This window comes from Exiguobacterium sp. QJM3NY_9 (assembly GCF_056173545.1).
Genome location: NZ_CM149679.1, coordinates 1,411,324 through 2,334,069, shown reverse-complemented (window position 1 = coordinate 2,334,069; position 922,746 = coordinate 1,411,324). Strand labels below are relative to the sequence as shown.

Genomic DNA, 922,746 nt, shown 5'->3' with positions numbered 1-922,746 from the left:
CATGTCCGGACGCTTGCAGGACAAGCGAAAGACGTGTATGTTTTCTTTAATAACAATTCAGCAGGCGATGCCGCGCCGAATGCGAAACGTCTGATTGAGATCCTTAATCTCGATTATGAACTCGCTCCCCGGCAAATCTCGTTGTTTTAATTTTAGAGGAGGCTTTGAGCGTGAAGTTACACGTCATCCATTATAATGATCTTCATTCACACTTTGATATGTGGCCTCGCTATATGTCGTTCATCAAGGAACACCGGACGTACGACTCCCTTGTCTTTGATTTAGGGGATCATGCAGACCGTGTCGCACCGGCGACGGAAGCGACGCAAGGAAAAATCAATACCCATCTCTTAAATGAGTTAGCACCGACTGCCGTGACGATCGGAAACAATGAAGGAATCACGTTTCCCCATGACTGGCTTGCGGCACTCTATACAGAAGCGACGTTCCCTGTACTCGTCTCGAATATGACAGCACCGTTCGCGAAGTCTGGCATGATTCAGGAACTTCCGACCGGTAACGTCGGAGTCTTTGGTCTGACGGCCCCTTACTATGAACTGTATGAGTTGCTTGGGTGGACAATCGAAGACCCGTTCGAAGCAGCAGCGCGTGAAATCGAGTCGCTTCGCGGACAGGTCGACGTCCTGATTTGTTTGAGTCACCTTGGATTTTATCAGGATGAGGAACTGGCAGAACGGTTCCCGGAGCTTGATTTAATCATCGGAGCCCATACGCATCATGTCTTAGACGATGGTGTCGTCAAGAATGGTGTCTTGATTGCTCAAGCCGGTAAGCACGGTCAATACGCAGGTGAGATTTATCTCAACACGGATACCGGTGAAAAAGAAGCCGTCTTGCACCCGCTCCACGACTATGCGGCGGATGAAGCGAGTTCCGGATTACTCGACCGGGAACAATATGCGGCTGAAAAAGTGATGAAACAACCGATTGGCAGGACATCAGGTCTAGCGAATGACTGGTTTAGTCCGTCACCGTTCTCCCAACTGTTAGCAGAGACGATGCAGGACTGGTGTAAAGCAGATATTGCTTGTGTCCCGGCTGGTATGTTGCTCGGTTCGCTATCTCCGGGTCCTGTCTCTTCCTTCGACCTGCACCGGTTATGTCCGCATCCCATCAATCCGTGTAATGTCACGATGACAGGACGGCAACTGATGACGTTCATGGAAGAAGTCGAAACGAATCAGTTTGAACAGTTAAAAGTCCGTGGACTCGGGTTTCGCGGGAAATTGATGGGGAAAATGCATTACGCAGGACGTGACTCCGTTTTAGCCACACTGGACGAGTCGGCGCACTACACGGTCGCGATGCCAGACATGTTTACGTTTGGACCTCTCTTCCCAGCAATCAAAGACATGCCGAAACAGTATTTCATGCCGGAGCTTTTACGAGATTTGCTATTTAACCGGCTATCGGAGAAGTCAGAATTCACTGAATTGCATGCCCCTAAACGATAATTGTTTGGTATACTGAAACAGAAAATAAATGACTTTTTTGGGGGATGAAGGGGGAAGTGTATTTATGGCTAGAGGAGAGATTCAACGGAAACCAGAATGGCTAAAAATCAAGTTGAACACGAACGAGACCTACACAGAGCTTAAGAGTATGATGCGAGAAAAAAAGCTACATACTGTCTGTGAGGAAGCGAAGTGTCCGAACATCCATGAGTGCTGGGCCGTTCGCCGGACGGCGACGTTTATGATTCTTGGAAGTATCTGTACACGGGCATGCCGTTTTTGTGCTGTGACGACAGGACGTCCGAATGAACTCGATTTAGAAGAGCCGACACGTGTCGCAGAATCGGTTCGTCTGATGAACTTGAAACATGCAGTCATCACGGCAGTAGCACGTGACGACCTGAATGACTTCGGGGCAGGAGTTTACGCCGAAACGGTCCGTGAAGTACGACGGATGAACCCGGAGACATCGATTGAAGTCTTGCCATCTGATATGGGTGGAAACTTTGATGCGCTCCAAACCTTGATTGAAGCGAAACCGGACATCATGAACCATAACATCGAGACGGTTCGACGCTTGACACCGACGGTCCGTGCAAAAGCAACGTATGACCGGACACTCGAATTCCTTCGCCGTTCAAAAGAGCTTGCTCCCGAAATCCCGACGAAATCAAGTTTGATGTTAGGACTTGGTGAAACGTGGGAAGAGATTTTACAGACGATGGATGATCTTCGTGCGAACGACGTCGATATCATGACAATCGGTCAGTATCTTCAACCGACGAAAAAACACCTGGATGTCATCAAATACTATACACCACAAGAATTTGCTGAACTAAAACAAATTGCGCTTGGCAAAGGCTTCTCACACTGTGAAGCCGGTCCACTCGTCCGCTCTTCTTATCATGCGGATGAACAAGTCAACGCAGCGAAAAAGAATAAAGCTGCTTTACCAATCGATTGAGTAAATGAAACCGTCTCAGTAGCCGACTGGGACGGTTTTTCGTCTGCGCGGAGATTCGTTTTCAGAAATGAATATGCTATGATAATAGGAGCAGGGGGTGGAAAAATGATACAAGTCAATCGCGAACGATATGAAATCGTCGAAGAAAAGCGTGAAGGTTTCAATGAGGAAGCTTTCATCGGACGATTCAGTGATGTCCTCGAAAAATATGATTACATCGTCGGAGATTGGGGGCACGGTCAACTTCGACTACGTGGCTTCTATAATGACGATCACATCAAGGCGACGTTTGATACGAAGATTTCGCATGTTGCGGATTATTTATATGAATACTGTAATTTCGGCTGTGCTTATTTCATCGTCAAGCGGATGGAGCCGGTAGAAGGAGAAGAAGCACCACCTCGCTTCGACGGATCTTCGGCCAATACGTTGAAGCTTAAACGTAAATTTTCTCCGACTGAAGAAGCACAGTAATCAAAAAGACATATTTAAAAGCGTTTCTGATGGGCTGATTTCGGCTATTACTATAAGTATCACGTACCTATAGGGGGAACCATCCATGAGAATCGTCGGGATTTATAAAACTGTGCCAGAAATCGTTAGTGCTGTTCATGATTTGCGTGTCGCCGGAGTCATTTCAACGGACTTAAAAGTCGTTGCCCATGACCGCTATGACTTAGATCAAATCGAAGACATGGCAGATTTGCATAATCACCAGACGTCAACGAAGCTGTCGCAAGAAGAGCATATGAACCTATGGCATGAGATCAAAGGGATCTTCAAAAAGAAAGAAGCTGCTTCGACGACGCATACAGATGTGTTGCAAGCGAGTGGCTTAAGTAAAGAAGATGTCGACCGTGCAAACAAAGCAGTCGAAGACCATCAATTCGTCTTGCTCGTCGGGGACGAGGCAGATCAGCATTCAGAGCGTAAAGCTCATGATGATTCAGACAATACGAATGTGTTCAGTGGACCGAATACACTGAATGAACGCAATGATCGTCTCATCTAAAATGCTTAAAAAGCAGCTCCATCCTTCACGGATGGAGCTGCTTTTTTTCATGTGAGACCAATGTATTCACTTAAATACCGTTCGAGTTCATCAGCTGCGTCTTCCTCGAGGTCGAAGGCATGAGCGATATAACCCGGTTCGTCAAAATCATCGGCACCGATGATTGCGAAGCGGTTCGAGAGTAAATTCAGCACTAAAATCTTTCCGAAAAAATGTTCCGAGTGCGTGATTGCTAAATCGAACCGGCTCGTTTCACCAATCCAGCAAATAAACCGTGTTTTCGTCTGTTCGACATCATCATATAAAAAATCGCGTTCTTCCATCATGACGTGTAAAGTCCCTCATTTCCTAGTCTCTTTTCAGATTAAAGGGTTTGGGGAACATTTTGCAAGTACGGTTTGCGCGACAGACTGTGTTCCGCGATGACTTTACGGATGGTCCGTGTTTTTGAGCGCATGACGAGCGACGTCGTCTCTACGATATCGTCCGTGATGAACTTGACCCCGTCGAGCATTTCACCGGTCGTGACACCTGTCGCCGCGAAGATACAATCGTCGCTCTTGATTAAGTCGTCGAGCGTCAACAATTGTAACGGATCAGCAAGTCCCATCCGAATGACACGGGCTGTCTCTTCGTCATCCATCGGGTGTAAGCGTGCCTGCATGTCGCCACCCATTGCTTTGACAGCAGCAGCGGTAATGACGCCTTCCGGTGCACCGCCCGTTCCGATGAAGATGTCGATGCCTGTTGCCGGTGAAAGGGGGGCGATTCCGGCAGAAACATCGCCGTCCTCGAATAACCGGACGCGGGCGCCCATCCGCATAGCGGCTTCACGGAAGTGGTCGTGACGGGGGCGGTCTTGCATGATGACCGTTACGTCTTCAATCCGTTTGTTGTTCAGTTCAGCTGCCTTTTCAATGATGACTTCGAGTGGATCGTCGAGCGAGACATGTCCTTTTAAGTTCGGACCGACCGTTAATTTATCCATGTACATATCAGGAGCATGCAAGAGTGCGCCTTGGTCTGCGACAGCGATGACGACCATGGCGTTACCGAGTCCTTTTGCGACGATGTTCGTGCCTTCGAGCGGATCGACTGCGATGTCGACGATCGGACCATTTGTCGTGCCGAGTTGTTCGCCGATGAACAGCATTGGTGCTTCATCGAGTTCACCTTCTCCGATGACGACTGTTCCTGTCATATTGACCGTATTCAAGACTTCACGCATCGCTGTCGTTGCGGCATCATCTGCCTCGTTCTTTTTCCCGCGACCAATCCATTTTGCAGATGCGAGGGCAGCAGCCTCTGTTGCGCGGACGATTTCTAATGCAAGTTCCCGTTCCATGTATAAATAACCTCCAAGTCACTTAATGTGACATACTATTTTGGGTAAAAATCTAAATTGAGGATAACACATTGAGGAATGTGATGCAAATGGCGTTTCTGCTTTTCATGGACCGCCGATAGGTCTAAAATGGAAGATGTGAGGGGGAATGCTAGATGTATTTCGTGAATCGGGAAAAGATTGAACAAACGGTGATTTGTTTCGAGACAGCGCTTCGTCAAAGCAAAGAGTTAACGGGGGATGCGGTGACGACAGCTTTAGCGTTGGAACGGATCGGGTTTTTAGTCATCGAAAGTATCATTGATATCGGAAATAGTATGATTGATGGTTTCATCATGCGTGATCCGGGAAGTTATGAAGATATCGTATTGATTTTAGAAGACGAGCGGGTGATTGACGCAGAACTCGCGACGAGCTTAAAACGAATCGTCGCACTGCGGACACCGATCGTCCGTGAGTTTACGAAGTCGAGTACAGCAGAAGTCCGGACGGTCTTGAGCGAAGAAGAAATAGAGCTTCGTCGATTTCCGTCCGCGGTCCGTCAATACTTAGAGACAGAACTCGGACCCGTCTCGGCATTTTTACCAAACGAGGAGTGAGTCAGGATGAAAGCGAAAGGTTATTTATTCGATTTAGATGGCACGATGTATAACGGAACAGAACCTGTTCAAGAAGCCGTTGATTTTGTCAATCGCTTGCAAGCAGAAGGCGTGCCGTACCTGTTCGTCACGAACAATGCATCGATGACAGCAGAGGCAGTCGCTGAAAAACTACGCGGCATGGGCGTTCATTCCGATGCAGGACATGTCTTAACGAGTGCGATGGCGACAGGTCGCTACATCGCAGAACTCGACCCAGGTGCAAACGTCTATGCGATCGGTGAACACGGGTTGCTCGATGCCTTAGAACAACAAGGACTTCAAGTCGTTGCCGATGAGCATGCGGATTACGTCGTCATCGGACTCGATCGTCAAATCACGTATGAGAAGTTAGCGATCGGTGCACTGGCGATTCGGGCAGGAGCACGATTCATCTCGACGAACGGCGATATCGCAATTCCGACAGAACGCGGCTTCTTACCAGGAAACGGTGCCTTGACGTCGGTTTTACGCGTGACGACAGAAAAAGAGCCGTTCTACATCGGAAAACCGGAACCGGTCATGGTCAACATCGCTGCTGAAATGATTGGTCTTGCGAAGGAAGATGTCATCATGGTTGGTGACAACTACCATACGGATATCTTATTCGGAATCAATGGTGGGATTCGGACGATGCATGTCAACTCGGGTGTCCATACGCCTGTCTTTATTCAAGGGCAGGATGTTCAGCCGACGTACATGGTCGATTCGCTTGCCGAGTGGATTTTATAACCATAAAAAACCCCCGACGACGGATGTCATCGGGGGTTTTTTTCGAATTAGAAGACTTGTTCTACTTCAACGACGCCAGCTACTTCTTCAAGCAGGGCACGTTCGATACCAGCCTTCAATGTGATTGTCGAACTTGGGCAACTGCCGCAAGCTCCCATCAAACGAAGTTTAACGATACCATCTTCAACATCTACGAGCTCAACGTCTCCTCCATCACGAAGAAGGAACGGACGCAATTTTTCGAGGACTTCATTCACTTGATCAAACATTTCCATGCGTAAACACATCCTTTCTTATAAATTCATTGTAACAGGGTTGAAAAATGTTCTCAATCTGGAAAACTTGTATACTGAGAAAGAGTAAACGGAAGAAGGGGGATATCTGATGGAAATCAAGGTATATGGGGCAGCTGTGACGTGTCCGAGCTGTGTCGGGGCACCGAGTTCGGAAGAGACGTTCAGCTGGTTACAGGCTGTACTTGGACGAAAATATGAAACGGAGTTAACATTTGTTTATGTCGATTTTGAACAGACGACGACACGTGACAGTTGGGTGGATGCTTTAAAAGACGACGAATATTTTTACCCACTCGTCTTACTCGATGGCGAAATGATTGACGAAGGGTATGTTCAACTGAAAAAAGTCACGCGTGCGATTGATTTGAAATTGAATCAGGCTGCGCAGTAAACTTCATTGACGTTTAAAAATCCCCAAAGTACCTAAGCGGACTTTGGGGGTTTCAGCGTGTAGACAAAGTAGTATGGGGTGATCAAAGCTTGTTTCTTCTTCGTTGCTTTCCTCGGGCGAGGCGCAAGCCGTTGCTCCTTGATCCTGACGGACAACGAGCAGGGTCTTGCCTGCCTCTCGGCAGCGCGCAACAACGCGCTTTTACCCGCAGGAGTCAACGAAATGAAAAGCTTTTTAGGCCGGTGTAAGAAAAGGTGAGGAGAAAGCAGAGGCATGTAAGCCTCTTTACTCTACATAAGAGGTGTATACAGCCTAAAATCCCCAAAGCGCCTAAACGGACTTTGGGGATTTTGCGTTTATTTAATCTTTTTATGTTTCCATAAGACACCTGATTTTAGGAGGCGTGGCACTTTTCCCGTCAGGGCCTGTTTGCCCATGACGATTCCGAATCCGTCTGATTTCCCAAGTGACCCGAGCATGCCGCGTAATTTGATTTCCGGTAATTTCGGAAGTTTTTTTCCGGCCCATTTCGCTTCAAGGACATCAACGACTTGATCCGCTTGATGCTCTGCGAGCTGTCCGCTTGGTGCATACGGAAGGCTCGCGCAATCACCGATGACGAACAAGTTATCGTATTCCGGAACGTGATGATGCTCCGCTAGTTTAATCCGTCCACCGCTATCTGCTTCAAATCCGAGGTCACGGACAACTTTGACGGGTTGCGTTCCGGCTGTCCAAATCGTTAAGTTCGTCGGATAGACGTCCTCACCGTTGCGGACATCATCTGCTGTGACGAGGGTGACGTTCGAATTGTTGATGACATCGACGTCATGCTCCTCGAACCATTCCTGAACGTAAGAGGATACTTTATCAGATAAGAACGATAGGACAGATGGACCACGATCGAATAAACGAATCTTCAAGTCCTTGCGACTTTCGTGGAGTTCACTTGCTAGTTCAACACCCGAGAGACCGGCACCGACAATCGAGACCGTCGCGCCTGGCGACAGTCCACAAATCGCTTGATGCGTTTTGCGTGACTCTTCGAGTGTCTGAATGCTATAAGTAAACTCTTGAGCACCCGGTATGTTATGGTATTTATCTTCGCAACCTAATGCGATGATGAGATCGTCATAAAAAAGTTCTGTCCCGTCTTGCAAGAACACAGAATTCGTCTCTGGCGAGATGTTAACGACATGTCCATATTTATATGTGAGATGTTTCCCCTCCGGAAATTCAATCCGGACATCACGATCGGATAATGTACCTGCTGCAAGAGCGTAATACTCGGTCTTTAGTGCGTGATACGGCAATCGATCGACAAGCGTCACGGCGACCTCTTCATCCTTGAAGCGTTCACAAATTCGCATTCCGCCATATCCGCCACCTAAAACGACTAGTTGCTTCATAACTTAAAATCCCCCTTAGTTCCCCTAAATCAGTCTGACCTTGTATAATACGACAAGAGGAAGGTAAATTCCTGCTTAAAGGAGGAAAAAAAGTGAATCCCATTATTGAATTTTGTATCAGTAACTTAGCGGCAGGGGCACAAGTCGTCATGTCACAACTCGAACGCGACCCGAATGTCGATGTCGTCGAGTATGGTTGTCTTGGCTACTGCGGCATCTGCTCGCTTGATCATTTTTGTCTTGTTGACGGCCAGACCGTCATCGGAGAGACACCGGAAGAACTGTTAGAAAACATCTACGCTAAAATCGAAGAAAATGAACTCTAAAAAAATCCCCCACCTCAAATGAAGTGGGGGATTTTGTCGGTCGGTCGGCGGGCGCGCCTAGGACTTATGCAGCTTGTTGACGACGGTTGATCCAAGGTTTTAATTTTAAGAACAGCGGAATGAAGAGTGCTGAGATGAAGAGGGCCTTGATGATGTTGAACGGCAAGATACCAGCGATGATCGTTGTCCATTTGACAGCCGGATCAAGCATGTAGTCCATCCCGAAGAACCAAGCATATGCCGGGAGGATCAAAACATAGTTGAGAATCGCAAGTCCAAGTGCCATGGTAATTGTTCCTGCGACTAAGCCGGTTGCAAGACCTTGCGTTGATTTCTTTTTATGGTAGAACCAGCTGACAGGAAGAATGAAAGCAACACCCGCTGCAAAGTTTGCAAGTTCGCCGACCGGAACACCGCTTCCGCGGAAAATATAATAGAGAACGTTCTTCAATGCTTCGACGATTACACCCGCTACCGGTGAGAACATGATAGCAGCAATCAACGCCGGGACATCACTGAAGTCGATTTTTAAATAGTTCGGTAAAAAGGGTAGTGGGAAGTTGAGTAACATAAGAACAAATGAAATTGAACCTAACATTGAGAGTGTGACCATTTTTTGAGTGCGTTTCATACGAGTAAAATCTCCTTTTTTTCGTTCCTCTCGATGAAGTATTGGCATGACTGCGTCCAAAATAAACCCCCGTTGAATAAGATTCAACAGGGGAGAAGTCCGCAATAAAATAAGCCTATCCGAAATGTGCAAAATCGGAATAAGTCTATATACATGCCGCCATCTTCTCCCATCCAGACTATACTGTCGGCTCCTGAGTCACACAGAATCAGCAAATAGCGCCCTATTCGCTCGCGGGCTTCAGACAAAAGTCTGTTTACCGCCGGTCGGGAATTTCACCCTGCCCTGAAGATGGAACGATTTAATTTTTTTGATACAATTCATTTATACAACGAATTCAAGATAGTTTCAAGCAACTAGGTTTCGAATCTACGTAAAGTTGCGTATACTATAGAAAAAGGGAAGGTGATTACATGATCCAATTAACAGAAGCAGCTGCTCTTCAAGTCAAAGAGATGATGCAACAAGCGCCGGACGATGAAAGAAATCTCCGCATGCTCGTTCAAGGTGGCGGATGCAGTGGTCTCTCCTACGGAATGGGTTTCGATAGCCAAAAGGAGACGGACCTGACATTTGAGCAACATGGTGTCAATGTCATCGTCAATGAAAAAGACTATCCGGTCGTCAAAGGATTAGAAATTGACTATAAACAATCGATGCTCGGTGGCGGATTCACAATCACGAATCCGAATGCAATCGCGACATGCGGCTGCGGGACATCATTCAGAACAGCGACGAACGCCGGGACACCCGGTGGTTGCTAACTCACAACGTGGACCTCAGAGTCCGCGTTTTTTTGTTTTTTCGTGCGATACAGGATTTTAAGAATCGGGTAGAGAAGACAGTAAGGCAACGGAATGAGTACGTCATCATTAAGGAGGACTATCGATGCGAAAAGTGTTGATTTTTGGTGGGACACGTTATTTTGGAAGACGCCTGGCATTACGACTCGCTGACGCCGGCGATGATGTGACGCTCGTCACACGGGGGGAACATACGCCACCTGTCGCGAAGGGCTTGACATTCTTTAAAGGGGACCGGACGTCAAGTAGTACGATGAAAGATTTAGGGAGTCAAAACTGGGATATCATCTACGACAATATTTGTTTTAATCCATATCAAGCAAAACTTGCCGTCGATGCATTCGAAGGAAAGGTCGGACGCTACATCTTAACGTCGACGATGTCCGTCTATGACGGGGGAGGAGCAAATCTTTCAGAGCGGGATTTCAATCCGTTTCCCGGGAAATATGACTTGGAACAGGAACATGATTACGGGGAAGGAAAGCGCCAAGCAGAAAGTTATTTCTTTCAACGGGCGACATTTCCTGTTATCGCCGTTCGCTTCCCGGTCGTCTTAGGACCGGATGATTACACGGAACGTCTCGTCTTCCATGTGAAACGTGCGCTCGCAGGGACTCCTGTGGTTGCTGAAAATCTTTATGCGAAGATGGGATATATCTCAAGCTATGAAGCGGCCTCGTTCCTTGAATGGTGTGGTCGTTCGACGATGACAGGACCGATCAATGCAGCGAGTGACGGGGTGTTATCGATTCAAGATTTGATGGATAAGATTGACCGTGTCGCAGGAACGGAATCAACGTTCGCGACGACGGGCGACGATGAATCACCACTGGCGCCGGAACGTGATTTCTATATGGATACGTCAGCAGCGAAAAAAGCCGGCTATTTATTCCAACACGTCGACGAGTGGCTCGATCGACTCATTGAAGAGGAGGTACGAAATCACAAATGATTACGTTAGTAAAACCGTCCGTCCATCTCGAAACGGAGTATTTAGACTTTCTGGCAGAATGGGAACAATCCGGGGAACCGATTGTCCCGAGTGTCGTCAGCAAAACGTTTTTACCCCTCGCTGACTTTTTAGAGGAGCAGGAACAAGAGGCATTGACGGCTCCAGAGAACTGGGTGACGCACTCGACGTATTGGTTTTACGACGGGAAACAAATCGTCGGTGCTGTGAACTTCCGTCATGACTTAAACGATGGTTTAAAACAAATCGGGGGTCATATCGGATACGGGATTCGGCCGAGCGCCCGGAAGCGCGGTTACGCGACAGAAGGTCTGCGTCAAGCACTTGAAGTCGCAAAAGAACGTGGACTAGAATCGGTCTTGATTACGTGCAGTGCAGACAACATCGCGTCCGGTCGCGTGATTGAGGCGAACGGCGGTCAAGAACTGGAGTCATTTATGAAAGAAGACGGTTCACGTGTACGACGATTCAATGTCCAGCTGTCTTAACATCATTCTAATCATCCTACTCTGATTAGGATGATTTTTAATTTGAGGGAGGATAGTTATGCAGATACGCCAAGCGACAGTAGACGACGCTGAAGCAATCGCGAACGTCCATGTTTCAGCGTGGCAAGAGACGTACCGCGGCATCATTCCTGACGACTACCTCGATCAGTTGTCGACAGAAAAGCGTGCCGCTGCATGGCGGGAATTGTTAGTTGGTGGACTTGTTTTTGTTGCTGTCGACGCAAAAGGTTTGATTGGTTTTGCCCACGGCAAGCAAAATCAAACAGAATCGACGGAAGGCGAACTGTCAGCGATCTATTTGTTGCGTTCGTATCAAGGGCGCGGAATCGGTCGCGCCTTAGTCAACCGTGTCGTCCGTCAGTTGGAGGAACATGGTGTTACGTCACTCATCATTGCCGTGCTCGCGGATAATCCGGCCTGCCACTTTTATGAACGACTCGGAGGTATCCGTGTTTCCGAATGTGTGATTGAACGCGGTGGGAAAGAGCTAGAGGAATATGTATACCAAGTTGCTTTACCGATTGTTGCTTCATAAAGAAGAACACAGATTTTTTTAGGAACCGCAAAAAAGAAGCGTTCCTTCGATTTACACCGAGGAAACGCTTCTTCATGTCCATTAATGATTTTTTACTTTTTCGAACAGGCTGGTCGAGTGTTGTGGATGACGGGCGGACGGATCGACGAGTAGTTTCGCTTGATTGACAGCAATCGGTGCTTCACCGAAGCCGGTCGCAATCAATTTGACACGACCTTCGTACGTCGCGATGTCACCACAGGCAAAGATGCCGGGGATCGCCGTCTCCATTTTCGAATTGACGCGAATCGAATTGCGTTCAAACTCGACTTCCCATTCTTTTAACGGGCCGAGCGACGAAACGAAACCGAAGTTGCAGACGACGTCATCTGCCCCGACGACGATGACTTCTTCCGTTTCCGCATGTTTGAACGTCAGAGTTTCGATACTCTCTTCACCGGTAACGGATTCGAGCGTATACGGTGTCATGACATTGACGGATGAGTTGTGGAGCAGTTCGACTGAATGTTCATGTGCACGGAACTTATCGCGACGGTGAACGAGCGTGACGGATTTCGCGATCGGCTCAAGCATCAATGACCAGTCGACAGCGGAATCGCCACCACCGAGTAAGACGACTTGACGATCTTTGAAGCGATCCATTTCATTGACGAAATAGTGCAAGTTACTCGTTTCGAAACGTTCGGCATCGGCAACACCAAGTGGACGGGCGGCGAACGAGCCGTTACCTGCCGTCAAGATGACGGTCTTCGTGAAGTGTTCTCCCTTGTTCGTCACGAGGCGGATGATTCCGTCTTCGAGGCGCTCGTAGGCGACGACCGTTTCGCCGAGGACATACGTCGGGTCAAACTCATTTGCTTGTTCAAGCAAACGATCGACTAAATCCTGAGCTTTGACTTTCGGGAAGCCGGCAATATCATATATATATTTCTCGGGATAAAGCGTCGCCAGTTGCCCACCGAGTTGGGGGAGACTTTCGATGACTTTCGTCTTCATCTGACGCATCCCTGAATAAAACGCGGTGAACAATCCGACTGGACCGCCCCCGATAATCGTGACATCATATGGTTGGTACATCTGATTCCCTCCTATAGTTGGATACTCCTATTATATAGGTAGGAGGGGCGGGTGTTGCAAGTACGGGAAATCTTACATTTTTTTCAGCATTTCTAGAATTTTCTTTTGCAATCCGTCAGAAAAAGTGTTTCAATAGGCTTATAGACATGTGAACATTATTTGAACAAAGTTTTTGAGCATTTATTTGTAATTGAATGTGAAGAAAATCACAACAAAACTACCATTCGTAAGGAGTATCAGAACATGAACACACCTAACATTGTTATTCTTGGAGCCGGCTACGGTGGATTGATCACAGCAGTCAACCTTCAAAAGAAACTTGGCGTCGATCAAGCCAACATCACATTGATCAACAAACACGACTATCATTACCAAACTACTTGGTTACATGAACCTGCGGCAGGTACGATGTCAGCAGAACAAGCGCGCATCTATATCAATGATGTCATCAATCCTTCACGCGTCAAACTCGTTAAAGGGATTGTTGAAAAAGTCGATACGGCAAGCAACACAGTGAAACTTCAAGACGGTGGAGCTGTTCCTTACGATTACGTCGTCGTTGCACTCGGTGGCGTTCCAGAGACTTTCGGAATCAAAGGATTGAAAGAGAACGCTCTAACGATCAGCTCATTGAACAGTGTCCGGAAAATCAAAGAACACATCGACTATTCATTTGCAGAATACAAAACGACTGGTTCAACGGATCGTTCACTTCTGACGATCGTCGTCGGTGGAGCTGGATTTACAGGAATCGAGTTCATGGGTGAGCTCGTCAACCGGATTCCAGAGCTTTGTAAACAATACGATATCCCACGCGAACTCGTGCGTGTCGTCAACATCGAGGCAGCTCCGACTGTCCTTCCTGGATTTGATGCGGATCTCGTCAACTACGCACACAAATGGCTTGAGCGCCAAGGGATCGAGTTCAAACTCGGTAACGGCATCAAGGAATGTGGTCCTGGAACGGTTACGTTTGGTCCACTCCAAGGTGATACAACAGAAACGATTGAAGCGAACACAATCATTTGGACAGGTGGCGTCAGTGGGAACCCGGTCGTTGCGGCATCAGGTTTCGAAGCAATGCGTAACCGTGTTGTCGTTGAGGAAGATCTTCGTGTCCCTGGACATGACAATGTCTTCATGATTGGTGACTGTTCAGCAGTCATGGACCCAAGTTCAAACCGTCCATACCCGCCAACAGCACAAATCGCGACACAACAAGCGCATAAAGTCGCTGAAAACATTTCAGCACTCATCGGTGGACGTGAAACATCTACGTTCACATATGAAAATAAAGGAACAGTCGCATCACTTGGTCATAAAGATGGGATCGGTATGGTCTTCGGTAAGAAGATTTATGGTCGTAACGCATCATTCATGAAAAAAGTCATCGACAACAAACATTTCCTTGAACTGAAGAAAATTGGTCTTGCGATCAAAAAAGGTAAATTCTAAGTTCACCTTTTAGGCAAATGTACACTCGTGCATTTGCCTTTTTTGTCGGTTATACTAGACGAAGAGATTTAAAGGGGGAACATTATGCATATTATCCAAGCCGTGATCGGGAGTGTACTTTATCTCGTCATGTTCTTTAGTATTGGTTTTATCTTAAACATGTTGTTACGTAGCACATGGATTATGCTCGTCTTATATCCGGTCATCATCATCATGATGATTGATAATCAGTCGACGCTTGAATATTTTACGAATGCGAAAAAAGCAATTCCAGCGTTAGGTGATCGAATCATGGGTTTGCAGACAGCGGACGTTACGATGTTTGCGGCAGGACTTGCCGGTATCATCATTGCCGGAATGTCGATTCGTTTCCTGCGTAAAAGTGGTTACCAAATGTTTTAAAGCCTACTTGAGTAAGTAGGCTTTTTTAGTGCGTGGAAACACGTTATAATAAAAACAGTGTCTTTAAAAAATGTGTAAGAGCAGATAGGGTTGAGAGCGAATGGATAAACAAATGTACCACGTTATCAAAGTCTTGAATAATAATGTCGTCATTTGTTCGACTGGTGCAAATCAGGAAGTCATTATCCTCGCAAAAGGGATTGGCTTCGGACGGAAGCCAGGCGATCAACTGACGGATCTTGAAAAATTAGAAAAAGTCTATACCTTGAAGGATAAAGAAGAGCAAGACCAATATAAAGCACTCGTCGGGCATTTAGATGAAAATTTCGTCGCCTTGATGAATGATATCGTCTCGATGATTGAAACGCGGTTCGGTAAGCGCGTTGATGAACATATCCATATCGGACTGACGGATCATTTGACGTTTACGTTCAAGCGGCTCGAACAAGGGATGGAGGTCACGAATCCCTTTTTAGCGGAAACGGAAGCTTTGTATCCGGAAGAATATGCGCTTGCTGAGGAAATCGTTGAATTTATCAGTGCCGAGATGAATTTTTATCTTCCGCCGGCAGAAACAGGATTCATCGCACTCCATATTCATTCGGCGACGAACTTTAAAGATGTGCTCGAAGTCAATCGTCATCATCAACTCGTCGGATTAATTGCGAGTCATATCGAGCAACGGCTAGAAATTAAAATCGATCGAAAATCGTTGGATTATAAGCGTTTAATTCGCCATCTCCGCTCGGCGATTGAAAGGGTTTCCAATGGGGAGTACCTAGAGGCGCCAGAAAAAGTAGAAAAGCTATTGCGTGAAGAATATCCCCTGTGCTATGATACTGCTTGGGAGCTGATGTCCATCATGGAACGTCAGTTGAAGAAAGCGGTACCGCGCGGTGAGGCGACGTATCTTACGATGCATCTGCAACGCTTAGTGCAGTACGATTTAGGTAAATGACCGCACGGACTACGTGTTACTGATACGATCAGGCATGAGTGGGAAGTCGGACAAAATGGTTTATTTCCGTTAGATTCATTTCGCGGGATAAGTGTATTTTGTTCTACAATCCGCTCGTGCCTGATTTTTTTCTGTAAAAATCGGTCGGATGTCTGACTTTTTTCAACCTGTCATTGGTATTATTCATTATTCCTAGATTTTAGATTAAGAGGAGGAAACACACATGTTCAAACAGATTTTCGCTGTTCTTCAACGTGTCGGTAAAGCGTTAATGCTTCCTGTTGCGATTTTGCCAGCTGCCGGGATCTTACTTGGATTCGGTAACGCGATGCAAAATCCGAACTTGACGTCAAAACTCGAGTTCTTAAAAAATGATGCGATCATCAAGGTTGCAAAATTGATGGAAGCAGCCGGGGATATCATCTTCGGTAACTTAGCACTCTTATTCGCGGTCGGTGTCGCGATTGGTTTAGCAGGGGACGGCGCAGCCGGACTTGCAGCAATCGTCGGATTCTTGATCATGAACAAAACAATGAGTGTTTGGCTCGGCGTTACACCAGAAATGGTCGCAAACGGTCAAGGGTACGCAAACGTACTTGGTATTCCAACACTTCAAACAGGTGTCTTCGGTGGTATCATCATCGGTTTACTCGCAGCCTGGGCTTACGGTAAGTATCACAATCTTGAATTGCCGCAGTTCCTCGGATTCTTCGCAGGTAAACGTTTCGTTCCAATCGTTACAGCAGTCGTTTCATTGTTCGCAGGTCTTGTACTTGTCTTCGTATGGCCATTCGCTCAAGACGGGTTGAACACATTCTCTCACTTCATGATGGAGAAAAACCCGACGCTTGCAGCATTCGTCTTCGGTCTCATTGAGCGTTCATTGATTCCGTTTGGTCTTCACCATATCTTCTACGCACCGTTCTGGTTCGAATTCGGTTCGTACACGAACGCAGCAGGAGATGTTGTCCGTGGTGACCAAGCAATCTTCTTCGCACAGTTAAAAGATAACGTTGAATTAACAGCTGGTACGTTCATGACTGGTAAATTCCCGTTCATGATGTTCGGTCTTCCAGCAGCAGCACTTGCGATGTACCATGAAGCACGCCCAGAGCGTCGCGCAGTCGTTGGTGGTCTTCTTGGATCAGCAGCACTTACAGCTTTCTTAACAGGTATCACAGAGCCAATCGAATTCGCATTCTTATTCGTTGCTCCAATCTTGTTCGCAGTACACGCAGTTTTCGCAGGTCTTTCATTCATGACAATGCAACTCTTGAACGTTAAAATCGGGATGACATTCTCTGGTGGATTGATTGACTTCCTTCTCTTCGGTGTCCTTCCAGGACGTACGCAGTGGTGGCTCGTCATCGTCGTCGGTCTTGTTCTTGCAGTCGTTTACTACGTTGGATTCCGTTTCGCAATCCGCAAGTTCAACTTGAAAACACCAGGTCGTGAAGATGAAGTACAAGAAACTTCATTGGCTCAAGGTTCTGAGCTCGCAGCGGGTATCCTTGACGCACTCGGTTCTGAATCAAACATCAAACACCTTGACGCATGTATCACACGTCTTCGTGTTGAAGTTCTCGACAAGTCGAAAGTCGACAAAAACGAATTGAAAAAACTTGGAGCCGCTGGTGTCCTTGAAGTGGGTAACAACGTTCAAGCGATCTACGGACCAAAATCAGATAACATCAAATCTGAGATCCAAGCCGTCATCAATTCACGTAAACAAGAAAAATCAGTTTAAGTCTTTAAGTAAAGTGAGTCTTCCGAAATCGGGAGGCTCATTTTTTTGTGTTTCAAATAATTGTTGTGATTAGTTTTGCGGGAGAAAGATTCAGGGTATGAACTAAATAGTCTGGTCAAAAAAAGGAGGGAAATCACTGATGTGGAAAAATGTATTCGGAGTGTTGCAACGGATTGGTAAAGCATTGATGTTACCAGTTGCCATCTTGCCGGCAGCGGGGCTTCTACTGGCGTTTGGTACGGCGTTTCAAAACCCGAACCTGACGCAGTATCTGCCTTTTCTCGAAAATGATTCGCTCGTCGTCATCTGGCGTGTCATGCAAGACGCAGGGGATATCATCTTTGCGAACTTAGGATTACTGTTTGCCGTCGGGGTTGCGATTGGTCTTGCGAATGGGGAAGGGGTCGCAGGGCTTGCTGCAATCGTCGGATTCTTGATTATGAACAAGGTTATCAGTTCATTCCTACAAATCACACCGGAAAAAGTTTCGGAAGCGCAACAATCAAGTGACTTATCGTACGCAACTGTATTAGGGATACCGACCTTACAAATGGGGGTATTCGGAGGGATCATAGCGGGGTTAATTGCCGCATATAGCTATAATAAATTCTTTAAAATCAAACTACCGGACTTTCTTGGATTCTTCGCCGGTAAACGGTTCGTACCGATTGCAACAGCGCTATTCAGTTTAGTCGCTGGTTTTGCACTGTCCTTCATCTGGCCGCCGATCGGGAGTGGGATTAACACGTTTTCGAAAACAATCATCGAGTCAAATGAAACGTTATCAGCCTTCATCTTTGGATTAGTCGAACGGTCACTCATTCCATTCGGTCTTCACCATATTTGGTATTCAAGTTTTTGGTTCCAATTTGGTGAGTATACGGATAAAGCAGGCACGGTTATCAACGGGGACCAGCGAATTTTCTTCGCTCAGTTAAAAGATGGTGTTCCGTTCACGGCCGGGACGTATATGACCGGGAAATATCCGTTCATGATGTTCGGACTTCCGGCAGCTTGTCTCGCGATGTATCATACGGTTGCGAAAGATCGTCGTAAAGCAGTTGAAGGACTCTACTTCTCTGCTGCTTTAACATCGTTCCTGACAGGGATCACGGAACCAGTCGAGTTTTCATTCGTGTTCGTGGCACCGTTATTGTTTGCAGTCCACGCTGTTTTTGCAGGATTGTCATTTATGATCATGGACATCTTGAACGTTAAAATCGGGATGACCTTCTCAGGTGGATTGATTGACTACACCTTATTCGGAATCTTACCGAACAGGACCGCCTGGTGGCTCGTTATACCGGTTGGTTTAGTCTTCGCCGTCATTTATTACTTCGGATTCCGTTTTGTTATCACGAAGTTTGATTTAAAAATTCCAGGACGTGAAGCAATTAAGGAAGGGGCGGCAACAGCTGGTGCGACGGCTGGTGAGCTCCCATATGAGATTCTGCAAGCGTTTGGTGGACCATCGAATATCAAACACCTCGATGCGTGTATCACACGTCTGCGGATTACCGTTAATGATAAATCGGGTGTCAACAAGGATCGTCTGAAAGAACTTGGCGCAGCCGGTGTATTAGAAGTTGGCGATAATGTCCAAGCCATCTTCGGTCCGAAATCAGATGGCATCAAGACGGAAATGGCAGAAATCATGAATGATCCGAATTACCAACCACCTGAAAAACCTGAAGCGGACCCGATTCCACAAGTTCCAACGGGAGCTGAATCACGTGGTGAAGATCGGGAAGACTTAGCAGGATCAGGTGGAGAGTATGTACCAAGTGACGGATACGTCTCGCCGCTGAGCGGAACGATTCGTTCGCTTGATGATGTACCAGATCAAGTCTTCTCTGGCCGGATGATGGGGGACGGGTATGCAATCGAACCAACTGAAGGTTATGTTGTTTCTCCAGTGTCCGGTGAAATCACGACCTTCTTCCCAACGAAACACGCGATTGGAATCCTGGCCGATAATGGTGATGAGATTTTAATTCACATCGGGATCGATACGGTGTCGCTCGAAGGAAAAGGTTTTGAAGCACTCGCGAAAGCGGGAGATCGAGTTGAGCCAGGAACACCACTGCTGAACGTCGATCTCGAACAAATTCGCCCGCTTGTGCCGTCACTCTTAACGCCGATCATTGTCACGAACAGTGGTGACCGGAAAGTAACGGTTGATATTGGCCGGACGGTTGAAGCAGGAGAGAAAGTCACGTATGAGATTAAATGACGTCATTTAAAAAATAATGGGACTTCGAAATCGTATTCGACGAGATTGTCGGATACGATTTTTTTGTAGTCCAAAACATTCAGTAATGAGAATTTGCACATATGATGATACAATGAGTAAGCTATTATGAAGATTAGCTATATTTTAAGAAAGAGGTGAGTCGATGGCTTCGACTACAACAGAAACAAAGACAAAGACAAATTATGTCGTTCTTGGATTATTGATCGGGATTTTAGTAGCGGCGATGGATAATACAATCGTTGCAACGGCAATGCCGACGATTGTCAGTGAACTGAATGGTTTTGATCAATATGCCTGGGTCACGTCCGCTTACATGATCGCGACGGTCGCGGGGATGCCAATTTTCGGTAAGTTAAGTGACATGTATGGGCGGAAACGATTTTTCTTATTCGGTATGTTGCTCTTCATCGCAGGGAGTATCCTGTGTGGAGTCGCAGATTCGATTACAGAGTTATCGATTTATCGTGCTGTTCAAGGTCTAGGTGGCGGTGCCTTGATGCCGATTGCTTTTACGATCATTTTTGATATTTTCCCACCAGAAAAACGAGGGAAAGTCAGTGGCTTGTTCGGAGCAGTCTTCGGGATTTCAAGTATTTTCGGACCATTGCTTGGAGCCGTTTTGACGGACGCAATTAACTGGCGCTGGGTGTTTTATATCAACATTCCACTTGGTTTAATTGCATTGGCGCTCGTTTCTTTATTCTATAAAGAATCACCGATCCACCGGACTCAAAAAATTGATTATGCGGGTGCCGCGACATTGGTCGCTGGATTAGTCACGTTCCTGCTCGGGCTTGAACTCGGTGGGAAAGAGTACGCGTGGAGTTCACCACAAATTCTTGGATTATTTGGCGCATCACTCGCATTGTTCATTCTCTTTGGTCTGATTGAACGCCGGGCGGCTGATCCGGTCATTACGTTCAGTCTGTTCAGTCGCCGCCTGTTCGCAGCGACGCAAGGGGTCGCATTCTTTTATGGATTCGTCTTCATCTCCGCAAGTGTCTTCATTCCGATTTTCGTCCAAGGTGTCTTTGGCGGCAGTGCGACAAACTCGGGTCTGATCTTGATGCCGATGTTGATTGCTTCCGTGGTTTCGGCGCAACTCGGAGGACGTCTCCCGAATAAATACGGGTTCCGAAATGTCATGATGCTCTCGGCCGTGTTCTTTGTTCTTGGTGTTTATTTATTAAGTACGATGTCACTTGAGACGACACGGACTGCCGTTACGATTTATATGATCATCTTAGGTTTTGGTGTCGGCTTCAGTTTCTCTTTATTGAATCTTGCAAGCATCAATGGCATCGAGATGAAACGTCGTGGTGCGGCGACATCGATGGGCTCGACGTTCCGGACGATTGGGATGACACTTGGTGTAACGATTCTCGGAATCGTTCAATCACGGACGTTTACGTCATCTGTTAGTGAACAATTACCTGGCGGCAGCGCACCGGACGGTGGACAGTTCCCGACAGCAGCAGCATTTGCGAAGATGCCACCGGAAGTGGCGACAGCGATTAAAACAGCACTTGCGGATTCGATTTCCTCGGTTTACATGTGGGCGTTGATTCCGGCGATACTGGGTGTCATCTTCGTGTTCTTCATGGGCAAGGAACGCCCAATCTTAAAAGAAGAACAAGGCGATCGACCACAAACGAAACAAGCATAATTCAAGTCATTTTTGATAGGAAAGAGACTGACGTAAAAGGAATCACTCTTTCACACGCGTGTTTTCTCAAACAGGAAACAGGATACGCTCTCCTGTGGGAGTCGAATAAAACGAGTGCATACTTTTTCCTTTTCGATGTGCGGCTTAGATACACATCAGTCAGGACCGAGAAGAATAGATATCGAAAACGCCAATGACTCCGTATGTGAAAGACGGAATCATCGGCGTTTTTTTGCGTACAGGGCGGAACGTTCATCCTCGACTCCTATGGGAAAAGGAAGCGCGATCAGCGCTTCCGTCAGGAATAGGGAAGACCCGGCATGACCGCATGAAACGCGGGTTGCCGCGGCTTACATTCCGCCCGTGGAAAGCGAGGATGTCGGAACCGTCCGTCACTAAGACTGATGTTAGAGTAACTTTGGAGTCAGCCCTTTTTTGTATTCAAGAAATCGAGGCTCCTACAGGAAGCGCACAGATGAATATTAGCTTTTGAACTAGGGTGTAGGAAAAGCGACATTGGGCAACATGTGTTATGTAGACGAGTCGAGATGGGGAAGCGCGGTCAGGACAGGCCATACCTATAAAAACTTTTTAATCTTCATAAGAGTTAGTCTACAGTCTGTATAAATAACGGCTCCTTTTGACGCGACAAAAAAACACGCCCCGAGATGGGACGTGTCCGAAAAATCTTATTTTTTAATATCGAATGTCGTGCTGAGGAAGTTGACGACGTCTTCGGCTGTATCCATGTCGAGGACTTGCTCAACGATTGCTTCACACTCTGTTTTGTTCAGGCGCGTCATCAAGCTGCGTGCGCGAAGGACAGAAGAAGCAGACATTGAGAATTCGTCGAGTCCGAGTCCGAGGAGGATTGGGAGTGCGAGTTCTTCTCCAGCCATCTCACCACACATGCCGACCCATTTACCGGCTTTGTGTGCTTCTGTGATGACGTTGTTCAAGAGGTTCAAGATGGCAGGGTTGAACGGTTGGTAGAGATACGAAACTTTTTCGTTCATCCGGTCTGCCGCCATTGTGTATTGAATCAAGTCGTTTGTTCCGACAGAGAAGAAGTCGACTTCTTTCGCGAATTGTTTCGCCATGACTGCTGTCGCCGGAATTTCGACCATCATTCCGACTTCGATGTCGTCAGAAACCGTTACACCTTCACCTTGAAGGTTCGCTTTTTCTTCAAGAAGTAACGCTTTTGCTGCACGGAATTCTTCGAGTGTTGCAATCATCGGGAACATGACAGCAAGTTTGCCGTATGCACTTGCACGAAGCAACGCACGAAGTTGTGTCCGGAACAAGTCAGTTTGGTCCAGGCAAAGACGAATTGCACGGTAACCAAGGAACGGGTTCATTTCGTGTGGAAGGTCAAGGTATGAAAGTTCTTTATCCCCACCGATATCAAGTGTCCGGATGACAACTTTTTTATCGCCCATCGACTCGAGAACTGTTTTATATGCTGTGAATTGCTCATCTTCCGTCGGGAACGTTTCCGCATCCATGTAGAGGAACTCAGTCCGGTAGAGACCGACTGCTTCCGCACCGTTTTCAAGCACACCTTTGACATCGTTTGGTGTTCCGATGTTCGCTGCAAGCTCGACGTGATGACCGTCTGCTGTAACTGTTTTTTCGTTTTTGAGTTTTTTCCATTCTTCTTTTTGAGCGATATATGCTGAGCGTTTTTCTTCGTACTCTGCGATTTGTTCGCTTGAAGGGTTGACGATGACATCGCCTTCCGCTCCGTCAAGAATCAAGAAATCACCGTGTTTGACTTCAGTCAAGACGACTTTTGTCCCGACGACTGCTGGAATTTCAAGAGAACGTGACATGATCGCCGAGTGCGAAGTCCGTCCACCGATGTTCGTCGCAAAACCTTTTGCGTACTTCCGGTTGAGTTGGGCAGTGTCTGATGGTGTTAAGTCTTCTGCAATGATGATGACTTCTTCGTTGATTTGTGCAGGTGTGACGAATGTAATACCGAGAAGATGTGCCATTGTCCGTTTTGTTACATCACGGACGTCAGCTGCACGTTCGCGCATGTACTCGTTGTCCATCGATTCAAAGATTGTCACCATCATTTGTGAGACTTCGTCGAGTGCTTGCGCTGCGTTCGTTTTGTCCTCGTCGATTTTTGCGTTGACTTGGCTGACGATTTCAGGATCTTCGAGGATCAACAAGTGAGCTGAGAAGATTTCTGCTTTGTCCGCACCGAGTTCTTTTAATGTGTTCTCACGGATGATTTCGAGTTCACCTTTTGATTGAGCGATCGCTGCCTGGAACCGTTCTTTTTCAGCCGCTGAATCCTCGATTTTATTGTTTGGAATGTCAAAGACAGGTGTTTCCATCACGAATGCCTTTGCAATCGCGATCCCTGCAGAAGCGCCAATTCCCTTGATATGTTGTGCCATGTGCATTACCCTCTTTTCAGTAAGTTTTTTTCGCCGCAACGACGTCGTTTCTCTGCTATCTATAGATACCCATAAACGCATCTCTCTTAACGGGTCGACTGCGAACTCTCCCTTTGAATGAAAACGTAGACATTTCTGTCGTTACCAAAATGAACGTTTCTATGAAGTGCCTGTACTTTTCACCTGTTAATCCTATCACATTGTGAAACGGGCAACAATTGTTTGGAGCCGTGCATTTCGACAAATTACCGAACGTCAAAAATGAGAGCGTTTTCAAGCTGCGTGATGGCTATCAGTTGGAAAATGGCGCAAAACACTTCATACTTATTAGTAACACTAAAGGGGGATTTTTAAGATGCGATTAAAACAAGTAGATCAGCAAGCAGACATCGAAGTACTCGTCGTCGGTATCTCAGGAAATGCACAAATGGAAGAACGGATTCAGGCACTTTATCCGGAGCGGTTTGATGAGTGGGTCCGCGGTGGAGATATTTCGACGAAACAAGGCGAACTCCGGTTATTGCCGACGTTGACGGGGACGATTGCCCGTGTGTTATTTGTCGGTCTTGGTAAAGTGGACCGTCTATCTCAAGATGAGTTACGTCGACTGTTAGGAAAAGCCGCCCAATTTTTAAAAGTCCGGAAGCTATCGAACGTCACGGTTGATGCTGCGACATTCCCGGGGAAACCTGCCGAGTTGATCGCTGAGACGTTTGCACTTGCTACATATGACGTCAAACACTACAAAACAGGTCCAAGCGTTTCGTACGAACTCGATTTGACGATTTGGTCCGATGAAGGGGAACAAGAAGCAGTACGCGGGCATGCCCTCGCTGAAGCAACGAACTTAGCCCGTCGTCTCGTCACGATGCCTGGGAACATCCTGACGGCGCCGGCACTCGCTGACGAAGCTCGTTTCATTGCGGAACGTCATGGACATGCGTTAAAAGTCATTGAAAAAGAAGAAATGGAAGCACTCGGCATGGGGGCGATGCTTGCCGTCAATCAAGGCTCGACAATCCCGCCGAAAATGATTGTCCTCGAATATAAAGGGGCGGGTGATGCAGCACCAATCGCTGTCGTCGGAAAAGGTGTCACGTTCGATACAGGTGGTTACTCGATTAAACCGAAAGACGGTATCGTCGGCATGAAGGGGGACATGGGTGGTGCAGCAGCCGTCCTCGGCTTATTCGAAGCCCTCGGTCGACTCAAGCCGAACGTCAACATCCTTGGAGTGATTCCGGCAACGGACAATATGATTTCAGGTGATGCCTTCAAGCCGGATGATGTCATTACATCGATGGCTGGAAAAACGATTGAAGTCTTGAATACGGATGCGGAAGGGCGTCTCGTCTTAGCGGACGCTGTCACCTATGCAAAAGAATACAATCCGAAAATGATTATTGATCTCGCGACATTGACGGGTGGAGTGCTCGTTGCGCTCGGGACAGAAATCACGGGAGCCTTAACGAACGACCAAGCTCTGTACAGTCGCTTCGAAGCCGTTACAAAAGAGACGAACGAGATGATTTGGCAGATGCCGTACGTCGATCAATTCATTAAACAAGTGCGCCGGTCGGAAGTCGCTGATTTAAATAACTCACCGGGACGGATGGGACACATGATCTTTGGCGGAGCGTTCGTTGGTGAATTCGTCGGGAAAACGCCATGGCTCCATCTTGATATCGCCGGAACATCAGAGCAAAAATCAGCATCGGAGCTTGGTCCGAAAGGTGCCACAGGTGTCATGGTTCGAAGTCTTTACCGGTTCGCTGAACAAGAAGGATGAGATGGCTGAACGTCCTCTTACTCATCATGACGGTGCTCAGCATCGTCTGGTATGTAGAGTCGGGTTCACGTGTTTCGCTAGCGTGGGCTACGTTTTTAGGAGTCTTTACGGTCTTGTTATTACTGAAGGTGCTACGGGAGAAAACGAATGCGCGTCACCGGGATTGACGCGGCAAAAGCCGGCTGGGTCGCTGTCTCGATTGAAGAGGGGCAGTTTTCCTATCAAATCGTCGAACACCTCGATCAACTCGAAAATAGCGACGTACTCTACATCGACATGCCGATCGGGCTTGAAACAGACACAAGACGAACCGTCGATCAGCTGTTACGAAATGAGCTGAAGCCGGGACGGACGAGCAGTGTCTTCAATGCACCATTAGTGTCGGCGCTTGATGCATGTGACTATGCCACCGTGAACGCGCAGTCAAAACAAGCGGCAGGACTTGGCTTATCAAAACAAGCCTGGTACTTGTTACCGAAGATTCAGGAAGCGCGTAGTTATTACCGGGACGGGATGTACGAGTCGCATCCGGAAGTTTGTTTTGCTCGCTTGACCGGTCACCCGGCCCGCCATAACAAAAAGACGGTCCAGGGGATAAAGGAGCGGACAGAATTGTTACGGCAGTTCGCATGTCCTGCTTTTTGGGAACAATCCGTCAAAGGGGTTGCGACTGACGACTGGATTGATGCCTGTCTGCTTGCCGTCGCGGCGACTTGCCCGGTGGAATATCTCCCGAACCATCGACCGGTTGATGCGACGGGTCATCCCTTATATGCGGCAGCACCTAAAAAATCACCCTCACCGGAATGGTGTGGGTGATCCTTTAATAAAGTCCCATAAATAATGAAAGATTTGTGCATTATATAACGCTTTGATGATGACGGCGACGAGCGGTCCGAGGATCAGACCGAAGACCCCGAAAAATTTAATCCCGACGAACAAGGCAATCAGTGCCGTAATCGGCTGGATGCCGATATTGTCACCGACGATTTTCGGTTCCATGATATTACGCTGCAAAATGACGACTGCATACAGAATACCAAGTCCGATCGCAAGTCCCGTATCTCCTGTGATGATCGAGTAAGCAATCCACGGTAAAAAGACAGACCCTGTACCTAGATACGGCAAGATGTCAAAGAAAGCGGCAATGAAAGCAATCGCAAACGGATGATCGACACCGAGAACCAAAAGACCGATTAAGACGATGAAAAATGTAATCGTAATCAATGTCAATTGGGCTTTGATGTAGCCGAACAGGGCGGACCGAAGACTCGAAACGACCGTTTCTGCACGTGCGAACCAGGGGAACATCTCATACTGTTTCATCCTGATTTCATATTTGTGCCAGTCTTTCGCGAGGAAAAACCAGGCGAGCAGGACGATGACGAGAATCAAGGCGATTGAAGGTAAGGTCGCTAACACACTTTGCAACATCGTGGCGATACTTTTAGATCCCTCGCCGATGAAGCTTGCAAGTGAGCTTCCGAGTGATTCGATACTGTTTTGAACCGTATTCTGTTGTGACGGACCGAGTGACCGGAGCGCTTCCGAAGCGTCGTTCCACATCGGGGCCAATTTGTCATTGTAGAGCTTTTGGAAGTAGAGACTGAGTTCCTGGATTTGGTCCGGGAGTTGATTGGCGACGAAGACGAGTCCTCGAATCAGTTGCATGACAATCAAGACGAGTGAACCAATCAAAAGACCGCTCATTAAGATGATGGACAATAACGCACCCCAACCACGGTTGAGTCGAAGACGTTTTTGGAAAAAGTCGACAAGCGGACGACTGAGTAGGGCTAATAAAAATGCGAAGACGAACGGATACATCAACGAAGACAGGCGGATGATGATAAAACCTGTGAGAAACAAGGCGAGTATGACACCGATGAAACGAGCCAATTGCCAAAGACGTTCAGTCGACACGAGCAACACCTCTTATATATATGTAATACCATCATCATAGCATGTTAAGGAACGAGAACGTAGTTCAAACAGAGGAGGAATTTCGATGAAACGAAAAGAAGTGGGACTAATGGTTTCCTTGGCGATCGCAAGTGGTGTAGCCGTCCGTGAATGGCGTAAAAACCGAAAATTTACTGAGCAGTATCAACGACAAACGCAGCAGCAGTTGATTAAAGAAATGACGGAGGTCGAGACGGATGCAGGAGATGATTCTACTTCAACAAAAAGTCGATGAGACGATTCGAGCGTTAGGTGGTTATTTTCGTCCGCTCTCTGGCCTCGCGCGCTTGATTGAAGAAGTCGGGGAAGTGGGAGAAGCGTTAGAAAAAGAGGACACGACGTTCCTGTGTGCCGAGCTCGTCGACGTGTTAATGATTTCAACATGTCTGTCAAACCAATACGTGACCGATTTAGCCTCGGAGCATCAGCAGTTGAAAACAGAACAGGACGAAGCGGACGCCTCGTTTTACCGACTCGTTCATGAAGCGGGTCAGGTCGCCCGGGTCATGAACGGCTACGAAGGAGACAAGCCACCGAAAAAGACAGATGCAACGCTTACGGTCGGTACGTCACTCGCCCGTCTGCAGCGCGAGTTGTTCCGATTTGCCCGTCCATTAGGTCTTGATTTGTTAAAAGAAATCGATCGGACGAATGAAAAAAACCTCGTGCGTGACAGTAAGCGTTTCGCGCTGACACGAGACCCCATTACGGAGGCGACGATTGATCATTACCGGAGTGCGACCGGCAGTGAGGAGCGACTCTGGGGTGCGCCCGTGTATGAAGCGGAACGTTCCTTAGAAGAGAACGTCCAACAGGCACTACCGTCGTTGCGACGCTTTTTACGGTGTGCTCGTAATGAGGGAATCGAGGCATTTGTTCTGGAAGCACCGATTGAGCGAAGTGATCAATTGGTCGCCGTCAAAGAACAGGCAGAAGAAATCGGACGGATCATCAAGGAACAAACCCCTTTGTCCTTTAAAGAAGCCCCGTACCGAATCGATGTATATGCTTCACAGTTGGGGCCGGTGTCACCGTTTCACTCAGAGGACGAACACCGGATGTTTTTGTTGCTTTATATTGATGCGTAATTAGAAAATGACGCTAAAAAGCGAACCGCCTCGCGAGGTGGTTCGCTTTTTGTGTGTTGAAAGAAAACGGTCGGGAAAATCATGTCAGACGATCAGCAACTGCCGTTCGTTGTTCAAGTTGTTGCATGAAGCGAGAAATACGATGGATGGCTTCTTGCAGTTGTTCGATTGAACTGGCATAGCTTGCGCGAACATAACCTTCACCACTCGCCCCGAAGACGGAACCAGGAACGACGGCAACACGTTCTGCTAGTAACAGTTGTTCTGCAAAGGCTTCACTCGTCAAACCCGTATCTCCGATGTATGGAAAGGCATAGAAGGCGCCCCCGGGTGAATGAGTCGGGAGACCGGCTTCATTCAAAGCTTTGACGAAGTAGTTACGGCGTTGGCGATAACTACGGACCATGTCAGGAACCGTCTTGTGGCGTGAACGGAGTGCTTCAATCCCAGCGAATTGGACGAGCGTCGGTGCACACATCATGCCGTACTGATGGACTTTCAGCATACACTCCGTGATTTCTTTTGGCGCACAGGTAAAACCGAGACGCCAACCTGTCATCGCAAAGGCTTTTGAGAAACCATTGATGACAATCGTGCGCTCCCGCATTCCAGGTAACGTCGCGAAGCACGTCGCCTCTTCCTCATACGACAACTCTGCATAGATTTCGTCACTGATGACATATAAATCATGTTTGTTTGCGAGGAGGGCGAGATCTGCGAGTTGATCGCGCGTCATGACAGAACCGGTCGGATTGGACGGAAAACAAAAAATGATGGCCTTCGTCCGTGCCGTGATCTTGGCTTCAATCGTCTCAGGAAGAATGGCGAAGCCGTCTTCCGGGCGACAGGCAGCAGCAACAGGAATTCCGCCTGCGAGCTCAATTAAAGGCGCGTACGAGACAAATGCCGGTTCGACGACGATGACCTCGTCACCAGGATTAATCAGCGTCCGAAAAGCTAAGTCAAGTCCTTCGGATGCACCGGTCGTGACGATGATTTCGTCTTCGACTTGATACTCGATTGCAAATTTTTCGTGCATATAGTTTCGGATTTCTTGCCGTAACTCGACTAAACCGGCATTGGCGCTATATGCCGTATACCCTTGCTCGAGTGCTGCGAAGCTTGCTTCCCGGACGTTCCACGGGGTGACGAAGTCGGGTTCGCCGACGCCGAGCGAGATGACATCTTCCATTGAACCGGCTAAGTCGAAGAAGCGACGGATGCCGGACGGTGCTAATTGTTCGACGCGTTCAGAAAGTGACTTCATGGAGACACCTTCAATCGTTTATCGCCGTCATCCTGACTGAAGAGGACACCATCGTGTTTGTATGTCTTCAAACGGAAATGGGTCGTCGTCGAAATGACGGAATCGAGTGTCGATAGTTTTTCCGAGACGAATTGCGAGACTTCCTGAAGCGACTTTCCGTCAAGGACGACTTGTAAGTCGTAAGCACCTGACATCAAGTAGAGCGACGTGACTTCCGGGAAACGATGAATCCGTTCTGCGACTTCATCAAAGCCGCGGCCCCGTTTCGGTGTAACTTTGACATCGATGAATGCCGTGACGCCATGGTGAGAATTGATTTTTTGCCAATCGATGACTGCCGTATAACCTAACAAGACACCATCTTGTTTAAAGCGGGCAATCGAGTCGATGACTTCGTCGACTGGCAGATCGAGCATTTGAGCAGCGAGTGTCGAATCGACAGGACCACTTTGTGATAGTAACTCTAAGAGTTCTAATTGTTTTTCTGTATACACGGGATTCACTCGCTTTCTGTCAATTGTCCGTCAAACGTCCGGCGTGTCTCACGTAACCGGGCACGGCGTTCAGACTGAACAATATGAAAATTTTTCATTTCGGTCGTTGGCAACTCGTGTTTAGCGACGAGACGGTCGAAGTAGACTTTTCGTGCCGCATCTTGCTGAGCGGATTGATGATTACCGGACGGATTAAAGGCATAGAGGACCGTCGCGCGTGCTGGGTGAAGCACGAGGTGGTCCTTCCCGACACGGAGAATCCAGTCCCAGTCCCAGTAGTTGAAGACGTCTTCATCAAACGCACCAAGTGTTTGGTGAAGCGATTTGCGATACATTGATCCGGATGGGATGAACGTCGAGTCTTGCTTCATCGCGTCACGGTCATATGGATAGGCAAATGGCTCCGTAGCGATGACGGTCCGGCGTCCATTTTCCCAGCGATACGTAAAGAGTTCGGCATCTGCATACGTCAAGTCTGCCCCGGCTTCTAAATCGCCGAGCGATTCCTCGATATGAGAAGGCAACAATAAATCATCATCATCATGGAGCAAGATGAATTGACCGTTCGCGATTGTCACGCCGTGGTTGCGAGCCCGGACGTGATGATTTTCAGGTAAATCGACATGGATAAGTGTTAAGCGGTCTTCAAAAGCACGTACGACGGGAATAATCGAGTCGCCGTTGTTGTTCAAAAGAATCACTTCGAAATCTTGATAGTATTGACGGGTCAATGCTTCGAGCGCCTCAGATAACTCACGTGGGCGATTGTACGTCGGGATGATGACAGATACCATTGGCATGAGAATCGGCTCCTTCAACAAAGACACCTGCAACATCCAGGTGTCTTCATGTATTCCTTACATCTGTTCTTCGATAACTGGAAGTAATTCATTCCATTCAGCGGCTGGTTCTTTCGTTACTGTGACAAAATCACCGTAAGCGAAGAGATTATCGATGCCATCGATCGTAATCAATGCTGCGAGTAATGCGTCCTCTGGTGTATCGTCTTTTTTGACACTCGTACTTTTTGAGCCGAAACGGTCTCCGTCGAGCGTGATTTTTACTGAGTTCGGGTTTGGTGTGTAGTCTACTTGCATAATAAGTCTCCTTTCAAAGTTCACACGAATCTTCGCACAAAAGTAAATTCGTTGCGAGTGTTGTTAGTTCCTGCTGATCAGGTTGTTCCCCAAACGATTCTTCAAATATTTCACCAATTGCTTGTGCAAGTGGGCTTACTTGATCGTGAATCGTTAATAGCACTAGTATAGCAGACATTTCCGTTGGATAATTTCCTGACCCTAGGAGAAAAGGATCATATTTATTTAAAAGTTCTTCTGAACTCAAAACGCGTTCAACTCCTTATCTCAATATATCTCAAAAGGCGGTGGTCTGCGTTTTTAAATTTGTTTGACCTGATTTTTAATGCAAGGGGTTATTTTTTTCTGATTCAGTGATAACCTATATCTTGTACATAAATAGGTTTAAAAACGCTTAAAACGTCTATATATAGAGTGACACTTTAATAGTTCTTTCTATATGTAGGACGTCTTTTTTTAGTTTAGCGCATTTTTTACTGCAATGCGAACCTGTTTAACGATAGAGAATGGGAGTGGTTCATAGTGGCATCTCCACTGAATACAGCACGCATCTATAAGGGTGCAATGACAATAGAAGATGTATATCTCGTGATTCGACAAGTGACAGCGTCTTATCCAGAACTCGACATCGAACGTTATACAGAACGCGCGATTCGGGCGCTCGAAGGGAAAACCCTCCAGGCCGATCAAGTGTATGAATTGTTGACGATGCATGCGCTCGACATGTTAAAAGCAGAGGAACCGAACTGGACGTTCGTCGCGACGGCAACGTACTTAAATCGTCTTTATCTTGAGGCAAGTGAAAATCGTGGATATGTAGCAGATGAACGTTATGGATCGCTTTACACGTTGATTGAAAAGCTCACTGAAATCGGTATTTTCACACCACATTTACTTTCAGCCTACACGAAGGATGAAATCGAAGAACTCGCTGCGACAATCGATCCTTCACGCGACCAACTCTTCACATACATTGGTCTCCGAACGTTAGCGGATCGTTATCTTGCCCGTGATCACGTGAAAAAATTATATGAACTACCGCAAGAACGCTTCATGATCATCGCGATGACGTTGATGCAGACAGAACCGAAAGAACGCCGGGTCGAGCTCGTCAAAGAATCGTACTGGGCTTTGTCGAACCTCTACATGACGGTTGCGACGCCAACGCTTTCGAATGCCGGGAAATCATACGGACAGTTATCGTCTTGTTTCATCGATACGGTAGATGATTCACTCCGGGGGATTTACGACTCGAATACGGACGTTGCGACACTTTCAAAAGGCGGCGGCGGAATCGGCGTCTACATGGGTAAAATTCGTTCGCGCGGATCAGACATTAAAGGATTCAAAGGTGTTTCGAGTGGTGTCATTCCTTGGATGAAACAGTTGAACAACACGGCAGTCAGTGTCGATCAGCTCGGTATGCGTCAAGGTTCAATTGCAGTTTATCTCGACATTTGGCATAAAGATATCCTCGAGTTCCTCGATGCGAAACTCAACAACGGGGACGAGCGATTGCGGACACATGATCTCTTTACGGGCGTGAGTTTACCGGACCACTTCATGCGTACGGTTGAAGCGCGTGGCGATTGGTATTTATTCGATCCACACGAAATCCGGACCGTGATGGGCTTTAGTCTTGAAGATCATTTCGATGAGACGGAACAAGGGGGCAGCTTCACTGAAAAGTATGAAGCCTGTGTCAACGAACCGCGTCTCAGCCGGACGAAAGTTTCGGCGATCGATCTCGTCAAACGCTACATGCGTTCGCAACTCGAGACCGGAACACCGTACATGTTCTTCCGTGACGCGGTAAACCGTGCCAATCCGAACAAGCATGCCGGCATGATCTATTCGTCAAACCTCTGCTCGGAAATCATGCAAAACATGAGTCCGACGACCGTGACGGAAGAATACACGGAAGATGGAAAAATCATCATTACGAAAACACCGGGCGATTTCGTCGTCTGTAATTTATCTTCGATCGCCCTCGCGCGCGCCGTTCGTTCGGATGTCCTCGAACGGTTGATTCCGATTCAGATGCGGATGCTCGACAACGTCATCGATTTGAATACGATTGACGTCCCGCAAGCACAAATCACGAACCAAAAATACCGTGCCGTCGGTCTCGGGACGTTCGGTTGGCATCATCTGCTTGCACTCGAAGGGATTCGCTGGGAATCGGTCGAAGCCGTCCAGTATGCGGATCGTCTTTACGAAAAAATCGCTTATTTGACGATTGATGCATCGATGCAACTTGCGAAAGAAAAAGGGGCATACCGTTTATTCGAAGGATCAGAATGGCAAACAGGTGAATACATCAAACGTCGTCACTATAAATCAACTGCCGAGCTGAACTGGGATCGTCTCCAAGCAGATATCACAGAGCATGGTATGCGAAATGCCTACCTGATGGCAGTCGCACCGAACTCGTCGACAGCGATCATCGCCGGTAGTACGGCATCGATTGATCCAATCTATAAAAAAGTCTACGCAGAAGAAAAGAAAAACTACAAGATTCCTGTGACGGTTCCGGATTTGACGCCGGATACGAACTGGTTCTATAAATCAGCGTTTGAGATTGATCAACTGTGGAGCATTCGTCAAAATGCATCACGCCAACGTCATATCGACCAAGCGATCAGTTTTAATCTCTATGTCAAAAACAATGTCAAAGCAACTGAATTACTTGAGATGCACATGGAAGCATGGCAACTCGGGATGAAGACGATTTATTACACACGTTCGACAACCGTCGAAATCGATGAATGTGAGTCGTGTTCGTCATAAGAAAGGAGACGATATCATGAAGGCAGCAATCGTATATGCGTCAATGAGCGGTAACACAGAGGAGGTTGCGGAACTGATTGCGAAAGCCTGTTCCGACATGCACGTCGAACCCACGATGATGTTCGCTGATGATGTGACGACATATCAATTAGCACCTTATGATATCGTCTATTTTGGTTCTTACACATGGGGCGACGGTCAATTACCGGATGAAATGCGTGACTGCCTGAAGCTTGTCTTAAAGGAAAGTCCGCACAAAATTCCGCAAGCTGCCGTCTTCGGTACGGGCGATAAGATGTTCGTCAAGTACTGCCGCGCCGTTGATGAAATGGCCTACCATCTCGCGAAATTTGGTGTGCCGCTCGCCGGTGAACTGTTAAAAATCGAACAGTCACCACGGAATCGTCCGCATACCGTCAAAGAATGGACGAAACGAACGATCCTGCAATTACAGCAAGAAGGAGTCGAACAACATGGAACAGTTACAAAAGATCAAACTGCTTGATGCCCGCCATCCGAATCGTGCGACAGCGATTATCGGTGGGGAGACGAGTTCAATCGTCAACTGGAACGATATCGCCTATCCGCAGTTTTATTCAATCTATAAACAGCTTTTGTCGAACTTTTGGATTCCGGATGAGATTTCGATGTCAAAAGACATGCAACAGTGGAACCAGTTGAGTGAGCGAGAACAAGATGCGTTTGAACGGATCATCGGTCTGCTATCAATCTTAGACTCGGTCCAAACGCGTTACATCCTAGAGTCGGCGATGTTCACGTCAGATGCGTCGATTCATGCAATTCTTGCGATCATCGCGCAACAGGAAGTCGTCCATAACCAGTCGTACAGCTATGTCTTATCGAGTCTGGTTCCACTTTCGGAACAAAACCGGATTTTCGATATCGCAAAAGATGACGATATGGTCATGAAGCGGAATGCCTTTATTCTTGATTTATATGAAGATTTCCAAAACGACCGGACACCGGAAAACTTTGCGAAATCACTCGTCGCATCAATCGTTCTTGAAGGAATCAACTTCTATTCTGGTTTTGCCTTCTTCTATAACTTAGCGCGTCATCAAAAAATGGTCGGAACGTCGACGATGATCAGTTACATCCAGCGGGACGAACTGCAACACTCGTACTTCATCAGTCAATTGTTGCGTGCCGTCTTGACGGAACACCCGGAAATCGATGCCGATGGTTCATTCACGAAGTTCGTGTATGCGACATTCGAGCGTGCCGTCGATCTCGAAATCGAGTGGAGTGAGTATGTCCTGCGTGACTTAGATGGACTCGATGTCAGTGAAATGCGTGATTACGTCAAATATCTCGCGAACAAGCGCCTTCGTGTCATTGGTCTCTCCGATCTCTATGAAGGACATGACGAGGACGTCATGCCGTGGATTCGTGCGTATTCGGATGACTCGATGAATGCGACGAAATCCGATTTCTTCGAACAAAAATCACGTTCGTATGCAAAAGTGACGGATGCGAACGGATTTGACGATTTGTAAGCAGTGAATGAATCTTTAAATTTTGATTGCTTCACGATTCGTTTTCCTTTACGCTAGGACAGGTGAGGTCATGTTCGACTCCTGCGGGAAAACAAGACAATCATGACCCTGGAAGATGCAACGCATCTGAAGCGGCATGATGTCTTGTCCGCGGAAAGCGAGCAGACCGGACCGGTCCTTTTTGCGTTGAGGAGTAAGAAGAAACAAAAAAAGGGCCGGACTCGAAAAGTCCGGCAGAATCAGGGGGAATACTTGAAGTCTTGCTACTAAAATGTTCCCTTGGAAAATAAAAAATAAACAATTTAAAAAATATTTTTTACCATCCGTAAAAAGTATGTTATTATAAGTTGATGAATTTAGTTAGGGAGTGTATAAACTATGGCAAACTTTGAAAAAGACCAAGTCGTTACTGGTAAAGTAACTGGTATTCAAAACTTTGGTGCTTTCGTAGCACTTGACGAGCAAACACAAGGTCTCGTCCACATCTCAGAAATCTCACACGATTACGTAAAAGACATCAACGATTACGTAAAAGTTGGCGATGAAGTAACTGTTAAAGTTCTCGACATCGACGAAGCTAACAAAAAAATGAAGCTTTCGATCAAAGCAACTCAGGAAGCTCCAAAACGCGAAGCACGCGCTAAAGGCCCACGCAAAAACGCTGGACGCCGCGATGCAGGTCCTGCTTTCAAACAAGAAGAAGCTCCTGGCTTCAACGTGTTAAAAGGCAAATTGGAAGAATGGATTGAAAAATCAAACTTCCAAAAATAAGAATGTTTAAGAGAATCGACATCGGTCGGTTCTCTTTTTTTTACGTTTTTTTGCGTTATAAGCATTAAAATAGATGCGAAAGGGGAATGTGTGGATAATGTAAGATGTTCATTACTTATCAAGGGGGCAACACACAATGGAAAACTTTCAATATCGCAATCCAACGAAATTAATTTTTGGTGACGGTCAAGTCAGCCAAATCAAAGAAGAACTTAAAACACTAAATGCTAAGAAAGTCATGCTCGTCTTTGGTGGCGGAAGTATTAAACGCAACGGCGTCTATGACGACGTTACACGCGAACTGAACGAAGCAGGAATCGAATACGTCGAATGTGATGGCGTTGAACCAAACCCACGCATCGAAACAGCAGAGCGCGGCATTAAGATCGCACGTGAAGCAGGTGTTGATGCATTGCTCGCACTAGGTGGCGGTTCTGTCATCGACTGCACAAAACTAATCGCAGCAGGTATTCCGTATGAAGGTTCAGCATGGGATCTCGTCATCGGGAAAGCGACTCCGGAAACAGTCATTCCATTCGGTACCGTCTTGACACTTGCAGCAACAGGTTCAGAAATGAACTCTGGTTCTGTCATCACGAACTGGAAAACGCAAGAGAAATACGGTTGGGGTAGCCCGCTTACATTCCCAACGTTCTCAATCCTTGATCCGAAGTACACGGTCAGTGTTCCAAAAGACCAAACGATTTACGGGATTGTCGACATGATGAGTCACTGTCTTGAGCAGTACTTCCACACAGCACACGCACCTGTCCAAGAACGGATGACAGAAGGCGTCATGAAAGCTGTCGTCGAAGCAGGACCGAAACTCGTCAACGATCTTGAAAACGTTGAACTTCGTGGAACAATCCTCTTCGCAGGTACGATGGCACTTAACGGCGTACTTCAAATGGGAGCACGCGGTGACTGGGCTTCACATAACATCGAGCATGCCGTCTCAGCGGTTCATGATATTCCACACGCAGGTGGTCTTGCAATCCTCTTCCCGAACTGGATGCGCCACGTGTTGGACGAATCAAATGCACATCGTTTCGTGACACTCGGTGAAAACGTCTTTAACGTCGATACGACGGGTAAATCAGAAATCGAAGCAGCGCATGCCACAATCGATGCGATCAGTGCATTCTGGACATCACTCGGTGCGCCAAACCGCCTCGCGGATTACGACATCAAAGAAGATACAATCGATTCAATCGTTAAGTCAGCAATGACGCGCGGTGATTTCGGTAACTTCAAATCACTTGGTAATGAAGATGTTCGTGAAATCGTAACGGCAGCGTTATAAGTTTCTCTAACATTTGCTAATCTTTTCACAAAAGACTTGAACGACCTTCCTTCTTGCGTTTTAATGAGAAGGAAGGTCGCATTTGTTTGCGAATGAATAAGGAGGACGATGGAATGACAACGGTACGTTTTGATTATTCGAAAGCATTACAATTCGTAGGGCAACATGAAGTAGATTACATGGCAGACACGGTTAAGACATTACATGGAGCGATTCACAACGGCACAGGTGCCGGCAGCGACTTCCTGGGATGGGTCGACTTACCGACGAACTATGACAAAGCGGAGTTCGCTCGCATTCAAGAATCAGCTGAAAAAATCAAATCAGATTCAGACGTCTTGCTCGTCGTCGGAATCGGTGGATCTTACCTCGGAGCGCGTGCCGCAATCGAGATGTTAGGTCATTCCTTCCACAACCTGTTATCAAAAGACGAGCGGAAGGCGCCACAAATCATTTATGCGGGTCATAACATTTCATCGACGTATCTGCACGATTTATTTGAAGTGCTTGAAGGAAAAGACGTCTCGGTCAACATTATCTCTAAATCAGGGACGACGACGGAGCCGGCAATTTCATTCCGATTGTTGAAATCGTTCATGGAAGAGAAATACGGTCAGGCTGAAGCGAAAAACCGAATTTATGCAACGACGGACAAAGCACGTGGCGCGTTAAAAACGCTTGCTGACTCAGAAGGATACCAGACGTTCGTCATTCCGGATGATGTCGGTGGACGTTTCTCTGTCTTGACACCGGTCGGTCTTTTGCCAATCGCTGCTGCTGGCATTTCAATCGAAGAATTGATGGCAGGTGCGCGTGACGCACAAGAGAAATTCGCGAATGAAAATCTTGCTGAAAACGAAGCATATCAATATGCGGTCGTCCGAAATGCATTGTATGCAAAAGGAAAAACGATTGAGCTTCTCGTCAACTATGAACCGGCATTACATTACGTATCGGAATGGTGGAAACAGTTGTACGGAGAATCTGAAGGAAAAGACTTTAAAGGGATCTTCCCGGCAGCGGTCGACTTCTCGACAGATTTACACTCGATGGGTCAATACGTGCAAGAGGGACGTCGTGATTTGTTTGAGACGGTCATCAAAGTCGGGCAAGCGCGTCATGAATTGACGATTGAAAAAGATGCACAAGATCTTGACGGCTTGAACTTCCTCGAAGGGAAATCAATCCAATTCGTCAACGATAAAGCGGCAGAAGGGACGTTACTTGCTCATACAGATGGTCAAGTTCCGAACTTAACAGTCGAATTACCAGAGATGACGCCGTACCATCTCGGATTCTTGTTCTATTTCTTCGAAAAAGCTTGCGCGATGAGCGGTTATCTTCTTGGAGTTAACCCATTCGACCAACCCGGTGTTGAGGCATATAAGAAAAATATGTTCGCACTTCTCGGAAAACCTGGTTTTGAAGCAGAAAAAGCAGAGCTCGAAGCACGCTTGAAATAAGTTAAAAAGGCATCTCCTGGATGACAGGGGATGCCTTTTTTTGTCATTCTCCTCGATTCCTACGCACTTTCACTTTTAGAATGCTTTCGAAACAGGTAAAGTGAAGGTAGAAGAAGAAATGAGGTGCACGTACGTGATTAGATTTTTAGATTACTATCAAAATCAAGTTGAGTTGAGTTTCGATGATCATCCATTCTCAACAAAACCTCTCCATGTCTGGGTCATTGCCGTGTACGAGGGGAAATGGCTATTGACGCATCATAAGCAACGCGGGTACGAGTTTCCTGGGGGAAAAGTCGAACCGGGTGAAACAGCGGAAGAAGCGGCACGCCGGGAAGTGATGGAGGAGACAGGCGGAAGCATCGCAAGCCTCGCCTACATTGGTCAATATCGTGTCGAAGGACGAGGCGATACAATCATTAAGAATATCTACTTCGCCGAAATCGAATCACTCGTTCCGCATCTCGCTGTCGATGAGACAGACGGAGCCTTTTTGTTGGACGACCTCCCGCAGCGTCTTGACGCGAATCGAAAATACAGCTTTATGATGAAGGACCGTGTCCTTCCGGAGACACTTCGTGTACTCGCCGAACGCCGATTGGTTTGAATTGCCGAAGCAAGGTCCCTTCCGGACGTTTCGTATTTACTATGAAACATCTGATCACGAACGGGTCGGTGCCTATGTCGTTTTACCGACACGTCCGAATGGGCAAGGGATGCTGTATTTACGTGGCGGGACACGTAATATCGGAATGGTTCGACCGACGCGACTGATGCAGTTTGCTCAAGCCGGATTTTTAGTCATGGCCCCTTTTTACCGAGGGAACTTAGGGGGCACTGGGAAGGAAGATTTTGGTCATCATGATATTCGTGATGCAACAGGGGCATATGATTGGTTAACCCGTCACGTGGAACGCGTCTCGGTGTTCGGCTTCTCTCGTGGTGGACAGATGGCCTTGTTGTTGGCACATCATCGCCCGGTCGCGCGCACGGTCTCATGGGCAGGGGTGACGAATCTCGTCTGGACATATGAAGAACAGAGAACGATGCAAAAAATGTTACGCCGTTTCACGGGTGGATTGCCAGAGACGCAACAACATGCGTATCAAATCCGTTCGCCGCTCTACGCCGCCCCACAAGGGCAAGTCTTGCTGATTCACGGACGGTACGATCAAAAGGTTCGCTTACGTCATGCAACGAATTACGCTGCACGCTATCCGAGTCAGACGCGGCTTCGGATTTACGAGCAGGCCCATCAGTTTCCGTTGCATGAAAAATTTGCTGTGACGAAGGAAATCATCGATTGGATGATGCACTGATAACATAGGATGTAGTCACCTCGAACAGCCGGGGTGACTTTTTTTAGAAAATCAGTAACATTGATATGTTTTAAAAAAGCATTTTTTAAACAGAAAACAATATTTGGTATACTAAAAAATATGAAGTGAACTATAGGGTGGAAGACAAAAGGGGAGAACGGGATGGAAATCTTGTTGGCACGACAACCAATCGTGAATCGATCCGGTGCCATCGATGCGTTTGAATTATTATATCGTTCAGTTGAAGCTCCTGCTATTTTTGATGGTGAGTTAGCGACGATGGACGTGTTGACGAATACGCTTGTCCATTTAGGTGTCGATCGAGTGGCAGAAGGAAAACGTTTATTCATCAATTTCACCGGTGATTTATTGCAAGGTGAGCTGATTGACCACTTAGATCCGAAACGATTTGTCATCGAAGTGCTTGAGACCGTCGTCATCGATTCGCATATGCTGTCGGTTTTGAAAAAATGGAAAGAGGCTGGATTTCAATTGGCCTTGGATGATTTCGTGACGGATTTATTACGAAATCATGGTCCAGAGTTGTTTGATTTAATTGATTTAATAAAAATTGATATCGAAGCAATCAACCCACGTGAACAAAGTGCGATTTTACATATCGTTAAACGAAACTATCCGCATATCCGTTTGTTGGCAGAGCGTGTCGAAACGCATGAAGATCATCTGCGTAGCTTGAGCATGGGGTACGACTGGTTCCAAGGCTACTTTTATGCAAAACCGATGCTGATGAAAGGGAAGGCTGTTCCGCCACAATTGCCTGTATTGTTAAAGATGTTGAAGTGGCTCGAATCAGATGAGTATTATGATCAAGTCGTTGATGAAATCGAAGGAAATCCATACATTAGTGTGCAAGTCCTTCAGCTTATCAATTCTCCCGGGATTGGTCTTCGAAATACCGTCGAATCCGTTCGTCAAGCGATTTCACTGCTCGGGTTTTCACAACTTAAAAGTTGGATTTCGTTAATCGTTTTACGAGAGATGCGACTTGCGAGTCCGTACAAGTGGTCAGACGAGTTGTTGCGTTCTTCACTGCATTGTGCCAAGTTATGCGAGTTATTTGCACTTGAAACAAAGACGTTACGTCCGGAAAGTGCCTACATGATTGGCTTACTCTCGCATATCGATGCATTACTGTCAGTCGATATTGATGAAATCATCGATCAATTACCAATCGAGTCGACGTTGAAAATCGTGTTACAAGGAAAAGATCACCCGTTTCGTGATTGTTTATTGCTCGCGATTAGTGCCGACCGTGGTGAATTTGAACAGTTTGAAAAACTAACCCATCGTTTTGGTATTTCAAAACAGCGTGCCTATGCACTATTAAAAGAGAGTCAAGATTGGTTGACTAAAAAAGAACTTCATCTGCAACCGGATGAAGAAGATTCAATCGTCTAATGGACGTTAAAAGGCACCAGCTCACTGAACATACAGTGTCTGGTGCCTTTTAATTATCTTAATTTAATTAAACACGTGGCCCTGCTGATTTGATTTCAGTAGTTGCACTGTCGAACCGTGTGAAATTTTGTTTGAATTTAGTTGCCAAAGCCCGTGCTTGTTGTTCATACGCATCAGCATCCGACCAAACTTTGACAGGATTGAGCAAGTCGCTTGGGACACCAGGGACTTCGAGCGGCATGTGTAGCCCGAAAATCGGATGCTCTTCCGTCGGGATATCAGCGAGCGTGCCGTTGACAGCTGCATTGACCATCGTCCGTGTATAGGAAAGCTTCATCCGACTTCCCGTCCCATATGCGCCACCCGTCCAGCCTGTATTGACGAGGTAGACCGTGACACCATGCCGGTCGATGAGCTCACCGAGCATCGTTGCATATTTTTCAGGAATGAGCGGTAAGAAAGGCGAACCGAAGCATGTCGAGAATGTCGCTTCCGGTTCTGTTACGCCACGCTCTGTCCCGGCTAACTTCGATGTATACCCGGATAAGAAGTGATACATCGCTTGCTCCTTCGTCAACTTACTGATTGGCGGCAGGACGCCGTAAGCATCAGCTGTTAAAAAGACAATCGTTTTCGGATGTCCGGCGCGTGATGGTACTGCAATATTATCAATCGCTGTAATCGGATAAGCGGCCCGTGTGTTTTCCGTTTTCGACGTATCATCATAGTCAGGAATTCGTGCATCATCGAGGACGACGTTTTCGAGGACAGTGCCAAAACGAATCGCATCAAAGATTTGTGGTTCTTTTTCGCGCGATAGGTTGACCGTTTTTGCGTAACAGCCACCTTCGATATTGAAGACGCCGTCGTTGGACCACCCGTGCTCATCGTCACCAATCAATTGACGACTGTCGTCAGCAGACAGTGTGGTCTTACCAGTACCGGATAATCCGAAGAATAAAGCGACGTCACCCTCATGACCGACGTTAGCCGAGCAATGCATCGATAAGACGTCTCGTTGAGGTAAAAGGTAGTTCATGACAGAGAAAATCGATTTTTTGATTTCGCCCGCATATTCCGTTCCACCGATTAAGACAATCCGATGTTCGAATGACATGGCGATGAACGTTTCGGAATTCGTTCCATCGACTTTCGGATCTGCTTTGAAGTGAGGCGCATAAATAACCGTGAAAGGCTCAAAAGCAGCTTCTGTCGGATATTCACGCAAAAATAGTTGTTTTGCAAACAAATTATGCCAAGCATATTGTGTCACAATCCGAACCGGAAGGGTAAAATGAGTGTCTGCACCAGCAGCAGCTTCTGTGTAGTAGAGCTGATCTGCTTCATTCATGTAGCGAAGAACTTTTTGTAAAAGTTGCTCGAAGTTGTCTGCTTCCATCGGTTGATTGACATGGCCCCAATCGATATGTGACTCGCATGACTGATCGCGAACAATGAACTTGTCTTTAGGTGAACGACCTGTAAATTTCCCCGTTTCTACAGACAGAGCGCCATTTTCAGCAAGAACCCCTTCTTCGTTACGAATTGCATGTTCGACTAGCTCAGCAACAGATAGTTGTTTGAACACATGCTCCTTCTTGAGTAGCTCTTCGATATTCAGGACCGTCATCGGCATCCTGACCCCACCTTTCCCCTACGTTGGTTTAGCTCTGGCATTTAGTATGACACATTTATTATATATGACATACTAAAGGATGAGCAATCCTTTTTTAGCGCTGATTTCTATTTTTCTGGAAACGCTTTCAGCATTAACAGTTTAACATCTCTTCGGGAAAGTTTCGACTAGAAATTAAAACGTAGCTTGACAGAGTGGTCACAACTTTATATCATGTAATTCGTAACGGATACTCTTATTCTGAGCAGGTGGAGGGAACAAGGCCCGAAGAAACCCGGCAACCGTCCTACATTAAGAATTCTATTAATGAAGGAAAAGGTGCTCTCCTGAAGCGAAGTAAACACTTCGAACGATAAGAGGGTAAAGGAAGAACGCACAACCTTTCCCTGACCATTTTTTGGACATGGAGAGGTTTTTTTCATTTTACCGTCCCACTCAACTAGGGGAAATGAGTACACCGTCAAATTCTTTTTTGGGAGGGTCAAACATGACAAACCTTAATCGCCGACTATTTACGTCGGAGTCAGTTACTGAAGGTCACCCGGATAAAATCTGTGACCAAATCTCGGATTCTATCTTAGATGCAATCCTCGCAGCCGATCCGAATGCTCGTGTCGCTGCTGAAACATCTGTCACGACAGGACTTGTCCTCGTCGCAGGTGAAATCACGACATCGACTTATGTCGATATCCCGAAAGTCGTTCGCGAAACAATTCGTGAGATTGGCTATACACGCGCTAAATATGGTTTCGATGCAGACACTTGTGCTGTATTGACTTCAATCGATGAGCAATCAGCAGATATCGCTCTCGGTGTTGACCAAGCGCTTGAAGCACGCGAAGGTAGCATGTCAGATGAAGAAATCGATGCAATCGGTGCAGGGGACCAAGGTCTCATGTTCGGTTATGCAACGAAAGAAACACCTGAATTGATGCCACTTCCGATTTCACTTTCACACAAACTTGCTCGTCGTCTCGCAGAAGTCCGTAAAACTGGACAACTTGACTACCTCCGTCCGGATGGTAAGACGCAAGTAACTGTAGAATACAATGAGAACAACGAACCGGTTCGTGTCGATACAATCGTCATCTCAACACAACATGCAGAAGAAGTGACGCTTGAGCAAATCCAAGCAGACCTGAAAGAGCATGTCATCGCACCTGTGATTCCATCAGAATACATCGATGCGGAAACAAAGTTCTTCATTAACCCGACAGGCCGCTTCGTCATCGGTGGACCACAAGGTGATGCAGGATTAACTGGACGTAAAATCATCGTTGATACGTATGGTGGATATGCACGTCATGGCGGCGGCGCATTCTCTGGTAAAGATCCAACAAAAGTTGACCGTTCTGCAGCATATGCAGCACGTTACGTCGCGAAAAACCTCGTAGCTGCTGGTCTTGCAGATAAAGCAGAAGTTCAACTTGCGTACGCGATTGGTGTCGCGCACCCAGTATCGATTGCAGTTGATACGTTTGGAACAGGTAAACTTCCAGAAGCACAACTCGTCGAACTCGTTGCTGAAAACTTCGATCTTCGCCCAGCAGGGATCATCAACATGCTTGATCTCCGCCGTCCGATTTATCGTCAGACAGCAGCTTATGGTCATTTCGGTCGTACAGATATCGAATTACCATGGGAGCAAACAGATAAAGCAGCAATTCTTGAAGAACAAGCGAAACGATTCGCTTAATTTTCAGTTCAGAAGCAGACTCGCATGAGTTTGTTTCTGAACTTTTTTTGTTTGTCTCGAACTTTGCAGGGAAACGAATGATTTTTCTAGAAAAGGGTAAAAGAACATGTACCGGTAAACGGAAAAAAGGGGGAGTCCGATATGGAGATACGCGAAGCAATTCCTACTGATGCGGCACGCATTCATGATATTGCCATTACCTCTTGGATGGATACGTACGAAGAGATTTATTCGGAAAGCTCGAAAGCCCATTTCGTACAAGAGGCGTATCCGCAAGAAGAAGTCGTTCGAGCAATTCGGACGGCGGAGGAAGCGCGGGGAGAATATTTCAATGTCGCCATTATCGAGGAAGAAATCGTCGGTTTCATCCATGCGATCGATGTTGACGGCACGTGGGAAATCGTTCGCTTGTATGTACTACCGAAATATCAACAAAATGGGATTGGACGAAAGTTGATTCGTGAACTTGAACACCAAGGTGCTTCCCCGATTGAAGTCTACGTTGAATCACGAAACTATAAAGCGCGCCAGTTTCTAGTCTCTTTCGGTTTTAGAGAAGAAAGTGAAACGACTGAAGAAATTTTCGGTCAAGTGGAACCTGTGACACGCTTAAAACGTATATATGAATGAAAATCCGACTTAAGATGGTTTTTGACATCAAGATGTAAACGTTATAATACAGAGATACTTGTATGAAGAGGTGAGTTTGTGGAAGATCAAGCAACAGGGATTATCGTACTCGTCTATCCCCTTCAACTGCGAGCGACGCCGAGCGATGCATTAATTCGAGTCCTTGAAAAGGATTATGAAGTGTTACGTGTAGACGCACCGCGCCGGATATCGCTTGAGGAACATCAACAACTACTGAAGGATGCTTTACGAGAAGCCGGAAAACGAAAGTTACCGATTCATATCATCGCCTGCAGCATGGGCGCACTCGTCGTCAACCGGCTACTGCAGGAATATGAATTGCCGATTGCGAGTTTGTCGTATATTTCGCCGTTATTTGATTGGCATAATTCAAAACAACTCGGTGGCGTCAAACAAGTATTTGCAAGTGCATTCGATCGTTTTCGGCCGGATGCGCCACTCGGGATGTTGCCGTTTGGTCAAAATAGTGAAGATACGGCACGTCTTGGTGAGTTGACATATGCACAGTACCGGGAGATTGAAGAAGAAATCGTCTTACATGATGAAGAGCGGAAGAAACTACCGCGAGTCAACCTCGCTTGTTTTTATGCACCGGACGATCAATTCGCGGACGTAAAATATACGTTAGAGATTTGCCGGAAAATGGGTGGCGATCAAATCTATCTTCAACGGCTCCATGGATTTCCGCATTTCAGCTTTGAACGTCTCAATACACGGTTCGCTGAAAAATTATTGCTTTTTTTGAAGATGGTTGAGGAATGACAAAAAAGACGCTGTCGTGCTGACAGCGTCTTTTACTATTAATCGAGTGTTTGCTTTTTTAATTTTTTTTCGATGGCGATGATGAAAGGAGGATTGTTTTGTTGATTGAGAAAACGATACTGTAAGACGGCGTAGTCTTGCTGCGAAAGACTTTCGACATAATCGAGAACAGCATCCCGTTCCCGTCTTCCTTCTACATGTCCATGATAGATGACGAGGACGATTAAACCGCCGGGTACGAGGACGGGTAACAAAGCACCTAGCGCTTCTAACGTATCTTCACCGGTCGTCGTGACGGACTTGTCACTTCCTGGTAAATAACCAAGATTGAAAACGCCCGCTCGAATCGGACGGGCTTCATTAACGAGGCGTGCGCCAACATGAATATGACTTTCGTGGTAGAGATCGACCCACTCTTTGACGTGAGCGGTTTCTAGACGACGTTTCGTTTCTTCAATCGCTTGTTCTTGTACATCGAAGGCGATGACACGACCGTCTGGTCCGACTTGCTCCGCAAGAAACAAGGTATCGTGACCATTTCCGGCAGTCATATCGACGACACAATCTCCTTCGTGGATGACAGATTCTAAGAGTTCTTTGGCATAAGGTAAGACGCGGGCTAGTGACATGGGTTTAGGCTCCTGTTCAAGTAAGATTGTTCTTTGTTCGTTCATCACGTATTCTTTTGTTCCTGATTATACCATTATTCCGATAATTCATTCAAAATGAAGTTTCTTGACAGAGCACAGAACAATTTCGTAAAGTGGCAAAGGTGAGAACTATATTGGAGGACACCTATTATGCCGAAATTACCTCGTGCGGTCTGGATCCTCGTGTTGGCGATGGCGATCAATACGACAGGAGCCTCTTTTTTATGGCCGTTTAATACATTATATATTCATGAATACTTAGGCGAATCCATGACCAAGGCAGGAATGGCCTTGTTCGTCAACTCGGCGCTCGCAATCGTCGGAAATTACATGGGTGGAAAAGCGTTTGATCGTTTAGGTGGGAAGCGGACGCTCATCATCAGTGTCATCGGACTCGTGATTGCTTCGATTGGTCTGCTGTTGTTCCATCAGACATTCATTGGTTATGTGACGATGCTTGGATTGATCGGTTTCGTCGGGGGGATGGTGTTCCCGACGATTTACGCATTAACCGGTCTGATTTGGCCAAAAGGCGGACGACGTGCCTTCAATGCAATCTATGTAGCACAAAACGTTGGAGTTGCGCTTGGTACGGCAGTCAGTGGTCAAATTGCTGCGATTGATATTCAATTTATTTTCATCGCGAACTTATTGCTCTATGTAGTGTTTGCGATTGTTCTGTTCATAGGATTGAACTGGATTCAGGCGCCGCAGGTTAAACGACAAAAAGAGTTCACGACGGAAGAAGTCCGTGAGCCGTTATCGAAGGAATCGGTTCGGACGATGCTCTACGTTTCAGTCGGATATGCGTTGCTTTGGTTCGTTTATGTACAATGGCAAGGAACGTTTGCCGTCCACACGAAATCACTTGGTGTGACGATTTCCGAGTACTCGATTTTATGGACAATCAATGGAGCATTAATCGTCTTCGCACAACCGCTCTTGACGCCGATTTTAAGATGGTTCGGAGATGATCTAAAACGTCAATTATTGACGGGAACGGGCATCTTCTTATTATCCTATCTCATCGTACCGTTTGCTGAAGGGTTTGAAATGTTTCTTGTTGCGATGGTCATTTTAACGATTGGAGAGATGTTCATTTGGCCAGCTGTCCCTGCGATGGCGGCACGACTTGCACCGATCGGTAAAGAAGGTGAATTCCAAGGTTACGTCAACATTGCGGCTTCCGCCGGACGGATGATTAGTCCGACGGTCGGTGGATTGATTTACGATTTATCTGGGATGAATGCGGTCTTCTTGACGCTAATCGGATTGATTTTACTTGCAGGTATCGTATTTGTTCGAGCAATTCCTAAAACTAATTAAGGGAGCTTAGACCAACTGTTTCGAAAAAGAAATAGGTGGTCTAAGCGTCGTGTAGACAAACTATTAAGAAGCGTAAACAGGTGGTATCGAGATGCAATCCGTTCTGGCTTCCTTGTCTCGCCTCGTCTTCAAAGCGATTCAAGACGTATTGCGCGCTAAACCGTTTGCATGCCCGACTTTCCGTCACAGTGTTACTTGAAAAAGCGTCACGTTTCGTTGACTCTGAACTGAGCCCTAGAGTTTGGACAGTTTAATAAAAGCACCCTTAACGTATTAAGCTGCTATGAGATGGCTTCGGTATTGTACCGGAGTCATCTTTTGTAGTTTCCATTGTCTTCGTTCGCTATTGTAATAATCAATGTAAGCATCGACCATGGCACAGACCTCATCGAGGTCAGATGCTAATTTATAATCGACATAATCTTTCAAGTGCCCAAAGAACGATTCCATCGGGGCATTATCTAGGCAGTTTCCTCTACGAGACATGGATTGAAGCATTCCCATCTCACGGATGCGTGTTTGATAAGCAGGATGCGTATAATGGAATCCTTGATCGGAATGTATCATGGCTTCCGGGTGTATATTCCCTTGAAGTCGTTCTGCGAGTTTATTCGTTGTATGAAGGACTAGTTCCATATGGAGGCTTGTAGATAGATGATGTGCCATAATTTCACGTGTAGCGACATCCTTCACACAAGAGAGATAAACAGTTTGGCCAGATCCAATACGGAGATAAGTGATGTCTGTGACGAATACCTTACCAGGCTCATCTTGATCGAAACGACGGTTCAAGTGGTTCGGTACAGTCTTATGTTCATATGTCGCTTTAGCGATTTTACGATAAGCGTTCTGCCTACGGATTTTCGTCACGATTCCAAACTTCCTCATGATACGCAAAATACGTTTATGATTCATCGGTCCACCAATAAGATCAAGCATCTCCATGTAAAGACCACGATAGCCGATTTTTCCCTTGTGACGATCATGAACACGTTTTAGAAGTAGGTAGTCCGCATAGTCGCGTTCTTCCCGAAGGGAAACACTATCCGTACGTGCGAGCCAGGCGTAATAACCACTGCGGCTCACTTCAGCGAGCGTACATAGATCCGTCACGAATCGGCCCGATGATTGTTTCCGTAAGACAATATTGATTGCCTGATAGCGCTCAGATGCGGTTAGTTTCGATACTTCGCCTCTCTTTCGAGAGCGTCGAGCTTTTTTAGTAATTCGTTCTCCGTTGTGAGGTACTTGATTCGTGCTTCAGCTTTCGCAAGGCGTCGTTCGACGGAATCATCTTTTTTCGGTCGACCTCCAAGATTTGATTTTCCACGTCTCTCATTCAAGAGTCCTTCTTCTCCATAAATACGATAGGTCTTCCGCCATCGTTTCAACGCTTCGTTCGTTGTTCGCTTACCGATCATGTCCAGGTCAAAGCCGCTTTCCTCAAAGATTTGTATCGGTCGCTTACCAGCTAAATTCTCACGTACAGCGTGAATCTTAAATTCTCCTTTATATTGAATCGTACGATCTGATACCGAGGCTACGTGAAGATTCGCTTCAAGTTGTCTGATTTGATCTGGATTGAAGGTACGTCTGTTCATGAATAATTCTCCCGTCTAAATTGAATAGGTACAGTATATCGATATCTTTAAACACAAAAAACCCCGAATGGGGTCTTTTATCAAGTGTCCATCATTCAGGGTTCAGTTCACTCCTGCGGGGAAAAGTGCGTTTTTTAACGCACTTTCAGAGGCAGGCAAGACCCTGCTCGTTGTCCGGGAGGACCAAGGAGCAACGGCTTGCGCCTCGCCCGAGGAAAGCAACGAAAAAAGACGCTTGATCTCCCAATAGCACTTTGTGTACAGTCTGAGACCAACTGTTTCGAAAAGAAATAGTTGGTCTTTTTTTTGCTAAACGGAATAAAAAGAAATCAAACAGGGTACTGATTTAAAGAGGTAAAATTTAATTAATTAACCAAATTAAAGGAATTTAATTTTATTTTTATGGTCTGTTTTTTAACAGGAGGTGTACCAGAATGGCAAAGTGCGTTTTTATCGACGATCAGGCAACTTGGACAGCACTTATTCGCAATCAGCCGCTAGACATCTTTTACAGTTATGAATACGTTATGTTAAATGCACGAGAAGGGGAACATCCCGGGTTGATTTATTTTCAAGGAGAGGCCGGGAAACTGTTTTATCCTTTCTTAAAACGAGCTATTTTTGATACGGAGTATTGGGATTTGATTACTCCATACGGATATGGCGGTCCTGAAGTGGTGGGTGATTTGACTGAAAAGGAGTGGGCAGAGGCTCGAACTTCCTTTTATGACTGGGCATTGCAGAAAAAGATTGTCACAGAGTTGATCCGATACAATCCGTTGACTGAAAATCAGCGGTATGCACACCACTGGACACAAAAAGAATTTATTCGACATACTACGAGTATCGACCTACGACCATCCGTAGAAGAAATTACACAGACATTTCATAAGAAGACGCGGAGTATGATTCGGAAATCACTGGCTTCTGATTTAGTTGTCCGGCGAGGGACACACGAAGATTTACAATCGTTCATTCAATTGTATTATCAGACGATGGACCGAAAGGACGCTTCGAGCCATTACTACTTTTCTCGAGATTACTTCGAACAGTTATTTGAGCCGACGAACCTCTGTACGCCGCTCCTCTTGATTGCAGAACTTAACGAGGAAATCATCGGAGGTTACTTCGTTTTACTTGGTCGAGAATTTGCACATGGTCATTTGATTGGCTGTAAGCGGGATGAACATAAGGTCTATCCAAATCAACGGTTAGAATTCGAGGCTATTTTATGTGCGAAAGATGCCGGGTTGGTCGAACAGCATTTAGGTGGCGGGTATAAAGAGCGTGATAGCCTGTTCGAGAGTAAGTGTCGCTATACGGGCTATCGTTTGTTTGAATATCATTTAGGAAAAAATGTTCTACTGCCTGCTCAATATGAACAACTGTGCCAGCTCTATGGAGACGGAGAGTTGGAACATTATTTTCCGGGATATCGTTCGCAACCAACACTGATTTCGAAATGATAAAAACGACAGTCCATCACTGTCGTTTCGGCGTGTAGACAAACTCTTATGAAGCGTGAACATGCGATATCGAGAAGCAATCCGTTCGCGCATCCCTGCCTCGCCTCGTCTTCAAAGCGGCAATTGGTCACGCCGCTACAGCAGAGCTGCAGGGTCGTCCCCGATTGCTTTTCGCTTTAAAAGCGATTCGAGACGGATTGCGCTCTAAAGTGTCTGCATGCCCGGCTTTCCGTCACGGTAGTACCTAAAAAGCGTCATATTTCGTTGACTCCTATGGGAAAAGTGCGTGTTTAACGCGACTTGCCAGAAGCAGGCAAGACCCTGCTCGTTGTCCGCTAGGATCCAAGGAACAACGGCTTGCGCCTCTCCAGAGGAAAGAAACGAAAAAAGACGCTTGATCTCCCGGTAGCACGTTGTCTACAGTTTGAAACGACAGTCCATCACTGTCGTTTTTTTGTTAAAATCAAAAAAAGGAGTGGATGGGATGCAAACGAGGGGTTTAATCTTCGATATGGATGGCGTCATTTTAGATAGTGAAATTCGCTACTTTGGGGTACATAAAAAAATGTTTCATCAACTCGGGATTCCACTTGATTTAGTTCAATATGCGACCTTCATGGGTAAGACGGGCGACGAGATGTGGCAGGAATTAATTGAACAACATCGCTTACCGCATCAAACGGATGCGTTACTTGCACAGGAACATGACTTATTTCAACAACACGCCAAGCCAGAAGACTGTGGATTAAAGGAAGGGGTTCATGAGTTGATGAGTATCGCTCGAAACGAAGGCTACGGGATTGCAATTGCATCATCGAGTTCGCTTGAAAAAATTGAACGCGTCATCGCATTTTATGGGTTGACAGTCGACGCCTACACGAGCGGTTTTGAAGTCCCGCGCTCTAAACCGGACCCTGCTATCTTCGAGCTGACAGCAAAACGGATGGGTCTCGCCCCAGAGTCATGTATCGTCATTGAGGATGCGGCGAACGGCATGATGGGGGCGAAAAAAGCTGGGATGGAAGTCATCGCGTTACTCGACGACCGGATGCCGGGGCAGATGTTACATCACGCGGATCATCAGGCTTCGACACATGCTGCGATTGGAGAAATTTTACGGAAACGTTGACGGTTGATTAAGATTCAGATTAAACTAACTAATAGATAGTCAGATGCAACGAACTGAAGTAGTAGTGGAGACATTCCGTTTAGAGAACTGGTGGGTGGTGCAAACCAGTCGGAACTGTCCATGAACTCGTCAGGGAGCATGATTCGTGAACAACGAGTAGCGAATCCGGTCCTTCACACCGTTATCTGTGAGTCAAGCGGTCTGTCATTGACAGACAACGTGGGTGGTACCGCGGAAGCCAAACCGGTCTTTCGTCCCTATTCTTAGGGGCGGAGGACCGGTTTTTTTTAATCAGAGGAGGAAGAATAGATGTCGTATAATCATCGTGAGATTGAACCAAAATGGCAAGCGCGCTGGGAACAGGATAACGCGTTCGTAACGACGGAAGACCCAAGTAAGGAAGGCTTTTATGCCCTCGACATGTTTCCTTATCCATCGGGAGCAGGACTGCATGTCGGACACCCGGAAGGATACACGGCAACGGATATCCTCGCCCGCATGAAACGGATGCAAGGGTATAACGTCCTCCACCCAATGGGATGGGATGCGTTCGGACTCCCGGCAGAACAGTATGCACTCGATACGGGGAATGACCCGCGTGAGTTCACGGCACAAAATATTGAAACGTTCAAACGTCAGTTGAAAGACCTCGGTTTTTCGTATGATTGGGACCGTGAAATCAATACGACGGATCCGAAATACTACAAATGGACACAGTGGATCTTTACACAACTTTACGAAAAAGGACTTGCGTTCGTCGACGAAGTGGCAGTCAACTGGTGCCCGGCACTTGGAACGGTCCTTGCGAATGAAGAAGTCATCGATGGATTGTCTGAACGTGGAAATCATCCCGTCGTCCGTGTCCCGATGCGCCAGTGGGTCCTTAAGATTACGGAATACGCGGACCGTCTCCTCGACGATTTAGATGAACTCGATTGGCCGGAGTCGGTGAAAGAAATGCAACGGAACTGGATTGGTAAATCGGAAGGTGCGGAAATCGACTTTACGATTGACGGCCACAAAAAACAAGTCACGGTCTTCACGACACGTCCGGATACAGTCTTTGGCGCGACATACCTTGTCTTAGCACCGGAGCATCCATTCGTCGCAGATATCATGACAGCAGAACATCAGGCAGCGGTCGAACGTTATATCGCGTCTGTTCAAACGAAATCGGATCTCGAACGAACAGATCTTGCAAAAGAGAAGACGGGTGTCTTCACGGGTGCGTTCGCCGTCAACCCGATTTCTGGCGAACGTCTTCCGATCTGGATTGCCGACTATGTTCTTGCGACGTATGGAACAGGTGCCATCATGGCCGTTCCGGCACATGACGAACGCGATCATGAGTTTGCAAAACAATTTGATCTTCCAATCATCGAAGTCGTAACGGGTGGAGATGTTCAAGAAGCGGCGTATACGGGAGAAGGGGAACACGTCAATTCTCAGATGCTCGACGGTCTCTCGAAGGCGGATGCAATCGAAACCATCATCGCGGAACTCGAAACGAACCAAGTCGGACGGAAGAAAATTACGTATCGTCTGCGTGACTGGCTCTTTAGCCGTCAACGCTATTGGGGCGAGCCGATTCCAGTCGTCCATATGGAAGACGGAACGATGAAGACGCTGGATAAAGAAGAGTTGCCACTTGAACTTCCGATGATTCCTGAAATCAAACCGTCGGGAACAGGAGAGTCGCCGCTTGCTCTTGCAGAAGAGTGGCTCGACTATACGGATCCTGTGACAGGGATGAAAGGACGCCGCGAAACGAACACGATGCCACAATGGGGCGGTAGCTGCTGGTACTACCTTCGTTTCATCGATCCGCATAATGAAGAGGCGCTCGCGGATCCGGAGAAATTAAAATACTGGCTTCCGGTCGATATTTATATCGGTGGGGCAGAACATGCGGTCCTTCACTTACTGTACGCACGTTTCTGGCACAAAGTGTTATACGACATCGGGGTTGTTCCGACAAAAGAGCCATTCCAAAAGCTATACAACCAAGGGATGATTCTTGGCGAAAACAACGAAAAGATGTCGAAATCACGTGGGAACGTCATCAATCCGGATGAAATCGTCAAATCACACGGAGCAGATACGCTTCGTCTGTACGAAATGTTCATGGGACCACTCGATGCTTCTGTGTCCTGGTCGGAAAATGGGCTCGACGGTGCACGTCGCTTCCTTGACCGCGTCTGGCGTTTGTTCGAACGGACTGCAGACATTCAAGATATCGAGACGGTTGACGCCGACTTTGAACGTGTCTATCACCAGACCGTCAAGAAAGTGACGGAAGACTTCTCGAACATTCAATTCAACACAGGGATTTCGCAGTTGATGGTCTTCGTCAACGAAGCGAACAAACAGCAAGTGTTGCCACGTCACTTCCTTCGTGGATTCGTTCAGTTGTTGACACCAGTCGCACCTCACCTCGGGGAAGAGTTATGGGAACAACTCGGGTTTGAAGAGACATTAACGTATGCGGCGTGGCCGACATATGATGAAACGAAACTCGTCAGTGATACGATGGAGTTCGTCATTCAAGTCAACGGAAAAGTCCGTTCAAAATTGACAATCAGTATCGACGCAACAAAAGAAGAAATCGAAGCACTCGCGTTTGCAGATGAAAAAACAAAAGAGTGGATTGGCGACAAGACGGTTCGTAAAGTCATCGTCGTACCGAAAAAGCTCATCAATATCGTAGCAAACTAATACGAATCCCCTTGCCCATGTAGTCATGGAGGAAGGGGATTGTTTTTGAATTCAGTCTCGCGTCCGCTTTTTTTTTAGTGCGCCTTCTGCTACACTGAATCAGAAACCGAGAGAGAAAGGCGATTTGTGTAAATGAAACGATCCTATATAGTCTATACAACGATTTTTGCCGTCGTCTCCGGTCTGATCCTTTGTATTCTACTCGTCTTCTCAAAACCAGAGACGTTAGCGCAAATTCAAGAGACCTTCACAAAAATCGAGACGCAATCAAAACACCAAGCGGCTGTCAAACAAGTGCCGCCAAGCCTTCCTTCTTCGATTCCGAATCCGGAAGAACCATTAATCAAGGATGTTCAACAGATGTTATATGATGATTCGATTGGTTCCTATCTTGTTGTGACGGAAGATTATCATTTCTTTGAAGTCAGTGGGACGGGCGAGCGAATCAATGCTTCCTTCCAATTGAAGAATGATGGCAAACTGTTACTCGCAGGGCTTGACGGAATGGCACTCGTTGATGGTGAAACGGTCGCATTACTGACATCAAATCAAATTCTTGTGACGATTACGCGAAAAGACGGTGCATGGTCGGAAGAAACGCGTGAAAAAATCAAAGGCACGACCATTCGAGATAATTTTCATGGGCTTGGGTACGATGCTGAAGAAAAAGAATTTTACACGATCAATAACATCCGGTCGTTAGGGCGCATCGAACTGACGTATTTTAAAACGAAGCAAGATGAAATTAAAATTGATCCTGATGCGACAGCAAAAGAGAAAAAGAAACTCAAGAAAAAGCAGAAATCTCCGTATTTGACGGTTGTTACGCGAGATCGAATCGATGCTGCAGATGGTATGCGGGCAGATGCAAAAAAAGCATTTGAAGAAAATTTCCGTCCGATTGGACTCGCAGAACGACAAGGGCGCATCTATACGTTGGACTCCGATTCCTTGTATCTTTATTCGATTGATGCGAAGGATAAGACGATCACGGGAGAATCTGCAAGTCCGAAAGTATACGGGGCAGAAGGAATCTTTGTTCAAGACAATGAACTGTTTGCTTTGGTCGAAACAGATAAATTTTCGAGCCGTTCGTTTACCCCGATCGATTGATCAAAAAAATTAAAAAGGTGTTCGTTCGTGAAAAAAATCACGAACGAACACCTTTTTTTAATTACGTCGTTTGATTGAGTAGAGCAGCATTCGTTCCGGCACAGTGTCCTGTTACAAAAGCAGCTGTAATGTTGTAGCCGCCGGTATAACCATGAATGTCTAAAATTTCTCCGGCAAAGAATAGACCGTCTGCTTTTTTCGACATCATCGTTTTTGGATGGATTTCTTTGATTGAGACCCCTCCGCCCGTGACGAAGGCTTTATCAAAATCAAGTGTCCCGGTCGCATGAAGTGGGAAACGTTTTAATGTTGTCAGCAGTTGCGTGAAATCTTGTTTCTTCACTTGCGTACAAACTTCGTCACCAAAACCGATTTGTGTGAAGAGTAATTCAAGCAAACGTTCCGGTACGAATCCCTTTAAGGCGTTTCGGACGGTTTTTTTCGGATTGGCTGCAAGCGCAGCCTGAAAACGTTCCGTCAATGCTCCGATTGATTCTTCTGGGAATAAGTCGATCGATAAATGAACGATTCGTTCGCCGGAGCGTTTGCGTTCCTTGATCGTATATTGGCTGCAACGTAGTGCGATCGGACCACTCAGCCCGAAATGCGTAAAGAGCAAATCACCCGTGTGTGTTTTAATGGCTTTATCTTTTTTTCCGTGAACCGTCAAAGCGACGTCGCGGAGCGAGAGCCCTTGAAGCGATTTCGCTTGAATAAAGGCATCGTTCAGTAAGATCGGGACTTCGGTCGGGAAAAGTTCGGTAATCGTATGACCGGCTTTTTCAGCCCATGGGTACCCGTCACCGGTCGAACCCGTATGGGGCACGGATTGTCCACCGACTGCAACGACACAACTGTTCGCTTCAAGGCGTGTGCCGTCTTGCATGAGAACGGCTGCAAATGAACCGTCTGTGTGAAACTCGAGCGACGCGACTTCTGCATTCGTTTGAATCTCGGCACCGTGCGCTCGGATTTGATCAATCAAGACACGGACGACGTCAGCTGCTTTATCCGAGACAGGGAACATCCGCCCGTTATCTTCTTCTTTTAACGCCACACCAAACCCTTCGAACAGGTCGATGATCGACTCGTTACTGAATTGTGAAAAGGCGCTGTATAAAAAACGCCCGTTTCCTGGGATTGACTGGACGAGTTCGTCGAGCGGTTTACGATTCGTGACGTTACAACGCCCACCACCGGAAATCGCAAGCTTTCTTCCCAATTTATTTCCTTTATCGAGCAGGAGTGTTTTCGCGCCTGCTTGTAAAGAGGCGAGCGTTGCCATCAAGCCGCTCGGTCCGCCTCCGATTACGATTACATCGTACATGCTGTCACCTCATTGAATAGTTTTCTGCTTGTTCCACTTTAGCAGAAGTTCGGTCTGTAAACAAACCGTCTCTTTCTTTTATGAGAGGGGAGCGGTATAATGATTTGCAATTGTGCATCATAGAACTTGTTAATTGAGACAATATATTATAGGTTGTCAAGCGTTGAACTACCTCCACCTACGCTTCGCTTAGAGGTAGAGGATTCCTGATCTTGGTTGTTTTCAAACTAAGAGTGTCGGACAATTGACGTGTCGGAAGACACGTCTTGCCCGAAGACGATTCATCTCCCACTCACACTAGGACTACGCGCTGAACGTTTAAAAGTGGGAGTATTCTCGTCTAATTTTAATAAAAAAAGAAAGCGTGAGGGAAGTTATCATGGCCACTGTTAACAAAAAGCAATCGACTTCATCCAGCAACTCGGGATTCGTTCGTGGAACGATGCTCTTGTCTGGAGCATCACTTATTTCACGAGCCCTTGGTCTGATTTACCTGTTTCCTTTTCAGTTTATGGTCGGTGCGACCGGCATCATGTTTTATACGTATGCGTATAACTACTATGCAATCATGATTGGGCTGGCGACAGCGGGTATTCCAGTCGCCGTCTCTAAATTCGTCGCTAAATATAATGCACTTGGCGAATACGATACGAGTGAACGTCTGTATCGTTCTGGATTAAAGATCATGTCTTTGACCGGGATCGTTTCGTTCATCGCCTTATTCTTACTTGCCCCCTATCTTGCACATCGGGCAATTCCTGGCGGTGACGTCAATTCGGATTCTTACATCGATGCCGTGACGATGACGATTCGCGGGGTCAGCTTCGCGTTATTACTCATCCCACCGATGAGCATGACGCGCGGATATTTTCAAGGTCACCAATCGATGGGACCCACAGCAATTTCGCAAATTCTTGAACAAATCGTTCGAATTGTTTTTTTACTGGCAGGTGTTAGCATTGCGATTTATATCTTCGATGCGGATGCAGCATGGGCCGCAACGATTGCGACCTTCAGTGCATTCATTGGAGCGATCGGCAGTGTGGCAATCCTCGTTTACTATTTCCGGAAGCGTGCTCCCGGATTACAAGAGTTACGTGACAGTCAAACGGTTCAATCACCGGAACGGCCGTTAACAGATCTCTACAAAGAACTTTTGACATATGCGATTCCGATCGTCATGGTCGGGTTATCGACGCCACTTTATCAAGTCATCGATCAAAATACGATGAACGCAGCCTTACAAAGTATCGGGTATACACTTGAGGCAGCGGGTAACGCGACAGCGTATTTAATTGCCGACAGTCATAAAATCGTCTTGATTCCTGTTTCGGTCGCAACCGGATTGTCGTTGTCGGCAACGCCGTTGTTGACAGCATCATTCACGCAAGGCAACATGAAAAAAGTTAAAAAACAAATTTCACAAATTTATCAATTGGCATTTTTCGTCACGATTCCAGCCGTCGTCGGGATGATTTTATTGAGTCAAGAGACATTCCATGTCCTCTTCCCGAAAGACCAGGAGGCATGGGTGTATCTTTTAAGTTATGCTCCAAGTGCGCTGTTCCTAGCGCTTTACTCTGTAACAGCGGCCGTCTTACAAGGAATCAATCGCCAATACTTTACAATCATTGCGACACTTGCCGGACTAGTGACGAAGTATTTATTAAACGCACCGTTGATTCATTTGACAGGTGACGGAACGGGTGCCGGGTATGCAACGATTCTCGGGTACCTCGTCGCGACAGGGTTAATGTTCTTCCGCATCACTCAAACGGTCGATTTTCCGTTCAGTAGTGTCTTGCGCCGGACATCGTTAATCATGATCATCAGTGCCATCATGGGCATCGGTGTTGCACTCGTGAAATGGGGAATGGTTGCATTCTTGCCAGAAACGACACTTGCGTCGCTCGCGATTTTAATCTTCGGTGCGGGACTTGGCATCGTAATTTTTGCCGGATTAGCCATTTGGACGGGACTGGCAGAAGCAGTATTAGGAAGAAAATTTTCAATGAAACGAGGACGTGGCAATGCGGCTAGATAAATTGTTATCCAATATGGGGGCAGGCTCCCGTAAAGAAGTCAAACAACTCTTAAAATCCGGTGCGATTCAAGTAGATGGTGAGATTGTACTCGACCCGAAACAGCATGTCGATGTCGAGACACAAGATATTCTCATGTATGGTGAACCTGTCGTTTACCAAAAGTATATCTACTTGATGATGAACAAACCGCCTGGTGTAATCAGTGCGACGGAAGACAAGCGGGACCAAACAGTAATTGAGTTATTGTTCGAGGACGTGACGTACTTTAAACCGTTCCCGGTCGGGCGACTGGATAAAGACACGGAAGGTTTATTACTGTTGACGAATGACGGTTCATTTAATCATGCGTTGATGTCACCGAAAAAACATGTTGCGAAAACGTACTATGCAGAAGTCATCGGTACGTTGACGGAAGAAGACGTGATTGAAGTACAAGAAGGTGTCACGTTGGAGGATGGATATAAAACGAAACCGGGGAAACTCGTGATCTTAGAGGCAACGGATGAGACATCGACTCTGGAACTGACGATTACAGAAGGCAAGTTCCATCAAGTCAAACGGATGATGCTGGCGTTAGGAAAAGAAGTGACGTATTTAAAACGTCTATCGATTGGTGAATTGCCGCTTGATTCGACACTCGAACCAGGTGAGTACCGTGAACTGACGCGTGGCGAGTTAGCGCTGTTCGACTGGACACCGGAATAAGTGACGTGTCAAAAAAACGCTCCTGCACTTGGCAGAAGCGTTTTTTTATTTGGATTCCATCAATTGAAGAGCAGATTAAACGTTCCGGAGTGCTTCCGCGATTGGGAAAGGACCGCTTAATACTTCGAATTGACGTGATTGTGTTTTGTGGTCGACTAATGTCACGAGCAGTGTCGCGACATCGGCACGTGGGACTTTACGATCTTCGTACGATTCAAAGTGTTCTTTGATTTCGACTGTACCACTTGCATCCTCATCACTTAATGGACCAGGGCGGACGATTGTGTAATCAAGTCCACTCTCTCTTAAGTGTTCGTCGGCAGCGGCTTTTGATTCGAGGTAAACTTTTAGTTCGCCACGCGGATTATCCGTACCGACAGAGCTGAGCATGATGAAGCGCTCAATTCCATTTGCTTTTGATGCATCGATGACTTTGATGGCTCCATCTTTATCGACAGCGCGAGTCAATTCGTCCGATGCTCCACCGGCACCTGCTGCGAAAATCGTAACGTCAGCATCTTTAACGACATTCGACATGTCTTCTGTTAAATCACCGATTCGTACTTCAGATGCACCAAGAGCGATTAAATCGTTTATTTGATTTTCTTCTCGGACCACAGCAATCGCTTGATGTTGTCCTTGTTTTGCAATCAATTCAACCATTTTTCGACCTGTTGTTCCGTTTGCTCCAATAATAATGATATTCATTCAAATCATCTCCTTCTCTAGACTAGGTATACCCGTCTGCTAAAAATAAAAACAAAAAAAGACGCGAAGGATTCGCGTCGTAAAAGAAAAATAGTGTTGAAACTGCTTGATTAACCGGCTTGGCGTTGCTTTTTACTTGATGTCCAAGTACCGCGTCTTGGGCTCACAATGAGATTGTTGTATTCGAGCACATTCAAATCCCGTTGAACGGTCCTTGATGTGATGCCAAACTCTTCAACCAACTCTGCTGTCGTAGTAGCTCCGTTCTCGTTGATAAAGAGATAGATCGACTTAATTCGGGTCAACATACGGTCTGTAGAATCTTTCATTGGTATAACCACTCCCCCAATGGATAGAATAGTGTTCTAAAACTTCGGGTGACAATAGACGGTGATATATCAAGTTGTTTCGTCTTTAGTATAACTCTTTCAGTATAGAATGCAAGTAATTTAACCGAACGTTATTGAAAAAAACATACAAATTGAACATTGAATAACGAATGTAATCGTTTTATTATTTTTTAATGTTCGTCTTAATAAGAGAAATGGAAGAATTAAGATTTTGGATGTTCGTAATTGCCGAACATTCGCTATACTAAAAAGGTGAACGTATTAACGGATAAGGGAGAGGTGTCATATGGTAAATTGGAAAGAAGAAGTTTTAACGCGACGCGAAGCACTTTTGACAGACTTAAAAGAGTTGTTACGCATACCGAGTATACTTGATGAAACAACGATTCAAGAAGGGGCGCCGTTTGGTCTAGAAGTCAAACGTGCACTTGATTGGATGTTAGCGACTGGGGAGCGCGATGGGTTCAAAACAAAAAATGTCGACGGTTATGCAGGGCACCTTGAATATGGTGAAGGTGAAGAGCTGCTCGGGATTCTTTGCCACCTCGACGTTGTTCCTGCTGGAGGGGACAGCTGGACGTATGGACCGTTCAATCCGACGCTAGCGGACGGAAAACTATATGCACGTGGTGCGATTGATGATAAAGGACCGACGATTGCGGCATACTATGCGTTAAAAATCGTCAAAGAGTTAGGGTTACCGTTATCGAAACGGATTCGTTTAATTGCTGGTGGAGATGAAGAGAGCGAATGGCGTTGTGTCAATCACTACTTCAAGCATGAAGAGATGCCGACGATTGGATTTGCACCAGACGCTGATTTTCCAATCATCAATGCTGAAAAAGGATTATATGATGGCCTTTTGATCCAAGGGAAACCAGCACAAACTGCAGACACAGGTTATCATCTCGTAACGTTCGTAGGTGGAGAACGTCCGAACATGGTACCGGGTCATGCGACAGCGACGGTCCATGTAGCTGAACACGGATCGATTGAATCTTCATTCCATGCCTACCTGGAAGAGCAAGGGTTGACAGGGACAGTGAAGCAAACGGCAGAAGGTCTTGTCTTTGACGTCTTCGGAGTAGCAGCGCATGCGATGGAGCCGGATAATGGTAAAAACGCGGCATTACACCTTGCTCGTTTCTTAAGTACGCTTCACCTCGACTACAATGGACGGCGTTACATCGAACTCGTCATGCATATGTTCCGTGATTCACGCGGTGTTGCATTGGGTGTCGCGGCATCAGATGAAACGGGGGATTTAACGATCAATGGTGGTGTCTTCCGCTATGAAGAGGGACAAGGAACGGCGTCACTCAATATTCGTTATCCGCACAGCGCTGATTTCACGGAGCGTCTACAGTTGATCAAGGAAGCGGCTTCGGCCTATGGTTTCGACCTTCAGACGCGGACGCACATGCCACCGCACCATGTTGATCCAGAACATGAATTGATTCAGACGCTCAGTGCTGTCTATGAACGTCACACGAATCAAAAAGCGGACTTGATTGCAATTGGTGGAGGCACGTACGCGCGTTCGTTAACAGCAGGTGTTGCATTCGGTCCAGTTTTCCCGGGTGGTCCGGAAGTTGCGCACCAAGTCGATGAATACGTTGATTTTGAAGAGTTATTGTTAGCTGTCGCGATTTATGCAGAAGCGATTTATGAACTAGCCAAATAATATGGACATGAATCCCCCGGCACATCGATGACGGGGGATTGATTCTTGAAAGGAAGTACACCGCGTGATCAATCGTCAAAAATATCACTTTCAGGCACTCTACTTTTTTATCTTCTTTGGGCAAGGTGCACTCATTCCGTACTTAACGCTTTATTTTTCGAATGATGCGTTTCAATTATCTGGTTCAGAAATCGGGACGATTGTTGCGATTGGTCCGATTTTATCGATTTTGTTGCAACCACTATGGGGACTTGCGGCTGATCGTTTTGGTCGACCGAAACGTCTGTTGCTCGTTGCGCTCCTCGCAGCAGCAGGATTTACTGTCAGTTATTTACTGACATCGGTCTACATCCTGCTCTTATTGATTGCATGTTTATGGGCCTTATTCCAATGTGCACATATTCCGTTAGTCGATACACTCGCCATTGAATTTTCGAAGCGGAAATCAGTCGATTATGGCGCACTTCGTTTATTCGGTTCAGCTGGTTTTGCGCTTGCTGTCTTCGTACTTGGGCAGGTGACAGAAGGGGGGACGCTCGGAGCGATTTTTTATGCAAGTGGAGCAGCGCTGATTTTAGCGTTCTTAGTATTGATTGGTATCGAAGCAGCTCCAGTCCAGTTGACGGTCAGTGAACGGATGCCCGTTTCACGACTATTTTCAAATAAACGCTTCCTGTTATTTTTAGCAGGTGGAAGTCTCGTCTTTGGTCCGATTTTTGCGAACAACTATTATTTCGGAAGTTATGTTACGATTCGAGGCGAATCGACGGCACTCGTCGGGACCTTATTTTTTGTAGCTGTCCTCTGCGAAATTCCGTTCATGCGAATTGCGACACGTGTCTTAATACGATTTGGCGCGATTCCTGTCCTCACGTGTGTCTCAATTTTATCTGCTGTTCGGACGGGATTGCTTGCTTTAGAACCACCGGTCTTCTCGTTATGGATCCTTGCGGCACTACAAGGGATGATTGTTGGATTACTGATTCCCGTTGCGCTGGACTATGTGCGTTCGCTTGTCCCATCATCAATGGTAGCTACGGCTGTCAGTACATATATGGCTACTACGACGGGACTTGCGACCGCGATTTTCAATTTAATGAGTGGCGTTGTCCTCGAACAATGGACAATTTATAGTGTCTTTTGGGTATATACAAGTAGTAGCTTGCTTGGGGCAGTGCTCTATCTGATAAGTGGAAGAATCAAGGAGTGATTAAATTGGACCGACATTATTTTATCGCGATTCCTGTACCGCTCCTCGAGTTGAAGCAGTTATCTGAAACGGTTAATCTTGGTCATTACTATCAACAGGTCTACGGCCAGGAAGACTTTCATCTGACATTACATTTCTTAGGTGGATTGACGGAGTGCGAATTGAATGAGTGGCAATGTCGTCTTAAAGAAATTGCAGCTACTGTTCAGCCGTTCACTTTGACTATCAATCATCTCGTTACGTTCGGTAATGAGGACCGTCCACGTGTTTTCGCTGCGGGGGTGGAAGAGACGACTTCTTTAATACAACTCGCGAATCAACTGGCTCCGGAACGACATAAACCGTTCGTTCCTCATATCACACTTGCGAAACGCTGGAATGCAGACTGTGAAGAATCACTGCCAGACATGGCGCTACAAGCGCAAATTAATGTCACGGAACTTATTTTATATGAAATCCATCCAGCTGATCGTCCGAGATATCAAATCAATACCTTAGCTAGATGCGGGAAAGAACAGTGAGGTGATCTCATGGCGTTATTGATGAAGTTATATGATTTAGAGAGTAAGTATGAGAAGAACCCGCTCGAAGTCTCAAAACGCTACAAAGAGCAACGGCAGTTAGACTACGAGAATCTATTCCATAAGTGGGAAGCTGGAGACTTGTTTCCGGGCGAGACGATCGTCCGTCCTAAGAAATGGTGGCAATTTTTCAAATCTCCTGTCGTCGTCCAGTTACCAGGGAAACAGATCTCAAAGCCAGCGTTTGATAAATGGTATAAAAAACGAGTCGAGATTCAAAAGTTGCTCTATGTAGCGGGCGGGGCAACTGAAGATGAGATATGGAAATTGCCGCTTCGGCGACACCTCGACTTTTATCAGATGGTCCATCTGTTAAATGATCAATACGGTTTGTTTTATCGTGCTGTCATTCATTATCAACAAGGAGAAGTCGAGTTAAGTTCCTTTGTCGTCGGCCCATCCGCGATTTATTTACTCGATTGGTTGGATGGAGAAGAGAGCATCTATCATATTAAACGAGAGAAATTATGGCGTGAGCAGCCATTTAAGGCACCGACGAAAAACATTCTGAATCCGTTGATCAGTTTGAAACGGACAGAAGATATTTTACGGCTTGTTTTAGGAAGTGAACTTGAACTACCAATCGAACGAGTCGTCATTGCGTCGAAAGGTTATTTTGATCAACTGCCGAAAGAGTCGAAAACTACTTATGTAAGTAAAGTCGATTTTGCACACTGGTTACACAAAATGAATACATCCGCCCCCTATACAAAAGCTTTTCAAATGCGAGTTTGTGAAAAGATACTAAAAGAAACGTCATCGATTACATTTCAAATGGCGGTCAATGATCAAGAGAATGAACGGATTCAGACGTGAGGAGGGAGCGGCAAAAATTTTGATGTTGTCGCGCACATATGACGAAAATAAAAAGTAGCGAACTAGCGCTGATGCACCCACAATTAATTTCAGCGGAATTTTTGACGTTTCAAACGATTTTGGTCGAATCGAAACAGTCATTCACTAAAGAAGACGTGCAGTTAGTTTCAAATCAGGCAATCATCGATTATGCTGTCATTTCGCAACAACAAGACGGAGGAGTCGCACGCCTCATTTTGGAAGTAGAGGGAGCGATTGAGTTAGGGAGTGTGTATGAATTAGTGAGTGTGACACAGGGACGGATTCGAATCTTTCCGGGGCGTGTTGTTCAAACATCGTTGTTTGATCGTAAATATAGTTACGAAGGACCGCTTGGCGTCATGATGGATGATGGGATGTTATCACTTTTTGTCTGGTCACCGATTGCGGAACGTATCGAGTGTGTCATCTACGATACAACAGAAACAGTTCTGAAAACGAGCGAGATGAAACGGGGTGATCGTGGTGTTTACCAAATTACGTTAGCTCGCGAATATGAACACGCCCGATACCGTTATCGCGTGACGACGCACTTAGGGACGACCGAAGTCGTCGATCCATATGCAAAAGCAGTGACGGCGAACGGACGGTTCGGCGTCCTGTCAGATGTCGATCAAGAAATCAGGCAGCGATTTCCGAAGCGGAAAAAACGTCCGATTCTTGTCAAACCGACGGATGCAGTAATTTATGAAGCGCATATCCGGGACTTCACGATTGATGCGACATCAGGATCGACGCACCCGGGACAATACCTGGGTGTGTCCGAGCGGGGGACGCGTTCTCCGGCTGGGAAGACGACGGGACTCGATTATTTGCTTGACTTGGGCGTAACACACGTTCAACTTCTACCGGTACATTTGTTCGGTTCGACGGATGAAATTACACGCTCACCATACAATTGGGGATACGACCCCGTAAACTGGTTCGCACTGGCGGGTAGCTATGCGAGTGATGCGACAAATCCGCGGACGCGGATTTTCGAGTACGTCGAGATGATTGATCAGCTGCATGCTGCCGGTATCCGGGTCACGTTTGATGTCGTCATGAATCATGTCTATATTCGTGAGCAGGCTGCACTCGAACATCTTGTCCCTGGTTACTACTTCCGTTATGAACTCGACGGGACGCTGGCGAATGGAACGGGCGTCGGAAATGATACAGCATCAGAACGTTTTATGATGAAACGATTGATTGTTGACTGCGTGACCTATTTCGCGGAGGTACTCCAAATTGATGCCTTCCGATTTGATTTGATGGGAATTCACGACGTGGAGACGATGAACAGCCTTCGGACGGCGCTTGATGCGATTGATCCGACAATCCTCATCTACGGGGAAGGATGGGATCTTGCGACACCGTTACCCGCACGGCGAAAAGCGATTAGCTCCTCTGCTGCACGGATGCCTGGGATTGGTCATTTTAATGATGTCTTTCGGGATGCACTGAAGGGATCAACGTTTAATGAACATGACCGTGGATTTGTGTCGGGCGATTTTTGGAAAGAAGGAGAGGTTCGAAACGGAATAGCCGGAAGTGTGACGCTTGAGAATCAAACGTACGGTCGTTTCCCAGAGCCGACCTACTCGATTAACTACGTCGAAGCACATGACAATCATACGCTGTTTGATAAATTGAGCCTTGCTAGACCGGATCTCGATGAAAACCAACTTCTACGAATGAGTCGTCTTGCACAAACGATTGTGATTTTAGCAGAGGGAATTCCATTTCTTCATGCCGGGCAAGAATTTGGTCGGACGAAACAAGGTGTCGAAAACAGTTATAATGCACCCGATGCCATTAATCGATTGGATTGGACATTGCGGGATCGTCATTTTGAGATGGTCGACTATATTAAAAATATCTTACAGATTAGACGGATGCACGGTGGTTTCCGCTTGCACCGGGCGAATCAGATTCAAGAATCGCTTCATTTTTTACCGATGCGACCGGGTGTCATCGCTTACGAAGTGGATGCGATTCACTCTTATGATGCCTGGCAGCGAACACTCGTCGTGCATAATGTGACGGATGAAACAATCGAGATTGCGCTCGATCACCCGATGTGGAATCTTCATGTTCAAGGTGATGAAGCATCCGTCACCCCAATCGAAAAAGGCGTCGGCAAGATTAAAGTGCTTCCGTTGTCAACGACGATTGCGACATGTTAAGATATTCATTGTGCCTTATGGCAAATCTATTAAAAAGTTGAGCGGATTATGATGGAATTAGATATTTTAGATGCGCTTGGCGAAGGCTGGACGCTTACGCCAGCAGGCGGCATTACAGGTGAAGCGTACGTCGCTTCGACTGGACAGTCAAAATTATTTTTGAAACGGAACTCTTCTCCGTTCTTAGCCATTTTATCGGCGGATGGAATCGTTCCGAAGTTGCTTTGGACTAAACGAATTTACAGTGGGGATGTCATCAGTGCGCAACAATTCATTGAAGGAAACGAACTCGAACCGGAAATGATGGAGCGTCCAGAGGTGGCCCGATTACTAGGGAAAATACATGATTCAAAAGAGTTGTTGTTCATGTTACAACAACTTGATCAACGACCAATTGAACCAGATGAGCTATTGCGTCAATGCCGGCTCTATTTTCAACCGGCAGAACTACGTGAACCAAACTTGATTGAACAGGCGATTGGTTATTTAGAGACGCATTTAGCGCTTGTCCGAACGGATGAGCAAGTCGTTTGTCATTCAGATTTAAATCACAACAATTGGTTGACGGGGGCGGATGGTCATCTCTATTTAAATGATTGGGATGATGCGATCATCGCCGATCGTGCCTATGATTTAGGGATGATGCTCTATAGTTATGTTGACGAGGAATACTGGCCGGAATGGTTTGCGAGTTACGGTCATCCGTTGACCCTTGAATTAAAACAGCGCATGCATTGGTACGTGGTGGCGCAAGCGATTTTGTCGATTTACTGGTATGAAGATGCACAACATCCGGATGCGCCAGAAAGTTATGTTTTTCTCGCGCAGTTGCTCGAAAATGAAAATAACTAAAAAACCGCCAAAGTGCAATAAGCGCTTTGGCGGTTTTAGTTGAAGCGAAAAAATTAACCACAGATTGTAGACAAACTCTTATAAAGAGTGGACATGCTATATCGAGATGCAAACAATTCGCATTGCCCTGTCTCGCCTCGCCCGAGGAAAGCAACGAAACGTGACACTTTATCTCCTGATAGAACTTTGTCTACAGCCTGAACATTAACCTTCTGCTATTTTTATTTCTTGTTCGATGTCATGACTTTCAAGATCTGCTTCTCGGTAAGCAGCTGTCGTCGGTAGACGTAAATCAAGGCGTGGTTTTTCTTCGAATGAGACGGTGACGTTCTTGACCGTGTAATCGAAGACGTGCCCGCCACCTTCGCGGGCTTGATCGATGAAGTGTAGATGGTATCCGGCGACGGCAATCCCGTGACCGAAGCGTGGTGTATAGTAGCCGGCAAGTGTCCCTTCCGTCTGTTCGAACGTCCGTGCACTTTGTGTCGCAACGGCTTGCGTGATTGGGACGAATGGTTGTTCTTGGCGCGCGACCGTCCGTGTCTTGACTTCCGTGAACTCTCCATCGATTCGCACGGCATAAAAGCTGTTGATTGTCGCGAGTTGCGTGCTTAGCCAATGCTCGAAGTCTTGTTTCGTCATTTCTTGATCGATTTGAATCGACTGTGTCGGAGTAAATCGAGTCAACGTACAAAACGGTGTCGTCGTTTCGGGGTCGAGCGGGCGGGCGCTCCCGTCAGAACGCAATTGATAAAAGGTATTATCAAAACCAATCATTTCTCCGTCGAGATGGTCGAAGGTTCCGATGCCGAAGTCGCGCCCGTCAAGAACGGACGCATAACTGACCTCGCTTTCGAAGACGCCGTCGAGTAACGCCATCATCGTCGAGATTTGAAGTAACGTATCATCGTTCGTCATCTGCTCATCTCCTTATCAGTTTAATTGATCCAAGTGTACTTCTTTTCCGAGCGCAGCATTATCGCTGTAATCGATCGGAACATCAATGATGACAGGTCCTTCTGTTTTCCAAGCTTCTTCCATGACAGCGACGAGTTCAGACGGATGATTGACGCGTAAGCCTTTTGCACCAAAACTTTCCGCATACTTCACAAGATCGACATCGCCGAATGATGTGCCTGATTTCCGTTTATATTTCATTTCTTGTTGGAACGCGACCATATCAAAGCCGCTGTCACGCCAAACGAAATGGACGATTGGAGCATTCAAGCGGACGGCTGTCTCAAGTTCCATTGCAGAGAAAAGGAACCCGCCGTCACCTGAAATCGAGACGGCTTTTTTACCAGGACGGACGAGTGTCGCTGCGATGGCCCAAGGTAATGCAACACCAAGTGTCTGCATCCCGTTACTGAACAAGAGGTGACGCGGTTCGTATGAACGGAAGTGACGCGCCATCCAGATATAATGTGAACCGACATCAACCGTTACGGTAACGTCATCTGCAATCTGTTCGCGTAATGTCTTCATGAAATAAAGTGGATGCGTCAATAGCGAGTCTTCGACGACCGGCGGGACGTCCCGCTCGACGAGCCGTTGTTGAAGACCATTCAAGAATGTATCCGTGCTTGTTGACAAGGCGAGTGGCTTCAGACGATCGGATAACGCATCAATCGTTTTCGCGACGTCACCGACAAGCTCGCGATCAGGACGATAGAAGTGATCAATTTCAGCCCGCATTTGGTCGATGTGAATTAATGTCCGTTCATTCGTTGGTTTGTTCCAAAACTTCGGATCGTAGCCGATCGGGTCATAACCAATGGATAAGACGAGGTCCGCTTCAGCGAGCAACGCGTCACCTGGTTGGTTGCGGAATAGACCGACACGACCATAAAAATTAGATTCTAAGTCACGTGACAAAGTCCCCGCAGCTTGGAACGTTTGGACGACGGGAATCGAAACACGGTTCAATAAAGTGCGAATCGCTTTGACGACGTCCGGTTGACTGGAACGCATACCGAGCAGGAGAACAGGGAGTTTCGCTTGTTCGATCAGTGTGGCCGTCTCTTCGACCCATTCTTCTGGAGCAATCCCGAGTTTTGGTGTCGGTACGGCTTTAAAGGACGTGACGTTTGATTCGTTCAAACCGACATCTTGCGGAATACTGACGAAAGCAGCACCGGACGTCGTTTCGGCAGTCCGGAAAGCATTCGAGAGGACTTCTGGGATATTATCCGCATCTTGAACTTCTGCGCTGAAGTTCGTGATTGGCGTAAAGAGTGCTTGGTTGTCCATCGATTGGTGCGTCCGTTTGAGTCGATCGGCACGTGAGACGGCACCGGCAATCGCGACGACCGGATCGCCTTCCGAGTTAGCTGTCACGAGACCTGTTGCGAGATTTGATGCGCCCGGACCAGACGTAACGAGGACGACCCCTGGTTTATCCGTCAAACGTCCGATTGCTTGGGCCATGAAAGCGGCATTTTGTTCGTGACGTGCGACGATTAATTCAGGACCACGATCTTGTAAGACGTTGAAAACAGAATCGATTTTTGCTCCGGGAATTCCGAAGATGTATTCGACCCCTTGCTCGATTAACGTATCAACGACCAAATCAGCTCCTGTTTTTTTCTGTACTAAATTTTCATTTTCGCTGTTTTCGTTTTTGTTCATTACAATTCTCCTTCGTTATCAACGTATTTTGTCGATTGATAGCTGTAATATAAAAACTGTTTCATCGAAATTATACATCTGTTTTAGTCAGAAACCAACCATAATCCTTTAGAAAGTAAAAAAGGCATCTTGTGACAGAACACAAGATGCCTACTGAATCGCGATTATTTAGCGTCAACTTTACCGAATGTCGCCCAAACGAAAAGAGCAGTCACGCCCATGACGAGAACGATCGGTGATGCCCACATAATTAAGAAATTTTCCAATGTCAAAACCTCCTTTAGGGATAGTCCGTATAGTAAGTGTAGTAGATTGCTCAGTAATTCTCAAGTGACGATCTGCTGAACATTCGACTCTGCTAAACGAATAACATCTTATATAATTACCCGAATCATGATAAACTTATCTGCGGATAATTTAAGAATTGAAAGGATGAACAATATGCGTTTACGCCATAAGCCTTGGGCGCTGGATTATATGAAAGAACAGGCATCGATCTATATCGCGGACCCGGCGACCTTAAAAGGAAACTGGTCAGAAGAATTTAAAAATGAACATCCACTATACATTGAGGTAGGTTCCGGAAAAGGAGCATTCATCACGGGTATGGCAAAGCAACACCCGGATATCAACTTCATCGCGATTGAATTATTTGAAAGTGTTGCGGTTGCAATCGTTCAAAAATTGGTCGAAGAGCCACTACCTAACGTCCGTGTCTTGACGGTCGATGCAAAAGACTTACGTGACTTCTTTGAAAAGGGAGAAGTCACTCGTGTCTACTTGAACTTCTCTGATCCGTGGCCGAAGTCGCGTCATGCGAAACGACGTCTCACATATAAGACGTTCCTCGCGACGTACGAAGACATTTTGCCGGAGCAAGGTCAGATTCACTTTAAGACGGATAACCGTAAACTATTTGAATCGAGCCTGATGACGATGTCAGCTTACGGTATGACATTCGACTGGATGTCGCTTGATTTACACGTCAATGAGCCGGAAGATAACGTCAGAACGGAGTACGAAGAACGTTTTTCAGCACTTGGTCAACCGATTTATCGGATGGAAGCAACGTACGGAAAATGATTTAGACAAAAAGTTTTCTTATTTTCCTGGTATTTCTTTCACACTTTTTTCTTATTAATTGGTACAATGTTGTTGACTGAAGAACTTGTACTTACAGGTAAAGGGGGAATTTGGGGATGTGGCAAAAAAGCTTAGCCTTCGTAACAGCACTCTTTCTCGCGCTGAGTATCGGTCAATCGGTATTCGCTGCGATTGATACGTCAGCAATGGAAAAGGCTCTCGACGAGGAATTAAAGAGTTCGCATTACGATTATAAAAAAGGTTCTGTAGAAATCGAGGACCCGAAAACATTCACTGGTGAAAAAGGTGAAGAAATCATCGGCGGAATCGCTGTCATCGAGACAGTCCGTGATGGCATCTTTATCACAATCAAACGTGAAATCCACTTCTATAACACGGAGAGTAAAGAGATGTTGACGAACGCAGATGCTGCGAAAGTAGATGGCGTCAAAGAATACATCGACAAAAACTCGAACAACTTACAGCAGAAAGTAGTCTACTGGTTACCGATGTTATTGATGATCTTGTTGATTGCCGTACCAGCAATTGTACTTTATGTCGTCGTACCACGTCTTTATTCGACAAGTGAATACATGAACCCGATCTACGAACGTAACGATAACCCACGTTAATCGTTGTCGGACAAAACGAAACACCCGCCTAAGAGGAAGTAAGATTCCGAAGAGGTGGGTGTTTTTTTGAACGACGAATTGTAATATTAAGTGCAACACCTAGGAGAAAACACAAAAAAACCCATAACGACCTCGTGTAGAATAAAGCTACCACACCACATTCAACGGAGGATTCGTTATGAGCTATGTTCATCTTACCACATCAGAAAGAGTCAAAATAGAGACGTATCTCGAGTTAGGTTTCTCTGTCCGAAAGATTGCTGGACGCCTGGGGCGTCAACCTTCTACGATTTCACGAGAATTGAGACGGAACCCACACTACAGCGCTATCCATGCCAACCAGCGTTATGTGGATCGCAAAAAGAAGTGCGGTGCACGGACAAAGTTCACGTTAGAAAAAGGAGTCCGCATCCTCGAAAAGTTACGAGAGACGTGGTCCCCTGAGCAGATTGCTGGGCGATTATTCCAAGAAGAAGGACTCTCCTTCAAGACGATTTATCGCTGGATCTGTATGGGCCTCGTCGAGGCCCATTCTGGACTCCTTCGTCAAAAGGGAAAACGTCAGAAACCACGTGAGACGCGTGGACGCTTCAACATCGGATTGTCGATCAGTAAACGTCCAGCCGACGTCAAAGGGCGCCAAACGTTCGGGCACTGGGAGCTGGATACTGTCGTCTCAGCCAGAGGGAAATCCAAGGCATGTGTCGCGACGTTCGTCGAGCGGAAGAGCCGTTTCTATCTCGCTGTGCCGATGGAGGATCGGTCCGCTGCATCGATGGAGTCTGCGATTCGAGCATTGCATCTCTATTTCCCACTGGGAACGTTCAAGACCGCGACGACAGATCGTGGAAAAGAGTTTAGCTGTCATGAACGAATTCGTGAAGCGTTAGGCTTACCGATGTACTTCGCTGATCCATATTCTTCTTGGCAACGTGGGAGTAACGAGAACGCCAATGGTCTTCTCCGTGAATTTTTCCCGAAGGGGACGGACTTTGGAAAAGTAAGTCGCTCTGAACTCGCTCAAGCGCTCGCCTGGATAAATGGTAGACCAAGAAAATGTCTTAACTGGAAAACTGCATACGAGGTCTTCTCGGAAGAAGTGTTGCACTTAACTTGACAATCTATCGAACTAAAAAAATAATACGACGAGAAATGCCAAAATGGCAGGCAGTCCTTGTTTGTAGAGAATCGAGACATTTGCTGTCGCTGCACCGTACAGGGCGGCGATGATGACACAACTTAAGAAAAACAGTTGAATGACAGACGAATCAAGGACAAGACCGAAAATCAATCCGGCAGCAAGAAAACCATTGTATAATCCTTGATTGGCAAACAATGTTTTGATGCGTGGATCTGCTGCGATTTCCTTCGTCAGTCCAAACGTACGAAGGGCTGGTTTTGAAGATAAGAAAAACATTTCAAGAGCTAAAATATAGAAATGTTCAAGGGCAACAAGTAAAACAAGAATCGTTCCGAGTAGGTTCATGAAAGTTCGCTCCTTAAAAAAAGACCATACTTCGACTGACGAAGTATGGTCCCGATATTATGCGTATTCGAGTAAAGCGCCTGTTTCTGCATCAACTGTGAATTGATACGTTTTTTCATCGTCACCTTCAAGGACCGAGATGCCACCTTTGTAGCTTTGGTAGTCACGTGACTCATATGCGTACGCCTCTGGTGTTGCAGAGATCCATGCACCTTGGACACGTCCTTTTGCTGAAAATGTGCGTTTCGTGATTTCGAGAGCTTCCTCGGCAGATAGTTGTTTGTTGTCGACAGCCTTCTTAACTGCGAAAGTTGCAACGACAGCTGCTGCCAAACCGATAATCCAATAGCGTTTTTTCATTAAAATTTCCCCTCCTTACAGGTTTCTATACCTACTGTACCAAATAATTCGTCAAGATAGAAACAAAAGCTTAAGTGATTGAAGCATTTTTTTGTATAATAGAAAAATAGGAGGCGATACATAGTGAATGAAAAGACAAAAGATCTATTTAAAACATTGACGGAATTGAACGGGGCTCCGGGGTTTGAGCATGAAGTCAGACAGTTCGTCCGAGAGCGGATTACACCGGTGACGGATGAAATCGTTACAGATGGTATCGGATCGATTTTCGGTAAACGGACGGGTCAGGCCGATGGTCCGAAAGTGATGGTCGCAGGTCACATGGACGAAGTTGCCTTCATGGTCACACAAATCACGAAGAACGGGATGCTTCGGATTCAGCCGCTCGGTGGTTGGTGGAGTCAAGTTCTACTTGCACAACGCTTTTCGATTTGCGGCGATCATGGAATCATTCCGGGAATCATCGCATCGACACCGCCACATCTCTTAACAGAGGAAGTGCGGAATAAACCAATGGCGATCAAAGACATGTTTATCGATATCGGGGCGGATTCAAAAGAAGAAGCGGAATCGTTTGGCGTCCGACCAGGAATTCCGGCTGTTCCATTCTTCCCGTTCACACCGATGGCGAATCCGAAAAAAATCATGGCGAAAGCCTGGGACAATCGGTATGGGGTCGGGATGGCGATTGAGTTGCTTGAAGAGACGAAGGCAGCCGATCATCCGAATGTCTTATTCTCTGGTGCAACTGTCCAAGAAGAAGTAGGATTACGCGGAGCACAGACGGCGACGAACATGATTGATCCGGATGTCGCATTTGTTGTCGACGCTTCACCAGCGAACGATGCTTCAGGTGATAAAACGGAGTTTGGTCAACTTGGTCAAGGTCCTTTGTTACGCATCAAGGATAGCGTCATGATTCTATCGAAGGAAATGACGGATTATGTACTTGATACGGCAGAATCGAATCAGATTCCGTATCAGTATTATGTTGGAGCGGGCGGGACGGATGGCGGTGTCATTCATCGTTCGAACAATGGGATTCCGACGACGGTCGTTGGCTTACCGGCTCGCTATATCCATACGCATGCTTCAATCATGCATACGGATGACTACGATGCGGCGAAAGAGTTGTTGAAAAAACTCGTCACGCAATTGGATGCGACGACACTGGCGACACTACAAGTGAAGTAAGCAATCCGGAAGGTGGATTTGTCTCTATGGACAAATTCACCTTCTTTTTCGCGAAACACATGTCTTGTCAGATGAAATAACATTTGTGTTTTCTTTTATGGGGAATTTGTTATAATAACGTTGATTTGACGAAAAGGACGTGGCGACTTGTTAAAAGATAAAGGAATATCATTAAGCCCTCGGATTTATTTCATTACAGTGCTCAGTTATATGGCGCTCGGTTTATTTAGCTCGTTGATTATGGGATTGATTCTGAAAACGATTGGCGACGGGTTGGTGACACGTGGAGTCGATGCATCGATTCTCGTCACGATTGGGGATCAAGCGATTGCGTTGACCGGACCAGCGATTGGTGTTGCTGTCGCGTTCGCTTTAGAGGCACCGCCGTTGATTTTATTTTCAGCAGTCGTTGTCGGAGCGTTCGGTTATGAAGCAGGCGGACCTGCCGGGAGCTATATCGCGGCGTTGATTGCGACGGAGTCCGGAAAACTGTTTTCAAAAACGACGCGTCTCGATATTATCGTGACACCTTTACTTACGTTAGTGATCGGCTTTTTCAGTGGGAAGTATATCGGTTCTTGGATTGGAACGTTGATGACAGATCTCGGAGAAGTCATTCGCTGGGGAACGGAACGCGAACCGCTGCTGATGGGGATTTTTGTTGCGACGGTCATGGGACTCGCATTGACAGCGCCCATTTCAAGTGCTGCTTTAGGCATCATGTTAGGACTGGATGGATTAGCCGCAGGGGCAGCGACGATCGGTTGTGCAGCCCAAATGATTGGATTTGGTGTCATCAGTTATCGTGATAACGGGATTGGTGGATTGATTGCACAAGGGGTCGGGACATCGATGCTTCAAGTCGGAAACATCATCCGTAATCCGTGGACGATCATTCCCCCGACGCTTGCCGGTGCGTTGTTGGCACCATTCGCGACAGTCTTGTTCAGTCTCGAAAGTAATCCGGCGGGTTCTGGAATGGGGACGAGCGGATTAGTTGGTCCATTGATGGTACTGAAGATAATGGGCTTCACGACAGAATATTATCTTGCTGTCGGCATCCTATGTTTCGTCGCTCCGGCAATCATCAGTTATCTAATTTACCGGGTACTGTACCGGTATGGACGTATTAAGGACGGCGATTTAAAAATCGACTATTGAATCTAAAAAAAGGGCTGACTCATAAGTCAAAAAAATAATCCTTGTGGCGGACGTTTCCGTCCTCCATCAATCAAATGGCCGATGATCCCACTTTTCACGGGATCGTCGGCCATTTCTAATTAATTGAGAGTCGTTCACGCTTTTAAGTCAGTCCCTTTTGTCATTATAAAGAAAAACCGAACGAACTCGAGTAGAAACTCGTCAGAAATACGTAGAGATAAATTAAATAGAGGGGGGTCAAGTAACGCATCCGGACGACTGGTAACTTTCGGGCGACACGTTTCCCGAGTGCTTCAAGGACAAGGATAATCGCAAACCCGATAACTAAGAATGCTAAAATCTCAGGTAATCCTCGTTCAGAATCGATAAAAGAGTAACCGTAGCGAAGGCAACTCGTCATTCCGACGAAGCCGACGAAACGTTCGAATGGATGTTTAATAGGTTGGTCCGTCATAGTGATTTCCTTTCAAGGCGTTTTCTAGTTGAAGTATAGCAAACAGAGCATGAAAACGCACAGAAACATTCGAATATGCTATGATGTACCCAATGAAATTAAGAAGTAATCGAAGGAGGAACTACGATGAAAAAACTTGACTCTCAACAACTATTTGAAACAGCGAAGCAAGGAAATGCTGTTTTTCTCTTTTCAGCAAATTGGTGCCCGGACTGCCGCTTTCTTGATCCGTTCATGCCAGAGATTGAAAGTAAATTCAGTGAGTTTGAATTTTATTACGTCGACCGTGATGAACATATGGAAATTGCCCAGGAAATGGACATCTTCGGCATTCCGAGTTTCGTTGCCTATCGTGGAAACGAAGAAACAGGACGTTACGTCGGAAAAGAACGTAAAACACCTGAACAAGTGACCGAATTTTTAGAAACAGTCTGACACGAAAGCGAGCGCTGTCTCGCTTTTTTTCATTAAGAAAGGATGGAAATGACCCATGGAACTGCAACAAATTCGCCGCATGGTGACGGAAGCATTTGAAGAAGAACGTTATACGACGTACTTTGATCGTGAAAAATCGGTCCTTCGGATTGAACGAAAACAAGACCGGACGGGCGTTGACCTTGGATTAAACCCGCTCGTCGCAAAGGCAAAGCGGCGAGGTGTCATTGCTGTTGAAGAGACGATTGAGTACATCAAAGCGGTTCTGGAACAAACGGAGCCTGTCTCATTAGTCGGAAATGAACAAAAAGTATTACCAGTCATCCGAGCGAAGTCGTTCGCTGACGAAACAAAAGATGGCAAACGAATCATCAGTACGCCACATACGGGTGAAACAAAAATCATGTATGCTCTTGACTTAGGAGCGACCTACCGCCTAATTGATGAAGATTTAGTTGAACAGGCGGGGTGGACGACTGAACACTTGTCTGAAGCAGCACGCTTCAACTTGAAGTCGCTCGAAGCACCATTCAAGGTCGATGAAGTCGCAGGAAATGTCTTTTATTTCTTGAGTACAGGAGATGGCTATGAGGCTAGCCGCGTCCTCAACAAACAATTGTTAGCAGATTATGCAGACAAAGTGACAGGCGAATTTTCGATTGGGATTCCTCATCAGGACGTCTTAATTTTTGCGGATATCCGAAATGACGCGGGCTATGATGTCTTGCAACAGTTAATGTTTGACTTCTTCACAAATGGACGTGTACCGGTTACGGCACTCCCATTCCTATATGAAGACGGAAATCTTGAACCGGTCTTCGTCCTTGCGAAAAACAAGCATCCGAAACCTTGAATAATCTGATACAATAAGCATTGTGAGAAAGTCTGAAGGGAGTCATGGATTGAATGAATGTGTTTTATAATAAAGAAGGTGTCGGTGACGTCTTGATGGTCATCTTAGCAGATGCACCACGAGCGGAAGTTACGGCTGAACGTGCAGGTGCTGTCGCGACGATTTTCCATCATGAGCGCGTGATTGGATACAATATCTTTGAAGCGTCACAGCAATTTGAATTGAATGCAGTCGGACCAGTTGAACTGACACCCGAACTCGTCAAAAAAATTCAAACCGTTTTAGCGGACAACGGCGTAACGTTTGTAATCGATGACATCGATTACTCACCAAAATTCGTTGTTGGATACGTTAGCTCTTGTGAAAAACATCCGGATGCGGATAAACTATCGATTTGCCAAGTCGAGGTGGACGGAGACACACTTCAAATTGTTTGTGGCGCGCCGAACGTCGCAGAAGGACAAAAAGTTGTCGTTGCTAAACCAGGAGCGGTCATGCCATCCGGTTTAATCATTCGACCTTCTGCACTTCGAGGTATACCGTCAAGCGGGATGCTGTGTTCTGCCCGTGAACTCGCATTACCAGACGCACCACAAGAAAAAGGAATTCTTGTATTAGAGGATTCAGCACATACTGGAGAGGCATTCTTAATCGGCCGTTGATTCGGCCGATTTTTTAACAAGATGGAGGGGTGAAGGAATGAGCAATCGTTACGAACAGTCATTGAAGGAACAAGCGGCACGGATTCGACGGGAATTAGCGGGCGAAAAAGAGACGACTCCAGTCGAACGACCGAAAAAAGAAGAGCGAGAAGATCGCTTCGTGTTGACGGATGTTCCATCGCCTATTTACGGATTCCAACGGCCTAAAAAGCAACGGTCGATCCAAGAAGATGTAACTTCGATTGAATCGGAAATGGACGTTTCAAGTGAATCAGAAGAGGGAAAAACCGATGAGGCGCTTGAGAACATGACAGATGAAACAATTGAAGCGTCAGGGATCGAGACGATGGAACAGACGGACTTAACCGAAGTAGACGCAGGTCTTGTTCCAGTGACGGATTCTGAACTACTCAACCCTGACCCATCAATCGAGTCATCAACTGAAGCATTTGCTGTAGAATCTTTTGATTCAGCTCTAACGGAACAAGAGCCAGTTGAAGAAGAACCGGTTACTGAATTAAAACAACAAGATGAATCATTAGAAGTGACATCTTTAAGTGAAGACACGGTACCACCTCCCGTCGAAAACGGAGATGAACTTTCTTCGGAAAACATCGTCGAACGTGTCCTTGAGACGGAAACCGTTCAAGAACAACATGTCTTCACGGAAAAGCGCGCTGAAGAAAAAACACAAGTACAGTCAAGTGCAGTCAAGAAACCTGTTGGACCGCCTGTCAACGTTGTGATGACAACTAAAGACTTAATGGCGATGTATCGTGCACGACGTGAACAAAATAATTTACATGGTAAAAAATAAGTCGGTTTGCTATAATGGTACAGGTTTTGTACCCAAGCCCGATGGTACGAACCGGAACGTGAATTGGAGGGCTTTTATATGACAAATTATCATTTTGTTGGGATTAAAGGGACTGGAATGAGTGCACTTGCCCAAGTATTACATGAGATGAACCATCAAGTACAAGGTTCTGATATCGAAAAACACATCTTTACTGAGGACGCTTTACGGGCGAAAGGTATTCCGTTTTTCCCGTTTAACGCTGACAACATCAAAGAAGATCAAATCATCATTCAAGGAAATGCGTTTGGTGATGAACACCCAGAAATCGCGCGGGCAAATGAACTTGGTTTAACAATTTATCATTACTACGATTTTTTAGGTCACCTAGCAGACGAATATCGTTCAGTCGCAATCACAGGGTCACACGGTAAAACATCGACGACAGGTCTGTTGTCACATGTCTTAAGCGGAATCACGCCAACTGCATTTTTGATTGGTGATGGTACAGGGGCTGGCGTCGAAGAGGCAAAAGCATTTGTGTTTGAAGCATGTGAATACAAACGTCACTTTTTATACTACAAGCCGGATTATGCAATCATGACGAACATCGATTTTGATCACTCGGATTACTTTACGGGAATTGATGACGTTGTTTCAGCATTCCAGGAGATGGCGATGCAAGTCAAGCAAGCCATCATTGCGTGTGGAGACGATGAACATCTTCAAAACATTCAAGCGAATGTGCCTGTCCTCTACTATGGTTTTGGACAGAACAATGATTTCCGCGCTGAAAATGTCGCATCAACACCAGACGGAACATCATTCGATGTTTATTTACGGGATGACTTTTACGGTACGTTCCTGATTCCAGGGTTCGGTCAACACCATGTCTTGAATGCCTTATCGGTCATCGCGATCTGTCAATATGAAGGATTGAATAAAGAGGATGTCGCAGCACGTCTGTCTTCATTCGGAGGAGTTAAGCGTCGCTTTAGTGAAACGAATTTCGGATCACAAGTTTTAGTCGATGATTATGCACACCATCCGAAAGAAATCAGTGCAACGATCGAATCGGCACGTAAAAAATATCCGGACCGGGAAGTCATCGCGATTTTCCAACCGCATACGTACACGCGCCTAAAGTCATTCATGGATGATTTTGCGACATCACTTCGGGAAGCGGACGCTACGTATCTCTGTGAGATTTTCGGATCGGCGCGAGAGCAAGAAGGGCAAGTTCGGATTGAGGATCTCCAAGAGAAGATTCCGAACGCTGACATCTTGACGCGAGATAACGTCTCGATTTTGAGTAAACATGACAATGCTGTTCTATTGTTCATGGGTGCGGGGGATATCCAAACGTACCAACAGCAGTATGAAGGAACAAAATAAAATGTTTCATCAGTAAAAGGTATGGGTGCATTCAGGCATCCATGCCTTTTTTGTCGGTTTCGTGAAGTTAAGAAAAGATGACGTACGCCGAACCATTTTTTTATTGCATCTTGAATTGAATTTTGGAATAGTGAGGGTATGTTAATTTAGGAAGGAATCAATCACATGGGACAAATTTTCTTGATTTTATTATTGCAGCTCATATACGTGCCTGTCCTGACGCTTCGGACAATCATGCTCGTCAAAGGACGGACCGTCATCGCCGGAGTCTTCGGGACGGTCGAAACGTTAATCTATATCTTTGCTTTAGGCGTCGTATTCCGTGATTTGACGACTCTTGGAATGGTCGTCTACGCACTCGGATTCGGGCTCGGTATTTTAATTGGTGGCTTCGTCGAAAGAAAACTTGCGATTGGCTACAACATGATTCAAGTCCATACACAAGAGTTTCCGGCTGAACTGATTCAAGTCATCCGCGATAACGGATTTGGTGTCACCCATTACCAAGGACAGGGACGCGACGGCGTCCGGTACCGGCTCGATGTACTTGCAGCACGGACGCGGATGAAAGTATTGCGTGGTTTAGTCGAAGAATATGAACCAAAAGCATTCCTCGTTGCTTTCGATTCGGTCGACTTTAAAGGGGGATACATGCTGAAGGGGTTAAAACGTCAAAAGTAATGAGAGTTTGTGAAGAACCTCACGGGAATCCCCACAAAAAGATGTTTACTCTATGTTATTTAAGGATAAAGATGATATAGAACAAATTACAATTCGTGAGAGGGGTAATCGAAGATGATTAGTAATCACGCAAAAACAGCACTAAACCAACAAGTTGCAAACTATGGTGTTTTATTCGTAAAACTCCATAATTATCATTGGTACATTAAAGGACCAGAATTTTTGACGTTACACGTCAAACTAGAGGAATTGTACACGTGGGTATCTGAGCAATATGATGTTGTCGCAGAACGACTGTTGATGAACAATGGAAATCCTTCAGCGACAATGAAAGAATATTTGGAGCAGACGACGCTTGAAGAAGCCAAATCTGGCTTATCTGCCGATCAGATGGTTGAATCCGTCATCAGCGACTTCCAACAAGTACGTAAGGAAATGCTGGAAGCGATTGAACATTTAGAGGCGCAAGACGTGACGGTCGAAGATGATTTACTGGCTCAAGCAAAAGAAATCGAAAAACAAATTTGGATGTTGCGTGCGACACTAAAAAAATAAGTGAACAAAAACGGATGACTGCATCCTTAGAGGATTCGGCCATCCGTTTTCTACTTATTTTAGATTTTCCGGGTTCAAGACTTCGAGTTCGGGAAGGACGAATCGTCCATCTTTACGAATCAACACATCGTCGAACCAAATTTCACCGCCGCCATAATCCGGGCGTTGAATGTTGACCAAGTCCCAATGGACCGAAGAATCGTTTCCGTTATAGGCTTCAGCGTAAGCTTGACCTGGTGTAAAGTGGAAACTGCCATCAATTTTTTCGTCAAATAAAATGTCTTTCATCGGATGTTGGATGAATGGGTTGACACCAATCGCAAACTCACCGACGAAACGGGCACCGGCATCTGTATCAAACACTTGATTGATGCGCTCCGTATCGTTCGCCGTTGCTTCAACAATTTTTCCGTTTTCGAACGTCAATTTGACGTTTTCGAACGTAAAGCCTTGATAAGGTGACGGTGTATTATAGGAAATGACGCCGTTGACGGAATCTTTGACAGGGGCCGTAAAGACTTCACCGTCCGGAATATTCGCATTACCGGCACACTTGATAGCGGCGATGTCTTTAATCGAGAACGTTAAATCTGTCCCGTCCCCGACGAGGCGGACACGATCGGTCTTGTTCATCAGCTCGACGAGTGGTTCCATCGCAGTGCCCATTTTCTCATAATCCAGCGTACAGACATCAAAGTAGAAGTCTTCAAACGCTTCTGTCGATTGGTTGGCAAGTTGAGCCATTGAAGCGGTCGGGAAGCGGAGAACGACCCATTTGGTTCCTTTGACACGATCTTGGGTATGCATTTTCCCTAATGTTTGTCCGTATAACTTCATCTTGTCCGATGGCACGTCAGATAATTCATTGATGTTATCGCCGGCACGCAAGCCAATATAAGCGTCCATCGCTTGCATCTGCTTTTGCTCGATGTCAGCCATCAATTGAAGTTGCTCTTCTGATGCATTTCGGTATAATTTTCGTAGAATACGATTATCTTTCAACAGGACGAATGGAAGTCCACCTGCTTCATAGGCAGCATCAACGAGTGCTTCGACCAATTCGCGCTCAATTCCGAAATTTTCAATTAAAACTTTTTCACCAGGAGCCAGTGCAACAGAATAATTAATTAAGTTCGTTGCAAGTTGTGTAAGACGTGGATCGCGCATGAATAGTTCCCCCTCTAATTTGCGTATGTAGGTTTCATCTATCATTGTAACGGAAATAAACCAATTGGAGTAGCAGGAACGACTCGAGATACGTCGAACTACCAACAAGACACTAGCAAAAGAAATTGGAGGCATGAATCATGGAAATCACATTAGGCGGTATCGCCGGACTAGTCGCTGCGATCGCATTCGTAGTGCTCGTTATCTTCCTTGCGCGCGTACTTGGTGCAGCAAGCAAGACACTAAATAATGTCGCAGACACGACAGCAGGGCTTGAACGCCAGCTGGACGGAATTATGATGGAGACGACGGCGTTGCTACATAAAACGAATCGTCTTGTCGATACAATCGAAGAAAAAACAGAGCTCCTTGCACCGGTTGCGAATTCGATTGAAGAGTTAGGCACATCGCTAAACAAAGTGACGGATTCTGTTCGAACTGTTTCTGATACAGTAGCAGGGGCAGCAGATACGAATAAAGAACAGATTGCTCAAGCGGTTCGTTGGGGTTCAGTCGCTGTTGAACTCTTTAAAAAGAATAAACCGGAATCAGGTCAACCTGTTTCATCTTCTAGTACGGCTACGACAACGGTGGAGAAAAAACAACGCCGCCGTTTCCGTAAACAGGCAGATACACCGGCGACACCGGAAGTCGTGTCAGTGCCGGATGTTGAAAGTATTCCAGATGAATTGAAGGGAGATCGTAAATCATGACAAAACAACACCCATACCAAGCCCAGGACCAAAATTCTTCAAAAGGTGGCGGCTTCTTAGCAGGCATCATCGTTGGAGGATTGATTGGTGCAGCCGCTGCGTTACTTTCAAGTCCGAAGTCAGGAAGCGAGATGCGTGGCATGCTCGATGAGCGTACAGCTCCTGCACGTCAACGCTTGAATGAACAGACGCAAGTGGTCCGTGAAAAAGCGGAGCCGCTCGTCGGCGAATGGATTCAACTGGCAAAAGATAAAGCAGCACCGGTCATCGAAAAAGCGAAAAAAAATTCAACTGTTCAAGAAGCGGCGCAATACGCTGGTTTTGAAAAAGACCAGGCAAGCATTGACGCAGCACTTGCAGAAGCAGAACAACTCGTGCGAGACATCGAACGAGAAATCGGTGAAGAAGTCGACGGAGCTGCTGTTGCGGAACAACTCGATACAGAAACCGTCGCTGATCTTTCTGAGCTGCGTGAAGATCTAGAAGAAGATCAAGAAGATGAGGCTGAGGAAAACGACCCGCAAGCAGATATGACGCACGAGAAGAAACCGAAGAAATAATTTATTGGACGTATTAGCTGCTTTTAATAGCTAATACGTTTTATTTTTTTGTATAATTTGATTTGAAAAGAGCACATCAAAAAAAAGAATGGGTTCGAGTAGTTCTATCATGTACAATCTGCATGAAGTCAGCTATAATTAGTTGCTATTACGAGCTATATGCTGATTAGGGAGTGGTAGACAGATGGATCAACAAGCAGAATTAAAACGTTTACGCGATGAACTCGATTTAGTGAACGCTGATTTACTAGAATTAATCAACAAGCGGGGCGAAATCGCCGTCGAAATCGGTAAAGTAAAACGTGCGCAAGGGCTCGACCGTTACGACCCGGTTCGTGAACGTCAGATGCTTGAGTCGATTGCCGAAAATAACCATGGTCCTTTTGAAAATGGGCGCCTTCAGCATATGTTCAAAGAGATTTTTAAAGCGTCACTTGAACTACAGGGGGAAGACCGGACACGTAAATTGCTCGTGTCACGTAAACAAAAACCAACGAATACGATTATCCGTGTTGGAGATGATGTCATCGGTGACGGATCCCAACAACTGATTGCTGGGCCTTGTGCCGTTGAAAGTGAGGAACAAGTCTTTGAAGTAGCCGCACAGCTTGCAAAGCATGGTGTTCGTTTCATGCGTGGTGGGGCATACAAACCACGGACATCGCCTTACGATTTCCAAGGGCTCGGTTTAGAAGGATTGAAGATGTTAAAAAAAGCAGCAGATGCGCATAACTTACATGTCATTACCGAAATTATGACGCCGAGTGCCGTTGAATCTGCTTTACCATATGTTGATATCATTCAAGTCGGTGCACGTAACATGCAAAACTTCGATTTGTTAAAAGAAGTCGGGCGTACGAACAAACCCGTTCTTTTAAAACGTGGTCTTTCAGCAACACTCGAAGAGTTCATGTACGCAGCTGAATACATCATGGCGAGCGGGAACGATCAAGTCATCCTATGCGAGCGCGGTATTCGTACTTACGAACGCGCGACACGGAATACACTTGATATTTCTGCTGTTCCCATCTTGAAGCAAGAAACGCATCTTCCTGTCATGGTCGATGTCACACACTCGACAGGACGAAAAGATATTCTTTTACCGACGGCGAAAGCTGCATATGCTGTTGGGGCGGATGCCGTCATGGTCGAAGTGCATCCATTCCCCGCATTGGCACTGTCTGATGCGAATCAACAACTTGATTTTAAAGAATTCGATGCGTTCGTCGAAAACTTAACGTCAACTTTTCCGGCACTAAACGTTCAATGATTTTGTAAAAAGGGTAACCTATAGCGAATGAAAACGTTTTACAATGAAGGAAGAATGGGAAAAGAAAGATATCTTTTCCTGTCTTCCTTTCGTGTTGTCTAAAAATGAAAATGAGAATGAAAACGAAATGATTGTTTAAATAAGGAGGAATTTGCTTTGAACAGTAATATTACAATTTATGATGTAGCACGCGAAGCCGCTGTTTCGATGGCGACTGTCTCCCGGGTAGTTAACGGAAATCCGAACGTCAAGCCATCAACGCGCAAGAAAGTCCAGGATGCAATCGATCAACTCGGGTATCGCCCAAATGCCGTCGCACGTGGACTCGCAAGTAAAAAAACGACGACGGTCGGAGTTATCGTACCGGATATCTCAAATATTTTCTTTGCCGATTTAGCGCGTGGGATTGAAGATGTCGCGACGATGTACAAATACAACATCATTTTATGTAACTCCGATCAAAATCGTGAAAAAGAAATCCATCTCTTGAATACGTTGCTCGGAAAACAAGTCGATGGCATCATTTTCATGGGTGGACGCCTTCATGAAGATTTAGTCCGCGAATTCAAAACATCCCCTGTTCCGATTGTATTAGCAGCGACGCTCAATCAAGACTATGATCTTCCTGCTGTCAACATCGATTACGAGAGTGCGGCATATGACGCCGTCAAATCATTGATCGATCATGGACATAAACGGATCGGGTTCATCACGGGTCCACTCGAGCAACAGATTAACGGTGAGAAGAAATTTGCCGGGTACCGTAATGCCCTGGAAGAAGCCAATCTTCCGTTTAACGAACAAAATGTCGTTTTAGGAAACTACACGTATGATTCAGGAATGAAGGCAATGAACCAACTGCTTGAACTCGGTGAAGAGTGCCCACGTGCAATTTTCGCTGGGACGGATGAAATGGCTCTCGGTGTCATTCATGCCTTACAGGACGCAGGTCACCGTGTTCCTGAAGACTTCGAAGTCATCGGACACGATAATACACGTCTCGCTACGATGATTCGTCCGAAGCTGACGACTGTCGTGCAACCGATGTATGATATCGGAGCAGTTTCGATGCGTCTGTTGACTAAAATCTTGAATCAAGAAGAAATTGAAACAAATGATGTAACGTTACCGCACCGGATTGAGCACCGGGACTCTACACGTTCATGATGTTCAAACAAAAATCGTCCTCTTTCCTAGTCGAGTCTAGGAAAAAAGACGATTTTTGTTTTGTTCTAAATTATTTAGGGTGTCACGGTAATAAGTTGATCTTGATGATGATGCAACTGATCATTCTCGACGTGGAGCTGGACCGTCGTTTGACCGGCATGTGCTAACTTGACTTGGCCGACGTACATGTCGTCTTTCAGCGTCAACGGGATGTAGGTATGTTTTTCGACGCCTTCTTCGATGACTTCGACTTGAACGTCTGCTTTTAAGACTTTTCCATCTTCAAAGATATGAAACGATACAGGGAGCGTCGCACCAGCCGTGACTTTCGTTGCCCCCATATAGTGGACTGCAAGGTTTTCGCTCGAAGCATGATCATGCTCAGCATCAGTATGTGAAGCTTCTTCATGCGAATGATCCATCACAGTGAAAGAAATTTTATCCATATGATGTAGACCTTTTTTATCATTAATATGATAGAGACCTTCATATTCGCCCTCAGCGAGTGTTGCTTCTGCTTGGTACGAGCCGGTTTTTTCCAAAGTAGCTTTAATTTTTTTATGAGCAGTATCTTTTTCGTCTGCTTTCCAAATCTCGAACGTCACATCTTCTACATTGACTGCTTTTTTATCTTCGACAGCAGTTGCTTTAAATATGACCTTTTCATCAGCCATCGTTTTTGCTGGAACCACTACTTTGACGTCGACTGCCGGTTTCCCACTACCTTGCATCGCGTCGTGGTCCATCGCCTTTTCGTCGCTATTGTTGCATCCTGCAAGAAATAGACCAGTTGCAAGTACGGCAACACTTATCCCCATCATTTTCTTCATGTTCAGTCCCCCAATTATTCATTTACTATGTAAAGTATTGAAACCTTATTTAGTATACCAATAACTTGTGAAATCCGAACGAAGTATATGTGAAAAGTACAGTACAATTTTTAATCACTCGAGTAGGGTGAAGCTTCTGATAAACGGTCTTTTTTCGCGTCATCGATAAATGGCCATAGGAGTCGTTTAACGGTTTCCCAGTTTTTTTCCTCGATTTCAGGTCGACGGGGAATCGAAGGGTACACTGGCAATTGATCTGCCCACGTGGTCGGAACCGTCGTGCTCTGTTTTGTCCATCGCTCAATCCAGTCTTTCGGGAGGTCCCCACTAAATGGTGCACGATTTGTCAAAGCTGCGAAGACTTGACTCCAGGCGCGGGGAACGACACGGTACCAATCGTATCCACCTCCGCCTAAAGCGACAATCCGGCCTTTCGTATAACGGTTTGCTGCTTCGACAGCGATTTGTGGAATTTGTTCATAACTTTTCATCGTGAGCGACAAGTGAGTCAATGGATCAAGCGCGTGGGCATCGGCACCATTTTGCGTAATGATCAAGTCAGGTTGGAACAACTCACAGGCTTCGAACAAGGCAGTCCGATAGGCGAGTAAAAACGAAGCGTCTTCCGTAAAAGCATCAAATGGAATGTTCCAACTGAAGCCATAACCCTCTTCAGATCCGCGCTCTGTCACCATACCTGTCCCCGGGAAGAGATAACGTCCTGTTTCATGCAGTGACAGCGTCATGGCATCGGAACGATTATAAAAAGCCCACTGGACACCATCGCCATGGTGCGCATCGGTATCGACATAAAGAATACGACACGCATATTTTTCAATCATCGCCGCCATGGCGACTGCTGTATCGTTGTAGATACAAAAGCCTGAAGCACGACCACGAAAACCATGGTGCAAACCACCCGCGATATGAAATGTCCGTTTATATCGTCCGGACAAGACGAGTTCGCAAGCCTCAATTGTTCCACCGACGAGTAGTGCGGCACCTTCATGCATGTCAGGGAAGACGGGTGTATCTTCTGTTGCTAGCCCATACATCTGTGCCTTCATTGGCGTCAGTTCACCTTGACCCGCCAGCTTGACGGCTTGAATATAATCGGCATCATGTACGAGTCGTAACTCCTCATCCGTTGCGCGACGTGGTGCGATACAGTCGACGTCCTTGAGTGCCCCCATCGTCTCTAAGAGAGAGACGGTCAAGTCCAGTCGAATTGGGTTGAAAGGATGTGTATCGGAAAAACGATAATTCGTTTCTTCCTCACTGTAAATATAAGCAAACTCTTTCATCGGCTGACGTCGGGACCGAGTACATCGAATCCTTCCTTCCGTAACTTTTCGATGATTCGAATCGGATTCATCGTCTGGACACGAAAAGCGACGATGCGGACATACGGATCAGGCGTAGGATACACGAGGACATTTAAGATATTGATATTCGTTTTGGCGAGTAAATTCGCAATCTTTGCTAATGTACCCGCTGTATTTTCAACACGCACTTCGATTTGTGAGCTCGGCTCGAGCGCTCCTGTTAATTGAACGAATGTCCGAAGCAAATCGGTTTCTGTCATTAAGCCGACGAGACGCCGTCCCCGAACAATCGGTAAGCAAGATAAGCGATGTTCATAAAATAAAATCGCGGCGTCTTCAATGAAATCAAGCGGGTGTGCCGTGATAGGAGTTTGTTGCATGATACTTGAAACGGAATTTTGTTGATCAACGTGAAGGGTATCTGGATGAAAGACACTGCTTGCACTTTGGAGCTCTTTTAAACCGATGAGACCGACAAGTTCATGACGGGCGTTTGTCACGGGAATATGGCGAATCTCATGACGTTGCATCAATTCTGCGGCATGCGCAATAGAATTTGTTGGTTGAATCGTAATACACTTCGTCTTCATGATTTGTTCGATTAACATGCTATTCCTCCTTTAATCGTACATGAAGCGACGGCGGAGCCGTAAAGCATCGAAATGAGCGACGACTTCTGGTGCGACATGTTTCCCGATACGTGCCATTAAACAATTAGCCGGATGCGATGCAATCTCTGGATCATCGGTCGGGAAAAAGACGAGACCCCCGTGGTTCATCATCTTTTCCATGATTTTTCGATAATCCCAAACAGATAGTCCACTGCCTTTTAAATCCCAATGCCAGTAATACTCGGTCGTCAAGATTAAGTAGTTTTCCATGGCCGGATCGAGCATCGATACCTCGAGAAGCTTTTTACCAATCTGTTGACCGCGAAAACGAGCAGACACTTCAATCGCACCTAGCTCTAAAATATATGGATTATTTCCTTCGCTCCATGTCTCATAGGGATCAGGGTAAAGGAATGTGACATAGCCGATGATTTCTTTATTTTGCCTAGCGATAATGATCCGTCCTTCATCTAAATCCGCGATTTCAAGGAGCGCTTGATGCTGCTCTTTCGGTTGCCTGAAGGCAGTTAAACCGTCATCGAGGAGGTAAGTGGCGAGTTGTTTACTCGCGACAGGTCCTTCGATTTCAACTGGACCGAGCGATGTTTCATGAGTACGATGATTGAATTGTTTTTCAAACATGTAAGCGTCACCACCTTTCTCTTTATTATAGCCGAAGCGAGTTGCGGAAAGAGAGGGATTTTTTAACAAATTAACGGCAATCGATTGAACTACACCATAACTAGCTTATAATGGAGAGGAGTATAGAGAAGGGGAGGAACGAGAGATGAAAGTTTTGAAAGCGCTTCCGGGTAAGCATTGGTTATCCGACTATAATGAATCGGCGTCATACGATTGGCAAGAAGCGGAACAATATTTTTCATGGGCAACGACGGGGAAAGTCAATATGGCCCATGAAGCAATTGACCGTCATGCTGAAGGTGAACGAGCGAATAAAAAAGCTCTGATTTACTTTGATGGAACGACGGAGCAAACTTTTACGTATGCTGACATGAAACGTTTGACGAACAAAGCGGCAAACGTTTTGACGGATGCTGGAATCAAAGCAGGAGACCGAATTTTTATCTTCATGCCACGTTCGCCAGAACTTTATTTTGCGTTGCTCGGTGCCTTGAAAGTCGGAGCAATCGTCGGTCCGTTGTTTGAAGCCTTCATGGAACAAGCTGTACGCGACCGCTTGCTTGATTCTGAAGCAAAGATGTTGATTACGACGAAAGCATTATTACCACGTGTTCCGCTTGAAGAGTTATCGACACTCGAATCCGTCTTTTTAGTCGATGAAGACATCGAGACGACAGATCGGCTACTGGACTTCCGGGCAGCGTTCGAGTCCGCGTCAGATGTGTTCGAACCGGTTTGGCTCGACCGGGAAGACGGTCTCATCTTACATTATACGTCTGGGTCGACGGGAAAACCAAAAGGGGTCTTACACGCTCAAAATGCTATGATTCAACACATGATGACCGGACGTTGGGTTCTTGACCTTCAGGAAGATGATATCTATTGGTGTACAGCAGATCCAGGCTGGGTGACGGGGACGAGTTATGGGATTTTTGCCCCGTTCTTAAATGGTGCGACGAATGTCATCGTCGGTGGTCGGTTCAATCCAGAGTTTTGGTACAGTGTCATTGAAAAATACAAGGTAACGGTTTGGTATAGTGCACCGACCGCATTCCGGATGCTGATGGGGGCCGGCGCAGACGTCGCACAAACACATGACTTGTCGAGCTTACGGCACGTGTTATCCGTCGGAGAACCGCTCAATCCAGAAGTCGTTCGTTGGGGAAAAGAAGCATTCGACCAACGCATCCATGATACGTGGTGGATGACGGAAACAGGGGCAATGATGATTTGCAACTACAAATCGATGGACATCAAACCAGGGTCGATGGGGAAACCGATTCCTGGGACAAAAGCTGCAATCATCGATGATCAAGGGAATGAGTTACCTCCGTTTAGAATGGGCAATTTAGCTTTGAAAACACCGTGGCCATCCATGATGCGGCAAATCTGGAATAATCCACAAAAGTATGAATCATACTTCTTCAAAGGATGGTACGTTTCAGGAGATTCTGCATATATGGATGATGAAGGATACTTCTGGTTCCAAGGACGCGTCGATGATGTCATCATGACGGCAGGAGAACGGGTGGGACCGTTCGAAGTTGAAAGTCGTCTTGTCGAGCACCCGGCAGTTGCAGAAGCCGGTGTCATCGGGAAACCGGATCCAGTACGTGGTGAAATCATCAAAGCCTTCATTTCGTTACGAGACGGCTATGAACCGACTGAAGAATTGAAACAAGAAATTCAGGCGTTCGTCAAAGAAGGGCTGGCAGCACATGCGGCGCCACGTGAGATTGACTTCCGAGACAAGCTACCGAAAACCCGGAGTGGTAAAATCATGCGCCGTGTCTTGAAGGCGTGGGAACTAAATCTTGAAGCGGGTGACCTCTCGACGATGGAAGAATGATGTCAGAGTAAGTGACGTATAGGATTGACTGTTCTTGAACTACCAACGATGCTTCGTTGGTAGTTTTTTAATATGAACAAAAAAACGAAGTTCACTGTTACGTGAACTCCGTTTTTTTTGAATGGCTTCATTCAGTTTTTTTGTCGTCTTCTTTTGCTTTCTTTTCAGCATCAGCCTTCGCCTCTGCTTCTTTCTTCTTAGCCTCCGCATCGGCTTTCGCCTTGTCGTCAGCCGCTTTTTTCTTAGCCTCTGCATCAGCTTTCGCTTTGGCATCGGCCGCTTTTTTCGTGTCCGCATCGGCTGCTTTATCTTCAGCAGCTTTCTTTTCAGCGTCAGCTTTTGCTTGCGCTTCAGCGTCGTCTTTCTTCTTCGCGTCTGCTTCTTTTTCTTTTGCCTCGGCCTCTTTTTTCTTTTCTTCAGCGGCTTTTTTCTTCGCTTCCGCTTCTTTTTTCTTTTTATCTTCTTCTTTGAATGAACCTGAGTTCTTGAAGTCATCTGCGTCTACTGAAGCCGGTTGATTGAAGCGTGCACCTGACTTGAAGTAACTGTTGTTCGCAGCATACGTTGCATTTGCCATCTGTGCCCACAGGTTCTGGGTGCGTTGGTAATATGTCGTTGCACCCATCAATGAGTTGTTTTGATCATGCCCCGTCCAAACCGCGAGTGTAACCCCTGGTGTTGAAGCAACGAGGTAAGAGTCCTTAATTTCGTTCGTCGTTCCGGTCTTACCGGCCCAATCGCCAGGTACTTTTAATAACGAGTTCGCATAACGAGCTGTCCCGTTATCAAAGACACCACGCATCATATCAAGCGTTAAATAAGCCGTACGCTCTTCGTAGATTTTTTCTTTTTTCGATTTAGCTTTATAGATGCTTTTCCCGTCTTTCGTAATCTTCGAGATGATATACGGTTCGACGTATTCACCGTAGTTCGCGAGCATCGCATAAGCACCAGCAAGCTCAACCGGTGTGATTTCCATCGTTCCAAGAGCAGCAGATGGTGCGTACCGGATGCTGTCAGGAACTTTAATACCCATGTCGACTAGTTTTTGAATCGAGTTCGACATATTCATTTTTTCGTAAATCTTCACGGCTGGAACGTTGAGTGAAAGTTCCAATGCCTCACGGACCGTCACATTACCTCGGTAACGCCCGCCTTCATTGTTGATTGGGTTGTCACCTGGTTGACGTGGAACCGTTTGATAATAATACTTTTCATCATTAACGGTCGAAGCCGGTGTAATCAAGCCGTTTTCGATACCGTTCGAATAAACAAGAATTGGTTTGGCTGTCGAACCGATTTGACGTTTTGCCTGGAACGCGCGGTTGAAATCATCCGCCGTTCCATCTGTGTAACGTCCACCGACGAAGCCTAAGATACGACCTGTTTCATTTTGAATCATGACAGCAGCCGTTTCTTCTGGATCTTTTTTCGAGACCGTCTTTTTCGTTTTTGGATCAACGACTTGCGTGTATTGTGGAGAAGCAGGGAAGTTGGCAGCATTTTTAGCTGGTGCCTGCATCGCCTCGTGAATTTTCTTATCAAGTGTCAAGTGAATCTTGTATCCGCCTTGACGCATGGCAACTAAAGCCTGTTCCTGATAGTTCGCTTTGACTTCTGCGAGTTCGGATGGTTTTACTTCATCTTCTTTGACGCCATCCTTTTTCATGAAATAGCTCGTCATGATTTTCAAGGCTTCTTTTTCAGCAAGATCGTAAACGTACGGGTACGTATCACGCGAACGTGTTGACGTTTTGGCGAAGTCTTTTGTGATATCGTATTTGACGGCTTTTTCATATTGCTTTTTCGTAATGTTTTTTGCGACATACATCCGTTTTAGAACAGTTTTCATCCGGTTCGTACTTGCTGTCAAATCTTCTTTGACGACACCACCTTGAAGGTAGGGTGTGTAATAATACGGGTTTTTCGGAATGCCTGCTAAGAAGGCTGCTTGTGGTAATGTCAGTTTTTTCGCGGATTTATTGAAGACACCACGAGAGGCGGCTTCGATTCCGGCAATATTTCGTCCGAGAGAGTTTCGACCGAATGAGACAACGTTTAAATAGGCTTGTAGAATTTCATCCTTCGTCATCGCATTTTCGAGACGAAGTGCTAAGATGATTTCTTTTGCTTTCCGTTCGAATGAAACTTCATTCGTTAAAATTTGATTTTTAATCAATTGTTGTGTCAACGTACTGCCACCCGTCCGAGAAGACGAGTTCGTTAACTCCTGTAAGACTGCCCGGAGTGTTGCTTTCGGTACGACGCCATCATGTTCATAAAAATCGACATCTTCCGTCGAAAGAACAGCGTCTAGCAGGTAAGGTGAGATTTCTTTGATGTTGACCGGTTGACGTTCTTCATCTGTTGAAATGTTCGTCAACTTTTCGCCACTGCCCCAGTAAATTTCACTCGTAATGGCATAACTATTAACTTGTTGCTTCATTTCCGTTAATTCTGGTGCTTTTGTATCTTTGACGAGCGAAGCGAAATAGCCGCCTGCTGCACCGACAGAAAAACTCCCAATCAGTAGGACAGCAATGATGAGGAATAAAATGATATTCCAAGATACGTCATATGTGATATTCGACCAGTGCCGAACGGCTTTCGTTCGGGGATGATTCCAAAACTTGGACCAGTTCTCGCGCATAAATGATCTCCTTTACATCTTAAACTTGGGTGTAAATTAACATTAAATCACAGATAGACGTATTATACCACAACTGAAACGTGACAATGTCTCTTGACAGTCGATTCTACTTCGACGTATCATGAAAACATCTTATGAAAAATATACGAAAAAATCAGCTGTGATTGGAATTAGTAATGGAACGCTCCCTGTATCAGAGACCTAGTGGTGCTGCGAACTAGGACATAGCGTGTTCATGAATTACGTCTCCAGGAGCTTCTTGAGAAATCAGGCGGACCGTCCCGTTATCGACGATCTAAGTGGCATGTGTTGCATGCAATTAGGGTGGTACCACGGAATATTCCGTCCCTTCGTTCAGTCGGAGGGGCGGTTTTTTTATACAATTTTTTTAGGGGGAAAACAGATGACTTTACTTGAGGATTTAGAGTTTCGCGGCCTAATCAGCCAAATGACAGATGAAGAAGGTATTAAAGAAATCCTGGCAAGTCCGACAACACTGTACACGGGATTCGACCCGACAGCAGATTCATTGCATATCGGACACCTGTTACCAATTCTCGTTCTACGCCGTTTCCAAGAAGCGGGGCACCACGTGGTCGGTCTCGTCGGTGGCGCAACCGGGATGATTGGAGATCCAAGTGGGCGGTCGACAGAACGATCACTGAACACGTCGGATATCGTCGAAGAATTTGCGAACCGCATCAAAGGGCAATTATCACGCTTTTTACCGCTGGATGGCGAAAACCCTGTGACGATTGCGAACAACCTGGATTGGACAAAAGATTTAACGATCATCGATTTCTTACGCGATATCGGAAAACACTTCCCGATCAGCTACATGCTAGCGAAAGACTCTGTTGATTCACGCCTTCAGAACGGGATTTCTTTCACAGAGTTTTCGTACATGCTATTACAATCATTTGATTTCTTAAAGCTATATGAAAACGAAGGGTGCCGACTCCAGGTCGGCGGAAGTGATCAGTGGGGAAACATTACAGCAGGGATGGAACTGATCCGACGCGTTGGTCATGAAGAGAAAGCATTCGGCATCACTGTACCACTCGTCACGAAATCAGACGGGCAAAAATTCGGGAAAACAGCAGGCGGGGCAGTGTGGCTCGATGCCGAAAAAACGACACCATACGAGTTTTACCAGTTTTGGTTCAACGTCGATGACCTTGATGTCGTCAAATTCCTGAAATACTTTACGTTCTTGACACACGAAGAACTGGAAGGATTGCAAACGGAAGTGGAAATGGCACCTGAAAAACGGATTGCCCAGCGCCGTCTGGCAGAAGAGATGACGAAACTTGTCCATGGCAGCGAAGCGCTTGAACAAGCGGAGCGAATTACGAAAGCACTCTTCAGTGGTGACATCAAAACATTGCAGGCGGCTGATATCGCAGATGCCTTTAAAGGGATGCCACGCTTTACGCTTGGTGAAGCAACGAATCTTGTCGACGTACTCGTCGAAGCGAAAATCAGTCCTTCGAAGCGTCAAGCGCGAGAAGACGTGACGAATGGCGCAATCTACATCAATGGAGACCGTGAACAAGAGTTGACGAAAGAAATCACGAAGCAAGATGCGATTGGTGACTTCACGATCATCCGTCGTGGGAAAAAGAAATACTTCGTACTTGAACATGCGTAAGTGATATAACAAAAAAGAACGCTGACGAATGCTCGTCAGCGTTCTTTTTGTTTAGGCTGTTTTAAAAATACGGAGTGGTAATAAACGAACGGCAATCGTCGTGGCAAGTAACGCTTTTAGCGTATCACCGATGATGAACGGGACATTAATGACGAGGGCATCCATGAATGATAAATGTAGGACGAGCATTAAACCGAATGTTCCGAGTAAGTAAACGAGACCGAGTCCGAAAACGACCATTCCAAAAAACAATGGGATGAAGCGAGTCGTTCGTTCGGCGACATAGCCGATGAAGAAGCCGGCAATCGGGAAGGCGACTAAATACCCTACAGTCGGTCCGACGAACGGCGCAAGACCACCTTTGCCTCCGAGAAGTGGTAATCCGGCAGCAGCGAGCAGCAAAAAAATCAAGACGGCAAGCCCGCCGCGCTTCGCACCGAGAATGGCACTGACCGTCATGATGGCGAGCATCTGGAGTGTGATCGGTACAGGTCCGACGAGTTGAAGTTGTGGTAGTAAACTAATGGCTGAGATGATTGCAGCACCGAGTGCAGTAAATGTAAGATCTTTTGTTTTCATGATGGATGAGGGCCTCTTTTCTTTTTGTGTTAACCAATATAAATAAAAGGTTAACACAAAAAGAAAATGATGCAACTACTATTTTTAAAAAATGTTAAAAGGACACAAAAAAAGCACCCACCGAAGTGAGTGCTAAAAACAACAGATTAACGTGAGTAGTACTCAACGACGAGTTGTTCTTGGATTTGATCGTTCAATTCAGAACGCTCTGGAAGACGGACGAACGTTCCTTCGAGCTTTTCAGCATCAAAAGTAACGAAGTCTTTAGTTGCTGGTGCAACTTCGAGTGCTTCTTTGATAACGACAAAGTTCTTCGATTTTTCGCGAACTGAGATCGTTTGACCTGGTTTCACGCGGAATGAAGGGATGTCGACGCGAGCGCCTTCAACTTGGATGTGACCGTGGTTGACGAGCTGACGAGCAGCACGACGTGTACGAGCCATACCCATACGGTAAACGACGTTGTCAAGACGTGCTTCAAGTAAGAACATGAAGTTCTCACCGTGGATACCAGGCATTTTGCCAGCATCGTTGAAGATACGGTTGAATTGGCGTTCGTTTACTCCGTACATGTGACGAAGCGTTTGCTTCGCTTGAAGTTGAAGACCGTACTCAGACATTTTGCGACGGCTGTTACCGTGTTGTCCTGGAGCGTACGGACGTTTTGCGATTTCTTTTCCTGTTTCAGTAAGAGAGATACCGAGACGACGTGAAAGTTTCCAAGCTGGACCTGTATAGCGAGCCATAATAAGACTCCTCCTTAGTGTTCGTTATTATTTGCATAAAAATAATAACGCCATCAAACCCACGTTACGCCCATTTCATGGTGTGGCACCCTCGCTTGATAGCAAAGTTACACGATGCCCCTCCGGCAAAGCCGAGTCATGAAATGTGATACGCAAGCGATTTGACCGCTATCGTTATCATTTCTGCACTTTTACAAGTATACGTCTGCTTATTCCTGCTGTCAATCAAATATGACGAAGAAGAATTTCGCTAAAGGCTTCAAGGCCGGCTTGATCGGTTTCGTCAAAACGATTCAGTTCAGGACTGTCGATATCGAGGACACCAATCGTTTTTCCATCTTTAATTAATGGAATGACGATTTCTGAATTCGTTGCCGCATCACACGCGATATGGCCTGGGAAAGCATGGACATCCATGACGAGATGCGTCGTTTGATCTTCTGCCGCTGTACCGCAGACACCACGACCGAATGGAATCCGGACACAAGCAGGTAAGCCTTGGAATGGTCCGAGAACGAGTTGATTTTGTTCTGCGTCCGTTAAATAGAAGCCGACCCAGTTCGTTCGATCGAGAAATTGACCAAGTAACGCACTCGCATTTGAAAGATTGGCAATTTGATTCGTTTCTCCGGTCAGTAAAGCATCAAGTTGCTTATTCAGCATGTCATATTGTTTTGTTCGGTCACCATCATACGTCGTTGTCTCAAACATCATTAAGATTCCTCCTGAAAAATCATATTTAATCTATCTTACCCGAGTTTTAAAGATGCTGACAAACAATTGATTTCTCGGCGAGACGCTGTAATCTGTGGAAGAAATCAGGAAAAGCCTTAGTATTTCTCGGCGAGACGCTGTAATCTGTGGAAGAAATCAGGAAAAGCCTTAGTAAATCTATGCAAATCGGTTGCGCTATACTATTATAAGGATAAGATTAAAAGCGAAATTGTTGAAAAATGGAATCGCTTGATAGGGTGGAGGTCGTGACAAATGTGGGCATGGGTGATTGGTGTCATCGTCATCGTATTACTCGTCATGTTATTTAGCATGATTAGTCGAAAAAAATATTATACAAAAATTGACGAGCTAGATATGCGCAAACAGGGGATTATTAGCGCATCAATTCCGAAGGAGCTACAAGAATTAAAGCAGCTTCCGATGGCGGGCGAGACGGAGACGAAATTCACTTCCTGGCATCAGGCTTGGGAGGAACTGTTGACAGTCCACGTCGCGCAAATCGATGAAACATTGTATCGAGCGGAAGAAGGGCTCGATAAATATCATTTCCTTGCCGTCAAGAATGATTTAGAAGTAACGGAACAATTAATCGGTGAGCTTGAAGGGTTAATCGATGAGATGCTGCGTGAGATGGAGACGTTTAAAAATAATCAATCTGCATTGACTTCATTGAAAGCGCAAGGTGAGACAGATTCAGGTCAAGTCCGTAAATCGTTGCTCCTACAAGCGACGTCGTTTGGTCCGGCATTAGCGAAACTTGAAGAACGCAGTGAAGAAATCGATCAGTTGCGTACAGAAATGTCTGCTTTTGAGGAAGCAGGTGAAGTGACGAAAGCGTATGAAACAAGCCTTCAGCTTGAAGAACGAGTCGCACAGACGCGTCAATTAGTCGAAGTGATTCCGAATCATTGGAAAGTCCTGGCACATGAGTTACGTCAACGAATCGACCAATTGAGCGCCGGATATAATGAAATGACGCTGGATGGCTATCCGCTTGAGCCGCTTGGAATGCAGTCGGATATTAAACGATTTGAGGAAACACGCCTCAACCTAGTTAAAAAACTTGAATTTCTAGAAATGGACGATTTAGAAGAACACGTCCAGCAACTTTCGGCTGATGTCGACCAAATGTACGATACGTTCCGTCGTGAAGTCGACGCGCGTCATCATGTGAAAAAAGAAAATCAAGTCTTGAAACAAAAAGCACTGCGGATGCGTGAAAAAGTCCATCAATTGGCACAAGAATTTAGTTCGCTCCGTGAACAGTATGAGATTTCAGCTGACTTAGGAGAGCATTACGAGTCGATTCAGCGCGATGAAGAGATGTTGTTTGGGGCAGCAAAGGATTTAGACGAATCCATCGCTAGCCGAATCATTCCGTTCAGCATGTTAGAAGATCAGATGCGTGATGCCATTCGGCTGGAAGAACAATTAACGATTCAATACGAACGGTTCAGTATCGAACTCCAAGCACTACGCAAAGAAGAGCTGGAAGTACGCGAACGCATCAATGAATGGCGTCATGCATTCTCTAGTGCCCGGTTACGATTGAAACGGCTCGGGTTACCGAAGATGCCGCAAGATGTCGAAGAAGCGCTTCAAACAGCGAGTCGTTCGTTACAGACGCTCGAGGCACGTTTTGAGGAGATTCCGTTTAATGTCGGTTACATCGTTTCGCAAAGCGAAGATGTCAAGTTGACGTTTAAACAATTGCAAGAACGGATAGATACATTAGTGTTCGAAGTCACTTATGCAGAACGACTTGTCCAGTACGCGAATCGTTTCCGTCGCAATGATAATGAGATACATATGTCGTTGACGATTGCTGAGACGAAGTTCCTCGCTGGCGATTACGAACGTGCGATTTTACTAGGGGAACGTGTCCTCGAACAATTTGATCCACAATCAATTGAACGAATCAAACAAGCATGTGCCAAGCAAGAAACGATTCATATGTAATCATCACTGACAACTCAGGGTGGCCGCCGCGGTCACCCTGTTTTCGTAAAAAAAGGAGCGATTAAGATGGGAATACTTTATGTAAACGGAATCATTCGAACGATGGCGCATGAACATGATGTTCATCCGGCGATGTTTATCGAAGCAGGTCGGATTGTAGCCATGGGGGATGAGGGGAAGTTACGGCGACGTTTCGGTAAACGAGTCGAGTCGATTGAGAATCTGAATGGCAAAGCCGTCTATCCTGCCTTTACCGATGCGCACATCCACCTCATTGGATATGGCGAAGCGATAGGTCGTGTCGATGCTTCGCGTTACATGACGCTAGAAGAACTCGGACAGGCCTTTTTAAAAGCGGAAGCGATCAATGGAATTCATGTGGCAGAAGGCTACGACGAGACCAAGCTAGATCAAGCGCCAACAAAAGCTTGGTTGAATCAACTGTTCCCGACAGAACCAGCTTTACTAAAGCGGACGGATCGGCATACAGTACTCGTCAATGACGTATTGTTTGAACAATTGGGATATAAAGCATCAACGGTCATCGAGGGTGGGAAAATCGGTTTGCTCGATTCAGGGGAAGCAGATGGTTTTCTTTATGATGCAGCAATGGAACCGCTCTATGCGTTGCAAGCAGGATCGACGGAACGAAACAAATCATCGTTGCGCGCGGCAATCAAAGACTTATATCGTCATGGGATCGTGGCGGCACATACAGAGGATTTATCTTATCACGGTGCATTAAACGAAGTCTTATCAGCTTATAAAGAAGTGACGGAAGAAACGGGTTTTCATGCCCATCTTCTCGTGCATCATCTCGTCCTTGATGAATTCATTCAAGCAAACCCTGTTCTCCCTGACACGCTCTCAATTGGATCGATGAAATTATTTGTCGATGGTGCCCTCGGTGGAAGAACGGCATTATTGCATCGTGGCTATTCGGACGACCCGACGACGCGTGGCATTGAAGTTCACTCGCAGGACCAACTTGAACAACTCGTGAAACGAGCACGAAGTTACGGTTTCACTGTCGCGGCGCACGTCATCGGAGATCTTGCAATCGAACGTTTCGTGGATGTGCTTGAAAAGTATCCGGCTCCGAAAGGGACGCGCGATCGTATTATTCACGCAACGGTCGTACGACCTGAATTATTGGCACGGATTCGGAAGTTGCCTGTCTTAATTGATGTGCAACCGGTCTTCTTGTTAGATGATGCTGATTTTGCTGAAGCACGTCTCGGTTTGAAGCGTCTCGACTCGGCCTATCGCTTGAAGTCGCTAGCGGGCACAGGAGCCTTAATGTGTGGAGGCTCTGACGCGCCGATTTCAAGTCCCGATGTTCGCCGAGCGCTCTATGCAGCGACCGTGGGGAAAGCAGGGCGGATTAATAAATCGAACGAAGTTCTTTCAATGTACGAAGCATTGTTATTATTCACAAAAAATCCACATGTCGCAACAGAGACACATGGACGAAAAGGAATGTTATTGCCTGGATATGATGCAGACTTCGTCATCTTCGAAGAAGATTTTTATCGTCTTGCAGATGAACAGATTCTTACGAATCGACTAGTCGAAACGGTACAACAAGGAAAAACGGTCTATCGCCAGGAAGCATCTTTGACAACGACTTAAGAGGTTGCGTTCGTTCCGTAAATCCTCAAAAGGGGATGACTCATAGTCAGATTAACACCACCCCTTGTGACGGACGCGCTTCCTTTCCCCTCGGAGTCGAGGATGAACGTTTCCGTCCTCTATCAATCAAATGACCGATGATCCGCTTTTCGCGGTTTAAAGCGATTCAAGACGTTCTTTTCTGTACGTTCCTTAGGTGATAAAAAAACTTCCTTGTCCTTGGTGGACAGGGAAGTTTTTGTTTGTTTTATAAGAATGACCGTTGGATTTTATGCCAAAATGTATTGTTCGTTAATTTGACGGTTTTTAATTCTTTATCGGACAATTGGATGTCGACGGAGTCCGTTCGTTTTAAGCTTAACGCTTCATTGTCCATCCCGATGATCGGATAGTCGTTTCCGTCTTCGATGATGCGAAGCGATAATTTACGACCACGGTTCAAGAGGAAAGCCGATCCGAGCGTCCGGTAGCGGTTATTGTTGACGGATGCGATTTCGCTGACTTGGAGGCAGTGAATCAATGGATCGACGATTGCACCAGACAAGGACTTGTTATAAGCGGTCGATCCGGTCGGCGTCGAAATGACCATACCATCGCCACGGAACGTTTCAAATAAGAATCCATCAATGTAGACTTCAATTGCGAGTGATTTAATGATGCTCGATTTAACGGAACATTCATTGAGGCAAAGCATACCTGGCCCGCCATTGATCGATGCTTCAAGCAATGGATAACGTCGGACTTCAATTTCGCCATTCGAGACGCGATCGCCTGTTTCTTTGAAAATGGCTTCGACGGAGGACAGGTCATTAATGTCGAAGTCGCAGTAAAAGGAATTCGGACCTTCTGCGAAACCGACATAGATGGCATCGTCACGGAAGCCTGTAAAGCGAGCTGCTTGAAGAAACGCGCCGTCACCACCGATTGAAACGATGATATTTGCTTGTTTATGATCCTGGACGACATTCAATCCGTATCGCTTGCCGACTTCAACTAATTTACGTACCTGCGTCTCGTGTCTTTGTTTATTTCGGTAATACAGGTAGACATTGTTTCGAGCCATGGTCAATTCCCCCTTGAAAGCGTTTCATGTACTCTTTCATTATAACTGTTTTTTCAGAAATCGGGAACCGATAGCTAGGAAGTTCGTCAGAAAGCTTGCGTTATAAGGCGAACATTCCTATAGTAAGATTGGAAATGCATTTGAAAGACAACATGGGGAAATGGGGAATACACATGGCAACGTTTAAAGGAAATGATATTACATTACTTGGTACACAAGTTGAAGTCGGACAACAGGCACCAGACTTCGAGGTACTCGCTAACGATCTTTCGCCGGTTTCGCGCGATACATACAAAGGAATTCGTATGATTAGCGTCGTTCCATCGATCGATACGGGCGTCTGTGACGCTCAAACACGTAAGTTCAATGAAGAAGCAGCACAAATCGATGGCCTGACAGTGTTGACAATCTCAAACGACCTTCCGTTCGCACAACGTCGCTGGTGTGCCGCAAGCGGGCTTGATAATGTCGTAACATTATCGGATCACCGTGATTTATCGTTTGGGCATAGCTATGGCGTCGCGATTGAAGAACTTCGTTTGTTAGCTCGTTCGGTATTCGTTATTGATTCAGCAAATCAAGTCGTCTATGTCGAATATATGCCAGAATCGACAGACGAAGTGAATTTTGATGCGGCGATTGCTGCAGCAAAAGCTGCGAAGTAAGAATAGTTTACAAACGACGTAAAACAGATACAATGGATGTAATGAGAAGAACGGCTCCCAGGAAATATGGGGGGCCGTTTCGTTTTGAAAGGATGAACTGACGATGGAAGCATTAGAAAAATTATATAAGGAACTAACGCAACAAACGAGAAAATTAGAACGCGACCTTGATATGCCCTATTTAGAGGCGCTGACGGAGGTCATTGATCGCTTAAATGACCGCCATACTGAAAAAGTCGATCCGGAAGTCATTCGGAAAGCTGTTTCGCTTGCTGTTCTCGAAGGAATGAAACAGGCACAACCGAATCATTTGCCGACACCGGACAGCGTTGCATTGTTTGCAGGTTATTTAATCGGGAAACTAATCAAGAAGGACGACGCTCGGTTACTTGATCTTGGTAGTGGAACAGGTGGGATGCTTCATGCCGTCATGAGTCAACTTCCGACGGGGACGGCAGCAGAAGCAGTCGAAGTCGATGAAACGTTAGTCCGGTTATCGGCTTCAATCACGGAATTACTCAATTACCCCGTCACTTACACGCATCAAGATGCACTCCGTCCTCTATTGTTAGATCCGGTCGATCTCGCGATGGCAGACTTGCCGATTGGTTACTATCCGGACGAAGAAGTATCAAAAGAATATGTGTTAAAACGAGAAGAAGGAATGAGTTACAGCCACTTTCTTTTGATTGAACAGGCGATGAATTATGTTAAACCAGGCGGATTCGGTGTCTTTGTCATCCCGAATGGATTATTTGAGCACGATACGGAAGGGAAATTGAAGCAGTATTTTGAGACGAAGGCACATGTCGTCGGCATCTTGCAACTGCCATTAACCATGTTCAAGCAAGAACAGGCAGCAAAAAGTTATTTAATCGTCCGAAATCACCTAGCGGGAATGACGATGCCAAAACAAGCATTACTTGCTGAACTCCCGTCATTCACCGATGCACGTGCATTTGGTGGAATGGTGAAACAGATTGATGAATGGATTAATACAGAATTAAAATGAAAAGTGAAAAGTAATTGAATTCTATTGTTAATTTGACTATCCTAATGTAAGACAGAAAAAATAGAACACCCACACAGATGTGAATGTCTACTGATTTTGAATGGAAAAGGGGAAAATAGATCATGGCAAAAATTATGGCGGTAAATGCTGGTAGTTCGTCGCTTAAGTTCCAACTACTTGAGATGCCGAGTGAAACGTTAGTAGCAATCGGTTTAGTAGAGCGTGTCGGGAAAGACGATGCAATCTTTACGATTAAATATGGTGAAGGACAAAAGTTTACAGATGTTCTTCCACTTGAAACACACAAAGAAGCAGTTGAATTTTCACTCGAAAAATTGATGGAGTTTGGCATCATCTCGTCTTACGATGAAATCAAAGGCGTTGGTCACCGCGTCCTTCATGGTAAAGAAAAATATTCGGATGCTGTCGTGATTACAGAAAACGTCATCAAAGATATCGATTCCTATACAGAGCTCGGTCCACTTCATATTCAGCCGAACTTAATCGGAATTCGTGCGTTCCAAGCAATCTTACCGGAAGTAGCGCAAGTAGCTGTTTTTGATACGGCCTTCCACCAAACGATGCCAGAAGAAAACTTCCTTTACAGCCTCCCGTACGAATACTATACGGAATACGGCATTCGGAAATATGGCTTCCACGGTACGAGCCACAAATATGTTACGGAACGTGCATCTGAGTTGCTCGGACGTCCGCTTAAAGATCTTCGTTTGATTTCTTGTCACCTCGGTAGTGGGGCATCGATTGCTGCAGTCGCTGGCGGTGAGTCACTCGATACGACGATGGGCTTCACGCCACTTGAAGGAATTACGATGGGAACACGTTCTGGTTCGCTTGACCCGGCCTTGATTCCGTTCCTGATGGAGAAAACAGGGAAGTCGGCAGAAGACGTCTTGAACGTCATGAACAAAGAATCAGGAATCTACGGATTATCTGGTCTTTCAAGTGACTTACGTGATGTTGAATCAGCAGCAACGGAAGGAAACCACCGTTCTGAAATGGCACTTCGTATTTTCGCGAACCGGATTCATGGATACATCGGACAATATGCTGCAGAGATGAACGGCGTCGATGCCATCATCTTCACGGCAGGTGTCGGTGAAAACTCTGACTCGATTCGTGAGCGTGTTCTCCGTGGACTCGAGTTCATGGGCGTCTACTGGGATCCATCGCTTAACAACGGAGCGCGTGGAGAAGAACTCTTCATCAACTACCCGCACTCACCAGTCAAAGTCATCATCATTCCAACGAATGAAGAATTGATGATTGCACGTGATACAGTTCGTGTCGGTGGATTGATTGAACAAAATGCGTAAGTACTAACATGCAGAAGGCCGGACGTCATGTCCGGTCTTCTGACTGTAGACAACGTGCTATCGGGAGATCAAGCGTCTTTTTTCGTTGCTTTCCTCGGGCGAGGCGCAAGCCGTTGCTCCTTGGATCCTAGCGGACAACGAGCAGGGTCTTGCCTGTCTCTGAAAGTGCGTTAAACACGCACTTTTTCCCGTAGGAGTCAACGAAACGTGACGCTTTTTAGGGAATACCATGACGGAAATCCAGTCATGCAGACACTTTAGAGCGCAATCCGTCTCGATATCGCATGTTCACGTTTCATAAGAGTTTATCTACACGAAGGCCGGACATCATGTCCGGTCTTTTTTTGTATTGATAAAGCTAAAACAATGATTTTTTTAACGAGAACTTTTGTTCTTGTTTTTTAGTTATGTTACAGTCTTTGTCATATAACGTTCTGAAACCTGTCTTCATTTCAAAAATAAGTCGTAAATAAGGTTTGAAAACATAAATATGAGCCTTTTGTAACATAATAGTAATAGTAACGACATTTTTTTGTGGTCTATATGTAACGGCACTGCCCCTTTTTGTCATGTATATTAATCTCAGTTAACAAATCGGGAACAATTATGGAGGAGAGATTACATGATGAAACGAATACTCGCTAGTGTTTTAGCAATGTTGTTAGCACTCAGTTCGTTTGCAGGTCTTCAAGCAGAAGCTGCTACTAAAAAGAATGTTAAATCGTCGGTCAATAGCCTAGTTGTTCGTCAAAAAGCAACCACGTCATCGAAAAAATTAGGTCTTCTTTATAAAAATCAAACTTTACCGTACAAAGCAAAAACAGGTAACTGGTACAAAGTAAGCTACAAAGGAAAAACAGCATACTTAAGCGCACGTTATTCAAAGGTCGTCAAGAGCTCGTCTTCTAAAAAACAATCTTCAAGCGGTTGGAAAACACTAACAAACGTCAGTGCGACAGCTTACACGCCGTACGATCCAGGCAGCGGCAACTTGACAGCGATTGGTTGGAACATCAAGAGTTCGAAGAAAAAAGTCGTAGCGGTCGACCCGCGTGTCATCCCGCTTCGTTCGACGGTCAAAGTGTATTATAAAGGGAAATTAAAAGGTACGTACACTGCAGCGGATACAGGTGGAGCCATCAAGGGGAAAAAACTTGATATCTTGTACTACTCGCGCTCAGAAGCATTCAGCTGGGGACGTCGTAACGTCACCGTTAAATTTAAATAAGCACATCTATCCATCGGGCATCGGCTCGATGGATTTTTTTACGAAAAAAAGCACCCTCGTGAGAAGGTGCGGAGAAAATAATGAATTCAATTACAGACGGACGATCAAAACATCACATTTGGCGTAACGTGTGATGCTTTCAGAGACACTACCGATGAAGAAACGTTCGACGGCATTCAGACCGGTCGCACCACAAATGATTAAATCGACATCATGATTTGGAGCGAGTTTCTTCGCGATCGTGACTTTCGGTGAACCGTACTCGATTGCGACTTCGACATCTTTGACTCCACGTTCTTGCGCCGTTTTGACATATTCGTCTAATAATTCTTTTGCATAAGACTCGGCACGCTCTGTGATTGTGCGGTCATATGCTTCGACAGTCGCGAACGTCCGTGTATCGATGACATGGGCGATGACTAACTTGGCGTCATTTCGAAGTGAGACGTCGATTGCGGTCTCAAATGCACGTTCTGCTTCTTTTGATCCGTCAACTGCTACTAGTACGTTATGATATACGATTGCCATGATGAATCCATCCCTTCGTATTCGGCTGATACTACGTCCTTATTATACCATTCCCACAAATGGAAAGTGTTGAACATTGTTAGAGTTCTAAAAATTGTTCTTCAAACGTGAACATCGTAAGATAGAACAAGGTGAAAGGGGGCGATGCCAAGATGAGGCACGCGTTGATTACAGCAGGAACGAAAGGGCTTGGAGAAATGGTGACACGCCGTCTGTTAGACGAAGGATGGTATGTGACAGCATTGCACCGATCGAAGCCGGAGTTTGAACATGAACGTCTTTATCCAATTCAAGCAGATGTGACGAAACAAACCGAATTGCTTAAAGCAGTAGATGAAGCGATGGAAAAGCATGGGCGGATTGATGCATTGATACTTAATGCGGGACCGTATATTTTTGAACGGAAATCACTCGTCGATTATTCAGACGAAGAGTGGGACGAAGTCGTCGCAGGGAATTTGACGGCGAGCTTTTGGTTACTACGGAAAGTGATTCCAATCATGCGGGAGCAACGCTATGGACGTGTCATCACATATGGTTTTCCGGAAAGTGCGACAGCACCAGGATGGATTTATCGAGCTGCTTTCGCTGCTGCGAAGAGTGGGATGGTCAGCTTAACGAAAAGTGTTGCGTTAGAAGAGGCGGAGTACGGGATTACGGCGAATATGGTCAATCCCGGAAACATCGTCGGAGACAACAAGACGAAGTGGATTGATGAAGCAGTCGCAGACGATCAAACGCCTGTCGGCCGGACCGGTGTCGGGGGCGATATCGCCCGCGCCATTTCATTTTTACTTGCAGAAGACGCGAGTCTGATTACGGGTGCGATTCTCGATGTGACAGGTGGCGTCAACGTCGTTCATCAGTCGCGAAAATAAAAAAGGTTATCTCATCCGAAGAATTCAGTCGGTTGAGATAACCTTTTTTAGTAGATGTTTAGTTGGCTTCGATTGATTGTAAGTGTTTCGGATAGCGCGTCAATGCTTCTGGACCGTCTGCTGTTAAATGAATGTCGTCTTCGATTCGAACGCCACCAACGTCAGGGACGTAGATGCCAGGCTCAAGTGTATAGACGATACCAGGCTCAGCTGTCAGAAGATTATTCGATGCAAGTGACGGGAATTCATGGACGTCGATTCCAAGACCGTGACCAACGCGGTGCGTGAAGTATTCGCCATAACCAGCCTGGTCGATGACGTTCCGTGCCGCTTCGTCAAGTGTACCGAGTGTGATGCCGACACGACTCGCATCTGTCGCTGCTTCAAGCGCGGTTAAAACAGTTTGATACATTTTTTCCTGTTCCGCACTCGGAGTTCCAAAAACGAACGTCCGTGTAATATCAGAGCAGTACCCTTTCCAAACGACACCGAGGTCGAACAAAACGAAATCGCCCTCTTTAATGACGCGGTCGCCAGGGACACCGTGCGGATCAGCGCTGTTTGCACCGAATAAGACGAGTGTATCAAAAGACATTTCGCGGACGCCTTTTTTCTTCATCTCGAATTCGATTTGTGCGATGACTTCGATTTCAGTCACGCCGGGGCGAATTGCATTTTTCCCGATTTCGATTGCTTCGTCTGCGAGTTGAGCGGCTTCGCGCAAAATCGTGATTTCTTCTGAATCTTTTAGGAGGCGCAATGCTTGGAGCTTATCTCCGATATCGAGAATTGCCGCATTTTCCAAACGAGACTCAAGCTCTTTGAAACGGCTGAACGTCATGTGTTCCCCTTCAATCCCGAGTCGGTTGTTTGAGACGGCGAACGAGCCGAGCAATTGCGCGATTTTGTCGAATGGATTTTCATGATCGGCATAAGTGACGACTTCACCATCCCATGGACTTGCTGCTACGATACTTGCTTCGAGTGCTGGGCAGAAGAGTGCTCGTTTTCCATTCGCGTCAACGATGACGGCCATGACACGCTCGTGTGGTTCAGCGTAGACACCAGAAAAATAGAATACACCGGCTTTTGAAGTAATCAAGGCGACATCGATGCCTGATTCTTTTAATACTTGGCTGATTTGATTCGTACGTTCTAACATCTTATTCCCACCTCTCTAATAGTCACTTTTCAGTATAACATCCTTGCTTTTGGAAAACATTTCTCGCAAATCGGACTAGTACACTTTTCATTCTTTCGAGTAGTACAGTATAATGACAGAAGAGTAGAATATAGGAAAAAGAAGGGATACAGCATGCCTACGAAACACGAACAGATCATCCGGCACATTGAAGATCTCGATGTTGGCGCAAAAATATCCGTCCGGCAGATTGCGAAAGATTTAACGGTATCAGAAGGTACGGCATACCGTGCGATTAAAGAAGCCGAAAATCTAGGCTTTGTTTCGACGATTGAACGGGTCGGGACGATTCGCATTAAGAAAAAACAGAAAGAAAATATTGAAAAACTGACGTTTGCAGAAGTTGTCAACATCGTTGACGGACAAGTTCTCGGCGGACGGAACGGTCTACACAAGACGTTAACGAAATTCGTTATCGGTGCGATGAAGTTAGAGGCGATGATGCGATACATCGACGTCGATAGTCTCGTTATCATCGGTAACCGAGAGAAGGCGCATGAACTGGTTCTCGAGGCGGGAGCGGCTGTCTTAATCACAGGCGGTTTCGATACGACGGAAGATGCGAAGCGCTTGGCAGATGAAATGGAACTTCCGATCATTTCGACGTCGTACGATACGTTTACGGTTGCGACGATGATTAACCGGGCGATTTACGATCGCCTGATCAAAAAGGAGATTTTGCTCGTTTCCGATATTTTGATTCCGTTGCATGATACCTTTTATTTACAGACAAACGACCCGATTTCAAGATGGCATGAATTGAACGAACAGACGAAACACAATCGGTATCCTGTCATCGATGAGCAGATGAAGGTCGTCGGCGTTGTCACGGCGAAAGACATCATTGACCGACCGCATGATTGGCCGGTTGAAAAAGTCATGACCCGCCATCCGATCACGGTCGGTATTCGGACGAGCGTGACGAACTCGGCGCACCAGATGGTTTGGGAAGGGATCGAAATGTTGCCGGTCATCGACCAGTATGGCAGGTTGCTAGGCATCATCAGTCGGCAAGATGTCTTGAAGGCGCTCCAACTCGCAAATCGTCAGCCGCAAGTCGGCGAAACGTTTGATGATTTGATTACAGGGCAAATCAAGACGGCCGAAGATGACCGGGGACAGTATTTGTCGCTTGAAGTCTCACCGCAGATGACGAATTTCATGGGGACGGCGTCGAGTGGCGTCTTGACGACGCTGCTCGTCGAGGGTGCGACACGGATGTTGCGGCATATGAAGAAGGGTGATCTCGTCATCGAAAATGTCAGCATCTATTTCATCAAGCCAGTTCAGATTGAGAGTACGATTACGATTCGGGCGAATGTATTTGATGTTGGCCGGAAGTTCGGTAAAGTCGACGTCGAGATGTACCAAGGAACCCAAATTGTTGCGAAGGCACTTGTGACTTCACAACTGATCGATCGTTGAACTACCTCCACCTAGGCTTCGCTTAGAGGTGGAGGATTCCTGAGTGATCCGACCTAACGGTCGAAAATTGATCAGGCTAACCCCGTCGTCCCGACGGTTGAAGAAGCTAAGAGGCGTTCAGCTTCTTGTTTGAGGTTCAGTCCTGCGTTCACATCGCGGTCGTGGTGGATGCCGCAACTCGGGCATGTCCATTCACGCAAGCCAAGATGTTTCACGTCTTTGTGTTGATGTCCGCAACCGGAGCACAGTTGAGTAGAGGCGAAGGTCTTGCCGACTTTCACGACGGTCTTCCCGTACCATTCCGCCTTGTATCCGAGCATGCGGAAGAACTCCGACCAACTGACCTCGGAGATGGACTTGCTCAACTTGCGATTCTTCTGCATGTTCTTCACCTGCAAGGTCTCGATGCCGATGACGTCGTGGTTTTTGACGATCTCGGTCGATACCTTGTGCAGGAAGTCGGTTCGCTTGTTGGCGATCTTCTCGTGGATGCGGGCGACCTTCCGCTTCTGCTTCTGATAGTTCTTCGCCTCGGAAAGTTTTCCGTTCTTGTCCAAGGCCAACCGTTGACGACGAGAAAGCTTGCGTTGCTCGCGAGCGAGCTTCTTCTCAAGCGAACGGAAGTAACGGTCGTTCTTGTACACCGTGCCGTCCGACAGGATGGCGAAGTGCTTCAATCCGACATCGACGCCGACGGATGAGCCCGTCTTCGGCATTTCGTTGCTCTCCTGCTCGACGAGCAGGGAGACGAAGTATTTTCCTGAAGCGTTACGTCGGATCGTGGCGCTCAAGATGCGTCCGACAACCTGCCTCGAGTTGGCGAAACGCACCCACTTCAGCTTTGGAATTTTGATCTTGGCGCCGACGATCGAGACTTCGGGAAGTTGAGACTTGCCTTGAATGTTCGTCTTGTACGATTGAACGGGATTGCGCTTTGACTTGAAGCGGGGTCGTTCTGCTTCTTGAAGAAGCGGTCAAAGGCATCGGCAAGATGCTTGACGCTCGTCTGCACAGACGTGCTATCGACTTCTTTCAACCAGTCGAACGCCTGCTTCAACGACGGGAGTTCTTTCGAACAAGACCCGTAGGACAGTCCTTTACCTGTCGCTTTATACGTCTCATCCCACTTCGCCAAAAAGTGGTTGAAGACGAAGCGCGAACAACCGATCGTCTTCGCAATCAGGATTTCCTGTTCTTTTGTCGGGTAGATTCTGAATTTGTAGGCCTTGTGTGTCAACATGATGTTCACCTCCTTACAACGGATATAGCCGAAAGAGAGGGTGGCGATTCATCTCCCACTTTCACTCGGGCTTCACCAGGATCGTTTAGAAGTGGGCGTATTCTCGCCTGAATTTGATAAATGACCAAATAAAAAAGACGGAGGATCCGTCTTTTTTTACGATTGTTCCATTTCGCGAACAACATAAGGATAGATTTTTCGATAACGAATGAAACCTGCGATGAATGAGGCGAGACCAACTGCGATTAAAATCGAGCAGACGATTTTACCCGTCAACGTCGTCAATCCGTCGCCAGACAGAAATTGATTGGCTGCGAACAAGATGACGAATAGGCTGAGCCAAATGCTTGCTTGGGTGTTAAATAAAAATTTCCGATTCGTACTCTTCGTATGGAATGCACGACGCTTAGCGAGTAAATAGCCTCCTAGCGACAAGACGATTAACAAGATTAGAACGAATTGCATGGGGATGACCTTCCTTTCTTTTTCGTATCTGTTTGTATCATATCAATATTTAGAGGAGCTGTGCACTGTGAAAGAACAAATCAGACAATTGATTGAAGACGCATCGACGATTATTATTCATCGGCATGAACGACCGGATCCGGATGCGCTTGGAAGCCAGTTCGGGTTACGTGAAGTCTTGCAGCAACAATTTCCGGAGAAAAAAATCTACGCCGTCGGTGAGATGGCAGACTCCCTATCGTTCATGGGGAAGCTCGACGCAGTGGAACCGAAAATGTATGAAGAAGCACTCGTCGTCATTTTAGATACGGCGAATGAAGCACGAATCGACGGTCATGTTGCGATGACAGGGCGTCACGTCGTTAAGATTGATCATCACCCGGACGAAGATGCTTATGCAAAAGTCCAACTCGTCGATCCGACCATCAGTTCGACATCGGAATTACTTGTCCATCTGTTGAATGACTGGGGATATCCTATCCCGGCGGCAGCGGCGATTCAATTTTATGCAGGAATCGTCGGGGATACAGGACGCTTCCAATTTAGAGGGACGACGAGCAAAACGTTTGCCGTCGCAGCACAACTGCTTGATCTCGAAATCGATACAGACTGGCTCTATCGAAACATGTATCAAACGGAACTCGTTGCACTTCATTTGCAAGGATATGTCTTGCAACATATCCAGTTGACGGATGCAGGCGTCGGTTATGTCGTCTTGACGCAAGAGACGTTAAAACGTTTCGATGCGACGGTCGAACAAGCTTCATTGCTCGTCAATAGTTTTGCCGGCCTTAAAGGAATGAAGAGTTGGGCGTTATTCCTCGAGACGGAAAAAGAGGTCCGCGTGCGTATTCGTTCAAAAGGACCCGTCATCAATGAAGTAGCGAAGGAGTTCCGGGGCGGTGGACATCCGATGGCGTCCGGCGCGACAATCGATCACTTGTCAGAAGTGGATCAAGTCGTCGCCCGTCTCGACGCAGTCGCACGAGACTTCCGCTTCGAATGAAAAGAGGCTGCTCGCTATCATCCAGATTCGGATACATAGCGGACAGCCTTTTGTGGTCTCAGTGCGTCGTTGTCTCTTCTTGCGGAATAAACCAAATTCCGCGTTCTGTATGGTCTTCGATGACATTGAGTTCTAACTCTTTAACAGACTTCCGAATGCGTTCGGCGATTTCTTCTGTTTCAGTAAAGGCAGTGACACCGAGTTTGAGTTGCTCGACTTTTTCACGGGCAATCTGGCTACGATTTAAAATCATCAGAAACACTCCTTCCTTCCGCGTCATGATATTTCTATACTTATTGTATCGAATATTGAGTAAGAAGGCGATAGTCAGGAGTCGCTAGATATGAATGTTCTGAAAACTTTTACCATGCAAAAACTTATAATGGATGAAAGAAGTAGAAAAGGAGGGAGGAAATATGATGCAATTGAACGTACGAACGGCCTACAGCCCATTGCAGAGTATGATTCGTCTATCACCGTATCTCGACGAGTTGAAGCGAAGGGGAGCCTCAACTGCGGCGATTTGCGAGACGACGCTAACGGGGGTTCCGGCGTTCGTTTCTGAATGTCAAAAACGGGATTTGCTTCCGGTCGTCGGTTATGAACAAGACATGAAGGAAATCGATGAATTCAATATTTTATGGTATGCCAAAACAGGTCGGGGATTACAGATGTTATACCGATTAGCCAGTGGACAGGAAACAGAGGAGTGCAGCGAATTAATCGCAATCCTTGAGCCGAAACGTCAAGCGACAGAAGATGAAACGCGACTTCGGCGTCAAGTCGTGAATTGGATGGGGTATGCCAAAAATGCGACGGTCTATTTAGGTGTGAAAATGGCGCGCTCGACTGTCGAACGGGACAGCAGGGAGCGTTACCGGGTAGTTGCCCAAGAGTTAGGACTGGAAACCATCCCGATCGATCCTGTCCGCTACTTGCGTCGTGACGACGCAGATGCCTACCAAGCACTCCGGGCGATTGACGAAGGGACACCGTTTCAAGAACAAAAAGTGAATCGACAAGCACATCTCAAGTCGGATGAAGAATTACGCGAACATTTTACCGAGCACGAACAACGTCTCTTGAAACAGTGGGCGCAGACGCAAGAAACACTTACATTACCGAAACAGTCGAGACCGTTGCCACGTGTCGCGGATGACTCAATGGGGAAACTACGTCAGCTTGCACGCGACGGATTACTGGCACACGGTCTAGTTGATGAGACTGCGGAGGCGAGACTCCGTTACGAGCTCGACGTCATCGAAACAACTGGATTTGCTGACTACTTTTTAATCGTCGAGGATTTAGTACGGCATGCGAAAGCGGTCGGCATTCGTGTCGGTCCCGGGCGTGGGTCGGCTGCCGGGTCGCTCGTCAGTTATACATTAGGCATTACGACGGTTGATCCGTTGAAATATGGGTTGCTGTTCGAACGTTTCTTAAACCCAGAACGCATCACGATGCCGGATATCGATATCGATATTGAGGACGAACGCCGCGAGGAGCTACTGGATTATCTCGTTGACCGATATGGTCGAAGTCACGTCGGTCAAATCGGGACGTTGTCGACCCTTGGTGCAAAAGCATCGCTTCGAGATGTCGCCCGTGTCCTCGAGTTTTCAAAAGATGAGACGGATGCTGCGGCGAAGCAAATCGCTAAAGAAACGACCTTACAAGGAATCGAACAAAAGCAAACCATCTACCGCTGGTTCTCCGGAAGTGAGAAGCGGCGCCAATTGTTACACCTCGCCCAAGCAATCGAAGGATTGCCAAGACAGCGGTCGATTCATGCAGCCGGTGTCGTCATCGGCTCGGAAGACTTGATTGAGACGACGCCGCTCGATACAGGATCGAGCGAGCGGTTCGTCACCCAATATTTGATGAAAGCACTCGAACAACAAGGTCTCTTGAAAATCGATTTACTAGGACTCAGGAATTTGACGCGTCTTCGACAAATGGAACAGTTGATTCGGCGGGAACGCCCCGATTTTTCGATGGAAGAGCTTCCGGAAGAAGATTCGGCAACCCTACGTTTATTTGCACGAGGGGATACGGATTATATCTTCCAGTTCGAATCGAACGGGATGAAGCAGACGTTACGTGAAGTCAAACCGACCCGTTTTGAAGATTTAGTCGCGACGATGTCACTCTTTCGGCCGGGGCCGATGAAATTCATCGATCTATATGCGAAACGCAAGGCGGGACAACCTTATCAAACGGTTCATCCGATTTTAGCGGAAGTACTGGAGACGACATACGGTGTCATCGTCTATCAAGAGCAAATCATGGAAATCACGCGTCGGGTCGCCGGATTTACACTGGCGCAAGCAGATTTATTACGTCGGGCGATATCGAAAAAAAATAGTGCGTCGGTCGAATCAGAGAAAGTGCGTTTTTTAGAAGGTGCCGTTCAGAATGGTCTTGCGCAAACGACTGCTGAGACACTGTATGATCAAATCGAACGTTTCGCGGGCTATGGTTTTAACCGGAGTCACGCAGTCGCCTATACGAAGATTAGTTATGCGTTAGGTTATATGAAAGCTCACTATCCACAAGTTTTTTCCCTTGTGTCGATCGATCAACCGGAACGACTCGTCCGGGCGATGCGGGACAAGCGTTTGCCTGCCTTACCACCTGATATTTGGATTTCAGACTATCGTTCGACTTTGGAAGGAAAAGGCATCCGACTCGGGATTCAAGTGTTACGTGGAATATCGGAACGCGATTTTAAAGCTTTGAAAGAAGCAGCGAAATCATCGCAGACAATCACGACGTTACTGACGACCGTCGGCTGGGGAAAAAAAGAACGCGCTAAAATCGAATTGTTACTCTATGGTGGAGCATTCGACCGCGCGACACATGGCGACCGCGGCCTGGCAGAACAAGAAGTCCTTGATTACTTTACGATGGCTTCGAATACGTTGTTACCGGACGAATTAGCAAGCCTCGGTAAGCGGGCAACGACAAAGGCCGTCACACGTACTGCGACGGACTGGGCGCGGCTCGAACGTGAAGCACTTGGATTCTGGTTAACCTACTCACCTTTGATGACAGCGATGACACCCCAAGTCGAGACGACGCATTTTCATGATGTTTCAAGCGAGATGGAAGAATCCGTCTATCTTGTGTGTTATATCGAGCAGCTGCGGGAATTTAAGACGAAACGTGCACAATCAATGGGCGTCATGCAAGCCGTTGATGGGTATTCGAACGAAGAGGTCGTCATTTTCCCGAAACAGTACGACATGTATAAACGATCGTTGTATGTCGGAAACGTGTTGTTGATCGAAGTGAAGGTGCAAGACCGGGCAGGTGAACGGCAGTTCGTGTTAGAGCGGTTGCGTCCGCTTGGTCAAGATGTCTTGTTCATCAAGTTACCTTCTAAAAATGAGCTGGCTCCTCTTGAACGTGTACTTGAAATCGCACCGGGTGACATTCCGGTCGTCGTCCGCTATGCTGACACGAACGAAACAAAGACGTTGCCGGGATTATATGCGATTCGTCATGAAGAAGAGCTGTTCGCGCAATTACGGATTCAATTTGGTGAAGCGAACATCATCTTAAAAAATGTCCCCCGATCAAACTAGTAGTAGGTAATAAGATTTGTTATAATAAGGGGTAATTGGTCTGACCAATGCCACCTGATTTTATGTAATGACGGGTACGTCAGAAAGGTGGTGCCGTAAAAATGGAGAAAAAGCGAAACGCTTTTGAAATGAACATCGCGGCAATTAAATTGATGATTGAGCAGGATGGATTAGTTCCGGGAGATCGGATCCCATCTGAACGTGAGTTGGCTGAGCGACTAGCAATCAGCCGACCGTCCGTCAGGGAAGCATTGCGAACGCTTGCTTATCTCGGAATCATTGAGACGAGACATGGTGGAGGAAGCTTTCTTTTAAATCGTGACGACCATACCTATATTCAAATCATTGCCCAATTTTTAGTGACCGGCGACTCGAAATTTGAAGATTTAGCAGGAACACTTCGCTTACTTGAACAATCTGCTATTGCCCAGTTGGACGATTATACGTTTCTGGAAGAACATCTCGATTCAGATACTGCGTTTCGAGAAACGTTGATCAATACGGTGAAAAATGATTTGTTCGAGCGGATTTGGAGACAAGTGAATGCATTTTATCAAAGTTTTGGTCAAGGGGAACTCTATACGCGAGCGGAACGGGAAGCACTCCTGAAACGCTCTTAGGAACTACAAGGGGGAACTAACGTGCAAGCATTTTTTCGAAAACCTAAAAAGTTCGTGACGTTGACGACGAAAGAGCAACGGGTCGACGTCCCAGTCGGACTGATGACGAAATGTCCAAAATGTAAATTAATCCAATATACGAAACAACTTGAAGCCAACTTGCGTGTCTGTACATGTGGATATCACCATCCTTTGACGGCGCAGGAACGTTTTTCGCAACTATTTGATGACGGTAGCATCACATATTTTGATCTTCCGAACGTAAAAGCAGACCCGCTTCAATTTCAAGATTATCCAGAAAAATTGAAGGGGGATCAAGTGCGGACAGGTCTTGAAGAAGCCATCGTCTGTGGTGTCGGTACGGTGGATGGTTATCCACTCGTTGCGTGTGTGATGGATGCTCGCTTTCGGATGGGTTCGATGGGGGCGGCAGTTGGAGCAGCGATTGCAGAAGCAGTCCGGTATGCAACGAAACATCGATTGCCTGTAACGATTTTCTCTGCTTCAGGTGGGGCACGGATGCAAGAAGGCATGGTCAGTTTAATGCAGATGGCGAAGTCAAGTTTATTCCTGAAGCAACATTCGGATGCCGGACTCCTCTACATCTCATGCATGACTCATCCGACGACAGGTGGTGTCTCAGCTAGTTTTGCGATGCTTGGAGATTACAACATTGCAGAGCCGGGCGCATTGATTGGTTTTGCAGGACGACGGATCATCGAACAAACGATTCGAGAAAAATTGCCGGAAGATTTTCAGACGTCGGAATTTCTACTACAAGCGGGTCAACTCGATGATGTCGTATCACGACACGATTTGAAGACCTACTATAAACGAATTCTGATGATGCACGCGGAGGGAACCAATCATGCAACCATTTGATCAACCAGTCATCGCGTTACGCGAGAAAATATTAGAACTTCACGACATGGCGGAAACGCAAGGTCTCGATTTTAAAGAAGAGCTGAATTTGCTCGAAGAACGATTACGTCGATTAGAACTCGATATTTATGGGAATATGAAAGCGTGGAACCGTGTGCAGTTGGCACGTCATCCTGAACGACCGACGACGCTTGATTACGTCGAGCGGATTTGTGACGACTTCATCGAACTTCATGGCGACCGGCATGGATATGATGATGCTGCAATCGTTGGTGGAATCGCGATGCTGAACGGTCGACCTGTAACAATCATCGGCCATCAGCGTGGTAAGGATACGAAGGAAAACATCCGCCGAAACTTTGGAATGCCTCATCCGGAAGGATATCGAAAAGCACTCCGACTCATGCAACAAGCCGTGAAGTTCAACCGTCCAATCATTACGTTCATCGATACGAAAGGGGCTTACCCGGGTCGTGCAGCGGAAGAGCGCGGCCAAAGCGAGGCGATCGCGAAAAATCTCTTTGAAATGGCTGGCATGGAAGTGCCGATCATCTCGATCGTCATTGGCGAAGGCGGTTCTGGTGGAGCGCTTGGTATCGGTGTATGTGATGAACTGTTGATGCTCGAGAACTCAACGTACTCTGTCATATCACCTGAAGGTGCAGCTGCTTTGCTTTGGAAAGATGCAAGTCTTTCAGAACAAGCAGCGGAATCAATGCGAATTACTGCACCCGATTTATTGCGTCTAGGGATTGCGGATGCAATCATTCCTGAAGTCATTGGTGGGGCACATTTAGATGTTTCATTACAGGCGGACAAATTAAAAGTTGTACTAGAACAGAAGCTTGCGTATCTTACACAGTTAACATCAGAACAGCTGATTGAGAAGCGCACAGAAAAATATCACCGGATTGGCACATAAGGGGCATGTAATCGCTATCATGGTTGGGATTCCTTACTTCGTGATAGGCTGAACAAACTGTCGGTTCAAGTTTATGCAATCTGCCCTGTTGTAAAACAAGAAAACAACGTGCTATTTTAGATTCAGATTAATAGAGAGGTGATTAACGTGAGTTTAAAACGGATTGCTGTCTTAACAAGTGGTGGAGATGCACCCGGGATGAATGCTGCGGTGCGTGCTGTTACACGTAAAGCAATTTTTCATGGCCTAGAAGTATTTGGTGTCTACAATGGATATCAAGGTTTAATCAATGGAGATCTCGTCCAATTGAACCTTGGGTCAGTTGGGGACATTATTCAGCGTGGAGGAACGTTCCTTCGTTCAGCTCGCTGTCCTGAGTTCCGCACAGAAGAAGGACGTGCAAAAGCAGTCGTCAACTTGAAGAAATTCGAAATTGACGCACTTGTCGTCGTAGGTGGCGACGGGTCGTACCGTGGTGCTCAAAAACTGACGGGACTTGGTTTCCCGACAATCGGTCTTCCGGGAACGATTGATAATGATATTCCAGGAACGGATTATACGATTGGATTTGATACAGCGCTCAATACAGCGCTCGAAGCAATCGATAAAATCCGGGATACGGCATCTTCGCATGAACGGACATATGTCATCGAAGTCATGGGTCGTGATGCTGGAGATATCGCACTCTATGCTGGATTAGCAGGTGGGGCGGAGTCGATTCTTGTTCCAGAGCGTCCAGAAGATTTAAAAGAAGTCCTCGATCGTATTCAAAGTGGTGTCAATCGTGGTAAAAAACACTCGATCGTCATCGTCGCTGAAGGTGCAGGTCGGGCGCAAGATGTTGGGGATCAAATCGCGAAAGAAACAGGGCTTGATACACGCGTTACCGTGTTAGGTCATGTTCAACGTGGAGGAGCGCCAACAGCTGCTGACCGCGTACTTGCGAGCCGGATGGGCGCTTACGCAATCGACATTTTACTTGAAGGTAAACAGGGACGTGTTGTTGGCGTTCGGGGTGGTAAAATGATGGATCTTGATATTGACGAAGCATTAGATGAAAACAAACATGTACTCGATCTTGATATCTTAGAATTGTCGAAACAACTCTCAATCTAATATATCTTTAATACTCGAGGTTATTTTGGTTAGGTTTATTGGCACTGTTGACAAACGGCCAAACATTGTAGGAGGTTTATGGAATATGCGCAGAACTAAAATTGTATGTACGATTGGACCGGCGTCAGAAAAACGTCTTCCAGAAATGATTGAAGCAGGAATGAACGTCGCTCGTTTGAACTTCTCACACGGTGACTATGAAGAACACGGCGCACGAATCACGGATATCCGTCGCGCAGCTGAAGAAGCAAACAAATTAGTAACAATCCTTTTAGATACAAAAGGTCCTGAAATCCGGACGCATACGTTTGAAGAAGGAAAAGCGCTTCTCGTCCGTGGCAAACAAGTCATCGTCGTCAGCGGTGATGCAAATGAAATCGTCGGTACAGCAGATAAATTCTCTGTGACATACGACGGTTTGTATGATGATGTCGAAGTCGGTTCGATGATCATGTTAGACGATGGATTAATCGGACTTCGTGTTGCGGAGAAACTTGCGAACCGTGAACTTCTTTGTGACATCGAAAACGAAGGTATCATCAAAACGAAAAAAGGTGTTAACTTACCGAACGTAAAAGTTAACTTACCTGCTTTGACAGATAAAGATATCGCAGACATCGAGTTCGGAATCAAAAGTGACATCGATTTAATCGCTGCTTCATTCGTCCGTCGTGCGTCTGACGTTGTGGCGATTCGTCAATTACTTGAAAAACACAACGCGAGCCACATCAAAATCTTCCCGAAAATCGAAAACCAAGAAGGTTTCGACAACATCGAAGAAATCATCGCGATTTCAGACGGTTTGATGGTTGCACGTGGTGATCTTGGAATCGAGATTCCGACTGAAGAAGTAACACCAGCTCAAAAAGACCTCATCAAAATTTGTAATCACTATGGTAAACCAGTCATCACAGCAACACAGATGCTTGATTCGATGCAACGTTTCCCACGTCCGACACGTGCTGAAGCATCAGACGTCGCGAATGCGATTCTTGATGGAACGGATGCAATCATGCTTTCAGGCGAAACAGCAGCAGGGGATTACCCGATCGAGTCTGTTCAAATGATGCATACGATTGCGAAGCGGACAGAAAAAATGCTCGACTACAAAAAATTATTGAAAGATCGTCAAACGCGTAGTGAGCACACGGTGACGGATGCAATCGCTCAAGCGGTTACGCATACATCAATCAACTTGGACGCAAAAGCAATCTTGACGCCGACACAATCAGGCTACACGGCATCACGGATTTCAAAATACCGTCCAGAGGCGAACATCGTTGCGGTCACACCAAGCGCGCGTGTTGCGCGTCAGTTGAATATCGTCTGGGGTGTGTACCCAATCGTCGTTGATCATCTCTCGGACAACACGGATGATATGTTGACACTTGCTGCCGATACAGCAAAAGATGCTGGATTCGTCACAGACGGTGACCTCGTCGTCATCTCTGCGGGGATCCCTGCTCTGACTGCCGGTACAACGAACATGTTGAAAATTCATATCGTTGGTAAAGAAATCGCGAACGGTCGCGGAATCGGCGAACGTGGTGTCGTTGGCGAAGTCGTCATCGCGCACACAGCTGAAGAAGCAAACGCGAAAGCAAAAAAAGGTATGATTCTTGTTACGAACTCAACAGATCGTGACATGATGCCTGCAATCGAGTTATCAGCTGCAATGATCACAGTAGATGGCGGATTGACAAGCCATGCTGGTATCGTAGGTCCTTCACTCGGCAAACCAGTCATCGTCGGTGTTGAAAATGCTTTGACAATCTTTACAGATGGTCAAATGATTTCAATCGATCCATTGACAGGGAAATTGTACAACGCATAATCAATGAAACGGATATGGCGAAAGCCATGTCCGTTTTTTCGAAACATGGGGGTCGTCATGGAAGCCTATCTCTTTTTAATTGGTCTCGTTTTAATCGGAGTCATTGCGCAAAATAAGTCACTCATCATCGCAGCTGCCTTCTTGTTAATCGTCAAAGCGATTGGATTAGATAGTCGCCTCTTCCCATCGTTGCAGGCGAAGGGGATCACCTGGGGAGTGACATTGATCACGGCTGCAATTCTCGTGCCGATTGCGGCAGGGGACATTGGGTTTAAGGAATTGTTAAACAGCATCCGGGGTCATATCGGAATCATTTCATTTTTAGCGGGAATATTCGTCGCAATCGTTGCTGCACACGGGGTCGGTTTGATGAAGGAAGATCCACTCGTCACAACGGCACTGCTTGCCGGAACAATTCTTGCGGTCGGTTTATTCAGAGGTGTTCCCGTAGGTCCATTGATAGGAGCAGGAATCGCTGCACTCGTCATTGGAATGTGGGATGTTATATCAAAAGCATTTAGTGGCTAAGTGACTTAAATGAACGCAAACGAATTAATTTTTTGATAATAGTATGCAAGTTCGTTCACTTTTTGGTTAATTTTGTTTATACTAAGGACAGAAACAAGATGGTCTATTCAAGAACAAGCGATTCAGCAAGGGGATTTCTTGAGTAGACGTCTTTTTTTCAATACGGAAATGAAAGCGTTTTAAATTTCTGGGGGAAAAAAAGGGGGATTTTTACATGACTCAAACAAAAGGGTTAGAAGGAATCGTCGCGACAGCATCGAAGATTAGTTCGATTATCGATGGTCAGTTGACGTATGGTGGTTATACAATTGATGATTTGGCGGAGCACGCCTCATTTGAAGAAGTCGTCTTCTTACTTTGGAATGATCGTTTGCCAAAAGAAGATGAGTTAAAGCAACTTTCAGAAGCTTTAATTACTGAAGCAGAAGTTGCACCGGCTGTACTTGAGACGTTAAAAGTAGCTCCGAAAACAGCGAATGCGATGGCAGCCATCCGAACTGCTTTATCACAGCTTGCATTGTATGATGAGTCTGCTGAAGATATGTCGACAGAGGCGAACTACGCTAAAGCCATCAAACTCCAAGCACAAATCGCGACGCTCGTAACGGCGTACGCGCGTATCAAGAAGGGGCACGATCCGATTGCACCAAAATCCGGTCTTTCGTACGCTGCGAACTTCCTGTATATGTTGACAGGTGAAGAGCCGACGGAAGTTGCTGAAAAAGCATTCAACCAAGCGCTTGTGCTTCACGCCGATCATGAGTTGAACGCCTCGACGTTCACAGCACGTGTTTGTGTCGCGACACTTTCTGATGTCTATTCAGGTGTGACGGCAGCAATGGGTGCACTCAAAGGTCCACTTCATGGTGGAGCGAACGAAGCGGTCATGAAAATGTTGACTGAAATTGATTCGGTTGAAAAGGTTGGCGAGTATGTTCATAATAAACTTAAGAACAAGGAAAAAATCATGGGCTTCGGTCACCGTGTTTATAAAGATGGTGATCCACGCGCGAAGCACCTTCAAGAGATGAGCCGTCAATTGACTGCTCAAATCGGGGAGCCGAAATGGTATGAGATGTCAGTTAAGGTTGACGAAATCGTCCAGTCGGAAAAAGGATTGAAACCAAATGTTGATTTCTATTCTGCTTCTACGTACCATGCACTTGGTCTTGAAACAGAATTGTTTACACCAATCTTTGCTGTTAGTCGGATGTCAGGTTGGTTAGCGCACATTTTAGAGCAATATAGTGACAATCGCCTCATTCGCCCACGCGCAGATTATATTGGTGAAACGCACCGGACATACGTGTCTATGAACGAACGTTAAGCGACGGAGAGGAGCAATCCTCTCCTGCTTTTTGACGTTAACTATTATTCAAGGGGGATTTTACACATGGCTACAATTCAAGGCGAAAACATCACGGTAACAAACGGGACATTGCACGTACCTAACGCTCCAATCATTCCTTTCATCATCGGTGATGGCACTGGACCTGATATCTGGAATGCCGCAGTTCGCGTATTTGACGCTGCAGTCGAAAAAGCATACAACGGCGAAAAGAAAATTGAATGGAAAGAAGTCTATGCAGGCGAAAAAGCATTCAATAAAACAGGTAGCTGGCTTCCTGAAGAAACGCTTGACCTAATCCGCGAGCACATCATCGCAATCAAAGGACCACTCACGACACCAGTCGGTGGTGGAATTCGTTCACTGAACGTTGCCCTTCGTCAAGAACTCGACTTGTACACATGTCTCCGTCCGGTACGTTATTTCACTGGTGTTCCGTCACCTGTTAAACGTCCTGAAGATACTGATATGGTCATCTTCCGTGAAAACACAGAAGACATCTACGCAGGAATCGAATATGCAGAAGGTAGCGAAGGTGCACAAAAATTACTTAACTTCCTCCAAACAGAAATGGGTGTCAACAAAATTCGCTTCCCAGAAACATCGGGTCTCGGAATTAAACCGATTTCAAAAGAAGGTACAGAACGCCTCGTCCGTGCTGCAATCGAATATGCACTCGAAAACAAACGTGCTTCATTGACGCTCGTTCATAAAGGAAACATCATGAAGTTCACAGAAGGTGCTTTCAAAAACTGGGGATACGAGCTTGCTGAGCGTGAATACGCAGAGCATGTCTTCACATGGAACCAGTATGACCGCATCAAAGAAGAAGAAGGTGCTGACGCAGCAAACAAAGCGCAATCTGAAGCTGAAGCTGCTGGCAAATTGATCGTCAAAGATTCAATTGCAGATATCTTCTTACAACAAATTCTCACGCGTCCAAAAGAGTTTGATGTCGTTGCGACAATGAACTTAAACGGAGACTACATTTCAGATGCACTTGCAGCACAAGTCGGTGGAATCGGAATTGCTCCTGGAGCAAACATCAACTACTTGACTGGACATGCAATCTTTGAAGCAACGCACGGTACTGCACCGAAGTATGCTGGTCTTGATAAAGTAAACCCATCTTCTGTCATTCTTTCAGGAGAAATGATGTTCCGTCACCTTGGCTGGAACGAAGCGGCTGATTTAATCATCAAGTCGATGGAAACATCAATCGAAGAAAAAGTGGTCACATATGACTTCGCACGTCTCATGGATGGCGCGACAGAAGTGAAATGTTCTGAATTCGCGGATGAACTCATCAAAAACATGTAATCTCGGATTAGAGGGGGTATGGGAAGATGAACAAGCGGAAGAAAATTTCAGTCATCGGTAGTGGATTTACGGGAGCGACGACAGCACTTTATCTTGCTCAAAAAGAGCTTGGAGATATCGTACTCGTCGATATGCCGCAACTGGAAGATCCGACAAAAGGCAAAGCACTTGATTTACAGGAAACGGCTCCGATTCAAGGATTTGATTCATGGATTCAAGGAACGTCTGACTACAAGGACATCAGTGACTCAGATATCGTCATCATCACGGCGGGTATCGCCCGGAAACCGGGAATGAGTCGGGAAGACTTAGTCAGCACGAATGCAACTGTCATGAAATCGGTGACAAAAGAAATCGTTCAGCATGCACCGGAATCGATCATCATCGTCTTGACGAATCCGGTTGATGCGATGACGTATACGGTCTTTCAGGAGTCAGGATTTCCGAAAGAGCGGGTCATCGGTCAATCGGGTGTGCTCGATACGGCACGGTTCCGGACGTTCATCGCCATGGAGTTGAATGTTTCCGTCAAGGACGTCTCAGGATTTGTTCTCGGCGGACACGGAGACGACATGGTACCGTTACTTCGCTATTCACAAGCAGGCGGTATTCCGGTCGAGAAACTCATTTCTGCCGACCGCCTCGCGGCAATCGTTGAACGGACACGTAAAGGTGGCGGAGAAATCGTTCAGTTACTTGGTAACGGCTCTGCCTACTATGCGCCAGCAGCTGCCATCGTTGAGATGGTAGAGGCAATCCTAAAAGATCAGCGACGGATTTTACCAGCCATCGCGTATCTTGAAGGAGAGTATGGCTATCACGATCTATACTTTGGGGTTCCGACGATCATCGGTGGGAATGGTCTCGAACAGATTATCGAGCTTGAATTGACAGAAGACGAACAACAATCGCTTGACCGTTCGGCGGAGACCGTTCGATCTGTCCTGACGATTTTATGAATGTGAAATTACAACACCACGCCTTTCTAGACAGTCTTGACTGTTTCAGGAAGGCGTGGTGTTTGCGTTAAAAAAAGTTTGTTCTTTCGTTTGTGAAAGCCTTGTGTACCAGGTGAAGGTGATCACGAGGAGGAAGGTAAGGAATTCATTTAAATATCCGATGCTCAGTAAGTATCCTTGGTGTTTGATTAAAAAATACTGGCGATTCTCAAAAGAAGAACAGTCTTTTCCATCTTTCGAAAAGATGAGGTTCCGGACTTCTTTTGCTGTCCAAGTATGTCGACAATACGTACAACGTGCCATATAGCTCACCTCTTTTTGTTCTACACGTCAATCGTTAGCAAAAGGTCTCAAAAAAAACCCCTGACCGACATCTAAGTGCACAAAGATGGTCGTTAGGGGTTTTCTGGTTAAGCGAACAAAACGGGCCATAGGAAACCGACTGCTAAACCAAGCAACATGCCGACGAATACTTGGAATTCCGTGTGTCCGACTAATTCGTTTAATAGTGGTGTGTCATGACGGATTCCCTTGAAGTAGTCATTCAGTAATTTTGCCTGTAACCCAACAGCCTGCCTGACGCCTGTCGCGTCATACATGATGATGACTGCAAAGATGGTCGCGAGAGCGAACAGCGACGAACCGAAGCCTTCTTGGAAGCCGATGACGACGGCGAGAGCGACGACGGTCGAACTATGTGAACTTGGCATGCCGCCTGACGCGAACATGATTTCAAGATCAAAAGTTTTATTCTTGATGACACCTGTGACGAGTTTTGCGGCTTGTGCGATAAACCATGCGGTAAATGCAGCGAGTAAAGGGCTGTTCCATTCCATGTCTATTCCTCCAGATTCATTGACGGTATAGTATTGTTTCCCGAATTGATGGGCTTTTACACGGAAATCTGACTTTCGACGTAGCTTGACCTTAAAGATTGTGTAAAGAAAGGCAAGAAAGATTTGTGATTCAGTAGGAAAAGTCGTTAAGATGAAGACAGAAGAAGTGGATTCCAATGAATTCCGCATTCAAAGATGAGATTTGCCGAGGAGGCCGACTGTTTTGAAAGATAAAATAATTGTTGTTGATGACGAACTCTCGATCGCTACACTTTTGAAATTCAATTTAGAACAAGCTGGCTTTATTGTAGAGACTGCCCACGATGGCATGTCCGGTTTAAAATTAGCGGAAAAGCAAGATGCCGCATTGATTGTACTCGATTTAATGCTACCGGAACTGGATGGGCTTGAAGTCTGTAAACGACTTCGCCAACAAAAAATCAACACACCAATCTTGATGTTGACGGCAAAAGATGACGAATTTGATAAAGTGCTGGGACTTGAGCTCGGAGCAGACGATTATTTGACGAAACCGTTTAGTCCGCGTGAAGTCGTAGCCCGTGTCAAGGCGATTCTTCGCCGAATGAATCAGCAAGTCGCGACGGAAGAAACGACGGATGGGACGATTTTAATCGGGGACGTCAAAATCGTTCCGGATAACTATGAAGCGTTCAAAGCAGAGGAACGGCTAGAGCTCACACCAAAAGAGTTCGAGTTGCTCGTTTACCTCGCTAAAAATAAAGGTCGGGTTTTGACACGTGATCAACTCCTATCTGCGATTTGGAACTATGATTTCGTCGGAGATACGCGAATTGTCGATGTGCATATCAGTCACGTACGTGAAAAGATTGAACCGAATACGAAAAAACCAATCTATATTAAAACAATCCGTGGGCTCGGATATAAGATGGAGGAGCCGAAAGTGGAATGAGCAAATACCGAAAACGATTCATACTAAAAATGTTGTCCTTCATCAGTCTTGTGCTGATTGCGCTTGGTTTTTTGTTAGGACAATCGTTTAAAGAGTTTTATGTGAATAACGAAAAAGAAAAGTTGATGGATGAAACATCACTCGTTGAAACGATTTTACAAGGTCGATCGTTAGAAGAGATGGCTGCGTATGTCGACCAATTGTACGCAGAATCGCATTTCGATATGATTTTATTTAACTCACGGGGAGAAATCATTGCCGGGACACCCGTTGATGTTACGAAATTAAATGTGCGGGCAATCAATTTCTCAGCGATTCCGATGGATGGGACGTTCGAATCGAAGACCGATGATACGAGTCTCCAGTTCACGAAACCTGTCCAGACAGCTAGTGGAAATGAAGTGTACCTCAGCTTGATTCGTTATACGAAAGACTTAGATGTCATCTACTCACGCATTTGGACGGTGATCGTTCTTTCGCTTATCGTGTCTTTGTTTATGATTTTCTTTACCGTCTACAGCTCGACGAAACGGTTCTTACGTCCTGTAGCGGAAGCGACGGAAGTTTTGCGTGAACTATCGCACGGAAACTATAAATCCCGTGTCTATGAGTTAAATTCACCAGATGAATCAAGGGACTTAGGGAAGTCGATCAATTTACTCGCACGTAATTTAGAAAATGCTTCGTCCGGTGAAGCGATGCAACGCGCGCGACTTGAGTCGTTGATTGAATACATGGGTGCCGGTCTGATGTTGATTGATGAAAAAGGCTACGTTCTCCTCGTCAATCGGACGTATCGGGAAATGTTCAACATTCATGGTAAATCAAATGGTCAACTGTATTATCGTGTGTTGCCAAATGAGAAAATGAGTCAAGTCATTGAAGATGTTTACTTGACGGAAAAACCGAACCGGAAACAATCGAGTGTCCGCTTTGGAATCAATAGTCGGACGTTCATGGTCAGTGCGGCACCAATCTTCGGTAAGAATGGCCGTGTCCAAGGTACGACCGTCGTTTTCAATGACATCACGGAAATCAAGAAGCTGGAGCAGATGCGGAAAGACTTCGTCGCAAATGTTAGTCACGAGTTAAAGACACCATTAACGTCGATTAAAGGATTTGCGGAAACCTTGCTTGACGGTGCGCAAGACGTACCGGAAATCCGCGAACAATTTTTGAATATCATTCACGATGAGTCTGAGCGGATGCAGACATTAGTAGAGGACTTGTTGGAGTTATCGCGTCTTGAACAAGATAACTATCAACTTGAGACGACGATTGTAGATGTGACGAGTCTGATTAACGAGACAGAGGCGTTGCTGCATCATAAGGCGCAAGAAAAAGAGATGACGATCCATATCGAGACGGAAGAGGAAGTCTTCATCCGGGCAGACTTGAATCGGTTGAAACAAGTCGTCGTCAACCTAGTTGCCAATGCTTTGAATTATACGCCGAATGGTGGGAATGTCTGGGTCAGCCTAGAAGACGGGGAAGAGATGGTCACGCTCCAAATCAAGGATGACGGGATCGGAATACATCCGAAAGAAACGCAACGGATTTTCGAACGTTTCTATCGGATTGACAAAGCGAGAAGTCGTAATTCAGGTGGGACAGGGTTAGGTCTTGCCATCGTTAAACACATCATCGATTTGCATCATGGAACGATTGATGTCGAGTCGGAGGAGCAACAAGGAACGACCTTTACGATACGTTTACCGAAAAAAGGCTGAACTTCACCGTGAGTTCATATTCTCTTTACAGAGCGATTGTATGCTAAAGATACCTTCTTCATCATCTGTGGAACGACTGGTTCAGCTCCCGTGTCGTACACCACAAGGCGATTGGCTTCACAGCCAATCGTCTTTTTTTATGGCGTTTTTAGCGAACAAATGTGTGTAGAGTGATACAATAAGAACAGAAATTCTTCCAAAGGAGCGGAGACGATGGAAAACAAACTTTTATTGATTGACGGAAACTCACTAACGTATCGTGCCTTTTTTGCCTTGCCGCCGATGACGGACGCACAAGGACGTAACACGAACGCCGCTTACGGCTTTACGATGATGTTACTTAAATTACTTGAAGAGGAGCAACCGACGCATATGTTAGTCGCGTTTGATGCTTCGAGCGAAACGTTCCGCCACGATGTGTACCAAGAATACAAGGGAAGTCGAGAAAAGACGCCGTCTGAACTACGGGAGCAGTTCCCGATTGTACGTGATATCTGTGAAGCGCTCGGTATTCAAATGATGGAGCTTCATCGTTATGAAGCAGATGATTTGATTGGAACCCTAGCGCGGACGATGCCGGCAGACCGGACACGGATCGTCACGGGTGATAAAGATTTACTTCAACTCGTCACCGATCAAGTCGAGGTATTGATCACGAAGCGCGGTATCACGGACGTTCAGTGTATGACGGAAGACTTGTTTGCCGAGACATACGGTGGACTGAAGCCGATTCAAATGATTGATTTAAAAGGGCTGATGGGTGATAAATCGGATAACATTCCCGGGATTCCTGGTATCGGCGAAAAAACAGCGATTAAATTAATTTCTGCGTATGGTTCAGTCGAAGGACTGTATGAGCATGTCGAAGACTTAAAAGGAAAACAAAAAGAGAAGGTCATCGCGAACGAGGACCTTGCCCGGTTGTCGAAAGAACTTGCGACAATCAAACTCGATGTCCCGCTCGACGTCACGTTGCCTGATTTACAAATCAGTGATGTCGACACACAAGTACCGTATTCGTTATTCCAATCGCTCGGGTTTAAATCGTTAACGAATCGTTTTGCTCCTGTCATCAAGGAAGAGGACAAGGAACAATTGAACGTCGAGACGATTACGACACTTCCTTCAGACGTGCAGGATGCTGTCCTCGTCGTCGAGCAGTTGCGCGAAGACTATATGGAAGAAGACATCATCGGTTTTAGTATCGCGACACCGAATCAAATTTATGTCGCTTCTCGTGAATTGGTCGAGGATCCTGCTTTTCGTGAATGGATCGAGTCGGACCATCAAAAAATCTGTCTCGATGCAAAACAAGCTGCTTTTGCGTTACGGAAACATGGTTTAAAACTGCAAGCCTTCGATGACTTGTTACTCGCTGGCTACTTATTGAACTTGAGCGGTGGGACGACACTTGCGTCGATTGCCGGTCATTATGCGATGATGGCGCCGAGTGAAGAAGCAGTCCTTGGAAAAGGTGCAAAGCGTAGCGTGCCGACAGACGAACTGTTGCATCCTTATTTGGCAGAAAAAGCACGGATGATTGAGCGGTTGTTCCCGAAAGTACAAGAAGAGCTCAAAGCGAACCAACAATTCGAATTGTATGAAACGCTCGAACGTCCTTTGTCAGGTGTGCTTGCTGAAATGGAGTGGACCGGCATCCGTGTTGATGTCGCGACATTACAAGAGATGCAACATGATCTTGCAGGACGCTTAACGGATCTTGAGGAATTGATTTATGGTCAAGCGGGTGAAGCGTTCAATATCAACTCACCGAAACAACTTGGCGTCATCCTGTTCGAAAAACTCGAACTTCCTGCCTTTAAGAAAACGAAGACGGGTTATTCGACGGCAGCAGACGTCTTAGAGAAGTTAAGACCACTCCATCCGGTCATCGACCACATCATGCTATACCGTGAACTGCAAAAACTCCAATCGACGTACGTCGAAGGTTTACAAAAAGTCATTAAAGAAGATGGGAAAATCCATACACGGTTCGCGCAGACGATCGCCCAAACGGGACGACTCAGCTCCGTTAACCCGAACCTGCAAAATATTCCTGTCCGGATTGAAGAGGGACGTAAGATTCGTAAAGCGTTTGTTCCGAGTCAAGCCGGATGGTCACTGTACGCTGCCGACTACTCACAAATTGAGTTGCGTGTCATGGCGCATATGTCGGAAGATAAAACGCTGGTCGATGCATTCCTGCACGACGCTGACATTCATACGCAAACAGCGAGTAGTGTTTTTTCGGTCGATCCGGGTGATGTGACAGGAAACATGCGTCGCCAAGCGAAGGCTGTCAACTTCGGAATCATCTACGGTATCAGTGATTATGGTTTGTCGCAAAACTTGAATATCAGTCGAAAAGAAGCACAAGACTTCATCGATCGTTATTTTGAGTTGTTCCCGCAAATCAAGTTATTCATGGATGCTGCAATCGAAAAAGCACGCGCGAATGGATTCGTCGAGACATTGATGAACCGGCGTCGTAATATCCCGGACATCAATTCGAAGAACTTTAACTTACGTGGTTTTGCAGAACGGACGGCAATCAATACACCGATTCAAGGATCGGCGGCAGATATCATCAAAAAAGCGATGCTCGATGTCCATGCTGCGCTTGAAGCGTCACCACTCAAGGCGCGTTTATTGCTTCAAGTACATGATGAATTGATATTTGAAGCACCAGACGAAGAACTGGACGCTTTAAAAGCACTCGTCAAACAAGCGATGGAGCAGACGGTCGAATTGTCAGTGCCGTTACGCGTTGACGGGGATGCGGGGCATTCATGGTACGAAACGAAATAATCTGTTAGAGGAGGAGCTAGTTTGCCTGAATTACCTGAAGTCGAGACCGTCAGACGTAGTCTGGAGCGGACGGTCTCTGGAAAAACGATTTCTTCTGTGAAGGTCTTCCATCCGAAGATGATTCGGGGAATGGAAGTCGCACCGTTTGTCGACGCTTTGAAGCAAGAGCGGATCGAACGGGTCGAACGGCGCGGGAAATTTCTTTTATTTGCATTTGAACAATTTTATCTCGTCAGTCATTTACGAATGGAAGGGAAATATTTTCCGTATCCACAAGCGATTGAAAAAGATAAGCATACTCATGTCATCTTCCGATTCACAGACGGCTCAGAGTTGCATTATAACGACGTCCGAAAGTTCGGGACGATGGAGTTGCGGGAAAAAGCGACCGTGATGCAGGTCCCACCACTTGCCCAACTCGAGCGGGAACCGTTTGATCCGACGTTCACGGCGGAAGTCTTAGCCGAAAATCTAATTCGCAAAAAACGCAGCCCGATCAAGACAGCATTGCTCGATCAATCGATCTTTTTAGGACTTGGGAACATCTATGTCGATGAGACGTTGTTCGCGGCACGGGTTCATCCGTTAACGAAAGCAGGGGCCTTGACGCTTGACGATATTTCGCGGATTCACGTCGCAGGTGTCGATGTCTTACAAAAAGCCGTCGAAAGTGGCGGCAGTACGATTCGGAGTTATGTCTCGCCATCCGGAAAAGGGGAGTTTCAACTGCAACTTGCTGTGTATGGTCAAACAGGTGTCCCGTGTCCGCGTTGCGGGACAGCGATTGAAAAAATCAAGGTTGGTGGACGTGGGACACACTTCTGTCCGAACTGTCAGCAGGTCGCGTTATGAGAATCGGTTTGACGGGAGGAATCGCGACGGGAAAGAGTACCGTCGCGACGTATCTACAAACGAATGGGATTCCGGTCATCGATGCTGATTTGATCGCGCGGGAAGTCATGGAACCGGATGGACTGGCTTATCAAGATGTGAAAGCTGCCTTTCCGGAAGCATTTGAAGATGGGATATTAATCCGAGCCAAGCTTGGTGAAATTATTTTTCACGATAGTGAAAAACGGAATTTACTGAATGAGTTGATGCATCCGAAGATTCGACAACAGATGCTCGCCCGGGCAGACGAATTGGAACAGCAAGAAGAATCTTTAGTTGTTTTTGATATCCCGCTTTTATTAGAAGGAGATTGGAAACAGCTTGTCGATCAAGTCGTGGTCGTCTATTGTAATGCTTCTCTACAATTGGATCGCTTGATGGAACGCAATCAAATGTCACGGGAGGAAGCACAATCACGTGTGCAATCTCAACTCGATATTGAACAGAAACGTCTCCTCGCCGACTATGTGTTGGTCAACGAAGGAACGGTCGAAGCGTTATACCGACAAATCGATCAGTGGTTAAAAACGTTACCTGTCACGCGTTGAGGTTTGGAGCGAAAACAAAATTAAAGAAGTAGAAGTATCGTTTTGGGAGAAGTTCATGACTTCTCTCAACTTTTTTTTGTTTACATAATGAAATCGCTTACATTTCATGATATAGTTCTATCTGTAAACGGAGCATTATCCGTCACATTGAAGGGGGATCCGCACATGGGAGTCAAGGTGGCAGTTAACGGGTTTGGGCGTATTGGTCGAATGGTGTTCCGTCGATTAATCGCTGAGGGGAAAAGTCAGGTCGTCGCAATTAATGCAAGTTATCCACCGGAAACACTCGCACACTTAATTAAGTACGATACGGTCCATGGGAAGTTTGAATACCCGGTCGAGATTGTCGAGGGTGGTTTGATGATTAATGAACAACTCGTGAAAATCGTCAGCGAACGCAATCCTGAGTTATTACCGTGGGGGGAACTTGAGATTGATGTCGTCGTCGAAGCAACAGGAAAGTTCAATTCGAAAGACGGCGCAAGTAAACATGTGTTGGCGGGAGCAAAAAAAGTCGTGATCACGGCACCGGCGAAAGGGGACATTCGGACAATCGTAATGGGGGTCAACGATGCGATGTACGATCATGAGAACGATCATGTCGTCTCGAATGCATCCTGTACGACGAATTGTCTTGCGCCTGTCGTTCAAGTCATCGATCGAGCATTCGGAATCGAGACGGGACTCGTCACGACGATTCATGCTTTTACGAATGATCAAAATAATATTGATAATCCACATAAGGATTTACGTCGGGCACGAGCTTGTGGATCATCGATTATTCCGACATCCACTGGTGCGGCACGTGCCATTTCGCTCGTTTTACCGCATCTCGAAGGGAAGTTGAACGGGCTTGCGCTCCGTGTTCCGACACCGAACGTGTCGCTCGTTGACCTCGTCGTCGAAGTGAGTCGTGATACGACGGTCGCAGAAGTAAACGAAGCGTTCGTGAAAGCAGCGGACGGTGCGTTAGACGGGATTCTAGGGTTGACGATGGAACCGCTCGTTTCGATTGATTTTAACGGGGAGGTCCGTTCGACGGTCGTCGATGGTCTATCGACGATGGTCATGGGTGGACGCCAAGTGAAGGTGCTTGCTTGGTACGACAATGAATGGGGATATTCATGTCGTGTCGTCGATCTCGTTCAGATGATTGGAGCACATATTGAGGCGACAACGGTTGAAAAGGAATTAGAATTAAAATAATTTATACTTTTGAAACCGCTCTATACCAACAGATAGAGCGGTTTTTTAATAAATAGACGCTGGAATTTAAAATTTATCCTTGTGTATCTTTTTGATACTCGCTATAATTCAAATCGTGAACTTCAATCGGTCTGGCAATCGCAGCTTAAAGGGTTAGGACCTCTCTGGACTAACTTTCCCCCGTGGGTGCGAACGACTCAGGCGCAAAGTAAGTGATCATGACTATACTTTGAAGACCATTGAATGTAGGGGGGATCCACTAATGGATACTATGGGAAGACACATTATTGCAGAACTTTGGGATTGTAATCCTGAAAAATTAAACGACATGGAGTTTGTCGAACGACTCTTCGTTGACGCAGCACTTCAAGCAGGTGCAGAGGTACGCGAAGTCGCATTCCATAAGTTTGCTCCACACGGAGTAAGCGGCGTCGTCATCATTTCTGAATCGCATTTGACGATTCATAGCTTCCCAGAACACGGATATGCATCAGTTGATGTCTTTACGTGTGGGGATCGCATCGATCCAGCAATCGCAGCGAATTATATCGCTGACGCATTAGATGCAAAAATCCGTGAAAATGTCGAAATTCCGCGTGGCATGGGACCAGTTAAAGTTCCGGCAGCTACGATTCAGCACGTTAACTGACAAAAACACGAACTACCAGCCCTCGTCTTTATGGCGAGGGCTTTTTAATATGTCTGACGTCTGTTATTCTTAATAGTAGAAGAAAACAGAAAAGGTGATGGCGGATGGGATTTAAAGAACGTTTGCAAAAACAACTTGAAACGTCTGATACGCATAAAAACGAAAAATTACGAACGCACTATTATGCTGCGACTCCCGAGATGTTGTTTACAGGTCTTGAGACTGTCGTGGCGAAGCAACACGGAACCGTTAAACGAATTGATGTTGAACGAGGAGAATTATCTTTTCAAGGAACTGGGTTAGATGGACTAGCGACAGTCATCATGGTCGGTTCTGGTAGAACAGCTGTTGATCTATTTTTGCATCGCGAAGGATTACTTGGTCCGGACCTCGAGCAATGGATTGAAACAATCTATCGAGAATTAGATGCGACATACCGATTGAAAATGATTGGAACAAAAGAATTTACGTGAACGGAGGTGCGGCATGCGTTGTCCAGCCTGTAATTATAACGGGACGAAGGTTCTCGATTCGAGACCTGTGCAAGATTTTGGCTCGATTCGGCGCCGTCGTGAATGTGAATCATGTGGTTATCGTTTTACAACATTCGAGATGATTGAACAAACACCACTCATCATTGTGAAAAAGGATGGGACCCGTGACGAATTCAATCGTGATAAAATTTTACGTGGACTCGTCCGTGCATGTGAAAAACGTCCGATTTCAATTGAGCAACTCGAAACGGTCGTCAGTCGTGTCGAAAAAGCCTTACGGGCAACGGCACAACATGAAATTCCGAGTGAACAAGTCGGCCGGCTCGTCTTGAATGAACTCGCTTCTGTTGATGAAGTGGCTTACGTCCGTTTTGCGAGTGTCTATAAACAATTCAAAGACATCAATGTCTTTTTCCAAGAGTTATCTGAACTAATGGAACGCCATCAAGAAAATGAACGTGAAAATTTAACGTAATCGAGGAGAGGTCGTCTGTAGGTCAGAACGCACCTCTCTTTTTCTCACGAAAGAAGGGACGAAACAGATGTTGGAACGTGATGTATCGGGAACGGACTTATGTTTAATCATGAGTAATGGTGTCGTCGATCGTGAAGCTTATCAATCCCTCTATTATTTATATCAGCCGATCATCGGTGTAAAAGCACTTGGTCTGTACCAAACGTTTTGGAGTGAGATGATTCCTGGTAAAACGAAATCACAATATATCTCACATGCAGAACTAGGAACATTGTTAGGCTTTTCTGTTGATGAATTTAAAGAGGAGCTTTTTAAGCTCGAAGGAATTGGATTGATTCGAACATTTGAGGCGAAACAAGCTGCCTATCGTTATGTTTATCAAATTCGCGTCCCGTTAGCACCGAATACGTTCTTGAATGATGGTGTCTTATCAAGCCTACTGTTTTATCGTGTCGGAGAAATCCGCTTTCGAGCACTTCAAAATCGTTTTCGGACGGAGCAGCTACCGAAAAATGTCGTTGACCGGACGGTTCGTTTTGATCAAGTGTTTGATGTCAAAGCAGGACTTGCTTCTGCCCATCAACCAAAATCGTATGCGAAACAAGAACGTGCCGCCTATGAATTTGATTATTCATTCGACTTAGAAGAAATGAAGCGACAGACCGATCGTTTTCTCCCGAGAAGCTTTTATACGAAATCGATTGACCAATTGTTGCTGAAGCTAGCTTACGTCACACAGTCGAATGAAACCTTGATGGCGGAACTGTTGAATGCCCGCTTCCGGCATGAAGCGTACCTACCAATGACGGACAGTGAGAAGCAAGAGCGCTGTAAACAGATGATGTTATCGGCGAAACAAAAGCTCAGTCGTGATAAAAAAGCGAAGGTCGCTGTCCTCGAAGAAGTCGAAGTCGGTGATTTAAGTGAAAGTGAGACGATGGAAGGGACTCATCCGAAGCACTATGTCGCGAAGTTACGTAAAGTGAAGTCACTTTCTGAACGGGATGAAGAATTGATTCAGCAATTGATCATCGATTATGAAATGTCGTCGGGTATCGTCAATGCTGCCTATTATTACGCACTTGTCATGAAAAAGGACAATCGCTTCAGTAAAAACTTTTTGCTGTCGATTGTCGACGATTGGAAACAGAAAGGTTACGCGACAGCAGCAGAAGCATTAGCGAAAACAAAAGATCAAGACGAATTAATCGCAAAGAAACAGGATCAAAAGCAAGAACGGTCACGCCAAACGGTTGGCGGCAGAAGAGGGCGTCCGAGTTCGACTGGACCGAATCCGAAATGGCTACAAGAAGAAAAAGAGAAACAACAAAAATATGAAGCGACTAAAAAAGCGAGTTTTGAATCCGAAGTACCGGATGATGCAGAGATGGAACGGATTCTGCGTGAACTAAAGGGGAAGTAAAGGAGTAGTGAGATGGAACATATCCAATCATCGATTGAAAAAATCTTGAATCGTCCAGGTGTCGCGGCATCCGTGCGCGCCATTCATGAGCGAGTTTTATCGCATCCAGGTGTCATCGTCTTTTTAAGGACACATCCTGAAATTGATCAACGGACGATTGAGCGAGGGATGTTAAAGCTCAATGAATATGCCGAGCAGATGGACGGTCATCAAGTGATTGAAAAAAAAGCCGTTATCGAAGGCTATCAGCCCGTGCTGCATTTAGAAAAAGGACAAATCATGGTCGCTTATGAAAAAACGCAAGCACTCAAAGATCGTGAAAATGAACGGGCGCTCGAGAAAAAATTCAAAAGTTTGTTTTTACCGGATGAAGTACGGGACGCGAACTTCAGTGACTTTGATTTGACGACGACGGATCGAAAACTTGCCTTGCGGGCAGCGTCACAATTTTTGAATACGATTCGTTCGAAAGAGCAGGTCAAAGGACTGTATCTGCACGGGAGTTTCGGTGTCGGGAAAACGTACCTGCTCGCAGCAATCGGGAATGCGCTCAAAAAAGAGCGTGTTGCGACAATTCTTGTCCATGCGCCAGGATTTGTCTCGGAAGCGAAACGCCGAATCCGGTCCGATAGTTTTGATACGTTCCTCGAGAGTTTTCAGACGGTTCCCGTTTTATTGATTGACGACATCGGGGCGGAGTCGATCAGCCCGTGGGTCCGGGACGAACTGTTCGGGATCATCTTGCAGTACCGGATGATGCATCGCTTGCCGACATTGTTCAGTTCGAATTTATCCTATGATGAACTCGAGCTTCATTTCGGGATTACGAATGATCAAGGAGATAAATTAAAAGCGATGCGATTGATGGAACGCATCCGGACGACGACGAATCCAGTCGAATTTTTAGGTGAAAATCGCCGGCGTTATTAATTTTCCTTGTCAAAGAACTTCATCTTTCGCTATACTTAGTGCACAATCAGTATAGTGAATTGCAAAGATTGAGGATACGAAGGACGAACTGGACCAAACAAGCGAGAGAAGGATGGTGAAAGCTTCTCATGGACTCTACTCGTTTTCTTTACTCCCTCATAGCACAGACGGGGCTAATCCGTTTGCGTCTCACGCCCGTTATCGCGTGTTCGAGCCGGTACATGGAAACATGTTCGGGAACGAGGGTGGTACCACGAGATGAAGACTCGTCCCTTTTTAGAGGGATGGGTCTTTTTTTTATTTAATTTAAGGGGGAAACAGTCATGTCAACTATTGCTCTTACATTTCCAGACGGCGCGGTCAAAGAATTCGCAGCCGGTACAACTGCTGAAGAAGTCGCGGCTTCCATCAGTCCAGGACTCCGTAAAAAGGCATTTGCCGCAAAACTAGACGGTGAAGTCATCGACTACCGACGTCCGATTGAAAAAGACGGTGTCATCGAACTCGTCATGCCCGATTCAGAAGAAGGACTCGATTTGATTCGTCACTCGTCTGCGCACTTGATGGCGCAAGCGATCAAACGTCTTTTCCCGGATGAAACGATTCACCTTGGAATCGGACCGACAATTGAAAACGGCTTTTATTATGACATCGATATGGAACGTCGTTTGACAGAAGAAGATCTTCCGGTCATCGAAAAGATGATGAATAAAATTGCGGGTGAAAACTTATCGATCGAACGGGAAGTCGTTTCGCGTGATGAAGCTTTAAACATCTATAAGGAACTGAATGACCCGCTTAAAATCGAATTGATTGAGTCGATTCCAGCCGATCAAGATTTGACACTGTATCGCCAAGGCGAGTTCTTCGACTTATGCCGTGGTCCACACGTCCCGGCGACAGCGAAGCTACAAGTCTTCAAATTGATGAGCATCGCAGGTGCTTACTGGCGTGGTGATTCAAAAAATAAAATGCTGCAACGGATTTACGGGACAGCCTGGGCAACAAAAGACCAACTGAAACAACACTTACACTTCTTAGCAGAAGCAAAAGAACGCGATCACCGGAAACTCGGAAAAGAACTTGATTTGTTCTTCACATCGCAAGACGTCGGTCAAGGGTTACCAATGTGGTTACCAAAAGGGGCGGCCATCCGTCGCACTGTCGAACGGTACATCGTCGACAAAGAGCTTGAGCTTGGTTATGAACATGTCTACACACCAGTGCTCGGTTCAGTTGAGTTGTATAAGACGTCAGGACACTGGGATCACTACCAAGATGACATGTTCCCGAAAATGGAAATGGATAATGAGGAACTTGTTCTTCGGCCGATGAACTGTCCGCACCACATGATGATTTATAAAAATGAGCCACGGTCATACCGTGACTTACCACTCCGTGTCGCAGAACTTGGTGGTATGCACCGCTATGAAATGTCAGGTGCACTAACGGGGCTGCAACGCGTGCGTTACATGGTCCTAAACGACGGGCATACATTCGTCCGTCCGGATCAAATGAAAGACGAGTTTAAAGCCATCGTTCACTTGATTCAAGAAGTCTACGCGGACTTCGGGATTACTGATTATAAATTCCGTCTATCTTACCGTGACCCGGCAGATAAGGAAAAGTATTTCGACAACGATGCGATTTGGGAAATGGCGCAACGTGAGTTGAAAGAAACGATGGATGAACTCGAACTGGAATATTTCGAAGCAGAAGGTGAAGCCGCGTTTTATGGTCCGAAACTCGATGTTCAAGTCCGGACAGCACTCGGTAAGGATGAGACACTGTCGACAGTTCAGCTCGACTTCTTGTTACCGGAGCGGTTCGAATTGACGTATAAAGGAAATGACGGACAAGATCATCGTCCGGTCGTCTTGCACCGTGGTGTCGTTTCGACAATGGAACGTTTCGTTGCGTACTTGATCGAAGAATATAAAGGGGCATTCCCGACATGGCTCGCACCGGTCCAAGTCAAATTGATTCCGGTCTCACGGGCACAAGAAGATTATGCACGTGAAATTAAAGCGATGCTCTTGAAAAAAGGGATCCGGATTGAAACGGACTTCCGCGATGAGAAGCTCGGTTACCGCATCCGTGAAGCACAGATGAACAAAATCCCGGTCATGCTCGTACTCGGGGATAAAGAAGTGGAGTCACGGGAAGTCAACATCCGTCGTTATGGCTCGAAAGATTCAAGCAATGCCTCGCTTGAGCAATTCGTTGCTGATTTAGAAGCAGAGATCGCCAACCGTTCAAAATAAAAAATAGTATCCCGTTAAAACGGACATCTTGTAGAGATCGTTTTAATGGGATTTTTTTGTGGTGAATGCTAGTGGGAAAGATGCCGATAGTAAGGATAAGGAAAAAATAAATACAGCGATGTATAAAATCTTCCAAAATTTAGTTTTTTTATGATAGGATGAATTTGGGTAAATAATTAGGAGAGTTTGAAGGGGTTATAGAGAGATGAAAAATAAAAGTACTATAGTCATGGGGATTACAGCATGTATACTTGGAGGTATGTTAGGGAATCCGGCAGAAGCAGCAATAAAAAAAACGTATAGAATCAAGCCGACAACAGAAGCAATCGATCCGCTGATCCGGAAATATACGACATATAATGCGAAAACGCGTAACTATTATACGATGCGGTCTTATTTAGAGAAACTTGAAGCAGAGGGTGGCGGGACACTTATTCTAGAAAAAGGAACTTATCTTTCACCACTCCGCGTGGGTATTCCCTCAAACACGACCGTCATTCTTGAGGATGGTGTTATCATAAAAAAAACATCTGAAACAGGAACAAAAAAAATCAGTGCAACGACAAGTGTTTTTGATCTCGTGTCGCCATCTGCATTACGCTTAAACAAAAAAATATCAGGTTATAAAGGAACAAAAAATGCCAAGATTCTCGGAAAAGGAAATGCACAAATTGACTTAAATCATTTTTCTCGTGGATCTGCCTTTGCGATTGCCCATAATGAGAATCTTTATATCGGTGGGATTACTGTACGTAATCAAAAAGGATCCCATGCGATGGAATTAGATGCGACCAATAAAGCCGTTATTGAAAATATGAAGTTCGTGGATTCGGCAGTAATTCCAAATACGGGTCCGAATGAATCCATTAACTTAGACACACCGGATCCAGTCACGAAGGGATTCCCTTGGAAGTGGTCGAAACAAGACAGTACACCGAATCAGAATATCACGATTCGAAAAAATAAATTTTTGAACGTTAATGTAGCGATTGGGACGCATCAATATTCTGAAAACCGTCTCCATTCCAACATTCGAATTGAAGATAATTTGATTGATGGAACAAAAGATTATGCAATTTCGATGATGAATTGGAAGAATCCGACCGTCATCAATAACATCATCCGAGATGTACACCGTGCGGATGGAAAAGCCATGACGATTCTTGGGCGAGGCGTAATTGGTGGAACAATTCGATATAACCATTTTGAAAATGCAGATCGTGCCATTCAGATGCAGCCGTTCCAAAGTGATGGCTATGCTCCGATTTACAACGTCTTCACACAACAAGAAAAACAAATGATGCAGCAAAATCGTGTAAATGACGTTAGATTAAATCAAATCGTTCTGTTTACCCGATTAAATGAATATACGTACAAGACTGCCGAACGGTATTCGTTCACGTCTTACTAAATTCGTCTAAAGCACAGTAAAAAAGGTGCATCGATTTTTTGATATGCTCCCACAACAGTAAACCGTTGAAATAATAAATCTGTTTACGTTTGAAGGGAGCTTTTTCTGTGTCTAAAAAATAAATACTCTGCTAGTGAAAAGTTAAAGGACATTAGGAAGTACGAAGAAGGAATTTACACGGTATGAGAAGTCGCTGCGCTCTTCGAGTCTCGATATCGACGTTTCAAAAATGGATACGAGTCTATCTTTATGCTGGCGTTGAGACATTGGAAACTCTAGAAGGATAGACGAAATACCCGAGGGAACTTAAAATCTAAGAGGTACGTGACGTTATGGAAGGACATGAGTCCTAAATAGTAATATCCTGAAATTCAATATCTCCAGCAAGAGCGTGCTTAAAAGATGGATAGCAAATTATAATGGTCATAGAGAACAGAAGACATTTCTAAAGGAGAGTTCCTCTATGACCATTGGAAGAAGTACCACTTTTGAAGAACGTGTCGCCGCAGTGCTCGACTGTATTCAATCGGGGGAAGATTATCAAGCTGTAGCACAGACCCATCGGGTCTCCTACCACCAACTCTATAGTTGAGTTAGAAAGTATGAAAACAGATGGTGAAGACGCACTGTGATATGCTCCCCAAAAAGTAGACAGTTGAAGTAATAAATACTGTCTACTTTTTGAAGGGAGCATTTTCTATGGCTACATCTAGATTTTCGGTGTATCAAAAACTACGCATCATCGATATGTATGAGGACAGAACAAACTCGATTAAATCGATTGCCTCGCCCTTCGAGCTTTCAGTCACGATCTTAAACAGTTGGAGGAGAAAATATCGTAAGAAATGCTTCTCTGCACTCGATAATCGAACAAAGTGGACGGCTATTCAGAAGAACTAAAAATGAAGGCTGTACGCGTAGTTATGACTCAAGAGGAATCGCTTTCTAGCGCTACAGTACGGTTTAATATTTCGAGTACAGGCGTGCTTCCAAGATGGATTCGGAAGTATACTAGTCATAGTACTCAAGGGAAACCATTGAAGGAGCCATCCATTATGACTAAAGGTAGAACCACTACATTCGAAGAGCGTGCCCAGGCGTTATGGACTGTATACAAAAAGGAAAAGACAATCAACGTATCGTGAAGACCCATCGGGTCTCCTATCAACAAATCTATAGCTGGGTAAGAAAATTCGAGAAGGACGGAATTGACGCACTGATGGATCGTCGCGGACGTCAGAAGATTGTAGCAGAATTGACGGGTACAGAGCGTTTTGCGTTGGAGCTGAAACGACTCGAGAAAGAAAATGAACATCTACGCATGGAGAACGATTTCTTAAAAAAGCTAGAGGAGATCGAGAGGAGGTTACGTTAAGTCAAATTCGTCTTCAGCACAAATATGAAGCCGTTCAATCATCGGCAGAGCAATTCGGTTACCCGATCATCGCCCTATGTCATCTGGCAGGTATTTCGCGCTGCCTACTACAAGTGGTTGTGTCGGATGGCTAGACGGAAGGTACGTGAGACTGAGAACATGAAAATCATTGAAGAGATGAACGAAATCCATCTTGCGGTGGAAGGGATTTGTAGATATTGAAGAATGACATTGAACCTGAAACGCCGTTTTGGAAGAAACGTTAACGCTAAGCGAGTCTGTCGTCTGATGCATAGCGCCGGTTTTCATTATGTCATACGTCGAAAACGCCCTAAGTACATGCGCAAGCGTTCTTAACAGACAGCGGAGAATATTTTGAATCGTGATACCCGATCAAAAGTGGGTAACGCATGTCACAGAATTGAAGTATGGTGTTTCTCAGAAGGCTTGTTTGAGTGCCATTTTGGATTTATATGATGGATCCATCGGTGCATTCGTTTTAGGATACTCTAACAATAACCAGCTCATGTGCGGTACGCTCGAACGAGCCCTTCAGGGCGCACCTGAAAGTCGACTCTTGCTTCATAGTGATCGAGGATTTCAATGTACTTCGCATGCGTTTCGTCACATGATACGCGTGGCAGGCATTACACAAAGCATATCTCGTGTTGGCAAATGCATTGATAACGGTCCGATTGAGTCCTTTTGGGGAGCGTTGAAATGCGAAAGTTATTATCTACATAAGTTTGCGGAGTTCGACGAACTCCGGCTTGCGATTCAGAAGTATATTCACTTCTACAATGAAGAACGGTATCGACAACGATTAAACGGCTTGGCTCCATTAGAATACAGAGCTCAAGCCGTTTGAGGAATTTTTATTATTTGTCCTGTCTACTTGATGGGGAGCAGTTCACAATTCATTTTCGGCGTACCTTTTAATCATTCCATTTTATTTTTGCATTTGTTGCAAGAACGGTTTGATGTCGACGTTTAATGCTTCCGATAACTTTTCACCGAGTGACGCATCGGCACGGTAGAAGTTACAGATTGCAAGTAAGACCGTGTTTTCGTGACGTACTTGTTGAAGGTCATTCACAAGGTTATTGAGAAGGGCCATCTGTTCTTCTTCCGTCATACGACGGTAGACTTCACCAGCTTGGCCGAAGTTATTCGTTTTCTCGATTTCGAGACGGCCATGAATGTCATCATGGAGTGGCTGTGTGTCTTCCGTATACTCAGGTGTTTGTTTCGGTTCATCTTGGTAACGGTTTGGTTCGTAGTTGACTGAACTTGTTTGCTGCTTAAACGGCATTGCACCATCACGCTGGTAGTTGTTGACTTGAGCGAACGGGCAGTTGATTGGAAGCTGTTGATAGTTCGGTCCGATCCGGTGACGCTGTGTATCAGAGTAAGAGAATAAACGACCTTGAAGTAATTTATCTTCAGACGGTAACATACCCGGTACAAGGACACCTGGGTTGAAACCGACTGATTCCGTTTCAGCAAAGTAGTTGTCGACGTTTTTGTTTAATGTCATTGTTCCGACGTGTTGGAATGGGATGACATCTTCGAACCAGTCTTTTGTAGCGTCAAGTGGGTCGAAGTCGAAGTTTTCGACATCAGCAGGGTCGAGTACTTGAACGAAGAGGTCCCATTCTGGGAAATCGCCATTTTCGATAGCCTGGAATGTATCGTTAGACGCATGGTTAAAATCTTTTCCTTGAACTTCGGTTGCTTCGTCAGCAGATAAATTATGAACGCCTTCTTTTGGTACCCAACGTAATTTGATGTAGACCGTGTTACCGTGTGCGTTTACCCATTTGAATGAGTGAACAGAAGAACCACGCATTTTACGGTAGCTTGCTGGAATTCCTTCATCTGTGAAGAGGTGCATCAACATATTCGTTGATTCAGGGCGGAGTGTCATGAAATCCCAGTAGCGATCAGGATCTTGGATGTTTGTCCGTGGATCTGGTTTTAATGAATGAACCATATCCGGGAACTTCATTGCATCTCGAATGAAGAAGACCGGTAAGTTGTTACCGACGAAATCCCAGTTTCCTTCTTCCGTATAGAATTTAACAGAGAAGCCGCGTGGGTCACGGAGTGTTTCAGGAGAGTGTGTACCATGAATGACGGTAGAGAAGCGGGCAAAGACAGGGACTTCCGTTCCTTCTTCTTGTAGGAAAGCCGCTTTTGTATATTTTTTCATCGAATTTTTTACTTTAAAGACACCGTGTGCGCCGAAGCCACGTGCGTGTACAACGCGTTCCGGTACGCGCTCACGGTCAAAGTGAGCAATTTTTTCGATTAATTGATAGTCTTCTAATAAAGTAGGTCCGCGACGTCCAGCTGTACGTGAGTTTTGGTTGTCCCCAATCGGCACACCCTGATTCGTCGTTAATTTCTTTTCGTTTTCATTCATTATTTTAACTCCCCCTTATGTAAGATTAAAACAATTATAAAACAATAATCATTCTAAATAAAGAAATAAGCACTATTCAAATAAATAATTTTTAGCACAAGATAAATTTACCCATTCATTTCTAATCAGAAACTTCTTGCTAAACGAACTTAGGATTGCTATTATAATCAAGTATGTGAGCAACGTTCTAATTGAACTGATAAAGCGGCTTGACATCACGGGAAAGTAAGTGCTATGATAGCAAAGTGAAATGACAACAAAGCAGAAGCATCCCGCTTCTCACCATGTACAGGTTGCTGTGCTGGTCCATCATGATGATATGTGATAGTAGAGTGTTCTCTGACTATTGTATTCTTTATGAGTGTGGGCGGGAAAAACTGCCGACGCTTTTTTTATAGCGTTTTATATCATTCATTTTTCGTGCTCTGCACGATGGAGGTGCTAACCATTAGCAAAGATCTGTTAATCAATGAAGGCATCCGCGCTCGAGAAGTTCGTCTTATCGGAGCGGATGGTGCACAACTTGGAGTCCAATCACGCACTGAGGCATTGCGTCTCGCTGAGGAAGCTGACCTTGACCTCGTCATGGTCGCACCACAAGCAACGCCGCCTGTATGTAAAATCATGGACTACGGTAAATACCGTTTCGAGTTGCAAAAGAAGGACAAAGAAACTCGGAAGAATCAGAAAGTGATTCAGATGAAAGAAGTCCGTCTCAGCCCAACAATCGAGGAGAATGACTTCCAAACGAAATTCCGTAATGCGAAGAAATTCTTGGAGAATGGTAACAAAGTGAAAGCGAGTATTCGCTTCCGCGGACGTGCCATCACTCACTCGGAAATCGGTAGACGTGTCCTTGAACGTCTCGCTACGGATTTAAGCGAGTTCGGTGTAGTTGAACAGAGACCGAAGATGGAAGGACGCAGCATGTTCTTAGTGCTTGCTCCAAAGAAAGAAGACTAATCGAATCGAAGTAGGAGGGAATCTCTCATGCCTAAAATGAAATCGCACCGCGGTGCTTCTAAGCGTTTCAAACGTACTGCTTCTGGCAAATTGAAACGTGGTCGTGCTTACACAAGCCACTTATTCGGTAACAAATCAACTAAAGCGAAACGTAAATTACGTAAAGCTAGCATGGTATCATCGGGTGACTTCAAACGCATCCGTCACATGATCGCGAAGTAATTTATTCAATCGTACACAGATTTAGGAGGGAATTTATATGCCACGCGTAAAAGGCGGATATACGACTCGTCAACGTCGTAAAAAACAACTCAAATTAGCTAAGGGCTATTACGGCTCGAAACATACACTCTTCAAGGTAGCGAAACAGCAAGTCATGAAATCTCTCATGTATGCTTACCGTGACCGTCGTCAAAAGAAACGTGACTTCCGTCGCCTCTGGATCACTCGGATCAATGCGGCTGCACGTATCAACGGTCTTTCTTATAGCCGCATGATGCATGGTCTCAAACTTGCGGGTATCGACATCAACCGTAAGATGCTTGCTGACCTCGCAGTTACAGATTCAGCTGCATTTGCTTCACTTGCTGACTCAGCAAAAGCAAAATTGAACGCTTAAGTTCTACAATTCGTCGGGGAATTTAATTCTCCGGCGTTTTTTTTTGAGGAATGCTAAAATAGGTGATAGGCAGAAGTTTATGTCTACGTTTTATTTTTTTGGATAGAAGGAGAATTAAGATGGACTGGTTGACACTTTTTGAGATGCAGGAACAGTTAGATAAACGAATCCAGTCAGAACATAATTTGACCGGGAATCAGTTTGATGAGCGGTTGCTTGCCCTATTAGTAGAGTTAGGCGAACTGGCGAATGAAACACGTTGCTTTAAATTCTGGTCGACAAAGGGACCATCAGCACAAGTTACGATTCTTGAGGAATATGTCGATGGCGTCCATTTCCTCCTATCGCTCGGTCTAGCTCTTGATTATAAGAAAGATCGATTCGTTGAAGGGGATTATTACTTGACTGCGACAGACGCGTTTTTAGATGTTTACAATAAAACAAATGTCTTCGCGATTTCAAGAACAGAACAAAGTTACGATGTTTTAATTGGTGCATACCTAGCATTAGGTGCTACACTTGGTTTTACACAAGAAATGATTTTCAAGGCTTATGTTTCAAAAAACGAGGCGAATCATGTTCGCCAAGACAACGGTTACTGAGGAGGAAATCAGATGAATGAACAATTACATATGTTGAAGCGTCTAACGGATGCAACGGGAGTACCCGGGAACGAGAAAGAAGTACGCCAGCTCATGCGGGAGTATCTAGAACCTCACGCTGAAGCATTCCATCAAGATGGGTTAGGTAGCTTATTCGCGGAACACAAAGGGGCAGAAGATGATGCGCCTCGTATTTTAATTGCCGGTCACATGGATGAAGTTGGATTTATGGTGACAAAGGTGGATGAAAAAGGGTTTCTCCGCTTCCAACCACTCGGTGGTTGGTGGGGACAAGTGCTTCTGGCACAGCGTATGAACATTGTGACATCATCTGGAGAAGTCATTCCAGGCGTAATCGGTGCGAAACCACCTCATGTTTTACCACCGGAAGCGCGCAATAAACCAGTCGATATCAAAGAAATGTTTATTGATATCGGTGCTACTTCAAAAGAAGAAGTCGAAGGTTGGGGAATCCGACCAGGAGATACGGTCGTTCCACATTGCGAATTTACTGTGATGAAAAATGAGAATTTCTTGATGGCAAAAGCTTGGGACAATCGGATTGGCTGCGCGATTGCGATTGAAGCCATCAAACGTTTAAAAGAAGAAGGACATCCGAACACGATTTTTGCAGGAGCAACGGTGCAAGAAGAAGTTGGGCTTCGTGGCGCGCAAACGGCTGCGAACTTGATTCATCCATCGATTGCATTTGCTGTTGACACAGGAATTCCAGGTGATACACCAGGAATGACGGATCGCGAAGCATTGTCAAAACTTGGAGAAGGTGTTCAAGTCATCATGTTTGATGCGACGATGATCGCACACCGTGGATTAATCGATTTCGTCACAGGTGTCGCAAAAGAAGAAAACATTAAATATCAATTGGACCTAACACCGGGTGGTGGGACGGATGCTGCGAAATTCCATTTATCGAACACAGGAGTTCCTTCGCTCGCATTGACAGTACCAATCCGTTACTTGCATACGAACGTTTCCATTATGCATAAAGCAGATTTCGAAGCAGCAGTCGATTTAATCGTTGCCGTTACGAAACGTTTAGATACGCAAGCGGTCCAAGCGATTTACGAGGGGTAAACCATGAAACATATTTCTTCTACGAAGAATGAGATCGTCAAACAATGGAAAAAGCTTTTAACAAAAAAAGGACGTCTGCAAACGAAACGTTTCCTTATTGAAGGGGAACACTTAGTTGAAGAGGCTGTTCGTGCTGGAATCATCAAAGAATTGATTGTCCGTGAGGATGTTCAAGTTCCGGGTTCTTGGAAGAAAAATGCGGCTGACTTAATCACAATTGACGAATCAGTTGCCAAAGTCTTGTCAGAAACAGAAACGACACAAGGGATTTTCGCAGTTTGTGAGATGAAAGAGCAAACAGAGCGCTTAGAGCGTGGCCGTTACCTGTTACTCGATCGTCTGCAAGACCCGGGTAATGTCGGAACGATGATTCGGACAGCCGATGCGGCTGGATTCGATGGTGTCATCATTGGTCACGGGACAGTTGATGTCTATAACAGCAAAGTCCTCCGCGCAACACAAGGTTCGATTTTCCACTTGCCGGTCATCATGATGTCGCTTGATGAAGCGATTCAAGACTTGCATGAATTAGGGGTGTTCGTTCTCGGAACGGCACTACGCAATGCCAATCCGTATACAGAAGTCGAAAATCTTGGTGCAATCGGACTCATCATCGGGAATGAAGCACAAGGTGTTGCACCAGAATTGCTCGACCAATGTGATGGACGTGCTTACATTCCAATTCGCGGAAAAGCCGAATCACTCAATGCAGCCGTTGCAGCAGGAATTTTACTGTATCATTTTGCTCCGGTCGATTGAATCACTGAAGCGTTCATGCTAAAGTGAGTTACAGTAGAACATTTAATTAGACGTTGATGGAACAGAGTAGGTTAGAGAACGATTCGATTAGGGAGAAGAAGCCTTAGACTGCAAGCTTCTTTACGAATCCGCTAGCTGAATTCACTCCGGAGTCGCACGAGAGATCGTGACGGGAAGCGCCCGTTATCGCGCTACTTGAGGACTTGATGGATTCAAGTCGAACAAGGGTGGTACCACGATTGAATTAAATCGTCCCTTCGGCATTTGCTGAAGGGGCGTTTTTTATTTGAAAAAAAGGAGTGACGAGCATGCGGGAACAATTAGAGGCACTTCGCGACGAAGCGCTACAACTCGTGAATCAAGCCAGTACACAAAAAGAATTAAATGATGTCCGTGTCAAATATCTCGGAAAAAAAGGTCCGATCACAGAAGTATTACGTGGAATGGGAAAATTATCAGCAGAAGAACGTCCGGTCGTCGGTGAAATCGCAAATGCGGTTCGTGGTGTCATCCAAACAGAACTCGAGCAACGTTTAGTAGACGTCAAGCAACAAGAGATGGACGCAAAACTAGCGCTTGAAGCGATTGACGTGACACTTCCGGGTCGTCCCAAAAAAGTCGGACAAGCGCATTTGCTTCAACAAGTCACGGACGAAATCGAGGACATCTTTGTTGGACTCGGTTATACGATTGCAGAAGGACCTGAAGTCGAACAAGATTTGTTTAACTTCGAAATGTTGAATCTGCCGAAAGATCATCCGGCACGCGATATGCAAGATTCATTTTATATCACGGATGAAATTTTGATGCGGACCCATACGTCACCTGTCCAAGCGCGGACGATGCTCGCTTCGAAAGGTGAACCGATTCGGATTCTTTGCCCAGGGAAAGTTTATCGTCGCGATGAAGACGATGCGACGCACTCACACCAATTCATGCAAGTGGAAGGACTCGTTGTCGGGGAGTCGATTTCAATGGCAGACTTAAAAGGCACGCTCGAAGCATTCGTGAAGCAAATGTTTGGGGAGGCACGTGAAATCCGGTTACGCCCTAGCTTCTTCCCGTTCACAGAACCATCCGTCGAAGTCGACGTCTCGTGTTTTAAATGTGGTGGAAAAGGGTGCAATATCTGTAAACAAACAGGCTGGATTGAAATTTTAGGTGCCGGTATGGTTCATCCGCACGTCCTTGAGATGGCAGAATATGATAGTACGAAAATGTCTGGATTTGCCTTCGGGATGGGGATTGAGCGAATCGCCATGTTGAAATATGGGGTCGATGATATTCGCCACTTCTATACGAATGACGTTCGCTTCAGCGAACAGTTTTAAGGGGGAAAACAGATGTTAGTCTCAAAACAATGGTTACAGCAGTTCGTTGACGTCAGCCAGAAAACCGGTGAGGAACTGGCGGACTTAATTACGAAGAGTGGGATCGAAGTCGAGGGCGTCGAAGTCCGTGACGCCGATTTGAACAATATCGTCGTCGGTCATGTATTAACAAAAGAAAAGCATCCTGAAGCGGATAAGCTAAACGTCACGACGGTTGATATCGGACAAGAAGAACCGGTACAAATCGTGTGTGGTGCACCAAACATTGAAGCAGGACAAGATGTCATCGTTGCCCGTGTCGGAGCACGCCTTCCGGGCATTAAAATTAAGCGAGCTAAACTGCGTGGAGTCGTTTCTGAAGGCATGATTTGTTCACTTGAAGAACTTGGCTTTGAGAAAAAGTATATTCGTGAAGATGAGCAAGCTGGAATTCATACATTCCGTGAGCCGGTCACACCGGGGCAAGACGTCTTAGAACTACTTGGTCTGCATGACGAAGTATTAGAACTCGGTTTGACACCGAACCGTTCTGATTGCCTAAGCATGTACGGTGTGGCGCATGAAGTAGCAGGTATCTTAAATACGACGGCTGTTTTCCCGGCAATCGACGTGACGGAAGATGAAGAAAAAACGAAACTTGCTGTCACACTTGAGTCGGAGGAGTGCCCGTTTTACGCGGCGCGTGAAATCCAACATGTCGTCATCGGTGAGTCACCATTGTGGCTCAAAAACCGCTTGATTGCGAACGGGATTCGTCCAATCAACAATGTCGTCGACGTGACGAACTTCGTCTTACTTGAAACAGGACAACCGCTTCATTCATTCGATGCTGAAAAACTTGGGCAGCAAATCGTCGTTCGTCAAGCGAAAACGGGAGAGTCCTTCCAAACACTTGACGAAGTCGAACGGACACTCGATCCGTCGATGCTCGTCATCACAGATGGCGAAAAGCCCGTCGCACTTGCAGGTGTCATGGGTGGTGCAAATACAGAAGTCGACGCAACAACGACGTCAATCATCCTCGAATCGGCTTATTTCGCACCGACATCTGTCCGGAAGACGAGTCGTGTCCTTGGACTACGCTCGGACTCCAGTTCACGTTTTGAAAAAGGAGTCGACCCACGTCGTGTCTTGTTAGCACTCGACCGGGCAGCGGCATTAATTGCTGAACTTGCTGGTGGAACAGTCCTTGCTGGAACGGTCCAAGCAGGTACACTTCAACTCGATGATCACTTAATCGAAGCGAGTGTCTCGTATATCAATCATCGTCTCGGAATGGAAATCGAAGGTACGGTCATGAAAGAGTTATTAGAACGCCTTGGACTCGAAGTCGAGTTATCAGGAGATGCACTAACAGTCAGTGTACCGACACGTCGCCAAGACTTGATGATTCCGGCTGATATCGCGGAAGAAGTCGCACGACTCTATGGGTATGATGCATTGACATCGAGCTTACCGCAAGAAGCGAGCCGCGGTTTCTTGCCGAAACGGAATCAACATCGCCGTCAAATCCGTCGTCTCTTACAGGGTGCCGGTTTATCGCAAGCCATCACGTACTCACTGACGAGTGAACAACGTGCGATGCAATTCAATGAACAAACAGATCTCCATCCCGTTAAGTTGGCGATGCCGATCAGCGAAGCACGTTCGACACTTCGGACATCATTGATTCCAGGGTTACTCGAAGTCGCGCAACACAATGTCGCACGTCAACATGCAGATCTCGCTTACTACGAACTGGGGAGCGTTTACCTCCAGCGTGATGCGTCACTTGAGACGTTGCCGATCGAACAAGAACTGGTCGCCGGAGTCGCTGTCGGACTAGCGGAACAACACCGTGCGCATAGCACAATGGTCAAAACGGATTTCTTCGTTGTCAAAGGAATCGTCGAAACGTTAGCAGAGGCACTCAATGTCACGTTGACATACGAAGCGGCGGTCATCGATTCGATGCATCCAGGTCGGACGGCACGTGTGTTGATGGACGGTGAAGCGATTGGGTTCGTCGGACAAGTGCATCCAGCACTCTCGAAAGAGCAGTATGGCTTAAAAGAAGTCTACGTCTTTGAACTCGATGCCATGAAACTTCACTCGAAAGAGCCGGTCGTCTATCAAGAGATGTCCCGTTTCCCATCGATGACGCGTGACATCGCGATTGTCCTCAATCAATCGGTCACAGCAAGCGAAGTGGAGCAAGTGATCATGCAAGCAGCAGGTCCGCTTTTACAACATGTTACATTATTTGATGTCTACACGGGCGATAACGTCGGTGAAAACAAAAAATCATTCGCCTTCTCGCTCCGTTATCAAAATAAGGAACGGACTTTGGTCGATGAAGAAGTCACAGCAGCACACGAACATGTCGTATCGGCTTTAACAAAAGCGTTCGACGCAGAACTTCGTGCGTAACCGGTCAATCGAATCACATGAGTTAAAACGAGGATGACGTCACTGTCATTCTCGTTTTTTTGCGTTTCGGCAGTTTCTTCGTTCAAGATACAGTCGAACTACAGCTAGACTACAGATACGTTGCATAAGATGAGCTTAGAAGATTAAAGGAGGAACACGAAAAATGAATTTTTTGAAGCGGGCAGGAAAAAGTATTGTAGCGCGAAAGGGAAAGACGATGATCATGTTGATTATTTTGACGGTAATCGGATCACTCGTACTGTCAGGATTCGCGATTCAGAATGCTGCTAAATCGGCGGGAGAAGAGGCGAGAAAAGAGTTAGGGGCGACAGTGACACTACAAATCGATCGACAAAAGCAAATGCAGGAACGACAAGCGTCAGGTGAACGTGGACGACCAGAAGAAGTAGCGATTGATACGACGGATGTTGAAGCAATCGAACAACTAGATGAAGTCAAGTCCGTCAACTACCTGGCACAAACGACGGCGACATCGAGTGATCTCACACCGATTGAGAGTGAATCAACGAACTCAGGTGGTGGGCGAGGGGGAGAGATGCCTGAAGGGATGACGGTGCCAGATTTCTCTTTAAATGGTGTGACGAACATGGAACTACTTGATACATACACGAACGGTACGTTGAAAATCGTGGATGGAGAAGCATTGACTACCGATGCTAAAGAAAAAAGTGTCGTCATCGATGAAAACTTAGCGACTGAAAATGATCTCAAAGTCGGGGATACGTTTAAGCTGACATCGACAACGACCGAAAATTCCGTAACAGTGACGATCATTGGGTTATCGGCATCGACGGAAGCGACATCCGATGCGAATTTCCGAGCGGCAGGCTTCATGGACCCGATGAACCAGATGTACATTGCAAATGATACACTCGCGAGCTTCTCGACTGAAGAAGGAACGGTCAGTGTATCGAGTGTCGTCTACGCGCTAGAAGATCCATCTGAAATCAATACGTTCAAAAAAGAAGCGATGGCTGTCTCACCACTCGACTGGGATACGTTCACACTGGATGCGAATGATGCTGCTTATCAAAAAATGGTTGGACCGATTGAACAAGTCGCGTCCTTCTCAAAATCTGTCGTCTATCTTGTTAGTATCGCAGGTGGTTTGATTTTAGCGCTGTTGATTTTATTATCCGTCCGGGAACGTCGAAAAGAAATGGGTATTTTACTGGCGATGGGTGAAAAACGCTCGAAATTAATGGGGCAATTACTAATTGAAACGTTTGCGATTGCGGCAATTGCTTTCCTTGTCACGTATGCGACAGGTGGCATGACATCACAATTCATGACAGATCAACTTTTGAACCGCGAGGTGACGGAAGCGGCTAGTTCGGTCGCAACGCAGACTGGTTTTGGTGGTCAGGGTGGACGCGGCGGACAACAAGTGTTAGATAGCATTCCACAAATTACAGAGATGACAACGAAGATTGATTGGACGACGTTACTTCAAGTCATCGAAATTGGAAGTCTAATCGTCTTTTTATCTGTCTTGTTACCTTCACTTGCCTTACTACGGATGAATCCAAAAGAAATTCTATTACGGGAGGATTAATACTATGACGACTTTAGAAATGACGAACGTCACCTATGCCTATACATCAGGAAGCAAGCAACAACGGATCTTGAACGATGTCTCGATGCAGTTCGAGGCCGGACGGTTTTATGCAATTCTCGGTGAATCAGGTTCCGGGAAAACGACGGCTCTCAGTCTGTTGAGTGGACTTGATTCACCGACAGAAGGACAGATTACGTATCAAGGTCGCGATATTCGAAAAATCGGATTGACGACGTATCGTTCACGACATGCTGCGACCGTTTTTCAATCGTTTAATTTATTGACGTATATGAACGCATTGGATAACGTGATTGTCGCACTCGAATTGAGTGGACAACGCATAAAAGGAAAAAAGAAACATGCCCAAAATCTCCTTGAACAGGTCGGAATCGACGAAGCCCATGCGACAAAAAATGTACTGCAGTTGAGTGGTGGTCAACAGCAACGTGTCGCCATCGCACGTGCCCTTGCGACGGAAGCCCCAATCATTCTTGCAGATGAGCCGACGGGAGCGCTCGATGAAAAAACTGCGACGGACATCATTCGGCTATTTCAAGAACTTGCTCACCGTTCTAACCGTTGCATCATCGCGGTGACGCACTCTGCGGAAGTCGCCCGCGCTGCCGATCACATCATTGAGTTGAAGAAACAGCGTTTTATAGAGAAGAAACGTGTTACAGAAGACGAGGTCGTTCCTGCACGTTGATCCGGAAAAGCTCTCGCGTCTTTAGACGGGAGAGCTTTTCCTTGAGCGCTTTAAGAAGCAATATTTTGTTTAGTTGAAAGCAACGTTGATCGACGGAAATAACCGTATAAGAGTCCACTACTGACGACGATGAGGCTACACATCAAAAACATGTTCGAGTAACCCACTTTCGCGGCAATACCTGACAAAAGAAAAGCACCGATTCCGAACCCGCTATCGTAAGCGAGAAAGAATGTCGAAATCGCCTTGCCTTTTTGTGCGGGAGCCGCATAGGTCAACATGACGGTTTGTAACCCTGGGAAAATCGAAGCGGAACCAATTCCGATGATGAGGGCGGCGAACAATAATCCGGGAAGTGTCGGGAACAGTCCGAGTACTAAAAAACCGACGGCGTATAGAACATACGATGGCACCAATACAGAGGCTGGTCCACGTCGATCAAACCGCTTACCGGCAAAAGGACGAATGGCAACCATGCCGAGTGCAGCAAGACCATAAAAGTAAGAGGCATAAGTGACATGGTCCATCGCATCTGCATACAGCGAAATGAACGCGGATGTACTTGAAATCGCAATACCAGCAAGAACAGTTGCAAGAAGCAAGACAGGACTTGATAAGAATAACGACTGCCGTAAACGAAATGGTGCGGAACTCGTAACGTGACTACTCGTTAATGGTAAACGCCAGATGAAACTAAACGAACAAATCGCAAGCAGGGCAATCGTTACGAAGTACCAGACGAGCGCATCGTGTGCAATCAACGTCAATCCGATGACCGGTCCGAGAACGGAAGCAAGGTTCATCGAGAGGACGAAATAGCCCATCCCTTCCCCTTGACGAGGTGTTGGAATCAGCGTGGTTACGCTTAGGCTTAGTGAAGAAGAAATCATTCCGAAACTAAACCCGTGTAAGACACGAATGATCAATAATAGGCTGAATGATTCGAGCGGTAAGACGATGAGATATAAGCAACTGACAATCATGAAAAATGTAGCGGACAACAGTAACATTCGTTTGAGCTCATAACGATCGAGCCAATTTCCGATTAAAGGACGTGAACAAACCGTTGCTAAAATGAATGCCGTTACGACCCAACCGAGCGAACTTTGAGAAACATTGAACTGTTGTGCGGCCAGTAAAGGTAAGGAAGCATTCAGTAAATAAAAGGTGATGAACAACAGTAGATTGACGACGAGTGTCGTTACATAGTGACGGTGGAATAAACGATTCAAGAAGATTCCTCCTGTTCGACAGGACGGTGGGTCGCCAGCAGACGGGTCATCAAAATCTCTAAAGAATGTTGTTCTTCTTTTGATAGTTCACCTAGGAACAAGCGATGTGCTGCCTGGACTGCTTCATCGATTGCATTGAAAGCAGCTCTTGCCTGTGGTGTCAATTCAACAAGGCGTTGTCGTCCGACGGATTTCCGAGAGATGAAGCCTAGTTCTTCTAAGCGAACGACCGTTTTCGTGACAGCTGGTTTTTCGATGATTAAGTATTTCGAGAGGGTGATTTGCGACACCGGTTCAAGTAAGGAGACTGCTTTTAACAAGGCCCATTGACCAGTGTGCAAAGAATGTTGGGCAAGGACGGCGTCGATATCTCGTTTGACGAGCCGTGCCACTTTTGAAAGTTGACCAAGAATATCTTCTTGTTGGGATGACATTAAAAAACCTCCTTTAAGTTAACTAGTTAACTTAAAGGAGTATAACGAACGAAGTTAGTGTTTGGCAAGGAGGAAATCTTAAACGATTGATTTGAATCGTGCTGCGAATTGAACCTGATTGGGACTTCCTTGAAGAGTAGCATCGATGTCTAGTCGTTCCATGATTTGATGAACGAGATAAAGTCCGAGCCCGCTGCCACCATGCATACGATTTCGGGATTGCTCAGAGCGTTCGAGAGGATTAAACCAGGCAGCGGTCTCACTCGAATCTTGGGTCGTCGGGAAATTTGTAATGCGCAACGTCAACTCGTCTCCTTTTTCGAACTCGATTTGAATCGTTCCATTAACAGCGGTATAGGAAATCGCATTCATCAAGAGATTATGGAGTGCCCGTTCAAGTAACTGGGCATCGGTTTGAACAGTCAACTCGTTTTCTATGAGGACGATGTCGAGGTTGCGATCGACAATTAACTGATCGAACTGTTGCAATTGATGCTTGATTAATGTGAGCGGATTAATTGGTGTGAGTTGAAGATTCATTTGCTCAACACGAGCGACTTCTAACAATTCGGCAATGAGTCGCTCCATATCTTCGATGACGTGCCCCGCCCGAGCTAGATAATGATCCCGGTCACGATAGGCACCGAGGTTTAACAGCATTCCTTCAATTTGACCTTTCACAATGGTGACGGGTGTTTTGAGTTCATGTGAGATGGCGAGGAATAATTGACGACGTTCCGCATCGCGCTTACGGTCTTTTTCGGACTCGAACCGCAATTGTTCGTTGGATGTTTGAAGCGACTCCATCGTGACTTCAAGTTTAGTCGCCAATTGGTTAATGTTTCGTGACAAATCACCCAGTTCATCGGCAGAAGTATGATGGGTTCGGACGGAAAAATTCAAGTTCGCCAGTTCTTTTGTTGCTTGATTAATTGTTAAGAGTGGGCGTGAGATGATGCGCGAATACAGATAGGCGGCAAGACCTGCTAGCAGAAGCAAGGGTAAGACGATATAGGGCGCTAATTTTAAAATAACGCTTTTCACTTCATCGATTGGCTGAATCATCTGATCGACATCTAAAATGACAGTTTGGTCTACTAATTGAAGCGGAATTGAATCTTGAATCATTCCAGCAGGAGAAGTATTGGCAGTTCGTCGAACCGGTCCACGTCCAAAACCAGGTGCGTATAACAATTGATCTTCTTCCGTCCATAAGGAAAAACGAATCCCTTTTGCCGTTAACTGATCGAGCAACGGAAGGAGATTTTCGCTCGAGAGATGAGTGCTCTCTTCTTGAAGAGAAGCCATCGTCGCGTGAAATTGCTCTTCCCGATAACTTTGATAATAAGAAGGTAATGTCGCATATAAAAAACCAATCGTCGAAAGAACTGCCACAATCAACAAACTCATCGTCAGGAAAAAAAGTTTTCCCGTGATGCGTGGACGTTTAATTAGTCGCTTCAAGTTTATAGCCGACCCCTTTCACGGTTTGAATGTAAGGTAAATCAATTTTTTTACGTAAATTTTTAATATGTGTATCTAAAAAACGTGTATCTCCTAATGCATCGAATCCCCAAAGTTGTTGAATCAACTGTTCGCGCTCTAAGACTCGTCCAGGATTTTCAAGTAATAAATGAAGGATTTGAAATTCCTTGAGGGTCAACGTCGTTTGAATTCCTGAAATTAAAACGTTATAGCTTGACGGAAATAGGGTAATCTCTCGAAAAGAGAGTTGTTCTTCAGAGTTCGTTTGGATTCGTCTGATGATTGCTTCAATTCTTCGTAGTAAAATCCGAAGTGAGAAGGGTTTGGCGATGTAATCATCGATTCCAAGGTCAAATCCCTTCACTTGATTTTCCTCATCCTGCAAGGCCGTCAAAAAAATAATTGGTGTTTGTGATTGCTTTCGAATGTTGCGTGCGACTTCAAAACCATCAAAATAGGGCATCATGATATCTAAAATGATTAAATCGAATGAATCGGACTGATATAACTTTAATGCCTCCATCCCATTTGTGGCACAGGAAACATTATATCCACTTGATTCAAGTAATTCCGTAAGCAGTTCACGAATGTCGAATTCATCTTCTGCTATTAATATATGTGTCATAGTTCTCACCTCAACTTTAGTTGTAGCATACTTACCTGAAGTTTAACTGAAGATTACTGGAAGACTGTTTAGAAAATGCTAGAATGGATCAAAATCAAATTCGGATTTTGAACATAGAAGGGAAGCGAACACCATGAATCATCAACACAAATTACTGTCAGACTTGCTTTCGCCTTTCCAGTTAACGACTGAAGAAAACCCAGTGATTACAAGCATTGAAACGGACTCACGTAAAGTGAAGCCGGGGAGCCTGTTCATCTGCATTCGTGGTTATACGGTAGATGGGCATCAATATGTACAAGAAGCAAAAGATAACGGAGCGGTTGCGATTCTTGCTGAAAAACAAGTCGGGGTAGTAGGGATTCCAACGATTCTCTTACCGGATACGAAACAAGCAGCAGGAAAGATTGCTGATTTTTTTTATGACCATCCGAGTCAAAAGATGAGAGTCTACGGTATTACTGGAACAAATGGGAAAACGACGACGACGCAACTTTCCTACGACTTGTTTCGAGCTGCCGGAAGACGAACGGGAATGATCAGTACGGTAGGTGCTCTGATTGATGGGCAACGTTTTGAGACACCAAATACGACACCGGAAGCTGTCATCTTACATCGTTTATTACACGAAATGGTCAACAATGGCGTAACGGACTGCATGCTCGAAGTATCGTCACATGCGTTAGTTGAGGGACGTGTAGAAGGTGTATCCTTCCACGCAGCGGCGTTCACGAACCTTTCACATGACCACCTGGATTATCATCAATCGATGGAAGAGTATGCGGAAGCGAAAGGCATGTTGTTTCAACAAGTAGCGAGGAATGACGGGAAGGGACTCGTCTTAAATGAGGAAGATGCGGCGAGTCACGTCATGGAGCGGGCCGGGGCAAATGTTCCTGTCACGTGGTATTCGACAAAGATAGAATCGGAAGCATCAATTGTAGTCGAGTGGCGAGAGGAATCTGTAAATGTTCGAATTGACGGAACGACTACTGAAGTCCCGATCGCGCTACTCGGAAACTTTAATGCGGCCAATTTAGCAGCCGCGATCGGATTGATGAAAACAGGCGAGGTCAACATGTATGAATTAATTCGACATATCCCGTCGCTTCGTTTACCCAAAGGGCGACTCGAGCGGCTATCGTTTGAAGGAACGGAAATTTATATCGATTATGCGCACACTCCAGACGGGTTAAGAAAATGTTTAGAAGCGCTATCCGTTTCGAATGAGGCATTATACGTCGTATTAAGTGCAGCAGGTGAACGTGACCGGACGAAACGTCAGGAAATGGGACGAATTGCGGCACAATATTGTGCAGGAATTATCGTCACGGTTCACGATACGAGACGAGAAGATCCAAGACAAATTATTGATGAACTGAGCGTGGATATTTCGTCTGATAAAATCATTTCTTGTCACGTAGATCGAAAAAATGCCTTGCTCGCGGCAGCTGAAATTGCGCTCGAAGGAAAACGCGTTGTGATTGTCGGAAAAGGACACGAAGAAATCGAGCGAATCGGGACTGAAGGTGTCCCGTTCAATGAAACGAAAATTCTTCTCGCGGAGTTAGGGCGTTTGAAAGGAAAAGAGTCAGCCATTTAAAAACCGACCACTCCTTAGGATGATGGTCGGTTTCGTTTTTCAGCTAATTGTGTCGCTTTTTTTGTATTAGCAAAATGAAATTTTGTCCAGTTCTTTAATTGGTCTGGACCGTGTTTCAATAAAAGTGACGCAGCGACTTGATCGACCTTTGCACCTGCACCTTTTGGAATTTCTGTACCCGCTTGTTGACTGAGTACATCCATCTCTTTCAAAAAGATCGCGCGGGCGAGGATGGACGCTGCTGCGACAGCGACATGAAGTCCTTCTGCTTTCGTCGAAAAATAGACGTTCTCTTTAACTTGGTTTACTTCACCAGACAAGTGTTTATAATAGGTCGCTTTTTCTGCGAACTGATCGATTAGAATCGCTTTTGGAGTGGCTTCGAGCTTTTCGAGCAGACCACCAAGCGCTGAATTGTGTAGAAGTGCCGTCATCTTTCCTTGTGTCATCGTACGCTGCATCCGATTGTAGTCTGGATTATGAAGGATTCGGAATTCGTACGGAATGACGGCATGAAGGTCGCGGGCAATCTTTCGGATTTCGATGTCCGAGACATTTTTGGAATCACGGACACCAAGTTCTTGGACGAGCTCGATTTGTTGTGCATCTACATAGGCGGCAACGACGACGAGCGGACCAAAGAAGTCTCCTTTCCCGACTTCATCACTACCGATGACTGACCAAGTCGAGAAGTCTCTCGGAAGCAGTCCACTCGCAGTAGAAGGGGCTTTCTTTAAGAGCGGGGCTCCGTAACGGGCAGAAATCGCCTCAGCTTCTGTGCCTTGGAACATTACTTTTCCTGAATTATAGATGGTGACGACACAGGTTTTCGTGCGTGCAGCAAAGCGGGCATATGGTGGCGATGTGATACGAGAAGCTTGAAAATCAGAAATAACGACTTCTTGTTTATCCTTTGGTAATTTTAAAACGACGGTTCCCATAAATAGATCATCCTTTCAGACAACAAGCATACCATCCTCTAGACCGATGGTGGACTTCTTTTCCTATTTCAAAAATGATGGTACTATATGAAAGAAGCAAAGTATGAGGAGGACAGAATAATGGCTGATTCAGAAGGGCTGAACCGGACGACGATTCATATCGCAGGTAATGATTATACGATTGTCGGGACGGAGTCGCCAGAACACGTACGTGAAGTGGGTCTCCTCGTCGATACAAAGATTCGGGAAATTCGAGACCAAGCACCACAACTCGACGTTCGTCAAATTGCCGTTTTAGCGGCTCTCAATATTGGTAGTGATTACGTAAAAATCAAAAAGAATTTGGGTGAACTTTAAACTATGATTACCTTTGTTATTTTATTATTTCTCGCATTAGGAACGATGACAGGTGTCCGTCGAGGCGTTGTCTTGCAAGCAGGACATTTACTGAGTCTGTTGATCTCGTTCATCGTGGCACTCTCGTTTTATGATGAGCTAGCTGCAAAATTTAAATTATGGGTTCCATATCCATCAACACTCGACGATGCTGGAATTGATTTAACGATGTTTTCAATTCCGAGCTCAATTGGGTTAGATGAAGTATTTTATAAAGCATTTTGGTTCATCGTTCTGTTTTTCGGGACAAAAATCATTTTATCAATGATTTTATCGATGTTTGATTCCTTGACGAACATTCCAGTGTTAAAACAAGTGAAAGGTTTACTCGGCGGTATATTTGGATTCATCGAGATGTATATTTTCGTGTTCTTGATTCTATTTTTGGCAGCCTTTGCGCCAGTCCAATCGATTCAAGATGCCATTGCGAATTCGAGCTTGGCGACATTCATGATTCAACATACACCGTTATTAGCGGAATGGCTCATGACGAAAGTCGGTTTGATAAAATAACGCGCTCCCGTTAACTGGGGGCTTTTTTTGAGGGGAGAATTGACGATGCGAACGACTCAAGATGCGATTCGACATTTAGAACGGATTTCCGTTTATCTCGAAGTAAAAGGTGAAAACCCATTTAAAATCAATGCCTTTCGTAAGGCGGCAAGTATATTAGAAGCGGCAGAACACGATTTCATGGACATTGAAGATTTCACAGCGATGAAAGGGATTGGCAAAGGAACAGCGGCGGTCCTTGAAGAATTCCGGACGACAGGCACGAGTACAGCACTCTCGGAACTGGAACAAGAAGTGCCAGAAGGTCTGATTGCGCTACTGAAGATTCCAGGTCTCGGAGGTAAGAAACTCGCAAAATTACATGATGTCGGTGTCATCGATGCAGATTCCTTTGCCGAAAAACTGGAGGATGGTACAGTCGAAGCGATGCCGGGATTCGGGAAAAAGACAGTCGAAAAATACGTGAAGGCACTCGAAACCTTTGAAACACGACCGGAACGTTTACCGTACGGTGTCATGCGAAAAATCGTAAGTGAACTCGAACAGACGCTAACGGCATTTGAAGGAATCATCCGATTCGCAGTTGGCGGAAGTTTCCGGCGGTCTGAAGAGACGTGCAAGGATCTTGATTTTATTTTGTCGACAGATCAAGCAGAAGTCGTCAAAGGACAATTACTCGAGCTTGAGCAAATCGATGAAATCATCGCGGCAGGTGAGACGAAAGTATCGGTCGTCTTAAAACGCGATACGAACTATATCGCAGTCGACTTCCGCTTAGTCGACGACGCAGCATTCGCCTCGACGTTACATCACTTCACAGGGTCGAAAGATCATAATGTTCGGATGCGGCAACTCGCAAAAGAACGTGGTGAGAGTATTTCGGAATACGGTGTCGAGACGAAAGACGGTTTGTTCCAGCCACAAACAGAGGATGAATTATTCGCACGGTATGACTTGCCGTTCATCCCACCAGAGTTACGTAGCGGGCGCCACGAGTTTGAACAAGATTTGACGCGACTGATTACGGAAAATGATATCCAGGCGGATGTCCATATGCATACGACGTGGTCGGACGGAACCTTATCAGTCGAAGAACTCGTCGATGCTTGTGTTGCGCGCGGTTACTCGTGGATGGCCATTACGGATCACAGCCAATACATGAAGTTCGTCAATGGATTGACGATAGATCGCTTACGCAAACAACGTGTTGAGATTGAAGCCGCGCGTAAGAAACATCCCGACATGACAATCTTATGTGGTGTCGAGATGGATATCTTGCCGGATGGATCACTTGATTATGAGGATGAGTTCTTGCAGGAAATGGACTACGTCATCGCCTCGATTCATTCGAAGTTTGATCAGACGGAAACTGAAATCATGCAACGGTTAGAAAATGCTTGTCGTAATCCTTATGTCTCACTCATTGCCCATCCGACAGGACGAATCATCGGTCGGCGCGAAGGTTATGCCGTCAATGTTGATCGCCTGATTGAACTGGCGGCAGAGACAGGGACAGCGCTTGAACTGAATGCGAACCCGGCACGTTTTGATTTAACGGCGGCTTCGCTCGCGAAAGCAAAGGCAGCGGGTGTTAAAATCATGATTAATACGGACACACACCGTCCAGAAATGTTAGAAGACATGAAACTTGGAGTCCTCCATGCACGTAAAGCATACTTGGAACCAACAGATGTCATCAATACGTGGACGGCGCAGGAGGCGCGTGCCTTCTTTGATCGAAAACGTTTAGGAGTGGATTAAATGAATGCTAACGCATTACGCGTCTTAGAATATGATAAATTGAAAGACTTACTCATCAAACAAACGGCTAGCTCGCTTGGAGCACAGTTCGTCAAAAATATGCAACCGTCAGAAGATTATGAACAAGTCAAAGCACTCTTAGCCGTGACGACGGAAGCGACGACGGTCTATCGTCTACGCGACCGTTATCCGTTCGGCGGTCTAACGGATGTGCGTAGTGAAGTCAAACGGTCTGAGATCGGTTCAATCCTCTCGACGAGTGAATTGTTGGCTGTAGCAGACGTCGTTTACTCCGGACGCCAAGTGAAAGCTTTTCAAGAACGGCTGCACGAGGACAATCCCGACTTACGATTGCCGGCACTCGACAGCCGAATCGAGCAAATTACGAAGCTCGTCGAAATCGAACAAGGGATTCGTCATGCGATTGATGACCAAGGCGTCGTCCAAGACTCTGCGAGTGACAAACTACGGTCGTTAAGAAGTCAGCTGCGCTCACTCGAAGGACAAGTCCGTTCGAAAATCGACGGTGTCTTACGCAGTAAATCGAAGATGTTGTCGGATGCCATCGTCACGATGCGAAACGACCGTTATTGTGTCCCGGTCAAACAAGAATACCGTCAAGCATTTGGCGGTATTGTTCACGATCAATCAGCGTCTGGTGCAACACTGTTCATCGAACCACAAGCCGTCGTTGCCGCAAATAACGAAATCCAAGAAGCGCGTCTCAAAGAACGTGCCGAAATCGAACGCATTTTAGCCCAGTTATCGGCACTTGTCGGTGCAGTCGGAGATTCGTTACGGATTAATCTCGATGTGTTGGCAGAACTCGATTTCATCATGGCGAAAGCGTTGTATGGTCATCAAATTCGTGCCGTCGAACCACGCTTGAATGAAGAGCGGCGAATCGTCTTAAAAGAAGCGCGCCATCCGTTCATTGCGGATGAAGATGTCGTCCCGATCACCGTTTCCTTAGGTGGCGAATTTACATCACTCGTCATCACTGGACCAAACACCGGTGGGAAAACCGTCACGTTGAAGACGATTGGTCTTCTACAACTGATGGTCCAGTCCGGATTATACGTGCCGGCAGCCGACGAAACGGAACTGAGTGTCTTTGACGCGATTTATGCAGATATCGGTGACGAACAATCGATTGAACAAAATCTCTCGACGTTTAGTTCACACATGACGAACATCGTCTCGATGATGGAGAAGATTGACTTCATGAGCCTCGTCCTATTTGATGAGCTCGGAGCAGGAACTGATCCGACGGAAGGGGCGGCACTCGCGATTGCGATTCTCGATGAAGTCAAGCGTCGCGGAGCACGTGTCGCCGCGACGACTCACTATTCGGAACTGAAAGCTTATGGTTATAATCGTGAAGGTGTCGTCAATGCCTCGATGGAATTTGATGTCGAATCACTCAGCCCGACCTATCGTTTACTGATTGGTGTCCCAGGTCGCTCGAATGCCTTTGAAATTTCGAAACGACTTGGCTTATCGGACATGGTGATTGAGGCAGCGCGTGGTCAAGTCGGAAGCGATGCTCAGTCTGTCGAAACGATGATTGGTCGACTCGAGGAAGCGAAACAACGTGCCGAATCGCTCGAGCAAGAACTACAACAAGAAAAAGAGCGACTGACATTAGAGCGCGAACAGTTCGAACAGGAACAAGCTGAAATTTTTGAGGAGAAAAATGAAATTTTAGCGAAAGCAGAAGAAAAAGCGACACGAGCCGTCGAACGCGCTCAAAAAGAGGCGGAGGCTGTTATCAAACGCCTGAAAGAACTCCGTGATGCAGGTGCCGTCAAGGAACATGAATTGATTGAAGCCCGCAAGCAGCTCGAACAAGCAAAACCAACCTTACAAGATCAGCGGATTGTGAAAGTAAAAGCGAAACATGATAAAACGCCGACGTTTGCTAAAGGTGAAGAAGTCAAAGTGACGACCTTCAATCAAAAAGGCTACATCATCAATCAAAACTCGAACGGCGACTACACGGTTCAAGTCGGTATCATGAAAGTCAACGTCAAGCCCGGTGATCTCGCTAAAATCGGAGCAGCCAAACCAACCCAGAAGACAACGAAACGGTCAGGAAGTTCAAGTATCACAAAACAATCGTCTCCGTCAGCCGAACTCGATTTACGCGGTGTACGGGTAGAAGAAGGTCTATCGAAACTGGAACGTTTCATGGATCAGGCGTTATTGTCGAACTATGATCATATCCGTGTCATTCATGGACTCGGGACGGGTGCGATGCGTCAAGGCGTGCAGGAATACTTGCGTGGCAACCGTCACGTGAAGACGTCTCGACTCGGTGGTCAAGGTGAAGGTGGACATGGCGTGACAATCATCGAATTGAAATGAGGAAACGCGAATGAACATCTTTGAAAACGTCTACGTCTATACGACGGCGCTCTATTCAGTTGCGGGTCTCTTAATTATCATGGGTCTTGCACTGTTTGAGTTGACAACACGGTATCGGAACTGGGAACATATCAAGAGTGGAAACATCGCTGTTGCTCTAGCGACAGGCGGAAAAATCATCGGACTCGCAAACATCGTTCATTTCGCTGTCCAAAGTGAAGAACGTGTCGGGGCAATTTTTTTAGAGAGTGCCTTTGGATTTTTATTGTTAATCTCGACCTATTGGATTTTTGAGTTCTTGACACCTAATCTCCCAGTAGACCGAGAAATCGAAAAAGGAAACATCGCAGTCGGTATCATTGCGTGTGCTCTCTCGATTGGGATGTCATTCGTCATCGGTTCTGCGTTAGTGGGGTGAGCTTGTGTTAGAACGGTTAGCAAAAATTATGTTTGGTGTCTCGATTGCTTTTTTAGTCGTCGGATTGTTATGGATCTTTATGAATTAAAAGAACTGGCTTTGCTAAGTGATCATTCCGTACTGAACTTCATTCAGTGCGGAATTTTTATGGAGTGAGGACTACTTTTCATATGAAGGAGGAACATTGAATGAATGTCAGAAAAACAACAACAAATGAAACGAGACGACGTGCATTCGAAGCCATGCAAGCCATCTCGTGGAAGGATATTTTTTGGATTATCGTTGGTTCCGCCATTTTATCATTTGGCGTCAATTACTTTACGATACCGAATGATTTATCTGAAGGTGGATTAATTGGGATTACGGTCATCTTCTATTACCTGTATGGCTGGGATCCGGGACTTGTTTCGCTCCTTGCGAACGCTATTCTCTTCATCATCGGCTACCGTTTCTTAAGTCGGAAAACGATGATTTACTCGGTCATCTCGGTTGCGGTGACATCCTTCGTCCTCTCGACGACGGCATCATTCACGACTTCGTCAGATAATCGTCTGATCGGGACGGTTTACGCAGGAATTTTGATCGGGGTCGGAATCGGTCTTGTTATCCGCGCAGGGGGGACGACAGGTGGTGGTGTCATCATCGCCCGTCTGATGAATAAATATTTGAACCTCGGGATTGCAGTCTCGATGTTTATCATCGATGTCATCGTTGTCGGAGCGTCCGGGTTCTTATTCGGTGAAGAAACGATGCTGTATACATTGATTGCAATCATCATCGGCTCTTATTTGATTGATCTCGTCAGCGAAGGCCTGAATGTTCGAGAAGCGGTCACAATCATTAGTCACCGTCAAGAAGAGATTGCGACTGTGCTGACGGAAACACTCGGAAGAAGTGCGACTGTCATCCATAGTCATGGTCATTTTACGAAACAAAAAAATGACATGCTCTATATGATTGTCGATAAACGCCAACTCGCGCCACTAAAACAAATTGTCGAAGCAGCAGACCCACGAGCTTTCGTCGTCATTCATAAAGTACGTGAAGTCATCGGAGAAGGATTTACGTATCCTTCACGATAAGATGAAGCGAGGTCAGACTAAAATTAAATGTTATGTTCCAAGCCTATTGTTCATATGTTGTGAACGGTAGGCTTTTTTTGATGAAGTCCTTAATCATAAGAAAACCCGTTTTCATGAAAAGAGGAATTTTTTAACTTTTTTTAGCCAATAGTAGCCGTAAAGGGGAAATAACACGTATAATAAAAATGAATAGTAATTCAGTCACAGGGAGGGATTTGAATGGATTCAGTATGGTTAAAGGATTATCCAGAGCAAGTACCCGCATCAATCGACTATCGTGAGATTCCGTTGTACCAAGCTTTAGATGAAGCGGCAGATGATTTTCCGGAGCGACGGGCACTGAGTTTTCTTGGGAAACGAATGACTTTCAAGGAAGTACGACAAGAAGCAAGAAGTCTAGCACACGTTTTACAAGAAGCTGGGCTCGAAAAAGGGGACCGTGTCGGTTTAATGTTGCCGAACTGCCCGCAGTATATGCTGAGTTATTATGCCGTATTATACGCCGGTGGAACGGTCGTCCAAGTAAACCCGCTCTATACGGACCGTGAGCTCGAGCAAATTCTAGTCGATTCTTCTGCGAAAATGCTCATCACCCTCGATCTTCTCTACCCGAAGGCGACACGAGTCAAGTCATCGACGCCCTTGACGACGGTCGTGACGACGAGCATCGCAGACTATCTGTCATTTCCAAAAAACAAACTATATCCAATCAAATCACGCAAGGACAACAACATCATCGTCGATACGACGGGATCCATTCCTTTTTTGGCACACCGAGAGCACCCTCCGATTGAACCGGTCGAGATTGATCCAAAAGAAGATATTGCTGTTTTACAATATACCGGTGGCACGACAGGAGCACCGAAAGGCGTCATGTTGACGCATTTCAATTTAAGCGCGAACGTCGAACAAATTGGGCACTGGTTCTATAAATATTCACGCGGTGATGGGCGTAAATTATTAGCGGTCGTTCCTTATTTCCACGTGTATGGCATGACCTGCAACTTAAACTTTGGGATTTTTAATGCGTATGAGCAAATCATCTTACCAAAGTTTGATATTGAACAAGTGCTGAAAACGATTGATAAAGAAAAACCGAACTTGTTCCCGGGTGCACCGACGATGTACGTCGGTTTATTAAATCATCCGAAACTGAAAAAATATGATCTTTCGTCCATCGAGGCTTGTATTTCCGGTTCGGCACCACTTCCGGTCGAAGTCCAGGAGAAATTTGAAAGTGTGACGGGTGGACGGATCGTCGAAGGATATGGTTTGTCAGAGACGAGCCCTGTCACACATACGAACTGCATTTGGGATAAACGCGTTCCAGGATCAGTTGGCATTCCGGTTCCAGACACGATCGCAAAAATCGTTCAAGCCGATGGTGAGACGCTAGCAGCACCAGGTGAGATTGGTGAGATTCTTGTCCGAGGTCCGCAAGTCATGAAGGGATATTGGAAACGTCCAGAAGATACGCAGGCAGTCTTGCGTGATGGGTGGTTGCACACGGGGGACTTAGGATATGTGGGGGAAGACCATTATTTCCGGATTGTCGACCGTAAAAAAGATTTAATCATCGCTTCAGGATTTAATATCTATCCACGTGAAGTCGAAGAAATTTTATATGAACATCCTGCAGTCAAAGAGGCTGTCGTGATTGGTGTACCTGATGCTTATAGAGGTGAGACAGTGAAGGCCTTTATCGTCCTCAAAGATGAAATGAGCGTGACGGAGGAAGAACTTGATCAGTTCTGTCGAAAAAACTTAGCATCGTTCAAAGTACCAAAACGCTACGAATTTAGACAAGAGTTGCCGAAAACATTTGTAGGGAAGATTCTCCGCCGTGTCCTAGTCGAAGAAGAACGGGCAAAACAGCTGGAAGAAAGCAGTTGACAGTAAAGAAAGACATGGTAGAATAAATATGAATGAACCATCATTCATTTTATTTGTTAGGAGATATCTTTATGAAAAGAACAATGTCTAAGAGTGATCGCATCATTGATGCAGCAGTCAAAGTGATTGCAAAAAACGGTTATCATGGCGCGAAAGTAACAGCCATCGCGAAAGAAGCAGGCGTCGCAGACGGGACGATTTATCTTTACTTTAAAAACAAAGAACACCTGTTGATCTCTTTGTTCGAAGCGAAGATGGGGAGTTTCATCGAGTATTCAGAAGCTCAAATCGCGAATCATCAATCAGCGACGAAACAACTCGCTGCATTGATTGAGGCACACTTGGAGCAACTGTCCGTCGATTATGATTTGGCCGTCGTCACACAAATCGAGTTACGGCAGTCAAATCAAGAGATGCGGCAAAAGATTGCGACCGTCCTCAAACCATATCTCCATTTAATTGACCGTGTCATTCACAATGGGATCGCATCAGGCGAGTTCTCAGCCGAACTGGATTATCGGTTGGCGAGACAAATGGTCTTCGGGACGATTGATGAAGTCGTCACGAGTTGGATGGCGAGTGGCTTTAAATATGATTTATTGGAAACGCAACATGGTATTCATCGAATGCTGATCAAAGGGCTGAGTTAAGCCCTTTTCAAGACAAGCTTTTTGTAAGCGGATACAACGGATGATGGTGAATAGAAGTTGACAAGGGGGAGCTAGTGATGGAAATCTATGTGTTGTTAAAACGGACGTTTGATACGGAAGAAGCAATCCAGCTCGAAAACGGTAAGATTGAGGAAGACGGAGCAGAGTTCATCATCAATCCATATGATGAGTATGCGGTCGAGGAAGCGATTCGGGTGCGGGATGCACAAGGGGGAGTCGTAACCGTCTTAACAGTAGGACCGGAAGATGCGGATAAAGAATTACGAACAGCACTTGCAATGGGGGCTGACAAAGCGGTTCGTATTTCGATTGAGGACGATGTAGAAGAAGCGGATCATTTCTCGGTTTCTGAAGTCCTCGCTGGTTATCTGAAGGAACAAGACGTTGACTTAGTCATCGCCGGGAACGTAGCGGTTGACGGTGGAAGCGGACAAGTCGCACCACGTGTCGCACAGTTGCTTGACATACCATATGTCACGACGATCACGAAGTTAGAGATCGACGGAACGGATGCTGTCGTCACACGTGACTCGGAAGGGGACACGGAAGTCATCAAAACGTCGTTACCGTTACTCGTCACGGCACAACAAGGGTTAAACGAACCGCGTTACCCTAGTCTTCCTGGAATCATGAAAGCGAAAAAGAAACCACTTGAAGAATTAGATCTCTCAGATCTTGAACTGGACGAAGATGAACTAGCACCACGTCTCGAGACAGTCGAACGCTTTTTACCACCGAACAAAGCCGCTGGTAAAGTGCTCGAAGGGGAGATCTCGACACAAGTCGAAGAACTCGCTGCGCTATTACGAAACGAAGCAAAAGTAGTCTAAGGGGGAATGAACGATATGTCAAAAGCACTTGTACTTGCAGAATCACGTGATGGTAATTTACGAAATGTTTCGTTTGAAGCGATTGCGGCAGCGAAACTTGTAGCAGATGAAGTCGTCGTCGCCTTGATTGGGGAAAACGTAGCAAAAGATGCGGCACAACTCGCGACGCGTGGGGCGAACCAGGTTCTCGTCGTAGAGGACGCACGTCTTCTTCACTATACACCGGACGGTTATGGACAAGTCTTCATGCAACTGATTGACCGTGTGTCACCGGATGTACTCGTCTTCGGTCACACGTCGCTCGGAAAAGATTTGTCACCCAAAATTGCAGCGAAGCTCGAAGCCGGTTTAATCAGTGACGTCACATCAATCGAGGGAAGCGGAGCGGATGCGTTGTTCATCCGACCGATTTACTCAGGGAAAGCCTTTGAAAAGGTAAAAGTCACAGAAGGTAAAACACTGTTTACGGTCCGACCGAATAACATCGAGCCGTTAGCGGAAGGCAGTTCGGACGGATTGATTGAAGCAGTAACGGTCGAACTAAAAGATTTACGGACCATCGTTTCTGAAGTCATTCGTAAAGCAACGGGCGGGGTCGATTTATCAGAGGCGAAAATCATCGTTGCGGGTGGACGTGGTGTCAAGAGTGCCGATGGGTTTGCACCGTTACAGGAATTAGCGGATTTACTTGGCGGGGCAGTCGGCGCTTCTCGTGGCGCCTGTGACGCTGATTACTGTGACTATGCGTTACAGATTGGCCAGACGGGGAAAGTCGTTACACCGGATCTCTACATCGCCTGTGGCATTTCCGGAGCGATTCAACACTTGGCAGGCATGTCGAATGCGAAAGTCATCGTCGCCATCAACAAAGATCCGGAAGCGAATATCTTCTCGGTCGCAGATTATGGCATCGTCGGAGATTTGTTTGATGTTGTGCCATTATTGACAGCAGAATTCAAGAAAATGCTCGTTCATTAATTTAAAAAGTGGGGCGGAGGAATCATCCTCTGCTCCTCTTTTTCTGCACGGTGGGCGGCGTAAAAATCGTCGTGAGCAGTTTCTTTTATCGAACGACATCGCTGTGCTATACTCAAATCAGTAAACAGGTTGATTTCACTTTTGCTGTAGCAAACATGAAATGAATCTAAAATTTAGGGGGTAATATTTCATGGCAATCGTACACGCAACTAGCCAATCATTTAAAGAAGATACACAAAAAGGACTCGTCCTCGTTGACTTTTGGGCAACTTGGTGCGGACCTTGCCGTATGCTCGCTCCAGTTCTCGAAGAACTCGATGCAGATATGCAAGACGTAACAATCGTTAAAGTTGATGTCGACGCTAACCCAGAAATCGCTGGCGCGTTCCAAGTACAAAGTATCCCGACACTCGTTCTCTTCAAAGACGGTGAGCCGGTTAATAAAACAATGGGCTTCATGCCTAAAGATGCATTAAAAGAATTCGTTGAATCAAACTAATTCGTTGAATGTTTTATAAAGAAGAGAGTGCCTCCTGAAATACGGAGGCACTCTTTTTTCAGACTGTAAACAACGTGATATTGGAAGATCAAGCGTCTTTTTTCGTTGCTTTCCTCGGGCGAGGCGCAAGCCGTTGCTCCTTGGTCCTTACGGACAACGAGCAGGGTCTTGCCTGCCTCTGAACGTGCGTTGAAAACGCACTTTTTCCCGTAGGAGTCAACGAAACGTGACGCTTTTTATGTCATACCGTGAAGGAAACTCATGCTTACAGACGCTTTAGATTGCAAGCTGTCGCGACCCTGCAGCTTTGCTGTAGCTTCATAAGAGTTTGTCCATACGCCGGCAAAGAGAGTGCCTCCTGAAATACGGAGGCACTCTCTTTGTCGTTTGTTTAAACTAACAGCACGATACTACCGAAAGATGTGGCTGAGGATTGTCTCGCTGTTTCTTTTTTCTTTAAAGGGAGATGTAGTCAAGACATCGGTGAACAGAGCTCGACGAGGTGACCGTCCGGGTCAAGTACATAAGCGACGGTTTGTCCCCACGGTTTAACCGTTGGAGCGAGGATTGAAGAGAATCCTGCTACGATGATTCGTTCGTATACGTCCTTAACATCATCAGTAATGAATCCGATTTCGAGTGACTGCGGTCCGGTCTTGTCCGGGATGTCGTACGCAATCAGCGTTCGTACATCCTCTTTCGTATTAAAGGCGAGTGTCGTCGTGCCCGTGTCAAATTCGACATAACTTCCATGCCGCGCTTTGATTGGTAGACCTAATATTTCATGATAAAACATCAATGTCTGTTTGGGGTCATCAATGTAAAGGATCGTATAGCCGTAACGAATCATCGGAACCTCCTGACAAAAATTTAATCAACGAGTAACGAAGAAATATCGGAAGCGGGTGTCGGATAAGCGAAACTCGTTTGTTGCAAGGCGGAACTTGGAATCCGGTGTTGCATTGCGAATGAAAAATAGTTCGCAAGTTCAGCGGCGTGAACCCCGATGAAATGAGCGCCGAGAATTTGATCATCGTCACCAATCAGTACTTTAGCACGCGCAAAGGGATCTTTGATGCGGACATTCGTCTGCCAGGAAGAGGTATCAATCAAGTGACCGCGATAGGATATGTTAGCTTTTTTCAAAGCCGCTTCCGTTTGCCCGACTTGCGTGACGTTCGGTGCAGTAAAGACGACGCTCGGCACCGGTAATAACTCTAGTTTTCGAGAAGGTCCTTCAATCATGTTATGTGCCGCAAGACTCCCTTCGGTTCCTGCGAACGGGGTTAAGGCGGGGTTGCCACTGAGCGCGACATCACCTGCAGCAAAGATGTTTGAAGTAGACGACTGGAGGTATTCATTGACATGGATGCCTTTTTCTTCGTATTCGACACCTGCTTTTTCTAGGTCGAGCTGGTCGACGCTCGCGACACGACCGGTAGCATTTAAGACGACATCGGTTTCGACCGTCGTATCATTTGATAGTTGAAGCGTCGTGCCATGATAGGAGACAGCTTCTGCACTATGCACGATTTTAATCCCGAGTGCTTGAGTCGCTTCGAGCAACACTTCGACAAGTTCCTGTTCAAACTGTTTTAAAGGACGGGACCGTAACACGATCGTGACTTCTGCCCCGGCGATGCGGGCGAGGTGAGCGAACTCGAATGAAATATATCCGCCGCCGATGCAGACAAGGCGCCGCGGGACATCTCGTAATTCTAAAAATTCATTGCTCGTCAAGAAGCGTTCGCTTCCTGGAATCGACAATTCGCGTGGTCGCAAGCCAGTGGCAAGCAAAAAGTGTTTCGCTTCGAGTTCAGTGTCATCGACTACGATCCGTTCTTTCGAGAGGAATCGGGGTTCACCGTGAAAATAGTCGATTCCGATTTCGTCATAACGCGCACGTGTTTGTTCCGGGATGGCACGTGTATATTCATTTTTTCGTTCCATCAATTGACGCCAATCGATGGAGATGAGTCCTTTAAGACCATAACCGAGCAATCTCTCGACAGCATCTTTTGTTTCACTGCCAGTCAAAAGAATTTTTTTTGCATCACATCCACGTTGAGCGCATGTTCCACCTGGAGTGAAATTTTCGATTATCGCGACGCGAAGTCCTTTCTCGACGAATTTATAAGCTGCTTGATTCCCAGCAGAGCCTGTTCCAATTATAATGCAATCATATGTACGCATATTTTATCCTCCATGTGTCATAATCGTTGTAAGATGTTTACCCTATAAGGCAAAACTAAAAACGGTGGAAGGAGACATTTTTGTGAGCCATCAAGAACATATCAAGGCGAAACTATCCCTCTTACCTGACGAACCAGGTTGTTATTTGCATAAAAATGAATTTGGAGAAGTCATTTATGTCGGAAAAGCCAAAAATCTAAAGAATCGGGTCCGGTCCTATTTTACAGGAGCGCATGATTTGAAAACAGAACGACTTGTCGCGGATATCCGTGATTTTGAATATATCATCACAGGGAGCGAACTCGAAGCGTTACTCCTCGAGATGACGCTGATTAAAAAACATGATCCGAAATACAACATCATGTTAAAAGATGATAAGTCCTATCCGTACCTAAAAATTACGAATGAAACGTATCCGCGGCTGATTACGACCCGGAAGTTAAAAAAAGATGGAGGACATTATTTCGGACCTTATCCGAATGCGTATGCCGCTAACGAGACGAAGCGTCTGCTTGACCGCCTTTATCCGCTACGTAAGTGTCAGCCGATGCCGAAGAAGCTTTGTCTCTATTACCACATCGGACAATGTCTTGGACCGTGCGAAATTCAGGGTTTAGAGACGGAACAGAAAGAACTCGTCTCAGAAATCCGTCGTTTTTTATCGGGAGAAACAAAAGAGCTCGTCGCATCTTTACAGACGAAGATGGGCGAAGCGGCAGAAGCGATGGAATTTGAACGGGCAGGCGAACTACGTGATCAAATCCGCGCCATCGACTCCATCATGAACAAACAGAACATGATTACGGCAGATTTGACGTCCCGTGACGTTTTTGGAATTTACGTCGACAAAGGGTGGATGTGTGTCCAGGTGTTCTTCTTACGGGGAGGGAAAATGATTGAACGAGACGTGTCTCTGTTCCCGATTTACGGGACACCCGCGGAAGAATTAGAAAGTTTCATCGTTCAGTTCTACGAAAAGAATATCAAACCGAGCGAGATGTATGTTCCGCCACTCGTCAACCAACTGTTATTGAAAGAGGCGATTGGAATTCGCGTTCATGTACCGGTCCGTGGATCGAAGCGGAAGTTACTCGATCTAGCGACGAAGAATGCCGAAAACGCAATTGGAGAACGGTTTGAATTGATTGCGCGTGATGAAAAGAAAACGGTCCAGGCAGTCCAGGAACTGGCTGACGCGATTGATGTTCATCCGTTATCGCGAATTGAAATCATCGATAATGCCAATATCCAAGGGGCGGACGCCGTTTCGGCGCTCGTCGTGTTCGAAGACGGAAAACCGCTTAAAAAAGAGTATCGTAAATTTAAGATTAAGACGGTCAAGGGACCGGATGATTATGAATCGATGCGCGAAATCGTCCGTCGTCGTTATCGTCGCTTATTGCTAGAAGGGGCACGTCTTCCCGATTTAGTGTTGATTGATGGGGGTCTCGGACAATTGAATGCAGCGCTGGAAGTCATTCAAGACGAGCTCGGTTTGGATTTACCCGTCGGTTCGCTCAAAAAAGATGATAAACACCGGACGAGCCAACTATTATTCGGTGAAGGTGGGCAACTGATTGAACTCCATCCGCGCTCGAGTGCCTTTTATCTTCTCCAGCGCATGCAAGATGAAGTTCACCGTTTTGCAATCACCTTCCACCGATCATTACGTTCGAAAGGGATGACCCGCTCGGTACTCGATGACATACCGGGTGTCGGCCCAAAACGCCGTCAGCAGTTGATTCGCCATTTCGGTTCGATGCGCAGCTTAAAGAAAGCGAACATCGAACAGTTGACGGAAGCCGGTCTACCTGTAAAATTGGCTGAATCGGTCGCGGAATATTTGAGTCAAGAAAATGAAGAATAAAAGTAGGGGACTTCCGATTGACGGAGGTCCCCTAGTGGTGTGCATTAGAATCTGAAGATGCGTTGCTCTACGTTAACGAAATTAGTTGTTGATATATTTTTCGTAAAACGCTCCGAAGTCTTTTTGGTTCCAACGGTGGTAATGTCCTTCTAACCAATCAAACGATTCTTGTGATAATGCTTTAAAGGCTTGTGGAACATCCATTTCAGCTTGCCGGATGCCACCGAGAATCGTCACGGAATGATTGAGCGAGTTATTGGCGAACTCGAGCATCTTTTGTCCTTCATATTGCTTTTCAGCAATCGCAAGAAGTGCTTTATAAAGGTCTTTGACATGTTCGAGCTGTTTTTTATCGACGTCGATCGAGTAATGCTTTCCGCCGATTTCGAATTTGATCTCGACATCCAAGTCGACCGTTCCTGCTGTTTCGAACATGACATGACGAATCGGATAATGGGCGTACGGATAGCGATAGAGGACACGCTTTGAACTGACGGCGCTTTCCCCGTCGAGGTGAATCAATGCTAAATTCGTAAAGCAGTACTCATCACTTTTGGATTTGATTAAAAAATAAATTTTTTCGCCGTCCTCATGGAGCACGTAATCGTCGGCGGCGGCTTTATCAAAATCGTCCGGATGAATGACTTGACCGATATCGCTGAATCCTGTTAAGTCTGCTGCTAATTTCTTGAACATCGTAATTCCTCCTCGAATATATGATCGACTACTTTATACGATTACGTGACGAAAAAAGTTTCATGCTAACACGAATCGTATTAGAGAAACACGTATCAGTTCGAACGATCAAGAGGATCTTTCGGATCGAATTGGATGGTAATATGTACGCACTCTTTCCCCATCTCAGCATATCCTTCAGCGACAAATCCGTTCAACTTGGCAACCTGTTCGGCTAAAAAGCCTGCCTCAAGTTGAAAATAGCCGGTCGGTCGCTCGGCTTTAGTTGATTCCGGTGGTAAAAGTTCAAAAGAAAAAGTCGTCCCCTTTTTTTTCGTAAGGGAGAGGGTACCCCAACCGGCCTCTACGAAAAAAGGAATTAATTCGTCCTCGTTCAACACGGGGAATTGCCGGGCAAGTCGCTTACCTGCCCAGTAGATGACTTGACGATAATCGTTACCGAGTAGATCGCTTAACACGTAATCGCGGATCAGTTCGATGCCGAATGTTGACGCGGTGTTTGGTGTTGATTCCATGATGATTCACTCCTATCTCTGAAACTATTATAGCGAGCTAATTCTCGATGGTCATTGTTTTCCTAAAAAAATTTGCAGTTATTTGCAGTTAAATGCAACGGCTCGGGTTGTCTTATAAAAAGGACAGGAGTAGAATAAGTGATGAAAAGACGAATTTCCTTATGAAAGCGCTTTTCTACCAAAATGCGCCAACGTTTGATTGGCAAACAAAAGGGGGGATTTGGATGGCGAATCATCGTGATTTCGTGAGTCGTAAAATACACTCACTGCTCGGCGTCATTCCAATCGGGTTATTTTTACTTTCTCATCTTACGACGAACTATTTCATCGTTCGAGGGGAGGAAGACTTCAATAAGGCTGCGGAATTCGTGGGGAACGTTCCGTATCGACTGTTTCTAGAAGTGTTTGTCATCTTCATACCCATCATTTTACATGGTGTCTACGGTGTTTACATCGCATTCACAGGTTCCGCGAACACAGGACGTTATACATACTTCCGGAACTGGATGTATGTCTTACAACGCTTCACAGGTGTCTTCCTCGTCGTGTTCATTACATGGCATGTCTGGGAAACGCGGATTGCGGCAGCAATGGGGACGGAAGTTAATGCAAGCATGATGCAAAACATCGTCGATAACGGATTCATGCTCACGTTTTATATCGTCGGGATTCTAGCGACGACATTCCACCTTGCGAACGGACTTTGGACGTTCTGCATCACATGGGGAATCACACAGTCACCAGCGTCTCAACGCGCGATGTCTTATGTGGCGGCCCTCGTATTCATCGGTTTATCGTTTGTAGGCGTACGCTCGATTTTAACGTTTGCAGGCGTGTTGTAAGGAAAGGGGAACTGACAACATGGCGAACAAAAATCTTGTCATCATCGGTGGAGGGCTTGCCGGGTTGATGGCTACGATAAAAGCAGCAGAACAAGGAGTACCAGTAAAGTTATTCTCACTCGTACCCGTTAAACGATCACACTCCGTATGTGCCCAAGGCGGCATCAACGGTGCGGTCAATACAAAAGGGGAGGGTGACTCACCCTACCAGCATTTAGATGATACGGTGTATGGTGGCGACTTCCTCGCGAACCAACCGCCTGTTCAAAAAATGACAGAAGCGGCTCCGAAAATCATTCATATGTTCGACCGGATGGGCGTCATGTTTAACCGGACACCGGAAGGCTTACTCGACTTCCGGCGTTTCGGAGGAACACTCCATCACCGGACGGCTTATGCGGGAGCAACGACAGGACAACAATTACTGTACGCACTTGATGAGCAAGTACGTAAGTTTGAAGCGCAAGGTTTGGTAGAAAAATATGAAGGATGGGAATTCCTTCGCGCAGTCATTGATGAAGAAGGGATTTGTCGTGGTGCGGTGTGTCAAAATCTACGTTCGATGGAAATCGAAGCATTCGCAGCGGATTCGGTCATCTTAGCGACGGGTGGACCCGGTGTCATCTTCGGTAAATCAACGAACTCGGTCATCAATACGGGACAAGCGGCAGCGGCTGTTTACCGGCAAGGTGCGATTTATGCGAACGGTGAGTTCATCCAGATTCACCCGACAGCGATTCCTGGTGACGATAAGCTCCGTCTGATGAGCGAATCGGCACGTGGTGAAGGCGGACGTGTCTGGACGTATAAAGACGGGAAACCGTGGTACTTCCTCGAAGAAAAATATCCGGCATACGGAAACCTCGTCCCGCGTGATATCGCGACACGTGAAATCTTTGATGTCTGTGTCAATCAAAAGCTTGGTGTCAACGGGGAGAACATGGTGTATCTCGATCTCTCACACAAAGACGCAAAAGAGCTTGATGTCAAACTCGGCGGTATCTTAGAAATTTATGAGAAGTTCGTTGGTGACGATCCACGGAAAGTACCGATGAAAATCTTCCCGGCCGTCCATTACTCGATGGGTGGATTATGGGTCGATTACGATCAAATGACGAACATCCCAGGATTGTTCGCGTCTGGTGAGTGTGATTACTCGATGCACGGTGGAAACCGTCTCGGTGCGAACTCACTTCTCTCTGCCGTTTATGGCGGAATGGTTGCGGGTCCAGCAGCGATTGCCTATATGAACGAACTTGAAACTTCTGTCCATGATATGCCGGAAGAGGTCGTTGAAGCGCATAAAATCGCTGAAATCGATCGATTCAATGATATCTTGGCGATGGAAGGGACAGAAAATGCGTATCAAATCCACCGTGAGCTCGGTGAAGTCATGACGGATAACGTAACCGTTGTCCGGTATAACGATAAGCTCGAACAGACGTTGACGAAGATTAAAGAATTACGGGAACGTTTCACGCGGATCTCGGCGACGGATACGGCACGCTGGAGTAACCAGGGCGCATCCTTCATCCGTCAGCTCGATCACATGCTTGATTTAGCGGAAGCGATCACACTCGGTGCCCTTCAACGTGACGAGAGTCGTGGCGCCCACTACAAGCCAGACTTCCCAGAGCGTGATGATGAGCGGTTCTTAAAAACGACGATGGCACGTTATACAAACGGTCATCCTGAAATCTATTACGAAGAAGTCGATACATCACTGATTCCACCACGCAAACGCGACTACAGCAAGAAGTCGAAGAAAGAGGTGAAAGCATAATGGCGACACCACTCGAACAAGAAACAAAACAAAAACCGGTTCAGTTCATCGTGCAACGTCAGGATGGACCAGACGGAAAAGCCTATGATGAAGCTTTCGAAGTCCCGTATCGTCCGAACATGAACGTCATTTCAGCATTGATGGAGATTCGCCGGAATCCTGTCAATGCGGCAGGTGAAAAAACGACGCCGATCAACTGGGACATGGGTTGTCTTGAAGAAGTATGTGGTGCGTGCTCGATGGTCATCAACGGGACACCACGTCAATCATGTACAGCGCTCGTCGATAAGCTCGAACAACCGATTCGTTTGCAACCGATGCAGACGTTCCCGATTGTGCGCGACTTACAAGTTGACCGTCAACGGATGTTTGACGCACTCAAAAAAGTAAAAGCATGGGTTCCAATCGATGGGACGTATGACCTTGGTCCAGGACCACGGATGCCAGAGAACAAACGGCAATGGGCGTATGAACTTTCAAAATGTATGACGTGTGGCGTTTGTCTTGAAGCATGTCCGAACGTCAATGACCGTTCGAACTTCATTGGACCAGCGTCGATCTCACAAGTTCGTCTCTTCAACTCACACCCGACAGGTGCCTATCATAAAGAAGAGCGCCTGGAAGCATTGATGGAAGATGGCGGCATCATGCAATGCGGTAATGCACAAAACTGTGTTGAGGTCTGCCCGAAAGGGATTCCGCTTACGACATCGATTGCGGCAATGAACCGTCAGACGACATTACACTCGTTCAAAAAATTCTTCGGTAGCGACGAAGGTCGTACAGGAGAAGCGGTTAGCAATTAATTCATAAAAAAGAAGGGGCGCTGCTCCTTCTTTTTATATTCAGGAGGGAATTTACGTGCGTGTACCTAGTTATATCGAAGATTTAGATGGGTGGTTAAGTCAAATGAAACACGGGACGAGACTCGATGTTGCGGTTCGCTTCGCTGAGACGGATGCCTACGGTCATATGAACAATCGAGTCCCGTTCGTCTATTTTGAGGATGTCCGGACGTTGATGCTTGAAGAGACAGGCTACTCGTTAGCAGATGACGGAATCGTCGTCGTCGCGGATGCGCAGTGTAACTACATCCGCCAAGTTTATCCACGGACGCGGCTTGCAGTCTACGCCTATCCTGTTCAAGTCGGAAAAGCCTCGTGTGACGTCCATTACGCGGCATTCGATGACGAAGAGCAACTGATGTTTACAGGACGAACATCGATGGTACAAATCGATCGTGCTGGGAATGCTTTTCCATGGGATGAAGCCTATAAAAATTCCTTGCAGAATCGATTCGAATCCGTTATCATTTGATAATGAGTTCACATATTCGAAAACGACTCACTAGTACGTTATTAGTGGAGGGAGATTTCTTAATCATGGAAAAAACATTCAAAGTCATCGCAGATTCAGGCATTCATGCTCGTCCTGCAACACAACTTGTCAACACAGCTTCAAAATTCCAATCAGATATCAACTTGGAGTACAACGGAAAGACTGTTAACCTTAAGTCGATCATGGGTGTACTTTCACTCGGTATCGCTAAAGATTCAGACATCAAAATCGTTGCAAACGGTGACGATGCTTCTGAAGCAATCACGACTCTTTCAGACATGCTGACAAGCGAAGGTCTTGCTCAGTAATCCTTTTATCTACATTCTCGGACGCCGGTCTTGCACCGTCGTCCTTTTTTGTTACCATAGAGGATAGGAAGGTGAGATATGACGTGAACAAACCAATTGGAGTATTAGATTCTGGGGTCGGCGGCTTGACGGTCGCGCGTGAGCTGATGCGGCAGCTTCCTCATGAACAAATCATATATGTCGGGGATACATTACGCTGTCCCTATGGACCACGACCGGAAGAAGAAATCCGGCAATTTACATGGGAGATGATTGATTATCTTGTCGCGCAGGATGTCAAACTGATTGTCATCGCCTGTAATACAGCGACGGCAGTCGTCCTGAAAGAAGCACGGGAAAAATTGACGATTCCAGTCATTGGCGTCATCGACCCAGGAGCACGGGCGGCAGTCAAGGTAACGCGATCGAAACGAATCGGTGTCATCGGGACGAAGATGACGGTCGAGAGCAATTCTTATGAAAAGGCATTACGACATGTCGAAGGGCAAGTTGTTGTCGAATCACTTGCATGTCCGCCGTTCGTCCCGCTCGTCGAGTCCTCACAGACGACAGGTGCTTACGTCGAACGTGTCGTCGCCAATACATTACGTCCATTGCTTTCGTACGACATGGACACATTGATTTTAGGGTGTACCCATTATCCGCTGCTCGCAGATGTCATTGGACGAGTCATCGGACCAGACGTCCAATTGATTTCTTCAGGAGACGAGACGGCGCTCGAAGTCGCGGCTCTCCTCGACTACAATGGAATTGCAGCAGGAAATGATTTTATACCGGAACATGTGTATCATGCGACAGGTGACACGCGTTCCTTTGAACGGATCGCGACCGATTGGTTGAGTCAACCAATCCAAGCAAAACGATTAGTACTCGGAACGGAGGAAACGACATGAGAATCGATCAACGAGAATCTACGATGATGCGAGCGATTGCGTTTGAGACGAACGTGAATAAACATGCGGAAGGTTCCATCATGATCGCAGTCGGAGACACGCGGGTCTTGTGTACGGCAACGGTCGAAGAGAAAGTCCCACCCTTTTTACGGGGGAAACGTCATGGCTGGATCAATGCGGAATATGCGATGTTACCACGTGCGACGGCGCAACGGACAGCGCGCGAGTCGGTCCGTGGTAAACAGACAGGTCGGACGATGGAAATCCAGCGTTTGATCAGTCGGGCGTTACGTGCTGTCGTCGACTTAGAAAAACTAGGTGAACGAACGGTCTGGATTGATTGTGATGTCATTCAGGCGGATGGCGGAACGAGAACGGCTGCGATCACAGGCGGTTTTCTTGCCCTCGTCCTCGCAGTAGACGGTCTGATTCAAAGCGGGAAACTGACGGATACACCAATCAAAGAAGGAATCGCAGCCGTCTCGATTGGAAAGGTCGGTCAAGAGCTGCTCCTTGATCTCTGTTATGAAGAGGATGCTGCAGCCGATGTTGATTTGAACTTAGTCATGACCTCTTCAGGGAAAATCGTCGAGATGCAGGCGACAGGTGAAGAGGCGACATTTTCGAAACGTGAAATGCTCGATATGCTCGAACTTGGGGAAAAGGGTATTGAAGAACTCCTGCGTGCCGGTCAAGACGCATTAGGTGCTTCGTGGTGGTATGTTGGAGAAGAAGTGGGGGAACACCGATGAAAATCATCGTCGCGACCCGCAATGCCGGGAAAGTGAAAGAACTCGAAGCGATGCTCGGGAAACTAGGTTATGACGTATCTTCTCTACTGGATTACGAAGCTGCACCTGAGACGGATGAAACGGGTGTAACTTTTGAAGAAAATGCTGAACTGAAAGCGAAAGAAGCAGCTGCTTACTTCGGTCACGCGGTTCTTGCCGACGACTCGGGACTCGAAGTCGACGCGCTCGACGGGGCGCCTGGTGTCTACTCAGCGCGTTTTGCAGGTCTAGAAAAATCAGATGCAGCGAATAATGCATTGTTGCTCGAGAAATTGGGCAATCGATCAATCGAAGAGCGGACAGCGCGCTTCGTCTGTGCATTGTCACTTGCAAAACCTTCTGGGGAGACGTTGACTGTACGCGGTACGATGGAAGGTCTCATCGGATTCGAAGCGAAAGGTGAGCATGGTTTCGGTTATGATCCTTTGTTCATTGTCCCATCTCGAAATCAAACGGCCGCCGAGTTAACAAAAGATGAGAAAGCGGCGATTAGTCATCGCGGGAATGCGTTGAAAAAACTTGAATTAGCACTGACTACTTTTTTAGGAGAGTGATCAACGATGAAAGCGTTAATCGTTAGTGATAGCCATGGTCTCGAATCGGAACTTCTGACAATCGTCGAACGGCATCCGGAAGCAGAGGTTGCGTATCATTGTGGAGACTCACAGTTGACACGGATGGACGAATCATTATATCCCTATCGTGTCGTTAAAGGGAATTGCGATTATGGTAACGACTTTGCCGATGAGGTACTTGAGCCTTTTGGCGCAGTCAATCTATTATGTGTCCATGGTCATCGTCAAGACGTGAAATACAGCCTCGATCAATTAGTCCATCATGCGGATCAAAAAGCAGCACAGGTCGTGTTGTATGGTCATTCGCACGTGGCGAAAGCGGAACAAAAGGATGGTAAACTCTTCATCAATCCGGGTTCGATTCGTATGCCGCGACACCGTCCTGAAAAAACGTATGCGATTTTGACGCTTGAAGAAGATGCGTATTCCGTTGATTTTTACGATCTGACAGGTGAACAGATTAATGCTTTACATTTAGAAGGCACGCTTTAAGAAAAGATTTTTTGTAATGTGATTGACACGAAAGAATTGTTTTAGTATAGTTTATTCGTGTTGACACGTCCCAATAGCTCAGCTGGATAGAGCAACGCCCTTCTAAGGCGTCGGTCGGGGGTTCGAATCCCTCTTGGGACGCTATAATTAAAATAGAGACTGCCCTTACGAGGGCGGTCTCTTTTTTTTATTATGATTTTCGATTATAATCAAGGTATCATGAACTTAAAAAGGGGATGTGGACAATGAGGAAACGAATCGGTGGAATCCTCCTTCTGACAGTTGCTCTAGCTGGTTGTAGCGAAATAACGAATACGGTCGACGATGCAAAACAACAAGTCGTCGAAGTGAAAAATAATGTTGATTATGCAGCGGAACTACAAACAATTGCGAAAGATACATCACGTGTCACGTCAGAGCTCTCGGCTAAGCTCGATCAAGCAGCGGAGAAGGCACGCGAATCGGCAAATCCAGAACAAACACTGGATCAACAAATGGAAAAGCTGAAAAATGATGAGACGGTTCAAAAGTTAGAGAAAGAGCTCGATCAAATCGACGAACGTCTGTCTAGTCTCGACAGTCCGCCGGCCGAACTAAAGAGTTTGAGTGATAAGTTAAAGCAGTATGTCGATCAATCAGAGTCGATGACACGTCTTCTTGAGACGGACGTCTCGCTTGATACGTTGAATCATCTTGGAGTCGAACAAGGACAACGACTGCAAGACGCAATATCTAGTTGGACGGAACGACTCGATCCCTTCACAAAATAAGAATGATTGGTAGAGGAGGAGAGCGCATGAGTGAATCCCGTTGGATGGAACGACCGCTGGAACAGGAACGGATGCGACTCGCACGGATGACGAGGGTCGAGCGAGATGAACGGATGAAGCGACTCGATGACGTGGCGATGAGTGATGACGACATTTTGTATAGGGTATATACGATGCAAGATGCTTTTTCTGAGAGTAAAGAAGAACGAGAACGCTTCATCAAAATGGCGGAATCGTTTTTGACAGTCGAAGGAGTTGAGCAAGTGCTTGCGCTCTTCCTCTTTGAGCATGGACAGGCATACCCGCTTCGTGTCGCGCTTCGGACAGCCTCACCATACTTACCATACGGTCTAGCAGTTAAGTTGGAGGAAGCGGCATCAATGCTTGGACGGCAAACGGAACCAGACAAGGAAGCACGTTCGGACGAATCGTTTTTAACGCGGAAATCGGTCGGGAAGTCGGAAGCGGAATGGATAAACGTTTTTCAAACAGGAACGTACGAACAACAATTCGAGCAGTTACGTGGACTGACGCTTGAAAAGGCGCCTGAATTGAGACGGTATCTTTGCACCTCTTATGCAATCGGCGAGGACGTAAGACAACAAAGTTTGATCGTCCTTCATACGTTATTATTGCAATTAATGACGGACGACTCATGTTTTCCTTTAACGCTTCGAATCGAACGTTTGCAGCTTGACGTGACATTCGATTCCGCCAAGCAGCTACGTAGACGGTTGGAACAACAGCAGGCGCAACTGCTAGGAGTGCAAGAAGTTTTATTTAGCTTAAGACGGCTCGATCCTTTTCGAGCGCTATTAATGTTGTCCTGGCATCAAATGCTCCACCTCGATCAGGAAGTCGATTTATTCGATATGGACCCGGTCGAGATGATTGAAACGCTTGATGCACTCGCTGGAATGACGTTCGAACGTGATGTGCCCGAAAAAGAACTCGGGGCACTTGCGCGTGACTTATACGATAGTGCTCATCAGATGTTAGAAGAGGGAAAAGCGTACGAGAAGACGGCGATATAGGAAATGCGAGGAATCCATTCGTTCAACAGTGGTAATGCTCGGAATGGATGTGCTATAATGTGACTTGTTGTACACACATGTACGCTAATTGACAATTTTGGAGGGACTCAGCATGACTGCAAAATGGGAAAAACAATCAGGTAGCCTCGGCGTTCTCACGTATGAAGCGCCTGCTGAAGCATTTGATAAAGCGGTAGACCAAGCGTTCAAGAAAGTCGTTAAGACTTTGAACACACCTGGTTTCCGTAAAGGAAAAATGCCACGCACAATGTTTAACAAAATGTACGGTGAAGAAGCACTTTATCAAGATGCTCTTGATATCTTGTATCAAGATACAATCGAAGGTGCTGTCGTCGAATCAGGTATCGAGCCAATCGCGCTTGAAAACATCGACGTTGAAACACTCGAAAAAGGAAAACCAGTTGAGTTTAAAATCACGTTCGTCATCGAACCTGAAGCAACTCTTGGTGAGTACAAAGGTCTTGAGTACACAGCTGTCGAAACTGACGTTACTGACGAAGATGTCGATGCTGAACTCAAAACAATGCAAGAGCGTGGAGCAGAGCTCGTCGTAAAAGAAGACGGCGTCATCGAAAATGGCGACACGGTCGTATTCGACTTCGCAGGTTTTGATGGGGACAACCAATTCGACGGCGGAACTGCTGAAAACTATTCACTCGTCATCGGTTCAGGAAACTTCATTCCAGGATTCGAAGAGCAAATGGTCGGTCTGAAAACTGGTGAGCAAAAAGATATCGACGTTACTTTCCCAGAAGAGTACCATGAAGCATCACTCGCTGGTAAACCAGTCGTATTCAAAGTAACAATCCACGAAGTTAAAGCACAAGAACTCCCTGAATTGACAGATGAGTTCGCTAAAGAAATGGACGAAGAAGTTTCTTCTCTTGATGAGTTGAAAACAAAAATCCGTACACGTCTTGAAAACACACGTAAACAAGAAGCTGATGCTTCAATGCGTGATGAGTTGGTTGAAGCAGCGACTAAAAACGCGACAGTTGATCTTCCTGCAGTTATGGTCGACAACGAAGTTGAGCGTATGGTCCAAGAATTCACACAACGCATTCAATCACAAGGTATCGAACTCGACATGTACTTCCAGTTAACTGGAACGACAGAAGAAGCGATGCGTACTGAAATGAAAGAACAAGCAGAAGAACGTGTTAAAGCACGTCTCGTTCTGAAACAAATTGTTGCAGATGAAAACATCGAAGTGAACGAAGAAGAAGCGCAAGCTGAACTTCAATCGATGTCTGAACTCTACAACATCCCTGCTGATCAACTTGAAACGATGCTCGCACCACAAGGTGGTCTCGACACGCTTAAAGGTGATCTTCAGTTCCGTAAAGCAATCGACGTTCTCGTTGATAATGCTAAAACGAAATAAGTTTTTAAACTTAACTAAACGATTTCAAGACCTATTTCTGGTCTTGAAGTCGTTTTTTTTGTACGATAGGTCAAACAAGGACAAACATTATCAAAATCTTCAAATCAAACTGTAAAACGCTCGTCCAAGATTTGAAAGACTTTCCTTGTTCGTGCTACAATCATTAATAGTAAAACGTGAGATTGGATGCGAAACGTATCTATACAACTTCCACGTTAAAGGGGTGGACCTTTATGTTTAAATTTAACGAAGAGAAAGGTCAGCTAAAATGTTCTTTCTGCGGAAAGACACAAGAGCAAGTGCGCAAACTTGTTGCTGGACCTGGCGTTTACATTTGCGATGAATGTATCGAACTCTGCAATGAAATCGTTGAAGAGGAACTTGGTACAGAAGAAGAAGTCGAACTAAAGAACGTACCAAAACCGCATGAAATTCGTGAGACATTAAATGATTATGTCATCGGTCAAGAGAAAGCCAAAAAGTCTTTGTCTGTCGCAATGTACAATCATTACAAACGAATCAACGCCGGTGGTCGGGCAGATGATGTCGAGCTTTCTAAATCTAACATCGTCATGATTGGACCAACAGGTAGTGGTAAGACACTTCTTGCACAAACAATGGCACGTATCTTAAATGTTCCTTTCGCGATTGCGGATGCGACAAGTTTAACGGAAGCTGGATATGTTGGGGAAGATGTTGAAAACATCCTCTTGAAACTCATTCAAGCTGCTGATTACGATGTCGAGAAAGCAGAAAAAGGAATCATCTATATTGATGAGATTGATAAAATTGCCCGTAAATCTGAAAATCCTTCCATCACACGTGATGTATCAGGGGAAGGGGTGCAACAAGCACTTCTTAAAATTCTAGAAGGAACAGTTGCGAGCGTACCGCCACAAGGTGGACGTAAACATCCACATCAAGAATTCATTCAAATCGATACGACGAATATTCTTTTCATCGTCGGTGGAGCATTTGATGGAATCGACCAATCGATTAAACGTCGTCTTGGTAAAAAAGTCATCGGATTCGGAAATGACTCTGAAAACCGTAACTTTACGCAAAAAGAAATTCTTGCTGCCGCATTACCAGAGGATCTCCAAAAGTTCGGACTAATCCCCGAGTTCATCGGTCGTCTGCCAGTCATGGCGACACTCGAACCACTCGATGAGGATGCACTCGTCCAAATCTTGACGAAACCTAAAAATGCGTTAGTCAAACAATATAAAAAAATGCTTCAACTTGATGATGTCGAACTCGACTTCACAGATGAGGGACTAATTGAAATCGCGAAACTCGCAATCAAACGGAAAACCGGTGCACGTGGTTTACGTTCGATCATCGAAGAAACGATGCTTGAAATCATGTTCGAAATACCATCACGTGAAGATATCGCAAAAGTCATCATTACAGCTGAAACGTTGACTGGTAAGCGTGGTCCGACGCTTGAGTTGAAAGATGGTACAATTGAACAAGGTAAAGAAAAAGAAACGGCGTAACACCGTGACAAATCGGCTCGGAGGCTACTTGTACGCCTTTCCGAGCCTTTTTTGTTTAGGAGGAATTTGATGAAGACAAAACAATATCCACTTTTACCACTTCGTGGCGTCGTCGCCTATCCATTAATCGGCTTGACGATTGATGTTGGTCGACCAGTTTCACTAAAAGCGTTACTCGCTTCAAAGGAACATGAAATTGATTTGGTCGTCGTGACGCAACGCGACCCAGAAGCAGAACCATCGGTTGACGGACTGCATACGATCGGAACACTTGTCCAAATCGCGAAGATGAGTGAGCTTGGCAATGATACGGTCCGCGTCCGCGTCATCGGTAAGGAACGTGTTCGGATTGAACAAGTCAGTGAAACGGATGAAGGGTATCAAGCAGTCATCGAACCGATTGAGAAAATCGATATCAAAGGTGCAAAACAAGAGGCGCTCGTCCGCTTGATTAAAGAACAATTCGGTCAACTCGTATCCCGTATCAAAGGCATCGGGACAGATGAACGACGTCGTTTTGAAACGTATGAACGCCTAGATTCTTTGACGGATTACATCACGTCGAAATTGCCGATTGAACTTGCAAAAAAACAAGAATTCCTAGAAGAAAATGATCCGGTCGAGCGGGGCTTGATGTTGCTCGATGTCATGAAGCATGAGTATGAAGTCGTTGAGCTAGAGCGAGAAATGCGGGAACGGACGAAAAAAACGATTGAACAATCCCAACGTGACTATTACCTTCGGGAACAGTTGAAAACGATTCAACAAGAACTCGGAGGGGAAGCAGTTTCTGCTGAAAGTGATGCTGTGAAGTATAAAGAACAGCTAGCGATGCTCGATTTATCAGACACAGCCATTGCAAACGTTGAAAAAGAAATCAATCGGTTAGCCGTCGTACCGGCGACGAGTCCGGAACATGGTGTCATTCGAAATTACTTGGAATGGTTCTTCTCGCTTCCATGGAATGAGGCGACGGATGATTTCTTGAACGTCGAAGCGGCGTCGGAACAACTCGATGAAGATCACTACGGTCTCGAAAAAGTAAAAGAACGGATTCTCGAGTATTTAGCTGTCCGTCAATTGACGGATTCGTTACGTGGACCGATTCTATGTCTCGCAGGTCCTCCGGGGGTCGGGAAGACTTCACTTGCACGTTCCATCGCGACCGCTCTTGAACGGAAGTTCGTCCGTGTATCGCTTGGTGGTGTACGAGATGAAGCAGAGATCCGCGGCCATCGCCGGACCTATATCGGAGCGATGCCGGGACGAATCATTCGTGGACTGAAACAAGCAGGTACGAACAATCCGGTTTTCCTACTCGACGAAATCGATAAGATGTCGAATGACTTCCGTGGGGATCCATCGTCTGCGATGCTTGAAGTGCTCGATCCTGAGCAAAACAATAGCTTTTCTGATCACTATATCGAAGAGCCGTTCGATTTATCGAACGTGTTATTCATCGCAACGGCGAATGATGTCTCGAACATTCCGGGACCTTTACTTGACCGGATGGAATTGATTCAAATCGGTGGTTATACGGAGCAAGAGAAAGCACAAATTGCGGTCCGTCACTTGCTATCGAAACAAATCAAAGAACATGGCTTGAAAAAGAGTCAATTAACAGTCAAACCGGACGCGCTCGAGGAAGTCGTCCGACGGTATACACGAGAAGCCGGTGTCCGGAACTTGGAACGTGTGTTAGGGTCGCTTTGTCGTAAGGCGGCGAAACAAATCGCGATGGGTGAAAAGAAACGTGTCACGGTGACGAAACGGAATTTACCAGACTTCTTAGGGAAGCCGATCTACCGGTATGGTCAAGGAGAATTAGAAGATACGATTGGCGCGGTGACCGGTTTAGCGTATACTGCATTTGGGGGCGACACACTGACGATTGAAGTCAGTCTTGCGCCAGGTAAAGGAAAATTGCAATTAACGGGTAAACTTGGTGACGTCATGCAAGAGTCGGCTCAGACAGCATACAGCTTCGTACGAGCGAACGCTGAAGCAGTTGGAATTGACCCGAATTTCTATGAAACACAGGATATTCATATCCACGTACCGGAAGGCGCCGTACCGAAAGATGGCCCGTCAGCTGGGATTACGATTGCGACAGCCTTGATTTCTGCTCTGACGAAACGTCCAGTCCGGCGCGACGTCGGAATGACAGGCGAAATCACGTTACGTGGTCGTGTCTTACCAATCGGTGGTCTAAAAGAGAAATCGCTCGCGGCACATCGTGCAGGATTGACGACGATTTTAATGCCACAAGACAATACGCGCGATATCGATGAGATTCCAGAAACCGTTCGAGATGGGATTCGATTCATTCCGGTCGCTACGATGGACCAAGTACTCGAACATGCATTAAAAGGAGAGTAACATGAAAATTTATAAAGCAGATTTTATTACAAGTGGTGTCAATCCGGAGCATTATCCGGAACCACTTCTTCCCGAAGTTGCACTTGCGGGACGGTCGAACGTCGGAAAGTCGTCGTTCATCAATAAGCTCGTCCAGCGGAAGGCACTCGCACGTACTTCATCAAAACCAGGGAAAACACAAACGTTGAACTTCTTCAATATCAATGATGAGCTCATGTTTGTCGATGTACCCGGATATGGCTACGCGAAAGTTTCGAAAACGGAACGGGAAGCCTGGGGAAAAATGATGGAGAAGTATTTCACGACACGTGAAATACTAAAAGGTGTCGTCTTACTCGTTGACATTCGTCATGAACCATCGGCAGATGATGTCATCATGTACGACTTCTTAAAGTACTATGACTTATCCGTCATCGTCGTCGCGACAAAACTTGATAAAATCAAGCGTGGTCAGCGGGATAAACAAATCGCAGCCATCAAGCGGAAACTGCAATTTGATGGTCAAGATACATTCATTCCGTTTTCTTCAGAAACGGGCGAAGGTGTCGATGCGGCATGGGAAGCGATTTATGCTCATTTGTAAGAGGTACAACTGATTGAAGGTAAAAGGCAATGTTCACAAGATGAACATTGCCTTTTAATTTATTATTTCGAAAATAATATAGATAAAAAATAGCGATGTATCTATACTTAATATTGTAAAAAGATAAAGATTATTTCCAGTTCTCTTTTGGGCATAGCTTTCATCCAGCGTAAATCTTGATGAAAAAGATGAAATAATAACAAATTAATGGAATAGCAGCTTTAAAAAATATGCTATACCGGAATTGAAAACTGTAGGAGGCTTATTCGTGGACTTACTTCGAAACAAATGGTTTAAAGCATTACTTTGGATACTAACGATTTTCTTAGTCATCTGGGTCGGGACGAAAATCTCATTTTTATTCCAACCGATTAAAGTGATGCTTGCGTTAATTTTCCCACCACTTATCATTGCAGGAATTTTTTATTACTTTACACTTGGAATCGTTGATGCCTTACAAAAACGTGTCAAAAAACGTGGACTTGCCGTCCTGATTGTTTTACTCGCTTTTGTCGGGATTTTGACGCTCATCATTACGTTGATCGGTCCAATCCTCGTCAAACAGGTGACGGAGTTTGTCACGAGCATCCCGAATCTTGTCGTAGAACTACGTGATCAAACGTTGAATCTACGCGATCAATTGATGGACAATCGTTTTATTTCGAACTGGGTTCAACACAATACGGAATTGTTTGACGAGTGGACGAATGAAGCGACGTCATATATCGGAACGCTCTTCAAGTCCGTTTCGGCATCTGTCGGAACCATTTTCGGTGTCATCTCTTCGACGGTTCTAATCGTCGTGCTCGTTCCGTTCATTCTCGTCTACATGCTGCTTGACGGGTACAAGTTTCCTGACTCGGTCGTTAAACTCTTACCGAAAGGTTATGAGGCAGAAACACGTAACATCTTACATGACATGCACGTGACGGTTAAGCACTACGTCAATGGTCAAGTCATCGTCTCACTCTGCGTCGGATTGATGTCGTTAATCGGTTTCTTCATCTCAGATATTCAATACGCTTTGTTACTCGCATTATTTTGTACGGTGACGAACATCATTCCGTATCTTGGACCATATATCGGGGCTGTTCCTGCCGTCATCGTCGGATTCATCGATGATCCGATCAAGGCGCTTTATGCAATCATCACGATCGTTATCGCACAACAAATTGAATCGAATTTAATTTCTCCGTATGTTCAAGGGAAAACGTTAAAAGTTCATCCGTTGACGATCATCATCGTCTTGCTCGTCGCCGGTAAAATCGCCGGTATCATCGGCGTCATTTTGGCTGTTCCGACATATGCTGTCTCCAAAGTCGTCATCCAGAACATTGCTCGTATTTATCGTTTACGTCAGCAACAGTTCGACTTGCAGACCGAGAGCTCAACAATCATTACCGATTCTTCCAAATCCTAACGATAAGCCCTCTGCTGAAACATTCGAGCAGAGGGTTTGTGATTTATCCGAGAGAGGGATAGGATGAAAGAATACTTTTCACAACTTTGACTCATTTTAGTTTATAAATTGATTGGAATCTTTTTTATAATGGTTATAATGTAGAGTAGAGAACAAAAGATAGAGGAGAATGAAATCTTTAGACGTAAGGGGTAGAGCGCATGCATATCGTAGTTGTCGGTTTAAATAATAAGACGGCGCCTGTATCAATACGCGAACAAGTCTCATTTGGGGAACATGAGATGAAGGGAGCGGTCGTGGCGTTACGAGATGAAAAGAGTATTTTCGAGAGCGTCATCGTGTCGACTTGTAACCGGACCGAATTATATGTCGTGACGGATCAACCACACACAGGACGCTACTATACAAAACGTTTTCTTGCGAACTGGTTCGGTTTGACGATGGAAGAACTTGAACCGTATTTATTCATCCATGAAGGATTTGATGCGATGAAGCACTTGTTCCGAGTGACGAGTGGTCTTGATTCGATGATCGTCGGGGAAACGCAAATTTTAGGTCAAGTGAAGACAAGTTTCTTTACAGCGCAAAAATTAGAAACGACGGGAACGGTCTTCAACAAACTATTTAAGGAAGCGGTAACGCTTGCGAAACGTGCTCATGCTGAAACAGGAATCGGGGAGAGTGCCGTTTCTGTCAGTGCTGCTGCCGTGACACTTGCAGAACAATTACTCGGTTCTCTTGAAGATAAATCAATTGTCGTCATCGGTGCCGGGGAAACAGGTGAATTGACGACGTTGAACTTGTATGAGGCCGGTGCGCGAGATATCACGGTCTTTAACCGAACGCTTGCGAAAGCAGAAGAAGTTGCGAATCGTTTCGAAGGGTCTGCACATTCGATTAACGAAATGCAATGTGGTCTTCTTCGCGCTGATATCGTCATTTCTTCTACCGGTGCCAAACGGGCGATCATCAAGCGGGAAGATATCGCCGCTGCTCAACTGTTCCGCAGTGACCGTCCCTTCCTGTTGATCGACATCGCGGTACCACGTGATATCGAGCCGACAGCGGGTGACTTACCTGGTGTTCATTTATATGACGTCGATGATTTAACATCAATCGTCCAACAGAACATGGCGGAACGGATGAAAGAAGCGGCTAAAATCGAGTTACGGATTGAAGCTGCCATCGCTGAGTTTGAAGGATGGATGACGACGCTTGGTGTCGTTCCAATCATTACGGAACTTCGCGATCAATCGCTTAAAATTCAGCAAGAGACGATGCAAAGCCTCGAACGGAAACTGCCGGACATGTCGGCCCGTGAAAAAGCCGTCATCGGAAAACACATGAAATCAATTATCAATCAATTATTACGTGAACCGCTCTCATACATTAAAGATGCCGCGGCAAAACCAGATGCAGAACAACGCATTGCACAGTTCATGGACACCTTTGCACTCGATGAAGAACTGTTTGATTCGTCGGTCGAAGACGTCGTGTTACAAGACGAAACTTCTGAACCACGCAAAGCTGTGAATCGGTGAACAAAGCTGTAATTGTGTTACAATAGAAAAGCATGGGGCGGACTTGTGCCGCCCCTTTATTATTGTACAGGGGGATTTTAGCATGCGAAAAATCATAGTAGGTTCACGCAGTTCGAAACTAGCGATGACACAGACGAAATGGGTCATCGAGCAATTGAAACAAGCGGGTGCTCCATATGAATTCGAAATCAAAAACATCATCACTAAAGGGGACCGAATCCTTGATGTGACATTGTCTAAAGTCGGCGGGAAAGGATTATTCGTCAAGGAAATCGAACAACAGATGCTGGATGAAGAAATCGACTTCGCTGTCCATAGCATGAAAGATCTTCCGTCAGAACTTCCAGCAGGTCTTATCATCGGATCAACACCTGCACGTGTCGATGCACGGGATGCGCTCATCACAACAACAGGAGGCGGACTTGCGACCCTGCCTGAAGGTGCTACGGTCGGGACGAGCAGTTTACGCCGCGGCTCACAATTGCTTAAACTTCGTCCGGATTTGAAGATTGAATCGATTCGCGGAAACATTGATACACGTCTCGAAAAGTTGAAGACAGGACCATTCGACGGGATTTTACTTGCGGCAGCTGGTCTGCAACGGATGGGGTGGTCAGATGAAATCGTCTCGGAATACATTTCGACGGACGAGATGATTCCTGCTGTCGGTCAAGGTATCTTGGCAATCGAATGCCGTGAACAAGACCAGGAAATCCGTGATCTTTTAAATTTAATTCATGATCAAATGACTGAAAAAGTGGCCTTTGCCGAGCGGTCATTCTTATCCGCGATCGAAGGAAGCTGTCACGTCCCGGTTGGTGGTTTTGCGACGATCAACGAAGATTTATCGACGACACTCGTCGGTTTCATCGGTTCAGTCGATGGGACACAAATCTTGCTCGAACGCGAAACTTCGCTTGACCCGATGCAACTCGGTCAACTCGTCGCGGATCGGTTACTCGATGCCGGCGGTCGCGAAATTCTTGCATCGTTGCCGGATGACTTATAAACGGCTTGTCCTGACCGGGAGTCGGCCACCGAACTCGCAGCAAGTGCAGCGTTTAGCGGAACGACAGATTGAAGTCATTCACGAACCAAGTATCGAGACGGTACCGGTTGCATTCGAATTGCCACCGGCACTTGATTGGTTGGTCGTGACGAGCCCGACAGGCGTCGAACGAATCGAGGCCGATTTACCACGATTACAAAAAACGAAAATTGCAGTTGTTGGGACAAAAACAGCGCAAGCCCTCGAACGAGCGGGGCGAACCGCGGACTTCATCCCATCTGCCTTTACGGGTGATGTTCTCGTCGCCGAGTTACAGCATCAACTATTGCCGAACCAACGGATTTGTTTTGCCCGTGGGAATCGGTCGCGCCAAGAACCACTCGAACACTTAAAACAACTCGTCGCAGCTGACGTCCTCGAAGTCGTGACGTATGAAACGAACATCCGACGGATTCCACGAGAACGTTTGTCAGACGCAAATTTTATCGGATTACAAAGTCCATCGGCCGTCGAAGCACTCGCTTCGTTAGCACTTCAAACGTCTGCGACGTATGTCGCGATTGGACCGGTCACGGAACAAGCAGCGCGAGCAGCAGGACTGTATCCTCTGCGCATCGCGAAGACGTTTACGCTCGACGGATTGATTGACTGTATTTTAGAGGAGGAACTGTTATGAACACATTAGAATTCGCACGTCACCGCCGTTTGCGAAATACGGCTTCACTTCGCTCACTCGTACGAGAAAATCATTTGCATAAATCAGATTTGATTTATCCACTGTTTATCGCAGAAGGAGAAGACATTAAGCGGGAAGTTAGTTCGATGCCTGGTGTGTTCAACCTATCGCTTGATCATCTCGAAGCAGAAATCAACGAAATCGTAAAACTCGGTATCGAGTCGGTGATTTTATTTGGTGTCCCACATGATCATTTAAAAGATGAACAAGGCACAGGGGCATTCCATGATCACGGGATCGTTCAAGAAGCAACGCGTCTCGTCAAGAAACTCGCACCGCAATTGACGGTCATCGCGGATACATGTCTCTGTGAATATACATCGACAGGACATTGCGGCATCGTCGCGGACGGTACAGTCGATAATGACGCCTCACTCCCACTGCACGTTCAAACGGCCGTCTCACAAGCGCGTGCCGGTGCAGACATTATTGCACCATCATCGATGATGGACGGTTTTGTCGCTGCGATCCGTCAAGGGCTTGATGAGAATGGGTTCAGCCATATTCCGGTCATGAGTTATGGCGTCAAGTACGCTTCTGCCTATTATGGGCCATTCCGTGATGCAGCCAATTCAGCACCGGGTGAAGGTGATCGTAAAGGATATCAAATGGATCCGGCGAACCGCCGTGAAGCATTCCGGGAAGCAACGTCTGACGTAGAACAAGGGGCAGACTTCATGATTATCAAACCAGCGCTTGCCTTCATGGACATCATTCGGGACGTGCGCGAGCGGATTGATTTACCAATCGTCGCCTACAACGTCTCAGGGGAATATGCCATGGTCAAAGCAGCGGCACTCAACGGTTGGATTGATGAAGAACGAATCGTCATGGAGACGATGCTTGGCTTTAAACGTGCTGGAGCAGATTTAATCATCACGTATTTCGCGAAAGACATCTGTCGTTACTTGGAGGAATCGAAATGAGCTTAACCAATCAGAACTCAAAATCAAAAGCTGCCTTTGAGCGGGCATTACCACTCATGCCGGGTGGCGTGAACAGTCCAGTCCGTGCCTATAAATCAGTTGGTATGACACCAATCTTTGCCGAACGGGCAAGTGGTTCAAAATTATACGATATCGATGGGAAAGAATACATCGATTACGTTTTATCATGGGGACCGATGATTTTAGGTCACGCCGATCCGATCGTCACGGCGGCGATTCAAGAACAGGCAACACGCGGTTGGAGTTACGGGACACCAACTGAAATCGAGTCAGCGATGGCAGAACTCGTCATCAGTCGTGTCCCGTCCGTCGAGGTCGTCCGGATGGTCAACTCGGGGACGGAAGCAACAATGGCGGCATTACGTCTCGCGCGTGGGTTTACAGGCAAAACGAAAATCCTGAAATTTGAAGGATGTTACCACGGACACGGCGATTCGTTGTTGATTAAAGCCGGTTCAGGCGTCGCGACGCTCGGTCTTCCCGATTCACCGGGAGTTCCGGCACAAATCGCCAGCATGACGTTGACGGTTCCGTATAATGATATGGATGCTGTCCGGACAGCCTTTGAAAAACATGGTGACGATATCGCAGGTGTCATCGTTGAACCGGCAGCAGGGAACATGGGCTTCGTCCCGCCGGCAGCCGGATTCCTCGAAGGGCTTCGTGAAATCACGGAAGCACACGGTACGTTGCTGATCTTCGACGAAGTCATGACCGGTTTCCGTGTCGGCTTCAACTGTGCCCAAGGATACTTCGGTGTCACGCCAGACATCACATGTCTTGGTAAAGTCATCGGTGGTGGTATGCCCGTCGGTGCCTACGGTGGACGCCGTGGCATCATGGAGCAAATCGCGCCGCAAGGTCCAATCTATCAGGCAGGTACCCTGTCGGGGAATCCGCTTGCGATGGCAGCGGGGCTTGCGACCTTAACGCAATTAAAACCGGAGCACTACGAAGTGTTTGACCAAAAAGCAAATCGTCTAGCAGAAGGCTATTTACAGGCTGCTGCGAAATATAATATTCCGTTGACGACGAACCGGGCCGGCGCAATGTTCGGTGTCTTCTTCACCGATCAACCCGTGACGAATTTCGAACAAGCGAAAACATCGAACCTCGAGATGTTCCGTTCGTACTATCAAAAGATGGCGGCGCGCGGAATCTTCCTCCCACCGTCACAATTCGAGGGACTCTTCTTATCGACCGTCCACTCGGATGATGATATCGAACGGACGATTGAAGCCGTCGAACTGACGTTCAAAGAACTCCAGGTCGAATTTAACCGTTAAGGAGTTCTTGACGGGTGATGGACGTCTCGGATAAAATAAGGAAAGAATAATTTGGAAACAGCGTTGACGGGAAGAGTAGTCAGACAACAGACTGTAAGAGAGAGCACATCCACCGGCTGAGAGATGTGACAGTGTGTCCTGGCGAAGGTCACCCCACGAGCTGGTATCGTAAGCGTGAGCGAGCGATATCCGGATTCCGCACGTTACGCGGGCTAGAGGGCACTCCCGTTTTCGGGGTGAACTAAGGTGGTACCGCGGAAGAGCAACGGCTTCTTTCGTCCTTAGATGAGGACGAGAGTAGCCGTTTTTATTATGGATAAAAGGAGCGATTTAGATGCAGGAATTATCAATGCCGACGAAATATGATCCGCAGGCGACGGAAGAAAAATGGTACGACTTTTGGTTGGAAGGGGAATATTTCAAAGCCGATCAAGATCCGGAGAAAGCACCGTACACGATCGTCATCCCGCCACCGAACGTGACAGGGAAACTACACCTCGGTCATGCTTGGGATACGACGTTACAAGACATGCTGACACGGATGAAACGGATGCAAGGGTTCGACGTCCTGTACTTACCGGGAATGGACCACGCGGGAATCGCGACGCAAGCAAAAGTTGAACAAAAATTGCGGGCAGAAGGACAATCGCGCTTAGAAATGGGACGTGAGAAATTCCTCGAACAATCATGGGCATGGAAAGAAGAATATGCGTCGACGATTCGTGCGCAATGGGCGAAACTCGGACTTGGTCTGGATTACTCACGCGAGCGCTTTACGCTCGATGAAGGGTTATCTGAAGCGGTCCAGGAAGTATTCGTTAAGCTGTATGAAAAAGGCTTGATTTACCGTGGCGAATACATCGTCAACTGGGACCCGGCGACGAAAACAGCGATTTCCGATATCGAAGTCATTTATAAAGATATCGAAGGTGCGTTCTACCACCTCAGCTATCCGTTGACGGACGGAACAGGTCACGTTGAACTCGCGACGACGCGCCCGGAGACGATGCTAGGGGATACGGCAATCGCCGTCAATCCGAAAGATGAGCGTTACGCTCACCTCGTCGGTAAAACCATCACGCTCCCGATCGTCGAACGAGAAATTCCGATCGTCGCTGACGAATATGTCGATATGGAATTCGGAACAGGTGTCGTTAAAATCACGCCTGCCCATGACCCGAATGACTTTGAAGTCGGGAACCGTCATGATTTACCGCGTGTCCTCGTCATGAACGAAGACGGGACGATGAACGAAAATGCCGGCAAATACGAGGGTATGGATCGCTTCGACTGCCGTAAACAAATCGTCGAAGATTTGAAAGCCTCTGGCGTCTTGATTAAAATTGAACCCCACTTACACTCGGTCGGTCACTCGGAACGGTCAGATGCAGTCGTTGAACCGTACTTGTCACTGCAATGGTTCGTCAAGATGGAGCCACTCGCTGAAAAAGCACTTGCTGAACAACAGGGCGACGATAAAATCAATTTCGTCCCACAACGGTTCGAAAACACCTATGTCCGCTGGATGGAGAATATCCGTGACTGGTGTGTCAGCCGTCAACTTTGGTGGGGACACCGTATTCCAGCCTGGTACCATAAAGAAACAGGTGAAGTGTTCGTTGGGAAAGAAGCACCTGCCGACATCGAAAACTGGGAGCAGGACAACGATGTCCTCGATACGTGGTTCTCGTCAGCGCTCTGGCCGTTCTCGACGATGGGTTGGCCGAATACGGATGCTGCGGACTACCAAAAATACTTCCCGACGTCGACACTCGTTACGGGGTACGACATCATCGCCTTCTGGGTATCGCGGATGATTTTCCAATCGTATGAATTCACAGGCGAACGCCCGTTCAACGATGTTTTGATTCACGGTCTGATTCGTGACTCGGACGGACGGAAGATGTCGAAATCACTCGGGAACGGAATCGATCCAATGGACGTCATCGAAAAATATGGTGCCGATTCACTCCGTTGGTTCTTAACGACAGGTTCGACGCCAGGAAACGACCTACGTTTCTATTGGGAAAAAATCGAAGCGACATGGAACTTCTCGAATAAATTGTGGAACGCAAGCCGTTTCGCACTGATGAACATGGATGGTCTGACGTATGAAGAAATCGATTTGACGGGCGAAAAATCATTAGCCGATCAGTGGATTTTGACACGTCTGAACACGACGATTGATGATGTGACACGATTATCCGATAAGTATGAGTTCGGTGAAGCCGGTCGAATCCTCTACCACTTCATCTGGGAAGATTTCTGTAACTGGTACATCGAGATGGCGAAGTTACCGCTGAACGGTGAAGATGAGGCCGCTAAATTGACGACGCGTTCGATTCTTGCGTACACGCTCGACCAAATCATGCGTCTGATGCACCCGTTCATGCCGTTCATCACGGAAGAGATTTGGCAACACTTGCCGCATCAAGGGGAAACGATCACGCGTGCGGCTTGGCCGACACGTAATGAGACACTCGACTTCCCGCAAGCAGTGCCGGCATTCGAAGCTGTCCAAAACGTCATCCGGTCGGTCCGGAACATTCGTGCCGAAGTGAACGCACCGATGTCAAAACAAATCCAGTTGATGATTTCGACGAGTGACGACCAGGTACAGCATGACCTAGAAACGAACGTCTCGTATTTGAAAAAGTTTACGAATGCTTCCGAATTACTTGTCGAACGCAGCATGGCAGCACCGGAAAAAGCACTCAGTGCCATCGTGACCGGCGCAGAATTGTTCATTCCGTTGGCTGATTTAATCAACATCGAAGAAGAAATCGCCCGCTTGAACAAAGAACTCGTCAAGTATACGAAGGAAGTCGAACGGGTCGAGAAAAAACTCAACAACCCAGGTTTCGTCGGAAAAGCACCGGCACATGTCATCGAAGAAGAACAAGCAAAAGCACAGGATTATAACGAAAAACGTGCGGCAGTCGAAGCGCGAATCAACGAACTATCTCAATAATTTCAACAGTGGCTCAAGTTTCCTTGAGCCACTTTTTTTAAAGGAGCGGGGACAGAGTGGAGACGAGAGAAGACGTATTAGAGTGGTTGTCACGGTTACTGGCATTCGGTATCAAACCGGGATTAAGTCGGATGGAAGCGTTACTGGAAGAACTAAAGATTGATCCGGATGCTGTTCCGACGATCCATGTCGCGGGGACGAACGGGAAAGGGTCGACCGTCGCCTTCTTACGGGAGATGGGAATGGCGGAAGGGTTACACATCGGGACGTTTACATCCCCATACATCATTCAGTTCGAGGAACGGATCATGCTGAACGGAGTGCCGATTGCTGAAGTAGATCTCGTCAAGGCAGCAAATGCAGTGAAGCAAGCGATGACCGAGCTTGAGCCGACGATTGGTACAGTGACGGAATTTGAAGCGTTGACGGCACTTGCTTTCTATCATTTCAATCAAGTTCGGCCAGACTTCGTCATTTACGAGGTCGGACTCGGAGGGCTTTATGACTCGACGAACGTACTGAAGCAACCGATTGCTGCCATCATCACCTCGATTGGTCACGATCATCAAGCGATTCTCGGAGATACGCTCCAAGAGATCGCCCTTCAAAAATTCGGCATCATCAAACAGGGAACATCGGTCATTGCCGGGAAACTGCAAGAGGAATTGACGGTCCCGTTGATGGCCTATTGCGGCGACCGGGCAGCGACGTTGAAGTGGAGTCAGGAAGCCATCGTCTCGTACCGGCTGAACGCGACAGGGACATGGGCGACATATGAAGGGATTCCCGAAACACGACTTGGACTCGAAGGGCATCATCAAGTCGAAAATGCAGCGAACGCCGTCATCTGTGCAAAGAAACTCGGTTGGTCGAAGACGGCAATTCGTCGTGGTCTCCGAAACGCCAAACATCCGGGACGGTTTGAGGCGATTTCGCGCGAGCCGCGCATCATCCTCGACGGCGCCCATAATCCGGAAGGCGTCAAGGCGCTCGTCGACCGCCTAAAGCAGGAAACGATGCCAATCGTCATCCTCTGTTCCATTTTGCGGGATAAAGATCGCCTTGCGATGATTAAACAATTTCAGGAAGTGACACCGACGATTATGGAGACGACGTTTGATTTTTCGCGAACCCGGTCGCTAGAAGAACTGACTGCGGATGGGGCAAATGTCATAGAACTCGATTCGTTTCTTGCTGAATACGAAGGAACAAATCAAACACTCATCGTAACAGGATCTCTTTACTTCATCAGTGTCGTTCGTGAAAAAATACTGCGACAACGTTTTACAAAAAAGGGAAAACGCTAAAAGTCCTTGTATACTAAGGTTGGGGTAATATAGTCCTATATTTTATGATCTTACGACGAGGAGACGATGGAAGATGAAACGGTGGTTACGTCTGTTTTTAGTCAGTGTACTGATCTTTACAAGTTTTAATTATATACAGGAACCACATACGAAGGCTGCTGCGGCAGATAAGTTGAAAATTCTTGAAATCCGGGATGCATGGTCGACGACGAACCGGATTGATCCAAATACGGCGATCACCTCATTGCTCAACGGGCTCGATTCGACCCGCTATGAGATTGAAATGATGACGGTCAAAGAGTTGAACGCCTCTCGTTTTCCGTTAGATGGTGCGTTTGATGCTGTCGTCTTTGATCCATCCGTCTTCACAGGAAACGACCGTTATTCAATGACGATTTCGGATACGAAGAAAGCACATAATACGAGTAAGATTGAGAATGACATTACGAAGCTAAAGGGGAATGAAATCGTCAGTGCCTTCGTCAATAAAGGGCTGCCGGTTTTTCTACATCAAGATGTCTTGACACATACGTCAAGCAATTTTAATGCCATCTTTAAAGATCTTAAATCAAATGCATTGATTCGATATACGGATATTCAGACAGTCGTGACGAAGTTAAAGACTCAAAAGGTCATCCGTCCGCGGCTAGAAGGTGTTTCCGTCAAACAAAACGGTGTGTCATTAACAGGAATCGATAAAGGAAAGGCAGCTGTTCCGAACGTTCCGATCGACTTCATGTACACGACAACGCTCGAGAACACGAGTCAGTTAGCGCAACTGTATATCGACTTTGATAGCAATGACCAATTTGAAGAATCGGAAAAGGTTGATGAGAAGCCGGCTACTAAAACAGGGGCATTGAGCTATAATTTCGATGCTCCGAGTTATACGGGACCCCGAAACTGGATGATCCGTGTATCGAGTAGCGATGGACTGACCGACTACAAAACAGGTAGTTTCTTAATGAAGGACCAAGTCGCAGAAGCAAAAATCTTACAGGTGACGCGCAGTGGATCGACGGGTTCAATCAATGGCTTTATGAACACCGGTACGTTATTGAAAGAAACCGGTTACTATGATTTTAACGTTGAAGTCATTACGGCAGATGCATTTAACAGTACGTATGCATCACGAAACTTAAATACGACGTACGACATGTTAATCTTTGGATTTCAAGATTCTTACGGAGCAGCGTCGCTGAATGATGCGGCCTCGAATGCAATCCTTGATTTCACGAACACCGGGCAAGGACTGATGTTGTCGCACGATACGATTTTCCGTCCAAGTCAGTCAGCGAATCCGGAACTGTTCTGGGAAAAGAAATTTGCCGGACTTGCCGGGCAAAAGAACTTCACGAACATGGGGTACGGAGCACAGCGGACGTCAGGGAAGGCGGTCAAACAAAATGACGGTGTCATGACGTCGTACCCGTTTACGTTAGCGGATGAAGTCTCAATCGCAACAACCCATGACCAATACTTTGGTCTTGATTTAGAAAAACCCGATTTAATTCCGTGGTACAACATTCGGGAAAATAGTACGGCTGATTCGAATCAGTCAGCCGGACGCACGATCGGCGATGCCCGTAACCATTACTACATGTATACAAAAGGCAATGTGACGTATTCTGGTGCAGGACATACCTCGACGTTTAACCAACAACAGGAAAAAGAACTGTTCTCGAACACGATGTACCGTGCTTTCATCGGTGCGAATCATAAACCGCTCATTAAAAATATCCTGCCAGCCAATCAAGCGAGTTATTTAGACAATGAACCAATCACGGTATCGTATAAGGTTAATGACTATGACTTACGCGATCGGGAATTGAAGACACGAATCTACATCGACAATGAAAAAGTGTATGAAAATAATAAACTAAAAAACAATTCGTTTGTCAGCCAAAGCTTCGATGCTAAGTTGACAGGGAAAACAACCGCGACAATCCGAATCGAAGCAGAGGATCAACGGGGGGCGAAAACGATTGAGACACGTACCGTCCAAATCGTTCAGCCATCCGCTTCATCTCCGTTCACGTTATCACGGTCAATCGATCCGGCAACGATTCCGCAAGGGGAAACAGCAACGATTACGTATACGGTCAAAACAAGCCCGATGCTTCAAAAAGATGCAATCGGTAACAACGGCTACATCATGGGACAATTTTCAGTAACGATGGAAGATATTTTGTTTACAGAAAACTTCCCGAGTAATGTCGAAGTCGTCTCAGCAACAGGTCTTAACGGTGCGAAAATCGTCAATCAAACATTGACGGGGAATGTACCGGACATCGAATATGATGAAGCGATTGAAGGGCTCCACAAAGGATTATGGATTGCAAAGCCGTCGGAACTGACTTTTACCGTAAAAGTACGAGCGAAGGATGCGGCAGGTGTTCATGTCTTCGATGAAAAAGAGAATACAATTGTTTCAACGAAGACCATCTACCGTGATAAAAAAAATGGCGTCGATAAATCGACTTCACTTGCGAACGATGTCCAGTCGTTCCCGAGACTAGGATATGCCTTATCGACCCGCTTTGCGACGGAAGCTAAAATTCCAGCTGTCCGGATGGATATCAACACGCCGTCTTATAAGGTATTGCCAGAAATCAATCCGGCAGGTAGCCAGTACGGCACATTGAGATGGTCGATTGAAGATACGAGCATTGCGAAGATTAGCGATCAAGGCATCATCGAACCGAAGAAAATCGGAACGACGGAAATTAAATTGATTGTCCCCGTCGCGAATGGACGTGAGTTAGTCGCGACTTCGAAGTTGACGATTAACGATGTCTTTGGTGGATTGATCGTCCGTGGTGTACCAAGCGAGTTATACGTCGGACAGACGAAAGCGATGACGGGCGAAGCAGCCATGTTGTCCGGGACGGATGCACCGATTAAATGGCTTGTCACGAACAACGATTTAGTCGAGGCTACCGGTCTGACAACAGATGAGTTATCGCTAACAGGAAAAAAACCAGGCACAATGACCGTTCAAGCCGTTGTTCCGGCATCGAGCGGCAGCACAACCTATTTAGCACAGTCGCAAGTCTATACGATTGAAGTTAAATTACCGGAACTAGCCGTAACACCGAATAACCTAGAGTTATGGGTCAACACGACACAAGATGTCACAGCGACCTTTACACCGAGTATTCGATTACCGTTCGCTGTTTCGACGTCTAGTCCGGCGATCGAACTCATTCAAACGGCGGCTGGTTACACAGTCAAGGGAATAACGGGGACACCGGCTGGTCCAGTCGACGCCTTACTGAAACTTCGAGATTTTACAGCGACACAAGCCATCACGAAAATCATGGTACGTGAAAATCCAACTGATTTGACGGCGAACGATTTAACACTTTCCATGCAGGATATTCAAAAGCAGCCTGTCTTGAACTGGTTACCCGTGACGGCGACAGAGCGTTTTTATCGGTTGGAAGTGCTTCAAGGAAAAGAGTATGTGAAGATTGATTCATCGGCACAAGCCTTAAAACCGATTCGCCCAGGTGTCGCACGTGTCAAAGTGACGGCATTAAAAGCAAATCAATCGGTCCTTGAAGTCATCAAAACCGGTGCGACGGAGAAACAACCGTTGACGGCGACCTTTAAAGTGACGATTTCTTCTGAAGGTTCGAGCACTTCACCAGATACGGATGTCTATTAAGTGACGGGGGAAATGACGTGAAGAAAAAGCAAATCATTAGCGTCGTTCTCCTGTTTCTAATCGGAATTGGAGCAACGACCTACTTGTTGATCGAACAGCGAAACCAGCAAGCGTTTGAAAAGAGTATCGATACGTCAGATGTTGACGCATTTGCGTCAGCAGTCGAACACGTTTCTTTATCGACGAAAGACCGGAATCAGTACATTCAGCAGTTCCAAGAAGCACTCGACTATGACAAAGCACTAGTTTTGCTGGACGACACGAGTGTTAAAAATCAAGTTAACTGGTTTTATGTCGCCCGGTTCGGACCAGTTTCTGTAGTCAAGCAATGGCTTGCTAAGGGGGCTTCCGTCGAGCAAACGAATGAGCAACAACAGACAGTCCTGCATGTTGCGACGAGCGTGAACCAATCTGCGGATGCTTATGCTTTATTGATTAAAGAAGCTACACGAAAAAATATCAATGCGCTCGATAAAGCTGGAAATTCGCCTCTCTACTATGCGACGGTCGATCAAAATGAGACTGTGATTAAGCAATTACTGACAGCAGGAGCAAATCCGAACGTCGGAAAGCATCAGCCGATTTATGAAGCAGTCAAACAAGACCGACAGGATATTTATCAGTTGTTGGTAAAACAAGGTGCAGAAGTCAAGAAGACAAAAGTCAAAAAGTTGGCACGAGCGTATGGTGCGACAACATTTCAATGAAAAACCCCTCGACATCCATCAATGTCGAGGGGTTTTTTGCGTCAAGGAGTTGTTCGTTTCGGAGTCTCGACATACATTTTGACAGCCCGACTGAGTGGAAGCATCGACGTCGGATTTTTCAGGACACTCGCATCATATTTCAGGCGGAGACGAGATTGTACCGCGTCAGCAGATTTTTTCGTGTTCATCAAAGTGGTCAACGCGGTGACATCTGCCGGGTAGCGCGCTTCCGGTAAGTCCAGCGTCCCGCGATACGCATTAACCTCAAGCTGTCCTTTTGTGAAGATTCCACCTTGTAAGTTCATCGTCGACCCGACGGAATAAATGCGATTCAAGGTAGGCGAATCACTGTAAAGAAAGGCATTCATGTCCGGTGCGGTTGTTTTAGGTGCGGAAAACTTATTGACACGATTGATTGTTAACGTTCCTTTGCTGAGTAAAATCAGAGTGTTTTGATTCGTTGAACTCGTGATGCCTTGAATGTTGGCATCATCTAACCGGCTAGAACCGGTCGAGAAGATAGTTGTCGCAAAACTGACGTTACCCCGAATCAATAAATCACCGAGGACGACGATCGGGCGTTTAATCTCAAGCGGTTGCGTAATCGGATTGAGTGAAGAAATCGTCAAGTTCCCATCGATGATTAACGGTTCGAGCGATTCTTTAACGATATCATCGGTAATCGTCACTGTATTTTGCTCAGTCGGAGCTGGGATGATGATTTGTTTCTTCGTACTCAATTCATTCAAGAATGGTCCTGTCAGCACCGATTTTTCAATTGATTGACTCTTTAAGTAGGTCGAAACGGAGGCGAGTGGTGTGTTACTTGGAATCGTTAAGAAATCATTCAGGGCAAATTCAAAATCGAACGGAATGAGCGTGTCTTTCGTTGAAACAAGATCCGTTTTGGTAGTCGGATCAAAGACGGTCGCATCACATGGTAAAAAGTCTGTACATGTTAAAAGCGGTTGAGTTTGCGGCTGGAAAACACGAACTTGTCCATCGATGTACGGATGGGCCAGCTTATCTGTATAGTGACCTGTCTGACCGTTATAGATGAAGTTTGGCGTCGCAGTAACTTTGAGTGCTTCCCGCGAGAAGACGTTCCCTTCGATTCGTGGTGCTCCATTTAAGATGACTTGATTGTCGGACCCGAGCGTATAGTATAGAAAACTAGGAATCGCTGATAAATAGACCCGTTGAGTATAGGTCTTTTTGACCGTCGGTTGATCACCTTTCGTCTCTTCGACGTGAGCGGTCAAATCGAACGCTTTAACGCGGACGTTCGAGGCGGCTTCGTTTAACTGAACATCAACAAGAGGAGCCGACGTCTTCAAGGGGAGTATGATTTCATTCGGGATATCTGCAAATAGCTCTTTTGAGGAACTGGTTGGATTCTCTTGACTGGTTTTTGCGACGAGTTGTTGGAGTGCTGCGATCGCTTGATCGAGTTGATTTTGCGTCGCTGTATCGACTTCAATATTCGTTCCGCGAATTTCCGTCAATCGTGTCGATTGCAGGCTGACACCAATCGTCGCGATTGCTAAGACCGATAGGACGGTCAATGTCACGAGTACGAACAATAGCGTATAACCTTCTTCAGATTTTTTCATGGGTCGTCCTTTCTGAACTAAAATCCAATCGTACTATTCAAGGTCTGTGTTTCTTCATTATCCGTCGACTGAATTCGGAGCGTCATCGTCAAAATGCCATGGACGACGTATCTGCCCGGGTAGTCACCGGTCGTGATGTCGACGTACTCGGGACTTGAAATCGTAAAGGTCTTTTTGATTTCTGTTTGATCATTGATGTTTTCGAGTGCACCTTCGTAGATAAGTATGTTTTCGTCAAGTTGTTGTGTTGCGAATGTATAGGTGATTGGAGTTGATGTGACTTCATTTTGTTGTTCAACATTGGCGTTGAACGGAATGAAGCCGTCCGTCCGCTTGAGTAGACCGGAATCAAGGTCAAGGCTAGGCAATGTCTTTTTATAGAAAGACAGCTCATTCGCTGTTGTGATGCGAATGGCATCGAAGCCGGTAATTTCATTTAAAATGAGTCCGACCGAACTATCGGCTTCGCTTCTGAGCTCGCTGATGATTCCCGTCGCCTGAAAACTCTTTGTACCGGAGATGAAGACGGTCAAGATGACACCACTAAATATCGCAGCGATGACGATGGCAACGAGCAATTCGACGAGGGAAAATCCGTCATTTTGTTGCGGGAAAACTTTGGTTGAGCGTCGCATTCGTAATCGATCCTTTCAATGATGTAATCGGTTCAGCTTGACCGTCGAGATAGACATAGACGTATAAATCGAGGAGGTTCGGATTTTCGATTCCTTCGATTTTATGCGGGGTAACACTGATTTTAACATCGAATGGCATATTATTTATTTCCGCATCATTGAAGATTGAGTCACAAATAGCCGATACACCACATGACGGCGTGTTCGGCGTCGGTATTGTATAGCTACCATTCTGATATGGGGTGCCTTTCGTCTGTTCAAGAAGCGTATCGAATACGAAGGGTCCGTTCTCCGCTTCGACGGCTTCCCGTTCGATATAAGAAGCGGCATTTTTCGCCAGGTAATTCGCAAACGTCAATTCCGTGCTATCACGAGAAGCGGATAAAGACTGGGAAAAAATGCTGATGAGTGAAACTGAAATGATTGAAAGAATCGTGATGCTGACTAATACTTCGATTAATGAAAAGCCTTGTTGCTTGTTTTGCATGGATTCACCTCGTATCTGACTCAATATGAATTATCTATTCAAAAATGAAAAACGGTATGTATTCACACATGATGAAAGTTATTGTCAGGATAGGACTTATGTTTCATCATAATATTCATTATAATGGAAATACTAGACACCTGAAATGGTTATTTCATAAGGAAAGGAAACAGATGATGATAAATCCTAAACGTTTTGCAGTACATACGCTTCTTTTAGTCCTCTTGATTGCCTTAATCTATGTTCCTTCGTTTGCGCTGATTTCGTTTACGGGACAAGCAAGCGTCAGTGAGAAGTTTTCTGAAAGTGCCCGGATTGCCTCTGTTCCGGTTAGTGGTATGACACGGGAAGAAGCAAAACCAAAAGTTCAAAAAGCCATCACGACCTGGTCGAACAAAACGCCATTGACGATTGGGACGGAAGAAGAACTTGTTCCCGTTCCGACGACGCTCGTGACGTTTAAAGTGGATGAGGCCGTCGAAGCAGCTTCTTTAAAAAAGGGAGGCGACTTGGACGTCACGCTTGACGAACCGGGCGTCGAAGCATTCTTGTCGACGCAGCCGGTCGTATACACGCCGGAACAAACGACGGCATTTAAAGCATGGCTGACGAACATGGGACAACAACTCGAAGAAGGCAACTATGATCCGGCTGCCTCGACAACATCTCCATCAACGGAAGAGGTCGTTTCCTCGGTGTCCTTTACAACACGCTCAGTTGCCGAAGAACAGATGGTTGACGCGATGACACAAGTTGACTTAAAAGCTGGACAGTTGATGAATACGAAGACATACGGAATGGACGGTGTGGCGGCTTCATATATCGGCAGTAAACTATATGAACTCTTCGCAAAAACACCGTTTGAAATCGTCGAGCGGATGCCACACGATCAATTGCCGGATGGAATCACACTCGGTTACGATGTCCGAATTGATGAAAAGACAGATTTTGCAGTGCGCAACACACAAGCGAGCAGCTATCAACTCATTGCGACGAAGACGGGCAGTGACGTGACGCTTGAACTACGGGGAATGCCGTTCAAAGAAACAGTCACAGCAGTGCTTGAAGGTGAAAAATCAATTCCGTATCGGACGATCACCCGCTATTCAGCGACGCTATCTGCTGGAACGACAAGTGATACACAGTCCGGATCGGAAGGAACATCGATTGAACTGTACCGCATCATCAAGTCTAACAAAGGCGAAGAGAAAATCCTGGTCGCACTTGATTTTTATGCCGCGACACCGGCAATCGTCACGAAGAGCAGTCAAGCAGAGCAAGCACCGGTCGTCACACCACCTGCTGAAGAGAACCAGGACGAGACGACGGATCAAACCGATGCTGAATCCGAGACGACGGATCAAACGGACCCTGAGTCAGATGTGACAAGTCCAGACGAACCGGCAACACCCGATACACCGACGTCACCGAATACACCAGATGCTCCGACAGAAGGCGATCCAGCTTCCCCGGTCGAAAACGAGACGGCGGAACCAGCAGTCGGCTAAAAATCAATAGAAAATGAGGGATCCTATGAACTGGACAGATTTAGCAATTGAGCTCGGAATCATTATGGGTCTGGCGACGATTATTTGTGGCTTGATGTTTGCGGTTCAAATCCCATTCATCGCGACGGCACGTGCGAAAGTCATTCTTTCAGTGATGGCACTTGTACTAGTGTTAGCACTTTACATGCTCGTCAAATTCGATTGGATGGCGAATCCGTTCGTCATTGCGGGATATATCGTCACACTCTTAATCGTCACGGCAATCACAAGTATGATGGATGGTAAACAACAGCGACCGACAGTACTTGATGAAGAAGAAACATGGCACGCGGAAGGGTGACGAACTAAATGGCAATGAAACGGAAACGTCTCGGCGAGATGCTGCTTGAAGAAAGTCTCGTCACGGAAACTCAGATTGAAGAAGCCTTGACGGTCAAACGACCGACTGAAAAATTAGGGGATGCGCTCTTACGATTAGGGCATTTGACGGAGCAACAACTACTCGAAGCGCTCCATCATCAATTGAAGATACCGATCATTCAACTGTATAACTATCCGGTCGACGTGGCTGTCACGAAGCTGATTTCAAAAGATCTTGCTCAGCGCCATACGCTCGTCCCGGTCTACCGGGAAGGCAACCGTTTATTCATTGCGATGGCGGATCCGCTCGATTTGATTGCGATTGATGACCTGCGGCTTCAGACGGGGTTGATGATTGAAGTCGGCATCGCGACACGCGATGAAATCCGACGGACGATTTTAAAGTATTACGATATCGATTCATCACTCCGGGAGTTACTCGAATCCGATGAAATGATGGAGTCTGATGCGACGCGGGATGTCGTGACACGCGAAGATGCGCCAATCATTCGTCTCGTTAATCAAATTCTCGAGAATGGGATTTCGCAACGGGCATCCGACGTCCACATGGATCCGCAGGAAGCCTCCTTATCGATTCGGATTCGGATTGACGGGGAGTTGAGGACGGAAAACAACTACCCGAAACAAATTCAGAACATCTTGACGACCCGGATCAAGGTTATGAGTGAGCTTGACATTACGGAATCACGCTTGCCGCAAGACGGACGGATCAAGTACATCTATAATGGTCTCGCCTACGATTTCCGTGTCTCGACGCTTCCGACGGTCTATGGTGAGAAAGTCGTCATCCGGATTCTCGACAGTTCGAACTCGAATATCTCGATTACGAAAATCGGATTTAGTGAACGCAATGAATCCCAGTTCCGGGAGATGCTGAAACGACCGAACGGTATCATCTTGATTACTGGACCGACAGGGTCTGGTAAGTCCTCGACATTGTATGCGGCTCTAAACGAATTGAATGATGAGAGCCGTAACATCATTACGGTCGAAGATCCGGTCGAGTACCAAGTCGACGGCATCAATCAAGTTCAAGTGAACAGTAAGATCGGCTTGACGTTCGCGAGTGGGCTACGCTCGATTTTGCGACAAGATCCGAACGTCGTCATGGTCGGAGAAATCCGCGATATTGAAACGGCGGAAATTTCGATTCGGGCCTCATTGACGGGACACCTTGTCCTGTCGACGTTGCACACGAACTCGGCTATCAGTTCGATCACCCGTCTGATTGACATGGGAGTTGAACCATTCCTTGTCGCGGCGTCGGTTACCGGATTGATTGCGCAACGTCTCGTCCGTCGCGTCTGTCGCGATTGCGGGGAAGTCCAACCCCTTTCAAAACGCGAACAAGAGTTGTTTGCGCAAGAAGGAATCGAAGCAACGACCGTCATGCGCGGACGCGGCTGTTCGTCTTGTAACATGACGGGGTACCGGGGGCGACTCGCGATCCAGGAAGTCGTCATGATCGATGAAGTATTGCGACGGATGATTATGAACCAATCGACGGAAAGCGAAATCACGATGTACGTCAAGTCGCAAGGTCAACGGTTCCTGTTAGCGGATGGACTGACAAAAGTCGCCCAAGGAATTACGACGACGGAAGAAATCTTACGGACGGTGATATCAGAATGAGTACGATGGAACGCGCACAAATCGAAGACATTCTCAGATCGTCAAAAGAAAAAGGGGCTTCTGACGTCCATTTGACGGCAGGGTCTCCCCCCGTCTTTCGCGTCAATGGAACATTGATTGCTTACGGGACGGATAAACTCAAGCCGGTCATCATCGACGGGTTCGTTCAGTCGCTGATTACCGAGGAAATGTACCTGCAGCTTAAACAGGATCGTGACATCGACTTTTCCTTTGGTGTGACGGGTGTCGCCCGTTACCGCGTCAATTGTTTTTATCAACGTGGTGCACTCTCAATGGCTTTTCGAACGATTCCGACTGAAGTGCCGACACTCGAACAATTATCGTTGCCTCCTGTCCTCAAACGGTTTTTAACGAAACCGCATGGCTTGATTCTCGTCACGGGACCGACCGGGTCAGGGAAGTCGACGACACTCGCTGCGATGATCAACGAAATCAATCAGACGATGTATAAACGCATCATTACGCTTGAGGACCCGATTGAATACTTACATAGTCATCATAAAAGTTTAATTGACCAACGTGAAATCGGCATTGATGCCCCACGATTCGCGAGTGGCTTACGTTCTGCGCTCCGTCAGGATCCGGACGTCATCTTGCTCGGGGAGATGCGAGACTTGGAGACGATTTCGACGGCAGTCACAGCTGCAGAGACGGGACATCTCGTCTTCGCGACCGTCCATACGTCGACCGCTGCCTCGACAGTCAGTCGGATCATCGATGTTTTTCCATCGGAGCAACAGGATCAAATTCGCGCCCAACTCGCAAATGTCCTGGCGGGTGTCGTCTCGCAACGCTTGATGCCCCGGTCCGATGGTACAGGCAGGGTCGCGGCGCTTGAAATCATGGTCGAGACACCAGCCGTCTCAAACTTGATTCGCACAGGTAAGGAATATCAGATTCAATCCGTTTTGCAGACCGGAAAACAGTATGGGATGCAGACGATGCAAATGGCCTTACAAGACTTAGTTAGTCGGGGACTGATCCCAGCATCAGCCGCGACACCTTACATATCGGGGTGAGCAGATGGCAGTATTCATGTATGAAGGTCGGACGATGGCCGGTAAACGGAAAAAAGGTAAGATTACAGCATTAACGAAACGGGAGGCGGCAGAACGTCTCCGGACAGAACAAATCGCCGTCACATCACTTGAGAAACAAGAATCAAAAGGCTTAAATACCGAGATCACATTCTTAACGGCAAAACCGAAAATCGAACACTTAGTCATGTACGCACGTCAATTTGCGACGCTCGTCCGGTCCGGTGTCTCAATTGTTAAAGCGACCGAAATTTTACGGAAACAGACCGAATCGAAGCCGCTCGAGCGGGCACTCGTCGAAGTCGAAGATGATTTACGGAGTGGGATTCAATTTTCGCAAGCGATTGAGAAACATCCGCGCGTCTTTGATACATTCTTCGTCAGTATGGCGATGGCGGGTGAGGCGAGCGGGAATTTAGAAGAAGCCCTTGATAACATCGTCACCCAGCTTCAAAAACAGTACGAGATTAAACGGAAAGTCATTTCGGCATTGATTTATCCGGCCGTCGTTTCAATCGTTGCGATTGGTGTCGTCGTCTTCCTGATGTTGAACGTCGTCCCGACGTTCGCGTCGATTTTCGATCAACTCGGAAGCGAACTTCCATTAATTACGAAACTTGTTGTTGCCGTATCGGACTTTTTTGTCGCTTACTGGTGGGTCTTGTTGCTTGTCGCCTTCGGATTGCTCGGTCTACTGTATTTTAATTTAAAAAATGAGCGGCAACGGGTCATCTTCGACAGCTTACTATTAATGTTGCCGGTCTTCGGACCATTGATTCAAAAGTCACAGATTGCTTTGATGACGCGGGGACTCGCTGTGTTACTGAATGCGTCGGTCCCAATTCTTGCTTCGCTCGACATTACGGAACGGATCGTCACGAACCGGATCATCCGTAAAGGAATCGCCGGTGCGAATGAAGCGATGTCGCGCGGGATTCCGATGCACGAACCATTAGAAAAAAACAAATATTTTCCACCTCTCGTGACACAGATGATTGCCATCGGGGAGGAGTCCGGGCGCCTGGACTCCATGCTGACAGAGGTCGCAGACTTTTATGAGACGGAAGTTGAAACGACGACGGATCGCTTGAAGTCAATCATCGAGCCGCTGTTGATTGTCGTCCTCGCCGCAATCGTTGGTGTCATCGTCATCGCCGTCGTCGTCCCGATGTTCAAAATCTATTCGGATATCCAGGGCGAATAACAACTGCGAAATCATTTACCTGTTGTCTAAAAAAGACATAATTAACTAAATATATGGTGCTACTATAATAGTATTCATATGGATAGTATTACCTATACATCGAACTCAGAAAAAAGCACTAGGGAGGAATACTAAAATGTTAGAACGGTTAAAAGAAATTTGGTTAGATGCAAAACAAATGCGCGATGAGCGGGGCTTGACGTTGATCGAGTTACTCGTCGTCGTCGTTATTCTCGGAATTATTGCCGCAATCGCGGTAGTAGCGATTGGCGGATTGATTGAAAACTCACGTAAGGATGCAGTCGTATCCGATGCGAAACAATTAGTAGCGGCAGCGAAGTTGTATACATCTTCAAATCCAGTTCAACCTGGAGAAACTGTGAAAGTTGGTGTTAATGAAAATAAAAAAGCAATCGTAGCAAATGACGTCACAAAAGGTACGACAGCTACGCCGAGAGTAGATTCTTTGAAAAAATATATCGATGATATGAAGGATGCCTTAAATTCTGATAAGGCGTATGAAGATTCGTTCGTCACTGTCACTGAGGACAAAGGTACTTATACTTATAAAGTTACTTTAAAAAGTGAGTCTGAAGATTATACTTACTTCACAGGAGCAGCTCCATCAGCACTCAAACGAACTGGTATAGAAGAAAAGAAATAATTTAAATTCCACCCCCACCTCGGGGGTTTTTTTCTGAAGTTTTTTAAGAAAGGAGCCTAACATGACAATCGTTTTTACAGTCTATTTTTTCATTATTGGCATGTTGATCACGTCGTTTACAAATGTCGTCGGACTGCGGATTCCGGTGGGGGAATCGATTGTGCGACCGCGCTCGCATTGCCCGAATTGTGGTCACGTCCTCGGTGCGCTCGAACTGACACCGGTCATCGGCTATCTCGCTTTACGCGGAAAATGCCGCGACTGCCAACTGCCGATCTCCGCGAAGTATCCGGCGCTGGAGTTGCTTGGGGGCGTACTGTATGCCTATGCGTTCTATCAATTCGGATGGTCGATGCAATTCGTGTTGACGCTTATCTTGACGAGCCTGTTATTCATCCTCGTCATGTCGGATCTTGCCTACATGCTCGTTCCGAATAAAATATTACTCTTCTTTTTACCGATTAGTCTGATAGTTCGCTACCTTTCTCCATACGAGAACTGGTATAATCCAATTATTGGCGGAATCGTCGGTTTTAGTTTATTGTTTGCAATCTTTCTCGCATCACGCCAAGGGATGGGCGCAGGGGACGTCAAACTGTTTGGTTTACTCGGTATTTTCCTCGGACCACTCGACGTCGTGATTGCCTTATTCGTCTCGGCATTTGTCGGTTCCATCATTGGACTGACACTGCTCGGATTGAAGCGCGTCGAACGCAAGCAACCGATTCCCTTCGTCCCGTCGATTGCGATCGGGACATTACTCACTTATTATTTCGCGGACGATTGGGTGACGTTATACCTCGATCTGTTCCTATGAGAAAGGACGAACCTACATATGGCGCAAGCTAGGCGTAGAGGTACATATATTTATTTCAACTTCACGGATGTCGCCGTCTTCGGCGCCGTCGTCAAGAACGGTGTCATCAAACGACGCGCTGTTGCGTCCCTGCCTGCCGGGACACTCCAAGGTGGATGGTTGCAACCGGAAGCGTCACTTGATTTGATTTTTGACAGCCTGTTGACGAAATTAAAGGTTCCGCGAGGTTCGCAAGCTGTTCTTGCCCTCGATGGTTCACTCGTCCTTGCCCGAAAACTTGAAATCCCGGAGTCGGTCGAGACGAATCAAATCCGCGGGTACTTGTTCATGGAGCTTGGTCACAGTATCGTCCTGCCGTTTGAAGAACCGTACTTCGATTACACTCTGCTCGAAGAAGATGGCAAACGGGAAATCATGCTGTATGCGGCACCGAACGAAGCGATTCAACAATACATGCAATTGTTTAAGCAAAAGCACCTGCGGCTTGTCGCAGCTGAACCGCAACCGCTCGCTACGTTTTTCGGAATCGAGTCGCTCTATGAAGTCGAAGACAGTAGCAGCGTCTTGATTTGGAACGTCAATGCGACGAATCATCAACTGATCATCATCGAAGACAAAGTTCCGCGCTTAATCCGTTCCGTCGATACGTTCAGTTCGAATGCCTGGGAAGTTGAGGTGATGGAGGATCGTCTCCATTACCGGTATCGCCTGGATGACGCACAAGTCGAGATGACACTTGACGAAATGCTGCTCGAATTTTCACGTGTGCTCGATTTCTACCGGTTTTCGCTCGCGCGCGACCAACGGGAAATCAGCCGTGTCATTCTAGCGGGAGACTTCCCGTTCCAGGAGGAGCTCGTCAAACGGTTCGAAGCGAATTTTGATCTCCGACTCGAACAGCTTCCGGAGCAGCTCGAAGTCGCGCCACAAACGATTCCGCGTGCGTATTTACCGCTACTCGGACTCGCGATTCCACAAAAAACTCGAATCAATCTGTTACCAGAGAACGACGTCATGCCGAAGTTTCCGCTCGTCGCGTCGCTCGTCCTGTTGTTATTTGGCGGAATGATTGGCGGCTACTTGTTCTGGCAAACGGACCAGTTCGCGGACCGGATTGAGACAGCAAACAATCAAGTGCAAATCGTTCGTGCCCTCCAGGCGGAATCGGCACAATCAGCGAAACAAGAAATTGCCCAATTGAAGCAGACCGTCGACGGATTAGAGGAGACGCCGCGCCCGGCAGTCCCGACGCTTGAACGGATTACCCGCTACTTACCGGAACGCGGCTACATCTTACAGTTCGCCTATGGTGCCGATCATCTCGTGACGATGAATGCGCAATTCGAAACACTGGAAGAGTTGAATGGTTTTTATCGTCAACTCTTGACGGATGACGTCTTTACAGGAGTTTCATTGACAGGTATCACAACGAAGACGATGAACGAAGAGGCAGATGTCGTCACGTCGACGACGATCGACCCGGCAACAGGGGAAGAAATTCCGACGACGACGATTACACCATCGGCTGATGAAAAAACGGAAGAACCGCGTTACATCGGTCAATTCACGTTGTCAGTCTTACCGGCGGAGGTCGTCAAAGGTGAAACGAATGAAGCGAATCCGGATGTACCAAAAGAAGATGGCGAGACGGAGTCGGCAACGCCAGACGGTGAAGTGACACCGGAAGACGGAACAGGCGAAGTCGTCTCGACCGAGATTGAGGAGGTGGAGGATAATTGAAGCGCTATAGTAGTTACCTTCTCCTCGGATTGACGCTCCTGCTCGTAATTGGAGGAGTCGCCTATTTCGGTTATACGACCTATACGACGTACGAAGAATTGAATGAAACGGAAGCGACGCTTGATCGGGAACAGATGGCCCTCGAAATCGCAAAAGCGAATGAACAAAAAGTCGATGTCGCCGAATCAAGCTTCTTACAGAAAAAAGTGCCTGTCCTCCCGGCGAATGATGACGTCATCGACGCCATCAATGCCTCGAGTCAAATCGCAGGAGTCAAAGTCCAGTCGATTACGTTCAGCCAAACGGATGTTGCACCTGCTCCGGTCGTCGAGTCGACACCGGTCGTCGACGGAGCAATGGCGACAGAGTCTGACATCGATGCGGATGGAGCACAAGCACCCGTCGCGACGACGGCCGCGACACCGCTTCCGGCATCGTTATCCGTCGAAGCACCATCCTATCTCGAACTGATGGCATTCCTTAAACAAATCGAACGGACGGATCGGATTACGATCTTGCGTCAGATTCAATTGACGGGGCCGGATGAACCGGGTGCCGGAAGTGAGACGATTCTTCTTGACGATGAGATGATGGCGTTTACGATTGAAATCGAGACGTATTACCGACCTGATCTAACACAACTCGTTCCAGATAAGAAGACACCACTCAAAGAGACGCCCCCGAAATCAGATCCCTTTGTCGATGTCACAGGAAATTAGTTTGGAAACAAGTGCTTCCCTTCACGGGAGAGGCACTTGTTTTTCGTTATACTACCCGTTGAGTGAATTAAGCTAGTTCGAAATCTATCAGAAAGAGCGTGATACTAATGGTAACGCAACCACCCTTGATTCTTGCTTCGGCGTCTCCGCGCCGGACACAGCTTTTGGACCAAATCGGAATACAGCATGAGGTGCGTCCTGCTGACGTCGTCGAAGAAGCGCCCTATCCGATGGCGCCTGCCGAATACGTCGCCTACTTATCCGACAAAAAAGCACGTGCTGTTGCTAAAACGGATGAAATCATTCTGGCGGCAGATACCGTCGTGTCGATTGACGGTTTGATTTTGGAAAAACCGCTCAATCGCTTAGCCGCAAAGCAGATGTTGCGTCAATTATCTGGTCGGACCCACCATGTCTTGACGGGCGTGACGATTGTGATGAATGATCATGTCGAAACATTTACCGTGACGACAGAAGTCCGTTTTGCCAAATTGTCGCAGGACTGGATTATGCGCTACACGGAGACGGATGAGCCGTATGATAAAGCCGGTGGATACGGCATCCAGGCGGTCGGAGGATTGTTCGTCGAAGCGATTGCAGGCGATTATTATAATGTCGTCGGATTACCGATTCATCCGATTGCGAAACGACTCGAAGTATTCGGAATCAAGCCGGAATTTGCGTAACGCCTATTAAAGAGAGGTCGGATGCAGTGATTGAATTGCCGAAGGATATGATTCAACTAAAAGGGCTGACCCGTGCGACGACAGTCGAATTGCTAGCATGTCTCGTCCGAAGTGGAACGAGAAATCAATCGCCGCTTGAAATCGCGGAAGAATTACTTGATCGTCATCCCTCGTTGATTGAGCTTGAGGCAGCGGGAGTCGGAGGACTGGAGAAGTCACCCGGCGTCGGCAAGGCGAAGGCGCTCCAAATCATGGCGGGACTCGAGCTCGGCCGCCGGCTCGTCACAGAACCGAAGTGGGTCCGACCGGTCGTTCGTTCACCGGAGGATGCAGCGGAGCTGTTGTTAGAAGAGATGCGCCTGTATCAACAGGAACATTTCATCTGTCTGTATTTGAACACGAAAAACGAAGTCATTTCCAAAAAGACGCTGTTTATCGGCGGTCTCAATACGTCGATTGTTCACCCGCGCGACATATTTCGGGAAGCCATCCGCTGTTCGGCCGCTAGCTTCATCGCCGTCCATAATCATCCGTCTGGCGATCCGACGCCGAGCCGGGAAGATATCGAGGTGTCGGAACGGATGGTCGAGGCGGGCAGATTGATTGGAATCAGTTGTATCGATCACCTCGTCATCGGTCACGGACAATTTATTAGTATGAAACAACGCGGATTTATGTAAGAATAACGTCTGAGGGGGAAGTGGACTTCCTGACCTCAGGCGTTTTTATGTTTTGAAAAATAGGTGAACTGTAAACAAGCTGTAACGTTTTAGCGCTTTTCTAAGAGTGCTTTTCCGTTATAATTAGTGGAGTTGTATTTTCAGAGAGGGGTTTTTTGAATAATGTTTGGATCATTTAGCCGTGAAATCGGCATTGACTTAGGTACGGCAAACACGCTCGTTTATGTAAAGGGGCAAGGAATCGTTGTACGCGAACCTTCTGTTGTCGCTTTCCGTACCGATACAGGTAAGATTGAAGCAGTCGGGAACGCAGCGAAAAACATGATTGGACGGACACCGGGCAACGTGACGGCACGACGGCCGATGAAAGATGGCGTAATCGCTGATTATGAAACAACTGCGACGATGATCAAGTACTTCATGGATCAAGCGTCGAAGAAAAAAGGATTGTTCTCTTCGAAGACGAACGTCATGATTTGTGTGCCAAGCGGCATCACATCAGTCGAAAAACGTGCCGTTGAAGATGCAGCAAAGCTTGCCGGCGCGCGTGAAGCCTATACGATTGAAGAACCATTCGCAGCGGCAATCGGAGCTGGACTCCCGGTATCTGAACCAACAGGGTCGATGGTCGTCGATATCGGTGGCGGAACGACGGAAGTCGCAGTCATCTCGCTTGGCGGCATCGTAACGAGTCAATCAATTCGTGTCGGTGGAGATGAAATGGATGAGTCAATCATTCGTTATATCAAATCGAAATATAACTTGATGATCGGTGAACGGACAGCCGAGACACTCAAGATGACGATCGGTTATGCACGAATCGACGAAGAGTCAGAAAACGAAACGATGGAAATTCGTGGTCGCGACCTCGTCACAGGTCTTCCGAAACAAATCGAAGTAACGAGTGCAGAAATTTGCGACGCGTTATCCGATACGGTCGATGCGATTTTAGCAGGTGTCAAGCACACGCTTGAACAGACACCGCCGGAACTTTCAGCTGATGTCATGGACCGCGGAATCGTCTTGACAGGCGGCGGTGCGCTCCTTAAAAACCTTGATTCTGTCATCGAAGACGAAACACGCATCTTGACGCTTGTTGCTGAAAACGCACTCGATTGTGTCGCAATCGGTACAGGAAAATCACTTGAGATGATGAATGTCCTTCGTTCGAAATCAGGCATCTCACAAAAAAGATAAGGACGGGATGAGCGATGAAGCGATTTTTAAATAATCGAAAACTGCTCATCACACTCCTTAGTTTTCTCCTTTTGGTGATATTGATCGGTATTTCGTTGCAAGGGCGTAACCAATCCCACTGGTATCAAAGTTTTGTCCGTGATACCGTCGGGGTCGGTCAACGTCTTTTCGCGACACCGATTGGCTGGATTGATGATACGGTCACTTCGATTACAGAAGTGCGTGACGTGTATAAGGAAAATGAGTATTTAAAATCACGTTTAAATGACTATGCGGAAAATTCCGTCAAAGTTCGTGATTTAGAACGTGAGAATAAAGAGTTAAAAGATATGCTCGACCTGGGTGGCTCGATTCGCGACTATACGTTACTTCCAGCTGAAATGATTGGTCGCACACCGTCCGAGTGGCAACGTTTCGTGACCGTGAACATCGGCGAACAAAAAGGGGTCAAGTCCAATATGGCCGTCGTGACGGCAGATGGATTGATTGGACGTGTCATTCAGACGAGTGCCTACACTTCGCTCGTTCAGTTGTTATCTGACACGAGTCGTACGAACAATGTCTCAGCTGTTGCGGACGATACAAAAGGAAAAGGGGTCTTCGGAACGATTGAAGGGTTCGATGAGGAAACAAACTTGTTGAAATTCACGAAAATTCCGAATGACGCGAAGTTAAAAAAAGGGCAGATTGTCGCGACATCCGGTCTCGGAGGAAAATATCCAAGCGGTGTTGTCATCGGCAAAATCGAGGAAGTGAAGTCGGATAAATACGGTGCTTCGAAAATCGCATACGTCAAACCGGCAGCAGACTTCGAACAGTTTGGTCACGTCTTCGTGATTGAACGAGAGGCGGAGGAACCTTTCGCTGAGACCGATAAGGGAGGGGACACTAGTGAATAACGTCAAGTTGTTTTTCGCCGTGTTCCTTCTTTTTATCTTGGAAGGAACGATTTTTGCAGGTCCGCTCGGTGACGGGTCACCGTATGCGGTCCACCTGACTTTGATTGCCTTGATGTTTCTCGGACGCTACGGCAAAATCGAACAGGCACTTGGTTTCGGTTTAGTATTCGGTCTATTATATGACTTTGTCTATTCCGATATCATCGGTATTTACTTATTTGCGTTATCTGCCATTCCGCTTTTTAGTAGCTTCGTGCTAAAATATGTAAAGGAGAACGTATTGACGATTATCGTCACCTTTACGTTCAGTGCCTTATTATTCGAATTTGATATTTATTTCTTTACGGCTTCGGTCTTAGGTGTCGATGTTCCGTTTAAAGAACTGGCGACACAAATCATTCCGAAGAGTCTCATTGCACAGCTGATCGGGATTATCATTCTGTATTATCCGATGACCCGACTCGTGCAATCCACACTTGACGAGAAAAGAGGATGAGTCATGATTGAACGTAAGCGTTATGTAACGATGAAAGGTCATCGTGGTGGCCTTGCCGTTTATGTAAACGAACGGTGCAGTGTGGATGAATTTCTTGACGACTTAGAATTGACGCTTGCCGATAAATCCGTCGAGAACGGACGCGCCGTACCGATTACGTTCTTCTTTGGGCGACGTTACGTCGACGAAGGTGTCGTGACAGCGGTCGAATCGATTGTCGGACGACATGATTCCTTTTCATTTAACGGGTATGACAGTGAGTGCCTGACGAAAGATGAAGCAAAAGCATTATACGGGGAACGGACCTTCCACTATTTTGGTGGAACTGCTAGGAGCGGTCATGTCCTTGATATTGAAGGGTCCATCGTCGTCATCGGTGACATCAACCCTGGTGCTGTCGTACATGCGACTGGCAGTATCTATTGTCTCGGAGCATTAAGAGGAACGGTTCACGCCGGTAAAGGTGGTAATGATGAAGCAGTCGTCGCCGCAAGTATGCTACAACCGAAGTGGATTTCGATTTCCGACCTCGTCCATGATGAACCGGATGATGCACCGGTACCGGCCTTAGAAATGGGTTGTGCGTTTATAGGGGAAGCGGGAATTGAATTTTCTCGACTCCAAACCGTTCCGCTTGCGCGGATGGATCAGTTTGCGATCGATAGTGAAAGAGGGTGACAGACATGGAACAAGTGAAAGAACAGGTACATAGAGATGCCAAAACGAACGTCGGGCGGGCGATTGTCGTCACGTCTGGTAAAGGTGGCGTCGGGAAAACGACGACGACTGCGAACATCGGAACTGCGCTCGCATTGATGGGCCATTCTGTTTGTCTCGTCGATACGGATATTGGATTACGTAATCTCGATATCGTACTTGGTCTCGATAATCGGAGTATCTATAACATCGTCGACGTCGTGACGGGGCAATGTAAGTTGCACCAAGCACTCGTGCGTGATAAACGTTTTGAAGAGATGTATCTGTTGCCTGCTGCCCAGTCTAAGGACAAATCGTCCGTCACGCCGGAACAGGTGAAAGCGATCATTGACACGTTGAAACTTGAATATGAGTTCGTTTTAATCGATTGCCCTGCTGGAATCGAGCAAGGATTCATGAACGCGATTGCGGGAGCGGATGAAGCCGTCATCGTCACGACACCGGAAAAAGCCGCTGTTCAGGATGCAGACCGAATCATCGGCATGCTCGAACGGTCGGAGCGTGAAATCGTCCCGCGTCTCGTCATCAACCGTGTCCGTTCACACATGATGGCATCAGGGGACATGCTCGACATCGATGAAATCATGCGTATCTTGTCGATCGACCTGCTCGGCTTGATCGTCGACGACGAAGAAGTCATCGCGGCCTCACACCGTGGCGTCCCTGTGACGATGAATCCGGATAATCGGGCCGGACTCGGTTACCGGAACATCACGCGGCGGATTCTAGGAGAGTCAGTTCCATTACTCGACTTAAACGAACAACCGCAAAAAGGGTTCTTCGTGAAATTGAAAAAAATGCTTGGTATGAAATAAGTTAGGGAAAATAGACGAGAAGAGCTATGTTGCTTCTGGTCTATTTTTTTTGGAGGAATTCGTATGAAATGGATTAGTGAACAAACCCCGTCGCTTGAGCGTGTTGCGTTAGTTGAAGGCGGACGGGTCGTCGAGTACCATGAGCGGATGCGAGATGAGATTCGTGTCGGTACGCTGCTCTACGCGAAAGTCGATCGGCTACATCCGACGCTTGAGGCTGCCTTTTTGATTGCGACCGATGGAACACCGCTTTACTTACCGATTAACGAAACACTGGAAACGTTACGCCGTTACCCGGATGTCCCGACAATCGGTCAGGCTGTCCAAGTCGGTCAGACCGTTCTCGTTCAGGTCGTCAAGGAAGGCACGGCACCGAAACAGCATAAAGTGACGCAAAACATCACCTATGGCGGACGCTATCTCGTCTATTTCCCGTATGGTCGGCGTGTCCGCTTCAGCCGGAAACTCGATCTCGTCACGCAGCAACAATTAGCGGAGCTGATTCAAACAAGTGAGATGGAAGGCATCTTGTACCGGACGGAAGCATCGCAAGCAGAAGTCGGTGTACTTGAGAAAGAACTGTTCCAGTTACGTGCCCGTCACGAACAAATGCTAAAGCAGGATAACTTAGAACAGGATGAATCATTGATTGTCCAGGAAGCGAAACGGCTCCCGTTCATCGAAGAAGCCTGTGTATCGAATCGAATGGAAAAAGAACGATTGGAGCAACTCGGATTACGCGTCGATCGTCCTGTATTGAAAGGACGGCTCCCGGAGATGGAGCATGTCGACCGCGTCATCGAGAAAGCGCTCGAAAAAGTCGTTTGGCTCGATGGAGGCGCCTATTTATTGATTGAAGAAGTCGAGACGATGACAGTGATTGACGTCAATAGTGGAAAGATGATTTCCGTCAAAGAGCAAAAGCGGACGTTTGACCAAATCAATGAAGCGGCAGCCGGTGAAATCATGCGCCAATTACGCCTGCGCAACATCAGTGGCATGATTGCCGTCGATTTCCTGCGGGGCTCAAGTAAAGGGCAGACGCGTGTGACGCAATTGCTAAAGGAACGCGCCGCCCAAGAAACGAAGCAAATCGAAGTCTACGGCTTTACGAAGATGGGCCTTTGCGAATTGACGCGGCAACGGCATGGAAAATCGTTACTCGAGCGTTCCATCGTACAAGGGAAGCCGTCACGGATTGCGATTCACCGGCAACTCGAACCGAAGTTGATTGAAATTGCGACCTATGCGGAAGCAGCAGTCGTCCGCGTGCCGACTGGCGGATTAAGTCCGTTGTTGCTACAAGATGCACCGGTCGAGCTGTTGATTGTCGAAGGCGAAACCGGTATCTTATTTACGGGAACGAAGCAGGAATGTGAAGAATTTATCGGTCGTCAGCAAAAACAATAAGAACGTTATTGACAATAGTCAACTTCATTTGGTATTCTGAATAACGTTAGTTCGTTTGGAAGCACCAAATGACTACAACCGCACAGACCGGGTTTTAAAGCATCCGCTGCCCGTGATGGCGAGTCTGAGTTCCTAAGAGGAGGTGCACGTAATGTACGCAATTATTAAAACTGGTGGTAAACAAGTTAAAGTCGAAGCTGGCCAAGAGATCTACGTTGAGAAATTAAACGCAGACGTCGACAGCACAGTAGAATTCGGCGAAGTCTTGATCCTTGGTGGTGACGATGTTAAAGTCGGCGCTCCACTCGTAGAAGGTGCGAAGGTCGTAGCAACGGTCATCAAACACGCTCGCGCGAAAAAGATCACAGTCTTCAAAATGAAAGCTAAAAAGAACTACCGTCGTAAGCAAGGTCACCGTCAACCTTACACGAAGGTCCGCATCGAGAAAATCGAAGCGTAAGCCATGATACGTGTTAAGATTCGACGAGATGAAGCGGATTTGATCCGTTCCATCGAAGTGACAGGACATGCCGAGTTTGCTGAGCCTGGTCTAGATTTAGTCTGTGCCGGCACTTCAAGCGTGATTTTCGGAGCATACAATGCAATCGAGTCACTACTCGGGCAGGTCCTGCTCCTTGAAATGGCAGAACAACAAGAGGGTGGCTACTTTTATGTAGAGCCGTACGCTGACTTAGCACCGGATGTCAGTGAACGCACCCAATTGTTACTGGAAGCGACATTGGTCCAACTCGGAACCATCGCTGAAAGTTACGGTGAGTATATCCAACTTGAACAAATATAGGAGGTGGATTCCACATGTTGAAACTTAATCTTCAGTTCTTCGCATCGAAAAAAGGGGTAGGTTCGACAAAGAACGGTCGTGACTCGCAATCGAAACGCCTTGGGGCGAAACGTGCAGACGGTCAAACTGTTTCTGCTGGTTCAATCCTCTACCGCCAACGCGGTACGAAGATTCACCCAGGTATGAACGTCGGACGTGGTGGCGATGATACACTTTTCGCAACTGCAACTGGTGTCGTTCGTTTCGAACGTCTTGGACGCGACAAAAAACAAGTCAGCGTTTACCCAGCATAAGTGATCGATGAAGCAGACTCTAGCCACTTTCGGGGGTTAGGGTCTGTTTTTTTAGGAGGGAACGACCGATGAAGGATGAGCAGGTACTTGATCTTTTAAAGACACTTCGTCACGAATGGTTGAATCGATTACAACTCGTTCGTTCGTATAGCGCGATGGGTGACGAGGCGGCGGTTGAATCGATTTGTTCAGTCTATCGCGAGCAAGCGTCACGAGAAGGACGCCTGACGTTGATTGAACTACCGAAAACAGCGCTCACACTTCAACGAGCGGATTGGACAGGCTTGACTGTCGAATATGATGTGATCGAGAAACCGAAGCAGATTGATGACGTACGGCTAGCGAAAATCATCGAGGCTGCGATTGATATGATTGAAGTGGGAGATGGAGAAGTATCCGTGACCTTCCATGAGGGCGTGACCATCGAGGTCTATCGGGATCTACTAGATATGTCGCGCCTTAAGAATCTAGTGACGCCGATGGAAATCGAGTCACAGACAGCCAATGAGTGTGTGATCGAAATTGAAAGTCTTCCTGTAGGGGAAGAGAAGTAATAGGAGGGATCTGACATGTTCGTCGATCAGGTAAATATTTATGTAAAAGCAGGAGATGGTGGACGCGGGCAAGTTGCGTTCCGTCGCGAAAAATATGTTCCAGACGGTGGTCCAGCCGGAGGAGATGGTGGGCACGGTGCTCACGTCGTTCTTGAAGTGGATGAAGGACTTCGTACGTTAATGGACTTCCGTTACAAACGCCATTTTAAAGCCGTTCAAGGTGAAAATGGAATGTCGAAGGGGATGCACGGACGTAAGTCGGAGCACCTCGTCGTTAAAGTACCACCAGGCACGGTCGTCTACGATGATGATACGGATGCAGTCATTGCCGATCTCGTTCATCACGGGCAACAAGCCGTCGTTGCTAAAGGTGGACGTGGTGGACGCGGAAACTCGCGTTTCGCGACACCTGCGAACCCAGCTCCGGAACATGCGGAAAACGGGGAGCCGGGCGAAGAGAAGTACTTGAAACTTGAACTCAAGATGCTCGCTGATGTTGGACTTGTCGGATTCCCGAGTGTCGGGAAATCAACGATGTTATCAATCGTCTCAGCAGCACGTCCGAAAATTGGAGCATATCACTTCACGACAATCACACCGAACATCGGTGTCGTTGAAACGGAAGACAGCCGTAGCTTCATCATGGCCGACTTACCGGGACTCATCGAAGGAGCAAGTGAAGGTGTCGGACTCGGTCACCAATTCCTCCGTCACGTCGAGCGGACGAAAGTCATCGTCCACGTCATCGACATGAGTGGAATGGAAGGGCGCGACCCGGTTGAGGATTACAACATCATCAACAAAGAACTGGCAGACTATAACTTACGTCTGACGGATCGTCCGCAAGTCGTCGTCGCAAACAAGATGGATATGCCGGATGCAGAAGCGAACCTCGAAGCGTTCAAAGAAGCTTTCCCGGACCTCGAAGTCTTTGCAATTTCTGCAGCGACGCGTCAAGGATTGCGTGACCTCTTGTTCCGGATCGCCGATCTCGTCGATGCGACACCAGAATTTGGTCTTGAAGAGCTTGAAGAAAAAGCAGCGACACCACGTGTTGTCTATGGTTACGAAGCACCAGAAGCTGGCTTTACGATTTCGAAAGATGAAGATGATTGCTTCGTCATCCAAGGACCACGGATCGAGAAACTCTTCACGATGACGAACTTCATGCGGGAAGAGTCGATTAAACGATTCGCTCGGACATTACGTCAAATGGGCGTCGATGATGAGCTCCGTAAGTTAGGTGCGATTGATGGGGACGTCGTTCGGATCCGTGACTTCGAATTCGAATTCATCGAGTCTTCGTTCTAAAGATCACGTAAATCATTCATTTAGGAAATGGAGTGTGAAATCATCGTGGACCCACTTCCCGCGATTCCGTTTATCTGGCTGCTCGTGTTATTGGTCATCTCAGCGTTCTTCTCTTCTTCTGAAACTGCTTTATCTAGCGCAAACCGCTTACGGATTTTGCATCAATCAGAAGAAGGCGACCGTCGTGCCTCACAAGCACTGCGCTTGTTCCAACGCTATGAAGAAACGCTGACCGCAATTTTGATTGGCAATACGATTTCGAACCTCGGTGTTGCGATGATTGGGGGATGGCTTGCGATGACGATGTCACCGGAGCCGTTACCACGCGTCGGCATCATTTTCGGAACGTTCTTACTGATTTTGTTATTCGGTGAATTGATTCCGAAATCTTACGCACGGGAACATGCTGAAAAGTACGTCCTATGGATTAGTCGTCCACTGCGCATGTGCCTGAGTCTCTTCAAACCGGGAGTCTTTTTATTCTTAAAGTTGCGCCACGTTGCACTCGTCCTGATTGGTGCTGATCCGAAAGGACCGCTCGTAACGGAACAAGAACTTCGTGCACTCGTCGACATTAGCGAAGAAGAAGGCGTCATGGATGAAGCAGGGGCTGAGCTTGTCCACCGTGCCGTCGATTTTAAGAACATTACTGTCGAAGAAGCGTTGACACCACGAACAGATATTCAAGCGATTGATATCGATGACAGCTTCGAAGAAATTTTACGTGAGGTACAAAAAGGCGGTTTTTCCCGTCTGCCGGTTTATAAGGACTCGATTGACCATATCATCGGTGTTCTATCCGAACGTGATTTCTTACGCGAGTTCGTCAAAAATGGAACCGTCGACATCCGTGAGTGGATTCGACCGGTATCCTTCGTCGTTCCGCAAACCCATTTGATGGATTTGTTACCTGAACTGAAAGTGAAACAGTCACATATGGCTGTCGTACTTGACGAGTTTGGTGGAACGGCCGGATTAATTACGCTTGAAGATATTTTAGAAGAATTAGTCGGTGAAATTTGGGATGAGCATGATGAATCACTTGAATATACGAAACAGATTGGTGTAAACCGTTTCGAATGTCTCGCAGAGTATGATATTGAAGATTTTTGTGACCAATTCGAATTGACGATGCCGGAAACAGAAGCCCAGTCGCTGGGCGGCTGGATTATGGAACGTGTCGGTCAAATTCCTGAAGTTGGCACAACGATGACATATGAGCGTGTCACGTTCACGGTACTTCATGTTGAAAACCGCCGTGTCCGAAAAATATTAGCAACATTCGCGTCTGAAGTTGCTGAAACGGTCGAAGAACGATCTTGATCGATTTGGAAGAGGTCTGAATACAACACGTTGATTAAAAGCCGATGATAAAAAAGAAGGGATTGCCATCTATCATGGATGTGCAATCCCTTCTTTCAGCGTGTAGACAAAGTGATATCTGAAAATAAAAGTGTCTTTTTTCGTTGCTTTCCTCGGGCGAGGCGCAAGCCGTTGCTCCTTGGTCCTCACGGCCAACGAGCAGGGTCTTGCCTGCCTCTGCAGTGCGTTCCGCGACCCTACAGCTTTGCTGTAGCGGCGCGGAAGATTGCCGCTTTGAAGACGAGGCGAGACAGGGAAGCGCGAACTGTTGCTTCTCGATATCACATTTTTACGTTTCATAAGAGTTTGTCTACAGTCTAAAAGTCGAAGAGCCATATGCAATCATCGCTTAAAAATCAAACGTAATGAAAGACGATTCCGCCCTGTGCGTAAGAAACGCCGATGTTCCCGCTTTTATGCGGAGCCATCGGCGTTTTCTGTACATACTTTTTTCGTTCATGACGGTCAGATGCATGCATTTTGGTTAGACGTCCAACTCGGAAACTAGGATGCCGAGATGATCTAACTTTTCAATTGCTGCTTCAAGCGCCTCATCACTGTCAGCTTCTAACGTATGGATGTGGACACCATCCGTCAGACTCGATAATGGGGTCGCCTGTGTTTCTTCAAGGCGTTCTATTAAAACGCGGACATCACGCCGACTTTTCAGCATCAACTCGCCCGTGATGAAACCGTAGACCGGATGTTCGACGATGACGTCAAGAACGGTGACGCCTTCGTCGACGATGGCGTCACATTCTTCTTTAAGTTGATCGTATCCATGACGGCAGACGATTTTTCGCCGTTTTCGTGAAGAATCGTTTTCTAGTTCGTTGAGTAAATACCCGCGAGCCGTAGCTACGACTGGATGACCTTTGGCTTTTAATAACGATAAATCCTGAACGATGACTTGTCGGCTTACACCCGCCTGTTTCGCAAGTGCCGTACCGGTGATCGGATGATCACTATCCTCAATAATCTGTAGGAGTAAGTTTCGACGTTCTTCTCCAGATTGTCTTCTTCCCATTGCCACTCCTGCCCTTCTTCAAAAAAATCATGTATCAAGTGTACATAAGAAATCGATACACCGCTCGACTTCCTCTTTTGTCGTATGAAGTCCAAAACTAAGACGAATCAGGCCGTGTGCTGCCGTTTCATCATACTGGATGGCACGAAGCGTAGAATTCGGTCCATTTTCGCCTGCCCGGCAAGCGCTTCCGGCTGAAACAGCAATTCCAGCCCGGTTCAGGGCAAGTAAAACGAATTGTCCATCCATCCGTTTCGTATGAATGGCACAAATCGAAGCCAGTTGATCGGGTGACTCGACGACATGATAACCCGCATGAGGAAGTCTTTTTTGTAGCATACCACGAAATTTCTGACTTGCGGCTTGGAAGCGAGGATTTTCAGATTGATAGTGCTCACAAGCAGTCAGGAAAGCGACGATTCCCGGGATGTCGACCGTTCCGGGGCGAATTCCAAGCTCGTGGTGGGCAGCGTAGTAAGGGCTAAAGAGCGGACGGCGTAAATAGACGGCACCGAGTCCTTTTGGTCCGTAGACTTTATGACTGCTGCATGTATAGGCATCAAACGAGTCGATTGAGAGGGGGTGTTTGAGAAATCCTTGCACACCGTCACAGTGAAATAAGATCCCTCTCGCCTGGCAAAATTGAGCGATTTCTTCAACTGGAAAAATGAAGCCTGTGTCCGAGTTGACGTGTTGAATCGAGACAACACCGACTTCATCCGTGCAGACGGTCTTGAAGTACGTCCAGTCAAATGAACCATTTGGAAGCAGTGGTAAGAGAATCGTGTTTGAGGCGAGCCGCTCCAGTGGCAGGAGAACGGAATCGTGTTCGCAAGCAAGTGTCAAGACAGTTGTCTTTTGACTTTGACGAAGGAGGTGCTGTATCGCAATGTAATTCGCTTCCGAGCCACTACCGGTGAAAACGATATTTCCATCAGTTTGACCGAGTAGAGCTAAGAGCTGTGTACGTGCACGTTCGAGAATTTGTGCTGCTCGATTTCCTATGTCATGAAGTGAAGAACTGTTGCCGTAAGCTTGTTCAGCCGCCAATCGATACTGTTCAATTGCACCAGGGTACATCGGAGTCGTTGCCGCGTAATCTAAATAAATCATAAATGAATCGGATCCTTTCGTCTTGTCACTCGACTAAAAATATGCCAAACTTATTGTCAAGACAATAGTAAACTAAAAAAACAGAGGTGTAAAACAAATGTCTTTACATAAATATTTCGTGACCGATGTATTGATTGTCGGGACAGGGCTTGCAGCAATCACGGTCGCACTCCACTTACCGGACAATCTGCGCGCATTACTCGTCACGAAAGGAACTAGAAGTGAGACGAACTCGATGCGGGCACAAGGGGGGATTGCTTCTTCGGCGCTCGAGGATGATCACGAGGCACATCGCGCAGATACAGTCCGCGCTGCAAAAGGATGGGTGAACCCTGAAGCCGTGGAGTTCGTAACACGCGAAGGAAGGACAGTGATTTCTGAACTCGAAGCACTGGGTGTCATCTTCGACCGTCAAGAGAATGGTGAGTACGCGGTTGGGCGTGAGGGAGCGCACGGTCTTCCGCGGATATTCCATAGCGGGGGTGACCAGACTGGGTGCCGGATGATGGAAACACTATCTGAAAAAATCACGCATCCAGTCCTTGAGCAGACCGTCATCACACAATTGTTAACGTCTGGCGGACGTGTCGTCGGAGCAGCAGGATATCGCGGCGAAGAGCGGATTGAAATTTCAGCACGTGCCGTCGTCTTGGCGACAGGAGGAATCGGCGGCCTTTTGTCGACTTCGACGAATGATACTACGATCACCGGAGACGGATTAGCACTTGCTGCTGCCGTCGGGGCAAACTTGTCTGATTTAGGGTACGTCCAACACCATCCAACGATTTTAGTCCACCATGGAAAATCCGTTGGCTTAATCACAGAAGCGTTGAGAGGTGCGGGAGCATACTTAATGACGCGCGATGGTCACCGTGTGATGGACAATCATCCGGAAGGGGACTTAGCGGCACGGGACGAAGTGGCGGCTATGATCACGGCAGTCCGAAAACAGGAATCGGTTTACCTCAACACGACACCGGTCAGACAGTTGGCGGAACGATTCCCGACATTCGCTCGAAAATGTGAAGGATTGAACATAAATCCGGAGCTTGTCGAGGTGACGACCGGCGTCCACTTTTTAATGGGCGGAATCGAAACGGATCTTGCAGGACGAACATCAGTCGCTGGTTTGTACGCAGTCGGAGAGACAGCATCAATCGGATTACACGGCACGAATCGTCTTGCTTCGAACTCTTTGCTCGAATGTTTTGTGATGGGAAAAGCCGTGGCACGGCAGTTGCAGCTCGCACCTCGGAGGGCACTCCCTGCATTCCGACCGGTCTTTGGATGTGAGGATGATGTTTTACAGGAGAAGTTGAGTGAAGTCTTAACGGTTGAACTTAAAGAAGACCGTCTTCAAGCCACCCTTGAGCAATTAATGAGCGAGTCGGTTCAGCAAACGGGGCGGCAGGCGGAACAAAATCGATTACACATCATGACGGGACGTCTCCTCCTCGAAGGAGCATTACGTCGATTAAAAGAGGAGCGACAAACGAATGAACAGATGGCACCTGCAGCAACAACTTGAAGGATTTTTAATCGAGGATATCGGACATCAAGACATCACGAGTGAACTTTGTCTGACTGGACACGAGCAAGGGACGGGACGATTCCTTGCGAAAGAGGATGGCATCTTTTGCGGCGTCGCCGTGTTGCGTGAGCTTGCACGATTGCTAGAGGTGACATTCATTCAACAGGTTGAAGATGGACAAGCAATCAAGCGGGGACAAGTTCTTGCGGAATGGACGGGCGACTTGCGTTCAATTCTGAGCGGAGAACGGGTAGCGCTTAATTTGATTCAACGGACGTCAGGTATTGCGACATTGACACGCAGTGCTGTTGACCGGGCAGACGGACGAATTCGCATCGCGGATACACGCAAGACGACACCAGGTCTACGGATGCTTGAAAAACATGCTGTTCGCGTCGGTGGTGGCTTCAATCACCGGGGGCGTCTAGATGACGCCGTGATGATTAAAGATAACCACATCACGGCAGCAGGGTCGATCACGGAGGCAGTCAAACGGGCAAAACGTGCCGTCGGTCATACGACGCCGATCGAAGTCGAAGTCGAGACAGAAGCGGAAGTCAACGAAGCGATCAAAGCCGGTGTCAACATCATCATGCTTGACAATCGTTCGCCGGAAGAAATCAAACGGTTCCGTCAAGCGATTCCGTTGGCGATAACAGTCGAGCTGTCCGGAGGCGTGACGCTTGAGACATTGCCGAGGTATTGCGACGTCGGCGCCGATTACATTTCAATCGGGGCGTTGACACATTCAGCACCGGCACTCGATATCAGTATGAAAATTCAAGGAGGAAAAAAAGATGAGCTTTGATTTATTGGCGAATCAAGGGATTCCCGGACAGTACTTAGAAAAAACAGAGGCAGAATTAATAGCAATCATTGAAGGGGTCAAACACCGGATGGGCAGTCGGTTGTTTTTGCCGGCGCACCATTATCAAAAAGATGAAGTCGTCCAGTTTGCTGACGCAACAGGGGACTCGCTTCAACTGGCGCAAATCGCGAAACAGATGACGGAGGCCGAGTATACCGTTTTTTGTGGTGTCCATTTCATGGCGGAAACAGCCGATATGTTAACAGATGCTGAACATACGGTCGTCTTACCCGATATGCGTGCCGGCTGTTCGATGGCGGACATGGCGAACGGCTATCAAACGGAACGTGCCTATGCCTATCTCGTTAATCGGCTCGGTGACTCGATTTTACCTTTGACCTACGTCAACTCGACAGCAGAAATCAAAGCGTTCGTCGGACGCCATGGGGGAGCGACGGTGACTTCATCGAATGCTGTCAAGATGGTCGAATGGGCGCTTGCGGAACGGGATATTCTGTTTTTCCTGCCGGATCAACATTTAGGACGAAACACAGCGCATGCGCTCGGAATTCCGCTCGAACAGATGGCGGTCTGGGATCCGATCAACGATCAATTAGTATTTGATGGAGAAGACTCGGACATCCGTATCATTTTATGGAAAGGGCATTGTTCGGTCCACGAAAAGTTCACGGTCGGTCAAATTGAACAGTTCCGGCTGACGGATCCGGCACGCCAGATTCTCGTCCATCCGGAATGCTCGTTTGAGGTCGTGGAAGCAGCAGATTTAAACGGTTCGACAGCGTATATCATCAATCAAGTGAAGCAGGCGGCAGCCGGCACGAAATGGGCGGTCGGAACAGAGATGAATCTCGTCAACCGGTTGGCGAAGGATTTTCCGGAGCAAGATATTGTATCCCTCAATCCATTCATGTGTCCCTGCTTGACGATGAACCGGATTGATTTACCACATCTTGCCTGGTCACTCGAACAAGTCGAGCGTGGCACGCCTGTCAACATCATCAGCGTCGATGCCGAGACGACAGAATATGCCGTCTTGGCACTGGAGCGGATGCTCGACCGATCATAAATCAGACAGCGCCTTGCCGATTAAACTCATCGGTGAGGCGTTTTTTGTCGGAAGAACATTTTGAAGCAAATCGGACTTATATGCTACAATAGCACGAGAGTTTGTAATTGGATGGGAGCGTTCTAAATTGATAGAATTCGTACGCGGCGAGGTCGCTTATGTCTGTGCGGAATTCGTGACGATCGAAGTCGGGGGGATTGGCTACAAAATCGTAGCACCGAACCCGTTTTTTTATCGGACCGGAGACGAACAGGTTATCGTATATACGTATCATTATGTGAGAGAAGATCAAGAAGTATTGTTCGGATTCCGTTCACGACGCGAACGTGCATTGTTCACGAAATTGCTTGGTGTGACAGGAATTGGTCCAAAAGGGGCACTCGCAATCGTCGCGTCAGGAAATGTTGACGCGCTTGTCGAAGCGATTGAACAGGAAAAAGAAAGTTACCTCATCAAGTTCCCGGGCGTTGGTAAAAAGACGGCGAAACAGATGACACTTGATTTAAAAGGGAAATTAGCCGAGCTCGCTCCGGATTATGTACCGAGCGAAGGGCTGTTCGCTCAAAGTAATGCCGAGTTGAACGAAGCATGTGAAGCCTTGACGGCTCTCGGGTACAGTGACCGTGAAGTCGAAAAAGTCAAAAAGGCGCTTCAAGCCGAAGTGCTCTCGACGGATCAATATGTCAAGCGGGCCCTTCAGTTGTTATTGAATGTGAGGTGAGGACAAAATGGAAGAGCGGATTTTATCAGAATCAGCCCATGCAGAAGATCAAGAAGAGTGGAGTCTACGTCCGCAAACACTTGATCAGTACATCGGTCAAGAGAAGGCAAAAGGAAACTTAAGTGTCTTCATCGAAGCGGCGAAGATTCGTCAAGAGACGCTCGATCACGTTCTGCTTTATGGCCCTCCTGGTCTCGGAAAGACGACACTTGCGACGATCATCGCCAATGAGATGGGCGTCGGTGTCAAGACGACAGCAGGACCGGCAATCGAGCGACCGGGTGACTTAGCAGCAATCCTCTCGTCACTCGAACCGGGAGATGTCTTATTCATCGATGAAATTCATCGGCTCAGTCGTTCAATCGAAGAAATTCTGTATCCGGCGATGGAAGATTATTGCCTTGATATCGTGATCGGACAAGGCGAACTGGCCCGCAGCGTCCGGATTGACTTGCCGCCGTTTACGCTCGTCGGTGCGACGACGCGGGCCGGGATGCTGTCTGCCCCGCTCCGTGACCGCTTCGGTGTGACACTGAAACTTGAGTATTACACGATGCCCGAGCTCTCAGCGATTGTTACCCGGACGTCACGTCTATTCGGATTTGAAGCAGACCGGATGGCGGCGGAAGCCATCGCGCTCCGCTCGCGTGGAACACCACGGGTCGCCAATCGCTTATTACGTCGGGTTCGTGATTTTGCCCAGGTCGCCCATCAAACAGAAATCGATGCGACACTCGCGACGAGTGCACTCGACCGGCTCCATGTCGATGCGCTCGGACTGGATGATGTCGATCACCGGTTACTCCGTTCACTCGCTGAACGGTTTGCTGGCGGACCCGTCGGACTCGAAACGATTGCCGCAACGATCGGGGAGGACGCACAGACGATTGAAGACGTCTACGAACCGTACCTGTTACAACAAGGATTTTTACAACGAACCCCACGCGGTCGTGTCTTGACACCGTTCGCGCGGCAACATTTAGGATTGAAAGAAGGAAATTGACCCATGGATGTAAACTTATTTGATTTTCATTTGCCGGAAGAACAGATTGCCCAAGTTCCCTTACTCGACCGGACGAGCTCGAAGCTGATGGTGATTGACCGCGAGACGGGAGCGTTACGTCACGAACGGTTCCATGATATCGTCTCGCACTTCAATGCGGGCGACACGCTCGTCATCAATGATACAAAAGTCTTACCAGCCCGTTTGTTTGGTGTCAAAGAAGAAACCGGTGGAAAAATCGAGCTGTTGTTATTGAAGCAGACGAGTGATGATGTCTGGGAGACGCTCGCAAAACCAGCGAAACGTGTGAAGCCGGGAACGGTGATTACGTTTGGTGACGGCTTACTTAAAGCTGAATGCGTCGAAGCGCTCGACGATGGCGGACGAATTTTGAAGTTCTCGTATGACGGTATCTTTTATGAAGTCCTCGACGAGCTCGGGACGATGCCGCTTCCACCGTATATTCACGAGCAACTCGACGATCAAGATCGTTACCAGACGGTGTATGCGCGCGAACGCGGGAGTGCTGCGGCACCGACTGCTGGACTCCACTTCACACCGGAATTGCTGAAAGCATTGACGGATAAAGGCGTTACACTAGCACCGCTCACGTTACATGTCGGTCTCGGTACGTTCCGTCCGGTTTCCGTCGATGACGTCGACAGTCATAAGATGCATAGTGAATATTATGAACTGCCGGAAAGTTCAGCAGCAATTTTACGTGAGACACGAGCGCGCGGCGGACGGATCATCGCGGTCGGAACGACGTCGACGCGGACACTTGAGACAGTTATCCGTGATCATGGTGACTTCGTCGAAGCGACGGGGTGGACGGACATCTTTATTTACCCGGGGCAGGAAGTGAAGGCGATCGATGGTTTGATTACGAATTTCCATTTGCCGAAGTCGACGTTAATCATGCTTGTCTCCGCACTGTCGACCCGGGAACACATTTTACACGCATACGAAGAAGCCGTCGCAAACGGATACCGATTCTTTAGTTTCGGTGACGCGATGTTCTTAACAAGAGAGGAATTAAACCGATGACAAAACACGCAGTAACATACGAACACATTAAGACATGTAAACAATCAGGTGCGCGGTTAGGAATCGTCCACACGCCGCACGGTAGCTTCGAAACACCTGTCTTCATGCCAGTCGGAACGCAAGCGACGGTCAAGACGATGGCACCGGAACAAATCAAGGACATGAACGCAAACATCATTCTCTCGAACACCTATCATCTCTGGGTTCGTCCGGGGCACGACGTCATCAAAGAAGCAGGCGGTCTACACAAGTTCATGAACTGGGATGGCGCGATTTTAACGGATTCTGGTGGTTTCCAGGTCTTCTCACTCGCTGACCTCCGGAACATCACGGAAGAAGGCGTCCACTTCCGGAATCACTTGAACGGGGACAAGCTGTTCCTCTCACCGGAAAAAGCGATGGAGATTCAAAACGCACTCGGTTCAGACATCATGATGGCGTTTGACGAATGTCCGCCGTTCCCGGCGTCACACGAATACATGAAAGCATCGGTCGAACGGACAAGTCGCTGGGCAGAACGTTGCTTGACGGCACATGAACGGCCGCAAGATCAAGCCTTGTTCGGGATCATCCAAGGGGGCGAGTACGAAGACTTACGTCGTCAAAGCGCACGTGACCTTGCATCACTCGATTTCCCAGGCTATGCCGTCGGTGGTTTGTCTGTCGGAGAACCAAAAGACGTCATGTACCGGGCGCTCGAATTCACGACGCCACTCATGCCGGAAGATAAACCACGTTACTTGATGGGTGTCGGATCACCGGATGCCTTGATTGAAGGGGCGATTCGCGGTATCGATATGTTCGACTGTGTCTTACCGACGCGGATTGCGCGTAACGGAACGTTGATGACATCAAGCGGCCGGCTTGTCGTCCGTAATGCGAAATATGCACGCGATTTCCGTCCGCTCGACGAAAAGTGTGATTGCTATGCATGTAAAAATTACTCACGTGCCTACATCCACCACTTGATTCGTGCCCAGGAAACGTTCGGTTTACATCTCTGTTCGACACATAACCTTCACTTCCTCGTCAAATTGATGGAGGGCGTTCGCCAAGCGATTCGAGAGGACCGTTTACTTGATTTCAAGGATGAGTTCTTCGAAGAATACGGTTATAATTTACCAAACGCAAAGAATTTCTGAGTTATCGTCTGACAAATCAATCGTTTCAAGGTATAATGAACGTGATTTGAATGAAAAGGAGCTGAGTCAGATGCAACAACTAATCACATTCCTCCCGATGATTTTGATCTTCGTGGTGTTCTATTTCTTGTTGATTCGTCCACAGAACAAACGCCAGAAGCAAGTCCGTGAAATGCAAACGCAATTATCACGCGGCGACACGGTCGTTACAATCGGTGGACTCCACGGAGTCGTACAAAAGGTTGATGAAACGACAGTTACATTAAAATCAGGGAATTCCCAATTGACGTTCAATCGTAGTGCAGTCGCGGAAGTTACAAAAAAATCAACGACTGTCATGGACGACGAAACCGTCGAATAAGGCAAGAAAAAGACGCTTTCCGAATTTCGGAGCGTCTTTTCTGTCTTTATATGAGAAAAACGATTGCTATGATTACCAATTCTTATGTAAGCTAGGATAGGATACGAAAGTTGTCTGAAAATATACTGGGGTTTAGAGAAAGGACAATGTAGCATGGTTAAGAAAGGAAAACTAGCCACGTTCTTCATTATCGTCGCCGCATTACTCATCTTGATCGGCACGACGTCGACATGGCTCTTGAAAGACACGAAACTCGGTCTTGATTTAAAGGGCGGGTTCGAAGTGTTGTATGAAGTTCAACCCTTAAAAGAGGGGGATGTCATCGATGATACAGCGATGAGCGCGACGTTGACGGCAATCGAAAACCGTGTCAACGTTCTCGGTGTATCGGAGCCGGACATCCGAATCGAAGGGAAAGACCGGATTCGTGTACAACTCGCGGGTGTCAAAAACCAAAGCGAAGCACGTCAGATTCTATCTTCGACAGCCGAGTTATCATTCCGTGATATCGACGATAAGCTGTTGCTTGACGGATCGGATTTAAAGGCGAAGGGTGCGAAAGTCGGATATGATCCGAATACGAACGAACCACTCGTCGAATTAACATTGAAATCAAAAGAGAAGTTCTATGAAGTGACACAACAGATTTCGCAAAAACAAGCGCCGGATAATCGTCTCGTTATTTGGCTTGATTATGCGAAAGGTGACACGTACGAAAAAGAGATTCAAAAAGAAAATTCAAAAATTGTATCTGATGCGTCAGTCAATCAGCCAATCAACTCGGATAAAGCAATCATCTCGGGTGGCGATATCGACGCCGAGTACGGAAAACAATTGTCATCCATTTTAAATGCGGGGGCATTACCGGTTAAGCTTGATGAAATCTACTCGACATCAGTGTCGGCGGCATTCGGGAAAGATGCGCTTGATCAAACATTATTTGCATCAATGATCGGTGTTGCGGCAGTCTTCTTATTCATGTTGCTGTTCTACCGTGTATCTGGTTTCGTCTCAATCATCACGTTGTTGTTCTATATTTACCTCGTCATGATCTTCTTCAACGGAATCAATGCCGTCTTGACCTTACCGGGTATCGCGGCACTCGTCCTTGGAGTCGGGATGGCGGTCGATGCGAACATCATCACTGCAGAGCGGATTAAAGATGAGCTACGTAGTGGGAAATCTGTTTTGTCGGCATTCAAAGCCGGGAATCGCCGTTCATTCGGAACGATTTTAGATGCGAACTTAACGACGCTGATCTCAGCAGGTGTCCTCTATTACTTCGGAACGAGTACCGTCAAAGGGTTTGCGATCATGTTGATGGTTTCGATTGCCGTCACGTTCATCACGAACGTCTTCATCTCTCGTTACTTGATGCAACTTCTTGTCAGTAGCCGTTGGTTTGATAAGAAAAAATCATGGTTTGGCGTAAAGGAGAGTGAAATTCGTGAACTTTAATCCTACGAAATTCGATTATGTAAAACATCGCAAAGTCTACTTCACGATCACAATCGCTTTAGTTCTCCTGTCGGTTCTGTTGCTTTCATTCCGAGGCTTGAATCTCGGGATTGACTTCACGGAAGGGACACGGGTCGAAATTTCTTCGGAAAATCAAATCCAGGAAAGTGAAGTCCGGTCCGTCATTGAAGAAGCGGGGATCGACGCAAAAGAAATCGACGGGATTCAGTTCGCGCAAGGCGGTACGCTCGCGAACGTCACGTTCGTCGGTGAGTTCAGTCAAGAACAAGTCGCGGAAATGAACAAAACGATTGAAGCGAAGTATGATAAAGCACCAAGTATTTCAACGGTCTCCCCACAAGTGGGTCGTGAGATCGCCCGAAATGCGATGTACGCTGTCTTGCTCGCTTCAATCGGAATTGTCATCTATGTCTCGTTCCGTTTCCAACCGACGTATGGAATCGCGACAGTGCTTGCTTTGCTCCATGATGCCTTAATGATCATCGCGTTCTTCTCACTCTTCCAAATCGAAGTCAACCTGTACTTCATCGCCGCCGTCCTGACGATTATCGGGTACTCGGTCAATGATACGATCGTGACGTTCGACAGGGTGCGTGAAAATTTAGGGCGTGCTGAAAAAGGCGGCAGAACCGTTTCGTTTGATGAATTATGCGACGTCGTCAACGAATCGATTCAGCAAACGATCATCCGTTCAATCAATACGGTCGTGACCGTCATCATGACGGCTGCCGCCCTCTATATTTTCGGAAGTGAAGCGATTCGTGGTTTCAGTCTTGCCTTGCTTGTCGGTTTGTTCATGGGGATGTATTCATCGATCTTCATCGCTGCGCAACTTTGGCTCGTCATGAAAAAACGCACATTAAAACAACCAAAACAAGCTTCATGAAGACAATCCGCGTTGGGTATCCCTGACGCGGATTTTGTCTTATAATGGGGAAGTTGATTGGAGGGATTGGATGTATCATTCAAAAAAAACATGGCTCGACAAAGCAGTCGATCCGCTAAAAATAGACGAGCTGGTCGCGCAAGCGTCCGTCTCACCGAACGTAGCCCGTCTGCTAGTCCAGCGTGGTCTCGAGACGCCGGCGCAGGCAACGGCCTTTTTAGAAGCAGGACAAATGCCGTTCCACGATCCATTCCTGTTTCAGGATATGGAAAAAGTCGTCGCACGGATTAAAGAAGCTGCCGATCAAGGTGAAATGATCTTAATTTATGGGGATTATGATGTCGATGGTGTCAGTTCGGCTGCGATTTTGTGGCATGCGTTAACTGAAATCGGGGCAATGGCAGAATGTTATATCCCGAACCGGTTCACGGAAGGATACGGACCGAATGAAGCGGCCTTCCGCTGGGCGGTCGAAGAAGGATTCGGATTAATCATCACGGTCGACTGCGGGATTTCAGGTATCAAGGAAGCAGCCGTCTTAAAAGAGTTAGGTGTCGACCTCATCATCACCGATCACCATGAGGCGAAAGAAGTTCTCCCGGACGCCTATGCGATGATTCACCCGGGTGTCGATCGCAACTATCCGTTCTCAAAACTCGCTGGGGCAGGTGTTGCCTTTAAAGTCGCACACGCACTGCTCGAACGTGTCCCGACGGAGTTGCTTGACCTCGCAGTGCTCGGAACGATTGCCGACTTAGTACCGCTCGTCGATGAGAACCGATTGCTTGCGACAAAAGGAATTGAAGCGTTGAATGCAAGTGAGCGTCCCGGCATCTTGGCACTACGCCAAGTCTGTAGTTTGACGGAAGACGAACTGACGGAAGAATCGGTCGGGTTCGCATTCGGCCCCCGGATCAATGCGGCCGGTCGACTCGATTCCGCGATGCCGGCACTTGAGATGCTACTTGCTGAGACACTCGAGGAAGCCGTCGTACTTGCGAACCAGCTCGACCAACAAAATAAACAACGGCAAGACATCGTCAAACAAATCGCGGAAGAAGCGACAGCACTTGTCGAAGAAAAATATCTAGAAGACCGTGTGCTTGTTGTTGACGCGGACAACTGGAACCCGGGTGTCGTCGGCATCGTCGCCTCACGACTAGTCGAGAAATATCACCGTCCGGTCATCATGCTTTGTCATGATGCAGAGAAGGGGACGGCGAAAGGGTCTGGTCGCTCGATTGCAGCCTTCGATTTATTTGCCGAGTTGACGCTATGTGAAGACATCTTACCGCATTTCGGTGGACACCCGGCAGCTGCCGGCATGACACTCTCGTCGGATGACGTCGTCACGTTACGTGAACGCTTGAATGCACAGGCTGCCAAACTACCGGATGAAGCCTTCATCGCGACGATTGAGATCGACTTGCGTCTACGCGTCTCTGACGTTTCAATCGGATTGATTGAGGAAATTGGTCGCTTAGCTCCATTCGGTATGGGGAATCCGGCACCACGGATCGTCATCGAAGACGCTAAAATTCGGGACATGAAACGGATCGGCCGTGATTTGACCCATTTGAAGGCGCTCTTATCGGATGGAACGTCAGAGTTAGACGGGATTGGTTTCGGTTTCGGTGACACGGTAGACGAAATTTCACTACTCGCTGAAGTCTCATTGATGGGGAGTCTGAACATCAATGAGTGGAATGGTTTTCGGAAGCCGCAATTGATGATTCAAGATTTGGCTGTCGCCGATTATCAGTTATTTGATTACCGCGGTGGGAAAAAACCATTAACGGACATTTTTGAGTTGCCCCAAGAACAGACGACGCTCGTTGCGTTTTCGGACGAGACAAAACAAAAATATGCCGAGCGTCCGCTGAATGGAGCGATTCATGAAAATATTGTGTTCCTCGACTTACCGGAGACGGAAGAAGCATTCTTACCGTACTTGAAACAGGCGGAGCGGATTTATTGTGCGTTTAAGGATGAAGGGTACTACTTCGAGGCGATTCCGTCGCGTGAAGACTTCAAGCATTACTTTAATTACTTCGCAAAATGTCCACGCGAAGAGTTGCGAATCGGACTCGTACGTTTGTCGAAAACAAGAAAATGGTCGAAACGTTCGATTAACTTTATGCATTCAGTGTTTTCGGAACTCGATTTTCTTGTTACAATGGAGGACGGGCTACCGGGTGTGAACCCTGACGCTGAAAAACGAGATTTGACGGAGGCCGCGACGTACAAGCGTCATGAAGAACGTCAACGTCTCGAGCAACAATACATTTATTCGTCACTCGCTCAGTTGAAAGAGCGTTTTGATACTTTAGTGGAAGCGGCGAAGCAGGAGGAAATGACATGGAGTTCAAACAGCATATAAAAGAGGTCGAGAACTGGCCGAAAGAAGGAATCAGCTTTAAAGACATCACATCATTGATGGAAAATGGTCCGGCTTACAAACAATCGGTCGATGCACTCGTCGATTACGCACGCAAGCAAGGGGCAGACGTTATCGCAGGACCGGAAGCACGTGGATTCGTCGTCGGTTGCCCTGCGGCATACGCGATGGAAATCGGTTTTGTGCCCGTTCGTAAAGAAGGCAAGCTCCCTCGTGAGACAGTCCGTGTCGAGTATGGTCTTGAGTACGGCAAAGATGTCTTGACGATGCACCATGATGCAATCAAACCAGGGCAACGTGTTGTCATCCTGGATGATTTGCTTGCGACAGGCGGGACGATTGAAGCAACGATCAAAATGATTGAACAACTTGGTGGTACGGTTGCCGGAATCGGGTTCTTGATTGAATTGGATGGACTTGGTGGACGTGAAAAATTAGCAGGTTACGATATTTTGTCATTGATTCGCTATGAAGACTAATGACAGGAATACTCTCCCGACGAACTTGTCGGGGGGGTATTTCTTTTTATTTTGACATCTTATAAAGATTTCACGATAATAGAAGATATATATTAGGGATTTAGGCGGAAGCAATCCCGGGGACTGGGTGAGGAAAAGGGATGACAAATAAACAAATCGTAAACGTAGAAGACCTTCTCGCTCGATGTGCGGAATACATGACAGAGGCAGAAGTGAACGATATTGAACGTGCCTACCAATTCGCAAAAGACGAGCATGATGGACAATTTCGTCGATCGGGTGAACCTTATATCATTCACCCGGTACAAGTTGCCGGGATTCTTGTCGACATCGGACTCGATGCCACGACGATTGTCGCAGCGCTTCTTCATGACGTCGTAGAAGATACAGACATTACGCTTGAAGAGTTGACGGAACGCTTTGGACCGGACGTCGCGATGCTCGTTGATGGTGTGACGAAACTCGGGAAAATTAAATATAAATCCAAACGTGAAGAGTTAGCAGAGAATCACCGGAAGATGTTCATTGCGATGGCAGAAGACATTCGTGTCATCTTGATTAAGCTTGCTGACCGTCTGCATAACATGCGGACCTTGCAACACATGGTCAAAGAAAAGCAAGTTCAAAAAGCGGAAGAAACACTCGAAATTTTCGCGCCGCTTGCACACCGTCTCGGGATTTCGACGATTAAATGGGAGCTTGAAGACATCAGCCTCCGATACATCAATCCACAGCAATACTACCGGATCGTCTCGATGATGAAACAAAAACGAACGGAACGTGAAGCGCTCGTTAATTCCGTCATCGGAGAGGTCAATGAAGTGTTGGATGAAGTACAGATTGCTGCTGAGGTCGACGGTCGTCCGAAACACATTTACTCGATCTATAATAAAATGCAAAACTCGAAAAAAGAGTTCAGTGAAATTTATGATTTAATGGCAGTCCGGATCATCGTGGATTCGATCAAAGATTGTTACGCGGTCCTTGGTATCATTCATACGCAATACAAACCGATGCCGGGTCGATTCAAAGATTACATCGCGATGCCGAAACCGAACATGTACCAGTCGCTGCATACGACCGTCATCGGACCGAAAGGGGAGCCGCTCGAAGTTCAAATTCGGACACGGGACATGCACTTCATCGCCGAGTACGGAATCGCCGCACACTGGGCGTACAAGGAAGGAAAAGAGCAAGAGGCGAAATCGGGCTTCGAAGATAAGATTGCTCATTTCCGTGAGATTCTGGAATTACAAAAAGATACAGCGGACGCGGAAGAGTTCATGGAATCCGTCAAAGTCGATTTCTTTAGTGATATGTTGTACGTCTTTACACCAAAGGGCGACGTCATCGAGCTACCGAAGGGCTCTGTCCCGATTGATTATGCTTACCGGATTCATACGGAAATCGGACACCGGACGATTGGTGCGAAGGTCAACGGACGGATGGTTCCAATCGATTATAAATTGAAAACGGGCGATATCATTGAAATCGTTACGTCGAAGCATAGTTACGGTCCAAGTAAGGACTGGTTAAAAATCTGTGTCTCGAGTCAAGCGAAAAATAAAATCCGTCAATGGTTCAAACGGCAACAGCGCGAAGAAAATGTCCTTAAAGGGCGCGAGTTGATTGAAGCAGAAGTTAAAAAACTTGGTTTTGAACCGAAGGAAGTCATCACGGATAAAACACTCGAAGACGTCACACGGAAGTTCAACTTCGGTCAAGAAGAAGACATGTACGCCGCAGTCGGTTACCATGGCTTGACGGCTGCCCAAGTCGCTCACAAATTGACGGAAAAGTTACGCAAAGATAAAGAATCTAAAAATCTTGAGTTGAATGACGCCATCAGTGAGATGAAAACATTTGACCGTCCGAAAAAACAAAATCCAGAAGGTGTGCGTGTCAAAGGCATCGACAATATGCTCGTCCGGATGAGTCGCTGTTGTAGCCCGGTTCCCGGGGACGACATCGTCGGTTATATTACGCGTGGACGCGGTGTGTCGATTCACCGTTCCGATTGCCTGAATGTTTTGAATGAACAAAATCCGGAACGCTTGCTCGAAGTCGAGTGGGAGCATGAAGGGAAAACGGTCAAGAGTTACAACGTCGAAATCGAAATCTCGGGGTACGACCGTGCCGGTCTACTCAATGAAGTATTGCAGTCTGTTTCAGCAACAAACACGAACATCGTTGCCGTCAGCGGTAAAGGCGATGACAGCAAACAAGCGAAGATTTCGATGACGATCGCGATCAATAACGTCAATCACTTACAAAAAGTCGTCGATCGGATTAAACAAATCTCAGACGTGTATGCAGTCCATCGCGTCATGATGACGTAAGGAGCGGATAGGATGAGAGTCGTTTTACAACGCGTCAAAGAAGCGAGCGTGACGGTCGACGGATCAATCATCGGTCAAATCGATCGGGGATTTTTATTGCTCGTCGGTGTCACGCATGAGGACACGCTCGATCAAGTCAATTGGTTAGCAGATAAAATTGCCGGGCTACGCGTGTTCGAGGATGAGGAAGAACGGATGAATCGTTCACTCGATGATGTCGACGGGAAGATTTTATCCGTCTCCCAGTTCACCTTATACGGAGACGTCAAAAAAGGGCGGCGTCCGGCATTTACCGAAGCCGCGAAGCCGGATCTTGCAAATGAACTTTATGAAGCTTTCAATACACGACTTCGCTCGAACGGTGTAACGGTCGAAACGGGACAGTTCGGTGCGATGATGGATATTGCCCTCATCAATGACGGACCGGTCACGTTAATTTTAGAAAAGTGACCAAAGTCTTGACAGGACTTCGGGAACGATGCAATATAAATGGTAATAGAACGATTTTAGAACCGATGACGAAGAGGAGTAGTCCAAGACCTCGTCTGCTTAGAGAGTCGCCCCTTGGCTGAAAGGGTGATCAGATGAATTGGGTGAAAGACCCTTCCGAGGTATTTTCCTGAACACTGCAGTAGGGAAAATCGTAAGCAGGCGTTAACTGCACCGAGTGGCTGATTTTTTTCAGCAACCAGGGTGGTACCACGGGATCTTCAAGTTCTCGTCCCTTTGCGGACGAGGACTTTTTTGTATTCATTTTTAAGGAGGAATTAGGATGAAATTACCACGCGGTACGTTTGATATCCTTCCAGGGACGGTTGAACGCTGGCAGTATATCGAAAATCAATTACGTGAGATCAGTAAACGATACAACTATAAAGAAATTCGGACACCAATCTTTGAAGAAACAGAACTCTTCAAACGGGGTGTCGGAGAAACGACCGACATCGTTCAAAAAGAAATGTTCATGCTCGAAAAACGCGGAAAAGATCAATTTACGCTTCGTCCGGAAGGGACGGCAGCGGTCGTGCGTTCATTCGTGACGAACAAACTGTACGGAGCACCGAACCAGCCGACGAAATTGTTCTACATCGGACCGATGTTCCGTTATGAACGTCCGCAAGCAGGACGTTTCCGTCAGCTCCACCAGTACGGCGTCGAAGCACTCGGCAGTGAAGAACCGGCAATCGATGCAGAAGTCATCAGTCTCGCAATGAGCATCTACCGGTCATTCGGTCTGAAACAATTAAAACTCGTCATCAACTCGCTTGGTGATAGCGAAAGTCGTGCCGCACACCGCGAAGCACTCGTCAATCACTTCAAGCCGGTCGCACACGAGCTTTGTCAAGATTGTCAAAACCGTTTAGAAGCGAACCCGTTGCGTGTCCTTGACTGTAAAGTCGACCGGAACCACCCGAGTATGGCGACGGCACCATCGATTCTCGATTTCTTGAACGCGTCATCGAAAGATTACTTCGATCAAGTCTTGTCACACCTCGATGCGTTAGGGATTGAATATGTCATCGATCCAACACTCGTCCGTGGTCTTGACTATTACAATCACACGTCATTTGAAATCATGTCCGAGGCAGAAGGTTTCGGTGCGATTACGACGCTTTGCGGCGGTGGACGGTATAACGGTCTCGTCGAACAAATCGGTGGACCTGCGACACCGGGGATTGGGTTCGGAATCGGAATCGAGCGTCTCTTGATGGCACTTGAGAATGAACAAGTCCTGCCGGAAATCGACGAGGCAATCGATGTCTTCATCGTCGCCCAAGGCAACGAAGAAGTCGAAAAAACGGCGACACGTCTTCTCCAATTGATGCGTCTCGAAGGACTCACGGCAGATCGTGATTATCTTGGTCGTAAATTTAAGGGGCAATTCAAGGCAGCAGACCGGATGAAGGCGCGGTATACGGTCATACTCGGTGATGAAGAAGTTGAACGTGGTGCCGCAGCGTTAAAAAACATGGAGACAGGCGAACAGACAGATGTTCCCTTGTCGGCGGTCGCAGATACGATCGTCGCAAAATTAAAGGAGGCAACACAATGATCGGACGCACACATATGAATGGACACGTGACGGAAGATGTCATCGGACAATCCGTCCAGCTAAAAGGATGGGTTCAAAAACGACGTGACCTCGGGGGCTTGATTTTCCTCGATCTTCGCGACCGGACAGGAATCGTCCAAGTCGTCTTCCAACCGGAAAACGAACAGGCACACCGCTTAGCAGAATCGATTCGTTCCGAGTACGTGCTTGATATTAAAGGGAAAGTCGTCCAACGCGAAAATCCGAACCCGAACATGCCGACGGGGCTCGTTGAAGTCGTTGCGGATGAAGTCGTCATCTTGAATGCTTCAAAAATGACGCCATTCCCAATCAGTGAAGAAGCAGAGCAAACGTCAGAAGATCTTCGTTTGAAATACCGCTACCTTGATTTACGTCGTCCGTCGCTCCAAGAGACATTCCGCCTCCGTTCGAAAGCGTCGAACATCATGCGGAACTTCCTCGACGAACAAGACTTCCTCGAAGTCGAAACACCGATTTTGACGAAGTCGACACCGGAAGGCGCGCGTGACTATCTCGTACCAAGCCGTGTCCACCCAGGTGAATTCTATGCGTTGCCACAATCACCACAGTTGTTTAAACAGTTACTGATGGTATCTGGTTTCGAACGCTACTTCCAAATCGCACGTTGTTTCCGTGACGAAGACTTACGGGCAGACCGTCAGCCTGAGTTCACGCAAGTCGATATCGAGACGAGCTTCATGGACGTGGAGGACTTGTATGCAATGATGGAGTCAATGATGACGCGTGTCATGAAAGAAACACTCGGAAAAGATATCGTGACACCATTCCCACGGATGCCGTACGCAGAAGCGATGAGCCGGTTCGGTTCGGATAAACCGGATACACGCTTCGGTCTCGAATTGATTGATGTCGCGGAAGCCGTCAAAGGGGCAGGCTTTAAAGTCTTCGATATGGCACTTGAAGCCGGCGGCGAAGTCAAAGCATTGAACGTCAAAGGGGCGGCAGACAACTTCTCGCGGAAAGACATCGATAAATTACAAGAGTTCACGGCAATTTACGGTGCGAAAGGTCTCGCCTGGGTCAAAGTGACTCCGGACGGCTTAAACGGACCAATTGCCAAATTCTTTGACGAAGCAGCGGCTGCCCGTCTTATCGCAGCGACGGAAGCAGAAACAGGCGACTTACTCGTCTTCGTCGCAGCAAAAGCGTCAATCGTTGCCGACAGCCTCGGCGCACTGCGTCAAAAACTGGCGAAAGAACTCGGTTTGATTGACGAAACGGTCTTTAACTTCCTGTGGGTGACGGACTTCCCGCTCGTGACATTCGAAGAAGAAGACGGTCGTTTCTATGCGAACCACCATCCATTCACGATGCCACGCCGCGAAGATCTTGATAAACTCGAAACGGACCCGGGCAGCGTCCTTGCTGTCGCCTATGACCTTGTCTTGAACGGATATGAGTTAGGTGGCGGATCGCAACGGATTTATGAGCGCGATATCCAAGAGCGGATGTTCAAATTACTTGGTTTCACGGAAGAAGAGGCGAACGAACAGTTCGGATTCTTGATGGAAGCATTTGAATACGGCACACCACCGCATGCTGGAATTGCACTCGGACTTGACCGCTTGATCATGTTACTCGCGGGACGGACAAACTTACGCGATACGATCGCTTTCCCGAAAACGGCGTCGGCGAGCGACTTATTGACTGCAGCACCGAGCCCGGTCTCGGACGCACAATTAAATGAGTTGTCAATCCGGACGGCTGTCAAACAATAATCATCACAACAGACTTTCTTCCTCTTTTGGAAGGGAGTCTGTTTCTTTTAGTTGAATTGGTTTTGACTAATTCAAGATTCTGATTTCCGTAAGAGTGATTGGAAGAATAGGAGGGGGCAGCAATGGAACGGAGTTTTTTTGAACGATCACCACTTGAGGTCGGCAAAGACTTGATTGGAAGTGTCCTGACGGTTGATGATGTGACGATGCGAATCGTCGAGGTCGAAGCGTATCTCGGACCGTATGATCAAGCTGCACATTCCTACAGTGGCCGTCCGACGAAACGAACGGCACCGATGTTCGGTGAAGCAGGGCATCTCTATGTCTACTTCACTTATGGCATGCATCATTGCTTAAATTTTGTCTGTGGAGAGGTCGGGCAAGGGTATGCCGTCTTACTGCGGGGAGCGGAAATCATCTCAGGTCATGAGATCATCGCCTATCGTCGATTTCATAGATCGTATCACGAACTGACGAACACCCAACTCAAAAACTTAGTCAACGGACCAGCGAAGCTCTGTCAGGCCTTTGGCTTAACGACTGCTGAGTCGGGGGAAGATTTATATCAAGAACGTTTTCGGCTCGTTGCGGGTCAAGCTGGACAAATCATCGAGACGACACGGATTGGGATTCCGAATGCCGGTGAAGCGACACACTATCCGTGGCGGTTTTATGAAGAGGGAAGTCCTGGTGTCAGTAAAAAGTGACAACAAAAAAAGACGCGAGGGACAATGAAGTCCTTCGCGTCTTGACGTTTTATTTAGGAGTGTTCGTTGTTTTTTTAGATTGTTGTTGTTTATAAAACTTATAGACGATTGGTCCAACTGTCGTCGCGAGCGTGATTAACGTTCTTAATTTTCCTTTTTTAGCCATCTGTCTGTCACTCCTTACACCGTTTTGTATTAACTATATTCCACGAAAACAAAAAGCTGAAACCTTTTCGGCATATTGCAGAGTAGGCGAATCACGAAATCCTTGAGATGATGAAACAGGACGAGGGTGAAAGGAGACGAGATGATGAGTGGAATCGTATGGTACCGTGCTGATTTACGTGTCGACGATCACGAAGCCTTAGCGCAGGCACGTCAGGCACATTCAACGGTCAAAGCTGTCTTTGTTCAACAACCGTTAAATACGAGACGATTTGAACGTGGACGTGCTCAAATGAAATTTGAGCGTGAAACGTTACAGACGCTTCAGGAGGAATTAGGACGACTCGGAATCGAGTTAACGATTTTAACCGGGGACGTCAGCGAACAGTTGGGACGGTTTATGAAGCCGGGAGACGTCGTTTACTTTCATCGGATGACGGGGTATTACGAATCAATTGATGAGCGGGCAGTGCTTGCACAATTCACGGCACACATCTATGAAACGCAGACGTTGTATCGCCGTGAACAAATCGGTAGCGACAAAGTGGCGCATGTCTTTTCAGCCTTTCGAAAGAAAGTCGAGCGGTCGGGACATTTTGAACAACCAATTGCGATTGAAGACCCTGCGGCTGCTATTACGTTACCCGCTTATGCATCAGATGCTGCGTTTCCCTTTGAAGGAGGGGAGATGACGGGGCATGCAAGATTAAAAGCATATCTGGAAGGACCCATTTTTACGTATAAGGAAACACGGAATGGTTTCGGTCGGGATGATTCCTCCAAATTATCGGCCTGGTTAGCAAACGGTTCCTTATCCCCACGCCGGGTCATGGCAGAACTTCAAAGCGTAGAAAGACGGCATGGTGCTAATGAATCGACATACTGGTTGTATTTCGAGTTACTTTGGCGCGACTTCTTTCATTTCACGATGCGTGAGACGGGGAATCGATTATTTCTTGCGCAAGGTTTACGAGAAGGGAGTAACGTCTGGCCGACGGACGAGTCAATCATTTCGATGTGGATCGAAGGACGAACTGGGCAACCGTTCGTGGATGCCTTCATGAATGAATTTCGAGAAACGGGATGGATGTCGAATCGTGGGCGACAAATTACTGCGAGTTATTTGATTCATGAGCTTGGACAGGATTGGCGCGTCGGGGCGTCATATTTTGAAAGCCAACTGATCGATTATGACGTCGCTTCAAATTATGGTAACTGGGCTTATATCGCAGGTGTCGGAAATGCGACTCGAATTCCACGCTTCAATCCTATTTTTCAGCAACAAATGTATGATCCGACAGGCACCTTCACGAGGCGTTGGACATCACTCTGAGCCGTTAAAAAAATATCATTTTTTTAGAAGCAGATTGAGTTGCAATTCGGTTAGGGGAATGCTATATTAAATGCAACAGATGGGGTTCCTGAGATGTACGAGAGCCGCCTTTTATCTTTGAGCCACTCTTTTTTGATAGGGAGTTTGACGTTCCAACTAGTAGTACATGCCTCGTAACACAGCAGGAGGACGTACGAATAGGAATCGGATAAGACACCCACCTGCACAGCAGGTTCAAAAATAAGGTATCGACACGGCACTTCGGGTCCCATCGTCTTTTTATTAAAATTAAAAATGATTAAAAAAAGACACGTCGCATGACGTTTTTTTTTATGATATAATTCCGAGTAAAACAGTATGAGAATTGTGAGGTTAGAGACATGTTACATCAATTTTCACGTAATGAATTAGCAATCGGTAAGACGGGACTTGAAGCATTGGCATCAAAGTCTGTCGCTATCTTAGGAATTGGCGGCGTCGGATCATTTTCGGCAGAAGCACTGGCCCGGAGTGGTGTCGGACGATTGATTCTCGTCGATAAAGATGACATCGATATCACGAACGTCAATCGCCAAATCCATGCCCTGCTGCCGACCGTCGGACAACCGAAGGTCGATGCGATGGCAGATCGGTTGATGTTGATCAATCCCGATTTAGAAATCGTCCGCCTGAAGATGTTCTACAATGAAGAAACGTACGAATCCTTTTTTGACCAACAACCGGACTATGTCATCGATGCATCAGATACTGTCTCGTTCAAAATTCATTTGATTAAAGAGTGTAAACGACGCAACATTCCAATCATCTCGAGCATGGGGATGGCAAATAAAATGGATCCGACACGGATTAAGATCGTTGACATCAAAGACACGACATATGATCCGTTAGCGAAAGTCATCCGGACACGTTTACGCAAGGAAGGGATCCATAAAGGGGTTCCTGTCGTCTTCTCGGATGAACCACCTGTCAAAATCATCGAAGAAGTGCGTCAAGTCGTCGGAAATGACGAAGCGGTTATTCGAAAAGCGAAGATGCCCCCAAGTTCGAACGCATTCGTTCCGTCAGTCGGTGGTTTGATTGCAGCAAGTCACGTCATCAATGAGATCGTTCGCGAAGCAGGCGTTACGATTGAACGCGTCCGTTAAAAAAAGCGACCACTTCGGTCGCTTTTTCGCATCTTGAATGGTTACGGCTGTTTTTTCCAAAACTCGAGTCGGGCTTGGAGTTGTTTCTCAAAACCACGTGGGCTCGGCTCGTAAAAGACCGGTTTCGTCCGCGCTAAGTTTTCCGGCCAATAGCTTTGTTTCACGTAAGCATGAGGGAACTGGTGCGGGTATTGATAAGCGACACCATTTCCGAGTGCTTCTGCACCGGGATGATGGGCGTCACGAAGATGCGGTGGGACCGGTCCACCATCCGAACGTCGTACGAGAGCGAGCGCTTTATCAATCGCTGTGATGACGGTATTTGATTTAGGTGCCGTCGCCAAATACAATACGGTTTCAGCGAGCGGAATCCGTGCTTCCGGAAAACCGACGTATTCACACGCGCGAGCACAAGCGTCGACAATCAACAGGGCTTGTGGATCCGATAGCCCGATGTCTTCTGCGGCATGGACGTACAATCGTCTGACGATGAAGCGAGGACTTTCGCCCGCTTCAATCATGACGGCGAGCCAATATAATGCTGCGTCGGGATCGGATCCACGGATTGATTTAATGAAAGCCGAGATGACATCATAATGGCGGTCGCCGTCTTTATCGTATTTCAATGCTTTTTGCTGAATCGATTCTTCCGCGACGGCGAGGTCAATCGTGATTTCACCGTCGACTTCCGGAGTCGTCAAGACGGCGAGCTCGAGTGCATTTAGCAAGGCGCGATAGTCGCCGTCGGATAGTTTAACGTAATGATCAATCGCTTCATCTGTAATCGAAATCGGATATTTTCCGAGACCGCGGTCTTTATCGGCTAACGTTCGGTTAAGCACGACACGTAAATCGTCTGCCGTCGGTGGTTCGAACCGAAAGACGGTCGCCCGAGAGAGTAAAGCGGCGTTGACCTCGAAGCTTGGATTTTCCGTCGTCGCTCCGATTAAGGTGATCGTACCTGCTTCAAGAGCAGGGAGCAACGCGTCTTGCTGCATTTTATTAAAACGATGGATTTCATCTAAAAAGAGAATTGTTTTTTGATCATCAAACTGCAAACGAGACTCCGCCGCCTTTAAGACGTCGCGTAATTGGTCGAGTTTTGCGGTGACGGCATTCAACTGTTCAAAAGCCGACTTCGTGTAACTCGAGATGACGCGTGCGAGTGTCGTTTTCCCTGTTCCTGGTGGACCATAAAAAATGACCGTCCCGAGCCGATCGGCAAGGATAGCGCGACGTAAGAGGGTCGTCTCTCCAATTAAATGCCGTTGACCAACGATTTCGTCCAGTGACTGAGGACGCATCCGGTTGGCGAGCGGTCCAGCAGGATATTTTGATTCAAATAAATTAGCCATAGGTAGCGTTCCTTCTTTCCACGTGGATTCAGCTCCTACTATACTAGAAAGGATGTTATTTCGCATGATGAAAATCTCGACGAAAGGCCGGTATGGTCTGACAATCATGATCGCACTCGCTAAAGGAGGCGAACAAAAGCCGTTATCCTTAAAGAAAATTGCGCAAATGTATAATCTGTCGGAGCATTATTTGGAACAATTGATTGCCCCGCTCCGAAATGGTGGGCTGGTCAAAAGTGTCCGTGGCGCTTACGGCGGTTATAAGTTAGGGCGTAAAGCGGAAGAAATCACGGCCGGCGATATCATTCGTTTGCTTGAGGGACCACTCGTAGTTGTCGAAGGGGACAATTCTGATGAAGTGACGAAACGAAAATTATGGGATAAAATCCAAAGTGCAGTCGATCAAGTACTGGATTCGACGACATTAAAAGATTTAGCGGAAGACGATGATACTGGATATATGTTCTATATATGAAAGGTGAGACGAAATGATGTATTTTGATCATGCGGCGACAACGCCGATGCACCCTGATGTACTCCAAACAATGACTCCATATATGCTCGAGCAATTCGGGAATCCGTCGAGCGTCCACGCGTTCGGTCGTTCCGGCCGGGCGGCGATTGACGCGGCACGTCGGACAATCGCGAGTGAACTGAATGCCAAACCGAATGAAATCATCTTCACGGCGGGGGGAACGGAGTCGGATAACTATGCGATTTTGGGTGCCGCGATGAAACATCAAGACAAGGGACAACATGTCATCACGACACGCTTCGAACACCATGCCGTCCTGCGTGCGTTCGAAGAACTCGAAAAACGTGGGTTTGACGTGACGTATTTAGAAGTGCCGGAGTCGGGCGTCGTCACGGTCGACGCACTCGCGGCAGCGCTTCGCCCGGATACGATTCTTGTTTCGGTCATGTTCGGAAACAATGAAGTCGGGACACTGCAACCAATCAAGGAAATGGGCCAGTTATTAAACAAACAAAACATTCTCTTTCATACGGATGCGGTCCAAGTCTTTGGCAAGCTGAGTCTCGACGTCGAAGCATGTCATATTGACCTATTATCGGCATCAAGTCATAAAATCAATGGACCAAAAGGTGTCGGGATGCTCTACGTCCGAACAGGCGTCCAGTTAGAAGTGCAGTCGTACGGTGGCGAACAAGAACGGAAGCGTCGCGCGGGAACAGAAAACGTCGCTGGAATCGTCGGTTTCGCAAAAGCCGTTCAATTGATCGTAGCAGAACGTGACATACTGAAAGCCCAGTCGGAAGACTTGCGTCGCCTGTTACTCAATCGTCTCGAGGCTAGTTCGATTTCCTATGAACAAAATGGGCATCCAGGACTGCCGCATATCGTCAATCTCTATTTCCCGCGTGTCGAGATTGAACCGTTTTTAATCATGCTCGATATGCGCGGAATTGCCGTCTCGAGCGGGAGCGCCTGTACGGCAGGTTCCATTGAACCATCTCACGTGTTGTCCGCGATGTACGGTGAAAATGACCGGACGCGGCAATCGGTCCGAATTAGTTTCGGCCGTGGAAATGATGCCGGGCAAGTCGAACTACTCGCACAAGGATTGATAGATGTCGTAAAATCGTTTCAGAACAAATAAGAGGTGAAAGCAATGAATACAAGAGCAAAAGCGCCAAGTGAGACGACAGTCGTCGTCGGGATGTCTGGCGGCGTCGACTCGTCCGTCACAGCACACTTGCTGAAAGAACAAGGGTACAACGTCATCGGAATCTTCATGAAAAACTGGGATGATACGGATGAAGACGGTTTTTGTACAGCGACGGAAGACTATGAAGATGTGATCGCGGTCGCCAATCAAATCGGCATTCCGTACTATGCAGTCAACTTCGAAAAAGAATACTGGGACAAAGTCTTCACGTATTTCTTGAATGAATATAAACTGGGACGGACACCGAATCCGGATGTCATGTGTAACAAGGAAATCAAGTTCAAAGCGTTTCTTGATCACGCCATGCGTCTCGGGGCGGATTTTGTCGCGACAGGTCATTACGCGCGTGCGGTCTATGAAGACGGGGAACACAAGTTACTCCGTGGGGTCGATACGAATAAAGACCAAACGTACTTCTTGAACCAACTGTCACAAGACCAAATTGCGAAAGCGATGTTCCCGATTGGTCACATGGAAAAGTCAGAAGTCCGGAAAATCGCGGAAGAAGCGAACTTGGCGACGGCGAAGAAAAAAGATTCGACCGGTATCTGTTTTATCGGGGAACGGAACTTTAAACAATTTCTCAGCCAATACCTCCCGGCACAACCAGGCGAAATGCGGACACTCGACGGAAAAGTCATGGGACGTCACGATGGTTTGATGTATTACACGATGGGACAGCGTCATGGGTTAGGGATTGGCGGAGACGGAGAGCCTTGGTTCGTTGTTGGAAAAAATCTTGCGGATAACGTCTTGTTCGTTGATCAAGGCTTCCATAATGAACTGCTCTACTCGGAAGGATTATATGCGTCGGACATCAGCTGGACGGCACCACTTAAAGTCGGCGATACATTCCGCTGCACGGCGAAGTTCCGCTACCGTCAAGAAGACTCAGGCGTGACTGTCCGCTTGCTTGAAAATGGACGTCTTGATGTTGCCTTTGACGAACGCCAACGGGCAATTACACCAGGACAAGCCGTCGTCTTTTATGATGGTGATGTCTGCTTAGGTGGCGCAACGATTGACGAAGCGTACAAAGCGGGCGAACGTCTTACGTATCTTGCATAAGGGAGAGAACACGATGAATTATAACGAAGTAGGATTCAGACATTTAGAAGCGGGAAATTACGAACTGGCTGCGCAAGCCTTCAACGATGCGATTGAAGAAAACCCGAATGATCCGACGGCATATGTCAACTTGGGAACGTTGCTTCAATCGATGGATGATGCAGACCGGGCATTACGCTTTTATGAAAAGGCGCTGACAATTGACCCGACGTTCGCCAGTGCCCACTATGCAAAAGGGGCATTGTTCTTTGCGGCAGAGCAACTGGTCGAGGCAGAAGATGCCTTACGGCTCGCCTTACTCCATGGACTTGATGACGCCGATCTACACTTCATGCTTGGTCTGACGTATCAAAAGCTCGGCGATCCTGTCCGGGGAATTCCTCGCTTGAAACAAGCGACGGAATTGAACGGGGTGGACGTCGAAATTGCTTTCCAATACGGCCTTGCGCTCGCACAAAACGAACAGATTGAAGAAGCGGCAGAAATTTTCGAGCAAGTCCTGTTGTTAGAAGAAACGCACACGGACGCACGCTATAACTATGCGATTGCCCTTGCATTTCTTGGTCAGCAAGAAGCGTGTTATACGGAGCTCGAGACGGTTCTTGAATATCAACCGAATCATACGCTCGCGCAAGATGCGAAAGCGAAAATGGATTCTTTGTTGAAATAAGGTCAATGAATGGGTCTGACGCATAAGTCAGACCAGCATCAAGCCGTGTGACGGATGTTTCCGTCCTTCAACAATCAAATGGCCGATGATCCCACTTTTCAAGGGACCATCGGCCATTTTTGTGCAATTTCTTATTGTTCAAGAGGGTTTAATACTTGCCTGTGTCATGCGACCGCTTTAAAGCGCGTTCCGTCTCTGATCGTTTTGAAGATTGCGTTAGTTTCCGACTTCACGTACGACGCGTTGCGGCGGACCAGAAAAGTCTTCGTACGCCTCGTCCATATTTTTTGTATAGAGCTCAATCACATTTTGTTCAGTATCTTTAAAATAAGCGGAGTATTCTTTATCATTCGAAGTTTCTTGTTCATCCCATTCTCGAATCTTAACGGCAATATCTGCTTCCCGTAAGACGTTCAGAGCGTCCTCGAATCGGTTTTTTTCAATGTAAAAGGCGCAGTGGACGTGAGTCCCTCCTTCATCATAAAGCGAATCCCACTTCGTGACCGGTAGATTTTTCACAGTCCGTTCCTCGAGTGTGAAATCTCGTTTGAGCCAGAGTCCAAGTCGCGTGTTTCCGCCAATATAGAGCCATGTCGCCCAAACGCCGTCTTGCGTCGCTTGTTCTTTACTTGGTTCCGCGTCATCTGGAGCCCATTGCTCGACAATCGGTATTCCGAGCGTCCCATGCCAAAAGTTGACAGCGCGTTCCATATCCTCTACTTCAAGTACTAATTCACATAAACCAGCAATTGGTAATCGTCCCACATGCTTCTCCTCCAATTCAATTTTTAGTTCAAGTTCACTTTCCCTGATTTTAAATCGATTAAACGAGTGCTATGATGATGAGAGCGTAGTAAATCGTAGTCTTTTAGAAAGTAGGTGGAGTGATGGAGCACCCTCATCAAGTCGTCGGTCGTGTTAAACGTGTGCTCTTCTCCTCCGAAGAAGAAGCGCATTCCATCGTATTGGTGGCTGTTAAGGAAAAAAACTTTGAATTGAAAGAAACTGAACTCGTCGTGACGGGAACGGGAGTCGGGATTGAACTTGGCGGTACGTATCAGGCGTTTGGCCGTTTAGTGGACCATCCACGGTTTGGTAAACAATTAAAGGCAGAATTAATTCGCCGTTCTGTCCCGATGACGAAGCATGCCGCTGTCCGCTTTTTGACGAATGGATCGTTTACCGGCATTGGTCCGAAAACAGCGAAAAATATTGTCGAGGCACTTGGCGAGGATGCGATTGATGTCATCTTAAAAGATAGCCGTGCCCTCGATCGTGTGCCTGGACTTAAACAAAAACAAGCTGACGTCATCTTCAGTCGACTGGCAACGCTCTATGGCGTTGATCAATTGATGTTGTTTTTGGCACCGTTCGACGTCACGCCGAAACTTGCAGCTAAAATTTATGCGGCGTACGAAGGGGATGCGATGGCGCGGATTCGTGAAAACCCGTATTCCTTGATGTACGAAGTGAGCGGGATCGGTTTTAAGACGGCCGATCAAATTGCCTCCCATCTCGGATTGATTGGTCTTCACCCGGAACGCGTTGCAGCGTCCGTCATGCACATACTTGAGCAAGAGGCAGGGGAAGGACATGCTTTTGCGACAATTGATTCATTGTTGCAGCGGGCACCCCGCCTGCTAGGCGAAGACCCAGGAGAACGACTCGAACAGGCAATCGAGTTGTTGTTGACAGAAGATAAAGTAAAACTCGAAGAAGGCTGTCTGTATCTGCCGACGATTTATTATGCGGAAGTCAGGGCGGCAAAAGAGCTGGCACGCGTCATGGCGAATGGAGCAGAGCAAGAAGTCGATGTCGCGACGATCTTAACGGCAATCGGTCAGCTCGAAGAACGTTTCGGAATGGAATATGCGACGCAACAACGAGAAGCGATTGAACTGGCCGTCAAAGCACCATTGATGGTCTTGACCGGTGGACCGGGAACCGGTAAAACGACGGTCATCAAAGGAATCTTACATGCCTTACAAGAAATCCACGATTGGCCGCTCGAAAAAAGTCAAGTCAAATCAGGTGATGTGTATCCGTACGTTCTCGTCGCACCGACCGGGCGTGCTGCAAAACGATTGTCGGAAGCGACCGATGTTCCGGCGATGACAATTCATCGGCTGTTGAAGTATGACGGCTCAAATTTTCAATTGAATGAAGATCAACCGATCACCGGAAAAGTGTTGATCATCGATGAATCATCGATGATTGATATCTACCTGTTGTCGAGTCTCCTTCGCGCCGTACCGAACGGGATGAAAATCTTGTTCGTTGGTGACCGGGATCAACTGCCGTCGGTCGGTCCGGGACAAGTGTTGGCTGATTTAATGGATACGGACGGGATTCCGGTCGTACGACTCAATGTCGTCCACCGTCAAGCGGAGGATTCATCGATTTTACGATTGGCTCACGATTTGAAAAATCGGGTCACATCGGCTGATTTATTGGCACCGTTATCGGACCGCCGTTTTTATTCACTGGCTCCGCAAGAATCATTACGCGGGATTGCCGCGTTCGCTGAAAAAGCGTTAGCAAAAGGCTACTCGAAGTTCGACGTCCAAGTCCTCGCCCCGACGTACCGCGGACAAGTCGGGATTGATGAACTCAATCTCGCGCTGCAGAATGTCTACAATCCGGAAGCACCGAAAAAACGGGAAGTGAAGCAAGGAAATCGGCTGTACCGGAGTGGAGATAAGATTCTTCAGCTCGTCAACAATGCGGAAGAAAATGTCTACAATGGTGATATCGGCGAAATCGTCAACATCTTTTTTGCGAAAGAAAACGTCGATAAAGTCGATAAAATTATCGCGCGGTTCGACCAGACGGAAGTCGAATACAATCGCAGTGACTGGGACCAATTCACACATGCCTATGCGATCACGATCCATAAAGCCCAAGGGTCGGAGTTTCCGATCGTTCTGATGCCGGTCTTCTTTACGGGCGCCTTTAAGCATTCGAGAAACTTAATTTATACGGCCGTGACCCGTGCGAAAACAAGTTTGTTGTTGTTCGGAGATCCACGCGCCTTTCACAAGGCATCACAAGAAGAAGAACCACGTCGACGGACGCGGTTGATTGAACGTCTGGGTGGTGCGACAAAGACTTGACGGAATACGTTGGATAGGTAATAATCACGTTAGATGAATGGACGCAAAACGTTGATAGAAGATAAGTAGAGTGATGCAATCATGACGAAGAGAGAGATGGATTTGCTGCAACCATCTCCATGATGAATCATTTGAAGCTCCTTCTTGAGTCGAGTGAAAACACTTGCGGTTAATCCCCGTTATTGGATTTTTCGAGGTAACATCCGTAACAGAGGATGTTGCGAACGAGGGTGGTACCACGAGAGCGATGCTTTCGTCCCTTTCCTAGGGGATGATGCATCGTTTTTTTTGCGTTCAGGATGAACTTATTAATTAATTGGGGGTATTTTCGATGAAACCATTAAAACCGTTGACTGGCGCACAAATCCGTCAGATGTATCTCGACTTTTTCCAATCGAAAGGTCACGCTGTGGAACCGAGTGCTTCTCTCGTACCAGTGGAAGATCCAACATTGCTTTGGATTAACTCAGGTGTCGCGACATTAAAAAAATATTTTGATGGACGTGTCATCCCAGACAATCCACGAATCGTCAATGCACAAAAATCGATCCGGACGAACGATATCGAAAACGTCGGTAAAACGGCACGTCACCATACGTTTTTTGAAATGCTCGGTAACTTTTCAGTCGGTGATTACTTCCGTGAAGATGCGATCAAATGGGGCTGGGAACTCTTAACGAGTGACGAGTGGTACGGTCTAGATCCAGAGTACTTGTCTGTTACGATCCATCCGGAAGACGATGCGGCACGCCAAATCTGGCTTGAGCTCGGTGTTCCGGCTGAACGAATCATTCCGCTCGAAGATAACTTCTGGGAAATCGGTGAAGGTCCATCTGGTCCGAACACGGAAATTTTCTTTGATCGTGGTCCAGACTTCGGTGACGACCCGAACGATTCAGAACTCTACCCGGGTGGCGAAAATGAACGTTATCTTGAAATTTGGAACATCGTTTTCAGTCAGTATAACCATGATGGAAACGGGAACTACACAGAACTTCCACGCAAAAACATTGATACAGGAATGGGTCTCGAACGGATGGCTAGTGTCTTACAAAACGTGCCGACGAACTTCGATACGGACTTGTTCATGCCGATCATCCATAAGACGGAAGAAATGAGTGGTAAAAAATACCGTGATGACGCGAAGCTGGATGTAGCATTCAAAGTCATCGCTGATCATATCCGAACAGTTTCGTTTGCGATTGGCGACGGCGCATTGCCATCGAACGAAGGACGCGGGTATGTCCTCCGTCGTTTACTTCGCCGGGCAGTCCGCTATGCGAAGATGCTTGGAATCGAACGTCCGTTCATGTACGAGCTCGTGGATACGGTCGGTGGCGTCATGGTTGACTTTTACCCACAAGTTCCAGAGAAGGCGGACTTCATCAAACGTGTCATCAAGAATGAAGAAGAACGTTTCCATGAAACATTACAAGATGGTCTCGCGATTTTAAATACGGTCGCTCAGACGGCTAAAAATAATGGAGAGCATACGATTAGTGGGGAAGATGCATTCCGTCTTTACGACACGTACGGTTTCCCCCTCGAATTGACAGTCGAATATGCAGAAGATCATCAAATGGCAGTTGACGAAGAAGGCTTCAAACGGGCGATGGATGAGCAACGTAAGCGGGCCCGTGCGGCACGTGAAGATGGCGGATCGATGCAACAGCAATCTGAAGTTCTTGCGACATTGACGGTACCAAGCCGGTTCGTCGGTTATACGGATGTGAAGACGGATGCAACGATCGTCGCATTGCTTCATGATGGAGAACATGTCACGGAAGTCGCAGCAGGCGAACAGGCACAAGTCATTTTAGACATCACGCCGTTTTATGCGGAGAGCGGTGGTGAAGTCGCGGATACAGGAACGATTGAAGGAAAAGATTTCGTCTTAGACGTCAAAGACGTACAAAAAGCACCGAACGGTCAAAACTTGCATACGGTCATCGTTCGGACGGGGATTGCACTCGCGGACGCTTCAGTCATCGCAGAAGTCGAAGGCGCAGCACGTAAAGCCATTACGAAAAACCATACAGCAACACACTTGTTGCATAAAGCACTAAAAGATACACTCGGCACGCACGTCAATCAAGCAGGATCACTCGTGTCAGCAGATCGTCTCCGCTTTGACTTCTCTCACTTTGGTGCAGTCACGGTAGATGAACTGAAAACGATTGAACAGGATGTCAATCAGGCAATCTGGGCATCGCTGGCTGTCGATATCGAAGAAATGAACATCGCCGATGCAAAAGCAAAAGGGGCAATGGCACTGTTCGGTGAAAAATATGGTGAAACGGTCCGCGTCGTATCGGCAGGAACGTATTCAATCGAATTATGTGGCGGGATCCACGTCAAGAACACGGCGGAAATCGGTCTTTTCAAAATTGTTTCTGAATCAGGTATCGGTGCTGGTACACGTCGGATTGAAGCGGTCACAGGAGCTGGTGCATATCGTGTCATGAATGCGCATCTTGAGACGCTCGAACAAGCAGCACGTGTCCTGAAGACGAAAACGACGGAAGTTCCGAGTCGAATCGAAGCGTTACAAGTTCAATTACGTGAGACAGAACGCGCAAACGAATCACTCCAAGCAAAACTTTCGAATATCGAAGCAGCATCACTTAAAGATGACGTTGAACTGATCAATGGTGTCCAAGTCCTTTCGAAACGTGTCGATGTGTCTGATATGGATGCATTACGTGGGATGATGGATGAATTGAAAGGTTCACTCGAGTCAGCAATCATCGTCCTCGGCAGTGCGCAAGGCGACAAAGTGAACCTCGTCGCAAGCGTCTCAAAAGACTTGATTGACCAAGGCTATCATGCCGGGAAGCTGATTAAAGAAGTTGCGACACGTTGCGGCGGCGGTGGCGGTGGACGCCCGGATATGGCCCAAGCAGGCGGGAAAGATGCTTCGAAATTAAATGAAGCGTTGGCGTATGCTTCACATTATGCGCAATCACTGGCATAATAGAAAAGTAGTGTAAATGAAAGAGGTGATTAACGTGAGTCAGATGGATCAAACGATGAAATTTAATTTTCCGGAAGACGATAGTAAAGCAGCGACACGGGAAGTGTTGTTGACGGTCTATCACGCTTTGGAAGAGAAAGGATATCATCCAATTAATCAGATCGTCGGATATCTTCTATCTGGGGATCCTGCTTACATTCCTCGTCATAATGATGCACGTAATCTAATCCGTAAGATTGAACGAGATGAATTGCTTGAAGAACTCGTCAAATCCTATCTGTCGGAGAGTGGAGACAAAAAATGAAGCGTGCGATCGGACTCGATGTCGGTTCGAAGACGATTGGAGTCGCGGTGAGTGATTTGATGGGCTGGACGGCGCAAGGCGTCGAGACCGTCAAATGGACAGAACCCGATTATCCTGTCGCCTTCAAGCGACTAGAGGCAATCATTAAAGAGTACGGTGTCGAAATCATCGTCATCGGACATCCGAAAAACATGAACGGTTCGATTGGTCCGCGAGCAGAAGCAAGTGAAGCGTTCGCGCGTGAAATCGAATCAGCGACAGGACTTTCAACAGTTCTCGTCGATGAGCGTCTAACGACGATGCAGGCAGAGCGTATGTTGATCGACGCAGATGTCAGTCGAAAAAAACGAAAACAAGTCATCGATAAGATGGCGGCAGTCATGATCCTACAATCGTATTTGGATCGGGCGAACCGGTAAAGGAGGAAATGAGATGTCTGAAGAAAAGCGCCAGTATCTCTTTCCGGATGAAGACGGTGGCGAACATCTTTTCGAAGAATGGTACCGTTATGTCAGCGAGCGAACAGGGAAAACGTATCTGTTCCTCGAAATGATAGGGAATCCAGAAGATGGCGCAGATGATTTAATCATCTGTGAGATTGATGAGTATGGAGAAGGCGACGATGATTTTGAACTGAGCCTGATCGATGAAAATGATGAGCAGACTTGGGATGAACTCGAGACTGCATTAAAGGAGCGGATGAATGATGCAACAGAATGAACCAACACGTTACGTAATTCCAGATGGTGAAGGTAATGATTTCGAATTTATGGAGCGGTTACGTTATGAGAGCCCACGCTCAAACAAAACGTATATCTTCCTCGAGCCAGTCGGTGCTGACTACGACAACGCGGAAGAAGTCGACATCTTCGTTTACGAACTAGACGAGTATGGCGACGGAGACAATGACTTCAATCTTGTTCCGATCGAAGAAGATGACACGGAAACGTGGGATGAAATCGAAGAAGTCTTCAATACATTAGAAGACGAGCTTGAATAACCGACTCGTGTATAAGGTGATGTCGAAGGAGCAATGCTCTTTCGAGGTCACCTTGTTTTAAGAGAAAAAGGAGGAACCGATGGAGAACGAATGGAAGCACAATGCTGAAATCGAAAACAAGCGCCGCCGGACATCACGCCGGATTACGCTCATCATCCTTTCAGTGTTATTCACGATTTTCTTAGTAGCAGGTGCGGCAATCTATATCTTTCTAAAAAATTCACTCGAACCCGTCAACGCGGACGCAACAAAATCCGTTAAAGTCGAAATCCCATTAGGTGCTGGAACAAGTACGATTTCAAATATCCTAAAGGACAAAGAATTGATTGCAAATGAAACGATTTTCCGCTATTACGTTCGCTATAAGAATGAATCGTCATTCCAAGCGGGAACGTACACGCTGACGCAAGCGATGACACCGGACGAAATCATCAATAAGTTGAAAACCGGTAAAGTCATGAAAGCAGCAGATGTCAAGATGACGATTCCTGAAGGGATTACGATGGATCGGCAAATCGCTGTGATTGCAAAAGCAACGGGCTTTAAGCAAGAGGCTGTTCGTAAAGCACTGACGGATCAAACGTACATCAACAGTTTGATTGAAAAGTATCCGATGTTAACGGATGAAGTGAAACAAAAAGGAGTACTCTACTCCCTTGAAGGTTACTTGTTCCCGGCGACGTATGAATTTGATAAAGGGAAAAATATCAATCAAATAGCTGAGACGATGCTTGACGAGATGGAAAAAAATTATGATGCAAATGCAGATGCGATTAAAGAATCAGGAATGACATTCCATGAAGTCCTCAGTCTTGGATCGATGGTTGAACGTGAAGCGGCAACAGCGAAAGACCGCCGTGAAATCGCTGGCGTTTTCAAAAATCGTCTTGATGATGGTATGAAACTTCAGTCGGATCCAACAGTCTGGTATGGTACGGGGGAAAACACGGCATTAACGACATTGAAGGATCTTGAGAATAACTCGAAATACAATACGTATAAATATGAGGGAATTCCAATCGGTCCGATTTCAACAGTCAGTAAAGATTCCGTACTCGCCGTACTCAATCCGAATAAAACAAAGTATGTTTATTTCTTTGCTCGGCCACCGAGTGAAAAAAATCCAAAAGGACAGATTCTTTACGAAGAGACGTATGAAGAACATCAACGTAATGTCGTAAAGTATAAACCGGAATGGGTTGAATACGAAGCAAGTAAAGAGCAATGAGCATCGGGTTGGTTTGGGACGAGTATTTTCGTTCCAGGTCAACCTGTTTATGCGGAGAAGGAGTAGTTCGAATGAATGAGTTTACAGCGTATGTTGAAGCAATGATTAAGCCACGTGATTCGCTACTCGAAGAGATGGAAGCATATGCTAAGGAACATCACATCCCAATCATTGAATTGACGGGGTCAGAAGTGTTATTATCCTTGCTGACGCTACAACAACCAAAGCGGATACTCGAACTCGGGACGGCAATTGGATATAGCGCGATTCGAATGGCACGTGCATTGCCGAACGCACGCATCACGACAGTCGAACGAAATGCAAAACGGTATGAAGAAGCAAAAGCATTCATCGCCCGGTCAGGTGTCGCGGACCGAATTGACATCGTTTTTGCAGATGCAGTAGAATTAGCCGAAACCCTTGACCAAGAGTTCGATGCAATCTTCATCGATGCGGCGAAAGGGCAGTATAAAAAATTCTTCAACGGTTATGGGCGGCTTGTGCCAATAGGCGGGATTTTATACACGGATAATCTGTTTTTACATGGTGATGTTTTAGAAACAGATCCAAAAACGTTTGATCGAAGACGACGACGACTCGTTCGTCTCGTCAAGGAATTCACAGTCTGGATGATGGAACAAGAACAATACGATACGACGATTTTTCCACTCGGAGACGGTGTTTCCGTAAGTCGAAAAATCAAGTCGGAATGATGGAGGAACAAAATCAATGCAAAAACCGGTTGTAATTGGCGTTGCTGGAGGTACGGGATCAGGAAAGACGACAGTCGCACGCTCACTCGTCGCAGCTTTCCCGAGCGAATCGATCGTCATGATCGAGCAAGATGCTTACTATAAAGATCAAAGTACACTCTCGATGGAAGAAAGATATCAAACAAATTATGACCATCCGTTTGCATTCGATAATGATTTGCTGATTAACCACATCAAATCGTTACGTGAAAACATTGCGGTCGAAAAACCTGTTTATGATTACGTTGCGCATACGCGAGCGGAGGAGACGATCAAACTCGATCCACGTGATGTTATCATCGTCGAAGGAATCTTAGCGCTTGAAGATGAGCGTTTACGGGAATTGATGGATATTAAAGTGTTTGTCGATACGGATGCGGACGTACGGATTTTACGACGGATGCAACGTGATATCAACGAACGTGGTCGATCAATCGACTCGGTCGTCGAGCAGTATACGAATGTCGTCCGTCCGATGCATCTTCAGTTTTGTGAGCCGACAAAACGCTATGCAGATATCATCGTTCCGGAAGGCGGAGAGAATCATGTCGCGATTGATCTCCTCGTAACGAAGATTCGTGCCATACTCGATTATCGAACAGCACTTGATGAAAGAGGATATTGATTCCAAAAAAGATGTGAATATACTATACTAGTGGAATAAAAAGGAGCGTGACAAAAATGGCAGAAAAACAGTATTATATGACGCTTGACGGTAAAGCGAAAATTGAGAACGAGTTAAACGAACTGAAGTCAGTCCGCCGTAAAGAAGTAGTTGAAAATATTAAGATTGCCCGATCTTTCGGAGACTTGTCTGAGAACGCAGAATATGATTCAGCGAAAGAAGAACAAGCGATGGTCGAAGGACGAATTGCACAACTTGAGGAAATGCTACGTAACGTAGCAATTATTTCTGAAGAAGAAAAGGATATTTCGGTCGTTAGTATCGGAACGACGGTCACATTCTTGATTCTTGAAGATGATGAAGAAGAAACGTACACGATTGTCGGAAGTGCAGAAGCGGATCCGTTCACAGGTAAAATCTCGAACGAATCACCAATCGCTAAAAGCTTACTCGGACATAGTGTAGGTGAGAAAGTATCGGTACAGGCTCCAGGTGGAGATTTCGCTGTAAAAATTACATCGATTAAATAAATAAAACGATGAAGCCGGAGCAATCCGGCTTTCTGTATGATGGAGGAATGAGTATGCCAATCGCTATCATTGGAGCAATGGAAGAAGAGGTCAACTTACTTCGGAATGAACTTTCTGAACGAAAAGACACGATGATTGCTAACTATCATTTTTATGAAGGTTTATTGAACAGTGTGCCAGTCGTCATCTTGAAATCAGGCATCGGGAAAGTGAATGCTGCGATTGGGACGACATTGTTACTGGATCATTTTAAACCCAGTGCCGTCATCAATACGGGTTCTGCTGGTGGATTTAAGGCAGGGCTGACTGTCGGTGACGTCGTCGTCTCGACAGAAGTCCGTCATCATGATGTCGACGTGACAGCATTCGGATATGAATATGGACAAGTACCGGGTATGCCAGCTGCTTACGTGGCAGACGAAAAACTTGTCGCGACAGCTGAAGCCGTCATCGAACGGATGGAGTCGATTAATGTCGTTCACGGTCTAATCGTGACAGGAGATTCCTTCATTCATGATACAGAGCGCTCGACACTCATTAAAACGAACTTCCCGGACGTCGCAGCAGTTGAAATGGAAGCAGCACCGATCGCACAAGTCTGTCATCAATTCGATGTTCCTTTCGTCGTAACACGTTCAATCTCGGATAGTGCAGATGAGGAAGCTTCACTCTCATTTGATGAATTTTTAGAAATTGCGTCGATTAACTCTGCGAAGATGGTCATGGAAGTTGTACGAACGCTAGCAGATTCAGAAGCGTAAGGTGGACGGAGGAGGGCCCTGATTGAAGGGACCCTTCTTTTTTCTTTGACAAAAAAGGATTAACGCTTTATATTAGTACCAGATACTAATACTAAAGGAGCGACCACATGAATATCGGGATTGTAGGACTAGGGACGTCATTACCAGAACGTCGAATTACAAATGATGATTTAGCGAAAACGCTTGATACGAGCGATGAATGGATTCGGACACGAACGGGAATCGGTGCAAGACGGATTGCAACAGACGAAGTCGATGTAACGGATTTAGCGACAGAGGCCGCTAAACAAGCATTGATCGATGCGGACCTAACAGCAGACGATATCGGATTGATTGTCGTCGGGACAGCGACGGGACGTGCCTTTCCTTCAACAGCCTGTATCGTTCAGGAACGGTTAGGGGCGCTAGGCGCGACGGCATTTGATATTAGTGCTGCCTGCAGCGGCTTCATTTTCGCTCTTCAAACAGCATCAAGCATGATGGAGGCGACGAACTCTAAATATGCGCTTGTCATTGGGGCAGAAAAAATGTCGAGCATCGTCGACTGGTCAGACCGGTCGACAGCAATTTTATTTGGGGATGGTGCGGGTGCAGTCGTCCTCGGACCAACAGAACAGCAAGGGTTGAATGCGTTTGAACTCGGAACGGATGGGCGAGGGGCGCATCTGTTGTTTAAAGAGTTGGATGGGCCAATTGAAATGAACGGACGAGAAGTGTTTAAATTTGCCGTTCGAAAATTACCAGAGATTGTCGATAAAGTCATTCAAAAAGCGAACGGATCGTTGGAATCACTTGACTTATTGATTCCGCACCAAGCAAACTTACGGATTATCGACGCGGCACGCGAACGATTAGGCATCGATGAAAAGAAAGTCATCGTCACGATTGATGAACATGCAAATACATCAGCGGCTTCGATTCCGTTGGCTTTAGAAGAAGCGCGGCGTCAAGGGCGACTACAGCCGGGAACGACACTTGTTCTCGCAGGATTTGGTGCCGGATTGACTTGGGGAGCTTCTTACATTACTTGGACTAAAGGGGAGAACATATAAGATGACGAGAAAACGAGTAGTAGTTACTGGTATGGGTGCACTAACACCGATTGGAAATGATGTGGATACATTTTGGAATGCATTAAAAGCAGGTAAAAACGGTATTCGTCCGATGGAGCGACTTGATATCGATGAGTATCCAACAAAAGTGACGGGTGAGTTACAAGGGTTTGATATTACGGAATTCATCGAAGCAAAAGAAGCACGCAAGATGGATCGATTTGTTCACTATTCACTGGTCGCAAGCATGGAAGCTGTCAAAGATGCAGGACTTGATGTCAAGTCGAATGCTGAACGTACAGGCGTATGGATTGGTTCAGGGATTGGTGGCGTGGAGACGATTGAAAAACAAGCGAAAATCTACTTTGAGCGCGGACATCGTCGTGTCAGCCCATTCTTCATTCCAATGATGATTCCGAATATGGCTAGTGGTCAAGTTTCGATTTATACAGGAGCGAAAGGTCCAAATAACTGTTCTGTCACTGCCTGTGCTTCAGGTACGAATGCAATCGGTGAAGCGTTACGCGTAATCGAACGTGGTGATGCGGATGTCATGATTGCTGGTGGGGCGGAAGCACCAATCACGAACTTAGCGTTCGCCGGTTTTTGTGCGAACAAAGCGATGTCGACAAATCATGACCCGAATACAGCGAGCCGTCCATTCGATGAGGGACGCGATGGATTTGTCATGGGAGAAGGGGCAGGCATTCTCGTCCTTGAAGAATACGATCACGCGATTGCTCGTGGAGCAAAAATCTACGCAGAGGTCAGTGGATACGGTCTGACTGCAGATGCGTATCATATTACTGCTCCAGATCCAGATGGTGATGGAGGCGCACGTGCGATGGCGATGGCGATTCAAGATGCGAACATCGAGCCAACTGCTGTTCAATACATCAATGCGCATGGTACGAGTACGCCAATGAATGATGTTTTGGAAACGAAAGCCATTCATACGGTCTTCGGAGAACATGCAGCGAAACTCGCTGTGAACTCGACGAAATCAATGATCGGTCATTTACTCGGTGGTGCAGGTGGCGTCGAGGCGATTGCAACAATCAAGTCGTTGCAAGAACAAACGGTTCACCCGACGATTCATCTCGAACAACCAAGCGAAGGCTGTAATTTAGATTACGTTCGTGAAGGTAGCAGAGCATGGGACGTCGAGTATGCAGTAAGCAATTCGCTTGGTTTTGGTGGGCACAATGCATCACTCGTCTTTAAGCGGTACCAGCAAGCATAATTCTTGAAGGATTGCGCTCTAAACCGCCTGCATGCGCGGCTTTCCGTCACGGTATTACTAAAAAAAACGTCATATTTCGTTGACTCCTACGGGAAAAAGTGTGTTTTTAACGCACTGTCAGGGGCAGGCAAGACCCTGCTCGTTGTCCGTGAGGACCAAGGAGCAACGGCTTGCGCCTCGCCAGAGGAAAGCAACGAAAAAATGCTTTATCTCCTGATAGAACTTTGTCTACAGCCTGGAGCGACCTACTGTCAATAAGACAGTAAGGTCGCTTTTTTGGTTGAATTCTGTTTGAATAATAGAGTCACTTTAAAATAAAAGGGGAAAAATATGTCTAAGCAATTTAAACTGTTTGTTTTAATGTTTTTAGTAATCGGAGTAATCATTAGTGGATTCGTTGTGTTTCAACAAAACACGACAGAGGAAGCCTCTACAAAAAAGCAACAACAGCATATGACAATCATTGAGTCATCGATGCCACGAGTACCGGATATTGCACAGGCAACAGATAATCGTTCACAAACGTTGCTTGCACAATTATATGAAGGACTATTTGTGTTTACTGGCGGTCCATCTGTCCGAAAAGGTCTCGCCCGAACGATGACTGTTTCGGATGACGGCTTGACGTATACGATTGAACTAAAAGAAACAAAGTTCGATGACGGTACACCAGTCGAAGCGCAAGATTTTGTTGATAGTTTTCAACGTGTTGCTTCAAATGAGACAAATTCACCATATGGTTTTTTATTCGAAGTTTTTAAAAATGGACAACAAGTCAATGATGGCGAACTCCCACCAAATAAACTAGGTGTTAGAGCAGAAGGAAAATCAACGCTAATCATTGAATTAAATCAGCCGGTTTCGGATTTATCACAATTACTGGCTATGTCTGTCTTCTATCCGCAGCCTGAAGTAAGCGAATGGTCGGATTTGAATGAAAATGGTCCATTTAAAATGGGTGAGATGAAAAAGGCATCCTACATGCTTGAAAAAAATGATCATTATCATCAAGCGACTGTGGTTCAGCTCGATACCGTCAAAAGTATCACTGCTAAAAGTATGTCAGATCAGGTGACAGCATATCGAAATGATCAGGCAGACATGTTGCCATTAATTGAAGGATTTGATACGAATCTTTTGATGGGGGACGAGCCTACTTATCAAAAAAGTCGGAGTGGGGTCTTTTATCTAGCCTTTAATATGAACGATTCATTATTTAAAAGTCGAAATGCCCGCCAAGCCATCTCTTCTACACTGATGAATCAACAGACACTGAACTTGCCGCTCGGATTATCAGGGAAACCGACGAATCGTTTTGTAGTAACGGCAAGTGACTGGATTTCTCCACCTCAAGAGCAAACAACGACAAAGTGGAAACAGGCAACTAAGAAAAAAGTGAAAGTTGAATTGTTGAATTTTGATGATCAAAAAGCATTGGAGCTAGGAAAAACAATTGAAAAAATTCTCGAAAAGCAGCTGCCTGGAATCGATATTGTTACTAAAAATGTAGATATCGAAGATAAAATACGCCTTGAACAATCTGGTGATTTTTCCATGACGCTGACAGGCTGGATGCCTGACTACCCAGGTCCTCTCGCATATTTAAATCAATTCGTATCCGATAATCCTTTGAATAAAGTAAATTACAATTCAAAAGAATATGACAAATTGATTAAAGAAACAAGAAATGTAAAGACAGTAAAAGAAAAAACTGCAGGTTATCGAACTGCTGAAAAAAAATTGATTGAAAAAGACGCGGTCATTATTCCACTTTATCAGACAACGGAAAACATGTTGGTAAAAGAAGGAATAAACGGCTTGACAGTGCCGATTTATGGACCTGAATACTTGCTTCGAACAGTAAAGAAATCGAATTAATCAATTAAGGAAAGACATGGGATGAACTCATGTCCTTCTTATTTTTTTGAAAAAATATTTAGAAAAATCGGATAAAAGCTTTGCAAAATTATCAGAACATTGTAAACTATTTGTAACGGAGAGTTTTGTTCGGCCAAAAAGTACTACTTTTTTTCGGACAAAAACTTTAGATTACTAGCTTTGGAAATTTTAGGGGGGTCATCGTATCATGAAAAAGAAAAGTTTTGCACTCGCTACCTCAGTAGCGCTCGTATCAAGCGCATTCCTTGCTGCTTGTTCGACGACTGATTCAAATGATTCATCGGGCGATAACGGTTCGGACAAAAAATCAAGTGAGCAGACGCTTAACCTGATCGAAAGCGCGGATATCCCGACGCTTAACCCAACAACTTCTACGGACGCTGTTTCTTTCAACGTCTTGAACAACACGATGGAAGGTCTTTACCGTTTGGATGACAAGCAACAGCCAACACCAGGTATTGCAGAAAGCCATACGGTTTCTGACGACAAATTGACGTACACGTTCAAGCTACGTGATGCTAACTGGTCTGATGGTACACCAATCACTGCAAAAGACTTCGAGTACGCTTGGAAAGAAGTGCTTAACCCAGAAAACGCATCGCAATATGCGTACGTATTCTACAACATCGAAGGTGCCGAAGAATACAACACGAAAAAAGGCGAGCGTGACGCGGTAGGCGTTAAAGCAGTTGATGATAAAACGTTCGAAGTAAAATTAAAATCACCTGCAGATTACTTCCTCGGATTGACTGGATTCGGTCCATTCATGCCGAAATCGGAAGAACTTTCGAAAGAAATCGGTAAGGGCTTCGGTACGACAGCTGACAAATCACTTTACAATGGACCATTCAAGTTAACGGAATGGACACGTGAACAAGGCTGGAAAATGGTTAAAAACGATAACTACTGGGATAAAGATAGCGTCAAATTAGACACGATCAATGTTAAGGTCGTAAAAGAAATTTCGACTGCTGTTAACCTTTACGAAAAAGGGACAATCGACCGTACAGGTCTTTCATCTGAATTCGTAGCTCAGTATCAAGATAATAAAGAATTCCAAACTAAAGGTGAATCAACAATCTTCTACCTTTACTTGAATACGAAAGTTAAAGCACTCGAAAATGAAAAAATTCGCCGTGCGATCGATATGGGATATAACAAAAAAGGCATCACGGATGTCATCCTTGCAAACGGATCACTTCCAGCAAACTATCTTGTACCAAAAGACTTCGCGAAAGATGCTGACGGAAAAGACTTCCGTGAAAAGTATCCAACATTCAACGAGTTCAATGCGGATGAAGCGAAAAAACTTTGGGAAGAGGGCTTAAAAGAAATCGGCAAAGATTCAGTCGAACTTGAGCTTCTTAACTATGATAGTGATGATGCGAAGAAAATCGGTGAGTTCTTGAAAGGCGAGCTTGAGAAGAACCTTCCAGGTATGAAAGTCACAATCAAGCAACAACCGTTCAAAAACAAACTTGATCTTGAAAACAAAGGCGACTTCGAGTTCTCATTCGCAGGCTGGGGTCCTGACTATCAAGATCCAATGACGTTCCTCGATCTCTTCTTGACTGATGGACCATATAACCGTGGTGACTGGTCAGATCCAGAGTACGACAAACTCGTCAAAGATGCACAAACACAAACGGATGCAGCAAAACGTTGGTCTGAGCTTCAAGAAGCAGAGAAAATCCTTCTTGATTCTGCGGGAATCTCACCTGTCTATCAACGTGGACGTGCGTTCCTCGTTAAACCATACGTAAAAGGTGTTGTCGAGCATAACTTCGGCGCAGACTTCTCTTACAAATGGGCTTCAATCGAAGGTAAATAAAATGTCAAGAGAGCGTCTCTATTGTAGAGATGCTCTCTTTTTTTGACAAAAGGTCCCGTACTCTTTACACATGAACTGAGCCCTAGAGTTTGGACAGTTTAATAAAAGCACCCTTAACGTATTAAGCTGCTATGAGATGGCTTCGGTATTGTACCGGAGTCATCTTTTGTAGTTTCCATTGTCTTCTTTCGCTATTGTAATAATCAATGTAAGCATCGACCATGGCACAGACCTCATCGAGGTCAGATGCTAATTTATAATCGACATAATCTTTCAAGTGCCCAAAGAACGATTCCATCGGGGCATTATCTAGGCAGTTTCCTCTACGAGACATGGATTGAAGCATTCCCATCTCACGGATGCGTGTTTGATAAGCAGGATGCGTATAATGGAATCCTTGATCGGAATGTATCATGGCTTCCGGGTGTATATTCCCTTGAAGTCGTTCTGCGAGTTTATTCGTTGTATGAAGGACTAGTTCCATATGGAGGCTTGTAGATAGATGATGTGCCATAATTTCACGTGTAGCGACATCCTTCACACAAGAGAGATAAACAGTTTGACCAGATCCAATACGGAGATAAGTGATGTCTGTGACGAATACCTTACCAGGCTCATCTTGATCGAACCGACGGTTCAAGTGGTTCGGTACAGTCTTATGTTCATATGTCGCTTTAGCGATTTTACGATAAGCGTTCTGCCTACGGATTTTCGTCACGATTCCAAACTTCCTCATGATACGCAAAATACGTTTATGATTCATCGGTCCACCAATGACATCAAGCATCTCCATGTAAAGACCACGATAGCCGATTTTTCCCTTGTGACGATCATGAACACGTTTTAGAAGTAGGTAGTCCGCATAGTCGCGTTCTTCCCGAAGGGAAACACTATCCGTACGTGCGAGCCAGGCGTAATAACCACTGCGGCTCACTTCAGCGAGCGTACATAGGTCCGTCACGAATCGGCCCGATGATTGTTTCCGTAAGACAATATTGATTGCCTGATAGCGCTCAGATGCGGTTAGTTTCGATACTTCGCCTCTCTTTCGAGAGCGTCGAGCTTTTTTAGTAATTCGTTCTCCGCTGTGAGGTACTTGATTCGTGCTTCAGCTTTCGCAAGGCGTCGTTCGACGGAATCATCTTTTTTCGGTCGACCTCCAAGATTTGATTTTCCACGTCTCTCATTCAAGAGTCCTTCTTCTCCATAAATGCGATAGGTCTTCCGCCATCGTTTCAACGCTTCGTTCGTTGTTCGCTTACCGATCATGTCCAGGTCAAAGCCGCTTTCTTCAAAGATTTGTATCGGTCGCTTACCAGCTAAATTCTCACGTACAGCGTGAATCTTAAATTCTCCTTTATATTGAATCGTACGATCTGATACCGAGGCTACGTGAAGATTCGCTTCAAGTTGTCTGATTTGATCTGGATTGAAGGTACGTCTGTTCATGAATAATTCTCCCGTCTAAATTGAATAGATACAGTATATCGATATCTTTAAACACAAAAAACCCCGAATGGGGTCTTTTATCAAGTGTCCACCATTCAGGGTTCAGTTCAACACAAAGAGCACAGGACCTTTTTTAATGAAAGAATTGATTATTTTTTGACTTTAGCACGTTTACGTTGGAGCCCCATGGCTTTTTCTACTTTAGCAAGTTTACGAGAAGCGACGAGGTCAGCTTTTTCACGGCCTTGATCTAAAATGACATCGAGTTCTTCTGAATCGATTAACTCATAATAGCGTTTTTGAATCGGCTCGAGCTCGGCAATGATTGCTTCAGCGACATCTGCTTTGAACACGCCATAATTTGAACCTTCGTATTTCGCTTCGAGCTCGGCGATGGAGATATTAGCGAGTAGTGAATAGATTTCGAGTAAGTTTGAGACACCCGGTTTGTTTTCCCGATCGAACTTAACAATTCCTTCCGAATCCGTCACGGCCGACTTAATTTTTTTACGGATACTAGCTGGTTCATCGAGCATCGTGATGTAACCTTTTGGATTCGTATCTGTTTTAGACATTTTTTTCTCTGGTGTCGTCAAACTCATGATACGAGCACCTGTTTCTGCGATGACTGGCTCAGGCATTTTAAAGGTTTCATAGTACCGGCTATTGAATCGTTGTGCTAAGTCGCGTGTCAACTCGATGTGTTGTTTTTGATCTTCACCGACAGGGACAAGTTCCGCATCATATAAAAGGATGTCAGAGGCCATTAACGTCGGATAGACGAAGAGACCTGCGCCAATCCGCTCTTTTCCTTGTGATTTATCTTTATATTGCGTCATGCGTTCAAGTTCACCCATACCTGCTAGGCACGTTAACATCCAACCGAGCTGCGCGTGTGCTTTGACTTCTGATTGGACGAAAATCGTCGCTTTTTCTGGGTCGAGACCACTTGCAATATACAGTGCAGCGAGGGCACGTGTATTGTTCATCAACTCGACACGGTCAATCTCGACTGTGATCGAATGGAGATCGACGATACAATAATAGGCATCATGCTCATCTTGTAAGTTGACAAAATGCTTCATCGCCCCAATGTAGTTTCCTAGCGTGACTGTACCGGTTGGTTTAATACCTGAAAAAATCGTTTTCATAATCGTTTCCCTCCGAAAATAGAATAAAAAAAGATGACTCGTCCCTTGAATAATCAAGGGACGAGTCATCGCGTTGCCACCCAAGTTGCTATGATAATAGCCGCTCTAAACTGCTGTAACGGGCAATCCCGTCTGACTCTACTTCACTGTTCAAGTCAGCCACTCCGAAGTCCATTCCATCTGCATCCACTATCCATTCACACCAACCATGGACTCTCTTAAAGTGACGACTCGATGTACTACTCTTCTTCACCGTGTTATTATACATGTAACTTAACAAGATTTTACCATAGACCATTGTCTAGCGTCACGAAAAATTCGTTTAAACGAATGACAAAAGCAATGAGAAAACAATGCACAATAAGCCGCTAGACAAGTATGGCCCTGTCCGGTTTAAAGAACGTTTCCGCTTTTCTTCATACACTTCGTGCTCTTCATCCTCGTCCTCGTGATACTCACCATCGATTTCTCGTAATCTTGCCTCACGTTGTTTTTTGAACCCGGCAGTCAGCCCTCTAAAAAATCCATTTGCAGACATGTTAGAAAATAATCCGATTGCCATTAAGATGAATCCTGAGATAAATAATCCACCCGAAAAGTGATAGAAAAAAGAATGGGTTGAATCCGTGAAACTCGCCCAAATGGTGTAAATAATCGATAAAATTAAAGCGATTAAAATCGGACGAAACAAGTGAAAACGCATAGTAGTCCCCCTTAATATGGATTATGAATCCATTATACGCAATGCTCCCGAAAGTTACGAATTTATTACGGTTATATATCTTAAAACAGCAAATAGTGTGACTATTCACTTGACGTTATTGTTATTCTCACATAAAATCAACTTATCACTTCGTTTGAATTTTCGAAACCAGGTCAATGCATTTTGGGGAATGCATGTGGATTCGATCCAACGTTATTGATGTCATAACTGTTTATGGCAACTTGAAAATTGAAAAGGAGATGACTCACCGATGAAGAAAAAAACTGTCGGTCTCGCGTTATCAGTCATGCTTGCAGGGAGTGTAGTCCTTGCAGGATGTTCGACGAGCGGAGATAAAGATTCAGGTTCTTCAGACAAGAAAAACTTGCGCTTAACGAGTACGTCCGATATTACGACGGTCGACCCGGCTAAAGCAACGGATTCAGTCGCATTTGATATGATTGGAAACACGATGGAAGGACTCTACCGGTTAGACAAAGAAGGTAAGGCGATTCCTGCACTAGCCGAAAAAACAGATATCTCGAGTGATAACCTCACGTACACGTTTACACTTCGTGAATCGAAATGGTCTGATGGTTCTCCAGTCAAAGCACAAGATTTTGAATTTGCTTGGAAACGTGCAGTTGATCCAGAAACAGGTTCAGGATATGCCTATATCTTTGATACCGTCAAAAATGGTGCAGCTGTCTCACAAGGGAAAAAACCAGTTGATGAATTAGGAGTCAAAGCACTTGATGATAAAACGCTTGAAGTAACACTTGAGCGTCCATCGCCGTACTTCTTGTCACTGACGTCATTTGGAACATATACACCGATTAGTGAAGATTTTTATAAAAAGAACGAAAAAGACTTTTCACTTCAACCGGATAAATTGTTATACAACGGACCATTCGTTTGGACATCTTGGAAAACAGATTCAAAACGTGTCTTGACTAAGAATGAAAACTACTGGGATAAAGATGCCGTCAGTCTTGACGAAGTAACGATTCGTGTCGTTAAAGATTCGTCAACGGTTACTAACCTGTATGAATCGAATGACATCGATTATGCTGGCTTAACATCTGAACAAGTTGCTGTTTATGAATCGAAACCTGAATTCAATACGGCATTACGTTCTACTATCGCTTATTTGAAGTTCAATAACGAAGATGCGACGATGAAAGATGTCAATGCCCGCAAAGCGATTGCTCGCGCAATTGATCCTAAAGGCATCACAGAAACGTTACTTGCGAATGGTTCGATTCCAACAACAAGCTTCATTCCAAAAGACTTCATTAAAGATGAAGCTGGAAAAGACTATACGAGTGACATTAACTGGTTCGATCGTGATGGGAACGAAGCAGCTGATCTTTGGAAAAAAGCAAATGGCGATAAGAAAACAACGATTGAACTATTATCGTTCGACAGCGAAGACTCTAAAAAGACAAGTGAGTACATGAAAGGTCAAATTGAAAGAAACTTGCCGAACGTGACAGTTTCAATCAAACAACAGCCATTCAAGAACAAACTCGATTTAGAGTCTAAAGGTGACTACCAAATGTCGTATTCACTTTGGGGTCCTGATTACCAAGATCCAATGTCGAATTTGTCGATCTTTGAATCAACAAATAGTCAAAACGATGTTAATTACGACTCATCAGCATATGATAAGTTGTTGAATGCTGCCAATGAAGAAGCAGATGTTACGAAACGTCTCGACTTGTTCAAGCAAGCGGAAGCCCAATTGATCGAGAAAGATCAAGCAATTGCACCATTGTATCAAGCAGGTGCAGCTTACTTGAGCCGTCCGACAGTTGAAAACTTCAAACGCCAATTGTTTGGTGCGGATTTCCAATACAAATATGTTGATATGAAGTAAAAAAACTGGAGCGTCCCGAATTAGGTTCAGGGAACGCTCCTGTTTTATACTACTTTTTCTGAATGTGTAATCATTTCTAAACGAAATGTGAACTATTTGTAAAAAAGATGTTCTAATTACTTTGTTAGCAAAGTATAATGGAATCAAACGAAAAATTCTGAAATATTGGTTAACTGTGAAAAAGCAGTGATCATGGGGGGCATCATATCAGGTTGGCACAAAAAAAGAATTTAAAATTTTACAACAAAATTCTTGAATGTTCCGACAATTTTACGTCATACTGGTTTTATTGATGTTTTCGAAAAAAACAGAAAAATCTTTATAGGGGGTGCCATCTATGGGCCGTTATTTAGCTCAACGCCTTACTTACGGCGTACTGACGTTTTTACTCATCGCTTCATTCACGTTCTTCTTGATGGATCTGTTACCAGGTTCACCGTTCCAAAACCAGGAAAAGCTTTCTCCTGAGCAATTGAATATCCTTCGGGATAAGTACAACTTGAATGATCCACTTCCACAACGCTACGCAGCGTACATGGTCAACTTGTTCCAAGGGGACTTAGGAGTATCATTTAAATATGATAGCCGTCCTGTTACAGATTTAATCATGGAACGGATCGGACCGTCAGCTCAATTAGGAGCACAAGCACTTATACTCGGTGTCTTTGCAGGTCTTTTACTTGGTGTCGTTGCGGCACTACGTCATAACACAGCGATTGATTACGGTGCGATGTTTGCATCAGTACTCGGTATTTCAATACCGTCGTTCGTATTTGCTTCGCTTCTTCAATACTACGTAGGAGTGAAATGGGGCATTTTGCCGGTCGCCTTCTGGGAAAGCCCAGCACATACGATTTTGCCTACAATTTCCTTGTCCTTAGGAGTTACCGCCTCCATCGCTCGTTTTGTTCGAACGGAGATGCTCGAGGTAACAGGACAGGATTATGTCACGCTTGCTAAGGCAAAAGGACTAGATGGACAATCGATCACGTGGAAACACATGGTGCGTAATGCCTTGATTCCAGCAATTACGATTCTTGGACCGATGACTGCTGCCTTAATCACAGGAACACTCGTCATTGAAAGAATCTTTGCTGTACCAGGTCTTGGTGAGTTGTTCGTATCATCAATCACGCTAAATGACTATACAGTCATCATGGGAACAACACTGTTCTTCTCAGCGGTCTTCATCCTTATGATTTTGATCGTCGACTTACTGTACGGTGTCGTTGATCCACGGATTCGTTTGGGGGGTAATGAATAATGGCAGAGCAAAATTCAAATGCAAAAACGGAACAATTCGATTCGTCACTGTTTCAAACGGTTGAGTTCAACGAACAAGCCGGAGAGCGTATCGCCGGAAAAAGTTTAAATTTCTGGCAAGATGCCTGGACGCGTCTTATTCGAAATAAAGCAGCGATTCTTTCGCTCATCATCATTCTTATCATTGCGTTACTTTCAATCTTCGGACCGATGATTTCAGGGCGCGATGCTTACACGCAAACGATCACGCAAGCGAAGCTACCACCAAAAGTAACAGGGCTTGAGTGGGCCGGATTTGATGGTATGGCAACATTAGGTGATAAAGAAATTGATTTTTACGAGCAAAAACAAGTAACAGAAAACTACTGGTTCGGAACGGATCATCTCGGACGTGACTCTTGGTCACGTGTCTGGGAAGGTACACGCGTTTCACTCTTTATTGGTGTCATGGCTGCAATCATCGATGTCATCATCGGTGTCACATATGGTGGACTTTCTGCTTACTATGGCGGTCGTGTTGATAACATCATGCAACGTATTACGGAAATCCTGACCGGGATTCCGAACTTAATCTTAATCATTCTGTTCATCTTGATTCTTGAACCGGGGATCACGACGATCATCTTGGCGATGACCATCACCGGATGGATTGGGATGAGTCGACTCGTTCGAGGACAAATCCTGAAACTTAAGAATCAGGAATTTGTACTCGCAGCACGTACGCTTGGGGCTTCTAGCTCACGTTTAATCTTTAAGCATTTGATTCCAAATACTCTTGGAATTATTATCATCTCACTTATGTTCACGATTCCTAGTGCGATTTTCTTCGAAGCGTTCCTTAGCTTCATTGGACTTGGTCTCGCTCCACCGAAACCGTCCCTTGGTACATTGATCAACGAAGGGTACAAAGAATTGAAGACGTTCCCTTACTTGCTTGTCGTGCCATCGACGGTCATCGTACTCCTAATGATCAGCTTTAACATGTTGGCCGATGGATTACGGGATGCGTTTGATCCACGTCTACGCCGCTAACGGAAATTAGAGAGGAGTTCATCCACAATGGAAACTATTTTATCTGTACGCGACCTAACCGTCGCTTTCCATACGTATGCCGGGACGGTACAAGCCGTCCGTGGCGTATCGTTTGATTTAAAAAAAGGTGAAACACTTGCAATCGTTGGTGAATCTGGTTCAGGAAAGTCGGTTACATCAAAAGCAATCATGCGACTGATTCCGAATCCTCCTGGTGAGATCACGAATGGTGAGATTATTTTCGAAGACCGTGACTTAGTCAAGTTGTCGGACAAGGAAATGCAAAAAGTTCGTGGTCGTGACATCGCAATGATCTTCCAGGATCCGATGACATCACTCAACCCGACGATGACAATTTACAAACAGATTGCAGAAGGTTTGAAACGTCACCAAGGCTTGACAGGGGATGCCGCAAAAAAACGGACGCTCGAATTATTGACGCTCGTAGGGATTCCGAATCCGGAAGCACGTTTAAAACAATATCCACACCAATTATCAGGTGGGATGCGTCAACGGATCGTTATCGCGATTGCATTAGCATGTAACCCGAAAGTTTTGATTGCCGATGAGCCGACGACAGCACTCGACGTTACGATTCAAGCTCAGATTTTAGAGCTCTTAAAAGACATTCAACAAAAAACAGGTACAGCAATCATCTTCATCACGCACGATCTCGGTGTCGTGGCGAACATGGCCGACCGCGTAGCTGTTATGTATGCTGGGAAATTGATTGAAAAAGGTACGGTTGATGAGATTTTCTATGAACCACGCCACCCGTACACATGGGGTCTTCTCGGATCGATGCCACGCCCTTCAGATGACCGTTCGCAGGACTTACCGGCGATTCCGGGTACGCCACCGAACTTGCTTCATCCGCCTACAGGTGATGCATTCGCACCACGTAATCAATATGCGATGAAAATTGATTTTGAGAAAGAACCTCCGTTCTTCCGAATCACTGATACACACGAAGCAGCAACGTGGTTGTTACATCCACAAGCTCCTTACGTAGAACCACCAGCAGCCATCCGTGACCTCGCACTGAAATATCGTCCAGATAGTACATTTGCGAAGTCGCTTTTGAAAGGCGGTCTTAAGTAATGGAAAACCGTAATAAATTACTTGAAGTAAAAAATCTAAAGCAACATTTCAATATTGGACGAGGACGTGTCGTCAAAGCAGTAGACGGGCTTTCATTTGATATTTATGAAGGGGAAGTACTTGGTCTTGTTGGAGAGTCAGGTTGCGGCAAATCGACGACGGGTCGTTCGATTATCGGACTTTACGATGCGACAGACGGGGAAGTCTTGTTCAAAGGTGAGAATGTCCATGCGAAGAAATCACGTAAAGAAAAATTGAAGTTTAACCGTGCGATGCAAATGATTTTCCAAGATCCTTACGCATCTCTAAATCCACGGATGACAGTCGGAGATATCATCGCAGAAGGAATTGATATCCACGGACTTGCGAAATCAAAAGAAGAGCGAGATAACCGTGTCTACGACTTGTTAGAAACAGTAGGTTTGACGAAGGAACACGCGAGTCGTTACCCCCACGAATTCTCTGGTGGTCAGCGTCAACGGATTGGGATTGCACGTGCACTGGCAGTAGAACCGGACTTCATCATTGCCGATGAGCCGATCTCAGCACTTGACGTTTCCATCCAAGCACAGGTCGTCAACTTGATGAAACAATTACAACGTGACCGCAGTTTGACGTATTTATTCATCGCCCACGATCTTTCGATGGTTAAATATATTTCGGACCGGATTGGTGTTATGTATCAAGGTCACCTTGTTGAGTTATGTGATGCGGATCGTTTGTACGAGAACCCAGTTCATGCGTATACGAAGTCGCTCTTATCTGCAATCCCGCTACCGGATCCAGAGCACGAACGGACACGTAAACGGATTGTCTATGATCGCCCGACAGGCGGAGCCGTTGGTAAATCGAGTGAAGATTCGAGTATCCCTGCACTTCGTGAAATCGAGCCGGGACATTACGTCTCGATGACGGATGCTGAGCTTGAAGCGTATCAAGCACAACTCGTCTAATAAAAAAGGCATTCCTGAATCGTTCAGGAATGCCTTTTTTTAGTTTTCGGAAGCGATTCGTGGAAGGTTGCTAAAGCGATGGACAACTGAATCTAATGCATCAAGACGTTTGACGGCTTCATCAAAGGGGATTTTCTCATAATGATGCAAACCACCTGGTTGCTCTTCTAACGTATCGGCATCGTGGACGAGTTGTTGGAGTGGGGTCCGGTTGATTGTACCTGGTGGGAGATACGAATCTGTGTGTAAGAGGACGGCAAGCGAGATTTCTTTTGCACGTGCAGGTTCTTCCCCTAAACGAATTAATAATTTATGGGCACGTTCTGCTCCTTTAATCGCATGAATATCATTTTGACGGTAAAGATCATAATTCCATGTTCCATCCGTATACCATTCATAATGGCCGATATCATGAAGCAGTGCTGCTTTTGTCGCCGAATCAGCATCAAGACCACGCTGTGTCGCGAGTGTCAACGCCTGTTCCGCAACGGAAATCGCATGATTGAGTCCAGAACGTTCTAAATATTTTTGGGCAATCGGGTGTTCGATGATTGTAACTAAAGTAACTGGCATAACTGAAATGCTCCTTTCAACGAGTAAGTATTTCTATATACTCTACGTGAATTTGCAAGTAATTGCAACTCTCTGCTTAAATGAACGCGACAATCTCACACATTTAATTAACCGAAGTAGGAATAGAATTTAGGCAAACGTGGTATACTAATTAATGTAGAAGATGATAATTCAGCTTTCGTTGGTTGCTTGTTCTTTTTTCGGACCGAGTGAGGTGTCGGAGTTATGAAAGAACGTGATAAGAAGAAAAAGTTGAAAAAACGACTTTTGCGGGATATTTTCGAAAAGAAATTAAAAGAAATGAAACTCCCGAAAGCAAAAGAAACGATTTCTCAACCTTTTGATCACACGCCAGCTTGCTGAAGCCACCTCGTGGCTCCAGCGAGTTTTTTTACGAAAAAGTTCTTTCATCTTAAAAAATAGCTAGGTTTTATTTGAAATTCAATGTAAACTGTCAAGTAATAGAATCATCATTAATAATTACGAAAAGGACACGTTCCTTTTTATAGTTCAGACATGATGTAAATCAGGGGGAGGATGTTTTTCAATGGTAACACTCTATACTTCACCAAGCTGTACTTCTTGTCGTAAAGCGCGCGCGTGGCTTGAAGAACATGAAATCCCATTTGTGGAACGAAATATTTTTTCGGAACCATTGTCGCTTGATGAAATCAAACAAATTCTTCGTATGACGGAAGATGGAACAGATGAGATCATTTCGACACGTTCAAAAGTCTTTTCTAAATTAGACGTTTCAGTCGAGAACTTGTCGCTGCAACATCTTTATGATTTAATTCAAGAATATCCTGGATTGTTACGTCGTCCGATTTTGATTGACGAAAAACGACTCCAAGTTGGATATAATGAGGATGAAATTCGCCGTTTCTTACCACGTAAAGTTCGCACTTTCCAATTGATGGAAGCGCAACGCTTGGTAAACGAATAAATTTTAACCAGCGCGCTGCTTCCGTGAGCAGTGTGCTTTTTGTTACCGTCAAAAAAGGTTAAAATAAAGATAACAAAGGAATATACCCTATATGGTTAAAAAGGGGTTCTTTTTGAATCCATGTTATGTGCTCGTTCGTATACTAGATAAGAGCGAGATGAAAGGAGTGGACATATTGAAAATCGAACGCGTCAATGACAACACGGTCAAGTTCTTCATTACGTATACGGATATCGAACGCCGCGGCTTTGCCCGAGACGAGATTTGGTATAACCGTGAGCGTGGAGAACAGTTATTCTGGCAGATGATGGATGAAGCGAATGAAAAAGAGTCCATCTCCTTCGAAGGTCCACTATGGATACAAGTTCAAGCATTTGAAAAAGGTCTTGAAGTGACGGTTACAATCGCTAAGACAACAGTTGATGGCGAACAAGTGGACGAAGAAGAGTTGGATTCATTACTCCGTTCAGCAATGTCTGAGGCAGAAGATAAAGAAACAGAACTCAGCCAAGACGTATTATTTGAAACGACGGATTTTGAGCATGTTATTGCTCTTAGCCAATATGCAGAAGCACCGGTCTTCAAAGATTTGAAAACAGCGCTCTATCAAAAAGATGGTGCCTACTTGCTCCACGTCCATTTTAAAGACGAAGTGGAAGTGGAAGAACAAGAAAACGTGATGAGTTTGATTGCCGAGTACTTGCAATTTAGCGAACAAACGATTCATCCGGTCGCAGAGTATGGTAAAACCATCATTGCCGACGATGTTTTTGCTGTCGTCCGTAAGCACTTTACGAACTAAATACAAATGTCACGTTAAAAGGACTGCTCCTATACAAAAAGGGAGCAGTCCTTTTTTTGTTAGCATCACGTCAATGTATATCCACCATCGACGATTAATGATTGGCCATTGATATAACTAGCTTTATCCGACAATAAAAAACAAACGACTTCTGCAATTTCAGCCGGTTGTGCTGCGTTCCCGCGAAGGTGATGTTTCATTGCCAAGTCAAACTTGTCTTTCCCACCGTATAAGGAATGGCTTAATGCTGTATCGACGGGGCCGGGGCAGATCGCATTAAAACGATACTTTCCATGAAACCGGGCCGCGTAAGTTTTCGTAAGGGTGATAAGAGCACTTTTTGAAGACGCATAAGGTAAGAGCATCGCCGGGAATTTGACATGTCCGACGATTGCGCTATTGTTGACGATTGAAGCCCCTTTGGACAATCGTTTGACAGCGAGTTGAATGATTTGTTCAGGTGCATGATAATTGACTTGGAATACTTCTTGTTGGGCATCTGTTACGCGTTCAGGTGCGACAGGTTTTCCAAAAGTTCCGGCATTGTTAAAAATGCCATCGATGGTTGGAAAGTCAGTCGCGGTGTCATCGAAGAACTGCTGAATCTCTGGTGGTTTAGCAAGATCGACCTGGAAAAAATGAATGTTGCCTTGTCCATGTTGTTCGAGTACCGTTCCTTTTTCGGTATTTCTCCCTAAGGCAAGAACGGTATGTCCTTCTTTTGCAAGTTGGAGGGTGGTCGCTTCCCCGATTCCACCAGTCGCGCCCGTTACGATGTAAGTTTTCATTCGAATACTTCCCTTCTGATAATAGAGTCGAAAAACTTGATACATAGTAAAAAGAAAGAGGAGGGGATTTCATGTTACGACGTGTTCAACTGCTGATGACGTTACTGTTGACCTGTAGCTTACTGGCGTTTTTGTCTTACTACTGGAGTGTCTACATGGTCGGTTGGTTATCAATCGTCATCATCTTGATCGTTTTAAGTGTCTTCATCATCATCTTACTTGAAAATCGAAATCCCGAGCGGACTTTAGTCTGGGCGCTTGTCATGATGGCGCTGCCCGTCGTAGGCGTGTTCGTCTATTTCACGTTCGGTCAGAACTATCGCCGTAAAAAAATGTTTCGCTTAAAAGCGATGCTTGATGAAGAGTCATACATTAAATATCGTACCCAATTTGATCATGGTATACACAATCGAGTGTTCAAACATGGATATTATGCAAAGGTTGTCAAACTTATCGATTCCATCAGCCGGCTTCCAATATCGTATAATACACATACGAAGATATTGACTAACGGAGAGGAGAAATTTCCGCTCTTGCTCGCTGAAATCCGTCAAGCGGAGCACCATATTCATTTAGAGTACTATATTGTCCGCGATGATGCGTTAGCCCTCGAGTTACAAGCCGCTTTGATTGAACGTGCTAAGGCTGGGGTCGAGGTCCGTTTCTTATACGACGCAGTCGGTTGTTTCTCTACTGACAAAAGTTACTTTAAAAAGATGATTCAGGCTGGCATTGAAGTGCATGCCTTTTTCCCTGTCGTCCTTCCCTTCATCTCCAGCAAATCCAATTATCGAAACCACCGTAAAATCGTTGTTATTGATGGAACGGTCGCATTTACAGGCGGAATCAATGTCGGAAATGAATACATCGGGAAAGATAAAGCATTCGGATTTTGGCGAGATACGCATCTTGTCGTTCGTGGAGAGGCTGTGTCAGAGCTCCAATTGATATTTTTACAGGATTGGTACTACATGACAGGAGAGCGTCTGTTCACACCTTTCTACATGGAGCCGCTCGAAGTGGTCACGGATGCAACAGGGGGCGTTCAAATCATCGCCAGTGGACCGGACGAACCGCAAGAGACCATGAAGTCGCTTTACTTCGCATTGATTACGGAAGCACGAAGTTCGGTCTACATTGCTTCACCGTACTTGATTCCGGACGAGGACTTGATGACAGCATTAAAAACAGCAGCGATGTCCGGAATCGATGTTCGAATTCTCTTGCCGAGTTTTCCGGATCATAAAGTTGTTTTTTATGCGAGTCGCTCGTATTTCGACGATTTACTCCAAGCAGGCGTTAAAATCTACGAATACAATAAAGGATTCATGCATTCCAAAGTCATTGTCGTCGATGATGCGATTGCAACTATCGGAACGGCGAATATGGATTTAAGAAGTTTTCATCTGAACTTTGAAGTCAATGCCTTCTTGTATGGTACAAATTCCGTTCACGAACTGACCCGGGATTTTTATGATGATTTTTCGCATTCGACTCAAGTTGATCGCCATTACTTCAGTCAGCGCAGTTTTTCGCAACGCTTGATTGAGTCAGTTTCACGTCTATTCTCACCTTTACTCTAAAGGGGTGCTGTCATGTTTGAAGCCGTTGATGAAACAGGTCGCCGAATCAATATCCATCTCATACAAGTCGAACAATTAAAGCAAATGACGTTGTATTGTCCTTATTGCCTGAACCGGTTACGGGTCAGGCAGGGACGAAAACGAACGCATTTTGTTCATGTCTCAGCATGTACGGGAGAGTCGAGTGCACATCAAGGTTGGAAAACGACTTTAGCGGAATACTTTCGTAGCTTAGGTTATGACGTCGCTTTAGAACAAGTTCAAGGGCAACGTCGATTTGACTTGTGGATCCCTGCACTCCGGATAGCGGTAGAAATCCAACGATCGAAGATGACCGCGTTGGAGTGGAATCGACGACGAACGATTGATCAACAAAAAGCATATGCTGTGCGCTGGATTGGCTTTCATCCAACAGGCGGATGCATCATTAAGTTAGACGGGTGGATGAAACAAGCATTATTGACGGATGGTTATCTCGATTTAATCGAACAGGGAAAAATTAACCGCTATGGTTTTGCTGTCCCTTTTACGAAACACTTAGTGATTTGTCAACGACTAGAAACTTCTTTCACACAATTTATTAGACCTACCCCCCAAGCATTTCCCCGGAAATTTTCTGCGAAAAAATGGATTCAACTCGTGCGGAAATACCGACTACGTCCTTTCTTCTCGACGATGCCAAATCATCTACTCAAAAATCCACTCTATCAAGCAGGTCTGCATGTTTTATACCTTCCAGCCCACTGTTTTTTACCCATCGAAACACTTCTCGCCTTTCCACTTCATCCTTTTGAACTTCAAATGACACTTTATTTATCCTTACAAGGAAACTACTCGAAAATCCGACTTGAACATGCGTTAGTCTCTTGCCTCGACGCATGCCGGATTTCTCATGAGCCGAATCTGCTTCGACGTGTGGTAGAGGATTGGATGAATTTACTAGCTGTCGCACGCATATGTCAGCAATCTAGTATTGCTACAACTGTAAACCGTTTTAAAGAAGACGCCGTTTTAGCAGGAGCAATTCAGTTGTTTGTCGAAAAAGAAACAGGTATAAATGAAGTAAGGGAGTGATTGAAATGGCAGAACTATTGACACGAAAAGATGTCACGGTAGAAGAAACGTGGAACTTAGAATCAATTTATGAAACGAATGAAGCATGGGAAGAGGATTTTGAATCTGTCAAAGCGATGTTACCTTTGATGATTGATTACAAAGGGCGACTTGGAAAAGATGATACAACGCTTTTTGAAGGTTTACAGTTACGTGATGAAATTTCACGACGTCTGCATAAGCTTTATACATACGCGCATATGCGTTATGACGAAAATACGGCTGATAGCTTCTATCAAGCGATGAATGACCGTGCACGGACGCTCGCTTCGCAGATTGGAGCTGCACTAGCTTTCATGACACCAGAACTGTTGACGATTCCAGTTGAAACGATTACGGGATTTTTAGATCGCAATCCGGATCTTGCGATGTATCGTCATGCGTTTGATGAACTTAATCGAGAACGCGACCATGTATTAACTGAAGCTGAAGAAGCAATTCTTGCTAAAGCAGGGGAAGTATTAGGGCAATCTGGAACGACGTTCGGTATGTTGAATAATGCTGACTTGAAATTCCCTAAAATCAAAGGGGAAGACGGGCAAGAAGCGGAATTGACACATGGTCGATTCATTACATTCATGGAGTCGAAAGACCGTTCAGTCCGCGAGGCAGCGTTCAAGGCGATGTACGAAACATACGGCAACTATACAAACACGCTCGCGTCGACACTTGCAGGATCAGTCAAAAAAGATAATTTTTATGCGGAAGTGCGACAGTTCAAGTCGGCGCGTGAGTCTGCATTACATGGAAATGCCATTCCGGAGCAAGTGTATGATGGATTAGTAGAAGCGGTCCATGAACATCTCCCATTGTTACATCGTTACGTTGAACTTCGTAAACGTGTACTCGGATTAGAAGAGCTTCATATGTATGACATGTATACACCGCTCGTTAGCGAAGTCGAAATGAAAGTCTCTTACGATGAAGCGAAACAATTGATGGTCGATGGATTGGCACCACTTGGAGATGAGTACAAGCATATCTTAGAAGAAGGTTTGACAGATCGATGGGTCGATGTTCGCGAGACACGTGGTAAGCGCAGTGGTGCCTATTCTTCTGGCGCATATGATACACAACCGTTTATCTTGATGAATTGGCAAGATAACGTCAACAACCTCTTTACATTGGCACATGAATTCGGACATTCTGTTCATAGTTACTATACACGTCAATCACAACCATATGCTTATGGTGACTATTCGATTTTTGTAGCGGAAGTAGCTTCGACGACAAATGAGGCTTTGTTAAATGATTTCTTACTGAAACGTGTTACAGATAAAAAAGAGAAACTTTATTTGTTAAACAATCAATTAGAAACATTCCGTGGTACGTTGTTCCGCCAGACGATGTTCGCAGAATTTGAACATGAAATTCACGAGGCGGCTCGACTCGGTCAATCGTTGACACCAGAATTCCTGACGAAAACGTATTATGCGTTGAACCAAAAATATTTTAGCGACGGAATCGTATTGGATGAAGAAATCGGTCTTGAGTGGGCACGGATTCCTCACTTCTACTACAATTATTATGTCTACCAGTATGCGACAGGTATTTCAGCCGCTGCCGCATTGACGACGCAAATTTTAGAAGAAGGACAACCTGCTGTTGATCGTTACATTAATAATTTCCTTAAAGCAGGATCAAGTGATTATCCGATTGAAGTCTTAAAGGCAGCAGGTGTCGATATGACGACAAAAGCACCAGTAGAAGCAGCATTACGTCAATTTGAACGTGTGTTGGATGAATTCGAAGCATTACTCGGAGAGTGACAACTCTGTGAATTTTTGCACAAAGTAATAGAAAAAAATCCGGGACTCTTATATACTAAGAATGTGAAGAGGGTCACATTCCCCTGATGATTCTCTTTTCCCCCATCCAATGGTCATGTGAATGACAAAAAAAGGTGTTTCCGCAATTGCGGAAACACCTTTTTCTTTTAACTTAAGCATGTGCTGAGTCTTTAAGGTGACGCCATACTTTACCGTCACAATAAGAAAGTGAGACACATTTTTGTTGAAGTGCAAGTTTTTTCAACTCATGTTCAATTTGCGCTTCAGATACATCGTAAATAAAAGCGATTTCTGAAGTTGTTGCTGTTTCATACCGTTTCAAGAAATGTTCGAGCGGTGGCTTTGGTTGCTTCTCAACAGGTTGATCCAATAACTCATTTAAAATGGAGACATAAATGAGGTATTCATAAGCACCTTCAGCTTTAATGGCTTCTTCATCTCCAATGAAAGCGAGGGTAGGGAGGACGCGTACGTCCCATTCTGTCACGAGCTGCGTTTCTTTTTCGAGCATGAGCTGAATCGTATTTGATTCAACATCGCGATGAAATTCCTCCAAGTCGAGACCGAATTCAGTTAAGGCTTCGGCTAAGCGGATTAAAGAAGAACGTGTATAGGCACTTTCGCCTTCTACATTATGCAACATCCGGAGACGTCTCATGAAGCGCATTCCGAATGTCTTACCTTGTAGTTCGATTGCTTTTAAAATCAACAATGGCGACATATCACACGCAGAGCGTGATGGAGCACAAGGAATTGTCGCAATCGTTCTGAGTCGGAAAAGATGACCATACTCTAACTCTAATTTCTTGAGAACGGGTATCAACCGTAAACCATCTGTTTGCGTCACATCTAGAAAATGATAAATTTCTAGGGGTTTCGTCGGTTGTTGAATTGATGGTTCGTCCAATGAACAATAAGAACCGTTACATTGATCGTGTTCCATCCGTTCACCCCCTTCTGTTGTTATCGTTACCCTATTTTAGCAACGAAAAAAATGAAAGAGCAAAGGTTTTGCTTGTACATTTGTACACGATTAGCGTGAAACCGCTTTACGCTCCATGAAACGGACAATTTTATTTTTCGTTTCACGACGTGGAATTTGATGTTTCTCGAGCAGTTGCGTGAAAGCAAGTTGACCTTGTTCGAAGGCTTGCACTTCGAATTCTAGTTCGTAGTCGGTTACGCCTAAATAGTGACTTTGATCCAGTACGAGCAATCCGTCTTTCAATTTTGTTTCAAAACGAGTTGTTTCCAAGCGTCCTAAGTGTTCAAGCGATGCTGTTAAGTTGAAGCGACTCAATTGTTCATTCATCGCATCAGATTGAATCAGACCATATTTGAATAATTCCTCTGCCTCTGCTTCCGATAGAGAAACATGTGTTTCAAGTAAACCATCATCTTTCGGTTCTTTTAAGGTCAATACGAGACCTTCTTTTTTCTGACGGATGCGTAGAGCGGCGCCATGCTGACGCAATTCAAACGTAGGTGTATCAAAATAATCATTTGCTTGCCAAATCGTTTCGTCTTGTTTGCCGTAAACTTGCATCAGTTGCTTGTATTCATCTGCTGTTAACAAGTTTTTAAATTCAATTTCCATTTCTTGTCTCATTCCGGTTCACGCCTTTCTAGTTGAATGCTTGAAAATATGATAACATGAATGAAGTAGTGGAACGAATTGAACCAACAATTTAGATTAAAAGTGGTGACGAAAACGATGACAAAAGAAAATTGGGATTTATTTCTCGCGCCGTATCAAATCGCGGTTGATGAACTGAAGGTAAAGCTAAAGGCCATTCGAAAACAATTTCAACAACGTGGGGAACATTCACCGATTGAATTTGTCACGGGACGGGTAAAACCTGTGAAGAGTATTATCCAAAAAGCGGAGCGGAAATCGATTGCGATCAGTTCGTTAGAACAAGAGATGCAAGACATCGCCGGCTTACGCATTATGTGTCAATTTGTCGACGACATCATCCACGTACTAGAACTGTTACGATCACGTGGAGACTTTAAGGTGGTCGAAGAGCGAAATTATATCACACAAAAAAAAGAGAGCGGATATCGTTCCTATCATATTATTATTGCCTATCCTGTCCAAACGATTGAAGGTGAGATTCCGACGCTCGTTGAGATTCAGATTCGGACACTTGCGATGAACTTTTGGGCGACGATTGAGCACTCACTCAATTATAAATACCAAGGAAACATTCCGGAGGAGACACGCGAACGACTGCGACGTGCCGCGGAAGCCGCCTTTTTATTGGATGCGGAAATGAGTCAACTGAAAGTAGAGATTCAAGACGCACAGCTCGTCCTACATGAACGAGACGGAAAACAAACTAATAATCCAGTAAGCGAGTAGGAGGATGACCATGCGCTTTGCGATTACAGCACGAGATGATGAACGCTCGCGAATGCTACGCGATCAATTGGAACAAGAGTTGATTGCTCGGGGGAGTGTTCTTGATGCAGCGACTCCGGAAATCATCATTTCAATTGGTGGAGATGGAACGATGCTCCAGGCATTTCATTCTTATTTGAGTCAAGTCGAAGACATCACACTCGTTGGGATTCATACGGGACATCTTGGTTTTTATGCAGATTGGCGCCCGGAAGAAATGGACGAGTTGATTCGTCATATCGCAGATGAAAATTTGGCGACGGTCGAATACCCATTGCTTGAGCTGTCGATTGATTATGCGGACGGTTCACATAATAAGTTGTTGGCGCTAAACGAATGTACGATTAAAAGTTTTAATCAGACACTTGTATGTGACTTGTCGATACGTGGAGACTACTTTGAGACGTTTCGTGGGGATGGGTTGTGTATCTCGACCCCATCCGGTTCGACAGCCTACAACAAGGCGTTAGGTGGTGCAATTGTCCACCCGGCCCTCGAAGCGATTCAAATTACTGAGATGGCTTCCATCAACAATCGTGTATATCGAACAATCGGTTCCCCGATGTTGTTGCCGAAGCATCATGATGTCGAAATACGACCGGTCAATCCGATTGATTTTCAAATGACTTACGATCATTATGCTTCTATTGTTCATCAAAACGTAAAATCGATTCGCTGTCGTGTCTCCGATAAGAAAGTAAAATTTGCCCGTTTTCGTTCCTTCCCGTTTTGGGAGCGGGTCAGAGAATCATTTTTAGCAGAAGAAAGAAGTTAAGTAAAAGAGGTAAGTGATGATGGTATTTGAATTGAAAGAAACAGTGACACATGAACAGGTCGGCTGGAGTGTCGGACATTTTTGTACGACGCGCCTCCGAATTTCCCGAAAAATGCTCGTGTCGATAAAGCATCATGGTGACATTTTGCGAAACGGACAACATGTTAACGTTAACGAGAGTGTCGATCTCGACGACGAAATCCATGTCTCTTTCCCTGAGGAACACCCAGCAGAAGACATGATTGCGACACAAGGAGAGCTTGATATCTTGTTTGAAGACGAGTGGTTGTTGATTGTCAATAAACCACCGGGGATGGCCTCGATTCCCTCGCGTCTTCACCCGGAACGTTCTTTGGCGAATTTCGTGTTGGGTTACTATAAACAACGACAGATTCCGTATGCGATTCATATCGTCAATCGATTGGACCGGGATACAAGTGGGCTTGTGATTTTTGCCAAACATGCGCTAGCTCATCATCAATTGAGTAAAATGCAACAAAATGGACTGCTCGACCGGCGTTATATTGCATTGATCGAAGGAGAACTCGGTCCACAAACAATCGATTTACCGATTGGTCAGACGGACCATTCGTTCATGGAACGGATGGTCCGTGAAGATGGTCAACGGGCGGTTACCCATATCTTGAAGAGTACGGCAGTTGAAGCATTCATGCGAACGATTTCGCAGTTAGAAATAAAACTGGAAACGGGACGGACACACCAAATTCGTGTTCATCTCGCAGCACTCGGTCATCCGTTAGTCGGAGATACGATGTATCGCGGGACGCCATTGATTCCACGCCAAGCGCTTCATAGTGCAAGCGCACGGTTTCCTCACCCGGGGACGGGAGAAATGGTCATGTTCGAAGCACCGTTACCGAGTGATTTGTTCTTAGAACAATAAAAAAGAGTTGATTCCTGCAACAGGGAATCAACTCTTTTTTTAATCTTCATCAAACATCGAGACACGTGATTGGGAAGCGATCGCCATAATAAGGCCAAGACCTACTAAGTTGACGATCATCGTCGAACCTCCATAGCTGATGAAGGGGAGCGGGAGGCCGGTGATCGGTAAAACACCCATCGTCATCCCGATGTTTTGAAAGATTTGGAACGTAAACATTGCGACGTAACCTGTCACGATATAGGTTCCGAACGGATCGGCTGTTTCAAGTGCGATTTGAATCAGGCGGTAGATGAACAAAAACAGGATGACTAAGACGACGGCAGCCCCAATAAATCCGTAATGGGCAGAAATCGCAGTGAAAATGAAATCAGTATGCAATTCCGGGACGGAAACCTGGAGTTTTCCATAGCCGACACCAAACATTTGCCCGGAGCCGATCGCATTAATCGATTGGACCAATTGATAAGATAAATCGTCGGCATACTCAAATGGTTGTAACCACGCCATGATTCGGTTCATCGCGTGTCCTGGGAAGAAGGTCGCAAGTAAATCATTCTGGAAATAAAAGAGATAAAAGAAACCGACGATTGAAATTGTAAATAAAATCACCATGCTCAGGAGCCACTTCCAGTTGAGGCCGGATAAGAGCATCGCACAGGCAAGAATAACACATAAAATTAAGCCGATTCCTAAATCGGGTTGGATGATGATTAAAGCGAGTGGAAGTAATGTTACAACAACCATTTTGAGCAGAAGTAAAAAATCACGTTCATGTTGGACGTACCGTGCATTATGTTCCGAAATGACGGCAGCTAACGTGACAATCAAAAAGAACTTCATGAACTCTGCCGGTTGGACCGTTCCGATGACCGGAAGCTGATACCAGCCATACGCCCCTTTAATGTTCGCGACGAGTGGCGTTCCGCGTAAGACGACGAGACCGATCAAAGAAATAATTCCGGCACCATATAAGTACCAATGGAATCGTTTTAACTGTTCATAATCAATGAAGATGACGACAGATAGTGCGATAAATCCGATGATATACCACTGAATCTGTTTCGCCATGAAATTGATTTCACTAATCGCGCCTTGCAAAAAAGGTTGAGCCGTATAGATTGCGATGATACTGATGATCATCAGGCAACCGAGTAAAAAAAGTAACGTGTTATCATATCGTTGTGTAAATGATTTAAAACGGTTCATTTCATCCCTACTTTCTATCTCTTTCTATATTAACGTAATTTATCAAAATCGCAATATCAAGAGGGATGGTTGACAGAAGCGTTACGTTTTTGTAACCTAGATATAGGTGTTATTACCAGGTACTAATTTTAGGGGGAGTTCAAATGAATATTTATCCTTCACTTGAGGGAAAGACGTATGTCGTAATGGGTGTCATCAATCAACGCTCGATTGCATGGGGAATTGCCCGAGCGCTTGACGCAGCAGGTGCAAGCCTCGCGTTTACGTATGTAGGCGAACGATTTAAAGCACCACTCGAAAAGTTAGGGAAAGAATTATCGCGACCAGCTACTTACTATACATGTGACGTAACGAGTGATAAAGAAATCGAGCAAGTGTTCCAAAGCATCCATGCGGATCACGGACAGATTTCGGGGATTGCCCATTCGATCGCCTTTGCCGATAAAGAAGCATTACGCGGCGAGTTTTCAAGCGTAACGCGTGAACAGTTCGCGCAAGCGCTCGATATTTCTGCATTCAGCTTAACGGCAGTCGTCAAAGCAGCGAAGGACTTTTTCACAGAAGATGCTTCAGTCATCACGTTGACATATCTCGGTGGTGAGAAGATGGTCCCGAACTATAACGTCATGGGTGTCGCGAAAGCTGCGCTCGACGCTAGCGTTCGTTACCTTGCGGCTGAATACGGAAAACAAGGTGTTCGTGTCAATGCAATCTCAGCTGGTCCAGTGCGTACGGTCTCAGCAAAAGGTGTCGGCGACTTCAACTCGATTCTCGACAGCATCGAAGAGCGCGCACCACTTCACCGAAACGTTTCGACGGAACAAATCGGTCAAAGTGGCTTGTTCCTGTTGTCACAAATGTCGAGTGGCGTGACAGGTGAAATTCTCCACGTCGACAGTGGTTTCCACATTCTTTAAGTGCTCAACCTATTTGCTGTAGTTCTAAACCGGGGGCAACCCTGGTTTTTTTGTTTTCTAAAAAGCTATTTTGGGAATAAGAAAAGTAGATGAGGAAAATAACGGCTACAGAAATAGGAGGGAAGAGATATGTATCAAATCGATTTTACAGTCGTTCAATACGTCAATCGGCAGGTTCGTGTTGAACCGGAACGAAAAACAGAACCGATTGCCCGAATCAATCCGATTGAGCGGATTCAGTCACATGATTATGAATTAGAAGAACAAGCGAATGCGTATGGAGTTTTACCGGAATTGAAACTTCCCGGCCGTAAGTTCGACCGGGAAGTTTAATGTTAGTGTTGTTTGAAGCGGAATGTTTCATAAACGCTCCAGGCACCATTTTCTAATTCATAGAGAAGTGCCATTTTCGTGACGTCTTCTTGAAAGCGAATATCTTCCATCTTTAGTCGTTCTAGAACGTCGAACAGTTCAACATCAGAAAGATCTTGGCCAATCGTAATATGTGGCAAAAAGTCGTACTTGGGTGTATGTTCGAGTCCATTTGAATGTAACGCACGATGCAACTGCTCCATTTCGTCCGTCGGCATGACTTTTAAGAACAAGACATTGTTTGTCGGGTGGAAAGAGCGTGCCCCTTGAAGATGTAGTGCGAGTGGTTTCGTTTGTTCAGCCACTTTGTTTAATTCAGAAACAATCGATTCTAACTCACTTTCATCAACACTCACGCGTTCACGCATCGTAATATGTGGCGTGATTAAAGCATACTTTGAATCGTATCTTTTTCGATACGAATTCGCGAAATCTTGTATGCGCTTCGATGGAAACAGAACTACCCCGATGTTCATCGAAAATCCCCTACTTTCCCCTAAAATGATAACGCTTTACAAAATAATCATGACGGATTATGGGCGCTATGTCAAAGATGTTTGAGAAGAGTCAGGGAATCTGTGTATACTTGTGAAGAACTTTGTCAGAGAGGTGGATTTAGTCATGAAAGAAAAAGCACATTCAAAAGAGGTCAAACAAGCAGCGATTGAAAAGCTTCACGAACGTGGAGTAACGATTCATGCCATTTCTGAAATCGTGTATCAGATGCAGGCACCTTATACGGAGGAGTTGACACTCGAGACATGTCTCAGCTCAGTCGAACGTGTACTCGAAAAACGGGAACTCCAACATGCGATTTTAGTTGGGGCAGAACTTGATATTCTTGCGGAAAAGGGTCTGTTGTCTGAACCATTATTATCCATCATTCGAAGTGATGAAGGATTGTTTGGCGTCGATGAAACGATTGCGATTGGTGCGGTCAATACGTATGGTTCAATCGCGGTCACGACGTTCGGTTACTTAGATAAAGCCAAAATCGGTATTATCAAGGAGCTCGATACGAAAGTCGATGATGGACGTGTCAATACGTTCATGGATGACATCGTCGCGGCGATTGCAGCGAACGCATCCGGACGCCTTGCACACCGTTTACGTGATAAAGAAGACTATTCAGCGGAAGAACTTGAACAACGAAAGGGAACGTACTAATGAAAACCAATCATCGGGCGTTAATCGTCTCAGGAATCGTACTCGTATTGTTTTTAACGATTGCGTTATCGATTCGCCTGACGGGTTATTTTTTGTTTGATGCCCAATTATCGAATGAAATGGCAGAACGTGTTCCAGGTAGCTATGTCTCGTGGTTCACGCGGATTGGATCAGGTGTCGGAGCTGTGACGATTACGAGCATTCTTGCAATCGTCAGTTACCTGATTTGGCGTGATAAAGTCGGTAGCATTTGGTATTTCATTGCTTGTCTCTCCGTCGGGGCGTTAAATCAAGTCGTTAAATTGATTTTCGTCAGAGAACGTCCATCATTAAATGACTTGGTAGGGGGCGTAGGATATAGCTTTCCAAGTGGACATTCATCGATGGCATTTGCCGTTTATGGAGGATTCATCGTACTTGCTTGGCGCTTTTTAAGTCGGACGGGGCGGATTGTCGTCAGCACGATTTGTACGTTGATGTTTCTCGCAATGGGATCTTCACGGATTATTTTGAATGTTCATTATTTTTCTGATGTCCTCGGAGGATTTTTATTCGCGGCCTTCGTCCTCAGCTTATCATATGCATTCGTATCACCGAGACGAAAAAAGGAGATTTACAATTAATGTTGTTACTTGATATTGACAATAGCATTTTGTTCGATGAAGCAACGATGCGGACGATGAACAAACCGACATTGCTCGTCGAGCGATTGGATGGAAACAAACAGTTCATGACGATGCGGGCGCATCTGCGCCTGAAGCGTCTAGTTGAAATCAATCAAGTGATTCCAGTGACGAGCCGAACGGTAGATCAGTTTAAACATCTTGAATTATTTCAAATCGACGCAAAACCAAAGTGGGCAATTCTTGAGAGCGGGAAAACCCTGCTAAAAGAAGGGAAATTAGATAAGCGATATGAAAATTGGCTGCGACAACATCAGCAACCTGCCACGATGTCGTCGATTTTAATCTATCTCGAAGAAGTAGAAGTGACGAACTGGCAAGCTTATCCGGCGATGACCTTATCGGAACATCTGACTCGTCCCCATGAAGGAATCTCTTCCGTAGAGGATGAATCAGCGTTATTGGAAGAACTATTTCATCGTTATCAAACGTGAATCATTAAAGTAAAAGAAAAAGCATCCGACGTAGTGACGTCGGATGCTTTTTTTTTTACTATTACGGGTATTCAATTTGGTCGAACCAATAGACACCGATAGTAGCGGCACCTGCATGTGACAAAATAGATGGGCCGAATTGAGTGATTTCGATGGAAACGTCAGATAGTTTGGATTGAATGAGACCACGAAGTTGTTCAGCTTCTTCTAACGCCAATGTATGTCCGACGTAGAGTCTTTGCTGGTGTAGACCAGAAGCCTGGACTTTTGCCACGACCTCCGTAGCCATTTCCTGAAAAGCTTTCTTCAAGGAGCGAACCTTCTTAAAGGGAACGAGTTTCCCAAGTTCATTGAACGTAACAATCGGCTTGATATTCAGCATGTTCGCAAGTAAAAATTGACTACTTGAAACGCGACCCCCACGCCGCATCGTTTCCATATTCCCGATGATCAAATAAAAGTGAGAACCGTGTTTAAACTTTTCGAGAACAGTCATCACGTTTTCAGGACGCATTCCAGAAGTTGCGAGCTCGATCGCAATCTTAATCATTTCTTGCTGGTTGGTCGCCCCTGTATAAGAATCAATGGCATACAAGGGGAAGCCAACAGCCTCTGCAGCTGCGACTGAGCTTGCATATGTTCCGCTTAAGCCACTCGTGATATGAATGGCATACCCGTAATCATATCCCTCGCTCTTTAGGCGCTCATACAACTCGACTAACTCTCCAAAGGAAGGCTGAGAAGTCGTAGGGACGGCAGAAGAATGTTGTTTCATTTTTTCATCTAGTTGTTCAATTGAAATGTCGACATACTCACGGTACGATTCACCGTTAATGATGAGTTGGGTCGGCACCACATGGACTCCGATCTGTTCTGCTTCTCCCTCTCGGAAAAAAGCCATACTATCGGTGATCCAAGCAATCTTATCCATTAAAACGACGCCTCCAGTAGAATTCCATTTTTCTCATTATACCACAGGCATGAAAGCGGAATCATCAGCCTGCTCGTTTTTGGCTGATGGAATTATGAGAAACGTGTCCAATCCATGAACTGATGATGAATGTCGCGATTGCAGGCAATAACCACGCCATGTTTTGGTCGACCAATGGGAAAGCTTTATACATGCTGCTGGCGAATGCAGGTAAAACTTTTAACGACATGAGTGAGCTGAGTAATGAGAGAAGCGCCGTTACGAACAATGTCGCACCGTAGACGATGGCTGGCTTCTTGATAGCTGAACGAATGAACGTCAAGACGATTAAGACGATGACAATCGGATAAAGGAACATCAATACAGGTACAGCAATCGACAGTAATGTCTGCAGTCCGAAAATCGAGATTGCGAATCCTAATACGGCTGTCGTGATACTTGCGACCGGGAAAGACAATCGTTTAAACAATGAAATCAAATATTCTGAAAATGCTGTCACAAGACCGACGGAAGTTGTTAAACAAGCAAGCAAAATCGCTGTTCCTAAAATGACTAAACCAACCGTACCGAACGTACTATCAGCATATTGTTGCAACAAATCAGGACCGCTGACTGAACCGACAGCACCGAAGCTGTTTCGTCCAATGAAACCAAGTCCTGTATAGACGACAGTCAATGAGACTGCGGCAATTAAACCGGCTTTTGTCACGTTTTTTAATTGTGATGTACGATCTTTAATTCCACGTGTGTGAAGCGTGTGTAAGACGATAACTCCGAAGACGAGTGCACCGAGTGCGTCGAGGGTCAAATAGCCTTGAAGAAATCCTTGAACAAACGAGTTCGTAAAACTGTTGTATGCAGGAGCTGGTGCCTCGACGGCAGAAAGTGGATTGACGATACTACTTATACTGAGAATCATAAGTGCCGTCAGTAATAACGGTGTGATGAAGCGACCGATGATATCAAGTAACTTACCCGGTCTTAAAACGAGAAACACGGTTGCCAAGAAAAAGAGTAATGATGAAATGATTAACGTCGTTTGGCTGGGTTCTCCTAAAAAAGGAACGACACCAAGTTCATACGTGACGACCGATGTTCTCGGGATGCCGAAGAATGGACCAATCGCGACGTAAAGTGCGAATGTCAAGAAAGCACCAACAGCTTTCGGCAGTGGATTTGCCAGCGTACTAATTCCGCCGCCAACCCAAGCGACTGCGATTAAGCCCGCTAACGGGAGACCGACGCCTGTTACGATGAAGCCTAGCATGGCAGGTAAGAATTGTGTCCCGGCAAGAGCACCGAGTTCGGGTGGGAAAATTAAGTTACCGGCACCAAAAAACAAAGCGAAAATCATAAATCCTAAAGCGAATAAATCTTTACGGTTCAACATATATTATGCCTCCTGATTCCTCATAATCTTACTCACTATACCATTAGAAATTAGCTGTTATAAATAAATTTTAAAACATTCGTTATTCAAGAATCGAGGAGTCGAAGCAAACGCGTTTTAACCTCTACACTTGTAAAAGAAGATCAACCGCAATGTGGAATTAAAAAAACCTATCCGTTAGATTGGATAGGCGCCATCTGTTTCACTGGACGCCTCATTCGATCCATCGAAAGGAGGGCCCAAAAACTATTTCATCGTCACATGAAATGTTTTCAGTCCCTCGCGTACAGAATAATCAGTCGGTGATTCGAAGTTAAAACTAAAGTGCTCATAATATGGTGCTCCTCTCGTTGAATTTGTCTCAGGTTATCACGGGATACATGATTAATCAATATTTTCTGACAATTGTTCCAAAAGAAAAAATATTGAGAACGTTATCATGCATATTATTACTAAAAAAGATGCGAAAAGAACCATATTATAACAAAAAAACCGGTCCTTCATTGAAGAAGTGACCGGATGTCTAATATAGATATAACGAGCGATATAAGCTTAACTAGAAGCCATGAAGCGCCCCTTTTTTTGTCGTCTCATTTTGTGGAGGAGCCAGGCGTGAACGACTTCACAAGATTGACGGGGCAACGTTAGCTCGACGAGCGGTTCCTGTTGCTGCCCTCGGATGGTGAATACTCCGGTCTCTTCATCAATCGGTGAGATTGCCATTGAGCTCGCATCATTCAGTGATAATTTAAGTTCGCCAATTGACGCATCCTTCAGTTTCAGGATATGTCCGTTCGTCGCGAATTTAGCGAATGATCCGATTCCGTTCACTTTTAACTGGTCCATAACTAGTTCCTCCTTTGTTAGCTAACACGAACAATCATCATACGTGTAACGAAAAAAACATCTGCAACTTCTAACTTATCCAAAAGGTTAATCTCATTATAACGAAGTCTCTAAAAGAAGCTAGCATTATTTTGTGTGAAAATTCAATTAATTCAAGAGAGGTATTGTATGATATTAGATTTCTTGAAATAATACATGAAAGTATAAAAAAATAAGATACAAAAAAAGCATCCTATCATTTGATGATAGAGATGCTGAAGATCATCGTACCTCAAAATCCCAGGATTTTTTGCGGTGGACGAATTCACCACGCGCGATGATGGACTCTTTTTCAGACTCGAAGTCTTCCTTGAGCACGGCCATGTCTTCGTAACGACCCGCAATATAAAGAGGAATGCTGAGTTGTCTCGTAAAAACAGAGCGTTTTATATTCGCGAAATCAATTAACACACCTTCGCTGAGCAATTGACGAATATGAATCAGGATTTCAGCCGTCAAAGGACGGGGAGATAACCCACGAAGCTCGTGACGAATCTTTCGCTGGATTAAGACTGAGAGAATTTGCTCGATTCGGGACCAATCTTTTAAATATACTGTTGCCTGAAATCCGTCGTGTTCACTGAAATAGGCGAACTCGTTCTCGACCGATGACGCGAACGGGCTCGGCATACCACGCTTCATATGCATGAGGAATAACAGCTCCGCAACTTCAGGATCAGTTAATGTATCTAAGGAATGTGAAGAGCGGATGTCGATCGCGTTCAATGGATGACGAACGACATCATTCGACGCGGAAAATTGCTCGATTTCATGTGCTTCAACGTAATTGAGCGAAGTACGAAACGATTGTTTGACGGCTTTAAAGTCTGCACCTGAGACAAGTAATGGACGTTTTAAATCTAGCGCAATCATGAAATCAGAAAATGTCACACCAGACATCGTTAAACGATGGTTTTCTGCATCTTCATAAAAATAAAGCATTGTACTTGACATAGCCATCTGCTTCCTTTCTTGACTCATCAATACTTACTATTTCAATACTAGCAAAACTTCAATCGAGCGAAAAGAATAATTCCTTTTGAAAACGGGCATAATAAAGAATAGAAGCATAAAAAGAGGTGATCAAACGATGTGGGGGTTACGAAAACCATTTCCAGAGTTGACGACGGAACGATTTGTTCTAAGGGAACTTGAAAATAAAGATGCACGTGATCTATTTAAGATTCTTTCAGACGAGGACGTCATGTACTATTACGGATCGGATCCGTTAGCGACTGTATATGAAGCAAAAAACGTCATTAGTTATTTCAAAGAACAGTTTACGCAAGGGAAGGCGATTCGGTGGGCAATTGCTGATTTGCAAACCAACCAATTAATCGGGACAATCGGCTTTCATAATTGGTTAGCGCAGTACCACCGTGCTGAAATCGGTTTTGAGGTCAGTCAAGACTACTGGAAGCAAGGTGTCGCTTCTGAGGCGGCGCGTGCTGTTTTAACACATGGATTCGAAGACTTCGCCCTCCATCGCATCAGTGCCCTTGTTGCACCTGAAAATCTTGCTTCGAATGCACTCGTCCAAAAATTAGGTTTTCAATCGGAAGGATTGCTTGAGGATTATGCCTACAGTCATGGACGTTTTATGGATTTGACAATTTACCGGATGCTTGCATCGGAATGGAAGGGATGAGTTAGTCAATGTCGAAACAAACACTCGTATTGCTACACGGATTTGCTGGAGGAACAGATTATTTTAATCGGGTGGAAGCAAAGCTTCGCTTATCGTTTGATGTCTTGCCGCTGCGACTCCCTGGTCATGAAGGAGAGGACGTCGGACCCGACACAGTGGAAGGATTTGCAGAGTGGGTCATGAAGGACTTGGAACGCCGGGAAATCGAAAATCCGATTATCATTGGTCACTCTTTCGGGGGATATATTACGGCTGCGATCGTCGAAGCTTATGCAGATAAAATTGCCGGTTTCGGTCTCGTCTATTCAACGGCGAAACCAGACGCTACTGAAGCAAAACAAAAACGGAATCAAAACATTAGTCGTGTCGAGGAAATTGGAGTTCGGGCATTCGTTGACGGCATGATTCCCGGCTTATTTGCTGAAGGGGCAGATCCGATGCTAATTTCTGAAGCAAAAGAGATTGGTTACATGATGACAGTCGAAGGTGCAATACGCGCTCTAAGTGCGATGCGCGACCGGAGAGATGTCACGAGCGCATTGAATCAAACTTCAGTTCCTGGTGTGATTGTTCATGGTGAAAAAGATGCCCTTATCTCAAAAGAGAGTGCATTTAGCCCGAATAACTCACGGATCAGCTTTGAATCAACGGACAGTGGTCACATGGGGATGCTCGAAACACCGGATGCGTTCTGTGAGATTATCGAGCGTGTATTTGCTTAAACAACATCAAAGCTCTACGGTTCGAATCGTAGAGCTTTTGCGTTGCAATTTCTTTAAAGTTTCTGAATGATGGAGGGGGAGGGATCGATATGAAAATTGTAGCAATTGAACCAACACCAAGTCCAAACAACATGAAAGTCATCGTTGATGAAACATTTTCTGAAAAGGGACAGACCTTTGAACATGCTTTTGGTGCGCCGGAGCACGTAACGAAACTTTTAGACATTCCTGGAATTAAATCAGTCTATCAAGTGAGTGACTTTCTTGCCGTCGAACGTTTTCCAAAATACGATTGGCGAACACTCGTCATCGAAATTCGCCGAGCTTTTGGTGAGAATTTAAGTGATGTCGAAAATCATGAAACAGATGCCGCATTCGAACCTGTGCATCTCTTTGTTCAATTCATCCTCGGTGTCCCGATGCAAATCAAAGGCGTCAAAGGATTAGAAGAAAAACGACAAGGGTTACCGGAAAGGTTTCGGGATGCTGCACTATTCGTCCAACCTTTTGTCCAAAATGTCATTAGTGATCGACGCTGGGTTGAACAAGCCCCACGGTATGGGGAACTGGACGATAGTCTAGAGGAAGTGGCGCAAGAGCTCGAAATCGCCTATCCTCAAGAGCGGGTTGAACGATTGAAAGTACTCGCTTCGGGTGAAGACGTTACGTTTGATGGACAAGCCCTTAGCTCGAACGACTGGAAAGAGCGGTTTGCAGCACTGGATGAATTGCCGATTGATTTAAGCTGGGTCTCGGCTTATGCGAAGATGCTTCAGGATGAAAAAATGCAAATCAGACGACAAGCAATCGTCAAGCTCGGCATGTTTGAGGAGAATCGTCAAGAATTGCTCGAATATATCACGAATGCTTTACATGACCCTTCAGGAATCGTTCGTCGGACCGCAGGGGATACAGTATCTGATTGGGCACTTCCGGAAGCGGAGCCGATGATGATTGAAGCGTTGACCGATAAAAACAAACTTGTTCGTTGGCGTGCCGCGCGCTTTCTATTCGATGTTGGAACGGAACGGGCAGTATCTCGCTTAAAAGAAGCAGCACAAGATAAAGAATATGAAGTCGCACTCCAAGCCGAGCTCGCCTTAGCACGAATCGAGAGTGGGGAAGAAGCACTAGGGACAGTCTGGCAACAAATGAACCGTTTGATTGATGAAAGTTCATAAGAACTTGAAAAAACCATGTTTGGCACAATCATTCGACAAAATCGCGCATGTTTTGTCTAGTCATATTTTACCTATAAGACTTATGTCCTGGTAAAAAAAAGAAGAAAAAACTGTAATGATTTTGAAATGTCTTTGAAATATGATGATAATCTGCATGTTTCAAAAGAAATGATTTGTTTTTTATATCATCCATTTTATGGGTTAGAAAACTGGCATAAAGTTTTGACATGAATTGTCGAATGACAATTCACCTGCTCTTTTGGACGTTTGGTAAAGTGAAATCAACATAACGGATTCGAGATTAACCGAGTGAGTTGGTTTAACTGAAATCTAACATAACAAAGGAGATGCGGGGACATGATACTTTTTGCAGAAACAGACTTAGCAGTGGGGTATAAAGAACGAACGGCTTCTGGTGTGTACGTTACAATCGAGACAGGTGATAGTCGGACCATCACACTCGTCGCACCGATCACAGCGACAGATGCGATCTGTGATGAGTTATTCGTAACGGGGATGGAACAATTATTCTCAGGTTCAACGGATGTAACAGAAATGCCTGTTGCTTAATCAGCAACTATGAAAGGGAGATGAGGGAAACCTTGTCTCCTTTTTTGTATGATAAAATGGATGAAAAGAGGGAGGAGACGTCATGAAATGGTCTCGAACACGGTTGCTGTTACTTGGATTAGCGCTCATGTTAGTCGGATGTAGTCAAGAAACTAAAAAAGCGGACCTTGCAACAAAAGTGTCGAATCAACCGATTGAAATTGCCGTGTCAGGACAGGCTGTTGGATCGAATACAATAGAGGCAATCGTACGGTTGCACAATCCAAATGACCAAAACGTGAAAATTGCGTATCCTTCATCACAACGCTTTGAATTAATGGTGCGTGATGGACGAAATCACGTAATTTACACGTTTTCGAAAGAACATCTTTTTACACAAGCGATTGAAGAAGAACAGTTTAAACCGTATGAGGAAAAGGAATATGAAGTGACGATTGAATTATCAGATACTAGCGATGTAAAAGAAATCGACGGAATGACTGTTCAACAATTCGAGGGAGCGCGTGACTCGACATCGAAGGTGACATCCGTTATTTCTAAAGGGAAGCTATGATGCTAAACTGAAACTATTGAACTTCCTCCACCTATGCTTCGCTAAAAGGTGGAGGATTCCTGAGTTATTCGATCTAATGCTCGAAACTTTATCAGGCTAACCCCGTCGTCCCGACGGTTGAACGTTAATCTTGCCCGTTTCTTTTGAGCGGATACCTACTCTGCTTAGTTTTCGCTACTTCGGTCATCCGCAAGGTGGACGTTGAAGATTTTACGTGACAGACGAACTTCCTGTCACAACCCGATATCTTCAGTTTCCAAAGAACGTGACATTTTAATTCTTCCTGATTTTAATTGTTTTCAAACGAAGAGCGTCGGACAATTGACGTGTTGGAAGACACGTCCTGTCCGACGACGATTCATCCCCCACTTGGACTAGGGCTTCGCCCTAAACGTTTAGAAGGGGGAGTATTCTCGTCTAATTTTGGTAAAAAATAGAGAATGAGGAGTGTGATGTGACAATGCAACAAGACATCATTCAAGCGACAGGAGTCAAGCCAGTCATCGAGGCGCATGAAGAGGTGGCGAACCGGATTCGTTTCTTAAAAGAATACTTACTGCACACGGGTGCTAAAGGATTTATCCTTGGTATTTCAGGTGGTCAAGACTCGTCTCTTGCCGGACGGCTCTGTCAACTCGCTGTAGAAGAACTGAGAGCAGAAACAGGACGAGATTTTCATTTTTATGCGGTCCGCCTTCCTTATGGACAGCAGCAGGATGAATCGGACGCACAACTTGCCTTATCATTCATTCGACCAGATCACTCGTTACGCGTTGATATCAAGCCGGCAGTAGAAGCGGCAATGGCTTCATTTGAAGTCGCGACAGGAGAAGTCCTATCTGATTTCAGTAAAGGCAATACGAAGGCACGTGAACGGATGAAAGTACAATATGATCTTGGAGCGCACTTTGGTTGTCTCGTCGTCGGAACGGATCATGCAGCTGAATTCGTCACAGGTTTCTACACGAAGCATGGTGACGGGGCTTGTGATTTAACACCGTTGACTGGCTTAAACAAACGACAAGGAAAACAATTGTTACGTTATTTAGATGCACCTGTCGGATTGATTGATAAAGTACCGACAGCTGATCTAGAGGATGACCGACCTGGTTTACCTGACGAACTCGCATTAGGGATGACGTATGATGAGATTGACGACTATCTAGAAGGAAAAAGCATATCAACTGCAAGTCAAACGAAACTAGAGACACAGTATAAACGTGTAGGTCATAAACATCATATGCCGGTTTCTCCATTAGATGACTGGTGGAAATGATATGACGATGCTTGCTCTTTGAGGCAAAGTATCTTTTTAAAACGACATCCTTTAGGGGTTTCGTTTCAGACTGTAGACAAAGTGCTATCGGGAGAAAAAGCGTCTTTATTCGTTGCTTTCCTAGGGCGAGGCGCAAGCCGTTGCTCCTTGGTCCTTACGGACAACGAGCAGGGTCTTGTCTGCCTCTGAAAGTGCGTTAAAAACGCACTTTTTCCCGTAGGAGTCAACGAAACATGACGCTTTTTAGCTAATACCGTGACGGAAAGCCGGGCATGCAGATGGTTTAGAGCGCAATCCGTCTCGAATCGCTTTTAAAGCGAAAAGCAATCGGTCGCGACCCTGCAGCTTTGCTGTAGCGGCGCGGAAGATTGCCGCTTTGAAGACGAGGCGAGACAGGGAAGCGCGAACGGATTGCATCTCGATACCGCATGCTTACGCTTTTTAATAGTTTGTCTACACGCTGAAACGACATCCTTTAGGGGTGTCGTTTTTTTTGTTTGGAATCGGGAAAAGAATCAAGAAAAGGGAATTGATGCTTAAAAGGAGGTGCGTCGAGTGGAAAAGATTGCAGTCGTCGGTGGTGGGTTAGCTGGTTTATCAGTGGCAGCACTTCTCGCGGATCAAGGAAAGGAAATTCATCTGTACGATGCCGGTTTACTGGGGGGGAGGGCAACTTCGCAAGTGCTTAAAGGATTTACGTTCAATTATGGAGCGCATGCTGTTTATGGGCGTGACCAATCAGCACTCCGTTCATTAATTAAACAATTGAAGCTTAATGTGACATGGCTCGATTTTTCTTCTTCTAAGGCGAAATATGAGTTTGCTGGACATTTGACTGCGGCTCCTGCGAATGCACTCGGCCTGTTGAAGACAGAACTAGTGGAAGGAACCGATAAGGTGCGTTTCACATGGGCGGTCGTTAAAACACTATTGTCACTCGAACGTGGAGAGTCGGAAGTTTCAATTGGGGACTGGTTGGTCCAAGAAAAGGTCGAAGACGATGTCTCAAGGTTAATGCTCGATTTAGCTTCGAGTAATTTTTTCACTTCCGAACCCGAAAATATTCCGTCATCTGTCTATTTTGCGTATTACCGGAAACTATTTCGTACGCGCAAACCGGTTTCATATATTGCTGGAGGTTGGCAAACCTTAATTGATGAACTCGAACGCGTTTTGACGGACTACGGGGGAGAAATCCATCGGAAAACCAAGATTACAGCGATTGAACAAAGTGGGGGAGGTTATCGATTACGCGATCGCCAAAAAAATGAATGGTCGGCTAAGCGTGTAATTCTCGCGATACCTCCTCGCGAGATGCGTAAAGTTGCATTACCATTGTCGATCCAGCACTTTATTGAACCATACGCGCAGTTTGAACCAGCCGAAGCCCTAGTCTATGATGTCGGAATCAGTCCTTACATTGATACTCCTTTTTCTTATGTATTCGATCGAGACCATCAAGTCTTCGTCACGGATTTGTCACACTATGATGCAAGCATTTCTCCGAAAGAGGGACAAGTCTTACAAGTCGTCGCATATCTTGATCATAAACAGGTCAGTCAAGCAACATATATTGAAGAAAAAGTACAGCACGCCCATGACTTATTAGATCACCACTATCCAGGGTGGCGAGATCGCCTTGTGACAGAGCGGACGATGAAACGCGCAATCGTTCAAGAAATCAAATGGAAGATGGGACAAAGGCCGTTGCCTTGCTTTTTGGAAGCGGATACGTCGATTGCTTTCGTAGGTGATTGGTGTGAAGGAGAAGGTCAGTTATCGGAATTATCTTTTTCAAGTGCCTACGCGGTGTCGAGGGAGTGGCAGTGAAACGGTCAAGCATAGTATCGGCATCGGAATGAAATGAAAAACCCGAGCATTCCTGTTATCGAAATGGAATCGCTCGGGTTTCCTGTGCGTTAATTTTTGTAGTGAGTTCTACGTGACGCATTTGTTTGAACAGATATCTGCAACTTATGCACTTTTTTTATTCGGGTAAAAGGCAAGGATCAATAAGAGGGTGAAGGCGATTAAACTCATCATTGGGATTGTCAAAAAACCGAAGTAGTTGACCCATTGAATCAGGCAACCATTCGTACAGAGTGCCTCGCCATCCGGGAGGCGTTCGAGAACAACGTGATAGGCAGCAACTGCCCAACCGATTCCAACATATAGTCGAACGAAAAGAGCATCGACGGGGCGATTCCGAAAGAGTGTAATGATTAAATAAAATGCCGTCGTATACATGAACAAGCGTTGCCACCAACAAAGTGGACAAGGGATGAAACCGCGAACTTCACTGAAGTACAGACTTCCTAAGGTCGCAATCGTTGAGACGATTAACATAAAATGATAGCGTGACATATGTACCTTCCTTCCTAACGTGTTAAACTAATGCCATCTTATATCATGAGGAGTCGAATCTTACATTGCAAGTGTCGGAAATGGAAATGTTGATAACTTTATCGGAAGAGCTGAATATGCGAAGAGCAGCCGAACGGCTTTTCGTCTCGCAGCCGGCACTCAGTCAACGATTGGTTGCGATTGAGCGCAGGTGGGCGACGAAGTTGTTCATTCGTTCTTCCCGTGGATTAAGCATTACGCCCCAAGGAGAAAAAGTCATTGGGCTCGCAAAAGAAATGAATCGAAAAGAATTAGAACTAAAAAGTGAACTGACTGCCGAAGAAGGGGCAGTCTACGGAACCCTTCGGATTGCTGTCGCCTCAATCATGGGACAATATTGGTTGCCACGCGTGTTGAAACGTTTCGTGGAACGTTACCCGCATGTACGCGTCCAACTCGTAACAGGGTGGTCGAGTGAAATGATGCGGCATATGCTCGAAGAACATTTTCATATCGGCATCATTCGAGGTAATCCGGACTGGAAGGGCGTCAAGGAACGGTTGTTCTCAGACCCGCTCTATCTTGTTGATAGTGAGTTGACGACGCTTGAACAGTTGCGTAAGACGGACCGACCATTCATTCAGTTCAAAAGTGATTCGACGTACTATCAAGAAATACTCGAGTGGTGGCAGGATCGTTTTTCAAGTCCGCCTGCGCGGACGCTCGTCGTCGACCAAATCGAAACTTGTAAACAAATGGCGTTACACGGCATTGGATTCGCGATTTTACCAGAGTCAACGATTCAAGAATCGAGCGAAGTGATGCAGATTCCGTTGAAGACGTCTTCGGGTAAAGTACTGAAACGCGATACATGGATTTTATCGACGGAATCCATGCTTGAGTTAAAACAAGTCCAAGCCTTTTGGGACATCGTAAAAGAAGAAGGGGGAAGTCAGTCAGATGGAATACGCGATTGAAATGCGAAGAGAACTTCATAAAATACCTGAATTAGGATTCAAGGAGTTCAAGACGCAAGCCTTTATTTTAAATCAGATTCGCTCTTATCCTGAAGACCGCGTCAGCTACGATACGTTTGAAACAGGTGTTTTCGTTCGTGTTAAAGGGTTGACCGGAAATCGAACAATCGGTTACCGCGCAGATATCGATGGTTTGCCGATCGAAGAAGCGACGGGTCTTCCTTTTGGTTCGGAGCATCCGGGAATGATGCACGCCTGTGGGCATGACGTCCATGCGTCAATTGCGTTAGGTCTGCTTCGTCGTCTTGTCGAGTTACCGATCATGGATGACGTCGTCTTCTTATTCCAACCGGCAGAAGAAGGTCCGGGTGGAGCGGAACCGATGATTAAAAGTCCATTATTCGAAAAATATCGTCCGAGTGAAATGTATGGTCTCCATGTGGCACCTGAATATCCGGTCGGGACAATTGCGAGTCGTCCTGGCGTATTATTTGCCAGTGCGCGGGAAGTTCACATCACGATTTATGGTCAAAGTGGTCATGCTGCATTTCCACACTTGACGGTCGATACGGTCGTTGCTCAGGCTGCACTCATCATGCAGTTGCAAACAATCGTCAGTCGATCAATCAATCCGATGAATTGTAGTGTCATCACGATTGGCAAGGTCGATGCGGGGATTCGTGAAAATGTTATTGCCGGTCGAGCTGTGCTAGATGGAACGATGCGTGCGTTGAACGGTACTGACATGGAAAAATTAGAAGAACGGGTACGTGACATCGTTCGTGGAATTGAAGCATCATTTGGCGTGAAAATTGATTTGCAATTTGGAAACCGCTATTACGAAGTCGTTAATGATCAAAACGTCGTCGATAAATTTTCTTCATTCGTTAAGATGAATGCAAATTATGTTGAATGCGACGCTGCGATGACGGGTGAAGACTTTGGATTCATGTTAAAAGAAGTCCCAGGCATGATGTTTTGGCTTGGAATCGATAATCCAACGTCCGGTTTACATCAGCCGACGTTGAATCCGGATGAAGAGGCGATCCCATTTGTGATTAATTTACTGGATCATTACTTCCGTGAATATGTGTAAACTGAATGAATCGTAAAAAGACTGTAGAAATGCCCTTTACTTCGCCTCAAATCGAAGTAAAGGGTTTTCATTTAGCGAGATCATCTAGTTTTCGAACGTTTTGTGAAGAAAATCACGAATAGATGTGAACAATTTGTTACATCAAACATTTAGAACAGACACAAATGATTATGTTCTCTATGATACGGATATAAACATATATAGAAGTACGTTTAGGAAGAGGGGGGCACACACATGTTCAATGATCCAGTTATGCTCAGTCGATTATTGACAGGGCTCACATTAGCATTTCACATCATTTTTGCAACGATTGGTGTAGGAGTTCCGTTGATGGTACTCGCAGCCGAGTACATTGGAATTAAACGAAAAGATCCAGATTATATTCTTTTAGCACGACGTTGGACGCGCGGTTATATCGTAACGGTAGCGGTCGGAGTCGTTACGGGGACGGCAATCGGATTACAATTATCGCTCTTATGGCCTTCATTAATGCAAGTAGCCGGACAGACGATTGCTTTGCCACTCTTCATGGAAACGTTCGCCTTCTTCTTTGAAGCGATCTTCCTTGGGATTTACTTGTACACATGGGATCGCTTTAAGAATCCATGGTTACACTGGTTAATCGGGATTCCGGTCGTCATCGGGGCAACGGCGTCAGCCTTCTTTATCACGACAGTTAACTCGTTCATGAATTCTCCGGAAGGTTTTAAAATTGTCAACGGAACGTTAACACAAATCGAACCGTTAAAAGCGATGTTCAATACGGCAACGCCAACAAAAGCGACACACGTCATTGTATCTGCTTACTTGACGGTCGCGTTCATCTTAGCAGCAATTGCCGCGTTCCATTTATTGCGTAAGAAAACATTGTCCGCAGCCGAGACGGCGTATCACAAAAAGGCACTTCGTCTGACAGTCATGGCTGGATTGATTTTCGCCTTCTCGACAGCGCTCGTCGGTGATTTTTCAGGAAAGTACCTTGCGAAATATCAACCTGAAAAATTAGCAGCAGCGGAGTGGCATTTTGAAACGACAAATGAAGCAGAATTGATTTTCGGTGGGATTTTGGATGAGCAAGAAGATGGTAGTTATGACATCAAAGGTGCGGTTAAGATTCCATACGCCTTGTCAATTCTTGCAGGTGGAGCACCAGATACAGAAGTCATCGGTCTAAATGAATTTGCGAAAGAAGATCAAGCGCCTTTATTCGTCCACTATTTCTTCGATATCATGGTATCGATTGGGATGTATTTAGCAGCGATTTCCGCCTTGTTCATACTTGCATTCCGACTGAAAAAGTTGAACCCGTATAATAAATGGTTACTGCGCGGTATTTTCATTGGTGGACCACTTGCCATCGTTTCGATTGAAGCAGGTTGGATGTACGCGGAAATCGGACGTCAACCATGGACGCTATATGGTATTATGAGAACGGCTGACGCAGCGACGACATCTACTGCAGTCGGACCGATGCTGATTCTATTCAGCATGTTGTACCTCTTACTTGGTACGATTTGTACAGTCGTATTGCTCCGTATGTTTAAGAATAATCCTGTCGGTAAAGAACTCGCAGACGATCACCATACTCGCGGTGAAGCGATGTTTGCGGACGATAAAGAATAAGGAGGGAACGAGTTGGACATTCAAACACTAGGAATAACCGTACTTTGGACGTTCCTCTATGGATATCTCATCGTTGCCTCAATTGACTTCGGTGCTGGATTTTACGCATTTTACTCGAAATATACAAAACGAGATCATTTGACGAATCGATTGATTTTACGTTACCTTTCGCCCGTTTGGGAAGTGACGAACGTTTTCTTCGTCTTCTTCTTTGTTGGTCTCGTCGGGTTTTTCCCGGACACAGCTTATTACTACGGAACGGCACTTCTCGTGCCTGCATCAATCGTACTCGTTCTGATTGCGATTCGCGGCAGCTTTTATGCCTTTGCGAACTACGGTTCGAACGATAGTATGTTCTATACGTTTCTCTATGGTGCGACGGGGCTCTTGATTCCGGCTGCGATGTCGACGACGTTGACGATTAGTCAAGGTGGCTTTATTCGTAAAACGAATGAAACGGTTGAGTTTTTAGGGACGAAATTGTTTACGAACTTTTATTCCTGGTCAGTCGTAGCACTCGCGATTGTCTCTGTCCTTTATATTAGTGCGATGTTCCTTTTGTTCTACGCAGATAAGGCGCGAGATGTAGGGGCGAGTGACTTGATTCGGAAATGGGCGCTCTTTTGGAGCATTCCAACGATCATCGTCTGTGGACTTGTGTTCTTTGGTTTAAAGAATCAAGCCGCATGGCATTATGAAAACATTTTGAATGGTAACTGGTGGTGGTTCGCAGCAAGTTTTGTGTTCTTCTGTGTTGCAGTCGCACTCGTCTACCTGAAGCGGAATTATGGAATTGCCTTTATTGCTGTCATGGCTCAATACGGAGTTGCATGGTTCGGATACGGTTATACTCATTTACCGTATATCTTATATCCGTACATCGATATCAATAAAGCGGTCGTTAACGAAACAATGGCGACGTCGCTTGTCGTAGTCTTTATCTTCGGACTATTATTATTGATTCCGGCACTCTATCTGATTTTACGATTGTTCCTGTTTGATAACGATTATGTCAGAGGCGAAAAAGTAAAAAAATAGCGAGATCTTAAACGCCTTCACGCACTGTGAAGGCGTTTATAGTATTTTAAGAAGGAATCGGGTACACTACTACTGACGAAGCGAAATCTGAAGGAGAGTTGAACATGAATGGAGAGTTTGCAGTAATTGGTTTGGGGCGTTTTGGTGGTTCGATCGTCCGTGAATTATCGAAGAATGGCTATGACGTTCTAGCGATTGATTCGGATGAAGAACGTGTCAATGAATACATGGGGATTGCGACACACTCCGTCATCGCCGATACGACGGATGAGAACGTATTGAAAAGTCTTGGAATTCGAAACTTTGATCACGTCATCGTTGCGATTGGGGAAAACATTCAAGCTTCGATTTTGACAACGTTGATTTTAAAAGAACTCGGTGTTAAATCGATTACTGTCAAAGCGACGAACGATTACCACGAAAAAGTATTGCGGAAAATCGGTGCTGACTTCATTGTTCACCCGGAACGTGACATGGGGGTTAGGATTGCGAACGGCCTGATGAGTTCGAATATTTTGGATTATCTTGACCTGTCTCAAGAATTCTCAATCGTTGAAATCAAGGTCAGCGATCGCATGGCAAACAAAACGTTGATTGATCTTGATTTACGAAGTAAGTACGGCGCGAACGTCGTCGCGATCAAACGGGGAGAAAATGTCATGATTTCGTTACAAGCTGATGAAGTCATTGAAAAGGGCGACTACCTTGTCGTCATTGGAGAAAACGAAGATTTGGATCGTCTCGAACGAGCCATCCATAAAGTAAAAAGCTGAGGGATCTCCTCAGCTTTTTTTGTATCCCTTTTAAATTAATTGGAATTTTTTTAAACCGTGCGCGATGCCGTCTTCAAGAATGTGTTTCGTGACGAAGTCGGCGGCGGCTTTTGTTTCGTCTAATCCATTGCCCATCGCGATGCCTGTTCCGACGTAGCGGAGCATCTCGAGATCGTTCAGTGCGTCACCGAAAGCAAACGTATCTTCACGTTTGATATCCGTTAAACGGAGGAATTGTTTAATTCCATCGGCTTTCGACGATCCGGCATTGATGACGTCCATCGCTTGTGGGTGCCAGCGAATGAAATCGAATGCTTGGTAGTTTTGCGTATAAATCGATTCTTCTTCTGCCCGGCAATAGACGAGGGTTTGGAAGATATCGTGCGTCTCGTAAGCTTCTTCATTATAAGCAGGAAGGGGAATATCGAGCGCGCCGAGTGACGTCGCGACGGTCTCGTCTGTTTGACGCGTCGTGAAGCCTTGTTTCTCGCCGAGATAAACAAGTGTGTGCCCATTCTCTTTTGCACGTGATGTTAAATGTTTCAAATCATCGACGGGTTGCGGACGTTTATAGATGACTTCATTTTGATGAACGACGATTTGACCGTTGTAGCCAATGACGGTATCGATGCCGAGTTGCTCACGGACGCCTGACAGCATTGTAGGACCACGCCCGGTAGCGATGGCGACGTAAACGCCGTTTTCCTGTAGTTGTTTGATTGCCTGTTTTGTCGATTCCGGTATGAAATGACCATCGTGAAGCAAGGTTCCATCGATATCGAAAAAGACGACTTTTTGATTTGCCATGGTTTCACCTTCTCTATTTAATTGGCTGAATAGCCGTTTACAAATGAAAGTATAGCATAGCGCCTAGGTTCAAGCAGATATCAGTTGTTGAATAAGGATGAAAAAATGAACCGTTTTCGTGTATACTAATCTAAGGACAAAAAACAATGGACTGATAAGGAGTTGCTAAGTATGATTTTTAAAGTATTTTATCAACCGCTTCGTTCGGAAGCACCAGTAAGAGAACGGACAGAGGTTATGTATGTTGAAGGAGAGAGCATTCGTGACGTGCGAACATCGATTGATCATCTCATCAAAGACATTAATGTTGAATTCATCCGCGAAGTAAGTGGAGAATTCCTAGAGTACGAAAAACAAAGTGTTGACTACAAGGTAGCGACGTTCGCATGAAGTTCGTCAAAAACCACCAAGCAGCCGTATTCGCACTCGGCGGTTTAGGAGAAATCGGGAAGAACACATATGTGGTTCAATTCCAAGATGAAATCATCGTCATTGATGCAGGGGTCATGTTCCCAGAAGATGAATTGCTCGGAATCGATTATGTTATTCCAGATTACACGTATTTAATCAAAAATAAAGATAAAGTCAAAGGTGTGTTCATTACACACGGACACGAAGATCATATCGGCGGACTTCCTTTCTTATTAAAACAAGTGAACTTACCGATTTATGCGGGGAAAATTGCCCTTGGTTTAATCAAGGTCAAATTAGAAGAGCATGGTTTATTACGGACGGCGGAACTTCATGAAATTGATGAGGACTCGATCATCAAGTTCCGGAAGACAAGTATTTCATTCTTCCGGACGACACACTCGATTCCAAATTCGTTCGGTGTCGTCGTAAAAACGCCACAAGGCAATATCGTCCATACGGGGGACTTTAAGTTCGACTTCACACCAGTTGGGGAGCCTGCTGACTTAGCGAAGATGGCAGAACTCGGGAAAGAAGGCGTACTTTGTCTCTTATCTGACTCGACGAATGCTGAAGTTGAAGGATTTACGATGAGTGAACGGGTTGTCGGTGAAACGATTTCGGATATTTTCCGGAAAGCGGATGGACGAATCATCTTTGCGACGTTCGCCTCGAACATCTATCGTCTCCAACAAGTCGTCAATGCCTCGGTCGAAGCAGGACGGAAAATCGTCGTCTTCGGTCGAAGCATGGACAAGGTCATGATGATTGGACAAGAGCTTGATTTCATCAAGGCACCTAAAGGAACAATCATCGAGCCGAATGAAATGAAACGGTATAAATCGAATGAAATTACGATTCTTTGTACAGGTTCGCAAGGAGAGCCGATGGCAGCGTTAAGCCGAATCGCCAATGGGACACACCGTCAGATTTCAATCATTCCCGATGATTTGGTCATCTTCTCGTCTTCACCGATCCCAGGAAACGTTGTTTCGGTCGGGAAAACGATCAACCAGCTGTATAAAGCAGGGGCAGACGTGATGTATGGTAAGCTCAATGATATCCATACGTCAGGTCACGGTAGTCAGCAAGAGCAACTCTTGATGCTGCGCCTACTCAAGCCGAAGTACTTCATGCCGATTCACGGTGAATACCGCATGTTGAAAAAACACATGTCGCTTGCGATGGATGCGGGTGTTCCGGAAGAGAACTGTTTCGTCATGGATAACGGTGAAGTCTTAGCACTCGATGCCAATGCAGCAGCGATCACTGGTAAAATCCAGGCGAATGCGGTATACGTCGATGGAAAAGGGATTGGAGATATTGGAAACATCGTGTTACGCGATCGTCGTATTCTTTCGGAAGAAGGACTTGTCGTCGTCGTCGTCACACTCGACTCGAAAACAAACCGTCTTGTTTCTGGACCGGACATCATTTCTCGTGGATTCGTCTACATGCGTGAATCAGGCAACTTAATTAAAGATGCGGAGCGCTTGTTGAAACGTTCGTTAGAACAATCATTAACGAACCGAAACACGAAGTGGACAGATATCAAACAAGTCATCAACGATACATTAACACCTTATTTAACTGAAAAAACACAACGTCATCCGATGGTCATGCCGATCATTATGGAAGTTTAACGAAAAAAGCCATTTCCTGAATCAGGAAATGGCTTTTTTGTTTCAAGGCGTGGAAGAACTCATGTGGCAGGTCCATATTCCTTGAATGGTTCTTTTTTATCGATTCGATCGTAAAACATGATGCCGTCTAAATGGTCATATTCATGCTGGCAAACGATGGCTTTCATACCTTTTAATCTTAATTTTACAGGAATTCCGTTATGATCGATGCCAGTAAGGGTAATACGCATATAGCGTGGCACGTGACCTTCGACTTCACGGTCGACGGATAGGCAACCTTCACCACCAGTTAAAAACGTCTGTTCGACAGAGTGGCTGATGATTTTCGGATTATAGATTCCGAACTCTAAAAGATCGTCGCCGTCTGGAAGTCGAATCGCGAACATCCGCTTATTGACACCGATTTGAGGAGCAGCAAGACCTATCCCGCTACGCAAATCGTACTTTTCAGCTATTTCATCATCTTGACTGTTAGCAAGAAACTCGCGCATCAAGCGCATCGTTTCTTTATCTTCCTCACTGAGTGGGAAAGTAACTTCCACCGATCGTTCGTGAAGCGTCGGAACTTCTTCGCGTACGATTTCATTCATGGTGATCATGAACAACACCCCTTTCATCTATAAAAATTATAGCACAAGCGAAAGGGGAAATTCATAACTAACACAGTTACAAATAGTTGAATAGTACAGAAGGAGAAACAGAAGGTTTTTGTGAAAGGCGTCACAAATGACGGTCGTAAAAAAAAATAAAACATTTCCTTTGATTTTATAGGCGTTACAGTTTTATACTTGTAACGTAATGAACAAGACATCAAATCGTGTCGAGTCATGTTAATACAGTTTACTCAACTGAATAGGTACACAGATATATGTTCAAGAAAGGTCACACGGGACTTCGATTTTTGAACACTATTGGTATGTGGGCAAATCAGTCAGAGGAATATTTCGCTGAGCACAGTGAAAGGATGAGGTGAAAAGATGAACTTAAACATGTTTAAAAACGTGGAAGAAAACTTTGAAACGTTCCGCATTCTTGACGAGAAAGGTGAAGTCGTCAACAAAGACGCTATGCCGGATCTCTCAGATGAAGAATTAACGGAATTAATGCGTCGTCTCGTATACACACGTATCTGGGACCAACGTGCAATCTCACTCAACCGTCAAGGACGTCTTGGTTTCTATGCTCCAGTAGCAGGACAAGAAGCGTCAATGATCGGAACACAATTCGCACTCGATAAGGATGACTGGATTCTTCCTGGATACCGTGATATTCCACAGATGGTCTTCCATGGCTTCCCACTCTACAAAGCATTCTTGTTCTCACGTGGACACATCACAGGCGGTAAGATTCCTGAAGGTGTGAACGTCTTAATGCCACAAATCATCATCGGTGCACAAATCGTTCAAGCTGCCGGTGTTGCACTCGGTCTTAAGAAAAGTGGTAAAGAGCAAGTAGCAATCACATATACAGGTGATGGCGGTTCTTCACAAGGTGATTTCTACGAAGGAATGAACTTTGCTGGAGCATTTAAAGCCCCTGCAATCTTCGTTGTCCAAAACAACCGTTTCGCAATTTCGACGCCGGTTGAAAAACAATCAATGGCAAAAACAATTGCACAAAAAGCGGTCGCTGCCGGCATCAACGGTATTCAAGTTGACGGTATGGACGTTCTCGCAGTTTACGCTGCAACGAAACAAGCACGTGTCGAAGCACTCAACGGTGTACCGACATTGATCGAAACACTCACGTACCGTTACGGACCACACACACTCGCTGGTGATGATCCGACACGTTACCGTACAAAAGATATGGATGATGAGTATCAAGCTCAAGATCCACTCGTTCGTTTCCGTGCGTTCATGGAAACAAAAGGTCTTTGGAACGAAGACAAAGAAAACGAAGTCATCGAGCAAGCAAAAGCTGATGTGAAAGAAGCACTTGCACAAGCTGACAAAGAACCAAAACAAAAAGTTACTGACTTCATCAACGTGATGGCTGAAAAGTTACCACAAAACCTGCAAGAGCAGCTTGATGAGTATACAGCAAAGGAGTCGAAATAACCCATGGCACAAATGACGATGATCCAAGCGATCACTGACGCAATGCGCGTCGAGATGAAACGCGACGAGCAAGTTCTCTTGTTCGGTGAAGACGTCGGTAAAAACGGTGGGGTATTCCGTGCGACAGAAGGTCTTCAAGATGAATTAGGCGAAGACCGCGTCTTCGATACACCACTCGCCGAGTCAGGTATTGGTGGTCTTGCAGTCGGGTTCAGCTTGACTGGTTTCCGCCCAATCATGGAAATCCAATTCTTCGGTTTCGTTTTCGAAGTGTTCGATTCAGTAGCAGCTCAGCTCGCGCGTCTACGTTACCGTTCAGGTGGTACGTACAGTGCACCAGTTACAATCCGTTCACCATTCGGTGGTGGCGTTAAGACACCAGAACTTCACGCGGATAACTTAGAAGGATTGATGGCTCAGTCACCAGGACTTAAAGTCGTCATCCCGTCAACTCCGTACGATGCAAAAGGTCTTTTGATCGCGTCAATCCGCGATAACGACCCAGTCGTTTTCCTTGAGCACATGAAACTCTACCGTTCATTCCGTGGCGAGGTTCCTGAAGGGGACTACACGGTCGAACTCGGTAAAGCAGACATCAAACGTGAAGGTACAGACGTTACAATCGTCACGTACGGCGCGATGGTCCACGCTTCACTTAAAGCAGCTGAGGAACTTGAAAAAGAAAACATCAGCGTCGAAATCATCGACTTGATGACAATCAGCCCAATCGATATCGATACAATCGTTGCGTCAGTTAAGAAAACGAACCGTGTCGTTGTCGTTCAAGAAGCTCAAAAACAAGCAGGTGTGGCTGCAATGGTCGCAACTGAAATTCAAGAGCGTGCAATTCTTGATCTTGAAGCACCGATTCTTCGTGTAACGGCTCCAGATACAATCTTCCCATTCGCACAAGGTGAAGACGTCTGGATTCCAGACCACAAAGATATCGTTGAAAAAGTAAAAACAGTTTACAATTTCTAAGCGTGATTCGGAAAAAGGAGAGGGGAAATTCTCTCCTTGCTTCCGTTTTAAAGATAACAATTGACTAGAAGAGTGAAATAAAAGGAGGCATATTCAAATGGGTTTATTTGAATTCAAATTGCCGGATATCGGTGAGGGTATTCACGAAGGCGAAATCGTAAAGTGGTTCGTAAAAGCGGGCGACACAGTAAAAGAGGACGACGTTCTTCTTGAAGTTCAAAACGATAAAGCGGTCGTTGAAATCCCGTCACCAGTTGATGGTACAGTCAAAGAAGTAAAAGTAGACGAAGGTGTCGTTGCTGTTGTTGGTGACGTATTAATCTCATTCGACGTCGAAGGTGAAGGTTCAGCTCCTTCTGAAGAAGCAGCTCCTGAACAACCTAAAGCAGAAGAAAACGCAAAAGATGTCCAAGACACGGATCAAAAAGTCGAAGACAAGCCGACTGAAGTTCAAATCCACAAATCAGAACGTGTCATCGCGATGCCTTCTGTCCGTAAATATGCACGTGAAAAAGGCGTCGACATCCGTGAAGTTCAAGGTTCTGGAGACAACGGTCGCGTCGTTAAAGAAGACATCGATGCATTTGCAAACGGTGGTCAATCTTCTACTGCACCAGCTTCAGAAGAAAAAGCATCTGCACAAGCATCTGCTCCTAAAGCTGAAGTGAAACCGTATGTTGCTGCTCAACCTGAGCTTGAAACACGCGAAAAAATCAAAGGTATCCGTAAAGCGATTTCGAAAGCAATGGTCAACTCGAAACATACGGCACCACACGTAACACTTATGGACGAAGTCGATGTAACGAACCTCGTGGCACTCCGCAAAAACTTCAAAGAAGTTGCTGCAGCACAAGGTACGAAATTGACTTACCTTCCGTTCGTCGTTAAAGCATTGACTGCGGCTGCTAAAAAGTACCCGACTATCAACGCTTCAATCGATGATGCTAACGAAGAAATCGTCTACAAAAACTACTTCAACATCGGTATCGCAGCGGATACAGATAACGGACTTGTCGTACCTGTCGTCAAAGACGCAGATCGCAAATCAATCTTCTCACTCGCTGATGATATCAATGATTTAGCTGGTAAAGCACGTGATGGTAAACTTTCTGGTGAAGAGATGAAAGGCGGATCGATCACAATCACAAACATCGGTTCTGCTGGCGGACAATGGTTCACACCTGTCATCAACCACCCGGAAGTTGCAATCCTCGGTATCGGCCGTATTGCTGAAAAAGCAGTCGTTAAAAACGGTGAAATCGTTGCAGCACCAGTACTTGCACTTTCATTCAGCTTTGACCACCGTCTCATTGATGGTGCAACAGCACAAAACGCGCTTAACCTAGTTAAACGCTTGTTGAACGACCCACAACTTCTCATTATGGAGGGATAAGCAATGGTAGTAGGTGAATTCGCACAAGAAACAGATTTACTCGTAATCGGGGCCGGCCCTGGTGGTTATGTCGCTGCAATTCGTGGCGCACAACTCGGACTTAAAGTAACAGTCGTCGAACGTGAAAACGTCGGTGGTGTTTGCTTGAACGTTGGATGTATCCCGTCAAAAGCGTTAATTACAGCTGGACACAACTTCCAACATGCAAAAGGTTCGGACTCAATGGGGATCACATCTGAGAACGTTGCAGTCGATTTCTCGAAAGTTCAATCTTGGAAACAATCAGTCGTTAACAAATTAACGGGTGGTGTTGGCGGCCTTCTTAAAGGTAACAACATCGAAACAGTCGTAGGGGAAGCATACTTCCAATCTGAAGATACAGTTCGTATCATCAACGAAGATTCTTCAACACCTTACAAATTCAAAAAATGTATCATTGCAACAGGTTCGACTCCAATCGAACTTCCAGCGTTCAAATGGTCTAAACGTGTCCTTTCTTCTACAGGCGCATTGAACCTTCCTGAACTTCCGAAAAAACTCATCGTCATCGGTGGCGGATACATCGGAATGGAGCTTGGTACAGCGTATGCTAACTTCGATACTGAAGTTGTCATCTTAGAAGGAACAAAAGACATCCTTTCTGGTTTTGAGCCGGCAATGACACAAGTCGTCAAGAAAAAGCTCAAACAAAAAGGGAACATCACAATCCACAACGAAGCACTTGCACAAAGTGTGGAAGAGACAGAAGACGGCGTTAAAGTAACGTTCGAAGTGAAAGGTGAAACACAAACAGTTGAAGCGGACTACGTCCTCGTCACTGTCGGTCGTCGCCCGAACACTTCTGATCTCGGTCTTGAGATGGCTGAAGTTAAACTTAGCGAGCGCGGACTTGTCGAAATCGACGATCAGTGCCGTACGTCTAACGAAAACATCTACGCAATCGGGGACATCGTTCCTGGACCACCACTTGCGCACAAAGCATCTTTCGAAGCGAAAATCGCTGCTGAAGCTGCTGCTGGACACCCGGCATACCTCGACTATAGCGCAATTCCTGCGGTTGTCTTCACAGACCCAGAACTCGCAACAGTCGGTTATACAGAAGCACAAGCGAAAGAAGAAGGTCTTGATTACCTCGCTTCTAAATTCCCTTATGCTGCAAACGGTCGTGCCCTTGCACTCAACGAGCCAGACGGCTTCTTGAAAATGATCACACGCAAATCAGACGGTCTCTTGATCGGTGCTCAAATCGCTGGTACAGGCGCATCTGACATGATCGCAGAGATGGGACTCGCAATCGAGTCTGGAATGACTGCTGAAGATATCGCACTCACAATCCACGCGCACCCTTCACTCGGTGAAATCGCGATGGAAACTGCTGAAGTTGCAATCGGTAGCCCAATCCACATCATTAAATAAGCTTTAAGCCCTTAAGCGGGGAGCCGACCGCTTAAGGGCTTTTTTTCATTATCATATGCAAGAGGCTAAGGTGTGGTCTTGGTAAAATAAAAAGTACGGGCGGAGGATTTGATATCCTGCGCCCGTACTTTTTTGAGAAGCTGTAACGTCTGCTTTCGTTTGAATCATCGAATGGCATTCGATTGTTGAATGACTTTAATTGTTTCGAGTGAATGATCCTCAAGCCCTTGGACAGGAAGACCCGCTTCGATATTTTCTTTAATATACGCTAAGTTATCCGTCGTAATCATCTCACCAGGAATGAAGATCGGGATGCCCGGCGGATAGACCATCATGAATTCTGCAGAAATCCGTCCTACGGCTTGCGCGAGCGGAATCGTTTCCGTTTCTTCGTAGAAGGCATCGCGTGGACTTAATGCGAGCGCAGGTATGTCCGGCAACATGATAGAATGAGAAGTTGTTTTCGCACCTGTATCACGGTACCGCTCAACGAGCTCGGTCATTCCAGACAGTAAGGCGTCAATCGTTTCCTCAGAGTCGCCTGAAGTGATGATTAAGAGGATGTTATTCAAATCTGATAGTTCGACTTCAATCCGGTGTTCTTCGCGTAAGAACTCTTCGACGAGGTGACCAGAAATACCGAGTCCTTTGACCGAAATCAATACTTTAGTCGGGTCGAACGCGAATGTCGCACTCGAATGTAAGTCCGATTCACCGAAGACGGCGAGGTAAGGCAACTTAGCGAGACCCATCCGCATCCGTGTCGATAGTTCAAGTGCGCGTCGGTTCATTGCCTCACCATTAATCGCGAGATGGCGCCGTGCGCAATCGAGTGAAGCGAGTAACAGATACGATGTTGAAGTCGTCGTCAACATCGAGAGGACAGTCTGGACTTTATCGGGCGAGACCAGACCTCGGCGGACGTTCAAGACAGAACTTCCTGTGAGTGATCCACCCAGTTTGTGCACACTCGTAGCGGCTAAGTCAGCCCCTGCTTGCATTGCTGATAGCGGCATATCATCGTGGAAGCCGATATGGACGCCGTGTGCTTCGTCAACGAGGACAGGGATCCCTTTCCCATGAGCAAGCTTGACGATGCTCTCAAGGTCGCCTGCGACACCGAAGTACGTCGGGTTGATGACGAGGATCGCCTTCGTATCAGGATGAAGACTGAGGGCACGTTCGACGGCACTTGGTGTGATACCGTGAGCAATTCCAAACATTTCATCAAATTCAGGGTGAATGAAAATCGGGTGCGCTCCAGAAAGAACGATAGCCGACATGATCGATTTATGGACATTTCGCGGAACGAGGATTTTATCGTCCGGACCGACGACGCTCATGATCATTGCCATGATTGCCGTTGACGTTCCTTGGACAGAGAAAAACGTTTCATCTGCATGGAATGCTTGTGCCGCCAATTGATGGGCATCTTTGATAATCGTTTTCGGATGATGTAAATCATCGAGTGGAGCGATGTTGATTAAATCGATATCGAGTGCATTTTGACCGATGAACGATCGAAATGCAGGATCCATTCCTTGCCCATTCTTATGACCAGGAATATGAAATTGAATTGGTTGACGTTTCGCATGCGCGAGTAGCGCATCGAATAAAGGTGTATCGAGCTGTGTTAAGCTTTTTGTTTGCACCAGATTTCCCCCCTTAAAACCGAATAAAAAAACAATCAAACAAGCTAACTATAACAAGTTTTCATAACGTTGCAACTGTTTTATCTTCGATTTCATTGTAAAATAAGAATCGTGAAGAAAGGATGTGTCAGGATGGCTCTTAATTATCCCATCAACCCAGACTGGTCGACGAAGGAAATCGTCACCGTCATTGATTTTTTTAACATCGTCGAAGAAGCTTACGAAAAAGGTGTGTCACGTGAAGAATTTATGCGGACATATAAAGCCTTCAAGAAAATCGTGAATGCGAAGTCGGAAGAAAAACAACTCGATCAATTCTATTTCGAAGAAACAGGTTGCTCCAGTTACCGTGCGGTCCAACAAGCAATCAAACAAGACGAACCGATTTTACGAATGAAAAAATGAAGAATGATTAAGAGAGAAAGGCGAGGATTCCATTCGGAATTCCTTGTCTTTTTTTAGTGTGCATCCTACATATATCCTGAAAGGGAAACCGATTAGTTGTTTAGAATAAAGAAAAATGGGTTATATATTACATACAAGACGATATCGTTAAACTGTAATTTTTAAAAATAGATGCTTTACATCTAAGTTGAATCGTACTATTATAGATTCAATCCACCAATTAGTCGCAATTGTCTGATAATTAAAACGTTCATTTATCTCGCGAAGGAGTGTGGTTACTGTGAAACAAGTAATAGAAGCATACAAGAGAAAAGATGCAGAAAAACGCATTCCGGTATTGCGTCTCGAAATTGATTATGAGCTCGCAACATTGCACGATGCAATCGTAGAAAGTGATGCAGAAGCGGTTGGTGCCAGTAAAGAGCGTCTCGAAAAATACCGCCAAGAAATGGTGTTATTAGAGGCATAATTCAGTAAACGATAAACTAAAAATCAAATAAATTAAATCAATCAACCAGCGAAAATTTTCGCTGGTTTTCTTTTTTTGTTACTATGGAAAAGACAGGAATCATATAAAAGGAGTGAGGCGCATGCAAGGCATAGAGTTACATGCTATCGATTTAATGAAACGAGCGGGTAAATATATCCGTCAGATGATAGACCATGCGTATCATATCGAAGAAAAAACGAATAAAAGTGACTTAGTGACGGAGATTGACAAAAATGTCGAAGATTTATTAATTGAAGGTATCCTGAATCAGTATCCAGATCATCATATATATGGAGAAGAAGGGCGTGCGGCGCGACCTGAAACATTGGGTGGCACGATTTGGTTCGTCGATCCGATTGACGGCACGATGAATTTCATTCGCCAAAAACGCTTATTTGCGATTTCGATTGCCATCATGGTAGAGGGCGAACTTCAGTATGGATTTGTGTATGACGTCATGGCGGATGAGATGTTTCATTGCATTAAAGGACAGGGCGCATTCGAAAATGGAATTCGATTAGCGCCAATTGAAGAGAAGCCGGTTAGTGATGCGATCATCTGTATGAATGCGACGTGGGTGACTGCCAATCGAAGAATTGATGCAGCATTGCTAGCGCCACTCGTAAAAGACGCTGTTGGGGTTCGGGCAGTCGGTGCCGCCTCGCTTGAACTCGCTTGGGTCGCCGCGGGGCGTGTTGACGGCTACATTACGATGCGAAACATGCCATGGGATTACGCAGCTGGACAACTGTTGATTGAGGAGCTTGGAGGGCGCGTCGGGACAATTGAAGGCGACGCGATGACTTTCCAAGAACAAACGAGTGTTCTTGCAGGGAGTCGGACATTTGTCGCAGACGTATTGACGTATGTAAACAAATAAAACGCCCTTGAACTACCTCCACCTACGCTTCGCTTAGAGGTGGAGGATTCCTGAGTGATCCGACCTGACGGTCGAAACCTGATCAGGCTAACCCCGTCGTCCCGACGGTTGAAGAAGCTAAGAGGCGTTCAGCTTCTTGTTTGAGGTTCAGTCCTGCGTTCACATCACGGTCGTGGTGGATGCCGCAACTCGGGCATGTCCATTCACGCAAGCCAAGATGTTTCACGTCTTTGTGTTGATGTCCGCAACTGGAACACAGTTGACTAGAGGCGAAGGTCTTGCCGACTTTCACGACGGTCTTTCCGTACCATGCCGCCTTGTATCCGAGCATGCGGAAGAACTCCGACCAACTGACCTCAGAGATGGACTTGCTCAACTTGCGATTCTTCTGCATGTTCTTCACTTGCAAGGTCTCGATGCCGATGACGTCGTGGTTTTTGACGGTCTCGGTCGACACCTTGTGCAGGAAATCGGTTCGCTTGTTGGCGATCTTCTCGTGGATGCGGGCGACCTTTCGCTTCTGCTTCTGGTAGTTCTTCGCCTCGGAAAGTGTTACTTTCTTGTCCAAGGCCAACCGTTGACGACGAGAAAGCTTGCGTTGCTCGCGCGCCAGCTTTTGCTCAAGCGAACGGAAGTAACGGTCGTTCTTGTATACCGTGCCGTCCGACAGGACGGCGAAGTGCTTCAATCCGACATCGACGCCGACGGATGAGCCCGTCTTCGGCATTTCGTTGCTCTCCTGCTCGACGAGCAGGGAGACGAAGTATTTTCCTGAAGCGTTACGCCGGATGGTCGCGTTCAAGATGCGTCCGACGACCTGCCTCGAGTTAGCGAAACGCACCCATTTCAACTTCGGGAGTTTTAACTTGTTGCCGACGATCGAGACATCAGGAAGTTGAGACTTACCTTGAATGTTCGTCTTGTACGATTGAACGGGATTGCTCTTCGACTTGAAGCGAGGCCGTTCGTTCTGTTTCTTGAAGAAGCGGTCAAAGGCATCAGCAAGATGTTTGACGCTCGTCTGCATAGACGTGCTATCGACTTCCTTCAGCCAGTCGAACGCCTGCTTCAACGACGGGAGTTCTTTCGAACAAGACCCGAAGGACAGTCCTTTCCCTGTCGCTTTATACGTCTCATCCCACTTCGCTAAGAAGTGGTTGAAGACGAAGCGCGAACAACCGATCGTCTTCGCGATCAGGATTTCCTGCTCTTTTGTCGGATAGATTCTGAATTTGTAGGCCTTGTGAGTCAACATGATGTTCACCTCCTTACAACGGATATACCTGAAAGAGAGGGTGGCGATTCATCTCCCACTTTCACTAGGGCTTCACCCTGATCGTTTAGAAGTGGGCATATTCTCGCCTGATTTTGATAAAGGACGTTTTAGACTGTAGACAAAGTGCTATTGGGAGATACAGCGTCTTTTTTCGTTGCTTTCCTCGGGCGAGGCGCAAGCCGTTACTCCTTGATCTTCACGGACTACGAACAGGGTCTTGCCTGCCTCTGAAAGTGCGTTAAACACGAACTTTTCCCGTATGAGTCACCAAACGCGACGCTTTTTTAGGTAATGCCGTGAAGGAAATCCAGACCTGCAGACGGTTTAGAGCGCAATCCGTCTTGAATCGCTTTTAAAGCGAAAAGCAATCGGTCGTGACCCTGCAGCTTTGCTGTAGCGGCGCGGAAGATTGCCGCTTTGAAGACGAGACGAGACAGGGAAGCGCGAACGGATTGCTTCTCGATATCGCATGCTCATGCTTCATAAGTTTGTCTACACGCTGAAACGCCCATAAAGGACGTTTAAGACTGTCTCCGAAGGCGGGCTTTCAAAACAAAACCGACGCCCATCGAAACAAATACTAGAAGTAGCGAGATGAAGACCATCAGCATGTTTTGTTCAGCGATGAAAATCCCGATCGCTGCCATCGAACCTACTGCTAATACTGCCAACAATAAAAAGACGAACCGCATATCATTTCCCCCTCGTTTTACGTGAGTACGTATTTAGTTTAGCGTGAAACGGGGTCAATGAAAAGGCTTTCGCTATAAGCTTGAATCATAGTCATTGCCAACTGCCACTCAACCTGTGCTATACTCTTAAAGTTGACCGAAAGTAATGTTGGATTATTTAAATGAATAGAAAGAGGTACACACTTATGACAACTTTAGTAAGAACTGATTTACGCAACGTCGCGATCATCGCCCACGTTGACCATGGTAAAACGACACTCGTCGATGAGCTTTTAAAACAATCTGGGACATTCCGTGCGAATGAACTAGTTGAAGAACGCGCAATGGACTCAAATGATATCGAGCGTGAACGCGGAATCACAATCCTCGCGAAAAACACAGCAATCGATTATAAAAATACCCGCATCAACATCGTTGATACACCAGGTCACGCCGATTTCGGTGGAGAAGTTGAACGTATCATGCGTATGGTAGATGGCGTTATCCTCGTCGTCGATGCACGTGAAGGCTGTATGCCACAAACACGTTTCGTATTGAAAAAAGCACTCGAGCAAGGATTACAACCAATCGTCGTCGTCAACAAAATCGACAAGCCGATGGTTCGTCCACTCGAAGTCGTCGATGAAGTCGTCGATCTTTTAATCGATCTTGGCGCAGACGAAGATCAACTCGAATTCCCAGTCGTTTATGCATCGGCAGTCAACGGCTCAAGTTCATTTGAACCTGAACTTGATAAACAAGAAGATACAATTACGAACGTTCTTGATTTGATTCTTGAGCACACACCAGCACCTGTCGATAACAGCATGGATCCACTTCAGTTCCAAGTTACGATGCTTGATTATGACAACTACCTTGGTCGTATCGGAGTTGGTCGTGTCTTCCGTGGAGAAATCAAAGTCGGCGATAGTGTTTCGCTTTCTAAACTTGATGGATCAATCAAAAACTTCCGTGTAACGAAATTATTCGGATACTTCGGCCTTAAACGCGTTGAAATCGAAGCAGCGAAAGCTGGAGACTTGATCGCAATCGCAGGTATGGAAGATATCAACGTCGGTGAAACAGTGTGTCCAACGTCACACGTCGATCCACTTCCATTGCTTCGGATTGATGAGCCAACACTTCAAATGACGTTCATCGTCAACAACTCGCCATTCGCTGGTCGTGAAGGGGATCTCGTTACTTCACGTAAAATCGAAGAGCGTCTTGAAAAAGAACTTGAAACAGATGTTTCGCTTCGTATCGAAAACACAGATTCTCCTGACCGCTGGATTGTTTCAGGTCGTGGTGAGCTTCACCTTGGTATCTTGATCGAAAACATGCGTCGTGAAGGTTACGAAATTCAAGTTTCGAAACCACAGGTAATCATCAAAGTTGAAGATGGCGTTAAAGTCGAGCCGTTTGAGCGCGTCGTCATCGATACTCCTGAAGAGTATACTGGTGGAGTCATGGAATCGATCGGTCTCCGTAAAGGTGAATTGACGAACATGCAAACAATGGATAACGGTCAAACGAAAATGGAATTCATCGTTCCTTCACGCGGTTTGATTGGTTACCGTAACGAATTCTTATCTGCAACACGCGGATACGGCATCATGAACCACACATTCGAAGAGTACCGTCCGTTCATCAACGCAGACATCGGTGGTCGTCGTAGTGGTGTTATGGTTTCGATTGAAACAGGAAAAGCGACTGCTTACGCAATCTCTGCTCTTGAAGACCGTGGAACGATCTTCATCGAGCCAGGCCTTGAAGTATATGAAGGAATGATTATCGGGGAATGTAACCGTGACGTCGATCTCGCTGTTAACGTTGTTAAAGCGAAACAATTGACGAACATGCGTGCATCTGCGAAAGATACGACAAACGTTCTTAAACGTCCACGTGTCTTCTCACTTGAAGAATCATTAACATTCTTGAATGAAGATGAGTACTGTGAAATTACACCGGAATCAGTTCGTCTTCGTAAACAAGTGTTGAACAAGAACGAACGTGAAAAACAAGACAAACGTCGTCGTCTTGGAAAAGACTGAGTTCTTAACAATGTAAGGGGGACTGGCAATGTCTGCACAACCTGCCGTTGCTTCTGATTTCTCGAAATTCGATATTCCTGCCGTCGCCAAGTTTCTTGGCGTCGGGAGTGATCCGAATAACTTAAGTGCGGGTTTCAATGCATTGATGATTACGGTCGTCATTTTGACGCTCGTCGTGTTTAAGCTAGGTTTTGCAAAGGAATTAGCTTGGTGGAAATCGCTGATCGTCTATCTTTTATTAGCTGTCTTTTCAGCGGCTTTAACACTCGTCTTTTGGACGTGGCCGATTCCTGAAGTATTGCTTGCGATGGTCGCCATCCTCGGGATTTATCGTTTCCGGATGTGGCGTGTCAAACGCGATCGAGAACAGACTGCATCTTAAATTCATTTGATTCGTCTAAAAGTCCGTCTTCCTTGTGAAGGCGGACTTTTTGTTTTATCGTTCAATCGGTAAATAAAGGAATAGAAACGAGAAAGTCAGGGGAAAAACCTTTAAGGAGTGATGAAAATGAATAAATGGAGCTGGCTCGCCCCGCTGAGTCTTACGATGTTATTAGTCGGTTGTGCGACTGATTCAAAGACGGAGGAGTCGAGTCAAACAGATACTAAACAAGAGGCTGAAGAGGGAGCCGACATCATTTTCGAGTCCCTGCAGGCACCGTGGAATGTCGAGATGTCAGGGGATACATTTTATATTACAGAACGAGATGGAAAAATCGTCGAAGGAACGCAAGGGGATTATTCGCGAACAGCCCCACGTCTGACGGAAGAAGTCGTGGCGGAAGGGGAAGGTGGACTACTTGGAATGGCCCTTGATCCCGACTTTGAAGAGAATCAGCTCGCTTATGTATACCATACGTATGAACAAGCAGGTGAGCTACGGAATCGTGTCATTTCAATCGAACGGAAGGATGGGGACTGGATAGAAAAAAGCATTTTACTGGATGGCATTCCTGGGTCCTCGATTCATAATGGCGGTCGAATCGAGATTGGGCCGGATGGTTACCTGTACGTCACGGCAGGAGATGCTGCAGTTCCCGAGAATGCACAGAAGCTATCCTCTTTGGCCGGAAAAATTTTACGGATGGACTTAACGGGAGAGCCGGTTGAAGGGAATCTGGAGGGTTACGTCTATAGTTATGGTCATCGTAATCCACAAGGTCTTGTTTTTGTCGGAAATCAGCTTTTTGCGACCGAACATGGTCAAAGCGGACATGATGAAATCAATAAAATTGAACAGAAAAATTATGGATGGCCGTTGATTGAAGGGATGGAAAAACAACAAGGATTAGTCACACCGTGGTATGAAGTAGGAAATCGCTCCGTTGCACCAAGCGGGGTGACGGAACTTAATGGGAAGTTGTATTTCGGTACGTTGGTCGGGCAGAGCCTTCGCTCGATTGAAGAGAGCACGAAGCAAGTCGAACAAGTCGTAACGGACCGTGGACGCATTCGTGACGTCATGACAGATGAAACTGCACTATATTTCCTTACGAACAATACGGACGGCCGTGGAAATCCTGAGAAAAATGATGATGTTTTTGTCCGCTTCGACCCGTAAAGATATGAAAAGCTCCTTCGACATCATCCGGATGTCACAGGAGCTCAAAGTTACTTCAGCATAGAAAGTAAGCCGTCACCATCTTTTTTTAGTAGACGCCCACGTCGGATATAAGTTAAAGTTCCCGGTTGCTTCGCGCGCAATCGTCCGTTGCTCGATACGCTCATTGCATTCATCGCACAAATAGATGCGAACCGGTTTGTTACGTAAGCGTTTTGCTGCGAAGGACCAGTCGTCGATCGTTTCGCGTTTATCGCAGATAGTACATTTTACACGCATTTCGAGGTCCTCCTCTTTTTTTACTAGTATACCATATTAAAAGATTATTCAGATGTAAAAAAGGGAATTGAATGACATGACTCGAAACTAAGTCAGTAAGATAAATAGGGGGGTGACACCATGGCAAATAAAATGGAACATCGTCTGAATCTAAAGCAACTCGAAGCGTTATCCGATTTACCACTCGTTTTTTTAATCACGCACGATCAATCGAAAAGTTGGCCCATCACCCATGCAATCAGTTGGGTTTATGCAAAAGATGAACAAACGGTCCGATTTGCGATTGAAGCCGATTCGCATATCGTCAAGACGTTGGCAGAGTATCCTGTTTTCACATTGATTTTCTTTGCCGATCAATCTGCCTATAGCTTGACGTGTACGGAGGTGAAGCGCTGGGATCCGGCAGCCGAAGTGCCATTAAAGCTTGCATTTTACGAAGGAATGGTAGAAGAAGTACGCGATATTTTATTTTACGGAGCCGCTGTATCCAATCGTCCTCGTATCGAGAAAACGTATGACGAAACGGCAGCGTTACGTCTAGATCAACAAATGCATGCGATTCTAAAAGCGTAACATTCATCAAAACTCGACTCTAAAGGGGCGAACGATGGAATGAAAAAAATATACGTGCTCGATACTAATGTCATGCTCCACGATCCATTATCTTTATTTCAATTCCAAGAACATGATGTCGTCATACCGGCAATCGTCTTAGAAGAGCTGGACGGAAAAAAACGAAACATGGATGAAGTCGGGCGAAATGCTCGAGAGACCGCGCGGATTTTGGATCAATTAAGGGAAGCGGGTCATCTTCATGCAGGAGTACCGCTCGGAAATGGCGGCATCCTCCGTGTCGACATCGGTGACACGATCAGTGACGTCTCACCGTTCACACATGAATCGAATGACAATAAGATTCTCGAGTTGGCGTGGTCGATTCATCGGGAACAGCAGGAACTACAGAGTGGACGTGACGTCATTCTCGTCTCAAAAGATATTCTCGTTCGTGTTAAGGCAGATGCGTACGGACTTGTCGCAGAAGATTACTTGACGGATCATATTGCGGATTTGACAGGGTTATATACGGGTTTCATTGAAGCAGTCGTCGACCAGGAATACATCGATGCCTTTTACGAAGACAAACGGCTCTCAGTGGATATCTTGAATGAAAAAGTTTATCCGAATCAATTCGTCATTTTAAAAAGCAATGTATCGAAAGCGTCAGCTTTCGCTGTCGTCGATCAGGAATTGCCTATCATCCGGGCACTTTCGCTTGATATCGATCAAGTATGGGGTGTCGTCCCCCGTAACGTTCAACAGCGCATGGCGTTCGAATTGTTACTTCGGGATGATGTTCCGCTCGTTACACTCGTCGGCAAGGCAGGAACGGGGAAAACATTGCTCGCACTTGCGGCCGGATTATTGCAAGTCGAAGATGAACATCGTTATAAAAAACTAGTCGTCGCTCGTCCTGTCGTTCCGATGGGAAATGACATCGGCTATTTACCGGGTGAGATGGAAGAGAAGCTTCGACCGTGGATGCAACCGATTTATGATAATTTGGAGCATTTGTTCAATACGGGTTCGGGTGATGAACTTGGAAATATCCTAGCGGGCATGAAATCGATTCAGCTTGAGGCATTAACTTATATCCGCGGGCGGAGTATGCCGGGACAGTTCATCATCATCGATGAAGCACAAAACTTAACGAAACATGAAGTGAAAACGATTTTGACTCGTGTCGGGGAAAACTCGAAAATTGTTCTCGTCGGGGATCCGCAACAAATTGATCATCCGTATCTCGATGAATATTCAAATGGTCTATCCTATGCAGTTGAACGGTTAAAAGGTGAAAAAATGACAGGGCACGTCAAACTTGTCAAAGGGGAACGGTCGAACCTCGCGCGTCTTGCGGCCGACTTGCTTTAAAAAATAAAACTGCCCTCTTTTCCTTCAGTCGTTAACGTTAGAAGGAAAAGAGGGCAGTTTGCTATTAGATGACAGTGATCCGATTGACCGAACGGACGACTTGATCTTGATAAAGTAAATGAACGGGACCATCGGTTAAGACTTTCCCGTCTTTTGAAAATTGTAAGTAGAGTTGAGGCAGTACCTCGAGTGGGAGTTCGACGGTATCGATTCCTTCAAAACGTAATTGTGAGGCATCGTCTAGTACTTCGGCATTTGTGATGAATGGAAGGAGTGGCATCGCGAACGTCCCGCGGAGTGCGTCATCTTTTTCTTCGCGCGTCATCGGTTTATTGTGATCGGTCCGACTCCCTTCCGTAATCCCCTTGTCCCAAGCAGCCCCCATTTTCGCATAGTATGCTTCAGCGGCATTATGCTCTGTCTCTTGTCCGATTTGTTCGACCGCAATCTTACGATCGTCAAAGATCCAGACGGTTGGATCAATCGTTAATGTGTACCGTACCTTACCTGTGATTGGAAAAATCATCTCTATTCCCCCTAAATGTGTGAATGCTACAAATCCATTATACCGAAACGTTGAATTGTTAGCGAAAGTAAGGTAAAGTTTATCTATAACAGGAACGCGTCATTTGATGAGGAGGGATTGGATTGTCAACTGAAATCGGGACAGTTCATCGCCAGCGCGCTCTTGAGCTACTAGAAGCGGATGCCCATAAAATCCGCCGGTTGATCGAGGTCCAGCTTGCGAATTTAACGATGCCACAATGTCCTCTTTATGAGGAAGTATTGGATACACAAATGTTCGGATTGTCACGCCAAATTGATTTTGCCGTTCGTCTTGAACTGATTGATGCGAGTGAAGGGAAACAATTACTCGAATCACTTGAACAGCAACTATCTGACTTACATGATGCGGAGACGTGCTGATTTTCTACTCAAACGTGAAATGCGGCGTTTGGGTATTTTTTTTTAGAACTAGAAAAGGGACGTGTACATATGCAATCGAAGTTTAAAGAAAGACGAGCATTTTTTGACTTTCGCTTGTTCTTTACGATGTTGATTCTGATGGCAATCAGTACGGTGATGGTTTATAGCGCTAGTGTTTGGAACGGTGGCGATTATGCGAACACTTCGTTTTTCGAGAAACAACTGATGTTTGACGGCTTGGCGATCGTGGCATTTTTATTTGTTGCGCATCTCAATCATGAAGTGCTTCGAGGTCCGATTTTTCGTTTAGTCTTGTATCTCATCACATGGGTGATGTTGATGGCGACGTTGTTTTCTGAACCGTTGAACGGGGCACGGGCGTGGTTGAACTTTGGTATCTTTTTGATTCAACCGATCGAGCTCTGTAAATTCGTCTTAGTCGTCGGATTAGCGAATTATTTTGATCAAAAACAAAAAGGGACGTTGAATGGCGTAATCGGAATCGTTCATCACTTCATCCACCGTCAAATCTCTCCTTCATCTACCGTTAAACGGATGTTACTTAGTTTGTCTGATTGGATTTTAATTCCGATGCTCGTCTTGCTGGCACCTTATGCAATCATCATCCGGATGCAACCCGATGATGGGGGATTGTTCATCTTGTTGTTGATTACGGCAATGATTTGGTTTGCTGTCGGATTACCGAGTGGTTACATCACATTAGGGTTCATCGCAATACCGTTAGTTGGTTTCTATGCGTATAATAATTTTTCAGAGAATCAGCTGAAACGAATCCATGTCATCTTCAACCCGTTCCTCGATGCGGAGGGAAAAGGCTATCAATTGATCAATTCGGTCATTTCAATTGCCCATGGAGGCGTGTTCGGCGTCGGGTTAGGGAACAGTTTTCAGAAATATGGGTATCTACCTGAACCAGAGACCGATTACATCATGTCAATCATTTCGGAAGAACTTGGATTTGTCGGCGTACTTGTCGTCCTTGGATTACTGTTTTTCTTAATGTTTCAAGGTGCGAGAATCGCCCAAAAATGTGTTTCGCTGTATTCAAGCATGATGGCGATTGGTATTTCTTCCATCATCTTCATCCAGACAACGATCAATATCGGTGCCATGTCAGGTTTGTTCCCGGGAACCGGGGTCACGTTACCATTCATCAGTTACGGGGGGTCTTCGTTACTCGTCATGAGTACGATGCTCGGTGTGCTGGCGAATATTTCCATGCAAAATAAACATCGAATAGCGTATCATAAAGAAGTGCAAGATGCACGGACGATGAGCGCAACGAGTTCATTAACAAAAGGGGGAGCATCAGTTGACAAAAATTAAAAAGATTCTTGTAGCAAACCGTGGTGAAATCGCAATCCGAGTATTTCGGGCAGCAACCGAATTAGGCATTCGGACAGTTGCGATTTATTCGAGAGAAGACATGGGATCGCTTCACCGTTATAAAGCAGACGAAGCATATCGGATTGGTGAGGGGAAGAAACCAATCGAAGCGTACCTAGACATTGAAGGTATCATCGCAACTGCTAAAAAAGCAGAGTGTGACGCGATTCACCCAGGGTATGGTTTTCTGTCTGAAAACATTGAACTCGCAAAACGTTGTCGTGAAGAAGGCATCATCTTTATCGGTCCACAAGAAGAACATCTTTATAAATTCGGTGACAAGGTACGAGCGCGTACGACAGCAATCGAAGCCGGCTTACCTGTCATTCCGGGAACGGACGGTCCGATTTCAACGATGGAAGAAGCCTATGCTTTTGCTGAAAAAACAGGTTATCCATTGATGGTTAAAGCTTCTCTTGGTGGAGGAGGACGCGGTATGCGCGTTGTCCGGACAGAGGAAGAGCTGCCGGAAATGATTGAGCGTGCGAAATCAGAAGCATTAAAGGCTTTCGGATCAGACGAAATATACATTGAGAAATTAATTGAACGACCGAAACATATCGAAGTCCAAATCATTGGCGATGCCCATGGTAATATCATTCACTTATTCGAACGTGACTGCTCTGTTCAGCGTCGACATCAAAAGGTTGTCGAAGTGGCACCATGTGTCACGCTTTCCGATGCAGGACGTAAGAAAATTTGTGACGCGGCAGTAACGCTAATGAAACACGTCGGGTACGAGAACGCAGGAACAGTCGAGTTCCTAGTGACGCAAGATGAATCGTTCTACTTCATCGAAGTTAACCCGCGTGTCCAGGTCGAGCACACAATCACAGAGATGATTACAGGCGTCGACATCGTACAAACGCAAATTCGGGTGGCAGAAGGTGAGTCGCTCCATAGTGAGCTCGTTGGAATTCCGGTGCAAGAAGAGATTCAGATGCTTGGTTTCGCGATTCAAAGCCGGATTACATCGGAAGATCCAGAAAACGGCTTTTTACCCGATACGGGGAAAATTAAAGCTTACCGCTCACCCGGCGGTTTCGGAGTCCGTCTTGACGGAGGGAATGCATACGTCGGTGCAGAAATCTCACCATACTATGATTCACTGCTCGTTAAAATCTCAACGCACGGCCTGACGTACGATCAAGCTGTCGCGAAGATGAGCCGAAACTTAAGTGAGTTCCGGATCCGTGGAATCAAAACAAACATTCCGTTCCTAAGCAACGTCTTGAAACACCATGCATTCATCAGTGGTGACTACAATACGTCCTTCATCGATGATACGCAAGAATTATTCATCTTCCCGAAACGGCAAGACCGTGGAACAAAGTTATTAACGTATATCGGCGAAGTTTCTGTCAATGGATTCCCTGGTATCGGAAAAATCGACAAACCGTTAGCACGTGACGTTCGGATTCCGAAAGATTTACCAACGACGTATCAAGCGGGCACGAAAGCGTTACTTGATGCAGAAGGGCCGGTTGGTGTTGCGAATTGGTTGAAAGCACAAGAACAGGTCTTGTTGACAGACACGACATTCCGGGATGCACACCAGTCGTTACTTGCGACGCGGATGCGGACGAAAGATTTAGTAGCGATTGCAGAAGCAGAAGCAAAACTCTTGCCAGAATTGTTCTCGGTCGAGGCGTGGGGTGGCGCGACGTTCGATGTAGCATATCGTTTCTTGTCAGAAGATCCTTGGACTCGTTTAATGAAATTACGTGAACAAATGCCAAACGTCTTGATTCAAATGCTATTACGTGGTGCGAATGCAGTCGGTTATAAAAACTATCCGGACAACGTCATTCATGCTTTCGTCAAGGAAGCGGCCCAAGCAGGCGTTGATGTCTTCCGAATCTTTGATAGCTTGAACAATCCGGAATCAATCCAATTAGCGATTGACGCGGTCTTACCGACAGGGAAGATTGCAGAAGCAGCCGTCTGTTATACAGGCGATCTGTTCGATGCGAATCGTCCGAAGTATCACTTGCCGTATTACGTCAAGTTAGCGAAACAATTGGAAGCAAGTGGCGCGCACATCATCGCAATCAAAGATATGGCGGGTCTGTTAAAGCCGGAAGCAGCGTATGCGTTAGTCTCTGCTTTAAAAGATGCTGTCGATTTACCGATCCACCTCCATACACATGATGCGAGTGGGAACGGAATCTACACGTATGCCCGTGCAGTCGATGCCGGTGTTGACGTCGTCGATGTCGCAGCTTCGAGTATGGCCGGCTTAACGAGTCAACCAGCAGGAGGAAGTTTAATCCATGCGCTGAGTGGACACCCACGTCAGCCACTTGTTTCAGCACAGAAATTCGAACAAATTTCAGATTATTGGCAAGATGTTCGTCACTTGTATAAAGCGTTCGAACTCGATATGTTAGCACCGAATCCAACCGTTTACGACCATGAAATGCCGGGCGGTCAATATTCGAATCTTCAACAACAGGCAAAAGCAGTAGGACTCGGAGATCGTTGGTCGGAAGTCAAGAGTATGTACGCTCGCGTCAACATGTTGTTTGGTGACATCGTCAAAGTAACACCGTCGTCTAAAGTAGTGGGAGATATGGCCTTGTTCATGGTCCAACATCACTTGACAGAAGGAGACGTCTTACATCGTGCGAGTGGGCTCGATTTCCCGGATTCAGTCGTCGAACTGATGAAAGGTGAGCTTGGCACACCTCCGGATGGGTTCCCGAAACAAGTGCAAGATGCGATCCTCAAAGGTGTCGCACCATTAACAGAACGTCCAGGGAAAATGATGGAGCCGCTTAACTTTGACGCCATCAAACACGAATTGTTTGAAAAGCTCGAACGACCGATTACTGAATTCGATGCGCTTGCGTACGCGCTTTATCCGAAAGTATTCATGGATTATAGTTCATATATCGCGCGTTATGGAGATGTCTCGGTCCTTGATACGAGTACATTCTTCCACGGCATGCGACTCGGTGAAACGATCGAAGTCGAAATCGAACGTGGTAAAACGTTGTACCTCAAGTTGATTCAAGTCGGACAGCCGAATGATCACGGTGTGCGAATCGTTTACTACGAAATGAATGGTGTTCCGCGTGAAGTTGAAGTCAAGGACATTAGCGTCAAGGAAAGTTCGTCCAGTCGTCCGAAGGCGGACCGGTCGAACCCGAAACAGATTGGTGCATCGATGCCGGGAAGTGTCCTGAAAGTTCTTGTCGAACCAGGAGCACGTGTCCGTAAAGGGGAGCAATTGCTCGTCACGGAGGCGATGAAAATGGAAACGACGATTCAAGCACCGGAAGACGGAGAAATTAAAGCCGTCCATGTCAACGAAGGCGAAGCAATCGCAAGCCAAGATTTATTAATTGAATTCATCTGATTCGTAGCGTGGTGATTCGATAACTTTAAAATAGAATCGATGAAAAACAGGCAGACGCATGGCGGCTAGCCTGTTTTTCTTTTTAAGCAGTATTATCGGAGGAGGAGCTAGGAATGAATATCATCTGTTGGATTAGAAGTGACTTTCGACTTCAGGATAATCAAATGTTGGCGAAAGCGGTAGAATACCTCGAGCAGGACGATCAAGCGACCGTGGAATTTGTTTTTTGGCTTAACCCGGACTATATCGGTTCTTACGAAGCGAGACAACAGTATTTCTTTCAAGCGCTGGAGCACTTTTCGGATAACTGTAAAACAAAGGGCTTGCCGATTCGTTTTATTGAAGGGGACGAAGCGAAGTTCTTAGAGGAAACAGCTATGGCAGACCATTTAATTTTTAACGCCGAATACGTCGAACCGTTTAAAACGCGCGATGATGCGATTATTAAAAAGCGTCAGCGTCAACAGACGGATCGTGTACTCGATCGTCACTTGTTGCATCCGCATGCGGTCAAGAAAAATGATGGTGGCTATTATAAAGTGTTCACACCATATAAAAATGCGTTCTTAAAAAAAGATCTTCCAGAACCAGTCCAAGTGAATCTCGAACGTCTGCAAGCCCAGTATAAAAAACACCAAAATGACAACTCGTTCATTGAGGAGTACTTTAAACAGGCTCAATCCGAGGTTGATTTTCAGGTGGGTGAAGAAAATGCGCAGAACCGTTTACATCAGTTCATCTCGAGCGGACTCGAACAGTACGAAGAAAATCGGGATATCCCGTCAATCGACGGAACGAGTCTGATGTCACGTTACCTGCGGACGGGAGAAATCAGCATTCGGACCATTTATACGCAGGTTGAGCAAGCAGCTGCTTCAAAAGGAAAACAAACCTATTTGACGGAATTAATTTGGCGTGAATTTTACTATACAATTTTGATGCACTATCCAGAGTCAAAACGTCTACCGGTAAACGAGCAGTATAATGACATTCAATGGGAAGACGACGAGACGGGGTTTGACGCGTGGAAAAAAGGTGAGACAGGTTATCCCATCGTCGATGCGGCGATGCGTCAGCTGAACACAACGGGCTGGATGCATAACCGGCTCCGGATGATTGTTGCCTCCTTTTTAACAAAAGATTTGTTAGTCGATTGGCAAAAGGGTGAACAATATTTTCAGAAGAAGTTAGTCGACTATGAAGCGGCTTCGAACATCGGGGGATGGCAGTGGGCAGCATCTGTCGGAACAGACGCCGTACCATACTTCCGTGTCTTCAATCCGACGACCCAATCGAAAAAATTTGATGCGTCTGGTGACTTCATTCGTCGATATGTACCAGAGATTAAGGACTTGCCGAATAAATTCATTCATGAACCAACAGACCAGCAACGTGAAGACTATGATTACCGAAAACCAATCGTTGAGCATGATATGGCACGTAAACGGGCGATTTCTCGCTTTAAAAAGTAATAAACTACGAACGCGGTACCGACATAAAAAAAGATGGGGCATCACAGTGAAGTGATGCTCCATCTTTTTTGACTTGTCTAATATGCTTAACGATCTTGCCTTGTCCGGAACGCGTGATACGTCATGTAAGACAGTACACCAAAGTAACATGTAATCAAGAACGCGTGTAAAAGTGGAACGTAAGTCGCGTGTCCGCCTAAAACGATCCAGGCACCTGTCGCAACTTGGCAACTGATGAAGAACGTAGCAAACGCCATCCCTTTTTGTGTCGTCCGATGCTTTAAGCGAATCGCGACGAAGTGCACATATAACGTATAGAAGAATAATAAGCCAGCCATAATGCGATGAATCATCTGGACCCATGACTCGTATGTCATCGTTGGTTGCGAACAGACGGGCCAACCGACACAGGCATACGTTGCGCCGACGTGACGGACATATGCGCCCGTATAGACGACGATCAGCGTGTAAATCAGCAGGCCGTACAGGAGTTTACGTAAGAATGCTGGGACCGTTTCCCTGAATTCTCGTCCTGGACGTTCCATGATTAATAGCGTCAAAATGAGCAAAGAAGCGAAGGAGATAAGCGAAATCCCGAAATGGAGCGCCATGACGAGGTCAGACTGTTGCCAAACAACAGCACCTGCTCCAACGATGGATTGAATCAACATGAAGATAAAAGCAAGAAAGGCAAAAATCTTCGTATCGAGACGCTCTTTGAAAGCGACGAGTGTCCATAAACATAATGCGATGATTAATAGTCCGACGACACCGGTTACGGCGCGGTGGCTGTATTCAATCATCGTTTCTACACTAGGGTTAGTCGGAATGAGCTCTCCGTGACAGAGTGGCCAGTCTGTTCCACAGCCGTTCCCTGAATCAGTCTTTGTGACTGTGCCCCCCATCAACAATACGATCATCATCGTGAATGTGACGAATGCCGAAAAAATCGAAAGCTTTCGATTCAAGACACGGACACCACCTTTCTAAAATATACAATATACAGTCATGCGCATAGCAATAGTATCGCATAAAAAATATCGAAACGCTTGCAATCTTTTAGAAGAACGCTATTCTAATATTAGGTAAATATGGTGAACTGTGAGGTTAATCACATAGATTTCACATTTTGTTCATTATGTCGAAAGTATTTTCATGCGTCACGACCCTGAATATGTGGTATCTTTTATAGAGAAAAGGACGTTTCGTGGCGTGTCTGTGTTATTTCTGTGAAGAAAATACGTGTCTCATGCGTGCAGAGAGGATACAGGCGGTTAGAAGGAGGAAACAACATGGCGAAAGTAAATGGGGAGACGCTTGACATCATGATCGAGCAAACGGATCAACCGACGTTCAAGGACTATGTCACCCTAGCAAAGATGGGAATCGTTCGCGCGAATCTCATCACCGTCTTCGCAGGATATGTCGTGGCAGCATCGTATCTAACCGATGATGTCCTGTTATACCTGTGGCAGACGAAGTTGACATTATTGTGGACACTTCTTGGAAGTGGCCTGGTCATTGCCGGAAGTTGTTACCTCAACAATTACATTGACCGTGACATCGATTATAAGATGGAACGGACGATGGGCAGACCGAGTGTAACCGGCAAGATGGATGGACAGCGCATCTTGGCATTAGGACTTGGAATACTCGCAACGGGAACGGTGCTTTTATTGATCGTCAACCATGTCGCGGCAGTGTTCGGATTGATTGGATCGTTCGTTTACGTCGTCATCTATACGATGTGGCTCAAACGGACGCATACGATCAATACGGTCGTAGGGGGTATTTCAGGAGCAGTGCCACCGATCATTGGATTTGCGGCAGTCACTCCAGCACTTCATATCGATGCCTGGATTTTATTTCTCATCATGTTTGTCTGGCAGCCGCCTCACTTCCTTGCACTCGCAATGAGACGGACGGAAGAGTACCGTGCTGCAGGTATTCCGATGTTACCGGTCGTTAATGGTTTTGCCATCACGAAACGACAAATTGTATGGTGGATTGCAGTCTTAGTCCCATCATCACTACTCTTGGCACACTATGGCATCGTCTACACGATCGTCATGGCAGCGTTAAGCGGTTACTGGCTTTACATGGGACTGAAAGGTCTCAAAATCAAAGAAAAACAAGCTGAAATTAAATGGGCATCGAAAATGTTCTTCTTCTCGCTCTTTTACTTCACAGCTTGGATCGTGACGGTCGTACTCGTTTCACTCTAAAACGATTTGACATATTCACGTACACCATTTACGAAAGAAAAAAATTGGGGAAAAGAAAGTGGGGATGGTTGTGAAAAAATCAGGAAAAATGCTCTTCCGGCTTCTTCCGATCGGTTTGATGGCATTATTGTTATCAGGTTGTGGAATTCCGGAATTGTCCGCGCTTCAGCCTCGCGGGGAAGGCGCAGAAATGCAACTTGAGATCATCAAGCTCAGCTTATGGGTGATGTTGTTCGTCCTTGCGATCGTAGCGGTCATCTATGTTTACGTACTTATGAAATTCCGTCGTAAATCAGGAGATAACACAGTTCCGAAACAAGTCGAAGGAAATCATACGCTTGAAATCATTTGGACAGTTATTCCAATCCTTCTCTTGGTTGTTCTCGCTGTACCGACAATCAAAACGACGGTTGAATTAGCCGATGCAAAAGAAGCGAAGAAAAACGAACAAATCAACGTTACGGCAAACTTGTACTGGTGGGAGTTCGAATATCCAGACAAAGGTGTTTCGACAGGACAAGAACTTGTCATCCCGGTCGGAAAACGTGTTGCTGTCAACTTGACTTCTAAAGACGTCATTCACTCATTCTGGGTGCCGGCACTTTCTGGTAAAACAGATACAAACCCAGGGCTCGATAACGAGATGTGGTTACAAGCACAAGAAGCGGGCACATACTACGGTAAGTGTGCGGAGCTTTGCGGACCTTCTCACGCATTGATGGACTTTAAAGTCATCGCACTCGAGCAAGATGATTATGATGCATGGTTAAAAGACATGAAAACTGCAAAAGAAGCAGAAACAAAACAACTCGATGCTAAAAATGAAAAAAATTGGACGACGGGCGAACAAGTTTACGCTCAAAACTGCCTCAGCTGTCACGGTGGCGGGAAAGTCGCGCCAAGCTTAACGAACTTTGGTGACCGTCAACGTATCGCAGGATACCTCGATCACGACAAAGAAAACCTCGAAAACTGGATTCGCGATCCGCAAAAAGAAAAACAAGGGACAAAAATGCCTGGTTTCTCTGAAGACAAGATTAGCGATGAAGAATTGAGTGAACTTGCAGACTACCTATTGGACAAAAAGCTCCAATAAAATTAAGGGGGAATCATAGTGGGGACACATACTATGGGTATGCCGAAGAAAAAAAGCGGCATCATGGACTGGCTAACGACAGTCGACCATAAAAAAATTGGGATTCTCTACATCATGTCCGGATTGTTCTTCCTTCTGGTCGGTGGCGTAGAAGCCTTAATGATTCGTTTTCAATTGATTAAACCGATGAACGATTTCGTCAGCGGTGAGTTATTTAACCAGTTGATCACGATGCACGGTACGACGATGATCTTCCTGGCAGCGATGCCGATGTTGATCGGTTATATGAACGCCGCGGTACCGCTTCAAATCGGAGCACGTGACGTTGCGTTCCCGTTTTTGAACGCACTTGGTTTTTGGTTGTTCTTCTTTGGTGGCGTGCTCTTGAACTTATCATGGTTCTTCGGCGCAGCACCGAACGCAGGATGGACAGCTTACGCACCACTCTCAACAGTCCCGGAATCACTTGGTGTTGATTTTTATGCACTCGGGTTACAGATTTCTGGTTTCGGTACACTTATGGGGGGGATTAACTTCCTCGTTACGATCTTGAACATGCGCGCACCAGGTATGAAACTGATGCGGATGCCTTTGTTCACATGGACGGCGTTCGTTGCATCAGCTTTGATCGTCTTCGCATTCCCTCCGCTTACGGTCGGTTTGTTCCTCTTGACGTTTGAACGTCTTTTCGGAGCTCACTTCTTCGACCCGGCAGCCGGTGGTAACATCGTCATTTGGGAACACCTCTTCTGGATCTTCGGGCACCCGGAAGTATATATCTTGATTTTACCGGCATTCGGTATCTTCTCTGAAATCATTCCTACATTCGCACGTAAACGTCTCTTCGGTTACACGACGATGGTCTTTGCGACAATGTTGATCGGTTTCCTCGGATTCATGGTTTGGGTTCACCACATGTTTACAGTTGGTCTCGGACCAGTCGCAAACGCAATCTTCGCAGTAGCGACGATGGCGATTGCCGTTCCGACCGGTGTTAAGATCTTCAACTGGCTGTTCACACTTTGGGGCGGTAAATTGACGTTCCCGGTTGCGATGCTTTATTCGGTCGCATTCATCCCATCATTCCTTGTTGGTGGTATGACAGGGGTCATGCTTTCAGTTGCTCCTGCCGATTATCAGTATCACGACAGCTACTTCGTTGTTGCCCACTTCCACTACGTTATCGTTGGTGGGGTCGTCTTCGGTCTCTTTGCGGGTCTTTACTATTGGTTCCCATTGATGTTCGGAAAACAGCTCAACGAATTCTGGGGCAAGATTCAATTCTGGTTGTTCTTCATCGGCTTCCACTTGACGTTCTTCCCGCAACACATCCTTGGTCTTACAGGTATGCCACGTCGTGTCTTCACGTACTTACCAAACCAAGGCTGGGAAACAATGAACTTACTATCATCGATTGGTGCAGGCTTCATGGGTGTATCAACAATCGTTCTTGTTGTTTCAATTGCAGCGGCACTGATGTCGAAAGAATATGTGAAACGCGATGTTTGGGGTGACGGTCGTACCCTTGAGTGGACGCTTCCTGTTCCGACTCCAGAGTACAACTTTGCACAAACACCACTCGTCAAAGGACTCGACACGTACTGGCTCGAAAAAATGGCTGGAAATAAAACAGTTTCTGTATCGGAAGAAGTCGGCGATATCCACATGCCGAATAACACGATTTTGCCATTCGTCATGTCAGTCGGCTTGTTCCTTGCAGGTCTTGGATTCATTCTTCGTCTTGACTACGGAACTGTCGGTCTTGTCATCGCCTTGATTGGTCTTGCAACGACACTCTTCGCGATGTTCCTACGTTCTTGGATTGACGATGAAGGATACTACATCCCGAAATCGGTCATCGAAGAAGATCTACGCCTTGAAGCTGAAAAGGAGGCGAAGTAAGATGGGTCATCATTCAGTACCAAACAACCCAGTGACTGGTATTCCAGATCATGTTGAAAAAGCAACACTTGAGGGTAAGAATAAATATGTAGCTTTCTGGTTCTTCCTTGGAGGAGAGACGACATTGTTCGCCTCTCTCTTCGGAACATACATCGGATTGCACAACTCAGGCGCAAAAGAAGGATTACGGAGTTACGACATCTTTGAGATGGAACTCGTCTTCATCATGACGATGCTTCTTCTGACGAGTTCATTGACAAGTGTTCTTGGGATGATGGCGATGAAACGGAATGACGTTGCGAAAATGAAGATGTGGCTCATTATTACGCTCGCTCTCGGTCTAGCATTCCTCGCTGGTGAGATTTATGAGTTTAATCACTATTACCACATCGGTCATACGTTTACGTCAAGCGCATTCGGTTCGGCGTTCTACACACTCGTCGGGTTCCATGGAGCGCACGTCTTGTTCGGTCTTCTCTGGATTTCGACATTGCTCATCCGTAACTGGAAACGCGGCATCACAGTCGTCAATGCACCGAAGTACTATGTTTCAAGTCTTTACTGGCACTTCATTGATGTCGTCTGGGTCTTTATCTTCTCAGTCGTCTACCTCATGGGGATGGTGAAATAAGATGGAAAAACACGAACCACAAGTTACACGTAACCAGTTAGAATTAGAAATGAAAGCTGATCGTAGCCGCGAAATGCAGCTACAATTGATCAGTTTTGGACTGATGATTTTCTTGACGTTGATCGCTTTCGGCGCAGTGATGGCAGAGCTTATGCCACACTGGGCTGCAGGTGGATTCCTCGTCATCATGGCAATCGTCCAAGTCTACCTTCAGTTATATATGTTCATGCATATGAATAACAAAGGGAACACATGGATTAAAGTCATGATGGGACTCGGTATCTTCGTTGCCTTAACAATCGTCGCGACACTTCGTCTTTTAATCTGGTAAAAAATTGTGACCATTCTGCTAACGTTTAGCAGGATGGTCTTTTATTTTGGAATCGTTTTATGAGAAACCTTTACAATGAAATAGGGGAACGGTAATCTTAGTTTGTAGGAAACAGGAACGGGGTGAGAAATATGTTAGGCAATTTAAGGGGTGCTTTATCGCAATTCGATTGGACCGTCTTGTGGAGCCCGTATTACGCGTTACTCTTGATCGGTCTTTACGTATTGTATGCATTCATTACTGAAAAAATTAGACGACCAGACGAGGCAGAAACGACGTTAGCTCAAAAGTTCATGATGCTAGCGGCTTTATTCGTCTACTATATTGGCTTTGGTAGTCCGCTTGATGTGTTAGCGCATATTACGTTCTCTGCGCACATGCTCCAAATGGTTTTCGTCTATATGGTGGCGCCGCCACTGTTGATGCTAGCAATTCCGGGTTGGGCATTTAAGCGATTGTTCGGCGTCCCGTATTTAGGGAAGGCATTACGCTTCTTCACGTTGCCATTGATTGCGCTCGTCGTGTTCAATTCCTTGTTTACGTTTTACCATATGCCGTTCATCTTTGATTACGTCTTGACGAACTATACGGTCCACCGTTTGTTCCACGGGACATTAATCTTCCTCAGCATGACGATGTGGTATCCAATCATCGCACCTGTCAATGAGGAGGATAGTCTATCCGATTTGAAAAAGATGGTCTACATCGTTGCGAACGGCGTGCTGTTGACACCAGCTTGTGCGTTCATGATCTTCAGTCAGAGCTTCCAATACGATGCGTATCAAGACCCAGCGACATTCGCGAAAGTCTTGGCTTACTGTCTGCCGAATAATGATGTGAGCGGCTTGAACATGGAACGCCTATTTGGGACAACAAAAGATTTACTCGAAGATCAACGGTTCGGAGGCGTCTTGATGAAACTTGGACAAGAACTCGTCTACGGGATCTTCTTCGGTTTGACCTTCTTCACGTGGGTGAGACGATCAAAAAGTACTGCTGTCGATGAAGGCATGTCCTTCACGCCAAAAGCGGATTAAGTAAATGGAGGAAGTCTGAAAATGAGTTATTTGCCGTTGATTTGTGTTTCTTTGATTGTTCTCAGTGCAATATTTGTAGCAATCGGTTGGTTTTTGATCGCGCAGACACGCCGGAATATGGGGGCGCATAAAGTCGTGATGAACATTGCGGCCGCGCTCGCGTTACTGTTCTTCATCATGTACGCGCTTCGGACGATTTTACTCGGGAATACTGCTTTCGGGGGACCGGATACGGTTAAACCGTACTACACAGGATTTTTAATCTTTCATATTTTACTCGCCACATCGGGTGGTATCTTAGGCTTAATCGCTTTGTTCTACGCCTATAAACAAAACTTTGCCCGTCACCGTAAAATTGGTCCAAAGGCATCGGTCATTTGGTTTTTGACGGCAATCACGGGAGTCCTTGTCTATTGCCTGTTATACGTTGTGTATGAGCCGGGCGAAACAACAAATGTATTTCGTGCGATTTGGAATCATTAAGGGGGGTTCGCTTTGAAAAAAAATAGTTATTTGACGGTAGCCGCCGTCGTTTTGATTTTAGTCGCCGCTGCAGGGGGGTATTATTATTTCTTTATGAAAGAAAAGCTACCTGTGATTGCTGAACCGACACCATTTGAATTAACGAATGCCGTCAACGGGAAAACATTCGATTCAGAAGATGGTAAAGTAAAAGTATTGACGTTTTTCTACTCGAATTGTCCAGACATTTGTCCTTTGACGTTAAATGACTACCGGAAACTCGAGAAAAAATTACGGGCGGAAAATCTATACGGATCCGATGTCGAACTTGTCGCCGTGACGGTCGACCCTAAAGTTGATACGCCGAAGGTCTTGAAGAAGTATGCGTCTAATTTCGAGGCGAATCCTGAAGGCTGGAAAGTTTTAACGGGGGATGAGGTCGTCATTGATCGTCTGACACGCCAGTTGAACTTCTATTATTCAAAAGCAGAAAGTGGTCTTGTCACACACGGGACACAAATGTTCATTCTCGATCGCGACAATAAGGTGCGTGCGATATCTTCAATGGCGAAGACACCTGACGAGCCGGTCGATCTCGAGGAAGTCATGACATCCGTCAAACAACTTGCGAAGGAGTGATCATTTTGGTTGAAGAATATCAGAATAAAGGTGAAGTGACGGTATCAGTACAAGCAATTGAAGAGTTATTGTTGTGTGCCGTCATCGAATTTGGTGTCGTTTGTACACGGATTAAACGTTTGCCGACGGAAGGGATTTCGTTTAGCTTGAAGGTTACCGCAACGGTGCAACAGTTACCTGCCCTCTATATGGGTTTGCGAGAACAAGTCCGCTTACAACTCGGAGACGGGGTAGTCGACTACCTCCAACTGGTCACAAAATGAGACATATAAAGGCCCCTTCCACGTCTGACGGAAGGGGCCTTTACTTTTAGGCCTGGACAAGGAGTAGCGGGGACCAGCGCACAACACACGATTTTTTTTGTAACAAACTTTTTAGCGACTGTTCCGTGAAGAATGCCTTGAAGTCTCTCGTGACTCGTCGACTTGAAAAAGCAATCAGACACGGACTCGGCAGCGCAAAGAATCGCCTGAAGAATATTTTTAGATGAAAAAAAACCGCTCCTTTTAACAGGAACGGTCGGATATAACTTATTTTTCGAGTGTTTCGAGTAACCCTGTCAAGCGACGCTCACAATCTTTAACGATCTCAGGTGGGAACTCTTCATCATACTCAACACCATGTGGATAGTAGTGTTTTCCGAGAAGTGGTGTCATCATGCGAACAATCGCGTGGCGATCTTCGATTTCACCTTGAATTGCATAAACTGGAATCCGGAGATAGAAGACCTCTCCTGTTGATTGTTTTTCGTACTTCATGTCATACATCGCACGTTCGTAATCCCATTGTCCTTCACGGACGAAACGGTGGTGGTCCATGATTGTCTCAAGTAAACCAAACTTAATTTCTTTGCCTTCGATGCCGTATTTCTCAAACTTCATGTTTGAATCCCCCTATACCCCAGTTTGCTAGTAGATACTAGTCTTTCCAAACTATCATACCATAATGAATGATTCGATAAAGTAAAAGTTGTGAAGTCAATTTGAAGAATTCATGAACTCTTATATTTTCGTTCGACATATTCTAAAATCGTATCTGGTGCATGAATTCCTAGATGGTTCAGGCCTTCTCCACCAAAGAAAACGTTGAACTCGAGTATATAGATTTTTCCGTCGCGGAAAATCAAATCAAAACCGGCATGATCGATATCGAGCCGTTTGGCAAGTGCGAGTACGAAATCCAGTGCCTCCTGCGGGATGTTCTCGAAATCAAGGACCCCACCCTGGGCGACATTGTTTAAAAATTGCGCACCGCCGACGCGCCAGTAGGCAGCAAGAACTTGATCACCGATGACGACGACACGAAGGTCTTTTTCGTTCGGGATATATTCTTGGACGTAAAACGTCTCATGGTGATCGGTATACTTCTTCCAGTCGATTTCATCCTTAATCAGGTGAACCCCTTGGCCCATCGAACTGCGGACAGTCTTCGCGACGAATGGGAACGAAAATTCATCTAAGACACGCTTCACGGTGAATTCATTTTTTCCGTAAATACCGGTCCGAGGAATATTGTCCGGAATCACGGTTTTAAAAATACGCGTCATCTCGATTTTATCGTGCCCGAGATGGAATGTCGCGGCGGACGGGAAAATCGGTTTTTTCATTCCGTAGATGATGGAGTGGATCTGCCAATATTCGGGGAACAAGACGACGTCCGCTTTGGCGATTTTATCGAGCGAATCAAAATGGTAGTCTGACTTCGCGTGATCGGTTTTAATCCCGATCGTCCGAAACATATTAAATGATAAAAATTGCATACAATTCATTCCTTCCTTCTGAACAAAGTATACACAATTCAGCGTGCTAGGAGCGAGATAAATGTTATGATATGATGGTGAAGTCAAGGAGGAGATTCGTTGTGATTTATTCTGATAAAACGATAGACCTCATCAACGCTGCGGAAGAACTGACATCCGCTCTTTTGCATAGCGAAACAGGTCAAGCATATATAAGTGCCAAACAAGCACGCGCAAATTCAGCACAAGCACAAGACGTCATTCGGGATTTTAATCGAATCAAGGAAGAATACGAGCTTGTTCAACGTTTTGGTCGATATCATCCAGATTACCAAACGATCACGAAAAAAGTACATGAAGTAAAGCGGGCGCTCGATCTGCAAGAAGAGGTCGCGACGTTTAAAAAAGCAGAAAAACAATTAGAGACGTTACTCGGACAAATTAGTCTGAAACTTGCCGGGGAAGTGTCACCTCAAATTAAGGTTCCGACGGGTAATCCATTCTTCGATCAAGGATGTGCAGGTGGATGTTCGACCGGAGGTAGTTGTAGCTGTAGCGGCTAATGCCGAACAAGGGAGGAACGGTGTTGTGATTAAGGATCGAATTGGACTGATCGTCTATGTCAACGCGATGAAAGCATCGCGTCAATTGCGCCGATTTGGAAACGTCTATTTTACATCGAAGCGAGAAAAATATGTTTTTTTATATGTTGATTTGGAACAGTATGAACGTTCGGTCGAAACGATTGCTGCATTGCCTTTCGTCGATTCCGTTCTTCGTTCGGAGCGACCATTCATTACCGAAACATATGCAAATAAAAAAGGTAAACTGCAAGAAGAAGTATAAACGTTGGAGCGATGAGGACATCCTCGTCGCTCTTTTTTGAAGGGAAGGAAAAGTCATGCGAGTCATTTCTGGGGAACGAAAAGGTACTAAAATTAAAGCGGTACCGGGGGATAATACACGACCGACGACCGATAAGGTCAAAGAATCATTATTTAATGTCATCGGACCTTATTTTAACGGGGGACGTGCACTTGATCTCTTCGCGGGGAGCGGTGGCCTTGGAATCGAGGCATTGTCACGTGGATGTGAAGAAGCGGTATTCGTCGATCAGCACTTTAAAGCGGTTCAGACAATTAAAGAAAACTTGATGACGACTCGATTGGCTGAGAGAAGTCGTGTCCTAAAAAAAGATGTCTCCGTTGCTTTGACGGAACTCGCATCAGAAACGCCATTTAAACTAATCTTTCTCGATCCACCCTATGCCAAGGAACGACTCGTCGAACACGTCACGTACATAGAGCAACACGACATGTTGACGGACAATGGCGTCATCGTCTGTGAGCATGGGTCAGAGATTGAATTACCTGATCGGATTGGTCGCCTTGAAGTTGTGAAAAGGATGCGGTACTCAACGGTCATCTCAATCACATTATATGAAATTATCGAACTGGAGGAAGAAGTATGAAACGTATCGCCATCTGTCCGGGGAGCTTTGACCCGATCACGAACGGTCATCTTGATATCATCGAGCGTGCTGCACCCATCTTCGACGAAATCATCGTCGCGGTATTAAATAACTCGTCGAAGCAACCTTTATTTTCGGTTAAAGAGCGTATGGAATTGATTTCTGAGGTGACGGAGCACTTACCGCATATCAAAGTGGATTCTTTTAACGGTCTGCTTGTCGACTATGCAGCAGAAGTAGGGGCGACGGCAATCGTACGCGGGCTACGTGCTGTATCCGACTTTGAATATGAGATGCAGGTGGCCTCAATCAATAAGAAGATGAATGACCAGATTGAAACCTTGTTCATGATGACGAGTAACCAATATTCGTTCCTCAGTTCCTCAATCGTCAAAGAAGCTGCAAAGTATGGTGCTTCCGTTGCCGGGCTTGTGCCACCGCCCGTCGAAGAAGCGTTACGTCAAAAGTATGCGAAAGGAGAATTGAAATGAAAGCATGGAAACCTGCGCTCGCTGCCATCGTCGCGGCGATGATCGTCTTCTTTGTTCCATTGCCCTATTTCATCTCGTATCCTGGAGACGCAACATCGACAGAACAAATCATTGACGTATCGGGTGCGGAAAAAGAACCGGGCGATCTAATGATGTTGACCGTTGCGCAACGGCGGGCGACACCGTATTTTCTAGTCGAGAGTTTATTTTTACCTTTTTCTGAAACATCGGATGTAAGTGACTATTTATATGACGGTGAATCTGACGCACAATACGAGAACAGACAACAACTTTACATGGAAGAAGCGCAACATAATGCAATGATTGAAGGATATGAACTGGCTGATAAAGAAGTCGAGGTCGACTTTGAAGGCGTTTATGTCTCTGGCATTATTTCTGGCGGTCCTGCTGACGGGAAGTTACGTGCCGGGGACCAGATTGTTGCCGTTGATGGAGCACCGTTAAAATCAATGAGCAGCTTTATGCAGACAATCAGTTCGAAAAAAGCAGGGACAGATGTGAAAGTGACATTCGAACGGGACAAAAAAACGAAAACAACGACGATCAAGGTCGGGAAACTAGCGAAGAACTCAGAGCAGGTCGGACTCGGTATCTATGAACCGCTTCCGATGTCAGACGTGCAGACGGATCCGAAAGTCGAGTTTAACTTAGAAAATGTTGGTGGACCTTCGGCCGGGATGATGTTCACGCTTGAGATTTATGATCAATTGACAGATGGTGATTTAGCGAAGGGACATAAGATTGCTGGTACTGGAACGATTGAAGAGGGTGGGAAAGTAGGACCGATTGGTGGAGCTTGGCAAAAAGTCGTCGCAGCAGACGAAGCGGAAGCGGAAATCATGTTCGTCCCAGCCGGTTCGAATTATGAAGAAGCAAAACCATCCATCAAAAAACTCGGGACGAAAATGAAACTCGTCCCGATCAAAACAGTTGAGGATGCACTCGATTATTTAGAAGAGTTACCAGAAAAATGAGCAAACCGACGATGTTCCTCTAGTTGGTCATACCGAGCCAAGGGAACGGCATACGCTGCCGTAACTTGGCTCTCTTTTATGAGCCAAGGGTGCGCCTCGAATGTGCTGATGACTCGAATGTGTTGCTTGATTTGCCGGAGTGCTTGTCGTCCTTTGTCATTAAAGGCAAGTGGTCGCACGTAATCGATTTGGTCAAATGCAACCGAATCGATTTCCTCCGTCATCGTCGAGGTCAGTAAATAAATGAGTGTGCGCTGTAAACTTGTCCGCGTATAGCGGCGTGTTTTGACGAAAGTCATGAAGTCGTCGAAAGTCGAGCTGTAGCGGGCGCCTTCGACGAGACGAGGTGCCAGTGACGTATCAATGCCGTTAAATTGCATGAGAACGCCTAGAGGCGTCGATAGAAGCCGGTTCCGGATAAAGGGATAGTAGAGATCAAACGAAGCAAAAGTCGCCCCTTGGAGTACGCTAGCGCTTTCTTTTGGAAGTCCTGTCAATTGGTGCGTTTCATCGTAGTGGGCACGGATTGCTGTCGCGCTCATGATATCGCCGACTGACAGGTCGTGGTAGCCACTTCCGATACGCTTTGTCGTATGTAAGGAGATGTTTGATGCAGCACGGGCATAATAATAACCGAGTGTGTTATTCGGCGTCGTCAAGTCGAGCGTCGTCGTCAATGCGCGGAATGCCTGGCTCGCTGCCATCGCGGAAGATAACCCGTTTGATAAGCCTTCTTTGACGAGTCGCTGGTACGCAGGCGTCTCTTCATTTTTTTCAGATGCTGCTAAAAGGAAAGGGGTGATGTCTCCACATTCACTCCCGAATGACAAAGACGTAGCCCCGATCATTTCGGCGATCGTGACGCCTCCTTGCGCAAAACGGTCGGCGCGTTGGACGGAAAAATAAAACGGAAGTTCTAAGACAAGGTCGATTTCGCCGCTTGCGACGGCCGCTCGTGCACGTGTCCACTTGTCACTAAAAGCAGGTTCCCCGCGCTGCATGAACGTTCCGCTCATGATGGCGACGATCAAATCGGCATCGGTTTCCTCGCGTGCGATTTTGGCTTGATAGAGGTGTCCGTTATGAAACGGATTGTACTCTGAAATAATTGCTGTCATCTTCATGAAACTTTCTCCTTTGCAAACGGAATTAAGTGCGGTAATATGGATGAAGACGTCCGAAAGTGTTCGTTCTCTAGCGATTTCAGTGTAAAGAAAAAACATTGACAAAACAAGATGTCCTCTCTATAATTCATATTGTTGCAATTGAGGTGATTCGGATGAAATGGTCCCTGATGCAATTGAATAAATTGCGCAATCTGGGTCAACTTCAGGTTAACGAGACGATCGAGCTTCCTGAGCTCATCGCCCTCCATCCGGATATCCGGGCGGTGCAACCTGTGCACATTCGTGCAAATGCATCGTTTACATCGAATCAATTAATATTCAATCTCCGGATTACTGGCGAAATGACGCTTCCGGATGCCCGGACGCTAAATGACGTCGCGTACCCGTTCGAGATTGAATCCATCGAGTCGTTCCTGCTCGAAGTTGATGCTGCTCCGGTTGATTCGGACGATATCAATTTACCGAACGGGAATACGGTCGATCTTCGACCACTCGTGCAAGAATTGATTTTACTTCATGTGCCAGTGCAAGTGCATGGGGATGATGAAGAAAATCAGTTGGTTCAAGGGGAAGGTTGGACGGTTCTTTCAGAAGAATCTCCAGAAGAAGCTGAACCAAAAATTGATCCGCGACTTGCGGGTCTCGCTCAGTTCTTTAAAAAAGATCAGGATTCCTAATTTTTTGATAAAGACGAGTGTATTTTTTCAAGGAGGTGGACAACGATGGCAGTACCATTCCGCAGAACGTCGAAAACACGCAAACGTCTTCGCCGTACTCATTTCAAACTCCGTGTACCAGGTATGGTCGAGTGCCCAAACTGTGGTGAAATGAAACTTTCACACCGTGTTTGTAAAGCATGTGGCTCGTACAAAGGTAAAGAAATCGTCAGCAAGTAAGCTGAATGATCGGTATAAAGACGACCTGTAAAATCGAGAAAATCGGTTTTACAGGTCGTTTTTTTGATATATAAAGGAGTGATTCGACGATGAGCAGAATAGGAATCATCGGAGCCGGTGCTGTTGGGTTATTACTTGCTTCCTACTTAGCAGAGCACCATCAAATTACGTTATATACGAGACAGCTAGATGACGGGACAAAGCGAATCCTGCGAGACGATCAATGGAGCCCGACCGTAAAGGTTCGACCGATTGCGCATTTCGAGTCACAAGACTTGGTGTTCGTTACGACAAAGTCGTATGATATAAAAAGTGTGATTCCTTATCTAGAACACGAGAAAAATCCAGTCGTTTTTTTACAAAACGGAATGGGACATCTTGATGCAGCACGTGCTCTGCCGCAAGCAATTTTCGGGGTCGTTGAGCATGGCGCGATGAAGACGGGTCCTTACGAAATCCGTCATACAGGAAAAGGGCGCATTCGATATGGGAATCATGTCCTGTCGATGCTGAAGCGAGATGCGTTGCAGTTTGAGCACGTAACGAATATTGAAGCAGTCATGGTGACGAAATTATTCATGAATGCTGTCATCAATCCATTGACAGCTTATTATGGGGTTGAAAATGGACGATTACTCGATGAACCGTATGCATCGAAAGCACGTGCCGTCTTTGCCGAAGTGCGTAGTGTCTTCCCGAACCACCCGATTACGTATGATGAAATCGAACAGATTTTAAAGCGTACGCGTCTCAATCGCTCGTCGATGTTACGGGATGTGGAGCAAGGACGAATGACGGAAATCGATCCAATCGTTGGGTATGTGCTAAAGCAGGCGACGCAACCGACACCGTTGTTAGCTTATTACTTTCAGGAAATTAAGCATCGAGAACAAGAGGGGGATTCGTTGTGACGGTTTTTATCATCTTTCCACTGTTCAGTTTAATTGTCCTTTACTTATTATTCCTGTTGTTATTTCGGACGCATGCCAAGGCCGTCCGGGTCGCGCTTGATCTCGGGACGTTCATCGTATTGTATGCGATTCATGTTTCGTTAATCGCATTGACGGGGCATAACTACGTGGGTTGGTTGTTGATTGCGGTATTGTCAGTGTTTGCATTAAATGCGTTATGGCAACGGATTCGACAAGTCGACATCGATTATGTCCAAATGATTCGACATAGTTGGCGAATCATCGTCTTGATTGCCCTTCCTGTACATCTCATACTGTTTGGAATTGGAATTCGTCAACTAATGATTGGTTGATCAAGTTAGAAAGAAGGGATTTTGTTTGAAGGTACAATCATTTCACGCCTTATATGAAGACAACTCGTTGATGCATAGAGCGACGGGTGAAGACTTTTCTAAATATGTAGACCACATCGGAGAAGAAGGGATGCAAGCGCGGAGCCAACGTCTTCGAGAGCGTCAGTATCCTCATCTCAGTCCACTCGTCGATGAGTTGATTCGTCAAAATCCGCAGATGACTGGAACGATTCGACAGCGTCTCGAACGGTTGCGGACGGGTGAGGCACAAGTCGTCATTACTGGGCAGCAAACCGGTATCTTCGGGGGGCCTTTATATGCAATTTACAAACTGTTAACCTGTCTAAAGGTCGCGAAGCAAGCGGAAAATCAATTGGGGTTACCGGTTGTTCCGATCTTTTGGCTCGCGACCGAAGATCATGATTTCGATGAAATCAATCATATCTATGCACCGACGGCAGAATATCAACCGCGAAAATTGACGGTTTCACCGCAAGATACGATTCAGCGTTCCGTTAGTCGGATGACGCTCGATCAAAAAGCGGTCAAACAAGTCTTACGCCAAGCCTTGAGCGTCGACCAAGAAACACAACACACAAAGGAACTTGTTTTGCTGGTGGAGCGGTTGATTGATCAAGAAACGACATATGGCGGTTTTTTCTCAGCGCTACTCGGAGAATTAGTGAATCATGATGTCATCTTTTTTGATGCCGATGCAAAAGCAGTACGCGAACTCGAAATTCCATTCTTTGAGCAGTTGATTCAAGACAACAAAGAAATTCGTCAAGCGTTGTCGACCGGGATTCAGCAAACGACGGACTTACCGGATACCTTCTTGAATGAAGAAGCAGCGCATCTGTTCGTCGAGGACATCGGACGGGATTTATTGTACCCGGGAGAAGACTTTGTAACGAAGCAGGGGAAGACTTACACGGAACTTGAGTTACTGGCGTTGCTGTATGCAAGTCCTGAGCGTTTTTCGAATAGTGTCGTCACACGACCGTTGATGCAGGATTATCTGTTCCCGACCCTCGCCTATATCGGAGGACCTGGTGAGATTGCCTACTGGACACGTCTTCGACCATTGTTCCATCACTTTGATTGGACGATGCCGCTGCTCATTCCACGAATGGGCGCCGTCATGTTACGAGCGCGGGACGAAAAGCTGCTTCGCCGGTATGACTTGTCGCTAGAACAAGTACTATCGCATGGTGTAGCGATTGAACCGTTCGATGCGACGAAGATAAATAGTCAGTTGCATCCGTCGCATATTTTAGGTACTGCACTCATTCAAGAAATTGAACAGGTCGAGCGGGCAACTTCTAAAAATTTATCAGCGACGAAAAAGCTAAATAAACAAATTCAACTCGCAATCGATACGGTCGTTACGCAAGAGCGGCGGAATTACGATCGCCTCATGCGAACAAAACGCTCACTCCAGTATCAACTTCTTCCGAATGGAGCGCCTCAAGAGCGCATGCACTCCATCTTGCCATGGCTCAATCGCTACGGTTTAGATTTAATTCAAAACCTGCGTGTACAATATGAGCAGACAGATGCTGAACAATTGGAAATTTTGCTTTAAACCTGCTGAAATGAGCAGGTTTTTTTGTTTTTTTAGCGAAAGATACCTAAAAGTGAAATAAATCAAGAAAACTGTCTCATTTTCGTAACGTTTTAAATAAGGAATGTGATACATTGAAAAAGAGTAACGTCCATCTTGGACACTGAAAGGTGAGGCAGGGCATGTTTGAACATGAAACGGTATTAAAATGGGAGTCCATTAAAGGGCTAGATATTAAACCTGATGGAGTATATGTAGATTGTACATTAGGTGGAGCAGGACACAGTGAAGAAATCGTGAAGCAATTGACGACAGGTCATCTCTATGCATTTGATCAAGATGACGTCGCGCTTGCCCATGCGGAAGAACGTCTCGCAGCGTATGCCGGTCGCTTTACGCTGATTAAGAGTAACTTCGTTCACTTGCAAGAAAAGCTAAATGAGTTAGGTGTAACTAAAGTAGATGGTATTTTGTTTGATCTCGGTGTATCCTCGCCCCAGCTGGATGAAGGGGAACGTGGTTTTAGTTATAACTTTGATGCGCGTCTCGATATGCGAATGGATCAAACGTCATCGTTATCGGCATATGAAGTCGTTAACGACTGGCCATATAATGATCTCGTTCGGATTTTCTTTACATACGGAGAAGAAAAATTTTCGAAGCAGATTGCACGGAAAATTGAAAAGGCACGTGAAGAAGGTCCAATCACGACGACGTTCGAACTGGTCGAACTCATCAAGGACGCGATTCCAGCGCCTGCCCGTCGAAAGGGTGGGCATCCGGCAAAGCGGACGTTCCAAGCGATTCGGATTGCTGTCAATGATGAATTGAATGTCTTCGATCGAGCGGTGTATCAGGCGATTGATTTGCTGGCTGTTGGGGGTCGTCTTTGTGTCATCACGTTCCATTCACTTGAAGACCGCATGTGTAAACTAGCATTTAAAGAAAAATCATCGTTACCCGAGCTTCCACAAGGATTGCCGATGATTCCAAAAGAGTTTGAACCAGAACTTCGCCTCGTCACACGTAAGCCGATTATAGCAGGAAATGATGAGCTTGATGATAACCGTCGTTCACGTTCTGCTAAGTTACGGATTGTTGAAAAAATGAAGGAAAGTTGAGAGGAGCATTCAGATGGCAGAACCACTTCGTAAACCAGTCCAATCGCTAGAACCTGTTCGTCAGCGCCCAGTTCAAGAACCGACGAAAACGGAAGACATTAATCGTCGCGTCGCCGTCCGTCCGAAGTATCGCCTGTATCCCTTTGAAAAATTCTTATACAGTGCAATGATTGGTGGTCTCGTCTTATTCGGTAGCGCGACGATTGGGGCACACAATGATGCTTACAACGTCAGTCGAGATCTTGCGAAGGAAAATCAAGTGACGCAAGAGATGAAGAAGGAAAATGAACGTCTTCAACTTGAAGTTACGAATTTAAGCTCTCCAGAACGGATCTACAAGATTGCGAAAGAACAAGGTCTTGATATGCGAAAAGGGAACATCAAGGTGATTCCTAAATGAATCCACTTAAAAAGTCCCGTGTGAGAGTAGCCATCATCATGATGATATTTGCTGCTCTCTTTTTTGTGTTTATTGGCCGGTTTCTTTATTTGTCGACAACTAAAAAGTTTCACGGAGAAGATATGATTGCCTACGCGGAAAAGAAACGCTGGGAAGCCGAGTCGACGCTCTCGGCAGAGCGAGGGGAAATTTTTGACCGTCTCGGTTCACCGATTGCGATCAATGTACCCTCTTACCACCTTGTCGCAGTCTACCGGTTAGGTGGCGTTCAAGATCCGGATGCGACAGTCGTTGACTATAAGAAGACGGCGACAGGGCTCGCGCCGATTCTTGGTATGACGGTCAAAGAGCTTGAGACGTATTTGATTGAAAATAAAGACCGCTCGCAAATCGAGTTCGGAAAAAAAGGGAGTGATTTGACGCTTGATCAAAAAGAAAAAATTGATAAGCTCGACCTTCCCGGAATCCGACTAATTGAAGAACCAAAACGATATTATCCAAACGGTGTTTTTCTATCCGATACGCTCGGATTCGTTCAAAAGATGACAGAGGATAACGGACGCGTCGTCTTAAAAGGACAGATGGGGATCGAAAAACAATATGATGATGCGTTACGGGAGTCAATTGGGTCCCGTGTCTTTGAAAAAGATCGAAGTGGCGGTGAATTGATTCAAGGTGGATCGCGTATTTCAAATGAGCCGAAAGATGGCTCGAACTTATACTTGACGATTGATCACCGGATTCAACAAGCGCTCGAAAAACAAATGCAGAAAATGTATGACGAATACAAACCTAAAAATGCGACAGGTGTCGTCATGGATGCAAAAACGGGTGAAATACTCGCGATGACGGATCGACCATCATTCAATCCGAACTTGCGGGATATGACAGATTTCACGAACTTTGCCGTTTCCTCCCGGTTCGAACCGGGTTCGACGATGAAGATCTTTACGCTGGCGGCTGCGATTGATGCCGGTGTCTTTCGGCCGAATGAACCGTATAAGTCAGGTAACTACAACTATAAAGGCACAGTCATCAAGGATTACAATGATGTTGGTTGGGGGACGATTCCAATGATTGAAGGAGTCTATCACTCGTCGAATGTCATGTTCTCGATTTTGACAGCTGAAAAGCTAGGCATCGAGCGGTATAAAGAATACTTTAAGAAGTTTCATTTTGATCAAAAGACGGGTATAGACATCTCGGGAGAAGTAAACAGTCAGTCCGATTTATCAAAACCGTTAAATACGGTCATCACGTCGTGGGGACAATCGACCGCCGTGACCCCGATGCAATTGTTGCAGGGAGCGACGGCAATCGCTGGAAATGGTGAAATGGTCAAACCACACATCATCCAAAAGGCAGATCACGTCGATCAGGCTCCTTACAAAGCAAAAACGGAAGTGGTCGGCAAACCGATTTCGGCTGAAGCGGCGAAGGCGACGCGGGAAGCACTCGATGGCGTCGTCAACAGTAAGCTTGGAACGGGACAAATGTATAAGTTGGATGATTACCGCGTCATCGGTAAAACAGGGACGGCGCAAATTTCAGAGAACGGGAAGTATATCCAAGGAAAGTTCATCCATTCCTTCATCGGAATGGCCCCGAAGGATGATCCTGAACTCATCATGTACATTGCAGTCGATCGTCCATCGAAAAATGAATCATCGGTCTCGGGTCCAAGTATCATGAGTCCAGTTTTCAAAAGCGTCATGAATACAGCACTCCAGTATCGGAGCATCCAACCCGAAACACAAAAAGAGTCAGTCGATGTCAAAGCAAAAATAACACCGAGCTATATTACAAAAACCGCTGCCGAAGCAAAGGCTTTAGCGAAGGAACAAGGTGCCGTTCCGATTATTTTAGGTGACGGGGCACAAGTCGTCTCGCAAATCCCGTCGCGTGGTCAGGAATTCGTCAGTGGTGAACGTGTCCTTCTTAAAACGGATGATACGTTCAAGATGCCTGATTTGACTGGCTGGTCGCAACGAGATGTCAAAAAGCTCGTCAGTTTGTATGATTTGAAGTTAGATGTGATTGGTAAAGGTTTTGTAACCAAACAATCAGCCCGAACTGGTACACTAGTGAAAGAAAATGGAAAGTTGACGGTTGAACTCGCTGAACCAAACGATTAAGGTAAAAGCGGTCCCTAATTTTCTGCAGGAGAACGAGGACGAACAGGAGTCATTCGTTGACTTTTGAATTCGTCCTCTTTTTCTGTAAATGAGTGGAGGAAATGAAATGGTGACGATAACAGAAATCGCAAGTTGGCTCGGATTAGATGTGACAGACGAAAGATCGCTTCGCCACTTTGCGACGGATTCGAGAAGTGAACTGACAGAAGGATTGTACGTTCCGATACAAGGCGCGCGCGTCGACGGACATTCGTTCATCGATGGAGCAATCGACCAAGGAGCCATCGCGACGTTATGGAAAAAAGGAATCCCGCTTCCGGACGCAGACATCGTCGTACTCGAAGTCGAAGACCCGTTAGCCGCGTTGCAACATATTGCAACACGTTACTTGAAACTCGTCTCACCAAAGGTAGTGGCGATTACGGGGTCCAATGGTAAGACATCGACAAAAGATATGGTCGAAAGTGTATTGAAAACGACGTATCGGACGCATAAGACATCAGGTAATTTTAATTCAGACATCGGCATGCCGTTGACGATTTTGATGATGCCTCGTGACACGGAGGTAGCGGTGCTCGAGATGGGAATGAGCGGCTTCGGTGATATCGAGTTCTTATCACAATTAGCAGAACCGGATATCGCACTTGTAACGAATATCGGTGAGTCTCATGCGGAACATGTCGGGGGGCGTGCAGGAATTGCAAAAGCCAAATTAGAAATCACAGCAGGTCTAAAGCCGGATGGTCATCTATTCCTTGACGGAGACGAAGCGTTACTTGCTGGTGTTACAGGTGAGCGGATTGGTTACCACCACGCAAACACATTTGTCATCGAGCAAGCAGAGGCGACCTTCCTCGGAACGACGTTTCAATTTGCCGGAGCAACATTCCGTATTCCGGTTCTTGGAAAACATCAAGTTCGCAACGCGGCTTATGCGATTGCGACAGCACGTGCACTCGGGGTTGCGGACGAGGTGATTCAGGCAGGGCTGGATGAAGTGAAATTGACACCGATGCGGATGGAACGTCTCGTCTATCACAAGACAGCCATTATCAATGATGCTTATAATGCAAGCCCGACATCGATGAATGCGGCAATCGAGACGGTTGCAGAGCTTGACGGTTATCCGACCCGCGTTGTTGTCTTAGGAGACATGTACGAGCTTGGGGACCAAGAGCGTGAATTGCACGCATCGGTCGGTAAGCGGATTACACTTCCAGTCTCACATGCTATTCTTGTAGGAGAGAAGGGACGGTATATCGCGGAAGGCATTACTGATCCGTCGGTAGTGGTCGAATTCGCAGAGACGGTCGATCAGGCGGCTACGTTGCTTCGTCCGTTATTGGGTGAACAAACGATTGTGTTGCTTAAAGCTTCTCGTGGAGTAGCGCTTGAGCAGATTTTAACGGATTTAAACAAAATTTAATTCTTAAAAGTAGGTGTTTGCAATGATTACATTATTCATCAGTTTAATTGTCGCTTTACTCGTGGTTCTTCTTGTCATGCCAAGAGCGATTCCTTTTTTACACCAGTTGAAATTTGGACAAGAAATTCGAGAAGAAGGACCGCAGTGGCACCAGGTCAAGTCCGGAACGCCAACGATGGGTGGAATCGTTATTTTACTCGCAATGATTGGAAGCTTGATTGCGGCGATGATTACGGGAGACTTAGAAGCGAATCACTTGTCACTCTTGTTCTTGACGCTTGCTTATGGTGCGATCGGATTCATCGATGATTACATCAAAGTCGTCAAAAAACGTAACCTTGGATTGAACTCGAAACAAAAATTAATTGGACAAATCGTTGTTGGATTATTATTTGTATGGTTGAGTGGTGGGTTTACGAGCGAAGCGACTTACTTAGCGATCCCGTTTACGTCAATGACGTTTGATTTCGGCTTGCTTTATCCACTTGTCGCGCTGTTCTGGTTAGTCGGATTCTCGAATGCCGTCAATTTGACGGACGGATTAGATGGTCTCGTATCCTTTACAGCAATCCCGACATTCCTGTTCTTTAGTTTGTATGCGTGGTTCGTTGCAGATGAAGTAGGGGTCGCGTTATTCGCGATGTCAGCAGTCGGTGCATTGATTGGATTCTTATTGTTCAATGCCCACCCTGCGAAAATCTTCATGGGGGATACAGGCTCGCTCGCACTCGGAGCAGCACTCGCCGGGTTATCCATCCTCTTAAAACTTGAATTGCTACTTGTCTTAATTGGAATCGTGTTCGTTGTTGAGACATTATCTGTGATTTTACAGGTGATTTCATTTAAAACGACGGGAAAACGTATCTTTAAGATGAGCCCGATTCATCATCATTTCGAGATGGTCGGTTGGAGTGAATGGCGGATTGTCGGTACGTTTGCTTCGATTAGTTGTATCGTAGCGTTCATTGCCTACTTGCTTGTTTAATTGAAATTTCCGGATGAAGAAAGTGAGCGATTTTAAGATGAAGAAGTCTGATTGGGTCAACAAAAAGGTCTTAGTGCTCGGAACGGCTAAAAGTGGTATCGCAGCGGCTAAGTATTTGGTCGAAGCAGGGGCAGATGTGACGGTGAACGACGGTGGAACACCCTCGGGAACAGATCAAGATACTTTGCTGAAACTCGGTGTCAAAACGACTTTCGGCGAGCATCCGCTCACGTTACTTGAAGGAGTAGAGCTCATCGTCAAAAATCCAGGGATTCCGTATCAGATTCCGCTCTTGCAAGAAGCACTGGTGCGACAGATTCCAATTTGGACGGAAGTCGAGCTCGGCTATCATGCGACGAATGCGCAATGGGTAGCGATTACAGGGTCAAACGGGAAGACGACGACGACGACGCTTGTCCACGAATTATTGAAACAGCAGACGCGTCCGGTACACTTGGCGGGAAACATCGGCTTCCCGGCGATTGAGATTGCGAAAGAAGCGGAAGATGATGCAATCATCGTGATTGAACTTTCGAGTTTCCAACTGATGGGAATGCACGCCTTTAAACCAATGAGTGCGGCTTTCTTAAACTTATCAGCGGCTCATCTTGACTATCATGGTGATCTTGAATCCTACGCGGAAGCGAAAGCACGAATTTTCCGTAACATGGATGCGAATGACCGCCTTGTCGTCAATGCAGACGATGATGTCGTCATGCGCTTAAGTGATCAGGCAAAAGCAGAGCGGTTGCGTTTTTCACGTAAGAGTCCAGCTTATGCTCGTGTCGAGCAGGACATGATTATGGTTGGTGAAACGCCGATCTTACCGGCCGCTGAACTGGCTTTAGGTGGGGGACACAATCTAGAGAACGTCTTAGCAGCATTGACGTTAGTAGAACCATTCAATATTCCGTTACAAGCGGTGCAGGACGTCTTACGGACATTCGGTGGCGTCGCGCATCGTACAGAGTACATTGGCGAATTCAAGGGACGTAAAGTCTACAATGATTCGAAAGCGACGAACAACGTAGCGACGGAAGCAGCACTATCCGGTTTTAAAGCTCCAATCATTTGGTTATGTGGCGGACTAGAACGCGGTGCTGATTTAACACCACTCGTAGAGTCGATGACACAAGTCAAGCATGTCGTCGGTTTGGGCGAGACGGGACCACGTTTTGCGGAACTGGCACGTCAAGAAAAGATTGATGCAACGGTCGTCAGCGATATGGCGCAAGCAGTACAGGCAGCATTTGATGTCTCACAAGCCGGGGATATCATCTTATTATCGCCTGCGTCAGCGAGCTGGGATCAATATAAGACGTATGAAGAACGTGGCGAACATTTTGTTCGCGCCGTCGAATCAATTGGAGGAGATGCTAAATGAGAATCGTCGTATCAGGTGGTGGAACCGGAGGGCATATTTATCCGGCGCTCGCGATGATCCGCGAAATCGAGCGACGGATGCCGTGTGAAGTGCTATACATCGGAACGGAAAATGGGCTAGAAGCAGATATCGTCCGACGCGCAGGAATTCCCTTTGAATCGATTGAGATTTCAGGTATTCGCCGTTCGTTATCATTTGAAAACGTTAAGACGGGAATCCGTTTCTTAAAGAGCGTGACCCGTGTCCGGAAAATGTTGCGAAAGTTCAACCCCGACATCGTCGTCGGGACAGGTGGTTTCGTTTGTGGACCGGTCCTTTATACAGCAGCGAAGATGGGGTATAAAACACTCGTCCATGAGCAAAACAGTTTACCTGGTATTACGAATAAGTTTCTTGCTCGGTACGTCGATCGTGTCGCGTTATCGTTTAAAGGATCAGGTCACCATTTCGGTAAAAACGAAGCGAAAACCGTTTTAATCGGTAATCCCCGGGCTTCCGAAGTAGCTGATTTGCAAGTCGACCCGGTCATTGAACGGCAACGTTATGGTTTTGAAGAAGGGCGCCCGTTAGTCGTCGTTTACGGTGGAAGTCGTGGAGCGCCAGCAATCAACCAAGCCATCATCGAGATGATGCCGAAGTTCATTCAGATGGATTGGTCGATGTTGTTCGTGACAGGTCAAGTTCATTTTGAAGAGATTAGTCGCCAAATCGGAACGGTCCCGGAGCGGATTCAGTTACGTCCGTTCGTCTATGATTTACCGAATATCTTAAAGGCGAGTCAACTCGTCATTTCACGTTCGGGTGCGAGCACGTTAGCGGAATTGACGACGCTCGGGTTACCGAGCATTCTCATTCCGAGTCCATACGTCACAGAAAACCATCAAGAAGTAAATGCCTCGTCCCTCGTCGAAACAGGAGCAAGCTTGCTCGTCCGAGAAGCTGAACTGACAGGAGAAACGTTATTCGATGCTTGTAAAACGGCGATTGCGAATCAAGAAGCGATGTCGCAGGCCGCATTCGCTTTAGGGATGCCGAATGCATCGAGTGATTTAGTGGACGAGTTGAATCGCTTGATTCAACAAAAAAACTAAACAGTTGCAGGAATAGACCGATAAGGAACTGAAATTAATCAAGTAGAGGAGGAATGAACGTGAAGGAGCGACAACCGGTAAAAGATACGGATGCCACTGTCAGTAGTCTAGAAGATAAGATTCCTTATATCCGTGAACAACGCCGGAAGAAAGCAAACCGACGTTTAATCTATGTCCTCATCCTGATCGGTCTATTGATTGCTGTCGTATTTTATCTTCAGTCCAGTTATTCGCGGGTAGCGACACTTGAGATTGACGGTGTCGTCAATGTCAAAGAAGCAGACATCATTCAGGCGTCACGGATGAAGGTGAAGGAGACACATGCTTTCAATGTGTCAGAAGAAGCTGTGCTAGAGCGAATCGAAGATGTACCAGGTATACGGGAAGCAACGATGACACAGAGTTTTCTCCATAACTATCAAGTTAATGTCGTGGAGGAAAAAGAAATTGCTTACGCGAAAGATCAACCCGGAGACCGAATCGTCTTAGCAGATGGAACAATCATCCCCGGAAAGTCGAAGGAAGAATTGTTCGATGCACCGATTTTAACAGGCTTTACAGATCAGTCCCTTGAACGGTTGACGAAGGAACTCGTCAAAATCGAACCAAAAGTTCGGAGTCGGATTTCGGAAATCGTTGCAAACGATAAAACCGATAAAGGGGGATTGAAGTTATTCATGACGGATGGCAATACCGTCTTATTGAGTACTTCAGCTTTTTCTAACTCGTTGAATGAATATGTCAAAGTGATTTCAGCCTTACCAAAAGGAAAAACAGGGACGATCACGATTGACGGGGGAATCTATTTCAAACCATATAAAGTAAAAAAATAGAAAATTCCTAGTTATGAGTCAGTAGATTGACAAACGTTTGTTTTCATTAGTAAATAAGTAGGCGTATCGTCATCAAATCGTAATCTATTAGATGGGTAAGTTAGACAATAACTTCTTTTCGTAGGGTTTTATATAGTGTAGACTTAAACGAGAAGAAGTTTATCTTGTTTCCTGAATATATATAGGGACAATCAGTATGAGTATTATGAAAGTGGAGGTGTCACTCCCATGGAAACGAAAGGTACGATTGCCGCACTAGACATTGGAACATCGGAAGTGAAACTCATCGTCGGTGAACTACTCGGCGGGACACTGAACGTGTTAGCGGAGGGTTCTGCACCATCTGCCGGTGTCAAACGTGGCGTCATCGTCGATATCGACCAAACAGTCAATGCCATTAAACAAGCGGTCGCTGAAGTGGAACGGACACTCGGTGAACCGATTGGTGAAGTATATGTAGCAATTTCTGGAGAACACATTCAAGTCAAGGATTGTCAAGGGATGACTTCAATTAAAGGCGAAGACAATGAAATTACGGATGACGACGTCAAAGACGTCTTACACTCCGCAATGGTCATGCGCATTCCGAACGAATTAAGTGTTGTCGATGTACTACCGAAAACGTTTACGGTCGACCAACAAACAGAAATCACGGATCCACGTGGTATGATCGGCTATCGTCTAGAAGTGACAGGGAAGTTGATCATTGGAGCGAAGACGATCCTACATAGCATTAAACGTTCAATCGAACGGGCTGGTCTAGAGCTTGCAGGATACGTACTTGAAAGCTTAGCTGTTTCAAGAATCGCGGCATCAATCGATGAACTGGAGCTTGGCGTCGGCATCATCGACATTGGACACGAGACGACAACATTGTCGATTTATGAAAAAAACGATCTCGTTTACTCGACGACGTTACCTTATGGTGGCGATCATCTGACACGTGACTTAACGTATAAGATGAATTGTAAGTACCAAGATGCAAAACTTGCGAAGGAAGAATACGGAGTGGCGCTTGAATCGTTAGGGGATCCTGAAGAAAAGGTATCCTACGTAACGATTAATGGGGAGCATCGTTTTGAGCCGCAACCTGAGATCGGTTTCGTTTTAGAGGCACGCCTCGAAGAAATCTTCGAGATGATTCAAAAACGGATGACGCAGGCTGGCCATCCACAAATGAATAGTGGCATCATTCTCTGCGGTGGAAGTTCTTCGCTTCCTGGAATCGATCAGCTAGGGAAACGGATTTTCAACCAGAACGTCAACGTCTACCAACCGGCCAGCTTAGGCATTCGTAATCCGAAGTACGCTGTGGCAGCCGGCATGTTACGCTATGTACTCTCAAGAAGTACGGTTTCGAAATCAGGATTTGATCGTGCGGACGAGAAGGAAGTCGTGGCGCAAAATCGTGAACAAGAACAATTGCTTACGAACCCGACACCGTCTCCAGTACGCGAAGAACGAACGCAACAGGAACAACCTCCAAAAGAGCGTAAATCATTCAGTAGTTTCTTTGAAAAGTTTTTTGGTTAATGACTAAAATACAATGAGTATAAAAAATTAGGGGGCCCCTTTTATGTTGCATTTTGATGAAATGATGGACCAAGTAGCTAAAATTAAGGTCATCGGCGTAGGTGGCGGTGGTTCAAACGCCGTCAACCGAATGATTGAACATGGTGTACAAGGCGTAGAATTCATCGCCGTCAATACAGATGCACAAGCACTCAACATGTCGCAGGCAGATGTGAAGCTCCAACTTGGTGCAAAGCTGACACGCGGTTTAGGTGCAGGTGCGAATCCAGAAATCGGTAAAAAAGCGGCAGAAGAAAGCCGTGAACAATTGACAGAGATTTTGTCAGGTGCTGATATGGTCTTCGTTACTGCAGGTATGGGTGGCGGGACAGGAACTGGTGCTGCGCCAGTCATCGCTGAAATTTCAAAAGAAATCGGCGCATTGACTGTCGGTGTAGTAACGAAACCGTTCATGTTTGAAGGACGCAAACGGATGCAACACGCTGTATCGGGTGTGCAAAACTTTAAAGAAAAAGTCGATACGTTAATCGTCATTCCGAATGATAAATTACTTGAAATCGTTGATCGTAACACGCCGATGCTCGAAGCATTCAAAGAAGCGGATAATGTGCTTCGTCAAGGGGTTCAAGGGATCACAGACTTAATCGCTGTCCCTGGTTTAATCAACTTAGACTTTGCAGACGTTAAGACAATCATGACTGAAAAAGGATCTGCCTTGATGGGCGTTGGTGTTGCGACAGGCGAACACCGTGCAACGGAAGCTGCGAAGAAAGCCATTTCAAGTCCATTGCTTGAAACATCGATTGAAGGTGCAAAAGGTGTCTTAATGAACATCACAGGTAGTGCGAACCTCAGTCTATATGAAGTAACGGAAGCTGCTCAAATCGTTCAAAGTGCAGCAGATGAAGAAGTAAACTTGATTTTCGGTTCTGTTATCAACGATAACTTAGAAGATGAAATCATCGTTACCGTCATCGCAACAGAATTCGAAAACGAGCCACTCGATTTCGAGATTCCATCTGCTCAAGAAATGATGAAAAACTTACTCAAGAAAAAGCAGGCGACTCCAACTCCTGCTGCGACTGAGGAGCCGAAACCACAAGTCGAAGAGACACCTGTCAGCTCGAATCCAGAACCAGCAAAAGGGTCAGATGTTGAAGAAACGATGGACATTCCATCATTCCTTCGTCGGAACAATCGTTAATCGATTTTTTCCAAGACACGACTGCTAGACAAAGAGGTGTCGCGTAAGCGGCACCTCTTTTTTGAAAGGGATGTGAAATGATGTTTGGTCAATGGATAAAGTGGGATACACCGACCGGTACAGTGCGTGCAGCATTCACTACAAAATTTTCAGCGCCGCATGGTATTGGCAATCTTGGATTGCATGTCAATGACGATCGCGATGGTGTCATTCAAAACCGGCAAGTCATCGCCCGTCAACTTGATTTATCGCTCGAAAATTCAGTTTGGGCAGAACAGGTTCACGGGAACCATGTCGAACAAGTGACGACGCTGGATTCTGGACGAGGCGCACTGGATTATGGAACAACGATTGAGGGTACAGATGGATTGGTGACGACGGATGCAAATGTATTACTCGCCATGTTATTCGCGGATTGTGTACCACTCGTTTTTTGTGATCCGACGACAGGAATCATTGCGAATACGCATGCCGGATGGCGTGGAACAGTCGCGAATATCGTTGAAGCGACTGTCGCCCGAATGGAAGCGGCGGGGGCAGATCGTTCCTCGATTCAAATGGTCATCGGACCCTCGATTCGTGAATGTTGTTATGAGGTCGACCAACCTGTCCTTGAAGCGATTGACGGGCTTGGTCTTGAAGATACGCCGTACACAATGAAAGAAAACGGAAAAGCGATGCTTTCGCTTCAGCAGACGAATGCTGCATTAGCAGAGCGAAGTGGATTAGGTGACATCATTGATGCAGGAATTTGTACGCACTGCCAAGCAGATGACTATTTCTCTTACCGTCATGGGGACCACCAAGGTCGTTTCGCGAGCTTGATCGTAAAGGAGTCATTACATGTCGATTAATGAAAATGTTCAACTTGTCCAACAAAAGATGCAACAAGCGAGTGAAAAGAGTTTTCAAAAAAAGCAGGTACAACTGATTGGCGTGACGAAATCAGTTTCAAGTCAAGTTGCCTCTGAGCTGTTAGAAGCAGGTATAACGGCGCTAGGTGAAAATCGTCCGGAGGGTTTGTCAGAAAAACAAGCAGCACTTGGGCGTGAAGCCTGTGAGTGGCACTTCATCGGGACACTGCAGTCGCGAAAAGTACGTCAAATCATCGATCAAATCGATGTGCTTCACTCACTTGATCGTTTGCATTTAGCGGAAGAAATCAATAAACGTGCAAAACGTCCTATCGATTGTTTTGTTCAAGTCAATGTCTCGGGTGAAGCTTCGAAACAAGGTATCTCCGCAGAAGACATCCATTCCTTTCTACATGAAATCGGTCAATATCCAAAAGTTCGTGTGATTGGACTCATGACGATGGCACCATTGACAGAAAATCAAGAGGAAGTGCGGTCCGTTTTCCGCGCTTTACGCGTCTTACGAGACGAAGTAGCAGCACGAAACCTGTCTTACGCTCCCTGTACGGAATTATCGATGGGGATGTCGTCTGATTATGAGATTGCGATTGAAGAAGGGGCGACACACGTCAGAATCGGTACGGTCCTCGTCCAATCATAAAACGTAGAAGAAGTTGAAAGGAGAATCGAAATGGGATTCAAATCGAAAATGCAACATCTGTTTCTTGGGAACACAGACGATTTAGACGAACTTGAATATGAAAATGATGCTACAATAAATAAAGGTAGAGGTACTGCAGAGCAAGAGTATGAAGAGTACTACGAGGAATCTACCCCGAGTGTTACTCAAAAGGAGGACCCTGTGCGTCAATCGAATATCGTTCCGATTCATACGAAAAAAGCAAAATCACAAGTCATTTTAAGTGAGCCGCGTGTCTTCAATGAAGCACAAGAAATTGGGGAGCATCTCCGTCAAAATCGTGCGGTCATCGTTAACATGCAACGCATGTCAAAAGATCAATCACGGCAAATGATTAATTTTCTTTCAGGCGTCGTCTTTGCACTCGATGGTACGATTACGACAATCAGTCAAAACACGCTCCTCTGTGTGCCGAACAACGTCGAGCTCGCGGGTAGTATTTCAAATCTACTTGGAGAAGATGATATCAATCATAAGGGGTGGTAAACATGGATTCACAAGTTATGTACGCGATTGGGCGTACATTGGGCACGTTACTTCAATATTATAGCTATGTCATGATTGCTTATATTTTACTTTCATGGTTCCCGAACGCACGAGAGTCAAGATTCGGACAAGTACTCGCGATGTTAGTCGAACCGTTCCTCGCGCCTTTCCGACGGATCATCCCGCCCATCGGAGGTATGCTTGACATCTCACCAATCGTTGCCTTTTTAGTGTTGAACTTAGCACAGTCAGGCATTCGAGCAATCTTCTTCTAATGAGCGTCTATGATCACTATCGCGGACATGAGCGGGAGTTCGTCGATCTTGTCTTAAACTGGATCGATCATGTCGAAGCGACCTATACGTTTAAACTGACAGATTTTCTTGACCCACGCGAACAGCAAATCACACGTGAACTCGTCGGAACGAAATGTGCCCTCTTTTTTGAGGGCGGTTTCGAAGGGGCAGAGCGACAGCGGGCACTAATTGCGCCTGATTACTACGAACTTGATGCGAGCGACTTTGATATTGCCATCTATCGTATTCATTATCCTACAAAATTCGTTGAACTATCGCATCGACAAGTAACAGGTACGCTCTTAAACGTCGGTCTGAAACGCGGCAAGTTCGGTGACGTCGTCATTCAAGATCAAGTCGTTCAGTTCGCAGTCGCAGAAGACGTTGCTTCTTATATCGAAGTGAACGTCGAGCGGGCAGGGAAAACGAAAATTCGTTTATCTCGCGTCGAACTAGAAGACCAATTGAAGATCAAAGAACAGGAATGGCAAGAAGAACTTGGATTCGTCAGTTCGCTCCGCTTTGATACTGTCGTCAGCGAAGTGCTTGGTTTTTCGAGACAAAAAGCACAGAGTTTGATTAAACAAGGGGAAAGTAAAGTGAATTATAAAATCGTCGAAGATCCAAGCTTCATGCTTGAAGAAGGCGATTTGCTTTCGCTCCGTGGAACAGGACGCGTCAAATTGACGGCTATTTTAGGGTCGACGAAACGCGACCGGATTAAATTACAGTACGGATTATTAAAAGGTTAAAAAATGCTGAGGAGGATTTCATCATGCCATTGACGCCACTTGATATTCATAATAAGGAATTTACACGTAAGTTTCGCGGCTATGACGAGGATGAGGTCAACGAATTTCTTGATCAAGTCATCAAGGATTTTGAAATGTTGTTGCGGGAAAACCGTCAACAGCAAGAAGTGATTCAAAACATGCAATCGCGTGTCGATTACTTCAGTTCGATGGAAGAGACGTTAAACAAGTCAATCATCGTTGCCCAAGAAGCGGGAGAAGAAGTCAAGGCCAATGCGACGAAAGAAGCAAGCTTGATTTTAAAACAAGCCGAGCGTGAAGCGGAACAACTGCAAGATTCCGCACAGCGTCGAGCGCAACGGACAGACTTTGAAGTCGAACAGATGCGTAAGAAAATCGAATTGTACCGTAATCGTTTTAAAGTCTTGATCGATGCGCAGATGGAGTTATTGGCAAGCCATGATTGGGACGCGTTTGATAGTTCGACCCGTGGTGCGCTTGACGAGATTCCGGCAGTTGCGTATAATGACGACGATGTCATATAACTTAAATCAATGACAAGGACACGTCTTAATCAGACTGCTGCAAGCGAATCGGGGACTGGTGTGAGCCCGAACAGTAAGTGAGAATGGATATCCCCTTCGAGTGTGAGACTGAACCATTAAGTAAGTCGCACCGATTCGCCCCCGTTATCGGGCTCTTAAGTGGTAGTTCGTACGGTTGAACTACTAGTAGGGTGGTACCGCGAGTTCAAGCCAAGCTCGTCCCTATACCAGGGATGTGTTTGGCTTTTTTTGTATGTTAAATTAAAAGAAGTGAGGGAATGCCAGATGGAGTACAAAGATACATTACTGATGATGAAAACTGAATTTCTAATGCGAGGTAACTTGCCGAAACGTGAGCCGGACATGCAGGCACGTTGGAACGAGATGAACTTATATCAAGCAGTTCAAGAAAAAAATGCTGGGAAACCAACCTTCATCCTTCATGATGGACCACCATACGCAAACGGTGATATCCACATGGGGCACGGATTAAACAAAGTCTTAAAAGATATCGTCGTCCGTTACAAATCGATGAATGGTTTCCGTTCACCGTATGTACCGGGTTGGGATACACACGGTTTACCGATTGAAACAGCACTCCAAAAATCAGGTGTCGACCGGAAGACGATGTCGGTCGCTGAGTTCCGTGAGTTGTGTGCGAAATATGCACTCGAACAAGTCGATCATCAGCGTGAACAGTTTAAGCGTTTAGGTGTTCTCGGTGACTATGATAATCCATACATCACGCTCCAACCGGAATTCGAAGCGGCGCAAATTCGCCTCTTCGGTGACATGGCGAACAAAGGCTATATCTATAAAGGAAAAAAACCAGTCTACTGGTCACCTTCTTCTGAGTCGGCACTAGCAGAAGCGGAAATCGAATACCATGATAAACGTTCTGCTGCCATCTATGTTGCGTTCCCTGTCTTAGAAGGAAACAACATCTTAGAGCCGACGGATCACTTCGTCATCTGGACGACGACGCCGTGGACGATTCCTGCAAACCTCGGAATCTCTGTCAGTGCGGAACTCACGTATGCCCGAATCGAGTACGAAGGAAAAGGTTACATCGTCGCAGAGGCGCTTGTTCCTGAAGTCATCGAGGCACTCGGATGGGAAGACGCGACAGTCGGTCGTGTCTTCAATGGAGCAGATTTCGAATACATGAAAGCCAAACACCCACTCTACGACCGTGAATCACTCGTCATGCTCGGTGATCATGTTACGGCGGAAGCAACCGGCGTCGTGCATACGGCACCTGGACACGGGGAAGATGACTATCGCATCGGACAAGCATACGGACTCGACGTCCTCTGCCCGGTCGATGATAAAGGGGTCATGACGGCGGAAGCACCGGGATTCGAAGGCATGTTCTATGAAGATGCGAATAAAGAAGTCGGTCTTGCGTTAGAAAAAGCGGGCGCATTGTTGAAACTATCGTTCATCAAACACTCGTATCCGCACGACTGGCGGACGAAAAAACCGGTCATCTTCCGGGCAACACCACAATGGTTCGCGTCGATTAAAGACTTCCGTGCGGAAATCCTCGACGAAATCAAAGATGTTCAGTGGGTACCGGCATGGGGAGAAACACGTCTTCACAACATGTTTAAAGATCGTGGCGACTGGGTCATCTCGCGTCAACGTGCATGGGGCGTGCCACTTCCAATCTTCTATGCAGAAGACGGAACAGAAATCGTTACACCGGAAACAATCGACCATATCGCGAACTTGTTCGCAGAGCACGGTTCGAACGTCTGGTATGAACGCGAAGCAATCGACTTATTGCCGGAAGGCTTTACGCACCCGGCAAGTCCGAATGGTCAGTTCAAAAAAGAAACAGACATCATGGATGTCTGGTTCGATTCCGGCTCGTCACATGCCGGTGTGCTGGCAGCGCGTCCAGAACTAGAGCGTCCGGCTGATCTTTACCTCGAAGGTTCAGACCAATACCGTGGCTGGTTCAACTCGTCGCTTTCGACAGCTGTTGCGACAACGGGAAAAGCACCGTATAAAGCCGTCGTCAGCCATGGTTTCGTATTAGACGGTCAAGGACGGAAGATGTCGAAGTCGATCGGGAATACGATTGCCCCAATCCAAATCATGCAACAATTTGGTGCAGAGATTCTTCGTCTGTGGGTTGCGTCAGTCGATTATCAGTCAGATGTCCGGGCATCGATGGACAACTTTAAACAAGTTTCAGAATCATACCGTAAAATCCGGAACACGGTCCGTTTCCTGCTCGGGAACTTGGATCAATTCGATCACACGGCACATCGTGTTGCGTTTGAAGATTTACCGGAAGCAGACCGTTTCATGCGGACGAAGCTCGATCAATTAGTCGGTAAAGTCAAAAAAGCCTATGATGCGTATGATTTCATGGCAGTTTACCAACTGTTGCATAACTTCTGTGTCCTTGACCTGTCTTCGTTCTACCTCGACTACACGAAAGACATCTTGTATATCGAACAAGCAGATGCACCGGAGCGTCGTGCCGTTCAAACGGTCATGTATGATACCGTCGTGACATTGTTACAATTGATGGCACCTGTCTTACCGCATACGGCAGACGAAGCATGGGAATTCGTTCCTGGTGTCGAGACGGCAAGTATCTTCTTGACGGATCTACCGGAAGCAGTCGACGTATCGGAAGAAGGACTTGCACTGATCGCGAAATGGAACGCGTTCCTCGTCTTCCGCGATGATGTCTTGAAGGCGCTTGAAGAAGCACGGGCAGAGAAGCTCGTCGGGAAAACGCTCGAAGCCAAACTCGAGCTCGCACCGAACGAAGCGACGAAGAACTTGCTTGCGACAATCGACCATCTTGAACAACTGCTTCAAGTCTCACACATCGATTTTGTCGACTCGGCAGAACGTAACTATGAGACGACGGCAATCACTGTTTTGAAAGCGGACGGCGAGAAATGTGAACGTTGCTGGACATATTCGACTGAACTTGGTCAAGATCCGGCTCATCCGACACTTTGTCCTCGTTGTACTGCGGTCGTCAATTCTTTATAATGAATAAGGGGAGGGGCGGCTACTGCGACTTCGTAGCTACCCCTCATTATTTTTTGATGTGGGGGAAAACAGGATGTGGCTTTACTTAGTGATTGCTGCTTTACTCGTAGGAGTGGATCAATTGACGAAATGGATCGTCGTCCAGCAGATGACGATTGGTCAAGCGATTGAAGTCATTCCAAATTTCTTTTATCTCAATTCATACCGCAACCGTGGAGCGGCATGGGGAATGCTTGAAGGAAAATTCGGCTTCTTCTTCATCGTGACGGTTCTCGTTGTTGTTGGTCTGATTTATTTTCTGTACAAAGAAGGAACAAAAAACAAAGTATTTGCTTGGAGTGTCGCTTTACTACTGAGTGGAGCGATCGGAAATTTCATTGACCGGATGGCGCGTGGGGAAGTCGTTGATTTCTTACACTTTTATCCGTTCGGCTATAATTTTCCGATCTTTAATGTCGCAGACGTCTGCTTGACATTTGGAGTGATTTTGATGCTGATTAGCGTCATGTTCGAAGAGCGTTTGACGAAGAAGGGAACGATTGATTAATGAATGAACAACAAGTATGGACGGTCGAAGCAAAAGGCGCGACAGGGCGAATCGATAAATGGTTGGCTGAACAACAAGAGTGGTCGCGTTCGCAAGTGCAAGACTGGTTAAAGGCGGGGCACGTCGAAGTAGACGGACGCATCGTGAAACCGAACTATAAGATGACGGGAACGGAAAGCATCACCGTGCATATCCCGGAAGCCGTCGAACTCGAAATCTTACCGGAAGACATTCCGCTAGATGTCGTTTACGAAGACAGCGATGTCATCGTCATCAATAAACCAAAAGGCATGGTCGTCCACCCGGCAGCAGGACACGTGTCAGGAACACTCGTTAATGCGTTGCTTCATCACTGCCAAGACCTCTCAGGCATCAATGGGGTCAAACGACCAGGGATCGTTCACCGGATCGATAAAGATACATCAGGTCTCTTGATGGTCGCTAAAAATGATTTAGCCCATGAATCGCTTGCGCAACAATTAAAAGATAAGACGACGGAACGTCTGTATATCGCGCTTGTCCATGGTGAAATTCCCCATGAACTCGGAACGATTGAAGCACCAGTCGGTCGTGATAAAAATGACCGTCAACGGATGACGGTCACGGACAAAAACTCAAAATCCGCTGTCACGCATTTCCGTGTCCTTGACCGGTATGAAGGCTTTACGGTCGTTGAGTGTAAACTCGAAACAGGACGGACTCACCAAATTCGTGTCCACATGCGCTATATCGGATTCCCGCTCGCAGGTGACCCGAAATATGGACCGCGGAAGACGATGAAGATGAATGGTCAAGCACTCCACGCAGCGGTTCTCGGATTTGAACATCCACGGACCGGCGAATGGTTGACGTTCGAAGCACCACTCCCGGAAGAAATGACGTTTGAGATCAGTCAGTTGAAAAAACTTGAATTAGAGTCTTGACGTTTTTCTGATAAAACGGTAGAGTAACACCTAGAGAGCGATGCGAGACATCAGCCTCACCAAATCGGTCGTCCGCGTGACGATCCTACAAAATTAGAACACCTTTAATCGAGTCCGGAGAGGCTACGAAAGGGAGACACCGTAACGCGTGTAAACACATGGCTTTGCTATGTACACATCTGTCTTCAACAATCTCCTGCCGATTAAGCAGGAGGTTTTTTTATGAAAGGAGAAGCCATGAAACCAGCCATCATTTTAGATGAAGCGGCAATCAGTCGTGCCTTAACACGAATCGCCCATGAAATCATCGAGCGCAACAAAGGGATTGAAGAATTGATGATCGTCGGTATCAAGACGCGGGGCGAAACACTTGCGAGACGCCTTGCCCGGCGGATTGAAGAGATTGAAGGAAAAGCCGTGTTACTCGGTGTCGTCGACATCTCGATGTACCGCGATGATCTCTCGAAGAAAAGCCTCGAGCCGGAAATCAAAGGGTCCGAGATGCCGGAAGACGTCACAGGAAAAATCGTTGTGCTCGTCGATGATGTCCTGTACACGGGACGGACGGTCCGCGCGGCAATGGACGCACTCGTCGATCATGGTCGACCAAGCATGATTCAGTTAGCTGTACTTGTTGACCGAGGTCACCGGGAACTCCCGATTCGACCAGATTTCATCGGCAAGAACGTTCCGACGTCACGCGAAGAACAAGTCGTCGTCGCCTTATCAGAAGTCGACGATGCTGATCAAGTATTCATTAAACGTTAAATCAAAAATACCTTTAACGTGGTCCAGAGAGACCAGAAAGGGAGATGCTCTCATGTCAAAACATAAAGCAATTCTTGAAGTCCGTGAATTACCGAAACATCCTCTTCAATGGCTGATGCTCAGCCTCCAACATGTCTTCGCGATGTTTGGTGCGACCGTGCTCGTTCCGTTACTTACGGGATTAAACACATCTGTCGCACTCGTCGCGAGCGGAGTCGGCACGTTGATTTTCCTCGCCGTCACCCGTTTCAAAGTCCCCACATACCTTGGTTCTAGTTTTGCCTACATCGTCCCGATCATCGCCGTCAGCGAACGCTGGGGTGTCGAAGATGCTCTTGTCGGCGGGATGGTCGCTGGACTTGTCTATGGACTCGTCTCCTTGATCATCACGTACACAGGCGTCTCCTGGTTGATGAAACTGCTTCCGCCGGTCGTCATCGGTCCGGTCATCATGGTCATCGGTCTATCGCTTGCCCCAACGGCTGTCAGCATGGCAATGAACGGAGCGGATGGCACATATAACGGCTTGTTCTTCTTCGTCGCCTTGACGACGCTCGCAGTTACGCTCCTCGCGATGACGTACTTTAAAGGCATGTGGAGTACGGTACCGATTTTGTTCGGCATTCTCGCCGGATACCTCGTCGCAGCAATTAGTGGGATTGTTGATTTCGCACCACTGCGCGAAGCAACATTCTTCCATCTACCTGACTTTACGATTCCGTTCCTCGACTATTCACCGACCTTGAACTGGGCTGCGCTCGCCTTGATCGTCCCGGTCACACTCGTCACGCTGACGGAACATATCGGTGAGCAAAAGGTCACTTCCCGCATCATCGGGCGCGAGACGCTTCTTGATCCGGGAATGCACCGGACAGTGCTTGGAGACGGGATTGCCAAGGCAGTCGCATCGATGCTCGGTGGACCACCTGTCACGACATACGGCGAAAATAACGGTGTCATGGCGATCACGCGTGTCTACAGCGTGTTTGTCCTTGGTGGCGCAGCATTACTTGCGATCAGCTTCGGATTCCTTGGATACGTCGAAGGCTTTATTAAAACGATTCCGACACCCGTCATGGGCGGCATCAGCATCCTCTTGTTCGGGGTCATCGCCTCGAACGGTCTCCGGACGATCGTCGAAAGTAAGGTCGATTTAGCAGATAAACGAAACTTGACGATCACGGCGGTCATCTTGGTCATCGGCATCGGCGGTGCAGCTTTGAAAGTGGGGAACTTCTCGTTAGAAGGAATGGCGCTCGCCACCATCCTCGGAGTTGTCTTGAACTTGATTTTACCGAAGGCGGCACAGGAAGAAGTCGACATCGAAGAAACACCTTTACAACCGAAACGAGCAGCTAACGACTTTTAAGACGTTCCCGAGAGGACGATAAAGTGGAGGCCCTTGTAGATCGCAGATGTTCATCTGCTTTCTTCAGCGCACCTTCACATCAGAAGGTGCGCTTTTTTGCGGCCGAAAAAGGAGTGAACGAGATGAAAACCCAACCAGTGAGTCCCGATTTCGTCAGTCTCGACCAGCTCTCGATTCTAGAAATCGAGCAGTTGATTGAGCGGGCGCTTGAATTGAAACATGGACAACCGTCAAATACCTTTGCGAATAAAACGATTGCCAACCTGTTCTTTGAAAATTCGACACGGACACGTTGTTCATTCGAGATGGCGGAACATCGCTTAGGAATGCATGTCCTGCCGTTTGAGACGACGACATCGTCCGTCCAAAAAGGGGAAACGTTACTCGATACATGTAAAACACTCGAGGCACTCGGGGTCGAAGCACTTGTCATCCGCCATCACGAGACAGGTTATTACCACGCGCTGATTGAGCAGTTGACGATTCCGGTCATCAATGCGGGCGATGGGAGTGGTCAACATCCATCCCAGTCTTTACTCGATTTAATGACGATGTTTGCCGAATTCGGTCATATTCACGGCAAAACGGTTGTCATCTGTGGTGACCTGCGACACAGCCGGGTCGCCCGCTCGAACGCGGACGTGTTGCAACGACTCGGGGCGACCGTCATCGGTTCCGGTCCACCGGAATGGTTTGACGAGACGATGGGGATTGCCTATGTCCCGATTGACGAGGCAATCGGGCAAAGTGACATCATCATGTTACTCCGGGTTCAGCAGGAACGGCACAATCAAGCGATGGAGCTCGAAGAAACGTATCACGAACAATATGGTTTGACACTCGACCGGATGCGCCGGGTCCGACCGGAAGCAATCATCTTACATCCGGCACCCGTCAATCGCGGAATCGAGATTGCGGACGAACTGGTCGAACATAGCCAGTCACGGATCTTCGAGCAGATGAAAAATGGTGTGTTCGCCCGGATGGCGATTTTAGAACGTGCGTTTCATCCTAACTCAACTGAAGGAGAGATTTAATATGACACTACGTATCGATCACGCAACATGGTATCAAAACGGACAATTGCAACAATCAAGCATTCGCATCGAGGATGGCTTGATTACGGATCTCGATGCTGCGCCGCGGGCGGACGAGCAAGTCATCGATGCAAGTAACCGCTTGTTAGCACCAGGCTTCGTCGATATTCATGTCCATCTCCGCGAACCGGGTGGCGAACATAAAGAAACGATTGCAACAGGTACGGCCGCAGCCGCAGCCGGCGGATTCACGACAATCTGTCCGATGCCGAATACGCGTCCTGTTCCGGATGACCGCGAGACGTTAGACGCCTTGTTCAAGAAAATCGAAGAAACGGCGTCTGTCCGGGTTTTGCCTTATGCGGCGATTTCAAAAAATCAGCTAGGACAGGAACTCGTCGCGTTTGAAGAATTAACGGATGCCTTTGCGTTTACAGATGACGGCGTCGGCGTTCAAAGTGCCGCCGTCATGCGGGAAGCGATGCGACATGCCGCAAAACTAGGGAAGACGGTCGTCGCCCATTGTGAGGACGATACGTTGAAAGCCGGCTGTGTCCATGAAGGTGCGTATAGTGAACGGGAAGGACTGCAGGGGATTCCGTCACTAGCGGAAAGTATCCACATCGCGCGCGACGTCTTAATCGCAGAAGCGACCGGCTGCCATTATCATGTCTGTCATGTCTCGACAAAAGAATCAGTCCGGGTCATTCGTGACGCCAAACGGGCAGGAATCCGTGTCACGGCAGAAGTGACACCGCACCATCTCGTCCTGACGGAAGATGACATCGAGGGGCAGGATCCGAACTTTAAAATGAATCCGCCCCTTCGGAGTAAGGCAGACCGGGCGGCACTGCTCGAAGGGTTACGCGACGGCACGATTGATTGTATCGCAACGGATCATGCGCCGCACGCAGCCGATGAAAAAGCGCTCGGCATCGAGCGGGCACCATTTGGAATTACGGGCTTCGAGACAGCCTTTCCACTACTTTATACGAAACTTGTTCAAACGAACCAGATGACGCTAAGCGACTTAGTCGATGCCTTGACACGCAAGCCGGCCGCCTTGTTCGACTTACCGTATGGTCGCTTGGAAGTCGGGGCACCGGCAGATCTCGTGTTGCTTGATTTAGAGACCGTTCGACCGGTTGAACCAGAACGCTTTTATTCAAAAGGAAAAAATACACCGTTCGCGGGGCAGTTACTGACAGGATACCCGGTCATGACACTCGTCGATGGAAAAATCGTATTCAAGGGGGAAACGGCACATGTCTAAACGGACACTCATTTTAGAAGATGGTATGACGTTCGAAGGGACAGCATTTGGCGCAACACGCGTCACGATGGGGGAAGTCGTCTTCCAGACAGGGATGACGGGCTACCAGGAAATGTTATCTGATCCATCCTATTGTGACCAGATGATCGTCTTGACGAATCCCTTGATCGGAAACTATGGCATCAACCGAGAAGATTACGAAACGACGCGACCACTTGCGAAAGCACTCATCGTCCGTGAAGTCTGCCATACTCCGTCGAACTTCCGCTCCCAATCGTCGTTAGCAGAGTCCTTAGAAGAATTCGATATTCCGGGCTTAACCGGCGTCGATACACGTCAACTGACGCGCCACTTACGATCAAAAGGCGTCATGCGGGGATTGCTCGTCGATGGTGAATTTAATCTCGCCGATCAATTAGACCGTTTGCACAACATGCCGCTCGCAACGGATCAGGTGCAACGTGCTTCGACGGAACGGGCGTACATCATCCCGGGTGCCGGTCCGCGGATTGTCCTCGTCGACTTTGGTGCAAAGCTCGGCATCGTCCGTGAACTCGTCCGCCGCGGTTGCGAAGTTGTCGTCGTACCGTACAATGTTACGGCGAAGGAAGTCTTGCGTTATAAACCGGACGGCATGATGTTATCGAACGGTCCCGGGAATCCGAAAGACGTTCCAACAGCGATTCCATTGATTCAAGAGTTGACAGGGAAAATCGTCATCTTCGGCATTTGTCTCGGTCATCAATTAATTGCGCTTGCGCACGGCGCCGATACGTTCAAGTTACCGTTCGGTCATCGCGGTGCCAATCACCCGGTTCAAGATCTTCAAACCGGTCACGTCAGCATCACCTCACAAAATCATGGCTACGCCGTCGACGAACAGTCATTGAAGGGATTCGAGTTAATCGTCACTCACGTCGCCATCAATGATGGGACGGTCGAAGGTGTCAGACACCGGACGGAACCTGTCTTCTCTGTTCAATATCATCCGGAAGCATCACCCGGTCCAATGGATGCCAATGATTTATTCGATCAGTTTTTAACAGAAATCACGAACCAACAGGAGGTCACTCATGCCTAAACGTCAAGATATCCAGAAGATTCTCGTTATCGGATCAGGTCCAATCGTCATCGGACAAGCAGCAGAGTTTGATTATGCCGGAACCCAAGCGTGCCAAGCACTCAAGGAAGAAGGTTACGAAGTCATCCTCGTGAACTCGAACCCCGCAACGATCATGACAGACCCGACTGTCGCTGACCGGGTTTACATCGAACCGCTCCAAGCGGAGTTCGTGTCCCGGATCATCCGCAAGGAACGTCCGGATGCCTTGCTTGCGACACTCGGTGGGCAGACTGGATTGAATCTAGCGGTCGAACTCGATCGACTCGGCGTTTTGGCTGAATATGGTGTCGAACTGCTCGGAACGAAACTGTCTGCGATTGAAGAGGCAGAAGATCGTGATTTGTTCAGAAAATTGATGTTCAGACTGGGACACGGTGTCCCGGAGAGTGAAATCGTTCATACAGTAGAAGAAGCGGAACAATTTTGCGCGAAAATCGGTCTGCCGATCATCATTCGACCGGCTTACACACTCGGTGGTACAGGCGGCGGGATTGCCGAAACGATGGACGAGTTCGTCCGAATCGTCGAGGGCGGTATCAAAGCGAGTCCGGCGAACCAAGTATTGCTCGAGAAATCAATTGCCGGGATGAAAGAAGTTGAGTTCGAAGTCATGCGTGACGCGACGAACCAAGCGATCATCGTCTGTGCGATGGAAAACTTTGACCCGGTCGGCGTCCATACGGGCGACTCGATTGTCTTTGCTCCAACCCAAACACTGTCCGACCGCGATTATCAAATGATGCGAAATGTTTCACTCGACATCATCCGTGCCCTTGGCATCGAAGGCGGATGTAACATCCAGTTTGCACTTGATCCGCATAGTTTCGACTACTATGTCATCGAAGTGAACCCGCGCGTTTCACGCTCGTCGGCCTTGGCGTCGAAGGCGACAGGCTACCCGATTGCAAAACTTGCGGCAAAAATTGCTGTCGGTTATGCCTTATCGGAACTGAAGAACCCGATCACGGAAACGAGTTTTGCCTCGTTTGAACCCGCACTCGACTACGTCGTTGCAAAGATTCCGCGCTGGCCGTTTGATAAGTTCGAATCGGCAGACCGGACGCTTGGGACGCAGATGAAGGCGACAGGCGAAGTCATGGCGATGGGGCGGACGATGGAAGAAGCCTTGCTGAAGGCAGTCCGCTCGCTCGAAATCGGGATGTCGGATCTCCGGATGGACCGTTTCCTCGACATGGATGAAGTGACACTCAACCAGTACATCGTCGAAGCAACGGATGAACGGTTATTCGCCCTTTACGCGGGGATGGAGCGGGGTTATTCGGTCGAACAAATTCACGAATGGACAAGCATCGACCGGCTGTTTTTAGAGAAGTTACACCATATCTTCCGGATTGAACAGGAGTTGGCACGCGAGGAGCTGACACGCGAGCGTTTATTACACGCAAAACGTTACGGCTTCAGCGATGCGATGATTGGCCGGATCACGAAGAAAAGTGAGACCGTGATTCGTCATACGCGAAATCAAGAACAGATTCATCCCGTCTACAAGATGGTCGATACGTGTGCAGCAGAGTTCGCTTCCGATACACCGTATTACTACGGAACGTATGAAGTCGAAAATGAAGCGGCACCGACGACACGTCCATCGATTCTCGTGCTGGGTTCCGGGCCGATTCGGATTGGACAAGGGGTCGAATTCGACTATGCGACGGTCCACTCGATTCAAGCGATTCGCGAAGCGGGTTATGAAGCGATCATCGTTAACAATAACCCGGAAACGGTCTCGACGGACTTCTCGATTTCGGACCGGCTCTACTTTGAACCACTGACGACGGAAGATGTTCTCGAAGTCATCCGAAATGAACAACCAATCGGCGTCATCGTCCAGTTCGGCGGGCAAACTGCCATCAACTTAGCTGAGTCGCTCGCTGACGAAGGGGTCAAGATTCTCGGAACGGCGTTAGAAGATCTTGATATGGCAGAAGACCGGAAACAATTCGAAGCCGCTTTGACAAAACTTGAGATTCCACAACCGCCCGGAAAAACAGCGGTCACGGTCGAAGAAGCGACGGCAGCGGCAGCGGGTCTCGGCTATCCTGTCCTCGTCCGCCCCTCTTATGTCCTCGGTGGACGTGCAATGGAAATCGTCTACGGGCAACAAGAGCTCGAACATTATATGAAACATGCCGTCATCGCCTCGCCGGAACGACCGGTCCTCGTCGACCGTTACTTGACGGGAATGGAGCTTGAAGTGGATGCGATTTGCGACGGTGAAGATGTCGTCATCCCGGGTATCATGGAGCACATCGAACGCGCGGGAGTACACTCCGGGGACTCGATCGGGGTTTATCCCCCGCAACGTGTCGCGCAAGCAATCAAAGATCAAATCGTTGATTACACGACGCGCATCGCAAAAGCATTCCGCATCAAAGGATTGCTCAACATCCAGTTCGTCTTCGCTGACGGGGAACTCTATGTGCTTGAAGTCAACCCGCGGGCGAGTCGGACTGTACCGTTCATCTCAAAAGTAACGGGGTTACCGGTCGCACGTCTCGCGACGAACGTCATCTTAGGCGAGACACTCGCGTCTTACGGACTGACAAGCGGTCTCCTGCCGGAAGAGAAGCTCGTGTCCGTCAAAGTACCGGTCTTCTCATTCGCGAAACTGAAGGAAGTTGATCCGTCACTCGGACCGGAAATGAAGTCGACCGGTGAAGTCATCGGAACGGACCGGACGCTCGAGAAAGCACTGTATAAAGGATTGCTTGCTTCCGGAATGGCGATTCCTGAACATGGTCGTATCTTGATGACGGTCGCTGACCAAGATAAACAAGAAATGCTGGGTCTCGCCAAGCGGTTTGCAGCACTCGGATTCACATTGCTCGCAACAGCCGGAACAGCAAGCTTCTTGACAGAACATGAGTTAGCCGTCCAGGTCGTCGGAAAAATTGGTTCCGATCAAGGGTCAATGCTCGATTTAATCGAAAAAGCAGAAGTCGAGTATGTCATCAACACGATGAGTCGCGACTCCCAAGTGACGAAAGATGGTTTCATCATTCGCCGGGCAGCCGCAGAAAACAATGTCGTCTGTCTGACATCGCTCGATACGGCAGAAGCCCTACTCCGAGTCATTGAAAGTCTCTCGTTCGAAGCGAGTTCGATTCAAGCATTCACGCATATGAAAAAGGCGGTGACGCGATGATTGAACTACTAACGGTCGTCTCAACGAAGAAGGTCGCAGTTAATGCGACAGAGTTGATTTGTCGGATGCCGGAGGTAAAAAAGATTGAACCAGGTCGCTTCATGCACCTGCGCGTTGGTCCGTTATTACGGCGTCCGATTTCAATCGCGAATGTCGAGGGCGATCTAATCACTTTTTTATTCAAAGAGATTGGTCAAGGGACAAAAGAACTCGCTTCCTTACGGCCTGGAGATCTCGTCGATGCCCTCGGACCACTTGGAAACGGTTTTCCGGTGAACTTGATTGAGCGAACGAGTCGCGTCGTACTCGTTGGTGGGGGAATCGGTGTTCCGCCGCTGTATTATACGATGCGTAAACTCGTCGAACGTGGGGTGACGTGTGAAGCGATTCTTGGTTTTGATACAGCAGACAGTGTGTTTTACGAAGAGGCGTTTAAAAAGCTCGGGCCGACGACAATTACGACGGTCGACGGGACGGCGGGTGTTCAAGGATTTGTGACGGCGGCACTGACACCAGAGCGGTTCGATACGTTACTCGCGTGTGGGCCGGAACCGATGTTACGCTCCTTGCAAACGGTCCCGATTCAAGATCGTTTCCTGTCGATTGAAAACCGGATGGGTTGTGGGATTGGTGCTTGTTTCGCCTGTGTCTGTAAGACACCGGACGGAAACTACGTGAAGACATGCTCCGATGGTCCTGTCTTTCGGGCGGAAGAGGTGATTTTATGAATCGATTAGCGGTCACGTTACCGGGATTGAATTTGAAAAATCCAATTATGCCAGCATCCGGTTGCTTCGGCTTCGGGGAAGAGTTTGCCAAGTTCTACGATTTATCTGTCCTTGGCGGAATCATGATTAAGGCGGCGACAGGCGAGGAGCGATACGGAAATCCAACCCCACGCGTCGCGGAGAGCGGAATGGGAATGCTGAACGCAATCGGATTGCAAAACCCGGGCGTCGAAGGCATCATCGAAACGAAGTTACCATTCTTAAGCCAGTTCGATACGGAAATCATCGCGAATGTCGCCGGATCAACACCGGAAGAATACGAAACGGTCACCCGGTTAATCAGTCAAAATCCGGTCGTCAAAGCAATCGAGTTGAATATCTCTTGTCCGAACGTCAAATCCGGCGGACTGCAGTTCGGAACAGACCCACGGATGGCAGCAGAATTAACGCGACGTGTCAAAGCAGTGTCGGATAAACCCGTCTACGTCAAACTGTCACCGAACGTCACGTCAATCGTCGAGATGGCACAGGCCGTCGAACAGGCAGGAGCGGACGGGTTGACGATGATCAACACGCTAGTCGGGATGCGAATTGATGTCCGGACCGGTCAACCGATTCTCGCAAATCGGATTGGCGGTTTGTCTGGCCCCGCCATCAAACCCGTTGCAATCCGAATGATTCATGATGTCGCACAAGTCGTCGAGATTCCGATCATCGGGATGGGCGGCGTCATGGAGGTCGATGATGTGCTAGAAATGATTTATGCTGGTGCATCGGCTGTAGCGGTCGGGACGGCGAACTTCGTCAATCCGTTCATTTGCCAAGAGTTGATTGCTGCTCTTCCGAAACGAATGGACGAACTCGGGATCGAACATATTTTAGACATTAGGGGGAACGCATATGGGGCAGCTTTACATCGCGCTTGATTTTCCGTCAGGATTACACGTCACTCGATTTTTAGAAAAATTCGGTCCAGTCCGACCTGCCGTCAAAGTCGGCATGGAGCTCTATTACGCCGAAGGGCCGGCGTTCGTCCGACAATTGGTCGAACGGGGACATGCCGTCTTTTTAGACTTGAAGGTCCATGATATCCCGGAAACGGCGCGACGAACACTTCGCGTCATCGGTCAGCTCGGCGTTGAGTTGACGAACGTTCATGCTGCGGGAGGACTCGAAATGATGCGTGCGGCACGGGAAGGATTAGACGAAACAGCTGCGGGCATCCGGTTGATTGCCGTGACACAATTGACGTCGACGGATCAGGCGATGGTCGAACAATTACTGATTCATGAGGAATTGGATACCGTCGTCGTCGCATATGCACAACTAGCCGAACAAGCTGGTTTAGACGGAGTTGTCTGTTCAGCACTCGATGTTGAAAAAATCAAGCCGGGTTGCCGCGATGGATTTCAACTCGTCACACCGGGGATTCGACCGGCAGGGACAGCGGCGCATGATCAAAAACGAATCGCAACGGTTGAATTTGCCCGCGATGCGGGAGCGACGGATCTTGTAATCGGACGCGCCATCACGCAGGCGGACGACCCGGCAGCGATGTACGAAGACTTACTGGCACAATGGAAGGGGATCCGACAATGAATCAATTAGCGACTGCATTACTCGAAATCGAAGCCGTCACACTTTCACCGAGTCAACCGTACACATGGGCGAGCGGACTCCGTTCACCGATCTACTGTGATAATCGTCTGACATTGTCGAGTCCGGATGTCCGTTCGATGATTGCCGATTTATTGGCGCAGCAAGTCAAATCGTTACAAGTCGACGTCATCGCAGGGACGGCGACAGCGGGTATTCCACACGCCGCGCTCGTCGCGGACCGACTCAACTTACCGATGGTCTATGTCCGCGGTAGTGCCAAACAACATGGAAAAGGGAATCAAATCGAAGGGCGCATTAAACCGGGCCAACGCGTCGTTGTCATCGAAGATCTGTTATCGACAGGTAAATCATCGATTGATGCGGCTGAAGCTTTGCAACAGGCAGGGGCGGAAGTCGTGCAGATTCAAGCCATCTTCTCCTATGGCATGAGTCGTTTGCAAGCTAATTTAACGGCAGCGAATCTGAAGGCGACATCGCTACTGAATTTTTCGGAGTTACTCGAAACGGCAGTTGCGACAAGTGCGATCTCGAGAGACGAACAGACACAACTGCTCGCGTGGTCAATTGATCCAGTTGCTTGGAGTGACCGTTTCACAGCGACGATTTGATTGAGTGAATCAAATACCAGAGTGTAAATAGAGGCTCCTTATCCGGACGGGTAAGGAGCCTTGACGATTTTAGATGAATGTTTTTTGACTTGTCGTATGGGGTGGAAACTTTTTTTGTTACACTAGTTGTAGAACAAAGGAGGTCGCTTCAGATGGTAACGCATTATCGGGATTATGAGAGTTTTAAACGCGTGGCTGTTCCTTTCCTTGAACAGCGCAGTGAGGTCCACCAATTGCCGCTCGGTATCTTGGAACGGGGGGATACGCCACTTTTGATGGCGATCGCTGAAGAAGACGAACGAAAAATCATCATCCTACAAACGATTGAAGAACAGGCGATTTTGGCAGGTGAAGCATTTTCGGATCCAAGCATGCGAAAACTTGCCCGGATTTTTGACTGTAAGGGATATGTCGGAGAACATGCGCTCGTCAAGCCGCTTCTTGCTCCGCATACGAAATACCGTGTGAAGATGGATCAAGGAATGTATGCCTTACATCACGTGACGCGACCACCGCAACTTGAATACGCTTTTCGTATCGTTGACGAACAGGCTGTCGACCAAGCCGTCTCGTTCGGATGGGACTTCATTTGCGAGACCGGTGCATTAGCCGTGACGGAGCGGAATCGTCTTCAAAATGAACAGACGATCCGTCGTCATAGTTCAAAGCAGACGTTATTTGGTCTGTTCGACGGGAACCGTCTCATATCCATGACGTCAGCTAGTCGACCGACAGCGTCAGGCGTGACCGTCTCTTACGTCTATACGCCGCCGGAACTTAGAGGGCGAGGTCTTGCTTCTGATCTCGTGGCCCGTGTCTGTACCTATTTGCTGGAGCAAGCGTACCCGATGATCACACTCTATACGGACTGGTCGAACCCGACGTCCAATAAAATCTATCAAGCAATCGGTTTTCAACTCGTCGGTCGCTCGTTACAAATCACAAAAACCGATAAATACCGGTAGTCGAGAGTCGGTCTGTTTGTCTTTGACAACGGAACATAAGCTTTTTTCCTGTTTGGTGCGGACGAAGCGAATGATTTTTTCAACACGGGATGAAAACTGATGTTGCAGTGTGACAGCTATGCATCAAATCATGATAAATATAAAAACGCCGATGCTACCGTCTGAAAAATGGAAGCATCGGCGTTTTAATTTCGGGTGTTGCCTACTTAAAACGTCGCGATGATTTTACCGCGGACGTGTCGTTCTGCCAACCGCTTTAGCCCTTCGACCAATTGATCGGCCGGGATGATGTCGGTGACGAGTGGATCGAGTTCATTCTGTTGCACGAGTTGAAGCAATGCCGATGCCATTTGACCAAGGTTGCGGATGGCGCGGTCATTTTGACTCGCGTAAGCGGCAGCAAGCGCGACTTCATGGATTGACGGCGATAGCGTAAACGGTTTGACGATCGACAAATCGGGACCGCCGGCGATATAGGCGAGTTGACCGGAAAAGGCGAGCCGTCCTAAATCGTCCGTCGCTTCTCTTCGGCCTACCGTATTCAAGATTAAATCGACGCCACGTCCATCCGTCCAGTCACGAATCACCTCGGTGACGTTCTCCAGTTTATAATCAATCGCTAAGTCAGCCCCTAGTTGTCTGACCCAGTCATGATTTTCAGTCGACGCGGTCGTCGCGACACGTAAGCCGAGACGTTTCGCGAGCTGGATGCCGAATCCGCCAACACCACCGGCACCGGCATGGATGAGAATCGTCTCTTTATCCGTCGTGTTCATCTTTTGATGGATCGCTTCATAAGCCGTCATCCCTGCGCAGAGAATCGCTGCGGCATCGGTAAAGCTGACGTCTTCCGGAATGAGGGCAAGTGCCCGTGCATCGACTGCAGCGTATTCCGCGAACGCTCCATTTTTTTGAAGGTTCGTATGAATCGCGACACGGTCTCCGACCGACAAATCACCTGCGTCTGAACCGACCTGTTCGACGACTCCGGCTAAATCGACACCGGGAGTGTGCGGGAACGTCCAAGCGGGATTGTTCGTCGCTTTGTAATCGACAGGATTCAGGGCGACGGCTTTAACACGAATCAACGCTTCATGTGCTTGGAATTGCGGCATCTCGACGTCACGGTACTGCCAATTTTCAATAGATGTTCCCTCTTGATTGAGCCACGCCTTCATGATTAATAGGCGCCTTCGGAGTACGTCAATTCATATGAGTGTGAATAGAGTTCGACGAGGTTACCGAACGGATCTTCACAATATACCATGCGGTACGGTTTTTCACCCGGGTAGTATTCACGAATCGGCATCCGTTGTTTGCCGCCGTGAGCCACAATTTTTTCGACCATGCCTTCAATATCCGGGTCTTGAATCGCGTAATGGAAAATACCTGTTTTCCAGAATTCGAAGTTATTTTCCGGTTGTTCATTGTTCGGGAATTCAAAGAGTTCGATCCCGATTCGGTCGCCTGTCGCCATATGCGCGATGCGGAATTTGCCCCATCCTGCTCCAAATACGTCCGTACACATGACGCCGATTGGGGAATCGTCTTCAACGACATCAGATGGTTCCATGATGACGTACCATCCCATAACCTCCGAATAAAACTTAATAGCTGCCTCTAAATCTGGGACCGAAAGTCCGATGTGTGAAAAATTACGTGGGTAAGTCATGTTTGTTGTCTCCTTTGCTTTTTGATTTACGCTAACGGTAACTTACGATACACTCGATTGCATAGTACGCACTTTGAAGTAACTACTTAAAGGAGAGACGAAAAGTAATGACGACAGAACAATTTCCAGTTAATCGAGCGCTCGAAATCATTGGTGGAAAATGGCGCCCACAGTTATATTGCACGTTAGAGGACGGTCCTAAACGTTTTCTAGAATTGCATCGGTCGATTCCGGGCATCTCAAGGAAGGTGTTGACAGATCAATTAAAGGAACTTGAACGACTTGGCATGGTCGAACGGATTGAATTTGATGAAGCGGTCCTGCATGTCGAATACCGACTGACAGATGCTGCGTTTACGCTTCAACCGGCGATGAAAGGTTTATGTGCTTGGGGAGAGGGGAAAAAATAACTCGTTCCGATTATTTGTTAGGGGAGGTCTTTTAAATGAAAGTGACATATCACGGACAGTCAACGGTAACGATTGAAACGAATGGACAACACATCGTGATTGACCCGTTTTTTAGTGGGAATGACAAAGCGATGACAAAACCGGAAGACGTCAAAGCAGATTTTATTCTTTTGACCCACGCCCATGCCGATCATATGGCGGATGCGGAAACGATTGCGAAGTCGAAGGGCGCGACGATTGTCGCAACACATGAACTAGCGACGTATTTAAGTTTTAAAGGGTTGAATGTTCATCCGATGAATATCGGCGGTCAATTTGAATTTCCATTCGGAAAAGTAAAAATGACGCAAGCCTTCCATTCTTCAAGCATCATTGATGAAGAGAAGCAGACCATCATGTACATGGGAATGCCGGCTGGCTTCTTACTGACGATTGAAGATAAGGTACTGTACCATGCAGGAGATACGGCGTTGTTCGGCGATTTAGCATTGTATGGGGCACATCATGACATTGATCTTGCATTTTTACCAATCGGCGACAATTTCACGATGGGACCGGAAGATGCCTTAATCGCTGCCGATATGTTGCAGGCGAACGCGGTTGTACCGATTCATTACGATACATTCGACTTAATCAAACAAGATGCCAAATCTTTTTGTGATGAGCTTGAAGCGCAAGGGCAGACAGGTCATCCTTTAGCGATTGATGAATCGCTTGAACTGTAAAGCAGATTTTGAAAAATTAGCGCTAACTTAAAAGGAAGAAGGAGAATCATTTCAGCTGATTCTTCTTCTTCCTTTTTTTTACCGCCGTTCATTCTTCCGCCCGATGCCAAGACATTTACGATTTTCGTATGATGGAGAGAGGATGTTGACAGGACAATCATAAATTCGGAATAATGGAAGTGAACTGGATGGAGGTAAACGGATGGACGATACAACGAGTAGATCAGAACGAAAACGAAAACAGTCGACGTTTACACGTTTAAAAGCAAAACGACGAAAACAAAATGATTCTTTTGAAAGAATTGGTCAGCGCAAGCCTGTTCGCCGTCCGTGGATACTATATGCTTCGGTCGGATCAGCCCTTATTCTTCTATACGCGGTGACACTCTTACTTACGACAGATTCTTTATCTCGTGGTGAGACATTCAAGACGACGAACCGCTATAAAACATTACAAATCGAAGCACCGAACGCGAGCATCAACTTCGTTAGAAGCACGGATGGGAATGTTCAATTGAAACTGGTCGATAGTGCTTCAAGTAAAAAACGCTTAAAAGTCGGGACGTCAGGAAATACGATTACCGTGACAGGACGTGACGGCTGGCTGGCCCGATTCGGAAATCGCCCGAGCTTGAAAACGGGGGATTATGAGATTGAAGTTGGTTTACCCAGCTATATGAATCGGATTGATGTCGATGCGGCCTCGTTAACAGGGATGGGCGTTTTTGCCAAGGTGATTCAGCTTGACGCGGAGACGATTCGTCTGAACAAAATTAACGCAGATGAAGTGACATTGATTGGGAGCGGATCTGTTGACATCGAGGATTTGAATGCTGTTCATGCTGATATCACAGGAAAGAGTGTCAAACTCGACGAATATGGTGTGAAACTTGATTTAAGCGTCAAGACGATTGATGGAGCGATTCGATTAAATCCTGCAAAAACCGCTGGGACAATTACGGTTGAAACGGATGGAGACGTGAAAGCTGCAAAACGTTACACGAAATTAAAAGACGACAGTGCAGTTATTTATGAGCTGTCGAAACAAGAAAAGCCGGAAGTGACGGTTGAAAGTGAAGTCGGGCAGGTGACGCTCGAGTGAACATCCAATTTCGAATCGGTCTCCGTACCATTAAGACAGGGATCGCCGTCGCGATTGCGCTCAGCTTCTCTTGGTACGTCTTTGACATCTATTCTGGAATGGGAGCCGTCGCAGCAATCGTTGCGATGCAACCGACGATTCACCGCTCCTTTAAAATGTTCTTTAATCGAGTGTTCGGAACGATTTTAGGCCTTGTCTGTGGTCTCGTAGTCGTTGCGACGTTAGGGGCAAACCCCTTGACGATTGGGTTAGCCGTTATCGTGTCGCTCGTCTTCAACTCGATGATTGGTCGGACGGACATGTCGACGTTTGCTGCCTTTGCCATCGTTTTGATGTTTGAAAGTCCGACTGCCGATTATGTCCATTATGCCTTGACGCGGTCTCTGTTGACGGTCGTTGGTGTTTTATCGGCGGTCGCCGTCAACTATATCGTCTTCCCACCGCACTATGAAAACCGTTTGATGTTGCTCGTTAAAAAAACGACGCAACAATTAATGGAGGACTGGCGGAGTCTCGTTAAGGACGACGCAAAACTGCTGGCAGTCCGTAAGCAAGTGCTAAAACATGAAGAGATGATGTTGATGCTTCAAGAAGATCAAAAATATCCGCTCGTGACGAGTGGACAAAGTGAACCGTTTATTGAACTGAAGCAGCTCGTCGATTTAGAAGATAAATTACTGTTACTGCTTGAGAGTATCGCCAGTCACCGAGATATCCCGATGACGGATGAACAAGAAAAAATGCTCGGTCAAGAGATCGACTTTTTGTTGAGTCATCATTATGATGTGATTTTTTCGCATGAACGGAAACAATCAATGTTCTCGTTTGATGAAGAAGTGAATGAAGCGAAGGATATCATCAATGGGCATCTCCTTGATTACCGTGAACAGCTCGAAAAAATCAAGTAGATGTTCTCTCCGAGCGGGCGTCTCATAATATTTTCGTAAAAGAAGACGAACACGCCAAAAAAGATGGAACGTCACTTTGAAGTGATGTTCCATCTTTTTTAGCGTGTAAATATCATTTTAGGCGAAGCGCTTGTACGAGACTCGCATCCGGAGTGACGTACAACGTCGTTTGATCCGTATAGATGACGAAACCGGGTTTGGCACCACTTGGCTTCTTGACATGACGGAGTTCCGTGAAATCGACAGGGACTTGACTCGATTCACGTGCTTTTGAATAATAAGCAGCGACGATCGCAGCTTCTTTTAATGTCGTTTCATCAGGTTCATCACTCCGAATGATGACGTGCGAGCCGGGTATGTCTTTCGTATGCAACCAGGTTTCGGAGCGTCGTCCGAATTTGAACGTCGCATAGTCATTTTGTTTGTTATTCTTACCGACGAAGAAGGCGATGCCCGTTGAAGATTGATAAGCTTCAAGTTTTGGGACGAGCGGTTTCTTTTTCTTTTTACTGCGCTCGCGTAAGTAGCCTTCTTCGACGAGTTCTTCGCGCATTTCCCGGATATCATCGGGTGATGCAACCTCGAGTTGGGCGAGTAACGACTCGAAGTAATCGATTTCGAGTTGGTTCTTCGTCAATTGTTTTGCGACTTCAACTTTAGCTGTCTTTAGTTTGTTGTAGCGTTTATAGTAACGCTGTGCATTTTCGTTCGGTGAGAAACGGGGATCGAGTGCAATCGTGATTTCTTTCCCGTCCTCATCATAATAATCGACGACGGTCGCTTCTTTCATCCCGCGTTGTAATTGATACAAGTAGGTCGTCAAGAGCTCACCTTTATGCTTCAGTTCATCCATCTTCTCAGTCGCCGCAAGGTCACGTTCGAGTTTCGTCCGTTTTAAGAGGTTCTTCTCGTATTCACTCTTAATGAAGCGTTCTAAATCCGCGGCCTGTTGTTTGACACGGTCGCGGTTCGATTTTTGATGGAAAAAGGCATCGAGGACGTCACCACTCGTCGTGAACGTTTTTTCATCGACAATCTCGCCATGCTGTAAGGCAACGGGCGAAAACCGTTCTTTCCCACTCGCGAGCCGTTGGAAATAGTACGGTCCTTCCAGTTCGTTCAAGACGGACCGGAGTGCTTCCGCGAGCGAAGTTCGATTGGCAAGCCCTGCACGCAAGACGACTTCTTCAGCGATTTGTGGGGATAGTCCACTGAACAGCCCGAGTAATTGACGGTCAATCTTACCTGCGTTCCAATCGATACGATGTAAGGCTGTTTCAATATCCCCGGTCAATGGATCGACTTTATCCTGTTGCGGGGGGAGTTGATATTGTAGTCCCGGCATGATCGTCCGGAACGTATTTTGACTGAGTGGAAGATGCTTAATCGCATCAAGGATTTTGTCCTGACCATCCGTCAATAGAATGTTCGAGTGACGTCCCATCAATTCGATGTACAATTTTTTAGCTTCTTCGTCACCGAGTTCATTGCGGGAACGGATACGCATCAAAATGACACGGTCCCGTCCTAATTGTTCAATTGATTCGATGAAGCCACCTTCTAGATGCTTCCGGAGCATCATGCAAAACATCGGGGGTTCGCTAGGATTGCTCGTCGATTCGCTCGTCATATGCAAACGTGCATACATTGCGTTCGCAGATGCGAGTAGGGTGACGTTCTTACGATCGGCCCGGATGCTAAAAATTAAATCGAGTGCGTACGGTTGATGAATCTTGTTGATCCGCCCACCGACGAGCATCTGTAGTTCGTTGACGACACGTGTCGTCATCAATCCATCAAAAGCCATGATATTACCTTCTTTCCTGATTTCGTTTCCACTTTCTAAAGGTAACAGAAACGGCTTCGTTATGGTATGATAAAGCAGTCGAGCTAGAAAAAGATTACTTGCGAACTTCCTGTCTATACTGCTAATATGAAACAATGTGAAGTTTGTTAGATGGAGGGGTTCTGAAGTGATTTTCAAAGAGCGTGGCTTATTACTCGTATTATCTGGTCCAAGTGGTGTTGGTAAAGGGACGGTTTGTCGTGCCTTACGTGAAGACGAGGACAATAATTTGCATTATTCGGTGTCATGTACGACACGGAAACCGCGTGAAGGAGAAATTGATGGTGTTCATTATTTCTTCAAAACACGTGATGAGTTCGAGCATATGATTGAAAACAATCAATTACTTGAGCATGCAGAATTTGTTGGGAATTATTACGGTACACCAGTTGACTGGGTGAACAAAATCTTAGATGAAGGCAAAGATGTCATCTTAGAAATCGAAGTACAAGGTGCGATGCAAGTGAAGGAGCACTTCCCGGAAGCGGTCTTCTTGTTCTTGGCGCCTCCGAGTCTTCAAGAATTACGCAATCGTCTCATCGGACGAGGGACTGAATCAGAAGAAGTCATCAAACAACGTCTCCTCGTTGCAAAAGAAGAGATTGAAATGATGGATGCTTATGATTATGTCGTGACGAATGATGAAATTCACAAAGCGTGTGATCGGATTCAAGCAATCGTTACTGCGGAACATTGTAGTCGGGAACGCGTTGCGTCCCTTTATAAAAAAGCCATGGAGGTTAAATAACATGTTATATCCATCAGTAGATAAGCTACAAAAGAAAGTCCCTTCTAAATACACAATCGTGACGGTCGCTGCTAAACGAGCGCGTCAAATTCAAGACGGAAAACGTGTGAAAGTCGCGAATCCGAAATCACATAAGCCAGTCGGAAAAGCCCTTGAAGAGCTCTACTTCGGAGAGGTATTGGTCACGAACCAACCGCAAGACTAATTTTGAAGCAGCCACTCCTCATTGTGGCTGTTTTTTTCAATAAGGAGGAGTTCAATATGCTAACGAATCGTAATATCTTACTCTGCGTCGGAGGTGGAATTGCCTCCTATAAAGCAGCAGCACTCGCCTCAAAACTTGTTCAGGCAGGGGCGAACGTCCAAGTCGCAATGACGAAAAATGCGCAACAATTCGTCGGGAAGACGACGTTTGAGGCATTGACACGGAATCCGGTCTATGATGATGTCTTCATCGAACATGATGCTTCGAAAATCGCGCATATCGATTTAGCAGATGAGGCGGATTTGATTGTCGTTGCTCCAGCGACAGCGAATTTGATTGCCAAACTCGCGACAGGCATCGCCGACGATTTCATCACGACGACGATTCTCGCTGCGAAGTGTCCTGTCGTCGTCGCACCGGCGATGAACGTCAATATGCTCGAACATCCGGCGACAGTCCGAAATCTCGATCAATTGATGGCAGACGGCGTCCAGGTGATTGCACCAGGAGTCGGTAATCTTGCTTGTGGATGGGTCGGGAAAGGACGTCTTCCGGAGCCTGAGGATTTAGTCGAGACCATCAAAGGGCTCTTCGAGACGAAACCACTTGTCGGGCGTCATGTATTAGTCAGTGCCGGTCCGACAATCGAACGGATTGATCCGGTCCGTTACTTAACAAATGATTCGTCCGGAAAAATGGGTGTTGCGCTAGCAGAAGCAGCACGTGATTTTGGCGCTACGGTGACACTCGTTCATGGACCGATTAAAGGCGAACTGCCGAGCGGGATGACGACAGTGGCGATTGAATCAGGAGACGAGATGCTCCATGAGATGCTTACGCGTTATGCGACACAAGATTTAGTCATCATGGCGGCAGCAGTGGCCGATTATCGTCCAACGGTTCAATATACGAAAAAACAGAAAAAAATCGATGGGCCGTTACGGATTGAACTCGAAGAGACGACGGACATTTTACGGACGTTGGGTGAGCAGAAGACGCATCAAGTGCTTGTCGGGTTCGCGGCTGAGACGGAACAAGTCGAAGTTCACGCTCTGAAAAAGCTAGAGCGAAAGCATGCTGATTTTATTGTCGCAAATGATGTCTCCCGTCCGGATATCGGATTTTCAAGTGACGAAAACCAAGTGACGGTTTTCGGGAAAAATAGTCCAGCTAGACACTACGGTCAACAACTGAAAACGGATTTAGCGAAAGGTTTACTGGAACAATTCGCTGAGGTCTTACGATGATTGCTGAAGTCATCGTCGATGTAGCAGCAGCGACCGTCGACCGACCGTTCGATTATGAAGTACCGGAATTGTGGCAGAATCTTGTCGTTCCCGGCATGCGAGTCGAAGTACCCTTTGGACCGCGTGCGTTATTAGGAATCGTCGTCGCGACAAAGGAAGAAAGCGATTTGACACGGATTAAACCGATTGTCCGTGTTCTTGATGAAGTTCCGACCTATACGGAGGAATTGTTAGAACTTTCCTCGTATCTGTCGGAGACGACACTTTGTTATCAAGCCACGGCGTTACTCGCGATGTTACCCGCGGCGTTAAAGGTCAGTTATGATAAACTGATTTTGACGGAAACTGCTCGATTTTCGAACTGGAACCGTAAAAAAATCAGTCAGTTCCCGAGTGAAGTCCAACAAGAAATCTTACTCGCTGCACGTCAAGGTGAGATTGAGCTTCACCCCGTCGTCAAAGAAAAAAAGACGACGAAAACGGACAAACGGATTCGCCTGCTCGATCCATCCATACCATTGTCGAGTCAAGCGACAAAACAAGTATTGTTGCGGGACTATTTAATCGAACAGAAAGAGACGATGTGGAGTCACGTCATGCATGAGCTTGATTTGACATTAAGCATCGTCCATACGCTAGAACGTAAAGGTGTCCTCAGTGTCGAAACGGTGGACATCCATCGCAATCCCTACGAACATTTGACGCAGGATATCTTTACGCCTGCGATGCTGACAGACGATCAACAGGCGGCGGTCGACGCGATTACGGCGCCGGACGAAACGGCGACCTTTTTACTGCATGGTGTGACCGGCAGTGGAAAAACGGAAGTTTACCTCGAGTCGATTCACGCGATGCTTGAACGGGGACGACAGGCGATTTTGCTTGTGCCCGAAATTAGTCTGACACCGATGATGGTCAAACGATTCAAGCGTCGGTTCGGGGAACGGGTCGCCGTCTTGCATAGCGGGTTGTCGCTCGGTGAGAAGTACGATGAATGGCGCAAGATTGCGCAAGGGGAAGTCGATGTCGTCGTCGGGGCACGCTCTGCCGTGTTTGCACCACTGACGAATGTCGGCATCATCATCTTAGATGAAGAACATGAAACAACGTATAAGCAAGAAGAAAATCCAAGGTACCATACGCGCGATGTCGCCACGTGGCGGGCTGCGTTCCATCATTGTCCGGTCGTCCTCGGAAGTGCGACACCGATTCTTGAGACATACGCCCGGTCGCAAAAAGGGGTCTATCAGTATTTACCGCTCAAGGAACGATTCGGTGGCGAGTTGCCTCCGGTCGATATCATCGACATGCGTAAAGAACTCGAGCGCGGGAACCGGACACCGTTTAGCTTGCCGCTGATCGAAGGAATCAAACAACGGATTGAGCGGGGCGAACAAACAGTCCTGCTACTCAATCGACGTGGTTATACGACGTTTGTCCTGTGTCGTGATTGTGGAGAGACGTTGCAGTGTCCGCACTGTGCCGTCAACTTGACGTATCATCAACAAGCCGATCGTCTCAAATGCCATTACTGTGGTTTCGAGGCAGCGATGCCAAAAGAATGTCCATCCTGTTCGTCGAAAAAAATTCGACAGTTCGGGACGGGGACGCAAAAGATTGAAGAAGAACTGGCACATTTGATTCCGGAAGCGAAAATCATTCGAATGGATCAAGATACGACGTCGCGTAAAGGCGCACACGAAAAGTTACTCAATGCGTTTGAACGACGCGAGGGAAACATTTTACTCGGGACGCAGATGATTGCGAAAGGGCTAGATTTTCCGAATGTCACACTCGTCGGTGTCATCGCAGCAGATGCGACACTTGGAATTCCTGATTTTCGGGCGAGTGAACGGACGTTCCAGTTGATTACGCAAGTCTCCGGACGCGCCGGTCGCGGTGAACTGGCTGGGCAATCCATCATCCAAACGTACAATCCCGAGCATTACGTCATCCAAACCGCAAAGCAACATGATTATGAAACGTTTTATAAACGTGAGATGCAATTACGTAAACTAGGTGGGCATCCCCCATTTTGGTTTTTAGGACTGATAACGATTTCAGCGGCGCATCCACTAGAAGCACAAGCAGAGGCTGAAGCAATTGCGGCACAACTACGACATCTTGAGTCAGACGACCTCGTCGTCAATGGTCCGCTCGATGCACCGCTCGCCCGACTGAAAAACATGTATCGGCAGCAAGTCATTATAAAACACAAAGGTCAAGAAGAGGTGCGGGAGGCACTCCGCGCGATGCTCGCATTACGCATCAAACAAAAGATCCAAGTAACAGTGGATTTAAATCCATTCGTATTTATGTGAGGTGGCAGTATGTATAAAGTAGTAGAAGTTCCAAATGACGTATTGCGTCAGACGTGTCAACGCGTCACGAAGTTTGATAAAAAGTTAGGCAAGATGATCGATCGAATGTTCGACACGATGTATGAGTATGACGGCGTCGGACTCGCAGCACCACAAATTAATCAGCCGATCCGTGTCGCCGTTGTCCATACCGATGACGAGACAGGTCCGATTGAGTTGATCAACCCGGAAATCATCGAATCAAGTGGATCGCAAATCGATGACGAAGGGTGTTTGAGTATGCCTGGTGTCTTCGGTCCTGTCGAACGATTCGACCACATCGTCGTCAAAACACAAGACCGCCTTGGACGCAGCGTCAAAATCAAAGCGAGTGGCTTTTTCGCGCGTGCAATCCAGCATGAGATGGATCATCTCGACGGCGTGTTGTTCACGGATAAACTCGTTGAGCAGGATGCGGCACCACGTGTCGTTTTCATGGGGACGCCTGAATTTGCAGCGAGTACGCTCCGTGAAGTGATTGATGCTGGGTACAATGTCGTCGGTGTCGTCTCGCAACCGGATAAACCGGTCGGACGAAAACGCGAAATTAAACCGACACCGGTCAAAGAAGTCGCACTTGCCCACGCGATTCCTGTCTTGCAACCAACGAAGATTCGCGAGGATTACCAAGACCTGCTCGACCTGAACCCGGACATCATCATCACGGCAGCTTACGGACAAATCGTTCCGTCGGCCGTACTTGAGGCTCCGAAATATGGCGCAATCAATGTCCACGCGTCCTTGTTACCGAAGTACCGCGGTGGGGCGCCGATTCACCAAGCCATCATCGATGGTGAGACGGAGACCGGCGTGACGATCATGTATATGGTCGATCGCCTTGACGCGGGAGATATGTTGTCGAAAATCGTCGTCCCGATTGAAGAACGGGATACGGTCGGCACGATGTTCGAAAAATTGAGTGACGCTGGAGCACGGTTATTGATTGAAACACTCCCACAATTATTTGCCGGGACATTAACACCGGAAGCACAACGGGAAGAGGATGTAACATTTTCTCCGAATATCAGTCGGGAACGGGAACGGCTTGACTTCTCTCGCCCGGGGGAAGAACTTTATAACCACATCCGGGGGATGAATCCGTTTCCGAGTGCCTATACATTGCTTGGCAAAGATCGACTTAAAGTCTACTTCGCTGAGAAGTGTGAAGGGACCGGAACACCAGGAGAAATCATTGCGCTCGAAAATGATGGTCCGGTCATTGCGACGGGCTCGGATATCGCCTTGAAACTCGTCGATCTCCAACCTGCCGGAAAGAAACGGATGGATGGTGCGACCTTCATGCGTGGGATTGGTCAGACGCTCGAAATCGGACAGAAAGTAGGCGAAGACGCATGAATGTACGCGATGCTGCAGTCACGACGTTATTAAAGATTGGCCAAGGTGGTGCATTTTCGACAATCTCCGTCCACCAGATGCTTGAAAAACGAGCAATCTCGAAAGCGGATGTCGGTTTATATACGGAACTCGTTTATGGAACGCTTAGCCGCGAACTGACACTCGACTATATCCTCAATCCGTTGCTCGCGTCACAAAAAAAACTCGATCCCTTCATGCGACCGTTGCTCCGGATGAGTGTCTATCAGTTATTTTATCTAGACCGGATTCCGGATCACGCCGTCATCAACGAAGCGGTCGAAATCGCGAAAACGCGTGGAAAACCGCATATCGCAAAAGTTGTCAACGGTGTCTTACGTAACGTTTTACGTCAAGGGAAACCAGACTTCTCGACGATTCCTTCAACGAGCAAACGAATCAGCATTGAGACGAGTCACCCGGAGTGGCTTGTCGAGCGCTGGATTGAATTGTTCGGGGAAGACGAGACGTTGAAGATTTGTCAAATCAACAACGAAGCGGCACCCGTCACGGTCCGCGTCAATCGGAATAAAGCGACCGTCGAAGAAGCCGTCGAATTACTCGAAGCCCAAGGTGTCTTTGCTAAAGCAGCCGCCGTCGCCCCGGACGGACTTGAAATCATCAGTGGCAGTGTCCAACAAACGGATTTACTCGACCGTGGGTATCTCTCGCTTCAAGATGAGAGTTCGATGCTCGTTGCGCGGGCCGTCGGAGCAGAACCGTCTGACCATGTACTCGACAGTTGTGCAGCACCGGGTGGGAAAGCGATGCATATTGCTGAAGGATTGACGACAGGTTCGTTGACGGCACTTGATTTACACACACATAAAATTAAATTACTAAAAAAACAGGCAGAACGGCTTGAACTCGATACGGTAGAAGCAGAAGCCCTCGACGCACGAAAAGTCGGCGACCGGTTCGATGCAGAATCGTTTGACCGGATTCTCGTTGATGCACCGTGCTCTGGACTCGGTGTCATCCGCCGGAAACCCGACATTAAATGGACAAAGCAACCAGAAAATTTAACACAGTTACCTGTCATTCAGCGACAAATCATCGAGGCAGTTCTTCCACTCGTCAAGCGCGGAGGGACATTCGTCTATTCGACGTGTACGATTGATCCAGTCGAAAATGAACAACAAACGGAATTTATCTTAAGCCAAGGGTTTGTTTTTGATGAGTCGTTCAAAGGGCGAATGCCAGAAAACGTGCAGGCGTTGATTTCAGAACGGGCAGAGCTCAAGTTGCTTCCGACGACGCTTGGGACCGACGGATTTTACATCGCAGCCTTTAAAAAGCAAGGATGACACGCACGCTGAATTTTCTTAAATGCATCAACAGTAGGTGAGATAGAAGAGGAGGACGGTCATGGAGTTAGCTTATCTGACGACGACTGGAAAAGTTCGATTGCAAAACGAGGATACGGTGTTACTCGTTGGTGATGAAAAACAAGGGCTTGCCGTCGTCGCTGACGGAATGGGTGGTCACGCGGCAGGTGAGAAGGCAAGCGCGATTGTGCATCAAGTATTTGCTGATGCTTATGCGGACATGCCAAGCCGACCAGCTGAATTATCTTCTTGGATTGAACAGCAAGTGCAGGAAGCCAATTCTCAAATCTTACAGTACTCCAAGACAGAAAACTTGGCCGTCGTCGGAACGACGATGGCGTGTGTCTGTTGGTCGGACGAACTCCTCGTTATCGGTCATGTCGGGGATAGTCGAGTCTATGCGATTGAAGAAGGTCAACTGAAGCAACTGACAGATGATCATTCTTATGTCAATATGCTTAAGCAATTAGGTGAACTGTCGGAAGAAGAAGTCGAAAATCATCCACGTCGAAACGTCATCACGCGCTCGATTGGCTCGAACGAACTCGTCGACGTCGACGTCCAAGTCCGGGATGCACCAGATTATGAAATTGTCCTCGTCTGTAGTGACGGATTAACGGATGAAGTCCCTTATGAAGTAATACAACAGCTGCTACAAGAAGATGCGCCACTCGAGCAAATCGTTGAACGATTAGTTTTTGAGGCGAATGAGCGGGGGGGAGCAGACAACATCACCGTTGCTGCCATCCGTTTCAAAGAAAGAAAGAGGGGCTGAATATGCGATACGGAGATCGATTAAATGACCGCTACCGCATAGAACGGCTAGTTGGAAATGGCGGGATGGCGAATGTCTATCAAGCTTATGATGAAATCTTAAAACGGAATGTCGCAATCAAAATTTTACGGACTGAATTTTCGCATGATGAACAATTCATCCGACGTTTTGAGCGCGAAGCTCATGCTGCGACGAGTTTGAACCATCCGAATATCGTTGCCGTCTATGATGTCGGTGAAGAGGATTCGATTTACTATATCGTGATGGAGTTCATCGATGGGATGACGTTGAAAACCTACTGTGAAGGACGACCGCTCGCAATCAATAAAGCGGTTGAAATCATCAGTCAGATTTGTGACGCGATTGATCATGCCCATGCCCATCGCATCATCCACAGGGATATAAAACCACAAAATATGCTCGTCCGAGAGGATGGTACGGTCAAGGTGACGGACTTCGGTATTGCCGTCGCGATGTCGAACGCGACATTGACACATACGATGTCCGTTCTTGGTTCAGTGCATTACTTCTCACCTGAGCAGGCAAAAGGAAAATTTGCCGATGAAAAATCGGATATTTATTCGCTCGGTGCTGTCCTTTATGAACTCGTGACAGGACACGTCCCGTTCGAAGGAGATTCACCCGTTGCCGTGGCATTAAAACACTTGCAAGATACAGCGCGGCGGCCATCCGTCTTGAATCCTGCCGTGCCGCAAGCGCTAGAAAACTGTATCATGCAGGCACTAGCGAAGGCCCCGCACGATCGGCAACAATCCGTTGCTGAATTTCGGGAAGATATGGTGACGGCCTTATCTGTTGAACGAGCAGATGAAGGGGTTCGCGGGGAAGATCCGATGGAGCAAACGATGGTGTTGAGTCCAGTCTCAGCTCCGTCCGGGACTCCGGTCAAGGAAGAAGAAGAAGCTACGGTCGCGACAGTTATACCGAAGCAAAAGAAAAAAAAGCGATGGTGGATTGTGCTCGTATTCCTCCTCTTACTCGGAGGTGCCGCGACAACGTTCGCGATGTGGCCGGATCCGACAGTCGTTGTGCCGGATGTCGCAAAAGAAGATGCGGACGAGGCTGAAAAACAACTTGAGAAACTCGGTTTTATCGTCGAATCGACTGAGCGATCGAGTGATACGATTGATGAAGGACTTGTCATCAGTCAAGCACCGCGGGCAAAAGTGACCGTCAAAAAAGGTTCGACGGTCAATCTTGTTGTCTCGTCGGGCAGTGATCCGGTCGAAGTGCCGGATGTAACGGACGAAACAGAGAAAAAAGCGACCTCGATCTTGAAGGATGCTGGGTTCTCAAAAGTAGATGTCGAAAAAGAAGAGTCGGAAGACATCAAACAAGGCAATGTCATCCGGCAATCGATTTCAGCCGGAACAGAAGTGATTGCAAAAGAACAGACGATTACAATCACGGTATCCGAAGGTTCGTCAGCGTTTGAATTGAAGGATTTGACGAACATGTCGAGTGCTGAAGCAAAAGCGTACTTGGACGCGACAGGTCTCGACGGTACATTCGAACAAGAATTTTCGAGTGAAGTCGAACTGGACCAAGTCATTCGTCAATTTCCGCAAGCGGGTGTCAAAGTCGAGCCGAACGATTCCGTGACGGTCTTTATTTCAAAAGGGGAGGAAGAACAAACCGTGACGGCGACCTTCCCGGAAAAAGTAGCCTACGATGCTGTAGGTGAAGGGGATGAAGATCCGTTGCGGCAAGTCATTCGAATCGAGACGGATGATGCTAAAGGGAAACGTACAGTGATTGAAGAGTCGATTGACAGTGATGAAACATTTGATGTTCCGGTGACGATTGATCCGGGCGAAGAAGGAAAAATCACAATTTATAAAGATGATGTAGTGTATCGCTCGAAAACGATTACCTATAAACAAGCGAAAGCAGAACAATGAGTGTGCTACGAACCGCAAATTGAAGGAGGGCATGGGATGGCAGAAAATCGTATCGAAGAAAATCGGGACGGGACGATCATTCGTCTACAAGGTGGGTTTTATGATGTCATGACGACGCAGGGCGAGGTGCGATCGCGCGCTCGGGGAAACTTCCGAAAACGTGGTATCAGTCCTGTTGTAGGAGATGAGGTCGTATTGCATATCGAAAGCGAAACTGGATACATTTTAGAAGTGAAGGAACGGCAAAATTTCCTGGTTCGTCCACCGGTCGCAAACATCGATCAAGCGTTGCTTGTCGTCTCAGCAGCAGAACCGGACTTTTCAGCCCATTTGCTCGATCGGTTTTTAGTCTTAATCGAAGCAAAAGAGATTCAACCCATCATTATCTTGACGAAGATGGATTTGTTGCAAGGAACAGCAGAAGCAGAAGTCCGGACGGCGATTGCCGGTTACCGACAAATCGGTTATCAGGTGATTGAGACGTCGAGTGAGACGCTAGAAGGGGTAGAGGAAGTCCGTCCGCTACTCAAAGAAAAAACGAGTGTGCTCGCGGGACAGTCGGGAGTCGGAAAAAGTTCATTGTTGAATGCGCTCGATGCGACGCTCGATCTCGAGACGAGCCACATCTCGAAATCGCTCGGACGCGGACGGCATACGACGCGTCATGTGACGTTAATTCCGCTTGCAGAGGGCTTGATTGCTGATACGCCAGGGTTTTCGAACCTCGATTTTCCACACGAGATGGAAATCGAAGAATTACGTTGGTGTTTTCCGGAATTCGTCGCACGGCAAGATACGTGCAAATACCGTGGTTGCTTGCATTTAAACGAACCAGGCTGTGCTGTCAAAAAATCAGTTGAGGCAGAAGAAATCATGTCCTCACGCTATACGAATTATGGTATGTTTGTAGAGGAAATCAAGAATCGAGCGCGGAGGTATTGAAATGATTAAAATCGCACCATCTATTTTATCAGCAGATTTCGCCAACCTAGAACGAGACGTTAAAGCTGTCGAGGCGGCAGGAGCAGATTACATCCATTTCGACGTCATGGATGGCCAGTTCGTCCCGAACATTTCATTTGGTCTACCCGTCCTCAGTAGTCTTCGTCAAAAGACGGACATGGTCCTTGACGTTCATTTAATGATCGATCGACCAGAAAACTTCGTCGAAGCGTTTGTAGCGGCAGGAGCGGATATCGTCACCTTCCATGTCGAAGCGACGAATCATGTCCATCGTGTCTTGCAACAAATTAAAGGGGCTGGAGCAAAGGCCGGCGTCGTGCTGAATCCACACACGTCACTGTCGACGATTGAACATGTCCTAGAAGAAGTCGACATGGTCTTGTTGATGACGGTCAATCCAGGATTTGGCGGACAAGCTTTCTTGCCGAGCGTCATGACGAAGCTGAAGCAATTAGCGATGATCAAAGCAGAGCGCGGTTTGACGTTCGAAATTGAAATCGATGGTGGTGTCAACGCGGAAACGGCAAAACTGTGTATCGACAATGGGGCAAACGTCCTTGTCGCAGGTTCTGCAATCTACAATGCACCAGACTATGCGGAAGCCATCACTAGTATTCGAAACGCGGCTCACGTATAATAGAGCCAAGACAATTAAATTTTGACCGCAAGGGGTGTCGCGTCAAGCGGCTGAGAGAAGTGAGTAGACTTTAACCCTTCGAACCTGTTCCGTTCAGACGGACGTAGGGATGTGGCGCACGCAGGCAGTACGGCGTCCGTCGTACTGCCTTTTTGTTGTCATCATTATTTTATTTTTAGGAGGAACACAGTATGAAACGATTACAAATGTTAATGGAGATTGCGATTTTCGCGAGTCTCGGTGTTGTATTTGATTTATTGATTCCGTTCAAAATGCCACAAGGCGGATCCATCAGCTTAGCGATGTTACCGATTTTCGTCATGGCCTTTCGTCACGGCGTCGTTGGTGGTGTCATCACGGGTGCGCTCGTCGGAACGATTCAATTGATGTTCGCTCCGCAAGTCTTGACGGTCGTCCAACCGCTGCTTGACTATACGCTTGCATATGGTGTCGTCGGTTTGAGTGGAGTGTTTGCAGGCCAAGTCAAAAAAGCAGCAACAGAAGGTCAAAAAAAGCGTCTCATGACGATTGTCTTGTTTGCGACCTTGTTAGGTGCAGGTCTACGTTACATCTGTCATGTCATCAGTGGAATCGTCTTTTTTGCAGAGTATGCCAAAGGACCTGTCGTTCCATACTCGTTCATTTATAACGCGACGTATATGGCTCCGTCGTATGTTTTATGTGGGGTCGTTGCAGGTATTTTGCTTACGACAGCACCACGTCTTTTACGTTACTCCGCTCGCGGTATTTAAAGATGAGAGTTTTAATCGTTGCGGCAGGACCGGCAGAAGACGTCCCGACGCTCGCACCATTCGTGAAAGACAAGACGATGATTATCGGTGTTGACGGCGGGATTGCGACATTAGTGGAGCAAGGACTTGATTTTGATGTGGCAATTGGTGACTTTGATTCGCTCGGATACGTTCCGGATGGTGGATTGCTTCATCCGGCAGAAAAAGATGAAACGGACTTAGAACTAGCGTTACGTTACGCTACCGAACAGGCTGCAGGTGCTGAACTACTCATCTTTGGTGCGACGGGTGGTCGGCTCGACATGACGCTACAGAACGTCTATTTGTTAAAACAATTCCCGACAGCACGACTCGTGACGAAACGTGAGGATGTCCGGTACTGGAAAACCGGTCAGTACGAACTCGCGTCTGAAGGGTATCATTACCTGTCATTCATTCCCCTTGTCCCGTCGAACTTGACGTTACGCGGCGTCAAATACCCTTTGACGGAGCATCCTGTTCCGGTCGGTGGTTCGCTGACGGTCAGCAATGAGTGGGTTGGTGTTGCGCAAGTGACGGTCGTCGAAGGGGAAGTCCTCGTCCTGCGCACGCATGAAAAATAAAAACGCGATAGACGCGATTCCATCATATCTCGCTGATGCGACCGGGACATGCGTTCTTCAAGTACACGTCATGAACAAAAAGATAGGTATGGCAAACGCCGATGACTCCGTATGTGAAACGGAATCATCGGCGCTTTGATTTTTTAGCAGCTTATTTAGTTAGCCGCCTGTTTGAGATTAACCCGGTGTATCCAGGGTCCGATAACAAGTTACCGATTGTCGTGAAGTGTCGAACTGGCTGCCTGTTGTTCGCTTTTGGCAGCAATATGTTTCCCTTTGACGAAGAGATGGTAACTCGCCCATGTCAGTAGGAAGAAAGGGACGCCGAGATATAAGGCGACGCGTTGATCGGCTTGAAAACCTAAACTGATTAAGACGAGCAGATTGAGTGAGAATGAGAGGATGGGTAAGACTGGGAAGAACGGTGTTTTGAACTTCAGTTCGTCAAGCGTGTGTCCTGCCTTGATGAATTGGCGTCGGAAAGCGATTTGCGAAGCGGAAATCGAGATCCAACCGACTTGTGCTCCGAGACCGGCGATGGATAATAGCCAGATGAAGACGGTATCTTCTGCGAAGAATGCCGTTAATAAGGATAACATCGCGAACAGCATCGTGAACGTTAAGGCGCGCATCGGCACACCCCGCTGATTGACGATGGCGAGTTTCTTTGAAATCATGCCTTCTTGCGACATCGACCAGAGCATGCGTGTCGCGGCATACAGTCCAGAGTTTCCGACGGATAAGAGTGCCGTCAAAACGACGATGTTCATCAAATCTGCAGCATATGGGATGCCGATTGCGTCAAAGACCATGATGAAGGGACTGCTGATGCCGCTCGCTGACTCATACGGAATTAAAGCTCCGATAATTGTAATCGAGAGGACGAAGAAAATAAACGTCCGCCAAACCGTATTACGAATCGCTTTCGGAATCGATTTTTCTGGCTCACTCGATTCCCCGGCAGCGACACCAATCAATTCTGTTCCTTGGAAAGCGAAGTTGACGGCAATCATCGTCGTCAAGACGCCGAGAGCCCCGTTCGGAAACCAGCCGTTCGCCGTGAAGTTCGCGAACAACGTAGCTGGTCGTTCAGCCGCCATATCAATCCATCCGAACCATGCGGCTCCCCCGAGTCCGATGAAGAACAGGATGGCGAGTACTTTAAGACTTGAAAACCAAAATTCTGCTTCCCCGAATGCTTTCGCAGAGATCGCGTTCAATCCGAATAAGATGACGGTAAATAAGGCGCACCAGATGACGACGGGAACCTGTGGAAACCAGCGATCCATCAGACTACCGGCAGCTGTGATTTCAAGAGCGACGGTCACGGCCCAGCCGAGCCAATAAATCCAACCGACGGCAAAACCGATGCCTGGACCGATAAAACGTGTCGTATACGTTTGGAATGAACCGGACACAGGCATGTGGACAGCCATCTCTCCTAGACAGAGCATCGTTAAGTACATGATTGTTCCGCCGACGATGTAACTGAGGACCGCCCCGAGTGGTCCTGCTTGCGAAATCGTCAACCCTGAACCGAGAAATAACCCCGTCCCGATAATACCACCAAGCGAAATCATGAATAGATGTCGGCTTGTCATGGCTCTTTTTAACTGCATGATGAATTCCCCCTTGAGCAATAAAGTAACTGCCAACTTATTGTAAGCGTTTTCAAATGCTGCGACAATTACTTTAGGAGAAAAATAAAAAAGACGACAAAAAAACCGGAAGGGAAGATTCCCGTCCGGTTTTTGCGCCTTATACGCGTTCGACTTTACCTGATTTAAGAGCTCGAGCTGAAACCCAAACCTTTTTAGGTTTACCGTCAACGAGGATACGTACTTTTTGTACGTTGACTCCCCAAGTGCGTTTCGTTTTGTTCAATGCGTGTGAACGGTTGTTTCCCGACTTCGGCGATTTTCCAGTAACGTAGCATTTACGTGCCATGCGTTCCGCCTCCTTTTATGTTGTTTTGCGTTCGTCCTAATAGACACTTTGCTATCTTAGCATGGTGTCAGGACGGTTGCAACATAAAAAAAGTAGCTGACAAGAAAAAAACTTGACAGAGAACCTCAAAATTTAAAATAATGGATGAGGATGATGGTAAAAGTTCATTTGACCGCTACTATTTTTCACTTATTCATTGTATAGTCAGTACGGCGACTTTTCAATAGTAGGTCCTTATAGTAGAATTACGAGAAGAACACAATTAGTTAAAGGGGGCTACTCAGGTGGCAATCGAGATGAAAACGACCTATGGAAAGATTGATGTAGATAATGATGTCGTCGCGCAACTGGCGGGCGGAGCAGCAATGGAATGTTTTGGTGTCGTTGGTATGGCATCACAATCACAAATCAAAGATGGGCTAGCTGAATTATTGAAACGTGAGAATTTTGCACGTGGCGTCATCGTTCGACAATCTTCAGAACAAGTTCACATCGATATGCATATCATTGTGAGTTACGGTACGAAAATTTCTGAAGTCGCGAACAATGTTCAAAGCCGTGTTAAATATACGTTGAACCAAGCGTTAGGGTTAGAAGTGACATCTGTAAATATTTTTGTCCAAGGAGTCCGTTTGACGAATGTCTAAGACGGAAATAGAGGAGGAAACTTTAGTGAGTGTAGATCGTTTAACAGGAGCCCAATTAGTCAAGATGATTCAAAATGGCGCGGCAAATCTCTATCAAAATGCAGATTTCGTCGATTCACTGAACGTGTTCCCTGTGCCGGATGGCGATACAGGAACGAACATGAACTTGACGATGACATCTGGATCGAAAGAAGCAACAAACGCAACATCTGATTCTGTCGCAGACGTTGCATCAATATTCGCACGAGGTCTTTTAATGGGGGCACGTGGGAACTCTGGTGTTATCTTAAGTCAATTATTCCGTGGTTTCTCGAAATCGATTGAAGGAAAACAAACAATCGATACGAAGGAATTCGCAGATGCCTTGCAAAAAGGTGTTGATACAGCATACAAGGCCGTTATGAAGCCAGTCGAAGGGACGATTTTAACAGTTGCTCGTGAAACAGCAGTCGCTGCGATCGCACAATCGGAAACAACGACGGACTTACTTGAATTGATGCGCGGGATTGTCGAAGCATCAAAAGTTTCACTCGAAGGAACACCCGATCTTTTACCGGTCTTAAAAGAAGTCGGTGTCGTCGATTCTGGTGGACAGGGACTTGTTTGTATTTATGAAGGCTTTCTTGCGACACTCGAAGGAAAAGAACTTGAAAAACCGCATGCTCCTGTCATGGAAGCACTCGTCGAAGCAGAGCATCATAAATCGGCTCAAAGCTTCATGTCGACAGAGGAAATCCATTACGGTTACTGTACAGAAATCATGGTTCGTTTCCAAGATGATAAGTTAGCGAATGCACCGTTCAGTGAAGAAGCATTCCGTAACGAATTATCTGAGTTCGGAGATTCACTGCTCGTCGTCGCAGATGAAGAGTTGCTCAAAGTTCATGTCCATGTCGAGACACCAGGTGATGTCATCAACAAAGGACAAAAATTTGGTGAGCTCGTCGCGGTTAAAATCGAAAACATGCGCCAACAACACTCAACGATTTTAGAAGAAGAAGGCGTCAATCACGTAACAGCTCCAGTTGCAACGAAAGCGAAAGCGAAATCTGCACTCGTCACGGTCGCAATGGGCGAAGGGATCAGTGAGCTCTTTAAATCACTCGGTGTCAGCATCGTCATCGAAGGTGGACAGACGATGAATCCATCGACGGAAGATATCGTCAAAGCGATTGAAGACGCGCATGCGGAGCACGTCTATGTGTATCCGAACAACTCGAACATCATCATGGCGGCTGAACAAGCAGCATCTGTTGCATCATGCGGCGTGACGGTCGTGAAATCAAAAACGGTCCCACAAGGACTGGCTGCGACAATCGTCTACAACCCGGAAGCGACAGTCGATGAGAACGAGCGTCACATGATGGATGCGATTGGTGCTGTCAAGTCAGGACAAATCACATATGCTGTCCGTGATACGAGTATCGATGGTGTCGAGATTAAAAAAGATGATCACATGGCGATTGCGGAAAAACAAATCGTCGCAACGGATCACTCGAGTCTCGGTGCAGCGAAGAAACTCATCGATACGCTCGTCACGGAAGATGACGAAATCGTAACGATTTTATTCGGAGAAGGCGTAGCCCAAGATGAAGTCGACGAGTTAGTCGCTTACATCGAATCTGTCAATCCGGACGCTGAAGTCGAAGTTCACGACGGAAAGCAACCGCTCTATTCATATATTCTTAGTGTTGAATAAAGAATAAACGTGAAGTTACCTTTTCACGAATCCCACCATCTGCGATAATAGAGGTGGGATTTTGTTTTGTTTAAAAGAGAGGGGGAAATGAAATGAAGTATCGTAGTGTATTTGATATCATCGGTCCTGTCATGGTAGGACCATCGAGTTCCCATACGGCAGGAGCAGCACGAATCGGTTTGATGGCGGGTAAGTTGTTCGGGGAAACGCCAACAGACATTTATATCACGTTTTATGGATCATTTGCCGATACGTACCGGGGGCACGGAACCGACGTAGCGATCATTGGTGGAGTGCTTGGTTATGATACGTTTGATGATCGGATTCCTGAGTCGATTAAAATCGCCGAAGGGAAAGGGATTCGGATTCATTTTGAAACGAGTGAAGCACTGACGGACCATCCGAACACGGCGCGAGTCCATTTGACTGACGGAGAAAATCAATTTGAACTCGTCGGCATTTCAATTGGCGGAGGAACGATTGAAATTACAGAGTTGAATGGTGTACCGTTGCGCCTCTCAGGTGGCGGGCCGGCACTTGTCGTCCTGCACCACGACCGTTTCGGGGCGATTGCGGCAGTCACAAGTATTCTCGCAGACTATGAAATTAACATTGGTCACATGGAAGTGTCGCGCCACGAAAAAGGACGTCAAGCCTTGATGGCGATTGAAATCGATGATCGGATGCCTAAAGAAGTGCTTGAAGAAATTAACCGGTTACCACAAGTCGAACGATCCGTCATGATGGGAGAGTGAAGAAATGTTTAAATCAGTAAAAGAACTCGTAGCACTCGCTACGGAAAAGAATGTCCCGATTTCAGAAATCATGATTGAACAAGAAATGACGGTCCGCCACTTAGAGCGTGATGAAGTATACGCAATGATGGAACGGAATTTACAAGTCATGGAAGAAGCTGTCGAACGGTCATTGACAGGCGACGGTGTCGAATCGGTCACCGGTTTGACAGGCGGGGATGCAGTCTTACTGCAACGATATCGGGCGTCAGGGAACGGATTATCGGGAGATCTTTTGTTAGATGCCGTCAGCAAAGCCATCGGAACGAATGAAGTCAACGCGGCAATGGGGAAAATCTGTGCGACACCAACAGCAGGGAGCGCGGGCGTCGTCCCAGGGACGTTGTTCGCCGTCAAAGAACGGCTTCAGCCTTCACGCGAGGAGATGCTCCGATACCTTTTCACATCGGGTGCGTTCGGGTTCGTTGTTGCCAATAATGCGTCCATCTCAGGTGCGGCAGGCGGATGCCAAGCGGAAGTAGGTTCGGCGACAGCAATGGCTGCAGCTGCCATCGTCGAAATGGCAGGAGGCACACCGGATCAATCGGCGCATGCGTTTGCAATTGCTTTAAAAAATATGCTTGGTCTCGTCTGTGACCCAGTCGCTGGACTTGTCGAAGTCCCGTGCGTCAAACGAAATGCGATGGGAGGAGCAAATGCGCTCGTCGCAGCAGATATGGCACTGGCTGGCATCACGTCACGTATTCCGTGTGACGAAGTCATCTCGGCAATGTATGAAATCGGTCAAATGATGCCTTCTGCCTTACGTGAAACGGCGAAAGGCGGTCTTGCGAATACACCGACTGGACGCTGGCTCGAGTCGAAGATTTTTGGAGATTTATCGAATGAATCCATCAAGTGAGGTCACGGCACTTAAGGGAGTCGGGCGTGATTTGGCAACTAAGCTTGCAGAAATGGATATCGTAACGATCTCGGACGTGCTGGAGCACGTCCCATTTCGTTACGATGATTTCGTTACGGGGAGTTTGACGGAAGCCATCCATGAAGATAAGGTCAAGTTCACAGGTCAAGTTCAATCAGAACCGCTCGTTCGTTATTACGGAAAAGGTAAGAATCGGCTAACGTTCCGGTTACTTGTCGAAGAACGGTACAGCGTCACGGTGACGATGTTTAACCGTGCCTTCTACAAAGCCCAGTTGAAGTTAGGGGAAGAAGTGACGGTCAGCGGCAAGTGGGATTTGCACCGGATGACGATTTCAGCGACGGAACTTCAATTCGGGGCGATCGAAGGTGAACTGACACCCGTCTATTCCTTAAAAGGTGACATGCGGATGAAGACGTTCCGCCGTGTCGTCGAACTCGCTTTCGCAGCAGTAGAATCAGTCGGGGAGCGGGTGCCCGATTCGATTCGGACGGCGTATCGTCTTCTCGACCGGATGACGATGCTGAAGGCGCTACACTTCCCGACGCATCGAAAAGAATTGACGGCGGCGAGAAGAAGTTATGTGTATGAAGAGTGCCTCTATTTTCAGTTAAAGCTTCAGACATTACGACTTGGAAAGCGGCAGGGACAAGGCATTGCTTTACCGTTACATCAAGCAGCCGTCGACGAGTTCATTGCAGGACTGCCATTTCCGTTGACAGGCGCTCAAAAAAGAGTGACAGAAGAAATTTTGAGTGATATGCATCGAGCAGAGCGAATGAATCGGTTGCTGCAAGGAGATGTCGGAAGTGGGAAGACCGTCATCGCGGCGATTGCCCTGTTCGCGACGATTCGTGCGAACAAGCAAGGTGCCTTGATGGTTCCGACTGAAATACTAGCGGAGCAGCATGCTTCGTCACTTGCCCCGTTACTCGAACCATTCGGGATTAAAGTCGGTCTCTTAACGAGTTCTGTCAAAGGAAAGGCTCGTGTGTTATTGCTAGAAGCCTTACGGCAAGGAGAAATCGACATCCTCGTCGGCACCCATGCCTTGATTCAGGATACAGTCGTCTTCAAGGACTTACATTTAGTGATTACGGACGAACAACATCGGTTTGGTGTCGAACAACGGAAGCGCCTCCGAGCAAAAGCAGCGCAAGCAGATGTCCTCTATATGACGGCGACACCGATTCCGCGAACACTTGCGATTTCTGTGTTTGGCGATATGGATGTTTCGATCATCGACGAGATGCCAGCAGGGCGTAAAGAAATTGAAACGTACTGGGCAAAACCAGAACAGATTGAACGTGTCTTTGGTTTTGTTGAGAAGGAATTACTTCTCGGGCGGCAAGCCTATGTCATCACGCCATTGATCGAGGAATCTGAATCGCTTGATGTTCAAAATGCAATGGAATTGCATGCCGTTCTCGTCGAACGTTTCCGCGATCATCAAGTTGGTTTGATGCACGGACGTCTCGGCTCATCTGAAAAAGACGAGGTCATGCAAGCTTTCAAGGACAATCAGGTCCAAGTCCTCGTCTCGACGACTGTCGTCGAAGTCGGGGTGAACGTCCCGAATGCCTCAATCATCGTCATTTACGATGCAGAACGATTCGGTCTCGCGCAACTGCATCAATTGCGTGGACGTGTCGGACGAGGGGATGCGCAGTCATATTGTATTTTGATTGCTGATCCGTCGTCTGACACCGGGAAAGAGCGAATTAAGACGATGACAGAGACGAACGACGGCTTCAAATTAGCGGAAAAAGACTTAGAACTACGCGGATCGGGTAATTTCTTTGGGACAGAACAAAGTGGATTGCCACGTTTCGTCCTGACAGATCCTGCTCTCGATATTCAAATCATGGAAACAGCCCGGAACGACGCCGTCCGTTTGTTACGTTCGGATGCCTTTTGGCAAACATCGGACTACGACGTGTTACGCCATTATATCGAAGAGCAAGGACTGCTTGACGGAGAAAGAATTGAATAATACTTGAAAGTGAACAATGGGGGATATATACTACTATTAGTACCAGGTGATAATAGTGATTATCCTTCTTGTAGGAGGAACGTACATGCGGGTACCTAAAAAAGAACGGCAAGTAGAACTACAGCATACGATTGAACAAAACCCATTCATCACGGATGAAGCACTTGCGCTTCATTTTAACGTCAGCATTCAGACGATTCGGCTCGATCGAATGGAATTGAAAATCCCTGAATTACGGGAACGGATTAAACACGTCGCGACAGAACGACTCGATGACGTGCGTACTTTGACCGAAAGCGAAGTCATTGGTGATATGATTGACCTGAAACTTGATACATCTGCGATTTCGATTTTAGAAATTTTGCCGGAACACGCTTTTAGCCGGAACGCGATTGCACGCGGGCATATTCTGTTCGCTCAAGCCAATTCGCTCGCCATCGCGTTAATTGATGACGAGTTAGCATTGACGACACGAGCAAACGTGCAATTTACACGATCTGTCCATGTTGGAGAACGCGTCGTCGCGAAAGCGTTCGTCAGTTCCCATCGACAAGATGGACGATCAGACATCAACGTCGAAAGTTATGTCGGTGATGAGTGTGTCTTTATCGGTGAGTTTACGGTGTATCGTAGTAGTAAGGAGGAATCATGATGATTTTAGCAGTAGATGCAATGGGTGGTGACAACGCCCCCCGTGCGATTGTCGAAGGTGTGATCCAGTATTTAGGGGAGCGCCCGAAGGCGGACATTGAAATTCGATTGGTTGGAGATGAATTGAAGTTACGTTCTTACGACATCAAGGATTCCCGTGTGACGATCGTTCACGCGGCGACTGTCATTACTGGAGAAGACGAACCGGTCCGTGCGATTCGACGGAAAAAAGATAGCTCACTCGTTGTGGCTGCAAACCTGGTGAAAACAAAAGAGGCGGATGCCTTGATTTCAGCAGGCAACACGGGAGCACTGATGACTGCCGGATTGTTTGTGATTGGTCGAATCGAAGGGGTTGACCGTCCTGCGCTGGCCCCGACTTTCCCGACAAGAAACGGAAAAGGTGTCGTCATCTTAGATGTCGGTGCTAATCCGGATGCAAAAGCAGAACATTTGCTTGATTATGCCATCATGGGATCAGTCTACGCAGAACAAGTTCGTGGTATCAAACAACCGAAAGTTGGTCTGCTCAATATCGGCTCAGAAGCTGGTAAAGGCAATGCACTGACGAAGGAAACATATCCCTTACTTGAGACTGCCCCTATTCATTTTATTGGGAATGTCGAGGCGAGAGAAGCGATGAGTGGTGATGTGGACGTAATCGTCACAGAAGGATTTGCAGGGAATACGTTGTTGAAAAGTACGGAAGGTGCTGCAAGCATGATTATGGGTGTCATGAAGGAACAGTTCATGAGTTCATTCAGTTCGAAAATCGCGGCGTTAATTTTAAAGCCGAAACTTAAAAAAATGAAGCAATTGCTCGCGTACGAAGAATATGGTGGGGCCGGGTTGTTCGGAATTGCGGCACCTGTCATCAAAGCACACGGCTCGAGCAATGCCTATGCCTTCAGTCGTGCGCTGGCACAGGCTGAAATGATGGTCGAGCAACACGTCGTTGCGAAAATCATTGAAGCGAAGACAAAATAGAGCTAAAGGAGTGAGCGAGATGGGGAAAACGGTATGGATGTTTCCGGGGCAAGGGTCACAAATGCCCGGTATGGGACAGACACTTGTAAGTGAGGAAGAAACTAAACAAACGTTAGTCGATCTCGGAACACGAATCGGCCTAGATTTAACAACGCTGTTAACGACGGGTACAAAAGAGGAACTAAAGGCGACGGAGCTTGCTCAACCCGCAATCGTCGCACATAGTACACTTCTCGCCACTCGTTATGCGGCACTCGGTAACAAACCGGACTATGTCCTTGGGCATAGCGTCGGGGAGTACAGCGCGCTTGTCGCAGCATCGGTCCTTACGCCGAGTGAAGCCGTTTATCTTGTCCATGAACGTGGTAAGTTGATGAACCAGGTTTCAGGTGGAACGATGGCTGCCGTCATCGGATTAAACGATGTCGAAGCCGCACACCATGCCGTCGAATCGATTGCGGCGACAGGTGAAATCGTGCAAATCGCGAACTACAACTGTCCCGGCCAATTTGTCATCTCAGGGCACGTCGCAGCCGTCGAATCGGCGACAGCGAAATTAAAAGAGCTCGGTGCAAAGCGTGTCTTACCACTCGATGTCTCCGGTGCGTTCCACTCCTCTTTAATGACACCGTTCGCACCACGGTTCGAAGATTTCCTTGCTTCTTCACCATTCGAAGCGGCGCAAGCGAAGTTTATCTCAAACGTGGACGGATCGTTTCACGATCAACCGGACGACTTGAAACGTCTGCTCGTTCAACAATTGTATTCACCTGTTCGCTTTGAGGCATGTGTCGAGCAATTGATTGAAGAGGGTGTCGATACCTTCATCGAATTCGGACCGTCTTCACCACTTAGTGGGCTTGTCAAACGTATCAAAAAAGACGTTAAAATCATTAGTATCACGACACTTGAACAACTAGAAGCGGAGGGAATTCGTGGATGAGTAAGGTAGCACTCGTAACAGGCGCCTCACGAGGAATCGGTGCGGCGATCGCAACACGTCTCGCGGCAGATGGTTTTAAAGTCGTCGTCAACTATGCCGGTAGCACTGAAAAAGCAGAGGCCATCGTCGCGGATATCATCGCGACTGGTGGTGAGGCAATCGCCATCCAAGCCGATGTTGCGAACGCTGATCAAGTCAAGGCGTTGGTTAAACAGACTGTCGATGCATTCGGTCAACTGGATTGTGTCGTCAACAACGCCGGTATCACACGCGACAGTTTGTTGATGCGTATGAAAGAAGCCGATTTTGATGCTGTCGTTGATACGAACCTAAAAGGGGCGTTCCTCGTCACACAAGCGGCGTCACGCCCGTTGATGAAGACGGGTGGTCGCATCATCAATATCGCTTCGGTCGTCGGCATCACGGGTAATCCGGGGCAAGCGAACTATGTGGCCGCGAAAGCCGGTTTGATTGGGTTGACGAAATCGGTCGCCCGTGAACTCGCAAGTAAAGGGGTCACAGCGAATGCGATTTGCCCAGGATTCATCGAAACAGATATGACCGATGAATTGACGGACGATCAACGGAATCTGTCACTTGGACAAATTCCATTGAAACGGTTTGGGCAAACGCAAGACATCGCAGCACTCGTCAGCTTCATCGCTTCGGATGAAGCCCGTTACATCACAGGGCAAACGCTCGCAGTTGATGGCGGCATGACAATGTAACTGAACACCGGTAGTACTTTGCCAAATCGGCAATCATCTTATATACTCAACTCATGGAGGGATTTCAAATGACAAAAGAACAAATTTTAGTAGACGTACAAGAGGCAATCGCAGAAAAATTAGGTAAAGAGCAAAGTGAAATCACACTCGATAAATCGTTCAAAGACGATCTCGGTGCCGATTCACTTGAAGTAATGGAACTCGTTATGGATCTCGAAGATAAATTCGAAATCACAATCGAAGACGATCAAGCAGAAAACTTGAAGACTGTCGGCGATGTCGTCAGCTACATCGAAACACAAGTCTAATCATTGACGCTGACCCACCGCTCTTTTGCGGTGGGATTTAGCTGTTTAGGAGGAATTATGACGAATCAAAAAGGACGTCGTGTCCGAAAAGGACCTTACGTAAAACGTCGAAAAGATGCGCGGACGTTTGCTCAAATCGAGCAAAAATTCGAAGAGTTACAAACGCGCCTTTCGATTCATTTTTCGAATGTCGAATTGTTGAAGCAAGCGTTTACCCATTCTTCGTTCGTCAATGAACAACGTGAATCGGATGGGGATAACGAACGACTTGAATTTTTAGGGGATGCGGTCTTAGAATTGACGGTCTCAAGATATTTATTTGAACACTACCCGGAACGTTCCGAGGGGGAATTAACAAAACTGCGCGCAGCTATCGTGTGTGAACCATCGCTCGTCCAGTTTGCCAATCATTATGAATTCTCTGACATGATTTTGCTAGGTAAAGGGGAAGAACTGACAGGCGGACGAAATCGGCCAGCATTACTTGCTGACGTATTTGAAGCGTTTATCGGTGCACTTTATCTTGACCAAGGCATTGAAGCAGCAGAGCGATTCCTCGCCGAAGCGGTTTTTCCGAAAGTGGCATCTGGTTTCTTCGAAGAGCAGACAGACTTCAAGAGCCAATTACAAGAAGCGATCCAACGGGTCGGACTCGGACAAATTGAATACGAAATCATCGAAGAGCGTGGTCCCGCACATAGCCGGGAATTCATCTCGCGTGTTCAAGTCCCGGATAAGCTTGAAGGAATCGGGACCGGTCGTTCGAAAAAAGAAGCAGAACAGCAAGCAGCGAAACAAGCCTTGCTTGAGCTGAAAAAACAATTTTAAGTAAAAAAACCATATAAAAAAAGGCGCCCGATTGGGAACGCCTTTTTTTATATGGTTTCTTACACCGTCTTCAGTGATTTTAGTTCATCGACGATTGCATCGACCTCAGCGAGTGATAACGATTCACGCATCATGACGAACTCATAAATTTCTTTTAAGTCGTCATTTTTCGTGCCGTCGAACTGCTCGGCTTTGATGACGCCTTTATTAATAATATTTAATTTATCCAAGATTGCTTCAATCATTTGTTCAATTGTCATATCGTTGAATTCTCCTCTTCACGTCTTTACCGTTAACATTACCATAAAACCTACCATTTTGTAGACCTTTCGGCTATGGTAAACTAAAAGAAAATTAAAAGAAATTTAAACATACGGGTGGTAAAGATGTACTTAAAACGAATTGAAATCAACGGCTTCAAATCTTTTGCGAGCCGGACAGAACTTGACTTCCTACCGGGAGTGACGGCAGTCGTCGGACCGAACGGTAGTGGGAAGTCGAATATATCGGATGCAGTGCGCTGGGTGCTCGGTGAGCAATCGGCTAAATCATTACGCGGCGCGAAGATGGAAGATGTCATCTTCGCCGGCAGTATGTCAGAACATCGAAAGCAGTTCGCAGAAGTAACGCTTGTCCTCGATAATGAGTCGGGAACGGTTGCGTTACCTTACCAAGAGTTGAGCGTGACGCGACGCGTCAGTCGAAATGGAGACAGTGATTATTTTCTTAATAAAAAACCATGTCGCTTGAAGGACGTCCTTGATCTCTTCATGGATACGGGACTGTCCCGTGATGCCTTCGCAATCATTGGTCAAGGACGTGTCGAACAAGTCATCTCCGGGAAACCGGAAGAGCGGCGGTCCGTCATCGAAGAGGCAGCGGGTGTCTTAAAATACCGGCACCGGAAAAAACAAGCGGAGCGGAAGTTGAGTGACACGGAAACGAATCTCTCACGTGTCGATGATATTTTATTTGAACTCGGTGGACGAATCGAACCGTTACGAGAACAAGCAGCGCTTGCAAAAGAGTATCTGATTGCCCGCGACCGGTTCGACTTTTTAGAACGTGGCATCATTGCAGAAGAAATTCAAAACTATATGGAACAAATTGCCCGATTGACGACGGAAATCGAAACGTTTGAGCGTGAGTTGTCAAATGAACAGGCACGTCTTGAGAAAACGCAAACCTCGAGAGAAGAACAAGAAACGATGCTTGAAAACATTCGCCGGACAGAGACAGAGATGCAGGAACGGTTACGAACCGTCTCGACGACGCTCGTTGAAATTCAAGGTTCGCTGAACTTGGCAAAAGAACGTGAGAAACATGGGACGCAAATGAAAGAGCGTTTAGAACAAGAAGTGGCGACACTTGAAGCGCGCGTTTCCCTAATTGAGGATGAGGCGAAAAAAGCAGTTCGCTTACGAGACGAAACGAAGCAAACATACGAGGAAACTGTCAAACGTCGTGAACAAGCAGATGCCGCATTAACGTATTCGGACCGTGATTTTGAAAAAGAAGCAGAGCAACTACGGTCTGAAGCGTTTGAAGTAGCGAGTCGGCTGGCGGCGACGAATAACGCCTATAACCGAGCAAAACAAGATTTACAGAGTGCGGAAGAGTTACGCCGGACGTTCGCGGAAGGGACAGGGTCGAAACAATCGGCGCAAACAGCTTATGCGGCCGAGGTCGACCGACTAGAAGCGAGCTCTTTAAACGTGCGGCAACAGCTCGATGCCTTAGTAGCGGAAGAGACGCAAGTTGAAACGAAGCAACACGAACAGCGAACGATGATGACGCAAGTCGAACGATCAATCGTCGATCTCCATCGCCGGCGTGATAAAACAGAGGACCGGATTGAATTTTTGGAGTCCGTCAAGGCAGATTACAGTGGTTATTTCGGTGCCGTCAAAACGATTTTGAAACAGCGTGATCACATTTCAGGAATATATGGAGCGGTTGCCGAATTGATTTCCGTACCGGCCCGATATGAAGCGGCGATCGAAACGGCACTTGGTGGAGCGATGCAAAACGTCGTCGTCGATACAGACGCGACAGGACGGACGTTGATTCAGGAATTACGCCGTCTAAATGCGGGACGGGCGACGTTCATGCCGCTCAGTTCGATTCAACGGCGCGATTTGAATCAATCGGTTCGCAATCAACTATCTGCGATGCAAGGATACATCGGCGTTGCGAGTGAACTCGTGACGACGACCGATGAGCTGACGAAATTAAAACAGAACTTGCTCGGGACGACGCTTGTCGTCGAATCGCTTGAACAAGCGAACGCGATTGCCCGTGCAACGGGACATCGGTATCGGCTCGTGACGCTCGACGGAGATGTCGTCAACGTCGGTGGTTCGATGACAGGGGGGAGCCGGAAAAAAGGGACGCCACTCTTTAGTCAATCACGGGAGTTAGACGAACTCCGCGAAGGGCTGACGCAAGGACAGGCGGTCATTCGTGAACAAGAGCGCCGCCTCGCGGAGATGAAAGTAGTAGATGAACAATTGAACGTTACGCTTGAGACGCTTGCGCAAGAAATGAAAACGACGCGAACGACACTTGAATCACTTCGGGATGAATTGACGGAGGCGAAACATGGTCTCGCAATCACAGCTTCGGAACTGTCCGTCCAAGATGGCCAGTTGCAACGGTTGGCGGAGCAAGAACGGGAAGCGAAGGCGACGATTGAACAAGCTGAGCACGATATCGCGAACTTGACGAAGCGGCAACAAGAACTCAGACGTGATCTCGATCAGCTAAAAGAGGCACAGGCACGGGGTGCTGTGACAATCGAAGACTTGAAACAACAACAAGCAGATGCCTTGCTCGAAGAACGGACAATGATCTTGAAGTTAGATCAAGTCAATCGTGAAGTCGAACGAATCGAAGAATCGTTGAATCATGCGAAACTCGAACGGAGTCATAAGCGGCGTGATTTAAAACATGTGCTCGAAGGGTTTGGTGAAGGTCAAATCGAAGCATTGCATGCAGAGCAGGCGCAGATGCTTAAAGAACAAACAACGGTTGAACAAGAATTGAAAGCAATCACGGACCAAATCCAACGTGACGGCGAAAGTTTACGACTTCTACGGATCCGTGAAGCGAAGCTGAAAGAGGAGCAACAGTCGGCGAAACAACAAGTCGATCAAGCGCGCCTCAACCACGGCAGAATCAGTACACGTCTTGAAACACGTCAAGAAATGCTCGACGAGATGGGGCTGATTCTCGAATTGATTGAACCGCTGACGATTCCATTCGAAGAGGCGAAAGAGGAAGTACACCTGCTCAAGCGTCAATTAGAAGAAATCGGAGTTGTTAATATCGGTGCGATTGAAGAGTTCGCTGAAGTCGATCAACGGTTTACGTTCCTCTCGACGCAACGTGATGACTTAGTGACGGCGAAAACGGATTTATATGCCGTCATCGATGAGATGGATCGTGAAGTCGTCCGACTCTTTAAAGAGACGTTTACGGCTGTACGGGAACACTTCCGTGAGACATTCCGCGAATTGTTCGGTGGAGGAGAAGCGGACTTGATTCTTGTCGATCCGAGCGACCTCTTGACGAGCGGGATCGACATCGTCGCGAAACCACCGGGTAAAAAACTACAGAACTTGTCACTCTTATCTGGTGGGGAACGCGCGTTGACGGCGATTGCCTTGTTGTTCGCGATTTTGAAGACGCGTCCCGTCCCGTTTTGTGTCCTTGATGAGGTCGAAGCAGCTCTTGACGAAGCGAACGTTGCCCGGTTCGGTGAGTTCGTTCATCAGTTGGCGCGTGATACACAATTCATCATCATCACACACCGTAAAGGTACGATGGAGTCAGCGGATGTTTTATACGGCGTGACGATGCAACAAAACGGTATTTCGGAAGTGTTATCCGTTAAACTAGAAGAGGCACGGCGAACATTGACTGAAGAAGTAGAATCAAAGGAGCTAAAACAATGAGTTTTTTTAAGAAACTAAAAGACCGGTTGACGACGTCGACACAAGAAGTCACGTCTAAGTTTACGGAAGGGTTGTCGAAGACGCGTGACGGGCTTGCGAGTGCCGTCAATGATCTCGTCTACCGTTTCCGGGAAGTCGATGAAGAATTTTTTGAAGAGTTAGAAGAAGTGCTGATTCAAGCTGACGTCGGTGTGACGACGACGATGGATTTGGTCGAAAAATTAAAGATTGAAGTCAAACGAAAAAATGTTAAAGATACAAAAGAAGTCCGTGATGTACTCGTCGAAGTCGTCGCCAACATGTTGATTGAAGAAGAAGAAACGGAACTTGATTTAGACCACGACCTCAGTGTCATCTTATTCGTGGGTGTCAACGGCGTCGGAAAAACGACGACGATCGGGAAACTTGCGAATCGCCTGAAAAATGAAGGGAAAACGGTCATGCTCGCAGCAGGGGATACATTCCGAGCAGGCGCCATCGATCAGTTGCAAGTCTGGGGCGAGCGCTCCGGCGTACCGGTCATCCGTCAAGGAGAAGGATCAGATCCTGCTGCCGTCGTCTTCGATGCTGTTCAAGCGGCAAAAGCGCGGAAAGTCGATGTCTTGATTTGTGATACGGCAGGACGTCTGCAAAACAAAGTCAATTTGATGAATGAACTCGAGAAAGTCAAACGGGTCATCGAACGTGAAATTCCAGGCGCACCACACGAAGTCCTGCTTGCGCTCGACGCGACGACCGGACAAAATGCGATGGTGCAAGCCAAAGCGTTCAAACAAGCGACGAATGTCAGCGGCATCGTCTTGACGAAGCTCGACGGGACAGCAAAAGGTGGTATCGTTCTCGCAATCAAAAACGAACTGGACCTACCCGTGAAGTTCGTTGGATTAGGTGAAAAAATTGACGATCTCCAACCGTTTAATGCCGAGCAATTCGTCCACGGTCTCTTCGGTGACGTATTCGAAGAAAAGCAAACGACGGACGAGGCACCGGAAGAGGAATAAGCTAGGTTTGCTTGTAAAGAAAAAAACTTGACAACACACTGTGAGGGCTGTACTATACTATCTGTAAAGGAATTTCACTTAACAACCGTGGAGGTGCTCGGATGACACTTGATAAAACGAACCGGATGAATTATCTGATTGACTTTTATCAGGAGCTTTTGACGCCGAAACAACGAAATTATATGTCACTCTATTATTTAGATGATTTTTCGTTAGGTGAAATCGCCGATGAGTTTGAAGTCAGCCGACAAGCAGTCTACGACAACATAAAACGTACGGAAGCGATGCTTGAGCAATATGAAGAACGACTTTCCTTGTTTCAAAAATATGAGCAGCGAAAGATCCTTCTTGATGAACTGAAGCAGCTCGACCTTCCAAGCGAGGCACTGGTGACGATTGAATCACTGGAGCAATTAGAGTAGGAGGCATCATCAATGGCATTCGAAGGATTATCGGAACGGCTTCAAGCCAGTCTCGCCAAAATGCGAGGTAAAGGTAAGATTTCTGAAGCGGACGTAAAGGAAATGATGCGTGAGGTCCGCCTCGCGTTATTAGAAGCCGACGTCAACTTCAAAGTAGTGAAACAGTTCGTAAATGATGTGAAGGAGCGCGCCGTCGGTCAAGATGTGATGACGTCTCTAACACCCGGTCAACAAGTCGTCAAAATCGTCCATGACGAATTGACGAAATTGATGGGGGAAGAAGTATCTCCGTTGACGCTCGCTAACCGTCCGCCGACAGTCATTATGATGACTGGTCTTCAAGGGGCAGGTAAAACGACGACAACCGGAAAACTCGCCAATCATTTACGAAAAAAACACAATCGCAGTCCACTGCTCGTCGCAGCGGATATTTACCGTCCGGCTGCGATTAAACAACTTGAGACGCTAGGAAAACAACTTGAATTACCGGTCTTCTCAATGGGAGATCAGGTAAGTCCACAAGAAATCGTAACCGGCGCGCTCGACTATGCAAAAGAGCATCACCACGATATCGTGTTGATCGATACGGCGGGACGCTTACATGTCGATGAGGACCTCATGCAGGAACTTGTCGATGTGAAGGAAATCGCCAAGCCTAACGAAATCTTCCTTGTCGTCGACTCGATGACGGGTCAGGATGCGGTCAATGTCGCACAAAGCTTTAATGAAAAGCTCGGCGTGACAGGGGTCGTCCTGACGAAACTCGACGGAGATACTCGAGGCGGAGCAGCACTCTCCATCAAGGCAGTCACCGGAGCACCGATTAAGTTCGTCGGTCTTGGAGAGAAGCTAGACGCAATCGAGCCATTCTACCCAGAGCGGATGGCGTCACGGATTCTCGGTATGGGAGATATGTTAACGCTGATTGAAAAAGCAGAGTTCCAAATGGACGCAACACGCGCCAAGGAGCTCGAAGGCAAAATGCGCGATGCATCGTTCACGTTTGACGATTTCATCGAGCAGTTGCAGCAAGTGAAACAGATGGGTCCTTTGGATGAGTTGTTAGGAATGATTCCGGGTGCCGGTAAAGGAAAGATGAAGGGCTTGAAAAATGCTCAAATCGATGAGAAGCAACTTGTTTATGTCGAAGCGATTATTCAATCGATGACAAAACGGGAGCGGACTGAACCGGAAATCCTCAATGCGAGTCGTCGGAAACGGATTGCGCGCGGCAGTGGTCGTAGCATTCAAGAAGTGAACCGGTTGATCAAGCAATTTGAAGACATGCGGAAGATGATGAAACAATTCTCCGGCCAAATGGGCAAAGGGAAAAAGAAAGGCGGCTTTGGCCTCCCATTCTTCTAAAAGTCTTTTCTCTTTTGCTGTAACGTTGTATACTAGTGAAGTTGTCAATTTGACTAAACCAAAAAACTATTTAATATCTGGAGGGACTTACGAATGGCAGTTAAAATTCGTCTTAAGCGCATGGGCGCAAACAAATCACCTTTCTACCGTGTGGTAGTAGCAGACTCACGTGCACCACGTGATGGTCGTTTCATCGAGCAAATCGGATACTACAACCCGGTTGCTAAACCAGAAGCAGAAGTAAAACTTAACGAAGAGCTCGCTCTTAAATGGCTCGCTGAAGGTGCTAAACCATCAGACACAGTTCGTAACCTCTTCTCAAAAGCTGGTATCATGGAGAAATTCCACAACGCGAAACTCGCGAAGTAAGACATTTGGAGGTGAGCGAAAGCTTACCTCCTTTTTGTTGCAGAAAAATAGAAGAATGACGATTTTAAAGGAAGGAAGTGAAGAAGATGCAATGGTTAGAAGTCGCGAAAATCGCGAATACACACGGTCTAAAGGGAGAATTGAAGTTACTTGCGAGTACAGATTTTCCGGAAGAACGCTTTAAAGTCGGAAATGACGTATTTCTCGAGATGGAGGGGACGTATGTACCGCTGACGGTGAGCAGTTACCGGAAACATAAACAATTCGTCATGGTGACCTTCAAAGGAATGCATCACATCAACGACGTCGAAAAGTATAAAGGGATGAAACTTTTCGTGCAGCCGGAAGTCTTACAAGAGCTCGGAGAAAATGAATACTACTACCACGAAATCATCGGTTGCGACGTCTATGACGGAGATGAGAAAATCGGGGTCATCTCGGAAATCTTAGAGACCGGAGCAAACGATGTCTGGACGATTAAACGTCCGGGAAAAAAAGACGTCTTGATTCCGTACATCGAACAAGTCGTCGCGTCGATCGATGTGCAAGAAAAGCGGATTCAAATCACACCATTACCTGGATTGATTGAAGGATGAACATCAAAGTCTTGACGCTTTTTCCAGATATGTTCACAGCACTCGATCATTCAATCGTCGGACGGGCACAAGAAGATGCGCGGATACATCTCGAGTACATTAACTTCCGAGACTATTCGACGAATCGACATGGGCGTGTCGATGATTCTCCTTACGGGGGTGGTGCTGGGATGTTGTTGACGCCGCAACCTGTTTTTGACGCTGTTGCGGCCTTGCCGAAAGCGAACCGTCGCATCGTTGCGATGACACCGACAGGACAGCGTTTTGATCAAGCAGTAGCGGAAGAATGGGCGCAGGAATCGGAACTTGTTTTCTTATGTGGACATTATGAAGGATTTGATCAACGGATTCATGACGAACTGGTGACGGATGAAGTTTCGCTTGGAGACTTCGTTTTGACGGGAGGGGAATTAGCTGCGATGACGATGATTGATGCCGTCGTCCGTTTGTTACCTGATGTCCTCGGCAAGTCGGCCAGTCATGAAGACGATTCATTTTCGACCGGATTGCTCGAATACCCCCATTATACCCGTCCTGCCGACTATAACGGATTAAGGGTACCGGACGTCTTATTATCCGGGAATCATGCAAAAATCGAGCAGTGGCGAAGACAGCAAGCCTTGAAGCGGACGCTCGAGCGACGTCCTGATTTACTCGAGACAGCCGAGCTGTCCGCAAGTGATTTAAAGTACCTTCAGTCAATTTCAGGATTGTCAAAAGAATGAAATTGTGATAAGTTAAAACATGTGGCAAAAGCCACCTATTAACGATGTTCCGCTGTTGGATGCAATAAGCAAATGAAGATAAGAACATTGGTGAAAAAAGGAGAAATCATTCATGAACACACAACAATTGTTCCGTGAAATTACACAAGAACAAATCAAGTCAGACGTCCCTTCGTTCCGTCCTGGGGATACAGTCCGTGTACACGTTAAAGTCGTCGAGGGTACGCGTGAGCGGATCCAGCTTTTCGAAGGCGTAGTCATCAAACGTCACGGTGGCGGCATCAGTGAAACTTTCACAGTCCGTAAGATTTCTTACGGAGTTGGCGTAGAGCGTGCTTTCCCGCTCCACTCACCACGTGTTGCACAAGTCGAAGTCGTTCGTTACGGTAAAGTCCGTCGTGCGAAACTTTACTACCTCCGTAACCTTCGTGGTAAAGCGGCGCGTATTAAAGAAGTTCGTCGTTAATCATGTGAAAAAGTGGCTTGTCCTCGGACAAGCTTCTTTTTTTTATCGTTTATGCGTATACTAAGTCTAGGTTAAAGATTTAATCAAAGGAGTGGAACGCGTGAAGGAGTTATTTAGTTGGGTAAAGGCGCTTGTCGTAGCGCTCGTGATTGCGTTCATCATCCGAACGTTTCTATTCGTCCCGGTCATCGTGGACGGCGAGTCGATGATGCCGACACTGCACAATTCAGACCGGATGGTCGTCAATAAGGTTCCCTATTACTTTAATGAACCAGAGCGTGGCGATATCGTCGTCTTCCATGCGACGGAAACACGTGACTATATTAAACGTGTCATCGCTGTCCCAGGCGATACGCTGTACTACAAGGATGATATGCTGTATATCAACGATAAAAAAGTGGAAGAACCATATTTAAAAGAATTTAAAGCGCAAATGAATGGTGTTCCGTTGACGGAAGACTTTACATTAGAAGAACGGACCGGCGAAACGAAAGTACCCGCCGGTAAAGTATTCGTCATGGGGGACAACCGTCAAAACTCAAAAGATAGCCGTGACATCGGGTTCGTCGATGAAGATCAAATCGTCGGAACGACAAATTTCGTCTTTTATCCGTTCGGTGATTTACGATCAGTTGATTAAAAAATCATGGGCGCGTAGTAAGGTGAGTCTAGCAGAAACAGCTCCATCAACCGTGCGTTTGATGGAACAAGGTCAGGAATTGAGTAGTGTCCGCACGACACTACTTCTTTTCTTGGCTTTTTTTGCGTATACTAAGGGATGGATCGTTTCTTGAGAACGAAGTGACGGTAACTGAAGCAGGTCTTACCGCGTCACCCAACATGAAGTTAGCAGTCCAGTAATATGATGAGTTGAGGTGGAATATATGACGATACAATGGTTCCCTGGTCACATGGCGAAAGCACGTCGTGAAGTCCAGGAAAAATTAAAATTAATCGACGTCGTCATCGAATTGGTCGATGCACGTCTCCCGATGTCGAGTCGCAATCCGATGGTCGAGCAAATTACGGCAGGAAAACCGCGGTTAATCGTCTTGAACAAAGCCGATATGGCTGATGCGCGTTTGACGGAGCGCTGGATGAAGGCCCTTCGTAAGGACGGAGTCGATGTCATCGCTGTCGATGCGAAACACAATAAGGGTCTTGGACAAATTCATGAAGGTGCGTTACGCCTGATGAAAGAAAAACATGATCGCATGCGTGAAAAGGGACGAAATCCGAGTGCGATTCGAGCGTTGATCATCGGCATCCCGAACGTCGGGAAATCAACATTAATCAATCGCCTTGCCGGACGAAACATTGCCATCACGGGTGACCGCCCGGGTGTGACGAAACGTCAGCAATGGATCAAAATGAAGACAGGTGAGATGGAGTTGCTCGATACACCAGGTATTCTCTGGCCGAAGTTCGACGATCAGTTGGTTGGCTATCGTCTAGCAGCAACAGGTGCAATCAAAGATGATATCTTAAACATCGATGACATCGCGCTGTTTGCCATCCGTGAGCTCAAATCGCGTTATCCGGAGCAATTGATGGAACGCTATCGCTTAGACGATGTGTCCGGTGAAGCCGTTGATGTACTAGAAGCAATCGGGAACAAACGAGGGTTCAATTCAGGTGGATACGTCGATTTCGAACGGACGAGCGAGATGTTGTTACATGAGCTACGGACGGAAAAAGTCGGACGTGTGACACTTGAAACAGTCGAAGAATGGGCAACAACAGCAGAATAAGACGAGCTTGGAACCTTCTCTAGAAGGTCCAAGCTTTTTTCGAAATAGGAGTGAATGTCAGATGAAGATTCAAGACTTAAGAGAACGTCTCAAAGGGATTTCACGCGAACAATTCGCAGCCATCGAACAGGATCTGATGCATGATGAACGAAAAGGGATCAGGCTGTTATTGAAACAAACAAGCCGTCGCCTCGATCTCGAAGAACAATTGCGCCTCAGTTTTATTGAACGCTCGCAGTTCGAAGAAGCTTACCGGGCACAGGGGTGGGAGAAGATTGCTGGTGTCGATGAGGTCGGGCGAGGTCCGCTTGCTGGACCTGTCGTCGCGGCAGCAGTCATCTTACCAAAAGATTTTTATCACCCCGCGTTGACGGACTCAAAACAAATGTCAAAAAAACAACGGCAACTGGCGTATCAGCATATTCGTAAAGTCGCAGAGGTCGCCATCGGCATCATCGAACCAGCAGAAATTGACCGGATCAATATTTACCAAGCCTCGAAACAGGCGATGTTACAAGCGGTGAATGGCGTGTCTGCCGAGGCATTGCTCGTCGATGCGATGGAGCTTGATCTCAATTTACCTCAAACGTCACTGATTAAAGGGGATGCGCGTAGCATCTCAATCGCAGCGGCGAGCGTCATTGCGAAGGAAACGCGTGATGCGATGATGGAGGACTATGCGAAACAGTATCCGGGATACGGGTTTGAGCAACATGCAGGGTACGGGACAGCACAGCATTTGCAGGCACTCGATACATACGGTGTGACACCGATTCATCGCAAAACGTTTAAACCGGTTCTTGATCGACTCTAGGAGGTGAATGCGCGTGCAAATCGAACATCGGGCCTTACTTCCCTTTAAGATTATCGACCAAGCCAACATGCCGTTACGTGAAGGGGCGAATGTCGTCGGCAAAGTGCTGAAGCTCCTCCCCGATGGTTTGATGGAGTTACAAGTCGGACAACGGGTTTTAACTGCCGGAACGACGGCCGACTTGAAAGAAGGGATGTCGTACCGGTTCGTCGTGACGAGTACGGAAGGGCAACCGGTGCTGAAGATTTTATCGGAAGCTCCACAAACTGCGACTAAACAAATCCTGCCTTCGATGCTTGAAAGTCTCTTGCGCCCGACCTCAGAGGGGCTCCCTCAGACGACACGTGCGCTGTTACAACAACTCGGTCAACGCGCAACAATGGAGGGCTCAGGTGAGACGCTGAAGCAGGCAATTGTCCAGCTCATTCAGTTAGCACGAAATGCAGAGGCGGATGGGCAAGGGACGCTCGACCGAAAGACGAGTGATCAAATCTTGACGCAACAACTCGTTCAAGCGACGAATGAACCGGGACGCGGCATCTTTATGTTGCAACTACCACAGTTTGGTCCCTTTGAAGATGTCGATGTGACGATGGAAGCACCGTTCGACAAAAAAGAATTCAACCCGGACCATGCCCGAATCGCTTTTTATCTCAAACTGCCTCAGTTGGGCGAAATTGCGATTGACTTATTAATCACTGATCGAAAGATGGCTGTTTCCGTCTTTCATCCGGATCAACGGATTAGCGCATTCATGGACGCTTATCAACCGATGATAGAACGACGCTTAAAGGAGCAGGGATATGAGTTGATTCGTTTTGAATTGGTCGAACAAACGAAAGAGCGGGTGCCTATCGATTTGACACGTCGGAGTGGAAGGGTGGATTACCAAGCATGAAAAAAGCGATTGCTTTATCTTATGAAGAACAAATGGCAGCTCCAAAAGTCGTCGCCAAAGGTTCCGAAATCGTCGCCGAGCGGATTTTAGAAGAAGCGATCCGACACAACATTCCGATTCGGCAAGATCAGACATTGGTAACATTACTTGATGCAATCGAGGTGTCTGAGCAAGTTCCGCCGGAGTTATACGGGGTCATCGCCGAGCTGTTTGCCTTTTTGTATCAGCTCGATCATGAGGGAATCACGAAAAAATAAATGCTTTCGGTCGATAACGATAGACAGCGCTTCCAATTTTAACTACAATGAAAGAGCCGAAACTAAAGGGGTTAAGGGGGATTTTTTCATGAATGTACATGAATATCAGGCAAAAGAGTTACTTCGTTCATACGGTGTACCTGTACCGAACGGAATCGCAGCATTTACGGTCGAAGAGGCTGTCGATGCAGCAGAACAATTGTCAGGCCCAATTAAAGTTGTCAAAGCACAGATTCACGCAGGGGGACGCGGTAAAGCTGGTGGTGTCAAACTAGCAAAATCGCAAGAAGAAGTAAAAGAATTCGCGACGGAGTTACTCGGCAAAACGCTCGTCACGCATCAAACAGGACCAGAAGGTAAAGTCGTTCAACGTCTTCTCGTCGAAGAAGGTTGTGCGATCGATAAGGAATACTATCTCGGGATTGTCCTTGATCGTGTGACAGGTCGTGTCGTCATCATGGGTTCAAGTGAAGGCGGAATGGATATTGAAGAAGTGGCAGAAGCGACTCCTGAAAAAATCATCAAGGAAATCGTTGATCCAGCAGTCGGACTTCAAGCTTTCCAAGCACGTAAATTAGCGTTCGCAATGGGTGTACCCGTTAAACTCGTTAACAAATTCGTTGGTATGGTGACGAAACTCTACACGTTCTTCGTTGAAAAGGATTGCTCAATCGCTGAAATCAATCCACTCGTCACAACAAAAGACGGTGATGTCGTTGCACTTGACGCGAAGTTGAACTTCGATTCGAATGCGTTGTATCGTCATGCGGACATCGTCGCACTCCGTGATGAAACGGAAGAAGATCCACGTGAAGTCGAAGCTTCAAAAAGCGATTTGAACTACATCGCGCTTGATGGGAATATCGGCTGTCTCGTTAATGGCGCAGGTCTTGCGATGGCAACGATGGACATCATCAAACACTTCAGTGGCGATCCGGCCAACTTCCTCGATGTAGGTGGCGGCGCGACGAAAGAGAAAGTAACGGAAGCGTTCAAATTGATTCTCTCAGATGATAACGTCAAAGGAATTTTTGTCAACATCTTCGGCGGCATCATGAAGTGTGATGTCATCGCGGAAGGGATCGTTGCAGCAACAAAAGAAGTCGGCTTAGAGTTACCACTCGTCGTTCGTCTTGAAGGAACAAACGTTGACGCAGGGAAACAAATTCTCAAAGATTCAGGTCTAGCGATTACAGCAGCTACATCAATGGCAGACGGCGCAGAAAAAATCGCTGCGCTCGTGAAGTAAGGGGGAGCTAAGGATGAGTATTTGGGTAAACGAATCAACAAAAGTGATCATTCAAGGAATTACAGGTAATCAAGGAATGTTCCACGGTGAACAAATGATTGATTACGGAACGAACCTCGTCGGTGGTGTTACACCAGGTAAAGGCGGAACAGAAGTGCTCGGTGGCGTGCCTGTCTTTGATACGGTTGCGCAAGCAGTCGCTAAAACAGGGGCAAATGCATCGATTATCTATGTACCACCAGCATTCGCTGCGGATGCAATCATGGAAGCAGCGGATTCAGACATCGCTCTCATCATCTGTATCACAGAAGGAATTCCCGTTCTTGATATGGTAAAAGTAAAACGTTATCTTGACGGAAAACCAGTTCGTTTGATTGGTCCGAACTGTCCTGGCGTCATCACACCAGGCGTCGCGAAACTTGGCATCATGCCTGGTTACATCCACACACCAGGTCATGTCGGAATCGTTTCACGTTCTGGGACATTGACGTATGAAGCGGTGCACCAATTGACGACGGCTGGAATCGGTCAATCGACTGCTGTCGGTATCGGTGGTGATCCTGTCAACGGGACAGACTTCATCGACACGCTCAAAGCGTTCAATGAAGATCCTGAAACAAAAGCGGTCATCATGCTTGGTGAAATCGGTGGTACGGCAGAAGAAGAAGCGGCTGAGTGGGTCAAAGCCAACATGACGAAGCCGGTCATCGGATTCATCGGTGGACAAACTGCTCCTGAGGGCAAACGTATGGGTCATGCGGGTGCCATCATCTCAGGTGGTAAAGGTACGGCATCGGAAAAAATCAAGACACTTCGTGCAAATGGTATCGAAGTCGCAGACTCTCCGGCAGTCATTGGTGAAACGTTAATTCGTGTCATCAAAGATGCTGGTATCTACGATCAATGTGTCACGGGTTCAACGGTCAAATAAAAACGTCGAGAGCTGTCCTGAAGATTCAGGACGGCTTTCTTCTATATAAAAGGAGTGTATGTTAATGGAGCGAGAATGGTACGTCCGATTTGCAGCCTGTCGTGTTCCTTATCCGATTGTCGCCTTAGTAGAACAATATGGTATTTTATCGGTCGCTGATCTTCCGACAAATGCCGAGAGTAAAAAGCGATATCAAGCAGCTCTTTCACTCGAACACCTCCCGTCTCAGTTACTTGTTCCGACCGATCCCGAGTTCCCGCAACAATTACTCCACATACCACGACCGATTTACGGTCTGTATTACGTAGGCGATTCGTCGCTTCTGCGTCATCCTTTAATCAGCATCATCGGTAGCCGAACCCCGTCCCCGTCCCATAAAGAACGTCTATCGTTCTTACGCCCGTTTTTTAATTCCCCGTTCGTCACTGTCTCTGGTGGAGCTTACGGGATTGATTCCCTCGTCCATCGCCTTTCCTTGAAGTATGACCAACCAACCATCGCCGTCATGGCAACAGGACTCGATTCTCTTTATCCGAAACAACACGCGGCCCTCTTTGATCGTATCGCACAAGCTGGTTTGTTGCTCTCCGAGTACCCTCCTGAGACCCCCATTCAAAAATTCCAATTTTTAGAACGTAATCGCATCATCGCTGGATTATCATCAGCCCTCGTCATCGTCGAAGCAGCGTTGAAAAGCGGAACGATGAATACAGCAGGGCACGCTCTCGACCAAGGAAAAGACGTCTATTGCTTGCCGGGTTGTCCGACTGAAAAAATGTTTTGTGGAACGAATCAATTGATTGCGGAAGGGGCGATTCCGCTCCTGAATCCGGAAGAAGTTTCAAAAAGTATCTTGATGGACGTTGACAAATGGGAATCGAGACTACTATGATAAGTGAGATTAAAATACGAGTACGCCTCTAATAGGGAGCGATTGCAATGGCAAAATATTTAGTAATCGTCGAATCACCTGCAAAGGCAAAAACCATCAAACGTTATCTCGGTTCGAACTATACCGTGAAAGCATCGATGGGGCATGTCATCGATTTGCCAAAAAGCCAAATGGGTGTCGACGTCGAACATGACTATGAACCAAAATATATTACGATTCGTGGTAAAGGTCCGGTCTTGAAAGAATTGAAAACTGCTGCTAAAAAAGCACAAAAAATCTATCTCGCGGCCGACCCTGACCGTGAAGGGGAAGCGATCGCTTGGCATTTAGCGAAAGCCCTCGGTGTCGATGAATCGACAGAGTGTCGGGTCGTCTTCAATGAAATCACAAAAGACGCCATCAAGGATTCGTTCAAGAAACCCCGCAAGATCAACTATGATCTTGTCGACGCGCAACAAGCGCGGCGTATTTTGGACCGTCTTGTTGGGTACAGCATGAGTCCGTTACTTTGGAAGAAAATTAAAAAAGGATTGTCTGCGGGACGTGTTCAATCGGTTGCCGTGAAGATGATTATTGATCGGGAACAAGAAATCAATGCCTTTTTACCAGAAGAGTACTGGACGATTAAACTTGAGCTTGATGCGAACGGTGAAAAACTCGAAGCAAACTTTTATGGCGTCGACGGTAAAAAACGTGAACTCCATTCTGAAGAAGATGTCAACGAGGTGTTGGCAAAACTTTCAGAATCCTTTACGGTCGACTCGGTAACGAAGAAAGAGCGCAAACGTAATCCAGCGTTACCGTTTACAACGAGTTCGCTCCAGCAAGAAGCGGCACGTAAGCTTAATTTCCGGGCGAAGAAAACGATGATGATTGCCCAACAACTCTACGAGGGAATCGAGTTAGGGAAAGAAGGGACAATCGGTTTGATTACGTATATGCGTACCGATTCGACACGAACGTCTGAAACAGCGAACCTCGAAGCGCATGGTTTCATCGAAAATGCGTACGGAAAAGAATACATCGCCAGTGAAAAACGTAAAGAGAAAAAAGCGGCCAATTCACAGGATGCTCACGAAGCAGTTCGTCCGACGTCAACGATGCGTGACCCACAACTCGTTAAATCGTATTTGTCGCGAGACCAGTTCCGACTGTATAAACTCATTTGGGAACGATTCGTCGCCAGTCAAATGGCACCGGCGATTTTAGACACGGTCAAAGTTGATTTGAATTCGAACGATGTCATGTTCCGGGCGAACGGTTCGACCGTCAAGTTCCCTGGTTTCATGAAAGTCTACATTGAGGATACAGATGATGAAGCAGTGACGGACGTCAAAGAAGGACTCTTACCACCACTCGAAGACGGTGAAGTCTTGCAACAGGAATCGATTGACCCGAAACAACACTTCACGCAGCCACCGCCACGCTATACAGAGGCACGTTTAGTACGAGCGATGGAAGAACTCGGGATTGGTCGTCCTTCGACATATGCTCCAACACTCGACACGATTCAAAAACGAGGGTACGTGACGCTCGAAGAAAAGAAATTCTTACCGACTGAACTCGGAGAGCTCGTCATTGATATGATTAGTGATTATTTCCAAGAATTCATCACGGTTCAATTCACGGCAGACATGGAAGCGTTGCTTGATGCGATTGAAAAAGGCGACATGCAGTGGACGGAAGTCGTCGATCCGATTTATAAATCATTCGCGAAACGTTTGACGCGGGCGGAAGCAGAAATCGAGAAAATTGAAATCAAAGATGAACCAGCCGGAGAAGATTGCGAAGTATGCGGTCATGCGATGGTCATCAAGATGGGACGGTACGGCAAGTTCATGGCGTGCTCAAACTTCCCGGAATGCCGAAACACGAAGCCGATCCAAGTCGAGATTGGGGTCAAGTGTCCGACATGTGGTACAGGGGACATCGTCGAACGTCGCAGCAAAAAAGGCCGGTTGTTCTATGGGTGTTCAAATTATCCAGAGTGCGAATTCGTCTCATGGGATAAGCCGGTCGAAGAGCCGTGTCCCGTCTGTAGCAGTATGATGGTACAAAAGAAAATCAAGAACGGTGTAAAAGTAGAATGTACATCTTGTGGACATCATGAAACGCGCATCGATCAAGAGCAAGAGGAGGAGTGACCGTTGAAACGAGTAACGGTAATTGGCGCCGGGCTCGCAGGCTCTGAAGCAGCATGGCAGCTTGCGAAGCGAGGCGCCCAAGTAGATTTATATGAAATGCGACCGGTGAAGCAGACCCCTGCCCACCATACCGATCAATTTGCAGAGCTCGTCTGTTCGAATTCCTTACGTGCGAATCAATTGACGAATGCAGTTGGTGTATTAAAAGAAGAGATGCGTCAATTAGACTCTCTCATCATGAAAGCGGCTGATTTAGCGAGTGTCCCTGCAGGGGGCGCACTCGCTGTCGATCGGCATGACTTCGCAGGCTATGTGACAGAAACACTGAAGAATCATCCGAACGTCACGGTCCATCATGAAGAGCTTGAAGCGATTCCGGATGGTCCGACGATCGTTGCAACTGGACCACTTACGAGTGCTGCGTTATCTGAATCACTCAAACAGTTCACGGGAGAAGATTATCTGTATTTCTTCGATGCGGCAGCACCGATTCTCGATGGGGATACGATTGATCGAGACAAGGTCTACCTCAAGTCACGCTACGATAAAGGAGAAGCCGCGTACTTGAACTGTCCGATGACAAAAGAAGAGTTTACGCATTTCCATAATGAGCTGATTGCGGCAGAAGTCGTTCCGCTGAAAGAATTTGAAAAAGAAATTTACTTCGAGGGCTGTATGCCATTTGAAGTACTCGCTTCACGCGGACCAAAAACATTGTTGTTCGGACCAATGAAACCGGTCGGTCTTGAAGACCCGAAAACAGGCGAACGTCCTTACGCAGTCGTTCAGCTTCGTCAAGATAACTCGGCTGGAACACTCTTCAACCTCGTCGGTTTCCAAACGCACTTGAAGTGGGGCGAGCAAAAGCGGATCATCCGTTTGATTCCTGGTTTAGAAAATGCCGAAATCGTCCGATATGGTGTCATGCACCGGAATACGTTCGTCAATTCACCGAACTTATTGCAAGCGACGTATCAAACACGGACACGACATGATTTATTCTTTGCTGGTCAAATGACAGGGGTCGAAGGATATGTTGAGTCAGCAGCATCCGGTTTGACGGCAGGGATCAATGCGGCACGGTTAGTGAATGAAGTAGAACCAATCGCGTTCCCGAAAGAGACGATGATGGGGGCGATGGCGCACTACATCACGACGACGGAAGGAAAGAACTTCCAACCGATGAACGCGAACTTTGGACTTGTGCCAGGGCTCGTCGGTCATCCAGTCCGAATGAAGAAACCTGAGAAATATGCGCTCCTCGCAGAACGAGCGTTAGAAGCCATCAAAGACTTTACCGATATGTAAAGAGGATGGGGGAAAAGCCGCAGAAACAGCGGACTTTTCCCCCATTTCTTAATTTTTCATAAAAGCGTGATAATTTCGTCATTTTTTCGGTTTTTGGTCTATTGTCAGACTACTTGCGGTGTGCTATGCTAAGGTCGATTCGAGAACACATGGTCAGGAGGAGGCTCGGAAATGGGATTAGACTCAGAGTTTGAGCGGCTGCGGAAAGACTTTTTGCGGTACGTGCATATCGAACGTCAACTATCTCCGAATACGGGTCGCTCATATGATCAAACCCTTCGACAATACGCCGCTTTTTGCCTCGATCATCAACTACGATCGATTGAATTGGCAACTGCACGGCGTTATTTGTATGCACTCTACGAGCAACAAGCTTCAAAATCGACAATTGCCCAAAAAGTATCATGCTTGAAGCAATTTGGTCGCTTTTTGACGCGCGACACGGATGCAGTCAACCCGTTTGAAGGATTGAAAGCGCCCAAACGTGCCCAATCGTTACCGACCTTTTTAGTTCCATCTGAATACGAACGATTTTTAGAAGCCTTTCGAACGGAAGATACACTAGGCAACCGAAATGTCGCAATGATTGAACTGCTCTATGCGACCGGGATGCGTGTCAGTGAGTTGGCAGGACTAAATCTTCAAGATTTAGATCAAGACTTAGAGTATGTCCATGTATATGGAAAAGGTCGTAAGGAACGCATCACGCCGATTGGTTCTTTCGCTAGACGGACGTTGCAGGTTTACTTGCAAGAGCGTCGAGGAAAAGATGAAAAGGAACAGGCTGTGTTCGTTTCGAAATCGGGACGACGACTGACGACAGACGGTATTCGTAAAATCTTAAAAAAAGGCGATCATTTGCTTTCGAAACATGTGACGCCGCACGCACTTCGACATAGCTTCGCGACAGACCTGTTAGAGAGAGGGGCGGACCTTCGGGCGGTTCAGGAACTCTTAGGTCATGCCTCTCTATCGACGACGGGACAATATACTCATGTAACGACGGAGCGGTTGCGTCATGTTTATCAGCAAGCGCATCCGCGTGCCTAAGGGAGGAAACGGAATGTTTCATGCAACGACGATTTTTGCGATTCAACATAATGGTCAATCCGCGATGAGTGGAGATGGTCAGGTGACATTCGGTAATCAAGTCATCATGAAGAAAAGTGCAAAGAAAGTAAGACGCCTTTATGGGGGAAAAGTGATTGCAGGATTTGCAGGAAGTGTAGCAGATGCCTTTACGCTGTTTGAGAAGTTTGAAGCGAAGCTAGAGATGTATAATGGTAATCTCCAACGTGCCGCAGTCGAGCTAGCAAAAGAATGGCGCGGCGACAAAATGTTACGTCAACTCGAAGCATTGCTACTCGTCATGGACGGGACACATTTACTGCTCGTTTCCGGAAATGGTGAAGTCATCGAACCGGATGATGGAATTCTTGCAATCGGTTCAGGTGGTAATTACGCGCTTGCTGCTGGTCGAGCATTGGCACGTCACGCTGGACAGATGTCAGCAGAAGAAATCGCACGAGCCGCTCTTGAAACAGCTGGAGAGCTCTGCGTGTTCACGAATGATCAAATTGTTTTAGAGACGATTGGAGGAAGTGCAGATGCATGAATTGACACCAAAACAAATCGTAGCCAAATTAGATGAACACGTCGTTGGACAATCGGATGCGAAACGCGCCGTCGCAATCGCACTTCGTAATCGGTACCGTCGCCAATTACTCGACCCGGCATTACGCGACGAAGTAACACCTAAAAATATTTTGATGATTGGACCGACTGGAGTCGGAAAGACGGAAATCGCAAGACGTCTAGCAAAACTCGTTCGCGCACCATTCGTTAAAATCGAAGCGACGAAATTCACAGAAGTCGGATACGTCGGTCGTGACGTTGAATCAATGGTTCGTGATTTAGTCGAAGCTTCACTCCGTCTTGTCAAAGATGAGAAGAAAGAAGCGTTAAAAGATCGAGCAGAAGCCGTTGCGAACGAACGGATCGTGGATGCGTTAGTCGGGAAAAAATCGACGTCGGGTCTTGGTGGTGGAAGTAATCCATTCGAAATGTTGTTTGGTGGTAATCAAGCACAACCTGAACAAGAAACAGCGAATGATACGGCGGACCGCTCAGTCATTCGTCAACAATTAATCAGTGGTCAACTAGAAGACCGCATGATTGATGTCGACGTCGAAGAGCGCCAAATGGATTTATTTTCGGGACAACAAGGGATGGAAGGCTTATCAAACCTACAAGATATGCTAGGTCAAGTCATGCCGAAGAAAACGAAAAAAAGACAACTGACCGTCAAAGAAGCACGACCAATTTTGACTGCTGAAGAAGCGGAACGTTTACTTGACTTAAACGAAGTCCATGACGAAGCCGTTCGACGTGCGGAGCAAATGGGGATCATCTTCGTCGATGAAATCGATAAAATTGCAACGAAAGGTCAAGATAGCGCTGGCGTTTCACGCGAAGGTGTCCAGCGAGATATCTTACCAATCGTCGAAGGCTCGACCGTCGTGACGAAATACGGCTCGGTCAAAACGGACCATATGTTGTTTATCGCCGCAGGAGCGTTCCATATGGCGAAGCCGTCTGATCTCATTCCAGAGTTACAAGGACGTTTCCCGATTCGAGTCGAGTTGGATAGTTTAACGGAAGAAGACTTCGTCAGGATTTTGACAGAACCGAATCAAGCGTTACTGAAACAATACAAAGCGTTGCTTGGAGCAGAACAGGTCCACGTCACCTTTACCGAGGATGCGATTCGTCAAATCGCGCGGATTGCTGCTCAGGTCAATGATGAAACTGATAATATCGGTGCACGACGTTTATATACAATCATGGAACGGGTGTTAGAGGAGCTATCCTTTGAAGCGGCAGATATGCCAGAGTCGGATGTTACGATCACACCACAATATGTAATGGACCGAGTTGGAAAAGTAGCAGATGATCGTGACTTAAGTCAGTTCATCTTATAAGTGGAGGAAGAAAATCATGAATTTATTGGCAAAAACACGAAAGCTTAATACGATGTTACAACAGGAAGCTAGTACACATGTAGACTTTAAAATTATGGCGGAACGGTTAAGTGAAGTCATGGAGTCGAATACATTCATCGTTAGCCGCCGTGGGAAATTACTCGGTATTGCCATCAAGCAACAAATTGAGAATGCACGAATTCGTGGATTCCTCGAAGAACGTCAATTCCCAGAAGACTACACAAAACGTTTATTTAACGTCATGGAAACGACAGCGAATATTACGATTGATAGTGAACATACGGCATTCCCGATTGATAATCGTGATACGTTCGAATCATCTAAAACAACAATCGTTCCAATCATCGGAGGCGGCGAACGCTTAGGGACACTCGTCCTCGGACGAATGGTCGATGATTTCGACGAAGAAGATCTCGTCCTAGCTGAATATGGAGCGACTGTAGTCGGTATGGAGATTCTTCGAGAGAAAGCACATGAAGCTGAGGATAAAGCACGTAAAAAAGCTGTCGTCCAAATGGCAATCAACTCGTTATCATATTCAGAGCTTGAAGCAATCGAGCATATTTTTGAAGAACTCGACGGCAATGAAGGATTACTCGTCGCATCAAAAATTGCAGACCGTGTCGGGATTACACGTTCCGTCATCGTCAATGCACTGCGCAAGCTTGAAAGTGCGGGTGTCATCGAATCGCGTTCACTCGGTATGAAAGGGACGTATATCAAAATCTTAAACGATAATTTCCTTTATGAATTAGAACGGATTAAATCAAACTAAACAACGAAAACTGGAATCAATCAAGAAGACCTAGTAAATACTAAGTCTTCTTTTCTTATATAGGTATTATTTATCATTTTTATAAGAAAAGGTAATAAAAAACATGAAATTAACATCTCATTACCCTGATTTTCAAAAAACTTCTTTCCATACATTGACTTATTTGTTTCAATTATTTCAGAAGTGTTACTGAAGATTACGAAAAAACTAAATACTCGATATAAAATCAAGTGGAGGTTAAGGGATGAATTGGTTAGGCTCAGATTATTCACTCATGACACAAGCCGTCGATCGGACGGTTGCAGCTCAAAAAGTAATCTCAACGAATATTGCGAATGTGGATACACCCGGATACAAAGCAAAACGCCTCGTTTTTGGTGATGTATTGAATTCAGAGATGAAAATGAGTTTACAACGACATGCGACGATTAATACTTCAGGAACTGTCGTCGAACAAAGCACATCGATGCGAAATGATGGAAATGGAGTCGATATTGACCTTGAGATGTCTGAATTATCACGAAATCAAATTGAATATGAAGCGCTAGTCGAACAATTGAATCGTAAATTCTCTGGCATTCAATCTGTTATTCGAGGAGGGCGATAAAGATGACGATGTTCTCAGGATTTCATACATCCGCTACAGGATTAACAGCGCAGCGGCTCCGACTCGATACAGTATCAGCAAACATCGCCAATGCTCAAACGACACGAGGCGAACTCGTGAATGGAGAATGGCAACCGTATGCACGAAAATTAGCCGTATTAAAAGAAACAGGTAACGGCGTCACAGTCAGTGAAATCCGGAAGGATCAAGAACCGTTTAAATTAGAGTACAATCCAAACCACCCAGATGCAGACGAACTTGGCTATGTAAAAATGCCGAACGTGGATTTATTGAAGGAAATGGTCGATATGATGGGCGCGACCCGCTCGTATGAAGCAAACGTCACGGCGCTGAATGCGACAAAGGCGATGTTAGTAAAAGCGATGGAAATCGGTAAATAACGAGGAGATGACATCATGGCAATTCAACCTATTCAAGGGATGCAACAAATGGTCTTACCATCACAATCAGTCGCTAAGGCGTCCCCAGGAGATTTTAGCGATGTGCTAAGCCAAGCCATTAACGGCTTGAACGACGCGCAACAAGCATCCTCACAAGCACGTGTGGACCTTGCGACAGGGAAGACAACGGATCTACATAACATCATGATTAAAACAGAAGAAGCATCGCTTTCTATGCAACTCGCCATTGAAGTCCGGAATAAAGGGATTGAGGCATACCAAGAAATGATGCGTATGCAACTGTGACTGCTAAGGAAAGCGTGGGAGATGTTTGATGAACGAACGGCTAAAGGCGCGTTTTAGCGCAATCAACACGACATGGAACGAATGGTCACTCACAAAAAAAGCGACCATCATCGGTATTACCTTAATCATTTTATCAGCTCTTATTGCTGCCATCATTTGGTTGTCGACACCGACAATGACGCCATTGTATTCAAAACTATCACCGCAAGAGGCTGGACAAGTCACTGAAAAATTAAATGAAGATGGCGTTCGTTCGGAAGTTGTGACAGCTTCAGACGGAGTGACGATTCTTGTGCCGGAGGCGAATGCGGAAAATTTGAAAGTAGAGTTGGCTACTGCTGGCATACCGAAGTCCGGTCAAATCGATTATTCATTCTTCAGTGAAAATGCCGGGTTTGGTACGACTGACAAGGAAATGAATATTTTAGAGCGCGATACGATGCAGACTGAACTTGAGAACTTGATTACGCAAGTAAACGGGATTGATGCAGCGAAGGTAATGATTACACTTCCTGAAAAAAGCGTCTTTTTATCAGACGCCGAAGAGACGTCAACCGTATCGGTTGTGTTAACGTCAAGCGCTGGGAGTGATTTGAATCAACAGACTGTACAAGGTCTTTACCACCTAATCGCAAAAAGTATTCCTAATTTGAAAGAAGAAAATATTACAATCATGGATCAGTACTTTACGTACTACGAACCGGGCCAGGGAACACAGACGGCTGGAGGCGCAGATCCGATGCAATTAAAGAAAACAACGGAAAATGATTTACGAAAACAAATTCAACAAATGTTGTCCGTCGTTCTCGGACCACAAAAAGCGCTCGTGTCAGTCACGGCAGACGTCGATGTCACACAGCGCCAAGAAGAACAAAAACTAGTCGAACCCGTTGACCCTGATAAAATCGAGGGGATTGTAACTTCGGCAGAAAAGGTTGCCGAAGCCTACACGGGTGCAGCGAATGAAGGAACAGCCGGTACTGGTGAAAATGAGACCATCAACTTCCCGGCCGGTACAGGAACGACAGGTGATACGAGTGAGAAAACGCACGATATCATCAATTATGAAGTAAACCGGATTACGAAACAGATTACGGGAGCACCTTATGAAATACGTGATTTAGGTATTCAAGTCATCGTTGAACCACCAAAAGGTCAAGCTCAAATCGATCCGCAACTTCAAACGGACCTTCAAACGATGCTCTACTCGATTATTCGGACGTCCATCACGAAAACGGATGCAAAAGCGACGTTGACGGATGCGGAATTGACGAACAAGGTCGTCGTCATGTCCCGACCGTTCGCTGAAACACCAACACAAAAAGCGACGACTACAGTCACGCCGATGTGGGTTTGGTTCGCGCTTGGTGCAGCAGCACTGATCGTCATCGGCGCCATCTTCATGATGATGCGACGACGTCGTACGACGGAAGTCGAAGAATTAGAAGAATGGACACCAATCGAAACAGAGATTCCAGAACTATCGACAGAAGATACGAGTGGCGGAGCAGTCAAACGGAAACAGCTTGAAAAATTAGCATCCTCAAATCCAGATGAATTTGCGAAGTTATTACGCACATGGCTAGCGGAGGATTGATGAGATGAAGAAACTAGATATGAATAGTCGTGAGAAAGCAGCGATCTTGATGATTTCGTTAGGTCCAGAAGTGGCGGCGAACGTCTACAAACATTTGACTGAGGAAGAAATGGAATGGTTGACACTCCAAATTTCGAGCATGAAACGAATTGATCCTGAAGAGAAACTAGAAGTACTCGAAGAATTTCATGAGTTGGCAACGGCGCAAAACTACATTACGCAAGGTGGTATCGGCTTTGCGAAAAATGTGCTTGAAAAAGCATTAGGTGAAGAAAAAGCGATGGAATTGATTCATCGATTAACTTCGACCTTGCAAGTCCGGCCGTTCGAGTTTGCCCGTAAAGCAGATCCTAAGCAATTATTGAACTTCATTCAAAACGAACATCCACAGACGATTGCACTCGTCTTGGCACATCTCGACCCGGGAAAGTCCGGTCAGATTCTTTCGGAGCTTCCAGCTGAGGCGCAATCGGATGTAGCACGACGAATTGCAACGATGGACCGAATGAACCCGGAAATCATCAGCGAAGTCGAACAGATTCTTGAGCGGAACTTATCTCAAGCCGGTATGCAAGATTATGCGCAGTCTGGTGGTATCGAGGCAGTCGTTCAAGTATTGAACGGTGTCGATCGGACGACGGAACGGACAATCCTCGATACGCTCGAAATTCAGGATCCGGAACTCGCCGAAGAAATCAAAAAACGGATGTTTGTCTTCGAAGATATTGTCACACTCGATGCACGAGCAATCCAACGAATTATCCGCGAAGTTTCAAACGAAGATTTGTTGCTTGCGCTTAAAGTCTCTTCGGACGATGTCAAAGAAATGGTGTACCGAAACATGTCTCAGCGAATGGTCGAATCGTTCAAAGAAGATATGGAATTCATGGGACCCGTCAGATTGCGCGATGTCGAAGAAGCTCAAAGCCGAATCGTTGGAATCATTCGTCGCCTAGAGGATATGGGTGAAATCGTCGTCGCACGTGGTGGAGGAGATGATATCGTTGTCTAACGTCATTAAACGACAAATTGTCATCGAAGGTCATCAGCGCACAATTCTTCATCAAGAAGAGCGAGCGATCGAACGGGATGCCGAGCCGAGTATTTCTTATGAGGCGTTGATGGCAAAAGGTCAAAATGAGCTCGACGAGCAACTTCAGCTGATGCGTCAACAAGAAGAAGCGCGTCGACAGGCTTTTGAACAGGAACGTGAAATGGCTTTACAGGAAGCGAAGGAACAAGGCTATCAAGCGGGTTATGAGCGAGGGCAGCAAGACGGACTAGACGCTTATGCACGAAAACTCGAGGAAACGAATCAATTTGCAATGCGTCTTGAGCAGATGCAGACGGACCGCTTGTTAGCGATGGAAGATGAATTATGTGCATTGTCACTTCAAGTGACCCATCATTTTTTAGAAAAATTACATGATACAGATGAGGAAGCACTCTATCAATCGATTCACCAATTGATTATTCAGTTCCGTGACCGTGAAAAGATCATTGTTTACACGTCTGCAGAAGATTTTGAACGGGTTGTATTACTGGATGAACGTCTACATACGATTTTAGGTGGTGCTGCGACAATCAGCTTACGGATTGATCCGGAACTCGCGCCTCGCGATTTCCGTATCGATTCAGAAAATGGAGCGATTACGGGCGGGCTTACTTCTAGTTATGAGGCATTGATTAACCAGGTGACTGAGGTGCTACAAGATGTATAACGTGAAGCAGTTGCAAGCGGCCGTTCGAGATATTCGGACGGATGACTTAGTCCGGCATTCCGGTAAAGTCGTGCAAGTAATCGGTTTAATGATTGAATCACGAGGACCGACGGCAGTCGCAATCGGGGAACGGTGTTTGATTCAACTGCACCGAGGTCAAGAAATCGAAGCAGAGGTTGTCGGCTTCCGAGAAGGGCACGTCTTATTGATGCCTTACGGTGAAACGACAGCAATTGCACCAGGATCAATCGTCATCGCAACAGGAAAACCACTTCACGTACCCGTCGGTGAGGAACTGATCGGGAAAGTATTAGATGGATTAGGTCGAGCACTTGATGGTGAGGAGTTGACTCACCTCCGGACAACATCAATCGTGCGAAAACCACCGAGTCCACTTGAACGACCACGTATCAATGAAGTGTTGTCGACAGGTATCCGCGCCATTGATGGTCTGTTGACAGTCGGTCAAGGGCAACGCGTCGGTTTGTTTGCCGGGTCTGGTGTCGGGAAATCAACACTGCTCGGAATGATTGCAAAACGTTCGACTGCTGACATCAATGTGATCGCCTTGATTGGAGAGCGAGGGCGGGAAGTGAAAGAGTTCATCGAAGCGGAGTTGGGCGAAGAAGGGATGAAGCGTTCCATCATCGTCGTCGCGACGAGTGACCAACCACCGCTTGTCCGTTTAAAAGGAGCCTATACGGCGACAGCAATCGCAGAATACTTTCGGGATCAAGGTAAGAATGTCGTCTTAATGATGGACTCCGTTACGCGGTTCGCGATGGCGCAACGTGAAATCGGTCTGGCGACAGGAGAACCGCCTGCTTCAAAAGGATACACGCCGAGTGTATTCGCTCTACTACCTCAGTTACTCGAACGAAGCGGAAAGACGACAGCCGGGTCGATTACAGCTTTTTATACCGTACTCGTCGATGGAGACGACATGAACGAACCGATTGCGGATGCAGTCCGCGGGATTTTAGATGGTCACTTTGTCCTTGATCGAAGTTTGGCGAACAAAGGGCAGTATCCGGCGATTCATGTTTTACGTTCGATTAGCCGGGTTATGAATCAAATCACATCGACGGAACATAAAGACAGTGCGATCGTCTTTCGGCAATTGCTCTCGACATACTTAGATGCAGAAGACTTGATCAATATCGGTGCATATAAAAGTGGGACAAACCCTGAAATTGATCGTGCCGTCGAAAAATATCCGGAATTAATCGGCTTTTTGAAGCAACGTGTTGAAGAAGGAAGTCAATTTGAAGAAGCCATGAACCGTTTAATCACGACGATTCGCTAAGGAGGAAAAGGCATGAAAACAATATATGAGCGAATCATTCCTTTAGCCGAGGCGGAGAAAGATCGTGTATCGAAACAAACGGCTGAAAAAAAGAAACGCTACGAGATTGAAGTCGAAAAGTTGTATCACCTGCTCGTTCGTTACGAAACATTTTTGAAGGCACAAAATGAGACGGGTACCGTCGAATTACTCGCTTCTCAATACCGTGAACGTGCGCGTGACGTCGTCAAACAGCAAATCGAACGTCAACAATTATATGTCACTCAAGCAAAAAATCAGTATGAACGCGCACAAGTCGATTTAAAAGAAGCGATGATTGAGGAAAAGAAGTTCACGCGTCTTCAGGCGAATCAACTAGAAGAAGCACGGCAAATCAATGCACTACTCGAACAAAATCAATTAGATGAACTGGCACTGTTACAGTTTGGAAGAGGGCGGACATCATAAGTAATTCAAAATCATCGAAACAATGGATTTTACCGTTGTTGATCATTCCCTTGATCTTAATCTTAGGTACAGCCTATCTCGTGCTCAATTATGCTAACGGTCGTCCGATGCTTGCACTCCCGTTTTCGACAGAGGAAACGTCGAAACAAACGAAGGGAACGCCTGGTAAGGAAACGTCTGATTTAGAAAATCGATTAAAAATAGCGAATCAAGAAATTAAAAAATTGCGAAATGAAGCGACGGAACAAGCGGATACCCTCAAAGTGAAAGAACAAGAGATTACGCGATTAATCGCGGAGCGCGATCAATTAAAACAAACGCCTTCCCCAGATAAAACAACCGAGGAAGACAAGAAGACAACAAAAACGGCAAGTGTGACCGATGTTTATGCAGAGATGTCGCCGAAAGAAGCAGCGACAATCTTAAATGAACTCAGTCCGACAGAGGTCGTTCCTATCATCGAGACTATCGATGCGGAACAACAAGCAGCCATCATCGCAAAGATGGATGCGAAAAAGGCTGCGGCATTGACGCAACTACTCGCGACGAAATAGAGGTGAGCGAACACGATGAATTTGACAGATGTGCAACAAAATCAAACAGTCAAAGGTACGGCGAAATCAGTCGGGCAAAGTGCTCCTTCGGCTGAAGGCATGGGGAGCTTTGCTTCTTTGCTACAACTGTTCACGACGCCAGAACCGAGTCTTCTGCCTGAGAACACCGTCCCTAGCACGACGATGCCACAATCAAATGAAGGTCAGCTGGTGAAGATGCTCACAGCACAACCCGAACAAGCCTTGCTTTTACTGGATCATCCACAATTAGAAGCACTAGAGCAGGATCCAAAAGGAATGACGGAGCTCGTACAACTCGTAAAAACGATCCAAGAAGGAGATGCGGAACAAGCAACGGCGGTGTTGCAACAATTACCGGCGTCCGTCGGTCAATTGATTACGGCGACAATCGTGTCGATTCTTGGTGTTACAAAACCGGTAGCAGGTCAACTGCAACCAGTAGCGGATACGCCCGTCGGAAAAGGTGTTAAGACAGCGGAAGGTGAATTGAAGACGGGGAGGGTCGTGCAGACGGTTCTTCCGGTGACACGACAAGCCGCCATGGCTCAAACCTTACCGGCTTCGATGAAGTTAGGCGAAGGCTTGACGCGTAGTGAGCCGTTGAAAGGAACAGTTGATTCGGAAGGGACGGCGTTACCGCTCGCCTTTTCTTCGACACTGTTCGTGAAAAGCGATCGTACCGTTACGATGCCTCCCCTCGTTCCGCAAAGTAATGTCGATGAACAATTGGCAAAACGAATCGAAGCAGCACTCCAACAAGCCCCGTTCTTAAAAGGAGCAGACGGTTCGACACGAATGTCGATTCGTTTATACCCAGAACAGCTAGGTGAAGTCGTCGTTCAACTCGAGCGAAAAGAAGGTGTGTTGACAGTGAAGTTGTTTGCGGGCACCGAGCAGGCAAAACAACTGATTGAGCAACAGCTAGGTAAATTACAAGGTTCGCTGCAACATCAAGCGCCGCTCGTTAAAATCGAGACGGGATTACTTGCCTCGACCGTAAAAGAGTTTGATACATCGACACCACAAGAGCGGCAAGAGACAGCGCAAGAGGAACAACCGAAACCTCAAGATGAGGAGTTAGAGGAGGAAGAAGATGACTGATTCCATTAATGCGGCATCGTCCTACCAGTTGCCGGATAAAACGACAGCTGTCCCGAATAATTCGATGGACAAAGACATGTTCATGAAAATCTTGATTGCCCAGTTATCGAATCAAGATCCGACTGCACCGATGGAAGATAAAGAGTTCATCTCACAGATGGCACAATTTTCTTCCCTTGAACAAATGCAAGCGATTGGAAAAGGAATGGACACGATGGTCTTGAATCAACATGCGAATTCCTTGCTGACATACAGTAATTTAATCGGGAAATCAGTTAGTTACGAAGCAGATGGAACGGTTGAGGATGCGACGGGAACGGCGACGGGCGCGACGGTCAAGGAGACAGCGGACGTCATAAGCGTCAAGCGAGACGGAATTGACGTCATCGCGGAACTCTCGAACGGGAAGCAAGTCAGTGTCTATGAATTAACGGAGATTAAAACAAAGGAGGAAAAATAATGTTACGTTCAATGTATTCAGGAATCAGTGGGTTAAAGAACTTCCAGACAAAGCTTGACGTCGTCGGGAATAACATCGCAAACGTCAATACGTTCGGTTACAAAAAAGGGCGGGTTACCTTTAAAGATCTCGTTAACCAATCAGTCGGTTCAGCTTCAGGAGCAGGTGGCGGTGTCGGTGGTACAAACCCGAAACAAGTCGGACTCGGAGCATCGATGTCGACGGTCGATAACGTCTACAACCAAGGCGCACTTCAAAACACGGGACGGACACTCGATGTCGGGATTTCAGGCGAAGGGTTCTACCAAGTCATGACAGCAGAAGGTGTCCGGTACTCACGTTCAGGTAACTTCTATACGGATTTAGACGGTAACATTGTTACTGGCGACGGAAACTACGTTGTTGGTACTGGAACAGCAGCTGTACCTGTAGGTGCTGTTCCTAATAATTTACCGAATGGTTCTGTGCCACCTGCATTGCCGACAGCAGGATATCAAAAGTTGAAAATTCCTACCGATGCACGTAATTTATCTATTGGGAAAGATGGTTTGGTAACTTATGTGAATAACACTGGCGCGTTAACTACAGTAGGATATATAACATTAGCAAACTTCCCAAATCCAGGTGGTCTTGAAAAATCTGGAGTAAATTTATTTGCCTCTTCGCAAAATTCGGGTGCTGCAGCAACGGGAACACCAAGCACGAACGGACTTGGGCAACTGACGTCTGGGACGCTCGAAATGTCGAACGTCGACTTATCGGAAGAGTTTACGGAAATGATTATCGCGCAACGTGGATTCCAGGCAAATACACGGATTATTACGACATCCGACCAAATCTTAGAAGAACTCGTTAACTTGAAACGATGATTACACTGACGACGTTACGTCAAGCACCGCTCGTATTGAATGCTATATTAATCGAATCGATTCGATCGACACCAGATACGACGATTCAACTCGTTGGAGGGCAGACATACATCGTCAAAGAATCGTTAGAAGAGGTAAAAGCGGCAACAATCGATTTTTACCGACAAGTCGGACTAGCGGGCTTGAACAGCATTAGGAGGCTCGAAGATGGCAGAAGAAAAGAAGAAGAGTAAGTTAAAAATACCGTTGATCATGGTTATCGTGGCCCTCATGATGATCGGCGCAGGGTATATGCTCACAAAGTATTGGTTAGTCGGAGATGAGACGGAAGCAAAAGTTGAACAACCGACAGGTGCCGAGCTCGAAGAACGAAGTTTTCAAACAGATGACTTGACGACGAACATCGCAGACGAACGGTTTTTGAATGTTCAGTTTACGATTGTCACGGATGATGTGAAAACGAAGGAAGAGTTAGAACTACGTAAGTTTCAAATCAACAACATCATTCTTGGTGATTTAGCATCGATGAAAAAGCAAGACTTGGATTCAAAACAAGATATGGCAAAGCTTGAAGAAAAATTACGTGGTCAATTCAAAAAACTTCTTCAAGAAGGCGATGTTCAACGCGTCTATACGACGAAAAAAATCATCCAGTGAGGTGGCAGCATGAGCGAAGTATTATCACAACATGAAATTGACGCCTTGCTATCAGCCATTTCGAGCGGAGATATGGAAGTCGAGGAGATACGAAGTCAAGAAGAGGAACGGCGTGTCAAAGTGTATGATTTCAAACGGGCACTTCGTTTCTCAAAAGATCAAATGCGGAACTTGACTCGAATTCATGAGCAATTCGCACGTGTACTGACAACACACTTTTCAGCGCAGCTGAGAACGTACGTCCAGTTCACGGTCAATACGGTCGAACAGTTGCCATACGATGAATTCATCCATTCCATTCCGAACATGACCTTAATCAATCTAGTTAACCTGAAACCGCTTGATGGTAAAGTTATCTTTGAAGTCAACCCGAACATCGCCTATGCAATGCTCGATCGTCTCCTCGGTGGTCCTGGCGAAGGGATGAATAAGATTGAAAATTTGACTGAAATCGAGACACGCATTTTGACACAATTGTTTAAGCGGGCATTCGTACAATATGGCGAAGCTTGGGAGTCAATCACAGAACTAGAAGCAGAGTATGACGATTTAGAAATCAATCCGCAATTCCTTCAACTCGTTTCGCCGAATGAGACGGTAATCCTCGTCTCGATTTATGTGACGGTTGGAGAAGTCAGTGGGACGCTCAATGTCTGTCTTCCGTTCGTCACACTCGAACCGATCATTCCGAAGCTATCGAGTCATTTTTGGATGCAACAAGAAAAACGTAAAGCGGTCGATAACCAAGAATCTGAACAGATGCAAACTCAGTTGATGGGGTCAATCGTCGATTTAAAAGCTGTGCTCGGCCAAACGGAATTGTCGTTTGGAGAATTGTTACACCTCGAGGTAGGCGACTGCCTGTCCCTGAAGACACGTACATCCGACCCGGTTGAATTGTTTGTTGATGATCGGAAAATGTTCAAAGCGCGACCTGGTCTGAATGGGAAGCATCTCGCTTTACAAGTCATACAACGAATTGAGGAGGAATAACATGAGCGATATGCTTTCGCAAGATGAAATCGATGCGTTATTACGCGGGACCCCGTCGGACGATGAGCCGACTGATACAAGTTCGGACGATGGATTAGAAGAATTAGACGAGATGGAAATTGATGCCTTAGGTGAAGTAGGAAATATTTCACTCGGGAATTCAGCAACAGCGTTATCTGCATTACTCAACCAAAAGGTCGAGATCACGACGCCACATGTGCGGATGATCACGATGGAAGAATTACGCAGTCGCTATCCGATTCCGCACGTTGCTTTGCGCGTCGGGTACACAGAAGGCTTCAAAGGTGAAAACGTCTTAATCTTGACGCAACGTGACGCATCTGTCATCGCGAACTTGATGATGGGCGGCGACGGGATGGTCGAGGAAGACCATGAAATGGAGCCAATCGCCCTTTCTGCCGTTCAAGAAGCGATGAATCAAATGATGGGAGCAGCGGCGACGTCGATGTCAACGGTCTTCTCGATGCGAATCGATATTTCGCCACCAGCCGTTGAAATTTTCGACTTTTCGCAAGAGAAAAGTATTGTCGACAGCTTTTCTTTATGGGAAAGCATGGTCATCATCGAATTCGATTTAAAAATCGGGACGTTGATCGATTCGAAAATCGTTCAGCTTGCACCACTCGAATTTTCAAAGCAGTTGATTCAGAAATTATTCAGCGCAAGTACGACGACGACTGAAGAAGCAAAAGGTGCGACGCATGAACCGGTTCAACCGTCGCCACAAGTAGCACCGCAACAAACGCAACAAATGCCCCAGCAGGAACAACGTTATGAAACGCCTGTTGCACCGAAGAAGGAACCGGTAGGTGTCAGCCCGGTCCAGTTTGGTCAATTTGAAGAAGTGCAACAAGAAGGCGTACCGGGTAACATCGGGATGTTGTATGATGTACCACTGAATGTAACCGTCGAACTCGGCAGAACACGTCGCTCTGTACGCGACATATTGGAATTGACACAAGGTTCAATCATCGAACTCGATAAGTTGGCTGGAGAGCCGGTTGATGTTTTTGTCAACAATACATTGATTGCGACAGGTGAAGTCGTAGTCATTGAAGAAAACTTTGGAGTACGAATTACAGAAATCGTAAATACAAAAGAACGTCTTCGGATGTTCTAAGGAGGAAATAAGATGAGTGCAAAAGTATTGATCGTAGATGATGCAGCTTTCATGCGAATGATGATTAAGGAAATTTTATCGAAGAATGGATATGACGTCGTCGGTGAAGCAGAAAATGGCCGCGAAGCCGTAGCGAAATACAAAGAATTAACACCGGATCTCGTCACGCTCGATATCACGATGCCGGAAATGGATGGCATTTCGGCTCTTAAAGAAATCAAAGCGTTTAACCCGGCAGCTAAAGTCATCATGTGTTCAGCGATGGGGCAACAGTCGATGGTCATCGATGCGATTCAAGCCGGTGCAAAAGACTTCATCGTCAAACCGTTCCAAGCTGACCGTGTACTCGAAGCCGTTTCGAAAACTGTTTCGTCATGAAAAGACTGACCTTCTTGACCTGTCTCCTGTTGTTCCTGCTCTCAGCACAAGTTGGGGCAGAAACAGTGGAAGAGAATTTGAATCCATCTAAGAAGAGTGAACCAACAACTCAACAGGTCGATGGGTCGTCGACGATTGTGACGGTCATTAAAGTCATCGTCACGCTCGTGGTCTTAATCGGGGGATTTCTCCTGGCTGTCCGATTGATCAATGATCGGACGCGAGGTGTCCGCCAATCCAATCAACTTTCCCATCTCGGAGGTGTGCCGCTCGGAAAAGATCGATCGGTGCAACTCGTACGCGTCCACGATAAAGTTTACGTCGTCGGTGTCGGGCAAAACATTGAGCTACTCGACACGCTCGAAGCGGATACGGAATGGTCGACTGAAGAGATGCATGATATGAAACAGTCGACGAGCGAATCGCCTTTCTTGGAGTCGTTCAAGCAACAACTTGATCAATTCCAGAAGAAACGAGGTCGTTCATGACAACGATTGAAAGTCTGATTTCTTTAGACACACCATCAGGAACAGCGACATCAGTTAAGTTACTTGTCTTGTTGACTTTATTATCCTTAGCACCCTCGTTATTGATTTTGATGACATGTTTTACGCGCGTTGTCGTCGTCTTATCCTTTGTACGCTCGGCGCTTGGGACGCAACAGACACCACCGAACCAGTTGCTAGTCGGTCTTGCCTTATTCATTACATTATTCGTCATGTCACCGGTGCTGACGGAACTCAACACGACGGCACTTCAACCATACATGGGTGAAAAAATTAGTCAGGACGAAGCGTTTGATCGAGCAGGTGGGACGATGAAACGTTTTATGTCAAAACATACACGTACCAATGACTTAGAATTATTTTTGAAGTATGGAAATTACGACAAGCCGGAAAAAGTCGAAGACATTCCGCTTGTCGCGTTAGTTCCTGCTTACGCCATCAGTGAGTTGAAAACGGCTTTTCAGATTGGGTTCATGATTTTCATTCCATTTCTCGTCATCGACATGGTCGTCTCGAGTGTGTTGATGTCGATGGGGATGATGATGTTACCGCCTGTCATGATTGCTTTACCGTTTAAATTATTACTATTCATCCTCGTCGATGGTTGGCATTTAATTGTCGAGTCATTGCTTGTCAGCATGAAGTAGGGAGGAACGATATGACGCAGGAAATGATTATTCAACTAGCGAGTTCGGCCGTCTGGACCTTGTTAAAGGTATCGGCACCGCTCTTGCTCGTCTCACTCGTTGTTGGTCTGCTCGTCAGTATTTTACAAGCGACGACGCAAATTCAAGAGCAGACCCTCTCGTTCGTCCCGAAAATCGTTGCTGTATTTTTAGCACTCGTCTTTTTCGGACCGTGGATCATGGAAGAATTAAAAACGTTTACGATTGAAATCTTTAAACAGATTGCTGAGGTTTCAAGGAAATGACGTTATTGTCTTTTGTCAGCGTATTTTTACTCGTATTTGGTCGCATCGTCGGATTTTTGGTCGCGGCACCGTTGTTTTCATCAAAACAATTGCCGGCCCAACATAAATTAGCCTTAGCTGCCGGTCTTGCCTATTTTGCGAGCTATGCCGTCAAAACGACCGTTGAAGTCGATGATTTCAATTTTTTCTTTCGGATGGGTACGGAAGTCATCGTTGGATTATCGCTTGGCTTGTTAGCTAGCTTCCTTTTATTTGCCCCACAAATCGCCGGTTCCATCATCGATTTACAGATGGGACTCGCGATGGCATCAGCTTATGATCCGATGTTCGGTGGTCAGTCACCAATCATTGGCCGGTTTTATTACATGTTGACACTACTTGTGTTACTTGCCTCCGACATGCATTTGATTTTACTCGATGGCATTTACACCAGTTTTCAAATCTTTCCACCCGGCAGTTCGATTGCAGTTTCAGGGGAGGCGGGTATGAGTCTTGTCGTTCGAGTCGTCGGTCTGGCGATGTTAACGGCACTTCAAATGGCGATGCCGCTCATCGTGTCCTTGTTCCTGGTCGATCTTGCACTTGGATTTTTAGCAAAGACAGCACCGCAATTCAATATTTTTGCGATTGGTTTTTCAGTCAAATTACTAATGGGCTATGCGATTTTATTTTTACTTGCCGGTTCGACGATTACCGGGATTTCAAAGTTCATTCCGCTACTGCAAGACGTTTTAGCGGATGCCATTCGATTACTGGGAGGTTGAGATGAATACATATCGTTTAAAACTCGACCTCCAGTACTTCGCTGGTGAAAAAACAGAGAAAGCCTCACCGCGTAAGCGAGATGATTCGAGAAAAAAAGGGCAAGTCGCAAAATCTGCTGATTTAACGAGTAGTTTAATGTTATTCGCGATGTTCCTTGTCTTGTTTTTCTTTGGACCGTTTCTCGGCAAACGTTTCGTCTTGGTTTTAGAAAATGGATTGAGTGCAAGGACCGTCCTTGTTGCAGTAGAAGAAGGGCGTGTCGAGCAGATATTAATTGAGATGTTAGGGCAAATGGCGATTCTCGTCGCCCCGTTTTTTTTAACGGCTGTCACCATCGGGATTTTAGGAAACTTCGTCCAGATTGGTGCTTTACTCAGTGCGGAATCGATTCAACCAAAGTTAGATCGAATCAATCCACTCCAAGGGGTCAAACGCATCGTCAGTATGAAAGCACTGATCGAATTTTTAAAATCTGTTTTTAAGTTACTTGTCATCGGGATGACGAGCGGGACGATCTTATGGAACAACAAGGTCGAAATCTCACGCTTGACGTCTGAGCCGATTGGAGATGCGTTAGCCATCATTGGTCATTTGACCTTCTTACTGGGTCTCTCGGTCAGCATCGCGTTGATTGCACTTGCCGTTTTAGATTTTGCCTATCAAAAGTTTGATTTCGAAAAATCGATTCGGATGAGTAAACAGGACTTAAAAGACGAACATAAGAACACGGAGGGTGACCCTCAAATCAAAGGTAAAATCAAACAGCAACAACGGGAGATGGCGATGCGGCGGATGATGCAAGAAATACCGAATGCAGACGTCGTCATTACGAACCCGACCCACTATGCAGTTGCCATTCAATACGATGATGGAAAACACGCGGCACCAATCGTCGTCGCAAAAGGTGTGGATGCTGTCGCATTCCGTATTCGGGAGAAGGCGACAGCAGCTGACATCCCGATCATCGAAAACCGTCCGCTCGCGCGGGCCTTGTTCGCAAAATCAGAGATAGGTATGGCAGTGGATGAATCATTTTATCAGGCACTCGCTGAAACACTCGCCTTTGTCTACCAAATGAAACAAGCAAAATGAAAGGATGAAGCATCATGACTATTTCAACAAGAGATCTTTCCGTACTGCTAGGCGTCATCATGATCGTCTTCATGCTGGTCATTCCACTGCCAGGCTTTTTACTCGACTTTTTAATCATCATCAACATCTTGATTGCTTTGATGGTCTTACTCGTTTCGATGAATGCCAAAGAAGCATTGGAATTTTCAGTTTTCCCAACTTTATTGTTAATCGTCACCCTGTTTCGTCTCGCATTAAATGTCTCGACGACCCGCTCGATTCTCTCGAACGGGAATGGGGGCGAAGTGATTGAAGCATTTGGGAGCTTCGTCGTCGGCGGGAACGCACTCGTCGGGTTCGTCGTCTTCTTGATTCTCGTCTTGATCCAGTTTCTCGTCATTACAAAGGGGTCGGAACGGGTTTCGGAAGTATCGGCCCGATTTACACTGGATGCGATGCCAGGGAAACAGATGGCGATTGATGCCGATTTGAACTCCGGCATGATTGATGAACTCCAGGCACGGACACGCCGGCAAAAAATTCAATCCGAAGCCGACTTTTACGGGGCGATGGATGGGGCGTCAAAGTTTGTAAAAGGAGACGCAATCGCCGGCATCATCATCGTCATCATTAACTTGATTTTCGGGATGGTCATCGGAGTCGTCCAACAAGGGTTACCGATGACAGAATCAATCAACTTATATACGCTCTTGACAGTCGGAGATGGATTAGTCAGTCAGATTCCAGCGCTGTTGATTTCTGTCGCCACCGGGATTATCGTCACACGCTCGACGTCGGACGGCAATCTAGGTGAAGACATCATCGGTCAGTTAACGCGGACGCCATTGCTCGTCATGATTGGTGCAGGCGCGATTTTCCTACTCGGTCTGTTCACGGCGATTCCAGACTATGTGACAATTCCTGTCGCAGCAGCAGCCGGCTTCTTTGCTTGGCAACTGAGACGGACGCCAAAAGCGACCACGGAAGAAGTCGCCGTCGAAGAAGAATCGACGGAAAACCTACGCTCAAGTGAATCGGTCATTTCGCTTTTAAATGTCGATACGATTGAGTTTGAATTCGGTTATGGATTGATTCCACTTGCTGACGAAGCACAAGGTGGCGATTTACTCGATCGTGTCGTCATGATTCGTCGCCAGTTAGCATTGGAACTTGGTTTCGTCCTCCCGACCGTTCGGATTCGCGACCACTTACAACTCCCGCCGAATCATTATCGGATTAAGATTCGCGGCAGTGAGATGGCGACGGGAGAACTCTTGCTCGATCATTATTTAGCAATGAGTCCCGGAGTCGATGATCCTGAAATCCAAGGCATCGAAACGGTCGAACCAGCATTTGGAATGCCGGCGCTTTGGATTGATGAAAAGACGAGAAGTCGGGCAGAAATGTCTGGTTATACGGTCGTCGATCCACCATCGGTCGTCGCAACGCATTTAACGGAGTTGCTTAAAAAACATGCTGCAGACTTGTTGGGACGAGAAGAGACGAAGCAACTCGTTGATCACTTGAAAGAAACACATCCAATTTTAGTCGATGAAGTCACGCCGCAACTCTTAACGATTGGAGAACTGCAAAAAGTCTTCGTTCAATTACTAAAAGAAAAAATATCGATTCGCAATTTGCCATTGATTTTTGAAACACTAGCTGATTATGCGGCCGTGACGAAAGATAGCGAATTGCTTGCTGAATACGTCCGCCAAGCCTTATCACGGCAAATTACGGAACAGGTGCTGCAAGGGGATGTCTTACACGTCGTGACGGTATCGAGTGAAATGGAAATCGATATTCAGTCCGCGATTCAAAAAACAGAGTTCGGAAATTATCTTGCGCTTGACCCGGAAAAAGCGACACGGTTCATCGAGTCGTTTAATGAACTGTCGTCAGAGTTCGAACGTTATGGAGTACAACCGATCATCTTGGCCTCACCAAGCATTCGGATGTTTGTTCGTCAGTTGACGGAGCGCTATTTCCCAGATGTACCTGTCCTGTCATACAACGAATTAATTCCGACGATTGAAGTCAAGAGCATTGGGGTGATTTAACACATGATGGTTAAAAAAATTATTGCAAATTCAGTCAGTGAAGCAATGGAACTTGTCAAACGTGATTTAGGCGAAGAGGCGATTATTTTAAACACACGACATATCAAAGTGGGTGGACTCTTCGGATTGTTTGCACAAAAAAAGGTCGAACTCGTTGCTTCTGTTGACGAACATCCAATCATTCATGAAAAAGATGTCCAGCAACCGGCTCCTAAACGGACCCCGCAGCTTAAGAAAACGATTGAAATGCCAGTCCCGAAAATCATTTCGTTTTCCTCTCGACGTTTACCGGAAGAGTTAGGGGCATATGAAGCGATTTTGTCCGAACCGGCTTTACAGGCACGGGTGGAGCAATTGCACGACGTTTTGTTATCGACGTATTACAAAACAGACGATCTTGAACAAGTTCAACAAGCGTTCGCCAAAACGATTGAACATGAGTTACAAGTAACGACCGTGACATCACGTTACGTGATGTTGACAGGACCGACAGGGGTCGGCAAGACGACGACAATCGCTAAACTTGCTGCTTACTACCGATTGACGGAAGGTAAGACGGTTGGATTGATTACAACGGATACGTACCGGATTTCAGCAATCGAACAGTTGCAAACCTATGCTGAAATCATCGATGTTCCGCTACATATCGCCTACGATTTAGCAGAGTTTGAACGAGCGAAAGAACAATTAGCAGATTGTGACATCGTTTTGATTGATACAGCTGGACGGAACTTCTTGGACGCAGGTTATATCACACAGCTTGAATCACGTCATGATTTTTCAAATACGGATGTTTTTCTTGTTTTAAGCTTAACGGCAAAATACCGGGACTTAGAGCAGATTAGACGACGTTTTGAACAAGTTCCACTCAACGGGTTTATCTTTACGAAAGCAGATGAAACGACGGAGTTTTGGTCCATCTACGGTCTAGCCGTCGAAGCGAAGCTGCCGGTGCTCTGCATCACGACGGGTCAAGAAGTACCAGAAGATATCACGTGGGTCGATCAATCCGACATGTCTCGAATGATTGTAGAAAGAGGGGGCAGGTGATGCGAGATGATCAAGCACGTGTCTTACGTTCAAAAGTGTCAGTCAAAGAAACAAAAACGATTGCGATCGTCAGTGGTAAAGGGGGCGTTGGAAAAACGAACGTCGCCGTAAACTTGGGTGTCGCCTTATCGCTTCAAGAAAAACGTGTCCTCATCATCGATCTTGATATCGGGATGGCGAACGTCGGGGTGCTGTTAGGAAAATCATCGAAGACGTCGCTCATGGATTGTGTCAAGCGTCGTGAATCCTTGGCAGATGCAGTGGTTGAAGCTTCACCAACCTTACATTTCATCCATGGTGGAAGTGGTTTTACTGAATTAACGAATTTAACGGATCCGGATGTTGCGTTCATGATGAAAGAATTTCGTTTTTTCTATGAATACGACTTTGTCATCCTCGACCTGGGTGCTGGAGCAACACACCAGACATTCGATTTCATTAGTAGTGCCGATGAAGCCTGGCTCGTTGTTACACCAGAGCCAACATCGATCATGGATGGTTATGCGTTCGTTAAATTGTCGCACCATCATGCAACGGAGTTACCGATCGGGGTCATCGTCAATCGTGCGATGAACGGTGAAGAGGCACTCGAAACATTTGATCGTCTCGAACTGGTCAGTAAACAATTTTTGAACAAACCTTTACGATTCGCTGGGTTTTTACCAGATGACCCAACAGTCGTCAGAGCCGTCAAAGCACAAAAACCGTTCTATCTTTTTGATCGGACGAGTGATGTTAGCTGGCGACTCGATCATATTACCACCGCATTAACAGGTCTTCGCGTGCAGGAACGGAAATTTTTAGATCGATTGGTAAGTCGCTTGAAAAATCGAAACAATCGTGTGCGCTAATCATGAAGGAGGGTATCACCAATGGATTTAAATGAATATTTAGGATTGTTTCTAGACGAATCGATTGAACATTTGCAAGCTATCAATTCAAGTCTGCTCATTTTTGAACAGCGTCTCGATGATGAAGCCGTCATCGATCAGATTTTCCGCTCTGCCCATACATTAAAAGGAATGTCCGGTACGATGGGGTACGATGCCATCGCGGATTTAACACACGAAATGGAGAGTGCGCTTGACTTAGTGCGCTCAAAGACGCAACCTGCTACACCAGAGCTGATTGATGTTTTGTTCATCGCGGCGGAACAACTCGAAACGATGGTTGAGGACATCAGTCAAGGTGGAACCGGAAAGCTCGACGTGAAAGAAACGGTCGTACGATTAAAACGATTCATTCAAGCAGAAGAAACTGCTGTAGAGACGACTGAAGAAGCGACGGCTGTGGCGACGAAACGTAATTTTGAATGTGATGTCTATTCAGAGTCTGTCGTTAAACAATCGATTGCGTCCGGTTACCATGCATACGTCATCACGGTCGAACTATCGGCAGATGTCATTTTAAAAGCGGCGCGTGTCTACATGGTGTTCGACCGTCTTCAAAGTCTAGGCGATGTCATCCTTTCGAATCCGACTTCAGATGAATTAGAGCAAGAACAATTCGAAACAAGCTTCGATGTCTTGTTCGTCACGATGAAATCAGAGGAAGAAGTGACTGAAGGCATCCAGTCAGTGTCGGAAGTGGCACACGTCTCGATTCAGCCTTTTGAAACAACGATAGAAGCCGAAGTTGCGACATCCACGTTAGTTGAACCTAAATCAACAGTCGAGTCAGAAACGAAAGTCGTCAGCGAAACAACAGACGTAACAGCACCAGTCGCCTCGAAAACGATTCGTGTCAACTTGGAACGAATTGACCGTTTGATGAACTTATTCGAAGAATTCATCATTGATCGTGGTCGTTTAGAACGAATTGCTGCCGAAGTCGGTTCATCTGAATTGACGGAAACCGTCGAACGCATTAAACGCGGCACGAATGAATTACAATCGCTGGTCTTGACGTTACGCATGATGCCGATTGAACAGGTTTTCAATCGTTTCCCACGGATGGTCCGATCGGTTTCAAAAGATGTCGGTAAAAATATTAAATTGCATATCACGGGTGCAGAGACGGAGCTTGATCGAACAGTGATTGACGAGATTGGTGATCCCCTCGTTCACTTAATCCGTAATGCCGTCGATCATGGCATTGAAAGCAAGACGGATCGAATTTTGGCCGGGAAACCAGTCGAAGGCAATCTGTCGTTACGTGCTTATCATTCTGGAAACCGGGTCTTCATTGAGATTGAAGATGACGGGGCAGGAATCAACCATGAGCGGGTCACACGGATTGCGATTGAGAAAGAGTTGCTAACGGAAGAAGAAGCTGCTGTGTTAACACCGGAAGAAGCGTCGATGCTACTATTTGCACCAGGCTTCTCAACGGCAGAAACAGTAACCGACTTGTCGGGACGTGGCGTAGGTCTTGACGTCGTCAAATCGAAGATTGAGTCGCTCGGTGGCGAAGTTTTCGTCGAGACGAAACGTGGCGAAGGGACAATCTTTAGAATCAGTCTTCCATTGACGCTCTCAATCATTTCCGCGATGCTTGTTGAGCTCGGTCAAGAAACGTATGCGATTCCGCTGACGGCAATCATCGAAACGACATCGTTGCGACAAGATGCCATCTTACAAGCGCATCGTGAAAAGGTGTTTGATTTCCGCGGACAACTCGTTCCATTGATTTCATTGAATGAAGTGTATGGTCTTCCACAAGTAGAAGCAGAAGCCTACTCAGTTGTCGTCGTTCGAAGTGGTGAAAAATTAGCTGGATTGATGGTCACTGAATTAATTGGTCAACAGGAAATCGTCATGAAGCCGCTCGGAAGTTATTTGGAAGGAATTCGCGCGATTTCTGGCGCAACGATTCTTGGGGACGGTCAAGTCGCGTTAATCATCGATAGCAATGCACTGCTACGAAAGTGAGGGAATAGATAATGGAACAAAAATGGGTCGTTTTTCAACTGGAACAAAATGCTTACGGGATTGATGTTCAATCTGTCCGCTCCATCGAACGCGTGATTCCGATTACACGAATCCCGAACGCTGCACCTTACGTAAAAGGCGTCATCAATTTGCGCGGGGTCGTGACACCGGTGATTGACTTACGGACACGTCTTGGTTTTGAGGAAATCGAAGGAACGGAAGAAACACGAATCATCATCGCGACGCTCGAACATGGAGATGCCGGGTTCATCGTCGATCGGGCGAATGAAGTCGTCGAAGCAATCGATGTCCGGATTGAACCGTTGACTGATCAAAAACAAGAAGAAACCAATTATTTGACAGCAATCGCTAAAGGGGAAGATCAATTGTTCTCCTTACTTGAGCCGAACCGTTTATTCGAGGACATCGTTCATGCTTAATCGGATGGAACAGGACATTTTCAAGGAAGTCGGAAACATCGGGGCAGCGCATGCAGCTACGGCATTATCGACACTTCTTGGACAGCCTGTTGAAATTGAAGTACCGTCAGCAGAACTCGAACACTTTTCGACGATTATTGATCGTGTAGGCGGAGCGGAAGCTTACACTGCCGGAGCCTTACTTCGCTTTACAGGAGATATCAAGGCGTCTCTACTCTTTTTGATGCCGCTCCAAGATGCGGAAAAACTGATTTCTCAGTTGATGCAACAGCCGTTTCAGTTTTTTTCGGAACATCATGCAATCGGTGTTTCCGCTTGGGAAGAAATCGGCAATATCTTAATCGGCGCTTACGCTCGCGCGATTTCTGACTGGCTGGATTTATCCGTTCATGTGACGGTTCCTGCCTCCGCTTTTGATATGGTTGGAGCAATTTTGGAAGTTGCCTTACTTGAGTCGACAAAATTTGGTAACATGGCAGTATACATCGATACGCGTCTTTCAAGTTTAGGCAACGACTTAAACGGTCATTTATTATTACTGCCAGAAGCAGATGCTTTTGCAGCGGTCTTTCAACGATTGGGTGTGGAAGTTGATGGATGAAGTCATTCGGATTGGAATAGCGGAATATGCCGTTAGTCGAAAACCGGTCGTCCTTCGTACTGCAGGATTAGGTTCCTGTGTCGGCGTCATCATTTATGATCAAGAACGTGGTCTATCGAGCATGGCACATGTCATGCTTCCAGACTCGGCAATCAGTCGCGATATCACCGTTGAAGTCGGGAAATTCGCAGATACTGCAGTAACTGAGCTTGTAAAGCGCTTACGACAAGGTGGCGCGATTCGGTTACGGGCAAAGATTGCCGGGGGAGCGCAAATGTTTCAATTCAAATATGAACATGAATCGATGCGTATCGGTGAACGGAACATCGCTGCTGTTAAAGCAGCATTGCAACAAGCGAAAATCCCACTCGTCGCGGAAGATGTTGGTGGAACGAACGGTCGGACGATCGAGTTCCATTCAAGCTCTGGTCGTCTCGTCATTCGGACGGTCAACGTCGGAACGCTGGAAATTTAGAGGAGGAATGGTCATGCGTGAGGAACTGCAACAACTTTGGGATAAATGGCTATCGACGCGCGATATAGCGGTAGCTGACCTATTACTTCTGAATTATGAACCTCTAGTTCAATACCACGTTCAACGTCTTAGTGCGACACTTCCGAAAAGTGTCGATCGTGATGAGTTAAAAAGTCTTGGTATGATGGGTCTTTACGATGCACTGCAAAAGTTCGATCAAAATCATAACAATAAATTCGATACATACGCAGCCTTTCGAATTCGTGGAGCCATTTTAGATGGATTAAGAAAAATTGACTGGCTGCCACGCTCTTTGCGTGAAAAATCGAAACGTGTCGAGGCGGCCGTCGAAATTCTCGAGCAGAGCTTACAACGGACGCCGACGCTTGATGAAGTATCGTCCATCGTCGAAATGAGTCCGGACGAAGTCAAGACGGCGCTTGCAGAAAGTTACTTTGCGAATGTCCTCTCGATCGACGAGGCGGTGACGCTCCAAGATGAGGGAAAAGCAATGGCTGTATCGTATCTCGACCCGGAAGCAGCGACGCCGGAAGATACGTTACTGATGCGTGAATTGATTTCGAAGCTTGCAGAAGAAGTCGAGCAACTATCGGAAAAAGAGCAATATGTTGTGTCCCTTTTCTACTTTGAAGAACTGACGTTAACGGAAATCGGAGAAGTGCTAGGATTGTCGACTTCACGGATCTCACAAATCCACTCGAAGGCGTTACGTAAATTAAAGCAAGCGCTAGGAAGTGCCTATTTGTCTGATCGTGTCGCGATGTGAAAGGAACTACTATGACAATTTTTTATATTTTACTGGCGGCGGTCGTTAGTTATGGTCTGTTGCTTCTATTTAAACAACAAGCATTGCTAAAAGATCGTGTGACCGATCTTGAACGTCAAAAACAAGAAACGGAAGAAATCTTGCTTCGCTTCATGGAACAAGTGAACGGATTGGCAGAACGCGAGGAGCAACCGACTGCTGAGGCTGCTCCTACCCAGTCCTCATATGAAACGGTCGTCAGTCCTGATGTAACAGAACTCCCACAGTTCGAACAGGCGCAGGAAGAATCGGCTGAATCCGTTCAGCCAGTACTGACAGATGTGAAAGATCAACTTGCAGCAGGGGCCGATCTGGATCAACTCGCGCGTTCTTTAAATCGAGGAACGGGTGAAGTGGCATTGATTGCGAAACTTTCTTCAAAAACGAAGGTTGCCCGACGGTAAAGTTTATGCTATATTAGTCTACGGTGTTAATTACGCACGCATGTATCGCCGGCTGCGGTGCCTTTAATAGGTTAGCTGGGACAACGATCATCGCGGAGGACATCCAAAACCCAAAAGGAGGAATTCATCATGGCAGTAATCTCGATGAAACAATTGTTAGAAGCTGGTGTACACTTCGGTCACCAAACACGCCGTTGGAACCCAAAAATGGCAAAATACATCTTCACAGAACGTAACGGAATCTACATCATTGACCTACAAAAAACGGTTAAAAAAGTAGACGAAGCTTACAACTTCATCCGTGAAGTAGCGTCTGAAGGCGGAAACGTTCTTTTCGTTGGTACGAAAAAACAAGCTCAAGACACTGTGAAAGAAGAAGCGATCCGTGCTGGTCAATACTTCATCAACGAACGTTGGTTAGGTGGAACACTCACGAACTTCTCTACAATCAAAAAACGGATTAACCGTTTGAAACAACTCGAAAAAATGGAAGAGAACGGTACGTTCGAAGTTCTTCCTAAAAAAGAAGTCATCATTCTTAAAAAAGAAATGACTCGTCTTGAGAAATTCCTCGGCGGTATCAAAGATATGCCAGGCGTTCCAGATGCACTCTTCATCGTTGACCCACGCAAAGAGCGTATCGCGATTGCAGAAGCACACAAACTCAACATCCCAATCGTTGCGATCGTTGATACTAACTGTGATCCAGACGAAATCGACTACGTCATCCCAGCGAACGACGATGCGATCCGTGCAGTCAAATTGCTCACTGGTAAAATGGCTGACGCAATCCTCGAAGTTAAACAAGGCGAAGATAACGTAGCACCTGAAACTACTGAAGAAGTAGTAGCAGACGCTGAGTAATTCGTGATGCCAGGTGATAAAGGGAATTGACCTTTTATCACCTTTTTTTTGAAAATAAGGACGTTATAAGGAGGAATATCGAATGGCTATTACAGCAGCAATGGTAAAAGAACTTCGTGAAAAAACAGGTGCAGGTATGCTCGACTGCAAAAAAGCGCTCGTTGAAACGGATGGGGATATGAACGCGGCAGTTGATTTCTTGCGTGAAAAAGGGATCGCAAAAGCAGCAGCTAAAGGCGATCGTATCGCAGCAGAAGGTTTGACAGCAGTCGCAGTTGACGGAAACAAAGCAGCACTCGTCGAAATCAACTCAGAAACAGACTTCGTTGCAAAAAACGAACGTTTCCAATCACTCGTTCAAAACATCGCGGATGCAGTTCTCCGTAACGGTTCTGAAACGGCTGAAGCAGCTCTCGCTTCTGAATACGAAGCGGGTAAAACAATCGAAACGTATATTTCTGAAGAAGCTTCTACAATCGGAGAGAAAATTTCACTCCGCCGTGTAGCACTCTTCACGAAAGAAGACAACGCAGCGTTCGGTTCTTACCTCCACATGGGTGGACGTATCGGTTCTGTCGTCGTCATCGAAGGAACAACAGACGAAGCGGTTGCAAAAGATGTTTCGATGCACATCGCAGCGGCACGCCCACTTTACGTCGATCGTTCTTCTGTAACAGAAGAAGAAAAAGCACGTGAAGAAAAAGTCTTGACAGAGCAAGCAATCAACGAAGGCAAACCTGCTAACATCGTTGAAAAAATGATTGCTGGACGTATGAACAAGTACTTCGAGGAAATTTGCCTCGTCGACCAAACATTCGTTAAAGACCCAGACTTCAAAGTTGGTAAATACGTAGAATCTAAAGGCGGAAAAGTCGTTTCATTCGTACGCTTCGAAGTTGGAGAAGGTATGGAAAAACGTGAAGAAAACTTCGCTGAAGAAGTTATGAACCAACTTAAAAAATAAGAATCAGGATTTCCTGATGACAAGAGAAGGAACACGTATGCTTCAATCCACTTTCGTGTGGAAGTGGTTCGTGTTCCTTTTTTACGGAATTTAGCAAGGAGGACGTAGTCATGCAACCGAAATATAACCGGATTGTGTTAAAATTGAGCGGAGAAGCGCTCGCAGGTGATCAAGGGTTCGGAATCAACCCCGCAATCGTCAATTCAATTTCTCAACAGATTCGCGAATTGGTAGAATTGAATGTACAAGTTGCCGTTGTTGTAGGTGCAGGTAACATTTGGCGTGGTAAAACAGGGGCAGAACTTGGAATGGACCGGGCAAATGCCGATTATATGGGGATGCTTGCGACGGTCATGAACTCGCTCGCATTACAAGATAGCTTAGAGTCAGTAGGCGTTGAAACGCGCGTTCAGACTTCAATCGAAATGCGACAAGTTGCTGAACCGTACATTCGTCGTCGTGCGATGCGTCACTTAGAAAAAGGTCGGGTCGTCATTTTTGCGGCCGGAACGGGAAATCCGTACTTCTCGACAGATACGACAGCAGCGCTTCGTGCCGCTGAAATTGAAGCTGAAGTCATCTTGATGGCGAAAAACAATGTCGATGGTGTGTATTCGGCCGATCCGAACGTAGATCCGGATGCGAAAAAATTCGAGACATTGTCTTACCTCGATGTATTAAAAGACGGCTTGCAAGTCATGGATTCGACTGCAACGTCACTCTGCATGGATAATGATATTCCGCTCATCGTTTTCTCATTGATGGAAGAAGGAAATATTAAACGCGTCGTCGTTGGCGACGAAATTGGAACACTCGTAAGGGGGAAATAATATGTCACAGCAAATCATGAAACAAGCCGAAGATCGGATGGAAAAAGCGCATCTTTCACTTAAAAAAGAACTTGCGACACTCCGTGCGGGTCGTGCGAACGTTGCAATCCTTGACCCTGTTCATGTCGATTACTACGGTTCACCGACACCACTTAATCAAGTCGCGAACGTGAATACACCGGAAGCGCGCCTCATCTTAATCACACCTTGGGATAAATCGATGGTTACAGAAATCGAAAAAGCAATCCAACGTGCAGATTTAGGATTAGCCCCATCTTCAGATGGTACGGTCATTCGCTTAGCGATTCCGCCACTTACGGAAGATCGCCGAAAAGAACTTGTTAAGCTCGTCAAGAAGTATACGGAAGAAGGAAAAGTTGCATTACGTAACATTCGCCGTGATACGAACGAGCAACTGAAGAAAGAAGAAAAAGATGGAGCGTTAACAGAGGATGACTTACGTGGTTATACGGAAGATGTCCAAACATTGACGGATAAATTCGTCAAAGCGCTTGATCAAACAGCGACGGATAAAGAAAAAGAAATTATGGAAGTATGACGCGAATCGTCGTCATGTTGGGGACTCTTTGTCACACGAAGAGTCCCCTTCTTCTTATAAATGAATGAGGGGAGGAAGAAGTACATGTTTCAATGGTTAAACCAGACAAAAGAAGTGATCGAACAACACGTACCTGATCACATCGCGATCATCATGGATGGAAATGGACGTTGGGCAAAAAAACGAGGACTTCCCCGCATCATGGGGCATCGTGAAGGGATGAAATCAGTTCGCGAAGTCGTCCGTGTCGCTAATGAGTTAGGGGTAAAGAGTCTGACCTTATACGCTTTCTCGACTGAAAACTGGACGCGTCCTGAAGAAGAAGTCAGTTTCTTGATGAAGTTACCGGCTCAATTTTTAGAGTCGGATTTAAAAGACTTGAATGAACGCAATGTCAAAGTAGAAGTCGCTGGTGAAATATCGCGTTTACCCGTCTATACACGGGAGGCAGTTCAACAAGCGAAACAGGATACAGTTGACAATACTGGACTACGGTTAATTTTTGCATTAAATTATGGCGGGCGAGATGAAATCGTTCAAGTCATGCAAAAGATTGCTGAAAAAGTACAAGCCGGACAACTGCTTCCGACTGAGATTACAAATGAGGTCATCGAACACGAATTGATGACGGGTTCCATGACAGATGTCGATCTCGTCATACGAACGAGCGGAGAACAGCGGTTATCGAATTTCTTGTTATGGCAAGCAGCCTATGCGGAGTTTTACTTCACCGATGTCTTGTGGCCGGAATTTCGACGGGAACAATTTTTGACAGCAATCGAGGATTACAATCAACGGACACGCCGATTCGGCGGCGTCTGACTAAACGAGGACATAGCTTATGAAAACGCGTATTATTACAGGGATTTGGGCAGGTGCCATCTTTTTAGGGTTACTTTACTTGGGTGGTCTTCCATTTCTTGCCTTCATGGCAATCTTAACAGTGATCGGTTATACAGAACTCGTCAAGATGAGACAACTGAGCTTTTCGTCGATTCCCGTTCTCTTGTTCGGGATTGGGACATTGCTTCCCTTCATTCGTGTCTATGAATTAACGAGTGAACAAACAGTGGTAAGCGGATTATCTCCACTTGCTTGGGGAATGCTGATTATTTTAGTCGGTCTATTTTGGACTGTATTTTCAAAAAATGTGTTCACGTTTGACGACGTGGCTTTTTTGCTACTAACGAGTGTTTATGTCGGTGTTGGTTTTGCATCGTTCGCGTTCATCCGTTTACTGGATAATGGCCTGACGTTATCGCTGTTAATCATTCTTTTGATTTGGTTCACAGATTCAGGTGCCTATTTTGTCGGGAAACGTTTCGGCAAAACAAAACTATGGCCGGCAATCAGTCCAAATAAGACGATTGAAGGGGCGGCAGGCGGAATTTTACTCGCGGTACTTCTTGGTGTGATTTTTGAAGCGATTACACCGACAATCGGGTATGCGGAAGTCGTTTTATTAGCACTGATCGTAGCTGTCGTCGGTCAACTGGGTGATCTCGTACAATCAGCATACAAACGACATTATGGCGTGAAAGATGCCGGAAGTTTACTTCCGGGGCACGGTGGGATTCTTGATCGTTTTGATAGCATGTTAATCGTCTTTACGGTATTGATCACACTCGGCATCTTCAGTTGAGGAGGAAGTTACATGAAGAAAGTCAGTATTATTGGGGGAACAGGTTCAATCGGGACACAGACGCTGGACGTCATTGCCGCCAATCCTGAACAGTTTCAACTCGTCAGTTTTGCGTTCGGGAAAAATATTGACGTTGCAGTTCCATGGTTGAATCGTTTACGTCCGATGCTTGTCTCCGTCATGGACGAAGTGACGCGCGGACAGTTGCAAAAGCTACTCGACTATCGTCCGACAATTTTGACGGGCGATCAAGGCTTGATTGACGTCGCAACAATGGAAGAAGCAGATATTGTCATCACGGCAGTCGTCGGTGCAGTCGGTCTCCGTCCGACGCTCGCAGCGATTGAAGCAGGAAAAACGATTGGTCTCGCGAATAAAGAAACCTTGGTTACTGCTGGACATCTTGTCATGAAAAAAGCACGTGAAAAAGGTGTTGCTATCTTACCTGTCGATAGTGAGCATGCAGCGATTTTCCAATGTTTGAATGGAGAACGACGTGAAGATGTCCGTCAAATTATTTTAACGGCATCTGGCGGTAGTTTCCGTGACATGACGCGCGATCAATTGGCGGATGTTACGGTCGAGCAAGCGCTGAATCATCCGAACTGGTCGATGGGGGCGAAAATTACGATTGATTCTGCAACGATGATGAATAAAGGGTTCGAAGTCATTGAAGCCCACTGGTTGTTTGATGTTGCGTATGAAGAAATCGATGTCGTCATTCACCGAGAGTCAATCATTCACTCGATGGTCGAGTTCAATGATGGTGCCGTCATGGCACAGCTCGGTATGCCGGATATGCGTGAACCGATTCAATATGCCCTTACATATCCGTCCCGCCTTGAAATCAAAGGGGGAGAACGGTTAAACTTAAAAGAAATCGGACGCTTGAACTTTGCTGAAGCTTCATTTGAACGCTATCCCTTATTACGCCTCGCTTTTGAAGCGGGTAGTGCGGGGGGTTCGATGCCTTCAGTACTTAATGCCGCGAACGAACAAGCCGTTGACCGCTTTTTAAAAGGGGAAATCAGCTTTTTAGAAATCGAAGTGAGTGTTGAAGCTGCGTTACGGGCGCATGAACTGATCAACGATCCGTCTTTGGATCAAATTTTAGAGGCGGATCGCTGGGCACGTGCGTTTGTCGCGTCACTTTCACTCGCTAACTAAGGATGGGATAGCAATGACGACCTTTATTTCGATCGTATTGATGTTCGGTGTACTTGTTGCCGTACATGAATGGGGTCATCTCGTAATGGCGAAGCGCGCTGGAATCCTTTGCCGGGAGTTCGCGATCGGCTTTGGACCGAAAATCTTCTCGTTTTTCAAAAATGAGACATTGTATACAGTTCGCCTCTTGCCAATTGGCGGATATGTTAAGATGGCTGGCGAAGAACCAGAGTTCGTTGAAGTCAAACCTGGTCAGGCTGTTGGCTTAGGAATGAACGAGGGCCTTGTCGACGCGATTTATTTAGATGCAAGCCATCCGAAGGCAGACCAAGTCGTGACGGTCGAACGGATTGATTTATTGCACAAGTTAGAGCTCGTTGGGTTACAAGACGAAGTCTCGACACGATACGATATTTCAAAAACCGCCTTCCTCGTCGAAGGGCAGACACGAACACAAATTGCGCCGTACGACCGGACATTTGGTTCGAAATCCGTTTTTAAACGGGTACTTGCGATTGCTGCCGGACCAGCGATGAACTTTGTTCTCGCCTTCCTCATCTTATTTGGATTAGCGTTATACAACGGTTCTCCAACGGGTGAAAGTGTCATCGGGACCGTTCAAAAAGATTCGCCGGCGGACCAAGCAGGACTCGTCGAAGGCGACCGGATTGTTTCCGTCAACGGAGACGAGACGACAAAATGGGAAGACCTTCGTGCTGGCTTCCAAGATGAAGCTGGAAAAGAAACGACCGTCGTCTATGAGCGGGATGGTCAAGAAACAACAACACAAATTACGCCGAAAATTCAACAACAAGGCGATCAAAAAGTCGGAATCATCGGTGTGACGAACGAGACGGAAAAGTCGTTCGGGACGGCACTCGAAACGGGTGTAACGGAAACATGGCGGATGTCGACGTTAATTGTCGGCGCAGTCGGTGACTTAGTGACAGGGGTCGTTGGTGTCGATCAACTATCAGGTCCTGTCGGAATCGTCAAGATGACGGACCAGGTAGCGGACAGCGGATTTTCGATGCTCTTGACGTGGACAGCTCTATTGTCCGTCAACTTAGCGGTCTTTAACCTATTACCACTACCCGCGCTTGACGGTGGTCGATTACTCTTCCTCTTCCTCGAAGCGTTACGCGGCAAACCGGTCGACCCGCAAAAAGAAGGGCTCGTGCACTTCGTTGGATTTGCACTGCTCATGCTCTTGATGCTCGTCGTCACATGGAATGACATCCAGAAGTTCTTTTAATCTTTCAATCAAAGGGGTTCACGACTCATTATGAAACAATCGAAAATGTTTATGCCAACATTGCGTGAAGTACCATCAGACGCAGATGCTATTAGCCATCAACTTTTATTACGTGCGGGTTTTGTCCGTCAAAATGCAGCAGGAATTTACTCATACTTGCCACTTGCGAAACGTGTCTTAGCGAAGATTGAGACGATCATTCGTGAAGAGATGGATGCGGCAGGAGCACAAGAGCTATTGATGCCAGCTATTCAACCGGCAGAGCTATGGGAAGAAACCGGGCGTTGGGACATTTACGGACCAGAATTGATGCGCTTGACAGACCGTCATGATCGACGGTTCGCGCTCGGTGCGACACATGAAGAATTAATTACGTCAATCGTTCGGGATGAGTTGAACTCGTACAAAAAATTACCGGTCAATCTGTTTCAGATTCAAATGAAGTATCGTGACGAACGTCGTCCACGGTTCGGTCTCTTGCGCGGACGTGAGTTCATCATGAAAGATGCGTATTCGTTCCATGCGACACAAGAAAGCCTAGATGACGAATACCAAAACATGTTTGAAACATACAATAAAATCTTTACGCGTGTCGGATTAGAGTTCCGCCCTGTCGTTGCCGATTCGGGTGCGATTGGTGGAAGTGGCACACATGAATTCCATGCACTTGCAGCAATCGGTGAAGATACGATTGTTTATTCCGATCAGTCGGATTACGCAGCAAACCTTGAGATGGCAGAAGCTGTTGACGCGTACGACGTACAAGGCAAAGCACCGGAAGCACTGGAAACCGTTAATACAGGAGAAGCGAAAACGATTGAAGCGGTAGGCGAGTTCCTGCAGGTACCGGCAACCGAATCAATCAAGACGGTCGTCTTCAAGACGGAACAAGGTCTCGTCATGGCCCTCGTCCGGGGTGATCACGAAGTCAATGACATTAAATTGAAAAACTACCTTGGTGCGCTTGATATCACGATGGCTTCTGATGAGGAAATCGAACAAGCACTGCATTCGAAACCGGGCACGCTCGGTCCGATTGGAGCAGACATGCAGGTCGTGGCGGATTATGCTGTCCGCGCTTTGACGAACGCAGTTTGTGGAGCGAATAAAGCGGAAACGCATTACATCCATGTAAATCCAAGTCGTGATTTCGAAGCGGAATATACAGATTTACGCTTCGTCGAAGAAGGCGATGCTTCACCAGACGGCGAGGGGCACGTCAAGTTCGCCCGCGGTATCGAAGTCGGACAAGTCTTCAAACTCGGGACACGCTACTCGCAAGGAATGGGTGCGACGTTCCTTGATGAAGGTGGAAAAGCGCAACCCCTTATCATGGGTTGTTACGGCATCGGTGTTTCACGGACACTTTCTGCCGTCGTCGAACAGCATTATGATGAGCGTGGTATCATTTGGCCGAAAGCGATTGCTCCGTATGATGTGCATTTGATTGCCGTCAATGGGAAAAACGCTGAGCAAATGGAAGTGGCAGAAAACGTCTACCGTCAACTGACGGCTGCTGGATTCTCTGTTCTGTTTGACGATCGGAAAGAACGGGCTGGCGTGAAATTCGCAGATGCTGATTTAGTTGGCTTACCTGTTCGAATCAACGTCGGGAAAAAAGCGGCAGACGGAATCGTTGAGCTGAAAGCACGCCGCGGCGGCGAAGCAGAAGAAATTGAACAAGGAAATCTCGTTCAGGCTGTTCGTTCGCTGTATGAAGGTTTAGAATAAGTAATGGGAACGGTCACTTAAAACGTTTAAGTGACTGTTTTCTTGTCTCACACCCATTCGCCCCTTGGGCAATCTGCAAGAGGAGGAGGAGTTGCTGTCACGGTGTGATGCGATAGGACAGCACAATTGCGAGTGGATACACAACAACGCATGTCGCTTTTAATGAGTGATTTAGATTTACCGACAGGAATTACTGAAGAATATTTTACGGGGGCTACCCTTGAGAAGCTCCGTGTCAATAAAAGCAATTCAACGTGGACGTTCCAAATTCGAATTCCGAAGATTTTGCCGCAAAACGTCTATCAGATGTTTTTCAGTCGTTTGACGAGTCGTTATCAACAATTTGCGGAAGTCAAATTAAACCTCGTTTCGGACGATCGTCCGGAAAGCAAACTTTTCATCGACTACTGGCCGTACGTCGTTCAGGATTTAGCTGATGCGTCTGCAGCAATGCGGACCCAGCTCAGTCGTGTTTTGCCAGAGTTTAGGGAAAATAAACTCTTCATCCCTGTTCGGAGTGAACCGGAAGCTGGTTTTTTAAAGAATGATCTGTGTGGAGAGATGCAATTATTATACGGTGCCTATGGATTTCCGAAGTTTGTTTGTGAACCGATTGTCCAGATGGATCAATCGACGCAAGAGGCATTACGCAATCAAGTCAAACAAGAGGACATCGAGGAAGCGAAACGGATGCTCGAGCTTCAATTCAAACGTGAGCAGTCGCGCGATGATGATGAGGGACCGGTCGACATTCGGATCGGAAAACCGATTCAAGATGAAATCGTGCCGATTAAGACGATTCAAGATGAAGAACGTCGGATTGCGATTCGGGGACTTGTCTTCTCAGCAGAGAGCCGGGAATTACGAAGTGGAAAAACGATCTTTACGTTTAAATTGACCGACTATACCGATTCGCTTGTCGTCAAGATGTTTGCACGAGATGAAACGGACGTCAAAGTCCTATCAGCAATTAAAAAAGGCATGTGGATTCAAGTGGCTGGACGAGTCGAGTTCGACACCTTCCTCCGCGATCTTTGTATGATGATTGCACAATTGTCTGAAGTGAAGGTTGAACTTCCGGGTGACCCTTGGACAGGTGAGAAGCGTGTCGAATTGCACGCGCACTCGCAAATGAGTCAGATGGATGCTGTCATGAACGTGACGAAGTACGTCGAACGTGCTGCTGCTTGGGGACACCCGGCCGTCGCCATCACAGATCACGCGGGAGCGCAAAGCTTCCCGGATGCCTATTATGCCGGAAAGAAAAATGACATTAAGGTATTGTATGGAATCGAAGCGAACGTCGTCAATGATGGTGTCCAAGTTGCTTATAACCCGGTCGATCGCAGTCTTGAGGACGCGACGTTCGTCGTCTTTGACGTCGAGACAACCGGATTATCAGCGATGTATAACAAAATCATCGAATTAGCTGCCGTAAAAATTTATGACGGAGACGTGATTGATAAATTCGAAGCATTCGCTGATCCGAAACACTTATTATCTGCGACGACGATCGATTTGACGGGCATCACCGATGACATGGTCCGTGGGAAACCGGATCCGGAACAAGTCGTCAAGGAATTCATGGACTGGGCGGGGGATTCGATTCTTGTCGCCCATAATGCGGCCTTTGACATCGGGTTTTTGAATGCGACGCTACGTTCTGGTGAACATGACGAATCGACATTGCCCGTTATCGATACGCTTGAACTGGCACGTGTCTTGATGCCGACGCTGAAGAATCACCGATTGAATACGCTCGCGAAACGGTTTGATATCGAACTGACACAACATCACCGTGCGATTTATGATGCGGAAGCAACCGGTTACTTGATGTTGAAGTTATTGCAAATGGCAGATGAGATGTTCAACATGACAACGCACTTGTCGCTCAACCGGGAGATGGGAAAAGACATTTCTCGGACGCGTCCATATCATGCAACCGTCTATGCTAAAAATCGGACGGGGCTAAAAAATCTCTACCAGCTCATCTCGCTTGCGCATACGAAACACGTCCATCGTGTCGTTCGGACGCCACGTTCGCAGCTCGTTGCGCACCGGGAAGGTTTAATCATCGGCTCTGCGTGTGACAATGGGGAAGTGTTTGATGCGGCGCTCAATAAATCGGATGAAGATTTAGCGAAGGTCATGCAGTTTTATGATTTCATCGAAATTCAGCCGCCGGCGATGTACGGTCATTTAATCGAGCGGGAAATCGTTCAAAATGAACTCGAACTTCGTGAGTTGATCAAAAAAGTCATCCGGGTCGCAGAAGAAAACGACATCCTGCCGGTCGCGACAGGGAACGTACATTATCTCGATCGCCATGACGCGACGTACCGTGAAGTTTTGATTCGGACGCAAGGTGGGGCAAATATGCTCAACATGCGGAAACAGCTTCCCCCGGCTCATTTCCGGACAACGCAGGAAATGATGGAAGACTTCCGGTTCCTTGCACCGGATCTTGCAGAACGTCTTGTCGTCACGAATAGTCAGAAAGTCGCTGAGATGTTCGAAAACATCGATATCATCCCGAAAGATCTCTTTACTCCTAAAATTGACGGTGCTGATGATGAGGTTCGCAATCTGTCCTACGACATGGCACATAAAATTTATGGGGAAACGTTACCGGAAATCGTCGAAGCCCGACTCGAAAAGGAATTGAAATCAATCATCGGCCATGGCTTTGCCGTCATCTATTTGATTTCGCATAAACTCGTAAAAAAATCGCTTGATGATGGGTACCTTGTCGGATCGCGTGGTTCTGTCGGATCGAGTCTCGTCGCGACGATGACGGAGATCACGGAAGTTAATCCATTACCGCCGCATTACGTCTGTCCGAACTGTCAAGAATCCGAGTTCTTTGATGATGGGTCGGTCGGATCCGGATTCGATTTACCGGATAAGGAATGTAAGACGTGTCAAATTCCATTGACGAAAGACGGACACGACATCCCGTTCGAAACGTTCCTTGGGTTCAAGGGGGATAAAGTACCGGATATCGATTTGAATTTTAGTGGGGAGTACCAGCCGAAAGCCCATGCCTATACGAAAGTCTTGTTCGGGGATGATTATGTCTATCGTGCAGGGACGATCGGGACGATCGCCGAAAAAACGGCCTATGGGTATGTGAAGGGGTATCAGTCGGAAAATGATTTAAATTACCGTAACGCGGAAGTCGACCGGCTCGTCAGCGGGGTGACAGGTGTCAAGCGGACGACAGGACAGCACCCCGGCGGTATCATCGTTGTCCCGGACTACATGGACATCTATGATATCAGTCCGATCCAGTTCCCGGCGGACGATATGGGATCGGAATGGAAAACGACACACTTTGACTTCCACTCGATTCACGATAATCTACTGAAACTTGATATTCTCGGACACGATGACCCGACGATGATTCGGATGCTGCAAGATTTATCCGGTCGTGATCCGAAAACGATTCCCGTCGATGACGCCGAGGTCATGAAAATTTTCAGTTCGACGGAATCGATTGGTGTCACACCGGAACAGATTGATTCGAAAACCGGAACGCTCGGGATTCCAGAGTTCGGGACGAAGTTCGTTCGACAGATGCTTGAAGAAACGAAACCGACGACGTTCTCGGAACTCGTCCAGATTTCCGGTCTGTCGCACGGAACGGACGTTTGGCTCGGGAATGCCAGTGAGTTGATTTATAACGGAACATGTGAACTGAAAGACGTCATCGGCTGCCGGGATGACATCATGGTCTACTTGATTTATGCCGGTCTTGAGCCGTCGCTTGCCTTTAAAATCATGGAATCCGTCCGTAAAGGGAAAGGGCTCTCGATTGAGATGGAAGAAGCGATGATTGAAAACAGTGTACCCCTTTGGTACATCGACTCGTGTAAAAAAATCAAGTACATGTTCCCGAAAGCCCACGCTGCAGCTTACGTTTTGATGGCGGTCCGGATTGCTTATTACAAAGTCCACCATCCGATGTACTACTACGCATCGTACTTCACGGTCCGGGCGGGTGACTTTGACATCGGCGCGATGAACAAAGGAACAGCTGCCGTCCGAAAAGTTTTACAAGATATCAAAGATAAAGGATTCGAGGCGACGGCGAAGGATAAAGGACTCTATACGGTTCTTGAAATTGCGCTTGAGATGATTGAACGCGGCTTTACGTTCCAAAAAGTCGATTTGTATAAGTCGAGCGCCAGTGAATTCTTAATCGAAGGCGATTCGCTGTTACCACCGTTCGACGCCGTGACAGGGCTCGGAACAAATGCGGCAAAACAAATCGTCGAGGCCCGAAAAGGTGGCGAGTTCCTGTCGAAAGAAGATTTACAGAAACGTGCCAAATTATCGAAAACGATTATCGAAACGCTCGACAATCTTGGTTGTCTCGAAGGTCTTCCGGACGAGAACCAGCTTTCGTTATTTGACCTGTAAAGCCAGGCGGAGACTTGCTTAGAGCGGTTCATTATGCTATATTGAGTGAGGAAATGTTTTTTATACTACGACTTGGAAGGAGTAGGGGGACCTGCTCCTTTCTTGTTTGTTTTTTGAAGGAGGATGAAGATGACGAACGTAACTGAGAAGGTCGAGGCGCTCGCAAAACCAATCGTGGAACGAGAGGGGATGGAGCTTGTCGACGTCGAATTCGTCAAAGAGGGGGCGGATTGGTTCCTACGTGTCTCCATCGATAAGGAAGGTGGCGTTGACCTTGAAGATTGTGTCAACATCAACGAACAGTTATCGGAAGCATTGAATAATGATGATCCGATTGACGAACCCTATTATCTAGATGTTGCCAGTCCAGGTGCAGAACGACCACTCAAAAAAGCGGAAGATTTCGAAAAGGCGATTGGTAAACATATCTACGTCAAAACGAATGATCCGGTTAAAGATGCTACCGAATTTGAAGGAACGTTACTTGCGTATAACGACGAAATGCTTGAAATCGAAGTCCGCGTAAAAACACGAAAATTGAAAATTGAAATACCGGTGACCAAGATCGCGATGGCGCGACTTGCGGTACTGTTCTAAGGAAAGGAAGAGAACGATGGGACCACAGTTACTCGAAGCAATCGAGCAAATTGCAAAAGAAAAAGAAATCGATAAGAACATCATCATCGATGCGTTAGAACAAGCATTGATTTCAGCTTACCGCCGGAACTTCGGTAAAGAGTCGGAGGCAGTCAAGGTTGAGTTCGACCAAAAAACAGGAGAGATTCGTGTCTTTGCACTGAAGGAAGTCGTCGAACGGTTGACACAACCGGAAGAGCAACTTTCGCTAGAAGAAGCGCATGAAATCGATCCGACCTATGAACTAGGAGACTTCCATAAAGTTGAAGTCACACCGGGAGATTTCGGACGTGTCGCGGCACAGACGGCAAAACAAATCGTCACACAAAAAATGCGTGAAGCAGAGCGCGAGCGCATCTACAATCACTTTGCGGATCGTGAAGATGAAATCATGACGGGGATGGTCGAACGCCAAGACGCACGTAACCTCTATGTTAATCTCGAGGGAATCGAAGCGGTTCTATCAACACATGAACAAATGCCGAATGAACGGTTCGGTATTCGGGAATACATCAAAGTATATGTGACGAAAGTCGACCCGATGGTGAAAGGGTCTGGCGCATCGATTCTTGTATCACGGACACACCCTGGCTTACTCAAACGCTTGTTTGAGATTGAAGTGCCGGAAATCGCTGATGGCGAAGTCGAAGTGAAATCTGTTGCGCGTGAAGCCGGAGATCGCTCAAAAATCGCGGTCGCGTCAGATGATATCGACCCGGTTGGTGCGTGTGTCGGTCAAAAAGGGGCACGTGTTCAAAACATCGTCAACGAATTGAACGGTGAAAAAATTGACATCGTTCGCTATTCCGATGATCCGAAAGAATATGTGGCCAATGCCTTGAGTCCTGCTCAAGTCGTCGGCGTGTATGTCAACGAACCGGCGAAGGCGACAATCGTCGTCGTGCCTGATTTCCAATTGTCACTCGCAATCGGGAAACGCGGACAAAATGCACGTCTTGCGGCGAAACTGACGGGATGGAAAATTGATATCAAGAGTGAGTCAGAAGCAGAATCGATGGGTCTTCGTGATGTGTTCCTTAAAGATGAAGCAGTTGACGTGGAAGCGGTCCAAGTCGAAGGCGAGGAATAATTCGTGCAAAAGAAGGTACCTTTACGTAAATGCGTCATCACACAAGAAATGAAAACCAAAAAAGAGCTAATTCGCGTCGTTCGAACACCTGACAGTGAGGTTGTCATCGATCTTAATGGTAAGATGAATGGGCGAGGTGCCTATTTAACGAAAGATGTAGCTGTCATTACTAAGGCGAAAAAGAAGCGAACGCTCGATCATCATTTAAAAGTCAAGACGACAGATGAATTATATGATCAATTGCTTGAGATCGCGGGAGGTATACATGAGTAAATGGGAATCGCTACTTGGTCTCGCGAACCGAGCGCGGAAAGTGACGACTGGAGAAGAACTCGTGCTGAAAGAAGTACGGGGAGGACAAGCGAAGCTTGTCCTCTTAGCAGCAGATGCGGGGGCTGCCACGCGTAAAAAGGTTACGGATAAATGTACAAGTTATCATGTCCCATATCTTGAAGTCGGGGATCGTTCGATTCTTGGCCATGCACTAGGGAAAGATGCGCGTGTTGTCGTGTCAGTCAATGAAGCCGGATTTGCGAAAAAGCTAACTGAACTCCTCTCGAACGACTAATTGGAGGTGGATCCTTTGGGTAAACGTGTATACGAATTCGCTAAGGAACAAAACGTAACAAGTAAGCAGGTCATCGCACAGCTTGAAAAGCTTGAGAAACCCGTCAAGAATCATATGGCAGTATTAGATGAACAGACAGTACAGCAACTCGACAAAGTATTTAATCCCGAGAAACATCGGGCTCAAAAAACGGAGGCTCCAAAACAAGTGAAATCAGACAATAAACCGAACAGACCAGGAACTACTACTAATAAACCAGCAGGCAATCAATCACGTAATACAAAAGGCGGACGTCCAGAATTCGGAAACCGCAACAACCGCGGTGGAAAACGTCGTCCGAACCAGAAAAAAGCAGAACCACGCAAGTTAGAAGTCGCTGACCCGAACTCGAAATCAAGTCAACGGAAAGCAGCACGCCGTGCACAAGAAGAAGCGATGGCGAACGTCGTTCAATACGCGGATAACTTGACGGTCGGTGAACTTGCTGAAAAAATGGCGAAAAAACCAAACGAACTCATCATGAAATTGATGGGCATGGGCGTCATGGCGACAATCAACCAAGATCTCGACGATGAGACGGTTGAATTGTTAGCATCAGACTTCGGTTTCGAAGTTGAAAAATCAGTCCAAGTCGACGAAACGGATTTCGATGCGTATGAACTCGACCTTGATAACTACGAACTCTCGGAACGTCCTCCTGTCGTTACGATCATGGGTCACGTTGACCATGGTAAAACAACACTTCTTGACTCGATCCGTAATACGAAAGTAACAGCGGGCGAAGCAGGTGGGATTACGCAGCACATCGGAGCATATCAAGTTGAAATCGATAACAAAAAAATCACATTCCTCGATACACCAGGTCACGCAGCGTTTACAACGATGCGGGCACGTGGTGCAGATGTGACGGATATCGCAATCATCGTCGTTGCAGCAGATGATGGTGTCATGCCACAGACGGAAGAAGCGATTAGTCACGCTAAAGCAGCAGGCGTACCAATCATCGTTGCCGTCAACAAGATGGATAAAGAAGGAGCGAATCCGGACCGCGTCAAGCAAGAATTGACAGAGTTCGAACTCGTTGCGGAAGATTGGGGCGGCGATACGATTTTCGTACCGGTTTCTGCTCTTAAAGGCGAAGGAATCGATGAGTTACTCGAAATGATTCTTCTCGTCTCAGAAGTTCAAGAATACAAATCAACACCAGAAATGCACGGGCGTGGTACGGTCATCGAGGCGAAACTCGATAAAGGTCGTGGACCGGTTGCGACGTTACTCGTCCAGCACGGGACACTTCGCGTTGGAGATCCAGTCGTCGTAGGTCATACGTTCGGTCGTATCCGGGCAATGGTCAACGATATCGGTCGCCGTGTGAAAGAAGTCGGTCCATCAACACCAATCGAAATTACAGGCTTAAACGATGTACCAAAAGCCGGTGATCAATTCTTCGCGTTTGAAGATGAGAAAAAAGCGCGTCAAATCGGTGAAGCACGTTACCAACGTGAAATCGAAGCACAACGTCGCGATTCGGCGAAAGTCAGCCTCGAAGATCTCTTTGATCGTATCAAAGAAGGCGAAGTCAAGGACTTAAACATCATCATCAAAGGTGACGTTCAAGGTTCAGTCGAAGCCCTCGCTGGTTCACTCAAGAAAATTGATGTCGAAGGCGTTAAAATTAACATCGTTCACTCAGGTGTTGGTGCCATCACAGAAGGTGATGTCATCCTCGCTTCAGCAGCGAACGCGATCATCATCGGTTTCAACGTCCGTCCAGACGGCAACGCGAAATCAATGGCAGATCAAGAAAAAGTTGAGATTCGTCTTCACAAAATCATCTACAATGCGATTGAAGAAATCGAACAAGCGATGAAAGGGTTACTTGATCCTGAATTCGTTGAGAAAATCATTGGACAAGCTGAAGTCCGTGACGTCATCAAAGTTTCGAAAGTCGGAACGATTGCTGGTGGTTACGTGACTGAAGGTAAGCTGACACGTGCAGCAGGTGTTCGTGTGGTCCGTGACAGCATCGTTATTTATGAAGGGAAACTTGATACACTACGTCGCTTTAAAGACGACGTCAAAGAAGTCGCAACCGGCTACGAATGTGGAATCAAGATTGAGAAATATGACGACATCAAAGTAGATGACGTTATCGAAGCCTTCATCATGGAAGAAGTAAAACGGAAGTAACAGAACGGAGAATATCCGAACTGGAGGGAATTCACATGAGTGTACGTTCAAATCGTGTTGCAGAACAAGTTCGTAAAGAGATTACGCAAATGCTCATCAAAGACGTCAATGATCCCCGTGTCAAAGCGATTACCGTAACAGGTGTCGAAGTGACGGGTGATTTACAGCAAGCAACGATTTTTTATTCAGTGCTTGGTGATGAGAAAGTACGCGAAGAGGCACGGATCGGTCTTGAAAAATCAAAAGGATTCATGCGTAAAGAAATTGGGTCACGCATCCGGTTACGCAAAACTCCTGAATTGATGTTCGAGATTGATACATCGGTCGAGTATGGATCGCGGATTGATGAGTTGCTCCGGAACTTGAACAAAGATTGACACATGAACAGGGCAACCACAGGCGTGGTTGCCCTTTTTTTAGGAGATGATGAGAGATGGAACCGATTGGTGTACTACCGTTAGACAAACCAGCGGGTATGACGAGTCACGATTGTGTATTTAAATTGCGCCGTTTGTTTCAAACAAAGAAAGTCGGACATACCGGCACGCTTGATCCTGAAGTCACAGGCGTCTTACCGATTTGTTTAGGACGGGCGACAAAACTTGCGCGGTTCATCACGGATGAAGGAAAACGGTATGTAGCGGAAGTGACGCTTGGTTTTTCGACGACGACAGAAGATGCCCATGGGGAAACGGTCGAGACGACTGGCGTGATGCAAGGGGCAGTGACGGAAGCGCAAATCGATTTAGTTCTCGGGCAATTGACTGGGCAAATCGAACAGACCCCGCCGTACTACTCTGCTGTTAAAGTCAATGGAAGAAAGCTATACGAATATGCACGAAAAGGAATCGAAGTCGAACGACCAACGCGCGTCGTTGAGATTCACGAATTAAAACGAACGTCTCCTTTGACGTTCGATCACAACACGTGCCGCTTTCACATGGAGATTGCCTGCGGAAAAGGAACCTATATCCGGACGCTCGCTGTTCAAATCGGAGAGTTGCTCGGTTATGCAGCGCACATGAGTCACTTGCGACGAACGGCGTCGGGTGCGATTGAAGAGGGTGATACGGTCACACTTGCGATGCTCGAAGGCTGTGAGACGGTCGAGGAGCGGATGGCGTACGTTTTACCAATTGAACAAGTCATTCAAAAGTGGCCACGGATGACTGTTGACGCTGAAACGGCAGCTCGGGTTTTAAACGGAGCAAAGCTTGCAAGCATTCCGGATGAATTCGAACTGTTTACTGTCTATAATGAAGAGGACGTACCGTTAGCGATTTATCGCCGAGACCCTGAAATCAATATGGGGCGTGTCGAGGTCATGTTACAAATCGATTAAGATCGGAGAGATAGGGATGGAAATCATTCATTTAACATATCCGGAAAAACCGGTAGCGGAGTCGGGAGTCATTGCACTTGGATTCTTTGATGGGGTTCACCTAGGGCATCAACATGTCTTGCAAACGGCAATCGAGAAAGGCGAGGAGCTCAATCTCCCTGTCACTGTGATGACGTTTGACCCGCACCCGAAGCAGGTCCTCGGAAAAAGTGACGATCAAATCCGTTACATCACCCCGCTTGATCGAAAGCTCGAGAAGATGGCGGACCTCGGAATCGACCGGGCTTACGTGATTGAGTTCACGATTGCGTTTTCCGAGTTGTCCCCGCAAGAGTTCGTCGATACGTACTTGATTGCGGCGGGTGCGAAACATATCGTCGCCGGATTTGACTATTCTTACGGACGATTCGGAGCTGGAAAAATGGCAACACTCGATTTCCATAGTCGCGGTCAATTCACACATACGACTGTCGCTGAACAGCAAGCAGATGATGAAAAAGTCAGTTCGACGCGGATTCGAAAGCTGTTAGCGGCTGGTGAAGTCGAAGCGGCAGCCAGTTTACTCGGGGAACCGTATCAAATTAAAGGGACAGTCATTCATGGAGATGCACGAGGAAGACAAATCGGCTTTCCGACTGCTAATATCCGTCCGGAGTTTGCGTATGTCATTCCGAAACTCGGGGTATACGCGACACATGTCCATTTAGAAGATGGACGGACATTCCCCGCGATGACGAACATCGGACGGAGACCGACCTTTTATGAAACAGGAGAAGTCAGTGTGGAAACCCACTTACTTCAGTTTGACGAAGATTTATACGGTCAAGAATTAAAACTGGAGTGGATCGCCTATTTACGTGACGAACGGGCATTCGACGGGATCGAGAGCTTAAAAGCACAACTCGCTCAAGATAAAATCGAAGCGGCACGTCGTTTAAACGTTTGACAGAAGAATAGCGGTTCGTTATGATAAGTCAGTACGATCACGTACAGCCGATTGACTTGGCATCAGGTCTCACCATCCGATGCTCGGCAATACGGTCATTCAAAAGATGGAGGTGGAGTGACAATGGCACTCACTAAAGAACGTAAAAACGAAATTATCGAAGCTTATGCTACGAAACAAGGCGATACTGGTTCGCCGGAAGTACAAGTTGCTGTTTTAACTGAACAGATCACAACTTTGAACGATCACTTACGTACACACAAAAAGGATCACCACTCACGTCGTGGTCTCTTGAAAATGGTCGGTCGTCGCCGTAACTTGCTCACATACCTTCGTAACAAGGATGTTGCTCGTTACCGTTCATTGATTGAGCGTCTTGGTCTTCGTCGCTAATCCGACTAAAAGGACAAGTGGAAGCAGGAGCATTGTCTCCTGTTTCTTTTTTTTGCCGATTCGTGGACATTTGGCGCAAGAACCTACATAATTAGATTTGAATGAAAAAACGGATAGTAGTGAGAGGAGATTTGTGCATGTCACAAACAAAACAGACGTTTTCGACCGAACTCGGTGGACGTACTTTAACAATTGAAATCGGTCAACTGGCCAAACAAGCGAACGGGGCAGCGATGATTCGCTATGGCGAGACAGCCGTCCTCGCAACAGTCGTTGCGTCGAAGCAACCGAAAGACTTGGATTTCTTCCCATTAACAGTGAACTATGAAGAAAAATTATACGCAGCAGGTAAAATTCCAGGAGGTTTTTTAAAACGTGAAGGCCGTCCTGGAGAAAACGCGATTTTAACATCACGATTAATTGACCGTCCGATTCGTCCACTCTTCCCAGAAGGATTCCGTCATGACATTCAAGTCGCGACGACAGTTCTTTCTTCAGATGCGGACAACTCGTCAGAAGTCGCAGCGATGATTGGTGCTTCGATTGCCCTTTCCATCTCGGATATTCCGTTTGACGGTCCAATCGCTGGTGTGACGATTGGTCGCGTTGATGGAGAGTTCATCATCAACCCAACGGCAAGTCAGTCGGAAGCAAGCGACATCGATTTACAAGTCGCAGGGACAAAACATGCCGTCAACATGGTCGAAGCCGGTGCGAAGGAAGTACCGGAAGAAGCGATGCTCGAAGCGATTCTTCTCGGACATGACGTCATCAAAGAATTGATTGCGTTCCAAGAGGAAATCGTTGCTGCCGTCGGGAAAGAGAAATTTGCCTACACGGTGTCATCATTTGATGAAGCACTTGTTGCGCGTCTGAAGACGGAAGCATTAGCAGAAGTCACGACAGCGGTTCAAGTCGAAGAAAAACAAGCGCGTGACGTCGCGATCAACGAAGTCATCTCAAAATATATTGATCTTTACGCAGCCGACGAGTCGGTCACGGAAGCACAACTTGCTGAAGTTTCTGGTGTATTGAATAAGTTCGTCAAAGCGGAAGTTCGTCGTCTCATCACAGAAGATAAAGTACGCCCGGATGGTCGTGGACTTGCTGAAATTCGTCCGCTCGACTCAGAAATCGGTCTCTTGCCACGTGCTCATGGTTCTGGACTCTTTACACGTGGTCAAACACAAGTCTTGTCTGTCGCGACGCTTGGTGTCGCTGGAGACGCACAAATCATCGATGGACTTGGTTTGAAAGAAGAAAAACGTTTCATGCACCATTACAACTTCCCGCCGTTCTCAGTCGGGGAAGCGCGTCCAATGCGTGCACCAGGTCGTCGTGAAATTGGTCACGGAGCACTTGGAGAGCGTGCCTTACAGCCTGTCTTGCCATCAGAAACAGATTTCCCGTATACGATTCGTCTCGTCTCGGAAGTGCTTGAATCAAATGGATCTTCTTCACAAGCCTCAATCTGTGGATCAATCCTCGCGATGATGGATGCCGGTGTCCCGCTTAAAGCACCAGTTGCAGGAATCGCGATGGGATTAATTAAAGAAGGCGAAAATTATTCAATCTTAACAGACATTCAAGGTATGGAAGATCACCTCGGCGACATGGACTTTAAAGTCGCAGGAACAAAAGATGGTGTAACTGCTTTACAAATGGATATGAAGATTGGCGGCATCACGCGTCAAATTCTTGAAGAGGCGCTCGAACAAGCACGCCTTGGCCGTTTGCACATTCTTGAACACATGAATTCGATCATTGCAGAACCACGTGTCGAGTTGTCGAAATATGCACCGAAAATCGTTACCCTCAAAATCAATCCGGATAAAATCCGTGATGTGATTGGACCCGGCGGTAAAGTCATCAATGCAATCATCGATGAAACAGGCGTCAAGATTGATATCGACCAAGATGGTACGGTCTTTATCGCATCGACAGATCAAGATGGCATTAATCGTGCACGTCAACTCGTCGAGGACATCGTTCGTGAAGTCGTCATCGGTGAAGAGTTTGACGGGACAGTCCGCCGGATTGAGAAATTCGGAGCGTTCGTTGAGTTGTTCAAAGGAAAAGACGCACTCGTCCACATCTCTGAGCTTGCACTTGATCGTGTCGGTCAAACGGAAGATGTCGTCAAACTCGGCGACAAGCTGAAAGTCCGTGTCACAGAAGTTGATGATAAAGGTCGTGTCAACGCCTCACATAAAATCCTTCTCGTTGAAGGAATGAGCGCGGAAGACCGTGCAGCATACGATGAAAAGAAAAAAACAGAGCGTGACAACCGCCCGCCACGTCGGGATACAGGATCTCGCCCACCACGTGACGGACAACGTCCACCACGTCGTAACTAATGAAAACAAGGTGGCTCAACGGTGCGGATTTCGCAACGAGGGCCACCTTGTTTCCGATTCAGGAGGAAACTATTATGGTCGAACGGATACAGCTACAAAACGGAGTACGAATCATCATCGAACGGATGCCGAGCGCGCGGAGCGTAGCAACAGGAATTTTCATCAAGGCCGGCTCACGAACAGAAACGCTTGAGGAACATGGAATCAGTCATTTAATCGAACATATGGTCTTTAAAGGGACAGAACAGTTCTCGGCGAAAGAGATTGCGGTTTACTTCGACCGACTTGGTGGAAATATTAATGCATTCACAAGTAAGGATCAAACGTGTTATTACGTTAAGACATTAGATGAACATGCAGCGACGGCATTTGATGTCCTAGCGGATATGTTCCTCGACTCGACGTTCGACGAAGAAGAACTCGAAAAAGAGAAACGGGTCGTCATCGAAGAAATCAAGATGTACGAAGATACACCAGATGATCTCGTCCATGAACTGCTCGCGATCGCAGCCTATGGCGAGGACGTCATGGCGCGACCAATCCTTGGGACGGAAGAGAGTGTTCTTAAAATCAATCGGCAGATGATTACGGAATACATGAAACAGGCGTATGCACCGGACCAAATCGTCATCTCGATTGCGGGTCACGTATCGGATGCTTTAGTGGAACAAGTGAAGGAGCGGTTCAGTGTCATGACACCGAGTGAAACCTCGCGTCCGATTCAGCTTCCCGAACTAAAAAATGATGTAATCCGTAAGGAAAAGGATACAGAACAGGTCCATCTTTGTTATAATTTCCGTGCAATCGATTCTACGGACGATCGTTTACCGGGACTTGCATTATTGAATAATGCCTTTGGAGCGACGATGTCTAGCCGCTTGTTCCAATCCATTCGTGAAGAACGGGGACTGGCGTACTCTGTCTTTTCGTACTACACGACATTTGACGACCATGGGACGTTCACGATTTACGTCGGTACTTCACACGAAACACTGAAGGAAGTCGAAGATGTCTTAGAAGCAGAAATCAAACTGTTGCTCGCGAATGGTTTGACGGATAAAGAAGTTGAAGATGGCATCGAGCAACTGAAAGGTTCACTCATTCTCGGGAATGAAGGAACATCAAGTCACATGAACCGAAATGCACGAAATGAACTTCATCTGGAAAAACACCCGACGTTAGAAGAAGTCATCGAAGAGGTGGAGCGCATCACTAAAGAAGATATTCAAGGATTGATCACACATATCTTCGAAGAACCACCAGCAAAAGCGTATATCTTACCGGAAATGGAAGAAGAAACCGTGTGAGAGAAGCTCTCAACTAAAAAATCATACAGAAAACATGTTGTCGAGAAAGAAGGAATACCCTTGAATTTAGCTGAATTAATCGAAGCCATCCAAATTCAAAAAATTGAACGGATGGTAGATGCGGAAGTCGTCTCTTTGACGACAGATTCACGTGACGTGAAGCCTGGGACATTATTTGTCGCGATTAAAGGATATACAGTAGATGGACACGATTACGCTCGACAGGCTGAATCGAGCGGAGCCATTGCAATCATCGCTGAACACGCGCTCGATGTGACGATTCCTGTCATTCTTGTCAGAAGTACGACGCGGGCAATCGCTGAACTTGCAGGGAAATTCTATGATTATCCTTCCGAAAAAATGCGGATGATTGGCATTACAGGAACAAACGGAAAAACGACGACGACGACGATTGTTCGTGACGTCTTGGCGCGCCTAGGGCGTAAGACAGGAATCATCGGGACTGTCGAAGTGAAGATTGGTGACCGTGTCGTTCCAAGTCGGAATACGACGCCACAAAGCTCGGAACTGCAAGCATTTTTCCATCAGATGTACCAAGAGGGCGTTGAAGACGTCATTATGGAGGTATCGTCGCATGGATTAGAGCTAGGACGTGTCACGGGCGCAGATTTTGATGTGGCAGGATTTACGAACTTAACGCATGATCATCTCGATTTCCATAAGACGTTCGAAAACTACGCCCGCGCAAAAGGGTTATTGTTTGCACAACTCGGACAGCGCCTATCGGATGAAAAGGTAGCCGTCTTGAATGCAGACGATGCGACAAGTGAATTGTTTGAGATGATGACGGGTGCGCGCGTGTTAACATATGGCATTGATCAGCCCGCGGATTTGCAGGCACACAACATTACACAGACACTTCAAGAGACGACATTTACGATGGATTATCAAGAAGAGTCGATTGAATTGACGGTCCAATTCATTGGTCGTTTTAACGTCTATAACTTGTTGCTCGCAACAGGTATCTTATTATCACTCGGCTATCGTTTACCTGAGATTTCGAACGCGATCACTCAGATTCAGCCAGCCCAAGGGCGGATGCAACGTTTACCGATCGACGGGTATAATGTCTATGTCGATTACGCCCATACACCAGATGGAATCGAGCAATGTCTGAAGGCTCTCGTCGATGTCCCGAAAGAGAAGATTATTTTCTTGATTGGAACAGGTGGAAATCGGGATGTGACGAAACGTCCGATGATGGGACAATTGGCATCGACCTATGCCGGGACGGTCATCGTCACGACGGATGATCCGCGCTTTGAGTCTTATGAGTCGATCACATCAGGGATTGCGTCAGGGATGCTTCATGACCAATTCGTCGAAATTGGCGATCGAGTCGAAGCCGTTCGATATGCAGCAAGTCTTGCACGTCCCGATAATATCGTCATTCTCGCAGGAAAAGGGCATGAAAAATATCAAATCATTGGTGACGAAAAAACACCACTCGACGAAGAACAAATCGTCAAAGAGATGATACGCCAATTGGAGGAAAAGCAGTGAATTATCAACCACTTGAATTAACGACAGAACGATTTGAAGCGTTTGTTAAAACACATCCAAAAGGGGACTTATTACAGTTACCGGCATGGGGAGACGTCAAACAGGCGACAGGATGGACCCATCAGCGGATTGCTGTTGGAACGCCGGACGGTCAACCAATCGGTGTCGCTTTACTCTTATTTAAGCAAGTGCCGAAACTACCGTTTACGTTATGTTACGCACCGCGTGGATTTGTCGTCGATTATGCAAATAAAGAAGCCGTCACAGCACTGCGTGATCTCGCGATTAAGGTGGCAAAACAACATAAAGCCATCGCCATCAAATTGGATCCGAACATTGATCGTGATGAAGACCCGACACTGCTGACAGAAATGATGGCCCTCGGATTTAAGCATAATGGTTTTGGTGGCGGCTTCGATCATGCGCAACCGCGTTTTACGATGGAGACGAGCCTTGAAGGAACGGAGAAAGAAATCTTTGATCGGTTTCATTCAAAGTTTCGCTACAACGTCCGACTGGCTGAACGAAAAGGAATTGTTTGCTATGAAGCGAGTCGTGAAGAACTGAAAACGTTCGCGAAGTTGATGGTCGAAACGGGCGAACGGGACGGGTTCTCGATCCGTGGTCTTGACTACTTCGAAAATCTCTATGATCATTTGCGTCCGAACGGGGATGCGGCACTCTTTTTAACAAAGCTTGATGCGGCGAAGGCACTTGAAAGCACGGAAGCATTATTGTTACAAGCTGATCGCGAATTAGCAAAAATCCACCGACAGCTTGAAAAGGAGACGACGGAGAAAAAAATCAAGAGTCTGAACAATCGTCTCGAACAGACGACAGCACAAATCGACAAGGCTGAGAAATCAAAAACTGAGTTGATGGCAATTGCCGCGAAGCATCCGGACGGCGTCATTCTCTCAGGTGGATTATTGACGCTTGCCGGTCGTCGTTCTTACTATTTATATGGTGCGTCGTCAAATGAGTATCGTGAGTTCATGCCGAATCACTTGATGCAGTGGACGATGATGCAATATGCCAAAGCGCACGGCGCCGTATCGTATGATTTTGGTGGCGTCAGTGGATCGACGGACCCGGATGATCACTATGCAGGGTTATACGCGTTTAAGTCGGGCTGGGGCAGTACGATGATTGAAAAAATCGGAGAATTTGATTACGTTCTCAACAAACCTCTTTATCTTGTGCTTGAAACAGGTCTACCGATTCTGAAGCGATTACGGAAGAAGTTCCGCCGCTAATGAAGAGAGGGACAATCTTTGCCTGGATCTTGTTTTTATTCGCGATGTTCGCGGTCGGGTTGTTTCTTGCCGCTTCAACAAATCGTTTACCGTCTGTTCTACTAGACCAACCAGATTTAGGAATTGACAGCTGTCCCCGGGATGTAGCAGGGGAGAACCGTTTGATTAATGCTAGTCGCGACAACCTCAAACAGCTCCACCCGGCCGTCGAAGCAGGGGCGGAGGATTTGATTCGAATTAGCCACTCTTGCTACGATATCGATATTCGAATCACGCAAGGTTATCGCACTGAAAAACAACAGGATGCCCTCTATGCACAAGGTCGTTCAACGTCTGGTGACATCGTAACAAATGCGCGTGGCGGGGAATCAATGCATAACTACGGTCTAGCGATTGACTTCGTACAAATGATTGATGGCGGGATTTCATATGACATTGACTACGATGGCAATCAATCAGGCAAGAGTGATTGGCGAGAGGTCGCCGATGTCGGTAAAGCCCTTGGATTTGAGTGGGGTGGCGACTGGAAGCGTTTTGTTGATTATCCGCATTTCGAGATGAATTTCAATTATTCTTTAAGTGAATTGAAGTCCGGTGCACGACCGAGTAAGCAAGAAAAGGCCAATCGAACTGAGGAAATCGAGCACTTGCTTGAATCCTGATGAAGCGTCATACCGGACATGTTCTGATTCGGTATGACGTTTTTTTTTTAATTTTCCTAGTCCCGTTGTTGGCAGGAAGGCAAAGTTCGGCTAGAATAGTGATAGTGATAAGTGGACGGCTCACGAAAAGTGAATACAAATAGGAGGTCATGTTGTGTCAAAGAAAAAGACGGAAAAAGTAAGCGTCTTTGCTCTTGGTGGGGCTGGTGAAATCGGTAAGAACATGTACGTCGTCGAACTCGACGAGGACATCTTCGTAATCGATGCTGGCTTGATGTTCCCAGGAGATGAGATGCTTGGAATTGACAAAGTCATTCCAGACATAAGTTATCTGAAGGAAAACAAAGAACGGATTCAAGGGATTTTCATCACGCACGGTCACGAAGACCATATCGGCGCACTCAGTTACGTCTTACGTGACTTGAAAGTGCCTGTATACGGGACACGCCTGACACTCGGATTGATTGAAATCAAATTAAAAGAAGCCGGTTTATTGAAGAAGGCAGATCTTCGTCCAATTGATGCCAAGACGAAATTAACCGTTGCGGGACATTTCATTACGTTCTTCCGCGTCAACCACTCGATACCGGATGCGGTCGGGGTTTGTATCCAAACATCACAAGGAGCCATCGTTCATACGGGGGATTTCAAGTTTGACTACACACCAGTCGACGGGAAACAAGCAGATTTCGGTAAGATTGCAGCAATCGGGCAACGGGGCGTTTTATGTCTTCTATCTGATTCAACGAATGCAGAGCGACCAGGGATGTCCGGTTCAGAGTCGACGGTCGGGTCCGAATTGAACGACGTCATCTATGAAGCACCAGGTCGTGTTATCGTTGCATCGTTCGCATCGAACGTTCACCGCTTGCAACAAGTATTCGCAGCGGCCGAAGCGAATAACCGGAAAGTTGCAGTCGTCGGACGAAGTATGGTCAACATCGTCGAAGTCGCGCAACGTTTGAACTATTTACGGTTTAAGCAAAAAACATTGATTGAGTTATCAGAAATCAATCGCCTCGATGATAACCAAGTCGTCATCTTGACGACCGGTTCACAAGGCGAGCCGATGGCGGCATTAACACGGATGGCACGCAATGCACATAAACAAGTCAACATCCGTCTTAACGATACAGTCGTCGTCGCAGCGTCACCAATTCCAGGGAACGAGAAATCGGTTTCGAAAACAATCGATCTGTTGTTCCGTGCCGGGGCGAACGTCATTTATAACCAACGTAAAGTTCACGTGTCTGGTCACGGTCACGCAGAAGACTTGAAGTTGATGCTCAACTTAATCAAACCGAAGTTCTTTATTCCGATTCACGGAGAATTCCGGATGCAAAAAGCGCATAGTCGTCTCGCACAGACGGTAGGTGTCAATGCAAACAACATCTTCATTATTGAAAATGGTGATGTGGTCGAATTTGAAAAACGTAAAGCACGCATGTCACGTAAAGTGAATGCCGGAAATGTGTTGATTGACGGGATTGGTGTAGGAGATGTCGGGAACATCGTCTTACGTGACCGTCGTCTCTTGTCTCAAGATGGTGTCGTTCTCTGCGTCATCACGATTAGTCGGAAGAACAAAACGATCGTGTCAGGCCCAGAAATCATCTCACGTGGATTCGTCTACATGCGTGAGTCAGAAGATATGATCAATGAGGCTAACCGAATCGTCGCGAAACAACTCCAAGGAAAATTAACGGGAGAACTCGATTGGACTGAAATGAAGTCGTTGATCCGAGATAAGCTGAGTTCTTATCTATATGAACAGACAAAACGTCGTCCAATGATTTTGCCGATCATCATGGAGATTTAACAAGAAGAGCGACTCAGATCGACCAATTCCTGGTCAGCTGAGTCGTTTTTTTATCAGGAGGTAGTATAGATGGCGACGACAAAAAAGAAACCTGTTCGCAAACAAACGACGGCACGGAAACGACCGCCGGCTAAAAAACAACGCCCTCCGATTCAATATCGTACATATGTAGGTGTTTTCGCTGTTTTGTTATTACTAGCCTATCTTCTTGCGTTAGGAGAATTTGGACGAGTCGGTGAGAAGTTCGCCGAGTTCGCTTTTGATACGGTCGGTCAATTCGGCTCGTTGCTTTATGGTTTGTCAGGGAGTTTGCTCCTCTTGTTCCTATCGCAACTCGAGCGACAAAAAAAATGGGCGATCAGTTTACTCGCAGCCGGTCTTTTAATTTGGATTGATTTAATATTAGGAGAGCCGAGGGGTACATTAAATGCTTGGCTCTATCAAGGATCGGCCTATTACATTTCGAGTTTTGGTGCCTTCTTGATTGGGTTGTTTTTAATTGGCACAAGCGTGCACCTGCTTCATCCGTTATTCTTCAGTGAACTGGCGCATGGAATGCTCGAGCGGGTGGAAGCGTTTCGAAATCGTGAGCGATCTTTACCTGAACGCAAGGAGCGTCCTGTCAAAGAGGCTAAAAAACAAAAAGAACGTAAACCACTCGAACGGCAAGCAAAACCAACAACAGCTAAACAGGAGACTACTGTGCCGTCACTTCCGGAAAACGAACCAGAAGATGCAGTGGAGAGTATTCAAGACGTCCCGATCATCGGGTTCGCGGACCATGTCGAACCGCAGGCGGCTGAACTACAAGGTCCGTTGACGATGACTGAAACACCGGACGGATACCAATTGCCTTCTCTTGAATTATTGATGGAGCCGACATCAAAAGATTTATCAGGAGAGAACAAACGCCTCAAGGACAATGCAACGAAATTGATTGCGACCTTAAAGTCGTTTGGGATTGGGGCAAAGGTCTTAAAAATTCATTTAGGTCCAAGTGTCACGAAGTATGAAATTGAACCGCACCAAGGGATCAAGCTCAGTCGGATTACGGGACTCGCAGATGACCTGGCGCTCGCGCTCGCTGCGAAGGACATTCGAATCGAAGCACCGATTCCGGGAAAGGCAGCGGTCGGGATCGAGGTGCCGAATCGTGAAGTGGCGATGGTCTCACTTCGGGAAGTCCTCGGAGCAGAAAGCGTTCAAGCCGATCCTGATCGATTACTTGTCGCCCTTGGACGGAGTATCTCGGGAGAGACCGTGACGGCGAAGTTAAACAAAATGCCACACGTGTTAGTCGCAGGATCGACGGGATCCGGAAAGTCAGTCTGTATCAATGGGATGATCGTCTCGATATTGATGCGGGCACGGCCGGATGAAGTCCGCTTGATGATGATTGATCCGAAAATGGTTGAGTTGAATGTCTACAATGGCATTCCGCATCTTCTCGCACCCGTCGTCACCGACCCGAAAAAAGCGGCGCAAGCCTTAAAACAAGTCGTTTCAGAGATGGAACGGCGGTATGAAATCTTCAGTCAGAACGGCGCCCGCAACATCGAAGGCTACAATGCATTGATTGATAAGATGAATGCGGAAGAGAAAGTCCATCAACGCCTACCTTACATCGTCGTCATTGTCGATGAGCTAGCAGATTTGATGATGGTCGCTTCAAACGAAGTCGAGGACGCCATCATGCGTCTTGCTCAGATGGCACGGGCAGCAGGAATTCATATGGTGATTGCGACACAGCGGCCGAGTGTCGATATCATCACGGGTGTCATCAAAGCGAACATACCGTCTCGGATTGCTTTCAGCGTATCAAGTGGAACGGATTCTCGCACCATCCTCGATACGAGCGGGGCAGATAAGCTACTCGGACGAGGAGACATGCTACTACTTGGAAATGGGATGAATAAACCTGTTCGTGTCCAAGGGGCGTTCTTATCAGACGAAGAGGTTGAAAAAGTCGTCAACCATGTCATCAGTCAACAAAAAGCACAGTACGTGGAAGCGATGATTCCAAAAGATGTTCCTGAGGGTGAATCTGACGTCGACGATCCGTTATATGATGAGGTTGTTCAGTTCATCTTGACGCAAGATACAGCCTCGACGTCAATGATACAGCGGAAGTATCGGATTGGTTATAATCGCGCTGCACGACTGATCGATGCATTAGAAGAGAATGGCCTCGTCGGTCCGTCAGAAGGATCGAAACCACGCCGAGTCATCGGACGTTAAGTAATAACAGAGAACCAGCGTTCACATAATGAGCGTTGGTTTTCTTTACGTGTAAGAAAATATTAAAAAAAGTCTAAATGAGAACGATTTCAGGAAAATAGTTGTCAGACGTCTGTTGATTTTATACGCATGTTTTGTCATACTCAGTCATATGAGTTGACCTACCTCTCACAGAGGTAAGTGAGCGACTTTTACACAAATAGATAATGAAAGCGCTCACATAAATGGAAGAGGAGATGAATGACAATGAAGAAAAAACAAGTACTTGTGTCAGCAATGACGGTAGCAACAGTGGGACTCGCAGCATGTGGAGGATCAGATGATAGTGCAAAGGGAAACAAGGACGAGTTTTCTGTCGCAATGGTTGCCGATAAAGGCGGAATCGATGATAAATCGTTTAACCAGTCGGCGTGGGAAGGTCTGCAAGCGTATGGAAAAGAAAACGACCTTCAGAAAAATGAGGGTTACTCGTACCTTCAATCAAAATCGCAACAAGATTACCAACCGAACTTATCGCGTCTTGCACGAGCGGGAGAAGATTTGATTTTTGGGATTGGGAATACGTTTAATGAAGATATCAAAACGGTTGCCGATCAGTTTAAAGATACACAGTTTGCAATCATCGATAACGTCGTCGAAGGAGACAACGTGACATCGATTACGTTTAAAGAAAACGAAGGTGCCTACCTTGCGGGAATCGTTGCCGCGATGGAAACGAAAACAGATCACATCGGCTTTGTCGGTGGAATGAAGATGGATGTAATCGAACGCTTCCGGGCAGGCTTTGAGGCTGGGGCAAAATCCGTTAATCCGAACATCAAAGTTGACGTACAGTACGCAGAAGATTTCGCTGCACCTGAAAAAGGACAAGCAATCGCAGCAGGCATGTATGGTAAAGGGGCAGATATCATTTTCCCGGCAGCCGGTGGAACAGGAAACGGCGTCTTCACAGAAGCGAAAAACCGGAAGAAAAATGGAGAAGAAGTTGCTGTCATCGGTGTCGATCGTGACCAACAAGAAGAAGGCATGCCAGAAGATGTCACGTTGACATCTGTCATCAAACGAGTGGACTTAGCGGTCAAAGATACAGCGAATGAAGCGAAAGCTGGAAAACTCACAGGTGGAGAGACGATTCGTTACGGTTTGAAAGAGCAAGGCGTTGATATCATTGAGTCAGAAAAAATCTCGAAAAAGACACTCGACATGCTCGAACAAGCGAAAGAAAAAGTCATTTCAGGTAAAACAGAAGTACCTGAACAATAAGCGTCAAAGGAAGAGAGGGCATTCTTAGGTAGAACGCCCTATTTTCTTCCAACAATAGATACGATATGAAAAGGGTTACAAAAGCGCCAGAAGTCAGACTTCTAACCTGTTACAAAATGATTGCAGGATTGTGTTCGACGTCATATACTTATCTTGGCTGGAGTTCTCATACGTCAGAAGTCTGAGCACTGGTTACAACTAGATAGAGGATGGAGATGCGTCATGTCGATTAAATTAGATCATCGTTTGCTTTACTTACGAGTGATTGAAAAGATTAAGTCTGACATCGATGACGGCGTTTACAAGGAAGGCGAGAAACTACCTTCAGAGTTTGAACTTTCAAAGCAACTTGGCGTTAGTCGAGCGACTCTTCGGGAGGCTTTACGAATTCTTGAAGATGAGAACATCGTCATCCGTAAACACGGTGTCGGTACGTTTATCAATGCAAGACCACCATTCACGTCGGGGATTGAAGAATTGTACAGTGTGACGGAGATGATTGCGCGCGCTGGGATGATTCCAACGTCTGAAGTCTTATCTTCAGAAATGGTCCAACCGACAGAACGTGACCGAGAACGTTTCCAACTTGGTCCGGATGAACTGGTTTATCGAATCGAACGAATCCGACTTGCAGGAGATGTTCCTGTTGTCTATTGCGTCGATAAGATTCCAAGCCATTATATTAAAAATGAAGAACAGTTTACGTCCTCGACTTCACTGTTCGACGCACTAGAAAAAGAACTAGGTCGTCGGGTCACACATGCGGTGACGCATATCGAACCTCGAATCGATCCGAAAATCGCTGAACAATTACATACGGACCAACCCTTGCTCGCGTTGCGACAAACGCATTATGATGAGCTCGACCGATCCGTTCTTTATTCAGCGAACTATTTCCGTGCGGATAAGTTTGATTTCCATGTCATCCGTAAACGTGTATAATCGATTGTTTTAGGAGTTTTACTGAAAGCGCTTCCGCCAACCTACGTAACGCTCCTCATCACCAGCCTCAGGTGCTTGACGTAGTCAGGAACTTTGTATGACCATATTCGAAAGGGGATTATTTCAGATGAAAAAGAAGTCACTTCTCGCATTAGCAGCAACAGGTTTAGCAATGAGTTCGGTACTCGCAGCATGTGGTAGCAACGATGATTCTAAAGATTCAGGAAGCGGCGAAAAAGACGGCTTCAAAGTAGGTATGGTCACAGATACAGGCGGTGTTGATGATAAATCATTCAACCAATCTGCATGGGAAGGCATTCAGAAGTTCGGTAAAGATAACGATTTGGAAGAAGGAACTGGTTACAAATACCTTCAATCAGCAAAACAATCGGATTATCAACCGAACTTACAACAATTAGCACGTGCGAACTACGACTTGATTCTCGGAATCGGGTTCTTGATGGCAGAAGACATCGGTAAAGTAGCGGATCAGTTTGACGACAAGAACTTTGCACTCGTCGATATGGTCGTTGATAAGCCGAACGTCGCGTCAATCGTCTTCAAGGAAAACGAAGGTTCGTTCCTCGTCGGTGTCGTCGCGGGTCTTACTACGAAAACAGATAAAGTCGGATTCGTCGGTGGCGTAAACTCAGACTTAATCAAAAAGTTTGAAAGTGGATTTAAAGCAGGCGTCATGGCTGTCAACCCAGATGCAAAAGTTGAAGTTCAATATGCAGAAGATTTCAATGCTGCTGAAAAAGGACAAGCAATTGCTTCAGGGATGTACGGTAAGAAAGTTGACGTGATTTATCACGCAGCTGGTGGTACAGGACAAGGTGTCTTCACAGAAGCGAAGAACCGTAAGAAAAACGGTGAAGATGTTTGGGTCATCGGTGTTGACCGTGACCAAGTCGAAGAAGGTATGCCAGAAAACGTTACATTGACGTCAATGGTCAAGCGTGTTGATACAGCAGTTGAACAAGTTGCGAAAGATACGAAAGATGGCAACTTCCCAGCAGGTAAAGTCGTAGAATTCGGTCTTAAAGACGGCGGCGTTGATATCGCACCTTCACAAGACAACATTGAAAAAGACGTCTTGACGAAAGTCGAAGACTACAAAAAACAAATCATCGATGGAAAGATCACAGTTCCAGGAACTGACGATGAGTATAAAGAGTACGAAGCATCACTTTAATAAAATGGAAGCGGGGGTCGCTAGCATTGCGGCCTCCCCTTTTAAACTAAACATGGGAGTGGATTTTCTTGGAATACGTCATTGAGATGCTAAACATACGAAAAGAGTTTGGCAGTTTCGTCGCAAATGATAATATCACGCTCCAGCTTCGGAAAGGTGAGATTCACGCTTTACTTGGTGAAAACGGTGCCGGAAAATCGACGCTGATGAACGTCTTATTTGGTTTGTATCAGCCTGAGGCTGGAGAAATTCGTGTACGCGGTGAAAAAGTTAATATTACGAGTCCGAACGTCGCGAATGATCTTGGAATCGGCATGGTGCATCAACACTTCATGCTCGTTCAAAATTTCACCGTCACGGAAAACATCATTTTAGGTGCAGAACCGAAATCGGGTCTTAAAATCGACCGCGCAACTGCCCGGGAGAAAGTACGCCAAATTTCGGAGCAGTATGGTCTTGCGGTAGATCCAGATGCAAAAATTGAAGATATTTCAGTCGGGATGCAACAACGTGTCGAGATTTTAAAGACACTGTATCGTGGAGCTGACATTCTCATCTTCGATGAACCATCGGCTGTATTGACGCCTCAGGAAATCAAAGAATTGATTCAAATCATGAATCGGTTGATTGCTGAAGGTAAGTCGATCATCTTGATCACACATAAATTGAAGGAAATCATGGAAGTGGCAGATCGCTGTACGACGATTCGTCGTGGTAAGTACATTGGTACAGTTGATATCGATGAAACGATGACACAGTCGAGACTCGCTGAAATGATGGTTGGCCGTGAAGTAAACTTTGATGCGGAGTATTCCAAGGCAAATCCACAAGAACTCGTTCTCGATGTAAAAAACCTCGTCGTTAAAGACGGTCGTGGGATTAAAGCAGTCGACGGACTGAACTTAGATGTTCGAGCCGGCGAAATTGTCGGGATTGCAGGGATTGATGGGAATGGTCAAACTGAATTGATTGAAGCAATCACAGGATTAAGAAGAGCCGAAAGCGGAGAAGTATTCTTAAACAACAAATCAATCAAAAACCTGAAGCCGCGGAAAGTGACGGAAGCGGGCATCGGTCATATTCCTCAAGACCGTCATAAACATGGACTCGTTCTTGATTATTCAATCGGTCATAACATGGTCTTACAAACGTACTATCAAAAACCGTATTCAAAAGCAGGCATCATGAACTATAAGCAGGTCATGGAAAAAGCTCAAACGTTAATTGAGAAGTTCGACGTCCGAACTCCAAGTCCTGAAACATTTGCTCGCGCCTTATCGGGCGGGAACCAGCAAAAAGCCATCATCGCGCGTGAAGTCGATCGTTCACCTGACTTATTAATTGCTGCGCAACCAACACGTGGACTCGATGTCGGTGCAATTGAATTCATTCATGAGCAGTTAGTACTTGAACGGGAAAAAGGACGCGCTGTCCTCTTGATTTCGTTTGAACTCGAAGAAATTTTACAAGTCTCAGACCGCATTGCCGTTCTGTATGAAGGACGGACAGTAGCCTTTCTCGATCCTAAGGAAACGAATGAAATTGAACTCGGCTTCCTGATGGCTGGCGGTAAGAAAGAGGAGGTAGGTCGTTCATGAAACTCGAACGTTTTTATGGGATTTTGATTCCAATCTTGTCAATTATCCTCGGGATGGTAGTTGGTGCCATCGTCATGTTGATTGGTGGTTATGACCCAATCGCTGGATTTGATCAACTGTTTTACGGAATCTTTGGTGAACCGTATAGTATCGGAGAAACGTTGCGTGCAGCAGCACCATTGATTTTTGCGGGTCTCGCCGTCGCCTTTGCCTTTCGAACGGGATTATTTAACATCGGGGTTGAAGGTCAAGTTTTAGTCGGTTGGATGGTCGCGGTCTGGATCGGGATTTCTTTCGATCTCCCGACAGCAATCCACTTGCCACTCGCGTTAATCGGAGCGGGTTTAGCGGGGGCACTTTGGGCTGCGGTTCCAGGTATTTTAAAAGCGCGTTTCCATGTCCATGAAGTCATCACGTCAATCATGATGAACTACATCGCGTTGTATGTGACGAATGATATTTTACGTCACGTCATCGGAATCAAAAACGAGCGGACAGATTCAGTCAAAGAAACGGCTTCGTTGGCTTCACCATTCTTGCAAGAGTTAACGGATTTTTCGCGTTTGCACAATGGGATTTTCATTGCCATCGTCGCCGCACTCGTCTTCTGGTTCATTCTTTGGAAGACGACGCTCGGTTACGAGTTACGTGCAGTTGGATTTAATAAAAGTGCTGCAGAGTATGCCGGTATGGGTGTCAATAAGAACATCATTCTCTCATTCGTCATCTCTGGTGTATTCGCTGGATTTGCTGGTGCGATGGAAGGGTTAGGGACATTCCAAAACATGACGCTAAACGCATCCTTTACGGGTGTTGGATTTGACGGAATCGCCGTCGCCTTACTTGGTGCGAACAACCCGATCGGAGTCGTTCTGGCCGCGTTATTATTTGCCGGACTCAACATTGGCGGATTGTCGATGCAACAAATCGGGATTCCACCAGAACTGATTAAAATCATCATCGCCTTCATCATCATCTTCGTCGCTTCCGGTTACGCGATCCGTCTCGTCATCGAAAAGCTGACGGTTAAAAGAGCAGAAGGCAAAAAAGTGAAAGGAGCCGATAAATAATGGGCTTTCTAGATGTACTTTATATTATCGTACCGATCGCGCTTGCCTATTCGGCTCCATTGATCATTGCAGCGCTCGGTGGTATTTTCAGTGAACGTTCTGGTGTCGTCAACATCGCGCTTGAAGGCTTGATGGTCATGGGTGCATTCACGGGTGTTGTTTCAGCCCTGACATTATCGAAGATGGGATTCGGCGCTGCTAGTCCATGGATTGCGATGTTAATCGCTATCGTCATCGGAGCAATCTTCGCTTTATTCCTTGCAGTGCCTGCGATTTTGTTCCGTGCCGACCAAACGGTACTTGGTGTCGCGATCAATATCTTAGCAGTTGGTCTTGCGATTTTCTTAGTCCGTGCCTTCTATGGAAAAGGACAAACAGACTCGATTCCGAACCGGATTTCGAAAGAGAATGTGCCGTTCCTATCTGATATTCCTGTTATAAAAATGTTTTTTGCAAACGTCTACTATACTTCGTACATTGCGATTATCTTAGCAGTTGTGGCATGGTTCGTCGTCTTTAAGACACCATTCGGTCTTCGTCTCCGTTCTGTCGGAGAACATCCGATGGCAGCAGATACGATGGGGATTAACGTCACGAAGATGCGCTTTATCGGAGTCATGATTTCAGGCGGATTCGGTGGCCTTGCGGGTGCAGTTTATGCAACTTCGATTTCATTGAACTTCAGCGTGACGACGATTCTCGGGCAAGGTTTCCTTGCGATTGCCGCGATGATTTTCGGAAAATGGAATCCGCTCGGTGCAATGGCAGCTGCCTTGTTCTTCGGTTTCGCTCAAGCGATTTCCATTATCGGACAACAGTTACCATTACTCGATCAAATTCCTCAAGTCTATCTTTTGATTGCGCCTTACGTCTTAACGATCCTTGCACTTGCTGGTGTCGTCGGTCGCGCCGATGCACCAAAAGCTGTTGGTGTACCGTACATCAAAGGGAAACGATAACGATCATTCAGGTATTCTTGTTAAAAAAAGCTGTACGGATCGACCGATTGGGTCGAACCGTACAGCTTTTTTGATGTATGGTCATAAAAAAAACAGCATGGCGTGAAGCTACCATACTGTCAAATACTTATTCGTATTTTAATGCGTCGCCTTCGAATGATTCGTCTGCCACTTTAATTGAATCAGTTGGGCAACCTTCGAATGCGTCAATCATGTCATCGAACAATGCTTCCGGGATTTCTGCTGTCCCTTTGTTATCGTCTAGAATGACGTATGCTAAGCCCTCGTCATCATAGTCATAGATATCAGGTGCTGCGGCACCACAAGCGCCACAAGCGATACACGTGTCTTTATCGACAATCGTAAATTTAGCCATTTTGTATTTCTCCTCTCTATTCGAAAACATGATTGATCTAGTATTGTTCTCATCTATATGTCATTGTATCGGACTCATGCGTTCTTTTCAATGAGGAAGCGGTAGAAGTATTCAAACAAAGTAACAGGATGCGATGGAAATAGTCGGGTAAGGCGCAGTAGGTGCGTTAATCTAAGAAAGAGGTTTGGAAAGGTCAAGCTAATTATGCTATACATATAAACGAATGAAGACGATACTTTAAATATAATCAAACCGATCGAAGTTGAGGGGGAGTGGATGAAATTGACTGTCATCAATCAAGTTTTGTTAGAAACCATTAGTCGTCTCCGGGGTGAACGGACAGATCGTAGCCTCTTTCATATCCTTCAAGGAAAACGTTCGGCAACATCACTCCAGGATGCACATTTCTATGAATTAGAAACTGTCTTTGGGGTGCTGCCCTTTCGACGAGAAACATTCGATCGGCTACTGCTTGAGCTGGAACAGCAGGGTTTCATTGAACGAGCGGAAACGTTGCGCATCACGGAGCTTAGTGAATCCTCGATCAAAGTACCGTTTTTAATCGATGACATGGGCGGTGAATTGCGTGGATTTCCAATCATTTTATGGAAACGCTTAAGCCTTTTGATTCAAACCGTCGTTTGTCTCGAACAAAAACGATTTTTCGTACCGGTTCAGCAAGACGTCGCGATAAAGGACTGGGTCCGGCGATACGTCAAAGGGATGCCGCAGCGTACGCAGTGGATTGATCAGGTGTACCATGAATTACGAGAGGCGTTGCGTCAGCTGTCGGTAAAAGAAGCGACGCTCATCAGCTACCGCTTGTCGGGGTTGAAAACAGGTTTGTCTTACCCGCAACTTGAAGAGAAACTTGACAGTGACGTCTTGTCGCTCCGCTTGGAATTTATGATGGCTTGGCGAAAATGTCTGCGTCACTTGGATGAAGCAGGACTGATTTTACGTCTTGGTGAAGATATTGATCAATCGAAGATGACACAATCAGCACAGAAAACGTGGGATATGTTACGTAACGGATTTGCTTTGAATGAAATCTCCGAGCGGCGCCGCCTGAAGAAGAGCACGATGGAAGATCATCTCGTCGAAATTGCGATGTACAGTGACGTATTCCCGCGGAGCCAATTCTTATCGGATGCACAATTTAAAGAAGTGATTGAAGTAGCAAATCGAAACGAGACATTTTCGTTGAAACGAATTAAAGGTGAATTGAAGCTTGAGACCGATTATTTTCAAATTCGTATCGCGTTAGCGCGAAAAAGATGGGAGGAGAGATGATGGAGACTGTCTTAAAACGTTATTTTAAGCATGACCGCTTTCGAGCCGGTCAAAAAGACATCATTGCGTCCGTTTTAGCAGGTCGCGATACGGTCGCCATCTTGCCGACCGGGGGAGGGAAGTCGATCTGTTATCAACTTCCGTCCTATTTGTTGACAGAAGGGTTGACCGTCATCCTTTCGCCGCTCTTATCGTTGATTGAAGATCAAGTCATGCAAATCAAAAGTCGCGGTGAACGTTCCGTCGCTAAATTGACGTCGCACGAAACAAAAGACCAAAAAGAGCAGATTTTACGTCACCTGAGTCAACTTCGGTATTTGTATTTGTCACCGGAACAATTGGCGATGCCGAACGTCAAACAACGGCTTCAGCAAACAAACATTAATTTATTCGTCGTGGATGAAGCGCATTGTATTTCACAATGGGGTCATGAGTTTCGCCCCGAGTACGCGAAGCTTGGAATCGTAAAGAAACAACTCGGAAACCCGACTTGTTTAGCTTTGACGGCAACAGCAACGAAACAAGTGGAACAGGATATGTTAAGAGGCTTAGAGCTGTCGGACCCGACGATTATCCGGCATTCCGTCAATCGACCGGAAATTCAATTTATCGTCGAAGACGTTGAGCCTGATCAAAAAGATCATGTGCTGGTAAACTGGTTAACGAAGGTAGAACGTCCGTGTGTCATCTATACGACGACAAGAAACGAAGCAGAGCGTGTCGCACGTCTAATCACGAAGGCGACATACTACCATGCAGGACTCGAAGCAGAGGATCGTCAATTGATCCAACAACAATTCTTACATGATGAGATTGAGTGTCTCGTCTGTACAAGTGCCTTCGGCATGGGGGTCAATAAAGGGAATGTCCGGACCGTCATCCATTACTCGATGCCGGCGACGATTGAAGCCTATATGCAGGAAGTCGGTCGGGCAGGGCGAGACGGAGCGCCGTCGACAGCGCTACTGCTCTATGCAAAGGGGGATCACCGTCTACAGCAGTTTTTAGTCGAAAAGCAGTATGCCCCTGTGCTTTGGATTGACCAATTGTTAGCGGGCATGGCACGTCAGGAACCGCTTGAAACGATGGAACGGCGTTTAGGGTTAGATGTCGAAGATCCGGCGTATCGGTTATTAAAATCGCAACTCAGTGATCGCTGGTCGCGTGAGGACATCATCGCTTGGCAAGAAGAGCGAAAAAAGATACGTTTACGTGAACTTATGCAAATGATAAATTATATTCAAAGTATAACGTGTCGACGAACGTTCATCTTGAATCATTTTGATGAGCAACCGATCGTCCAGGACCGGTGCTGTGATATTTGTGGTAATACGACAACACAATCACCGCAAAAAAGGCATACGATTGAAATTTTGGATTGGGAACAACGACTAGAAGAGGTCTTTTTTTCATCAGCCGATTCAGTGTAAACTAGTATTATCCTTATTTTTAGAAAAGGTGATGAAATTGAGTAAATACGATCAACGAAAGAACCGACAAGAAGAACCAAAATCAAGCTTACCACCACGTTCTTCACGAATTGAACATGTGCGGAATGAACGGTTAAAGCAACCCTTTGTCAAAAATCCGTTAGCCATCACGCTGACGATTCTTATGATTACAATCATTATCGCCTTCGTTTCCCTCGGTTTCATGATGTAAGGGCACATTGTGAACAGAGATTATTTTCCTTTACGGGTATACTGAAAAGGAGAAGGAAGGAGGCACGGTGCATGGATCGTGGGAAATATAATATCAAAGCAGTCGCTGCATTAGTAGGGCTCAACCCAACGACCATTCGTGCTTGGGAAAGGCGATATCAAGTGCTTGATCCGGACCGGAGTGAATCTGGGCATCGCATCTATAGTGATAGCGATGTCGCGAAGCTCCGCTGGATTGTAGACAAACAAAAAGAAGGACTATCTGTTTCGAAAGCGATTCAACTGTACGAAATGCCTGTCAGTCGCACGGAGCTTCCACTTGATTATGGTGTTGAACTACGTGAACAACTGTTTGAGGCATTAACGACATTTGAGGAACGACATGCCCATGACATCATGAATAAGGCATTCTCGATGTTTAGTTTCGATAAGGTGATTCAAGATATCGTCGGACCGTTGCTGCACGAAATCGGCTCGAAGTGGGAAAATGGTGAAATTACGATTGCGCATGAACATTTTGCGACAGCCTTTTTACGGGCCCGCCTTTCGACATTATCGTTGCAAATGCCGATCAATCCTTTTTTACCGCGCATTTTATGTGTATGTGCGCCAGAAGAAGAACATGAATTGGGATTGTTATTTTTTACGCTATACTTACGCCAATCCGGCTTCGATGTGATTTTTCTTGGGGCAGGAATTCCCGTGTCAGATCTTGTGACGGTGACAAAACAATTAGTACCACGTGCTGTCGTCCTTTCGTGTACGATTTCTGACCACCTCAGTCTTTTAGATGAAGCGCTTGCCGAACTACGACAGGCTGTACCGAACGTCGAGATTGGTCTAGGTGGTTATGCCGTCGAACAGCTCCCTGAAAAATACGCGGATCATCTCCTCGGGACGGACGATTCCTCCTGGAAAAGGTGGTTAAGTCGACTCACTCCGACAACTGGTGTATAGTGTGATTCATATCGAACGGAGAAGTTGTTTTTCTCCGGCATTGACTGGAGGAGTCTTAGATGAGATTTGAGACATTTAAACAAGGGCATTTACGTGTGTTTATTACGAAGCAGGAACTATCCGTTCACGACGTTCGACCAGAAACACTGGCAGTTGGAAAAGGACAGGACCTATTACGTAACCTGTTAGAAGAAGCAGAATCAAATTTTGGATTTCATGCGGTCGGGACACTCGAATTTTTTGTGACATTCTTTCCGAATGACGGGATGTTGGTCGATGTACGACGAGAAGGTGAATTACCAGAAGAAACGTTTGATGAATTTGATCAAGTAGAAATTCGGATGACCGTCGATATCGTACATCATGTCCTGTATCAACTCGAAGAATTCGAGGACGTCATTCAAGCGAGCCACGGATTGCTTCGCCACGTTCCGATGACGGAAACGGGTGGAGCGCTGTACTACTTCGAAGGACGGTATTACTTGTATTTCGAGGAACGGATGGCAGAGGCGCTTGAACGGACGATTACGACCGTACTGTCTGAATATGGCGTACCAAGTGCGAAAAGTCCGCTCGCGATGGCGGAATACGGAAAAACACTTCAGCGTTCGGATGCAATCAAAATGATCGCCGGGACATTTTCCGTGTAAATGATGATTTTTAACGAATCGGCACATACGACGATTCTTTTTAAGACCACTGACCGGTTTCTGACGGAAAGTGGTCTTTTTCATGAGGAATCATCAGTTAACACCATTTTGTATTTTTTCGTTGAAAGAGTGATGGTATGATAAACAGTGAACGTAAGATGAAGGAGTGAAGAGTATGAGAGTGGCAGTATTATATGGTGGGATTTCTGGAGAACGTGAGGTTTCGTTAAGTAGCGGGAAGTCCGTGATTCAAGCATTGGAGGGAAAAGGGCACGAAGTCGTTGCCATCGATTTCCATCCGGAACGTGCTGAAGAAATTTTCAATCTGGATGTTGAAGTCGCCGTCATTGCTCTTCATGGAAAATATGGAGAAGATGGTCGTGTTCAAGCATTACTAGAGTTAGCGGATATTCCGTATACTGGATCAGGTGTGTTGGCTTCCGCTTTAGCGATGGACAAAGCACGGTCGAAGTTGCACTTTGAGAAGGCTGGCATTCGGATTGCGCGTGATGTCTTGATTGAACGCGGTGACGACATCGCAGATAAGGTCCGGCAGTGGGGCGGTGAATTCCCTTGTGTCGTCAAACCGGCTCAAGAAGGATCGTCAAATGGATTGACGATTGCGATGGACGACGCGATGTTACGAAGCGGAATCGAACTCGCTTTTCAGGCAGACGATGCGGTTTTGATTGAACAATTCATTAAAGGGCGAGAAGTAACCGTACCGGTGCTCGGCCAAAAAGGTGCTGAAAAAGCGTTGCCCGTCATCGAAATCATTCCTAAAAATGAATTTTATGATTATGAATCAAAATATGCAGTCGGTGGATCAGAGCATATCTGTCCTGCTGATTTTGATGAGGTGACGACACAAAAATTACAAGAGTGGGCAGTCCTCGCCCATCAAGTCCTCGGATGTTCGGGCTATTCCCGTTCTGATTTCCTGGTGCCTGAAATCGGTCATCCCGTTATTTTAGAAACCAATACGCTACCTGGTATGACAGCGACAAGTCTATTCCCGGACGGGGCACGGGCAATCGGGATTGATTATCCAGAGCTAGTCGAATCGTTTATCAATCTAGCGATTACACGTCATCAAGCGACTTCGAACAACATAAAGTAAACGAAAAAGAGTAGATGATAGAAAGCGCTTACAAATATAGTAGGAATCCCTTTCATTACACGTCGGAACAAGGTATACTTTATCCGAACAAGGAAACGGCATAGGGGATGCCACTTATGGGGAGGAACGTTGGAATGATCACTGACCAACAACATGCGAATCATCGGAAAAACGTACTTGAAGCAACACAGGAAATCGTAAAAGAAGCTCTTGAGAAGTTGGGTTACCCGGACGAAATGTATGAATTGTTAAAAGAACCGTTGCGAATGTTAACGGTTCGGATTCCAGTTCGGATGGACGATGGGTCAACAAAAATCTTTACCGGCTACCGGGCGCAACACAATGATGCTGTCGGTCCGACGAAAGGTGGAATCCGTTTCCACCCGAACGTAACGGAAGTCGAAGTCAAAGCGTTATCAGTCTGGATGAGCTTGAAGGCAGGAATCGTCGATTTACCATACGGTGGTGGTAAAGGTGGAATCATTTGCGATCCACGAGAGATGAGTTTCCGGGAAATCGAGCGTCTGAGTCGTGGCTATGTCCGTGCAATCAGTCAAATCGTTGGTCCGACAAAAGATATTCCAGCACCTGATGTCTTCACGAACTCACAAATCATGGCCTGGATGATGGATGAGTACAGCCGGATTGATGAATTCAATTCACCGGGCTTCATTACAGGAAAGCCGTTAGTACTCGGTGGTTCCCACGGGCGTGAGACTGCGACAGCTAAAGGGGTCGCCATCATGATTCGGGAAGCTGCTGCGAAAAAAGGGATTACATTAGAAGGAGCCCGCGTCGTCGTTCAAGGGTTTGGTAATGCAGGGAGCTTCTTATCGAAGTTCATGCATGATTTGGGGGCGAAAGTCATTGCGATCAGTGATGCATATGGCGCTCTCCATGATCCGAACGGACTGGATATCCCGTATTTACTTGATCGTCGCGATTCGTTCGGGACGGTGACGACGCTGTTCAAAAATACAATTTCAAATAAAGAACTGCTCGAATTAGAGTGTGACATTCTTGTTCCGGCAGCGATTGAAAATCAAATCACGGAAGATAATGCGCATGACATTAAAGCGCGAATCGTCGTCGAAGCAGCCAACGGTCCGACGACGAATGAAGCGACGAAAATTCTCGCAGATCGTGAAATCTTGATTGTTCCCGATGTCTTGGCTTCAAGTGGTGGCGTAACGGTGTCCTACTTTGAATGGGTTCAAAACAACCAAGGGTATTACTGGACGGAAGAAGAAGTGCATGAAAAGCTTGAAAAAGTACTCGTGAACTCGTTTAATCAAGTGTATCAAACATCGCATACACGAAATGTTGATATGCGCCTCGCTGCCTACATGGTAGGCGTTCGTAAAATGGCGGAAGCCTCACGCTTCCGTGGATGGGTTTAATTTGAAAAAGTTCACTTCTTACAGGAGTGAACTTTTTTCATGTAACTTAAATTCTTTCTTCGTTTGCTCATGTTTGCTAAGATAAAAAAAAAGCACGTGGAAGAGGAGAAAAGATTATGCTGGATTGTCTCATCATTGGTGCAGGACCGTGTGGGTTATCGGCAGCGATCGAGATGCAAGATCGTGGATTAGCTGTCGAAGTCATCGAAAAAGGAAATATCGTCGAAGCGATTTATCAATATCCGACGCATCAAACATTTTTTTCGAGTAGCGAAAAATTAGAAATCGGTGGTGTTCCGTTTATCAACAAGGAACTTAAGCCGAAACGCCAAGATGCACTCGTCTATTACCGTGAAGTCGTTAAACGGAAAGAAATCACGATTCGTCCGTTTGAGACGGTGGAACGAATCAGTAAACGTACGGATGGTGAAGGGTTCGAAGTCGTATCGTCGCGAATGGAGGAGACGGTGACGCGTCAGGCACGGGCACTCGTCTTAGCGACAGGCTATTACGGATTGCCAAATAAAATGGACGTACCAGGTGAGGAATTACCGCACGTTTCTCATTATTTTAAAGAAGGTCATCCTTTCTTCGGACAAGACGTTGTCGTCATTGGTGGAAAAAATTCGAGTGTCGATGCCGCGATTGAACTTGAGAAGGCAGGTGCACATGTCACGCTGTTATACCGTGGTGAAGCGTACAGTCCGTCAATCAAGCCATGGGTCCTCCCGAACTTCGAAGCGCTCGTACGGGCCGAGAAGGTCAAGATGGTGTTTAACGCAACGATCGATTCCATCACACCGACGCACGTCCATTATAAAGAACAAGGAGAAGCGACCTCAATTAAAGCAGATTTTGTTTTTGCGATGACAGGTTACACACCGGACGTTGGTTTGTTCGCGGATGCCGGTATCATGATTGATGGAGAAACGGGAGTTCCGGATTTCAATGAGGAAACGATGGAGTCAAACGTTCCCGGCATTTATATTGCGGGTGTCGTCGCTGCAGGATATGACGCCAACAAAATATTTATCGAAAACGGTCGTTTTCATGGAGAATTGATTGCAACGAGTCTTTCAGATCGACTTGTTCGTGAAACGACGCGATAAGCGCTCTTTTCGATCGCTAAAAAAATAACCGTTTCCCTCCCCGGGAAGCGGTTATTTTTAGTGACAGATCATTCGACTTGAAATGAAGTCTCAAGTTCAGGGTGTGTAGCCTCGATTTCGAGCTCAATCATCAATTTCAAGCGAGCTTTTTGTGAGTTCAGACCATTCGAGAAAATCAGACCAAGTTCTTTTAATTGTTGTCCTCCGCCTGCATATCCGTAGACATCTTGGACGATGCCGTTAAAGCAACGACTGACGATGACGATTGGCATTTGTTCAGTCAGCTGACGAATCGCATCCATCAGACTCGGTGGCACATTTCCTTGCCCGAGTACTTCGAGGACTAGACCATCATAACCAAGTTCACCGACAGCAACTAAAAGGTCGGGGTCCATCCCGGCGTAAACTTTTAGGACGGAGACACGCTTTGTTAGTTTCGTCACCATGTGCGTTGGTTTTAAGACAGGTGTATTGAATAAATAGACATGATCTTTCGTGACCATCCCTAAGTTACCGAAATGAACAGATTTAAAAGTATCGACAGAAGAAGTATGCGTTTTCGTGACGTTAAAAGCAGAGTGGATTTCTCCGTTAAAGACAACGAGAACCCCTTTTCCTCTAGCTGCATCACTGACGGCTACACGCAATGCCGTAATCAAATTGAACTCACCGTCTGAACCGACTTCATTTGATGAACGCATCGCACCTGTCAAGACGATTGGAATTGGAGCACCAATCGTCAACTGTAAGAAATAAGCCGTTTCTTCTAACGTATCCGTTCCGTGCGTGATGACGACGCCATCATACCCTGCCTGCAGTTCTTCTTTGATGAAGTGTGCGAGACGGAGCATGATGTCCGGTGTGATGTGTGGTGAAGGAAGGTTCGCGAAGTGGCGTGTCGTGATGTCCGCGATGTCGGTCGCACGTGGCAATGAAGCATCAAGTGGGTTGATGTCATTCGGCAGAACGTGACCGGAATGATTTTGTGCCATCGCGATCGTGCCTCCGGTATGGACTAATAGTAATTTTTTCATAAAGAGCCTCCTGTCTATTCGTTCGATAGTCAGACACTAAAAGCTGACTATTCATTTTCATCCATAATTGTACCTTTTTTTTTCGGATATACAATGGACTCGGTTTTCTTTTCCAGGAGAAACCTTTATCCTTAAGGAATAGGAAGGGGGCAAAAACGTGTTATCGATCGTTTTCTCAGGAATTGCCCCGGGAATTGCACTACTTACTTATTTTTATCTCCGCCATGAACATGAAGCTGAACCCGTCGGTTATATTTTACGGAGTTTCATTTTTGGCATTTTACTTGTGTTTCCATTGATGTTCATCGACTACGTCGTTCAGACTGAATTTGGGGGAGATGAATCGATTCGTCTGTTTCGAACGGCAATTACGGAAGAATTTGCGAAATGGTTTATCGTTTTTTATACCGTATATATCCATCAACGTTTCAATGATTATTATGATGGTATCATTTACGCAGTCGCCTGTTCGCTCGGCTTTGCGACGCTTGAGAATATTTTATATTTAATGGTCAATGGGACGGTTGAACACATGATATTCAGAGCGTTGCTTCCTGTATCGGGTCATGCACTCTTTGCTGTTCTAATGGGCTTCTTTATGGGGCGTGCAAAATTTTCAATTTACCCGAATCGTTGGCTAAGTCTGTCCTTAATCGTTCCGATGATTGCGCACAGTATGTTTAATTTGTTAATATTGGAAAATGGTGGTATTTCCTTGCTGCCCATTATTTTTATGGTGATTTTATGGGGAGTCGGCCTTTACCAAGTTAAGAGTGCGAATCGCTTGAATCATCGATACAAAAAAAATAGTAATTGAATAGAATGGATTGGGAGAGAGTGACATGATGCAAACAGGTGATTTGATAATGGTACGCAACAGTGAAGATCGACAAGGTCGGACGAAGGTCACGGCTGTGACGAACCGTTTAATCTGGATGGAAGCGCCGAGTGAGGCGGACACGCTAAAAACATTTATTTTATCGGAAGATGAATCGATTCACGTTTACTTTTTTAAAGAAAAGGGACGGTTGTATGGCTTTGAATCGGAAATCGTCGAACGACAAAATGATCCGCTTCGTGGACAACGATATGCAATCAGACGCCCGACCGACCAACAGATTGAGCGTGTTCAACGTCGTCAGTTCGTACGTGTGCCGTTACTTTTGGACGTCGCACTTCATCCACATAAAACTAAATTCGAACCGTTCACGACGGTCTCGCTTGATTTATCAGCAGGTGGAATATTGATCTTAGCGAATCATTTACCGATTGAACTAAAAGACGAGGTTGAATTGACGTTTTTACTACCGGCCGAACATGGAGGAACCCATACACTTGATGTTTTAGGTGAGTTAGTTCGCGTCGATCGACGCGAAGAACGTTACGAACTCGCCTTTCAATTTACACAAATTCATGATCGAAGTCGTGAGCTCGTCTTACGGCACTGTTATCAGGCGCAAATGAAAAATTCGCGGAGTGGCACGAATTCATTCACCTAAGTCTATTTTTTTGCTATGATAACGGTCGATACTATGAACCGCTTAAAAATGGTTCAAACGGAAGGAACGAAAAACATGACTAAAATTCAAATCGCACTTGACGGACCAGCTGGTGCCGGAAAAAGTACAATTGCTAAACAATTAGCAGCACATCTTGACTACGTCTACATCGACACAGGGGCGATGTATCGGGCCGTAACGCTCGCAGCACTTGAGCAAGGAATCGATCTCGAGGATGGGCAACGGTTAGGTGAGTTAATGACATCACTTGATATTCGTTTAACACCAGGTGAAAACGGGCAACGTGTCTTTATTGGCGAGCGCGAAGTAACAGAGTCGATTCGGTCGAGCGAAGTGACGAACAATGTCTCATTCGTCGCAAAACATGCTCAAGTACGTTCGGCACTCGTCGAGATGCAGCGCCGCTTAGCAGAATCGGGCGGTATTGTTATGGATGGGCGTGACATCGGTACAGTCGTCTTACCAGATGCTGAACTGAAAGTCTTCATGACAGCAACAGTCGAAGAACGTGCGAGTCGCCGGCATCGTGAAAACGTGTCTCGGGGGATGGACAGTGACTTAGAAGCACTTCAAGCAGAAATCGCGTTGCGTGATAAACGTGATAGTGAACGGGAAGTGTCTCCGCTCAGACAAGCGGACGATGCCATTTATCTCGATACAACCGTCATGTCGATCGATCAAGTCGTCCTCCGTCTGACAGAGCTTGCGGAAGGGGTATTAAAATGAGTCGAACGGACTCCGTTTATCGACTAGCGCGATTCGTCGTGCTCGTCATCGCCAAAACTGTATTTCGTCTTCGCGTGACAGGGAGAGAAAATCTTCCGAAGGATGGATCCGTTCTTTTATGTGCGAATCATAGCTCGAACTGGGATCCCGTCTTTCTAGTTAGCGCGATTCCGACGAGTCGCTCGGTTCGTTATATGGCAAAAGAGGAACTGTTTAAAGTCCCTGGATTAAAACAATTGATGACGGCAGCGGGGACGTATCCCGTCGGACGCGGACAGGGCGATCGTCAAGCTTTAAAACGAACGATTGAATTATTGAAAACGGACGAAACCGTCGGAATTTTTCCAGAAGGAACACGGTCTGCTCCAGGTGAGTTCACGGCAGCGCAACCAGGTGTCGGTTTTTTTGCACTCCGATCTCCGGCGCAAATCGTTCCTGTCGCGATCATCGGCAACTATCGCCCGTTTAAGCCGATGCGGGTCGTAATCGGAAAACCAGTCGATATTGAAGATTTACGCGATCAACGCGGTGCCGCGAAAGCGATTTCAGAACGAATTCTCGAAGAAATCAAATCGGTCTACTACAATCATGTGTAAAACCTTGACAAATAGTCAGAATTGTAAGAAGTTAAAAGAAGGATAAACGTATTTTATTACGTTTCTTGTACTCATCGTGAGGAGGTTGTGTTGGAATGGTCGAAGAAATGAAAGATATGCCTGATTTTGAAATTCATCGGGACCAGGTAGTTACTGGGATGGTCGTGAAGATTGAAGACAAGCAAGCACTCATTGATATCGGATATAAGACAGAAGCAATCCTGCCGATTAGCGAAGTCTCAAGTCTCCATTTGGATGACATACGAGGTGTGCTAAAAGTCGGTGATGAATTACAAGTAAAGGTGAAGAAGATTACAGACGAAGAAGTCGTCGTCTCAAAACGTGAGATTGATGCCTTGAAAGCATGGGAAGAAGTCGAAGCGAAATATGAATCGGCTGAAATATTTGAAGTTGTCGTCAAAGACATCGTCAAAGGGGGTCTCGTCGTCGACATCGGCGTACGTGGATTCATTCCAGCTTCACTTGTCGAACGTCACTATGTAGAAGATTTTTCTGACTACATCGGCCGGTCGATCGAAGTCAAGGTCGTTGAGCTCGACCAAGAAAAAAATCGTGTCATTCTTTCACATAAAGCGGTCGTCGAAGGCGAGCTTAATGCGAAGAAAAAAGAGACGCTTGAAAACTTGGGAGTGGGTCAAGTCCTTGAAGGAACTGTCCAACGCTTAACGGATTTTGGTGCATTTGTCGATATCGGTGGTGTTGACGGACTCGTCCACATTTCTGAAATGGCGCATCATCGTGTCGAACGACCGTCTGATATCGTAACGGAAGGGCAACGAGTCGAAGTGAAAGTACTTGGTGTCGACCGCGATACAGAAAAGGTCAAGCTATCAATTAAAGAGACGCAACCAGGTCCATGGCAACAGATGGAAGGGAAAATCGAAGCGGGTGACATCGTCAAAGGACGTGTCCGTCGTCTCGTTCAATTCGGAGCATTCGTCGAACTTGCACCGCAAGTCGAAGGTCTCCTCCATATCTCTCAAATCGCTAATCGCCATATTAGTTCGCCGTCGGAAGTGCTTGAAGAGGGACAAGAAATCGAAGCGAAAGTTCTTGAGGTTCACTTAGATGAACACAAGATCTCCCTTTCGACGCGTGTCTTAGAACAAGAAGAGACGGATGAAGATGACTACTCTCAATATACGGATCAAAATGAAGGGTTTTCGGTAGCGGACCTCGCTGATAAAGACTCGGATGCAAAAGAATAAATTTTGACAAAAAGTGGACACGATTCGTGTCTGCTTTTTTTATGTTTCGGTTAGATGTGGTATAAGCGCGCTTGATTTGATACAATAGAACGGCTATGAAGCGAGAGAAGAGAAAGAAGGTGTTGGGATGGCAATTCCAGTAGTGGCGATTGTAGGTCGCCCAAATATCGGAAAGTCGACGATTTTTAACCGGGTGATTGGAGATCGGGTTTCGATCGTAGAAGACAAGCCAGGTGTTACCCGCGACCGTATATACGGAACTGGAGAATGGCTCAATCGTCATTTTCATTTGATTGATACAGGTGGAATCGAAGTCGGGGATGAGCCCCTACTTCAAATGATGCGTCATCAGGCGGAGCTTGCAATCGATGAAGCGGACGTCATTATTTTCATGGTCAATGGACGCGAAGGGATTACGGCTGCCGATGAAGAAGTCGCCGGCATGTTGTTCCGTTCAAATAAACCAGTTGTTATCGCGGTCAATAAAGTCGATAACTTTGAAATGCGTGATTTAATGTATGAATTTTACTCATTAGGATTCGGCGATTTATATCCGATTTCCGGAACGCATGGTCTAGGACTCGGAGACATGCTTGATCGTGTCCTCGAACTAGCTCCAAACAAAGAAGACATCGAATACGACGAAAATACAATTAAGTTTGCCTTGGTTGGTCGTCCAAACGTCGGGAAGTCGAGTATGACGAACTCGATTCTCGGTGAAGAACGTGTCATCGTCTCAAGTGTCGCTGGTACAACCCGTGATGCAATCGATACACCGTTTACACGTGACGATCAAGAATACGTCATCATCGACACAGCAGGTATGCGTAAACGTGGGAAAGTCTACGAATCGACAGAACGCTTTAGTGTCATGCGTGCCCAAAAAGCCATTGAGCGAGCTGACGTCGTTTGTGTCGTCCTCGACGGTGAAGAAGGTATCATCGAACAAGATAAAAAAGTCGCCGGATATGCCCACGAAGCCGGACGTGCGATTGTCATCGTCGTCAATAAATGGGACGCTGTCGAAAAAGATGATAAAACGATGAAGAAAATGGAAGAAGAAATTCGTGAAGAATTCCGCTTCCTCGACTATGCACCAATCGTTTTCGTTTCTGCGAAGACGAAACGTCGTCTTCAAACATTGCTCCCTGTCATCAATCAAGCGGCGAAAAGTCATGCCCAACGCATTCAGACAAGCGTCTTGAACGATGTTATCGTCGACGCAGTCGCGATGAATCCAGCGCCGACGGATAAGGGTGTTCGTCTACGGATTAACTATGCGACACAAGTGGCATCGCGTCCGCCTACATTTGTCTTGTTCGTCAACGATCCAGAGCTCTTGCATTTCTCATACAAACGGTATCTCGATAACCGAATCCGGGAAGCATTTGATTTTACTGGAACACCGATTCGGATTTTGGCACGTCAAAAACAATAAGGCAGGGTGAAAATCATGATGAAAAAAATTGCAGTCATTGGAGCTGGAAGCTGGGGAACTGCGCTTTCACTCGTTTTAGCAGATAATGGTCATGACGTCATTCTTTATGGCCGTGATCAAAAAAATGTTGATGCCATTAATGAAAATCATGAGAATACAGAGTTTCTGCCTGGTGTGGCATTGCCTTCTTCTTTACGGGCAACAACAAATTTAGATGATGCTTTAGCAGGTGCTTCGCATATTTTGATTGTGACGCCTTCGTCAGCGATTCGTGGCGTCGCACGCCAGTTAAATGAACGATTAACAGAACCCGTCGTCCTCATTCATGCGTCGAAAGGGATTGAACCGAAGACGCACTTACGATTGTCTCAGTTGATTGAAGAAGAAATCGATCCCGCAAAACGTTCGGCGGTCTGTGTTTTGACAGGACCGTCACACGCAGAAGAGGTTGCATTACGTAAACCGACGACGGTGACGATTGCTTCTGAAGATTTAGAAGAGGCCGGTCGTGTCCAAGAACTCTTCATGAATGAAAACTTCCGGGTGTACTTGAACGCGGATATCATCGGAGCAGAACTTGGTGGCGCCTTGAAGAACATCATTGCCTTAGCTGCAGGAATGACGGACGGTTTAGGGTATGGAGATAATGCGAAAGCAGCATTGATTACGCGTGGAATGGTAGAAATCGCGCGTCTCGGTACATTGCTTGGTGCTAAACCGATGACGTTCACCGGTTTGACGGGGATGGGTGATTTGATCGTGACCTGTACATCAGTCCATAGTCGGAACTGGCGAGCCGGGAATGCCATCGGGCGTGGTGAAAAACTCGAAACCGTATTAGAAAACATGGGGATGGTCGTTGAGGGAGTTCGTGCGACTCAAGCTGCTTACGATTTGGCAGAAACGAAACAATGCGAGCTTCCAATCACGACGGCACTCTACCATGTCCTTTTCGATGGTCACACACCGGAAGAAGAAGTACGGAAGTTGATGCAACGCCCGCAAAAAAATGAAATTGAACATCTGTTTACGACGAAAGATTAACGGAGTGGGGTGGAAACCTTGAGTCCTGGATTATTAAAAATGTGGATTTCGTTTGGCGGGATCGGGTTATTTGCGATTAGCGTTCTATTCGTCACGATCAGTCGAACGAAATTGACAGGGGTTTGGCAGTTCCTACTCTCGACCCTTGCCTTCCTATGTTTTATTGTAGCTTCCATTATTATGGTGTTCATCGTCATGGCAGGTCCGAGCGCATGAAGAAGCTAGTCGTTCTTTTCATGTTGCTGCCTGTCATGTTGTTATCGGGATGTCTCTTCCCGGATAGTCAAAAACCTTCGAACCGGATACCCTATCCGCAACAAATCGCAACGGTTCAAGGTGCTGTCGACGCGTATCAAAAAGATACCGGTGTCTTACCAATCAAAACAAGAGACGCAGATACGCCTTTGATGGAGCGGTATCAAATTGAACTCGGACGCTTAATTCCTCGTTATATGAGTGATCCTCCACCGAATAGTTTCGAAGGTGGTGGAACGTTCATTTACTTGTTAGTCGATGTGGAAGAGAAACCGACTGTAAAGCTGATGGATTTACTCGTTGCAGAAGAACTCCAAAAGCTACAGGTGCGCATCGATACGTACCGAAAGAAAAATGAAAAATATCCATTTAAAGGTTCGATTGGTAAAAATCAATTCACAATCGACTATAAAAAGTTGTTCATTAAGGAAGAACCGAAGATTCCGAGTCCTTATTCCGATACGGAACTGGACATCTATGTCGACGGTCAAGGGCAGTTGTATGTCAACTATCTTCCTGAATTGAAGAAAGCCGTTGAAACTGCGAAGAAAAAACCAAAAGTCGGTCAAGATATTCGTCATTTACTGTATGATGATCAACCTTTTGTCCCGGCATACTCTCAAAGCTATACAATTAACGAAAAAGGCGAACCTACGTTTTCTGAGGAATCGATCGAAGAATCAGAAAATTGAGAGGGATTATGACGAAAATGTTGTAATAGCAACGTTTATAAGGTATGATTAGCCTCGAAGAAGCGATTGGGAGGGGGTGAAAGTAATGAACAAAACTGAACTCATTCAAGCGGTTGTCGAAAAATCAGGTCTTACAAAAAAAGACGTGACTAAAGTTGTTGAATCAACATTCGAATCAATCACTGAGACACTCCAATCTGGAGAAAAAGTCCAATTGATTGGTTTTGGTAACTTCGAAGTCCGTGAACGTGCCGCTCGTAAAGGTCGCAACCCACGTACGAAAGAAGATATCGAAATCCCAGCAAGCAAAGTGCCTGCCTTCAAACCGGGTAAAGCATTGAAAGATGCAGTCAAGTAATTTGGCTACATAGTCGTTCGAGGAATTCCTCGAACGGCTTTTTTTGTGGGTATTCAAAGGCGTGAAAAAGCGATGATTATGGTATATTAAAAAAGAAGAACATCCATCAACGAGATGGCACTGGAGATCGGGGGGTAAAAGCATGGACCAACGAGAGCTATTCATGACAGAAATCATTACTGCGCTCAACAACAAACAGACGACTCAACTAGCTCGACATGTGGATTTCCCTTCCATCGATCGTGAACAGATCAGTTGGTTGATTGATGTCGCTCAAAACGAGACATTGGATTGGCAGGCGCTCGTAAAGGGCGTACATTTTGCGAAGGTTGCACTTGTCTTACACGAACGAGTAGGTGAAACGAAACGAGGATCAAAAGAAAGACAATTGCTCGTATTGGCGGGAGATCTTTTTTCGACTTACTTTTTTGAAGAGTTAGCGTCGCTTCCCCAAACGGCACTCGTGACGTTAGGACGGACCGTACAGCGTGTAAATGAAGCAAAATGTTCGATCCATGAGCGAAATTATACGTCGACAGAAGATTATGTCTTACTCTGGCTGACGGCGGAATTTGGACTCGTTCAAGGTTTGGCGGCAATCAGCGGTCAAGATTGGTTAACACGAGAAGGGCAACGCATCATTCGGAAACAGGCCGAGTTGCTCGATCACGAAGCGCAACAACTACTATTATCACATTTAGAACAAATGGCAGTAGCGTAATATTCTTGAAAGGGTGAACTGCGTGCAGACACAAGAAAAAGAAAAGAAAGTTTATGAAGTGTTTCAATCAATTTCGACAAATTATGATCAGATGAATTCCATCATCAGTTTCCGCTTGCACAAATTATGGCGAAAAGAAACAATGCGCCGGATGGATGTATTTCCGGGGGCGAAATGTCTTGATTTATGTTGCGGAACGGCTGACTGGACAATTCAACTCGCGAAAGCGGCTGGTCCGACCGGTGTCATCAAAGGACTCGATTTCTCTGAAAACATGCTTAAAGTCGGAGTCGATAAAGTCGAGGCGTTAGGGATGAAAAACGTCGAATTGATTCATGGCAATGCGATGGATTTACCTTTTGGTGATCATTCCTTTGACTACGTGACAATTGGGTTTGGACTACGGAATGTTCCGGACTATCTCCAAGTCATCAAAGAGATGCATCGTGTCTTAAAACCAGGTGGAACAGTCGTATGTCTTGAGACGAGTCAACCGACGGCACCAATTTTCCGTGAGGCCTACTCGTTATACTTTGGTAAAATCATGCCACAAGTCGGTCGTTTGTTTGCAAAATCGTTTGATCAATATAACTGGCTTCAAGAATCGACGGAAGTGTTCCTCGATCGTGTTGAATTAAAGCAATTATTTGAGCAAGCTGGCTTCATGCAGGTCGAAGTAAAGGCGTTTGCAGGTGGGGCGGCTGCAATGCACCTCGGGAAGAAGTGGTGAGATGTCACTGCATTCAATTTATCGAGATGTAACGAAAGAAGTGAATTTAGTCGACCGATTCTTAACAAATCATATTGCGTCCGAAGAACCGACGATTGATGCTGCGGGACAACAACTCTTGAAAGCGGGGGGGAAACGGATTCGTCCGGCTTTTGTTTTGCTCGCTTCGAAGTTTGGTCAAGCAGACCGGGATGAACTGGTCCGTGTCGCGGCAAGTCTTGAACTGGTCCACATGGCATCACTCGTGCATGATGATGTCATCGATGATGCCGAACTGAGACGTGGAAAGCCGACCGTCATGCAACGTTTTGATGAAGAAGTTGCATTATACTCAGGTAACTATTTGTTTGGTGAGGCAGTCAAATTGATTGGAGAAATCGGGAAACCGGAACTCGTCCAAGTCATGGTCCATGCGATGCGCGAAATTTGTGAGGGTGAAATCGAACAAATTTATGATCAATACGATTGGAATCAATCGATTAAACGATATATTAAACGAATCGAGCGGAAAACGGCGATCTTGATTGAGGCAAGTTGTCATCTAGGAGCCATCGTCGCGAACTGCTCGGAAGCGGATACGAAAGCATTGCGGCAATTTGGGCGTGACATCGGTCTTGCTTTTCAAATTGCGGATGACTTACTAGATTTCACAGCGAACCGGGTCGAGCTTGGTAAACCGGTCGCAGAAGATTTACGACATGGGCATAAGACGTTGCCAGTTTTCTACGCCTCAGAAAATCCAGCTTTTTTCAAGGAACTCGTCAAAATTCAGGAGATGCCCTCCCACGAAGAAGTCGCGCCACTTCTTGACCGTCTGCAAGCGTCTGACGCACTTGAACGGACACAACAGACCGTCGATCTTTACATTAAGCGAGCGATTCGTCGTTTAGAGCATTTACCGAAGTCTTCTGCAAAGCGTTCACTTGAAGAAGTCGCACGTTACGTTGGAAAGCGAAAAGGATAAAAAACTGTTAAAAATTTCTTGCCGCTCAATCCGTTTACGAGTAAACTTACTATGTAAGCGCTTTTCTAAAAGCATTTCATAGGGGGACTCAAAAATGGAACAAACATTTTTAATGGTAAAACCTGATGGTGTCGAACGCGGATTGATTGGGGAAATCATCGGCCGGATCGAACGAAAAGGATTTGTTGTACGTGAAATGAAAATGATGCAAGCGTCTGAAGAATTGGCGAAAGCACATTATGCAGAGCACGCAGAGAAGCCATTCTTTGGAGAGTTGGTCACTTTCTTAACGTCTGGTCCTGTCGTCGCACTTCGTGTCGAAGGAACGGATGTCGTATCTGTTTCACGTTTGATGATTGGAAAAACAAAACCGACAGAAGCACTACCTGGGACGATTCGGGGAGATTTCGCGAACACGATGAGCGAGAACGTCATCCATGGTTCAGACAGCGTCGAGAGTGCGGAGCGTGAACTTGGACTTTGGTTTCAAGGGCAACCGGTAAACGCATAATGAAACGAACGGCAAACAGACGATTGAGCAATTGCTCAATCGTCTGTTTTTGTATTTTGGAAAGGAAATGGCTTTATGCTACTATAGAGAATAAGATAGGGTCATAAAACGTGTATGACCGATGATAGAGAGGACCAGTGAGGTGTACTATGGACGATTACGAGCTTTTCATCCAACGTTTCTTAAAAAAGTCAGGAATTGATTTAGGACAATATAAAGAAGCACAAATGAAACGACGTTTGACGGCTTTGCGCGATAAAAAAGGACATGATACCTTCGCCTCGTATATGCAGGCAATGGAAAAAAGCGAGACCTTATATGAAGAGTTCTTGGACCGGATGACGATCAATGTTAGTGAATTCTTCAGAAATCCGATTCGCTGGCAACAGCTCGAACAAGATATTCTTCCGGTGCTGCAAGCACGTGCGCATGGTCGGATTCGGACATGGAGCGCGGCTTGTTCAACGGGGGAAGAGCCCTATTCGCTCGCGATGATTCTTAATGAGATGATGGACCCTGCCCAATTCACGATTCAAGCGACCGATTTAGATGAGATCGTTCTTGAAAAGGCGAAGCAAGGTCGATACGGCATTTCAGCCTTAAACGAAGTCGTCGAATCAAGGAAAAAACGATATTTCATCGAACAGGATCAACAATATGAGGTCGCTCCAGAAATTAAACGGCTCGTCCGTTTCAGTAAACATAATTTGTTAGGAGATCGCTATGACAGTGGATTTGATTTAATCATCTGTCGTAACGTACTTATTTACTTTACAGAAGAAGCAAAAGCGCACGTCTATCGCTCTTTTGTGGATGCGTTAAAACCGGGCGGCATTTTATTCGTCGGCGGAACGGAACAAATCTTTCAACCGGAACGATTTGGTCTAAAAATGAAGCAAAGCTTCTTTTATGAAAAAATTTAACGACGTGAAGGGATGAAGCGTATGCGCTACATGACAGCTGGAGAATCACACGGAAAAGGACTTTCCGTCATCATCGATGGTGTTCCTTCCGGACTAACAATCGATTTCGAAAAAATTCAATCTGAAATGACACGACGTCAGGGTGGTTATGGACGTGGACGGCGGATGCAAATCGAACAGGATGCGATTGATGTTCGGGGTGGAATTCGTCACGGTTACACGACGGGGGCGCCAATCAGTCTGTTTATTGAAAACAAAGACCATACGCACTGGAAACAAGTCATGCAGGCGGAACCGCTCGAGGAAGCGCTTGAACGTCCGCGGACATTGACACGCCCGCGCCCAGGACATGCGGATCTTGTAGGTGGCTTGAAGTACGGTCATCGTGATCTCCGTGATGTCCTCGAACGTTCCTCTGCTCGAGAAACGGCGGCCCGAGTTGCAGTTGGGGCAATCGCGAAACAATTGTTGGCACAGCTCGATGTCGATTTGTTTTCCCATGTACGATCAATCGGTGGCGTTGATGCTGAAGCCGTTGATCCGACGACGCGGCGTGAGTTGATTGAAGCTTCTCCAGTCCGTTGTGCAGATGAAGCAGCGACTGAACAGATGATGCGTGCGATCGATCAAGCTAAAAAAGACGGCGACACACTTGGTGGTGAAGTCGAAGTCGTCGTCACGGGACTTGTTCCGGGGATTGGATCATTTACGCAAAATGACATGAAGTTAGACAGTCGGATCGCCCAAGCTGTCATCAGTGTCAATGCGATGAAAGCGGTTGGATTTGGTGATGGTTTTGATTTGGCGCGTCGTCCCGGTAGTACGGTCCAAGATGAAATCATTCATAGTGAAGCAGGTTACTCCCGCAGAACCAATCACCTAGGCGGAATTGAAGGTGGGATGTCGACAGGAATGCCGATTCGGGTTCAAGTTGCGATGAAGCCGATTCCGACATTGTATCAACCCCTGCAATCGGTCGATATTGAAACGAAAGAGCCGTTCACGGCCCAAATTGAACGCAGTGATGCTTGTGCTGTGCCCGCAGCAGCTGTCGTTCTCGAAGCTGTCGTCGCATTCGAAGTCGCAGCCGCGATTCTCGAAATGTTCGGGAGTTCAACGATGGATCGATTAAAACAAACGATAGCTGATTACAAGGAGGAGGTGCGTCTGTTTTGACGCATCTTTGCATCAAAGCGAGTCGCCCGTATCCGGTTCACATCGAGCCGGGTGCGTTGCGACGCCTGGCGGAAGTCGAAGAAGCACAGGTAGCAGATCGCTTTTGGATTATCACCGATCAAACGGTCAGTTCACTTCATTTAGAGACATTGATCAAACACGTCACGACTCTTTTTCCGAAAACAAACTGGATGACGAGTACTGTCGTACCAGGTGAGAGCAGTAAATCGCTCGAAACGTATGCAGACTTGCTTCAAGAAGGCATTGAACGAGGGGTGACCCGTCGTACGGTCATCCTGGCATTTGGTGGTGGAATGATTGGAGATCTCGCCGGTTTCGTTGCAGCAACGATTCTACGGGGCATTCCGTTCATCCAAATTCCGACGACGTTACTCGCGCATGACTCGAGCGTCGGCGGGAAAGTCGGGCTAAACCTATCGCTCGGTAAAAACCTCGTCGGGGCGTTCTATCAACCGAGTGCCGTTCTCTACGATGTATCTTTTCTGAAAACATTACCGGACCGCGAGTGGAGAAGCGGTTTTTTTGAATTGTTGAAACATGGTCTATTGGCAGCGGAACCGTTTGCTGATCAACTGATGGATTTAAAACTGTCCGATATGAAAGAGTTGCCACTCGAATCCTGGATTGCGAAAGGGATTTCCGTCAAACAACGAATCGTCGAACAAGATGAACAAGAACAAGGCATCCGTGCCTTTTTAAATTATGGGCATACATTTGGTCATGCCGTCGAGTATGCGAGTGAGCGTCTCGCGCATGGTGAGGCAGTCGGAATCGGTTTAGTCTTTGCCAAAATGTTAGAGGGACAAGTCGAAGAAGGAGATCAACTGGCTCAATTGTTGACGCGTTTAGGTGTCGAACTACCAAAAAGGCAATCGTTCGAGGTCTATTTCGACTATATGAAACGGGATAAAAAAAATAATCAGTCGATTCGATTCGTCTTAGCAGAAAACGGGAAATTTAACTTAGAGGAAATTCCGGTGGGACGATTGCTGTCCGCCTATGACATGACTGTGAGGTGCTTGAAATGGGATTAAAGGGAAAGGTACGAGTACCCGGCGATAAATCAATGACACACCGTGCTTTTTTATTTGGTGGGATTGCAAACGGGACGACGACGATTTCGAATGCACTCGAAGGAGCGGATTGTCTCGCTTCACTGAAGGCGGTTGAGGCACTTGGTGCGAAAATCGAGCGTTCTGAAAAAACGATTCAGATTACAGGGACGACTGCATTAAACGAAGCAAAAATCGATTGTGGGAATTCCGGAACGACGATTCGACTACTAAGCGGTATTTTAGCTGGTAGCGAGGCGGCGTATGAATTGACAGGCGATGATTCGTTAAAAAAACGGCCGATGGATCGGGTGACGATTCCACTCAGTCAGCTTGGTGCGAAAATCGAAGGGAACTACGCTCCGTTACGGATTCAGGGGCAACCGCTCGTCGGAACGACGTATACCTTACCGGTCGCAAGTGCTCAGGTGAAAAGTGCGGTCTTACTAGCGGGGTTATTTGCGACAGGTGAGACAACGGTGATTGAGCCGATCTTATCACGCGATCATACGGAACGGATGTTGCCGCAATTCGGCGTCGATGTGACGATCGATGACTTTGAAGACGGACGGCATATTCGTGTCGAAGGTCCTGTTCAACTTACGGCGACGACGGTCGATATACCGGGCGATCCGTCCTCGGCTGCATTTTGGTGGACGGCGGCGGCGATTGGCGAGGACAGTGTCATCACGACGGAACGCGTACTCATGAACCCGACCCGGATCGGATTTTTACAAGTATTACGACAAATGGGTGCGAGCGTCAAAATTTCGAACCGGCAGGAAGTGGCAGGGGAGGAAGTCGCGGATGTGACGGTAGAATCGACTACCCTGCAGGCGATGACGATTGAAGGAGAACAAATCCCTTCATTGATCGACGAGATTCCGCTCCTCGCTTTACTCGCGACGCAAGCGGAAGGAAAGACGATCATCCGGGATGCAGCGGAGTTACGCGTCAAAGAAACGGACCGGATCGAGACGGTCGTCGCGTCACTACGAAGACTCGGAGCGTCGATTGAAGCGACGGCAGACGGGATGACAATTGAAGGCCCGACGTCATTAAAAGGGGCGGAGGTCGACAGTGCCGGTGATCACCGTTTGGCGATGATGTTGACGATTGCTAAGACATTGAACGAAGAAATTCAAGTGAACGGGAATGAAGTAGTTGAAGTCAGCTACCCAACGTTCTATGATGATTTAAAGAAACTGCAAGATAACGGGAACGGATAAGTTCCGAATTGAATTTAGAAAGTGAGGCGTTTGCCTTGAACGAACAGGTATTAAAAGAAATCGTCGAAGGGCTAGAACACGGCCATACGTCGGAAGCGTTAGCTTCACTCGAACAACTTGAAAAGACAGGGACCGATGAGGATCGCTTAGCTGTCGCAGATCTTTACATCGAACTCGGACTCTCGGACCGGGCAGTCGATATCTTATCGCCTCTTTACGTCGATTATGCGGGGAATGCTGGCGTCGCTTTATTGCTTGCCGAATGTTATATCGATCTTGATAGAGAAGAAGAAGCAATCACTGTCCTTGAACAAGTCGATAAGACGGATAGCGAAAATGGACCTCGGACATTAGTTTTGTTAGCGGACCTCTATCAATCACAAGGACTCGACGAAGTCGCGCTCGCGAAATTAAAAGAGGCACGGTCACTTGCGCCGGATGAACCGTTGCTCGCTTACGGACTGGCTGAACTCTATATGACACTTGGAGCATTTGATCAAGCGGTCCCATTGTTCGCTGAAATTGCAGCTGTTCCGGCATTAAGAGAAGAATTGCCACTGGATGCCCTGTACGCCGAGTCGCTCGCAATGATCGGTGAATTCGAAGAAGCGATTCCCTTATATGAACGTGCAGTCGCGGAACGGTCTGACTTGCATACGCTGTTTGGACTTGCGATGACCGCCCACCGCGTCGGACTACACCAAAAAGCGGTCGAAACGTTCCAACAACTGATTGCCCAAGATCCAGATTATACGTCGGCTTACGTGCCTTACGCCGAGAGTCAAGCAGAACTCGGCTTGACGAAGGAAGCGTTGAATGTCATTAAGCAAGGGATGGAGCGAGACGATTATAATGATGAGCTCCGGACGATGGAAGCTTTATTCCTCTTGAAGCTAGGAGACCGCCAAGGGAGTGTCAACGCCTTACGTGAAGCTCTTGCCCTTAACCCGGAATCCTTGCTCGCTGCGGAACGTTTACTTGCGCTCCTCGCTGAAGATGAGGACCATGAGGCGACGATTGAAACGATTTCAGCAATCGAAGAACACGTCACGGCACCAATCTTGACGTGGTACCGTGCTCGATCACTCTATGCGCTGGAAGATTATACGAATGCGATGAAGCAGTATGCTCAAGTTGAATCTGCATTCGCGGATGATGCCCTCTTCTTGAAAGAATATGGTTTCGCATTGGTTGAAGAAGGACGACGCGAAGAGGGACAAGCATTGTTGCGTCGAGCAGCGATGTTCGCTCCAGAAGATGCTGATCTCGTCGATTATGTCGAACGGATGGATAGTTGATTCGATTGGAGAAGGGAGTAGGATTGAGATGACAGAGAGAAAACAGCGTTTCTTGCGCCGCATCTTGACCTATTACACGTTGAAGCGTCGGGAATCCAAATGGATCCTTGATTATTGGCTTCGTAATGATGCGAAACTGGATCAAGTTCATTTTGTTCAAAATGCGATGTTCGCGCCAAAAGCAATCATCATGACGACATACGGGTTTGACGCTGAACCGTTTCTCTTTAAAAAAGGTGAGGTTAAAACGACTGACCCGGAAAAGGCATATCACGACATCCGATTAACGGACGAACCGATTTATATCGAGTTAAATTTTCAAGGGATGATGATGGATGATGAATACTTGTCTCTACTTGAAGAGAACCCGTTTCGACCGGAGGTCACTGTTGAACCACGATTAGCGGACGAAGCGATGAATTTCATCGCGGCGACGGTCAATCGGCAAGAGGAAGAGCGATTGATTCGTTTGATTGATGAAGCACTTGATGCACGCGATCGGAGTCGTTTTCAATCACTCTCGGAAGAATTGCGGACGATTCGGAGCCAACTCCAATAACTAAAATACACTTTTCAATCTTCATACGCGTTTGTCTGCAGTCATCCTCTTCGGATAAAGAAGAGGATGATTTTATTTGAGTTTGAAAAAAACCTAAATATGAAGAAAAATAGAATGGAATTTCATAAAACGTTCACATTAAGCGAGCAGTAATAAAAGCGGATATGATACATTAAATGTGACGAAATGTAAGTGAACAGGAAAGGGGGAAATGATTTGCGTTTCAAACCATCCGATGTTCAAAGGACGAGAAACGAACAAGCGTATATCGATACGTTGGTCGTCCCATTGATACCGATCGGATTTGATGAATCGATGCATGCTTTTGCGGAATGTGCTGACATGACACTGACGGTTGCGTCAGAAGTCGAACGGCAACTGTCCGGTCGGGCGATGCTCCTTCCAGCAATGACGTATGTCGGTATACCGTCACTCGATCAATTGAACGGTTGGCGGGAAGCGGCATCTGCCGAGCAATTCCGTTTTGTCACGTTCATTACGGCAGATTTACGCTGGAAAGACACAGCGGTCGACGACATCGTCTATGTTCCACGATTATCGCTCGAGACGATGAGTCGCGACCAGCAAGGTCAGATGGTCGGGAATTTTGTAGGACAAGTTCTCGAACAGTTAGGAAACCGTTGGACCGCGCTATGAAGCGGTTGACGCGATGATTTTATTAAGATACTATTACCATGTGAGAAATTTGTGTGAAGTACAGTGGTCTTGGGGCACGGCGTACATCACAAGGGGGGATCGATATGGCTCAAAACGGGTCTAACGTAACACGTCGTCAATTCTTGACGTATACACTGACTGGAGTCGGTGGCTTTATGGCAGCGACGATGGTCATGCCGATGGTCAACTTCGCAGTTGATCCGGTCCTGAAGAAATCAGGATCAGGCGATAAAGTAAAAGTAATGAAGTTGTCGGACATCACAACAGAACCAAAACGGGTCGACTTCAAGAAGCAAACACAGGATGCTTGGTATGATTTCGAAGAAACATTATCAGCATGGGTCTTCAAAAATGATAAGGGCGAAATTCTCGCACTATCACCGATCTGTAAGCATTTAGGATGCCAAGTCAGTTTCGGAGCAGATCCGACGCACCCAGAGCAATTCTATTGCCCATGTCATTTCGGACGGTACACGAAAGATGGCGTCAACGTACCAGGAACGCCTCCGACGAAGCCGCTTGATGAATATGAAATGCAAGAGAAAGATGGTTTCCTCTACTTAGGTAAACCAGTCGAAAGAGGTGCGTAAGCGATGATGCAAAAAATCTATGATTGGATTGATGAGCGGGTTGATATCACTCCGCTTTGGCGAGATATCGCCGATCATGAAGTTCCAGAACACGTAAACCCTGCCCATAACTTTTCAGCATTCGTTTATTGTTTTGGCGGGTTGACGTTCTTTACAATCGTCATCCAGATTCTTTCAGGGATGTTCTTGACGATGTATTACGTACCAGATATCATCAATGCCCATGCGTCAGTGTACTATCTTCAAAACGAAGTCGCACACGGTCAAATCGTTCGTGGTATGCACCACTGGGGCGCATCAGTCGTCATCGTAATGTTGTTCTTACATACATTACGCGTCTTCTTCACAGGATCATACAAAAAGCCACGTGAATTGAACTGGGTCGTCGGTGTCCTCTTGTTCTTCGTTGTCTTAGCACTTGGTCTAACAGGATACTTGTTGCCTTGGGACATGAAAGCATTGTTCGCGACGAAAGTTACGATTCAAATCGCGGAAAGCATACCGGTCATCGGTGGCATCGCGAAGACGCTCCTCGCGGGTGGAGAAATCGTCGGTGCAAGTACGATTGCTCGATTCTTTGCGATTCACGTCTTCTTCCTTCCTGCGGCATTGTTCGTCTTGCTCGGGGCCCACTTCATGATGATCCGTAAACAAGGGATCTCTGGACCACTTTAAACCGACAATCAACTTAGGCAACCTAAAAGGGGGAGAACACGATGCATCGTGGTAAAGGAATGAAATTCGTCACCGATTCACGGGTGTCGATCAATAACCGGATGCCGAATAAGTCGAAAGACTATTCTGAGTATCCAGGTCGGACGGAAGCGTTCTGGCCAAACTTCTTACTTCGCGAATGGATGGTAGGAGCGGTCTTCTTGATCGGCTTCATGACGCTGACAATCGTTGAAGCAGCACCACTACAAAACATAGCTGACCCGACGAATACGTCGTACATTCCACTTCCGGACTGGTACTTCCTATTCCTCTATCAGCTCTTGAAATATCAATTTGCTGCCGGTCCGTACATTTTGATGGGAACTGTCATTCTTCCAGGTCTTGCTTTTACGGCGTTACTCGTAGCACCGTGGCTCGACCAAGGGATTGAACGTCGCCCGGCAAAACGTCCAGTCGCAGTCAGCATGATGTTACTCGGAATCGTCTCAATCATTTTCTTGACTTGGGAATCTGTTCAAACAACGCACTGGGATACGATCCATAAACAAGGTGAGTTGACGATGAACGAAGGTCCTGAAATCGATACGACGGCAAAAGGGTATGAAATTTACTCGAACCAGTCATGTGTCAACTGTCATGGTAAGAACCTCGAAGGTGGAGCAGCCGCTCCTGCCCTCGTCGGGACACAAAAGACAGAAGATGAAATTTATGAAATCGCAGATAAAGGTGTCGGTGCGATGCCTGCTGGACAGTACAAAGGTTCAGATGCAGATCGTAAAGAACTCGCTAAATTCATCGCTTCTTACGGTGAAGGCGGAGAGAACAATAAATAAGAGAAGAGCCGGGGGAATGATTCCTCCGGCTTTTGTCTATCATGAGGTGAATGAATGTGCCGTTTTTGCAGATTTTAAAACATAAAGCCCTCCTTTGGCCGCTCGGATTAATCAATCTAGCGGGAACGTTATACGGCTATTATTGGTATCAACCGCAACTCGAGACGGCGAAATGGTACTATTATCCGTTCATCCCGGACAGTCCGACGGCGTCGCTATTTTTTACGATCATCGTGTTTTTATGGATCTTCAATCGTCGTTCCCGACTGTTTGAAGCGCTCGCGTTCGTCACGTTGATTAAATACGGTGTCTGGGCCGTCGTCATGAATGCCTTGATGCTTCAAGAACTCGGGACAGGTAACAGTTATTTGACGGCAATGGCACTGATGTTGATGGTCTCGCACGGCGCGATGGCATTCCAGGCACTGCTTTACGTTCCATTCATGACGTTTCGCGTCAAGGAACTTGTCCTTGTCTCGATTTGGGTCATCCATAACGATGTCGTCGACTATGTGCTCGGTCAGTGGCCACGCTATCCGGCGCTCGCGGAGCATATCCAGTGGATTGGCTATGGTTCGTTCTGGTTGACGGGATTATGTATTTTGATGGGATATTTCTTTGTCGCACGCGATTCGATTGACAATAAGGTCGCTTGAACGTAAAATAAGGGTATAATCTTTTAGGAAAGGACAGATGTTACATGGCTAACTATCTGATTTACCTCGCCATCATCATCATTGTTCCCATCTGGGCACAAATGCGAGTCCGAAAAACGTATAAAAAATACCAAGAAGTTCCGATTCATAGTGGGGTGACAGGCGCTCAAGTCGCTGACTTCATCATGAAACAGAATGGGATTACGGATGTCCGTCTCGAAGCAATCGGCGGAACGATGTCCGATCATTACGATCCGACGAATAAAGTCGTTCGTCTTTCGGAAGATGTGTATCATGGTTCAACGGTTTCTGCCGTTTCGATTGCAGCGCACGAAATCGGGCACGTCATCCAAGATGCGACGGACTATAACATGATGCGTGTCCGTCACCGGATTGCACCGGTTGCGTCAATTACGTCGAATCTGTCATTCCCGTTATTACTCGTTGGTTTCTTCGCTGGGATGACTGGTCTTGCGATGCTTGGTGTCATCTTGATGCTCGGTGCCGTCGTCTTCCAGCTCGTGACGTTGCCGGTTGAGTTCGATGCGTCGAAACGGGCGATGGCTCAGTTAACGGAACACGGGATCATCGATGCGGAAGAAGAGCGTGGCTCACGCCGTGTCTTGAACGCCGCCGCCTGGACTTACGTCGCTGCGACACTCGTCGCTGTCGCCGAATTCCTCCGCCTCGCTTTGATGGTCTTTGCACCGTCTGACGAGTAATTCAAGAGTAACGCGTACAAATTAATAAAAAATAAACACCCGGCTGGTTCGATCTTCTTCTTCAGAATCGAATCATACGGGTGTTTATTTTTGTTTTTACGTTTCCTTGATCGGAACACGATTTTCGTCGAACGTAAATCCTTCGCCGGTTACTTCATACACATCATGGAGTGTGATGAAAGCATGTTGGTCAACTGTTTTGACGAGCGTCTTCAACCGGGTGATTTCATTGCGGGCGACGACGACATACAAGACTTCAAGGTCGCGACCGGAGAATCCACCTTTCGCGAGTAACCGCGTCGTTCCGCGGTTCATCGTCGCGTGAATCCCGTCGGCGATCTCCGTCCGGTGATCACTGATGATCATCGCGGCTTTACCAGCATACGTTCCTTCCTGCATCCAGTCGATGACACGGGCCCCGACGTAGACGGCAAGCAACGTATACATCGCCTGTTTGTAGTCGAGATATGTCAATGAAGCGACGATGACGAAAAAATCAAAAATCATGAACGTCCGACCGATCGACCATCCGAAATACCGCTTCGTCAGTCGGGCGATGATATCGACCCCGCCCGTCGTCCCGCCGTTGTTGAAGATGATGCCGAGGCCGACACCGATGAAGACACCGGCGAACAACGAAGCGAGCACCATATCATCTTTCAACATGATTTCAAGCGGTGAATATTTGGCGATTAAGCCGTACCAAAGAGAAAAGCTGAACGTGCCGATCAAGGTATAGATGAACGTCGTCCGCCCGAGCATTTTATAGCTGACGAAAAATAACGGGACGTTTAAGACGAGGTTCGTAATCGACGGGGATAAACCGAACAAGCCCTTTAAAATAAGGGTGATTCCCGTGAATCCACCCTCAGCTAACTCATTTTGAACATTAAAATGATAAATGCCGAACGCAAAGATAAATGATCCGATTAAAATCCAAAAAATATTTCGGAAGCGAATCGGAAATTGAAATGGGGGTGCCATATCAGGTTGCTCCTCTCTAACAAGACTCTTTCTCTAGGGTAACGGTAGACGTTGAAAAAGACTAGCTTTTCTACGGAAATCTCCTTGAAAAGTGGTCGATGTAGTTTTTAAGAGGCGTTTTGTTTACAATTGAATCGAGAAGACAAGCTTAACCTAATTAAAGAGAGAGTGATCTTATATGAAAAAGTCGATTGGAATCCTTTGTTACCCGTCCGTAGGCGGAAGTGGTGTCGTCGCGACGGAACTCGGGATGAAACTTGCGGATCGTGGGCATGATGTCCACTTCATTACATCAAGCATGCCGTTTCGCCTGACGGAATATCGTCCGAATATCACGGTTCACCTCGTAGAAGTCAACCAATATTCTGTATTTAAATATCCGCCTTATGATATTACATTGGCTTCGAAAGTCGCAGAAGTCATCGATGTGTTCGATCTCGATATCATCCATGCCCACTACGCCGTCCCGCATGCCGTCTGTGCAGAGCTCGGACGCAATATGGCGAAGAAGAAAGGCGTCGCTGTCGTGACGACTTTACATGGAACGGACATCACGGTCATCGGTCAAGACTTAGAGATGCAGCCAGCCATCCGTTACGGAATCGAAAGTTCGGATGCTGTGACCGCCGTCTCGGAAAGTCTTGCTCTTGAGACGAACATGACGTTGCATGCCGAGTACGATATTGACGTCATTGCGAACTCGATTGATGAGAGTGTGTATTATCCGATGCGCGACGAACGTCTAAAACGACATTATGGGATTGAGCCGGGAGAAGTCGTCGTCATACATATTTCGAACTTCCGCCCCGTCAAACGCATCGATGATACGCTCGTCGCGTTTGCAATTGCTGCAAATAATCGTGACATGCGGTTATTACTCGTCGGAGATGGTCCGGAGATGGGGCAGACGCGCCGCCGGGCAAAAGAACTCGGGGTCTATGAAAAAATCATCTTCGCCGGAAAACAAGAACATGTCGCCCAGTTGCTCGCAATCAGTGACATCCATTTATTGTTGTCGGAAAAAGAGGCGTTCGGACTCGTCGTCCTTGAAGCGATGGCGGTCGGAGTTCCGAGTGTCGTCTCGAATGCCGGTGGCTTACCAGAAGTGATCCAAGACGGACAAACCGGATTCATCGTTCCGACGTATGATGTCAAGGCAGCGGCGGAACGAATCGGCCAGTTAGCCGATACACCCGAGTTACGCGAACAGATGGCGGATGCCGGAATTCGCGATACACGGCAACGGTTCGATTCAAATGAAATCGTCCGGAAGTATGAACAGGTCTATGAACGGGTGTGTGCACGATATGAAAATGTCTGAGCTGGCGAATACGATCATTGAAACAATCGAACGTGCAGGTGGCGAAGCGTATGTCGTCGGTGGAGCTGTTCGCGACACGTTACTCGGACGCGTGCCTGGCGATTATGATTTAGCGACGTCACTCTTACCGGACGAGGTCATCCCGTTGTTTCCGGTCGTCATCCCGACCGGACTCGAGCATGGGACGGTGACGATCGTCTTAGAACACGTACCGTTCGAAGTGACGACGTTTCGTTCCGAGTCAACCTATAGCGACCGCCGTAGACCAGACCACGTGACGCTTGGCGTCTCGCTGGAAGAAGATTTGATACGACGTGATTTTACGATCAACGCGATGGCGTTAAAACCAACCGGGCTCGTCGATCTCTTTGGCGGACAAGCCGACCTTGCGAGCAAAATCATTCGAACGGTCGGCCGGCCAGAAGAGCGCTTCGAAGAAGATGCCTTACGGATGATTCGTGCCTTTCGCTTCATGAGTCAGCTCGAGTTCTCGTTAGACGGTTTGACGGAGCGGGCCATCGCGAAGCAAGCGGAGACGATTCAACACGTCGCAATCGAACGTGTCGCGATTGAGTTCGAAAAACTACTCCTTGGACCGGGGCGTGCTGCAGCGTTACAAGCGATGTTACGCACAGGACTCGCGACCTATCTTCCACACGTCACTTCAGAAGTGATGGGACGATTAGCACAATCATCATTACAGGGTGTCTCGACAGAAAATGTGTGGACGCTGCTGCTCGACGCCGGGTTTCCGCAAGAACGGTTACGTGTCTTTAAACGTTCGAAAAAACAGGAGCAACGGGCAAAACGACTCGTAGCGCTTGTTCGACTGGAGCAACTAACGGACTGGCAACGGTATACATTGACGGACGAGGAACTGCTCGTCTTAAATCAAATGACAGGTCGGAGTCACGCAGACCGGACAACTTTAGCGATCCGTTCGTTAAAAGATTTACAAGTCAGCGGACGCGACATGATTGCTGCCGGGCTGAAAAAACAAGAAATCAAAGAAGCACTCCACTATTTGGAACAGCATGTCGTAAACGGACACCTTGAAAATCAACGTTCGATTCTGTTAGAGGAAGTGAGCAAATGGAAAAATCAACACGAGACGTAATTTTGCAACGATTGATGCAGACGGATTGGATTTCAGGTCAAGATTTAGCTGACCAGTTAAATATTTCACGTACCGCTATTTGGAAACAAATTGCGTCTTTAAAAGAAGCAGGGTACGCGATTGAATCGAATAAAAAAAACGGGTACCACCTCATCGATCGTGGTGATCATTTAACGGCACTTGCAATCGAACAGTACTTACAGACGAAATTTTTCGGACGCGATATTTTTCATGTCGAGGAGACGGAGACGACGCAACGGATTGCGCATGATTTAGCACAACAGCAGGTCAAAGAAGGGAAACTCGTCGTCTGTGACTACCAGACGAGTGGGCGCGGACAGCTCGGTCGTGTTTGGCACGAGACGAAAGGAAACGGCATTGCGATGAGTTTGATAGTAAGACCAGACGTCCCGCTCGATCAAGCAGGACAATTAACACTCGTGTCTGGCATTGCCCTAGCGACATCTTTACGTGAGTTCGACGTGCCAGTGACAATCAAATGGCCGAATGATTTATTGATTGATGGTCGAAAGGTCGCAGGGATTTTGACGGAAATGCAGACGGAAGCAAACCGGATCAGTTCGGTCATCATTGGAATTGGAATCAATGTCCACCATGACGTCTTCAGTACGGCAATCGCTGATCGGGCGACGTCCCTTAAACTCGCGACCAATCGAACGTTTCGGCGGGCAGAAATCGTTGCATCCTTCTTAAATCAGTTTGAGCAGATGTACGAACGATGGTTGGTCGATGGATTCGGCTCTTTTGTCGAAGGGTGGGAACATCTTGCGGATAAGCTCAATCAACCCGTTACACTACGCTCGCGTCAACAAACCTTGTCTGGTTATTTGCGCGGAATTCGCGCCGATGGAACGCTGATGGTCGAAACGGACCAAGGAATGGAAGCATTCCATTCGGCGGAACTCGTCTACTGGACAGAAAACTAAAATCCCGACGTTTGCAGTTGCCAATTTGAATCATGTATAATAAAGCGAAGGATGATAGCCGTTAGGAGTCATACCGGTAGAAAACTTTTTTTATCGCTAGTACGACCTGCCTTGATCCTATTTCGGACAGGGACAGAAGGACGATGTTGCACTTATTCACGCCTTCTTTCCTATGGGTATTTTTAGGAAGGAAGGCGTTTCCTTTTGTCCTCTCTACACTAACGAAGGAGAGAACACACATGCACACAATGACACCTTTACTAAAAAAACAAGCAACGGGAGAAAAACTCGTTATGTTGACGGCGTATGATTATCCGTCAGCGAAATTAGCAGAAGCAGGAGCCGTCGATCTCTTACTCGTCGGTGATTCACTTGGAAACGTAATTTTAGGATATGATTCGACGATTGCCGTGACGGTTGAGGACATGATTCATCATGCACGGGCGGTCCGCCGTGGGGCACCGAAGACATTCATGGTCGTTGACATGCCATTCGCAAGTTACCACGGTTCGTTCGACCGGACGCTTGATGCTGCGGCACGTATTTTTCAAGAAAGTCAGGCCGATGCCTTAAAACTTGAAGGTGCTGGGGACATCTTGACGACGATTCGTCGCTTGACGGACGCAGGGATGCCTTGTGTCGCACATCTTGGATTGACACCCCAATCAGTTGGCGTACTCGAAGGTTTTAAAGTACAAGGAAAATCGCTTGCAGCAGCGGAACAGTTGATTGCAGACAGTTTAGCAGCGGAACAAGCCGGTGCGAAGATGCTCGTCCTGGAATGTGTCCCGCACCAACTTGCGAAACGAGTCAGCGAATTACTTCAGATTCCTGTCATCGGGATTGGTGCCGGCGTTGATGTCGATGGACAAGTCCTCGTCTACCATGACATCCTGACATATGGTGTCGGACGTCTACCGAAGTTTGTTAAAGCGTATACGGACTGGAATACGTCAGGGACAGCAGCGATTGCTAGCTACGTCGAAGAAGTAAAACAAGGTGTATTCCCATCTATTGAACATACGTTCACGATGGATGAACAATTGATCGATTCGCTTTATGGAGGCGGTAAAGAATGAAAGTCATTCAAGACATCGACGAACTACGGCAAGAATTAGCAGCCTATGACTCGATTGGTTTTGTACCGACAATGGGGTTTTTGCATGAAGGTCATGGTTCGTTACTCGAACAAGCACGACGTGAAAATGAGATTGTCGTGTTGAGTATTTTTGTCAATCCGACGCAGTTCGGACCAAACGAAGATTTAGAACGGTATCCACGTGACGAACAACGCGATCAACAACTGGCGCGTGCGGCAGGCGTCGATTATGTATTTTATCCGACGAATGAGACAATGTATCCGCTCGATATGGCGCGCGTGACGGTCAGAACGGGCGACGACGTCCTTTGTGGTGCATCACGACCAGGACATTTCGATGGCGTCTTGACGGTCGTCAGTAAATTATTGAACATCGTCCACCCGACACGTGCCTATTTCGGACTGAAAGATGCTCAGCAGTTAGCCTTGATTGAAGGGTATGTCGCAGATTATTTCGTTCCGGTCGAGATTAAACGGTGTCCGATTATCCGGGGAGCGGACGGTCTCGCAAAGTCCTCACGAAATGTCTATCTGTCTGAGCAAGAACGCAGTCAAGCACCGCGTTTGCAACAAGCTCTACAGCAAGCAAACGCGTTACTTGAAGCAGGCACAGCCGTCGAGGAAGTCGTCGAACGGACGAAAGATGCCTTGCGTCTTGAAGGAACGGCGCTTGATTATGTCGAAGCGGTCGACTATCCGACGCTCGGACCGGTTACATCAGAAACGAAAACGATTTTATTAGCCGTCGCGGTTCAGTTTGAATCAGCGCGCTTGATTGATAATTTACTTTATACGAGAGGAGCATGATTTATGTTACGGACATTCATGCACGCTAAACTACACAAAGCTCGAGTGACGGAGGCGAACCTCCATTACGTCGGTTCCATCACGATTGATGAAGATTTGCTTGATGCGGTCGGAATCTTTGAAAATGAAAAAGTTCAAGTGACGAACAATCAAAACGGTGCCCGAATCGAAACATATGCGATCAAGGGTGAACGTGGCTCCGGTGTCATTTGTTTAAATGGTGCGGCAGCTCGCCATTTCCAAGTTGGAGACGAAGTCATCATCATGGCATATGCACAATTGACGAATGAAGAAATCCTCGTCCACGAGCCGAAGGTGGCTGTTCTCGATGAAACGAATAACATCAAACAGATGCTTTCTCAAGAAATCGCGCATACGATCTTATGAAATTCAGAGACCCGGAACACATTCGGGTCTCTATTTTTGTTAAGATGAAACATGAGAAGTTCGAAACGTAACAGATGGATGGTTAAAGGTGGAGATAAGTCGTGGAGAAGAAGTATGTGGTGATCGACCTAGAGACGACAGGTCATTCGATTAAAGCTGGAGATGAGATGATTGAAATCGGCGTAGCGGTCGTCGAACAAGGGCAAGTGACGGAACGTCTGTCGGCTTTCGTTCGACCGAAAAATCCGATTCCGCCGTTCATCTCGCAATTGACAGGAATATCCGATTCAGATGTAAGGGACGCAGACACATTTGATGTCATTGCACCGCGCGTCCTCTCGATGTTAGATGGTGGAGTGTTTGTCGCGCACAATGTCCAATTCGATTTAACATTTTTAAATGAAGCGCTTGAAGAAGAAGGTTACTTACCGTACACGGGTCCCGTCATCGATACGGTCGAACTGGCACGGATTCTATTACCGACGGCAGAGAGTCACTCCTTATCGCACCTGACGGAAAGTTTACAGTTGACGCATCAAGAAGCACACCGGGCGGGCAGCGATGCAGAAGCGACGGCAGAATTATTACTCGAACTGTTAAGTCGACTTCGCGAGCTACCGCTCGATACATTAAAACAGTTGCGTCGCTTAGCCCCGAAATTATTCAGTGCGATGGAAGAAGAGATTGATTTTGCGATTCAAGCCGTCGGCATCGAGACAGACGATCGGTTCGATTCGTTCCGAAAGATTGCGCTGAAAAAACGTCTTGATCCGGAACTGATGCCGAACCGGTCGGAACTCCAGCCATTCGGACCGTTCGTTGATCACTTGAATCAAGAGATCTTTCCGAAGCTGTTCAGGGGCTATGAGCAACGAACCGGTCAACTTGAGATGATGCGCCATGTCTATCAATCACTTGATCAAGAAGTACCATTGCTCGTCGAAGCTGGGACGGGTACCGGAAAATCTCTTGGCTATCTTGTTCCGGCGACACATTATGCGATTGAACACGAGACGCCGATTATCGTCAGTACACATACGATTCAACTGCAAGAGCAACTGTTCGCCCGTGATTTACCGCTGTTGCGTCAACTGTTCGATGCCCCAGTCGACATTACATTGCTCAAAGGGCGGAACAATTATATTGATTTACGTAAATTCGAGTTTTTCCTGAATGAAACAGAAGAACCGTATAATTTTACGTTAGCGAAAGCAACATTGCTCGTTTGGTTGACTGAAACGACGACGGGAGACTTGGAAGAAGTCAGTCTTCCCGGTGGAGCAGCACAAGGGAACATCGCCATCAAACAGTTGATCCAGTCGGATAGCCAGTCGCAACTCGGGCGGTTCGATCCGTGGTTTAGCCGTGACTTTTTCCAACATGCCGTCCGTAGAGCGAAGGACGCGACGATCATCGTCACGAACCATGCCTTATTGTTTAGTGATATTCAGTATGAGGCGGGTGTCTTACCGAAAGGCTGCCCGTTGATTTTAGATGAGGCCCATCAAATCGAGGAAGTCGCGAGCCACCATTTCGGACTTGTCTTCGACGGGCATTCATTCGACCGGATTTTTAGACAACTCGGATTCTCCGCGGATAAAAAATTGTTGACGCGTCTCGTCAACCTCTCCGATCAGTTTGATTTGACGGAGATGGTCGAAGCACATAGTGAAGTGATTGATGAGACGATGACGGAGCTAATCGAAGAGGCAGATAACCTGTTGATGATCATCCAAGCCTATGGACTTGATCTCTCTTCCCGGAAAGAGCGACGGGAAGGACGTGTCACGGTCCGCTTCAAACGACTCGATCATTCGATGCGGGCCGTTCAGGAAAGTGCGAAACGGGTCGAATTGGTCTTACGTCGATTACGACAAGCGATTCGGGCGATTCATAAATTATTCCACGATCAACGCGAACACATGAGTTACCGGGAACGGTCCGTCGTCGCGGATCTCAAATCCGTGATCGGTCAAATCGAGGATGTCGAGAATGCGATTTTTGAGACGATGCTCGCGCCTCATGATGAAACAGTATCCTGGATTGAGACGACTGCAAAAAATCGGAAGTTGACACGGATTTATACGCAACCAATCGATATTTCAGAACGCTTATACCGGGATGTTTTCTCGAAACGGACGAGCATTTTGACATCCGCGACGTTGACGGTCTCGAATAAGTTTCAATTCATTGAAAAGCGGCTTGGTTTAAGCGAACTCGAGACACGGCGGTTCATTGTCCCGTCACCATTCGGGTACGCGGAAAAAGTCCGGCTGATGGTTCCGACGGACTTGCCGTTACTGCAGGACGTTCCACCTGCGAAATATGCCGAAACGATTGCGGAAGCAATCATCGAAATCGCTGAAGTGACGGAAGGGCGGATGCTCGTTTTGTTCACATCCAATGACATGTTGCGACAAACGCATGATGCGACGAAGCAGGCACTTCCGGCACGATTTACGTTGCTGTCGCAAGGAATCACACAAGGATCCCGGCAGCGCTTGATGAAACAGTTTAAGCAACTCGATGCCTGCATTCTTTTTGGGACTGCGAGTTTTTGGGAAGGGATCGATGTTCCGGGTGACGACTTAAGTTGTCTTGTCATCGTTCGTCTACCCTTCGCACCGCCTGACCAACCCATCGTTCAGGCACGATCGGAACAAATCGAACAACAAGGTAAATCTTCGTTTTTTGAATACAGCTTACCGCAAGCGATCATTCGTTTTAAACAAGGGTTCGGTCGTTTGATTCGAACGACGAATGACCGTGGTGTCGTGTTCGTGTTTGACCGTCGAATTGAGACGACACGTTACGGAAAACGTTTTGTTTCAAGTTTGCCAAATGTGCCTGTTTTATCAAAACCACTTCAAGAATTGACGGCAGAACTCGAATTGTTCTTGAATGATACGGATTGAGTCTATTAAAATAACCATTATCGCATTATAATAGGTTAAGAAAAATGAGGGAGGATATAAGATGGATTCGAAAATCGAGACACTCGCAACGGTCAAGGTCAATCGCCATGACGATACGTACAAAATCGTAGACTTATTGAATCGCACGTTAAAAACGGAGGACTTAATGTTTGGTTTAGCTCTAGATGAGAAAGACAAGGAGCAGATGGTCTTCACCATCTACCGCACATGAAGTGGAAAATCGCCATCGGTTTGATTTCGGTCGTTCTTTTGATTACGCTAATCGGTACAGGAATCTACCAGTTAACGGTTGGTGAAGCAAAGGGGCGAGAACAAGAAGTCGTCAAGCGGGCAGAAAAACGTTTAACACAAGAAATAGCCCCGGACGCCGTGACATTCGAAAATGTCTTTAACGGAAAAGACCAGTACACCGTCTTCTCGATTAAAAAAGAGGGAGAGGCGTTACGCGCTTTTGTCCCGTCAAAAGGTAAGATTGAGACACGTCCGGTTAAAGACGGCATTAAGGTGGATGAAGTCATTCGTCAAAGTGGAGATCAAGAAAAAATCGTTTCCACGAAATATGGTTTCGAAGATCGCGCCTTAATTGAGATCGTCGCGGAAACCGAGACGGGCTATGAATATTCGTACTATACGTATCAAGAGGGATCTTTCATCAAACGACTACGGATTAACTAAAAGGAGTGTGCGACATGTTATCAAAACGCGTACAACAATTGACGCCTTCTACAACGCTTGCCATCACGGCGAAAGCGAAGGAACTGCGGGCATCCGGTCAAGATATCATCGGTCTTGGGGCTGGTGAACCGGATTTCAACACGCCGGAGTTCATCATTCAAGCGGCGTTTGCGGCAGCAGAAGCAGGCGATACAAAGTATACGCCTTCAGGCGGAACGGTTGCGTTGAAAGACGCGATTATCGAGAAGACACGTCGCGATTTATGGGTATCGTATGATCGCTCGGAAGTCATGGTCGCGTCTGGTGCGAAACATGCTTTATCGACACTCTTCCAAGCCATTCTCGACCCGGAAGATGAAGTCATCGTTCCTGCTCCGTACTGGGTCAGCTACCCTGAGCAAATCAAGTTGAGTGACGGCGTACCGGTCGTTTTAGAGACGACGGAAGCGTCACGTTTTAAGGTGACACGTGAGTTGCTCGAGCAACACATCACACCGAAAACGAAAGCAATCGTCTTGAACTCTCCGTCGAACCCGACAGGTATGGTCTACACGAAAGAAGAGTTAGAGATGGTAGCAGAGATGGCGATTCAACATGACATTCTCGTCATCAGCGATGAAATTTATGAGAAATTACTGTATAACGGTGTGACGCACTTATCGATTGCGACACTTCCAGGAATGCGGGAACGGACAATCATCATCAATGGTGTCTCGAAATCGCATGCGATGACGGGCTGGCGGATTGGTTATGCGATCGGACCGAAAGCAATCATCGGCGCAATGACAAACCTTGCGAGCCATTCGACGTCGAACCCGACGTCAATCGCGCAAGCTGCTTCTGTCGCGGCCTACGAAGAAGGGGATGCCCCGGTCGAAGCGATGCGTGTCGTGTTCGAAGAACGACTCGAACAAATTTACGAACGCTTGATTCAAATTCCTGGTTTGACGTGCTTGAAGCCGGAAGGTGCCTTCTACTTGTTCCCACATGCCTTAGAGGCAGCGAAGATGTGTGGTTATGCAAACGTCGATGACTGGTGTACAGCCGTCTTGTCAGAAGCAAAAGTAGCCTTGATTCCAGGTTCAGGATTTGGTGCGCCGGAATATGTACGTCTATCGTACGCAACAGACCCGAAGCGTGTCCTAGAAGCGCTCGATCGGATTGAAGGATTTATCGCGGCTCGTACAGCCGTTTAACTTAGAGAGGATGTTGACTTTTGAAAGCAATGATTCGAGATGTAGCAAAACATGTGGGAGAGGAAATCACGATTGGCTGTTGGTTAGCGAACAAACGTTCAAGCGGTAAAATCGCCTTCCTTCAGTTACGTGACGGTTCCGGCTTTATGCAAGGTGTCGTCGTCAAAGAAACGGTCGGAGAAGACTTATTCAAAACAGCGAAAGGTCTAACGCAAGAATCATCACTTTGGGTGACGGGAGTCATCAAATCAGATGGTGAGCGGACAGCACTTGGTCATGAGATGGAGATCACTTCAATTGAAATCATCCATGAAGCAATCGACTACCCGATTACACCGAAAGCACACGGAACAGATTTCTTGATGGACAACCGTCACCTTTGGTTGCGGTCAAAACGCCAGCATGCCGTCATGGTCGTTCGAAATGAATTGATCCGTGCGACATATGAGTTCTTTAACCAAGAAGGGTTCATCAAAGTCGACCCACCAATCTTGACGGGCAGTGCACCGGAAGGAACAACTGAATTGTTCCAGACGAAATACTTCGATGAAGATGCGTACTTGTCGCAATCGGGTCAACTCTACATGGAAGCGGCAGCGATGGCACTCGGAAAAGTCTTTTCATTCGGTCCGACATTCCGTGCTGAAAAATCAAAAACACGTCGCCACTTGATTGAGTTTTGGATGATGGAGCCGGAGATGGCGTTCTACGACCACGAGATGAACCTCGAAGTCCAAGAAAACTATGTCTCGCATCTCGTGCAGTCCGCCTTGAAGAACTGTAAAGCGGAACTTGAGTTGCTCGGTCGTGACTTAACGGTTCTTGAAACGATTCAAGCACCATTCCCACGCGTCCGGTATACGGAAGCAATCGATATGTTGAAAGAACAAGGATTCGACGACATCGAATTCGGAGATGATTTTGGTGCACCACACGAAACAGCGATCGCAAACAGCTTTGCCCGCCCGGTCTTCATTACGCACTGGCCGAAAGCCATCAAACCGTTCTACATGAAAGAAGATCCGGAAAACCCGGGATTCGTTCTGTGTGACGACTTGATTGCACCGGAAGGATACGGCGAAATCGTCGGTGGTTCGCAACGTGAAGAAGATTACGACAAACTGCTTGCTGATATGAAAGAACACAACTTGGATGAGACAGGTGCCTACAAATGGTATCTTGAAACACGCAAGTATGGTTCAGTACCGCACAGTGGCTTTGGTTTAGGACTTGAACGGACCGTCGCTTGGGTCACGGGCGTCGAGCACGTTCGGGAGACGATTCCATTCCCACGTCTACTCAACCGGTTGTATCCGTAATTTAGACTGAAATCGACCCATCGTTTAGACGGGTCGATTTCTTGCTTAGACTAAAGAATCGAGGAAGTGTCATGAATCATAATTTAATCCAACTTTTCGAAGAAGGGACCGTCGTGCTTCCGAAACGATTGTTCACGGAAGCGAAGCGGCTTGGAATCAGCTTCGTCGAGTTTACGTTAATCGGTCAACTGTTCGCTTGCCGTGCGGAAGGGATGGAGATGCCTTCACCGGAAGAATTGAGCAATCGTCTCGGGCTGTCCGAGACAGAAACGATTGAGACGACGCTCGGTTTGTTACAGAAGGGGTTGCTGGCGATGGAAAACGTCGCCGGATCGGAACGCTATTCGTTAGTTCCACTCTATGAAAAATTAATGGCACCACCGGAACAAGAGGCGCCGAATTTCGATACGATCAATCCATCGGTCTTCCAACAATTTGAGCGGGAACTCGGAATGATGTCGCCGTTTCAAATGGAACAAATCATTCAGTGGCTGACGATTGAAAACATCGCGGAAGAGCTAGTGCTTGCCGCGCTTCGCGAAGCCGTCTACCATAACGTCCGGAAGATGACCTATATCAATCAAATTTTGCGGACGTGGGAACGCGAGGGTATTAAAACACTCGAAGATCTTGCGACGCGGGGAGGGTGAATCATGTTACGAGTAGCTGAAATCGACCGGATTGAACGGACCCTCGAAGAGATGTTTCCGGACGCTTTTTGTGAACTGATTCATAAAAATCCGTTTGAACTCGTCGTCGCCGTCGCCTTGAGTGCGCAAGCGACGGACGTGCTCGTCAATCAAGTCACGCCGGGATTGTTTGCCGCGTATCCAACGCCAAGCGACCTGGCCACTGCACCGGTCGCTGCCATCGAAGAGAAAATCAAACGACTCGGTCTCTATCGCAATAAAGCGAAAAACATCAAAGCACTCGCGGAACGCCTCATCACGTTGCATGAAGGTGAAGTACCAACGGACCGTGCCGGACTCGAAGCATTACCCGGCGTCGGGCGAAAAACAGCGAACGTCGTGTTATCGGTTGCATTCGATGTCCCGGCATTCGCAGTCGATACGCATGTCGAACGGGTCTCAAAACGCCTCGGTATCTGTCGCTGGAAAGATAATGTCACACAAGTCGAAGCGACGTTGATGAAACGATTCAAGCGGGAACGCTGGTCGAAGCTTCATCATCAATTCATTTTTTTCGGACGGTATCACTGCAAGGCGCAACGTCCGCACTGCCTTGAATGCCCATTACTCGACATGTGTCGGGAAGGAAAAAAACGGACGAAAGGGACAATCATCCCTGTCGATTAACGACGAACCATTTAAATGATGCTTGAAAGCAAAAAAAGGATAGCGCGTTTCCGGAAGAAACCCCGGAAGCGTGCTATCCTTTATTCGTGCGAAATAAAATGTCTCTTGTCCATCATACGCGCGTATGTTTAACCATTCCAAGGCGTATCGGACCATTCCCGACGCTTTTTCGTGATCGGAACTTTTTTGAATCCCCAGTTTCGGAAATCTTGATCGGGACTATCGCGACGAATGTAAATTTTTTCTTTGATTGCTTTAAAGATTCGGTTTTCGTCCCCGTAATGGACAAACCGTGGTTTCACCTCAATCACGCCACGACGTACGCGTGAAAGGGGAAGACAGACGAGGTCAGCAATCTCAAGACCGGATTGGTAGAGGTCGCTATCCTTTTCAGCAAAGATGAAGCCTTTGATTTTTTGACGACTTTTTTCGACGTCAAGGTGGACAGTCCCCGAGTTAAAGATATCGAAGAACGCTTTTTGAATTAATAAGTTTTGATAATCATCACGACTTTCGAGGACGACACGAGCACTCGTCGCTTCCGTTTCCTCTAAAAAAGCGTAAAAGGATTTCATCAAGTGGGCAAATGCGACGACGTAAGGATCTTTTGGTGTCGAATAAAAATCTTGCAGCTTCTGTTTATCGACTTCGACACTGACAATCGTACAGTCGATATCGACTAGGAAGTCAGGTAATGCGACCCAAAAATGACGTAACATATCAATCGTGATCCCGTCTTCTTTACCGTAAGGATGCTCCGCCTTTAAAATTTCTTTTAAATGGAGTGGAATGTGTGGATCTTCAAACACACTCGACTTAAATTCCATCAAGCGTTTCCGCAAAGGGCTCGGTTCACCCGTTTCGTCCGAATCGATGGCATATTTGTATTCCATCAAGACACCTGTCAAATTAAATTGCGTATTCCCTTTAGGTGTCCCCGTCTCATCGACGAACATGACGTATTTTTTCGCAGTGTTGTTCGACGCTCTAGGAATCATTTTTGATTCATGGCGCGAATTCGATTTAGGTGTTGCCAATCAGATTCCTCCTCGCGCGGTTCTACAGGACCAGTTGTAACTGTCTCCCACACTATACTGTGTACGACAAGTATACCAAGATTTCCTGCTAAAAAAAGTAAAACCTTAAGTGAGAGAAATCACTGCATCAGTTGATCGATATAGCGAACAGACTTAATCGTTTCATTGAAACGTTTTAAACTTGTTTTTGGTTGGAACGCCTGGACTGATAGTTGTTTCAGTTGATCGACGGCACTCTCGACCATCGCCGGGCGTAAATAAGGGCTGTTCTGCGCGTTATGTTGCCAATCGGCGATGAGCACATCTGCTTGTTCGACGAACGGAATGACATCCTCGTTGAAGTCATATTCTGTTCCGGCGCGACCTGCTTGATAAATTTTTTCGATTTCTTGAAGTAACGGTTCAATTGTCATTTGTTTTTAACTACTCCTCTCGGCCGATACGATACAATCACATATCATGGTACAATAAACGCGATAGGAGGGGAATCGTTTTGAATTATCCGAACGGTAAAAAATTTCAAAAGCCTCTCGAACCTCATGGAACGACGATAAAAAAAGCACGCTCACAAGCATCGACGTTTTCTAATCGGGGGATGAAGCTTGAAAAATTGATTAATGAAAGCAATACGTTTTACTTGACGCATAATCGGGCAATTATTCACAAGAAGCCAACCCCCCTTCAAATCGTTCAAGTCGATTACCCGAAACGTTCTGCGGCTGTCGTGAAAGAAGCCTATTTCAAACAACCGTCGACGACCGATTATAATGGTGTCTATCGGGGAAAATATATTGATTTTGAAGCGAAGGAAACGAATCATAAAACCTCTTTTCCACTCAAGAACTTCCACCCCCACCAAATCGAACACATGCGACAATGCGTAGCACATGGAGGAATTTGTTTTGTCATCATTCGGTTCAGTATGTATAATGTGCAATATGTGCTTTCAGTCGAGCACGTGTTCCCTTGGTGGGAGCAATTGGAAACGGGTCGTAAATCAATTCCGCTCGACCAAATCGAACAACATGGTATAAAAATCAAGACAGGTGCGTTCCCTGCGATCGATTATCTCGAAGCAGTAGACGAATTATATTTCACTTGAGAAACTTACGGATTGAAGGAGAAGGATAGCATATGGAAAGAAGTCGTGTCGCACGTCGTGAAGAAACGAAGACGTCAACTAAACAATCGAATCGGACGAAACGTCCGAAAAAAAAGAAGTCCGGTGGTTCAGGTGGATCTGGAAAAGGTCCACTTTTTAAAAAGCTATTAATGATTGCAACCGGCTTATTCATCATCATGATGCTTGTCGGAGGTGGGTTTGCTGCGTATGCGATTGCCACTGCTCCGGAACTCGATGAGACGAAACTACGGGATGCGCTCCCGCTGAAAATTTATGCGAGCAACAAAGAGGAAATCAAACAGGGTGGAACGAGTCGCGAGTACGTCTCGATTAAAGAAGTTCCTGAAGTCGTCAAAGATGCCTTCATCGCGATTGAAGATCGACGTTTTTACCAACACAAAGGGATTGACTTCCGTCGTCTCGGTGGAGCGATCATCGCGAACATCACCGATGGGTTCGGCTCGGAAGGGGCATCAACAATCACGCAACAGGTCATCAAACAATCGTTTTTAAGTTCTGAAAAAACAATCACACGGAAAGTACAAGAACAGTGGTTAGCGATTCGTCTAGAACAAGACTACACGAAAGATCAAATTTTAGAAATGTACTTGAATAAAAACTACTATGGTCAGAATTCGTTCGGAATTCAGACGGCTTCAAAAGCCTATTTCAATAAGACAGTCGATAAATTAGATTATGCAGAAGCAGCGATGCTTGCCGGATTGCCACAGCGTCCGACAGCATATGACCCGATTAAAGGGGATCCGAAGTTAACGAAGGGGCGTCAAACACAAGTATTAGATGCGATGTTGACGACAGGCGTCATCACGCAAAAACAACGTGATCAAGGAGTCGATCAACCGATTTCTAAATTGATTGATCCCGCTCCAAAATCGACGACAGATGCTTCGTACGATAGCGTCATCTTTGATATGGTCTCAAAAGAATTAGAAGATGTCTTTGGTCTTGAAGGAAAAGACATCTATGGCCAAGGACTCAAAATTTATACATCGATTGATAAACCGATGCATGATTATATGAATGAAGCCATTAAAGAAGACAAAGTCGTACAATTACCAGATTATGCCGAAGCTGCGGCCTCTGCCGTCAACACAAAAACGGGTGAAGTCTTAGCCGTCGTCGACGGAAAAAATCCAGGGGAAGACACGGCACGCCGTAACTACGCGAATGAACCGCACCAACCGGGTTCTTCTGCGAAACCATTCTTCGCGTATGGTCCAGCGATTGAAAATGAAAAATGGTCGACAGCAAAACAAATCACGGACCAAGAAACGAAGATTAACGGCAAGACGATTCAAAACTATTACGACGGTTACAAAGGAACAAACACGATTCGAAACTGGTTGAAGATTTCAGCCAATACGCCGGCAATCCAAACGTTCCAAGAGATTGGTGGCGATGCGGTCGAATCGTTTGCTGCTAAATCTGGTTTGGCATTAGAAAAAGATGAATCAATTTCTCCAGCGTACGCAATCGGTGGGATGAAACACGGATTCAACACGACTGAGATGGCGGGCGCTTATGCGACACTCGGAAACGGTGGCGATTATGTGGAGCCACACATCATCAAGTCAATTGAGTACAGTGATGGATCAAAAATCAAATCACCAATCAAATCGAAAAAAGCGATGGAAGACTATACAGCTTATATGTTGACGGACATGCTTCGTGACGTCCTGAAGCCGGGCGGTACGTTCCCGACGGCTGGACTTTCATTTGATGCAGCAGGAAAAACCGGAACGACGAATGCCTATAAGGATGTTTGGTTCGTTGGTTATACTTCTGATGTCTCCATTAGTGTTTGGACAGGAACGACGACATCTGGAAATAATAACGGGATCGGCCTCGAAGGGCAAACCGAGAGTAGAATGGCACAAAACCTATGGAAAGATTTTGTGACCAAAACACGTGACCGGACACCAGCGCCGTTCGAACAACCAAGCTCGGTCCTCAGTATCGGTGACGAACTGTATGTGAAAGGAACGAAGGAGCCGGTCGTCGAAAAAAAGGCCGTACCAGCTCCGACTGGATTGCAAGCTTCTTACGATGAAGAAGCGCAGTCAGGTGAGCTGACTTGGAATTACAACGATTCAGCGTTGCGGACGAACGGATACGATAGCGTAACATTTGAAGTATCGATGAAAGATCCGGATGGCAATACATCGGTTCTTGGGACGAGTTCAACGAATCGAATCGGTATCAATGGTCTAAAACCAGGACGAACAGAGTTCACACTCGTCGCGAAAGCATCAGGAGAAGAGTCAGGTCCTGTTGCGACGTCAGTCACAGTCGCTGAACCAGAGACTGAGGAACCAGTGACGGATGAACCGACGACGGATGAACCGGCGACAGATGAACCGGCAACGGACGAACCGGCAACAGACGAACCGGCAACAGATGAACCGGCAACAGACGAACCGACGACGGACGAACCGACGACGGATGAACCGACGACCGATGAACCAGTGACGGATGAACCGGCAACGGACGAACCGGCAACGGATGAGTCAGTCTCTACACAATCAACGGATGAAAAAGAAAAAGAAAATGATAAGAAAAAACAATCCGATAAAGAAAAGACGGACAAAAAAGAGGATTCCCAAAGCACGGAATAAGAAACAGAGGAATGAATTGAAGGTCAAGACTGAAGTGGCGAACCTGTCGCTACAGTCTTACCTCTTTTTTTTTGTATAATGAGTGAAGAAGGAAGGAAGTGAGTCGATGGAACCGAGACAATCACTCGTTACCTATTTAGAGGAATTAAAAGCTGATCGCGCCTTTATGGAGCGCGTCACATATATGAAGACGATGGAAGCTACAGCAGGACGGTACTCACCTTTTCCGGAACAGATGCCAAAACGATTACAACAAGCCATCAAAGCACGTGGCATCGATGCCTTATACCGGCATCAAGCATTAGCATTTGATCAAGTCATGGCAGGGAAATCGACGGTCATCGTCACGCCGACGGCTTCCGGGAAAACATATTGCTTTAATTTACCGATTCTCTCGCATCTACTGGAGCATCCGAACGACCGGGCACTGTATCTCTATCCGACGAAAGCTCTCGCACAAGATCAAAACAGTGAACTGCTCGAGTTGATTGATGAGCTCGAAGCACCGATTCGTTGTTTTACGTATGACGGAGATACGTCACCGACGATTCGGACGAAAGTCCGCAAAGCGGGGAACATCGTCATTACAAATCCAGATATGCTTCACTCGGGCATTTTGCCGCATCATACGAAGTGGATTGAACTGTTCGAAAACCTGAAGTATATCGTCATCGATGAGTTGCATACGTACCGTGGCGTCTTCGGGAGTCACGTCGCAAATGTCATCCGACGGTTACGCCGGATTTGTCACTATTACGGGAGTGACCCTGTCTTCATCATGACGAGCGCGACGATTGCCAACCCACAAGAACTGGCGGAACGGCTGATTGAGAAGCAGGTCAGTCTGATCGATGACAATGGTGCTCCGACCGGGCGAAAACATTTCATCGTCTATCAACCACCAATCGTCAATGCCCAACTCGGAATTCGACGTTCGGCGACACTCGAAACCAAACAACTGGCATCCCGATTCATCAAAAAGAAGTTTCAGACGATCGTCTTTGCCCGCTCACGTGTCCGCGTCGAGGTGTTGCTGACGTATCTACGCAGTTTGATTCGCCATGAACTCGGTCCGAAATCGATTGAAGGATACCGTGGTGGTTATTTACCGACGGAGCGACGTGATATCGAACGGCGTCTAAGAAAAGGTGAAATCACCGGCATCGTCTCGACGAATGCGTTAGAACTGGGCGTCGATATCGGTCAATTGCAAGTCTGTATCATGAATGGTTATCCCGGAACGATTGCTTCGCTTTGGCAACAGGCCGGGCGTGCCGGAAGACGGCAAGATGATGCGTTAATCATCCTCGTCGCCTCGTCCGGGATGCTCGATCAATACGTGGCAGAACGACCGGAGTTATTTTTAAATCAATCACCAGAGGCGGCACGACTCGATCCCGACAATTTAATCATCGCCGTCGACCATATAAAATGTGCCGCATTCGAACTTCCGTTTCGGCAAAGTGAAAGATTCGGCACACTCGAGACGGAGGATATTCTCGAGTATTTAGTCGAAGAACGTGTCCTGCATCAGCGGGGAGAGCGTTTCTATTGGATGAATGATGCGTTTCCGGCACATGAGATCTCGTTACGCTCAAGTGATCAAGAAAACGTCGTCATCGTCGATCAGACGGAAGTCCCGAATCGGGTCATCGGTGAGATGGATACATTTAGTGCGATGACGTTACTTCACGATGAAGCGATTTACTTGCATGGGGCGGATCAATATCAAGTCGAGACACTCGATTTTGAGGAGAAAAAAGCGTTCGTCCGTGCCGTTGATGTCGATTATTATACCGATGCTAATTTTTCAGTCGATTTGTCTGTCCTTGAAGAAGATGAAAGCTATTCGAATGATCTGTTTAGTGTGGCCCGTGGTGATGTCAGTGTTCGTGGGATGGCGACGATGTTCAAAAAAATTAAATTCGGTACCCACGAAAACATCGGGTCTGGTCCGATTCATTTACCTGAACGGGAAATCCATACGACAGGAGTCTGGTTTACGTTGCCTGCTACATCTGCTTCTAGTATGGAGCTCGAACAAGTACTGGAAGGGGTCGCGAACAGCCTACGGCGTGTGGCACCTCTTTATTTAATGTGTGACGCGAGTGATGTTTTTGTCGTGCCGCAAGTCAAGGCGACACACACGCAGAAACCGACCATCTATTTGTATGACCGGTATCCTGGAGGGGTCGGCTTAGCTTCTTCAATCTATAAACAACGGAGCATCATGTTACGGGCAGCACGCGACTCGATTGAGACATGTCCCTGCCTTGACGGTTGCCCGGCCTGTATCGGCATGGTCGGTCTCGCAGACGAAAAGGAGCGGACGATTCAGATGTTGGCTGAGATGGAAAGGGAGTTAACATGAAAAATAAATTAAGACGAATGTTAAAACCGACGAATCAGGAGAGTGAACAACGGCAAACGATAGAAAAGACTTCGACGCACGCCGTCGATCCGAAGATTGCGAACGAGCAAGCCGCCTGGGTGGAGAAGGGGGCAGAAATTTTAACGTTCGAAGATGAGTGGATCGTTCGAATCGATCAGCGCTATCCACTGACAGAAAGCCATGGACACCGGACGTTTGGTGCCGGGTACGAATCACTTCAACTACCGCATCCACCACTCGCGCTCGATGTCCCGCTCGAACAGATCATCTTTTTCGATACGGAAACGACCGGTTTACGTGGAACGGGGACAACGATTTTTTTGATGGGGTTCGCCCGTTTTGAACAAGGCGAGCTATTGATGCGGCAATACTTCCTGCCGCATCCACACTATGAAGCAGCTTTTTATCATCACTTTTTGACTGATATCGGAGAAGATGTCCGTTTCGTCACGTATAACGGAAAAAGCTTTGATTGGCCGCAAATCAAGACGCGGCATGTCTTCGTCCGTGAACGTGTACCGCGTCTGCCGAAAGTCGGTCACCTGGATTTACTCCATGTCTGTCGGCGAATTTTTAAAGGGTTATCCGATTCGTACCGTCTGACAGCGATGGAAGAGCAAATCGGATTTGAACGAGCGGGTGATTTGCCAGGATTTTTAGCCCCGATGCATTACTTTCAATACGTCGAACATCAAAATCCGACCATCATGGATGGTGTCCTTGAACATCACCTGCATGACTGTCTGACACTTGTCAGTCTGTACGATGAATGCAATCATCTCGTGACCCATCGAAAAGAGGTATCACCTCAAATTGGAGAAAACATTGCCGTCTGGTTAGCCGATTTAGGTATCAATGAGCAATCGGTCGAGCATTTTCATCAGGCAAACGATCTATCGGCAGAGGGCTGGTTACGGCAAGGACTTCTGTATAAAAAAATGAAACGGCATCAGGAAGCAGTCAACTGCTTTGAAAAGAGTGAGACATTCCGCGGATACATCGAGTTGGCGAAATGGGCGGAGCACATTGCAAAAGAGCCACAGCTTGCTTATGATTATACTGAGCAAGCAAAACAACTGTTAGAAGGACAGGTGTTACTAACAACACGGCGGGAACGTTTGACCGCTGAACTTACACATCGGAGCAATCGGTTACAAAGGAAGTGTCAAGAATGAAAGTCGTTGCCATCACGGGTTATAAGCCAACTGAACTAGGAATTTTTGATCAAAAACATCCTGGTATCCCGGTTATCAAAGCGGCGTACCGCGAACGCTTGATTCGACTCATTGAAGACATGGGGACGACATGGTTCGTAACAAGCGCGACTCCAGGCTGTGAACTGTGGGCCTGTGAAGTCATCTTAGAACTAAAAGCAGACTATCCGGACATTCGTCTCGGGATTTTATTGCCCTTTTTAGAGCAAGAGGCTAAATGGAAGGAACCTGTACAAGCTCAGTATTTAGCGGTACTGAACCAGGCGGACTTCGTCGATGCAATCAGCCAAAAGCCTTATGAGAATCCGAGTCAGCTTCGTAACAAAACGGAATTCATGATTGAAAAAAGCCAAGGTCTGTTATCCGTTTTTGATGAAGAACACGGTGGCTCAGCGAAGTATCTCGTCGAGCGTGCTAGAATAGAGATGGAACGGACCGATTATCAACTGTTCTTAATCACACAAGATGATTTATCGATGATGGAGCAGGAACTGAACTATAATGATCAGTGGGAGTGAAGACGATGTATAAACCCTTATTGACAGCAGATGATATTTACAAAAAAGAATTTAAGACGGGCCTACGCGGTTACGTGATTGAAGAAGTGGATGGATACTTGGATCAAGTCATCAAAGATTACGAAGGATTCGAGCGCGAAATCGAGCGTTTGAAGAAAGAACTAGAAGCAGCAAAAGCGACGGCGCCGAAACCCGAAGAGCGAATCGTTGAGGCGGAAGCCCCAGTGTCTAATCCATCGAATTATGACATGCTACGCCGGATTTCAAATCTTGAAAAAGCTGTTTTTGGACGTCCTCACCAAGAAAATCAATAAACGTCAAGACATCTACTTAAACAGAAGTGGATGTCTTTTTTTGTTACGAAATTCCCCTGATTTTGAAAGCGCACACCGCTTGTGCAAAAGGATGGTAAACTAACTAATAATACATAGACGTAAGGGGAGACAATATGTTACAGGTGATGGCAACAAAAATGACACCTCTAGAAGAGCGGCGTTTCTTTTCCTTTAAACGTTCAGTTCCAAGTAAGGTGAACGACTTAGAACTCGTCTGTGATCAAGTGCGACATATTTGTCGCTACGATTGGATGTTATTTGAAAACGTCGAGCTCGACCGCCGCATGAAGATTGAATTTGCCTTAATCGGGCCAAAAGGATTGTTTTTAGTCCTTGTCAATCAAGAGGCTGCTGTATTGCTAAGTGATCAAACCTATCACGTCGAAGACGAGCAACGTGTTCAACGGGTTGAACAACGGCACCCAGTAATAGAGGCACAACGCCTCACGAAACATGTCAGATCGCTTTTAAAGGCGGAAGGCGTGTCGATTCCTGTTCACACGATGATAGTATTCAAACAAGCGCCGAAGTTGCGTATGACGCGGGTTAAGTTTCCGATCGGCCAGTCTTTTGCTGCCATCAAGCCATGGATTGCAAGACGACAAGGAACTCCTGTCACGGAGAAAGATCGTAAACAGGTTGCTTTTATACTGGCAAACCATCAAAAATAAGCAACCTCTCAACTTACGGAGAGGCTGCTTATTTTTTAACGTCTTTTTTTAGGTTGAGTGAGAAAACGTTCGACACGGTCAATATCTTCTTTAAGTGCATAAATTGCAACACGATCGGCTAAATCTTTACTGAACCTTCGGAAAAAGATAGAGGTTTTAACACCTCGTTCGAGCCGGACTTCAAAACCGGCATCCGCTAGTAGCTCGTAATCTCGATGAAGCTGTTCGCCTTTTTCTCCAAATTCTTCACCGACGAGGACCCAACGCAAAGACTCTTTTGTGCGACGGGCGACGATGATGATGAACAGAACAATTAGAACGATGATCAAAAAGTATCGTATATTCATAAACTCCATGGATTTTATCACCTCATACCTATCATACGTGCTTACCGGGCATAAAGTAAACGTTCAAGGTAGCGAGAGAAAGGTTTAATCTTCAAGCCTTGCTGACGATAAGCGATGTAGCCGTCTGGACGAATCAAATACAGACCACATTGCTTAATCCCGAACTTCCGTGCGAGTTCTCCCCCCTGGTCGACGACCCCGTCTTCTTTTAGCTCTTGATGAATCGAGACGGTCTCAAACAGGTCCGGATAGGAGTAGGCGAGTTCTTTATAAGGGGTCAGTTCTGATTCATCGGACTGACGCGGTAAAAAGAGCAGCAATAAGAAATTTCGATCAGCGCGACGTAGCAGTAACTCATTTTTTTTCGTCCGCGGATTTACAACTTCGCTGTACGGCATCGGTTCACCCGGTTTCGGTGCAAGTAAGCCAAATCTCCCTTGCGTGACAAACGTATCGGATGGATGATAGTTACTATTCAATTGAGCAATCCGGTTCGTCACGTAATGATGAAGCGGTGTGATTTTTAAACTGTTCCGAATGACTTTTTCTTGCAGAGGTAGTAAAAATGGTACATTGATTTGCAACAATTCAGTCGCAAGGTTCGTCGAACGTAAAATTCCACGTGCCGCTTCCCGCCGTTCCGTACTATAAGAGTCGAGCAACGGGAAACTTGCTTTAAACTCATGCACACACCAAAGCTTCCAGGCTAGATTCATCGCGTCTGCGATTCCCGTATTCATCCCTTGTCCGCCGACAGGCGAGTTGATATGCGCTGCATCACCGATTAAGTAAATCCGGTGGTGACCAAACTTTTCGATGATTCGATTGTGGACACGGAACATGGAATACCAATGGACTTTTTTTAGTTTAAAGGGTACTTTCGCCCGATTTTTAAGAAAGTCTTCAATCGCCGCATGATCCGTCGGCACGACACCGTCCGTTAAATTGCCCGTAATTCGAAATAAGTTTGATTGTAATGGGAACGACTCGATTACTCCATGATCGGAAAAGAAAATATGGACTTCTTCTGACGAAAGCGGCCAGTCGACTTCAATATCAGCAAGCGCCCAAGATTCCTTGAACGACTTGCCACTGAAGGGAAGTCCTAGTTCACGCCGGACGAAGCTGTTCGCACCGTCTGCGCCGACTACGAACGAGGCATCGACTGTCTCGACGACATTGTTTTTTCGAATCGATGCCGTGACGAATGTTGGAAATTGAGCGAAGCCGGTCAACTCGGTATCCCGTTCGACACGATGTCCGTAATCAAGTAGGCGTTGTTCAAGAATTCGTTCCGTTTCACTTTGAGGTAAGAGTGTTACAAATGGGAATGGTGTATTCAAATCCGTAAAATCAAGTTTTGCTTGCCAAGCTCCATTCACATAGAGATTTCCTTGATTAATCTTAATCGCTTCTGCCATCAGTTCCTCGGCAACACCGAGACGGGCAAACAATTCAAGTGAGCGTGCTTGAATACCGATTGCCTTTGAGACGACAGATGGTCCGCTCGCTCGCTCGATGATCCGGAATGTTAAGCCATACCGTGAGAGCGCGAGTGCAAGTGTCAATCCGGTCGGTCCGGCCCCGATAATCAATACATCTATGTTTTTCTTCACGAATAAGCCCCCCTTATTTTACTTCTTAGCCAAAAGTAGCTACCATTAAACTATACACCTAGCGGCTAACCGCAAGAGAGGATGAGTCGGTTGAACGAACAGTTATTTACAGCAGACCGTTTAGTAGCGAATTTCAAAGAGTATATTCGACAAAATGAGGCATATATGACAAAGACACAAGCATTGAATGCGTATTATAAAGTCGTTTCGGGCTCGATTCTTGCAGACCGAATCGCGAAGAACGCCGATTTGATTGTTCGGATGCGTCACTTAGAGGAAGCGTATCAGAGAGTTTCGCAGGAAGGACGATGAATAATCCCGTATTCGATCAAATCAAAGATGTATTCAAATCGACAAGGGACAGCCTTCCGCGGCAAGCAGCAGCAGTTCTTGTCCCGTTAGTCGAACGCGACGGGGAAATCTGCCTCCTCTTTCAAGTGCGGGCAAAAACGTTACGTTCGCAACCCGGAGAGATTTCTTTTCCGGGTGGACGAATCGATGCCGGAGAACAACCGAAAGAAGCGGCAATCCGGGAAACGCGAGAAGAACTCAATGTGACAGTGGAAGAAATTGAAGTCATCGGGACGTTAGAACCGCTCGTGACACCGAACCGCTCCATCATCTATCCATACGTCGGAATCATACAAGCGAATCAAATCGATCCCTCTCCGGATGAAGTCGATCATATTTTTTATGTCCCGTTAAACGCACTGTTGAACGCGCGTCCGATTGAAGGAGAGATGGAATGGCGAATTCGCCCGGGGAAAGCGGTTCCGACAAGTCGGATGGCGAATCGGGAAGCTTATCTTGATCGGACGTACAAAGTCGTCGAACATTTTTATGAGCATGAGGACTACTTGATTTGGGGATTGACGGCAAAGATTCTTCGCCAAGTGTTGAGTATGATTTCACGATACTAGCTTTTTTGTGAGTTCTTTTATATGATTAGTACTATCTGAACGTGTCAGGAGATGATTGAGATGGAAGAAACAGAAGAGTTATTTGATTATATCGTGGGCGATATGGTCAAAACGAAAGAAGGATGGGTCGCGGAAGTTACGGCTGTATTAACAAATACGGTTGTCGGTGATCTCTCGCATACAAAAAACTTTGAATCACTTGGATTCGAATTTGAAAAACAAGTTCTCCTCAAATCAGAGATTGAATTGTTAGAACGTAAAACAAAATAACACGGAACCCGACAACATATTGTCGGGTTTTTTGTTTGATTGAACCACCTCCACCTCCACCTCCGCTTCGCTTAGAGGTGGAGGCTTCCTGAGCTGTTCAATCTATCGGTCGAAAATTGATCAGGCTAACCCCGTCGTCCCGACGGTTGAACGTTAATCTTGCCCGAAGACGATTCATCTCCCATTTACACTAGGAGTTCACCCTGAACGTTTAGAAGTGGGAGATGAATCGTTTGATTTTGAATAAATATTCAAAGCGTAGGTGAAAAGTTCATTTAAATAATAAGCAAATCAGTCATTTGATCGCTGAATCGATTGGATGACCTCAATTTTAAGAATAAATTAACAGAATTTCATGAACAATCGTAATCATTACAAAGACGTTACAAGAATAAAAAGATGACAGAACGGTAACAATCATAGAAATGGCTTGATATCAACGATAAGAGCATATTTTGAAAGCGTGTAACCATTTCGTTACTTTTTGACAGATATATTTCAAATGACCTTTTAGGGTTTTCATCCGCAAATTCATCATGGTAAGGTGTTCGAGCCGTTAAAGGCCGGAAAGGTTGTTTTGAAAGATGAAACTAAAACAGATCGTACTTACAATCATTTTTACTTTTACAGGACTTATTCTTTTACCACATATGCATACGGAAGCCGCACAAATTGGAATCGGGACGGAAAAGAAAATCGTCCAAAATCCGCTCCAGATGAAACGAGAGGCTATTCGATTGGAAAAAGAGAAGCAAGCAGCAAAACGAGCTGAAGAACAGGCGAAACAACGTGCTGCAGAACAGGCAGCGCAACAAGAACGTGAACGCCAGGCGAAAGCCGAGCAGGAAGCAAAGCAAAAAAAGGAAACATTAGAAAAGGCAGAAGCACAGAAAAAACAACAAGCACAAGACGAAGCAAAACGTAAACAACAGGAAAATCAAAAAGAAGCGGCATCGACTGTCGAACCAAAAAAAGTAGCTGCCAAAAATGAAACTGGTGGGCGCCAAGAGACATTTGAGACGACGGCTTATACGAATGATGCAGCGCTGAATGGTTCATATGATGGAAAAGTTTTAACGGCTTCAGGCTATGATGTTACACATACGATTCATTTTGAAGGCCGACGGATTGTTGCGGTTGATCCAAGCGTCATCCCCCTCGGTACGAAAGTGCATGTTGAAGGATTTGGAGATGCGATTGCTCTCGATACGGGAGGCGTCATCCATGGGAAAATCATGGATTTAATGATGGAAACGGAACAAGAAGCAATCAACTGGGGCCGACGTTCGGTCCAAGTTACGATTTACGAATAAGACTAAAAGAGCCATCTCGACCGAACGTTTCGGTCGAGATGGCTCTTTTTTAATGAAACTGCTAAAAAATCAGGTTTTGGAAACACTGATTAAGGGGAATTTTACAAAGATAATAAAACAATAGGAAACGGAGGGATCGTCTGTGATTGAATTTAAAGAAGTCGGAAAAACTTATACCGACGGAACAAAAGCGGTCCAAAATTTGAATTTTACAGTGGAAGAAGGCGAAATCTTTTGTTTGATTGGTCCATCTGGTTGTGGAAAGACGACGACGATGAAGATGGTCAATCGATTGATTGATCATACAGCAGGTCAGATATGGATTAATGGAGAGCCGATCATGTCGATTGATGAACATGAACTTCGCCGGAAAATCGGCTATGTTCTGCAACAAATTGCACTTTTTCCCCATATGACGATTGAAGAAAATGTCGCTGTCGTGCCGCAGTTGTTAAAGTGGGACAAGAAAAAAGTTGCAAAGCGCGTCGACACATTATTCGAGTTGACGGGTCTTAATGAAAATTTAAAAAAGAAATATCCAAGTGAACTATCGGGTGGACAACAACAACGCGTCGGCGTCATGCGTGCGCTCGCTGCAGAGCAAGATGTCATTCTGATGGATGAACCATTTTCAGCCCTTGATCCGATTTCTCGAGACCAACTTCAAAATGACTTGATCCGATTGAACGGTGAACTCGGTAAAACGATTTTGTTCGTCACCCATGACATGAATGAAGCGCTGAAGCTCGGCAGTCGCATCTGCTTGATGAACGAGGGCGAAATCGTATTTATCGGAACAAAAGAGGAAGTCTTAGCGAGTGACGATCCCTTCATCAAAGAGTTCATGGGACAAGTCAGGGGGACGATGTGATGAACGGTTTAGTCGAAACGTTTCAAAATCGAAAAGAAGAATTACTGCAGGCATTAATCGAACATATTCAACTTTCGGTCATTTCGTTATTAATCGCATGTTTGATTGCCATTCCTTTAGGCGTTTACTTATCACGAAATAAAAAAATTAGTGAATGGTCGATTGGTGTGACATCCGTCATCCAAACGATTCCTTCGCTCGCACTACTCGGACTGATGATTCCGCTTGTTGGAATCGGAACACTCCCGTCTGTCATTGCACTTGTCCTATATGCTCTTTTACCAATCGTCCGGAACACATTTACGGGATTAGCAGAAGTCGACCCTTCAATTAAAGAAGCGGCCCGTGCCTGCGGAATGACACCGACGCAAAGTTTGTTGAAGGTTGAGTTACCGCTCGCTTTACCGGTCATGATGGCTGGTGTTCGGACAGCGATGGTTCTTATCATCGGGACGGCGACGATTGCTGCCTTGATTGGGGCAGGGGGACTCGGATCGATCATCTTACTCGGAATCGACCGAAATGATAACAATCTCTTATTATTAGGAGCTATTCCGGCAGCCTTACTCGCGTTATTGTTCGATTTTTTATTACGTCAGACGGAAGTCGCCACAAAAAAACGGCAAACGAGCCGGATGGTCGTCGCCCTGGCCTTGATTGCGACACTGATTATCACGCCGTTCGCACTCGGACGGACGGAACAACCTGACTTGGTCGTCGCCGGGAAATTAGGGGTCGAACCAGAAATCTTAATGAACATGTATAAAATCGTCATCGAGGATGAAACGGACTTAAACGTCCAAGTCAAACCGAACTTCGGGAAGACGACGTTCGTCTATAAAGCCTTGCAATCGGGTGATATCGATCTGTACCCGGAATTCACAGGGACGGTCCTTGCTAGCTTAACGAATGAAAAACCGGTCTCAAATGATGCGCAAGCGGTTTACGAGCAAGCACGAGATGGATTGGTCAAACAGGACCTCGCGCTGTTACCGCCGATGGACTACAATAACACTTACGCCATCGCAGTTCCGAAAAAAATCGCGGATCGGTATGACTTAAAAACGATTTCCGACATCAAGCGGGTTGCGAGTCAATTAACGGCAGGCTTCACGTTAGAGTTTAAAGATCGTCAAGATGGTTACAAAGGGATTCAAGAAAAATATGGCGTCAATTTTAAAGAAGTCGTGACGATGGAACCGAAATTACGATACAAGGCAATCGAATCAGGAGATATCGAAGTCATCGATGCCTATTCGACCGATCCAGAAATCGCGAAATATGACATGGTCGTCTTGAAAGACGATCAACAACTGTTCCCTCCGTATGAAGGGGCACCTCTGTTGCGCCAAGAGACACTTGATGAGTACCCGGAAGTCGGGGAAGCATTAAAGAAATTAGATGGAAAAATCACGGATGAAGAAATGTCTAAAATGAATGAAGAAGTCGCCTATGGTGGTAAAACTGCCAACGAAGTGGCAAATAATTATTTGAAGAAAGAAGGAATCATTCAATGAAACTATTGATGATTAGTAATCCTTCCGCCGGGACGAACCGGAGTGGTCTTCTAGAAGATGTCATTAGTCCACTTGCGGAACAATTCAATGAAATCGTCATTAAGCAAACGAGTCGGGCAGGAGATGCACAGGACTTTGCAGAAGAAGCGGGAGACTTCGATGCCCTTGTCGTCCTCGGTGGAGATGGAACCGTATTTGAAGTCATTAATGGATTAGCTAAACTGGAGACGCGTCCGATTCTTGGCATCGTGCCAGGGGGAACGTGTAACGATTTTGCACGGACACTCGGTTTACCGATGGTGCCGCGTCTTGCTGCAGAGATGATTGCGACCCAACAAATCGTCGAAGTCGATCTTGGACAAGTCAACGATACGTACTTCCTTAACTTTTTGGGTCTCGGATTAATTGCTGAAGCATCAATTGGCATTGATACAGAAGAAAAAGTCCGACTTGGGAAAATGGGGTATTATCTTTCAACCATCCGCTCAAGCTTGGATGCAAAACCGTTTGCCTACGAACTTGAATTAAATGAAGGGCAAAAAATGACAGGAGAAGCCGTTTTGATTTTAGCAGCGAATGGCGAGTCGCTTGGGGGGATTGAAACGAATCTTTCGAACGGTGCATACAATGATGGGAAACTGGATTTAGTGATTGTCGATGAAGTCAACTTAGCGACAATCCGTGACGTGATCCTTCAAAAAATCGGACTGGCAAACGACCCATCTTTCACGCACATCTTAACGAGTGGTTTTACCTTAAAAACGGATTCTCCGAAAGTCATCGATACGGATGGTGAGAAGGCGCTGAACTCGCCTGTCGAGGTGAAGGTCTTACCGGAATTCTTGAAAATGTACGCTGGACAAAATCGTAAACTGAATCGAACTTAAAAAGATAGTATCAGGAGAGACAAAAAAGATTCGAAGAAGAATCAATGTCTCTCCTTTTTTAGTGCATATGATTTTTGTTTTAATACAAACATGCGAATATGCGGTTATGCTTTGACGCTTTAAAGAAAATGTTTGATAAAGGATGACTTCTTGATTTAACTTTTGTACAATAAGGAAGTATTTTTGAAAAGGAGGTGGAGTACCATGAAAAGCAATGCATGGGCTTCAAAAGTCGGGTTTATCTTAGCAGCAGCAGGATCAGCGATTGGACTCGGTGCGATATGGAAGTTTCCATATACGACAGGAACGAATGGTGGAGGCGCTTTTTTACTACTATTTTTAGTGTTCACCTTGCTCCTCGGTCTCCCGGTATTGATTGCAGAATTTTTAATCGGTCGAACGAGTGGAAAAACGGCGTTGCGCGCTTTCGAAGAGTTGGGGCATAAGAAATTCACCTTCATTGGCGTGTTAGGTGTCATCACCTGTTTCTTACTCTTATCCTTTTACAGCGTCATCGGGGGATGGGTATTGATTTATACGGTTCTTGGTTTTTCCGGAAATTTGACTTCCATGAGTGGGGATCAGTTAGGAGAACTCTTCGGAACGATATCCGCCTCTCCACTCTATGCGATTTTAGGCCAAGTCGTATTCCTCATCATTACGGGATTAATCGTCTTACGAGGTGTTCAGTCGGGAATTGAAAAAATGAGTAAAATCTTGATGCCATTATTATTCCTTTGTTTCATTATATTAGTGAGTCGGTCATTGACCCTTGAAGGTGCAAGTGAAGGGGTTCGTTTCTTCATCGAACCGGATTTCTCAGCACTGAACCGGACATCGGTCCTGAGTGCGCTCGGACAAGCCTTCTTTTCATTATCGCTCGGCGTCTCCGCAATGTTGACGTATGCCTCGTATATGAAAGAGCGTGGTCAAATCAATCGGTCAGCAGGATGGATCGTCTCTTTAAACATCGTCGTGTCACTACTAGCCGGATTCGCGATCTTCCCAGCGGTCTTCGCTTCAGGTCTTGATCCTGCTGAAGGTCCTTCACTCTTATTCATCGTGTTACCAACAGTATTCAGCCAAGTCCAATTTGGAACAGTCTTCTTAACGTTGTTTTTCTTACTCTTTGCTTTCGCGTCGATCACTTCTTCAATCGCGATGCTAGAAGTTGTGGTTTCATCGATTACTGATCGAAAAGAAGATGCGACCGTCCAAAATAAGAAACGTAATACCATTATTACGACAATCCTTGTCGCAATAGTAGGTGTTCCATCAGCACTCTCCTTTGGAGTCGCGAGCGACATCATGTGGTTCGATAAGACAATTTTTGATTGGATGGATTTCCTCGTATCGAATATTTTGATGCCAATCGGTGCACTCTTGATTTCAATATTTGCTGGATTTAAACTTGATCGGGCGATTGTCGAACGTGAGCTAGCGACAGGTCCCCTGTTAAAACGAATGATTCCATTTTGGCGCTTTAGTGTATGCTACTTGAGTCCGCTCGCCATTTTAATCATTCTGATTTGGCCACTCGTATTCTCTTGAATGTTTGATTGAATCAGAATATGATTACGAGCACTAGCTTTCGTTTGGATTAACGGAAGCTAGTTTTTTTGATGAAAGTGATTTTTGAATAATCGAAAAATCTTATGCGTATATGTTACTCGAGAAAAGTAAAAAGTAAAAAGTAGATGCAATCCATTCAGCATCGTACATCTAGAGACGGATGCGGCCGGTGAAAGATTATGGTGAAATAAAGAGTAGAGAGGACTAACATTTATCGAAAACGGGAAACTTTTTGTTAAGACATCCGTAATGGTAAGATATAAGAAACAGTAGATTCATTCATGACACAAATAGATGGAGTCAAATAGAAAGAGGGGATGACATGAAATCTTCTACATGGTGGATTTTCGGATCGATTGGTTTGATGTTCGTATTTCTTCAGATAGCAGATACGTTAAACTTTTCCGGAATCTTCGTAGCGCTCGGTTTATGGTTCATTTGGAGCGGTTACCGGGCGAAACCCGGGAAGCGGTACCGGACAGAACGAAAATCAACAGAGATAAAACGACAAAATGTCAAAAAGAAATTGTTACTCGATGATGATGATCAATTTGTCGGAAGCGTCATCTTAAAGCCTGAACAAGCGACGCGCAGATTTGATGAAACGGATGATTTGGAGTTGCAAGTCTTGCAACGGACCGTCGAAGAAGGTTTCGTAAAGTTACAGGCATTCGATGGCATTATCCCATCGATCCGAGACAGCGAAGTACGTTCAGATATGCGAATCGTCTCGCGCGAAGCACATGTTTTATTTGAAGAATTATTTAATGCACCACGTGAAGTAAAAAAAGTACGCGACTTCTTCACGTTTTATCTCGATTCCTTATTATCGATTTCAGAAAAATTCGCAGATTTAGAACGACGTGGGGCTCAAGTGCAATTTGATACACGCGAACAACTGCAAGCGAACTTGAAGATGATTGCTCAAAAATTAAAACAACACCAATCCTTGTTGTTAGAAGGAGATACGGTCGACTTAGAGCGTGAACTTTTAACGATTGAAAAAGTTTTGGCACAAGAATCGGAACAAAGAAAACAGGAGGAGAGTTATAAACATGACCCATTCTGATAACAATTCATGGCAAGAGTGGCCGGACGAATCCAAAACAGAGGAACAGGCACAACCAACGATTTCTGATCCATCAGTTGACCTGAATCTTGCGGAAACACCAAAACACCGGACGCCAGTTCGTCCGGTTGAAGAAATGATTCCAAGTGACGTTCCAGCTGAACAGCGTCAAAAAATCGAACGTTTACTTCAAGTGATTGATTTGAATAAATCCGATGCCGTCATGCAATTCGGAGCACCGGTTCAACGGGAACTCTCGCAATTTTCAGATCAAGTGTTAAGCGAAGTCAAAATGAAAGATGGTGGCGATGCCGGAAAACTGTTGTCGGATTTAATGCAACGTGTCCGTCAAATGGACCCGGATTCGTTACAAGAAAAGAAAAGCTTTTGGTCAAACGTTCCCGTCATCGGACGGGCGAAGAAAAAAGCGGAGACCTACTTCTTACAATATGAAAAGATGAGTGCTTATTTAGAAGAGGTCGTCCATAATTTAGATCGTTCGAAGTTCGGCTTAATGAAAGACATCACGTTACTTGATCAAATGTATCAAAAAAATCGACGTTACTTCGAGGAACTAAATCTTTACATCGCAGCGGGTGAGACGAAGATTGCGCACGTCAGAGAAAATGAGATCGAACCGCTTCGGACAGAAGTCGAGGTTTCACGTGACCAGACGAAACTACAAGAATTAAATGATTTGATTCAATTGACGGACCGGTTCGAGAAAAAAATTCACGACTTAAAGTTATCACGTACGATTAGTCTTCAAATGGCACCGCAAATCCGTGTCATTCAGCAGAATAACCAGATTCTTGCTGAAAAAATTGAATCTGCAGTCGTCAATACGATTCCACTTTGGAAAAACCAAGTCGTCCTCTCACTCAGTCTGTCTAGGCAAAAGAGTGCTTTGCAGATGCAAAAGGATGTTACAAATACGACGAATCAATTGCTCGAACAAAATTCACGTCTCTTAAAAGATTCATCGATTGAAATCGCAGAAGAGAATGAAAAAGGAATCGTATCGGTCGAATCGTTAAAAGTCGCGCATCAAAATTTAATCGAGACGCTTGATGAGACACTGCGGATTCAACAAGATGGGAAGCAGAAACGTCGCGATGCAGAGCATGAGTTAGAGCGGATGGAAAATGAATTAAAACAAAAAGTCATTGAAGTCGCTTCGAAAAGTCGCGAATTACCAAATCAACGATACTAAGGGACACGTTTACGTGTTCCTTCGTATTGTTTAAGGAGTGAACGTTATGGATCCGAAACAAGAGAAATGGGATACGACCTGGTTACTGTTTGCGCAGATGATGGCAGAACGTCATTCGAAATGTGCCTCGAAGTCTGTCGCATGCGTCATCGTCAAGGATGAAAAGCCAATTTCGATTGGAATCAATGGAACACCGAGTCAGCATGTGAACTGCAACGAAATTTTTTTAAAGCAACACGGGGTTTTCTATAAATCAATCAATGAAAATGTGCTGGAATCTGATACTACTATACATAATGGCGAAGTTTTTTATCGTTGTAATAACCAACAAGAACATCATGAATGGTCAAAGCAACATGAAATTCATGCGGAGATTAATGCGTTAGGAAAACTTGCTGCGGATTCGACGAGTGCGCGTCATGCGACGGCTTATGTCACGCATAGTCCGTGTCACGCGTGTAGTTTAGCTTTAATCGCTTCAAAAATTGATCGCGTCGTCTATACGACGGGTTATGAATACGGCGATGGATTAAACTTGATGCGCCAAAGCGGGATTGAAGTCGTACATTTGCCATTAACAGAACAATATTTTCTTGAGAAAATTTTAGATAAAGGCTTGTAAACGCTTCCATTGCATTGTATGATGAAATCAAGCATTGCCATGGTAATTATTCACTCTTCCATTCGGGTTGATTTCTAACGAGATCAACCCACTTTTTTTGAAAATCAATTGACAGAACCTCCAATATCTGTGATGATGATTATAGAATATGACGAAGCGGAATGCCGCATTTTCATAATATACACCTTTCAAGGAGCTGGAATGCCAGGTCGTTGAAAAAAAGTCCTGACTCACTCGAGTCAGGACTTTTTTAATGAGAGTAGGTGACGCGGGTTGACTCTTGTAGTCGACGTGCCCGAATCGAACACTTTTGTGCTGCTGCACCACACAGAACACGTTGTAGCCGTTGGCAAATGATATCGACTTGTGTCTGATGGAGAAAAAGTTTTTGGATGAGACGCGCGAAGATGGCATCGTATGAAGACAATTGTCTTTTGATTGCATTTGGTGTCATACTGTTCAGTTCTGCGGTGCTAAATCCCGCATCACTACTGAAGGCGGACAAGACGAGTAACTTGACGAGGTCGGATTGAACGTCGAGTCCGGCATGCTGTACTTGAATGCAACATAAGTGGAGCTCCTGTTCGATTAAAGCCTGTAAAGGTGATTCATCTTTAGCCGTTATGCCATAGGCGACGACGGCCTGCCTCAGTTGAGCACGTGTTGCTGGATCGACTGTATCTCGCGCTGTGCGCATCACGACATCATAACTTGAAGAGAGTGAGCGAAGCATCATGAAAGTCCTCCTTAATTGGAAGTATTGTACATATGCATTCATCATAGCTGATTAAGTAAACGCTTACAATCATTCTTTTGGTTTGTACAGGTGGTGAGCGACTTTGATATGATGGACAATAGAGATGAGAGGAGTGATTCGGAAATGATTCGCTTATTTAAAGCAATTCCAGAGCAACAGATGCCACCTTACCTTGGGGATGAATTTGTGGTTGACGTATCAAATGCGTCAGGCGGCTTTTTGATTGAACGTCACGTTCCGGGAGAACAAATCGAAGAGACACTTTTAGTCGCTTCTGCGGAAATCAGAACGAGTCAGACAGGGCGTGAATGGTTACAGTTTACATTCAATTCATCGAGTGGTTCTTGTAAAGGAAAACAATGGTTGAATCAAGGAACGGCGGAAGAGGCGATGCGTCCTTATCTAGAGACGCGGATCGTCCACGTTACTGCCAAGATCGAGGAATATCCCGTCGACTCAGGCAATAAGTCGTTGACTGTTCAACGCGTCAAGGCCGTCCATGATGTCGCTGGAACGACGTTGTTACCTCAGATGCCGATGGAAGAGTCTGCGAGCGATTACCGGGATCAATTGATTGGTCTAGTCGAGCAAATGCAACAACCTTACCGCCAGATTGCCCTGCGTTGTCTAAACACGTATTGGGATGATTTTTCGACGAGACCAGCGGCATTGTTCCATCACCATGCCTATATTGGTGGGTTGATGAAGCACACTGCTTGTATGATGACGATCGCGGCAGGAATCTGTCAATCGGAGCGACCTTATTTGACGTTACTCCAGTGTATTCAAGAAGCAGAAGCTGATCATAAAAACGATTTATTTCAAGCTCCTGAGCGAGCGACACGTCAATTTGCCTGGGACGACAGCTTCGATTCTCTTTATCAGGCGGCACGGTCGATTACGCTTCTCGATCAAGAACCGAATCAGGATGAACTCTTGTTAGGTGTCTTGTTACATGACATCGGAAAGATTTGGGAGTATAATCATCTCGGCGCAACACCAAGTCGCTTCACGGACTTACTGCAAGTCGATGCGGCAGAGGAAACGTTATCCGGTATTGCGATTGATCCGCTTGGAAGTCTAGTCGGACATATGCCATACGGCTGTTTTGTGTTCGAACGCGCGTTGCGTGACGAGGCACTCCGGATTCCGTTAGACATGCATCATCGGATGATGCATCTCATCTTATCGCATCATGGAAAAAAAGAATGGGGTTCAAGTGTCACGCCACAAACAACGGAAGCCTGGTATTTGCATGCGATTGATTTACTGGACGCACGAAAAGAGAAATGGCGAACGGCACAACTGCTGTAAGGAGTGAAAGTTATGCAAGAACGAATTAAAACGACATTGATTACGGGTTTTTTAGGAGCGGGAAAAACGACACTGTTGAATCATATTGTCTCCCATCCGACCGAAAAGGTGGCGCTGCTCGTCAATGAGGTAGGATCAGTCCATATCGATGAAGCTTTGATTGAACGAAGTGACGAAGAGATGATTGAATTGACGAATGGATGCATCTGCTGTTCGATTCGTGGCGATTTACGAGAGGCGTTATTACGGATTGCTAAAAAACGACGCGCAGGTGAGATGGTATTCAATCGTTTATTGATTGAAACGACAGGAATTGCTGATCCGGGCCCAATCCTCCAAACATTCTACTTTGAACCGGCAATTGAACAACAATATCAACTCTCGAGCGTCATCACGGTCGTCGACGCATACCATCTCGAACGAGAATTGACGTTTGAAGAGAATGTCAGACAAATTGGCTTTGCCGATGTTTTGTTACTGAATAAAGTGGATTTGGTACCGGATGCTGCACGAACCGACATCATCGCCCGGCTCGAAGTCTTGAATCCGACGGCACATATCATTCCGACAGTCGAGTCACGTGTCGAGGTAGCAAATTTATTTGAAACGTTCCATTTTCCAAAAGCGGAAGAAGAACGTTTATTACAGCAAGATGATCGCTTCGAACGAGCGGCAGATTCGTTCACGGCATTGACGATTACGGAAGTGCAGCCGTTGAATCGGAATCGTTTCGGTGCCGTTTTGCGTGAAGTACTCGAAGCCTATGCGGAAGATTTATACCGCTATAAAGGAATCATTCATTTCGCGGATACGGATCAAAAGACGATTCTTCAAGGCACCGGAATGATTTACGGAACAGCAGTACGTGGAATGTTCGAGCAAGAGAAACAAACGACGCTAGTTTTCATTGGAAAAAATTTAGATGAACAAGCAATCCGAAAAGGTGTAAAGGCGGCGATTGAACATGGTTGAAATGTATTTTGATGGGGCTGTTCGGCCATCGAATGATGACGCGACGGTAGGAATCTTCTGTAAGAATTCCGCAGGAGAAGTCATCGAACGAACGTTTCGGATTACCGCGGTCAACAATCATGAAGCGGAATTCCAGGCGTTTGCACGAGCGGTCGAATTAGCGGAAGAGTTATTGAACGCAGGAGAAAGTGTCTTTTCGTTCCGGACGGACTCGGAAGCAGTTTCGTTAGCGGTCGAACGCGAGTTTGCCAAGAACAAGCGCATTCAAGTTTATTTTGATCCGGCATTCGAACGGTATTCACAATTACCACTGGCATTCGTCAAGTGGATTCCGCGGTCTGAAAATAAAGCGGACCGTGTGGCACGTGAAGCATTAAATGAGTTTTAATTTAAAAACGACCTGTTTGTCTGAGTAGCTCGGTGCAATCAGGTCGTTTTTCTGATATTACAAATCAGGAGCGGCTTTTTCGATTAAGACTTGATCGATGCGACGTCCATCCAAATCAACGACTTCAAAACGATAATCGGCGATCATGACGTGACTGCCACGCTGTGGAAATTCGCCGAGTGTATATAAAATCAGTCCAGCTACCGTATGATACGCATTCTGGACTTCACCCGGAAGTGGTGTCGTCAAACCGAGCGTTCGTTTCAAATCATCGATATGCAACAATCCGTCTGCTAAATAGGAGCCATCACTTCGCATGATCAGCTCTGGTTCTTCCTCGATCGTTGAAATTTCTCCGACGAAGGCTTCCAATATATCAAATAATGTTATCATTCCTAAAAAACCACCGTATTCATCGAGGACAAAGGCAATCGAGACGGTTTCTTTCCGCATCCGCTCGAGTAAGTCTGTTGCTTTAAGCTGTCGAGGGACAATAAGCGGTGTCTGGATGTAGCGTTCAATCGTCAAGGCGGGAGTATCGGATGCTAAGACTTCTTTCGCATCGATATAGCCCACAAAATGATCCAAATCATCGTGTCCGACGGGCAAATTCCGGTGCTTCGCCCGACGTAAATCATTTAAGATTTGTTCATGTGAATCGTTTAAATCAATCCACTCCGTGACGGTCCGGGGTTCCATTAATTCATAGGCGTATTGATCGTGGAACGCAAAGACACGAGAGACTTGTTCGGCTTCCGAATCTGCAAAGATTCCTTCCTGGGCACCACGAATCAACAACTGTTTCACTTCATCTTCTGTCTCATCTTCGCTTTCGAGACGATCGAGGCCAATCAATCGGAAAATGCCACTCGTCGACTTACTCAAAATGTAGATGAACGGACGAAGGAGTGTTGAAAAAAAACGCATCGGTTGGGCGAGCCACATCGTGACACGTTCCGGACTGACGAGAGCAATCCGTTTCGGGACTAATTCACCGATGACAAGTGAAATATACGTGATGATTGTGACGACGAAAATATATCCGAGCGTACTGGCATAGGCTTCAAGCCAAGAAAATTGACCGAGCCAGCGGATGACAGGTTGCGATAAAGCAGCGCCGCCGAACGCGCCGTTGACGATTCCAATCAAAGTGATGCCGACTTGGACCGTCGATAGTAAATCCGTCGGACGATCTAAAAAATCAAGTGCGATTTGGGCTGATTTTTTTCCTTCATCCGCATACTGTTGCAGTTTCTGGCGTTTTGAAGACAACAGCGCAAGTTCGGTCATTGCAAAAATCCCGTTTGCGACGATTAAAAGTAAGACAATCGTCAGATTGATAAACCACATACTGCATTCACTCCTTTTCGATTAACAAACTATTCCCCAAACAACGCTCTATCATTCCCATTCAACGTTTTTTCCGTTAAACTGATAAGGTGTAAGATGAAAAAAAGGGGGAAACAACAATGGAATATCGTTTAGAGCGAGACACGATGGGGGAAATTCGTGTTCTGGATTCAAAGGAATGGGGCGCACAAACACAACGGAGTTTAGAGAACTTTAAAATCGGTACAGAAAAGATGCCAATCGAAATTATTCGTGCCTTTGCCGTCTTAAAAAAAGGCGCAGCGTTAGCCAATCGAGACCTCGGTGTACTCGACCGGGAAAAGGCAGACGTGATTGCAGAAGTTTGTGACGAGATCATCGCGGGGCAATTCGATGAGGAGTTTCCACTGGTCGTGTGGCAGACGGGGTCCGGCACACAATCGAACATGAACGTCAACGAAGTGATTGCACGCGTTGGGACACGTAAGTTACAAGAACGTGGCAGCGACTTGACGATTCATCCGAATGATGACGTCAATAAATCACAAAGTTCAAATGATACATATCCGACGGCGATGCACATCGCAGCCAAAACGGTCGTCATTGATGACTTGTTCCCGGCGATCGAAGCCATTCATGCGACGCTTGACGAAAAAGCGAAGGCATTTTCGGACATCGTCAAGATTGGACGGACACATTTACAAGACGCGACACCGATTACACTCGGTCAGGAAATCAGCGGTTGGGTCCGCATGCTCGACTTATCGAAAAAAATGATTACGTTGACGCTTGATCCATTGACGGAACTCGCGATTGGAGGAACGGCTGTCGGGACAGGGATCAATGCGCACCCAGAGTTCGGGGACCGGGCTGCTGAAAAAATGAGTCAAGAGACAGGAAAAGCATTCGTCAGCGCTGAGAACAAATTTCATGCCTTGACGAGCCATGACCAGCTTGTCTTCGCGCATGGTGCCATTAAAGCGCTCGCGATGGACGCGATGAAAATCGCCAATGATGTCCGCTGGCTCGCGTCAGGTCCACGAGCAGGAATTGGTGAAATCACGATTCCTGAAAATGAGCCGGGTAGTTCAATCATGCCAGGGAAAGTCAATCCGACACAGAGTGAAGCGTTGACGATGGTCGCGGCACAAGTGCTTGGAAATGATGCGACGATTGGATTTGCTGCGAGCCAGGGAAACTTTGAGCTGAATGTCTTCAAACCGGTCATTATGTATAATTTCATTCAGTCCGTTCGTCTGTTGACGGACGCGCTCCATTCATTCAACGACCACTGCGCAGTTGGTATCGAGCCGGAACGAGCAGTCATCGATGAAAATGTAGAGCGCTCGCTCATGCTCGTCACAGCCTTAAATCCACACATCGGGTATGAAAATGCAGCGAAGATTGCAAAAGCTGCACATAAGAATGGAACGACGTTAAAAGAAGCGGCATTGGCGACAGGATTATTGACAGAAGAACAATATGACTCCTGGATTGTTCCAGCCGATATGATTAGTCCGAATTTAAAGGCTTAATTTGAAAGTGAGGGTGCCTCCCTCGCTTTCTCTTCACTCGAAACAACACTGCTTCGGTTGTAGAGAAAGAGGGGGAGGATGTTTTGAGAAATAAACAAATGCAGTTGGAGAAACAAATCAATCAGACGATTCTGATGGTAGAACGTTTATTGCGGATGGAATCCGTCCCGACAGCGGAATTACTAGTGTTCGCCAGTTGGCTTGAGCGGCTCGGTCAACAAGAAAGCATGGAGTTCTTTGCGCGACAAGCGACGCAGCTTGAACAAGAACTTCCTTCAGAAGAAAAAACGATTGGTCATGAGGTGGTAAAACTTCAATTACGACCTGTCATCGACTATTTATCTGCATATGGTCGTAAAAAAATGGTACGAAAAGAATTAATCGTCTCAATCACGAAACGGTTTCTTGATAATGTCCAGTGGAAAAAGGCGTTAGAAAACGAACGTTACATGACCCGTTTTTTTGGATCAGTCGAAGATATGCTTGAGGTCGGTTACGATTTACCGACGGATGCATTGTTGATTGACTATGAACTTGTCCGGGCCTCAAAAAAGGTACAGCTAGATAAGTTAATCAAAAAATTAGAGGCGACGTTCACCCCTTTGATTATTATCGGAGAGGAAAATCAACAGACGCGTCAATATTGTTACCAGCTCGGAGCAGATGATTACTGGGATGAAACGGTGACGCTCATCGAACGACAAATCCGGTTGAAACGGCTACTACATAAGCTGCGAATTGTCTCATCTACGATTCTTGTTGATGAATTGACCGGGGCGTTCAATCGTAAATACTTACAGAATGCTTTTCAACGGCGTGTGTCACGCCTTGCGCGTGACGGTCAATTATTTGCACTGGCAATCTTTGATCTCGATCATTTTAAGCGGATTAACGATTTACACGGACATCCGACAGGGGATCTCGTGCTATCTGAGCTTGCATCTTTAACGAAACAAGCAATTCGCCAAGAGGATGAAATGATTCGATTTGGTGGAGAGGAATTCATGTTGCTCTTTAGTACAGAGCATGTGGAAGCTGCGTGTGTAACGATGGGGAAAGTTCGGGAACGAATCGAACGGCATACATTTCCTAACGGTCTAAAGGTCACCGTTTCAATCGGTGTAACGCTTGTCTCTCAACCATCGTTCGACCTTGAAGAGATGACGTCCGAAGCAGATGAAGCACTTTATCAAGCTAAACGAAAAGGACGGAACCGTGTCGTGGCGTACTCGGTCGCAACGGAAAAAGAAAAGATTGAAGGCTTGATAAAAATTGACGGAATGCCTTTGCAGAACTTGAGTCAGCTTGACGTACCGGAGCATCCAAAATATCATTTCCGTGTGTTACCGTACGAGGATCCGGCAGAGGCTGTAATGCAACTTAACTTTGTTCCATTATCGATGATTGCGGAAGCGGATTTCCGTCTGCTCGATCAATGGAAACACGAACGCGAACATACGATTGAAACGATTGTTACTGTCATGGAGGAAAGTACGTTGCTTGGAGAAGCATTACAACGGGGTGTCGTCGATTACTGTTTACTTCCCCTTGAATCGAATCAAATCGAAGAACAGATTCGGCAATGGGTGCTTCGTTTATCATGATGAATAGTGTAAAAAAACGTCCTCTTCCTTAGTTTAAGGAGGAGGACGTTGGAGTTTACAGACCTAAGTGAATTTATTTAAAGACTGACGATTAAAAGAATCCTGTTATCATTCCTGTTCATAACATTTTATCGAGAATGCGAATGTATTTTCTTTGTTAGCCGGATAAAATGCTTCTTCTAGTAAATTGAAATGCGAGGGGATGGAGGGATAAAAAACATCCCCGTCGATCTCGGCTTCAATTTCGGTCACGTAGAGACGTTTCGCAACTGGCAAGGTTTGACGGAACAGTTCGCCGCCCCCAATCAAAAAGACTTCTTCTTCTGAATTAATCATGGCAGGGAGTGAATCGAGATTGTACCAAATCGTGACACCGTCTGCTTGAAACTGTTCATCCCGCGTAACGACGATATTTTGTCGCCCGGGTAACGGACGTCCGATTGATTCAAAAGTCTTTCGCCCCATGATGATCGGTTTGCCAAGTGTCACGCGTTTAAAATGAGCGAGGTCAGCTGGAAGATGCCAAGGCATCTCATTGTCACGACCGATGACACGATTTTTCGTATAGGCGACGATATGTGAAATCATACGGCGACGACTCCTTTAATGTGTGGATCAGGATCATACCCTTCGATGATGATATCTTCGAAACGGAAGTCCTCAATTCGAGTCACTTCGCGGGCGAAACGGAGCCGTGGGAGTGGTTTAGGCGTCCGACTCAATTGAAGATTGACTTGATCCATGTGATTGGAGTAGATATGTGCATCTCCTAACGTATGGACAAAATCCCCGACTTCGAGGTTGCAGACATGTGCGACCATATGTGTCAATAAGGCGTATGACGCGATATTAAACGGTACTCCTAAAAAGACGTCTGCCGAACGCTGGTAGAGCTGACAAGAAAGTTTGCCGTCGGCGACGTAGAATTGAAACAAGAGGTGGCACGGCGGTAACGCCATCTCGTCTACTTGTCCCGGATTCCAGGCGCTGACGATGAGGCGGCGAGAATCTGGATTTGTTTTGATTTGCTCGATGACATTTGCGAGTTGATCAACTGTCGTTCCGTCTGGCTTAGGAAAGGAACGCCATTGTGCTCCGTAAACCGGGCCTAGATTCCCGTCTTCGTCTGCCCACTCATTCCAAATTCGAACTCCGTTTTCTTGTAGGTAAGCAATGTTCGTGTTCCCAGAAATGAACCAAATCAATTCATGGATGATTGATTTCATATGTAATTTCTTCGTCGTGACCATCGGAAACCCGTCCTTAAGCGGGAACCGCATTTGATGACCGAAGATGCTCGTCGTCCCGGTTCCCGTCCGATCTTCTTTTTTTGTCCCGTTCGTTAGAATTTCATGGCATAGGTCGTGATATTGTTTCATTTGCAAAACTCCCCCTCTAACTCTCTATTCCCTTATTGTATCTGAAATCAGGAAGATGAGCTAGAGACGTGACGGCGAAAGAGATAGCTGAACAGTCCGAATAGCGGGAGGAAATCGCGCCACATCAACTTTTTTTCATCGCGTGAGCGAATGCGGTATAACATAAAAATTTGTAAAATATAAAACATCACGAGGTCGACGGCCATCGTTCGGACGAACTGATTCGTCATGAAGTAAAGCAAGAAAATCGACCAGTCGGAACGGGCTAACGCAATCCAGATGATGCACGCTGAAAGGACAGCTAACAGAGGAACGGCAATCAATATCCAAGTGCGCCGACGAAACGGAAGAAATGTCTGTCGCGGAATGGCGAGTGCGAGGTAAGGCATCAAAACGAACGATCCGAGGACGAAGGCGCCGATACTTGCTAACATCGGTGAAGGTTTTAAAAATCGTTTTTCGTCTAAGAACATCATAAAGAATGCAAGCGGATAAATGCCTAGCAGTGTAAACAGGCTCAGGGCTGACGTATCAAATTGACTTTGATCAAACCGAAGAAAAGAAAATAAAAAACCGTCCGGAAAAACACGATTGTTTCCGAAGGATAAAATAAAGACGATAGCGACAATCCAAATTAAAAATAAAAAATAACGACGATACACGATGAAACGCCTCCCTTCTCAAATTATTTTCCTCAATCAGTATACTTTAAACATCAAAAGTCTGTGGAAACGGATGTAAAGGTACTGTTTAAAATATTGGAATTCACTTGTTTTAAGTCAAAATGACATGGTACGATGGCGATGAAGTCGTTGGAAGCGCTTAACCGAAATGTGCAAGCGTTTGCCTAAAGCAATCATGGAGGAGTGGTGACAAAGTATGGAACAAAAATGGTGGCATGATAGTGTTGTCTATCAAATTTATCCGCGCAGCTTTAACGATTCGAATGGGGATGGAATCGGGGACCTCGTCGGAATCATTGAAAAACTGGATTACTTAAAATTACTCGGGATTGACGTCATCTGGTTGAGCCCGGTCTATGATTCGCCGAATGATGACAATGGATATGATATTCGGGATTATGAAGCGATCATGAATGAGTTCGGGACGATGAATGATTTTGATCAATTGCTTGATCAAGCGCACGCACGTGGAATTAAGATTGTCATGGATTTAGTCGTCAATCATTCTTCAGATGAGCACGCTTGGTTCGCAGAATCACGAAAAAGTAAAGACAATCCGTATCGGGACTATTATATTTGGCGGGCAGCGAATGACGATGGTACATTGCCGAACAATTGGGGCTCAATCTTCTCCGGCCCAGCGTGGGAGTTAGATGAAGCGACGAATGAATATTACTTACACCTCTTCTCGAAGAAACAACCGGATCTGAACTGGGAAAATGAACAATTGCGTCATGAAATTTATGCGATGATTACGCGCTGGTTAGACCGTGGAATCGACGGGTTCCGAATGGATGTCATCAACTTGATTTCGAAAACTCCAGGCCTGCCGGATGCGGATGTTGCACCGGGGGCATTGTATGGCGACGGGGGACAACACTACGTCAATGGTCCGCGGATTCATGAATACTTAAAAGAGATGAACGATGCGTCGTTCGGGAACTATGATGTCCTGACCGTCGGGGAAATGCCAGGGGCGACGACGGAAGATGCGATTTTATATACGGATCCAGCGCGTGACGAGGTCAACATGGTCTTTACGTTTGAACACATGGATTTAGATTCAGGTCCAGGTGGAAAGTGGGACGTCTTACCGTTCGACTTACAAAAATTAAAGGACAATTTCACGAAATGGCAAGTCGCGTTACACGACAAAGGCTGGAACTCACTCTATTGGAACAATCATGATCAACCGCGTGTCGTCAGTCGCTTCGGAAATGATACGACGTACCGGGTCGAGTCGGCGAAGATGCTCGCGACGTTGTTACACTTGTTAAAAGGAACACCGTACATCTATCAAGGAGAAGAAATCGGGATGACCAATGTCGCCTTCGAGACAATTGAAGAGTATGAAGACATCGAGATTCGGAACATGTGGAAGGAACGGATGGCCCAAGGAGCAAATCCTGAAGCATTACTGCAAGCAGTCCACCAAAAAGGACGCGATAATGCACGGACACCAATCCAGTGGAATGCAGAGCAGCATGGAGGCTTTACGACAGGAACACCGTGGTTGAAAGTCAATCCAAATTATCGTGAAATTAATATCGAACGGGCGTTAGAAGATCCGAATTCGATTTTTTATTACTATAAGAAGCTGATTCAATTGCGTCATGAACACGATTTGGTCGTCTACGGGAAGTATGCGTTGCTCGAAACGGCTAATGATATCTATGCGTATTCGCGGACTTATGAAGGAGAAACGTGGTACGTGTACTGTTCGTTTGCAGAAGAGGAGACAACAGTCGAGGTCGCGCACGATACGTCGGATATCATAATTGGAAACTATGCCACTGCCCCGACGAATACAGATCAAGAAGTCGTTTTGCGTCCATATGAAGCGGTTGTCTATCGAACGGAATAAAAAAACAGCCCTTTTCTCATTGAGAAAGGGGCTGTTTCATCACACTTAACGTTCATTTTTAGCGATATGTTTGACGGCTTGAACAATCGATTCACGGTCTTGTTTTGTCGTGTGTAGATGTAGTCCGTATAACCGCTCCGTTCCAATCCACTTTTCGTGTAACAGTTGCCCTTCAATTTTTAAAGGTTCCGTATTGGCAAGCAACGAAAACTCGACGATGATTGTTGTCGTTTTCTGTAAAGGTAACTTGAGTGGGGTCGTGATGGCGATACCACTTGGAGAAATATTATGGATGTGCATCAATCCAGCTGGTGTGCGGCGTCCGTCTTTAACGAGGTAAAACTCACCTGTGATCGGTTCTTTAAAGGTATAGCGAAAAGGTTCATTCCGTTTGATTTTCAATCATACCACCTCCCACTTACCATTATCCGTTAATTCAATAAAATCTTCCATCCTCGGTTTGATGAATGAAGTCATTGGATTTTTTGATGTCAGGCTGCGAGATCCGTCGAATCAGCAGGCGGGTTCATCCGTTTCGCGATATACATAAATGGTGTCGCGAGCCATGCGATGACGAACTTCGCAACATACGTCGTCAAAAAGATTTGCCACCAAATATCGAACGGGAGACTGTGAAAAGCAATCGCGCAAAACGTCAACGTATCGAGCAATTGGCTGATGACTGTTGAACCAGTTGTTCGGAGCCATAATTTTTTTTCACCCGTCTTTTGACGAATCTTCGAATACATGAAGACATCAAATAGTTGTGAGACCAAATAAGCAGAAAGACTACCGAGTGCAATCCAAGGTAATAAACCGAATAATAAGTTCATCGATGAAGACATGTCCTTCGCGAAAGCATCATTTAGAGGTGAGTAAAGGAGACTGTATTGCATGAGGATGGTCGTAGCAATCAAAGAGAAGAATCCTAAGAAAACACCTTGACGTGCAACTTTTTTACCGTATTTTTCATTCAAAATGTCCGTGGCAAGATAACAACTTCCATACACGACATTTCCTAATGTGAAAATGTACGAGTAGATATCGACTTGTTGGGTTACTTGGATATTGGCGATGATTGTCGCGATCGCAATCCAGACCATCAATCCCGTTCTACCAAAAAAACGATAACTGAGTAATAACAATCCCATCGTTAAGATAATCGAGGGGAACCATAACCATTCATTCATAAATAGTGTGCTCCTTTCTAGGTCATACAGAGCAGAATTTTACGCGTAATTTTAAAATATGTCAAAAAAAAGACGCTCGAGAGCGTCGGTGGTCAATCGGGACGTTGAAGCGAATAACGTTTTCGACGGCCTTTGACGAAGTACCCGTCTGATTCCTGAAAGTCATTGGAAAGGAAAATTTTCCGTGCAATCTGTTCATGAGGTGATGTCGGTAAGACGCGAGCACGTACTTCGTATACTTCAAGGACGTTCGATGTATGCAAGGCGGACTGAACAGCCTTTGTTCCATAACCGTTCCCGCTGTATGAATCAAAAATCATCAAATCGAGCTGGAAGTAATGACCCATTTTTAATAACAAGACACGACCGACGACTTGGTCTTCGACGATAATGTCAAAATAGAAATCCTCCGGGTAACTGTGTTCGAGTGAATCAAAGGCACGAGTGGTCCCGAGTTCCTGATCGTAGCCTCGAATTTCTTGTTTCGTCAGTCCGTAGGCCGGCTCGCCATATTTTACGAAATGTTCGAATTCCACTTGGTCTACATGTCGTAGTGTTCGACGTTTTAAATCCATGACGTTATCCTCCTCTGATAGCAATTACCTGTGCATGTTCATTATAGCGAGTAAAAGAACGAAAAAGCAAAAGATAGCCGATGGGAAGGGAGGAAGGACATCTTTAAAAAAGTATTCGGAAGCACCTGTAAACGGAATGTCGTTGTATCATTTGACGTCGAATATGGTAAAGTAATGATGTAGACATATATGTATTGGAAGGAGATGGAAAAATGTTCACTGAACGAGATGGTATTAAATTACGCCTCGAGCAAATCGAACGATTGTATGCTGATTTGAATCGTGAGGCAAAACAATTGACAGAACGCTTACGTCAGTTGGATGAGCAAGGTGATGATGTACGACATGATGTTGCGTTAAATAAAGAAGATCGGGATCATTTGAAATCAAGTATCGATGAGACGTTGCAGGCATTATTGCAACGGACGACAGTCGACGCAAAAGTCGAGCAAGAAAAACAGGAAGATTTGATTTCTAAAAAAGCACTCATCGAAGATATCGAAGGGTTATTGAAGAAAAAAAAATAAGCTGGCCTGGGCTAGCTTATTTTTTATCTAAATTAGGCGAGAATACGCCCACTTCTAAACGATCAGGGTGAAGATCGAGTGAAGGTGGGAGATGAATCGCCACCCTCTCTTTCAGGTATATCCGTTGTAGGGAGGTGAACGTCATGTTGACACACAAGGCCTACAAATTCAGAATCTACCCGACAAAAGAGCAGGAAATCCTGATTGCGAATACGATCGGTTGTTCGCGCTTCGTCTTCAACCACTTCTTAGCGAAGTCGGATGAGACGTATAAAGCGACAGGGAAGGGACTGTCCTACGGTTCTTGTTCGAAAGAACTCCCGTCGTTGAAGCAGGCGATCGACTGGCTGAAGGAAGTCGATAGCACGTCTGTGCAGACGAGCGTCAAACATCTTGGCTTGCGTGAATGGACATGCCCGAGTTGCGGCATCCACCACGACCTTGATGTGAACGCAGGACTGAACCTCAAACAAGAAGCAGAACGCATCCTAGCTTCTTCAACCGTCGGGACGACGGGGTTAGCCTGATCAATTTTCGACCGTTAGGTCGGGTAACTCAGGAATCCTACACCTCTAAGCGAAGCGTAGGTGGAGGTAGTTCAAGGGAGTGAATCAAGTGAAGAAAGAACAGGTGTTGTTGACAACATGTTTAAGACCGACCGCTGCCGTCGAAACACGCTTACATCAGTTGATGCAAGAGGGAGCGCTAGACTTTCAGGTTGTCGAACGTAAAAAACACAGCATTCAGTCGTTACAACAAACCCACCGCTTACCCCTTTTAGTCGTCGACAAGCAACGGTTGGAATATTATCCGTTAGATGAAGAAGCCTCGTTTTTCTTTCATCCGTCTAGTGCGGTCTTTCGGATAAAACAATTTGATGCATCGGGTCATGATCCATTAATTGCAATCGCCAAGCTTAAGCCGGGAATGACCGTTCTTGATTGCACGCTAGGATTAGGAGCGGATGCAATCGTCATGAGCCATGCTGTGGGTGCGAGTGGACAGATTACTGCGCTAGAAAGTAAAAGAGAGACGGCCTTGATTGTAGCTGAAGGTATGAAGCATTGGAAGGAAGACTATCCGCCAATCAATGAAGCGATGTGTCGGATAGAGGTCCTTCAACAACAGCATAGTACCTATCTTAAAGCGTTGCCGGACAATGCGGTTGATGTCATTTATTTTGATCCGATGTTTGAAAAGACTGTGACAGAGTCAACACACTTAAACGGACTGCGGACGCTCGCTGATTATGAACAATTGTCAAGCGTAGCAGTAACGGAAGCACAACGAGTCGCCCGTCAACGAGTCGTCGTCAAGGCGCATTTCGAAAGCGAACTTTTCGAGCGGTTCGGCTTCGAGCGTGTTAAACGGAAATCATCGAAACTGCATTATGGTGTCATTGAACTGACGTGACCGTAGATGCAGAAAAAGCCTACCGTGATTTATGGTTAAAACCAAAATCACGGTAGGCTTTTTATTTTTATTGTTGTACTTCTTTTAATTCTTCTTCCATATCATCAAACTTGTCTTGTACAGAGTCAACAGGTTGTTTCGTAAGAAGGCTGACGACGACTGTAAAGAGAAGACTTGTAAAGAATCCTGGAACCATCTCATAAAGCGTATCGCTAAAGTTGAGTTGGACCCATAGAATGACTGTGACGGCACCAGAGATAATTCCGGCAAGTGCCCCTTGTTTCGTCATCCGTTTCCAGTAAAGTGAAAGCAAGATGATTGGTCCGAATGCAGAACCGAAACCAGCCCATGCGTAACCGACAAGTGAAAGAATCGTTGCTGAAGGGTTCCAGGCAAGGAATGTTCCAATCACTGCGATGGCTAAAACTGCACCACGACCGATTAAAACAAGTTGTTTGTCTGACGCTTCTTTATGCAAGAACGTCTTATAGAAGTCTTCCGTCAGCGCACTTGATGTAACGAGCAGCTGAGAAGAAATCGTCGACATGATTGCTGCCAAGATGGCTGCCATCAAGAAGCCGGTGATATACGGGTGGAACAAGACATCAGCGAAACGAATAAAGACCGTTTCTGGGTCACCGAGTCCATTACCTTGTCCTTCAAAGTAGGCAATCCCGACAAGACCTGTCAACATCGCACCTAAAATTGAGAAGAACATCCAACCAATCCCGATACGACGGGCTTTTTTCAAGTCCTTAACAGAACGAATTGCCATAAAGCGGACGATGATGTGGGGTTGACCGAAGTAACCAAGTCCCCAAGCGAGGAATCCGATGATTCCGAGGACAGTCGTTCCTTTGAACGGATCAAATAGCGTAGGATCTAAGTTGTCCGCATAGTTGAATGCGCCGTCGACACCACCAACATCCGTCAATGCGACGATTGGTACGAGGATGAGAGCGACGAACATGATACAACCCTGGACGAAGTCGGTCCAACTGACTGCGAGAAAACCGCCAAAGAGTGTATAGGCGACAACGACCGCGATCGTCAAGAGCATACCATAATGATAATCAAAGCCAAATGAACTTTCGAACAATTTACCACCCGATACAATACCGGCTGAAGTATAGAACGTAAAGAAGACGATGATGACAATCGCAGAGACCGTCCGTAAGATACGTGATGTATCTTTAAAACGATTCTCCAAGAAGTCTGGAATCGTAATCGAATCGTTTGCCATTTCCGTATAGAGACGAAAACGTGGAGCGAGGACGATATAGTTGATGTAACATCCGATCAATAAACCGAGTGCGAGCCAAAGAGCCGAGACGCCAGTTGCATACATGGCACCAGGAAGACCCATCAACATCCAACCACTCATGTCGGAAGCACCAGCAGATAATGCTGTTACGCCCGGTCCTAAGTTACGACCACCTAACATATAATCTTCCGTGTTTGTCGTTCGTTTATACGCGATGTAACCGATGGCAAGCATCATAAGCAGATACAAGCCAATTGAAATCCATTCTTGCGACATAAAAATAAATCCTCCCATGCATGTAGTTGTCATCGTCTGTTGTCTGTTCAGATATAGTCTGTTGTCTGTTCAGATATAAAAAAGTTAAAAAGTGAACGCCGATGACTTATTTGTTCCCAACCTTACAGGGGCTAAAACCACATTGCAAGTCCTTGCAAACAGGTGAAAAATGGCTTCAAGCCTAGTCTATCAAGGGATTGGGACACTTTTCGTCCCTGTTAAAGTTCTAATTTTCTGAATTTTGACATTAGATTGTAATGTTTATATTTAAGTTTTATGTTTTTAAAAATAATTAACTGGTGTATAATGCCCAAAAATAAAAACAGACTAGCATGTGCTAATCTGTTTTTTGTAAAAATCATTTACATCAAGCTGAGGTACGCCGCATGCAGCCGGTCGAGTGCTTCGTCTAGTTGGCGCCGCGGGCATCCGAAGTTTAAACGTTCAAATGTCACGCCGTTCGTTCCGAATGGTTTTCCATGGGTTAAGGCGAGGGATGCTTGTTCGACGAGCCAAGTCGCACGGTCATCTTCTGTCAATCCGAGGCGCTCAAAATCAATCCAAAGTAAAAAGGTTGCATCGGGTTTGACGACAGATAGTAGCGGCATCTCCGTTTCGATTCGTCTGAGAGCATGGTCACGATTCTGCTCTAAATATACGAGAAGTTGGTCGAGCCATTGTTCGCTCGCCTTATCCTCATAGGCAGCAATGATTGCCGTTGAGGCAAGCGCGTTCGGATGAACAAAGTTTGCTTGCTGGACACGTTCGATTTCCAAACGAATGGTTTCGTTCGGAACAACCAGATAAGAAGCATAAAGTCCTGGAATGTTGAATGTTTTTGAAGGTGCACTGACGAGAATTGCCTTCTCATATGAAAATGATGAAATCGGATGGTGTTTGTTACCGGAAAAAATCAAATCAGCATGGATTTCATCGGACAGAAGATAAACGTCATATTTCTTGGCCAAATCAACAATCGTTTCAAGTTCACTCCGATTAAACACCCGACCAGTTGGATTATGGGGACTGCATAAAATCATCATTTTCGCAGTTTTCATCTGTGCTTCAAGACTCAAGAAATCAATTTCATAACGTCCTGCAATCAAGCGGAGCGGATTTTCAATGAGCGTTCGATTGTTCGATTGAATGATTTGGTGAAACGGGGGATAAACAGGAGTTTGAATGATGACCTCATCATGCTCATCGGTCAGTGCCAGGAGACTGTGTGCTAGAGCAGGGACGACGCCACTTGAATAAAGGAGCGATGATTGTTCAATCTGTTGATTATAACGTTTCAAAAACCAGTTTTGAATGGCTTGTTTGGCTCGATCTTCGAATAGGGAATAGCCGAAATGACCGTGTGCAATCCGTTTTGTTAATGCCCCGACGATTGAATCCGCTGGTCGGACATCCATATCGGCGACCCACATCGGAATTAATTCTTCTGCTCCATATAAATCTTTTAAGCCGTCCCATTTGACCGAACCTGTCATTTTTTTATCAATGATTTCATCAAACATGTCATCTTTCATATGCCTCGACTCCTTCGTAAAATATGATTCATATCTTCACCTTAGCGAACGGATTGAAATTCAGCAAGTTGAAAAAATGTAGGTTTTAGAGTGTACGCTTTTGGGAAAAACCATAATCGTACACAAAAAATAGACGGGGTGAATAAGATGTTGCATTCAAAAGTATTGGTAGGACGTACGCCTGAGGAGTTAGAAGAACGAATGAATCATTTCTTCGAAGAAAACGGAGTCGGTTCAAATTCAATCATTACACTTAAGTTTTCTACATTCGTTGCATCAAAAGCAGACGAACATTACTCAGTTCTTATCGTGTTCGATAATTCGCTAACAAAAACCGTATTATAAGTAAATAATTCTTCTAAATTGGCAGACTTGTCAACGTCTGTCAGTTTTTTTATTGAAGAAATGTTTTATCTAAGCTATACTGATATCAGAAATATGTACGCTTCCGTAGGTTAATGGCAGACCTCAGCAATGGTAATGCTGCAGTGCGAGTTCGATTCTCGCCGGAAGCATCGAATAAATAAGTCTTCCGTAACAAGTAAAATTAACTTGGGCGGGGGACTTTTTTTTATGAATATCTGGAAGGGATCTGAGTGAAAAAGTTATGAAGATATCACATCATTCAGTTGGAAAAAGAATAAAACAAAAACGGATTGAAAAAAAATTAACGCAAAGTGAGTTAAGTGATAATATTTGTAGTCAAGCGGAGTTAAGTAAGATAGAAAACGGTCTAAATTCACCAACGGTTCAGTTGCTAGGCTTAATCGCGAAACGACTAGGTACTTCAATGACTACTTTACTTGAAGATTATGAAATGACTGATCGTTTTCAAAGTATTGATCATCAGCTTCTTAGTTTAATGAGAGAAGAACAATATTTAGAACTGTTATTATTGATAGAAAATCGCTTCTCCCTGGAGAATGATGATGAAATCAAACTATTACTTAGATATCATCAAGTAATAGCGGAATATAGATTACGACGAATTGATTTTCGAACAGCATCAGTGATTTTATTGCAATTGGCTAACTCTAAAGATTTGGTATATGATGCACCGATGATGTATATAAGAATAAAAATGGCGATTTCGATTTTTTATGCGGAAAACAAGCAATTTACACAAGCTGAAAAAATATATAAAGAATTAGAAACTACAGATTTCTTATCTGTAACAATGAAAGAACAACAACTCAAAGTTCTGTATAATCACGCCAAATTAGTATATAAAATCAAGGGATTTAAAAAAGGCGTTTTGATTTGTACCACGGGAATTGAACAAAGTGTGCAGTTGAATCACTTATCGTATATCGCCCATTTCTATTATCAACGTGCAGAATGTTATGAAGAAATGTATGGTTTCGATAATCGTACCCGAAATGATTACACGATGGCTTACGAATTGTTTAAAGCATTAGAAATGAAGCGTTATGTAAAAATTGTTGAAGATACAAAAAAACAATTTTTAAAACAGTATCATCATAAACCAAAATAAAAAGAGGAAGATGATCATATGGCTTCTTTTTCGAAATTAGTAGGAAAGCAACTTAAGTTATTGCGATTTGAGAAAAATATGACACAACGGGAACTATGCGATGGAATTTGCAGTCAGGCTGTAATCAGTAAGATTGAACATGGGAAAATTTCAACTACGATCGAATTGTTGCAAGAATTAGCAAAGCGTTTAAATGTTCCGATTTCTAGATTGTTTGATCGTGATGCTGAGTCTATTTCTTTTCAGAAATATGATCGGGAACTAACGCACCTTTTTCGTACTCATCAATTTGATGAGTTAATTTCACGCTCGAAAAAACTCATTGAATTAAATGAAAATAAGGACATTGTGTTATTAGCTAAGTACTTTGATTTAGTTGCCTTAGAGGGGAAGAAAAACATTGATTATCGCACTTGTATTTCAGAATTATCATATTTGACCGAACAAGAAGCGATTTGGTATGAGTCACCTTTCATGTATTTGAGAATTAAAATGGCGATCGCAAACTATTATTACTTAAATCAACAATTTGTTCATTCTAAGAAGGTATACGTTCAACTATTGGAAATGGATTTTAATACGACTGAATTAAAGAAATTACGAATAAAAATTCTTTACAATCACGCGCAACAACTTTTTTTTCAAGGTGATTATAAAGAAGGTAAGTTAGTGACAGAAAGAGGAATCAATGAAAGTGTGCAATTATTTGACACTTCATTTTTAGGTCATTTCTATTATCAGAAAGCAAATTTCGATGAAAAGCTAGAGAATGATGTAGCGCAAATTGAATATGATTATACAATGTCTTATACACTTTTTTCTGCAGTAGAACTATCGAACTACGTAAAAATTGTGGAAGATGGAAGAAAACATTATTTATTATTTACGTTTTAACTTAATAGAAATAGATTTTGTTAGCTAGGGGAGTAGGTAGATGGATACTACATTACCAAAATCAATCGGAAACGAAATTAAACGAATAAGAAAAGAAAAAAAAATGACACAAGCAGCTTTATGTGACGGAATTTGTAGTCAAGCAGAAATCAGTAAAATTGAAAATGGACGAAATTCTCCGACTATCGATTTATTACAACAAATTGCGAAGCGTCTTCGTGTACCGATATCATTATTGTTTCAAGATCAACATCAAAGCGAACAGTTCCGAGAAGTTGATCGTCGTCTAACTGAATTATTTCGTGATCAAAATTTTGACGGACTGTTAATCGAGATAGAAAAAATCAAACAAACAGTTTTTAATAATGAGATTGTGCTCTTAGCAAGGTACTTTGAAATAGTAAGTGCTGAACGGTCAAAAAAGGTAGACTATCGCTCGAGTATTTCGCAACTCGCACATTTAACGGATAAAGAAGACATCTGGTTTGAGTCTCCCAAAATGTTTCTTCGAATTAAAATGGCGATTGCAAATTTTTATTTTGAAAATGATCAATTCATTCACTCTGAAAATGTATACGAGGAAATTTTAGGGTTAAATTATGATACGATAGAATTGAAAAAAACTCGCCTCAAAATTATTTATAACCATGCGCAACAGTTATCTTTTCAAGGGAATTATAGGAAGGGATTTGAAACAGCGAACGTGGGAATAAAGGAAAGTCTCGCATTGGATGATGGATCATTTTTAGGTCATTTTTATTACCAACGTGGCTATTTCAATAAAAAAATGGGTGGTGATATTGACGAAATAAAGAAAGACTTTACACTTTCTTATACGATATTTAAAGCATTCAACATGCCTAACTATGAACAGCTAGTCATTGATAGCCATGTCGAATACTTGCTCTATCGCATCTAAAAATCCATCCCAGCCTTCTCACATGCAAAGAGGGCTTTTTCGATTAGTTCTGCTGCTTGACTCGGATACTGTTGGTGCCCTTCGAGAATGATGGATCCGACATCCGTGATTCCGAAAAATTGCAGAATGTCCTGCATATACCGTACGGCATGGTCGGATTCGATTTTATCAGGCGTTGAATAGTCACCTCCACGAGAATGTAAGAGTAGTACACGTTTACCAGTCACAAGTCCGACGGATCCTTCAGCAGTGTAATGAAACGTTTGCCCGGATTGCGCGAGATAATCCATATAGTTATGCAAGGGGGCAGGAACACTTAAATTCCACATTGGAAAAGAAAAAACGATTTTTTCTGATTCTAAGAAACGATTTAAATACTCTTGTAACCGTTCCGCCTGTTCGGCTTCCTCTTGATCGAGCGTTTCCCCTCGAAATAGTTTCGCGGCAGATTTAGCGAGACGTAAATCAAAAAAAGGAAGGCGTTCTTCAAATAAGTTTAGGATGGTAATCTCATCTTCTGGATGTTCCTTGCGATAGGAAGTAAGAAATGCGTTATTCATCTGTGAACTAAGACTTTTCGATTGATGTGTACTATCATTGGCTTCGATAAACAGCAGATGGCTCATCGTTAAGCTCCTTTCTTAGCATATAATTAACACTTCTTTTAATGAATACCCGTTTCTCTTTTCATTTAGACGTTTCCAACTAAATCATTATTTTAGGAAAAATTAGGTTTTATAAGTATGATCTAAAGGAAAAAGACAATTGGATAGAACAGAAAAGAGGGATTCCTATGAAAAATCAGCAGCGACCTTCTTCCGCCAGTCTTCAGTATAATCGAGAAGCAAAAGCGAACTATCAATTGTTTGGCTCCATCATTTTAGTTCTGACGAGCTCGGGTGCGATTTTGTATGTGCTTGCTAGTTTACTCAGTACATCCGGCTTGAACAGGTATGACCTTTTACGTGCAGGTCTTATTTTTCTCGTAGGCATTTGTCAATTTCTGCTTGGGAAAAGTAATTTGCCGGATCGTCTTAAACCCCACGTGATGTCGAGTGTTTTTTTACTAATTCCATTCATCTATTATCCCTTCCTCGAAAGTGGTGCTCAGACCGTTTGGGCAGCTGCGATTCTTTTTTTACTGAGTTCTCTTGTCGTCATTAATCGAACGATGCTCGTCTATGCGACGGGGACGACGATCATTTCGCTCTTATACATTTGGTTTAATGCACCGAACGTCACGTCCGTTACTAATACAGCAGATTATATCGCACGAATCGGCTTAGTCATCATTGCTGCGCTGATCAGTTTATTGATTCATCGTCAGTACGTGACACGATTAGAACGTAATATCGAGTATCTTTCACGCTTACAAGAGCAAGCCTTTCTTGATCCGGTAACAAAACTCGCTAATCGATCTTATTTCGTTCTTGAAGTCGAAAAAATTTCAAGCGAAGGAGATGCAATTTGTTTAATTGATTTAGATGACTTCAAAACGGTCAATGATGCCTTCGGTTACCGGACGGGAGATCGCACGTTGCATATGGTTGGGAGTAGACTCATGAATCGTTTTCCCGATTGTTTAATTGCCAAAGCAAGCGGAAGTGCTTTTTTACTTCATGCGAAAGGTCATGCTGGTATTGAACTGCTATGCGAGGAGATTTTAACATGTGTCGCTGAACGCGTACAAATTGATTTCAAACAAATCAATGTCACAGCGAGCATCGGTGTTTCTTTTATTTATGACGAATCCATTGATCATGTCATCAATGATGCAGAAATTGCATTGTTTACAGCTAAATCGAACCGAAAAAACACGTATGCGATTACGGATGCAGAGACTCAAAATCAGCGTAAGCGAGCGCTTCAGCTGACACGCGATTTGTACGATGCAGAACTCAATCGAGATTTTTTTGTACTGTTTCAACCGCAAGTAGAAGCAGACAGTCACAAAATTACTGGAGCGGAAGCACTTGTGCGTTGGAATCATCCCCAGTATGGAATGATTTCCCCTTTAGAGTTCATTCCGATTGCGGAGCGGACGCGTTTTATTGAAACGCTAGGAGGATGGGTGATGCGCCGTGCTTGCGCGCAAGGAAAGACGTGGTTGGATCAAGGTCATGGAGCGATTACGATCGCAGTCAATGTCTCCCCGTGGCAATTAAGGCAACCCGACTTTACCGAAAGAGTACTGACGATTCTTGAAGAGACACATTTTCCGGCATACTTGCTTGAAATTGAAATGACAGAACACATTTTTATCGAAGGAACGAATCAGATTATCGAGACCTTAAACGAACTTCACCTTCATGGGATTCGGATTGCGCTCGATGATTTCGGAACAGGTTTTTCTTCAATGCAAACACTCGTAGAATTACCGTTCGACCAGTTAAAGATTCTTAAAGAAATCGTTCAAGAAGCAATCCGTTCAGATGAAAAGCGTGCAATCGTCGAGATGATTATTCAGTTAGGAAGACGGTTAAACATGACGATTGTTGCTGAAGGGGTCGAGTTAGTCGAAGAAGCAAGGTTATTAAATCAGTTAGGGTGCCATACGTTGCAAGGTTATTTGTTCCATAAACCTCTCCAAGCTATACAAATCGAACCCTTTTTAGCTAAGAATTATAGACAAGGCTAAAGCACCGCCTGCTTGACGAGGAAAGTCGACTCGTCAAGCAGGCGGTGCTTTTTCGGTTAAAGATAACGAGCAAAATGACGCTCTAGGACTTCTTGTACAGCTGCAATCAAGGCGCAAATTCCCCAATAGATGAAGGCGATTACGAAATAGACCGTCATGTAATCGAATTCGCGTCCACCGACGATTTTTGCACGTTGAAAGATTTCTGGGACGGTAATCATCGCAGCTAAAGAAGACGCTTTGACTAAATCGAGTAAAACGTTCGATAAAGGTGGGATTGCCAAACGAATCGCTTGCGGGAGAATGATTCCGACTAGGACGCGATAAGGAGAGAGGCCGAGAGACTGGGCAGCCTCTCTTTGTCCTTTGTCGACAGACACAATGGCGGAGCGAATGATTTCTGCCATGTACGCAGCACTGTTGAGACTGAAGCCCGTTATCGCTGCTGTTAACGCATCGAGTTCGATATTGATCACAGGTAACCCGAAGTACAGCATGAAAAGAATCACGAGGATCGGTACACCGCGCATGAATGAAATATAGAGCGTCGCAGTCAGGCGTAAAAAACGAGACGTTGATAAACGAGCAAGTGCAAGCAACAAGCCGAATATCAGACCAAATCCCATGCTTGCGAATGCAATCCATAATGTATGTCCAAGTCCTCCTAAGATATAGGGAAACGCATCAACCGCTAACTCAGGATTAAACACGGAGCGCCAGTCGACATTGCTCAATTCACATCCACGATCGTCGTTTTGACGTCAGGCATTTTTGAAACATCTTTGTTGGCGTAATATTGTTTTGATAATTTTGCGAGCGTACCGTCTTTTTTCATCGCCTCGATTTGAGCGTTAATGTTTGATTGGAGCTCTTTATTATCAAGATCCATGATGAGACCGACTTGACTCGGATTATAGGCGATGTCCGGGTGGATCGTGATGTCGAAGTCTTTGAAGAAATCGACGGCAAGGCTTTGAAGATAATAGTCATTCAAGATGACATCCGTTCGACCATTCGAGACGTCGCGGAGGTATTGATCGTTCGTTGCATTATCATATGTGACTTCTTTTGCACCATATTTTTTAGCGATTTGCATGTAAGTCGTTGTTGCCTCGCCGGCTGCTTTTTTACCTTTTAAATCCTCAAGAGATTGTATGTCAGATAAATCACTTTTACGAACGATGGCCGTTCCATACGTATACTTGTAAGGTTTTGAAAATGCGAATTTTGCTTTCCGTTCTTTTGTGATCGTAATATCGTTTGCGGCGAGATCGACTTGTCCAGTATTGACGCTCGTCAACATACCATCGAATGACATCTCTTTGAAGTTTACTTTTAGATCGAGTCGTTTTGCGACTTCTTTAACGACTTCGACGTCAAAGCCAGTCAACTTGTTGCTCTCTTCATCATGAAACGACGTTGGGTAAAGTGTTCCAGCAGTAGCTACTGTCAACGTCCCCTCCTTAACGATTTTGTCATATGCTGTCGTCTTCTCTTCTTCCTGACCACAAGCGCTAAGAAACAGGGTAGTTCCTGCAATCAAGAGCCCTGTCCACTTTACTGAATTTTTCATAACGTACTTCCTCTCTAATCAAAATAATAGATTTCTCTTTATTAAAAATACCACGCTTGAAACACTCGTTGCAAAAAATAAAATTTAAACGAAAATAATTCTTCTGAAAAAATAATTAGAATGATTATTCATCTCTGTGTAAGCGTTATCATCGTCTAAGCTTTGGGAATCATAAGTAATTTGGATATAATGGTTTCGTTTATACATAGTGGCGAATAATCATAAAAGAGTGTAAAGTATATTTTAACTGAATATACAGAAAATTTAGAACGTGTTAAGGAGAGTGAAATTATGTCATTTCATCAATTGCCTGAACGGCAAGGTTTATATGATCCGAAGCAAGAACATGATGCGTGTGGAATCGGAGTCTATGCGCACCGAACCGGGAGACCGAGCCATGAAATCGTCGAAAATGCACTCGCGATGCTCTGTCAGATGGAGCATCGAGGCGGACAGGGGAGCGATGCGAAAACAGGGGATGGTGCCGGTGTCTTGACTCAAATTCCCGACCGTCTCTTTCGGGAGACATTTCGGAATGTAACCTTACCGAAAAAAGGAGATTATGGTGTCATGATGATGTTCCTGCCTCGGGAGGAACGGTCGAGACAGCGACTCGAACGCGCTGTAGAATCAATTATTTTATCAGAAGGACAACGGTTGATTGAGTGGAGAACGGTACCGGTCTCGAATACAGTGATTGGTGAAAAAGCACGTCAAACAGAACCGGTCATTCGCCAATGCTTCATTGAAGCGAAGGACATTGAAGGGTTGGCCTTCGAACGAACGTTATTCATGATTCGTCGTTCTTTTGAACGAGAAGCAAATCGTCTCGGAATCGAACAGTACGTGCTCAGTAGTTCGAGTGAGACAATCGTCTATAAAGGACTTGTCACTACAGATCAGCTCGGTCAGTATTTTGATGATTTACGTGATGAACGGTACCAATCGGGGTTTGCGATTGTTCACTCGCGTTTTAGCACGAACACCTTCCCGAGTTGGAAACGAGCTCACCCGAACCGCTATTTGATTCATAATGGAGAAATCAATACGTTACAAGGCAATATTCAAGCGATGCGTGGACGCGAAAAAAGTCTTGCGAAAACGACGTATGGTCGCCGTGCAGATGATGTGCTCCCAATCCTCGATGAATCAGGAAGTGACTCGTCGATGCTCGATAATGCGTTTGAATTTTTATACTTGTCTGGTTTGACGTTAGCGGAAACGGCTTTAATGCTGGTTCCAGAGCCATTCGAGCATGCGGAAGTGCGACCGGCGAAACGTGCTTATTACGAGTATCACAGCAGTATGATGGAACCATGGGACGGTCCGTCTGCCATCGTATTTACGAATGGGAAACAAATCGGCGCGACACTTGACCGAAATGGACTCAGACCTGCCCGTTATATCATGATGCGCGATGGTCACTTTATGTTGTCTTCAGAATCAGGTGTCCTCCCGATTCCAGAAAAAGAGATTTTGTATAAGAAACGTTTGATTCCTGGTGAGCTCCTCTTGCTTGATTTTGCTTCCGGTCAGCTGATTTCTGACGAAGAAGTGAAACGGGATCTTGCGATGCGTCATCCTTATGCCGAATGGTTATCAGAAGAACAGATTCAATTACCGACGTTAATGCACTCAGAAACGATTGAGGAATTAGGTACGACACAACGCCTGTTTGGATACACGCGAGAAGATATCGAGCAATACTTGATTCCTCTCGTCGAGGAAAAAAAAGATCCGCTTGGTGCGATGGGAACGGACATCCCGCTCGCTGTATTAAGTGAGCGACCACAATCGTTGTTCCGTTACTTCAAACAATTGTTTGCCCAAGTCACCAATCCGCCGATCGATGCGTTACGTGAACAAATCGTCACGTCAACGATGACCTGGCTCGGGCGTCAAGGTGAACTATTGACCCCGAACCGGAAAAACTGTCGTCGGGTCCGCTTGAACTCACCGGTGCTAGTTCCGGCTGAAGCGCATGCGCTCAGTCAAACAAAATTGAAACAAAAAACGTTATCAACATTGTTTACGAATCAAATGGAAGAAACACTTGAAACGCTCCTCGAAGAAGCGGTTCATGCCGTCGAATCGGGTTGTGAGTTGTTGATTCTTTCTGACCGGAACATTCGACCTGGGGCCATACCGATGCCGATCCTGCTCGTGACGAGTGCCGTGCATCACCATTTAATCCGTAAAGGGCTTCGGACGAACGTCAGTTTAATTATCGAAGGGGGAGAAGTCCGGGAGGTGCATCACTTCGCGGCGCTGCTCGGTTACGGAGCTGACGCAATCTACCCGTACCTTGTATATGCGACACTCGATGAAGCGATTGGTGAAAAACACGCGGACAATGCCGTTCGTTATCGTGACGCCGTGACGGAGGGGGTCGTCAAAGTCATGTCGAAGATGGGGATTTCGACCGTCTTCAGTTATCGGGGGGCTCAGATTTTCGAAGCCGTCGGGATTTCGACGGACGTCATCGATCGCTACTTTACGGGAACAGTCTCTCAGCTCAGTGGTCTGTCGCTCGCTTTGATTGAAAAAGAAGCAAAGCGTCAACATGAGGAAGGGACGAAACGGACGTTCTTGGAATCAGGTAGTGTCTTCCGGTACCGTAATGACGGAGAACATCATGCGTTCAATCCGGCGACGATTCATTTGTTACAACATGCTTGCCGAACTGGGGACTATCAGTTATTTAAACGGTACTCAAATCAAATTGCAGAAGAACCCGCAACCTTCCTGCGTCATTTGTTGACGTTCAAGGAAACGACACCGATTCCGCTCGAGGAAGTCGAACCCGCGAGTGAAATCGTCAAATTCTTTAAGACCGGTGCGATGTCGTACGGTTCACTATCGAAGGAGGCTCATGAAACACTAGCGATTGCGATGAACCGTCTAGGTGGTAAGAGTAACAGTGGTGAAGGTGGCGAAGAAGAGGAACGGTATCAACTCGACGAAAATGGTGACTCACGGATGAGTCGGATTAAACAGATTGCATCAGGTCGGTTCGGCGTGACGAGTCATTACTTGACCCATGCGGACGAACTCCAGATTAAAGTCGCACAAGGCGCGAAGCCAGGCGAAGGGGGACAACTCCCAGGCGAAAAAGTGTATCCGTGGATTGCGCGGGTCCGTGCTTCGACACCGGGTGTCGGTCTGATTTCACCACCACCACATCATGACATTTATTCAATCGAAGACTTGGCTCAATTGATTCACGATCTAAAGCGGGCAAATGACGAGGCGCGGATCAGTGTTAAGCTTGTCGCAAAAGGAGGCGTCGGAACGATTGCTGCCGGTGTCGCCAAAGGACTTGCCGATGTCATCGTCATCAGTGGGCATGATGGAGGAACGGGGGCTTCCCCGAAGACGAGTATCCAACATACGGGCTTACCGTGGGAACTGGGACTCGCTGAGACGCATCAAACGCTAGCCTTGAATGGTCTGCGGGAACGGGTCAGCTTAGAAACGGACGGTAAGTTACTAACTGGACGCGATGTCGTCATCGCAGCGATGCTCGGGGCGAACGAATATGGATTTGCGACAGCACCATTGATTGCCGTCGGTTGCATCATGATGCGTGCCTGTCATCTAGATACGTGCCCGGTCGGTGTCGCGACACAGGATCCGAAGTTGCGTGAAAAATTCACCGGATCTGCCGATCACGTCGTCCATTTCATGACGTTCGTTGCGGAAGAAGTTCGTGAATATTTAGCTCAACTCGGCGTCCGTAGTCTAGCGGAACTCGTTGGACGGACGGATCTTTTAGTGACATCGGATCGTTTGACGAATCACTGGAAAGCAGCCAGTCTCGACTTTTCTCGACTACTTGTTCAACCAACATATGATTCGACGTCGACACAAGCACAAGATCATGCTGTCGCGAAGTCGTTTGACCACCGTGAAATCGCTCCGTTGCTTAATCATGATGCGTTTACGGAAAAACAAACATTTGCGCTTGCGATTACGAATACAGACCGGGCAATCGGTACGAATACCGGATCACGTCTGACACGGATGTTCGGAGAAATGGGCTTACCATCCGATCGGCTAACATTGAACCTGACGGGATCAGCCGGACAAAGCTTAGGTGCATACGTACCTCGCGGAATGACGTTGAACGTCGTCGGGGATGCTAATGATTACGTTGGAAAGGGATTATCTGGAGGAATTCTTTCGGTTCGTCCTGATATGAAGACGAGTTTTGTTTCTTCAGAGCAAGTCATCATCGGTAACGTCGCGCTTTATGGTGCGACGAGTGGGGAACTGTACGTCAATGGACAGGCAGGCGAACGGTTCGCCGTCCGAAACAGTGGTGCGACGGCAGTCGTCGAAGGAATCGGGAATCATGGCTTGGAGTATATGACGGGCGGGAGTGTCGTCATTCTCGGTGACGTCGGAAAGAACTTTGCTGCCGGTATGTCAGGTGGTGTCGCCTACGTCTTACCGAAAGACATCGCGTTGTTCCGCTCGCGCGTCAATCTCGAGCTCGTCACGATGGGCGCAGTAACAGACACGGAAGAAGCGGCACGCTTAAAAACATTTATCGAACGTCATGTCGCACGGACGAACAGTGAACAAGGACATGCGATTCTTTCAAACTGGGATCATGTTTTGAGTTCGTTTATTCGTGTCATTCCGACGACCTATCAAGTCGTCACGACATTGATGGCCGATTATGCGAAAAAAGGACACAACACGGAAGAAGCGATGTTGTTAGCGTTTGAGACACACCTCGGACGCGGAACGGGAGGTCAATAATGAAAAGACGCGATAAATTCATGAGTGTTCCTCGCCAGTCCGGACGAGAGCGCGCCAGTACAGAACGGATTCAAGACTTTAATGAATATAAAGAAGCATTTTCTGAAAGTGAGGCGTCGGAACAAGCCAGCCGCTGTATGGATTGCGGAACCCCGTTTTGTCATGTCGGCGAGACCTATGGACATGTCAAAATCGGTTGTCCGGTCTACAATTTGATTCCCGAGTGGAATCTCCTCGTCGAAGAAGGAGACTTTAAAGGAGCGCTCGAGCGCCTGCATCAAACGAACAACTTCCCGGAGTTCACGGGACGTGTTTGTCCCGCACCGTGCGAAGGTTCATGTACGTTATCGATTAATGAACCGGCCGTCGCGATCAAACAGATCGAGCGTACAATCATCGATATCGGCTTTGAAAAAGGATGGGTCGTTCCGCGGATGCCATTGAACCGGACGTCCCATCATGTGGCAGTCGTCGGTTCTGGTCCGGCAGGGCTAGCCGCGGCCGATCAATTGAACCAAGCAGGGCATCAAGTCACCGTTTTTGAACGGGAAGATCGTATCGGAGGTCTGTTGACGTACGGGATTCCGGCGATGAAGTTATCAAAAGATATCGTCGAGCGTCGTGTCAATCTGCTCAAAGCAGAAGGCATTCTCTTTAAGACCGGCGTAACGATCGGTCTTGATGTGACGCTGGACGAGCTTGAACAAGCGTTTGATGCCGTCATTCTTTGTGTCGGTGCAACGGAACCAAGAACGCTTCCAAATCTTCCGACGAGCGGTGTCGGTTACGCGATGGACTATTTAACAAGCGTGACGCGCCATCTGTTGTCGAATCAATCCCTGCTTGAGCAACACGATACGCGAGGTAAAGATGTGCTCGTCATCGGTGGCGGAGACACGGGAGCGGACTGTGTCGCGACGGCACTCAGACAGGGTTGCCGTTCTGTCGTCCAGTTCGGGAAGCATGAAATGCCAGGTCAGGTCCGGGCGAACGACAACATGTGGCCGGATACACCGAACCTCTTTACACTTGACTACGGCTATGCAGAAGCATTCGATCAATTCGGACGTGATCCTCGCGAATATTTGATCGCGATCACACGTTACACGACAAGTGATTCCGGTCGCTTGACAGGGGTTTGGACGATTCATAATGAAAAAGTAAAGCAAGCAGACGGGACAGTTGAATTCCGAGCAATTGAAGGAACAGAAAAATACTATCCGGTCGACTTGATGCTGATTGCAATCGGCTTCAGCGGAGTCGAGCAGACGGTCTTGAATCAACTCATCGTTGAATCAGAGCGAGGGAAAATCAAGACGAAGGGATATGCAACAAATCGGAAAGGTGTCTTCGCTGCAGGGGACGCACGGCGCGGACAGTCCTTGATTGTCTGGGCGATTCGCGAAGGGCGAGAAGTGGCGGAAGCAGTCGAACAACATCTGTCACTGATGACTCGAACGGGATAAATGACTAAAAGTCAAACAGGGAAACATTTAAGTTTTCCTGTTTGACTTCAGGCTGTAGATAACGTGCTATCGGGAGATCAAGCGTCTTTTTTCGTTGCTTTCCTCGGTAGAGGCGCAAGCCGTTGCTCCTTGACCTCACGGACAACGAGCAGGGTCTTGCCCGCCTCTGAAAGTGCGTTAAAAACGCACTTTTTCCCGTAGGAGTCAACGAAATGTGACGCGTTTTATAGGAATACCGTGACGGTAAGCCGGGCATGCAGACGATTTAGAGTGCAATCCGTCTCGAATAGCTTAGAACCGCGAAAAGCAATCGGTCGCGACCCGACAGCTCTGCTGTAGCGGCGTGGCTGATTGCCGCTCGATATCGCATGTTCACTCTTCATAAGAGTTTGTCTACACGCTGAAGTCACACAGGGAAACATTCAAGTTTCCCTGTTTGACTTTTTTTGTTGATAATTTTTTTTCTGTCCATCACTTGGGACAATTATCAAAAAAGAACTGTCGAAAAAGTCTTGCGAAGTTAACACACACAAGAGGACATCGGCTAGGATAAAAGAAAAGGGGTGGGTAATGACGTGAAACGTTTTGAAATCGGATTTGTCTGTGATTCTGGGTTAGTAGGAAGCGTCCTAGGAGCGAACGTGCTACGAAAGCGTCTGCGACAGGAGCAGTTGCAAGTCGATGTCCGGAGTTATCGTCTGAAGGATGTACCTACTGAAATACGTCTGATTGTCGGACCTGAGAAGATCGTCCGCCAAGTGACATGGGTGACGGATTGTCGCGTATGCATCGTCAATCATCTATTGTCTGAAGCGGCTTACGATGAAGTGATCACTGTATTAAGAAAAGAGTTGATTGAGGGTGATTGAGTTTTCCACACGAGAACGTGAAGTCTTATTTTATTTGTTGACAAAAACAGAGCCTGTTCAAGTCCAAGAAATCGCAGAAACGCTTGGAACGTCCGAACGGACCATTCAGCGCGAACGAGAACCGATTGCTCAAACAATTGCTTCTTTTCAGTTAGGACTGGATTATATTCGAGGAAGAGGATTAGTGATTGTTGGAGATGAGAGTGACAAACGGAAGCTCCGAGAAGCCTTGTTATTATCACATAAGTCACTACCTTCGACGGATGACCGGCAAGTTGAGCTCACTTATCGTCTCTTACAAGAACCGGGCATGATTAAATTACAGGCACTCGCACATGCGATGTACATCGCACCGAGTACGATCAGTCAAGATTTAGAGCGGATTGATGAATGGTTTCAACAATATGATTTAGAGTTGAAACGGAAGAAGGGAATCGGAGCCGAAGTCATCGGCGAAGAAATCAATAAGCGTCGTTTATTGCTTTCGCTTATTTTCACGCAATGGGATGTATTGTCCTTTTACCGGTTGCTTCAAGGGGATCTTAATCAATTACCCGATCTTTTGCATCCGGTGCGTAATCAGTGGGTCGAAGCAATCAATCAATCCTATGCAGTAATCGCTCCCGTAATAAAGCAACAGGAACTGAGCGACCGGTCAATTATGCGAGCCACACTTAGTTTAGCGCTCCAAGCGATGCGGATGGAAATGTTTCCGATGCGCTATGAATTGAAAACGTACCCGGTCGAAGTGCTTCAACGGGTCGATGTCATCGGACGACGTCTACCCTATGTGTTGACAGTTGCGGAGCGTCAATGGATTTCAGAAGAACTACGCAATTTTCAACAAGATCAACTAGACAGTTCCGAAGAATTGGTCATTCGATTGCGCGTCAAGCGATTGATTGAGGAAGTCTCTCTTTTATATGGAGAGCAGTTTACAGAAGACAGTGCCCTTGAGCGGGGACTTGTTTCCCATATCATGTCCTATACGCGACAAAACGTCGTCAATCCGTCTTATGTCATCAAGCAGATTGAAAGGGAGTATTCACGGTTGTTCTATTCGGTTAAACAAGTGGCGCAAACCGTCTTTTCGGATCAAGCGTTTGCCGATCATGATTTAGCATTTTGGGTGATGCATTTTGGGGCGGTTTTGAGTAGACCTGTCGTAAAAGTTCCGTATCGCGTTCTGGTCGTTTGTTCAGCAGGACTTGGCTCTTCCAAATTATTAATGAACCGGTTGCGACAAGAGTTTTTAGAACTTGATCAAATCGAAAATTCTTCCTTGTTCGGGATTGATCGTTTGAATTTAACTGATTACGACTTTGTATTATCGACGGTTCCGTTGCCGGATATCAGTCAACCACATTTGCTCGTCAACCCCTTACTTCCGCAAGATGAAGTCGATCGCGTCAGAAAACTGCTTGTCTCGCTTCCGAAATCATTTAAACCACCTGTCCGGAAAGCGGTACAGGGGTGGTTAGATTTAAAACGATTAGAACAACTCGTGAAAACGGCACGTGAATTGACGGCACTTTTTTCAATTGAGTCGATTGCTTCGCAGTCAGAAGGGCTAGAAGAGCTGCTTCTTGAAGTAAGTAATGTGATGGTTACGAAAGATATCGCGCATTCAGCGGTCCAGCTGTCGACACAATTGTTGCGGCGGCATGAAATGTCAGGCCTTGGAATTCCGGGGACACGGCTCGCGTTATTCCATGGACGTGACAGTTCAATCAAACAGGGCGCCTTTTTAATGTTTGAGCTGAATCAAGCTATCGATTTGCTCGGAATGGATCAAGTCATCCATCCGGTTGAGCGGATTTTAGTACTTGTCGCGCCCGAACAAGCACCGGATGAACTTCTTCAATTGCTGAGTTCAATCAGTGGTGCAATCATTGAAAGTGAAGAACGGACGACTGAGTTTGAATATGGCGATGAACAACAACTGGATGGTGTCCTCAATGAAACGTTCCGCAAAGTCATTGAACGGGAGTTGAACGTTACGGAAGTTTGATGTGATGAATGAATCGAATAGACAATGAAAAATGGAATTCGTCATGAGACGAATTCCATTTTTCATTGTCTGCCGTACTATCTTTTTTACTTGTCCAACTACCTTGCCAAAACGCGAACTAGGTAAGATTGAGTAAGCGTTTGCAATCAATATACAATAAACATGTAGCAAAGAACGGCTAATTGAATTTATTGAAATGGAGGCTATAGAGATGGCAACTGCAACTAAAGGAATCCGTGGATTACGGGTACAAGTACAACGATTCGGGAGTTTTTTAAGTGGGATGGTCATGCCGAATATCGGTGCATTCATCGCTTGGGGAATCATTACAGCACTATTCATTCCAACCGGTTGGGCTCCAAATGCAAGTTTAGCGGAGTTAGTAGGTCCGACAATCACGTATCTCTTACCGCTCTTAATTGGTTTTACTGGTGGTAAATTGATGCATGACGTTCGAGGGGGTGTCGTCGGGGCGCTCGCGACGATGGGTGTCATCGTCGGGACGGAAATTCCGATGTTCCTTGGAGCAATGATCATGGGGCCTCTCGGTGGATTCGTCATCAAGAAATTTGATCATTTCATCGAAGGAAAAGTGAAACCAGGTTTAGAAATGCTCGTTAACAACTTCTCTGTCGGCATCATCGGTGGTTTGTTGATGATTGGAGGATTTGAAATTTTCGGTCCGATCATGACTGGGTTGGATGATGTTATGGCGGCAGCAGTTGGTGCAATCGTCAGCGCACAATTATTACCACTTGCGAGTCTCTTCATCGAACCCGCAAAAATCTTATTCTTAAATAACGCCATCAACCACGGAATTTTAAGTCCGCTTGGTCTCGATCAAGTCAGTGAAGCAGGAAAATCCGTTTTGTTCTTACTTGAAGCGAACCCGGGCCCAGGGCTTGGATTGTTACTCGCATACTCAGTCTTTGGTTCAGGAGCAGCGAAAAAAACTGCGCCAGGTGCTGCATTCATCCAGTTCATCGGTGGGATTCATGAAATTTACTTCCCGTACGTATTAATGAAGCCAGTTCTTCTTCTCGGTATGATCGCGGGTGGAATGAGTGGGATCTTGACATTCGTCATATTTGATGTCGGTCTTGTCGCTCCGGCTTCACCAGGTAGTATCATCGCTGTTCTTGCGATGGCAGCACGTGGGTCATATGTCGGCTTGATTGCGGGTGTTCTCATCTCTGCAACGGTCACGTTCGTAATTTCTGCTGTCCTACTCAAAACAAGCAAAGCGAAGGAAACGTCACTTGAAGAAGCAACGGCGAATGTCGGTGCAATGAAAGGTAAGAGTTCAATCACGTCATCACTTGTCGCAGCAGATTCTAAAAAAACACTCGCTGAAGTCGAACACATCATCTTTGCGTGTGATGCTGGTATGGGGTCAAGTGCGATGGGAGCTTCCGTTCTCCGGAATAAGATCAACAAGGCTGGCTTGCCGATTAAGGTGACGAACACGTCAATCAGTAACCTGCCAGCAGACGCAGAGTTCGTCATTACGCACCAAGATTTGACGGAACGTGCAGTCGAACAAGTTCCGGATGCAGAACATCGCTCGGTCGAAAACTTCTTGAATGCTGCCTATTACGATCAGCTCGTTCAAGAAATTGAAAAGGCACGTAATAAAATTTCTTAAAAATTAGAGGGGGATTTACAATGGCGACAGCAATGAAACTCACAGAAGATATGATTTTACTCGATCAGCGATTCGATTCAGAAGAAGCGGCAATTCGTGCGGCGGGGAAACTCCTCGTCGATCACGGTTTTGTCCGCCCGGCCTATGTGGACTCGATGTTAGCACGAAACGAAATGTCGAGTGTATATATCGGAAATCATGTGGCGATTCCACACGGTACGGAAGAAGCAAAAAGTGAAGTCGAAAAATCAGGATTATCGATTCTTCAAGTCCCGGGCGGTGTAACGTTCGGTACTGAACCAGCAAAATTAATCATTGGGATTGCTGGTGTCGGTGATGAGCATTTGGAGATTTTGTCAAATATCGCAGTAATTTGCTCAGATGAAGACAATGTCGAGCAGTTGATTCAAGCGAAAACGAAGCAAGAAATCATCGAACTGTTATCGATGGAGGTGTAAAAATGAAAGCCGTTCATTTTGGAGCAGGTAATATTGGACGTGGCTTCATCGGATTACAACTTGTGAAGTCAAACTACGAAGTTTGTTTTGTTGACGTCAACACGACCGTGGTAGACGAGTTAAAGTCTCGAGGCACATATGAAGTCGGCTATGCAGCTGAAGGAATGGCAAATGAGACCGTGACTGGTGTTACGGCACTCAATAGTATGACGGAAGCAAACGATGTCATCGCAGCAATTGCAGATGCAGAGATTGTCACGACGGCTGTCGGACCAGCACTGCTTTCGAAAATTGCACCCCTGATTGCTAAAGGGTTAAAAAAACGAACAAAAAATCACCCCATTTATGTCGTCGCTTGTGAAAACATGATTGGTGGATCGACACACTTACAAACAGAAGTGGCGCGTCATACGACGTTAACTGAAGCTACAAGTTATTTTCCGAATGCAGCGGTCGACCGTATCGTACCGCTTCAGCGTCATGAAGATCCGTTGTATGTTGAAGTCGAACCATTTTTTGAATGGGTGATTGAAACGAAACGATTGCCGGCAGATTATCCAGTTTTAGAAGGCGTAACATATGTCGAGGAAATTACACCATTCATCGAACGAAAGCTGTTCACTGTCAACACAGGTCATGCACTCACATCGTATCTAGGTGCATTATTCGAAAATGAAACGATTGCCCAAAGCCTGCAAGATCATCGTGTCCGACGTGGGGTCCAGGCGGCTCTTTACGAAACAGGATGGTTGTTACTAGAAAAATACGGGTTTGACGCGAAAGAGCATAGTGCTTATATCCAAAAGAATATTCAACGGTTCGAAAATCCGCGGATTCATGACGAAATCGTTCGTGTTGCCCGTTCGCCAATCCGTAAACTCAGTCCGAATGATCGCCTTGTCAAACCAGCGCGCGAATTGATGGAGCGTGGCATCGAAGCGAACGGACTAGCACTCGGAATCGCAGCGGCCTTAACGTATTTTGACCCGAATGATTCGGAATCTGTTGAATTGAAAACATTTATCGAAACAAAGGGGATCGAAGAGACTTTAGTGACGTATCTTGGCCTTCAGCCGAATGAGCGTCTCGGTCAATTAATCATCAGCCAATATAATCAAATCAATGATTCAATCAATTCGCTTGCTTAAGTAGTTAGGGAAGGGTAAAGAAATCTGGCGTGCATCACTGAGGATGCACGCCAGATTTCTTTTTAACGATGTCTATTCTTAACATAAATGAACTAGAATTTGTATACGAGATTTGGAATATTCGAAAACGAATATTATTTCCATCAAATAGATTGTACGCTATAGAAACGGAACCTGTCTGTTTCGATTTTTACTATAAGAAGGTGGAAACATGCTGAATTATAAAGTGAACGTCTATATGATCAATGGTTCTCGACCAAAGAATGGGAAATCGGGTAGTTTCAAAAACTTGATTTATACGAGTCAGTTTCTTTCCTACACACCTGTCGACTTATTGCATCAATTGATTTTAAATAGATTGATGATTGAACAAGATAAAAATACAGGATTGATGTATACACTTGAAGTCAATACCGTGATTGATCAATATGTCGTCGATGTCCGTGTTTATGCAGAAAAGACGGTTGATCCGCAAATCGAGCGTGATTTGATTGAAATCATTGAACGTGAAGAAGTCAGACACATCCCATCCCTTGAAATCGGAAAACCAGACTTTGCGGAATTCGCGCATCTCGTTCTTCATGTTAAAGAGTCAAGTTTACGGTTTACCCAAGACCGTGTACAAAGCATCTTCGACGAGTCTGGCGTTCGTGGAAGAATCATTCTTCAAAAGGAACGGATCGATAGCCATGAACCTTCGCATTCAATCCAATTGTTGATCGGTGGTTCGGAAAAAAGTTTATATAGTTTATCGCAGTACCAACTCGATCCGTTGTTCCGGAAATATGGTCTCGTGATTCAATCATTGAATTTATTGCCATTTGACTTATTTTCGATTCGGGAAAAAGTAGCGATGTTATCTTCAGCAGACGAATCACGACTATGGATTGATGATATCACGACTTCTAAGAATGGCAGAAGCCATCAAATTTGTTTTCATGATGGGCAGGAATGCATGACCGTCATCTGTGATTATCGTGGGTCGATTCGTTCGTACAAATGTTCTTGAACTACCTCCACCTACGCTACTCTAAGAGGTGGAAGATTCCTGAGTTATCCGACCTATCGGTCGAAACTTTATCAGGCTAACCCCGTCGTCCCGAAGGTTGAGAGTTAATCTTGTCAGTTTCTTTTACGCGGATGCCTACTTTGCTTGGTTTTCGCTACTTCGGTCATTCGCAAGGTGAACGTTGAAGATTTTACGTGACAGACGAACTCCCTGTCACAACCCTATATCTTCAGTTTTCAAAGAACATGACATTGATTTTATTCCTGATTTTGAGTGTTTTTAAACCAAGAATGTCGTGCAGTTGACGTGTCTCAAGACACGTCGCATACATAAGACAAACCCTCATATCCACTTGGAAATGAGGGTTTGTCTTATGTATGCGTAAAAAATATGACACTCCATTAGGATTCCGACTGGAATCACATGACTAATTGGCCAATTTTTTGAGGTTCAGGGCAGCAAAAGTGAGCATGGTATGCATCGTTACTTTTTTAACCCGCGGTAGCGAGTCCAACGCATGCCATGCTTTTCTTTCGCGTCCGCAAAGACACGTTCGATTGTCTCTTTTCGTCGGGCATACAGCTGCCTATTAACCGGTGTGTGGCGAAGGCGCTCGACTTCGTCGATTGCATCTTGCCAGACATGCCGATGAATCACTTTCTGCATCGTCTGACTTTTCGTACACCGTTCTAGAAATGGACAAGTTTCACAGATTTTTGGATCTGATACGTACTCCCGTCTCCCTTCCCGTGTAGTTGTTCGATAGACAAGCTGCTGATTATTTTCACAGAGATAGCAGTCGTAATACGCATCATTATAAAAGGCATTCGTTTTGAACATACCTTTCACCCCTTTGGGGCGAGTGTAGGGGAAGACTGGCAAAATACACTGTCTGAGAAGTAAATGTACGATGGGGGCGGTTTTATAGGCGGAGTCTGCGACGACTGCAAACGGGACGGTAAAACGGTGGATGATGAGCTCGAGCAAGGGATTTAAAATGATACTATCGTGAATATTACCTGGTGTGACAATTGTCCCGAGTACAAAGCCATTCCGATCACACGCTGTATGAAAGGAATAGGCGAACTGCTTTTCACGCTCCCCCTTCACGTAATATCCTGACTCAGAATCCGTGGTACTCTCCTTCGTCAAACGTCGATCATTCTCGTCCTTCTTCTTGGGGGTAAAACGCTTTTTTCCGTGCGCCTCACGATCATCATTGATTTCTTGTTCCAGTTCATCTTGATAAAAACGTGCTGCACGACGAACATGTTTCTTTTTATATTTCCGCTTATTCGCATTTGCTTTGACGTGTGTCGAATCGATAAACAGGACCACTGGGTCCACGAATCCAGCATCGACGCCTTGGGTCAGAATTTTGTAGAAGATATCTTCAAAAATCGTCGTGTCTTGGAAGCGTCGGACATAGTTTTTTCCGAAGGTTGAAAAATGAGGAACCTTTTCATCCAATCCAAGTCCTAGAAACCAACGATAGGCGACGTTCGTTTCGATTTCTTGGATCGTCTTCCGCATAGAAGGAATACCGAATAAATATTGAAGGAGAGCCATCTTGATTAAGAGAACAGGATCCACGCTAGGTCTTCCGTTATTTTCACAGTACAACTTTTCAACCAATGGATAGATGAATTGAAAGTCCATCACCTGATCGACCTTGCGGACCAAGTGGTCCGCAGGAACCAATTGTTCGAGTGTGACCGTGATGTTTTCAGAACGATGGGGTTGATTTCGTTTTCCTATCATGGGAAACCCTCCTTCGTGGTATATTTCTTTTACTTTATAATATGAAAGAAAGCTAAAAAAGCCTCGATTTCCGATCTAATCGCTTCCTAGTGGAAAGCAAACAGGAGCGACCCTGCAGCGAAGCGAAGCGGCGCGATGTTTGCCACAGGAAGACGATTAGGGAGGAAAGAGAGAGCAAAAAAAGATGGGAGATCACATTCAAGTGACCTTCCATCTAGTTTGTCTACACGCTGTGACGTGTCTCAAGACAAGTCTTGCCCGAAGGCGATTCATCTCCCACCTGCGCTGGGCTTCGCCCTGAGACGCTTAGAGGTGGGAGTATTCTCGCCTGATTTTGATAAACGGCAACTAAACGTTTAAGATACCTCTGATTCGGCTAAAACATAATTAGAGCAGAATAGAGAATTGGAGATGATGAACATGTTGTCAGCGAAACAAATCGAGGAATTCAAAGAACGTCTACTTAAGGAAAAAGATAAAACGGAATCGAACATCGAGAACCGTGAAACAGATTACGACGAAGGCGCACTTTCAAGTTATGATAATCATCCTGGAGATTCAGGTGACGAATTATTCTTACGGGAACGGGATCAAGCGATCACGGATTTAGAAACAGACATGTTATCTGACGTCGATCTTGCCCTAAAAGCAATCGAAGAAGGCACGTACGGAATCTGTAAGGTATGTGGAAAAGAAATCGAGCTAGAGCGTCTCGATATCATTCCTGAAACACTCTTATGCATTGATGATGCGAAAGAAGAAGCTGAAAAAAATAGCTTGAATGAGCAACAACGTCCGGTCGAAGAGGATGTACTCGATCCATCTGTTACAGCGACGGGAAAAGATATTGATGGAGATACGGATGGCTTTAGTAAAGTCAGTGACTTCGGAAACTCAGACTCGCCGTCAGATAATGAAGATGGCATCGACACGACGCGTTCATAAGAGGTTGATTAAGAGATGCAAGACAGGGGGCGATAATCGTTTCCTGTCTTGCATTTTTCACTCAAAAAAGTTAACGGAAAATTTTGACTTTTCATACTTATTTGTTAGTATGTACATGAGGGGTTTTTTACGGGGGACCAAAATGAAAGCGCATACAAAAAAACTTCTCGGGTTGACCATTTTATTTGAGGGAGGAAAACAGTCATGATTTACGAGATTCCAAACACACAAGGGTCAAAAGTACAGTACAGAGATCGTTATGAAAATTTCATCAACGGGAAATGGACGGCACCTGTCAATGGAGAATATTTTGATGACATCACACCGGTCACCGGGAAGGTATTATGCCAAGTCGCGCGTTCGACAAAAGAAGATATCGAATTAGCACTCGATGCCGCACACGCAGCCAAAGAGGCGTGGGGAAAAACATCGGTCACGGAACGGTCGAACATCTTAAATAAAATCGCCAATCGGATGGAAGAAAATTTAGAACTTTTAGCCTACGCCGAGACGCTAGAAAACGGGAAAGCCGTCCGCGAGACGTTAAACGCAGATTTACCACTGGCGATTGATCATTTCCGTTATTTCGCCGGTGTCATCCGGGCGCAAGAAGGATCTGTCGGGGAACTTGATAACGATACCGTCGCCTATCATTTTCATGAGCCGCTCGGCGTCGTCGGTCAAATCATTCCGTGGAACTTCCCGATTCTGATGGCAGTCTGGAAACTAGCACCGGCATTAGCTGCCGGAAACTGTGTCGTCTTAAAACCGGCAGAACAGACACCGGCAAGTATTTTAATCTTGACTGAAATGATTGAAGACTTGCTCCCGGCAGGCGTCTTGAATATCGTCAACGGGTTTGGCTTAGAGGCAGGGAAACCACTTGCGTCGAGCAAACGGATTGCGAAAATCGCCTTCACGGGTGAAACGACGACAGGTCGCTTAATCATGCAGTATGCGTCACAAAACATTATTCCCGTCACACTTGAATTAGGTGGAAAATCTCCGAACATCTTCTTTGAAGATATTATGGACGCCGATGACGCCTTTTTCGATAAAGCAATCGAAGGGTTACTAATGTTTGCCTTGAATCAAGGGGAAGTCTGTACCTGTCCATCGCGGGCGTTGATTCAGGAGTCGATTTATGAACCGTTCATGGAGCGGGTACTTGAACGCGTCAAAGCAATCAAACTCGGAAATCCACTTGACGGCGACGTCATGATGGGTGCACAAGCATCGAATGAACAAATGGAAAAAATTCTATCTTATCTAGAAATCGGTAAATCAGAAGGCGCAGAATGCCTGATTGGTGGAGAACGCAATCAGATGGACGGCGATCTTGCGGACGGTTTCTACATCCAGCCGACGATCTTTAAAGGGCACAACAAGATGCGGATTTTCCAAGAAGAAATTTTTGGACCGGTTCTGTCCGTCACGACGTTCAAAACGGATGACGAAGCGCTTGAGATTGCGAACGATACGTTATATGGTCTCGGTGCCGGTGTATGGACGCGCGACATGAACCGTGCCTATCGCTTCGGACGGGCGATTGAAGCAGGACGTGTCTGGACGAACTGTTACCATCAGTACCCTGCCCATGCGGCATTCGGCGGTTACAAGATGTCCGGGATTGGTCGAGAAAATCATAAAATGATGCTCAATCATTACCAGCGGACGAAAAACCTTCTTGTCAGCTATAGCCCGAACAAACTCGGTTTCTTCTAAGCGAAGAAAGGAAGTGTCCGTATGGTTGAACGTGTCCTTGCTACAGCGGCGACGCTCGAGTTGATTGACAAGTTACGAGCAAAGCATGGACCCCTCATCTTTCATCAATCCGGGGGGTGTTGTGATGGCAGTTCACCGATGTGCTTTGCGGAAGGGGATTTATTTCTCGCAGATCACGATTTATTGATTGGGACAATTGGCGGCTGTCCATTTTATATTCATGAAGATCAGTATACGTATTGGAAACACACGCAACTCCTCATCGATGTTGTCGATGGGCGCGGTGGCATGTTTTCGCTTGAAGGGGTCGAAGGGAAACGTTTTCTGACCCGATCCCGTGCCTTTACGGATGAAGAGTACGCTACACTTCAGACTGACACTAGATGATCCCCTTTAAAACATCTGAAATTGCTTCGCGTGAGAGATGTCACCGAAGCAGTTTTAGGTGTTTTTTCATTTGCTGTGTCACGGGAACGCTAGCACGAAATTTGGTTTCTCTATGCGAAGAGCGGTATAATAAGAGCAACATTTTTTAAAAGGAGGTCTTGTTGATGGTTGAGTTTACACGATTGACGTCCATTGATGCCGTGCAGTCCTGGTATTCGGTTCAGGGTGCTAGTTTTTTATACGTCTCAAGCCCGAATTGTTCCGTCTGTGAATCCTTGTTCCCACAAATCGAACCCATCATGTTGGAACACCCAGAAATTCGATCGGCGCGTGTCGATGTATCGGACGTTCCCGAAATTGCAGGAGCGTTATCCATTTTCACCGCCCCTGTCTTACTTTTGTTTTTAGACGGAAAAGAGATGCACCGCGAGGCACGAATCGTCCCAATCGAACGATTCCGTCGACGTGTGGAGCAGATTGGTGAATTTGTAAAATCAGAAATCATCGATTTAGAAAATTAATCGTTAATTGAAGGAGGAAGAAGATGAGGTATCCATTTTTCGGCTGGACAGGGCAAACGATTGGTATAACAGCATTATCTTCCGGCTTACCTGATGCGCTCCATCCTTTACTCGAAGAATCCAAGTTACGTTTAGAGGATCGTCAGATGGAGACGATGATTGGTGATACGGTTTGGACACAAAAGAAAGCACAGAGTACAACAGCATCGGTTCGGGCATCTGAATTGATGCAGATGTTCCAAAACCCAAATATCGATGCGATCCTGCCGCCGTTTGGTGGCGAACGTGCCCTGGATGTATTACCGCATCTAGACTTTTATGAGCTGCCGGTGAAATGGTTACTCGGATATTCAGATACGAGTACGGTCTTGTTCGCAATTACCGTAAAAACGGGGATTGCGACAGCACATGGTCCGAACGTGCTTGAGTTGAGAAGTGAAGAATGGGACGAGACGACAGCTGCTTGGCGTCGCGTGCTTGCAACACCGCGTGATGGTTCCGTGACCCAGTGGATGTCGACAAGGTTTCAAACAGCCTGGAATCACGACGTGCGCCCTGAGCGCTTTATGTTCCATTTCGATCAACCGACGGAATGGAAAACCCTGAATCCATCCATCACTCAGGTGACGGGTCGACTTCTCGGAGGATGCCTCGAAACCGTCCGTCATTTAATCGGTACGCCTTATGGCGATGTCCGTGCATTTCAAGAACAACAACTCGGGGGTGAACCGATTCTTTGGTACTTCGAAGCCTGTGAAGCCAGCGCGACTGATCTTCACCGTTCCTTGATGCAGATGCATCTTGCCGGCTGGTTTGATAACGCAACTGGTATTTTGTTTGGTCGAACAAGCGCAGGGCAGGCAATCGAAGATTATGCATTACTGGATGTCTACCAAATGATTGCAACAGAGACAGGACTGCCGATTTTTTATGATTTAGACATCGGTCATCAGCCGCCCCAATTGACACTCGTCAACGGTGCGACGGCAACAGTGACGCTTCAAGGAAAAGATTCACGGCTTGATATGACATTCAACTAAGGAGATTTCATATGGCGACACGACATTTTCAATCGCTTGGTGCATATAAGCGAATCTACATCAATCCGGAAACACGCCGGATGACGTTACCAGAACCTTTTTATGATGCACTCGGACTGACGGATGAAGTAATGATTGCGCAAGTCGGACAAGTCCTCGTCATGCGCAATCCAGACGAGATGGTCGAGATGGAGACCGAATTATTAGCGCAAATCGTTGAAGAAGGATTTGCGGGGCAAGAGCTCATTCGCGAATTCGCTTACCGGAAGGCGCAGCATGAACAACGGTTGCGCCAGCACATATTACAAGATGATCATCCAGAGTCGTCAGCTCAACTAGAAATCGAACTATAACAACAAGGAGTGAGGACCGGATGCGAACAGGTACAAAAATTGGTTTAGGCGTGATTGGTTCAGGGATGCTTGCAGCAAGCTATTACTTTTACGAAATGGCGATCGCAACGAATCCGAAACCCTTCTTGACGAACAACCGTGATTTAAGTGACGAGATGGTCCGATTGATGCAACCGGGTCAGACATGGATTAAGGAACAACCGTTAGAACTCGTCGCGACGCAAGCACATGATGGATTGACCCTTCGCGCACATTACTTACCGCCACTCGTTGCGTCCGATCGAGTCGTCATTCTCGTACATGGTTACGGTGGTGTCGGAACGGACTTAGCAGGATTCGCCTATCTGTATCATCAAGCGGGTTTTCATGTGTTGATGCCGGACAATCGTGGTCACGGAAAAAGTGACGGAAATTACATCGGTTTCGGTTGGCATGACCGGCAAGACTGTCTGCGCTGGATCGACTATTTAGTCGGACGTGTCGGAACGGATTCTTCCATCTTTTTACATGGTGTATCGATGGGGGGGGCGACGGTTTTGATGACGAGCGGAGAAACATTACCTGCTCAAGTCAAAGGCATCATCTCCGACTGTGCTTATACATCAGTCAACGCAGTCCTCGCCTATCAGATGAAACGGATGTATCGTTTGCCGCACTTTCCGTTCCTTGCGATGACGAGTTTATTGACGAAATTAAAGGCTGGTTACTTCTTCAGTGAAGCTTCCGCACTAAAACAAGTCAAAAAGGCGGCGGTACCGATCTTATTCATTCATGGGGATGCAGATACGTTCGTTCCGACATCGATGGTCTATGAACTGTATGATGCTTGCCAAACGAAGAAGGAACTCGTCGTCATTCCGAATGCGGCACATGCAATGGCTTATTTTGAAGCACCCGATCGATACGATGAAGTCGTCGAGGCATTTGTTCGGCGCGTATTGTCAGCATGACAAATGAAAGTGTATGAAGCGGAAGGAATGGATTGACAAAAATCAGTCCATTTCGTATTCTACAATCATATAAGTCATGTCGTCGTGGCGGAATCGGTAGACGCGCTAGACTCAGAATCTAGTGGTGGCAACACTGTGGAGGTTCAAGTCCTCTCGGCGGCATTTCCATAAGTTGAAGACCTGTTAGTAGGTCACAGACTATAGACAAACTAGATGGAAGGTCACTTGCATGTGATTTTCCATCTTTTTTTGTTCTCTCTTTCCTTCCTAAGCGTCTTCCTGTGGCAAACATCGCGCCGCTACAGCGAAGCTGCAGGGTCGCTACTGTTTGCTTTCCACTAGGAAGCGGTTAGATCGAAAATCGCGACTTTTTTAGTTTTCTTTCAGATAATTCAGTTTTTTTACTAAAACATGTTTCAAAGGGACCATTATTAAGGAAAATATCCTAATAGAGGGCCGTGCCTTCAAAAGAAGGGGGTAAAAAGGATGAATAAACGTTTTTCTATCTTATTTTTATTGATGGGATGTCTGTTCGTATTAAGTGCGTGTAGCATCGGTTCAAATGATGATTCATCGTCAGAGGACAAAACGTACAAAGTCGGGATCGACGTCACCTATCCACCATTCGAGTACAAGGACGGGGATACGTACAAAGGAATCGATATCGATTTGATTCAAGCGATTGCAGACGACCAAAACTTCAAGATTGAATTTGAAGCGATGGACTTTAGCGGAATCATTCCTGCTCTGCAGGCGGATCAACTCGACATCGCGATTGCCGGGATGAGTATCACACCGGAACGTGAAAAAGTCGTTACCTTCTCTGACCCATATTTTGAAGCCGGACTGATTCTTGTCGTCAAAGACAACAATGATGACATCAAGTCGGTTGATGATTTAAAAGGGGAACGCGTGGCAGTTAAAAAAGGGACGACGGGGGCAAAGTATGCAACGGATAACGCGGATAAGCTAGGCATTAAAGTTACACAATTCAATGATAGTCCAGCGATGTTCCAGGAAGTCAAAAATGGGAATGCAGCAGCCTTGATTGAAGACTATCCAGTCATCTCGTATGCCAACAAACAACAAAACCTTGGTCTGAAACTCGTGGGAGATCGTTTAAATGGAGATAATTACGGGATTGCCGTCCTTAAAGGGGAAAACGAAGACTTGATGAAAAAAATCAATACAGGTTTAGCGAATTTAAAAGACAGTGGCGAGTACGACAAAATCGTTGATCGTTATTTAAAATAATCACCCGATTGAGTGAATGATGAGGGAGTTGAGCTGCTGATGGAAGTAGCAAAAGCTGCATTTCCGTTTTTCTTAGATGGGTTACAAGTTACCTTATATATCTTTATCATCGCCGTCATCGCAGGATTCTTGATTGGTCTCATCGTTGCCTTGATGCGCTTGTCTCCATTAAAACTTTTAAATGGGATCGCGATCGTTTATATCGATGTGATCCGTGGGACACCGTTCATCGTTCAACTGTTCTTCATTTATTTTGGTTTGAACTCACTCGAATGGTTATCGATGGACCGGATGTACGCGGGGATTTTGACGGTCGCAATCAATGCGGGGGCCTATTTTGCAGAAATCATCCGGGCCGGCATCCAGTCGATTGACAAAGGTCAAACCGAAGCCGCACGATCGCTCGGGATGACGGGCCGTCAAACGATGGTCCAAATCATTTTACCGCAAGCTTTTCGGAGAATGTTGCCGACCATTACGAACCAATCGATCATTAGTTTAAAGGATACTTCGTTGCTCTCGATTATCGGCATCGCCGATTTGACGCAACAAGGACAAGTCCAGCAAGCGACGACGTTTGAACCGTTCATCGTCTGGTCCGTCGTCGGCTTAATGTATTTCGTCATCATCTATCTGCTGTCGATGTTAGCGAAATTCTTGGAACGGAGGTTTACGCTACGATGAGTATCATTCAAGTAGATAACTTAAAAAAGTCATTCGGAAAAAATGAAGTCCTAAAGGATATCTCCGTTGAAGTAGAAGAGAAAGAAGTAGTTTGCGTCATTGGTCCATCTGGTTCCGGGAAAAGTACGTTTCTTCGTTGTCTGAATCGTCTGGAAGACATTACAGGTGGGACAGTCATCATCGATAAGCACAATATTACGGACCCGAAAGTCGACATCAATAAAGTCCGAGAAGAAGTCGGGATGGTCTTTCAACACTTTAATCTCTTTCCGCATAAGACGGTTTTAGATAATGTCATGCTCGCACCGATTAAAGTCCGTAAAACGGAAAAGGGACAAGCGAAGGAACGTGCGCTTGCATTACTTGATAAGGTAGGGCTCCGTGAAAAAGCGGACAACTATCCTGGAGAACTCTCGGGAGGTCAGAAACAACGGGTCGCGATTGCCCGTTCACTCGCGATGAATCCGAAAATCATGTTGTTCGACGAACCGACATCGGCACTTGATCCGGAGATGGTCGGAGATGTCCTTGAAGTCATGAAACAATTGGCGATCGAAGGGATGACAATGATTGTCGTGACACATGAAATGGGCTTCGCCCGTGAGGTCGGAGATCGCGTACTCTTTATGGACGGCGGCTATATCGTCGAAGAGAATGTTCCGAGTGAACTGTTTGATTCTCCGCAACATGAACGGACCCAATCGTTTTTAAGTAAAGTGTTGTAAATGAGGACGCCGGTGCCTGAAAGATAGGCATGGGCGTTTCTTTTCGTGTGCAAAATTGACATTACCGTGAAAGAAATGTTTGTATCATAAATCACTGATGCTGACATCATAAGAAAAACTTATACATTTAGCACAGAGAAATTGGGAATTCGAAACGCACTGAGGCTTAAGAAGTAGTAAGATAATAACTAAGGCAAACACTTTGGTATAAACGCCTTCAATCGTGGTCATCCCTCTCAATTCATAGAGGACGTGCCACTGTTGATTTTTTATGCCACTATATTTGAAAGCGCTAACAGGTAGAGAGCTGGGAACGGGCTGTGTTGAGCAGCTCAAAGGGTGAAATGAATGAAACGGGGGGAACCGTACATGGCAAGCCGGGAACAGGAGCAACAAGCATTTTATGGACCGAACCTTGGGTACATCATCGAGATGTACGAACGATTTTTAGAAGATGCTTCTTCGATTGACGAAGAGACGCGTGCTTATTTTGAGACACACGGTGCTCCGGTCACAGAAACTGTCACACCAGTGCACGTAGAAACAGGGGATTTCGAAAAATATTTAGCCGCGCATCGTCTCGCAGAACGCATTCGGGCGAAGGGTCACCTTGCGGCAGATATTTATCCGTTGAAAGATCATCCGCGTGAGAACGAATTGCTTGAATTAGAGCAGTTCGGATTAACGGAGGCAGATTTACGGACGATGCCGGTCTCACTCGTTTGTCCAGATCCACCTGCAGGTCTTTCGGACGCATTCGAAGCAATCGAGCACTTAAAAGCGCAATATACGGGAGCGGCGGCAGTCGAACTCCAACACGTTGATGATTTAGACGAAAAGAAATGGTTACGTCAAAAAGTCGAACAAGGTGCATTGACGGCGAAACTGACGAATGACCAAAAGAAACAACTTTTCAAACGACTAGCTGAAACGGAGTTGTTCGAGAAGTTTCTTCATAAAACATATGTCGGACAAAAACGTTTTTCAATCGAAGGACTCGACGCGATGGTTCCATTGCTTGATACGATTATCGGTCACTTGATTGCGAACGGTTCAGAAACGATCAATATCGGGATGGCTCACCGTGGACGCTTGAACGTGCTCGCTCACGTGCTCGGGAAACCGTACGAAATGATTTTCGCAGAGTTCCAGCACGCGCCAAATCATGACCTTGTCCCGTCAGAAGGGTCAATCGGAATTACGTATGGTTGGACAGGCGATGTTAAGTATCACCTCGGGCTCAATCGCAAAATGGAACAACAATCGACGAACGTCCGCGTGACACTTGCGAACAACCCGTCACACCTCGAGTTCGTCGATCCTGTCGTCGAAGGGTTCACGCGGGCGGCGCAAGACGATCGCTCCGGCAAGGGGATGCCGACGCAAAGTCAAAATAAAGCAGCCGCGATTTTAATTCATGGTGATGCTGCCTTCCCTGGTCAAGGAATTGTCGCAGAGACCTTGAACATGACGAACTTGAAGGGGTACAACACGGGCGGTACGATTCATATCATCGCCAACAATACGATTGGCTTCACGACAGAGCCAACCGATTCACGGTCGACACGTTATTCGAGTGACTTAGCGAAAGGTTATGAGATTCCGATCTTCCACGTCAATGCGGATCAGCCGGAAAGCTGTTTAGCAGTCGCGCTCTTAGCAAGCGAATACCGTGCGAAGTTCAACAAGGATGTCTTGATTGATTTAATCGGATATCGCCGGTTTGGTCACAATGAGATGGATGAGCCGATGAATACGAACCCGGTCCTGTATGAGTTGATCCATAACCATGACACAGCGCGTGTCCTCTATGCAAAAGATCTTGTCGAACGCGGGGAAGTATCGCAAGAGGAAGTCAAAACGATCGAAGCTGAGATTAGTGATGTGATGAAAGCGGCGCGCGAAAAAGTACCAAACGTCGAAAAAGAATACGGGGGCATCATGCCGGATGTCGTATTCAAAGGGGTTCCGTCGATTGAGACGGGGGTCGAGAAGGATAAATTGATTCATTACAATGACCAGCTACTCGCATGGCCGAGTGGGTTCACGGTCTTCCATAAGCTTGAAAAAGTCTTAAAACGGCGAACGGATGCTTTAACGACGAACAAGGGAATTGACTGGGGACATGCCGAAACGCTTGCCTTTGCTTCAATCCTGTCAGATGGCACACCAATCCGTCTCAGCGGTCAAGATTCGGAGCGGGGAACGTTTGCACAACGTAACATTAACTTGAATGACGTGAAAACAGGGAAATCGTTCTCACCGATGCATGAGTTAGAATCAGCGCAAGCATCATTCGCCGTCTATAACAGTCCGTTATCGGAAGCTGGCGTACTCGGGTTTGAATATGGATATAACGTCTTTGCGCCAGAGACACTTGTCTTGTGGGAAGCGCAATACGGTGACTTTGCAAACTCAGGGCAAGTTATCTTTGATCAATTCATCGCCGCAAGTCGCGCGAAGTGGGGTCAAACATCAGGTCTTGTCATGCTCTTGCCACACGGGTACGAAGGGCAAGGTCCAGAACACTCAAGTGGTCGCTTGGAACGTTTCCTGACATTGTCCGGTGAAAAGAACTGGACCGTCGCAAACGTCACGAGCGCAGCGCAGTACTTCCACTTGTTGCGTCGCCAAGCCGCCATTCTCGGCAAAGACGAAGTCCGTCCGCTCGTCGTGATGACGCCGAAAAGTTTACTTCGTCATCCGCTTGCGACATCTGACTTGTCGGAATTGACGTCGGGTTCGTTCAAGCGAATCGTCGAACAAGAGGGGTTAGGTCAATCACCGGAACGCGTCGAACGTCTTGTGTTCGCAACGGGTAAAGTTGCGATTGATTTAGCGGATGCACTCGCGAAGTCGGACGAGTCATATGACTGGCTGCATATCGTCCGCGTCGAGGAAATCTATCCGTTCCCGGCGAAACAGTTGAAAGAGTTAGTCGCGCGTTATCCGAATGTGACAGAAGTCGTTTGGGTCCAAGAAGAACCGAAGAACATGGGCGCGTGGTCTTATATCGAACCACGCCTTGAGTCCGTCGCACCTAACGGAATCACACAAGTCCGTTACATCGGTCGTAGACGCCGGTCGAGTACAGCTGAAGGAGATCCGACCGGTCACAAAGTCGAACAAGCGCGTATCATTCATGATGCGTTGACTCGGACAGCAGCACGGACGGAGAACGAACAAGAAGCGTCGAATACGAACGCGTAACGAAAGCGATTTAGCAGAGATTGAACCATAGTCATAGGGGGACAAAAACGATGGAAATCAAAGTACCAGAACTTGCCGAATCAATTACAGAGGGGACGGTCGCTTCGTGGTTGAAACAACCGGGCGATCACGTAGAAAAAGGGGAAGCAATCGTTGAACTGGAAACGGACAAAGTAAACATCGAAGTACCGTCAGACGAAGCGGGAACATTATCAGAAGTGATGGCAGCAGAAGGGGATACGGTACGTGTCGGGGAAACAATCGCCATCATCACGGTTGGTGGAGAAGCGGAAGCGCCAAAAGCAGAAGCGCCAAAAGCAGAACCGAAACAAGAAGAAGCGAAGCAACCTGAAAAAGAACAACCGGTCGCAGTCGCAGCAACTGAAAAAACATCAGCGGCTGATCGTCCGATCGCTTCTCCGGCGGCTCGGAAATTGGCACGGGAAAAAGGAATCGATCTCGCACAAGTGGCGACACAAGACCCACTCGGTCGGATTCGTGTCCAAGATGTCGCGACGTTCGAAGTTTCACCTCGTGAGCAGGCACCTGTAAAGGAAAAACAAGCAGCACCGGCACAAGCAGCTCCAGGTAAACCGGAAGAGCGGATTAAAATGTCACGTCGTCGTAAGACGATTGCCAACCGTCTCGTCGAAGTGCAACAGACGGCAGCGATGTTGACGACATTCAACGAAATCGATATGTCGGCCGTGATGGCATTACGGAAACGACGCCAAGAAAAATTCGTGAAAGACAACGATGTCAAACTTGGTTTCATGTCCTTCTTTACGAAAGCAGCCGTCGCAGCACTGAAAAAAATGCCGTACTTGAATGCTGAAATCCAAGGCGACGAAATCGTCCTTAAGAAATTCTATGATATCGGCATCGCCGTGTCTGCTCCAGACGGACTCGTCGTTCCGGTCGTCCGTGACGCGGACAAAAAGAACTTTGGTGAGATTGAAAAAGATATCATCAGTTTGGCTGTTAAAGCACGCGACAATAAATTAGGTCTGTCTGACCTAACGGGTGGGACGTTTACGATCACGAATGGTGGGACATTCGGTTCATTGATGTCGACACCAATCTTGAATGGTCCTCAAGTTGCGATTCTCGGGATGCATGCAATCAACTTACGCCCCGTTGCAATCGATGCAGAACGGATGGCAAACCGCCCGATGATGTATGTCGCACTTTCATACGATCACCGGATCGTGGACGGAAAAGAAGCCGTGACGTTCTTGAAACACATCAAAGATTTACTTGAAGACCCAGAGTCGTTGATTTTTGAAGCGTAAACCTTAAAAATAACAGGCATTCTCCTAGGGAATAGGGGAATGCCTGTTTTTTAGACTAAATCATGTCATCCGAAGAAAGATTCATTCTTCCCGTACTGCCCTCAGACACGAGGAGCAGGGTCGGCACGGTTCGAACATTTCACAGCTCGCCGCTCAGTTCAACTAGGATTTTAGCTTGAGACTTGTCATTGCTTAAGGTCTCGAACCCTTTTTCGACAATCTCTTCTAATTGAATCTGATCCGTCACTATACCTTGTGGTTTAAGTTGACCTGTCCCCATCAAATCGACGGTTTGTTGGAAAGTAGTTGGGGAGTAAGCGATAGTTGAAGTGATTTTAACGCCACTTCCGGTCAGTTGCATCGGATTCCATTCGATAGGACCTGCAAAAATCGAGACGATCACCATAGTGCCTCTCGCTTTTGTCGCATCAATCGCCTGTTTGAAAGTGGGACCAACTCCTGCTACTTCAAAAGTAATAGCGACACCCTCTTTTTCTAAGCCCTTAATCGCTTCGATTGCATCTACTTCACCTGGATTAATTGTATCTGTTGCCCCCATCTCTTTCGCTTTTTCTAGACGAGTTTCTGAAAGGTCAAGAGCAATGATTCTGCTTGCTCCAGCAGCTTTTGCAGCTACGATCGTTACTAAACCAATCGGACCAGCTCCAAATACTGCAACTGTATCACCAAATTGTAAACCAGATTCTTTCACAGCTTGCACGGCAACGGCCATCGGTTCTACTAAAGCGCCATCTTGAAGGGATAACGATTTAGGCAAGATATACACGTTATCTTGTGGGACGTTCGCAAACCGAGTAAATCCGCCATTTCCATGTAATCCAATAAAACTGAACCCATCATATATATCTACATCTTCATGTTTGTTGCCGTGTGTCAAAGTCGGATTAATCGCAACACGGTCACCTGGATTGATTCCAGAGACTTTTGCGCCGACTTTTTCGACTACTCCAGCGAACTCATGTCCCATGGTTAATGGAGTCTTCTGACCCGTCAACATATCTTCTGTTTGACTAGGCATGAAAACGGGACCCTCTTCATACTCATGCAAGTCACTTCCGCAAATCCCAGCCCATGCGACCCTTACTTGAACTTCGTTGTCTTTCATTTCTGCTAATTCAACTTCTTCTACTCGTAAGTCTTTTCGCCCGTACCATACTGCTGCTTTCATACTGGAGCCCTCCTTGAGTGATGTTGAAGTTACAGGGAATAATTCCCTATTCAAAGTGTACCATACAAGAAGAGCACGATTAGAAGTGCGCTTAATAATTGACAGAGATATTCTTTTTTTAGTATTACATCGTTGTCATCGTTTCTAAAAGCTTCTTCATCCGCACTACATGTTTCCTTCACAGTCACAGCGTAAGATTCAGTCTGTAAGTTACTTTTAAGGGGGAAATACAACATGATGAAACAGATTGGCGTTACCGTACTTACAGGAGCACTCGTTGCAACAAGTTTTGGAAGCATCGATGCTTCGGCACATCAACAGAAACACGGGTTACTCGATCCGGATCGAGTCGTCAACATCGCCCACCGCGGTGCTTCTGGTTATGCACCAGAACATACGATGATGGCGTATCAATTAAGTCATAAAAAATTAAAAGCCGACTACATCGAAATCGATTTACAGATGACGAAAGATGGTAAGCTGATTGCGATGCACGATGAGACGGTCGACCGGACGACAAACGGAACAGGCGCCGTCAAAGACAAGACGCTTGCTGAAATCAAACGCCTCGATGCAGGAAGCTGGTTCAATACCGCGAACCCTGAATATGCGAAGGCTGAATATAAGGGACTGCAAGTTCCGACACTCGATGAGATTTTTGATACGTATGGCAAACATGCGAACTATTATATTGAAACAAAATCACCTGAAGTCTACCCGGGCATGGAAGAAAAACTACTGAAAACATTACAACGCCATGGTCTCTCAAGCGATCGCGTTAAACCGGGGCAAGTCATGATTCAATCGTTCAGTCAAGAAAGTTTGTTGAAAGTCAAACAGCTTGATGCACGTCTTCCACTCGTTCAATTGATGGATGCAGCGACGGTCAAAGCGATGACACCTGAAGCACTCGACGAGCTACAGACGTACGCAGTCGGACTCGGACCGTCCTTTAAAGGATTGACACGGGAAAATACAGCGATGATTCGGGAGCGTGGGTTGTTGCTCCACCCCTATACAGTCAACGAAAAAGTCGACATGGAACGGATGCTTGATTACGGGGTGACGGGTGTCTTTACGAACTATGCGGACCGGTTCAATGAAGTATTACACGAGATGAAAAAGAAATAACGGATGGTTTATCGAAGATGGGGTTGACGTAAAAGTCAGCCCCATCTTTTTTGGTTTCATTTTAAAAAAATAGCAATCCGATTTCAAATCGAATACGTATGCTCACTAATTGAACTACCTCCACCTACGCTTCGCTTAGAGGTGGAGGATTCCTGAGTCATCCGACCTAACGGTCGAAACCTGATCAGGCTAACCCCGTCGTCCCGACGGTTGAAGAAGCTAAGAGGCGTTCAGCTTCTCGTTTGAGGTTCAGTCCTGCGTTCACATCGCGGTCGTGATGGATGCCGCAACTCGGGCATGTCCATTCACGCAAACCAAGATGTTTCACGTCTTTGTGTTGATGTCCGCAACGGGAGCACAGTTGACTAGAGGCGAAGGTCTTGCCGACTTTCACGACGGTCTTCCCGTACCATTCCGCCTTGTATCCGAGCATGCGGAAGAACTCCGACCAACTGACCTCCAAGATAGACTTGCTTAACTTACGATTCTTCTGCATGTTCTTCACCTGCAAGGTCTCGATGCCGATGACGTCGTGGTTTTTGACGATCTCGGTCGATACCTTGTGCAGGAAATCGGTTCGCTTGTTCGCGATCTTCTCGTGGATGCGGGCGACCTTCCGCTTCTGCTTCTGATAGTTCTTCGCCTCGGAAAGTTTCACTTTCTTGTCCAAGGCCAACCGTTGACGACGAGAAAGCTTGCGTTGCTCGCGCGCCAGCTTCTTCTCAAGCGAACGGAAGTAACGGTCGTTCTTGTATACCGTGCCGTCCGACAGGATGGCGAAGTGCTTCAACCCGACATCGACGCCGACGGATGAGCCCGTCTTCGGCAGTTCGTTGCTCTCCTGCTCGACGAGCAGGGAGACGAAGTATTTTCCTGAAGCGTTACGCCGGATGGTCGCGTTCAAGATGCGTCCGACGACCTGCCTCGAATGAGCGAAGCGCACCCACTTCAGCTTTGGAATTTTGATTTTGGTGCCGACGATCGAGACTTCTGGAAGTTGAGACTTGCCTTGAATGTTCGTCTTATACGATTGAACAGGGTTGCACTTCGACTTGAAGCGGGGTCGTTCGTTCTGCTTCTTGAAGAAGCGGTCAAAGGCATCGGCAAGATGTTTGACGCTCGCTTGCACAGACGTGCTATCGACTTCTTTCAGCCAGTCGAACGCCTGCTTCAACGACGGGAGTTCTTTCGAACAAGACCCGTAGGACAGCCCTTTACCTGTCGCTTTATACGTTTCATCCCACTTCGCCAAGAAGTGGTTGAAGACGAAGCGTGAACAACCGATCGTCTTCGCGATCAGGATTTCCTGTTCTTTTGTCGGATAGATTCTGAATTTGTAGGCCTTGTGAGTCAACATGATGTTCACCTCCTTACAAAGGATATACCCGAAAGAGAGGGTAGCGATTCATCTCCCACTTTCACTCGGGCTTCACCCTGACCGTTTAGAAGTGGGCGTATTCTCGCCTATTTTTGATAAAGAAGCAACTGGTTTGCAATGAAATCGTCCATTTCATGTTAGAATTTCAATCAAAAAATGTTACGCTAAACAAAGTGAATCAGGATGAGCATGATAGTTGATGCATCATCAGCGGAAGGAGTGCGCGCATGCGGGTTACACAATACACAGATTATGGATTACGGGTCTTGATATACCTTGGTGTACATCGGGGCCAAATTACGCCGATGCCGGCGATTGCCAATCATTATGGCATTTCGGCAAATCACTTGATGAAAGTCACGCAGCAGCTGACGAAACTGGGATATGTCGAGTCGACGCGGGGACGAACGGGTGGGCTGAGACTCGCGAAGGATCCGGCGGAGATCAATATCGGGCAAGTTGTCCGTGAGATGGAGCCGATGGACATCGTCGAATGTTTTTCGGCAGAAGGACGATGTGTGATTGAGCCGAATTGTCACTTAAAAGGGATTCTTGGACGCGCTTTGCGTGCGTTTCTTAAAGAACTCGAACAGCATACGTTAGCAGAGCTCGTTGAAAATAAAGAGGAGTTAACCTTTTTATTTTCATCAGAAACGACATCCGTTCAATCGTAAACACGTGACGACGTTCACGAAAAAGGACATCATCTCCCGTAAAAAATCGGAGGATGATGTCCTTTTTGCGTTGAATTAACGAGAATTAGTTGTCTCGGTTGATGCGTTTTTTCGGCATGACATGTTCTTTGTTTTTCGAGAGGTCGTCTTGAACGGATCCTTTCCATAAGGGAACATCACTGTAGTAGGCAGCACGGGCGATTAAATGACTTCCGATCGGTGCTGTCGTCAGAACGAACAAGATACCTAAAAATGTTCGTGATGAAAAGAGTCCTTCTTCTGTCACGAAGAAAATGATGACGCTGATTAGAATACTCATGACGCCGAGTGTGGCGCTCTTAGAGGCTGCGTGTGCGCGTGTATAGATATCGGGTAGACGAATCAGCCCGAGAGCCGCGACGATGCTGAAAAAGGCTCCAATTAAAGCAAAGGCGACTACGAAGATTTCATTTATTGCGATCACGTTCGATGATCTCTCCTTTCTCAATGAATTTCGAGAAGGCGACAGTCCCGATGAAAGCTAAAATACCGATTAACAAGATGACTTCTAAATAGTCACTTGTCCGTAAGAGAACGGATACTAAACCGACGATGGAGATTAAACTGATGCCGATTGAATCAAGTGCGATGACGCGATCAGCAATCGAGGGTCCTTTGATGACGCGGTAAAACAGACCGAGCATGGAAATGAAGACGCCTCCGAGTGCGATATAGATCAGCATTTCGAACATTATCGACTCACCTCCAGAATCGCTTTTTCAAAACTATTCCGGATGGCAGCGACAGCTTCATCCGCTTCTGGCATATGAAGCGCGTGGATATACAGTGTTTTATTATCATCTGAGATATCGACGACGAGTGTTCCGGGTGTCAACGTAATCAACATAGAAAGTAACGTAATCTCCCAGTTTTTCTTTAACGTCGTCTCGTACGCAAAGATACCGGGCTGAATATCGAGTCGCGGTTTTAAGATGACGGCCAGAACTTCGATATTCGCGACGACCAATTCATAAAGAAACCGAATCGAGAGGCGAACTAGAGCGATGACCGGACCGAGGTAAAACCGACTACTGAAACCACGACGCATCGCGAACATCGCAATCAACCCGAGTAGATAACCGACGATGAATGACGAAGTCGTGAAGGAGTTCGAGAGAAACATCCATAAGATGGCTAAAAAAGCATTGAGCATTAATTGAAATGGCATCGATTAGCCCTCCTTCAGTACAGCTTGAATATAGAGTGATGGATCGACGAGCGGATCAACGGCTTGGGTGATGAATGGACGAACGGCTTCTGCCCCGACCCCATACGCGACGGTAATCATTACTAAAAGAATTGATGGAGCGAGCAATTGTTTGACGAGATGACGTCGTGAACCCGTATACGTCTTCGGTGTACCCCAAAATCCGCGAATGAAGATTTGCATGACGGAATAGAGGACAAGCAAACTTGACGCAAGGACGATGAACGGTCCGACGAGGTCACCCGCTTCAATCCCGCCACGGACGATCAATAGTTTACCGATGAACCCGCTGAACGGTGGAATACCAGCCAAGGACAAGGCAGCGATGAAATACGCCCAACCGAGCAACGGATAGGCCTTAATCATCCCGCCCATGCTTTTAAGACGGCTCGAGCCCGCAATTCCGACCATGATACCGACGAGCAAGAAGAGAGCTGCTTTGATTAACATATCATGTAACAGGTAGAAGACGGCTCCTTCGAGCGACTGACGAGTCATGACGGAAACGCCGTAAAGAATGACGCCGACGGCAACGATGATGTTGTAGATTAAGATTTGTTTCGCATCTTTTGTCGCGAGGGCGCCGATGACACCGATGATGATTGTCGCCAGTGCCAATCCCCCAAGAAGCGAGTGGATGATCCCGATTTCGTTCGAAAAGAACAAACTATACGTCCGCAAGATGCCGTAGACACCGACTTTCGTCAAGAGAGCGCCGAACAAGGCGAGGACTGGTGTCGGTGGCACTTGGTACGAGCCAGGTAACCAAAAATAAAGTGGGAAAATCGCTCCTTTTAAGCCGAAGACGACTAAAAATAAAATCGCGATGACACTCAAGATTCCGGGCTGATTGATTTCAGAAATCTTTTGCGAGATATCTGCCATATTGAGCGTGCCGATGATGCCGTATAAAAAAGCGACCGTCATGACGAACAAAGCAGATGAAATGACATTGACCAACAGATACTTCAACGACTCGCGTAACTGCGCCGGTTTACCACCGAGCACAATCAAGACATACGATGAAATCAAGAAGACTTCAAAGAAGACGAACATGTTGAAAATATCACCGGTCGTAAAGGCACCATTGACACCGACGAGCAAAAACTGAACGGCGATGTAGTAATAAAAACGTTGATGCTGCTCCGACAGATACGTCATCGAATACCAAATGACGAAGAAAACGAGCACGCTCGTCGTCAAAACGAGTAAGGCGGATAACATATCTGAAACGAGTGTGATGCCGAACGGTGCCGGCCAACTGCCGAGTGTGACCGTCAAAATCCCGTTTGCCTTGACTTGAGAGACGAGGTAAAGCGAGACACCAATCGTCAACAGCGTCGACAAGAAGGACACGATACGTTGCATCCACAGACGTTTCGTGAAAAACATCAACAAGACACCAGTCAGCAGTGGAATTAAAATCGGTAATAGCGGTAAATTAATCATTCGTATCGGTTCCTTTCATTTCCTCGATATTATCGGTCCCAAGCTCTTGATACGCTCGGTAGGCAAGAACGAGGAAAAATGCTGTTACCCCGAAACTAATGACGATTGCGGTCAAGACAAGCGCTTGCGGGAGTGGGTCGGTATATTTCGTCACTCCGTCTTCAAGGACAGGCGCAGCACCAGTCTTCAGTCCACCCATCGTCATGACGATTAAGTGGGCAGCGTGACTGAGCAAGCCGGTTCCGATGATGATGCGTAAAATACTTTTTGAAAGAATGAGATAGACGGCACACATCGTCAAGATGCCTGCAGCTATCGCCATGATAATCTCCATCTGTTAATCACTCTCCCCAATCGTTTGAATGATCGTCATCGTGACGCCGACGACGACGAAGTAGACACCTAGGTCAAATAACATGGCCGTATGCAAAGACGTTTTTCCGAACAATGGTAAATCAAAGTACCCATGGGCGTGGGTGAAGAACGGTACATTAAAGAGTAAGGCACCGGACGCCGTCAAAACAGCGATCAACATCCCGACGGCTGTCACCATCTTGTAGTCGAACGGCAGGATTTGCCGAAGCGTCTTGATGTCGAAGGCAAGCAAAATCAACACGAGAGCAGACGCAGTGACTAGTCCACCGATGAATCCGCCACCTGGCGTATAATGTCCAGCGAAGAACAAGTAGACGGCAAACAAGAAAATAATGAAGGTGATGAACGTCGTCGCCGACTCTAGAATGACGTCATTCGTATTCTTTTTCATTGGTTTTTTCATTTGTCGATGCCTCCTGTCTTTCTGAAGTGAATCATCGCGTAGATGCCAAGACCAGCAATGGCAAGCACGCTGATTTCGAACAATGTATCAAAACCACGGAAATCAACGAGGATGACATTGACCATGTTTCCGCCAGCTGCCAATTCATACACGTTATCAATATAGTATTTAGCAATTGAGGCAAACGAGCGTTGACTGAGCGATGACAGGGCGACGAGCGTCACGCTGAGACCGACCAATGCTGAAATCGCAGCATTTCCTAGTTTAAATTTAATCCGTTCTTCTTTGCGACTGATTTCCGGCATGTGGTAGAACACAAGCAAGAACAGTGCGACAGAAACCGTCTCGATGACGAGTTGCGTCAAAGCGAGATCCGGTGCCCGGAACAAGACGAAGAACAAAGCGACCGAATAACCAGCGACACCAAGCAAGATGATTGATGTCAAACGCGACCGAGCGAACGTGATCGAAAGCGCACTGCTGACGAGGACAAGTACTAAGATGATTTCGTAAGCGGAAATCGAGCTTAGGGGATCGACGTCGAAGGCAAAGGCATCGAAGAAAAACAGGCTCGATAATACGAGGAGGACAATGAATCCGAAAATATAAACGAGATAAGACCGCATATATCCGGTCATGACCGCATCGTGAATCGCCGTCGAAACTTTTTCCCCGCGGCGTAACAAGCCATCGTATTGATGGTTCAGCGAGAAACTTTTCGGCATCCGATTATAGAGTGACTGCCATTTCGGGAAAGTCTTGAACAAGATGAACCCGACCGTAATGATGATGACGGTGAAGAGAAGTTCAAGATTCAATCCGTGCCAAAGCTTAATGTGGACATCAATTTCACCACCAGCAGCTAGGACCTGCGGTAAGATCGCTTCGGCTGCCGGACGGATGATCGTTTCCGACAACATATTCGGGAAAAGACCGATCAAGATGACGAGTGAAGCCAAAATGATAGGTGAGATCAACATCCCGATTGGTGCTTCGTGTGGTTTTTTTGGTAACTGATCATGCTGTTTTGGTCCAAGGAACGTCCGGTAGACGATCAGTAAACTATAAACAAACGTAAAGATACTTCCGACGACGGCGAAAAGTGGGAATAAGAAGCCGAACGTTTCGAGATGGAATAAGCCGGATTCAGATACTTCGTTGACTCCAGTCAAGAACATCTCTTTACTCAGGAAACCGTTGAATGGTGGGACACCTGCCATCGACAACGTTCCAATCATCGCAATTGTAAACGTGACCGGCATCAATTGTGATAGACCACCGAGCTTACGTAAATCGCGTGTTCCGGTTTCGTGGTCAACGATTCCTGCCATCATGAACAAGCTTCCTTTAAAGGTTGCGTGATTAATCAAGTGGAAGACGGCCGCGACGGTCGCGATCGTATATAAACTGTCAGGCAGTGCCTCGACCTGCAAAGCAGCAGCTCCTAAACCGAGGAGCGACATGATGAGACCGAGCTGAGAAATCGTCGAGTACGCTAATATTGCTTTTAAATCGACTTGTTTGACAGCGTTGAGAGATCCCCAGAATAGCGTGAACATTCCGACGCCAGAGACAAGATAGAACCAAAGTGGCGTCTCGGCAAAGATCGGACTCATCCGAGCGACGAGATAGAGACCGGCTTTGACCATTGTTGCCGAGTGGAGGTAAGCACTGACCGGTGTCGGCGCTTCCATCGCATCCGGTAACCAAATATGAAACGGGAATTGAGCCGATTTCGTAAAGGCTGCCAATAAAAAGAGGACGAGTGCAACAAGAAACATCGGATCATTACTGTACGTACCGAGTGTACTGAATGACTCCCGGATACTAAAGGAGCCGGATAGTAACGAAAGAATCGAGATCCCACCGAGCATTGAAAGTCCACCAAAGACGGTGATCAACATTGATTTTTGAGCACCGTAGCGGGAACGTTCCCGTTCATACCAATACCCGATCAACAGGAATGAAGAAATCGAAGTCATCTCCCAGAACATGTACATGACAATCATGTTGTCAGAGAGGACGATTCCGAGCATCGCCGTCATGAAAAGAAGCAAGTAGACATAAAAATTATGCAATGCCTCTTTTTTTGCATCAAGATAATAGACGGAATAGAGAACGACGAGCGTCCCGATTCCTGTGATCAACAGGGCGAACAATAGTCCGAGACCATCGATGTAAGCGACGAAGTTGATTCCGAGTGACGGGATCCACTGCATCGATTGCGTGACAGTCTCCCCAGCCATCGTCTGACTGATGTATTGACTAAAGTAAAGAACGAGCGAAAGAGGGACGAGCAAGACGAACCATCCCGTATGCACGGAGCGAAACTGTTTGTACAAGAATGGGATGAAGATACTAGCAAGTAATGGCAACAAGATGGCCAAATGAAGCAATGACACAAGATTCCCTCCTTTGAAATGAACCGAATAAATGAAAGAAGGACTTCGTACGCAAGCGTTTGTTCTGCTTGGGACTTGTCCTCTCAGCCATATTCATTCGATTTTATGATTGAGCACCTGTTAAAAGTATAGCGTACATTTGCCGTCTCTGCATGACTAGAACCCTCATGAAGCAAAGGAGACCAGTGTTTTTAGATTAAATTATTAAATATGTAGAAACACGGGTGAAAAGGATTGAAAAAAATTTTTAGCCTTGGTTAGAAAGTGATTAATCTGCAATCATTGAGGGAACAATATTCAAGTAATGTCATCTACTATGGAAAGCAGGGGGAACCAAATCATGAATACTACATTAAAGCGCAGTCTGGTTGTAGGTAGCTTAGCCGCAGTGTCTGTCTTCGGAATCAAGCAATACAAACGTTCATGCGCGAAACAAAATCAAAGCATCAGTGATTCAGCTGAGCTCGATCGTCGTCCGAGTGTCGATCAAGGTCAAGATGAATCGGAAGTCGGCTTAACACAACTCGATTCCATCCAAAAAGCAGAGTGGCAAGCGAATGGTTTCCCGCAAACACATGCGGAACGTGAGCGTCTAGAAAACGAAGAAGTGTAAAAAAAACAGCGCGTCCTGTAATGGGAGGCGCTGTTGACATGTATTAGAAAACCACTTAAGCACTCGTACTTTCGAGGGCTCGAATTCGTTCGCTATGGGCAGTATAGGATGAAAGATGTTCGAACTGATGTAACGTCAGTGTCGTCATCCGGCGTTGACCGGTGCTTGATTCGAGGAGTAAATACGCCTCGTTTTGATCTTCACCACCACCGTCGAAACGGATGTGGGCAGTAATTAGGCGACCATCGTTCGTCTGCATATAAATATCGTAACCACCAAAGTCGACCCGATTAAAGCGAGTAGCCTCGTTGACGATGTGTTTAAAAGTTTCAATGACTGGATATGACATGATTGTTCCTCCTTCTTCTCTTACAAAACAAACGGGCTATTCCAAAGATTAACCGTTCCGATTAATAATTTTCCCATTAAATTGAAGAACTAAACATAAAAAAAGAATCTTTTTTTTGCTTGTCATGAAACGCGTTTCATAATGTATTTTGTAAATAAGGTAGCGCGTAATTGGAAGCATAGTTAAACCAAGCGTCAGCTAAAAAAAGGAAAAAGCAGCCAAAAGGCTGCTTTTTTATCGTTTAAAGTTCAACGTTATGATAGACCTGTTGCACATCTTCTAAATCTTCGAGTGCATCGACCATTTTTTCGAATTGCTGCACATCTTCTTCAGATAAAGCGACTTCGTTTTGAGCGAGCATAACGAGTTCGGCAACTGAAAATTCCGTCACACCGGCATTTTTTAATGTTTCCTGGACCGTGTGGAACTGATCGGGTTCAGCATAGATGATAACGGCTTCCTCTTCTTCTAGGATGTCACGGACGTCGATATCCGCTTCCATCATCAATTCAAGAACATCATCCGCCGATTTTCCTTCAAAAGCAAAAATGGCAGTCGCGTCAAACATATAGGCAACGGAACCACTGACACCCATGTTGCCTCCATTTTTCCCAAAGGCAGCCCGCACGTCTGAGGCCGTCCGGTTGACGTTGTTCGTTAATGTCTCGACGATGACCATCGAGCCGCTCGGTCCGAATCCTTCATAACGGAGAACATCGAAGTTCTCTTCCGCGCCGCCTTTTGCTTTTTCAATCGCCCGATCGACGATTGCCCGTGGCACGTTATACGTCTTCGCACGCTCGAGAACAACTTTAAGTGCTTGGTTTGATTCAGGATCCGGTTCACCTTGTTTCGCAGCAACATAAATTTCACGACCGAATTTCGCATAAATCCGGCTGGTGTTTTTGTCTTTCGATGCCTTTTTTTCTTTAATGTTATTCCATTTACGACCCATCAGAATCCACTCTCTCTTTCACATGACTTCGATTTTAGTTGGAAACCAGACGGCTTCCTCTGCGTTATCAGTATACATCAAAAACAGCCAGATATTGAATCAAAATGGTGAGGGAATGGCTGACTTTTTGCGGAAAAACGTTTATAAGTAGTACAAAGTCGGGAACAGGAACTAAATCTACAGCTATTCTGAAGGAGTGACGGATTATTAATAAGCAGGCCGTTTTTCACCGGGCGATGTCGCCATATGTCTATAAGTACGATCAAGAAACAGTCCATATCAGGTTGACGACCGCAAAAGGAGATGTCGACCGCATCCGTCTGATTCATGGCGATCCATACGAATGGGATGCAGAACGAGAAGAGGATCGGGACTGGAACTTTGATCCGGATAAAGAAAAGTTTTGGAAAACGCAACAAACACCGATGATTCGGACAGGTGCTGACGCGACGCACGACTATTGGTTCGTCGCCATAAAACCGAGTCGAAGACGCGTCCGTTATGGATTCGAGTTGTCGACTGCTGAGGAAACGGCAATCTACACGGAACGGGGATGGTACGACGAGATTCCGCTTGACCACCCCGGTTATTATTTTGCCGTTCCGTACATCAATGCAGTCGACGTATTCGATGCACCGGCATGGGTCAAAGAGACGGTCTGGTATCAAATTTTCCCTGATCGGTTTGCGAATGGAGACGTTACGAACGACCGACAAGGAACGGTCCCGTGGGCGTCGGAAGCACCGGCTTACGAGAATCACTTTGGTGGCGATTTTCAAGGTGTGATTGACAACATCGGTTATTTGAAAAACTTGGGGATCAACGGGATTTATTTCTGTCCGGTTTTCGCTGCACCCTCCAATCATAAGTACGACACGCTTGACTATTTGAAACTCGATCCTGCATTCGGGACGGAAGAGAAGTTTCGTGAGATGGTCGAATTGTTACATGCGAACGGGATTCGCGTATTACTCGACGCCGTCTTTAATCATGTCAGTGTCGACCACCCGACGTTCCAGGATGTCATCAAGCGGGGGGCTGATTCAGAATATACCGATTGGTTCATGATTGATTCGTTTCCGATCGAGATGGACCCGCCGAACTATGAAGTATTTGCTTTTGAAGCCAACATGCCGAAGTTGAACACGGCGAATGCAGATGTCAAAGCCTATCTGTTGAAAGTCGGGCGATACTGGGTCGAAGAGTTTGGAATTGACGGCTGGCGGCTCGATGTCGCGAGCGAAGTCGATCATGCCTTTTGGCGTGACTTCAGAAAAGAAGTACGTACGGCAAATCCGGAAGCCTATATCGTTGGAGAATGCTGGACGGATTCGCAAGAGTGGTTGTTTGGAGATCAATTTGATGCCGTCATGAACTACGGACTGACGGAAGCGTTCTTGACCTTCTTTGCGACGCGAGAAACGACAGCCTCTGAATTTAGTTATGCCGTCGTCCGGAACTTGAACGGAAACGCGATGAACGTCAACGAGGTGATGTTTAACTTAGTTGGCTCTCACGACACACCACGTGCATTGACACGAGCGGGTGGCGATAAGGAACGGATGCGACTGCTTTTATTATCGCTCTTAACCTTCACGGGAAGTCCTGTCATCTATTATGGTGATGAGATCGGTATGACCGGTGGGCAGGATCCGGCAAACCGGAAATGTATGGAGTGGGATCAAGAAAAACAAGACACAGAACTGCTTAGCTACGTAACGGAATTGATTGCGTTACGAAAAGCCCATCCGGCGCTCGCGAATGAAGCATCGTATGTCTTTGAGCAAATCGATGACGAAAAAAATCAGTTCGTTATCCGGCGCTCCTCACCACATGGGGACTATCTAATCCTCATCAACAATGGGGAGAAAGAAGCGCGGTTCGAATTTTCAGGACGTGCAGTCGACTTACTGGACGGAACGGAGTGGGCTGGTGAAATCAACGTAGGGCCAATCCATGGGACGATCTTACAAATAAAGAATGGATAAGAAAAAGGATTGGCGCAATTTTTGCGCCAATCCTTTTATATTGTCAGCTGAAAAAGCGATGAATCAGTAAACCGCTACGCAGTTTTGGTTCGAACCACGTCGATTTTGGCGGCATGACTTGATTTGCATCCGCGACTTGCATCAAATCCGTCAAGTCGGTCGGGTGTAAGTGAAAGGCAACTGCCATCGTCCCGTGATCAACGAGTTGTTCTAGTCCAGCATACCCACGGATGCCACCGACGAATTGAATCCGTGCATCGGTCCGAGGATCTTCAATTCCTAAAAAGGGTGTCAAAAGTTCATGTTGAAGGATAGAGACGTCAAGATTGTCTTTGACAGTCGTCTGTTGCGCCGTGTAATCGAGCGTATACCATTGTTGCTTAAGATACATCTCAAACCGGTGTTTTTGCGTCGTCTCAGCACGACCAACCGTCACGGTGAAGCGTTGACTGATCCGTTCGAGTAATTCGTCGACCGATTGTCCGTAAAGATCTTCGACAGCGCGATGATACCCCATGATCTTTAATTGATCACTTGAGAAGGAGACAGCAAGGAACAGTTGTGCCTCTTCGTTGTCCGGATGTAATTTTGCAACTTTTGATGCCGCTTCTGCCCGGTGATGTCCGTCCGCGATGTACAGTGCGTCATGACGAGCGAACTGACTCCCAATCGTCAGCATGTCAGAGCGATTTGTAATTTTAAAGATTGTATGTTCAATCCCGTCCTCGGTGGTGAACTGATAGAGCGGGACATTCGTACTCTGTTCTGCAACGATTCGATTGAGTTCATCATCCGGTTGATGGGCGAGTAGGATGGGACCGGTATGTGCCTCTAACGCATCGATTTGACGGACGCGATCTCGCTCCTTATCAGGACGCGTAAATTCGTGTTTACGGATGAAGCCGTCGTCGTAATCAGATACGGACACGCAACCGACAAAACCTGTTTGGACATGTTCGCCATCACGGAGACGATAGAGGTAATAGCATTCGTCTTCGTCAAGCTTTAGGATTTGACTATCGCGTGCATCCTTGAAGTGGAGGGCAGCTTGTTGATAAACACGCATGTCGTGCTCATCGATTAGATCAGGTAGCGTCACTTCAGCTTTGTCGATCCGAAGGAATGATAAAGGGCGACGGCGTACCTCGACCCGTCCTTCAGCCCGGTTGAAGACATCATAAGGTAGCGAAGAGAACGTTTCTGCATATTTGCTTTGTGGTCGTAGTGCCTGGAAAGGTTCGAATGTTGGCATGAGATCACTCCTTTAAAGTAGTCGCGTTTTTAAGATGCCGGGAATCGCATCGAGCTGTGTCAAGGAAATCGTTTCGTCAAGATGGTTATCGATGTCGATGATCGTATAGGCAATCGGCCCTTTGCTACCGTTAATCATGTTCGCGATGTTAATACGCTCCGTCGCGAGGACAGAAGCAATCTGACCGACCATGTTCGGAATATTTTGATGGGCAATCGTCAAGCGACGTTTACCTGAATCGGCGAGTTCAACTGACGGGAAGTTGACGGAATGACGGATGTTGCCGGTCTCAAGAAACGTTTTCAGTTGATCGACGGCCATGATGGCGCAATTTTCCTCCGCTTCAGCCGTCGATGCCCCGATATGCGGCAACGGGATGACGCGCGGTAATGATAAAATGAAGGCATTCGGGAAATCGGTCACATAGTTCGCGAGGCGACCAGATTTCAGGACGGTTGCGAGTGCAGCTTCATCAATCAACTCACCACGCGAAAAATTAAGTAGCGTCGCACCTTGCTTGACTTTCGACAATAAGCGTTCATCGAGCAGGTGATGTGTTGCATCGACGAGTGGAAGGTGAAGCGTGACATAGTCACTCGTCGCAAGAAGTTCTTCAAGATTCGTCACCCGATGAATTTGATTTGAGACCCGCCATGCGGATTCAATCGACATATGCGGATCGTAACCGGAAACGGTCATCCCTAACTCATGCAGCGTATTAGCAAGATTTGCCCCGATTGCCCCGAGGCCAACGATGCCGATTCGTTTACCTAACAGCTCTGTCCCGACAAATTGCCGCTTGTTGGCTTCGATCCGTTCCGGGATGTCTGGTCCGCGTAAATTATTCGTCCAAAGGATACTCGGTATCAATTTTCGGGCTGTTAAAAAAAGACTGGCGATGACGAGTTCCTTAACGGCATTCGCATTCGCACCGGGCGTCGAAAAGACGGGGATTCCACGATTTGCGAGTTGGTCGAGCGGGATCGTATTGACACCGACGCCAGCACGGGCGACCGCCTTCAAGGAGTCGGCGAACTGCATCCCGTGTAAGTCCTTGCTTCGAACGAGGAAAGCATCTGGTGCCTCAACTTGGCGATGGACGTGGTAATCGTCCGTAAAGCGACTCAGTCCTTTTTCAGACAAATCATTCCACAACTGGATTTGGTACATTTAACGTTCCCCCTGTTCAAATTTACGTAAGACGGATAGTAAAGCTTCGACACCAGTGGTCGGCATCGCGTTATAAAGGCTAGCCCGCATACCGCCGACAGAACGATGTCCTTGTAGGTTCACTAAGCCGTGTCGTTCGGCGTATGCGATAAAGGCATCGTCTAAGGCTTGTTGTCCTGTCGAAAACGGGATGTTCATCAAACTTCGATCTGCGTGAGCGACTTGATTCGAAAACAGGTTGGAGTGGTCGAGCGCATCATAAAGCGAGGCGGCTTGAGCACGGTTGCGTGCCGTGATTGTCTGTAATCCGCCCTCTTGTTTTATCCATTCGAGAACGAGTTTCGTTAAATAAATACTATACGTAGGTGGTGTATTGTAGAGTGAATGGTGTTTCGCATGAACGTCATAACGTAAGTATGAACCGAGAGCAGAAGGTGTCTGCTCGACTAAACTTTTTTTGATGATGACAAGTGTCATACCGGCAGCACCGAGGTTTTTTTGGGCGCCTGCATAGATGACGTCGAACGCGCTGACATCAATCGGTTCTGATAAAATTGATGAAGAAAAATCAGCGACGAGCGGGACGTTGACACGTGGAGCTTCCTGAAAAGTCGTCCCTTCAAGCGTGTTGTTCCATGTCACGTGTAGATAATCGGCATCCGAAGTAAAAGGACCGGCCGGAATCGACCGATAGTGATCGTCTCGGGAAGAGGCGATGATGCGTGTCGATGCATAAGGAGCAGCATCGGCAATCGCCTTTTGCGACCAGCCGCCCGTATCGATGAAGTCGACACGATGAGTCGTCGCAAGGTTCAGTGGCAACATAGAGAATTGGAGCGTTGCGCCACCCTGTAAGAATAAGACATCATAGTCTGACGGCACTTCAAGCAGTTCGCGGACGAGCGACGTTGCATCGTCTAAGATTGCTTCGAATAGGGCGGAGCGATGACTGAGCTCGAGGACAGACTGATGGGACCCTCGATAATTCAATAATTCCGATTGTGCTTTACGTAAGACAGGTTCAGGTAAAACGGCTGGACCTGCGGAAAAGTTAAAAACAGTCATCCAATTCCTTCTTTCTCGTTAATTTTCAGAAAATACATGCAACTTCAGTGTAACGGAATGAAAACGGATTTTCAAATTGCTTTCAGATAGATTTCAAGTACCGAATTCGAATAAACAAAGAGGCTGACTCAAAAGTCGCTCCAAAACCAATTGTAGTGACGGACGGTTCCGGTTTCACACGGCTATACAGAATAAAACGGAAGAGCTCGCACCGTCAGATACAAATAGGCCCGTTTCCCTGTCCATAGTGAGCAGGGAAACGGGCTTTTGTCTCACCCGAGAAAAGTGAGAGAGCCATTCCTTGTTAAGGCCGTTGATCGTCATCGCAGTAAATGAGAGGAGTGAATCCATGTCATTTAATTTTGATCAAGCGACGTCGCTTGCGAAAAATGCCACTTCCAGCCTGTGTCCGTCAGTTGATAAAGGGAGACGATACGAAAACGTCCTACATAAGACGTCGTCCCGTATTGAAACTGGTCTTCTGTCAATGTTTGTACCAAGGCAGTCGTCTCAAAAAGCTCGACAGTCATCGATTCATCTATAGAAGAAACCCATTTTATCAAATCAACGTCAACATAGTGGTCTAAATAAGTTTCTGCGTCGAATTGTCGTCCAAGTCCATCGATGAACGAGAAACTAGGAGTTAAAAGTTCGTTCATCGCTTCTCGGTTTCCAGCCATCAAATGGTCGTGTCTTGCTTGTAAGACATGTTGCAGTTGTTCTTGTGTTGAGAGTTGCATGGAAGTTCTCCTTTCCTTTCTATACGTATGAAGTTTATCATGAATGAAATTAAAAAAAAGACCTTGCATCAGCAAGGTCTTAAAAAAATTAAAGTTTAGTAACGTTAGTTGCTTGTGGTCCGCGTTGGCCTTCTTCAACTTCGAAAGAAACCTCTTGACCTTCGTCAAGTGATTTGAAGCCATCAGTTTGGATAGCTGAGAAGTGAACGAAAACGTCGTCGCCGCTTTCACGTTCGATGAAGCCAAAACCTTTTTCTGCGTTAAACCATTTTACTTTACCTTGTTCCATGTGTGTTGCCTCCTGCGTGTGACTGAGTCACACTGATTATTACTACCGTGATCAATTTCATCGAGTTAAAAGTGTAACCTTCTTATCTCCACCGAACAACAATAATTACTTAATAATATACCATGGATCGATTGAAAAAGAAAGGGGAGATAAAAAAGAATTAAAAAAGAGGATTTGCATCAGCAAATCCTCTAAGGAAATTAAAGTTTAGTAACGTTAGTTGCTTGCGGTCCGCGTTGACCTTCTTCAACTTCGAAAGAAACCTCTTGACCTTCGTCAAGTGATTTGAAGCCATCAGTTTGGATAGCTGAGAAGTGAACGAAAACGTCGTCGCCGCTTTCACGTTCGATAAAGCCAAAACCTTTTTCTGCGTTAAACCATTTTACTGTACCTTGTTCCATGTGTGTTGCCTCCTGCGTGCGACTGAGTCACACTGATTATTACTACCGTGATCAATTTCATCGAGTTAAAGCGTAAACTTTGTATCTCCACCGAACAACAATAATTACTTAATAATATACCATGCTCATCGGAAGAAAGAAAGGGTAATTTCAAAAAAAATAAAAAAAGAGGATTTGCATCAGCAAATCCTCTAAGGAAATTAAAGTTTAGTAACGTTAGTTGCTTGCGGTCCGCGTTGGCCTTCTTCAACTTCGAAAGAAACCTCTTGACCTTCGTCAAGTGATTTGAAGCCATCAGTTTGGATAGCTGAGAAGTGAACGAAAACGTCGTCGCCGCTTTCACGTTCGATAAAGCCAAAACCTTTTTCTGCGTTAAACCATTTTACTGTACCTTGTTCCATGTGTGTTGCCTCCTGCGTGCGACTGAGTCACACTGATTATTACTACCGTGATCAATTTCATCGAGTTAAAGCGTAAACTTTGTATCTCCACCGAACAACAATAATTACTTAATAATATAGCATGCCTTCGAAAAAAAAGGAAGGAATAAACAGAAATATCGTTAACTTTTGTTAAAAAACTTGAAATGACTTCAGATGTACTTAAATTTTAAAGGGTTCGGCGTCGACCTAACGAATAAAAGTGGCAAGGTCTGTTTGTAGTCAATGGACAGGCTGATGAGGGTGTCGGACGTGCTTAATTGCTGCCATGACATAACCGTGAATGGAAGCATGCCGGCGTGGCTCCGTCCAAACGGCTTTAAAAATATGTGTCAACGTCCGTTGAATCCGTGTTTCATCCGTTGTCACGCGTCTAAGTAGAATGTAAAGAGAAGTTTCATACCGATCGTAAAGTAACTCGAGGGCATGACTATTTCTTAATTCGATTTGTTCGAATAGTTCTTGGTCTGTCTTCATGCTCTCCTCCTTAATGTCATGTAGTTAAATGATTGTCATTGAATTGTCATCTGTTCTGCTTAGGTTGTTTTCCCCAAGACATAATAATCAAACGTTTAAACTGTTTAATTTCAAGATATTTATAGGGCGTGTTACTTTAAAAGGAGCTGTTTAAGGATGAGTCGTGTTTTTATTAGACCTTATATAGAAGAAGATGCATTAGAATTGCTGGAACTGAACGTACGAAACCGGGGGCACTTTGAATTTTGGATGCCACTTAAGCCGAAAGAAGATCAATATTCACTTGGAGCCCACCAAGAACGGATTCGTCAAACATTACAAAAGATGCAAGATGATCGTTACTATGCGTTTGGTGTTTTCCTGAAGGAGAACAATACATTAATCGGCGAAGTATCTGCTTCGTTCATTGAACGGTTTCCGGCTGAAACATGTATGATCGGCTATCAACTTGATCGAAATTACAATGGTCAAGGATTGATGGCTGAAGCGGTCAGTCAAGCAGTTGCACTGCTCTTTGACAAGTATGCATTTCATCGGTTACGAGCGGAAGTGATGCCTGAGAACATTGGATCGATCCGTGTTCTCGAAAAAGTAGGCTTTCGAAGAGAGGGACTTGCTAGGAAAAGTCTATATATAAATGGAAACTGGGAAGACTTCACGATGTTCGCACTATTAAAAGAAGAATTTTTAGAGTGAGGAGAAAATGATTGTTGTCGATGTCGACGTATTATAGTGCATGGTGCAAAAAACTAAAACGCCATTACTTTTTAGTCTTTTGTCGTCGCGATCATCCGCGGGTACAATCGAATAAGGTGAACCTTCTGTGTATGCAGTCATTCGCACATTATATGAAGAAACCGAATTATTCATTCGACTAACACGCCTGATTGGCTGTTTTAATGGTGAATCGCTTGAATGGACGTACTTTCATCTTGAAGAACGACTATCATTCGCCAGACTGTGGACAACGAGCAGGGTCTTGCCTGCCTCTGAACGTGCGTTAAAAACGCACTTTGCCCCGTAGGAGTCAACGAAACATGACGCTTTTCAGGTAATACCGTGACAGAAATCCAGTCATGCAGACAGTTTAGAGCGCAATTCGTCTCGAATCGCTTTAGACCGCGAAAAGCAATCGGTCACGACCCTGCAGCTGTGCTGTAGCGGCGCGATCGGTTGCCGCTTTGAAGACGAGGCGAGACAGGGAAGCGCGAACGGATTGCCTCTCGTTATAGCCTGTTTACGCTTCATAAGAGTTTGTCTACACGCTCATTCGCACTGCATGATCTAACATCGATTTTCATCCGAAAGTCAAAATTAAGATATTTTGACTGTTGAAAAGACTGATTAGAGCAATTGAAGCATAAAAATGAGTGGAAAAACGAACGATAAATCATTTTTAAGATAAAAATATTTGTTTTTAGGTGATAAATTACTCTAAATCCTTTGACATGACATTCTGCATTCGATATAGTGTTCAAGTACGAACGATTATAAACAATAGTTTAAAAAATATTCGTTATTTGGAGTGTTGAAAATGGATGTAGTATTTGATTATGAAGATATTCAATTGATTCCCGCAAAGTCAATCGTTGGCAGTCGATCTGAGTGTGATACGACGGTCGAGTTTGGTGGAAGACGATTCAAACTACCGGTCGTCCCGGCGAACATGCAAACCATCATCGATGAATCGATTGCGACGTACTTAGCCGAAAATGGTTATTTCTATATTATGCATCGCTTTGAACCAGAAAAACGACGGACGTTCGTTGAGACGATGCAAGCGAAAAACTTAATCGCGTCGATTAGTGTCGGCGTCAAGATCGAAGAATACGCGTTCATCGAAGAACTCGCACAGGCAGGGCTAGTACCGGAGTATATTACGATTGACATCGCGCATGGTCATTCAGACGCAGTCATTCAAATGATTCAGCACATTAAACGATTTTTACCGAACAGTTTCGTCATCGCTGGAAATGTCGGAACGCCGGAAGCTGTCCGTGAACTTGAGAATGCAGGTGCGGATGCGACGAAAGTCGGAATCGGACCCGGGAAAGTCTGCATCACGAAGATTAAAACAGGATTCGGAACAGGCGGTTGGCAACTGGCAGCACTTCGCTGGTGCGCTAAAGCTGCGAGCAAGCCGATCATCGCGGATGGAGGAATTCGGACACACGGTGATATTGCGAAATCCGTCCGTTTTGGTGCGACGATGGTCATGATCGGTTCATTGTTTGCCGGGCACGAAGAATCGCCTGGTGAGACGCATGAAGTCGATGGTGTCCGCGTCAAAGAATACTTTGGTTCGGCATCAGAGTTCCAAAAAGGTGAAAAAAAGAACGTCGAGGGGAAAAAGATGTTTGTTGAGCATAAAGGGAGCTTAGCCGATACATTGACGGAGATGGAGCAAGATTTGCAATCGTCGATCTCGTACGCCGGAGGAAATAAACTGCAAGCGATTCGGACGGTCGACTATGTCGTCGTCAAGAACTCAATCTTTAATGGGGATAAAGTATTTTAAGGCAATTAAAAGTAGAAAAAGCAGACGGTCTCGACGACGTCTGCTTTTTTTGCATACTTCCTATAAAACTAGGGTAATAGTTAAATGGTTATTTTTTCAGAAAATTCCATCAAAAGGGGTGTCATAGCATATGAACACAGAAACGACAACGTACTTAATAGAAAAGTTTACGCGAGTTCGTGATAAGACAATTGAATTGATTGATCCACTTGAACCGGAAGATTTCGTAATCCAAGCAAGTGCTGATGTAAGTCCGGCGAAATGGCATATCGCGCATACGACATGGTTTTTCGAACGGATGATTTTACAGGAATACGATGCAGCGTATCAAGTGTTTAATCCACAGTTCAATTATCTGTTCAATTCGTATTACAACTCAATCGGTCCGTATCAACCGCGCCATCAACGAGGTGTCTTGTCGCGACCGACTGTAAGTGAGATCATCGCCTACCGCTCGTACGTCGATGCGGCAATCGATACGTTCTTGAGACAAGATCGCGACGCGGCGAGTCAAAAGAAAATTGAAGGCTTGATTGAGATGGGGTTACAACATGAACAGCAGCATCAGGAACTTATTTTGATGGATATGAAATTTAACTTGTTCGTCAATCCCTTGTTACCGGCCTATCAAAATAAAGCGGTCGTGCCAACTGCTGAAACCAATGTCAGTCCTGCTTACAAAACATTCGATGGAGGATTGATTAAAATCGGTCATGATGGGACCGGCTTTGCGTTTGACAACGAAAGTCCTGTCCATAAAGTATGGTTGAATCCATTTGAACTGGCAACTGCGCCCGTGACGAACGGGGAATACTTAGCTTTCATCGAAGCTGGAGGTTATGAGACGTCTGAATATTGGCTTTCTGACGGGTACCAAGTCATCAAGCAACTCGGCTGGAAAGCACCGCTCTACTGGATGAAGGATGAGTCCGGGGACTGGTCTGTCTTCACATTAAATGGTGTCGAACCACTCGCACTCGACGAACCGGTTTGTCACGTCAGTTTTTATGAGGCGGATGCTTATAGTCGCTGGAAAGGAAAACGTCTCCCGACGGAAGCGGAGTGGGAGCATGCGGCAAAAACGGTCGCAAGACAAGGGAACATGATGGGACGCGGAACGTATCATCCGGCATCGGTTGTTCGGGCCGAGCACGAATTGACAGGAATGTTTGGTGACGTTTGGGAATGGACGGCCAGTGCCTATTCATCATATCCGGGCAGTCGACCGCTTGAAGGAGCACTAGGTGAATACAATGCAAAGTTCATGTCTAACCAGATGGTGTTACGGGGTGGCGCGTGTGTGACGCCGGACGATCACATCCGTGAGACGTACCGTAATTTCTTCCCGCCGGATAAACGGTGGCAATTCAGTGGGTTCCGTTTGGCAGGTGACCTGTAAGATGAGTCAGCAGGTGAAAAGCTTTGATTTATATACGAAGCAGCAAAATATGTTAGAAGAAGTCATAGCTGGTTTATCGAAACCGGCTAAAACGCTTCACGCCAAGTATTTTTACGATCAAACGGGGTCGGAACTGTTCGAGCAGATTACGCAACAACCGGAATATTATCCGACGCGCACTGAACTCGAGATTTTGACGACGCACCAAACGACGATTGCAGATAAGATTGGTCCTGTCCATACATTGATTGAGTATGGGAGTGGCAGTAGTCGGAAAATCAAAAGTCTGCTCAGTTCGCTGCACGGGTTGGAAGAATATGTCCCAATCGATATCTCGAAGGACTATTTACTACAGTCGGCGGCGGAGTTGTCAAAAGATTATCCGAATCTCTCGATTAAAGCGGTTTGTGGCGACTATTCGACACCGATCACACTACCGGTCGACCGCGCACTGAAAAAAGTTATCTTCTTCCCGGGATCGACGATTGGTAACTTTGATCCGGCGGAGGCGATGGAGTTCTTGCGCCATTCATCTCATTTACTCGAAGTGGGAGACGGCTTTTTAATCGGTGTCGATACGAAAAAAAATCCGGACATTCTTCATCGGGCGTATAACGACATGGCCGGCGTCACGGAAGCGTTCAACTTAAACATCCTGACCCACATCAATCGTGTATTAGATGGAACATTTGATCAAACAAGGTTTGAGCATGTAGCATTTTATAATGAGGCGCAAGGTCGAATCGAGATGCACATCCGCAGTCGGATTGACCAGATCGTACAAATCAACGGTCAGCCGTTTACGTTCCAGGAAGGTGAAACGATTCATACAGAAAATTCGTACAAATATAGCATCGAAGAATTTCAGCAGTTGGCAGGTAAAAGTGGCTTTCGGGCCGTCACTTACTGGACGGACGCAAATCATCACTTCAGCGTCCATTACCTTGAGAAGACGAACGGCTAACGCAATCATGACGATGGAAGAAGGGCTGACACACCGCTAACTGATGACAAAATAGAAGGGATTGCCATCTTAAAGTTGATGGGCAATCCCTTCTATTTGCGTGTAGATAAAGTTGCATTGGATTTTCCGCTTGAAACTGTTTAACCGAAAAGACGCGGCATGCAGAACTATCAGGCGAAGTCTCAGCTGACGCGACTTCCGTCCGGAATTGGATGTTCCGGACATACGAGGACGGGCATCAGTTGATCGAGCGGACCGAGTTCAAGGATACGACCTGTGAAACCGGCACGTACGCCCTCGACGTTCAGGATCGCGATGGCTTGTTTCCCTAAAATTTCTTCATAGTCGAACCGGGTTTCGACCCAGTCGAGTAAAAAAGAGTGATCGTGTCCATCGAAGTCGACCGTCACGTTGAGAAGGTGTGTTTCATTCTCGTCACGGATGAGAGAACGAATCGTCCCGACACGGATATCTAACGCGGTAAAGGTTTCGACGGGTACAAATGGTTTAATCGGATCCATGGGTCATCTCCTATCGTCAAACAAATTAGTTGTGATAAGTCGGAACGTAATCACTTAACGGAATCTCGAGCGGTTGATTTAACGCCAGTTCTGCGAGCTCGCGTCCGAGATAAGGGCCGATCGTCAATCCGGATGCACCGAGGCCGTTCGCGATGAAAACGTTCGGGTGAGCATCGAGTGAGGCGATGACCGGTAACGAATTACTCGTGTAGGGACGTAGACCAACCCGCATTTCATGGATGTTCGTTTCTTCGAGTCGTGGTGCGACAGGGAGGGCACGCGTTAAGAGCGCATGCATCCCTTTGACGGTCGGTTGTAAGTTGTAATCAAGTTGTTTTTCATGGGTCGAACCTAAAGAAAGGCGACCATCTTCCGTCGACACGAGATAGAGTCCACGTTGCCCCATGATGACGGGCCAATGTTTCGTTTTCATTTCCTCTAAATCAAGATGAAGGATTTGTCCTTTTTCCGTCCGGATATCGAGTTCGAGCTTGAGCGGACGTAACAATTCATTGATCCAGACCCCAGCCGTCAAAATCACGTGCTTCGCGTAATGCGGTTGTCCATCGATTGAAATACCTTTCACTTGTCCTGTTTCGATGAGTAATTCAGCATCCGCATCAATAACGGTCGCCCCGTAATGGATTGCCGCCCGCTCGAGTGCGCCACGCAAGGCACGACCATCGACGCGAGCCCCGCCGGAGACGAACAACGCGTCTTCGACAGTATCGATCAATGGAAATAGAGATTTGACCTGAGAAGCGTCGAGTCGTTCGATGCGTCCGATGCCTGGGGCTTCCGGGAATCGATTTTCAGCAATCGTATTCATCTTCTCGATTTTTGATGATTCATGTAGCGCGATCGTGCCCACTTTTCGGTACCCGGTCGCGGTTTCGCCAAGCGCTTCCAGTTCTTCGATTAACGTATCGTAATAGTGAGCGCCATTATTTGCTAAGCGGTACCAGGCTTTATTGCGACGTTGTGTCATCCAGGGGCAGATGATGCCGGCTGCTGCATCGGTTGCGCGTCCGCTTTCTTTTCGGTCAATCAAAAGCACGGTCGCCCCTTGTTTTGATAGGTGATAGGCTGTCGATGCACCGAGAATACCGGCGCCGACGATGATGTGTGTGTACATGTCAATTCAACTCTTTTCTAATGACGGTCTTTCTTTAGTCTAAAGAAAAAAGGGCAAAGCGACAAATCTAAATTCAAATGTGTCATTGAAGTGTGGGGAATGATGGGAAATCGAATCTTTTTTTCGGAATATTTCGTATACTTTACATACGGACGCGTATAATTGCAAAATAGACGATTAGAAACCGTCCAATCAGGAAAGATACCCTTATAGGCATCATGTCCCGACATCAATGGCTTAGCACTCAGTCACTTTTGAAGGAGGGGAAGGCAATGAACATTAGTCAAACCATCGTACGCAAACGCTACACGGACCACACTTTGTTTTATTCCGCCATCCTGATCTGGAAGTTGCTCTTCTTCTTACCCTTATTGATGTTCATGAATAGTGGCTCCGACAAGGTGTTCCAACTTTATTTCGTACCGTACTTGACCGTGATTGTCTTATTTCGGGTCATGACATATTACGCGACGTATAAAGCTTCCTTCATGGAGATGACGGAGATGGGGCTGTCTGTCTTCCTCATCATCGCCGATCTTTATATCATCGCGCTCTTCCAAATCCCGCTTCCATTCGGAATGATCATCATGTTATTGTCGATTCTCCACTTTAGCGCCGCATTTAGCCGTTTTCGTTGGTTTCGGCGCCGTATGTGGTTGAACCGCCATCTTGAAATTCTCAATTACTTGACGGATCATGGTGAAACGCCGATCAAGATCGCTGTCGTCTCGGAAGATGAGATGCTCGTGACAACGAAAAGTGGGAAAGAATTCACATATCGCCAAGTCTACTGGAGTGGATTTTATTTTGAACGCGGGTGAACGATCAAGGACTGTGCTGCTGATTGGCGCAAGTCCTTTTTTTTGATGATGGCTATTTTAAATGGCTTTTGACATACTGAAATGAGAAAAGAGAGTAAAGAAGGTGTTTTCATTGATTCGATCAATCGTCATCACGCAGGACAATCAAGTGTTTATCGATAGCAATCTCGAGCGACTGAACCGTTCGGACGTAAAGTGGTACTTCGTAGATTTCGACCAACCGACAGAACAGGAGAAACAGTTACTCGTCTCCGCGTTTGCCTTCCACCCGCTCGCAATAGAAGATTGTTTTCAATATTTGCAACGACCGAAACTCGAATATTATGACGGGTACAGCTTTTTTGTGTTGCATGCGGTCGAGGAACCGTCGTTAAAGGGAAAGGAAATCAATCTATTTGCGAGTGAACAATACGTCATTTCGTATCATGAGCAGGCGTCACGGGAAGTAGACTTCGTGTTTCGGGCATTTCAAAAATTGACAGGGCATGAAGAACATCTAACGGTCGAAGTCGTCCATAAAATCATGGATAAAATCGTCGATGGCTATTTTCCGATTGTTCATAATCTGGAGGATCGCATTTTTTCACTCGAAAGTCGTTATGAACAAGCAGGCAATGATAAACAAATCATGGAAGATATCTTTGACATCCGCTCAGACTTACTTGAACTCGCACGAACGGTCTTACCGATGCGGGATTTACTGTACCGGGTCATCGAATCGAAACGACTTGCGATTCATCCGAACAAACAAGCATTTTTCCGTGACATTTATGATCATTTGCTGAAACTCAACGACATGATTGAATACAATCGGGCGATGACGTCAGAATTCCGGGAAAACTTCATTTCTTTAAACTCTTACCGCATGAACAACATCATGAAGACGTTGACGATCTTTACGACGATATTCATGCCGTTGACGTTCATCGCCGGCATCTACGGGATGAACTTTCAATACATGCCCGAGCTGACGGTCCGTTATGGATACTTCGTTACGCTGGGCGTGATGGCGCTTGTCGCAATCGGGATGACGCTCTATTTCATCCGAAATCACTGGTTTGAAGAGTAGGCGTGAGAAACCGTCGTTCTTTTCTTGCCGGTCACACCAAAAAAACGCCGATGTTTCCGTTTCATCCACGGAAACATCGGCGTTTTCTATGTCTATTCTTCTCATTCACGACGCATGGAAGCAAATCCGAAAGCGGGAGTCAGCCCGTTGTTTCAGTGAACCGATTGCTCGATTAAGTCATGAAGTTTCGCTTGGGCAGCCTTGAATGAGTCCAGTGGATGCGCATCCGTCAAAGTCGAACGTTCCGTCTCAATTTGGCTCAATAATGTCTCTGTCCATTCGGCATAGAGTGTCGCGAAGACCTCGTCGAGATGTTGCTCCGTTAGATGACGAAGGCGCGACTCTTCGCCTTCGAGATAACTAACGGCATCCGGTTTCGTCAACGCGACCAGCGCGTCTTTTAAGTGCTCCTTCTCGTTCCGTTCGAAGAAAGCCTTTGCGTTCCGGAAGTAGCTTTTGACGGAACGGTATTTCGTGTCATCTTGGAACGGACCGCTGAACGTCATCGGAGGTAGCGTTGGCGGATCGAGTGGTGATAGTTGGAACGACGGGTTCAGTTTCGCAGCATACATCGCCTCTTCGTCAAGACGCTTTGCGATGGCACGTTGGATCCAGCTATCGATCCGGAAATGAGTGACACGCAATTCTTGTTCAAAATCATACCGCAAAAATCCGAGTAATTCGATGAGTGCTTGTTGTAAAGCGACTGCTTTCGTCGCGTTCGCAAACCGGACCGGATGATAGGCTTCCTTGAAAAAGTCTGGGAAGCGGTAATAGATGCGTTGATTGACGTGATGTAACAATTCATGAATCTCAGCAAATAGCTCATGGTGAACGAGTTCGACCCGACCGTTCGAGAAGTGTGCCGTGATTTCTTGTTCGAGCGCATCGAGTTCCGTCAATCGGGCATCTTTTCTGGCGATGTTCCGTTCTGTCTGATCAATCAATTGATTGAGGCGGTGGATTGTCTTGTCCGTCTCTTCCGTCAAGGATTGAAGCGCGAGCCCTTTCAAATCATGGTTCAAGAAGTGATGGAAGGCTTGTTCGAACGAATCGATGCCGGATTGTTCATCAATCCCTTGTTGTTTCTCGGCAAGGGCGTTGAGGCTCGAGACGCCGAACAGACGTGGTGCACGGATGCCGAACCGTTTTAGTTCCGTGCCGACATAGTGTAGGACATCTTGCTGTTCCGCTGTCGAAGTTGCGAGATCAATCGCATTGACGACGAAAAACATTTTGTCGAGCTCGAATGCATCCTTAACCCGGCCGAGTTGAATCAAAAATTCACGATCGGCTCGGGCGAAGGCGTGATTGTAGTAGGTGACGAACAGGATCGCATCCGCATTTTTAATGTATTCAAATGCGACGTCCGTATGCCGGGCATTGATGGAATCAGCACCCGGTGTATCGACGAGCGTGATTCCGAGACGTGTCAACGGGCTGTCGAAATACAGGTCGATTACATCGACGAAACAACTGAGGTGTTCCTGCGCGACATACTCCTCGAATGCCGATTGATCGACGGTCTGTTCTGTACCGATGAAAGGTTCGACCGTCGGATATCCTTTTAGGAACGCGCGTAAGAAAGAGGCATCTTTCAAGTCGCTTGTCGTCCGTTCGCGCAACCATGTGACGACGGCAGTGACTGACGGCATCGTTGCGTCAAACGTTTGCAGGGCTTCGTTCAAGTCGTTGAGAAGGTCAGTCTCCGATTTAAACCGGATCGTTGCGGTCCCGTGGACATGCGTCGCCGTGACCGGTTTAATCCGATTGATGGATGCCGTCGTCGGGTTCGGTGAGACCGGTAGGACACGCTGACCGAGCAAAGCATTACAAAACGAAGATTTGCCGGCGCTGAAAGCACCGAATAAGGCAATCGTAAAGTCGCTTGTCGTCACGCGCGCAAGCTTTTGTTGCAAATACTTCGTAGCGTCCTCGAACCCGCGGACACCGGAGAGAATGGTCTGGATTTGCTGCATCTCTTCTAATGTATAACGGGATGGGACAGCTTGAAGCGTTTCTTCATGCGTAGTCTCCATCTCTTGTGTCACGACTGGATTGATCCCTGTAAACGTCTCAATGTCGAGCGTCGCCTGCGTAAGCTGCGTACGCCACTGTTCTAGTTGCTCACGTGCCGCTGTCATATCGTCAGTGGTCGGTTCGTTCGCCCGTTCGAGGTAGCTTATTAACACCTGTTCCGCATTCTTGAAGGCAGTCATCACGTCACATTTTTGTTCGAGCGTCTCAAATTCAGCTTGAAGCGTCGCTTTCGCAGGGATGTTTTCATGCGTCAACTCCTGGCGGACCGCTTCTCGCCAATGGTTCGTTTCCTTGACGTACCAAGCACTGACCGATGCAACGACCCGATTCGTGAATTGCAAGACCGATTCCCCGGTAATCGTGATGCCGTCTTGAAGTGCTTCCTCAATGACGGCTAACGGTGGATCAAGTGGGAGTTGATCGATTCGTAACGAGTGCTGGTCAGACAGCAAATCAATTTCCGCTAGCGATTGTTTCATAAGTTTTCGAAGGTGAAGCGCAATTTCAGAAGCAGTGACAGACTGGAGTGCGCGCAGGACATCGTCAGCGATGACTTGTTGTGCCGCCTGTGTTTTTTTAGCGCTCCGGAACAATCCGACCTTGAATGCAGGTTGCCGGGATTCGAGGAACGTTTTCATCTTTTCGCGCAATTCAAACGGCATCAGCGTCGCATTGCGAAGTAAACTTTCCCGGTGTGCCGAAAAACGGCTGCTCCATTGTTCAGGAGCAAACAGGGTCAATTGATGTTTGACTTGTGCATGCCGGTCAAACAAACGCTCCCCTTCTGCGCGTTCGGTCGCCGAGACCGTATCCCGCATCGCGTCAGATGCTTCTTCAATCATGTCTTCTAAATAGTTGATGTGTTCCTGGTGTAAGACCTCGAGCGTCGTTTGAGCGGATTCGATCAATTTCGGCTGGGCGTCACGAATGCTTTGGTCGACCAATCGCTTGACGGCAGAAAAGTCGTTCCCCGCGAATTCCGGCTCACGCAGGCTCGTGAAGAAAATGCCTTTCGGCTGAACACCATGCTCAGCAAACGATTTTTCGACGGATCGTTTAAAGGCATCGAATGACAGCTCGGATGTTTGGTGTTTGTCGATTTGATTGACGATTAAATAGAGTTCAGGAACAGAAGCGAGTAAGTCTTTTGTGACGCTGAAGTTCAGTTCAGATTGGACATGGTTATAGTCCATGACATAAAAGATTAAGTCGGCGACATGTAACGCCGATTCAGTCGAAATCCGGTGGGCGTCATCAACGGAGTCGACGCCTGGCGTATCCATTAGGACGAGACCAGGTGGTAAAGTGGATGTCGCATGGGTGATGTCGATTTGTTGGACGGTGCCGTCACGGCCGAAATGGCGTAAGTGTTGCAAATCATCTTCCGAGGCTAGACGGACTGCTTTTCGATCATGGAAGGAAACAATCGCTTCGTCGGTCTCGCCTTGACGAAGCGTGACGATATTTGCACTCGTCGGAATGGGACTCGTCGGGAGAATGGATTCGCCCGTCAAGGCATTGATCATACTGGATTTACCGGCAGAAAAATGACCGGCGAAGGCAATCGTATAGTCGCGTCGTAATAACTTCTTTGAAAATGTATCTAATTTATCGAGTCGGAGCTGATCGCGTGAAGGTTGAATCAGTGTCGCGAGAAGCGCCGTCGCTTCCAGGTGGTTCGTCAATCGTTCTTCAAATGAGCGCATGCAAATTGTAACCCCTTTCTTACAGTCAATTGTAAGTGTATCATGTTTATTTTGCTTTCGTCATCTTACGGTTGCACACGAAAAAAGAGGCGCTCACGAATCGTGAGAAGCCTCTAAAAACAGTGCTGATTCAGTTCGGTTCCGGAACGATCATTTCTGATTCGTCCGGCTGTTCTTCTGTCGTCTGCATCAAGCGTAGCAGGTGCAGTTTAAAGAGATACATGACGATGAGGTGGACATTCGCCTGGGTCGTTTTATAGAGCAACCATGGTAATGCGGGAACATATTCATGAATCGCGATGATACACTCTTGCGAACCCGGGATTTGCCGGAACTCGATGCGTCCATTGCTATCTTCTTTAACTTGAGCAAACAAGCCGCCCGTAATTCGGTACGTTGCCTGTTGATCGTCTTCGAATGGTTCTTTCGTCAGTTCAAGCAACGGGGCGTCAAGCAACGGAACATGAATCCGAACGACCGTTTCTTCCGCTGTCTTCGATGTAAGAAAAGGTTTCGCGAACGTCGATAACCAATCGACATAATTGTCGGCAGCCCAGTTCGCGTTCCGGTCGTCTGGAAGACGGACACGTTGGACGGACCGGACATCAAGCGTTTGTGATTTCTGGTGCGATGAAGAGCTTCCTGATTTTTTTGATTTCGACTCTTCTTCTTCTTCCATCGCCATCCGTACGGATTGCTCGAATGAAATTTTTCCGTCACTGATGCCCTCGACCATCTTGTCGGGATCCGCCACCATCTCATGGACCATACTTTCGACGAGCGGATAAACGGTTTCTTTCGGTTCTCCGGAGACGAGTGTCACCCAAAGCCGCGACAATTTGACGGTCATCAACGGTAAGTCGAAGGTCGGTTGTTTTTTGTCCATTACTTCCGCCGTCTTCAAAATCATTTCCTTGTACGTCATCGCTTCCGGACCGCCGATATCGATGGCACGATCCTTGAGGTCCTCGCGGTCGACGCTAGATCCGAGCGCATGAATGACGTCCGGTAGCGCGACGGGGTGTGTTTTGTTACGCGTCCAGCGCGGGAGCAGCATGACGGGAAGTCGTTTGACGAGTTTTGACAGAATCGGGAACGAAGACCCTTTCGGACCGACGATGAGCGCAGCGCGGATCGTCGTGACCGGTGTACCGTATGCACCGAGGACGCGCTCGACCTCAAGGCGACTTTTAAGATGACGTGATAAATTTTCCGTCTCGTCCGGAATGATGCCACTTAAGTAAACAATCTGCTGGATGCCGTTTGCTTTTGCAGCGCGTGCGTAATTGTCGGCTAAAATCAAGTCCATGTCTTCAAATGAGCCTTGCGTCAACTTTGCTGACGGCATCATCGAGTGGACGAGGTAGATGGCGATGTCTGCTCCTTTTAATCCGGCTGTCGTATCCGCTAACGAAAAAAGGTCACACGAACGCCATTCGACATTCGCTTCATCTTCCTTGTCGTCACCATTTCGAGACAAGGCAATGACGTCGTACTTTTTCTTCAATTCATTTAATAGGTTATGTCCGATATATCCTGTCGCACCGGCAAGTGCCAGGCGTTTACGTGGTTGCGTCATGTCAATTCCTCCTCATTAGCTGCTTACTACAAAGATTTACCCAAACGACCTGCGATTTAATCAAACGAATGTTATAGTTAAAAACAAATGCTTCATCTTTTTAAAACAGGGAAAACAAATAAAGAAGATTTGCGCACTGTTTTGGAGGGATGGACAGTATCATTTTTTAGGGGAGGGAGACGGATATGAATGCTGTCTGTTTTTTGGACGAACGTCATCATACACGTTACCAAATGATATTGAAGCGATTGAATGCACGAAACCGTAAAAAGTATTCTTTTCAATCAATCTTATTTTTAGCGACGGGTAATCTAGCGCTTATGCAATTGTTCAGTGACTATTTTTTTCCGGAGACGGGTGAATTTTTTTACCAAGAATTATTAGCGGAACCTGTCGAAGATTTAACCGTCGATGTCGAACGTCAATTACTCGTTCAGTTGTATAACGGCAGGACGACGTTGACGATCATGGAGATCATCGATCAGTTAGATGAAACGGAGTTAGAGCTCGTCCTCGGAGCCATCCAAATCCGGTCATTCGGAAATCAAAACATGCAAGTACACTAAAGAAGGTAGCCGTTGTCAGATGGACTTCGGTTATCTTTTTTTGTCATTTCAAGGACCGTTAACTTACATTTGTGAACTGAAGTTATTAATGTAAAACAGCATCTAAATAAAAGCTAAGCTTATGCCTTAAGATTTGGTTGTCTAGCGGCAGGACTGGAAATAAGATGTAAGTAACAGAGAAGGTGTGGCGACTGCTGACAAGTCGCGCGTTGAATGATGAGGAAGGGGAGTGAACATATGCAACTTAAAGAATCGATTTATTTCCATTCACCGATTTTCATTCAGAATATCCTAACGACGCTTTACGGACGGGTCTTGTACCAGGAACGTTACGGGTCCGCCTACCGTAATCGGTTCGAAGAATTGAAGCGGAAAGAACGGCAATCGATTGATCCCGAGCAGGAGCAATTATCCCGCCTGAATCAGTTTTTACTGTTTTGTCAGGCCTATAGCCCGTACTACAAAGAGTTGTTCGATAAGAACCGGATTGAGCTTCCGCTTGCGCAGTTGTCAGAGTTAAAACAAATTCCCTTGCTCGATAAGGAGACGCTACGGACAAGGAATGCCGACGTCCATGCGCGGATTCATGCGCCGATTCTTGGAAAGACGGGCGGGACGACCGGGAAATCGATCCAAGTGCATTATACGAGAGAGGACATGCAAATTCGGATGGCGCACCTCGATTATTTCAAATGGACGCATGGAATTGAACAGGGAATGCGCCGGGCGAGTTTTACGGGACAGACATTAGCGGCAGAACAACAAAAGTCACCCGTCTATTGGCGGATGAATAAGGCGATCAATCAAATGCTTTTTTCAATTAAGAATATTAACCCGTTGACGATCCCCGCTTACATCGAACAATTGAACCGGTTTAATCCAGTGTCGATTGATGGTTTACCGTCGGGAATGATTGAGGTTGCACGATACGCCAAAAAACATGCCGTCGACTGTACATTCCGTCCGAAGGCGATTTTTCCGACGGCTGAAATGTTGACACGGGACGAACGTGCTTTAATCGAGGAAGTATTTCATGCACCGATCTTTGATCAGTACGCCTCGTCTGAAGGTGCACCGATTGTCGCCGAATGCCGCTACGGTAAAAAACATCTCCATTATGAAATGGGTATCATCGAAGTCGAAGCAGACGGTCAAATTCTCGTGACGAGTTTTGATACACATGGTACGCCCCTTGTCCGCTACCGGATTGGTGACCGGATGACGCTTAGTCACGAGACGTGTCCATGTGGGCATGGTGGTCCGATCATCGCATCGATTGACGGACGCGGACGAAGTTATATCCAGTTGAAAAATGGGCATCGGATCTTTGAAGGGGAACTCGCTGGAATCGTGCGGCGGTTCCCGAATTGTATCGAACGAGTCCAGTACATCCAAGAAGACGCGGATGAAGTTGTGATGTTGTACGTACCGGACGAACGTTGCTTTAAACAAGAGCATGAAAAGGAGTTATACTTCGTGTTAGAGCGTTTGTTCGGTGGACAAATGGATGTCCTCTTAAAAGCGGTCCCGGAAATTCCGAAAGAAATCAGTGGGAAGACGTTGTTGATTAAACAATTGATTCCAGAGAACGAACGAGCCAATTGATTGGACTAGCCGAAATCAGAGCTAGTCTTTTTTTTGTATAAAACTTCAAGAGGAAACTATTGAATGGGAGTTTTTATCATGTTCCTGTCAGAAATGCCGGGTAAAAACAACCTATCAAGAAATCGTGCAGAAGGGCTCGACGCATCGTGGTGAATCGTTATCAGAAAGGACGTGTAAGGATGGGAATCAAGGAACAGGTTTATATGCACGCACCAATCTTCTTACAAAACGTATTGACGACACTTCATGGGTATCACTTGCAACGGGAGCGGTACGGTGCGTTTTATCAAGAGCGCTTTCAGGAACTGATTGCAAAAGAGCACCAAACAATTGATGTGGCGGCAGATCAGCTAAGACGGCTGAATGCTTTTTTGGCGTTTTGTGTGATGCACAGTGACTATTACCAAGAGCTTTTTAAGCGGCACGGCGTCACCTTACCCTTGACGGATCTCAATCAATTAAAACAAATTCCTGTGTTACGAAAAGATACGTTACGGCACCAAATCGAACGAATTCGCACCGATGTCGCAGCCCCGATTCTTGGAAAAACGGGTGGGACGACGGGACAATCGATTCAAGTCCACTATACGAAAGCAGACATGCAGCGGCGGATGGCACATTTAGATTATTTTAAATATACGCACGGCGTCAAAAAAGGGATGCGGCGGATTAGTTTCACGGCGCAAGTGTTGGTTGCTGAACACCAACAAACACCGGTCTATTGGCGGATGAACCGGGCGTTGAATCAATTACTGTTTACGGTCAAAAAGATTAATCCGGCGACGATGACGGCGTATTTGGTAGCAATCAATACGTTTCAACCGGACTCGATCGATGGTCTGCCATCGGCGATGATTGAACTGGCGCGGCACGCGAAACGCAGCGGCATGGAGATGACGTGTCGTCCGCTGGCGATTTTCCCGACGGCTGAGATGATGACGGAAGCGGAGCGTCAATTACTGGAGGACGTGTTCCATGCGCCCGTCTTCGATCAGTATGCCTCGTCGGAAGGGGCACCAATCATCTCCGAGTGTCGGCTCGGTCAAAAACATTTGCATCATGAGATGGGCATCGTCGAACTCGACACCGATGGCGAGGTCCTCGTCACGAGTTTTGATACACACGGAACCCCGCTCGTCCGTTACCGGGTCGGCGACCGGATGACGATCAGCGGCAAGACGTGTTCCTGTGGTCACAAAGGACCGGTCATCGATTCGATTGACGGCCGAGGGAAAAGTTATCTTGTCCGACCGGACGGACAAAAAGTGTTCGAGGGACAGCTCGCGAGTGTCGTCAAAGTGTTGCCGAACAGTGTCGAACGGATTCAGTATGTCCAAAAAAATAACCGGGAAATCATCTTGTTATACATTGCGGATGCCGCACGTTTTTCAACAAACGATGAAAAACAACTCGGTCATTATTTGAAGCGGCTACTCGGAAGCGACATGCTGATTTCGCTGCAGGCGGTCAGTAAGATTCCGCGTGAACGTAGCGGGAAGACGTTACTGATTAAGCAGATGCTGACTGGGTGAATGCATTTGAGCTACCTCCACCTCTAAGCGAAGTATAGGTGGAGGTGTTTCAAATGTCTTGAGACAACCGAATCATGTCTGTGCACCGGATACCGTTTTCTACAATCTCCTCTTCGTAGTGCCTCAAGAAGAAATTCAAGTCGACTCCGACGATCCGAAATCCACATTTTTGATAAAGCGCCAACTGCCCGATGCTTGAATTTCCTGTTCCGATTTCGATGGTTGTATAGCCCATCGCTTGTGCAGTTTGGATGGCATGTCTTAAAAGACGTTTTCCTATGCCGTTACCTTGATGTCTCGCCTCTACTGCAAGATTTACAATTTCAATCGTTTGCGGTCTTGTCGGGAGAAGCACATACACGCCAATCCGTTGATTCCTAGATTCAGCTATGAAACATCGACCTCTCTTCAAGTATTCATCAACTATTTTCTGAGAAGGGTCTGCTGCTAACAAAAGTTCCATCGGAGGGTTCTCATGAACGGACAGTTGACGGATGTTCATATTCATAGACGGATACTCCTCGCGGACTAATTTTGACGTGCTTCCTTTTTTAATTCCTTTAAATTCACTGAGCTGACATGAATCGGTTCAGTTTTTCTGCCGGATTGAATCTTTCGGCAAGTGTATGGATTCTGCATCGCAGTTCGTCTTCTCCTTCTACTTGGACGGAAGTCAGGTCGAGTCGCCTCTTGCAATCAGCGAGAGGTCTATTTTAACGAAACGGACTAGGATTAGCCTCCTGTTTACAGTAAAATGGAAATAGTAGAAGGGGGAGGTATCGATGGCACAACGCGCGACCGTATTACTCGTCGGGACCGTTCATTTGGACTGTCCTGATAACGGAGACTTGTTTCGTCCGCGCATCTTCGATGTGTTTTCAGACGAACGGCAGCGGGAAATTCAACAGGTCGCCGAAGTCCTGCAAACATTTCGTCCGACAGAAGTCGCGCTAGAGACTTTGCCTGAGCAGGCGGGTGCACTGAATGCCGACTATGCCGCTTACCTCAAGCAAAGCTTTACGCTGACGGCGAATGAACGCCATCAACTCGGGTTTCGAGTAGCGCGCTTGGCAGGTCTGGCCGGTCTGCAGGCGGTGGACTGGAATCAGACGGTGGAAGGTGTCCCGAATCTTGCGGAACTCGAACAGCTCGATCCGGTCGCGTTTGACCGCTTGATGCGTGCCGAACAACAAAAATTTGAGTCACTCGAAGCGACATTGCTCGAGCAGGCCTACCTCTCGTTCCTTGAACAACTAAATGACAAACAGGCGGTCGAAGCAAGTCACCGGACGTACCGGCAACTCGCCCGGCTAGATCCGGCGACGCACGTCGGGGCGAGGTGGGTCATCCAGTACTGGTACTACCGCAATCTGTTGATCGCGAACCGGATTCTTGATTTGGCGGAGCCGGGGGAACGGATTCTCGTCCTCTATGGTGCCGCCCATTTACCGCTATTAAAACAATTTTTAGACGACAGTGGGGGCGTCGATGTGATGACGTTCCCTGAACTGATCGCGAAGGGGAGTAACGCCGATGTTGTTTCATTATCATCTTTGGACGCCGAACGTTGAGGCGACGGAGCAGTTTTATGAAAAATTAGGCTTTGCGGTCACACAACGGATCGGAAAGACCGACGGCGCGTTTACCGCGTTTGATCCGCCGTTGACATGGGATGACTTCCGGGGCGACGGGATCCGCTTTCGAATCATCGAGATGAAACGCGGCGCCATCAACGTCACGTTCGGTCACGGGAAAGCCGTCCGCTTCGACCATCTCGGTTTTCTTGTGACACCTGAACAACGGACGCTGCTTCTCGAACGTGCACAACAGATGGACTGGACAGTCCAAGCGAACGACCGGCGGACGTTCATCCAGACCCCGTACGCCTGTCGGATTGAACTGCAGACGCATCACGATGCGATTTTATCGGACGGTCCTCATCTGAAACGGCTTGAACTGGCGACGAAACAAGTCGGCTTCGAACAGGAGTTGAAGCGGTTATTCGGCCATGCAATCGATGAAGTGACGACGGTGCCTGGTGATCATACCGTCTTACAGCAAGTCATTTTTACGGGGGAAGACAGGGAAGCCGTCGATCCGAACGGCGTGTCTGTCAGACAAACACGGTCACCGGTCGTAGCTGACAAACACTTTTAACGGTTTTGCACCTGCCTGTAAAGCCTCGAAACATGGAATCAAGTCCGACCAATCGACTGACTGTTCAAACAGCTTGAGTAAGGCAGGTGTCTTTCGGGCGACCGGCAAAAACCAGTCCGCATGGGCGCGGTAATCGATCCCGTCACTCGATCCGACGATCCGTAACTCTTTTGCATAGAAGCTCGGACAGAGCGACAAGACGTCGTAATTGCCGTCAGAGAGAATGCAGAGCTGACCATGGGGGACGAGTGCCTCCTGAAGATGCGCAAACGCGGTTTGCCGTCCCGAACATTCGAGGGCAGCGGCATAGGTATTCAGCTCGAGGTCGTTTCCGGACGTAACCGTGCGGGTTGCCCCGAGCTGTTTTGCGAGTGCATGTCGCCTTTCGTCCGGGTCGACGGCGTCAATGCGCGAGAGACCGAAGTAGTGGCGTAGATAAAAGACGGTTAATAATCCGATCGTCCCGAGCCCGGTCACGACGACGGCATCCGACGGACGGGGATTAAGTTTATGGACGCCTTTTGCGGCGTCACACGATAAAATCGTCAACAAGGCGAGTTGCGGCGGGAGGTCGCGCGGGACGGGAATGACTTTTGCTGCGCGGACGATGGCGATGTCGTGATGACCGTAAAAAGCGACGACACGGTCGCCGACACGGATATTTGAGACATCCTCTCCGATTGCCAGCACTTCCCCGTAACTCTCGTATCCCGTTTCCTTCGGATAGGTCGGGGCGAGCTCTGACCGGTCAGTCGCCATGACTTGCGGCAATTCCGCGCCGATGCTGATCGCTCCATGTAATGTCTGGATGAGTAGTTCATCTACTTGCAAGGGCGCTAAGGGTTGCTCGACCCACTGGAGCGTCTGGGGGGCCGTCAATTGCAGTCTGTGTGGCATGCGTTCAGTTCCTCCGTTTTCTTAACATGAATATCCTGATAATGGAATTATAACATGAGGGTAAATCAGTATATGACAATTTTGTAAGGTTGAAAGAAACATCGATTGCCCGATTTTTAAAGTGTTTTCTGCTATGCTGAAAAGGTAGAGCGGAGCTCACGAGTATCTAAAAAGGAAGTGGCGAACATCGAGCAGATTGAGATGTCGATCCATCGTGGATTAGTGGAATTAAAAATGTTAGATAAACGGATTAAAAAAGGTCAGCTTGGTCACTTTATCGGATTGCATACGGGAGACAAACCGCCTGTCGGTTTTCCGAACGTCGAACAGTTCGCGACGGAAGCGGCGGCAAATCTCCAGTCGATTCGCGCATTGATTGAGCGTCGAAATCAAATCAAAGCAGCGATTACCGCATCGAATGCCGTGACGCGTGTCCGAATCGCCGGGACCGAGATGACGGTCGCGGAAGCGATTGATCGTCGCGATACGGGTCTTGACTACAATCGCCAATTGTTACAAACGCTCAAAACACAACTGCATGAAGTGGAGCAGACGATTGAACAGGAACGTATCGAGATCGAGCGGCGTGCAGAAAATCATATCGAAGCGACATACGGTGCGCGTGAAAAAGGGGACGCGGAAGAAATTGAAAAAACGCGTCGTCTGTTCATCCAACGATTAGAACCGAAATTGATTGACCCCTCCGGTCTTCGGCAAGTCATTCAACAGTTAGACGAGTCAATCGACGCATTTGATGCCGAAGTCGATTTCAGTCTATCTGAAAGTAATACACTTACGAAAATATTAATCTAAACCTACCATCCTGTTTGTCTGATGATTTCATAACCGAACACGCGTCGTCCGTGCGATAACGGACATCTTCTAATCGGTTGACCGATTAGCATCCAAGATGGTCCTTGCGACCGTCCGGTCAAAGCTGAATGTTCAACGATCAAAGGACAACGCTGACGCTTCAACACTCAGACAGATTACTGTTCAAACATCAACGGTCACCGTTCGATTAAATCCATGAGAAAACGGGAAAAGAGAGGGGATGTTCGTTGCCTCTGAAATCACCGCATGGCTGGGCAGACAGGACGTTTCATCGTTTTGCATGACGCCACTTCTTTTTTCAGAAAGAGAAGTGGCATTTTTTTTATTCAAATCGAGAAAGGATGATCCACATGGAATCCCTCACAAAACGAAGAATCGGGGCGGCTGTCATTAATTTGATGGTGAACGCTATCATTGTAAATGTCCTTGAAGAAACAGTTCTCAAACGGAGCAAACGTCCCGTCATCCGTGGCATCGTCACCCAGTCGGTCGTCGATGTCGTCATGGAAACGGTTCAATTACGCTTGACGGATGGCCGAACGGTCGGCAGTCGTGTCATGGGACTCCGTGTCGTCAGTCAAGACGACCAACCGTTGAAAACGACACAAATCCTTAAACGGATTGCTTACCGTGAAGTATTCACAGCAGGGAAATTCTTTAAGGACCGTCAGCGTTATCTGGAGGATGCCTCCGTTTTACCGGAAGATGAGTTTGCGAAAACACGTGTCATTCGTGAAAGACGGTAAGATTGCTTGTTTCATTGACCCATGCACGCTATAACCCGTATCGCGCTTAGTCTGTTGAAGCGATGCGGGATTTGTTCGTGTCTTGAGCAAACTGTAGAGATCACAAGAACGCAGAGGAGGTGAATGGCCAATGAATCCTTTCATGACGATCGAAGACATTAATGACGCGAATCTGGCCGCGGTTCTCGGATTAAAAGTCGCAGCCGCGCAGCGCGCATATATCGAAACGAACGCGCAGTCGCTTCAGGAAGCGATGAACGACCACGACCACGACTGGCGTTGTTATGCCTTATGCGAAAACAGGCAGCCGGTCGGGTTCATGATGATTGGTGCGGAAAACCGGACGGACAAGTACATCTGGCTTGACCGGTTCATGATCGGTCAGCAGTATCAAGGACAAGGGCTAGGAACGCAGTTTTTAAAACGAGCAATCGGTTTCATCGAAGACCATTTCGAAGTCGATGAAATCGTGTTGAGCTTACACACAGAAAATACGCATGCCAAGTATTTTTACGGGCAAGCGGGCTTTACTGATATCAAACGGATCGATGAAACGAACGGCGAAGAAATTTGGGTCTATCGTCTGACGTGATATCAACGATTCGTTAACTTTCGCTAAGCCTTGGGCATCTGTCGAACCTTCTCGCTGTCCGCGCGGCAACCGTCCCTGCTACACTAGAAAAAACGACCAAAAAGGTGAGGTGGAGTGGTGTGGCAGTCATTGAATTTAAGGATGTCCAGTACAAATCGATACTCAAAGGGATCTCCGGGACGTTTCGGGAAGGAAAAATCACGACGCTCGTCGGACCGAGCGGTGCCGGGAAAACGACGTGTCTGAAACAAATCAACGGATTACTTTCCCCGGACGCCGGGACGATTTATTTTAAGGGGACCGATTTAAAAGACATCGATATGATGGAGCTTCGAAAAAAGATTGGCATGGCCTTTCAAAGTGCCCCGATGATTGCGGGGACTGTGTATGACAATTTGAATCTTCCAAAAGCGATCTTCAATCAGACATTGGAACAGGAAGAGGCAAAACGACTGTTGGAGCGGGTCGACTTGAAAGAGGTCCCGTTGACACAAAACGTCAAGGAACTGTCGGGTGGCGAAAAAAGCCGCATCGCGATCGCGCGGACACTCGTCAACCGACCGGATGTCCTGTTGCTCGACGAGATCACGGCCAGTCTCGATTACCGGATGGTCAAGGAAATCGAGGCGCTCGTCCGAAAAGTTCAACGGGAATTCAACGTGACGGTGATCTGGATTACGCATGATCTCGAACAGGCGCGCCGTGTCAGTGATGACATGTGGTTCTTAAAAGACGGGCAATTGATTGAACAGGGAACGATTGAATTGATTGAGGGCTCGGATAATCCCGTCATCGAAGCGTTCGTCAAGGGGGTCGACCAATGAGTTACGTGCAACTCGCTTCCGCCTTAGTCTTCATCTTGATTCCGTTAGTGCTGACATATACGTTAAAGCTTGGACTTGGCAACGATATTTTGATAGCGACGGTCCGGTCGATCGTCCAGTTGTTGATTGTCGGTTATATCTTGACGTTCGTTTTCGAAAGTGACAGTAAAATTTACATCGGGTTGATGATTCTGTTGATGATTGTCGCGGCAACGCTCAACATCATCAAAAAAGGTGACGGAATTCCCGGGATTACGGGCATTATTTTACTGACGTTAGTCAGTGTCGAAGTCTTGACGATGGGCATCATGCTCGGTCTTCAAATCATTCCGTTCGAAGCGCAGGAAGTCATTCCGATCAGCGGGATGGTGATCGGCAACTGTATGATTTTGTCGCTCCTGTTCCTGAATAAGTTCAAGGATGAGGTCGAGCGGGGCGATGAGGTCATTGAGCTGATTTTAGCGCTCGGAGGTTCACCGAAAACAGCGATTGACCGAAGTTTGAAAAGCGCTATCCGGACGAGTATGATTCCGACGATCGAGGCGCAGAAAACGATGGGACTCGTCCAGCTTCCCGGCATGATGAGCGGTTTGATCATCGGTGGGGCCGATCCGATGGAAGCTGTCATGTACCAGTTATTAATCCTGTTCCTGATTTTGACGAATGCTGCCGTGTCTTCCGTCATGGTCGGCTACCTGTCCTACCGGAAACTGTTTAATCAAAAAGCCCAGTTCCTTGGGTTGACCAATCGAAACGACTGAGCTACCCTAGAAAAATACGTAATGACGCTAACAGATTTCGGGAGTTTCCGAAGTCTGTTTTTGTTTACTAACATAAAGAAGCATCAAACTGAAGATGAAACAGCGACGTGCTACTAAAAGGGATGTGAAGAAGAAGTGATGACGATTGAACAAGTAATGGCGATGTTACCGGTTGAGGAAGAAGAAATACGATTGACAGATGTCGATGGATTGCCACGTTATGCATGTGTTCATCCGGTTGATCTGTTTGAGGAATCACAAGCGATTTTTCGGAGTATCATTGAAGTCGAACACCATCAAGCGGATCGATTAAAATCATGGTACATCATCGGATACGAAGACATGGATGGGGACCTGTTATGTGTGGATCTCGTAACGAGTGAAGTGATGGTCGTCGGTCATGAAACACTGGAACGCGAAGAAGTCGTCGCTCCGTCCTTGACTCAATTTTTGCAAGGATGACGTCTGATTCGTATGCAACATAAGAAAACGAAAAAGGTCACCGGACATCATCGTCCAGTGACCTTTTCGTTCGCCGACTAACGGATTATGCCATTATTGACGGATGAAGCCACCTTCCGAATGCAGGATTTGCCCGGTGATCCAGGCACCTTCGTCACTGACGAGAAATGAAATCAGGCGGGCGACGTCGTTTGGTGCCCCGATGCGGCCAAAGGGAAATTTCGGTAGCAGGGCGGAGCGGATCTCATCCGTCATCCAAGTCGAGTCGGTCGGACCGGGGTTGACGGCGTTGACCGTCACGCCGAACGGGGCAACTTCCTGGGCGAACGTCTGCGTAAAAGCAGAAATCGCACCTTTCGTCGCGACATAAGCAAGTTCACCCGGCATCGGTCCGCGTTCCTGGCCGGATGTCATGTTGATGATCCGTCCTGAAAGTAACGGTGACGCTTGCAGCTGGCGGGCGAACTCGACCGATAACAGTAACGTCGAGCGGATATTGACCGCATAATGAGTGTCGAGCGCTGCGGCGTCGAGCGACAAATAGTCGGTCTGCGTCGAGTGAGCGGCGTTGTTGATTAAAATCGACGGTTGGCCGAGCGTCTCAACGACGGTTTGATGGACAGTTGCCGCCGCCGCCGGATTGGCTAAGTCAATCCGGAATCCTCTTGCCCGGACACCGAATGTTGCTAACTCCGCTTCAAATGATGGGATCCAGTCGGCTTCCGCTTGCCAGGCGGTGAAAAAAATCTCGATGCCTCGTGCGGCAAGCGTCCGACAGATCGCTGCCCCGATATCCCGTTCGTGACTGGCACCGGTCACGAGTGCGATTTGTCGTAGTTCAATCATGTTGCATCTCCTCCTCGAACTCCATTGTTTAACATATTTTAACTCATTTAGATAATCCTTACTATCGTTATCGTGCTAGTGTACACTAAAATCATCAAGAGCGTGCTATAGATAAAGGAGACAAGAATGACGATGGGTGAAATGCTGTTATTGTATGGGTTATTGACGATTGGGATGGTCATCCGCTTCCTCTTAACCGGCATGTTCAGTTGGCTGGAACTTGGTTTAATTTCGTTGTTGCTGCTTGCAGCACTTGGTGGCGCGCTTCTGGATTACTGGCAAATCAAACGCGACATGCGGTACGGGGGACGCGCGAACACGGTAGCGACACGGTGCGTCGAACGGACGACACGACGACCGAAATACGTGCTGGAAGGTGCACAGCAAATCGGGTCCTATCGACGGAGCTATCCAAAAGGATGGCAGTTTTTATTCGTTCAGCTCTCGGCAAAACTGCGGGGGTGGTTCTTGAATCTGAACTTCAGTTTTTCGGACCGTACTGTTTCTTACGTCGAACAACGGAGTTCTCTCCTAGCGCGGAATCAAGAGTGGCTCGTCTACGAAAACGGTGAAGTCGTCGGAACGGTCCGGACCGACGCGTCGCTGAAACGGATGAGTACGTTTAAAGAAGTCATGCTCCTGTCCTATCAAGACGTCGAGTACGAAGTCACGTCCTCGACGTTATCTTCGAAGATAGAAGTGCGGCGGGGGGCTGAGGTGATTGCGACGAGTAAAGCGAACTTGCGGTCCGACGTAACGTTTAAAGTCAAGGAGCAGCAAGATCGGTCCCTGATTTTGTCGGTGCTCGTATTGTTCCATTATCATTTTCAATCGTAAGTAAAGGCACAAAAAAGTGTTCATGAAGCACATGATCATTCATTGGTGTATGATTTAGAAACACTTCAGTGAAAGACGGGAGGCGCCAAGATGGATAAAACAGATGGCTGGATCATCGTCAGCGTATTGGTCGGATTGTATTTCGGTTTATTCGCTAAACCGAAACGCGTGAGCGGAAAAAAAGCAAAGTGACAAAAAACCATGGAGGTCGTCCTCCATGGTTTTTTGTCAGGTGCACATCAGGGCTCACGTTGCTACGTTCTTTTTATATAGCAGAGGTCCATTATCGTGCTTTTTTGAAACACTGCCGTCCACAGTCCAGTACGACCGAAAGTCGTCGCGGACGCCGGCATCATCAGCATCGGTCTGATTTCAATCACGTCGAAGTCAGCGAAAACCAACCGTAACTTCTCTTCCGTGAATCCTAAGCCACCGTTTAAGCTGCGTGTCCGGTACACTTCCCAGTCGGAGATGTCGGATCCGCCGAGCTCACCGCCTTCGATAAAACAAGTCAGGGCGAAATGTCCGCCATCCTTTAAGGAATCGGTGACGAGCGTAAGATAATCGCGTCGGCGGTGTGGGGCGATATGATGGAAGCAACCGGAATCGTATACGATGTCATACGCCTCTTTAGCAAGGGGGAAATCAAAGATGTTCCGTTCGATGAAGTCGACGTCGAGCTGCTCCTCCTGCGCCCGTTCGCGTGCCCAGTCAAGCGACTCGCGCGACAAATCGACGGCGGTCACGGTACATCCCTGCCTTGCAAAATACAGCGCGTTGCGTCCCGGCCCGCAACCGAGTTCCAAAACGTGACCCGGCGCGAAGAGGCCGCGCTCAAAATACCGGACGAGATTTTCGTCCGGTTTATTGACGAAAAAAGGAATCCGTTTGTCCCGGTCGGCGTAAAAGCCGTTCCAGAATGCTGTCGGTTCACGCAGTAAATCGTCAAGCATGTCAAGTAAATCCGCGTGCGTTTGAATCATTTCTTTCATCTGTCGACCTACTTTCAAACAGGGTATGAATTGCTTTTCATCTATCTTAATTATACCAAAAAATGTATAACGAAAACGGATGGATTTCCTGTTTCAGTAGTCGAGTTATGAAGTGAATCAGGAAAAACGCTACCGTATCTCATCGTTCATAAGATACGTTACCGCTTCATCTATCTGCGTCACCCGGTATTACGGTGTGACTCGAACATCCGCCGTTTATAAATGTCCGCCACCGTATTCAAAAAGGACTCGGGCAGCTTTTTCGGAAAATACGATTTGCTATAAAAGTAATCGTATGCCCGTTTTAAGTCGTCCCACTGCGAACACGGTGCTGTCTGACGGAACCGTGCGACATCGATGATCCGTGTCCCGTCGTTCGTCAGCATGATGTTGCGCAAATGGATGTCGGACGGATTCAAGCCGACCGATCGTGCTTCCGCCAAGGCGTAATCGACAACACGGATGACGTCACGTGAAATCATTGTCCCGCTGACGAGACAGTCGAACAACGTCTGTCCTTCGATGTATTCGATGACGAGATAATCCGTCCCGTAGGCGTATTGTTTGGCGTACGTCGGAAAGGGGGCCAACTGTTCATAAATCGACCCTTCGAGTGCAGCGAGATGACGATGGCTCGGGAAAAACTTTTTGATGACGCGGTCCGTTCCTTGAATCCGAAACACGAACGCACTCCGTCCTGTGCCGATCCATTCTAATTCGTTTGGTTGATTAATAATCGTATACGTTTGTCCGTCCGATCCGATGTCGATAGCAGACGCCAGTTCTTGATCTGTTTTCACGTATGCCCCATCCTTTCTTTGATAGCTTGATTATACAATTTATACGTTCAAATGACCACAAAGGTTTCAAAGGGTATTCCTGTATGAATGTTTTGAACATTTTGTGATATGCTAAAAAACGTATACCACTACATACTTCAAGGGGGATTTTAGAATGAATACATTACAACAATGGCGCGACCACTTTGACGCACTCGGTGCCTATGAGGAAGCAGTCGCTTTACTCTACTGGGACATGCGGACATACATGCCGGAACAATCGGCAGCGAACCGTTCGAAATCACTCGGTTTCTTATCGACGGAAAGTTTCCGTCGCCGGACAGGCACACAGTATCAGTCGCTGTTAGAAGCGATGGGGCAAGAATCGTTGACGGGACTCGATGCGATTTCGTACGAAAAGGCGAAACAGGCATTTGACCGGGACTCAAAAATTCCGGAAGCGGAATATCAAGCCTTTGTGACATTGATTTCGGAAGCGGAAAGTGTTTGGGAAAAAGCGAAGGATGCGAATGACTGGGCGATATTCGAACCATTCTTAGAAAAAATCGTCGCGACAGAGCGGAAATTCGTCGAGTACTGGGGATACGAAAATCACCCGTACGATGCATTGCTCCATGACTATGAGCCAGGAATGACGGTCGCTCAGCTCGATCCATTGTTCGCGGAGCTCCGTCAAGCAATCATCACGTTGCTCGCCGATCTTGATGGAAAAACATTCCCGAAACTCGATTGGTCAGCAGACCGGGAGACACAAATTAAGCTCAATCACGAGTGGCTGAATGATATCGGTTATGATTTTACAGCAGGTCGCTTGGACGAGACGGTCCACCCGTTCCAAACGACAATCAACCGCAAAGATGCCCGTGTCACGACAAAATATGATGAAGCGGATTACCGGAACTCTGTTTTCGGGACGATGCACGAAGCCGGTCACGCGACGTACGAACAGGGTATCGATCCGGAACTCGACTCGCTTGGTCTTGGTGAAGGGGCGTCGATGGGGATTCATGAATCACAATCGTTATTCTTTGAGAACTTCATCGGACGCAACCGTGGTTTCCTCGAAGCACGTTATACAGGGTTGCAAGCTGCGATTCCTTCATTGACGGACGTTCCATTCGAAACATTTTATGCTGCCGTTAACGAAGTCAAACCATCGTTGATCCGGATCGAGGCGGACGAACTGACATACGCGATGCATATCATCATCCGCTACGAACTTGAAAAACGTCTCATCACGGGTGAACTCGAAGTCAAGGCACTGCCAGAGGAATGGAACCGCCTCTACAAAGAATACCTTGGAGTCGATGTCCCATCGAACGCACAAGGTGTCTTACAAGACGTTCACTGGTCAGGTGGTTCGTTCGGTTACTTCCCGAGCTATGCGCTCGGACTCGTCTACAGTGCCCAGTTGAACGAAGCGATGCGTCGGGATGTTAAAGACATCGACGAACTGATTGCAAGCGGTTCGTTTACACCGATCAAAAATTGGTTAAAGGAAAATATCCATCAACACGGAAAAGCGAAGACGCCGGCCGAATTGATTGAAGCAGCGACCGGACAATCGATTACGGTCCAACCGTTGATTGATTACTTGACGAAGAAATATACACGCGTCGTCGAAACGCTGTGATGCAATGGTTTGCCCACCGCGGCGCAAGTGACGCGTTTCCGGAAAATACGCTCGAGGCGTTCAAAGCAGCTTTACCGGACGTCGATGGCATCGAATTCGATGTCCATTTCTCAAAAGACGGCGTCGGAATCGTCATCCATGACGAGACCGTCGACCGGACGACGGACGGAACAGGGCGCGTCGTTGATCTTACGCTTGCAGAACTCAAACAATTGAATGCGGGAGCGCGCTTTAAAGGTACGGGACCGCAGCGTGCGATGATTCCGACACTTGACGAAGTCTTAGAGCTCGTGGCGCCAACGCAAATCGTCCTCAACATCGAACTGAAGACGGATACGATCCGTTATGAAGGTCTCGAGGCCTACGTCGTCGAACGGTGCCGTGCCCATCAGCTTGCACCAGATCGATTAATCTTCAGTTCCTTCAATCATTACTCGATTGATACGATTCGTCAGCTTGATCCGTCGCTCGAGACAGCACTGCTCTATCCGTATCCCTTGTTTCACCCGGAGCAACAAGCGAAGCAGCTCGGGGCGAAGGGCATTCATCCGGATTATCGTCGCGTGACGGCAGAAGACGTCGCACTGGCTCACGCAGCAGGAATTTCCGTCCGTGTCTATACTCCGAAATCGGCAGAGGATGTCAGACGGATGGAGGCAATCGGCATTGATGCCGTCATCGTCAATGATCCAAAAGGATTCAAAGCGCGCCTGTCGATCGACTAAGGAGGAAGCGTCATGCGGAAGGGGTATGTGTTGACAATCATAGCTTCACTGATTGCGCTTGGCATCGGTCTCGAGATTGGTTTTCAAAAAATACCACAACCGCAACCGAAACAAGTTGCACAGTCAGCGACACGACCGGATGACTTCCAAGCAGGACTTCAAGACGCAAAAACCGAATTAGAGACCGTACAACGTTTTTCTTTAAAGAGTACGATTGAACATGACCTGAAAAGCGAGACGTGGATTTATGCGACACCGACACCGGAACGTATTGCCGTCGACTGGTACTACGTCGCAAGCTATCCGGAACAACGTGTCCAGATGACCCGAAATGACGTCGCGCGCATCATTGAATACGATCGGTATCTCGTCGTCATCCGTTCGATTTACGGGGTCGTCGACGATAGCGAACTCGAACAATTCGCGCTGCGTGTTTCGGGGTATTTCATGACTAGGCAACAACAAAAGGAGGATGACGATGTCAGGTAAAATCATTCTATTGATTGGTGGATCGGGCAGCGGGAAGTCGTCCTTAATCAAACGATTACGACACGAGTATGAACATGTCCGGTTCATTCCCTCCGTGACGACACGACCGAAACGCCCGACCGAACAAGACGGGGAAAGTTATCATTTCGTCGACGTGAAAACGTTCCAACAATTGATTCAAGAGACGGGGTTCATCGAGTACGCCCATGTCCACCGGGCGTGGTACGGAACACCCCGACAAGCGTATGAGGACGTCCTGACGACGAACGGAATCGTCATCAAAGACATCGATCCGAAAGGTGCGGCAGCATTCAAGGAATTGTTCGAAGACCGTGTCATCACGATTTTCGTGTCCGTTCCACCTGATCTGATGAAAGAACGTCTGTTGATGCGCGGGGATACACCGGAGTTCGAGGCACGGCTCATCGATTACTCGGAAGCTTGGAGAGACCGGGACCACTATGACTATATGATTGAAAACATTGATTTTGAACAGGCCTACGCGGAGTTACTCGGGATCATCTCGGAGTATATCCCAGGACAGCCATCATCGTAAAAAAGCAGGGAGGCACATGCTTCCCTGCTTTTTACTTTGTCTAATCTCAGGACTAGCCATGCAAGGGAGGAAACAGGATGGACCGGGAAGAGATCAAACAAAACATCGGCTGGTTAAGGAGTGCGACACGCATCGAGCCATTGACGATTGGTTATTCGTCTTACCCGAAATTCTACGTCATCAACGGGCAAAGGGAGTACGTGTTACAGCTCATGGATGGAACACGGTTCGCTTGGCAACGGGAGTTGGCGGAAAACGTCCAAACGATGAGTGCAGACGGACTGCCGGTCGTGCCTTTTGTTGAGGTGGGACGGCTCTCAGCACATTCAGCTTACAGCATCAGACCGTATTTTAGGGGAAACGATGCAAGGACGGAGCTCGCGACGGCAGACGAGGCGACAGCGTACAAGCTAGGTATCGAGGCGGGACGGGTACTGGCAGCGTTCCACGGATATGTTGCACCTGCTTCGGTCGCACCTTGGGCAGAGCGGTGCCAAGCAAAACATGAGCGGTACGTCACCGGCTACAGGAGGAGCGGAGTGGAGTTTGAACAGGCGGAACAAATCAATGCATGGGTCGAGCAACAGATACCGCGACTCGCCAATCGTCCGAACCGATTTCAACATGATGACTTTCATCCAGGCAACCTGATCGTCCGGGACGGATCACTTGTAGGTGTGATTGATTTTGATCAAGCGGATTATGGTGACCCGTGGCATGATTTTGTCAAACTCGGGCTTTTTACCGTCGAGACGAGTGTTCCGTTCGCACGGGGACAACTGGCAGGCTATTTTGACGGCCCGGTCCCGGAGGCGTTCTGGGACGTCTACAGCGTTTATATGGCGATGGCCCTGTTCTCATCCCTTGTCTGGACGATCCACAATCATCCGGCTGAAGTCGCTGAGATGACCAATCGCCTGGTGCGCATTCTCGCAACACACGAAAACTTTTCGCAAAGGATTCCGATCTGGTATCCGGGCGGAGCGGAGTGATAGTGAGGACAACAGTAGTTAAACCAAACAAAAAGCCGAGTGATGGATGTGACAAACAATCTACATCAGCGGCTTTTTGGATTGTTTAAAAAGATTGACGCTCTAGTCTTGAGTCATCTTACGACCCTCTCCGTACGGGGGAAAGGGTATCTCCGTCGAGCCGTGGGGGCAGGCAGACGTTGCAGTGATAGGAAGTTCCATCCGCATCGAAGTCGATATTGACCGTAAACGGCGCATTCAGGGGATAAAACTCAAGCGACTGTGTCGCGTAGGTAAAGGTCTGTCCCCGTGTGTGATGGACCAGTCTTCTGCCTGCTTGTCCATGGACGAGCACGTAGTCGTCTGTTTTTACGAGCATGTTGCCAGTCCACTCGTAATGGGGGCGGTCGGGATACTTATAGGCAATGATCGTCAGGACTGACGGTTGTGCCTCTGCTGGTCGTTTCATGAACAAGCTCCTTTCGCGCTAAAAGAGGAAGAGAAGGAATCATTGAACGGTTAAGCGGGCAGACGGTTACGTCTCGGACACGTCATGTAAATGGTCGCGGTAATAGTGGAGGGCTTGTCTGTACGCATGGACGTCGGAGTCCGGCGTCATCGTCGTGATGACGTCAAGTAACTGTTGCATCGCTTCCTCATGCTGCTTGAGATTAAACAATGTCAAGGCTAAAAACGTCTTCAATCCCGTGCTGTCGGGGAAACGTGCTAAGCCTTCCGTAAAGGTGTCATGCGCAGCAGCGTATTGTCCGAGCGCCCGGTATGTACTGCCGAGCCCGATGAAGGCGTCCGTCAAAAACCGTGTGTCGAGGCCGTTTGCGATCGCAAACTCATAATGTGGAACGGCAGCCTGCTCCTCGCCGAGGTTATCGAAGCACCAGGCCATCTGGAAATGGTAGTAAGGGTTCGTACGATCGGTTTCTAACAGCTGACGCATCATCTGTTTTGCTTGCTCGTATTGTTTCGACTGACGGAGCGCCGTCACCTGCTCTAAAGTAGCATGCGTCATCTCATCATCCTCCAATTCGGTTGCTGGTACAAAAACCCCTCCAGCTCGGTCAGCTAGAGGGGGAAATGTTAATCCTGTTGCTCGAGTTTCGTCAAGAGTGTCCGGAACGTATCAAGTTCTGTATCCGAAAACGCGGAGAAAACGTCCGAGAGATACTCCATCTTCATTGCTTCAAGTTTCCCGTACAGTTCAATCCCGTCCGGTGTTGCCCGGAGCTCGACGACACGACGGTCGAGTTCACTGCGTTCGCGTGAAATCAAGCCTTTTTTTGTCAATTCGTCAGCAAGTGCGGTAATCATACTTGCAGAGAACTGGAATTCATTCGACAGGGCGGATGCGATTTGTGGACTTTGCCCGCAAAGCGACTTCAAAATGAAGAATTCATTCCGTGTCAAATAGGTCGTGAACATGCTGCGAACATCTTTTTTGATGGCGCGGTAGTTCATGCGGAGTCCTTTTTCTGTATCGACGATCAATTGATCGCGTTGTGCTACTTCGATTGTTGTTGCCATGTTTAGCTTCACTCTTTCCATACGATAGTTTCGTTACCCGCCATTTAGTATAGTGAAAAATTTTAGTTTAATCAATATTTTTCTCTTGAATCATCTCATCATGCGACGGCTGAACTTTTGTAATGATTTCCGTGACGTTCCGAAGTTCCGGATAGAATCGACGGAAAAAGTAATCGATCCGGTGTGTGTCGTTCCCGGCAATCGTCACGGCCATGCAGATGTAGGCGATACCGATGCCTTGGCGCGGCAAAAAAGGATTCGGCATGACTTGAGCGCACTTTAAGGCAAGGGTGCTATGACTCGAGACGGCATCGATCAGTTCACCGTAATTGCGGATGTCGACGTAATGGAACATCCGGATCAACTCATTAATCAGTTGCTGGTCGGAATCGAGCATCATTTGTGACGTGACGAGTCGCTTGTCGAGCTCACTGATGACAGGGGAGTGGTCAATGAAATAGTTTAAGTTATCGGACGTGATCCGGACTTTATACGGGTCCGATAAAATCTGTTGGACGGTCTCATCCTCGAATTGTTTGAGTTGCTTTTTGATGTTGACGAATTCTTGATCGGCAATCTCAAGCAGTCCGGCGACGCGGCTGAAACTGCGCCGGACTTCTGCCGGGACGCTGTTCGGATTTTTATACCCTAAGTCATGTTCAATCTCTGCCCAGGCGTGTTGCAAAATCGAACGGATTTGAATTTCTGCCGTATGCGACTTGAAACGGCCGTATTCACTTAAGGCCAGGCGTTGCTCACTCAGGGCGGCGACGAAGTGGACAGACAAGTAGCCGAACTCCGTCGTATCGAGCAACGTCGATTTATCGACCGATTGATCGCGGTCGATCGAAAATTCATTTTCAATGATACGGGCAGCTTCCCGGACGTCGTCGTGGAAATAGGTAACGATCCGGATTCCCGTCAAATCATGGACGTCCTTGAGCGATCGGTATTTGTTCGGTTGCCGTAAGACTTTTTGGTAGAGGCTTTCCGAATCCTTCGTCCGTGAGACGATCGAATGGTATTTGATTCCGGCCGCGTCGAGCAGCTCGGATAATAGAATTTTTAGTTTATCTGCGAATGCGTCATAATCTTCCTTATCATTGACGTATTCGAGCATCATCGTATTCAAGTCTTGTGCGTGCAAGCGAATCACCTTCCTCATCGTGGTATTATCTAGCTGTATTGTATCATTCGTATTCCGTAGACGCACGAAATGACCTTGTTTCAAGCGGGACCAATCGTGGGAAAAGAACAGTAGAACATGCTTAGGAGGGGTGCACAAGATGGAAATACTAGACGCGCGTGCGTTACCAGCGGATCACTCGGACATACTTCATGTCACGCCATCTTCGATTTACTTCAGACGAAAAGTCAATGCCGAACAGTACCATATCAGCCGGTTCGACCTCGAGGATCAAGAACAAGTTGATTTGTCGCAAGACGTTTTGACGGATCACGGACCGACCCGTCCGTTCGTCAAACACCAGAAAGTCTATTGCTTGAACGAACACGACCGGGCGAACGGGGGAGCGACGGAGTTATTGACGATTGATCTCTTATCCGGGAAGACGGAACAGGTCGCGACGTTCAACGTCCCGGGTGATTTGTCACTGTACTGGGTCCTCAATGAACGCTACATGGTACTGCTCCACGTCGACCGTGTGACGTCTGCCTTTTTATATGACACGAAGACGAAGCAGCAACACTTGATCCATGATCAACGGCTGTACGGGATGACGGAAAATTACCGGGAACTGTACTTTTTCCTCGTCACACTCCAAGACGTCGATTATATCGTCTGCAACACGCGCCTCGACGAATTTTCCTTTTATGATGCCCTCGAAAGCGGCTTGATATCTCCGGAAGATCCAATTGATCACTCGGAAGGGTTATTAATCGCTTCACTTGAGACGATCGTTTCGGAAATTGAACTAGGGACAGAAGTCCTGTCCTTCAAGACACTCTTACGCCTTGACGGGGAAGGGGATACGGTGCAGTACCTCGGGGAACAAGCCGGGTTTTTGATTTTCAGTGCCTATACGGACCGTTTGAACGAAGAAGTGTTTTATCAAATCCGTGACGAAACGGACGTGACGGAGCTTGAACGGATCCGCTGGAGTGATTATGAAGCATTTGATTTTACGTATGATGACGTCGTATCGACGATCTTTATCGTCAACGACCGGTCGGAGCAACACCATGAAGTGATTAATTTACGGACGGGAGCCCGTTTTTTAGACCGGGATCCGTTCGAACGCGTCTTGCGTGATCGCTTTTATGTACATGAAACGATCGGAGAAGATGCCGAGCCGATGGTGACGATTTTTGACGCCGAGCGGTATGTTCGGCACCGGTTCGATGATGCCTATTACGTGATTGTCTCCGGCGAGTTGGTCATTTTATCCGTCAACCAACTGTAAACCGAACAAACGAAGAAAACACACTGTTAATAGAAGTGTGTTTTCTAAAATAACGACCTGTTTATTTCATTTACCGTAATCATTTATTAAATTTTTAATACAAAAAACAAACGATACCTCAAAATAAACCATAATGACAACAAAAAATACCCCTTTCTAGTAGATTTCACTAGAAAAGGGCAGACAATGTTATGCTTATGCTGCGTCAGTCGTACGTGTGAAAACATCGACTTGGATGTTTCCAGCTGTTGCGCGTGAGTAAGGGCAAACTGTGTGTGCGATTTTTGCAAGTTCGGCAGCTTGTTCTTCCGATACACCACGGACGAGAACATCAAGTTCAACAGATAAAGCGAATCCGTCTGCTGCTTCGTTCAACGTAACGTGTGCCGTTACTTCGCTTCCATCATGTTTGATGCCTTGTTTACGTGCAACAAGATTTAATGCAGAATCAAAGCAAGCAGAGTATCCAGCAGCAAACAGTTGCTCCGGATTTGTCGCTGATTTTTTAGATCCTGGGACTGGCATGGCGAGAGCGACGTCTAAAACGCCATCTTCTGAAACGACGCGTCCGTCGCGTCCTCCGACTGCTGTAGCTGATGATGTGAACATTGGTTTCATAATCAATAACTCCCTTTCGTTGATTCCTTATTATTAAGTAGCTTACAATTAGATTGTATACAATTTAAAAAAGAAAGCAAGTACTTTGCTCCCGAGGAGGACTATCATGTCAAACCCATTATCGTTAGATGAACAACTTTGTTTTCCCTTTTATTCGATTTCGCGGGAAATCACGAGACGTTATCGTCCGTTGCTCGAACCACTTGGACTGACGTATCCGCAATATTTAGTGATGCTCGTTTTATGGGAAGAAGATCAACAATCCTTGAAAGCCGTCGGCGAACGGTTGCATTTGGATTCGGGGACGCTAACCCCGTTATTGAAAAAGCTCGAAGCGTCAGAGTTAATTCGACGCGTCCGCAATAAGAAAGATGAACGACATATCCAAATCACGTTGACAGACAAAGGGCATATGTTGCGCGAGCAAGCGGAACAAGTTCCGCTCGCCTTAAAAGAGACACTGGGCGTGTCGGAAGAGGATTTAGAACGTGTCAAACAAACGTTAAATCAATTGGTTATAAAAATGAACGGAACTGAATGATTCAGTTCCGTTCATTTTCGTTATTTACGGCGGAAACCCTCTTCTTCAAGATAGTTTGCCGCTTCTTTGTATGAATTGAAGGCACCATCGAGCAGGTCGCCTGCATAGACGAGCCATGTATCGAGGTCTTCATTCAAAAGTGTGAGTTCGAACTGGTTATCGTTGACCCACGTTTCTTCGAGCGTTTCGACCGTCTCGACCGTCGATAACGATTTGATTGCATCTTCAAGCAAAAGAATCAAGGCAGGAGCAGAAAACTCACGGATGTTGACGAGTCCTTTGTTATCGACTTTGTAGCCCGGTAATCCGGCGGCATAGACGAATCCGTTCCCGTTCGGATGAAGGTGATAGACGACGATTTTTTTCTCAAACTGACTTTCAGGAAAGTGGAAATTGACACGGTTCAGTGAAACATCTTTTCGGACGAGTTGTGGAAACGACTCAATGATGTTTAATTTTTCTTCAAATGTTAGCATGGTACCTCCTAGAATTACATTTCTACTCTTCTATATATGCGATGATTTCGGGTCAAATGTCAATGTTCGATTTAAGTCGAGTGAAACTTATTGACGATGGACTCCGTAGTTTTAAGAGAAAGGAAGTGGGAACAGATGCAATCTTCAACCTTAGAAAGTGGCTGGCAACGGTTATCACTCGACTCCGTCAAAGTCGAACGGGAATATGTGGCGATACGGTTTAGTTTGTATGCGCTTTTGATTGCCGTCATGACAACCGTCCAAATTGTGTGGCTCGACTTATCTCCGTGGTGGATGTGGATCGTGACAGGACTCGTGGCCGCGTTATTCATCTTAAAGTTTTATTACATACCGCGTCTGCGTTACGACTATTTCCGTTATCAGGTCGATGAAGAATTTTTAGGCGTCAAGTCAGGCGTCATCTTCCGTAAAATCGAAATCATACCACTCGTCAAAGTTCAGTTCATCGATACATCGACCGGTCCCTTGTTACGTCGCGCCGGCTTGATGAACATCAAAGTCAATACGGCATCCGGATTTGCGGAAATCCAGCGTCTCGAAGAACGACGCACACTCGAATTAAGACGCCATATCGAACGCTTCGCGAAACTCGAGGAGCAAGAGGAGGAATCCTTATGACACGTCGCGTCCACCCGTTATTCATCTTGATGTCGACGCTGACGCATCTCCGGTCGACGGTCATCCCACTCGCTTTTTTATTGTTCAATGATTTAAAGAACGATGGATTCGGTTGGTATACAATCATCGGCTTTAGTGTTTTTTGTCTCGTTCTTCTCATTTCTGGAATCACTTCTTGGTATTTTTATACGTTTACGATTGATGACCAAGCGATTCGTGTCAACAAAGGCGTCTTCCGTAAAAGTGAACGGACGACACAACGGCGGCGGATTGAATCCGTCGGCATCAACCAAAACCTGCTCGAGCGTCTGCTCGGTTTAGCGACGCTGTCCGTCGAAACGTCTTCTGAAGGCGGTGAACCGGAAGTCGAATTAAAAGGTGTCCGGCTCGCGTTCGCTACTTCCTTGAAGTCGACGATTAAAGAAGAGGACGAACAGATAGAACAAACAGAGACGATGGACTCGTTTCGTGTCAGCTTGTCCGACCTGTTTTTTGCCGGCGCCTTGTCCGGTCGTCTCGGACTGGCGCTAGTCGGTTTCTTTGCAGGGTATCAACTGATTGATCAATATATCGAAAAGTATGTCGATCGTGTCTTTAATGAATTGGCGCATTTATCACTCGTCCTCCTGATTGGAATCGGGTTGCTTGTCTTGCTCCTCGCCTACATCGGATCGATTGTCGTCTACGTCGTTCGTTACGGTTCGTTCGAAGCGACACTTAAAGATGAACGGCTGACCATCCGTTACGGATTACTGAACCGGACGGAAGTCATCTTTCACCAGGATAAGGTCCAAGCCTTATTCATCGAGGAAAACTGGATCAAACGACGGTTCAAGCGTGCCCACCTGTCACTCAACGTCATATCGGCGAACGGGAAGGAAGAGCAGATGTTGTTCCACCCATTCATCCGGGAATCGGAAATCGACGCCTTCCTCGACCGGTTTCTGCCGCGCTTCAAACGTGTAAAACCGATGCATCATGCGACCGACCGCGGATTCTTCTATGTCATCCGTTGGCGGCTCGTCCGGTATATTGTCTTGTTTTCAGCAGTCAATGCCGGACTCGTCTATTTTTTGACGAGCCCGCTTAAATGGATCGGCATGCTGTTGTACCTGGTTTTACCGCTCTATTACGTTGTTGCCCGGACGGGGTACCGCAATACGTGTTACGGGTTCGAACAGGAGTTGTTCGTCTTACGTCGCCAACTCGTCAACCGGGAAACGATTTATGCACCGCGTTTAAAAATCGAGGCTTTGTCGGGGCACGTCTCCCGTTTTCTCGAACAAAAGGACTTGCTGAAGTTTGAAATCAATCTGCGTGGTAAAGGACATTTGAACGCGGGTTATTTTACACATAAGCAATTTGAGGACGTCCGGACCTGGTACCAACGCTCTTTTCTGAAAACAGACCGTGCAGAAGCAGGGGACATACGGTATGATAACGAATAACGCGTTATATAGGAAAAGAGAGGAGTTCATGTTGTGCGAAAAGGACTAGCAATCGTACTCGCGATACTACTCGTATTCATCGGATTAATCAGTTTTGATGGATACCGCATTCAAAAAACATTAGTCGGCGAGTCGGAAGCGTCACCGATTCTTGCGGGTAAACCGGCTGATGAATCAAGTGACGCCGTGACCAAGGCAACCGAATGGTCTGCTGCCCAACCGTTCGAACAGAAGACGTTCGAGACGGATGGACGCGTTCATCGCGCAGACTATCTACCTGCAACAGAATCAACAAACAAATCGGTCATTCTCGTCCCGGACGAGGAACAAGCGACGCCGGACGGGGTTGCACCACTCGTGCAGCTGTATCATGAACAATTCGGCTACAATGTCTTAGTCGTCGAACGACGGGGGCAGCCTGAAAACGGTGGGAAAAAGAATTACGGCTGGCTCGATCGGCTTGATTTGATTGAATGGACGAAACGACTTCTCGAAGAAACAGGGGACGAGAGTCACATCGCCTATCACGGGCTTGGTGTCGGCGGGTCGACGGCATTACTCGCAGCTGGAGAAGAAATGTTACCGACACAAGTCAAAGTCGTCATCTCTGAAGGTGCCTACGCCCGATTTGATGACTGGCTCAATCATTTAGCGGATCAACAGATCAGTTATCCCGCAGGACCGTCACTCGCGATGGCGAGCACGTTCAATAAATTCGAACAGGACTTCTTTTACGGTGACGTGTCGGTGACACGACAAACAAGCAAAATCATGATTCCGACACTGTTCATCCATGGGACGGACGATCAACTCATGCCATCGCGGATGGTTTATGAACTGTATCAAGCAAAACCTGGATTGAAGCAGTTGTATCCGGTCCGAGGAGCGGGTCATGGTCAAACGTATCTCGAAGATCAAGTCAACTATCAAAAACGCTTAAAATTATTCATCCAGCCATTCATGACAACGAATTAAGCCGCATCCCTCACGTCACTACAGCCGTAGTCGAAGTGAGGGACTTTTTTTTGGATTAATGAAAGGGAAAATGTTCCAAATGACAGCAGGTGTGGTATTCTCGATAGAACAGACAGAATAGGGGGAGTCAGGCATGTTTAGCTGGGTCGGAAGTGAAGAAGCGTATGTCGATCAAATCGACATAAGGCAGGTGGGTCCGGTCGTTCTCGGACGGTTCGGTGGCTGCTCGACGGCGGGTCAAACAAAAAACGAAGATGGTTGTCTCGTCATGACGGGGACGGACTGGGAGTTGACCGTCTTACTCGATGCCCATAATTCGGCAGAAAGTGCCGAACTCGTGGCGGAGCAATTTTTGACGTATCAAGAGCGGTTGCATCAGCAACTCGAACAAGCAGCCGAGTCAGTCCTTCCGACGTTCGAACACATCATCCTCGAACTGTTGACGGAAGACACATTTCGCGCACGATGCGAGACGTGTCGGGGGGAGACGGCTTGTTTAGTCGTCGTCCGGAAAGGAAACTATGTTTTTTGGTTGTCGGTTGGAGATTGCATCGCGCATCTGTTCCATCCGGAGCTTGCCGGGTTAGGTCAACACAGTCTCAATCAACGGCAATTCTTTGAATGGATCGGACAAGTCAATACGTTTGCGTTACCTGTCCCGTGTTATACCCGCGGCATCCGTGAACTGCGTCAGGGACACAACCGGCTCTTTTTGACGACGGACGGACTCGTCGAATGTCCCGGTGAACCGTTCAGCGATACGACGGACATCGGTCGCGCGTTTCGCGGTACGGAGGCGCAGGATGCCGTTTTGACCTTGTTGACGACGATCAAGCACCATGCTGTCCGGGACAGTACGACGATCTTGACGTGGTCGATTGATGTTACAGGTGACGTGACACAACCGAGTAATGCTTAGGCATGAACAATTACGTTCGAAAGGAATGAATACAAATGGGTTTTTACATCATGTTGCTGTCATTCATACTAGGAATCTACTTGACGATTCTCAGCGTTCCTACATATTGTTTCTCGTCCCGGGGATCCTTCTGGTCATCTTTGCCGTGTATCTCGCAAGACCGCATTAAAAAAAGGGAGATGGATTTCCGGGGCGAACACCGGAGAACCGTCTTCCTTGTTTTTTGTTAATCGAGAGACGTCCTTACGGTTAAGGCAGTCCCGTTTAGGGTGTTTGCTCATCAAGCGGTTCGATTTGTTCCGTTTCGACAGGTGGATCCAGTTCATCTGCTTCGTTCGTCAAAGGAAACGCGATCCCGGCACTGGTCAATAGCGTGATGAGTGCGGCATTCGTTAGTGTTTGGCGCATCGTTGCTCACTCCTTCTTTTGTTATCCTACGAAATTGAAAAAAGAAAAGTTACACTTTTTGATTATTCTGAACATTTAAGTGGGATTCGTCAAGTAATCGTCATCTTCACCTAAGTATTTTTCCCGATAAACCGTTATACTTAAACATGGAAAAGAGGGATGTCGCTTGAAATTAACGAAAGCTAACACACGCATTTTTGAATCATTGTTACCCCGTTTGAACGTTAACGCGGAAGAACCGGAGCGAACGGACATCGAACGTCAACTGCAGGCTGATTTGTATGAAGCGCAGCGGCAACAACGACCGTTCGAAGAAGTCCATGGGCAAACACCGGAAGCGCGACTCGACACGATGATCGCAGCGATTCCGGAACAGCGTCGTGCTGAGACACAAAAACGCTGGACACGAAACTATGTCTCAAGCATCTTGATGTATATTTTCATCGAGGGAATCGATGGCGTCTTTCAGTTCGCACTCGCCGACTATTTGTTGTTCTCGATCATCGCCTTGTTCTTGATTGACGCGATGTCGATCTTAATCACGTCACCGAAAATACGTGACGTCAAAGGACGTGTCTGGGGACAGTTCATCATCAGTTTCGTTTTATTTGCAACGTATAAAGCGGTCTTGATTACGTTCGTCCCGAATCCCGATGTCATCTTCCAAGTCAGCGGGACACCCTCTTACATCATCGGAGTCGGTGGTCTGATTGCGTTATACCTCTACTGGTCGAAGAACCCGCTACGAAAACGCGCCTAAACGAATCGAGAGAGGAGTGGACGGATCATGGAATTTACGCACTGGAAAAGACGCTTACAGGATCACTTCGAACGAATGGGCTTTAACTTACGGATTGAACGCCTTGCCATGCAAGACATCATTAAGCTCGAGGCGACCCACGGAGCCTTTTTGTTCTTCCCCGTGACGATCAACTTATATGAACGGATGGGCTGGAAAATGATTGCGATTGAATCGCACCATCCGGATACGGTCGAGGATGCGTTCGCCGAAGCACAAATCGAATCGTTGTTCCAACTGACGATGGTGACATTCGAAGAAGAAGAGCGTGAGTTTTTACTCGGCTTCTATAGCAATACCGGTCGTTATTTGACGGACCGTCAATCTCCGACGGGGCAGTTGCTCGCGGCAATCGAACGGGAGTGGTATGACGGAGAAACGATCCGGATTGAAACGTTCGAGGAATTTCCTGGACTGTTCGTGGCACCACCGTTCGCACATCAAGCGTACGCATTCGCTGCAGCGGAAGGCAAATGGCACATGTTCGTCGGGCGGACGGGACGCCCTGCGAACGATTACCGGTTCGATGGAGCAGTCCTGATGCCGCACCGGATTGCCGATAATGAACTGTTCACGATGACGCCGCTTGCGGTTGCGATTGATGATACGGCAGGATTGCGCGACCAATTGCATGAGGAACGGTCAGAAATCAAACGATTCCACACACAAGCGATGGAGACGATTCGTGACTACGATCCGTCGTTCGGCTTCGCTTGGCGCGGGACGGTCACATTCTTTCATGGCATTCCCGTCGACCCTTTTGCACAGCGGTTATGGCTGGAAGACGGACAAAAACGGTTCCGGATCATGCAAAAAGCATCCCAACGGATTTTAGCACTCGGCGACACGTGTACCGAAGCGATTCATGCGCTTGACGAGGCCGTAAGCGCCGGTGAACCGGACGGGACACCCGTCAGTGCTGTCGGACAACTCATCCTCGGGATTTGGCAACAGTTTGAGTCCGATGAACGGACCTACTTGACAGAGGTCGTCTGTACCGGGATTTCACGGACACAGGCGGAGAACCGGATCCGGCATGGCTTAGCGCGCCAAGAGACAGTCAATTGGATTGAACGTGCACAAAACGGACGTGACCAGTTCCAGTTCGCAGGACTATCCATTACATTACCGCACCGCCCACCCGGAACGATCGAGATTAGACGAGAAGAGGAACAACGATGAACGTCAGCTACACTCGAGAAACTGTCTGATACGACTTCACGCATCAGACAGTTGACGGACCACTTCGATGTCCGGTACATTCGTCAGCAGGAACAAACGCTGGTAGAAAACAAGTAAATTCTATTGAATGAGGATCGAACCCCCGATGTCTTCGCCCTGCGAAAAAACGTCGGGGGTTTTTCCTCATAAGTTAACGGTTCAATCGATTCTGACGCCTGTCAAGGCGAAAAAGTTCGTAAAAAATAACGGAGATAACAGGAGAAACATATGGAGTCATACCGATTTGATCAGATTTGTGTATTGTTTGATTTAGGCGAACGGACGGAAGATCCACGCCCCCTCTCCGGCGGTTTCATCCATGACATGTATGGACTGAGGACGACAAAAGGACATTATGCGGTAAAATGCTTGAATCCGCAGATTATGAGACGACCTGACGCGTTTGCGAACTTCAAAAACGCGGAAGATTTTGCATTGCTTGCAGGTCGGCACCTTTCCGCTCTTCCGGCAAAACGGATACGGGGGGAAGCGGTGCAACAGATAGCTGACGAGTACTTTCTTCTTTTTGACTGGGTCGACGGCAACCTGCTTTCCTTGAAGGAGATCCAGCCATCCCATTGTAATACCATCGGGACCTATCTGGCAGGCTTACACCAACTTGATGCTGGCATGGTCCCCGCAGTGGTTGGAACGATTAGCCACGACTGGACAACTTATCTCAAAAGAGGCCAAGCAATCGACGCCGAGTGGAGTGTTGCCCTAAGCGAAATCACCGAGGCGTTAAAAGTGTGGAACGAGCGAGCCGTGCGAGCAGAAGCGTTCCTATCCAACGCTTGGGTCATGAGTCACCGCGACTTGGATCCTAAAAATGTCTTATGGACGAAAAACGACCTGGTCGTCATTGACTGGGAATCGGCGGGTCCGATTCATCCTGTCCTTGATGTCCTTGAGACGGCGCTTTACTGGTCAGAGGATGAGACGGGGCATCTGAACAAGCAGAAGTTTCAAGCATTTTTTAGTGGCTACACAACGAAAAATAACCTAGGGGATGCGAAATGGTCGGCTGTAATCGCCTGTAGCTATTCGAGCAAACTTGATTGGCTCGCTTATAATATCAGCCGGACATTCAGTGCGGATAAAACGGAGCGACGAATCGGTACAGAACAGGTGAAACAGACGATCCTCGACTTAAAACGCCACACGGACCGGATGGAGACGCTGAAAGGCTGGCTGACTTAAACGTCGCAACAACATCCATCTGGGATAGGACTCTTACGTCTGAACAAAGTACCGGACATTCCCGTCTAACATCCATCACAGGACCGATGATCCCGCTTTTTTCACGGAATCATCGGTCCTTTTTAACTTTAAAGACCAAGCGAGGCAATCAGCTTTCGAATCCGTTCTTCCGATTGTTTCGGCGTCAGAATCAGGAGTTGATCGCCACCAATCAATCGTGTCTGACCGCGGGGGGTAATGATGGCATCGTCACGAATGACGGCGACGACGAGCAAATCCTGCGGCATCTCAATCTCTTGCAATGTTTTCCCGTCAATCCGACAGAACGACGGGACACTGACCTCGACGATTTCAGCATTCGGATTTGCGACCGTCATGAATTGAATCAACGGCTCAATCCCGATCGTTGGTTTCACTTCGAGCTTCATGACACGGACAATCCACGGTAAGGCCGTTCCCTGCAGTAAAGCCGATGTCATGACAGTGAAGAAGACGATGTTGAACAAGAGATAGGAGTTCGCAAGTCCGCTCGAAAGAGGATAGGTCGCAAGGATGATTGGTACGGCGCCGCGTAGTCCGGCAGCCGTGATGACACTTTGCTCCCGGTAATTGTAGTGAAAGGGAAGAAGTGAGATGAAAACAGCGAGTGGTCGTGCGACGAGAATCAGCGTCACGACGATGATGCCTGAAATGAGCAGCATCTGCGGATCGAGCAGTTGGCGCGGGAAGACGAGCAGTCCGAGCATGATGAACATCCCGACTTCTGCCAGATGCGACAAGCTGCCGCTGAAACGAATCAAGATGTCGCGGTAAATCATGTCGTGGTTACTGATCCAAATGCCTGTCACATAGACGGCGAGGAAGCCACTCGCATGGATACTCGTCGCGATCCCGTAAGACAGTAAGGCGCCGCTGATCAAGAGTGTCGGATACAGGGCCGATGCTTGAAGCTGAATCCGGTTCATCAATTGCGTCAAGAACCAGCCGATGCAGAGACCGACGAGTAAACCGATTCCCATTTCGTAGAATAAAGACAGGACGCCACTGATAATCGAGAAACTTTCCGGATCGAGCGCAAGTTCTGTAAAGAGAATCGTCAAAAAGACAGCCATCGGATCATTTGTTCCAGACTCCGCTTCCAGTGTATGTTTGACCTTCTCATCGACAGGACGTCCGCTCAGTAAGGAAAAGACAGCCGCTGCATCGGTCGAGCCGACGAGGGCGCCGACGAGTAACGCCATCGGCCAGCTGAAATCAAGAATGAAGTGGGCGACGAGTGCAATCAAGCCAGTCGTGATGACGACGCCGACCGTCGCAAGCGAAAGGGCAGCAGGGAGGACTTGCCTGAAATCGCCCCATTTCGTGTTGAGACCGCCATCGAACAAAATGATGACGAGGGCGATCGTTCCGAATAGACGCGCTTGTTCAAAGTCAGAAAAAGCAATCCATCCTGCGACATCCGTTCCTGCGAGAATGCCGACGAACACGAATAAAATCAAGGTCGGGACGTTGAGGCGAAAGGAGAACTTGGTCGTGATGATTGCGAGTAGTAACAAAATACCGGCAAGTAGTAAGACGGTTCCTTCATGCACATGCATACCTCCTCGAATCGGGGCAGGGTTCTCTTCTGTTACGTTTAGTATACGCTATTCACCTCTTTTGCAGGCGGAGAAGTCTTTTTTTGAAATGATGTGTATAAATCGACGGAAAAAGGAAAACACTCAATATATATGCATGTAAACGAAGAAAGCGTAACTAGAGGAGGAAAATGGAAATGAACATATGTATCGTGACAGGCGCAAACTCAGGGATGGGAATGGTGACAATCCAAGCTTTGCTTGAACGGGGGGACCGCGTCATTGCGACCGTCCGCTCAGAGAAGAAAGCAACACTGCTCGTCCAAATGTTACGTGAACATGGGGTTTCGCATACGAATCTTGAAATCGAAATCGTTCAACTTGACCAACTGGAATCCGTCCGCCGGTTTGCAGACCACTTGTTCGATAAGATTGGTCGCATCGATCGCCTGATTTTAAATGCCGGGGTCATGGTCCCGCCGTATCATTTGACGAAAGACGGCTTCGAGTCCCAGTTCCAAGTCAACTACCTGAGTCACTTCTATTTGATTGAACGCTTGCTGCCGCTCCTTCAACACGGAAACGATCCACGGGTCATCTCGATTTCATCGCTCGCCGGGGAAGGCGGACTCGTCCGAACAGATATCGAACTGGAATCGATTGCCCATGTTAAAAAAGAACAATACAACCCGATGCGGTCGTACCGCGAATCGAAATTGCTACAGATGGTCCACATGCGTGAACTCGCGGAGAAGTATGGGGACGATGTGACATTCGTCAGCGTCCATCCGGGCATCGTCAATACCGACTTGTTCTATCGTGGCAAGTACGGCAAAGCGATGAAGGTGCTTTTAAAGCCGATCGCTCAAATCGGTTACTGGACCGGGAAACTGTATACGCCGGAGTATGGGGCGAAAACCGCACTGTACCTCGCGACGACGAATGACCGGCTCGACAATGGTGGCTATTACGCCGATTCCGCACCACGTCTCAGTAACCCGGTCGTCGAGGATACGCGCTACCGTGAAGATGCGCGCCGTCTATCGAAAAATTGGGTCGGACTCGACTGAAGACAAAAAAAGGCCTACCGGCTCGTGGGAAGCCGGTAGATCCACGTTGTGAAGACTGGGGGTCTGATCACGTTTTTAGAATACGATATTTAAAAATAAAATTGTAGAATATGAAAAAAATCACAAAATGATGCGTTTTTATGATTTTTTTTAAGCGATGCGAGCAAAACGGTTTTCTTCTGGTGCAGTTTTCGTTAGGATAAAGAAGAATTTTTGCTTACAGGAGGTACAACATGATACGACTAGCTACATCACAAGACGTTCGAAACATCGCAACACTACTCGAGCACAAGGCGCTCGCACTCCAAGCGACGGGCAGTACACAGTGGTCTGCCTACCTTGAACAAGACATCGAAACACTCGTCCAAGAGGATCTTGATGCCGGAAGACTGTTTGTTTTTGAAGAAAACGACCAGTTGCTCGGTTCCGTTGCCCTGCTTCCTTCGATGGAATGGGATCGCTCGTTATGGGCAGATACAGAAGGTCTTTATATCCACCGGATTGTCGTCAGTGATTTGGCGAAAGGACGCCGCGTCGGAAAACAACTTCTTGATTATGTAATCGAGTTGACGGATTACGAAGGGGAAACACTTCGCCTCGACTGCGTGGCGTCAAATGCATTTTTAAACGACTATTATACGTCGGTCGGTTTTACGTACCAAGGAACATATGACGGATTTTCGACATATGAGTACGAACGAATCGAAGCGACGGCATAATCGGTCATTTGTTCAAGACAAGTCGTAGCCGCTTTGTTAAGGTAAAAGAAAAGTAATTGCGAGGAGTGATAGGATGCGACTTCAGATTGGCTTCATCGGCTTCGGTAAAAGCACGACCCGTTACCATCTGCCTTACGTCATGATTGATCCCCATTTCGAGGTGACGTGGATTTATAATCGGACGGCAAAACCGGAGTTAGAGGGAAAATATACGGACAAGCTTCCCGTAGTCCAGTTCACGACGGACCTCGACAAGATGTTGTCGGACGAGAAGCTTCAAGTCGTCGTCATCAACACACCCCCTGCGACGCATTTTGCCTATGCCTTGAAGGCGTTGCAACAGCAGAAGCACGTCCTCGTCGAAAAACCTTTTACCGTGACAGAACAAGAAGCGGTGCAACTGTTTGAGGAAGCACGTAAGCAAGGCGTCAAGCTACTCGCCTATCAAAATCGGCGTTTCGATAGCGACTTTCAAGCTGTCGCCCAAGTCATTGCGTCCGGAAAGCTCGGTCGCATCGTCGAAGTCGTCTCGCATTTCGACTTGTATCGTCCGGATGCGAAGCCGGCGAATACGGCGAATGAGAACGGTGCGCTCTATAGTCTCGGTGTCCATACGATTGATCAAATCATTGCCTTGTTCGGAAGACCGAACCAAGTCGCTTATGACATCCGAACCGTCCGGGGTACTGCGATTCCGGACGATACGTTTGCGCTTGATTTTTATTATAACGATTTCAAGGCGAGTGTCCGAACGAGTCATGTCGCACTGGCACCCGCTCCGCGCTGGATGATCCATGGGACGAACGGGACGTTCATCAAACAGCATGTCGATCGGCAAGAGCTTGACTTAAAAGCAGACTACTTCCCAGGAGAAGAAGGATTTGGGGAAGATTCGGAAGATGATTTCGGTCGGTTACTCTATCATGATAACCACAATCATCTTCAAAATGTCCGGATTCCGAGTCCGATTGGTGACTACGGTAAATTATATCGAGCATTTTACCGGAGTATCGTTGAAGATGCCCCTCTTCCAGTGACGGAAGAAGAGACGACGTTCGTCGCCCATGTGCTCGAGCAGGCGTTCACTCAACCGTCACCGTTTATCGTCAATATTAAAAATTGAATTTCATTTAAAAAGCTAAAGGGTCGCGACCGATTACTTTTCGTGCTTTAAAAGCGATTCAAGACGGATTGCGCTTTAAAACGTCTTCATGCCCGGCTTTTTTGGTCACGGTATTAGCTAAAAAGCGTCATGTTTCGTTGACTCCTACGGGAAAAAGTACGTTTTTAACGCACGTTCAGAGGCAGGCAAGACCCTGCTCGTTGGCCGCTAGGATCCAAGGAGCAACGGCTTGCGCCTCGCCCGAGGAACGCAACGAAAAAAGACGCTTGATCTCCCGATAGAACTTTGTCTACAGTCTGAATCTTCTTGTTGTGCATATACAACAGGAAGATTTTTTTGTTACAAAGAATGAAGATATTGCTATTTTTTTAGAATTTTCTTTTGAAATCATGATTATTATTTCAATAACTTGGGAAAAATGGTGTATATCATCGTATTGTCATTCTGTTAAGGGGGTCTATCATGAAGAAGTTTTTCTCAAGTGTCATCGTCGCTGGTGTTCTGTTTGGCGTATTCAGTCCGTCGCTCGTCGCACATGCCGCAACGAAGCTGACCATCACGACCGCAGTTTTACGTGTCCGTGAAAAGCCGACGACATCAAGCAAGATTCTCGGGAATGTCGTCAAAGGAAACGTCTATACGTCAAAAGGAACATCGGGAAGTTGGTACAAAATCACCTATAAATCACGGACGGGGTACATACACAAAGATTATATGAAGACATCGACGACGTCCTCGAAATACACATCGACCGGCACGAAGTATACGACGGTCGGGACGTTAAACGTTAGAACGGGCCCGAGCACAAAATACAAATCCGTCACCCAGCTCAGTAAAGGGGTCAAAGTCGCAACGTATGGCACGTCAGGTAGCTTTACACGTATTTTGTATAGCGGGAGCTACCGCTATGTCTCGACACAGTACTTAACGAAAACGAAGCCAACAAGCAGTACGACTAAAAAATTAAATGTCCCGTACTACAATCAATACACGTTAGGTTATCCGTCAGGTTGCGAGTTCGTCTCGTTGAAGATGGCGCTCGCCTACAAGAAAAAGTCTGTTTCGGCTGCGTCGCTCTATAAACAACTACCGAAAAGCATCAGCAATGCGACCTACAAAAATGGAAAATACTACTGGGCCGATCCGGAAAAAATGTTTACGGGTGATCCGGCCGGGACGCTCTCTTACTACAAAAACTGGGGCATCTATCCAAAAGGCATCCTCCCACTCGCTAAAAAATACCGGAGTGGCGCCGTCGACATCTCCAAACAAGGTGTCAGTAAGATTGAACGTGAAATCCGGAGCGGGAATCCCGTCATCGTCTGGGCGACCGTTGACTTCAAAAATCCATATGGCTACTTCTCTTGGATCAAGCCGGACGGCAAAACGTTCACCGGGTACCGTAACTATCACGTCATGCTCGTGACGGGTGTTTCAAGCAGTTCGTTCTACGTGTCTGATCCGTATCGTGGGAAATACGCCGTCAGTCGCGCACAGTTCACATCTGTTTATAACACGACGGGACAATATGCGTTATCCGTTCGTTAACTGGTCACCTGACCAAACGACTTTCACCTTTTTCAAAAGGGCGGAAGTCGTTTTTTTTCGTTGAATCGTCACCTGACGTTTCCTTATTTTTGAAAAAATAAGAAAAACGCAGAAGAAACAGGTACACTAGTACCATCTAAAATAAAGAAAGGGTGGAATGATGGAAGAACAACGAATCACCCAACTAGAACAGGAACTCGAGGCGTTGAAGTTACGTGTCGCGCAACTCGAACAGCCGCATCCGGTTCCGCATCCTAAGTCGACTCCGGAGCAAAGTACGGTCGTGACACCGAAAAAACGACCCGCCTTCGTCAAAAAAGACGACACGTTTTCACCAAAAATCAAACAAAGCCGGACGCGCGATGAGTGGGAACACATGATTGCGACCATCTGGTTACCGCGCATCGCCGCAATTTTTGCCGCGATTGGGGCAATTTTCTTATTTTCTTACGCCTCGATCTCCGGCTGGGTCAATCCAGCAGTCCGAGTCGGCAGCGGAGTGCTCATCGGATTGCTCTTAATCGGAGTAGGCGAGTATCAGTATGAGAAAAAGCGACGGGAACTCGGCGTCGGGCTCGTCGCGACGGGGACAATCGTTTCTTTAGCCGCCTTGTTCGCCGGCATGGCGTTGTATCAATTCTATTCGCCGGGTCTTGCCTTCTCGCTCGAACTCGTCATTTTATTCATTACGTTCGGATTAATGTTATGGATGGCGTCACGTGTCCTCCTGATTCTCGTCTCAATCACCGGATTTTTACTCCCGTTTCTGCAACTGGCGGACGAAGCGAACGTTTCGTTGTTTTTACTGTATGAAGTGATATTGTTCGCCGCCTTATTCTATGCCGCGATTCGCTTAAAAACGATTCTCGGTTTCGTCGTCAGCTGGGGATTCCTGACGATCGCTCTCGTTACAGCGATGAGCATGGTCGGCTTTTCACCACCGTCCATGTCTGACGAAATCTCACTGCTTGCTGCGTCGCTCATCAGCTACATCGGGACCGTCTTCACTGGGCAACGTCTCCGGATGAAGTGGAACTATCCGAGTTACGGGGCCGGTCTCATTGCGATTGCGAGTCTAGCCGTCATCGATTGGCAGTGGGGGACACTGATTGCCCTCGCGCTGGCAGGGCTTGCCTATAGCATCGCTAACTACTCGAAAGATGCCTGGCACAATGCAGTCGGTCACGTGACAGTGTTCTACGCGATCACGCAAATTCCCTATGACATACTCCGACTGAGCGAGCAGTTCGAAGCCCTGTTGTTCGCCTGCATCCTGATTGGCCTTTGGTTCGTCAAACGCCAGCACATGCCGTACCAACGGATGATCGCTCTCGCTTTGTATGTCTACTTCATCTTCGACCAGATTACGCAGTCGGGTATGTACGCGGCAATGAACGACTCGTTTCGTCTTTCGGTCGTCGCTTTAGTACTTGCGACGAGTGCTTTAATTTATTTACTCGTGCAACAACACCGCGCGATGGTCGAGGACGGGACGTTCCAGATCAGTCTAGTTGTCGCAGCCGTCGGCGTCCTGACGACGTATACGTTATTCGTCATGGAACTGCCGTTTTATGACGGACTCGACGAAACGAATCGCAGTACGACATTATCGGTTGCCTACATTTTACTTGCCTTGCTTCTCGTCACGATTGGTCGGATCCGTAATTTGTCCGTCTGGCGATTATCCGGTCTGTTGCTACTTAGCGTCAGTGCGATTAAGCTGTTAGTGTTTGATTTATCGTTCTTGACGCTCGTCCAAAAAGCGTTTGTCTTTATCGGGTTTGCAATCGTGGCGTTCATCATTTCACGGACGTATTTTAAAAAGCGAAAAAACAACTAAATGAGCAAAAACCCGTCCTGATGACGCTCGTCAGGACGGGTTTTTCATATTACCTCTAAATTTATATTGATAACGATTATCATTATCGTCTATACTAACAACTGAACTTACTTAACGATTTGGGGGAAATGAATCATGTCACATAAGAAAATCCTTACGGCGAGCATCTTGTCACTCGCGACCTTGTTAGCTGCTTGCGGGGAACAAGAAACAACGACAAAAGCGACACCGAAAACAGCGGACGGCCAATTCGATCAGGTCGTCGCCGATTACCGCGATTATGCAATCAATGAACTCGATGCCTTCACGAATAAAACAGAAGCCTTTACGACGGCCGTCAAGGAAGGGGACCTTGAAAAGGCGAAAGCGCTCTATGCACCGGCGCGGATGCACTATGAACGGGCGGAACCGATCGCGGAAGTTTTCGGTGACCTCGATCCGAAAATCGATGCCCGTGCAGGTGACGTCAAGGAATCCGAGTGGGGCGGTTATCACCGGATCGAACAAGGCTTGTTCGAAAAGGGAACAACAAAAGGGTATGAGCAATACGCAGAGCAATTGATGCAGGACGTCCACCTCTTGCGTGCAAAAGTCGAAACAGTCGACGTGACGCCGGAGCTTCTCGTGACGGGGGCGACGGATTTATTGAATGAAGTTTCGACTTCGAAAGTGACAGGCGAAGAAGACCGCTATTCACATACCGACCTTTATGATTTTGCAGCGAACGTCCAAGGGGCGGAAAAAATTTATCAGTTATTGAACCCGAGCCTGATGAAACAAGACGAAGCGTTGTCAAAAGAGATCGCAGCGCGCTTTGAGGATGTCAATGCCTTATTAGAAGCGAAGAAAACGGAAAAGGGGTACGTCCTCTATACGGACTTATCAAAAACCGACGTTAAACAGTTGAGTCAAGCCATTAACGAACTGGCAGAACCGCTGTCGAAGATGGGCATCGTACTGGAGGGATAATCATGACACGACCAACATTAGAGGCTGGCATGACGCGACGCGATGTTTTAAAAGTCGCCGGCCTGACCGGTCTCGGTGCAGCTTTTTATGCAAGTGGTGTCGAACGCTTCTTACCGCGCGCCTTGACGGCTAAGGCGTCCGATCAAGTCCCGTTTTACGGCACCTATCAAGCGGGCATCATGACGCCGGCCCAAAATCATGTCCAACTCGTCGCTTTTGACGTCAAGACGGATCGCCGCGACGAGCTGATTGATTTATTGAAGCGCTGGACGCGGGCTTGCGCGCGCTTATCAGCAGGACTATCGCTCGGCGAAACAGATAGTGCCTACGTCCCACCGGACGACACCGGTGAAGCAGAGGGGTTATCTGCAAGTCACTTGACGTTCACGTTCGGTTGCGGAATTAGTTTATTTGAAGGGGATCGTTTCGGCATCGGCCATAAACGCCCGGCACTCTTACGAGATTTACCGACATTTGATTTGGACCAGCTCGATGAGAAATGGTCCGGCGGTGACTTGATCGTCCAAATTTGTGCGGACGACCAGCAAGTCGTCTTCCACGCGTTACGCAACTTGACCCGAATCGGACGGGGGATCGTCAAGATTCGCTGGACGCAAGCCGGTTTCCAGCGGTCGAAAGTGGCAGATGCGACGGGCGGGACACCGCGGAACTTGTTCGGATTCAAAGATGGGACAGGCAATCCTGACGTGACGAAAGCGGCGACGCGGGAGAATACGCTGTTTTATCAATGGCGTGATGGTTCACCTTGGCTGACGAACGGGACGTTTCTCGTCGTTCGCCGGATTCAGATGCACCTTGAAGTCTGGGACCGGACGATTTTGAAGGAGCAGGAGCGGACATTCGGGCGTGAACGGGCGTCCGGGGCACCACTCGGTTCAAAAGATGAGTTCGCGTCCGTTACACCGACGAAACGGATCGCACGGGGGGAAGCAGAACTACCGGCAGACTCGCATACAGCAGTCGCGCATGGTGAAGGAAAGGTGCAACTGCTCCGACGCTCCTACTCCTACCAGGATGGCGTTGATGAGACGACAGGCGCATTAGACGCCGGTCTGTTGTTCCTCTCGTATCAGCGATCGCCGGAGCAGTTCATCACGATTCAAGAACGGCTCGCAACTTCTGACCGGATGAATGAATACATTACTCATCGTGGAAGCGCGCTGTTCGCATGTTTCGGCGGCATTCAAAAAGGAGGTTACATCGGTGATGCGCTCTTTGCTTAAAGCTGCCTTACTCGTGTTCCTTATATGTAGCACGCTCATCCCCCATGCGGGTGCAGAGGCGAAAACCGATGCCCTTTACGTGTCGATTGGTCAAGCCATCTCAGCCGTAAAGGCGGAAGATCGCGATGCACTTTCAAAACGAATCGCGATGTTAGCTAAACAATCAAAGGAACTGGCTGACTCAGATGAAAAATCCGTCATCTTAAAGCGTTTATCGACGCTAAAACAACATCAGGATGCGTCGTTCGCGACAATCAGTGCGGACTTGACGGCACTGTCGACGGCCGTCCGGACGCTCGAAGAAACAATGCGTCCCGCGCAGGATGCGACGGCCCGGACCCGTCTGCTTGATTTACATGAAGTGACCAAGCAAATGCGGCAAGCGGATGCGAGTGAGCGAAAGACACTCGAACAGACCTTGTTAAAGGAATGGACGGCCCGTGAGAGCGTCGTCCGGGGAGAAAGCATCGGTCACTACGGAAAAGTCGAGATGGCGTTATCTGCGATTCGCATCGCACAAGCACGCCAGACATTCGACCAGACGGAATGGAACGAGGCCCTCGACCAGTTTGATACAAGCATCGACTCATTCGTCGAAGGGGACATCGTCAAGACGGCATCAGTCGAATTGACTGATTTGATCCGTTTACTCGATCAGGCGTCGGATGCGCTCGTTGCAAAAGACCTCGACGGGGCGCGGTCGACTTTGACGACGTTCATCGCCCAGTGGCCGAGCGGAGAAGGGGCGGTCCGGACACGAGACAGTGCTTTATATACGCAAGTCGAGACGGACGTCCCCTTATTGCTCGCCCGCTTAAATGACGAGACGCGGAACGCGACAATCACTTCGTTACAGGAATTAAGCGCATCGCTCGGACAACTGACCGACCAGACGAGCTATACGTTCGTCGACGCGATGCTCGTCATGGTCCGGGAAGGACTTGAAGCGTTGCTGATTATCAGTGCGCTCGTCGCCTTGACACGTAAAGCGAACTTACGGGGGGAACGGCACATCTGGTTCGGAGCCGTCCTCGGGCTTTTAGCGAGTGGTCTGCTTGCGCTAATCATTCAATTTTTCTTCTCGACTGCGCTCGCAAGTGTCGGACGAGAGCAAATTGAAGGATGGACCGGCTTGTTCGCCGTTCTCGTGATGTTACTGGTCGGAAATTGGTTACATTCGAAAACGGCCATTACTTCCCGTCAAACGCAACTCGTGTCTGACCTATCGCGGACTTCACTCTTCATCGTCAGTTTCTTGACGATTTTCCGGGAAGGTGCGGAGACGTTACTCTTTTATGTCGGGATGGCACCGGCGATGACGCCACTCGCCTTAGGTGGAGGCATTTTGGCAGCCATTCTCTTCATCGGACTCGTGTCAATTGCAGTCATCTATTTCGGTGTCCGTTTGCCGATTCGCCGTCTATTCTTAGGCGCGACCATCTTAATCTATGTGATGGCCTTTAAGATACTCGGTGTAAGTCTGCACGCGCTCCAACTGACAGGTGTATTGCCTGTCCATCCACTTGCGTTGCCGCCCGTCGCCTGGATCGGATTTTATCCGACGATTGAAACCGTGGTGCCGCAAGTGCTGGTAGGCCTCATCATCATCCTGACGGTACTTCGTAAACAACGACGCGGCACGTCACTAAAGAAAGTTTCATAAGCAGTTTTTGAAATCCATGTTTTATTCATTATGTTTCGGGAATAACTTTATATTGAGACAGCCAACTGAGGCTTAGTATGAAGGAGATGAACGAACATGATTGAAACACGTATTGTCCGTGACATGACTGGCGTCGATGCAGAAATAACGAGTTTAAAGTCAGGCGGGTATTCAAATAAACAAATTTATATTTTTGCAAAAGACGAGGAACTGGCAGAACGGATTGCGAACGATACACAGACGCTTGCTTACCGCGTCACGAAAAAATCTTTTTTTGAAACATTGATGGCGACCGTCCGTAGTAATCGAAAAGATCGTATCGCCCAACTATCTGAACTTGGCATGACGAAAGATGTTGCAGAAAGTTTGGAAGATGAAGTCCGCCATGGCCATATCGTCATTGTCGGATCGAAGTCAGACTTAATCAACCCGGCCTATGCCGCATCTTACGTCGCAGATGAATCGAAAGATTATGGAGCGGGTGTACCGAAGCTTGAAGAAGAGGAAACGACGACAACCTTGCCTGCCGACCAAAATGTGAAGCTCAAAAACGACTAAACAGTCAAAAGACGCATTTGCGATTGCAAATGCGTCTTTTTTTGTCCTATACGACTTAACGAGAAGGCTCGATCGGATTTAAGGGAGTGGAGTGAGAATCAAGTCGTGGTCGCACGACCCGTATTTCTTCATCCGTTTGAAATAGCTGTTCTAGTAAAACGATATGATTGCGTGTCTTAAGTCGTTTCCACTTGCGTTCATTGCGTTTTTTCGACTGTAACATCTATCGCCACCTCCGATTAGTCTGACTACAGAATGGAACTAATCAAAAGATTCCCTTACATAACTTTCCTTAAACGTACGCTTTTGACATTTTTTCTCGGAACGCATCAATCTCTGCAAGGGCGACCGTATCGCGTTCGACGTCCCCCGGTGCATTCCCTTCCGCGAGGATCGCCGTTTCAAGACGGGCTCCTAAAAAGGTCGCGATATGGTCGAACTGTGTCACAAGGGCGCGTCCTTTTTCTTTTGGATCATCGCCGCCGACAGCAATCAGGTGGAATCGCTTGCCTTGCATCCGCTCACGGAAACGTAAGTCTTCATCACGCAACGATTCACTGAAGCGGTCGATGAAGAGCTTCATCTTCGTGGACATCGAATACCAGTAGATCGGCGTGATGAACACGATGTCGTCATGCTCGAGCATTTCTTCCACGATCCGCCGGTAATCATCGCCAATCGGTAAGAACCCACCATGATGCCGCCGGTCTTCCACAGGTTGAATCATCATATTGGCTAAATCGACCGACACATGAGGAATGCCTTCGAATGCGCGGACACCGAGCCACTCACTGTTCCCTTTTCTAGAACTGCCGTAAATCGTATACATCTTCGTTCCATCTCCTTTATTAATCGCTATTTGTCCATTGTAAGACAAAGGAAACGTTGAAATAAACTGATTTGCTTCTAAGAATGGTTTTGAAAACCGGAATTGCGGAAAAAGACTATCAGCACACCAGGAAAAGAGGAGGAAACGTCTGATGGAAAGAAGTATTTTGATTGCTTTAGAAAAACACCTTTATGCGATGCACCATGATTTAGACGGTCTCGCTCGTCTCATCACGAAAAAGTTCGTTCAGCTCAGTCAAGTCGCAGCGTCCGTCGAACATTTTCGTCGGATGAGCTTTGATATCTATAAATCACGGGAATCGTTGGCTCAAATTTCGCCGCAAGTCCTCTATGAGACGGCACTTGATTATGAGGACTGGCTTGAAGAGGAGTTTGATCAAATCCCACCGAGCTGGATGCTCAGCCGTGATGAGGAACACGCACTTGATCAACTTTGGTGGTTTGAATTTTTCCGGATTCAAGCTGAACTCGAGGAATGGCTCAGCCTGTACTTAATTCGTCGGATCCGTGAAGACATTCGGTATGTACCCCCTGTCATTGAAAAGAACGCCTATGCATTATCGGACGACGCCCGTCATGTCTTTTGGCGTTTGTTGCAACGGTCCGTTGCCAAACCTTCGTCTAAAATCAAAGCGAATCAACTGTCCTGTCGAATGGGCATCGCAGAAATCGCCCGCTGTGCCCGCTTGAACGAAGAACGGACGGAGCAGGCGATCGACGAATTGACGGCCCGGGGAATCATCTCGATTGTCGAGGAAAATGAAAAAATGAAGCTACATGTTCGTTTACAGGTGATTTAATGTGATGAAGCGTTCAATCATTCGTTCATCTCGTCGTGCTGAAGGACCAATCCAAATCAAATGACCCGGACTTTTCGATTCGATGAACTGGGCATGGGGGATCAGACGCTGCGTATAGCGGGCATGCTCGAACGGGACAGCGCGATCGGCTTGTGAATGGACGATTAGGACTGGGCAGCTGACCGTTTCGAGTGTCTGTCGCTCAAGCTGCTGAGTGATGTCGAACAAGACGCCGCGCCCGGGACCGTTCTGTAGTCCGACGGCATACAATAAGCGTTCATCCTCATGCGTCAAGAGTGACCGAATGTCACTACGTTGCAACAGGCTCGTCATTTCGACCATCCGGACGGACGCCTCTTCAGGAAATTTTTTTAACTTATCTTTGACATACGTCCATAATACCCACTGAATGAAGTGGAGTGGACGTTGCAAGAGCGGTTGAATCAATACGTTCTGGTATGGAAGTGAAATTTGATGAGACATCGCACACGCTAAAACGAGTGAGCAAGCAGCATCGTTTTGGCTCGCTAGGGCGATTGCTGTCGGACCGCCTGCTGAGATGCCGTAGATGGTATAGCGCGTAAAACCACGTGCCTGCATCCAACCTTTATAAAACGCAGCTAGCTCGACAGGGGACTCCGCTAACCGCAGCGGGGTTTTTCCGTATCCGGGACGTGACGGGACAATCACGCGGTACCCGGCGTGAATTAATTTTTCGACATGATAAATCTCCCGGTAATCGGACTGTGTACCGTGGATTAACAGAATGATGGGACCTGTTCCGCTATCTCGGTAATCAAATTGTTGTTCCTTCCATTCAGCAATCAAATGCATCCAAATTCTCCTAACGATATAAATTTTACCAATTTATTGTTAATATTATTATTTATTTACGGTATACTCGAAGTATAATCAAATACCGTAACGATAGGAAATGAGGATGTACCGTGCCTACTGAAAAATTATCAAACCGTGATCGCTTACTGGCTGTTCGGGATATTTTTGAAAAATACTCGGACGAAGAGGAGACCTTGACGTTAGAAGACTTGAGTATCGCTTTATCAAAACGAGGATTGATTGAAAAATTATCACGAAAATCGCTGAAGGACGATATCGAGGCCCTTGCGAAATCAGGGTTTGATGTCGTCAAAGAAGAGACGAAAAATGGACTGGCGACGCCATATCATCTCGTCAGCCGGCGGTTTGAGCACCACCAGTTGCGTTTACTCGTCGACGCGATCGCAAGTGCGAAATTCATTTCGGAAAGTGAGACGAAGGCGCTTGTTCGAACGATTCAATCATTGACGAGCGAGCGGTTGGCGAAGACGTTGAACCCCGTCATCCATACGGTCAAAAAACCAAAAGGAATGATTCCGTTCTCGATAGATACGATTCAAAAGGCGATTACGGAACAAGAAATCATCAGCTTCCAGTACCAAGGGAAATTTAATGAACGGACGCGGAAGTTCGAGCTCCGCCGAGATGGTGATTTTTATCTCGTCACACCAGCGCACCTAATTGTCGATAACGGGAACTATTACTTAATCGGTCGTGATGAACGTGTCCAGCAGATTCGGACATATCGTGTCGACCGGATCGTCCAGTGCAGTGTATTCGAACCGGCAGAGACTCCGGTCGAGGTGGATCCTTCCTACTTGAGTAACATGTTCAACATGTACGGAGGGGAAGATGAGCAGCTGACGTTAAAATTTCACGAAAGCGTCATGCCGACGGTCGTCGATCGATTCGGGACGGATATCCGCTGTCGACGAATCGACGAGGAATGGTTCGAGGTTAAAGTCAGTGCCCTCTTCTCGGAAGGCTTCATGATATGGTTGATTCAATTTGCTAACCAAGCTGAAATCATCGAACCGAGCATCCGTCGTGAAACCTTTAAAGAGAAGGTCCTTCAGTTGGCGCGAATCTATCAGGAAAGTTCTGTTGTAAACTAATGCTGCGAAAAGTGTCCTTGCAAGTGAAAGGACACTTTTTGTCGTTTTTTGTCGTATATTCATATTTGAATATTTTCGCGTATCTTTTCCGTCTACTATTAAGGGTATCTGATACTTATGTAGGAGGAACGTCATGCAACAGATGGAAAATCGCCGTACACGGGGCTGGATGGATGGACTATTGTATCTATTCTTCGTCTGTCTTTCCTATATTTCCTGGTACTTATTGTTTATTTTCGCTTTTAACTTACTTTTTGCGGAAGAATTATTAGAAACGATGGATATCGTCATTTTTGGTTTTAGTCCACTCTTTGCACTAGCCATTACAATTTTTTCGATTCGTCTCTTTAAACGTCGTGGTCAACTCAAACATATCCCGGTAATTCTTGTCGTCTATTCGCTTGCAACAAGTATTTTACTGTATTATTCAATCGCTTATTCGGTCTTACCGCGGCTGTAACGAGACTTGCATCATCCCGTTATTTGGAATATGCTACGCTTATAGCTCATGCCAATAAGGGGGGATACCATGAACACACAGTATATCCTCGACTGGATGCCGTTAGTGCTTCCTGTCGGTGCGATCGTCTTTATCGTCGTCATCGCACGTAAAGCATCGAAAATTGATTCAACTAAATGAAAAATCTCCATTCTCTGTTACAGAGATGGAGATTTTTTTATTGTTCAATACGTTCCCGAACCTGACGACGGAAAACTTGCAAATCATAGGCGGGTTCACTTTGACTAAACTCGATTCCGTCAATCAAGCGGGCATTGCGCTCGACTTCCGGGAAGGCGATCCGCTCAAGCCATTCGTATGTCGTCTCATCGCGTTTGCGTGGAAAGGCTTGCTCCAGTTGCGAGGCGAGTTGGAGCAACGGATGCTGACTGTGCTTTTTCGCGGCCTTCGTCCGCTTTTTGGCGGTTGGTCGGACGATCTCGTCCTGCTCCACCGTGACGACGCGTCGTTTACGAAGAAAATAGAACATCAGTCCGACGACGAGGAGAGCCAGTCCGAGGGCGGCATAATTAAACACCTGGACCGTCGCGGCGTTCATTGCCCCTTGTTTGATGGGTTCGACCGCTTCCATGTTGCCGAGGCTTGCACCAGTCTGCGTTTTTTCATCGACCTTTTCCGAAAGCGGAATCGTCCACGTAAAGAGTGAACCGAATGCCTCGAAGGCGGGGCGCATTAAATTTGCGACGGATCCGAACAATGCTTCCTTCATCAGGCGAAGAAGGAAGACGAGCAAAAAGCTAAGTCCGAAGGCGAGCGTGACGCTCGTCAAAATCCGGCGCCACTCGACGAGATGTCGTTTTAAGAACGGCGTCAGGACGAGTAGACCAAGCAAGACATAGGCGAGGAGCGGTGGTGTCAGTCCGGGGTACAAGAAACAAATCCCGACGAAGACAGCACCCGTCAAAGCAAAGCGGTACTCGAGTTCGATCGTCTCGAGGAAAGCACCGATCGCAGTCGCCAACAATAAGAAGATGCTGATCAATGGTGATACATAAAACAGGGCGAGCGCAGCGATCACTTGCAGAAGAATCCGGACTTTCCGAACGGGTAGGACGGCAAGCAGCGCGAAGGCAAGCAACGGGAGTGCCATCGTCTGTAAGAGACTGATGATGAGTAACCACCAGAGCAACATCATGCGCTCACCTCCTTTTGCCGATGACCGAGGTGGATTGCGGCAGTCGTCGACGGGACGGCCCGTTGGAGACGTTTCATGAAGTAGCGGCGCTCAAGCGGTAAGTCGTACTCTGACAGGCGCGCCAAACACTCCATCGTCCGTAAAAACTGTTCCTTTCCTTTTCCGGACGGAACATGGTACCACTGACCATCCCGATTGACCATCGAAATCCAAAGACTGTAAGAGGCACCTTGTTTTTCAAGTTCCCGGATGATTGTCGCACCACGGGACAGCAGTTTTTCAAAGTCACTCCGCAAGGACAATCCGTCACCGGACAGACCGTCGATGATGACGGCATAATCATGATTCCGGACACGGTCGTATTGATAGGAATAGAGTTCGCTCGTCTTCGCATATGCTGACCAGTAAATTGTCTTGGCGTCTCCCGCATACGGGACGACGGAATGAAAGCTCGACCGGTCCGTGAACGGGCTCGACCGATCAACCGTCTCACCGGGGATTTGCCGTTCGTTCCATTCGACGGAAGCAGGGGCGAAGTCCGGGAAGACATGCCCGAGTTGTTGAATCGGTAATGTCAAGTAGACCGTCATCGTATGGAACGGATCTGAAATCATCACATCGAACGACTGAATCCGAATCGTTCCGCGATGTGCGGCGATAACGTCAATTTCGAACGGAACGATTTGATTTTTACCGACGAACAGGTGATGCCGCCAAAATTGACTGCCTGCACCATCGATTCGGACCTGGTCCCCGAGCAAGCCGGATACAGTGACTTTACCGAGCGAAAACCTTGCCCGGTTTTCTAAAGCAAACGGGATGGCGAGTTCATCGTCACGAAAGGCACGTGTCGTTTCGACCAGTCGGACGTCGATCTGATTAGCTAAGTATTCGAGGCACTTCGGCATATACCAGCCGTAGAGGACATAGGCGACGAATAGACTGGCGAGGACGAGTGAACCATATAGGGCGCAAAAGACACCACTTACCCCGACGAGAAATAAGAAGATGGGATGGAATGCTTTAGGTGTAATCAATTGCATGGTTACACCTCAGTCGGTACAGTCAAAGATTCGAGTGTTTGTTTGACGAGTCGTTCATTCGTCATCTTCAACGTCGCTTCAAGGGTCAAGACGAGACGGTGGGCGAGCAAGGGGGTGGCCAAGCTCTTGATATCTTCCGGCGTCACGTAATTCCGCTCATGCATCCAGGCGCGTGCTTTTGCCGCTTTCAGCAAGGCGAGCGTCGCCCGCGGACTTGGACCGATTTCGATGTCACGGTGCGCTCGTAGGGCGTCACATACATCAAGGAGGTAGTCCTCGACCGTATCTTCGATGGTTACGGCTGCGACTTCCTGTTTCCAGGCGTTCAATTGCTCGAGTGGGAGATGAAGATCCATCGCCTCGAGATGTGCGCCTCGCAAAAGTGCTTTTTCAGCAGTCCGGTCGAGTGGTGTGAACGAAAGTTTGAACAGAAAACGATCGAGCTGAGCTTGAGGCAACGGGAACGTTCCTTGTCCATCGAACGGATTTTGTGTCGCGATGACAAAAAAGTGTTGCGGTAACGTATAGGACGTGTCACCGATTGTGACTTGTGCTTCCGCCATCGCTTCAAGGAGCGCTGACTGGGTGCGCGGGGTCGTCCGGTTGATTTCATCGACGAGTACGATGTTGGCGAACAGAGGACCGAATCGTTGTTCGAATGAGCCGGTCAACGGATTGAACAACTCCATTCCGAGTAAATCGGTCGGTAGCGTATCGGCTGTACACTGGACACGGGAAAACTTCGCATCGAGCGACTGCGCCAATGCCTTAGCGAGTGTCGTCTTGCCGGTACCCGGTCGATCTTCCAGTAAGACATGTCCTTCGGCGAGCATGCCGATCAACAGATGATCGATGACATGGTCCTGCCCGAGGACGGATTGTTTTAAGGATGTACGTAGTTGTTGAAACATAAAATAATTCCCCCTTGTTTTCTTCTTCTCACTAAAGTGTACGAAAATTCAGATAAAACCGCCAGTAATTCTCGATGTTTCTTCTAATTAATTCCATTAATCCGTAAAAAAAGCAGACACGCTGTGTCTGCTTCCTGCGTCAATCCTCAAACAGTTCATCCATCAACTGGTCGATTTCCTGGCGACGCGCCACCGTCTCGGTACGTAAAATCCGGATCGAGCGCCCTTGCCATTCCAGCCGATCGCCGACTTCTGCTGCGACCGGCAGTCGTTCTCGCGGGAGTTGAATCGTTTCCCGTGCTTCCGTCTCACACAAGGCGAATGCTTCCTCGAAAGCTGTGACCGTCATCTTCATCGTCATGCCTCCTTAGTTCGGACGGAAGTCTCTGCGACTTGTGACGGTAATCGCCGTCCCATCCGATGTGTATTCAATCGTCCCCATCCGGTCCGTCCGGTCGATTGTGATGCTCTCTGCTGCTAAGGCATTCATGACTGTCGGCCGGGGATGGTTGTAGGCATTTCCTTCTCCCGCTGAAATTAAGGCACGTTCAGGGTGAACGGCTTGCAGAAATGGAATCGACGACGATGTATCGGCACCGTGATGACCAATCTTTAAGACATCTGCCTTGACGTCAATTCCGGCTGTTAGTAATTGTTGCTCCGTCCGAGTCGGCGCGTCCCCCATGAAGAGGAACGTATTCTCCTCGTGCGTCATCTTCAGGACGGCACTCCAACTGTTTAAATCACGGGTCCCGTCCGTCAAAGGAGCGATGATCTCAAAATCGGCTGATTCACTCGGGATGACGACGCCGGCTTTCGCCGTTTTGATTGTCACCCCTTCATTTTTGACAGCAAGCAAAAAGTCACGATAGGTATCGGTCGTGTGATTGACACGCGGGGCGTAGACTTGGTCGACATCAAATGCTTCAAGGACGGTGTCGAGTCCGCCGATGTGATCGGCGTCAGGGTGGGTCGCGATGACGGCTGTTATGCGTGTCACCCCAAGCGCTTTTAAGTAGCGGACAACGTCATCTCCTTTCCCATTGTTGCCACCATCAATCAAAATCGCGTCCGTCTTCGTCCGGATGAAGGTGCTGTCACCTTGTCCGACATCAAATCCGTATACCGAGACCGTCGTTTCGGCGCGGTCGGTGCGTAGCGCTTCGTCCTCCCGCGTCATATAGAAAATGATGATCAGACCGAGGGCGAGCAGAATCGTCGAAGCCCATTTCATCGTCTAACCTCACTCTTTTCAAATTGATAGAGCATCCCGTTGCGCGGGTGACGGAAGCGGGGGCCGGTGTAACCACGTTTTTTCAGTGCCGTCCGCATCAATAACATCATTCCGCCGTGGCCGACGAGGAGAACGCGTTCATTATTCTCGAACGCCAATTGATTCAACAACACTTCAATGCGTTGGTTGGCATCTTTAATCTGCGCCTGAATCCGTTTGCTGAACGGAGCGACGAGCCGACCGATGATCGCCCAGGCGAGGAAGGGGAGGCGAATCCGGGAATTGATCGTCGGGAACGGCACTTCTCGTAAGAGATCGGTCACGATGATCTCATCCTCATAGACACTCTCTGCTGTCTGGATCGCCCGCGGCATACTGCTCGCATAACAGATCGTCCAGTCCGTCTGTCCGAGTTCGACCGGTTTGACATCGATCGCCGAGCTATCGTACCGTTCAATCCAAGCTTCGATATCGGAAGCGCTAATCCAACCTTTCGTCGGATATCCTTCTGTGACCCGGTGGTGTCTGACTAATCCAATCGTTTTCATTTTTGTTCGACGGTCTTTCTGGTAAAGCCAGGAAGCCGTCTCACCTCACTTTCTTTCTCGTTCTATAATACGAAGCGAATGGCGATTCCACAGAGGAGTGCGCTCAAAATACTAAGTAAACTGCCGATGATATAATATTCCGCAAAACGGCGGTCTTCAAACTGCTTGAACCGCGCCAATGCTTTGAGAGCGATGATGAAGCCGATTGCACCAACCGCATTGACGGCGACGAGAATAACGATGATGGCCCGCTCGACGAGACCGATATAGCGACCAACGCCATTAATCTCTGTCGTGTAACTGCGGGCCGAATCCTCAACCTCGTGGGTGACGGAACGGCTGATCCCGTTCAATTGTTCCTTACGAGTCACTTTCCGCTCGAAATGGGATTCAATCAATCGGGGAGCGAACGGTAGCAGCAAGGGGGCGATGCCGCGTCCGACGAGTTCCGTCGCAACCAGGCTCCACATGATGATCCAAAGCACTTGGAAGGAGAGGGTGATAGCACTTGGCCAACTGATCGGGAACATCACCGCAATCAGACCAATGATGATGCCGATATGTAACAGTTGATCAATCCAAAAAGCCGGTGCCGGTTTGATGATCCGCTTGAGTTGCGAGCGGTCAATGACGGTGTGTGATCCGATAATCGCACTGAAGAGATACAGGGCACTTATGAGCTCGATTTGTCCGGTCAGGTAAAAATAACTTAAGACAGCCGCTGTACAGAGGCTATGTATCCCGAGATGGACGAGCAGGGGGCGAAGCTTCCGGTGCTTGTGCTCCGCGATCCGTTTACCTTGCAGCGGGAAATCGGCAATGAGATGGGCAATCAGAAGGCTCAACAGTAAATTCATCCAATCGCCTCCCAGACTTGGAGTTGCTCGAGCGCTTGTATAAAAGCCGTTTCGAGTTGCTTCCGTTGTTTACGTTGCGAGCGGGCAACAAGTTTCGCGACGTTAATTCGGGCATCTTTTTCTTGAAAACCCATTTTTAGTCCGATTTCTTCATACGTTGCGTCCGGGAATCGGTCCATCAGTGTATGGAGCTCGACTTGACGATCTGTTTTCCCAAAATAAGCGGGATACAGCATATCGACATAGCCTGTTAGTAAAGCAGCCGGGAAATAAGGGGGGCCGGCGAAAACGATTTGATTGTCTGATTTTTTGGCCGCCTCTTGCGCTTCGAATGCAAAAATGATGGCGCTACCGTTCGCTTCGTCGGCTTCTGTCGTCGAAAGCGTTTCATATTGACCAAATCCGACGCCGACATAACCGTCGAGCGGACCATTAACGAGTTCGAGTAAAACAGGATAACAGACTGGGTAGCTTTGGAAAACACCGAGTAAGCTGTCTCCAGACTTAATTTGAAACGGGACGAGTGCGTCTTTAAACTGGTCATTTAATTGCTCCGCCAACGTCCGGAGTGTCTGCAATAATTCTTCTTTGTGCGGAAAAGTGCGTGAATTTTTGACGTCAAATGAAATGGCGACGGCTTGCATCAAATTCCTCCTTTGTTACTGATATTCCGGTTACAACCGAAATGTTACCGTTATAAAGGTAACAAATGATTTGTTACTGTATTTAGAGTAACAGGGGTGGAAGTAAAAAACAAAGGGGCAAACTGACTATTTTTTATGGGGGACATGCAAAAAAAATATTTTTCTTCACAAGTTAACATAACATATATTATCAATAGTTAAATAATCTTGTCTCATAAGTAAGGTAAACTCAATATAGTGAGACAAAACAAAAAAACACGACATTAGCCGTGTTTGCGACAATCATATGGTTGATTACGTTCCAACCGATGAATGAGCCGATCAAGAAAAATATGATGCCGGCGTTCGAGCTGTGTGATGCGATCAAGCGGCAACCAGGCGAAATGGAAAAAATCACCGCAATCTTGACCGTCACCCGCAACACAATGCGTCCATCTGTTTTCTTGGCATTCGATATGGGCATGATAGAAATATGTGTAATGGACCCGCATCCGCTCTGGGTAACGCATCTCTTCTTCGCCAACGTATTGAACGGTCGCAAGTGATAGACCACTTTCTTCCAACGTCTCGCGGACGGCTGCTTCCTTGGCGATTTCTGCGTCTTCAATCGTCCCGGCAGGAATCTGCCAGTCACTATCTGGAGCTGATTGTGGATGAAAAACAAGTAGTTCCCATCCCTCTGGTTGTTCCCGTGTGATATAGATTGCTACTTTTTCGCGTCGTCTGAATTTCATCTTCATCACCTCTCCAGTTAGGCAGATGGCACAAAAGCAGCTAAGGACGGATCCGTAGCTGCTTGAGAAATACATATAAGCTACGCTTCGAACCGCTTCGCGTCTGATGTGACATGCTTGACCTGACCATTTTCTTTTATTGTAGCGGTTATTGGTCACTCTTTCAATTTGTAAACTAAAGATTCACCGATAATTTGTGGAAATAATCTAAAAAAATGATTAAAAAGACGACATTTCCTACAAAAAGACAGAAAAAAAGACGTCCCCCACACTTCATCGTGAGGGACGTCTGACCGTCAAACGGTATACCAGTCAACGAGTGGACCGAATTTTTCTTCATCATACGCAAACGAACCATTCGATAACCGATCGAGATAAGACAAGGAACCGATTTGAATCGATTTTTCCTGTTCTTTTCCGATCAAAACGAGTTCTTTTTGATTCGTTACATCAAGTAGTGCCGCTACCTGGTGCGGTTTTGATTTTAAATCACGCAACAATTGCTGACCGCGTAAGGCACGATTCGTGATTTGGAACTGATCGGCGAGCCGCATCTTCTTCAAGGCGCCCCGCTGTGTCAGTAAGACGATATTCGGTGCTTGCATAAAGGCAATCGCCCCTGCGACGACATCATCATCCTTCAGGTTGATGGCTTTGACACCTGCTGCCCGAACGCCGACGACCGGTACATCGTCTTCCGTGAACCAAAGACCAAAGCCGTTTTGCGTTGCGAGGAACAATTGTTTCTCGCCAGTCGAGACCGCAGCATAGAGGACTTCGTCATCCGCTTTCAGACGGACGCCTTGCAGTGGTTTCGACTTCCGCTGGGCATTGTAATCACTCAACTTCGACCGTTTGACCATCCCTTGACGAGTGACGAACAGACAGTGTGCTGTTTCGTCGAACGTCCGGACGAGATCGATTGAGAGGACACGGTCGCCCGGCTCAAGTGGCACGAGATTCGCGACGTGTTGTCCGCCATCTTTCCACTTCGTGTCTGGAAGTTGGTGAACGGGAATCAACAAATAGTTCCCGCGTATCGTCCAAACGATGACGTGATCGGTCGTCATCGCTTGCCCTTGATAGAGCAGACGATCTTGTTCTTTCATCTCCGGAAGGTCGTTCGAGGCACCGAATGACCGGAGCGACGAACGTTTGATGTAGCCGTTTTTCGACATGAAGACCATCGTTTCTTCGACAGCGATCATGACTTCCGTCTTCAGCTTCAGTTCTTCGACTTCTGCTTCGACCGTCGAACGGCGTTCATCCGCGACTTGCTCCTTTAAGATGCTCAATTCTTTGATGATGAGGCGGTTCCGCGTCTTCTCATCGTTCAAGATTTTCTCGAGACGCGTGACTTCCTTCTCGAGTTTTTCCGCCTCTTCCTGCAATTCGACGATGTCCGTGTTCGTCAGGCGATACAGTTGGAGCATGACGACAGCTTCCGCTTGGCGGTCCGAGAAGGCGAAGCGTTCAATCAGGTTCTCTTTTGCTTCCGCTTTGTTCGTCGCAGCCCGAATCAGACGGAGTGTCTCATCGAGTACGGAAATCGCAGTCATTAAGGCAGAGACGACTTCCTGGCGGCGTTTCGCTTGATCGAGATCAAACGTTGTCCGGCGGATGACGACTTCCTTAACGTGACTTAAATAAGCATCCAGTAAGGCGAGCACACCCATTTGACGCGGTGTCCGCTCATGGATGGCGACCATATTGTAGTTATAGGCGACTTGGAGGTCGGTTTGTTTGAGGTAAAAATGTAAAATCCCCTCTGCATCAGCCTCTTTTTTCAGTTCGATGACGACACGCAGTCCATCCCGGTCCGTTTCATCGCGGACTTCAGCCACTCCTTCGACCTTACGGTCGAGGCGTAATTCTTCCATCCGTTTGACGAGATTTGCTTTGTTGACTTCGTACGGCAGTTCCGTGATGACGATTTGCTGACGTCCCCCGCGGAGTGTCTCGATTGTCGCCCGCGACCGGATGATGACTTTCCCGCGTCCTGTTTCGAACGCTTTTTTGATCCCGTCGAGCCCTTGCACGACGCCACCAGTCGGGAAATCAGGTCCTTGCATGTGTGTCAGCAGATCGTTGACGTCGTTGACGGTGCCTGAGATGCGACCGATTGCCGCGTCGAGGACTTCGCCCGCGTGGTGCGGTGGAATCTCTGTCGCGTACCCAGCAGAAATTCCGGTCGAGCCGTTCATCAACAAGTTCGGTAACAACGAAGGTAAGACGAGTGGTTCTTCCGTCGTATCATCAAAGTTGAGTGTGTAATCGACCGTCTGTTTATTGATGCCGTCTAGAATCAAGCTTGAGACTTTCGAGAGACGTGCTTCCGTATATCGCATTGCGGCAGCACTATCGCCGTCAATCGATCCATTATTCCCTTGCATGTCGACGAGCGGGTACCGTAACTTCCACTCCTGACTCAAGCGGACCATCGCCTCATAGACAGACGAGTCGCCGTGCGGGTGGTAATTGCCGATGACGACCCCGACCGTCTTGGCAGACTTCCGGTACGCACGGTCATACAGGTTCCCTTCCGTATGCATCGCATAGAGAATACGCCGCTGGACGGGTTTGAGCCCGTCGCGCGCATCCGGTAAAGCCCGGTCTTGAATGATGTATTTCGAATAACGTCCGAACCGGTCACCGACGACCTGTTCGAGCGATAAATTTAAGATGTTTTGTAGATTAGACATGCTTTGTCACACTCGCTTTCGTCACGTGTTCATTTTCAATGATTGAGATGTCTTCCGCGAGTCCGAACGCGACGTTATCTTCAATCCATGACCGGCGGTGGCCGACGTTATCGCCCATCAAGACGGAAACACGTTTTTCAGCAACGGCGGCGTCGTCGATCGTGACGCGAATCAATGTCCGGGTCTCAGGATCCATCGTCGTTTCCCAAAGTTGAGGAGCATTCATCTCACCAAGTCCTTTGTAGCGTTGGATCATATAGCCTTTACCATACTTTTTCGTTGTTTTCGCCAGTGTGTCTTCATCCCAGACATACTCGAACTTCTCCGTTTTTCCCTTGCCTTTCGAGACGCGATACAGCGGAGGTAAAGCGACGAAGACTTTCCCGGCGTCAATCAACGGACGCATGTACCGGAAGAAGAACGTCAGCAGGAGGACTTGAATGTGGGCGCCATCGGTATCGGCATCGGTCATGATGATGACCTTGTCGAAATTACAGTCGGACAAGTCAAAATCTGCCCCGACCCCGGCTCCGATCGCATGGATGATCATGTTGATTTCTTCATTCTTCATGATGTCCGCGAGTTTCGCTTTTTCCGTATTCAGGACTTTCCCGCGTAACGGTAAAATCGCTTGGAACGTCCGGTTCCGTCCTTGTTTTGCAGAACCGCCGGCAGAATCTCCCTCGACGAGGAACAATTCATTTTTGTCGGCATTTTTTGAAGCGGCCGGTGTCAATTTCCCGTTTAAGATGCTGGAACGTTTCTTTTTCTTGCCGTTGCGTGCTTCTTCCCGGGCTTTGCGGGCTGCTTCGCGAGCTTGTGCCGCACGAATGGCTTTTTTAATGAGTAAAGTTGCCGTTTGCGGGTTTTCTTCGAGGTACGTCGACAGACGACGGCTGATGACGGCGTCACAACTCGTCCGTGCTTCAGGAGAACCGAGTTTTGACTTCGTTTGTCCTTCGAACTGGAGGAACTCTTCCGGAATCCGAATCGAGACGATCATCGTCAAGCCTTCCCGAATATCATTGCCGTCGAGATTTTTATCTTTTTCTTTTAATAAACTATTTTTACGGGCATATTCGTTCATGACGCGAGTCATTGCCGTTTTCGAACCGACTTCATGGGTTCCACCGTCACGAGTCCGGACGTTATTGACGAACGACAGGACGTTTTCCGAGTAGGCGTCCGTAAATTGGAACGCGATATCGACTTCGATTTCGTTTTCGACGCCTTCAAACGCGACCGTCGGATGCAGGACATCCTTGTCGTCGTTCAAATAACCGACGAACTCGCTGACCCCTTCTTCGTATTGGAAGACATCTGCTTTGTCGGACCGTTCATCCGTCAAGGTGATTTTCAAACCTTTTAAGAGGAAAGCGGATTCACGAAGACGTTCAGCGAGCGTTTCATAGTTGTATGTCAAGGTACTGAAAATTTTCGCATCCGGCTTAAAATAGACAGCCGTTCCTTTTTGACGCGTCGCTCCCGTCTCAAGTAACGTCGTTTTAGGCATTCCGCCATTTTCAAACGTTTGCTCGAACTGTTTTCCGTCACGATAAATCGTCACCTTCAAGTCTGTTGATAAGGCATTGACGACGGAGGCGCCGACACCATGCAATCCACCAGACGTCTTATAACCGCCTTGCCCGAATTTTCCGCCGGCGTGGAGAACGGTGAAGATGACTTCTGCCGTCGGTTTCCCCGACGCGTGCATTCCCGTCGGCATCCCGCGCCCGTGGTCACGGACCGTGATGGCGTTATCTTTATGGATTGTGACATCGATCTGTTCCCCGAACCCGGCAAGGGCTTCATCGATTGCGTTATCGACAATCTCATACACCAAGTGGTGGAGACCACGGTGGTCAGTCGATCCGATATACATACCTGGGCGCTTCCGGACAGCTTCGAGTCCTTCGAGCACCTGGATGGCATCGTCATTATAATTGTTTAAATCTGTCGCCATAGTTTTCACCTCATATAGAAAAACGCCGATTTTCCAAACATTCGTTCGTTTTTCTAGTAGTCTGTATCTAATTGTAGGCATCTTCTTGCTATCTGACAAGAGGGAACGTAAAAAAGACACTCACTCGCGCTTGAGTAAGTGTCTTGATTTGATTCGAAATCATAAGTATTGGTGTTCGATTTTGATGCATCGATTTTCGATATACGGGATTCCTGCCCCGAGCGCTAAACTTTCCGCTTCGACGCTCGACAGACCGAGCTGGTTCCAAATCATCCCGACGTCGCCATGGGCAACCGCTTCTTTTGCAGCGTCCGCTAAAAACTCGGAGCGACGGAACACGTCGACGATATCGATATGACCCGGGATGCTATCGACCGTCGGATAAACTTTTAATCCGTTCCATTCGTCAAGCGTCGGATTGACGGGAACGACCTCGTACCCGTGCTGCACAAGGTAATCGGCGATCCAGTTCGCAGTTTTCCCGGAATCACTTGAAATCCCGACGACGGCAATCCGTTTCGCTTCTTTTAGTAATTGGCGTGCTTGTTGATCAGAAATCATTCATTTCTCCCCCTATACGTAATTGAGTCAATCTTCTTGTCTATACCCGAATCACTTTCGGTTAAGCCGTGTTTCTAAAAGTTCGCGACAATTTCGAGAAAAAACGAAAAACGTTCTGTACGAAAATGAGACGACCAACCACCTGTCGAAGTCATGTTCGATGCAACTGAGAGCGAAATTGGTTTTCAAGAATATTTTTCTGAATTCGTTCTGTCAAGGTGACATAATACAATTATTGTTCTGTTTGATGTAAGGAATTACACCTTTCGTTGATTTGCATCGAGTTGACCAGTCGCCCGTGAGTCGGAAAGTCGATGCAACTGAGGGCTCCCTGTCTGACAATTTAACATTGCGTGAAATAACTATTTCACGCAAACTAGTGTACCGTCTACCAACGTTTGGTATAGTAAGGTCAGAGGGGGAATAGACTGATGAGTTTATTTAAAAATCTAGGAAAAACCGTTAAAACCGTCCAAATTCCGGCCCATACCGTTGATCTACCAGGCTATCACCGGATGCCGGAATTTATTCGCGATTATATCGACCACTTAGCTTCAAAAAATTTCTCAAAAGCAACGATGCGTCGTTATGTGTATGATTTTGATTCGTTTTTTAGCTTTGTCGCCGCCGCGTCAGGGCAGGATGTCCGGGCGATTGATATCACGCAAGAGGCGTTCCTTGAGATTGACGGCGCGGGAATTGCGGCTTACGCAGAATACTTAGCCTTGACGAAAGGCAATGCGCCGAGCGTCATCAACCGGAAGTTATCGGCGTTACAATCGTTATTTCGCCATTTGATCGACATCGGCGTCCTGTCGGAAAATCCGGTCGCAAAAATCAACCGTCCGAAACAAGCGAAACGCGATCCGGTCTACTTAACGAAACGCGAATGGGATGAACTGATTCAATTGCTGCCGTCGAACATTGAAATGAATCCGCGGGAGGCGGCCCATTATGAGCGTGACCGCGTCCGTGACGTGACGTTGTTCCAGCTACTCGGCTATAGCGGGATGCGTCTCAGTGAGATGACACAATTGACGTGGAACGATCTCGATTTTCATGAAGGGACGATTCGGGTGATTGGTAAAGGCAACAAGGAGCGGGTCATCCCACTTGCGCAACCGGCACGCGTCGCCCTCAGAAAGTACGCCGCGCACTATCAGTTGTCGATGCGTGGGACGGACGCTGTGTTCGAGAAACAAGGGAAACCGCTCAGCCCGCGGGCGGTCCAACATATATTAAAGCGGCATACCGATCGGTTACGACCGGTCTTACCGTTTTTGGAACGAAAACAAATCACACCGCACAAGTTACGGCATACGTTTGCGACGCGTCTCGCGACAGGTGGCGTCGATGTCTTGACGATTCAGCAATTGCTTGGGCATGAGTCCGTCGCGACGACTCAAGTCTATGCCCATATCGGCGATCAAGAGAAAAAACGGGCGATTGAATTATTTGATGGTGAACGATAATAGTGTTATGTCACCTTATAGTAACTTTATAGTAAAGGAGACCACAGATGAATTTTGGATTAAGTGAACGAAAAATCAAACAAATGTCAGATACCTATGCCTTTCGCCGCGGAAAACGGTATGTGACGGCAAAAAAAGTGACCTTACGCAACTACACACCGGGTGATGTATTCGTCGAGGCGGAAGTTGCCGGTGAAACACGTTTTCATGTCCACGTCCACCTCCGGGAAACGGGTGTTGACGCCGGATGCAACTGTCCGTCACTTGCGATGGACGCCTCATTTTGCGGGCATATCGTCGCGGTGCTGTTAGCCTTACAACAAATTCAAGCCTACGGGACGCCCGGACCGAATCGTCCGGCCATCACACCGTTTTCAGCGCAACCGACAATTGAAGATGCCGCAGCTGCAACCTATCTTGCGGCATTGACGCGCGAAAATAGAGCGCAACTCCGGTTTGACGTCCGCGACGGCGGGGGTGCACTCGAAAGCCTGACGACACAGCGCAGTTATCTCTTGTCCCTGCCCTACTTCGACCGTTTACTGAACGACCGCGACTGGTTACGGGAACGGGCAGACATCTGGATGAGCGCCGCTGTCCGGGGCCGACTCGTCAGCGGGTCCCCTCGCGTCAAATTGGCTCTCGACCGGATCAATACCCGGCTGGAAGTCGTCGTCACGTTTGATTACGACGGCAAAACCGTCAACCCGTTGACTCCGACACGCTGGATTGGGCGTGACTTGTCGACGGAGCGGGCGGTGACGCGTTATTTGGAAGCGACAGGACTCTGCGCGGATCAAGCCCGTTATGTAGTAGAAGGAGAAAGTAATCACTACGTTGTCTTAAAAGGTTTACTTGACCCGATGGTTGCCCTCGGTCAACTCGAGTTATACGCGACGGCGAGTATCAAAACGGCATTGCTCCCCGGTCCATTCCATCCGAAAATTGAAGTCAACGTGACGAAGCGACTCGATTGGTTGACGTTCAAGTTTTCGATGGACGGGATTTCAGAACAAGAACTGTCGGCGGTCCTTGCGTCACTCGTGACGCAAAAGACGTACCACCGTTTACGTTCAGGACAATTGTTGTCGCTTGAAGACCGTGCCTTCACGCAAATCAAACGGCTGTTACGGGAAGTCGAAGCGACGGAACAGACGTTACTTGAAGCGGAATTGACCGTTCCTGCCGTGCCGAACTTGGCCCTGTTGACCCCGGCTGCTTTCTTGACGGTCCACAGTCAACTGAAGGAACGATTGCTCGAGATGAAAGCCGGAAAAACAGAACGACTGGCGTTACCGGAACCGCTCGCGACACAACTTTTGCCGTATCAGCAAGACGGCGTCCGCTTCTTCAAGAGTCTTGCGGCACACGACTGTCATGGCATCTTAGCGGACGAGATGGGACTCGGCAAAACGATTCAAGCCATCGGTTATATCGAAACGCTCCCGAGTGCACGTGTCTTGATCGTCGCCCCGGCGTCACTCCTCTACAACTGGGCAGCAGAGCTGCGCCGCTTTGCCCCGACACGCACCGTCCGTGTGCTCAGCGGGAGTCGTGCGTCGCGCTTACGACAGCTCGAAGACTTGCCGGACGACGTCATTCTCATCATCTCCTACCCGTCGCTCCGGCTCGACATCAAAAATCATCAAACGATCCATTACGATTGTATCTTTTTTGATGAAGCACAACATCTGAAGAATCCACGGTCGCAGACGACGGTCAGCTTAAAACAACTGTGGGCGACGCGGCGGTTTGCCTTGACGGGGACGCCGCTCGAAAACAAGACGCTTGATCTTTGGTCAATCTTTGACGTCGTCTTTCCGGCACTCTTGCCGGACCGGCAACGGTTTCTTGACTGGTCAGCACGGGACGTCCAACAATTCGTCGAACCGTTTTTGCTGCGCCGGACGAAAAAAGATGTTTTGCAACAGTTGCCGGCGAAACAAGTCGTCCATCAGTACACGGAACTGACGGCGGGTCAGAAAAAACTCTATGCCGCCCACTTGGCAAAGTTACAGCTCGAGACGTTACAGCATCTTGATCAGTCAAAACCGGAAGAACGGATGAAGTTACTCGCCGGATTGACCCGGCTCCGGCAAATCTGTTGCGATCCCCGTCTGTTCGTCGAAAACTACCGTGGCCGGTCGGCGAAACGGGACCGGTTGCTCGCCTTGATTCAAGAAAAACGGGCAGCAGGCAAACGGATCTTAATTTTTTCACAGTTTACAAAAATGCTCGATTTGATTCGGAACGACCTGCATGAGTTACACCTTCCCCATTTCGAACTGCGCGGGGATACACCGATTGCGGAGCGTCTCGAACGCTGCGACCGTTTTAATGCAGGCGAAGTCGATCTGTTTTTGATTTCACTGAAGGCGGGCGGCACCGGACTGAACTTGGCGACGGCGGATACCGTCATCTTATATGATAGTTGGTGGAATCCGGCTGTCGAACAGCAAGCGGCTGACCGGGCACACCGGATGGGACAAACACAGACGGTCGAAGTCATTAAATTAATCACGAAAGGCACAATCGAAGAAAAAATCATCGAGCTGCAGGAGCGGAAGGCGACACTCGTGACGGACATACTTGAACAACCGGCGTCACTTGCGTTATCGGTCGATGAGATGGTTCAATTGCTTGAATAAGAGGAAAGGCACCGATTTCTTTACATGATGTAAACCGTTGCTGCTCTAGGGAGAACAGGTTTCTGGCTATCGTTTTTTCGCCGGTTGATGTTTAGCTTTTAATGTTACGGGGGTATAACTATCATAGCACCGCATCAGCGAGTTGCTTTTACAACCACATGTTTCTCAATATCAGCGTAATGACCTGGGAGAGAAATGCTAACCACTCACTTCGATCTTCATTTTTTATGAAATCAATTTGAAATAGCATTCGATGCACTGTCTTGATCCGGAACGATTCGTTCCACTCCTTTCTTCATTACCTTTTGAGGGCTATACCAAATTCAAGGGGGAAATGAACATGTCAGTAACATTAAAAGTAGAAGAACGCGAAGTACGCCCACGCTCACTTAGAAAGCAATTACGTCATGAAGGAAAAGCTCTTGGTGTCGTGTATGGTTACAAAGTGGAAAGTACACCGATTGCCTTTGACGAAAAAGCATTGATCAAAGTCGTTCGTGAACATGGTGAGAATGCACTTGTTGCACTTCAAATCGGTGGTAAAAAAGTCAACACACTGATCAACAAACTCGATATGGATATCTTCACACCAACAATCAAGCACGTTGAATTCATCGCTGTTAAAATGGATGAAGAAACAGAAGTCGAAACAGATATCGTCCTCGTCGGCGAAGCGGCTGGTGCAAAACTTGGTGGATATCTTTCACAAACACTCTTTAAAGTAACAGTTGCAGCTACACCAGATAAATTACCGGAACGCGTCGAAGTCGATGTGACAAATCTTAACCTCGGTGATTCTCTATCGGTTTCGGATTTACCGGAAGAAAAAGAATACCGTATCGTTACGGAAGGTGACATTCAAGTCGTTGCCGTCGTCGAATCGACACTTGAAGCGGATCTCGAAGAAGCAGATGCTGAAGAACCAGCTGAAGCGACAGAAGAAGTTTCTACTGAAGAACAAACGGAAGAAAAAGAATAATTTTTCTTACCCTCCCCTCGCGGAGGGTTTTTTTATCTGTATTGACAACTGTCAGTAGAGTCGGTACAGTAAATAGCGTACACATTATATGCACATCCACTAGGGGAGCCCATTGGCTGAGACGATTCACTTCGGACCCTTTGAACCTGATCTAGTTCATACTAGCGTAGGAAAGTGGAGCGGTAATTCGTTCAATTTTTCTGCATGTTTGCAGATTCAGCGACCGCTCTCTTTCATAGAGGGCGGTCTTTTTGTTTGTCTGGTGGTTGTGCCAAAGGGAGATAGGAACATGAACAGTTGGAAAATGAAAGAAATCATCGTCATGATGATGTTGTCGGTTGCTTGCGGGGTACTCTACTTAGGGTGGTCGACATTGTGGTTACCGATTTCCGCGATCTTCGGACCGGTCGGATCGAACTGGATGTTCGGGATTTGGGTCATCGCGAGTCCGCTTGTCGCCTACATCATTCAAAAGCCCGGGGCAGCACTGATTGCAGAAGTCGTCGCCGCGGCTGTCGAATTATTCACGGGGAGTCACTTCGGATTATCGGCCTTATTGATTGGTTTCGCTCAAGGAATCGGTGCCGAAATCGCTTTTGCCCTCTTCGGATACCGGAAGTTCAACACAATGACGTTAGTTCTATCCGGAATGTTCGCCGCAATCGGCAGTATGGTCTATAGTCTTGTCGTCAATGGTTTCGCCTACTATACGACGACGACACTTCTGTTGACGTTTTCCCTTCAACTCGTCAGCGGTGCATTGCTCGGTGGATTACTTGCAAAAGTCATCGTCGATGCGCTCGTCAAGACAGGGACGTTGAACGGTTATGCGATCGGGCGTAAGCGGCAGAAACCGGATGCGGCATGATTCATTGTAACGACTTGTCTGTCCGCTATCCGGGGCAACATGACAACGTCCTGCACCACGTGACGGTGACGCTACACGAAGGGGAAACGACGTTGCTCGTCGGACCGAGCGGCAGTGGGAAAACGACGTTTTTACATGTTCTCGCCGGTTTATTACCTGACGCGATTGAAGCCGATGTCAGCGGCCACTGCAAAACGAATGGGACGGTCGGAATCCTTTTTCAAAATCCGGACGACCAGTTCTGCATGCAGACCGTCGGAGCGGAAGTTGCCTTTAGTCTTGAAAATCGCTCAGTCGACCGCAGTCAGATGGATGACCGGATTGACGCCGTACTGGCACGTGTCGGCCTGGACGTGCCGCTGACGACACCGATTATGCAACTGTCAGGAGGGATGAAACAACGACTCGCCCTCGCCTGCGTCCTAGCCCTTGAGCCGGATATTCTATTGCTTGACGAACCGACGGCGCAACTCGATCCGGCAGGACATCGGGTTTTGATGCAGCTGATTGAGGAACTCCATCACGACCGGACGTTGACGCTCGTTCTGATTGAACATCAGCTTGACCGCTGTGTGACGTTCAGTGACCGGGTGCTCGTCTTCGATCACGGCGGAACGATTTTACGCGATGGTCCGCCGCTTGATGTCTTCGGTCAGCATCGCGATGAACTTGAACGACGCGGCATTGCGACACCGCTCCTCTACCCGTATGAACTGGAAACCGTGCCCCCCGCTTCTTCCCAGGCGGGGCGGTTACGAAAAGTGACTAACATCCGTCCTCCGGTTCGGCACGACAATACGTTCGCGCTGACGCGTACCTCGTTAGGACGCCGTAAGCAAGTGATTGTCGACGACCTGTCGCTTGCAACACACGGCGGAGAGTGGATCATGGTTGTCGGATCGAATGGTGCCGGGAAAAGCACGTTGCTCGAAACACTGGCGAAATTGATTCCGGCGCAAGGCGGTACGGTCCGCTTGTTCGAAAAAGAACTGCGGGCATGGAAAAGTCGGAGCTATTACCGACACGTCGGATTCGTCTTTCAACAGCCAGAGCTCCAATTTCTCAAGCAGACGGTCGAAGACGAGCTCGTAATCAGCATGGATGCACCGACGCCGGAGCGGATTGAAACGGCGTTGCAATCCTACCGGTTAACCCATGTCGCCCGTCAGTCGCCCCTCGCCCTGAGCATGGGTCAAAAGCGACGGCTCAGCGTCGCGACGATGTTGTTAGAGCCAAAAGACGTCCTGTTGCTCGATGAACCGACGTTCGGTCAAGATGCCGAGACGACAAGTCAACTCATCGAGATGTTCGAGCAGGCGCGATTAAACGGGACGACGCTGATCATGGTGACGCATGACATGGAGCTGGTCCACCAGTATGCCGACCGGGTCCTCGTCCTTGGTGACGGGCGACTTCAGTTCGACGGCACACCGGACACTTTGTTTAAAGACGAGACGTTACTCGAGCATAACCAACTCTCTCGTCCGTTATCGTATTTGTATCAGCAACTCGAGGAGGTGAAACGTCGTGCAGGAAAACGACTCCCCGCTCGCGCGTATTAATCCGGCACTCAAGCTCGGTGCCCTCCTGTATGTGATGGTGCTTTTGATTGCGGCACCGACGTTACGCGAAACGATAGCCTTACTTTTACTCGCTGCGGTCGGATTGGGCTGCTCCGGTTGGTCACTGTTGATGCTCGCCAAACGGGTCTCCCCCTACCTCGTCTTGTTCTTGCTGACATTTTGGATGATGGCAGCCTTCGGAAAAGGCAGTACGGAAGTTTGGTCATTCGGTTGGTTTCGCGTGACGGAAGAAAGTATCGGTCACGCCTGGTTGATCGCACTGCGGATGCTCGCCTTCGTCTTCCTCAGTTTGACGTTCATCGCGACGACCGACCAAACCCGGTTCGTCATGAGCCTGATTCATCAGTGCCGCCTTCCAGACCGTCTCGCATACGGCTTTTTAGCAGGGATTCGTTTTATTCCGATCTTCCAGCAGGAAATAAGAACAATCTGTCAAGCACGGCGGGTCCGCCAACAGCACTCGATTTGGCCATGGCAGACGTTTTTCGCCATCAGTTTACCGCTTTTTACGAACAGTATCATGCGTTCGGAACAAATCGCGATTGCGATGGAAGCGCGTCGGTTTCAGGCCGAGCGGACGTATTATGTTCGTCCGGTCGTGACGCGTCACGACCAAGTGTTTTTTTGTCTGGTTTGTCTCGTGGCGAGCCTGCTTCGGATTGTCCTATGACATTCATTAGATTAACGCAGACGGATTCAGGGAATCATAGTTTCGGAAGCAGTTAATTTAAAGAAGTAGGTGAAGGTTTGAAACGAATCGTATTAGTCGGGGCAGGTCATGCCCATTTAGAATGTATCAAGGAAGGAACGCATCCGGATGTTGAATGGATCGTCATCAATCCGTCCCGTTATCAGTATTATTCAGGAATGTTCTCCGGTCTTGCGGACGGCACGTATCGACTCGAGGAGACCCGGGTCGATGTCAAAGCACTCTGTGCGCGTCACGGAAAGACATTGATGGAGGACCGTGTCACGCGCATCGATCCGCAAACGAAACAAGTCTTCTGTCAGTCAGGCGAAATCATTTCTTACGACGTCGTATCGTGTAACATCGGTTCGAATGACTGGAATGTCTCAGATGCAACGTCACGCGTCACAATCAAGCCGAATTATCAAATCGATCAGGCGCTCCGTCAGTTTAAAGAGGCATCGTCGCCCGTCATCGTCGGGAGCGGTGCTGCTGCAATCGAGATGGCCGCCTCATTCCAATCGGACGGTTGTCCGGTCACACTCGTCCATGATGAATCGCTCCTCGCAGGACACCCGGCAGAAGCGAGCATCCTTGACCGGTTGGATACGCTGGGCGTGACACGCATCGTCGACCGGTTCCTCTCTCTTGATGAGCAAACCGTCCGGCTCCAGTCGGGCCAATCATTTAAAGCAGATGCCGTCCTGTTTTTAGGTGGCGCGTCAGCGCTGGATTTGTTTAAGGCATCCGGCCTCTATTGTGATGAGCGCGGGTTTTTGCTCGTTCACGAGACGTTCCAGTCGCTCGAGGACCCTTCTCTGTTTGCCGTCGGGGACTGTGCGACGCTCGCCGCATATCCGAACACACCGAAGAACGGTGTAACCGCCGTCCGGCAAGCACCGGTCTTGCTTGAGAATCTCCTTCGTTTCGTCAATCAGGAACGTTTGCGGACGTTCCGGCCGCAAACGCGTTACTTGACGATTCTTTCGATGGGACATCAGCAAGGGACCTTGCTTTACGGACGACACTATCAGACGAATCATTTGAGCTGGCGTTTGAAACAATGGATCGATCGCCGGTTCATCAAAAGTTATACGACATAAGAACTCGAATTTCGAATGAACTGGGTGTTCGGTTCAAGGCGAAACGGGCACTAAGGTGTCTGCATGTGGAACCTCCTAAAACAGAGAGGTATTCATTCCTCAATCTAGACACAAAAATATGCGATGGCTGTTTTTGTGTTTAGACAAACTCTTGTGAAGCATGAACAGGCGATATCGAGATGCAATTCGTTCGCGCTCCCCTGTCTCGCCTCGTCTTCAAAGCGGCAAACTTCCGCGCCGCTACAGCAAAGCTGCAGGGTCGCGACCGATTGCTTTTCGCTTTAAAAGCGATTCGAGACGGATTGCGCTCTAAGCCGTCTGCATGCCTGGATTTCCCTCACGGTATTACCTAAAAAGCGTCACGTTTCGTTGACTCCTGCCTCTGAAAGTGCGTTAAAAACGCACTTTCAGAGGCAGGCAAGACCCTGCTCGTTGTCCGCTAGGACCAAGGAGCAACGGCTTTCGCCTCGCCCGAGGAAAGCAACGAAAAAAGACGCTTTCTCTCCCGATTGCACGTTGTCTACAATCTGAAACAGCCATCGCATACTTGCGATGGCTGTTTTTCGTGTCTTTGATTATTTTAAGAAAGCAAGTAATGTATCGTTGAATTTTTCGCGTTCATCGAGTACTGTCCCGTGCCCGCTCTCTTCAAATGGTTCGATCTGTGAGTTCGGGATTGCTTTTTGCATTTCTTCCGCAAATTCAAACGGACAGACTTTGTCTTTTTTACCGTGAATGATTAACGTCTCGACGTCAATCTGCGGCAATTCATCCCGTAAGTCTTCGTCGCGCAAGGCGATTGCCGATAAAATCGTGCCGTGAGAAGAGGCTGCGACACTTAAGTTGTGGAACCATTGTGTCATCGGTTCTGAATGGTCTTGTTCAAAGAAGATTTTTCCGAATCCTTCAAGCATCGCCGGACGGTCTTTTCTCGTATCGGCAATCAAGTCATCGACTTCGTCTTTTGTCATCCCGTACGGGTACCCTTCCCGTTGCGTGAAGACCGGAGCTGCAGCACCCGCAAGAATCAATTTCGAGATTTTGCTTGATCCGTGGTTGAGCAGATAGCGTAACGCAATCCCGCCACCCATGGAAAAGCCGAGTAACGCTGCGTCTTTCAGTTCGAGCTGCGTGATGACTTGATCGATGTCAGATGCCATCGTTGCATAATCATATCCGCTGGCTGGAGCATCCGATTTGCCGTAGCCGCGGTAATCAACCCCGATGTAACGGTAGCCGGCGTCGAGCAAGGCATTCTTTTGATATTCGAACATGTTGTTATTCGCTGGCCATCCGTGTAACATGACGACCGGTTGTCCTGAACCGACATCTTCGACATAAATTTTAGTTCCGTCAACTGCTTGAATGAATGTACCCATTTGAATAACCCCCGTGTAGTAGTGAAATCCGTGCATGATTGAGTATTACCCCGTTCTGATAGATTATTAACATCTTAAGGTTAAAGTGAAATGAAAAATAGATAAAATATGGAAAAAAGATATGGTAAAATAAGTAGAAAACGACGGGGGGGATTGTCATTAAATCATGGTCACTGGCATTAGGACTGGCCTGCAGTCTCGTCTTGACCGGGTGCGGTCAAGAACGTTTATTGAAGCTTGAGTCCGTACCGGCGTACTGGTCAGTCGAACGTTTTACCGATCGGCAATTCGTAGACGATGTAGCGACGAAAGAGAAAAAACAATTGTTAAAAACGTGCAAGAATAAAAAGACGACGGCACTGCCCTCATCCTACCGGATCCTTAATACATATGAGATGTACTTTTCCTTAAAAACGCTTGAAATGTATGGAGCTCAAACCGAGGTCTTTTATCTCGCTGAAAAAGAAAACCTGTACCTCGCCTGCCGGTCGCGGGATACGCATCAATTAAAAATTCATCCGGTCGAAGCGAAAGACCATCCGTGGGTGAAGGTAGACCAAGGAACGGACAAAACGCCCTTGCAGACGCCGACATTTTTCCCGGTGACGGAAAAACAACTGACACGCCATGCGAATCAAAATCGTGAAGCGAAAACAGAGGGTGATTTCAGCCGTCGTCTCGCACCCTTCCATAACTTACATATGCCGATTGCGGGACAGGTACTCGTCATCCTGACAGAGAACAACAAAGAGCACGTGCTCGTCGATGTCCCGACTTCGTTCATCAACCAGACGACAGACTTTTATTTGACGACGCGTCCGAGCGGGAACGGAGCAAATGCGATATATCATTCGATTACTTTCGAAAGTCCCGGTTGGTACCTGCAGGACCGGATCGTAATGACGACATATGATCAGGAAAAAGTCGACATGACGTATCATCCCTTACCGGAGACACTTACGGCGAATCAAACGATTCCGTATGTGACGTTACGCGCAAAAAATGAGCTGGGCGATGTAGAAGAAAAAACCTTGTCCTTACGATATCAACCGGTTTATCAGAAGGTGAAGTTATTCGAAATGGACGATGAAGAACGCAATGACGGAATCGAAGGTTTCCTCCACCCGACGATCGAGTCCCTGCAAGAAGGCAATATCCGCAAAATTGGTATCATGCCGGATGAATTATCACTTGCCCTCGCGAACGAACTGAAACAGGTCACCCTCGAGCAACCGCAAGGAAATAAACCGTCGCTTCAGTATTTAACACTCGTCGACAAGGGGAAAACACAAACGTTCACCGTGTATTTAAAAAAGCGTGCCCAGAAAACAGATGTCTACCTGCAAGACACAACCTCGAAAAAAGGTACAAAATTGTCAGGTGAGCTGGCTGCACAGCTCGCGGAACAGATTGAGGGGGAATGAGATATGCGCATACGGTTCGTGTTGGCCCTCTGCCTAGTATTCTTGAGTGGCTGTGCTGAAGATCCGGAACCGGTCCGGTTCAGCTATGTACCGGACCTTTACGATACGTTAAACGTCAGCGACTTCAAAAGTGCCGATCCGAAACTGGGGAGCCTGATTCAAGAAGTCTGTCATCAAAAAAAGGTCAAGCCACCAAAACAGTATACCGTGGGTGACCATTATTACGTCTCGCTCGTCAACATCGGACTGTTCATCGAAGGGACGCGGGCGACGTATATCGAGGCGGACGGTCAACCATACCTTTATTGTGATGACATGCGGCATCTGCCGACGTTTCATTCGTTAACGAAAAAACAAAAATCGTTTTCAACTTCAGCCTTGAAGAAACCGGTGAAAAAGATTGAAATCAAGAACATTGATCCGAAAAATCGTCAACTGTACAGCCATCTGGTCGATCATGTTCGCAAGTCGCAAATGCAGTTGACACTGCCGACGACGGGATACCTCGTCATCCGGGCGACGAATGATCAGACGAAAGAAACAACCGTCACGAATGTGATGGAATTGACGCCGTTTGCTCACGGGATACCGCACTTCGTATTTATTGATAAGACGTACATGGACGACCGACATCAGATTCGTCCGCACCTGCTGACGGATGGGATCAATCTTCTTTTTGAAGCGTCGATTATCGAGGCGGAAAAACCAGTCAAGGTACGCTTTACACCGGCAGAACCGAACAGTCAGGGTGAGTATGGATCGCTACAGGTAACAACGACATCAGGAGAACGGTCGCGCTATACGTTGACCGTCAGACAGGAGTCCGAGCTACCGCCAGGCATCAAGCTGCTACCGGATGACGACGACAGTTCGGAGTCCCCCCGCCATGCCGTTTTTCATGACCGTCCGTTTCCAAAGGTCGACTACACACAAAAAACGCCATATGACGAATTGAGCGAGCAGGAATTCCTGATGACATCCGTCGAGGAAATGAAGACGTTGACCGGATTGATCAAGCAGAGTCAGGTCGCGGAGAAAAAGGGAAAACTCGCAGAGCGGTCCTATTTGATGCTCTTTAACGGAGATCAAGCACAACAGTATCGAATCTATCTCGACCGACGTGTCAAAAAGACGGATATCTACCTTGAAGACCGGACGCGGAAAATCAGCTTTAAATTGACGCCGGAAGCACGGGACTTACTGCTCGATTCCTATCAGATCAACTGATTAGAATAAAAAATGCTGGGTGACATAAATGAGACAACATACGAGGATGAAGACAATGCCTTCTTGCGACCATTCTGCACGGGACAGCGGTTCCCGCAAAAACGAGGCACAACCGATCAGGATGGCAAAGAAATAAAGATAGACGAATCCGCCTGACAGTAAAAAACCGAGAATCAATACCATGCCGAACACTACGGTCATACCGGATACAATCAGTTTCCGTCGCGTCATGCTGTCTCACCTCTGTTGTCCGTTTTAACTCTTTTACCCATTTCTGCGAAAGAACATGTAAAATGCCTAACATCCGAAGAACGGGTGTCAGGCATTTCAGACTGTAGACAAACCCTCATATCCACTTGGAAATGAGGGTTTGTCTTATGTATGCGTAAAAAATATGACACTCCATTAGGATTCCGACTGGAATCCCATGACCAATTGGCCAATTTTTTGAGGTTCAGGGCAGCAAAAGTGAGCATGGTCTGCATCGTTACTTTTTTTAACCCGCGGTAGCGAGTCCAACGCATGCCATGCTTTTCTTTCGCGTCCGCAAAGACACGTTCGATTGTCTCTTTTCGTCGGGCATACAGCTGCCTATTAACCGGTGTGTGGCGAAGGCGCTCGACTTCGTCGATTGCATCTTGCCAGACATGCCGATGAATCACTTTCTGCATCGTCTGACTTTTCGTATACCGTTCTAGAAATGGACAAGTTTCACAGATTTTTGGATCTGATACGTACTCCCGTCTTCATTCCCGTGTAGTTGTTCGATAGACAAGCTGCTGATCATTTTCACAGAGATAGCAATCGTAATACGCATCATAGTAGAAGGCATTCGTTTTGAACATACCCTTGGGCGGGTGTAGGGGAAGACTGGCAAAATACGCTGTCTGAGAAGTAAATGAACTGAACCCTGAATGGTGGACACTTGATAAAAGACCCCATTCGGGGTTTTTTGTGTTTAAAGATATCGATATACTGTATCTATTCAATTTAGACGGGAGAATTATTCATGAACAGACGTACCTTCAATCCAGATCAAATCAGACAACTTGAAGCGAATCTTCACGTAGCCTCGGTATCAGATCGTACGATTCAATATAAAGGAGAATTTAAGATTCACGCTGTACGTGAGAATTTAGCTGGTAAGCGACCGATACAAATCTTTGAAGAAAGCGGCTTTGACCTGGACATGATCGGTAAGCGAACAACGAACGAAGCGTTGAAACGATGGCGGAAGACCTATCGCATTTATGGAGAAGAAGGACTCTTGAATGAGAGACGTGGAAAATCAAATCTTGGAGGTCGACCGAAAAAAGATGATTCCGTCGAACGACGCCTTGCGAAAGCTGAAGCACGAATCAAGTACCTCACAGCGGAGAACGAATTACTAAAAAAGCTCGACGCTCTCGAAAGAGAGGCGAAGTATCGAAACTAACCGCATCTGAGCGCTATCAGGCAATCAATATTGTCTTACGGAAACAATCATCGGGCCGATTCGTGACGGACCTATGTACGCTCGCTGAAGTGAGCCGCAGTGGTTATTACGCCTGGCTCGCACGTACGGATAGTGTTTCCCTTCGGGAAGAACGCGACTATGCGGACTACCTACTTCTAAAACGTGTTCATGATCGTCACAAGGGAAAAATCGGCTATCGTGGTCTTTACATGGAGATGCTTGATGTCATTGGTGGACCGATGAATCATAAACGTATTTTGCGTATCATGAGGAAGTTTGGAATCGTGACGAAAATCCGTAGGCAGAACGCTTATCGTAAAATCGCTAAAGCGACATATGAACATAAGACTGTACCGAACCACTTGAACCGTCGGTTCGATCAAGATGAGCCTGGTAAGGTATTCGTCACAGACATCACTTATCTCCGTATTGGATCTGGTCAAACTGTTTATCTCTCTTGTGTGAAGGATGTCGCTACACGTGAAATTATGGCACATCATCTATCTACAAGCCTCCATATGGAACTAGTCCTTCATACAACGAATAAACTCGCAGAACGACTTCAAGGGAATATACACCCGGAAGCCATGATACATTCCGATCAAGGATTCCATTATACGCATCCTGCTTATCAAACACGCATCCGTGAGATGGGAATGCTTCAATCCATGTCCCGTAGAGGAAACTGCCTGGATAATGCCCCGATCGAATCGTTCTTTGGGCACTTGAAAGATTATGTCGATTATAAATTAGCATCTGACCTCGATGAGGTCTGTGCCATGGTCGATGCTTACATTGATTATTACAATAGCGAACGAAGACAATGGAAACTACAAAAGATGACTCCGGTACAATACCGAAGCCATCTCATAGCAGCTTAATACGTTAAGGGTGCTTTTATTAAACTGTCCAAACTCTAGGGCTCAGTTCAGACTTTCTTTTTCTTGTTTCATTCTAATAAAAAAGTGATGTTCTCGATTTCGAAAACACCACTTTTTTTATGTTTTATTTAAAAACGAAAGATTGACTAAAATGAACGGTTTTTTCTTCCTATTGCCGCAAAGACCATCAAGGGATTTGAAGATAAAATCGTCTTCAGTGGCTTTACATATTTTTGTAGAAGATACAGGAACACACTCATGATACAAATGGATAGATGAATTGAAAGTCCATCACCAGATCGACCTTGCGGACCAAGTGGTCCGCAGGAACCAATTGTTCGAGTGTGACCGTGATGTTTTCAGAACGATGGGGTTGATTTCGTTTTCCCATCATGGGAAACCCTCCTTCGTGGTATATTTCTTTTACTTTATAATATGAAAGAAATCTAAAAAAGCCTCGATTTCCGATCTAATCGCTTCCTAGTGGAAAGCAAACAGGAGCGACCCTGCAGCGAAGCGAAGCGGCGTGATGTTTGCCACAGGAAGACGATTAGGAAGGAAAGAGAGAGCAAAAAAAGATGGGAAATCACATTCAAGTGACCTTCCATCTAGTTTGTCTACACGCTGAAATGCCTGACATCCGAAGAACGGGTGTCAGGCATTTTTTAGAGATGCGGATGATCGGCGACGACGGCATATTCCGTCACGGCATTGGAGAGGACGAGCGGTTTGACTTCAGAAGTCCCAGCGTCTCGTTTTTTGTGGACGCCTTTATATGCTTGGCTCGCTTGCCAAGCGTGGAAATCTGCTTGTTTTCCCCATGTCGTCATGATCGTCACGACATCGTGTTCGTCCTGACTAATATCGACGAGCACTTGCATCCGGATAAATCCTTCCATCTGTTCAATCCCTTTTGTCGTCTTAAAGCGCGCCGCAACTTGATCGGACTTCCCTTTGACGACGCGTAGTTGATTCATTACAATCCACATACCGATTCCTCCCTTGTTCACTGCAACTAGTATACCGAACGAGAAGACGAGTGCCCACTCTTGATGCTTCAGTCGATGCTGTTCGACAGGAAGCGGAACCGTTCTGCGCCTGAGGCGTCCACCGCGTGGAGATCAAAGAACAGTGATTTCGGAAAAGCTTGTGGGAGCTTTTGCACCGTATGGAACCGTTCCTTCGTTGCGACGTCAAATGTACGCGTCATCGCTTCGATGGCACGGGTCTCTTCTGCCCCGTTCGTGACTGCAACCTTGAATGGTGCTACCGTCAAATGATCAATCAGGCGACGGTGATTTTCACCGACGACAATCAGGAAACGGCCGGCGTCCGTATCGATGACATCCGCTTCCGCCCACTCTTGTCCGTCGTGTACGGTACGGCGTGTGACGTGAGTGACGACGTGCGTTGCCTCGTTGCGCCGTAACACAATCAAATAGCGCGTCGTCTGCGTCTCTGCATAAGCGATCGCTTGCGTGTCGCTTAATGTTTCTGTCCAGTAGACCTCTTTCGTCGTAAGCTGAATGGTCGCATCTTTGTTGAAACTCGCGACGACCGCTTGCGGTGTCAGTTCTGGGACCGAATCCTGGAACGCAGCGGAATGGTTGTCGTGTTGTAAAAATAAGAAACAACCGATCCCGACGAGGAAACTGCTGATGAGCCATACAAGTTGTTTCTTCATGCAATTCTCTCCTTGTGTAAGCGACGGTCCGTTCAACCGATTGATGGTTTCGTCTAGTTCTTTAGCATAACAAAGACCTGCTCGTCGCAACAAGAGCAGGTCTTATGTCCCGATGGAAAATCCATCAAAGTGTCGTCCGCCATGTTGTGTTAGCCACGTCTCGATCAACTGAATGACCGGTTGTTTCTCATCATGACGGAAATAACGTTCGAAAGCATCCGTGAATCGGTCAGCATCTGCTTGACTGAGGGCGGCGAGTTCACGCGGCAACCATTTTCCTTGACCGAGCCAGCGTCCGGATGCCGTTAAGTGAAAGGCAGCTGCTTGATCGAAAAGACGTGTTGCGATGGCAAGTCCTTCCGTCCGGTCCTCTACCCCGATGAAGTCATCGAGCAGATCCGTCAAAAAATAGCGATTCAGATTTAATTGTTCAACCGTCCATCGCGTTGGTCCGGCAAGCAATTGGCGCGACGCTTCCGTTTTCAACCGGTCGACGAATGGATGCACCCGGACCGGCACCGCTTCCGCGACCATCCGTTGCAGCGAGGGGCGTCGACGTGCGCGATCCGCTTCGAAAAAGTCGGCAATCGTCGCTTCCGTGTAAATGAACGCTTCGACGGGGTATCCTTCATACAGAAACGACTCCCGGTAGGTGCGTGCTCCTGTTGGCATGAGGACAATCAGGTCGATGTCAGACGTTGTTGTCGCCCGTCCGCGGACATGACTGCCGGCAATCATTGCAGCTAAGGATTCAGGGAATCGTTCAGCCACCAAATCATTCGTCAGTGTAAGAATTTCTGGATTCATATCACTCCATGACCCGATCTTGGAATAAGGCGTTATCACTGGCGAAAACGGCCACTTCATCTCCCGGTACAGCGACGATTGAGGCCGTCGCTTCGGCGTTCAACCGTAAATCGACTGTCCAGGAATCGTAATACGTGTCCGAGCCGTTGACGACGAGTGTCTTCCCGGAACTGAATGTCAGAAAAAGGTGCGGAATCGTTTTTCCGATGCGTACACCAGTGATTCGTTCAGTATGTAAGGTGACGATCAGATGCAACATCTCTTCTTTCGTCATATGACGGACGACCCAATCTTTTGATGATTCGACGTCTCCGTAATAGAGGCGATCGGTTTCAATCCGTAACGAAATTTCCGGGTTCATCGCATCGTAGAGATTAATGAAATCCAGGCTGACGAAACTAGCCAAGTGAATCGTCGAGAGTTGGGTTCCGGTTAAGTAGGTCGTTAAAAGTTTTCTCGCAAGTTGGTGGTCTTCTTTGTTCATCTGTACACACCTCTTCATGTAAGTTTTAAGTCAGTTCAAGATGATTTCTAGTCCATACATCACCGTCATGAGTAAGGTCATCGCGAGCAGCAGACATACTAACACGATTTGCAGGATGCCAGTATGAACGTGTCGCACTTGACTGAGTAGTACTATCGAACATGCCGACAACAAGATCCCCGTGTAAAACAACCAACTGAATGGATGGGTAACGACGGTTCGGAAATAGCCGCTCAGGACGAGACTCGAGACAATCAAATAGAGGCTCGAAGAGCTGACGACGACAGGGCTCAACTGACGCAATACGCGATTCAAGGGTGTTCCTCCTCTTAAACAAATGTTTCTTCCAACAAATTTACCACATATTAGTAAGTCATGGGAGTCCTAAAGAAAAAGGAATCCTATCGGTAACGATAGAACCCCCCCTTCAGACCGACTCAGTCTGCTTTCTTTAAGATGTTGAGTAACCATTTTTGCAGGTCTTTTCCACCTTCGTAAAATGAACTGTCACGTAGTTCGAACGTGTGTCCACCTTGCTTGATTGCTTCGTTAAACGTATCACCAAGATCGCGGTTTTCCCACTTGCGTTCATCATTCAAATATTTAAAGCCGAAATTACATTCGACATTAAAAATGATATGGAATGGTTCTTTAAATGAATTGACGGCCCGAATCATCTCGAGCAGAATCATCCGCTTCGGTGTCGATTGTTTGATGGTGTCGATCGTCGTCGTCCGACGCCCGTGAAACTCGACGACGCGGACGGCACGTCCCTGGTCTGCTTTAAAATCATAACTTGTCCGGATGGAGACGATAATTTCTCTCATGCTTTCTGTCATACGCTCTCACTGCCTTTCTCTCGCTTTCGAGTATACCACCCCACTCCACCTTCCTTGAAGAAAAAATTTTAGTATTCCGTCCTGAGACGGATTGAATACTACCATATTTTGTATTAAAATGAAGTAAATGACGAAAGGGGCCTTGTTTTGAAACCGTTATTTTCCATTATCCTGACTGTTTGTTTAGTCTTCACAGGGTGTTACTGTTCCCTTGAAGCACGAACAGACGACCCGCACTTCAAATCACGGACACGTTCGATTTCGACGTATCATACATTCGACATTGAATTTTCACATGGACTCCGCGCTGATCAAGTTTCGAACCGAACCGTTACCGTCACGGATTCGACGGGGGAACGGATGCAAAATGAACTCGTTGTCATCGATGGGAAAGAGTTGCGGATTAAACCGCCTCGCTCTGGGTATCGGAAAGGACGACAATACATTATACATATCCGTGACTCGATTGATGCCCGGAAACAATTGAAAACAACGACTGTCCGCGAACGGATTTTTACTGTTGATCGTTAACAGTGAGATTCGTTTTTCTTATGTATTTTATTAAAAAATCGGACTGAACAAGCGTTATTTGCTTTCGGACAAATTAAAAGATGACGGGGATGTCCGTCATCTTGATTACGCTACAGCCCATTGCCCTATTATAGTATATGCTCTCGTCTTATCGGCCTAATAGGCACTCCATCCGCCGTCTGCAACGACGATTGCCCCATTGATGAAACTCGCGTCGTCTGATGCAAGGAACAAAGCGAGCTGTGCGATTTCGTCAGGCTGTCCGGTTCTGGGGTTCAAGCCCATCCCGAGCATCGTCCGTCCCATCCCGAACTCACTGATGTTCGTCATCGATTGTCCGATGTTCGTCTCGACGGCACCGGGCGCGATTCCGTTACAGCGAATCCCTTCTTGTGCATACATGAACGCCGTGTTTTTCGTCAGACCGACGACAGCGTGTTTGGAGGCGGCGTACGCAGCACCGGCACGCGCTCCGTTTAGTCCACCGATTGAGATGTTGTTGATGATGTTTCCGGAACCTTGTGCACGAAATAAGGGAATCGCGAGCCGCATCGTCCGCATGACGGCAGTCGTATTGATGGCGAGAACGCGGTCCCAGCGTTCATCGGTCAGCTCGTCGACCCCTTCCATCCCGTCCATGATTCCGGCATTGTTGACAAGGATATCAAGTTGTCCGTAAGCCGCTAACGTCTCGTCAAACAGTTGTTTGATCGCTTCAGCAGACGTGACATCCGTTTTGATGGCGGTCGCCGTCCCGCCGGCTGCTTCAATCGCCGCGACTACTGCGTTTGCCCCGTCCAGCTGAATGTCAGACACGATGACACGTGCTCCTTCTGCTGCAAACCGCTCCGCGATGCTCTTGCCCATTCCGGACGCCGCCCCGGTCACGATGGCAACTTTGTTTTCGAGTCTCATGTTTTTTCATCCTCTCTGCTTAAACACGACGATCTTACTCGTCTTTACCCGTTTCGACGTGTCATTTCACTTCAATCACGAAAGCCGAGTTCCCGTCCCCTTGCTCCCAATCAGCGAGGACATGATACACATAGATTCCGCGCGCATCAGGTGCTTTGAGTTGTTCGTCTTGCAGCGGAACCGTCTGAATCGTCTCTGCATCTTGCCACTGTTCGATTTTTAAATCGTCCGGCGCAGGACCGTCATGAAAGGCAATCGTAATCGGTGACTCCGGTCGGACCACGGTCGGCTTCAATTTTTCTGTCATTTCGAGCGGCGTCGTATAGACATAGTCGACACATTGTCCCCGTATGAGACCATGCCAGCAATAGGACCCTTGCTGCGTCGGGATCGTTTGGTTTCCGACCGACACGTCAGGAAGCGGCGGTTGATTTCGGAATGGTTCGATGATGAAAATCAATCCAATCACAAGTAAGATGACGATTAAACGAATCGTCCGTCGTTTCATACGAACCAGCTCCTTTTTTCATAAGTGTCATCCGAAGGTTTGTCCTGCAGCAAAACAGGCAATAACTCAACAGTGAGCATAAATCAGTGAAGCAACTACTACAGGAGGTTATCAATCATGGCTGAAAACAAAGTCGTCATCATTACAGGTGCATCAAGCGGTATCGGTGAAGCAACAGCGAAGTTACTTGCGAAGAACGGTGCAAAACTTGTCCTCGCAGCACGTCGTGAAGATCGGTTGCAAGCATTAAAAGAAGAAATCGAGCAGCTCGGTGGTCAAGCGGTCTATCAAGTGACGGACGTGACGAAGACGGAGCAACTCGAGCAACTCGCGAAACTGGCTCAGGAGACGTACGGATCAGTCGACGTCCTCGTCAACAATGCCGGTCTGATGCCGTTGTCGCAACTCCATAAAAACAAGCAGGATGAGTGGGATACGATGGTTGACGTCAACATCAAAGGGGTTCTTTACGGAATCGGGGCTGTCCTTCCGTACATGCGAAAACAAAAATCAGGGCATATCATCAACATCTCGTCCGTCGCAGGTCACGAAGTCATGCCGTCAAGCGCTGTCTACAGCGGAACGAAGTTTGCCGTGCGTGCGATTACGGAAGGTCTCCGGAAGGAAGAATCAGTCGACAATAACATTCGCGCGACAATCATTTCACCGGGAGCCGTCGATACGGAGCTAAAAGACCACATCACGGATGAAGACATCAAACAAGGGATCGGCAACATCCAGGCGATTGATGCCGACGCGATTGCTCGGGCAATCAACTATGCGGTCAGTGAACCGGATGATGTGTCAATCAATGAAATCCTGATCCGTCCGACATCACAAAAATAAGGAGTATACAAGAACGGCCGACACATCGTCGGCCGTTTTTTAGTGCTGTATCATCTGTTCGGCGATCAACCGGTACGATTCGAGCCGTTTGTCTTGGTCGTAAGCATTGTTGATTAACAAAAATTGATTCGTCCCGTACCGGGTTGCCAACTGTTCGAGTGCTGCTTCAACTTCCGTCGCCGTTCCGACGATAGTCCGGCGCCGGTCGTGTTGGATCCGTTTTAATTGTTCCGGGTTCCAGTCCTTCGTCCCGACGGTATCAAACGACGGGACGATCGAGTTTCCGAGCCGGATCCCTTGAATCCAGGCATCTTGTGTCGTCGCCAACTGTTCTGCTTCTGTTGTCGTTTCGGCACAGATCGCAAACACACAGACGATGACCGTCGGCTCCTTGAACTGCGCACTCGGAATGAACTGCTCGCGGTATGTCCGTAATGTCTCTTCCCAGCGGTCCGGATTGATGAAATGACCGAAGACAAGCCCCATCCCCCGCTCTGCCGCGAGCCGTGCACTGTTCGGTGACAGGCCGAGCAGGTAGAGGGGTGCCGTTCGCGTGAGGCGCGGCGTCGTCTTGACGATGCGAAACGGATGTTTTGCGGACAACGAATCAGTTAAAAAACCGGACAATTCATCCATCAAGCGTGGGAACTCAGAATACTTATTCGCTTCCCCGTCCGTCAAGGCACTTCGTGTCCGCTCACTTCCGCCTGGAGAGCTTCCGATACCAAGTTCAATCCGTCCCGGATAAAAGGCTTCGAGCGTCGAAAAATTTTCCGCGACTTTTAACGGGCGGTACTGCGGTAACAGGACGCCACCCGTCCCGAGCTTAATCGTTTTTGTATCACTCCCCATCCGGGCAATGAATAATTCAGGCGCTGCGCTAAGTAAACCGTTCGTATTATGGTGTTCGGCGAACCAGTAACGCTCATAACCAAGCTGTTCTGCTGCTTCGACGAGTCGTTTCGTTCGAATCATCGTGTGTTCGATCGTATCCCCTTCGTGGAGCGGGACTTGATCGAGTATGCCAAGTCGCATCATGCGTCGCCTCCTTTACTGATAAGTGTAAAGGGTCAGCCGTCCGAAAACAAAATCGGTGCTCCGTCAGACCGTGACGAGTCGCGAATCTTCGATGACAAGTCCGTCCTTCATCTCGATTTTTCGATTGGCGCGGTCAGCAAGCTCCGGGTCATGGGTGACGAACAAAACGCCACATCCTTTTTCAGCGTTCAACCGTTTTAAAAGTTGAAAGATGATTTCCCCGGTTTCCGTATCGAGGTTCCCCGTCGGTTCATCCGCGAGGAGCCACTTCGGCTCATGGACGAGTGCCCGGGCGACGGCGACACGCTGCTGTTGTCCGCCGGAGAGCTGGGACGGCAACGAGCTGGCTTTTTCTGCAAGACCGACTTGGTCGAGTAAGGCAAGTGCCCGCTCCTTCTTATCATAGGAAACTTTGCGTCCGAACAATGGAGCCATCACATTTTCAAGTGCCGTCAACGTCGGAATCAAATGAAACTGTTGGAAGATAAATCCGACGTTCTCGAACCGGAAATCAGACAGTTCTTTGCTCTTCAACTGATTGATCGGGCGGTCGCCATACAATAGCTGCCCTGTCGTCGGTCGATCAAGTGTCCCGATCAGACTGAGTAACGTCGATTTCCCTGATCCAGACGGTCCGATGATTGAGATGAAATCACCTGCGTCGAGCGTCAGATTGACGGCGTCAAGTGCCTTCGTTTCGATACCGTCCCCTGAAAATGATTTACCGATGTCCTGACACTGAAATGTATCCTTCATCTGATTTCCTCCTTAAATTCATCTTGTCCTGAATGGAATTCGTGATATATTTGGAAAATCCTGCAAAACAAAAACGACCTTTAAAAAAAGATCGTTTTACGTCGAGACAGAGGGACGTTTAACCCGTTTTGCACAGACTTCATACGGAATCACATAAAACAGACAGGCGATGACGGCAAAGCGAACGATTCCGAGCACGTTCAGTTGGATATCGATGGATGATTGACCAAACGCTTGATAACCACCGATAAACAAGAGAATGGCGAAGGTCAACGTCGTCAGATAAATCAGGAGACGTAACGGTAAAGGGTACCGCCCGGCAATCCATAACATGGGAATCCCGAACAAAAATGAAAAAAGTGTCACGGCAAACGTTCCAAATTGATAAAGAAATTCATTTTCTAAGTTGTTTAACAGCGCATAACCCGTAAAACATAAAAACGATAAAAGGACACTCACAGCAGAGTAACTGACTAAGCGCATCGTTTATCCTCCTTTGAATCCGTTTACAAATCCAGACACGACCACCATCATCTCGGAATGAGACGATGGACGACATCAGCTAACGTTTCTGCTGCGAGTTCTGCTTCTAACGCCTGTTGAGCCCGGCTGAACGTCGTCTCGAGCGCGCCTTGAATCTCGCGGCCGATCGGACAATTCGGATTCGGGGACTCATGCATCATGAATAAGTCTTCTTTCGGCTCAACAGCACGATAGACCATCAGCAATGTGATGTCTTCCGGCTTTAGTGTCAGGATTGCACCGGTCCGTCCCGCCTGTGTCTTGAGCAGTCCTGCTTTTCGCAGGAGACCGGTCAGGCGACGGATGACGACAGGGTTCGTATTGACACTCCCGGCAATGATTTCGGAAGACATCGGTTGTTCTTCACTTGAACTGATTAAAGCGAGTATATGCACTGCGACCGCTAGTCGACTATTGATCATTGTTTTCACCACCAATATCTTCAGTTTAGTGAGGGGATGTTTTTTTGTCAATTTCCTTGACAGAATAAATTTTTGTAACTAAAATGATTACAAGTGTCATGCTACATAAACTTAAAAGGAGGAGATGTGAGATGAAAGTTGCGATCATCGGTGCAAGTGGGAAAGCAGGACGAACCATTTTAAAAGAATTAGCAGAAAGAGGTCATGCATTAACGGCAATCGTCCGTAATGTAACCCGGACGACACACGACTCCGTCCTCGAAAAAGACGCGTTTGCATTGACGAAGGACGACCTGTCGGGATTCGATGTCGTCATCAATGCCTTTGGCGCGGCGCCTGGAGATGAACTGCAGCATGTCGAACTCGGTCGCCATTTGATGGAGGCATTGTCAGGAACGGCAACGCGTTTAATCGTCGTCGGTGGCGCCGGCAGCCTGTTCGTCGACCAGGAACAAACGACACGTTTGGCAGATACACCGGATTTCCCGGAAGCATACCTTCCGACGGCGAAAAGTCAGACGCTTAACCTGATTGATTTGGAACAGGCGACCGACTTACATTGGACGTTCGTCAGTCCGGCAGCCTTCTTCGATCCGGAAGGTGAACGGACAGGAACGTACCAACTCGCTTCAGACGTCTTGACCGTTAATGCAGCAGGTGACAGTTACATCAGTTACGCCGATTATGCCGTCGCCATTGCGGATGAGGTCGAACACAATCGCCATGATAAAGAGCGCATTTCAGTCGTCTCGAAGTAACAGATAACGCCCGACGTCCTGTTCAAAAGGACGCCGGGCGCTTTTTTTGTCATGCTTGGTTTAATCCTTTACTTCAAAAGAGTGATGTAATTCCCAAATCGCGGCACCTGACTCCTGTAGTAGGGCATGTGCCCGTTTTTCGATTTTTTCCGGGAGCGCATCTTGACTGAAGTATGCCAAGTCAAAACTTTCGTCATCATTGATTTGTAATGTCCCCGTGACTTCGTGCGCGTGGAACAGGTTGATCACACTATCCGTCTGGTCTCCGTTCGGATATGTGAACTGGTAGCGCGGTCCGGAAAAGACGCCAATGAGTTTGACCTTGTCCGTCACAAGTCCCGTTTCTTCATATAATTCCCGGATCGCGACTTCTTCTAATGTTTCCCCGAGTTCCATCGAGCCCCCCGGTAATCCCCAATCGTTTGTATCGGAACGGTGTTGGAACAAAAGTTGTCCTTGTTCATTGATGACGAGGATTGTCGCACCGACGCTGATAATCGGTCGACTGCCGATGAATTTTCTTAATTCTGTTATGTATCCCATTAGTTGTCCTCCTTCGTTACAATTGCTTCCAATTTCACTGTACCCTCTTTTGTAAAATATTGTATGATATGAAAGTTAGTTCATTTTACCAAAGGAGTGGATTTTAGTGAAGTCGTTTCCTGAAGAACTAGATCTGTTGTCCTTATTTTCAGTAAAACCGGATGAACCGGTTCCGCTCTTCTATTACGACGAATCGACGTACCGCTTTCAGAATGCCGTCGAACAGTTCATCGTTTGCCTGACACCGTCAAGCGGTCAGTTTTCCCTTCAAGTCAATCAGCGTTCCGACGGTCGGTTGGTATCGCGTATCTCATTAGAGGTCCTTTCGTCATTTGAAATCATTCAAGACGACCGGGAAGCTGCACGGATTTTACTGACTCTGGAACAAGACGAAGTCATCCAAACGGTGGAAATCGACGTTCGTCCGAAGTTTCGTCTCATCTTTCAAGAACAATTAACGCGTTAAAAGGAGCAGATCATGTCGTATTTCGTATTATTGGGGACTTTTTTGCTGGCGACGCTCCTCCATGAACTCGGGCACGTCGCAGGTGCCAAGCTCGTCCGGATACAGGTCCGCACCCTGTCAGTTGGGTTCGGTCCCGTTCTCGCGCGGACAACATACCGTGGAGTCACCTACCAGCTTTGTTTGCTGTTACTCGGAGGTTATGTCTTACCGGTTGATCGCTGCTGTCAATCGCGCTAGACGGATCGTCTTCGTCGCTTCGGGACTAATCATGAGCATCGTCCTCGTCCCGCTTGCTTGTCTCTCGGTCCTGCAAATCATGAATCCGGCACAATCTCTAGTGGCCGGGTGGTATCACCTGATAACACCGTGGGTCACGTATCCGGTTCACTTCCTGTTTGATAGTCTGCCGTCTCTTTTGCCGGACGGTCCTTACACCGTGACGGTCCTGCTTCAGTTACTCGCTGCGACGAGTCTCTTTCTCGGATTGACGAACTGTCTTCCGCTGATCATGCTCGACGGCGGACAACTGCTTTTGCTGCTGTTTGAAGGTTGGTTTCCCGTGTTGCGGCAACAAGAGCGCAGATTACTCAAAATCAGTTATGTCCTGCTCGGCCTATTGATTGCCGTCCCGATTCTCATTGTATTCGTCAAACACATCGAGACGACGTATCCGATTCTGTTGGTCGGTGCCTTCATACTTTACCGCGTCGTCAATCTGTCTCCGGGCATGCGCCTTTAAAATCAAAAAACAGACCACTTTGTGTGCAACGGCAACAAAGTGGTCTGTTTTTTGTTTAGAGCATATCCCCTCGTCCGGTCATTTGACGATCATGACGGGGCTTTTAACGCGTTTCGCGACTTTATGGCTGACGCTGCCGAGGACCATTTCCTGAAGCGAGTTCAACCCGCGGCTACCGATGATCGTCATATCCGTCGGCTGCTGATTCGCATGCTCGACAATGGCCGGCCCCGGTTCCCCGCGGAGGATTGTAACGTAATAGGACACCCCTGCCGCTTCGAGCTTTTCTTCGACCGGTCCGAGCTTTCGTCGCCGTGCGACTTCTAGCGCTCCGCTCCCCTCCGAATGCAAGACTTCTTCGCGTGCTTTCGCGAAGTCCGCGACGAAGACGACCTCAATCTTGCTCGATTCGTTCAAGCGTGCGAGTTTAATCGCCTCTTCCGCTGCACGGACAGAATGGTCAGAACCGTCGACGGCTAATAGAATATGATTGTACATACAAATCACTCCTTCAGGTTAATGGGGTGAGGACTTCGAATCCGGTCGGTTATGAATCGCCAAGCGATCGACGAGACGTTTACTTTCCGGATTCAATCCAAGGATCGTGATACTATTCTGATTCGACATCAAGCGTAACATTACCTTGTCGATGGCACCGACTCCTGAATCATCCCAAATTTGTGTCGATGAGAAATCGATGATGATCACAGTATCGTGGACCTCATAATCAAAAGATGCGATGAAGTGATCGACGGAAGCGAAGAAGAGTGGTCCCTGGACGGTATAAATCGTCTGATCCTTCTCCTGTCGCTTGATGACGTTGATTTTTGAGACTTTCGCGACAAAGAACAAGGCGCTCAAGATGACTCCAGTGATGACTCCGATTGATAAATCATGTGTTGCGACGACCGTGATGACCGTCGTCAACATAACGATTGCATCGGCTTTCGGCGCCTTTCGGATATAGGTGAAGGACGACCAATCAAATGTTCCGATTGAAACCATGATCATAATCCCGACAAGAACCGGCATCGGAATTTGAATGACCCAGTTGCCAAGGACGATGATTAAGAACATTAAGAACAGTCCCGCGACGAGCGTCGAAAGTCGACCACGTCCCCCGGATTTAACATTGATGACGGATTGTCCGATCATCGCACATCCAGCCATCCCTCCGAAAAATCCGGTGACGAAGTTCGCGATCCCCTGCCCCCGTGCTTCGCGGTTCTTTTCGCTCTCCGTTCCCGTCATGTCGTCGACAATCGTTGCTGTCAGCAAGGATTCGAGCAATCCGACGATCGACAAGGCGAGTGCGTACGGGAAGATGATGCCGAGCGTCTCGAATGTGAGCGGGACGTCCGGTAAGAAGAACGATGGCAATGACCGCTCAATCGTTCCAAGATCTCCGACCGTCCGTAAGTCGAAGCCGAAGTAAATCGTCAGTCCCGTCAAGACGATGATGGCAACGAGCGGTGCCGGAACCGCGTTGAACAAGCGCGGCAACAAATAGATGATGGCGAGTGTGATGCCGACAATGACATACGTCAACGTTGAAATCCCGACGAAGTGCGGGACTTGTGCCATAAAAATCAAGATTGCCAGTGCGTTGACGAAACCAATCATGACGGCTCTCGGGATGAACCGCATGAAGCGGGCAACCTTCAAGATACCGAATACGAGTTGAATGACACCGGTTAAAATCGTTGCCGCTAATAGATAATCCAGTCCGTGTTCCTTGACGAGCGGGACCATCAGGAGTGCCATCGCACCGGTCGCTGCCGATATCATTCCCGGACGTCCGCCGACGAAAGCGATGATGACGGCGATACAGAACGAGGCATACAAGCCAACCATCGGATCGACACCGGCAATGATCGAGAAGGCGATCGCTTCCGGAATCAATGCGAGGGCGACGACGATTCCCGCTAAAATATCACCGCGGATGTTTGAGAACCACTGTTCCCGGAGTGTCAAATTCATCAATTTCGTTCCACCTTTCCTTCCACCCCTACAGGGTTTCCCGTATACTAAGGGGGACCCGAATGGATGGTTTCGTTGAATGTCCGTTAAGCGTACCACTTAAAGTATCATAATGGAACTGTTTTGGGACGATTGATTTTACGACTAGTGTACGATGTGAGGAGAATTTTATGATTATCAGTTATATGCGTCCGTTTTATGAAGATCCGGAATGTATCCTTCAAATGGAAGCCGTTCAAGCCTTCAAACCCGAACGCCAAGTCATCGAAGAACACGCTTCGTCCAAACGACGGGAAGCGCTCGAACAGTTAATCGCTTCACTGGCGACGGGGGATGTGGTTGTCGTCTCGCAACTTTATGTCTTGGCTGACTCATCACGCCATTTGATTGAATTGCTTGAACAAATCGAACAAAAGCAAGCATACCTCGTGACGATCCGGGAACAAATCGATACCCGCGAACCGCTCACGCACTCGTTTCGAGAACTCGTCGAACATCTTGTCGCCCTCCAAAGCGATGTCGTCAGTATGACGACACGCCAAGGGTTGACGAAAGCGAAGGCGGACGGGAAACAGACGGGCCGCCCGCGTAAAGCAGATGCCAATGTCAAACGGGCGATCGAAATGTATCAAAGCAAACAGTACAACCTCGCTGAAATCCGTCAGGAAACGGGGATTAGCAAAAGTACGCTCTACCGCTATTTGGAGCAATGACTAGAGAGCTGTTAATCAAATCCGTGTTTCCTTCCGAAGTGACAGGAAACACGGATTTTTCATATCTTACAGTGAAAGTGGGTATACTGACTGTAACGAGTAGATGAAGAATGGAGGTACTCCCCATGACTGCAACGGAAGAAGAACAGACATTACTGAAACAACTTGAAACCCGCTTCAAGGAACAGATGCACCGGCACCCGAATGTCGACTGGGCTAATGTCGAAAGACGCTTACAGGAACAGCCTGATGCCTTAGCGGTTCTCAAACGAATGGAACAGACCGGTGGTGAACCGGATCTCGTCACGGACCCGGACGCACCCGATGACTTAACCTTTTTTGATTGCGTCAAGGAAAGTCCGACGGGTCGCCGCAGTTGCTGTTATGACCAGGCTGCCCGCGAGAAGCGTAAAAAAAATTCACCTGCGACGAGTGCGCTCGAACTGGCAACCGAGATGGGGGCCAGCTTATTGACAGAAGCGCAATACCGAATGCTGCAAGCACTCGAACCGATTGACCTCAAAACATCAAGTTGGATTGCAACGCCATCATCGATTCGTGACCAAGGAGGTGCGCTTTATTGCGATCGCCGGTATGGTACGGTATTCATATATCACAATGGAGCGGATTCCTATTATGCGAGTCGTGGCTTTCGCGGGTGTCTAACGCTTTAATCTCTGGTGAACCGGTTCGGTATATGACCGGTAAGAACTATAAAAATTGTGCCCTGCCCTCTCCTGGAACCTTTTGATGAGGGCAGTTTTCTAATGACTCCAATTACTTCTTTCATCACGATGCCGAATACTTGATTTATCCTTCGAGAGGAGCACCGCGATCATGAACAACTGGCAAATCTGGATGGACCATTATGGGTATCTCGGTGTCTTTCTCGCCCTGTTCGCCCACTTTATCCCGACCGAACTGATCATGAGTTATGCCGGCTTTTTAGTGGCGACGAATCAGCTCTCCTACGTTTTGATGCTTGCGACGGGCGTCATCGGATTCGTCCTGTCGCAACTCGTTTTGTATGGTCTCGGCTACTTCGGCGGTGAACGGCTGCTGCATGTGCTGACGAAGTGGCTTCACGTACGTCCGGACCGTTTGCAACGCGCCGAACACAACTTACGCCAGTATGGTGGCTGGTACCTGCTCTTGTCCCCGCTCTGGAAAACGGTTTTTGCGTTTGGTGCCGGGACGGTCCGGATTCGCTTGACGACATTTTTACTTTCAACGGCACTGTCCTTTACGGTCTGGTCCTTGCTTTTCATGACGAGCGGTTACTATCTAAAGGAACGCTGGGATCTCGTTGCGACATTTGCCATGAAACACGTCTCTTGGATTGTCGTGTTCGTCGTTCTTTCTGTTCTCGTGATTCGTTACTTCATGCGGAAAAAGGAATAACGCTTCAGCCGATTGATTTTTGAAAGACCCAGTAATTTTGTCCTAAAAAGTTCAGGACCGTATAGAGTACCATCCCGACAAGAATCGCTCCCGTCCCACCGAATGTCGGGAAGAGGACCAGAATGAGGGTCAGACTGAGCCGGTAAGCGATGAAATAGCTGACGACGACGACCGTCAAAAATTTCAGCCAGTACCGGGGACCCCCTGCCTTGACGGCGAACGTGTACCGGCGATTGAGGACATAACTGACGACGACACCGGACGCGTTGCCGAGTGCCGTTGCGACCCAGTACCCGGTCTGTAATCCGTGGTACAACAAAAAGGTCACGCCGAGACCGACGAACGTGTTCACTAGACCCACCAGTAAAAACCGGAGGATTTTCCCGCTCATTCGAGTGTCTCCTCGACCGCATATTGCGGACGTCGTTTGACTTCACTATAGATTTTTCCGATATACTCTCCGATTAAGCCAATCCCGAACAGTTGTAAGCCACCGATGAACCAAATCGACATCATCAACGACGTCCAGCCACTCATCGTCTCGCCCTCGAACCGACGATAGAAGGCATAAATCACGAAGACGCCTGAGACGACGAGCATGATGAGCGATAAGAGGAACAAAAGTTTAATCGGACGGACGCTGAACGACGTGATCCCGTCCCAGGCAAGTCCTAACATCTTCCCGAGCGGATATTTCGATTCGCCGGCCAGGCGCTCGGACCGTGTATAGGAGACGCTCGACGAGTGAAACCCGAGCGTCGGAACGAGTCCCCGTAAAAAAAGGTTACGTTCCGGATAACGACTGAGTGCTTCAACGGCACGGGCACTCATCAGCCGAAAATCCGCATGGTTGTAAATCGTCTCGACACCGAGCCAGCTTTCGATCCGATAAAAGGTTTGAGCCGACGTCCGTTTGAACCAAGAGTCACTTGTCCGGTCCGTCCGGACGCCGTAGACGATGTCGTCCCCTGCTTGAAAACAGTCTAAAAAACGTTCAATCGTTTCGACGTCGTCCTGTAAATCGGCGTCGATCGAGACAAGACAGTCCGCCTGTCGGTAACTTTCGAGAAGACCTGCGAGTAAGGCATGTTGATGCCCGACGTTATGGGCGAGCTTACATCCTTTAAAGCGGCGATCGTTTTGATGGATTGATTGAATCATGGCCCAGGTGGCGTCGTTACTGCCATCATCGACGAGGACGATGAACGACTCTCCTGAAATCAATTGTCGGACTTGCCACGTATCGAAGTACGCTGTCAACGTGTCGACGGTTCCGGGTAAGGCGTCGACTTCGTTGTAACACGGGATGACGAGTGCCAGTGTCGGGAGCGACATATCTAGTTCCTCCTTTAAGGGGTGACACGATACAGATGAATGATCCAAGCCGACTGCGCGTCGCGGAATGTTTTTTCTTCGACCCATCCGAGCGCCGCCGCATTGTCGACTTTAACGGCGGAAATGACATAATCACCGCCCATCTGTTTGAGTTGGCGGCTATCGACGTGAAGGGACTGGATGGTTTTCGGGTGCGCTTTCGTATAGTCGTATTGCTTTCCGAGTTCGTGTGAGAAAAGATAGACGCGGTTGCCCCAGTGGTCATAGTATTTTCTCAGTTCGGCGTCGCGTTCCAATTCGCCGGCGATGATTTTCCGGAAGGCCTTTTTATACGTCAGTGGATAAAAATTGACGTAGCCGTCAATCGTCCGCATGCCATTGTACTGGGCAATCGCCGGATGCATGCCGAGCGAGACGACGGCATAACGATTTGTCGGACGACCGATATAGGTTTTAATCGCTGCAAATTGCCGTTCGGCGTAAAAGGCTGCATAACTCAGTTGCTGACGGTAGATGACTTCCGGATTCCAGAGAATCAGGACAATCGTTTGCATCAAGACGCCCGTCAAAACGACTTTCCGTAAACCTTGCTGCCACAGCCAGTCGAGTGCCAAGGCAAACAAGACATACCAAATCATCGGCTGAATGAAATGAAAGCGGGCGAAATTGAAGGTCTGTAAGAGATGCACCCGTTCCTTAAGCGGATTCCAACCGACATAAAACCAGAAGGCATACCAAAGTGACAAGGCAAGTAGAAAGACGGTCAACCGCTTTATCAATCGGCTAGGCTCTTTCTTTAGCAAAATCAGGACGAGAACGCTTAGGACAAAGAGTAAGATGATGGGTGTCTGTGCCGCTTCTGCATGCGTATGCCCGAATAAGAGATGTTTTCCGAACAAGCGGATTGTGCGCAAAACGCCATTGTGTCCAAGTTCGAACTGATCGCGGCTCGTCGCCTCCCCCGCCCATAACATCGAGTAGACGAGTCGGTATTCAATCACTACGTACAGGATCGTCTGACCAAGTACGGCAAGCCAGAATAAGAGATGCAAGGTCCGCTTGCGCCACTCAAGGAAAAGACTGACGCCGGCTAAAACGGCTAAGAAAAAGACGATCCCCAGGACGAAACTTGAGTAAAACGGCACGAGCAGCAGCGTCAGAAGACTGACGCCGATTCGCTTGCTGTGCCAAAGATTGAGATAGGCCCACAGTAACAGCGGCATCCCAAGCGTACTGAGCATCCCGGACGGCCAAAACGGTGTCCACGCGAACAGGACGGCAACCCCAATCAGTAGAAAGCGTGGCAGCTGAAGCGACAGATGGTCGCGGAGTAAAAGATACATGCCTAGAAAAGCGAACATTCGGACAAGGAATTGACTGATGATATATGCCGCAAAGGGAGGGAATGCTTGATAGAGCCAAATGATTCCCGTCCACTCACTAACGAAGGCATTCCGGGACACGACACCGCCAAGCAAGTTCGGGACCGTCGCGTCAAGACCGGCATAGACGGTTTGCGAGTCGACTAAGTTTTTATACCAGACGACGTTCGAGTCCAAGTTATCGTGGATCCGGACGTGCGCATCTTGTCCGAGTAGCAGGAGTGGTGCAAGGTAACAAACCGTCAGTGCCAGTCCGAGCCAAATCCACTTCCCTTCATCACGATTCATTGGAGACACTTCCTTCAATTCGAATCGAGATTTGTTTAATCAAGATTGCGACGAATAAGATGAACGGGAAGAATTGGAGTGGGAACAAAAATAATAACAACGTCGCCGTGACGAAAGGTTGTTTCAAAATGACGGTACAGCTCGCAGCAACGGCGACGGCGACGAGTAACCCGGGTGTATACGGAAACAAGACAGCAAACGCGAAGCCGATGGAGGTACTCGAGAAAATCGCCGGAAAGATTTTCCCGCCCCGCCATCCGAATGAAAAACAGATATTCGTCAGCAAAGCTTTTCCGAGCGCAAGCAAGACTAAAAAGAGAATGGATTGATCGAGCGCTTCTTTTGAGAAGTCTAATAGTTCATGTTCACCGGAAAATAAAAAATACGGTGACCAGATACCAAACAAACCGATGGCGAGTCCGGCGCTGATCGCGAGTCCGAGCGGTGATGGATATTTGATTGCAAGCTGGTCCGTCCATCGACCAAGAAGAAGAAACACTGCTCCGAAACCTGCCCCGATGAGGATTGCCGGGACTAAGAAGTAAAGGACTTCCCGCGTCCAATTGACTTCTGGGGTACTGATACCGAATACGGAAGCACTCGGGAAGAGGCGATTCAACAACGTAAACGCTAAAATCCCGCATGCTGTCGTAATCCCGTACAAGAGGGCTTTCGTCAGTTTTGATTGAAAACGACGTTCTGCGATTCCCTCTTCGATCGCTTCACTGACACCGACGAATGGTGCATAAAATATCGTCGCTAACATCGCCCCGATCCCGAGTTCAAGCAATTGTTCCTTTTTATGAATCGTCCACGTCATCCGGTCGCCGATCCACGTCATCAATCCTCCCAAAATACTGACGAGCGCCGCTTCCGGACCAAGACTTGCCCCGAACGTCAAGACAAGTAGTGCCGCGCTACTGTTTTTGATAATCGCCCCTTCATACGTAACCCGTCCTGTTTCCTGAAATTCATGTAACGTTTCGTGCATCGTCTTCGGATAATCCCCGATGTATTTCTGGAACAGTCCAATCAACACCCCACCCGTCGCTCCCATCCAAAGCGGGTACCAGGTGCTGTCAAACGTTTCCGGTAATGTCGTCCACACGAGATGAATCAATGCGTTGACGACGCCTAAAAAAAGTGACGCGACTACACCGACGAGAATCCCGAGTAAGCAACTGTAGAAGATAAAAACCAGATTGAACTTCACATCATTCCCCTCCTCCTTTAGACCTCATTTCGGCTTCCGTTTCGTTTGATGAAATTCTTTTAACGCCCGATTGAAGTTGGCAATGACGGCACTGAGGACCCCGATGCCAAGCAACACGTAGACCATCGAAAAGATTTTTCCGAGTGGCGTGATCGGATGAACGTCACCATAGCCGACCGTCGTCAATGTCATGACCGCTAAGTAGACGGAATCGAGATACGTCAATTTTTCGACGCTATGATAGAAGAACATTCCGACCGCGAGTAAGAAGACGACGGAAAACATGACCGCTTTCTGTTCTTCTTGGCGAAACAGGATTCGGACGACATGAAACATGTTTCGCATCAATATGAAAAAGGCAATCATCGAATCAGTCCTTTAATTGGAATGGAAGTTCATCAAGATTGAATGACCGGTTGCTGAACCAGCTGGATTGACGCAACCGTTCTTCGAGATAACGGTTCAGGACGGCTGCTGCTTGTTCGCCCGTCAAGGCGTTGATGTCCGGGACCTGATTGATCACCAAGTCTGTATCCGCTAATCCATAGTCCGGTAAGCTCGATTCGATTGCCGTCACCTCTTCTTGAGACAGGCGTTTCCCGGTGACCGTCACCGTCAATTGTTCTTTTTGTTCATCATAGGACTGGTCAATCACCACGTTTTCCGCGAACTGCTCATCGATTAACGACGTGATCCCGGTACTGATGACACTTTCCCGGACTAATGTCACGGCAGAAAAAATACTGGGGATCGTAATCAGGATGGACAGGACGGCAAGTGCAATGTTAATGCGAGGGTTTTGACGTTTATTAGCATTCACTGCAGAAGCAATGCCCATGAACCGAATACCGATGAACGTCGCAATCGTGATGAAGCCGCAATTGATGACGAATAAATAACTCGATCCTAAAAAATAGTCCAAATTCATCGTCGCAATCGAATAGCCGACCGTACAAAGAGGCGGCATTAAAGCGGTCGCAATCGCGACACCGGGGACGATGTTATTGCTGACTTTTTTTCGCGCACCGATGATACCGGCCGTCCCGCCGGCAAACGCAATCACGACATCCCAAATCGTCGGTGACGTTCTTGCAATGATCTCATTACTTGCATACGTGATGGGTGAAATGGAAAAGTATAACGTTGCCACAATCAGACTGACGGACACTTGGACAATCAATAATTTCGTCGCACGTTTGAGGAGTGTTAAATCGGATACGGATAATGCAAATCCGACACCTAAAATAGGGGTCATCAACGGCGAGACGAGCATCGCGCCGATGATGATTGGAATGGAGTTCATGTTCAGACCGATTGAGGCAATGAAGATTGAACACATAAGAATAACGGAGTCGCTCGGTGTTACTTTTAAATCGGCATACATCTTATCTTTAAATTCACTCGGCGAATAATGATGATCCATTATTTAATCAACTCCTTTAAAACAAAAGGACAGCTGTCGTGAACGATGCATGATGTTGTTCCATTTAATTAATGGTGATGTGAATGAGGTGCGGCACTCCCCTCGAGTTCACAAAGTAAGGCATCACTATGCTCGTGATTGGCAGTCTCGATTTGAATCGTCGCATGATGGATATGTTGATCTTCAAGCTTATGCTTGATTTCCTGAAGTAACGCCTCCCCTTCAGCAATCGACATGTCCCCGTCCGTGACGACGTGACACGACAGGGCATTCAATCCACTCGTGATCGCCCAGACATGTAAGTCATGGACGTCGTTGACACCCTCTGTCCCTTGAATCGTCGCGGTGATTTCTTCGAGATTGACGTTCTCAGGGACACCTTCCATCAAAATATTGACGGCTGATTTCGTCACGAAGTAACCACTTCGTAAGACGAGCAGCGCTACGATGATACTTGCGAGCGGATCGGCCCAGTTCCAACCGAAAAACATGATGAGCAAGGCTGCGGCAATCGCACCAATCGAGCCGAGCGTGTCACTCAAGACATGGAGATAGGCACCTTTCATGTTCAGGTTTTCTTTGACGTCCCCACCACGTAACATGATCCAAGCGACAAGCAGATTGACGAGAAGACCGATGACACTGACAATCAGCATCCCTGTCGAGGCAATCGACGTCGGCTCTGTAAAACGACGAATCGCTTCATAAAAGATATAGAGCGAAATCCCGATTAAGGCGACACCGTTGATGACGGCAGCCAGGATTTCGAAACGTCTGTAACCAAATGTCTTGCTGCCGCTCGCTGCCCGTTCCCCGAGCTTAAACGCGACGAGCGAAATCGCGAGTGACGCCGAGTCACTTAACATATGTCCGGCGTCAGCGAGAAGTGCCAAACTATTCGTCAAGTATCCGCCAATCACTTCAACGATCATAAATAGTGTGATGATGGAAAAAGCAATCAATAATACACGTTTGTTTCCAGTGTGTGCATGGTCGTGCCCGTGGTCATGTCCCATTTCATTCTCTCCTTTAAAAAGTGTTGTCTGCAATTCGGACAGTCGATTGTCCGTAGATGCACGCGGAAAGGATGAAGCAGCTTCTTGTTTAAAGCAGATTGCAACCCGTTCAATTCCTCGTATATTGCAAGTAGTTCCTATCAAGACCATACCCGAAAAAGTCTGGAAAGAGTCACGTGTTTCCATTTTGTTTGAAAACAAGTCTTCTTTTAAAAGAGAGTGATTAAAACTAATGTTTCATCTACTAATTATTTAAATCCCCATTTACACATAAAAAAGTAAAAAAATTGCAAATTACATGGTACGATATAGGGCATACAGATTAGAAGAAGGTGACCTTGTATGCTTATTTTAGGAATCGGTATCGGTATTCTTATGACCCTCGGATTGATTAAACTCCAAAAAATAAACGAAACGCCTCAGCCGTCAGTCGAACTGATTGGCCACCATACGAAAGATATCGTCTATGTCTTCGAAGTAAAACCCATTCAACGTTTTCGCTACATCAGTCCGTCGCTTGACGAACATCTCGGTGAAGGCATCGTCGCTGCGAGTTACGCCGACCCCGCTGTCTGCTTCGAACGGGTTCATCCGGAAGACTTCGATCTTCTCGTCGCAAAAGCATCGGGAACAGGAAATTACGAGACACCCTTTTTGCAACGGTGGCGGACGAACGAAGGACATTATATTTGGTTCGAAGAATACTCGACCCCGATTTATGAGAATGGACAGCTCGTCGCTATTCAGGGAATCATTCGCAATGTCGAACGGGCGATCTCTGAAAAGCAAAATCTGGAACAACGCTGTCGGACCGATGCTTTGACAGGACTCTATAACCGATATCAATTTGATACTATGGTACGGGAACTCGTGACGTGCGAACATGTTCCGCTCGGCATTCTGTTATTCGATTTAAACGACTTGAAGATTCGAAATGATCATCACGGTCATGCTGCTGGAGATGGTCTACTCAAAATGACGGCTACGATTTTGAAAAATCACAGTCAAAACGTCTACCGCATTGGTGGTGATGAATTTGCACTCATTGAATCGCACTTGTCGTGTGACGAAATGGAGGCAGTCCGCTCAGCTATTCATGCTGAGATGGATGCGTCCCAAATTGCGATTGCCTCTGGTCTCGCGATGGGTGTTGCAGACGACATTCAGCAGCTCATCGCACAAGCTGATTCCGCAATGTATGCCGATAAATCAGCACAAAAACAATTGTCATGAACACGACATCACTCCTTCGGAGGAATTGGAAAAAACAGCTACGGTAGAAAGCACCTTAGCTGTTTTTTGATGTAATTCATGATTGTTTAACTTGTAGGAGAAAAGTGCTTTAAATATACTTGTTGCTTGTTTACTTATTTTTATTAAAGTATTACGGTAATTGAAATTAATAAGTATTTTTGTCGTGCAACGTTCTGTTCGTTTTAATCACTTCCGCCAATCGTTCCAGGCACCGTGACACGGATTGTTCGATGTACTGGATGATTTCGGAATCATCATCGGCATATACCTCTAGTGGTTCTCGTGATAGCGTTACATCGTGTTGAAAGTCGGCTTCTAATTCCGCGATGAGTGTCGGCAGATGGTTTTTAGCATACCCGTCGATTTCAAATGCTGGAATCGTCAGGGGTTCGTTCGTAAGTCCATACTGTTTGATGATCCGTCCATTCAAGCGCTGAAAGTCACGGTAGGATTTTTCTAAATCTGTTTGCCATTGCCCGCGCGAGCTGTACGCGACTTTTTCCAAATAAAAATCCAACCAGACTTGATCAGACATCAAATGACAAAAGTAGCCGAGGTAAAACGGTTCCGCTAATCGTGTTTCATATGTACGCAAAAAGCGGTCCAGGTTAATCCGGTTCTTCCCTGTCTCATCCACGTCCTTGAAATGCGTTTTCCCTTTCGGTACGCCCATCAGACCGTGAATGTCCGGCGCAATCCCACCCAATAGAAAATCACTCCGGGGCTCCGGTTTCAGCTTATCGGCAAGCAATGACGCAATACAATAATGCATGATCCGTGATCCCATATGTCTTCGCTCCTTTTCGTTTAATCGTTCGCGCGCTCATCGATTCGGCGGATGGTGTCAAGGACTGGGCCCGGCCGGTCCAGATGAATCGCGTGACTCGCCTGCTCAACAAAAAGTAGTTTGCTTTGAGTCGACAGGTCGGCCTGTTCGCAAATCAATCGTTCCCATGTGTCCTCAAGCAACCGTAACTCCGCTTCCGGCAACCCCTCTTCGATTCCGCTGTTCACGGCCAGTTCCTTATCGCGTCCGAGCACGGCGAGCGGAAGATCCGCGAGACGACCGCGCCGTTCCAACGTAAGGGCGTCGTCCTGCCACTGTTCGATGGCTGTGGCCATTTCACTGTACAGCAACGGATCGGTTTCGAAGTCGAGCAGCTCTTGTTGGACGTTTATGGGTAACTGTTGTTGCTCCTGCGTCAGTTCCGGCTGGATGGCTTCGCATAAGGCGTGACGTGTCATTTCCGCATAACTTCGGCACTTGTCAAGCCAGACCTGATCGGTCGACAAGGCATCGAGGACCGGTAACGTCAAGGCATCCAGTTGTCGCAAGCGGACGGATGTCGAGTCGACGAGCACGAGTCCGCGTACATGCTCCGGGTAATCGTGTGCCATCTGTTGCGCACACAGCCCTCCGTAAGAATGTCCGACAAGCAGGATCGGTTCCGTGACGCCTATTGTTTGAAGTAACTGTTTGAGTTGCACGGCAACCCCCGCCGTGCCGCGTTCAGTCGTGTTGTCCAATTCATGGCGGTGAATCGAGATGACACGAAACGTTTGTTTTAATGCTTCGATGATCGGATACCATTCGTGATAGCTGCAGCCAAGACCGGGCAGAATGACGAGCGGTCGTCCCGGCGTTTTTGTATCGAAATGAGCCATGACTTTTCCTCTCCTACTTAGATGAATTGTCGAAATAACTTTCTCTTGTTCAATTATTCCATTAATATGGAAATGGGTATACGGTTTATTCATCTAATTGGTGGTGATTGAAATTAAAAATATAACAGCAGTTGTGTTTGATTTAGACGGGACGCTTTTAAATCGGCAGCTGTCCTTAAAAAATTTCATCATTGGACAGTATCAGCGTTTCTTTAACGACTTCCAACCCGTTTCACTGCCGGACTATTCGCGTCACTTCATCACACTGGACAACGATGGGTATGTTTCAAAAGATATCGTGTATCAACAGTTGCTGCAGAAGTTCGAGATTACGACGGTGACGTGGCGTCAATTACTCGACGATTACTTTGTTTCCTTTCCGAACCATTGCCTCGCCTATCCGGGTACGGCGGATATGTTAAAGGCGTTAAGAAAACAAGGTTATCTGATCGGACTGATTTCAAATGGTCTGTCTGATTTTCAGCGTACCACGCTCGAGGCATCCGGGCTGACGCATTATTTCGATCACACCCTCATTTCGGAAGACATCGGAATCAAAAAGCCAGACCCGTTCATTTTCAACTACTTTTTAGAAGAGTGTGCCCTTGACGCACATGCGACCGTCTACATTGGCGACCATCCCGTAAACGACGTCTTCGGTGCGCAGCAAGTCAGGATGAACGTGATTTGGAAAAGAAACGGTTCGGCGCTACTCCCTCCTTGTACGGACTGGATCGACGACTGGGACGAATTAGGCACAGTGCTTCAAAATTAACTTATAGAACAGGAGTGTTTACCATGTCAGAACGACAATACCAAATCCGTCCCTACACGGAACAGGATTTCGAGGCGATTCAACGGTTAAATGCGGCTGAAGGCTGGAGTAATCTCGTCGCCCGTGCTGACGAAACGAAACGCGCCTTCGCGGCGTCGAACGTCACGTACGTCGTCGTCATCGACGGAACCGTTTCCGGCTACATCCGCGGCATGACGGATACGGCGATCACGCTCTACATCTGTGAGCTGTTAATCGCAGACAGTGCCCGCGGACAGGGACTCGGACAAGCCTTGCTCGGACACGTCCACGCCCAGTACCCGGCGACACGGCTCGAGATTCTCGCGAGCGCCTCGTCCCACTCGTTTTACGAACAACTCGGCTATCGTCCGTTTTATGGCTTCCGAAAGACGATCGATGCCACCGTCACAATGCCTCCCACATCGCCTTGAAGACGACCGGATCGACCTTAAAGAAGACACCCAGTTGATGATAGACGACGTAGCCGCCTGCAATCAGCCGCAGGGACACCGTGATGCCGTCGGCTTGCGTCACGCGTAAGATCTTCATTCTGTCGGAATGCATGTAGTCCGCGGCTTCTTTTGGGACTTCTTCGCGGATCATCGCATCACTTTGATACAAGGCATTCAGGAAGGCCCGGTACGGACGGTCGACAGTCACCGGTCGTGCCGTTTCGGTGTCATTCCACTCGTCAAATGTCTGATAGGCGAAGTGTTTAACCGGTTGATCAAGATGTAAATCTTTAAAAAAATCGTTTCCCGTAGTCACCGTAAAACCCGTCTGGCGTTCGAGTAGCCAGACTTTTTTTCTGCCTTCTTCCTCCCCTACGGCAAACAGGCGTACGGACGGCTTGTAACCGTCGACCCGATACAAAGTGACCGGTCCGAGGTTCGAGGCATTTTCGATGACGTCGTCACCTATTTCCTCAAGTGTTGCCGTCACGCGCTCCAGCCGTTCCCCTTGCAGGATACGGACGTCATCCGTCAGAGGTGTCTCCATCGCCAGATACAGCTCCTGCTTGTAGACGAGTCCCGGGAGCATACTGCCCGCGGTCGAATCGCCTTCGACTTGTTTATCCTGCGTCCAGTTCGGAACGACGACGGCACCGTCTGTCCGAACGATTTCTGCCGCAGGTGGTGTCTCTTCCAGTAGCATGCCGCCACCGACCGCCAACAGGAGTGCTGCAACCAGTCCTGTCGCGACTTTACGACCGGAAAAACGCGGACGGCGTGCCCGCTGAACGCCGGCGAGCAATTGACTGCGGACCTGTCCGCGGGGCACATCGATTGAATCCACTGCGCGTTTGACCTGCTCTTTCATTCCGCCCCGCCCCCTTTCACCTGTTTGGTCTGAACCTTTTGAATGGCCCGGTAGAGTGTACTTTTGACCGTACTGACCGGTATTTGCAGGAGATCGGCGACGTGCTGCAGTGTGTAGTCCTCGTAATACCGTAAAAACAGGATGGTCCGTTCCGCTACGGTGAGCACTTCGAGCAGCTCCTGCAAGTAAAGATCATTGACGAGTCGCTCCTCGAAAATAACCGGTTCGGCGACATCCGTTGCCACTGCCGTGTAGTCGACTCGGATTCCTTGGGTTTTCTTTAGCATGTCGAGCGCACAATTGATCGCGATCCGCGTCAACCAGGTTTTGGCGATTGTCGCGTCCAATAACGTATGGCGGTGTTTCCAGGCGCGATAGGCGACTTCCTGCACATTTTCGAGCGCATCCTGGTCATTTTTTAAGTAGAGGTAGGACATCTTGTAAAGATAGGTATCATGACGCGTCAAAAACATCAGAAACGTTTCATCGTCAAACGCGGGTTGCCGCTTGTTTCGCCGACCGATCATCCGCCCGTTCTCCCCTTTCTGTCTGTCACTACCTGTTAGACTGCACAACCGACGGATTTCGTTTCAGCAATTTAAATTTTTTTCACTCAAGTTGATTCATTCTCCGCTTCATGGACACCCGACCAGTTCTTTCCCCACTGTTTTTCCTTCAGCCGTTGCCGGTAAATCAAATGCCGTGCCGTCGCCTGGAACAGCGGCGTCGGCCGCAGCCGTTGCTGCAACAGATCACCAACGCCGTAGGCCGTGAAAAATTCGAGCTGGTCCGCTTGTAGCGTCAGACCGATCGCCGTCACCGTCTCCGGAAACTGTGCCATCGCGTCGCGCGACGACCGGTATGGCGGTAAGTCATTTTTGGTATGCATCCGTGCCTGATTTTTAACGGACCAAGGATAATCCGGCAATTGTGCATTCAATCGTTTTTCTAACATCCGGTCAGTCGCTTCCGTCGTATCGGAGGCGTCAAAATAGATGACATCGATATCTGCGACCGCTGTCGCTTCCTTTTGCTCTAACACATCCCAAACCTTCGCCCGGACATACCCGGCACAAATCCACCAGTCCGGTAAGTCGAGTCTCGCGACCGCCTCAAGAAGTATTCTTGTCTCCCGGTCCCGTTCAAACATTTGGACGATATCTGTTTCCGTCTTCATTTGCACCACTTCCCCCATTGTTATTCGAACCACGTCACACCATGCTGCTTGATAAAGGCAAGTTCTTGCTCATAATGCGCCGCGTGCCCCTCCTCAATCATCCGCTGAAACGCCTCCTCCCCGTCGGCTGCTTTACGATGAATCGTCAACAGGAGGGCTTCAATCCGTAGCAGTAACGTATCAAACAATTGCTCCTTTAATTCCGGCATCCCGTAGGCCGCTAAAAAGATGTCGATGCGCCGTTTGATCCGGTCTGGTCCCGTAACGGGGTCATAGTCGACTTGTCGCCCGTGTTCATCATGATGAAGCCGACTGAGCGGGACGAACGTATACAACGTGTAGGCGATGTCCCAAATGCGTGGGCCGGGTGCCGCTAAATCAAAGTCGATCACGCCGATCGGTTTTTCGTCCTTAAAAATGACATTATAGACGGCAAAATCATTGTGACAGATGACTGCATACGGCAACGGCGTATTATCGAGCGGCTCCCATGACGCGGGTACTTCGAAGTCTGCCGTGGCATCATGAAACTGACGGAGTAACCGGGCCGTTTCTTCTAATACGGCCTCCGACCACATGTAGGCCTTGAGGGGATAGTTTCCCGCCTCCCCGTCAAGATACGACAGGATTTCCCGATTTTGCGGATCGATTCCGAGAAACCGTGGACTTGCCGGATACTCTTTTTTCTCGAGGTGCACGAGCAGCCGGTGAATCCGCGGACTGTCCGGCGTTTGTTCCCGCCGGACCGTGTCGCCTGCGCGACTGACAGCAGAAACGTTTCCCCCTGCTAACGGTTGTTCCTGTTCGTCTTCCTTTGACATGATGTAACCTCCCTATCGTTTCGAATCAAACTTGGGTAAGAAGACGATGATACCTGCACCAATCAAACACATGATGACATCACTGAACGTAACCGCTCCTATCTCAAAATCAAGCATCGTCCTGACAAGCTGCCAGACGAGAACGAGCGTGATTGCTAAAGGAACGGTCCGTTTCATCCAGCGGGGTATGCGAATCCATTCCCGTAATAACCGTGCTCCCCATTTCTTCAACACGTCCCCCACCTTTCACTAGCGTTTAATCCCATATTTTCCCTATCCAATTTCAGTATAGCATTATCGGAAGGCGTGATACACTGGTTAAAAAGAGTTGTCAGAGAGGGTGGATGCTCGGTGAAAGCAATGACGATTGAAAAATATGGAAACGTACCACTCGAACTTACGGAACAGCCCCTTCCCGTTGTCTCCGCACATGATGTCTTAGTCGAAATTCATGCCGCGAGCATCAATCCGGTTGACTTTAAGATTCGGGACGGCAAGGTCAAGCTGTTGATTCCCTACCAGTTCCCGTTGATTCTCGGCAACGATTTTGCCGGCATCGTCACGAGGGTTGGTTCCGCGGTAACACAGTTTCAAGTCGGCGACGCCGTCTACGGACGGGCCGAAAAACAGCGGATCGGGACGTTCGCTGAATTCATTGCGATTCATGAAGACCTCGTCGCACGAAAACCGGATGCGTTATCGTTCGAAGAGGCGGCGTCGATCCCGCTCGTCGGTTTGACGTCCTATCAGGCACTCCACGACGTTCTACAAGCGACACCGGGTCAAAAAATCTTGATCCAGGCCGGTGCCGGGGGTGTCGGGACGTTCGCCATCCAACTGGCGAAGGCGATGGGACTGTATGTCGCGACGACTGCCAGTCCTGCCGGCCATGACCTTGTCAAAGCACTCGGTGCCGACGAAATCATCGATTACCGGACCGTTGCGTTTGATGAGGTCTTACATGACTTCGACGGCGTCTACGATACGATTGGCGACGACACGCTCAGACGGGCCTTTAAAATCGTCCGGCCCGGTGGACAAATCGTCTCGATTTCCGGATTGCCGAATGGCCGGTTCGGTAAAGCGTACGGGTCCGGGGTTTTAAAAACGATGTTATTTCGTCTCTTGACGGTCCGCGAGTCCTTTCTCGAGCGGAAATACCGCGTCACATACACGTTTTTGTTCATGAAACCGAGCGGACGACAACTGCAGCACATCACGGAATGGATTGAGACGGGGCAAATCAAACCGGTCATCGATCGGGTCTATCCGTTTGAAGCGGCACAGGAGGCGCTCGCCTATTCGGAATCCGGTCATGCGAAAGGGAAAGTTATCTTGAAGGTGAAGTAAGCGAATTAAGTTTTTTTGACAACCCATGCTGAAAGGAGCAGACGGATGCAGTTTTATATCGGTTCAAGCTTTGCAAATATCACGAACGTCCGGATATTACGGGATAAACTGATTGATCGCGGATTTTCGCTGACGTATGACTGGACCCAAAACGAACGGGCAACGAGTAAAGCGGCACTGCAAACGATTGGTCATGCTGAAAAGCAGGCCATCACGCTCTCGGACTGCGTCATCATTTTGCTGCCGGCAGGTAAAGGAAGCCATATCGAACTCGGAATCGCCCTAGGACAAGACAAGCCGATTTTTCTCCATTGTGTTGATCAGACATATGACCGGTTCGAGACGACGAGTACGTTCTATCATTTGCCGGAAATCATCCCCTGCAGTGGGACGCTTGATGAATTGACCGAATTGATTGTGCAGCATCACCAGCGGATGTCTATTCGTGGATTGTAGAGGGTCCTCCTCTGCAATCTTTTTTTATCGTCAACTACTGCATCTGGATTTTTTTGTAAATTACACTAGCTATTTTTCGCTCCTTCCGCTACAATTCGTTTTAACAGTTAACTTTTATTAACCGGTTTATTTAATGATGAGAGGTGTTGGAAATGATGCAAAAGTCGATTTTGATTTTAGAACACTATGAACAGCTGAAAGTCATCAGTGACCCGATGCGGACAAAGATGTTGATGCACTTGATTGAACAACCGCATACGGGTCACCAATTAGCTCAAAAACTGGATGTCTCCCGGGCAAAAATCCTGTACCACTTACGTGAACTCGAAAAGTACCAGCTGATAACGTTAGTGAAAGAAGAGATTCAGGGTGGAAACGTCTTAAAGTATTATCAATCCGTCGCACGCGGTTTTATCCCAGCTGATCATTTGCTTAATTTAGTTGAGACACAACAAGCGACACGTCAGTCTTATCTTGAAGTGCTTGACCGCGCGAAAACACGTGTCCTCACTGCGCCGGACGACTCCTTTCAACCGCGTTCTTCCGACGTCGAAGCGTGGACCAGTTTGTCCGTCCAAAAAGAAATCGCGACGACCCCGCAAAAATTTTTAGAATTCACGAAAAAATACCGTCAGCTCCTGGCTGAGTTAGAAGATCAACTTGAAACGAAAGACGACAACAAACTTTTTTATATCATGGCGACCGGGTTTGAAATCGATGAGGCGTTATTCGAGGAAAAATAACGGAAGGAGGAACGCTGATGTATGAACGCACGGTGAATGAAAATCATGCCTTTTTTCGAAACCGCTCCTTTCTTAGTCTTTGGCTAGCGAGTACATGTTCTTTTCTTGCACTATCGACTTACCTCTTTGCTGAACAATGGTATATCTTACGTGTGCTGCAGCAAGAGGCTTACCTTGGTATCGTCCTGATGTTGACGCTTCTTCCGCGAATTTTTCTCATGTTGATCGGCGGCGTGATCGCGGACCGCTTCAAAAAGGCGATGATCATGCGCTTTTCCAGTCTATTCCGGTTAGGTTTCGTCATCGCCCTTTTGTTTGTCTATCAAAATGATGCCTTAGGAATCATTCAGTTGTCACTGTTCGCATTTCTATTCGGCTGCATCGATGCGTTTTTTTCACCCGCCAGCTCCTCACTCCTTCCGTTACTCCTGTCATCCGAAGACTTCACACGGGCAAATGCCGTTGTCCAAACGTCGAACCAACTCGCCTTATTTTCCGGACCGCTTCTCGGCGGGATTCTTTTAACGACCTACTCGTTCACTCTTTTATTTGTTGTCGTCGGCTGTTTTTTGTCCGTGACGTTCCTTTGTTCCTTATTCATTAGCGAACGCCGTGTTGAACACCGACGTTCAACGTCTGCAACGGCTGAACTTATCGAAGGCGTCCGTTATGTTTTTTCTGAACCTTATTTACGAAAGATCCTGTTCATCTTAATCATCATCAACTTTTTCTTTTTCGGTCCACTCTTAATGGGAATCCCGTTATTAGTCGATGGTGTGCTGCACGGGCAAGCCCTCGATTTAAGTTATCTGCAAGGAGCGTATCAAATCGGCATGTTGCTCGGTGCTGCCTTGATAGGACTACGCAATATCAAAAGTCAGTCGATCCGCTTACTGCTTCTACTGATTGGCGGATTAGGCATCGGGTTAGCCGCACTGGGTCAAATCTCAACGGTCTTTCAAGGTGTCGTCCTGTTGCTTACAATGGGGTTACTGTCCGCTGTCATCAACGTCTTACTCTTGACGACCATTCAAGCGACGAGCCAACAGCCGATGATGGGACGTGTCATGAGTTTAGTGAATGCGGCGTCGAACGGCTTAGTCCCGCTGTCGTATGCGTTAATTTCACTTTCGCTCTACTTTCATTTCACCATCACATGGATTCTCTTGTGTTGCGGCATCATGATCGTGACCACTTCCTGTTTTTTCTTCATCCGTTCAATGAAAAAAGATTAGAGATGAAGGTAGATGTTACCTACCTCTGCCGTTCTGTCGCGCCGTCCTGTCTCAATTTGACTGTATAACGGCAATCTTCCAAATCGGATCAAACGGAATCCTTGATGATTTTAGTTGGTAATCCTGCTTTAATTGGATAAAATTAGAAATAGCAATCGTAGTTCAAGAAATAAAACGAATAAAGGAGTCTTTCCATGATCAGTTATAGAAATAGTACGCGGGAAGTGGCCGCCAGTGAAACAACGATTGCGATAATTTCGGTTGGTGCGACGGAACAGTTTGGTCCCTACCTGCCGATGCACCTCGATACGTTGATTGCTGAAAAATACGCCGAGGCGTTCGGTGAAGCGCTACATGCCTATGTGCTTCCGACCCTGCCTTTTAATACGTCGGAAGAACATGCCGACCAAATCGGTACCGTCACCGTCAGCCCGACCGTTCTGATGGCGATGCTCGAAGAAATCATCGTCAACCTGCGGCGGCAAGGTTTTACTCAATTTGTGTTATGCAACGGTCACGGGGGAGCTTACTGGGAAGCAGCCTTCGTCAAACAGATGAATTACAAACATCAAGACATCGTGTTAATTACGGCCGATCGTCACCTGGCGTGGGAAGAGGCTCTTCAGGAGGTCGGTCTAGCAGGATTGAACGAACGGCATGCCGGGCTGTTATCCGTCTCTGCCGCCATGTGGTTGTGTCCGGAACTCGTTCAATTGAAACCGATGGGAAGTGAGGTGCCGACGTCGAACATTCCATATTCCGATACTGTCTTTTGGAGTCAGTTAACGACAGACGGGTGCTGGGGAAAGTTTGATCCGGCGGACTATACCCGGGAAGAACTGACAGCGATCGGCGAGACCTTTTGGACAAGCTTCATCTCAAAACGGAGCGAACACTTAAAAGAGACGTTAGCGGCAACACGCAAATTAAAATTAGGAATTTAAAGGAGAATCATCTATGCGACGTCTACTGATTTTAACGGTCGGTAAAACCCATACCGGAAAGTCAACATTTGCACGTACGTTAGCGGAACAGCTCCCGAACAGCCTCATTATCGATCAAGATTACCATGCCGCTTTCTTGAACACCCATTATCCCGAACTTGTTCCAACATGCGGAACGAACGACGTAAAACATGCTTTGACCCAGTTCATCTCTTCGATCGCGAACGAACGAACGGATGCACATCTCATCGTCTGTAATGCGAACTTATCGCGGGGAAATCGTCTGTGCTTGCTGAACGAACAATATCCACCGACTGTGTTTCACCGGATCATTGTCTTTTTTGATATAAGCGACGCCACCGCCTTAACTCGGATTAAACATTCTGACCGGAGTTCCGTCGTGATCCGCGGGGAGATTACATATGAAGCACTTATACAGAAGCAGGCAGTAGAACCTCCCGAAACGGACGAAGCCGATCAACTCTATGTCATACGGGAACCAAATGATGTCGCATCTGTCATTCAACAAATTAAACAACATCAATCCGTCGAATAAATTGAAGAATCGTCATCAGCCCGGCTCGTTCAGCTTGGTATTCAGAACATGAGAGGATACAACAGATGCTAACATTACAAAACATTTCGAAGACGTTTGGTGATCGGCTTGTCTTATCAGATATGTCGTTCACGATTCCACGGGGAAAAGTAGTCGGCTTGATCGGTCCGAACGGTGCCGGGAAAACAACGCTGATTCGAATCATGAACGGTGTGATCTCCCCGACGCATGGTACGGTCCGTTATGATGATCAGCCGATTGAAGTCCTTCGCACGAAAGCTGGCATCGTCACCGAAAGTGCGGGGTTGTACCCTGACATGACGGCACTTGAAAATTTAACTTTTTACGCGTCTTTATACGCTGTCAGAAATAAAGATCATTTGCTTGAACTGTTGAACCAGTTCGACTTGGCACATGTCCGCGATGTCTATGTCCATACGTTTAGTACCGGTATGAAAAAGCGACTCGCGCTCGCTAAAGCAATGCTGCATGACCCGGAAATTTTATTTCTGGATGAACCGACGAATGGACTGGACCCTGATGGCATTCGCCAGGTGCTGGATATGATTCGGTCCGTAAATCAAACGAAGGGAACGACCGTCATCATCACGTCGCATCTCCTCTACCAATTGGAGAGTGTCTGTGACGCCTACATCTTCATCGAACAGGGGCGTTTCATCGATCAAGGGACACTCGCGGATTTACTGAAGCGTCACCAAACTGCGATTCGCGTCAGAATCCGGACAAACCTTCCGCCAGGTTCCGTCCGCACGATGTTCGAAACGGCTGTTGCACCTGTTGCTCCTGACGTGATTGAAGTATCGTTTAAAGACGAAACGTGCATCAGCCCTTTTTTGAAACAAATCATTGATCAGGGCTACGCGGTGTATGAGTGTCAAGTAATCGACCGTGATTTAGAAGGTGTCTATTTTAAGTTAAGGGGTGAAACGAAATGAATTTACCACTCGTGCTTGCCGTGATTAAAAAAGACAGCATCCAACTCTTCCGAAAAAAGATCTTGCTGTTCACGTTGATTATCATCCCGGTCTTGATGGGGCTCGTCCTTCCGATCGGATTCGCCTGGTTCATCATCGAGCTTGATTCGTCCACGTTAACCGACCCGGAAGTGCTCGATTTACTGAATCGTTTTTTGGCGACTACGGCCAGTCCAGATGTCCTGACACTGACGTTTAATGAACAATTGCTTTATTTGTTCCTAAACTATCCGCTCGTGACGTTATTTTTGTTAGTTCCGGTCATTACATGTTCCGTCATCGCTGCCAATAGTTTCGTCAGTGAAAAGGAACAGCACACATTAGAAAGCCTATTGTTTTCGCCAATCACCATCCGTGATTTGTTTTACGGCAAACTGCTGATCTCGATTGCCTCATCCTACCTGATTTCCGCCGTCTGCTTTTTGATAAATCTGCTCGTCATCAACACTTTGATTTCCGTCAACGACTTTTCAGTCAGCTTTCCCTCGACCCAGTGGTGGGTGTTACTCTTTCTGCTGTTACCGATTCTTTTATTGACGACGGCGTTAATTAATTTATTGATCTCGACACGGGTCAGTACGTATCAGGAAGCACAAAACTTGAGCGGTATCATCATCTTACCGTTCATCGGATTAATCATCGGTCAAATCAGCGGATTATTCTTCATCAATACGCTGTTCCTGATTCTGTTATCGATCGGTTTACTGATTCTAAACGTTTTCCTGTTAAAACTCGCGTTGCGCTTCGGGACACGCGACCAGCTGTTTAATTCCCAAATGTCATGAATCGGATAACTTATGAAAAAATCGGCCCTGTTGAAGTTTTGCACCACGGTTTTAATGCAGCTGTCTGTATAAGGAAGTAACAAAAAACGCCTTTCAGGATTCAAAAAGAATCTCGAAAGGCGTTTACTTTATAGCCGGATCAGGACAATTCCGCCGATCATCACGAGCAAACTGAGAATTTGAACACCGGTAACCGGCGTCCGGGCTGCCCCGAACCAACCGAACCGGTCAATCAAGAGACTCCCCGTCAACAGACCGATCGTGACGATGATGATGGCGACGCCGGTGCCGACGAGCGGGACGATGAACGCATTCCCGGCAATGAACGTCGCACCAATCAGACCGCCGATGAACATCCACCACGGTTTTGGCGCCGTCCGGTCTATTTGTAACTTCGGTCGCACGAGCAACAACACGAGCAGCAACGTCAGCGTCCCGATGACGAAGGAAATCAATGCTCCTTTAATCGCTGAATCGAGGACACTTCCGAGATGCCCGTTAATCGCTGCTTGCATCGCACTCATCATCCCCGTTACGATGCCGAGTAAACGCCAACCGGTCAAGTTGACTTCCGCAGAGTTCTTCGTTTCCTGTTGTCCGTGATGCCGGCGTTTCGCTAACCAATCGCCTAAGGCGACAGTACCGACGACACCAAGCAGGACGAGCACGGCACCGATTAACCGGGTCGGCGATAACCGGTTGACCGCTGAATCAAACCATCCGAAATGGTCAATCAACAGCCCCATGATGACTTGTCCGAAGATGGGCATGATGACCGTCTGGACCCCGCCTAGTTTTGGAAAGAGTAAGATGTTTCCCGTCAAGAAGATGACCCCGAGAACACCACCGAACCAAATCCAGCGGGGTTCCGTCGTCCAGAGGGCTTCGTTCAATGTGAAGTCCCCTTCGACGATCAGGGTCAAGAGGACTAAAAAGACCGTCCCGATACTAAACGAGATGAAGGATGCCGTAAACGGTGATCCGACAACTCCACGCAGCCGCGTGTTGACGCTCGTCTGCACCGGAACGATGATGCCGATCGCTACACCAATGATAATTGCTAACATGACGTGCCTCCTCTAACTACAAACAGATTCCGTCTCATCATACGGCAACTGTTTGCGAAAAGGCGATTCCTCTGCCTATATGTTCAGACGAACTCATGATGAGAGGCACCTCTCTGTTCCTTAAATGAGCTGCGTGATCGCCATCAGGTCATCGACGATATACTCGGCCGTCGCGAGCTCCGCTTCCTGTGCAAAATCAAACCGGCAGCCGATCGCCGACCAGCCGTTTTCTTTCGCTGCCGTAAAGTCCGATTGCCGGTCGCCGACGACGACACCCGACTGTAATCCGTGTTTCGTGCGAATCATCCGGACGAGTTCAGATTTGTCGAGCGAATCAACGTCTTCAATGCTGTAGATGCCGGTCAGGTAACGGTCTAACGCAAACTGCTCGACGATCACCGCTAAATATGCCGGAAGTCCGTTACTCGCGACATACAGGTCGTATCCGGCCGCGCGGAGTGTTTGCAATACCGTCACCGCTTCCGGATACAAGGCGCCTTGACCTGCTTGAATCCGCTCGATCAAGGCTTGTTGAAACCAGTCGTCCATCTGCTTGCGGTCGGTTTCCGGATGTGCCGGCAAGAGGGTCGCCCAGACTTGCGGTAACGGGACACCCATGATTGTTTCGTATGTATCGAGCGGTGTTGCGTCATGCCATTTACCGGCTTGCCGTAACTTGGTAAAAGCGACTTCTAAAGCCGGCCCTAGAATCCGGTGCGTCTGAAATAACGTTCCGTCCATATCAAAGATGATCGCTTGTTTCATTGGTCTCCCCTTCTGCTTGAGCGTTTATACGCAGCCAGTCGCTCCAGTACATCGTTCCCGTGATGCGGTGCGGATTGGCGACCGGACAGATGAATTCAAGACTGTTCCCGTCCGGGTCATTCACATGGATCTTCGCGTGCGCGTGGTGCGCCAGTGCGATGACGAACGGTTCCGTCGGTTCGAACCCGAACGCTTTTCGTGGTGTGTAACCGCGCGCCGTCAACCAATTAACGGCATCCGTCAATCCTTCCAGTTCGACCTGGAAGGCGATATGCCGGATGGACGGGTGATAGTCGAGTTCGACTTGATTCGCGACCCAGAGGCCGAGCCAACTTTCTTCTTTGACGATCCAGAGGAACGCCAACCGGTCGTCGACGATATGATCGAGTGTCAGCCCGAGTCCTTCGTAAAAGGCAATCGACTGTTGTAAATTCCGGACCGGGAGATGCGCTTCGTATAGTCCCTTAATCATCCGTGCCGCCTAATGCATCGATGTAACGCGTTGCCGACCGGGCAACTGCACCCGCTGCGTCGTTTTCGACGATGCGGTGAAAGGCATCATACAACTGGTTAAATGACAGCGTGCTGAGTTGCGACGCCATCTGCGCTACTGTCGTTGCCGGTAACGGAATCAAGTTCGGGTAACTGTACATGAAGCTGACCCACGCCCGGTCGGCGACGACACGGACGATATCGCCCGTCAACAGGACACCACGCCCCGCGTCTCCCTGCGTCCATTCAAGGACCGTCGCTCCGTCAAAGTGTCCACCGATCCGGTGCAGGACGAGGTCATCTGCCAGTTCCAACCGGTCGCCGGACCAAAAAATAATCCGGTCGCTCGGTCGCGTCACCCACTGTTCGTCCGCCTCGTGGATATAAATCGGAACATCAAACGCTTCTGCCCAGTCGACTTGTGTCGCATAGTAGTGCGGATGCGATAAGGCGATTGCGTCGAGTCCCCCCTGTTGGTTGATTTCATCGATCACGGTCTGATCGAGATAAGTAATGCAGTCCCACAATAGCCGTTTTGACCCGGTGACCAGATACGCCGTTTGCCCGATTCCGAATTGTGGTGATGTCACGAGGCTCATCAGCCCCGGTTGCTCCGGTGTTACCGTCGTCCGGTAGTTCTTGGACGCGACCATCGCCTCACGCGTCGTCCACGATTGTCCGTCCGGATTGACGTATTGCCGTTCATCACTGCAAATCCGGCAGGTCGTTGGTTGAACCGCCTCCTCATCCGTCTGCACCCCGCAGGTCGTACAAATCCAATAACTCATTTCTTTTCCCCCTTATTTTAACCAGTTACGCGTGCCGCTTCTTACGTGCTACGGCACTGATGCCCCCTAACAGGAGTGCTCCGCCGACGAATCCGAGAAAAACACTCCAGTTGAACTCGCCTTGTACGCTGTACATGATTGTTACTCCAATCAAGGCGCCGATTGTGATCGCGATCAGTCGCGCCGCTATGGATGACGCGCGGTTCTGTTTGTTCATCTTGGTTGCCTCCCTTTTGGTTAAAACTCGTGTCATAACATCCGTGGTGGACTCGCCATCGCATTCGCAAGAATCATGTAGATGATGAGGTTGACCGGCAGTGGGATAAAAATAAATATCAAGCGGATGGCGAATGACGACAAGCCAAGCTGTTCCGCAAGTCCGCCGCAGACGCCCTGGATTGATTTGTCCGTCGCTGATTTCTGTAATGTTCTTGCCATTTCGATGCACTCCTTGTTGAATATACATATTCGATTTACCTGAACCTCCAGAAAAAAACTGGAGAACCCGTCCATCTGTTACAATAATTAGGTACTTCACCAGTCTACACGTTTTGGTATCGTTTTTCATCTGATTGACGATTTTTAAATCTACTTATAAAAGGAGAATCCTTCATGTACACCAAAACTACTTTCGCCGTCGCCGCACTCGCGCTCGCCGTCACGAGCGGATGCACGAATGACACCGCATCGTTTACGCAAAACTCATCTGCCGTTAAAACGGAAGCTGCTTCACAGGTTGTCGCGAAACCGGTTTCAAGTGAAAATAAGCCGGTGGCATTATCAAAAAAGGAAGCACTTGTTTCAATCGGTACGACGCATTCATACAACCTATCGCCTTTTTTTGTCGGGCAGACGGTCCAGGTTGCCCCGGAGTATCTGTATGAACACGAGATCTATTACACGCACTTCATCCAGACGAACGAAAACAAGGTCAGCAGTACGATCTACCGCTATACCCCGGGGTCGAACACGAACGAAGTCATCCAGACGGTCGATCAGACGATCGGCTCATTGACCGGTGTATCCCATTACCTGTTCTGGGTCGCGTCAGCGCCGGCAGAAAACGGGATTGCCTGGACGATTCATAGCTTCAATCTTAAAAACGGAAAACAGGATTTGCTTGACCGAGGGGTCAGCCGCTTCGATGCCTCCATCCCGGTGCTTGATGCTTCAACGACTCGCCTCTCCTGGCTGATCCATGACGCGACCGCGAAGAAGACGACAACGCTGATGAAGTCCTTTGATGTAGCCGCCGATACAATCATCGTCCACGAACAGTACGACCTAAACAAAAGAAAACAGGACGGCATCTTACCGTTTGATTTCCGGTCGGGTGACGCCGGACGCTTGATTCATACCCGCACGTTCAAGGACGGGACTAAAACCTCGCGCCTTGCGAGTGATGACGGCAGGTTCCAACGACCGATTGATGGATTGATTGATTTCGAGTACGGTGCCGATTACGTCGCAATCGGTGAAGAGGGACACGCTGCTTTTTTACCGCTTGATTCAAAACAACCCGACTTCACTTATGAATTATCTGATCGGCATTCGACCGCTGATGCGTTTCGTTTCTTGTCCCGCGACCGGGTAATTTTCCGTGAAAACACGTCGCAACTCCTCTATGCCGACTTGACGCGCGGAACCGTCACCCCGTTGACCGAAATGGAAGACACGATGTCTAAACCGATTTACGTCAATGGGACGATTGCCTATGCCGTTTCGGACGGTCAGGATGTGACGTTTCATGTCATCGACGTCACTCCGTAACCGCTACTCCACCTTGATCTTTTCTTGAACGGGTGGAGTTTTTCGTCTGCATTGAAACGGTTTAAAATATGCTAAACTGACATATAGACTAAACAACGGAGCGCCGGTTGCGGTCCGTTTCGAAAGGACGTCCTTACGTTGAAACAAATCCATCACCTCTGTATCCAAACGGCTGATTACGCGGCCTCTAAATCCTTTTACGAAGCACTCGGGTTCGAACTCGTCCAGGAATCACCTGACTTTCATACACGTGCGTTCAACAGTTGGCTCAAGCTCGGCGACTTTTATATTGAACTCCAGACGAACAAAGTCGACGAGACTTTGACGCCTTATACGAAACATACGTCTGGTCCCGTTCATTTCGCTTTATACGTCGACGATTTAGCGGCGGAAGTCGCACGGCTCGAACAACGCGGTGTCACCTTCCTGCCGAAAAGCGGCGGGAACATCTATTTCGTCGTCGACGGACACCTCAGTAAATTAAAAGCACCGGAAGGGACGATTGTCGAGCTTCGCGATACATTTGTCATTTCCTGACCGCTCAATCATTGACAGCCTCTCTGTTTTAATTTAAAACAAGATTTATATTTTTTTGGAGGACTTCTAACATGCGCATTCAAATCATCGGTGGATCCGGCACCGGCAAAAGCACGCTCGGCGAGTGGATCGGGCAACAAGAAGGGATACCTTGGATTGATAGCGATCGCTACTTATGGACAGATCAAACGTTCACCAAAAAACGGTCGGTCGACGAACGGTATACCTTATATACGCAGGACATCGAACGCCATCAGCAGTACATTGTCTCCGGTTCCGTCTTTTCATGGAATCCATACGGCTTCCCGGACCGCGAGCTGCTCGTATTTTTAACGTTGGACGAAGAAACACGGATGAACCGGTTAATCAAACGGGAACAGGCACGCTATCCCGATTTTTCAGGGTCAAACGATTTCCTCGATTGGTGCAGGACGTATTTGACGGAGACGGACCCTGCCAAGATTGAGACATTGGCAGAACATCAGCTCCAGATGATCCTTTCAAGGTCACCTGTCATCCGGATCGATGCCGCACAATCGACGGACCAGATGTATCAACAAATCAAACAGCTGTATCACGAGCTGTGTCCGACAACGTAGTGCCGCGCTTTTTTTTGATATAAAATATACGAATCATAAGGAGTGAGAAAAATGGGGCAACACCGGCTGTACACGACAGCGTTCTCAAGCGTCTATCCGCTTTACGTCAAAAAAGTGGAACGGAAAGGTCGGACGAAACAGGAAGTCGATACAATCATCCGTTGGTTGACCGGGTACTCGGAACAACAGCTCGCGCAACTATCGCAAGATGCGACGACCTTCGAAACCTTTTTTGCGGAAGCACCAGACATGCAGGAACGGCGATCACTCATCAAAGGTGTCGTCTGCGGCGTCCGGGTCGAGGACGTGGAGGACGACTTAATGCGCGAGATCCGCTATCTCGACAAACTGATTGACGAACTGGCAAAAGGAAAAGCGCTCGAAAAGATTTTACGGTGACCGTGGGGAATGCCTCATGTTGGCGACTCTCGCTTCCATCTTCGGTGCAACATCCCTTATAACCAGCCGCTTCTAAAGAAAAACCGGGCCCCTGAAGAGGAGTCCGGTCTTCTGAACTGTTAAAAGCGCTCACCCAACCAGTTCAAAACGTCTGCAATCATGTCATCTGAGACAGTATGGTTGATGAATGGATATTTGAGGAACGTCAAATCATTTGTAGTTGAGACAGTTTGTTGCACAAAATGCTGTTGTGTCGCAATCGGAATGACCTCATCGTCCTCTCCATGTAACAATAATGTCGGCGTCACCTGCTCTTGCGACAAGGGATCATACTTTCTCAGGCGTTGTTCTTCTGAAGTCGACAACGTCGTTCTTTTGTCGCGGCTTCGTAAAAGCTGTTCCGAAAAGAGGAAGGAACCAGACCCGTTGATGTTAATCAATCCTGCGCTTCCCTGTTGTTTAGCCGCTGCACCGCTCGCGATGAATCCTCCCATCGAGACGCCGAGCCAAATGATGTCCTCTCTTGGAACGTTCAGCTGTTTTGCGAGCGTGTCCGATTCTTCAATGCTTTGAAACACCACTTCCCAAAAGTGCTGTTCGACGATGCCTTGATCAAAATACGCACTTAGCGCATTGCGGCTGTCATGCAGAATCAGCTCCGGCACAATGACGGTAAATCCTTTACCGGAAAGCATCCGCGCGAATTCATCATATTTGGTCACACTGGATCCCCACCCGTGGTACAGACAGATGATTTTGCGGGAAATTGGACGTTGCGCCGTAAAGGTCCGAATTGGAAAATTGGAATCAGTTAACAGGTTCATAAAACGAATCTCCTTTATTAATGTCTAAATGAATCGATGACACTTATGTAAGCTGCTTGTAACATCCATTTTTTGCTATGTTTATGGACGAGAGGAGGAAGAACATGGGTTTACTTTGGTTTAATCTAATCATGCTTGCCTTTTACTTTCCGAGTCTGATTCTGCACGAATACGGGCATGCGCTCGTCGGCCGCCTGATTGGTCTGAATCTAAAATCAGTTTCGATCGGGAAAGGAAAACCCTTCTTACGCATCGGTCATTTTTCCGTCGCTCGAAAGCAGATATGGGAAGGCCTATATCAACCACATCCTCCAACGGTTCCGCTTCACCGTGGACAAAGAGCTGCCTTGTTACTTGGCGGGATTTGCGCCAATTTTATAGCTGGAACATTCGTTGCCGGATTAAGTCAGCTCTTTCCAAGTCCGGTCATGCATCTGTTGGCTCCACCGTTTATTCAGTTGTCCACCATTTTCATTTTATTTAATCTGATTCCAATCCGGTTGACCAGTGGCTTTCCAAGCGACGGACTGCAATTAAAACGGTTGTTCTTTAACAAGAACTCACGAACCGACTGACAGGAGATGATTTCATGATGAGAACCTTATTGCTCGCCGGATGTGTTGCTGAGCAACCGAAAACTGTTCCATGGGGTGAACATACACCGGCTCAAACGGAAACGGCTAAAAGCCAATGACATTGAGTTTATAGTCAAGGGCGATCAATTACTGATTTCGCAAGATCAGGTCGATCAAGCGACAAGGTGTTGTACTTAATAGAAAAAATAATCAAGATGGCTATCTCCTCTTAATTTTCAGAAGATAGCCGTTTTTGCTTTTCAAACGGTTCAATAAAATTCATACAATCCGTCATCGAAATAACGGAATGTTTCTTCTGAGATTGGTGAAAATCCATATCCCGAATAGAACGCATCGAACATCTTGATATCCTTCCGAAAAGATCGTGTCGCCAAGGCTTCATCGTAGCGGGAATCGCCGACCTTCATTCCAGCTAGGTCAATGAAAGCAACGATTTCGTTGTCTCGGACCAATAGATTGTCTGTCGTACAATCCCCGTGTATCCACGTCGCTGGAACAGGTTCCGGCTGCTTGGTGGATAATGCGTTAAGCAACTCGCGTGAACCATTTGTCCAGCCCTGTTCAATGTAGCGATTGGCTTGAAGCAGCTGTTTGCCCAGCCAGTCTTTTGAAGAATGGGTAGGGCTAGTCCCGCTCGTATGAAGCTGTCTGAGGAACCGTCCGAATGCACGAATCAGCTCAAAACGTTGCAGTTCGGAAGCACCCGCTAGTGCCGCTGTCAACGTCTCACCGGCTATGTAGGACATCAGTAAATAATCCTGTTGCGCGTCTTCGATATAATCAATATAAGTCGGGATAATGATGTGTTTTGACTTGAACGTCTGCATCACTGTCGCTTCCTGCGCCAACCACTCGCGGTATCGGGGTAAGCTTGCCTGCTTGAGGATATAGGTACCGCCTAACGTTTTCACATAGTAGACGATGGCTGTTCCCCCCTGCTCGGGAACGGGATGGACCGAATCGATCACACCGACTTTTTGTTCGATTCGTTCTTGGATAGAAACGTTCATATCAAAATTCCTTCCCCGACCGTAAACGCCTTAAACGCAACCGGCGACGACAGACGAATCCAGGTCGACGGTTTTCCGTATTCCATCGAAGCATCGATAAACGCTTCCAGTGTCTCGACTGTCGGCGTGTACAGTTTGACCATGAAATTAAACGTCCCGGCGAGCCGGTGGCACTCGACGACATCCGGATGATCTTTACAAAACGTGATGAACGCCGCACAGCGTGTCTGCTCGAACAACAAAATCGCCATGATTGTTTTTTCGATCGCGACGGGATTGATGACGGCGCGGTATCCTTCAATCACTCCCCGATCTTCCAACTTCTTGACCCGTTCGTTGACGGCGGGGGTTGAAAGGCCAACCGTTTTGCCGAGTTCTGTCCAGGACATCCGTCCGTCCGCCTGCAACGCATGGATGATGGCGTAATCAATTTCGTCCATTTTTCACTCTCCTAATATTATGAAGACATATCTTTAAATTACCATTGATTCTTAGGCGAAGCTACTTGAAAACAAGGAAAACCATCTGTCCGGTCATGCCCTTCTTTCGTACAATTAAGACAGATCAAACGAGACGTGAGGTGAACGACATGCAGGCAACAAATTGCACCCGCTGTGCGGAGACATTTGAAGAAGGTCAGGAAACATACCACTGTTCGCACAACTGTACCTTTTGCAAAGAGTGTACCGAGACGATGAATTCGATTTGTCAAAATTGCGGAGAAAGATTGGTCCGGGTTGAGCGATAAACATAAGCAAGGGAGCGGATTGTTGGAATCCGCTCCCTACGTTCGTTATTCACGTGTCGACACCTTGCGTTCTGCCAGCCGGTCTTTCGCCTGTTCCTGATGTTTCTGAATCGTACTTTCTCCGACCGCTTTCGCCAGTCCCCGTGTCGGCAGATTGACATACATCGTCTCATAATTGCTGATTTCAAACGTCTCATGGAAAATCCCGACGGCGTTACTCGCCCGCGACGACTGATTAAACTGTTTCCACGCGGTCAGGTGACGGTTGCTGTGCGAGTAGGCAATTAGAGCGTCGGAGGAACGCCAATACTGAATCAACGTGACTGACCGCCAACCGACGAGCATCTCATGCGACAATAAACCGACCTGCTGCTCATAACATTCCTTAATCATCGGGGTCATCGCCTGAACGGCCGGTAACCATTTCCGGACCGCTCGCAGACGGTTGATCCGTAACCCGATGATGAATACGACGACGCCTTCATTCGGTGTCGCGATCACGCGTTTCATCGTCTTTTCCTCCTTCAAGTGTCTGAATCGACGCAGCACACCATTCGAGCAAAGCTTGTGTCTTCCGTTTACCGTAATCGAGCGTCAAGAGCCAATACATCGCTTCGTTTGTTTCAGGATAGGCACGAATCGTTTGTTCAATCATGTTGTACGTCTCGAGCCGTTCCCGGAGCAGAACGGCATGCTGATCGATTTTTTGAATCGTCGTTTCTTTTGACTCATGACGGGCAAAATAAAGTTTCAGCAACAGTTCATTCCGCTGGACCGGCAGTTCGCTCGTCGGTTCCTCGACCCAGCGCCTGAGTTCTTCCTCTCCGTTCGGGGTCAAAATGAACGTCTTCCGGTCGTCCCCTTCACTCGTCTCTTCAATTAGTCCCTCTTGCGTCAACGTCTTCAACATCGGATAGACCTGTCCGAAGCTGATTTTCCAAAAATGATTGAGACTTGTATCAATCGTCTGCTTCATTTCGTAGCCTGACGTACAGCCGCTTGCAAGTAGCCCTAAAATCGCATACCGGGTCATGTTTTCTTTTGGCATAAGTCGCTCCTATATCTTTTAGATAGTATCTTTTAGATATATATTCCCGGTCTTTTAGTAAGTAAACGAATATTCGGAATTTTTACGAATGAAATATCATCTTACATTCTTGTAAGTTCTCCTTCTTTTTTAGGGCAATGGATTTGTTTCGCTATACACTTATAGAGTTTTCATTTTCCTAAAACAGAACAGGAGTTTTCCGCTATGCCTTATCTTTTAAAACTCAGCTTATTCAGCCTTGTCCTGCTGCTTGTAGGATGCAGTCAACCGGAATCGGAACCAACGCCCCCGGTTCCAGCAACAAAAGAATTGATCCGAAGTGAGACGTTTTCGCCGCTCGGACCAAGCAACAGTTATGATTTAACGGCTGTCCATCAGCGGTATCCTTACCTGTCCGGTCCGAGCCACATCGATGAAACCGCTTTGTATTTTTACGCCTCAAACGAGAAAAACAGCTTCATTTTCCATTATTCTTTAACGGATCAAAAGCTGCACAAGTTGTATACGACGAAGCAATCCATTTACAAACTGGTCGGTGTCGGACGGCAGTTATTTTGGATCCGTTATCAAAATCATGCGAATGACAGCACATGGACAATGGAGACCATGGATTTAGCGACCGGTTCCATCCAACAACTGGATCAAGGAACCGAGCCGGAGCATTTTTATCCGGATTTGCAGACGACAGCGACGCATGTCTCCTGGATCAAACATATGAAAAAGAACCGTCAGACACAGTCGCTCGTCCAAAAATATGATGCAGCGACCGGGTACGTCACGACACAAAAAACACTGACATTGAAGGAAACAGCAACCTGGACCGGAGCATATGCGCAACATCTCCGGGACGGAGACGGCGGAATTCTCCTCGATCAAACCATGTACAAAGCGGATGAAAAAACGACCGCCTACACGACACTTTCTGGAAAAACGATCAAAAAAGCCACGATGCCGCTTGATTTTGCTTATGGACAGCACTATCTCGCAACGGGTGCGGAAGGAAACGCTCTGTTCCAGTCGCATGGATCGAACCGGACATCGTATTACTATACGACGCCAGAACCGTATGATCTGGTTGATGCCTTTTGTTTCCTGTCAGCCGATCATGTCGTCTTCCGGGAAGAACAGCATCAACTCCTTTATGTGGACCTGATAAACGGGACAGTTGTCCCACTGACGGACGAGGAAGGCGAGTACTCGAAACCGGTTTTCACGAACGGTCGAATCGGTTACAGTGTGATCCGGGATGACGGAACATTCCATTTTCACCTCATACAACTCAAAAAATAAGGAAAAACACAAAAACCCGTCCTGTCATGGAACGGGTTTTGTCGTCTTCCTTCCATTCACTGTTGCTCCGCGTACGCTTTAAAATGTTCAAGAATCGCCTGCCAGCCCGCTTGTTGCATTTCAGGCGGATTCGTCGACTCCGCTTCAAATGTTTCGACAACTTCCGTTTCATCACCATTCGCCGTAAACAGAATCGTCACGTGGCGTCCATCGTCGATCGTGTACGCTAATTTTTCATAAAGAATCACCTCTAGGTAGACACCGGAAAAATCAAAGCCGACACTTCCATCCTTTGCCGCCATGTGACTAGAAAAACGACCGCCTGCCCGGACATCATTCGTCGCTTCCGTCGTGTGCCAATCGTCCGATGCCGCATTCCATGCCTTGATGTGCTCCGGTTCAGTCCAGTACGTCCAAACTTCTGCGACGGGTCGTTGAATTACGGTCTGGATTTGAATTTCTTGAGCTCGGTTCAAATGAATCACTCCTCTGTAAGTTCAGAATCTGTTCTTTGCTTAACGTTCTGCTTTAACCGAACAAATCCTTCTTTTATAAAGGTAGTTTATTTTGTCAATCCTTCAGCCGTACTAGCCTTACAGCTAATAAAAGTTAACCGATTACACTAGTAGATTTGAACGTGTCAAGGAGAAAGTCCGAGGTGGAAAAGTATTGATTTTTTCAGGCTGTCGTCCGTGGGTTCATCCCTGCTGAGTATCTTCTGAATCTTTTCGAGACAAAACTTACACCCCTGTTCCTCTGACGTGGAGGACTGGGAAAGCCTGTCGTCCCAACAAGAACTCCAACTTTCATCCGAACAATTTTTGCCGTGTACGAAACAGTTCCGTGAACTGTTGCAGGACATCGAACAGGATCCGTCATTTCACGCAAACTTATCGTTTCCCGGGTCAGATCCAGTACAAGCCAAGAAAAAGGTAAAACAAAATCGCACCTGTCATTAGCCAACCATTTTGGCGATTTGTCCAAAGAAACAGAAGCAACATTCCAAATAAAGAAACGAACGCGGCAATCAAAAGTCCTCTGGCTCTTCCAGTACCATCTTCTCGATCGAGATAAAAAAGAAATAAAAATAGCGCGATGTCGAACAAAATAAAATAGACTGTTTCTCGAAGCCGGACATCCTCAATCCATTTCATGTGACCACCTCTTGTACCGTTTAATTATTTTTGCCTTCTTTCGTAATCTCGCAGCACACCTTCAACCAACTCATACAATTTCACGTCATTCTCGAGCACAATATATATCAAATGTTTCCGCCTGATTGAAATAGGTTACACAATCCGAAAGAACCCGTTTCGTCACCGAGACGAGATATGCCGCCTGTCCGATCCCGAACTTCGGCGTTGTTACCAGACTCATAAGCCCCGATTGTTCTTCCGTAAGCGTCGTCTTGTATGTTCCGGACGACCTCATCTTCTCAAGAGTTGTCCATGATTGCCCGTTCGGATTGACATATTGCCGCTCGCCCCTACAAATCGGTCAGATTTCGTCTGATGTCGTGCTTGGGTCCATCTGAACGTCACATGTTGTACTTATCAAGTAAGTCGTCACAGTTCCCCCTTAGCTGTTCAAGATTTTCTCACACGCACCCAAATGATGTTGATCAGAGCGAAAATAGCGGCACCGGCACGAATCCTAGCAGGACACTGACGTCAAAGATTCATTTCGCTTCGTAAACAATAAGTAAGCCGACGATTGCGCCAATCAAAATGCCTAACACACGAAGTACAATCTTTCCGTTTGTCATCGTCATAACCTCCTTTTGTTCATTTGTTTTACAACGTTTTTGGTGCATCCGCCATCGCATTAGCGAGAATCATGTAAATGATTAAATTAATCGGAAGCGGATTGACAATAAAAATCAGCCGAACGGCTAGTGACGAAATACCGAAGTGTTCCGCGAGTCCGCCGCACACCCCCTGAATCGAGCGATCTGTTGCTGATCTGCGTAATGATTGTGCCAATCGTCTCCCCTTCTTTCTTCGATTCCATTTTGGCTTATTCATCCATATGTTACAATAATTAGTATAACGTAACAGAGTCCGATTTTGCAGGGGACAGCCCATTCGAATCGAAATCTGACAGAAAGGACGTGAGACGTTGGATATTTTTTATTTGATTCAGGAACGGGCGTTACCGTTCTCGATTTTAGCTTTACTGATGATGGCCAGTGCCGTCGTCGTGTATGTCGTCTGGAAAAGACAGGTCAGCTTACCGTTGCTGTTGCGCATTTTTACGACCGTCATCTGCCTGACCTGTATCATCGGTTCGGCCGGTATGATGCTTTTCACACTATTCGTCGGTTACAATACGTGAAACAAATGTGATTCCGTTAATCAAACAGACGTCATTCTCTCCCTTTAGGGAAAATGACGTCTGTTTTTCATTCATTGAGCGACTGCCCGTTCAAAAGCGGACTGAGTGCGGTATTCTCGATCTTGCCATATCCAACGCTTCGCTGTCCCTTTCGCCAATCGATAGGTGTTCTGTTCAAATTGATTCCCAGAACTCGTTTTGAAGAAGTTCGCGACAAACAAGTTATCCCGCCCTGTCGTAAATGCATTATGATCAATCCGATTATCACGGACATCATGTTGGACGAGGAGTTGACCGCCTTCAAGTCCCTTCGTGTCATTGCCGGTGACTTGATTGTCCGTAATCCGGACCCGTTTCGTGCCACCGCGCTTCTTATCGTAGCCGCCAATCGAAATGCCGGTAAACCGGTTTTGTTTAACCAGATTGCTACGGACCGTAATGTCTTCTGCATACTTCTTCGCATGTTCACTCGTCACTTCAATCCCGATATCATTCCGCTCGACGGTATTGTGTTCAATCGTCAGCTGTTTCCCGCCATCGACATAAATCCCCGCCGCATTGTAGTCCTTGCCGTAGACCGGATTGCCGTAACTCGAACTGTCGGAGACATGATTCCCGGAAATGATTCCATTACGGACGTAATCCTCCAATTTATTCGCCGCGACTCCCTCATAGCCGATCAAGTCGATGCCGATATTATCGTTACGGCGGACGATGTTATCCGTGACAGAAAACCCGTCGATGTTGCCGTTTAAGACAAGTGCTTCGCTCGCACCAAGCCGATTGTCTTCGACCCGGTTGCCGCGGACGGTGATTTGCTTCAAGCGACCGGTTCCGTAAATCGCAATCCCATGGGCATTGCCGTCTTTCGCATTCGTCTTAATGCGCCGGACCTGATTATCGATCAATTGAATATTCCGTCCGGTTCCGGTGACAAAAATCCCAATCGGTGTCTCATTGGTTCGTGTCGTTTTGATGTCTGCGACAATCAGTCCTTGAATCGTCACGTACTGCCGGTCTTCAATTCGGATGAGCGTCGTCTCTCCGTCCTGCTTCTTCAACGCCTTCCCACTTAAGACGACTTTTTCTGTTTGGTAATTCCGGAAGACGACCGGTGCCTGTTTCGTTCCGCTGTGCTTGACCGTCAACGCTTCCGTGTATGTTCCTTGACGGAGATACACCGTCGTCCCGGCTTTCGCAAGCTGACTGGCCCGTTTCAGTGTTTGGAGCGGTCGTTTCAACGAACCGGAATTCGTATCCTTACCGGCCGGCGCAACATAAATGACTTTTTTTGAAGCGGTCGATTCCGCCTGTTCCTGGTTCCATGTCGCTAAACAACCGAACAGTCCGAGCGACAGCAAGAGAATAAAACGTTTTTTCATATAACCCTTCCTTCCTGTGACACCTAATCCAATTGTAAATATCATCCATTCCACTTACACTGAATATACTTACAGATGAAGGAGTGACGTGGATGTTGAAACAACTTCTTGTCTATTCACTATCGGCACTTTTACTTGCCGGTTGCAGTTCGGAAGAGACCGTGTCGAAAAAAGTCGTCAAACCGATGGAGTTGCCGTTGACACTCACACTCGATACGACTAAAACTCCATCAGATTCGGATAAAAATGAGGCTGTTTATATCATGACTGGGAAAACCGACAACCTCCTTTACCTGACCGGAATTGAGTATTTTGCATCCGGCGAACAAAAAAATTGGTTTACCGAAACCATCAAACCCGGTCACTATGATGGGGAAAAACTGACACTCGGGCAAGTGTTCGATACGACAAAAGGCTACCGTTCATACATGTTTGACTTAGATGGTCTCATGCAGGAAAAATCCGAGGAGTCAGATGATTTAAAGAAAGTCATGATGAGTGGCGTCGAGTTTCGTGATACGTCATTTCGCCCATCTGAATACGATGTGTTGATGTTTGAGAAATCAACCGTTCAGGAGTCGATGGGAACAGACTCAATCGACGCCATCCATTCTCCTGAAGATATCCAACTCAAAAAAGGCGAGCGCGCTTTTACGATTTTTTTATCGACAACTCCTGTCGGCAGTTCGAGTGACGATACATTATGAAAACAGACCTGCCCCTTAAGTCAAAGAGGCAGGTCTGTTGTATTCACTTCCGTTGATGCGGCAAGGGAATCGTCAACGGCTTGAAGTCCGGTCCGAGCAGGATCTTCATTAAAAAAATCAGCTGTCCGGTGTGATAGGCATAATGCGCGAGTTGCCGTTCGATTGCGTCAACGACGAGATGCGGTTCCTCGCGAATCAAAACGGTCCGTTCCAAATCGTCCGGTGTCAAGGACGCAAGCGTTGATTCGACGAGTTGCCAGCCGTCATTCCACAGTTTCAGCAACGTCGCTTTGTCATGTCCCTGGTCGATGAACTCAGCGTCCCGGTTGCGGTCCGTTTTTTCGCCGTCCGTCGTCAAAAAATCGGTCCAGCGTGACGTCATATTGTTCGTCATGTGTTGAATCAGTAACGCGGCGCTGTTCGTATCCGGTGCCAGTATCTGATGAAACTGTTCCTCGTTCAGCCAACCGAGTGCCTGCTCTGCCGGTTCGCGGACCGCGCGGAAGCGTGCTTGAATTGCTGTCAAATACACCTCTTCAAAAGCCATTTCCCTCACTCCTTCTGCTGTTAATCGATCACAAAGTCCACGCCATTTGCTCCACTGACCGGTATCGTCCGTAACATTTTTAAGTTGTCATCCGTGACGGTCAACCGGTATTCACCAGAAGATGACATGTCCGTTTCCGTGAAGTAGGAAGTCTTCTTATACGGATTCCGATACAGGTAACGGTAATGATTCCCCTGCTTCCAAAACTTCGGTTGAACCTGTTCAACCCGGAACGCTTGTCCGAACGTCCACTTGACGAGCCGTTGATCAGTATCATTTTCACCGGTATTGATGATTTGATAACCAGTCTGTTTGTTGATCATCCGCATCGGTTCCGTCGCCCAGTAGTTGACATCATCCAATACTGAAAATGACTTTTGTTGCATCGTTCCGTCCGTCTTCAGCTTGATCATCACGCCGTCGGTCGTTGCAAAATACGCTGTGTCCTTCGCGCCGTATAAAGCAGTATAAGCATATGGTTCAACCGCTTTTCGAATGACACGTGATTTTCCGGTCGTCTGGTCGAGCAGGACCATTCCGGCCGCCCCTTCTTGATCATCCTCGGTACCGTTGTTGGCGTAAGCAATCGCCTGATCCAGTTCAAGAATCGGTGAATCAACGACTGGCATCAACCGGTCTTCAATCGGATACCGTTTGTCCGTCCGGACGTTGATTAATTGAATCTTTTCCGACGGCTTTGCAGCGTTTGATGTGACCCAGGCATCTTTCCCGTAATGGGCAACGGATGTGATCGATGTATTCGGCACCTCGTGTTTCTTGAACGTCCCTCGTTTTAAGTCATACGTAAAAAAGTGGTCAGTTTCGATACCGTCCGGGTGATGGATATAAATATGCCGCGGGTCCGTTCCCTTTTGTGAAAATGCCATCCGATGCAAATCTGGATCAGCAATCGCTCCCGTCTTTAATTCTGTTCCCGTTTTTGATAATGTCGTCATCAGTGCCGGCTCTTGCGGATCACCCTGTGTTTCTTTAGAACGGTTGATGTCGCTTCCAGACAGCAGGATGACCTGACCGTCGTTCGGCTTGAACGTCATCGTCGTGACATCTTTTGATATGACCGGGTAAGAACTGGCTTTGGGTTTTTCAGGATGCGCGCCGATATAGAATGCACTCGCACATCCAGCTGCTGCTAGTCCAGCCGTTCCGTAAATCAATCGTTTTTTCCATGATTGAAGCAAAATCATTCACTCATTTCATTTGTCATTTCGTCCTTCCATTATACCGCTTTTTTGTAAATAAATTCTTTTGATCACAACCTCTGTTACTTATTGACCAAATATTTCATTAAGAAAAGACACTGTCGCATTAACAGTGCCTTGATGTATCCTCAGTTATCTTGCCGTGACGCCACTGTCGAACGGAAGACCGACGCCTGAGATATGGCTCGCTTCATCCGTCGCGAGGAACAGGACAGCATGCGCGATCTCTTCCGCATTCCCGACATGACCAGGCGGAACCACCTGTTGCATCCCGCGAAACACACTGTTGACGTTATTGAACGTCAACATAGTTTCTTGTTATTTCTCACTAAACAAATAGAGAGTGCACGGTGCTAGCCGTGTCACTCTCCTATACTTTATGAAATTTGTTCAGCCGATTGATTCGCTCCGTTATTGACTTTCTTTTGACCGACGAATACAAATGCTGCCAAGACGAGCAAAATCAACGGTGTCATTGCGACTGCCATGCCTTGTCCTGCATTTAAGTGTGTCAAAACGGCGCCTGCCATGACGAGTACAAGTAGCCCGCTGAAGACTGGAATAAGTTTCTTTTTCCAGTAACCAATCAATAAGCCGATGGCTGCTACCACTTCAATTGTTCCAACAAAATACATGAACCCTGTTCCATAGCCGTACACGTTTTCAAACGAGTCGACCATTGTCAGATCTGCACTCAGTTTCATAAATCCAAATAATAAAAAGCCAACTACTAACACCCCTTGAATAATACGTACACTCCACTTCATTTTTACAACCTCCTGTTTTTTCTGTCTCTTACTCTCTTATCGTAAAGTCCTGTTTGTGAACTGAGAAGTAGGCACATTAATGTGGTTAAGTATCAAAAAGGATACTACGCATAATCAGCAGGCACTGACGAGCCAAGGCTGTCTCAGTTTTTAACCCGATAATAAAAAGAACAATAGACAAAATTTTCAAATAATTTTATAGTTGAGTTACCTTATTTTGTAAAAGGAGCGTTCGAATGGATATTTCCGTTAATCACCTCTCCCATGCGTTTCAATTAGACGGGAGTCCATCACTCGTCTTAAACGACCTCACGTGCCAGTTCTCAGCCACCGAAGTGACAGCAATCGTCGGTGCCTCGGGTTCCGGCAAGTCGACCTTTCTCAGTATGATTGGTTCACTCGACCGTCCGACATCCGGACAAATCGAATACGACGGCCAAGACATCAGCCGTTGGAAAAATCGCCGCCTCTCCGCCTTCCGGGCACAGGAAATCGGCTTCGTCTTTCAACAGTTTCACCTTCTGCCTGCTTTGACGGTCAAAGAAAACGTGCTCGTCCCGCTCTTAAAACAAAAAACGGACTTCAACAAAGAAGAACGGATTGCCCAGATCCTCGAGAAAGTCGGCTTGCTTGAAAAACAACACGCGTTACCGGCCCAACTGTCCGGGGGTCAACAGCAACGGGTCGCGATCGCACGGGCGCTGATTAGTCGCCCGCGCTGGATCCTTGCCGATGAACCGACCGGAAATCTTGATTCCGTCACCGGCGAGACAATTTTTCAATTGTTGCTTGACTTGCACAGGGAAGAGAAGTGCGGCATTTTGTTCGTCACCCATGACGTGGCACTTGCTGAACGGGCGGACCGGATTCTGTTCATGCAGGACGGACAAATCATTGAAGATCGTCGTAAGAAGACCATCCAAAGCGGGTAAACGAGACATCACAGCTCTTCTTATCGGCAGCTTTACCAAATGCTCCACGGCTCACCTCACTACTCATTACAACATCAAGGAGGATCCAGATGCTACGTTTCGTTTTGAACCACTGGCGCCGGCAACGCTTTAAATTCATTTTGACGCTTGTCGGTGCCCTGATTATCAGTGCCGGACTCAGTTTGATGTTCAACCTGACCGATTCAAGTCAAGGTACGGTCGAACAGACATTACAGAAAAAATGGTCGTCCGCTTACGACATCGTCGTCCGACCGAAAGGCAGCCAGATGGCGACCGAAGCGAGTGACCTGCTTGAGCCGAACTATTTGAACGGCATCAACGGTGGGATTTCCTTTCAACAGTATGAGGACATCAAACAGATGAAGGAAGTTGATATTGCCGCACCGATTGCTGTGATCGGATATGCCAATACAACCGTAAGTTTTAAGAATGCACTTACTTTTCCGAAAGATTCCGGTATTTATCGTCTAACATCAACTAGCTATATCGAAACAGGATTTGGCAGAGAACGGCAGTTTCAAGAATCTATTCACATTGCTCAAGGCAGTAAAGTCAAAGTCCCTGAAAATATATCGTTTTCAACCCGTTCAACTAAAGATTTTCGTAATGCCAATGCGAGTAACCCCGCTCTTATCGTTGCCATCGATCCGTCGGAGGAAGCACGACTCGTTGGGCTCGATCAAAGTGTCAGCAAAAAAAACCAATCGCGATATTTTTCAAGCCTCGATCACTTCGAGAACGATAAAAATCGCGGGGACGTCATTCCTGTGCTCATCAATCCGAATTCCTATAATCAAGGAAATTATGAATATACAATTGAAAAGTTAGACGTCCCTTATGACACGGAACAAGATCAAAAAAAGCTAATCGATACCTTAATCAAAAAACAACCAGACGGTGATATTGTCCGTTCAATTCTCTCGACCTATCCTGCAAAAGTTGTCAAGCAGTTGGACATTCCAACCTCTAAAGTTGAGGAAACCTATTTACAGACATTGATTGATAAAATAGGAATGATTCCTTCTTCAGATCCTGCTGGAAATGAGGGTGCTCAATTGCTGTATCAATCAGGTCCATTACAATTCGAGGAGACGAAAAGTCCGTATCCAAGCCGATGGACGAATGCCTACGAAATTCATTCGTCTACGATTAAGCTTAAGAACTGGTATTATTCAAAGTCTTCGTACCCCGCAGTTGGATATCGTTCGCTAACTTCGACTGGTAAGAAAAATCCTAATTCAGAACCTGATATGATTCCAATTGTACATCCATATTTAACTTTCAAGGTTGTCGGTTTATACGACCCGAATAAAATCAACGTCTCAAAAGATCCGCTCAACGAATTACCGATGGAAACATATCGTCCGTCGTCCGCTGATCTTGTCCTTGACGCCGAAGGAAAACCGATCAACCCGGCTAAACCGATTGATACGTCAGGAAACCCGGTTGGTCTATTGACCAGTTCACCGAATATCCTGACGACGCTTGACAGCGCCTTAGCAGTTAACGGGAAACAAGCGATTTCATCCATTCGTTTAAAAGTCAAAGGAGCAGCGACCGTCAGCGAACAGTCGGAACAACTGCTGCAAGACGTGAAAAAACAAATTGAACAAGAGACCGGTCTCGTCGCGACGATCACGAAAGGCTCCTCCCCGCAACCGGTCGTGACGAAAGTCGTTGATGACGGGAAGACACTCGGCTGGATTGAACAGCCGTGGATCCACATCGGTGCCGCGATGACGATTTTCCGTGAGACGAGCGTCGGCTTCTCCGGTGTCATCTTCGCGATGCTTGCCGTCGCCATCGTGTATGTCCTCGCGACGAGCTACGTCTCGATGCTTGCCCGCCGGAAAGAGTTCGCTGTCTTGCTCGCACTCGGCTGGCGGACGAAAGATCTTTACCGGATCGTCATGATTGAAGCCGTACTGCTCGCAGGCTTCGTCTCGCTCGTCGCCCTGCTCGTCGAAAGTATTTTCTCGTATGTCCGCAATGAGACGATGAACGTACTGAGTCTCGTCTTGATCGCCGGGTTCAGCTTACTCATCTACCTGACTGGTGCTGCCTGGTCCGCCTGGACGATTCGTCAGATTTCGCCGTACGAAGCGATTAAGACCGGTGAATACGCCGCATCCTCACACATCAAACTGGGTCTGCGTTCGACCTTTACACTGGCGTTAAAGGAAATCTTCGGTAAATGGAAACGCAATGCGTTGTCGATTTTGTCGATTGCGTTACCGACAGCACTGTTGACATTCTTCCTGTTCGTGACGTTCCACTTGCAAGGTGTCCTCTATACGTCCTGGCTCGGCCAGTTCGTCGCGCTTCAAGTCGGCCCGATGCATTACGTGACGATGGGCGTCGCGATCACGATCGCCATCTTGACGACCGGTGAAATCATGTGGCAAAACGTCACCGACCGCCGCGCCTCCCTCGCCATCCTCAAAGCTGTCGGTTGGACAAATCGTTCGATCCGCCAATTGATTCTGCTCGAAGGGATGCTGATCGGATTCGTCGCAGGGCTGGTCGGTCTCAGCATTTCCTATCTGACGATTTACGTCCTGTATGATTTAGTCCCGTGGGACGAACCGCTCTTGATTGGTGTCTCGCTTGCTTTGCCAATCCTGTTCGGGACAATCGCTTCACTGCTGCCGGCGCAAATCGCGGCACGGGTCAATCCGTATCAAGAGTTGAAAGATGCAGGTTAATCGCACCTAAATACAAAACAGGCATGATGGCTCGCGGCCATCATGCCTGTTTTGTGATTCATTGCTTTGGAATCGGCAACGTCTCTGTCAGTCCGAGTTCAATCACTTTATTTTTCTTTAAGCGGTACAACATGTATTGATCCTGCTTGTACGCCTTCAGCTTGACGGCGATTTGGTGGCGCCGCTCCTTACTTTCGTCCGTATCAGCATATGCCGGACGGACCTCGACGATTTGTGCTTTTCCATATTGTTTTTGGACATATTGCGTCACTTTTGCTTGTACCATTTTTTCATAGGCGACGTCCGGTCCCCGGTTGAGGACGACATAGCCGACGCAACCAATCAGTGTCAGTAAAAAGAATGCTAAGATAGACTTTTTCACAATGTTCCTCCTCGGCCAAGCGATTCGTTTTTTTGTGAAACGCGTTTCGTACGGCAAACATTTTACAACTTGTTTGACTTGAGCGATACAGCGTGCGTGGTGATTATTTACGGAGTTTCAAGACGGGTGAATTTTCTTTTAACCGGAAGTCATAATCCGCGGCATTGACATATAACGGATCTGTATACAGTGACGTCGCATCACTGACTTGTTTATTAAATGCAGCAAACGACAAGGCGTCCTCTTCCCAAATCCAGTCACTCGTCTTGCCGGGCTCTTTTTCATAGACGTTGCGTGCGAACTGATTCGTCGAACCGCTCGACACGTAATTGGCGATCATGATGCGGGACGGACCCGCCGTCACAGTATTTTCCTCGAAGCGTGTCGTTTCCACATAGTGCTGGACCAATAGTTGTCCGCCGTCTTCGCCCTTCGTATCGTTCCGGTAAAGGACATTTCGTTGAATCACCGTCTGTCGTGTCCCGCCCCGCTTGCTGTCGTAGCCGCCAATCGCGATGCCCGTGTAGTTGTTTTCATACACTGTATTCCCGACGACGTTAATCTGTTCAGCATATTTTCCGCGATGCTCGGATGTCACTTCGATTCCGATATCACTTCGATAGACGGTATTGTTGATGATGTCGATATTTTTCCCGCCGTCAACGTATATCCCGCCGGCAGCATACGCGTCCCCGTAAGCCGGGTTCCCGTAGGACGAGATGTCGTGGACGATATTGCCGGTGACGATTCCGTCCCGAACGTAATCTGTTCCGCTCGTCGCGACGCCCTCGTGCCCGATCAAATCGATTCCGATGTTATCATTTCGGCTGACCCGGTTCTCTTTGACGGTGAAGCGTCGGATGTCCCCGTTTAAGACAATTGATTCACTCGAACCGAGCCGGCAATCTTCGACACGATTTTTCGTAAGCGTGATGTCATGCATTGGTTCCGTCCCGTAGACGGCAATCCCATGTCCGTTTCCGTCCTTCGACGACGTTTCGATCCGGCGGACGGTGTTTTGCTCGAGCGTCACGTCGTGGCTCGGTCCCGTCAGGTAAATACCGATGATCGTTTCATCGGCACGCTTCGTTTTGATGTCCTCGATGATGAAGCCGCGAATCGTCACGTAGGCCTTCCCGTCCATCGTGATGAGCGCCGTTGTTCCATCTTGCGACTTGAGTTTTTTCCCGCTTAAGATGACTTCATCATTCCGGTACGGTCGAAAAACGACCGGTTTCGCCTTCGTCCCGCTGTTTTTGACGACGAGCGGTTCCGTGTAGACGCCGGCATGGACATATACGGTCGTCCCAGGTTTCGCTAACGCAGCTGCCTGTTTTAGCGTCCGGACCGGGTTTTTCCGGGATCCGTCTTGTACATCGTCACCGTCCAGTGCGACATGAATTTCATTCGCCCTGAGACTCGGGTTGATCCAGACGGTGTAGAGAAAAACTCCTGCTAGAAGGAGAAACAAGAGAATCATGTAACGATTTTTCACAAGCTTCACGTCCTTTAAAAAACGATCTGACGTGCAATCGTTTCGTCTCTTCTTTTCATTATACTTGATTTTCAGAACGGTCTCCTAAAAAAAATCAGAAGCCGCTTCCTCGCTCCTGACGAATCGTTTAGATAATGGTCGTGAATTTTTTCGAAGTTTGATTCAAGGTCTCGGCCGCATGACTGACTGTATCAAACCGGCTTAACGTCTCTTCCATGACGCGGACGCTTGACGAGGCATCTTCGTTCGCCCGTGTAATCCCGGTTTCAATCCGGCTTAATTCCTTGTTCATGTCATCGGTCGTCGTCCGGACGTTGACGACGGCGAGTTCGACGAGTTTCGAAAGGTTTCTGACTTCCATCGCAACGACGTTAAATCCACTCCCGTGTTCACCCGCGCGCGCTGCTTCAATCGAGGCGTTCAAAGACAGCAAGTTCGTTTGGGCGGCAATCTCTTTAATCGTCCCCGCGATTTTTGTGATTTCCGACGATTGTGCCTGTAAGTTCGCCAACGTCTGCAAATTGTTTTTGGCGTCCGTCGCCATTTTTTCAATCGTCCGCTTCAATTCTTCACTTTCCTGCTTTCCTTGAAGCGAACGCTCATCGAGATGTGTCGCGATTTGTTCGAAGGATGTTGCATATTCTGCAATCGTTTCCTGACGCGCCGTAATGTCTGACGCAATCTTGACGACGCCTACGACCTGGTCATTTTCGTAAATCGGCATATACGTCGCTTCGAGCCAAATCGCATTGCCTTGCGAATCAATCCGCTTGATTTTGTCAGCGGCACTAAAACCGCTCAGTAATTTTTTCCAAAGTTCCTGGTAAGCAGGACTGTTGACGAATTCCGTTGGACAAAACAGATGATGGTGCATACCGATCATTTCGTCGCGTCGGTATTTCATCGTCTTCGCGAACAGATCATTGACGTCGACGACACGACGTTGTACGTCAAACCGGATCATGGCGACATTTGTTTTTAAGGCTTCCAGGACATGTGTAGATGAGAGTGTTTTTTCATTTGAAAGGGGTGTAGTCAAGTGGGTGGTCTCCTTCGGTTGTACCTTAACCGATTGCGCTAGATTTTTTAATTCATCTATCAGAGGTATCGAAAGGTGCAGGTTGTTTGTTTTTTAATTTTTCAGTTGATTAATAATCAGATTTCAAAATATCGTAGATATTAGGAACTAGTTCGTTATAGTTATATATCCTTTTGATATATCGTTTAAACCTATTTTTAAGTAATTGATTCGTTCTAAGAAGACTTAGAATAGCAAGTCTTATGATGTGATAACATTTTTTTGCTCACTCGCTTTAAAATATTGACTCGAAATCAAAAAAAACGCCCCCGTCGACGTTTACGAAAAGGACGTTGAAGCATTGTTCGATTGTCGTCATGCAAAACAAACGCTGGGAATTTACTCAAAAATGAGATGACCGTCTGCCTTGAGCAGTTCAACCGTTCGCTCGAGCGTGACATCTTTGACGAGAATATAGTCCGTATCATATGTGGATAAAGCAAAGATACTGATTTCATGTGCTGCAAGGGGACGAATCAGTTCAGATAAAATACCCGTCAATGCAAAATCAAGTGGACCTTCGACCTTGATTGCCCGAAATCCGGACTCGATTTTTACGTATGTCTCGGCTGTCGGAATTTTGGATGTCTCGCAGACGACCGACAGCTCATCACGTGTTTTCATGATGTTCCAAAATGATCCACTCTGAAAAATCCATTTCGGTACTATGGCTTCAACCGCATAGCGGACAACCGATAATTTTTCTGGTAAGACTGTTAAGTTCAATTGTTTATCCCCCTCTTACCTGAGATGCCATAAGAATACCTCCGAATCTTAGCCTTGTACAGGTCCAGATTTCGGAGGTGTTTTTTACGCCTTCGTCCAATTTGCGACAAGGGTGACGTCCGCTGCGACGAGTGTCGTCGAAATCGGACAACGGGCATCGACGATTTTTTGCAATTCCTGGACCCGTTCTTCCGTTTCCGATGTCGTGACCTTCGCATGGACCGTGACCCGCTTGAATTGTGTCCGGACAGACGGGTCACCCATCATGCCGCGCGGGTCGATTGACCCTTCGACTTCAAAGTCGATTCCTTGTAAATCAAACTCAATCTCTTTTGCGACGAAGTTCGCGACCGCATTTTCACAACCGACGAGGGCGACGAGTAATGTCGCGAGCGGATTCGCTCCTTGATCCCCTCCGCCCATGCTTTCCGGTTCATCAATCCGAATCGTATGACTCCCTGCCTGACCTTCCGTGTACATTCCTTTTGAGACTGCCGTTACTTTTTCAATCACAATCAACCGCTCCTTTTAATCGTTTAGTTTTTCAATATGAAAGTAGATTATTCAACGACGTTGCCTTCAGCCGGGATCGGGTGAGCATGCAGCAGCTTCGCGAAGTGCATCAAGTTGTAGGCCATGACTTTCGCGTGCCCTTGCGTGAACGCGTTGTTTTTTCCGTTTGCTTCAATGAAGGACGGACCGGGTCCCGCTTCACCGACCCAGTACGTATCGACGTTCGGCGGAATCGTAAAGCCGATATGTGATAATCCGTAAAGGATGGACGCCGATGCATGCTTCGCCCCGTCCTCGTTCCCCGTAACGATGACTCCCCCGACTTTGTTGTAATAGATGTATTGCCCTTTCTCATTTGTTAACCCGCTGCCGCCATACAACCGTTCAATGACTTGCGTCGCGATGCTGCTCTTCTCACCGAGCCACAGTGGCGTCCCGATGACGACGATATCCGCCTGTTTGACTTTTTCAAAGATTGCCGGCCACTCGTCCCCGTCTCCCTCGTCAGTCGTCACACCATAGGCGACATTATAATCGACGACACGGACAATTTCCGACGCGATGTCAAAGTCTTGATAATAAGCCATCACTTCGTTGATTAAGGCTTCCGTATTCGATAATTCGTCTGACGATTTTAATGAACAATTCAAAAATAGAGCTTTTGTCATCCGTCCCAACTCCCTTATCGTCTAGCATCCACGTACTTTTTTATAATTCCTTTGTTTTTGATTCGTCAAACCTGACCGTCCTGCATTTGAAACCGTCACAACTTCTCCATTAAAAAAATTGAACTTTTATTTTAAAACCTCGAAAAAATAATTTTCAGACCGATAGTATATATATCACTAACTAGAAATCCACCAGGAGGTCCATCTATGACTGAAGCAAGAACCCATTCCATTCGCACACGTTTGTTACTGATCGTCAGCTCCATCCTCATCATTTTTTTCCTCTTTAGTAGTGCCGCCCTTTATTACAACACGAACCAAACAGCGGTTTCGACGCTTAAAAAAACAGCGGAACAAGACGCACTCCGGATCGCTAAAACATTCGATACGGCTGCCTACGCTGAATTTTTAAACAATCCGACCGCTTCCGAGAATTATGAAACGCTTCGTGAATCGCTCGATACGTTACGGCAGCAAAACGGTTTACTGTATGCCTATACGGCAACGGTCGACCAAAATAAAGTCAACTTGTTGATTGACGGTCTACCGAAAGCAGAAGCGGCAGCCATCAACGACCCTGCGACCGGTGCCGTCGCAAAGGATATGAAAAACGTCCTGAACGGTGAGACCCATACGACGGACGTGATTGATGATCCGGAATACGGACAATACGTCAGCGTTTATGTGCCGCTAAAAGATGCCTCGACCACGATCATCGGCATATTAGGTGTCGACATCGCAGCAAAAGACGTCGATGCGCTAACGACCGCTTTACTAAAACAAAACTTACCGCTCTTCATCGGTTTATTACTGATTTTACTTGCACTCACCTTAGCTGCCTTGTACTATATGCTCGGACGGAAGCTCAAACCGCTCGAGACGCTCCAAGCCGTCTCAGAAAACATCGCGGCCGGGCAACTTCGGCAGGCGGATACACAACTGACCCAGCTCGAAATCAAATCGCGGGATGAGATTTATTCGCTCGCCCACTCGATTAAACAGATGAATGACATGTTACGGACGATGATCACTGACATCTCGCAGACGTCACTTCTCGTCCACAAGACGAGTCAATCGATCGACGACAGTACAACGGAAGTCCTCGACGGTTCAACACAAATCGCACAGACGATGACGGAAATCGCGACCGGGACCGAAAGTCAGACCCACGTCACGTTATCATTGACGGATGAAATGGATGCGTTCTCGAAATTAATCGGGGCGACTTCGACGGAAGGTGAACAGGTCCAGATGACGGTAGCTGAGATGCGTGACATGACTCACGCCGGACGTTCCCAAATGGAACGGTCGGTCGGTCGGATGGAAACGATCCATCAACAAGTTCACGCTTCAACAGACCAAATCCAGCAACTGAAACAACAATCGACGGAAGTCCAAGCGCTCGTCACAATCATCCGTGACATTGCGGCGCAGACGAATCTACTTGCACTGAACGCCGCGATTGAGGCAGCACGTGCCGGAGAACAAGGAAAAGGCTTTGCTGTCGTCGCGTCCGAAGTCAAAAAACTGTCGAACCATGTCGCAAGCAGCGTCAATGAAATCGCAGCAATCGTCCAAAGCGTCCAGGAAAACACGCAGCAGATGGAAAGCAGTTTTGCTTTGACGCTGCAAGAAACAGTGTCCGGACAAACGGATATTAAAGAGACGGATGCTTCGTTCCGCCACCTCGCTGAACACGTCACAAGCGTCGCCTCGTCGATGGCACAAATGACCGATCAGATGACGCAAGTCACGCAATCGGAACAAACCATCCGCAGTGCCCTGCACGAAATCGCGACGGTCGCAGAGGGTCATACGGCAAACAATGAGGAAGTCGCAGCCGCTTCTGAACAAATGATTGCGACGATTACGGACCTGCATACGCTTGTCGCGACCCTCAACACAACTTCTCGTCACCTGGAAGATCAAACGAACAAATTCTCGTTATAATGAAAACCGCGCAGTGCCCAAATGGGATACACTTGAAAAAGTGAACCGTTTGGGTTTTTCTATTGTGAGACGCCACTCGCCGGTACCGTGTAATCATGATTGGACTACCGTAAAATCAAATTGACACCTAGAAAGTGAGGCATCTTATGGTCATCAAACTATCACCGCTAAAACCCGTCTATTATGAAGGGGGTGAACGCGCCGTTCTCCTCTTACACTCGTTTACGAGTAATCCGAACGACATGAAACCGCTCGGACGTTATTTGCAGCAAAATCAGTATTCGTGTTACGCCCCGGTACTTAGTGGTCATAGCCTGCCGGCAGAAGACCTTCTGACCTATGGACCAGCCGACTGGTGGCAGAATGTGCGCGACGCTTATCAACTGTTGCAGGACAAAGGATTTGAAAAAATCGCCGTCGTCGGACTTTCGCTTGGCGGTGTCCTTGCGTTAAAACTGGGACAACAACTGCAGGTCAACGGGATCGTGACGCTGTCTGTGCCGATGTACAAGAAAGCCGGTTCCCTGCAAAAACGACTGTTATATTATGCCAATCGTTATAAACAGATTGAAGGGAAGGAAGACAAGCAAATCGAATCAGAAATGGAAGCGCTCCGGCATCTCCCCGTTGATTCATTGGTCGATTTTGAACAGCTCGTCAACCAAACACGGGACAACTTGGTGCAAATCGATTCTCCGATTCGCATTCTGTACGGAGAATTAGACGCGCCCCTGTACAAAGAAAGTGCCGAGGAGATTTTTAACCGCGTGGCGTCAGATCAAAAATCAATTAAGGGGTTTGCCCAATCAAAACACTTGATGACGTTAGGTCAGGACAGAAACGACATCAATGAAGAGATTCTTACCTTCTTAAACGAGCTGACGTGGTAGAAGACAGGCATTGAAAGCAAGTTCATTTTTTTAAAAGGCACCCTGTACGCTACGGGATGCCTCTTTTTATATCGTCAGCATGCAGAGAATCAAAACGATTGACGACGAAATCGGCAGGTGTTATATTTATCTCGAATTAAAGATATTTGAATCAAAGACAAATTGAGGTGAACGACATGGAACAGCCGAATCCGAACTTAAAAGCGTTGACCGTCATGGTTCGGGCCGTCGATGCGCTTCATGAAGTGATCAAACAGGATGTTGCGAAGTCCGGACTAAATCCGACTGACTTTTCCGTCCTTGAGTTGCTGTACCATAAAGGAAGGCAACCGATTCAACTGATCGGTAAAAAAGTCTTGATTACGAGCAGCAGCATCACCTATGTCATCAATAAGCTTGAAAAAAAGAATTACGTCGTCCGGCAGGCGTGTCCGACTGATCGGCGCGTGACATTTGCCGAACTGACCACAGAAGGCCGAGAATTAATGGACACGATTTTTCCGGAACATGAGAAAACAATCAATCAGGTGTTCGAAGGAATTGACCCGTCTGACATCGAAGCGTTGATTAACACTGCTAAAAAAGTCGGCTATCAGGCACAAAACCATTAATTTTTTTAATAGATATCTCGATTTCGAGATAATAATCAAAGGAGCGATTTTCATGAATGAATTAAAAGGGATCCACCACGTCACGGCAATTACCAGCAGTGCCGAGAAAAACTATGCGTTCTTCACAAATGTCTTAGGGATGCGTCTCGTCAAGAAGACCGTCAACCAGGATGACATCCAGACCTATCATCTATTTTTTGCCGACGACAAAGGGTCAGCCGGGACGGATATGACATTCTTTGATTTCCCCGGCATTCCAAAAGGAACACACGGTACAAATGAAATCTTTAAAACTGCTTTTCGCGTCCCGACGGATGCAGCGCTTGACTACTGGATTAAACGGTTTGATAAATATGACGTCAAGCATCGCGGCATCAAGGAACAGTTCGGGAAACAGACGCTCTCGTTCGTCGATTTTGATGACCAGCAGTATATGCTGATTTCAGACGAGTTGAACGAAGGCATCGCCTCCGGAACCCCGTGGCAAAACGGTCCCGTTCCATTAGAATTCGCGATTACCGGTTTAGGTCCGATTCACATCCGGATCGCGGAATTCGACCGGTTAAAAGACGTCTTGGAAAAAGCGATGCTGATGCGGGAAATCGATCAAGCCGGTTCCCTGCATCTGTTTGAGATGGGTCAAGGCGGAAACGGTGCCCAGGTCATCGTCGAGCATAACCTGTTACTGCCGAGTGGACGTCAAGGGTTCGGCACCGTCCACCACGTCGCGTTCCGCGTCGAAGACACGGCTGCGTTAACTGAATGGATTGAGCGGATGCACCAGTTACAATTCAACACATCGGGCTACGTCGACCGGTTCTTCTTCGAATCGCTGTATGCACGGGTCGCCCGCGGTGTCTTGTTCGAATGGGCGACAGACGGTCCCGGCTTCCTAGGCGATGAGCCGTACGAAACGGTCGGAGAAAAGTTATCCTTGCCACCATTCCTCGAATCCCAACGGCAACAGATTGAACAAATGGTCCGTCCGATCGATACCGTCCGAAGCACACGGACGATTGAAAAAGAATATCTTTAAGAAGGAAACACTACTTTAAGAGGAGGAAACGATCATGACAAAATTAAACATCGGCATCATCTTAGGCTCAACACGGGAAGGCCGTTTAAGTCCGCAGGTAGGCAGCTGGGTCAAACAACTGGCCGACCGACGCGGTGATGCCAACTATACGATCATCGACATCGCCGAGTACAAATTACCGCTGCTTGGTGAAAAGGACGGCGACGCAACAGGAGCAGCCGCCTGGTCTGAAGCAATTGCGGCGCAAGATGGGTTTGTCTTCATCACCCAGGAGTACAACCACTCAATCTCCGCTTCCTTAAAAAATGCCCTTGATTACCTCCGGGTCGAGTGGCATAACAAAGCGGCAGGGATCGTCTCCTACGGCTCAGTCGGCGGTGCGCGTGCGGCAGAACATTTGCGCGGCATCTTAGGTGAATTGATGGTTGCCGACGTCCGGGTCCACCCCGCTTTATCGTTGTTCACGGATTTTGAAAATGGAGCTGTATTAAAGGCGGCATCCGTCCAGGAAACTTCCGTGAACCAGATGCTTGACCAGGTCATCCCGTGGGCGACCGCCTTAAAAACGATTCGCTGAGCACCGCATCGTGGTGAAACACCTATGCAAGCGCACTAAAAAAGCGACTCCGGCACGATACCGAAGTCACCTGATTGCTACTCTTTTATAAACGTAAGGCGCAGTTCCGAAGCAGGAGCTGCGCCTTTTAGTGCGACACTTTTGTCATAACGTCGTTGCGACTTCCTGCAGGTCATCCGCCGTCTCGGCAATCGATTCTGCGACGGTCCGCATTCCTTCGATTGTTCCGGCGACATCCTGCGTATCGTTCGACAAGTCGACGAGTTGTTTTGAGACATGGATCGTCTGATTCGAAATCACTGTGAAGGCCGCGACGACACGGGCGAGTTCGCTTGTCGTCTGCGTGACTGACTGTTCCGTTCCCGCCATCTGCCCCGAGACCGTCATCATTTTCGACGTGATTTCCTGCGCGATATCGGACGCTTCCGCGGCTGACCGTTTACTTTCTTCCGCTAATTTGCGGATTTCCTGAGCGACGACGGTAAAACCGCGCCCCATCTCACCGGCCCGTGCCGCTTCGATTGAAGCATTCAGACTCAGTAAATTCGTCTGATCGGAAATTGCCGTGACCATCGCAGCGATCCGCTCGATTTCTTGCGACAGGAACGCGAGCTGGGCAACTTGTTCCGTCGTTGCCTTCATGTCCGTGACGACGGCTTCGAAGCGTTGTGTTTCCGCTTCGACCAGTTTGCCGCCGTCTTCCGCTTCTTTGACGGCCTCTGCCAACTGACTAGAGATTTTCTCCGTCGTCATCGAAACGTTGTTCGCATGCCGCTCCATCTCCTGGAAACTCGCTGACGATTCTTCACTCATCGCCGCCAGTTCCTCGGTCGATTTTTGGACAGCGACACCGATCCGTTGTTTCGCGTCCATCACGTCCTGCCGTTCCCGGTCGACAGTCGCTTCATACATCGTCAAAACGATTTGTTGTTCGAGATTGAATAACTTCCCGACAGAACGCAACATTTTCATCTTTTCGAGCTCCGGCCAAGTACTTCGTTCGACCTGTCCGCTAAAGACGTTTAATACATTCTGAAAAGCGGCGATGTACCACTTATTATGTAGGCCGATCTGAACATGACGCATGGCAATCCGTTGCCGCACCGCAATATAATCTGTCGTCACTTTACCTTCGAACATTTGTAAAATGTGCGTCGCGAGCGTCCCTTTTAACCGCTCAAGTGTCGAGTGCCGTTCAATCAGTTGCTTGAGTTCCGGCACACGGACGAGTTCTGCATAAAAGGCATCGACCATCTGTGGCATCCAGTCTTTGACGTCATCACGGATGACCCGGACGTTTTGTAAATCCTCGACCGTTAAATCAATCAATCGGAGTTGTTTCACCAAGTCTGTCCCGAGTTCGAGCTCGACTTCGCTTGCGACCGATGCACGTGCTTTCTCAAAGTCGGTTCCTTGTCGGTTCGCTGACCACCATTTCATCATCCATTCCCCCAGTCATTCGTTCCCTCCCTAGTATCGGTTCATTTTCCAGATATTAAACGCTTTCAACACACTTTTTTCTTTTCTAGAACAAAATCATATGGATGATCGGCTTATCGTAGTCGTTGATTAATTATTTCCTTATCTTACGGTTTTGTTAGTTAACGAACCCGTGACGAACTGCTACACTAGATTTAAGTTTTTCACCACTTTAAGGGAGACTCCGCTATGCGAAAGACCACTCACGCACTTCAACCCGATTTGACGGATTATCAAAAAATTATCCGCTTGATTCAAGGACTCCATCATATTCACCCAGAGCCGATGAGAGCAGCACATTATCAAAAGCTCGCTGCCTATCTTCCCTACCCGCCACTCGAAGAACTCGAACAGCGTTTTGACTCCTGGACGAATTTATTGCAGGAAGCGGGTGTCATCACGGAAGGACAACTGACACCGGCAGAACTGTCGACATTGAACCGACCAAAACCAGGAACAGGACCAAAAAAGCGCTGGACGGTGGAACAAAGCATCGCTCATTACGTCGAGACATACGGGACGCGCGTGACGATTAAACGCTATTCCGACTTACGCGAGACCGAGCGTCGTATGGTCAGCAGCAATACGATCATCCGCCATTACGGGACGTGGAAAAATGCGTTGGAACAGTTTGCCTTGTCCTCAAACGGCTGTTTTACGAACGAAGACTGTCTCAATGGATTACGGCAAGCCGCGGACGAATTAGGTGATCGTTTGACGAGTCAGACGTATGCACGGTGGGCGCGCGAACACCATGCGCCTTCATTAACATTATTGATTGAACGGTTTTCGAGTTGGCGGGAAGCCGTCCGGTATTATGAAGCTCATGATTTCGAAGCGTGACGACCGTAAAAAAAGGACCATCCCGCTCGAGGATCGTCCTTCTTCGACTTATCATGTGTTTACGTTGACAGCTAACCAGTGGTCAAGCCGTTCTAATTGTGACGTGAACCCTTCTTTCATTCCCATCTCAAGAACTTGACGGACGGCTTCCGCTGACCCGAAGTCAGACCGGAAGATGACCCGCGTCTTTCCGTCAAGCGCTTCGAATGTCGTCTCATTTTCGCTTCCTGGTAAGGTTTCAGAAATCGTTCCTGCCTCGTCCGAAAAATAGTCGGCATGGGCATAACGGACCGGGGCGTCGATACTCCGGAAGATTGCTTTCCCCCATGACTCCATCCCGTAAAAGTCTCCTTGTGCCGGATCCAGACACCGCATGCAGTAATGCCAAACGCCGTTCGGGACAAACTCGAACTGTTTGATTTCCGTCTCCCAGCCGGCTGGTCCCCACCATGCCTCGAGGTGATCTTTTTCTGTGAATGCAGAAAAGACCAGGTCACGCGGTGCATCAAACGTCCACTCCATGATTAAGGTTGATCCGTCAAGCGTCGTTTTCAACTTTTCAGTCATCATCCGTCACTCCTTCAGTTGGTTTTTCCTGCAGCTCTAAAAGATACGATTCAAGGCGTAACATCCGTTCCTCGACTTGTTGTTCGAATGATCGGCTCCACGCTGTCAGCTTAAAAAAAGTTTCCGGGCGCAAATGATAGATCCGCCGATTACCGAGCGGTTTTACCTGGACGATCTCAGCATCATGTAGCGTCCGCAAGTGTTTCGAGACTTGCGGTTGATTTAAACTCAATCGCTCCGCAATCTCTCCGACCGTCAACGGTCCCCGTTTCAACAAGTCGACGATCGCAAGACGGTTTGCGTCTGCTAAGGCGACGATGATCTGTAACATCGGTTCTGTCATGGCTGTCACCTCTTCTATACCTTATATATACCCGAAAAGGAATATTCCAAACGAGGAATATATAAATTTGAGCGAATTGATTGTCGCCACGAGCGGTTCTGCTGTATCGTCAATCACAGTGAACGACGAAGAAAGCGTGGGATTTCAATGAAAACGGAATGGTTGGAAGCATTTCAGATGACGGCTGAAACAAAAAGTTTGACGAAAGCGAGTGAGCTGTTACATCTGACACAACCGGCACTCAGTAAACAGATTAAGAATTTAGAACACGATCTCGGTACAAACGTCTTTCACCGCTCGGCGACGGGGGTCGCTTTGACGCCGGCCGGCGAAATCGTTTATGCACAAGCCTTACAGATTTTGTCGCAACTGAGCGACATGCAACGGCAAATCGACCAATTGCAGGGGCAGGTTACGTTCACACTCGGGTCATGGCCGAGTGTCGCGATGTCCTACTTGCCGCAACACTTGGCGCTCCATCCGTCGGCAAACGGTCCGGAACTCAAAATCAAGACGGCCCATACGTATGTCGAGTTGATGGCCGGACTCGAGCAACACCATTACGACGGTGTCCTGCTCGACGACCGGAAAATCGACCATCCGTATCCGTCGACGCATCTTTATACGGAACAGTTTTTACTCTATTTCCACCGTGAAGATGAACGGTTTACGGGTTGCGACGACGTCCGGTTCGACCAGATCGAGGCAACTTCGTTTCTGTCGTTACCGACCGACTGCGACTCGACGAACATCTTAAAGGCAGCGTTCCAGGAGCGCGGTGCCACTTATACGGCTGCTTCCGAAATGGAGTTCGGGTCAAGCGTGCTCGGTTTCATCCGTGCTAAGCTCGGGATTGCCATCTTACCGGAGATTTTCCAGGACGGACTTCCCCCGGAAATCCGGACATTGCCGATCACAGGGTTCGATGTCAAACGTGAATTATCGCTTCTGACGCGTGACGCGACGCATCACAAGACATTGCTCGGTTTGATTGGTCACAATTAAAGCAATCTTTCATTCACAAAAACAAAGCTCGAGTTTCCGTTGTGCTTCGGGAAGTCGAGCTTTGTTTTTACATATAACCCGGCAAGTGGCCAATTTGACCTTAAGCCTCCTAGACATCAAGCAGCGGCCGCACTTCCATCCGCCAGCCGTACTGTTCCGCTTCCGCAAGTTGCGTCGTCGGATGGAGCAGCGCCAAGTCGACGGCCTGCTCCAAATCATCTGCTTCAAAAAGGATCAGGCTGCCGATTTGCTCCGGTTTACGCGTATCCGGTCCATCCTGCCGTTCAATCTGACCATCAAGGAGCCGGGCTTGTTTCGTCTCTTCCCCCGGACGCCATTCATACAAGACCTTCGTCTTTTCAAAAAAATCTTCAAGTGGTGGATTACACCGTTCCATGACGGCATCGAGCTCTTCTTGCGAGGACTGATTCATTTTTTCTGCATCGTAATAGCCGATGAATAGAAAGTACATCCAATCCCTCCTAGTTCTAAGGCTTCCCTGACACGTCGCTCTTTAAAAAAATACCCTGATTTGAGTTGACTTACTCGCTTAAATCCCCTATTTAACACAAAAACCCCTTGTCTCCCTGACAAAAACAAAGGGTTTCTTATTTATTTGCAATCTTGCGTAACAGATACAGCGCGTACACCATTGACGGAATCGCCATGACGAGCACCACGATACGCAACAGTCCATAAATGAAATTCAATTCTATATTATCCGTGCCTAGATCCTTCTTCCTATTAGTAATCAAGCGACTTCGCGACGACCTGCCGTGTTTTTTCAAAACCGATTCGCTCGTAAAAGACATCGACCCCGTCGTTGCTCATCCAGTAATCGAGTTCAACCTTATGTATTCCCTGCTCACGTGCCCGCCGTTCAATGTCTTCGAGCAACAGGCGACCGTAGCCGTTCTGCTGTTTCGTATCCATGATACAGAGGTGATGGACACGGACTTTTGCGTCAGCAAACTTAAATGCACTCTCAGCACGTCTGACGTACTCAATCCACGCGTAACCGATTGCTTCATCCTCCACTTCGAGGACCAGGAACTGATACAGCGCTTCCCCGGCGATTTTCGTAAAAAAAGCACGGACGGCATCAACGTCGTACGGCTTAAAATGATGCGGTTGCTGACGCACATGCGGCTCATGGACGTACCGGTTGAGTCGTGCCAGGACGTCGACGTCCGTTGTTTCGATGATTCGCATCGAGTACACTCCCGTCTTAATGTGTGATTTGCCCATTGAAGATATACGGCACCGTTTGTTGTTTCGTCAAGATGTGTTCATATTCCGGCTCGAGCTGCATGTAGCGGACGGCGTCCGGAATCGCGACCCATGTGATGTCTTCGATTTCATCCGGGAAGACGGTCCCGATGACACCACCGACGATGTCCGCCGTGAAAAAGAAGAACAGGCAGTGTTCGTCGACTTGCGGGAAAAAGGCTTCACTGACGTGTAACAGGTCTCCGACTTCGACGTCAAAACCGGTCTCTTCCTTCGCTTCGCGAATCGCGGCTTCCGGTAAAGTCTCACCTGCCTCGACCGTCCCGCCCGGTAACGTGTAATACGAATACGAGGGTCCGATGTTTTTGACCATCAACAGCTGATCCCGCGTCTCATTGAATAAGACGTTATAGACGATATTTTTCCGTAAAGTCATTCCTTACTCCCCCCATGAACAGATGGTATTTTTTAACTTAATCACTATAACATATTCCATTTAAAACAAGATAACTGCCTTATTAAATTGTATTATTCGAATAGGTAAAGCGAAACTAAGACTGAGCGACCACTTACTACCCCTAAAAAATGACTCCGCTCAATGGGAAAATTCGCTAAAAACACCTTACCGTCTCCAGCTGTAATGCATCAACTGTATCCGTTGACCGTTGAATTCCACTTCTTCTTTCTTGTCTGTACGCTCAAATCGGTTGTGCGCTAATATTTTTTGTGAAGCGATGTTTGCATCCGTCGTTTTGGCCTCGACTTCATCAATGTCGTGTTCCCGGCATTGTCCGAGTAGCAAGCGGACGGCTTCTTTTGCGATTCCTTTTCCCGCATGGACTTGTCCAATCCGGTAGCCGAGTTGGGCAGTTTTTTCGATTTGGTTCCGGTCGACCAGATTGATCCGCCCGAGAATTGTGCCGGTCTCGTCCTTGATCAGGTAAAAAAACGAACTGCCGTCTTGCTGTTCCTGCAGGAGCGCCGCGTGCCGTTCCTTAAACGTCTCCGGCAAGTAATAGGCGTCGCCCCGTGAAGGGATTGATTGTTCAAAAAAGAGACGGTTTTCGATTTCAAAGGCATATAGTGCTTCTATGTCTTTCGCGGTACAGATCGTCAGTTGGATGTTCATGTCATCCCCTCTTCATCTCAAGAATTGTTGCAACAAAAACACGAGCAGCCACAGTAACAGAAGCCCCGTTGTATTGACGGCAATGGTTTTAGACAACGGATCTTTCGACGTGTCCCGGAAACTGAACACATACAGGACGAACATCGTCACGTACAGGACAAAAAACCACTGCGTGATTACAAAAAGAAGCATTCCGGTAATCGTAACGTTTGTCGCCAGGCCGTTTTTTTGTCGGTTTTCGATTCTTGTAAACATCTAGTGTCCTCCGTTCATCATCATCTCGCTTTTTCCTTAAGTACATTATTCCTTGTTAAGAAAATCCAATTATTCCTTCCTATTCCGATATTTTCTAATTATAATCATATAGAATGCCGTTCCTCATCATCGCTCAAGTCAGGAACCTTTATGTTTATCAAACGAAAAGCAATTGATTTAGTCCGTCGCTGTTGTGAGATCCCGTCTGCTAACAAAAAAGACACAGCACTAAAAATTACTGTGTCTTCGATGACTTTTGCTTTTTTCCGACAAATACTATCGCACACAATAGGAAAAGAGTCCCTAAACCAGTACCGACGAACATCGCGGAGTCAAACAGGTTACTCAGTCCAAGTCCCCCCGTGATGGCGGCAGCATACAGCAGGAGAAACATGACTGTATAATTTTTCTTCAATTTGAATCAACCTCCTATATCGCTAGTATACTCGGACATTCATTCATTTGAATACACATAGCCTCAAGGAATGGACGTGATTCTAGTCTTTTACCGCAAAATCATTGCCGGATCGCTTACAGGCTCACTATATGCAATCGTACTCGGGCTGTTCGTTCCTTATCCGAGTGCTGATATCGGTTATTCAATCCTGCGCTATCTCTCGACCGTGATCATCAGTATTCCTGCCTATTTGATGTACAGCTTTCCGGTCATCTTCCTTTATGGTGGGACGACATCGATTTTGAGTGAGACATTCAGTCGATTCATCTACCGAAACCAAGCAAAGAATAGAAAAGAAGTCGTCCTTTCCGGCATACTCCATGTATCGTTCGGTCTCGTTTTTCTTATCATCAACCCACTTATCGCTTTCCTCAGCGTGATCGCTGCCGTCCTGTTCTTTACGGTTGATTGTTATTTACGAAGAAGACAAGCGACGTACCGATGGACGCAGGCATTGATGAGTCTTGAAATCCCGCTTGCCGTCTGGATCCTGTTCTCGGGAACCGACTATCTTATCGGTCTGTTCCAATCCTTGATCACCCTCTTGCAGCATACTATCAACTGAAAAAGGAGTCGTTACATATGTCAGTAACTACCTGCCATCGCGCGTTTGGCGTCTATGGCTTACTCGTAAAAGACCATCAATTATTAGTCATCAACAAAAATGGCGGTCCGTACATTAATCGCTATGATCTCCCGGGAGGCAGCCTCGAAGCGGGCGAAGTGTTAGCCGATGCGATGCGCCGCGAATTCCGCGAGGAGACGGGGCTCGAAATCGAACTCCTCCAAAACATCGGCGTGATTGACTTCAAACTGCCGTGGCTTTGGCGAAGTTTCACCGACGTCCACCACATCGCCGTCTACTACACCGTCAAGGCAATCGGCGGTGCCATCACGGTCCCGGAACAGTTCGACGGACAGGACTCGCTCGGGGCTGTCTGGGTCTCGGAACAGGATGTGACGCCTGACAATGCATCACCGCTCGTCCTCAAAGCCTTTGACTGGATCCGGTCGGCGCAGTTAGGAATCGAGGCAGAAACGTATGATGCCTGGACTGTTTTGAAGTAATGTTTTAAAACACTGCTTTCAATTCTTCCCCGCCTTCGAATAATTCACCATCTACATCCACATATTCGACTTGAATCGTGCCATGCGGGAGGTGGTTGTTTGACTGCAGTGTTGTACTCAAGTTGTTTAAACGCTTTTTGTCAGTCGCTTGTTGCTTGCGGTGAAGGGTGATACTGATTGTCGGTGGAATTTTCGTATCACGATAATCCACCTCGGCACCCGGTTGAAGATTTAACGCCATCACGCTTTCTTCATCAAAATGGACAAGATAATCCGCATCGTTCCCGAACACCGCTCCAACAGACGGCTGGATGACCGCGACCACGTCGGCTGTCCACTGTTCGACGTAATAGGTATCCACAACTTTGTTTGTCGACTGATCGAGATAGACTAAAAACTCAATGCCTGTTTTGCGATCGATGACTTGCGCCGCGTAATCAAATGCTACATGATTCCCCATGTTGTCAAAGTAGACGTCTACAACTTCGGCCTCTTCATAATATTGTTCCAGATAAGCTTCTGCTTGGCGTTTGACGATTTTTTCTTGCTCCGCGTCTGGTTGCATCGACCGGATGAAGAGGACTCCGAGTATTATAGTAGTTCCGAGAATTAATCCAAAACCGAATGACATACCTTTTACGAATCGACTCATCTGTCTCCTCCTGTAGTGAGCGTTATATCCATACGGAGCAAAATTTAACGTGATGCCATTTCTTAGCTAAAGAAAGTGTAGGTGGAATCCTTGAAATACAAAATCCAGTTCTTGTTGGTTAGTTGCCTGACGTCATTCGTTTTATGTGCCTGTTCGGCAGACGACGCCTATGTCATCGTCGACATAGAAGGAGACCAGATTTCTTTAGGACCGGACGAACAGGACCCGGACGCCTCCTATGCGTTGACGGAAGTCACGGTTGACCGGAAAACACGGATTTATGGCAAGCGGGACAACCGATCCGCTTTAAAGAAACATGACGTCATCCGTTTTGACTTCAGGACGGATCAGGAGCCGCTTGTCGAAACGATTGAGCACGGCAATTAACGACAGAAAGAAGGTCATCCTTATGGAAATTACAGGAAAACGAATTCTCGTCACCGGAATCAGCGGAACATTTGGCCCACGGGTCGCCCGCCGTTTTATAGAAGAAGCAATTGAAGTCCGCGGACTCGTTCGAAGCGAAGGACAAGCCGACCGTTGCAAACAACTTGGGATCACGCCCGCGTTCGGTGACTTGACGGACGCCGCAGCGCTTGAAACAGCGATGCAGGACATCGACATCGTCGTCCACTGTGCTGCTTACCTCGGCGACGACATCGAGCTTGCCGTAGCAGCGAACGTCACCGGAGTCGAACACCTCGCGGCTGCCGCGCTTGCCGCGCACGCCTTGTTCCTCCATATCTCGACGACTTCCGTTTACGGCGAACCGACGGGCGGTCTCATAACGGAAGCGACGCCACTGAGCGACGATTACCCGGCACCGTACATCTTGACGAAAGTACGGTCCGAACGGATTTTACAACAGTATGCGGCTGACGGACTTGACGTCATCATCCTCCGTCCCGGTGCGATCTGCGCCGAAGAAAATTCTTACTGGGGCGACCGGCAAGTCAAACGGATGCAGGAAACAAAAGTCGTCACGTGGGTCCATCCGGACGATGTGGTCAACTGGGTTCACGCCGATAATTTGGCGGAGATGGTTCACCTTGCCGTCCGGCGCGCAACACCGGGAGATATCTTTCATGCAGTCGACGCCAACATCCCGGAGACCGAATTTCGGATGCAACTGATAAAGGCGTCCGGTAAACCCTATCAGGTGCCGGACCGGTCGGTTGAACGCCCTCTCTACACAACGGATAAAATTAGGACGCACGGCTACACACCTGTTCGTTCGTTTTCGGAGACGATGCAGCGATTGATTGAGTTGTTTTAAAGGAAAAACAGGATTTAAAAAACTAACCTTTGATTTTACCGTATAACTGTAAGAAACCAATCATCGATTCTTAAGAAACGAGGTATCACTTTATGAAACGTATTCTCTCACTTGCCCTCGCAGTCAGTCTCATCCCGTTAAGCGGCTGTTCCGACGACACGACACGTGTTTCGACGACTGATACAATCGCCGCAGAAGCCCGTCAAAACAAAGATGCCGACTTAATCCGAATCAAAGACCGTGTTTACCAGCTATCCGATGCACCCGTGACGCTTACACAGGCAGACGTCAAATCGTTTGCGACCGTCACGAAACAATTGACCGCAAACGAGCCCTTAGCGGAAGGGATGGCGACAGACTGGCCGGCAGGAACGAAATTGTACCGGGGCGACACGACGGGTGTCATCTACATTTTCGAAAAAAATCAAACGTACTTGTATGAAGCGATTCCGGAAGGCTGATTTACTTTCCGAGTTCTGCTGCCGTCGCTTCGAGTAACGGATGATCTTCTCCTTCGGCACAATCCGTCAACAGATAGACGTGCGTTTCACCTGTTTGGTCTTTTTTCAACGCTTGACAGTTTTCCCCGTCCCGGTCGTCCGCTTGGCTGCCGAACTCATCCTGCGACGAATCAAGTGAATAACTGAACTGTTTTCCGTCATACGTGACGTCCTGAAAAATCGGGTCACCTTCTGTCGTGTAGGAAGTGATCCGGATGCTGTCCTCGCCTTTTTGATCAACTTGGTTCAAAAATGTCTGGAACCGTTCCACATTCTCACGACTTGGCGTCGTTACAATATCACCATTTTCGATTGCTTGTTCAATCGGATAACTTTTTCCACATCCGACAAGAACGACTACCAAAACAAGACCTACCCATCGTTGCTTCACCATTTGTCTGCCTCCTACCATAATAAGCTGTCACCACGCACAGTACCGTGCGTTAATTTTCTGGATGACGCCGCAACTGTTGCCGTAGTATATCGACGTCTGCCTGTTTAAATAATGTCTCATCCTGTTCCCCGTACCGTACGAGATGATAGAGCACCGGATCAACTGTCAGCCCGATCCGCTCTAACCATTCCTTCATCGTCTCTTCCGGTCGACGCCTAGATGAAGCGGGAAGGCGCTGGTCAAATATCTGAATCAATCGACGGACTTCAGAGACATTGTTTGATTGGTAAGAATGTGTATCATTACTCGGCGACGTTGACGGTTTTGGTAAGATGTTCAGCTCCTCTTCAAAAGAGGTATCACCACTTTGTTTTACCGTTCGTTTGTTCCGTTTCCTCTTCAACACAGACGCCAGTAAAATCAACAGCCCGATCGTCACGATGGCGCCGACTGAAGCGAGTGCTTTCGGAAATGTCACATCAACGAAATGAGGCATCGGACCAGCGGGAAAAGGTTTCCCCCTCAAATCTGGTGAGCCGAGTGGCTTACGTGGTTTGATGTCGTACTTAAACGCATAGTCAGCCGGTTCATGAATATATGTCGTGTAGAGATACTGCCCGAAGACTTGAAAAGAGGCTGCTAAAAAACAAACGACCAAAATAGCTATCCCTACTTTCCGTTTCATCTCACCCCTCCTTTTTTCCCAAATAATAACATTAAAATTAAGTACTTACAGCATTTTTCTTTCTTTTCAGTCAATTTAGACGTACAGTAAAGACAGACTTTTTTTAAGATAGGATGTGTGGCTAGATGTACTTACCGACGTTTCGACTTGATCAAACAACAGCCCTCGTGACCGGAGCCGGACGCGGCATCGGACGGGCACTTGCCATCGGGATGGCAGAAGCTGGTGCTGACGTCATACTCGTCGCCCGGACGGAAGCGGATTTACGGGAGACGGCAAGCCGGATTGAAGCACTCGGACGACAGGCGTTCGTCCTGACGTGTGACGTGACCGACCGGACGCAAGTCGTCGCGACGGTCGAAAAAGCCTATACGCTCGTCGACCGGATTGATACGCTCGTCAACAATGCCGGGATGAACATCCGCTCGAAAGCGCTCGACGTCACGGAAGACGAATGGGAGACGATCCAACAGACGAACTTGAAGTCGGCCTTCCTGTTTTCGCAGGAAGTCGGACGCCGGATGCAGGACACGGGTGGCAACATCATCAACATCGCCTCGGTCGCAGGTCACGTCGCTTTGCGGACCGGTGTCGTCTACGCGACGACGAAGGCGGCCTTGATTCAGATGACGAAAGTCCTCGCCCTCGAATGGGGTCCGAAAAATATCCGTGTCAATGCGATTGGTCCGTGGTATTTCAAGACGCCGCTGACGGAGCCGTTACTGGCGGATCCCGCCTACTTAAAGGACATCGTCGACGTGACACCGCTCGGACGGGTCGGTGAACTGACGGAACTCGTCGGTCCGACGGTCTTCCTCGCGTCGGACGCCGGATCGTACATCACCGGTCAGACACTGTTCGTCGACGGTGGGATGACGATTAAAGGGTTTTAAGTAGGAACGAAACGGGACTTTCCGATTGTAAATCGTGAGTCCTTTTTCGTCGTGTTTTTATAGATTCTCTAATTTTTATAGTCATTCCATTCCGTTATGTCCCCCCTCCAAAGCGGAAGTACACAAATGCGCCTTCCGGGTGTTTAATTAGGAACGTAATGAAAACACATGGAGGTGCAACACATGATTGAAAAAAATGTAGTGAACGGACAATGGTACGAAACAGAACAAACGATTCCGGTCTTTAACCCGGCAACAAAAGAATTACTCGGGCACGTCCCAAGCAGTTCGGTAGATGACGCTCTACGGGCAGTCGACGCGGCGAGCGATGCTTTCGTCACCTGGTCTAGCTTAACGGCGGATGCACGTGCCGATAAAATCGACGCCTGGTACCGCTTGATCAATGAACACCGCGACGAAGTCGCTGACATCATGACACGCGAACAAGGGAAACCGTTTGTCGAAGCACTCGGTGAAGTCGATTACGGCAATCAATATGTCCGCTGGTATGCAGAAGAAGCACGCCGGATATACGGGGAAACGATTCCGGCATCGGTTCCGGGGAAACGTCTGTTCGTCGAAAAAGAACCGGTCGGCGTCGTCGCCGCGATCACGCCGTGGAACTTCCCCGCTGCGATGATCACACGAAAACTCGCCCCGGCTCTTGCAGCCGGTTGTACGGTCGTCTTAAAACCGTCGGAAGAAACACCTTTCACAGCCCTTCGCCTCGTCGAACTTGCTGAAGAAGCAGGCATCCCGGCTGGTGTCATCAACGTCTTAACAGGTGACGCCGCAACAATCAGCGGTGTCTGGCAAGCCGAACGCCGTGTTCGCAAAATCACGTTCACAGGCTCTACTGCCGTCGGTAAATTAATCATGCGTCAAGCAGCCGATACGATGAAAAAACTATCGCTTGAACTCGGGGGTCATGCACCGTTCATCGTCACGGAAAACGCGGATATCGATAAAGCCGTCACACAAGCAATCCGCTCAAAATTCCGCAACGGCGGCCAGGCCTGCGTCGCAACGAACCGCTTTTACGTCCAAGCCTCTGTGCTCGACGCGTTCACGGAGAAGTTCGTCGCGGAAGTGAACAAACTAAAAGTCGGGAACGGTCTTGACGCCGATTCAACGATCGGACCCTTGATTAACGCAAAAGCCGTCGAGAAAGTCAAAGCACACATCGACGACGCGGTTGCGAAAGGTGCAACGATCTTAACAGGCGGTACGATCGATGACTCGGTCGGTTACTTCGTTACACCGACAGTTCTCGCGAACGTCACGGAAGACATGATTTGTATGCAGGAAGAAACATTTGGTCCGCTCGCACCGATCTCGGTCTTCGAGACACTTGACGAAGTCATCGAACGGGCGAACAACACACCCTACGGTCTTGCGGCTTATGCGTTTTCTGAACGAATCGATGAAGCGCTACTACTCGGTAAAAAACTCGAGTACGGCATCGTCGGCTTGAATGACGGCGCACCATCAGCTGCCCAAGCACCATTCGGCGGCTACAAAGAAAGTGGACTCGGCCGTGAAGGCGGCGTCTACGGCATCGAGGATTATCTCGAAGTCAAATACTTGTCACTCGGTTAAACCAAAAAGTCCCGCTTCTGAAACAACAGAGGCGGGACTTTTTTAGTTAATCGACATATTCATAGAGGACGACGCTTTCGATGTAGTGGATGAAACGACGTAACTCTTTTTCTTTTTCCGAAGAAAGGTCCCCTTCCTTCGACATTTCGGCAATTTCTTGCCGCTGGACTTCAATCGCCCGTAAGCACAGTTCTTCTTTTTGCTGTTCGACGTCGCCCTTACTGCCGACCGGTGACGCCCACTGCGTATGTTTGCCGCGGAGGCGGAAGTAATGTCCTTTGACGCTTTGGACGACTTCCGTCGGATACTTGTCACGGCACGTCTCGAGCCGGTCGATGATGTCGCCAATGACATGTTCGTAGAGAGCATGTTCCATCTCAGTCAGACGAATCAATTCATCCGGTGACAACGTGAACCGTTTACGTTTTCGCATCAGCTTCCGTAACGGCTGATAGAGCCGGACCGTCGATTCGGAATGAATCGCCCGGCGCCGGTGTTCGATCGAGGCAACCGTTTCTTTTTTCAGTAAATCCGGCACGTCATGGTTCTTAAAGAACGCTTTGACGAATTCCGTTTCCCACGCGACGGCTTCAAGGCGCAGTTCCTTCAACTGTTCGTTGTAGACGTTGAGCTCCTGTTCGCTCTTCTCTTCGGCACGCAGCAACCGCAACATGACATGGTATTCGTTCAGCAAATCAAACGCGACCGGGGAATTATCGGAATTCGTCGCCTGTTTGACTTCCTGAATCGCCCGTAACATCATTCGTTGCTTTTGAGCATTCAAGTCAAGATCCGTTTGGCTGACCGAGCCTTTTGGACTCAATAGCGGTAAGGCAATCGTCGCGAGCACTAACGTAAAGATGATGACGCCCGCCGCGAGGAAGATGATCAACGACCGTTCCGGGAATGCAACACCAGCATCCGTCAAAAACGGCAGCGATAACACACCGACCATCGTGATTGTCCCGCGCACGCCGACGAGCGTCGTGATTAAGTCGCGCTTGAACGAAGGTGGCCGTTGCTCCTCTTTACGAAGAAAGCGATGATCAAACCAATTAAAGAACAGTGTCCAGACTAAGCGGATCCCGAGGATGACAAGACCGATTAAGCTGACGTACCCGAGTAAGCGCCAGTTGTTGATGGCGTCATCAATGAAGATGGCCTGCGTCGCTCCGGGCAATGTCAAACCAAGCAATAAGAAAATGACCCCGTTCAAGATATAGGCAATCATCGTCCAAATGTTATCCGTCAAGACTTGTTCCTGGGCAAAGAACGTCTCTGTCCGTTCCTTAATTAAGGCATGAAGTAAGCCACCGGCGACGACGGCGATGACGCCCGACGCATGAAGCAGTTCTTCCGAGACGAAAAAGATGATGAACGGCGTCAAGATTTGCAGGAGTGCATAAAAGACGACATCATCAATTCCTGACCGGCGGAGCCGAATCTTCAGCCAGTTCATCACGACGATGATGACAAGGCCGACGACGGCACCGACAGCAAACATATAAACGAATTCAAACGAAGCTTCACGTAATGAGAAATAGCCTGTCATGACGGCCGTGACGGCATAACTAAAGGCGACGAGTCCCGACGCATCGTTAATCAACGATTCTCCCCGGACAAGATTTAAAATCGGTTCCGGAAGTCGGACACGTTTTGCGATCCCGTTGACCGCGACCGGGTCAGTCGGCGATAAAATCGCGGCTAACGCAAAAGCGGCAGCGAGCGGAATGACCGGCAACATCCAGTGGATGAAGTATCCGCCGATCACGGTCGTCAATAAGACGAGCACGATGGCGTTGCCGAGAATCGCCCCGCGCATCTTCCATAGTTGTTCCCGCGGAAAATGCGAGCTGTCGTTGTACAGTAAGGGAGCGATGAACAACAGTAAAAACCATTCCGATTCGACTTCAATCGACAGTTCTTTGATTGATAAGGCAACGAGCGTACCGACGATGATTTGAATCAGGGCCGTCGGAATAAAACGGATGTAATGTCCGATGACGTTCGTCAACAAAATTAAAGCCAGTAACAATAAAATTAATGATAACGTTTCCATAGTAAATCACTTCCATTCTTTCACTTTTCTCTAGTTTTATCGTACCATAATTTCTTGCTGGCATAGGAGAATCACTCCTTTTTTCAGGCATCATAGGACGCGAGCAACGCTCTCGCCTGTTTCAGGATATCTTCCTTTAGTGATGACGGTTCAAGGACCTGAACGTTTTCGCCCAGTCCAAACAACTGGCGTCCGAGAAACGGTAACTCCGCCACCGGAACGGACCACGTCCGTTGTGCGTTCAGCGGTAAAATCCCTTCAAGCAACCGTTCCCCGAGTGACGAAACTTCTAGTCGGACCGTCACCTGTTCACCTGACTTCCCCTGACGTTCTGCCTCCTCGAACGTCATCAATCCGGACGGGATGGTCGTCGGTAAGACCTGCTCCATCCGGTCGACCCGGTACTGCCGCAATCCCCGCTCTGTCTCGGCGAGCAGATACCAGCGATTGCGTTCAAACGTTAAACCGATCGGATCAATCAAAATCGTCCGTCGTCCGTTTGTCGTCCGGTAAGTGATTTCCCCTTTGACTTCCGCTTCCAACAATCGCAACACATCCCGCGTCAACGGGGATGGTGGGGTATCAGGTCGGGCAAAACGGACCCGTCCTTTCAGGCGGTCCATCTTCGCTTCAAGGTCCGGCGGCAGTTCCTGGAGATACCATTCAGCAAGATCCCCCCGTAACGGACCGAACGGCAGATCGGGAATTTGACCGACCCAGTCGAGCATTAAAAATAAAGTGATCGCTTCCTGTTCCCGTAAGGCAAGTGGCGGCAGCAAACGGTTCGGCAGGACCCGGTATCCGCCCCCTGCTCCCCGCTCGCTGTAAATCGGATATCCGTTTGCTTCAAGTTCGAGTACGTCCCGTTGAATCGTCCGTAACGAGACGCCGCACGCTTCCGCCAGTTCCCGCGCCGTCAACAGCTGTTGCCGATTAAGCAGACGCATCAGTTTCAAATGGCGACCTTTCATACAAAATCCCCTCTCTAATTACGACATCTTTTGTCATAATTATAGCGTAGACTAGAGATAGCTCGAACAAAAGGAGGAGTTATTGATGACTAAAACCGTTTTATATATCGCCTGTAGTCTCGATGGAAAGATTGCCCGATCAAATGACTCGCTCGATTGGCTGTTCGCTGTCGAAGGGGACGGTGATAATGGGTACGCGGCGTTCATGGAAGACGTCGATGCCGTCATCATGGGTCGAAAAACCTTTGACGAAGTCTTGGTCCTCAGTGAGGACTATCCGTACAGTGGACTCGAGAACTACGTGTTGACCCGGCAGAACGATCAACAGTCCGAATACGCGACCTACACGAATGAGCCACTCGATGTGTTGATTGACCGGATTAGTCCGACCATCAACGGCAAGATTTGGCTCGTCGGCGGCGGTGAGTTGATTCAGGAAGCCTTACGGTTACAATTGATTGACCAGCTCGAACTGGCGATCGCGCCGGTCGTCCTCGGCAGCGGGATTCCACTGTTTCCGGAAGGGACGCTTGAGACACGGTTCCGGCTGACCGGCTGTCGTCCGTCCGGTCAGTTCATCATGGCGACGTATGATGTCTTGAAATGACGTTTCACGCAGACAAAAAACACCTTTGAAACGCTGCAGGCAAAGGTGTTTTTTGTTCTACTTTGTTTTTTGCGTCAGTCCGACGGTGTCCGTCATGACGATGTGGCATCTAATCCGTTTTACCGGAATCCTCCACGACCGACACGATGACATTGCCGTATTTCCGCCCGGAATCGACGTAACGGTGGGCAGCGACGATCTCTTCGAGCGAATATACCGTATCGATGACCGCTTTGATCTTCCCAGTTTCAAACCACTCATTCAGTAGTATCAAATCTTTTTTCAGCGCCCGCGCGACGCCTTGTCCGGCGACTGAACGAAACGCCCCTTTCGCTCCGACGTGCTTACGTGCGGCTCGTTTCTCCACCTTTCCGGACGCGTCAAATACTGCGTCATACGTCGTCAGGTGCGCATCATATCCTTCTGCTGTATAGTCGACGACAACATCCGCGCCAAGACTTTCCACCAACTCAACGTGCCGTCCGCTGCAGACCGCCGTCACATGAAGTCCGTATTGTTTGGCGATTTGGACGGCAAGCGAACCGACGGCGCCCGAGGCTCCGTAAATCAAGATCGTTTTCGCCTGCTTAAGGTTCAGCTTCCGGAAAAAGTGGAGGACGGTCGTTCCGCCAAACGGAAGACTGGCTGCTTCCGTGAAGCTTGCATTACGCGGCATCTGCCCGACACAGCTGGTTTCCTTGATACAGGCATACTCAGCGTAACCACCAAAGCGCATCCCGGTCAGGGCATAGACACGGTCGCCGACTTTAAAATCCTGGACACGATTGCCTGTCGCGACGACTTCGCCGGCTAAGACAACCCCTAAAATTGGCTGTCTCGGTGCTTTAAACCCGATGACGACACGCATTGGAAGTTTTCCTGCTGCCGGTACATCGAGTGCCCGCAGACGACGATCACCTGAATGCACGGCGGAGGCATGGACTTTTATCAGCAACTCAGATGCTTTCGGGACAGGCTGTTTCACTTCTCGCAGCTTCAGTACATCCGGCGGACCATATGCAGTACAAATGACGGCTCTCATCGTACCCCTCCTCGAGCTTATTTGTTACTTAAGTAATACGACAGATCGGTACAAAAAACCTGCACGATTCAGGCATTGTGAACCCTGTGATCCTCCGATATACTATTGGTAATATATGTCTACAGAAAGTAGGTGGATTCCCCTTGTCTCGTGCTACGACGCTCCTAGCTTCATTCGGCATTTCGCAATTCGGTGACTTTATTTACCTTGTCGCAATCAATGTCTACCTCTATCAACTGACCGGCTCCGCCACCGCTGTCGCCGGACTCTGGATCATCGGTCCGTTTGCTGCCCTGTTCACGAAATTTTGGGCCGGCAGCCTGATTGACCGGGTCGATGTACGCAGGTGGTTGATCGGGACGGACTTCATCCGGGCGTTGCTCGTCGCGCTGATTCCGTTCCTGTCGACACTGCCGTTGATTTATCTGACGCTGTTCGCCCTCGCCCTTGTCAAAGCGTTTTTTGAGCCTGCTGCGACGACCTACCTGACACAACTCGTGCCGGACACCGGTCGGAAAACGTTTAATGCCTATCGGGGTCTCATCACGTCGAGTGCCTTTTTGATTGGTCCGGCTTTAGCCGGTCTGCTGTTACTCGTCGCGACCACCGATGTCGCGATTTGGATCAATGCCGGCTCGTTTGTCGTTTCCGGGGTTCTACTAGCTTTCCTGCCCTCCGTTCCCCGTCCACCCACTGTCGAGAAATTACGATTCACCGACGTCGTAGCGGACTGGCGCACCGTCGCCCGATTCAGTCGGGTCGAACCGGTTTATCATCGTGATTTACGTCATCGGATTGTTGACGATGAGCCTCGCGCTTGCGATGGACGCACAGGAAGTCGTTTTTCTGCAGACCGTCGTCGGACTATCGGTAACCGATTATGGACTATTGATCAGCTTGACGGGCATCGGTTCCGTGCTCGGCGGACTGACCGTCGCCCGCTTCTCGCGTCGCCTGTCGCTTAAAACGTTGCTCGTCAGCGGATACCTGTTCGTCGCACTCGGCTACTTGATCTATGCGACGGCCACTTCTTTTTTACTCGTCGCGACCGGCTTCATCTTGCTCGGCTTTTTTAACGCCTTTTCCGGGACCGGCTTTATGACGTTTTATCAAAACAATGTGCCGGATGAATTGATGGGTCGGGTTACGAGCCTTTATGGACTTGGGCAAAGCATGCTCCACATCGTGTTGATTTTATTCGTCGGTTTTACGGGTGACCTGTTCCCGCTCCGCTTCACCGTGTTGACGGCCGCCTGTCTGTTGGTCGGGCTGAGTCTGCTTCAAAGCATCGCTGTCCTCCTGCCGGGTAAACAACTATTTTTTAAAGAAGATTTGCCGGCGAAACACATTTCCTAAACCAGACAGCATGACTTCCTCTTCGGCAATTGGAAAATCATGCTAAAATCAAGTCAGCTACATAGATTTATTAGACCATGATACGAACGGAGCGAATGCCACATGCACATTTTGATTGGACAACCGAAACAAGAAACAGACTTACAACAGTTACGACGAGACATTACCGCCTACCCTGACATTGACATCGTGTTGTATCCGGAAGGCTACTGCCGGCAGACAGATCTCGTGACGCTCTGTCAACTTGCAAAACAGTATACGACGATGATCGTCACCGGGTACCGGGACGCCGATCGGTTAGACCGGGCATTGATCATTAACGAACATGGGGAAATCCTCCTTGATCGGGCGAAAACGCCGGAAGCTGGTCCACTCTATCAACCGTCGACCGTCGACGATGATGGACAACGGTATGGTTACTTGCTCTGTCGCGAAATCTTCTTAGGACTCGATGGGCTGAAGAACGATACCGTTGAAGTGATTTTCAATCCGATTGGCGTCGGGATGTTCAGTCCGGAACAGTATGCCGAGTGGTCCGGCGAAGCAGCGCGCATCAGCCGTCAGCAATCCGCCATCGTCATCGGGACGAGTCATGCCGACGGGTCTTACCGCAACTGCGGTTTTTCGATTCCGACGGCGTTTGCGTTCGACGCGACCGGCGAAGCAATTTTCCTGTCAAAAGACGATCGACGGACACGGATTCTCGATACGGTCACGAAAACGGTTAACGTCATCGATTCGTTGATTGAAAACAGAACGTAATCAAAAAGTCCCCAACCTATTCAAAACGGCTGGGGGCTTCATTCGCTTATTGATGTTGTTTTTCGTTCTGTCCCGCTGCCTGACGTTGCGTCACGTACTCATCCCGTAAAATGGAGTACATCTTAACATCGTGAAACGTCCCTTTGATGAAAATCAAGCGGCGTAACGTGCCTTCGTACGTCATCCCGACTTTTTCCATCACCCGTGCTGAACCGACGTTCGGCTCCATGCACCGTGCCTGAATCCGTTCCAGCTGTAACGCCTCAAAACCGAAGTCCAGCACCCGTTCCACGGCTTCCGTGACGATGCCTTTTCCCCAAAATTGCCGCGATAAGGCGTACCCAAGTTCTGCTTGTTTGTTCTCATCCAGCAGCAGATGAATGAAATCGATTGTGCCGATCATCTGTCCCGTCGCCTTCCATTCCATTGCCCAAGGTGCCTGTTTCCCCTGTTCGTAGTTCGACAGGACGTGCGTCAGGAATTGCTGCGCCTGATCTACCGTCTGATTTGCATTCCACGTCACGTAACGCGCCGTCTCCTCGTCCTGGGTATAGGCGAACAAATCGTCTACGTCCTCCCGGCGCATCGGCCGTAACAGCAGACGGTCCGTTTCAAGTGTTGGTAACATCTTGTAAAATTGTTCAGTTGTCATCAAGTATCCCTCGTTTCTTTTTTACATTATATACAAATAAAGTTTCAAATCTATACATATTTTATTTGTTTTCGCTTTTTCATTTCTAATCATACAGGAACATTATTTTTAAATTGGAAATAATATGCAGTATATTCAATCTAATTTTCAAGGGGGTTATCCTCAAATAAAGCAGGAGAATCACCTTCATGAATAAGTGGGAACGAAGAATCTTTACCGATTCATTCAAACAACAGCTGGTTCAACTTCATTTGAATGGAAACCACGCAATGGCATCATTTGAAAAATATGACTTGACGCCTTAAGCATTTAATCGATGGATCAACCAAAGTAAGACGACTGAATCATTTAAGGAAGAAGATAATTTGTTGGATGAAGCGCTCCGGAGAATGGTGCTTTCGCATCGGTGAATATCGTCTAATTGCTGACATCCAAGAGAAGAAAATAGTGATTTTGATTCTTGAAGTTGGTCATCGTTGGGACATCTATAAATGATCGTTACGAAGAATACTGACTAGTTAACGTAGCAAACAGCTTAGTTAATATAAAAAGAAGTCCACATCATTCCTCAGATGTGGACTTCTTTCCTTTCATTTTGCTTGTCTTGACGCAATAGTTGTCTCTATTAGCATGTAACACTAGCCAAATACCTACTTTATGAGCATGAACGAAGATATTCATTACTTGAAGAGTAGAATTGATGTTTTTTTACCAAAACGGATTCATTTTCTGAAAAATTAACTTATTTTTCAGAAAATTATGTTTTTGACGGTTCCAAAGATTTGAATTCCTGTTATAATTAGGTGATTAATGGTTCCCATTACATAATTATGGGTTTTTAAACACTATCTTCAGGAGGTATCATGTATGGCTTATTCGTTCACGTGCAAAAATATCAATAAATCGTTCCAGACAGGTGAAAGTAAGACGTTTGCGCTACAGGACATCCAACTCGACTTCGCTGAAGGAGACTTCATCTCGATCATCGGACCTTCCGGTTCCGGAAAGTCGACGTTGCTTAGCATTCTCGGGACGCTCGACACCCCTACCTCGGGAGAGTTGTTATTCGACGGGAAAAATATCTCCAAGTTGAACGCGAAACAGCTCTCGGACTTCCGGTTCGGGAACGTCGGCTTCATCTTCCAGCAATTCCATCTCATCCCGACGCTGACGGCACTCGAGAACGTGCTTGCGCCCCTCTTCGGCCGCAAGGTCGACTACGATAAGGAAAAACGGGCCATGGAGCTACTTGAGGAAGTCGGTCTCGCGGATAAAATTCATTCCCTTCCTTCTCAACTCTCCGGTGGTCAGCAACAACGTGTCGCTGTCGCTCGGGCACTCATCCATCGCCCGAAGTGGTTGCTTGCTGATGAACCGACCGGGAATCTCGATACAGCGACCGGCGAAATCATCTTCAGTCTCTTGACGAAACTGAACCGCGAGAATGCCTGTGGCGTCTTCTTCGTCACACATGATCCCGAACTCGCAGCGCGCGCGAACCGGACAATCACGATGAAAGATGGTCGGGTCGTCAATCCGTCGGTGGTTTCTGCTTATGCTTAAGTTCATCTGGAACTCTTGGTGGCGCAACAAGGAGCGGTTCATTCTGCTCCTCGTCGGCGTCCTGATCGTCAGTACCGGACTGAGTTATTTAATTGGTACGACCCAAGCGAACAACGGGACTGTCGTCGATGAACTGCAAAAACGCTGGGGATCATCGTACGACATCGTTGTCCGACCAGAAGGCAGCCGCAGTGTGACGGAAGACTTGAAGCTCCTTGAGCCAAACTACATGAGTGGTCTCGATGGTGGGATTACCCGCAAGCAATACGAGACGATCAAAAAGATTGCTGATGTCGAGGTTGCGGCGCCGATTGCGATGATCGGTTATACATCGACATCGAGTAGCGTTGGGACACATACGATTAATGAAGAAGGCATCTACCGCTTGAAAATCAAGGACTCTCAAAACACTGGGCTCCAAAAAGAATCTTATTCCATGTCAACGTTTCTCGCTGCCGGCTGGGAACCAATGGGTGATGCAAGACGCACAGGCGTCTCCCCTTTAAAACTCGGCGAACAGCCCCTTTATGATTACGGCTCACAAGTCATGATTGCAGGAATCGATCCTGCAGCTGAAGACCGGCTCGTCGGTTTGAAAAAAGCGACTACAACCGGAACATACAGCCGTTTCTTTACCGAAACCGATTTGCCCGCTTCGTACGGAGACCAGGCGACACAGATTCCGATTTTGTTGAATTCTCGTGAATACGTCGATGCGACACGCACCTATACATATGAAAGAGTAGAGGTGCCGTTCTCCTCAACTGGAATTGCAGACATGGTCCAAAAGATTGAACAAAAAGGTGGGAAAGCATATCTTAGTAAGCTACCAGTAGAGGAACCTACCTCCTATACGATCACGACTCAAGACGTCCAAAAGAAGCTCGTGGACGGTATCCTCAAAAATACCTTGCCAACAGGTGAGACGAACAATAGTAATTCACTATCCTCCATTTCTTTAAAGCCTTCACCGGTCGAATACAAAACGATTAAAAGTCCGTTCGGCTCCCGTTGGCCCTTTACCTACCAGGTTCAACCAAAAGAGGTCGCCAAGGAATCATTACTCTTCAAGCGAAGCATGTATCGCGAAGCACGTGAATTCGAAGGTGGCTTTAAAGGCTGGAAACAAGTCCATCTCAACTTTATCGGTGTCTTTAACCCAGGGAAACTCGATGTTTCAAAGGATCCCTTGACTGAACTTCCAATGGAGACTTACTTCCCTGCAAAGGCGCAATGGGTCATGTATCAAAACGATCGTCCGGTCAATCCGGTCCGAGACGTCAAGCCTGCCAACGATGCATATGACTTCCTGACGAAACCACCTTCGATGTTGACGACGCTCGACGCTGCCTTTAAGTTGCGCGGGGACAAAGCGATTTCTGCGATTCGCGTCAATGTCAAAGGAGTCGAGACGATGAACGCGGCAAGTGAAAAAAAATTGCAAGCCGTCGCACAAGAAATCGAAGACAAGACAGGATTGATCACTGACATCACACTCGGTTCCTCCCCTCAACTCGCCTTGACTTATTTACCAGGTCTAAAAGGAGAATCGGCTCTCGGCTGGGTTCAACAACCTTGGATCAAGCTCGGCTCGTCGATTGCGATTTTTCAAGAGGCAAAAGTCGGGATGAGTGGCATCATCGCGAGTGTCATTGCTGTCGCACTCGTCTATGTCTTCAGCTCGAACATCATCTTACTCTATGCTCGCAAAAAAGAATTCGCGATCCTGCTATCGCTCGGGTGGCGACCTCGACAGTTGTCTAAACTCCTCTTCCTTGAGGCGACACTTCTCGGTACACTAGTCGCACTCATCGCTTGGGCGATTCTCGGATCATTTTGGATAACAGCTGATCACCCGATTGCTCTCGGACGCATCATCTTGATTGGGCTATCCGGACTTTTGATTTACTGGGGCGGTACGGTCGTGCCGACATTACTCATCCGCCGGATTCAACCGTTTGAAAGCATGCGCTCCGGAGAAGTTTCAAAAGGACGGCGTTTCGTTCGTGCGCAAAGTGTCGTCGGAATGAGCATCAACCAACTTGCGACCTATTGGCAACGCACACTACTGTCTGTCATCGCGATTGCCCTACCGACGAGCTTGTTCATCTTCTTCCTCTTCATCACCTTCCGACTGAAAGGCGTATTATATGCGACTTGGCTTGGTGAATATGTCGCGCTCGAAGTCGGTACGATGCATTATGTCGCGATGGGAGTCGCTCTACTCATTGCCATCCTGACGACAACAGAAATCATGTGGCAAAACGTCAATGAACGAAAGAATCAGCTCGCTGTCCTCAAAGCAACCGGTTGGCGCAACGGTCAAATCCGTCTACTCGTCTTAAGTGAAGGACTCATGACTGGACTCTTTGCTGGAATCGTTGGTCTACTTGTCGCTTTAATGATGATTGGTTTCGTCTATAATCAGTTCCCGACCAGTGAACTCGGTTTCTTAAGTCTTATGCTCCTGATTCCAGTGACGACAGGCGTCTTCGGTGCCTTGCTCCCTGCCCAGCGTGCTGTACGCATCACACCGAATGCTGCCATCGGTGGCGTAAACGATAATCAACAATTGACCGAACGTCGCTTCAAATGGGCACTCGGTAGCATCGCTGCTACGCTCGTCATCGGGACGACGAGTTTATTCCTCCTCGCTGCACCTGAAACGAGAACGGCTCAAAAAGAGATGACGACACCAAAAGTACAAACGACCGGACAAAAATTAAAAAATCTCACTCAAGATCCTGACGATAAGAAGCATACTGCCGAAGACAACACGGTACTGGAGCAATTGATGAACACAGGCGCTATTCAGACGTACCCGGGTGACCCTGAAGCGAAGAACTATGACTTCTCTGTTAAAAAACTCGTCTCAACACCGAAAGAGTTAAATCTCAAGGAGAAGTCAGGGTATCGTTTTGTGACGATTCCAGTTTTCCTTCATAACCAGGATGAATTAGCTGCAGGTTCGTTTTCGTCGTATCGACCGCAAACCTTCCCGTTGATCGCTCTTGACGGAAAGGAATATACTCCCGTCGACTATGTCAATCATGATAAAACGGCTTGGAAAAATGCGTTCCAATACATCAATTCGAAAAAATCATGGGTCGATCTCGTTTACCAAGTACCGGTTGACCAAAAAGTGTTCGTCTTGCTTGCAAAAGATGAGGCAGTCGAACGAACGACGACCGTCAAGATCACGCTAGACGATATCGAAAAAGCGAATACATCCGCTACTACCCTTTCAAAAGATGACACCAAAAAATTAAAAACATTGATGATGCGTGGTGTCACGCAAACAACTCCCGGGAATCCGAAACATCAATCTGATAGTTTTCATGTCGAGGCGTTGATTGACACACCAAAAGAACTGAACCTGAAACAACGTGCTGGTTATCGTTTCTTGACGATCCCCGTCGTCATGCAAGATACGGGAGATGATATGGGTGGATTTATCATCTATCGTCCTAATCGGTATGCTTTGACAGATTTGAATGGCACGGATTATGAACCTGTTGATTATGTGAATCGCAATGAGAAGGCCTGGAAAAATGGCTTTCAATATTTCGCACCCTACAAGTCAAGAGTGGAATTGGTCTATCAAGTTCCAATCGATCAAAAGCGATTCGTCCTATTCGCTTCTGATCCAGCGTTCCCTAAACCAACGACCGTCAAAATCGATCTGACGAAACAATAATTTAATCACTAGGAGGAACTTGACATGGATCGTCCAATCATTGAAAGGAATCGAGGTCTTGTCGATGCTTAAATTCATTTGGAATTCCTGGTGGCGCAACAAGGAGCGCTTCATTCTGCTTCTCGTCGGCGTCCTGATTGTCAGTACCGGACTGAGTTACTTGATCGGTACGACGCAAGCCAACAACGGTACCGTGGTTGATGAACTGCAAAAACGCTGGGGCTCATCGTACGATATCGTCGTCCGACCAGAAAGCAGTCGAAGCGTGACGGAAGACTTGAACCTGCTCGAACCGAACTATATGAGTGGGCTTGACGGTGGGATTACCCGCAAGCAGTACGAGACGATCAAGCAGATTGCCGATGTCGAAGTCGCAGCCCCCATCGCGATGATTGGCAATTATAATACTTATGCCGAGTCGGAGACGTACGATTTCAAGGATCAAGGCATCTATAAGATTACGATTCAGGACACACAAGATACCGGTTTAAAGAAAGAGAAGGAGACAACCACTTCTTTTGTCGGTGCAGGCTGGTTCCCTCCAGAGAGTGACGGATTGAACCGTGATATCAGTCCACAAGCATTAGGAGAACATCCGGTCATCGGTTATGGGAGTTCAACGATGCTTGCCGGAATCGATCCGGAAGCAGAAGCCAAGCTTGTCGGACTTGACAAAGCGACTAAGAAAGCCACCCATAGCCGTTATTTCACGAAAGACGATGTCGTAAACGATTATGGAGATGACGTATGGGGTATCCCACTGATTCTGAATAGTCAGGAATATGTCGATGCGACACGGACTCTACGTTACGAGAAAGTCGATCTACCAGTCATTAACGACTCGATGGTCGATACGGTACGAGGCGTCATGAAAAAAGGTGGTGAATCCTATCTCCAGACACTTCCGGTAGATGATTCGAAGGAATATCACGTGTCAACTCAACAAGCTACTAAGCAACTTGTGCAGAATATTTTGCAGGATAAATTTCCCGAGAGACCCCCGGGAAGCTTTGAATGGTTATCTCTAAAGCCATCATCTGTCGAATATCAAACGATTGCTAGTCCTTTTGCGAAACGCTGGCCATTCACTTATCAAGTAACACCTCAAGAGATCTCGAAAAACGTCCTGATCTCAAAACGATCGATGTATCGAAAAGCACGATCCTTTGGCGATACCTCCATCAACATGGATGCCGTTCCCAAGATGCGTGTGAACTTCATCGGTGTCTTCGATCCGAAAAAATTGAACATCTCGAAGGACCCGTTGACGGAACTGCCGATGGAGACCTACTTCCCGGCGAAAGCCCAGTGGGTCATGGATAAGAACGAGAAACCCGTCAATCCGGTTCGCGACGTCAAACCGACGAACGACCCGTATGACTTCTTGACGAAACCACCATCGATGCTGACGACACTTGATGCCGCCTTTAAGTTACGCGGTGACAAAGCCATTTCTGCTATCCGTGTCAACGTCAAAGGTGTCGAGACGATGAATGCGACAAGTGAGAAAAAGATGAAAGCTGTCGCTCAAGAAATTGAGGATAAGACCGGTCTAATCACGGACGTTACACTCGGCTCCTCACCACAGCTCGCCTTGACCTATTTGCCTGGACTAAAAGGCGAATCAGCTCTCGGATGGGTCCAACAACCGTGGATCAAACTCGGTTCGTCGATGGCGATCTTCCAAGAAGCGAAGGTCGGGATGAGCGGCATCATCGCCAGTGTCATCGCTGTTGCGCTCGTTTACGTCTTTAGTTCGAACATCATCTTACTCTATGCCCGCAAGAAGGAATTCGCGATCCTACTTTCGCTCGGTTGGCGTCCGCGTCAGCTCTCAAAATTATTATTCCTTGAAGCGACTCTACTCGGCACGCTCGTCGCCTTGATTTCCTGGACGATCCTCGGTTCGTTCTGGCTGACGACGGATCACCCGATTGCCTTATCACGGATCATCTTAATCGGACTTGCTGGTCTCTTAATTTACTGGGGCGGTACGCTCGTCCCAATGACGCTCATCCGACGGATTCAACCATTCGAGAGTATGCGCTCTGGTGAAGTCTCAAAAGGACGACGGTTCGTCCGGGCACAAAGCGTCCTTGGGATGAGCATCAATCAGCTCGCGACGTATTGGCAACGGACGATCCTCTCGACGATCGCCATCGCTCTGCCAACGAGTTTGTTCATTTTCTTCCTGTTCATCACCTTCCGATTGAAAGGTGTCCTGTACGCGACATGGCTCGGTGAATATGTCGCGCTCGAAGTCGGTACGATGCATTATGTTGCGATGGGCGTTGCTTTACTCATCGCCATCCTGACGACGACCGAGATCATGTGGCAAAACGTCAACGAACGGAAAAGTCAGCTCGCTGTACTAAAGGCAACCGGCTGGCGCAATGGTCAAATCCGGACGCTCGTTTTAAGCGAAGGACTGATGACAGGACTTTTCGCTGGAATCATCGGCTTACTGATTGCCCTTGCGATGATCGGTTTTGTCTACAACCAGTTCCCGACTGGTGAACTTGGTTTCTTGAGCATCATGTTACTGATTCCGATGGTGACGGGTGTTCTTGGCGCCCTCTTACCCGCTCAACGGGCTGTTCGAATCACACCGAACGCTGCGATCGGGAGTGTTGCAACGAATACAAAAAAAACCGAACGTCAATTTAAGATTGCACTCGGTTCAATCGGTACGGTATTAGTCGCAGGTGTAGCAAGTTTATTCTTCTTTGCAGCAGAAGAGACGACAACGACGACAGTTCAACCAAAAGCTGAACCAACTGTCGTGACGACCGGGCAAAAGTTACAAGATCAACCGAGTGAACCGGTTCAAAAGAAACAAGCGAAGAAAATAAAGAAAGACGTTATCGAAGAATTGATGGACAAAGGCCGTCTTCAGACTTATCCTGGCGATAAAGACTTACTGAAGCAACGTGGGTTCATGGTCAGTTCGGCGAAACGTATTCAACTTAAGAATCTTCCAAAAGATAAACAAGCCGTATCCATCAGACTTGAGATGCAAGTAAAGGGTGAGGATTCAGCTGACTCTTATATTGACTATAAACCATCTACCTTCCCATTAATGGATGGTCAAAAGAAAAGCTACACGCCAGAAGAAACGATCAACCTGAACAAAAAAGCCTATTCAGAAAGCTTAGGTTACTACGCTCCTTTGCACTCAAAAATCGATGTCATCTATGTCGTACCGAAGACTGAAAATACCTTCGTCATGAACGTAAAAACAGGATTTACCGGTTTTGTCTACACTGTAAAAATCACACTATAAAAAGAAATTTTCTCATTCTATTTCGGAAATAAGCAATCTCATTTCTGAATAGACTTAAGGATTAATGATTTTTTAATTATTTGTAGAATAACTAAATTAATCAAAAAGTATATGATTTTGGAGGTATATAAATTGTCCTATTCTTTAGAATGTGACGAATTGTAATATTAAGTGCAACACCTAACTGAAAGCACAAAAAACCCATAACGACCTCGTGTAGAATAAAGCTACCACACCACATTCAACGGAGGATTCGTTATGAGCTATGTTCATCTTACCACATCAGAAAGAGTCAAAATAGAGACGCATCTCGAGTTAGGCTTCTCCATCCGAAAGATTGCCGGACGCCTTGGGCGTCAACCTTCTACGGTTTCACGAGAATTGAGACGGAACCCACACTACAGCGCTATCCATGCCGACCAACGTTATGTGGAACGAAAAAAGAAGTGCGGTGCACGGACGAAGTTCATGCTAGAAAAAGGAGTCCTCATCCTCGAAAAGTTACGGAAGACGTGGTCCCCCGAAAAGATTGCCGAAAGTGCATTCCAGGAAGAAGGACTATCGTTCAAGACAATTTATCGCTGGATCTACACGGGCCTCGTCGAGGCCAAATCTGGACTCCTTCGCCAAAAGGGAAAGCGTCAGAAACCACGTGAGATGCGTGGACGCTTCAACATCGGGCTGTCAATCAGTAAACGTCCATCCGACGTCAAAGGGCGCCAAACGTTCGGGCACTGGGAGCTGGATACCGTCGTCTCAGGCAGAGGGAAGTCCAAGGCCTGTGTCGCGACGGGTGTCGCCCTGCTGATCGCCATCTTGACGACGACGGAAATCATGTGGCAAAACGTCAACGAACGGAAATCACAGCTCGCCGTGCTGAAAGCGACCGGCTGGCGTGACGGGATGATCCGTCAACTCGTCTTGCTTGAAGGGGTCATGACCGGTCTGTTTGCCGGATTGATCGGTCTTGCCGTCTCACTCGGATTGATTTACAAGATGTACAATCAATTCCCGACGGCCGAGCTCGGATTCTTGAGTCTGACGCTGTTGATTCCGATTACGACAGGGATCATCGGTGCCTTATTACCCGCCTACCGCGCGGTTAAAATCACACCGAATGCAGCCATCGGGAGCGTCGCCGTCAATGCCAAGGCGACGGAACGCCGCTTCAAAGTCGCGCTCGGAACAGTCGGGACCGCGCTTGTCGCGGGTGTCGCCGGACTATTCTTCTTTGCGACGACGAGTGAAGTCGAGCAACTGAAACGACGACAGGGACGAAGCTCGCCGATTTGACCGCCAAAAAATCGACCGCGTCACAACCGTCGAAACAGGAAACGGCAAAAATCGAAAAGCTGATGAATCAGGGGCTGCTCAAAACGTATCCCGGTGACCCGAAATTAAAGGATGCCACCTTCCGTGTCGGGAAACTGCTAGACCGTCCGCCGGCTGAACTCAAACTGACCCAGCAAACCGGCAAACGATACATCACGCTCCCGTTGTTCTTACATGACCCGGATATTTCAGAAAATGAGATCGGTGCCTACAGTCAATATAAACCGGACCGGTTCACGATTCAGGATGGGAATGGGCATGTCTACGAAACGGTCGACTATGTCAACCGCAATGAGAAAGCCTGGAAAAACAGTTACCAGTACTTTGCTCCTTATAAATCAAGAGTCGATCTCGTCTACGAAGTACCGGAAACCGAAAATGTCTTCGTCATGTTCGCGTCAAGTGATGCATTCGCAAAACCGACTACTGTTAAAATCGAACTCAACTAAAAAACAGTACTTCTACCCGTTGCTTGATGCGCGAGTAGAAGTACTGTTTTAGTTTGCCATCCGTGTTTTTTTGCGTAGATCGTCGTCCGTCGGGTGACTCGGATCAGTCCGCATGATCCGAAATTCCAGATATTGTTTCAAAAAGGCAATCAACAGCAGAGCCAGCAGAAGAACGATCGAAACGGGTGTACTCAAGTAATCAGGAAACCGTGCCAGAAGAGCAATCGGCAGAAGAATGGGAACGAGACAGAATTCAACCGTGTAACGTAAACGAATCAGCCGCCGTGCTGCTTTGATACTTGATAGGGCACTGATCCGCCTTGCCTTTCCGAACAGTAACAGTCCATGGATGAGGACGAGGATGACGAGCAGTGGGACAATCCATTCGTCAGCTCCCGTTTGAACCAAGCCATACAAACAAAGTGCGACGACTACTACCAATACCAATCGTTTCAAAAAATTTCGCTTCTTTTCCTGCTGCATGATTAGAATTTTCGTTTGTTTTTCCATTTTGTTCATCCCCTACTTAAAGTCATCTGGCTTTCAGTTCAGGTATTTTACTGCGTAATTCTTTTTTTGTCGGTTGCAGCGGATCAAGAGTCTGCACCTTCCGCTCCAGGTACACATCAATCAGATAAAAAAGCAGCAGGCCGATAAAGTAACCGATGAAACTTGGCACAAGCGGCAATTCTAACCCGATTAATAACGGGAAGAAAAATGCGATCAGTCCAATTAACGCAAAATCAACCGCGTAGCGGAGTCGGATCAGATTGCGCGCCGGTCGGCTGTTTGAAAATGCTCCGACCCGTCTCGCTTCAATCCAGTGCAGGCATCCGTGTGCGAGAAAGCTGACTCCGACCAGGATTTTCGGCCATGTCGCCGTATCATACTGAATGAATGAAAAGACACCCAGTCCGAACAGTACAGCAAAAATAATGCGAAAGAACGCAATCCGGTCTTTTTCTTCACGGATACGTTGAATTCTTCGTCGTTTTTCCATCATACTCACCTCATGTATACTCTACGTCAATCGGCAAAAAAAGTTCTAATTTTTTACAAACTTTCGACTAAAACATCAAAAATTACCCTTTATAACCCTTTTCCGCCTTGCGGATCGAATGTCAACAAACGCTCTATTCCCGTGATGAGCGGGCGTGCCTGCTCAATCAGGCGCCGCGTCGCCGGAAGCTCGAGTGACGCCTTGTGCGACGCTTGATTCGTCCAAATTTCGTGGACAATGACCGTGTCCGCTTCTTCTGATACGCTGACGATATAATGGAGACATGACGGCTCGTCTTCAAGCGAGTCTGCTGCTTCAAGTAACAGCTCCACCAATTTTTCTTGCTGTCCCGCCGTCGTCGTAAATTTCCCGAAAATCCCGTAACTCATCCTGTTTCCTCCTTATTGTTTCTTGATTTTCGACCGGAATCCATTCATAACTTGAAACATTTTTTCTTGCCATTCCGTAGAACAGACTAGCATCGACTCACTTCCAGGAGGACTTACTTTGACGACACGTACGAAACGAATCGTATCATCACTCTACATACTTTTGTTCGGGATGACCCTATTTAGTATCTTCTTTGAACAGACAGGTGTTACCTTCTTTTTAGTCATCCAACTCGGCGTCCTCAGTTATTTTTATTTTGAATTACTGAGTCAGAATACGCACCACTCCAGTCCATCGAAAGAACAGGACATCATTCACCGGAGTACACGGCTCCGTTTTCGGATCATCCAGATTTTATTATTCCTGTTGATCGGCATCGATTATTTATTTTTCGGGCAGACCGATTTGTTGCTCGTTGGCGCTTTTTCGATTTCGATTGCGGTACCAGCCATCATCCGGTATGACCGTTTGCGGATGAGCGACCACTCAAAGGAGGAGAACGATGTCTAACCGCAGTTCGCTTGTCAGCTTGACGACCATTCTGACCATTATCCTGATCAGTTTATTTTTATCAAAAATCAGGCGAGAATACTCCCACCTCTAAGCGTCTTGGGGCGAAGCCCAGCGTAGGTGGGAGATGAATCGCCTTCGGGAAAGGCGTGTCTTACGACACGTCAATTGCCCTACATTTTTTTGGTTTAACAACAAGCAAAAGCAGGAATAATTAAAATGTCACGTTCTTTGAAAACTGAAGATATAGGGTTGTGACAGGAAGTTCGTCTGTCATGTAAAATCTTCAACGTTCACCTTGCGGATGACCGAAGTAGCGAAAACCAAGCAGAGTAGGCATCCGCACAAAAGAAACGGACAAGATTAACTTTCAACCGTCGGGACGACGGGGTTAGCCTGATAACGTTTCGACCGATAGGTCGGATAACTCAGGAATCCTCCACCTCTTAGCGTAGCGTAGGTGGAGGTAGTTCAATGGATGCCATAACAACACTATCGTTTTTAATATTCTTCATACCGCTTTCGCTTTGTATGCTGATCCTTGGCGTCAGCGAACTCCGACACGTGTTACGTGAAAAGTAGGATACTTTTTTCCTATATGCTGTTCCACTTCGTAGACGAGACGGGGGTAGATTTGCATTCCCAAACAAAATCTTTTATCTTCATAAAAGTTTTGCTACAAGCTGAGATGACACCATGTCATCTCTTTTTTTGATTTTCGTCCGAAATGACTGCCGGTTGTAGTGATTTTGCTAGGTTTTCTAGTTTAAATCATGTCCACCTCTCGATTTTTTAGAGCATCTTGCCGATAAAAAGATATAGGGAAAAACTATCTTTAGACAACTCGCATAGAGGAGGACAATCAACCATGGTCTTCAAAAACATTCTTGTGCTATTGACGATCGTCGTGTCTGCTATCTATCTGATAAGCAACACATTCATCTCGACAGCTAGCACCCGGATACTGCTGTCGAACGGTGTACAATTCAGCATTGGCATCATCAGTTTCTACTGGCTGTGGCAAGTTTATCAACAAAAAACGACTCGATTAAAAACATTTTGGCTTCTCTTATCACTGGGTGTATTTTTCTCGACATTCGGGACAGCCATTTGGTTTTACTTAACTTTGATTAATCAAGAGATCAACACCCCTCTTCTGTCTAATTTTATCTGGGTCCTCTCATACGTTTGTTACTTGAGTGCCTTGATTTATAAAATCCGCACGAACGTCGTTGACTTTTCGAACAAATCGTATTTTTTTAATACAGTCATCTATATGATTGCTTCCATTTCAATCAGTTATCATTATTTGCTGTCACCGCTGATTGCCTTAAGGTATTCGACTACTTTATCAATCACTTACACTACTATCTTTTTAGTGATTGACCTGGCATTACTTTTTTTAGTCATCACCCTGTATTATTTGCTTCATTTTGAAAAAGAGAACAGGAGCTTATTTTTCTTAGTCACGGGATTATTACTCCAACTAGTCGGTGATTCCTTGTTCTCTTATTTTTCTACACAACAGACGTATACGGCTGGCGGGTTCGTCGATTATATTTGGACAACTGCCTTACTCTTGATTGGATTTACGGGTTATCGCTATAGCCGAAGCATCTCGTCGCATGAACCGAAGAAAAAGCTTCCACTCCTTCAACGCGAATTTTTATTTCCCTACTTAAGCATCATTCTTTTGACGATCCTGATGATTGAAAGCTACGACTGGCGAATCAATTCGTTAAGTTTTGGTTGGTTTTTAATTTTCGTGATGATTATTGCCCGTCAATCCTTCGTCATGGTTAAAAATAAGAAGCTTTTTACGGAACTCCAACATTTAGCTTATTACGACCCTTTGACACAACTCGGGAATCGTCTGAATTTTATCAATACCGTTGACCGCTATTTAAAAACTGAATCTACGACACGCTTTGCTTTAATCTTAATCAATTTAAATCGCTTTAAAATGATCAATGACGCACTTGGTCATCGGATGGGTGACGATGTCCTAAAAGAAGTCGCTTCCCGGCTTAGTCTGACCCATAATGGCAGTTTGCCGGTGTTCCGGATCGGTGGCGATGAATTCGTCATCTTGGTAGAAAATGACTGTGCGGTCGCTTATCAAGATTTTACGAGTACCATCATCCAGGAATTACACGTCCCATTCATCATGTCTGATCATGAATTTTCTGTAAAAACAAATATTGGTATTAGTATTTACCCTCAGCATGGAGAAAGTGCGGAAGACTTACTCAAAAATGCAAGCACGGCCCTGCACCATTCAAAAATCTCAGGCAAAAACGATTTCATCATCTACAGTGAACGGCTAGAATCGGATGTCCTTCGAAAAATGGAACTCGAAGTTCAATTACAAAAAGCAATCGAACTGAATCAATTGTCCGTCCACTACCAACCGAAAGTGCATTTACAAACGAAGACGATTGTCGGGATGGAAGCGTTAGTGAGGTGGGAACATCCGCATCTCGGTATGATCTCCCCTGTTGAATTCATCCCGATCGCTGAAGAGACGGGTTTAATCAATGAGATTGGAGAATGGGTCTTACGGACAGCTTGTGCGCAAAGTAAACAGTGGCAAGCGAGTGGCTATCCACCACTGTTACTTTCCGTCAACGTGTCCGCTCTTCAATTCCAGAATCGTCATTTCTGTGAAGTTGTGTCGTCGATTTTACTGGAAACCGACTTGCAGCCGAACCATCTCGAACTCGAGATTACGGAAAGTATCGTCCAAAATATTACGGAGAGCGTCTCCATCTTAAAAAAATTAAAGAAAATCGGTGTCAAATGTTCGATTGACGATTTTGGGACAGGCTATTCTTCCTTAAGTGTCCTTGAACAATTACCCATCGATACGATAAAAATTGATAAATCCTTCATCGACCGGTTAAGTCGAAGCAGTCGATCGCCAATGGTCAAAACCATCGTCGAACTCGGTTTGAATCTGCAACTGAATGTCGTCGCCGAAGGCATCGAATCATCCAGTCAGTCGACGATATTAAAAGAGTATGGCTGCTCCATCGGACAAGGGTATCTCTTCTCTAAACCAATCAATGCACAACACTTCACGGAGTTGCTGGATGCCCTTTATCAAAAAAATGAATTCGTCTTCTAAATGGCGTGTATTATTTTACATGAAAGTAGTTCATGCACGGACTGCTTTCATTTTTTTATCCATCCGCTTCATTTTTTTGTATTATTCTGTTTTTTTAGAAGACATTGTTTACCATTCTCTTTATACTTGTAGTTTAATGTCTGATTCATTCATGAAGGAGTTTGGTCTATGGTTAATCGTAAGTTACCATCCTATTCGTTGTTGTTTCTCTTTGTATTTACATTGAGCTACTACAGCTGGATTTATTACTGGAGAGAAGACGCCTATATCCAGCAATTCGGGGGTAACCTCTTTTCTTTGTTAGGTATGGCGGTTACTGTCTGTTGGACGTTTATGACTGTCCGACAGGTCGCAAAAAACGAGAAAATATTTTGGGGGATCCTGTTAGCTGCGAATAGCAGTTACTTGATTGCTGAAATCTATTGGTTTTATTTTGAAAGCATCCGACAAACGGGTGTCAGCTATCCCGGAGTTTCTGATATTTTCTACTTAATTCAAGTCTTCACGATTCTTGTAGCACTTTTATATAAGATCGTGACACAAACAAAAAATCAAGAACGGATTCCGTTTGTCTTTGATACTCTAATCGTCATGGTCGTCGCGACGACATTATCCTGGCATTTCATCCTTACACCCATCTTGAAGTCCGATACGGTTTCGTTGCTCTCACTGATTGTTTCCTTAGCTTATCCGATCGGTGATTTAGGCATCTTGATTGCCATCGTCTTCATTTTATTCAGTACATCAAAACAGTCGAATACATCTTACTTACTCATTTTGTTTTTTGCTTTATTCATTCAAACTGTTGCTGATTCGGTGTACTTGTACTTAATTTCATCCAATGATTACACGTCCGGAAGCTACATCGACCCCCTATTCATCATTGCCGGTCTACTGATTGGTATAGCAGGCCGACTGACGATACATTCAGATTCGACAGAAGAGCAATCACCGGAATCGGTCAAACGATTGACGATTTTTCAAATCGTGACGCCTTATGGCGGTGCCTTGATTTTATTTATTTTTATGGGACTTCACTCGGAAGGAATCGATATCATCACAATCGGGTCCGGCATCTCGATCATCCTTGTCTTCATCCGGCAAATCACGGTCATTTTCGAGAACCAACGGCTGTTCAAAAAATATTACATCAAGTCGCAACAACTTGAACAAAGTGAAGAACGCTACAAATGTTTATTCGAAAATCATCCCGATCCGGTCTATTCGACGAATCTTCATGGCCAATTCGACAGTGTCAATGCCTCTTGCACACAGCTTCTCGGTTACAGCCAAGAGGAATTGTTACAAAAAAGTAGCCTTGCCTTCGTCGCACCGTCCGACCGCCCCTTCGTGTCACGCGAAGTCAAACAAGTTTTTACCGGCACAGCACGACATTATGAGGTCGAAATCGAAAGCCGTTCCGGAACAAGATCGTTCATGCACATTACGAATGTACCGATCATCGTCCAAAAACAACTAGTCGGTGTGTTCGGAATCGGGAAAGACATGACGGAAATCAAGGAGAAGGAAAAACGGATCCATTATCTCGCGTATCATGATACGTTAACCGGACTAGCCAACCGCTCGTCCTTCGAAGAAATGCTAGAGCAAACGTTACGCGCACCCTCGACGAGACGTGCCTCACTCTTGTTCATGGATCTGAATGATTTTAAAGACGTCAATGATACGTTCGGACATGACATCGGTGATCAACTCCTCGTATCTGTCGCCATGCGCCTTCAAGCCTTTAAAGAGCGCTTCACGATTATCGCCCGACTAGGTGGTGATGAATTCACGTTATTGTTAGTCAATCGGTCGTCCGATGAGGTAGAACAGCTGACGAAACAGGTCTTCTCCACACTAAGCGAACCTTACGCGCTGGCGAACCAATTGATTCATTGTCCCCCGAGTATCGGTATCGCTTCCTATCCCGATCAGGCACGGACGGGTGACGAGTTGATTAAATTTGCTGATTCCGCCATGTATCAAGCAAAAACGATTAGACAAGGACATTATGCGTTCTTTGATTCGACTACATCGATGTGATCGTTTTTGTACGAATTTCGCTTAAATAGAGAAAAAGGCAAGGACGATTTTCCGTCCTTGCCTTTTACTTACTTCTCCCCTTCACTTTTCCCGTCAACGACAACACCAAGAATACTGCTTAATACCCCCACCGAGGAAACGACTAAACCAAATGTTATTCCAGATGAATCCGCTAATCCAGATGAGCTATACGCGATGACAATCGTCATCCCGAATAAAATAATACCCATTCCTAATAAAATAAACTTCATTTTTTCAGCTCCTATTTAACTCAATTAATTTAGGATCTTTCCGCATAATTCAAGAAAAATTCATGTCCTTCTAGTAAACCTTTTTAAAATATACCATTATTTTCTTTTATTTTTACAAAAATCATCCAATTCTATTGACAGCTATATCGGACTTCGATACATTATATATCGGGAGGCGATACATTGAGCCGCGATACATTAGTACTTACAGAAAGCACCTACTATATTTTATTATGCTTAACGACACCGAAGCATGGTTATGCGATGATGCAGCAAATCGAGCAATTAACGAATGGACGCGTCACGATTGGACCGGGGACGATGTATGGCGTTTTAAAAAATTTGATTGAAAAACGCTGGATTAAAGTCGAAGAAACGACCGGACGTCAAAAAATCTACGCCTTAACAGAGGAAGGGCGTCATGTTTGTCTCCAGGAAAAACAACGTCTCGAAGAAGTCTTACACCATGCAAGCCAACTTTTAAAGGAGGGATACTGATGAAAAAAATTAGGTTTTTTATTGACGATCAAAAAGAGGAAACATGGGTCAATTCGATGAGTCAACAAGGTTGGGACTTAGTTAAGTTTTCCCCTTTCGTTTACACCTTTACAAAAGGAACGAATACGAACTATGTGTATCGGAATGAGTTTGTTGCTTCACATCACGATTTAGCGGACTACTTTTCATTTTTAGAAGATAACGGAGTCGAAATTGTCCATACGAACAAAGTCTGGGCGTACTATCGGAAAGAACAACAACCGGATGCTCCTTCTTTTTCACTATTCACGGATTCATCCTCCATGCTTACATACCTAAAAAAGCGTTTAAATCTTTTCAGTTTTCTTGTTTTTCTGTATCTGTTTCTGTTCGTCGGACTCGTTGTTAATTCACTGGGAAATGTCACAGATGAGTCGGTCTTCATGAATGGCATCCTGTTCACGATTTTAATTTTAATCGCTACGTTAGTAGTAGTATTCGGCGTCATGTCATTACGACTCAAAACAAGAATTGAAATTTTAAAACAGATGATTCATTAACACGTCGAAAGTGCAAAAAAGTTATCCATACCCGCGAAAACTTATGAGGAGGAATCGTTTCATGAACCGATCTTGTACACAATGCGACACCCAACTGGTCGAAGACTGTGAAGTCCACGTCAAAGGTGCGATGTATGGCTTAAAGATTAAAAAACCGGGTCGTTTTTTCAGTAAGGCATCTGCTGAAGCGAAAGCTGCCGTTTGTCCGAAGTGCGGATTGGTCCAACTATATGTCGATCAACCAAACGCCTTTCTAAAAACATAACAATACTTTAAAAGAAAGGAACGTTTTAAGTGAGTACATACCACATATCAAGTATCCGCCTACTTCTAATCATGATTGTTTTTACGATTTTCTGGTATTATTTTTTAGACTTGCCGCTTGGGTATGGAATTGTCATCCTTCCTGTCACAGTCGGTTATACGATTTATCGCAACTTCAAAGCGGCTCAGTCAGAAAAACAAGAGTCTGAACAAAATTAGCAGCCGATGCACTAAGCATAAATAAGACGCAGTTTCGAGATTTCATCCGAGACTGCGTCTTTTTTGTCATTAAGCTTTTAGCGTTGACGGTCAGCAGACAACCAACCACTAATGTTTTCATGCGTCGCCCCTCCTGATGTTCTAAATGAATCGTGTTAGATAGTCACTGAATATTTTGCGCATCACTTTTGGCGTATTCGCTATGTAGACGTTGATTTGTTCCTCGTTCGACTGGACCGGATCGCGGTCCGTCTCGTCCGCCGGAAAATCGGAGATGCCTTTAATGATGATACATTCGCCCCCGTTTTTCTGACAGATATAGGCGATTGCGCCGGCTTCCGTATCGGCGACCGTGATGCCATTTGCTTTCAGCTCCAAGTAATCGTTCCACATCACGACGGCCCGGTCTGCCGTACCGATCGTTCCGGTGTGACACTCCGCCTGATAGTCCGCGACGTCGAGTTCAACGATGAAGGACGGCTTGATCAACGGCTCGACTTCTTTCACCGTACAATCATATTGGACCGCCCGGTTTGGCACGATGATGTCGAGTACGGCAAACGACTCGTCGATGCCGGCACTGGTCCCGGCAACGATGATTTTCGTAAGCGGGAACTGCGCCATCATGTACTGATTGGCCCCGACCCCGTTTACTTTCCGGACACCGGTGCTGTAAAACAACACACGTTTTCCGGCAATCGTCCGGAAAAAATATTCACCGTACGGGTACTTAGTACGTTCTGATTCTTCTACATCGAAATACGCGAGCGTCGCTTCGAACTCCCATATCGTCGCAATACTGACACCAATCATTCATTCATCCCCTTAAACGTCCCTCGTCACTTTTGGATAATATATACATTCTCATCATCGCTTGTTTTCATATTTCAAGCAAGCGTGATTTGACAGACAACAAACAACCTCCACCCGGTATAGGTGGAGGCTTATCGATTTACTGTTGTGTCGCTTTGTCGTACGACAACTCCTGTCCATTCGTCGCAATGACCTGTTTATACCAGTCGAACGAATCTTTTTTCATCCGTTCCATCGAGCCGTTGCCTTCATTATCGCGGTCGACGTAAATCATCCCGTAGCGTTTTTTCATCTCACCCGTCGTGAACGAGACGATGTCGATGATGCCCCACGGTGTGTAGCCCATCAGTTCGACGCCGTCCTCCGTGACCGCTTCCGTCAACGCTTCGATGTGCGTCTTCAGGTAATCAATCCGGGCTGCATCGTGAATCTTGCCGTCCTCAATCGTATCGACGGCCCCAAAGCCGTTTTCGACGATGAAGAGCGGGAGCTGGTAGCGGTCATATAATCGGTTCAGGACGTAGCGGAGTCCGACCGGATCAATCGCCCAGCCCCAGTCGCTTGACTGGATGTATGGATTCTCGACACCGTTCGCAAGACCGCCGTTGACGATGTTACCGGTATTGTTGACCGTCGCATCGTGCTTGACGGTCGTCGACATGTAATAGCTGAAGCCGATGTAGTCGACCGTTCCGTTTTTCAGGATTTCGTCGTCGCCGTCGAGAATCGGAATGGCATATCCTTCGCGTTCAAACTCTTTTAAGGCATAGTTCGGATAGTAACCGCGCGCCTGAACATCCGGGAAGAAGTACCGTTGACGCATCGATTTTTCAGCCAGCATAACGTCTTCCGGATGCGACGAGTAGGGATAGATCGGGACGTGGGAAATCATCGCCCCGATCTGGAAGTCGGGATTGATCGCTTTTCCTTTCGCGACAGCAAGAGCACTGGCGATCAACTCGTGGTGACCGGTCTGATACATGACTTCCATCGCGTTTTCGCCCGGTTCTACTTTGACACCCGAGTTCGTCCAAAGGAACAGCGGATTCTCGACATCCATCTTATTGTTGATTTCGTTAAACGTCATCCAGTACGTGACTTTATCTTGGTAGCGCGTGAAGCAGACTTCGGCAAACCGTTCGAAGAAGCCGGCAACTTTGCGGTTACGGAACCCGCCGTATTCGCGTGCGAGGTGGAGCGGCATTTCAAAGTGCGATAACGTGATGATCGGCTCGATGCCGTGCTTAATCAATTCGTCAAAGACATCATCATAAAACTGCAGTCCCGCTTCGTTCGGTTCCGTTTCGTCCCCGTTCGGGAAAATCCGGCTCCAACCGATCGATGTCCGGAGACACTTCAATCCCATCTCGGCGAATAGCGCAATGTCTTCTTGATAGCGGTGATAAAAATCGATCGCCTCATGGTTCGGGTAAAACGTCCCCTCTTCAATCGTATCGGTAATGCGGCGGGCGACGCCATGCGCGCCTGCTGTCATGACATCGACGACGCTCGGTCCTTTGCCGCCGGCGTTCCAGCCGCCTTCAAATTGATGGGCAGCCAGTGCGCCGCCCCATAAAAAGTCGTTTGGTAATGTTTTCATCTTGATTTCCTCCTTTTATTTAACGACTGTCACGATCGGTTCGTTCGCCGCAATCGTTTCAGTCTGTTCGATGATCAGTTTGGCATAAGCAGACGCATTGGTGACGATGACCGGTGTAATCGTTTTGAGTCCACGTGCTTCAATCATCGTCATGTCAAACTCGAGCAACCGTTGTCCGACTTCGACGGTATCGCCTTCAGCAACGAGGACGTTAAACGGTGTCCCACCCAAATTGACGGTCTCCAGTCCGACATGGATTAAGATTTCGACTCCCGTCGTCGAACGGAGTCCAATCGCATGTTTCGTCGGGGCGACCATGACGACCGTTCCGTTAAACGGCGCATCGACCTGCGGTACGGTCGGTACAATCGCAAATCCGTCACCCATCGCTCCGGAGGCAAACACTTCGTCCGGGACGTCCGTCAGACGGACGACTTGACCTGACAACGGCGATACAATCGTTTCTTCGTTCGTCAGTGTCGCACTGACTTCTTGTTCATGGACAGCCGGTACTGCTTGTCCTGCTGGAGTTGCCGCCACCGTTTCTTCACCAAACCCGAGCACCTGGATCAAGACGACCGGTAAGACGAGGGCGATTGCGGCGCCAATCAAGAGACCGATGATTGACGACGGATAATCGGAACTGATGCCGTTGACGAGTGTTAATGGTCCCGGTAGACCGGCATAGGCAAAATAATACGGTTTAAAGAAACTAGCGACGACGGCTCCGACCGCGCCCGAGATACATCCGTAGATGAACGGTTTCTTAAACCGTAACGTCACCCCGTAAATCGCCGGCTCCGTGATCCCGAAAATACCCGTCAGACCGGCCGAGACACCGACTTTCTTTGTTTCCTGGTTGCGTGTTTTTAAGATGACTCCTAGGACGGCACCGACCTGAGCGATGACGGCGATCGTCTGATACGCTTGGAACGAGTCCCGTCCATACTGTTCGAAATTCGCAAGGACCATCGGCGTGACACCCCAGTGGACACCGAAGATGACGATGACTTGCCAAAAACCGCCAATCAAAAGTCCGGCGAGTGCCGGTGCGTGATCGGCGAGGTAGTTATACCCGTTGGCAATCCCTTCTGCTCCGAGTGTCGTAATCGGACCAATGACGAGAATCGTCAGCGGGACCATGATGACCATACTGAAGAACGGGGCGAACAGCGGTTTGATGACATCATTGATCGTCCGGTTCAGGAACCGTTCCAGATACGATAAGATCCAGACGAGAAACAACGGTGGCAAGACCGATGACGTATAGGTCGTACCGGATAACGCGATGCCGATGAAGGAAATCGACTCACCGGCGACAACACGTGCTGCCATGTCAGCCCACGAAGGACTGACGAGTGCCGCGCTACAGGCGACGGCGATGAAGGGATTGACTTTAAAATGATTCGCTGCCGTGATGGCGATGAAAATCGGTAAAAACGTAAACGGTGCCCATGAGATAAAGCTGAACACTTCATAGGTTCCCGTTTTTGCGAAGTCCTTAAACAGTAAAGAAATCAGGATGAGTGCACCTTGCAGAATTCCCGCCGCGGCCAGGATATAGACAAACGGAGCGAAGACGGCTGACATCGTCGCGATGATCCGGTTCAAGATGGTACCTTTATTCGCTTGTGCGTCTTCAGCCGTATCATCGAGCTGAACCAGTTTCGAAAAAGCTTCATAGACATCACCGACATGCTGTCCGATGACGACCTGGAACTGACCACCGGATTCGACGACCGTGATGACGCCTGGCAGTGCTGCCACTTGTTCCTTTGCCGCTGTGTCCGACCGCTTCAAGACGAGCCGTAACCGCGTCGCACACCGCGCTGCACTGATGATATTGTCTTCCCCTCCGACCGCATCTAAGATCGATCGGGCAAGTTTTTCATAATCCCGCACTTTACTCATGTAAGAACCTCCTTTTTATGATAACCCTTTCATGCACTCTTATTGTAATTGTACATGTACAATTAATCAATACATATTTAATTTAAAAAGACATGTTCGCAAGTATCAACCTTTCATTATGATATAGTTGTGGTATAACAATTTTTACGTAAATGAGGGTGAACCATGCTGAAATATCAACAAACGGCGACGGAAATCGAAGCCTATATCGAACGACATGCGTTACAGCAAGGCGATAAATTACCAGTCCTCGATCAACTGATCCGCCAATTTGAAGTCAGTAAGACGACGATGACGAAAGCGCTCGAATTGCTGGAGCGAAAAGGGATCATCTTTCAAGTCCGGGGCAGCGGGATTTTTGTCCGGAAGACAAACCGGAAAGGCTACATCGAACTGTTTTCGACGCAAGGCTTCAAACAAAATCTGGTCGCACATGACATCCAGTCGAACGTGTTGTCGTTTGAGTTGATCCCGTGCCCGGAAACGATTGCCGAAAATCTCGGTACTACACCAGGCGACATGGTCTATTTCGTGAAACGGATCCGCTACATCGACGGTAACATCATGTGCCTTGAAGAATCCTATTACCGGCAAGCGATCGTGCCTTACTTAAACCGGGAAATCGTCGAACAATCGATTTTCGAGTATCTTGAGACGGCCCTCGGACTGAACATCGGCTTTTCCGACATGTACATGCACGTCGGCAAATTGCCGGAGACAATCGCGGAACATTTGGAACTTGAAGCCGGTGATCCGGCATTGACGGTCGAGACAATTTTCCACTTGACGAACGGTCGACCGTTCGATTATTCCGTCATCACCTATCATTACGAACACTCGCAATTCGTCGTTCAGGCGAACGGGTTGTATTTATGAGGGGACTTCGCACATGAATGAAGAAGTGCTTTTTTATTACTCGATTCTCGCAGGCGGTATCATCTGTATGGTGCTGAGTGTATTGTTATATTTCTGGCTCCGTGAGGACAACGGAATCGAATTTTCCCTGTTTTTCCGACTCGTTTTACTGTGCTTATTCGGTGTGGGACTAATTTGGTATACGGCTCCGAGTCTCAAGTATGTCGTTTCTCATGACTATGCGACAATTAAAGGAATGTGTACGGTGGAATACGATGATCAATCTAGCCCGCGGACGATTGATCTTTATTACGATGAAACAGGCGACTATTTCAGTTTCTTGGATCGGGCAGACCTCGGTGCGTACGGACCGGATGTCCCGTATACCTGTCACGTTACAACGACAAAAGATCATGAATTTGAGATTTCTTACCGGATTTATGATGTCAAGACGGATCGGTTGTTGTATTCGTCTGAATGACTGGTCATGTTAGAGAAAACTACATGATTGCAGATTTGATGATTTCCGATTTGTAACAGCTTGAGACCATCCGTTTTTCTTGTCTTTATGAACACTTGCAATGTTCAGGCGAACGGGTTGTATCTGTAAACGCAAAAAAGCAGACACGATCCAAGTACTTTTTGGACAGTGTCTGCTTTTTGATTTTCTATTTAATCATCGTTTATGCCGCTTACTCAAGAATATGGTCAGCGGATAAATACCGATACTTTGGACAATCAACGACAGGACGATGACAGCAAACGATAAGGAAATCAACACATCATATTGCGCTGACACCGTTTTTTCGAGCCACAGTAACAACGCGACAGACATCGAACCTTTAATCCCCGCTGCCGTAATGATTGAAATCGTCGAAAAGTCGTCATGAAATTCACCTTTCCAGGGCGGTACGGCATAAATGAAGCCACCGACCATGATGAACCGTGCCAACAAGGTGAGACCAAAAATGATCAACGCCAGTCCCCATTGTGAAAAAACTAAGTATCCAGCTGCTTGAATCCCAATCAGTAAGAATAAAATCGATAAAAATGTTGGTTTGATGATGTTCCAAACTCCATCCAATGATGCTTTAATTCCCTTCTCCTCATCCGCTTTTTCGATTTCGTAAGACAAGAAAATCCCCAAAATGACGGTGGTGAGAACACCTGAGACACCAAGCGCTTCCGCAAGATAAAATCCACCGTACGACATGACGATACTCAACATCACTTGATATTCTTTTTGCTTCGTCAAGTGAATGATTTTACTTAAAATCCATCCGAGCAGTAAACCGATCAGAATTCCGCCAAACGAAACAAGCATAAATTGTTCGATGAAGGTCGTGAAATTAAAACGTTCCCCCGTTTGAAACATCGATAATAAAATCGTAAACAAAACGATACTCGTCCCGTCATTGACCATCGATTCTCCTTCCACGATATCGGCAACTTGTTCGTCCCCTGTACTTTTTTTGATGATGGACGTTACCGAGACCGGATCGGTCGGAATCAAGATGGCGGCAAGGAGCAGCGAAGCCGTCAGCGAAAGTGAAATGAACAGATTCGAGATCCAGTAAATTGAGACACCGAGCAATAAGGCCGTCACAATCAACCCAATCGTGCTGAACGCCGTAATGATACCCCAATTATTTTTCAACTGTTTAATCGGAAACTGATACGCTGCCGTAAACAGGAGCGCTGGCAAAAACACTTCAAATACGATTTCCTTTGATAGATGAAGCGAAGAAAAATAGGGGATAAATGAAAGACCCAGTCCAATCACGACGAGCACCATCGGAACAGGAATCATTTTTTGTTTTAAATCGATTGTGTAAATTACGTAGCCGATAAGTAGTAGAATCAAAATTTGATACGTCATACAGTCACCCTTTCCTTACATGTCGCACTAAAATATTCTATGTGCCCTTATACCTTTTCAATAATTAGTTAAAACAAATCCTTCACTCGATTTTCCAATCTGTCAGGTAATACCTCATCCAAGAGAATGTAATACTTTGCAAAAAACATTAACTGTTAAAAGTAAATCTATGTTATTCTATTGTCAAATAAATTAGACCGGTCAAATAAAAAGGAGTCTTCTCATGAAATCCATTTTAACGCTAACCACTTTAAGCCAATTAAAGGCGCTGAGTGTTCCGATCCGAGCTGAAATCATGATGCGGTTGATCGAAAAACCACTCACGGGTCAAATGTTGTCTGAAAAACTTAACTTATCGCGTCCTAAAGTACATTACCATTTAAAAGAGCTCGAAAAGAATCACTTGATCACGTTAGTCAAAACGGAAGAAAAAGGCGGAATCATCCAAAAGTTTTATCAATCGGTGGCACGGGGGTTCACACCATCACTTGAGCTCTTGCCGCATATGGAAGACGTCAATGAATCCAATCGGCAATTGCTTTTTCAGATGGCCGAAAAAACAAAGCAAGTTATTTTATCTGCGCCCGAGCATGCATTTACCCCTCAACGAGCCAGTGAATCGCCTGCTGACTGGAATCATGTCGGTTCAATGTGGCAAATCTCTGCGACGGAGGAACAGTTTAACGATTGGATGAAAAAATATTTTGAATTGATGGAGGAGCTTAGGCACCTCTCAAAAGAACCAAGTGAAGAAACTGCTCAAAAACTTTATTTCTTTTCTACGATGGCGTTTGAAGTGGATGAACTCATCATGGAAACGATTGAACATGAGGATGAAGAAAACAAGGCTTGAACGTATAGCCTTTTTCTTTACCCGTCATTGTCAAATTAAATTGACCGGTCAAAATAATAAATAAACTGGAGGTTTTACGCATGATTGAACTTTTGAAAAACCGTAATTTCATATTTTTACTGTCCGGCCGACTCGTGACGAATATCGGAGACAGTCTTTATTACATCGCCGCGATGTGGCTTGTCCATGACATTGGACAGAGTGCATTTTATACAGGGCTCGCCGGGTTTCTGATTTTATCACCAAAAGCCCTGCAATTTCTTGCGGGTCCGCTGGTCGACCGCTGGAGAATCAAAACGACGTTAATCGTCACCCAAGTCGTGCAGTCGATTTTGATTTTGATCATTCCACTCGCTTACCTGCTCGATTTTTTAAGCATCACTTTAATTTTATCCGTCATGCCACTACTCGCCTGCGTCGAAGAGTTTGCCTATCCGACGCAAACTAAAGCCCTCCCCTTGTTTCTAAAAGAAAAAGAACTGCTGCAAGGAAATTCACTTTTTGCATTTGCTTATCAAGGCGTTGATCTTGTCTTCAATTCATTGGCAGGATTAGCAATCGCCTTCTTTGGTGCCGTCACGATGTTTTTAGTCGATTCAGTGACATTTGCGCTCGCCGCGATGTTTTTTTCATTCCTCAACATGGATTTTGTAAAAATACCAGCTCCAAAAACGCAACACTCCTTAAAACTCACCTTCATAGACTATATCGATGATTTAAAAGACGGCTTCGCTGTCGTCTTCACGTCATTACTTTGGGTCTTTCTGATTGGTTCGTCTGTCGCAAATTTTGCGATTGGGATGACGGTCGCCGTCCTTCCTGTCTTCGCGGATCAAATCGGCGGTGTACAAACATACGGTATTCTGTTAGCCGCTATGTCAGCGGGTTCGTTGCTCGGTGCACTCCTCGGTTCGACCCTCGGAAAACTGCGCGTCGGCATCGCCACAAGCGTTTGCTTTTTAGTCGGATCCATCTGCTGGGTATTTGCCGGGTGGCTCTCAAGTCCACTGGCTACACCGATTTTATTCGGTATCGCCTGGATTCCAATCGGTGCCGTAAATGTTTTGTTTGCCGGTGTTACGCAAACCATCATCCCGAACCAATTACTCGGGCGCGTAAATTCAGTCGCGTATAGCTTAGGAATTGCCGCGATGCCGATCGGTTCATTACTAGGTGGGTATGTAGCGACCTTTGTCGAACCCCACTTCATTTTCATGTTCGCCGGACTCGGTATTTCGTTTATTGCATGTGTTTGGTTCTTCCATCCCGATCTCCGAAAGTTACCACAGGTAGAACAAATGACTGCTTCGACTTTTAAAATCAGTTAAAGACGCCCCCGATCATCGAGGACGTTCATGATAAACATTGTGCGTGTCACAAATCACCCATGCCGCATCGTCCATTCGGCGACGACCCGCTTCGCCGACCGGAGCGCGCCTTCGATATGGCCACCAAACGCACTATCCGTTTCCGTCCCGGCAAGATAAAGCCGTCCTTGCCAGTTCGCGTCGACTGCGATGGGTCCATACTGCGGAAATTCTGTTAACGGACGGCTATCTGCAGGCGTTGCCGTATCGGGGTCTTGTGCCCAGTCATAATAGAACACTTCCCGCGGATGACGGGCTGCTTCGCCGTACATCGTGATCAGTTGGTCGAGTATACGGGCTTTGACCGTTGCTGCGCCAAGCGACTGACGCTCTTCTGCCGTCAACCGCAGGAAACCGAACAAGGCACCGGGGCCATTCTGCGGTGATGCATCATGAATCTCCTGCAAGGCACCGACCCAGCTCATCCCGAACCCGGACTGCCCTGCTTCGCGCCAAAACGGCGTGTCATAGACGACAAGTGCTTTTGCTTGTCCGGCCATCCAGGTCGGGGTCGTTTGCAGTTTCTCCCGAGTCGTCTCGGAAAACGGCGGTTCGATTGCGACTCGCTCGACAAGTCGGGGTGGAAGGGCAACCACGACACTGTCATACGTTTCTGAAGTCGTCCGCCCGTCTTTGATTGACGTAACGATTACTTGCTGTCCCGTCCGCTCAAGTTTCGTGACGCGTGTCTGTAAGCGCAGTGATGCCGCCGGGAGTTCTGCTGCAATCGCTGTCACGAGTGCTTCCATTCCTCCCGCTAACCGCTTCGACGGGACGATCCTGTCCGGTGCCAGCAGATGATGTTCGATGGCTCCTGCTTGCCGTTCGAGTACCATCGCGCCTGTCGTGTGTTGGGCGAATGCTGTCAGACCGAGTTCGGTGATAAGATCCGTGATGACCGTTTCCGTATCCGGCCAGTACCATGTCGGTCCGAGGTCAAAGCGGTCTGCCTCATCTCCATGCGTACCCGCCACGCTTAAAATACGTCCGCCGATCCGGTCCCGTGCTTCATAGACGGTGACTGCTTGCCCCATCTGCTGTAAAAGCGATGCTGTATAGAGCCCGCTGACGCCTGCTCCGATAATTGCGATGGATTGTGTCATCTTGATTCTCCTTTGCTACGGACAGATCAATTGCTCCTGTTCTTACTTACTGTAGCAAGTGTACCTTGTTCCGACTCAATCCTCCAAACGCTCGAACTCGACGAAATGAATTGGTTTAACAGACACTTCCTCGTCGAACGTCGTCAGTGAAACGAATGTCTCGCCTTTTTGATAGAGCGCTTCCGCTCCTTCTTGATTCACTTTTTTCCAGCCGTCATGCTTCAAGCTGCATACAGGAGTCCCGGTCCATCTGTTTCTGAAGCAAGTTGCATCGCGTAGTGTTGACCGTCCGTAGCGGTTCGCTCCGTCGCAAAACGCGGAATTGGGAACGAACTGACAGATGAATCTTCTTTAAACAACAGGGACATCATCCCGTAATACGTTCCAGCTAAAAAAAGAACGGTGAAGATGGTAGATAGTATTCTTTTTTTCATACGAATAGCCTCCTACTCACTCGGTTAACATGACATCCATCACTTCAGATGTCTCTTCAAAATCAATCTCCAATAATATCCATTATTGCAACTCCCTTAATTTTACTCAAGTCATTCTTTAAGGCATTTTCCTGTTCAAGCAGCAATCCAGATGCTAGAGTGTCTTTATAAACTAACGACCGTTAGGAAGGTGAATAAATTGAAAGCTGCACAATTAATCCCGACCGCTTTGCGCCACTTCGCGAGTCACGGCTACGAAGGGGCCTCCTTAAACGACATCGCCCAGGAAGTCGGTATCAAGAAACCATCCATCTATGCCCACTATTCCGGAAAAGACGATCTCTTTTTGAAGACGATGGCGTACGCGCTCGGTGAACAAAAAAAACACCTCGCGTCCTACTTCGTCGAGACACGGCAGTTGCCGCTCGAAGCATCGCTAAAAGGATTTTTCGACTGGTTCATCGAGGAAAGCAACCAAAACGACCAAATGAAGTTCATCCTTCGCATCGCGTACTTCCCGCCCGTCAAACTGGAGCATGAAGTGACGGCGTTGATCAATCCGTTTTTCGATTCGATCCATCGTCATCTAGCACGCTTGTTCCGCGAACGCGACCGGACGGAGCAGATTCTCTACTCCGAAGACTATACGAGCGGCGCACTCGCCTACTTGACGGTTGCGGAAGGGACGATGACGGAACTCGTCTATAACGGGATTGATGCCTATCAACAACGACTCACTGCCGTCTGGCCGATTTTTTGGCGCGGACTCGTCCGTTAAGAAGTCAAATCAGAAACTGAGGTTCAAATCATGCAAAACAACAAACTCATTTTAGGTACACTTTTACTCAATCTGTTCATCGCCTTTTTAGGGATCGGACTCGTCATTCCCGTCACCCCGACGATCATGAATGAATTGAACATCTCCGGCTCGACGGTCGGCTATATGGTGTCGGCGTTCGCCTTTGCCCAACTGATTCTCTCGCCGCTTGCCGGACGTGCCGTCGACAAGTATGGACGCAAGCCGATGATCATCATCGGCCTGTTCATCTTCAGCATGTCGGAACTACTATTCGGTCTCGGACAGACGGTCGAAGTCCTGTTCGCTTCGCGCATCCTAGGGGGAGTCAGTGCCGCCTTCATCATGCCGGCCGTGACGGCGTTCATCGCCGACATCACGACGAACGAGACGCGTCCGAAGGCGCTCGGCTATATGTCGGCCGCCATTTCGACCGGCTTCATCATCGGACCGGGAATCGGCGGATTTCTCGCTGACATCGGGACACGGGTTCCGTTTTTCTTTGCCGCGACGTTCGGGATGATTGCGATGATTTTGTCCGTCTTCACGTTACGTGAACCGGAACGTCATTATGCCGATGCGCCGACTGTCAAACAAGCGAACGGCTTCTCAAAAATCTTTTCACCCCTCTATTTCGTCGCTTTTTTGGTCCTGTTGATTTCGTCATTCGGCCTCGCCTCGTTCGAATCGCTGTTCGCCCTGTTCGTCGACCGGAAGTTCGGCTTCACGGCGAAGGACATCGCCCTCGCGATTTCCCTCGGAGCGATTGTCGGTGTCGTCGTCCAGGTCGGCCTGTTCGACCGCTTGACGCGATGGTTTGGTGAGATTCGCCTGATCCGTTACAGCTTAATCGTCTCGACCGCCCTCGTCCTCGTCATGACGTACGTGACGAGTTACCTCGCAATCATCCTTGTGACGATGGTCGTCTTCGTCGGATTCGACTTGATGCGTCCTGCCGTCACGACCTATCTGTCGAAGATCGCCGGCGATGAACAAGGTTTCGTCGGCGGAATGAACTCGATGTTTACGAGTGTCGGGAACATCCTCGGACCGATTGCGGGTGGACTCCTGTTTGATGTCAACCTCAACTACCCGTTTTATTTCGCGACGATCGTCCTGACGGTCGGCATCATCTTAACGTTCTTTTGGCGTCAACCGAAACTGTCGGTCGACTCGGGCGCAACGAAACTGTCATCGTGAACATGAAGAAGTGTCCCCCTGAACTAAGGGGGACGCTTCTTTTTCATGCATTAAGATGATTGCTGATAACTAGTATTCGATAAATTATCTTCGACTGATCTGACCCACTCGACCGGGACATATAATGATTTTGCAATGGCTTCATCCGTTTTTCCGAGCTTCCGTAACGTTTTGACGATGCGCATGCGGCGTGAGAGCTCCCTTTGATCCGGAATACATTCAGGCAACATTTAATTTCCCCCCTTTTTCTGTCCCGATGCCGTCGAAGTGATAAAGTACATATTACCCGAAAGCTGTCAGACTATTCTGTTTTAGTCAGACTCCACGAATTTTCGATAAATGAGACGAAAAAATAAAAAGTATAGTCCGCTTTACAAAATGTAAAACAAACTATACAATCAAATCATCGAAGAAAGGAGTGTCCCGATGAAACTCTCGAATCGCGTCAAAGCATTACGGCGCCAAACGGACTGGACGCAAGAACAATTCGCTGACTTGATCGGTGTCACGCGCCAGACCGTCATTTCACTCGAAAAAGGAAGCTATACTCCGTCATTGTTACTGGCGATGCAAATCGCCAAAGTTTTTGACCGACCAATCGAAGACATCTTTTATCTGGAGGAGGAATCACCATGAAACGTGTCATCATTCAATCAATCGCTAATGTCCTGTTGTATGTCTTAGCTGCTGTCTTACTCAGCTCCATCGCCCGTCAGCTTGTTGTTTTTCAGGACGATCCGCTTAAAGGAACAGGCTTCAACTTGAGTCTCGACCTGTCGATCATCTTACCGATTGTTTTGTTGCTGATCTTATTGACCAGTCTCGGTTATTTTTCACGGACGAATAAAACGCTTGGTTTTTCACGCTGGTCGACAACAACATCAGAGTTTTCCGATAACGATGAACGTGAGCGCTTCATTACAGGTCAGGCGACCCGAATTGCTTACGTCTCATTTTTAGTCTCGATTCCCGTCGTCATGGTATCCTTCTTAGCCTATCCTTATTTCAGCGCTCGTTTCCCCACTTTCCCGTTTTATGCACTGGCGGCTGTTTTGTCAGTCGGTACACTGTCCTATATGTCAGCCTGGATCTACTACTATAAGAAATAAGGATCAACTCATTTAAAGTAATTTTTTGTAGAAGTATTGCGTCATCCCTTCGACCGGATGATCGTCCAAGCGACCGTATTCGACGTACCCGTTTTTTTCATAGAAGCCGGGTGCCTGAAAACTGAACGTGTCGAGGATGACTTTGCTGCAGGCACGTTCTTTGGCATAGGCTTCGACCATACTCAATAATTTGCTGCCGTATCCGCCGCCTTTGACGGACTCGTCGAGCCATAAGAAGGAGACGTGAACGTGGTTCCAGCCGTATTCTCCTGTCAATCCGCCTTTAATCTCGCCATCTTCCTTTAAAAGAAAACAAATTTGTTCTGTCTCATGTTGAATCGACGACGGAACTTTTGTTTTGTTGAACCTGATTAATTGTTCGCGTATGTATTCACGGTCCTCCGTTGAACCGTTTTGAATTATCTCCATCTCCATCCATCCTTTCCAATCTATTTCTAGTCTATCATGTGTCAATCTAGACAATCTTTGTTTCTCTTAATGGAAATACTTTACATTTTTAAATTATTTATGGCATCCTTAAGGGGAGCGATTTTGATTCTACTAGTTTGGAGGCGAAGATGATGGATCCAATTGACGCGAACATTCAATCTGTAACGTACACGATTCGTCCGGCAGATCCTACGGATGCACGACAGCTTGCTTTACTGCGCGCAAGACTCGATGCAGAAACGGACCACTTTGACCGATTCCCGGGCGAAGACGTACTTGATGAAAAGGGATTTCTGCAATTGATTCAGCATGAGACCGGTATTCCCCACTCCCTGCTCGTCGCTGAAGTGGATCGACAACTCGTCGGTTATGCCCGCTGTGTCGGTTTCCCCTTGCGTCGGTTCGCACATAAAGCCGACTTCGGCGTCGGGGTCGTCCGTGACTTTTGGGGGCAAGGCATCGGGCGGGCTCTCTTACAGACGACACTTGACTGGGCACGGACGGTCGAACTGCAAAAGATTCAATTGACCGTCGTCGAGACGAATCAAGGGGCCGTTCGTTTGTATCAGACAACCGGGTTTCAAGTCGAAGGACGACTCAAGCACGACCGACTGCTTACGGACGGCTTGTATTATGATACGATTTTGATGGGCTTACTCCTCGTTTAACACGCTTCACACTAACTAGCCGGCGGCTTCGCTGACTAGTTTTTTCGTAATTTGTTTCGTAAGACATACTAACTTCTTTTTCTTAGCTCCTTGTCATTACTTCTTCATAATTGTTTACAATTTTCTCATATTCCGTTCATATTCTTTCAGTAGGATGATGAATGTAGGCAATACATACTTTACTTTAAATGACCAAGGAGGAATTATCATGAAACTGAAACGACTTGTCCCGATCCTTGCCCTATCGACCTTATCGCTCGGCACGATGGTATCGACACCGGATGCCGATGCCAAAAGCAAATACAAGAAGACGCCGGAAATCCGCAACGTCATCTTTTTAATCGGTGACGGGATGGGTGTTTCCTATACGTCGGCACACCGCTACTTAAAAAATGATCCGACGACGACCGTCGCCGAAAAAACAGCCTTCGACCAGTACCTCGTCGGTCAGCAAATGACCTATCCGGAAGATCCGGCACAAAACATTACTGACTCTGCCTCGGCTGCAACCGCGATGTCTTCCGGCGTCAAGACCTATAACGCAGCGATTGCCGTCGACAACGATAAGTCTGAAGTCAAGACCGTCCTTGAAGCGGCGAAAGAACGCGGTAAATCAACGGGACTCGTCGCGACGTCAGAAATTACCCATGCGACACCGGCTTCGTTCGGCGCTCATGACGAAAATCGGAAAAACATGAACGCGATCGCAGATGATTACTTTAAGGAACGGATTAACGGGAAACATAAGATCGATGTTTTACTCGGCGGCGGTAAATCCAACTTCGTCCGTCCGGATGTCGATTTGACGAAAGCATTCAAAAAAGACGGTTACGGATACGTGACGGATCTTGACGAATTAAATGCCGACCGCAACAAACAAGTCCTCGGTCTGTTTGCCGATGGCGGTTTAGCAAAACGGATCGACCGCGAAAATACCGTTCCCTCATTGGAGCAAATGACGAATGCGGCGATTAAACGACTCGATACGAACAAAAAAGGCTTCTTCCTGATGGTCGAAGGGAGTCAAATCGACTGGGCCGGACATGATAACGACATCGTCGGCGCGATGAGTGAAATGGAAGATTTCGAACGGGCGTTTAAAGCGGCAATCGCCTTTGCGAAAAAGGACAAGCATACGCTCGTCGTCGCGACGGCCGATCATTCGACGGGTGGCTATTCAATCGGGGCAGACGGGATTTATAACTGGTTCGCCGAGCCGATTAAAGCAGCAAAGAAAACACCCGACTTCATGGCTGAAAAAATCGTTTCCGGCGCCGATGTCCGCAAGACCTTGATGACGTACATCGATCAACAAAAATTGGCTTTGACGGAAGAGGAATTCACTTCGGTCGAACGAGCTGCTGCCTCTAAGAACGTGACAGACGTCGATAACGCGATTGAAGAAATCTTCAATCAACGGTCGCACACGGGTTGGACGACGGGCGGACATACGGGAGAAGACGTTCCCGTCTATGCCTATGGACCGGCTAAAGACCGGTTTGCCGGACAAGTCGACAATACGGATCACGCCAAAATCATTTTTGATCTCTTGAAAAAGAATAAATTTTGATCTCTTGAAAAAGAATAAATAAGGAGGTCCATCATGAAGCGACTCCTGCTCTCGATCACGCTTGGAACCATCCTCGCCGGATGTAGCGATTCTTCAGCTGATCAACAAGCCGTGCCGGCACCACCCGTCACACATACCTCCGTCGCACTTGAAAAGGCGGACGTCTATGTGCCGAACCCGCAATTGCCGGACGACCGGATGTTGACGAAACGGAATCAGACGGTTCGTGACGATAAAGGTGAATTGACGTTACAACAGATCCAGTCCGTCAAACAAACTCACTCGATTGGACCGATTGAGATGACGATCGAGGAAGTAAAAGTTATTCAGACCCGTCCGAGTTACGCGATGATTGATTTCTTTCACGGCTTCACCCATGAAGAAGCGTTCGACATGGTGAAGACCCGCGTCACGATTACGAATACGAGTACGCAACCGGTCACGTTCAATCCGGTTGCTCATGTAAAAATCAATCAATCGACAGAAAAAACAATTGATGATGACCTGTACCTCGAAGCATTGGCCGGGACATATGATCCATCGGAACAGCGCAGCGGCAACCTTGGTTTCATCACGGAACGTCCCGTTGAAAAACTGGAGTTTTTGACGAGTGACGTCCTTGATGCGCAGCAGCAGGTCATTAAAAAAGGTCAGCCTTTCACAGTGACGCTACACGATTAAATCAATAGACAAGACAAAGAACCACGTTCCGACTAGCGGAGCGTGGTTCTTGCAGACTGTAGACAAAGTGCTATCGGGAGATCGCGCGTCTGTTTTCGTTGCTTTCCTCGGGCGAGGCGCAAGCCGTTGCTCCTTGGTCCTAACGGACAACGAACAGGGTCTTGCCTGCCTCTGAACGTGCGTTAAAAACGCACTTTTTCCCGTAGAAGTCAACGAAACGTGACGCTTTTTAGGGAATACCATGACGGAAAGCCGGGCATGCAGGCGGTTTAGTGCGCCGCGATTCTGCTCGAATCGCTTTTAAAGCGAAAAGCAATCGGTCGCGACCCCGCAGCTTTGCTGTAGCGGCGCGGAAGATTGCCGCTTTGAAGACGAGGCGAGACAAGGAAGCGCGAACGGATTGCCTCTCGTTATCGCATGTTCACGCTTCATAATAGTTTGTCTGCACGCTGAAAGAACCACATTCCGTCAGACGGAGCGTGGTTCCTGTTTATGCGATTTTTGCGCTTATTTCTTAGAAAAACAATGCTTCAGGTGCTGATAGTTCGTATTTCCACCGGACAAGTTACAGACATCCGTAAACCCGAGATTCTTGAGCACGTTTTGCGCTGCATTGCCGGTGACGCCTTTATTACAATAGACGACCGTCGGGATGGATGGGTCGAGTTCCGCAGCCCGCGTCCGCAGTTCGCCGAGCGGGATATGAACCGCGCCGTCGACATGATTCTTCTCGAACTGTTTTTTCGACCGCGTATCGATGATTTGAATCGATTCTTCCGTCGCTGTTTGCTCGACCAATGTTTCCGGCGTCACTAAGCGGGCCGTCTTCTTAATCGCATTATCAAGTGCCATCCCCGTGTAGAGGACGGGATCTTTTGTCGTCGAGAACGGCGGGGCATAGGCAAGATCGAGGTGGAATAAGTCTTCCGCTTTCGCCTTGAACGTGATTGCCGTCGCGAGGACATCAATCCGTTTGTCGACGCCTTGCGGTCCAACGATTTGTGCCCCGAGGACCCGTCCTGTTTTTCGGTCAGCAATCGCTTTGATGACCATGTCCTTTCCGCCCATATACTCGGGACGGTCCGGTTTAATGTTGTGTAAAATCTCAATATCGAATCCGGCGGCAAGGGCTTCTTTTTCCGTCAAGCCGGTTTGGGCGACCGTCAAATCGAATGCCTTGAAAATCCCCGTCCCGAGAATGCCGCGATGTGCCGCCTCTTCCCCGGTGATGACCATCCCGGCAATCCGACCCATCTTGTTCGCTGTTGAACCGAGCGGCCGATAGATTGCTTCTCCCGTAATGACGGAAAAGCTCTCTGCGACGTCTCCGACGGCGTAGACATCTTTCACGTTCGTCTGCATTTGCGGATTGACGGCAATCGCCCCCGTCTGACCGAGTGTGACGCCGATTTGCGTCGCCAGTTCCGTGTTCGGTTTGACGCCGACCGAGAGGATGACGAAATCCGTCGCAATCGATTTTCCGCTCGCGAGTTCGACTTGCGTGACTTCGCCTTCGCCCGTCAATGCCGTGACGGATTCATTTAACAACAGCCGGACCCCTTTACTTTCAAGATGATCACCGACACGCGATGCCATATCAAAATCAAGCGGCGGCATGACTTGCGGCAGCCGTTCGACGAGCGTGACGGCAATGCCGCGATACGTCAATTGTTCCGCCATCTCAAGTCCGATGAATCCACCACCGACAATCGTGACCGTCTTCGGATCGTGTTGCTCGATGTACGTACGGATCGCACCGGCGTTCTGGACGTTCCGGACGGAAAAGACGTTTGGTGCATCAACACCGGGAAATGGCGGAATGATGCTTGAGGCCCCTGTCGCGAGGACCAGCGTATCGTACGTATCCTCGAAGCGTTCACCCGTTACGCCATTTAAGATGGTCGCCGTCTTCGTCTGATGATTGATTGATTCGACTTCATGTTGGGTCTTGACGTCGATGTTGTAGCGTTTTTTAAAGAACGCCGCGTCCCGTGGTGTCAAGGTATCGATGTCTTCAATCTCGCCACCGACGAAGTACGGAATCCCGCAACCCGAGTACGAGATGTTTTGATCGCGGTCGTAAATCGTAATTTGTAATGATTCGTCGTTCCGACGGGCTTTCGCGCCGACCGATGTTCCGGCAGCAACTGAACCGATGATGAGTAGTTTCATGAATAATCCCCCTTAGTAAAGTAACAAGCTGATGTAAAGACCAAGTAAGGTGATCGCAAGCGTCGGAACCGTTAAAATCGTTCCAATCTTAACGTATTGTCCCCACCCGATTTTAACACCTTTCGTCCGTAAGACGTGTAACCAAAGTAACGTCGCAAGACTCCCGATCGGCGTGATTTTCGGACCTAAGTCGGAGCCGATGACGTTGGCATAAATCAAGGCCTCCCGGATCGATCCTGTTGCCTGACTGAGATCGATCGCGAGTGCATCAATCATCACGGTCGGCATGTTGTTCATGATTGATGACAAAAGGGCAGCGAGGAAGCCCATCCCGAACGTCGCGGCGGCGAGATTTGTCGCAAACCCATCGATGATGTCCGCTAAAAATTGAGTCAGACCGGCATTTTGCAGACCGTAAACGACGATGTACATCCCGAGTGAGAAGAAGACGATTGCCCATGGTGCACCGGCAATGACTCGTTTCGTCGGGACACTTGGTGATCGGCGGGCCATCAGTAAGAAGAACAAGGCGATGACGCCGGCAACGAGACTGACGGGAATCACGATAAGATCACTCGTGAAGTAACCGACGACAAGCAGCACGAGGACCACCCATGATAATTTGAACATTCGCTGATCTTTGATCGCCGCGCGTGGTGCGACGAGTTGTGTCACGTCATAAGTCTTCGGAATACTCTTACGGAAATAAAGATAAAGTACGAGTAAACTCCCGGAAACCGCAAAGACGTTGACGAAGACCATCCGCGCCGCATAGTCCGTAAAGCCGATGTCAAAGAAGTCGGCCGAGACGATGTTGACGAGGTTCGAAACGACGAACGGCAGACTTGCCGTATCGGCGATGAATCCGGACGCGAAGACATACGCGAGGACGACATAATCCGGTAACTTTAAGTGCCGGACCATCGCGAGGACGATTGGTGTCAAAATCAACGCGGCGCCGTCATTTGCGAACAAGGCAGCGACCCCTGCCCCAAGCAGCGTCATGTAGATGAACAATTTCAATCCGCCGCCTTTGGCGATTCGTGCCATATGTAAGGCGGCCCATTCAAAGAAGCCGATCTCGTCTAAAATCAGCGAGATGATGATCAACGCGATAAAGGTAAACGTCGCGTTCCAGATGATGCCCCAAACGGTCGCGACATCGTCAAGTTTGACGACGCCGGTCAGCAAGGCGATGATGGCCATCCCGATCGCCGAATAACCGATCCCGAGACCTTTCGGTTGTTTGATGATTAAAAATAACGTGATTAAAAAGATTCCAATCGCAAGTACGTGTGTTCCAGTCAAAATCGTCACTTCATTTCTATAAAAAATTTTAATTTCAGCAACTTCACATAACAACCTTGTTATATAAGAACGCTGTCGACCAACCGAAAAGTGACCTTTCCGGTCAGCACATATTTCCTTCCGTCAAGGACGGTCGTTCGAGTGTTGCTAAAATCGTCACGAGCAATGCATAGTGTGAATGGTCCGGATTAAGCCGAAAATGAATCCACTGACGATCGCGTCGTTCCAAGATGATGTGCGCTTGCCGTAATAATTTCAAATGCCGGCTGATTGCCGGCTGGGATATGCCATACACATCGACGAAATCACAGACACAGTGTTCACGCTCTTGCAGGCGATTCAACATGTCAAGCCGGATTCCGTCACTCAGCAATTTCAAATAGGCACTGACTGTTTCGACGTCTGTGTTCAATGGCCCCTCGCCTCCTCCTCTTTTCCTATGCCACGTGTTCTAACATAACCAGTCTATTATATAACTAGCTCGTTATTCAATGATTTTTAAAAGATTATTTTTTGTTCTGTGTAAAGGATGTGAACGCCGGTAGATTGACGACCAAAAAATAAAGCGCGAATGCAATCAAAAAGAAGACGGTGAAGGACAACAATTTTTCATCATGTAAAAACAATGTCCGGTCGATGTGCAGGTGCCCGGTTTTATCAATCGCGACCGGCATCGTCACCAGTGTTAAAAAAATACCGCCCATCAGGAAAAGTCCAAGTATGTTGAAATACCGTTGCGGTGTTTTCATGATTTCACCACCCAGTCCGGTTGAATTATCGAAAACAAACACCCATCATGCGAACGTCCACCTTGATAAAGATAGCCGCGTAACTTTCCTTCTTGAACGAATCCTTGTTTTTCGAGGAGACGGATTGACGCGACATTATCCGGGAAGGTGACGGCTCCGACACGGAATAAATCAAGTTCTTCAAACGCATACCGCAAAATTACCCGGACCGCTTCCGATGTATAGCCTTTCCCCCAATAAGCGGGACTTAATTCGAAACCGATTTCTGTTTTCTTGCTGTATTCACTCAAGTGATTAAAGCCGATCGTCCCGATGAACGCTCCGGTTTCCTTTTCGACCATCCCCCAGCGGATGCCGCGTCTTGTTTTATAGGTGTCGTCGAACGACTTGACGATCATGGTTCCTTGTTCGGCAGATGTCAACGGGTCCATCCCGTAAAAGCGCGTCACCGCCTCGTCCGATAAGAATTCAAATAATGCTTCCGCATGGTCGTCTGTTACTTCGACGAGCTGTAATCGCTCCGTTTGTAAAACAGGAAAAGTCATGTTCATTCCTCCGATTTTCATTTACTGTCCTTAAATGCATATTACGGCACTCCCACTCAAAATCCCTGCTTTTTCCACAAAAACAATGTTAATTCCTAATAATGAAAGACGAATGAGTTTTTGTTGTGTTATCCTATTTTTGGTCTTTTATTCCCATTTCACAGATTCAATAGTCTAGGAGGTAGATGTGCTTGAATACAAAACTAGCATTCATCTTATGCCCCATGCTTGTAGCTGGATTTCGCGTCATCCATCTGTTTGATTTGCCTTATTTGATGCAGCAATTCTATGGTGTGTTTTATCTTATCGCGACAGGAATCATCGCATTCATGTTATGGAAACAAAAAAGACGAAACGCGTCCAATCTTAAGGGCGACGATTTATCAATCTAAAGGAGAATTATATGTCAGCCATCTCATTTCCCGTTTTCACCTTGTTCGGACTACTCGGATTATTAATGTATGCTGGATTTGATTTCAGAAGACAGGCATTTAATCACTTAGTAAAAAGAAGTATCATGTACAGCTTTCTCGTGTACGCGATTGTCGTCGTCCACTTGACAATCGGTTTCATTTATTTCCCTCCGCAAGCAGGATCAATCGAAATTCAGTTGCGCCCTTTCCACTTTATCAACGATTGGATGATTGCAGGACAGCAAGGCAATTGGTTCTTTTGGAATTCAGTAAAGTTGACTGTCTATAACTTCCTTTTGTTCCTGCCGCTCGGCGTCTATCTTGTCTTCCTTTTCAAAATACGGTTCACAAAAGGGTTGCTGTTCCTTTTTCTGACGAGCTTTGTGATTGAGACGCTGCAATTTGTCTTCAGTTATGCCGGTCTGCTGTTCCGCCGTACCTTCAACGTTGATGATTTATTGCTGAATACACTCGGTGGCGCGCTTGGGATGCTCATCGCCTATAGCGTCATCCACTTCATGCCGACGAAATTCAACCAGTTCCCTAAGCAAACGGACAACACTAAGATTTCGTAACCCATATAAAACGACGGATGCCTTTCGCTGTAACAGCGTCGCATCCGTCGTTTTTGTATGATCTTATATTTCACGATCCAAAATCGATTCAAACTTGAAACCGGTCCGCTAGTCCTTTTAAATCCTCTGCCATCGTCGCAAGCGACTGCGAGGCCGATGAAATTTCCTGCATCGATGCCATCTGTTCTTCCGTCGACGCTGAAATGTTCTCTGTTCCGGCAGCAGCACTTTCCGTGACGCCCTGGATTTCCCGCATGACGGCCGCGATCTGTTCGCTGCCAGCTGACATTTCCTGAACGGCACCGGATACTTCTTCGACTTGATCCGTCACGTCGACGATCGAGCGCTCGATTTCCTTGAACGAATCACTCGCTGCTGCGACGACGTGAATCCCGCTCGTCATCTCGCCTGATACCTTCTCCATCGAGACGACGGAATGTTCCGTCTCCCGCTGAATGACTTGAATCAATCCTTCGATTTGCTTCGCCGCAACCGCCGATTGTTCGGCGAGCGCCTTGACTTCTGCTGCGACGACGGCGAATCCGCGCCCTTGCTCCCCGGCACGTGCCGCTTCAATCGCTGCATTTAAGGCAAGTAAGTTCGTTTGCGCGGCGATGCCCGTGATCGACGCTGTAATCTGCCCGATTTCTTTTGAGCGACCACCGAGTCCGACGATGACGTGTCCAAGTTCCGTGACGTCCGTATTGATTTGTTCCATTTGTCGGCCGAGTTTGTCGACGACTTGACTGCCTTGCTCGACTTTCCCCATCGCGTCGCCGGTCACGTCAGACATCTGTTGCGCATTCCGCGCGACTTGGCGGATGCCGGACGTCAATTCCTCGACCGTTCGTGACGCGCCCGAGACCTGACCTAGTTGTTGTGTCGATCCGCTCGCGATTTCTTCCATTGTCACGGCGACGAGTTCCGTCGCTTTCGTCGTCGCTTCCGCGTTCGCACTCAGTTCGTCCGATGCTTTCGCGACGTGGTTCGACGTTCCCGTCATTTCGACGATGACATGATGCAACTGTTCCGTCATCGTATTGAACGATGCTGTTAATTGACCAAGTTCATCTTTTGAATTGTAATCACCACGTACCGTCAAATCACCATCACCCGACTGTTCCATCCAGCCTTGGAGTGAACGGATCGGTCGCGTGATTAAGCGAATAATGTAAATCGCTAAAATCGCAAACAAAAGCAACGATCCGATGAAAATTGCCGCCATTAAGTAAAAGGCTGTCTGTTTCTCTGCCTGATTTTGTTCGTTGATCGACTTCGCTTGATTCGTCATCGATTTCATCAAGCTTGCTGCCGTATCAGCGACTTGATCCCGAACTTGTTCGAGACCAGTAGAGTATGTTTGATAGGCTTCTTCTTTATTGCCTTCAATCGCTAAACTTTGAATCGTACTGAGTCCATTGTCGTAGGCGATGATGTAATCGTTTAGTTCTTCAAGCTGCTTCGCCTCACGGGCACCAATGTTCGCCGTCCGCTCGAACTTGTCGACCGCCGTCCGGATTTGTGCTTGGCGTTGATCGATTTGGCCCTCCAGTTCATCGAGACGTGCCGGATCTTTCGTCAACATCATCTCGACGAGGAACGAATCGAGCGCCCGGGTATCAATCCGAATCTTCCCGACTTCTTGAACGGGAATTAAATTTTCTTCATACATCGCTTCAGATGCATTGGCCATCTGATTTAAAAAGTAGATGCTCGCACTCGTAATCAGGACCATCGCGACGAGTGCTGTCGCAACCAACACTTGAATCTTTCTTCGTACTGTCAAATTTTTCATCCATTTTCCCCCTCACTTTTCTATATCGGTAAAATGAAGCGATGTTTGACTCTTTTTACGGAATTTTTCCAATCCATGATGTGTTACCGCCAATGCGTCGGCTACGACTTTTGTTAAGTCGTTCGGTATAATCGGCAGTACGAGAAGCAGAAAGGATGAGTCGTCATGCAACAGGTTGCTAATGAAATCACTCAGTTTCGCGGCACCCATTACGAGTTCGGTCGCGAACAAGGACGCTACGTCAAACAAAATGAATTACTCCATAACCGGGAAGACAACTGGAAGATTCGGGTTCCACGCTTTCAGGTTGACCCGGGCGAAACAAAAGAAATGTTCCTCCGGTATGTCCCGCACATGTGGGATGAAATCCTCGGACTCCAGGATGAACTTGAACTGTCGCTTGAAGACACATTGCTCCACTTTGGTCATTACCGCGTCGAAGGTCCGAAAAGCGGCTGTTCGATCATGACGGGCGATAATTTTTTAGTCCGCAATTATGATTATCATCCGATGACCTACGACGGACGGTTTTCCGTTTTCCAACCGACGGACGGCGGGTCTGCCATCATCGGACCCGCGTCCCGCGTGACCGGACGGATGGACGGGATGAACGAACACGGACTGGCGATGGGCTACAACTTCATCAACCGGAGACGCCCCGGAGACGGATTCGTCAGTTTCATGATTGGCCGGATCATCCTTGAGACATGTACATCGGTCGAAGACGCGATTTCGCTCGTCAAGGAATTGCCGCACCGCGGTTCTTTCACCTACGTCGTCCACGATAAGTCGGCGCGCTCGTTCGTCATCGAAGCGACGGCACGCGACATCGAAGTCCGGGAGACGAATCTCTGTACGAATCATTTTGATTTACTGCAACACGAAAACCGGTTCCATCTCGATGACTCGAAACGACGGATGATGGAAATGAAGTCGCACCAGCACTTGATTCAAGATGCGGAGTCTGCCTTCCGTCTACTCAACGATACCGATAAAGGGGTCTTTTCCGAGCTCTACTCCCACTGGGCCGGAACGATTCATACGTCGGCGTATTTCCCGGAGGACTTGAAGGTCTGGTTCGCGCTCGGCGGTGACCAAGAGCCGGTCGAGTTCGATTTCCGCGACTGGTTGGCCGGCAACGACTTTGCTCTGAAACGCATCGAAGGAGAACTTGAGACCGACATCCAGTTTGCGAACACGTTACAGACGTGGCGTTAAAAAAAGCGATGCAAGCGCAACATACACCCTCCGATAAGAAACCAACTATAGCGCAGGACTTCGTCTAAAAAAAAGTACGGGAGCAGATTTCAAATCTGCTCCCGTACTTTTTCTTTTAGCATAAGCCTATGTGTTTAAATCAAACCGGCTCCATTAATCCAATCGTTTTTCCATGTGAAGATCCGTCGTCATGTACCCTGACGTTTCATAGAGTGCAATCGCCCGTTTATTGTGGGCAAAGACATGAAGCCCGATGACTTTGATGTTCATCCGCCGCGCAACCTGTTCAAGCGCGACCATCGCCTGTCGTCCGTACCCTTTTCCTTGATGACTTGCGTCAACTGAAAAATCATAGATGAACGCCGTCCGTCCCTGCTTTTTCTGAACGACATGAAACCACATCATCCCGACCGGTTCAGCCGTCGATTCATCGACAAGCGAAAAAAGATAATTGTCTTTTGACGCGCGTCCATCCGGCAAGAGTTGACGAAATTCCGTCGTCGACCGCTCGATTGCTTCAGCTTCCACCCACGTTCCGGCTTTCACTTTTTCCGCGGCGTAATCTTCAATTGCAGTCGGTAAATACGTGTGATATCTCACTTCTGACATCGGTTCAAATCGGATTTTCATCTGTCGTAGCCCACTTCCATGCCGCCCGTTGGTTGACTTGCCGATTGCCAATCCTGCGCAAGCATCGCATAGACGGCGATATCATGATATGTACCATAAAGTCGCTCTGCATCCCGCAAAATCCCTTCTTGCTCGTAACCGAGCCGTTCTGGTATCTTCCGACTGCGTGTATTGTCGACTGCACATTCAATGACAACTCGATTCAAGCCTAACGTCGTGAAACAATACTCGGTAATGAAAGCAACGACAGGCGTCATCAACCCTTTCCCCCGTCCGTTTCCCGTCAAATAATAACCAATCGAGGTCTGCCGTAACGTCTGATTGATTTCGTGTAAAGCGATTGTCCCAATCAGCGCACCATCGTAATAAATGCCACAGGCAAATCCGTCTCCGTCCGCATACTGTTTCAGCCATGTCGGAATCACTTCATCGCGGTAGCTTTCAGGTCCCGTCGCTCCATCGACCCAGCCGAGCCATTCCCGTAAATGATCACGATTGGCATCGACTAACGTATACAACGCGTCGGCATCTTCCCGTTCAATTAATTTTAATCCGAGTCGTTCTGTGATCTGATGGGTAAACATGATCTTTCACTCCTTATGTACGTCTAAAGCTATACTTTAGACGTTAAACATTAAAATACCTGCTTGATCCTTTGTTTTCAATCAAACAAAGGATTTATCATTTCGACTTTTCTAGCCGGGCTACAGTAAAAATATTTCAAGTTAGTTGTCACCAATCTTATAATGTAAAAAAAAGGAACAGGCAGCTTTTAATGGAATAACTAAACAGGTAGACGACAATTCTTGAACTACCTCCACCTACGCTACGCTTAGAGGTGGGAGTATTCTCGCCTGATTTTGATAAACTAACTCATTTCTGGCTAAACATACTCATTTTGAGTGATTTTGAGTATGTTTAGCGTATTTGACTATGTTTAATGCGTTCATTTTTCTTCTAAACTGATTCATTTGTTATAAAAATGAGCATGTTTAATGGCATGGAGTGACGTACTGACTACATTCATGACGGGAGATATACACGATAAAAAACATAGAAGCCGTATTTTTAGATCAGGACGGTACCATCGGAGGCGACTCTACCATTCACTACCCGGGAGAGTTTAAACTGTTTCCGTATACCGCTTCAGAAATCAACCGCTTGAAAAAATCCCGAATCCAACTGTTCTCATTCACCAATCAGCCCGGCATCTCGAGAGGGTTAGCAACGATTGACGACTTTCAACGGGAACTGACCGGGTTTGGTTTTGATGATGTGTACATATGTCCACACCATCCACATGAAGGATGTCCGTGTCGGAAGCCTGATATCGGTATGTTATCGGAAGCACAAACAGATCATAATTTAACTCTAGAAAATTGTGTCGTCATCGGGGATCGTTGGACCGACATGCTGGCGGCTTCAAAAGCAGGTTGTATTAAAATTTTAGTACGAACAGGGGCTGGCGAAGTCTCGTTACGCGACCATCATCATGAAATGGAGAAGCTTTCCATCGATTACATTGCTGAAGATTTACCGGATGCCGTCCACTGGTTAATGCAAAATTAAAACAGGACGATTTTTTAAAGGAGGTGTACCATGACATATCCGAGACATTCACTTTCGGCAGGTGCCGTCGTTCTTGATGCACAAGGAAAAATCCTGCTCATCAAAGGACCACGACGCGGATGGGAATTTCCGGGTGGCATTATTGAGCTCGGTGAAACCATCGAAGACGGAATCATCCGGGAAGTGAAAGAAGAGTCCCGTATTGACATTGAAGTGATTCAATTTTGTGGCATCTATCAAAACGTCAGCGAGCAGGTGTGTGCGACGTGTTGGCTAGCAAAAGCAATTGGTGGTACACCGCAAACGAGCAGCGAAAGTCTGGAAGTTGGCTTTTTTAGTTTAGAAGAAATTTTAGACATGGTGACCTGGTCAAACTTTCGGGAACGAATCCTCAAAGTATTAAACGAAGCGGAACAACCCTTTTTTGTCCCTTTTTAACCGTAGCAGCATCTCCACAATTAAGTAAGGCATTCACCGCGCCGGATGATTCCGAGCGATGGATGCCTTTGTTTACGGAACAATTCTTTTGATGGCGTTAGTTAACGTTTGACGACTTTCCTGACCGCCCATCTCTGATGCGCATGAAATAACTTATCCGTATCTTGAAGACTAAGCCACGTCGGAAGATGATCCACTTCGACTGCAGCTTGTGTCAACTCGAGTAACGTCACTTCGTAAAAGAACGCATCGTTGAGGATGGTTTGCCCGTTTTGTGCTATCAAATACTGTTTGGCCCGTCCAATCGGTGCTTCGATACGAATCGTATAACCCCTCTCTTCTAACAGTTCTCTGTGAAGTGCTTGCTCCGGTGTTTCACCGACTTCCCTCCCACCTCCGGGAAGGAAGAAATGTTGTGAATTGGTCCGAACGCTTAGGTATTTTTGTTGTTCCTTATCAACGACAACAGCATAGACGCTCGCCTTGTTTTGATAATGCATCCCTTCCTGCTTCAGTCCGAAAATCGGAATCTCTTTTTTTATATTCGTTTTAGACTGTCTCATTGATGATCTCCTTTATACGTGTAATGCCATTTCAAATAGAATTCGTGATATACAGCTTTATACTAACTATAGACCATTTAAATCCGTTGAGAGGTGAACTGAAACGTGCATGATTTTTTCGAAGTACTGAATTATGTAAATAAAATCATTTATGAACCCAATCGTTTACCATTAGAGAGGGTTCAAGAAGAACCACAAAATGCGAACTATGGTGCTGGGACTTTTAAAATATTTTCCAAAACCGTTCGTTTTCGGATAGGACATGTAACGCCTACAAAACTAGGACAGTTTGTGGTCTTTTGGGAAAAAGACGACAACAATAAGAATCAGCCCTATCGATACGACGAAGCCCCTGATTTATTAGTCATCACGACTTTTAAAAATGAGACAGAATTTGGACAATTTATCTTTCCGAAAGAAGTACTTCTTAAACAAAATGTCCTTTCATCTGATGCAACAAAAGGGAAGATGGCGATGCGTGTATATCCGAGCTGGGATACACCAACAAGTAAACAAGCCATCGCAACTCAAAAATGGCAGGCACCATACTTTATCGATATGTGCGATGCTAGTGATTCGTTGAACGAGGAACTAGTTGAACGTTATTCGCTTTAATTTCCCGAAAACCCCTTTTTCATCGATTCATTTCATTTAAAGAAAATCAATTGATTCAGTACTATCAGGCAGTTTAATTAAATTTCAGACATTTTATGCCATACTAAGAAGACCGAAAAAGGAGGAGTTCAGTTGTCATCTCTCATGAAAAAAATCGCATCCCGGATACAGTTTCCACTTGACCGGCCGATTACGTTTGACGATTTACCATCTCTATTAGAAGCATTCGCCTACCACCTGCCGTTTGATAATCAGGCCGTCCTCTCGAAACGGACGTTACCTTTTAACGAAGCACGCCTTGAGCAGACGTTCGTCACCAATCAAGCAGGCGGTGTCTGTTACGATTTAAATCATCTGCTCTATGAAATTTTGCGGATCAAAGGATTTGATGTCGCGCTCGTCAAAGCGACCGTCTATGACAATGAACACGAAGTCTGGTCGGCAACCGGTCCTACCCATGTCGCGATTCTCCTTCAGCATGCAGGCGCGACGTACCTCGTCGACAGTGGGTTCGGAATCAATCTCGCCTTACGCCCTGTTCCATTGACAGGTGAGACCGTTCTTTCACCAAGCGGCAGCTTCCGGATTGCCCCGAACGGTGCCGGGTACCAGCTTGAAATGCAACGGATAGGACTCGACGACACGTTCATCATCGGCTACCATTTTTATACCCAACAGACGCTTTTGCCGGAGCAGCTCGCAGCGATCGAACAAATCATCCAGCAGCATGCCGCCTCCCCGTTCAATAAACGGAGTTTACTTGCCGTCCGGACTGAAACCGGGCACCGGATTTTGACGGAACAAGCCTTGACGACTTGGGCGGATGGAAAGAAAACGATCCAACCCGTCCCGTCAGACGAACAGTATGCGAGTTGGAAAAAGGAGCTGTTCTGATCGTGCAGGACGTACCCTACCCGTATACGCTTTGCCTGGTCCGCCAAGACGATCACTTCCTGCTGCTCAACCGGCAAAAGCAGCCGGCGATGGGAATGTGGAATGGTGTCGGCGGCAAAATCGAACCCGGTGAAACTCCGTCTGCCGCTGTCGTCCGGGAGACGTTCGAAGAGACAGGGATTACGCTGTCACAAGTCCAGTTCGCCGGTACCGCCGTCCTACGCGCTGAACAAGCAGTCGGCATCTATCTCTACCTCGCCGACTTACCGGATGGTCAAACGCTTGCGACACCGCGCGCAACGCGCGAAGGAATTCTCGACTGGAAATCACTTGACTGGATTCTTAATCCGGACAATATCGGGATTATCAGTAACTTAAAACACTATTTACCGAACATCTTAAGCGGTCCACCGCGTCAACACGCATTCACCTATAAGCAGCATCAGTTACTCGATTATTCGACGACCGTCTTACCTGCGGACGCGCTGCACCTCACATACTAAAAAAACTGCGTCCTTCATCCCGGAGACAATCGTTGTCAACAGAATGAGCGACGCAGTTTTTTAATTGAACCCGAACAGTTGAAGCCCCGTCACGATCAAGGCCACCATCACGATACCGGGCAGGAGATTGGCAACACGGATTTTTGTGATGCCGGCAAGATTCAACCCGATGGCCAAAATCATCACCCCGCCGGTCGCCGTCATCTCGACGATGAACTGTTGCAGGATCGCATCGGGAATGAACTGTGTAATCGCGACGGCACCGAGCGCAATCGCCCCTTGATACAGAAGTACGGGAATGGCGGAGAAGATGACGCCGATGCCGAGCGTCGAACTGAGGACGAGCGCCGTAAAGCCGTCAATCAATCCTTTCGTATACAATACGTCGTGATCCTGACGCAATCCGCCGTCAAGCGCCCCGAGCACGCCCATCGCGCCGATGACGAAGATCAGCGTCGCCGTGACGAATCCTTCAGCGATGTTTGACGGGCGTCCCCGGCCGATTCTCAGTTCGAGCCATTCGCCGAGCCGGTTGAGCTTTTCATCGATCCGCAACCATTCGCCAAGCGCCCCACCGATGACGAGACTACCGATGACGATTAAAAAGTTCTCACTTTTCAACCCCATCTGGACACCGAGCACGACGACGGCGAGACCGATTGCCTGGACGACCGTTTCTTTCATCCGCTCGGGAATTCTGTGAAACAGGAGACCGAGTAACGTCCCGACGATGATCAGTCCTGTGTTGACAAGTGTTCCTGTAAGTACCATCCTTGTTCCCTCGTTTGCTAAGTTATTTTTAAATTAAGGTAGTTGAAATAAAGTCAATCCGAGATGACAGTCGGACTGGCTTGCCGAAAACTGTGGAGTGTCATCCCAAGCATGACGAGGATGATTCCGAGCAGTCCGAGACCTGACGGAAATGCCGCGTGTAAAAAGACGGCTTCTCCGAGGACGGTGAACAAAATTTCGAACGATTGTGTCGCCTCGATTGTCGCGAGCCGGACGGGATCACGATGGACGAGCGATGTCGCGTAAAAGAACAAGGACGTCGCGACGACGCCGGAAAAGATTGCGACGAGTGCCGACTGTGATACTTGTGCCATCGAAGGGAAACCACTCGAACGGTATGCAAATGCCGTCAAGATGAACCAAAACGGAAGACTCGCAAGCGTCATCCCGAGAATCCGGTCGAACACGTCGAGTTGGTCGCCGTACCGCATGAGCATCTTCCGGTTCCCGAGCGGATAGGCGACCGCTGCAATCAGGACCGGGACGACACCGTACAGCATCGATGACAGGCTGACGTTTTCCGCGACGGCAAGTTGCATGACGATGACGCCGGCGACGATGACAAGGGAAAATCGTAACGCCGTCCAGGGAATCTTCTGGTGAAACAACGGCGCAAGCAACGGACCAGCAAGGATTGTCAGTTGCCACGTCCCGGCGATCAACCAACCGGGCGCATGATCGGCAGCAAAACAAATCCCGCTGTAAAAAATGCCAAAGCCGATCGTCCCGTAGATGAGCCAAAATTTCGGGTCTTCGCGGAGCGCCCGGAAGACATGTCCGACCCGCCGGCGAAAGGCGACGATTATAAACAACAACGGCAGCATAAAATAAAACCGGAGTGCCGCACTGTAAATCCAGTGCCCCCCACTTCCTTGCATCGATTGGTTCAGGATGAAGGTGACGGCAAAAAACAATGCCGCCAAGGTACCGAGTACGAGCGGACGCATTTTCACTCCTCCTTCAGTGCTGCGATGATATGGCGACCGAGCCCATTCCAGTTCTGCCTCGTCAACCGGACGAGTAAATCGACGTCCCGCTGTTCGCACGCTTGTATGATCGCATCGTGGTCATCTGCCGACGAACTACCAATCCGGCTGAACTGGGCGAACTCCAGCCGGCGGACGAGCGGCGTCAAGCGACTCAACGTTTCAGTCAGTTGCTGATTCTGACTTGCCTGTAAAAAGACATGATGAAACGCATCATCACATTGCATCGCCTCGAGGGCATCCTCCTGACCGATCGCCGTCCGAAATTCGGTATTCAGCTTGCGTAACATCGCTAACGTCTCCGGCGTAATGTGCGGAAACGCCAGTTGACTCGCGAGTCCATGGAGCGTCGCGACGATTGGAAACGTCTCGCGTGCCTGCACCATATCCAGTGCCGTCACGTTCGTCCGTGAACCGGGTTTAAAGACGACGAGTCCCTCCTCTTCCAGTTTTTTCAGTGCTTCCCGGACCGGCGTCCGGCTGACACCGAATTGTTCCGCCAGTTCCAAATCGTTCAATTTTTCACCCGGCGCCAGCTCCAAGGTGATGATTTGTTGCTGCAAGTGTTGATACACTTCCTGACTCAAGGAAGTCCGTTTGATTTTAAGAGTCTTTTTTGAGTTATCCATAAAACTAATATATTGCATATCAATGCTGATTGCACTTGTTTTTTTCAATTATCAGGAAAATTTAATTCACTACCTTGTATTACATGTTATTGAATGATAGGCTATAGTTACCTTGCAATACAAGATAGCGAAATGAGGAATCTTTATGTCATCTACTCAAATGTTAAAAGGGATTCTTGACGGTTGTTTACTTGCGTTGATCGCGGAAGAAGAGGTCTACGGTTATGAACTGGCAACGAAGCTCGCGACCTACGGCTTTGCTGACGTCAGTGAAGGAACGATTTATCCGTTATTGATGCGGATGCAAAAATTGGGTTGGATTGAAGCAACGCAACGGGTCTCACCGAGCGGACCAAAACGAAAGTATTATGCCATCACTTCGGCAGGACGCGACGAACTGACAGCTTTTTCGGCACGTTGGGAGAGACTCTCGACAAGCGTCAACCAGATTTTAAAGGAGGAATGATGGATGCATCCCTTATCCACTGAATCAACTCTTTTTTTAGACGACTTAAAGATTTATTTGTTAGCTTCCGGAAAAAATGAACAGGCGACGCAAGACATCGTCAGCGAACTCGAGGATCACTTGCGCGACGCTGAGACGGACGGCAAATCGGTCAAATCCATTACCGGCGGTAGTCCGGCTGCTTACATCCAGTCGATTTCGAACGAACTGGCCTTTGATTGGAAAGGATTGTTGCAAGTCTTCGGGCTTGTGTTAGTAGGTGGATCCAGTTTTTCGTTTTTTCAACAGCTCTTTAATGGTTCCGTCTCCTACAGCGCCATTCTCTTATTGAGTTTTGCGAGCGCAGTTGCATTACTCATCGTCTGCCTCGCGCTGATTTTGCGGTACTTGTCGACGCATCCGGTCAGTCCTGTCCGTCAAAAGGTGTTGTCCGGACTGTTCGGCGGCTTATTTTCAGTCAGTATCTTGGTGACCGTTTTTGCCGACCGCTTCATCGATTCGCCGACCGTGACGTTTTCGCTCCCTGTCAGTTATGCGATCGGATTGCTTTATCTCGTCGTCATCGTCTGGTTATCGGTTTGGTCAGGGACATGGATTATCGCCATCGGACTTGCCGCCTATTTTTTCCCACAGTTTGTTTTACATCAGACTGGAGTCAATGGATTAATCGTCATTTTGAGCAGTTATCTCATTTCGATGATCAGTATGAATCTGTACTTTTTCTTACCGATGCTGCTTACGAAACGACAGATGCAGAAGTGATTTAGTTCGAAAAATGCATAGAATCCGCTACAAACGAGTATTGCTATGAGTTAGCGATTTTTATTTGGTATTTAATTACATTTTTCAAGTAGAATGAATTAAAACCACTAGAATCGAGGTTACTTTTATGAATACCAAGATGCTGATTCTCATCTTCCTCATTGTCTATCTAGCACTTAGCCTGCCGGCACTGTTCGGGATTGGACTTGTCATCGACTGGGTCCCTGAAACCACCGTCGTTCAAAAGTTTAACGGATATGTCCTCGTGGGACTAACGGATAACTACTTATTCAAATGCGTCATGGCAGGGCTGATTAGCATCGTCCTGCAACTGGTTATGTTTAAACGACAACGAAATTAAATCAGGTAGCAAACAATGCATCGGGGGAATTATATGAAACTTTATCGGTTCACAAAAGAGACCGGAAAAAAATCACAAAATTTGACTCTGATTTTGTAATGTCGCGGATCACGCAGACAGAGAAGCCCGTTCATATAGGGTGTGTCCATTTAGATGTCGGCGGGTTAATTGGTTATCATCAAGCGGTTGTTCCCCAGCTGCTTTTAATTGTGAACGGGGAAGGCTTGGTTAGAGGTGAAGCCGATGAATATATTAAAGTTCATAGCGGGGAAGCCGTATTTTGGGATCAAGACGAATGGCACGAAACCAGAACAGATACCGGTTTGACTGCAATCGTTATCGAAAGCGAAGAGTTGATCACGTCTTCCTTGACACCGTTAGAGCGATTAAAGGTATGAAACAAACATGAGCATTAATTAAAAGAAGGCTGTCTGACAGGGAGAAAAAAGTTCCACTTCCCCTCTGTCAAACAGCCCTCTTCATTAAAAATTACTTTCTCTAATGTCGATCTTTTAGAATTAACGTTCCATAACCTGTTCCTGCTCTTGTGGGATATGGCTTATGTCTGCTTCTAGCACAATTTTAAGCTGATTCTCAACGCATTCAATAACCGACAAGGATGTATCCTTTATGAATGGAGGTGTTGACCATAATTTTTCAAGCGGTTGCTTTTTTAAAGTGGCCAACAATATTTTAATAACGACTGTGTGCGTGACAATTAGAACCTCTCCTGTTTGATGTCGACTTTTCAGTTTCTCAAAAAATGCAAGAACACGTCGTTTCAACTCAAAGAAGTTTTCACCTGTTTCTGATATATACAGATGTGGCGCATTCCAAAAGTTGAAATAGGCTTGCGGATAGTTCTCACTTAACACCTGTCTGTTTTGCCCTTCCCAGTCCCCAAAATGTATCTCTTTTAAATCCTCCTCGATCACAAACGGACACGTCCGTCCCTGCATCATCAATCGAGCCGTACATAAACTTCTTTCACTCGGACTGGAATAGACCGTTTGAAATGCAATAGACTTCAGCCTTTCACCTAACTGACGTGCATTTCTTTTTCCTTTTTCAGTTAACGGTGAATCCAACCACCCTTGTAGCTTCTGTTCTATATTCCATTCTGTTTCGCCGTGCCGCGTCAGATAAATCGTCAGCATTTTTTTAAACCCTCCAATACGCTTCGCTCACGTTCCGCTTCATACCGCTCCCGCGTCCATTGATACAACCGGCTCGTCACCGTCCGCCCGTCAATCCGCTCCATAACGAACGGTCGGTCGAGCACGTGGCGGAAGCCCATCTTTTCGATGACACGTTGCGATTGTCCGTTAAAATCAAAGTGTGCAGACCAGACGATCTCCATCTCAAGCTCCACAAAAGCGACAGCGAGTGCCGCGTCGACAATCTCCGGCATCCGACCCTGCCCCCAGTAATCAGGGTGCAGGACGAATCCGAATTCGACTTGTTTTTTGTCAGCCAGCGCCTCGACCGGCCGGCGCGCATGCATCCCGAAGCTGCCGATGACGTGGTCCGTCGTCCGGTCGACGATCGCATAACCATCATTCGCTTCCTGAAACATCGTGATGACGGTGCGGCTTTCGTCGATGGACGCGTGCGGTGCCCAGCCTGCGTTCGGTCCGACACGCGGATCTTTTGCATAGGCATATAAATCTTCGGCGTCACTCGTGCGCCAGCGTCGTAATCGGTGCCGTTTCGTTGTCAATTCCTCCATTTTATCCACTCCTTTTTGATTACGAGACGTTTCGTTTCGTCTCGACGACTTCTTTCATATAAAGTCCCGAGTACGCTAAGACTAATCCGAGGAAGACAATCAATCCGATATAGACACTCATCATGAACGGGGCTAAAACCGCTCCGAGGATGATCGTCGAGCGTGAAATAAAGTCGGCCCCGGCGTGGGACGTCCCGGCGAACGCCGAGTAGGCGCCGCGCTTATCTTCCGGCATCATGTTCGCTTTTTCAGCGTTTAACGTCGGGGAGTACAACAATTCCCCAATCGTCGCGATGAAGATGAACGTCAACAGGACGGTCATCGAATTCGCACTCGTGACGGTCATGTAACCGACCAGGTATAACGCCAGTCCGGCGATTAGCGTCTTCCGGCTAGAAAATCGGTTCGCGAGCCGTTGGATGAAAAATGTCAGACAGACGACGAGAATCGTATTCTCGATATTGATCAGGCTGACCATCCGGACACCGTTGACGAGGAGGCTACCGACTTCGACCGTCTTGAACTCGTCCGCAAGCCGGACGGCGACGTAACTGCCCATCGAAAATTCGGCGGCGAGGATACACATCGAACCGAGGACGACCTTGACGAACGGGCGGTCGCGCCAGGCGATCCGGTAACTGTTCGTGATGTCGGTCAGGACGGACCGGAACGGCTGTTTCCGCCAGACGTGTTTCGATTCGTCGAGCAGGAAATGGTACGCGACCGGTAAGAGGAGCGACGTACACGTCAATAAGCTGAACAGGAACAATCGGTTGCTGACGTAGAGCCAGCCTCCGAGTGCTGTCCCGAGTGCAATCGAGAGATTGATTAACCAGTAATCGATTGCGTAGACCGCCCGCCGGTTGTCGGGTGTCGTCGCGTCGATGATGATCGCCCCCATCGCCGGTCGGCCGATGTTACTCGTGACGGTAAAGATGGCATAAGCAATCGTGAAGGCAACCATCTGATTGACGGCAAGACTGATCGTCATCGTCAAGAACATCAAACCGGTCGCCGTCGTCGAGAGGACGAGCAGCCGTTTTCTCGGGAAACGGTCAGCGAGATATCCGCCAATCAAACCGATGAAGAAACTTAAAAAGACGGTACTGATTAAAAACAATCCGGCAATGACTTGATTAAAGGCATCGACGAACAATAAAGCCATGAACGGCATGATGGCGAATGACACCGTCCGGTTAAAAAAGGATGTTACGAGTCTGACTTTAATTGGTTTAGGTATTTCTTTCCATTTCATATTGTCACCTTCCATTCTCTACCTGTATGATAAACAAGACAGATTAATTTAAAAACGGACATCGTCGTAAATCGATGTCCCCTTTTAGGAAGGAGCAGCTGATGGAAGGTTATCTCTTTACGTTATGGAAAAAGTGCCGCGACGGGCATTACACGATTCAGCAACTGGCCGATACGATCCATTTGAGTCCGAAGCAGACGAAACGGCATTTGACACGCTGGCAAGACGACGGGTGGCTGAACTACACGAGTGGTCAAGGGCGGGGACATTTTTCGGAGCTCGTCTGGTTGCGCCACGTCGAGCGCGAACTGGCCCGTCAACTGCTCGAACGGATCGACCGCGAATCGATTGACGCCGTGACGGAGCAGCTCAGTTGGGACTGGTCGCCCGCCCAGACCGGCCGGTTCATGCGGCAGCTCGAACAAAAATTCGGGTATGACCAGACGGCATCCGACGCTTTACTCATTCCGCGGAAACGGCCCTTCTTGACGGCTCATCCGCTCGAAGCAGCCGATATCCATAGTGCCCACCTGGTCCAAAATGTCTTTAACCGCTTGTTTTGGATTGATGAAGACGGTCTGCTTAAAGGGGAACTTGCCCATCACTATGCTTGGCAAGGCAACACCTTGTCGCTTTATTTACGAAAAGACGTCCGCTTCCACGACGGTTCACTGATGACGAGTAAAGATGTCACAAAAAGTTTACGGGAACTGATCGCCTTTCCTGCTTACGCCTGGTCGTATCGCCACGTCGAACAGATTAAATCGAACGGACCGTACCGGGTCGACCTGATCCTTGATCAGCAACGGAACTCGATTTTACCGAAGCTTGCGACACTTCACACGAGCATTCATAAAGAAGGAATCGGGACCGGTCCGTTTCAGCTGACGCAACAGGATGATAAAAAAACCGTTTTACAGGCGTTCGCGAACTTTTTTGGCGTCCGGGCCTTGCTCGACCGAATCGAGTTCATCCAGATGCCGGACGCCTACGATCCGGTTTACCGGACGTCGTTATCGGAATCGAGTGCAACCGATACGATTGCGACCCAGTCGGGATTCGGACTGATTTTCTTGAATCCTCGTCCGGGCGGTGTCTTCGAAAGTGAGGAGGCGCGGCACTACATCCACCGCTTGGTTGCTTCCGTCCGCCCTTTCATCACCGAGTTCAACGAGCGCGGTACACCGAACGTCCGCGGGTTTCTCGGTGAGTTTAGTCAAGAATATATCGTTCCCGATGGACCACCCGTCACGTTCGACCGGCCGATCCGGATTAAACTGACGGACTTCACGGAAAACGTGACGTACTGGTTATGTGAGATGTTTGATCGCCAGCGCATCCCTTATGAATTCGTTCCGGTCGGGTTCAAAGAAAGTATCACCAATCTGAATGCTTTTGCTGACATCGATCTCGTCCTCCACGCAGAGGTGTTCGAGCGTAACTTGACGGTCGCGTTCCATCAGTTCTTAACAAATGAATATTCTCCGCCGGCCAAGCTGTTCCGACAGATGCCGGAGATGGAACGGCGTATCCAACTATATGACGATACACCGTTTGAAGACTGGATGCCGCTCCACCAGTCGTTCGAGCGCTACGTCATCGACGCCTCCTATTTCATCCCGCTGTTTGACGACACGCGGCTGATTCCTTATCCGATCGAGCTGCAGAACCTGGTCATCGATTCGTTCGGTTACCTCGATTTCTCAAAACTTTGGATTCCGACTTGACCGCTGACTCTAGTCAGCGGTTTTTGTCCGTTTCTTGACGAATCGATGGCACGTTTGTGACAAGATTCACTTTCTTTTTTAATCTAGTATTTTATATGTTGTATTTACGGACGAAAGCTCCAATACTGTGGGAGAACGAACTGAAAAGGAAGTGGTCATATGTTAAACGCGACAACGATTCAACTCATCAAGTCAACTGTCCCTGTTCTTGCAGAACACGGACCAGCGATCACCCGTGTCTTTTATCAACGTTTATTTGAACGGCATCCAGAGATGACGCACATCTTTAATCAGACGAATCAAAAAACAAACCGTCAGTCGCAAGCCCTCGCTCACGCCGTCTATGCGGCAGCTGCGAACATCGATCAACTCGACGTCTTAAAACCAACGCTCCTGCCCGTCCTACATAAACACCGGAGCCTGCAAATCAAACCGGAGATGTATCCGATCGTCGGGACAGAACTGTTGCGCGCGATTGAAGAAGTCCTAGGCGACGCCGCAACTCCAGCAATCATCGATGCGTGGGGACTCGCCTATCAAGAAATCGCTGATTTGTTCATGACGCTTGAAGCCGAACTTTATGCGCAAGACGAACAGGCAAAAGGCTTCACAGGATATCAGACCTTCACGGTGACGGCAATCACTGAAGAAGCGTCGGATATCAAATCGTTTACCTTGCAGCCAACACATGCCTTGACGTTACCGGCGTTTACACCGGGGCAATACGTGACGCTCCGGATCAAAACGCCGGCAGGACTGTGGCAAAACCGGCAGTACAGCTTAATCAATCGTCCCGGTGATGCGTTTTACACGATTGCCGTCAAACGCGACGGAAGCGTCTCAAAACAACTGCATGATGCAACGCACGTCGGTGATACGGTCCTGCTCAGTGCACCCGCTGGCAATTTTGCGTTACCAACCGGACACACACCCGTCGTCTTGTTCGCTGGTGGGATCGGTCTGACACCGCTACTCGCGATTGCCGACGCAGCACTTGCGGCAAGTCGGTCCGTCACGCTTCACGTCGCGATTCAAGATGATCTCGACCGTCCCTTTACGACTCGTCTCGCAAGCCTGGAAACAGCCGGTGCAACCGTCATCCGTTATGCGGAACGGCATCCACAAACAGGGACAACTTCCGGCCGTTTGATGGAAGAAATCATTCAAAACGTCGACAAGTCTGCGATCGCCTTCGTCTGCGGACCGGAAGCGATGATCCGGTTCGTCGCGTCGAACTGGCAAGGAGCGACGGAGCAACTGCATTACGAAGTATTCGGACCGGTGCTTGCGTTTGAGGCGGAAGCCGTCGGAGCAAACTAATCGAATAATCAACTGAAAAAAGACCGTTTCGACTGTGATTTTCACAGTCAAAACGGTCTTTTCTCTTTCAAATTCGGTTATCTTAATAGTAATAGCGCTATGTCCGCTGAAGACGTTAATGTTTATGTTTGTTCCCGGCTACAGCGCTTAAATAAAAGGAGACGATTACAGTATGCGTGATAAACGGTTTGTATTGAAATCAAAACAACATCTCAGTGGAGGGATTATCAAAATCGTCGTCGATACACAGACCGGCGTAAATTATGTAATGACGAGTGGTCTCGGCATGAGTGGAATGACGCCTCTTTTAGATCAGGATGGTAAGGTAGTCGTCGATAAACGTTAAGCTTCCCTATTTTTTTTGCATATGTGTTATTTAAAAAACTGACCATAGGAGGATTTAACATGCGACTACAGCATGAACGCATTTATTTACGTCCATTAACAATAAAAGACGCACCTCTACTACTAGCAGCATCTCAAGACGACGAAATCCGATATGTGACGGCAACTAAAGCAATCTTTACGTTAAAGCAAATTCAACAGCACATAAAAATTATAAACAGCGATTCAACACGTTATGATTTTGCAATCTGTCTCAACAGTAACAATAAAATGATAGGAGAATTGTCTGTTTTTGAGATAGATCAAGAAAATAAGCGAGCAGGATTTCGAATTTCCATGAGTTCATTGAAATTAACAGGAAAAGGTTATGGTTCGGAAGCCTTACAATTAACGTTGCACCTCGTATTTAACGAACTACGATTGAATCGACTTCAACTTGAAGTATATAGTCATAATGCAAATGGGATAGCAGCTTATAAAAAAGCAGGGTTTGTAACGGAAGGTGCAATCCGTGAATCGATAAATTATAATGGGATTTATTTTGATGAACTGATTATGTCTATGCTCAAAAGTGATTATGAAAAACTGACTAACGCAAAACAAATTGCATCAAAGCTGATCTAAAAACTTCCGTACGTCTCGCTTCGATGACAAAATGACGACGTTTTTCGTATGTCTCACTTCGTCAAGCTGGCGTAAGACTCCCGGTCGCCGCGCTTTCGGGTACTGCCACACCCACTTCAGGAACTGCCAGCTGAATTGTTCGATGCAGCCTTCCCCCATGTCCGGCCGTGTCCGGTTACGGTACTTCAGATTGCGTTTGATGACCCGGTACGCACAAACGGTCCGCGGCATGTCGAGAAAGATGACCGTATCGGCGGCGTCAAGCCGCATCCCGAGCGTTCCCCCGTAGTTTCCGTCAAGGATCCATTCCGGTTGTTCCATCAACTGCCGTTGCACCTCTATTTGCTCGTCCCGCGGGACGGCAACCCAATTCGGTTTCCAGAACAAGGCATCGAGATGCGACACCTTAATCCCGGTTTGTTCATGCAATTGACGTCCGAACGTCGATTTCCCCGAACCGCCGGAACCGATGATGATGATTTTCTTCATGATTCTCCCCCTAAAATTTCGCATAAAAACAGACTGCCGGCTTACGGCAGTCCGTTCATTTCTTCATATTATTCCACTTCAATTCGTCGCCATAACAGATTCAACAACACCGTCATCCCACTAATCGGAATTAAAAATAACAATGCTATCATCATCAGACCATCCATCGTCGCTATCCCCTTTTGTTCTTCTTTTATCAAGTATATTGCGAAAGAAAGCGGTTGCCCTCCACCTTAAGACCGATTTCCTTATCCTGCCTTGTCCTGACTGATATTACTAGCTGCGTGATGTGACGTAAGCAGCATCAAGAATACGGCACCGACCAGTCCTGAACCGCCGAAGAACAGAAAAACGTGTTCGATTGACAGGAAGGTCGTCATATAACCGGATAAGACGTAACAGACCGCAGAACAAAGTGTCGAGACGGCGACCATCGCCGAGCGGACCCGTCCGAGCAGTAAATCCGGCGTCGTTTGCTGGAGCAGCGTCGAAAACGGAATTCCGAATAAACTGAGGGCAGCACCCAGTAAAAAGAGCGCGATGAAAGCGAGCGACACGGTATCCGTCCAGCTGAGGATGATGATAAAGAGGCCTTGTAACAACACGGACAGCCGGAACAGTCGACCGAGGGCGACTTGTTTCGCGAACCGGGCATAGAGCAGCGACATGAGAATGCCACCGATGACGAGCGCGAGCTCCAGTACCGAAAAGGTTTTTGCTCCGCCAGCTACGACGTCTTTCGCGAACGGCGCGAGTAACGTATTCGCGGGTGTAATCATCCAGTTGGCGATGACGGCGAATCCTAAGATTTGCATCAGTTGCCGGTCTTGTTTTAAGTACGTCAGTCCTTCCGTCAAGGCGTCGATATACCGGTTCTGTTTCCCTTCTCCCCCGGGTGCAGCAGGCTTGATCGACAGGAGCAACAGCCACGCTGCGCCATGCAGGACGGCTTCCATCAGTAAAATCGTCTCGATAGAAAAGCTCGCAATCAGCACGCCGCCAATTAAGAGTCCGCTTAATGTACCGATCCGGTCAAGCGTACTTAAATAGGCATTGGCGACCGGTAACCGGTCTGCTTCGACGAGTCGGGTCACGACTTTGAATGCCGTATTTCCGCCAATCGTCTGTAAAACCGTCTGAGCAATCAATAATGCAACCAGCAGTCCGGTCGAGCCGGAAAACAGGAACAAACCGCCCGCCGTCAAAACTAATAATCCCGTCCGGACGGCAACCGTCCCCTTGAGTAAGCGGACCGGGTCGACACGATCAATCCACGGACCACTAAAGGTCGCGACGACGAACCGCGTCAAAAAGACGGCGCCAATCAACAGGGCAAGTTGAAACGCCGGCAACCGTTCTGCACTCGTCCAGTAGATGGCGATATAGGAGATGCTCGCACCAACGACGGCAAATAAATCAGACAGATAAAAATAGCGAAACACTTTAGGCACGTCGTTTCCTCCTTGATGAGATGTAACTCGATGCTTCATTTTACACTTATTTACATATCCTGTCGAAATGTTTTTTGACTTTTACAAATTCAAGACGGCGCGACATCTAGATGTCATCTAGAAGTCAAATTGTTATGTAGTTCTTACGGGACTGTAACGAGGTTTCACTATCCCTTCCTTTATACTGAAATAGAAGGAGGTGACGATCCATGAAAATGTACACACGTATCGATCCGAACGACGAAGCAACTGAAGTTCCATCAGAAACACGGCTTGGTTTCTATTTTTTACTGATTGTTTTACCGCTTGGTTTAGCCCACTTGGTTCAATCGCTCGTTCCTTCAACGGATCAACACCACTTGTTGTCGTTATCACTACTTACGTTTTTAGCAGTTCTGTTGTTTGCGATTCTCGGACATAAACATGATCGAAACGCAAAAGCGACGTTTTTCAGCTATGCCTTATTCTTAGGTGTCAGCTTACTTTCGACGCTTGCGATTCCAATCATTTAACTTTAAAAAAACGCCATTCCTAGTTTTAGGAATGGCGTTTTCAGACTCTAGACAATCTCTGTGGAAAACGAGGAATTTATACGGGGAAGATTGCGTGTCGCGCTTTCCTGTCTCGCCTCGTCTCCCCCCCTGCGCCACTGCCTAAAAAGCGTCACGTTTCGTTGACTCCTACGGGGAAAAGTGCGTGTTTAACGCGACTTGCAAGAGGCAGGCAAGACGCTGCTCATTGTCCGTAAGGATCAAGGAGCAACGGCTTGCGCCTCGCCCGAGGAAAGCAACGAAAAAAAGACGCTTTTTAGGAGGTATTGTCTAATATCATTTTGTCTTCATAGTCAAACACTGCTCCTCGTTTTGGGGATGACGTTTAAGCTGTTCATTAAGACATCATGGTTGCAGCCGTTAATCGATTTGATAGGAGCGAAACTCTATGTAAAAAATTAATACACTTTGATTTTTTTCAGATTGAGACATTACAATCAGTAGATACTGATAGATTCACAAGAAAGGATGCGCATCCCGTTGCATGAAAGTACTCTAAAAGAACTTATGCCAAAAGGAATCGATTATATCGACAAGATGATGGTCAACCGGTTTCAGGCCATTCCCATCGATAAAGACGACGAAAAAATTGTCAATGTAATGGACGACCCTTTTATACCGCCTTATAAGACGATTTGTGGTGTTTACTGCATCTATCGGCGATCCATCCTGGATGTATTGCGTGGTCATATTGCATCGTTCGAAAGCTATGAATTTAAAACCGCATTTACTGCCGATAAATTAATTGAAGAACAGCATGTGGAAGATGTTCTCGATTTTGCAACATTTGTCGTGATCGCTTCCGCGGATAAGGAAGTGATGTCACATTACTTTATCGGCGGCGACTGCGAAAAACTCAACAGCATCTTAAACGTGTGCTCCGGTTATCCTGAAGGGACGAATGAAAAAACCTTTTCTCATACGATTCAACGCTTCAAGAAGGATATTACGACAGTCGAAAACATGGGGTATCTGGAAAATATAGTGCATGAAAAGGCATAGGCATTTGACTGACTGTCAAAAGCGAGTGTAAATCGAACCCGCTTCAACAACCAAACGCAAAACCAAGCCTCCGCTCAAAAAGCGAAGGCTTGTTCTTTTATACAAATTAGTTCGAGTTCGCGCCACCGACGTACGTAAAGAGTGGTCCGCGTAGCTGGAAGGAATAATCTGCAGCGTTGACGATCCCGACGATTGCGTCACTTTCGAGCAATTGATCAAGGAACGTCGCCATTTCTGCCGCTGTATGATACTGCGGGACGTTTTTGCTGTAATCGAATCCTGCCTCACCGCGTGAACGATCCGCGAATTCTGTTTCCGTCGCTGCCGGTGCAAGGACTTTTGCCCGCAACTTCGCACCGGATTGTTGCAATTCTTGCGCGAGGCCTTCCGTGTAGGCACTGACGTAGAACTTCGTCGCACAATACGTGACCGCATTCGGCACAATCCGGTAGCCGCCGCCTGACGAGACGTTGAGGACCGTTGTCCCTTCGACGTCATGGTGGTCACGGACGTAGAGACTCGTCAGGACCGTCAACGCTTCGATGTTCAAACGAAGCATCTTCTCGATTTTTCCAATTTCGATGTCTTTGACGTTGTCGAAGTCTCCGAATCCGGCGTTGTTGATCCACGTCTCGATTTCAAGGTGCTTGACGTCGTCATACAACTGATGCACGTTCGCCATCTCCGTCAAGTCGACTGAATGAAGGATGATATCAAGTTCCGGATAGGTCTTCAGTAAATCGTCCCGTAACGCTTCGAGCTGATCGTTCCGCCGGGCGACGAGGACAAGCGATTTTCCTTTTGCAGCGAGAACTTTCGCCGTTTCAAACCCAATCCCTGAACTTGCTCCTGTAATGACCGTATACTTCATCTGTTTTTCCCCATTTCGTTTTGGTATAGTGAGAGTCTACTCCTTCGAGTGAACTCTAAGTCAAGCAGAAAAGGTGATGTTGATGTATTCCATCTCAGAAGTCAGTCGATTGACTGATACGAGTGCCCACACGATTCGTTATTACGAAAAGGAAGGACTGCTATTTCCGGACCGGACGGCAAGCGGCGTCCGGCAGTACGATGACAAGCACATCGACTGGCTCCGGTTCGTCCTCCGCCTGCGGGCAACACACATGCCGATCGACCAAATCCGGCAGTATGTCGCGTTGTTCCGCGCTTCTTCAAGCGACCATGATACGACGCTTGATCGGCTCGCCCTGCTCGAACAGCACCAAACCCTTGTCCGGGCGCAGCTTGCCGAATTACAACTGACGGAACAGATGATCACCGAAAAAATCAGCAGCTACCATCGCCTACATCCGTACATTCCCGGGAAACAGCCTTCTCAATCCCGTTAAGCTGAAAATTCTGCCGTCAAGCGGGTGATCAACTGTTCGAACGCCTCGTTTGAGACGGCGTCGAAGGCGTCACCGAAACTGATTTCCGTCGAACAGTATCCGTCGTGTTCGACGAGGTATCCGACGAGGCCAAGTCCAAGTTCGTCTTGGATGCGCGTCAATCGTGCAGCGACATCTGCCACCTCACCATTAAAGTGGAGATGGAACATGTTCGAGACCGGAACGCGCGGTGTCGTGAAAATGTTGTCGATCGCGTTCAACCGCTCGGCGACGTGTTTTGCCTGCTCATAATAGTGCCCCATCCGGTCCTTGCGTTGCTCATAATAATAGTCGGACGAAATGACATAAGGGTAGAGACTGATCAAGTCGCCGCCGTAACGCCGTTTCCAAATCCGTGCTTCTGTCGTAAACGCCTTCGGACCGGCAAGGATCGCACCGGCAATCCCGCCGATTCCTTTATAAAACGATAAGTAGACACTATCGAACAAGCTCGCGACGTCGCTTGCCGGTTTGTCATAATACGGCAACAGTTCCAGCAGACGGGCACCGTCAAGATGAAGACGGATCCCCTGCTCCCGGCAGTAGGCGACAATCGCTTCTAACGCGCTGAATGGTGGCGCGACACCACCGAGTTCGCGGTTCGGCAGTTCGAGTAACAGGCAGGCAATCTCCGGTAAGGCTTTGATGTCGTCTAGCGTCATCATCTTGTCCCGTTCACCGACGAGGATCGGCTCGATCGGATGAAGCTGCCGTAAGCCATCCTGTTCATGCAGCTCTAAGTGACAGAGCGGATGGTAGGCGACGTGCCGGTTGTTTCGGTCATCGGACCAAATCCGTAACGCGATTTGCTGCGCCATCGTTCCGCTCGGGAAAAAGACGGCTGATTCATGCCCGAGCAACGTCGCGATTTTTTGTTCGAAGTCGTTGATGACCGCTCCGTTCCCGTAAATGTCACTGCTCGTATCGTCGGCGACGTTTAGCAAGGCGTCTTTTAAGACACCGACGTTCCGCTTGCCGTGTCCACTGACTTGATGCCGCGCTGCTTGAAAACTTCTTCGTAATTCTTCCATGACCGAAAACCCCCTATTATTTTTGTAAATAATGACTATATTTTGAAAAAAACAAATAACAGACTGTACTTCTTTTGCTATACTCTTCCTAAAGATTCATCCCGTTCAGCTCGAGAGAGGAGTAGGTCGATGCCCCGGTCATTTCGTTTAAAAGTCTGTTTGTACATCAGTTTGACGTGTTTCCTTGTTTTACTCGCCCAATCCGTCCTCCCGTCCGTATATTCTTCGACTTTATCACTCTTACATAAAAAAACTGATTCCTCGTGCGTAGCGCGTTGCGGCGATCAAGGGGATTCGTCCATCGTATCCAGCGGCGAATCGTTCAACGTGGACAGTGGTGCTGTCGCCGACGTCGAATCGATCACGCCGGAAAAACCGCTCTTTCGGACGAGTTTCGACTCTTCCATCTCGGCTCCACCTTATATTCTCATCTTAATCGTTTTAAGCTTCGCGACGCTCGCCTTTTTTTATTATTACATCAAGATTTACCGACCGAACCGGTTCCAACTCGCGGGGTTCGATTATGAGCATCACGTCACCGTCATCATCCAGCCGGATCGTGACGTATCTTCCGAACAGATTCGCGAACATATTCAATTTTTTAATTTTCGGCTACCGAAACATCTACAACGTTATGGTCATGAAACAATCACGGAATGGTTTGAGCGGATTGGTTTCCCTTCCCCCGTCGATCCGGGTTATTTCGAGGTCCGTTACGGCAACACGCATCAACTGAAAATCCATCAATTTACGTTTTTCAAACAAGCGACTGATGATTTTTTACGTAAACAACATCTCTAAACATTAATTTAAACGAAGCAAGGCGTGAGCACGACTCCTGCCGCTTCGTTTTTTTAATTTCCCAATCCTCATCAATTTTCATTTTCTGTCGCTTTTCTGATATTTTCCGATAAAACTGGGTAATAACTACTATATAAGGCAAGCCGATTTTTTTATCCAGGTTTGGACAGGTTTTTTCGCAAGAGAGCGAGGTGAAACGGGATGATTTCAGCACAGGAAGCATACTTTATTAAAAATGGATTGAATGAGCAATTTGAGGACCCCCGAATCGACTGCGATTTTTCTATTTTCTCGCTCGAACCATTCCAACTCCTATTACACGTACATGATGCAGACATGGATGAACTGAGTACCGAGATTCGTTATGGGCTAAGTCGTAAAATCCGTTCACAGCTCCATCAACTCGATGCTAAACTGGGTGGAACACCGATCAACGTCGTGTTTGTGGTTTCTGCACCGTTAATCTCTGACAATTCGTACTGTGTGATTTTACATTGAATTCATTCAAAAAAGGCAGCAGCTTCTGCGGAAGCTGTTGCCTTTTACGATTACGATCCATATTCAACTCGCATCATGACGGACGAGCTGATTTTTCCCCGCTGCTTTTGCCGCATACAGTGCCATGTCGGCGCGATCAATTAAATGAATCTCTGTTAGCGCATCATCCGGCTGAACGGTCGCCATTCCTAAACTGACACTGACTTGGCACAGGGGCGCATACCGTTCATGGGGTAACTTCAAGTCAAGAATCCCTGTCCGGATCCGCTCGGCAACGAGCTCACCTTGTGCCGATTGCTCCGAGAGAACGACTGCAAATTCCTCACCGCCGTACCGGGCGACGTGTCCGAATGGTCCAGCCTGTTTCTTCAGGACACTCGCGACCTGTTTCAGACAGGCATCCCCTTGTAAGTGCCCATACGTATCGTTATAGAGTTTAAAGGCATCGACGTCGAGCAGGATGAGCGTCACTTCTGAAGCGGAAAGCCGCGCCTCTTCAAAGACACGCTCGAGGTGTTCGTCGAACGCCCGCCGGTTCGGGATCCCCGTCAAACTATCGTGTAGCGACCGGCGAATCAACGCACGTTTACTGCGTTCGAGCCGAAACGTCTGCAAAAAGGCGAACAAAATCAAGACGGCGACACTTAACACGATGACGATGACCCATTTTGCAGAGGATGAGGCCGCTTTTGACCGGTTCGTCGCTGCCATGACAATCTGTTCGATTTCAGCCCGGATTTTAATGTCGATCGGGCGAAATTGATTGATGTACGCCATGCCGTCATAACGATTCCGCTCGGCTTCGATCAGATTGTCTTGTTGAATATACGTAAGCTGCTGTTGATAAAAGGCATCGGTCTGTTGCAGGAGCGGCACTGCCTCCTCCTGTAAAATCCGGCGCATCGTCGGGTCACGATCGTCGAGCTGCTCTAACGCTTCAAGCGACGCCTGCAGGTTCGCGCGCGTCGTCTGGAATTGTTCGAAGTCTTGCTGACGTCGTTCCAGGTAAAAGCTCCGCACCGTTAATTCTTGATCGAGTAGTAAAGGAAACAATTGGGATGCTGTATTCGAAATCGGAATCGCTTCTGCAAGAATCCGGTCGTTCTCCCGCTCGATATTAGAAAACGCAGTGTAACTCCAAATACTTGTAAACATCAATGAAAACAAAGCCGTCATTAAGAACCATTGCAATGCGGAAAATTTCACGTCCAGTCAGACCTCTCTCTTTATACGCTCTCGCAAGAATCGAGAACGATTCAATTCATCACCTCTTTATCGGCATCTCGACTTCAAAGTATTAGCGTTCATCGCACATTCAGTCCGTCGGAACACTGCGCTTGAGTTCGTCAAGCAACGCTTGCGCCTCTTTTGCGGCCCGGGTGACGTTATTGTTTTTCCACCAGGCGACGAGTGTACCCAAAATGCCGACGAGCGTCGTCACTGCGAGATCGACGGCTGTCTCTGCAAATGGTAACGGATCATACCCGCTCGCAAGAAGCGTCAAATTGACAATCGAATAGAGGGGGACGATCAGTCGCAAGGTTGCTGCATATCGCTCCGTCATCCGCGTCCCTCCTGAAACAAATGACGCCATGTCACAGGGCCAACGATTCCGTCGACTGTGATTTTCACCTGTCGCTGAAAGTCTTTGACGGCACGCGTCAGACCGTCATCAAACCGGCCGCTCGCCGGAAGACGTAACTTCATTTGAATCAAGCGAATCGTCTCCTTGTCCTGACTCCCTTTCGCTAGAGCACGTCCTAGATAAAGCGGGGCAAGGTGCGGCTTCTTCTTCCCGTTGACGGCGTCGAACAGTTGAAAGTGCGGATAATCCCGAAATGGTGTCCAGTCCCCGCCCCATTCCATCTGTCGCTGCTTCATCGCCGCGACAATCCGCGACAACCGTTTGTCCGGTGGTGCTAAAAATTCAGCGCGTGTTCCGTCAGAAGAATAACAAAAGAGATCGACGGCGACACCGAAGTTATGATTCGACTGTCCCCCGCGCGCGTAGGTGACGATTTTTCCAGGGCGTGTCCGTCCTACAGCATACAAGGCATCCTGTTCCTGTTTCGTCCGGTAGCTTTGCGCGACGCCGACGTAAATCTGTTGTTGTGCGAGTTCTTTGATGACGCTCCGCGTGATCGTGACGACATCCGCGTCCATTCCCTTGACGGATAATTTCCGATCGGCGCGTTCGAGTAGCCATGCTGTGCTGATAGTCATCTGTGTATCCTCCTTTATTTTTTTAAATCAATTGGGCGAGCAAGTCCGTCAGTTCGGCTTCACCCGGGATTGATGCTTGTAGTGCCGCTTGTCGCTTTTCTTCGAACAGCCGCTGTTCTGTCCGCTCCATTTCGACCCAGGCCGGTAACACGGCTGACGAACGGTGCTTCGTCCGTGCCGGTCGTTCCGCCCGTCTCGATTCATGACGCTTGATTTGTTCACCTGACGTGATTTGGCGCGCATGTAACTGATCGATGACGGCTTTGACGTATTGCCACTTGCGGACATTCGCCGCTGCCGCTTGTTCGATTGCATGGACGACGACGTCATGACTCGTCTTTATCACGGCTTGCGCCAGTTGCTGTTTGATCCAAGGGGAGGTGCAGCCAATTTCTGCTTCGAACAACGTGAAGACGGAGGACGCCGTTGAGGATGGTTCTTTTTTTAAAGACTGTTTCTTCAAGACAGGTTCTTCGTCGTCATCTCGCGCCGCCCCGGTAGTCGGCTCCTGCTCCCCCGGTAGTCGTACCGCGTCCGGAACCGATCGGACGTGATATTCATTTGATGTTTGTCCACCGTGTTGATTGAAGCGTTCCTCCTTTTCAATCAACCCTTTTTCAAGTAACGACGCAAGACACGCTTTGACGGTCGTCTTGCCGCACGGGACGGCGTCCGCAATCGTCTGGTGCGACGGAAAGGCACTCCCGGATGCTCCGGCATAACTCGCCAAAATCAAATAAATCATTTTTTCATGAACCGATGAAAACTGTTGTCCGTCGCGCAGGACACGGTGCTCGACTTGTAAATAAGGGTGCATCGTTGGTTCCTCCTTTGATATGCAAAGGAGGTTCGCCTCCTTTCTCTTAAGGATTAACAGGACCGTTTCGACAATTGTTCGAAAAAAAATAAAAAAAACGTGCGTCAGCTGATTAAAAAATCAGTGACACACGTTTCGTTAGTCTTCACTCGAACCAGAGACTAAACAATAAGGGCAGCAGTCCCGCGAGTAACACGGCCCCGATCGACGATGAGACGGTCGCGAACACGAACAGTCCTTTTGAGATTTGTTGCCGCCGGTAAGCGATTGACCCGGCCCGGATGATCGTAAAGAGCATCCCACCCGCAATTAAAAATGAACCGATAAGAATGATGAGTTGTTCCAAGACACTACCTCCACGTTACTTAAATATCGTTAGGATAAACGGTAAGGCGAGCAGCAGAATCGCCGTCGTGAAAACGATTTTGTAAGTTGCTTCCCGATCCGTATTCCGCTTCTTTTTTTGTATGTAGACGACGCCATAAATGATTGTGACGAGCATAATCAATATGGCGAGTAATGAACCGATTGTCGTACTCATCTGTCTCCCCCCTTCCCTACTGACACTACGCAGCGGTCAGTGGAAAAGTTTCAGTTCTTAACGCCTCCTATCCCTTAATCATCAATCATAGCCTGTCCATCCGCGCTCAGTTTATTGATAGCCTGACGCATCTGTTCGATCTCAGTTTCCGAATGCCGTGTCCACTTGCCAAGCTCTGCCACGATTTTCAACGGCGCTTTCGAACGGTAGGACCGGGTCGGATTTCCGGGAAACTTTTTATCAGTCAAGTTCGGGTCATCTTCATACGGTCCAGTCGGTTCGACGAGATAAATATGTTCGTCCCCGTCCGAGCGGGCGAGCTCCGCTCCCCATTTCGCAGCGTCCAAAGTTGCCGTGAAATAAATATGATTGGCACGCTTATCCTGATAATTTGATTGGTTCCCGGCATCCAGTACTTGACCAATCTCTAAGCTCGCTTTTGTACCATGAAAAAACGGTCCGGAATCAAGTGGTTTCTCCATCGTGTTCCCCCTCTTTCTTTTTTGGTGATATGTTCGATTATAAGTGATGCTTTCATGTATTGGGAGTCTATTCATCATTGTCAAATCAAGGTAAACTTAAAGTAGACAGTAACATCACTTGCTTTTACGTTTTCTCTCCACCTTTAGTCAAAACCGCTCTTTTATTGACAACTTTTGTCAAAGTGGTAATGTGAAAGTATCATGCGCAAGGATGTGAAAACCATGTTCATCGTCGAACTGCTCGTGAATGCCTGCATTGCCTTCACAGGATTTTATATCATTTCGAAAATTATCCATTCCACCCATTTTGAATCTTATGTCGTCAAGTCAATCATCGTCGGCCTTTTGACAGGAGCGCTCGGCGTGTTATTGATGTTCAAAGGGATCGCTGTCAATGATTCGCTCCGCATGGATTTACGTCATATTCCGCTCATTCTACTCGCCTTTTACGGTAGTCGTTTCCCCCTCATCATCGCGACATTGATCATCGCCTGTTCCCGCTTTTTATTTGGTGTGACGGAACAAGCTGCCGTCGCCTTCGTCGCCGTCCTTTGCATCAGCATCGGGATGCTTGCGATTCACCGGAGACTACTCAATCGTCCTTTTCTCCAAAATATCTCGATGAATGTTTGGGCACTGATGATGATCACCATCGCCGTCCTGATTAACTTAGGCTGGAACGAAACGGCATTTAGTCTCTTGTTATCGACATGGACAATCGGCTTGACGGTCGGTGTGCTGTCCAGTCTGCTGACACTCGATTTCCAGCTGTTGAACCGTCAAGTCGATATCTATAAAAAGTCAGCCGAGCTTGATCATTTGACCGGTCTCTACAATCGCCGCGTTTGGGACGCTCGGACAGCAGGACTTGAACAAGAAGGTCGAATCTATAATATTCTCGCACTCGACATCGACCACTTCAAGCACGTCAATGATACATACGGGCATGGCAATGGTGACCTCGTCTTACAACAATTCGCGAACATCTTAAAAGAAGAGACGCGCCCGCATGACATCACGGCGCGGATCGGTGGCGAAGAGTTCATGATTTTGATTTATGATTTAGCCCCACAAAAAGCGACCAAAGTCGCAAACCGGATTCGGCAACGGATTGCGTCGCAACGCTTTCAAATCGACGGTTTCCCGGCAATCGATGTGACGACATCGATCGGTGTCGCCCACGGGAAGAACATTCATATTCAGCGGATGAGTGTCATCGCCGACGAAGCGTTGTATACCGCTAAGCAGCAAGGGCGTAACCGGACGATTTTGTTGGATAGCGAAAGTGAACAACATGTCGCAGCAACTGCGAGCCGGGAGACGGTTCGCTCTTGATTGGAGGTAAAGTATGCAAGAGAAGAAACTTGATTTCATTACGACGGCAGAAGCGATTCTATTCGTCAGTTCACTGTTCATGTGGATTTACGTCGCCCATACCTTTGTTTTCATCGATTCCTTTGCCTCGTTGTTTTTCATGCAATCGTGGTGGCTTCTGTTACCAGTCATGACATTCCTGATGTTTTTGACATCGTTCATCAGTCGCCGGACAGAGTGGCGCTGGAGTAATCCGGAAACGGAAGAGTTGAACGAAAAAAGAAAAGCCTGACTGAAACAGAAAAAGAGCACGAGCATGTCCGATTACCTCGGGCGACGCTTGTGCTCCTTTTCGCACACCCCGACGGACTAGTCGCGGGATTTATGTACTTTTCGATTAAAGAAATATTCGATTGTAATCAAGACGAAAGCAACACCGGTTAAGATGACGAACGCCAGCAAGGAATGGAGCAGCTTTTTATCGACAGTAACGTACATCGACAAGTAATAATTGATTGTGACAATCAATCCGAAGTAAATCAGGTAACGCATGTATTTCATAGTGGTTCCTCACTCTCTTAATAACTGATTTCTTAATTTTACTCGATAAGTGTGAATCATTCATTGTATATTAGGAAACTTCTCCCATTTTGAAACGTAGGTATGATTAGGCGATTGTCAAAGGAGGTAGCTTCATGTTCGAATACAAGTTCGTGCGGATTGATTTTAAGCGATTATCTGGTAATCCGAAGGAAGATTACCGGGAAGTAATCACGACACATCCCGCAGACGGCTGGCGCTTCGTACAAATTTTCGCTCCAGATTTCGTCACGTCCGGTGTTGCCGTCGGTACTTACTATGAATTGATTTTTGAGCGAATAAAACGGTTCGAAATTACGGACACGAAAACATCTTAAGGAGACTCAAACGCATGCACATCGAGACAGCTCGATTACGACTTATTCCTTTTACACAGGAACAGCTTCCGGTTATTACCCGTCAAAACTATCGGAACGGTCCCGAAATTTCGAATCATTTAAAGGCATTGGAACAGGATCCGTCCTTATTATTCTGGGGAAGTTGGTTAATCATCCGCCAGGCAGATGATGTCATCATTGGTGATGCCGGTTTTAAAGGGAAACCGGATCGAGACGGAGAGGTAGAAATCGGTTACGGTTTGCTCGAGCACTACTGGCAGAATGGATACGCAACAGAAGCTGTCGCAGGGTTGATTCAATAGGCGCGACAGACAACAGCTGTCTCAAACATCGTTGCCAAAACGGATGCAACCAATCGAGGATCGATCCGCGTATTAGAAAAAGTGAACATGGAACGATTACAAGAAACGGATTCAACGATTTATTGGGAAATACAAACAAATCCGATTAACTAGTTCCACAACACCATGTGGTAGCGATATTATTGTCGCTACTTCTTTTTTCGTGTCGCTTCAAACATTTGATTGCCTTCAAACAAACAATCGCGTAACATCAAATGTAATAAATTTCTATTTCAAAATAAAAAATTGGTTATTTACAACCAGAAGGGAGCGCCCGACTATGAATCGTACAGCTTGGAAATACCCTGCTTTGCTCCTGATCGGTGTCGGAATCTCGAACTTAGGCGCCTGGGTGTACTTCATTGCCCTCAATTTGATTATTCTTGATCGAACAAGTTCTGCGTTCGCGGTATCACTTTTATACATGTTAGTTCCGGTCGCTTCTTTAATAACGAGTTTATGGTCCGGTTCTTTGATTGATCGGGTCGATAAACGCAAATTGATGATGCTACTCGATTTATCACGTGCACTCTTCATCGCTCTTCTCCCCTTCATCGACTCGTTGTTCTTCATCTATACAGTCGTCTTTCTGATCAACGTTGGTAGCTCCTTGTTTGAATCAACATCGATGATTTATATGACGAAGCTTGTCTCAAAAGGTAATCGTCAACGTTTTAATGCGTTGAAAAATTTCATTCAATCGTGCGGTTTCATTGTCGGTCCGACGATTGCCGGTCTCCTGTTCATCATGGGCTCACCGTCCCTTGCGATTCATATCAATGCTGTCGCGCTCGCCATTTCTGCCCTTATCTTATTTTTCCTGCCCGCTTTAGAAAAAGAATTGACCTTTGCGCAGGCAGAACGATTGAGTCTTCAAATGATTATCAGCGACTGGAGAGAAACGTTGCGCTTTACGAGCCATCACCGTTACATCACGCTCGTCTACAGTCTCTTTTGCGTCATGATGGTTTTCATGTCGGGTCTTGATTCACTCGAGGCTTCGTTTGCGACACTTGTGCTCGGTTTCTCGGAAAGCACCTATGGATTTCTTGTCAGTATCGCCGGGATCGGGATCATCCTCGGTTCCATCATTAATGCGACCTGCACGAAATGGCTGAGTCTTCGCTTTTTGATTGGCTTCGGTGCAGTCACTACGCCCATCGGCTACCTTCTATTCGCTACTTCCGATAACTTCATGGTAGCTTCCGCCGGCTTTTTCCTACTGACATTCGCTCTATCGTTTGCGAATACGGGCTTTTTATCGTTTTACCAAAACAATGTCCCGGTCAATCTCATGGGCCGCTTTTCAGGAGTCATCAATGTCGCCGAGTCACTCTTCATCATTCTCTTGACGGCGACAATCGGTTTACTCGCCGAAACCTTTTCCATCCGCGCGACATACATCATCTTTTCAATTGGTTTTTTACTCATCGGTTTACTCACGATACCGCTCGTCTTTAACCGTTCGAAGCAAAATCTTTATGAGCAGCCAATCGAAGAGAAGATAAAAGTCTCGTAAGAAACAACAAACCGTTTCCTTCATCCCTTCCTCATTTCCAATGTTTCTGACGGTTGTAAACGCGGCGCCGTCGCCTCGTACCAGTGATAACAGAGAATGATGATGAGCGCGAGATCAACGACATCTCCCCCGTAATACATCAGCATGGCCCCTTGTTCCGCTTCCGCCTTCCCTACTCCACCGGGTGGATGAGCGTAGAGATATTTCGAAAGAATCTTATGCCCCGCTAATGCCAGTATTAAGATACTTGCCCGGTAGACGTGACTGTAGCGGTGCGGCGTCAAATCGATATAAATCAGGGCACTTGTAAACAAGTAACCGGCCAGGAAGACGTGGAGATGGATCAGCGCATAGAGTGCAGTTGACTGATGCATCATCGGATAGAGTCCTGTCGTATAAAGCAGGTACAAGCCGCCGATGTTTAAAACCGTTGCCGTCATCGGGTGCGTCAAGAGACGAAGCGGCTGACTGTTCAAGACGCCCGTCACCCGTCTTGCCGCCTGCACGGGTAGCGTCCGTAACAATAACGTCACCGGCTTCGCAAACACGAGCAGGAGTGGTGCGAGCATCCCGAGTAAGAGATGCCCCGTCATATGTCCCGTGAAGTTCATGTGTGCCCAGTCTGCAAGCGGACCGACGAGTGCAGCACCGGCACTCAGTACCCCGCTTCCCCAAAACACGTACCGATGGATTGGCCAGCGCCGGTAGTGATTGTTCGTTTTCCAGGCGGCAACCGGATACACGAGAAGTAAGACAAGCACGAGGAGCGTCACACTCGTTTCAAAACCGTTTCCCATGCCTTCATGCGTATGCATCACTTATTTCGCCTCCCCTGTCGTCCGCATTTGTTTCCCGGTCTGCAGGAATAACACAATCCCTCCCGCTAAAATAAGCGCAGCGATCGCATTCCAGGCGATATCATACGGAAGAAGTTCCACACCGTAACGAATTTGATGAATCGCAAAGA

945 protein-coding genes, 3 tRNA genes, 1 other RNA gene, 9 pseudogenes, 4 riboswitches and 7 other annotated features (2 of these 969 cut by a window edge) are annotated in these 922,746 nt (G+C 47.0%); of the genes and pseudogenes, 681 read left to right on the top strand and 277 right to left on the bottom strand.

Features of this window, described 5'->3' with window-relative positions; translation table 11 throughout:
* The 5 genes from AC0VYQ_RS11965 to AC0VYQ_RS11945 all read left to right on the top strand — a co-directional run.
* On the top strand, window positions 1-150 hold the final stretch of the coding sequence (locus tag AC0VYQ_RS11965; RefSeq protein WP_159173439.1) for a DUF72 domain-containing protein. 693 nt of this gene lie to the left of the window's left edge; the window shows 150 of its 843 coding nt (coding positions 694-843); the start codon falls outside the window, past its left edge; the stop codon is at window positions 148-150.
* Window positions 151-170: 20 nt separating this feature from the next.
* Window positions 171-1,475, top strand: coding sequence for a bifunctional metallophosphatase/5'-nucleotidase (locus AC0VYQ_RS11960; RefSeq protein ID WP_214892345.1), 1,305 nt, complete (start codon window positions 171-173; stop codon window positions 1,473-1,475).
* Window positions 1,476-1,539: 64 nt separating this feature from the next.
* A complete protein-coding gene (gene lipA / locus AC0VYQ_RS11955; RefSeq protein WP_088837694.1) occupies window positions 1,540-2,439 on the top strand; it encodes a lipoyl synthase in 900 nt (299 codons plus the stop codon).
* 105 nt (window positions 2,440-2,544) lie between these two features.
* Window positions 2,545-2,913, top strand: coding sequence for a YutD family protein (locus AC0VYQ_RS11950; RefSeq protein WP_029331264.1), 369 nt, complete (start codon window positions 2,545-2,547; stop codon window positions 2,911-2,913).
* 85 nt (window positions 2,914-2,998) lie between these two features.
* A complete protein-coding gene (locus AC0VYQ_RS11945) occupies window positions 2,999-3,451 on the top strand; it encodes a general stress protein (RefSeq protein ID WP_214768795.1) in 453 nt (150 codons plus the stop codon).
* A gap of 47 nt (window positions 3,452-3,498) precedes the next feature.
* Here the strand turns inward: AC0VYQ_RS11945 and AC0VYQ_RS11940 are convergent, their stop codons facing one another.
* Together AC0VYQ_RS11940 and glpX are read right to left on the bottom strand one after the other, a co-directional pair.
* Entirely contained in the window at window positions 3,499-3,777 is a 279-nt protein-coding gene (locus AC0VYQ_RS11940) for a DUF3055 domain-containing protein (protein WP_088837691.1), read from the bottom strand.
* 38 nt (window positions 3,778-3,815) lie between these two features.
* The gene (glpX, locus tag AC0VYQ_RS11935) at window positions 3,816-4,796 is read right to left on the bottom strand and encodes a class II fructose-bisphosphatase (protein WP_088837690.1); all 981 of its coding nucleotides are present in this window, start codon (window positions 4,794-4,796) and stop codon (window positions 3,816-3,818) included.
* Between the two features lie 155 nt (window positions 4,797-4,951).
* On the opposite strand from glpX, the gene AC0VYQ_RS11930 reads away from it, so the two are divergent.
* Both AC0VYQ_RS11930 and AC0VYQ_RS11925 read left to right on the top strand, forming a co-directional pair.
* On the top strand, window positions 4,952-5,395 hold the full coding sequence (locus tag AC0VYQ_RS11930) for a DUF86 domain-containing protein (protein WP_088837689.1): 444 nt from the start codon (window positions 4,952-4,954) through the stop codon (window positions 5,393-5,395).
* 6 nt (window positions 5,396-5,401) lie between these two features.
* Complete coding sequence (locus AC0VYQ_RS11925) at window positions 5,402-6,166, top strand: TIGR01457 family HAD-type hydrolase (RefSeq protein WP_088837688.1); 765 nt, start codon at window positions 5,402-5,404, stop codon at window positions 6,164-6,166.
* Between the two features lie 47 nt (window positions 6,167-6,213).
* Here AC0VYQ_RS11925 and AC0VYQ_RS11920 read toward each other — a convergent pair whose 3' ends face one another.
* Entirely contained in the window at window positions 6,214-6,441 is a 228-nt protein-coding gene (locus AC0VYQ_RS11920; protein WP_012371190.1) for a NifU family protein, read from the bottom strand.
* A 109-nt stretch (window positions 6,442-6,550) separates the two neighbouring features.
* Between AC0VYQ_RS11920 and AC0VYQ_RS11915 the strand changes: the two genes are divergently transcribed.
* Complete coding sequence (locus AC0VYQ_RS11915; protein ID WP_475403627.1) at window positions 6,551-6,853, top strand: DUF1462 family protein; 303 nt, start codon at window positions 6,551-6,553, stop codon at window positions 6,851-6,853.
* 356 nt (window positions 6,854-7,209) lie between these two features.
* On the opposite strand, the gene AC0VYQ_RS11910 is transcribed toward AC0VYQ_RS11915, so the two are convergent.
* Window positions 7,210-8,262 (bottom strand): NAD(P)/FAD-dependent oxidoreductase, encoded by a 1,053-nt coding sequence (locus tag AC0VYQ_RS11910; RefSeq protein WP_088837685.1) that lies wholly within the window; start codon window positions 8,260-8,262, stop codon window positions 7,210-7,212.
* 92 nt (window positions 8,263-8,354) lie between these two features.
* Between AC0VYQ_RS11910 and AC0VYQ_RS11905 the strand changes: the two genes are divergently transcribed.
* The gene (locus tag AC0VYQ_RS11905) at window positions 8,355-8,588 is read left to right on the top strand and encodes a YuzB family protein (protein WP_475403626.1); all 234 of its coding nucleotides are present in this window, start codon (window positions 8,355-8,357) and stop codon (window positions 8,586-8,588) included.
* Between the two features lie 64 nt (window positions 8,589-8,652).
* Here the strand turns inward: AC0VYQ_RS11905 and AC0VYQ_RS11900 are convergent, their stop codons facing one another.
* On the bottom strand, window positions 8,653-9,219 hold the full coding sequence (locus tag AC0VYQ_RS11900) for an ECF transporter S component (RefSeq protein WP_088837683.1): 567 nt from the start codon (window positions 9,217-9,219) through the stop codon (window positions 8,653-8,655).
* A 157-nt stretch (window positions 9,220-9,376) separates the two neighbouring features.
* Window positions 9,377-9,516: riboswitch (FMN riboswitch) on the bottom strand.
* A gap of 116 nt (window positions 9,517-9,632) precedes the next feature.
* Between AC0VYQ_RS11900 and AC0VYQ_RS11895 the strand changes: the two genes are divergently transcribed.
* The 4 genes from AC0VYQ_RS11895 to AC0VYQ_RS11880 all read left to right on the top strand — a co-directional run bounded on the left by AC0VYQ_RS11895 (window position 9,633) and on the right by AC0VYQ_RS11880 (window position 12,036).
* The gene (locus tag AC0VYQ_RS11895; protein ID WP_029331252.1) at window positions 9,633-9,983 is read left to right on the top strand and encodes a HesB/IscA family protein; all 351 of its coding nucleotides are present in this window, start codon (window positions 9,633-9,635) and stop codon (window positions 9,981-9,983) included.
* A gap of 124 nt (window positions 9,984-10,107) precedes the next feature.
* A complete protein-coding gene (locus tag AC0VYQ_RS11890; protein WP_088837682.1) occupies window positions 10,108-10,974 on the top strand; it encodes an NAD-dependent epimerase/dehydratase family protein in 867 nt (288 codons plus the stop codon).
* The gene (locus AC0VYQ_RS11885) at window positions 10,971-11,480 is read left to right on the top strand and encodes a GNAT family N-acetyltransferase (protein ID WP_475403625.1); all 510 of its coding nucleotides are present in this window, start codon (window positions 10,971-10,973) and stop codon (window positions 11,478-11,480) included. The genes AC0VYQ_RS11890 and AC0VYQ_RS11885 overlap by 4 nt, the downstream gene beginning before the upstream one ends.
* Before the next feature lie 58 nt (window positions 11,481-11,538).
* Window positions 11,539-12,036 (top strand): N-acetyltransferase family protein, encoded by a 498-nt coding sequence (locus AC0VYQ_RS11880; RefSeq protein ID WP_475403624.1) that lies wholly within the window; start codon window positions 11,539-11,541, stop codon window positions 12,034-12,036.
* 81 nt (window positions 12,037-12,117) lie between these two features.
* Here the strand turns inward: AC0VYQ_RS11880 and AC0VYQ_RS11875 are convergent, their stop codons facing one another.
* Entirely contained in the window at window positions 12,118-13,113 is a 996-nt protein-coding gene (locus AC0VYQ_RS11875; protein WP_475403623.1) for an NAD(P)/FAD-dependent oxidoreductase, read from the bottom strand.
* Between the two features lie 243 nt (window positions 13,114-13,356).
* Here AC0VYQ_RS11875 and AC0VYQ_RS11870 point away from each other — a divergent pair, with 243 nt between their 5' ends.
* The 6 genes from AC0VYQ_RS11870 (at window position 13,357) to AC0VYQ_RS11845 (ending at window position 21,595) form a co-directional block, all read left to right on the top strand.
* On the top strand, window positions 13,357-14,568 hold the full coding sequence (locus AC0VYQ_RS11870) for an NAD(P)/FAD-dependent oxidoreductase (protein ID WP_088837678.1): 1,212 nt from the start codon (window positions 13,357-13,359) through the stop codon (window positions 14,566-14,568).
* A gap of 84 nt (window positions 14,569-14,652) precedes the next feature.
* Window positions 14,653-14,970: a YuiB family protein gene (locus AC0VYQ_RS11865; protein ID WP_029331243.1), complete on the top strand. Its 318-nt coding sequence runs from the start codon at window positions 14,653-14,655 to the stop codon at window positions 14,968-14,970.
* 100 nt (window positions 14,971-15,070) lie between these two features.
* Window positions 15,071-15,928 (top strand): glucose PTS transporter transcription antiterminator GlcT, encoded by an 858-nt coding sequence (glcT, locus tag AC0VYQ_RS11860; RefSeq protein ID WP_029331241.1) that lies wholly within the window; start codon window positions 15,071-15,073, stop codon window positions 15,926-15,928.
* 223 nt (window positions 15,929-16,151) lie between these two features.
* Window positions 16,152-17,675 carry a glucose-specific PTS transporter subunit IIBC gene (ptsG, locus tag AC0VYQ_RS11855; RefSeq protein WP_475403622.1) on the top strand — a complete coding sequence of 508 codons (1,524 nt, stop codon included), beginning with the start codon at window positions 16,152-16,154 and terminating at the stop codon, window positions 17,673-17,675.
* A gap of 139 nt (window positions 17,676-17,814) precedes the next feature.
* Window positions 17,815-19,908, top strand: coding sequence for a glucose-specific PTS transporter subunit IIBC (gene ptsG / locus AC0VYQ_RS11850; RefSeq protein WP_475403621.1), 2,094 nt, complete (start codon window positions 17,815-17,817; stop codon window positions 19,906-19,908).
* Window positions 19,909-20,071: 163 nt separating this feature from the next.
* Window positions 20,072-21,595 carry an MDR family MFS transporter gene (locus tag AC0VYQ_RS11845; RefSeq protein ID WP_475403620.1) on the top strand — a complete coding sequence of 508 codons (1,524 nt, stop codon included), beginning with the start codon at window positions 20,072-20,074 and terminating at the stop codon, window positions 21,593-21,595.
* A 689-nt stretch (window positions 21,596-22,284) separates the two neighbouring features.
* Here the strand turns inward: AC0VYQ_RS11845 and ptsP are convergent.
* Entirely contained in the window at window positions 22,285-24,009 is a 1,725-nt protein-coding gene (ptsP, locus tag AC0VYQ_RS11840; RefSeq protein WP_214766917.1) for a phosphoenolpyruvate--protein phosphotransferase, read from the bottom strand.
* Window positions 24,010-24,364: 355 nt separating this feature from the next.
* On the opposite strand from ptsP, the gene AC0VYQ_RS11835 reads away from it, so the two are divergent.
* From AC0VYQ_RS11835 to AC0VYQ_RS11825, 3 genes are read left to right on the top strand one after another with little or no spacing between them, the layout of a single operon-like run.
* The gene (locus tag AC0VYQ_RS11835; RefSeq protein WP_475403619.1) at window positions 24,365-25,798 is read left to right on the top strand and encodes a leucyl aminopeptidase; all 1,434 of its coding nucleotides are present in this window, start codon (window positions 24,365-24,367) and stop codon (window positions 25,796-25,798) included.
* Window positions 25,795-25,965, top strand: a complete 171-nt coding sequence (locus AC0VYQ_RS11830) for a hypothetical protein (RefSeq protein ID WP_214804327.1) — start codon at window positions 25,795-25,797, stop codon at window positions 25,963-25,965. Before AC0VYQ_RS11835 ends, AC0VYQ_RS11830 begins: the two co-directional genes overlap by 4 nt.
* Window positions 25,946-26,617: a DUF429 domain-containing protein gene (locus tag AC0VYQ_RS11825; RefSeq protein ID WP_159173453.1), complete on the top strand. Its 672-nt coding sequence runs from the start codon at window positions 25,946-25,948 to the stop codon at window positions 26,615-26,617. Before AC0VYQ_RS11830 ends, AC0VYQ_RS11825 begins: the two co-directional genes overlap by 20 nt.
* Here the strand turns inward: AC0VYQ_RS11825 and ytvI are convergent.
* On the bottom strand, window positions 26,597-27,721 hold the full coding sequence (gene ytvI, locus AC0VYQ_RS11820; protein WP_159173454.1) for a sporulation integral membrane protein YtvI: 1,125 nt from the start codon (window positions 27,719-27,721) through the stop codon (window positions 26,597-26,599). The genes AC0VYQ_RS11825 and ytvI overlap by 21 nt on opposite strands.
* Before the next feature lie 85 nt (window positions 27,722-27,806).
* Between ytvI and AC0VYQ_RS11815 the strand changes: the two genes are divergently transcribed.
* Window positions 27,807-27,995 (top strand): hypothetical protein, encoded by a 189-nt coding sequence (locus tag AC0VYQ_RS11815; RefSeq protein ID WP_159173455.1) that lies wholly within the window; start codon window positions 27,807-27,809, stop codon window positions 27,993-27,995.
* Complete coding sequence (locus AC0VYQ_RS11810; protein ID WP_475403618.1) at window positions 27,958-28,848, top strand: MazG nucleotide pyrophosphohydrolase domain-containing protein; 891 nt, start codon at window positions 27,958-27,960, stop codon at window positions 28,846-28,848. The genes AC0VYQ_RS11815 and AC0VYQ_RS11810 overlap by 38 nt, the downstream gene beginning before the upstream one ends.
* A gap of 79 nt (window positions 28,849-28,927) precedes the next feature.
* On the opposite strand, the gene AC0VYQ_RS11805 is transcribed toward AC0VYQ_RS11810, so the two are convergent.
* The 5 genes from AC0VYQ_RS11805 to AC0VYQ_RS11785 are packed head-to-tail and all read right to left on the bottom strand — an operon-like array spanning window position 28,928 to window position 31,953.
* Window positions 28,928-30,115 carry an aminotransferase gene (locus tag AC0VYQ_RS11805; protein ID WP_214892330.1) on the bottom strand — a complete coding sequence of 396 codons (1,188 nt, stop codon included), beginning with the start codon at window positions 30,113-30,115 and terminating at the stop codon, window positions 28,928-28,930.
* Complete coding sequence (locus AC0VYQ_RS11800) at window positions 30,112-30,609, bottom strand: Lrp/AsnC family transcriptional regulator (RefSeq protein ID WP_051667304.1); 498 nt, start codon at window positions 30,607-30,609, stop codon at window positions 30,112-30,114. The genes AC0VYQ_RS11805 and AC0VYQ_RS11800 overlap by 4 nt, the downstream gene beginning before the upstream one ends.
* Before the next feature lie 5 nt (window positions 30,610-30,614).
* Complete coding sequence (locus AC0VYQ_RS11795; protein ID WP_214810596.1) at window positions 30,615-31,409, bottom strand: glycosyltransferase family 2 protein; 795 nt, start codon at window positions 31,407-31,409, stop codon at window positions 30,615-30,617.
* A gap of 57 nt (window positions 31,410-31,466) precedes the next feature.
* Window positions 31,467-31,706 (bottom strand): NifU N-terminal domain-containing protein, encoded by a 240-nt coding sequence (locus tag AC0VYQ_RS11790; RefSeq protein WP_088837669.1) that lies wholly within the window; start codon window positions 31,704-31,706, stop codon window positions 31,467-31,469.
* Between the two features lie 13 nt (window positions 31,707-31,719).
* Window positions 31,720-31,953 (bottom strand): DUF1871 family protein, encoded by a 234-nt coding sequence (locus tag AC0VYQ_RS11785; protein ID WP_215115539.1) that lies wholly within the window; start codon window positions 31,951-31,953, stop codon window positions 31,720-31,722.
* 317 nt (window positions 31,954-32,270) lie between these two features.
* Between AC0VYQ_RS11785 and AC0VYQ_RS11780 the strand changes: the two genes are divergently transcribed.
* The 9 genes from AC0VYQ_RS11780 (at window position 32,271) to AC0VYQ_RS11740 (ending at window position 42,288) form a co-directional block, all read left to right on the top strand.
* Complete coding sequence (locus AC0VYQ_RS11780) at window positions 32,271-34,496, top strand: ribonucleoside-diphosphate reductase subunit alpha (RefSeq protein ID WP_251132187.1); 2,226 nt, start codon at window positions 32,271-32,273, stop codon at window positions 34,494-34,496.
* Between the two features lie 16 nt (window positions 34,497-34,512).
* Window positions 34,513-35,001, top strand: a complete 489-nt coding sequence (locus tag AC0VYQ_RS11775) for a flavodoxin domain-containing protein (protein WP_029331225.1) — start codon at window positions 34,513-34,515, stop codon at window positions 34,999-35,001.
* A complete protein-coding gene (locus AC0VYQ_RS11770; RefSeq protein WP_029331224.1) occupies window positions 34,970-36,013 on the top strand; it encodes a ribonucleotide-diphosphate reductase subunit beta in 1,044 nt (347 codons plus the stop codon). Before AC0VYQ_RS11775 ends, AC0VYQ_RS11770 begins: the two co-directional genes overlap by 32 nt.
* A 378-nt stretch (window positions 36,014-36,391) precedes the next feature.
* Window positions 36,392-36,784, top strand: a complete 393-nt coding sequence (gene yugI, locus AC0VYQ_RS11765) for a S1 domain-containing post-transcriptional regulator GSP13 (protein WP_012371159.1) — start codon at window positions 36,392-36,394, stop codon at window positions 36,782-36,784.
* A gap of 136 nt (window positions 36,785-36,920) precedes the next feature.
* Window positions 36,921-38,087, top strand: coding sequence for an iron-containing alcohol dehydrogenase (locus tag AC0VYQ_RS11760; protein WP_475403617.1), 1,167 nt, complete (start codon window positions 36,921-36,923; stop codon window positions 38,085-38,087).
* A 113-nt stretch (window positions 38,088-38,200) separates the two neighbouring features.
* A complete protein-coding gene (locus tag AC0VYQ_RS11755) occupies window positions 38,201-39,550 on the top strand; it encodes a glucose-6-phosphate isomerase (protein WP_029331222.1) in 1,350 nt (449 codons plus the stop codon).
* Between the two features lie 133 nt (window positions 39,551-39,683).
* Window positions 39,684-40,157: an RNA deprotection pyrophosphohydrolase gene (ytkD, locus tag AC0VYQ_RS11750; protein WP_029331221.1), complete on the top strand. Its 474-nt coding sequence runs from the start codon at window positions 39,684-39,686 to the stop codon at window positions 40,155-40,157.
* On the top strand, window positions 40,129-40,869 hold the full coding sequence (locus tag AC0VYQ_RS11745; protein WP_475403616.1) for an alpha/beta hydrolase family protein: 741 nt from the start codon (window positions 40,129-40,131) through the stop codon (window positions 40,867-40,869). Before ytkD ends, AC0VYQ_RS11745 begins: the two co-directional genes overlap by 29 nt.
* 162 nt (window positions 40,870-41,031) lie before the next feature.
* Window positions 41,032-42,288 carry an EAL and HDOD domain-containing protein gene (locus tag AC0VYQ_RS11740; RefSeq protein WP_029331219.1) on the top strand — a complete coding sequence of 419 codons (1,257 nt, stop codon included), beginning with the start codon at window positions 41,032-41,034 and terminating at the stop codon, window positions 42,286-42,288.
* Window positions 42,289-42,355: 67 nt separating this feature from the next.
* Here AC0VYQ_RS11740 and pckA read toward each other — a convergent pair whose 3' ends face one another.
* Complete coding sequence (gene pckA, locus AC0VYQ_RS11735; protein WP_159173460.1) at window positions 42,356-43,924, bottom strand: phosphoenolpyruvate carboxykinase (ATP); 1,569 nt, start codon at window positions 43,922-43,924, stop codon at window positions 42,356-42,358.
* Window positions 43,925-44,156: 232 nt separating this feature from the next.
* Window positions 44,157-44,283, top strand: a riboswitch (SAM riboswitch).
* A gap of 128 nt (window positions 44,284-44,411) precedes the next feature.
* Between pckA and metK the strand changes: the two genes are divergently transcribed.
* From metK to AC0VYQ_RS11720, 3 genes are all read left to right on the top strand, one after another.
* A complete protein-coding gene (metK, locus tag AC0VYQ_RS11730) occupies window positions 44,412-45,620 on the top strand; it encodes a methionine adenosyltransferase (protein ID WP_159173461.1) in 1,209 nt (402 codons plus the stop codon).
* Between the two features lie 141 nt (window positions 45,621-45,761).
* Complete coding sequence (locus AC0VYQ_RS11725) at window positions 45,762-46,250, top strand: N-acetyltransferase family protein (RefSeq protein ID WP_475403615.1); 489 nt, start codon at window positions 45,762-45,764, stop codon at window positions 46,248-46,250.
* A gap of 78 nt (window positions 46,251-46,328) precedes the next feature.
* The gene (locus tag AC0VYQ_RS11720; RefSeq protein ID WP_088837660.1) at window positions 46,329-47,033 is read left to right on the top strand and encodes an alpha/beta fold hydrolase; all 705 of its coding nucleotides are present in this window, start codon (window positions 46,329-46,331) and stop codon (window positions 47,031-47,033) included.
* Between the two features lie 38 nt (window positions 47,034-47,071).
* On the opposite strand, the gene mnmM is transcribed toward AC0VYQ_RS11720, so the two are convergent.
* Window positions 47,072-47,662: a tRNA 5-(aminomethyl)-2-thiouridylate-methyltransferase MnmM gene (gene mnmM, locus AC0VYQ_RS11715; RefSeq protein ID WP_088837659.1), complete on the bottom strand. Its 591-nt coding sequence runs from the start codon at window positions 47,660-47,662 to the stop codon at window positions 47,072-47,074.
* A 171-nt stretch (window positions 47,663-47,833) separates the two neighbouring features.
* Between mnmM and AC0VYQ_RS11710 the strand changes: the two genes are divergently transcribed.
* Complete coding sequence (locus tag AC0VYQ_RS11710) at window positions 47,834-49,009, top strand: MDR family MFS transporter (RefSeq protein ID WP_475403614.1); 1,176 nt, start codon at window positions 47,834-47,836, stop codon at window positions 49,007-49,009.
* A gap of 273 nt (window positions 49,010-49,282) precedes the next feature.
* Here the strand turns inward: AC0VYQ_RS11710 and AC0VYQ_RS11705 are convergent.
* Window positions 49,283-50,610, bottom strand: a protein-coding gene (locus AC0VYQ_RS11705) for an IS3 family transposase (RefSeq protein ID WP_475403613.1) whose coding sequence is annotated in 2 segments (ribosomal slippage) — window positions 49,283-50,241 and window positions 50,241-50,610 — 1,329 coding nt in all. Because the reading frame shifts where the segments join, the coding sequence is not laid out codon by codon here.
* A gap of 434 nt (window positions 50,611-51,044) precedes the next feature.
* Between AC0VYQ_RS11705 and AC0VYQ_RS11700 the strand changes: the two genes are divergently transcribed.
* The 4 genes from AC0VYQ_RS11700 (at window position 51,045) to AC0VYQ_RS11685 (ending at window position 57,033) form a co-directional block, all read left to right on the top strand.
* A complete protein-coding gene (locus AC0VYQ_RS11700) occupies window positions 51,045-52,076 on the top strand; it encodes a peptidoglycan bridge formation glycyltransferase FemA/FemB family protein (RefSeq protein WP_475403612.1) in 1,032 nt (343 codons plus the stop codon).
* 484 nt (window positions 52,077-52,560) lie between these two features.
* A complete protein-coding gene (locus AC0VYQ_RS11695) occupies window positions 52,561-53,205 on the top strand; it encodes an HAD family hydrolase (RefSeq protein ID WP_214892321.1) in 645 nt (214 codons plus the stop codon).
* Window positions 53,206-53,244: 39 nt separating this feature from the next.
* Window positions 53,245-53,467: a binding site (T-box leader), on the top strand.
* Between the two features lie 47 nt (window positions 53,468-53,514).
* On the top strand, window positions 53,515-55,920 hold the full coding sequence (gene leuS / locus AC0VYQ_RS11690) for a leucine--tRNA ligase (protein WP_475403611.1): 2,406 nt from the start codon (window positions 53,515-53,517) through the stop codon (window positions 55,918-55,920).
* A gap of 132 nt (window positions 55,921-56,052) precedes the next feature.
* The gene (locus AC0VYQ_RS11685; protein WP_475403610.1) at window positions 56,053-57,033 is read left to right on the top strand and encodes a hypothetical protein; all 981 of its coding nucleotides are present in this window, start codon (window positions 56,053-56,055) and stop codon (window positions 57,031-57,033) included.
* Window positions 57,034-57,094: 61 nt separating this feature from the next.
* Here AC0VYQ_RS11685 and AC0VYQ_RS11680 read toward each other — a convergent pair whose 3' ends face one another.
* A complete protein-coding gene (locus AC0VYQ_RS11680) occupies window positions 57,095-58,360 on the bottom strand; it encodes a BaiN/RdsA family NAD(P)/FAD-dependent oxidoreductase (RefSeq protein WP_214892315.1) in 1,266 nt (421 codons plus the stop codon).
* A 379-nt stretch (window positions 58,361-58,739) separates the two neighbouring features.
* Here AC0VYQ_RS11680 and AC0VYQ_RS11675 point away from each other — a divergent pair, with 379 nt between their 5' ends.
* Together AC0VYQ_RS11675 and AC0VYQ_RS11670 are read left to right on the top strand one after the other, a co-directional pair.
* Window positions 58,740-60,404 (top strand): putative polysaccharide biosynthesis protein, encoded by a 1,665-nt coding sequence (locus AC0VYQ_RS11675; protein ID WP_475403609.1) that lies wholly within the window; start codon window positions 58,740-58,742, stop codon window positions 60,402-60,404.
* Entirely contained in the window at window positions 60,391-61,110 is a 720-nt protein-coding gene (locus AC0VYQ_RS11670; RefSeq protein ID WP_029331204.1) for a pseudouridine synthase, read from the top strand. The genes AC0VYQ_RS11675 and AC0VYQ_RS11670 overlap by 14 nt, the downstream gene beginning before the upstream one ends.
* 75 nt (window positions 61,111-61,185) lie before the next feature.
* Here the strand turns inward: AC0VYQ_RS11670 and AC0VYQ_RS11665 are convergent, their stop codons facing one another.
* Together AC0VYQ_RS11665 and AC0VYQ_RS11660 are read right to left on the bottom strand one after the other, a co-directional pair.
* Window positions 61,186-61,818, bottom strand: a complete 633-nt coding sequence (locus tag AC0VYQ_RS11665) for an SDR family oxidoreductase (RefSeq protein ID WP_029331203.1) — start codon at window positions 61,816-61,818, stop codon at window positions 61,186-61,188.
* A 110-nt stretch (window positions 61,819-61,928) separates the two neighbouring features.
* Window positions 61,929-62,147, bottom strand: coding sequence for a DeoR family transcriptional regulator (locus tag AC0VYQ_RS11660; protein WP_029331202.1), 219 nt, complete (start codon window positions 62,145-62,147; stop codon window positions 61,929-61,931).
* Between the two features lie 307 nt (window positions 62,148-62,454).
* Here AC0VYQ_RS11660 and pepV point away from each other — a divergent pair, with 307 nt between their 5' ends.
* The 6 genes from pepV (at window position 62,455) to AC0VYQ_RS11630 (ending at window position 69,518) form a co-directional block, all read left to right on the top strand.
* Complete coding sequence (gene pepV, locus AC0VYQ_RS11655) at window positions 62,455-63,852, top strand: dipeptidase PepV (protein WP_088837649.1); 1,398 nt, start codon at window positions 62,455-62,457, stop codon at window positions 63,850-63,852.
* 64 nt (window positions 63,853-63,916) lie between these two features.
* Window positions 63,917-65,062: an MFS transporter gene (locus AC0VYQ_RS11650; protein WP_475403608.1), complete on the top strand. Its 1,146-nt coding sequence runs from the start codon at window positions 63,917-63,919 to the stop codon at window positions 65,060-65,062.
* Between the two features lie 5 nt (window positions 65,063-65,067).
* Window positions 65,068-65,583: an RNA 2',3'-cyclic phosphodiesterase gene (gene thpR / locus AC0VYQ_RS11645; RefSeq protein WP_475403607.1), complete on the top strand. Its 516-nt coding sequence runs from the start codon at window positions 65,068-65,070 to the stop codon at window positions 65,581-65,583.
* Between the two features lie 9 nt (window positions 65,584-65,592).
* Window positions 65,593-66,459 (top strand): hypothetical protein, encoded by an 867-nt coding sequence (locus AC0VYQ_RS11640; RefSeq protein WP_214802052.1) that lies wholly within the window; start codon window positions 65,593-65,595, stop codon window positions 66,457-66,459.
* Between the two features lie 38 nt (window positions 66,460-66,497).
* A complete protein-coding gene (pulA, locus tag AC0VYQ_RS11635) occupies window positions 66,498-68,666 on the top strand; it encodes a type I pullulanase (protein WP_475403606.1) in 2,169 nt (722 codons plus the stop codon).
* Between the two features lie 51 nt (window positions 68,667-68,717).
* Window positions 68,718-69,518 carry a phosphotransferase family protein gene (locus AC0VYQ_RS11630; RefSeq protein ID WP_214892818.1) on the top strand — a complete coding sequence of 267 codons (801 nt, stop codon included), beginning with the start codon at window positions 68,718-68,720 and terminating at the stop codon, window positions 69,516-69,518.
* A gap of 204 nt (window positions 69,519-69,722) precedes the next feature.
* On the opposite strand, the gene budA is transcribed toward AC0VYQ_RS11630, so the two are convergent.
* The 3 genes from budA to cydS all read right to left on the bottom strand — a co-directional run bounded on the left by budA (window position 69,723) and on the right by cydS (window position 72,412).
* Window positions 69,723-70,436, bottom strand: coding sequence for an acetolactate decarboxylase (gene budA / locus AC0VYQ_RS11625; protein WP_475403605.1), 714 nt, complete (start codon window positions 70,434-70,436; stop codon window positions 69,723-69,725).
* A 15-nt stretch (window positions 70,437-70,451) separates the two neighbouring features.
* Window positions 70,452-72,146 carry an acetolactate synthase AlsS gene (gene alsS / locus AC0VYQ_RS11620; protein ID WP_214810601.1) on the bottom strand — a complete coding sequence of 565 codons (1,695 nt, stop codon included), beginning with the start codon at window positions 72,144-72,146 and terminating at the stop codon, window positions 70,452-70,454.
* Window positions 72,147-72,310: 164 nt separating this feature from the next.
* Window positions 72,311-72,412 carry a cytochrome bd oxidase small subunit CydS family protein gene (gene cydS / locus AC0VYQ_RS11615; protein ID WP_371816015.1) on the bottom strand — a complete coding sequence of 34 codons (102 nt, stop codon included), beginning with the start codon at window positions 72,410-72,412 and terminating at the stop codon, window positions 72,311-72,313.
* 175 nt (window positions 72,413-72,587) lie between these two features.
* Between cydS and trmB the strand changes: the two genes are divergently transcribed.
* From trmB to AC0VYQ_RS11600, 3 genes are all read left to right on the top strand, one after another.
* Complete coding sequence (trmB, locus tag AC0VYQ_RS11610) at window positions 72,588-73,229, top strand: tRNA (guanosine(46)-N7)-methyltransferase TrmB (protein WP_088837643.1); 642 nt, start codon at window positions 72,588-72,590, stop codon at window positions 73,227-73,229.
* Window positions 73,230-73,345: 116 nt separating this feature from the next.
* Window positions 73,346-73,861, top strand: a complete 516-nt coding sequence (locus AC0VYQ_RS11605; RefSeq protein ID WP_029331192.1) for a hypothetical protein — start codon at window positions 73,346-73,348, stop codon at window positions 73,859-73,861.
* Between the two features lie 178 nt (window positions 73,862-74,039).
* A complete protein-coding gene (locus AC0VYQ_RS11600; RefSeq protein WP_475403604.1) occupies window positions 74,040-74,978 on the top strand; it encodes an IS30 family transposase in 939 nt (312 codons plus the stop codon).
* A 12-nt stretch (window positions 74,979-74,990) separates the two neighbouring features.
* Here AC0VYQ_RS11600 and AC0VYQ_RS11595 read toward each other — a convergent pair whose 3' ends face one another.
* Together AC0VYQ_RS11595 and AC0VYQ_RS11590 are read right to left on the bottom strand one after the other, a co-directional pair.
* Window positions 74,991-75,347, bottom strand: a complete 357-nt coding sequence (locus AC0VYQ_RS11595; protein WP_029331191.1) for a DUF1304 domain-containing protein — start codon at window positions 75,345-75,347, stop codon at window positions 74,991-74,993.
* A 57-nt stretch (window positions 75,348-75,404) separates the two neighbouring features.
* On the bottom strand, window positions 75,405-75,707 hold the full coding sequence (locus AC0VYQ_RS11590; protein WP_029331190.1) for a PepSY domain-containing protein: 303 nt from the start codon (window positions 75,705-75,707) through the stop codon (window positions 75,405-75,407).
* Between the two features lie 123 nt (window positions 75,708-75,830).
* Here AC0VYQ_RS11590 and AC0VYQ_RS11585 point away from each other — a divergent pair, with 123 nt between their 5' ends.
* Together AC0VYQ_RS11585 and AC0VYQ_RS11580 are read left to right on the top strand one after the other, a co-directional pair.
* The gene (locus AC0VYQ_RS11585; RefSeq protein ID WP_088837642.1) at window positions 75,831-76,901 is read left to right on the top strand and encodes a M42 family metallopeptidase; all 1,071 of its coding nucleotides are present in this window, start codon (window positions 75,831-75,833) and stop codon (window positions 76,899-76,901) included.
* Between the two features lie 147 nt (window positions 76,902-77,048).
* Window positions 77,049-78,062, top strand: a complete 1,014-nt coding sequence (locus AC0VYQ_RS11580) for a PTS sugar transporter subunit IIC (RefSeq protein WP_475403603.1) — start codon at window positions 77,049-77,051, stop codon at window positions 78,060-78,062.
* A 163-nt stretch (window positions 78,063-78,225) separates the two neighbouring features.
* Here AC0VYQ_RS11580 and AC0VYQ_RS11575 read toward each other — a convergent pair whose 3' ends face one another.
* A complete protein-coding gene (locus AC0VYQ_RS11575) occupies window positions 78,226-78,516 on the bottom strand; it encodes a hypothetical protein (protein WP_029331187.1) in 291 nt (96 codons plus the stop codon).
* A gap of 126 nt (window positions 78,517-78,642) precedes the next feature.
* On the opposite strand from AC0VYQ_RS11575, the gene AC0VYQ_RS11570 reads away from it, so the two are divergent.
* The 7 genes from AC0VYQ_RS11570 (at window position 78,643) to AC0VYQ_RS11540 (ending at window position 83,893) form a co-directional block, all read left to right on the top strand.
* Window positions 78,643-78,951, top strand: coding sequence for a thioredoxin family protein (locus tag AC0VYQ_RS11570; protein WP_029331186.1), 309 nt, complete (start codon window positions 78,643-78,645; stop codon window positions 78,949-78,951).
* 55 nt (window positions 78,952-79,006) lie between these two features.
* Window positions 79,007-79,804 carry a DUF1444 domain-containing protein gene (locus AC0VYQ_RS11565; RefSeq protein ID WP_088837640.1) on the top strand — a complete coding sequence of 266 codons (798 nt, stop codon included), beginning with the start codon at window positions 79,007-79,009 and terminating at the stop codon, window positions 79,802-79,804.
* Between the two features lie 53 nt (window positions 79,805-79,857).
* Entirely contained in the window at window positions 79,858-80,466 is a 609-nt protein-coding gene (ytpR, locus tag AC0VYQ_RS11560) for a YtpR family tRNA-binding protein (RefSeq protein WP_475403602.1), read from the top strand.
* 37 nt (window positions 80,467-80,503) lie between these two features.
* Window positions 80,504-81,283, top strand: coding sequence for a hypothetical protein (locus AC0VYQ_RS11555; protein ID WP_475403601.1), 780 nt, complete (start codon window positions 80,504-80,506; stop codon window positions 81,281-81,283).
* 78 nt (window positions 81,284-81,361) lie between these two features.
* Window positions 81,362-82,657, top strand: a complete 1,296-nt coding sequence (gene murC / locus AC0VYQ_RS11550; RefSeq protein ID WP_475403600.1) for a UDP-N-acetylmuramate--L-alanine ligase — start codon at window positions 81,362-81,364, stop codon at window positions 82,655-82,657.
* 165 nt (window positions 82,658-82,822) lie between these two features.
* Window positions 82,823-83,338, top strand: coding sequence for a DUF5698 domain-containing protein (locus AC0VYQ_RS11545; RefSeq protein ID WP_088837636.1), 516 nt, complete (start codon window positions 82,823-82,825; stop codon window positions 83,336-83,338).
* A gap of 114 nt (window positions 83,339-83,452) precedes the next feature.
* Entirely contained in the window at window positions 83,453-83,893 is a 441-nt protein-coding gene (locus tag AC0VYQ_RS11540) for a Dps family protein (RefSeq protein WP_029331180.1), read from the top strand.
* Between the two features lie 54 nt (window positions 83,894-83,947).
* On the opposite strand, the gene AC0VYQ_RS11535 is transcribed toward AC0VYQ_RS11540, so the two are convergent.
* Window positions 83,948-85,060: an aminopeptidase gene (locus tag AC0VYQ_RS11535; protein WP_475403599.1), complete on the bottom strand. Its 1,113-nt coding sequence runs from the start codon at window positions 85,058-85,060 to the stop codon at window positions 83,948-83,950.
* A gap of 140 nt (window positions 85,061-85,200) precedes the next feature.
* On the opposite strand from AC0VYQ_RS11535, the gene AC0VYQ_RS11530 reads away from it, so the two are divergent.
* The 4 genes from AC0VYQ_RS11530 to ccpA all read left to right on the top strand — a co-directional run bounded on the left by AC0VYQ_RS11530 (window position 85,201) and on the right by ccpA (window position 88,770).
* On the top strand, window positions 85,201-85,773 hold the full coding sequence (locus AC0VYQ_RS11530; protein ID WP_475403598.1) for a DUF948 domain-containing protein: 573 nt from the start codon (window positions 85,201-85,203) through the stop codon (window positions 85,771-85,773).
* Window positions 85,770-86,333 carry a YtxH domain-containing protein gene (locus tag AC0VYQ_RS11525; protein ID WP_475403597.1) on the top strand — a complete coding sequence of 188 codons (564 nt, stop codon included), beginning with the start codon at window positions 85,770-85,772 and terminating at the stop codon, window positions 86,331-86,333. The genes AC0VYQ_RS11530 and AC0VYQ_RS11525 overlap by 4 nt, the downstream gene beginning before the upstream one ends.
* Before the next feature lie 184 nt (window positions 86,334-86,517).
* A complete protein-coding gene (locus tag AC0VYQ_RS11520) occupies window positions 86,518-87,603 on the top strand; it encodes a bifunctional 3-deoxy-7-phosphoheptulonate synthase/chorismate mutase (RefSeq protein WP_088837633.1) in 1,086 nt (361 codons plus the stop codon).
* A gap of 156 nt (window positions 87,604-87,759) precedes the next feature.
* On the top strand, window positions 87,760-88,770 hold the full coding sequence (gene ccpA, locus AC0VYQ_RS11515; RefSeq protein ID WP_214802058.1) for a catabolite control protein A: 1,011 nt from the start codon (window positions 87,760-87,762) through the stop codon (window positions 88,768-88,770).
* A 74-nt stretch (window positions 88,771-88,844) separates the two neighbouring features.
* Here the strand turns inward: ccpA and AC0VYQ_RS11510 are convergent, their stop codons facing one another.
* The 4 genes from AC0VYQ_RS11510 to AC0VYQ_RS11495 form a co-directional block, all read right to left on the bottom strand.
* Complete coding sequence (locus AC0VYQ_RS11510; protein ID WP_475403596.1) at window positions 88,845-89,600, bottom strand: FixH family protein; 756 nt, start codon at window positions 89,598-89,600, stop codon at window positions 88,845-88,847.
* 110 nt (window positions 89,601-89,710) lie between these two features.
* The gene (locus AC0VYQ_RS11505) at window positions 89,711-90,904 is read right to left on the bottom strand and encodes an acetoin utilization protein AcuC (protein ID WP_088837630.1); all 1,194 of its coding nucleotides are present in this window, start codon (window positions 90,902-90,904) and stop codon (window positions 89,711-89,713) included.
* Window positions 90,901-91,533: an acetoin utilization AcuB family protein gene (locus tag AC0VYQ_RS11500; RefSeq protein WP_029331172.1), complete on the bottom strand. Its 633-nt coding sequence runs from the start codon at window positions 91,531-91,533 to the stop codon at window positions 90,901-90,903. The genes AC0VYQ_RS11505 and AC0VYQ_RS11500 overlap by 4 nt, the downstream gene beginning before the upstream one ends.
* A gap of 12 nt (window positions 91,534-91,545) precedes the next feature.
* Window positions 91,546-92,178, bottom strand: coding sequence for a GNAT family N-acetyltransferase (locus AC0VYQ_RS11495; protein WP_159173470.1), 633 nt, complete (start codon window positions 92,176-92,178; stop codon window positions 91,546-91,548).
* Between the two features lie 145 nt (window positions 92,179-92,323).
* Between AC0VYQ_RS11495 and acsA the strand changes: the two genes are divergently transcribed.
* A complete protein-coding gene (gene acsA, locus AC0VYQ_RS11490; RefSeq protein ID WP_214807228.1) occupies window positions 92,324-94,027 on the top strand; it encodes an acetate--CoA ligase in 1,704 nt (567 codons plus the stop codon).
* Window positions 94,028-94,154: 127 nt separating this feature from the next.
* On the opposite strand, the gene AC0VYQ_RS11485 is transcribed toward acsA, so the two are convergent.
* Window positions 94,155-96,677 carry a transglycosylase domain-containing protein gene (locus AC0VYQ_RS11485; RefSeq protein ID WP_475403595.1) on the bottom strand — a complete coding sequence of 841 codons (2,523 nt, stop codon included), beginning with the start codon at window positions 96,675-96,677 and terminating at the stop codon, window positions 94,155-94,157.
* 151 nt (window positions 96,678-96,828) lie between these two features.
* Window positions 96,829-97,030 (top strand) — a binding site (T-box leader).
* A 50-nt stretch (window positions 97,031-97,080) separates the two neighbouring features.
* Here AC0VYQ_RS11485 and tyrS point away from each other — a divergent pair.
* Window positions 97,081-98,328: a tyrosine--tRNA ligase gene (tyrS, locus tag AC0VYQ_RS11480; protein WP_475403594.1), complete on the top strand. Its 1,248-nt coding sequence runs from the start codon at window positions 97,081-97,083 to the stop codon at window positions 98,326-98,328.
* A 51-nt stretch (window positions 98,329-98,379) separates the two neighbouring features.
* Here the strand turns inward: tyrS and AC0VYQ_RS11475 are convergent, their stop codons facing one another.
* The 3 genes from AC0VYQ_RS11475 to AC0VYQ_RS11465 form a co-directional block, all read right to left on the bottom strand.
* The gene (locus AC0VYQ_RS11475; protein ID WP_475403593.1) at window positions 98,380-98,907 is read right to left on the bottom strand and encodes a biotin transporter BioY; all 528 of its coding nucleotides are present in this window, start codon (window positions 98,905-98,907) and stop codon (window positions 98,380-98,382) included.
* Window positions 98,908-99,053: 146 nt separating this feature from the next.
* Window positions 99,054-99,653, bottom strand: a complete 600-nt coding sequence (gene rpsD / locus AC0VYQ_RS11470) for a 30S ribosomal protein S4 (protein WP_026827721.1) — start codon at window positions 99,651-99,653, stop codon at window positions 99,054-99,056.
* A 225-nt stretch (window positions 99,654-99,878) separates the two neighbouring features.
* On the bottom strand, window positions 99,879-100,364 hold the full coding sequence (locus tag AC0VYQ_RS11465; protein ID WP_475404755.1) for a GAF domain-containing protein: 486 nt from the start codon (window positions 100,362-100,364) through the stop codon (window positions 99,879-99,881).
* Window positions 100,365-100,640: 276 nt separating this feature from the next.
* Between AC0VYQ_RS11465 and ezrA the strand changes: the two genes are divergently transcribed.
* Both ezrA and AC0VYQ_RS11455 read left to right on the top strand, forming a co-directional pair.
* A complete protein-coding gene (gene ezrA, locus AC0VYQ_RS11460) occupies window positions 100,641-102,347 on the top strand; it encodes a septation ring formation regulator EzrA (protein ID WP_475403592.1) in 1,707 nt (568 codons plus the stop codon).
* Between the two features lie 66 nt (window positions 102,348-102,413).
* Entirely contained in the window at window positions 102,414-103,979 is a 1,566-nt protein-coding gene (locus AC0VYQ_RS11455) for an amidohydrolase (RefSeq protein ID WP_475403591.1), read from the top strand.
* Between the two features lie 247 nt (window positions 103,980-104,226).
* On the opposite strand, the gene AC0VYQ_RS11450 is transcribed toward AC0VYQ_RS11455, so the two are convergent.
* Window positions 104,227-105,042 (bottom strand): NAD kinase, encoded by an 816-nt coding sequence (locus tag AC0VYQ_RS11450; protein ID WP_029331162.1) that lies wholly within the window; start codon window positions 105,040-105,042, stop codon window positions 104,227-104,229.
* 167 nt (window positions 105,043-105,209) lie between these two features.
* On the opposite strand from AC0VYQ_RS11450, the gene tpx reads away from it, so the two are divergent.
* The 4 genes from tpx (at window position 105,210) to AC0VYQ_RS11430 (ending at window position 109,281) form a co-directional block, all read left to right on the top strand.
* Window positions 105,210-105,707 carry a thiol peroxidase gene (gene tpx, locus AC0VYQ_RS11445; RefSeq protein WP_475404754.1) on the top strand — a complete coding sequence of 166 codons (498 nt, stop codon included), beginning with the start codon at window positions 105,210-105,212 and terminating at the stop codon, window positions 105,705-105,707.
* A 103-nt stretch (window positions 105,708-105,810) separates the two neighbouring features.
* Window positions 105,811-106,719 carry a class I SAM-dependent methyltransferase gene (locus AC0VYQ_RS11440; protein WP_088837620.1) on the top strand — a complete coding sequence of 303 codons (909 nt, stop codon included), beginning with the start codon at window positions 105,811-105,813 and terminating at the stop codon, window positions 106,717-106,719.
* Between the two features lie 122 nt (window positions 106,720-106,841).
* A complete protein-coding gene (locus tag AC0VYQ_RS11435) occupies window positions 106,842-108,053 on the top strand; it encodes an acetate kinase (RefSeq protein ID WP_475403590.1) in 1,212 nt (403 codons plus the stop codon).
* A gap of 622 nt (window positions 108,054-108,675) precedes the next feature.
* Complete coding sequence (locus tag AC0VYQ_RS11430) at window positions 108,676-109,281, top strand: 3D domain-containing protein (RefSeq protein ID WP_029331158.1); 606 nt, start codon at window positions 108,676-108,678, stop codon at window positions 109,279-109,281.
* A 90-nt stretch (window positions 109,282-109,371) separates the two neighbouring features.
* Here AC0VYQ_RS11430 and AC0VYQ_RS11425 read toward each other — a convergent pair whose 3' ends face one another.
* Window positions 109,372-109,809 (bottom strand): universal stress protein, encoded by a 438-nt coding sequence (locus tag AC0VYQ_RS11425; protein WP_088837618.1) that lies wholly within the window; start codon window positions 109,807-109,809, stop codon window positions 109,372-109,374.
* Between the two features lie 152 nt (window positions 109,810-109,961).
* Between AC0VYQ_RS11425 and AC0VYQ_RS11420 the strand changes: the two genes are divergently transcribed.
* Entirely contained in the window at window positions 109,962-110,687 is a 726-nt protein-coding gene (locus AC0VYQ_RS11420; RefSeq protein WP_088837617.1) for an SDR family oxidoreductase, read from the top strand.
* A 58-nt stretch (window positions 110,688-110,745) separates the two neighbouring features.
* Here the strand turns inward: AC0VYQ_RS11420 and AC0VYQ_RS11415 are convergent, their stop codons facing one another.
* Window positions 110,746-111,849 carry a M24 family metallopeptidase gene (locus AC0VYQ_RS11415; RefSeq protein ID WP_475403589.1) on the bottom strand — a complete coding sequence of 368 codons (1,104 nt, stop codon included), beginning with the start codon at window positions 111,847-111,849 and terminating at the stop codon, window positions 110,746-110,748.
* 153 nt (window positions 111,850-112,002) lie between these two features.
* Between AC0VYQ_RS11415 and AC0VYQ_RS11410 the strand changes: the two genes are divergently transcribed.
* Window positions 112,003-113,313 carry a DRTGG domain-containing protein gene (locus AC0VYQ_RS11410; RefSeq protein ID WP_029331154.1) on the top strand — a complete coding sequence of 437 codons (1,311 nt, stop codon included), beginning with the start codon at window positions 112,003-112,005 and terminating at the stop codon, window positions 113,311-113,313.
* A 71-nt stretch (window positions 113,314-113,384) separates the two neighbouring features.
* Here AC0VYQ_RS11410 and tnpB (AC0VYQ_RS11405) read toward each other — a convergent pair.
* Together tnpB (AC0VYQ_RS11405) and AC0VYQ_RS11400 are read right to left on the bottom strand one after the other, a co-directional pair.
* A pseudogene (gene tnpB / locus AC0VYQ_RS11405) lies at window positions 113,385-114,553 on the bottom strand (IS200/IS605 family element RNA-guided endonuclease TnpB).
* Between the two features lie 156 nt (window positions 114,554-114,709).
* Window positions 114,710-115,018 (bottom strand): YtpI family protein, encoded by a 309-nt coding sequence (locus tag AC0VYQ_RS11400; protein WP_088837614.1) that lies wholly within the window; start codon window positions 115,016-115,018, stop codon window positions 114,710-114,712.
* Between the two features lie 67 nt (window positions 115,019-115,085).
* Here AC0VYQ_RS11400 and AC0VYQ_RS11395 point away from each other — a divergent pair, with 67 nt between their 5' ends.
* The gene (locus AC0VYQ_RS11395; protein ID WP_475403588.1) at window positions 115,086-116,024 is read left to right on the top strand and encodes a DHH family phosphoesterase; all 939 of its coding nucleotides are present in this window, start codon (window positions 115,086-115,088) and stop codon (window positions 116,022-116,024) included.
* Between the two features lie 58 nt (window positions 116,025-116,082).
* Here the strand turns inward: AC0VYQ_RS11395 and AC0VYQ_RS11390 are convergent, their stop codons facing one another.
* Window positions 116,083-116,277, bottom strand: a complete 195-nt coding sequence (locus tag AC0VYQ_RS11390; protein ID WP_088837612.1) for a YtzJ family protein — start codon at window positions 116,275-116,277, stop codon at window positions 116,083-116,085.
* Window positions 116,278-116,440: 163 nt separating this feature from the next.
* Here AC0VYQ_RS11390 and dnaE point away from each other — a divergent pair, with 163 nt between their 5' ends.
* The 10 genes from dnaE (at window position 116,441) to mdh (ending at window position 129,140) form a co-directional block, all read left to right on the top strand.
* On the top strand, window positions 116,441-119,611 hold the full coding sequence (gene dnaE / locus AC0VYQ_RS11385; RefSeq protein WP_475403587.1) for a DNA polymerase III subunit alpha: 3,171 nt from the start codon (window positions 116,441-116,443) through the stop codon (window positions 119,609-119,611).
* Between the two features lie 101 nt (window positions 119,612-119,712).
* Complete coding sequence (locus tag AC0VYQ_RS11380; protein ID WP_029331149.1) at window positions 119,713-120,231, top strand: FadR/GntR family transcriptional regulator; 519 nt, start codon at window positions 119,713-119,715, stop codon at window positions 120,229-120,231.
* 21 nt (window positions 120,232-120,252) lie between these two features.
* The gene (accD, locus tag AC0VYQ_RS11375; protein WP_088837609.1) at window positions 120,253-121,113 is read left to right on the top strand and encodes an acetyl-CoA carboxylase, carboxyltransferase subunit beta; all 861 of its coding nucleotides are present in this window, start codon (window positions 120,253-120,255) and stop codon (window positions 121,111-121,113) included.
* Window positions 121,100-122,035: an acetyl-CoA carboxylase carboxyl transferase subunit alpha gene (accA, locus tag AC0VYQ_RS11370; protein ID WP_475403586.1), complete on the top strand. Its 936-nt coding sequence runs from the start codon at window positions 121,100-121,102 to the stop codon at window positions 122,033-122,035. Before accD ends, accA begins: the two co-directional genes overlap by 14 nt.
* A gap of 147 nt (window positions 122,036-122,182) precedes the next feature.
* A complete protein-coding gene (gene pfkA, locus AC0VYQ_RS11365) occupies window positions 122,183-123,151 on the top strand; it encodes a 6-phosphofructokinase (protein WP_088837608.1) in 969 nt (322 codons plus the stop codon).
* Window positions 123,152-123,236: 85 nt separating this feature from the next.
* A complete protein-coding gene (gene pyk, locus AC0VYQ_RS11360) occupies window positions 123,237-124,985 on the top strand; it encodes a pyruvate kinase (RefSeq protein WP_475403585.1) in 1,749 nt (582 codons plus the stop codon).
* A 57-nt stretch (window positions 124,986-125,042) separates the two neighbouring features.
* Window positions 125,043-125,513: a DUF441 domain-containing protein gene (locus AC0VYQ_RS11355; RefSeq protein WP_029331144.1), complete on the top strand. Its 471-nt coding sequence runs from the start codon at window positions 125,043-125,045 to the stop codon at window positions 125,511-125,513.
* 214 nt (window positions 125,514-125,727) lie between these two features.
* Window positions 125,728-126,840 (top strand): citrate synthase, encoded by a 1,113-nt coding sequence (gene citZ / locus AC0VYQ_RS11350; RefSeq protein WP_475403584.1) that lies wholly within the window; start codon window positions 125,728-125,730, stop codon window positions 126,838-126,840.
* Between the two features lie 66 nt (window positions 126,841-126,906).
* Window positions 126,907-128,181: an NADP-dependent isocitrate dehydrogenase gene (gene icd / locus AC0VYQ_RS11345; RefSeq protein ID WP_214807234.1), complete on the top strand. Its 1,275-nt coding sequence runs from the start codon at window positions 126,907-126,909 to the stop codon at window positions 128,179-128,181.
* A gap of 26 nt (window positions 128,182-128,207) precedes the next feature.
* Window positions 128,208-129,140, top strand: a complete 933-nt coding sequence (mdh, locus tag AC0VYQ_RS11340) for a malate dehydrogenase (protein WP_475403583.1) — start codon at window positions 128,208-128,210, stop codon at window positions 129,138-129,140.
* Between the two features lie 410 nt (window positions 129,141-129,550).
* On the opposite strand, the gene AC0VYQ_RS11335 is transcribed toward mdh, so the two are convergent.
* Window positions 129,551-129,976, bottom strand: a complete 426-nt coding sequence (locus AC0VYQ_RS11335) for a divergent PAP2 family protein (RefSeq protein WP_475403582.1) — start codon at window positions 129,974-129,976, stop codon at window positions 129,551-129,553.
* A 223-nt stretch (window positions 129,977-130,199) separates the two neighbouring features.
* Here AC0VYQ_RS11335 and AC0VYQ_RS11330 point away from each other — a divergent pair, with 223 nt between their 5' ends.
* The 16 genes from AC0VYQ_RS11330 to AC0VYQ_RS11255 all read left to right on the top strand — a co-directional run bounded on the left by AC0VYQ_RS11330 (window position 130,200) and on the right by AC0VYQ_RS11255 (window position 147,979).
* Window positions 130,200-130,907, top strand: a complete 708-nt coding sequence (locus tag AC0VYQ_RS11330) for a response regulator transcription factor (RefSeq protein ID WP_029331139.1) — start codon at window positions 130,200-130,202, stop codon at window positions 130,905-130,907.
* Window positions 130,904-132,637, top strand: coding sequence for a two-component system histidine kinase PnpS (gene pnpS / locus AC0VYQ_RS11325; RefSeq protein ID WP_214802068.1), 1,734 nt, complete (start codon window positions 130,904-130,906; stop codon window positions 132,635-132,637). The genes AC0VYQ_RS11330 and pnpS overlap by 4 nt, the downstream gene beginning before the upstream one ends.
* A gap of 213 nt (window positions 132,638-132,850) precedes the next feature.
* Window positions 132,851-135,445 (top strand): DNA polymerase I, encoded by a 2,595-nt coding sequence (polA, locus tag AC0VYQ_RS11320; protein ID WP_088837601.1) that lies wholly within the window; start codon window positions 132,851-132,853, stop codon window positions 135,443-135,445.
* Window positions 135,446-135,466: 21 nt separating this feature from the next.
* Window positions 135,467-136,297: a DNA-formamidopyrimidine glycosylase gene (gene mutM, locus AC0VYQ_RS11315; RefSeq protein ID WP_214892243.1), complete on the top strand. Its 831-nt coding sequence runs from the start codon at window positions 135,467-135,469 to the stop codon at window positions 136,295-136,297.
* Complete coding sequence (coaE, locus tag AC0VYQ_RS11310) at window positions 136,294-136,884, top strand: dephospho-CoA kinase (protein WP_475403581.1); 591 nt, start codon at window positions 136,294-136,296, stop codon at window positions 136,882-136,884. Before mutM ends, coaE begins: the two co-directional genes overlap by 4 nt.
* Before the next feature lie 165 nt (window positions 136,885-137,049).
* Complete coding sequence (locus AC0VYQ_RS11305) at window positions 137,050-138,090, top strand: glyceraldehyde-3-phosphate dehydrogenase (RefSeq protein WP_214804346.1); 1,041 nt, start codon at window positions 137,050-137,052, stop codon at window positions 138,088-138,090.
* A gap of 262 nt (window positions 138,091-138,352) precedes the next feature.
* Window positions 138,353-138,739 carry an adenosylmethionine decarboxylase gene (gene speD / locus AC0VYQ_RS11300; protein WP_029331133.1) on the top strand — a complete coding sequence of 129 codons (387 nt, stop codon included), beginning with the start codon at window positions 138,353-138,355 and terminating at the stop codon, window positions 138,737-138,739.
* A 104-nt stretch (window positions 138,740-138,843) separates the two neighbouring features.
* On the top strand, window positions 138,844-139,212 hold the full coding sequence (locus AC0VYQ_RS11295; protein ID WP_214892238.1) for a hypothetical protein: 369 nt from the start codon (window positions 138,844-138,846) through the stop codon (window positions 139,210-139,212).
* A gap of 13 nt (window positions 139,213-139,225) precedes the next feature.
* Window positions 139,226-139,708, top strand: a complete 483-nt coding sequence (nrdR, locus tag AC0VYQ_RS11290; protein WP_088837596.1) for a transcriptional regulator NrdR — start codon at window positions 139,226-139,228, stop codon at window positions 139,706-139,708.
* A gap of 67 nt (window positions 139,709-139,775) precedes the next feature.
* The gene (locus tag AC0VYQ_RS11285) at window positions 139,776-141,131 is read left to right on the top strand and encodes a replication initiation and membrane attachment family protein (RefSeq protein WP_088837595.1); all 1,356 of its coding nucleotides are present in this window, start codon (window positions 139,776-139,778) and stop codon (window positions 141,129-141,131) included.
* Between the two features lie 12 nt (window positions 141,132-141,143).
* Window positions 141,144-142,061 (top strand): primosomal protein DnaI, encoded by a 918-nt coding sequence (gene dnaI, locus AC0VYQ_RS11280; RefSeq protein WP_214766556.1) that lies wholly within the window; start codon window positions 141,144-141,146, stop codon window positions 142,059-142,061.
* A 323-nt stretch (window positions 142,062-142,384) separates the two neighbouring features.
* Complete coding sequence (gene thrS, locus AC0VYQ_RS11275) at window positions 142,385-144,325, top strand: threonine--tRNA ligase (RefSeq protein WP_088837593.1); 1,941 nt, start codon at window positions 142,385-142,387, stop codon at window positions 144,323-144,325.
* A gap of 205 nt (window positions 144,326-144,530) precedes the next feature.
* Window positions 144,531-145,736, top strand: a complete 1,206-nt coding sequence (locus tag AC0VYQ_RS11270) for a glycoside hydrolase family protein (RefSeq protein WP_475403580.1) — start codon at window positions 144,531-144,533, stop codon at window positions 145,734-145,736.
* Window positions 145,737-146,435: 699 nt separating this feature from the next.
* Entirely contained in the window at window positions 146,436-146,636 is a 201-nt protein-coding gene (locus tag AC0VYQ_RS11265) for a helix-turn-helix domain-containing protein (protein ID WP_475403579.1), read from the top strand.
* A gap of 202 nt (window positions 146,637-146,838) precedes the next feature.
* Window positions 146,839-147,111 (top strand): helix-turn-helix domain-containing protein, encoded by a 273-nt coding sequence (locus tag AC0VYQ_RS11260; RefSeq protein ID WP_475403578.1) that lies wholly within the window; start codon window positions 146,839-146,841, stop codon window positions 147,109-147,111.
* A 382-nt stretch (window positions 147,112-147,493) separates the two neighbouring features.
* Window positions 147,494-147,979: a transposase gene (locus AC0VYQ_RS11255; protein ID WP_475403577.1), complete on the top strand. Its 486-nt coding sequence runs from the start codon at window positions 147,494-147,496 to the stop codon at window positions 147,977-147,979.
* Window positions 147,980-148,060: 81 nt separating this feature from the next.
* Here AC0VYQ_RS11255 and AC0VYQ_RS11250 read toward each other — a convergent pair whose 3' ends face one another.
* Window positions 148,061-149,536: a catalase gene (locus AC0VYQ_RS11250; RefSeq protein ID WP_159173490.1), complete on the bottom strand. Its 1,476-nt coding sequence runs from the start codon at window positions 149,534-149,536 to the stop codon at window positions 148,061-148,063.
* Window positions 149,537-149,968: 432 nt separating this feature from the next.
* Here AC0VYQ_RS11250 and infC point away from each other — a divergent pair, with 432 nt between their 5' ends.
* The 10 genes from infC (at window position 149,969) to AC0VYQ_RS11200 (ending at window position 159,599) form a co-directional block, all read left to right on the top strand.
* The gene (gene infC, locus AC0VYQ_RS11245) at window positions 149,969-150,499 is read left to right on the top strand and encodes a translation initiation factor IF-3 (RefSeq protein WP_029331126.1); all 531 of its coding nucleotides are present in this window, start codon (window positions 149,969-149,971) and stop codon (window positions 150,497-150,499) included.
* A 27-nt stretch (window positions 150,500-150,526) separates the two neighbouring features.
* Window positions 150,527-150,721 (top strand): 50S ribosomal protein L35, encoded by a 195-nt coding sequence (rpmI, locus tag AC0VYQ_RS11240; RefSeq protein WP_012371058.1) that lies wholly within the window; start codon window positions 150,527-150,529, stop codon window positions 150,719-150,721.
* A gap of 37 nt (window positions 150,722-150,758) precedes the next feature.
* Window positions 150,759-151,118, top strand: coding sequence for a 50S ribosomal protein L20 (rplT, locus tag AC0VYQ_RS11235; RefSeq protein WP_088837591.1), 360 nt, complete (start codon window positions 150,759-150,761; stop codon window positions 151,116-151,118).
* 119 nt (window positions 151,119-151,237) lie between these two features.
* Window positions 151,238-151,720, top strand: coding sequence for a dUTP diphosphatase (locus AC0VYQ_RS11230; RefSeq protein WP_214766554.1), 483 nt, complete (start codon window positions 151,238-151,240; stop codon window positions 151,718-151,720).
* Between the two features lie 12 nt (window positions 151,721-151,732).
* On the top strand, window positions 151,733-152,815 hold the full coding sequence (locus AC0VYQ_RS11225) for a M42 family metallopeptidase (RefSeq protein ID WP_159173066.1): 1,083 nt from the start codon (window positions 151,733-151,735) through the stop codon (window positions 152,813-152,815).
* Between the two features lie 3 nt (window positions 152,816-152,818).
* A complete protein-coding gene (locus AC0VYQ_RS11220) occupies window positions 152,819-153,574 on the top strand; it encodes a TrmH family RNA methyltransferase (protein ID WP_029331122.1) in 756 nt (251 codons plus the stop codon).
* Window positions 153,575-153,618: 44 nt separating this feature from the next.
* Window positions 153,619-153,834 (top strand) — a binding site (T-box leader).
* 48 nt (window positions 153,835-153,882) lie between these two features.
* Window positions 153,883-154,905: a phenylalanine--tRNA ligase subunit alpha gene (gene pheS, locus AC0VYQ_RS11215; RefSeq protein ID WP_029331121.1), complete on the top strand. Its 1,023-nt coding sequence runs from the start codon at window positions 153,883-153,885 to the stop codon at window positions 154,903-154,905.
* A gap of 12 nt (window positions 154,906-154,917) precedes the next feature.
* Window positions 154,918-157,314, top strand: a complete 2,397-nt coding sequence (gene pheT, locus AC0VYQ_RS11210; protein ID WP_475403576.1) for a phenylalanine--tRNA ligase subunit beta — start codon at window positions 154,918-154,920, stop codon at window positions 157,312-157,314.
* 163 nt (window positions 157,315-157,477) lie between these two features.
* Window positions 157,478-158,890 (top strand): ABC transporter permease, encoded by a 1,413-nt coding sequence (locus tag AC0VYQ_RS11205; protein ID WP_475403575.1) that lies wholly within the window; start codon window positions 157,478-157,480, stop codon window positions 158,888-158,890.
* Between the two features lie 4 nt (window positions 158,891-158,894).
* Window positions 158,895-159,599: an ABC transporter ATP-binding protein gene (locus AC0VYQ_RS11200; RefSeq protein WP_215193119.1), complete on the top strand. Its 705-nt coding sequence runs from the start codon at window positions 158,895-158,897 to the stop codon at window positions 159,597-159,599.
* A 50-nt stretch (window positions 159,600-159,649) separates the two neighbouring features.
* On the opposite strand, the gene AC0VYQ_RS11195 is transcribed toward AC0VYQ_RS11200, so the two are convergent.
* From AC0VYQ_RS11195 to AC0VYQ_RS11180, 4 genes are all read right to left on the bottom strand, one after another.
* Window positions 159,650-160,831, bottom strand: coding sequence for an MFS transporter (locus AC0VYQ_RS11195; protein ID WP_475403574.1), 1,182 nt, complete (start codon window positions 160,829-160,831; stop codon window positions 159,650-159,652).
* On the bottom strand, window positions 160,828-161,265 hold the full coding sequence (locus AC0VYQ_RS11190; RefSeq protein WP_475403573.1) for a MarR family winged helix-turn-helix transcriptional regulator: 438 nt from the start codon (window positions 161,263-161,265) through the stop codon (window positions 160,828-160,830). Before AC0VYQ_RS11190 ends, AC0VYQ_RS11195 begins: the two co-directional genes overlap by 4 nt.
* 78 nt (window positions 161,266-161,343) lie before the next feature.
* Window positions 161,344-162,729: a sensor histidine kinase gene (locus AC0VYQ_RS11185; protein ID WP_475403572.1), complete on the bottom strand. Its 1,386-nt coding sequence runs from the start codon at window positions 162,727-162,729 to the stop codon at window positions 161,344-161,346.
* Window positions 162,713-163,375: a response regulator transcription factor gene (locus tag AC0VYQ_RS11180; RefSeq protein WP_088837582.1), complete on the bottom strand. Its 663-nt coding sequence runs from the start codon at window positions 163,373-163,375 to the stop codon at window positions 162,713-162,715. The genes AC0VYQ_RS11185 and AC0VYQ_RS11180 overlap by 17 nt, the downstream gene beginning before the upstream one ends.
* A 133-nt stretch (window positions 163,376-163,508) precedes the next feature.
* Between AC0VYQ_RS11180 and AC0VYQ_RS11175 the strand changes: the two genes are divergently transcribed.
* Window positions 163,509-164,978 (top strand): UDP-N-acetylmuramoyl-L-alanyl-D-glutamate--2,6-diaminopimelate ligase, encoded by a 1,470-nt coding sequence (locus AC0VYQ_RS11175; RefSeq protein WP_088837581.1) that lies wholly within the window; start codon window positions 163,509-163,511, stop codon window positions 164,976-164,978.
* A gap of 14 nt (window positions 164,979-164,992) precedes the next feature.
* On the opposite strand, the gene rnhC is transcribed toward AC0VYQ_RS11175, so the two are convergent.
* Window positions 164,993-165,919 (bottom strand): ribonuclease HIII, encoded by a 927-nt coding sequence (gene rnhC / locus AC0VYQ_RS11170; protein WP_088837580.1) that lies wholly within the window; start codon window positions 165,917-165,919, stop codon window positions 164,993-164,995.
* A gap of 120 nt (window positions 165,920-166,039) precedes the next feature.
* Between rnhC and zapA the strand changes: the two genes are divergently transcribed.
* From zapA to trxA, 11 genes are all read left to right on the top strand, one after another.
* Window positions 166,040-166,276 (top strand): cell division protein ZapA, encoded by a 237-nt coding sequence (zapA, locus tag AC0VYQ_RS11165; RefSeq protein ID WP_012371043.1) that lies wholly within the window; start codon window positions 166,040-166,042, stop codon window positions 166,274-166,276.
* A 3-nt stretch (window positions 166,277-166,279) separates the two neighbouring features.
* Complete coding sequence (locus tag AC0VYQ_RS11160) at window positions 166,280-166,828, top strand: CvpA family protein (protein ID WP_088837579.1); 549 nt, start codon at window positions 166,280-166,282, stop codon at window positions 166,826-166,828.
* Window positions 166,829-166,873: 45 nt separating this feature from the next.
* The gene (gene polX / locus AC0VYQ_RS11155; RefSeq protein WP_475403571.1) at window positions 166,874-168,589 is read left to right on the top strand and encodes a DNA polymerase/3'-5' exonuclease PolX; all 1,716 of its coding nucleotides are present in this window, start codon (window positions 166,874-166,876) and stop codon (window positions 168,587-168,589) included.
* The gene (locus AC0VYQ_RS11150) at window positions 168,590-170,956 is read left to right on the top strand and encodes an endonuclease MutS2 (RefSeq protein ID WP_475403570.1); all 2,367 of its coding nucleotides are present in this window, start codon (window positions 168,590-168,592) and stop codon (window positions 170,954-170,956) included.
* Between the two features lie 10 nt (window positions 170,957-170,966).
* Window positions 170,967-171,374, top strand: coding sequence for a DUF350 domain-containing protein (locus AC0VYQ_RS11145; protein ID WP_029331108.1), 408 nt, complete (start codon window positions 170,967-170,969; stop codon window positions 171,372-171,374).
* Window positions 171,375-171,562: 188 nt separating this feature from the next.
* Window positions 171,563-172,456 (top strand): YitT family protein, encoded by an 894-nt coding sequence (locus AC0VYQ_RS11140; protein ID WP_034800851.1) that lies wholly within the window; start codon window positions 171,563-171,565, stop codon window positions 172,454-172,456.
* A 219-nt stretch (window positions 172,457-172,675) separates the two neighbouring features.
* Window positions 172,676-174,349 carry an AMP-binding protein gene (locus tag AC0VYQ_RS11135; protein ID WP_088837576.1) on the top strand — a complete coding sequence of 558 codons (1,674 nt, stop codon included), beginning with the start codon at window positions 172,676-172,678 and terminating at the stop codon, window positions 174,347-174,349.
* A 71-nt stretch (window positions 174,350-174,420) separates the two neighbouring features.
* A complete protein-coding gene (locus AC0VYQ_RS11130) occupies window positions 174,421-174,999 on the top strand; it encodes a TetR/AcrR family transcriptional regulator (RefSeq protein ID WP_051667299.1) in 579 nt (192 codons plus the stop codon).
* A 77-nt stretch (window positions 175,000-175,076) separates the two neighbouring features.
* On the top strand, window positions 175,077-175,850 hold the full coding sequence (locus tag AC0VYQ_RS11125; protein ID WP_475403569.1) for an electron transfer flavoprotein subunit beta/FixA family protein: 774 nt from the start codon (window positions 175,077-175,079) through the stop codon (window positions 175,848-175,850).
* Window positions 175,851-175,865: 15 nt separating this feature from the next.
* Window positions 175,866-176,828, top strand: a complete 963-nt coding sequence (locus AC0VYQ_RS11120) for an electron transfer flavoprotein subunit alpha/FixB family protein (RefSeq protein WP_475403568.1) — start codon at window positions 175,866-175,868, stop codon at window positions 176,826-176,828.
* A 190-nt stretch (window positions 176,829-177,018) separates the two neighbouring features.
* Window positions 177,019-177,327, top strand: a complete 309-nt coding sequence (gene trxA / locus AC0VYQ_RS11115; RefSeq protein WP_029331102.1) for a thioredoxin — start codon at window positions 177,019-177,021, stop codon at window positions 177,325-177,327.
* A gap of 472 nt (window positions 177,328-177,799) precedes the next feature.
* On the opposite strand, the gene AC0VYQ_RS11110 is transcribed toward trxA, so the two are convergent.
* Complete coding sequence (locus AC0VYQ_RS11110; protein WP_475403567.1) at window positions 177,800-178,177, bottom strand: VOC family protein; 378 nt, start codon at window positions 178,175-178,177, stop codon at window positions 177,800-177,802.
* 20 nt (window positions 178,178-178,197) lie between these two features.
* On the bottom strand, window positions 178,198-179,520 hold the full coding sequence (locus AC0VYQ_RS11105) for a dihydrolipoyl dehydrogenase family protein (RefSeq protein ID WP_475403566.1): 1,323 nt from the start codon (window positions 179,518-179,520) through the stop codon (window positions 178,198-178,200).
* A gap of 82 nt (window positions 179,521-179,602) precedes the next feature.
* Between AC0VYQ_RS11105 and uvrC the strand changes: the two genes are divergently transcribed.
* Window positions 179,603-181,387, top strand: coding sequence for an excinuclease ABC subunit UvrC (gene uvrC / locus AC0VYQ_RS11100; protein ID WP_214766530.1), 1,785 nt, complete (start codon window positions 179,603-179,605; stop codon window positions 181,385-181,387).
* An 81-nt stretch (window positions 181,388-181,468) separates the two neighbouring features.
* Here uvrC and AC0VYQ_RS11095 read toward each other — a convergent pair whose 3' ends face one another.
* The gene (locus tag AC0VYQ_RS11095; protein ID WP_088837570.1) at window positions 181,469-182,083 is read right to left on the bottom strand and encodes a PH domain-containing protein; all 615 of its coding nucleotides are present in this window, start codon (window positions 182,081-182,083) and stop codon (window positions 181,469-181,471) included.
* A gap of 95 nt (window positions 182,084-182,178) precedes the next feature.
* A complete protein-coding gene (locus tag AC0VYQ_RS11090) occupies window positions 182,179-182,598 on the bottom strand; it encodes a YslB family protein (RefSeq protein WP_088837569.1) in 420 nt (139 codons plus the stop codon).
* Between the two features lie 224 nt (window positions 182,599-182,822).
* Here AC0VYQ_RS11090 and AC0VYQ_RS11085 point away from each other — a divergent pair, with 224 nt between their 5' ends.
* The 26 genes from AC0VYQ_RS11085 (at window position 182,823) to AC0VYQ_RS10960 (ending at window position 212,884) form a co-directional block, all read left to right on the top strand.
* Window positions 182,823-183,440, top strand: a complete 618-nt coding sequence (locus AC0VYQ_RS11085) for a succinate dehydrogenase cytochrome b558 subunit (RefSeq protein WP_029331096.1) — start codon at window positions 182,823-182,825, stop codon at window positions 183,438-183,440.
* A 19-nt stretch (window positions 183,441-183,459) separates the two neighbouring features.
* Window positions 183,460-185,223 (top strand): succinate dehydrogenase flavoprotein subunit, encoded by a 1,764-nt coding sequence (sdhA, locus tag AC0VYQ_RS11080; RefSeq protein WP_159173051.1) that lies wholly within the window; start codon window positions 183,460-183,462, stop codon window positions 185,221-185,223.
* On the top strand, window positions 185,223-186,029 hold the full coding sequence (gene sdhB / locus AC0VYQ_RS11075) for a succinate dehydrogenase iron-sulfur subunit (protein WP_088837567.1): 807 nt from the start codon (window positions 185,223-185,225) through the stop codon (window positions 186,027-186,029). Before sdhA ends, sdhB begins: the two co-directional genes overlap by 1 nt.
* 55 nt (window positions 186,030-186,084) lie before the next feature.
* The gene (locus tag AC0VYQ_RS11070; protein WP_214766524.1) at window positions 186,085-186,540 is read left to right on the top strand and encodes an acyl-CoA thioesterase; all 456 of its coding nucleotides are present in this window, start codon (window positions 186,085-186,087) and stop codon (window positions 186,538-186,540) included.
* 65 nt (window positions 186,541-186,605) lie between these two features.
* The gene (locus AC0VYQ_RS11065) at window positions 186,606-186,869 is read left to right on the top strand and encodes a phosphocarrier protein HPr (protein WP_012371023.1); all 264 of its coding nucleotides are present in this window, start codon (window positions 186,606-186,608) and stop codon (window positions 186,867-186,869) included.
* Between the two features lie 83 nt (window positions 186,870-186,952).
* Window positions 186,953-187,762 (top strand): glutamate racemase, encoded by an 810-nt coding sequence (gene racE, locus AC0VYQ_RS11060; protein WP_214766522.1) that lies wholly within the window; start codon window positions 186,953-186,955, stop codon window positions 187,760-187,762.
* A complete protein-coding gene (rph, locus tag AC0VYQ_RS11055) occupies window positions 187,759-188,514 on the top strand; it encodes a ribonuclease PH (RefSeq protein ID WP_214766520.1) in 756 nt (251 codons plus the stop codon). The genes racE and rph overlap by 4 nt, the downstream gene beginning before the upstream one ends.
* Window positions 188,511-189,107: an XTP/dITP diphosphatase gene (locus tag AC0VYQ_RS11050; RefSeq protein ID WP_214766518.1), complete on the top strand. Its 597-nt coding sequence runs from the start codon at window positions 188,511-188,513 to the stop codon at window positions 189,105-189,107. Before rph ends, AC0VYQ_RS11050 begins: the two co-directional genes overlap by 4 nt.
* Window positions 189,108-189,113: 6 nt before the next feature.
* Window positions 189,114-189,620, top strand: a complete 507-nt coding sequence (locus AC0VYQ_RS11045) for a metallophosphoesterase family protein (RefSeq protein WP_088837562.1) — start codon at window positions 189,114-189,116, stop codon at window positions 189,618-189,620.
* A gap of 67 nt (window positions 189,621-189,687) precedes the next feature.
* A tRNA-Arg gene (locus AC0VYQ_RS11040) sits at window positions 189,688-189,761 on the top strand.
* 104 nt (window positions 189,762-189,865) lie between these two features.
* Window positions 189,866-190,390: a hypothetical protein gene (locus AC0VYQ_RS11035; protein ID WP_475403565.1), complete on the top strand. Its 525-nt coding sequence runs from the start codon at window positions 189,866-189,868 to the stop codon at window positions 190,388-190,390.
* A 26-nt stretch (window positions 190,391-190,416) separates the two neighbouring features.
* On the top strand, window positions 190,417-191,424 hold the full coding sequence (locus tag AC0VYQ_RS11030; protein ID WP_475403564.1) for a hypothetical protein: 1,008 nt from the start codon (window positions 190,417-190,419) through the stop codon (window positions 191,422-191,424).
* Window positions 191,425-191,536: 112 nt separating this feature from the next.
* Window positions 191,537-192,829: a trigger factor gene (tig, locus tag AC0VYQ_RS11025; protein ID WP_088837559.1), complete on the top strand. Its 1,293-nt coding sequence runs from the start codon at window positions 191,537-191,539 to the stop codon at window positions 192,827-192,829.
* Window positions 192,830-193,062: 233 nt separating this feature from the next.
* Window positions 193,063-194,328, top strand: a complete 1,266-nt coding sequence (gene clpX / locus AC0VYQ_RS11020) for an ATP-dependent protease ATP-binding subunit ClpX (protein WP_088837558.1) — start codon at window positions 193,063-193,065, stop codon at window positions 194,326-194,328.
* Window positions 194,329-194,397: 69 nt separating this feature from the next.
* Window positions 194,398-196,707 (top strand): endopeptidase La, encoded by a 2,310-nt coding sequence (lon, locus tag AC0VYQ_RS11015; protein ID WP_475403563.1) that lies wholly within the window; start codon window positions 194,398-194,400, stop codon window positions 196,705-196,707.
* A gap of 1 nt (window position 196,708) precedes the next feature.
* Window positions 196,709-197,290: a ribosome biogenesis GTP-binding protein YihA/YsxC gene (gene yihA, locus AC0VYQ_RS11010; RefSeq protein WP_088837556.1), complete on the top strand. Its 582-nt coding sequence runs from the start codon at window positions 196,709-196,711 to the stop codon at window positions 197,288-197,290.
* A 268-nt stretch (window positions 197,291-197,558) separates the two neighbouring features.
* On the top strand, window positions 197,559-198,710 hold the full coding sequence (locus tag AC0VYQ_RS11005; protein ID WP_214766512.1) for an AI-2E family transporter: 1,152 nt from the start codon (window positions 197,559-197,561) through the stop codon (window positions 198,708-198,710).
* A gap of 200 nt (window positions 198,711-198,910) precedes the next feature.
* Window positions 198,911-200,251, top strand: a complete 1,341-nt coding sequence (gene hemA / locus AC0VYQ_RS11000) for a glutamyl-tRNA reductase (protein ID WP_088837554.1) — start codon at window positions 198,911-198,913, stop codon at window positions 200,249-200,251.
* An 82-nt stretch (window positions 200,252-200,333) separates the two neighbouring features.
* Window positions 200,334-201,260, top strand: coding sequence for a hydroxymethylbilane synthase (gene hemC, locus AC0VYQ_RS10995; RefSeq protein WP_088837553.1), 927 nt, complete (start codon window positions 200,334-200,336; stop codon window positions 201,258-201,260).
* Window positions 201,250-201,936, top strand: coding sequence for a uroporphyrinogen-III synthase (locus AC0VYQ_RS10990; RefSeq protein WP_214845200.1), 687 nt, complete (start codon window positions 201,250-201,252; stop codon window positions 201,934-201,936). Before hemC ends, AC0VYQ_RS10990 begins: the two co-directional genes overlap by 11 nt.
* Window positions 201,933-202,922 carry a porphobilinogen synthase gene (hemB, locus tag AC0VYQ_RS10985; protein WP_475403562.1) on the top strand — a complete coding sequence of 330 codons (990 nt, stop codon included), beginning with the start codon at window positions 201,933-201,935 and terminating at the stop codon, window positions 202,920-202,922. Before AC0VYQ_RS10990 ends, hemB begins: the two co-directional genes overlap by 4 nt.
* Window positions 202,919-204,229, top strand: a complete 1,311-nt coding sequence (gene hemL / locus AC0VYQ_RS10980) for a glutamate-1-semialdehyde 2,1-aminomutase (protein WP_475403561.1) — start codon at window positions 202,919-202,921, stop codon at window positions 204,227-204,229. The genes hemB and hemL overlap by 4 nt, the downstream gene beginning before the upstream one ends.
* Before the next feature lie 334 nt (window positions 204,230-204,563).
* Window positions 204,564-207,200: a valine--tRNA ligase gene (locus tag AC0VYQ_RS10975; RefSeq protein ID WP_475403560.1), complete on the top strand. Its 2,637-nt coding sequence runs from the start codon at window positions 204,564-204,566 to the stop codon at window positions 207,198-207,200.
* A gap of 56 nt (window positions 207,201-207,256) precedes the next feature.
* Complete coding sequence (locus AC0VYQ_RS10970; RefSeq protein ID WP_475403559.1) at window positions 207,257-208,507, top strand: bifunctional folylpolyglutamate synthase/dihydrofolate synthase; 1,251 nt, start codon at window positions 207,257-207,259, stop codon at window positions 208,505-208,507.
* 73 nt (window positions 208,508-208,580) lie between these two features.
* The gene (locus AC0VYQ_RS10965) at window positions 208,581-212,177 is read left to right on the top strand and encodes a DUF5057 domain-containing protein (protein WP_475403558.1); all 3,597 of its coding nucleotides are present in this window, start codon (window positions 208,581-208,583) and stop codon (window positions 212,175-212,177) included.
* 17 nt (window positions 212,178-212,194) lie between these two features.
* On the top strand, window positions 212,195-212,884 hold the full coding sequence (locus AC0VYQ_RS10960; protein ID WP_475403557.1) for an ankyrin repeat domain-containing protein: 690 nt from the start codon (window positions 212,195-212,197) through the stop codon (window positions 212,882-212,884).
* A gap of 41 nt (window positions 212,885-212,925) precedes the next feature.
* Here AC0VYQ_RS10960 and AC0VYQ_RS10955 read toward each other — a convergent pair whose 3' ends face one another.
* From AC0VYQ_RS10955 to AC0VYQ_RS10945, 3 genes are read right to left on the bottom strand one after another with little or no spacing between them, the layout of a single operon-like run.
* The gene (locus AC0VYQ_RS10955) at window positions 212,926-214,497 is read right to left on the bottom strand and encodes a type II secretion system protein (protein WP_475403556.1); all 1,572 of its coding nucleotides are present in this window, start codon (window positions 214,495-214,497) and stop codon (window positions 212,926-212,928) included.
* Between the two features lie 17 nt (window positions 214,498-214,514).
* Window positions 214,515-215,132, bottom strand: a complete 618-nt coding sequence (locus tag AC0VYQ_RS10950) for a PilW family protein (protein ID WP_475403555.1) — start codon at window positions 215,130-215,132, stop codon at window positions 214,515-214,517.
* A complete protein-coding gene (locus tag AC0VYQ_RS10945) occupies window positions 215,095-215,619 on the bottom strand; it encodes a type IV pilus modification PilV family protein (protein ID WP_088837545.1) in 525 nt (174 codons plus the stop codon). The genes AC0VYQ_RS10950 and AC0VYQ_RS10945 overlap by 38 nt, the downstream gene beginning before the upstream one ends.
* Window positions 215,620-215,792: 173 nt before the next feature.
* On the opposite strand from AC0VYQ_RS10945, the gene AC0VYQ_RS10940 reads away from it, so the two are divergent.
* From AC0VYQ_RS10940 to AC0VYQ_RS10830, 23 genes are all read left to right on the top strand, one after another.
* Window positions 215,793-217,127 (top strand): G5 domain-containing protein, encoded by a 1,335-nt coding sequence (locus AC0VYQ_RS10940; protein ID WP_475403554.1) that lies wholly within the window; start codon window positions 215,793-215,795, stop codon window positions 217,125-217,127.
* Between the two features lie 25 nt (window positions 217,128-217,152).
* A complete protein-coding gene (locus tag AC0VYQ_RS10935) occupies window positions 217,153-217,467 on the top strand; it encodes a hypothetical protein (RefSeq protein WP_475403553.1) in 315 nt (104 codons plus the stop codon).
* Window positions 217,468-217,475: 8 nt separating this feature from the next.
* Window positions 217,476-219,140: a GspE/PulE family protein gene (locus AC0VYQ_RS10930; RefSeq protein ID WP_475403552.1), complete on the top strand. Its 1,665-nt coding sequence runs from the start codon at window positions 217,476-217,478 to the stop codon at window positions 219,138-219,140.
* On the top strand, window positions 219,137-220,180 hold the full coding sequence (locus AC0VYQ_RS10925) for a type IV pilus twitching motility protein PilT (RefSeq protein WP_159173032.1): 1,044 nt from the start codon (window positions 219,137-219,139) through the stop codon (window positions 220,178-220,180). The genes AC0VYQ_RS10930 and AC0VYQ_RS10925 overlap by 4 nt, the downstream gene beginning before the upstream one ends.
* A gap of 4 nt (window positions 220,181-220,184) precedes the next feature.
* Window positions 220,185-221,402: a type II secretion system F family protein gene (locus tag AC0VYQ_RS10920; RefSeq protein WP_088837541.1), complete on the top strand. Its 1,218-nt coding sequence runs from the start codon at window positions 220,185-220,187 to the stop codon at window positions 221,400-221,402.
* A 136-nt stretch (window positions 221,403-221,538) separates the two neighbouring features.
* On the top strand, window positions 221,539-222,066 hold the full coding sequence (locus tag AC0VYQ_RS10915) for a type II secretion system protein (protein ID WP_088837540.1): 528 nt from the start codon (window positions 221,539-221,541) through the stop codon (window positions 222,064-222,066).
* A gap of 61 nt (window positions 222,067-222,127) precedes the next feature.
* On the top strand, window positions 222,128-222,883 hold the full coding sequence (locus tag AC0VYQ_RS10910) for a prepilin peptidase (RefSeq protein ID WP_475403551.1): 756 nt from the start codon (window positions 222,128-222,130) through the stop codon (window positions 222,881-222,883).
* Between the two features lie 18 nt (window positions 222,884-222,901).
* Window positions 222,902-224,623 (top strand): fimbrial assembly protein, encoded by a 1,722-nt coding sequence (locus AC0VYQ_RS10905; RefSeq protein ID WP_475403550.1) that lies wholly within the window; start codon window positions 222,902-222,904, stop codon window positions 224,621-224,623.
* Window positions 224,620-225,342, top strand: a complete 723-nt coding sequence (locus tag AC0VYQ_RS10900) for a hypothetical protein (protein ID WP_475403549.1) — start codon at window positions 224,620-224,622, stop codon at window positions 225,340-225,342. The genes AC0VYQ_RS10905 and AC0VYQ_RS10900 overlap by 4 nt, the downstream gene beginning before the upstream one ends.
* Window positions 225,343-225,449: 107 nt before the next feature.
* The gene (locus AC0VYQ_RS10895; RefSeq protein ID WP_475403548.1) at window positions 225,450-226,028 is read left to right on the top strand and encodes a Maf family protein; all 579 of its coding nucleotides are present in this window, start codon (window positions 225,450-225,452) and stop codon (window positions 226,026-226,028) included.
* 47 nt (window positions 226,029-226,075) lie between these two features.
* Window positions 226,076-226,708 carry a RadC family protein gene (radC, locus tag AC0VYQ_RS10890; RefSeq protein WP_204251439.1) on the top strand — a complete coding sequence of 211 codons (633 nt, stop codon included), beginning with the start codon at window positions 226,076-226,078 and terminating at the stop codon, window positions 226,706-226,708.
* A 162-nt stretch (window positions 226,709-226,870) separates the two neighbouring features.
* The gene (locus AC0VYQ_RS10885; protein ID WP_029331054.1) at window positions 226,871-227,905 is read left to right on the top strand and encodes a rod shape-determining protein; all 1,035 of its coding nucleotides are present in this window, start codon (window positions 226,871-226,873) and stop codon (window positions 227,903-227,905) included.
* Window positions 227,906-227,919: 14 nt separating this feature from the next.
* Complete coding sequence (gene mreC / locus AC0VYQ_RS10880) at window positions 227,920-228,804, top strand: rod shape-determining protein MreC (protein ID WP_088837534.1); 885 nt, start codon at window positions 227,920-227,922, stop codon at window positions 228,802-228,804.
* Window positions 228,797-229,300, top strand: a complete 504-nt coding sequence (gene mreD, locus AC0VYQ_RS10875; protein ID WP_088837533.1) for a rod shape-determining protein MreD — start codon at window positions 228,797-228,799, stop codon at window positions 229,298-229,300. Before mreC ends, mreD begins: the two co-directional genes overlap by 8 nt.
* Window positions 229,301-229,303: 3 nt before the next feature.
* Window positions 229,304-229,978 (top strand): septum site-determining protein MinC, encoded by a 675-nt coding sequence (locus AC0VYQ_RS10870; protein ID WP_088837532.1) that lies wholly within the window; start codon window positions 229,304-229,306, stop codon window positions 229,976-229,978.
* Between the two features lie 5 nt (window positions 229,979-229,983).
* Entirely contained in the window at window positions 229,984-230,832 is an 849-nt protein-coding gene (minD, locus tag AC0VYQ_RS10865; RefSeq protein WP_051667297.1) for a septum site-determining protein MinD, read from the top strand.
* A 63-nt stretch (window positions 230,833-230,895) separates the two neighbouring features.
* On the top strand, window positions 230,896-232,242 hold the full coding sequence (locus AC0VYQ_RS10860) for a ribonuclease E/G (RefSeq protein WP_214807265.1): 1,347 nt from the start codon (window positions 230,896-230,898) through the stop codon (window positions 232,240-232,242).
* 66 nt (window positions 232,243-232,308) lie between these two features.
* Window positions 232,309-232,378: a sequence feature (ribosomal protein L21 leader region), on the top strand.
* Window positions 232,379-232,393: 15 nt separating this feature from the next.
* Complete coding sequence (gene rplU, locus AC0VYQ_RS10855) at window positions 232,394-232,702, top strand: 50S ribosomal protein L21 (RefSeq protein ID WP_012370978.1); 309 nt, start codon at window positions 232,394-232,396, stop codon at window positions 232,700-232,702.
* 3 nt (window positions 232,703-232,705) lie between these two features.
* Window positions 232,706-233,044, top strand: a complete 339-nt coding sequence (locus tag AC0VYQ_RS10850) for a ribosomal-processing cysteine protease Prp (protein ID WP_029331048.1) — start codon at window positions 232,706-232,708, stop codon at window positions 233,042-233,044.
* A gap of 14 nt (window positions 233,045-233,058) precedes the next feature.
* The gene (gene rpmA, locus AC0VYQ_RS10845) at window positions 233,059-233,337 is read left to right on the top strand and encodes a 50S ribosomal protein L27 (RefSeq protein WP_012370976.1); all 279 of its coding nucleotides are present in this window, start codon (window positions 233,059-233,061) and stop codon (window positions 233,335-233,337) included.
* A 68-nt stretch (window positions 233,338-233,405) separates the two neighbouring features.
* Complete coding sequence (locus AC0VYQ_RS10840; protein WP_029331047.1) at window positions 233,406-233,891, top strand: Spo0B domain-containing protein; 486 nt, start codon at window positions 233,406-233,408, stop codon at window positions 233,889-233,891.
* A 15-nt stretch (window positions 233,892-233,906) separates the two neighbouring features.
* Entirely contained in the window at window positions 233,907-235,202 is a 1,296-nt protein-coding gene (gene obgE / locus AC0VYQ_RS10835) for a GTPase ObgE (protein ID WP_029331046.1), read from the top strand.
* 45 nt (window positions 235,203-235,247) lie between these two features.
* Window positions 235,248-236,525, top strand: a complete 1,278-nt coding sequence (locus tag AC0VYQ_RS10830; RefSeq protein WP_088837530.1) for a hemolysin family protein — start codon at window positions 235,248-235,250, stop codon at window positions 236,523-236,525.
* A 523-nt stretch (window positions 236,526-237,048) separates the two neighbouring features.
* Here the strand turns inward: AC0VYQ_RS10830 and AC0VYQ_RS10825 are convergent.
* Both AC0VYQ_RS10825 and AC0VYQ_RS10820 read right to left on the bottom strand, forming a co-directional pair.
* Window positions 237,049-237,591 carry a transcription repressor NadR gene (locus tag AC0VYQ_RS10825; protein ID WP_088837529.1) on the bottom strand — a complete coding sequence of 181 codons (543 nt, stop codon included), beginning with the start codon at window positions 237,589-237,591 and terminating at the stop codon, window positions 237,049-237,051.
* A 27-nt stretch (window positions 237,592-237,618) separates the two neighbouring features.
* Window positions 237,619-238,704, bottom strand: a complete 1,086-nt coding sequence (locus AC0VYQ_RS10820) for a cysteine desulfurase family protein (RefSeq protein ID WP_214810646.1) — start codon at window positions 238,702-238,704, stop codon at window positions 237,619-237,621.
* A 97-nt stretch (window positions 238,705-238,801) separates the two neighbouring features.
* On the opposite strand from AC0VYQ_RS10820, the gene AC0VYQ_RS10815 reads away from it, so the two are divergent.
* From AC0VYQ_RS10815 to AC0VYQ_RS10725, 19 genes and pseudogenes are all read left to right on the top strand, one after another.
* Complete coding sequence (locus tag AC0VYQ_RS10815; protein WP_475403547.1) at window positions 238,802-240,232, top strand: L-aspartate oxidase; 1,431 nt, start codon at window positions 238,802-238,804, stop codon at window positions 240,230-240,232.
* Entirely contained in the window at window positions 240,201-241,043 is an 843-nt protein-coding gene (gene nadC / locus AC0VYQ_RS10810) for a carboxylating nicotinate-nucleotide diphosphorylase (protein WP_475403546.1), read from the top strand. Before AC0VYQ_RS10815 ends, nadC begins: the two co-directional genes overlap by 32 nt.
* The gene (nadA, locus tag AC0VYQ_RS10805) at window positions 241,033-242,130 is read left to right on the top strand and encodes a quinolinate synthase NadA (protein WP_475403545.1); all 1,098 of its coding nucleotides are present in this window, start codon (window positions 241,033-241,035) and stop codon (window positions 242,128-242,130) included. Before nadC ends, nadA begins: the two co-directional genes overlap by 11 nt.
* 127 nt (window positions 242,131-242,257) lie before the next feature.
* Entirely contained in the window at window positions 242,258-242,851 is a 594-nt protein-coding gene (gene ruvA / locus AC0VYQ_RS10800) for a Holliday junction branch migration protein RuvA (RefSeq protein WP_029331039.1), read from the top strand.
* A 7-nt stretch (window positions 242,852-242,858) separates the two neighbouring features.
* Entirely contained in the window at window positions 242,859-243,854 is a 996-nt protein-coding gene (gene ruvB, locus AC0VYQ_RS10795; RefSeq protein WP_088837524.1) for a Holliday junction branch migration DNA helicase RuvB, read from the top strand.
* 3 nt (window positions 243,855-243,857) lie between these two features.
* Entirely contained in the window at window positions 243,858-244,901 is a 1,044-nt protein-coding gene (queA, locus tag AC0VYQ_RS10790; RefSeq protein WP_088837523.1) for a tRNA preQ1(34) S-adenosylmethionine ribosyltransferase-isomerase QueA, read from the top strand.
* Window positions 244,898-246,043 carry a tRNA guanosine(34) transglycosylase Tgt gene (gene tgt / locus AC0VYQ_RS10785; protein WP_088837522.1) on the top strand — a complete coding sequence of 382 codons (1,146 nt, stop codon included), beginning with the start codon at window positions 244,898-244,900 and terminating at the stop codon, window positions 246,041-246,043. The genes queA and tgt overlap by 4 nt, the downstream gene beginning before the upstream one ends.
* Window positions 246,044-246,113: 70 nt before the next feature.
* Complete coding sequence (gene yajC / locus AC0VYQ_RS10780; protein WP_029331035.1) at window positions 246,114-246,404, top strand: preprotein translocase subunit YajC; 291 nt, start codon at window positions 246,114-246,116, stop codon at window positions 246,402-246,404.
* A 153-nt stretch (window positions 246,405-246,557) separates the two neighbouring features.
* Window positions 246,558-248,769, top strand: a pseudogene (gene secD, locus AC0VYQ_RS10775) (protein translocase subunit SecD).
* A gap of 70 nt (window positions 248,770-248,839) precedes the next feature.
* On the top strand, window positions 248,840-251,149 hold the full coding sequence (gene recJ, locus AC0VYQ_RS10770; protein ID WP_475403544.1) for a single-stranded-DNA-specific exonuclease RecJ: 2,310 nt from the start codon (window positions 248,840-248,842) through the stop codon (window positions 251,147-251,149).
* On the top strand, window positions 251,128-251,646 hold the full coding sequence (locus tag AC0VYQ_RS10765; RefSeq protein ID WP_029331033.1) for an adenine phosphoribosyltransferase: 519 nt from the start codon (window positions 251,128-251,130) through the stop codon (window positions 251,644-251,646). The genes recJ and AC0VYQ_RS10765 overlap by 22 nt, the downstream gene beginning before the upstream one ends.
* 140 nt (window positions 251,647-251,786) lie before the next feature.
* Window positions 251,787-253,985, top strand: a complete 2,199-nt coding sequence (locus AC0VYQ_RS10760; protein WP_214807267.1) for a RelA/SpoT family protein — start codon at window positions 251,787-251,789, stop codon at window positions 253,983-253,985.
* Between the two features lie 12 nt (window positions 253,986-253,997).
* On the top strand, window positions 253,998-254,435 hold the full coding sequence (gene dtd, locus AC0VYQ_RS10755; protein WP_215193133.1) for a D-aminoacyl-tRNA deacylase: 438 nt from the start codon (window positions 253,998-254,000) through the stop codon (window positions 254,433-254,435).
* 56 nt (window positions 254,436-254,491) lie between these two features.
* Window positions 254,492-254,714 (top strand) — a binding site (T-box leader).
* Window positions 254,715-254,757: 43 nt separating this feature from the next.
* Window positions 254,758-256,038 (top strand): histidine--tRNA ligase, encoded by a 1,281-nt coding sequence (gene hisS / locus AC0VYQ_RS10750; RefSeq protein WP_251136810.1) that lies wholly within the window; start codon window positions 254,758-254,760, stop codon window positions 256,036-256,038.
* Window positions 256,035-257,798 (top strand): aspartate--tRNA ligase, encoded by a 1,764-nt coding sequence (gene aspS / locus AC0VYQ_RS10745; protein ID WP_475403543.1) that lies wholly within the window; start codon window positions 256,035-256,037, stop codon window positions 257,796-257,798. The genes hisS and aspS overlap by 4 nt, the downstream gene beginning before the upstream one ends.
* A gap of 122 nt (window positions 257,799-257,920) precedes the next feature.
* The gene (locus AC0VYQ_RS10740) at window positions 257,921-258,505 is read left to right on the top strand and encodes a DNA-3-methyladenine glycosylase (protein ID WP_475403542.1); all 585 of its coding nucleotides are present in this window, start codon (window positions 257,921-257,923) and stop codon (window positions 258,503-258,505) included.
* Window positions 258,506-258,815: 310 nt separating this feature from the next.
* Window positions 258,816-260,003: a DASH family cryptochrome gene (locus AC0VYQ_RS10735; protein WP_475403541.1), complete on the top strand. Its 1,188-nt coding sequence runs from the start codon at window positions 258,816-258,818 to the stop codon at window positions 260,001-260,003.
* Between the two features lie 82 nt (window positions 260,004-260,085).
* A non-coding RNA gene (gene ssrS / locus AC0VYQ_RS10730) (6S RNA) lies at window positions 260,086-260,275 on the top strand.
* 108 nt (window positions 260,276-260,383) lie between these two features.
* Window positions 260,384-261,148, top strand: a complete 765-nt coding sequence (locus AC0VYQ_RS10725) for a tRNA threonylcarbamoyladenosine dehydratase (protein ID WP_475403540.1) — start codon at window positions 260,384-260,386, stop codon at window positions 261,146-261,148.
* Between the two features lie 41 nt (window positions 261,149-261,189).
* Here AC0VYQ_RS10725 and AC0VYQ_RS10720 read toward each other — a convergent pair whose 3' ends face one another.
* Window positions 261,190-262,503 (bottom strand): replication-associated recombination protein A, encoded by a 1,314-nt coding sequence (locus tag AC0VYQ_RS10720; RefSeq protein ID WP_214766470.1) that lies wholly within the window; start codon window positions 262,501-262,503, stop codon window positions 261,190-261,192.
* 67 nt (window positions 262,504-262,570) lie between these two features.
* On the opposite strand from AC0VYQ_RS10720, the gene cymR reads away from it, so the two are divergent.
* From cymR to AC0VYQ_RS10700, 4 genes are read left to right on the top strand one after another with little or no spacing between them, the layout of a single operon-like run.
* Complete coding sequence (gene cymR / locus AC0VYQ_RS10715) at window positions 262,571-262,978, top strand: cysteine metabolism transcriptional regulator CymR (protein ID WP_088838504.1); 408 nt, start codon at window positions 262,571-262,573, stop codon at window positions 262,976-262,978.
* A 13-nt stretch (window positions 262,979-262,991) separates the two neighbouring features.
* Window positions 262,992-264,122, top strand: coding sequence for a cysteine desulfurase family protein (locus AC0VYQ_RS10710; RefSeq protein ID WP_214766468.1), 1,131 nt, complete (start codon window positions 262,992-262,994; stop codon window positions 264,120-264,122).
* 12 nt (window positions 264,123-264,134) lie between these two features.
* Window positions 264,135-265,259 (top strand): tRNA 2-thiouridine(34) synthase MnmA, encoded by a 1,125-nt coding sequence (mnmA, locus tag AC0VYQ_RS10705; protein WP_029331022.1) that lies wholly within the window; start codon window positions 264,135-264,137, stop codon window positions 265,257-265,259.
* Window positions 265,213-265,929, top strand: coding sequence for a tetratricopeptide repeat protein (locus AC0VYQ_RS10700; RefSeq protein WP_235195163.1), 717 nt, complete (start codon window positions 265,213-265,215; stop codon window positions 265,927-265,929). The genes mnmA and AC0VYQ_RS10700 overlap by 47 nt, the downstream gene beginning before the upstream one ends.
* 216 nt (window positions 265,930-266,145) lie before the next feature.
* Here the strand turns inward: AC0VYQ_RS10700 and AC0VYQ_RS10695 are convergent, their stop codons facing one another.
* On the bottom strand, window positions 266,146-266,694 hold the full coding sequence (locus tag AC0VYQ_RS10695) for a VOC family protein (protein ID WP_088837511.1): 549 nt from the start codon (window positions 266,692-266,694) through the stop codon (window positions 266,146-266,148).
* 122 nt (window positions 266,695-266,816) lie between these two features.
* On the opposite strand from AC0VYQ_RS10695, the gene recD2 reads away from it, so the two are divergent.
* The 15 genes from recD2 (at window position 266,817) to AC0VYQ_RS10620 (ending at window position 283,241) form a co-directional block, all read left to right on the top strand.
* A complete protein-coding gene (gene recD2, locus AC0VYQ_RS10690; RefSeq protein ID WP_088837510.1) occupies window positions 266,817-269,042 on the top strand; it encodes an SF1B family DNA helicase RecD2 in 2,226 nt (741 codons plus the stop codon).
* Window positions 269,043-269,373: 331 nt separating this feature from the next.
* Window positions 269,374-272,016, top strand: coding sequence for an alanine--tRNA ligase (gene alaS, locus AC0VYQ_RS10685; protein ID WP_475403539.1), 2,643 nt, complete (start codon window positions 269,374-269,376; stop codon window positions 272,014-272,016).
* 34 nt (window positions 272,017-272,050) lie between these two features.
* Window positions 272,051-272,320: an IreB family regulatory phosphoprotein gene (locus tag AC0VYQ_RS10680; protein WP_029331017.1), complete on the top strand. Its 270-nt coding sequence runs from the start codon at window positions 272,051-272,053 to the stop codon at window positions 272,318-272,320.
* Window positions 272,317-272,739 carry a Holliday junction resolvase RuvX gene (gene ruvX, locus AC0VYQ_RS10675; RefSeq protein WP_029331016.1) on the top strand — a complete coding sequence of 141 codons (423 nt, stop codon included), beginning with the start codon at window positions 272,317-272,319 and terminating at the stop codon, window positions 272,737-272,739. Before AC0VYQ_RS10680 ends, ruvX begins: the two co-directional genes overlap by 4 nt.
* Before the next feature lie 13 nt (window positions 272,740-272,752).
* On the top strand, window positions 272,753-273,040 hold the full coding sequence (locus tag AC0VYQ_RS10670; RefSeq protein ID WP_029331015.1) for a DUF1292 domain-containing protein: 288 nt from the start codon (window positions 272,753-272,755) through the stop codon (window positions 273,038-273,040).
* A complete protein-coding gene (locus AC0VYQ_RS10665) occupies window positions 273,024-273,320 on the top strand; it encodes a DUF1292 domain-containing protein (RefSeq protein WP_235195162.1) in 297 nt (98 codons plus the stop codon). Before AC0VYQ_RS10670 ends, AC0VYQ_RS10665 begins: the two co-directional genes overlap by 17 nt.
* 79 nt (window positions 273,321-273,399) lie before the next feature.
* Complete coding sequence (gene mltG, locus AC0VYQ_RS10660; protein ID WP_475403538.1) at window positions 273,400-274,548, top strand: endolytic transglycosylase MltG; 1,149 nt, start codon at window positions 273,400-273,402, stop codon at window positions 274,546-274,548.
* A gap of 71 nt (window positions 274,549-274,619) precedes the next feature.
* Window positions 274,620-275,261: an O-methyltransferase gene (locus AC0VYQ_RS10655; RefSeq protein WP_475403537.1), complete on the top strand. Its 642-nt coding sequence runs from the start codon at window positions 274,620-274,622 to the stop codon at window positions 275,259-275,261.
* Window positions 275,262-275,277: 16 nt separating this feature from the next.
* Window positions 275,278-275,925, top strand: coding sequence for a uridine kinase (gene udk / locus AC0VYQ_RS10650; protein WP_214766460.1), 648 nt, complete (start codon window positions 275,278-275,280; stop codon window positions 275,923-275,925).
* A gap of 56 nt (window positions 275,926-275,981) precedes the next feature.
* Window positions 275,982-276,455, top strand: coding sequence for a transcription elongation factor GreA (gene greA, locus AC0VYQ_RS10645; protein ID WP_088837506.1), 474 nt, complete (start codon window positions 275,982-275,984; stop codon window positions 276,453-276,455).
* Between the two features lie 53 nt (window positions 276,456-276,508).
* The gene (mtnN, locus tag AC0VYQ_RS10640; RefSeq protein WP_475403536.1) at window positions 276,509-277,216 is read left to right on the top strand and encodes a 5'-methylthioadenosine/S-adenosylhomocysteine nucleosidase; all 708 of its coding nucleotides are present in this window, start codon (window positions 276,509-276,511) and stop codon (window positions 277,214-277,216) included.
* 107 nt (window positions 277,217-277,323) lie between these two features.
* Window positions 277,324-278,268, top strand: coding sequence for a beta-ketoacyl-ACP synthase III (locus AC0VYQ_RS10635; protein WP_214892173.1), 945 nt, complete (start codon window positions 277,324-277,326; stop codon window positions 278,266-278,268).
* Between the two features lies 1 nt (window position 278,269).
* Window positions 278,270-279,511, top strand: coding sequence for a beta-ketoacyl-ACP synthase II (gene fabF / locus AC0VYQ_RS10630; protein ID WP_475403535.1), 1,242 nt, complete (start codon window positions 278,270-278,272; stop codon window positions 279,509-279,511).
* 330 nt (window positions 279,512-279,841) lie between these two features.
* Window positions 279,842-281,389, top strand: a complete 1,548-nt coding sequence (locus AC0VYQ_RS10625; protein WP_475403534.1) for a peptide ABC transporter substrate-binding protein — start codon at window positions 279,842-279,844, stop codon at window positions 281,387-281,389.
* A 208-nt stretch (window positions 281,390-281,597) separates the two neighbouring features.
* Window positions 281,598-283,241, top strand: coding sequence for a peptide ABC transporter substrate-binding protein (locus AC0VYQ_RS10620; protein WP_475403533.1), 1,644 nt, complete (start codon window positions 281,598-281,600; stop codon window positions 283,239-283,241).
* 121 nt (window positions 283,242-283,362) lie between these two features.
* Here the strand turns inward: AC0VYQ_RS10620 and AC0VYQ_RS10615 are convergent.
* From AC0VYQ_RS10615 to AC0VYQ_RS10605, 3 genes are all read right to left on the bottom strand, one after another.
* Window positions 283,363-284,690, bottom strand: a protein-coding gene (locus AC0VYQ_RS10615) for an IS3 family transposase (protein WP_475403532.1) whose coding sequence is annotated in 2 segments (ribosomal slippage) — window positions 283,363-284,321 and window positions 284,321-284,690 — 1,329 coding nt in all. Because the reading frame shifts where the segments join, the coding sequence is not laid out codon by codon here.
* Window positions 284,691-284,839: 149 nt separating this feature from the next.
* Entirely contained in the window at window positions 284,840-285,844 is a 1,005-nt protein-coding gene (gene trpS / locus AC0VYQ_RS10610) for a tryptophan--tRNA ligase (RefSeq protein WP_239456910.1), read from the bottom strand.
* Window positions 285,845-285,894: 50 nt separating this feature from the next.
* Window positions 285,895-286,103 (bottom strand) — a binding site (T-box leader).
* Between the two features lie 60 nt (window positions 286,104-286,163).
* Window positions 286,164-286,544, bottom strand: a complete 381-nt coding sequence (locus AC0VYQ_RS10605; RefSeq protein WP_088837499.1) for a DUF3899 domain-containing protein — start codon at window positions 286,542-286,544, stop codon at window positions 286,164-286,166.
* 271 nt (window positions 286,545-286,815) lie between these two features.
* On the opposite strand from AC0VYQ_RS10605, the gene AC0VYQ_RS10600 reads away from it, so the two are divergent.
* From AC0VYQ_RS10600 to AC0VYQ_RS10580, 5 genes are all read left to right on the top strand, one after another.
* Window positions 286,816-288,423 carry a peptide ABC transporter substrate-binding protein gene (locus tag AC0VYQ_RS10600; protein WP_475403531.1) on the top strand — a complete coding sequence of 536 codons (1,608 nt, stop codon included), beginning with the start codon at window positions 286,816-286,818 and terminating at the stop codon, window positions 288,421-288,423.
* A gap of 337 nt (window positions 288,424-288,760) precedes the next feature.
* On the top strand, window positions 288,761-289,687 hold the full coding sequence (gene opp3b, locus AC0VYQ_RS10595) for an oligopeptide ABC transporter permease (RefSeq protein WP_088837497.1): 927 nt from the start codon (window positions 288,761-288,763) through the stop codon (window positions 289,685-289,687).
* Window positions 289,687-290,718 (top strand): oligopeptide ABC transporter permease, encoded by a 1,032-nt coding sequence (opp3C, locus tag AC0VYQ_RS10590; RefSeq protein WP_088837496.1) that lies wholly within the window; start codon window positions 289,687-289,689, stop codon window positions 290,716-290,718. The genes opp3b and opp3C overlap by 1 nt, the downstream gene beginning before the upstream one ends.
* Window positions 290,719-290,745: 27 nt before the next feature.
* Complete coding sequence (locus AC0VYQ_RS10585) at window positions 290,746-291,819, top strand: ABC transporter ATP-binding protein (protein ID WP_159173523.1); 1,074 nt, start codon at window positions 290,746-290,748, stop codon at window positions 291,817-291,819.
* Window positions 291,819-292,772, top strand: a complete 954-nt coding sequence (locus AC0VYQ_RS10580; RefSeq protein ID WP_029330998.1) for an ABC transporter ATP-binding protein — start codon at window positions 291,819-291,821, stop codon at window positions 292,770-292,772. Before AC0VYQ_RS10585 ends, AC0VYQ_RS10580 begins: the two co-directional genes overlap by 1 nt.
* Before the next feature lie 39 nt (window positions 292,773-292,811).
* On the opposite strand, the gene AC0VYQ_RS10575 is transcribed toward AC0VYQ_RS10580, so the two are convergent.
* On the bottom strand, window positions 292,812-293,345 hold the full coding sequence (locus AC0VYQ_RS10575) for an HD domain-containing protein (RefSeq protein ID WP_475403530.1): 534 nt from the start codon (window positions 293,343-293,345) through the stop codon (window positions 292,812-292,814).
* 225 nt (window positions 293,346-293,570) lie between these two features.
* On the opposite strand from AC0VYQ_RS10575, the gene AC0VYQ_RS10570 reads away from it, so the two are divergent.
* The 3 genes from AC0VYQ_RS10570 (at window position 293,571) to mecA (ending at window position 295,093) form a co-directional block, all read left to right on the top strand.
* Complete coding sequence (locus AC0VYQ_RS10570) at window positions 293,571-293,708, top strand: hypothetical protein (protein WP_167331086.1); 138 nt, start codon at window positions 293,571-293,573, stop codon at window positions 293,706-293,708.
* A gap of 184 nt (window positions 293,709-293,892) precedes the next feature.
* On the top strand, window positions 293,893-294,291 hold the full coding sequence (gene spxA / locus AC0VYQ_RS10565) for a transcriptional regulator SpxA (RefSeq protein ID WP_029330996.1): 399 nt from the start codon (window positions 293,893-293,895) through the stop codon (window positions 294,289-294,291).
* A 175-nt stretch (window positions 294,292-294,466) separates the two neighbouring features.
* A complete protein-coding gene (gene mecA, locus AC0VYQ_RS10560; RefSeq protein ID WP_088837494.1) occupies window positions 294,467-295,093 on the top strand; it encodes an adaptor protein MecA in 627 nt (208 codons plus the stop codon).
* Between the two features lie 65 nt (window positions 295,094-295,158).
* Here mecA and AC0VYQ_RS10555 read toward each other — a convergent pair whose 3' ends face one another.
* Window positions 295,159-295,881, bottom strand: coding sequence for an SDR family NAD(P)-dependent oxidoreductase (locus AC0VYQ_RS10555; protein WP_088837493.1), 723 nt, complete (start codon window positions 295,879-295,881; stop codon window positions 295,159-295,161).
* Window positions 295,882-295,952: 71 nt separating this feature from the next.
* On the opposite strand from AC0VYQ_RS10555, the gene cls reads away from it, so the two are divergent.
* From cls to pepF, 3 genes are read left to right on the top strand one after another with little or no spacing between them, the layout of a single operon-like run.
* Window positions 295,953-297,464 carry a cardiolipin synthase gene (cls, locus tag AC0VYQ_RS10550; RefSeq protein WP_475403529.1) on the top strand — a complete coding sequence of 504 codons (1,512 nt, stop codon included), beginning with the start codon at window positions 295,953-295,955 and terminating at the stop codon, window positions 297,462-297,464.
* 12 nt (window positions 297,465-297,476) lie between these two features.
* The gene (locus AC0VYQ_RS10545; RefSeq protein ID WP_475403528.1) at window positions 297,477-298,538 is read left to right on the top strand and encodes a competence protein CoiA family protein; all 1,062 of its coding nucleotides are present in this window, start codon (window positions 297,477-297,479) and stop codon (window positions 298,536-298,538) included.
* Window positions 298,539-298,543: 5 nt separating this feature from the next.
* On the top strand, window positions 298,544-300,346 hold the full coding sequence (pepF, locus tag AC0VYQ_RS10540) for an oligoendopeptidase F (protein ID WP_475403527.1): 1,803 nt from the start codon (window positions 298,544-298,546) through the stop codon (window positions 300,344-300,346).
* A gap of 172 nt (window positions 300,347-300,518) precedes the next feature.
* Here the strand turns inward: pepF and AC0VYQ_RS10535 are convergent, their stop codons facing one another.
* Both AC0VYQ_RS10535 and AC0VYQ_RS10530 read right to left on the bottom strand, forming a co-directional pair.
* The gene (locus tag AC0VYQ_RS10535) at window positions 300,519-301,310 is read right to left on the bottom strand and encodes a DsbA family protein (protein ID WP_088837489.1); all 792 of its coding nucleotides are present in this window, start codon (window positions 301,308-301,310) and stop codon (window positions 300,519-300,521) included.
* A 90-nt stretch (window positions 301,311-301,400) separates the two neighbouring features.
* A complete protein-coding gene (locus AC0VYQ_RS10530; RefSeq protein ID WP_029330989.1) occupies window positions 301,401-301,976 on the bottom strand; it encodes a CYTH domain-containing protein in 576 nt (191 codons plus the stop codon).
* A gap of 105 nt (window positions 301,977-302,081) precedes the next feature.
* Here AC0VYQ_RS10530 and yjbM point away from each other — a divergent pair, with 105 nt between their 5' ends.
* Genes yjbM through AC0VYQ_RS10515 form a run of 3 tightly spaced genes read left to right on the top strand, consistent with a single transcriptional unit; the run spans window position 302,082 to window position 304,450 of the window.
* Window positions 302,082-302,732: a GTP diphosphokinase gene (gene yjbM / locus AC0VYQ_RS10525; protein ID WP_029330988.1), complete on the top strand. Its 651-nt coding sequence runs from the start codon at window positions 302,082-302,084 to the stop codon at window positions 302,730-302,732.
* A gap of 10 nt (window positions 302,733-302,742) precedes the next feature.
* Window positions 302,743-303,546 carry an NAD kinase gene (locus tag AC0VYQ_RS10520; RefSeq protein WP_475403526.1) on the top strand — a complete coding sequence of 268 codons (804 nt, stop codon included), beginning with the start codon at window positions 302,743-302,745 and terminating at the stop codon, window positions 303,544-303,546.
* 16 nt (window positions 303,547-303,562) lie between these two features.
* On the top strand, window positions 303,563-304,450 hold the full coding sequence (locus AC0VYQ_RS10515) for an RluA family pseudouridine synthase (RefSeq protein WP_251132625.1): 888 nt from the start codon (window positions 303,563-303,565) through the stop codon (window positions 304,448-304,450).
* 39 nt (window positions 304,451-304,489) lie between these two features.
* Here the strand turns inward: AC0VYQ_RS10515 and AC0VYQ_RS10510 are convergent, their stop codons facing one another.
* A complete protein-coding gene (locus AC0VYQ_RS10510; RefSeq protein WP_214768659.1) occupies window positions 304,490-305,659 on the bottom strand; it encodes an FtsW/RodA/SpoVE family cell cycle protein in 1,170 nt (389 codons plus the stop codon).
* Between the two features lie 143 nt (window positions 305,660-305,802).
* Here AC0VYQ_RS10510 and fabI point away from each other — a divergent pair, with 143 nt between their 5' ends.
* Window positions 305,803-306,576, top strand: coding sequence for an enoyl-ACP reductase FabI (gene fabI / locus AC0VYQ_RS10505; RefSeq protein ID WP_214768658.1), 774 nt, complete (start codon window positions 305,803-305,805; stop codon window positions 306,574-306,576).
* A 129-nt stretch (window positions 306,577-306,705) separates the two neighbouring features.
* Window positions 306,706-306,909 carry a hypothetical protein gene (locus AC0VYQ_RS10500; protein WP_029330983.1) on the top strand — a complete coding sequence of 68 codons (204 nt, stop codon included), beginning with the start codon at window positions 306,706-306,708 and terminating at the stop codon, window positions 306,907-306,909.
* A 2-nt stretch (window positions 306,910-306,911) separates the two neighbouring features.
* Here AC0VYQ_RS10500 and AC0VYQ_RS10495 read toward each other — a convergent pair whose 3' ends face one another.
* Window positions 306,912-307,424: a YjcG family protein gene (locus AC0VYQ_RS10495; RefSeq protein ID WP_029330982.1), complete on the bottom strand. Its 513-nt coding sequence runs from the start codon at window positions 307,422-307,424 to the stop codon at window positions 306,912-306,914.
* A gap of 145 nt (window positions 307,425-307,569) precedes the next feature.
* Between AC0VYQ_RS10495 and AC0VYQ_RS10490 the strand changes: the two genes are divergently transcribed.
* From AC0VYQ_RS10490 to AC0VYQ_RS10480, 3 genes are read left to right on the top strand one after another with little or no spacing between them, the layout of a single operon-like run.
* Window positions 307,570-308,115, top strand: a complete 546-nt coding sequence (locus AC0VYQ_RS10490) for a phosphatidylglycerophosphatase A family protein (protein ID WP_088837484.1) — start codon at window positions 307,570-307,572, stop codon at window positions 308,113-308,115.
* Window positions 308,115-308,738: a phosphatase PAP2 family protein gene (locus tag AC0VYQ_RS10485; protein ID WP_088837483.1), complete on the top strand. Its 624-nt coding sequence runs from the start codon at window positions 308,115-308,117 to the stop codon at window positions 308,736-308,738. The genes AC0VYQ_RS10490 and AC0VYQ_RS10485 overlap by 1 nt, the downstream gene beginning before the upstream one ends.
* Window positions 308,738-309,232, top strand: a complete 495-nt coding sequence (locus tag AC0VYQ_RS10480; RefSeq protein WP_475403525.1) for a hypothetical protein — start codon at window positions 308,738-308,740, stop codon at window positions 309,230-309,232. The genes AC0VYQ_RS10485 and AC0VYQ_RS10480 overlap by 1 nt, the downstream gene beginning before the upstream one ends.
* A 61-nt stretch (window positions 309,233-309,293) precedes the next feature.
* Here the strand turns inward: AC0VYQ_RS10480 and AC0VYQ_RS10475 are convergent, their stop codons facing one another.
* The 4 genes from AC0VYQ_RS10475 to AC0VYQ_RS10460 all read right to left on the bottom strand — a co-directional run bounded on the left by AC0VYQ_RS10475 (window position 309,294) and on the right by AC0VYQ_RS10460 (window position 313,392).
* Window positions 309,294-310,163, bottom strand: coding sequence for a DegV family protein (locus AC0VYQ_RS10475; RefSeq protein ID WP_088837481.1), 870 nt, complete (start codon window positions 310,161-310,163; stop codon window positions 309,294-309,296).
* Window positions 310,164-310,227: 64 nt separating this feature from the next.
* Window positions 310,228-311,553 carry a branched-chain amino acid transport system II carrier protein gene (brnQ, locus tag AC0VYQ_RS10470; protein WP_475403524.1) on the bottom strand — a complete coding sequence of 442 codons (1,326 nt, stop codon included), beginning with the start codon at window positions 311,551-311,553 and terminating at the stop codon, window positions 310,228-310,230.
* 552 nt (window positions 311,554-312,105) lie between these two features.
* Window positions 312,106-312,399 carry a hypothetical protein gene (locus AC0VYQ_RS10465; protein ID WP_029330976.1) on the bottom strand — a complete coding sequence of 98 codons (294 nt, stop codon included), beginning with the start codon at window positions 312,397-312,399 and terminating at the stop codon, window positions 312,106-312,108.
* Between the two features lie 261 nt (window positions 312,400-312,660).
* Window positions 312,661-313,392 carry a hypothetical protein gene (locus tag AC0VYQ_RS10460; RefSeq protein ID WP_475403523.1) on the bottom strand — a complete coding sequence of 244 codons (732 nt, stop codon included), beginning with the start codon at window positions 313,390-313,392 and terminating at the stop codon, window positions 312,661-312,663.
* 136 nt (window positions 313,393-313,528) lie between these two features.
* On the opposite strand from AC0VYQ_RS10460, the gene AC0VYQ_RS10455 reads away from it, so the two are divergent.
* The 7 genes from AC0VYQ_RS10455 to AC0VYQ_RS10425 all read left to right on the top strand — a co-directional run bounded on the left by AC0VYQ_RS10455 (window position 313,529) and on the right by AC0VYQ_RS10425 (window position 320,218).
* A complete protein-coding gene (locus tag AC0VYQ_RS10455) occupies window positions 313,529-314,086 on the top strand; it encodes a GNAT family N-acetyltransferase (RefSeq protein WP_029330974.1) in 558 nt (185 codons plus the stop codon).
* Between the two features lie 8 nt (window positions 314,087-314,094).
* On the top strand, window positions 314,095-314,808 hold the full coding sequence (locus AC0VYQ_RS10450) for an alpha/beta fold hydrolase (protein ID WP_088837478.1): 714 nt from the start codon (window positions 314,095-314,097) through the stop codon (window positions 314,806-314,808).
* 89 nt (window positions 314,809-314,897) lie between these two features.
* A complete protein-coding gene (locus AC0VYQ_RS10445; RefSeq protein WP_475403522.1) occupies window positions 314,898-315,989 on the top strand; it encodes a virulence factor in 1,092 nt (363 codons plus the stop codon).
* A 357-nt stretch (window positions 315,990-316,346) separates the two neighbouring features.
* Complete coding sequence (locus AC0VYQ_RS10440) at window positions 316,347-316,559, top strand: hypothetical protein (RefSeq protein ID WP_475403521.1); 213 nt, start codon at window positions 316,347-316,349, stop codon at window positions 316,557-316,559.
* A gap of 82 nt (window positions 316,560-316,641) precedes the next feature.
* Window positions 316,642-317,112 (top strand): BsuPI-related putative proteinase inhibitor, encoded by a 471-nt coding sequence (locus AC0VYQ_RS10435; RefSeq protein WP_214807278.1) that lies wholly within the window; start codon window positions 316,642-316,644, stop codon window positions 317,110-317,112.
* A gap of 460 nt (window positions 317,113-317,572) precedes the next feature.
* Window positions 317,573-318,388 carry an ammonia-dependent NAD(+) synthetase gene (nadE, locus tag AC0VYQ_RS10430; RefSeq protein ID WP_088837475.1) on the top strand — a complete coding sequence of 272 codons (816 nt, stop codon included), beginning with the start codon at window positions 317,573-317,575 and terminating at the stop codon, window positions 318,386-318,388.
* Window positions 318,389-318,943: 555 nt separating this feature from the next.
* Window positions 318,944-320,218, top strand: coding sequence for a protoporphyrinogen/coproporphyrinogen oxidase (locus AC0VYQ_RS10425; protein WP_475403520.1), 1,275 nt, complete (start codon window positions 318,944-318,946; stop codon window positions 320,216-320,218).
* Window positions 320,219-320,362: 144 nt separating this feature from the next.
* Here AC0VYQ_RS10425 and AC0VYQ_RS10420 read toward each other — a convergent pair whose 3' ends face one another.
* The gene (locus AC0VYQ_RS10420; protein WP_214768644.1) at window positions 320,363-320,752 is read right to left on the bottom strand and encodes a disulfide bond formation protein B; all 390 of its coding nucleotides are present in this window, start codon (window positions 320,750-320,752) and stop codon (window positions 320,363-320,365) included.
* 65 nt (window positions 320,753-320,817) lie between these two features.
* Here AC0VYQ_RS10420 and AC0VYQ_RS10415 point away from each other — a divergent pair, with 65 nt between their 5' ends.
* From AC0VYQ_RS10415 to AC0VYQ_RS10395, 5 genes are all read left to right on the top strand, one after another.
* Window positions 320,818-321,708: a LysR family transcriptional regulator gene (locus AC0VYQ_RS10415; RefSeq protein ID WP_029330966.1), complete on the top strand. Its 891-nt coding sequence runs from the start codon at window positions 320,818-320,820 to the stop codon at window positions 321,706-321,708.
* On the top strand, window positions 321,692-322,804 hold the full coding sequence (locus AC0VYQ_RS10410; RefSeq protein WP_088837472.1) for an N-acetyldiaminopimelate deacetylase: 1,113 nt from the start codon (window positions 321,692-321,694) through the stop codon (window positions 322,802-322,804). The genes AC0VYQ_RS10415 and AC0VYQ_RS10410 overlap by 17 nt, the downstream gene beginning before the upstream one ends.
* A gap of 234 nt (window positions 322,805-323,038) precedes the next feature.
* Window positions 323,039-324,427 carry a cytochrome ubiquinol oxidase subunit I gene (locus AC0VYQ_RS10405; protein ID WP_029330964.1) on the top strand — a complete coding sequence of 463 codons (1,389 nt, stop codon included), beginning with the start codon at window positions 323,039-323,041 and terminating at the stop codon, window positions 324,425-324,427.
* 12 nt (window positions 324,428-324,439) lie between these two features.
* Window positions 324,440-325,465: a cytochrome d ubiquinol oxidase subunit II gene (locus AC0VYQ_RS10400; RefSeq protein ID WP_088837471.1), complete on the top strand. Its 1,026-nt coding sequence runs from the start codon at window positions 324,440-324,442 to the stop codon at window positions 325,463-325,465.
* Between the two features lie 104 nt (window positions 325,466-325,569).
* Window positions 325,570-326,238: a potassium channel family protein gene (locus AC0VYQ_RS10395; RefSeq protein ID WP_029330962.1), complete on the top strand. Its 669-nt coding sequence runs from the start codon at window positions 325,570-325,572 to the stop codon at window positions 326,236-326,238.
* Window positions 326,239-326,268: 30 nt separating this feature from the next.
* Here the strand turns inward: AC0VYQ_RS10395 and AC0VYQ_RS10390 are convergent, their stop codons facing one another.
* The gene (locus tag AC0VYQ_RS10390) at window positions 326,269-327,045 is read right to left on the bottom strand and encodes a Cof-type HAD-IIB family hydrolase (RefSeq protein WP_475403519.1); all 777 of its coding nucleotides are present in this window, start codon (window positions 327,043-327,045) and stop codon (window positions 326,269-326,271) included.
* A gap of 171 nt (window positions 327,046-327,216) precedes the next feature.
* Here AC0VYQ_RS10390 and AC0VYQ_RS10385 point away from each other — a divergent pair, with 171 nt between their 5' ends.
* Window positions 327,217-327,435 (top strand): DNA-dependent RNA polymerase subunit epsilon, encoded by a 219-nt coding sequence (locus AC0VYQ_RS10385; RefSeq protein ID WP_088837469.1) that lies wholly within the window; start codon window positions 327,217-327,219, stop codon window positions 327,433-327,435.
* On the top strand, window positions 327,432-329,099 hold the full coding sequence (rnjA, locus tag AC0VYQ_RS10380) for a ribonuclease J1 (protein ID WP_029330959.1): 1,668 nt from the start codon (window positions 327,432-327,434) through the stop codon (window positions 329,097-329,099). Before AC0VYQ_RS10385 ends, rnjA begins: the two co-directional genes overlap by 4 nt.
* Before the next feature lie 59 nt (window positions 329,100-329,158).
* On the opposite strand, the gene def (AC0VYQ_RS10375) is transcribed toward rnjA, so the two are convergent.
* Window positions 329,159-329,698 (bottom strand): peptide deformylase, encoded by a 540-nt coding sequence (def, locus tag AC0VYQ_RS10375; protein ID WP_029330958.1) that lies wholly within the window; start codon window positions 329,696-329,698, stop codon window positions 329,159-329,161.
* Window positions 329,699-330,076: 378 nt separating this feature from the next.
* Here def (AC0VYQ_RS10375) and pdhA point away from each other — a divergent pair, with 378 nt between their 5' ends.
* The 4 genes from pdhA (at window position 330,077) to lpdA (ending at window position 334,949) form a co-directional block, all read left to right on the top strand.
* Window positions 330,077-331,159 (top strand): pyruvate dehydrogenase (acetyl-transferring) E1 component subunit alpha, encoded by a 1,083-nt coding sequence (pdhA, locus tag AC0VYQ_RS10370; RefSeq protein ID WP_026827895.1) that lies wholly within the window; start codon window positions 330,077-330,079, stop codon window positions 331,157-331,159.
* A gap of 3 nt (window positions 331,160-331,162) precedes the next feature.
* Window positions 331,163-332,140 (top strand): alpha-ketoacid dehydrogenase subunit beta, encoded by a 978-nt coding sequence (locus AC0VYQ_RS10365; protein WP_088837467.1) that lies wholly within the window; start codon window positions 331,163-331,165, stop codon window positions 332,138-332,140.
* Window positions 332,141-332,237: 97 nt separating this feature from the next.
* Window positions 332,238-333,533, top strand: a complete 1,296-nt coding sequence (locus tag AC0VYQ_RS10360) for a dihydrolipoamide acetyltransferase family protein (RefSeq protein ID WP_029330956.1) — start codon at window positions 332,238-332,240, stop codon at window positions 333,531-333,533.
* A 3-nt stretch (window positions 333,534-333,536) separates the two neighbouring features.
* Window positions 333,537-334,949, top strand: coding sequence for a dihydrolipoyl dehydrogenase (gene lpdA / locus AC0VYQ_RS10355; RefSeq protein ID WP_214810659.1), 1,413 nt, complete (start codon window positions 333,537-333,539; stop codon window positions 334,947-334,949).
* Window positions 334,950-335,113: 164 nt separating this feature from the next.
* On the opposite strand, the gene AC0VYQ_RS10350 is transcribed toward lpdA, so the two are convergent.
* The gene (locus AC0VYQ_RS10350) at window positions 335,114-336,601 is read right to left on the bottom strand and encodes an aminotransferase class I/II-fold pyridoxal phosphate-dependent enzyme (protein WP_475403518.1); all 1,488 of its coding nucleotides are present in this window, start codon (window positions 336,599-336,601) and stop codon (window positions 335,114-335,116) included.
* A 132-nt stretch (window positions 336,602-336,733) separates the two neighbouring features.
* On the opposite strand from AC0VYQ_RS10350, the gene AC0VYQ_RS10345 reads away from it, so the two are divergent.
* From AC0VYQ_RS10345 to AC0VYQ_RS10335, 3 genes are all read left to right on the top strand, one after another.
* Window positions 336,734-337,006, top strand: coding sequence for a UPF0223 family protein (locus tag AC0VYQ_RS10345; RefSeq protein ID WP_029330953.1), 273 nt, complete (start codon window positions 336,734-336,736; stop codon window positions 337,004-337,006).
* A gap of 280 nt (window positions 337,007-337,286) precedes the next feature.
* The gene (locus tag AC0VYQ_RS10340; RefSeq protein ID WP_029330952.1) at window positions 337,287-337,475 is read left to right on the top strand and encodes a hypothetical protein; all 189 of its coding nucleotides are present in this window, start codon (window positions 337,287-337,289) and stop codon (window positions 337,473-337,475) included.
* A gap of 121 nt (window positions 337,476-337,596) precedes the next feature.
* Window positions 337,597-338,376 (top strand): inositol monophosphatase family protein, encoded by a 780-nt coding sequence (locus tag AC0VYQ_RS10335; RefSeq protein ID WP_088837464.1) that lies wholly within the window; start codon window positions 337,597-337,599, stop codon window positions 338,374-338,376.
* A gap of 82 nt (window positions 338,377-338,458) precedes the next feature.
* Here AC0VYQ_RS10335 and tnpB (AC0VYQ_RS10330) read toward each other — a convergent pair whose 3' ends face one another.
* The 3 genes from tnpB (AC0VYQ_RS10330) to AC0VYQ_RS10320 all read right to left on the bottom strand — a co-directional run bounded on the left by tnpB (AC0VYQ_RS10330) (window position 338,459) and on the right by AC0VYQ_RS10320 (window position 340,344).
* Window positions 338,459-339,631 carry an IS200/IS605 family element RNA-guided endonuclease TnpB gene (gene tnpB / locus AC0VYQ_RS10330; protein WP_475403517.1) on the bottom strand — a complete coding sequence of 391 codons (1,173 nt, stop codon included), beginning with the start codon at window positions 339,629-339,631 and terminating at the stop codon, window positions 338,459-338,461.
* 345 nt (window positions 339,632-339,976) lie between these two features.
* A complete protein-coding gene (locus AC0VYQ_RS10325; protein WP_214765251.1) occupies window positions 339,977-340,123 on the bottom strand; it encodes a hypothetical protein in 147 nt (48 codons plus the stop codon).
* 50 nt (window positions 340,124-340,173) lie between these two features.
* Window positions 340,174-340,344: a DUF5325 family protein gene (locus AC0VYQ_RS10320; protein ID WP_157898488.1), complete on the bottom strand. Its 171-nt coding sequence runs from the start codon at window positions 340,342-340,344 to the stop codon at window positions 340,174-340,176.
* 185 nt (window positions 340,345-340,529) lie between these two features.
* Between AC0VYQ_RS10320 and typA the strand changes: the two genes are divergently transcribed.
* The 3 genes from typA (at window position 340,530) to AC0VYQ_RS10305 (ending at window position 343,938) form a co-directional block, all read left to right on the top strand.
* On the top strand, window positions 340,530-342,377 hold the full coding sequence (gene typA, locus AC0VYQ_RS10315; protein ID WP_029330949.1) for a translational GTPase TypA: 1,848 nt from the start codon (window positions 340,530-340,532) through the stop codon (window positions 342,375-342,377).
* Window positions 342,378-342,405: 28 nt separating this feature from the next.
* Window positions 342,406-342,759 (top strand): YlaH-like family protein, encoded by a 354-nt coding sequence (locus tag AC0VYQ_RS10310; protein ID WP_029330948.1) that lies wholly within the window; start codon window positions 342,406-342,408, stop codon window positions 342,757-342,759.
* Window positions 342,760-342,885: 126 nt separating this feature from the next.
* Window positions 342,886-343,938, top strand: coding sequence for a PQQ-dependent sugar dehydrogenase (locus AC0VYQ_RS10305; RefSeq protein ID WP_475403516.1), 1,053 nt, complete (start codon window positions 342,886-342,888; stop codon window positions 343,936-343,938).
* Window positions 343,939-344,013: 75 nt separating this feature from the next.
* Here AC0VYQ_RS10305 and AC0VYQ_RS10300 read toward each other — a convergent pair whose 3' ends face one another.
* Window positions 344,014-344,217 carry a YlaI family protein gene (locus tag AC0VYQ_RS10300; RefSeq protein WP_214765247.1) on the bottom strand — a complete coding sequence of 68 codons (204 nt, stop codon included), beginning with the start codon at window positions 344,215-344,217 and terminating at the stop codon, window positions 344,014-344,016.
* Between the two features lie 120 nt (window positions 344,218-344,337).
* On the opposite strand from AC0VYQ_RS10300, the gene AC0VYQ_RS10295 reads away from it, so the two are divergent.
* Window positions 344,338-344,790 carry a PNPOx family protein gene (locus AC0VYQ_RS10295; protein ID WP_475403515.1) on the top strand — a complete coding sequence of 151 codons (453 nt, stop codon included), beginning with the start codon at window positions 344,338-344,340 and terminating at the stop codon, window positions 344,788-344,790.
* 39 nt (window positions 344,791-344,829) lie between these two features.
* A complete protein-coding gene (locus AC0VYQ_RS10290; protein WP_029330944.1) occupies window positions 344,830-346,146 on the top strand; it encodes a PhoH family protein in 1,317 nt (438 codons plus the stop codon).
* A 64-nt stretch (window positions 346,147-346,210) separates the two neighbouring features.
* Here AC0VYQ_RS10290 and AC0VYQ_RS10285 read toward each other — a convergent pair whose 3' ends face one another.
* Complete coding sequence (locus AC0VYQ_RS10285; protein ID WP_029330943.1) at window positions 346,211-346,672, bottom strand: hypothetical protein; 462 nt, start codon at window positions 346,670-346,672, stop codon at window positions 346,211-346,213.
* Window positions 346,673-346,794: 122 nt separating this feature from the next.
* Between AC0VYQ_RS10285 and AC0VYQ_RS10280 the strand changes: the two genes are divergently transcribed.
* From AC0VYQ_RS10280 to AC0VYQ_RS10265, 4 genes are all read left to right on the top strand, one after another.
* Window positions 346,795-347,073 (top strand): Fpa/YlaN family protein, encoded by a 279-nt coding sequence (locus AC0VYQ_RS10280; RefSeq protein WP_029330942.1) that lies wholly within the window; start codon window positions 346,795-346,797, stop codon window positions 347,071-347,073.
* A gap of 69 nt (window positions 347,074-347,142) precedes the next feature.
* On the top strand, window positions 347,143-348,420 hold the full coding sequence (locus AC0VYQ_RS10275) for an FtsW/RodA/SpoVE family cell cycle protein (protein WP_029330941.1): 1,278 nt from the start codon (window positions 347,143-347,145) through the stop codon (window positions 348,418-348,420).
* Entirely contained in the window at window positions 348,407-351,841 is a 3,435-nt protein-coding gene (locus AC0VYQ_RS10270; RefSeq protein ID WP_475403514.1) for a pyruvate carboxylase, read from the top strand. The genes AC0VYQ_RS10275 and AC0VYQ_RS10270 overlap by 14 nt, the downstream gene beginning before the upstream one ends.
* 113 nt (window positions 351,842-351,954) lie before the next feature.
* Window positions 351,955-353,313 (top strand): cryptochrome/photolyase family protein, encoded by a 1,359-nt coding sequence (locus AC0VYQ_RS10265; protein WP_475403513.1) that lies wholly within the window; start codon window positions 351,955-351,957, stop codon window positions 353,311-353,313.
* 86 nt (window positions 353,314-353,399) lie between these two features.
* Here the strand turns inward: AC0VYQ_RS10265 and AC0VYQ_RS10260 are convergent, their stop codons facing one another.
* The gene (locus AC0VYQ_RS10260; RefSeq protein WP_029330938.1) at window positions 353,400-354,281 is read right to left on the bottom strand and encodes a COX15/CtaA family protein; all 882 of its coding nucleotides are present in this window, start codon (window positions 354,279-354,281) and stop codon (window positions 353,400-353,402) included.
* Between the two features lie 324 nt (window positions 354,282-354,605).
* Between AC0VYQ_RS10260 and cyoE the strand changes: the two genes are divergently transcribed.
* The 9 genes from cyoE (at window position 354,606) to AC0VYQ_RS10215 (ending at window position 361,899) form a co-directional block, all read left to right on the top strand.
* Window positions 354,606-355,538 carry a heme o synthase gene (cyoE, locus tag AC0VYQ_RS10255; protein ID WP_088837454.1) on the top strand — a complete coding sequence of 311 codons (933 nt, stop codon included), beginning with the start codon at window positions 354,606-354,608 and terminating at the stop codon, window positions 355,536-355,538.
* A 64-nt stretch (window positions 355,539-355,602) separates the two neighbouring features.
* Entirely contained in the window at window positions 355,603-356,634 is a 1,032-nt protein-coding gene (gene coxB, locus AC0VYQ_RS10250) for a cytochrome c oxidase subunit II (RefSeq protein WP_475403512.1), read from the top strand.
* Between the two features lie 33 nt (window positions 356,635-356,667).
* Entirely contained in the window at window positions 356,668-358,536 is a 1,869-nt protein-coding gene (ctaD, locus tag AC0VYQ_RS10245) for a cytochrome c oxidase subunit I (protein ID WP_201302332.1), read from the top strand.
* Window position 358,537: 1 nt separating this feature from the next.
* Window positions 358,538-359,167 carry a cytochrome (ubi)quinol oxidase subunit III gene (locus AC0VYQ_RS10240; protein WP_088837451.1) on the top strand — a complete coding sequence of 210 codons (630 nt, stop codon included), beginning with the start codon at window positions 358,538-358,540 and terminating at the stop codon, window positions 359,165-359,167.
* A 1-nt stretch (window position 359,168) separates the two neighbouring features.
* On the top strand, window positions 359,169-359,498 hold the full coding sequence (locus AC0VYQ_RS10235; RefSeq protein ID WP_088837450.1) for a cytochrome C oxidase subunit IV family protein: 330 nt from the start codon (window positions 359,169-359,171) through the stop codon (window positions 359,496-359,498).
* 131 nt (window positions 359,499-359,629) lie between these two features.
* A complete protein-coding gene (gene ctaG / locus AC0VYQ_RS10230; protein WP_088837449.1) occupies window positions 359,630-360,535 on the top strand; it encodes a cytochrome c oxidase assembly factor CtaG in 906 nt (301 codons plus the stop codon).
* A gap of 21 nt (window positions 360,536-360,556) precedes the next feature.
* Window positions 360,557-361,018 carry a DUF420 domain-containing protein gene (locus tag AC0VYQ_RS10225; protein ID WP_029330931.1) on the top strand — a complete coding sequence of 154 codons (462 nt, stop codon included), beginning with the start codon at window positions 360,557-360,559 and terminating at the stop codon, window positions 361,016-361,018.
* Between the two features lie 12 nt (window positions 361,019-361,030).
* The gene (locus AC0VYQ_RS10220; protein ID WP_088837448.1) at window positions 361,031-361,636 is read left to right on the top strand and encodes an SCO family protein; all 606 of its coding nucleotides are present in this window, start codon (window positions 361,031-361,033) and stop codon (window positions 361,634-361,636) included.
* 5 nt (window positions 361,637-361,641) lie between these two features.
* Window positions 361,642-361,899 carry a hypothetical protein gene (locus AC0VYQ_RS10215; protein WP_088837447.1) on the top strand — a complete coding sequence of 86 codons (258 nt, stop codon included), beginning with the start codon at window positions 361,642-361,644 and terminating at the stop codon, window positions 361,897-361,899.
* A 267-nt stretch (window positions 361,900-362,166) separates the two neighbouring features.
* On the opposite strand, the gene AC0VYQ_RS10210 is transcribed toward AC0VYQ_RS10215, so the two are convergent.
* Window positions 362,167-362,517 (bottom strand): YugN family protein, encoded by a 351-nt coding sequence (locus AC0VYQ_RS10210; protein WP_029330928.1) that lies wholly within the window; start codon window positions 362,515-362,517, stop codon window positions 362,167-362,169.
* A gap of 110 nt (window positions 362,518-362,627) precedes the next feature.
* Window positions 362,628-363,395 (bottom strand): ATP-grasp domain-containing protein, encoded by a 768-nt coding sequence (locus AC0VYQ_RS10205; RefSeq protein ID WP_251132575.1) that lies wholly within the window; start codon window positions 363,393-363,395, stop codon window positions 362,628-362,630.
* Between the two features lie 101 nt (window positions 363,396-363,496).
* On the opposite strand from AC0VYQ_RS10205, the gene AC0VYQ_RS10200 reads away from it, so the two are divergent.
* Genes AC0VYQ_RS10200 through AC0VYQ_RS10180 form a run of 5 tightly spaced genes read left to right on the top strand, consistent with a single transcriptional unit; the run spans window position 363,497 to window position 366,331 of the window.
* Window positions 363,497-363,937: a YlbF/YmcA family competence regulator gene (locus AC0VYQ_RS10200; protein WP_029330926.1), complete on the top strand. Its 441-nt coding sequence runs from the start codon at window positions 363,497-363,499 to the stop codon at window positions 363,935-363,937.
* 25 nt (window positions 363,938-363,962) lie between these two features.
* Window positions 363,963-364,220: a YlbG family protein gene (locus tag AC0VYQ_RS10195; protein ID WP_088837445.1), complete on the top strand. Its 258-nt coding sequence runs from the start codon at window positions 363,963-363,965 to the stop codon at window positions 364,218-364,220.
* A gap of 55 nt (window positions 364,221-364,275) precedes the next feature.
* On the top strand, window positions 364,276-364,845 hold the full coding sequence (gene rsmD, locus AC0VYQ_RS10190) for a 16S rRNA (guanine(966)-N(2))-methyltransferase RsmD (protein WP_088837444.1): 570 nt from the start codon (window positions 364,276-364,278) through the stop codon (window positions 364,843-364,845).
* Window positions 364,842-365,336: a pantetheine-phosphate adenylyltransferase gene (gene coaD / locus AC0VYQ_RS10185; protein ID WP_088837443.1), complete on the top strand. Its 495-nt coding sequence runs from the start codon at window positions 364,842-364,844 to the stop codon at window positions 365,334-365,336. Before rsmD ends, coaD begins: the two co-directional genes overlap by 4 nt.
* Window positions 365,333-366,331, top strand: coding sequence for a SepM family pheromone-processing serine protease (locus AC0VYQ_RS10180; RefSeq protein ID WP_475403511.1), 999 nt, complete (start codon window positions 365,333-365,335; stop codon window positions 366,329-366,331). The genes coaD and AC0VYQ_RS10180 overlap by 4 nt, the downstream gene beginning before the upstream one ends.
* Here the strand turns inward: AC0VYQ_RS10180 and AC0VYQ_RS10175 are convergent.
* Window positions 366,304-367,455, bottom strand: coding sequence for a tRNA(Met) cytidine acetate ligase (locus AC0VYQ_RS10175; protein ID WP_214765234.1), 1,152 nt, complete (start codon window positions 367,453-367,455; stop codon window positions 366,304-366,306). The two genes, AC0VYQ_RS10180 and AC0VYQ_RS10175, sit on opposite strands and share 28 nt — an antisense overlap.
* A gap of 155 nt (window positions 367,456-367,610) precedes the next feature.
* On the opposite strand from AC0VYQ_RS10175, the gene AC0VYQ_RS10170 reads away from it, so the two are divergent.
* From AC0VYQ_RS10170 to AC0VYQ_RS10000, 35 genes are all read left to right on the top strand, one after another.
* Complete coding sequence (locus AC0VYQ_RS10170) at window positions 367,611-368,135, top strand: YceD family protein (RefSeq protein WP_088837440.1); 525 nt, start codon at window positions 367,611-367,613, stop codon at window positions 368,133-368,135.
* A 45-nt stretch (window positions 368,136-368,180) separates the two neighbouring features.
* Window positions 368,181-368,354 (top strand): 50S ribosomal protein L32, encoded by a 174-nt coding sequence (rpmF, locus tag AC0VYQ_RS10165; RefSeq protein ID WP_012370841.1) that lies wholly within the window; start codon window positions 368,181-368,183, stop codon window positions 368,352-368,354.
* 89 nt (window positions 368,355-368,443) lie between these two features.
* Window positions 368,444-369,265: a ketopantoate reductase family protein gene (locus AC0VYQ_RS10160; RefSeq protein WP_215115442.1), complete on the top strand. Its 822-nt coding sequence runs from the start codon at window positions 368,444-368,446 to the stop codon at window positions 369,263-369,265.
* Window positions 369,262-369,618, top strand: a complete 357-nt coding sequence (locus AC0VYQ_RS10155; RefSeq protein WP_088837438.1) for a DUF3397 family protein — start codon at window positions 369,262-369,264, stop codon at window positions 369,616-369,618. Before AC0VYQ_RS10160 ends, AC0VYQ_RS10155 begins: the two co-directional genes overlap by 4 nt.
* A gap of 25 nt (window positions 369,619-369,643) precedes the next feature.
* On the top strand, window positions 369,644-371,203 hold the full coding sequence (bshC, locus tag AC0VYQ_RS10150) for a bacillithiol biosynthesis cysteine-adding enzyme BshC (RefSeq protein WP_475403510.1): 1,560 nt from the start codon (window positions 369,644-369,646) through the stop codon (window positions 371,201-371,203).
* 161 nt (window positions 371,204-371,364) lie between these two features.
* Window positions 371,365-372,303, top strand: a complete 939-nt coding sequence (gene rsmH / locus AC0VYQ_RS10145) for a 16S rRNA (cytosine(1402)-N(4))-methyltransferase RsmH (protein WP_475403509.1) — start codon at window positions 371,365-371,367, stop codon at window positions 372,301-372,303.
* Between the two features lie 13 nt (window positions 372,304-372,316).
* Window positions 372,317-372,703, top strand: coding sequence for a cell division protein FtsL (gene ftsL, locus AC0VYQ_RS10140; RefSeq protein WP_088837436.1), 387 nt, complete (start codon window positions 372,317-372,319; stop codon window positions 372,701-372,703).
* Entirely contained in the window at window positions 372,700-374,838 is a 2,139-nt protein-coding gene (locus AC0VYQ_RS10135; RefSeq protein WP_088837435.1) for a penicillin-binding transpeptidase domain-containing protein, read from the top strand. The genes ftsL and AC0VYQ_RS10135 overlap by 4 nt, the downstream gene beginning before the upstream one ends.
* Before the next feature lie 106 nt (window positions 374,839-374,944).
* Complete coding sequence (locus AC0VYQ_RS10130; protein WP_475403508.1) at window positions 374,945-376,264, top strand: UDP-N-acetylmuramoyl-tripeptide--D-alanyl-D-alanine ligase; 1,320 nt, start codon at window positions 374,945-374,947, stop codon at window positions 376,262-376,264.
* A 22-nt stretch (window positions 376,265-376,286) separates the two neighbouring features.
* Complete coding sequence (gene mraY, locus AC0VYQ_RS10125; protein ID WP_088837433.1) at window positions 376,287-377,249, top strand: phospho-N-acetylmuramoyl-pentapeptide-transferase; 963 nt, start codon at window positions 376,287-376,289, stop codon at window positions 377,247-377,249.
* Between the two features lie 37 nt (window positions 377,250-377,286).
* Window positions 377,287-378,633, top strand: a complete 1,347-nt coding sequence (gene murD, locus AC0VYQ_RS10120) for a UDP-N-acetylmuramoyl-L-alanine--D-glutamate ligase (protein WP_214765222.1) — start codon at window positions 377,287-377,289, stop codon at window positions 378,631-378,633.
* Window positions 378,630-379,724, top strand: coding sequence for an undecaprenyldiphospho-muramoylpentapeptide beta-N-acetylglucosaminyltransferase (gene murG, locus AC0VYQ_RS10115; protein ID WP_214892106.1), 1,095 nt, complete (start codon window positions 378,630-378,632; stop codon window positions 379,722-379,724). Before murD ends, murG begins: the two co-directional genes overlap by 4 nt.
* 59 nt (window positions 379,725-379,783) lie before the next feature.
* On the top strand, window positions 379,784-380,557 hold the full coding sequence (locus tag AC0VYQ_RS10110) for a cell division protein FtsQ/DivIB (RefSeq protein WP_159172376.1): 774 nt from the start codon (window positions 379,784-379,786) through the stop codon (window positions 380,555-380,557).
* A 228-nt stretch (window positions 380,558-380,785) separates the two neighbouring features.
* Window positions 380,786-382,090, top strand: coding sequence for a cell division protein FtsA (ftsA, locus tag AC0VYQ_RS10105; protein WP_214765220.1), 1,305 nt, complete (start codon window positions 380,786-380,788; stop codon window positions 382,088-382,090).
* A 43-nt stretch (window positions 382,091-382,133) separates the two neighbouring features.
* Complete coding sequence (ftsZ, locus tag AC0VYQ_RS10100; RefSeq protein WP_029330907.1) at window positions 382,134-383,294, top strand: cell division protein FtsZ; 1,161 nt, start codon at window positions 382,134-382,136, stop codon at window positions 383,292-383,294.
* Between the two features lie 80 nt (window positions 383,295-383,374).
* Complete coding sequence (gene pgeF / locus AC0VYQ_RS10095; RefSeq protein WP_214801894.1) at window positions 383,375-384,148, top strand: peptidoglycan editing factor PgeF; 774 nt, start codon at window positions 383,375-383,377, stop codon at window positions 384,146-384,148.
* Entirely contained in the window at window positions 384,138-384,809 is a 672-nt protein-coding gene (locus tag AC0VYQ_RS10090; RefSeq protein WP_088837427.1) for a YggS family pyridoxal phosphate-dependent enzyme, read from the top strand. The genes pgeF and AC0VYQ_RS10090 overlap by 11 nt, the downstream gene beginning before the upstream one ends.
* Before the next feature lie 30 nt (window positions 384,810-384,839).
* Complete coding sequence (locus AC0VYQ_RS10085; RefSeq protein ID WP_029330904.1) at window positions 384,840-385,334, top strand: cell division protein SepF; 495 nt, start codon at window positions 384,840-384,842, stop codon at window positions 385,332-385,334.
* Window positions 385,335-385,336: 2 nt separating this feature from the next.
* Window positions 385,337-385,609 carry a YggT family protein gene (locus AC0VYQ_RS10080; protein WP_084157614.1) on the top strand — a complete coding sequence of 91 codons (273 nt, stop codon included), beginning with the start codon at window positions 385,337-385,339 and terminating at the stop codon, window positions 385,607-385,609.
* The gene (locus AC0VYQ_RS10075) at window positions 385,609-386,382 is read left to right on the top strand and encodes a YlmH family RNA-binding protein (protein ID WP_029330902.1); all 774 of its coding nucleotides are present in this window, start codon (window positions 385,609-385,611) and stop codon (window positions 386,380-386,382) included. Before AC0VYQ_RS10080 ends, AC0VYQ_RS10075 begins: the two co-directional genes overlap by 1 nt.
* Window positions 386,383-386,405: 23 nt before the next feature.
* Window positions 386,406-386,927 carry a DivIVA domain-containing protein gene (locus tag AC0VYQ_RS10070; RefSeq protein WP_088837425.1) on the top strand — a complete coding sequence of 174 codons (522 nt, stop codon included), beginning with the start codon at window positions 386,406-386,408 and terminating at the stop codon, window positions 386,925-386,927.
* Window positions 386,928-387,154, top strand: a binding site (T-box leader). It abuts the gene before it with no gap.
* 58 nt (window positions 387,155-387,212) lie between these two features.
* Window positions 387,213-389,948, top strand: coding sequence for an isoleucine--tRNA ligase (gene ileS / locus AC0VYQ_RS10065; protein ID WP_475403507.1), 2,736 nt, complete (start codon window positions 387,213-387,215; stop codon window positions 389,946-389,948).
* Between the two features lie 73 nt (window positions 389,949-390,021).
* Window positions 390,022-390,495, top strand: a complete 474-nt coding sequence (gene lspA / locus AC0VYQ_RS10060) for a signal peptidase II (RefSeq protein ID WP_088837423.1) — start codon at window positions 390,022-390,024, stop codon at window positions 390,493-390,495.
* Window positions 390,495-391,418, top strand: coding sequence for an RluA family pseudouridine synthase (locus AC0VYQ_RS10055; RefSeq protein ID WP_475403506.1), 924 nt, complete (start codon window positions 390,495-390,497; stop codon window positions 391,416-391,418). The genes lspA and AC0VYQ_RS10055 overlap by 1 nt, the downstream gene beginning before the upstream one ends.
* A 237-nt stretch (window positions 391,419-391,655) precedes the next feature.
* On the top strand, window positions 391,656-392,186 hold the full coding sequence (gene pyrR / locus AC0VYQ_RS10050; protein ID WP_029330897.1) for a bifunctional pyr operon transcriptional regulator/uracil phosphoribosyltransferase PyrR: 531 nt from the start codon (window positions 391,656-391,658) through the stop codon (window positions 392,184-392,186).
* Window positions 392,187-392,238: 52 nt separating this feature from the next.
* On the top strand, window positions 392,239-393,555 hold the full coding sequence (locus AC0VYQ_RS10045; protein ID WP_214892101.1) for a uracil-xanthine permease family protein: 1,317 nt from the start codon (window positions 392,239-392,241) through the stop codon (window positions 393,553-393,555).
* Between the two features lie 122 nt (window positions 393,556-393,677).
* The gene (locus tag AC0VYQ_RS10040; RefSeq protein WP_475403505.1) at window positions 393,678-394,592 is read left to right on the top strand and encodes an aspartate carbamoyltransferase catalytic subunit; all 915 of its coding nucleotides are present in this window, start codon (window positions 393,678-393,680) and stop codon (window positions 394,590-394,592) included.
* Window position 394,593: 1 nt separating this feature from the next.
* On the top strand, window positions 394,594-395,865 hold the full coding sequence (locus tag AC0VYQ_RS10035) for a dihydroorotase (protein ID WP_475403504.1): 1,272 nt from the start codon (window positions 394,594-394,596) through the stop codon (window positions 395,863-395,865).
* A complete protein-coding gene (locus AC0VYQ_RS10030; protein ID WP_475403503.1) occupies window positions 395,858-396,946 on the top strand; it encodes a carbamoyl phosphate synthase small subunit in 1,089 nt (362 codons plus the stop codon). Before AC0VYQ_RS10035 ends, AC0VYQ_RS10030 begins: the two co-directional genes overlap by 8 nt.
* Complete coding sequence (carB, locus tag AC0VYQ_RS10025) at window positions 396,939-400,151, top strand: carbamoyl-phosphate synthase large subunit (RefSeq protein WP_475403502.1); 3,213 nt, start codon at window positions 396,939-396,941, stop codon at window positions 400,149-400,151. The genes AC0VYQ_RS10030 and carB overlap by 8 nt, the downstream gene beginning before the upstream one ends.
* On the top strand, window positions 400,148-400,879 hold the full coding sequence (locus tag AC0VYQ_RS10020) for a dihydroorotate dehydrogenase electron transfer subunit (RefSeq protein WP_475403501.1): 732 nt from the start codon (window positions 400,148-400,150) through the stop codon (window positions 400,877-400,879). Before carB ends, AC0VYQ_RS10020 begins: the two co-directional genes overlap by 4 nt.
* Entirely contained in the window at window positions 400,876-401,805 is a 930-nt protein-coding gene (locus AC0VYQ_RS10015) for a dihydroorotate dehydrogenase (RefSeq protein ID WP_475403500.1), read from the top strand. The genes AC0VYQ_RS10020 and AC0VYQ_RS10015 overlap by 4 nt, the downstream gene beginning before the upstream one ends.
* Window positions 401,780-402,478 (top strand): orotidine-5'-phosphate decarboxylase, encoded by a 699-nt coding sequence (pyrF, locus tag AC0VYQ_RS10010; RefSeq protein WP_475403499.1) that lies wholly within the window; start codon window positions 401,780-401,782, stop codon window positions 402,476-402,478. The genes AC0VYQ_RS10015 and pyrF overlap by 26 nt, the downstream gene beginning before the upstream one ends.
* Window positions 402,475-403,107, top strand: coding sequence for an orotate phosphoribosyltransferase (gene pyrE / locus AC0VYQ_RS10005; protein ID WP_475403498.1), 633 nt, complete (start codon window positions 402,475-402,477; stop codon window positions 403,105-403,107). The genes pyrF and pyrE overlap by 4 nt, the downstream gene beginning before the upstream one ends.
* Window positions 403,108-403,259: 152 nt before the next feature.
* Complete coding sequence (locus tag AC0VYQ_RS10000) at window positions 403,260-404,072, top strand: GNAT family N-acetyltransferase (protein ID WP_475403497.1); 813 nt, start codon at window positions 403,260-403,262, stop codon at window positions 404,070-404,072.
* Between the two features lie 206 nt (window positions 404,073-404,278).
* Here the strand turns inward: AC0VYQ_RS10000 and AC0VYQ_RS09995 are convergent, their stop codons facing one another.
* Window positions 404,279-405,250: a zinc-binding dehydrogenase gene (locus AC0VYQ_RS09995; protein ID WP_475403496.1), complete on the bottom strand. Its 972-nt coding sequence runs from the start codon at window positions 405,248-405,250 to the stop codon at window positions 404,279-404,281.
* 2 nt (window positions 405,251-405,252) lie between these two features.
* On the bottom strand, window positions 405,253-405,744 hold the full coding sequence (locus AC0VYQ_RS09990) for a lactoylglutathione lyase family protein (protein ID WP_215115431.1): 492 nt from the start codon (window positions 405,742-405,744) through the stop codon (window positions 405,253-405,255).
* A gap of 107 nt (window positions 405,745-405,851) precedes the next feature.
* On the opposite strand from AC0VYQ_RS09990, the gene AC0VYQ_RS09985 reads away from it, so the two are divergent.
* The 4 genes from AC0VYQ_RS09985 to AC0VYQ_RS09970 all read left to right on the top strand — a co-directional run bounded on the left by AC0VYQ_RS09985 (window position 405,852) and on the right by AC0VYQ_RS09970 (window position 408,889).
* On the top strand, window positions 405,852-406,154 hold the full coding sequence (locus AC0VYQ_RS09985) for a winged helix-turn-helix transcriptional regulator (protein WP_214765190.1): 303 nt from the start codon (window positions 405,852-405,854) through the stop codon (window positions 406,152-406,154).
* A gap of 35 nt (window positions 406,155-406,189) precedes the next feature.
* Window positions 406,190-406,879 (top strand): metal-dependent hydrolase, encoded by a 690-nt coding sequence (locus tag AC0VYQ_RS09980; RefSeq protein ID WP_475403495.1) that lies wholly within the window; start codon window positions 406,190-406,192, stop codon window positions 406,877-406,879.
* Between the two features lie 202 nt (window positions 406,880-407,081).
* Complete coding sequence (locus AC0VYQ_RS09975; RefSeq protein ID WP_214892082.1) at window positions 407,082-407,981, top strand: DUF4097 family beta strand repeat-containing protein; 900 nt, start codon at window positions 407,082-407,084, stop codon at window positions 407,979-407,981.
* Window positions 407,978-408,889 carry an FUSC family protein gene (locus AC0VYQ_RS09970; protein WP_214765184.1) on the top strand — a complete coding sequence of 304 codons (912 nt, stop codon included), beginning with the start codon at window positions 407,978-407,980 and terminating at the stop codon, window positions 408,887-408,889. Before AC0VYQ_RS09975 ends, AC0VYQ_RS09970 begins: the two co-directional genes overlap by 4 nt.
* 112 nt (window positions 408,890-409,001) lie before the next feature.
* Here the strand turns inward: AC0VYQ_RS09970 and AC0VYQ_RS09965 are convergent, their stop codons facing one another.
* The gene (locus tag AC0VYQ_RS09965) at window positions 409,002-410,696 is read right to left on the bottom strand and encodes an Rqc2 family fibronectin-binding protein (protein WP_475403494.1); all 1,695 of its coding nucleotides are present in this window, start codon (window positions 410,694-410,696) and stop codon (window positions 409,002-409,004) included.
* A 169-nt stretch (window positions 410,697-410,865) separates the two neighbouring features.
* On the opposite strand from AC0VYQ_RS09965, the gene gmk reads away from it, so the two are divergent.
* From gmk to AC0VYQ_RS09900, 13 genes and pseudogenes are all read left to right on the top strand, one after another.
* Window positions 410,866-411,483 (top strand): guanylate kinase, encoded by a 618-nt coding sequence (gene gmk, locus AC0VYQ_RS09960; RefSeq protein ID WP_200872407.1) that lies wholly within the window; start codon window positions 410,866-410,868, stop codon window positions 411,481-411,483.
* A 1-nt stretch (window position 411,484) separates the two neighbouring features.
* Window positions 411,485-411,688, top strand: coding sequence for a DNA-directed RNA polymerase subunit omega (gene rpoZ / locus AC0VYQ_RS09955; RefSeq protein WP_029330878.1), 204 nt, complete (start codon window positions 411,485-411,487; stop codon window positions 411,686-411,688).
* Window positions 411,689-411,744: 56 nt separating this feature from the next.
* Window positions 411,745-412,935 (top strand): bifunctional phosphopantothenoylcysteine decarboxylase/phosphopantothenate--cysteine ligase CoaBC, encoded by a 1,191-nt coding sequence (coaBC, locus tag AC0VYQ_RS09950; RefSeq protein ID WP_475403493.1) that lies wholly within the window; start codon window positions 411,745-411,747, stop codon window positions 412,933-412,935.
* Window positions 412,932-415,256 (top strand): primosomal protein N', encoded by a 2,325-nt coding sequence (priA, locus tag AC0VYQ_RS09945; protein WP_214892076.1) that lies wholly within the window; start codon window positions 412,932-412,934, stop codon window positions 415,254-415,256. The genes coaBC and priA overlap by 4 nt, the downstream gene beginning before the upstream one ends.
* Window positions 415,257-415,265: 9 nt before the next feature.
* Window positions 415,266-415,697, top strand: a pseudogene (def, locus tag AC0VYQ_RS09940) (peptide deformylase); the annotation flags it as partial.
* 33 nt (window positions 415,698-415,730) lie between these two features.
* Entirely contained in the window at window positions 415,731-416,651 is a 921-nt protein-coding gene (gene fmt / locus AC0VYQ_RS09935; protein WP_475404753.1) for a methionyl-tRNA formyltransferase, read from the top strand.
* The gene (gene rsmB / locus AC0VYQ_RS09930; RefSeq protein WP_214807310.1) at window positions 416,648-417,976 is read left to right on the top strand and encodes a 16S rRNA (cytosine(967)-C(5))-methyltransferase RsmB; all 1,329 of its coding nucleotides are present in this window, start codon (window positions 416,648-416,650) and stop codon (window positions 417,974-417,976) included. The genes fmt and rsmB overlap by 4 nt, the downstream gene beginning before the upstream one ends.
* A gap of 61 nt (window positions 417,977-418,037) precedes the next feature.
* Window positions 418,038-418,772 (top strand): Stp1/IreP family PP2C-type Ser/Thr phosphatase, encoded by a 735-nt coding sequence (locus AC0VYQ_RS09925; protein ID WP_475403492.1) that lies wholly within the window; start codon window positions 418,038-418,040, stop codon window positions 418,770-418,772.
* Between the two features lie 2 nt (window positions 418,773-418,774).
* On the top strand, window positions 418,775-420,694 hold the full coding sequence (gene pknB, locus AC0VYQ_RS09920; RefSeq protein WP_475403491.1) for a Stk1 family PASTA domain-containing Ser/Thr kinase: 1,920 nt from the start codon (window positions 418,775-418,777) through the stop codon (window positions 420,692-420,694).
* A gap of 36 nt (window positions 420,695-420,730) precedes the next feature.
* The gene (rsgA, locus tag AC0VYQ_RS09915) at window positions 420,731-421,636 is read left to right on the top strand and encodes a ribosome small subunit-dependent GTPase A (protein WP_214892066.1); all 906 of its coding nucleotides are present in this window, start codon (window positions 420,731-420,733) and stop codon (window positions 421,634-421,636) included.
* Window position 421,637: 1 nt separating this feature from the next.
* Window positions 421,638-422,294, top strand: coding sequence for a ribulose-phosphate 3-epimerase (gene rpe, locus AC0VYQ_RS09910; protein WP_029330870.1), 657 nt, complete (start codon window positions 421,638-421,640; stop codon window positions 422,292-422,294).
* Window positions 422,295-422,314: 20 nt separating this feature from the next.
* A riboswitch (TPP riboswitch) is annotated at window positions 422,315-422,421 on the top strand.
* Window positions 422,422-422,485: 64 nt separating this feature from the next.
* Window positions 422,486-423,046, top strand: coding sequence for an energy-coupled thiamine transporter ThiT (gene thiT, locus AC0VYQ_RS09905; RefSeq protein ID WP_029330869.1), 561 nt, complete (start codon window positions 422,486-422,488; stop codon window positions 423,044-423,046).
* Between the two features lie 2 nt (window positions 423,047-423,048).
* A complete protein-coding gene (locus tag AC0VYQ_RS09900) occupies window positions 423,049-423,648 on the top strand; it encodes a thiamine diphosphokinase (RefSeq protein ID WP_214892062.1) in 600 nt (199 codons plus the stop codon).
* 209 nt (window positions 423,649-423,857) lie between these two features.
* Here the strand turns inward: AC0VYQ_RS09900 and AC0VYQ_RS09895 are convergent, their stop codons facing one another.
* Both AC0VYQ_RS09895 and rpmB read right to left on the bottom strand, forming a co-directional pair.
* Complete coding sequence (locus tag AC0VYQ_RS09895) at window positions 423,858-425,267, bottom strand: amino acid permease (RefSeq protein ID WP_215115427.1); 1,410 nt, start codon at window positions 425,265-425,267, stop codon at window positions 423,858-423,860.
* Between the two features lie 139 nt (window positions 425,268-425,406).
* Window positions 425,407-425,595, bottom strand: coding sequence for a 50S ribosomal protein L28 (rpmB, locus tag AC0VYQ_RS09890; protein WP_023468758.1), 189 nt, complete (start codon window positions 425,593-425,595; stop codon window positions 425,407-425,409).
* Between the two features lie 284 nt (window positions 425,596-425,879).
* Between rpmB and AC0VYQ_RS09885 the strand changes: the two genes are divergently transcribed.
* The 11 genes from AC0VYQ_RS09885 to rnc all read left to right on the top strand — a co-directional run bounded on the left by AC0VYQ_RS09885 (window position 425,880) and on the right by rnc (window position 436,056).
* Complete coding sequence (locus AC0VYQ_RS09885; RefSeq protein ID WP_029330866.1) at window positions 425,880-426,242, top strand: Asp23/Gls24 family envelope stress response protein; 363 nt, start codon at window positions 425,880-425,882, stop codon at window positions 426,240-426,242.
* A gap of 25 nt (window positions 426,243-426,267) precedes the next feature.
* Complete coding sequence (locus AC0VYQ_RS09880) at window positions 426,268-427,941, top strand: DAK2 domain-containing protein (protein WP_369834716.1); 1,674 nt, start codon at window positions 426,268-426,270, stop codon at window positions 427,939-427,941.
* A 92-nt stretch (window positions 427,942-428,033) separates the two neighbouring features.
* Entirely contained in the window at window positions 428,034-428,696 is a 663-nt protein-coding gene (gene sdaAB, locus AC0VYQ_RS09875; RefSeq protein ID WP_088837393.1) for an L-serine ammonia-lyase, iron-sulfur-dependent subunit beta, read from the top strand.
* A gap of 4 nt (window positions 428,697-428,700) precedes the next feature.
* Window positions 428,701-429,597 carry an L-serine ammonia-lyase, iron-sulfur-dependent, subunit alpha gene (gene sdaAA, locus AC0VYQ_RS09870; protein WP_088837392.1) on the top strand — a complete coding sequence of 299 codons (897 nt, stop codon included), beginning with the start codon at window positions 428,701-428,703 and terminating at the stop codon, window positions 429,595-429,597.
* On the top strand, window positions 429,581-431,611 hold the full coding sequence (gene recG / locus AC0VYQ_RS09865; RefSeq protein WP_088837391.1) for an ATP-dependent DNA helicase RecG: 2,031 nt from the start codon (window positions 429,581-429,583) through the stop codon (window positions 431,609-431,611). The genes sdaAA and recG overlap by 17 nt, the downstream gene beginning before the upstream one ends.
* Window positions 431,612-431,696: 85 nt before the next feature.
* Window positions 431,697-432,263: a transcription factor FapR gene (gene fapR, locus AC0VYQ_RS09860; protein ID WP_029330861.1), complete on the top strand. Its 567-nt coding sequence runs from the start codon at window positions 431,697-431,699 to the stop codon at window positions 432,261-432,263.
* Window positions 432,263-433,249 carry a phosphate acyltransferase PlsX gene (plsX, locus tag AC0VYQ_RS09855; protein WP_029330860.1) on the top strand — a complete coding sequence of 329 codons (987 nt, stop codon included), beginning with the start codon at window positions 432,263-432,265 and terminating at the stop codon, window positions 433,247-433,249. The genes fapR and plsX overlap by 1 nt, the downstream gene beginning before the upstream one ends.
* A 19-nt stretch (window positions 433,250-433,268) precedes the next feature.
* On the top strand, window positions 433,269-434,192 hold the full coding sequence (gene fabD, locus AC0VYQ_RS09850) for an ACP S-malonyltransferase (protein ID WP_088837390.1): 924 nt from the start codon (window positions 433,269-433,271) through the stop codon (window positions 434,190-434,192).
* Entirely contained in the window at window positions 434,189-434,920 is a 732-nt protein-coding gene (fabG, locus tag AC0VYQ_RS09845; RefSeq protein WP_475403490.1) for a 3-oxoacyl-[acyl-carrier-protein] reductase, read from the top strand. Before fabD ends, fabG begins: the two co-directional genes overlap by 4 nt.
* A 68-nt stretch (window positions 434,921-434,988) precedes the next feature.
* Window positions 434,989-435,228 (top strand): acyl carrier protein, encoded by a 240-nt coding sequence (acpP, locus tag AC0VYQ_RS09840; protein WP_012370777.1) that lies wholly within the window; start codon window positions 434,989-434,991, stop codon window positions 435,226-435,228.
* Window positions 435,229-435,285: 57 nt separating this feature from the next.
* Window positions 435,286-436,056 (top strand): ribonuclease III, encoded by a 771-nt coding sequence (gene rnc / locus AC0VYQ_RS09835; protein ID WP_088837388.1) that lies wholly within the window; start codon window positions 435,286-435,288, stop codon window positions 436,054-436,056.
* 59 nt (window positions 436,057-436,115) lie between these two features.
* Here rnc and AC0VYQ_RS09830 read toward each other — a convergent pair whose 3' ends face one another.
* Entirely contained in the window at window positions 436,116-436,316 is a 201-nt protein-coding gene (locus AC0VYQ_RS09830; protein ID WP_029330856.1) for a DUF1128 family protein, read from the bottom strand.
* A gap of 126 nt (window positions 436,317-436,442) precedes the next feature.
* Between AC0VYQ_RS09830 and smc the strand changes: the two genes are divergently transcribed.
* The 85 genes from smc to AC0VYQ_RS09405 all read left to right on the top strand — a co-directional run bounded on the left by smc (window position 436,443) and on the right by AC0VYQ_RS09405 (window position 522,324).
* Window positions 436,443-440,012: a chromosome segregation protein SMC gene (gene smc, locus AC0VYQ_RS09825; protein ID WP_475403489.1), complete on the top strand. Its 3,570-nt coding sequence runs from the start codon at window positions 436,443-436,445 to the stop codon at window positions 440,010-440,012.
* Entirely contained in the window at window positions 440,009-441,013 is a 1,005-nt protein-coding gene (ftsY, locus tag AC0VYQ_RS09820; protein ID WP_214807320.1) for a signal recognition particle-docking protein FtsY, read from the top strand. Before smc ends, ftsY begins: the two co-directional genes overlap by 4 nt.
* Window positions 441,014-441,114: 101 nt before the next feature.
* Window positions 441,115-441,435, top strand: coding sequence for a putative DNA-binding protein (locus AC0VYQ_RS09815; RefSeq protein WP_088837385.1), 321 nt, complete (start codon window positions 441,115-441,117; stop codon window positions 441,433-441,435).
* 12 nt (window positions 441,436-441,447) lie between these two features.
* The gene (gene ffh / locus AC0VYQ_RS09810; RefSeq protein ID WP_214765163.1) at window positions 441,448-442,800 is read left to right on the top strand and encodes a signal recognition particle protein; all 1,353 of its coding nucleotides are present in this window, start codon (window positions 441,448-441,450) and stop codon (window positions 442,798-442,800) included.
* A 93-nt stretch (window positions 442,801-442,893) separates the two neighbouring features.
* Window positions 442,894-443,169: a 30S ribosomal protein S16 gene (gene rpsP, locus AC0VYQ_RS09805; RefSeq protein WP_012370770.1), complete on the top strand. Its 276-nt coding sequence runs from the start codon at window positions 442,894-442,896 to the stop codon at window positions 443,167-443,169.
* An 86-nt stretch (window positions 443,170-443,255) separates the two neighbouring features.
* A complete protein-coding gene (gene rimM / locus AC0VYQ_RS09800) occupies window positions 443,256-443,765 on the top strand; it encodes a ribosome maturation factor RimM (protein ID WP_475403488.1) in 510 nt (169 codons plus the stop codon).
* Window positions 443,762-444,490, top strand: coding sequence for a tRNA (guanosine(37)-N1)-methyltransferase TrmD (gene trmD / locus AC0VYQ_RS09795; RefSeq protein WP_214768598.1), 729 nt, complete (start codon window positions 443,762-443,764; stop codon window positions 444,488-444,490). The genes rimM and trmD overlap by 4 nt, the downstream gene beginning before the upstream one ends.
* A 112-nt stretch (window positions 444,491-444,602) precedes the next feature.
* On the top strand, window positions 444,603-444,956 hold the full coding sequence (rplS, locus tag AC0VYQ_RS09790; RefSeq protein ID WP_088837381.1) for a 50S ribosomal protein L19: 354 nt from the start codon (window positions 444,603-444,605) through the stop codon (window positions 444,954-444,956).
* A gap of 100 nt (window positions 444,957-445,056) precedes the next feature.
* Entirely contained in the window at window positions 445,057-445,596 is a 540-nt protein-coding gene (lepB, locus tag AC0VYQ_RS09785; protein ID WP_088837380.1) for a signal peptidase I, read from the top strand.
* A gap of 244 nt (window positions 445,597-445,840) precedes the next feature.
* The gene (gene ylqF / locus AC0VYQ_RS09780; RefSeq protein ID WP_088837379.1) at window positions 445,841-446,707 is read left to right on the top strand and encodes a ribosome biogenesis GTPase YlqF; all 867 of its coding nucleotides are present in this window, start codon (window positions 445,841-445,843) and stop codon (window positions 446,705-446,707) included.
* A 61-nt stretch (window positions 446,708-446,768) separates the two neighbouring features.
* The gene (locus tag AC0VYQ_RS09775; RefSeq protein ID WP_088837378.1) at window positions 446,769-447,521 is read left to right on the top strand and encodes a ribonuclease HII; all 753 of its coding nucleotides are present in this window, start codon (window positions 446,769-446,771) and stop codon (window positions 447,519-447,521) included.
* A gap of 13 nt (window positions 447,522-447,534) precedes the next feature.
* Window positions 447,535-448,419 carry a hypothetical protein gene (locus AC0VYQ_RS09770; RefSeq protein ID WP_475403487.1) on the top strand — a complete coding sequence of 295 codons (885 nt, stop codon included), beginning with the start codon at window positions 447,535-447,537 and terminating at the stop codon, window positions 448,417-448,419.
* The gene (locus AC0VYQ_RS09765; protein WP_088837376.1) at window positions 448,416-448,676 is read left to right on the top strand and encodes an EscU/YscU/HrcU family type III secretion system export apparatus switch protein; all 261 of its coding nucleotides are present in this window, start codon (window positions 448,416-448,418) and stop codon (window positions 448,674-448,676) included. Before AC0VYQ_RS09770 ends, AC0VYQ_RS09765 begins: the two co-directional genes overlap by 4 nt.
* An 88-nt stretch (window positions 448,677-448,764) precedes the next feature.
* Entirely contained in the window at window positions 448,765-449,925 is a 1,161-nt protein-coding gene (gene sucC, locus AC0VYQ_RS09760) for an ADP-forming succinate--CoA ligase subunit beta (protein WP_029330843.1), read from the top strand.
* Between the two features lie 13 nt (window positions 449,926-449,938).
* On the top strand, window positions 449,939-450,856 hold the full coding sequence (sucD, locus tag AC0VYQ_RS09755) for a succinate--CoA ligase subunit alpha (protein WP_088837375.1): 918 nt from the start codon (window positions 449,939-449,941) through the stop codon (window positions 450,854-450,856).
* A gap of 64 nt (window positions 450,857-450,920) precedes the next feature.
* A complete protein-coding gene (gene dprA / locus AC0VYQ_RS09750) occupies window positions 450,921-451,748 on the top strand; it encodes a DNA-processing protein DprA (protein WP_214892048.1) in 828 nt (275 codons plus the stop codon).
* A 47-nt stretch (window positions 451,749-451,795) separates the two neighbouring features.
* Window positions 451,796-453,892 (top strand): type I DNA topoisomerase, encoded by a 2,097-nt coding sequence (gene topA / locus AC0VYQ_RS09745; protein WP_088837373.1) that lies wholly within the window; start codon window positions 451,796-451,798, stop codon window positions 453,890-453,892.
* 3 nt (window positions 453,893-453,895) lie between these two features.
* A complete protein-coding gene (trmFO, locus tag AC0VYQ_RS09740; protein WP_475403484.1) occupies window positions 453,896-455,200 on the top strand; it encodes an FADH(2)-oxidizing methylenetetrahydrofolate--tRNA-(uracil(54)-C(5))-methyltransferase TrmFO in 1,305 nt (434 codons plus the stop codon).
* A gap of 171 nt (window positions 455,201-455,371) precedes the next feature.
* Entirely contained in the window at window positions 455,372-456,250 is an 879-nt protein-coding gene (locus tag AC0VYQ_RS09735; RefSeq protein ID WP_214765153.1) for a tyrosine recombinase XerC, read from the top strand.
* A 13-nt stretch (window positions 456,251-456,263) separates the two neighbouring features.
* The gene (gene hslV, locus AC0VYQ_RS09730; RefSeq protein ID WP_029330826.1) at window positions 456,264-456,815 is read left to right on the top strand and encodes an ATP-dependent protease subunit HslV; all 552 of its coding nucleotides are present in this window, start codon (window positions 456,264-456,266) and stop codon (window positions 456,813-456,815) included.
* Window positions 456,802-458,181 carry an ATP-dependent protease ATPase subunit HslU gene (gene hslU / locus AC0VYQ_RS09725; protein ID WP_475403483.1) on the top strand — a complete coding sequence of 460 codons (1,380 nt, stop codon included), beginning with the start codon at window positions 456,802-456,804 and terminating at the stop codon, window positions 458,179-458,181. The genes hslV and hslU overlap by 14 nt, the downstream gene beginning before the upstream one ends.
* A gap of 16 nt (window positions 458,182-458,197) precedes the next feature.
* Entirely contained in the window at window positions 458,198-458,977 is a 780-nt protein-coding gene (gene codY / locus AC0VYQ_RS09720) for a GTP-sensing pleiotropic transcriptional regulator CodY (protein ID WP_029330822.1), read from the top strand.
* A gap of 244 nt (window positions 458,978-459,221) precedes the next feature.
* Entirely contained in the window at window positions 459,222-459,584 is a 363-nt protein-coding gene (gene flgB, locus AC0VYQ_RS09715) for a flagellar basal body rod protein FlgB (RefSeq protein WP_088837369.1), read from the top strand.
* A gap of 2 nt (window positions 459,585-459,586) precedes the next feature.
* On the top strand, window positions 459,587-459,985 hold the full coding sequence (flgC, locus tag AC0VYQ_RS09710) for a flagellar basal body rod protein FlgC (protein WP_029330818.1): 399 nt from the start codon (window positions 459,587-459,589) through the stop codon (window positions 459,983-459,985).
* A 15-nt stretch (window positions 459,986-460,000) separates the two neighbouring features.
* Window positions 460,001-460,291, top strand: coding sequence for a flagellar hook-basal body complex protein FliE (fliE, locus tag AC0VYQ_RS09705; protein ID WP_088837367.1), 291 nt, complete (start codon window positions 460,001-460,003; stop codon window positions 460,289-460,291).
* A gap of 28 nt (window positions 460,292-460,319) precedes the next feature.
* Complete coding sequence (gene fliF / locus AC0VYQ_RS09700; protein WP_088837366.1) at window positions 460,320-461,888, top strand: flagellar basal-body MS-ring/collar protein FliF; 1,569 nt, start codon at window positions 460,320-460,322, stop codon at window positions 461,886-461,888.
* A gap of 4 nt (window positions 461,889-461,892) precedes the next feature.
* On the top strand, window positions 461,893-462,900 hold the full coding sequence (gene fliG, locus AC0VYQ_RS09695) for a flagellar motor switch protein FliG (RefSeq protein ID WP_029330812.1): 1,008 nt from the start codon (window positions 461,893-461,895) through the stop codon (window positions 462,898-462,900).
* Window positions 462,884-463,609, top strand: coding sequence for a FliH/SctL family protein (locus AC0VYQ_RS09690; protein WP_029330810.1), 726 nt, complete (start codon window positions 462,884-462,886; stop codon window positions 463,607-463,609). Before fliG ends, AC0VYQ_RS09690 begins: the two co-directional genes overlap by 17 nt.
* The gene (fliI, locus tag AC0VYQ_RS09685; protein ID WP_088837364.1) at window positions 463,602-464,915 is read left to right on the top strand and encodes a flagellar protein export ATPase FliI; all 1,314 of its coding nucleotides are present in this window, start codon (window positions 463,602-463,604) and stop codon (window positions 464,913-464,915) included. The genes AC0VYQ_RS09690 and fliI overlap by 8 nt, the downstream gene beginning before the upstream one ends.
* Window positions 464,916-464,927: 12 nt before the next feature.
* Window positions 464,928-465,362, top strand: a complete 435-nt coding sequence (locus AC0VYQ_RS09680; RefSeq protein ID WP_088837363.1) for a flagellar export protein FliJ — start codon at window positions 464,928-464,930, stop codon at window positions 465,360-465,362.
* Window positions 465,363-465,397: 35 nt separating this feature from the next.
* Window positions 465,398-465,916, top strand: a complete 519-nt coding sequence (locus AC0VYQ_RS09675; RefSeq protein ID WP_475403482.1) for a MotE family protein — start codon at window positions 465,398-465,400, stop codon at window positions 465,914-465,916.
* A gap of 15 nt (window positions 465,917-465,931) precedes the next feature.
* Window positions 465,932-467,038, top strand: a complete 1,107-nt coding sequence (locus AC0VYQ_RS09670; RefSeq protein ID WP_475403481.1) for a flagellar hook-length control protein FliK — start codon at window positions 465,932-465,934, stop codon at window positions 467,036-467,038.
* Complete coding sequence (locus AC0VYQ_RS09665; RefSeq protein ID WP_475403480.1) at window positions 467,031-467,498, top strand: flagellar hook capping FlgD N-terminal domain-containing protein; 468 nt, start codon at window positions 467,031-467,033, stop codon at window positions 467,496-467,498. Before AC0VYQ_RS09670 ends, AC0VYQ_RS09665 begins: the two co-directional genes overlap by 8 nt.
* Complete coding sequence (gene flgG / locus AC0VYQ_RS09660) at window positions 467,498-468,367, top strand: flagellar basal body rod protein FlgG (RefSeq protein ID WP_475403479.1); 870 nt, start codon at window positions 467,498-467,500, stop codon at window positions 468,365-468,367. Before AC0VYQ_RS09665 ends, flgG begins: the two co-directional genes overlap by 1 nt.
* Window positions 468,364-468,600, top strand: a complete 237-nt coding sequence (locus AC0VYQ_RS09655) for a flagellar FlbD family protein (protein ID WP_088837359.1) — start codon at window positions 468,364-468,366, stop codon at window positions 468,598-468,600. Before flgG ends, AC0VYQ_RS09655 begins: the two co-directional genes overlap by 4 nt.
* Window positions 468,575-469,024: a flagellar basal body-associated FliL family protein gene (locus AC0VYQ_RS09650; RefSeq protein ID WP_029330792.1), complete on the top strand. Its 450-nt coding sequence runs from the start codon at window positions 468,575-468,577 to the stop codon at window positions 469,022-469,024. The genes AC0VYQ_RS09655 and AC0VYQ_RS09650 overlap by 26 nt, the downstream gene beginning before the upstream one ends.
* Before the next feature lie 9 nt (window positions 469,025-469,033).
* Window positions 469,034-470,017 carry a flagellar motor switch protein FliM gene (fliM, locus tag AC0VYQ_RS09645; protein WP_088837358.1) on the top strand — a complete coding sequence of 328 codons (984 nt, stop codon included), beginning with the start codon at window positions 469,034-469,036 and terminating at the stop codon, window positions 470,015-470,017.
* Window position 470,018: 1 nt separating this feature from the next.
* Entirely contained in the window at window positions 470,019-471,158 is a 1,140-nt protein-coding gene (gene fliY / locus AC0VYQ_RS09640) for a flagellar motor switch phosphatase FliY (protein ID WP_475403478.1), read from the top strand.
* 12 nt (window positions 471,159-471,170) lie between these two features.
* Window positions 471,171-471,536 carry a response regulator gene (locus AC0VYQ_RS09635; RefSeq protein ID WP_029330789.1) on the top strand — a complete coding sequence of 122 codons (366 nt, stop codon included), beginning with the start codon at window positions 471,171-471,173 and terminating at the stop codon, window positions 471,534-471,536.
* Window positions 471,533-472,024 carry a flagellar biosynthetic protein FliO gene (locus AC0VYQ_RS09630; protein WP_088837356.1) on the top strand — a complete coding sequence of 164 codons (492 nt, stop codon included), beginning with the start codon at window positions 471,533-471,535 and terminating at the stop codon, window positions 472,022-472,024. Before AC0VYQ_RS09635 ends, AC0VYQ_RS09630 begins: the two co-directional genes overlap by 4 nt.
* The gene (gene fliP, locus AC0VYQ_RS09625; protein ID WP_029330785.1) at window positions 472,021-472,689 is read left to right on the top strand and encodes a flagellar type III secretion system pore protein FliP; all 669 of its coding nucleotides are present in this window, start codon (window positions 472,021-472,023) and stop codon (window positions 472,687-472,689) included. The genes AC0VYQ_RS09630 and fliP overlap by 4 nt, the downstream gene beginning before the upstream one ends.
* An 11-nt stretch (window positions 472,690-472,700) precedes the next feature.
* Window positions 472,701-472,973: a flagellar biosynthesis protein FliQ gene (gene fliQ, locus AC0VYQ_RS09620; RefSeq protein ID WP_012370733.1), complete on the top strand. Its 273-nt coding sequence runs from the start codon at window positions 472,701-472,703 to the stop codon at window positions 472,971-472,973.
* Window positions 472,970-473,737 (top strand): flagellar biosynthetic protein FliR, encoded by a 768-nt coding sequence (gene fliR / locus AC0VYQ_RS09615; protein WP_029330783.1) that lies wholly within the window; start codon window positions 472,970-472,972, stop codon window positions 473,735-473,737. Before fliQ ends, fliR begins: the two co-directional genes overlap by 4 nt.
* Window position 473,738: 1 nt before the next feature.
* Window positions 473,739-474,830, top strand: a complete 1,092-nt coding sequence (gene flhB, locus AC0VYQ_RS09610; protein WP_029330781.1) for a flagellar biosynthesis protein FlhB — start codon at window positions 473,739-473,741, stop codon at window positions 474,828-474,830.
* A 14-nt stretch (window positions 474,831-474,844) separates the two neighbouring features.
* Window positions 474,845-476,869: a flagellar biosynthesis protein FlhA gene (gene flhA / locus AC0VYQ_RS09605; protein ID WP_029330780.1), complete on the top strand. Its 2,025-nt coding sequence runs from the start codon at window positions 474,845-474,847 to the stop codon at window positions 476,867-476,869.
* 3 nt (window positions 476,870-476,872) lie between these two features.
* Window positions 476,873-477,919 (top strand): flagellar biosynthesis protein FlhF, encoded by a 1,047-nt coding sequence (locus tag AC0VYQ_RS09600; protein WP_214765138.1) that lies wholly within the window; start codon window positions 476,873-476,875, stop codon window positions 477,917-477,919.
* Window positions 477,919-478,770: a MinD/ParA family protein gene (locus tag AC0VYQ_RS09595; protein WP_475403477.1), complete on the top strand. Its 852-nt coding sequence runs from the start codon at window positions 477,919-477,921 to the stop codon at window positions 478,768-478,770. The genes AC0VYQ_RS09600 and AC0VYQ_RS09595 overlap by 1 nt, the downstream gene beginning before the upstream one ends.
* A 21-nt stretch (window positions 478,771-478,791) precedes the next feature.
* Entirely contained in the window at window positions 478,792-480,789 is a 1,998-nt protein-coding gene (locus AC0VYQ_RS09590) for a chemotaxis protein CheA (protein ID WP_214765134.1), read from the top strand.
* A gap of 11 nt (window positions 480,790-480,800) precedes the next feature.
* Complete coding sequence (locus AC0VYQ_RS09585; RefSeq protein WP_029330774.1) at window positions 480,801-481,229, top strand: chemotaxis protein CheW; 429 nt, start codon at window positions 480,801-480,803, stop codon at window positions 481,227-481,229.
* Window positions 481,222-481,830: a chemotaxis protein CheC gene (locus tag AC0VYQ_RS09580; protein WP_029330772.1), complete on the top strand. Its 609-nt coding sequence runs from the start codon at window positions 481,222-481,224 to the stop codon at window positions 481,828-481,830. The genes AC0VYQ_RS09585 and AC0VYQ_RS09580 overlap by 8 nt, the downstream gene beginning before the upstream one ends.
* Window positions 481,823-482,305, top strand: a complete 483-nt coding sequence (locus AC0VYQ_RS09575; RefSeq protein ID WP_029330771.1) for a chemotaxis protein CheD — start codon at window positions 481,823-481,825, stop codon at window positions 482,303-482,305. Before AC0VYQ_RS09580 ends, AC0VYQ_RS09575 begins: the two co-directional genes overlap by 8 nt.
* Window positions 482,306-482,318: 13 nt before the next feature.
* Complete coding sequence (locus AC0VYQ_RS09570; protein WP_029330769.1) at window positions 482,319-483,092, top strand: FliA/WhiG family RNA polymerase sigma factor; 774 nt, start codon at window positions 482,319-482,321, stop codon at window positions 483,090-483,092.
* Window positions 483,093-483,103: 11 nt separating this feature from the next.
* Complete coding sequence (locus tag AC0VYQ_RS09565) at window positions 483,104-483,535, top strand: hypothetical protein (RefSeq protein ID WP_214768583.1); 432 nt, start codon at window positions 483,104-483,106, stop codon at window positions 483,533-483,535.
* A 129-nt stretch (window positions 483,536-483,664) separates the two neighbouring features.
* Complete coding sequence (gene rpsB, locus AC0VYQ_RS09560) at window positions 483,665-484,399, top strand: 30S ribosomal protein S2 (protein ID WP_012370721.1); 735 nt, start codon at window positions 483,665-483,667, stop codon at window positions 484,397-484,399.
* An 82-nt stretch (window positions 484,400-484,481) separates the two neighbouring features.
* Window positions 484,482-485,363 carry a translation elongation factor Ts gene (tsf, locus tag AC0VYQ_RS09555; protein ID WP_214765130.1) on the top strand — a complete coding sequence of 294 codons (882 nt, stop codon included), beginning with the start codon at window positions 484,482-484,484 and terminating at the stop codon, window positions 485,361-485,363.
* Between the two features lie 110 nt (window positions 485,364-485,473).
* Entirely contained in the window at window positions 485,474-486,193 is a 720-nt protein-coding gene (gene pyrH / locus AC0VYQ_RS09550; protein ID WP_088837351.1) for a UMP kinase, read from the top strand.
* Window position 486,194: 1 nt separating this feature from the next.
* Entirely contained in the window at window positions 486,195-486,752 is a 558-nt protein-coding gene (gene frr, locus AC0VYQ_RS09545) for a ribosome recycling factor (RefSeq protein WP_029330759.1), read from the top strand.
* An 84-nt stretch (window positions 486,753-486,836) separates the two neighbouring features.
* On the top strand, window positions 486,837-487,574 hold the full coding sequence (locus AC0VYQ_RS09540) for an isoprenyl transferase (RefSeq protein WP_029330752.1): 738 nt from the start codon (window positions 486,837-486,839) through the stop codon (window positions 487,572-487,574).
* Between the two features lie 19 nt (window positions 487,575-487,593).
* Window positions 487,594-488,394 (top strand): phosphatidate cytidylyltransferase, encoded by an 801-nt coding sequence (locus tag AC0VYQ_RS09535; RefSeq protein ID WP_088837350.1) that lies wholly within the window; start codon window positions 487,594-487,596, stop codon window positions 488,392-488,394.
* Window positions 488,395-488,406: 12 nt separating this feature from the next.
* Window positions 488,407-489,561, top strand: a complete 1,155-nt coding sequence (locus AC0VYQ_RS09530) for a 1-deoxy-D-xylulose-5-phosphate reductoisomerase (protein WP_214765126.1) — start codon at window positions 488,407-488,409, stop codon at window positions 489,559-489,561.
* 13 nt (window positions 489,562-489,574) lie between these two features.
* Window positions 489,575-490,816 carry an RIP metalloprotease RseP gene (gene rseP / locus AC0VYQ_RS09525; protein WP_475403476.1) on the top strand — a complete coding sequence of 414 codons (1,242 nt, stop codon included), beginning with the start codon at window positions 489,575-489,577 and terminating at the stop codon, window positions 490,814-490,816.
* 30 nt (window positions 490,817-490,846) lie between these two features.
* Entirely contained in the window at window positions 490,847-492,547 is a 1,701-nt protein-coding gene (locus AC0VYQ_RS09520; RefSeq protein ID WP_088837347.1) for a proline--tRNA ligase, read from the top strand.
* A gap of 150 nt (window positions 492,548-492,697) precedes the next feature.
* Window positions 492,698-496,969 (top strand): PolC-type DNA polymerase III, encoded by a 4,272-nt coding sequence (locus AC0VYQ_RS09515; protein ID WP_371816403.1) that lies wholly within the window; start codon window positions 492,698-492,700, stop codon window positions 496,967-496,969.
* A 129-nt stretch (window positions 496,970-497,098) separates the two neighbouring features.
* Window positions 497,099-497,566 (top strand): ribosome maturation factor RimP, encoded by a 468-nt coding sequence (rimP, locus tag AC0VYQ_RS09510; RefSeq protein WP_088837345.1) that lies wholly within the window; start codon window positions 497,099-497,101, stop codon window positions 497,564-497,566.
* A 16-nt stretch (window positions 497,567-497,582) separates the two neighbouring features.
* Window positions 497,583-498,695 carry a transcription termination factor NusA gene (gene nusA / locus AC0VYQ_RS09505; protein WP_029330738.1) on the top strand — a complete coding sequence of 371 codons (1,113 nt, stop codon included), beginning with the start codon at window positions 497,583-497,585 and terminating at the stop codon, window positions 498,693-498,695.
* Window positions 498,696-498,698: 3 nt separating this feature from the next.
* Window positions 498,699-498,968 (top strand): RNase P modulator RnpM, encoded by a 270-nt coding sequence (rnpM, locus tag AC0VYQ_RS09500; protein ID WP_029330736.1) that lies wholly within the window; start codon window positions 498,699-498,701, stop codon window positions 498,966-498,968.
* Window positions 498,961-499,263: a YlxQ family RNA-binding protein gene (locus tag AC0VYQ_RS09495; RefSeq protein ID WP_029330734.1), complete on the top strand. Its 303-nt coding sequence runs from the start codon at window positions 498,961-498,963 to the stop codon at window positions 499,261-499,263. Before rnpM ends, AC0VYQ_RS09495 begins: the two co-directional genes overlap by 8 nt.
* Before the next feature lie 15 nt (window positions 499,264-499,278).
* Window positions 499,279-501,453: a translation initiation factor IF-2 gene (infB, locus tag AC0VYQ_RS09490; protein ID WP_029330732.1), complete on the top strand. Its 2,175-nt coding sequence runs from the start codon at window positions 499,279-499,281 to the stop codon at window positions 501,451-501,453.
* 35 nt (window positions 501,454-501,488) lie between these two features.
* Window positions 501,489-501,830, top strand: a complete 342-nt coding sequence (gene rbfA / locus AC0VYQ_RS09485) for a 30S ribosome-binding factor RbfA (RefSeq protein ID WP_029330730.1) — start codon at window positions 501,489-501,491, stop codon at window positions 501,828-501,830.
* Between the two features lie 56 nt (window positions 501,831-501,886).
* Window positions 501,887-502,795 (top strand): tRNA pseudouridine(55) synthase TruB, encoded by a 909-nt coding sequence (gene truB / locus AC0VYQ_RS09480; RefSeq protein ID WP_214804429.1) that lies wholly within the window; start codon window positions 501,887-501,889, stop codon window positions 502,793-502,795.
* Between the two features lie 16 nt (window positions 502,796-502,811).
* On the top strand, window positions 502,812-503,741 hold the full coding sequence (locus AC0VYQ_RS09475) for a bifunctional riboflavin kinase/FAD synthetase (RefSeq protein ID WP_159172422.1): 930 nt from the start codon (window positions 502,812-502,814) through the stop codon (window positions 503,739-503,741).
* A gap of 123 nt (window positions 503,742-503,864) precedes the next feature.
* Window positions 503,865-504,134: a 30S ribosomal protein S15 gene (rpsO, locus tag AC0VYQ_RS09470; protein WP_023468676.1), complete on the top strand. Its 270-nt coding sequence runs from the start codon at window positions 503,865-503,867 to the stop codon at window positions 504,132-504,134.
* 137 nt (window positions 504,135-504,271) lie between these two features.
* The gene (pnp, locus tag AC0VYQ_RS09465; RefSeq protein ID WP_088837342.1) at window positions 504,272-506,491 is read left to right on the top strand and encodes a polyribonucleotide nucleotidyltransferase; all 2,220 of its coding nucleotides are present in this window, start codon (window positions 504,272-504,274) and stop codon (window positions 506,489-506,491) included.
* A 74-nt stretch (window positions 506,492-506,565) separates the two neighbouring features.
* Window positions 506,566-507,798, top strand: a complete 1,233-nt coding sequence (locus AC0VYQ_RS09460; RefSeq protein ID WP_475403475.1) for a M16 family metallopeptidase — start codon at window positions 506,566-506,568, stop codon at window positions 507,796-507,798.
* A 60-nt stretch (window positions 507,799-507,858) separates the two neighbouring features.
* The gene (locus tag AC0VYQ_RS09455; RefSeq protein WP_088837340.1) at window positions 507,859-509,322 is read left to right on the top strand and encodes a UDP-N-acetylmuramoyl-L-alanyl-D-glutamate--2,6-diaminopimelate ligase; all 1,464 of its coding nucleotides are present in this window, start codon (window positions 507,859-507,861) and stop codon (window positions 509,320-509,322) included.
* Window positions 509,319-510,578 (top strand): lipid II:glycine glycyltransferase FemX, encoded by a 1,260-nt coding sequence (locus tag AC0VYQ_RS09450; protein WP_029330720.1) that lies wholly within the window; start codon window positions 509,319-509,321, stop codon window positions 510,576-510,578. The genes AC0VYQ_RS09455 and AC0VYQ_RS09450 overlap by 4 nt, the downstream gene beginning before the upstream one ends.
* Entirely contained in the window at window positions 510,578-511,240 is a 663-nt protein-coding gene (locus AC0VYQ_RS09445; RefSeq protein WP_251131906.1) for a M15 family metallopeptidase, read from the top strand. Before AC0VYQ_RS09450 ends, AC0VYQ_RS09445 begins: the two co-directional genes overlap by 1 nt.
* Window positions 511,241-511,394: 154 nt before the next feature.
* Entirely contained in the window at window positions 511,395-513,059 is a 1,665-nt protein-coding gene (locus AC0VYQ_RS09440; protein WP_029330716.1) for a ribonuclease J, read from the top strand.
* A 69-nt stretch (window positions 513,060-513,128) separates the two neighbouring features.
* A complete protein-coding gene (locus AC0VYQ_RS09435) occupies window positions 513,129-515,297 on the top strand; it encodes a DNA translocase FtsK (protein WP_214804431.1) in 2,169 nt (722 codons plus the stop codon).
* A gap of 246 nt (window positions 515,298-515,543) precedes the next feature.
* Window positions 515,544-516,560: a BMP family lipoprotein gene (locus tag AC0VYQ_RS09430; RefSeq protein ID WP_214765118.1), complete on the top strand. Its 1,017-nt coding sequence runs from the start codon at window positions 515,544-515,546 to the stop codon at window positions 516,558-516,560.
* A 222-nt stretch (window positions 516,561-516,782) separates the two neighbouring features.
* Window positions 516,783-517,502, top strand: coding sequence for a GntR family transcriptional regulator (locus AC0VYQ_RS09425; RefSeq protein ID WP_029330710.1), 720 nt, complete (start codon window positions 516,783-516,785; stop codon window positions 517,500-517,502).
* 127 nt (window positions 517,503-517,629) lie between these two features.
* Window positions 517,630-518,697: a BMP family lipoprotein gene (locus AC0VYQ_RS09420; protein WP_475403474.1), complete on the top strand. Its 1,068-nt coding sequence runs from the start codon at window positions 517,630-517,632 to the stop codon at window positions 518,695-518,697.
* Between the two features lie 68 nt (window positions 518,698-518,765).
* Window positions 518,766-520,295, top strand: coding sequence for an ABC transporter ATP-binding protein (locus tag AC0VYQ_RS09415; RefSeq protein WP_088837336.1), 1,530 nt, complete (start codon window positions 518,766-518,768; stop codon window positions 520,293-520,295).
* A complete protein-coding gene (locus tag AC0VYQ_RS09410) occupies window positions 520,292-521,365 on the top strand; it encodes an ABC transporter permease (RefSeq protein WP_088837335.1) in 1,074 nt (357 codons plus the stop codon). Before AC0VYQ_RS09415 ends, AC0VYQ_RS09410 begins: the two co-directional genes overlap by 4 nt.
* Complete coding sequence (locus AC0VYQ_RS09405) at window positions 521,365-522,324, top strand: ABC transporter permease (RefSeq protein WP_475403473.1); 960 nt, start codon at window positions 521,365-521,367, stop codon at window positions 522,322-522,324. The genes AC0VYQ_RS09410 and AC0VYQ_RS09405 overlap by 1 nt, the downstream gene beginning before the upstream one ends.
* A gap of 127 nt (window positions 522,325-522,451) precedes the next feature.
* Here AC0VYQ_RS09405 and AC0VYQ_RS09400 read toward each other — a convergent pair whose 3' ends face one another.
* A complete protein-coding gene (locus AC0VYQ_RS09400) occupies window positions 522,452-522,700 on the bottom strand; it encodes a ferredoxin (protein ID WP_012370689.1) in 249 nt (82 codons plus the stop codon).
* A 276-nt stretch (window positions 522,701-522,976) separates the two neighbouring features.
* Between AC0VYQ_RS09400 and AC0VYQ_RS09395 the strand changes: the two genes are divergently transcribed.
* The 8 genes from AC0VYQ_RS09395 to AC0VYQ_RS09360 all read left to right on the top strand — a co-directional run bounded on the left by AC0VYQ_RS09395 (window position 522,977) and on the right by AC0VYQ_RS09360 (window position 530,890).
* Window positions 522,977-523,993: a YpbB family protein gene (locus AC0VYQ_RS09395; RefSeq protein WP_475403472.1), complete on the top strand. Its 1,017-nt coding sequence runs from the start codon at window positions 522,977-522,979 to the stop codon at window positions 523,991-523,993.
* Complete coding sequence (locus AC0VYQ_RS09390; RefSeq protein ID WP_475403471.1) at window positions 523,993-525,423, top strand: RecQ family ATP-dependent DNA helicase; 1,431 nt, start codon at window positions 523,993-523,995, stop codon at window positions 525,421-525,423. Before AC0VYQ_RS09395 ends, AC0VYQ_RS09390 begins: the two co-directional genes overlap by 1 nt.
* A gap of 37 nt (window positions 525,424-525,460) precedes the next feature.
* Entirely contained in the window at window positions 525,461-525,655 is a 195-nt protein-coding gene (locus AC0VYQ_RS09385; protein ID WP_029330697.1) for a hypothetical protein, read from the top strand.
* A 71-nt stretch (window positions 525,656-525,726) separates the two neighbouring features.
* Entirely contained in the window at window positions 525,727-526,611 is an 885-nt protein-coding gene (locus tag AC0VYQ_RS09380) for a MerR family transcriptional regulator (protein ID WP_475403470.1), read from the top strand.
* A 59-nt stretch (window positions 526,612-526,670) separates the two neighbouring features.
* Entirely contained in the window at window positions 526,671-527,261 is a 591-nt protein-coding gene (locus AC0VYQ_RS09375; RefSeq protein ID WP_159172429.1) for an adaptor protein MecA, read from the top strand.
* A 175-nt stretch (window positions 527,262-527,436) separates the two neighbouring features.
* Window positions 527,437-528,381, top strand: a complete 945-nt coding sequence (locus AC0VYQ_RS09370; RefSeq protein WP_029330692.1) for a D-alanine--D-alanine ligase — start codon at window positions 527,437-527,439, stop codon at window positions 528,379-528,381.
* A gap of 134 nt (window positions 528,382-528,515) precedes the next feature.
* Window positions 528,516-529,781, top strand: a complete 1,266-nt coding sequence (locus tag AC0VYQ_RS09365; RefSeq protein WP_029330690.1) for a Glu/Leu/Phe/Val family dehydrogenase — start codon at window positions 528,516-528,518, stop codon at window positions 529,779-529,781.
* 116 nt (window positions 529,782-529,897) lie between these two features.
* Entirely contained in the window at window positions 529,898-530,890 is a 993-nt protein-coding gene (locus AC0VYQ_RS09360) for a YpdA family putative bacillithiol disulfide reductase (RefSeq protein ID WP_214892009.1), read from the top strand.
* Window positions 530,891-530,958: 68 nt separating this feature from the next.
* Here the strand turns inward: AC0VYQ_RS09360 and AC0VYQ_RS09355 are convergent, their stop codons facing one another.
* A complete protein-coding gene (locus tag AC0VYQ_RS09355; protein WP_088837329.1) occupies window positions 530,959-531,924 on the bottom strand; it encodes an asparaginase in 966 nt (321 codons plus the stop codon).
* A 157-nt stretch (window positions 531,925-532,081) separates the two neighbouring features.
* Between AC0VYQ_RS09355 and prsW the strand changes: the two genes are divergently transcribed.
* The 26 genes from prsW to AC0VYQ_RS09225 all read left to right on the top strand — a co-directional run bounded on the left by prsW (window position 532,082) and on the right by AC0VYQ_RS09225 (window position 553,120).
* Complete coding sequence (gene prsW, locus AC0VYQ_RS09350) at window positions 532,082-532,741, top strand: glutamic-type intramembrane protease PrsW (RefSeq protein WP_088837328.1); 660 nt, start codon at window positions 532,082-532,084, stop codon at window positions 532,739-532,741.
* Between the two features lie 25 nt (window positions 532,742-532,766).
* A complete protein-coding gene (locus AC0VYQ_RS09345; RefSeq protein ID WP_088837327.1) occupies window positions 532,767-533,423 on the top strand; it encodes a flagellar brake protein in 657 nt (218 codons plus the stop codon).
* 75 nt (window positions 533,424-533,498) lie between these two features.
* On the top strand, window positions 533,499-534,170 hold the full coding sequence (gene cmk / locus AC0VYQ_RS09340) for a (d)CMP kinase (RefSeq protein WP_214765110.1): 672 nt from the start codon (window positions 533,499-533,501) through the stop codon (window positions 534,168-534,170).
* Complete coding sequence (locus AC0VYQ_RS09335; RefSeq protein ID WP_088837326.1) at window positions 534,167-534,766, top strand: lysophospholipid acyltransferase family protein; 600 nt, start codon at window positions 534,167-534,169, stop codon at window positions 534,764-534,766. The genes cmk and AC0VYQ_RS09335 overlap by 4 nt, the downstream gene beginning before the upstream one ends.
* A 95-nt stretch (window positions 534,767-534,861) precedes the next feature.
* The gene (gene rpsA, locus AC0VYQ_RS09330; RefSeq protein ID WP_475403469.1) at window positions 534,862-535,995 is read left to right on the top strand and encodes a 30S ribosomal protein S1; all 1,134 of its coding nucleotides are present in this window, start codon (window positions 534,862-534,864) and stop codon (window positions 535,993-535,995) included.
* A gap of 127 nt (window positions 535,996-536,122) precedes the next feature.
* Window positions 536,123-537,433: a ribosome biogenesis GTPase Der gene (gene der / locus AC0VYQ_RS09325; protein ID WP_029330675.1), complete on the top strand. Its 1,311-nt coding sequence runs from the start codon at window positions 536,123-536,125 to the stop codon at window positions 537,431-537,433.
* Window positions 537,434-537,451: 18 nt separating this feature from the next.
* Entirely contained in the window at window positions 537,452-538,477 is a 1,026-nt protein-coding gene (locus tag AC0VYQ_RS09320; RefSeq protein ID WP_475404752.1) for an NAD(P)H-dependent glycerol-3-phosphate dehydrogenase, read from the top strand.
* An 18-nt stretch (window positions 538,478-538,495) separates the two neighbouring features.
* Window positions 538,496-538,693 carry a DUF2768 domain-containing protein gene (locus tag AC0VYQ_RS09315; protein WP_029330666.1) on the top strand — a complete coding sequence of 66 codons (198 nt, stop codon included), beginning with the start codon at window positions 538,496-538,498 and terminating at the stop codon, window positions 538,691-538,693.
* Complete coding sequence (locus tag AC0VYQ_RS09310) at window positions 538,690-539,424, top strand: hypothetical protein (RefSeq protein WP_475403468.1); 735 nt, start codon at window positions 538,690-538,692, stop codon at window positions 539,422-539,424. The genes AC0VYQ_RS09315 and AC0VYQ_RS09310 overlap by 4 nt, the downstream gene beginning before the upstream one ends.
* Before the next feature lie 85 nt (window positions 539,425-539,509).
* Window positions 539,510-539,782 (top strand): HU family DNA-binding protein, encoded by a 273-nt coding sequence (locus AC0VYQ_RS09305; RefSeq protein ID WP_012370671.1) that lies wholly within the window; start codon window positions 539,510-539,512, stop codon window positions 539,780-539,782.
* A gap of 142 nt (window positions 539,783-539,924) precedes the next feature.
* Window positions 539,925-540,503 carry a heptaprenyl diphosphate synthase component 1 gene (locus AC0VYQ_RS09300; protein ID WP_029330662.1) on the top strand — a complete coding sequence of 193 codons (579 nt, stop codon included), beginning with the start codon at window positions 539,925-539,927 and terminating at the stop codon, window positions 540,501-540,503.
* Between the two features lie 22 nt (window positions 540,504-540,525).
* Entirely contained in the window at window positions 540,526-541,233 is a 708-nt protein-coding gene (locus AC0VYQ_RS09295; protein WP_029330660.1) for a demethylmenaquinone methyltransferase, read from the top strand.
* 1 nt (window position 541,234) lies between these two features.
* Window positions 541,235-542,197 carry a polyprenyl synthetase family protein gene (locus tag AC0VYQ_RS09290; protein WP_088837324.1) on the top strand — a complete coding sequence of 321 codons (963 nt, stop codon included), beginning with the start codon at window positions 541,235-541,237 and terminating at the stop codon, window positions 542,195-542,197.
* Window positions 542,198-542,291: 94 nt separating this feature from the next.
* Entirely contained in the window at window positions 542,292-542,708 is a 417-nt protein-coding gene (gene ndk, locus AC0VYQ_RS09285) for a nucleoside-diphosphate kinase (protein ID WP_088837323.1), read from the top strand.
* Window positions 542,709-542,857: 149 nt separating this feature from the next.
* A complete protein-coding gene (locus AC0VYQ_RS09280; RefSeq protein ID WP_214765107.1) occupies window positions 542,858-543,631 on the top strand; it encodes a CheR family methyltransferase in 774 nt (257 codons plus the stop codon).
* A gap of 21 nt (window positions 543,632-543,652) precedes the next feature.
* Window positions 543,653-544,807, top strand: a complete 1,155-nt coding sequence (aroC, locus tag AC0VYQ_RS09275) for a chorismate synthase (RefSeq protein ID WP_088837321.1) — start codon at window positions 543,653-543,655, stop codon at window positions 544,805-544,807.
* Window positions 544,804-545,862 (top strand): 3-dehydroquinate synthase, encoded by a 1,059-nt coding sequence (aroB, locus tag AC0VYQ_RS09270; protein WP_475403467.1) that lies wholly within the window; start codon window positions 544,804-544,806, stop codon window positions 545,860-545,862. Before aroC ends, aroB begins: the two co-directional genes overlap by 4 nt.
* Window positions 545,853-547,109, top strand: coding sequence for a 3-phosphoshikimate 1-carboxyvinyltransferase (gene aroA, locus AC0VYQ_RS09265; protein ID WP_088837319.1), 1,257 nt, complete (start codon window positions 545,853-545,855; stop codon window positions 547,107-547,109). The genes aroB and aroA overlap by 10 nt, the downstream gene beginning before the upstream one ends.
* A gap of 35 nt (window positions 547,110-547,144) precedes the next feature.
* Complete coding sequence (locus AC0VYQ_RS09260; protein ID WP_029330640.1) at window positions 547,145-548,407, top strand: tetratricopeptide repeat protein; 1,263 nt, start codon at window positions 547,145-547,147, stop codon at window positions 548,405-548,407.
* A 28-nt stretch (window positions 548,408-548,435) separates the two neighbouring features.
* A complete protein-coding gene (locus tag AC0VYQ_RS09255) occupies window positions 548,436-548,966 on the top strand; it encodes a ReoY family proteolytic degradation factor (protein WP_029330637.1) in 531 nt (176 codons plus the stop codon).
* 216 nt (window positions 548,967-549,182) lie between these two features.
* Entirely contained in the window at window positions 549,183-549,623 is a 441-nt protein-coding gene (locus AC0VYQ_RS09250; RefSeq protein ID WP_029330635.1) for a DUF2487 family protein, read from the top strand.
* Window positions 549,624-549,727: 104 nt separating this feature from the next.
* Entirely contained in the window at window positions 549,728-550,234 is a 507-nt protein-coding gene (locus AC0VYQ_RS09245; RefSeq protein ID WP_029330633.1) for a ubiquinol-cytochrome c reductase iron-sulfur subunit, read from the top strand.
* Window positions 550,235-550,237: 3 nt separating this feature from the next.
* A complete protein-coding gene (gene qcrB / locus AC0VYQ_RS09240; RefSeq protein ID WP_012370658.1) occupies window positions 550,238-550,909 on the top strand; it encodes a menaquinol-cytochrome c reductase cytochrome b subunit in 672 nt (223 codons plus the stop codon).
* 41 nt (window positions 550,910-550,950) lie between these two features.
* Window positions 550,951-551,742 carry a menaquinol-cytochrome c reductase cytochrome b/c subunit gene (locus AC0VYQ_RS09235; protein WP_214804441.1) on the top strand — a complete coding sequence of 264 codons (792 nt, stop codon included), beginning with the start codon at window positions 550,951-550,953 and terminating at the stop codon, window positions 551,740-551,742.
* Window positions 551,743-551,792: 50 nt separating this feature from the next.
* On the top strand, window positions 551,793-552,398 hold the full coding sequence (locus AC0VYQ_RS09230; RefSeq protein ID WP_251132445.1) for a DUF1405 domain-containing protein: 606 nt from the start codon (window positions 551,793-551,795) through the stop codon (window positions 552,396-552,398).
* 44 nt (window positions 552,399-552,442) lie between these two features.
* On the top strand, window positions 552,443-553,120 hold the full coding sequence (locus tag AC0VYQ_RS09225) for a zinc metallopeptidase (RefSeq protein WP_088837317.1): 678 nt from the start codon (window positions 552,443-552,445) through the stop codon (window positions 553,118-553,120).
* Window positions 553,121-553,216: 96 nt separating this feature from the next.
* Here AC0VYQ_RS09225 and AC0VYQ_RS09220 read toward each other — a convergent pair whose 3' ends face one another.
* Window positions 553,217-554,104 (bottom strand): YitT family protein, encoded by an 888-nt coding sequence (locus tag AC0VYQ_RS09220; protein ID WP_029330623.1) that lies wholly within the window; start codon window positions 554,102-554,104, stop codon window positions 553,217-553,219.
* 178 nt (window positions 554,105-554,282) lie between these two features.
* Here AC0VYQ_RS09220 and bshA point away from each other — a divergent pair, with 178 nt between their 5' ends.
* The 13 genes from bshA to nth all read left to right on the top strand — a co-directional run bounded on the left by bshA (window position 554,283) and on the right by nth (window position 567,224).
* Window positions 554,283-555,425 carry an N-acetyl-alpha-D-glucosaminyl L-malate synthase BshA gene (bshA, locus tag AC0VYQ_RS09215; protein WP_088837316.1) on the top strand — a complete coding sequence of 381 codons (1,143 nt, stop codon included), beginning with the start codon at window positions 554,283-554,285 and terminating at the stop codon, window positions 555,423-555,425.
* A complete protein-coding gene (locus tag AC0VYQ_RS09210) occupies window positions 555,412-556,542 on the top strand; it encodes a CCA tRNA nucleotidyltransferase (RefSeq protein ID WP_475403466.1) in 1,131 nt (376 codons plus the stop codon). Before bshA ends, AC0VYQ_RS09210 begins: the two co-directional genes overlap by 14 nt.
* Window positions 556,518-557,489, top strand: coding sequence for a biotin--[acetyl-CoA-carboxylase] ligase (locus tag AC0VYQ_RS09205; RefSeq protein WP_475403465.1), 972 nt, complete (start codon window positions 556,518-556,520; stop codon window positions 557,487-557,489). Before AC0VYQ_RS09210 ends, AC0VYQ_RS09205 begins: the two co-directional genes overlap by 25 nt.
* A gap of 239 nt (window positions 557,490-557,728) precedes the next feature.
* Window positions 557,729-558,568: a 3-methyl-2-oxobutanoate hydroxymethyltransferase gene (panB, locus tag AC0VYQ_RS09200; protein ID WP_475403464.1), complete on the top strand. Its 840-nt coding sequence runs from the start codon at window positions 557,729-557,731 to the stop codon at window positions 558,566-558,568.
* Entirely contained in the window at window positions 558,565-559,395 is an 831-nt protein-coding gene (gene panC / locus AC0VYQ_RS09195; protein ID WP_475403463.1) for a pantoate--beta-alanine ligase, read from the top strand. Before panB ends, panC begins: the two co-directional genes overlap by 4 nt.
* Window positions 559,396-559,398: 3 nt before the next feature.
* Window positions 559,399-559,782 (top strand): aspartate 1-decarboxylase, encoded by a 384-nt coding sequence (gene panD / locus AC0VYQ_RS09190; RefSeq protein WP_029330611.1) that lies wholly within the window; start codon window positions 559,399-559,401, stop codon window positions 559,780-559,782.
* A gap of 101 nt (window positions 559,783-559,883) precedes the next feature.
* Complete coding sequence (gene dinG / locus AC0VYQ_RS09185; RefSeq protein WP_475403462.1) at window positions 559,884-562,697, top strand: ATP-dependent DNA helicase DinG; 2,814 nt, start codon at window positions 559,884-559,886, stop codon at window positions 562,695-562,697.
* 61 nt (window positions 562,698-562,758) lie between these two features.
* Window positions 562,759-562,929 carry a YpmA family protein gene (locus AC0VYQ_RS09180; RefSeq protein ID WP_012370646.1) on the top strand — a complete coding sequence of 57 codons (171 nt, stop codon included), beginning with the start codon at window positions 562,759-562,761 and terminating at the stop codon, window positions 562,927-562,929.
* On the top strand, window positions 562,926-563,393 hold the full coding sequence (locus AC0VYQ_RS09175) for a hypothetical protein (RefSeq protein WP_088837311.1): 468 nt from the start codon (window positions 562,926-562,928) through the stop codon (window positions 563,391-563,393). Before AC0VYQ_RS09180 ends, AC0VYQ_RS09175 begins: the two co-directional genes overlap by 4 nt.
* A 14-nt stretch (window positions 563,394-563,407) precedes the next feature.
* Window positions 563,408-564,589, top strand: coding sequence for a pyridoxal phosphate-dependent aminotransferase (locus AC0VYQ_RS09170; protein WP_029330605.1), 1,182 nt, complete (start codon window positions 563,408-563,410; stop codon window positions 564,587-564,589).
* Window positions 564,590-564,618: 29 nt separating this feature from the next.
* Window positions 564,619-565,908, top strand: coding sequence for an asparagine--tRNA ligase (gene asnS / locus AC0VYQ_RS09165; RefSeq protein WP_475404751.1), 1,290 nt, complete (start codon window positions 564,619-564,621; stop codon window positions 565,906-565,908).
* Between the two features lie 71 nt (window positions 565,909-565,979).
* The gene (locus tag AC0VYQ_RS09160) at window positions 565,980-566,558 is read left to right on the top strand and encodes a DnaD domain-containing protein (RefSeq protein WP_029330601.1); all 579 of its coding nucleotides are present in this window, start codon (window positions 565,980-565,982) and stop codon (window positions 566,556-566,558) included.
* Window positions 566,559-566,561: 3 nt separating this feature from the next.
* On the top strand, window positions 566,562-567,224 hold the full coding sequence (gene nth, locus AC0VYQ_RS09155; RefSeq protein ID WP_214891996.1) for an endonuclease III: 663 nt from the start codon (window positions 566,562-566,564) through the stop codon (window positions 567,222-567,224).
* A 128-nt stretch (window positions 567,225-567,352) separates the two neighbouring features.
* Here the strand turns inward: nth and AC0VYQ_RS09150 are convergent, their stop codons facing one another.
* A complete protein-coding gene (locus tag AC0VYQ_RS09150) occupies window positions 567,353-568,261 on the bottom strand; it encodes a DUF3800 domain-containing protein (protein ID WP_239456727.1) in 909 nt (302 codons plus the stop codon).
* Between the two features lie 119 nt (window positions 568,262-568,380).
* Entirely contained in the window at window positions 568,381-568,674 is a 294-nt protein-coding gene (locus AC0VYQ_RS09145; protein ID WP_088837309.1) for a DUF1798 family protein, read from the bottom strand.
* A 74-nt stretch (window positions 568,675-568,748) separates the two neighbouring features.
* On the opposite strand from AC0VYQ_RS09145, the gene recU reads away from it, so the two are divergent.
* The 7 genes from recU to AC0VYQ_RS09110 all read left to right on the top strand — a co-directional run bounded on the left by recU (window position 568,749) and on the right by AC0VYQ_RS09110 (window position 577,150).
* Window positions 568,749-569,363, top strand: a complete 615-nt coding sequence (recU, locus tag AC0VYQ_RS09140; protein ID WP_204251435.1) for a Holliday junction resolvase RecU — start codon at window positions 568,749-568,751, stop codon at window positions 569,361-569,363.
* A 32-nt stretch (window positions 569,364-569,395) separates the two neighbouring features.
* Window positions 569,396-572,020, top strand: a complete 2,625-nt coding sequence (locus AC0VYQ_RS09135) for a transglycosylase domain-containing protein (protein ID WP_475403461.1) — start codon at window positions 569,396-569,398, stop codon at window positions 572,018-572,020.
* A gap of 106 nt (window positions 572,021-572,126) precedes the next feature.
* Window positions 572,127-574,391, top strand: a complete 2,265-nt coding sequence (locus tag AC0VYQ_RS09130; protein WP_475403460.1) for a DEAD/DEAH box helicase — start codon at window positions 572,127-572,129, stop codon at window positions 574,389-574,391.
* Window positions 574,388-575,587, top strand: coding sequence for a ribonuclease H-like domain-containing protein (locus AC0VYQ_RS09125; protein ID WP_475403459.1), 1,200 nt, complete (start codon window positions 574,388-574,390; stop codon window positions 575,585-575,587). The genes AC0VYQ_RS09130 and AC0VYQ_RS09125 overlap by 4 nt, the downstream gene beginning before the upstream one ends.
* On the top strand, window positions 575,584-576,144 hold the full coding sequence (locus tag AC0VYQ_RS09120) for an SLOG family protein (protein WP_088837304.1): 561 nt from the start codon (window positions 575,584-575,586) through the stop codon (window positions 576,142-576,144). Before AC0VYQ_RS09125 ends, AC0VYQ_RS09120 begins: the two co-directional genes overlap by 4 nt.
* A 5-nt stretch (window positions 576,145-576,149) precedes the next feature.
* A complete protein-coding gene (gpsB, locus tag AC0VYQ_RS09115) occupies window positions 576,150-576,458 on the top strand; it encodes a cell division regulator GpsB (RefSeq protein ID WP_088837303.1) in 309 nt (102 codons plus the stop codon).
* 134 nt (window positions 576,459-576,592) lie between these two features.
* On the top strand, window positions 576,593-577,150 hold the full coding sequence (locus tag AC0VYQ_RS09110) for a nuclease-related domain-containing protein (RefSeq protein ID WP_159172449.1): 558 nt from the start codon (window positions 576,593-576,595) through the stop codon (window positions 577,148-577,150).
* A gap of 35 nt (window positions 577,151-577,185) precedes the next feature.
* Here AC0VYQ_RS09110 and AC0VYQ_RS09105 read toward each other — a convergent pair whose 3' ends face one another.
* On the bottom strand, window positions 577,186-577,506 hold the full coding sequence (locus AC0VYQ_RS09105) for a hypothetical protein (protein ID WP_475403458.1): 321 nt from the start codon (window positions 577,504-577,506) through the stop codon (window positions 577,186-577,188).
* A gap of 32 nt (window positions 577,507-577,538) precedes the next feature.
* The gene (locus tag AC0VYQ_RS09100) at window positions 577,539-579,113 is read right to left on the bottom strand and encodes an FAD-dependent monooxygenase (RefSeq protein ID WP_088837300.1); all 1,575 of its coding nucleotides are present in this window, start codon (window positions 579,111-579,113) and stop codon (window positions 577,539-577,541) included.
* Between the two features lie 90 nt (window positions 579,114-579,203).
* Here AC0VYQ_RS09100 and yvfG point away from each other — a divergent pair, with 90 nt between their 5' ends.
* The 11 genes from yvfG to AC0VYQ_RS09045 all read left to right on the top strand — a co-directional run bounded on the left by yvfG (window position 579,204) and on the right by AC0VYQ_RS09045 (window position 589,367).
* A complete protein-coding gene (yvfG, locus tag AC0VYQ_RS09095) occupies window positions 579,204-579,425 on the top strand; it encodes a protein YvfG (RefSeq protein WP_029330575.1) in 222 nt (73 codons plus the stop codon).
* Complete coding sequence (locus AC0VYQ_RS09090) at window positions 579,422-580,033, top strand: NUDIX hydrolase (RefSeq protein WP_088837299.1); 612 nt, start codon at window positions 579,422-579,424, stop codon at window positions 580,031-580,033. Before yvfG ends, AC0VYQ_RS09090 begins: the two co-directional genes overlap by 4 nt.
* Window positions 580,034-580,093: 60 nt before the next feature.
* Window positions 580,094-580,303 carry a hypothetical protein gene (locus AC0VYQ_RS09085; RefSeq protein ID WP_029330566.1) on the top strand — a complete coding sequence of 70 codons (210 nt, stop codon included), beginning with the start codon at window positions 580,094-580,096 and terminating at the stop codon, window positions 580,301-580,303.
* Window positions 580,304-580,887: 584 nt separating this feature from the next.
* Window positions 580,888-581,616 carry a 3D domain-containing protein gene (locus AC0VYQ_RS09080; RefSeq protein ID WP_475403457.1) on the top strand — a complete coding sequence of 243 codons (729 nt, stop codon included), beginning with the start codon at window positions 580,888-580,890 and terminating at the stop codon, window positions 581,614-581,616.
* Between the two features lie 142 nt (window positions 581,617-581,758).
* Window positions 581,759-582,487: an ABC transporter ATP-binding protein gene (locus AC0VYQ_RS09075; RefSeq protein ID WP_475403456.1), complete on the top strand. Its 729-nt coding sequence runs from the start codon at window positions 581,759-581,761 to the stop codon at window positions 582,485-582,487.
* Entirely contained in the window at window positions 582,487-584,004 is a 1,518-nt protein-coding gene (locus AC0VYQ_RS09070) for an ABC transporter permease/substrate-binding protein (RefSeq protein ID WP_214804459.1), read from the top strand. Before AC0VYQ_RS09075 ends, AC0VYQ_RS09070 begins: the two co-directional genes overlap by 1 nt.
* Complete coding sequence (locus tag AC0VYQ_RS09065) at window positions 584,001-584,891, top strand: diacylglycerol/lipid kinase family protein (RefSeq protein WP_475403455.1); 891 nt, start codon at window positions 584,001-584,003, stop codon at window positions 584,889-584,891. Before AC0VYQ_RS09070 ends, AC0VYQ_RS09065 begins: the two co-directional genes overlap by 4 nt.
* Before the next feature lie 204 nt (window positions 584,892-585,095).
* Window positions 585,096-586,442 (top strand): sodium-dependent transporter, encoded by a 1,347-nt coding sequence (locus AC0VYQ_RS09060; RefSeq protein WP_088837295.1) that lies wholly within the window; start codon window positions 585,096-585,098, stop codon window positions 586,440-586,442.
* 343 nt (window positions 586,443-586,785) lie between these two features.
* Window positions 586,786-587,532 carry a 5-bromo-4-chloroindolyl phosphate hydrolysis family protein gene (locus AC0VYQ_RS09055; RefSeq protein ID WP_088837294.1) on the top strand — a complete coding sequence of 249 codons (747 nt, stop codon included), beginning with the start codon at window positions 586,786-586,788 and terminating at the stop codon, window positions 587,530-587,532.
* A complete protein-coding gene (locus AC0VYQ_RS09050) occupies window positions 587,519-588,745 on the top strand; it encodes a toxic anion resistance protein (RefSeq protein ID WP_051667285.1) in 1,227 nt (408 codons plus the stop codon). Before AC0VYQ_RS09055 ends, AC0VYQ_RS09050 begins: the two co-directional genes overlap by 14 nt.
* Before the next feature lie 46 nt (window positions 588,746-588,791).
* On the top strand, window positions 588,792-589,367 hold the full coding sequence (locus AC0VYQ_RS09045) for a deoxycytidylate deaminase (protein WP_088837293.1): 576 nt from the start codon (window positions 588,792-588,794) through the stop codon (window positions 589,365-589,367).
* 250 nt (window positions 589,368-589,617) lie between these two features.
* Here AC0VYQ_RS09045 and AC0VYQ_RS09040 read toward each other — a convergent pair whose 3' ends face one another.
* The gene (locus AC0VYQ_RS09040) at window positions 589,618-590,103 is read right to left on the bottom strand and encodes a hypothetical protein (protein ID WP_088837292.1); all 486 of its coding nucleotides are present in this window, start codon (window positions 590,101-590,103) and stop codon (window positions 589,618-589,620) included.
* 144 nt (window positions 590,104-590,247) lie between these two features.
* On the opposite strand from AC0VYQ_RS09040, the gene AC0VYQ_RS09035 reads away from it, so the two are divergent.
* The 3 genes from AC0VYQ_RS09035 to AC0VYQ_RS09025 are packed head-to-tail and all read left to right on the top strand — an operon-like array spanning window position 590,248 to window position 592,798.
* Window positions 590,248-591,438, top strand: coding sequence for an HD domain-containing protein (locus tag AC0VYQ_RS09035; RefSeq protein WP_475403454.1), 1,191 nt, complete (start codon window positions 590,248-590,250; stop codon window positions 591,436-591,438).
* A gap of 12 nt (window positions 591,439-591,450) precedes the next feature.
* The gene (locus tag AC0VYQ_RS09030) at window positions 591,451-592,410 is read left to right on the top strand and encodes a CobW family GTP-binding protein (RefSeq protein WP_214845111.1); all 960 of its coding nucleotides are present in this window, start codon (window positions 591,451-591,453) and stop codon (window positions 592,408-592,410) included.
* Complete coding sequence (locus AC0VYQ_RS09025) at window positions 592,403-592,798, top strand: ribonuclease HI family protein (RefSeq protein ID WP_029330538.1); 396 nt, start codon at window positions 592,403-592,405, stop codon at window positions 592,796-592,798. Before AC0VYQ_RS09030 ends, AC0VYQ_RS09025 begins: the two co-directional genes overlap by 8 nt.
* A 57-nt stretch (window positions 592,799-592,855) precedes the next feature.
* On the opposite strand, the gene AC0VYQ_RS09020 is transcribed toward AC0VYQ_RS09025, so the two are convergent.
* The gene (locus tag AC0VYQ_RS09020) at window positions 592,856-594,148 is read right to left on the bottom strand and encodes a hemolysin family protein (protein WP_475403453.1); all 1,293 of its coding nucleotides are present in this window, start codon (window positions 594,146-594,148) and stop codon (window positions 592,856-592,858) included.
* A 119-nt stretch (window positions 594,149-594,267) separates the two neighbouring features.
* Between AC0VYQ_RS09020 and fumC the strand changes: the two genes are divergently transcribed.
* Both fumC and AC0VYQ_RS09010 read left to right on the top strand, forming a co-directional pair.
* Entirely contained in the window at window positions 594,268-595,662 is a 1,395-nt protein-coding gene (gene fumC / locus AC0VYQ_RS09015; RefSeq protein WP_088837288.1) for a class II fumarate hydratase, read from the top strand.
* Window positions 595,663-595,745: 83 nt separating this feature from the next.
* Window positions 595,746-597,266: a diguanylate cyclase gene (locus AC0VYQ_RS09010; protein WP_475403452.1), complete on the top strand. Its 1,521-nt coding sequence runs from the start codon at window positions 595,746-595,748 to the stop codon at window positions 597,264-597,266.
* A 108-nt stretch (window positions 597,267-597,374) separates the two neighbouring features.
* Here AC0VYQ_RS09010 and AC0VYQ_RS09005 read toward each other — a convergent pair whose 3' ends face one another.
* Genes AC0VYQ_RS09005 through AC0VYQ_RS08995 form a run of 3 tightly spaced genes read right to left on the bottom strand, consistent with a single transcriptional unit; the run spans window position 597,375 to window position 599,307 of the window.
* On the bottom strand, window positions 597,375-597,854 hold the full coding sequence (locus tag AC0VYQ_RS09005; RefSeq protein WP_475403451.1) for a dihydrofolate reductase: 480 nt from the start codon (window positions 597,852-597,854) through the stop codon (window positions 597,375-597,377).
* Window positions 597,851-598,645: a thymidylate synthase gene (locus AC0VYQ_RS09000; protein ID WP_214891971.1), complete on the bottom strand. Its 795-nt coding sequence runs from the start codon at window positions 598,643-598,645 to the stop codon at window positions 597,851-597,853. Before AC0VYQ_RS09000 ends, AC0VYQ_RS09005 begins: the two co-directional genes overlap by 4 nt.
* A 47-nt stretch (window positions 598,646-598,692) precedes the next feature.
* Window positions 598,693-599,307, bottom strand: a complete 615-nt coding sequence (locus tag AC0VYQ_RS08995; protein WP_088837280.1) for a hypothetical protein — start codon at window positions 599,305-599,307, stop codon at window positions 598,693-598,695.
* Between the two features lie 217 nt (window positions 599,308-599,524).
* Between AC0VYQ_RS08995 and AC0VYQ_RS08990 the strand changes: the two genes are divergently transcribed.
* Window positions 599,525-601,192 carry a glycoside hydrolase family 13 protein gene (locus AC0VYQ_RS08990; protein ID WP_475403450.1) on the top strand — a complete coding sequence of 556 codons (1,668 nt, stop codon included), beginning with the start codon at window positions 599,525-599,527 and terminating at the stop codon, window positions 601,190-601,192.
* A gap of 45 nt (window positions 601,193-601,237) precedes the next feature.
* Here AC0VYQ_RS08990 and AC0VYQ_RS08985 read toward each other — a convergent pair whose 3' ends face one another.
* The 3 genes from AC0VYQ_RS08985 to AC0VYQ_RS08975 form a co-directional block, all read right to left on the bottom strand.
* Window positions 601,238-601,594, bottom strand: coding sequence for a PilZ domain-containing protein (locus AC0VYQ_RS08985; protein WP_088837278.1), 357 nt, complete (start codon window positions 601,592-601,594; stop codon window positions 601,238-601,240).
* Between the two features lie 89 nt (window positions 601,595-601,683).
* A complete protein-coding gene (locus AC0VYQ_RS08980) occupies window positions 601,684-602,382 on the bottom strand; it encodes a queuosine precursor transporter (protein ID WP_029330520.1) in 699 nt (232 codons plus the stop codon).
* A 92-nt stretch (window positions 602,383-602,474) separates the two neighbouring features.
* Window positions 602,475-602,957: a GNAT family N-acetyltransferase gene (locus AC0VYQ_RS08975; protein ID WP_214891967.1), complete on the bottom strand. Its 483-nt coding sequence runs from the start codon at window positions 602,955-602,957 to the stop codon at window positions 602,475-602,477.
* Window positions 602,958-603,169: 212 nt separating this feature from the next.
* On the opposite strand from AC0VYQ_RS08975, the gene AC0VYQ_RS08970 reads away from it, so the two are divergent.
* From AC0VYQ_RS08970 to AC0VYQ_RS08960, 3 genes are all read left to right on the top strand, one after another.
* Window positions 603,170-603,484, top strand: a complete 315-nt coding sequence (locus AC0VYQ_RS08970) for a hypothetical protein (protein WP_029330516.1) — start codon at window positions 603,170-603,172, stop codon at window positions 603,482-603,484.
* A gap of 143 nt (window positions 603,485-603,627) precedes the next feature.
* The gene (locus AC0VYQ_RS08965; RefSeq protein WP_475403449.1) at window positions 603,628-604,011 is read left to right on the top strand and encodes a helix-turn-helix domain-containing protein; all 384 of its coding nucleotides are present in this window, start codon (window positions 603,628-603,630) and stop codon (window positions 604,009-604,011) included.
* Window positions 604,012-604,099: 88 nt separating this feature from the next.
* Window positions 604,100-604,897: a class I SAM-dependent methyltransferase gene (locus tag AC0VYQ_RS08960; protein ID WP_475403448.1), complete on the top strand. Its 798-nt coding sequence runs from the start codon at window positions 604,100-604,102 to the stop codon at window positions 604,895-604,897.
* A gap of 67 nt (window positions 604,898-604,964) precedes the next feature.
* On the opposite strand, the gene putP is transcribed toward AC0VYQ_RS08960, so the two are convergent.
* Together putP and AC0VYQ_RS08950 are read right to left on the bottom strand one after the other, a co-directional pair.
* Complete coding sequence (putP, locus tag AC0VYQ_RS08955) at window positions 604,965-606,437, bottom strand: sodium/proline symporter PutP (protein WP_215115382.1); 1,473 nt, start codon at window positions 606,435-606,437, stop codon at window positions 604,965-604,967.
* Between the two features lie 362 nt (window positions 606,438-606,799).
* Entirely contained in the window at window positions 606,800-607,969 is a 1,170-nt protein-coding gene (locus tag AC0VYQ_RS08950) for a MalY/PatB family protein (protein WP_475403447.1), read from the bottom strand.
* Between the two features lie 444 nt (window positions 607,970-608,413).
* On the opposite strand from AC0VYQ_RS08950, the gene AC0VYQ_RS08945 reads away from it, so the two are divergent.
* The 4 genes from AC0VYQ_RS08945 (at window position 608,414) to AC0VYQ_RS08930 (ending at window position 611,277) form a co-directional block, all read left to right on the top strand.
* Window positions 608,414-608,484 (top strand) — tRNA-Thr (locus AC0VYQ_RS08945).
* A 92-nt stretch (window positions 608,485-608,576) separates the two neighbouring features.
* Complete coding sequence (locus tag AC0VYQ_RS08940) at window positions 608,577-609,464, top strand: helix-turn-helix domain-containing protein (RefSeq protein WP_475403446.1); 888 nt, start codon at window positions 608,577-608,579, stop codon at window positions 609,462-609,464.
* Between the two features lie 18 nt (window positions 609,465-609,482).
* Window positions 609,483-610,358: a helix-turn-helix domain-containing protein gene (locus AC0VYQ_RS08935; protein WP_475403445.1), complete on the top strand. Its 876-nt coding sequence runs from the start codon at window positions 609,483-609,485 to the stop codon at window positions 610,356-610,358.
* A gap of 40 nt (window positions 610,359-610,398) precedes the next feature.
* Window positions 610,399-611,277, top strand: coding sequence for a helix-turn-helix domain-containing protein (locus tag AC0VYQ_RS08930; protein WP_475403444.1), 879 nt, complete (start codon window positions 610,399-610,401; stop codon window positions 611,275-611,277).
* On the opposite strand, the gene AC0VYQ_RS08925 is transcribed toward AC0VYQ_RS08930, so the two are convergent.
* Entirely contained in the window at window positions 611,274-611,903 is a 630-nt protein-coding gene (locus AC0VYQ_RS08925) for an FMN-dependent NADH-azoreductase (protein WP_475403443.1), read from the bottom strand. The two genes, AC0VYQ_RS08930 and AC0VYQ_RS08925, sit on opposite strands and share 4 nt — an antisense overlap.
* A gap of 167 nt (window positions 611,904-612,070) precedes the next feature.
* Here AC0VYQ_RS08925 and AC0VYQ_RS08920 point away from each other — a divergent pair, with 167 nt between their 5' ends.
* Window positions 612,071-613,915 (top strand): putative bifunctional diguanylate cyclase/phosphodiesterase, encoded by a 1,845-nt coding sequence (locus tag AC0VYQ_RS08920; protein WP_475403442.1) that lies wholly within the window; start codon window positions 612,071-612,073, stop codon window positions 613,913-613,915.
* 56 nt (window positions 613,916-613,971) lie between these two features.
* On the opposite strand, the gene AC0VYQ_RS08915 is transcribed toward AC0VYQ_RS08920, so the two are convergent.
* Both AC0VYQ_RS08915 and AC0VYQ_RS08910 read right to left on the bottom strand, forming a co-directional pair.
* Window positions 613,972-614,649, bottom strand: coding sequence for an amino acid ABC transporter permease (locus tag AC0VYQ_RS08915; RefSeq protein ID WP_214891948.1), 678 nt, complete (start codon window positions 614,647-614,649; stop codon window positions 613,972-613,974).
* A complete protein-coding gene (locus AC0VYQ_RS08910) occupies window positions 614,646-615,488 on the bottom strand; it encodes a transporter substrate-binding domain-containing protein (protein ID WP_215115380.1) in 843 nt (280 codons plus the stop codon). The genes AC0VYQ_RS08915 and AC0VYQ_RS08910 overlap by 4 nt, the downstream gene beginning before the upstream one ends.
* A 291-nt stretch (window positions 615,489-615,779) precedes the next feature.
* Here AC0VYQ_RS08910 and gltB point away from each other — a divergent pair, with 291 nt between their 5' ends.
* From gltB to AC0VYQ_RS08870, 8 genes are all read left to right on the top strand, one after another.
* The gene (gltB, locus tag AC0VYQ_RS08905) at window positions 615,780-620,255 is read left to right on the top strand and encodes a glutamate synthase large subunit (protein ID WP_475403441.1); all 4,476 of its coding nucleotides are present in this window, start codon (window positions 615,780-615,782) and stop codon (window positions 620,253-620,255) included.
* Window positions 620,255-621,721 carry a glutamate synthase subunit beta gene (locus AC0VYQ_RS08900; RefSeq protein WP_215115378.1) on the top strand — a complete coding sequence of 489 codons (1,467 nt, stop codon included), beginning with the start codon at window positions 620,255-620,257 and terminating at the stop codon, window positions 621,719-621,721. Before gltB ends, AC0VYQ_RS08900 begins: the two co-directional genes overlap by 1 nt.
* Before the next feature lie 575 nt (window positions 621,722-622,296).
* On the top strand, window positions 622,297-622,590 hold the full coding sequence (locus AC0VYQ_RS08895) for a PTS sugar transporter subunit IIB (protein WP_214891938.1): 294 nt from the start codon (window positions 622,297-622,299) through the stop codon (window positions 622,588-622,590).
* On the top strand, window positions 622,583-624,601 hold the full coding sequence (locus AC0VYQ_RS08890) for a BglG family transcription antiterminator (protein WP_475403440.1): 2,019 nt from the start codon (window positions 622,583-622,585) through the stop codon (window positions 624,599-624,601). Before AC0VYQ_RS08895 ends, AC0VYQ_RS08890 begins: the two co-directional genes overlap by 8 nt.
* Before the next feature lie 211 nt (window positions 624,602-624,812).
* Window positions 624,813-626,246, top strand: coding sequence for a PTS mannitol transporter subunit IIBC (locus AC0VYQ_RS08885; protein WP_214891934.1), 1,434 nt, complete (start codon window positions 624,813-624,815; stop codon window positions 626,244-626,246).
* 20 nt (window positions 626,247-626,266) lie between these two features.
* Window positions 626,267-626,704: a PTS mannitol transporter subunit IIA gene (locus AC0VYQ_RS08880; RefSeq protein WP_214891931.1), complete on the top strand. Its 438-nt coding sequence runs from the start codon at window positions 626,267-626,269 to the stop codon at window positions 626,702-626,704.
* A 2-nt stretch (window positions 626,705-626,706) separates the two neighbouring features.
* The gene (locus tag AC0VYQ_RS08875) at window positions 626,707-627,852 is read left to right on the top strand and encodes a mannitol-1-phosphate 5-dehydrogenase (protein ID WP_214891929.1); all 1,146 of its coding nucleotides are present in this window, start codon (window positions 626,707-626,709) and stop codon (window positions 627,850-627,852) included.
* 211 nt (window positions 627,853-628,063) lie between these two features.
* On the top strand, window positions 628,064-628,861 hold the full coding sequence (locus tag AC0VYQ_RS08870) for a hypothetical protein (RefSeq protein WP_029330473.1): 798 nt from the start codon (window positions 628,064-628,066) through the stop codon (window positions 628,859-628,861).
* A gap of 427 nt (window positions 628,862-629,288) precedes the next feature.
* On the opposite strand, the pseudogene AC0VYQ_RS08865 reads toward AC0VYQ_RS08870, so the two are convergent.
* Window positions 629,289-630,622 (bottom strand): annotated as a pseudogene (locus tag AC0VYQ_RS08865) (IS1182 family transposase).
* Between the two features lie 420 nt (window positions 630,623-631,042).
* Between AC0VYQ_RS08865 and AC0VYQ_RS08860 the strand changes: the two are divergent.
* The 13 genes from AC0VYQ_RS08860 (at window position 631,043) to odhB (ending at window position 643,708) form a co-directional block, all read left to right on the top strand.
* Window positions 631,043-631,567 (top strand): TraR/DksA C4-type zinc finger protein, encoded by a 525-nt coding sequence (locus AC0VYQ_RS08860; protein ID WP_029330472.1) that lies wholly within the window; start codon window positions 631,043-631,045, stop codon window positions 631,565-631,567.
* 204 nt (window positions 631,568-631,771) lie between these two features.
* The gene (gene adh, locus AC0VYQ_RS08855; protein ID WP_475403439.1) at window positions 631,772-633,292 is read left to right on the top strand and encodes an aldehyde dehydrogenase; all 1,521 of its coding nucleotides are present in this window, start codon (window positions 631,772-631,774) and stop codon (window positions 633,290-633,292) included.
* A gap of 21 nt (window positions 633,293-633,313) precedes the next feature.
* Complete coding sequence (locus AC0VYQ_RS08850; protein ID WP_029330465.1) at window positions 633,314-633,679, top strand: DUF779 domain-containing protein; 366 nt, start codon at window positions 633,314-633,316, stop codon at window positions 633,677-633,679.
* Between the two features lie 164 nt (window positions 633,680-633,843).
* Entirely contained in the window at window positions 633,844-634,200 is a 357-nt protein-coding gene (locus AC0VYQ_RS08845) for a thioredoxin family protein (protein ID WP_088837254.1), read from the top strand.
* 23 nt (window positions 634,201-634,223) lie between these two features.
* Window positions 634,224-635,240, top strand: a complete 1,017-nt coding sequence (locus AC0VYQ_RS08840) for a S66 family peptidase (protein ID WP_475403438.1) — start codon at window positions 634,224-634,226, stop codon at window positions 635,238-635,240.
* Window positions 635,241-635,251: 11 nt separating this feature from the next.
* Complete coding sequence (locus AC0VYQ_RS08835; protein ID WP_214845102.1) at window positions 635,252-635,593, top strand: hypothetical protein; 342 nt, start codon at window positions 635,252-635,254, stop codon at window positions 635,591-635,593.
* A gap of 20 nt (window positions 635,594-635,613) precedes the next feature.
* A complete protein-coding gene (locus tag AC0VYQ_RS08830; protein ID WP_215115373.1) occupies window positions 635,614-636,543 on the top strand; it encodes an alpha/beta hydrolase in 930 nt (309 codons plus the stop codon).
* A gap of 78 nt (window positions 636,544-636,621) precedes the next feature.
* Window positions 636,622-636,705: transfer RNA gene (locus AC0VYQ_RS08825), tRNA-Leu, on the top strand.
* A gap of 324 nt (window positions 636,706-637,029) precedes the next feature.
* The gene (locus AC0VYQ_RS08820; protein WP_029330452.1) at window positions 637,030-637,797 is read left to right on the top strand and encodes a transporter substrate-binding domain-containing protein; all 768 of its coding nucleotides are present in this window, start codon (window positions 637,030-637,032) and stop codon (window positions 637,795-637,797) included.
* Window positions 637,798-637,836: 39 nt separating this feature from the next.
* Entirely contained in the window at window positions 637,837-638,481 is a 645-nt protein-coding gene (locus AC0VYQ_RS08815) for an amino acid ABC transporter permease (protein WP_088837249.1), read from the top strand.
* Window positions 638,478-639,206, top strand: coding sequence for an amino acid ABC transporter ATP-binding protein (locus AC0VYQ_RS08810; RefSeq protein WP_475403437.1), 729 nt, complete (start codon window positions 638,478-638,480; stop codon window positions 639,204-639,206). Before AC0VYQ_RS08815 ends, AC0VYQ_RS08810 begins: the two co-directional genes overlap by 4 nt.
* A 348-nt stretch (window positions 639,207-639,554) precedes the next feature.
* On the top strand, window positions 639,555-642,416 hold the full coding sequence (locus tag AC0VYQ_RS08805; RefSeq protein WP_475403436.1) for a 2-oxoglutarate dehydrogenase E1 component: 2,862 nt from the start codon (window positions 639,555-639,557) through the stop codon (window positions 642,414-642,416).
* 50 nt (window positions 642,417-642,466) lie between these two features.
* A complete protein-coding gene (gene odhB, locus AC0VYQ_RS08800; protein ID WP_475403435.1) occupies window positions 642,467-643,708 on the top strand; it encodes a 2-oxoglutarate dehydrogenase complex dihydrolipoyllysine-residue succinyltransferase in 1,242 nt (413 codons plus the stop codon).
* 139 nt (window positions 643,709-643,847) lie between these two features.
* Here the strand turns inward: odhB and AC0VYQ_RS08795 are convergent, their stop codons facing one another.
* On the bottom strand, window positions 643,848-644,897 hold the full coding sequence (locus AC0VYQ_RS08795) for a 2,3-butanediol dehydrogenase (RefSeq protein WP_214891914.1): 1,050 nt from the start codon (window positions 644,895-644,897) through the stop codon (window positions 643,848-643,850).
* A 234-nt stretch (window positions 644,898-645,131) separates the two neighbouring features.
* Between AC0VYQ_RS08795 and AC0VYQ_RS08790 the strand changes: the two genes are divergently transcribed.
* Entirely contained in the window at window positions 645,132-646,028 is an 897-nt protein-coding gene (locus tag AC0VYQ_RS08790; protein ID WP_475403434.1) for a glycerophosphodiester phosphodiesterase, read from the top strand.
* 184 nt (window positions 646,029-646,212) lie between these two features.
* Here the strand turns inward: AC0VYQ_RS08790 and tnpB (AC0VYQ_RS08785) are convergent, their stop codons facing one another.
* On the bottom strand, window positions 646,213-647,385 hold the full coding sequence (tnpB, locus tag AC0VYQ_RS08785; RefSeq protein WP_475403433.1) for an IS200/IS605 family element RNA-guided endonuclease TnpB: 1,173 nt from the start codon (window positions 647,383-647,385) through the stop codon (window positions 646,213-646,215).
* A gap of 248 nt (window positions 647,386-647,633) precedes the next feature.
* Here tnpB (AC0VYQ_RS08785) and AC0VYQ_RS08780 point away from each other — a divergent pair, with 248 nt between their 5' ends.
* Window positions 647,634-648,080 (top strand): Rrf2 family transcriptional regulator, encoded by a 447-nt coding sequence (locus AC0VYQ_RS08780; protein ID WP_475403432.1) that lies wholly within the window; start codon window positions 647,634-647,636, stop codon window positions 648,078-648,080.
* Between the two features lie 85 nt (window positions 648,081-648,165).
* Here the strand turns inward: AC0VYQ_RS08780 and mnhG are convergent, their stop codons facing one another.
* The 7 genes from mnhG to AC0VYQ_RS08745 are packed head-to-tail and all read right to left on the bottom strand — an operon-like array spanning window position 648,166 to window position 653,955.
* The gene (gene mnhG / locus AC0VYQ_RS08775; RefSeq protein WP_088837244.1) at window positions 648,166-648,543 is read right to left on the bottom strand and encodes a monovalent cation/H(+) antiporter subunit G; all 378 of its coding nucleotides are present in this window, start codon (window positions 648,541-648,543) and stop codon (window positions 648,166-648,168) included.
* Window positions 648,527-648,802 carry a Na(+)/H(+) antiporter subunit F1 gene (locus AC0VYQ_RS08770; protein WP_369834785.1) on the bottom strand — a complete coding sequence of 92 codons (276 nt, stop codon included), beginning with the start codon at window positions 648,800-648,802 and terminating at the stop codon, window positions 648,527-648,529. The genes mnhG and AC0VYQ_RS08770 overlap by 17 nt, the downstream gene beginning before the upstream one ends.
* A gap of 8 nt (window positions 648,803-648,810) precedes the next feature.
* Window positions 648,811-649,287 (bottom strand): Na+/H+ antiporter subunit E, encoded by a 477-nt coding sequence (locus AC0VYQ_RS08765; protein ID WP_088837242.1) that lies wholly within the window; start codon window positions 649,285-649,287, stop codon window positions 648,811-648,813.
* Window positions 649,288-649,290: 3 nt separating this feature from the next.
* Window positions 649,291-650,775, bottom strand: a complete 1,485-nt coding sequence (locus AC0VYQ_RS08760; protein WP_475403431.1) for a Na+/H+ antiporter subunit D — start codon at window positions 650,773-650,775, stop codon at window positions 649,291-649,293.
* Window positions 650,768-651,109: a Na(+)/H(+) antiporter subunit C gene (locus AC0VYQ_RS08755; protein ID WP_088837240.1), complete on the bottom strand. Its 342-nt coding sequence runs from the start codon at window positions 651,107-651,109 to the stop codon at window positions 650,768-650,770. Before AC0VYQ_RS08755 ends, AC0VYQ_RS08760 begins: the two co-directional genes overlap by 8 nt.
* A gap of 3 nt (window positions 651,110-651,112) precedes the next feature.
* Window positions 651,113-651,553 carry a Na(+)/H(+) antiporter subunit B gene (locus AC0VYQ_RS08750; RefSeq protein WP_200872396.1) on the bottom strand — a complete coding sequence of 147 codons (441 nt, stop codon included), beginning with the start codon at window positions 651,551-651,553 and terminating at the stop codon, window positions 651,113-651,115.
* Window positions 651,550-653,955, bottom strand: a complete 2,406-nt coding sequence (locus AC0VYQ_RS08745) for a Na+/H+ antiporter subunit A (protein WP_214891906.1) — start codon at window positions 653,953-653,955, stop codon at window positions 651,550-651,552. The genes AC0VYQ_RS08750 and AC0VYQ_RS08745 overlap by 4 nt, the downstream gene beginning before the upstream one ends.
* Window positions 653,956-654,295: 340 nt before the next feature.
* Here AC0VYQ_RS08745 and AC0VYQ_RS08740 point away from each other — a divergent pair, with 340 nt between their 5' ends.
* Window positions 654,296-654,568: a hypothetical protein gene (locus AC0VYQ_RS08740; RefSeq protein ID WP_475403430.1), complete on the top strand. Its 273-nt coding sequence runs from the start codon at window positions 654,296-654,298 to the stop codon at window positions 654,566-654,568.
* Between the two features lie 55 nt (window positions 654,569-654,623).
* Here the strand turns inward: AC0VYQ_RS08740 and AC0VYQ_RS08735 are convergent, their stop codons facing one another.
* Both AC0VYQ_RS08735 and AC0VYQ_RS08730 read right to left on the bottom strand, forming a co-directional pair.
* Entirely contained in the window at window positions 654,624-654,917 is a 294-nt protein-coding gene (locus AC0VYQ_RS08735; protein WP_029330408.1) for a hypothetical protein, read from the bottom strand.
* Window positions 654,918-655,158: 241 nt separating this feature from the next.
* A complete protein-coding gene (locus AC0VYQ_RS08730) occupies window positions 655,159-655,872 on the bottom strand; it encodes a YebC/PmpR family DNA-binding transcriptional regulator (protein WP_029330405.1) in 714 nt (237 codons plus the stop codon).
* 236 nt (window positions 655,873-656,108) lie between these two features.
* Between AC0VYQ_RS08730 and AC0VYQ_RS08725 the strand changes: the two genes are divergently transcribed.
* Window positions 656,109-657,860 (top strand): glycoside hydrolase family 13 protein, encoded by a 1,752-nt coding sequence (locus AC0VYQ_RS08725; RefSeq protein WP_475403429.1) that lies wholly within the window; start codon window positions 656,109-656,111, stop codon window positions 657,858-657,860.
* Window positions 657,861-657,903: 43 nt separating this feature from the next.
* Here AC0VYQ_RS08725 and AC0VYQ_RS08720 read toward each other — a convergent pair whose 3' ends face one another.
* From AC0VYQ_RS08720 to AC0VYQ_RS08685, 8 genes are all read right to left on the bottom strand, one after another.
* Window positions 657,904-659,112: a DUF1015 domain-containing protein gene (locus AC0VYQ_RS08720; protein WP_159172460.1), complete on the bottom strand. Its 1,209-nt coding sequence runs from the start codon at window positions 659,110-659,112 to the stop codon at window positions 657,904-657,906.
* A gap of 12 nt (window positions 659,113-659,124) precedes the next feature.
* Window positions 659,125-660,282, bottom strand: coding sequence for a phosphoglycerate dehydrogenase (locus AC0VYQ_RS08715; RefSeq protein WP_088837234.1), 1,158 nt, complete (start codon window positions 660,280-660,282; stop codon window positions 659,125-659,127).
* Window positions 660,283-661,347: a 3-phosphoserine/phosphohydroxythreonine transaminase gene (serC, locus tag AC0VYQ_RS08710; protein WP_475403428.1), complete on the bottom strand. Its 1,065-nt coding sequence runs from the start codon at window positions 661,345-661,347 to the stop codon at window positions 660,283-660,285.
* A 356-nt stretch (window positions 661,348-661,703) separates the two neighbouring features.
* Window positions 661,704-662,087, bottom strand: a complete 384-nt coding sequence (locus AC0VYQ_RS08705; protein ID WP_088837232.1) for a nuclear transport factor 2 family protein — start codon at window positions 662,085-662,087, stop codon at window positions 661,704-661,706.
* Window positions 662,088-662,175: 88 nt separating this feature from the next.
* Complete coding sequence (locus AC0VYQ_RS08700; RefSeq protein ID WP_012370557.1) at window positions 662,176-662,376, bottom strand: cold-shock protein; 201 nt, start codon at window positions 662,374-662,376, stop codon at window positions 662,176-662,178.
* 200 nt (window positions 662,377-662,576) lie between these two features.
* Window positions 662,577-662,777 carry a cold-shock protein gene (locus tag AC0VYQ_RS08695; protein ID WP_029330387.1) on the bottom strand — a complete coding sequence of 67 codons (201 nt, stop codon included), beginning with the start codon at window positions 662,775-662,777 and terminating at the stop codon, window positions 662,577-662,579.
* Window positions 662,778-662,977: 200 nt separating this feature from the next.
* Window positions 662,978-663,178 carry a cold-shock protein gene (locus AC0VYQ_RS08690; RefSeq protein ID WP_029330387.1) on the bottom strand — a complete coding sequence of 67 codons (201 nt, stop codon included), beginning with the start codon at window positions 663,176-663,178 and terminating at the stop codon, window positions 662,978-662,980.
* Between the two features lie 261 nt (window positions 663,179-663,439).
* Entirely contained in the window at window positions 663,440-663,694 is a 255-nt protein-coding gene (locus tag AC0VYQ_RS08685) for an RNA polymerase sigma factor (RefSeq protein WP_475403427.1), read from the bottom strand.
* A gap of 156 nt (window positions 663,695-663,850) precedes the next feature.
* Here AC0VYQ_RS08685 and AC0VYQ_RS08680 point away from each other — a divergent pair, with 156 nt between their 5' ends.
* The 4 genes from AC0VYQ_RS08680 to egtD all read left to right on the top strand — a co-directional run bounded on the left by AC0VYQ_RS08680 (window position 663,851) and on the right by egtD (window position 668,575).
* On the top strand, window positions 663,851-664,390 hold the full coding sequence (locus tag AC0VYQ_RS08680) for a GNAT family N-acetyltransferase (protein WP_215115370.1): 540 nt from the start codon (window positions 663,851-663,853) through the stop codon (window positions 664,388-664,390).
* A gap of 838 nt (window positions 664,391-665,228) precedes the next feature.
* On the top strand, window positions 665,229-666,212 hold the full coding sequence (guaC, locus tag AC0VYQ_RS08675) for a GMP reductase (RefSeq protein ID WP_029330376.1): 984 nt from the start codon (window positions 665,229-665,231) through the stop codon (window positions 666,210-666,212).
* Between the two features lie 130 nt (window positions 666,213-666,342).
* Window positions 666,343-667,611, top strand: a complete 1,269-nt coding sequence (gene egtB / locus AC0VYQ_RS08670; RefSeq protein WP_475403426.1) for an ergothioneine biosynthesis protein EgtB — start codon at window positions 666,343-666,345, stop codon at window positions 667,609-667,611.
* A 1-nt stretch (window position 667,612) separates the two neighbouring features.
* Complete coding sequence (egtD, locus tag AC0VYQ_RS08665) at window positions 667,613-668,575, top strand: L-histidine N(alpha)-methyltransferase (protein WP_475403425.1); 963 nt, start codon at window positions 667,613-667,615, stop codon at window positions 668,573-668,575.
* 182 nt (window positions 668,576-668,757) lie between these two features.
* Here the strand turns inward: egtD and AC0VYQ_RS08660 are convergent, their stop codons facing one another.
* Both AC0VYQ_RS08660 and AC0VYQ_RS08655 read right to left on the bottom strand, forming a co-directional pair.
* Complete coding sequence (locus AC0VYQ_RS08660; protein ID WP_088837226.1) at window positions 668,758-669,096, bottom strand: hypothetical protein; 339 nt, start codon at window positions 669,094-669,096, stop codon at window positions 668,758-668,760.
* A 25-nt stretch (window positions 669,097-669,121) separates the two neighbouring features.
* On the bottom strand, window positions 669,122-670,231 hold the full coding sequence (locus AC0VYQ_RS08655; RefSeq protein WP_475403424.1) for an NAD(P)/FAD-dependent oxidoreductase: 1,110 nt from the start codon (window positions 670,229-670,231) through the stop codon (window positions 669,122-669,124).
* A gap of 272 nt (window positions 670,232-670,503) precedes the next feature.
* Here AC0VYQ_RS08655 and AC0VYQ_RS08650 point away from each other — a divergent pair, with 272 nt between their 5' ends.
* Window positions 670,504-671,052 carry a hypothetical protein gene (locus AC0VYQ_RS08650; RefSeq protein ID WP_214846426.1) on the top strand — a complete coding sequence of 183 codons (549 nt, stop codon included), beginning with the start codon at window positions 670,504-670,506 and terminating at the stop codon, window positions 671,050-671,052.
* Window positions 671,053-671,164: 112 nt separating this feature from the next.
* Complete coding sequence (gene corA, locus AC0VYQ_RS08645) at window positions 671,165-672,121, top strand: magnesium/cobalt transporter CorA (RefSeq protein ID WP_475403423.1); 957 nt, start codon at window positions 671,165-671,167, stop codon at window positions 672,119-672,121.
* Window positions 672,122-672,273: 152 nt separating this feature from the next.
* Here the strand turns inward: corA and AC0VYQ_RS08640 are convergent, their stop codons facing one another.
* A complete protein-coding gene (locus AC0VYQ_RS08640; protein WP_475403422.1) occupies window positions 672,274-675,867 on the bottom strand; it encodes a dynamin family protein in 3,594 nt (1,197 codons plus the stop codon).
* Between the two features lie 130 nt (window positions 675,868-675,997).
* The gene (locus tag AC0VYQ_RS08635; protein WP_475403421.1) at window positions 675,998-677,446 is read right to left on the bottom strand and encodes an NAD(P)H-binding protein; all 1,449 of its coding nucleotides are present in this window, start codon (window positions 677,444-677,446) and stop codon (window positions 675,998-676,000) included.
* Between the two features lie 185 nt (window positions 677,447-677,631).
* Here AC0VYQ_RS08635 and AC0VYQ_RS08630 point away from each other — a divergent pair, with 185 nt between their 5' ends.
* From AC0VYQ_RS08630 to AC0VYQ_RS08620, 3 genes are all read left to right on the top strand, one after another.
* On the top strand, window positions 677,632-678,012 hold the full coding sequence (locus tag AC0VYQ_RS08630) for a hypothetical protein (protein WP_029330360.1): 381 nt from the start codon (window positions 677,632-677,634) through the stop codon (window positions 678,010-678,012).
* Between the two features lie 237 nt (window positions 678,013-678,249).
* The gene (locus AC0VYQ_RS08625; protein ID WP_475403420.1) at window positions 678,250-679,617 is read left to right on the top strand and encodes a phenylacetate--CoA ligase family protein; all 1,368 of its coding nucleotides are present in this window, start codon (window positions 678,250-678,252) and stop codon (window positions 679,615-679,617) included.
* A gap of 179 nt (window positions 679,618-679,796) precedes the next feature.
* On the top strand, window positions 679,797-681,149 hold the full coding sequence (locus tag AC0VYQ_RS08620; RefSeq protein ID WP_475403419.1) for a phenylacetate--CoA ligase family protein: 1,353 nt from the start codon (window positions 679,797-679,799) through the stop codon (window positions 681,147-681,149).
* A 49-nt stretch (window positions 681,150-681,198) separates the two neighbouring features.
* Here AC0VYQ_RS08620 and AC0VYQ_RS08615 read toward each other — a convergent pair whose 3' ends face one another.
* Window positions 681,199-681,651, bottom strand: coding sequence for a GNAT family N-acetyltransferase (locus AC0VYQ_RS08615; RefSeq protein ID WP_475404750.1), 453 nt, complete (start codon window positions 681,649-681,651; stop codon window positions 681,199-681,201).
* 280 nt (window positions 681,652-681,931) lie between these two features.
* Between AC0VYQ_RS08615 and AC0VYQ_RS08610 the strand changes: the two genes are divergently transcribed.
* Window positions 681,932-682,720, top strand: a complete 789-nt coding sequence (locus AC0VYQ_RS08610; RefSeq protein ID WP_475403418.1) for a DUF5694 domain-containing protein — start codon at window positions 681,932-681,934, stop codon at window positions 682,718-682,720.
* The gene (locus tag AC0VYQ_RS08605) at window positions 682,683-683,306 is read left to right on the top strand and encodes a hypothetical protein (protein ID WP_475403417.1); all 624 of its coding nucleotides are present in this window, start codon (window positions 682,683-682,685) and stop codon (window positions 683,304-683,306) included. The genes AC0VYQ_RS08610 and AC0VYQ_RS08605 overlap by 38 nt, the downstream gene beginning before the upstream one ends.
* Here AC0VYQ_RS08605 and AC0VYQ_RS08600 read toward each other — a convergent pair.
* Window positions 683,277-684,203 (bottom strand): zinc-dependent alcohol dehydrogenase, encoded by a 927-nt coding sequence (locus AC0VYQ_RS08600; protein WP_475403416.1) that lies wholly within the window; start codon window positions 684,201-684,203, stop codon window positions 683,277-683,279. The genes AC0VYQ_RS08605 and AC0VYQ_RS08600 overlap by 30 nt on opposite strands.
* 177 nt (window positions 684,204-684,380) lie before the next feature.
* Between AC0VYQ_RS08600 and AC0VYQ_RS08595 the strand changes: the two genes are divergently transcribed.
* The 6 genes from AC0VYQ_RS08595 (at window position 684,381) to AC0VYQ_RS08570 (ending at window position 688,422) form a co-directional block, all read left to right on the top strand.
* The gene (locus AC0VYQ_RS08595) at window positions 684,381-685,016 is read left to right on the top strand and encodes a hypothetical protein (RefSeq protein WP_475403415.1); all 636 of its coding nucleotides are present in this window, start codon (window positions 684,381-684,383) and stop codon (window positions 685,014-685,016) included.
* A 371-nt stretch (window positions 685,017-685,387) separates the two neighbouring features.
* On the top strand, window positions 685,388-685,783 hold the full coding sequence (locus AC0VYQ_RS08590) for an RDD family protein (RefSeq protein ID WP_475403414.1): 396 nt from the start codon (window positions 685,388-685,390) through the stop codon (window positions 685,781-685,783).
* Between the two features lie 130 nt (window positions 685,784-685,913).
* A complete protein-coding gene (locus AC0VYQ_RS08585; protein WP_475403413.1) occupies window positions 685,914-686,375 on the top strand; it encodes a GNAT family N-acetyltransferase in 462 nt (153 codons plus the stop codon).
* Window positions 686,376-686,494: 119 nt separating this feature from the next.
* Window positions 686,495-687,199, top strand: coding sequence for an ABC transporter ATP-binding protein (locus AC0VYQ_RS08580; RefSeq protein ID WP_475403412.1), 705 nt, complete (start codon window positions 686,495-686,497; stop codon window positions 687,197-687,199).
* Window positions 687,196-687,960 carry an ABC transporter permease gene (locus tag AC0VYQ_RS08575; protein WP_475403411.1) on the top strand — a complete coding sequence of 255 codons (765 nt, stop codon included), beginning with the start codon at window positions 687,196-687,198 and terminating at the stop codon, window positions 687,958-687,960. Before AC0VYQ_RS08580 ends, AC0VYQ_RS08575 begins: the two co-directional genes overlap by 4 nt.
* A gap of 135 nt (window positions 687,961-688,095) precedes the next feature.
* Window positions 688,096-688,422: an SMI1/KNR4 family protein gene (locus AC0VYQ_RS08570; protein WP_157898485.1), complete on the top strand. Its 327-nt coding sequence runs from the start codon at window positions 688,096-688,098 to the stop codon at window positions 688,420-688,422.
* Between the two features lie 93 nt (window positions 688,423-688,515).
* Here the strand turns inward: AC0VYQ_RS08570 and AC0VYQ_RS08565 are convergent, their stop codons facing one another.
* Complete coding sequence (locus AC0VYQ_RS08565) at window positions 688,516-689,268, bottom strand: SDR family oxidoreductase (protein WP_475403410.1); 753 nt, start codon at window positions 689,266-689,268, stop codon at window positions 688,516-688,518.
* A 126-nt stretch (window positions 689,269-689,394) separates the two neighbouring features.
* Here AC0VYQ_RS08565 and AC0VYQ_RS08560 point away from each other — a divergent pair, with 126 nt between their 5' ends.
* Window positions 689,395-690,105, top strand: coding sequence for a tubby C-terminal domain-like protein (locus AC0VYQ_RS08560; RefSeq protein ID WP_475403409.1), 711 nt, complete (start codon window positions 689,395-689,397; stop codon window positions 690,103-690,105).
* 254 nt (window positions 690,106-690,359) lie between these two features.
* Here AC0VYQ_RS08560 and AC0VYQ_RS08555 read toward each other — a convergent pair whose 3' ends face one another.
* Window positions 690,360-691,097 (bottom strand): SAM-dependent methyltransferase, encoded by a 738-nt coding sequence (locus AC0VYQ_RS08555; RefSeq protein WP_475403408.1) that lies wholly within the window; start codon window positions 691,095-691,097, stop codon window positions 690,360-690,362.
* A gap of 179 nt (window positions 691,098-691,276) precedes the next feature.
* On the bottom strand, window positions 691,277-691,897 hold the full coding sequence (locus AC0VYQ_RS08550) for a serine/threonine protein kinase (protein ID WP_215115354.1): 621 nt from the start codon (window positions 691,895-691,897) through the stop codon (window positions 691,277-691,279).
* Window positions 691,898-692,051: 154 nt separating this feature from the next.
* Between AC0VYQ_RS08550 and AC0VYQ_RS08545 the strand changes: the two genes are divergently transcribed.
* The 5 genes from AC0VYQ_RS08545 to AC0VYQ_RS08525 all read left to right on the top strand — a co-directional run bounded on the left by AC0VYQ_RS08545 (window position 692,052) and on the right by AC0VYQ_RS08525 (window position 696,292).
* Window positions 692,052-693,530, top strand: a complete 1,479-nt coding sequence (locus AC0VYQ_RS08545; RefSeq protein WP_475403407.1) for a carboxypeptidase M32 — start codon at window positions 692,052-692,054, stop codon at window positions 693,528-693,530.
* Complete coding sequence (locus AC0VYQ_RS08540; RefSeq protein WP_251133038.1) at window positions 693,530-694,255, top strand: glycerophosphodiester phosphodiesterase; 726 nt, start codon at window positions 693,530-693,532, stop codon at window positions 694,253-694,255. Before AC0VYQ_RS08545 ends, AC0VYQ_RS08540 begins: the two co-directional genes overlap by 1 nt.
* Before the next feature lie 12 nt (window positions 694,256-694,267).
* Complete coding sequence (locus AC0VYQ_RS08535; protein WP_088837203.1) at window positions 694,268-694,744, top strand: hypothetical protein; 477 nt, start codon at window positions 694,268-694,270, stop codon at window positions 694,742-694,744.
* A complete protein-coding gene (locus AC0VYQ_RS08530; RefSeq protein WP_475403406.1) occupies window positions 694,734-695,300 on the top strand; it encodes a guanylate kinase in 567 nt (188 codons plus the stop codon). Before AC0VYQ_RS08535 ends, AC0VYQ_RS08530 begins: the two co-directional genes overlap by 11 nt.
* A 77-nt stretch (window positions 695,301-695,377) precedes the next feature.
* Complete coding sequence (locus tag AC0VYQ_RS08525) at window positions 695,378-696,292, top strand: aminoglycoside phosphotransferase family protein (RefSeq protein ID WP_475403405.1); 915 nt, start codon at window positions 695,378-695,380, stop codon at window positions 696,290-696,292.
* 118 nt (window positions 696,293-696,410) lie between these two features.
* Here AC0VYQ_RS08525 and AC0VYQ_RS08520 read toward each other — a convergent pair whose 3' ends face one another.
* The 4 genes from AC0VYQ_RS08520 to AC0VYQ_RS08505 form a co-directional block, all read right to left on the bottom strand.
* Window positions 696,411-696,740 carry a hypothetical protein gene (locus AC0VYQ_RS08520; protein WP_475403404.1) on the bottom strand — a complete coding sequence of 110 codons (330 nt, stop codon included), beginning with the start codon at window positions 696,738-696,740 and terminating at the stop codon, window positions 696,411-696,413.
* Window positions 696,741-696,806: 66 nt separating this feature from the next.
* Window positions 696,807-697,298, bottom strand: a complete 492-nt coding sequence (locus tag AC0VYQ_RS08515) for a tetratricopeptide repeat protein (RefSeq protein WP_475403403.1) — start codon at window positions 697,296-697,298, stop codon at window positions 696,807-696,809.
* Between the two features lie 68 nt (window positions 697,299-697,366).
* Window positions 697,367-697,810 carry a MarR family winged helix-turn-helix transcriptional regulator gene (locus AC0VYQ_RS08510; protein ID WP_475403402.1) on the bottom strand — a complete coding sequence of 148 codons (444 nt, stop codon included), beginning with the start codon at window positions 697,808-697,810 and terminating at the stop codon, window positions 697,367-697,369.
* 67 nt (window positions 697,811-697,877) lie between these two features.
* Window positions 697,878-698,966: a GTP pyrophosphokinase gene (locus AC0VYQ_RS08505; RefSeq protein ID WP_235195154.1), complete on the bottom strand. Its 1,089-nt coding sequence runs from the start codon at window positions 698,964-698,966 to the stop codon at window positions 697,878-697,880.
* A gap of 130 nt (window positions 698,967-699,096) precedes the next feature.
* Between AC0VYQ_RS08505 and AC0VYQ_RS08500 the strand changes: the two genes are divergently transcribed.
* A complete protein-coding gene (locus AC0VYQ_RS08500; protein ID WP_475403401.1) occupies window positions 699,097-700,233 on the top strand; it encodes a Six-bladed beta-propeller, TolB-like protein in 1,137 nt (378 codons plus the stop codon).
* 195 nt (window positions 700,234-700,428) lie between these two features.
* On the opposite strand, the gene AC0VYQ_RS08495 is transcribed toward AC0VYQ_RS08500, so the two are convergent.
* Window positions 700,429-700,851 (bottom strand): organic hydroperoxide resistance protein, encoded by a 423-nt coding sequence (locus AC0VYQ_RS08495; RefSeq protein WP_029330285.1) that lies wholly within the window; start codon window positions 700,849-700,851, stop codon window positions 700,429-700,431.
* Window positions 700,852-700,954: 103 nt separating this feature from the next.
* Here AC0VYQ_RS08495 and AC0VYQ_RS08490 point away from each other — a divergent pair, with 103 nt between their 5' ends.
* Complete coding sequence (locus tag AC0VYQ_RS08490) at window positions 700,955-701,392, top strand: MarR family winged helix-turn-helix transcriptional regulator (RefSeq protein ID WP_353048600.1); 438 nt, start codon at window positions 700,955-700,957, stop codon at window positions 701,390-701,392.
* A gap of 20 nt (window positions 701,393-701,412) precedes the next feature.
* Here AC0VYQ_RS08490 and AC0VYQ_RS08485 read toward each other — a convergent pair whose 3' ends face one another.
* Window positions 701,413-701,868: a hypothetical protein gene (locus AC0VYQ_RS08485; RefSeq protein ID WP_475403400.1), complete on the bottom strand. Its 456-nt coding sequence runs from the start codon at window positions 701,866-701,868 to the stop codon at window positions 701,413-701,415.
* A gap of 135 nt (window positions 701,869-702,003) precedes the next feature.
* Here AC0VYQ_RS08485 and AC0VYQ_RS08480 point away from each other — a divergent pair, with 135 nt between their 5' ends.
* From AC0VYQ_RS08480 to AC0VYQ_RS08465, 4 genes are all read left to right on the top strand, one after another.
* Entirely contained in the window at window positions 702,004-702,507 is a 504-nt protein-coding gene (locus tag AC0VYQ_RS08480; protein WP_475403399.1) for a PH domain-containing protein, read from the top strand.
* On the top strand, window positions 702,504-703,955 hold the full coding sequence (locus AC0VYQ_RS08475; protein WP_475403398.1) for a PH domain-containing protein: 1,452 nt from the start codon (window positions 702,504-702,506) through the stop codon (window positions 703,953-703,955). Before AC0VYQ_RS08480 ends, AC0VYQ_RS08475 begins: the two co-directional genes overlap by 4 nt.
* A gap of 33 nt (window positions 703,956-703,988) precedes the next feature.
* Window positions 703,989-704,930 carry an alpha/beta hydrolase gene (locus AC0VYQ_RS08470; RefSeq protein WP_475403397.1) on the top strand — a complete coding sequence of 314 codons (942 nt, stop codon included), beginning with the start codon at window positions 703,989-703,991 and terminating at the stop codon, window positions 704,928-704,930.
* Between the two features lie 133 nt (window positions 704,931-705,063).
* Window positions 705,064-705,849 carry a PP2C family serine/threonine-protein phosphatase gene (locus AC0VYQ_RS08465; protein ID WP_475403396.1) on the top strand — a complete coding sequence of 262 codons (786 nt, stop codon included), beginning with the start codon at window positions 705,064-705,066 and terminating at the stop codon, window positions 705,847-705,849.
* A gap of 264 nt (window positions 705,850-706,113) precedes the next feature.
* Here the strand turns inward: AC0VYQ_RS08465 and AC0VYQ_RS08460 are convergent, their stop codons facing one another.
* Window positions 706,114-706,257 carry a hypothetical protein gene (locus tag AC0VYQ_RS08460; RefSeq protein WP_214766150.1) on the bottom strand — a complete coding sequence of 48 codons (144 nt, stop codon included), beginning with the start codon at window positions 706,255-706,257 and terminating at the stop codon, window positions 706,114-706,116.
* A gap of 166 nt (window positions 706,258-706,423) precedes the next feature.
* Here AC0VYQ_RS08460 and AC0VYQ_RS08455 point away from each other — a divergent pair, with 166 nt between their 5' ends.
* The 3 genes from AC0VYQ_RS08455 (at window position 706,424) to AC0VYQ_RS08445 (ending at window position 709,477) form a co-directional block, all read left to right on the top strand.
* Window positions 706,424-707,017 (top strand): hypothetical protein, encoded by a 594-nt coding sequence (locus tag AC0VYQ_RS08455; RefSeq protein ID WP_214766148.1) that lies wholly within the window; start codon window positions 706,424-706,426, stop codon window positions 707,015-707,017.
* Between the two features lie 27 nt (window positions 707,018-707,044).
* Window positions 707,045-708,238 (top strand): hypothetical protein, encoded by a 1,194-nt coding sequence (locus tag AC0VYQ_RS08450; RefSeq protein WP_475403395.1) that lies wholly within the window; start codon window positions 707,045-707,047, stop codon window positions 708,236-708,238.
* A 267-nt stretch (window positions 708,239-708,505) separates the two neighbouring features.
* Entirely contained in the window at window positions 708,506-709,477 is a 972-nt protein-coding gene (locus tag AC0VYQ_RS08445) for a phosphotransferase (RefSeq protein WP_475403394.1), read from the top strand.
* A 128-nt stretch (window positions 709,478-709,605) separates the two neighbouring features.
* Here AC0VYQ_RS08445 and AC0VYQ_RS08440 read toward each other — a convergent pair whose 3' ends face one another.
* On the bottom strand, window positions 709,606-711,075 hold the full coding sequence (locus AC0VYQ_RS08440) for a potassium/proton antiporter (protein ID WP_239456722.1): 1,470 nt from the start codon (window positions 711,073-711,075) through the stop codon (window positions 709,606-709,608).
* Between the two features lie 176 nt (window positions 711,076-711,251).
* On the opposite strand from AC0VYQ_RS08440, the gene AC0VYQ_RS08435 reads away from it, so the two are divergent.
* From AC0VYQ_RS08435 to AC0VYQ_RS08395, 9 genes are all read left to right on the top strand, one after another.
* Window positions 711,252-712,124 (top strand): SDR family NAD(P)-dependent oxidoreductase, encoded by an 873-nt coding sequence (locus tag AC0VYQ_RS08435; RefSeq protein ID WP_475403393.1) that lies wholly within the window; start codon window positions 711,252-711,254, stop codon window positions 712,122-712,124.
* 233 nt (window positions 712,125-712,357) lie between these two features.
* Window positions 712,358-712,843 (top strand): GNAT family N-acetyltransferase, encoded by a 486-nt coding sequence (locus AC0VYQ_RS08430; protein WP_029330260.1) that lies wholly within the window; start codon window positions 712,358-712,360, stop codon window positions 712,841-712,843.
* Between the two features lie 73 nt (window positions 712,844-712,916).
* The gene (locus AC0VYQ_RS08425; RefSeq protein WP_475403392.1) at window positions 712,917-713,966 is read left to right on the top strand and encodes an oxidoreductase; all 1,050 of its coding nucleotides are present in this window, start codon (window positions 712,917-712,919) and stop codon (window positions 713,964-713,966) included.
* Between the two features lie 462 nt (window positions 713,967-714,428).
* Window positions 714,429-715,514: an SH3 domain-containing protein gene (locus AC0VYQ_RS08420; protein WP_475403391.1), complete on the top strand. Its 1,086-nt coding sequence runs from the start codon at window positions 714,429-714,431 to the stop codon at window positions 715,512-715,514.
* A 160-nt stretch (window positions 715,515-715,674) separates the two neighbouring features.
* The gene (locus tag AC0VYQ_RS08415; RefSeq protein ID WP_475403390.1) at window positions 715,675-717,354 is read left to right on the top strand and encodes a DUF2339 domain-containing protein; all 1,680 of its coding nucleotides are present in this window, start codon (window positions 715,675-715,677) and stop codon (window positions 717,352-717,354) included.
* Window positions 717,355-717,489: 135 nt separating this feature from the next.
* Complete coding sequence (gene efeO / locus AC0VYQ_RS08410) at window positions 717,490-718,323, top strand: iron uptake system protein EfeO (RefSeq protein ID WP_475403389.1); 834 nt, start codon at window positions 717,490-717,492, stop codon at window positions 718,321-718,323.
* Between the two features lie 2 nt (window positions 718,324-718,325).
* Window positions 718,326-719,567 (top strand): iron uptake transporter deferrochelatase/peroxidase subunit, encoded by a 1,242-nt coding sequence (efeB, locus tag AC0VYQ_RS08405; protein ID WP_475403388.1) that lies wholly within the window; start codon window positions 718,326-718,328, stop codon window positions 719,565-719,567.
* A complete protein-coding gene (locus AC0VYQ_RS08400; RefSeq protein ID WP_475404749.1) occupies window positions 719,551-721,230 on the top strand; it encodes an FTR1 family iron permease in 1,680 nt (559 codons plus the stop codon). The genes efeB and AC0VYQ_RS08400 overlap by 17 nt, the downstream gene beginning before the upstream one ends.
* A 96-nt stretch (window positions 721,231-721,326) precedes the next feature.
* Window positions 721,327-721,788, top strand: a complete 462-nt coding sequence (locus tag AC0VYQ_RS08395) for a YflT domain-containing protein (RefSeq protein ID WP_088837180.1) — start codon at window positions 721,327-721,329, stop codon at window positions 721,786-721,788.
* A 292-nt stretch (window positions 721,789-722,080) separates the two neighbouring features.
* Here the strand turns inward: AC0VYQ_RS08395 and AC0VYQ_RS08390 are convergent, their stop codons facing one another.
* Window positions 722,081-722,617 carry a flavodoxin family protein gene (locus AC0VYQ_RS08390; RefSeq protein WP_475403387.1) on the bottom strand — a complete coding sequence of 179 codons (537 nt, stop codon included), beginning with the start codon at window positions 722,615-722,617 and terminating at the stop codon, window positions 722,081-722,083.
* 151 nt (window positions 722,618-722,768) lie between these two features.
* Here AC0VYQ_RS08390 and AC0VYQ_RS08385 point away from each other — a divergent pair, with 151 nt between their 5' ends.
* Complete coding sequence (locus AC0VYQ_RS08385) at window positions 722,769-723,437, top strand: hypothetical protein (RefSeq protein WP_159172483.1); 669 nt, start codon at window positions 722,769-722,771, stop codon at window positions 723,435-723,437.
* On the opposite strand, the gene AC0VYQ_RS08380 is transcribed toward AC0VYQ_RS08385, so the two are convergent.
* Entirely contained in the window at window positions 723,423-724,271 is an 849-nt protein-coding gene (locus AC0VYQ_RS08380) for an alpha/beta fold hydrolase (RefSeq protein WP_214891827.1), read from the bottom strand. The two genes, AC0VYQ_RS08385 and AC0VYQ_RS08380, sit on opposite strands and share 15 nt — an antisense overlap.
* Window positions 724,272-724,384: 113 nt before the next feature.
* Here AC0VYQ_RS08380 and AC0VYQ_RS08375 point away from each other — a divergent pair, with 113 nt between their 5' ends.
* Window positions 724,385-725,389 (top strand): helix-turn-helix transcriptional regulator, encoded by a 1,005-nt coding sequence (locus AC0VYQ_RS08375; protein ID WP_475403386.1) that lies wholly within the window; start codon window positions 724,385-724,387, stop codon window positions 725,387-725,389.
* Between the two features lie 133 nt (window positions 725,390-725,522).
* Entirely contained in the window at window positions 725,523-725,849 is a 327-nt protein-coding gene (locus AC0VYQ_RS08370; RefSeq protein ID WP_029330229.1) for a hypothetical protein, read from the top strand.
* 217 nt (window positions 725,850-726,066) lie between these two features.
* Here AC0VYQ_RS08370 and AC0VYQ_RS08365 read toward each other — a convergent pair whose 3' ends face one another.
* The 12 genes from AC0VYQ_RS08365 to AC0VYQ_RS08310 all read right to left on the bottom strand — a co-directional run bounded on the left by AC0VYQ_RS08365 (window position 726,067) and on the right by AC0VYQ_RS08310 (window position 738,241).
* Window positions 726,067-727,044, bottom strand: coding sequence for a hypothetical protein (locus AC0VYQ_RS08365; protein WP_475403385.1), 978 nt, complete (start codon window positions 727,042-727,044; stop codon window positions 726,067-726,069).
* Entirely contained in the window at window positions 727,041-728,087 is a 1,047-nt protein-coding gene (locus tag AC0VYQ_RS08360; RefSeq protein WP_159172487.1) for a DUF58 domain-containing protein, read from the bottom strand. Before AC0VYQ_RS08360 ends, AC0VYQ_RS08365 begins: the two co-directional genes overlap by 4 nt.
* 2 nt (window positions 728,088-728,089) lie before the next feature.
* On the bottom strand, window positions 728,090-728,998 hold the full coding sequence (locus tag AC0VYQ_RS08355; RefSeq protein WP_029330224.1) for an AAA family ATPase: 909 nt from the start codon (window positions 728,996-728,998) through the stop codon (window positions 728,090-728,092).
* Between the two features lie 139 nt (window positions 728,999-729,137).
* Window positions 729,138-729,353, bottom strand: coding sequence for a DUF3006 domain-containing protein (locus AC0VYQ_RS08350; RefSeq protein ID WP_157898482.1), 216 nt, complete (start codon window positions 729,351-729,353; stop codon window positions 729,138-729,140).
* Window positions 729,354-729,365: 12 nt separating this feature from the next.
* The gene (locus AC0VYQ_RS08345; RefSeq protein WP_475403384.1) at window positions 729,366-730,232 is read right to left on the bottom strand and encodes a ComEC/Rec2 family competence protein; all 867 of its coding nucleotides are present in this window, start codon (window positions 730,230-730,232) and stop codon (window positions 729,366-729,368) included.
* The gene (locus AC0VYQ_RS08340; protein WP_029330219.1) at window positions 730,229-730,780 is read right to left on the bottom strand and encodes a histidine phosphatase family protein; all 552 of its coding nucleotides are present in this window, start codon (window positions 730,778-730,780) and stop codon (window positions 730,229-730,231) included. Before AC0VYQ_RS08340 ends, AC0VYQ_RS08345 begins: the two co-directional genes overlap by 4 nt.
* 62 nt (window positions 730,781-730,842) lie before the next feature.
* Window positions 730,843-731,637 (bottom strand): DUF3307 domain-containing protein, encoded by a 795-nt coding sequence (locus AC0VYQ_RS08335; RefSeq protein WP_475403383.1) that lies wholly within the window; start codon window positions 731,635-731,637, stop codon window positions 730,843-730,845.
* Entirely contained in the window at window positions 731,634-732,281 is a 648-nt protein-coding gene (locus AC0VYQ_RS08330; RefSeq protein WP_214891817.1) for a hypothetical protein, read from the bottom strand. The genes AC0VYQ_RS08335 and AC0VYQ_RS08330 overlap by 4 nt, the downstream gene beginning before the upstream one ends.
* Window positions 732,282-732,544: 263 nt before the next feature.
* Window positions 732,545-733,015, bottom strand: coding sequence for an NUDIX domain-containing protein (locus AC0VYQ_RS08325; RefSeq protein ID WP_235195152.1), 471 nt, complete (start codon window positions 733,013-733,015; stop codon window positions 732,545-732,547).
* Between the two features lie 296 nt (window positions 733,016-733,311).
* On the bottom strand, window positions 733,312-735,717 hold the full coding sequence (parC, locus tag AC0VYQ_RS08320; protein WP_475403382.1) for a DNA topoisomerase IV subunit A: 2,406 nt from the start codon (window positions 735,715-735,717) through the stop codon (window positions 733,312-733,314).
* On the bottom strand, window positions 735,710-737,680 hold the full coding sequence (gene parE, locus AC0VYQ_RS08315; RefSeq protein ID WP_088837167.1) for a DNA topoisomerase IV subunit B: 1,971 nt from the start codon (window positions 737,678-737,680) through the stop codon (window positions 735,710-735,712). Before parE ends, parC begins: the two co-directional genes overlap by 8 nt.
* 159 nt (window positions 737,681-737,839) lie before the next feature.
* Complete coding sequence (locus AC0VYQ_RS08310; RefSeq protein WP_088837166.1) at window positions 737,840-738,241, bottom strand: CoA-binding protein; 402 nt, start codon at window positions 738,239-738,241, stop codon at window positions 737,840-737,842.
* Window positions 738,242-738,672: 431 nt separating this feature from the next.
* On the opposite strand from AC0VYQ_RS08310, the gene AC0VYQ_RS08305 reads away from it, so the two are divergent.
* The 7 genes from AC0VYQ_RS08305 to AC0VYQ_RS08275 all read left to right on the top strand — a co-directional run bounded on the left by AC0VYQ_RS08305 (window position 738,673) and on the right by AC0VYQ_RS08275 (window position 747,582).
* On the top strand, window positions 738,673-739,713 hold the full coding sequence (locus AC0VYQ_RS08305) for a tyrosine-type recombinase/integrase (protein ID WP_475403381.1): 1,041 nt from the start codon (window positions 738,673-738,675) through the stop codon (window positions 739,711-739,713).
* 47 nt (window positions 739,714-739,760) lie between these two features.
* Window positions 739,761-742,361 (top strand): DEAD/DEAH box helicase, encoded by a 2,601-nt coding sequence (locus AC0VYQ_RS08300; RefSeq protein WP_475403380.1) that lies wholly within the window; start codon window positions 739,761-739,763, stop codon window positions 742,359-742,361.
* A gap of 340 nt (window positions 742,362-742,701) precedes the next feature.
* On the top strand, window positions 742,702-743,340 hold the full coding sequence (locus tag AC0VYQ_RS08295) for a 50S ribosomal protein L25/general stress protein Ctc (RefSeq protein WP_088837163.1): 639 nt from the start codon (window positions 742,702-742,704) through the stop codon (window positions 743,338-743,340).
* A 91-nt stretch (window positions 743,341-743,431) separates the two neighbouring features.
* Window positions 743,432-743,530: riboswitch (TPP riboswitch) on the top strand.
* A gap of 99 nt (window positions 743,531-743,629) precedes the next feature.
* Complete coding sequence (locus AC0VYQ_RS08290; protein WP_214801718.1) at window positions 743,630-744,208, top strand: ECF transporter S component; 579 nt, start codon at window positions 743,630-743,632, stop codon at window positions 744,206-744,208.
* The gene (locus tag AC0VYQ_RS08285; RefSeq protein ID WP_475403379.1) at window positions 744,205-745,770 is read left to right on the top strand and encodes an ABC transporter ATP-binding protein; all 1,566 of its coding nucleotides are present in this window, start codon (window positions 744,205-744,207) and stop codon (window positions 745,768-745,770) included. The genes AC0VYQ_RS08290 and AC0VYQ_RS08285 overlap by 4 nt, the downstream gene beginning before the upstream one ends.
* Entirely contained in the window at window positions 745,736-746,461 is a 726-nt protein-coding gene (locus AC0VYQ_RS08280; RefSeq protein ID WP_475403378.1) for an energy-coupling factor transporter transmembrane component T family protein, read from the top strand. Before AC0VYQ_RS08285 ends, AC0VYQ_RS08280 begins: the two co-directional genes overlap by 35 nt.
* Before the next feature lie 77 nt (window positions 746,462-746,538).
* Entirely contained in the window at window positions 746,539-747,582 is a 1,044-nt protein-coding gene (locus tag AC0VYQ_RS08275) for an NAD(P)/FAD-dependent oxidoreductase (protein ID WP_475403377.1), read from the top strand.
* Window positions 747,583-748,157: 575 nt separating this feature from the next.
* On the opposite strand, the gene AC0VYQ_RS08270 is transcribed toward AC0VYQ_RS08275, so the two are convergent.
* Window positions 748,158-748,961, bottom strand: a complete 804-nt coding sequence (locus AC0VYQ_RS08270; protein WP_214845734.1) for an alpha/beta fold hydrolase — start codon at window positions 748,959-748,961, stop codon at window positions 748,158-748,160.
* 203 nt (window positions 748,962-749,164) lie between these two features.
* On the opposite strand from AC0VYQ_RS08270, the gene AC0VYQ_RS08265 reads away from it, so the two are divergent.
* Together AC0VYQ_RS08265 and AC0VYQ_RS08260 are read left to right on the top strand one after the other, a co-directional pair.
* The gene (locus AC0VYQ_RS08265) at window positions 749,165-750,385 is read left to right on the top strand and encodes a hypothetical protein (RefSeq protein WP_214845732.1); all 1,221 of its coding nucleotides are present in this window, start codon (window positions 749,165-749,167) and stop codon (window positions 750,383-750,385) included.
* 3 nt (window positions 750,386-750,388) lie between these two features.
* Window positions 750,389-751,612 carry a hypothetical protein gene (locus tag AC0VYQ_RS08260; protein WP_475403376.1) on the top strand — a complete coding sequence of 408 codons (1,224 nt, stop codon included), beginning with the start codon at window positions 750,389-750,391 and terminating at the stop codon, window positions 751,610-751,612.
* On the opposite strand, the gene AC0VYQ_RS08255 is transcribed toward AC0VYQ_RS08260, so the two are convergent.
* Both AC0VYQ_RS08255 and AC0VYQ_RS08250 read right to left on the bottom strand, forming a co-directional pair.
* Window positions 751,613-751,843, bottom strand: a complete 231-nt coding sequence (locus AC0VYQ_RS08255) for a hypothetical protein (protein ID WP_475403375.1) — start codon at window positions 751,841-751,843, stop codon at window positions 751,613-751,615.
* Between the two features lie 194 nt (window positions 751,844-752,037).
* Window positions 752,038-752,507: pseudogene (locus AC0VYQ_RS08250) on the bottom strand (transposase); the annotation flags it as partial.
* Between the two features lie 114 nt (window positions 752,508-752,621).
* Here AC0VYQ_RS08250 and AC0VYQ_RS08245 point away from each other — a divergent pair.
* Window positions 752,622-753,949 (top strand): IS3 family transposase gene (locus AC0VYQ_RS08245; protein WP_475403374.1). Its coding sequence is split into 2 segments (ribosomal slippage): window positions 752,622-752,991 and window positions 752,991-753,949, totalling 1,329 coding nucleotides; the frame shifts between segments, so codons are not numbered across the junction.
* 256 nt (window positions 753,950-754,205) lie between these two features.
* Here the strand turns inward: AC0VYQ_RS08245 and AC0VYQ_RS08240 are convergent.
* The 7 genes from AC0VYQ_RS08240 to AC0VYQ_RS08210 form a co-directional block, all read right to left on the bottom strand.
* Window positions 754,206-754,343, bottom strand: coding sequence for a hypothetical protein (locus AC0VYQ_RS08240; protein ID WP_214808289.1), 138 nt, complete (start codon window positions 754,341-754,343; stop codon window positions 754,206-754,208).
* Window positions 754,344-754,614: 271 nt separating this feature from the next.
* Window positions 754,615-754,938, bottom strand: coding sequence for an antibiotic biosynthesis monooxygenase (locus AC0VYQ_RS08235; protein ID WP_088837154.1), 324 nt, complete (start codon window positions 754,936-754,938; stop codon window positions 754,615-754,617).
* Between the two features lie 68 nt (window positions 754,939-755,006).
* Window positions 755,007-755,633 (bottom strand): hypothetical protein, encoded by a 627-nt coding sequence (locus AC0VYQ_RS08230; RefSeq protein WP_475403373.1) that lies wholly within the window; start codon window positions 755,631-755,633, stop codon window positions 755,007-755,009.
* 102 nt (window positions 755,634-755,735) lie between these two features.
* On the bottom strand, window positions 755,736-756,440 hold the full coding sequence (locus tag AC0VYQ_RS08225; protein ID WP_475403372.1) for a nucleotidyltransferase domain-containing protein: 705 nt from the start codon (window positions 756,438-756,440) through the stop codon (window positions 755,736-755,738).
* Window position 756,441: 1 nt separating this feature from the next.
* Complete coding sequence (locus AC0VYQ_RS08220; RefSeq protein WP_475403371.1) at window positions 756,442-756,924, bottom strand: hypothetical protein; 483 nt, start codon at window positions 756,922-756,924, stop codon at window positions 756,442-756,444.
* Between the two features lie 30 nt (window positions 756,925-756,954).
* The gene (locus tag AC0VYQ_RS08215) at window positions 756,955-757,239 is read right to left on the bottom strand and encodes a hypothetical protein (protein ID WP_475403370.1); all 285 of its coding nucleotides are present in this window, start codon (window positions 757,237-757,239) and stop codon (window positions 756,955-756,957) included.
* 122 nt (window positions 757,240-757,361) lie between these two features.
* Complete coding sequence (locus AC0VYQ_RS08210) at window positions 757,362-757,751, bottom strand: hypothetical protein (RefSeq protein WP_239456893.1); 390 nt, start codon at window positions 757,749-757,751, stop codon at window positions 757,362-757,364.
* Between the two features lie 159 nt (window positions 757,752-757,910).
* Here AC0VYQ_RS08210 and AC0VYQ_RS08205 point away from each other — a divergent pair, with 159 nt between their 5' ends.
* Window positions 757,911-758,294, top strand: a complete 384-nt coding sequence (locus AC0VYQ_RS08205) for a hypothetical protein (protein WP_029330159.1) — start codon at window positions 757,911-757,913, stop codon at window positions 758,292-758,294.
* 156 nt (window positions 758,295-758,450) lie between these two features.
* Here AC0VYQ_RS08205 and AC0VYQ_RS08200 read toward each other — a convergent pair whose 3' ends face one another.
* Both AC0VYQ_RS08200 and AC0VYQ_RS08195 read right to left on the bottom strand, forming a co-directional pair.
* Window positions 758,451-759,209, bottom strand: coding sequence for an SDR family oxidoreductase (locus tag AC0VYQ_RS08200; protein WP_214891789.1), 759 nt, complete (start codon window positions 759,207-759,209; stop codon window positions 758,451-758,453).
* A 61-nt stretch (window positions 759,210-759,270) separates the two neighbouring features.
* Window positions 759,271-759,717, bottom strand: a complete 447-nt coding sequence (locus AC0VYQ_RS08195) for a hypothetical protein (protein WP_475403369.1) — start codon at window positions 759,715-759,717, stop codon at window positions 759,271-759,273.
* Window positions 759,718-759,834: 117 nt separating this feature from the next.
* Between AC0VYQ_RS08195 and AC0VYQ_RS08190 the strand changes: the two genes are divergently transcribed.
* Complete coding sequence (locus tag AC0VYQ_RS08190) at window positions 759,835-760,563, top strand: SDR family oxidoreductase (protein WP_475403368.1); 729 nt, start codon at window positions 759,835-759,837, stop codon at window positions 760,561-760,563.
* A gap of 39 nt (window positions 760,564-760,602) precedes the next feature.
* Here the strand turns inward: AC0VYQ_RS08190 and AC0VYQ_RS08185 are convergent, their stop codons facing one another.
* The 4 genes from AC0VYQ_RS08185 to AC0VYQ_RS08170 form a co-directional block, all read right to left on the bottom strand.
* Window positions 760,603-761,601, bottom strand: coding sequence for an LLM class flavin-dependent oxidoreductase (locus AC0VYQ_RS08185; protein WP_475403367.1), 999 nt, complete (start codon window positions 761,599-761,601; stop codon window positions 760,603-760,605).
* A gap of 63 nt (window positions 761,602-761,664) precedes the next feature.
* Window positions 761,665-762,357 carry an ABC transporter ATP-binding protein gene (locus tag AC0VYQ_RS08180; protein ID WP_088837144.1) on the bottom strand — a complete coding sequence of 231 codons (693 nt, stop codon included), beginning with the start codon at window positions 762,355-762,357 and terminating at the stop codon, window positions 761,665-761,667.
* Between the two features lie 96 nt (window positions 762,358-762,453).
* Complete coding sequence (locus tag AC0VYQ_RS08175; RefSeq protein WP_088837143.1) at window positions 762,454-762,840, bottom strand: hypothetical protein; 387 nt, start codon at window positions 762,838-762,840, stop codon at window positions 762,454-762,456.
* Window positions 762,841-762,887: 47 nt separating this feature from the next.
* On the bottom strand, window positions 762,888-763,301 hold the full coding sequence (locus AC0VYQ_RS08170; protein WP_088837142.1) for an Rrf2 family transcriptional regulator: 414 nt from the start codon (window positions 763,299-763,301) through the stop codon (window positions 762,888-762,890).
* 131 nt (window positions 763,302-763,432) lie between these two features.
* Here AC0VYQ_RS08170 and AC0VYQ_RS08165 point away from each other — a divergent pair, with 131 nt between their 5' ends.
* Window positions 763,433-764,059: an NAD(P)-dependent oxidoreductase gene (locus AC0VYQ_RS08165; RefSeq protein WP_475403366.1), complete on the top strand. Its 627-nt coding sequence runs from the start codon at window positions 763,433-763,435 to the stop codon at window positions 764,057-764,059.
* Window positions 764,060-764,119: 60 nt separating this feature from the next.
* Here the strand turns inward: AC0VYQ_RS08165 and AC0VYQ_RS08160 are convergent, their stop codons facing one another.
* Entirely contained in the window at window positions 764,120-764,602 is a 483-nt protein-coding gene (locus AC0VYQ_RS08160) for an NUDIX hydrolase (RefSeq protein WP_475403365.1), read from the bottom strand.
* A 106-nt stretch (window positions 764,603-764,708) separates the two neighbouring features.
* Between AC0VYQ_RS08160 and AC0VYQ_RS08155 the strand changes: the two genes are divergently transcribed.
* The 3 genes from AC0VYQ_RS08155 to AC0VYQ_RS08145 are packed head-to-tail and all read left to right on the top strand — an operon-like array spanning window position 764,709 to window position 765,807.
* On the top strand, window positions 764,709-765,068 hold the full coding sequence (locus AC0VYQ_RS08155) for a hypothetical protein (RefSeq protein WP_475403364.1): 360 nt from the start codon (window positions 764,709-764,711) through the stop codon (window positions 765,066-765,068).
* A 12-nt stretch (window positions 765,069-765,080) separates the two neighbouring features.
* Window positions 765,081-765,305 carry a site-2 protease family protein gene (locus tag AC0VYQ_RS08150; RefSeq protein ID WP_475403363.1) on the top strand — a complete coding sequence of 75 codons (225 nt, stop codon included), beginning with the start codon at window positions 765,081-765,083 and terminating at the stop codon, window positions 765,303-765,305.
* Window positions 765,268-765,807 carry a site-2 protease family protein gene (locus AC0VYQ_RS08145; RefSeq protein WP_475403362.1) on the top strand — a complete coding sequence of 180 codons (540 nt, stop codon included), beginning with the start codon at window positions 765,268-765,270 and terminating at the stop codon, window positions 765,805-765,807. The genes AC0VYQ_RS08150 and AC0VYQ_RS08145 overlap by 38 nt, the downstream gene beginning before the upstream one ends.
* Before the next feature lie 78 nt (window positions 765,808-765,885).
* Here AC0VYQ_RS08145 and AC0VYQ_RS08140 read toward each other — a convergent pair whose 3' ends face one another.
* Complete coding sequence (locus AC0VYQ_RS08140) at window positions 765,886-766,305, bottom strand: universal stress protein (protein WP_029330103.1); 420 nt, start codon at window positions 766,303-766,305, stop codon at window positions 765,886-765,888.
* An 18-nt stretch (window positions 766,306-766,323) separates the two neighbouring features.
* A complete protein-coding gene (locus AC0VYQ_RS08135; RefSeq protein ID WP_214892253.1) occupies window positions 766,324-767,787 on the bottom strand; it encodes a SulP family inorganic anion transporter in 1,464 nt (487 codons plus the stop codon).
* A gap of 170 nt (window positions 767,788-767,957) precedes the next feature.
* Here AC0VYQ_RS08135 and AC0VYQ_RS08130 point away from each other — a divergent pair, with 170 nt between their 5' ends.
* The 3 genes from AC0VYQ_RS08130 to AC0VYQ_RS08120 all read left to right on the top strand — a co-directional run bounded on the left by AC0VYQ_RS08130 (window position 767,958) and on the right by AC0VYQ_RS08120 (window position 769,901).
* Window positions 767,958-768,500, top strand: a complete 543-nt coding sequence (locus AC0VYQ_RS08130) for a recombinase family protein (RefSeq protein ID WP_088837135.1) — start codon at window positions 767,958-767,960, stop codon at window positions 768,498-768,500.
* A gap of 125 nt (window positions 768,501-768,625) precedes the next feature.
* Window positions 768,626-769,174 carry a DUF4256 domain-containing protein gene (locus AC0VYQ_RS08125; RefSeq protein ID WP_475403361.1) on the top strand — a complete coding sequence of 183 codons (549 nt, stop codon included), beginning with the start codon at window positions 768,626-768,628 and terminating at the stop codon, window positions 769,172-769,174.
* A 163-nt stretch (window positions 769,175-769,337) separates the two neighbouring features.
* A complete protein-coding gene (locus AC0VYQ_RS08120; protein ID WP_475403360.1) occupies window positions 769,338-769,901 on the top strand; it encodes a DedA family protein in 564 nt (187 codons plus the stop codon).
* Between the two features lie 4 nt (window positions 769,902-769,905).
* On the opposite strand, the gene AC0VYQ_RS08115 is transcribed toward AC0VYQ_RS08120, so the two are convergent.
* The 7 genes from AC0VYQ_RS08115 to AC0VYQ_RS08085 all read right to left on the bottom strand — a co-directional run bounded on the left by AC0VYQ_RS08115 (window position 769,906) and on the right by AC0VYQ_RS08085 (window position 776,558).
* Window positions 769,906-770,292 (bottom strand): GtrA family protein, encoded by a 387-nt coding sequence (locus tag AC0VYQ_RS08115; RefSeq protein WP_475403359.1) that lies wholly within the window; start codon window positions 770,290-770,292, stop codon window positions 769,906-769,908.
* Complete coding sequence (locus tag AC0VYQ_RS08110) at window positions 770,289-771,236, bottom strand: glycosyltransferase family 2 protein (protein ID WP_475403358.1); 948 nt, start codon at window positions 771,234-771,236, stop codon at window positions 770,289-770,291. The genes AC0VYQ_RS08115 and AC0VYQ_RS08110 overlap by 4 nt, the downstream gene beginning before the upstream one ends.
* Window positions 771,237-771,250: 14 nt before the next feature.
* Window positions 771,251-772,906, bottom strand: a complete 1,656-nt coding sequence (locus tag AC0VYQ_RS08105) for a DUF6044 family protein (protein ID WP_475403357.1) — start codon at window positions 772,904-772,906, stop codon at window positions 771,251-771,253.
* Window positions 772,896-774,119 (bottom strand): chloride channel protein, encoded by a 1,224-nt coding sequence (locus AC0VYQ_RS08100; protein ID WP_475403356.1) that lies wholly within the window; start codon window positions 774,117-774,119, stop codon window positions 772,896-772,898. The genes AC0VYQ_RS08105 and AC0VYQ_RS08100 overlap by 11 nt, the downstream gene beginning before the upstream one ends.
* Window positions 774,120-774,143: 24 nt before the next feature.
* On the bottom strand, window positions 774,144-774,485 hold the full coding sequence (locus tag AC0VYQ_RS08095) for a potassium channel family protein (RefSeq protein ID WP_088837130.1): 342 nt from the start codon (window positions 774,483-774,485) through the stop codon (window positions 774,144-774,146).
* A 4-nt stretch (window positions 774,486-774,489) separates the two neighbouring features.
* Entirely contained in the window at window positions 774,490-775,542 is a 1,053-nt protein-coding gene (locus tag AC0VYQ_RS08090; RefSeq protein ID WP_475403355.1) for a DUF389 domain-containing protein, read from the bottom strand.
* Window positions 775,543-775,610: 68 nt separating this feature from the next.
* On the bottom strand, window positions 775,611-776,558 hold the full coding sequence (locus AC0VYQ_RS08085; protein WP_214891772.1) for a cation diffusion facilitator family transporter: 948 nt from the start codon (window positions 776,556-776,558) through the stop codon (window positions 775,611-775,613).
* A gap of 342 nt (window positions 776,559-776,900) precedes the next feature.
* Here AC0VYQ_RS08085 and AC0VYQ_RS08080 point away from each other — a divergent pair, with 342 nt between their 5' ends.
* Window positions 776,901-777,791: a GGDEF domain-containing protein gene (locus AC0VYQ_RS08080; protein ID WP_475403354.1), complete on the top strand. Its 891-nt coding sequence runs from the start codon at window positions 776,901-776,903 to the stop codon at window positions 777,789-777,791.
* 166 nt (window positions 777,792-777,957) lie between these two features.
* Here the strand turns inward: AC0VYQ_RS08080 and AC0VYQ_RS08075 are convergent, their stop codons facing one another.
* Window positions 777,958-778,599, bottom strand: coding sequence for a zinc dependent phospholipase C family protein (locus AC0VYQ_RS08075; RefSeq protein ID WP_475403353.1), 642 nt, complete (start codon window positions 778,597-778,599; stop codon window positions 777,958-777,960).
* A gap of 20 nt (window positions 778,600-778,619) precedes the next feature.
* Entirely contained in the window at window positions 778,620-779,477 is an 858-nt protein-coding gene (locus AC0VYQ_RS08070; protein WP_475403352.1) for an alpha/beta hydrolase, read from the bottom strand.
* Between the two features lie 103 nt (window positions 779,478-779,580).
* On the opposite strand from AC0VYQ_RS08070, the gene AC0VYQ_RS08065 reads away from it, so the two are divergent.
* Window positions 779,581-780,252, top strand: coding sequence for an HAD family hydrolase (locus AC0VYQ_RS08065; RefSeq protein WP_475403351.1), 672 nt, complete (start codon window positions 779,581-779,583; stop codon window positions 780,250-780,252).
* 23 nt (window positions 780,253-780,275) lie between these two features.
* Window positions 780,276-780,704 carry a GNAT family N-acetyltransferase gene (locus AC0VYQ_RS08060; protein ID WP_475403350.1) on the top strand — a complete coding sequence of 143 codons (429 nt, stop codon included), beginning with the start codon at window positions 780,276-780,278 and terminating at the stop codon, window positions 780,702-780,704.
* Here the strand turns inward: AC0VYQ_RS08060 and AC0VYQ_RS08055 are convergent.
* From AC0VYQ_RS08055 to AC0VYQ_RS08035, 5 genes are all read right to left on the bottom strand, one after another.
* On the bottom strand, window positions 780,679-781,593 hold the full coding sequence (locus AC0VYQ_RS08055) for a hypothetical protein (protein ID WP_475403349.1): 915 nt from the start codon (window positions 781,591-781,593) through the stop codon (window positions 780,679-780,681). The two genes, AC0VYQ_RS08060 and AC0VYQ_RS08055, sit on opposite strands and share 26 nt — an antisense overlap.
* Entirely contained in the window at window positions 781,590-782,120 is a 531-nt protein-coding gene (locus AC0VYQ_RS08050; protein ID WP_475403348.1) for an RNA polymerase sigma factor, read from the bottom strand. Before AC0VYQ_RS08050 ends, AC0VYQ_RS08055 begins: the two co-directional genes overlap by 4 nt.
* Before the next feature lie 86 nt (window positions 782,121-782,206).
* The gene (locus AC0VYQ_RS08045) at window positions 782,207-782,770 is read right to left on the bottom strand and encodes a nucleotidyltransferase family protein (RefSeq protein ID WP_475403347.1); all 564 of its coding nucleotides are present in this window, start codon (window positions 782,768-782,770) and stop codon (window positions 782,207-782,209) included.
* A gap of 20 nt (window positions 782,771-782,790) precedes the next feature.
* Window positions 782,791-783,591, bottom strand: coding sequence for a phosphotransferase enzyme family protein (locus AC0VYQ_RS08040; protein ID WP_475403346.1), 801 nt, complete (start codon window positions 783,589-783,591; stop codon window positions 782,791-782,793).
* Between the two features lie 12 nt (window positions 783,592-783,603).
* Window positions 783,604-783,822 (bottom strand): hypothetical protein, encoded by a 219-nt coding sequence (locus AC0VYQ_RS08035; protein WP_475403345.1) that lies wholly within the window; start codon window positions 783,820-783,822, stop codon window positions 783,604-783,606.
* 120 nt (window positions 783,823-783,942) lie between these two features.
* Here AC0VYQ_RS08035 and AC0VYQ_RS08030 point away from each other — a divergent pair, with 120 nt between their 5' ends.
* The 8 genes from AC0VYQ_RS08030 (at window position 783,943) to AC0VYQ_RS07995 (ending at window position 790,655) form a co-directional block, all read left to right on the top strand.
* Window positions 783,943-784,941: an NADP-dependent oxidoreductase gene (locus tag AC0VYQ_RS08030; RefSeq protein WP_475403344.1), complete on the top strand. Its 999-nt coding sequence runs from the start codon at window positions 783,943-783,945 to the stop codon at window positions 784,939-784,941.
* 45 nt (window positions 784,942-784,986) lie between these two features.
* The gene (locus AC0VYQ_RS08025) at window positions 784,987-785,397 is read left to right on the top strand and encodes a nucleoside 2-deoxyribosyltransferase (RefSeq protein ID WP_214804595.1); all 411 of its coding nucleotides are present in this window, start codon (window positions 784,987-784,989) and stop codon (window positions 785,395-785,397) included.
* Between the two features lie 152 nt (window positions 785,398-785,549).
* A complete protein-coding gene (locus AC0VYQ_RS08020) occupies window positions 785,550-786,140 on the top strand; it encodes an ArsR/SmtB family transcription factor (protein WP_475403343.1) in 591 nt (196 codons plus the stop codon).
* A gap of 17 nt (window positions 786,141-786,157) precedes the next feature.
* Window positions 786,158-787,375 (top strand): MFS transporter, encoded by a 1,218-nt coding sequence (locus tag AC0VYQ_RS08015; RefSeq protein WP_475403342.1) that lies wholly within the window; start codon window positions 786,158-786,160, stop codon window positions 787,373-787,375.
* A gap of 194 nt (window positions 787,376-787,569) precedes the next feature.
* Window positions 787,570-788,319 carry a creatininase family protein gene (locus AC0VYQ_RS08010; protein WP_475403341.1) on the top strand — a complete coding sequence of 250 codons (750 nt, stop codon included), beginning with the start codon at window positions 787,570-787,572 and terminating at the stop codon, window positions 788,317-788,319.
* Window positions 788,320-788,332: 13 nt separating this feature from the next.
* On the top strand, window positions 788,333-788,875 hold the full coding sequence (locus AC0VYQ_RS08005) for an AAA family ATPase (RefSeq protein ID WP_475403340.1): 543 nt from the start codon (window positions 788,333-788,335) through the stop codon (window positions 788,873-788,875).
* Between the two features lie 65 nt (window positions 788,876-788,940).
* Entirely contained in the window at window positions 788,941-789,831 is an 891-nt protein-coding gene (gene ccmA / locus AC0VYQ_RS08000) for a heme ABC exporter ATP-binding protein CcmA (protein WP_475403339.1), read from the top strand.
* Window positions 789,828-790,655: an ABC transporter permease gene (locus AC0VYQ_RS07995; protein ID WP_475403338.1), complete on the top strand. Its 828-nt coding sequence runs from the start codon at window positions 789,828-789,830 to the stop codon at window positions 790,653-790,655. The genes ccmA and AC0VYQ_RS07995 overlap by 4 nt, the downstream gene beginning before the upstream one ends.
* 128 nt (window positions 790,656-790,783) lie before the next feature.
* Here the strand turns inward: AC0VYQ_RS07995 and AC0VYQ_RS07990 are convergent, their stop codons facing one another.
* The 6 genes from AC0VYQ_RS07990 to AC0VYQ_RS07965 form a co-directional block, all read right to left on the bottom strand.
* Window positions 790,784-791,722, bottom strand: coding sequence for a DMT family transporter (locus AC0VYQ_RS07990; protein ID WP_475403337.1), 939 nt, complete (start codon window positions 791,720-791,722; stop codon window positions 790,784-790,786).
* Window positions 791,723-791,842: 120 nt separating this feature from the next.
* Window positions 791,843-792,487, bottom strand: a complete 645-nt coding sequence (locus AC0VYQ_RS07985) for an HAD family hydrolase (protein WP_475403336.1) — start codon at window positions 792,485-792,487, stop codon at window positions 791,843-791,845.
* Window positions 792,465-792,959, bottom strand: coding sequence for a VOC family protein (locus tag AC0VYQ_RS07980; RefSeq protein WP_475403335.1), 495 nt, complete (start codon window positions 792,957-792,959; stop codon window positions 792,465-792,467). Before AC0VYQ_RS07980 ends, AC0VYQ_RS07985 begins: the two co-directional genes overlap by 23 nt.
* Window positions 792,952-793,767: an MBL fold metallo-hydrolase gene (locus AC0VYQ_RS07975; protein WP_475403334.1), complete on the bottom strand. Its 816-nt coding sequence runs from the start codon at window positions 793,765-793,767 to the stop codon at window positions 792,952-792,954. The genes AC0VYQ_RS07980 and AC0VYQ_RS07975 overlap by 8 nt, the downstream gene beginning before the upstream one ends.
* Window positions 793,768-793,792: 25 nt before the next feature.
* Entirely contained in the window at window positions 793,793-793,984 is a 192-nt protein-coding gene (locus AC0VYQ_RS07970) for a hypothetical protein (RefSeq protein WP_475403333.1), read from the bottom strand.
* Window positions 793,985-794,016: 32 nt separating this feature from the next.
* Window positions 794,017-794,205: a PspC domain-containing protein gene (locus AC0VYQ_RS07965; RefSeq protein ID WP_475403332.1), complete on the bottom strand. Its 189-nt coding sequence runs from the start codon at window positions 794,203-794,205 to the stop codon at window positions 794,017-794,019.
* Between the two features lie 174 nt (window positions 794,206-794,379).
* Between AC0VYQ_RS07965 and AC0VYQ_RS07960 the strand changes: the two genes are divergently transcribed.
* From AC0VYQ_RS07960 to AC0VYQ_RS07945, 4 genes are all read left to right on the top strand, one after another.
* Entirely contained in the window at window positions 794,380-795,537 is a 1,158-nt protein-coding gene (locus tag AC0VYQ_RS07960; RefSeq protein ID WP_475403331.1) for a hypothetical protein, read from the top strand.
* A gap of 138 nt (window positions 795,538-795,675) precedes the next feature.
* Window positions 795,676-796,074: a VOC family protein gene (locus AC0VYQ_RS07955; protein WP_475403330.1), complete on the top strand. Its 399-nt coding sequence runs from the start codon at window positions 795,676-795,678 to the stop codon at window positions 796,072-796,074.
* A gap of 71 nt (window positions 796,075-796,145) precedes the next feature.
* A complete protein-coding gene (locus tag AC0VYQ_RS07950) occupies window positions 796,146-796,673 on the top strand; it encodes a P-loop NTPase family protein (RefSeq protein WP_475403329.1) in 528 nt (175 codons plus the stop codon).
* Between the two features lie 51 nt (window positions 796,674-796,724).
* Window positions 796,725-797,072 carry a DUF2200 domain-containing protein gene (locus AC0VYQ_RS07945; RefSeq protein ID WP_475403328.1) on the top strand — a complete coding sequence of 116 codons (348 nt, stop codon included), beginning with the start codon at window positions 796,725-796,727 and terminating at the stop codon, window positions 797,070-797,072.
* Between the two features lie 119 nt (window positions 797,073-797,191).
* Here the strand turns inward: AC0VYQ_RS07945 and AC0VYQ_RS07940 are convergent, their stop codons facing one another.
* A complete protein-coding gene (locus AC0VYQ_RS07940; protein WP_475403327.1) occupies window positions 797,192-797,896 on the bottom strand; it encodes an alpha/beta hydrolase in 705 nt (234 codons plus the stop codon).
* Between the two features lie 104 nt (window positions 797,897-798,000).
* Between AC0VYQ_RS07940 and AC0VYQ_RS07935 the strand changes: the two genes are divergently transcribed.
* Window positions 798,001-798,471, top strand: a complete 471-nt coding sequence (locus AC0VYQ_RS07935; protein ID WP_214845679.1) for a site-2 protease family protein — start codon at window positions 798,001-798,003, stop codon at window positions 798,469-798,471.
* A gap of 269 nt (window positions 798,472-798,740) precedes the next feature.
* On the opposite strand, the gene AC0VYQ_RS07930 is transcribed toward AC0VYQ_RS07935, so the two are convergent.
* Both AC0VYQ_RS07930 and AC0VYQ_RS07925 read right to left on the bottom strand, forming a co-directional pair.
* Entirely contained in the window at window positions 798,741-799,502 is a 762-nt protein-coding gene (locus AC0VYQ_RS07930; protein WP_475403326.1) for a phosphotransferase, read from the bottom strand.
* Complete coding sequence (locus AC0VYQ_RS07925) at window positions 799,499-799,942, bottom strand: Lrp/AsnC family transcriptional regulator (protein WP_475403325.1); 444 nt, start codon at window positions 799,940-799,942, stop codon at window positions 799,499-799,501. The genes AC0VYQ_RS07930 and AC0VYQ_RS07925 overlap by 4 nt, the downstream gene beginning before the upstream one ends.
* 95 nt (window positions 799,943-800,037) lie before the next feature.
* Between AC0VYQ_RS07925 and AC0VYQ_RS07920 the strand changes: the two genes are divergently transcribed.
* The gene (locus AC0VYQ_RS07920) at window positions 800,038-800,250 is read left to right on the top strand and encodes a DUF1272 domain-containing protein (protein ID WP_475404748.1); all 213 of its coding nucleotides are present in this window, start codon (window positions 800,038-800,040) and stop codon (window positions 800,248-800,250) included.
* A 45-nt stretch (window positions 800,251-800,295) separates the two neighbouring features.
* Here AC0VYQ_RS07920 and AC0VYQ_RS07915 read toward each other — a convergent pair whose 3' ends face one another.
* Both AC0VYQ_RS07915 and AC0VYQ_RS07910 read right to left on the bottom strand, forming a co-directional pair.
* Window positions 800,296-800,760 (bottom strand): DUF4188 domain-containing protein, encoded by a 465-nt coding sequence (locus AC0VYQ_RS07915; protein ID WP_475403324.1) that lies wholly within the window; start codon window positions 800,758-800,760, stop codon window positions 800,296-800,298.
* A complete protein-coding gene (locus AC0VYQ_RS07910; RefSeq protein WP_475403323.1) occupies window positions 800,732-801,298 on the bottom strand; it encodes a PadR family transcriptional regulator in 567 nt (188 codons plus the stop codon). Before AC0VYQ_RS07910 ends, AC0VYQ_RS07915 begins: the two co-directional genes overlap by 29 nt.
* A gap of 204 nt (window positions 801,299-801,502) precedes the next feature.
* Between AC0VYQ_RS07910 and AC0VYQ_RS07905 the strand changes: the two genes are divergently transcribed.
* The gene (locus tag AC0VYQ_RS07905; RefSeq protein WP_475403322.1) at window positions 801,503-802,588 is read left to right on the top strand and encodes a hypothetical protein; all 1,086 of its coding nucleotides are present in this window, start codon (window positions 801,503-801,505) and stop codon (window positions 802,586-802,588) included.
* Window positions 802,589-802,644: 56 nt separating this feature from the next.
* Here the strand turns inward: AC0VYQ_RS07905 and AC0VYQ_RS07900 are convergent, their stop codons facing one another.
* From AC0VYQ_RS07900 to AC0VYQ_RS07890, 3 genes are all read right to left on the bottom strand, one after another.
* A complete protein-coding gene (locus AC0VYQ_RS07900) occupies window positions 802,645-803,073 on the bottom strand; it encodes an SRPBCC domain-containing protein (RefSeq protein ID WP_475403321.1) in 429 nt (142 codons plus the stop codon).
* Between the two features lie 420 nt (window positions 803,074-803,493).
* The gene (locus tag AC0VYQ_RS07895; protein ID WP_475403320.1) at window positions 803,494-803,742 is read right to left on the bottom strand and encodes a hypothetical protein; all 249 of its coding nucleotides are present in this window, start codon (window positions 803,740-803,742) and stop codon (window positions 803,494-803,496) included.
* 639 nt (window positions 803,743-804,381) lie between these two features.
* Window positions 804,382-804,570 (bottom strand): PspC domain-containing protein, encoded by a 189-nt coding sequence (locus AC0VYQ_RS07890; RefSeq protein WP_475403319.1) that lies wholly within the window; start codon window positions 804,568-804,570, stop codon window positions 804,382-804,384.
* A gap of 136 nt (window positions 804,571-804,706) precedes the next feature.
* Here AC0VYQ_RS07890 and AC0VYQ_RS07885 point away from each other — a divergent pair, with 136 nt between their 5' ends.
* Window positions 804,707-804,922 carry a hypothetical protein gene (locus tag AC0VYQ_RS07885; protein WP_475403318.1) on the top strand — a complete coding sequence of 72 codons (216 nt, stop codon included), beginning with the start codon at window positions 804,707-804,709 and terminating at the stop codon, window positions 804,920-804,922.
* A gap of 71 nt (window positions 804,923-804,993) precedes the next feature.
* On the opposite strand, the gene AC0VYQ_RS07880 is transcribed toward AC0VYQ_RS07885, so the two are convergent.
* Window positions 804,994-806,304 (bottom strand): right-handed parallel beta-helix repeat-containing protein, encoded by a 1,311-nt coding sequence (locus AC0VYQ_RS07880; RefSeq protein WP_475403317.1) that lies wholly within the window; start codon window positions 806,302-806,304, stop codon window positions 804,994-804,996.
* A gap of 92 nt (window positions 806,305-806,396) precedes the next feature.
* Here AC0VYQ_RS07880 and AC0VYQ_RS07875 point away from each other — a divergent pair, with 92 nt between their 5' ends.
* Window positions 806,397-807,011, top strand: a complete 615-nt coding sequence (locus AC0VYQ_RS07875) for a hypothetical protein (protein ID WP_475403316.1) — start codon at window positions 806,397-806,399, stop codon at window positions 807,009-807,011.
* Between the two features lie 43 nt (window positions 807,012-807,054).
* Here AC0VYQ_RS07875 and AC0VYQ_RS07870 read toward each other — a convergent pair whose 3' ends face one another.
* The 4 genes from AC0VYQ_RS07870 to AC0VYQ_RS07855 all read right to left on the bottom strand — a co-directional run bounded on the left by AC0VYQ_RS07870 (window position 807,055) and on the right by AC0VYQ_RS07855 (window position 809,545).
* Window positions 807,055-807,558 (bottom strand): DUF1572 family protein, encoded by a 504-nt coding sequence (locus AC0VYQ_RS07870; protein ID WP_475403315.1) that lies wholly within the window; start codon window positions 807,556-807,558, stop codon window positions 807,055-807,057.
* Window positions 807,559-807,578: 20 nt separating this feature from the next.
* Entirely contained in the window at window positions 807,579-808,763 is a 1,185-nt protein-coding gene (locus AC0VYQ_RS07865; RefSeq protein WP_475404729.1) for a hypothetical protein, read from the bottom strand.
* A 147-nt stretch (window positions 808,764-808,910) separates the two neighbouring features.
* Complete coding sequence (locus AC0VYQ_RS07860; protein ID WP_475404728.1) at window positions 808,911-809,087, bottom strand: SDR family oxidoreductase; 177 nt, start codon at window positions 809,085-809,087, stop codon at window positions 808,911-808,913.
* 68 nt (window positions 809,088-809,155) lie between these two features.
* A complete protein-coding gene (locus AC0VYQ_RS07855; protein WP_475404727.1) occupies window positions 809,156-809,545 on the bottom strand; it encodes a DoxX family protein in 390 nt (129 codons plus the stop codon).
* Window positions 809,546-809,781: 236 nt separating this feature from the next.
* Here AC0VYQ_RS07855 and AC0VYQ_RS07850 point away from each other — a divergent pair, with 236 nt between their 5' ends.
* Both AC0VYQ_RS07850 and AC0VYQ_RS07845 read left to right on the top strand, forming a co-directional pair.
* The gene (locus tag AC0VYQ_RS07850; RefSeq protein ID WP_475404726.1) at window positions 809,782-810,477 is read left to right on the top strand and encodes an ABC transporter ATP-binding protein; all 696 of its coding nucleotides are present in this window, start codon (window positions 809,782-809,784) and stop codon (window positions 810,475-810,477) included.
* Window positions 810,478-810,566: 89 nt separating this feature from the next.
* Complete coding sequence (locus AC0VYQ_RS07845; protein WP_475404725.1) at window positions 810,567-813,203, top strand: ABC transporter permease; 2,637 nt, start codon at window positions 810,567-810,569, stop codon at window positions 813,201-813,203.
* 58 nt (window positions 813,204-813,261) lie between these two features.
* Here the strand turns inward: AC0VYQ_RS07845 and AC0VYQ_RS07840 are convergent, their stop codons facing one another.
* The 6 genes from AC0VYQ_RS07840 to AC0VYQ_RS07815 form a co-directional block, all read right to left on the bottom strand.
* Complete coding sequence (locus tag AC0VYQ_RS07840; protein ID WP_088837084.1) at window positions 813,262-813,585, bottom strand: hypothetical protein; 324 nt, start codon at window positions 813,583-813,585, stop codon at window positions 813,262-813,264.
* Window positions 813,586-813,688: 103 nt separating this feature from the next.
* The gene (locus AC0VYQ_RS07835) at window positions 813,689-815,080 is read right to left on the bottom strand and encodes a DUF1565 domain-containing protein (protein WP_475404724.1); all 1,392 of its coding nucleotides are present in this window, start codon (window positions 815,078-815,080) and stop codon (window positions 813,689-813,691) included.
* A 127-nt stretch (window positions 815,081-815,207) separates the two neighbouring features.
* On the bottom strand, window positions 815,208-816,119 hold the full coding sequence (locus AC0VYQ_RS07830) for a methyl-accepting chemotaxis protein (protein ID WP_475404723.1): 912 nt from the start codon (window positions 816,117-816,119) through the stop codon (window positions 815,208-815,210).
* A gap of 378 nt (window positions 816,120-816,497) precedes the next feature.
* Window positions 816,498-816,884 (bottom strand): ACT domain-containing protein, encoded by a 387-nt coding sequence (locus AC0VYQ_RS07825; RefSeq protein ID WP_475404722.1) that lies wholly within the window; start codon window positions 816,882-816,884, stop codon window positions 816,498-816,500.
* A gap of 84 nt (window positions 816,885-816,968) precedes the next feature.
* On the bottom strand, window positions 816,969-817,364 hold the full coding sequence (locus tag AC0VYQ_RS07820; protein WP_214894402.1) for an OsmC family protein: 396 nt from the start codon (window positions 817,362-817,364) through the stop codon (window positions 816,969-816,971).
* Between the two features lie 80 nt (window positions 817,365-817,444).
* Complete coding sequence (locus AC0VYQ_RS07815; RefSeq protein WP_475404721.1) at window positions 817,445-818,065, bottom strand: flavodoxin family protein; 621 nt, start codon at window positions 818,063-818,065, stop codon at window positions 817,445-817,447.
* A 207-nt stretch (window positions 818,066-818,272) separates the two neighbouring features.
* Between AC0VYQ_RS07815 and AC0VYQ_RS07810 the strand changes: the two genes are divergently transcribed.
* The 5 genes from AC0VYQ_RS07810 (at window position 818,273) to AC0VYQ_RS07790 (ending at window position 823,129) form a co-directional block, all read left to right on the top strand.
* Complete coding sequence (locus tag AC0VYQ_RS07810; protein ID WP_475404720.1) at window positions 818,273-820,015, top strand: methyl-accepting chemotaxis protein; 1,743 nt, start codon at window positions 818,273-818,275, stop codon at window positions 820,013-820,015.
* A gap of 146 nt (window positions 820,016-820,161) precedes the next feature.
* Entirely contained in the window at window positions 820,162-820,905 is a 744-nt protein-coding gene (locus tag AC0VYQ_RS07805; protein WP_475404719.1) for an alpha/beta hydrolase, read from the top strand.
* Window positions 820,906-821,081: 176 nt separating this feature from the next.
* Entirely contained in the window at window positions 821,082-821,516 is a 435-nt protein-coding gene (locus tag AC0VYQ_RS07800; RefSeq protein ID WP_214894321.1) for a MarR family winged helix-turn-helix transcriptional regulator, read from the top strand.
* A gap of 52 nt (window positions 821,517-821,568) precedes the next feature.
* Window positions 821,569-822,552, top strand: a complete 984-nt coding sequence (locus AC0VYQ_RS07795) for a ring-cleaving dioxygenase (RefSeq protein ID WP_214803597.1) — start codon at window positions 821,569-821,571, stop codon at window positions 822,550-822,552.
* 34 nt (window positions 822,553-822,586) lie between these two features.
* Window positions 822,587-823,129 carry an NADPH-dependent FMN reductase gene (locus AC0VYQ_RS07790; RefSeq protein ID WP_475404718.1) on the top strand — a complete coding sequence of 181 codons (543 nt, stop codon included), beginning with the start codon at window positions 822,587-822,589 and terminating at the stop codon, window positions 823,127-823,129.
* 144 nt (window positions 823,130-823,273) lie between these two features.
* Here the strand turns inward: AC0VYQ_RS07790 and AC0VYQ_RS07785 are convergent, their stop codons facing one another.
* Window positions 823,274-824,569: a protoglobin domain-containing protein gene (locus tag AC0VYQ_RS07785; protein WP_475404717.1), complete on the bottom strand. Its 1,296-nt coding sequence runs from the start codon at window positions 824,567-824,569 to the stop codon at window positions 823,274-823,276.
* Window positions 824,570-824,797: 228 nt separating this feature from the next.
* On the opposite strand from AC0VYQ_RS07785, the gene AC0VYQ_RS07780 reads away from it, so the two are divergent.
* Window positions 824,798-825,451, top strand: coding sequence for a homing endonuclease associated repeat-containing protein (locus AC0VYQ_RS07780; RefSeq protein WP_088837067.1), 654 nt, complete (start codon window positions 824,798-824,800; stop codon window positions 825,449-825,451).
* A gap of 51 nt (window positions 825,452-825,502) precedes the next feature.
* Here AC0VYQ_RS07780 and AC0VYQ_RS07775 read toward each other — a convergent pair whose 3' ends face one another.
* The gene (locus AC0VYQ_RS07775; protein WP_251137243.1) at window positions 825,503-826,018 is read right to left on the bottom strand and encodes an SRPBCC family protein; all 516 of its coding nucleotides are present in this window, start codon (window positions 826,016-826,018) and stop codon (window positions 825,503-825,505) included.
* Complete coding sequence (locus AC0VYQ_RS07770; protein WP_475404716.1) at window positions 826,011-826,361, bottom strand: ArsR/SmtB family transcription factor; 351 nt, start codon at window positions 826,359-826,361, stop codon at window positions 826,011-826,013. The genes AC0VYQ_RS07775 and AC0VYQ_RS07770 overlap by 8 nt, the downstream gene beginning before the upstream one ends.
* Before the next feature lie 147 nt (window positions 826,362-826,508).
* Between AC0VYQ_RS07770 and AC0VYQ_RS07765 the strand changes: the two genes are divergently transcribed.
* Window positions 826,509-827,366 carry a LysR family transcriptional regulator gene (locus tag AC0VYQ_RS07765; RefSeq protein WP_475404715.1) on the top strand — a complete coding sequence of 286 codons (858 nt, stop codon included), beginning with the start codon at window positions 826,509-826,511 and terminating at the stop codon, window positions 827,364-827,366.
* 109 nt (window positions 827,367-827,475) lie between these two features.
* Here the strand turns inward: AC0VYQ_RS07765 and AC0VYQ_RS07760 are convergent, their stop codons facing one another.
* From AC0VYQ_RS07760 to AC0VYQ_RS07735, 6 genes are all read right to left on the bottom strand, one after another.
* Window positions 827,476-827,838, bottom strand: a complete 363-nt coding sequence (locus AC0VYQ_RS07760) for a YciI family protein (protein WP_475404714.1) — start codon at window positions 827,836-827,838, stop codon at window positions 827,476-827,478.
* Window positions 827,839-828,110: 272 nt separating this feature from the next.
* Complete coding sequence (locus tag AC0VYQ_RS07755) at window positions 828,111-828,578, bottom strand: GNAT family N-acetyltransferase (RefSeq protein WP_214894305.1); 468 nt, start codon at window positions 828,576-828,578, stop codon at window positions 828,111-828,113.
* A gap of 16 nt (window positions 828,579-828,594) precedes the next feature.
* Complete coding sequence (locus AC0VYQ_RS07750) at window positions 828,595-829,032, bottom strand: NUDIX domain-containing protein (RefSeq protein ID WP_475404713.1); 438 nt, start codon at window positions 829,030-829,032, stop codon at window positions 828,595-828,597.
* A gap of 186 nt (window positions 829,033-829,218) precedes the next feature.
* A complete protein-coding gene (locus AC0VYQ_RS07745; RefSeq protein WP_475404712.1) occupies window positions 829,219-829,725 on the bottom strand; it encodes a GNAT family N-acetyltransferase in 507 nt (168 codons plus the stop codon).
* Between the two features lie 12 nt (window positions 829,726-829,737).
* Window positions 829,738-829,980: a hypothetical protein gene (locus AC0VYQ_RS07740; RefSeq protein ID WP_475404711.1), complete on the bottom strand. Its 243-nt coding sequence runs from the start codon at window positions 829,978-829,980 to the stop codon at window positions 829,738-829,740.
* A 235-nt stretch (window positions 829,981-830,215) separates the two neighbouring features.
* The gene (locus AC0VYQ_RS07735) at window positions 830,216-830,395 is read right to left on the bottom strand and encodes a hypothetical protein (RefSeq protein WP_475404710.1); all 180 of its coding nucleotides are present in this window, start codon (window positions 830,393-830,395) and stop codon (window positions 830,216-830,218) included.
* Window positions 830,396-830,471: 76 nt separating this feature from the next.
* On the opposite strand from AC0VYQ_RS07735, the gene AC0VYQ_RS07730 reads away from it, so the two are divergent.
* Together AC0VYQ_RS07730 and AC0VYQ_RS07725 are read left to right on the top strand one after the other, a co-directional pair.
* On the top strand, window positions 830,472-831,002 hold the full coding sequence (locus AC0VYQ_RS07730; RefSeq protein ID WP_475404709.1) for a hypothetical protein: 531 nt from the start codon (window positions 830,472-830,474) through the stop codon (window positions 831,000-831,002).
* 17 nt (window positions 831,003-831,019) lie between these two features.
* On the top strand, window positions 831,020-831,505 hold the full coding sequence (locus tag AC0VYQ_RS07725; protein WP_475404708.1) for an NUDIX hydrolase: 486 nt from the start codon (window positions 831,020-831,022) through the stop codon (window positions 831,503-831,505).
* A gap of 4 nt (window positions 831,506-831,509) precedes the next feature.
* Here AC0VYQ_RS07725 and AC0VYQ_RS07720 read toward each other — a convergent pair whose 3' ends face one another.
* Window positions 831,510-832,157 (bottom strand): hypothetical protein, encoded by a 648-nt coding sequence (locus AC0VYQ_RS07720; RefSeq protein ID WP_475404707.1) that lies wholly within the window; start codon window positions 832,155-832,157, stop codon window positions 831,510-831,512.
* 90 nt (window positions 832,158-832,247) lie between these two features.
* Here AC0VYQ_RS07720 and AC0VYQ_RS07715 point away from each other — a divergent pair, with 90 nt between their 5' ends.
* From AC0VYQ_RS07715 to AC0VYQ_RS07705, 3 genes are all read left to right on the top strand, one after another.
* Window positions 832,248-832,544, top strand: a complete 297-nt coding sequence (locus tag AC0VYQ_RS07715; RefSeq protein ID WP_475404706.1) for a hypothetical protein — start codon at window positions 832,248-832,250, stop codon at window positions 832,542-832,544.
* A gap of 22 nt (window positions 832,545-832,566) precedes the next feature.
* Window positions 832,567-833,433: an NAD-dependent epimerase/dehydratase family protein gene (locus tag AC0VYQ_RS07710; RefSeq protein ID WP_475404705.1), complete on the top strand. Its 867-nt coding sequence runs from the start codon at window positions 832,567-832,569 to the stop codon at window positions 833,431-833,433.
* 92 nt (window positions 833,434-833,525) lie between these two features.
* The gene (locus AC0VYQ_RS07705) at window positions 833,526-833,894 is read left to right on the top strand and encodes a hypothetical protein (RefSeq protein WP_475404704.1); all 369 of its coding nucleotides are present in this window, start codon (window positions 833,526-833,528) and stop codon (window positions 833,892-833,894) included.
* A gap of 1 nt (window position 833,895) precedes the next feature.
* Here the strand turns inward: AC0VYQ_RS07705 and AC0VYQ_RS07700 are convergent, their stop codons facing one another.
* Both AC0VYQ_RS07700 and AC0VYQ_RS07695 read right to left on the bottom strand, forming a co-directional pair.
* Window positions 833,896-834,327: a DUF4362 domain-containing protein gene (locus AC0VYQ_RS07700; protein ID WP_214804667.1), complete on the bottom strand. Its 432-nt coding sequence runs from the start codon at window positions 834,325-834,327 to the stop codon at window positions 833,896-833,898.
* A gap of 49 nt (window positions 834,328-834,376) precedes the next feature.
* On the bottom strand, window positions 834,377-835,012 hold the full coding sequence (locus AC0VYQ_RS07695) for a hypothetical protein (RefSeq protein ID WP_475404703.1): 636 nt from the start codon (window positions 835,010-835,012) through the stop codon (window positions 834,377-834,379).
* Between the two features lie 125 nt (window positions 835,013-835,137).
* Here AC0VYQ_RS07695 and AC0VYQ_RS07690 point away from each other — a divergent pair, with 125 nt between their 5' ends.
* Window positions 835,138-835,905, top strand: coding sequence for an SDR family NAD(P)-dependent oxidoreductase (locus tag AC0VYQ_RS07690; RefSeq protein WP_475404702.1), 768 nt, complete (start codon window positions 835,138-835,140; stop codon window positions 835,903-835,905).
* A gap of 183 nt (window positions 835,906-836,088) precedes the next feature.
* Entirely contained in the window at window positions 836,089-837,504 is a 1,416-nt protein-coding gene (locus tag AC0VYQ_RS07685; protein ID WP_475404701.1) for an NAD-dependent succinate-semialdehyde dehydrogenase, read from the top strand.
* Between the two features lie 46 nt (window positions 837,505-837,550).
* Here AC0VYQ_RS07685 and AC0VYQ_RS07680 read toward each other — a convergent pair whose 3' ends face one another.
* Window positions 837,551-839,563, bottom strand: coding sequence for a Na+/H+ antiporter (locus AC0VYQ_RS07680; protein ID WP_214811596.1), 2,013 nt, complete (start codon window positions 839,561-839,563; stop codon window positions 837,551-837,553).
* Window positions 839,564-839,646: 83 nt separating this feature from the next.
* Window positions 839,647-840,534: a helix-turn-helix transcriptional regulator gene (locus AC0VYQ_RS07675; protein ID WP_475404700.1), complete on the bottom strand. Its 888-nt coding sequence runs from the start codon at window positions 840,532-840,534 to the stop codon at window positions 839,647-839,649.
* An 85-nt stretch (window positions 840,535-840,619) separates the two neighbouring features.
* On the opposite strand from AC0VYQ_RS07675, the gene AC0VYQ_RS07670 reads away from it, so the two are divergent.
* Entirely contained in the window at window positions 840,620-841,141 is a 522-nt protein-coding gene (locus AC0VYQ_RS07670) for a dihydrofolate reductase family protein (protein WP_214765958.1), read from the top strand.
* Window positions 841,142-841,250: 109 nt separating this feature from the next.
* Here the strand turns inward: AC0VYQ_RS07670 and AC0VYQ_RS07665 are convergent, their stop codons facing one another.
* Complete coding sequence (locus AC0VYQ_RS07665) at window positions 841,251-842,183, bottom strand: NAD(P)-dependent alcohol dehydrogenase (RefSeq protein WP_475404699.1); 933 nt, start codon at window positions 842,181-842,183, stop codon at window positions 841,251-841,253.
* A 77-nt stretch (window positions 842,184-842,260) separates the two neighbouring features.
* On the opposite strand from AC0VYQ_RS07665, the pseudogene AC0VYQ_RS07660 reads away from it, so the two are divergent.
* From AC0VYQ_RS07660 to AC0VYQ_RS07650, 3 genes and pseudogenes are all read left to right on the top strand, one after another.
* Window positions 842,261-842,863: pseudogene (locus tag AC0VYQ_RS07660) on the top strand (MFS transporter); the annotation flags it as partial.
* 124 nt (window positions 842,864-842,987) lie between these two features.
* Window positions 842,988-843,539 carry an MFS transporter gene (locus AC0VYQ_RS07655; RefSeq protein WP_475404698.1) on the top strand — a complete coding sequence of 184 codons (552 nt, stop codon included), beginning with the start codon at window positions 842,988-842,990 and terminating at the stop codon, window positions 843,537-843,539.
* Window positions 843,540-843,641: 102 nt separating this feature from the next.
* Complete coding sequence (locus AC0VYQ_RS07650; RefSeq protein WP_475404697.1) at window positions 843,642-844,301, top strand: hypothetical protein; 660 nt, start codon at window positions 843,642-843,644, stop codon at window positions 844,299-844,301.
* Between the two features lie 46 nt (window positions 844,302-844,347).
* Here the strand turns inward: AC0VYQ_RS07650 and AC0VYQ_RS07645 are convergent, their stop codons facing one another.
* Window positions 844,348-844,953, bottom strand: coding sequence for a GNAT family N-acetyltransferase (locus AC0VYQ_RS07645; protein WP_475404696.1), 606 nt, complete (start codon window positions 844,951-844,953; stop codon window positions 844,348-844,350).
* A gap of 312 nt (window positions 844,954-845,265) precedes the next feature.
* Here AC0VYQ_RS07645 and AC0VYQ_RS07640 point away from each other — a divergent pair, with 312 nt between their 5' ends.
* From AC0VYQ_RS07640 to AC0VYQ_RS07610, 7 genes and pseudogenes are all read left to right on the top strand, one after another.
* Window positions 845,266-845,448: a type II toxin-antitoxin system RelE family toxin gene (locus tag AC0VYQ_RS07640; RefSeq protein ID WP_475404747.1), complete on the top strand. Its 183-nt coding sequence runs from the start codon at window positions 845,266-845,268 to the stop codon at window positions 845,446-845,448.
* 372 nt (window positions 845,449-845,820) lie between these two features.
* On the top strand, window positions 845,821-846,516 hold the full coding sequence (locus AC0VYQ_RS07635) for an ABC transporter ATP-binding protein (protein ID WP_475404695.1): 696 nt from the start codon (window positions 845,821-845,823) through the stop codon (window positions 846,514-846,516).
* A complete protein-coding gene (locus AC0VYQ_RS07630; protein ID WP_475404694.1) occupies window positions 846,509-850,213 on the top strand; it encodes an ABC transporter permease in 3,705 nt (1,234 codons plus the stop codon). Before AC0VYQ_RS07635 ends, AC0VYQ_RS07630 begins: the two co-directional genes overlap by 8 nt.
* A 19-nt stretch (window positions 850,214-850,232) precedes the next feature.
* Window positions 850,233-853,496, top strand: coding sequence for an ABC transporter permease (locus tag AC0VYQ_RS07625; RefSeq protein WP_475404693.1), 3,264 nt, complete (start codon window positions 850,233-850,235; stop codon window positions 853,494-853,496).
* A 258-nt stretch (window positions 853,497-853,754) separates the two neighbouring features.
* A pseudogene (locus AC0VYQ_RS07620) lies at window positions 853,755-854,288 on the top strand (IS30 family transposase); the annotation flags it as partial.
* A 6-nt stretch (window positions 854,289-854,294) separates the two neighbouring features.
* Window positions 854,295-854,789: pseudogene (locus AC0VYQ_RS07615) on the top strand (ABC transporter permease); the annotation flags it as partial.
* Entirely contained in the window at window positions 854,786-855,277 is a 492-nt protein-coding gene (locus AC0VYQ_RS07610) for a hypothetical protein (protein WP_475404692.1), read from the top strand. The pseudogene AC0VYQ_RS07615 and the gene AC0VYQ_RS07610, both read left to right, overlap by 4 nt.
* Before the next feature lie 48 nt (window positions 855,278-855,325).
* Here AC0VYQ_RS07610 and AC0VYQ_RS07605 read toward each other — a convergent pair whose 3' ends face one another.
* From AC0VYQ_RS07605 to AC0VYQ_RS07595, 3 genes are all read right to left on the bottom strand, one after another.
* Window positions 855,326-855,787, bottom strand: coding sequence for a hypothetical protein (locus tag AC0VYQ_RS07605; protein WP_475404691.1), 462 nt, complete (start codon window positions 855,785-855,787; stop codon window positions 855,326-855,328).
* A 22-nt stretch (window positions 855,788-855,809) separates the two neighbouring features.
* On the bottom strand, window positions 855,810-856,277 hold the full coding sequence (locus AC0VYQ_RS07600; RefSeq protein WP_475404690.1) for a hypothetical protein: 468 nt from the start codon (window positions 856,275-856,277) through the stop codon (window positions 855,810-855,812).
* 89 nt (window positions 856,278-856,366) lie between these two features.
* Window positions 856,367-856,666, bottom strand: coding sequence for a putative quinol monooxygenase (locus tag AC0VYQ_RS07595; RefSeq protein WP_475404689.1), 300 nt, complete (start codon window positions 856,664-856,666; stop codon window positions 856,367-856,369).
* Window positions 856,667-856,784: 118 nt separating this feature from the next.
* Between AC0VYQ_RS07595 and AC0VYQ_RS07590 the strand changes: the two genes are divergently transcribed.
* From AC0VYQ_RS07590 to AC0VYQ_RS07580, 3 genes are all read left to right on the top strand, one after another.
* Window positions 856,785-857,177 carry a hypothetical protein gene (locus AC0VYQ_RS07590; protein WP_475404688.1) on the top strand — a complete coding sequence of 131 codons (393 nt, stop codon included), beginning with the start codon at window positions 856,785-856,787 and terminating at the stop codon, window positions 857,175-857,177.
* 868 nt (window positions 857,178-858,045) lie between these two features.
* Window positions 858,046-860,304 (top strand): putative bifunctional diguanylate cyclase/phosphodiesterase, encoded by a 2,259-nt coding sequence (locus tag AC0VYQ_RS07585; RefSeq protein WP_475404687.1) that lies wholly within the window; start codon window positions 858,046-858,048, stop codon window positions 860,302-860,304.
* Window positions 860,305-860,472: 168 nt separating this feature from the next.
* A complete protein-coding gene (locus AC0VYQ_RS07580) occupies window positions 860,473-862,350 on the top strand; it encodes a DUF4084 domain-containing protein (protein ID WP_475404686.1) in 1,878 nt (625 codons plus the stop codon).
* A gap of 68 nt (window positions 862,351-862,418) precedes the next feature.
* Here the strand turns inward: AC0VYQ_RS07580 and AC0VYQ_RS07575 are convergent, their stop codons facing one another.
* Window positions 862,419-862,601, bottom strand: a complete 183-nt coding sequence (locus AC0VYQ_RS07575; protein ID WP_475404685.1) for a hypothetical protein — start codon at window positions 862,599-862,601, stop codon at window positions 862,419-862,421.
* Between the two features lie 183 nt (window positions 862,602-862,784).
* Here AC0VYQ_RS07575 and AC0VYQ_RS07570 point away from each other — a divergent pair, with 183 nt between their 5' ends.
* The 4 genes from AC0VYQ_RS07570 (at window position 862,785) to AC0VYQ_RS07555 (ending at window position 864,121) form a co-directional block, all read left to right on the top strand.
* Window positions 862,785-863,099, top strand: coding sequence for a PadR family transcriptional regulator (locus AC0VYQ_RS07570; protein ID WP_475404684.1), 315 nt, complete (start codon window positions 862,785-862,787; stop codon window positions 863,097-863,099).
* Window positions 863,099-863,638 (top strand): DUF2812 domain-containing protein, encoded by a 540-nt coding sequence (locus AC0VYQ_RS07565; RefSeq protein ID WP_475404683.1) that lies wholly within the window; start codon window positions 863,099-863,101, stop codon window positions 863,636-863,638. The genes AC0VYQ_RS07570 and AC0VYQ_RS07565 overlap by 1 nt, the downstream gene beginning before the upstream one ends.
* 61 nt (window positions 863,639-863,699) lie before the next feature.
* Window positions 863,700-863,903: a hypothetical protein gene (locus AC0VYQ_RS07560; protein ID WP_475404682.1), complete on the top strand. Its 204-nt coding sequence runs from the start codon at window positions 863,700-863,702 to the stop codon at window positions 863,901-863,903.
* Window positions 863,904-863,932: 29 nt separating this feature from the next.
* Window positions 863,933-864,121 (top strand): hypothetical protein, encoded by a 189-nt coding sequence (locus AC0VYQ_RS07555; RefSeq protein ID WP_475404681.1) that lies wholly within the window; start codon window positions 863,933-863,935, stop codon window positions 864,119-864,121.
* 141 nt (window positions 864,122-864,262) lie between these two features.
* On the opposite strand, the gene AC0VYQ_RS07550 is transcribed toward AC0VYQ_RS07555, so the two are convergent.
* The 3 genes from AC0VYQ_RS07550 to AC0VYQ_RS07540 all read right to left on the bottom strand — a co-directional run bounded on the left by AC0VYQ_RS07550 (window position 864,263) and on the right by AC0VYQ_RS07540 (window position 868,445).
* Window positions 864,263-864,934, bottom strand: coding sequence for a 5'-methylthioadenosine/S-adenosylhomocysteine nucleosidase family protein (locus AC0VYQ_RS07550; protein WP_475404680.1), 672 nt, complete (start codon window positions 864,932-864,934; stop codon window positions 864,263-864,265).
* Between the two features lie 139 nt (window positions 864,935-865,073).
* Window positions 865,074-866,534 (bottom strand): 6-phospho-beta-glucosidase BglA, encoded by a 1,461-nt coding sequence (gene bglA, locus AC0VYQ_RS07545; RefSeq protein WP_475404679.1) that lies wholly within the window; start codon window positions 866,532-866,534, stop codon window positions 865,074-865,076.
* Between the two features lie 15 nt (window positions 866,535-866,549).
* Window positions 866,550-868,445 carry a beta-glucoside-specific PTS transporter subunit IIABC gene (locus AC0VYQ_RS07540; RefSeq protein WP_475404678.1) on the bottom strand — a complete coding sequence of 632 codons (1,896 nt, stop codon included), beginning with the start codon at window positions 868,443-868,445 and terminating at the stop codon, window positions 866,550-866,552.
* Between the two features lie 165 nt (window positions 868,446-868,610).
* On the opposite strand from AC0VYQ_RS07540, the gene AC0VYQ_RS07535 reads away from it, so the two are divergent.
* Together AC0VYQ_RS07535 and AC0VYQ_RS07530 are read left to right on the top strand one after the other, a co-directional pair.
* Window positions 868,611-869,321, top strand: a complete 711-nt coding sequence (locus tag AC0VYQ_RS07535; RefSeq protein WP_214851301.1) for a GntR family transcriptional regulator — start codon at window positions 868,611-868,613, stop codon at window positions 869,319-869,321.
* A 13-nt stretch (window positions 869,322-869,334) separates the two neighbouring features.
* Window positions 869,335-869,781, top strand: coding sequence for a hypothetical protein (locus tag AC0VYQ_RS07530; RefSeq protein ID WP_475404677.1), 447 nt, complete (start codon window positions 869,335-869,337; stop codon window positions 869,779-869,781).
* Between the two features lie 195 nt (window positions 869,782-869,976).
* On the opposite strand, the gene AC0VYQ_RS07525 is transcribed toward AC0VYQ_RS07530, so the two are convergent.
* Entirely contained in the window at window positions 869,977-871,179 is a 1,203-nt protein-coding gene (locus AC0VYQ_RS07525; RefSeq protein ID WP_475404676.1) for a cation:proton antiporter, read from the bottom strand.
* A 223-nt stretch (window positions 871,180-871,402) separates the two neighbouring features.
* Between AC0VYQ_RS07525 and AC0VYQ_RS07520 the strand changes: the two genes are divergently transcribed.
* Together AC0VYQ_RS07520 and AC0VYQ_RS07515 are read left to right on the top strand one after the other, a co-directional pair.
* Window positions 871,403-872,032, top strand: coding sequence for an ArsR/SmtB family transcription factor (locus AC0VYQ_RS07520; protein WP_475404675.1), 630 nt, complete (start codon window positions 871,403-871,405; stop codon window positions 872,030-872,032).
* 83 nt (window positions 872,033-872,115) lie between these two features.
* Complete coding sequence (locus AC0VYQ_RS07515; protein WP_475404746.1) at window positions 872,116-873,360, top strand: MFS transporter; 1,245 nt, start codon at window positions 872,116-872,118, stop codon at window positions 873,358-873,360.
* Between the two features lie 53 nt (window positions 873,361-873,413).
* On the opposite strand, the gene AC0VYQ_RS07510 is transcribed toward AC0VYQ_RS07515, so the two are convergent.
* From AC0VYQ_RS07510 to AC0VYQ_RS07500, 3 genes are all read right to left on the bottom strand, one after another.
* The gene (locus tag AC0VYQ_RS07510; protein ID WP_475404674.1) at window positions 873,414-874,502 is read right to left on the bottom strand and encodes a flavin monoamine oxidase family protein; all 1,089 of its coding nucleotides are present in this window, start codon (window positions 874,500-874,502) and stop codon (window positions 873,414-873,416) included.
* 75 nt (window positions 874,503-874,577) lie between these two features.
* Entirely contained in the window at window positions 874,578-874,703 is a 126-nt protein-coding gene (locus tag AC0VYQ_RS07505) for a hypothetical protein (protein WP_475404673.1), read from the bottom strand.
* A 20-nt stretch (window positions 874,704-874,723) separates the two neighbouring features.
* On the bottom strand, window positions 874,724-874,936 hold the full coding sequence (locus tag AC0VYQ_RS07500; protein ID WP_475404672.1) for a hypothetical protein: 213 nt from the start codon (window positions 874,934-874,936) through the stop codon (window positions 874,724-874,726).
* Window positions 874,937-875,126: 190 nt separating this feature from the next.
* Between AC0VYQ_RS07500 and AC0VYQ_RS07495 the strand changes: the two genes are divergently transcribed.
* Window positions 875,127-875,714, top strand: coding sequence for a TetR/AcrR family transcriptional regulator (locus tag AC0VYQ_RS07495; protein ID WP_475404671.1), 588 nt, complete (start codon window positions 875,127-875,129; stop codon window positions 875,712-875,714).
* 30 nt (window positions 875,715-875,744) lie between these two features.
* Window positions 875,745-876,932, top strand: coding sequence for an MFS transporter (locus AC0VYQ_RS07490; RefSeq protein WP_475404670.1), 1,188 nt, complete (start codon window positions 875,745-875,747; stop codon window positions 876,930-876,932).
* A 50-nt stretch (window positions 876,933-876,982) separates the two neighbouring features.
* Here AC0VYQ_RS07490 and AC0VYQ_RS07485 read toward each other — a convergent pair whose 3' ends face one another.
* Entirely contained in the window at window positions 876,983-877,162 is a 180-nt protein-coding gene (locus tag AC0VYQ_RS07485; RefSeq protein ID WP_475404669.1) for a hypothetical protein, read from the bottom strand.
* A gap of 196 nt (window positions 877,163-877,358) precedes the next feature.
* Between AC0VYQ_RS07485 and AC0VYQ_RS07480 the strand changes: the two genes are divergently transcribed.
* Window positions 877,359-877,568 (top strand): helix-turn-helix transcriptional regulator, encoded by a 210-nt coding sequence (locus AC0VYQ_RS07480; protein ID WP_159172542.1) that lies wholly within the window; start codon window positions 877,359-877,361, stop codon window positions 877,566-877,568.
* Window positions 877,565-878,041: a hypothetical protein gene (locus AC0VYQ_RS07475; RefSeq protein ID WP_475404668.1), complete on the top strand. Its 477-nt coding sequence runs from the start codon at window positions 877,565-877,567 to the stop codon at window positions 878,039-878,041. Before AC0VYQ_RS07480 ends, AC0VYQ_RS07475 begins: the two co-directional genes overlap by 4 nt.
* Window positions 878,042-878,053: 12 nt before the next feature.
* On the opposite strand, the gene AC0VYQ_RS07470 is transcribed toward AC0VYQ_RS07475, so the two are convergent.
* Complete coding sequence (locus AC0VYQ_RS07470; protein ID WP_475404667.1) at window positions 878,054-878,470, bottom strand: GNAT family N-acetyltransferase; 417 nt, start codon at window positions 878,468-878,470, stop codon at window positions 878,054-878,056.
* A 152-nt stretch (window positions 878,471-878,622) separates the two neighbouring features.
* On the opposite strand from AC0VYQ_RS07470, the gene AC0VYQ_RS07465 reads away from it, so the two are divergent.
* From AC0VYQ_RS07465 to AC0VYQ_RS07455, 3 genes are all read left to right on the top strand, one after another.
* A complete protein-coding gene (locus AC0VYQ_RS07465) occupies window positions 878,623-879,159 on the top strand; it encodes an N-acetyltransferase family protein (protein ID WP_475404666.1) in 537 nt (178 codons plus the stop codon).
* 208 nt (window positions 879,160-879,367) lie between these two features.
* Window positions 879,368-880,729 (top strand): alkaline phosphatase, encoded by a 1,362-nt coding sequence (locus tag AC0VYQ_RS07460; RefSeq protein WP_475404665.1) that lies wholly within the window; start codon window positions 879,368-879,370, stop codon window positions 880,727-880,729.
* A gap of 33 nt (window positions 880,730-880,762) precedes the next feature.
* Window positions 880,763-881,410, top strand: a complete 648-nt coding sequence (locus tag AC0VYQ_RS07455) for a hypothetical protein (protein ID WP_475404664.1) — start codon at window positions 880,763-880,765, stop codon at window positions 881,408-881,410.
* 507 nt (window positions 881,411-881,917) lie between these two features.
* Here AC0VYQ_RS07455 and AC0VYQ_RS07450 read toward each other — a convergent pair.
* The 5 genes from AC0VYQ_RS07450 to AC0VYQ_RS07430 all read right to left on the bottom strand — a co-directional run bounded on the left by AC0VYQ_RS07450 (window position 881,918) and on the right by AC0VYQ_RS07430 (window position 886,184).
* Complete coding sequence (locus AC0VYQ_RS07450) at window positions 881,918-883,582, bottom strand: FAD-dependent oxidoreductase (protein ID WP_475404663.1); 1,665 nt, start codon at window positions 883,580-883,582, stop codon at window positions 881,918-881,920.
* Window positions 883,583-883,594: 12 nt separating this feature from the next.
* A complete protein-coding gene (locus tag AC0VYQ_RS07445) occupies window positions 883,595-884,899 on the bottom strand; it encodes an arsenic transporter (protein ID WP_475404745.1) in 1,305 nt (434 codons plus the stop codon).
* 94 nt (window positions 884,900-884,993) lie between these two features.
* A complete protein-coding gene (locus AC0VYQ_RS07440; RefSeq protein ID WP_214765897.1) occupies window positions 884,994-885,302 on the bottom strand; it encodes an ArsR/SmtB family transcription factor in 309 nt (102 codons plus the stop codon).
* A gap of 94 nt (window positions 885,303-885,396) precedes the next feature.
* On the bottom strand, window positions 885,397-885,639 hold the full coding sequence (locus tag AC0VYQ_RS07435) for a hypothetical protein (RefSeq protein ID WP_029333604.1): 243 nt from the start codon (window positions 885,637-885,639) through the stop codon (window positions 885,397-885,399).
* Window positions 885,636-886,184 carry a GNAT family N-acetyltransferase gene (locus AC0VYQ_RS07430; RefSeq protein WP_475404662.1) on the bottom strand — a complete coding sequence of 183 codons (549 nt, stop codon included), beginning with the start codon at window positions 886,182-886,184 and terminating at the stop codon, window positions 885,636-885,638. The genes AC0VYQ_RS07435 and AC0VYQ_RS07430 overlap by 4 nt, the downstream gene beginning before the upstream one ends.
* Before the next feature lie 191 nt (window positions 886,185-886,375).
* Here AC0VYQ_RS07430 and AC0VYQ_RS07425 point away from each other — a divergent pair, with 191 nt between their 5' ends.
* Together AC0VYQ_RS07425 and AC0VYQ_RS07420 are read left to right on the top strand one after the other, a co-directional pair.
* A complete protein-coding gene (locus tag AC0VYQ_RS07425) occupies window positions 886,376-886,576 on the top strand; it encodes a hypothetical protein (protein WP_475404661.1) in 201 nt (66 codons plus the stop codon).
* An 11-nt stretch (window positions 886,577-886,587) separates the two neighbouring features.
* A complete protein-coding gene (locus tag AC0VYQ_RS07420; protein WP_475404660.1) occupies window positions 886,588-887,172 on the top strand; it encodes a VanZ family protein in 585 nt (194 codons plus the stop codon).
* 88 nt (window positions 887,173-887,260) lie between these two features.
* On the opposite strand, the gene AC0VYQ_RS07415 is transcribed toward AC0VYQ_RS07420, so the two are convergent.
* A complete protein-coding gene (locus tag AC0VYQ_RS07415; RefSeq protein WP_475404659.1) occupies window positions 887,261-888,967 on the bottom strand; it encodes a methyl-accepting chemotaxis protein in 1,707 nt (568 codons plus the stop codon).
* 165 nt (window positions 888,968-889,132) lie between these two features.
* On the opposite strand from AC0VYQ_RS07415, the gene AC0VYQ_RS07410 reads away from it, so the two are divergent.
* On the top strand, window positions 889,133-890,185 hold the full coding sequence (locus AC0VYQ_RS07410) for a C45 family autoproteolytic acyltransferase/hydolase (protein WP_088836998.1): 1,053 nt from the start codon (window positions 889,133-889,135) through the stop codon (window positions 890,183-890,185).
* 153 nt (window positions 890,186-890,338) lie between these two features.
* On the opposite strand, the gene AC0VYQ_RS07405 is transcribed toward AC0VYQ_RS07410, so the two are convergent.
* Complete coding sequence (locus tag AC0VYQ_RS07405; RefSeq protein WP_475404658.1) at window positions 890,339-890,815, bottom strand: GNAT family N-acetyltransferase; 477 nt, start codon at window positions 890,813-890,815, stop codon at window positions 890,339-890,341.
* Window positions 890,812-891,399 carry a GNAT family N-acetyltransferase gene (locus tag AC0VYQ_RS07400; RefSeq protein ID WP_475404657.1) on the bottom strand — a complete coding sequence of 196 codons (588 nt, stop codon included), beginning with the start codon at window positions 891,397-891,399 and terminating at the stop codon, window positions 890,812-890,814. The genes AC0VYQ_RS07405 and AC0VYQ_RS07400 overlap by 4 nt, the downstream gene beginning before the upstream one ends.
* A gap of 451 nt (window positions 891,400-891,850) precedes the next feature.
* Between AC0VYQ_RS07400 and AC0VYQ_RS07395 the strand changes: the two genes are divergently transcribed.
* Together AC0VYQ_RS07395 and AC0VYQ_RS07390 are read left to right on the top strand one after the other, a co-directional pair.
* Window positions 891,851-892,384: an HAD-IIIA family hydrolase gene (locus AC0VYQ_RS07395; protein WP_475404744.1), complete on the top strand. Its 534-nt coding sequence runs from the start codon at window positions 891,851-891,853 to the stop codon at window positions 892,382-892,384.
* A gap of 30 nt (window positions 892,385-892,414) precedes the next feature.
* On the top strand, window positions 892,415-892,822 hold the full coding sequence (locus AC0VYQ_RS07390) for an NUDIX hydrolase (RefSeq protein ID WP_475404656.1): 408 nt from the start codon (window positions 892,415-892,417) through the stop codon (window positions 892,820-892,822).
* Window positions 892,823-892,923: 101 nt separating this feature from the next.
* Here the strand turns inward: AC0VYQ_RS07390 and AC0VYQ_RS07385 are convergent, their stop codons facing one another.
* Window positions 892,924-893,385, bottom strand: a complete 462-nt coding sequence (locus AC0VYQ_RS07385) for an NUDIX domain-containing protein (RefSeq protein WP_475404655.1) — start codon at window positions 893,383-893,385, stop codon at window positions 892,924-892,926.
* Window positions 893,386-893,490: 105 nt separating this feature from the next.
* On the opposite strand from AC0VYQ_RS07385, the gene AC0VYQ_RS07380 reads away from it, so the two are divergent.
* From AC0VYQ_RS07380 to AC0VYQ_RS07370, 3 genes are all read left to right on the top strand, one after another.
* Entirely contained in the window at window positions 893,491-894,000 is a 510-nt protein-coding gene (locus tag AC0VYQ_RS07380; protein WP_475404654.1) for a MepB family protein, read from the top strand.
* 132 nt (window positions 894,001-894,132) lie between these two features.
* Window positions 894,133-894,894, top strand: a complete 762-nt coding sequence (locus AC0VYQ_RS07375; RefSeq protein ID WP_475404653.1) for an arylamine N-acetyltransferase family protein — start codon at window positions 894,133-894,135, stop codon at window positions 894,892-894,894.
* A 2-nt stretch (window positions 894,895-894,896) separates the two neighbouring features.
* A complete protein-coding gene (locus AC0VYQ_RS07370) occupies window positions 894,897-895,397 on the top strand; it encodes an NUDIX hydrolase (RefSeq protein WP_475404652.1) in 501 nt (166 codons plus the stop codon).
* Between the two features lie 60 nt (window positions 895,398-895,457).
* On the opposite strand, the gene AC0VYQ_RS07365 is transcribed toward AC0VYQ_RS07370, so the two are convergent.
* The 3 genes from AC0VYQ_RS07365 to AC0VYQ_RS07355 are packed head-to-tail and all read right to left on the bottom strand — an operon-like array spanning window position 895,458 to window position 897,804.
* A complete protein-coding gene (locus tag AC0VYQ_RS07365; RefSeq protein ID WP_475404651.1) occupies window positions 895,458-896,168 on the bottom strand; it encodes a DUF554 domain-containing protein in 711 nt (236 codons plus the stop codon).
* Window positions 896,169-896,221: 53 nt separating this feature from the next.
* Window positions 896,222-897,136 carry a DMT family transporter gene (locus tag AC0VYQ_RS07360; RefSeq protein ID WP_475404650.1) on the bottom strand — a complete coding sequence of 305 codons (915 nt, stop codon included), beginning with the start codon at window positions 897,134-897,136 and terminating at the stop codon, window positions 896,222-896,224.
* Between the two features lie 2 nt (window positions 897,137-897,138).
* On the bottom strand, window positions 897,139-897,804 hold the full coding sequence (locus AC0VYQ_RS07355) for a GntR family transcriptional regulator (protein WP_475404649.1): 666 nt from the start codon (window positions 897,802-897,804) through the stop codon (window positions 897,139-897,141).
* 145 nt (window positions 897,805-897,949) lie between these two features.
* Here AC0VYQ_RS07355 and AC0VYQ_RS07350 point away from each other — a divergent pair, with 145 nt between their 5' ends.
* The 4 genes and pseudogenes from AC0VYQ_RS07350 to AC0VYQ_RS07335 all read left to right on the top strand — a co-directional run bounded on the left by AC0VYQ_RS07350 (window position 897,950) and on the right by AC0VYQ_RS07335 (window position 899,791).
* Window positions 897,950-898,270 (top strand): PadR family transcriptional regulator, encoded by a 321-nt coding sequence (locus AC0VYQ_RS07350; protein WP_214769383.1) that lies wholly within the window; start codon window positions 897,950-897,952, stop codon window positions 898,268-898,270.
* Between the two features lie 3 nt (window positions 898,271-898,273).
* On the top strand, window positions 898,274-899,032 hold the full coding sequence (locus AC0VYQ_RS07345) for a hypothetical protein (protein ID WP_475404648.1): 759 nt from the start codon (window positions 898,274-898,276) through the stop codon (window positions 899,030-899,032).
* A 127-nt stretch (window positions 899,033-899,159) separates the two neighbouring features.
* Window positions 899,160-899,393: a hypothetical protein gene (locus AC0VYQ_RS07340; protein WP_475404647.1), complete on the top strand. Its 234-nt coding sequence runs from the start codon at window positions 899,160-899,162 to the stop codon at window positions 899,391-899,393.
* 33 nt (window positions 899,394-899,426) lie between these two features.
* Window positions 899,427-899,791, top strand: a pseudogene (locus AC0VYQ_RS07335) (cupin).
* A 120-nt stretch (window positions 899,792-899,911) separates the two neighbouring features.
* Here the strand turns inward: AC0VYQ_RS07335 and AC0VYQ_RS07330 are convergent.
* Genes AC0VYQ_RS07330 through AC0VYQ_RS07320 form a run of 3 tightly spaced genes read right to left on the bottom strand, consistent with a single transcriptional unit; the run spans window position 899,912 to window position 902,377 of the window.
* Window positions 899,912-900,550 (bottom strand): histidine phosphatase family protein, encoded by a 639-nt coding sequence (locus AC0VYQ_RS07330; protein ID WP_475404646.1) that lies wholly within the window; start codon window positions 900,548-900,550, stop codon window positions 899,912-899,914.
* Complete coding sequence (locus AC0VYQ_RS07325) at window positions 900,544-901,122, bottom strand: GNAT family N-acetyltransferase (RefSeq protein ID WP_475404645.1); 579 nt, start codon at window positions 901,120-901,122, stop codon at window positions 900,544-900,546. The genes AC0VYQ_RS07330 and AC0VYQ_RS07325 overlap by 7 nt, the downstream gene beginning before the upstream one ends.
* A 19-nt stretch (window positions 901,123-901,141) precedes the next feature.
* Window positions 901,142-902,377 (bottom strand): MDR family MFS transporter, encoded by a 1,236-nt coding sequence (locus AC0VYQ_RS07320; protein ID WP_475404644.1) that lies wholly within the window; start codon window positions 902,375-902,377, stop codon window positions 901,142-901,144.
* 101 nt (window positions 902,378-902,478) lie between these two features.
* On the opposite strand from AC0VYQ_RS07320, the gene AC0VYQ_RS07315 reads away from it, so the two are divergent.
* From AC0VYQ_RS07315 to AC0VYQ_RS07300, 4 genes are all read left to right on the top strand, one after another.
* Window positions 902,479-904,104, top strand: coding sequence for an ABC transporter substrate-binding protein (locus AC0VYQ_RS07315; RefSeq protein WP_475404643.1), 1,626 nt, complete (start codon window positions 902,479-902,481; stop codon window positions 904,102-904,104).
* Between the two features lie 159 nt (window positions 904,105-904,263).
* Window positions 904,264-905,424, top strand: a complete 1,161-nt coding sequence (locus AC0VYQ_RS07310; RefSeq protein WP_475404642.1) for a globin domain-containing protein — start codon at window positions 904,264-904,266, stop codon at window positions 905,422-905,424.
* 172 nt (window positions 905,425-905,596) lie between these two features.
* Window positions 905,597-905,770: a DUF6440 family protein gene (locus tag AC0VYQ_RS07305; protein ID WP_201302327.1), complete on the top strand. Its 174-nt coding sequence runs from the start codon at window positions 905,597-905,599 to the stop codon at window positions 905,768-905,770.
* A gap of 59 nt (window positions 905,771-905,829) precedes the next feature.
* The gene (locus tag AC0VYQ_RS07300) at window positions 905,830-906,393 is read left to right on the top strand and encodes a GNAT family N-acetyltransferase (protein WP_475404641.1); all 564 of its coding nucleotides are present in this window, start codon (window positions 905,830-905,832) and stop codon (window positions 906,391-906,393) included.
* Here AC0VYQ_RS07300 and AC0VYQ_RS07295 read toward each other — a convergent pair.
* Both AC0VYQ_RS07295 and AC0VYQ_RS07290 read right to left on the bottom strand, forming a co-directional pair.
* Window positions 906,379-906,882 carry a DNA topology modulation protein gene (locus AC0VYQ_RS07295; RefSeq protein WP_475404640.1) on the bottom strand — a complete coding sequence of 168 codons (504 nt, stop codon included), beginning with the start codon at window positions 906,880-906,882 and terminating at the stop codon, window positions 906,379-906,381. The two genes, AC0VYQ_RS07300 and AC0VYQ_RS07295, sit on opposite strands and share 15 nt — an antisense overlap.
* A 248-nt stretch (window positions 906,883-907,130) precedes the next feature.
* Window positions 907,131-908,333, bottom strand: coding sequence for an MFS transporter (locus AC0VYQ_RS07290; protein WP_475404639.1), 1,203 nt, complete (start codon window positions 908,331-908,333; stop codon window positions 907,131-907,133).
* A 209-nt stretch (window positions 908,334-908,542) separates the two neighbouring features.
* On the opposite strand from AC0VYQ_RS07290, the gene AC0VYQ_RS07285 reads away from it, so the two are divergent.
* Complete coding sequence (locus tag AC0VYQ_RS07285; RefSeq protein WP_088836975.1) at window positions 908,543-908,845, top strand: hypothetical protein; 303 nt, start codon at window positions 908,543-908,545, stop codon at window positions 908,843-908,845.
* 519 nt (window positions 908,846-909,364) lie between these two features.
* Window positions 909,365-909,886, top strand: coding sequence for a hypothetical protein (locus AC0VYQ_RS07280; RefSeq protein WP_475404638.1), 522 nt, complete (start codon window positions 909,365-909,367; stop codon window positions 909,884-909,886).
* 106 nt (window positions 909,887-909,992) lie between these two features.
* Here the strand turns inward: AC0VYQ_RS07280 and AC0VYQ_RS07275 are convergent, their stop codons facing one another.
* The gene (locus AC0VYQ_RS07275) at window positions 909,993-910,757 is read right to left on the bottom strand and encodes an SDR family NAD(P)-dependent oxidoreductase (protein WP_475404637.1); all 765 of its coding nucleotides are present in this window, start codon (window positions 910,755-910,757) and stop codon (window positions 909,993-909,995) included.
* Window positions 910,758-910,839: 82 nt separating this feature from the next.
* Between AC0VYQ_RS07275 and AC0VYQ_RS07270 the strand changes: the two genes are divergently transcribed.
* Window positions 910,840-911,235, top strand: a complete 396-nt coding sequence (locus tag AC0VYQ_RS07270) for a MerR family transcriptional regulator (protein WP_475404636.1) — start codon at window positions 910,840-910,842, stop codon at window positions 911,233-911,235.
* Here AC0VYQ_RS07270 and AC0VYQ_RS07265 read toward each other — a convergent pair.
* The gene (locus tag AC0VYQ_RS07265) at window positions 911,232-912,305 is read right to left on the bottom strand and encodes a threonine aldolase family protein (RefSeq protein ID WP_475404635.1); all 1,074 of its coding nucleotides are present in this window, start codon (window positions 912,303-912,305) and stop codon (window positions 911,232-911,234) included. The genes AC0VYQ_RS07270 and AC0VYQ_RS07265 overlap by 4 nt on opposite strands.
* A gap of 129 nt (window positions 912,306-912,434) precedes the next feature.
* Here AC0VYQ_RS07265 and AC0VYQ_RS07260 point away from each other — a divergent pair, with 129 nt between their 5' ends.
* Together AC0VYQ_RS07260 and AC0VYQ_RS07255 are read left to right on the top strand one after the other, a co-directional pair.
* Window positions 912,435-913,106, top strand: a complete 672-nt coding sequence (locus AC0VYQ_RS07260) for a hypothetical protein (RefSeq protein WP_475404634.1) — start codon at window positions 912,435-912,437, stop codon at window positions 913,104-913,106.
* Between the two features lie 201 nt (window positions 913,107-913,307).
* Window positions 913,308-913,604 carry a hypothetical protein gene (locus AC0VYQ_RS07255; protein WP_088836969.1) on the top strand — a complete coding sequence of 99 codons (297 nt, stop codon included), beginning with the start codon at window positions 913,308-913,310 and terminating at the stop codon, window positions 913,602-913,604.
* Between the two features lie 63 nt (window positions 913,605-913,667).
* On the opposite strand, the gene AC0VYQ_RS07250 is transcribed toward AC0VYQ_RS07255, so the two are convergent.
* The 7 genes from AC0VYQ_RS07250 to arr all read right to left on the bottom strand — a co-directional run bounded on the left by AC0VYQ_RS07250 (window position 913,668) and on the right by arr (window position 917,667).
* Window positions 913,668-914,810 carry a GGDEF domain-containing protein gene (locus AC0VYQ_RS07250; protein ID WP_475404633.1) on the bottom strand — a complete coding sequence of 381 codons (1,143 nt, stop codon included), beginning with the start codon at window positions 914,808-914,810 and terminating at the stop codon, window positions 913,668-913,670.
* Between the two features lie 109 nt (window positions 914,811-914,919).
* Entirely contained in the window at window positions 914,920-915,168 is a 249-nt protein-coding gene (locus tag AC0VYQ_RS07245) for an SPP1 phage holin family protein (RefSeq protein ID WP_475404632.1), read from the bottom strand.
* Window positions 915,165-915,827, bottom strand: coding sequence for a M15 family metallopeptidase (locus AC0VYQ_RS07240; protein WP_214801432.1), 663 nt, complete (start codon window positions 915,825-915,827; stop codon window positions 915,165-915,167). The genes AC0VYQ_RS07245 and AC0VYQ_RS07240 overlap by 4 nt, the downstream gene beginning before the upstream one ends.
* Before the next feature lie 22 nt (window positions 915,828-915,849).
* Window positions 915,850-916,644, bottom strand: coding sequence for a helix-turn-helix domain-containing protein (locus tag AC0VYQ_RS07235; protein WP_475404631.1), 795 nt, complete (start codon window positions 916,642-916,644; stop codon window positions 915,850-915,852).
* A gap of 145 nt (window positions 916,645-916,789) precedes the next feature.
* A complete protein-coding gene (locus tag AC0VYQ_RS07230) occupies window positions 916,790-916,990 on the bottom strand; it encodes a hypothetical protein (protein ID WP_088836965.1) in 201 nt (66 codons plus the stop codon).
* Window positions 916,991-917,005: 15 nt separating this feature from the next.
* Window positions 917,006-917,185, bottom strand: a complete 180-nt coding sequence (locus AC0VYQ_RS07225) for a hypothetical protein (protein ID WP_214801429.1) — start codon at window positions 917,183-917,185, stop codon at window positions 917,006-917,008.
* A gap of 74 nt (window positions 917,186-917,259) precedes the next feature.
* Window positions 917,260-917,667: an NAD(+)--rifampin ADP-ribosyltransferase gene (gene arr, locus AC0VYQ_RS07220; RefSeq protein ID WP_214894157.1), complete on the bottom strand. Its 408-nt coding sequence runs from the start codon at window positions 917,665-917,667 to the stop codon at window positions 917,260-917,262.
* 222 nt (window positions 917,668-917,889) lie between these two features.
* Between arr and AC0VYQ_RS07215 the strand changes: the two genes are divergently transcribed.
* Window positions 917,890-919,002, top strand: coding sequence for a GGDEF domain-containing protein (locus AC0VYQ_RS07215; RefSeq protein ID WP_475404630.1), 1,113 nt, complete (start codon window positions 917,890-917,892; stop codon window positions 919,000-919,002).
* A 13-nt stretch (window positions 919,003-919,015) separates the two neighbouring features.
* Window positions 919,016-919,273: a hypothetical protein gene (locus AC0VYQ_RS07210; protein WP_475404629.1), complete on the top strand. Its 258-nt coding sequence runs from the start codon at window positions 919,016-919,018 to the stop codon at window positions 919,271-919,273.
* Window positions 919,274-919,350: 77 nt separating this feature from the next.
* On the opposite strand, the gene AC0VYQ_RS07205 is transcribed toward AC0VYQ_RS07210, so the two are convergent.
* Window positions 919,351-919,542: a hypothetical protein gene (locus AC0VYQ_RS07205; RefSeq protein WP_475404628.1), complete on the bottom strand. Its 192-nt coding sequence runs from the start codon at window positions 919,540-919,542 to the stop codon at window positions 919,351-919,353.
* A gap of 134 nt (window positions 919,543-919,676) precedes the next feature.
* Here AC0VYQ_RS07205 and AC0VYQ_RS07200 point away from each other — a divergent pair, with 134 nt between their 5' ends.
* The 3 genes from AC0VYQ_RS07200 to AC0VYQ_RS07190 all read left to right on the top strand — a co-directional run bounded on the left by AC0VYQ_RS07200 (window position 919,677) and on the right by AC0VYQ_RS07190 (window position 921,779).
* Window positions 919,677-919,898, top strand: coding sequence for a DUF4177 domain-containing protein (locus AC0VYQ_RS07200; RefSeq protein WP_475404627.1), 222 nt, complete (start codon window positions 919,677-919,679; stop codon window positions 919,896-919,898).
* 14 nt (window positions 919,899-919,912) lie between these two features.
* Window positions 919,913-920,221: a GNAT family N-acetyltransferase gene (locus AC0VYQ_RS07195; protein WP_475404626.1), complete on the top strand. Its 309-nt coding sequence runs from the start codon at window positions 919,913-919,915 to the stop codon at window positions 920,219-920,221.
* A gap of 319 nt (window positions 920,222-920,540) precedes the next feature.
* The gene (locus tag AC0VYQ_RS07190; RefSeq protein WP_475404625.1) at window positions 920,541-921,779 is read left to right on the top strand and encodes an MFS transporter; all 1,239 of its coding nucleotides are present in this window, start codon (window positions 920,541-920,543) and stop codon (window positions 921,777-921,779) included.
* Window positions 921,780-921,799: 20 nt separating this feature from the next.
* Here the strand turns inward: AC0VYQ_RS07190 and AC0VYQ_RS07185 are convergent, their stop codons facing one another.
* Window positions 921,800-922,594 (bottom strand): cytochrome c oxidase assembly protein, encoded by a 795-nt coding sequence (locus AC0VYQ_RS07185; RefSeq protein ID WP_475404743.1) that lies wholly within the window; start codon window positions 922,592-922,594, stop codon window positions 921,800-921,802.
* A gap of 3 nt (window positions 922,595-922,597) precedes the next feature.
* A protein-coding gene (locus AC0VYQ_RS07180) for a DUF2243 domain-containing protein (protein ID WP_475404624.1) crosses the window boundary here: on the bottom strand, window positions 922,598-922,746 show its 3' end. 322 nt of this gene lie beyond the right edge of the window; only the last 149 of its 471 coding nucleotides appear in the window; its start codon lies beyond the right edge, outside the window; the stop codon is at window positions 922,598-922,600.

Excerpts from the sequence above, each read along its gene's own strand:
- AC0VYQ_RS11440 (WP_088837620.1), top strand. The coding sequence starts at position 105,811 with ATGGAAGCATTAGAAAAATTATATAAGGAACTAACGCAACAAACGAGA.
- AC0VYQ_RS07815 (WP_475404721.1), bottom strand. The coding sequence starts at position 818,065 with ATGACAAAAGCTCTATTTTTGAATTGTTCATTAAAATCGTCAGACGAA.
- alsS (WP_214810601.1), bottom strand. The coding sequence starts at position 72,146 with ATGAACAAAAACGAAAACAGCGAAAATGAAAATTTAGTACAGAAAAAA.
- AC0VYQ_RS08730 (WP_029330405.1), bottom strand. The coding sequence starts at position 655,872 with ATGGGTCGTAAATGGAATAACATTAAAGAAAAAAAGGCATCGAAAGAC.
- AC0VYQ_RS11595 (WP_029331191.1), bottom strand. The coding sequence starts at position 75,347 with ATGAACCTACTCGGAACGATTCTTGTTTTACTTGTTGCCCTTGAACAT.
- hemC (WP_088837553.1), top strand. The coding sequence starts at position 200,334 with ATGCGAAAAATCATAGTAGGTTCACGCAGTTCGAAACTAGCGATGACA.
- AC0VYQ_RS08515 (WP_475403403.1), bottom strand. The coding sequence starts at position 697,298 with ATGACGCATGCTACTTTAGAGCAGGTGACGGCGCTCCGTCAGTCGAAA.
- AC0VYQ_RS09570 (WP_029330769.1), top strand. The coding sequence starts at position 482,319 with ATGCGTGAGGAACTGCAACAACTTTGGGATAAATGGCTATCGACGCGC.
- AC0VYQ_RS10080 (WP_084157614.1), top strand. The coding sequence starts at position 385,337 with ATGGATTCACAAGTTATGTACGCGATTGGGCGTACATTGGGCACGTTA.
- arr (WP_214894157.1), bottom strand. The coding sequence starts at position 917,667 with ATGGAGAAACCACTTGATTCCGGACCGTTTTTTCATGGTACAAAAGCG.
- AC0VYQ_RS08565 (WP_475403410.1), bottom strand. The coding sequence starts at position 689,268 with ATGATTGAACTACGACAAATCGCACTCGTGACCGGTGCCAGTCACGAA.
- AC0VYQ_RS08305 (WP_475403381.1), top strand. The coding sequence starts at position 738,673 with ATGAGTTTATTTAAAAATCTAGGAAAAACCGTTAAAACCGTCCAAATT.
- AC0VYQ_RS09020 (WP_475403453.1), bottom strand. The coding sequence starts at position 594,148 with ATGTGGTTTATCAATCTGACGATTGTCTTACTTTTAATCGTCGCAAAC.
- AC0VYQ_RS09045 (WP_088837293.1), top strand. The coding sequence starts at position 588,792 with ATGGATCCGAAACAAGAGAAATGGGATACGACCTGGTTACTGTTTGCG.
- AC0VYQ_RS10160 (WP_215115442.1), top strand. The coding sequence starts at position 368,444 with ATGAGCAGAATAGGAATCATCGGAGCCGGTGCTGTTGGGTTATTACTT.
- AC0VYQ_RS08780 (WP_475403432.1), top strand. The coding sequence starts at position 647,634 with ATGCGGGTTACACAATACACAGATTATGGATTACGGGTCTTGATATAC.
- AC0VYQ_RS08590 (WP_475403414.1), top strand. The coding sequence starts at position 685,388 with ATGGAATCCCTCACAAAACGAAGAATCGGGGCGGCTGTCATTAATTTG.
- AC0VYQ_RS11600 (WP_475403604.1), top strand. The coding sequence starts at position 74,040 with ATGAGCTATGTTCATCTTACCACATCAGAAAGAGTCAAAATAGAGACG.
- AC0VYQ_RS08715 (WP_088837234.1), bottom strand. The coding sequence starts at position 660,282 with ATGTACCAAATCCAGTTGTGGAATGATTTGTCTGAAAAAGGACTGAGT.
- AC0VYQ_RS10275 (WP_029330941.1), top strand. The coding sequence starts at position 347,143 with ATGCAATCGAAGTTTAAAGAAAGACGAGCATTTTTTGACTTTCGCTTG.
- AC0VYQ_RS08920 (WP_475403442.1), top strand. The coding sequence starts at position 612,071 with ATGAAAAATCAGCAGCGACCTTCTTCCGCCAGTCTTCAGTATAATCGA.
- AC0VYQ_RS09050 (WP_051667285.1), top strand. The coding sequence starts at position 587,519 with ATGACCCATTCTGATAACAATTCATGGCAAGAGTGGCCGGACGAATCC.
- AC0VYQ_RS08495 (WP_029330285.1), bottom strand. The coding sequence starts at position 700,851 with ATGAAACCAATGTTCACATCATCAGCTACAGCAGTCGGAGGACGCGAC.
- AC0VYQ_RS09305 (WP_012370671.1), top strand. The coding sequence starts at position 539,510 with ATGAACAAAACTGAACTCATTCAAGCGGTTGTCGAAAAATCAGGTCTT.
- zapA (WP_012371043.1), top strand. The coding sequence starts at position 166,040 with ATGGCTGATTCAGAAGGGCTGAACCGGACGACGATTCATATCGCAGGT.
- AC0VYQ_RS11790 (WP_088837669.1), bottom strand. The coding sequence starts at position 31,706 with ATGCAAGTAGACTACACACCAAACCCGAACTCAGTAAAAATCACGCTC.
- AC0VYQ_RS07800 (WP_214894321.1), top strand. The coding sequence starts at position 821,082 with ATGGAACAGCCGAATCCGAACTTAAAAGCGTTGACCGTCATGGTTCGG.
- AC0VYQ_RS07980 (WP_475403335.1), bottom strand. The coding sequence starts at position 792,959 with ATGATTAAGGGACTATACGAAGCGCATCTCCCGGTCCGGAATTTACAA.
- AC0VYQ_RS07535 (WP_214851301.1), top strand. The coding sequence starts at position 868,611 with ATGCTGAAATATCAACAAACGGCGACGGAAATCGAAGCCTATATCGAA.
- AC0VYQ_RS08500 (WP_475403401.1), top strand. The coding sequence starts at position 699,097 with ATGGAAATACTAGACGCGCGTGCGTTACCAGCGGATCACTCGGACATA.
- AC0VYQ_RS09530 (WP_214765126.1), top strand. The coding sequence starts at position 488,407 with ATGAAGAAAGTCAGTATTATTGGGGGAACAGGTTCAATCGGGACACAG.
- AC0VYQ_RS09070 (WP_214804459.1), top strand. The coding sequence starts at position 582,487 with ATGAACGGTTTAGTCGAAACGTTTCAAAATCGAAAAGAAGAATTACTG.
- AC0VYQ_RS07820 (WP_214894402.1), bottom strand. The coding sequence starts at position 817,364 with ATGTACACGGAAGGTCAGGCAGGGAGTCATACGATTCGGATTGATGAA.
- AC0VYQ_RS09460 (WP_475403475.1), top strand. The coding sequence starts at position 506,566 with ATGGTCGAACGGATACAGCTACAAAACGGAGTACGAATCATCATCGAA.
- mraY (WP_088837433.1), top strand. The coding sequence starts at position 376,287 with ATGATTACATTATTCATCAGTTTAATTGTCGCTTTACTCGTGGTTCTT.
- AC0VYQ_RS07420 (WP_475404660.1), top strand. The coding sequence starts at position 886,588 with ATGTCAGCCATCTCATTTCCCGTTTTCACCTTGTTCGGACTACTCGGA.
- rimM (WP_475403488.1), top strand. The coding sequence starts at position 443,256 with ATGCAATGGTTAGAAGTCGCGAAAATCGCGAATACACACGGTCTAAAG.
- AC0VYQ_RS10840 (WP_029331047.1), top strand. The coding sequence starts at position 233,406 with ATGAAGGATGAGCAGGTACTTGATCTTTTAAAGACACTTCGTCACGAA.
- AC0VYQ_RS07945 (WP_475403328.1), top strand. The coding sequence starts at position 796,725 with ATGGGGCAACACCGGCTGTACACGACAGCGTTCTCAAGCGTCTATCCG.
- AC0VYQ_RS07385 (WP_475404655.1), bottom strand. The coding sequence starts at position 893,385 with ATGAGACAGTCTAAAACGAATATAAAAAAAGAGATTCCGATTTTCGGA.
- AC0VYQ_RS08845 (WP_088837254.1), top strand. The coding sequence starts at position 633,844 with ATGGTTGAGTTTACACGATTGACGTCCATTGATGCCGTGCAGTCCTGG.
- AC0VYQ_RS08660 (WP_088837226.1), bottom strand. The coding sequence starts at position 669,096 with ATGGATCCGATTAAACCATTTGTACCCGTCGAAACCTTTACCGCGTTA.
- AC0VYQ_RS10035 (WP_475403504.1), top strand. The coding sequence starts at position 394,594 with ATGACACTACGTATCGATCACGCAACATGGTATCAAAACGGACAATTG.
- AC0VYQ_RS08435 (WP_475403393.1), top strand. The coding sequence starts at position 711,252 with ATGAACATATGTATCGTGACAGGCGCAAACTCAGGGATGGGAATGGTG.
- AC0VYQ_RS11940 (WP_088837691.1), bottom strand. The coding sequence starts at position 3,777 with ATGATGGAAGAACGCGATTTTTTATATGATGATGTCGAACAGACGAAA.
- ftsA (WP_214765220.1), top strand. The coding sequence starts at position 380,786 with ATGGAAACGAAAGGTACGATTGCCGCACTAGACATTGGAACATCGGAA.
- clpX (WP_088837558.1), top strand. The coding sequence starts at position 193,063 with ATGTTTAAATTTAACGAAGAGAAAGGTCAGCTAAAATGTTCTTTCTGC.
- AC0VYQ_RS11565 (WP_088837640.1), top strand. The coding sequence starts at position 79,007 with ATGGAACTGCAACAAATTCGCCGCATGGTGACGGAAGCATTTGAAGAA.
- AC0VYQ_RS09635 (WP_029330789.1), top strand. The coding sequence starts at position 471,171 with ATGAGTGCAAAAGTATTGATCGTAGATGATGCAGCTTTCATGCGAATG.
- AC0VYQ_RS11755 (WP_029331222.1), top strand. The coding sequence starts at position 38,201 with ATGACAACGGTACGTTTTGATTATTCGAAAGCATTACAATTCGTAGGG.
- AC0VYQ_RS09965 (WP_475403494.1), bottom strand. The coding sequence starts at position 410,696 with ATGGCTTTTGATGGATTGATGACGACACGTGTCGTCAACGAACTACAG.
- AC0VYQ_RS08485 (WP_475403400.1), bottom strand. The coding sequence starts at position 701,868 with ATGCTAACATTTGAAGAAAAATTAAACATCATTGAGTCGTTTCCACAA.
- AC0VYQ_RS08450 (WP_475403395.1), top strand. The coding sequence starts at position 707,045 with ATGGAATTTACGCACTGGAAAAGACGCTTACAGGATCACTTCGAACGA.
- AC0VYQ_RS08935 (WP_475403445.1), top strand. The coding sequence starts at position 609,483 with ATGGCTTCTTTTTCGAAATTAGTAGGAAAGCAACTTAAGTTATTGCGA.
- AC0VYQ_RS11205 (WP_475403575.1), top strand. The coding sequence starts at position 157,478 with ATGAATTTTTTGAAGCGGGCAGGAAAAAGTATTGTAGCGCGAAAGGGA.
- ftsL (WP_088837436.1), top strand. The coding sequence starts at position 372,317 with ATGGCAGAACCACTTCGTAAACCAGTCCAATCGCTAGAACCTGTTCGT.
- AC0VYQ_RS11945 (WP_214768795.1), top strand. The coding sequence starts at position 2,999 with ATGAGAATCGTCGGGATTTATAAAACTGTGCCAGAAATCGTTAGTGCT.
- AC0VYQ_RS10655 (WP_475403537.1), top strand. The coding sequence starts at position 274,620 with ATGAATGAGTTTACAGCGTATGTTGAAGCAATGATTAAGCCACGTGAT.
- AC0VYQ_RS09665 (WP_475403480.1), top strand. The coding sequence starts at position 467,031 with ATGACTGATTCCATTAATGCGGCATCGTCCTACCAGTTGCCGGATAAA.
- AC0VYQ_RS08980 (WP_029330520.1), bottom strand. The coding sequence starts at position 602,382 with ATGAATGAATGGTTATGGTTCCCCTCGATTATCTTAACGATGGGATTG.
- smc (WP_475403489.1), top strand. The coding sequence starts at position 436,443 with ATGTACTTAAAACGAATTGAAATCAACGGCTTCAAATCTTTTGCGAGC.
- topA (WP_088837373.1), top strand. The coding sequence starts at position 451,796 with ATGGCAAAATATTTAGTAATCGTCGAATCACCTGCAAAGGCAAAAACC.
- AC0VYQ_RS11105 (WP_475403566.1), bottom strand. The coding sequence starts at position 179,520 with ATGCGTACATATGATTGCATTATAATTGGAACAGGCTCTGCTGGGAAT.
- rplS (WP_088837381.1), top strand. The coding sequence starts at position 444,603 with ATGAACACACAACAATTGTTCCGTGAAATTACACAAGAACAAATCAAG.
- AC0VYQ_RS09220 (WP_029330623.1), bottom strand. The coding sequence starts at position 554,104 with ATGGCACCCCCATTTCAATTTCCGATTCGCTTCCGAAATATTTTTTGG.
- mreC (WP_088837534.1), top strand. The coding sequence starts at position 227,920 with ATGAAGCGATTTTTAAATAATCGAAAACTGCTCATCACACTCCTTAGT.
- fmt (WP_475404753.1), top strand. The coding sequence starts at position 415,731 with ATGGGGACGCCTGAATTTGCAGCGAGTACGCTCCGTGAAGTGATTGAT.
- AC0VYQ_RS09170 (WP_029330605.1), top strand. The coding sequence starts at position 563,408 with ATGTTATCAAAACGCGTACAACAATTGACGCCTTCTACAACGCTTGCC.
- ptsP (WP_214766917.1), bottom strand. The coding sequence starts at position 24,009 with ATGGCACAACATATCAAGGGAATTGGCGCTTCTGCAGGGATCGCGATT.
- AC0VYQ_RS08430 (WP_029330260.1), top strand. The coding sequence starts at position 712,358 with ATGATACGACTAGCTACATCACAAGACGTTCGAAACATCGCAACACTA.
- AC0VYQ_RS07305 (WP_201302327.1), top strand. The coding sequence starts at position 905,597 with ATGCGTGATAAACGGTTTGTATTGAAATCAAAACAACATCTCAGTGGA.
- AC0VYQ_RS11190 (WP_475403573.1), bottom strand. The coding sequence starts at position 161,265 with ATGTCATCCCAACAAGAAGATATTCTTGGTCAACTTTCAAAAGTGGCA.
- AC0VYQ_RS07920 (WP_475404748.1), top strand. The coding sequence starts at position 800,038 with ATGCCCTTCTTTCGTACAATTAAGACAGATCAAACGAGACGTGAGGTG.
- ffh (WP_214765163.1), top strand. The coding sequence starts at position 441,448 with ATGGCATTCGAAGGATTATCGGAACGGCTTCAAGCCAGTCTCGCCAAA.
- cymR (WP_088838504.1), top strand. The coding sequence starts at position 262,571 with ATGAAAATCTCGACGAAAGGCCGGTATGGTCTGACAATCATGATCGCA.
- AC0VYQ_RS07265 (WP_475404635.1), bottom strand. The coding sequence starts at position 912,305 with ATGGAAGAATTACGAAGAAGTTTTCAAGCAGCGCGGCATCAAGTCAGT.
- AC0VYQ_RS07285 (WP_088836975.1), top strand. The coding sequence starts at position 908,543 with ATGAAAATGTACACACGTATCGATCCGAACGACGAAGCAACTGAAGTT.
- AC0VYQ_RS10180 (WP_475403511.1), top strand. The coding sequence starts at position 365,333 with ATGAAAGCATGGAAACCTGCGCTCGCTGCCATCGTCGCGGCGATGATC.
- AC0VYQ_RS08045 (WP_475403347.1), bottom strand. The coding sequence starts at position 782,770 with ATGAAGACGGAAACAGATATCGTCCAAATGTTTGAACGGGACCGGGAG.
- AC0VYQ_RS10555 (WP_088837493.1), bottom strand. The coding sequence starts at position 295,881 with ATGAAAACTTACATCGTAACGGGCGCGACTGGTGGAATCGGGGAAGCG.
- AC0VYQ_RS10670 (WP_029331015.1), top strand. The coding sequence starts at position 272,753 with ATGTCTGAAGAAAAGCGCCAGTATCTCTTTCCGGATGAAGACGGTGGC.
- AC0VYQ_RS08335 (WP_475403383.1), bottom strand. The coding sequence starts at position 731,637 with ATGAATTTACTGTTGAGCCTTCTGATTGCCCATCTCATTGCCGATTTC.
- mltG (WP_475403538.1), top strand. The coding sequence starts at position 273,400 with ATGGAGAACGAATGGAAGCACAATGCTGAAATCGAAAACAAGCGCCGC.
- minD (WP_051667297.1), top strand. The coding sequence starts at position 229,984 with ATGGAACAAGTGAAAGAACAGGTACATAGAGATGCCAAAACGAACGTC.
- AC0VYQ_RS07765 (WP_475404715.1), top strand. The coding sequence starts at position 826,509 with ATGAAAACGGAATGGTTGGAAGCATTTCAGATGACGGCTGAAACAAAA.
- AC0VYQ_RS11220 (WP_029331122.1), top strand. The coding sequence starts at position 152,819 with ATGAAACATATTTCTTCTACGAAGAATGAGATCGTCAAACAATGGAAA.
- rplU (WP_012370978.1), top strand. The coding sequence starts at position 232,394 with ATGTACGCAATTATTAAAACTGGTGGTAAACAAGTTAAAGTCGAAGCT.
- AC0VYQ_RS07560 (WP_475404682.1), top strand. The coding sequence starts at position 863,700 with ATGAACCGATCTTGTACACAATGCGACACCCAACTGGTCGAAGACTGT.
- AC0VYQ_RS09995 (WP_475403496.1), bottom strand. The coding sequence starts at position 405,250 with ATGAAGGCGTGGCTCAATCAAGAGGGAACATCTATTGAAAATTGGCAG.
- AC0VYQ_RS10965 (WP_475403558.1), top strand. The coding sequence starts at position 208,581 with ATGAAACGGTGGTTACGTCTGTTTTTAGTCAGTGTACTGATCTTTACA.
- AC0VYQ_RS07600 (WP_475404690.1), bottom strand. The coding sequence starts at position 856,277 with ATGGAAAAACGACGAAGAATTCAACGTATCCGTGAAGAAAAAGACCGG.
- AC0VYQ_RS08300 (WP_475403380.1), top strand. The coding sequence starts at position 739,761 with ATGAATTTTGGATTAAGTGAACGAAAAATCAAACAAATGTCAGATACC.
- rpmF (WP_012370841.1), top strand. The coding sequence starts at position 368,181 with ATGGCAGTACCATTCCGCAGAACGTCGAAAACACGCAAACGTCTTCGC.
- trmB (WP_088837643.1), top strand. The coding sequence starts at position 72,588 with ATGCGTTTACGCCATAAGCCTTGGGCGCTGGATTATATGAAAGAACAG.
- AC0VYQ_RS08520 (WP_475403404.1), bottom strand. The coding sequence starts at position 696,740 with ATGAAACGACCAGCAGAGGCACAACCGTCAGTCCTGACGATCATTGCC.
- AC0VYQ_RS08020 (WP_475403343.1), top strand. The coding sequence starts at position 785,550 with ATGATGCAAAAGTCGATTTTGATTTTAGAACACTATGAACAGCTGAAA.
- AC0VYQ_RS07805 (WP_475404719.1), top strand. The coding sequence starts at position 820,162 with ATGGTCATCAAACTATCACCGCTAAAACCCGTCTATTATGAAGGGGGT.
- AC0VYQ_RS09375 (WP_159172429.1), top strand. The coding sequence starts at position 526,671 with ATGAGATTTGAGACATTTAAACAAGGGCATTTACGTGTGTTTATTACG.
- AC0VYQ_RS07430 (WP_475404662.1), bottom strand. The coding sequence starts at position 886,184 with ATGACTTTTCCTGTTTTACAAACGGAGCGATTACAGCTCGTCGAAGTA.
- AC0VYQ_RS08285 (WP_475403379.1), top strand. The coding sequence starts at position 744,205 with ATGATTCATTGTAACGACTTGTCTGTCCGCTATCCGGGGCAACATGAC.
- efeB (WP_475403388.1), top strand. The coding sequence starts at position 718,326 with ATGACACGACCAACATTAGAGGCTGGCATGACGCGACGCGATGTTTTA.
- AC0VYQ_RS08530 (WP_475403406.1), top strand. The coding sequence starts at position 694,734 with ATGTCAGGTAAAATCATTCTATTGATTGGTGGATCGGGCAGCGGGAAG.
- AC0VYQ_RS11500 (WP_029331172.1), bottom strand. The coding sequence starts at position 91,533 with ATGTTAATCGAACAAATCATGAAGACGAAGTGTATTACGATTCAACCA.
- AC0VYQ_RS11305 (WP_214804346.1), top strand. The coding sequence starts at position 137,050 with ATGGGAGTCAAGGTGGCAGTTAACGGGTTTGGGCGTATTGGTCGAATG.
- AC0VYQ_RS11415 (WP_475403589.1), bottom strand. The coding sequence starts at position 111,849 with ATGTTAGAACGTACGAATCAAATCAGCCAAGTATTAAAAGAATCAGGC.
- AC0VYQ_RS10605 (WP_088837499.1), bottom strand. The coding sequence starts at position 286,544 with ATGCGTTTTCACTTGTTTCGTCCGATTTTAATCGCTTTAATTTTATCG.
- tsf (WP_214765130.1), top strand. The coding sequence starts at position 484,482 with ATGGCTATTACAGCAGCAATGGTAAAAGAACTTCGTGAAAAAACAGGT.
- ptsG (WP_475403622.1), top strand. The coding sequence starts at position 16,152 with ATGTTCAAACAGATTTTCGCTGTTCTTCAACGTGTCGGTAAAGCGTTA.
- mnmA (WP_029331022.1), top strand. The coding sequence starts at position 264,135 with ATGAATACAAGAGCAAAAGCGCCAAGTGAGACGACAGTCGTCGTCGGG.
- AC0VYQ_RS10545 (WP_475403528.1), top strand. The coding sequence starts at position 297,477 with ATGTTTGAAGCCGTTGATGAAACAGGTCGCCGAATCAATATCCATCTC.
- AC0VYQ_RS07190 (WP_475404625.1), top strand. The coding sequence starts at position 920,541 with ATGAATCGTACAGCTTGGAAATACCCTGCTTTGCTCCTGATCGGTGTC.
- udk (WP_214766460.1), top strand. The coding sequence starts at position 275,278 with ATGCAAAAACCGGTTGTAATTGGCGTTGCTGGAGGTACGGGATCAGGA.
- AC0VYQ_RS08690 (WP_029330387.1), bottom strand. The coding sequence starts at position 663,178 with ATGGAACAAGGTACAGTAAAATGGTTTAACGCAGAAAAAGGTTTTGGC.
- AC0VYQ_RS07700 (WP_214804667.1), bottom strand. The coding sequence starts at position 834,327 with ATGGTGAAGCAACGATGGGTAGGTCTTGTTTTGGTAGTCGTTCTTGTC.
- AC0VYQ_RS11400 (WP_088837614.1), bottom strand. The coding sequence starts at position 115,018 with ATGCAATTCGTTCTAATCTTGTTAATCGTCTTGTCGCTAGGAGGCTAT.
- AC0VYQ_RS07860 (WP_475404728.1), bottom strand. The coding sequence starts at position 809,087 with ATGTTGACGTTCAATAACGTCAACAGTGTGTTTCGCGGGATGCAACAG.
- AC0VYQ_RS10920 (WP_088837541.1), top strand. The coding sequence starts at position 220,185 with ATGGCAGTATTCATGTATGAAGGTCGGACGATGGCCGGTAAACGGAAA.
- AC0VYQ_RS11450 (WP_029331162.1), bottom strand. The coding sequence starts at position 105,042 with ATGGCTCGAAACAATGTCTACCTGTATTACCGAAATAAACAAAGACAC.
- citZ (WP_475403584.1), top strand. The coding sequence starts at position 125,728 with ATGACTCAAACAAAAGGGTTAGAAGGAATCGTCGCGACAGCATCGAAG.
- AC0VYQ_RS07200 (WP_475404627.1), top strand. The coding sequence starts at position 919,677 with ATGTTCGAATACAAGTTCGTGCGGATTGATTTTAAGCGATTATCTGGT.
- AC0VYQ_RS11900 (WP_088837683.1), bottom strand. The coding sequence starts at position 9,219 with ATGAAACGCACTCAAAAAATGGTCACACTCTCAATGTTAGGTTCAATT.
- AC0VYQ_RS09360 (WP_214892009.1), top strand. The coding sequence starts at position 529,898 with ATGCTGGATTGTCTCATCATTGGTGCAGGACCGTGTGGGTTATCGGCA.
- AC0VYQ_RS07925 (WP_475403325.1), bottom strand. The coding sequence starts at position 799,942 with ATGGACGAAATTGATTACGCCATCATCCATGCGTTGCAGGCGGACGGA.
- AC0VYQ_RS10345 (WP_029330953.1), top strand. The coding sequence starts at position 336,734 with ATGGCTCTTAATTATCCCATCAACCCAGACTGGTCGACGAAGGAAATC.
- AC0VYQ_RS07880 (WP_475403317.1), bottom strand. The coding sequence starts at position 806,304 with ATGAAAAAACGTTTTATTCTCTTGCTGTCGCTCGGACTGTTCGGTTGT.
- AC0VYQ_RS10905 (WP_475403550.1), top strand. The coding sequence starts at position 222,902 with ATGGCGCAAGCTAGGCGTAGAGGTACATATATTTATTTCAACTTCACG.
- AC0VYQ_RS10945 (WP_088837545.1), bottom strand. The coding sequence starts at position 215,619 with ATGCAAAACAAGCAACAAGGCTTTTCATTAATCGAAGTATTAGTCAGC.
- pyrH (WP_088837351.1), top strand. The coding sequence starts at position 485,474 with ATGCAACCGAAATATAACCGGATTGTGTTAAAATTGAGCGGAGAAGCG.
- AC0VYQ_RS08240 (WP_214808289.1), bottom strand. The coding sequence starts at position 754,343 with ATGATGGGAAAACGAAATCAACCCCATCGTTCTGAAAACATCACGGTC.
- pheT (WP_475403576.1), top strand. The coding sequence starts at position 154,918 with ATGTTAGTCTCAAAACAATGGTTACAGCAGTTCGTTGACGTCAGCCAG.
- AC0VYQ_RS08195 (WP_475403369.1), bottom strand. The coding sequence starts at position 759,717 with ATGAAACGACGGACGATTCGTTTAATCGTCATCTTACTTGTGATTGGA.
- AC0VYQ_RS08370 (WP_029330229.1), top strand. The coding sequence starts at position 725,523 with ATGCAACAGATGGAAAATCGCCGTACACGGGGCTGGATGGATGGACTA.
- AC0VYQ_RS08260 (WP_475403376.1), top strand. The coding sequence starts at position 750,389 with ATGCGCATACGGTTCGTGTTGGCCCTCTGCCTAGTATTCTTGAGTGGC.
- AC0VYQ_RS08885 (WP_214891934.1), top strand. The coding sequence starts at position 624,813 with ATGGCAACTGCAACTAAAGGAATCCGTGGATTACGGGTACAAGTACAA.
- rnc (WP_088837388.1), top strand. The coding sequence starts at position 435,286 with ATGACGAATCAAAAAGGACGTCGTGTCCGAAAAGGACCTTACGTAAAA.
- AC0VYQ_RS10325 (WP_214765251.1), bottom strand. The coding sequence starts at position 340,123 with ATGCGATATCGAGAAGCAATCCGTTCGCGCTTCCCTGTCTCGTCTCGT.
- AC0VYQ_RS11680 (WP_214892315.1), bottom strand. The coding sequence starts at position 58,360 with ATGTACGATGTAATCGTAATCGGAGGCGGACCGAGCGGCTTGATGGCA.
- AC0VYQ_RS11830 (WP_214804327.1), top strand. The coding sequence starts at position 25,795 with ATGAGATGGCTGAACGTCCTCTTACTCATCATGACGGTGCTCAGCATC.
- AC0VYQ_RS07205 (WP_475404628.1), bottom strand. The coding sequence starts at position 919,542 with ATGAAATACATGCGTTACCTGATTTACTTCGGATTGATTGTCACAATC.
- AC0VYQ_RS11035 (WP_475403565.1), top strand. The coding sequence starts at position 189,866 with ATGAGGAAACGAATCGGTGGAATCCTCCTTCTGACAGTTGCTCTAGCT.
- AC0VYQ_RS11950 (WP_029331264.1), top strand. The coding sequence starts at position 2,545 with ATGATACAAGTCAATCGCGAACGATATGAAATCGTCGAAGAAAAGCGT.
- AC0VYQ_RS10390 (WP_475403519.1), bottom strand. The coding sequence starts at position 327,045 with ATGGCAAATCAAAAAGTCGTCTTTTTCGATATCGATGGAACCTTGCTT.
- AC0VYQ_RS11050 (WP_214766518.1), top strand. The coding sequence starts at position 188,511 with ATGAAAATCATCGTCGCGACCCGCAATGCCGGGAAAGTGAAAGAACTC.
- AC0VYQ_RS10485 (WP_088837483.1), top strand. The coding sequence starts at position 308,115 with ATGAAAACCAATCATCGGGCGTTAATCGTCTCAGGAATCGTACTCGTA.
- AC0VYQ_RS10635 (WP_214892173.1), top strand. The coding sequence starts at position 277,324 with ATGAATATCGGGATTGTAGGACTAGGGACGTCATTACCAGAACGTCGA.
- AC0VYQ_RS08625 (WP_475403420.1), top strand. The coding sequence starts at position 678,250 with ATGCAACTTAAAGAATCGATTTATTTCCATTCACCGATTTTCATTCAG.
- pgeF (WP_214801894.1), top strand. The coding sequence starts at position 383,375 with ATGTTTGGTCAATGGATAAAGTGGGATACACCGACCGGTACAGTGCGT.
- AC0VYQ_RS09680 (WP_088837363.1), top strand. The coding sequence starts at position 464,928 with ATGAAAACAATATATGAGCGAATCATTCCTTTAGCCGAGGCGGAGAAA.
- AC0VYQ_RS11670 (WP_029331204.1), top strand. The coding sequence starts at position 60,391 with ATGCGGCTAGATAAATTGTTATCCAATATGGGGGCAGGCTCCCGTAAA.
- AC0VYQ_RS07690 (WP_475404702.1), top strand. The coding sequence starts at position 835,138 with ATGTACTTACCGACGTTTCGACTTGATCAAACAACAGCCCTCGTGACC.
- aroA (WP_088837319.1), top strand. The coding sequence starts at position 545,853 with ATGGGATTAAAGGGAAAGGTACGAGTACCCGGCGATAAATCAATGACA.
- AC0VYQ_RS11140 (WP_034800851.1), top strand. The coding sequence starts at position 171,563 with ATGAATGTCAGAAAAACAACAACAAATGAAACGAGACGACGTGCATTC.
- AC0VYQ_RS11270 (WP_475403580.1), top strand. The coding sequence starts at position 144,531 with ATGAAAAATAAAAGTACTATAGTCATGGGGATTACAGCATGTATACTT.
- AC0VYQ_RS11175 (WP_088837581.1), top strand. The coding sequence starts at position 163,509 with ATGAATCATCAACACAAATTACTGTCAGACTTGCTTTCGCCTTTCCAG.
- AC0VYQ_RS11665 (WP_029331203.1), bottom strand. The coding sequence starts at position 61,818 with ATGAATATCATTATTATTGGAGCAAACGGAACAACAGGTCGAAAAATG.
- sucD (WP_088837375.1), top strand. The coding sequence starts at position 449,939 with ATGAGTATTTGGGTAAACGAATCAACAAAAGTGATCATTCAAGGAATT.
- AC0VYQ_RS09110 (WP_159172449.1), top strand. The coding sequence starts at position 576,593 with ATGTTACAGGTGATGGCAACAAAAATGACACCTCTAGAAGAGCGGCGT.
- AC0VYQ_RS07645 (WP_475404696.1), bottom strand. The coding sequence starts at position 844,953 with ATGACAACTGAACAATTTTACAAGATGTTACCAACACTTGAAACGGAC.
- AC0VYQ_RS07595 (WP_475404689.1), bottom strand. The coding sequence starts at position 856,666 with ATGAGTTACGGGATTTTCGGGAAATTTACGACGACGGCGGGACAGCAA.
- AC0VYQ_RS08160 (WP_475403365.1), bottom strand. The coding sequence starts at position 764,602 with ATGGGATACATAACAGAATTAAGAAAATTCATCGGCAGTCGACCGATT.
- AC0VYQ_RS10535 (WP_088837489.1), bottom strand. The coding sequence starts at position 301,310 with ATGGAACACGATCAATGTAACGGTTCTTATTGTTCATTGGACGAACCA.
- AC0VYQ_RS11535 (WP_475403599.1), bottom strand. The coding sequence starts at position 85,060 with ATGCGCGATCCACGTCTTACACAACTTGCAACGAACTTAATTAATTAT.
- AC0VYQ_RS10720 (WP_214766470.1), bottom strand. The coding sequence starts at position 262,503 with ATGGCTAATTTATTTGAATCAAAATATCCTGCTGGACCGCTCGCCAAC.
- AC0VYQ_RS11150 (WP_475403570.1), top strand. The coding sequence starts at position 168,590 with ATGAATGCTAACGCATTACGCGTCTTAGAATATGATAAATTGAAAGAC.
- coaE (WP_475403581.1), top strand. The coding sequence starts at position 136,294 with ATGAGAATCGGTTTGACGGGAGGAATCGCGACGGGAAAGAGTACCGTC.
- AC0VYQ_RS09335 (WP_088837326.1), top strand. The coding sequence starts at position 534,167 with ATGAGTCGAACGGACTCCGTTTATCGACTAGCGCGATTCGTCGTGCTC.
- serC (WP_475403428.1), bottom strand. The coding sequence starts at position 661,347 with ATGACTGTTTTTAACTTTTCCGCAGGTCCAGCCGTTTTACCTGAACCT.
- coaD (WP_088837443.1), top strand. The coding sequence starts at position 364,842 with ATGAAACGTATCGCCATCTGTCCGGGGAGCTTTGACCCGATCACGAAC.
- AC0VYQ_RS08760 (WP_475403431.1), bottom strand. The coding sequence starts at position 650,775 with ATGATTAATTTACCGCTATTACCGATTTTAATTCCACTGCTGACTGGT.
- AC0VYQ_RS08010 (WP_475403341.1), top strand. The coding sequence starts at position 787,570 with ATGATCAGTTATAGAAATAGTACGCGGGAAGTGGCCGCCAGTGAAACA.
- AC0VYQ_RS07320 (WP_475404644.1), bottom strand. The coding sequence starts at position 902,377 with ATGAAATGGAAAGAAATACCTAAACCAATTAAAGTCAGACTCGTAACA.
- AC0VYQ_RS11725 (WP_475403615.1), top strand. The coding sequence starts at position 45,762 with ATGGAGATACGCGAAGCAATTCCTACTGATGCGGCACGCATTCATGAT.
- gpsB (WP_088837303.1), top strand. The coding sequence starts at position 576,150 with ATGTATAAACCCTTATTGACAGCAGATGATATTTACAAAAAAGAATTT.
- parC (WP_475403382.1), bottom strand. The coding sequence starts at position 735,717 with ATGTCTAATCTACAAAACATCTTAAATTTATCGCTCGAACAGGTCGTC.
- AC0VYQ_RS07575 (WP_475404685.1), bottom strand. The coding sequence starts at position 862,601 with ATGAAGTTTATTTTATTAGGAATGGGTATTATTTTATTCGGGATGACG.
- AC0VYQ_RS09380 (WP_475403470.1), top strand. The coding sequence starts at position 525,727 with ATGGATCGTGGGAAATATAATATCAAAGCAGTCGCTGCATTAGTAGGG.
- AC0VYQ_RS11180 (WP_088837582.1), bottom strand. The coding sequence starts at position 163,375 with ATGACACATATATTAATAGCAGAAGATGAATTCGACATTCGTGAACTG.
- AC0VYQ_RS10385 (WP_088837469.1), top strand. The coding sequence starts at position 327,217 with ATGATTTTTAAAGTATTTTATCAACCGCTTCGTTCGGAAGCACCAGTA.
- AC0VYQ_RS09630 (WP_088837356.1), top strand. The coding sequence starts at position 471,533 with ATGAAAAGACTGACCTTCTTGACCTGTCTCCTGTTGTTCCTGCTCTCA.
- accA (WP_475403586.1), top strand. The coding sequence starts at position 121,100 with ATGCAACCATTTGATCAACCAGTCATCGCGTTACGCGAGAAAATATTA.
- AC0VYQ_RS10925 (WP_159173032.1), top strand. The coding sequence starts at position 219,137 with ATGAGTACGATGGAACGCGCACAAATCGAAGACATTCTCAGATCGTCA.
- AC0VYQ_RS10825 (WP_088837529.1), bottom strand. The coding sequence starts at position 237,591 with ATGGGAAGAAGACAATCTGGAGAAGAACGTCGAAACTTACTCCTACAG.
- AC0VYQ_RS08555 (WP_475403408.1), bottom strand. The coding sequence starts at position 691,097 with ATGAAAGAAATGATTCAAACGCACGCGGATTTACTTGACATGCTTGAC.
- opp3C (WP_088837496.1), top strand. The coding sequence starts at position 289,687 with ATGGCAGAGCAAAATTCAAATGCAAAAACGGAACAATTCGATTCGTCA.
- AC0VYQ_RS11590 (WP_029331190.1), bottom strand. The coding sequence starts at position 75,707 with ATGAAAAAACGCTATTGGATTATCGGTTTGGCAGCAGCTGTCGTTGCA.
- fabI (WP_214768658.1), top strand. The coding sequence starts at position 305,803 with ATGAATATTTATCCTTCACTTGAGGGAAAGACGTATGTCGTAATGGGT.
- fumC (WP_088837288.1), top strand. The coding sequence starts at position 594,268 with ATGGAATATCGTTTAGAGCGAGACACGATGGGGGAAATTCGTGTTCTG.
- flgB (WP_088837369.1), top strand. The coding sequence starts at position 459,222 with ATGAATTGGTTAGGCTCAGATTATTCACTCATGACACAAGCCGTCGAT.
- AC0VYQ_RS09830 (WP_029330856.1), bottom strand. The coding sequence starts at position 436,316 with ATGACAATTGAACAAATGATTGAAGCAATCTTGGATAAATTAAATATT.
- AC0VYQ_RS07210 (WP_475404629.1), top strand. The coding sequence starts at position 919,016 with ATGCAAGAGAAGAAACTTGATTTCATTACGACGGCAGAAGCGATTCTA.
- AC0VYQ_RS09130 (WP_475403460.1), top strand. The coding sequence starts at position 572,127 with ATGGAACCGAGACAATCACTCGTTACCTATTTAGAGGAATTAAAAGCT.
- AC0VYQ_RS08950 (WP_475403447.1), bottom strand. The coding sequence starts at position 607,969 with ATGAAAGATGACATGTTTGATGAAATCATTGATAAAAAAATGACAGGT.
- AC0VYQ_RS09230 (WP_251132445.1), top strand. The coding sequence starts at position 551,793 with ATGAATGTGCCGTTTTTGCAGATTTTAAAACATAAAGCCCTCCTTTGG.
- AC0VYQ_RS09900 (WP_214892062.1), top strand. The coding sequence starts at position 423,049 with ATGAGAGTTTTAATCGTTGCGGCAGGACCGGCAGAAGACGTCCCGACG.
- AC0VYQ_RS10085 (WP_029330904.1), top strand. The coding sequence starts at position 384,840 with ATGGGATTCAAATCGAAAATGCAACATCTGTTTCTTGGGAACACAGAC.
- AC0VYQ_RS11465 (WP_475404755.1), bottom strand. The coding sequence starts at position 100,364 with ATGTTTGAGACAACGACGTATGATGGTGACCGAACAAAACAATATGAC.
- AC0VYQ_RS11510 (WP_475403596.1), bottom strand. The coding sequence starts at position 89,600 with ATGAAGAAAATGATGGGGATAAGTGTTGCCGTACTTGCAACTGGTCTA.
- AC0VYQ_RS08135 (WP_214892253.1), bottom strand. The coding sequence starts at position 767,787 with ATGAATTTGACACTCCGGGAACAGTGGTTCTCAAACATCCGCGGTGAT.
- AC0VYQ_RS07345 (WP_475404648.1), top strand. The coding sequence starts at position 898,274 with ATGCATCCCTTATCCACTGAATCAACTCTTTTTTTAGACGACTTAAAG.
- AC0VYQ_RS11390 (WP_088837612.1), bottom strand. The coding sequence starts at position 116,277 with ATGATTTTAAATCGTAGCCAGATTGCCCGTGAAAAAGTCGAGCAACTC.
- AC0VYQ_RS08930 (WP_475403444.1), top strand. The coding sequence starts at position 610,399 with ATGGATACTACATTACCAAAATCAATCGGAAACGAAATTAAACGAATA.
- AC0VYQ_RS07770 (WP_475404716.1), bottom strand. The coding sequence starts at position 826,361 with ATGACAGAACCGATGTTACAGATCATCGTCGCCTTAGCAGACGCAAAC.
- AC0VYQ_RS07695 (WP_475404703.1), bottom strand. The coding sequence starts at position 835,012 with ATGAAACGGAAAGTAGGGATAGCTATTTTGGTCGTTTGTTTTTTAGCA.
- fabD (WP_088837390.1), top strand. The coding sequence starts at position 433,269 with ATGGGGAAAACGGTATGGATGTTTCCGGGGCAAGGGTCACAAATGCCC.
- AC0VYQ_RS10000 (WP_475403497.1), top strand. The coding sequence starts at position 403,260 with ATGGTAACGCATTATCGGGATTATGAGAGTTTTAAACGCGTGGCTGTT.
- AC0VYQ_RS11225 (WP_159173066.1), top strand. The coding sequence starts at position 151,733 with ATGAATGAACAATTACATATGTTGAAGCGTCTAACGGATGCAACGGGA.
- AC0VYQ_RS10210 (WP_029330928.1), bottom strand. The coding sequence starts at position 362,517 with ATGAAGTTTGAGAAATACGGCATCGAAGGCAAAGAAATTAAGTTTGGT.
- AC0VYQ_RS09815 (WP_088837385.1), top strand. The coding sequence starts at position 441,115 with ATGACACTTGATAAAACGAACCGGATGAATTATCTGATTGACTTTTAT.
- AC0VYQ_RS08480 (WP_475403399.1), top strand. The coding sequence starts at position 702,004 with ATGCAATCTTCAACCTTAGAAAGTGGCTGGCAACGGTTATCACTCGAC.
- AC0VYQ_RS08385 (WP_159172483.1), top strand. The coding sequence starts at position 722,769 with ATGGAAAGAAGTATTTTGATTGCTTTAGAAAAACACCTTTATGCGATG.
- AC0VYQ_RS07260 (WP_475404634.1), top strand. The coding sequence starts at position 912,435 with ATGCCCCGGTCATTTCGTTTAAAAGTCTGTTTGTACATCAGTTTGACG.
- AC0VYQ_RS11145 (WP_029331108.1), top strand. The coding sequence starts at position 170,967 with ATGAACATCTTTGAAAACGTCTACGTCTATACGACGGCGCTCTATTCA.
- AC0VYQ_RS07870 (WP_475403315.1), bottom strand. The coding sequence starts at position 807,558 with ATGGCTTTTGAAGAGGTGTATTTGACAGCAATTCAAGCACGCTTCCGC.
- AC0VYQ_RS10290 (WP_029330944.1), top strand. The coding sequence starts at position 344,830 with ATGAAAAAAATATACGTGCTCGATACTAATGTCATGCTCCACGATCCA.
- rplT (WP_088837591.1), top strand. The coding sequence starts at position 150,759 with ATGCCACGCGTAAAAGGCGGATATACGACTCGTCAACGTCGTAAAAAA.
- AC0VYQ_RS09925 (WP_475403492.1), top strand. The coding sequence starts at position 418,038 with ATGGAGTTAGCTTATCTGACGACGACTGGAAAAGTTCGATTGCAAAAC.
- AC0VYQ_RS10450 (WP_088837478.1), top strand. The coding sequence starts at position 314,095 with ATGTCGAAACAAACACTCGTATTGCTACACGGATTTGCTGGAGGAACA.
- AC0VYQ_RS09065 (WP_475403455.1), top strand. The coding sequence starts at position 584,001 with ATGAAACTATTGATGATTAGTAATCCTTCCGCCGGGACGAACCGGAGT.
- AC0VYQ_RS08225 (WP_475403372.1), bottom strand. The coding sequence starts at position 756,440 with ATGAATCCAGAAATTCTTACACTGACGAATGATTTGGTGGCTGAACGA.
- AC0VYQ_RS10055 (WP_475403506.1), top strand. The coding sequence starts at position 390,495 with ATGAATGAACAACAAGTATGGACGGTCGAAGCAAAAGGCGCGACAGGG.
- AC0VYQ_RS09520 (WP_088837347.1), top strand. The coding sequence starts at position 490,847 with ATGAAACAATCGAAAATGTTTATGCCAACATTGCGTGAAGTACCATCA.
- pnp (WP_088837342.1), top strand. The coding sequence starts at position 504,272 with ATGTCACAAACAAAACAGACGTTTTCGACCGAACTCGGTGGACGTACT.
- AC0VYQ_RS09765 (WP_088837376.1), top strand. The coding sequence starts at position 448,416 with ATGAAAAAAGCGATTGCTTTATCTTATGAAGAACAAATGGCAGCTCCA.
- AC0VYQ_RS10665 (WP_235195162.1), top strand. The coding sequence starts at position 273,024 with ATGATGCAACAGAATGAACCAACACGTTACGTAATTCCAGATGGTGAA.
- AC0VYQ_RS09120 (WP_088837304.1), top strand. The coding sequence starts at position 575,584 with ATGAAAGTCGTTGCCATCACGGGTTATAAGCCAACTGAACTAGGAATT.
- AC0VYQ_RS10495 (WP_029330982.1), bottom strand. The coding sequence starts at position 307,424 with ATGAACATCGGGGTAGTTCTGTTTCCATCGAAGCGCATACAAGATTTC.
- AC0VYQ_RS08810 (WP_475403437.1), top strand. The coding sequence starts at position 638,478 with ATGAGTATCATTCAAGTAGATAACTTAAAAAAGTCATTCGGAAAAAAT.
- panD (WP_029330611.1), top strand. The coding sequence starts at position 559,399 with ATGTTACGGACATTCATGCACGCTAAACTACACAAAGCTCGAGTGACG.
- AC0VYQ_RS08040 (WP_475403346.1), bottom strand. The coding sequence starts at position 783,591 with ATGTCAAAGGAAGACGAACAGGAACAACCGTTAGCAGGGGGAAACGTT.
- AC0VYQ_RS08805 (WP_475403436.1), top strand. The coding sequence starts at position 639,555 with ATGAAACGGGGGGAACCGTACATGGCAAGCCGGGAACAGGAGCAACAA.
- priA (WP_214892076.1), top strand. The coding sequence starts at position 412,932 with ATGATTGCTGAAGTCATCGTCGATGTAGCAGCAGCGACCGTCGACCGA.
- AC0VYQ_RS08050 (WP_475403348.1), bottom strand. The coding sequence starts at position 782,120 with ATGATCGGTCGGCGAAACAAGCGGCAACCCGCGTTTGACGATGAAACG.
- AC0VYQ_RS08525 (WP_475403405.1), top strand. The coding sequence starts at position 695,378 with ATGGACCGGGAAGAGATCAAACAAAACATCGGCTGGTTAAGGAGTGCG.
- AC0VYQ_RS08630 (WP_029330360.1), top strand. The coding sequence starts at position 677,632 with ATGAATGCTGTCTGTTTTTTGGACGAACGTCATCATACACGTTACCAA.
- AC0VYQ_RS07680 (WP_214811596.1), bottom strand. The coding sequence starts at position 839,563 with ATGGAAACGTTATCATTAATTTTATTGTTACTGGCTTTAATTTTGTTG.
- AC0VYQ_RS11555 (WP_475403601.1), top strand. The coding sequence starts at position 80,504 with ATGAGCAATCGTTACGAACAGTCATTGAAGGAACAAGCGGCACGGATT.
- AC0VYQ_RS09060 (WP_088837295.1), top strand. The coding sequence starts at position 585,096 with ATGAAAAGCAATGCATGGGCTTCAAAAGTCGGGTTTATCTTAGCAGCA.
- AC0VYQ_RS10335 (WP_088837464.1), top strand. The coding sequence starts at position 337,597 with ATGCAAGGCATAGAGTTACATGCTATCGATTTAATGAAACGAGCGGGT.
- AC0VYQ_RS09290 (WP_088837324.1), top strand. The coding sequence starts at position 541,235 with ATGTCACTGCATTCAATTTATCGAGATGTAACGAAAGAAGTGAATTTA.
- qcrB (WP_012370658.1), top strand. The coding sequence starts at position 550,238 with ATGATGCAAAAAATCTATGATTGGATTGATGAGCGGGTTGATATCACT.
- AC0VYQ_RS08330 (WP_214891817.1), bottom strand. The coding sequence starts at position 732,281 with ATGCAAGCCGTCGCCATTTCATTTGACGTCAAAAATTCACGCACTTTT.
- budA (WP_475403605.1), bottom strand. The coding sequence starts at position 70,436 with ATGACGAACGATGATACGTTACTTCAAATCTCGACGATGATGGCGTTA.
- AC0VYQ_RS08025 (WP_214804595.1), top strand. The coding sequence starts at position 784,987 with ATGCAGTTTTATATCGGTTCAAGCTTTGCAAATATCACGAACGTCCGG.
- AC0VYQ_RS07810 (WP_475404720.1), top strand. The coding sequence starts at position 818,273 with ATGACTGAAGCAAGAACCCATTCCATTCGCACACGTTTGTTACTGATC.
- AC0VYQ_RS08090 (WP_475403355.1), bottom strand. The coding sequence starts at position 775,542 with ATGGATCATCATTATTCGCCGAGTGAATTTAAAGATAAGATGTATGCC.
- AC0VYQ_RS07875 (WP_475403316.1), top strand. The coding sequence starts at position 806,397 with ATGTTGAAACAACTTCTTGTCTATTCACTATCGGCACTTTTACTTGCC.
- der (WP_029330675.1), top strand. The coding sequence starts at position 536,123 with ATGGCAATTCCAGTAGTGGCGATTGTAGGTCGCCCAAATATCGGAAAG.
- AC0VYQ_RS11260 (WP_475403578.1), top strand. The coding sequence starts at position 146,839 with ATGGACTGTATACAAAAAGGAAAAGACAATCAACGTATCGTGAAGACC.
- AC0VYQ_RS08445 (WP_475403394.1), top strand. The coding sequence starts at position 708,506 with ATGGAGTCATACCGATTTGATCAGATTTGTGTATTGTTTGATTTAGGC.
- adh (WP_475403439.1), top strand. The coding sequence starts at position 631,772 with ATGATTTACGAGATTCCAAACACACAAGGGTCAAAAGTACAGTACAGA.
- rbfA (WP_029330730.1), top strand. The coding sequence starts at position 501,489 with ATGAGTGTACGTTCAAATCGTGTTGCAGAACAAGTTCGTAAAGAGATT.
- AC0VYQ_RS07665 (WP_475404699.1), bottom strand. The coding sequence starts at position 842,183 with ATGAGAGCCGTCATTTGTACTGCATATGGTCCGCCGGATGTACTGAAG.
- AC0VYQ_RS11885 (WP_475403625.1), top strand. The coding sequence starts at position 10,971 with ATGATTACGTTAGTAAAACCGTCCGTCCATCTCGAAACGGAGTATTTA.
- hslV (WP_029330826.1), top strand. The coding sequence starts at position 456,264 with ATGTTTCATGCAACGACGATTTTTGCGATTCAACATAATGGTCAATCC.
- AC0VYQ_RS09005 (WP_475403451.1), bottom strand. The coding sequence starts at position 597,854 with ATGATTTCACATATCGTCGCCTATACGAAAAATCGTGTCATCGGTCGT.
- AC0VYQ_RS08655 (WP_475403424.1), bottom strand. The coding sequence starts at position 670,231 with ATGTACACACACATCATCGTCGGCGCCGGTATTCTCGGTGCATCGACA.
- gltB (WP_475403441.1), top strand. The coding sequence starts at position 615,780 with ATGTCATTTCATCAATTGCCTGAACGGCAAGGTTTATATGATCCGAAG.
- infC (WP_029331126.1), top strand. The coding sequence starts at position 149,969 with ATGGAGGTGCTAACCATTAGCAAAGATCTGTTAATCAATGAAGGCATC.
- AC0VYQ_RS08605 (WP_475403417.1), top strand. The coding sequence starts at position 682,683 with ATGTTGTTTCATTATCATCTTTGGACGCCGAACGTTGAGGCGACGGAG.
- AC0VYQ_RS07485 (WP_475404669.1), bottom strand. The coding sequence starts at position 877,162 with ATGTTGCCTGAATGTATTCCGGATCAAAGGGAGCTCTCACGCCGCATG.
- AC0VYQ_RS08125 (WP_475403361.1), top strand. The coding sequence starts at position 768,626 with ATGACTGCAACGGAAGAAGAACAGACATTACTGAAACAACTTGAAACC.
- dnaI (WP_214766556.1), top strand. The coding sequence starts at position 141,144 with ATGGAACATATCCAATCATCGATTGAAAAAATCTTGAATCGTCCAGGT.
- hemB (WP_475403562.1), top strand. The coding sequence starts at position 201,933 with ATGAACACATTAGAATTCGCACGTCACCGCCGTTTGCGAAATACGGCT.
- AC0VYQ_RS09300 (WP_029330662.1), top strand. The coding sequence starts at position 539,925 with ATGGACCAACGAGAGCTATTCATGACAGAAATCATTACTGCGCTCAAC.
- flgG (WP_475403479.1), top strand. The coding sequence starts at position 467,498 with ATGTTACGTTCAATGTATTCAGGAATCAGTGGGTTAAAGAACTTCCAG.
- AC0VYQ_RS09280 (WP_214765107.1), top strand. The coding sequence starts at position 542,858 with ATGGACGATTACGAGCTTTTCATCCAACGTTTCTTAAAAAAGTCAGGA.
- AC0VYQ_RS07775 (WP_251137243.1), bottom strand. The coding sequence starts at position 826,018 with ATGACTGAAAAGTTGAAAACGACGCTTGACGGATCAACCTTAATCATG.
- AC0VYQ_RS07530 (WP_475404677.1), top strand. The coding sequence starts at position 869,335 with ATGAATGAAGAAGTGCTTTTTTATTACTCGATTCTCGCAGGCGGTATC.
- yajC (WP_029331035.1), top strand. The coding sequence starts at position 246,114 with ATGCAACAACTAATCACATTCCTCCCGATGATTTTGATCTTCGTGGTG.
- AC0VYQ_RS10580 (WP_029330998.1), top strand. The coding sequence starts at position 291,819 with ATGGAAAACCGTAATAAATTACTTGAAGTAAAAAATCTAAAGCAACAT.
- AC0VYQ_RS09975 (WP_214892082.1), top strand. The coding sequence starts at position 407,082 with ATGGACGATACAACGAGTAGATCAGAACGAAAACGAAAACAGTCGACG.
- AC0VYQ_RS07915 (WP_475403324.1), bottom strand. The coding sequence starts at position 800,760 with ATGAAACGCGTGATCGCGACACCGAATGAAGGCGTCGTCGTATTCATC.
- AC0VYQ_RS08990 (WP_475403450.1), top strand. The coding sequence starts at position 599,525 with ATGGAACAAAAATGGTGGCATGATAGTGTTGTCTATCAAATTTATCCG.
- AC0VYQ_RS08425 (WP_475403392.1), top strand. The coding sequence starts at position 712,917 with ATGCGACTTCAGATTGGCTTCATCGGCTTCGGTAAAAGCACGACCCGT.
- AC0VYQ_RS07455 (WP_475404664.1), top strand. The coding sequence starts at position 880,763 with ATGAAGCGACTCCTGCTCTCGATCACGCTTGGAACCATCCTCGCCGGA.
- AC0VYQ_RS09540 (WP_029330752.1), top strand. The coding sequence starts at position 486,837 with ATGTTTCAATGGTTAAACCAGACAAAAGAAGTGATCGAACAACACGTA.
- AC0VYQ_RS07935 (WP_214845679.1), top strand. The coding sequence starts at position 798,001 with ATGGGTTTACTTTGGTTTAATCTAATCATGCTTGCCTTTTACTTTCCG.
- AC0VYQ_RS09600 (WP_214765138.1), top strand. The coding sequence starts at position 476,873 with ATGATGGTTAAAAAAATTATTGCAAATTCAGTCAGTGAAGCAATGGAA.
- AC0VYQ_RS11045 (WP_088837562.1), top strand. The coding sequence starts at position 189,114 with ATGAAAGCGTTAATCGTTAGTGATAGCCATGGTCTCGAATCGGAACTT.
- AC0VYQ_RS08695 (WP_029330387.1), bottom strand. The coding sequence starts at position 662,777 with ATGGAACAAGGTACAGTAAAATGGTTTAACGCAGAAAAAGGTTTTGGC.
- AC0VYQ_RS08970 (WP_029330516.1), top strand. The coding sequence starts at position 603,170 with ATGTTCACTGAACGAGATGGTATTAAATTACGCCTCGAGCAAATCGAA.
- AC0VYQ_RS09025 (WP_029330538.1), top strand. The coding sequence starts at position 592,403 with ATGGTTGAAATGTATTTTGATGGGGCTGTTCGGCCATCGAATGATGAC.
- sdaAB (WP_088837393.1), top strand. The coding sequence starts at position 428,034 with ATGAAGTATCGTAGTGTATTTGATATCATCGGTCCTGTCATGGTAGGA.
- egtD (WP_475403425.1), top strand. The coding sequence starts at position 667,613 with ATGAGTCAGCAGGTGAAAAGCTTTGATTTATATACGAAGCAGCAAAAT.
- AC0VYQ_RS08860 (WP_029330472.1), top strand. The coding sequence starts at position 631,043 with ATGTTGTCAGCGAAACAAATCGAGGAATTCAAAGAACGTCTACTTAAG.
- carB (WP_475403502.1), top strand. The coding sequence starts at position 396,939 with ATGCCTAAACGTCAAGATATCCAGAAGATTCTCGTTATCGGATCAGGT.
- thiT (WP_029330869.1), top strand. The coding sequence starts at position 422,486 with ATGAAACGATTACAAATGTTAATGGAGATTGCGATTTTCGCGAGTCTC.
- AC0VYQ_RS08290 (WP_214801718.1), top strand. The coding sequence starts at position 743,630 with ATGAACAGTTGGAAAATGAAAGAAATCATCGTCATGATGATGTTGTCG.
- AC0VYQ_RS08680 (WP_215115370.1), top strand. The coding sequence starts at position 663,851 with ATGAGTCGTGTTTTTATTAGACCTTATATAGAAGAAGATGCATTAGAA.
- AC0VYQ_RS08790 (WP_475403434.1), top strand. The coding sequence starts at position 645,132 with ATGATGAAACAGATTGGCGTTACCGTACTTACAGGAGCACTCGTTGCA.
- AC0VYQ_RS09430 (WP_214765118.1), top strand. The coding sequence starts at position 515,544 with ATGAAGAAAAAACAAGTACTTGTGTCAGCAATGACGGTAGCAACAGTG.
- AC0VYQ_RS10725 (WP_475403540.1), top strand. The coding sequence starts at position 260,384 with ATGTTACATCAATTTTCACGTAATGAATTAGCAATCGGTAAGACGGGA.
- AC0VYQ_RS10530 (WP_029330989.1), bottom strand. The coding sequence starts at position 301,976 with ATGAGACAAGAAATGGAAATTGAATTTAAAAACTTGTTAACAGCAGAT.
- AC0VYQ_RS07990 (WP_475403337.1), bottom strand. The coding sequence starts at position 791,722 with ATGTTAGCAATTATCATTGGTGTAGCGATCGGCATCATCGTTCCGGTG.
- AC0VYQ_RS09085 (WP_029330566.1), top strand. The coding sequence starts at position 580,094 with ATGGAAGAAACAGAAGAGTTATTTGATTATATCGTGGGCGATATGGTC.
- AC0VYQ_RS11890 (WP_088837682.1), top strand. The coding sequence starts at position 10,108 with ATGCGAAAAGTGTTGATTTTTGGTGGGACACGTTATTTTGGAAGACGC.
- hisS (WP_251136810.1), top strand. The coding sequence starts at position 254,758 with ATGAAATTACCACGCGGTACGTTTGATATCCTTCCAGGGACGGTTGAA.
- AC0VYQ_RS11120 (WP_475403568.1), top strand. The coding sequence starts at position 175,866 with ATGTCAAAAGCACTTGTACTTGCAGAATCACGTGATGGTAATTTACGA.
- AC0VYQ_RS08910 (WP_215115380.1), bottom strand. The coding sequence starts at position 615,488 with ATGAAAAATTCAGTAAAGTGGACAGGGCTCTTGATTGCAGGAACTACC.
- AC0VYQ_RS10740 (WP_475403542.1), top strand. The coding sequence starts at position 257,921 with ATGGAACGGAGTTTTTTTGAACGATCACCACTTGAGGTCGGCAAAGAC.
- AC0VYQ_RS07670 (WP_214765958.1), top strand. The coding sequence starts at position 840,620 with ATGACTAAAACCGTTTTATATATCGCCTGTAGTCTCGATGGAAAGATT.
- pyrF (WP_475403499.1), top strand. The coding sequence starts at position 401,780 with ATGGGGCAGCTTTACATCGCGCTTGATTTTCCGTCAGGATTACACGTC.
- lpdA (WP_214810659.1), top strand. The coding sequence starts at position 333,537 with ATGGTAGTAGGTGAATTCGCACAAGAAACAGATTTACTCGTAATCGGG.
- AC0VYQ_RS11200 (WP_215193119.1), top strand. The coding sequence starts at position 158,895 with ATGACGACTTTAGAAATGACGAACGTCACCTATGCCTATACATCAGGA.
- AC0VYQ_RS10520 (WP_475403526.1), top strand. The coding sequence starts at position 302,743 with ATGCGCTTTGCGATTACAGCACGAGATGATGAACGCTCGCGAATGCTA.
- AC0VYQ_RS08080 (WP_475403354.1), top strand. The coding sequence starts at position 776,901 with ATGCTTATTTTAGGAATCGGTATCGGTATTCTTATGACCCTCGGATTG.
- rsmH (WP_475403509.1), top strand. The coding sequence starts at position 371,365 with ATGTTTGAACATGAAACGGTATTAAAATGGGAGTCCATTAAAGGGCTA.
- fliI (WP_088837364.1), top strand. The coding sequence starts at position 463,602 with ATGTATAACGTGAAGCAGTTGCAAGCGGCCGTTCGAGATATTCGGACG.
- AC0VYQ_RS10850 (WP_029331048.1), top strand. The coding sequence starts at position 232,706 with ATGATACGTGTTAAGATTCGACGAGATGAAGCGGATTTGATCCGTTCC.
- leuS (WP_475403611.1), top strand. The coding sequence starts at position 53,515 with ATGTCGTATAATCATCGTGAGATTGAACCAAAATGGCAAGCGCGCTGG.
- coaBC (WP_475403493.1), top strand. The coding sequence starts at position 411,745 with ATGCTAACGAATCGTAATATCTTACTCTGCGTCGGAGGTGGAATTGCC.
- AC0VYQ_RS07565 (WP_475404683.1), top strand. The coding sequence starts at position 863,099 with ATGAAAAAAATTAGGTTTTTTATTGACGATCAAAAAGAGGAAACATGG.
- AC0VYQ_RS08235 (WP_088837154.1), bottom strand. The coding sequence starts at position 754,938 with ATGTGGATTGTAATGAATCAACTACGCGTCGTCAAAGGGAAGTCCGAT.
- AC0VYQ_RS11355 (WP_029331144.1), top strand. The coding sequence starts at position 125,043 with ATGGAAGCCTATCTCTTTTTAATTGGTCTCGTTTTAATCGGAGTCATT.
- AC0VYQ_RS07295 (WP_475404640.1), bottom strand. The coding sequence starts at position 906,882 with ATGAAGAAAATCATCATCATCGGTTCCGGCGGTTCGGGGAAATCGACG.
- acsA (WP_214807228.1), top strand. The coding sequence starts at position 92,324 with ATGAAAGTTTTGAAAGCGCTTCCGGGTAAGCATTGGTTATCCGACTAT.
- AC0VYQ_RS10735 (WP_475403541.1), top strand. The coding sequence starts at position 258,816 with ATGAGTGGAATCGTATGGTACCGTGCTGATTTACGTGTCGACGATCAC.
- fliR (WP_029330783.1), top strand. The coding sequence starts at position 472,970 with ATGACGTTATTGTCTTTTGTCAGCGTATTTTTACTCGTATTTGGTCGC.
- AC0VYQ_RS11095 (WP_088837570.1), bottom strand. The coding sequence starts at position 182,083 with ATGTTCAAGAAATTAGCAGCAGACTTAACAGGATTCAGCGATATCGGT.
- AC0VYQ_RS11930 (WP_088837689.1), top strand. The coding sequence starts at position 4,952 with ATGTATTTCGTGAATCGGGAAAAGATTGAACAAACGGTGATTTGTTTC.
- AC0VYQ_RS11815 (WP_159173455.1), top strand. The coding sequence starts at position 27,807 with ATGAAACGAAAAGAAGTGGGACTAATGGTTTCCTTGGCGATCGCAAGT.
- AC0VYQ_RS07270 (WP_475404636.1), top strand. The coding sequence starts at position 910,840 with ATGTATTCCATCTCAGAAGTCAGTCGATTGACTGATACGAGTGCCCAC.
- AC0VYQ_RS08400 (WP_475404749.1), top strand. The coding sequence starts at position 719,551 with ATGCGCTCTTTGCTTAAAGCTGCCTTACTCGTGTTCCTTATATGTAGC.
- AC0VYQ_RS11570 (WP_029331186.1), top strand. The coding sequence starts at position 78,643 with ATGAAAAAACTTGACTCTCAACAACTATTTGAAACAGCGAAGCAAGGA.
- AC0VYQ_RS07490 (WP_475404670.1), top strand. The coding sequence starts at position 875,745 with ATGCAAAACAACAAACTCATTTTAGGTACACTTTTACTCAATCTGTTC.
- AC0VYQ_RS10440 (WP_475403521.1), top strand. The coding sequence starts at position 316,347 with ATGATACTTTTTGCAGAAACAGACTTAGCAGTGGGGTATAAAGAACGA.
- flhB (WP_029330781.1), top strand. The coding sequence starts at position 473,739 with ATGAATACATATCGTTTAAAACTCGACCTCCAGTACTTCGCTGGTGAA.
- AC0VYQ_RS09985 (WP_214765190.1), top strand. The coding sequence starts at position 405,852 with ATGACGACAGAACAATTTCCAGTTAATCGAGCGCTCGAAATCATTGGT.
- AC0VYQ_RS08150 (WP_475403363.1), top strand. The coding sequence starts at position 765,081 with ATGTCGTATTTCGTATTATTGGGGACTTTTTTGCTGGCGACGCTCCTC.
- AC0VYQ_RS08170 (WP_088837142.1), bottom strand. The coding sequence starts at position 763,301 with ATGATCAATAGTCGACTAGCGGTCGCAGTGCATATACTCGCTTTAATC.
- AC0VYQ_RS09515 (WP_371816403.1), top strand. The coding sequence starts at position 492,698 with ATGTCGCTTTTAATGAGTGATTTAGATTTACCGACAGGAATTACTGAA.
- AC0VYQ_RS08850 (WP_029330465.1), top strand. The coding sequence starts at position 633,314 with ATGGTTGAACGTGTCCTTGCTACAGCGGCGACGCTCGAGTTGATTGAC.
- AC0VYQ_RS09355 (WP_088837329.1), bottom strand. The coding sequence starts at position 531,924 with ATGAAAAAATTACTATTAGTCCATACCGGAGGCACGATCGCGATGGCA.
- AC0VYQ_RS09320 (WP_475404752.1), top strand. The coding sequence starts at position 537,452 with ATGAAAAAAATTGCAGTCATTGGAGCTGGAAGCTGGGGAACTGCGCTT.
- sdhB (WP_088837567.1), top strand. The coding sequence starts at position 185,223 with ATGGCGACACCACTCGAACAAGAAACAAAACAAAAACCGGTTCAGTTC.
- AC0VYQ_RS09175 (WP_088837311.1), top strand. The coding sequence starts at position 562,926 with ATGAAGTGGAAAATCGCCATCGGTTTGATTTCGGTCGTTCTTTTGATT.
- opp3b (WP_088837497.1), top strand. The coding sequence starts at position 288,761 with ATGGGCCGTTATTTAGCTCAACGCCTTACTTACGGCGTACTGACGTTT.
- AC0VYQ_RS11865 (WP_029331243.1), top strand. The coding sequence starts at position 14,653 with ATGCATATTATCCAAGCCGTGATCGGGAGTGTACTTTATCTCGTCATG.
- AC0VYQ_RS08165 (WP_475403366.1), top strand. The coding sequence starts at position 763,433 with ATGAAAGTTGCGATCATCGGTGCAAGTGGGAAAGCAGGACGAACCATT.
- pepF (WP_475403527.1), top strand. The coding sequence starts at position 298,544 with ATGGCAGAACTATTGACACGAAAAGATGTCACGGTAGAAGAAACGTGG.
- nadE (WP_088837475.1), top strand. The coding sequence starts at position 317,573 with ATGCAACAAGACATCATTCAAGCGACAGGAGTCAAGCCAGTCATCGAG.
- rpoZ (WP_029330878.1), top strand. The coding sequence starts at position 411,485 with ATGTTATATCCATCAGTAGATAAGCTACAAAAGAAAGTCCCTTCTAAA.
- AC0VYQ_RS11895 (WP_029331252.1), top strand. The coding sequence starts at position 9,633 with ATGATCCAATTAACAGAAGCAGCTGCTCTTCAAGTCAAAGAGATGATG.
- AC0VYQ_RS11125 (WP_475403569.1), top strand. The coding sequence starts at position 175,077 with ATGGAAATCTATGTGTTGTTAAAACGGACGTTTGATACGGAAGAAGCA.
- AC0VYQ_RS11915 (WP_475403627.1), top strand. The coding sequence starts at position 6,551 with ATGGAAATCAAGGTATATGGGGCAGCTGTGACGTGTCCGAGCTGTGTC.
- AC0VYQ_RS10075 (WP_029330902.1), top strand. The coding sequence starts at position 385,609 with ATGAGCGTCTATGATCACTATCGCGGACATGAGCGGGAGTTCGTCGAT.
- ctaD (WP_201302332.1), top strand. The coding sequence starts at position 356,668 with ATGGGTATGCCGAAGAAAAAAAGCGGCATCATGGACTGGCTAACGACA.
- AC0VYQ_RS10990 (WP_214845200.1), top strand. The coding sequence starts at position 201,250 with ATGACTTATAAACGGCTTGTCCTGACCGGGAGTCGGCCACCGAACTCG.
- ytpR (WP_475403602.1), top strand. The coding sequence starts at position 79,858 with ATGAATGTGTTTTATAATAAAGAAGGTGTCGGTGACGTCTTGATGGTC.
- pnpS (WP_214802068.1), top strand. The coding sequence starts at position 130,904 with ATGAGCAAATACCGAAAACGATTCATACTAAAAATGTTGTCCTTCATC.
- AC0VYQ_RS10465 (WP_029330976.1), bottom strand. The coding sequence starts at position 312,399 with ATGGACCAGTTAAAAGTGAACGGAATCGGATCATTCGCTAAATTCGCG.
- AC0VYQ_RS09310 (WP_475403468.1), top strand. The coding sequence starts at position 538,690 with ATGAAGAAGCTAGTCGTTCTTTTCATGTTGCTGCCTGTCATGTTGTTA.
- AC0VYQ_RS07470 (WP_475404667.1), bottom strand. The coding sequence starts at position 878,470 with ATGGAGATAATTCAAAACGGTTCAACGGAGGACCGTGAATACATACGC.
- AC0VYQ_RS08705 (WP_088837232.1), bottom strand. The coding sequence starts at position 662,087 with ATGCAACTCTCAACACAAGAACAACTGCAACATGTCTTACAAGCAAGA.
- AC0VYQ_RS07415 (WP_475404659.1), bottom strand. The coding sequence starts at position 888,967 with ATGAAAAATTTGACAGTACGAAGAAAGATTCAAGTGTTGGTTGCGACA.
- rimP (WP_088837345.1), top strand. The coding sequence starts at position 497,099 with ATGACGAACGTAACTGAGAAGGTCGAGGCGCTCGCAAAACCAATCGTG.
- AC0VYQ_RS10130 (WP_475403508.1), top strand. The coding sequence starts at position 374,945 with ATGGTGACGATAACAGAAATCGCAAGTTGGCTCGGATTAGATGTGACA.
- fliG (WP_029330812.1), top strand. The coding sequence starts at position 461,893 with ATGAAGAAACTAGATATGAATAGTCGTGAGAAAGCAGCGATCTTGATG.
- AC0VYQ_RS09365 (WP_029330690.1), top strand. The coding sequence starts at position 528,516 with ATGATCACTGACCAACAACATGCGAATCATCGGAAAAACGTACTTGAA.
- cls (WP_475403529.1), top strand. The coding sequence starts at position 295,953 with ATGTTACGACGTGTTCAACTGCTGATGACGTTACTGTTGACCTGTAGC.
- AC0VYQ_RS10455 (WP_029330974.1), top strand. The coding sequence starts at position 313,529 with ATGTGGGGGTTACGAAAACCATTTCCAGAGTTGACGACGGAACGATTT.
- dtd (WP_215193133.1), top strand. The coding sequence starts at position 253,998 with ATGAGAGTCGTTTTACAACGCGTCAAAGAAGCGAGCGTGACGGTCGAC.
- AC0VYQ_RS07510 (WP_475404674.1), bottom strand. The coding sequence starts at position 874,502 with ATGACACAATCCATCGCAATTATCGGAGCAGGCGTCAGCGGGCTCTAT.
- ctaG (WP_088837449.1), top strand. The coding sequence starts at position 359,630 with ATGTTAGGCAATTTAAGGGGTGCTTTATCGCAATTCGATTGGACCGTC.
- AC0VYQ_RS11910 (WP_088837685.1), bottom strand. The coding sequence starts at position 8,262 with ATGAAGCAACTAGTCGTTTTAGGTGGCGGATATGGCGGAATGCGAATT.
- rseP (WP_475403476.1), top strand. The coding sequence starts at position 489,575 with ATGACGACCTTTATTTCGATCGTATTGATGTTCGGTGTACTTGTTGCC.
- AC0VYQ_RS09035 (WP_475403454.1), top strand. The coding sequence starts at position 590,248 with ATGATTCGCTTATTTAAAGCAATTCCAGAGCAACAGATGCCACCTTAC.
- rnjA (WP_029330959.1), top strand. The coding sequence starts at position 327,432 with ATGAAGTTCGTCAAAAACCACCAAGCAGCCGTATTCGCACTCGGCGGT.
- AC0VYQ_RS08070 (WP_475403352.1), bottom strand. The coding sequence starts at position 779,477 with ATGGCTCATTTCGATACAAAAACGCCGGGACGACCGCTCGTCATTCTG.
- AC0VYQ_RS07965 (WP_475403332.1), bottom strand. The coding sequence starts at position 794,205 with ATGGCAAGAACATTACAGAAATCAGCGACGGACAAATCAATCCAGGGC.
- putP (WP_215115382.1), bottom strand. The coding sequence starts at position 606,437 with ATGTCGCAAGAATGGATTTCAATTGGCTTGTATCTGCTTATGATGCTT.
- AC0VYQ_RS11540 (WP_029331180.1), top strand. The coding sequence starts at position 83,453 with ATGATTAGTAATCACGCAAAAACAGCACTAAACCAACAAGTTGCAAAC.
- bglA (WP_475404679.1), bottom strand. The coding sequence starts at position 866,534 with ATGAAAACATTACCAAACGACTTTTTATGGGGCGGCGCACTGGCTGCC.
- AC0VYQ_RS11335 (WP_475403582.1), bottom strand. The coding sequence starts at position 129,976 with ATGGAATGGAACAGCCCTTTACTCGCTGCATTTACCGCATGGTTTATC.
- AC0VYQ_RS09135 (WP_475403461.1), top strand. The coding sequence starts at position 569,396 with ATGGAAAGAAGTCGTGTCGCACGTCGTGAAGAAACGAAGACGTCAACT.
- nadC (WP_475403546.1), top strand. The coding sequence starts at position 240,201 with ATGAACAGATGGCACCTGCAGCAACAACTTGAAGGATTTTTAATCGAG.
- AC0VYQ_RS08835 (WP_214845102.1), top strand. The coding sequence starts at position 635,252 with ATGGCGACACGACATTTTCAATCGCTTGGTGCATATAAGCGAATCTAC.
- AC0VYQ_RS08350 (WP_157898482.1), bottom strand. The coding sequence starts at position 729,353 with ATGAAGATGACGGTCACAGCTTTCGAGGAAGCATTCGCCTTGTGTGAG.
- panB (WP_475403464.1), top strand. The coding sequence starts at position 557,729 with ATGCACACAATGACACCTTTACTAAAAAAACAAGCAACGGGAGAAAAA.
- aspS (WP_475403543.1), top strand. The coding sequence starts at position 256,035 with ATGATCGGACGCACACATATGAATGGACACGTGACGGAAGATGTCATC.
- AC0VYQ_RS09425 (WP_029330710.1), top strand. The coding sequence starts at position 516,783 with ATGTCGATTAAATTAGATCATCGTTTGCTTTACTTACGAGTGATTGAA.
- AC0VYQ_RS08815 (WP_088837249.1), top strand. The coding sequence starts at position 637,837 with ATGGAAGTAGCAAAAGCTGCATTTCCGTTTTTCTTAGATGGGTTACAA.
- AC0VYQ_RS11875 (WP_475403623.1), bottom strand. The coding sequence starts at position 13,113 with ATGTACCAACCATATGATGTCACGATTATCGGGGGCGGTCCAGTCGGA.
- ptsG (WP_475403621.1), top strand. The coding sequence starts at position 17,815 with ATGTGGAAAAATGTATTCGGAGTGTTGCAACGGATTGGTAAAGCATTG.
- hemL (WP_475403561.1), top strand. The coding sequence starts at position 202,919 with ATGAGCTTAACCAATCAGAACTCAAAATCAAAAGCTGCCTTTGAGCGG.
- panC (WP_475403463.1), top strand. The coding sequence starts at position 558,565 with ATGAAAGTCATTCAAGACATCGACGAACTACGGCAAGAATTAGCAGCC.
- AC0VYQ_RS10710 (WP_214766468.1), top strand. The coding sequence starts at position 262,992 with ATGATGTATTTTGATCATGCGGCGACAACGCCGATGCACCCTGATGTA.
- nusA (WP_029330738.1), top strand. The coding sequence starts at position 497,583 with ATGGGACCACAGTTACTCGAAGCAATCGAGCAAATTGCAAAAGAAAAA.
- AC0VYQ_RS08465 (WP_475403396.1), top strand. The coding sequence starts at position 705,064 with ATGTTTAGCTGGGTCGGAAGTGAAGAAGCGTATGTCGATCAAATCGAC.
- AC0VYQ_RS07905 (WP_475403322.1), top strand. The coding sequence starts at position 801,503 with ATGCCTTATCTTTTAAAACTCAGCTTATTCAGCCTTGTCCTGCTGCTT.
- AC0VYQ_RS08005 (WP_475403340.1), top strand. The coding sequence starts at position 788,333 with ATGCGACGTCTACTGATTTTAACGGTCGGTAAAACCCATACCGGAAAG.
- AC0VYQ_RS10175 (WP_214765234.1), bottom strand. The coding sequence starts at position 367,455 with ATGAAGATGACAGCAATTATTTCAGAGTACAATCCGTTTCATAACGGA.
- AC0VYQ_RS07315 (WP_475404643.1), top strand. The coding sequence starts at position 902,479 with ATGGAAGGTTATCTCTTTACGTTATGGAAAAAGTGCCGCGACGGGCAT.
- AC0VYQ_RS08475 (WP_475403398.1), top strand. The coding sequence starts at position 702,504 with ATGACACGTCGCGTCCACCCGTTATTCATCTTGATGTCGACGCTGACG.
- AC0VYQ_RS10135 (WP_088837435.1), top strand. The coding sequence starts at position 372,700 with ATGAATCCACTTAAAAAGTCCCGTGTGAGAGTAGCCATCATCATGATG.
- glcT (WP_029331241.1), top strand. The coding sequence starts at position 15,071 with ATGGATAAACAAATGTACCACGTTATCAAAGTCTTGAATAATAATGTC.
- AC0VYQ_RS10515 (WP_251132625.1), top strand. The coding sequence starts at position 303,563 with ATGATGGTATTTGAATTGAAAGAAACAGTGACACATGAACAGGTCGGC.
- AC0VYQ_RS11780 (WP_251132187.1), top strand. The coding sequence starts at position 32,271 with ATGACAATAGAAGATGTATATCTCGTGATTCGACAAGTGACAGCGTCT.
- AC0VYQ_RS11660 (WP_029331202.1), bottom strand. The coding sequence starts at position 62,147 with ATGAAAGATTCTACAGACCGTATGTTGACCCGAATTAAGTCGATCTAT.
- AC0VYQ_RS09590 (WP_214765134.1), top strand. The coding sequence starts at position 478,792 with ATGGATTTAAATGAATATTTAGGATTGTTTCTAGACGAATCGATTGAA.
- tnpB (WP_475403517.1), bottom strand. The coding sequence starts at position 339,631 with ATGTTGACTCACAAGGCCTACAAATTCAGAATCTATCCGACAAAAGAG.
- AC0VYQ_RS08830 (WP_215115373.1), top strand. The coding sequence starts at position 635,614 with ATGCGAACAGGTACAAAAATTGGTTTAGGCGTGATTGGTTCAGGGATG.
- AC0VYQ_RS10235 (WP_088837450.1), top strand. The coding sequence starts at position 359,169 with ATGGAAAAACACGAACCACAAGTTACACGTAACCAGTTAGAATTAGAA.
- AC0VYQ_RS09235 (WP_214804441.1), top strand. The coding sequence starts at position 550,951 with ATGCATCGTGGTAAAGGAATGAAATTCGTCACCGATTCACGGGTGTCG.
- AC0VYQ_RS08770 (WP_369834785.1), bottom strand. The coding sequence starts at position 648,802 with ATGCTGATCTATATCGCACTCGGAGGCGTCTTCATTTCCATGCTCGGT.
- AC0VYQ_RS09575 (WP_029330771.1), top strand. The coding sequence starts at position 481,823 with ATGGATGAAGTCATTCGGATTGGAATAGCGGAATATGCCGTTAGTCGA.
- AC0VYQ_RS11740 (WP_029331219.1), top strand. The coding sequence starts at position 41,032 with ATGGAAATCTTGTTGGCACGACAACCAATCGTGAATCGATCCGGTGCC.
- AC0VYQ_RS11675 (WP_475403609.1), top strand. The coding sequence starts at position 58,740 with ATGGCCACTGTTAACAAAAAGCAATCGACTTCATCCAGCAACTCGGGA.
- AC0VYQ_RS10420 (WP_214768644.1), bottom strand. The coding sequence starts at position 320,752 with ATGTCACGCTATCATTTTATGTTAATCGTCTCAACGATTGCGACCTTA.
- AC0VYQ_RS09410 (WP_088837335.1), top strand. The coding sequence starts at position 520,292 with ATGAAACTCGAACGTTTTTATGGGATTTTGATTCCAATCTTGTCAATT.
- AC0VYQ_RS07760 (WP_475404714.1), bottom strand. The coding sequence starts at position 827,838 with ATGTACTTTCTATTCATCGGCTATTACGATGCAGAAAAAATGAATCAG.
- guaC (WP_029330376.1), top strand. The coding sequence starts at position 665,229 with ATGGATGTAGTATTTGATTATGAAGATATTCAATTGATTCCCGCAAAG.
- AC0VYQ_RS11920 (WP_012371190.1), bottom strand. The coding sequence starts at position 6,441 with ATGGAAATGTTTGATCAAGTGAATGAAGTCCTCGAAAAATTGCGTCCG.
- AC0VYQ_RS08355 (WP_029330224.1), bottom strand. The coding sequence starts at position 728,998 with ATGTTTCAACAACTACGTACATCCTTAAAACAATCCGTCCTCGGGCAG.
- AC0VYQ_RS08735 (WP_029330408.1), bottom strand. The coding sequence starts at position 654,917 with ATGTCATATCCAGTCATTGAAACTTTTAAACACATCGTCAACGAGGCT.
- AC0VYQ_RS08295 (WP_088837163.1), top strand. The coding sequence starts at position 742,702 with ATGTCAGTAACATTAAAAGTAGAAGAACGCGAAGTACGCCCACGCTCA.
- egtB (WP_475403426.1), top strand. The coding sequence starts at position 666,343 with ATGAACACAGAAACGACAACGTACTTAATAGAAAAGTTTACGCGAGTT.
- AC0VYQ_RS07790 (WP_475404718.1), top strand. The coding sequence starts at position 822,587 with ATGACAAAATTAAACATCGGCATCATCTTAGGCTCAACACGGGAAGGC.
- AC0VYQ_RS07540 (WP_475404678.1), bottom strand. The coding sequence starts at position 868,445 with ATGAGTAAAGTGCGGGATTATGAAAAACTTGCCCGATCGATCTTAGAT.
- AC0VYQ_RS08015 (WP_475403342.1), top strand. The coding sequence starts at position 786,158 with ATGTATGAACGCACGGTGAATGAAAATCATGCCTTTTTTCGAAACCGC.
- AC0VYQ_RS08110 (WP_475403358.1), bottom strand. The coding sequence starts at position 771,236 with ATGTCGCTCCCGACACTGGCACTCGTCATCCCGTGTTACAACGAAGTC.
- ftsZ (WP_029330907.1), top strand. The coding sequence starts at position 382,134 with ATGTTGCATTTTGATGAAATGATGGACCAAGTAGCTAAAATTAAGGTC.
- AC0VYQ_RS08765 (WP_088837242.1), bottom strand. The coding sequence starts at position 649,287 with ATGCCATTTCAATTAATGCTCAATGCTTTTTTAGCCATCTTATGGATG.
- AC0VYQ_RS11380 (WP_029331149.1), top strand. The coding sequence starts at position 119,713 with ATGGAGAAAAAGCGAAACGCTTTTGAAATGAACATCGCGGCAATTAAA.
- AC0VYQ_RS08615 (WP_475404750.1), bottom strand. The coding sequence starts at position 681,651 with ATGAACATCCGTCAACTGTCCGTTCATGAGAACCCTCCGATGGAACTT.
- AC0VYQ_RS09345 (WP_088837327.1), top strand. The coding sequence starts at position 532,767 with ATGATGCAAACAGGTGATTTGATAATGGTACGCAACAGTGAAGATCGA.
- pknB (WP_475403491.1), top strand. The coding sequence starts at position 418,775 with ATGCGATACGGAGATCGATTAAATGACCGCTACCGCATAGAACGGCTA.
- AC0VYQ_RS11925 (WP_088837688.1), top strand. The coding sequence starts at position 5,402 with ATGAAAGCGAAAGGTTATTTATTCGATTTAGATGGCACGATGTATAAC.
- AC0VYQ_RS07845 (WP_475404725.1), top strand. The coding sequence starts at position 810,567 with ATGCTACGTTTCGTTTTGAACCACTGGCGCCGGCAACGCTTTAAATTC.
- fapR (WP_029330861.1), top strand. The coding sequence starts at position 431,697 with ATGCGGGTACCTAAAAAAGAACGGCAAGTAGAACTACAGCATACGATT.
- AC0VYQ_RS10815 (WP_475403547.1), top strand. The coding sequence starts at position 238,802 with ATGTCTTTACATAAATATTTCGTGACCGATGTATTGATTGTCGGGACA.
- polX (WP_475403571.1), top strand. The coding sequence starts at position 166,874 with ATGCGAACGACTCAAGATGCGATTCGACATTTAGAACGGATTTCCGTT.
- trxA (WP_029331102.1), top strand. The coding sequence starts at position 177,019 with ATGGCAATCGTACACGCAACTAGCCAATCATTTAAAGAAGATACACAA.
- AC0VYQ_RS11640 (WP_214802052.1), top strand. The coding sequence starts at position 65,593 with ATGGCGTTATTGATGAAGTTATATGATTTAGAGAGTAAGTATGAGAAG.
- sucC (WP_029330843.1), top strand. The coding sequence starts at position 448,765 with ATGAATGTACATGAATATCAGGCAAAAGAGTTACTTCGTTCATACGGT.
- AC0VYQ_RS11410 (WP_029331154.1), top strand. The coding sequence starts at position 112,003 with ATGCCTACGAAACACGAACAGATCATCCGGCACATTGAAGATCTCGAT.
- AC0VYQ_RS09225 (WP_088837317.1), top strand. The coding sequence starts at position 552,443 with ATGGCTAACTATCTGATTTACCTCGCCATCATCATCATTGTTCCCATC.
- lipA (WP_088837694.1), top strand. The coding sequence starts at position 1,540 with ATGGCTAGAGGAGAGATTCAACGGAAACCAGAATGGCTAAAAATCAAG.
- recD2 (WP_088837510.1), top strand. The coding sequence starts at position 266,817 with ATGGAGCACCCTCATCAAGTCGTCGGTCGTGTTAAACGTGTGCTCTTC.
- AC0VYQ_RS10475 (WP_088837481.1), bottom strand. The coding sequence starts at position 310,163 with ATGGATAAGATTGCTTGGATCACCGATAGTATGGCTTTTTTCCGAGAG.
- AC0VYQ_RS07585 (WP_475404687.1), top strand. The coding sequence starts at position 858,046 with ATGGTCTTCAAAAACATTCTTGTGCTATTGACGATCGTCGTGTCTGCT.
- hemA (WP_088837554.1), top strand. The coding sequence starts at position 198,911 with ATGCATATCGTAGTTGTCGGTTTAAATAATAAGACGGCGCCTGTATCA.
- AC0VYQ_RS09405 (WP_475403473.1), top strand. The coding sequence starts at position 521,365 with ATGGGCTTTCTAGATGTACTTTATATTATCGTACCGATCGCGCTTGCC.
- AC0VYQ_RS09040 (WP_088837292.1), bottom strand. The coding sequence starts at position 590,103 with ATGATGCTTCGCTCACTCTCTTCAAGTTATGATGTCGTGATGCGCACA.
- AC0VYQ_RS10205 (WP_251132575.1), bottom strand. The coding sequence starts at position 363,395 with ATGCAATTTTTATCATTTAATATGTTTCGGACGATCGGGATTAAAACC.
- AC0VYQ_RS09895 (WP_215115427.1), bottom strand. The coding sequence starts at position 425,267 with ATGCAGTTAAAAAGAGCCATGACAAGCCGACATCTATTCATGATTTCG.
- AC0VYQ_RS10915 (WP_088837540.1), top strand. The coding sequence starts at position 221,539 with ATGTTAGAACGGTTAAAAGAAATTTGGTTAGATGCAAAACAAATGCGC.
- AC0VYQ_RS07930 (WP_475403326.1), bottom strand. The coding sequence starts at position 799,502 with ATGAACGTTTCTATCCAAGAACGAATCGAACAAAAAGTCGGTGTGATC.
- AC0VYQ_RS07500 (WP_475404672.1), bottom strand. The coding sequence starts at position 874,936 with ATGAAAAAAAGAATACTATCTACCATCTTCACCGTTCTTTTTTTAGCT.
- AC0VYQ_RS10265 (WP_475403513.1), top strand. The coding sequence starts at position 351,955 with ATGAATATCATCTGTTGGATTAGAAGTGACTTTCGACTTCAGGATAAT.
- rpsO (WP_023468676.1), top strand. The coding sequence starts at position 503,865 with ATGGCACTCACTAAAGAACGTAAAAACGAAATTATCGAAGCTTATGCT.
- AC0VYQ_RS07235 (WP_475404631.1), bottom strand. The coding sequence starts at position 916,644 with ATGCACCCTTATTTACAAGTCGAGCACCGTGTCCTGCGCGACGGACAA.
- AC0VYQ_RS07255 (WP_088836969.1), top strand. The coding sequence starts at position 913,308 with ATGATTTCAGCACAGGAAGCATACTTTATTAAAAATGGATTGAATGAG.
- AC0VYQ_RS08585 (WP_475403413.1), top strand. The coding sequence starts at position 685,914 with ATGAATCCTTTCATGACGATCGAAGACATTAATGACGCGAATCTGGCC.
- AC0VYQ_RS09445 (WP_251131906.1), top strand. The coding sequence starts at position 510,578 with ATGAAGAGAGGGACAATCTTTGCCTGGATCTTGTTTTTATTCGCGATG.
- AC0VYQ_RS08120 (WP_475403360.1), top strand. The coding sequence starts at position 769,338 with ATGAACAACTGGCAAATCTGGATGGACCATTATGGGTATCTCGGTGTC.
- AC0VYQ_RS10045 (WP_214892101.1), top strand. The coding sequence starts at position 392,239 with ATGTCAAAACATAAAGCAATTCTTGAAGTCCGTGAATTACCGAAACAT.
- AC0VYQ_RS09030 (WP_214845111.1), top strand. The coding sequence starts at position 591,451 with ATGCAAGAACGAATTAAAACGACATTGATTACGGGTTTTTTAGGAGCG.
- yjbM (WP_029330988.1), top strand. The coding sequence starts at position 302,082 with ATGACAAAAGAAAATTGGGATTTATTTCTCGCGCCGTATCAAATCGCG.
- AC0VYQ_RS07865 (WP_475404729.1), bottom strand. The coding sequence starts at position 808,763 with ATGATTTTGCTTCAATCATGGAAAAAACGATTGATTTACGGAACGGCT.
- odhB (WP_475403435.1), top strand. The coding sequence starts at position 642,467 with ATGGAAATCAAAGTACCAGAACTTGCCGAATCAATTACAGAGGGGACG.
- AC0VYQ_RS10395 (WP_029330962.1), top strand. The coding sequence starts at position 325,570 with ATGAATGGAGAGTTTGCAGTAATTGGTTTGGGGCGTTTTGGTGGTTCG.
- AC0VYQ_RS08220 (WP_475403371.1), bottom strand. The coding sequence starts at position 756,924 with ATGAACAAAGAAGACCACCAACTTGCGAGAAAACTTTTAACGACCTAC.
- AC0VYQ_RS10320 (WP_157898488.1), bottom strand. The coding sequence starts at position 340,344 with ATGCGGTTCGTCTTTTTATTGTTGGCAGTATTAGCAGTAGGTTCGATG.
- AC0VYQ_RS08795 (WP_214891914.1), bottom strand. The coding sequence starts at position 644,897 with ATGAAAGCAGCAGTATGGTACGGGCGAAAAGACTTACGAGTAGAAGAA.
- lspA (WP_088837423.1), top strand. The coding sequence starts at position 390,022 with ATGTGGCTTTACTTAGTGATTGCTGCTTTACTCGTAGGAGTGGATCAA.
- AC0VYQ_RS07950 (WP_475403329.1), top strand. The coding sequence starts at position 796,146 with ATGCGCATTCAAATCATCGGTGGATCCGGCACCGGCAAAAGCACGCTC.
- AC0VYQ_RS11685 (WP_475403610.1), top strand. The coding sequence starts at position 56,053 with ATGAAACGATCCTATATAGTCTATACAACGATTTTTGCCGTCGTCTCC.
- AC0VYQ_RS08740 (WP_475403430.1), top strand. The coding sequence starts at position 654,296 with ATGAATACTACATTAAAGCGCAGTCTGGTTGTAGGTAGCTTAGCCGCA.
- AC0VYQ_RS07580 (WP_475404686.1), top strand. The coding sequence starts at position 860,473 with ATGGTTAATCGTAAGTTACCATCCTATTCGTTGTTGTTTCTCTTTGTA.
- AC0VYQ_RS10360 (WP_029330956.1), top strand. The coding sequence starts at position 332,238 with ATGGGTTTATTTGAATTCAAATTGCCGGATATCGGTGAGGGTATTCAC.
- aroC (WP_088837321.1), top strand. The coding sequence starts at position 543,653 with ATGCGCTACATGACAGCTGGAGAATCACACGGAAAAGGACTTTCCGTC.
- AC0VYQ_RS08700 (WP_012370557.1), bottom strand. The coding sequence starts at position 662,376 with ATGGAACAAGGTAAAGTAAAATGGTTTAACGCAGAAAAAGGTTTTGGC.
- AC0VYQ_RS09670 (WP_475403481.1), top strand. The coding sequence starts at position 465,932 with ATGAATTTGACAGATGTGCAACAAAATCAAACAGTCAAAGGTACGGCG.
- AC0VYQ_RS09535 (WP_088837350.1), top strand. The coding sequence starts at position 487,594 with ATGAAAACGCGTATTATTACAGGGATTTGGGCAGGTGCCATCTTTTTA.
- AC0VYQ_RS08755 (WP_088837240.1), bottom strand. The coding sequence starts at position 651,109 with ATGGAGATTATCATGGCGATAGCTGCAGGCATCTTGACGATGTGTGCC.
- AC0VYQ_RS08270 (WP_214845734.1), bottom strand. The coding sequence starts at position 748,961 with ATGGGTACATTCATTCAAGCAGTTGACGGAACTAAAATTTATGTCGAA.
- AC0VYQ_RS11285 (WP_088837595.1), top strand. The coding sequence starts at position 139,776 with ATGTTGGAACGTGATGTATCGGGAACGGACTTATGTTTAATCATGAGT.
- AC0VYQ_RS11825 (WP_159173453.1), top strand. The coding sequence starts at position 25,946 with ATGCGCGTCACCGGGATTGACGCGGCAAAAGCCGGCTGGGTCGCTGTC.
- AC0VYQ_RS08325 (WP_235195152.1), bottom strand. The coding sequence starts at position 733,015 with ATGAAATTCAGACGACGCGAAAAAGTAGCAATCTATATCACACGGGAA.
- AC0VYQ_RS11845 (WP_475403620.1), top strand. The coding sequence starts at position 20,072 with ATGGCTTCGACTACAACAGAAACAAAGACAAAGACAAATTATGTCGTT.
- pckA (WP_159173460.1), bottom strand. The coding sequence starts at position 43,924 with ATGCCGATGACGGTCCTGAATATCGAAGAGCTACTCAAGAAGGAGCAT.
- obgE (WP_029331046.1), top strand. The coding sequence starts at position 233,907 with ATGTTCGTCGATCAGGTAAATATTTATGTAAAAGCAGGAGATGGTGGA.
- tyrS (WP_475403594.1), top strand. The coding sequence starts at position 97,081 with ATGACTTTACTTGAGGATTTAGAGTTTCGCGGCCTAATCAGCCAAATG.
- AC0VYQ_RS11710 (WP_475403614.1), top strand. The coding sequence starts at position 47,834 with ATGCCGAAATTACCTCGTGCGGTCTGGATCCTCGTGTTGGCGATGGCG.
- AC0VYQ_RS09420 (WP_475403474.1), top strand. The coding sequence starts at position 517,630 with ATGAAAAAGAAGTCACTTCTCGCATTAGCAGCAACAGGTTTAGCAATG.
- AC0VYQ_RS07725 (WP_475404708.1), top strand. The coding sequence starts at position 831,020 with ATGTCAGTAACTACCTGCCATCGCGCGTTTGGCGTCTATGGCTTACTC.
- AC0VYQ_RS10955 (WP_475403556.1), bottom strand. The coding sequence starts at position 214,497 with ATGAAAAAATCTGAAGAAGGTTATACGCTATTGTTCGTACTCGTGACA.
- AC0VYQ_RS08840 (WP_475403438.1), top strand. The coding sequence starts at position 634,224 with ATGAGGTATCCATTTTTCGGCTGGACAGGGCAAACGATTGGTATAACA.
- AC0VYQ_RS08360 (WP_159172487.1), bottom strand. The coding sequence starts at position 728,087 with ATGCAATTGATTACACCTAAAGCATTCCATCCCATCTTCTTATTTCTC.
- recJ (WP_475403544.1), top strand. The coding sequence starts at position 248,840 with ATGTATCATTCAAAAAAAACATGGCTCGACAAAGCAGTCGATCCGCTA.
- AC0VYQ_RS07355 (WP_475404649.1), bottom strand. The coding sequence starts at position 897,804 with ATGGATAACTCAAAAAAGACTCTTAAAATCAAACGGACTTCCTTGAGT.
- AC0VYQ_RS08750 (WP_200872396.1), bottom strand. The coding sequence starts at position 651,553 with ATGAAAAAACCAATGAAAAAGAATACGAATGACGTCATTCTAGAGTCG.
- AC0VYQ_RS10935 (WP_475403553.1), top strand. The coding sequence starts at position 217,153 with ATGAACTGGACAGATTTAGCAATTGAGCTCGGAATCATTATGGGTCTG.
- AC0VYQ_RS08510 (WP_475403402.1), bottom strand. The coding sequence starts at position 697,810 with ATGGCAACAACAATCGAAGTAGCACAACGCGATCAATTGATCGTCGAT.
- AC0VYQ_RS11135 (WP_088837576.1), top strand. The coding sequence starts at position 172,676 with ATGGATTCAGTATGGTTAAAGGATTATCCAGAGCAAGTACCCGCATCA.
- fliP (WP_029330785.1), top strand. The coding sequence starts at position 472,021 with ATGACAACGATTGAAAGTCTGATTTCTTTAGACACACCATCAGGAACA.
- AC0VYQ_RS07325 (WP_475404645.1), bottom strand. The coding sequence starts at position 901,122 with ATGGAGGAATTGACAACGAAACGGCACCGATTACGACGCTGGCGCACG.
- AC0VYQ_RS07435 (WP_029333604.1), bottom strand. The coding sequence starts at position 885,639 with ATGAAAACACCGCAACGGTATTTCAACATACTTGGACTTTTCCTGATG.
- AC0VYQ_RS10015 (WP_475403500.1), top strand. The coding sequence starts at position 400,876 with ATGAATCGATTAGCGGTCACGTTACCGGGATTGAATTTGAAAAATCCA.
- AC0VYQ_RS08880 (WP_214891931.1), top strand. The coding sequence starts at position 626,267 with ATGGCGACAGCAATGAAACTCACAGAAGATATGATTTTACTCGATCAG.
- AC0VYQ_RS10225 (WP_029330931.1), top strand. The coding sequence starts at position 360,557 with ATGAGTTATTTGCCGTTGATTTGTGTTTCTTTGATTGTTCTCAGTGCA.
- AC0VYQ_RS08925 (WP_475403443.1), bottom strand. The coding sequence starts at position 611,903 with ATGAGCCATCTGCTGTTTATCGAAGCCAATGATAGTACACATCAATCG.
- mdh (WP_475403583.1), top strand. The coding sequence starts at position 128,208 with ATGAACAAGCGGAAGAAAATTTCAGTCATCGGTAGTGGATTTACGGGA.
- AC0VYQ_RS08635 (WP_475403421.1), bottom strand. The coding sequence starts at position 677,446 with ATGACGCAACCACGTAAACGCCTGGCACTTGCCGGTGCGACAGGATAT.
- AC0VYQ_RS07525 (WP_475404676.1), bottom strand. The coding sequence starts at position 871,179 with ATGACGTATCAAATTTTGATTCTACTACTTATCGGCTACGTAATTTAC.
- AC0VYQ_RS08900 (WP_215115378.1), top strand. The coding sequence starts at position 620,255 with ATGAAAAGACGCGATAAATTCATGAGTGTTCCTCGCCAGTCCGGACGA.
- AC0VYQ_RS07225 (WP_214801429.1), bottom strand. The coding sequence starts at position 917,185 with ATGAGTACGACAATCGGTTCATTACTCGCCATATTGATTATGCTCGTC.
- AC0VYQ_RS11880 (WP_475403624.1), top strand. The coding sequence starts at position 11,539 with ATGCAGATACGCCAAGCGACAGTAGACGACGCTGAAGCAATCGCGAAC.
- cyoE (WP_088837454.1), top strand. The coding sequence starts at position 354,606 with ATGGCGAAAGTAAATGGGGAGACGCTTGACATCATGATCGAGCAAACG.
- spxA (WP_029330996.1), top strand. The coding sequence starts at position 293,893 with ATGGTAACACTCTATACTTCACCAAGCTGTACTTCTTGTCGTAAAGCG.
- AC0VYQ_RS10305 (WP_475403516.1), top strand. The coding sequence starts at position 342,886 with ATGAATAAATGGAGCTGGCTCGCCCCGCTGAGTCTTACGATGTTATTA.
- AC0VYQ_RS07655 (WP_475404698.1), top strand. The coding sequence starts at position 842,988 with ATGAGCCTCGCGCTTGCGATGGACGCACAGGAAGTCGTTTTTCTGCAG.
- AC0VYQ_RS10860 (WP_214807265.1), top strand. The coding sequence starts at position 230,896 with ATGAAATGGATTAGTGAACAAACCCCGTCGCTTGAGCGTGTTGCGTTA.
- pdhA (WP_026827895.1), top strand. The coding sequence starts at position 330,077 with ATGAACTTAAACATGTTTAAAAACGTGGAAGAAAACTTTGAAACGTTC.
- AC0VYQ_RS11530 (WP_475403598.1), top strand. The coding sequence starts at position 85,201 with ATGGAAATCACATTAGGCGGTATCGCCGGACTAGTCGCTGCGATCGCA.
- AC0VYQ_RS09735 (WP_214765153.1), top strand. The coding sequence starts at position 455,372 with ATGGGATTAGACTCAGAGTTTGAGCGGCTGCGGAAAGACTTTTTGCGG.
- AC0VYQ_RS11030 (WP_475403564.1), top strand. The coding sequence starts at position 190,417 with ATGAGTGAATCCCGTTGGATGGAACGACCGCTGGAACAGGAACGGATG.
- AC0VYQ_RS08965 (WP_475403449.1), top strand. The coding sequence starts at position 603,628 with ATGTTGACACACAAGGCCTACAAATTCAGAATCTACCCGACAAAAGAG.
- nadA (WP_475403545.1), top strand. The coding sequence starts at position 241,033 with ATGAGCTTTGATTTATTGGCGAATCAAGGGATTCCCGGACAGTACTTA.
- AC0VYQ_RS11485 (WP_475403595.1), bottom strand. The coding sequence starts at position 96,677 with ATGCGCGAGAACTGGTCCAAGTTTTGGAATCATCCCCGAACGAAAGCC.
- murG (WP_214892106.1), top strand. The coding sequence starts at position 378,630 with ATGAGAATCGTCGTATCAGGTGGTGGAACCGGAGGGCATATTTATCCG.
- ylqF (WP_088837379.1), top strand. The coding sequence starts at position 445,841 with ATGACGATACAATGGTTCCCTGGTCACATGGCGAAAGCACGTCGTGAA.
- AC0VYQ_RS10895 (WP_475403548.1), top strand. The coding sequence starts at position 225,450 with ATGGTAACGCAACCACCCTTGATTCTTGCTTCGGCGTCTCCGCGCCGG.
- codY (WP_029330822.1), top strand. The coding sequence starts at position 458,198 with ATGAATTTATTGGCAAAAACACGAAAGCTTAATACGATGTTACAACAG.
- AC0VYQ_RS10480 (WP_475403525.1), top strand. The coding sequence starts at position 308,738 with ATGTTGTTACTTGATATTGACAATAGCATTTTGTTCGATGAAGCAACG.
- AC0VYQ_RS08535 (WP_088837203.1), top strand. The coding sequence starts at position 694,268 with ATGCGGAAGGGGTATGTGTTGACAATCATAGCTTCACTGATTGCGCTT.
- AC0VYQ_RS10170 (WP_088837440.1), top strand. The coding sequence starts at position 367,611 with ATGAAATGGTCCCTGATGCAATTGAATAAATTGCGCAATCTGGGTCAA.
- AC0VYQ_RS07240 (WP_214801432.1), bottom strand. The coding sequence starts at position 915,827 with ATGACTATCAGCACAGCATGGCTACTCGAACGCGCCGATCGGAAATTA.
- AC0VYQ_RS09475 (WP_159172422.1), top strand. The coding sequence starts at position 502,812 with ATGGAAATCATTCATTTAACATATCCGGAAAAACCGGTAGCGGAGTCG.
- bshA (WP_088837316.1), top strand. The coding sequence starts at position 554,283 with ATGAAAAAGTCGATTGGAATCCTTTGTTACCCGTCCGTAGGCGGAAGT.
- AC0VYQ_RS07245 (WP_475404632.1), bottom strand. The coding sequence starts at position 915,168 with ATGACGGAGCGATATGCAGCAACCTTGCGACTGATCGTCCCCCTCTAT.
- thrS (WP_088837593.1), top strand. The coding sequence starts at position 142,385 with ATGTCAACTATTGCTCTTACATTTCCAGACGGCGCGGTCAAAGAATTC.
- AC0VYQ_RS08185 (WP_475403367.1), bottom strand. The coding sequence starts at position 761,601 with ATGATGCGACTTGGCATACTCGATCAAGTCCCGCTCCACGAAGGGGAT.
- ileS (WP_475403507.1), top strand. The coding sequence starts at position 387,213 with ATGGAGTACAAAGATACATTACTGATGATGAAAACTGAATTTCTAATG.
- AC0VYQ_RS07215 (WP_475404630.1), top strand. The coding sequence starts at position 917,890 with ATGTTCATCGTCGAACTGCTCGTGAATGCCTGCATTGCCTTCACAGGA.
- murD (WP_214765222.1), top strand. The coding sequence starts at position 377,287 with ATGAAGAAGTCTGATTGGGTCAACAAAAAGGTCTTAGTGCTCGGAACG.
- AC0VYQ_RS07550 (WP_475404680.1), bottom strand. The coding sequence starts at position 864,934 with ATGATTGGTGTCAGTATTGCGACGATATGGGAGTTCGAAGCGACGCTC.
- metK (WP_159173461.1), top strand. The coding sequence starts at position 44,412 with ATGACAAACCTTAATCGCCGACTATTTACGTCGGAGTCAGTTACTGAA.
- AC0VYQ_RS08650 (WP_214846426.1), top strand. The coding sequence starts at position 670,504 with ATGAACATTAGTCAAACCATCGTACGCAAACGCTACACGGACCACACT.
- AC0VYQ_RS08095 (WP_088837130.1), bottom strand. The coding sequence starts at position 774,485 with ATGATTGCCTTTTTCATATTGATGCGAAACATGTTTCATGTCGTCCGA.
- sdaAA (WP_088837392.1), top strand. The coding sequence starts at position 428,701 with ATGTTTAAATCAGTAAAAGAACTCGTAGCACTCGCTACGGAAAAGAAT.
- AC0VYQ_RS10460 (WP_475403523.1), bottom strand. The coding sequence starts at position 313,392 with ATGTCAAGTACAATGCTTTATTTTTATGAAGATGCAGAAAACCATCGT.
- pheS (WP_029331121.1), top strand. The coding sequence starts at position 153,883 with ATGCGGGAACAATTAGAGGCACTTCGCGACGAAGCGCTACAACTCGTG.
- acpP (WP_012370777.1), top strand. The coding sequence starts at position 434,989 with ATGACAAAAGAACAAATTTTAGTAGACGTACAAGAGGCAATCGCAGAA.
- AC0VYQ_RS08060 (WP_475403350.1), top strand. The coding sequence starts at position 780,276 with ATGTCAGAACGACAATACCAAATCCGTCCCTACACGGAACAGGATTTC.
- AC0VYQ_RS09160 (WP_029330601.1), top strand. The coding sequence starts at position 565,980 with ATGAATCATAATTTAATCCAACTTTTCGAAGAAGGGACCGTCGTGCTT.
- AC0VYQ_RS09255 (WP_029330637.1), top strand. The coding sequence starts at position 548,436 with ATGACAGAGAGAAAACAGCGTTTCTTGCGCCGCATCTTGACCTATTAC.
- AC0VYQ_RS07635 (WP_475404695.1), top strand. The coding sequence starts at position 845,821 with ATGGCTTATTCGTTCACGTGCAAAAATATCAATAAATCGTTCCAGACA.
- AC0VYQ_RS09080 (WP_475403457.1), top strand. The coding sequence starts at position 580,888 with ATGAAACTAAAACAGATCGTACTTACAATCATTTTTACTTTTACAGGA.
- AC0VYQ_RS09655 (WP_088837359.1), top strand. The coding sequence starts at position 468,364 with ATGATTACACTGACGACGTTACGTCAAGCACCGCTCGTATTGAATGCT.
- AC0VYQ_RS10295 (WP_475403515.1), top strand. The coding sequence starts at position 344,338 with ATGGCAAATAAAATGGAACATCGTCTGAATCTAAAGCAACTCGAAGCG.
- pyk (WP_475403585.1), top strand. The coding sequence starts at position 123,237 with ATGCGCAGAACTAAAATTGTATGTACGATTGGACCGGCGTCAGAAAAA.
- AC0VYQ_RS07750 (WP_475404713.1), bottom strand. The coding sequence starts at position 829,032 with ATGACTTTACGGAAAAATATCGTCTATAACGTCTTATTCAATGAGACG.
- AC0VYQ_RS07985 (WP_475403336.1), bottom strand. The coding sequence starts at position 792,487 with ATGAAACAAGCGATCATCTTTGATATGGACGGAACGTTATTTCAGACG.
- AC0VYQ_RS11835 (WP_475403619.1), top strand. The coding sequence starts at position 24,365 with ATGCGATTAAAACAAGTAGATCAGCAAGCAGACATCGAAGTACTCGTC.
- AC0VYQ_RS09180 (WP_012370646.1), top strand. The coding sequence starts at position 562,759 with ATGGATTCGAAAATCGAGACACTCGCAACGGTCAAGGTCAATCGCCAT.
- AC0VYQ_RS08075 (WP_475403353.1), bottom strand. The coding sequence starts at position 778,599 with ATGGGATCACGGATCATGCATTATTGTATTGCGTCATTGCTTGCCGAT.
- ftsY (WP_214807320.1), top strand. The coding sequence starts at position 440,009 with ATGAGTTTTTTTAAGAAACTAAAAGACCGGTTGACGACGTCGACACAA.
- AC0VYQ_RS09565 (WP_214768583.1), top strand. The coding sequence starts at position 483,104 with ATGACAATTTTTTATATTTTACTGGCGGCGGTCGTTAGTTATGGTCTG.
- AC0VYQ_RS07850 (WP_475404726.1), top strand. The coding sequence starts at position 809,782 with ATGGATATTTCCGTTAATCACCTCTCCCATGCGTTTCAATTAGACGGG.
- AC0VYQ_RS08600 (WP_475403416.1), bottom strand. The coding sequence starts at position 684,203 with ATGCCACACAGACTGCAATTGACGGCCCCCCAGACGCTCCAGTGGGTC.
- AC0VYQ_RS08415 (WP_475403390.1), top strand. The coding sequence starts at position 715,675 with ATGGAAGAACAACGAATCACCCAACTAGAACAGGAACTCGAGGCGTTG.
- AC0VYQ_RS08460 (WP_214766150.1), bottom strand. The coding sequence starts at position 706,257 with ATGCGCCAAACACTAACGAATGCCGCACTCATCACGCTATTGACCAGT.
- AC0VYQ_RS10285 (WP_029330943.1), bottom strand. The coding sequence starts at position 346,672 with ATGATTTTTCCAATCACAGGTAAGGTACGGTACACATTAACGATTGAT.
- rsmD (WP_088837444.1), top strand. The coding sequence starts at position 364,276 with ATGCGAGTCATTTCTGGGGAACGAAAAGGTACTAAAATTAAAGCGGTA.
- AC0VYQ_RS07755 (WP_214894305.1), bottom strand. The coding sequence starts at position 828,578 with ATGCGAATCATCGAAACAACGGACGTCGACGTCCTGGCACGACTCAAC.
- AC0VYQ_RS11770 (WP_029331224.1), top strand. The coding sequence starts at position 34,970 with ATGGAACAGTTACAAAAGATCAAACTGCTTGATGCCCGCCATCCGAAT.
- AC0VYQ_RS10575 (WP_475403530.1), bottom strand. The coding sequence starts at position 293,345 with ATGCCAGTTACTTTAGTTACAATCATCGAACACCCGATTGCCCAAAAA.
- AC0VYQ_RS09105 (WP_475403458.1), bottom strand. The coding sequence starts at position 577,506 with ATGGAGTTTATGAATATACGATACTTTTTGATCATCGTTCTAATTGTT.
- rph (WP_214766520.1), top strand. The coding sequence starts at position 187,759 with ATGAGAATCGATCAACGAGAATCTACGATGATGCGAGCGATTGCGTTT.
- ezrA (WP_475403592.1), top strand. The coding sequence starts at position 100,641 with ATGTGGGCATGGGTGATTGGTGTCATCGTCATCGTATTACTCGTCATG.
- greA (WP_088837506.1), top strand. The coding sequence starts at position 275,982 with ATGGCAGAAAAACAGTATTATATGACGCTTGACGGTAAAGCGAAAATT.
- typA (WP_029330949.1), top strand. The coding sequence starts at position 340,530 with ATGACAACTTTAGTAAGAACTGATTTACGCAACGTCGCGATCATCGCC.
- AC0VYQ_RS11085 (WP_029331096.1), top strand. The coding sequence starts at position 182,823 with ATGGCGAATCATCGTGATTTCGTGAGTCGTAAAATACACTCACTGCTC.
- AC0VYQ_RS08200 (WP_214891789.1), bottom strand. The coding sequence starts at position 759,209 with ATGAGACTCGAAAACAAAGTTGCCATCGTGACCGGGGCGGCGTCCGGA.
- AC0VYQ_RS11250 (WP_159173490.1), bottom strand. The coding sequence starts at position 149,536 with ATGAATGAAAACGAAAAGAAATTAACGACGAATCAGGGTGTGCCGATT.
- AC0VYQ_RS10040 (WP_475403505.1), top strand. The coding sequence starts at position 393,678 with ATGAAAACCCAACCAGTGAGTCCCGATTTCGTCAGTCTCGACCAGCTC.
- efeO (WP_475403389.1), top strand. The coding sequence starts at position 717,490 with ATGTCACATAAGAAAATCCTTACGGCGAGCATCTTGTCACTCGCGACC.
- AC0VYQ_RS08540 (WP_251133038.1), top strand. The coding sequence starts at position 693,530 with ATGCAATGGTTTGCCCACCGCGGCGCAAGTGACGCGTTTCCGGAAAAT.
- AC0VYQ_RS11065 (WP_012371023.1), top strand. The coding sequence starts at position 186,606 with ATGGAAAAAACATTCAAAGTCATCGCAGATTCAGGCATTCATGCTCGT.
- tnpB (WP_475403433.1), bottom strand. The coding sequence starts at position 647,385 with ATGTTGACTCACAAGGCCTACAAATTCAGAATCTATCCGACAAAAGAA.
- AC0VYQ_RS07795 (WP_214803597.1), top strand. The coding sequence starts at position 821,569 with ATGAATGAATTAAAAGGGATCCACCACGTCACGGCAATTACCAGCAGT.
- AC0VYQ_RS08130 (WP_088837135.1), top strand. The coding sequence starts at position 767,958 with ATGATTATCAGTTATATGCGTCCGTTTTATGAAGATCCGGAATGTATC.
- frr (WP_029330759.1), top strand. The coding sequence starts at position 486,195 with ATGTCACAGCAAATCATGAAACAAGCCGAAGATCGGATGGAAAAAGCG.
- AC0VYQ_RS07630 (WP_475404694.1), top strand. The coding sequence starts at position 846,509 with ATGCTTAAGTTCATCTGGAACTCTTGGTGGCGCAACAAGGAGCGGTTC.
- AC0VYQ_RS10585 (WP_159173523.1), top strand. The coding sequence starts at position 290,746 with ATGGAAACTATTTTATCTGTACGCGACCTAACCGTCGCTTTCCATACG.
- AC0VYQ_RS08640 (WP_475403422.1), bottom strand. The coding sequence starts at position 675,867 with ATGCGCTCATTTGAAGAACGATTGACGAACCACCTGGAAGCGACGGCG.
- AC0VYQ_RS07970 (WP_475403333.1), bottom strand. The coding sequence starts at position 793,984 with ATGAACAAACAGAACCGCGCGTCATCCATAGCGGCGCGACTGATCGCG.
- AC0VYQ_RS10090 (WP_088837427.1), top strand. The coding sequence starts at position 384,138 with ATGTCGATTAATGAAAATGTTCAACTTGTCCAACAAAAGATGCAACAA.
- AC0VYQ_RS11495 (WP_159173470.1), bottom strand. The coding sequence starts at position 92,178 with ATGTTTGAAAAACAATTCAATCATCGTACTCATGAAACATCGCTCGGT.
- AC0VYQ_RS07520 (WP_475404675.1), top strand. The coding sequence starts at position 871,403 with ATGAAATCCATTTTAACGCTAACCACTTTAAGCCAATTAAAGGCGCTG.
- AC0VYQ_RS11090 (WP_088837569.1), bottom strand. The coding sequence starts at position 182,598 with ATGGAATCAACACCAAACACCGCGTCAACATTCGGCATCGAACTGATC.
- AC0VYQ_RS07400 (WP_475404657.1), bottom strand. The coding sequence starts at position 891,399 with ATGTTTACCCATCAGATCACAGAACGACTCGGATTAAAATTAATTGAA.
- AC0VYQ_RS10760 (WP_214807267.1), top strand. The coding sequence starts at position 251,787 with ATGACAAATAAACAAATCGTAAACGTAGAAGACCTTCTCGCTCGATGT.
- AC0VYQ_RS11795 (WP_214810596.1), bottom strand. The coding sequence starts at position 31,409 with ATGCCAATGGTATCTGTCATCATCCCGACGTACAATCGCCCACGTGAG.
- AC0VYQ_RS11160 (WP_088837579.1), top strand. The coding sequence starts at position 166,280 with ATGATTACCTTTGTTATTTTATTATTTCTCGCATTAGGAACGATGACA.
- rsmB (WP_214807310.1), top strand. The coding sequence starts at position 416,648 with ATGAATGTACGCGATGCTGCAGTCACGACGTTATTAAAGATTGGCCAA.
- AC0VYQ_RS07195 (WP_475404626.1), top strand. The coding sequence starts at position 919,913 with ATGCACATCGAGACAGCTCGATTACGACTTATTCCTTTTACACAGGAA.
- rpe (WP_029330870.1), top strand. The coding sequence starts at position 421,638 with ATGATTAAAATCGCACCATCTATTTTATCAGCAGATTTCGCCAACCTA.
- AC0VYQ_RS10300 (WP_214765247.1), bottom strand. The coding sequence starts at position 344,217 with ATGCGTGTAAAATGTACTATCTGCGATAAACGCGAAACGATCGACGAC.
- AC0VYQ_RS09400 (WP_012370689.1), bottom strand. The coding sequence starts at position 522,700 with ATGGCTAAATTTACGATTGTCGATAAAGACACGTGTATCGCTTGTGGC.
- AC0VYQ_RS08420 (WP_475403391.1), top strand. The coding sequence starts at position 714,429 with ATGAAGAAGTTTTTCTCAAGTGTCATCGTCGCTGGTGTTCTGTTTGGC.
- AC0VYQ_RS11430 (WP_029331158.1), top strand. The coding sequence starts at position 108,676 with ATGATGAAACGAATACTCGCTAGTGTTTTAGCAATGTTGTTAGCACTC.
- AC0VYQ_RS11700 (WP_475403612.1), top strand. The coding sequence starts at position 51,045 with ATGGCAAAGTGCGTTTTTATCGACGATCAGGCAACTTGGACAGCACTT.
- mnmM (WP_088837659.1), bottom strand. The coding sequence starts at position 47,662 with ATGTCACTAGCCCGCGTCTTACCTTATGCCAAAGAACTCTTAGAATCT.
- AC0VYQ_RS10820 (WP_214810646.1), bottom strand. The coding sequence starts at position 238,704 with ATGATTTATTTAGATTACGCGGCAACGACTCCGATGTACCCTGGTGCA.
- AC0VYQ_RS10405 (WP_029330964.1), top strand. The coding sequence starts at position 323,039 with ATGTTCAATGATCCAGTTATGCTCAGTCGATTATTGACAGGGCTCACA.
- AC0VYQ_RS08380 (WP_214891827.1), bottom strand. The coding sequence starts at position 724,271 with ATGCATTTGATTGCTGAATGGAAGGAACAACAATTTGATTACCGAGAT.
- AC0VYQ_RS09775 (WP_088837378.1), top strand. The coding sequence starts at position 446,769 with ATGAAGATTCAAGACTTAAGAGAACGTCTCAAAGGGATTTCACGCGAA.
- AC0VYQ_RS11760 (WP_475403617.1), top strand. The coding sequence starts at position 36,921 with ATGGAAAACTTTCAATATCGCAATCCAACGAAATTAATTTTTGGTGAC.
- plsX (WP_029330860.1), top strand. The coding sequence starts at position 432,263 with ATGATTTTAGCAGTAGATGCAATGGGTGGTGACAACGCCCCCCGTGCG.
- brnQ (WP_475403524.1), bottom strand. The coding sequence starts at position 311,553 with ATGTTGAACCGTAAAGATTTATTCGCTTTAGGATTTATGATTTTCGCT.
- AC0VYQ_RS07605 (WP_475404691.1), bottom strand. The coding sequence starts at position 855,787 with ATGGAAAAACAAACGAAAATTCTAATCATGCAGCAGGAAAAGAAGCGA.
- coxB (WP_475403512.1), top strand. The coding sequence starts at position 355,603 with ATGGTTGTGAAAAAATCAGGAAAAATGCTCTTCCGGCTTCTTCCGATC.
- AC0VYQ_RS07465 (WP_475404666.1), top strand. The coding sequence starts at position 878,623 with ATGGATCCAATTGACGCGAACATTCAATCTGTAACGTACACGATTCGT.
- AC0VYQ_RS07780 (WP_088837067.1), top strand. The coding sequence starts at position 824,798 with ATGCGAAAGACCACTCACGCACTTCAACCCGATTTGACGGATTATCAA.
- AC0VYQ_RS08440 (WP_239456722.1), bottom strand. The coding sequence starts at position 711,075 with ATGCATGTGCATGAAGGAACCGTCTTACTACTTGCCGGTATTTTGTTA.
- speD (WP_029331133.1), top strand. The coding sequence starts at position 138,353 with ATGGATACTATGGGAAGACACATTATTGCAGAACTTTGGGATTGTAAT.
- AC0VYQ_RS08210 (WP_239456893.1), bottom strand. The coding sequence starts at position 757,751 with ATGAGAGAAATTATCGTCTCCATCCGGACAAGTTATGATTTTAAAGCA.
- AC0VYQ_RS09390 (WP_475403471.1), top strand. The coding sequence starts at position 523,993 with ATGGAGACTGTCTTAAAACGTTATTTTAAGCATGACCGCTTTCGAGCC.
- AC0VYQ_RS08230 (WP_475403373.1), bottom strand. The coding sequence starts at position 755,633 with ATGAAGAAACAACTTGTATGGCTCATCAGCAGTTTCCTCGTCGGGATC.
- AC0VYQ_RS08310 (WP_088837166.1), bottom strand. The coding sequence starts at position 738,241 with ATGATTTCTGATCAACAAGCACGCCAATTACTAAAAGAAGCGAAACGG.
- AC0VYQ_RS11420 (WP_088837617.1), top strand. The coding sequence starts at position 109,962 with ATGAGGCACGCGTTGATTACAGCAGGAACGAAAGGGCTTGGAGAAATG.
- tgt (WP_088837522.1), top strand. The coding sequence starts at position 244,898 with ATGACAAAACACGCAGTAACATACGAACACATTAAGACATGTAAACAA.
- AC0VYQ_RS08255 (WP_475403375.1), bottom strand. The coding sequence starts at position 751,843 with ATGACGCGACGGAAACTGATTGTATCCGGTATGACCGTAGTGTTCGGC.
- AC0VYQ_RS07450 (WP_475404663.1), bottom strand. The coding sequence starts at position 883,582 with ATGAAACTACTCATCATCGGTTCAGTTGCTGCCGGAACATCGGTCGGC.
- icd (WP_214807234.1), top strand. The coding sequence starts at position 126,907 with ATGGCTACAATTCAAGGCGAAAACATCACGGTAACAAACGGGACATTG.
- AC0VYQ_RS10910 (WP_475403551.1), top strand. The coding sequence starts at position 222,128 with ATGACAATCGTTTTTACAGTCTATTTTTTCATTATTGGCATGTTGATC.
- AC0VYQ_RS10240 (WP_088837451.1), top strand. The coding sequence starts at position 358,538 with ATGGGTCATCATTCAGTACCAAACAACCCAGTGACTGGTATTCCAGAT.
- AC0VYQ_RS07685 (WP_475404701.1), top strand. The coding sequence starts at position 836,089 with ATGATTGAAAAAAATGTAGTGAACGGACAATGGTACGAAACAGAACAA.
- AC0VYQ_RS09690 (WP_029330810.1), top strand. The coding sequence starts at position 462,884 with ATGATATCGTTGTCTAACGTCATTAAACGACAAATTGTCATCGAAGGT.
- AC0VYQ_RS07705 (WP_475404704.1), top strand. The coding sequence starts at position 833,526 with ATGAAACGTATTCTCTCACTTGCCCTCGCAGTCAGTCTCATCCCGTTA.
- AC0VYQ_RS07740 (WP_475404711.1), bottom strand. The coding sequence starts at position 829,980 with ATGTTTACAAGAATCGAAAACCGACAAAAAAACGGCCTGGCGACAAAC.
- AC0VYQ_RS07710 (WP_475404705.1), top strand. The coding sequence starts at position 832,567 with ATGGAAATTACAGGAAAACGAATTCTCGTCACCGGAATCAGCGGAACA.
- AC0VYQ_RS09370 (WP_029330692.1), top strand. The coding sequence starts at position 527,437 with ATGAGAGTGGCAGTATTATATGGTGGGATTTCTGGAGAACGTGAGGTT.
- rpsB (WP_012370721.1), top strand. The coding sequence starts at position 483,665 with ATGGCAGTAATCTCGATGAAACAATTGTTAGAAGCTGGTGTACACTTC.
- AC0VYQ_RS10510 (WP_214768659.1), bottom strand. The coding sequence starts at position 305,659 with ATGAACCGTTTTAAATCATTTACACAACGATATGATAACACGTTACTT.
- AC0VYQ_RS07360 (WP_475404650.1), bottom strand. The coding sequence starts at position 897,136 with ATGCGTCCGCTCGTACTCGGTACCTTGGCGGCATTGTTTTTTGCCGTC.
- AC0VYQ_RS08055 (WP_475403349.1), bottom strand. The coding sequence starts at position 781,593 with ATGAAAGAGCAGGTCAAACGCGCAGTGGATTCAATCGATGTGCCCCGC.
- AC0VYQ_RS10445 (WP_475403522.1), top strand. The coding sequence starts at position 314,898 with ATGAAAATTGTAGCAATTGAACCAACACCAAGTCCAAACAACATGAAA.
- glpX (WP_088837690.1), bottom strand. The coding sequence starts at position 4,796 with ATGGAACGGGAACTTGCATTAGAAATCGTCCGCGCAACAGAGGCTGCT.
- AC0VYQ_RS08725 (WP_475403429.1), top strand. The coding sequence starts at position 656,109 with ATGTCGCCATATGTCTATAAGTACGATCAAGAAACAGTCCATATCAGG.
- murC (WP_475403600.1), top strand. The coding sequence starts at position 81,362 with ATGACAAATTATCATTTTGTTGGGATTAAAGGGACTGGAATGAGTGCA.
- AC0VYQ_RS08940 (WP_475403446.1), top strand. The coding sequence starts at position 608,577 with ATGAAGATATCACATCATTCAGTTGGAAAAAGAATAAAACAAAAACGG.
- AC0VYQ_RS08685 (WP_475403427.1), bottom strand. The coding sequence starts at position 663,694 with ATGAAGACAGACCAAGAACTATTCGAACAAATCGAATTAAGAAATAGT.
- AC0VYQ_RS10950 (WP_475403555.1), bottom strand. The coding sequence starts at position 215,132 with ATGCGACGCTCAACCAAAGTTTTCCCGCAACAAAATGACGGATTTTCC.
- AC0VYQ_RS11265 (WP_475403579.1), top strand. The coding sequence starts at position 146,436 with ATGGCTACATCTAGATTTTCGGTGTATCAAAAACTACGCATCATCGAT.
- pepV (WP_088837649.1), top strand. The coding sequence starts at position 62,455 with ATGGTAAATTGGAAAGAAGAAGTTTTAACGCGACGCGAAGCACTTTTG.
- AC0VYQ_RS10885 (WP_029331054.1), top strand. The coding sequence starts at position 226,871 with ATGTTTGGATCATTTAGCCGTGAAATCGGCATTGACTTAGGTACGGCA.
- AC0VYQ_RS08820 (WP_029330452.1), top strand. The coding sequence starts at position 637,030 with ATGAATAAACGTTTTTCTATCTTATTTTTATTGATGGGATGTCTGTTC.
- pulA (WP_475403606.1), top strand. The coding sequence starts at position 66,498 with ATGACGAAAATAAAAAGTAGCGAACTAGCGCTGATGCACCCACAATTA.
- sdhA (WP_159173051.1), top strand. The coding sequence starts at position 183,460 with ATGGCGAACAAAAATCTTGTCATCATCGGTGGAGGGCTTGCCGGGTTG.
- AC0VYQ_RS08610 (WP_475403418.1), top strand. The coding sequence starts at position 681,932 with ATGGCACAACGCGCGACCGTATTACTCGTCGGGACCGTTCATTTGGAC.
- AC0VYQ_RS07390 (WP_475404656.1), top strand. The coding sequence starts at position 892,415 with ATGACATATCCGAGACATTCACTTTCGGCAGGTGCCGTCGTTCTTGAT.
- AC0VYQ_RS07410 (WP_088836998.1), top strand. The coding sequence starts at position 889,133 with ATGCAACAGGTTGCTAATGAAATCACTCAGTTTCGCGGCACCCATTAC.
- AC0VYQ_RS09205 (WP_475403465.1), top strand. The coding sequence starts at position 556,518 with ATGGAAAAATCAACACGAGACGTAATTTTGCAACGATTGATGCAGACG.
- AC0VYQ_RS08115 (WP_475403359.1), bottom strand. The coding sequence starts at position 770,292 with ATGAGCGGGAAAATCCTCCGGTTTTTACTGGTGGGTCTAGTGAACACG.
- AC0VYQ_RS10940 (WP_475403554.1), top strand. The coding sequence starts at position 215,793 with ATGATGATAAATCCTAAACGTTTTGCAGTACATACGCTTCTTTTAGTC.
- AC0VYQ_RS11775 (WP_029331225.1), top strand. The coding sequence starts at position 34,513 with ATGAAGGCAGCAATCGTATATGCGTCAATGAGCGGTAACACAGAGGAG.
- flgC (WP_029330818.1), top strand. The coding sequence starts at position 459,587 with ATGACGATGTTCTCAGGATTTCATACATCCGCTACAGGATTAACAGCG.
- AC0VYQ_RS08620 (WP_475403419.1), top strand. The coding sequence starts at position 679,797 with ATGGGAATCAAGGAACAGGTTTATATGCACGCACCAATCTTCTTACAA.
- flhA (WP_029330780.1), top strand. The coding sequence starts at position 474,845 with ATGACTATTTCAACAAGAGATCTTTCCGTACTGCTAGGCGTCATCATG.
- AC0VYQ_RS07350 (WP_214769383.1), top strand. The coding sequence starts at position 897,950 with ATGTCATCTACTCAAATGTTAAAAGGGATTCTTGACGGTTGTTTACTT.
- dprA (WP_214892048.1), top strand. The coding sequence starts at position 450,921 with ATGGAGCGAGAATGGTACGTCCGATTTGCAGCCTGTCGTGTTCCTTAT.
- AC0VYQ_RS08190 (WP_475403368.1), top strand. The coding sequence starts at position 759,835 with ATGGCTGAAAACAAAGTCGTCATCATTACAGGTGCATCAAGCGGTATC.
- AC0VYQ_RS11575 (WP_029331187.1), bottom strand. The coding sequence starts at position 78,516 with ATGACGGACCAACCTATTAAACATCCATTCGAACGTTTCGTCGGCTTC.
- AC0VYQ_RS08395 (WP_088837180.1), top strand. The coding sequence starts at position 721,327 with ATGATTGAAACACGTATTGTCCGTGACATGACTGGCGTCGATGCAGAA.
- AC0VYQ_RS10070 (WP_088837425.1), top strand. The coding sequence starts at position 386,406 with ATGCCATTGACGCCACTTGATATTCATAATAAGGAATTTACACGTAAG.
- AC0VYQ_RS11695 (WP_214892321.1), top strand. The coding sequence starts at position 52,561 with ATGCAAACGAGGGGTTTAATCTTCGATATGGATGGCGTCATTTTAGAT.
- alaS (WP_475403539.1), top strand. The coding sequence starts at position 269,374 with ATGAAACCATTAAAACCGTTGACTGGCGCACAAATCCGTCAGATGTAT.
- AC0VYQ_RS08340 (WP_029330219.1), bottom strand. The coding sequence starts at position 730,780 with ATGAAAACGATTGGATTAGTCAGACACCACCGGGTCACAGAAGGATAT.
- AC0VYQ_RS07940 (WP_475403327.1), bottom strand. The coding sequence starts at position 797,896 with ATGAACCTGTTAACTGATTCCAATTTTCCAATTCGGACCTTTACGGCG.
- lon (WP_475403563.1), top strand. The coding sequence starts at position 194,398 with ATGAAGACAAAACAATATCCACTTTTACCACTTCGTGGCGTCGTCGCC.
- AC0VYQ_RS10365 (WP_088837467.1), top strand. The coding sequence starts at position 331,163 with ATGGCACAAATGACGATGATCCAAGCGATCACTGACGCAATGCGCGTC.
- AC0VYQ_RS09595 (WP_475403477.1), top strand. The coding sequence starts at position 477,919 with ATGCGAGATGATCAAGCACGTGTCTTACGTTCAAAAGTGTCAGTCAAA.
- AC0VYQ_RS09495 (WP_029330734.1), top strand. The coding sequence starts at position 498,961 with ATGAGTAAATGGGAATCGCTACTTGGTCTCGCGAACCGAGCGCGGAAA.
- AC0VYQ_RS11545 (WP_088837636.1), top strand. The coding sequence starts at position 82,823 with ATGGGACAAATTTTCTTGATTTTATTATTGCAGCTCATATACGTGCCT.
- AC0VYQ_RS09145 (WP_088837309.1), bottom strand. The coding sequence starts at position 568,674 with ATGACAATTGAACCGTTACTTCAAGAAATCGAAAAAATTTATCAAGCA.
- fliM (WP_088837358.1), top strand. The coding sequence starts at position 469,034 with ATGAGCGAAGTATTATCACAACATGAAATTGACGCCTTGCTATCAGCC.
- AC0VYQ_RS07460 (WP_475404665.1), top strand. The coding sequence starts at position 879,368 with ATGAAACTGAAACGACTTGTCCCGATCCTTGCCCTATCGACCTTATCG.
- AC0VYQ_RS07340 (WP_475404647.1), top strand. The coding sequence starts at position 899,160 with ATGAATACCAAGATGCTGATTCTCATCTTCCTCATTGTCTATCTAGCA.
- rpmA (WP_012370976.1), top strand. The coding sequence starts at position 233,059 with ATGTTGAAACTTAATCTTCAGTTCTTCGCATCGAAAAAAGGGGTAGGT.
- AC0VYQ_RS08390 (WP_475403387.1), bottom strand. The coding sequence starts at position 722,617 with ATGTATACGATTTACGGCAGTTCTAGAAAAGGGAACAGTGAGTGGCTC.
- AC0VYQ_RS07275 (WP_475404637.1), bottom strand. The coding sequence starts at position 910,757 with ATGAAGTATACGGTCATTACAGGAGCAAGTTCAGGGATTGGGTTTGAA.
- radC (WP_204251439.1), top strand. The coding sequence starts at position 226,076 with ATGATTCAACTAAAAGGGCTGACCCGTGCGACGACAGTCGAATTGCTA.
- AC0VYQ_RS11505 (WP_088837630.1), bottom strand. The coding sequence starts at position 90,904 with ATGAAAGAGTTTGCTTATATTTACAGTGAGGAAGAAACGAATTATCGT.
- AC0VYQ_RS10870 (WP_088837532.1), top strand. The coding sequence starts at position 229,304 with ATGATTGAACGTAAGCGTTATGTAACGATGAAAGGTCATCGTGGTGGC.
- AC0VYQ_RS08870 (WP_029330473.1), top strand. The coding sequence starts at position 628,064 with ATGCTGAATTATAAAGTGAACGTCTATATGATCAATGGTTCTCGACCA.
- AC0VYQ_RS08345 (WP_475403384.1), bottom strand. The coding sequence starts at position 730,232 with ATGAAATGGGCTTCGACGATTCTGCTCGCCCTCGGTCTGATCATCATT.
- AC0VYQ_RS07995 (WP_475403338.1), top strand. The coding sequence starts at position 789,828 with ATGAATTTACCACTCGTGCTTGCCGTGATTAAAAAAGACAGCATCCAA.
- AC0VYQ_RS10975 (WP_475403560.1), top strand. The coding sequence starts at position 204,564 with ATGCAGGAATTATCAATGCCGACGAAATATGATCCGCAGGCGACGGAA.
- AC0VYQ_RS08175 (WP_088837143.1), bottom strand. The coding sequence starts at position 762,840 with ATGCGCTTAGTCAGTTACTCTGCTGTGAGTGTCCTTTTATCGTTTTTA.
- AC0VYQ_RS07675 (WP_475404700.1), bottom strand. The coding sequence starts at position 840,534 with ATGAAAGGTCGCCATTTGAAACTGATGCGTCTGCTTAATCGGCAACAG.
- AC0VYQ_RS08085 (WP_214891772.1), bottom strand. The coding sequence starts at position 776,558 with ATGGGACATGACCACGGGCACGACCATGCACACACTGGAAACAAACGT.
- AC0VYQ_RS08575 (WP_475403411.1), top strand. The coding sequence starts at position 687,196 with ATGAGTTACGTGCAACTCGCTTCCGCCTTAGTCTTCATCTTGATTCCG.
- def (WP_029330958.1), bottom strand. The coding sequence starts at position 329,698 with ATGATCACCATGAATGAAATCGTACGCGAAGAAGTTCCGACGCTTCAC.
- AC0VYQ_RS08560 (WP_475403409.1), top strand. The coding sequence starts at position 689,395 with ATGACGATGGGTGAAATGCTGTTATTGTATGGGTTATTGACGATTGGG.
- AC0VYQ_RS09585 (WP_029330774.1), top strand. The coding sequence starts at position 480,801 with ATGGAACAAAAATGGGTCGTTTTTCAACTGGAACAAAATGCTTACGGG.
- AC0VYQ_RS09990 (WP_215115431.1), bottom strand. The coding sequence starts at position 405,744 with ATGACTTACCCACGTAATTTTTCACACATCGGACTTTCGGTCCCAGAT.
- AC0VYQ_RS09580 (WP_029330772.1), top strand. The coding sequence starts at position 481,222 with ATGCTTAATCGGATGGAACAGGACATTTTCAAGGAAGTCGGAAACATC.
- AC0VYQ_RS11870 (WP_088837678.1), top strand. The coding sequence starts at position 13,357 with ATGAACACACCTAACATTGTTATTCTTGGAGCCGGCTACGGTGGATTG.
- AC0VYQ_RS08975 (WP_214891967.1), bottom strand. The coding sequence starts at position 602,957 with ATGGATTTAAAACGTCGAACACTACGACATGTAGACCAAGTGGAATTC.
- AC0VYQ_RS11520 (WP_088837633.1), top strand. The coding sequence starts at position 86,518 with ATGGATCAACAAGCAGAATTAAAACGTTTACGCGATGAACTCGATTTA.
- AC0VYQ_RS07745 (WP_475404712.1), bottom strand. The coding sequence starts at position 829,725 with ATGAACATCCAACTGACGATCTGTACCGCGAAAGACATAGAAGCACTA.
- AC0VYQ_RS07300 (WP_475404641.1), top strand. The coding sequence starts at position 905,830 with ATGCGACTACAGCATGAACGCATTTATTTACGTCCATTAACAATAAAA.
- AC0VYQ_RS09125 (WP_475403459.1), top strand. The coding sequence starts at position 574,388 with ATGAAAAATAAATTAAGACGAATGTTAAAACCGACGAATCAGGAGAGT.
- tig (WP_088837559.1), top strand. The coding sequence starts at position 191,537 with ATGACTGCAAAATGGGAAAAACAATCAGGTAGCCTCGGCGTTCTCACG.
- AC0VYQ_RS07480 (WP_159172542.1), top strand. The coding sequence starts at position 877,359 with ATGAAACTCTCGAATCGCGTCAAAGCATTACGGCGCCAAACGGACTGG.
- AC0VYQ_RS10600 (WP_475403531.1), top strand. The coding sequence starts at position 286,816 with ATGAAGAAAAAAACTGTCGGTCTCGCGTTATCAGTCATGCTTGCAGGG.
- AC0VYQ_RS08140 (WP_029330103.1), bottom strand. The coding sequence starts at position 766,305 with ATGTACAATCATATTCTATTAGCCGTCGACGGTTCTGACCATTCTGTC.
- AC0VYQ_RS07785 (WP_475404717.1), bottom strand. The coding sequence starts at position 824,569 with ATGAAATGGTGGTCAGCGAACCGACAAGGAACCGACTTTGAGAAAGCA.
- AC0VYQ_RS09245 (WP_029330633.1), top strand. The coding sequence starts at position 549,728 with ATGGCTCAAAACGGGTCTAACGTAACACGTCGTCAATTCTTGACGTAT.
- pyrE (WP_475403498.1), top strand. The coding sequence starts at position 402,475 with ATGAATCAATTAGCGACTGCATTACTCGAAATCGAAGCCGTCACACTT.
- yihA (WP_088837556.1), top strand. The coding sequence starts at position 196,709 with ATGAAAATTTATAAAGCAGATTTTATTACAAGTGGTGTCAATCCGGAG.
- AC0VYQ_RS08365 (WP_475403385.1), bottom strand. The coding sequence starts at position 727,044 with ATGATGTTGCTCTGGTGGTTACTCATCATCAGTCTCTTACAGACGATG.
- AC0VYQ_RS11295 (WP_214892238.1), top strand. The coding sequence starts at position 138,844 with ATGGGATTTAAAGAACGTTTGCAAAAACAACTTGAAACGTCTGATACG.
- fliE (WP_088837367.1), top strand. The coding sequence starts at position 460,001 with ATGGCAATTCAACCTATTCAAGGGATGCAACAAATGGTCTTACCATCA.
- fabF (WP_475403535.1), top strand. The coding sequence starts at position 278,270 with ATGACGAGAAAACGAGTAGTAGTTACTGGTATGGGTGCACTAACACCG.
- AC0VYQ_RS10620 (WP_475403533.1), top strand. The coding sequence starts at position 281,598 with ATGAAAAAGAAAAGTTTTGCACTCGCTACCTCAGTAGCGCTCGTATCA.
- AC0VYQ_RS11630 (WP_214892818.1), top strand. The coding sequence starts at position 68,718 with ATGGAATTAGATATTTTAGATGCGCTTGGCGAAGGCTGGACGCTTACG.
- AC0VYQ_RS09055 (WP_088837294.1), top strand. The coding sequence starts at position 586,786 with ATGAAATCTTCTACATGGTGGATTTTCGGATCGATTGGTTTGATGTTC.
- recG (WP_088837391.1), top strand. The coding sequence starts at position 429,581 with ATGAATCCATCAAGTGAGGTCACGGCACTTAAGGGAGTCGGGCGTGAT.
- AC0VYQ_RS07910 (WP_475403323.1), bottom strand. The coding sequence starts at position 801,298 with ATGCCAAAAGAAAACATGACCCGGTATGCGATTTTAGGGCTACTTGCA.
- ndk (WP_088837323.1), top strand. The coding sequence starts at position 542,292 with ATGGAACAAACATTTTTAATGGTAAAACCTGATGGTGTCGAACGCGGA.
- AC0VYQ_RS11605 (WP_029331192.1), top strand. The coding sequence starts at position 73,346 with ATGTGGCAAAAAAGCTTAGCCTTCGTAACAGCACTCTTTCTCGCGCTG.
- rpmI (WP_012371058.1), top strand. The coding sequence starts at position 150,527 with ATGCCTAAAATGAAATCGCACCGCGGTGCTTCTAAGCGTTTCAAACGT.
- polA (WP_088837601.1), top strand. The coding sequence starts at position 132,851 with ATGGAAAACAAACTTTTATTGATTGACGGAAACTCACTAACGTATCGT.
- AC0VYQ_RS09210 (WP_475403466.1), top strand. The coding sequence starts at position 555,412 with ATGAAAATGTCTGAGCTGGCGAATACGATCATTGAAACAATCGAACGT.
- AC0VYQ_RS11455 (WP_475403591.1), top strand. The coding sequence starts at position 102,414 with ATGGGAATACTTTATGTAAACGGAATCATTCGAACGATGGCGCATGAA.
- cmk (WP_214765110.1), top strand. The coding sequence starts at position 533,499 with ATGACTAAAATTCAAATCGCACTTGACGGACCAGCTGGTGCCGGAAAA.
- queA (WP_088837523.1), top strand. The coding sequence starts at position 243,858 with ATGGATGTAAACTTATTTGATTTTCATTTGCCGGAAGAACAGATTGCC.
- AC0VYQ_RS07975 (WP_475403334.1), bottom strand. The coding sequence starts at position 793,767 with ATGAGTTATTGGATTTGTACGACCTGCGGGGTGCAGACGGATGAGGAG.
- AC0VYQ_RS10570 (WP_167331086.1), top strand. The coding sequence starts at position 293,571 with ATGAAAGAACGTGATAAGAAGAAAAAGTTGAAAAAACGACTTTTGCGG.
- AC0VYQ_RS07960 (WP_475403331.1), top strand. The coding sequence starts at position 794,380 with ATGTACACCAAAACTACTTTCGCCGTCGCCGCACTCGCGCTCGCCGTC.
- AC0VYQ_RS07650 (WP_475404697.1), top strand. The coding sequence starts at position 843,642 with ATGCACATTTTGATTGGACAACCGAAACAAGAAACAGACTTACAACAG.
- AC0VYQ_RS07475 (WP_475404668.1), top strand. The coding sequence starts at position 877,565 with ATGAAACGTGTCATCATTCAATCAATCGCTAATGTCCTGTTGTATGTC.
- rsgA (WP_214892066.1), top strand. The coding sequence starts at position 420,731 with ATGGCAGAAAATCGTATCGAAGAAAATCGGGACGGGACGATCATTCGT.
- rpmB (WP_023468758.1), bottom strand. The coding sequence starts at position 425,595 with ATGGCACGTAAATGCTACGTTACTGGAAAATCGCCGAAGTCGGGAAAC.
- AC0VYQ_RS11805 (WP_214892330.1), bottom strand. The coding sequence starts at position 30,115 with ATGAAGTCACTTTCTGAACGCGTCGAACAATTAGCACCGTCCGGCATC.
- AC0VYQ_RS09395 (WP_475403472.1), top strand. The coding sequence starts at position 522,977 with ATGAAATTGACTGTCATCAATCAAGTTTTGTTAGAAACCATTAGTCGT.
- AC0VYQ_RS10020 (WP_475403501.1), top strand. The coding sequence starts at position 400,148 with ATGATTGAACTACTAACGGTCGTCTCAACGAAGAAGGTCGCAGTTAAT.
- AC0VYQ_RS09650 (WP_029330792.1), top strand. The coding sequence starts at position 468,575 with ATGGCAGAAGAAAAGAAGAAGAGTAAGTTAAAAATACCGTTGATCATG.
- truB (WP_214804429.1), top strand. The coding sequence starts at position 501,887 with ATGGAACCGATTGGTGTACTACCGTTAGACAAACCAGCGGGTATGACG.
- AC0VYQ_RS11130 (WP_051667299.1), top strand. The coding sequence starts at position 174,421 with ATGAAAAGAACAATGTCTAAGAGTGATCGCATCATTGATGCAGCAGTC.
- AC0VYQ_RS07365 (WP_475404651.1), bottom strand. The coding sequence starts at position 896,168 with ATGGTACTTACAGGAACACTTGTCAACACAGGACTGATCATCGTCGGG.
- AC0VYQ_RS10410 (WP_088837472.1), top strand. The coding sequence starts at position 321,692 with ATGGAATACGCGATTGAAATGCGAAGAGAACTTCATAAAATACCTGAA.
- ruvX (WP_029331016.1), top strand. The coding sequence starts at position 272,317 with ATGAAGCGTGCGATCGGACTCGATGTCGGTTCGAAGACGATTGGAGTC.
- AC0VYQ_RS11435 (WP_475403590.1), top strand. The coding sequence starts at position 106,842 with ATGGCAAAAATTATGGCGGTAAATGCTGGTAGTTCGTCGCTTAAGTTC.
- AC0VYQ_RS11110 (WP_475403567.1), bottom strand. The coding sequence starts at position 178,177 with ATGATTCGTTACGGCTATACGATCCTTTACATTGATGACCCCAAACAG.
- rpsP (WP_012370770.1), top strand. The coding sequence starts at position 442,894 with ATGGCAGTTAAAATTCGTCTTAAGCGCATGGGCGCAAACAAATCACCT.
- AC0VYQ_RS09980 (WP_475403495.1), top strand. The coding sequence starts at position 406,190 with ATGAAAGTGACATATCACGGACAGTCAACGGTAACGATTGAAACGAAT.
- AC0VYQ_RS07405 (WP_475404658.1), bottom strand. The coding sequence starts at position 890,815 with ATGAAAATCCGATTTGAACCGATGTCAGAAGTGAGATATCACACGTAT.
- AC0VYQ_RS07855 (WP_475404727.1), bottom strand. The coding sequence starts at position 809,545 with ATGAAGTGGAGTGTACGTATTATTCAAGGGGTGTTAGTAGTTGGCTTT.
- ruvB (WP_088837524.1), top strand. The coding sequence starts at position 242,859 with ATGGAAGAGCGGATTTTATCAGAATCAGCCCATGCAGAAGATCAAGAA.
- AC0VYQ_RS10435 (WP_214807278.1), top strand. The coding sequence starts at position 316,642 with ATGAAATGGTCTCGAACACGGTTGCTGTTACTTGGATTAGCGCTCATG.
- AC0VYQ_RS11230 (WP_214766554.1), top strand. The coding sequence starts at position 151,238 with ATGGACTGGTTGACACTTTTTGAGATGCAGGAACAGTTAGATAAACGA.
- AC0VYQ_RS08875 (WP_214891929.1), top strand. The coding sequence starts at position 626,707 with ATGAAAGCCGTTCATTTTGGAGCAGGTAATATTGGACGTGGCTTCATC.
- AC0VYQ_RS08545 (WP_475403407.1), top strand. The coding sequence starts at position 692,052 with ATGAATACATTACAACAATGGCGCGACCACTTTGACGCACTCGGTGCC.
- pyrR (WP_029330897.1), top strand. The coding sequence starts at position 391,656 with ATGAAACCAGCCATCATTTTAGATGAAGCGGCAATCAGTCGTGCCTTA.
- AC0VYQ_RS07720 (WP_475404707.1), bottom strand. The coding sequence starts at position 832,157 with ATGAGTCGATTCGTAAAAGGTATGTCATTCGGTTTTGGATTAATTCTC.
- AC0VYQ_RS10625 (WP_475403534.1), top strand. The coding sequence starts at position 279,842 with ATGTCTAAGCAATTTAAACTGTTTGTTTTAATGTTTTTAGTAATCGGA.
- nth (WP_214891996.1), top strand. The coding sequence starts at position 566,562 with ATGTTACGAGTAGCTGAAATCGACCGGATTGAACGGACCCTCGAAGAG.
- ccmA (WP_475403339.1), top strand. The coding sequence starts at position 788,941 with ATGCTAACATTACAAAACATTTCGAAGACGTTTGGTGATCGGCTTGTC.
- fliQ (WP_012370733.1), top strand. The coding sequence starts at position 472,701 with ATGACGCAGGAAATGATTATTCAACTAGCGAGTTCGGCCGTCTGGACC.
- AC0VYQ_RS07185 (WP_475404743.1), bottom strand. The coding sequence starts at position 922,594 with ATGCATACGCATGAAGGCATGGGAAACGGTTTTGAAACGAGTGTGACG.
- mtnN (WP_475403536.1), top strand. The coding sequence starts at position 276,509 with ATGCCAATCGCTATCATTGGAGCAATGGAAGAAGAGGTCAACTTACTT.
- AC0VYQ_RS11425 (WP_088837618.1), bottom strand. The coding sequence starts at position 109,809 with ATGGCAATCGTATATCATAACGTACTAGTAGCAGTTGACGGATCAAAA.
- fabG (WP_475403490.1), top strand. The coding sequence starts at position 434,189 with ATGAGTAAGGTAGCACTCGTAACAGGCGCCTCACGAGGAATCGGTGCG.
- AC0VYQ_RS10500 (WP_029330983.1), top strand. The coding sequence starts at position 306,706 with ATGTATCAAATCGATTTTACAGTCGTTCAATACGTCAATCGGCAGGTT.
- AC0VYQ_RS09435 (WP_214804431.1), top strand. The coding sequence starts at position 513,129 with ATGGCGACGACAAAAAAGAAACCTGTTCGCAAACAAACGACGGCACGG.
- nrdR (WP_088837596.1), top strand. The coding sequence starts at position 139,226 with ATGCGTTGTCCAGCCTGTAATTATAACGGGACGAAGGTTCTCGATTCG.
- rpsA (WP_475403469.1), top strand. The coding sequence starts at position 534,862 with ATGGTCGAAGAAATGAAAGATATGCCTGATTTTGAAATTCATCGGGAC.
- dnaE (WP_475403587.1), top strand. The coding sequence starts at position 116,441 with ATGATGCAATTGAACGTACGAACGGCCTACAGCCCATTGCAGAGTATG.
- AC0VYQ_RS09090 (WP_088837299.1), top strand. The coding sequence starts at position 579,422 with ATGAATAATCCCGTATTCGATCAAATCAAAGATGTATTCAAATCGACA.
- AC0VYQ_RS07310 (WP_475404642.1), top strand. The coding sequence starts at position 904,264 with ATGTTAAACGCGACAACGATTCAACTCATCAAGTCAACTGTCCCTGTT.
- fliF (WP_088837366.1), top strand. The coding sequence starts at position 460,320 with ATGAACGAACGGCTAAAGGCGCGTTTTAGCGCAATCAACACGACATGG.
- fliY (WP_475403478.1), top strand. The coding sequence starts at position 470,019 with ATGAGCGATATGCTTTCGCAAGATGAAATCGATGCGTTATTACGCGGG.
- asnS (WP_475404751.1), top strand. The coding sequence starts at position 564,619 with ATGATTCGAGATGTAGCAAAACATGTGGGAGAGGAAATCACGATTGGC.
- AC0VYQ_RS10490 (WP_088837484.1), top strand. The coding sequence starts at position 307,570 with ATGAAAGAAAAAGCACATTCAAAAGAGGTCAAACAAGCAGCGATTGAA.
- rpsD (WP_026827721.1), bottom strand. The coding sequence starts at position 99,653 with ATGGCTCGCTATACAGGTCCAGCTTGGAAACTTTCACGTCGTCTCGGT.
- AC0VYQ_RS10765 (WP_029331033.1), top strand. The coding sequence starts at position 251,128 with ATGGAGTTCAAACAGCATATAAAAGAGGTCGAGAACTGGCCGAAAGAA.
- rnhC (WP_088837580.1), bottom strand. The coding sequence starts at position 165,919 with ATGGGAACCGTCGTTTTAAAATTACCAAAGGATAAACAAGAAGTCGTT.
- AC0VYQ_RS10930 (WP_475403552.1), top strand. The coding sequence starts at position 217,476 with ATGGCAATGAAACGGAAACGTCTCGGCGAGATGCTGCTTGAAGAAAGT.
- AC0VYQ_RS07895 (WP_475403320.1), bottom strand. The coding sequence starts at position 803,742 with ATGAAATGGATTGAGGATGTCCGGCTTCGAGAAACAGTCTATTTTATT.
- AC0VYQ_RS10310 (WP_029330948.1), top strand. The coding sequence starts at position 342,406 with ATGTCTGCACAACCTGCCGTTGCTTCTGATTTCTCGAAATTCGATATT.
- AC0VYQ_RS08145 (WP_475403362.1), top strand. The coding sequence starts at position 765,268 with ATGTCTTACCGGTTGATCGCTGCTGTCAATCGCGCTAGACGGATCGTC.
- AC0VYQ_RS08720 (WP_159172460.1), bottom strand. The coding sequence starts at position 659,112 with ATGCCAACATTCGAACCTTTCCAGGCACTACGACCACAAAGCAAATAT.
- AC0VYQ_RS08105 (WP_475403357.1), bottom strand. The coding sequence starts at position 772,906 with ATGAATCGTGATGAAGGGAAGTGGATTTGGCTCGGACTGGCACTGACG.
- AC0VYQ_RS11525 (WP_475403597.1), top strand. The coding sequence starts at position 85,770 with ATGACAAAACAACACCCATACCAAGCCCAGGACCAAAATTCTTCAAAA.
- AC0VYQ_RS11475 (WP_475403593.1), bottom strand. The coding sequence starts at position 98,907 with ATGAAAACAAAAGATCTTACATTTACTGCACTCGGTGCTGCAATCATC.
- AC0VYQ_RS08180 (WP_088837144.1), bottom strand. The coding sequence starts at position 762,357 with ATGAAGGATACATTTCAGTGTCAGGACATCGGTAAATCATTTTCAGGG.
- AC0VYQ_RS09000 (WP_214891971.1), bottom strand. The coding sequence starts at position 598,645 with ATGAAACAATATCACGACCTATGCCATGAAATTCTAACGAACGGGACA.
- AC0VYQ_RS10030 (WP_475403503.1), top strand. The coding sequence starts at position 395,858 with ATGTCTAAACGGACACTCATTTTAGAAGATGGTATGACGTTCGAAGGG.
- AC0VYQ_RS07330 (WP_475404646.1), bottom strand. The coding sequence starts at position 900,550 with ATGCTGACGATTTATCTGACGCGGCACGGCGAAACAGAATGGAATATA.
- AC0VYQ_RS11810 (WP_475403618.1), top strand. The coding sequence starts at position 27,958 with ATGCAGGAGATGATTCTACTTCAACAAAAAGTCGATGAGACGATTCGA.
- yugI (WP_012371159.1), top strand. The coding sequence starts at position 36,392 with ATGGCAAACTTTGAAAAAGACCAAGTCGTTACTGGTAAAGTAACTGGT.
- trmD (WP_214768598.1), top strand. The coding sequence starts at position 443,762 with ATGAACATCAAAGTCTTGACGCTTTTTCCAGATATGTTCACAGCACTC.
- parE (WP_088837167.1), bottom strand. The coding sequence starts at position 737,680 with ATGGCGACAGATTTAAACAATTATAATGACGATGCCATCCAGGTGCTC.